Source organism: Desulfobacter hydrogenophilus (assembly GCF_004319545.1).
GTDB lineage: Bacteria > Desulfobacterota > Desulfobacteria > Desulfobacterales > Desulfobacteraceae > Desulfobacter > Desulfobacter hydrogenophilus.
The window spans coordinates 738,187-1,550,000 of sequence record NZ_CP036313.1; the positions used below are offsets into that span (position 1 = coordinate 738,187).

Sequence of the window (811,814 nt, forward strand, 5' to 3'; positions counted from 1 at the left end):
GTTTTGTTGCGTTTTTCATACTCCGACCGGTAGACCCCTATCCGGCCTGTCAGGGTATCTGTGAATCTGTACTTAAGCGCGGTATTGGCATCCAGTCTATTGTTGTCGTCGGCTGAGTCCACGGGCGTATCCAGAACCATGACCGCGGACGGGGTCTGTCCGGGTCTTGCCTTTTTAAATCCGCCGGCGTATGTGCCGTCCCGGTTTTCTTCAAAGTAATTCAGACCCATCTGTGCATTCAGCGCATCGGTCAGATCCGCATCCAGGGAAATTCCTGTGGAAAAAACTTCCGAGGCATCGCGATAGGTGACGTCAATATCACCGGTTTCCGTGTGCTGGGGATCCGAGGTGACAGGCTGGCTGGTCTGAGGGTTCAGGGCTTTTGAAAAATAGGTTTCAGTTTCCGTATAGGGCCTGGTCTTATTGTAGTTGGTATACAGGGTATACCCAAGTTTTCCCATCCGTCCCCGGGCATTGACACCGGCCTTGTAGGATTCCCCGTCCCCCTGGTCGTTCATCCCTGTGGAGACATCCATGTCCATGGCAAATTTCTTCCGGCCGGCCTTTTTGGTGATGATGTTGATCACTCCGCCCAGGGCATCTGATCCGTAGAGAGTGCTCATGGGGCCTTTGACGATTTCTATCCGCTGGATCATGCTGGCCGGAATCCTGTCCATCTCGTAGGTGCTCTGGGTCTCTCCTGCGGTACGCCTGCCGTCAATGATCAGCAGGGTGCCGTTGCCCCCCATGCCGCGGATGGAGATGGTGCTTTTGGACTTAGCGCTTGAATGGGCAAACTGGCCGTACTGCAGGGTCAGGCCCGGGGTTTTTTCCATGATGTTTTTCAGGGTGGATGCGCCCATCATCTTGATCTCCTCTGCGGTAATCACATCCACTGACGCCGTGATCCCGTCAACCTCTTTTTCCGTCTTGGTTGCGGTGATCACCAGGGGATCTTCCTGGACGATATCTTTTTTTTCGGCCAAAGCTGCATCGGCAACCATGGCGCTCAGTACTGCCGCATACAGACAGGCCATCATTTTTATTTTCATCTGAAGTCTCCTTTAGGAATGGGTTTTAAATAACTTACCCATTTTGTTATATCCGGGAGCGCAGGCGTCCCGCCTGCAGTAACAATGCGGGCGAGACGCCCGCGCTCCCAGGTTAAATTATTTGGCTCCCATTCCTTAATGCTTTTCATCTGTAGTTATCTTTTCGGATTGCTGTTTTTGAAGCGCCATGGTCGCACGCTTGAAATGGATCAGCTCCAAAAGGACTCCTTCGGGAAACTGATGAAATGCACTGACGTACATGCCTATCCGCTGGGCGTGCATCTTGTCCCGGATAAGCCAGAAGTATTCCTTTTGATTCAAAACACCTTGTTCTTTGAGCTTATCAGCAGACTTAATGAATTCGGCAGCCAGATGATTGGCCTGGGCAACAATTCCGTCACAGGCGGCCAGATTCTCCCGGACCCGGGACCCGGCATGGCATTGGCTACAAACTTCCACCATGGCATTTCTTTGTTCAGTCCATTGGGCCATATCTGGCCGAAAGCTGTCCGGGGCCAAAATCGGACCGAGCATTTCCACTGCCCCTTTAACGGTGTTCTGGTCAGCAGAAAGCTTGGGATCCGATTCCTCGCCTCGAACCCCCAAAAACCCCCAACTAGCTTTAACCATGTGATCACCGCCGGGCATGTGGCAGGTCGCACATGTGGGAACACCACTGTCCAACCCCCGGGAGCGGTACAAGGCACCGTGCTTTGAATTTTCATAGGCTTCATACTGGGGATGATTGCCCATGTGGCAGGGAAGGCAGGCTTCGGGTTTGAGCGCCTCCCGGGCGGAGAACCTGTGGCTACCGTGGCAGGCGTTGCACTGCCCCCCGTCCTTGCAGATGCCGTTGTGGCAGGTCGCGCAGGTTTTATCAAAAATGCCGGGAGCCTGGGCTTTGACCTTTTTACCCATGGTGGCTATGGATAGCGCGGCTTCGGCTTTGCCGTGCTTGCCCATGGTAAACCGTTCCGCCTGTTCTTTGTGGCATGTCCCACACACTTTGATATTCGGCATGATGGCCTTTTTTGAATCGGTTTCATTGGTGTGCGCGGAACCATGACATTGGGTACAGTCCATACCTGATTTAGCCATGCTGGATAGCTTCCAGTCTTCAACCAGGAAAGGTGTGAGTTTCGTGTGACATTGGATGCATTCGTCCGGTGCATTGCCCCGGGCAACGGCAGGCGATATCAAATCGCTCCACAGAACTGCCACCAGCATACCGATTATAAAAAAAAGTTTTTTATCCATTGGTATCCTGATCCTTTTTGGCCGGTGCGGCAAATTCAATGACCTCAATCACCCGGTCCGATTGCTCGAATAATTGTTTGACCATATTCTGGAACCGTTCCGGAAAGGATCTCTTGCTTTCAGGCGTTGCATCCGGGCCGATGGCACTCATCAGGATGGCTTTGGGATTCACCGCTCTCTCAGAGTGGTAATTGATTCCCACCTGGCGGTTTGTGTCCAACCGGGTAAACCGGATATCCGTATCAATGGGTGCATTATAAAAAAGCAAATTCCGCCGGTTGAACCGTCCCCCGGGAAGCCCTTCGAATCCGAAATCTGTGGTCGCCCCAGTTATATTGGAAATCACGGAACCCACAACGCCGGCATTGTCTTGGGTGACCCCATGTCTGATTTCAACCTTTATTTCCCCCCTCCGGGGCAATTCTTCTCCATATAAAGCCTTGAGCCCTTCCCGGGCTGCAAGATAGGCCCCGCCTACGACGGCACAACTATGGCCCGCCATTTTCACCGTGTCCACATAGGTGATTTCTAAGATACCTCCCTGGCTTGTCCCGATAAATTCGCCTAAAGGATCTTTCAAAACGATGGGATTGATTTTGTCAAAAAAGGCCGGGTACTGCATCTTTGGGTAATTTTCCGCTCCGTTTGCCGTCCCGACAACGGGAATAACCATAGATAACAAGGCAATCGCCAACATTCTCCAGCTTTGTTTTTCCATACTAATTTTCATTTTTTCTCCTTATTTAAATAACGGCCATAGCCGACCTGGTCTTTCACCGAGATCAGACCACAACAAATCATTAAAAAAACTAACCGGTTAGTTCAATTTTTTCATATAAACAGCCATGGGCTGACTTGATCTATCAGCGCCCAGGCTCAGCCCACAACGAAATCAAGAAAGTAATTCGACATTTTATTGAGACTTTCTTATAAAAAATAGGGTTAAGCATATGCTGCATTATACCTGCTGGCTTGGCCCTGTCTTTGCGTTGCAGCAAGGTTTAACTAATTTTTTAAAAAAAATAATAAAACTTAGGGCAGGAAGAAGAAATATTTCCAAAGGAATAATTTGAGGATAGTATTAATTATTGTTTACAAAAGCTTCCAGGGCCTTAGGATCGGTAATCGTGACACTTTGACGAGAGGATTTTAGCCAGCCGCTTTTTTCCCAATCACTTAAAATACGGCTGACTGTAAACATTGAGGCGCCGATATGGTCCGCGATATTCTGCCGGCTCAAAGGAATATCAATGTACACCCCGTTTCCCTTTTTCCGGCCTGTATTGGTCATAAGGCTGATCATGAATTTTGCGATGCGCAAGGGGGCCTGCTCCGAACATAGTTCCATATAGCGTTGTTGCAAGGCTTCCAGACGTTCGAAAAGCAGAGTGATCAAGTCCAGAGACATTTCTGGACATTTCTGGACGATTTCAAAAAAGCCATTTCTGTCCCAGGAAATGACTTCTGTCTCTTTTATTGCCTGGGCTGTCACTGGATAAACGCCACCTTTAAGGACAATGGGGGTGGCCGTCATTTCCCCGGAAGAGATATAACGAAGAATGACTTCCCGGCCTCGAACATTGAGTTTTGACAGCTTCAGACATCCTTCAACCACCAGATAGCATCTTGTGGCAGGCTCCCCTTCGTGAAATAGATACCCCTTAGGTGAAATGCGTTTATTTATACCATATTTAAGAACATCCCTGTAGTTGTGGGAAAGCAGTGTCTTAAAAAAATGTGGATCAGGTTCTTTCTTTAATTGCAATGCTTTTTCCTTTGTACTTGGGAGTATCAGCCTACACATCAGTGTGTGTTTAGCATTGTTCTTATTACATAATAATGTTTGAAATAAAAGAAATTGTTTTATAATTGTCCAATTAACATAGATCAAGGTCTCACAAAAAAAGCGAAAACTTGATTTATATCAATGAAACAACTCGCTATCTTTGATAAGAAAGATTAAGAATAGCAACTCAAAGAAATGGCATTAAATGAAAATAACACCATTATTAACCAAACGCTTTATCCAGATATTCTTTTCAGGTATTGTTGTTTTTATCGGTATCAGATTTTATTTGTTTGTCTCCTGTCTTGAAAACGGGGGAATCCCCGGGTTTGAAAGGCCTGCCGGAGTTGAGGCGTTTTTACCCATTAGTGCCCTTGTGAGCCTGAAACACTGGCTTTATTCCGGTACCATTAATTCAATTCATCCATCAGCACTTGTGCTGTTCCTTATCATCTGTGCCACTGCAGTCTTTGCAAAAAAAGGGTTTTGCAGTTGGGTCTGCCCGATTGGCTTCTTGTCAGAAGGTGCAGCCAAACTGAACAGGAAACTGTTCAAAAAACCGCTGAAGCTGCCGCTCGTTTTTGACCTTTTATTACGCTGTTTAAAGTATCTGGTTGCCGGTTTTTTTATCTACCAGATCTTCTATAAGATGCCGGGCCGCAGTATAGAGCAGTTTATTCATAGTCCCTATAATCAATTTGCCGATATCAAGATGCTCAAATTTTTTACGGATATGTCCACAACGGCTTTCATTGTTATCGTTGTGCTGGCTTGCTTGACAATCATTATTCGAAATTTCTGGTGCCGGTACCTGTGTCCATATGGTGCTTTGCTTGGGATCATCGGATTTTTCAGCCTGGGAAAAGTTCATCGGCACCCTTCCCATTGCGTCGATTGTGGTAAGTGTGAGACCGTCTGTCCCGGCAACATTGCCATTCGGCAGAAAACATGGATCAATTCTCTTGAATGCTCGGCGTGTATGAGCTGTATTGAAGCCTGCCCGGAAAAACAAGCGTTGCATTTTGAGTTGCTTCCCAGCCGCAAGCCCTTGGGGGCTATGGTTATGGCAATATTTTTCGTATTAATTTTTACAGCAGGTATTACCATTGCCAGATTGACCGGACACTGGCAGAACGACATTCCACTTCAGGTATATTTGCAGTATACTGCTCCTAAGGCTCCGCCAGCTAAAACGTTTGATCACATCAGTCCGGAAAAAATGGAGCGGATGATCCTGATGATGAACCAAGTCCAGGCGCAGAAGATGCAAAATTTACAAAAATCAGAGAAGCCTGAAAAATAACGGTTCCGGGGATATGCTGAACACGGCGATGGCAGTGATTTCCCTTCCAAGGCACAAAAAATTTTAACATCTTTTCCTGTAAAATCTGAGCCGATAATTAGGGCGTCAATCCGGTTCAAAAAGCCAACGGCCATTTGCCGCCATAGACTTTGAATGAAGGCATTGTTAAGGTTAAACCAATGAAATGTATTAATATATTATAGCGGAAAGATAGATACTATATGAAGGATAAGATACGCATTAAAGTCATTGACAGGCTGGGCAAAAAAGGTTGCCACAGAGGACATAAATTAGGCGATTGTTTTGATTTTGACTCGGAAAGAGGAAATCTATGCCCTATGGCAATGCACTGCGCCTTCCCATATATTGACATTTTAAGATACGGCGGCAAACTACCGTTAAGCCGAGAGGGAGATATTCGTTTTTGCTGCTCTGATGCAGACACAGCTCTGGTTTTTAAGTTAGAAATTGTAAAACCGGGGAGGTAGGATTCAAACAGCCCCTACCTCTCCATGTATGCTGGATAAACTGGATTTTTCATCCGCCGTTTTTTTATTCATTGATGATCTCCTTTCATTTATTTTGCATAGCCCTGGATCCTGCTTTGATTTCCCTCTCTGCTACCTTGGTGCCGTCAGTCAACGCCGATGAAGGATAGAGAATAACCCGGTCACCCAGCTCTAAACCGCTGGAGACCTGTGCCTCGATACCATTATTTTGTCCGATCTCTACCCGTCGAAAAGTTGCTTTCCCGTCTATGACCTGAAAAACTGCCCAGTCTCGACCAGCCCGAAAAAGTGCACTGGAAGGGACAACCAGGGCGTCCGCCTTCTCCCAGACGACGATTTTTGCTTCAACACGAAAGCCATGGCCGAGTTTTTTCCATGTTTGCTGCGGGTCAGTGAACCGGATAATGGTATTGACCCGTTGTTCTTCCACGCCCAGGGCGGAAACCTTGGTGAAGCCCCAGGGCTCAATACGTTGGACAATACCTTCCAGGTTGCCTGGACCACCCCAGCCTAAAAAAATAACCCGATTACCGGGGGAAACCTGCACGGCATCGGAAGACAACAGTTCAACCACTACCTCAAGATCACTTTCTACGTTGCCAATTTCCACGATAGGGGTGCCTGCGGCCAAGGTCGATGCACTTTCCTGCAAAAGACGAAGCACCTGACCATTTACCGGCGCATAAAGAGAAAAAACTTTTTCTGTCCTATCGCCTGGATGGTCCGCTACGCCATTATCGTTTTGACTAATCAAACGGGCACGAGCATTATCAATTTCTGCCTCCCGCATGGTAATAGTCGCTTGAGCCGCCTGGAGAGCCGCCTCGGCGACATACGCTTGCCGTAAGGCAAGATCGAGTTCTGACTGGCTCATTACATTGGATTTCTGAAGGTGGCGTGTGCGGCGCAGTTCAACTTCCGCCAGTTTTTTATCCGCGACGGCTTTATTGCGATCGGCGTGGGCAGTCCTCAATACAGCTTCGGCTGTGGCTATTGCCGCCCTGATTTCCGCCACGGTTCTGACATCAAGCGGCGGAGCTATTTCCGGCAACATTTCAGCGACCACACTCTTTTTTCCTATGACTTGATCCCCAGGCTCAACATGTACTCGCAAAATGCGGCCGGCAACAGGAGTTGAGACAATATAAGCGTCATGCACGCGGGTCTTCCCCTCTTCGTCAATGGTGATGACCAGATGATTGCGTACCACTTCACCCATATCCACCATCAATGGACGCGGCCAGAAAGCGAAAGTCAGCAAGGCCACGATCAAAATAAGGATGCTGATCGTTAAATAATTTCTGGAATTCTTCTTGGCCATGTCCGCTACTCCCTCGTTTTAAGAGCGGAAACGAGATCCGCCCTGTCCATATCATGTTTAACAAGCCAGCCGGAGATTATCGTTGCGGCAATCACCGCAAATGCCGCAGCCCCATAACTTTCCGGCGAAAAAATGGCGGGTATCTGGTAAAGATCTGAGCTGAACCCGGCGGCAATGGCAAAAGACAGATAATAGCCGATAAGCGATCCGACAGGCAGAGCTACAATGGTGATGACGGCCAGTTCCCCAAGAAGAACAAAGGCCACCTCCCCTTTGGTAAAGCCAATTACCCGCAGGCTTGCCAGATCCCGGGCGCGTTCGGCATAGGCAATCCGTGCGGCATTATAAATGATGCCGAAGGTGATCACCCCGGCTATTGCGGCCATGACAAAGCGCATCATGCCCGCACCCGTATCCATTTGCTTCTGGAAGGCGGCTCGTGCGTTCTTTTTCACGCTTACTCCGGCAACCGTTGGCATGTCTTTCAGGGTCCGGTAAATCTTACCCTCCATCATGCCATCGATGCGCAGGTAGGCTCCGGAAATTCGGTTTGGCTCATGCAGTGCACGGTTCAGCACCTCCATCTCTATAAAGGCGGGTGAACCCAGGAGAGTCTCGGCGACACCGGCAACAGGAATGGAGATTATCGGCCGCCGGCCCTCGCGTACCTCAACCGTCAGTACCTCTCCAGGATAAATAGCCAGAATATCAGCCAGGGCCTGCGCTAAAATGATGCCGCCTTTGCCTAAGTGGATAGTAGCCAGTTCACTGTCCACGGCCCGGTTCAGGCGTGGCAAGGGGACCAAGCCATTGACTGCGCCGCGATGACTCTGCAGACCGTGTCGGAATATTACCGGGACGATACGTATCGGTTCCACTTCAATGACACCCGGAATGCGCTGCAGCTCGAAGACGGCCTTGTTCGACACTGCTTCATTGAAGGTAACAGTCACATCACTGCGATCAATCGCGGTAAAGGTTTGCTCGACCGTTTGGTCAAAGCCCGCCATAATCCCGATCATCGCCACCGATAAGGCCATGCCCGCCGCTATGCCGATCATCGCACCAATCATTCTTCCCGGCTGACGGGTCAAACGGCGCAACACCATCCTGCTGGGTTGGTCGAGAACGAAATTCAGTGCCTGGCCGAAACGACCGGTGCGACTATAGTCCGGGGGAGCAGGCGGGCGCATGGCCGATGCCGGGGTGAGGGCGAAGACCCGGCGCAGTACAAGGAGCCCACCGGCCGACGCGGCCCCCACGCTCACCAGAAAACCGGTCACGAAAGAGGCGGGATCAAGCTGGAATATCAAAAAAGGAAATTTGTAATACTCCAGATACAGATTAATCATCGCCCGACCGGCAGCGATGCCAAAGAGACAGCCGGCAGCAGCACCTCCGGCGGCGATGGCAATTATCAACTTGAAATAGTGCGAACCAACCTCAAAATCAGTATAACCAAAAGCCTTGATGAGGCCTATCTGTTCCCGTTCGGACTCCACCAGGCGGGAAATAACAATGTAGAGCAGGAAGGCTGCGACAGCCAGAAAGATCGGCGGGACACTGGTGCTGCTTGCCCGCAGGCCGTCGATTTCTTCACTGACGAAACGGTTGGAGGTCTGATCCTCCCTGCCGTAGGCTCCCAGCCCGCCGTAGGATTCGAGAATCCGATCGGCGGCATCGAGTACTGCGGGAAGACGGGCGTCAAGTCCGACAGACAGGAGTGCTTCGTTAAAGGCCCCTTCCATATCATAGGCGGCGGCAAGCGCTGTACGGCTCATCCAGATGACGCCAAACCTGGCATTGTCGGTTATCAGCTCGCCAGGTGCGGTGGTGTAGAGAAATTCCGGTGCCTGGGCGAGGCCGACAATACGCAGGCTGCGCCTTTTGCCGTTCATGGTGACGGACAGGCTGTCGCCGGGACGCAGCTCGTTTGCCGCAGCAAAACTCTTCAAGAGCAGAATTTCGTCGGCGTGATCGCTCTCCAGCCTGCGCCCATCGGTCAGGTAGATATCGTTTAAGCGCGGGGTGCCGAAATCCGGCAGTGAAACCGCCTGGGCCTGCAACGGCAGATCGCGGCCGGGCAGGTCAATCAGAGCGCTGCCGACAACCCGTCCTTCGGCGGAAGAGACACCTGGGATTGCGGCAAGATCGGTAATCCGGTGTTCAGGAACGCGATTAACCGGAACGAATACATCGGCAAGGCGATATCGTTCATAATAGGTACGCCGCGTTTCATCCAGTGACGTAACGAGTCCGGTCATCATGACCAGCAGCAGCACGCCAACGGCGATGACGGCACCAATGGCCACCGCCTGGCCCTTAATGCGCCAGAGGTCGCGCACCAGCTTGCGGTTGAGTGAATTCATCGACCGGTCACCATTCGATATCTTCGGGGCCCAGTTTAGTCTTGTTGACGACAATCTCACGAATGGCGCCATCAGCAAAATGGATAACCCGATCCGCCATATCAGCAGTGGCGGCGGCATGTGTGACGATAAGCACCGTTGCGCCGAGGGTTTCGTTTATGTCTTTTAATACCTGCAGCACAGTTCGTCCGGTGGTGCTGTCAAGCGCCCCGGTGGGTTCATCGCAGAACAGCACCGTTGGTTGCTTGGCCACCGCCCGGGCAATGGCGACCCGCTGCTGTTCGCCACCGGAAAGCTGAGAGGGAAAATGGTCGGCCCGATCACGTAGCCCGACCAGTCCAAGTGCTTCTTCCGGATCCATGGGATCGCTTGCTATTTCAGTCACCAGTTCAACATTTTCATGGGCGGTAAGGCTGGGCATCAGGTTATAAAATTGAAAGACGAAGCCGACATGGTCACGCCGGTACCTGGTCAGCTGCTCATCAGTCATATCACTGAGTTCCTGGTCCTGAAAAAAAACAGTCCCCTCTGATGCCCGGTCCAGACCACCGATGATGTTGAGCAGGGTTGATTTTCCGCTGCCGGAGGGGCCGAGCAGCACAACCATTTCACCACTTGGAATCTCCAGGTCGACCCCGCGCAGGGCATGCACGGCCGCCGCCCCCTCACCGTAGATTTTGGTGAGGGCTTTGGTGGTGAATGCCGGTAAAGATTTTTTTAGTGGTTGGTCCTGCACAATAATTTCCTTCGATGTCTTTACATCTGATAGGCCCAGTGGAAGCGAGGCTGTCATGAGAGGCAAAGTAGATTATACCTCATTAATATCCTTGGCAATCAACGACTTGACGATCTCTTCAGTGACAGGCTTTGTGCCTATCTTGTAAGCCTCTTCTCAATATATTCCCTTTTGCTGGCCACAATACCATCCATGGTAAAAATATCAGCACGAGATCCAATTTCCTCTAAAATTGGCCGTTGTAAATCGCATTTCAACTTTGGGTGGCCGGCTATCAGTATCGAGAGACATCCACCATCCATATTGATGGTTTCAAATAATCGTACTTTTCTTGATCATTCCTTTCGGCGGCTTGAGGTATCCATAGGGAGTATCCACGCCATGTATTTCCAAAATCCTGATAATTTCAGCTGTCGAGAGCCTGTGCCCCTTTCTATTGCTTGATTTAATCTTTATCGCCGCGATCACCTCACAGTATTTTTTCAAATCCTTTTTTTCGATGGATCTGGGATTGCCGTAATCAGATCTTCGAAGCGATTTGGGTTTTTTACGTTCCCGCAATCGCCTGTAGACCGTGTTTATAGAAACGCCATAAAGATCAGCAAATTCAATGATGGTTTTTTTTCTCTCTGAACTCCTGAAAGGCAGTGGTTCAATTGGATTGATTAATTCGAACAATCGTTCTTCAGGAATCCTTTTTTGAGGCATTGCTTTATCCAATATCCGGCATAGAAACATACCGGTACAATGTAGCCCTTGAAATATTCAAGGTTTTACAAATATCATTTATTTTCATATTTTTATCGGCATGTAATTTCTTTGCCGATAACACTTTCGGGTTATCCGGACGGATCGGCTTGCGGCCGCCAACAATCCCGCGGGATCTCGCGGCGGATAATCCAGACTTTGTTCTTTCCCGGATCAGTTCCCGTTCAAATTGGGAAAGAGCTGCAAAAATATTGAAAACAAGTTCACCGGATGCAGATGTTGTATCAATAACACCGTCATGCAGCGATTTAAAACCGATACCCCTGGATTTAAGATCATTAATAATGGTAACCAAATGCGGCAGAGATCTGCCCAATCTGTCCAATCGCCAGACAACCAAAGTGTCTCCCTTTTTAAGGGACTGCAAACATTCTTCTAACCCTGGTCTTTTACTTTTGGCACCACTGGCAATATCGAAAAAAACGTGGACGCAATTATAAGAGTTCAGTTCATGAACTTGAGATTGTAGATTTTGGTCACCCGTACTTATTCTGGCATAGCCTATAATTCGTCCCATATGCTGCTCCTTGAACCTAATAGTCTCATCTATTTTTGGCATTGTCAAGATAATGTGATTTTGATTTTTAAGACTTAATTTGAGACATAAAGAGGGTTGTTTTTTCGTTTTAAATAGCCAGAATAAGATCAGTACCATCAAACGAGCGTTTTTTGAGACTTAATAAAAAGCTGAAGTTTCCTGAAAATTAGAATCGGTTTGAGAAAGCCTCAAGATGCAGTTGGCATGGAAATTGAGTTTCATTTTTCATGCCAAATTTAAACGGTTTATTGAAATAACATGCTGAATTTATTTAAAATAATCGATAAATAGATCTTGGAAGGTAGGCGCTCCTATGGTATATTTTAATTGGCTAATTAATTGAAATTAATCGGAGCGGAGTAGCGGAGGGGTCGGACCAAGCAAATTATTGCAACCTATTGTTAATAAAAAGGAAAATTTTTAAATATTCAATAAAACAGCTCTTAGCGGCTTTGTTTTGACACCAAAATAAACCTTTTTAAGGGTGATTTATATCATGAGAACATGATATAAACAATTAACATGGCTCGCGCAAATCGACATTTTCTATCTGGATACGCATGGCATATAACTCATCGCTGCCATAATAAAGAATTTTTGCTTAAGCTGGTTAAAGATCGACAACGCCTATTATACTGGTTCTTCCAGGCAAAAAAGAGATATGGGCTTTGTATTTTAAATTACATTATTACCTCGAATCACATTCATCTGCTTGTTTATGATAAAGGCCGCAGTCCAGATCATATCCCAAGATCAATACAATTAATTGCAGGAAGAACGGGACAAGAATATAACCAACGGAAAAATCGTAAAGGTGCCTTTTGGGAAGATCGATATCATGCCACAGCAGTGCAAGATGATTCTCACTTAATAAAATGCATCAACTACATTGACTTGAATATGGTTCGTGCCGGGGTTGTGGATCATCCAATAAAATGGAAGCAATCTGGTTTTAATGAAATCCAAAATCCCCGCAAAAGATATGGATTAATAAATTATGATTTTCTGATGAAACTGTTAGGTTTTTCCGATTACGATTCGCTAAAAACGGCTCATAATCAATGGATTGAGTTGGCTTTAGATCAAACAAACAAAAAAGATCCTGCGTGGACAAGAAGTATTGCTGTTGGGGATAAACAATTTATAGAAAAGACCAAAGCACTTCTTGGGGACAAGGCCAAAGGACGCGAAGAAATTAAATCAGGAACTGGGTTTGAACTAAAAGAAGAACAAGCACCTTATGGGAATTTTGAATTAGATTTCGATAATAAGTTTTATTGGGATATAGACGATTTTCTTAGAAAGCCCTTTTTGATATCAAAATAGCCCTTCTAAGAGGCTGAAACGGTAGGTAAATCAAATTATTATTTATAATATTAAATAATTAGGTTGTCTTGCTTGGTCCGACCCCAAAATACAAAATACACAAAATACCAAAATAAAAATAAAATGTGACCCAAAATAAAATGTGAGCCCAGGAGCTAACAGAGCAACGTATAATCAGAGCCCAAAATCGGAATTATTCCGAGCCGTTACAGGTAGTATATCCGCAACATTAAGCGAAAAAGGGGATGCTATGAACAAATCAACCGCAGCAAAAAACCGTCCGTTAAAGATCAGCCCGGAGCAAACCGTCCGCGAACTGGTGGTACAGCACCCTCAGCTGCGTTCGGAGTTGGAAAAGCTTGGGATCGACTATTGCTGCGGTGGACTGCACCCTCTGTCCGCCGCGGTGCAGGCGGCCGGGCTGAAATGGCGCACGGTTGAAGACAAACTGAAACAGGCCTGGAGTTCCGCGCAAAAAGAGGAACCTGCGACGGACTGGAATGCGGCCACGCTCACCGTCTTGACCGACCATATTCTCGATAAGCACCACGCCTTCACAAAGGAACAGCTATTGCGTCTCGACGGACTGCTGCAGAAGGTTCAGCGCGCTCACGGCGAAAAACACGGCGAGCTGCTGAATCAGCTGCGGCAACTGTTTGACGGGCTCGCTGAAGAACTCTCGGCGCACCTGCTGAAAGAGGAGCAGATTCTCTTCCCAGCCATCAAGGGCATTGATGCCTTTATGTCGGGAACCGGCCCTCGGCCGGTCGTCCACTGCGGAACAATTGAAAACCCGATTCGGCAGATGATGCTGGAGCATGATCACGCGGGGAATGTCTTGGTAGACATCCGCAAGCTGACCGGAAATTACCGGCTTCCCGCCGATGGGTGCCGGACCTTTGCGGCGCTCTACGACGGACTTCAGGCTTTGGAGGCCGACCTGCACGAGCACATTCATCTGGAGAACAACATCCTGTTCCCGAAAAGCACGGCGCAGGAAGCGATGATCAATTCCTGATCCCGGAGTCGAGCGTTTGGTGGGGCCTTTTCCGGTAAGGATGAGTAACATATAGAATACAGGAGGCATTTAATGAATCGAAACATAGCACAGAATATTAGGGTGTGGCCCAACTTTTACATAAGATGATTGTTTAATTTGACAAAGCAGGCTTAAAATTAAGCCGTTATCAAATTTTATGAAAATACAAATCAATATTCTAGCCTAATTTCTTACAATAGACATTTGAGAAGAGTGATCGAAATAACATTCTGTGCAGTCCGATGAAGGTGAACAACCAGGCTAAAAGTGCTAAATAGATAAAATAGTGGGGGATTAGCATTAGAAATCTGAAATCAAGAGCGTCGGCCAGCTGATAGGTGCAGGTCGTGTACATTCCTAACGGGAAGACCATTCCCCAGTATTGAGGTTCATACTTGATCCGCACACGACGGACAACCAGTTTCCAAATCTCAAGAATAAATAAAAACGGAATCCACGAATAAGTGGCTCCCCGGGGACAACCACGGGGTTCGTGGTTGGGATAACCTTATCCGCAATCCGGATAATCCGTATTCTGAGTTTCCCAAACCAGGATGCCATTTTTAACATAGACATCCCAGGAACAGGACCCGGTGCAGTTGACGCCATGGGTGGAGCGGACTTTTTTACTGCTTGCACTGAGAGTTTTTATTTAAAAGCTTTATGATCTTCATCATTCGTCTATTTTTGCTTTTAAATCAAACACTTTTTTTGGGATAAGAAGACGCTTTTTGTCAAAAAAAATATACTGAATCAATAAAAGTCCTCAAAGACCGGAATTTGAGAATCTGCGGTCCTAACACCAAACCAGTCCTAATTTAAAGGGACTTTAAAACGCATCTGTCATACGTCCTGAGAATTGGCCTGGGCCGACAAGGAGTTACAACTGTTTTTTAAAAAAACGGGTTGACAAATCCCGCACAAGGGCTAAATTGATAGTAATCAATTACTCACTTTTATGGAGATTCAGATGAGCGCATCAAACAAATATCTTCCGGCTGAAGAACGACGGGCGGTGACGGTAGAGGCGGTGGTCGAGTTGGCTGGTGAACAAAACCCGAGCGAGATTACCACGGCTGCCATAGCCAAACGCATGGGATTGACTCAGGGTGCACTTTTTCGTCATTTCAAAAACAAGGATGCCATCTTACAGGCGGTTATGGAATGGACGACCGAACGGTTAATGTCCCGCATCGAAAAAGCAGTACACGCAGAATCCTCTCCCCTTGCCGCACTAAAAGGCATGTTTATGGCGCATGTGGGCTTTATAACAGAGCATCCCGGTATTCCACGCATGTTGTTTGGTGAATTGCAACGCTCGGAAGAAACTGCGCCCAAGAGAATGGTGCAAACGCTCATCCGCCGTTATACGGAGCACCTCAATCGTTTGTTTGAACAGGGAAAAACCTGCGGTGAGCTTGATGGAAAGCTTGATAACGAGGCTGCGGCTTCCCTCTTCATCGGCACCATTCAAGGATTGGTCATGCAATCGTTGATAACCGGAGATGTGGGCCATATGCGCCGCAATGCGCCGAAAGTATTTACCATATATCAAAGGGGCATCAGGAGGGCATCATGAAAAAACTGCCTTTAAAAAAACGGTCATTGGCACTGATAGCGGTACTTGTTCCTCTGCTTGCTCTTTTTATCTATGTGGCCTTGCGTTCCGGGCCGCTTGCGCCGGTATCCGTTGTATTGGCCACGGTCGAGAATAAGAGCCTCTCACCGGCACTATTCGGCATCGGAACCATTGAGGCCCGTTACACCTACAAGATTGGTCCAACGGTTGCGGGGCGAGTCAAACGCCTGGACGTACACGTAGGTGATCGTGTCAAGGCTGGCCAAGTGCTTGGTGAAATGGACCCGGTGGATCTTGATGAACATATCCGGGCTCAGGATGCCACGCTGAAACAAGCAGCCGCTCAATTAAACGAAGCGCAGGTGCGTCGGGATTATGCGCAGACACAGGCTTTGCGTTACGAGCAGTTACTTCAAGCGCGGTCCACCAGTGAGGAAGTGGTAGCCACTAAGCAACACGACCTGTTGGTTGCAAAAGCGGGGCTGACTGCAGCACAAGAGGAGCTATCCCGTTTACGTGCCGAACGGGAGGCGTTAGCGGCGCAGCGCAATAACCTGTCTCTTATTTCGCCAGTTAACGGCCTGGTCGTTTCGCGTGATGCCGAACCGGGAACTACCGTGGTCCCAGGTCAGGCTGTCGTGGAACTGATCGATCCGGACACCCTCTGGGTCAATGTCCGCTTCGATCAGATTCGTGCGCAGGGTCTCGCCCCAGGCCTATCCGCCCAGATCGTATTACGTTCCCAGGCAGGGGAACAAAAGGCCGGACGTGTACTGAGGATCGAACCCCTGGCAGATGCGGTAACAGAAGAAACCCTTGCCAAGGTTGTCTTCGATCAAATTCCTGATCCACTGCCGCCTGTCGGCGAACTGGTCGAAGTCACGGTCACCTTGCCGACCCTTGGGGCAACGCCGATTGCCCCCAATGCCGCCATCCACCACCTTGACGGCAGACTGGGCGTGTGGCAGGTCACCCATGACGATCTTCACTTTACACCCGTTTCACTGGGGATTGCCGATTTGGAGGGCCGTGTGCAAATACAAAAAGGGCTCAAGGCGGGTGACCGGATAGTGGTCTACAGCGAAAACACCTTGAATGCGCACAGCCGGATTCACATCGTTGACCATATTCAGGGGGTGACGCAATGATCAGTTTAGCAGGACGCGACATCATGCACTCCTGGGGAAAGTTCGTCTTTACCGGTATGGGTCTTGGGCTGCTCATCGGCATCACACTGTCCATGGCGGGGATTTATCGTGGTATGGTGGACGATGCCAAAGTGTTGCTCGACAACAGCGGTGCTGATCTCTGGGTGGTACAGAAGGACACCCTTGGGCCCTACGCTGAGTCATCAAGTCTCTACGATGATATCTGGCGTGGGATTCGAGGCATGGCGGGGGTGGAACGGGCGGCAAACATCACTTATCTCACCATGCAGGTGGGCAAACAAGAGGGTGACGTGCGTGCCATGGTTACCGGCGTCACGCCCGGCGGGCCAGGAACACCCGGTTGGCCACCCCATCTCATTGCGGGTCGCCAGATTACCCGAAGCCATTACGAGGCTGTTGCCGATATCGCTTCCGGATTTAAACTGGATGAACGTATCCAGATCCGCCGTAACCAGTACACCGTAGTCGGGCTGACCAGGAGGATGGTCTCTTCCAATGGAGACCCGATGGTGTTCATTCCGCTTAAAGATGCCCAGGAAGCCCAGTTTCTCAAGGATAATGACGCCATCCGAGGGCAGCGTCGACGCACGGCCGAGAACCCTGCCCTCAATCCCCTGCTTGATGCGGTTATTGCCTCGCAAACCACCAACCCTTACGTCAATGCGATTTTAGTGCAGGTTGAAGCAGGCCATGACCCGGAAAAAGTCGCTGGGTCGATCCGTCGCTGGAAGCGCTTAACCGTCTACACCCGCAGCCAGATGGAGGAGATTCTGGTTGGTAAGCTGATCGCTACCTCCGCCAGACAGATCTTCATGTTCCTGGTAATCCTTTCGATTGTCAGCTCTGCCATTGTCGCCTTCATCATCTACACCCTGACGCTCGGGAAAATTCGTGAAATTGCCGTCTTAAAACTACTCGGCACCAGGAACCGCACCATTGTCGGCCTGATCATGCAACAGTCCATCGCCCTGGGTTTGATCGGCTTTGTGGTGGGCAAGATCTCGGCAACTTTATTAATGGCGCCAATCTTTCCCAAATATGTACTGCTGCAACCGCTCGACTCCGTTATGGGTTTTATGGCCGTGGTCATAATCTGCGTACTATCGAGCATTATCGCCATTCGTGCCGCGCTCAGGGTCGATCCGGCCGAGGCCATAGGGGGATGACATGACAGCAAAAGGTATTCGTATTGAGGGGGTAAAAAAACGTTATGGCAGCGGAGATACTGCCGTTGATGCCCTGAAGATGGTCAACATGCACGTTGCGCCGGGTGAAGTTGTTGGACTGATAGGTCCTTCTGGATCTGGCAAAAGTACGCTCCTTAAATGTTTGGGCGCGGTGATCGAGCCGACCGCCGGAAAAATGATACTCGGAGATGACATCATTTATGACGACGGCTGGAAGGTCAAAGATCTTCGTGCCTTGCGGCGGGACCGGATCGGCTTTGTATTCCAGGCACCTTATCTGATTCCCTTCCTCGACGTCACCGACAACGTCGCCCTTCTGCCCATGCTGGCGGGAATGCCAAACACCGAGGCGCGTAAACGGGCAATAGAATTGTTTAAAGCGCTTGATGTGGAACATCGCGCCAAGGCCATGCCCTCTCAACTCTCTGGTGGAGAACAGCAACGCGTGGCTATTGCACGGGGACTGGTCAATCGTCCCCCGGTAATACTGGCGGATGAACCGACCGCTCCGCTGGATAGCGAGCGCGCCCTGGCTGTAATCCGAATATTGAACGACATGGCTCAAAAATTCGAGACCGCCATTATTGTCGTCACCCACGATGAAAAAATCATTCCCACCTTTAAACGCATATATAACATCCGTGAAGGGGTGACCTATGAAGAAGAAGGTGAAGGACGTGTTTTCAAATGAGGTTAATCCAGAAAGGCCATTTAGAAAAACCTTCAAGGAGCATTTTTATGGAAAATAATAATAAGATTGTTCATTATGCCTTAATAGGAGTGTGTCTTCTGACGTTTGCGGGATGTGCTGTTGGGCCTGACTTCCAGCGTCCAGCCCCCCCTGATGTGACTGGTTATACGTCCACCCCGCTGGCTGCAAATTTAAATTCCTCCCCCACCATGCTGGGTGATCCACAAAACATTATTAAAGAAGAACGCTTAAATAAATATTGGTGGCGAGCGATGGGCTCCGAACAACTAGAAACGCTCATCTGTGAAGCCCTGGAACATAACCCAACCCTGATGGCGGCAGAGGCTACCTTACGTCAGGCGCAGGAACTTTATGCGGCGAAGGCTGGTTCGACACTTTATCCCCAGGCTGACGCCAACCTCACCGGCCAGCGCCAGAGATTCAACCCCAATTCATCGGGGCTGACCGACGACGCCAGGGAATTCGGTCTTTACAACGCCGGCGTAGGCGTTACATATACATTTGACCTGGCCGGAGGTAATCGTAGGGCGTTGGAAGCTCTGGCCGCCCGAAGCGATTATCAGCAGTTCCAATTAGAAGGCGCTCGCTTAACACTGGTGGCAAATATCGTAACAACGGCTATTACTCAGGCAAGCCTGAAAAGGCAGACTGAAATTATAGAAAACATCTTAAAGTCGCAGGAAAATCAACTCGAACTTACCCTGGAACGTATCCGTCTTGGTCATAAAGAACCGGACGATGCGTTGGCCTTGCAAACACAGTTGGAGCAAACGCGCGCCAAAATACCGCCGTTACATTATCAACTTCAACAGAACGAACATTTTTCAGCCGTTCTTGTCGGTAAAGCTCCAGGCGAGGGCCTGCTGCCGTCGTTTACCCTGGAGGATTTCACCTTGCCGCCGGAGTTGCCGCTGTTAATCCCCTCTGAACTGGTACATGCAAGGCCGGATATTCTCGGCGCTGAAGCGCTGCTGCATGCCTCTAATGCAGAATACGGGGTTGCAATATCGAAACTATATCCCCAACTCAACCTTAATGCCGATCTTGGATCCCAGGCTCTGACGACCGGTGCGTTGTTCGGCGGTGGTTCTGCTGTTTGGAGTCTGGTGGGGCAGCTGACACAACCCCTGTTCAATCCGGGCTTGCCCGCTGAAAAGCGAGCGGCTCTTGCGGCCTTTGATACGGCTGCGGCAAACTACCAGTCCGTTGTTCTGGAAGCGCTTCGCAACGTGGCTGATGCATTGCGAGCACTGGAGAATGATTCAAAAAGACTGGAGGCTCTTTCTGCCGCTGATTTCGCTTCTGAAAAGTTTTTAGAGTCAACACAGCGTCGGTATAGGCTTGGAGCAGCCAGCTATTACGATCTGCTTATCGCACAACAGCAACGCCTTCAGACCGAACTCGATCTAACAGAAGGCCAAGCCAAACGGCTGGTTAACACTGCCGTTTTTTACCAGGCAATGGGCGGCGGTTTAAACGGCATTACCGAAAGCACTGGCGATGTGTTGGAGGCTCAAAGCGCGGAGCGGAGCGCCTCGCGATAGTTCTGGAGGATCTGGCGGGGATGATGGCTGCGCCGTTCGGATGTTTGATGGGGGCCCCGCACTCCAGAACGGCACCGATGTTCACCATGTATTCCCCGTCCTTGTTGACGACTCCACGAAGAAGGCCGACAACTGCCTTGTTCGCCATGATCTTCTGGATGATGGCGTTGACGAGAAAACCGGTGTCGATGAGCGCCTTGCTCAAACCTTTACGCTCAATGGTACTCTCGGCAAGTTTCACGAGAGACTATCCGCCCGGGGCCTGGGAGCGAATCCCCGCTGAATCTCGCGCACCAGAAAATTGAAGTTAAAACCAGAACTCTGGATACTTTCTTCTGCTTGCCATATTGTTGATGGCCAAAGCGACGATGAGCATAATTCCTACGCCGATTCCTACAGGAACCAGCATGTACCAGAAGCCCAACTCGTGTATTTTTTCGCTGCCGATCACAGCGATCAGGGCTGTGGCCCCCCCGGGGGGATGAAGGGTCTGGGTGACGTGCATCAGGGCAATGGCCGTTGCAACGGAAAAGGCTGCCGCAAACCAGGGAAAGGGATGGAAAAGCTGCCAGCAGGCCACGCCCACAAAGGCGGACAGCAGATGGCCGCCGATGAGATTTCTGGGCTGGGCCAAAGGGCTTCTGACTGCGCCATAGACCAGTACCGCTGATGCACCGAATGAGCCGATGATATAAACAAAATCATTTCCGGATAACAGATTGTAGTTTAAATAGGCCACCGGGGTGATTCCCAGAAAAGCCCCTAACCAGGACCAGAATACTTCGCTGAGGTTTACTTTGGGAGGACGCTGCCCGCCGCCGGCCATTTTTTTAAAATAAGGTATCATTGTCAGTCTCCTTTTTATCAGCACATGGCCTGGACAAGGTCTGACCGGGCAATGATCCCTACCAGAATGTTGTGGTCCTCACACACCGGTACCCGGTTAATCTTCCTCCGGTCCATAAGGTTGGCCACGTCCAGCAGTTTGAAGCTCTTGTGGACAGTAACGGGCGGCGAAGACATAATGTCCCGGACCTTCAGCGTTTTAAGGGACCGGGCCAGGCAACAGCTGTCATCCATACACTGAATCAGCACCTGCATGAACGACGGGTCTTTTTTCTCAGTCATTCTGGACAGAAAATCTTTTTCCGATATGACGCCGGTCACAGCGCCCTGTTCATTGAGCACCGGCATACCAGAAATATCGTGATCCCGCATCTGGACAGCGGTCTCCAAAAGCGGGGCATCTTCAAGGACGGAAACAACCGTTCGAGTCATCACATGCTCTGCCAGGATAGCTGTCTTAATACGGTTAACCGCATGATCAAAAGCGATCCGGTATACCTCTATAAAGTCAGACGGCGTAATATCCAGATATCCGGGGATTTCCCTCATCGCCTCCAGTACATCTTCGTCTGTGATGGTCTGAAAGCATTCATTGATACGACTGAAGTTCATATATCTCCTTTTGCTGTTTGCTTCAAAGCTCTATTATTAATTCAAATCCCGGGTAAATAATTTTTTAATTGCCCAAGCGTATCTTTGCAAACGCTTCTGGTCTTGTTTTAAGAATATGGGTAATTCTGGCCGGCAATGCATTGACATAGATCAAGTTTTCACGAAAAATTTTTAAGCAATAAAAAATGCCGCCGCTCAAATTAATTTGAGCGGCGGCATTTAGCGTTTAGCGTTTTGCGTTAACTATTGTTTAAAAATTTCAGGTGGTTTTGTGGTGCTGCCGGTGGCGTTGGGATAATTTTCTGCTTTATAGGATTTTTTACCGGTTTCAATCAGGTGGTTGGCTTCTTCCATGAACGCATTTAAGCGTTTTTTGCATTCATAGAATCCGTGCCACCATGAATAGTCCGGGGCCATCATCGCAGCGCCCATCCTTGCCCGGCGTCCTTCGTGGTGCCATAGCTCATAGTACTCCACCTCAAGGGGCTCGTCAAAAAAACGGGTCTTGTCAAGCAGGCCTTTTGTATAGAGTTCGTCAAGTTTGGCTTTAGCCGGTTTGAAATAAACTTCATTATATTCTTCGATGGTTTGATCCATCTGACTGTAGTGGGATTCGGTCCACCTTTTTCCGTGACACTGCATACAGACTTCCTGCATTTTAGTTCGTTCTTCCTGCCAATTTGTCTGGGCTGGAAGGGCTTTGAAGTCTTCGGGTCTGACTGTCAATGGGGCCTGCAATTCCCAGGATAATCTTTCGGTGACATCATGGGAGGTCATTACACTGCCGGCACCGGACATATGACATGAGGCACAGGTCGGTCCCCTGAAATCAACACCAGGTGTCCAGGTTCCCGGCGCGGCGGTCCAGTTGTAGTCATCCCCAAACGCATCGTAAATGTCACCATGTTTTGATTCTGTGAAAATTTCGATCTGGGGATGATCCGGGCCAAGATGGCATTGTCCGCAGGCCTGGGGTTTTCTGGCCTCCATAACAGAAAAACGATGTCTTGTATGGCAACTTGTGCAACTGCCTTTACTGCCGTCAAGGTTTATCCGTCCCACACCGACATTGGGCCAAGTTGCCGGATCAAGTTCTTTGTCTTTTAATTTTAAAATGGTGCCGTGGCAATGGTAACAGCCGTTTACCCGCTCAAACTCACTGGTCATGCCATCGTTGAGCCAGGAATCTATTTTCCAGATAATTTCAAGGGTGTTGGCATGTTTACTCTTGCTGTATTGCGTTGCTTCATCCGGATGGCACCGGGAGCAGTCTTTGGGGGTGACCACCGCAGAAACCGGAACCATGTATTTTTTTTGCCCGTATTTAGTATCGTTTGCCTCGTACTCTTTAAAATGAGATTGACTGACATCCGGATCATGAGCCTCGGCAGCGTGGCAGTCGTAACAGGTAATATTGGCGCTGGCATGACGACTGGCCGCCCAGTCAGAAAAGATGCCCGGGTGCTGTTTTTTATGACATTCGATACATGCCATGGCCTCGGGTGACATGGACCGCTCAATCCTGAACTCTTTTGATTTTGGTATATTCATCTGGACATCCGAACATAAAACCGTGGATGCGGATATGCCGGTGATAAATACACCCGCCAGCAGTGCACTCAATTTTCTTTTCATGGTATCCCCTTATTTTATTTGTAACTGTTACAAGGTCGTAAAAACTAAATCCCCAATCCTCTATACGGTGCCTGTTTTTGTTTATACCTATAAATTTCACTGTCCACATGAACCAGATTCCTATGGCAGTCTACACATTTTTTTTCATAACCTTCTTTGGGGTATAGAACTGTCCGGTGGGCCAGCATGGCTCCCCTTTTATCCGGGATATTCAAAATATTTCGGTGACATTTTTGGCATTGTGCATTTTTAAATGTTTCATAGGCGTGCTCACGGCTCTTTTCCCGGTCATAGGTCCCATAGGCAAAATGGACGAATACATCTTTGATGCCGTGGATCGTCTTTGTATAGAAAAAGTTCATTGTATCCTGCGGGGCAGGCAGGTGACAGTCCATACAATCCGCGACAAATCCCTGGGCGTTGTTTACATGGGTAGAGGTTTTCCACGCGTTAAAGGCGGGTTGAATCTCGTGGCAGGATGCGCAGAATCCAGGCGTTGATGTTCTCGCCATTGTATAGTAGGTCAGGCTAAATACAGGAAAAGCGATAATAATGCCGATGAAGACAAAAATTAAAGGTTTGATCATTTTTCTCATTTTAAACCTCACCTGTTAACATATAAAAATTTATTCTCGAAATAAAATTGCCCGAGCTTCCAGGTATAATTTATGTTGATTCTCAAAAATTTTAACATCTTTTCCACATAGATAACCGGGGCCACCTGGAATTCTTATCTCTGAGCATTCTCTAACTCGGACAACCTCTTTTGAGTCTCCCGTTCTTTCTTATATCTCGTGGTAATATCTCTCGCGCTTGACAACGCCCCAATCACATTCTTTGCGGAATCTAAAACAATAGAAAAACCCAGTTCAACGTAAATGACAGACCCGTCTGCATGTAAAGATTTCGTAGGCAAGGACTTCCCAACATACTTTGTGTCCCCCCTTTGCATCGCTTGCTCATATCCTCGCCAATGGGCTTTTCGTAAGTTTTGCGGGACGATGATGTCTAAGTTTGATCCGATTGCTTGCTCTTTGGTAAATCCAAAAATACGCTCAGCCGCCACATTCCATACACGTATCGTCCCTTCTGTATCGGCAAATATCATTGCATCGGGATTTTGTTCTATAAGGCTGTCCATGAATCCGTCGTTCATATTTACATCAACTCCGCAAAGTGTGGGTTGTTGAAATCCTACCACCTGGCACTATAATATTAAGCTCATCGCCCATAGGCTAAGTGTATCGGGAACTTCGGTGGTCCCGGGTAGTGGGTGTAAATTTTTTTTAACTACGGCAGAAGCTTTGCTTCGTAATGCGCCTGTATGTCGGGCAGAGTACCTATTCTTAAAAGTAAATCCAATGTATAAAATTCGGATAGATTTGGCAAGTCTTAGACCGAATTTATCGTTCAGGCAGGATTAATTGCCGGCCATCATGGCTGCAATATCCTCGTCCACCGTATCAATGGGCTTGGTGTCAAATTTTTCCACCAGCACTTTGACTACATCCGGAGACAGAAATGCCGGAAGTGTAGGGCCAAGGCGGATGCCCTTGACCCCGAGGAAAAGCAGGTTTGGATAAAATTAAACAGGTTGCTTTTATGTATAGCCATTTTCTTTGTGTTTTTGGGCTATGGCACCAGCCAGATCATCCAGAGCATCGAATACACTTGCGGTTGGAACGCCTTTGCAGAGAACCGGGTCAATTACCTCCACCTTAAGGTTGGGAATCATCCCGGCAAGGGTATCCACGGTCTTTCCACCCCAGCCATAGGAGCCCACCACAGAGAGGAACTTTGTGTTGGGCCGCAGGGCGTTGGCCAGCAATGCGGCATAGGCGGCATAAGGATGAGGGCCGGCCAGGATGGTGGGGGTTCCCACAACAATGGTGGCGGCATCCACCAGGGCCATGGCCAGTTTTCCGATATCGGTGACAGCCAGATTAAACTGTTCCACCCTGACCCCCTTGTCCACCAGGGCACCCACAAGGTGCTCCACCATGAGTCTTGTACTTTCGTGCATGGATACATAGGGGATAACAACGGTGTTTCTGGGGGCTCCCTTTGTCCACTTTTTATATGCATCAAGAATAAAACCGGCATCGGGAAATATCTGGCCGTGGCCCGGGGCGATCATTTTAATGTCATAGGAGGCCAGCTTTTCCATATTTTTTTTAATGATGCTTCTAAAGGGCATCATGATTTCGGCAAAATACCGTTTGGCCGCCTCATACACCCGGCCCTGATCCGTAACAAACAGGTCACTTGAGGCAATATGGGAACCAAAAAAATCACAGCTGAACAAAATTTTGTCCTCTTCCAGAAAGGTCACCATGGTTTCAGGCCAGTGAACCCAGGGGGTAAAAATAAATTTCAGGGTTTTATCCCCTAAAGAAAGTGTCTCCCCGTCTTCTATGGAAACGAAAAAATTTTCCGGGATATTCAAAAGATCCTTGAGAAGGTCCTTGGCCTTGGGCGTGGAGATGAGTTTAGCATTGGGATATTTTTCAAGGACCTGCATGATCGTTCCTGAATGGTCCTGTTCCGCGTGGCTTGAGACGATGTAATCGATATTTTTGACCCCTTCTAACTGGGCCATGAATTCTTTGGCCATGGGGGGATCAACCGTGTCAATCAATGCTGTTTTCTCACTGCCTTTAATAAGATAGGCGTTGTAACTGGTCCCATCCGGCAGGGGAATAAGGGCGTCAAACAGCCGACTGTCCCAATCCACTGACCCCATCCAGTACACGTCTTCTTTGATCTTTCGTGCTTTCATACGGTTTCTCCTATTTTATGGTTTATGTTCTTGAATTTGTTGATATGGTTGTATTTTGAATGGCCCTGTTAATCTGATCGACCAGATGATTCAGATTAAGTCCATATTCTCCGGCAATATCCGTCACTGTGTGAAAGGTCTCTGCCGGGCAGCCGATACAAAGCAGCCCCATGTTCATAAATAATTTGATAAGCGTCGGATGTTGGTCTATCAATTCTTTGATCGTGATGTTCTGTAACTCAGGACTGTTCAAAATCATTTTCCTTTTAAATAACAGCCATACCCTGAAAGTCAGAAACCCAGAGCACCTGGACATTTACTTCAGCGCTACCCGTAATAACGGTTGAACGTTAGACTCAATTCCTGGCCCTTAATCGTTCATAGTGAAAACAGGAATAAACCTTATTTAAGACGGCTTCTTTGCTCTGGCGCAAACAATGGAAAACTATTTTTACTAATGATAAAAAATTACAACCAGCCGAACAAACAAAATAACATATTTTCATCCGATTTCGGCAAATTTGTTCAGGGAATGGGGATCGGTGATGATAATTTGTTCCCGGCCGGATTTTACCCAGCCTCTTTTTTCCCAGGTACTGAGGGTGCGGCTGACGGTGTATAAAGTGGTCCCTGCATAGTCGGCAATATTCTGACGGCTTAAGGGAATATCAATCTGAATCCCCGACCGGGTTCTTGTCCCGGCCCGCCTCATGATTCGCAGCAGGGTACGTGCAACCCGCTGATTTACATGCTCGGTACACACTTCAAGGTAGCGATTCTGCAAATCATCAATACGTTCCAAAATGGTGTTTAGCAGATTGGCTGTGACAGCAGGATATTTTTGCATGTGTTGCAATATTGTCGGTTTGTCCCACAAGGTGACCTCGGTCTTTTCGATTGCCTCAGCAGTGACCGGGTAATCCCAATTTTTAAGGACCGCCACTGCGGCTGTCAATTCGCCGGTACTGATATAGCGGAAAATGACCTCTTTGCCCTGCTCGTTGAGTTTGGTCAATTTTAACCGGCCCCGGTTCACCAGTACAACATTTACAGCCGGATCGCCTTGATGAAACAGAATATTTTTTTGGGGTATGATTACCCTGCATCCGCTTTTTAATACATCTTCATATTCCTGGTCGGCAAGATCTTTGAAACATTCTGACAGATCAGTTTTAGCAAAAATATTTGGCATTGTATGCATAAGGGGTCCATGTGGATTGAGTCGTTTATTATTAGACTTCATTTGTTTTAACAGGAGCAGATGATATGTCAAGAAGAAGCCAGCTGGGAATTTGGGTTTTAAGGCCTAAAAACCCAAATTGTAAAACAGTAAAGAAATTCTTGCCGTGTGATATAATAGCCGCGCTTATCAAAAAAATTTTGCTTGACCCAGGCCTGAATTCTCTGTTAACCAACACTCACCATGAAGGTTAACCAAGTATTGCCGGATAAAAGGCAAATGATTCTTAAGATTTTATACCAGTCGGACGGTGAACCTGTGTCCGGGGTCAAAATCAGTCAAGCGGCCGGAATTTCCCGGGTGGCGGTCTGGAAACACATTAAAGCGTTAAAACAAGCCGGCGTGAATATTGAGGCCCTGCCAACGGGGTATAAACTTCAGGACGCCGATAACCTGCTGTATCCCTTTTGTTTCCCAACGCACCTTCGGGACAGAATTTTTCATTTCCCGGAACTTGACTCTACCATGGACCAGGCCCGGAAAATGGCCCGGCAAGGTGTACCGCATGTCAGCTGCGTTATTGCCGAAGTCCAGACAGCCTCCAGGGGGCGATTGAACAGGCCGTGGGACTCTGACCGAGGCGGGCTCTGGTTTACCCTGATCCTCAAGCCTGATTTGCCGCCGCCCCTGGCGTGGACCATGAATTTTGCCGCGTCTGCCTGTATGTCCGAAGTGCTGTCCGACCTATTTGACCTGGATGTCCGCGTTAAATGGCCCAATGACCTGCTGCTCAAGGGCCGCAAGCTGTCCGGCATGCTGGCGGAAATAGAAACCCGGGCAGATATGGTTAATTTCCTGTTTCTGGGCATCGGCCTTAATGTGAACAATGCACCGGAATCAGATCAATACCAGGCCATTTCCCTGAAAACAGCCCTGGGAAGATCTGTTTCCAAAAAACAAATCCTGGTCCGGTTCCTGGATCTGCTTGAATCCCGGATTACAGCCGTTGATCCGGCCCGGATCATCCGCCGGTGGAAGGATCGGACCGCCACCATCGGCACCCAAGTCCGGGTCCAGACCCATGACCAGATTTATGAAGGCAAGGCCCTGGATGTGGATGACACCGGAGCCCTCATTGTGAAAGGCCAAGACGGCATCACCCGAAAAATTATTTATGGCGATTGTTTTCATGCCTGAAAAACAGCCATGGGCAAACTTGATCGACCACTCCCCCCAGGCTCAACCCGGAACAAAACGTGCCAAGAAGTTAACAGCACGTTGAAATGTTTGAATAACCGTATTTAAATAGAAGATAAATCCATGGATGTTTCTGTAAAACCAATTGTATATTCGGCCCTCTTCATCGCCCTGATCAGTATTGGCGCAATGATTGCCATACCTGTGGGCCCTGTTCCCATTGTACTCCAAAACATGTTTGTGCTTCTGGCGGGTTTGATCCTGCCGCCGGCCTGGGCTACCGGATGCGTGGCGGTTTATCTGCTCATGGGATTTGTCGGACTGCCGGTATTTGCCGGCGGCACCTCGGGTATTGGAAAAGTGTTCGGCCCCACTGGCGGATATCTTCTGTCTTATCTGCCTGCCGCATTTCTTACCGCGGTCATATCCGGGCGCGCTGAAAAAAGCCTGGTCCTGGATTGTGTGGCCATCATGTTGGGAATGGCGGTGATTTATATGTTCGGGGTACCCTGGTTGAAATGGGTGTTGGCTGTGTCCTGGAGCAAAGCCCTGGCTGTCGGTATGTATCCTTTCCTTGTCGGGGCCGTACTTAAAATGGTGGCAGCGGTTATCATCGCCCGAAAACTTCGGCCTCTGGTCAAATTTTAAGCGTTTTATGGAAACGGTATTACTGAGAACAGACCATCTGACCCATGCCTTTGGTTCGGGGGATACAGGCATATTTGACATTTGTCTGACCGTGGCCCGGGATGATTTTATTGTACTTGCCGGAAAAAACGGATGCGGAAAAACCACCTTGATCCGCCACTTCAACGGTCTGCTGATGCCGGATAACGGCCGGATTCTGCTCAACGGACAGGACATTCAAAAAGACCTGACCCTTGCCCGCAAAAAAATCGGCATGGTGTTCCAGGACCCGGATACTCAGATCATCGCAGATTCCGTGTTTGATGAAATTGCCTTTGGCCCTGAAAATTTAAACATGGACCGGGAAGAAATTAATGACAAGGTGTCTATCGCCCTTAATATGCTCGACTTGAGTCATTTACGAGACAGAAATCCTGCCACCCTTTCCGGCGGCGAAAAACGGCGTCTGGCCATTGCCGGCATCCTGGTCATGGAACCGGACCTTATTATTTTTGACGAACCCTTTGCCAATCTGGATTATCCTTCTATTTTATCCCTGGTCAAACTGTGCCAAAAGCTGCACCAATCCGGTCATGCCATAGTTATGACAACTCATGATGTGGCACCGGTGATCACGCTTGCCACGAAAATGATGGTCATGGACAAAGGACGAATCAAGGCAGAAGGCGACCCTGTTTCACTTGCCCCCTGCCTTGAATCATATGGCGTAAAAAATCCGTTTACCCCCATGGCACAGGCGTGGGCCTTGTGACACTTTTTTCCTATCATTCCGGTAACACCGTATGGCATACCCTGGATGTCCGGTGCAAATGCCTTTTGGTCTGTCTGTTAAGCCTGGCTGTATTAAAAACGGGATTGCCGGGAAATATTCTCTGCCTGTGCGTTTTAATGGTTATACTGAAAACGTTGGGGTTGGGCCCGGCAAGGCTTTTAACGCAGTTGAAAACCTTTCTGTTGTTTTTAATACTGATATTTTTCTGCCGGTGGGCAGGCACGCCCGGCGATTCCATGGTGACCCTGTACGGATTCAGTCTGACCCGCCAAGGGTTTACTTCCGGTAGCCTGGTTTCGTTACGATTTCTGGAGGTCATGCTGCTAGGACTTATGTTGACGGCCACCACACGGTCCATGGAAATCAAAGCGGCTGTTCAGTGGTTTTTCAAACCCGTTCCTTTTATTCCTGAAAAACGAGTGGCGATTATGGCGGGTCTGGCCCTCAAATTCATGCCCTTGATCCTTGATAATGCCAGGGAAGTGACCTATGCCGTCAATGCCCGGTGCGGCAATTTAAGGAAAAATCCTTTGCAACGACTGATTAACCTGTCCTGGCCCCTGCTGAAAAAAACATTTCAATCCGCAGATGACTTAAGCCTTGCCATGCAGGCCCGGTGTTACAGTGAAAACCGTACAGATCCACAGTTTTCCCCTAATGGGAAAGAAGGTTGGATCGTGGGACTGACACTTATTTTTTCCGCCGGGATGCTGCTGATCGGCTGACCATAGCATATTCAATCCTATGTAGTTTGATCAAGCAAATTCCTTATTTTAATAGCAAAATCACTGGTGAGTATTGGTTTATTTGCATAGTCTTTTATTCCAATAGCTTTTGCTGCTTCCATATCGACCTGATCACTAAAACCGGTGCATATAATAATGGGAATGTTTGGACGAAGTTCCAATATTTTTTTCGCCAGTTCAGTTCCAACCATATGGGGCATTGCCATGTCGGTAATGACAATGTCAAACTTGTTTGGGTTTGATTTAAAAACTTCCAATGCTTCTTTGCTACTTGTGGTGCCTGTAACACTATAACCAATTCTTTCAAGGACTCGAACTGCAAATTTTACAATTGGTTTTTCATCATCAACAAATAATATTTTTTCATTTCCTACAACTACATTTCCTGACTGTATTTCCTGATCTGATTTTACTTTACTTTGTATGATGGGGAGAAATATTCTAAATGTAGCACCGTCTCCAACCCGACTTTCAAGTTTTATATCACCATTACAATTATTGACGATGCCATATACCGTTGATAAGCCCCACCCCGTTCCGTTACCTTGTTCTTTTGTTGTAAAGTAGGGATCAAATATCTTTTCTTATAATTCATTTGGAATGCCAACACCCGTATCACTCACAGTAACGCAACAGTATTCACCATCCGGTAAATTTAAATCAGAATCAGGTTCACACTTTTCTAATTTAACGGTCAACATACCACCAGTATCCTCCATTGCATGAAAAGCGTTTGTGCAAAGGTTCATAATAATTTCATAAATTTTGGATGGATTTGCCCATATATAATCTTCACCATCATATAGATCAATCTTGAATTGAATATTCGTTGGCGTTATTGATCTAAAGAGATTGAGAGCTTCTATAATTAAGGGCTCAACTTTCGGTGCTTAAAAACAGCAGCGAATGAGACTATAACTAACTGAATTTGCAATATTAATTGACGAATTTCACTTTATATGATATGCTTCGTTTACCACTAAACAAACATTTCAAACAAAGGAAATTCGTCAAAATGAATACTACCCTTACCGACCTACAAAATCAAATAACAAATTCAGAACAGATTGGCGTACTCAGTGATTTTTTTACAAAATTCAAAATTGGTACGTTATTGAATCAATCAGGAATCGTTAAAACTCGATGATCCAGTTTTTTTGAGGGAAGACCAGGTAATCAGTATTGAAAAATGCAAAGGCTGGTCAAGTCGATGCTATAATACCAATTTTCCAAACTGATATCTCACTCATCGGTTGGCCAGCCTTCAATGAGCAGAGTAAAATAAATGTTATTTGAATACAATAGTTCAATTGCAGTATAACACCTCATTTATGAAAATAAGGAATGAGGCGGATGTGTTAATAAATAAGCTGTTGCCGTTTGTTGAAAAGTATACTGATTCACTGAATACTGAATTAACACAGTCATCCCCAGGAATGACCTTAAGCAAATCACAAAAATTCTGGCTGGGTTTCTGCATCACTGGAATCATCTTGACCAGCAGCATCAATTGGGCTGCTTTTTCACGTATCAGTGTGGGATTGTATAAAACTACAGCTCTTTCCTGGATGTTTCGCCATTCTAAAATTGCTTGGGAGCATCTGTTTCATCTCAGCCTTAAAATTATTTTCAAAGTATATGGCATTACCAAAGGTGTTGTCAGTATTGATGATTCCGATAAAAAGCGTAGTAAATGCACAACAAAAATTTTTGGAGTCCACAAAATAAAAGACAAATCAACGGGTGGTTTTTGCATGGGGCAAGGCTTAGTATTTTTGGTGTTGATAACACCAAAACTCAGCTTTCCAATTGGCTACGCCTTTCATATTCCTGATCCAAAAATCAGCGAATGGACCAAGGAGGATAAAAGATTAAAAAAGGCTGGCGTACCAAAATCAGAACGCCCAAAAAAACCGGTGCGCTCAGAAGAATATCCTACCATTCCAATGATTGCCAAGGCTCTTTTAAAAATATTTGTAGAGAAACACCCGGAAATAAAAATAGAAGCGATTGTTGCAGATGCCTTATATGGGAATGCTGAGTTCATGGATGAAGCGTCTAAAATTGCAGGAAACGCCCAAGTTATCAGCCAAATAAGGTACAATCAAAATATTTTACTCAAGAGCGATAAAAAATCAGTTGAAACATATTTTAAAAATATTCAACCAATTCAAAAGACCATACATGTACGTGGAGGTAAAGAGGTTGTTGTACTCATTAAAAGTGCCAGAATACATGTGTGTGCTCATAAGAAAAAAAGATTTGTCATTGCAATAAAATACATTGGAGAAAAGGACTATCGGTATCTTGCCGCTTCGGATCTGACCTGGCGATATCCTGATATCATAGACGCATTTACACTCAGATGGTTAGTAGAGGTTTTTATTCAAGACCATAAGACGAATGAAGGCTGGGGAAATTTGACCAAACAACCTGATGAAGACGGGTCTTACAGAAGTTTGACCCTGAGTCTGTTGGTTGATCATTGTCTCCTGCTTCATCCTGACCAGGTGGCCTCGATAAATAACAAACTGCACGCAAGAACTGTTGGCAGCCTATGTGACACCGTCAAAGTTGACTGCATCTTATCCTTTGTCGAACAAATCATTCATAGTGATGACCCAGAATCCCATTTCAAGCAGATCTCGGTATTTTTAAAAGAGCATTTTGTAAAGGCAAACGATTCTCAAAAGCACATGAATCTAAATTCTTGGGGGAATTATCAATCCGCCCCATCATTAAAATACAAAGCATTCTGTTAGCATGGGGATAATAACTGCCAGCGAGGTCTCATGTCAATTTTTAAAAACTGGATCATCGAGTACCAGGGCATTGTGAAAAACAAAAAGATTAAAGTCGATAAGGACGCTGTTTACAATTTTCTGAATTCTCCGACATATAACTGGCGGCGGTTTACCCTTCATCTTTGCCGCCGGATTTATTTTGTCATCAGAAAGCTTCTTGATGATTCTTCCGAAGAAGTTCTTATTTTTGACGATTCTACCTATAGCAGAAACCGTTCTAAAAAAGTCGAGCTTTTATCCCGGGTGTTTGATCATACAGATATGAAGTACATCAAAGGATTCCGGATGCTGACTCTTGGCTGGTCTGACGGTAACAGCTTTCTTGGACTTGATTTTGCCCTTTTATCATCTGCAGACAAAAAGAATCGATACAATGAAATCAATCCTGATATTGATAAAAGGACCTGCGGATATCATCGTCGCCAGGAAGCGGTTACAAAATCTACGGCCATCTCGTACCGATGGTAAAAAGAGCCCTTGATATGGGTGTCCGGGCTAAGTATATTTTAATGGACAGTTGGTTTTCGATGCCGTCAGCAATCGCAAATTTGCGGGAATACATACACGTCATATGCATGCTGAAAGATCATCCAAAATGGCTTTATGAATATCAAGGCAAAAAGCTTAGGCTGTCCGAACTCTATGGAAAATTGAAGAAAAAACGAGGAAGAGCAAAGGTCAAAGCCCAAGCTATTGTTACTCTTTCCAACGGCAAGCAGGCAAAAATCATTTTTGTTCCCTGTGATAAAAAACGTGGCTGGCTTGCACTCCTGTCGACAGATCTGGCCCTTCCTAATGAAGAAATCATTCGTCTGTACGGCAAACGTTGGGATATAGAGGTCTTTTTCAAAATGTGCAAACAGCACTTAAAATTGGTGAAGGAAATACAAGTTCGAAATTACGATGGCCTTGTGGGCCATACATCTCTGGTTATTGCCAGGTATAATATTCTCAGCCTTTATCAGCGGCAATGTATGGATCAGAGATCATTCGGGGAGCTCTTCAGGGCCTGTAACGATGAGATGACCAATTTGTCTTTTATGGTTTCTTTGGAGCGGATCATGCGTTTAGCTTTGATAAATATTCGGCAATTATTTAATTTTACCGAGCGTATGGTTCAAGTGATGCTTGATCAGGTAATGGGCCAAGCTCTCAAGTATTTCGGTTTTTCAAGTAGGCCTGAGGAATTATTGGGGGTATAAATTTACTCCTCCGAAAGTTGAGATAATAATATTTAACAACGCCCTGGATAAATGCACAAAACCGGAATACAGTATAAAAAAATTAGAGGGAACGGAACATATTCTGCTCGTTGATGATGAACAAGGTATTCTGGATTCCACCCGGCAAATGCTTTCCAATATGGGATATACCGGTAAGCCTTTGCACGGGATTTCATGAAACGTTTACTGAAAAGAACGCTGCTAAAATGGGTATTCGCCGACATCTCCACAAACCGGTCCCGATACAAACCTTAACATTGGCCATTCGTGAAGGATTAGGCCGGCGAGTGAAGGACCATGAAACAAATTAAAAAAAGTATATTAATCGTTGATGATGAAATCTATATCCGACAGAGTTTTATTGACTATTTTGAAGACCGGGATTGGCTTGTTTTTGACGCGGAAAGTGGTGAAGCCGCGCTTGAACTGCTTAAGACTCAGACCTGTTCCGCTGCCATTGTAGATATTCGTATGACCGGAATGGACGGGGAGACGTTTATCAGGAACGCATCAAAAAAATATCCTGATATGATTTTTGTCATCTGTACAGGCTCACCTGAATATGAAACATCGGAAGAAATTCGTTGCCTCCCCAATGCTATAGATCAGGTTTTTAGCAAGCCGGTGACATGCATTGAAAAACTGGAGAATACAATTAAAAAAATGTTAGGACCGTAAATTTTAGCTGTGAAAAATGTTATCAAGGATCATTCTTCCATTTTTTCCTGACCATAGGTTTTGAACTTCTCAAGCACGGTGTCCATCTCTTCATCCGTCAGGATGATGGGATTTCCAATACTTTTGGTCTGATAATAAATCCGGGCGACAAATTCAATTTCTTCAGCAATGGCAAAGGCCGTGTCTATGCTGCTGCCGACGGCCACAAGTCCGTGATTGGCAAGCAGCAGAGCGTTATAATCTCCAATATGCTCGGCTACTATTTCAGCCAGCTCCGGCGTGCCGAATGTGGCATAGGGCGCCAAGGGCACTTTTTTCCCTGCAAACCCAACAAGATAATGAACGGCCGGAATTTCCCATCCCAGACAGGCCATGGTAACCGCATAGGGGGAATGGGTGTGGACAACAGCCTGTACATCCTTACGCCGGTGATAAAGGGAGAGATGAAACCCAAGCTCACTTGAAGGCTTGGCATCTCCATCTATGACATTTCCCTGCATATCTGTGAAAACAACTTCATGGGGCTGTAATGCCGCGTACTCGACCCCGCTGGGACTGACGGCTACCTTTCCCGAAGACCTGTCAATAATACTTAAATTCCCACCGGTCCCCGTGGTCAGACCAGACGCCACCATTTTAAGACCAAAACGCACAATAGCTTCTCTTTCATTTTCCAGTTCCATAAACGCCTCCATAAAAAGGTTCCATATTCTTACGAGAAAGTCCGTATCCCGTTTTTGATCTGCCTTTGGATGTAGTCTGCCAAATCCTTATAAACAGACTTTCTTTTTTCTGCCATATCATCTGCTACTGTTTTAATATTATGCAGTACATGCTGGCCGGTGAAGAGTCAAGACACGGCTCCCCAAATTATTGGAAAAATGATTTTTTGCCCAATTTATTTAATCTGCGCTCCTAGTCTACCCGGACCCTTAAAAAAGAGGCGAATTTCGGCACCCCGTTTTTACTGAACCCATGATATTTAAACGTCACTGTTGTCCCAACGGCAGGGGGGGTGTTCCGAACCAGATCCGTGAACCCGGTCCCTAATTTGAAAATAACGCCGTTTTCCAGTTTCAACGTAAGTGAGCCCATGGCATTTTCATATTTTCCCTTTCCCTTGTTAATACCAATGACAAGGCCTTCCATGTCCCGGAATTTTTTTACCTTGAAAACATGGGCACTTCGGCCCGTGTGGTAGGATATATTGGGATTTTTTACGATAACGCCTTCACCGCCCCTTGATTCCACTTCAATCAAAAAACGGTCCAAATCAGATCTATCTTGAATCAAAATCTGCGGAATCACCCTGACATGGGGAGCAGAATAGGATTTGAACCATTCTTCTGCCTTGTCAAGCCGAAGCAAAAATGTCCCCTTCTGGTTGGGCACTTCAAAAATATGGTAATTTATTTTTTCCCACCCCGGGCCAGGCTTAGCATCGAGCACCACAGACTGGATAAACTCAAAATCCCCTTGTTTACTCCACAACTCACCATCCAATTCAAAGGCAGGAAAATTTTTGATGAACCATGGCGGCGGATTAAGGGGCAGCCCCTTCCGGGTCAACAGGCGGCTGCCGTCCCAATACCCCCTTATCCCATCCAATTTTTCGCTCATTACCCAGCCCTTAATATCTTCTTTTCCGGTATATGACCGGGCCTTCTGCAAATATAAATCCTTTGCCTGGCAAAGCGTACAAAAAAAGAGGCTTACCATTGTTCCCATTAACCATATCCTGATAATTTTACAATAAGGATAGTTGGCAAAATCCGGCATTAAGCCCCTCACTTTGTTTGATTTGGAAATTAAAAATATCGGCATCACCCTTTTATATTTAGGACCGCAGATTCATTTATGTTTAAACAGGCTCTAAAGGCTTTCGGAGATCTGCACCGTTTGCCGCACAAGGGGTGAAGCGCATCCGGCGAAAAGCAGACCCACACATTTTCGTACAGCTTAAAATCAAAAGGATATTTTGGTACCACTGCCTGAAGCATCATCCCACCAATATCGACCGTGGTTTTTATGCCATGGCCGTTGCCTGTCTCGTTGACGATTCGCCCCTTGATTCGATTCAGTTTGCCATTAACAGGGTCGGTTTCTTTTTTCAACATAATTTTTTCAGGATGAATGCACAGGTTGATATCTTTAAGCTTTTTTTCAAGAATAGGATATTTTTTGACCCTGATCTCAACCGACCGCTCAACACCCTCATTACAAAGGCGTACGACTGCTTCACAGGGATTGATTTCAACGAGCGAGACGTTTAGAATGTTGTTTGCCCCTACAAAATGGGCGACAAACTCGGTTTTGGGATGAGAAAACAATTCATCCGGGGCCTCTCCCTGCTCTATCTTTCCATGATGGAGTACTGAAACACGGTTTCCCAATGAAACAGCCTCTTCCTGATTATGGGTTACATAGATTGTGGTTATTCCCATTTCCCGCTGAATACTTTTCAGCTCCTCCCCTATTCTTTCCTTGGTAAGGGGATCCAGGCTGCTCATCGGTTCATCCATTAAAAGTATTTCCGGTTCGGTAACCAGGGTCCTGGCCAGGGCCACGCGTTGTTTTTGTCCTCCGCTTAACTGGTGGGGGAATTTATCTTTTTCTTTTTCGATGTTTATTCTGCTTAAATAATGCCCCACTCTTTTTTCAATCCTGCTTTTTTCAATCCTTTTAATCCTGAGACCGTAAGCGATATTTTCAAAAACGGTCAGGTGAGGGAACAGGGCATAGTCTTGAAAAACAAAGCCGATTTTTCTTTTATCCGGCGAAAGGCTGCTTACGTTTTGATTTTCGATCAAAACATCGCCCTTATCCTGTTTGGCTAAACCGGCGATTATGGAAAGAACGGTGGTTTTACCGCTGCCGCTGGGTCCCAGCAGAACATGAGATTCTCCCCTATTGACCTGCAAGTTCAAATTCTCCAGCACGGTTTGATTTTTATAGGTTTTCAGAATCTTTTTGAGTTCAATTTTCATAGGACATCCCTTCTTTTGGCCCTTGATTTAAATATCAGCAGCAAAGTAAAAGAAAATACAGTTAAAAGCAGGGCAATGGCAATTGAGGCCTTCAGTTCGCCCGACATGGCATTCTGATAAATGGCGACCGTCATGGTTTCCGTTTTCAAAGGAATGCAACCGGCAACCATAGACGTGGCGCCAAATTCCCCCAGAGCCCTTGCCCAGGTCATGACCATTCCCGCATAAATGCCATTCTTAGCCAGGGGGAGCATGACTTTTCTGAAGGTATAGAACTTTGACGCACCAAGAACCCAGGAGGCATGAGTTACATTTTTATTGATGGACTCAAACGCCTCCCGGGCGGATTTGATCAAAAAGGGGCTTGAGACAAAGAGCTGGGCGATGATGATTCCTTTTTTTGAAAAAATCAGCTCAATACCGTGATGGGAAAGCATGCTGCCCAGTGGACTGTTTCCTCCCAAAAGAACCAACAGGGCCAAGCCGGCAACCAAGGGAGGAACGGCAATGGGAAGATCAACCAGCGTATCGAGTACGACCTTGCCTTTAAAATCTTTCATTGCCAATAAATAGGCAACCGGGATGCCTAAACAGCATGCCAGCAAAACCACGGTCAGCGATGTTTGAAAACTGATAATGACCGCCGACAAAACTTCTGAAGACCTGAACTGATTTGCCAATTCCGCCACTGAGGTCGTGGTGAACAGGGCAACCATGGGAAGCACAACCAAGCATACGAAAATACCTGCAATGAGCGAAATAATCAAATCAAAGGAAAGCGCTTTCATTCACTGTACCTTGAAGCCATGTTTGTTGAAGATTTCTTTGCCTTCAGAACTTAAAAGATAATTGACATATGCCGTTGCCGCCGGGTTATTTTCCGCCATCGGGCAAACCGGAATCATATTGATAATATTATCTTCTTCGGGAATGTAAACAATTCTTACCTTTCCGGACTGGACTGCATCGGCTTTCCAGACGATGGCGGCATCGGCGTTACGTCCTTCGATCCATAGCACCAACTGTTTTACGGTAACTCCCCTGGCCCTGACATGCATCGCAGATTCATCGAGCCCTGTTTTTTTAAATATTTTAGTAGAAATTCCACCGATGGCACAGGCCTTGGTATCTCCCAATACGATTTTGTTGGCTGGATTAGAAAAATCATTAAGACAGGTTACATTGCTGTTTTCCCCAGGGGTGATGATTACCGGCGTGTGAAAGGCAAGTGGGGTATAATTTTTTATGTATCCGTTTTTCTTTAAAATTTTTGCCCATTTATCACTTCCCGGAATAAAGACGTCAGGGGTCTGCCCAACCAGTACCTTATTGCCCAGTCTTCCGCTTCCTTCAAAATCATACAGGACCTTTACCCTATACTGGTTTTCAAATTTTTTCCCAATTTCATTTAACGGCAGTCGCATCCCTGCTCCGGCAAAGACAAGGATCTCTTTGGATTCGGTTTGGGGAAAAACATTGGAAGACATAAGGCAAATCCATATGCATAAAATCAAGATTTTATATTTTCCGAAGTTATTCAATGTCTTCATGTAAACTCCTTTTCAACCCTTCCATCTGAATAAATTTTATTCAAACGCTGTTTCTATCTAACTAACATCTCAGTTATTTCAAGAAACATGCCATATAGGTATATTCAAAAACAAAATTTCATAACGATTCTGAATAATTAGTTTAAGTATCATTAATATTTATAGGTATTTCTTGTATTTATTATACAGATTTGTAAAGCAAGGGTAATGATACTACAAATTTGTAAAAATATGGCTATTTGTTAGGCAAACGGCAGCCATTGCTCTGACCGGACAGTTGCAGGGTGGACACAAAAAAACGTGTTCACTCTACCTGGCTTTACTTTTTAAAAGCTTGATAGTCATCATAATAGTCCGGGATTTTGAATTACGTCATCTCTCTAAAGTTATTGTTTTTCTGTGCCTTTTGGGATAACCTGAAAAAAAATGAATTCCGATGGTATCTGACGATGCCTCCTCGGTGAAATAATCAGATCTCAATGATACCATCTGTATCGTTCATATTACACATTATACCGATTTTTCATAATATACTGATTGTACGGAGACGTCTATTTCCAAAAATATAATAAAAATCAAACGCTTAGCATAAATAGGTATAATGTCTATTTTATAAATCATGCGATTATTATGGAATTACAATAAGGAGATATTTTGACAATTTCAACTTTCATCGGTCTCATCAATAACGCAGCATTACTCGTTTCGTTAGTCTTAATCTATGATTTAGTTGTTTTGAGGCAACCAGGAGAAAAAGTGTCATCAAGCCAAATTCTCATTGGCCTTATTCTTGGTCTCATTGGATTAGCGATAATGAAGAATCCATGGGAATTCCTTCCTGGTATAATATTTGATACGAGATCTATTCTTTTGAGCGTCTGCGGATTGTTTTTTGGGATGGTACCGACTGTGACCGCTACAATTTTAACAGGAGGGTACCGGCTGTACCTTGGTGGTTCCGGAGCATGGACTGGATTTGCCGTTATTGTAATATCTAGTGCGGTAGGCTTAGGTTGGCGCCACTTTAGGACAAAGGATTTGGATTCGATTTCGAATAAAAGTTTGTATTTAATGGGATGTGTGACTCATGCCTTGATGTTACTTTTGATGCTGACTTTGCCAAGAGCGATTGCACTTGGAATTCTTTCAAAAATAACGTTTCCTGTGATGTTGATCTCCCCATTCGCTTATTTTGAAATCAGAAAAGCCAATTTATAATCATGGGGAGTCATTATTTGCCTAAAAAAAGACAATCCTGAATAATTTTAGTTTTTAATTCTTATATGGTTTGTTTTTTGCATATAAAAATTATGATTTTGCATTCCAAATATGACATAATTTTTCTGAGCAAGAGTATTATAACACAATATATTGTGTGTAAAAATTAACAAAACACTAAAAAAAATAAGCGAATGGGGAGGTTGATATTTCCTGTAGGAACAATTCTTTTAGGAAGGCTGCTCATAAACCGCCGAAATCGAATTAAATCAGAACAATTGCAACAAGAGAGCGAACAAAGGTTCCAACGGGCCATGAACGCGAGCCAGGATGGTGTATATGATTGGGATTTAAAAACCAAAGACATCTACTATTCTCCGGGTTGGAAGCGTATGCTTGGTTATGAACCCGATGAACTTCCAAATGATTTTTCTATTTGGGAGGAATTAACACATCCAGATGATGTAAAAGCGTCTTGGACTATTATAAACGAGGTGATTGAGGGTAAACGTGATCGGTTCGAAATTGAGTCCAGAATGAAGCATAAGAACGGTCATTGGGTTGATATTTTATCCAGATCGAACCTGTATAAAGATGATCTGAATGGCAAAGTCCGTGTCGTTGGGACTCATGTAGATATATCAGAGATTAAAAAGGTTGAAAGAAAATTAAAAGAAAGAGAAGAAGAACATGGGGCAATCCTTAAAACTGCCATGGACGGTTTCTGTATCCTTGATACTGCAGGCCGCTTTCTCGAAGTGAATGAAACCTATTGTGAAATGAGCGGCTATGCAGAAGAAGAACTTCTTCGCATGGATATCAGTTCCGTGGAAGATGTTGAGGAGCCCGCCGACACCGCCGCACACATGCAGAAGGTTCTGGCCGAGGGACAGGACCGGTTTGAAAGCCGCCACCGTCGGAAGGACGGGACAGTCTTCGATGTGGAGGTAAGCGTTCAGAATCGACCGTTGGACGAACCGCAATGCGTGGTCTTCATTCGTGACATCACCGCTCACCGCAAGGCCGAACAGGATTACCAGACCCTCTTCCGCGAAATGCTGGACGGCTTTGCCCTGCACGAAATTATCCTCGATGCGGCCGGAACGCCGGTGGATTATCGTTTCCTGGCCGTCAATCCTGCATTCGAACGTATGACCAGTCTGAAGGCTGTGGACATCGTGGGGCGCACCGTCATAGAGGCCCTGCCCAGCACTGAGCGTCACTGGATTAAAACATACGGTAAGGTGGCACTCACCGGCGAACCAGCACACTTCGAGAGCCATAGCGCTGAGGTTGGAAAGTATTTTGAAGTCACCTCCTTTCGTCCTGTCCCGGGACAGTTTGCCTGCATTTTTCAGGACATCACCGAGCGCAAAAAGGCCGAAGCCGAGCGGGAAAAACTTCAGACCCAACTCACACAGGCCCAGAAAATGGAATCCATCGGCAATCTTGCCGGTGGTATTGCTCATGATTTCAACAATATTCTATTCCCGATTGTTGGAATGTCTGAACTACTTCTCGAAGATCTACCACCAGGCAGCGGTGAGAGGGAGAATGTTAAAGAAATTTTTAAGGCAGGTAAAAGAGGCAGCGACCTTGTAAAACAGATTCTCGCCTTCAGTCGTGAATCTGAACATAAAATGATGCCAACCCGAATTCAAAATATTTTGAAGGAAGTAATAAAACTATCCCGATCTACTATTCCAACCTACATTGAAATAGAACAAGACATTCAACAAAACTGTGGCATGGTCATGGCAGACCCATCCCAAATTCATCAAATCGGTATGAATATTATTACCAATGCCTATCATGCAGTAGAAGACACTGGTGGAAAAATTTTTATTAAGTTGAATCAAACCGTATTGGATACCAATAAACTGCTTCAAACCGATCTGAAACAAGGTGATTACGCGGTTTTATCAATTTCAGATACCGGCCATGGAATGTCAAAGGAACTTAGCGGAAAAATTTTTGACCCATATTTTACGACAAAAAAGCAGGACAAAGGAACTGGATTAGGTTTGGCTGTGGTTTATGGCATTGTCAAAGCGCATGGGGGAGACATAAAGGTCCACAGTGAAATTGGCAAAGGATCGACCTTCGACATATATTTCCCGGTGATGGAAAAAACGGATAGAACTGAGTCATTCATAGAAGTTGAAGCGTATCATGGAGGGAATGAACGGATTTTGCTGGTTGACGATGAGGAGTCAATTGCAAAGCTTGAAAAACGGATGCTTGAACGAATGGGTTATAAAGTCACCTCACGCTTGCACAGCGGTGAAGCCCTGGAAAAATTCAAATCCAGTCCATCCTTATTTGATTTAGTTATCACTGATATGAGCATGCCAAACATTCCAGGAGATGAATTAGCACGAAAAATTAAATCTATAAGATCTGACGTTCCAATCATTATTTGCACAGGATTCAGCGAAAGAATCCATGAAAATAATTTTGAGCAAATGGGTATAGATGGTTTGTTGATGAAGCCAGTCGTGAAATCGGAACTTGCTAAAACTGTTCGAAAAGTGCTGGAGAAAGCCCAAGGAAAAATTTAATTTTCAGTATAACGGCCATGGCCGCCCCCGGACTATGCCTATGTTGGCGTTGAAAATTATTGTCTAGTGCACAATGTCCGGTGATAGATGGACTCCAGCAGCTCCGGCGTTACGGGCTTGTTGCCTGCGGCAGCCGCAGCCCGGACCTGGGGCAGTAACCTTTGGGCGGCATCTGCATCAATATTGGCAGACTTCCAGGTACACCATACATAATTCGACGCCAAGGCCCTGAATAAAGCCTTACCTGCAAATTATCAGTGACCTAGTGGGTCAGTTGATAAAAAGGAAACTGCTCCCCTATGATGCCCCGGCTTTCATCGGGGCGGCTGGTTCTATATTCAAGGTTCTATCCATTCATCGTCATGTTCAAATTTTACAGCCACGAGATCGCTGGAAGAATCGCTACTCTCACCCTCTGTGATGCAGATGCTACCAAATCCGTAACCAGCGTATTCTGTAGCTTCTTTTTCTGCTTCACCCAAGGTTTTTGCGTTTGAAATAAAGGATATGCCTGTTTTATAAATGATTTTATAAGTCATTTTTCTCTTCTTTATATTTTTAGGGTGCTTTCTTATCAACCTTTTAAGTGTGTTATATGTACTTAAAAGCTTGGAAATCCGGGGACATCCACCTTACCTACTTTTCTTTCGACCAGGCTTTTTCGGCCTCAGCCGCCTGTCTAAAATAGTCTCCAATTGTTTTACAAAAATCGTTTTTCCCAACGGGCGGCCGGTCCGTTCATACTTTCTAAACAATTCGATTTCAGATGTATGAATATCAGAAGATAAAAAATTTCTCCAGGATGTATTGACAATTTCAAGCAGGGGGCTTGTTTTGACAAGAATATCATCCTTTTCATCCATATGTGCCCCGGCGCTGATCCATTTTCAATCCTCAGGACGTTTTGCAAGACCGGCACGGACCGGCTTGTACTCAATATACTGGGTACACGCCAATAAATACTTTTTTCCCATGATAAATGACGCAAACCGCCCTTGCCATAGATGACCGCGCCAACCTTCCCTGAAATTGATCATTCTCGTATATCGCCTGTGTGCTTCCCCAATGGCCAGATTTAATCCATCCTTGGTTTCCGGAACGGCAATCAGATGGATGTGATTGGGCATCAGGCAATAAGCCCATATTGCGACGTTATATTTCAGGCACCATTCCAACATCAAAGCCAGATAGGCTTCGAAGTCCTGATCGCTGAAAAATGTCTGCTGCCGTCTATTCCCCTTTGTGTAATGTGATAAGGGAAACCCGGAGCCACAGTTCTTGCTATCCGTGCCATGGTAAGAATTTAAACAGATGCTTTAATTTCTGGATTAAAAAAGACAAGGCGCATCTGCAGCCTATTCAGAAAGAGGCTCAGACCATTGTCAGTGCGGCATTTCAAGTGGCAGGTGTTTAAAAAGGAGTTAAGACCAATACAAAAATAGGGGTCTGTCCCCGATTTTTTTTAAAACAGGCTCTATACCTTGAAAATCCTCATGACCCAGATAAAAAAGAAAGGAGCAAAGAACAATACAAAGACTGTGGTTGCCGTAATACCGCCCAGCACACCGATGCCGATGGCATTTTGCGCTCCCGAACCCGGGCCGGCAGCAAAGGCCAGGGGCATGACACCCAGAATAAAGGTCAGGGACGTCATCAGGATCGGCCGCAATCTTTGCTTGGTGGCGGTTATCGCAGCATCATGGGCCGACATGCCCTCTTCAAAATTTGTTTTTGCAAATTCAATGATCAAAATCGCATTTTTGGCCGCCAGGGCAATTGTCATCAGCAGGCCGACCTGGAAATATACATCATTCGCCTGATCGGCGGCCCAGGTGGACAGCGTGGCACCGAATATGCCAAGGGGCACGGTCAGCATAATCGCCACAGGGATGGCCCAGCTTTCATAAAGAGCGGCCAATGCCAGCAATACAGCAATAATTGAGATGACATAAACCAGCCAGGCCTGCCCCCCGGCTTCTTTTTCTTCATAGGATAATCCCGTCCATTCCACCCCCACGCCGCCTGGCAAAGACCGGGCCAGGCGGGAAATTTCGCTCAGCGCTTCTCCGGAGCTAATACCTTCAGCGGCCTCGCCCTGGATTTCCAAAGAGGAGGTTCCGTTAAACCGAGTTAATTTTGGCGCACCGTAGGTCCATTCACCGGAGCCAAACTCGGCCAGCGGTACCATACCCCCCGTGGTATTGCGAACATACCACCGGTTGATGTCTTCAGGCTGCATGCGGTATGGCGCATCCGCCTGCACATAAACGCGCTTGATCCGCCCGTCCAGTAAAAAATCATTCACGTATGTTCCACCCAGTGCCGTAGTCAGAGTCTGATTAATTGTCGTAATCGAAACCCCCATGGCACGGGCTTTGGACGCGTCAATATCAATGTCGTATTGCGGACCGGGGGCCAGTCCGTTGAAACGTACGCTGGTCAAAAGTTCATTCTGGTTGGCCTGACCCAGGAACTGCTTCATGGCGCTGTTTAAGGCATCCTGTCCCTCGCCGCTCCGGTCGACAAGCTGAAATTCGAAACCACTGGCATTGCCCAGCGCGGATACGGGCGGCGGAACAATTGGAATGATCATGGCATCCTGGACGGACGATAATTCCCGCCCTGCCATCTCACTGATTTTAAACACACCCAGGTCCTGGCTGCGCTCATCCCAGGGTTTCATTTTGATAAACGCAATCCCCACATTCTGACTCCTCCCGGAAAAGCTGAAACCGGCGGCAGTAAAAAGCCCGTCCACCTCGCCTCCGACGGTATCCAGGTAAAAATCTTCCACCTGCTTATTCTTTTCTATTGTCTGCCCAAGAGTTGAACTGACCGGACCGTTAACCAGTGCCATCATTCTGCCCTGGTCTTCCTGCGGCAGAAATGACGTCGGAATTTTAAAAAAGAGAGCAATGGTCACCGCGATCAGAACAAAGAACACGAACGGTAAAATGATGCGGCTTGCCAGTAAATTTTTCAGCACCGTTTCATGACCGCCGCGCATTTTGCTGAATCCGCGGTTAAAAAGGCCGAACAATCCTGTCTTTTTCTCCTCTTTTCCCTGTTTTAGAACAATGGCACATAAAGCGGGTGATAAACTTAAAGCGATAAACAAGGATATCCCCATGGCAACGGATATGGTGACTGCAAACTGACGGTAAATGACACCGGTGGCCCCTTTAAAAAAAGTAATCGGTATAAAAACAGCCCAGATCACGACAGTTGTACCGACCAGCGCACCGGAGATTTCCTTCATTGCTTTAAAGGCGGCCTTCTCAGGCGACAGGTCAGGATTCTTTTCCAGCTTGTTTTCAACATTTTCGGTTACAACAATGGCATCATCGACCAGCATACCGATGGCCAGCACCAGCGCAAAAAGTGTCAGGACATTGATAGAATAGCCCAGGACAAACAGGGCCGCAAATGTGCCCAATATAACAACGGGAATCGCCACGGACGGAATGAATGTCGCCCGCAAGGTCTGTAAAAAGACAAAAATAACCAGAACAACCAGAACGATGGCCATAACCAGTGTTTTTACGACTTCATAAATCGAGGCCTTGACAAAGGGTGAGATATCAATCGGATAGACAATCTCCAGCGCGTCAGGGATGATATCCTCAAACTCCTTGACCCTGTCCTTGACGGCCTGAACAGTTGCCAGGGCATTGGCCCCCGGAGCCAGTTCTATCGCAATACCTGAGGCAGGGCGGCGATTGTAGCGGCCAATAATATTATAGCTTTCCGCGCCGATTTCTATACGGGCGACATCACCCAGTGTCAGCTGCGAACCGTCCTGATTTACGGTTAATAAGATCGCCTCAAAGTCTTCCACGGTTTCAAGCAGGGATTGCGCAGTGATCGTTGCATTAAGCTGTTGCCCCTCTACACTTGGCGTGCCCCCGATCTCACCGGTGGCCAATTGAACATTCTGCTCCTGCACCGCCGCGACAACATCCTGTGTCGTGATATTGTAATTGTTCATGGATTGCGGGTTGAGCCATATCCGCATCGCATACTCCGGCCCGAATGTCTGAATCTGCCCGACCCCGTCCACACGGCTGAGCGGTTCCTCAAGATTGGATGCCAGGAAATCTGAAATATCATTCCGCCCGTACGAGTCATCTTTTGAATAAAAAGCAACGATCAGGGCATAACTGCTGCCCGCCTTTCGTACCGAAAGACCGAGCCTCTGAACCGCTTGAGGCAGGGCGGATTGGGCTTGTGAAACTTGATTTTGTGTTTGAACCTGTGCAATATCGGGATCAGTTCCCGTTTCAAAGGTCAATGTTATGCTGGCCTGGCCCGAGGACGAGCTTTCCGATTGAATATAACGCAAATTATCAATCCCGGTCAGGTTCTGCTCAATAACCTGCGTAACCGTATTTTCCAATGTTTGTGCGGAGGCACCGGGATAGGTGGCGCTGATCGAGACTTTAGGCGCCGCAATTGACGGATATTGTTCAACAGGTAAAGACGTGATCGACAGGATCCCCGCCCCTATGATGGCAAGCGCAATCACCCATGCAAATATCGGCCGTTTAATGAAAAAGTTCGCAATCACTCAGCTTAGCTTTCTTCCTGCAAGGATAATTGTTTTTGCGGTTCTGTTCGAGGCGGTTGTTTCAATGGCTGCTCCGGCGGCGACGTCCTTTTATCCATCGAACCGGGAGATAGCGCTTGCCCCCCTTGCAACTGATGGATGTCGAGTTCCCGAGGCTCGAGTTTCATACCGTCCTTTAACATCATGGCGCCCTCGACAATCACTTTATCGCCTGATTCAAGACCATTTAGAATAACCCAGTTATTTTTATATGACGACCCTGTTCTGACCTGGCGCTTTGATGCCGTATTATCGAATCCGACAACCCAAACAACTTTTGTACCGTCCGGCTGGATAGAAACGCTTTTTTGCGGAATAATGATTGATTGTGGTGCGTCGGTCCGCTCAATCGTGGCCCTGACAAACATGCCCGGGAGAAGCAGCCCTTCAGGGTTGGCAAGGACGGAACGCAGCTTGATAGTCCCTGTGTTTTCATCAACGGCCAGATCGGTCGCTTCCAAATTGCCTTTCTGCGGATATATTTCGCCGGTAGTTTCCAGAAACAACGTCACTTCAAATTTTTCGGATATGTCGGCGTTTATACGGCTTGTCATCAAGCATTCCTGCAATTGCTGGGTCTGGGCCGCTGACTGGGATAAATCAACATAGACCGGGTCAAGTTGCCTGACAGTTGCCAGGGCCATTTCCTGCTGTGCCGTCGCCAAAGCCCCACGGGTTACGGCAGACGGACCAATATATCCACTAATCGGCGAATAGACTTTTGTATAATCCAGATTAATTTTTGCCGTTTTGACTTCCGCTTCGGCCAGAGACACGGCTGCTCGTGCCTGCTTAACCCTGGCCGTGGCATTATCGAATTCCTGCTGGCTGACCGCATGTGCCTGAATCAAGTGCTGATAGCGCTTCTGAAGGACCTGCGCATTTTCCAGTTCCGCGAGTGCGTTGTGAAGATTGGCCTTTGCACGCTGATAATCAGCCTCATAACGCGCCGGGTCGATTTGGTAAAGCTGCTGGCCTTTTTCAACAAAGCTTCCCTCCTGAAACAGGCGTTCCTGAATAATGCCACTGACCTGTGGACGAATCTCTGCTGTCATGGATGCTCTTACCCGTCCCGGCAACTCATTTGAAATGGCAATCTGTTGCGGCCGTACCGTTATAATACCAACTTTTTTGGCAGATTGCAGGCGGGGCTTTTGCTGTTCCTCCTGCTGCGCAAGGGCACTACCCTGTTTATTTTGAGACCATTGAGAGCCTTCATCCCCGCATCCACTTAATAAAAACAGACAAAAACCAGCCCCCCAAAAAAAAATTTTCATTTCTATCTTTTTCCATTTCTCTGAACGTCCAGAACATCTTCGATAAGAAACTCTAAAAATAGGGGACAGACCCCTCTTTTCATAACAACTTTATTTCCCGGCGACATCAGTATAGTTCATTGTTACGGAGTTTAACCTTCTGTTAAAAGAATTGTTGAACAAAGCCGCTCTCGCTGCAGAAACATTCAAAGTTGGGGATACTCTCAATTGTGGGATCAAAAGGAAGACCCCCAATATCAATAATTTGTACAAGGAGTACACCATGAACCCATCCAAAGTAAACCGTTTTAACGAACGCTATGCACGTCATTTAAAAACTCTTAAACTCGATGATCAAGTTAAACATTGATCAGCAATCAACATTTAGAAATCCTTGAAATAATCATCCTCGTCAAAAGGGCTGACTTAATCAGGCCTGATTTCCTTGGTTTGATATAAAAATTATATTTTGAATCAAAACCATAAAAAATGTAATTTGGTGAGGGTCTTTTTTTAAGTACACCATTAACATAAAAAATCCCACCATTTTTAAATGATACGATATTACATTGCGAATGGTGTAGTGCCATACAAAAGAAGATAACCATATGATATTATAAGCTTAATGTTTTTCGCTCAAAAAGATGGGTTAATGGTAGTTATCGTTTTTTGCCCAAATTCATCGACCGCAACCTAATGGTATGGAGATAGGGTTTGAACTGCTGTCTGAAAATCAAAATGATTAAGGATACACCTGTGTTGAGGTGAACCTTTATAGCAGACAGCGGACTATATCTGCATGCAGGATCATGCCCGGACAGCTGCCAAAGGCATATTTGGAAAACTTAAGGAAATCGCACCTATTGTCCGGTACACAAAGTCCTGCGATAGATGGACTCCAGCAGCTCCGGGGTTACGGGCTTGTTTCCTGCGGCAGCCGCAGCCCGGACCTGGGGCAGCAACCGTTGGGCGGCATCTGCATCAATGTTGATATTGCGGTGGGCCAGGGCATATTTTATGGCGGCCGAGCCGGAGTGCACCCCTAAAACCATCTGTCTTGGGTTACTCCTGCCCACCTGTTTGGGATCATATAATTCATAGGATCGTGTATCTTTCAACAGGCCGGCACAGTGGATGCCGGACTCATGGGAAAAAATCCTGGACCCCACAATGGGTTTGGCCGCATGGATCTGCTGTCCTGAAAATCTTGCCACTGTATTGCATAGCCGGGTAAGCCCTGACAGGCGCATATTACTTTTTTTGGCACCAATACCGAACAGGGCCATGGCCGCTTCTTCAAGGCGGGCATTGCCTGCCCGCTCCCCAAGTCCGTTCACCGTGACACTGATGGCCTTGGCGCCGGCATCCACGGCAGACACGGCATTGGCCGTGGCCATGCCAAGATCGTTGTGTCCGTGAAATTCAAGGGCCAGCCCGGGCAGCCGGATTAAAAGGGTTTCCACCATATCCATGAGTGCGGACGGGGTGATCATGCCCACGGTATCGGCAAGCCGCACCCGGTGAACACCTAATCCGATGGCTGCCTGGCAGAACCGTAAAAGAAAATCCATGTCTGTGCGGGTGGCATCCTGGGCGCCCACGGATACCTGGTCAAAATAGTGTCTTGCGAACCGAACGGTGTCATCCAGGGTCTCAAGCACCCAATTCTCATTTTTTTCAAAGGTCTTGAGCAGAATGGATGACGTGGGAAAACTGATATGCACCCCGGGGGTGTTGCAGCCCACGGCCAGTTCAATATCTTTTTTGACCGCCCTGCACCAGCAGGTGAGCATGCTGGACAGGTTCAGCTGGGCAATGGCTTTAATTTCCCGGCATGCAAACTCGCCCATGGCAGGGATGCCCACTTCAATCTCGTCAACCCCGCATTCGGCAAGCTGACGTGCAATGGTCAGTTTTTCCAGGGGCCTGAAAAAGACACCCGGGGCCTGTTCCCCGTCCCGAAGGGTGGTGTCTACCATCCAGACCCGCACATCATGGGTTTTCATTACAGTACGTAGTCCTCTGCAATCTCGCCGTCTTCCATGGCATCTAAAATAGCGTCAATGGCCTCTTCGTTCTCCACGTGCCCATACCAGATATTATCCGGATAAATTACCATGACAGGGCCGTCATCACACTGTTTCAGACAGCAGGTGGAAGAGATCAGTACCTCTTCAAGGCCCCTGTCAATCACTTCATTTTCAATATAGGCCATGAAATCCCCGGACCCTTTTCTGTGGCATTTGCCTTTGGGTTCTCCACTGGGACGAAAACTTGAGCATACGAGGATGTGTTTTGCAGGTTTATTCATTTTTTTATCCTTCAAAATTTTATTCTGTTAATTAGTGTCGCTTAAATGGGGTTTGGATCAAACATAAGCTACATACAACCGGTGCCGGTTCCCCGGCACTCCCCGCAGGAAGTCTGTGCCCGGACAACCAAATGCTTTAACGACTCCCCTTTTTTCAAAGCCATGAGGACAAGATCAATCATGCCGTTGACCTCATGGATGGTAAATCCCATGGTGCCCAGAATTTTTTTAGGGGTTTCCCCGACGCCGGACACAAGAATGGTGTGGCAATCTTTAATGGTCCGGGCCAGATTCTGCCATCTGAGATCCCCGCCGCCGGTTTTAGGCAAGTTCCTTGTTTCCACAAGTGTCGGGGTTTCCTGATTTAAGTCATAGACGTGTAACTGTGTGGCCTCACCCAGGTGCTGATTAATCAACGCACCTTCCCGGGTGGCCAGGGCCACATAGGGCCGTGGGACGAAAGAGTTGAACGCATAGACATCTTCCTCAACGGGCGCTTCGTGGCAATACTTGGGTGCACTGGATAAAGGGATGGGTGCCGTGGCGTGGTAGGTCAGTCGATCCATGAGTTTCTGATTCAGGGGATCGTCCAGCAGGCCCACGGCATCGGCCCGGCAGCGTTTGCAATGGGTCATCTGGGGGACAAAGACCTTGGCTGCTTTTCTAATTGTATTGACCAGATCTTTACCCGGTTCTTCCATGTCCTCAAAATTTGCGCCCTTGGTGGGAAAATAAGGCATGCAGTTGAAGATATCCACACCCATTTCACCCATTTTTTCTGCCACGTCTACCATATGGTCTTCATTGATGCCGGGCAAAAGAATGGAGTTGACCTTAACCATAATATTGCGTTCTTTAAGGCCTTTGACGGCGGCAAGCTGGCGTTCTAAAAGCAGTTCTGCGCCCTGGGCCGGGCCCACGGACCGTTTGCCGTCCCTGACCCATGAATAAATCTTGGCGCCGATGTCTGGGTCCACCGCATTAATGGTGATGCTTACATGGGTGGTATTGATGGCTTTGAGTTCATCCAGATAAGGATGGATGTTCATGCCGTTGGTGGCCACGCACAAGAGCATTTCCGGATAAGTGGCACGCACCCGGGTCAAGGTTTCCATGGTTTTGTCGCCGTTGGCAAAGGGATCACCCGGGCCTGCAATGCCCACCACAGAGGTGTTGGGTTTGGCCTCAACCACATCTGCCAGGTAGGCCATGGCCTGGTCCGGGCTCAAAATGGAGGAGGTCACCCCGGGGCGGCTTTCATTGACACAGTCAAACTTTCTGTTGCAGAAATTGCACTGGATATTACAGGCCGGTGCAACCGGGAGGTGGACACGACCGAAATCCTTGCAGGATTTTTTATTAAAACAGGGGTGGTTATCTATGTTCATTTTAATTTTCCTTACACTCAATGATCGAGTTACATATATGAGTATCCGATTCTGGATTCGGTCTGTTTTGCCGTAAGAATTGTATTGACGATATTGTCAAACAATTGCTGGGCCCCTTTGTAGCCAACGTGCAGGATGCGCGGGCCGCCCACCCGGTCGTGGATGGGAAACCCCACCCTTACCAATGGAATTTTCAGCCGTCTTGCCATGGCATATCCCTTGGAGTTGCCGATGATAATTTCAGGCCGCAGGTCTTCGGGCATGGCTGCGGCAGTTTCTTCCATGCAGGTAAAATCCATGTCATTCTGGATGACAACCTGGTCAATGAGGGTTTCGGGCAGGGTATCTTCAAGGGCTTTTTTAAATGTTTTGCTTTTGCCGCCGGATGCGCAGAGCACGGGTATAATACCCACTTCGGCAAGAAAGCCGGCCATGGACACGACAAAATCCTCTTCGCCGTAAATCAGGGCCCGTTTTTTCGCTACATATTTATTGCCGTCCACATAGGCATCCACCAGCCGCCATTTCTCTTTTCTATACTTTTCAGGCACGGGCCTGCCCGAAATCTGGGACAGGGTATCCAGAAAACGATCCGTGGCTTTTACCCCGATAGGGATGGGAAGGCGTGTGCAGGGAACACCAAAGCGTTTGCTTAAAATGTCTCCCGCGGTTTTCTGGCCCATTTCTGCAGTCAGCGCCAGCACGGCACCAAACTCCAGGGTGTGGACGGCCACATTCATCTTTTCAATGGCCGAAATGGACGTGCCACCTTTCTGGATGGCCTGATATTCCTCCCATGACGGTCCTTCCAGCCGTTCGGAATAATCGGGCAGAATGGTGACAGGGGTATGAAAATCCTCAAAAATATCTTTTAAATGCCGCAGATCTTCGTTGGAAAGCATGCCGGGAAACAGATTGATTTTTTTCTTTTTCTTGGGCCGGTAAACGATTCTCTTGCCCACCGGGTTGAAGCGGTCCACAACAGCGGCCACGGCACCGTGAAATCCGTCCACATGGGTGCCGCTGTAAGCCGGTGTGGAAACATGGACCAGGGCCGTACCGTTTATATGATTGTCCATGCTGTTTAAAATTAACTGGACATCATCACCAATGGTTTCGGACAGGCAGGTGGTGGCGATCCCGATCATGGACGGAGCATACTGGCGTGCCACGTTTTCAATGGCCAGTTTCAGGTTGGCCCCGCCGCCGAATACGGCGGTTTCCTCGGTGAAGTTGGATGAGGCAATATCCACCGGCTCCTTGAAATGGGAGATCAGGTAGCGCCGCATATAGGTGGAGCACCCCTGGGAGCCGTGAAGCAGGGGCACACAGCCCTCAATTCCCTGGAACACCAGGGTGGCCCCCAGGGGTGTGCACATTTTGCATGCATTCTGGGTCGCGGTGTATGATGGTGTATCTTTATGTTTTTTCAGGGTCATATCGCACCTTCCTTTCCGGCCGGTTTCTGCCGCCTGGGTACAAGATCCCATACCGGGCTTGTAACGGTTCCATGTACTTCTTTTGCAAAATTGACCATGCCTTCAAATCCCACCAACGGAATTTTGCGTTCATGGTTATGGTCGCAGAACCCGATGCCCATCTTATAGGCAATGGGGCGTTCCTTAACCCCGCCGATGAACAGGTCTGCGTCCTTTTCAACGGAATACTTGGCCAGCTCCAGCGGGTTTGAGTCGTCTAAAATCACGGTGCCTTCGTTACACATCTGCCTGAGCACTTCATAATCTTCCTGGGTACCGGTCTGGGATCCGGCCAGGACCACTTCCATGCCAAGGGTTTTTAATGCCTTGATCATGGAAAATGCCTTGAACGCGCCGCCTACGTAGATGGCGGCTTTTTTACCTTCAAGGTCTTTTTTCATGGTTTCCAGGCGGGGGACAATGGCCTGGACTTCCTTTCTGATCATGTCCTGGGTTTTTTTAAGAATTTCGGGGTTTTTGTCAAAAAACACGGCCACCTGGTACAGGGCATCCGAGGTATCTTCAATGCCGAAATAGGAAACCCGTATATAAGGGATGCCGTAGTCTTTCTCCATCTGCTTTGCCAGGTGGATAACCGACCCTGAACACTGGACCACGTTCAGGGCGGCATTGCGTGCCTGCTGGACCTCTTCCACCCGGCCGTCACCTGTAATGACAGAGACCACCTTGACCCCCATGGATTCATAATATTTTTTTATGATCCATGTCTCTCCGCCAATATTAAATTCACCCAGAATATTGATGGAATCCGGAAGGGTAACCCGGGGGGCCTTATTTCTTTCGATCAGACTGAACAAGGCGTCGCAGGCGGCCTTGTACCCGTCTTTTTTGGTGCCTTTAAATCCTTCGGAGTGGACAGCGATGACAGGGATACCGGTCTGATCTTCCACCTGGCGGCAGATCGCGTCCACGTCATCACCAATAATGCCCACAATGCACGTACAATAGATAAAGGCGGCTTTGGGCGAATATTTTTCAATCAGCTCCAGCAATGCCTTTTTCAGCTTTTTTTCTCCGCCATAGATAATATCGGTCTCTGACAGGTCCGTTGAAAAACTCATCCGGTGAAGCTCCGGGCCCGAAGACTGGGCCCCTCTGATATCCCAGGTATAGGAGGCACACCCGATGGGGCCGTGAATCAGATGCAAGGCATCGGCGATGGGATAAAGCACCACCCTTGAGCCGCAGAATACACAGGCCCGCTGACTGACTGCGCCGGCCAGACTCTTGGTTTCACATTCCATCTTAAAGGGCTGGTTACCCTTCTGGTAGATCTGGTTTTCCCGCTGTTTGAGTACCGATATGGAGGTCATTTTATTTATCCTTTACTTACTGCTGTCATTTACTCTACCAGTTCAAAACGTTCTTCCGGTGCATCCCGGTCCGTGCGGTCCATCAGGGCACCCAAAATCTTTTCCAGGAAATGCAACCCGCCTTTGTATCCCACGGTGGGAAAGTAGGAGTGACCGACCCGGTCCAGAATGGGGAATCCGTGGCGTACAAACGGAATGTCCTCGTCCCGGGCAATGTACTTGCCGTAGGTATTGCAGATGAGCAGGTCCACAGGTTCGTTTTTGATCAACTGATGCAGGTGGAACAGGTCGCTTGGACTCTTGACGTTGATCTCGTCTCCGAACCGGGCCGTAACTTCCTTGATCCGCTTGGTAAAGGCCTTGCCCGGGGTGCCGGTAACGATGTGAACCGGTTTCATGCCGATGGTCACCAGAAATTCGGTCAGGGCGATGACCTGATCCGGGTCTCCGGCAATGGCCACCTTTTTGCCGTACAGGTGGGGCTGCATGTCTGAGATCACATCTAAAAGCTGGCCGCGTTCCTGGTTAATGGTATCGGGTACCGAGACGCCGGCTGCGGTGCGCAGGGCATCAACAAACCGGTCTGTGGCCAAAAGGCCGATGGGCAGATCCTGCACCTGGCAGGGGACCTTGAACTGAGAGTCAATCGCTCTGACCGGATCTGCCGAGGCCCAGGCGCCCAGCCCGATGGAGCCGATACTGTCGCCGATACTCTTCAATTCTTCGATGGAAACGCCGCCCTTGGGGTACATATTGAATTTGCCGGTCATAGGGCCGTTCAAAATACCCGAGGTGTCCGGGAAGAGGATGGATTCAATGCCCAACATCGCAGCGATCCGCTTCATTTCAGCCATATCCGAAGGCTCCACAAATCCGGGCACAATGTTGACTTTCCCGTTGGATTTGCCGGTCTTTTCAGCAAGCTGGAGGGCCATAGACTTAACCATGTTGGAAAAACCTGTGACATGGGATCCCACATAGGATGGGGTGGATGTATGGACAACATACTTGCCTTCGGGGATTGTGCCGTCTTTATAGGCCTTCTTGACAATCTGGTTCACGTCGTCGCCAATGGTTTCCGACAGACAGGTGGTGTGCACCGCAACCACGTCCGGCTTATACGTGGTGAAGATGGTTAGAAGGGCCTGAAGCAGGTTGGCCTGGCCACCGAATACCGATGCCCCTTCAGTAAAGGAGGAGGTGGCCGCCATAATGGGTTCACGGTAATGACGGGTCAGCGCGGACCTGTGATAGGCGCAGCAGCCCTGGGAACCATGACTGTGAGGCAGGCAGCCATGGATCCCTAAGCCTGCGTACATGGCCCCGATGGGCTGGCAGGTCTTCGCCGGGTTAACAGACAGGACTTTTCTTTCTTTAATCTCTTTGGGTGTATGTCGAAGCAGCATAAGTTTACTCCTGTTGCTTTTTATCTATGTTTTCAGGTATTTTTTATACGAAAGTCTGTGTAACCTACCCAGATCTTTCAACTCTCGTTGTGGGCTGAGTCTGGGTGTTGATAGACCAGGTCAGCCCATGGCTGTTTTATATGAAAGTCTGGATAAGTTACTCAGATCTTTCAACCTTTGTTGTGGGCTGTGCCTGGGTATTGATAAACCAGGTCGGCCCATGGCTGTTATATGAAATCCTTGGCCCATGGCCGTTATTCCCCAACGAACGTGGCGGACAATTCGGGGTCCTTCTGCCAGGGGGCTTCCAGGTATTGCCAGATATTGGCATTGAGCATGCGGTCAATTTCTTCAAAAAAGTTTATCGCGCCTTTAAATACCGCGTATGGCCCACCCGTATCATAGGAGTGGAGCTGTTTCATGGGAATACCGTGCTTCTGAACTGCATATTTTTCCTTGATACCGGCACAGAAGATGTCCGGCTTGTACATGGCGATCAGGGTTTCTGTTTCGTGATGGCTGATGTCATCAACGATCAGGGAGCCTTTGGTCATTTCAGGGAGCAGACCCTCATACTCTTTAAACGGATACCCCTTTTCTTCCAGCGCCTGCATCTGTTCCGGGGTCTTTCTGGGGCTGTACAGGTTTTCATCTTTTTCTATGGTCAATTCTTCAATATTTCTGGAATCGGCATCAACCTTGATATCCGGAATGACATGGCGTCCTTCATAATCATCCCTGTGGGCAAATTCGTATCCGGCGGACAGCACCTTCATGCCGATCTCTTTGAACAGTTCCTGGTAGTGGTGGGCCCGGGAACCACCCACAAACATCATGGCGGTTTTGCCCTCACACCGTTTTTTGACATCTTTGATTTTGGCCTCAACGGGAATCATCTCCTCGGCAATCACCTCTTCCACCCGGTCAATGAGTTCCTGGTCTTCAAAATAAGCGGCTATTTTACGCAGGCTGCTGGCGGTTGACGTTGGTCCCGTAAAGCTGATTTTTATCCAGGGAATGCCGTACTTTGTCTCCAGCATGTCTGCGACGTAGTTAATGGATCTGTGGCACATGACCGCATTGAGATCTGCGGTGTGACAGTTGGCAAACTGGTCAACGGTGGAATTGCCTGAAAATGTGGAAACAAGGTCAATGCCACACTTATGCAACAATTCGTCAATGATGAACCCGTCGCCGCCGATGTTGTATTCACCCAGCAAATTAATTTTAAATTTCGCGTCCATGACCGTGTCATTCAAGCCCACAACATGTTTAAAAATGGCGTTGTTGGCAATATGATGGCCAGCGGACTGGCTCACGCCCTTGTAGCCTTCACAGGAAAATCCAAAAATATTGATGCCAAGCTTTTCCTTCATCTCCCTTGCCACGGCATGGACATCATCGCCGATCAGACCCACCGGACAGGTGGAAAAGATGGAGATGGCCTTGGGTTTAAAAATGTCATAGGCCTCCTGAATGGCCGCTTTAAGTTTCTTTTCCCCGCCGAAAACAATGTCTTCGTCCTTCATGTCCGTGGAAAAGCAGTAGGTCATATAATTGTCGGCATCGTCTGATGGGGGACGGGTCTGGTTGCGCCGGGTCAGCCAGGAATAAAATCCGCAGCCGATGGGGCCATGGGTTAAATTGATGATATCCCGGGTCGGACCCATAATAACGCCTTTGCAGCCGGCATAGCAGCATCCGCGCTGGGTGATGATGCCCGGAACGGTCCTGACATTGGCGCCTACCTGGAGGCCCTCTTTATCATCGCTTGAAACCGGGGTGATCTGTTTGCCGCGTTTCCGGGCCACTTTGGGCGGATACTTGGACAGTATTTCTTTTTTTATATCTTCCGGGTTAACGGTATGGGTTCGTTCGCCTGTCATATGTTTATACCCCTATCTTTTCTCTCATGTTATTTTACTTAAAATTCGTCAAGAACGGCATCTCCGCTTTCAGATGTCCTCACGGAGATGGAGTCGTCGGTGGGCATGACCCATATGACCCCGTCTCCTGTTTTTCCGGTTTGGTTGGCGTCTATAATGGTGTCTACGGTTTTTTGAACCAGTTTGTCCGGCACAACCACAAAGATGGCCCGCTTGGGCTGGAGGCCGTCGCTCTGGCCCAGCTGGGCAATGGCCTCTTCATGCCCCTCTTGCGCACCCTTAAGCAGCTCCATGCTCACCAGGGCTTTGCCGCGTCCCAGACACTCCTGGGCGGTCATGGAAGAAACACCCGCGCCAATCAAGGCCTTTTTGGTCGCATTGATCTTGTTCATGCGAACAATAGCCATGATCTCTTTCATGATGCCACCGCCAGGTCTTCATCAAGGTCTATGTCTTTTTTGCCTGAGCTGATGGTATAAGACTCAATGATCGGAGAGATAAAAATCTTGCCGTCGCCAAAGGCGCCTTTCTCACCGGTCTTTGCGGTTTGTAAAATGGTTTTAAGGACAAAATCACGATCTTTTTCATCGATAACCGATAAAAGCATCTCCTTGGGAATTTCGTCATAGGTGATTTCACCGATTTTGATTCCCCGCTGTTTTCCACGTCCGGCCACACTCATCCGGGTGACCGCCGGATATCCTGATTCCATGAGGGCGGCCATGACTGCGTTAACTTTTTCAGGGCGAACGATGGCTTTAATCATTACTTTCATTTAAATATTCCTTATGGTTCTTAGGTTTTTGGTTACGCCGCGATCCCGTATTCAATGAGCAGGGACTCCAGTTCTTCAATCTCAAGGGGCGTGGGGATGACAAACGTTTTATTTTCATCCATTTTTCTGGCCAGGGCCCGGTATTCATCTGCCTGGGGGTGGTCCGGCGCAAAATCAATAACCGTTTTTCTGTTGATCTCAGCCTGCTGAACCATGTTGTGCCTGGGAACAAAGTGGATCATCTGGGTGCCCAGTTTCTTGGCCAGCTGTAAAATCATTTCCTCTTCGTTGTCGACCTGACGGGAGTTACAGATCAAGCCGCCGAGACGAACTCCGCCGGACTGGGCAAATTTTACGATACCCTTGCAGATGTTGTTGGCCGCGTACATAGCCATCATCTCGCCGGAGACGACAATATAAATTTCCTGGGCCTTGCCTTCACGGATGGGCATGGCAAATCCGCCACAGACAACGTCACCCAGAACATCATAAAATACATAATCCAAATTCTGCTCTTCGTCATAAGCGCCCAGCTGTTCCAGCAGGTTGATGGAGGTGATGATCCCTCGGCCGGCGCAGCCAACACCGGGTTCCGGTCCGCCTGATTCCGTGCACATAACCCCGCCGTATCCCGCTTTTCTGACATCTTCAAGTTCAACATCTTCACCCTCTTCTCTCAGGGTATCCAGAACGGTTTTCTGGGCCAGGCCATTGAGCATAAGCCGTGTGGAGTCAGACTTGGGGTCACAGCCCACGATCATGATTTTTTTGCCGGCCTCCACCAGTCCTGCTACCGTATTCTGAGTTGTAGTGGATTTGCCGATGCCGCCTTTTCCGTAGATTGCTACCTTTCTCATTGTCTTTTTAGCTCCTTAATTAAGCGTTCGTTGTTTTTAGTTTTAACAGGCAAAGAACCTGTCCGTTGTCGTAATGCCAGTAACTGCAACGGACGTTCCATCGTGATTTGGGATGAACTGCAAAAAGATCTAACTTGTTTGAATTACAAATTGATTTAAATAAAAAAATTTTTTTATTTATGTGCGCCGAGTTTAGACAGGGGTATATATATTACAAATACGAAACATATATCGATTCAAATATGTAATATTTTATCAATAGATTGATTATTCTTCATAAGACTGATCTTTACCGGGTGTTAAAAGGGGGGTGTTGGAAAATTTTAATGAGAACGAACAGGATGTTAGCTATTAGAGCACTTTTAATCTGGCTATAATTAAAGACTCCAAAAGTGTAAGTTTTTAATTTATTTTTTTTTGCTGACGGATATGTGAAGAATATCTTCTGATTTAAGGTGTTTTTATAAGAGAATTTGTGCAACCCACACAGATCTTTTAACTTTTTCTGTGGGCTGAGCCACGGTGAGAAGCCAGGTCAACCCACACGCTTGTTATAGGCGTTCTTGATCCAGGGATTTGACCAGACAGATCAATGAGGTGCGTTTCCACGCGTCTTTATTATAAAAATCAAGACAGTCCTTGTCGTCTTTGTCTGCAAGCAGAGAGATGGATTTTATCCCCTTATTTACAGCCCAGCCTTCGATGGCAGACAGCAGAAGGGTTGATAGTCCTTTCTTCTTGTATGCACGATCCACAATTAGATCACTTACCACCGCATTGAGATTACCCTGGACCATTGAAATTTGAGCTTGGGCCGAACACAAGCCTACAATTGTGTCATTCATCCACGCCACCTTCACAGCCCTGTGTTTCCCGCAGCCGTCCAGCATCAGTCGCAGACCCCGGGCCTGGACCTGGACACCGGGATTAAATTTAAAATCCTGTTCTGTTGCAAACTGCTGGGTCAGCAGAGGCAACATCTGATCAATATCGATAGGGCGTGCATCTTTAATGATAATTTCCATAACTTTTTTCCTTAGAATATTTTCTTGAATGCCGATGCCTTTATTGCCGCCACCACCATCGCGCCTTCTTCAATCCCCAACTCACGCACAGATTCGGAAACGATCTGGGCAATCAGATGTTCATTACCACAGGCAAGCCCCACACGCACACGATTTCCGCTGCTATAAATATCGGTCACAGTACATTGCAAAAGGTTTCTGGCACTTGTTGCCTCGGGATGCCGCTTGAAAAGAAGAATGTCCCGGGAATCGAGCTCAAAAAGATTTTCTTCACCCTCTGCCGGTTCAGTGAGAATGAAATTGATATGCCCCCACTTATAACGAAACAGATCCTTACAGGGTGTGGCACCACCCAGATTAATCAAGTTGACATAACTTTCAAGACCGCTGCCCCACGATTTTCTCACCAGTTCCTCAGCCGCACTGTGCCGCTGAATACGGCCCTTTTGGATCACAAAAACCTCATCGGTCATCATCCGCATCTCCAGCACCGAATGGCTGATGAAAATCATGGGAATGCCGTAATTGTTGAAGACATTTTTCAAATACGGAATAATCTGAAATTTATGCCCCTCATCCAAAGCCGAAAGCGGTTCATCCATCAAAATAAGCCGAGGATTTGACAGAACCGTCCTTGCCAGGGCAATACGCTGCCGTTCCCCGCCTGACAGGGTGGAAACATCCCTGGACAAAAGCTGCGTAATACCAAGAACCTTAAAAAGGCCTTCGGGATCAATCTGTCTATTTTCGAGTTTGATCCGTTTATATCCATAGAAGAGATTTTTTTTAACGCTCATATGGGGGAATAGATGGGCATGCTGAAACACAACACCGATGTTGCGCTGATTCGGCTTCAAATTAATCTTTCTCTTTGCATCAAAAAGAACGGTATCACCCAATCGAATAAAACCGCTGTCCGGCAGTTCCAGGCCGGACAGCAGATTCATAATCGTTGATTTTCCGCTTCCTGACGGACCGAAAATCCCCGTCCTTGGTGAGGAGAGACTGAAGGCCACATCAAGGGTGAAATCCTTGAAACTTTTTTTTAACTCAACATCTAACTGCACTGCTACCCTCTCCTGAACTTGCGGTTTATTGCCTCACTAATAAGAAGGATGGCAAAAGAAAGGCTGATGGAGACCAGACACAGCGTCAGCGCCATCCTGTCTCCACCCGGAACAGAGGTGTATTCATAAATTGCCAAGGGTATTGTCTGTGTCACCCCCGGGATATTGCCGGCAAGGATAACGGTTGCGCCGAACTCACCCAGGTTTCTGGCAAACATCAACGACATCCCGGCAAAAATCGCACGACCGCTCAAAGGCAGAACAATGGTAAAAAAGCTATCCCACCATCCCGCACCAAGGGTTCGAGATACTGAAATATAGGATTGATCCACCGCCTCCATACCAATACGGATTGAACGGACCATCAGGGGGAATCCGACAACCGCCGAGGCAATAACAGCACCGGTGAGTGAAAAAACCACCTGAATACCCAAAAGGTTCAAAAACTTACCGATCAAACCGTTGGACCCGAAGGACAGCAGCAACAAATATCCGACCACAACCGGCGGCAAGACTAATGGCAGACTGATAAGCCCTTCCACCACGGCCTTGCCTCTAATTTTACCGAAGGCAAGAAAGTAACCACAAGCAATGCCAAAGGGGGTGGAGATCAAGGTCGCCGAGCAGGCAACCTTCAGGGAAAGCCCGACGGCAGAAATATCCTGGGGAGAAAGTGTCAGCATTGTAATTTCATTTACCATGCCCCGTATCAGGGCAGTGTAAAACCAAGACGAATCATTTCCGAATGGGCCGCTTCAGAAACGATATAGTCATAGAAGAGTTTGGCATCGGCGTTCCCGTCGCTGTCCTTTGTCATTGCAACCGGATAGGTTACTCGACTATAAAACTCAAGAGGCACTTCAAACAGAATCTTGGCATTGATGGCGAGCATCGCATCCGTTTTGTAAACAAACGCGCCGTCGGTCTCTCCCCGGTCGGCATAGATCAGTGCCTGGCGGACGTCCTTTGCCATGATCAGTTGCCCATTCTTGAGCATTTCATCATATATGCCCTCTTTATCCATCGCCTGCTTAGCATACTGACCGGCCGGCACGCTGTTGGGACTGCCCAAGGCAACACGCGTCAGCTTCTGTAAATCGCTCATAGATTGAGCATCCGTACTTGACTTACCCACAAAAACCAACGCATTATGTGCAAATATTTTTTTGGTGTCCGACTCAATCTTGCCCTTTTCAATCAAATGCGTCATCCACTTCGGATTGGCAGAAACATAAATATCTGCAGGCGCCCCCTGTTCGATTTGCTTTGCTAAGGCGCCGGATGACCCAAAATTTGGGACAATTTTCACATCCGGATACTGTTCCTGAAACTGTACTATCAAATTATTGCACAGATTACTCATACTCTTTGCCACTGAAACACGAACCTGCCCAGCCTGGGCATAGGTACTGAACACCAGCAGTATAAAAACAACAAAAATGTTTAATACACATACCTTTTTCACGTCAAACCCTCCTTTTTCGTATTTATCCGTTTCATATAAAAATCAAAATACATTATTGTTTTATTTTCATGCTTTGTTGTGGGTCGAACTTGGGCATCGATATCCCAGATCAGCCCGTGGCTGTTTTATATGAAAGAACTGAACTAACCGGTTAGTTTCTTTCATAATCTGTCGTGGCCTAACCGCGGTGGAAGACCAGGTCGGCCATGGCTGTTATTCGGAATACGGTTATCATCGACGGCAAAACAATGTCAAGCCATATTTTCAAGCTACAAATGGGCCTTTTTTTATTATTAATATAATATTTCTTCGGACCTGGAATACTCTTTGCATTAGTTTTATTTTTATTTAACTTATTAATTAATGGAGAAGCACAATGTCAAAAGAAAACGTTCTAGCCTTTTTAGATAAGGGAGCAGATGACCGCAAATTCCGCGTAAAGTACGACAACTGTTTTTCAATGGAAAAATTTTGCGCCATGGCAAAAGAAGATGGTTTTGAGTTTACTGTGGAAGAACTGCAAGCGGTATTGAAGATGAATGGGGACTCTTTCGATTCATATGGCAATCCGCCAAAGAAAGGCATTTGGGTATAACAGCCATGGGCTGACCTGATCTATCAACACCCCAGACGCAATTTACAACAGAACATGAAAGGCCTTTAATTACTTAATTGAAACTTTCATGTAAAAATCGAAGCAAACGGTGCTGTCTATCGACAGCACCGTTTTTCAATTTTCTTCGATTGTTTTTTTTGATGATTGCAATAATTGAGGTCAAATCAAAACTTTGATTTGACCTCAATTATTGTATTGTTACATCAGGGGCGTATTGGGTATCAATTCCCACACACCGCAGGGGCATGCCCCTTTGCAGAATCCGCATCCAATGCATTTGGATCCATCCACCACATACTCAAAGCCGGTTGCCTTTTCCTGCCGGCTGATAGCCCCTTCAGGGCAAACTGCCACGCAGATGCCGCAATCCTTGCAATTTCCGCAGGAGGCACATTCCTCACCGCACGCTTCTAATGTATTGGCATCATGTATAGGGTTATAATAGGTCAAATTTACACGCCGGGTATCGATCATGGGGGCAAGGCCTTCCATATCAGGAGCCTGCCCTTTGAGCAGCTGATCAATGACTATGGCTGTCCGTCTGCCTGCGCCGATGGCATTGGTGATAAGTCCCGGGCCCACCGCATCCCCGATGGCAAAGACCTTTTCATCCGAGGATCGGCCGGCTTCGTTCACCTTGACAAACCCTCTTTCAAGCTCAATCCCCTCATCAAGAAAAGATAGATCAGGCACGTCTCCGATGGAGATCACCACCGTATTAGCCGGCAGTATTTCGCCACTCTCAAGTTTGATCCCTTGGGAATTAATTTCTTCGGTGAATACCGGCCAGCGGAAGTGAGCACCGCATTCTTCGGCATCCTCTCTTTCTTTGCCGAATGCAGCCGGTTTCTGGACATCAATAAGGGTTATATCAACAGCACCCAGCCGGTGGGCTTCGGTGGCCACATCACAGCCCACATTACCGGCACCGATAATCACTATCTTTTTGCCTGGTTTTATCTTGTTTGCTTTGGCCTTCTCAAGAAAATCATTGGCAAAAAGAGCCCGTTCGGCACCTTTGATCGGAAGGGATCTGGGTTTATTGCCCCCGGCTGCCACCACAACATAGTCATGGCTATTTTTTATCTCTTTGAACTTTTTCGCATCAACTTTTTCTCCCAGTCTTATATCTTTTATATAAGACTTTATCCGGTCTATTTCGGCATTCAGGGTGTCGGCAGGGATTCGGGATTCGGGAATCAGAGCGGAAATTTTCCCGGCAATGTTCTGTCCGGCTTCAAATACCGTAGCGGTATGGCCTTTCATGGTGAGTTGCCAGGCCGCAGAAATACCACCCGGGCCCCCGCCGATGACGGCCACTTTCTTTCGGGATTCTTTGGCCGGTTTTGGCGGTTTGATATTTTGGGCAGCCTGACCCAAAAGACGAACATTAATGGGAGCCATATAGGACAGGTTCCGTGTGCAGGACGCCATACACGGACTGGGGCACAGGTGACCGCACACGGTCGCCGGAAACGGAGAATACTCAAGGCCCATGGATATGGCTTCATCAATGTTATCGGTCCGGATCATGGCCCAGCGCTGCTGGACCGGGATTCCGGTGGGGCAGGATGCCTGGCACGGCGAGATATATTTACCGTGCTCCCAGACCGGAATATATCTTCTGTACTCGCCCTTGGTAATGACCGGTACAGTCCCTTTTTCCGTTTCCTGGAGATCTCCGATCAGGCCGCCGCGACCAAGTTCCGCATCCCAGACCTGTTCCCTAAACCAGGATACAGATTTACGTTCCGGCCCTTCGGCCTTTTCATGGGGATTTTTGGCTTCAAACAGCCGCCAGTCTTCTCGCACAGCCAGTTCGCCAAACAGTTTCGGCTGTTCAATTTTTTTAAGAAAAATTTTAAGGCCCTGGGTCAGCCATTGCCATTCCTGATCATCAAGGTCCACTTCCTTGGCATCCTTGTCGGAATAACTTTTGGCATCACCACGAACAAAAACCTTGCCGCTCACCATGCCCACCAGAGGCCTGTAACCCAGCACCTGTTCCGGGTTAACAGCGTTTAAACCGCAGACAACAGCAATTCCGCCGGCCATGAATTCACCAAAGTAATCCCCTGCCGTCCCCAATACCCACAGCTCAGGGGGCTCAAATCTGGGATTACGCTTTGTCATGGTCATACCCCGGGCACCGATGGAGCCGCCCACAAACACCTTGCCCTGGGCTGCACCGTTCATGACCCCGTTGGAGGCAGACTCGTGCACAATGATTTCAGCACCGGCGTTGAGCCAGCCAATATCATCCGAGGCCGGACCCATGACTTCTATTCTTGTATTGGGTGTGCCAAGGGAGCCTGTGCGCTGGCCGGAATGACCAATAATACGGATGTCTATCCTGTCAGGGGCGCAATCCCAGAGTCGTCCGCCAATACCATGCTGGCCAAAGGCCTGGACTTCAAGCTTTCTGTTGCCTCGCTTGATGTGCTGGTGAATAGTCTCTTCAAGTACCCGCGAGGAAATTCGTTTTTCGTCTCTTTTACCTGCTATAAAAATATAGTCGCTTTTCATCATATCCCGTCCTCCTTTACACCACGTACTTAATACTGAGACGGTCAGCAATGTTTTTATCATCAATCCCCAGCGCATCGGACATGCCGATGGGAAGGGAAGTAGAGCGTCCCAAGGGCGCTACAATTTTTTTAAGTTGCGTGTCAAAGGAAACAAAAATGTCCACTATGCGCTGGGCCACATCTTCCGGGTCAAGGCGGCGGTAGAGCCTAGGGTCCTGGGACGTGATGCCTTTAGGGCAGATACCAAGGTTGCATACGTTGCACCGATCTTCTTCCGTACCCACGCAGCCGGCTGCGGCCTGCATCACATATTTTCCAATCTGAACTCCGGATGCCCCCAGCATGATCAGGGCGGCTGCATTGGCGGCAATGTTGCCGTTTTTACCAATACCGCCCCCGGCAAAAATGGGTATTTCATTCTGTTTGCCGAGGGCTGTCAGATTCAGGTAGTTGTCCCGAACACAGCTGGCTATGGGATGGCCCATGTGGTCCATGGAAACAGCGTATGCAGCGCCTGTGCCGCCATCTTCGCCGTCAATGGCAAGTCCTGCCGCATATTCGTTACGGGTCAGGTTGTTCATCACCGCAAGGGAAGTGGATGTAGCGGAAATTTTTGGATATACCGGCACCCTGAATCCCCATGCCATGGACATGGACAGGATCATCTTGGCCACAGACTCTTCAATGGAGTACTGGGTCTGATGGGTCGGGGGGCTGGGCAGACTTACGCCCTGGGGCACACCCCGGATGGCGGCAATAAGTTTATTAACTTTATGCCACATCAAAAGACCGCCGTCACCGGGTTTTGCACCCTGACCATACTTGATCTCAATGGCACAGGGGTCTTCCTTCATATGCGGGATGGCGTGGATGATCTCGTCCCAGCCAAAATAGCCGGAAGCAATCTGCAGGATTACATATTTAAGAAACCGAGAACGCAGTAAGCGTGGCGGGCACCCCCCCTCACCGGTACAGATGCGAACGGGCATGCCCATCTCTTCGTTCAAATAGGCAACCCCCATCTGCAAACCTTCCCACATGGTTGGAGACAGCGCACCAAAGGACATGCCGCCGATGATTAAAGGATAAATTTCCCTGACCGGCGGTATCCAGCCCTTTTCCCGCAGTTGTTTCATATTTTCTCTAGGGGGTAGCACCCGGCCTAGAAGAGTGCGCATCTCAAATTCATGGCGGCCGGCATCCAGAGCCGGGTCCGTGAGCATGGAAATTCTGGTGAACTTGATTCTGTCAAGCACCGACCCCGAATCGTTGCGCCGGCCGCCTCTGCGCCGGGGAATGCCATGCTGGTTGATGTGAAATTTCATCCTGTCCATAGACGGATTTCGTATCGGCCGGATGGCATCATTAGGGCAGACAAGGGTACACATGGCGCAGCCGATGCAGGCGTTCTCAACCCGGGTGTCCTGCCGGATACCGTAAAAGGTATCATAATCATTACTGTGCTCGGTATTTTTACCCACAGATGTTTTTATAATCCGTTTCTGGAACGGATGAAGGGCGATGGCCTTGACCGGACACACAGCCGTACATTGACCGCACAGGGTACACCGATCATTATTATATTCGATCTGCCAGGGCAGATCATTCAAACTTAAAGAGGAAGGTTCAAGGCTTCTGTTTGACGACATATATTTACCTCCTGCCGATCAGGGCTTACAATGGCTGTATCAAGGTGCATGGGTTGAAGATCCATGGTTTTGTCTCTGTCAGGTATAACGGCATCCAGTCCGCAGATCTCGGATGAAAAGGCAAACATACCCGGTTTGCCCCCGACCACACCGGGCCGCAGTTTTTTGCGATCCTGAACCATGAACATGGAGTGGTCCGGCAGGGTGCCGATGACCATATTGGGGCCGTCGATAATTAAGGGGCGGCAGCTCTTTTTCAAATGATCTAGGAATTCAAAATTGGGATGCTTTTCAAGGGAATCACGCTGAAGCGGGGTGATCACATGTTTATAACCGTCAATGCCTAAGCCCAGCTCTTCCATGGAAAAGTGAAGGATGTGGGCAAACACCTCAGAATCGGACTGATAGCCGGTATAGCCGGGGATCTCCCTTGAGGAGAGAAAATCCTTGATGGGGATAAACGCCGTGTTTTCACCATTGGTCATGGTGCAGTATCCCTTGATAAAAAACGGATGGCATGCATACAGGTTTATGGCATAATTGGTGTTCTGCCGCCCCTGGGCCATGATAACCCGCGCTTCAAGTTCTTTCCTGTCAAGGCCCAGATATTCTCCCAGCTTCATGGGATCCCCGAGCTCCTTGATCATGATGGTGTCCGGCCAAAAGGAAAACACGATCATGTCTTTTTTTTCTTCACCCATCTGCCGTATCTTAAGCCGTACATCCAGAAGTCTTGTGGCCAGCTCCTCCTGAGACAACTCATCCCAGCCGTCGGGCAGCTCATAGGCCCTGATCAAATAAATTTGTCGTCTGGGAATACCTTCTACCGGAGTTTTAGGTGGTTTCAAAGAGACTTTATGTTTGGTCAGAAAACCAAGATCCATCATAAAAAGGTCCAGACGGCGGATGCCTTCTTCAGTAAAGATCCCCGACAGAATCGGGGCATCTTTCATCTCTTCAAAGGTGCCACCAAGGTCCTGGAGCAAAAGCCCCATGCCGGAGCCGTCATGCCCTTCCTTCATTACGTCAAGGGCTTTGATGGCCAGCATAGGCGACTGAGGCTCCTTGCTGGTGATTGCAAACAGACGACACATATTTTTTCAACTCCTTATGGTCTTTTCTTTAAGCAGTCAAAAGACTGCAGGTCAAAATTTCAAAACTCAAATATTAAGGGCACTTAATAAGACTGTCAATCTTTATTTTCTCAACACGAATGATTGTGGTCTGGGGTGCCATACAGGAATACCGACGATATCAAATAAATATGTGAAATATTAGATTTTATTCACAGAACGCCATTTATATTCCGGAAAATACAAATATGCAAAAACTTTGCTGCCAAAAAGATACAAATATGTAAAAACTTTGCTGCCGTACTTTTTTTACATAATATTAAAAACAAGAAAGGTTACCTATTTTTAATTTTGGAGGGAATTAAAAACCCGGCACGTTTATAAATTGAATGTATTTTGTAAAGGTCCTGTTCCAGGCTCTCCCCAGGGTGTATTTTGCCCAGCCATCTGGTTTTTTTGCTCCGGTTGTCCAGATACCAGCAGATGATAGGAACATCTGCGCCTTTGGCAATATACCAGAATCCGGTCTTGATTGTGGACACCGACTTACGGGTGCCTTCGGGCACCAGGGCAACCACCAGGTTCTCATTTTCTTCATATTTTTTAATTACGCTGTCCACAAAGCCACAGGACTTGTCTCGTTGTATCGGAAGGCCGCCAAGACTTTTTAAAAAAACAGACATGGGAAAAAAGAACCATTTGGATTTGATCAGCAATTTGGCATTAAGCCCGGCAAGTTTAATATAGGTCAGAGCCCGAATCGTGTCCATGTTGGTTGTGTGGGGAAAACCTATGACCACGCATCTGGTTTCCCAATAGTCCGGCAACGGGTCGTAAGTCCATCCCATCCCTGCATAAATAAATTTACCAAGGACTCTGAACAAAAAGGGGAAAGGATTAATATCCATTGCATCCCTCTTTATTCTCCATCCTTTGAAATTTTTTCCCAGGAAAATCAATTTTCATATTCCTTTCTCTTTTTATTGTTTCATGCGGCATGAATTATTGACTGTTTCCCCCTGTTGTCCTTATATCATTAATATAAGGACAACGTTAAATAATGTTTTTTTTAGAGAATCGCAACACCGAAAAATCGTCCCAAGTTAAAAACTAAAACAGCTAAGATATTTTCATTTACATTAAAATTAACCCATGCTATTTTTTAAAAAAATTCTAATCGCCTCTCAACTCGTCGATGCAAGGCACATCATAGATATTTCGTAAGAACGAATTATTCTTTTTCCATAAAAATTTCTGTGTGGGGGGAACACATCAAGGACTTAGTCGATTCTGCTTACACGATTGCCAAAGCCCGCCTTGATGTGGCAATGGATAAAAATGCTATCCGAAAAACATATGGAGATAACGTCAAAGCGTTAGTAAATCAGGCCATTGCCGTATTCGAAGCCAACAATACACCCGACAATTTTAGGCTTCTGAAAAATCGCCGGGCAGATGCCGTCAAAGTGATTGACAAAATGCGCTGGGGCGTTGACGGCAAAAACTATTTCTGGTTCCAGGACATGACCGGACACATGGTTCATCATCACTTAAGCAAATACTTAAATGGCAAACCCCTTGGAGACATAAAAGATCCGGACTGTTTACACCCTGGAATTGGATCATTGGTGCCGGCATTTACCTTGAATCCACTGAAAACGAGGCCCAGCAGGATGCGTTCAGAACCATCGGCTCCATCCGGTATGGAAAAAACAGTCTTGGCTATTTTTTCATTTATAATTCCAAGCGAATTATTGATGACTCCGGTGACGAGACCCAGGAACTGGCAGACGGATTTAACCGGTTCATTGAAAATGTCCAGACCATGATTGCGAAAATAAAGGGTGATACCGGGAATCTTACGGACTCCTCCTCAAAACTTGCCGACGTTTCCGAGCGATTGAGTTCAGCCGCCGAAGAGATATCGGGCCGGGCAGATGCCGTTACGTCGGCATCGAAAAAAATGAGTCTAAATATGGATTCCATGTCCGCAGCCATGGAGCAGGCCGCCGACAATATCAACATGATTTCGGCCGCATTCGAGAAGATAAATCCAACTATTTCTCAGATCTCCCATAATACCGAAAAAGCCCGGGATATTACAATCAAGGCCGTTGGTCAGACAGAATATGCCAGCAAACAGATGGGAGAACTCGGTACGGCTGCCAAAGAAATTTTTACCGTGGTGGAGACCATTACGGAAATCTCTTCCCAGGTCAATCTGCTGGCCCTGAATGTCTCCATTGAGGTGGCCAGAGCCGGCGAGGCCGACAAGGGGTTTGCTGTTGTTGCCAATGAAATCAAGGAGCTGGCAAACCAGACAGCCGATGCCTCCAGCCAATTCAAAAAACGCGTGGCCGGAATCCAACAGTCCACCGAGGGTACCACGGCAGAAATCATCTCCATCACAAAAGTGGTGGAAGATATCAATGAAATTGTTTCAACCATTGCTGCGGCGTTGCAGAAAAATTTGCATCTGAGTAACTTTTCGTCCAAACTCAGAGTTGCGCTTACGCACTGAATAGAAACATCAGTTTACGTTCCAGGCGGCAAAACGACTCCCTGCAGTCTTTTCTCTTTGAAAAAATTCTCTTTGCTCTACCGTTTGGGGATGGCTATTGAAAATTGACATCAGTGCCTGTTTTGACTTAAAACAGATATTGTCTTAGTACACACAAATGGACAAACACAAATTCTGTCCGGCAGCCCGCCGGGTAACTGGAACCGATAGAAACGAAATAAGGAATTTACGCGTGATTACAGCCAATGAAAATTACAACAAACTGAATGCCTCATATTTATTTGCAGATATAGCCAAACGGGTTCAAGTCTACCAGGACAACAACCCCGACAAGGAGGTGATTCGCCTTGGTATCGGCGACGTTACCCTGCCTCTGCCCCCTGCGGTTGTTCAGGGATTTAAAAAGGGCGTAGATGAAATGGCCGATGATGCCACATTCAGAGGATATGGTCCTGAACAGGGATATCAATTTTTAAGACAGGCTATTGCCGTTGGTGATTTCCAGTCCAGGGGTGCGGACATTGAGGCGGATGAAATTTTTGTGTCCGACGGCGCCAAATGCGATACAGGCAATTTTCAGGAGCTGTTCTCCAATGATATCACCATTGCCATTCCGGATCCGGTTTATCCGGTGTACCTGGATACAAATGTAATGGCCGGAAGAACCGGTGAGTTCAAGGACGGACGGTACCAGGGTATTGTTTACATGGATTGCCTGAAAGAAAAGGGGTTTATGCCGGATCTGCCCGATTCGTCCGTGGATCTGATCTATCTTTGTTTCCCCAACAATCCCACAGGATCCACTGCCACAAAAAAGCAGCTTGCTGCCTGGGTGGATTATGCCCGGGACAATAAAGCCCTGATCCTGTTTGATGCCGCCTATGAAGCCTTTATCCGGGATGAAAATCTTCCCAGAAGTATTTATGAAATCCCCGGGGCCAAAGAGGTGGCTGTGGAATTCAGAAGTTTTTCCAAGACAGCTGGTTTCACAGGCACCCGCTGCGGATTTACGGTGGTGCCCAAGGCATGCATGATCTATACGGCCGACGGCTCCAAGGTCTCCTTACATGACATGTGGAACCGTCGGCAGTCCACCAAATTCAACGGCGTCTCTTATCCGGTGCAAAAGGCTGCAGAGGCGGTTTACAGCCCCGAGGGCCAGGCCCAGATTAAAGCAAATATCGACTATTACCTTGCCAATGCCGGGGTGATTCGCCAAACCATGACAGACCTTGAACTTGACCATGTGGGGGGTGATAATTCTCCATACATCTGGATCGACGGCAATGGCCGGGATTCCTGGGAATTTTTTGACCTGTTGCTGGACAAAGCGGGTGTGGTCTGTACCCCCGGGGGGGGCTTTGGGCGGTGTGGGGCGCAATCCATAAGAATTTCTGCGTTTAACAGTCCTGAAAATGTAGCCAAGGCCATGGCGCGCTTAAAAAATGTTTTAAAATGACCAGTTTTTTCAAGGTAAAATCCCTGGACGAGGTTCTGGGGATGACGCAGCTTTTTTCCCCTGTGGGCATAGAGGAACTGCACACCCGGGATGCCTTTTCAAGGGTCCTTGCAAAGGATCTGATTTCCGGAGAGAATCTGCCCGGATTCAGGCGCTCCTGTATGGATGGATATGCGGTGAGCGCCGCGTCTACCTTTGGGGCATCGGAATCTGGTCCTGCATGGCTGACCCTTAAGGGCGCCATTGCCATGGGGGATATTCCGGACTTTAAACTGGCACCGGGGGAAGCCGCCCGGATCTCCACCGGCGGCATGCTGCCAGCCGGTGCAGACGCGGTTGTCATGGTGGAGCACACCGAGGCTGTGGACGAACAGTCCATTGAAATCTATAAATCCGTGGCCCCGCTGCAGCATGTCATTGATGTCACCGAGGATTTTGCAAAGGGTCAGACCGTCATTGAAAAAGGCCGCCTGATGCGGCCCCAGGAAATCGGTCTGGCTGCAGGGTTAGGGCACACCCGAATCCGGACATATCAGGTACCAAAGGTGGGAATCATCTCCACCGGGGATGAAGTAATCCCTGTGGATAAAACACCTGAACCCGGTATGGTGCGCGATATTAATTCCTATTCTTTGTCTGCCTTGGTGACCCAGGCAGGCGGAGAACCTGTGCGGTACGGCATCGTAAAAGATGATCCCAGGGCTTTAAAATCAATGTGTAAAAAAGCGCTGGCCCACACGGATATGGTGCTGCTTTCAGGCGGTTCTTCCGTGGGCACAAGGGATTATACGGTTGAGGTGCTGTCAGACCTGCCGGATACGGACATTCTGGTCCACGGTATTTCCGTAAGCCCGGGCAAACCCACCATCCTTGCGAAATCCGGCCATATCCCTGTGTGGGGGCTGCCCGGCCAGGTGGTTTCAGCCATGGTGGTGTTCCAGATGGTGGTAACAGCTTTCCTCCACCGTCTAAGGGGCTTGTCCCGGCCGGTTTTCCCGGTAAAAACATCGGCTCGTTTGTCCCGGAATCTGGCATCTTCCCAGGGCAGGCGGGACTTTGTGCGGGTGGTTCTGGAGCAGGAAGGTCATGAGCTTGTGGCCCGCCCCATTCTTGGCAAGTCAGGATTGATCCGGACCATGGTCCAGGCAGACGGGTTGCTTGAAATTGGTGAGCATGTAGAAGGCCTGGAGAAAGGCAGCATGGTAGATATAATTCTTTTAAAATAGTGCCCGACCGAAAACCCTAAATTTTGTCGAGTACTTCGTTGGGCGAAAATTTTAATCCTCGAAATATTCAATATATGACTGCGGTTAAAATTTCCGTCCGCCTTGTACTCGACAAAACTTCCAGGTTTTCGTTCAGACACAAAACAGAAAGAGGCCGTATGGAAACTAAACGCAATGTCTATTTGAATATGGTGGGAATCCAACAAGCCCAGGATTGTTTGTTTAAAAATTTTGGTCATCTGGAAACAGGTGTGCAGACCCTGGATGTGGTGCAGGCCCGGAACAGGGTTTTGGCGGCACCTGCTGTGGCAGCCATATCTTCGCCCAATTTTCATGCTGCCGCCATGGATGGTGTGGCGGTGGATGCCAAATCCACCTTTGGGGCAAGTGATGAGGCCCCAAAGTCTTTGACCATTGAAAAAACCGCTTTCTGGGTGAATACCGGACATGTGCTTCCTGAAGGCACCAATGCCGTCATCATGATTGAAAACCTCAATATCCTGGATGAAAACACCATTGAAATTGAGGCACCGGCTTTTCCCTGGCAATATGTCCGCAAAATGGGTGAAGATATCGTGGCGACCCAGTTGCTGTTTCCCAGGCACCACAAAATCAATGCCTATGCCATGGGTGCACTTCTTTCCGGCGGGGTGTTCAAGGTGTCAGTGAGAAAAAGGCCCAGGGTGCTGATTATTCCAACGGGATCGGAGCTTAAACGCTGGCAGGATGTGACGCCGGAAACCATGGGGTCCGGTGATGTGGTGGAATCCAACGCCACTGTATTGACTGCCCTGTGCGCCGACCACGGAGCAGACGCCACGGTCAATCCCATGCTTGAAGATGATCTTAAAACCATTCAGATGGCCGTGTCCAAAGGCGTGGACCAGGGATATGACATGGTCATGATCCTGGGCGGTTCCTCTGCCGGGTCCAAGGATTATTCAAAACCGGTGATTGAAAAGTTAGGGCAAATTTACGTCCACGGGGTGACAATGATGCCGGGTAAACCCCTGATGTTCGGCCGGATTGGAGAAACCCCGGTTTTCGGGATTCCCGGCTATCCGGTATCCGCCATTGTTGCCTTTGAAATATTTGCAGGGCCTCTGCTGCTGACCATGCAGCATCTCCCCCCGTTAAAACAGGAGGTCGTAGAAGTCTTCCCAGTCAGGAAAGTCACGTCAAAACTGGGGCAGGAAGAATTCTTAAGGGTAAAAATCGGTTCCGTGGACGGTAGACTCATGTCTTCCCAGCTACCCCGGGGAGCAGGCAGTATCACCACCCTGACAGAAGCCGATGGGATCATACGAATCCCGCAGCATGTGGAAGGTATCGAGGCCGGCGAAAAAGTGCAGGCCCATCTGCTTCGGTCCCAGGCATCCATTGAAAATACGGTGGTGATCACAGGCTCCCATGACAATACCCTCGACCTGCTGGCAGATCAGATTCGGCTTGAACATCCGGGCATGGGAATCTCTTCCAGCCATGTGGGAAGTATGGGCGGGCTGATGGCCATTAAAAGGGGGGGCTGCCACATGGCCGGCTGCCATCTGCTGGACCCCGATGACGGCTCTTATAATATCTCATACCTTAAAAAGTACCTGCCTGATGTGCCGGTGCGCCTGGTCAATCTTGTGATGCGCCAACAGGGATTAATTCTGCCCAAAGGCAACCCGGACAAGGTCAAAGGACTTGCAGATATTGTTGAAAAAAAATTAGCCTTTATCAACCGCCAGCCCGGCTCGGGCACCCGGATTTTGTTTGATTTCAGCTTAAAGGAAAATGGCCTGTCAGCGGCAGATATTCCTGGTTATGAAAATGAGGAATATACCCACATGTCTGTTGCTGTGGCGGTATTATCGGGCCGGGCCAGGGCCGGGCTTGGCATCAAGGCTGCGGCCCTGGCCCTGAAACTGGATTTTCTACCTGTTGTCACTGAATCCTACGACATAGTCATCCCTGAAATTTATTATGATCTACCGAAAATCCAGGCCCTTCTTTATACTATTCAATCTGATGAATTCAAACAGCGAGTCTTGGTCTTGGGGGGATACGGGGTGGAAAGAACCGGAAAAGAATTGTTCCGGTCTATTTAAAACAATAATCTAACGAAGTTATAATATTGTTTCAACCCTTACCTGGTAATAATTTTCCTGTATTTTTCCTAAATTCTTTTGTCATGGAGGCAAATACAGAAAATGACACAGGTTTCGCAAGTATCTTCAAACAAGTATTCTCCTTTGGACAACGAGCCTTACATGAGCGACGGACAGCTCGCTTATTTTAAAGGTCAACTGATGCAGCGAAAGGACGAGCTGCGCAACAGAATCTCAAAATCCATAAAAAAGATTAAAACCCTTGAAGCAGCCCAGGCCGATATCCTTGATCGGATCAACTCATATATCGATCTGGAACTTGAGGTAAAAAGTTTCAAGCGCCATTCAGATATGATTGAGCAGGTGGATCGTGCGCTGGCGCGTATTGATGACGGAAGTTTCGGATACTGTGAACTAACCGGCGATAAGATCGGACTGCGGCGTCTGGAAGCGATTCCTTTTGCTACCATGTCCATCAAAGCACTGGAAGCGTTTGAAGCTGACCAGAAAAAGATGTTTTTACCCAGACAGGCCTTATATTCTTAAATGGTGTTTAAGCGTAAAAAGCCCCATCGGCGTTGCAGGAAAATATGCGAATAGACACCCGTTGACGCAAAAAAACCTGCCGAAATAATTTTCGGCAGGTTTTTTTATTTACTTAAATTACTGCGTTTAACCGCGGAACATTAAGATTTAGTAGGGATGAATTTCAACCCTTCTGTTCAGGGAGCGGCCAAAATCGGTGCTGTTTAGGGCAACGGGTTTGTCAAAGCCAAAGCCTGTGGTGGCCAGACGGTTGCGGGCAATACCTTTGTCTACCAGGTAATTGGCAACGGCATTCGCACGTCTCAGGGACAGTTCCATGTTGTATTTCTTAGAACCGATATTATCCGTGTGGCCCTGGAGTTCAACACTCATTGCAGGATTTTTTTCCAAAATTTCATAAACGGCATCAAGCTGTGCAAAGGTTGCAGGTTTGACAATGGCTTTATCAAAATCAAACAATACGTTATCAAGAACCCAGCAACCAACGGCATTTACTTTTGCACCGGCAGGTGTTCCGGGGCACTGGTCATCAGGATCAAGGACACCATCACCATCGCTGTCCATGGGGGCAGGCACAGGAGCAGGAGCATCTGCATTCTCCAGGAATACCTTTTCAACAAACGCGGCCATTGCCTCGGCGGACATAAGTTCCCTGGCGTTTACCAAACCTGCGCAACCACCAATTTCTGCAATCTCAGAGAGGAATGCCGTACCTTCTTCGTCATTGCTGACCTGAATGGGGTAGAAGCAAATATCATCGCCATACTGTTCTTTAACAGCCGCTGCCTGGGCCATATCCGCTTCCATGTCCAAACCGTCGGAAATAATAATAACGGCGGTTTTTCCGGAAAGACTTTCAAGGTCAGTACCCATGGCGGCAATGGCTGAACCAATGGGGCTGTAGCCGCCGGCTTTTGAAATCTCGCCGAGTTTTTCAGCCAGGGCAGCTGAGTTGTACTCTTCCATGCCGTAAAACAGTTCGGTTTCGTTTTTGGAGATGGATTCTGCATGTCCAAAGCTTCTCAACCCGGCAGTCTGTCCGAGTTCAGGAATGGTCATGTTCATATGTTCTGCAATCGCTTTGCCGATCATGAATTTGGGATTGCCCATACAGTAGTCTTCCATGGAGCTGGAGGCATCCAGGATAATAACAAAGTTATTCACTTTGGACTGATACATGGACGCATCAAACTGTTTAGCGGAAAATGAGGGAAGCCCGGCAGGTTCTTTCGCAGCGCAACCAAACAGAAAGAGGAAGGCGGTGATGGTTAAAAGTGTTTGCACTAAACGTTTCTTGTTCATCTGATCTCCTTTTTTACAATTAGTATTAATTTCTTGTTCAAATTGATGATTGCCCGTACAAAGAATTTGGAATATTCTACAAAAGAAAATAGATGAAATCAACTGTTCTTTTTTAATATAGGGTGAATTGGGAGACTTTTGGAACCTTGCAATTTTACGCAAACAATTATATACGTCCAAAGCTTAACGCATAACTTTCTAATATTTACTAGAACACTCAAATCAGGATAAAAATATGGAGATCTATCAGGGTATAATTCTAGGTATCCTCCAGGGGCTTACAGAGTTCCTGCCGGTAAGCAGTTCAGGCCATCTGGTCCTGGGCCAAATCTATTTTGGAATTACTGAATGTGGCCTTGTTTTTGATGCGTCCGTACATATGGGAACCCTGGGCGCTGTATTTATTGTATATTTTAAAGATATCCAGGAAATCTTAAAAAGCCTGGTGCACTATGCCGGAACCCGGGATGTTAGAGGACATGAAACGAATCTGGCCCTGGCTGCCGCAATCATTATCGGTTCAGTACCCACGGCAATAATCGGATTAGTGCTGAAACAGTTTGAGGAGATTCTGTTTACTTCTTCTTTACTGGTAGGTGCCATGCTTATAGTAACAGGGAGCTTTTTATGGGTGTCCAGGCATTATTATAGGGTTGAAGAAGGTGAACCGTTGACCCCTTCAAAGGCTGTTATCATCGGCATTGTCCAGGGGCTTGCCGTTATTCCGGGCATTTCCCGGTCCGGTGCCACCATTGCCACCGGACTGTTCACAGGACTGGACAGAAAAACAGCGGCCCGGTTCTCATTTCTTTTATCCATCCCTGCCATTCTCGGTGCCCAGGTGATCAGTGTAAAAGACATGATAGAATCCCAGGGCCACATTGACCCTGCCACCATTTGTGGCACAATCGCGTCATTCATCGTTGGGCTGGCAGCATTAAAACTATTACTAAAACTGGTGAACACAGGCAAATTTCATCTATTTGCACCCTATTGCTGGCTGGCCGGAATTCTGGCGCTTTCTTCAAATTTTCTATAAGGAGGTAAACTATGCATCCTGGAATATTCAGGGAATATGACATCCGCGGTATTGCAGGGAAAGAGATTTCCGAAAAAGACGCCAATGCCGTAGGAAAGGCATATGGATCAATGCTCATGGTCCAGGGCCGCAAAAAAGTATCTGTTGGTCGGGACTGCCGCATCACTTCGGAAGCCTATTCAAAGGCATTTATTGACGGGGTATTGTCCTCAGGATGCGATGTCGTGGACATCGGTGTCTGCCCTACCCCGGTTCTCTATTTTTCCATTCACCAACTTAGCCTTGAAGGCGGGGCCATGATTACGGCCAGCCATAATCCTCCGGAATACAACGGGTTCAAGCTGATGAGCGGACTGGATTCCATCCACAGCCACGGGCTGCAGGATATACGCAAGATCATCGAAGACCAGGCCTATACCCATGGCCAGGGCACGTTGACAAAGGCGGATGTGATTTCTCCATATATGGCCATGATCCAAGAGAACATCACACTGAAAAATAAACTCCGGGTGGGCATTGATGCGGGCAACGGCACCGGCGGCATAACCGCGTTGCCGGTGCTGCGGGGACTGGGCTGCGAGGTCCATGATATTTACTGCGATCTGGACGGCACCTTCCCCAACCACGAGGCTGATCCCACCCAGAAAAAAAATATGACGGATCTCATTGCCCTGGTGAGAAAGAATAATCTGGACCTTGGCATCGGCTATGACGGAGATGCAGACCGCATCGGCGTGGTGGACAAGTTCGGCAACCTCATTTACGGGGACCAACTCATGGTGATTTATGCCAAGGAAATTCTGTCCCGCCATCCCGGTGCAACCTTTATCTCCGAGGTCAAGTGCTCCATGGTCATGTATGATGAGATCACAAAGATGGGCGGCAACCCAATCATGTGGCGCACAGGCCACTCCCTGATCAAAAAGAAAATGAAGGAAGAGGATGCGGCCCTGGCAGGAGAAATGAGCGGGCACATGTTTTTCAAGGACCGCTACTACGGATATGACGATGCCCTGTATGCATCCTGCCGGCTTCTGGAAATCATGGACAGCACCGGCCTTGGTGTGGACGAATTAATTAAAGACCTGCCCAAAACCTATACCACGCCCGAGATCCGGGTTGACTGCCCGGACGCGGTCAAGTTCAAGGTTGTGGAAAAAATAGTGGCATTGTATAAAGCCCGCCAAGAGGTCATTGACATTGACGGGATGCGGGCCATCTATGAAGACGGGTGGGGTCTTGTGCGGGCCTCCAATACCCAGCCGGCCCTGGTGCTTCGCTTTGAGGCCCTGACCGAACCCCGTCTGGAAGAAATTAAAACCAAAATTGAAACAGATTTGAAAAAAATCATTGAGGACACGTAGTTAATTTTTATGCAACTATCCCAGCCCCAGCAGGACGCTGTTGATCATACCGGCTCCCCGGCCCTCGTGGTTGCGGGAGCCGGTTCCGGTAAAACAAGAACGCTTACTGCCAAATTTTCCCATCTCATTGCCACGGGGCATGCCCCGGAACGTATTCTGGCGATCACCTTTACCAATAAAGCCGCCCAGGAAATGAAAACCCGGCTTATGGAGATGACAGATCTTCCCCAGATGCGCTTTGAATGGGTAAGAACCTATCATTCCGCCTGTCTGATGATCTTGAAACGGCATTGTCAAATTATGGGATACACCCCACCCTTACAGGTGTTTACCGTATACCAGCAGGATAAACTGACCAAGGAGCTGTGCGTAAAAAACAATATTGATAAAAAATACGCACGCAGGATTCTGTCCTCCATTTCCCGGGCCAAGAACGACGGTGATCCCGCCAAATATTTTGATCGCAAACCCGGATTTCTCAACATTCGAATGGCCGATATTTTTGCCCAATTTGAAGAACGCCTGGCGGAAATGAACTGTGTTGATTTTGACAATATTCTGCTCAAGACCCGGGACCTGCTCCGGGATAATGAAGAGGTCCGAAATTTCTACCAAAATCTTTTTTCCTATATCCTGGTGGATGAGTACCAGGACACCAACAACCTGCAGGAGGAACTGACCTCGCTTCTGTTAGGCGAGCACCGCAACCTGTTCTGCGTCGGGGATGACTGGCAGGCCGTATATGGATTCCGCGGTTCCAATGTGAACCACTTTTTACGGTTTGGAGAAAAATACAAAAATGCAAAAATTTTCCGGTTGGAGGAAAATTACAGGTCTGCCGACGAGATTGTCCAGGCAGCCAATGATCTCATTGACTACAACCCCGACAAAATGGAAAAACGCTGTTTTTCACAGAAAAAAGGCGGGGTGCTGGAGATCTATGAATTCATGTCAGATGCCCATGAAGCCGAATGGGCTGCCAGGCGTATCCTGAATCTTCACAAACAGGGACAGGGCATTCCCCTTGACAGGATGGCCGTGGTTTACCGGACCAAATTCTGCTCCCTGCCCTTTGAAAAAACCTTCAGGGCATTCCGCCTTCCTTACCGGCTGATGGGCGCCCAGGGCTTTTTTGAACGTATGGAAGTGCTGGACATCAACTCCTATTTAAGCGCCTCGTTTTTCCCCAATGATGACCTCTCCTTTGAGCGGGTTATCAATACGCCAAAACGGGGAATCGGACCTGCCATGATTAAGAAGCTGGCTGCCTTGCGCGATCAAGGCGGTTCTCTGCAGGGTGCCGCAAGGATCATGGTCCGGGACCGGCTTGTGACTAAAAAGGTCCATGAAAATATGTCCGAAGTCCTGGACATCCTGGATACCATCCATGACATGGCCCCGGCCATGGCCATGGAAACCGTCATTGCCCGCACCGGGTATATAGACTTCCTGAAAAATAAGGCAAAAACCGATGGGGAGTTCGTTTCCAAAAAAGAAAATATCGAACAGCTGATCCACACGGCCCGTGCCAAAGACACCATGCTGGAATACCTGGAAGAGGCAGCCCTGATACGGGAGGACAAAGACGAGGACGACCAGGATGAAAACGGTGTGGGTCTGCTCACTATTCATTCGGCCAAGGGGCTGGAGTTTGATGTGGTGTTCATCGTCGGGTGCGAAGAGGGGCTGTTCCCCCACTGGCGTTCCATTGACGAGGGCGATGCCGCACTGTCCGAGGAACGCAGGCTCATGTATGTGGCCATGACCCGGGCTGAGCGTTTTTTGTACCTAAGCCACGTCAATTACCGCAAAGGCGATTTTGCCACCCCCAGCCGGTTCATCGATCAGGTACGGGAGTGCATAGCCTAGGCATAGGCGCGTACTTTTTGATATGGATTTCTTTTTCGGTTTACGTGAATCGGTATCCCAAGCTGCTGCCCGAATTCTACACCGTGGATCCCGGGCCATCCCTTCGGACCACAAAAAGGTGTTCATCACCCTTTTTTTTATTATTTTTATTACGGTTACCGGGGTGGGCATTGTGGTGCCCCTGCTGCCCATCTACGCCCATGATCTTGGCGCGACAGGCCTTTACGTGGCCATGATTTTCGGGGCCTTCTCCATTTCCCGGGCGTTTCTTCTCCCCTGGTTTGGCAGCCTTTCAGATAAGAAGGGACGCAAACCCTTCATCCTGGCAGGACTTTTGACTTACATGATGGTGGCCATTGCCTTTATCTGGGCGTCCAATGTGGAGGGGCTTATCGCCGTTCGGTTTATCCAGGGGGCAGGCTCTGCCATGATCATGCCCGTGGTCCAGGCCTATGTGGGGGAAATCTGTCATGAAGGCGCCGAAGGATATGCCATGGGGCTGTTCAACCTGTCCATGTTCTTAAGTCTGTCTTTTGGACCGATTATGGGGGGGATGGTACAGCAGGCCTGGTCTTTGGACGCCGCATTTTACTGTATGTCCGTACTGTCTGCCCTGGGTGCCGTCCTTTGTCTTATCTTTCTGCCGCCTTTGTCCAAAGAGCAGATTCGAATCAATAGACGCGCACCGGCCTCCCTGGCCGTGGTGATCCGGGACCGGGAACTGGCCGGTCTTGTGGTTTTCAGGTATGCCTACACGGCCTGCATCGGCATTGTCTGGTGTTTCATGCCCCTGTATGCCGGCAAGACCTTTGGCCTTTCCGGCGGAAAAATCGGATTGCTTGTGACCGCCGGCGTATTTGTCTCTGGTGCCTTGCAGTTACCGATGGGATATGCTGCAGACCGGTGGAACAGGAATATCATGGTGGTTGTCGGCGGTATGATTTCTTCCGCAGGTATTTTATACCCGTTCTGGGCCACTTCATTTATGGATCTGTTTGCAGGCGTCTGTATCTTCGGGTTGGGCGGAGGGATTGCCATGCCGGCCCTGACGGCCCTTGCCGTGGTTAAGGGTGAGCAAAGACAGGCCCAGGGCTCCGTGATGTCCATTTTGACGGCCGCCCACTCCCTTGGCATGTTCACAGGTTCGGTCATGGCCGGCCTGGCCATGGACTTTTTCAGCCTTTCCTATGCATTTCCCTGCGGGAGCCTTGTCATGGCATTAGGCGTTCTTTTATTTCCTGTTCTGTATCGCCGCAATTATAAGCACGGATGAATACGGAATTAAGCGATTAGCGCTCTGACCCTCAATGCTTTTGCGTATCTTCCGTGCTTATAAACAGGAAATTACGACTACGTATCATTATTCCGGCCATTGGATATGCAGGGGCCGGATTGCGGCAATGAGCCAGATCCCGCAGTCCTCAGTCACCGGTTCATCCCGGGCTGGATTAATTTCTATGCTGCCGTCCGGCAACTGAAGCGCAAAGCTTAAAAACCGATATTTTTCCATTAAAAAAAGATGAAGTGCCCACCATGTCATGCCCTGTTTTATCCGGGAGGTTCTTACATAATAGATCTCTTCGCCTTCGTCATTTTTCAGCAGGATCTGAAGGGGCAAATGGACCTTATCCTGCATGGCCTGGACCATCATCTCCACGGTCATCTGCATGACGGTTTCAAACTGCCCGGGCACCGAAGAAAAAGTTTCAAGGCTCTGGGTGGACAAGCACCTTACCGTGATTTCACAGGTTTCGTTTTTCAAATTCAGGGCATTGATCAGGACAAAAAGAGACAGTTCATCACTGCCCGTATGAATAATGATCCGCTCTGCATCGGCTGCTCCTGCACGGTTCATGGCCTGGATGGTATCAGGCCGCCCCTTGACAAAAAAAGTGTGGGACTGATCCGGGAAAGGGTGCCGGGGCTGGTTGGCCAGGACCACGATATCCTTGTCCCGATATGTTTCGTCTGCCCGGATCTGTTCCACAAGATATTCGGTTTCCTGGGTATGGCCCACAAGCAGAATATGGCCTGATCCTTTATACGGTGTTTCCCCGTGCATGTTTTTGTCTCTCCTTTCTATCAAAACCGACGCAATATGGGTGATAAAGGCCGCCCCGAGACCGATCCCCATGAACATGGGAAGAACTGCGGCAATGACCTTCCCCCATGATGAGGTGGGGTACATGTCTCCGTATCCCACCGTGGTTGAAGTGACGATGCTCCACCACAGGGCTTGGCCCGGATGGGTCAGGGCGCTGCCTGATGGTTCGGCAATGCAAATGAGTCCGGTGGAGGCAGCCAAAAGCAGCATATATGCAAAAACAAGAGTCAACCCTCGGCTCTGGAACCCGGCACGGAGAAGGGCGTTAATCCAATGAATCATTAAATATTTTTACCTTTATGCCAAGTTAAGGTTTATTTCTCCTGCCATACCGGTGGACGTTTTTCAAAAAAAGCCGCCACCCCTTCCTTGGCATCACTGGTATCACACAACCGGGCAAAGGCTTCGTTCATGTACGCGAACTGGGCTTCATAGGGCATATCCCGGGACGTATAAAAAGCCGACTTGGCTATTTTTACAGCCATCGGACTCTTTTTTGCCAAATCCCGGGCCCAGGCAAGGGCGGCCTCATCCAAATAGTCCCTTGAGACCACCCGGTTGATAAGCCCTAATTCCAATGCCTGGTCTGCCTTGATCAGTTCCCCGTAAAGCAGAAGTTCCAGTGCCTTTTTTTGCCCCACACAACGGGCCACGGGAATCACCGGCCCCACGCAGTTTAAGCCCACATTGATGGCGGTCAGCCCCATTTTTACGTTATCGGCGGCAATGGCCAGATCCGATGCCGCCACAAGCCCCATGCCGTTGGCTACCGCTGCCCCATGGACCTGGGTCATCACCGGTGTTTGCATTTTAGATATCAGCACCAGAGGGGCTTCCATTTTTTCAATCCATTCACGATATTGATTCGTTGTTTTGCCTTTGAGCTCATTGACATCAATACCTGCACAAAATGCCCTGCCCGCCCCTTTGATAAGAATGACTCTAACATCGGGGGTTGCTTCAAATTCTTTAAGTGCATCATACAGTTCTTCTGCCATCTGACTGGAAAAGGTGTTCATCGCCTCGGTGCGATTCAGGGTCACACTGGCCACATGGCCGTCAAGGGTTTCTGCAATAATGGTTTCGTACACCATAACGTACCTCCTTTAGTATTTTTTAACGAATGCCTGGCTGAATATTATTCACTTAAATACATATATTTCAACACAGCAAATGAATAATAGAAGCGCCCAATAACACAATAAACGTATGTTTTTGATATCTTTCAAACCATGAGATGCGAATCAGGCGGGTGCCGATCTGCCCGCCCACGATAACCCCGCTACAGGTTGCAAATAACAGATAGGTACCATGCGGCCAGGACGCATACCCTTGCCAGACACCGAGACAGGTCAGAACAAGGTAAAACAAAATGGTTACAAACATGATGAGCAGACTGGTGGCCACCGCCCGGGAGATTGGCATTTTAAGTTTAAGCGCCATATGGGGAATAAGCCAGTCAGAGTTGCCGATGCTTAACAGCCCCGTAAAAAATGAAGACAAAATTACCACAGGATAGCTTCCGGCATAAATAACAGGCGGAGGTATAACCTGCGGCGCTTTAATAGCAGGGGTCAGGCTTCTTAGGGACTGGATGGTTCGAATCAGAAGATAGGATGCAATAAAAACAAAAATGTATAGTAAAAATTGTTCGTATCCTCTCATGTAGAAACTGAATAAAAATCCCAGGGTTACACCAACCAATGCCATGGGAATAAAGGCAACGGCTGTTTTTACGTCTACCATGCCATTAAAAAGATAGGTCAGTGAGCCGGTGCCTTTGCCGGCGATCTGGGTAAATATTGAAATGGCAACCGCTTCGGAAGGCCTGATTTCCAGAAAGGTCAAAACCGGTATCCAGAGAATACCCGCGCCTAAACCGGTGAACATCACCATGGCGCCGACACCAATGGCCAGAAAATGGACAAAAACAAATTTGGAAAAGCTTAATGGAATAATTGCATCAATAAAAAAGGACAGAAAAAACACATATGCAATATCCGCCAGCATCCATAAGCCAAGATATTTAGGCGCCTTTAACAGCAGGGGCCATATTTTCATCAGTCAGTCATCCTTAGGACGGTCGCAAGCCGTTTTGGGCCTTTCATGTTTGAATACTTGTTTTGCATTCTATACAAGGAGTTCAGCCGGGACAAATTTCTCTTTAATCTGCGGTCCTAAACCGCCTCCTTTTCAAGGGTTTAAAGTTAAGGTTATGCCCTGGGCTGAAATGATCCGCCAAGGCGTAAAACTTCTTCCAGAACATTTTGTACAAGGTCATCCAGCCGGGCTCCAATTTCAGGGGTCAGGTGTTCGTTTAAGGTTTCAATGTCCTTGGGTTCAATACCGATGATGGTGGTTTGGGGTACATGGTCCAGGGCGTTGCACAGGGTCAATGCTTCAATAAGATCCACCTGGTGCAACGAATTTTTTGCCAGAATCCTGTTGGGGATCTGGTCATGATCAAGCCGGTGCAGATCACCGGGCTGGGCATGATTCAGAACGGTATCCACCACAATAAGCCGGCCGGCATTAGAGATTACACCCAACAAGTTCACACCGAGAACCCCACCGTCTATGATATCGATATTTTCAGAAAATTCGTACTCTTTTTCCAGCTTTTCAACCACCCGGATACCTACACCGTCATCTGTGTAAAGAATATTACCCACACCCAGAACTGTTATATTATTATTATCCATATCCGTCCCGTTTATAAATTAAGGGGTTGCGGCAATATATACTGCCGCAACCTCGATTTTTCAAGTACATGTATGGATCAAATCAAATAACCTTAACCTCGTAAGTCTGATTGGTGTGGGGATCAATCACATGAACCGCGCATGCAAGACACGGGTCAAAGGAATGGACGGTCCGAAGCACTTCTATAGGTTTGGACGGATCAGCCACAGGTGTGCCCACAAGTGATTTTTCCACCGGCCCTTTCTGTTTTTTGCTGTCACGGGGACCAAAATTCCATGTGGAGGGCACCACGTATTGGTAATTTTTAATCTTGCCGCCTTTAATATCAATCCAGTGCCCAAGCGCACCACGGGGAACATCGTTCAGGCCACCGCCCTGGCCCTTGTCCGGCATGGTCCAGGGTTGATAGGTTTTTTTGTTGCCCGATGCGATATTTGATTTCAATGTTTCGATCCAGCCTTCCATGGCGTCTGAAATGACCACGGTTTCAATGGCCCGGGCAGCTGTCCTGCCAAGGGTGGAGAACAGGGCGCCTTTCCCCACATCAAGGGTCTTCAGGGTATGGTCAACCAATTTTTTCACATGGTCATGTCCCTTTGCATAGGCCACCAGCACACGTGCCAGAGGACCAACTTCCGCAGACTTGCCGGCATATCTTGGGGCCTTGATCCAGGAGTATTTATCGTCGGTGTTGTAGAAAACCTCTCCGGCGATGGGCTTGGTTTCTCCGGAAAGAGGATGTTTAGCCTCGCCTTTTTCATACCAGGCCCGGGTAACGTCCTCGGCAATTTTGTCGGTGTTTACGGCCGCGTAGGCCAGACTTGCGTCGACAACACCGCCAGGCAGCAGCAGGTCGTCATCAACTTTCTTCTGGGGGAATTCGCCATAGGCAAGATAGGCATCATTGTTTCCACCGATGGCACCCCATTCTTTATAAAAAGATGCAATGGCCAATAGGTCAGGCAGGTATACTTCGTCGACAAATGCCTTGGTCTCTTTCCAGATCTGTGTGTATTCGTCAATTCTCTCCGGCGTCAGGTCTCTTACGGATGTAATACCACCGACAACCAGGGACTGGGGATGTGGATTTTTGCCGCCGAAAATGGCATGCATGCGCGCAGCCTTGGCCTGAAGCTTTAAGCCTTCAATGTAGTGGGCCGAAGCCATAAGATTGGCTTCGGCTGGCAGGTTGTAGGCTGAATGTCCCCAATATGCATTATTAAAGGGGCCCAACTGCCCGCTGTTTACAAAGGTTTTCAGCCTGGTCTGAATTTCGCTGAAGTATGCTGAGTTCTGGGGCCGTCCGGATACGTTTTCAGACAGTTTTGCCGTCTTAGCCGGGTCCGCGGACAGGGCGCTGACAATATCCACCCAGTCCAGGGCATGCAAGTGATAAAAATGAACAATGTGGTCATGCTGGAACTGACTGCCATGCAGCAGATTCCGGATGATCCGTGCATTTTCCGGAATTTCTATGTTGCAGGCCTGTTCCACCGCGCGTACGGAGGCAAGTGCATGGACATAAGTGCAAACACCGCAGGAGCGCTGAACAAAATGATGTGCATCCCTGGGGTCACGCCCCTGGAGCATCATCTCAATGCCCCGGAACATCTGCCCGGAGCACCAGGCGTCAACCACCTTGCCCTTTTCAACTTCCACCTCGATTCTAAGGTGCCCCTCTATTCTGGTGATGGGGTCAACAATGATTCTTTTACCCATAATAATATCCTTTCGCATCAGATGTGCTGTGTTTTAATTTTAAATGATGGACCGCCAACTAAAAGCTCTACATTTCTTCGTAGAAAGGCGTCATTTCGTCCCAGAAGCCGGGTTCACTGCAGCCAATGCAGGGATGACCGGCCTGAATGGGGAAACTCGTCGCATCGTTAAATTTTGCAGTGGGACAATTATTATAGGTTTCAGGGCCTTTACAACCCATTTTATAAAGACAGTATCCAAGCTCGGCTTCCTTGGAGCCGAATTCCTCGACAAACTCATCGTTTTCATAATGTTCGAGTCGCGGACAATTGTCATGCACAGTTTCCCCATAAGCAAAGAGGGGTCTGCCGTAATCATCAAGTTCTATCTTTTCGTTGTCTAAATACTTGAGGATGGTACCAAGCAAATTTAAGGGATTGAAAGGACAACCGGGCAGGTTAATGGTATCAATGCCGATGGCATCTTTTACGCCTTTATACCCGCCGGGATTGGGAGCAGCAGCAGCTATACCGCCGTATGCGGAGCAACTCCCCACACAGATGGTTGCGGCAGCTTTGGGGATGACTTCCCGGGCAATTTCAAGGAATGTTTTTCCGGAAACCTTGCCGTATGAACCGTTGTAACTGGTTCCAACGGCACCTTCCACAATACAGAGAAATTTGCCTTTGTACTTCTCAACAGCATCGTGCAGGCTTTTTTCTGCCTGCTCACCAGCCGCAGCCATAAGGGTTTCATGGTATTCTACGGAAATGGTTTCCAGGATGATGCCACCCACATCCGGGGTCCTTAAAAATGCTTCCGAACATCCGGTACATTCAGAAAAATGTAGCCACACCACCGGGGGACGTATCGCAGCTGCTTTTTCAATCTTCGCGGCCACCTGTCCCACAAGGGAGTATGACAAGCCCATGGTCGCAGTCAGGGCCGTGCAGTACTTGAGAAAATCTCTTCTTGAGACCCCTTTTGATTCTAATACTTCATAAAATTTCTTGCTGGAATTTGTTTCCATAATACCTCCATTATTGCTGTTATGATTTCGTATCATAAATTTAATTGATATTATAAATGACCGAATCAGACCTGATCAAATTGATTATTCGGATCTATCGTAACTCCCCATTCGCTTATTTTGAAATCAGAAAAGCCAATTTATAATCATGGGGAGTCATTATTTGCCTAAAAAAAGACAATCCTGAATAATTTTAGTTTTTAATTCTTATATGGTTTGTTTTTTGCATATAAAAATTATGATTTTGCATTCCAAATATGACATAATTTTTCTGAGCAAGAGTATTATAACACAATATATTGTGTGTAAAAATTAACAAAACACTAAAAAAAATAAGCGAATGGGGAGATCGTAACGAAACGAATTAACTATTTCCATCATTATAATTTCATAAAAAAATATATAGAACCTATAAAAATTTATAAATTTTTGTAGGATGAGCCCCGAAGAAAAACCGGATTCCAATTTTTACCAATTGGATATACAAACGCGCCCGAACTTGTATGATCATTGCAAGAGAATTGAGAGTGGAACAAAAAGAAGGGAACCGGAAAATTGTTAAATCCAACCGGGCCAAACCCATACCCCGGAGGTCTCTATGATTTTATAGATAATAGGCGCAAAATAAAATTTTAAAATTGATTTTGCGCCTATTACCTGAATTCCCGGCATAAAATTTGCCTAATCAGCCTTTGCCCTCTGATACATAAAAATCTGCTGAGGTTTGGCCTCTGCAAACCCTGACCTAAGATCATATTTGATGGTTTATTGGCTGGCAATCCTAGCTAATCCGTTTTTTTACTGAACTATACTCAATTCCCATGCTCAAATCACGCCAGATAGGAATAGTTCACCATTAGCGCTCTGCGCATAACTTTTCCAGCCCAAGTTTTCACCCAATAATGCGCTTATCCGGGAGAACAACGTAATCGGTGCAATACGTTCTCAGCCAATTGGGCGAATGGGTTAATCTTACCAAATGAAATGCTCCACCGCCTGCCACTATAAATTAAACGGCCGGCCATATACATTAAGTCCTGCATGACTGTTCTTAACCTCCTTCGTGAGACTGTTTTTCTACGGTTGACCGGAAGATTGTTCTCATCCTGTTCCTCAAGACTAATTTGGCCTATGATTCTAAGGGTGTTGTACGCCAAAAGAGCGAGATGGAGAATCAGGCTGTTGCTGCTAAAATGGCAGCTGGGGAACCGTTCTAACCCAATATCACTTTTAATTTCTGAGTGAAATTGTTCACTGGTTCCATGATCATGGTATAAATTAATGACCTCTTGGGGGCTCAGCCCGGTTATGGTAATCCAATAGGTCTCTACTTCGATTTTGGGAAAAAGCAGGGGTTCTCCTTTTTCTTCATATCGTTCAGTCACTTTGAAGACAATCGGACGTGGCAATGCATGCCCTTTGGGGTCAACAGTTGTTTGCCCGACCCACACACTTTTGTGTTTACAGCGAATCAATTTAACGTTTTCAGTATTCTGAGCCAGGATAAACCAGCCATCCAAAGATTCTTTACGTAAATTGCGCTTAACCAAGACATCAACACCTTCGTATTTTTTTATTATTTCAAAATTATCCTGACTGTCATTTCCTGAATCAAGACGCATAAGAAGAGGTTCTTGGGTGATCTGCCTGGTTAATTTCAATATTTCTTGAATGAATGCCGGGGTGTTTTTTTGACAATGCTGACTGCCTTTTCTAAGCTCCACATTGATTAAATATCCTTCAGTTCCCAGATATCCGAACATCGGTGCATATCCATCACAACCTTTGTATGTCCTGGAAACCCCCTCTTTTTTCGTTTTTGAATTGTCAAAGGGGCTGACATCCAGGTCTAAGGGAATATAATTGCCGACACTCGTCTGAACTGGTGAAATGGCGGGTGCTTTGCCTCGAATCATTTCAACTGAAGCTTCCTTGATAAGTTCATTGGCAGATTCCCCGATCAGGTCAATACGTTCACGCAAGGTTGATTGGGAAGGACAATTGCTGATTCCCATAGCTTGGGTAAAAAAAAATGGATCCTGCCTGAAAATTTCAATAGCGATGTAGTCTGGCTTACCAACACAAATAAGTCCTAACATGGACGAAAGGATCTCTCCATGAGAAATATTAGGATCAACACAATGTACATCCGGTAAATTTTTGAAGCGCTCAGCAAAATTAATGGACTTAAGCAATGCACCTACAGGGAGCAATCCGCTTTGACTGACAAGGTTTTCATTTCCATGTTTTACATTGATAGTGGTCGGCATCGGTCTTCACCTCCGAAGTGAATGTTTTTTTAATGCCATTATATTAATTTTATATTAAAATTTCAATGTGTTATATTCAAAAAAGCAATCTTTATGCCGCTAACTCAGGTATTAGTTTAGAAGACTTTAATAGTCAAAAAATCCTTTGCCACTTTTTCGACCAAGCCAACCGGCCCGGACATATTTTCGCAGCAGCGGCGTGGCCCTGTACTTGGAATCCTTAAACTCTTCATAAAGGACATCCATGATGGCCAGACAGACGTCCAATCCGACCAGATCGCCCAAGGCAAGGGGACCTATGGGATGGTTGGCGCCCAGTTTCATAGCCGTATCAATATCTTGAGCGCTGGCAACGCCTTCGGCATAGATGGCGGCAGCTTCGTTGATCATGGGAATCAATATTCGGTTCACCACAAACCCCGGTGCTTCATCCACCTGTACCGGCTGCTTGCCAAGATCCAGGGACAATGCCTTTACAGCGTCAAATGTCTCGTCAGATGTGGCAACCCCTTTGATGATCTCTATTAGGGCCATAACAGGTGCCGGGTTAAAAAAGTGCATGCCGATCACCTTATCCGGACGTTTTGTGGCCGTGGCCACCTCGGCAATGGAAAGGGAAGAGGTGTTGGTGGCCAAAATGGTTGACGGTTTGCAGATATTGTCAAGTTCACTGAAAATCTGCTTTTTGATCTTCATATTTTCCACGGCAGCTTCCACCACAAGATCGCAATCCTGGGCATCTGCTGGATCTGTGGTGCCTATAATCCGGGAAAGAATGGGCTGAATCATGACCTCTTCCAATTTACCCTTGGATGCCATGCGACTCAAATTTTTAGAAATGATCGAAATGCCCTTGTTAACAAACTCTTGTTCAATATCCCGCAACACCACCATATAGCCATTGACGGCAAAAACCTGGGCGATTCCGGCACCCATGGTGCCCGCACCGATTACACATATTTTTTTCATATAAGTATGACCTTTCATCACATCAGTTGTTATTTAATTATATTTTCCACAACCATGGCCATCCCCATACCCCCGCCAATACACATGGACACAAGTCCTGTGCCATAGCCTTTGCGCTTCATCTCATGGATCAGAGTAACCATCTGCCGGGCCCCGGTGCACCCGATGGGGTGGCCCAGGGAGATGCCGCTGCCCAGCTGATTGGCAAATTCAGGATCAATGTCCAGCTCCATCATGCACCCCAAAGCCTGGGACGCAAACGCCTCGTTCAGTTCAATGATATCCATGTCGTTTATGGACATACCCGTGGACTTCAACACCCGACGCACCGCAGGAATCGGCCCCAGCCCCATATACGCCGGATCCACGCCGCCTGTGGCAAACCCTTTAATCTTGACATAGGGCGTCAGCCCAAGTTCTTTGGCCTTATCTGCGCTCATCATGACCACGGCGGCACCACCATCATTAATCCCCGATGCATTGCCCGCCGTAACGGAACCGTCCTTTTTGAACACGGGTTTCATCTTGGCCATCTTTTCCATGGAGGTTTCCATGGGCCGTTCATCCGTATCGACAATCACCTCGGCCTTGCGGTTACGGGTGGTCACCGGCACGATCTCTTCTTTAAACGTACCGTTTTCAATGGCAGCCCGTGCCCTTGCATGGCTCATGCAGGACAGCTTATCCTGATCATGCCGGGAAATATTATAAAGTTCCGCAATGTTCTCAGCCGTCACGCCCATGTGATACCCGTTGAAAATTTCAAAGAGGCCGTCATACACCATCAGGTCATAGATATCCCCTTTTCCGGAGACCTCCATGCGGTATCCCCACCGGGCACGCGTCATGGCCATGGGCGCGTTACTCATACTTTCCTGACCGCCGGCAATCACCACATCGGCCTGCCCGCTCATGATGGATGAAGCCCCAATGGCAATGGACTTAAGCCCTGATCCGCATATTTTATTCACCGTAAAACCATAGGTTTCCTTGGGTACACCCGCCCGGATCATAGCCTGCCTGCCGGGACTTTGGCCCTGGCCTGCCTGCAAGACATTGCCCATAATCACTTCGTCCACAGCAATGGGTGTGGCATCGGTATTCCAGTTTCCGTAAGCTTCTTCCAGATCGGTCTTACCCCGGTCTCTCAGTTTATCCGGTGCAAAGGCCAACATCTCTTCACTGACTTCGGGCCGAAGCCCCGCCCTTTCCATGGCGGTCCGGATCACAATAGCGCCCAGGTCGACGGATGAAACTGTTTTTAACACCCCGCCAAAACTGCCGATGGCAGTTCGGGCACCGCTGACAATCACTACATCTTTCATAACATTTCTCCTTGCTAAAAAATCCTGCTACTTGCTTCCAAAGGCTGCCTCATCCATCTCAACCACTGCATTGTCAAACGCTTTAAGCGCGTCCAATTTTCCTGCGGTCGTCCCAAGGATCTGGTTGATAAAAAACCGGGCGGTTTTGATCTGTCCGTCGTAGAACATGTTGTCTTTTTTCTTTTTGCCCTTGTTGGCTGTGGCAATTGCGGCCCGCCATAAAAGCATCCAGGCCATGACAAGGTCGCCTGTGACCTCCATGAAGGGGTATGAAAAAGCATAGGCCGTCAAAAATTCATCGGACCTGGATTGGGCCTGCAGTTCGGCAGCCACCTCCGAGTAGGTATTGAAAAAACCTTCCAGCCGGGCGGTGAGATCGTCAAGACCGTCCGCTGCTTTGGCAAGGGCAAAGGTTTTCTTGATTTCCTCCAGAAAGGCGTTGAAGGCCGCGCCTTTTTTCATGGAAAGTTTCCGGCCCAAAAGATCAATGGACTGGATGCCGTTGGTTCCCTCGTATAACATGAAGATCCTGGAATCCCTCAGCAGCTGGGACACAGGGAACTCCTCAATAAAACCGTATCCGCCGTAAATCTGAATGCCCTGGTTGCACACCTCAAAGGATTTGTCCGTGCCATACCCTTTAATAATGGGTGTCAGGACTTCCAGTAGATATTCATAATGGGTTTTCTGATCCGCATCTGTGGACACGGCAACCAGGTCGTGACACATACCGCAGAAATAGTTGAGGCTGCGCAACCCTTCCACATAGGCTTTCATGGTAATCAACTGACGTTTTACATCAGGATGCCGGATGATGGACACCGGTTTTGAACCGGCCGGGGCTTTGAGTTCCCGGGACTGAATCCGGTCCCGGGCATAATTAAGGGAATATATATATGAGGCCGACGCGTTGGCAAACCCCTGGAGTCCCACCATCTGGCGGGCTTCGTTCATCATCTCGAACATGGCGGCAACGCCTTTGTTTTCCTGGCCCAAAAGTGTGCCGATACACCCGGTTTTACCCCCCAGAGTCAGAGAACAGGTGGCATTGCCATGCAGGCCCATTTTATGCTCAATGCCGGTACAGACCACATCGTTGAATTCTCCCGGGCTACCATCTGCGGTCACCCTGAATTTAGGTGCCAGAAACAGGGAAATGCCTGCAATACCTTCGGGCGCGCCTTCGATTCTGGCCAGAACCGGATGGACGATATTTTCCACCATGTCGTGTTCACCGCCGGAGATGAAAATTTTGTTGCCGGACAAAGAATAGGTTCCGTCCCCGTTTGGCTTGGCCGTAGCCGCTACTGCGGCAAGGTCAGAGCCTGCATCAGGCTCTGTCAAAAGCATGGTGCCGGACCATTTTCCCGACAGCATATTTTTAAGGTAGATTCGCTTTTGCTCATCCGTGCCAAACTTCTCCACAAGTTTGGCCGCGCCATGGGTGAGCATGTTATAAAGCATAAAGGAATTACAAGCCCCGTAAAAATACTCATTGGCGGCCATGGCAACGGTATGCGGCATCCCCTGCCCGCCCCATTCGGGATCATCGGTCATTCCCAGCCATTCGCCTTCATTATACGCTTCATAGACACGATGAAAGGCCTCGGGTACTTTTACTTCACCGGCATTAAAAGAGCAGCCTTCGTCGCTTATCGTTTGAAGGGGCAGGATCTCTTTAATTGCAAGATTTCTGGCTTCGTTTACGATTAAATCAACGGTCTTTTTCTTAAACTCGGCAAAACGTTCATCCTTGCTTAATTTGTCCACGCCCAGTTGTTCATGTAATACGAAATCCACATCCCTTCGATCTGCAATCAATTGTGCCATAAGACTTTTCCTTTATAAAAGCTTTGGTTACAAGCGGTCACGGGTGTTCTAGATTTTTACACCCATGGGTCCTAAAAAAAACTGAACGACTGTTCTAAAAGCTTCGGATATGGCAATCAACAAATATACCAAGCAGTCCGATTATTTATTAACCAATTGATTTAAAGTTCTATTTTCCTATGTTAGATCTATTTTAGGGACGGGCAGTCCGATGAAAATGAGTGGCGATAACGCCACGCAAAATAAAAAAAATACAATATAAATGTGAATAATTTTATTAAAATTCAAGGCACTACGAAGACGTGGCCATACTGCCACGTTTTGGGGCTATTCAAGTCCAAATTTTTTCATTTTGGTAAACAGGGTCTTTCTGTGAATCCCCAGGGCAATCGCTGTCCTGGCTTTTTGCCACTGGTTCTCCTCCAGGGCGTTCAGGATGATCCCCTTTTCAAATTCCGCCACAATCCCATTCAAAGGCCCGCAAAAATCCGGAGATTTCCGGATAAAACAGACCCGTTCCGGTCCGTCTATCCTGGGATCAGACGAATTGCCCATAAAATCAATTTTCCCCAGGGTCATGTAACGGTGCAAAACGTTCTGAAGTTCCCGGACATTTCCAGGCCAGTCGTGCCGGAGAAAGGCCTCCATCATTTTGCCTCCCATGGAGGGAATCTGCCCCCCATCATCAAAGGCGGATAAAAAGTAGTCTACCAGCAATGGAATATCCTCCTTACGGTCCCGCAGGGCAGGTAGGCGGATGGGGATAATATGCACCCGGTAAAAGAAATCCTCCCGCATCAATCCTTTTTCCACCAGACGTTTAAGATTCTTGTTGGTGGCAGCCACAATTCTCAGATCAGGTTTAATCACCCGGTTACCGCCCACAGGGGTGTATCCCCCGCCTTCAATGGCCCGGAGCAGTTTGACCTGGAGATTAGTGCCGATATCCCCGATTTCATCCAGGAACAGAGTACCGCCGTCAGCCGTGCCAAGAATCCCTTCCTTGTCCTTTTCTGCGCCGGTGAACGCCCCCTTGCGGTAGCCGAAAAACTCACTTTCTATAATATTTTCACTGATAGCCCCACTGTTGACGGGCACAAACTGTTTTTCACAACGGTTGCTCAAATTGTGAATCGCCCGGGCCACCAGTTCTTTTCCGGTTCCTGATTCGCCATAGATAATCACATGGGCGTTGCTTGCGGCGGCCCGACCCACCAGTTCATACACCGTCTGCATGGCCCGGCTTTTGCCCACGATGTTTTCAAACCGGTAGCGCTCTTTCATGGCGGACCGAAGGACGATATTTTCATTTCTAAGCAGATCCGCATCTTCGCTGATCTTCTCCTCCCGGCGTTTTCTGTCGGTGATATCCATATGGATGGTCTGGGCTTTGACAATCCGTCCCCGGTTATCGTAGACCGGAGACTGGATGGACCAGTACCATTGACCGTCCCGGGGGCTTTTCAGTTCCCACCTGCGCGTCTTTCCCGAAAGAACCTCTTCAAGGTGACACCCGGGACAGGGGGCGTCCAAACCATGAACCACCTGATAACATTTTTCACCCACCCCGCTTCGGCCGGCTTTTTCCTGCAACGCGTTATTCATGAACTCAACCCGGTAATCCTTGGATGTCGTATAGATCAATCCCTCAAAGGTGCGAATAATATCACTGAGCCGGGCTTCGCTTTGCCGCAGGCGGTTCTGGGCAAGTTTTCTTTTTGTGATGTCCATAAACGACGCAATACTTTTACCGGTCCCGGGAATCACGCCCACCTTCATATCGATATACCGGATGTCCCCGGACTTGGCAAAAATCCGGCACTCGTACTCGGAGGGGATGCCGGCAAGACCTTTTCGCCGACCGTAATGGTAATTTTGCATCATTTCATTATCGCCGGGCACCACAAACTGGGACCACCGCATCCGGTTCTCGATTTCGTTACGCTCAAGCCCCACCAGGTCCATAAATTTGGCATTCACATAAAGAATCAGCATATCCGGATCAATGATGATGGTGCCGGTACCGGTATTTTCAAAAACGCTGTGGTACATCTCCTTTTCCCGGGTCAGCGCCAGGAACTGTTCTTCCACGCCCCTGGCCCTGTACAGCCGGTGCAGGGTTTTATCAAGATCTGCCGCAAGTTCTTCTAAAACCCCAATTTCCAGTGAATCAGGCACATACCCGTTAGGGGCATAAAAGACCTGGTACTTGACCCCTTTTTCGCAAGGGTCATTTATGGGAAAATAAAACGCCGTGATCGGGGTCCCGCTTTTCAGACCAAGACGTTTTTGCACGGGTTTGGGAAGATCCGTATCCGTGACCCTCCCCGGGGTTTTTGTTTTTGGTTTTACACACGTTCCGGAAAAAAAAGCCAAATCGTTCACATCCAATCCGGATTCAGAATAGAGAGCAGATTTAAAACAAACCGTATAATAAGGTGTTTGACTTTCCACCGCCCCGACAATGTCATCCAGAAGTCCGGAGGCCTCAGCAGCATACAACATGGCCCGGCGGCACAGACGGGAAAATGTGAACAACCACATCATATCCGCCGGGATCCGGTCTGTTTGCGTCAGTATCTCATGTCCGGCCTGATCCGGGTTTGGTTTTGTTTTCATAGCGCACCTGCATGGATCACACGGTTTAAAATTCAGCAATGATCAGTCCATAAAAACAAGAACATAGTGAATATGAGTAGATGAGTCAAATTCAAAAAAACAGACAACAATTATAAAGTAGGCCGGTTCGCAATTGTGTGGTGGTCCACGAAGGATTTATTTGCCGGGCATGGAATTCCTGAATTCCGAACGTTTACAAAACCGTCTATGGATGATATGAGTGATTTAGTCTAAATATAAACATTTTTTATCCGGGACGATCTCAATGCGAACTAAATTCTTAGGATTGTCAGTTCTGTATATTTTTCTTGTTTTTTTATTCCCTTTCTTTGTCTGTGCAGAAATGTCCTGTGAAAAAACCGTGACAGTCATCGTTGTGAAACAAGATAATTTGGTTAATATCTGCAAAACCTGGCTTGAAAATCCCCAGGCATGGAACGCTGTCGCCGAATTTAACCGTCTTGAAAATCCCCATCTGATCTATCCGGGCCAATGCTTGAAGATCCCGGCAAATCTACTCAAGGGTGTTCCCATGGACGGGACAATTACCTTTCTCAAAGGGCAGGTAACCTCAGCGCGTCCCGGGGCCTTGGACCGGGTATCCTTGAAAAAAGGAGATATCATCAACCAGGGATCGGAGATTGAAACCGGAAACGACAGTGTGGTGGAAATTACCTTTGAAGACGGCAGTTCTTTTTTCCTCAGACCCAACACCCGGGTTGGTATTCGCACCGCCCGGCAAAAAAAACCTATTATATGATCCGGAAACTCTTCGTGCCCGCCGGAAGAACCCTGATGAAAATAAAAAAAGGCACGGGCCAGGACTCCCGGTTTGAAATTTATACACCTTCGTCTATTTCTGCTGCCCGGGGAACCCGGTTCAGGGTTTCCGTTGACGGGGAAGACGTTACCCGGACCGAGGTTCTGGATGGGGTGGTTGGGGTAACTGGCCGTGGAAAAGAGGTGGTCCTGGACCCGGGAGAGGGCACATGGGTCAAACGAGGAAGGAGCCCTGTGGCACCTGAAACCTTGCTGTTGCCGCCTGCTTTGAAAGCGTTGGCCCCCCTTTACCAGCGCCTGCCGGTTCAATTCGACCTGGACCCGGTTGAAAAGGCCGTGTCCTGCCGGGTCATTTTGGCAAAGGATCCGGATATGAAAGATGTCGTAAAAGAGGATGTTGTAAAACGGGGGGATCCGGTTCCCCAGGCCATGTTGTTAGACAGCAGGTATTATTGCCAAGTCCTGAGCATTAACGCGGCCGGCCTTGAAGGGATTCCTTCCCGGGCCGTACCTTTTGAAGTCAGGATCAACCCGTTGCCGCCTTTTATTCAACGGCCCCTGGACGGTAGTGAAGTAAAAACGGATTCTGTTGAACTGGAGTGGTTAAAAGTCGGTGACGCGGCGTCATACCAGGTTCAGGTATCCCGGCAGCCCGATTTTAAGGATTTTTACAAACGGGTTGACGGCATAAAATCAAATGGCCAGTCCATTGATCTGGACGGCTACGGAGATTATTATTTCAGGGTCCGGTCCATTGCCGGGGACGGGTTTGAGGGGCTTTGGTCCGATAGGGTACACTTTTCTTTTGTTGCGCCTCCAAAATCACCTTCCGCAGAGGCGCCCACAATGGATGAGGACTCTATTTCACTCCGCTGGCAGGACCTTGGCCCGGGCATGAGCTATCAGTTTCAAATGGCAAAAGACCCCGTTTTCACACAACTTCTTATTGATAAAAACACGAAACAAGCTAACATCACCTTTGACAAACCTGAAGACGGCGGAACCTATTTTGTACGGATCAAAGCCATTGATGCGGAAGGCTATGAAGGTGAATTTTCCCCTGCTCAGACCTTTGAAATTGAAAAGTTTCCATATATAGAAGCAGGGGTCATTGCCACATGGCTGCTGGGGGCATTGTTAATTATTTTATAGCGCTTGAGCCGGGGTAAGTAAATGGTTAGACCAGATTCACTGGCTCCCGGAATCGTTTTAACCGGGAAAAAACATCACCTCCGTTACCTGCTCATGGGATTGGTCTGTCTTTTGGTGGTCGGTCTGGTGGATACCATGGGCTTTTTTAGGGGCATGGATTTTTATGCCTATGATCTTTTTTTCAGACTCAGGGGCACCCAGACCACGACGGAAGATATTCTCATCGTGGCCATTGACGAAAAAACCCTTGGGAAACTGGGGCCGTGGCCCATTCCCCGGCGCCATTATGCCCACTTTCTGGATCAAACGGATCGGGCATCAGGGATTCTTGGGGATATTATTCTGGCGGAACCCGCTGCAGGTGACTCACTTTTGGAAAAGGCCATGGCCCGGTTTCCCAGGCTTGTACTGCCGGCTTATGTGGACAGCGGCTGCCATCTTATTTTACCTGCCCCGTCCATGGGCAACCCGGCTCTGGGCCATGTCCATACCGAGCCTGGCATGGACGGTGTGGTTCGTGATATTTTTCATACCCTTTTTCTTGACGGTAAAAGACTGCCGTCTATCTCGTCAGCCCTGATTGACATCATATCCGGAAACCCCAGGGTCAGGGCCGATCAGTTTCGAACTAACGGTGGTGATTGTCTTGGGAGCATCATCCAGGAGGACGGCAGGGGCATCAATTATTACGGTTCTGCTGGAATCTTTCCACGCCTTTCGTTTTCCGACATATTGGAAAACAAATATCCCCCCGCCTTTTTTGAGGGCAAAATCCTGGTTCTGGGGGTTACTGCTGCTGGAATCGACCAGAACCATTTAACCAGTTTTACCCAAAATCGTGACCGGATGCCCGGGGTGGAGATTCAAGCCACAGTGCTGAATAATCTTCTGGATGGTTCCCATATCCGTACCATATGCATGGGGGGTAAATGGACAGGTATTGTCCTGGTTTTTATACTCAGCGCCCTGGGGTTTAGTCGTCTGGGATCTGTCAGGGCTCTGGCAGGCTGGACGGTGTTTTTAATCGTTTTTACCATCATGGACTTTTTGCTGCTCAACTGGTTTCATTTCTGGATGCCGCCTGTCGCATTTTGGGTGGTGTTAACCATTGCCCTGGTTTCAGCCCATGTTCTCAAGCTGGAAACCATGGGGCAAAAGCTTTTCCAGGCCCAAAAAGATTGGGAAACCTCATTTGATTCCATTACCGATGCCATCATCATTTTGGATAGGGCTGGACACCCTGTTTTGATTAACAGGTCGGCAGAGAACGGGGCTGCTAAGGCCATAGAAAGGTATATGAAAGACAAAGACCGCTCTTTTTTAGGAGATATACCGGTCCAGATTTATGCCAAGGACCTGAACCGGCATTTTGAAGTTCAGGCGTTTCCCCGTCTGGATGAAAACAATCTATCTGCCGGATCGGTCCTTGTGGTCCGGGACATTACGGAAAGCACCCATTTAAAACAAGAACAGGTCATGCTTCAGTCACAGCTTATTCAGTCCCAAAAAATGGAGGCCATCGGAACCCTGGCAGGTGGAATTGCCCATGATTTCAATAATATACTTTCTGCAATCATGGGGTACACCCAGCTTGCAGCGGCATTAATTCCAGAAGAAAAAAAGGTACAGAAAAAACTGCAAGAGGTCCTCAAGGCATGCAGCAGAGCCGCAAATCTGGTCACCCAGATCCTGGGCTTCAGTCGCCGGACTGATCAGAAGCGTCTTTCCTTTATGGTTCGGCCGATTGTCAAAGAGATATTGCAGCTTTTAAAGGCGACGTTGCCGCCTACCATTGAGATGAAAGCTGATGTGACCGGAGCGGAAAGGGTTACAGGAGATCCCGGGCAGATTTACCAGGTGATTTTAAACCTGTGCACCAATGCCTACCAGGCCATGGGCGAAGGACCGGGGCAGATCAAAATCATTGTGGAAAGCATAGATGTCGATTCCAAAAAATTGGGTCCGCACCTTGAACTTGCACCTGGAAAATATGTAAAAATAAGCGTAGCTGATACAGGCTCCGGCATCCCTGAGGATATTAAAAGCAGGGTATTTGAGCCATACTTTACGACTAAGGCGAAACATACCGGCACAGGCCTTGGGCTTGCCACAACCCACGGCATCGTAAAAAGACATGGGGGCAGCATCAGGTTTGAATCCCGGAAAAACGAGGGTACCTGCTTTCATGTCTACCTGCCCCAGGCAAAAAAAAAGGAGGCGGGGCAGCCCCACATGCCGGATGCGAAGGGAAAAAAGGCCCACGGCCGCCTCCTCCTGGTGGACGACCGCCAGGAACTTCTGGACACTGGCCGCAAACTCCTGGAAAACCAGGGGTATGAGGTTGAGGTAAAAAAATGCCCTGAACAGGCCCTGGACAGATTCCGGTCGACGCCCGACATGTTTGACGCGGTGATCACCGACCTTCATATGAAAAAGATGACCGGCATCACCCTGGCGAAAAAACTATTGTCAGTGCGGCAAGACATCCCCATTATCCTCTGTACAGGATATCATGACGGTTTTACCCGGGAACATGCCATGGCCGCAGGGGTAAGCGCCGTTGTGAAGAAACCTTTTTCCATCCAGGAGCTGTCAGGAACCATACAGACGGCGATGGAGAAAAAATAATCAACCATAATATCTATTCCAAAAGCCAGGATTCGTGATTGTAGTAGGAGAGCAGCACAGGAAAAAGAAGGGTGTTGATTTCCGTGTGACGGCTTTGATGCATGTCTTTGCCGAATACAAGTTCGCCTCTGAACACCTCTGGGGTTAGAAACCGGGTGGGAACAGTAAATTCAAGTTCTGCAATTCGTTGTTTCCCAAGGCTTTTATTCCAATCTTCCCGGGTACATAGAAACCAGCCCCAATCCCCAAACGAGGGTACATTTTCATGGTATGGCAGGATAAAAAATCCGGCAGCAGTCAATGTCCGGCCAATGCAAAGATAGCTTTCCCTGGCAAGGTACGGGGAGGTGGACTGGACCGATGCGATGCCGTTTTTTGCCAGCCGGTGCCTGACTTTCAGATAAAATTCCTTTGAGTAGAGCTTGGTCAATTCCGGTGTGGACGGATCCGGCATGTCCACGATAATGACATCCCACACCCCCGTCACTTGTTCCAGAAATTTGTCTGCATCCAGGTTCATGACCCGAACCTCGGCCACGTGCCGTGTCTCGGCCGGTTTTCTTTTCCTGTCAGACGACGCTTGGTATATCTGACGAAAATCTCCCGGTGAAATCCCAGAACCTGTCAGAATGGTCGTCCGGGCGTTATCAAACGCATGATCATTGAGCCGGGACAACAGCGGATGGGTGGCGGCAAGCGTTGTCATGGCCGGGTCCAGGTCCACCAGGGTAATCCGGTCAACATCCGGGTATTTTAACACTTCCCTTAACGCGCAGCCGTCACCGCCCCCAAGAATGAGTACCCGGCGGCGGTCCTGGGCCAGGGCCATGGCCGGATGCACCAGGGACTCATGGTATCGCGCCTCATCCGTACTGCATAACTGCAGGTTTCCGTTTAAAAAGAGCCGGACTTCGTCCAGGGGTTTGAAATGCGTAATAACGATGTGCTGGTACTGGCTGGTTTTAGAATAAACGATGGGGTCATCATACAGGGACTGTTCGTTGGTAATCTGCCACTTACGGTTGTTCATATACCCGAAAATCACGGCGACACAGGTGGCAGCCATGATCACAAGCAATGGGAGATTGCCCCGGATGATTTGCTTGCGGGTGAAATAAATAAAGGTAATCAGGGCAAGAAAAAAATTCATACCGGCGGTTAAAAAAGCCGCTTCCGTAATCGGAAAAAAACGCAGCAGGATGAACACATAGACCAGGGCCCCGGCCAAAGATCCAATATAGTCGGCGGACAGGATATTGCCTAGGTTAGTGGACAACTCCTTTGAAAAATCGTTGTTGATCCGTATGATCACCGGAATTTCAAGGCCGATGAGAATGCCGATCACGGATACAAAAAAATAGAGTACTATGCTGTAGTGGCTGGTATATCCGTAGGACAGATAGGTCAGGGTGGGTGAATACCCCCCGGCAAGGGCCAGGGCAATTTCAATGCCGATAAAGGCATGCACCAGGCGTTCCTTGGAAATTCCGGCCTGAATCAGGCTGCCGAATCCCATCCAGAACATCATCAAGCCGATGACCATGGCCCACTGTTCAAAGGCATTTCCCAAAATCATGGAGGCAAGGCTTGCCTGGATGTACTCAAGGATGATACCGCAGGCCCCGGATGCGAACATGCACAGGCACAGCAGGGTTGAGGCTGTGTTGAGCCGGGAGCGACCGGATTCCCGGGCGCTCCCCGATGAATCAGATGGCATGGGCAATGATCAGGGCCACGGCAATGATGGTCGCCTGGACCAACACCATGGCAGCAACATTTTTGTCCTCTTTGATCTCAGTTGCAATGTTTGTGGTTGGCAGTAGAAACCGATCCACAAGAGCATTGAATCCAATGAGCAGAATCATACCGAATAGCGTATAAACAAAAAAGCCGACAATATCATTTACCCAACCGGTAAACGGACCGGAAAGACTGGCTTTCAGAATAATACCCAGGGCGATGAGAATACCGGCCAGAGCAATGCCTGCGGCCGGATTATTCTGCTTGATTTCATCCCGGAGATTAAAGGGGGTGATCATTTCATACACCAGGCCAAACCCCAGGAGCACAAACTGGCCCAGAACAAAAAAGAGCAGTGCAGATCCCAGGGACTGGACAAAACTGCCCCCGCTGCCGGACATGCTGCCGTTGAGAATAAAGCCGGTGGCAATGTACATGCCGGCCTCCACCGTGCCAAGGGCAGTATTGCCCGTAACGGTTCGCCCGTCTCCAAGGATAAATACTTTGACACACTCCCGGTCGTTGTTCATATTGCCCATCATGACAAAATCGTTGATGAACCGGGAAAAGAAAAGACACCCTGTAATGAGGACACCGTCAACCAAAAGATATAGCATATCGGTCCGGAACCCTGCAGATTCCCCGGACAACGCTCCGATCATACCGATGGCAATGCCAAGGTAAAGCCCTGCCCGCCTTAACCCCACGGCCAGATTGCCGTCGTCAATATGGCGGTCGTCATCAAAATTCTTGGTCCGCCAGTCATCCAGCTTTTTGGCCAGAAAAATGAATAAAATGCTCACCAGGGCATAGCATAAACCCTGCCCCATACTGTTTAAGGTTGCTGTATAATCCATAAATTATTCTCCTTATTTACCTTTTGATTTGGGGCCGCCGCCCCGAAGCCCCGAAGCGCCACCCCTTACCGAGGCAGAAGCGGTTTTAAGTCCGCCGGTTTTTGAAAAGGTGCTGTTCTGATACCGTGGCGACTGTTTCATGCGGGTCCCCTGGGAGCCGAAGGTATTTCCTGTTTTAGTCTGACCGTAATAGGGTTTTTTATATCTGTAGTCCGTGTTCCACCGGTTCCATGATCCATAGGAGTAATAATGGGGCGGAAAAAAGAACAAGCTGGAAAAAAAGGCATACCGGCCGTACCAGGACCAGAAACTGTTACCACTTTCATCCTTTTTCCATTCCCCGTATTTAGAATTGCCGACATAAGCCATGCCGGGCGGGGCTGCCTGGGAATCAGGTTCAAACTCACCATAGGGCTTGGACAGAATCGCCATGCCTAAGTTTTCCAGGTTTTGTTCATAAAAAGAGGCCTTCACCGCTTCCCAGCCGGTTTCTGAAGTTTCTCCGTTCTCTTCCTTAAGGTATTTATGAAAATAATTTAATTGGCTGCTTTCAAGATAGAAGGTGGCAGCATTGTGCCGGGAATCAGGCCAGCCTTTGACCAGATCAAGATTCAGCGATTTAAAGGCGGACTCCAGGCCCGGGGTAACCCGCATATTCATCCCGCTGAAACCCGGTGTCAGATCTGCAATGGATTCGGCTTCGGACTGGGTTAACGCCTGGAAAACCGCAGGGGATACCGGGATGGTATAAACGAAAATTCCAGGGTTGTAAAAATCTGACCTTTCATCCCAGGATTCACGATGAATGTTGACATAATAGTCCACCTTCATGTCTTCAAGGATTTTGGTATAACTCTGGTATAACTGGTCCAGATCCTTTTCAAATTTTGGTCCGTCCTTGGAAAGCGTCTTCTTTGCCTGTTCAATGGCATCGGCTGCCGTGACAAAGGCAGCATAGTCGGCACGCCCTGCGGTATGAGCCTTATACTGGGATTCTACAATATCTGTATTGGCTTTTGTCTCATCCGCCATTTTGGAAAACGGGGCAAACCGGGCCGTAATTTTTGCTTCTGAATCGGGAAATGTTTCCTTTGCCTTGGCCACGGGCCCCTGTTCCAGACGTTGCACCTTTGACAGGATGGTCTCTGCCGAGGCCAGGGCGGATTTTTCCATGGCCAGGGTCCCTGTCATGGCAGCCTTGATCCTGCTGACACGTTTAAAGGGCGCCATTGCCTGATTTTTAGCTTCCCGGATCACCGAATTGACTTGCTTGATCTGGGCCTGGGCCCGGGCTTCGCCTTCGGGTTTGTCCTGTTTGATGGTGACTTTTAACCCCTTATCATACACCTTCTGGGCCCGGGTCAGGGTGGCGCCGGCATTGGCAAATGCCGTGTTCCATTTTTCCCTGGACGCATACTCAGCCATGGCAGAAAAATCCGGGGACGCCGACAGACGGTCATATTTTTTTTTCTGGGCTTCGATGAAATCCTGGGTGACGTTCAGGTTCTGTTTTACTGTTTTGGCCTGGGTTTTGGTTGCATCCGAAAGTCCCTGGCCGCAGCCGGTGAGAAAAACCAGAGCCAACAAAACAAGCACCACACTTGTGAATATTTGTTCTGTTTTAATACAAGGGTTACGCCCTCTCATCGTTTGCCTCCCCCCTGAAAATAAAAATCAATTCTAACGGGTTCACGGGTTTGGAAATATAAATCCGGTATTCATCTTTATCGGGGTCCTGCCACTCCTCAATGGTAAGAAACAGGGATGCGCGATCATTGACAAATTCATACATATAAACCTGTTCTTCCTTGCCGTTGCGCCGATACACAGCAGCCCAGTCGTCGTCATAATCAAAGGAATCCCCGGCATAAACAATACTGTCCTCATCCTCGACAATCTGATCCAAATCATCTCCATCAATGGGCTGGCCTTCATCATCCGTCAACTGTTTGAATTTGGTCTGGTCCAGGGTGATGCTCATCTCTAATTCATCATCAATTTCCCATTCAAAATGGCCCACCGCACCGGTTTCCAGGCACAGACAGGTCAGTTCGGTGACAAAGTAATCTTTCAGCTTTGAATAATCCTCACTGGCCTCCTGGTATTTGTTGATCTCCTGGATGAAATAGGTACTGCCAAAACAGGTAAAACAGTCACCCACCCCTGCATCCATGATGGTCAGGCGGGCCTGTTCCTCCTGGGACAATACCTTGTCCGGGGCCAGGGTTCGGATCAGGGAAAATCGCTGATCAAAAGACTTTTGTTCGGAAACGGATATCATAATTAATCCTCCTGACGCCTTGATGTCAATGCATCTGTCCTTGCTCTGAAACGGTCATTCATAACACCCAACGCATTGGAACTTTGGGAAGCAATGCTGATGGTCTCTTTTGAAATGGCAGTGTAGGCCTCAAAAGCCTGCTCATAGGTATTGCATGCCTCTTCCAGGGCTTCAATATTCACGGTCATACTCTGACTCATCTTTGCGCCTTTAACCGCGGCATCGCCAATGACCTTTGCCGTGTCCGTCATGGTCTCAGCCGCTGCCTGCTGGACCATGTCCAGGTGTTTCAAGGTATCCATCTGCTGTTCTGCGGCCACCCGAACGGCCAGGGCATTTTTCACGGCCGTGGCCAGGATCATGTCCGTGCGCTGGACCAGACGCTGGACCAGGTGTGAATTTCTGACCATCATCTCCCCGCCAAACCGGGTCTGAAGATTGGAGTTGTCAATGGTCTGCAGGTCCACAACCGCCATGGCCAGATCCGAAGTCAGGGTGATCAGCGCCTCTTTGACCCGGGGATCATCCACCGTGTCAAGGTGAGTGGTGAGCTTTTCCCAGATCAGCTGGCCCAGGTAAATGTGTTCCTGCAGGGCCGGCTGGATCTCTTTTAAGGCATCACAGATCTGGGACAGTTCCGCCGCGTCAAAGGCCACCTGGTCGGCCTCGTTGCGCAAGTGGTCCCGGATGCCGTCAATGGTGGAATTCACGGTTTCCTTACGTTCGGCAATGATACGCAGGATCTCGTCTCCCTTGGGCAGACGGTTTACGGTGCGGGTAAAAAGCCCCAGCACCTTCTTAGGTAGAGGCATTTCCGTTTTTGCCACCATGGTGGGGTTGACCTTGTCCAACTCGGTTTTGATGGCCAGGATATTTTTTGCCACAGGCGAGCTGTCCTCGACGGCCACATTTTTTAACACCGAGCCCATTTTCCGGTCGTAAAGGGAGACCTGGGCCTGAGTTTTTTCCATGATTTCCCGGCCCAGGGAAAATACAAAATTGCCAAGCTGCCAATTCGACGGATCTGTTTTGACCTTCTCCACAAAACCCTCAGCCTTCTCTTCAAGTGCTTTAATATCTTCAACAGTAAGGTGCCCGGGCTGGACCGGCACCAGCTGGTTGGGAGCCTGGACAGGTGTCAGCGCCCCCTGCCCTGATGCTTGTGTGACTTCTGCTAGTACAGGTGCTTTGGCCTGACCGGCCACATTGGCAAGTTCCTGAGCCAAACTGGACATAGGTTTTCTCCTTTATGAAAATTTACCCTCAAGAAAATGGGCCATGGTTTTAAATTCTGCGGTTTCATTATTGTCCACAATCTCCCGGGATCTTACGCATACGTCATGAAGGCTTTCAATGGTTTTTTCAAAGACCTGCCTTTGGGTCTGCCTGCTGTCCGGGGAAAGGTCGAGATATTCTTTAACGGTTTTAAACAGATGGGTTGCCCCAATTTTTTTCAATTCATAGGTCAGGGTCTCCCCCGGATAACGGGTGATCATATCCGGGATAAGCGCTTTAAGATCATCAATAATGGACTCTATTTTTGAAATCAAGTCCATGGAAAACCCACGGTCGGTCCGGATCAAAATATTCAACTTGATCAAGGTATCAAGGATTTGCTTGAAATCAGCACCCGGGTCTTTTTCTTCAGGGCTTGACGGGGACTGCTCTCCGGGCTCTGATGACACGTTTGGTGTTTTCAGGCGCCTGATAATCAGGCCGAGTGAAAATAACGCAATAATAAACACGGCAGATACAATTATAACGGTCATGAAATATTTCCTTCTATATTTTTAAGAAAAGCCTTATTTAATGGTAATTTTAACGCCTTTTAGACCGGGACGGTACTATTTATACATTAAATGTCGTGAAGTTCAAGTCATTCCGTCCTCTTCACCAGGGTAACCAGCCTGCAGTTTAATACCTATTTCGAATGGTTCATATGGATTATAAAATATAAGCATCTCTTAACCAAACACAGGGGCAACTACAATTTGATGGTACTGGGGGGGACCAGAAAAAACAGAGAAGGCCGGGGGTTAGCCCCGGCCTTTTAATAGTTAGATTCCGCTTCTAAACGAATTCGATAAAGGGAGCCGCTTCGTTATACTCCTGCTTCGCATCGACCTGGCGATGTACAGGCGGGGAGGTGTCCGATACCCATTGAAAGACGCGGACTTCATCTGTGTTTGAGGCCGGCAGGGCGCAGCTTACGGATTTGGGGAAAGGCCCTTCCGAAGACTGAAACCTAGTGATCACTGGGGCTTCGGGATTCTCCGAAATTTCAACAATGTCCTCCACATACACCGCCCTGATATTTTTAAACAGGGGGCTTAAATCCTCCTCTTTTATGGTATGGATTCGTTGACGGAATTTTTGAAGGGCAAGCTCAGGCGTTGCCGCGGTTGCAATGCAGGTGAAGTATCCGTGGCGCTCCTCATCGGATCCGTTGACTTCATCAAATGAAAAATGTCCTGAATAAAGCATGGTTCTTTCTCCTTGCTATGGCTGACTGACCCACGCCTTGGCCAGGGGCAGGTCCATCATGTCAAAATATTTTACCTCAGCTCCGGTGAAGGGGGCGATGAATCCGGCCATGGTCCCTTCCCACTGCTTCTCCCCTACAATAGCCAGACGGTCAATATCGGTGAAATGACGGACGCCGAATTTGCTTTCTTCCCAGAGGGCGCCGACGGACCAGCCTTTGAAATCCTTAAGCTGGATCAGCATACGAATTTTGTCCCGGGATTCCATGATTTTTTCCACCTGGGGGACAAAATACTCGTAATCCTCTTTTTTCAACTTGTCCTTGAACACCAGGGTGACCACGGTGCCGCCGGGTTCCTCGGTGAGTTGTATTTCGTCGAATGCATAGGGCATGGTGTCCTCCTTTTGGGGTTTGGGTCGGGGCTTTCGATCCCCGACCATGAATCCTTGCCATCGGTCGATACAATAGAACCTTTATTATCCCATGAAAGGCCGGAACAGACCATGGGGGATATCCTCCAATTCCCGATACAGGGGCCTGTATCTCCACTGCAACGGCCGTTTCAAATTCACGTGAATCAGGCTGCCACCATCCAGGCACGTGTACCAGAAAAAAAAGGCACCAGACCTTCCAGAATATCGGCACTATAGCGACGGTTCATTCCCAGAAAATCACCTTTGGCCATATAAAGGCGGTCCGGATAGAGCAATGAAGACGTCTTCTTTCAGGCTGTGTTTGTCAATTTCAAGATCGGCATAATAGCTTAGCTTATATTCGTGCTGATTTTCAGGTTCCTGAAGAAGAAGGAACGAAAGATCCTGCAACACCTCTTTCAAGGCCTCCCATCCCAAATGATGCCAGCTTTTTTGGATATGTTCCTGCCATTCGACAATATTTGACCAGTTCTTGTCCGGTTTGTATATGGTTGCGCCCACATCCCCCACCGCGTAATCGGGTATTGGCAGATCATAGGTATGGATGGCTTCATGGATCAATTTTTTATTTCGTCCGGTAACATAGGCAAGGCTAATGGTCCAATCTAAATTATACCATTTCAGGACAATGATTCTATGGGCAAATCCACCCATTTTAGCCCCCTCCCCGGCAAAAACTATTTTCCCGATTCATGCATTAACCAAAAACTTAAGGCATTAAAGACAAAAATACAGATCTATTGTGAAGAAAGATGGAGCGCAGCCGGCGCTGTCATTGGCCATTTCGCCCTTGAAAATAAATAATTTTTCCGAATCAGGGGATAGGCATCGATCAGACAGGATTTAACCACAACGAATATTTAAAGATCTGTGTGGGTTACACAGATCTTTTTTATAACAGCCATGGGCTGACTTGGTCTATCAATCCCGAGGTTCAACCCACAACAAAGCATGGAAGTAATTCAGTGACTTATTGGAACTTTCATATAAAAAGGGTCTGAGACATTCCCAATCAATACAGAGGGGCCAGACCCTGGTCAAAAGTTTCAAATCGGGAAAATGCCAGGTCCTGTTCCGGTGAAAGCCCGACCGGATCAGCCCCGGAGCCTGAGGGAGTGAGAAATTGCCGGGCAAAAGCCGGAATCTCATCCCCTTTGAGCCGTATTCCCTGATGCCGGTCATCCCTTTCAATGACCACGGCCTTATCTTGATTCAACCGAACCTTGGTAAAGGGGTACCGGAGGGTGGCTGCGGGCCTGAGGGCGGTGGTGTTATATTTGACTTTGAGTTCAAGCCCGGTAAAGTCAATTAGTTGCCATAGTCTTGAATGAAAAAGAATCCGGTCCTGCTTAGTTGAAACCGCCCAGCCTTCGTCCTCCTGGGACCGAAACCGCTCCAGGACCAGGCCGAGCCGTTCATTCGGCCCTGTAATGCTCATGGCGCGGATAAACCCTGTAGGTGTTATCTCTTCCCAGTCTTTCTTTATCAAATTGGCGTTCCTGCGCCGGGCTGCCGCCTTCTGGAACTGGTTGCGAAAGGTAAAGGAACAATAATTGACTGGTAGGGGAATGTCCCGGTCCAAGGTGTAGCGGATCAATTCCAGTGCCGCAAGTTCAGTCTCGAAGACGGACACGCCTGGGCCGTGGATAAAGGTATAGCCGCGCCGGACCAGCTTGGGGCGGTTAAATTGGGTGCACCGGATCTGGTGAAGATTCAGATAGTTTACCCCCATTGAACTTAAGACGGCGGTAAGAGGCTTTGTGATTTCAAGATCTTCGGGTACGGCCGGGATTTCAACCGTGACGACCGGAATAATTCCCACGGCCTTTTCCAGACCGGAAAGATTGTAATTGTCTGCGGACAGATCAAAACGGATCTCATTGAGTCCGCTGTCCCGAAGCGCTTTTAGTTTATCCTCGGTTGCCAGGATGCCGTTGGTGTACATCCAGGTATAAATGGGGCGGCAGGCATGCTCCCCAATGGCACGGAGGTAGTCCAGCACCCTGTCAACGGTCATCAGGGGCTCGCCCCCGCTGAACCCGACGCCCTCTATGCCGAAACGGTTCACATAACGCACATAGTCCAGGTCCTTTTCAAAGGTCACGGTGCTGGTCATGGGCAAGCCTCTGTCATTCTGCCCCGAGGGGCAATAAAAACAGGCGGCATTACAAATATTATTGATAAATAGGCAGGACCATTTTCCCTGGCCGCATAAGACGCATCCAGGCGAAATGCCATGGGTGTAGGGCTTGGTGCCGGCAAATTGCCATGCGGCAGGAGAATCGGGTCTGACAAATATAGCTGAAATCAATTCTTCCCTTGCCTTAGTAGCGGTTTCCATCGCTCCTGGGGAATTCAGCCAGTTCATGGTTTCATAAACGCCGGCATAGTCTTTTTCTATCCGATTTACATAGGATATCTTTTCATTCTGGGTTATCAACGCATCTGTCTCTCAAAGGGTTAAAAAACATTGGAAGGATTGCAAAATAGAGACCATACAATAGAAAACCAGGAATCTTGTGGAAAACAGGCTCCGGCCGGGGCAAAATCGGCAAATAAAGGCCGACGCTACCACCCGGGAAACAGATAAAAAGAATTGATAAGTCCGATTATAAATAACAACGGAACAATAAAATCCGATTATGAAGCTGATGATCCTGCCTTTACGCAATTACCCTATCCTATTGACGTACTCTCATGCAATGATTACTTCCTTTTGCCGGCTGCAAGCGGTATAATGATATTTGAATGTTATTAACTCAGGCGTTAATGGCAAGAAACAAGCGGGCCAAGCGCCTTTGGCACCCAGTTTATATGTTAAGACACAGGAGGTAGAAACATGAATACAGCCGGATCAGGCATAAAGTTTGTTGTTTGCATCATGGCTGCAGCAATGATGATTATGGCAGGATGCGCGTCATCCAGCTCCAATGTATATACCTATGAGCAGACCATGCAGGCCCAGATCGTGGATACAGGGACGGTTGAATCTGTTAAATCTATCATCATCCAGGCCTCGAATCCCCCGGTTGCCGGTGGTACCATCGGCGGCGTGACCGGCGGCGTACTCGGCAGCACCGTCGGCCGTGGCCATGGCCGGGATGTGGCCACCATTGTCGGGGCTCTGGCAGGTGCGGCCATTGGTGCAGCCATTGAACATGATGCCGGAACAAAAAACGGTTTTGAAATTGTTATTAACCTTGACAGTGGACGAACCATTGTGGTGGTCCAGGAGGCGGATGTGCCTATGTTTCCCGGGGACAGGGTGCGGGTATTGACAGCCCCGGACGGCACCACCCGAGTATCTAAATAGTATTTGAAAAAAATCACCCATCTGCGACGTTGCAAAAACATTTCCAATCCCCACATACGTTAGTATGCGCCGGTTGAAAATTGGAAATTTTTCTGCGCCTTGCATCTGGGCATTTTTGCGTCCAAACACAACTTTCCGTTCAGACATTACGTCGTAGGAGAATATGAAAAAAAACAGTGCAGTAAATGATAAATTAAGAAATGTTGCCATCATCGCCCATGTTGACCATGGGAAAACCACGCTGGTGGATGCCATGTTTAAGCAAAGCGGGATGTTCCGGGAAGGCCAGGCTGTGGATGACCGGCTCATGGACTCCATGGACCTGGAACGGGAACGGGGCATTACCATTGCCGCTAAAAACTGCTCGGTGACCTGCAACGGGATAAAAATCAATATTATTGATACCCCGGGCCATGCTGATTTCGGGGGGGAGGTAGAGCGCGCACTTTCCATGGCGGATTCCGCCATTCTGCTGGTGGATGCCTCCGAAGGGCCGTTGCCCCAGACCCGGTTTGTACTCAAAAAAACATTTGAGGCAGGTCTTCCCGTACTTGTGATCATCAACAAGATTGATCGCAAGGATGCCCGGCCCGACGAGGTGCTGGACATGGTCTACGACCTGTTTATCGACCTTGGCGCCACAGACAAACAGTTGGATTTCACCTATCTTTACGCCATTGGTCGGGATGGCATTGTCAAGCGGGAACTTGAAGAGGACGTGGATCACCTGACGGTTCTTTTTGATATCATTATCAATGAAATGCCCGCACCGTCTTATGATCCTGAGGCCCCTTTCCAGATGCTGGTGTCAGATCTTGGCTATTCCGATTATCTGGGGCGCCTTGCCATTGGCAAGGTGTTCAACGGGTCTGCCGCTTCCAATGCATCGTTGGTATGCATGGGTGAGAACGACACCCAGAAACAGCTTAAGGTGTCCAAACTCCAGTCCTATGACGGCATAACGCTGGTGCCGGTGGCCCAGGTAGACACCGGAGATATCGTCGTTTTAGCAGGCATTGAGGATGTTAAAATCGGTGACACCATATGCACCCGGGAAAATCCATTAGCCCTGCCCAGGATCTCAGTGGACGAACCCACGGTATTCATGCGGTTTGCCATTAACACCTCGCCCTTTGCCGGCAGAGAGGGTAAAAATGTTCAGTCCAGAAAAATCCGGGAACGCCTGCTCAAGGAAACCCTGCTCAACGTAGCCATTGAAGTGGAGGAAAGCAGTAATGACGACAGCTTTGTGGTCAAGGGACGCGGGGAACTGCAGCTGGCCATTCTCATTGAAACCATGCGCCGGGAAGATTTTGAAGTATGCGTAGGACGGCCCAGGGTAATTTACCGGGAAGAAAACGGTCAAACCCTGGAGCCCATCGAACATCTTTTCGTGGACTGCGATGAAAATTTCATGGGCGTGGTCACTGAAAAGCTGTCCGTGCGAAAGGGCAAAATGACCAACCTGGTAAACAACGGCAAGGGCCGGGTCCACCTGGAGTTCTCTATCCCGTCGCGTTCGCTGATCGGGTACCGGGACGAATTCATGACCGATACCCGGGGCACGGGGATCCTGAACTCCTACCTGTCCGGATATGAGCCATATCGCGGGGATTTCCCCGTGCGCTACACCGGCTCCATTGTGTGCGACCGCCAGGGTAAGGCCGTGCCCTATGCGCTGTTCAACCTGGAACCCCGGGGGCGTCTGCTCATCTCACCGGGCACCCCGGTATACGAAGGCATGGTGATTGGCGAACACAACCGTCATTCGGATATTGACGTCAATGCCTGCAAGGAAAAAAAGCTGACCAATATGCGGGCCTCAGGAAAAGACGACGCCACCACCTGCTCCCCGGTTAAACCCATGACCCTGGAAGAAGCCATACATTTTATCAGGGACGATGAAATGGTGGAGGTAACCCCCTCATCCATCCGCATCCGCAAGGTGGAACTGAATGCCAGCAAACGCCATCTCCTGGCCGGAAAACTCAAGAAAAAGGATACCGAGGCCTGATATTAACCTTGGGTCTAAATTTTTAAACAGACGTTCAAAATTTAGACCCAAGTCAGGCAGGTCAACGGGCTGGTTCTTATGGACGAATAAGACAAACCCATTTTAGACAATATTACGCAGCAGCCGTAGGTTGGGGTGACGAAGGAACCCCAACATTGCTGGGGTTCGGTGGCGTATTTTGTTGGGGTTCCTTCGTCACCCCAACCTACGAATGCCATTCATTTTATTTTAGAGCACGATGACGTATCGACTCATCTGTAACAAACGTCACCCCTTCATGATTTCTCATTATAACTCTTTGATTAAGTTATCTATGGTTTGAATATATGCTTCCCCTTGGATTTCCTGTCCGGTTTCCATATCTTCCTTGAACCGCTCCAGGGTCTGTCGGGTATGGGTACGGACTTGATTGGCCTGGTTCATGGATTGTGATATGGCATTGAGGTCCTTTTCCAGCTCCGAAAACCAGTCGCCTTTCCTGAATGTGATCGGTTTCTCAGGTACACGTCCCCGGGCCATTTCAGAATGGTGGAGGTGACCCCCTTTGGCAGGGAAACTCAAGAAAAAGGATACATAGACCCAAGGCTGTCTGGTCAACGGGCTGGTTCTTATGGACGAATAAGACAAACCCATTTTAGACAATATTACGCAGCAGCCGTAGGTTGGGGTGACGAAGGAACCCCAACATTGCTGGGGTTCGGTGGCGTATTTTGTTGGGGTTCCTTCGTCACCCCAACCTACGAATGCCATTCATTTTATTTTAGAGCACGATGACGTATCGACTCATCTGTAACAAACGTCACCCCTTCATGATTTCTCATTATAACTCTTTGATTAAGTTATCTATGGTTTGAATATATGCTTCCCCTTGGATTTCCTGTCCGGTTTCCATATCTTCCTTGAACCGCTCCAGGGTCTGTCGGGTATGGGTACGGACTTGATTGGCCTGGTTCATGGATTGTGATATGGCATTGAGGTCCTTTTCCAGCTCCGAAAACCAGTCGCCTTTCCTGAATGTGATCGGTTTCTCAGGTACACGTCCCCGGGCCATTTCAGAATGGTGGAGGTGACCCCCTTTGGCAGGGAAACTCAAGAAAAAGGATACATAGACCCAAGGCTGTCTGGTCAACGGGCTGGTTCTTATGGACGAATAAGACAAACCCATTTTAGACAATATTACGCAGCAGCCGTAGGTTGGGGTGACGAAGGAACCCCAACATTGCTGGGGTTCGGTGGCGTATTTTGTTGGGGTTCCTTCGTCACCCCAACCTACGAATGCCATTCATTTTATTTTAGAGCACGATGACGTATCGACTCATCTGTAACAAACGTCACCCCTTCATGATTTCTCATTATAACTCTTTGATTAAGTTATCTATGGTTTGAATATATGCTTCCCCTTGGATTTCCTGTCCGGTTTCCATATCTTCCTTGAACCGCTCCAGGGTCTGTCGGGTATGGGTACGGACTTGATTGGCCTGGTTCATGGATTGTGATATGGCATTGAGGTCCTTTTCCAGCTCCGAAAACCAGTCGCCTTTCCTGAATGTGATCGGTTTCTCAGGTACACGTCCCCGGGCCATTTCAGACATCAGTGTTTGCAGTTTTTTTAAAGGTCCTGCAATGGTGGTCGTCCGCCTGGCGATGAACACAATAACACCTGTAATTAAAAACAGGCAGAGCACGGTCAGGACAACCAGAACCCTGGTATTGCAGGACACGATCAGGTTGTTGTCCAGATAAATCAGATAAAACCAGGACATGGCAAACCCGGTGATCACAATACCCGGCAGTTGCAGCATTGCCACAAAAAAGGCCCATCCCAGCTGGAGCTTGGGATTAACGATGATTTTCCGTTTTATTTTTTTTTTCATGGTACTCCTTTTTAAGGCCCAGTGCGGGTCATATCGTCTTCGGTGTCCATAAGACCGTCCGGCCCGGGGCTTTGAAGCGTATAGGTTTTGCCGTCCCTGGACAGCAGGTAGACCATGTCATTTCCCCAGTGATCCACCATGACGGCCTTTAGTTCGTTTTCCTTAAAATTTTTTCCCAGCCAACGCCCAAACCGCTCTTTCTTTGGCAGCCGGCCCCGTTTCATAAATTCATAATCAAGCATCAGGCTGATAGAACGCAAATCACCGGCTGTGGCCACCTGGCGGGCCATAGCAACGGTGTCATCGTAATACTGCAGGATACTTTCGGAGTTGCCAACAATAATGCCAAGGGCAACCCCGCCCATAATCAACTGTCTAATGATTTCAACCATGGTCAGTTACCGGCCTCAAGCGGCCGGAGGCGCCACGGTGTTGCCGCCGGGATCGCCACTGCCGATTTTTTTGCGTTTTCTGATTCGAAGAAGGGCCAGGGTTCCCACTCCCAATGCAAACCCGACCACACTGACCGGCATCACATATTTTTTGTAGTAATATCCCCATTTCTCGACATAGGTATACATCTCAACCGGGGCCTTGCCCTGCATATCAATGGCCCAGACACCGGACGGCAACCGAACCATGAACGCCTGGTCCTCAAATGTCCCCTTGCCCTGTTTGATATCCTTATTTCTGAATTTCTTGCTGATGTCCAGGGTCCTGAACCGGACCACCGCGTGATCGCCCTTTTGATCCACGCCTAAAAATTTGTTCACGTAGAACCGTTTATCCGGATTTTCATACTTTCCTTTGTAAAATTCCCTGTAGACATAGGACTCAAAAAAATAGGCAATATCATCAATGGATAGCACCTCCTTGTCCAGGGGCACTTTCAGCCGGCCCTTGGTGCTGTGGGCCATGACCTGGGCCTGGAACCCCAAGACCAGGGCCAGACAAAGCAGCATAATTTTTTTCATGAAACCCTCTCTCCTGTTTAAAAATTAGGGATTGGTTCTAACGTCGAACGCTGTGGGGGCAGGCCACGGAGGAATTGCTCCTACGAGAAATGGCCTACAATGGAATCAAGCCCCAAAATTAAATCCATCAGAGCCTGTAAGCCATCAGGCCGCTTCGCCCGAATCGTCTGTTTTGGCCGTACGTTCCCGGATAAAATTATCCAGCTGGTCCTGGTCCACCTTGACCTCATATTCTTTTTTAAGCTGGTCATAGGTATTCTGCCAGGCCTGCCGGTACTGGTTATACATCAGATCATTTCTAATATAGGCCTGTTTCTCCTCAAAGGTGTGAACCACAGGTTCTGTCTTTGCAACCAGTTCAAACAAAAACCACCCGTCCAGTATCTGATGGGGGCCGGATAAGACATCCGGTTCAAGGCCCCCAATGACTTCCCGCCAGCCGGGCTTAAATTTTTTCAACGCTCTGGTTCCGATGTCCCCGCCCCGGTTCGCGGTTTTTTTGTCAGTGGAGTATCTGGCAGCCGCCTGGATGAAATCCAGGTCGCCCGAATTGATCTGCTCCCTGGCTTCCAGGGCGGTATTCTCATCATCGGTTTTTATCATTTTCACACTGAGCATGGCAGGCGTGGTATAGCTGTCTTTATTGTCTTCGTAAAACGCTTTAAGCTGATCTTCGGTGAAGTCGTCTTTGTTGATTTCCGGAACCAGCTGATCCTGCATGATTTTCAAAAACAGATCCGACATATAGGCATGGATCTGGGCCCGAATTCGGGGATCCTGGTGCAGTTTTTCCTTTAGGCCCTTAGTAATGATCATCTCCATGTTCACGGCATGGTCAAAGACAAATTCCGGTGTAAGCTGCTCTGTACGTCCCCTGAACTGTGACGAATTTTTCAATTTTTCATAATGGGCATCCAGATCCTGGCTTGTCAGGACCCCGCCGTCAAATTCCACCAAAGGATCACTCTTGGGCTGACATCCCCAGACAAATAAAACACTGCCACATACAACACCTGCCAAAAGGCCTAACACCCACGTCTTTTTCATAAAATCCTCCATAAATATATTAAAAATGTATTGTCTCGTTTTTGCCGATCAGCTTGTATAAAGCGCAAACATCCCGGCCACAAGCCCCCAGGCCACATACCCCACAATGGACCCCAGAATCATGATCAGCACCGGCTCGATCATAGCCGTCATCTTGTCGATTTTGCTTTCCAGAATCTGATTGTGCAGATTCTCCACAGACCGCATGGATTGGTCCATCAGGCCCGTTTCCTCGCCGATCTTGATCATGGCCTGGAACATGGGCGTAAAAAACTTTTTACCCTTAAGGGCGGAAGACAGGGCCAACCCCGCCATCACTCGCTGGTTCATCTCATCGATCAACTGCTGTACCTCAAGATTAGGCACGGTACCGGCTACGGAATTAAGACTGTCGATCAGCGTGATCCCGCTTTCCAGAAGCGAGGCAAAGGTTCGGGAAAACTGAACAATCACCCCGTAGCGCATGATAGGGCCGATAACAGGGACATAAATTTTATACCGGTCAATATAAATCCGGGTGGATGGGGTAGCCAGAAGCAGGACAATGAGTCCGGTCACGATAAAACTGCCGGTAAGAATACCCAGGACATTGGACTGCAGAAACTCGGATGAATCCAGCAAAAACTGAGTGTTCGCGGGAAGGCTTCGCCCCTGCAGCAAGGAAGCAAACTTGGGGATAACAAACCCCATAAAAAAGCCGATTACCCCCACAGTCACCACTAAAATCACAGCCGGGTAGATCATGCTTAACACCATCTTGCGCCGCAGGGCCGCTTTACCCTCCAGGTAATCGGATATCCGAACCAGCACCACATCCAGTATCCCGCCAAGCTCACCGGCCCGGATCATATTCACCACAAGCGTGGAAAAAATTTTAGGATATTTGGCAAACGCATCAGAGAGCCGGACACCGGCTTCAATCTCCCCTTTAACATTAATCAATGCATTTCTCATGGTCCGGGATTCGGACTGCATGTGCAAAATGCCCATGGACTCGGAGATACTTAAATTGGAATGAATCAGAGAAGAAAACATCCGGAAAAACAGCACCAGCTCCTTGGTGCCCACACCAAAAGAAAAGGGCGTTGTACCCATACCGGCCGCGGCACCGGTAAGTTCATGAATTTCTTGAATAATAAACCCGTCCGCCGTGAGCAGCCGGCCAGCCGCCCCCTCATCCGGCGCCGTGATGGTGTTCTTAATCTTGTTGCCTTCGGGGTCAACCGCAGAATATTTAAAAATGGGCATTATGGTTTATTTTTACCTCACCACTTTTGTTTTTTGTTTCCTGTCTATCCCAATGTCACCCGGGCAATCTCCTCGGGCGTGGTCCGGCCCTGGCGGACTTTTTCAATCCCGTCAGTGCGTATGGTCCTGTATGTGGTGTGGGACAGGGCATAATCGCGTACCTGCTCAAAGGTCGCCCGCTCCATGATCATGGAACGTATCTGTTCATCCACGGTGAGCAGTTCATAGATCCCCATCCTGCCCCGGTAACCATTGGTGCAGTTGGAACACCCCGTGCCCCGCTGCACGTCAAAGCACTGGTCTTGTTCACATTCCAGCATGGACAGTTCCGAGGTTGTCACAGCATTGGGCACGGCACAAGCCGGACACACCTTCCTGACCAGACGCTGGGCCAGCACTGCCCGCACGGACGCCGCCACCAGAAAAGGCTCGGCCCCCATGTCAATCATTCTGGAAAAGGCAGAAGGCGCATCATTGGTATGCAGTGTGGACAAAACCAGATGTCCTGTAACGGCAGCCCGCAGCGCAATTTCCAGGGTTTCGGCATCCCGGATCTCGCCCACCATAATAATATCCGGATCCTGGCGCAAAATGGCCCGCAGCGCGTCGGCAAAGGAAAGTTTTTCCCCGGAATCCACCTGGGTCTAGTTGATTCCCCGCAACCCCAGTTCCACGGGATCTTCAAGGGTGGTGATGTTGGTGGTGTCACTTCTCAATGCCTGAAGAGATCCGTAAAGGGTGGTGGATTTACCCGATCCGGTGGGCCCTGTGACCAGCACAATACCGTAGGGCGCCTTCAGGGCCTGATTAAATTCCGCCAGCATTGCGGGCGTCATGCCTAAACCGGTCATGTCAATGATCTCGTCATGGGGGGGCAGAAGTCTGAGTACGGCCTTTTCCCCATTGGTCACGGGCAGGATACTCACACGGACATTCACCCCGTCCATGGAGAGGTTGAGCAGTCTTGGCTCAAACAAAAACGAACCGTCCTGGGCCTTTCTGCGCTCGGAAATATCCAAATTCGCCATCACCTTGATCCGGGAGACCAGCCGGGATGCCAGCTCAAAGGGCAAAATTTCCGTGCGGGTCATCTGTCCGTCAATCCTGAGCCGGATCACCAGCTCGTCGCGTTCCGGTTCCACATGGATATCCGAAGCCCCGGCATTCACGGCCCGGATCATCAGCTTTTCAAACAGTTCAATAATAAAGGTGGTATTTTCACCGGCAAGCATGGCCTCGGGCCGGATGCTGGTATCAAAACCGATGCTGTAAAAATGGTTCTGCAGCTTTTTCACCTTGGCCCGGTCGGTGAGCACCAGCTTAATCTGCCGCTTGGACAGCCTGGACATATTCTGGATTACGGCCTTGGGCACAGGCCCCGAGCAGGCCAGCAGAATCTCGTTGTTATCCCCTAACGCCACGGGCAGAACACCCGCCTTAAGGCACATTTTCTGGGGGATGATGTTCACCAGATCCCTGCGCACATCCAGCACCGCCTCGGACATCAGGGGAATGCCTAAAAACTCAGACAACTCCTTGAGCATGCCGCTCTGTTCCAAAAGCCCGTCCTTGACCGCGGCATCCCCCAATTTTTCATTGGAGATCTTCTGCTTGGATACAAGGGTACTTACCTGTTCCGGGGTCAGGGTCCCCCGGTTGACCAAATACTCTCCGAACCGTTCTTTTCTTGCCATACTTAATCTAACCTAATTAGTATCTGAACCCACATCCGTGTTTGGACGCAAATTTTGGCCTTGGTCATAATTTAGGCCATACGATTTTCCGGTAGGTTGGGTTGAGGAACGAAACCCAACGCCGATAAGTTGTTGGGTTTCACTTCGTTCAACCCAACCTACGCTGTGGCCGATGTTATGACAAAGCCCCAAATTTTTCTGCAACGCCGCAGATGGGTGACTTTGCGTTCAAACATTACCTGAACCATTTACGCTTACCTGACGGCTGCTCCTCCGGCTCCGGGGCCTGGTCCACCATAAGCCGCTGTTTCATCAAATTTTTGTTTTTTGCCGCACTGATAGACGTTTCCACCGAAATTTTACCGGCCTTAACCAGCTTAATCAGGTGTTGCTCCATGGTCATCATGCCATCGTTAAACCCGGTTTCAATATTTGAATAGATCATGTCGTCCTTGGCCTGGCGGATGAGATTGGCTATGCCGGGTGTGGCAAACATCACCTCCACACCCGGAATCCGGCCGGTGTTCCCGGCATTGGGCAAAAGCCGCTGGGAAACCACCGCTTTCAAGGTGGATGCCAGCTGCTGGCGGATCTGGGGCTGCTCACCGGCCGGAAATGCCCCCACCAGCCGGTTAATGGTGGAGACACAATCCCGGGAGTGAAGGGTGGAAAAGACAAGATGTCCAGTCTCGGCCGCCATAATCGCCGTGCGCATGGTTTCAAGATCCCGCATCTCGCCCACCAGAATCACATCCGGATCGGCACGCAGTGAATCGCGCAGGGCCGAGGCAAAGGAGGGCACATCCGAATACAGCTCCCGCTGGTTGATAATGCTTTTGCGGTTTTCATGCACATATTCAATGGGGTCCTCAATGGTGATGATGTGGTGGCTCAAGGTGTCATTGATCTGGTGGATCACCGTGGCCAGGGTGGTGGACTTACCGGACCCTGTTACCCCTGTGACCAAAACCAGGCCGTCCCGGATATGGGGCAGCCTGGACAGGCTTTCGGGAAGCCCTAAAGATTCAAATGTAGGAATGCCCGCCGCCAGCAGTCGAAACGCCGCCGACAGGGACCCGCGCTGGTAATAAATGGCCACACGGAATCTGCCCACATCATTGATGCTCACGGCAAAGTCCACGGATTTTTTCTCTTCCAGCACCTGGCGGTAGCGCTCGGTGAGCACCTGATCCATGAGCTGAGATATCTCTTTCGATGAATAGGGCGCATGTCCCGGGTGGGGCACAATCTTGCCCTTGACCCGGTACATGGGCGGCATATTCGCAGCCAGGTGAAGGTCGGACGCCCCCATTTTCATGGTCTGGGTAAACAATACCTTGATATCTTCCTCTTTTTTCTCTGCACCAAAGGGAAGTTCCACGCATACTTTCATAATACCGCCTCAATGCCGTTATCGCCTGTTTATACCATTCTTGAGCTTGATTCTATTGTCGGCCATTTTTCGTAGGGGCAATCCCCCATTCTGCTTGATCTTAATTTTACCATTACTTATCCCCCTCATCGGTCAACAGATTATCCTTGCCTTCAATGATGGTACTGTGCGAGCTTCTGCGTTTAAGAAACTGATCGGTTTCCTCTCCGGCAAGTCCGGGATGATTGATGATATGGGGGGTAAGGATGATCACAGTTTCGGTCTTTTGGGTTTCATCATTTTCCTGGCGGAACAGGTATTTAATCAACGGGATATCCCCTAAAATCGGGGTCTTTATCACCGAATTGTCCACGGTTTCCCGGATAATACCGCCCAGGGCAATGGTCTGCCCGGACTTGGCCGTGACAATGGAGTCAATCTCGCTTTTGGTCTGACCGTCCAGGGGAAACTCTATTATATTTCCATAGTCATCGGACAGGCTGATCGAAGTCATGCTGTACTGGGCCGATGAAATTTCGGCTTCGATATCCATGGTCACGGTATTGTCTTCATTGATGAACGTGGATATCTCAAGATCCGTGCCAAGCTCTTCGCGCAGGATATCCACAATAAAGGTGTTGATGGTTTCCCCGTCTCCAATGGTAACGGTCTCCTTGGACACATCGTCGCGCAGGGGCACCTCCTCTCCCACAAAAAAGTTCACCGTGGCATTATTGGCGCACATCAAAAAAGGTGAGGATATGGTATTGGCACGGCCTTCGGATTCATAAAAGGATATGGTTGCCTGGATATTGTCAAAGGATATGGTCCCGCCCAGTGAGGAGGCCGAGGCCACCCCCGAAGCAAGCGTGCTTAATGACCCCCCTTCATACACAATCTCGCCGGGGTTAATGCGGCTGTCCACGGTGTTACCGGAATAGTCCCCGTAATTGAACTGAAAAAAACTTTCAAATTCATCGTCCAGGGTGATCTGCAGGATTCTCACCTCCAGCAGCACCTGGCTTGTGGGGGTGTCCAGGGTTTCAATAATTTTGGCCATCTCATTGAGCAGACTCTCATCCAAAGACCGGGCAATGATACAGTTATTCCGCTTAAATACCGTAAGAATGGCCAGCAGCGGCTTTTTACTCTTGGATTCTGTCGTTTTGTCACTGCTGTTCGCGGCAGACACGGCAGCCGCTGCAGCGGAAAGGGCATCCTGAACAGCCTGCTGCTGGTCGGCCTGGGCCCTGCTGCTGCGGTCCATCTGATTGCCTAACTGACTCATCAACACAATGCGCTGGGATGAGGAATTGTCCAGGTCCGGGCCGTCATATTCTCCGTCCAGGTCCACCTCTTCTTCGGGATCCAAATGGCCGTACACCTCTTCATCTTCAATGGCGGAAAGATATACCTCCGAGCCCATGAGCGCCTGGATGATCTTGGCCATATCCGCCGCATTGGTATATTTGATGGAAAACGCGCGGGTGTGCTCGGTCTGGCGGATTTCAATATCATCCACATACTCTTTCCGGGTCATGAGTGTAACAATGTTATGCCCCTCCCGGTACCACAGATTGTTCAACCGGCAGATGGTTTCAAGGGCGGATCGCAGGCTGATATCCTGCATGTATATACTGATTTTTATATTTTCAATGGTTTTGGTGGGCACCACGTTGGTGCCGCACAAACGGGTGAGAAGTTCGGTGATCTGGCGCACGGGCACATCATTTAAAATCAGGGAATTAATGGTCTGGGACATGCCCTTAAGGTTCTGATTTACGGGGGGCTTGCCGCTAAGCATTTTTCTGGCCTTTGCCGGGTCAACCTTTTCACCTTTAATGATCTTAACAATGGGCTTTTCTCCGTTGGGATACAGATCTGCCATGGTGGGATGTTGTTTCACCTCCCCGTCTATGGCCATGCGGGTATTATAAGGATTGGTCGATTCCAGGGCATCCGGGCTTTTGGGCCTTGGGTCATAACATCCGGCCACCATCAAACTGACCAGTACAAGGCATGCCCATACCAAGCGGCAACCGCCGTCCTTTTTCTTTTTTGTTTCCAGTTTCTTGCTCACTTGACCTCCACCTCATACGTCTTCCCGTTACCGGCTTTTAAAAGAATGCTCCGGTTTTTGATTTGGGTAATCCGGTATATATGCTCCATCCCGTGAAGGGACACAATGACCCTGGAACCTTTGGAATACACCGCGGACGGCCGTTCGGGATCTGTTCGCACAATGACGTTTCCATGGGCCTTTGTGGTGATCAGGCCGATGATTTCAATTTGCTGTTTGGCTGTTTCATAGTTGTAAAGAGCCGTGGGCGGGACTGCAGGTTCGTCAAACGGGCTTCGCTCTGCTGCCGGTAAAAAATCCGGAAGGCCCGTGGCAAGCACAAAGAGAAACAGGATCAGGCTGATTATTTTGATTTGCATGGCTATCCTCTGGGTCATTGGAAATTTAAATTTTCAGGGTAAAGGCAATGGTCAAGGGCAAGGATTTCACACCTGAACTTGCGATCCGGATGCCGGAGACCTCCACGGCATCGCGGAGCTGTTCAAGTTCCTTTAAAAAGGTGACAAAACCTGTAAAATCACCTTTGATATTCATGTCAAAAGGCGACCAGTCAATGTATTTTCCCGGTTCCCGTTCCTTGGGAACAATGGAGAGCGCTTTAAGATCATTCATGACCATGATGGTGGAAATCTTACTTAAAAGCGCGGCAATCTCATCCGGATGGCCTGTATTTATATTAAGGTGGCCTGTCTCTTGGCGCAGTTCATCCAGGCGCTTTTTGTCCTGTTCAATGCTTTTTTCCAACTGAAACAGCGGCGGGATATCTTTGAGCTTGTTCAATTCGGCCACCACCTTGTTACGTTTTTTTAAGGTGGTGGTGAGCACCTTGGTCTGGGGGTCATACATGTATTTCATATAAAAAAAGGTACAGGCAATGATCAGGGCGGCTGCCAGTCCGAATTTTTCAAGGTTGGTCATGGATTTCATTGGATTGTCTCGCTTTGGGGGTTGATCTGAACCTGCATCACAAAGGCAAGCCGGGTTTCCCCCGCAGCCTCCAGGGATTTAAGCACCGCCGCCGTACACCAGTCATTGTCCTGCATGGCAATGGCAAACCGGCCCACCCGGATCAGGTCCCAGGTCCGACCTGTGATGGTTAATGTATCCGGGGTATCGGGAGCCTGTTCCACCGCGTCCAAGACGAGGCCGTCGGGCACGGCCCGGGCGATCCCCTGGAAGCAGGTCACAAGGATTGCAAGTTTTTTGTCCGCAATTTCGTTTACATAGCTGATGCGTTCCTGGACCGTGCGGATATCGGTTTTCAACTGGGTGGATTTTTTGAGCAGGTCATCATATTTCTGGATGGTGGTTTTATTTTTTGACACTTCTGCCGCGTATTTTTTAATATCTGCCTTGAACTGCCGCTCCTGATATTTCATGAACTGGTTGTGGCCCAAAAGCCCTAGGGCCAGGATCGATGTGGCCACCAGGGGCATGACATAGACATTGCGCTTGATCTGCACGATCAAAGGCTCGGAATCATCAATGCCCACCTTCTGCATTTTTTTCCCGGCCAGTTCCCGGATACCCGCGCCCATGGCCGTGCCGAATACGGCATCGGCAGGATCAGTTTCTTTGTGGGTGATCTGAACGGCTTTTGACAACATTAAAGGCCGCGCCCCGGAAGGGGAGAGCCGGTTCAGGTAATCTACGATTTCCGGGATGGCGGCGCCTGGTCCGGTGAGGACCACAGGCTCATGGTCCGGGGCCTGGGTCAGGGTGAACTTCAGGCTGTTTTCCAGGTCTGATGCGCCGATTGCCGATGCCAGGTGGGATTTAATGGCGTCACAGGTAAAGTTCAAGGTGGAAATCTGGTCCGGATGCCGCCCCTTAAAAATGGCAAAATTGGAGTAGTCCGTACCCATCTCCAGGATGGCCCTGGGGCTGTCCGGACTTTCCAGGAACAAGGGCATATAAAAACTGACTTCCGGCGGATAAACCCGGACAAGCTTGAGGCCGGCTGCCTTGAACCGCTCCCGGACCGCCACATAGACATTTTTTTCAATGGCCGAGATGTTGACCATAATCTCATCGGTCTCATCCTCGTACACAATTTCACCGGGGGATGGCTTGGGCCGGGTCTCTTTTTCCACACCCACCAGGGCATTGTTGCCGGAAATCCCGGTGTAGGATTCGATCTCCCATTTGGCCGCCTCGGACAACTGGTAATGGGACATGGCCGACACTTTTTTCCGGTCCATGAACAATTCTGTGGACCGGGCCAGGGCCGTGACATACACGGCATTTTTGCCCGTGTACTTGAGTGTATCCTTGAGTTCTTTTAAGCTGTCAATGGCCGGCAGGTCTTCATCGGGCTTGGACCGCTTCATCCCGGCATAATCCAGGACGGTTATCTTTTTGCCTCGGCCCTTGAGTACGACCCCCCGGATGAGTTCTGCACTGACTTCCACGGCCAGTATGGTCTGCTGGAGCATAATCTATCCACAACAATTAATAAGTTTGAAAAACAGCCGTATCCATCTCAATGGATTCCACTTCACCGGTGCCCGCCAGGGGCAAAACCTTGAAAATTACCCGTTTAAAACTCTCTCCGGTATCAATCTCATCGTTTGAATCCGTATCGTTCCAGACCACAAGGGTTCTTGCACCCGTGGCCAGAGTGGTGGCCGAGGTGTCGCTGAAATCCAGGCAGGGAGTTCCGGGCCAGGTGCCGGTGCTCCAGTCGTCTAACGTCCCGTCACCGTCCTCGTCCGTCAGGGTGGAACAGGATAAAATGGTGTCCCCGGCAATGGTGCCGTCCACAAAAAGCCTGGCTTTGGTGGTCGTGGCCGTGGCATCAATAACAGTCAGGTTCCCCAGGGTCAGGTACCCCGGGCTGTAGGCGTAAGAGCGAATAAACACCACCTGATTGTCCTGGTTTTCTGTCAGGCTTGGGTCATAGGTGTCAATATCCAGGGTTTCTGTAAAATCATCGGGCTCGGCCTTGCTGCCGTCCACGGTGGTACCGAAGTCAAAGCGCCCGTCGCTGCCCCGGGACAGGATTAAAAGTTCCGGCCCTGAATCATCCATGAAAAACAAAAGTGCATTGCCCCAGGCATCAACGATCACCTGATTTTCATCCCGGCCCCCGGGGACGGGGAAATAGGACCTGGCCCAGCCGATGCCCCATTTTTTTTCATCCAGGTCGTCAGCAGAATCCTCTGCGTTAGGGGTCCGGGTCCATAGCCCCCGGGGCTGGCCCTTGGTATAGGGGGTACTGCTTGAATCCTGGTCATCCCATTGGGGTGTGGCATCGGTCTCCCACTGGAACAGGGCGGGCAGTTCAAGCAGGTCGCCGGTATATCCAGTATTCAGGTCGTTTGGGCTTTGGCCGATCAGGGCAAGGCGGACCGCCGACAAAATTGCAGTTGTGGCTGCCTCTTTCTCCTGTTCCTGCTGCTCAAACACGGTTTCATATTCATGGGAATAAATTTTCATCACGATATTATCCAGATTTTCATCCAGGGTATCGTCATATGCCTCTGACATGGTATCGGCTGCGTCCACGGCCCAGGTGTGGCCGGAGCAGGTGCCTTTGGTGGGATAGATTGCATCATAATCCGGGCCTTCGGACAGAATCCAGAAAATACTGGATCCCTCCCGGTCGGGGTCCTGGGTGATAAAAAAGCGCAAAGACCTGCCCCAGCCGTCCGTAAACCTGCCGTCATTATTCAGCAGCCGAAAGCTTTCCTTTTCATCAAAGAGCTCTCCCAGGGAAGCGTCATAATCCCCGTCCTCCCATGTTTCCCAACCCGAGGCACTGATCCAGACCGGGGACAGGCTTTCATATTCAGTCGAATTTTGTGCATAATGCGCGCCCGGGTCTGATTTTCGTTCCTTGGGTTCAAGGATATAGGGCCCCTTCCAGTTGTCGCCTTCGGTGGCCCCGGGTGCTGTATGGGTGCCGATATCAAATCTTAAATCTTCGGTGTAAAAAGTCCACAACCCCCTGGGCTGGCCCTCGTTTTCCGTTTCAAGGCCGCCGGTATGGTCATAGTTGTTCGTGGTATCGTCCGTCAGCTTCCGGTACGGGGGTAGCCACTGCCACCGGTCCTTAACAAATTCGCCCGAGGGCCGGAAGAATACATAATCCGGGTTCATGGTGTAATCCGGGCCCTGGCCCAGTCCGGCGGACAGATTTTCAGGATCATCATCATCCCAGTCCGTGCTCGCAAAGCTGGGCTTAACCTCGGCCCGGGCTTCCCAGAGATCCGGAAATTTTTTCATGTCCTTCACATACCCGCCGATCACCCGCTGCCCGGTATCGTCATACACCCCGGCAGGGCCCATGATGGCTTCCCGGATCTGCTCCATGGTCTCCATGGTGATCTGCCGTCTTTTGTTATTGTCCAGCATCCCCAGGCCGGACCAGGCCATGGCGGATATCATTCCCAGCAGAAAAATCACGATCAGGACCTCAAGCAGGGTAAAGCCTGACTGGCTGATCATGAAATCGGCTTTTGATTTTTCACCACGAAGAACACGAAGCGCACGAAGACGGCTGTGACATGTAGCCCTCCCCTTCGTGTGCTTCGTGTCCTTCGTGGTAAATAAAAAAATCGGCTTCATGTTAATCAACTCCCGATATCCCCGTCCGAATCAAAGTCAATGCCCCAGAAGCCGGCCCCGGAAGAGGGATGAAACTTTTCCCCGATGCTATTGATCACCGTAAAAAAGGCCGGGTCCTGGGCCTCGTACAGATTGGTCTCACGCGCCTTTGCCAGGGACAGGTCCGCTACTGTCGCACTGGTGGAACTGTCCATGGCAAAACTGGTGAACAGATCTGAACCCAGGGGATTGTCTGTTTCCAGCCGGTTGGATGTGGCCGAAAGCCTTGGCAGAACAAGGGAATACCAGGCATAGTCAAAGTTGCGGGGCGCGCTGATCCCGTGGGGGCAGGTGGAGGCGTTAAAAATATAGCCTTCATTGATCAGATCGCTTTCCGGCCCCAGGCCGAACACAATGCAGAAATTAAGGTCGTTTTCTCCCCAGCCGGGTTCATCCATATCCACTTCGGAAGCGTCAATGCTTCCGTCATCATCACTATCCCCGCCCCCGATCATGAGCACGGCCGTGCCGGCATCTACCTTTTCCATGACAGGAGAGGGGTTGGAGACCGTGGAATCATAAGCAGAGTTCAGATTGTACACATGGACAATGCCCATGGCCCGCAGTTCATCAGCCTCGGCCCCATTGAGATAGTGCACGGAAAGCCGGCACCGTTGGTCAAAGGCATATGCCAAGACTTCCATACCGTTGTCCGGGTCCTGGTCTGAAACCTGGGGTTTTAAATAATCGCCCGTACTTAAATCCGTTGACACCAAATTGATGAGCCCGCCCGGATACTTGCCGCTGTCCTGGGTATAGGCTGTTATAAATTTGATGAGCCTAGCCTCGTTCATGCGTCCTGCCGTATCGAGTCCTAAGGCGGAAAGACCTGCAAACCTGGGAGCGGCCATGGCCATGACAAAACCCAGGATAGAGAGGACCACCAAAACTTCAAGCAGAGTGAAGCCTTGCGCGCTATTGATTGACCGTTTTATTTTCATGGTTATATATCTTAAAAATTATTTTTCTTTCTTGCGTTCCTGTCCGGCTCAGGAGAAATTTCCCTAAAAAAAGAATCGTCTCCTCAAACGGTCAGAAGAAAATGGAGGACGCCGAAGCGCCCCCCACTTTTACCGAATATCAACGAAGTTAATTAGTCGATGCTACCATCTGCGCCAAGGTCAATGGCCCAGAATTCACCATCATCTTCAGGATACATATGGCCCTCGGGGCACATGGTTGTAAACTCCCAGTTTTCCTGTGCGTCCAAGGTAAAGGTGCGGGAAGTATAGTTGTTGCTGTTAACTCCAATATCGTATGAAGCAGTCTCAGGCCATGCTTCGTCATAAGACAGGGCAGCCAGTTGAACACCGTCGTCGGGGTCGGTAGTATCGGAGTCCATACCCGTAACAACTGCATCAAAAGTGTCTACAGTCGTCTCAAGACGCGGCAGAACCAGATTGTAATCGTTGTAGGTGGCATTATCAGCATTTTGGATGCCGCCCGGGCAATGGGCTGCATTGGAAATAACACCAGAGGTGATCAGGCTGCACTCAGCACCCATACCAAGCACGATACGACCGAAGAAATCCGGTTCGCCGTAGTTGCCTGCGTCGGAACCAGTGATCAAGGTCCAAGCGCTAGCTGCATCAGCGCTCATGCCGACCATGGCAACACCGAGGCCTTCGGCCACATCCACGTCGTCCATTGCCGGTGCTTCTGTGGTTACGGCGACCAGAGGCTCATCGTTATCGTAATCGCCTGGATTTGCCACCGCGTCAGCAAGCTGGGTGTAGTCATTAAGGTTGAGGACAGTGGTGATGCCCATGTTTCTCAGGACTGCAGCTTCGTTAGAAGTCAAAATGTGAGCACGCAAAGGGCTACGCTCGTAGAATTCGTTGGCGAAAACTTCGGCACCGTTTTCCGGATCCTGGTCGGAAACAACCGGAATCTGGTAGCTGTTATTAAGCGGATCGGCATCTATACCATCAGTCATAACCAGGTTGGTCAGCTTATTCGGATACCGGTTAGTCTGTTCAAAATAAGAAGACATATAAGTAACCATCCGATTCTGGTTGGTATCGCATACCGTATCAACGGCACCGCCGGAGATGCCGGCAAGGCGGGGTGCGACCATGGCGATCAAGAAGCCCATGATGGTCAGGACGACCAGGATTTCGAGCAGGGTAAAACCTTTTTGATTGTTAATGTTTTTTTGTTGTTGTTGCTGTTTCTTTTCCACTTTGTACTTCTCCTATAAAAATAAATTTAAGGCTAAGTACAAACAACCCTCCCACAGAGTCTGCTGCACTTGAGGCCGCGGCGTGCCACGGCAAATTAATAATAAAAAGTATACTGCGGTTTCAAGGCAACCCGGCTGTCCCCCTTATCAGGTGAGATTGCACTGACCGGACCGGAACCGTCCGGTGAACAGTGAAAAGGGATCCGTGGGCTTTCCGTCCCCGCCTTGCAGCGGGTTTGGCTTTGGCTTTTCCCCCGTTCCGGCGCCCTGCCGCGACACGGGGTGTTCTTTTATGGTTGTCCCAATTTGCGCCGGGACAAGGGGCGCTTTGTGTTCCACCTCCTTTCAGTAAAAAAAGCTACGACGTCATCGCGGTAGGCGCTGTTTTGGCGCGGGGCTCCTGGGGTTTAAGTTCCCGGGTGTCGTAATCCACCACATATCTAAAGTCCTTGCCGCAACGGATAATGACCTCTTTCTGGCCTTTTTTAAGAAAGCGCATTTCCACCTTCAGCTCTCCAAATCCGTTGTGCTTAAATATATCCGCGTACAGTTCCTGGATCTTATCCAGTATCGTGTTGTGTTCCCGGGCCAAATTCATGAATCGCCTGTCCTTTTCTCTCGGCACCAACCCCGGGGTGCCGCCTGTTAGGTGGTTTTTATCCGGGCCGGATTGCGACCCGCAGGTGTAACACCGGCAATGTCCGAATCAACTGGTGGTCCCCGGTACACAAAAGGGGTATGAAAATGCCTAATATCCGACATGGCATGCCATGACGCATGGTATATCCCCGACGCGAAAAAGTTGAAGGTAAATAATGCCGTCACCCAGTGCACCACCATGGATACTCCCGGGCTAAATCTATTTTCTTTTTCTAAAAAATCAGACACTTATTCACCGTTAAACACATCCATTTTTTAAATAAACGGGGCTTGATCATAAGATGGGCCACGGGGTAGCAAAAGAAAATAAATTTATGAGAAAAATAGATAGACAAAAATAGCCCGGTCTGAGAATAGATATTGCGCCAACAAAAACTATTCTAAATAAAGGAACAACAGACCGAGCATGACCATTACATACTCTGAGTCTTCTCAAAAAGCAAATCTGAAAAAGAGGTGGGATAGAGACGACGTCTCCATGAAAATTATTGATTTTCAAACCCACAAAGAAAAACTCAGCCAGCGGGAGTTTGCTAAAGATAACGGTGTTCCCCGTACGACGCTCCAAAATTGGCTGAACCGTATGAACCGAATTGATGCGGATCCGTCCATGGTCTCTTTTTTTGAGAGCCCGGCAGGGGTTAAATTTTTACATATCCTGATTCAGGCTCTCCATTTTGAATTCACCAAGGTAGGTTGTGCCAGCCTTCGGAATATATCTAACTTCCTGGAGTTAACCCAATTATCAAGCTTTGTGGCTTCATCCTACGGCACCCATCAAAAGATTTCGGATGAAATAGACATCATGATAGGCCAGTTCGGTGATATGGAAAAAGCTCGTCTTTCAATACTGATGCCTGAAAAACGGATCACCCTGTGTGAAGACGAAACCTTTCATCCTCAGATCTGCCTTGTGGCTATTGAGCCTGACTCCAACTATATCATCCTTGAAAGATATGAAAAGAATCGCTCGGGAGATACCTGGAACCAGGCGGTGATCGAGGCGATTGCTAATCTCCCCGTCAAGGTTCTCCAGGGTACCAGCGATGAGGGGAAAGGACTGATCTATCATGTTACCAAAGGTCTGAACGGCCATCACTCCCCAGATCTTTTTCATGTAATGTATGAAATCAGCAGGGGAACCGGAGCTCCACTCTCTGCCGCAATCCGAAAGGCCGAAAAAGAACATGAAAAAAGTGAAAAGACAGTCCATGGGGCACTGAAAAGTAAAGAAGATTTTGAAAACCTTGTTAAACGGCCCGTTGGCAGGCATCCCGACTTTGATAAAAGAATCTCCATTTGTCAGAAAAAAGAACAAGAAGCAAGAGCCTCTCTGGATAAGACAAGGGGAAACCGGGAAACTGTTTCAAAAGCAAGAAAGGAAATAAGCACGGCTTATCATCCCTACGACTCTCTCACAGGTGCAAGGCGGGACTCAGCCTCTGTAAGTATTCAACTGAAAGGGTGTTTTAATTAAATCCGGGAAGAGACAGAAGACTTGGCAGATCGATGCAAGGAACGAATTGAGAAGGCCTGGCGCGTCACCGAAAAGATGACAGCAACCATTGCATTTTTTTTTTGGATGGTCGAATCGCTTGTCAACAAGATGGCTTTGACTGATGACCAACGCGAATTAATGCACAACTGGTTGATTCCGGGCTTTTACCTCCACAAAGTTGCCCAAAAGGAGACGGACCCCGAACAAAGAGGGAAAATTCGACAAAAATCACAGGAATTACTTTCAGTCTTGAAGGACAAAACCGGGCCTCTTTCCGGATTTGATGATTGTGAAATCGACTCTATGGTAAGAACTGCCAAGGAGTGTGCTGGACTTTTTCAAAGATCAAGTTCCTGTGTAGAAGGACGAAATGCTCAACTATCTTTGCATCACCATGGAATGCACCGCCTGAGTGATCGAAAAATGAAGGGTTTGACGGTAATTCATAACTTCCATTTAAAAAGGCCTGACGGGACCACTGCGGCAGAACGATTTTTTGAAAACAAACCGATCAACATGTTTGAATGGCTTCTTGAAAATATGCCTTTACCTGCAAGGCCAAGAAGTAGAATAAAAATGGTGAGTTAGTGAGAATGGCCGATCTTATGATCAACCCCAATAAACGTATTCTTATATTCGTTAACTAGTTTTTATCGCTTTTATTTGAAACCAAGTGCTTTATAACGCCTGATATTCTACTTGTCAAGGATAAATGTTAGCACTACTTAAAAAAATAAAATCTAACGTAAATTATGATCTAATAATAAAAATAAGGTCATGCGAACAAACAAAGTGAAGCCTTGGTGATTGTCTTTATAAAAAAAAGCCCTGTCATAACCGGTTATGCCTGTGATGATTGTTTTTTTGACCATTTCCTGTTTGCGCCGCAAATGCCCAAAAGCCCAAACATCATGAGCACTGCGGAGCCGGGTTCCGGTACGGCATTGACTTCAAAATAGGTAGTGCCTGTAAGGTTCTCAACGACCTGGCTGCGTATAACGCTTGAAAAATAAGTTGATTCATCGCCTGTGCCGCCATTTTTTACATATCGCCTGTAATCAAAAAAATCCCAGTCGGCTTGATATCCCGCCGCGTCAACATCGTGTTCAAACGCATAGTTCTGGGCAGATGAGGTGACCTCATAGGTGCCGATCCCCTCAATAGTGAATATAAACCAGGCATCATCCAGGGTCAGGTCGGCGCCGGGCGTGATATCGCCGGCATAGCTGAAATTGTCATTTTCCACCCAGGTCATAAGATCCACATACATCTCTTCCGGGCCATGGGTGTTCCATCCGGTGACAATATCAATCTGGTCAGAAGTTATGGTGGTCAGATTTAGACTGGTTTCCAACGCCTGTAGAGCCCGGAATGCCGTCAGTCGGCACAGGCAGGCTTGCCAGGTGGTGCTGGTTGAATTCCATTCCCACATCAGGCCGGTACCGTCCGGCACCTCCGGACCGTCTGACGAAGGCTTGGCCGATATCAGCTGGTACTCGGCACCGTCAACGGTAAGGATGCTGTCGGAACCCACGGTTATAAACTCTGCATGGGCTGCTGCTGAAAGACCAAAGACAAAAGCCAGAATACATAAACCAATGGTTAACTTTTTCATTTTAAGACTCTCCTAATAAAAATTAATTTAAATAGAAATAAAGGTGCAGCAAATTGTGTTTGTTGCGAAGTACTTCTGTATATCAGTTTAATTTGATATGCAAGATTTTTTTGGGTTGATAAAATATGCACTAATCTCCAAGTCAATGTTGGGGTTCCTTCGTCACCCCAACCTACGAATGGCGGTATATGTCAATTGCCCCAATGGATCATAGGAATAACGAACAATAAGGATTGGCCATATTCAAGGTTTCACCATTACGTCCGGCAAGGTCTGCTGCCGATTGACCGGGCTGAACAATACAGAAATTAGAAGCATGCATAACCGTAGGTTGGGGTGACGAAGGAACCCCAACAAAAGACCTGATAACAGCAACCCAGAATCAACAGAGTCAATTCATATGAGAAGTATCTCCAGATACCGGTTTAAGGTATCTATGTTACAATCTTTACCCCAAGCTACGAATAACGGTTTGTGAATATTGAAACAGCGAACGATTTGGATTAAAATATGTGATATGCGCCCCGCGCTTCTTGAATGCACGGGTGAAATTAAATTTGTTGGGGTTCGTACCTCACCCCAACCTACGAATTGCGGTATATGTAAATTGCCCCAATGGACCATGGGAATGATGAACAATGCGATATAGGCGGGCCCATGTGGAAGGCGGAACTTATTTTTTCACCGTTAATCTGGCGGAACGGAAACAAACCCTGCTTGTGGAGCATGTGGATATGCTGCGCAAGGTCATACAAAAGGTGAAATCGGCTCATCCCTTTCACATTGATGCGATGGTGGTTCTACCGAACCATCTTCACGCGTTATGGACATTGCCCCCTGGGGATAACGACTATCCAATGCGCTGGATGTTGATTAAAACCGGTTTTTCACGCCGGATGCCAAAAGTTGAGCCACGCAGCAACAGCCGCATCGCCAAGGGCGAACGCGGCATATGGCAAAGGCGTTATTGGGAGCACTTAATTCGCGATCATAGGGACTTGCGGCACCATATCGACTATATCCATTACAACCCAGTCAAACATAAGCATGTCAATCAGGTAAAGGATTGGCCGTATTCAAGTTTTCACCATTACGTCCGGCAAGGTTTGCTACCGATTGACTGGGGTGGACAATACAGGGATTAGAAGCATGCATAACCGTAGGTTGGGGTAACGAAGGAACCCCAACAAAATATCCCCAATGCCTTCAAGGTGTGGAGTCATCCACCAGCCCCATCTGATACCAACAACCCAGCATCAACAGAGTCAATCCCAATACTCTGCTTCATCTCCTCATATGAAAAGCATCTCCAGATGCTGGTTGAAGGTATCCATTTTACAATCTTTATTTTTTCGGCCCGGGATCTGTTTCCTGGTCAGAACCGGCCTGTTCCCGATCCTTGCCTACCGGTGTCCAGTAAGCCTGTTGATGGGATTTAGGCGTGGGCTTGCGCCATTGCACCTTGGACCACAAAATGGGGGTACAAAATCTTGTCCATCCCCATTTCAAAATATTAATCAGCCAGAAAGAGACCCAAAGCGCCCAGGCCAGCATGGCAACCCGGTAGGCCCACATGGGAATGGACACCATCCAGGTCCGGGGCAGTACAGGGCCTGACACATCATGGTACCAGCGCAGAATATGGGTGCTGGAACCGTTGCCCCGGATGTTCATATCCGGGTGGCCTAGAAGTCCCTTGGAGATGCTGAACACCAGACACGCGCCCGATGCCAGAGTCAGCACCACGATGCCCAGCTGGACCAGGTTGAACTTCATGCCGGTGAACGAATCGGCTTTGGGCCGTAAATCCAGGGCAATGAGCCAGCCCGCCACAATGATGGCGGCTGCCGGATAATTCATGGAGATACCAATGAACAGCAGAAACCACTGCAACAGATTCAACGGTGTCCATCCAGTTTTTGACAGGACAAAGGCAAGGATCAGGATCACGATCAGTTCGGACCAGAACAGCACGGCCGGTCCCACCGCCGGTTCCCCGCCCAGAAACAGGGGCCAGCGGCTGCTGCCGGGTTTGATATCCACACAGGTGTTGGCGCTGTCCATGCCCAAGTCCACCGCCGGTGTTTTATAAAATGGGGTGATACCTGCGGCCGATACCCATTGGAGCACTATTTCCTGATATCCGGGAACAATGGGCAGGGTCACCTGATTCTGATCCTGCCGGATGGGGCGTATCCTGCCTTGAATTTTCACCTCCTGCAGCTGAACGTCTTTGGGCAGGGTAATGGTGTGACGCCCACCCTGGCTGCTGTTGATGGTAAGATCCAGCTGGGCCGTGGTGGCAACCCTGCCCGATGAAAAAGTCAGCACACTTTTTTCAATGGTCATGGTCTGACCCTCAATGCCCTGGGGCCGGGTCACATTGAGTGTCAAAGTCTCCCCGGGCCAGGGGTGCCAGGTGGGATACCACCGGGTGCCGGTTTTATGAAAAATCACAGGGGTTCCCTGGTATGCCATGTGGAAAACAGGACTGACATCCACTTTCCATATTTCAGTCCAGTCCCGGGTATCGGCATGTTGTAACTCTATTTTATCCGAGGGTGCCAGAAAAGATTCCCAGGTCAGTGTTTTTTGTCCAGACCGGAAATTGACCTTTGCCGTATTCCCCTCTACCCGGATGCCCTGGGTGGTTATGGATTCGCCGGGAAGCAACGGAATATCAAGTTTTATACTTGATTTTTTTTCGCCTTCACGAATTATCCGGGTATTTACTTTCCAGACAAGCCCAAGCAGCAAGGTGCGTTCAACCCTGGCAAAGGCGGGCAGGACACCTGTCTCAAGCACTTGCTGATTTTTACCGTCTGCCCGGGCTTTTTGTTTAAACTGGAGCTGGGCATCAAAGCTGCCGTCGGGGTGACTGCCTTCCACGGTCCAGCCGTCCATGACAATATCCAGGTGCCGGGGTTTTAACGGAAAAAAAAGCTGAAACCCGCCCTGCTGGCGTATGGCACCGTCAAGGTCTATATTGTGGTGGCCTTTGGGGACCATCACCCAGAATTGACCCTCTTTTTTAAAGAGACCCGCAGCGGCCCGGCCGTCCACGGTGACCTGTGACGGGTGCCACTGTCCGACATCTCCGGGGATTGGAATGGCCGTATCAATGGCGGCATGAACCGTCACGCGGACCTTCATCATATCCTTGTTCAGCTCAATAGACGCCAGGGGCAGATTTGCACAGTTATTGAAGCATTTGTCCGTTTCGAGCAAGCGCTTTTCCAGTTCTTCCAACATCGCCTTTGGTGGAAATTCTGTCGCATGGGACAATGCGGGCGTAAGGCACAGAACAAGTACACAAAACGCAGGAAGCATTTGTTTGATACCCGTTGCTCCGGCCTTTTTAATACCGCCTCTGCCGATACCGAGCATACCCGCACCTAAAAGCACCACAAGGGCGACCCGCAAAAAGGCCAGGGCCAAGTTGACGTTTGGCCCGATCAGGAAAAAACCCATGGACTGATCTTTGCTCACAGGGCCGGACCATGAAAACGGAATGGTTTCGTAGGCGGGCCACAGGGGCATGCCCGGGCCTGTCTGGGTCCGGGCTTTGGGGTCATACTGCATCACCTGGGCAGGGCCGCTGCCTGAGGTCGGCGCATTATCCGAGTACATGGACTTGGACAGGCTTCCTATACGCATCAGTTTCTTTGGGGCCGGTGCCTGCTGCTCGGCTTTTGCCCTGGCCGGGTTCTGTCCCCCGTCCGCCATCTCCATCACCTTATCCCGGGATTCTGACCGGATCACGATACTTGAGGTGTCGGTCCATGTCCTTGCCAATTCCGGGTATATGCCGATGCGAAGGGTCTGGATCGCAAAAGGAATCACAATGGCCGCAAAACAGACCAGCGCCAGACCCTGGCAAAACTTAACAAAGCTGTGCATCTTACCTCCGGGCAGATATTTAAGTAAGGTGAACCCCACCAGAAGCGTAAGCCAGATATATTTGGGTGCCTGGTGTTCGTGAAAAATCAGCACCAGTGTAAAAAAGGCCAAGATGGCTAACGGTTTTGAATAGACCCGGGACAGGGCAATGGTAAAAATCAGGACCACAAAAAAATCAAGCAGGGTCCATCTGCCCACCCAGGTGCCCGGGATGCGGTCCACACCCCGGGCATTGATCAGGGTCCAGCCCGCAGGCAGATGAAGCGTGCCTGTTACCTCATTGAAATCATGGTCCCAGCCCGTTGCCGGCACACTGCTAATCCCGTTTTCAAAGGTGGCATCAGCCACAATATTTATCCTGCCGTTTCTCAGCTCAATACCGGCCTTGTCGCTATCTTCCTTTTTGGTAATTAACTGCTCTTGACCATCTACAAGGACCTGGCCGGGATGGATGGCCGGGTTCATTTCCAGCCGCCAGTTGGTATTCTTTGTACCCGTAATTTTATCCTGAATAAAATAGCCGGCACCGTCAAACCGCAGCCACAGGGTCCGATCCATGGAGAGCTGGTCCGGTGCGGGTTCCGGGTCTCCCCGTTTGATCTGCTTAAAGACCAATGTGGTGTCAGGCGCCATCAGGTATGACGGAAAGGATTGCCATCTTGCCGGCATGGCTGTCTGTTTGGGGTCCACGGATTGTGCTCCTGAAATCTGCACCCGTCTCAGGTCGGTTCTGGCACCGAAGGACCAAATCTCCTGATCCGGCCAGAATGCCTGGTCCGGGCGGATGAACCGCACGGTTTCCAAAGGCCCTGCATGGCGAAGATTAAGGGCAAGCTTATAGCGTCCGGGCCGAACCTGGATGGTGATGCGACCGTCGGATTCCAGGCGCGCAGGCAGCGGGCTGTCAAAGGATACCGGAGTGAACGAATCGCTTTGGTATACCGGTCCCAGCACCATTTGCCGTGCCTGGCCCGACACTTCCAGGGTAAGATCGACTGACATCCGGGCCGGGATGTCATCCTCGATCAGCCGGAAACATTCAATTTTCAACCGGTCTTCCACCCGTTTATTACGATCCCTGTGTTTCAGCCACAACCGGCCTTTATCGTCCAGGTCCGGAAACGGTACGAACCGATCATTTACTTTTAAGCTTACCAGGCCGGTTGATGCCGGAATGTTCAGTTTTTCGGGCATGGTTCGCCAGTGAAATGTCCCGCTGACTGCATGACGGCCCGGTGAAAGTATCAGCCCCGGGGTATCCTCCCGGTCCAGAACCACGGCAGGCTTTTCCCCGGCCAGAACCTGCATGGGCCAATTTTGGCCGGAGCCCGGCAAATCGACCCGGGTCTGGGCATACACCTGCCATGACTGTTCAAATGTGCCCCCGCTGTCTGTCAGATTCAGGTTGAGCTGTCCCGGCCAGGCGCAAAGGACTTGTCCGGCATTGTTATACATGGGAATGCATGCCAATTGTTCTTCTTTTCCGTGCAGCACCCATTCTTCCCAGGGGGCAAGGGCATTGGGCACATAGACAGAAGGCCGTGCATGGGCCGGGCCATAGACGGCCAGAAAAATGGCGTAAGCCATAAACAATATACGAATAGCGCCGATATTTCGCTGGAAGGTCATCACATTGTCCTTTTTGAAAAGAAATTTTAGCGTTGAAATATGAATACGGACCGGGGCGTATTCAATATCAATTGATCCACAGTCTAATAAGAATATGAATAAAAATCAATGAGGGGCTTTAGGACAATCGAATGTTACGAAATGAGTCCAAAATCACTTAACCTGGGAGCGCGGGCGTCCCGCCCGCATTTTTTACTGCAGGCAGGACGCCCGCGCTCCCGGATATAGCGAAATGGGTAAGTTGTTTAAAACCCGTTCCTAAGGAATAGAGGAATAATTGACGCTTTTGCCCGGATCAAATCATTTCAAGAAAGGCTTCAATCCGGACCCGGAGTTGTTCCGTATCAGATTCGGAATAATCGGTTTCCAGGTGCAGATAGGGCAGATTAAAGGTCTGTTCAGCAAGTTCCCGGATCTGGAATGCTTCAACATTATAGGTGTGACAGGCCTGCCAGGTAAGGTCCACAATCCCGTCCACCTTGAACGTCTCCACCATACGAATTAAAAGATCTTCACGACCCGGGTTGGGACTCATGACCGAGCATGGAATGGCAAGGTACTGCTTGGCAAGGGCTCTAATGGGATCTTTATCCTCATCCACCTGGAACACCTGCTTATACCCGCTGCAGTTTTCAAAGGCCACCACATCGGCCCCGGAATTTTCAAGGATCTTAACGACCTTGTCCGACCCTAATCCCACAGGTACGCCGGTCAAAAGGATTCTGGGCGTATCCGTTGTAAACGGACTTTCTTGCTTTTCGGCCTTTTGCAGGCAGGCGTCAGTAATTTCATTGATCAGGTCGATGCCTTTTTCCTTGTCCGCAAAAAAACCGGTTTTAAACAAAATTTCAAGCATCTGGGTACCGCTGATGGGGGACGGCTTGACGGCAGCCACATCCATGAACGCTTTTTTAGCCCGGCGTTCCCGGTTCAAAAGACAGATGGCTGCCCTAAGGCGTTCGTCGGTAATGGGTACCCCTGCCTGGTCCCCGATGACCTGCCGCAATTGTTCTAGTTCCGTGACCCAGGGGTCTAAAAAAAGAGCGGTATTCTGCTGCTGGGGAAGCTGGAGTACATGCACAAGCTTCATTTTCCCCATGATTTCAAACATTTTCTTTTTCCCGTCACAGGTGGTATCTGCCACGATCATATCCGAAAATTTAAAGAACGGGCAGGTGCCGGTGGCTGCAAATCCGTAACTGCTTTTAATCAGGGGACACAGGTTCCTGGGCAACGTCTGTTCCGCCGCTTCAATGGGGTCCTGGCGGGTTCCGCACAAAGGCAACGGGATGGCATCCGCGGCAACGGCAAGTTCTGTGGGGCCGTACAGGCAGTAGTATCCCACCACAGACTTACCTTTTTGTTTGTGTGCTTCGATATCCATTATATTCTGCTCAGTAATCTGCTGCAGCTTTGCAGTAAGTTCCGGTGTCATGTTTTGTCCTTTTTTTCTTATTAATTAGCGGCGGACGTATCCATTCTTCCGCCGCCCATGACTTTATAGAGGTTAATCAGATTGCTTAAATAAGCCTGTTTCAGGGCAATGGCGCCCTGCTCAGCGCCGAAAAGCGAGCGCTGGGAATCCAGAACCGAGAGGAAATCATCTATGCCGTTATCATACCTGGCCTTGGACAAATTATAAGCGTTCCGGGAGGCAGATACCAGGGCATTCTGGGCATCCAGCTGCCCCTTGTAGTGTCTGCGTGCCACCAGCTGGTCTGCCACTTCCCTGAATGCGGTCTGAATGGCGCCCTCATACTGGGCCGCCGCAATTTTTTCTCCAACGGTTGCAACCGCCAGGTTGGCCTTGAGGCCTTTTCGATTGAAAATAGGAATGGTGACATTTGGAGAAAAGCCCCATGAAAGGCTTCTGGACGGATCAAACATATAGGAAAGACTCTCTGCGGCAAACCCAAGGGAGCCGGTCAGGCTGATGGTGGGATACATGGCTGCCCGGGCCGCACCAATGTCTGCATTGGCCGCCTTTAGCTGATGCTCGGCTGCCTGGATATCCGGCCTGGCCAGAAGAATCCGGGAGGGAAGCCCTGCCGGCAGCCGGGTCAAAAACCCGATGTCGTCAATGGATTCAAAGGGGGTTTCAGGCGCCTTGATAAGCTCATACACGCCGGGACCTGCAAGGTATACCAGGGCGTTTTCCGCCTGGGCAGCCAGCCGTTTGTACTGGTAGATGGAGGCTTTGGCACTTTCGGTGGATGTGGCGGCCTGGGCCAGGGCAAGCTGGTCTGTGGAGCCTGCATCATACTGGGTCTTGATTACATCATAGGTGGCTTTCTGGGCCTTGTACGTCTCCTGGGCAAGATGCGTCAACTTTCTCTGGGCCAGCAGGCTGACATAGGCGTCTGCCGTCTGGGCCACCAGGGCAATGCGGGTGCTTGAGGCGGCTTCCCGGGTGGCAAGGTAGGTCTCAAGGGCACTTTGGCTCAGGCTTTTGACCCGGCCGAAAAAATCAAGTTCATAGGCCGTGATACCCAACCCCACACTCATGGAGGTATCCGAGGTATATGCCTCCCCATAAATGCTGCTATCTTCGGGAACACCTTCGCGGCTCAGACCGGCACTGCCGGCAATTACGGGCAGCTGATCGGATTTTTTAATTTGGTAGGCCGCCTTTGCTTGTTCAATATTGAGCAGGGCCACCTTCAGATCCCGGTTATTTTCCAGGGCCATGGCAATAATCTGCTGCAGGGTCTGAGAGGTAAAGTAATCCTGGTAGACGATGTCGGCGGCGACCGGTTCGGAGCCGGTATCTGATTCCAGCCCCTTGTCTGTCCAGGCATCGGCCACCGGCATTTCAGGCTGACTGTATTCGGGGATAAAGGAACAGCCGGCAGTAAAAAGCAGTACTGCGCCGACAACGGCTGACGTAATTATTTTAATTGCCATCAATCATTCTCCTTGGCCGCTTTCGGCCTGTTTTTTCTTTTCACTGCCTCGTTCAATGAGGATGAAAAAGAGGGGGACAAAGATAATCGCCAGGGTTGTGGCGGCGACCATACCGCCGATAACACCGATGCCGATGGCGTTCTGGCTGGCAGACCCGGCACCGTCGGAAATGGCCAGCGGCGTCACTCCCAGGATAAAGGCAAAGGAGGTCATTAAAATTGGACGAAGCCTCAGTTCGGCCGCGTACAGGGCGGAGTGAATCAGCCCCATCCCCCCCTCGTAAAGGCTTTTGGCAAATTCCACGATGAGAATGGCGTTTTTGGCAGCAAGCCCCACCGTAGTCAGCAACGCAATTTGAAAGTAGACGTCATTGTTTAAACCTGCCCATTTCGTGGCAATCACGGAACCGATGATCCCCAAAGGAACTATCAGTAAAACGGAGAACGGGATGGACCAACTTTCGTACAGGGCGGCCAGGCACAGGAATACGAACAGCAGGGACACCGAATACAGCAGACCGGTCTGGGAACCGGCCATACGTTCTTCATAGGATAAACCGGTCCACTCCAGCGCAATGCCCTGGGGCAGTTTTTGAGCCAGATCCTCAATAATGGTCATGGCCTCGCCGGAGCTGACACCCGGGGCCGCAGCGCCCAGAATTTCCACAGACGAGGTGCCGTTATACCGCTCTAATTTGGGCGATCCGTAGGACCACTCACCATAAGAGAAGGAGGAGAAGGGGACCATCTTGCCCTGACTGTTTCGTACATGCCACCGATCAATATCTTCGGGCAGCATTCTGGAAGGGGCATCCCCCTGGATGTACACTTTTTTCAAACGGGCCTGGTCCATGAAGTCATTGACATAGGAAGAACCCCAGGCCGTTTGCAGAACACCTGTAATGTTCGCCGTGGTAACCCCCAGGGCTTCGGCCTTTTCATAATCAATATTCAACGTGTACTGGGGCACATCAGACAGACCATTGGGGCGGACACCCACAAGTTTGGGATTCTGGGCGGCCATGCCCAGCATTTGATTTCTGGCATTCATCAGTGCGGTATGGCCTGCCCCGCCTCTATCCACCAGCATGAAGTCAAAGCCTGTGGCATTGCCCATCTCCATGATGGCCGGCGGAATAAACGCATATATGGATGCATCCTTGACACTATAAAGGTTTTGCATGGCCCGGCCGGCAATGGCTGCGGCCTTTTGTTCCGGACGGTGACGTTCGTCCCAATCCCGAAGATTTAAAAAACCCATGGCCATATTCTGGCCTCTGCCGGCAAAACTGAAGCCCACAACGGTAAACAGGCTTTCGACGTTTTCCGCTTCCTTGTTCAAATAATAGTCTTCCGCTTTTTCCACGGATTGCTGGGTCCGCTCCATGGTGGAACCGGGAGGCGCGGAGAGGATGGTCATCATCATGCCCTGGTCCTCGTCGGGCAAAAATCCTGTGGGAATTGCGTTGAAAACATACACCAGGGCCACAAGGATCAATGCGTAAATGACAAAGAATCGAAACATCCGGGTGGTAGCATATTTAACACTTTTTGTGTATGTGACTTTGGTTAGATCAAAGCCTGTGTTAAACCAGCCGAAGAAACCTTTTTTATTTTCGCGATGTCCCTTCTCCACAGGTTTGAGCATGGTAGAACAAAGGGCCGGGGTCAAAACCAGGGCCACCAGAACGGAAAGTCCCATGGCTGATACCAGGGTCATGGAGAACTGCCGGTAGATGGCGCCGGTGGAGCCGGAGAAAAAGGCCATGGGGATAAAAACCGCGGAGAGTACCATGGCAATACCCACAAGGGCGCCGGTGATCTGGTCCATGGACTGCCGGGTGGCTTCCTTAGGCGACAGGCCTGTTTCGGACATGACACGTTCCACGTTTTCCACCACAACAATGGCGTCATCCACCAGAAGGCCGATGGCCAGAACCATGGCAAACATGGACAGGATATTGACACTGGATCCGAAGGCTGACAATATTCCGAAGGTGCCCAGAAGAACAACCGGCACCGCAATGGTGGGAATCAGTGTTGCCCGAAAATTCTGCAAAAACAGATACATAACGAAGAATACCAGGATAATGGCCTCAATCAGGGTTTTGACCACTTCCTGGATGGAAAGACGGACAAACGGGGTGGTGTCGTAGGGATATGCGACTTGAAGACCCGCAGGCATAAACGCGGATAAATCCGTTACCTTGTCCTTGACCCGTTGGGCCGTGTCCAGGGCATTGGCCCCTGTGGCAAGGGTGATGGCCATGGCGCATCCGGGTTTGCCGTTGTACCGGGTCGTAAATCCGTATGTTTCCGATCCCAATTCCACCCGGGCCACATCCTTTACGCGGATCTGGGCACCGTCGGTATTCACCTTGACCAGTATATTTTCAAAATCTTCCACGGTCTTCAGCTTGGACTGGGCCGTAACCACGGCATTGAGCTGCTGCCCGTCAATGGAAGGCGCCCCGCCGAGCTGGCCCGAAGAAATATCTGTGTTGCGTGCCTGGATGGCGGCCGTGACATCCGAGGGCATGAGATTAAAGGCATTGAGCTTTTCAGGGTTTAACCAGATTCGCATGGCATGCTGGGACCCGAACACCGTCAGATCCCCGACACCCTGGACACGGGAAATCGGGTCCGCCATGTTGGACTGGATGTAATCAGCAATATCATCATCGCTCATACTGCCGTCTTCGGAGTACATGCCCGCAAGCAGAAGAAAACTCTTGGTGGTTTTCTGAACAATTAATCCCTGCTGCAGGACCTCTTCGGGCAGAAGGCTTTCCGCCTTGGATATTTTGTTTTGCACCTGGACCTGGGCAATGTCCGGATCAGCTTCCGGTTCAAAGGTGAGCTCGATTTCAAGCTGACCCGACGAATCACTGGTGGATGAAAAATATCTTAAATAGTCAATACCGGTCAGGGCCTGTTCTATAACCTGGGTGACACTGTCTTCCAGTACCTGGGCCGAAGCACCCGGATAATAGGTTTCAATGGATATGCTGGGCGGGGCAATCCTTGGATATTGTTCCACCGGAAGCGTTATAACGGCAAAAACGCCGGCCAGCATAATGACGATGGCGATAACCCATGCAAAGATGGGGCGGTCTATGAAAAAACGAGACATAATTTTATCCTGCTGTCATTTATCCTGATATTAGGAGTTGGTGGATGTGTTGAATTCCACGGTTGTGACCTTGGCCTGGTTGCTGATTTTCTGCAGGCCCGCCACCACCACCCGGTCGCCAGGGGCAAGACCGGAAGAAACCACCCACTGGTCTTTAACCGCCTGAAGAAGTGTGATGTTCTGGGATTTTACGATATCTTCCTTGTCCACAACCCATACAAAAACAGATCCGTCCGTATTGCGGACCACGGACTGCTGGGGCACCACAATGGCTTTTTCCTGCCGGGACTGTTCCACCCGGGCCCGGACAAAAAGTCCCGGCAGAAGGTCGTTATCCGGATTGGGAAACAGCACGCGAAGCTGGACCATGCCGGTGCTCTGGTCCACCGTGGCATCGGAGAACAACAGTTTTCCTTCAAGGTCATAGGGTGTGCCGTCTTTACCCATGAACAGACTGACCATGGAATTTTCTTCGGGGTTTGTCAGCCCTTTTTTCAGGGCCAGCAACTCTTCGCTGGACTGGTTTACATCTACATAAATCTGGTCCAGGTTTTGGACCACGGCAAGGGCGGTGGTTTGGTTAGCCGTCACCAAGGCGCCTTCGGTCACCGATGACTTGCCGATGCGCCCGGAAATGGGTGAAAACACCTTGGTATAGTCCAGATTAATTTTTGCGGCGGTCAGATTTGCCTTGGCAACGGCTACACCGGCCTTGGCCTGGGCCAGGGCTGTCACGGTATCGTCATAAACCTGGCGGCTGACACCGCCCATTTTCACCAGACGGCTGTACCGGGCAAGCTTGGGCTCCACGGCCTTAACGTCGGCCTGGGCACGAACCAGGCTCGCTGCGGCCGATTCATATGCGGCCTTGTAGGTGGCCGGGTCAATCTGATAAAGCTGCTGTCCCTTTTTAACCAAACTGCCCTGGGTGAACATTCGTTTCAGGATGATGCCTGTGACCTGGGGGCGAATTTCAGCCACCTGGTATGCAGAGGTTCTGCCGGCCAGATCTTTGGTGAATACCACTTCCTGGGGCTTGACCGTATACACGGACACTTCAACCGGTGGACGGGCCTGGGCAGACTGGGCTTGCGCCTGCTCGGACTGGGAGGAAGCCTGGCCTTTTTGCTCCCCAGCCCAAGGGGAAGCAAGCTGTCCTGAGTAATACAAATATCCACCGCCAATAATAACGGCCGTGACAAAACCAAGCAAAAAACGCTTCATGATGATCTCTCCTGTTCCTTAAGTATACATTTGTCCAAAAAGCGGACAATTTCCTGTTTGAGTTTTTCCAGATCCTGGAGCGGTTCATCCCGGTATGTCAGGGACTCAAAAGGGCCCACCACCGAACCAAAGATCATGGCTGCCATCACATAGGGATCCGCATCCATAAACTGTCCCTGGCGCATGCCCTCCCGACAGACATTGACCAGAGGGATAATAACGACATCCATGCGCTCTGTGACGGCATCAGCGGCCGAACGCTGACTCTGGATAAATTTAAAATAAAGTGGGTATTCCCTCTGGAAATCAAACACATTACCCACAAATGCGTATATTTTTTCCATGGGCGGGATATTTTTTTTAAATATTTTGCTTGATCCCTTCTTAATAGGGGTTATCACAGCCTCATGGACATAATTGAGCAGGTCTTTTTTGTTTTTAAAATAATTGTACAAGGTTCCTTTAGACACACCGCATCTGGCCGCCACTTGATCCATGGTAATGGATGTGCCTTCCTGGATCATTGCCAGCACGGTTTTGACCACTTGCCCCTTGAGCAGACGGTTCATCATCTCTTTTCTTTTGGTGGGCAAATTCATTTAATGTTTCCTTGGGTTGTCCCCGGCAGCATGTCTGTGGGAAAAATAAAAAACATTTTCTGACTACACCGTCTAAAAAATTGACCAGATAGTCAGAAAATGACTTTCGAGTATAATAAAAATGAGGATCGCTTCTGTCAAGACCGTTTTTTTAGGGGCCTGCCATTCAACCTTTAATGCGCCTTATATATGAACCAATATTCGGCGTGATTTCGGCCCAACTTATTTAATCTGCGGTCCTTAATGGGAACCGTCGTTATAAGGCCCTGATTAAAAACCTTTTTCAGGGCAATTTATCTTGAAAAAGTCATTTAACAATGATATCTGAAATTTATTTATATCTAAAAACTTGTTTGGTAATTAGGGGATTGAAGCGAAATCTCATGAAAATTGGGGGGAATTGGGGCCATTTTCATGAGATTGCCACCGATACATCAATTACCAAGGCTCTAAGGGCCGACTGTTTTTATAATTTTTTTTTAAAACATATTTCAATCAAGGAGAATTCACCATGACCAAAAAATTGATATTCACGATCTTTTTGGTAATTTTTTTCGCCGCCGGCTGCACGTATCATCAAACATTCGAGAATCCGCCCCCCCCAGTTGATCCGCCTGAATCCGTGGAACCGCTTGAATCCGTAGAACCGGCGCCCGCAGTTGAAGTTAAGCCTGAACCACCGGTATCCGGGGGACCGACACACTCAATTAATCCGCCTTCTAATTACGATACGCCAGGAACAGGTGGCGGAGCCGCATTAGAAACATACTAATATTCCGCCCCCCCCCCCCCCAATTTTAAATAGTAATGAAATTTACCAAGATGATATTTTTGAATTCTTTAACTAAAATTTGTTGGCGACGCATCGTATTTATGCCGATCTGCGGCACCTTGCTTTCTATAGTATTTTTATCATCTGCGGCTGCAGGAAATAAAAAAATGATGGAAAAAATGGGAAACAATTTAATTCAGCTCAACAACGAAGTAGTTGAAACGATTATTGATGCCCAGGAAAGGAACGCCAATATTTCTTTTAAAGCTATAATCATTCAAGGGACCGATCAAAATAGGATCGTCATTGAAGAGGCAGAAATCATCCCTGGAAATAAAAAATCTGCCCAGTATTCAACCGAACCGAAAGAAGGGGGCGTCCCATCTCCTGTGACAGAGGGGTCAACGCCTGACTACAAATCGTATATCGACTACCAACATCTGGATATCCCCGAGACCGGTTCCGATTTCCAGGTGGAAACAAACGGCCGGGGAACCATGAGTCAGAATATTGATTTCCTGATGAAACAGCACCCTGAGGCACGGGTCTTTGAACTTCATAAAAAATCTATAGATGCCATTGACTGGAAAAATAATCCCAAGCCTAAGAAAGCCTTTTTATTGTTCTGGTAACGCAACCATAAACGCAGGCAGACTGTTTACTACTTAACAATTTTTTGAAGGAGTACATGCAATGAAAAAAAAAATCGCTGAACTTTTGATCAAGTCGGCACTAATTCTAACTCTTTCCATCGCTGTTGTCGGACTACCGCCCGCAATAGCAGGGAATAAAAAATTAATGACCATACAGGCAGCAAAGGTTCTTGCCGAGCGGGCCATCGTGGAAAGCGTCATAGGGCTCAAAATCAAGACCACGGAACGGGTCGAAAACATGGTCGCAACGCACCAGCGCATCGACGCTAAAACTGCAGCCAGTATCAAGGGAATCCAATATTCCGATATCGTCTATGACAAGGCCAAAGACATCGCCAAAGTGACGGCTCGCATCAACCTTGGACGGGTGACAACAATCATTGGAAAAAGGATCAACTGGGGAGACAGAACAATTGAACGCGTGGCTTTTGCCACATCAACCGAAGCCAATGCAGGACCATTGAAAGCGCTCAGGGCAGCTGAGCTGGATGCATATAGTCAGCTGGCCAAACAGATTGTCGGTTTCAATCTTCAAAGCAAAACCTCGGTTGAAAACTACATCATGAAAAATGATGAAGCTCGAACGCGTCTTTTGGCCGCCATTTATGGCGCAAAACTTGTGGGTTACCGCTGGGATGCGGAAGGGGATGCTTATGTGAAACTGGCGCTCACCATGGGTGAAGTTGATGACATTCTGGGACAGCGGATAAACTATAACGGAACAATTATAGAGGTAGAAGGCAGCGGAGCCCAGACCGATGATTTCAGCGAAGCCAACAGCTATGATGACGGCAATACGGGCTCAAGCATGAAGATTGGAACATCTGTCAAGGAAGGCAATCTGGATATCCCGGTGAACGGGCAATCCACGCCTACTGTCGAACAACGCATAGACTATCCTGCCGGAGGCTCTACGCTGCAATAAACAAGAAAAGCAATTGCCATGAAAAAATTGATATTGATTATCGCAGCTCTTCTAATGACTTTATCGGTACCCGTTTCGGCTTTTGCCTTTTCCTTTTCGGAAGCAGAAGAGGACGAAGCGAGGGAAGAACAGGCCATGCAGGCGAAAACCCAGAAGGAAATCGACCAACTCCTGTCGGTGCACTGCCAAACGCAACTGAAAAAGAAAAAAATTGCTGTTATTCTGGGCCGGGACAATGCGCGTGAGAACTCACAAATTTTGTTCATGGAGGTGAATAAAAAGCTCCAGCGGCTGGGTTTGAGAACCTGTTCTCAAAAAGAGATCTCAGCCCAGATTGCCCAAGCGGAAATGGATGCATTCCTGTCTAACAATATGGATGCCGCCGCCAATGCCGCAAGGCGACTTAGTGCAGATTTCATGCTCCGGGGGATCATCCGTTCAAAAACAAGGGTAAACCCGATCGTCAACGTGAATGAAGTTTCCATTACTATGGTATTCACCCTGATTGATAGTTCTGGACGAATTATTTCAAACGTATCTGCCCATGATGAAAACTACTCCGGACAAAATACGCTTGAAGCTGCCTTGGCCATGGTCAAAGAAAAATCCGGACTCATGGTCGCCCAGTTGTATCATGACTATTGTACACAGGCGCCGATTAGAGGCAATACCTCCATTCAGAAAAAAAGCCAACCCAAACCGACAGTTAAAGTTGCTCCGAAAAGTCAAGATGCACCTAAGGCTAAGGTTCAAAGTATAGAGGACTTTTAAATCCATGGGAGAGAATTTATCCGTCAAATGCAAAGCTGTTGTTTTCATTTTTTTAACCGCTGCCGTTTTTTTGCTGCTGCCATTTCAGACTTCTTCCCTTGCACAGGCCCAAGGCAAAACCATTATCGTATCTGCAGAAGGATTGGCGGATCCCGAAGCCGACACCTATCAAAGAGACCAGGGAAAACTTTTGGATGCCCTAAGGCAGGATGCCAAGCGACAGGTGCTCGAAAAAGCGGTGGGATCCTATGTGGAGTCGTCTACCCTTGTTGAAAATTATGCACTGATCAATGACAAGGTACTGACCCGTTCCAAGGGGCTTATTAAAAGAGTCATCAAAGAGAGTCCGCCCTGGAAGGGTCAAGATGGATTCATGCACATGCTTATGAAGGCCGAAGTTTATCTCTCGCCCATCAAAGACACCCTGAAAGAGATGTCAAAAATGGAGCGGGTCAGTCTTCTCAAAGATTATGGAAATCCTAAAATTTCCGTAGCCATAACCATCAGGGACGCAAAACGGGGATCAGAAATAGCGCCGGAGCGTTCACAGATAGCGGAAAATCTTTTGAAAGAACGATTTTCCCAGTTCGGATACCGGGTATGGTCGGAAGAAGAATCCCAGCGGCTCAAGGTTGAAATCGCCGAGCGGGCTATGCTGTCTAACCAGGCTGATGCCACCGTATCCGTTACCCAATTGAAGACATCGGATTTTTCCATCCGGGGTGAGGTGAAATTCAAACCGCTGACAGCCACATTAAGGGCTTCGGGAATCAGCATCACTAAGTATGCGCTGACCTCATGGACCATTAAATGTATAGATAATAATACCGCTGAGGAGGTATACTTTAACAACAAAGTCCCCAGAAACAAAACCTGGTCCGATGAGGATGCCGCCATGAGTGATATCGGCACGCTTATTGGCAAACAGTTTTCAAAAGATTTTTTTGAGGACCACTTGATGAGGACCTCTCGAATTTTTCAACTCCAGGTGTTTGGTCTGCCCGACTACGATACCGGTACACTGTTTAAAAAGGAAATGATCGGCCTGAGACCGGTGATGAATGTGGACTTTAGAAACTTTGACGCCTCCGGACTTTCCCTCTACGAAATTGACTTTGCCGGCAACCGGGGGAATTTCACTGATCTTGTCAATGATACTGTGATAAGACCTTTGAATCGCAAGTTCGGGGAAAGGGTTTTCAAGCTTGTCTCATCCCAGGGGGATGTGGTCCGGGTCAATTTCAACAATGAGAGCGATATGAACACTCTAATCGCCAAATTCAACAATGCGCCGCCAGCATCCCTGACAGCGGCATCTCCCGCAAGAATAGAGGCGGTTGCTCAGACGGAGAAGGTCATGATTCAAGTTGCCCAAATCAATCCGGAAGCAGTCAAACAATTGTCGCAAAATGGGAATGAAATGGCAACCAAAGCCTTGGATGCAGTGAATAGCTTTTAGGATTCAAGATATAAAATCACTAATTAAACGTTTATTTTCTATGGAGGTTGTAAGTGAAACAATTTAAATTTGTAACTGCACTGTTGCTTTTAGGATTATTTATATTGAGTGGCTGTGTTCAAAGCACGGGGAGCTGCAGTGCCTCAGCACAGGCGAATGCCATGGCTGACAAGCAAATGTATCAATCCTGTGAGTATGCCAACGCCAATGTAAAGGGACCTGTCCTCGTGGTCCTTCCCGGAAAAATCAAAAGCAACAATGCCACCTTTATCCAGAGAATCACCGCTAACAATATTGCGGATTACGGTGAACTGGAACTTGGAAAGGCCAATTTCCGTGTTCTTGAAAGATCCCAGCTTGGACCGTTGTTAAACGAGCTTACATTAGCCGCCAATATGGGAAACGCGGCAGGACTGAGAAAATTCAAAAAAGGAAAATTTAAAACCACAAAATGGTTGGTTGAATTTGATATTTTAAAAGCAGAAAAAGTGGCACACGTCAACCATGGATTTGATGGCAGGGCCCTTGGTTCCATCCTAGGATCCTTAGTTGGAGGTACGGAGGGCAGAGTGAGTAATACCGCAATGGGGTCCATCAAAACCGACGATTCTGCAGGTATTTGGATTATTGGCATGCGGTATAAAGTAATGAATGCCTCCACATCAGAACAGGTCACGACAGGATATTTCGAAGACAAAATGGAGCTGGGTAAACAAGGGACCTCTATCTTGGGTGTTTCAGGATCTCAGGCCGGTGGAGTGACTTTGGATGCCATGGTTCAACGTCTGGTCCAACAGGCTGTTGCCGACTTAGATCGGAAAAAATAAATACCACAGATTGTGCAGGGCATATGGGATAAAAACCGTTTTGTTGAAAAATAGCTTTTATCCCCTGTGCCTCTGCAAATTTTTATTATATGAAAGAACCACCAACAACCTGAATTCTTTCATGGTTTGTTGTGGGCACGCTGACGAACTTTCAAAGAGGCCCATGGCCGTTATTCAAAATTTTTCTAAGGTGTCTTTCTTTTCCGATCCATAAGCCGACATCCCTTGTCATAAAACTTATCCATGAACCCAGATGTCATTTCTAAAGGTTTTTTCAACACCGCGTTTTGTGATCGTACCGCTATATCCCAGTAGATTTTTAAAAATATGTCCGTAGGTAATTCAGAATGGTCTTTTGATTGCATATCCATTACTAATGATACGTGCTTGATAGAAATAAGATATCATGATATATTTATTCGATTTTCAATTAGTTGGATAAAAATAGGACGTGGCAAAAAAGAAAGATAAAATCATATTCCGTTGTAAAACCTGCGGAACACAAACGCCTAAATGGATGGGTCAGTGTCCGGACTGTGGCGACTGGGACAGCCTTATTGAGGAGACCCTGGTGGTTCGAACCCCGGGTGTGACAGGCGCGGCCCGACCGGCCATTGCAGCCAGGCCCGTACCCATTGAATCTGTTAAGGTCTCATCTTCCCTGCGTATGGACACCGGTATCAATGAATTTGACCGGGTCCTGGGCGGCGGCATTGTACGCGGCTCCCTTGTGCTTATTGGCGGGGATCCCGGGATCGGTAAATCCACGCTCATGCTCCAGGTATTGTCCACCTTGGCAAAGGCCGGAAAAAAATGTCTGTATGTATCCGGCGAGGAATCCATCGGCCAACTCTCCATGCGGGGAAAACGCCTGGGATCGATGGGCAATTCTTTGTTTGTGGTCTCTGAAACAGATCTTGAGGCGATTCTTGCCATGGCGGAAAAAGATCAATATGACGCCATGGTTGTGGATTCCATTCAAACTGTATTTCACCCCCAGGTCACGTCAACCCCGGGCAGCATCACCCAGATAAGAGAAGCATCCATGCAGTTCATGCGCCTGTCCAAAACCGTGGGCCTTCCCATTTTTCTTGTGGGACATGTCACCAAGGGCGGTGCCATTGCAGGCCCCAGAATCATGGAGCACATGGTAGACACGGTGCTCTATTTTGAAGGGGATAAAAACCATATCTTTCGAATTCTTCGGGCCGTAAAAAATCGTTTCGGGTCCACCAATGAGATCGGGGTGTTTGAAATGCGGGACCAGGGATTGACCCAGGTGCCTAACCCGTCGGCTGTATTTTTGTCCGAACGGGCTCTGGTGGCCCCGGGTTCTGTGGTGACAGCAAGTATGGAAGGGTCCCGCCCCATTTTGGTGGAAATCCAGGGATTGGTCTCCACGTCAGGACTGGGTACGCCCCGGCGAACGGTTCTCGGACTGGACACCAACCGGGTGGCCCTGATCGTGGCGGTGATGGAAAAGCGATTGGGCATGAACCTGGCCGGTCTGGACATTTTTATGAATGTCACAGGCGGTGTCCGCATCACCGAACCCTCGGCGGATCTTGCCATTGCAGCCGCGCTTGCCTCAAGCTTTCTGGACCGCCCGGTACACAAGGAGACCACGCTAATCGGCGAAGTCGGCCTTACCGGCGAGATTCGGGCGGTCAGCCATGCCCAGGCCAGGATCAAAGAAGCCGCCAAAATGGGATTCACACGGTGCCTTGTGCCCACGGCCACCATGAAGCAATTATCAAAAATCAAAGGCATGACCATTGAAAGCGTCAGTTTTTTAAGGGATGCCGTGGAGGTTTTGTTTGAAGGGTAAAAAAAAACAGACAAAAGGGGGAAAGCCCGCAAAAAAGGGCGGCAGGAGTGGCCAGTGGGCGGATCATCTCACACAAAAAGCCAAATCCATGGGATATCCTGCCCGGTCCGTGTTTAAGCTTGAAGATATTCAGAATAAATTTCAAATTATAAAAAAAGGGGACACCGTGCTTGATCTTGGGTGTTCACCGGGATCCTGGACCCTTTATGCGGCAAAACTTGTGGGTGACCAAGGCCGCGTACTCGGTATTGATTTAAAAGTGGTTGAAACAAAACTGCCACCCAATGCGTTAACCATCCAGGATGATATTCTAAAACCCGAAAACCCGGCTTTTATTGAGCCCCATACCGGTGCGTTTAACGCCGTGATCAGCGACATGGCCCCGGCCACCACAGGCAGAAAAGATGTGGATGCCATCCGCTCTTTTGAACTGTGCCGCATGGCCCTTGACACAGCCTTGAAAAATTTGGCTTTTCACGGTAATTTTGTGTGTAAAATTTTCCAGGGAAACGACTTTAAAACGTTTGAGCAGGAAGTGAAGGCAGCGTTTAAGGAGTGCCGGGTGTTTAAGCCCGAAAGCTGCAGAAAACAAAGCAAAGAAATTTATATCATAGGAAAAGAAAAGATAAAATAAGGAGGCAACATCCATGTCAGGACATAGTAAATGGTCGACCATCAAACACAAAAAAGGGGCGGCCGATAAAAAGCGGGCAAAAATATTTACCAAGCTGATTAAGGAAATTACAGTCGCGGCCCGTATGGGCGGGGGGGATCCTGGCGCCAATCCCCGGCTACGCCATGCCATTGACACGGCCAAAGCCCAAAATATGCCCAAGGACAATGTGGATCGGGCCATTAAAAAGGGTACCGGAGACATGGACGGGGTCAACTACGAGGAAATCATATATGAAGGATATGGGCCCGGCGGTGTAGCAGTGATGGTAGAATGCCTCACGGATAACAAGAACCGGACCATTGCCGATGTCAGATATATCTTTAACAAGGCAGGCGGGAATGTGGGTACGGACGGTTGCGTGGCCTGGATGTTTGATAAAAAGGGGGTGATTACCATTTCCAAGGAAAATGCAGACGAAGACACCCTCATGGAAGTGGCCATTGACGCCGGGGCTGAAGATATCAAGGACGAAGGAGACAGCTTTGATGTGCTCACCGCACCCGAAGATTTTGATGCGGTCAAAGATGCTATTGATGGCGCACAGATATCCTGTGAGGTGGCTGAAATCTCCATGGTTCCCCAAAACACCACAGCCGTATCAGGCAAAGAAGCAGAGCAGATGATCGCATTTATGGAGGCCCTGGACGACAATGATGATATCCAGAATTTTTATACCAACGCTGATATCCCGGATGAGGCTTTTGACGCCATGTAATCTTTGTTAAAAAATTCAATAAAAAGCCGTCATGTGTAGCACGGCGGCTTTTTATATTTTAAATGCCTTTTAAAAAACCAAATCTTTATAAAATTAAAATTGTTATATTTATTCTTGAGATGAATTCAGAAGTGCTAAAAGGAATAATCTCAAACACCGCTGCAGTCCAAGAAAATACTGCAGCCACCCGTGTAGATGAGCCAGTATCACAGACCCAGCAGACAGATCCTTTTTCCCCGCAGGTTTCCGGCACATCGGATTCCACCGTGGAATCCACCCTTTCAAAAATCGCCCTGACTTTAAATACCAACGGCACCATAGATGCAGATATTCAGGTCCGCAACATTTACCGACAAATATTGCGTCGTTGCTCAATACCTTCACATAAATCACTTTTAGACTCAAAGGCCGGCCAGGTCATATTCAATATCTTCAAAAATATCTTCGATTTTATACAAGGCGTTATCTGCCTCGGAAAGCTTCCGGTCCGCGATGAGACTCTCAATTTCAGAATACAACGCTTTTAGTTTCTCTTTTTGTTTGAATAAAATGTCCTTTACTTGCGGATCTCCATCCAGGGCGTAAAGCAGTTTATCCCATTTTGCCACAAGATCGTAAAGGGCCGGATCGTCATAATCCTTGATGGCCTTGGCATGGATGAGGGATCTTGCCAATTTGGGATATGTCGCCTTTAAGCCTTTTTCATAAAACGGACGCACATCCACCGTCAATTGCATGTACTTGCTCATTGTTTCTCTATCTCCTTTTTCTGGAACAGCTACGGACAAAATGGCTTCGATCCTATTCAGAATTTGTAACAATAAAAGTGACCATCCGGCCGTACAGTTTTTATATTTCAAACAAGACTATTTTATCACTACCCACTATTATATGATCAAAGTATTTAGAAAGGGAGGAATATTATGTTTACACTCAATGATTTGTTCGATATTACCATAAAAATGGAAGAAAACGGCCGGGACGTGTATCTAAAAGCGTTAAAGCAAATCGACAACAGAGAACTTGAAAGTCTTGTTCAATGGATGGCCGATGAAGAAAACCGGCACAAATCCTGGTTTGAAGAACAGAAAAACAGCCTTTCTCCAAGCAGTCAGGATCTTGATATCATGCTTCCCGGTGTGATTAAAGAGATGATGGGGAACAACACCCTGTCTCTAAATGAACTGAATTTTTCAGAGATCTCCACGCCGGTGCAGATGCTTGAAACATTCATTCTGTTTGAAAATGATACGATTCTGTTTTACAAATTTCTGGAAGCCTTTGTGGAATCCAAATCTGTCAAAGCAGGCCTGCACCAGATCATCGCTGAAGAAACCGCCCATGTGGACAAAATATCCGCCATGATCCAATCGTTTAAGCCTGGAGGGGATTAATTTCCCCTCCAAGACGTACCAGGCAGTAGGCCGCCTATTTGTCTATTGAATCAAGCCTCCTGATGAACCGTAATCTGGGGAAAGGGAATATCCCAGTTATATTGGGAGGCCGCCTCAACACACCATCTTTGTATGCTTCGCTTCAAACGGTTGTATATGGGTGCCTGGCTGCCTTTAAAATCGGCAATAACCACAAGGTCCAGGGACGAGGCTCCGGCTTCCGCAAATTCCACACGCAGGTTCAGCATGTCTTGGGCATACCCTTCTTTTTCAATGTTGTTTTGGATAAAGGCTGATAAAAGGTCTGGAATGGTTGTGGTGGCATCTTCCTGGTGGCCATAACCAATACCGAAAAGCACCTTGAGTCTAAAATTCACAGAGAGATTCAAAGGCGTCATGCCCAGAAAATCTGCCGTCTGATAGGTTTTTTTCGCGCCACCCCTTAGTACCAGTTCCACTGTTTCATGGCTCAAATGGGTCACGCCGCCCCGGGTGCCGTCGGAAAGGATCACCCAGTCATTTTTCCGGCAGGGGAACCAGGCTTCATGGGTATCACATGTCCTGGATGTTTTGCCAATGAGTTCGGAGATAGGGATCCGCAACGTAATGCCCAAATCAGGATTTTCCAGCAGGGTATGTAAATTGATATGTTTAACCCGCCAGGGGACGCCTTGGTACATCATGCGTTCTCCTTCCCTGACCGCACCGACATTGAGCATCAACTTGCTGGTGTCCAGATACATGGGCAGGGTGTGTTTGGCCGCCCACACCACACCCAGAAGACCAATGATGGTCAGGGAAAGCAGTACCCAGTCCTCCACAAAATAAAAAAGCGCAATGACCGCCAGCACAGTCAATACAACCGTTATGCCCCGGTACACCAATTCAAGTATCCGTATATGGAAGGGGCGGTACTCCAGTTTGTATCCAGGCACAAATCGGATCAAGGTCCGATAAAGAAATTTTATTAACAGCACCACACCGATGCAGGACAGAATAGCTAGAAAAAGGTACAAGCCACGGGTTTTGAAGAATCTCTTAACAGAATCCTGGGTGCTGTTAATGACCGAAGCCTCTTGCCGCTCAATTTCGTCAAGTTTAAGCTGGATCAGGTCCACCTTGTTTTTTATCTGACTTTCAAGGCCTTTATACTCAGGCAGGATATCTTTAAGGGCGTCTGCCAGCGCCGGGTCCTTGGTCTGCCTGATCAAAGATTCAATGCGATTTCTGGCCTTGATTGCCACGGGAAGCAACTCCTGGTAATTGGTCAGTTCATCATTGAGTTTTGATTTATGCCTGGCTTTGACCGTGAGACGCTTAAGTTCCATAATTCCGGGTTCAGCCAGGGAGAGCAATTCGTCTTGCCAGTCAAACCGCTCTTTTTTTTTGGCAACAAACAAACCAATCTCAACCCCTGTGGCAGTCATTTCAAAATCGGTCACAGCACCCGCCATCTGTTTATCCAGTGCGGCAAGCTCTTCGCTGAGATATTGTTTTTCGGTTTCGGAACTGGCCTTGTCCATGGCCTGTTTCTTTTCATCCATGCGCTGTTTTAGCGTTGTTTTGCTTCTGACAATGGATTTAAGAATTTCAAGTGTATTTTGATGCGCTTGAGCTTTCGATGCTAACTGATCATCAGTATTACCCTGGGTCTGGGCCGCAGCCCCAGGTACCGAAGAATCGGTTGGATTCTCCTGGCTGATTGCGATACAGGGCAACAGAATCAATGCTGTAATAATTAATGATAAGTATTTTTTCATGGGCTTGTTCTCCGGTCCAAGGGGGCCTTGTTAAATCAAAAAAGGGGCGAAACGCATAAAATGCCCTTCGCCCCTGAACCATTACGATTTTATTTGTTATTGAACCTTATTCTTCTTTATCGGCATCTGATTCTTTTTTGCCGGCATCTGCCATCATTTTAAGCATGGCATATTTTTCCTCAACTTCTTCTCCAAGGGCTGCCCTTAAACGTTTGGACTCCTCGGGAAAGCTTTTTTCCAGAGCCGCAAACCGCACTTCACCGCTTAAGAACTCCTGCAGGCTACCGTCGGGTTGTTTGGAGTCAAGGGTAAAGGGATTTTTACCTTCATGGGTAAGCTGGGGGTTGAACCGGAAAATGGGCCAGTAACCGGATTCAACAGCCAATTTCATTTCTTCCTGGGTTTTACCCATACCTTTTTTTATACCCTGGTTGATGCATGGGGCATAGGCGATGACCAAGGAGGGTCCGGGATAACTTTCCGCTTCCAGGAGCGCCTTAAGCGTCTGGTTCTTGTTGGCACCCATGGAAATGGTTGCAACATAAATATACCCATAGCTCATCATCATCCGGGCCATATCTTTTTTCCCAATTTTCTTTCCGGATGCGGCATATTTGGCAATGGCACCGGTGGGCGTGGCTTTAGAGGACTGACCGCCCGTGTTGGAGTAGACTTCGGTATCCAGCACCAGGATATTAATGTCATCCCCGGATGCCAGTACATGGTCCACACCGCCGAAACCAATATCATAAGCCCAGCCGTCACCGCCGAAAACCCAATGGGATCTTTTCACGAACAGATCATTTTCACTATAGATCTCTTTCAGAATACCAGAGGAAGCATCTTTAAGCAGCTGCTTAAGCTCACCACCGTATTTTTGGGACTCTTCAAGATTATCCATGCCGGCGATCCAGCCTTCCATGGCAGCTTTAAGCTCATCTGAGACACCCTGTTCAATGGCCTTTTCCATCTTTGCGGCCAGGGCTTTACGCCTGGATTTGGTGGCCAGCAACATGCCGTAACCGTATTCGGCAGCATCCTCAAACAGGGAAGATGCCCAGGCAGGACCCTGGCCGTCGGCATTGGTGCAATAGGGCATAGACGGTGCAGATGCGCCCCAGATGGAGGAACAGCCAGTGGCATTGGCAACGGTCATTCTCTCGCCAAAAAGCTGGGTGATCAATTTTACATACGGGGTTTCTCCGCAGCCTGAGCATGCGCCGGAGAATTCAAGCAACGGTTTCCACAACTGACTTCCCTTGAGGCTATCCCGTTTCATGACATCTGTCTTGAATGGGACGGTCAAAGAAAATTTGTGATTTTCTTTTTCTACATCCACCTGGGATGCCAATGGTTTCATTTCAAGAGCTTTTGTCTTGGCCGGGCAAATGTCTGCACAGTTACCGCAACCCTGGCAGTCAAGGGGGTTGACCTGCATTCTGAATTTGAACTGATCCAAGCCCTTGCCTTTGGCGTCAACCGTGGCAAAGGATGCCGGGGCGTCTTTGAGTTCATCAGCTGTTGCCAAAATGGGGATAATGGCGGCATGGGGACAAACAAAGGCACACTGATTGCACTGGATACAATTTTCGGCAATCCATTCGGGTACATTAATGGCAACGCCGCGTTTTTCATACTGGGATGTGCCTGCTTCAAACACGCCGTCCACTGAAAAGGCGGACACCGGCAGGTCATCACCTTCCTGGGCATTTATTTTGCGCATAACCTTGTCCACAAAGGGTGTGGCAAGTTCCTGAATTTTAACTTCGTCCACGGCGTCTTTCCAGGACTCAGGCACATCCACTTTCACCAGGTTGTCCAGGGTTTTGTCCACGGCCTCAATGTTCATGTTGACAACGGCATCGCCCTTTTTGCCGAATTTCTTTTTGATGTCGGCTTTGAGCAGTTCAATGGCCTGTTCAACGGGAAGCACATTGGCAAGGTTAAAAAAGCAGGTCTGCATAATCATGTTGATACGATTACCAAGGCCCACGTCACCGGCAATTTTTACCGCATCAATGTTGTAAAAATTCAGTTTTTTCTCATATATGGTGCGCCGCACATGGCCCGGGATATGTTTTTCCATATCTGCAATGGTAGACCATTCAGAGTTAAGCAGGAAAGTGCCTCCCTCTTTCAGTCCCTTGAGTACATCGTAAATCTCCACATAGTTGGACTTGTGGCAGGCTACAAAATCCGAGATTTCAATCAGATAAGTACTTTTTATTTTTACATTACCAAATCGCAAATGGGAAACGGTCAGCCCGCCGGATTTTTTGGAGTCATAGGCAAAATACCCCTGGGCATATTTATCCGTATTGTCACCAATAATCATGATGGCAGACTGATTTGCACCTACGGTTCCGTCGGAACCAAGACCCCAGAATTTGGCGGATATGGTGCCTTCCGGAGCTGCGTCAAAACCCTTTTCAACATCCAGTGACGTATGGGTGACGTCGTCAATGATCCCCACTGTGAAATGATTTTTCGGAGACAAGGCCTTCATGTTGTCATATATAGCTTTGACCATGGAAGGATTGAATTCCTTTGAGGAGAGCCCGTAGCGGCCACCGATGATCCGGGGACCTTCCCCATGTTCCATAAAGGCGGTGCAGACATCTTGGTACAGGGGTTCGCCAACGGCACCGGGTTCTTTGGTCCTGTCAATTACGGTAAGAGTTTCCACGGAAGCCGGGACGGTGCGCAGGAATTCCTCGATATCAAAAGGTCTATACAAACGTACTTTTACCAACCCTAGGCGTTCGCCCGTACCATTAAGCTTTTCAATGGTCTCTTCAATGGCTTCGCAACTGGACCCCATGGCAACAACAACGCGATCCGCTTCAGGGTCACCCACATAATCAAAAGGCTGATAATAGCGACCAGTAAGATCTCCTACCTTTTTCATATAGTTTTTAACAATGGCAGGCACTTTGAGGTAAAAGGCGTTGGTTGCTTCCCTGCCCTGGAAATAGATATCCGGATTTTGAGCGGTTCCGCGGGTATCGGGATGTTCAGGGTTCATGGCTCGGGCCTTGAATGCCCAGTAAGCGTCATAGTTGAACAGGGATGCCATGTCCTCGTATTCAATCATTTCAATTTTCTGAATTTCATGGGAGGTTCTGAACCCGTCAAAAAAATGGAGGAACGGCACCCGGGAATCCATGGTTGCAAGATGCGCCACAAGGGCCAAGTCCTGGGCTTCCTGAACAGAGCAGGAGGCCAGTATGGCAAATCCGGTCTGTCTGGCTGCCATAACATCCTGGTGGTCTCCGAAGATGGATAAAGCATGGGCGGAAATGGCGCGGGCTGTTACATGAAAAACACAGGGAAGTAATTCGCCTGCAATCTTATACATATTGGGTATCTTGAGCAATAATCCCTGGGATGCCGTAAAGGTGGAAGTCAAAGCACCTGCTGCAAGAGAGCCGTGGACAGCACCGGCCGCACCAGCCTCGGACTGCATTTGCTTAATGTCCAGAATCTGCCCGAAAATGTTTTTTCTTCCCTTGGATGCCCAGGCGTCGGCAATTTCACCCAGAGGGCTGGAAGGTGTGATCGGGTAAATCGCAGCCACCTCACTCATGGCGTATGCCACGTGGGTTGCCGCAGTATTCCCGTCAATGGTCTGCATTCTTTTTTTCATAATCTTTCACCTCGTTGAATGGTAATGCAAAATAAGATTTAATCCCAATATATAAAATCCATTGAACAATATAACAAAAAAAATAACAAAAAAAACCGGTTTGTAGAAAATACCGCAAACCGATCTTTTAAATCGTCTCCAGTTAATAAATAAGCAATCGATTGCTTATCGAACTGCTTTTATATCTCACAACTGAAAAAACCGGTCAAGACCTATTTTGCAGACGGGCACGCAGGGTTAATTCAGACACGCCTTATACTGCCAAAGCCCAATCCATAGCGGCATTATTAAATAATAGCGATATAAGGACCACAGATTAAATAACTTGAACGAAATAGCTTGCCTTTGGGCCCATCTACTTCGTTGCATTAAAGGCCCAATAGGCCTGCTATGCAGCCTTTAATGCACCTTGTAGATGAACCAAAATTCGGCGTTATTTCTGCCCAACTTCTTTAATCTGCGGTCCTAAGGAATTTTTATAAGCCCAATTTTTTTTCCAGTTCGGCCACGGCCAGGGTGGTCTTGATCACCGTGTCCGGGTTAAGGGACATGGTCTCAATACCGCATTCCACCACAAATTCCGCAAACTCCAGGTAATCGCTGGGGGCCTGGCCACAGATTCCGATGTACTTGCCCTTTTTTACGGCAATCTCGATCACCTGGCGGACCATCTTTTTCACCGCCGGATTGCGCTCGTCATACACATGGGAGACAAGGGACGAATCCCGGTCCACGCCGAGCACCAATTGTGTCAGGTCATTGGTGCCTATGGAAAAGCCGTCAAAAATTTCCAGATATTCTTCGGCCAGGATGACGTTGGACGGTATCTCGCACATGCAGATCACCTTAAATCCGTTTTCTCCCTGGCGCAGGCCGAATTCGGCCATGGTTTCTATCACCTGTCCGGCCTCATCCAGCGTGCGGCAGAAGGGAATCATCACCTGGACGTTATGAAGCCCCATTTCGTTCCTGATCTTGAGCATGGCCTTGCATTCCAAGCCGAAAGCCTCCTTGTATTCCTTGGCATAATAACGCGAGGCCCCGCGCCATCCGATCATCGGATTTTCCTCGTCCGGCTCGAACTGGGTGCCGCCGATGAGGTTGGCGTACTCGTTGGTCTTGAAATCCGAGAGCCGGACAATGACCGGTTTGGGATAAAAGGCTGCGGCCAGCATGCCCACGCCCTCGGCCAGCTTATCCACGAAATAGTCGCTCTTGTCGCTGTAGCCGATGGTCATATCCGCTATGGCCCGTTTCAAAATCTCGTCGCCCAGCTCCTCGTACCTCAAAAGGGCCAGCGGATGAATTTTGATATAAGAGCTGATGATGAATTCCTCACGGGCCAGGCCCACCCCATGATTTGGGATGAAGCTCTTTTCAAAGGCCTGCTCCGGGCTGGCCAGGTTCAGCATGATCTTGGTTTTGGTCTTGGGCAGGGTTTCCAGGTTCGTCTCTTTAATCTCGTAGGGTAAAAGGCCCTCAAACACGTAACCAACGCTGCCTTGGGAGCAGTCCACGGTCACTTCCTGGCCGGTTTGCATCCGGGTGGTGGCGTTGCCGGCGCCCACGATACAGGGAATGCCCAGTTCACGGCTGACAATAGCCGCGTGGCAGGTACGCCCACCCCGGTTGGTGACAATTGCCCCGGCGATTTTCATCACCGGTTCCCAGTCCGGGTCGGTCATGTCCGTAACCAACACTTGTCCTTTCTGGAACTGGGAAATCATCTGGGCGGACTTGATCACGTTGACCCCACCCTGGCCGATGAGTTCGCCCACGGACTGGCCCGTGCACACCACCTCGCCCTTCTCCTTGAGGAGAAATTCCCTGAGAACGGCCTTGTCCTTCAAAGTGTGCACCGTCTCAGGCCTGGCCTGGACAATAAACAGCTTACCGGTCTCGCCGTCCTTGGCCCATTCGATATCCATGGGTTTAAGATATCCGGCCTTTTCCGAATAGTGATCCTCAATGACGCAGGCCATCCGGCTCAGTTCCACCACCTCCTCGTCCCTAAGCACGAGACGGCGGCGGTCCTCGTCCGGCACGGCCACGTTCTTGGTGGGCTGTTTGGCATCCGTGGTGTAAATCATTTTTATGGCCTTACCGCCGGTCTTTTTCATGATGATGGGTTTGAAGCCCTGCTTGAGCGTGGGCTTAAACACGTACCATTCATCCGGATTAACCGCACCCTGGACCACGTTTTCCCCCAATCCGTAGGCACCGGTGATAAAAACCGCGTCCTGAAAGCCGGATTCCGTGTCTATGCTGAACATAACCCCGCTTGAGGCCAGATCGCTTCTAACCATCTTTTGTACGGCAATGGACAGGGCGATGGAAAAATGGTCAAAGTGCTTGTCTTCGCGGTAGGAGATGGCCCGATTGGTGAACAGGGAGGCGAAACAGCGGTGGCAGGCGTCCACCAGGTCTTCCACACCACAGATATTCAGATAACTGTCTTGCTGCCCAGCGAAACTGGCGTCCGGCAAATCTTCGGCCGTTGCCGAGGAACGCACGGCGACATCCACGTTCTTGCCGTATTCCTCTTCCAGTTTGGCGTAGGCCTTGGCTATTTCCTTATACAGCTCACCTGGAAATTCCAGGCTGCGGATCAGATTCCTGACTCTGGCCCCGCGTTCCTGAAGATTGTCCATGTCGTGGGTGTCCAAGTCGGACAATATTTCCCGAACCCTGTCCATGGCCTTGGACTTTTCCAACAAATAGGTATAGGCATGAGCGGTCACTGCGAATCCATTGGGGATGCTCACCCCCTTGGGGCTCAGATTACGGTACATCTCTCCCAGGCTGGCATTCTTGCCGCCCACCAAGGGAACGTCGTCAATGCTCAGATCCTTGAACCAGGCCACGAACGGCTTTTGATCCTTGTGCATATTTTTGCCCATTTTCAGCTCCGATTGTATTCAAATTATGATTTGATCAAAGTCCTCAGCACATCTTCCTTGCCCACGATGCCCAGCAATTTACCGTCCTGAACCACGGGAATGGTGTGAAAATGCTTTTCAACCATCATGGCTGCGATGTCACAGACCGGTGTATCCGGTGTTACCGTGACAGGGTCCGGCACCATGGCCTGGGCCACGGTGCCGGCGGCTATTTTTTTCATTTCCTTTTCTAATTTTTTGGATGAAGATAAGGGAATAATACCGTCCAGAAAGGTGAGTATGGGGGGCAAAGAGATGGTTTTCTGCTGAAAAATAAGATCACTCTGGCACAGAATCCCCTTAAGGGTACCGTCCCCATCCACGACGGGCACACCATTAATGTGGTTGTTTAACAGAAGTTCTACAGCCCGGGTGATGTCGGTCTCCGGGGTTATTGAGATGACTTCTTTTTCCATGATATCTTTAGCTGTTTTCATTTTTTATTTTCCTGGATAATGGGTTACAGAAAAACTTGAAGTATACGCTTCTCCTTATTTTATATACCCTTGATAACAAAATCGCAATGACGTTACGTCTTGAAGACAACTCGTTCTATCGGCTCTAACTATAATGGCAGCGTTTATTTGCCCATCGTCTCCAAAACCGCTCTGACAACATCCTCCGGACCGGGTATAAAGACCTTTTCAAGGCTTGATGCGACAGGTACCGGGATCTGCGGTGCACCAACGCGTTTGACAGGCCCCTTCAAATCATAGAAAGCCTCCTCGGCCACCATCGCGGCCAATTCCGCCCCAAAGCCGCAAAAACGGTTGGCCTCGTGTACAACAACCAAGCGCCCTGTCTTACGGACCGATTCAAGGATACAGGTTTTGTCTAAAGGCACCAGAGACCGCAGATCAATTACCTCACACGAGATGCCTTTCTCAATTAAGGGTTCAATAGCTTTCATAGCAGTGTAGAGTGCCAGACCATAAGCAATCACGGTGCAGTCAGTACCCGGTGCGGCCACCCGGGCCTTGCCCAGGGGGGTGCGGATGTCTGCATCCGGGCACTCTCCTTTCATCCGGTAGAGCATCATATCTTCGACCACGATGACCGGATCCGGGTCAAAGATTGCACTGAGAAGCAACCCCTTGGCATCCTCTACAGTTGACGGCCAGACGATTTTCAGACCCGGGCTGTGGGCTATCCACGCTTCCAGATTGTGAGAGTGCTGGCTGCCGGCGCCAAACCCGACACCGGCTTTGACCCGCACGGTCAGTGGAAAGCTTGATTTGCCGCCGCTCATGTAGCGCAATTTTCCGGCGTGGTTGACCAGCATGTCGCTGGCCAGGGTAATGAACGGGAAAAACATGATCTCCACAACCGGCCGCAGCCCCATGCAGGACGCCCCCACAGCGAGCCCGGCAATGGCCGCCTCACTCACCGGCGTATCTTTCACCCGGCGTCGCCCAAATTTATCCAGAAGGCCGTAGGTTGGCATGTTGGGGTCGTGATGGATGGACACGCCCACCCCTTCTCCGGCAATAAATACGGTGTCATCCATATCCATGGCAGTGGAAAGCGCGTCGTTTATTGCATTTCCAAACGTTTTTTGACTCATGGAATAACTCCTTTCAGCTATTGAACGCCTGGACAAATACATCTGTCATGGCGGTGTCAGATTCAGGATACGGACTGGCGTCTCCAAAGGCAACAGCCGCTGCAACGCGAGCTTCGGCATCCTGTTCGATACGTTGAATTTTATTTTTATCCAGAATGCCGGCATTGAGAAGCGCCCGGCGATACCTTATTATCGGGCACTTGAGGGCCCACGCTTCCAGCTCCTCCGGATTCACATAATGCTGGTGGTCCTGCTCGCCATGGCCGCGCATTCGATAGGTCATGGTTTCCATAAACGCCGGCCCCTTTCCTGAGCGGCAGTGTTCAAGTAATTCAAGGCTCAGATGGTAGACCGCCTCCACGTCATTGCCGTCCACACTCTGGCCGGGCATGTCGTATCCCTGGGCCCGCTTGTGGATTTGGCGTGCGGCAGAATGCTCTTCAAACCGCTGGGCGCCGGCCCAACCGTTGTTTTCACAGACGAACAGAATCGGCAATTTCCAGATGCCGGACAAATTCATTGCTTCGTGCACACTGCCTTCAGCTGCTGCGCCGTCACCGAAGAACACCACGGTCACGCCGTTCAGCGCTTGATATTGCTGGGCAAAGGCAGCCCCAACGGCCAAAGGAGGTCCTGCACCAACCACTGTGGAAGTCATCGGGGCATTGATCTCAGGAACGGATAGATGCAGGGTGCCGGCCTTGCCATGGTTGACACCGTCTGCCTTGGCCATGATTTCGGCCATCAACGAATTTAAGTCGGCACCTCTGGCCAATAGATGGCCATGACTGCGGTGATTGCTCACGATGATGTCGTCCGGTTCAAGGGCTGACACAACACCCGTGGCCACGGCTTCCTGGCCATTGGCCAAAATCTGCATACCCGGCAATTGGTATGATTCCCGGCAGAGGGCCACAATTTTTTCCTCGAACGTTCGAATCAAAACCATGCGGGTAAAAAGCCGAACTTGGAAGTCCGAAGTTAGTTGTTTTTCTTTCATGGGTCTCCCTTCTTTCTCCGAAAAGAACATCTGAAAAAATTGAAGAATATCCAACCATTTTAAGACAGGTTGGACCAAAAATGAAAATGTTTAAAGAATATCCTGACTGCCGCCCGGATGGCAAGAAAGAATTTGATACTAAATTTTGATTTTTATAGGACGTCAGGCCCACAGTCAAAATTAAATCTGCCATAGATGCGCCGAATTTTAAATCACCATCAAGGCACGCCAACAAAAAGATAGATTAAGAGAGCGAACCGATGATAACGGCAAAAAAATGGTTTACTAAAATCAAAGACCTGTGTTACATAATTTTGCATCTGACGATGTTAAGTCATGAGGCATAAAATAAATTTTTCCAGTAATCCTACAATCAATTTGGCTAAAATGTAGGGCAATATACAAATTTAACCAGAAGAAACGTTAGTTCATGTGCTTAATAGCACTGCAGCAAGAAGCGATTCACCTTACAGCCGCTTTTTGTTGATTCCGTGTCAAACCCAAAGAGCAAGGGGTGATTTCGCCATCCTTTGCCGCAACCTGGCCACAGAAGAAAGGAAGGAGAAGGACAGACGGGGGGTTGCAGCCCCGTAAACGCTTTTTTTGTCAATACTCGTATCTTTAACAACAATTTTCTTAAGATTTTAACGAAAAAGGAACAGTTATGAAAAAAGCATTAACGATTTGTTTGGCAATGGTGATCGGACTCTGCTTGTCTACTGGCGCTATGGCGGCGGACGAAGGCGCAATAAAGGGAAACGTGGACGGAATCGTGGCCGGTATTGACGGCGGTAAAATGCCTACCGACTACAAGGCGGGTGATTACGACCCTTACGTGTTCATCATGGAAAAAAACGGAACGATGGTGGTTCATCCCAATAAGCAGGGGCAGAGCCTGAACACCGACGAATTCAAGACGGTATACGACGCGCTTGTCCAGTCCACGCCCGAGGGGTTATGGGTGGAATACGAGTGGGCCGGAGCCAGTAAAAAAACCTATGTCCGGACCACCGCAGGCGGATTGATCGTGGGAAGCGGCTACACGAAATAAAACACGATTAAAACCGGCCAGGTTTAACTGACAAAGAAAGCCAGGCGCGGGGCGAATACGCCCCGCGCCTTTCAAGTTATTTAATCTGCGGTTCCAAGGATTCAGGTCAAAGGCGAGTCCAAAGGCATGGATAAAAGGCAGGAATCAGGGCCTATCGCCATACGGAAGAAGGGTTTTAACATGTCATCAGGCAGGTCAAGGGGGACAAGCAAGGCTGGATCGTTTCCCAAGGATTTACGAGCCAAATCAATACGCCTGCGCAATTTACCGAAATCATTCTGTGACAGAAAATCGGTCAAGGCCTCAATCATCTCTTCTGTTTCCTGCTCCGGCGCTTTCAGGCACTGCCGGATTAGGTGTTCGAGCTTCAGGCGAGCCGCCGTCTGGATGCAGTGGCGGCTCAAATTGAGGTGGATTTCCATAAAACTCAAACTTTTTTCACTATGGTGCCCATGTAGTTGTCCACGGCGGCCTGGATGGTGCGAGCCGCAAGGGTGGTGCAGTGAATGTCGTCGTCCGGCAGCCGGCCAATGAGGGCAAGAATTTGGTCGGCGGTGATATCGGTCAATTCCTCAGGGGTTTTGCCCAGGGTCAGTTCCGCGGCAAAGGACCCGCTGACCATGGAAGAAGCGCACCCATCTGTAAAATAGGACGCGTCTGCCACCTGGTTATCCTTGAATTTAAGATATATTTCCATGGTATCCCCGCACTCTCCGATCACCCGGCCCCATCCATCAGGGTTTTCCATCCGGCCGTTGTGTTTGGGGTTTCTCCAGCGGTCAAAGCCCCTTTCACCCAGGGCCTGTTTTGCCTCATCAAATATTTCCTCCTGGAGCTTGTCCAGAAATGCGTCAAGATTGCTCACGGTTCTATCCTTTCTGCTTAAGTTCCGGTATGCACCGGACATTCTATTTTTACACCGGAACAGTTTGCCATAAACCGTTGCGGTTGTCATCTTTTGTGAACAAAAAAAATCGAAAAAAAAATCCGTATTTGCCAAGATTGAAACCTGCCCCTACGGCATCACCATGATCAAAAAGGCACCCAACCCGGAAGCGGCTAAAGCCTTTCTGGCCTTTCTGCTCTCCCTGAAAAATGGGTTAAAGACCCTCAAAGAGATGGACCCCCCCCCATTTATCCCGGCCCGGGTTCCCGGAGGTATTTAAGGGATTTTCAAATAACACCAGGCCGTGAAGCAACAATTGCCTTCTCACCCCAAAGTGTCCACGTTTTCCAAGATTAATCCTATTATTTCAAAATCGGCCTGAAAAAAGTACCTGGATGAATGGGAAAATCCTTCCTGCCTCTTTGTACGAAAAAACATAACCCATTGTAAATAAGGACCATTTAAAAAGGCATGATTTGTGCATTTGATATAGTCGTCCAAACTGTTTTTACCACTTGACAAGGAGAAGTCCATGCTCCAGAAAATACTTCCGGCCGCAGGTATTATCGTGTTTATACTGCTGTCAGGAACCGTATCCGAACTATCGTCCATTGCTTTGAACATCAAAAGCAACTTAATCATCCTTACCGGGGCATTTGTCTGTTCCCTGGTGTCGTATCCCTTTCGCCTGTTTTCAGATCTTTTCGTCAATGTCCGCAAAGCATTTTCCGGGGAAAAGACCGATCTGAATGCCCTCATAAAACAGATCGAAGTGTTGGCCTCAATCCGGCGGCGGGACGGAAAACTGGTACTGGATCAAAAATCCAAAAACATTGACAATCCATTCCTTAAAATGGGCATGGAAATGATTGCGGACGGATTTGACAGATATACGATTATTAAGACCCTTGAGCGCAGATATGACAATTTTCTGCAGGCCCGGCGATCCCAGGCAGACCTGATAAATACCTTTATCAAGCTGATGCCGGTTTTTGGTTTTGTGGGCACCATCATTGGTCTGATCAATGTATTGAGCCATATGGGGTCTGCAGAACTGATCGGAAAAGGCGTGGCCACAGCCCTTTTGACCACTTTTTACGGACTGCTCTATGCCAATATCATTTTTCTTCCCATTGCAAAAAAATTGGCAGAAAAAACCAAGCATGACGCCATGGAATTGTCATTGATTATTGAAGGGATTCTGGATATTGCAGAAAAAACCAATGCCAAGGCCATCGGGTATCGCTTAAGATATTGCATTGGCGATTATTTCCAGGATGACTGGACCGTGGGCAGAAAATCCCAGGCACGCCCCATGAGACTACCCCGGCTTCACCCCCACCCTAAAAAACAGGAACCCATGGCAGGCTGATATCTATGATACCCCCGAAAAACCTCATATCTGAGCTTGAAATCTCGGAATTAAAGCGGCTTCGGCTAAAACGCCAAAGCCTTCTGGAGGAATGCGAGCCCGAAGATTCGGGGCTGTGGACGATGCTGGATATCATGACCCTGATCCTGGCTTTTTTTATCATGCTCTACAGCAACCAGACCCATATGCCCCAGGCATTAAAAATCGAGCATGTTCCCACAGAGGTACACCGGCCTGTTGAGACACTTCAAACGCCGGTCAAATCCGTGAAAAAAGTTCATGAATCCGAGCTGGATCTTCTCACCATTGAAGACCGGCTACATCAGGTCATGGAAAAATCAAATATTTCAAATTACTCTGTTAAAGTCGCAAAAAACAGACTTGTTCTGACCCTGGGCGAAGACATCAGTTTTCCTTCCGGCCAAGCCAAACTGCTGGACTACATCAAGCCTGCATTAAAGGATATGGCCTCATTTTTCATAACAGAGCCCGAATACAGAATCATTGTTGCCGGCCATACGGATAACACCCCCATCCATACGGCCCAGTTCCCCTCCAACTGGGAGCTGTCCGCTGCAAGGGCCATGAGTGTTGCCAAAGTCTTAATTGACTGCCGGGTGGCCCCGGAACGGATTAATATCGAAGGATTTGGCCAGTACCGGCCCATTGGGGATAACACGCATTTTCTGGGCAGGGAAGCCAACCGGCGTGTGGAAATATCCCTGGTCAGGGAAACCGAGCAATCAAAAAAATTATAAGGAAAGATAAAAGCCACAAAAGGCCTCCCAACGTTGCATAAAAATTTTATAAAACGGTGGGAATTTATATGTTCTTGACTTCCCAAACCTGTTTCTTATATTGACGGATCTAACTGATACATCAATAATAAGGAATTTATGAAAATTACAACCAACACATTATTTGGGTAGGGGAAACATGAACAGCAGCGATAACAAGCCCCAACCCCGAATCTCCACAAGCCACACCATATTTATCGTCTCTGCCGTCCAGTTTCTGGCACCGTTCATGATGTCTGCAGTTGGTGTGGCCCTTCCCACCATTGGCCAATTTTACGGTGCCAGTGCAGTTTCTCTGGCCCTGGTGGAAATGGTCTATATGCTGGCCGTCACCTTGTTTCTTCTTCCCGTCGGCCGGTTGGCCGACATCACGGGACGAAAAAAAATATTTGTATTAGGGGTTGCCTTATTTGCCCTTGCCACGATTCTGCTGCCCTTTTCCCCGTCCATAGACATTTTCATTGCCATTCGGTTTTTCCAGGGCATTGGTGTGTCGTGTACGGTCTCCACTTCCGTGGCGATTCTCTCTTCTGTGGTGCCGAAGGAAAAACGAGGCAAAGCCATGGGCATCATTGTGGCCTTTGTCTACTTGGGGTTGTCCGCCGGTCCCACCCTGGCCGGACTCATGATCGCCTGGCTGGGCTGGCAGTGGATTTTTTTTGCTTCTGTCCCCCTTGCCATGGCTGCCATGATTTTGACCCTAACCCGGCTTAAGGGGGAATGGAAAGGCGCTGAAGGGGAATCCTTTGATTGGGTGGGCAGCCTCATTTATATGGCAGCGCTCTCCTGCCTGATCGTCGGGGTGTCCCACCTTGAAAGCCATACCTGGGCATCGGATCTGATGGTGGCAGGCATGGTCTGCATAGTTGGCTTTTTAATTTTTGAATACAGGCATCCCTCTCCCATCCTGGACATTCGCCTGCTGTTAAGCAACCGGGTTCTGGCCTTCAGCAACATTGCCACATGGATCAACTACGCCGCCTCATTCGGGCTCACATTTTTCTTTTCTTTATACCTGCAGGTGGTTAAAGGCATGTCTGCCCAGGCAACAGGTTTCGTGCTCGTTGCCCAACCGATAATTCAGGCGTTGCTTTCACCTTTATCAGGCACACTTTCAGACAAAATCTCTCCGTCCAAATTATCCACGGCCGGCATGGCCATCTGTGCAGCAGGGCTTGGGTTTTCAGCCTTTATCGGCCAGGATGCCGAAACCTGGCAGGTGCTGGGGGTGTTGGTGATCATGGGGTTTGGATTTGCTGCATTTTCCACACCCAACATGACCACGGTCATGGGATCTGTGAGATCAAGACATTACGGCATTGCCTCCAGCCTTGTGGCCACCATGCGCAGCATCGGCATGCTCACGGCCATGACCATCACCACCCTTTTGCTGAGTATGTTCATGGGTAATGCTGAAGTCAGCACGGCCACAGCCCCGGGATTTCTCAAAGCCATGCACACGGCCTTTATGATTTTTGCCCTGCTCAGTGTAGTGGGGATTATTTTCTCCATGGCCCGGGTAGAGCAGGCACCAGGCCCCAACCGGAAACGCTGATTATGTTTTTACCCACCACCCGAAAAGAACTTGACGACCGGGGCATTGACCGGCTTGACGTGATTCTTGTCACCGGCGATACATACATTGACTCCCCATTCATGGGGGCCAGCCTGATCGGCCGGGTCCTGGAATCAAAGGGATTTACCGTGGGCATCATTGCCCAGCCGGACACGGACAATGACCGAGACATCTCCCGTTTAGGCGAACCCCGGCTCTTCTGGGGCATCACCGGCGGCGCCGTGGATTCCATGGTGGCCAATTACACGGCATCAAAAAAATGGCGCAAACGAGATGACTACACGCCTGGCGGAGAAAACACCCGGCGGCCTGACCGGGCGGTTATTGTATACACCAATCTTGTGCGGCGCTTTTTTAAACCCACCGTACCCATTGTGCTGGGTGGCATTGAAGCAAGCCTTCGGCGCATTGCCCACTATGATTTCTGGTCCAATAAAATTCGACGGTCCATTTTGTTTGATTCCAAGGCAGATTATATTTTGTTCGGCATGGCCCATGCCGGTATCGTCGAACTGGCACGGGTCCTGGATAAGCGCCCGGAAACAATGCCGGCTGATACACAAGACCCTGTCACACAGATTCCGGGCTTGGGATATATCGCTAAAACCCCCAAAGGCATAACGCTGCCCGCATATGAAGCGGTCATCAAGGATAAGGACCTTTATATCCAAAGCTTTAAAACCTTTTACGACAATACAGACCCCATGCATGCCAGGCCCTTAAGTCAGGCCCATGCAGACCGGTTTCTTGTCCTGAATCCGCCAGCACATTTCAGTACCACCAAAGAGATGGACGAAATCCACGATTTGAATTTTCAGCGAAATGTTCACCCCTATTACCGGGCCTTGGGCCATGTCCAGGCCATGGACACCATCCGATTTTCCATTCCCACCCATTACGGCTGTTACGGAGAGTGTAATTTCTGCGCCATCACCGTCCACCAGGGCCGAACGGTCAGATGGCGCAGCAAAAATTCTATCATTGCCGAAGCAAAAAAAATGACCCGAGACAAAGATTTTAAAGGCTATATCTTTGACCTGGGCGGTCCCACCGCCAATATGTACGGATTTGAGTGTGAAAAAAAACTAAAAAAAGGGGCCTGTACCCATCGGCGCTGCCTGTTCCCAACCCCATGCCCGTCACTTTCTCCGGATCACGGGCCCCAGATGGATCTACTCAATGAAATCAGCCGCCTGGCGGGTGTAAAAAAGGTGTTTCTCAACTCAGGCATTCGCCATGACTTGATCCTCATGGACAAACAAAAGGGCCAGGCATACTTAAAACAGGTAACCGCCGAACATGTCTCCGGCCAGATGAAGCTTGCACCGGAACATTGTGCGCCCGGTGTACTGGCGCTTATGGGAAAACCGGGCATGGACAGCCTTGTTGCGTTCAAGCACCAATTTGACAGCATCTGCAAAACACTGAATAAAAAACAATACCTGACCTATTACCTAATCGCGGCTCACCCCGGGTGTACCGTAAGGGAAATGAATGAACTTAAGGCATTTACCCAAAACGAACTTCACATCACACCGGAACAGGTCCAGATTTTCACACCCACACCATCCACCTTTTCCACCCTGATGTATTATACCGGCATTGACCCCTTTGCCATGGTGCCCGTATTTGTGGAAAAAGATCCCCGGGCAAAGGAGAGACAAAAACAAATCGTCACCCGGAAAACAAAACGTCGGGCCCCCACCCCACCCCGACAAAACCGGAATCAGGACAAAGTTTCCCGGCAGGGCAAAAAGCTTCGCCGTCGAAAAAAATAACACCTTTCTTAATTAATGAGCCAAAAAACGGATTCATTGTCCGATAACCGTCCCTGACACCCTGCAGTAACCACCTTCAAAAAAGCCGATCAGTCGGGCGTACCTGGAGCATTAAGCCTTTGCGCCCAAATCCTGCCGGTAGCCAGATAAAACACCACGGACGCCAGGAGAAGATATCCAAACATATGGATATTTTTAGTTTTCAGAATATAGGCTAAAACCACAATGATGGTCGCAGAAATCAGGAAAAAAATGGGTTTGGGGATCTGTTTGAGAATCACCCGGCCCAAATGGGCAAATCGAATGTTGCTGACCATCAGGGCTGTGGAAATCGCGGTGAAAAACCAAAGCAGCATGGGGCCGGATATGAGAGATGCACCCAAAACAATCAGGGCACCGGCAGGACTTGGAAATCCGTTGAAAATACCGGCTGGCAGGTCTGTGCGCCCCTTGTCCTTGGTAACAAACCGCACCAGACGATAGGCCACCCCTACCACATAAATCACGGCAAAAAACAGCGCAAAGTTACCACCTCTGACGATTACCATATATGCCGGGGCAAGGCCGAAGCTGACAAAGTCAGCTATATCGTCCAGCCAGGGGCCGTACTTGGTGCCCCCGTGCTTGAGGGCCATACGCCCGTCAAACAAGTCAAAAAGCTGACCCATGATGATCACGCAGATGGCCCAGGCATAACAGTGATGATAGGTTAAAATCAGGCTGGAGACACCACACATGAAATTGAGCATGGACAGAATATCGGCATACAACCGATTGGGAATAAACTTGAAAATCATGGATGCCGCAGAAAGAACAATACAGGCCCCAAGCACCCCGTTACCAATGTTCAGCATCCCGGGCCGGGCATCCATCAGGGCACACAGAATCACCAGGCCAAAACAAATAATGGCCTTGATTTTCCCAAAGTTATTGGCCGCCCCGGACACCTTGAGCCAGGCCAGCATTCTGCGGGCAAAAAATTGGCCAATCAGTTCAATCGCCACAAGGATCCAGATCAGTTTAGGAGAAAGGATTGTCAGTCCGGTGGCTGAATCAGCCGTATATGCAAATCCGACCAGGGGAGGCAGATAAGTGAATTTGTCGCACATGGGGTCCAGCCATTCTCCCAGGCGGGACACCAGATTGCAGCCCCGGGCGACAACGCCGTCAACCCCGTCAAGGATCGCAGCGAATGTAAAAATAAAAATGGACAAAGATTGATAGGGCGAATAAAAATAGAGAAAGAACCCTAAAAAAGCAAGACCTGTACGCCAGTAGCAGATGGCGTTGGGATGCATCAACCACAAATGGGATTCAACAAACTGCTTGACGGATGCCTTTCTTTTCAGGCTGTGGGAAAACCAGAAAAAAAACAGGGTGCCAAAGGCACCGGATGCCACGATTACCAAAATTCGTTCCATGATTCGGCCTTAATATCAGTTAAAAAATTGCGTGTGAGATATCATTGCGGTGCAATTTATCATCTTCACCCTATCCTGGGAATAAAAAAGACGGTTAATCTCCAATAAAATCCACAGAAGGTAAGGGAAAGCAGGAGTGTCTATTCTTTGCGCCCCCTGATTTTTAACTTTGGCTTTTGCAAAATATTAGTGGTAATGTTAAAGAAACAAAAGCGGTTTATAGCCGGTTGAGACATTGAGAGCTTAAGAATCCGTCATGGGAAAAATCACAGAGACTCATCAGATATTCAAAATTGCAGGACAGGCCTTTTTACTGAACCTGCTTTTAACAATCATAAAGGTGCCTCTTGCCATTTTTACCGGCAGCTTAGCCATTACAGCCAGTGCCATTGATTCCGGAACAGATGCCGTGGCATCTTTGTTCATTTATGGTGGCGTCAGACTGTCAACCCGTAAATCCCGTTCCTTTCCCCTTGGGCTTTACAAACTGGAAAATGTAGCGTCCGTAGCCATTTCCCTTTTTATTTTCATTGCCGGATATGAAATCGTTAAACAGATTCTTTCTTCCAGTGACAGCATACCGCAGATCACCCCGATTTCCATTTTTCTTCTGGCCGGCAGTAGTCTTTCAATATTCGGGTTTGGACAATATGCCCTCCACGTCGGAAAAAAAACCCAATCTCCGGTCCTGATCGCTGAAGGCCGCCATCGCCAGGTGGATTTCCTATCATCCATTGTGGTCCTGGTATCTGTCCTGTTCAGCTATTTTGATCTGCAGACCGACGTTATGGGAATCTCCATTGACCGGCTTGGCGCAGCATTGATTCTTCTTTTCATTGCAAAAGCCGGATGGGAGCTTTTGTCGGATGGCATGCGGGTCCTTCTGGATGCATCCATTGATTTTCCCACCCTGGACAAAATACACAGCCTGATCTATCAAGAACCTGCTGTGGATGAGATCAAATCCCTTATTGGGCGCAACGCCGGGCGGTATCGGTTTATCCAGGCTGCCATCACCTTAAATGTCAGCGATCTTGAAGTGGCACACAAGATCAGTGAGGCAATTGAAAACCGGATTTTAACTCAGATTCCTAATATCGAAAAAATAACAATTCATTATGAACCCAAAGTTCGTACCCATGATATTCTGGCATTGCCCCTGTCGGATAAAAGCGGACAGATCAGCTCCCACTTCGGAGAAGCCCCCTATTTTGCAATACTTTCCCTTCACAGAGATAATCATACCATTGATGCAAAAAAGATCACGGAGAATCCTCATTGCACAGTTTCCACGGCAAAGGGACTGCGTGTGGCAGAGTGGCTGGTTGAGCAAAAAATCACCCATGTGGGAATCAAAGAGGATGTTTTACACAAAGGCCCGGGATATGTGCTGTCCAGTGCAGGGATAAAAATAAGGCGGATTTCATCCAAAAACCTGAGTGATGCGGTGCGGGAGATAATGATGCCGGAAAATAGTGATACCGGGATGGAGGAATTATGAGGCGGATGGTAAAACTTGATGGGATCGTTTGGAGCTATTTCGTTGTGGGCTGAGCCTGGGTGTTGATAGGCCAGGTCAGCCCATGGCTGTTTATAAGAAAGTTCCAATAAGTTACTGAATTACTTTCATGCTTTGTTGTGGGTTGAGCCTCGGTATTGATAGGCCAAGTCAGCCCATGGCTGTTATATGGAACGACCGGCTTCTTCAGCCTCGGCAACACAAAACATTAAATGCCTGGGTGTTTTGGCATCTCCGATCATATGAAATTTTGCCCGGCTTTGTTTCTCCAAGTGCCTGGCATCCCTGACGGGCTGATGTTTTTCCGAAATAACCACCGTATCAAACCCCTCAAGGGTTACGGGTTCTCCCTTGGTTGCAAAGCTTACGCCATCATCGGTAAAGGATTTAACTGCCACCCTCTTATATAAAATGACACCGCAGGCCGTCAAACGTTCCCGCAGATAATACCGGTCATTGGAGGACATCTCTTCGGCAAAACTTTTTTTGCGGTTCAGGACCACCACCTCTTTTCCCATATCTCCCAGTTTATGGGCAGTGATCAGCCCGGTGAATCCGCCGCCGAGCACAATCACCCGGTCACCGGCGGCCTGGGCATCGGTGAAGACATCCACACTGGTGAGAAGCGTCATCTTGCTTTTAAACAGCCCTTTGATCACTGGCATATCCGGCATGGAGCCCGTGGCCAGGATCACATGATCAGGATCAAAGGAGGCCAGAATTTGGGAAGACAACGGGGTGTTGTAATCCACAGCCACACCAAGACGCTCAAGTTCGTTTCTAAAAAAGCGCAAAATATCGCCCAATTCCCCCCTGCCGGGTGCCGTGGCAGCCAGCGCCAGAAGCCCGCCCTGACCTGGACCTTTTTCTAATATTTTGACCTGATGCCCTCTTTGGGCAAACATCCTTGCGGCAGCAAGCCCGGAAGGCCCGGCCCCGGCCACAAGAATTTTCTGACTTTTTGCCGACGCCTTTTCTTCGGCCAGTTTAAATTCCCGGCCCACATCGGGGTTGACCACACAGGAACCTGGCTCCTTGGCCAGCACGGCATGGATACACCCCAGACAGCACCCCACACAGGGCCGGATGAGTGAGGCATTTCCGGATTTGGCCTTATTCGGATATTCCGGATCTGCAATAATGGAACGCCCCAGTGCCACCATATCTGCTTTTCCATCTCTGATGGCGGCATTGGCCATGGCCGGATCCTTGATCCGACCGACGGTGATGACAGGCACATTGACCACCTGCTTGACCGCCTCGGCCATATAAATGAAACACCCTTGGGGTGTATACATGGACGGAATAGTCAACTCTGTGGAGCCATAAACACCACCGGACACATGGATATACGCCACCCCGGCCTGCTCCAAAAGTGGAGAGATACGCAGGGTATCTTTAAGTTCCCATCCGTCTTTAATATAATCGTTGCCATTGATACGGATGCCCACGGGATAGTCCGCACCTGCGATATTCTTTACCGCGTCAATCACCTCAAACAGAAACCGGGTGCGATTCTCAAAACTGCCGCCGTATTCATCGGTGCGGATATTGGAATTGGGTGCCAGGAACTGGTTGATCAGGTATCCATGGGCCCCGTGCAGTTCAATGAAATCAAACCCGGCCTCTCTGCAACGCCGGGCTGCCTGCCCAAAACAGTCTGCAAGCGATTTTATCTCCTCTATTTCCAGGGCACGAACTTCTCCCTTAACCACGGCAGGCGCCGGGATAGCCGAAGGTGCCACTTTTTCGGGCAAATAGGACTGACGGCCTCCGTGCAGCAACTGAACCCCGAAACAGACATCATATTCCTTAATCCGATTAACCATTCTTTTCAGGGCCGGAATACATGAGTCCTCATACATCTGGGGAAGCTCAGGCAGTTCCTGGCCGCTGGGGTGAATCCCGCCACCGCCCACAAGCATCATGCCGACACCGCCTCTGGCCCGGGTCGCAAAGTATTCCGTAAGCTGGTCTGTTACATGACAATTTTCATCCACACCAAAATTAATACTCATGGCCGACATGAGCAACCGATTCTTCACTTCCATGTGTTGGATTTGGATGGGACTGAAAAGATCTGACAGCATAAGCACACTCCTATCATTGAGACGGTTAAGATATGGCCTTTATTTAATGTCAGACATTTAGATTCAAAACAAGAGAATTTATAACAATAACAGCCGGGGGCTGAGCCGGCTTATCATTGGGCTAATTTAATTTTTACAATATCACCTTTTTTGTTTACATAGGCAACCCCTTGACTGAGGGGTTTTCCTGAAGAAATTTCAACGATAACGATTTCCTTTTCATCCAATACGTTCGCTGACAATTCTTGTTTGGACGTAACCTTTTCTGAAGCATCTTTGGACAAAGAATCGGTTTTTTGATTTGATGACCCGGGTTTACCTTTAGTATTTCCTTTTTCGTCGGACAGCTGGTAGCGCATCTTATTTCTATCGGAAATAAGCTTACCGACACCGGAATAACTATCGTCCTCGCTTTCACAGGAGGTTACGACAGCCATGAAAAAAAAAACCAAAAAAATCAGAAAAAAACGCATTTAGCAATCCTACATTTTGGCCTAATTAAGGACCTAATTTAAGCCTATTGGGCTGCTTCCACGGTAAAACGGCGGTTCAGTCTCATAGTTGAAAACAGGCCGTGAATATCCTGTTCAACATTAATAACCTTTAACTGACGATTGACCTGACTCAGGGAATTGTAAACGGCAATAATCACGCCAATCCCAACGGAATCCACCATGCTCACACCCTCAAGATCAATCACCAAGGTACCCTGGGAGGAATTGACAGCAGAAAGCAGTTCCCCCTTAAAGGCTTCAGCCATGGACGCAACGACATCTTCACCGGGCTTAATAATAGTCTGGTCCGCACTATTGACGATTTCACTCATTTTTCTCTCCTTTTATAATGACGGGTTGAATTAAGTTTATATATTAACTTAAAACCTATTTTTGTTCAAATCCAAAAATCATCTTCAAATTTAAAAACGGCAAAATATTCACATCTATTTTCCCCTTGAATTTAAATTAAAAACCACGTATATAGTAAAACTTCCCGGCTGATCAAGTCGGGCGGATAATTCTGATCGGTCGCCTCGTAACAGCAGGCCATGAACCTCGTCAGATCCGGAAGGAAGCAGCGATAAGTGATCCCTTCTGTGTCGTGGATCGATCCCGGTCACGCAATTATCCGCTCGATTTGTTCAGTCGGGTTTTCTTTTTTACCTCCCTTTTATATCTTGACATGTTTTCAAACAGACTTATTTTTCAGCCATAATTTATTTATTTAATTAATTTTTAAACACTTAAATATAAGGGATTTTGGAGCAAAAACATTGGTACTCAAAGAGAATAAAAAAAAAGCTGACGGGAAAGAGGAGAAAACCGATTCCCTGAATACTCCTGAGACAGACGAGCAAAAAAATTCCGATGAAGGAAACAGCCCGGAAGACAAGGATGATCACAAAGGGGTTGAAGATCAATTAAATGAGCAAAAAGACAAAGTGCTCAGATTATCTGCGGAATTTGAGAATTTCAAAAAGCGAAAGCAAAGAGAAATTGATGAGTTCAAGAAATTTGCCAATGAAACGGTTTTCAGACAGCTTCTTTCTGTGGTGGATAATCTTGAAAGGGCCATTGACTCGGCCACAGATGCAGTGGAGGAAACCAGTCTGCTTGAAGGCGTAAAACTGACACACAAAGAGATCCTCAAGCTGTTTGAATCCTTCAACGTAAAGCGGATTGAGGCAGACAATCAGCCCTTTGACCCCAATTTTCATCAAGCGGTCACCCATGCACAGGATAATGATGTGCCGGACAATACTGTCACCAATGTCCTGCAAAAAGGATATCTGCTTCATGACAGACTGCTTAGGCCGGCCATGGTAGTTGTCTCAAAAAAAGTTGAAGAACAGGCCCAAGAAATTACTAAGGAAGATTAAAAATATTTAGAAAGGAATTGTTATGGGTAAAATTATTGGAATCGACCTTGGCACAACCAATTCATGTGTCGCGGTTATGGAACCCGGTGGAGAGGCAAAAATTATTACCAATGCCGAAGGTGGCAGAACAACACCGTCCATTGTGGCGGTCACGGAAAGCGGAGAGCGCATTGTCGGCCAGACAGCCAAGCGCCAAGCCGTAACAAACCCTGAAAATACAATTTTCGGTGTAAAACGTCTCATTGGCAGGAAATTCAACTCAAAGGAAATCCAGACTGATATTCCCATACTGCCATATATAATAGAGGCAGCCGCCAACGGCGATACCCGGATCAACATCAGGGGCAAGCAGTACAGCCCTGCCGAAGTTTCCTCGTTTATTCTTGGCAATATCAAGAAAACTGCCGAGGATTACCTTGGAGAACCCGTTACCGAAGCCGTTATTACGGTTCCGGCCTACTTTAACGACAGCCAGCGCCAAGCCACCAAGGATGCCGGTAAAATTGCAGGCCTGGAAGTCAAACGTATCATTAATGAACCCACAGCCGCTTCCCTGGCCTATGGTCTAGATAAAAAAGGCGAGGAAAAGATCGCTGTTTTCGACCTTGGCGGTGGTACATTTGACGTCTCTGTTCTTGAAATCGGTGACGGCGTTTTTGAAGTCAAATCTACCCACGGTGATACGCACCTGGGCGGCGAAGATTTTGACCTGCGTATCATTGACCATCTGGCAAACGAATTTAAAAAAGACCAGGGCATTGACTTGCGTAGTGATAAAATGGCTTTACAGCGTCTCAAAGAGGCGGCTGAAAAGGCAAAAATGGAGCTGTCAACATCCACGGAAACCACCATCAACCTGCCCTTTATTACAGCGGACGCATCCGGCCCCAAGCACCTGGACATTAAACTGAGCAGAGCGAAACTGGAGTCCCTTGTGGCTGACCTTTTAGACAAACTGGAAATCCCTTGTACAACAGCGCTGAAAGACGCACACATGAAACCCGGCGATGTGGATGAGGTTGTTCTGGTTGGCGGCATGACCCGTATGCCTGCGGTTCAGGAACGTGTTGAAAAAATCTTTGGCAAAAAACCCCATAAGGGTGTAAACCCGGATGAGGTAGTTGCCATGGGTGCAGCAGTCCAGGCAGGCGTACTCCAGGGTGATGTGAACGACGTGCTCCTGCTGGATGTCACCCCCCTTTCCCTGGGTATTGAGACCCTTGGCGGCGTGATGACCCGACTGATCGAAAAGAACACGACCGTTCCCACCAAAAAGAGCCAGGTATTCTCCACGGCCGCCGACAACCAGCCGGCCGTATCCATTCACGTGCTCCAGGGCGAACGCCAGATGTCAGCAGACAACAAGACTTTAGGTCAGTTTGAGCTGTCCGACATTCCCCCTGCACCCAGGGGTGTTCCCCAGATTGAGGTAACCTTTGACATTGATGCCAACGGAATTGTTCACGTATCCGCCAAGGACAAGGCCACAGGCAAGGAACAGTCCATCCAGATCACCGCAGCATCCGGCTTAAGTGAAGATGAAATCCAGCGCATGGTGAAAGACGCTGAGATGCACGCCGAAGATGACAAGAAAAAACGTGAACTGGTGGATACCAAAAACCAGGCAGAGGCCCTGGTGGACCAGACCGAAAAGACCCTGAAAGAACATGGGGACAAAGTAGATGAAGCCACCAAAAAATCCATTGAGGATGCCGCCCAGGCCCTGAAACAGGCTAAAGACTCCGACAACCTTGAGGACATTAAGGCTAAAATCGAAACCCTGTCCCAGGCCTCCCACAAGCTGGCCGAAGTGATGTACCAGCAGGCACAGGCAGACAGCCAGGCCGACGGTGCTGATGCCGGTGCTGGTCCTGCCAAAGACGATGATGACGTCGTTGATGCGGATTTCGAAGAGGTCAAAAAAGATAAATAACAACCGTTGTACGAACCCGCCCTGAATTATAATGTTTTGATTCAGGGCGGGAATTTGATGTTGAATATAATCCTGCCGTGATCTATATTGCCCGGCAGGATTTTTATTAGCATTTTAAAAAAATATTTTGACTTGATTACTGCGTTAAATAAAAAATTAGAATAAAAAAACTTTAACATGATCATCACTGATATCCTCCGGCAGAACAACGCACGTTACCCGGAAAAAGAAGCGTTAATTGAACGAATCCCGGCCACGGGCCAGCGCACACAGATCACCTGGTCCGACTTTTACCGACAAAGCGTTCAAACAGCCAATGCCCTGCACGCAAAAGGCATTAAAAAGGGCGATACAGTGGTTCAGCTTATGACCAATTGCCTGGCATGGCTGCCCATTTATTTCGGGGTACTATATACCGGGGCTTGGATCGTTCCCTTGAATTTCAGGTTTGAATCAGAAAAAATCCGTTTGTGCACCGTAACAGCAGAAGCCAAGGTTTTTATTTTTGGCCCGGAATTTGTGGAGCGCATAGAAGAAAGCAGGCAGGATTTATCCCAATTTGTGAAATTGTGGATATATACAGGACCGGAAAATGATTGTCCGGACTGGGCCTGTTCTTTCAACCAATTTATATGTGATGCAGACGGGCTCACCCCTCCGGATGTAGAACTAACCCCTGAAGACAATGCCGCCCTGTATTTCACCTCCGGCACCACAGGTACCCCCAAAGCGGTTTTGCACACCCACAGGGCGCTGATGCATGCATGTGAGGTAGAAAATGATCACCACAGCCAAACCCATGATGACGTATTCCTGTGCATCCCGCCCCTTTACCACACCGGTGCTAAAATGCACTGGATGGGCTCTTTTCTGGTAGGGGGAAAATGCGTTCTACTCAACGGTGTCAAGTCGGAATGGATCATTGAAGCAATATCCGAAGAAAAATGCACCATTGTGTGGCTGCTGGTACCCTGGGCCCATGATATTCTCATTGCCATTGACGATGGCCGAATCAAGCCCACCGACTACAACCTTTCCCAGTGGCGCCTCATGCACATCGGAGCCCAGCCCGTGCCCCCAAGCCTGATTCAGAACTGGCGCAAACATTTCCCGGGCCAGGATTACGACACCAATTACGGATTGACCGAATCCTCAGGTCCCGGCTGTGTCCATTTAGGGGTGGCAAACGCGGACCGAATCGGCCCCATCGGCCGTCCCGGATACGGTTGGCAAGCCCGGATTGTGGACAAGCAGGGCAGCCAGCTGCCCTTTGGTGAAACCGGTGAACTTATTGTTAAAGGCCCCGGGATGATGAAAGAATATTACAAAAATCCCGAAGCCACAGCCAAAACCATAAAAAACGGATGGCTGTTTACAGGGGACATGGCCAGGTACGACAAGGACGGGTTCATTTGGCTTGTGGACCGCAAAAAGGACGTAATCATCTATGGTGGGGAAAATATTTTTCCTGTGGAAATTGAAAATTTCTTTCTCAAACATGAAAAAATCCGAGATATTGCGGTGATCGGTGTGCCTGACGAGCGTTTAGGGGAAATTCCTGCCGGCATTATCAGCCCTAAGCCCAATACCATGATGTGCGAACAGGATATTCTTGATTTCCAAAGCAAACTTCCCAGGTACAAGCAACTGAAAAAAATATTTTTCGGTGATGTACCCAGAAACCCCACGGGTAAAATAGAAAAACCTAAACTGCGAAGACTTTATGCCGAAGACAAACGCAAAGCCATGGAAATTCTGCTCAAATAGCAGCCATGGGCTGATCTGGTTTATTTGCACCTATATTTACCCCAGACCAAAACATGAAAGTAATTAAACAACTTATTGGAACTTTCATATAAAAAGAGAAATAAAATGACATTGGTCAGACATTTTACCACATGGGCAATGCTCCTTATCTGCATGATGCTGATAGCTTTGCCCTGCAATGCCGCCCAGTCCCTTGATAACGATACCGCCAAAATTGTCTCAGGTATTGAAAAAAAATACGCCAACAAAAGCTTCACTGCCGATTTTGAACAGGCCTCCCGTCTGACCGCTCTGGATGTGACTGAAATTGCCAAAGGCAAGGCGTGGTTCAGCCACCCGGGGAAAATGAAATGGGCATATGAAAATTCAGACAACCATGAGATCATCACCAATGGAAAAGAACTGTGGATCTACCGTCCCCAAGAAAACCAGGTGATGATTGGAGATGCCGCCCCATTCTTCCAATCGGGCTCCGGTGGCGCATTTCTGGCCGATATTCGTAAAATCAGGGAAGAGTTCACCATTGAACCGGGCAGATCGGGCGAAAATTTTGCACAACTTGAGCTGACGCCTAAAAAGGAAACGCCGGAGCTTGCAAAAATACGTATCACAGTGGATCTTCCAGGGTATGAAATTTCTGTCGTGGAAACCGAAAATATTTACGGAGATACCACAAAATTCATATTTACCAATATCCAGTTCAGTACATTTGACGAACAGATATTTGAACTTACCCCCCCGCCGGGGACTGAAATTATAGAAATGGACTGATGACGACTACACATTCGACACCCCACCAGAAAATCCGGGATTTGGCCAAAGCAAAAAAGGCCATTATTCTGGCCCATAATTACCAATCTGCCCAAATCCAGGACGTGGCGGATCTGTGCGGCGATTCCCTTGAAATGAGCATAAAGGCAGCAGCCACGGATGCAGAAATTATTGTTTGCTGCGGGGTGCGCTTTATGGCTGAAACGGCAGCCATCCTGTGCCCGGACAAAATTGTGCTCATGCCCAATCCTGATGCCGGGTGTCCCATGGCAAATATGGTTACCCCCGAAGCCTTGCTCAAACGCAAGGAAGAGCTTGGCGGCATTCCTGTCATTACCTATGTCAACTCATCTGCTGCAGTCAAGGCAGTCTCTGATATCTGCTGCACCTCCGCCAACGTGGTCCAAGTGGTGAACGCCTTAAAGGAAGATGAAGTCCTCATGACACCGGACCGCAACCTGGCCCGGTATGCAGCGGCCCATACCGATAAAAAAGTTCATTTGTGGGATGGATACTGCCCCTTTCACAACGATTTAAGTGTTGAAGCGGTCAAAGCATCGAAAGCCGCCCACCCCAAAGCCTTGTTTGTAGCCCACCCGGAGTGCACCCCAGAGGTGCTTGAACTTGCCGACAGCATCCAGTCCACGTCAGGAATGATCCGGTTTGTCGGTGAAAGTTCTGCCGACCAGTTTATCATAGGCACGGAAATAGGCTTGCTCCACCCTATTTCAAAGGCATATCCGGAAAAGACCTTTTTTCCCGTATCAGATCAACTGGTCTGCGCAGACATGAAGAAAACCCAATTGCAGGACATTTGGGATTGTCTTGAAAACATGTCAGGACGGGTGGTTATTGAAGAAACGATCCGCATCAAAGCCATGGATGCTGTTAAAAAAATGATTAATACCAAATAGCCTATTGGGCCTTTGCTGCAACAAAGTAGGTGGGCCACCAAAAGGCAAGCTATTTCGTTCAAGTTATTTCATCTACGGTCCTTAATACGAAATCATTGACCGTTGTCCTTTTTATATTGGGATATGAATTTCTCCAGATAGCTTGCAAACGCACTGCGATTCTTTGCAGTTAATGGCGGCGGGCCACCTGTATCGATACCACCGGCCCGCAAGGATTCCTTAAATTCTCTCATGTGAAGGCAGCCCTTGATGCTGTCTGAAGAATATAATTCACCACGGGGACTGAGCGCATGACCGCCCTTCTCCAACACCTGAGCGGCCAAAGGAATATCGCTTGTGATGACAAGGTCTCCAACTTCAAGTCTTTTCACAATCTCATTGTCGGCAACGTCAAAACCAGGAGCAACTTGTAATAAATTAATCCATTTCAATCGCGGGATGTGCATGGATTGATTGGCAACCAGCGTTAATGGCAATCGTGTGCGCTGGGATGCTTTAAACAGAATATTTTTAATCACCGCTGGGCATGCATCGGCATCTACCCATATTTTCATCTCATACCCCATTTTGATAATTTGACATCTTATTTTATAAATTCATAATTTTCGTGTACTGATTCTTGCGATTCAATGACGAAGTGGGTGCTACCCTCCGGCCTTTATGGCTGTATATCCAAGCGACCTAAGGTGCTCAGTCAACAAGTCCCGGTGATCGCCTTGAATTTCGACGACCCCGTTTTTTACCGTACCGCCAGTACCACACATTTGTTTTAGTTTTTTAGCGAGCTCTTTTAAAGGTGCGCTTTCAAGCGGAAGGCCGCTAATGAGGGTCACGCCCTTTCCTTTTCTTCCCTTGGTAGATCTTTCCACACGGATCTTCCCATCACCTTTGGGGCTTGGGTGTGCTTTCTTTTTTTTGCAAATACACTTAGCGTTCTGTTGTCCGCAGGACGGGCATATCCTGCCTGATTCAGTGGAATAAACAAGTCTGCTGTCAGCATCTCTATTTTTCAATTTTAAGTATTCCTTTTTGGGTCCCCAGAGTCAGAAAGGAAATTTTTATCCGGTCACCGTTTTTTTTACTTTTCCCACAGGGGCCAGGTATATTGAAAATTCCTCTTCACCATCAAGACCAAGCAATTCATCCAATTCTTCCTGGTCATAAGCTGCGATCGCACAGGTCCCGGCATCAATAGTTTCACAGGCAAGGTAGAGATTCTGGCAAACATGCCCTGCATCCAGCGCAATGACCTTATGAGCTGCCGCCCCATACCGCCATTCCATTCTATACGGTATGGCAGACCAGATGAACGTAACGGCGGATTTACCCGGGTAAGATTGGTTAAGGGAAGCAATGATCATTTTTTCTGACAGCAGATCATCCTCGAATTCAAATACGAGTTGATGGGAAAGGGGTAAATATCTGTAAACGCCGGGTTCAATATCATCCACTTTAAAAATGGCAAGATAGGTTTCAAAAGCATGGCGACAGCCGGCAGAAGGTACATTCCTGTATGCATGGCCCTGGAATCTTTTCCCCCTGACACCCTGGGTACACCACAACAGGTATGCCAGTTCTTCCAATGACAGGCTTTGATTCAGATAGACCCGGCGGCTTTTTCTGTTGCCTATGGCATGTGTGAGATCTGTCTTGGGAATTCCATTCCATTCATCAGGACCGGGAAGATCTATTAAGGTTGCGTTCTCAGGGTATGATTTTTCAATGGGCGGGACTGGAACACCCTGGTTTTGGTCGGTAAATTGGAAAGCAATTGTTTTACGGATACTATCTTTGAGAAAGTATCGATACTTTTTGAGCTTATCATCTTTCATGATTTCCTCCGGAAAAATTGGTTTTAATCTGATGTACCTACCGATTTATCCATAGCTTACAGTATCCGTTCCTAATTTCATATTTAAACATAATGATTTTTGGGCAGACCAATTTATTTATAAAGCACCTCGCCAGAGGAGAAAAACTCAGGATGGTGGATAATTCGGGGAACATATAAAATTTTAAAAAATCAGTAACGTGTCCCCCCGAATTTCAACTGGGATGCACTGATGGAGAAAGTTACTCAGCTAAAGGAGGAAGGTGTTAGCCTTACTGATGAAATCGCTATTGCTGCTGCGAAAAGAGCAAAAAAAAAGGAAGCTTTCAGCAAACTGAAGACAGAAAAAAAGAAACCTGAAGCAAAATTATAAGAAAAGAAAGAATCCCAAGAGGGAGGTATCGGGATTCTTTTTTTGCAGCAAGAAAAATAGTGGACAGTCTATAATAATGGTCTACGCCTAACCCGAAATCAGTATAGTGAAATTACATTGCGAGACTCTTTACAGCTTAGAGCAGACTCTTTTTTGCCTCATCAAGGTTGAAACCATAGGTTTCTGTAACAAAGTCGAGATCCTTATCACCTCGGCCACTGAGATTGACCAGAATGGAACCATGCCCCATTTCTTTGGCAAGCTTCATAGAATAAGCCACTGCATGGGCACTCTCCAGAGCTGGGATAATGCCTTCAACCCGACCGAGGGTGTAGAAACCATCGAGGGCTTCGATATCATTGGCAATTTCATAGCTGATACGACCATCATCTTTCATCAGGCTATGCTCAGGCCCAACCCCTGGGTAATCAAGGCCGCTGGCAATGGAGTAGACTGCAGCTGGCTCGCCTTTCTCGTCCTGGAGCAGGTAACATTTAAAGCCATGAATAATTCCAGGCTTGCCAAAGGCTGCTGTGGCGGCATGGTCACCAAGGTTAAGAGAGCGACCACCGGGTTCAACCCCAACCAGCTTAACCGGATCGTTGATAAAGCCTGAGAAAATACCCATGGCGTTAGAACCACCGCCGACACAGGCACAAACAACATCCGGTAGTTCCCCGGTCATATCAAGGAACTGTTCTCTGGACTCGATTCCCACCACAGCCTGAAAATCTCTGACCATCATGGGGAAGGGGTGAGGGCCTACCACCGAACCAATACAGTAGATCGAGGTGATGGGATCCCTTAAATAGGCCTGAAAAGCTGAATCAACAGCTTCTTTCAGGGTTTTAAGACCAAAGGAGACAGGAACCACAGTGGCACCAAGCAGTTTCATCCGAATTACATTGGGTGCTTCTTTGACTATATCTACTTCACCCATATGGATTTCACACTTTATCCCAAAATAGGCAGCAGCTGTTGCCATGGCAACCCCATGCTGACCTGCACCTGTTTCGGCGATAAGCTTTTTTTTGCCCAGATATTTGGCCAAGAGAGCCTCTCCCATACAATGGTTGAGCTTATGGGCACCGGTATGATTGAGATCTTCACGTTTGAGATAGATTTGAGCGCCACCACAGAGCTGTGAAAGACGGTCTGCATGAAATACCGGAGTTGGGCGCCCCTGGTAGTGTTTACGGATAGAACGAAGTTCTTCTATAAATTTATGGGTTTTACAGATATGCAAATATGCGTCGGTAATTTTATCCATCTCCACCTGCAGTTCCGGTGGGATATAGGAGCCGCCATAGTCGCCAAAGTGTCCAGTTGAATCGGGGTACTGATTGGGATAACGGGAGTAATTTTTTGTCATGGTATGCCCTTTATTGCTGAGGGTTAGGAAGGATAGGAACTTCCTTTTTTTCAAGCACGGTATAACAAAGAATAAAAAGATTATCAAGCGTCTGGGATATGGCACCAACTGAGCACGACCCCCGAAACGCGACATGAGCCTTCTTTTTTTGTTTGTCTCTGACAGGACTACCGGCCATGATTGCTTCCACAGGGGCTATACAATAATTTGAGTGCGGATCTGTTGCATATGACTACCAAACGAATAATTCAAGACACTTAGACCTACAAAGTTAGTAAAAAACACCGAGATTGTCCGAGATAACGACCAGCCGTACTGATATGTGCCATTCCGGTTCAGTTTTTCATCGATTAGACGAAAAAAAGCTGGACAGGTAGCCATATATCCATTATGTAAGAATAGACAGAAAGGAGTATGGCCATGCCGACACTTATAAAACAACACAGATTCTGCGGAAGAAACTTTTCAACGGACGAGCTGCTAATGATTCGGGACGTTGTGGGCATTTGCGGCGGCATCAGTCGTAATGAGCTGGCTCACACAGTATGTGAACTCCTGGACTGGAAGCGGCCCAGAGGCGGATTAAAGGCCCGGGAGTGTAATGATTTTCTGGAACGTTTGGAAAACAAAGGTATCCTTGAACTTCCTGAAAAAAGACAGACCGGCCATTGCGGTCCTCAAAAATGCAAGAAAGAGATAACTGATAACGAACCGTACAGCAGGCTTTCCGGGAGCGTGGAGGAATTCGCTCCCCTGGATTTAGAGCGTGTTCAAAGCCGGAAACAGCGCGACCTTTTTAAAGATTTTCTAAGCCGTTACCATTACCTGGGTTATGCTATGCCCTTTGGGGCAAGGATCCAGTATCTGGTTTATGTGACCAGGCCTAGTCGTGAAGTGGTGGGCTGCATTCAATTTTCCAGCCCGGCCTGGCGAATGAAGGCAAGGGATCAATGGATCGGCTGGGACGATGAAAGGCGTGGTGAGGCCCTGCAGCAGGTGGTTAACAACAGCCGGTTTCTGGTACTGGCCAAAATCCGCAACCTGGCAAGCAGCATGCTATCCGCATCCCTTGAGCATCTTCGATGTGACTGGGAAGAGCAGTACGGGGTTATTCCCCTTCTTCTGGAAACCCTGGTAGACCAAAAGCTGTATCATGGAGGATGTTACCGGGCTGCCAACTGGATCGAATTGGGCAGGACCAGCGGGCGAGGGCGAATGGACAAAGCCAACAAGCGCCATGGAAAAGCGGTGAAAACCATCCTGGTTTATCCGCTTATAAAAAACGCCCGGCGCCGCCTTAAAGAGGGGAGGTAAAGCTATGGATGCAGCCCCGGCACAATTAGTGAACTCGTTCTGGATGTAGACGGTATCAGACGCACTGAACGTCCGGGCCAGGAGCGCGAAATCGAAACAGTATTCGGAAGGGTTAGCTTGAGCCGTATGGGATATGCAGAGAAAGGGCGCAGAAGTCTTCATCCCCTGGATGGAGAACTCAATCTTCCTCCTGATCTTTATTCCCTTGAGCTCCAGCATAGGGTGGCGGAAGAGGCAGCCAAGAACTCCTTTGAAGAGGTTGTGGCAACCATAGACAAAACCACCGGAGGCCATGTCTCTAAGCGCCAGGCCGAAAAAGTTGCCAAACGGTCGGCCCGTGATTTTGATGCGTTTTCTCAGATGCGTCAATGCCATGCATCCGAAGAAAAGACTACGGGTACGGGATCCATCCTGACAATCACCGCTGACGGGAAAGGCGTGGTGCTGCACGAGAAAGATCTCAGGGAACAAACCCGTAAAGCGGCAGAAAAACGTCGACAAAAGAAGGGTAAGCGACTTTCCAAGGGAGAGAAAAAGAACGCCAAACGCATGGCAACCGTTGCTGCCGTTTACACCACGTCTCCCTTTGAGCGTACTCCCGAAGACCTGCTTTCCGAAGGTGGATCCCGCATCGATAAGATGAAGTGCCCTCCCATAGAAAATGAACGAGTCTGGGGCAGCCTTGGAAAAACGCCTGAAGAGGTCATTGTCGAGGCCTTTGCAGAGGCTGAGAACCGAGGTCCCAAACATGACAAGACCTGGGTGGGGTTGGTGGACGGCAACAATACTCAAATCAATATTCTAAAAAAAATCACCAAAGCCAAAGGCATCGAACTGACCATCATTGTTGATGTCATTCATGTCATAGAATACCTTTGGGAGGCGGGCAGAGCCTTTCATCCTAAATCGGGCCCGGAACTTGAAAAATGGGTCCAGCATCGCCTAAAAAAATACTTGAGGGAAAGGCAGGCCACATGGCAGGAGGGATGCACCGCAATGCAACCAGGAAGAAACTCAGTCCCAAAAAACGGGCCCCTGTGGATAAATGCGCTACCTACCTGCTCAACAAATCTCCCTACCTTAGGTACGATCGTTATCTTGCCGATGGGTTGCCTATCGCTACCGGGGTAATCGAGGGCGCTTGCCGGCATCTTGTAAAAGATCGTATGGAAATCACTATTGCCACATGGGGACTTTAAGGCGCTGAAGCCGGATTGCGCCTGCGAGCCTTACGAGCGAGCAATGATTTTGATGAATACTGGCTGTTCCATGAGGAGTGTGAATACAAGCGAAATCATCAGGATCATTATACGGATGGTGTCGTTCCTGTCACTACAAACTCAAGGCCAGCGCAAAGAAAGCCAAAACTGCGGGTTATTAAATAAACTCAGCGGAAAAATGAAACAAAGAAGAACAACCCAACGTGACGGTAACTTAAAAATACAAAAGAGCCACACCCTATTAGATCTGTGAATGTCTACTCCAATTCGGTGAAACTGTTTTTCTTTATTCTGCGACAATTTTCTTGCCGATAGAAGGTCAAGGCATCTGCAAATTTGGCTGTCAGGATATGAGCCAGAAGTCCTGGGGTTGCCATGCTTTTGGGAATCATTTGTTCCGGCATTCTGGCGATGGATACTGTCGGACCATCATCGTCAACACCTTCACAATTTTTACACGCGTATTTATAACGGATGTTCCTGATCTCTCTCATCTGTGCCGGAATAATCTCAAGCTGTTCAGACTCTTCTTTGCCGCAACGGGATTTCATGCAGCCACAACCATATGTTTTTTCTGCCTCGGTCAGGTCGTGGATCACTTCAACCCGTGGGATATGCGCACCTTTTATCTGAAGGATTTGACCTTGATTGGCTACACAGCATGGGACGAACCCATTTTTTCAAATCTTATTTCTTACATTGAGCGCAACAAAATTCGGCCGCTTGTAGCGAAGATATTTCCGCTCGAACGCATCGCGGATGTGCAACGTGAGTTTCTCGAAAAGAAACATGTTGGCAATTTCGTTTTGATTCCACCTGGGCCATCTGCAAGTTAGAAGACAGGAGGATCTGCTGTCTTCTGAATCATTTGGATACGTCAGGGGGTGGTTTTGTCAAAATGGATATCTCGATAGGGATGTGCAATGACAAGACCCGCCTGTCTGAAAAGAGCATCCATCTCATCTTGATGTGGCTCATTTTTGATGACCATAAATGGCTCTATTCCTGGTGCCCGGTGACAATTCGAAAGGGACAGGTTGAAGGGGTTAAAAAAGGCGATGTTAAAAATCAGATCAAATTCATCGAAAATCTGTTTGAGCTTGCCATGTAAAAAGGATCCAATTAAAGCCCTTCTTTAACCCGAAAAATTTTTTGCAGCACAACCCTTTTATGCCACTTTTGCTTAATTCATCAATTATATTGATGGTTTCCAGCATTTTTCTACCTAAACGACTCAACTCCACCATATAAACTGCGACCTTCCGGCCCGTGCCGGAAGGTCGTATGTTTTCACATGGGCCAAAAGCTGTTGTCTTCCCAGATACGGTCCATGAAAGATTCCTGGATTGAGATCAGTTGCTGAAGATGGGTTTTTTCCCATAACGAGAGCCATTTGTAGAGTTTTTTCTCTTCCGGGTCTTCGGCCCCTTCCGACCTGAGTGCGTATAATTTAACGGCATTTTGTTCAAACCCGATAGCTGCAGTAATGGCGGTAGCTTCGAAGCTGGCGGCGTTGATGTTCGCTTTTACAGCGGTGCTGAGAATGTCCTGGGCAGGCTCGGTCCCTCCGTCATTGTCGTACCCGCCTGCTGCAAATTTTCCGCTGCTCATATAGGATTTAAACTGTTTCTCGAGGATGTCCATATGGTCCTGCTCATCATCCGCAAGGGACTGGAAGAAGGTTTTAACGGACTCATCTTCGGCTTTATCCCTGGCGATTTCGTAAAGATTTTTTCCTTGGCGCTCCATGAGAAATGCATTTTTCAGAATATTCAACGTATTTGACTTATTCATGGGAATCTCCTGCTGGGATTATAGGTAAAGAATAATAAATTTTTACACCAAACTCGTGAAATTTGCAAATCCGGGTTAAGTTTATTAGGGGAATCGCATAAAAAAACTATAAACAAGTCCATTTCAAGGCTACCGTTTTGTGTAATGCCTGCAATCAAGCAAGTCAAAGTCTCAATTTAGGAAATAGTTAAATCCGCAGTCCTTAGTCCCCCAAATCCGTTATAATCAGTATTATTAAACTAGGGCCAGAGCCCAAAGATGGAGGAGTGCCAACTTTAAGATGTAGTGATGTAAAGAATCGTTGAAAAGGTTGTTGAACTTTTAAATCTTTCTGAAACTATTGGAAAAAATTTAAAACAAGCTGAAATCACACAAATAATTTTAGCAGATACTATAATTAGCCAAATGATGGTATGAGTAAAATCAACATTTTTTTCACAAATCATAATTGCGCAAATCAAATATTTTAAGAGGACCGGAGGCGGACCGGAAAAGCAAAAAAGGATTTCGGCTGATTTGCTGAAATCCTTTGGTGTCAGTGGTGATCCCACCGGGAATCGAACCCGAGTTTCCGGCGTGAGAGGCCGGATTCATCTATTTACCTATATTTACCACACCATTTAAAATCATACTTATTTCCTTTATTTTCAATATACTCCCCACCAAACCCTTTCCCTTGACTTACTTCAAAATACCTGTATATTTACCGTATATGTGGGGAATAGTGTGGGGAAGAAATTTTTCTAAAAGGCTTATCAATGGCGGCAAAGAAAAGATTCAAAACAAAATATGCTGGAGTTTTTTACCTTGAAGGGACATCAGCTCAGGGAAAACCTGAAAAAATCTATTACATTCGGTATCGAAAAGACGGGAAAGCAGTGGAAGAAAAAGCAGGGCGTCAATATCAAGACGATATGACCCCGGCCAGAGCAGCAGGTATCCGAGCGCAGAGAATTGACGGTGAACAGCAAACCAATCAGGAGAAGCGTGACACCGAACAGGCAAAGAAAACTGCTGAAGCCGGTCGATACACAATAGATAAACTGTGGGGAGAATACAGCCTCAACCGGAGACCTGGCAAAGGGCTGGATATTGACACCAGCAGGTACGAGAAATATATCCAATCAGTCTTTAGTGATAAGGAACCCAAAGAACTTGTCAAACTGGATGTTGACCGGATTAGAATCCAACTTCTCAAAAAGAAATCACCGCAGACGGTAAAGCATATCCTGAACTTGTTGACCTGGATTATCAATTACGGTGTCAAAAACAATCTGTGTGAAGGGGTGTCTTTCCATATCCAAAAGCCCACCGTCAACAATGAGAAAACCGAAGACCTGAGCCCTGAACAATTAACAAACCTTCTTTCAGCAATTGAGGCAGACCCGTGTACACCGGTGGGGAACATGATGAAAATGGCCCTGTATTCCGGCATGAGACGGGGAGAGCTTTTCAATCTAAAATGGGACGATGTTAATTTTGACACCGGTTTTATTTGGATTCGTGATCCCAAAGGAGGGAAAGATCAAAAAATCCCGATGAACGATATGGCCCGGGGGATTTTGGAAAGTATTCCCAGAACTAAAAGCCCTTATGTTTTCTTTGGGAAAGATGGCAAGAAACGAGTCACCTTGGGACGAATCGGAAAAAGAATCCGTGAAGCTGCCGGCTTGCCCAAAGATTTTAGACCGATGCACGGTTTAAGACATACATACGCCTCAATGCTGGCCAGTTCCGGGCAAGTTGACATGTATGTTCTCCAAAAACTTATGACGCATAAATCCCCCAGCATGACACAACGCTATGCCCATCTTCGGGATGATGCCCTAAAGAATGGCGCCGGCCAGATAGATGATATTTTCAAAAAACAGGCTGAGGGCACCCAAGAAAAGAAAATTGTCAACATCCAGAACAAAAAATAAATGGAGATATATCTCTGATGGAAAGCGATTCCAATATATTGATTTATGAAGGTCAGGACGGCAAGGTCAAAATAGATGTCCGGCTCCAGGATGAAACCGTGTGGCTGACCCAGGAGCAAATGGCGCTCCTCTTTGGCAAAGCAAAATCTACCATCAATGAACATATCAAGAATATTTTTAAAGAAGGGGAGCTGGGAGAAGCCCAGGTTATAAAGAAATTCGGAATTTCCGAATTTCAGCAAAAAGCTCCAAACTATTACAATCTTGATGTGATAATTTCCGTGGGATATCGTGTCCGATCTCAGCAGGGCACACAATTTCGAATATGGGCAACTCAACGCCTAAAAGAATACATCATCAAAGGGTTTACCCTAAATGATGAACGATTCAAAACCGGATCGTCCATGAACTATTTTACGGAACTTCAGGAACGTATCCGTGAAATCCGCCTCTCAGAGCGATTCTTTTATCAGAAGATCAAAGATATTTACACCACAAGCATTGATTATGATCCCAGGAATGAAAAGACAGTGCTGTTTTTTAAAACGGTTCAAAACAAACTGCTTTGGGCTATCAGTCAGCAAACAGCCGCCGAGCTGGTTTATAGACGTGTGGATGCCTCTTTACCCCTTATGGGCATGCAATCCTTTGATAAGAAGGGCAATGGTGCCGTCACAAAAAAGGATGTCAGCATTGCCAAGAATTACCTGGACGAAGACGAAATGAAACTCTTGGGCCTGCTGGTGGAACAATACCTTGCCTTTTCTGAAACCATGGCCCAGCAACAAACACCCATGTATATGAAAGACTGGATTCAGCGGTTGGACGCCATAATTCAATTGAACGGGAGGGAGTTGCTTACCCATGCTGGAAAAATTAGTCGTGTTGTGGCCGATGAAAGAGCCGCCATTGAATATGCAAAATATCGCCATGATAGAAAAAAGCTTAAACGTGAAGAAAGCCTAAAAGAATTGGAGAGAGATATCAAACAGCTCTCCCAGAAAAAGAACGAAAAATAGCAATTAGTGTTTTCCCCGGGATAGGGTCCGGCTGATCACCGGTTCCGAACAGGCGGTTTCCTGGCCGCCTTTCCTGGGATCTTTTAATCAGGGATCATTGCAGGAGATGAACGTGGAAAAACAAGCTAATTCTTTTTGCGAATCTGCTCTTAAAAAGGGCTTTATAGATATCATAAAACTATCCTATGTATTGGGTTGCGACAACCGATATACCGTACCGGAGATTGTCAATTTATGGAAAACGCTTAGTATGCATGTCCGATTTGAGGACACTCCGGATTTATCAACACCAGAAAAAAAAATTGGAGCGTGGTTCCGGATGTTGCAGGTGATGATATCAGGAAAAGCAGCAGGCGCACCACTATCAGCGATGTCCATCTCAGAAGCCCCAATAGATTATTTGCCTGCTAAACATGACATTATCCAATTGAAAGATTTGATGAAATTTTTCGAAGTGCAGCTTGAACTACCTTCTTGCTTTGATTTTAAAAAAATTGCAAATAAAGATTGTGAGACCGTTTATCATATGGTGAAGCAAGAACAAATGGGAGGCGATACCCAAGCTAAAAAGAGTACAGGTAGGAATCAAAGCATCGTCACAATATACACCCCGCCGGAAACAACCTGGGAACAAATAAAAATTCGATATGTGAATGATGATCATATAGAGATTTCTCATCCTGGAGTAAAAACGCATGCACCCTATTCAATGGCTGATCTTGGAATGGACAGCAAACCGACGCTTTCAAGTTTGTTGAAGCTGTTCGCGGAATATCATGGGGAACTCAACAATGAAAATATGACTACCAAAGCACTTAAAGCCAATATTTCAAATTTGAGAATGCATCTTAAAAAAATTTTCCCGAATATCGAAGAATCTCCTATCGCAAAGTATCACAAAAAAAAGGGGTATGTCTGCAAATTCATAATCCGTTAAAAATTCAATAAATCTTATCAGCGTCAAAAGCCGGTCAAAACGACCGGCTTTTTTTTATTTTTTTATTCCAGCAAGATTAGTTGGTTAGCTGATTCTCGGTCAAAAATCAAATTGCCACCGGTAAAATTTGACGGAAAGGGACAAAGCGCCGGTAAAAATCGGCAACACCCTAAAGGTTAAAGGATTTTTAAACATGGGCAAGAAAAACACCGAAAATGTACACCCCGGTTATTTGGGCAAAGGTAAGCGCTTGCGCTCAATTAAAGAGACCGCCGAATTTCTCGGAATCAAACCGCAGACCCTTTACAACATGAGAAACCGGAGGCAGGGACCGGATTATGTGATGGTCGGAGGCAAGCCCATGTACGAGGATGAAGCTATCGACAGATATCTTGATGCAAATCGTGTTTGCTTGTCTGCATAAGCCAGAAACACCAATCGCCGAGGGAGAACCCGGCGAAAGAGGAAAAAATAATGTTCAACAAAAATAATACCCCGACGCCAACATGTCAAATCAACGATCCCACCATGGTCAATGATTTGGGATGTCCTTATGAATCGTCCATGCTCACTTTCGAAATTGCAGAGTTAACCGGGAAACGACATGACAATGTTATGAGGGATGCAAGGAAAATACTGATTGAACTCTACGATAATTCCGGGCTCCTCAATTTTGAGGAACGTTATAAAGCAGCCGACGGCAATCTGCATCCCTGCTATCGCCTTCCCAAAAAAGAAGTTCTTGTCCTTGTATCCGGCTATTCCATCAGACTCAGGATGAAAATTATCACTCGCCTGGAAGAATTGGAAAAAAAGACCAGAGATCCCATGGCCGCCCTAAATGACCCGGCAACAATGAGACAGATCCTTCTTGGGTACACGGAACGTGTTTTGGCTTTAGAGTCAGAAAACAAAAAGATGCAGCCCAAAGCTTTATTTGCGGATGCGGTCAGCGCTTCAACATCATCAATTCTTGTTGGAGAACTTGCCAAGATAATGCGCCAAAACGGTATTCATACCGGTCAGAATCGTTTTTTTGCATGGCTTAGGGATAACGGATATCTGATTAAGCGCAAAGGGACTGACTTTAACATGCCAACGCAGAAATCAATGGAACTTGGCCTGTTTGAGATAAAAGAACGAACCATCGTTAATCCCGATGAGTCTACCCGTATCACAAAGACCAGCAAGGTGACCGGGAAAGGCCAGCAGTATTTTATCAACGCGTTCATGGGCCGGGATACCGACGCCTTGTCGGTAGTGTAAAGAGGTGGCTACTATAACCATGAAATTATCCACTATCAAAAAATCCGTAGCCGGTCGCCTGTCCCCTTGGGTGGCGGAGCTGGCCATCCGTTTCTTTCCAAAAAGCAACAGGATTTCACGGCTTCATGATCTGCTCCTTATCCTGAGCGAGGGCGAATAATGGATCTCGCCGGTTTCATTTTCCTCCATCGAAAGCTCTTAGATTCACGAGTATTTCAGAATGAGGGACTTCTTAAAGTCTGGATCTGGTGTTTATTGAAAGCTGGTCACGAAGAACGGTGGGTCCCGGTCAAAACTGGTCGTGGAGAGACTGAAATATTATTGAAAAAGGGTCAATTTATTTTCGGTCGTAAAACTGCCGCCAAAGAACTCAAGATGAGCCCATCCACGATTAGAAACCGAATGGAAAAATTAAAAACTGTTGAAAATCTGGACATCCAAACGGACACCCATTTTTCTATTGTAACCATTGTCAATTGGGAACTTTATCAACACCAGAACAAAAAAGAGGACACCCAAACGGACAGGCAAAGGACAGGCAAGGGACAACCAAAGGACACAAACAATAATGTAGATAATGTAAATAAATATAAAAGGGCGATTTCTGTTTTAGAATTTTTTGCTCCGGTGATAAACGGGTGGGATAAATCAAATCTTGAAAAAACAATAGACGGATTTATTTCCACCAGAAAAACAAAACAGATTTCATCCGGTGTCATCCAAAAAGAATTCGAATACTGGAAACGATTCCCAAATGAAACAATCAACGCCGCACTTGCCGCATATGTAGATGGCCAGCACTGGGAATCCGGCAAAAGTGAAAAATATTTCCAGGGGATCATCCGCGGAAAAGACAAGGCCATTCAAAAAGAATCAAATCAATCTCTCTTCCAAAAGGCGTTTTAAATGAGTTTCGAAAGCTACGGCATACATATCCATGGAAGTGGGGCAGAAATCCGCACAATCTGCCCACAATGCTCTCCAAACAGAAAAAAATCAAAAGACCAGTGCTTGGCTGTTAATACCATCGACGGTGTTTGGCTTTGCCACCATTGCGGATGGTCCGGTTCATTGAAAAAAAGTGATACCAAACCGATTCCATACGAATCAAAACAGACGCTGCCTGAAAAGGTCGTTCAGTATTTTGAATCCAGGGGCATCCCCCAGGGCATTCTTGAACAAGAACGGATCGGTTTTGAAAAAAGTTTTGGTAAAGGCTGGATCAAGTTTCCGTACTTTTACAATTCCATTTGCGTAAACGTGAAGTACCGGACCAGCCAGAAAGATTTCCGGCAGGAAAAAGGTGGCAAGAAATGCCTTTACCGCCGGGACAAGGCCATGGGATCAGCCAAAAAGGAATTGGTTCTCACTGAGGGAGAAATAGATGCGCTTTCCTGCCTTGTTGCCGGATATGAGGCTGTCAGTATCCCCGATGGTGCCCCGTCCGAGAATTCAAAGAATTTCAATACCAAATTTGATTTCTTGAAAGGCACGGAAAAGCTATTCTCACGATTTGATAGAATTATCATTGCCGGAGACAACGACGCGCCCGGTAAAAGGGCTGTTCAGGAATTAGGCCGGCGGATCGGTGTTGAAAAATGTTTTGTAGTTGAATATCCGGCTGGGTGCAAGGACTGCAACGATGTTTTAAAACAGCATGGCAACGATGAATTAAAGGCGGCCCTGGAAAGTGCAAAGCCGTTTCCAGTTGAAGGGATCGTGACCCCCTCAAGCCTTACGGATATTGTTCTGCACGAATACTGCCAGGGAATTCAAGGCGGGGAAAAAACGGGATGGAGAAACTTGGATGAATATTACACAGTCCGCCCCGGGGAACTGACCATTGTTACCGGCATACCAGGCAGCGGGAAATCTAATTTTGTGGATGCCCTTGCCGTCAATCTTATCAAAAACAGCATGTGGCGCTTTGGTTTTTTTAGTCCTGAAAACTGGCCACTGCAACGCCACGCCCAAACTCTTATTGAAAAATTTCTTGGAAAATCTTTCCGGCCATCACGGTTTGGGGACCGCATGTCCATGGACGAGGCCAAGGAAGAAACTGAAATGCTTGACGACTTTGTGAAATTCATTGCCCCCAAAGGCGAAATTTTATCTGTAGATACAATTTTAAAGTATGCCCGGATACTCTGCCTTCAATTTGGAATAAAGGGCCTTGTAATAGATCCTTGGAACGAAGTTGAACATCTTTTCAAAGGATTGTCTGAAACCCAGTATATTTCCCAGGAACTAACAAAGATCCGTCGTTTTGCCAGACTAAATGGAATTCATATCTGGATTGTGGCCCATCCAACCAAATTGCAAAAGAACAGCCAAGGAAAATATGATCCGCCTACCATGTACGATATCAGTGGTGGGGCTCACTGGAGAAACAAGGCAGACAACGGGATCTGCGTTTATCGAGATTTCGAAACCAATCAAACCGAAATCATCGTTCAAAAAATTCGGTTTAAGGAAATCGGCAAACTGGGATCAGCGAAATTAAAATACACCTATTCGGGTAATTACAGGGCATGGGAGTAGTAGTATGGAATCTGCCATCAAATTGAAAACGGTGGATGTAAAATCCCTGTCGCGGGCGGACCTCGAAACTGCATATCTCAGCCTGCTCAAAGTGTCACTGATGAAAACAAAATTGATTGAATCTATGGGAAATCTAATGAATCCCAGACACCAGCCAGTCGGACCAATCCCTTTGAAAGGAATAATTCATATGCAAAAGTTTAAAGTTATCAAGGAAGGTATCCATGAAACATAAAGACCAAATCGAAAAGCCCGCAGATAAAGAAAAAGAAGTTGCCACAGAAACAAAATCCACATGTCTTGATGAATTTATGATGGCCCAGGATGAATTTGACCGAGGTGAAATAAAAAAGTCTCCTGCTATGAAAAAAATAAGCGGTTTTGATAATTATCCGGCAGCGTTTGCGGTCATCGGCCATGTCATTGCAATGACGAATCAAAAAATAGAAAGCGAAGAAGATAGGGATTTGGTCAGACGAGAGGCAAATACGAAACTGGAAATGATGGCCTCTCTTGGTCCCAAAGATGGTTTTGAAGGAATGCTTATCGCTCAGATGATGATGGTTTTTCAAAAGTCCGTGGATCTGCTTTATAAATCCAATGGATCTGAAAGTTTTGAATTCAGCAACTCAATGCTGAATCAATCGATAAAGCTTATGAAGCTCTACAACCAGCAACTTGAATCTCTTGATAAGCACAGACGTGGAGGCAAACAGAAAATGACTGTGGAGCATATTAATGTTTCTGATGGGGGGCAGGCTATTATTGGAAATGTTCACCAGGGAGGGGATGAACGTTGAAAACTGAAGACTTACCTCATGCAAAAGCACCTTTGAACGGAGCCGCCCGGTGTGGCGCCAAGACAAGATCGGGGGAGCCTTGTAAAAATCCTGCTATGCCAAATGGCCGGTGCCGAATGCACGGTGGGAAATCAACAGGACCGCCGAAGGGCAGCCAGAATGCCTTGAAGCATGGGCTCTATACCCAGGCGGCAATAAAGGAACGAAGACAGATCCGCGAATTGATTAAAGATTCGCGGGAATTCATAACATGTCAAAGTACTCCTGGCCCCATGCCATGATAGGGCATTGACGGATTCAGCCGAAGAGGACAGGCCCTTGATTTAGGGTGCTTATCCTCCGCGAGCCTCTCGCCGAGCGGCTCGCAGGGTTTCTATAAATTCGAAAACCTTCTTTTTCTGATCATAATCCAACTCTTTTAACCGCAAGGAAATCATTTCATCAAAGTAAGTGTCATTCGCTTTTGTGGGGCGTTCCCTTAACTGTGAGGGCTCCACATTCTTTCCGTAATCCCACATGGGAGAATACGGGCACAGGTGTTTCAGATCGCTTATCATGCTTAATTTTTCTTCTGTGGTGGTTTCTAAAAAATGAGAAAACTTTTTTAATCAAAAATTGTTTGCGGCCGTGGCTGGATCATCGTTTCTGTTTCGGTCATAAGGACCATCTTCTATAAGTCCCCCTCTGCATATTTTGTATGCAAATTTTCCAGTTTGAGAATCTTCCGGAAGATTCTTCCATTCTGTCTCTATTGTGATCGGGTCTACTGTTTTTCCAGCCTTATCGACTGCAACAAAGCCATAGTATTTAAAAATTTTATCCGCGCAATTAACCTTAACGTGGCGCCAGATGCATCCATAATGAGTATCTGTTCTTTCGGGCAGCAATTCGGCCTGTTCTCTAAACGAAACGTAGTGTTGATCTTTAGATATAGATACCGGGTCATAATATACACAGAAATCCTTTGGAATACATGCGTAACGCACCCAGTTTTTCTTTCTCTCTTCTTGAATAACCGCATCCCATTTAGATAGCAGTTCAGGATCAACCGGTTTTTTGGCAATTTTTACAGAAGATTGATGAGGGCAGTTTTCAATGCACCTAAACCCTTTATCCTCCATGCACGTCTGGACATTATTACGCTGGCCTGCTTTAACCCCCTCGACGACAGCAACGGCCGGCGCGACTAAAATAAGAGGACCAAAAAGAAAATAATTGCTCTGTTTTTTATCCCCTCCACATTCATTTAATGCCGCTCGGTAATCATTTTGGTTTGTTCCCTGGGCAAGTTGGAATTGCATTGGGGCGTGAGCGCAACCTGTGATAAAGAGAACGGATAAAAAGAAAGCTATATATTTCAATGTCTGTCTCCCCTGGCTTAGTTGAAATTTCTGCCTACATACTGAATAAGCATCATATTGTCCATAGGCTTTTTTGGGGAGTGATTTTTAATTTCGTTTCATGTTTAGAGGGCATCAATTTCAAACGAGCATTGACAACCTAAAAAGAATTTGGGACAGTAGAGGTTCCTAAAATGCAATCGGTGAACCGGGCCGTAAATCCGGTATATTTATTTGTATATGCGTTATCCAAATTATAATTGGGGTATGGTGCCGGATTCCCGAAAGGGCCGGAAAGGCTCATTGCAGCCTTAGGACACCTAACCCCCATTTTGTTTTGGAGGTACAAATGAAACCTTGTCAGAAACCCACCGCGTCCTTAAATCAGAACAAAATCATTCCATTCCCAATGCAATCAAAAACATGTGATGCCCTGGATGATTGGTTGAGCAAGTCCTCAAAGGAATCCTCAATGAGGAAAAAACGCTTTAACAAACAAATGAACGATCCAAAAAAACTTAGGAAGCGATTGAAGATAAATAAAAAATCAACAAAAAATATCGAAAAGCTTCTTGAGATATATACGAAAAAAGAACGAAAGGCAGGGGAAAAATCGTCTTTCAAAAAGACGCTATACAGCCTCTTGAATATGGATAAGCGGGAGAAAAAAGAAATATTATCAACACTTGAAAAAGAAGAACATATCTGGAAAGCCACACCGACTTTGCGTGGCGCAATGGAAATAAGCAAGGCTGCCGGTATTAAACCCGGAGACGTGAAGTTGTTTGTTGAAACCAAAGACCTTCCTGCTTTCAAAATTTATAGTCGAAAATTCTGGTTTGCCTTTCCCGAACAAATTGAGTTTTGGAAAAAAGAACAGGCTGGCGCCAACCTATTTCGTGCCACCCAAACCGAAGAAAAGCTGCGTCGGGAAAACATTCAAGGCAAGAGCAAAGCAAACCAAACCCATTATGATGTAGGAGCCAAGGTAAGACAGACAATCAAGGAACTTGGAGGTACCATGCCAGAAGACCTCCCCTCTCCGGGAAAGGGTATCAAGCAATTAGAGCGGGAACAGAAAAGGCTGGACGAAAAATAAGGAGCTTGTTCAATTGGTCTTCTTGCAAGTGAACCGCGCCCCCGCTTCAAAAATATGGTAAGTGTTGCTTGTAAGGATTCCGCAAAAAGTCCACGGGTGTGGGGAATAGTGTGGGGAAGATTATTTTCGGGCATAAAAAAAGGCACCTACAATTCAATGTAAGTGCCTGTTTTTATTATATGGTGATCCCACCGGGAATCGAACCCGAGTTTCCGGCGTGAGAGGCCAGCGTCCTAACCGCTAGACGATGGGACCACATATCACGATGTGGGTGAATATTTATAATGGTTGGGTTTAAATGTCAATAAAAATTAAGTTCAAAGCATCCCAGTCCAATGGGTGTCCATGAGTATAAAACATCTTACCCTCTGAATTTACTTTGAATCAAAATTTTTACGGGTTCCCTTTTTGGCGCCCAAGGCAAAATAGAAAAGCCAACCGATGACCGGAACGATGGCCACAAGGTGCCAGACAAATTTTTCTTTGGGTGTGGAGAAATCTTTTTTCAGCAGGTCGATTAATGCAAGCATGGTCAAGACAAAGGAGAGCCCGACAATGAGAAGGACATATAAAATAAGTTCTTTGGGTGTCATTTAATTTTCCCGATGTTTTTAAAACAACCGATATTGGCCTTACGTTTTTTGTTGCGGGTCAAACATTTACCGTTATTTCAATTTATCTGAAACCTTGAGCAGCGCATCTACATAATAGTTGGAATGGTTGTACCGAAACAGGACTTCGTGCTGGCGCTGACGGCTCAATCCCGATTTCCAACCGTGATGTTTTAAATAATTGGCCACGGAAAAAATGGCATCATCATGGTCAAATAAATCCACCTTACCATCCTTATTGCCGTCCCTTGCCAATGTCAGCGCATTGGAAGGCATGAACTGAGGGATACCCATGGCTCCGGCGTAGGATCCTTTAACGGCAACGGGATCAATGCCTTCACGATTGGCATAGCTGATCAGGGCCTTAAGCTCCTCATAACCCCACCGGCTTTTTTGATCCACTTTCTTATCAAAAACGGCTCGCTTAGGTCTTTTATTATCTGATATAGCACGCCAAACCCTTTCGGCAAGCACGTTTTCCGTAAGCGCTGCCATGGTGGACAAAGTGTTTATCACCGTGCGATTGCCAAGATACGTGCCCAGGCGGGTTTCCACCAGAAGGATGGCTGTAATGATGGTTTTATCCACTGAAAATTCTTCCTGGGCTTTATCCAGGCTATCCTTATGCGTAACCATGTACTTTCGGGCATTGGCTATGGATTTCGGAGAAGAGAACTGGTCATAGTTAAGGCTGGATTCCGAATGGATAAAAAACAGAGAAACACCCCCGGGATCAAAACCAACTGCGTCATTGCCAAACAGGGCTTGGGTCTTTTCCTGATCAAACCCATCCTGGACAAGCCGCTGGGTAAGCAGATCGAAGTCATTGACCGAACCGGGGCTGTCCGGCGCATCACCCTCTTGGGCATAGCAAAAATTAACAGAAAAACAGATGATCAGCGCGACAACAACGTTCAGGATGAATTTGGGGGATAGGTCGAAATTTTTCATATTTGCGGAATCTGCTCCCTTGCTGTGATAGTTTGAGGCAGGATGTTTTTTCCTGTTCCAAGGCCTGTTTTACTACCGCTTTATATAGCGTATTTTGTTTTTGATTGCATTAAAAAAGTGCAGGTATAAAAACGCGTCACAGGCAAAAAGATACAACAAAAAAACGGGCCCGGGAAAGCCAAAGCGTCCCGGACCCGTTTATCAGGTCAATTCCAACAGAAGGCTGGTTTTTTAAATATCAAAGTACAGATAGAACTCATGGGGATGCGGACGGCTGATAACCGGTTTAACTTCGTTTTCCATTTTGTAGTCAATCCAGTAGTCAATAACGTCCTTGGTGAAAACATCACCTTTGAGCAGGAAGTCATTATCCGTTTTAAGTGCGTCCAGGGCTTCTTCAAGGGTGCCCGGTGCGGACGGAATAGCAGCCAGTTCTTCAGCCGGCAGATCATAGATGTTTTTATCCATGGGATCGCCCGGATCAATTTTGTTCTGGATACCGTCAAGCATGGCCATGGCAATGGCGGAGAAGGCCATATAACCGTTGGCGCTAGGATCAGGTGTACGGAATTCAAGACGTTTTGCCTTGGGAGATCCGGAGTACATGGGCAGACGGATGGCAGCAGAACGGTTCCGGCTGGAGTAAGCAAGTTTAATGGGCGCTTCAAAACCGGGCACCAGACGTTTGTAGGAGTTGGTGGTGGGGTTGGTGATGGCGCACAGGGCTTTGCAGTGTTTCATGATGCCGCCGATGGCCCACAGGGCACTGTCGGACATACCGGCATATTTGTTGCCGGCAAATGTGGGATCGCCATCTTTCCAGAAACTCATGTGGGTGTGCATGCCGGTACCATTGTCGCCATAGAGGGGCTTGGGCATAAAGGTAACGCAATGTCCGTATTTTGCAGCCACATTTCTCAATACATATTTGAACCAGGCAAGCTTGTCACCCATTTTCAGCAGGGAATCAAACCGAAGATCAATCTCAGACTGTCCGGCGGTAGCGACTTCGTGATGCTGGCATTCCATGTCAATACCCAGATCCTGCAGGGTCAGCATCATCTCAGTTCTCATGTCCTGATAGTTGTCTGTGGGAGGCAGGGGGAAATAACCGTGTTTGGGTTTAATTTTGTATCCCAGGTTGGGTTCGGAACCGTCACCGGTGTTCCAGTATGCTTCCGGAGAATCAATTTCAAAAAAGGAAGCATGGGGATCTGAAGAGTAACGGATATTGGAGAAAATAAAAAACTCGGGCTCGGGACCTACAAAAATTGTGTCGCCGATGCCGGTGCTTTTGATATAGGCTTCAGTTCTTTTGGCAATACCGCGGGGATCCCTGGAGTAACCTTCGCCGGTGATGGGGTCATGGATGTTACCAATAAGAACCAAAGTCGGTACTTTGAAAAACGGATCAATTTTTGCCGTACCTGCTTCAGGAACTACGTTCATATCGGAGTTATCAATCTTCTGCCATGCTCTCATGGAAGAACCGTCAAATCCGAACCCGTCTTCAAAGGACGCTTCTGTCAGTTCGCATACAGGCACACTAAAGTGCTGCCAGGTACCGATGAAGTCCATGTAGCGGATATCAACGACTTTAACGTCATTCTCTTTAGCCATTGCCAATACTTCTTGTGGTGTCATTTTTTTACCTTTCTATCTATATAAAGTTACTATGGGCTTACCCTGATTTTTTGGGTTTGAAATAATGGGCGGGAAAGCACCTTAGCCATTAAATTGCATCATCTCCGCTTTCACCGGTTCTGACCCGGACAGCCCCTTCAACCGGCAGCACAAAAATCTTACCGTCACCAATTTTACCGCTATTTGTTGCAGACCGGATAGTTTCCACGGTTTCGTCAAGTCGGTCGTCGGTCACAACAATCTCAAGTTTTATTTTCGGAACAAAATCTACAACATATTCCGCACCGCGGTAGATCTCCTTGTGCCCCTTCTGCCGGCCATATCCATTAACTTCTGTAACGGTCATGCCGTAGATGCCGATTTCACTCAAAGCCTCTTTGACATCATCCAGCTTAAAGGGTTTAATAATTGCCTCAATTTTTTTCATTCATGACCTCCTTTGACTGTATCTGTGGAAGACGGTTAATAATAGCGGTTTTTATCTGATTTAATTTTTCTTTTGATTCTATTTTCTGGTCTCCTTCAATCTCCCGAACGTAAAAAACGTCAATCACCTGATCCACCTTGGTGGCGACCATAGCAACATTGACGTTGATGCCGGACCGGTATAAGGTATTGGTAATGGCAAACAAGAGCCCTGGAAAATCATAGGTTAACACTTCAATAATTGTAAAAAAACTGGATGTTTCATTGTCTATGCGGACCTGGTTGTCTTCGGGCCTGCTGCCGCTGGATATGATCACTTCAGTGGGAATTTTCTCAAGTACATTATCCAGGTAGTGATCATCTTCAAGGGCCATGCTTAAATCCTGTCCGGCCTTTTCCCATTTTTCCTTTTCAAAAAGGCGATCCTGGGGAGGACGGACATTAAAGATATCCAGAAAATGACTGTCACCCAAAAAATAGGCCTGGGAGCCGACAATATCAATATTATTCTGGAAAAAAACCCCGGCAAGTTTGGAATAAAACCCGGGCTTATCCTTGCCGCAGATGGAAACGATCCTCATATCTGACTCACTTTCCTTTGTGATTTGCCAGATATACTCTTGGTCTCCCAGGTTTCTGAATAAATTAATATGATCCACGATGTTCTGGGGCGGCACATAAAGCAGGTAGCGCCGGGACATGGCGGACAATTGCCGGGTAACCTCTTCTTCCCGCCAGCTTTCCCGCAACAGAGCCAGGACGTCTTTTTTCTTTTTGTCAATAAGACGCTGGGTTTTCTTGGACGCAAGTTCCCCTGTTTTGATGATACTCATGGTCTTAAAAAACAAGTCTTTAATCAAATTTTCCGTCCAGTCGTTCCAGGCTTTGGGTCCGGTGGCCTTGGAATCTGCCACTGTGATCAAAAAAAGCATGCGCAATAACCGGATTTTCCCTATCTTATGCGCTGTGTAAACGGCTGTTTCTTCATCATAAATATCCCGGCGGGTGGCGGTTTTTGCCAAAAATAAATGATTTTCAATAAGGAAAAGAATATCTTCTTTTTCCACAGGGCTGAATCCGAGACGATCAACAACAGGTCCGGCTATTCTGGCACCTCTGCGGGAATGCTCCTTGGCAGGGTCGGCTTTACCGATGTCATGGAGAAGGCCTGCCACGAGTAAAACATTTTTATTCCTTATCTCCTTGAACACGGAGTTGTAGAGGGTTCTCATCATCGTGTCGCCGGGATCCTTGAAGCCGTTAAGGATCTGTACGCAGCGAATGGAATGCTTGTCCACGGGGAACAGGTGGTACTGATTGTACTGAATTTTATGTACTAACGGCGAAAATTCAGGAATAAACTGCGCCAGAATGCCGGTGGTAAGCATGACATTAAGCACGTTGAATTTCCACATGGACATCCCCAGAATCCGTTTGAAAATCTTGACACATGCGGGATCCGTACGAACCTCATCATCCACAAGGTGACGGAATTCCGATGCGATCCGCCTGGCCTCAATGGACAGGGGGATCCGGGTCTGACCACTTTCAAGAAAAATGCGAAGCAATAAATCCGGGTGCTGGATAATTGTAACGGTATTGGCAAAACAAAGCCGACGTTTTTTTACCACCAGACCATCCGTTTTGGTGGGCCGCGGATTAACACTGTCTTTTTTAACCCGGCAGGTGGATACGATATCTTCAAATGTGATCTGATAAATCTGCTTTAAAAAATCCATCTTTTCATGCAGTTCACCGAGGAAAACCTCCACCTGGGCGGAGCCCGAGGTATCCGCATAATCCATCAAACCGGCCACTTCAGCCTGGTGTTCAAAATGCAGGGTATCGTTCTTACGGTTGCTGATATGATGCAAACGATTGCGCACATCCCAGATATAGGTTAAAGCATCTTCCAGGTTCTCGTATTCAAAATGAGACAAAAACCCATAATACTCCAGATCCCGACGGGTCTTGATATTGGACTTAATTTTAGCATACCACAGCAGGGTATGGTAATCCCGAAGCCCACCAAATCCTGATTTCACATCAGGAGAGACCAGATAGGAAGAGTCCCCGAAATCCTGCAGGCGCTTTTCTCCGTTTTCGTACAAATAATTAAGCGTCGGCTTCAAGTGTTTTGCGGCCAGTTGCTGCCGGAATTTTTCCATGAATGAAGAATAGATCAGGGAGGCACCACAGATAAACCGGGCATCAAGCACCGTGGTCAGAATATCAAAACGCTCAAAGGACATTTTAATACATTCGTTAACGCTCCGGACGGCATACCCGACTTCAAACCTGGCGTCCCATAAGGGATATAAAAGCTCCTGGACAAAGGCTTCCACATCCGGCGGAATGGTTTTATCAAAAAGGATGAGCAAATCAACATCAGAATGAATACACTGCTCTTTCCTTCCGTATCCCCCCAGGGCAATGATGGCAAAAGGACTGCCCGAGATAACCATTTTCCTAGCGGCAATGCTCTTCTCAAACACTCGATAAAAGTATTCATCAAGACGGGTAGTCATCTTTTCCAGGAAATTCGGTTCTTGCCCCTGGAGGTACCGATCTATCAGCTCTTGTTTCTGTTCAATTAATAATTGGGCTTCAGGACTATCCATGTCTGTTTAGTATCTCTTTTGACTTTTTAATATATGTCCTTTTTCCGGCAAAAACATCTCATACACCTGACCAAATACCCTAAAACGCTTCTCATTACAGTCTGCAATGGATGTGCCAGCCTTTTATTTTCAAGAGGTTATCACGTATACATACGGCTGAGCCCTACAAATCAAGCGAAAGAACAAAATTTATTACAGTAATGTTTATCTTAAATGGCGGCATATTACTTTTTTGTAATTACCGCCAAATATGGGCCTAAAATTAAGCAGGCAGGTATATGATATGTCAACTTTTTGAAAAAGCATGAATAATCAACCAGGCACATGGCGTGCTTGGCTGTGGAAATACGGAAAGAAGCGGCGAATAAACACCATTAATCTTTATCTATTTTTTCAGGTTCCTTTTCCTTGTCATCATCAATGGGTTCTTTTGTTGCTTTTTTGAAATTTTTAATGCCCTTTCCTAAACCGGCACCGATTTCAGGCAACTTACCCGCACCGAATATAATAAGGATAATCACCAGAATTATTATTAACTCCGGCATTCCTATACCACCAATCATGATTCAAGCTCCTCGTTTTGTTCATGGCGTTACTACAAAATTCATCAAACCAGGTCATTAGCATTTAACCAGTATGAAGTCAATCATTAAGGATTCATGTGAGTGCATCACCGTACTACAATTTTGTAATAAAATATTCTTATTATTGTTGTTGTATACCGATCATGCGACGGCTTTTTAATTTTTCCCGAAAAGTACAAAATTTTGATGGAAGAATATTAACCATTGACTATAAAAACGGAGCCTGCTACCCCAAACGGATTAAACTTACCCCTTTTCAATAAATTCGACAGAACGGAGACCCAATGACAAAACATCAAGACGCACGGTTCCAAGGGGCCCCAAAATATGTACTTGACCCCGAACTTGCTTCCATTGTCAACATATCCATGACCCTTGAAATGCCCCTGCTCTTAAAAGGGGAGCCCGGTACGGGCAAAACCATGCTGGCCCATGCCATTGCCGACACTCTGGACATGCAGCTGATTATCCTCAACGTTAAATCCAGCATGAAACTTGTGGAGGCTCTCTACCAGTACGATACCCTTACCCGCCTCAATGATTCCCGCTTTGGTGACTCTACCAGGGATGTCAGCAATATTGACGAATATATAAAGATGGGGAAGATCGGGCAGGCATTCTGCGCAGAAAAACGCGCCGTACTCCTCATTGATGAAATTGACAAGGCAGATACGGATTTTCAAGATGATATGCTCGATGTCCTGGACCAAATGCAGTTTGATATTATTGAAACAGACAGAACCATATCCGCCATCCACAGACCTGTGATCATAATAACATCCAATGCAAAAAAAGACTTGTCCGATCCATTTCTCGGGCGGTGCAATTTCCACCACATTGCGTTTCCTGAACCTAAAATGATGCGCAAAATTATCCAGGTCCACTTCCCGGCCATTGATTCAAAACTGGCGGAAAATGCCATCAGTGCATTCTATGGGGCCAGGGGCATTGACGGAATAGAAAAAAAACCTGCCACCCGGGAACTGATCAACTGGATACGGGCCCTTCAGGCAGATCCCGACTTTAAGGCCAAAGACCTTCTCAAAGGCAGCATGCCGTTTTTAGGCGTAATGTTTAAAAAAAGCCCGGACTATGAACGGGTCAAAAAAATAACCGGTCAGTCCAGACGGTTCTAAAGGCGTATCCATGTTTCTCAAGTTCTTCTATACCTTAAAGGATGTAGGCATACCTGTTTCCCCAACATCTTTTTTGACCCTGCAAAAAGCCCTTTACCAGGGCCTGATAACCAGTCTGGACGATTTTTACACCTGTGCCCGGGCTGTACTGGTGAAAAGCGAGCGGTACTTTGATCTTTATGACCAGGTGTTTGCCCATCACTTTGACGGGGTGCCCCTGCCCGAGGACGAGGGATTTGAAATCGACCAGATGGCACGGGCCATGCTGGATGAATGGCTGAAAGATCCCAAAAGAATGGCCGACGCCCTGAACGTGGATGAAAACGCCTTAAAAAAACTTAACCCCGATGAACTCATAGACTATTTCAAAAAACGGCTCCAAGACCAGGACGGGCGCCATGACGGCGGAAGTAAGTGGATCGGCACCGGCGGCATCTCACCTGTGGGCCATTCCGGGTATCACCCCGGCGGCATGCGTGTGGGAGGTGAATCCCGAAACAAATCTGCGGTTAAAGTAGCCAATGAACGCAGATACAAAGATTACTCCACCCGGGGCCCCCTGACCCAGGCAAAAATCGGCGAGGCGTTGAAGCGGCTGCGCAACATGATTCCGGCAGGCCCCAAGGATGTAATCAATGTTGACGAAACCATCCGGGCGAGCCTTCGCAACGGCGGGGAAATAGAATTAATTTTTGACCGGGCCATGAAGGACAGGCTTAAAATCATCCTCGCCATAGATAACGGCGGGTGGTCCATGGATCCCCATATCCAGATTGTCCAGACCCTGTTCAGATATGCCCAGGCCCAGTTCAAAGAAGTAAAAACTTACTTTTTTCACAACACCATCTATGACTATGTATGGGAAGACCCGTCCCGGTATAAAAAGCCCAAAAAAATAATTGATTTTACTCGACTGGACCCGGAAACCAGACTAATTATCGTTGGGGATGCCAGCATGGCGCCCTATGAACTCATGGCACATGACGGGGCCATCCATATTACGGACCGTGGCGGCATCCCCAGCATTGAGCAGCTCAAATTCCTGACAAAAACGTTTAAAAATGCAGTCTGGCTTAATCCGATATCACAAATCATGTGGGGCTATACCCACACCATCATGGCCATTTCACAAATTTTTCCCATGTATGAATTGTCCCTGGATGGGCTGGAGAGGGCGGTCACAAAACTAATGGAAAAAGCATAACTTGTTTGAGCGAGAAGTCACCCACCTGCGGCGTTGCAGAAAAATTTGCCAAAGTTAGGATCGGGTCTCACAACCTTCCAGGTTGCTCCGGTCACAAATTTCTCTACGCCTTGCATCTGGCAACTTCTCGCCCAAACACGGCTTCCCGCTCAAACACTATTTATCCGGCCAGGCCGGGTCTGCCGGTATATTGTAAAGATCCAAGGTATTTTTAAACACGGCAGCGGCCAGCTGATCCGGCTCTTCGCCGCGTACCTGGGCAAGGCAGTCCATGACGGAACGCACAAAAGCAGGTTCATTGCGCCTATGTTTGTTTTTCTGGGGTTTGGGCGTCAGATAGGGGGCGTCGGTCTCGATGAGCAACCGGTCCCGGGGAATTAAATGAGCGATGCTACGCAGGTACTCACCCCGTTGGAGAATGGTACAAATACCTGTAATGCCGATATAATACCCAAGATCAAGGTATTTAAACATCTCCTCTTTGGTGCCGGAAAAACAGTGAATCACTCCTTTTCTGGATTTGGGCCCCTCTGATTTCAATATCTCATAAAATCGCCCCTTGGAATCCCGTTCATGAAAAATCAGTGGCAGGTCCAGTTTCCCGGCCAGGGCAAGTTGGGCCGAAAAGCAGGCTTCCTGGTCTTCCTGGGGTGAGAACATGCGGTTGAAGTCCAGTCCTGTTTCCCCCCAGGCCTTGATGCAGTCATGGGTCAGAACCAGTTGTTGAAGCTCATTGAGCACCTGGGCGGAACACTGAACCGCATCATGGGGATGAATCCCCACAGACGTGTAAACATGATCAAACCGGGATGCGATATCTATGGCCTTCTGGGAGGTGGCCCTGTCAATTCCGACCACCATCACCGCCAGCACCCCTTCCCGGCGTGATCTGTCCATGACCTGGGCCAGATCATTATCGTAACATTTATCGTCAATATGGCAATGGGAGTCAAAAAGAATCATTTATCTTATCCTATGGTTTTTTCCCTTCTCTTTTCCTGGAAAGCAAACTTAAGCTTGCAGCAAAACAACCAGTCGTCAAAATTTTAAGCCTTCACTGATTTGGAAGAAGCCGATTTACGGGTTCAGTGAAGGCTTTGTGTAAGAAAAACTGTTTGCAGCACTCCTTGACACAGGCGGTTTATATCAGTAAATTTAATGGCAGTCAATTATCCCTAAAAGACCACAAGGCAAATTTTATATGAGGGCGAACAGCGGTAAAGCCAATATTATCAGGCTGTTTAATGTAACCAAGCGTTATGGCGGCAAGCTGGCTCTAAATAACATCACCCTGGATATCAAGCCTGGTGAGTTCATTTTTATTTCCGGGCCTTCCGGGGCCGGCAAATCCACCTTACTCAAGGTTTTATATCTGGCCGAACGGGTGTCCGAAGGACAAATTCTCATTGACGGCATGAATCTGGCGCGCATTTCATCCACAAAATTGCCTTTTTTACGGCGTCGTTTCGGCATGGTGTTCCAGGATTTCAAGCTGATCCCCAGTCGCACGGTGTTTGAAAATGTCGCCCTGGTGCTCAAGGTTGCCGGAGAAAAACCGTCCTTCATAAAAAAAAAGGTGATGCACGTGCTCAGGGTCACGGGCATGGAAAAAAAGGCCAATCACCTGCCGCCGACCCTGTCGGGCGGAGAGCAACAGCGAGTTGCCGTGGCAAGGGCAGTGGTGGGAGAACCCTCCATTATCCTTGCAGATGAACCCACGGGCAGCCTGGACAGAAAATCTGCCCAGCGTGTGCTTGATCTGCTTTCAGGGTATCATCAAAATGGGGCCACCATTCTCATGGCCAGCCACAACACAGAGCAGATGGACCGTTTCAGTAAGGGAAGAAATATCTCCATAGAAGACGGGACGCTTAAAGGAATATCAACCATTCTATGCTAAGGAACTTAGAAAAAAATTCGGCGCAAAACACTGTAGCATTTATTTTTTACAAGTCCCTAAAAAAAGATGCGATGGCGATATGATGCGATTTCCAAGTAAAGCCTTGACAGATATCCGGTCTAATCGATTTTTAAATATCATTACCATCATCACCATCGCCCTTTCCATCCTTCTGGTATCAGTTTTCATGCTTTTTTTTGAAAACGCAAGCCGGGTCCTTTCTGCCTGGAATCAGGGCGGACGGGCCATGGTTTACTTAAGTGAATCTTTCACGCCTGCCATGCTGCCTAATGTAAAAGAACAGCTTATGTCCATGGGCGGTATCGAAGAAATGGTATTTATACCCAAAACCCAGGCTCTGGAACGGTTGAAAAAAGAGATGGGTTCCAGAACCCAGTTTCTATCGACCCTCCAGGAGAATCCCCTTCCTGACGCCATTGAAATCACCATGATCGCCCATTCAAACTTTGATCAGATCCAAAAGTCAGCCGACCGGATTGAGGCCTTAGACATTGTAGATACCGTAGAGTATGGACAGGGATGGTTAGGCCGCTTTTTCAAGCTGTTCAATCTTTTCAAAATGACGGGGTATACCATGAGCGGTCTGTTTTTAATGATTGCCCTGTTCATCACGGCCAACACCGTACGTCTGGCCTTTTATGCCAGGCAGACTGAAATAGAAATCATGCGTCTGGTGGGGGCCACAGACGGGTTCATCAAAACACCTTTTTATATTGAAGGGCTCTTCCAGGGATTTCTAGGCGGAATTTTAGGTATCATCATTCTTCTATCAGGCTATCTGACAATAGCTTCCGGCATTTCCCAGAACCTGGGTGCCTATGTTTATCTGGACATTCATTTTCTTTCCTGGCCGGCCATGGCGATCATTTTATTTTCCAGTACCTTTTTAGGTTGGTTCGGATGTTTCATTTCACTCAAGCAGATTTTAAAATAAGGCCTTTTATTTTTGCCTGTATTACGACTGTTGCCGTTATTTGGGGCCTGGCAGACCTGTGTTACGCACAGGTTCTGTATAAGGGCAAAATCAATGCAGCCAAACTCAATGTCCGCGCAGCTCCCGATAACATCTCCTCAGTGGTGGTGGTTCTCAATAAAGGCGAACGGGTTGATGTTCTGGAGATGAAAGATGGTATCGGCGGCTGGCTGATGATAGAATACCAAGGCATACTGGGATATATCAAAAACCGCAGCCGCTATATTCTTTTAAAACCGGTATCTTCGCGCCCGAAACAAAACCCCGCGCCACCTGAGCCGCCACCCCCAACACCGGCCAAAGTCATAAAGAAAAAGCCTGCATCCCAAAAAACTTCCGAGGCAAACAAAACCAGACAAGCGGTCATTGCACGGCAGATCCGGGAAGAGAACCGGAAAGTCAAAGAATTCTCCCAGCAGGAGATGCAGATTCTTGACGGACTTAACGAAATTGATAAGGCCCTGAACAGTGCCCGGCTGACAGCCCGAAAATTAAAGCGCGATGCCACTATCATTTCCCAGGAAATTGAAAAGACACAAGCGCGTATTGCAGACCTTAACAAATCAATGAAAGCCACACGGGGGTATGCCGGAGAACGTTTGAATGCTCTTTTCCGCATGCACATGATGGGCCGTCTGGAAATGGCCGGTCCCCCGTCGTCTTTATTTGACTTTGTCATCACCCAGAATGCGCTTAAAAAAGTCGTAGAATCAGATTTTTACCTGCTGAATAAACAGGCTGGGAATATGAAGGAACTTAAAGGTCTTGAACTGGATCTGAACAATCAGCACAAGCTGAAATCAGGTCTGCAGGAACAATTGACTTATGAGATTAAAATCCGAAAAAAAGAAGCCCGTAAAAAGGAAGAAATCCTTAAAGAGATCAGACGCCGCAAAAGCCTGTCCATGGCCGCAAAGAACTCCCTTGAAGTATCGTCCTGGGCCCTGAACCAGACCATATCCGCCATCGCACCTCCGGCCGGTTCCTTACGTGTGAAAACATCCTTTGCAAAACAGAAAGGCAGACTGCAGCCTCCGATAAATGGTAAAATCATTTCAAGTTTCGGCACCAAACGCAAAGGTGATTACAACGCCTTCACATTTCAAAGCGGAATTGATATAAAGGCGGAACGGGGTACGCCCGTAAAAAACGTTTTCAGCGGAGAGGTCATGTTTGCCCAGTGGCTGAAGGGCTACGGCAACCTGATGATCATCAACCACGGAAACAATTATTATACCCTTTACGCCCATGTGGAAGAGCTGTACAAAAAAAAAGGCGAGCGGGTGAACACTGGAGAAATCATTGGCACGGCAGGAGATACCGGCTCCATCAAGGGACCGTGCCTTCATTTTGAGGTCCGTCACCACGGAAAACCCGTCGATCCCCTCAAATGGCTGAAAAAAGGAGCATGACAGATGAGAAAAACGAATTGGGCCGGATTGATGCGGTTCTGGCTGACTGCGGCTGTGATCCTTATGCTGACTGCAGGTTCAGTGCATGCGGCTGAAGAAAAGACCTATCAATCCTTAAAACTGTTTGCCGACGTCCTGGAAGAGCTTGAAAACAACTATGTGGACGAGGTCAAGCCCGAAGAGCTGGTACACAATGCCATAAAGGGTATGGTGGGTAATCTTGATCCCCATTCCAGCTTCATGCCCCCGGATGCCTTTGGGGATCTTCAAGATGATACCAAAGGGGAGTTTTCCGGTATCGGCATTGTCATTACCATGAAGGACGGCATTCTTACAGTCGTATCCCCCATTGAAGGCACCCCTGCCTACGAGGCCGGTATCACCGCCGAGGACATCATTGTCAAAATTGATGATGTATCCACCAAGGACATGGCCATGTGGGAAGCGGTAAACAAAATGAGGGGACCACGGTACGAAGAAGTTAAAATCACCATCATCCGGGAAGGGGCATCAGCCCCGCTGATCTTTACGCTTAAACGGGATCTGATCCCCATGACCAGCGTACGCTCGGCCATTCTCACACCAGGGTTCGGGTATTTAAGAATCACCAATTTCAGAATGAACACCCTGGATGATGTGATCGAAAACCTGTCAGGCCTGGAAAAACAAGAAGGTGGTCTTAGAGGTTTGATTATTGACCTTCGGGATAATCCGGGAGGGCTTCTGGACCAGGCCATTCAAATCTCCGACCTGTTTATCGACAAGGGGACTATCGTATCCATCAAGGGACGCATTGAAAAAAACAACCAGGCATTCAAGGCCCATCCTAATTTTCCGGAACGTAACTACCCCATTGTCACGCTTATCAACGGCGGTTCTGCGTCCGCTTCCGAAATTGTGGCCGGTGCCCTTAAAGACAATTTCCGGTCTTTGATTATAGGCACAACATCCTTTGGCAAAGGTTCGGTGCAAACGGTACGCCCACTCAAGGACGGATTTGGGCTTAAATATACCATAGCCCGGTACTATACCCCCAGCGGGCATTCCATCCAGGCCAAGGGCATCCAGCCGGACATCCGGGTGGAGCCGGGGACAGTGGAGGAAGACCCAAAAGAAAATTCTGCCTTTGAGCTGATGCTCAAAGAAAAAGATTTGAAAAACAGTCTTAAACCCGAAGCAGAAGAGACTAAAAATAAGAAAAAATCCCAAAAAGATACTGAAATCGAAAAACTCAATAAAGATATCCAGGTAAAACGCGCCCTTGATATTCTCATAAGCTATGGTGTGTTCAGTAAAATAAATGGCACAAACTAAATCCACAGGCGGTACGAAAAAAAGGCCGGGGAAAAAGGCCAAGCCCCCGGCACCCCAAAAAACGACCAAAACCGCCCCCAAAAAAAGTACAAAAACAAAGAAAAAGCCAAGAACAGCAAGCAAAGCCGGAACAAAGAAACCTGCTAAGAAAAAAAATCCCGATTTTTTCCACGAATTGAAAAAAACGGTGCTGGGCATTGCCATCCTTGTCTCGGTCTGCCTGACCGCAGCGATGCTGATTGATATTTTTATACAAGCCGATCGGCCGGTGGCCCCAAAGACCCAGGCGGTGGCACAGCCCCAAGACCCGGTACCGCCTCCCCCCCGGCAAAAGCACCAGCCGCCGGAGACAAAGCGCCTGCCAACCGCCGAGCCGAAAATCATATCCAAAGCCAAAAGCCTTAAGGGAAAAAACAATTCAGCCGGCAAAAGCAGTATAGCCGAATCTTCGCTACCCAGAGAGGGATCGGCGATTGTCTATGAAGTATATGAAGATGTAACACCGGCACCCACTAAAAAGGTTATACCGCCGAAAAAAAACAATTTTGTACCCCGGATTGCCATTATCATTGATGATATCGGATACAACAAAGAACTGGCCATGGGCCTGTTCAACATAGATAAAAATATCACCTTTTCCATTCTGCCTTTTTCTCCTGCCGGAACGCAGCTTGCCCACAGTCTGTCGGCAAAAGGGGCGGAACTGATGCTGCATCTTCCCATGGAACCGACCCAGTACCCCAAGGTCAATCCCGGACCGGGAGCGTTGTTATCTTCCATGTCCCCGGATGAGCTTTTAACCCAGCTTCGAAAGGATATCCATGCGGTTCCCGGCACCGTGGGGGCCAACAACCACATGGGGTCCAGACTTACGGCGGATTCAGACAAAATGAACCAGATTTTCACGGTACTGAAACAAAAAAATTTATTTTTTGTTGATTCCAGAACATCTGCTGAATCCAAGGGCGAGCAGTCCGCACGTATGTTTCAGCTGAAATTTTCCCACAGGGATGTATTCTTGGATAACTTCCAGGATATCGAATACATTTCAGGCCAGATCAAAAAGCTTATCAAGCAGGCCAAAGACCATGGCAGCGCCATTGGTATCGGGCACCCTCACCAGGCGACCCTGGATGCGCTGAAACGCGAACTTCCAAAACTTAAGGAAAAAGCCCGGCTGGTGCCGGCCAGCAGGCTTGTTGAGGTACCAGAAAGTTAAAGGCTTTGATATAATTCCAGGGCCTGATCCACAGGTATACGGTCAGGCAGCACGTCTTCAAAGCAGGCGGTAAAATGGCTGTTTACAACTGTTAAAAGGGTATTCATCCGGTCAAGATCCAGCATATCAGACCGATCCAATTTTTTTACGCCCTTGAAATTTTTAGGGCAGAAATCCACCATGGCCCTGCCCTCTTTTTCCATATACAAAGGATATCCGTGGGTCCTGCAGATAATGGGGCGGGCTTCATAAATCATACAGACATGGTCCACGAGCAGGGGGCATGCGCGATTGGTCTGATGTGCCTGATCAAGAACCCTTTCCCGGCATGGGGCATCCAGGCGACTGAAGGCCCGTGACAAGGCAAAGGCCTCAACCGGAAATAAAGACAGGTGCCTGCAACATTCATCACACCCTTTTTTGCAGGCAAGCCGGTCTTTATGGATCCGGGCAAGCCTTTGGATGTGTTCATCCACCCGGGTGATCAGATCCGTGTAATTTTTCAATAGATTGTCAAGCACATGCTCTGTCATTGCATTTACCCCCCCTCTCCCCATTTATTTTCAGCACCCCTTATATCTTACTTGCCATGAAATGCAAACGATCCGGATAATGAATCAGAGAATTGATCCGGCCCGGAATATTTTATTGATTTTTTTGCAAGAGTAAGGCTAATCTTCATAAATCCTAAACAAAAATATTATTTCATGGGATCCTATGATTCAGATACGATATGACTATCAACGATTACGATGAGTTGAAAAAAAAATATGACGCCCTGCTTGAAGAAAACAAAGCTCTGAAAGCAAAAATCCGGGAATTAGAGCCCAAACCCGAAATTATTATTTCCCATCATAAACCTGACCAATCCAGGGAAACGTTGATATTCGGTAACCTTAAAAACACTGCAACAAGCCAAAAATCCGGTACGGCAGTAACATCAGAAAAATATGCCAGTGTAATTAGCCGGTATTCTCAAAGCAATGAAAAGATTAAGCTTTTTATGTCCCTGTTTAAAGGCAGGGCCGATGTATATGCAAAAAAATGGCAAAGCAAAAAGGGCGCTACAGGATACAGCCCGGTCTGCCTGAATGAATGGGTACCCGGGATCTGCAATAAGCCCAGAATAAAATGTTCGGTATGTGGCAATCAATCATATGGGACGCTGAATAAATCCGTTATCGAAAAGCATCTCAGGGGTGAGTACGTCATCGGGATCTATCCCATGAATCCTGATGAAACCTGCCATTTTCTGGCTATTGATTTTGACAAAGAAGGATGGAAACAAGACATTGCGGTGATTCGAAACACCTGCTCAGAATTTGAAATACCGGTCGCAATAGAGCGGTCACAATCCGGCAATGGCTGTCATGCCTGGTTCTTCTTTGAACAAAAGGTCCCTGCAGCATTTGCCCGAAAATTCGGGACATCATTATTGACCTACTCAATGGGAAAACGGCATGAAATCTCGTTCAAATCCTATGACAGGCTGTTCCCGAATCAAGACACCATGCCGGATGGCGGGTTTGGTAACCTGATTGCCTTGCCGCTCCAGAAAACGGCCCGGGATAACGAGAATGCGGTTTTTATCAATGAAGATTTTAATCCGTACCCTGACCAATGGCAGTTTTTATCCGGCATTCAAAAGCTGAGCGAAAAAGATCTGACATCTTTTATAAACAAGCTGGCCCGGGGAAACGACCTGGGAGTGCTAAAGGAAGAAATGTCAGAATCAACACCGTGGAAAAAACAGCAAGCCATTGACCTGAAGGCTAAGGATTTTCCCAAAACGGTTAAAATGACTAAATCCGGCATGCTGTATATTGAAAAAACAGGGTTAAGCCAGAAAGCATTAAATACCCTTAAAAGATATGCGGCCTTTAAAAACCCTGTATTTTATAAGGCCCAGGCCATGAGAAAATCAACCTTTGGCAAGCCAAGGGTCATTTCCTGCTCAGATGATTATAAAAACCATCTTGCCCTGCCTCGCGGGTGTGAATGCGATATCAAATCTTTGTTCAAAAAAAATAATGTCACTCTGATACAAGAAGATGAATCAAATCCCGGAAAGGCAATTAATGTTGAATTCCGAGGTGAATTGAGGGATGAACAGCAACTTGCGATTGATGCATTGTCGGTACATGCCAATGGCGTGTTAGCAGCTGCGACGGCATTCGGGAAGACCGTTATCGGCGCAAAATTAATCAGTATAAAAAAAGTAAACACCCTGGTATTGGTTCACCGGCAGCAACTTGTTTCCCAGTGGCGGGAACGGCTGGAACAATTTCTCATCATCAATGAATCCCTTCCTGAACCGCCTAAAAAAAGAGGCCGTAAAAAAGAACTCAATATCATCGGCCACATGGCGGCCGGGAAAGACAGCTTAAGTTCCATTGTCGATATAGCGGTGATGCAATCATTGAATACCAAAGGAGATGTCAAAGAAGCCGTACAAAATTATGGAATGGTTCTTGTGGATGAATGCCATCATGTTCCTGCAGTCACTTTTGAACAAATATTGAAGAAGACCACAGCAAAATATATTTACGGCTTGACGGCCACCCCTGCCAGACCTGACGGCCACCACCCGATTATCTTTTTTTACTGCGGACCTGTACGGTTTTCAGTGGATGCAAAAAAACAGGCTGAAAAGCGTCCCTTTGAGCACTATCTCATGCCAAGATTCACATCATTTAAATCGCCACCAGATAAAGACGGAAAACAGCTGTCTCTTCAGGAAATAAAAACATGCCTGGCATCAGATGAAATAAGAAACCAGCTCATCATGGATGATGTATTGGAATGTTATGAAAAAGGGAGAAAGTCCTTAATTCTAACAGGTCGGGTTGGCCATGTAGCAGAACTTGCAGCAAAGCTAAGGGAAAGAATATCAAATGTTATTTGCCTCACAGGTGGTATGGGGGATAAAAAAACGACCCGGGTAATGAGGGAAATCAATGGGATTGAGGAGACAGAGCCCTTTGTACTGGTTGCCACGGGCAGCTATATTGGTGAGGGTTTTGATGAAGCACGGCTGGATACGTTATTTTTGGTCATGCCCATTGCCTGGAAAGGGACACTGCATCAATATGCCGGCAGACTGCACCGTTACTTTAAAGGGAAAAAAGATGTACGGATTTACGATTATGTCGATCTCCATGTAAAAATGCTCGAAAAAATGTACGGGAAACGGCTGAAAGGATATGCCTCAATCGGTTATAAAGCCAAAGCCTCAAAATATCCCGATGCACCGACCAATATTATTTTCAATAAAGACAGTTTTTTTCCGGTTTATCTGCAGGATATTGCCGTTGCCTCAAAGCATCTGCTGATCGTCAGTCCGTTTATCACAAAAAACAGGATGTACCAAATGATGGACCACTTTAAGGACCTCTTGAAAAAGCAGGTAAAAATAACGATCATAACCAGACCGGCTGATGATTATGACAAAAATAGAAAAGCCATGTTGAGCAATCTTTTTTCAGATATTGATACACAAGGTGTCCAAATGGTATACAAACCCAACATCCACCAGAAATTTGCAATCATTGACAACAAGATTACCTGGTACGGCAGCATCAATCTTTTAAGCTTTGGCTATTCTGAAGAAAGCATCATGCGACTTGAAAGTACCAGTATCGCCCGTGAATTAACGGATAGTATCGATATGGAAACCTTTTCCAAGACAACGCCATTGAAATAGTGACTGGCCCCCAAAACCTTATTTGGACGACTCTGGCGAGCCGTTCAAACACGAAATAGATTTTCCGATCAAAATTTCCATGTTAAGGTAAAAAAACCCTCAAAGGGATTAGGATATGGATTCTCTCGTATTTGCCGCAGGATTCTGCATCATTGCCCTGGCTGCCAGGCAGATCGGCGACACATTTAAACAGGCCGGATTTCCCCTGATCAGCGGTTTTTTATTCACCGGCATCATTGCCGGCCCCCATGTTCTGAATCTGATACCCAGCCAGGCCGTTTCAACCCTGACCTTTGTGGATCAGGTGTCGCTGGGGCTGATCGCCTTTGCCGCAGGCGGGGAACTCTACTTGAAAGAACTCAAGTCAAGGCTGGTGGCCATTGGATGGATCACGTCAGGGCTTGTGATCTCAACCTTTACAATGGCGTCCCTGGCGCTTTTTGCCCTTGCCGGCCATATCCCTTTCATGGCGGCCATGCCGGTTTCAGGAAGAGTTGCCGTGGCGCTCATTGGTGGAGCCATTCTTGTGGCAAGGAGCCCATCCTCGGCCATCGCCATTATCAATGAACTCAGGGCCAAGGGCCGGTTTACAAAAACGGTCATGGGGGTGACGGTCATCTTGGACGTGGTGGTCATTGTGCTGTTTGCCGCAGCCATCACCATAGCAGACGCCCTGCTTACCGGGTTGACCTGGAATGTCGGGGTCGTCTTTTTTCTGATCCTGGAGATCGCATTGTCCATGTCCCTTGGCATGCCGGTCGCCGGAATTTTGTTTTTTATCCTCCGGCTTCCCGCCCCCTTTGTTTTAAAATCCACGCTGATCCTTTTAACCGGATACCTTGTTTTTATAGGTTCCTCAGGCCTTCGCGCGTACACCCACCATAAGATGAATATTGAAATTCTGATTGAACCCCTCCTGGTCTGCATGGTGGCCGGTTTTTTGGCAGCCAATTCAAGGCAGTACAGGAAAGAGTTTCTTGATCTACTCCATCGTGTCGGCCCGGGGGTTTACATTGCCTTTTTCACCCTGACCGGGGCCTCCATTCGCCTTGATATCCTGGCCCACACCTGGCCTATTGCCCTTATCCTGTTCGGGGTTCGCGTCTTTGCCATATTTACAGGATCTTTTTTAGGGGGGTGCCTGGCCGGAATCGGCGCCCAAAGCAGCCGGACCTATTGGATGGCATTTATCACCCAGGCCGGTGTCGGGCTTGCGCTTGCCAAGGAAGTAGGAATAGAATTTCCCCAATGGGGCCCTTCTTTTTCCACGCTTATAATATCCGTTATTATCCTTAACGAGATCGTCGGCCCCCCGTTGTTCAAACTGGCCATCAAGCGGATGAAAGAGGATCACCCCCCGGCCAAACCCAATGCCGTCAACGCACCACGGAATGTGGTGATTTTCGGAACCGACACCCAGTCCACGGCACTGGCCCATACCTTGTTTTCCCATGGGTGGCGGGTAAAACTGGCCCAGCCAAGGGGTGACTCTACCTTAGCAAGCCTGGAAAACAGCCCCCAGATACCTGTCCTGGTTGTGGACGGATTTGATTGCAAATCCCTTGAAAAAATCCAGTGCCGAACTGCAACGGCCATTGTGACTCTGCTAAGCGACAGAGAAAATCTGGATATCTGCGAAACCGCGTTTGAGCATTTTGCTACCCAGACTCTGGTTGCCCGGCTCAATGACCGCAGCAACCTTAAGGCATTTGAGGATCTCAACGTATTGGTCGTAGACCCATCCACAGCCATTATCGGGTTGCTGGACCACTTTGTCCGGGCGCCGGGGGCGGCGTCCCTGTTGATGGGATTTCACCGGGGCCGGGATGTGGCAGACGTGACGGTCCGCAACCCGGACCTTGCAGGCCTTTCCCTAAGAGACCTTCGCCTGCCCTTTGACTCGGTGATCATGGCGGTCCGGCGCAGGGGAACGCTCTATGTTCCCCATGGGTTTACCCGGCTGGAATCCGGAGACCGGGTCACGGTCATGGGCACCACGGCGGCCCTAAGAGAAATTGCCCTGCGTTTTGACCGGCATGAGGGCCAAGCCGCTTTAAATCTAATGGAAAGGGCCGTGCCTGAACAATTGAAAGAGGATGGGGAAAAACTTTATCTCATTAAAAACGGACAAAGAGACCGGTTTGATCTCTTGGTGGAAAAGGCTGTGGTGGCTGATCTTAAGCAGGAAATGGACAAAAACGCCTTTTTTGAACAGGCCGCAAAACAGCTTAGCAAACAGGTGGATATATCTGCATCCACCCTGTTTGAAATGCTCCGCCAAAGGGAAAACGAAATGACCACGGTGCTGGCCCCGGGACTTGCCATCCCCCACATTATCATTGAAGGAGAGAACCAATTTGGTATGCTGATTGTCAGGAACAAAAAGGGAATCATTTTTTCGCCCCAGGCCCCGAGCGTTCATGCCGCCTTTGTGCTGGTGGGAACAAGGGATGAGCGCAATTTCCATCTTGAGGCCCTGTCTGCCATCGCCAAGATTGTCATGGACCCGAGGTTTGACGATAAATGGCTCAGGGCCAGGTCTGCCAAGGCGCTCAAAGAATTGCTCCTGAATGCTGACCGGGATCGCCGGCTGCCTGAACCCTGACAGAAGGACTTCTCCACTCACTGGAGAACAGGTAGATTCACGGTCCCCTGTTATTTACAATTACATTTTTTAACCCACTGAACTTTCAGTAATAACCTGGGGTTCTAAATTCCACAATAGGGTGTGAACTAACAGGGAAAGTTTACTGTGCTCAGGTTCCTAAAAAAATGAGCTTGTCTTGGAGATAGTCCTCGCTTATTTATCAGGTTCCAAAAAAATTATTTATAATGCAGCAATTCTTTCTTTTTGGGCCTTAATAGTGTTCCCCTATATACCCAAATGCCTTCTCGAAAAGTTCCTGCTCTTTATGGAGCTTGTATTTAAAAAGCGTTTGCCGGAGCACCTTCTGTATTTCCTTTTGCCCGGCGTGCGTGCTTTGCCAGCCGTCAAATCGGGTGGCTCGAACGATCTTATCGATGTCCTCAACCACATTGGCGATGATCTGCGGAGTCGTGCCGTTCCTCATCTCAAGGAATATTTCAGTGAGCGCCTGCTTGTCGTCCGGAATGACCTCTTCATGGGTCTCGTTTTCGAGGCGGACCATATCGCGGGCGGCATCAAGAAGTTTTTTCAACCATTCAAGACTGCTCAAAACTCCGGCTTCATATTTATCCTTGAGGCGTTCAAGGCGTTGTCCCAGTTCTTCAAAGCGCGGATCATTCTTCGAGCGGACCTTTGCCATAAGGGACAGGTTCAGTTTCTTGGCCTTTTTCTTTTTTTCTTCCTCGGTCAGTTCAAAAACCGATTCCGCATCCATAACCAACTCGTCGATATCATCTCTGATCCGATCAATTTCGGTATTTTCATGGATCAATTTGATGGTTTCCGGCCCAAGGGATTCCCAAAGCAAAGATCCCAATCCGCCGACAGGCTTAATCGACTCATAGACCTGCGCCAACCAGCGATAGTCTTTTCTGAAAGCATTCAGATATGGGTCGGGCGTAATGGACTCCCAAAAACGTTTCAACACATTGAACTGCGCTGCAAAGGCATCTTTCTTTTCATTGCCGACCAGACAATCCTGCGCGGCAATCAAGCCTTCGTAGCCTTCGACAGTTCGATCAACACCCGGGAAATACTCCAGGCATTTTTCAATGGCTTCAGGAAACAGCTTTTTGAATGCTTCAACGCTCTCCACCACGCCTTCGATTTCCTTGGGATCGTAATCCAATGCCTTGGCAACATTTTCAAACACGCCGAGATAATCAATAATCAGGCCGTGCTTTTTGGTGTCACTGTAGAGGCGGTTAGTTCGGCACATGGCCTGAAGAAGGGTGTGATCCTTGAGCGGTTTATCCAGATACATGCAGTAGCAGATCGGCGCATCGAAACCAGTAAGCAGCTTGGCGGTAACAATAATAACCTTGAGCGGGTCGGTCGTATCACGATAGCGGTCGAGCAACTGCTCCTGAACTTCCGGGCTGGCATCAATCCCTTGCCACCGTTTGAAGTCTGCCTTCTCAATCGGGAGGCCTAATTTCTGCCAATTAAGCCAGTCGGTTGCTATTTTCTTTGGTTTGCCGTTTTCATCGGTTTCTTCTTCAATCGTGCCTTGTGAAATGTTCATCACCACTTCAACAGCATCTTTGCCGAGGCGCTCACAAAGGAGATAATACATCCGAACCACAGCCTCGCGGTCATACACGACCACTATTCCTTTAAAATGCTTGGGCGCAACGTGGTTTTGATAATGGTTTGAAATATCCTCCGCGATGGCCGTGATACGCTTTGGTGCTTTCAGCAAGTGGGCCAGCTTTCCAGCTTTTTGAGAGATGAATGTTTTCTCTTCCTCATTGAGGTTGTTCTGTTCTGCCAGCTCCTCAAATCCCTGATCGATGGTTTCCCGGTCGATGCGCAGCTCAACCAGACGAGGTTCGAATTTGACAGGCAGTGTTGCCTCATCACGAATGGACTGCTTATAGGAGTATCGATTGAGGTATCTGCCCGGATCATTGGGAGCGCCGAACAGCTTAAAGGTGTTTCGTTCAAGACCAGAAATCGGTGTGCCGGTCAATCCGAAAAAAAAGGCATTGGGCAAAGCCCAACGCATCTTTTCACCCAGACTGCCTTCCTGGGTGCGGTGGGCCTCATCCACCAGCACAATGATATTATCCCGGGGATTCAGGCCATCGGTATTGTGTTCATCAATTTCCACTTCATCGAATTTAAAGACGGTGGTGATCAGGATCTGTCGGGAGTCCTGCTTCAATTCCTGAGCAAGCGCCTTGCATGACTTTACCGGCGTGACGTTTTTGACAGCGGCATTGTTGAACACCGAGTTGATCTGACTGTCCAGATCCACCCGGTCAACGACCACCACAACCGTTGGATTTTTCAAGTCGGAATCTGCCTTGAGCATCTGCGCCGCAAACAGCATCAAGAGTGATTTACCTGAACCCTGAAAATGCCAGATCAGTCCCTGACGGGCATCCTGCGTCTTAACGCGCTCAACTATGGCTTTGGCCGCTTCATATTGCGGATAACGAGGCAGAATCTTGATTTTGAAACTCGGTTTGCCTGCTCCCTGTTTGATCGTCGAGAACACCACAAAGGATTGCAGGATGTCCAACAGCGTCTTCGGGTGCAGCAGACGTTCCGCACTCTTTAGCACGGTACGCATATCCTGCGGGATTGCTTCTCGGTCTTCGGTACTGTGCCACGGAGCCCAGTTCTTAAAACGGGCGCCGATCGCACCGTAATAGAAGGTCTTTCCTTCCGAGGCAAAGCAGAGCAGGTTCGGCACAAAAAAGGCTTTCTGGTTTTCCCAGTAATGCTTTTGACCGCCCAAAAAATCCGCCGCGCCATCCTGCCAGCTGATGGCATCGCGCACCGGCGTTTTTACCTCACCGACGACCAGAGGCAGCCCGTTGACATACAACACCAAATCAAAGTAACAGTCCCTCGTACCGGTAAACTGAACCTGCTGACTGACCACAAAGTGATTGTTCTGCGGTGTATCGAAATCAAGCAGGTGAATAGTGATGTGTTCGCCATCCTTGCCAAGCGGCATGGAAATACGGCCCAGCAGCCAATCCTGAAAGATCTCATTAGCCCGGATTAACCCGCTGTAGCCTGCTTCCAACAGCACGCCACGCAAACGGTGAATCACCTCATCCGCCAGATCCGGATTGGTAGCCAGTGGTTTATTCAATCGGCACAGCGTGTCCTTAAGCCAGGTATCGACAAAGACATCCTGAGGCTGCTTGCCATAAAGCACCAGATTTTCACCATGGACATATTTCCATTTCAGATCTCTGTTGCTCGTAATGTATTCCGCCGTTTCTTCAGCCACCATGCCGGTCTGAGCGGTAACAGGCTTACCAACAAGGTGGTCGCGTAGAGCATTCTCGATCGTATTCATCTCATTGAAGCTCATTGAATCAACCTTTTCGCCTTGGCAGAATTACTTTCAAATAGTCCTCCGTTGCCTCAAAGATTGGATCACAATCATTATGAGAGCGCATTAGTGGAATAACTTTGGTCCGCAACCCCATACCCCGGAAATCCACATAACCATAATCCCTCATAATTTCCATGATGATGGTGTTGCGAGTATATCTTTGTCCTGCAATCATTTTTTCAACAGTCATTGAGTTTTGAAGGCAACCAGGGCTGATGACTTCAAGTCGATCGGAATAAATACCAATTTCAATATCCACAAATCGAGTCCAATCTCTATGCACTAAAGCATTGATAAGTACTTCCCTTATCGCTTCAATAGGATACAAATATTGCTTTTCACGCTGGAAATTCTCAGCAATTTTATCCAATTCTTCAGAAATAAATGGATCCATTTTTTGAAGAACACTTTCAATCAGCCCTTCATCAATCAATTGCCTTGCCCCTTGCGTAAAATCCCATCTGGCAGCAAGAGGCCCATCCAAAATAGCATCTAATTCTGCTTTATATTCTTTATCCGGGCTATTGAACGCAAATAACCTCAGACCACTTTGTTTTAAATATTGGCGCGGTTGCTTCCCGAATAATACAATTCCGGCGATCGTGCACATTCCTTTGGGTTCGGTTAAGAAACCAATGTTTGCCAACCTGTTTTCCCATTCAGCATCCGTTGAAGGCATATCAGGATCATTTACAATATCTTTGAGATAATTTTCTATGCGAACTTTATCAAGATCATTTGATGAGGTGCGAGATACCGGCAGAACTTCGGTATGGAGCATGCCTCCTATCTCATATAGCCGCATCTGCTGCTCACGGGTTGCAAGGCGTGAAGTTGAACCCACTCTGATAAAAACTTCTTCGGCTTTATTATGCCGTCGAACATAAGGCTTGGAGCTCCCTTGTGGAAAGGTAAGAACAGCCACAATGGTTCTCTCATCTATTTTGATTTCTTCATAAAAAGGCAAAATCGCGGGATGAACCTTCTCTGAAATGACATTCATCACCCATTCTTCTACATCTGAACGCTGAAGACCAGAGATAGATCCATCATCATCAACCCCTAAGAGGATCTTACCTCCTTGAAAATTAACCAATGCCACGACTTCTTTGGCCAGCTGTTCTGGACGAATGTCATCCCGTTTGAACTCAACACCGGAATTTTCACCATTGGCAATAATCTCAAATAATTCTGTTTTCAGCATAGTATCATCCTAATAGCCGTATTTGAGTTTGCGTTGATTAAAGGCAGTACGTCCGCCCTCAAGAATATTCGCCGCCTTTTCACGCACTGCAGGAACATCAATGGCACCTTGTGCTTCGGGGGGCATGACTCCTTGTTCATCCACTGATTCAAAAATGCCAATCCATTCAGCATCACCAAAGACTGGAATATTGGCATTGTGAGTAGCAAAGAGGAACTGGCGATTAATCTTTGCGTTACGTAATTCGGAAACAATGCGATCGGCAATAAACGCATTATCCAGATTGTCCTCGGGTTGATCCATAATGAGCGGATCTTTGTTTTGTAACAATAGCAGATGCAGCACAGCCGTGCATTGCTGACCTGTTGAAAGCTTTTTCAATGAACGATAATTCGCTGCACCTTCATGTGATACATTCAATTCAATTTCAATGATGTCGGGCAATTCCAGCTCTTGAAGTTCGAGCACTTTTGATGCAGGCAGCCTAACCAGTGCATTTGCAATAGTTGGCGTTATACCCCAATTTGATCCTGTTAGTTCACCCATGCCTTTTTGAATCAATTCAGCAAGCTTCACTGGGGAAAAATCATCATGCTCATTAATCCATGAAAGACGTTTTTCCCCAACACCTTCCAAGTTGCAGCTTTGTAAGAAATCGATAACAGGCTGCCTGTTGGCTTCTGGCTTCACCGTTAGCTTCAGTTTGTTTTGCAGCTTTTTATTCAGCTTCTTGAGTGAAGACTCAAATTGAGCCGTTCGACTTGCACGATAACCCGAGAGTTCTACCAACAGAGAGTTTCTTTGTTTTTTCAGTTCATCAATCAAGGCTTGCTGACTCCTGATTGCAACTTCCTTGGGTTTAATCCGTTCTATTGCCTGAAGAAGCTGTTGATATTCAACACCAATTTCACGTCCACTTTTCCCTTCGCTTGCGGGTAGATTCTTAAATGTTTTTTCCAGTGTCTCTTCTTCACACTGGATACCTTGTTGCACGTCCGCAATCAACCGGGTAATGATTGCTTTGCTCGTTGTGAAAAAAGCCTTCCATTGATCAAATGTTCTTTCCGTGTCGACTTTCAACTGATCCAATGTTGTTTTTATTTTCTTTAATGCGTCGCTGTGGGGAAGATTGTCAATCGCCTTATCACTTAAAAAAACGGTATCCGGCAAAGCATCCTTGATTTGAGCAAAAGCCTGCTCCAGATTATATAATTCCTCTTGTTCAATACGCTGTTTAAGTCTCTTTTCTGTTTCTAACAGAGGAATAATCTTGAGCTTATCCTCAATACCAAGTGATTTAAATTGTTGCACGCGTTCCTGCAACTTGGGCAATTTGCTTAATTCATCTTCAACAATCGATTTATCCTCAAGAGCATTATGCAATTTTTTTCGATTCCCATTGAGGGCAATGAGTGCTGTTTTTATTTTATCCTCAAAAGTATCATGTTCAGCATCTAAAAAGCGGCCAAGTAGTTTCTTTTGAGACTGGCCATCCTGGGCGATTTCGTAAATCTCGTTCTGACCGTAGATTTCTATCTCAGGGAGAAGCTCGCGGGGAGTGAAGGATGAAATATTTCCTGCTTCCTCTTTTACAGAGGCGCTTTCACCATAGCGACGGGCAATGGTGTATTTTTTGCCATTCATTTTAGATGAACGCACTACCAACTCAATTCGACCTTTGGATTTGCCAATATTTTCCTTGATGATTTCCAGATGTTGTTTACACGCGCTCTTACCAATAGGATCCAGCTCCAGTGCATAACGAATGCATTCCAGCAGGGTTGATTTTCCTGTTCCGCGACCACCAATTACCGAATTCAAGTGTTCTGAAAAATTAATATGAACACCATCCAAATACCCCCCGGTAATGGATAATGATTCAATGCGAGAATAGTATTTTTCTGAAATATCACTATTTAAACGCACCCGGGACTCTGGATCCTGAAACGCCAACTTAAAGGCCTCAAAACCGGGTTTGGTCATCTTAATCAGGCAAGAGGCTTTTGGATTTTTTAGTGTCTCGGGTTTTTCCACATCTTTGGCATTGATAATGGCAATAGGTGTTTCTCGTGTATAATCCCTGTTTTTATTCATTAAAATCTGACGATAGCCATTATTCTCTTCAGCTTTTAATTCATCAAGTGTTGCAGGGATTTGAGCGGCTTTTAGCAGGTCATTTTTCCAAACATGAACAAGTTTGTGTTTCAGTATCCCACTGTCATCCGTGCAGTGTGCTGCATAACAAAAGCCACCAAGCTCATTTATTTTTAACACTAAGTCATTGCCGCCAAGATTGGATGGCCAGACACCATCACTCGGATTCGTTAAGCCCAATGCCCCTAAATAGCGATTCAGCTGGTCTGTTGTTGTCTTCTCAGGAAAAAGACATACAAAATGCACTTTTTCGGTGGTTGCAATCTCAAACCCTGGAAAAACAAGGATTCCATGTGGTTTCAAGACATTTCGAATCGCATCGATTCCATCCACATTGCCGTGATCAGCGATGCCAAGTACTTTGATATTCTCTTCTTTGCAGACCTGCAAGAGCTGCTGGTTATATTCGTCTTCCGTTAAGCGCTGCTCCTCTCCCCGATAAGCAAGATAAGTGTAAGGATTCACCTGTAAAGCACACTTCCAGAACCGGGCTTTTGTGTATGTTTCGGTCATCATGAATCTCCTATATCAAATTCTATGCTTTCTGCAATATATTCACCAGTTTTTGCAGCCACCATTCCGGTTTTGAGCGGTAACGGGCTGGTGGGCGAGATGGTCCCTTAGCGCATTTTCGGTTTCAGCCTTTAGCCTTCCGCCTTCATCCTTCCAACTCTCATTGAAGATCATTGGACACCTCCTATAAATACCTCGTTAAAAAATGAGGTTCTCAGCATTTTCATGCGAGATATTTTAGATTCAATCGAAATAACTGTTTTTTCAGCATTATGGAGCTGTTCTTCGATGATACTCATCCCCTCACTTGGAGGAATTGGAATCATTATTTCGTCAAAGACTTCATTGGGGATTCTTTGCCTTCCGGTAGTCCCTGCCATACGCTTGATTGCATAGCCATGGACCCTATTAGTTCTACACAAATGGTATAAATACTCGCTACTGGTTTTGCGCGGTGAAATTACTATAAACTCAGTAGATCCAACCCCGACGCTATCTTCCTTCAGGAAATCTACTATTGTAATTTTTCCGTTCTCAGCACATGGCGTTATTCGTGCAAAAAGGATGTCCTTATTTTTGAATCTTGCGCCACCACTTACTTTCTCTCGTGTTTCGATCTCACCCTCAATAGACATTGAATCATTACCTACGGCCGCCATTTCGCAAAACTGGATTGGTTCACTTTTAGCGAGAGTATATCGGGGATTTATCTGAGCCATTTCAGAGAGAGGTTGAATTTTCCATCCTTTTGGAACTTCTCCCCAGTGAGTTTTTTCAGTTTGTTTAATTGTGCATCCTTTAAACAAGAAGTTTGACCTAATTGCTTTCCTCAGTATTTTTGCAGAGTCAAAAGCAACTTCACTTCGAGAAATAGCTTCCTCGACCTTCTCCAGCACTTCGAGGATCTCTTTCTGGCGCTCAATCGGCGGCAGTGGGAATTCCTGAATCGCAAGGGCCTTCCACTTGATGGTTGGTGAAAGAGACCCTTCCGAGATCGCTACTGCCCGATCCATAAACATGTCTGATTGCATGAAGAAAGGCAGCAGCCCGGGAATGATTTTACCGACCACCTCTTCAAGAACCATGGCATGAGCCGAACAGATCCCCTCAAAGTCAGCAACAGCAACTTTTTTCTGATAGGCGCGTCGTTTACCAAAGATGATCTGGCCAGGGCGAACACGGAGTTTCTGTCCCTTTACATCTGCCGGAACGCCTCGTCGAGCAATACGCAGTGACTGAGGGTCTATATGTTCAAGGCCGACATAGACCTCTAAATCTGTTTCTGACGGCTCCACACGTTTCGAGATGTTCTTGGCAATCTCCCCGAACTTAACGATCTGCCACCCGTCCTTTATCTGTTTATCTGAAAGTTCTATTGCCATGGCTACACATCCTCGGATTTTTTCTTAGCTCTTTGCGGTTTTTTCTTGGAGGTGGATTCAATCTGTCCAACCACTTTATCAAAATCGCTGATTTGCTTGCTCGATTCAGTCAGGCGGTTCGTGTGAAATTTATCATACTCACCTTCCGCCAATTGTTTGGCCATTTCATGTGAGATTTTGCCAGCATGTGTAAGAATATTCCGATCGTTGAGAGTCATGAAGCTGTCTAATTTTTTTATCCAATCCAACATATACATAGGAACGCGGCGCATGGCCTGTCCCTGTGCAAAAATCAGGTATTGCTCAACCAGATTGTTCAGTGCCGCCAGTTCATCTTCATCAAGGTAATTCTTGGCAATGGTCACATCCTGTTTGCGGACTTTGGCACCACGGTAATTGGTAAGACCCATGTTCGGCTTGTCGGCATCTGCTCTTGAATGAATGATTTCCGCTGCGGTCTGTCCGGTAATCGCCCAGTGCATTTTGTTCTGGACTGTTTTGAAAAATTCAATGCTCATATCCAGCGTTGGATCATAGTCGATACTGGTGGCGTAAATATCGGTAATTTTCTGATAAAAACGACGCTCAGAAGTGCGAATATCCTGAATACGCCGTTCAAGTTCCTCAAAGTAGTCAAAGGGCAAGTCCGGGTTTTTCAGGCGTTCATCGTCCAGCAGAAATCCTTTCTTGATAAACTCGGTGAGTTGCTGAGTTGCCCAGATGCGAAATCGGGTTGCCACATGGCTTTTCACCCGGTAGCCAACTGAAATAATCATGTCCAGATTGTAAAAGTCGACCATGCGGGCAACGTCTCGTTTCCCCTCTTTTTGAACTATCCGGAATTTCCGGATAGTTGCTTCAGGAGCCAGCTCGCCTTCATCATACACATTTTGTATGTGCTCACTGATGGTTCGAACATCTTTTTGAAACAGCTCCGCCATCAATCTTTGGGAAAGCCATACCGATTCATCTTCAAAACGAACATCCAGTTTCAGTTTACCGTCCTCAGCCTGATAAACCAGAAACTGTCCTTTGGCGGGCTCTAACCCACTTTCATCAGCCTTATGTGGTTTGTTTTTGTGATCTGTCATACTCCCACCTTGTCTTCCTGGTCATTGAGGATAATCCCAATTTCAGCCAATGCTGCAAAAAGTTTCTTAGACTGCTTTTTGAGTTCAACCCGGCCGACCTGCCAAGCCTCGATGGTTGACTCCAAACTCTGACCATCACCATTTGTGCCGTTGTGAACGTACAGAGGGATCGAGAGGTTGTGCATGTTCTCTCTGATCTCTTCAATATCCGTCAATCGTGCGATCTCTTCATGGCCTTCCGGCTCAAAATAAGCCGCCACCAGCCGTTCAAGATTCTTGTCACTCAGGAAGCTGAATGCTCTTTCCCGGGTTACTTCCTTAACACCGTTTATGAACAGCACTTTATTCTTTCTTCCCTCTGGTTTGTTCATGCACAGGATGACCACGCATGATTCCATGGGAGAGTTGTAAAACAGGTTGGGCCCCAGGCCGATGACAGCCTCAATCATGTCGGTCTCAATGACCTTCTTGCGGATGTCTGCTTCCGAATCTCTGAACAGTACGCCGTGGGGCCAAAGCATGGAAGCTCTGCCGGTTTTGGGATTCAGGCTTTTGATGATGTGTTGGAAGAATGCATAGTCGGCACAACCTTGAGAAGGCACACCGAATTCATTACGATTGAAAGGATCTGCACTGAATTTGCTTCTATCCCATTTCTTGATTGAATACGGCGGATTGGCAAAAATAACGTCAAACTGCTTTAAGCGGTCGTATTCAAGAAACTTCGGTTCCGCGAGGGTATCCCCACGCTGAATATCAAATTCCTCAATGTCGTGAAGGAACATGTTCATTCTGGCGATGGCGCTGGTCAGCAGGTTCACTTCCTGCCCGAACAGTTTTGCCGTGCGCCATTCTTTGCCACACTTTCGCAAATCCATCACCGCATTGAGAAGCATCCCGCCGGTGCCGCAGGTCGGGTCATAGGCGCTTTCACCGGGTTTCAGCTCCATGACTCTTGTCATGAGGTGGACAACCGTTCTGTTGGTATAAAATTCAGCGGCTGTATGGCCGGAATCATCAGCGAATTTTTTAATAAGGTATTCGTAAGCCGCCCCCAGATCGTCCTGGGTCACTGCGCTTATACCCAGAGGGATCTTGCTGAAATGTTCCACCAGAGATGCAAGCAGATGATCCGGAAGCCGTTCTTTATTGGTCCATTGTGCATCACCGAATACGCCATATAGACGCTGGTTACTTTTCTCTATGGTCCGCAGCGCTTTTTGTATGAAAGCACCGATGTTGGTCGAGGTTTCACGAAGCGTGTTCCAACGGGCGGATTCGGGAATTATAAAACGATGCTGCTCAGGCAATACCGCGAACTGGTCATCTCCATCCGAAAAGGCAAGGGCTTCCTCATACTCGTCCTTATAAACATCAGATAGCCTTTTATAGAAAAGCAGCGGGAAGATATACTGTTTGTAGTCGGAAGCGTCGATTTGCCCCCTTAAGAATTCTGCTGCTCCCCAGAGCATGCTTTCCAGTTGTTGTTGTGAAAGACTCATAGTTCAAACCCCTCCCGTTCAAGCAGCAGTTCCAGTTCATTTTCCGCAATTTCAAGTTCAGCCAGTTTGGCTTTGAAATCCCGGAGGGCTTCTTCTACGGTTATCTTTTCTTCTTCGAGCGGCTTTTGGACGTACCTTGCAATATTAAGATTAAAATCATTTTCCTTGAGTTCGGCATACTCAACCCAGCGGGTAACGCCTTCTTCCTCAAAAGGTTTCTGCTTTTGTTTCTTGTAAAGCTGATATATCTCGTCGGCCTGTTCCTTGGACATTGTGTTTTGAGCTCGGCCTTTGGTATAGATTTCTTCCGCATTGATAAACAGCACCGGTGATTTTGCTTTGACTGATTTTCTCAAAACAAGAATGGAGGCGGGAATGCCTGTTCCATAGAATAAATTGCCTGCCAGTCCAATCACCGCTTCTATAGCACCCAAATCCAAGAGTTTTTTCCGGATCTTCGCTTCCGTACCGGATCTGAACAGAACCCCATGAGGAAGAACAACTGTCATCCGGCCGCTGCCTTCCTTCATGGAAGTGTACATGTGCATGACCCATGCAAAATCACCATTCGTCTTGGGTGCCAGTCCGAACGTGTGTCTGTTAAAAGGATCAGAAGACCACATCTCATGGCCCCATTCCTTTAGGCTGAAAGGAGGATTTGCGATCACGCAGTCGAACTGTTCCAGGCGGTCATAAGTCAAAAACTTCGGATCTCTCAGAGTGTCTCCACGCCTGATTTCAAAATCTTCCATACCGTGGAGGTATAGGTTCATCCGGGCGATCGCTTCAGTTGTCAGATTTTTTTCCTGCCCTTTGAGCTTCAGCAAACGTGGGTCCCCACCATGTTCACGCACATGATGAACGGTTTCCAAGAGCATGCCGCCAGTTCCGCAGGCTGGGTCATAAACGGTTTCGTCGGGCTGAGGGTCCAGTACATTTACCATCAAACGGACAATTGAGCGTGGCGTATAAAATTCCCCGGCCTTTTTGTTGGCCTTATCCGCAAATCGCTTGATCAAATATTCATAGGCTCTTCCCATGTCGTCATCACGAACATGACCGACACCAAGCCTTATTTTGTTAAAGTGATTCAGGAGCTGGAGGAGTAGATGGTCCGGCAGTCGTTCTTTATTGGTCCAAGGCGCATCTCCGAAAATTCCATAGAGACGGTCATTTTTCTTTTCGATTCCAAGAAAAGCAGCTTTCAGCGCTTTGCCAACATCTTTTGTTGCGGCAATGACATTGTCCCAATGGCACCCCCCCGGTACCTCTATTCGATGCTGCTCAGATGCTTTTGCCATCTCTGCGTCGCCATAAAATTCCATGGCTTCTTCAAATTCTTCATCATAAACGTCACAAACCCGCTTAAAGAAAAGTATGGGAAAGATGTATGTTTTATAGTCGGACGCATCGATAGGTCCTGTAATAATATGTGCCGCTTCCCATAAATGACGCTCAAGGTCATTAAGCGATAGCTTGCTTTTTTTATCATTCATCTTTGGTCTTCAATCTTTCCGAGGTATTAATCTTATTTTTCATCGGTCCTGTCAGATGCCGCGCCGCCAGCCTCAACCCAAGCGTCAACCTGTTCTTTTTTAAATTTCCACAGGCGTCCCATTCGATGAGAGGGCATTCCGTGCTTATCGATCCACTTGTAAACGGTGTCTTTACTGACCCCGAGGTGTTTGCATATTTCGTCCACTGACAACCAGCGATCATCCAAGTCTACCATGTATAAAACTCCTATAGGGCTTGATAAATCTTTGATAGCCTTCAACTGAGTCGATACAGATTGCTTTTCTATACGGACTCGTTCTTTTCTTTCTTGTTAAGCTACTCAAATGGGGAAATAAAGTCAAACGTCCTTTTATGATTTAAAATGATTTAACCTGTTTTTGATCGTTCTCATCGAATCAAAAAATAAAAAAACACTTTGTCTTTTTGGCTTGGTACAAGATTTTCAAGGTAAATCGGGGATCGGTTTCTACCAATCCCCAAAAATTTTATTTGTAAAGATTATCAATCCAGTGGATAGCCTCTGTATCGCTGACTTTTCCAAGATACCGCTGGGTAGTTGATATATTTGCATGGCGGAGAATTATTTTTGAAACGATTTCAATGGGAACCCCTGACCTGCTGGCGTAAGTAGCGGCGTGTCATCTAAGATCATGGGGGTTCAAATTCACATTTATCATTTTCCCTGCATTTTGAACAATTTCACGGGCCCTGGTGTATCCTATTGGGAACACGTTGTGGTCATCTTCAATATTTACTGAGGAGATATAATTCCGTAGTCGATCTGCTACTTTTTTGGGGATAAAAACAATTTCGGTCTGATTTCCGCTTTTCGGTTCTGATAAAACCAGTTTCCGGCCATGTACATTTTTGACTTTTAATTTCAGGACCTCTCCAACTCTCATACCTCCTCTGACCACCTATTCCAGTAGCAACCGGTTTCTGGAATTATCCATTTTGAAAATAATTTCATCGCTTGGCCAAAAACCCCATGATATCTTCGGATGTGATTTTTGATATTTCTGAATTGCCATAATCTTTTTTAAAACCGGTCAAAAAAAGTTGATAATTTTTTATAGTGTTTTTTTTGAATTCATTTTTTGATAACCAAGAAAAGTGTCGATTGCATTTGATGTTTTCATGATACTCTCCTTTGATAAAAAATTGTCTTTTCGCCTGGGAATAGGCCTCAACCGAATATTTTACAAATCATGATCTATTTTTTCAACTGATAGACCATGATCAGACAGGGCAATCGCATGTAGATTTCGGTTATAATAAATTCAATGGGTTAGAAAGCATGATTTCAACATTTATCTTCAATTCTAACCTCACAATCTGTCTATTATGTGACTTGTAACTACTGCCCGTATAGGATCTGCCGGAAACACGAATTCTTGCCCAAGACGTGGATCTTCATGGAATCCGGATCAATGAAAAGATAGACAAAAGGCAATTGTCCTTGTCCAACGCCCCTTTAACGTTGATTTTTCGTACCAGACCCGGTATGGATTAGCCAGTTTAAACGACACCATGGGCTGACCTGGTATATTGACATTCAGGCTCAATCCACAACTAAATATAAAAGTAATTCAACGAGTTATTGTAATGTTCATATACCCCCATTGGAGAAGGCTATGCGGTTTGAATGCAGGGGCCTGACCTTCACCTACCCGGAGGCGGACAAACCGGTTCTGGAAAATCTTAATTTTTCCATGGCCGCACCGGGATTTAATGCTGTTTTCGGGCCATCAGGCGTGGGGAAAACCTCTTTTGCAAGAATTCTTGCCGGTGGCAACAATGGCCCCGGGGGCGATGCGTTGATTTATGAAGGCATTTCCACCATCTTGTATTCTTACAACCAGGAACGCTTGCCCGGCTGGTCCTGTACCGGCAGCCACCTGGAGAAGGTGTGCCCCCCAAAAAATTCAGATCTTAGAAAGGAACTTATCAAAATTTTCAAAGTGGACGCCTTTTTGGGATCACGATTCTCCCAGTTGTCCATGGGCCAGCAGAACCGGATGAACCTTATCCGTTACCTTATCCAGGACTTTGATTTACTGATACTGGATGAAAGCCTTGCCAATGTGGATGAAGCCTTGAGGGAAACCATTGTCCTGGCCATAAAAGAGATATTTCCGACCAAGCTGTTTCTTTATATTTCCCACAATCTCATGGAAGTGGCACGATTCTGCAAAGACATCCTGGTGTTAAGCCATCCCGGAAAAGGCAAAGGTGCCGTCGTGGTGCAAGGCCAGAATTATAAAACAGGATATACGGCCACCCCCCAGGCCATTGACCGGTCCATGCTGGAGATTATGAATGCTGTTTAGACGAATCTACCAGTTTCTGATTGTCTATTGCTTAGGTGTTACCGGGCTTTTAGCCATCAAATACGGTGCTGGCCTGTCCAACTATGTTATCCCCGGTTTAGCGCTGATTTTTGATACGGCACACCGAATGTTGGCCGGCTATTTTCTTGACGTGCTCAATACCCTTTCCGTCACTGTACTGGGCCAGATGATTTCCATTTTCATGGCCTTTTTTGTGGGAATCATCGGCCGTAAATCATCTTGGGCAGGCTCGTTTATCAAGGTCATGGCTTACAACATCCAGGCCTATCCCATTGTTGCCCTGGCACCGATCATTTTTATTCTCATGGGGGACGGATTTTTATCCCGCCTGCTCATTGCCTCCATGATCTGTTATTTTCCTTTGCTCCTGTCGGTGTTGGGAATCATGGCCTCGCCCATAAAGGACATTGAACATTTTTATATTGCCACCGGCCGGATGCGCTGGCAGCTGGAAGTCAAAATCCGGGCCTTTGAAAATTTAAACAAGCTGACCACAGTGATTGCAGGATCATCCACACTGGCCATGGCAGGGACCATTGTGGCCGAATTTATTGCCGCAGACCAAGGCATTGGTTACAGTATACGCATCGCCCTGTACCAGAGCGATCTTGCCTGCATTCTTGTGGCCCTGTTTTCCATTGGTATTATCATCTCGGTTTACCAAGGCATTTTGGAAACTGTCGGTGAACAGATGAAAAACAAATGGTTCACCCCAAAGGGAGGAGATCTGATATGATTCAAAAAATCAAAACCAACACCGTGATCAGGGCAGGACTTATAGTCTTTTGCATGACACTTTTTTTTGCAACTGCCCCCACCTTTGCAGGCGAAACGCTGAATTACCGCCTGAAATGGCTGTTCAACACCTCAGTGGCCGGTGACATCATTGCCGATACCGGCGGCTTTTTTAAAAAAGCAGGACTGGATGTTTCCGTGAATGAAGGCGGGGCCGGGAAAAATGCCATCAAGGAGCTGGAGCTGGGATATGCAGACTTTGGCGTGGCATCTGCCGACCAGGTCATCCGGGCCCTTGAAAAAGGCGCTGACGTGGTGGTGTTAGCCCAGCTGTTTCAGGTCAACCCCATGCAGTGGATCTACCGGTCGGATCAGCCTGAAATCAAGGGCCTTTCCGATTTAAAAGGCCGGCATATCGGGGTCACCTTCGGAGGGAATGATGAAACCATCATGAACACCCTTTTAGCCAAAGCAGAACTTACCTCAAAAGATGTCCGCATCTCAAGCGTCAGGTTTAATTTCACCCCGTTTTTAAAAAAAGAAGTGGATGTGTGGCCGATATACCGCAACTCCCAGGGGGTCATCCTGGAAGAAAGACTATCCGCGGAAAACGAGCAGGTAAAATTTTTCAACCCCGCAGACTACGGTGTATCCTTTGTGGCCAACTCGGTTGTGACCTCAGGTTCCATGATAAAAAAACATCCGGAAACGGTAAAAGCATTTATGACGGCGCTGCTGTCGGCCTGGGAATTTGCAATGGATCCGGCCAATCAACCCCAAGTTTTAGCCCAAATCAAAAAAAAGGATAAAGGCACCAAAGACGACATTCGCCAAAAACAGCTGAAAGCCACCCGGCCTTTGATCAAACCGGACAAAGGTACAAACATCGGCATCATTGATGTTGGGGCATGGCAGCAGACTGAACGCATCATGGTCAAAGAAAAACAGATCGTGGCCCCGGTTGATGTGACAAGCCGTCTCGTTGGACCCAAAAAGTAGAATCATGTTATGAAGAAAAATAAAAATTCCAGTACATCTAAAATTCTTTTTTTGCAAAAGGTGATGATGCGATACGCGCCTGGGCATCTTTGACAATCATGTCCCTGTCAGCCCACAGGGTGTATTGTTTAAATTTATCTTGACGATGGATGCCCATGGAAAGGGCGACCAGATTAACAAAATTATCCACACTGAAATCATATGCCGGTTCTTCAGTTACAAAAGTCTGGCTGCAATAATGGCATATGGTTACTAATCGATCAGCCCCTGTATTCCCGGCTTCGTCCAGGCGTTGTTTTCGGATATGCTTGCAGCTGTCCGGAAACCAGGTCATGGCACCGCTGCCGCAGCACATTGTATTACGGCCATAATGCGCCATCTCGACCAGATTTACTCCTGGCAATCGTTTTAACACATCACGGGGGCCGTTTATATCAACACCGGTGTAAGCTGACTTACAGCCTTCATGGAGGGTGACGGTTCCTGCTGCGGCATCAGTGAGCTGCAACTTATGCATATTTTCGGCCAGATACTGGGGAAATGAAATAACTTTGAAAGGAATTTTCATTGAAAGTGAAAGAGTTGTTTTAAACCGGCAATGACAAGTGGGACACCACAATATAACAGTTTTAGGATTAAACTCCGACAGGGCTGTTATAAGTTCCTCAGCCTTTTTCCCACCTTCTTTGACAGCACCGAAAAACAGATGGGAATCTGAGCAACAATAATCAAGTCCCGGCAAAAATGAGTAATCATCCCCGATGGCATCCATAATATCCAGGGCATTCAATAGTTTTTCCGGCTGGAAATAGACATTGCATCCAGGAAAATGCTTTGGTATAAGCCTGTTTTGAAAAAAGGCCTTTGTCAATAAAATGAAAGACCTGTTCTTGGATTTGCTGATAGGTGTCTTTGCTTGAATCCGTATGGGGCAGGATCGGACATGCTTGGTCACAAAGCCCGCATTGAAGGCAATTTTCTAAAAATCGCTGTTTTTCTTTTACATAATGATCATAGACCGTCATTTTTATGTTGATTATCCTAAGGACCGCAGAAGAAATAAGTTAAACGAAATAACTCGCTCATTTTACTATATCCGGGAGCGCGGGCGTCCCGCCCGCATCTTTACAATACTTGCGGACATGCGGGCGGGACGCCCGCGCTCCCAGGTTAAGTTATTTCTGACTCATCCCTAAGGTTTATCTGTTTTATTTCATAGCCGCTTTAACCTTGGCGGCAACATCAGCAGAAACCCATTGGGTCCACAAGCTTTCGTACTCTTTGAGAAACCATTGGGCTGCCTCATCCGTATCGGCTTTAGAGTCCTGCATATAAGCCAGGAACTTGTTGTTAATATCCAGCGTGGTTTCATACTTTTTTAACATTTCAACGACTTCAGGGGCTTGTTCGGGCAGTTTTTTATGGACAAGGATATCGCATTTTACGGCAGGATAGGCGCAGGCCCTTGTTGTGTCCCAAATCTTTTGATCAAATGCGGGTTCCTCTAATTGATACATGTCCAGCTTACCAAGGACCCATGTAGGCGCCCAGTAGTAGCCCAACCAGGGTTTTTTACGTTTATAGGCGATTTCCATGGAAGCGGCCAGAGCAGGTCCGCTGCCGGGCTGCATGATGTTGTATTTTTCTTTGATACCATATGCTTCAAACTTTTGATCATTGACCTGGGAGCATGACCAGCCGGGAATACAGCTGTAAAAAATGCCCATTGAAGGATCTTCAGGATCTTTGAACAACTTCCAGTATTTAGGCAGATCAAACACGGATTTAAGGTCAGGGGCAAGGGGTTTGATGCCACGTTCTTTGTCGCCTTCCACAATATATCTTGGCACATACCATCCCTGTACGCTGTTGGGGAAATTGGCCCCAAGATTGATGAATCCTTCCTTGGTTCCGGCATCTTTACCTTTGGCAAGGCCCTCGTCATAAAGTTCCTGCCAGTTTTCCGTCCAGGTTTCCATATTGACATTGGGGGCTTCGGGTCCCTTGGCCTGGATCAGGGCTGAATTGAGCATAACGGTTTCACCCTGGGTAAATTTGACGGGATACCCCAACCCTTTTTCGATGATAAAACCGGCAATACGGTTATGTACCTGGGCGCTGTCCCATCCAAAATCAGCAAAAACAATGGTTTTTTGGGCTGTGGCCGGCGTTAATGCGCCCATGAATGCCATGGAGATGATTACTGCCATAAACATCAGCACATTTTTTTTAATTGTCCTCATTTTTTTCTCCTTAAGTTATTGATATCAGTGCTTCTTATTTGTTGCCAGAGCAAATGTAATGCGGTCAATGACAATGGCCATAAAAACGATACACAAACCAGCCTCAAATCCCCGCCCGACTTCGATGCGGTTAATCGCCAGAAGAACTTCAAGTCCCAGGCCTTTAGCGCCTATCATGGAGGAGACGACAACCATGGACAGGGCCATCATTGTTGTCTGGTTGATACCGACCATGATGGTGGGCCTGGCCAGCGGCAGCTGGGCCTTGAACAAAATCTGCCAATAGCTGGAACCAAACGCATGGGCTGCCTCAATAACACTTGGGGAGACTTCCCTGATGCCAACATTGGTCAGGCGAATCACCGGGGGAACAGCATAGATGATCGTTGCAAAAAGTGCCGGCACCTTGCCCAGGCCGAACAGCATCAGGGCCGGGATCAAGTAAACAAAGCTGGGCATGGTCTGCATGCCGTCCAGGATTGGTTTTAGAACGGCTTCAAACCGGTTGCTGCTGGCCATGGCAATGCCAAAGGGTATGCCTATGAGCAGTGAAATCAGCACGGATGCCACCACAAGGGACAGGGTCATCATACCCAATTTCCAAAGCCCAAGGGCACCAATAAAAAACAGCATGGCACCCATCAAAAAGCCGGACCACCAGCGTCCCGTAACTCGCCATGCAAAAAGCCCCACTCCGATGACTAATACAGGCCAGGGGATCCATAGAAAAAACTTTTCAATATATATCATGAAATAAAGAATGATTTGTCCCAGCAAATCAAAAAAACCGCTAAAGGTGGCAAGCACCCAGTCCATGGCTGCATCCACCCACACATCTAAAGGAATATCAATGGCTTCTGGAAACTGCATTATATTTATGTCTCCTTAAAATTCATAAATTTGCAACAGATCTTCAAGCGTTTTTGCTTGCAGACTCGTTGATTTCAGGCTGCATGGTTTCAGCCAATCTGGACAGTAAAAGGCCCACAACAATCACGCCGAGCAAATGATCATTTTCATCTACCACAGCCACTGGATGCGGGGTTTCATCACCGAGCATGGAAAAAAGTGTGTTGGCCGGTACATCAGGCGCTACTTTGTGAATTATTTTTTCCAAAATAGTGTGCAGTGTTTTTTCTCCTCGATCAACTGCCTTTCTACAATTTTTAGCAGTGACAATGCCTACGCATTTGCCCTTTTCGCGTACAAAAATAGATGAAATTCCGGCTTTTTGCATTTTGCGCAGCGCAGCCCTGGGGCCGTCTGTTTTTAAATAAGCCATGATCTCGCTTTTTTTCATGACTGATTCAGCAGTGATTACCTTTGTCATGTCCACATCTTCTACGAAACTTGCCACATATTCATCGGCCGGATTTGTCAGAATATCTTCAGCGGTTCCCTGTTGAACAATGACGCCGTCTTTCATTAGAATAATACGGTCCCCGAGCTTGATGGCTTCGTCCAGGTCATGGCTGATAAAAACTATGGTTTTTTGCATTTTTTCCTGCAGATCGAGCAACTCATCCTGCATGTCCCGTCTGATAAGGGGGTCCAGGGCACTGAACGCCTCGTCCATCAGCATAATATCGGCATCCAGGGCCAATGCCCGGGCCAGGCCCACACGCTGCTGCATGCCTCCGGAAAGCTGATCCGGCATGGAGTCTTCCCTGCCTTTTAAACCAACCTGGTCTATCGCCTGCATGGCTGCTTCACGCCGGGCCTCAGGGGCTACACCCTGTATTTCCAATCCGTATTCTACATTGCGCAGGACTGTTCGATGCGGGAAAAGGGCAAAATTCTGAAATACCATTCCAAAGTGTTTTTGTCGAAAATGCCTGAGTTCTTTCTTGTTCAGGAGGGTAACATCCTGGCCGTCAACCAGGACCCGGCCGGAAGTCGGGTTGATCAGCCGGTTGATGCATCGCACCAGCGTTGATTTGCCGCTTCCGGATAATCCCATAACCACGAGGATTTCACCCTCATTGACCTTAAAGGATGCATTGGCCACGCCAACACCATGGCGGGTCTTTTCCATGATTTCATCCTTTGAGTGCCCTTTTTTGAGCATCTCCAAGGCCACTTCAGGATTTGGACCAAAAATTTTATAAAGATTTTCAATAACAATTTTTTCCATTTTTATTTTCTCCATTTGTCAGCATGGACCGGAAATTTTACGGTTTCAAATTTGGTGTCGCCAAGGGTTGGTCCTTCTTGGGAGTCTCCAATGGTTCGGCTGCAAAAAGTGGTGCAGAATCTATATGTTGGGCATCCATCAAGGAAACCAGTCGCTGCAGGGATGACAGAATCATGGATTTTTCCCAGTCCTGCAGCTTGTCAAAGGCCTCAACAAAGGATTCCTGCATCAAGGGTGGCGCCCCTGCTAAACGCTTTGTGGCTTCTAAGGTGGGTTGCACCAAAATCTTTCTTCGATCATCACGACTCCTTTGCCGGGTAATCAGACCGCCTTTTTCAAGGCGTTCAAAAATGCCGGTAATAGTGGCCTGGCTTAAACTGACGGCATGGGCAACTTCACCCGCTGTGACTTGGCCATGTGCGTTGACTTCCCGTAAAACGATCAGCTGGGGGCTTGTCAGGCCGAATCGTTTAACAAGGGATTTGGAGTGCAGTTCAATGGACCGCATAATTTTTCGCAAGGCAGCAAGTACAAGGTCAGTTACATTGCCACTATTTTGTAAAGTTTCCATTCAATGCTTTCTAATCGTGTTGAAAACAATTAATTCAAAATATTTTTATAAAATTCTTCCTTAAGGACCGCAGATTAAATAAGTTGGGCAGAAATAACGCCGAATTTTGGTTCATCTACAAGGCGCATCAAAGGTTGAATAGCAGGCCTATTGAACCTTTGATGCAACGAAGTTGATGGACCAAAAGGCAAGTTATTTCGTTCAAGTTATTTAATCTGCGGTTCTAAACTAAAGACAGGCTCCGTTGTTTGGTGCAGGCTTGCCTGAAACAAAAATCCATAGAGCCCTGGCTTTATTCAGCATATATTTAGTATTCAAACCACACTAAAATTAAGTAGAAAAGTGTAAAAATATAATATATAGTTGCCCTTAAAACGTTATTACCCGTACATACGGTACTCTAATTATTAGTTTGTGTTCAAAACAATGTCAACCTTAGTTTTGGATAAAATTACTTTGAGCACAAAGTAATATGCTCGCAGGGTCTTTTTAAGGAAAAAAAAATGATTACATGGGATGAACAAACAGATGTTGTTGTAATAGGAAGCGGCGTTGCCGGTTGCAGTGCCGCAATTGAGGCCCGCTCAGCAGGTGCATCGGTCATTGTTTTAGAGAAAATGAAAATCACAGGCGGCAACACTCGAATCAGTGACGGAGGCTTGGCCGCACCTGGGAACAGACTACAAAAAGAACAAGGCATAGAAGATTCGCCGGAACTGTTTTACCAAGATATATTAAAGGCCGGATTAAACCTCAACCACCCTGCCCTGGTAAAGACATTCGCAGAACAGGGAGCTGGGGCCGTTGAGTGGCTCCAAATGAAACTGGGCGTTCAATTCATGGATCGCCTGGATCGTTTCGGGGGGCATTCAGTCGCCCGTTGCCTGACAACCAGCAGCCATTCCGGCAAAGATATAGTCAAAGCGCAAACGTCCCGTTTGAAACAAATGGAAGTGGAAATCAGGACACAATGCCTTTTGACAAATTTGCTGACTGATGACAGCGGCAAAGTATGTGGCGTTCGAATCAAAACCGGATATAATCACAATGACCTGGGCTTTAAAGGACAAAAAAATATTCGAGCCCGTCGGGCAGTGATTCTTGCCACAGGCGGATTTGGCAATGATGTTGCCTTTCGGATGCTGCAAAATCCAAATCTGGACACCACTGTCACCTCCACAAACCACCGTGGTGCAACGGCTGAAGGCTTGAGCTCCGCTTTGAAAATCGGAGCGGTGCCTGTCCATTTGTCCTGGATTCAGACCGGCCCATGGGGCTGTGTTGATGAAGTCGGCTATGGTTCCGGATCACGATTTGCTTCGTATGCGTTATACCCCAATGGAATCCTGGTCGATCCCTCAACCGGCCGCCGTATCGTAAGCGAGTGGGCAGGCCGCCAGCAACGGAGTATGGCTATTTTTAAAGCAGGGCATCCCTGTGTCGGGATTATGGATGCCCAAGGGGTAGAACATGATCCCCAAAGTCTAAAAAAATGTCTCAAGACGGGAAAGGTATATGAATTCAGTAACTTGATAGATCTTGCCAAGGCCTATAAAATACCGTCTGATACGCTTACTTCCACAGTAAAAGAGTACAACAAAATGATCAGGAAAGGCCAAACAGATCAATTTGCCAAACCCTTGGAAACTGCGCAACGAATATCCAGCCCACCTTTTTTTGCCATGCATCTGTGGCCAAAAGTCCATTATACCCCGGGAGGTGTGGGAATCAATACAGACGCCCAGGTGATTGATGTTGGCAACCAGCCGATTCCAAACCTATACGCAGCCGGTGAAGTTTGTGGCGGCATTCATGGCGCTGATCGATTAGGAAGTTGCGCACTTACCGAATGCCTTGTTTTTGGACGAATCGCGGGCCGGAATGCTGCTGCGGAGCGAGGCTGAGGGTAAGTCCGGCCCGGCATTAAAATTCCGGGTAAAATTCCGGGGACATGATATCGTTTCAAATAAAAAACTGTATTGTCCCCAGAATTTTAAAAATTTTTATTTTCTTAAACCACATACTGCGGAGCTTTTTCAGGTCCGGTTGACTGATTCGTTCGGCAAGATCATCTGTTTTGTATGAATTTTTCGGTTGTAAGCCCAATATCCTTAATGATTTGTCTCAGCAATATTGGGATATTGTCAATGAGCTCCTGGAAATCCAGGGATATAACCAACAAATAAGCCTGTTTCATTGCATCTTTCAATAACTGCAGTATATGTTTTCATGATACTCCTTTTTATCTATCGCCGAACGCACAGATAAAGGGCCAGGCGGAGTATAGCCGAAACCTTTGTTAAAGCTTTTTCTTTTGTTAAACCAAAGAGTTCCAAAAACGGCGTAGAGCGCCCGGTCCCTCTCAAGCGTTTTGTGTATGCCGAAAACGGAACATATTCTTAAAAGTGAGTCAACTGTATAGAATTCCAATACATTTGGCAAGTCTTAGGCCTATTCGGATGAAGGTGAAGGGGGTAATCGTATGGCAACGGGATACCGGAACGAGACTACATAACAAGCAGGAGGTAAAACCCCTTTGACCCTGAATGAAATTAAAAAAATGGTTGTTGGAATCGGGCAGATCAAATTCAGACTTTATGATGTTCACTCTCTTAAGGCCAAGCGCTCTGTTGTTAAATCCATTATCTCAAGGCTGCAGAACCGTTTTAACATCAGTGTGGCAGAAACAGGCCTTAATGACAGCCACGACTGGGCCCAGATAGGATTTGCTCTGGTGGGCAACGATGCAAGGATGATCAACTCAAAGGTGGATAAAGTGTTTAATGCAGCTGACCGGTTCGGACTTGCCGTTATTGTCGATACGCATATGGAAATTATTCATATTTAGAATTGCTGCTAAGACTTGCAAAGGCTTTTAAATTTGTATACGTTTAATTTGGGGTGGCTAAAGGTTCCATTTGGACTTGCTCCATTTTGGACCTCTTTCGGATTACTAAAAAGACTGCCAAAAAGCATTCCAGTCAATTTCAGCAGGCCCAAAAACTGAGCAAAAAAATAAAAGTCATTGACCATAGGAACAAATTATCAAAAAGTTTACTTCTATTTTCGGAGGAGCCATGGGAAAAAACTCGTTTGTTTAAAAGCCAGGAGAAAAAAACAGGACGGACGTCAGTTCTTTTTTTCACGAACTTGCCGACAAAGTCTCACAAGGCACCATTATATTAAGTAAAGGTGCCGAAGAACTGACCCTTCGAATACCCGAAGACCTGACCTTGGAAATACAAGTGGAGAACGAAGAGAAAAAAAAGAAGGGCGTTCAACACAGCCTTGAAATTGAAATTAAATGGTTTGACAATGGCAATGGCCCCACAAACCTACAACTAAAGTGACGAATGCGACTTAACAACAACTTTTAATTCGGGGGGGACACAATAATTTAACATTGTGTCCCCCCGAATTATTTGTTGAGTGCCTGTGCCGGTATAGGGGCATAAAGAGTCACCCCATGGAAAACCAATGAAGGATAATAATCATGAAATATTTTCGCCTGCTTTTTTTACCGGTAATATCATTATGCCTGCTTTTTTTCGCATTTCAGGGTCTGGGCATAAGTGCAGAACTTGAAGCCCGGTTTGCCGGTCAGCAGACTGTGGACGGACAAAACGCCCTGGCCGTTACATTTTCTTTACCCCTGAATACGACACAGGACTTAAGCAAGTATTTCAGTCTTATTGAACAAGCCGACGACACTCCCGTGGACGGTGCCTGGATACTGACCAAGGATACAAAGGTGGTCTATTTCACTCAGATTAAACCGGACACCGCCTATACCATCCATGTGAGAAAAGGACTGGCACCGGCCCATGGTGAGGCCCTGGCCGAAGAAATCATATACGAGGTGACCACCCGGTCGGCCAAACCCATGATCGCATTCGGTTCCACGGGATTCATTCTGGCCACGGACCTGATCAAGGGGCTGCCCGTGGACAGCTTAAACATCAAACAGGCAGACATTGATTTTTTCAGGGTACGGCCGGAGCGGCTGACAGATTTCAAGGATGAATTCTGGGATGCCACCTATTTAAGACATTACCAGTCCGATGAGCTATCCGACATCGCAGATATTATTTATACCGGCCGCTGGGATCTGGACATAAAAAAGGACTTACGCAGCCGGTTCAACATCCCCATCACCCATATCCGGGAACTTAAAACGCCCGGTATTTATATTGCCGTACTCCGGGGTGCGGGCCATTATGAATACGGCTACCGCATGACCTGGTTTTCCATTTCCGATTTAGGGGTGCATGCCAGGGTATATGACACCGCCATCCAGTTTTTCATCCAGAGCCTTTCAACGGCAGACCCAATTAAAAAAGCGGTCATCACGGGATTTGACAAGAGTGGCAAGGTCCTGTTTGAGCAGTCAACGGATAAAGACGGCCTGTGCATTATAAAAGGACATTTTGAGAAACTTTCTCTGGTGTCTGTTTCGAAAAAAAATCATATCAGCCTGATGGCCATGGATACCCCGTCCCTTGATCTGTCGGAATTTGCCATGGGCGAGGCTCTGTTCAGGCCCCTGGATTTGTTTGTATACGGTCCCCGGGACATTTACCGTCCCGGGGAAACCGTTGTGATTGACGGCATCTTGCGAAACCAGGATGGCCGGGCGGCGCCCAGGATAAAGGTCGCAGCCAAGGTGGTTCAACCCGACGGAAAAACCATTCGCGAATTTACCTGGAAGCCGGGCAAAGGCAACCATTTCAACACCAGTTTTCAGCTGCCCGCCAATGCGCTGACAGGAAAATGGCGGGTAAAATTTTCCAATGGCGATGACAATTTTGAAGCGTATCCCTTTCTGGTGTCCGAATTTCTGCCCGAACGCATGAAGCTGGTCATTGACCAGGCGGACGACAACATTCTGTCCCCGGATAAAGACCTTGCCATCCACATCCAGGGAGACTTTCTGTACGGGGCTCCTGCAAGTGGCAGCCGTGCCAATGCCGTGATCCACGTGAAACGGGCGCGGGATCTGTTCCCAAAAGCCTTACCCGGTTTTGAATTCGGTGGTATCACCGATCTTGTCGACACCACCAACACCAGTGATGACATCCATCTGGATGAAACAGGAAAAGGCGTTATTAAGGTGAAGAATCAGTGGAAAGAAGTGAGCTCTCCCCACTGGATCACCGCCAATGTAAGCCTGTACGATTCCGGGGAACGCCCGGTGGTCAGAAACGCCTCCTGGCAGGTGTGGCCGGCCCAAATTCTTGTGGGCATAAGAAACATGTCCGGCACGGAAGATGACCCCGATCAGGTCCCCAACAATGACACCGCAAAATTTGAAGTGATCCTGGCCGATACCCAGGGTCGACTTAAGGCTGCAAAGGGCCTGAAGGTCACGGTGATCCGGGAGCATCGGGAATATTACTGGGAATATAAAAACGATGAATGGCACTGGGGCAGCAACAGCCAGTTCTATCCCGTGGACCGGTTTGATCTTGATATTCCGGACCAGGGCAAGGCCCAGGTAAATGTCCCCGTGGAATGGGGCGGCTACCGCCTGGAAATAAAAAATCCCGCCACAGGCCTGACAAGTACCAAAAGCATCTGGGCCGGCTGGCGCCCCAAAGGCCAGGGCCAGAGCAACATGAACCGGCCGGACCGGGTGGATCTGACCCTGGACAAACCCGGCTACCTGGCCGGAGACACGGCCCGGGTGACGGTCAAGGCGCCCCAGGGCGGAAAAGGTTTTTTATTTGTGGATGGCGCAGACAATCTTTTAACCCTGCCCATTGATATTCCTGCCCGGGGAAAAGAGCTTGCCATCACCATTGATCCGGACTGGACGCGCCACGATCTGTATGTATCCGCACTGGTGATCCGGCCCGGAGAACCCAGAAATGCAAAACTGCCCAAGCGGTCCGTGGGACTGATCCACCTTCCCCTTGACCGCACCGACCGCCGTATGAACGTTGATATCCAGGCCCCGGAAAAAACAGAACCCAACCGCCGGGTGGATGTGACGGTCAATATGACGAATGCCGACGGCAAACCGGCCAGGAACGCCATGGTCACCCTGGCTGCCGTGGATTGCGGAATTTTAAACCTGACCCAGTTTAAAACCCCGGACCCCTTTGGCTACTTTTTTCAACCCCGGAAATACAGCCCCGAGCTCCATGACATTTACCAAAAACTCATTGAAGCCGCAGACGGCAGCTATGCAAGAATGCGTTTTGGCGGGGATATGGCAACCCTGACCCGGGGCGGAGACCGACCCTCAACCGATGTACAGATCCTGGCCATCCATCAAAAGATGATTAACGCCGACGCCCAGGGCAACGCCGTATTCCAGCTGGAACTTCCGGATTTTGACGGACAGATACGGATCATGGCCATTGCCCATACGGACAACACCTTTGGCTCCGGGGACAAGGAGATAATCCTGGCCTCACCCATCGTGGTCCAGGCCACCATGCCGCGTTTTCTTTCCTGCGGTGACCAGGGCTTTATCATGCTGGAACTGAACAACTTAACAGATATTGTCCAGAATATAACCCTGGAAACGGACATCTTCGGGCCGGTGTCTATCCCAGACCAGGCCAATCACAGCATTGCCCTGGAACCCCATAAACGTGAACGCCTCAAACTGCCGATTACCGCAGGACGCACAACGGGTCGGGCGCACATCACCTGCCGGATAAAAGGCATCCAGGGGCCGGGTGTATCACCGGAAATGACCAAAACCTGGTTCATAGAAACCCGGTCTCCCTATCCCCAGAAGACCCGGACCTGGCAAAAGATACTGACACCGGGACAACATTTTTCCATGCCGTCTGCAGCCGTGAACACCCTGGTGCCCGAGACGGTAACCGTAATGGCCAGCCTGGATTCAGAGCCGCCGGTGAACCTGGCCCAGCATGTCAGTGAATTGCTGGCCTATCCGTACGGATGTCTGGAGCAGACCGTATCAGGGTTTTTCCCCCATATACTGCTCTCCTTTGATCAATTTGCGCAATTGGGTGTCGAATCAGGCACCAGGAAAGCCACCAGTGAAAAAATCAGGCACGGCATCCAGCGCCTGCTTGAAAAACAGAAAAGCTCCGGTGCCTTTGGCCTGTGGAATACCCACAGCCCGGAAAGCCCCTGGCTGAGCGCCTATGCCACCCATATGATGGTCGAAGCGGTGGACGCAGGATATGAAGTGCCTGTGAGTGCAGTGAAAAAGGCCCTTACCCGCCTTGCCGTATATGTTCGCCGCCCCAAGGCCATCCGGAGTCCGGGATGGACCGACGGTAAAATGTTCAGGGCGGCCACCCGGGCCTATGCCGCCTTTATCCTTGCCCGGGTCAATTCCCTGGGACTTGCGGATGCCAGGAATGTTTATGCCTATGTGAAAGCCAACCATCCCACACCCTTGAGCCTGATCCATGCGGGCACGGCCCTTGGACTTGCCGGTGACCGTACCAGGGCATTTGAGGCCTTTGACCTGGCCCTGAGAACCCGGCGGGATGACAAACAGGTGTATGGCGGTGACTACGGTTCCAATGTCCGGGACCTGGCTGCCGCCTACTATTATGTCACCACCTATTTTACCGACTATACCTTCCGGGGCGTGTTCCTCCACGACCTTGCTGCCGAGCTAAAAGAACGGCAGTGGCTCTCCACCCAGGAACGTAACAGCCTGGTCATGGCAGGCGCGGCCAAACTGGCCCATCCGGCCGGGGCATGGGCGGCCGATGTGACCGTTGGAAACCAAACCGGCGCCCACACAGGGAAAGGTCCGGGTCGGGTGATATTCACAAAGGGTACTGCGGCCGGAGGATTCACAGTAAAAAACACCGGAAAATCAAATATTTACCTGGATCTTGTATTCACCGGATACCCCAACAGCCTGCCGGTCCCCCAAAGCCGGGGTGTGAGCATATCCAGGCAGTTTCTGGACACCAACGCAAAGCCAGTGGATATTTCCAAGTTGACTGCCGGGGACCGGATCATTGTGGCCTTAAAGATTGAATCCCAAAAACAGCAACTGCCCCATGCCCTGGTGGTGGACATGCTGCCGGCCGGATTTGAGCTGGAAGACCCCAATGTGTCTGGATCATTCCTCATTGATGATATAAAGGTGGCCGGCAAAACCATTTCCCAATGGCATGACGATTGTAATACAACCCACACCGAATACAGGGATGACAGATTTATTTCAGCCCTGAATCTTGGATACAGTGAATCCTGCCGGATTTTTTACGCCGTACGGGTGGTCAGTCCCGGTGTTTTCAAGGTCCCACCGTCACTGGTGGAAGACATGTACCGGCCTTATATCCGGGGTGTGGGTAAAACCGTTGACCGAACCCGTGTGAACGCTCCCGGTGCCGCTGGCAACTGACATGACGGACAGCGTAGTTCAGACAAAGATTGACCGGATTCTGGACAGCATCAAAGACCCAGGTTCCGACCTGACGATGGCCCAGTTGGGCCTGGCCAATGGGTAAAACAACACGACGCATTACCCGAAAAGCAGTAACGATTGCCGGAATTTTACTCTTTGTTCTACTGGCAGGCGGTATCGGCTTTATTGGGCTGGACCATTTATTCCCCTTTGACACCACGAGACGGCCCGTCTCCACGGTGATTGTGGACCGCCACCACGCACCCTTGCGGGCCTTTGCCGACAAAACCGGGGTGTGGCGTTACCCGGCAAGGCCCGACCAGGTCTCTTCGCTTTACCTTCAAGCGCTTTTATCCTATGAAGACCGCTGGTTCTATTATCATCCCGGCATCAACCCCCTGGCCATCTGCCGGGCGTTTTTCCAGAACCTGACCCACGGCCGGATCGTATCCGGCGGATCAACGCTCACCATGCAGACCGCCCGGATTCTTGATAGCAGTAAAAAAGGGAACCGCCCCTCATCCCCAGGGTTTTTCCCGCGCATGGGTATCAAACTGCGCCAGATGTTCAGGGCACTTCAGCTGGAATACCACTTTACTAAGGATGAACTTCTTGGGTTATACCTTACCCACGCCCCGTTTGGCGCCAATGTTGAAGGAATCCAAGCTGCCTGCTACACCTGGCTGGGCAAGGATGCAAAGGAGATGACCCGGGCCGAAGCCGCCCTGATGGCCGTACTGCCCCAGGCCCCGTCCAGATACCGGCCCGACCGCCATCCTGTCAGAGCGGCAAAGGCCCGGGGCAAGGTGCTTGACCGGATGGGCCGATTCGATATCTGGCGTGCAGACCAGATCAGGGCAGCCAAGCAGGAGCCTGTGATGTCTTTCAGGTTTCCCACGTCTATGACAGCACCCCTGGCAGCCCGGCGGCTGAAAGTTATTTACCCGGATGCGGAAGTGATCAACACGTTTATTGATGAAAACCTGCAGATGCACATGGCAGAACTTTTGCGGGCATATATGGAAAGACTGCCCCCAAAGCAATCCGGGGCCGTTCTGGTGGTCAATCACAAGACCCTGGAAATTGAAGCCTATGCAGGATCTGCAGACTTTTTCAATTCATCCAGGCTGGGCCATGTGGATATGATCCAGGCCCTAAGGTCTCCGGGTTCCACATTGAAACCCTTTATTTATGGCCTTTCCATGGATCAGGGTCTAATTCATTCCCATTCCATGCTCCTGGATGTGCCAAGATATAAAAAAAACTATAACCCGGGCAATTTCACCCGGGGATTTTCAGGACCTGTCACCGTAACCCGGGCGTTGCAGGATTCGTTGAATCTGCCTGCGGTCCAGGTGCTGGAGGCATTTGGTCCGGGGCGTTTCCACGACAGATTGCGTAACGCAGGGGCCCGGTTTCAATTTAAAGGTAAACCCAATCTCTCCATGGCCCTGGGGGGTGTGGGCACAAGCCTGGACTCACTGGTAACCCTGTATACGGCCATCGGGCGCGGCGGTATTGCCGGTAAACCGCGTTTATGCCCCAAGGAGCCTGTGCAGGAGCGGTATCTGATGAGTCCCGGTGCAGCCTTTATCATCCGGGACATTCTGTCCCGGCCCTTTCCGGGCAGACAGGGCGTCGGAAGGCTGTCTGGTGAATTGTCTATGGCATGGAAAACCGGCACCAGCTACGGATTCAGGGATGCCTGGGCCATGGGCCTCAAGGGGGATTACACGGTGGGGATATGGATCGGGCGGCCCGACGGCTCTCCGTCCCCGGGACAGTATGGCGCCATCACGGCGCTTCCCCTTCTTGGCCAAGTAATGGAAAGCATAGCCGCTGGTGTGGGAACACGGAAACCGCCTGAAAGCGTATTAAAAGAGACCATATGCTGGCCGTCCGGCCTTGCTGCATCCGGAATCCGAGGCCGGGCAAAGGGGGCCTGTGCCAAAAAATTTGATGCCTGGATACTTGACGGACAGATCCCGTCAACCATGACCGGAGAAACCGGCCTGACCGCTCCCCTGGTCCGGACATTCTGGGTGGACAGCAAAGGCATGCGGGCAACACCGGCCTGTGCTGCCATTGGAAAAAAAACGGTGGCCTTGTGGCCATGGCAGGCAGAGCCCTTTATCCCGGCCCCTTGGCGACGGGCGACCGTGCTGCCCAAGGATTCGCCCACCTGCCCCGGCATGGCGCCCCTGATTTTACCTGATATACGAATTGTTTCGGTTTCAGACAACAGTATCCTGACCTGCCAGCCCGGGCAGACCACTTTTCCCACCATCCCCCTAAGGGCCCTGGGCGGCAGAGGCGAACGCCAGTGGTTCCTGAATAAAACCCCCCTGATGAATGCCGACGGTTCAGCCCCGTTTTTTATGCCCATGCCGGTGCCGGGACGGTATCATCTGGCCGTGGTGGATGAATCCGGCAGTTTTGACCAGGTCTGTTTTTCCGTCATTGAACTCAATCCATGACAAAAATAAAGCGCATAACGAAGAAGATTAACCTGTTAAAATAAGGTATCGGCTATTACGCCCCCACTGCTCGGCGAAAACTCAAGATCCTTGATCTTAAACCCGAAATCCTGGGGTTTAAATGCATAATGTCGGGCATTTCCGCGGTCCTTAAAATAGTCATCCAGGGTCTCACGGATGACGTCAAAGGCAATTTCGTTCCATGGGATATCTGATTGGGAAAACAGACGAACATCCGTGCTTTCCGTGGTGGGGCCAAAATCCTGGGATAATAGTTCAGCAATGAACATCAGGTAAACCTGGTCCACAAAAAGTATATTGAACATCCTGTAAGGCGATAGAATTCGGACCTCGACACGGGTCTCCTCCAAGGTCTCTCGAACGGCACCCTGCTGGACGGATTCCTCGTTTTCAAGATATCCGGCAGGAAGGGTCCAGCACCCTTTTCGGGGCTCAATATTGCGTTTGCACATTAAAATCCTGTCCTGGAAAACAGGAATCGTGCCCACAACCATTTTGGGATTTTCATAGTGAATATGGCCACATGAGGCGCACACCTCCCGGACATGGTCATCGTCCTGGGGGATCTGGCGGGTCATGGGATGGCCGCACTGGGTGCAAAATTTGATTGACATCTGTTACCTATATTCCTAAGTTATGCGAAAAATAAAATTTCTGCCTTTTTCATTCATACAAATTTCTTACCATAAAATCTTATGATAAGGAAATCTTTGACGTAAATAAATTGGGAAATTAAAGGACCGGATTACGCTTCTGCTGCCTGCATTTCCTTAACCTGTTCCAGGGCAGAAGTTAAAACCAAGCCCGAATCCTTCGCCGTTTATAAGACCCTAATCTTTATCCCGTGCCGACCATTGTTTAGCCACGCCTGCCATCCCGGATACAAACCCAGTCCAGAAAATCGGATCGCCCCAGGCGGTAACGGGCCACACTGCGCTTTTGCCTACCCGACCTGCCTGAACGAAGTGAGCACCGCCAGATTCTATTTCAATTACTGGCCGAGTTTGGAACTGGCAAGACGATTTAAGCTGATACCTGTTTCAGCTGCTTTGATAGCAAGAGCGCGATGGACTTCAGGGGGAATCCTAACCATAAATTTTCCGCTATAATTTTTCAAAGCGATAGGTTCTGGAATTTGTTCGGCGTTTACTTTCATATCTTCTACAACTTCAGCAACGACCTCTCTAATGCCCTTCAAGGCATCCTCAGGGGAGTCGGCCAACCAGTTTTCATACACCCGGGCCGCTTCCAATGGAATGTTGTACCCGGCATACAAGTCTGCCAAAAGTTTGCTTTTGGATGGGGTCAAGCCCTTTTTCAAGACGGTTTTTATCAAGGTGAATATGGCTAATCCAATCCACCTCGAAAAGATGGGATAGCAAAAAATAAGGCAGCAAGTCAAAAAAAGTTGTGCTTTGGCTCAACAAATAAAATTAGCAAAAAGGCAAACGAGATGTATAAGGCTAATTCTCAGTGAAATTGATTCTTGAATTTTCAAAGTAGGCACAATATATGATGGCAGTATAATTTTAGAAAAAGTAAGAAAAAGATAATTCAAGACCTGACCCTGACTTTTTGGGCAATCGGAAAAGATATGGATTCAATTGGCTTGGCAGGATCGGTTGCGGGCAGCGAGATTTCATTATATTGTAACTGTTAGATGAAAGTTATTATTTGATTATTTGTGGAGTTTGAAATGATATTTCGATATTATGTTAAATGCCCTGGTTGTGAAAAAACTCTATTAATACGCCTAAGTGTTGGAAGTGACAATGAACAACCATTCTATTTCGTGTGTAAAAACTGCGATATCCCTACCCGCGGAAGGCAAACTATTTGGTACAAGTCTACACCTGGTGCAAGAATAGATTTAGACGATGGAGAACAAATACCACCACAAGAAAATGTATATCAAACTATAAATATTCATCCCGACCTCCCGTTTGTGCCCACCTTGAATCTTATGCCAATCGGATCACCTTTCATCCATCAATTATTGGGTAAGAATTTTGAAAATTACAAAAGACGATACGATTATTTCAAAGAGATTACTTTTAATCCATGGAAAGCAATTAGGCGTTTATGGTCATTCTATTTAGATGAAAAGTGGGAACTATTTAATAGTGAAGCTGAAAAAATATGTGATGATTGGCCTAAGAATCCTAATACCATAGCTAAAAAAGATATACCCCATCGGTTGTTCGACCATACATTTATGCCAATCATGTGTAATTCGTTTTTTGTCGAAATGAAAAAGGAGTGGAATTCTGCAAACGGGTAATGCTTAGAAGATCAATTCGAAAACTACCAAAAATATATATCGTCGGTCGATAAGAAAAAAATAATTGAGCAATATGTCTATAAGTTTCCACCCCTAACGGTTATTTTTATGGATCTGTTGTGCAGCCTTGAATTTTAACATCTTCTAGAAAAAGGAGTGTCACATGGTCAGCCAAACCAATGAACAGGTCGATGAAATTGATGAATTGCTCAACTTGGTTGACTTGGTTGACTTGTCTTCCTATGGATTGCAGCGGGTGAAATTGAACCACCCCATCCGTCTGGATGAAGAAGAAACTATCGTTGAACCCATGTCGATTATGGATAAATAAACAACCCGTTCTCGGGACTTTAGGAATGAGTCCAAAACAACTTAGCCTGGGAGCGCGGGCGTCCCGCCTGCATCTTTAGAATACTTGCGGAAATGCAGGCGAGACGCCCGCGCTCCCGGAGATAGCAAACGGGGCAAGTTATTTAAGACCCGTTCCTTAATATAAAAAGGATATTATAATGCATCAATATGGTTACATTGGCCGCAAAATGCGGCTGCCAAAACTTAAAGATCACCCGGCAATCATCATTGCAACATTTGGCTCTTCTACCAAGGGCCAGGCCGCCATGGACGCAGTTGAAGCCCAGATTGCCGAAAATTTTGCCGACCATCAAATATACTGGGCGTACACATCCGCGATCATCCGCCGGAAAAGAGGGCTCCCAAGTCTTCTGGAAACCCTGGCCAAAGTGGAGTCTGACGGGTATCGCAAAGCCGTTGTTCAACCCTTGCATGTTTTTCCCGGCACAGAGTACCAGCAGGCCCAGGAGTCTTCTTTATATTTTCCCGGGCTGCGGGTGGTACTGGGAGAAACCCTGTGCCACCGGTGGAGTTTTATCGAATCGGTCCTGGAGGAGGTGTCTGCGGATTTTCTCACCGGGGAAAACCAGATCAACCTGCTTGCCCTGCACGGCACCCCTTTGGCGGCAGATCCGGTGAACATGATCTATATGGGCATCAGTCAACTTGTCTCGGGTATGTATGACAATGTTTATGCAGCCACGGTTGAAGGGGTTCCGAACATCCAAAGCGTTGCCAACCAAATTAAAAAAGACCACGCCCGGACACCGTTTACCCGGATTCGCCTGATCCCCATGATGTTTCTGGCGGGCATACATGTGGAAGCAGACCTTATGGGTGACAAGGAGAGCTGGCGCACCATATTTGAAGACATGGGAATGGAAGTGGACTGCCCCACCATCACCTGCGGGGCACAAGAATATTTCAAGGGCCTTGCATTCAGAAAAACGTGCATCCAATTTTTTTGCCAAAGACTTAAGCGGGCACTTGATCTTATGAAGCATTATTAAAGAAGGAAGACCCAATGAAGCACCTGTTCATCCCGGCCCTGGCTGCAAGCGTTGCAGTCCTGTTGTTCTGGGGGACCTGCCCGGCGGACACGCCCCGTCAACCGGCACCTGTAGCGTATAAGGATGCGGTCCGTTGTGGACGCATCACATCACCTGAATTAACCGAGGTCTCCGGCCTTGCGGTTTCCCGGAAAACACCCGGGCTGTTGTGGGCACTCAATGACAGTCGCAATCCCCCTGAGATTTACGGCATTTCCACTAAAGGAACTTTGCTTAAAACATATAAAGTTGACGGTGCAACGAACTGGGACTGGGAAGACCTTGCCGATTTTCGTTACAGGGGAGAAGATTTCCTTGTCATTGCGGATGTGGGAGACAACTGGTCCGCGCGCCCTTTTAATACGCTTTATTGTGTAAAAGAACCAACGCCTGATAACCAAAGCAATGGCGTACTTCAACTTGAATGGGAGATGACATTCAGGTACGAGCACGGCCCCCTGGATTGTGAAGCCGTGGCCGTTGATGCGACAAACCAGAAAATTTACCTGTTGAGCAAGCGCAGCACCGAACCTGTTCTATATGAACTGCCCCTGGAAATGCCCTGCAAAAAATCCATGTATACGGCCAGGGCTGTGGCCAAGATCAGAGACATCCCCGGGCCCACCCCGGCAGACCAAAAACAAGCCTATGGAAAGTACAGGTCCCGGCCTACGGCCATGGATATCAGTGCCGACGGGAACACCCTTTACATTCTGACCTACAAGCACGCCTATGTATATTCCCGCACCCCGGACCAGACATGGGATTTGGTCTTTTCAAAATCGCCCCTGCAGATCACCCTGCCGCACCCGTCCAAGACCATGGTCCAGCGTGAGGCATTGGGGCTTGACCAGACAAGTGGGAACATCTTTATTACCTCGGAAAAAGCCCTTGCCCCCATCTATGTGGTTGAGCCGGCACACTGATCTGACGAATAATCAAATACGCTGTATGTGAATTGTAGGTGCTGGTAAAATCGGGGACATAAAATCGGGGACAGACCCCGATTTATGTGCCGCCGAAGACTTCATTTTGTTTTACCTAGTGGTATAGGGTTATGAAGCGTGCCGGGTTGGGTTTTGACCGTCTCCCGATTTGCTGTTCATGACCTTCCCGTGGTGCTAAAACGGCCAAAAAACAGGTATAAAAAAACCGGACATAACAATGACTATGATATTCAAGGGCAAGCCCAGTTTGATGAAATCTGAAAATCTGTACCCGCCGGGGCCATAGACCAGAAGATTTGTCTGGTATCCAATGGGGCTTGCATAACAAGCACTGGCGCCAAAACAGATGCCGATTATAAACGGCCTGGTATCAACGCCAAGTGAGACCGCCGTAGAGATGGCTATGGGAAGCAGGAGCACGGCTGTTGCATTATTACTTAAAACATGGCTGCTGACACTGGTCAAAAAAATAATGGCAAAAAGGATAATATGCGGCCCCTTGCCATGGAACAGATTTAAAAACGCCTCGGCATAGAGCTCGGTTGCACCGGTTTTCTGCATGGCCAACCCCAAAGCCAGGGTCCCGATAATCAGGAGAAGCACTTCGGGCTGGAGAGATCGGTAGGCATCTTTCAAACTCAGGCAATGCGTGAGTGTCATTAAAAAAACGCCGGTAAGGGCACAAATCATGATGTCGCTGAGCCCTATAGTGGCTGCCAGCACGACGGCAGCAAAAATGCCGGAGGCAATGCGAGCCTTTTCTTTGTCAATGATTGTGTGGTGGATATCCTCAATCATCACAAAGTCTGAATTCCTTCTGATTTTATCCAACTTGTTCCTGGGGCACTGTACCAGAATAATATCTCCTATCTTAAGTTTCACTTTTTTTATTTTGCGATAGGAAAAGTAACTCATGCGGCTTCGTATTGCGATAATACGTATATCTGAATCGTACTGCAATTCTGCAGATATCAAAGGTTCCCTTAAAAGGGATGAAAGCGGAGGGATAATGAGTTCGACAATGAGATCGTCTTCGGGTTTCCCGCCAAAGGTAAAATTTTCATCACCATGAACCAATGACAATTTTTTACTCTGCAGACAGGAGATCATGTCCTGTGCGGCCCCCTTTACCAGAAGGATGTCGCCAGGCATTATAGTCATATCCTGTCTGGATGGATCAAAGATGCCGCCGTTCCTGAAAAGTTCAACCACATCCAGGCCTAAATTTTTATCGGCATACTGAGTGATATCCTTTTCCCCGATCAATGGACTTTTTTCAGTTACTATCAGTTCTGCAATATATTTATTTTCCTTGCCTTCATCCAGCTCACATACGGGTCCGATGCGGCCGGGCATCAGCTTGGGTGCTATCAGGAATAAAAAAAGGATGCCCATTACGGCGATGGGTCCCCCAAGGCGGCTAAGTTCAAACATGGAGAGCTGATCATAGCCTTCAAGGTAGGCAAGATCGCTTACAATGATGTTGGTGGACGTTCCGATCAGCGTGGATGTGCCTGCCAGAATCGATACATAGGACAGTGGGATAAGCAGCTTGGACGGAGAAAAATCACATTCACAGCTCAATGCCATGACAATGGGGATAAAAAGAACCACAACCGGTGTGTTATTGATAAACGCAGACAACACGGCAACGGCCGTAAGAATAATAACAAAGGCATATTGCCGTTTGCCTTGGGAAAATTTTAGAACCAGCTCCGTAAGAAAACCGACGGCGCCGGTCCGAATAAGCCCGTGGCTCAACAGAAACATGGCCCCCACAGTGATCACGGCAGGATTGGCAAACCCGGCCACAGCCTGTGCCGGAGTAAGGATGCCGGTCAAGGCAAGAAGAACCATGATGCCGATGGCGGTTTTATCAACCGATATTTTTTCAGAAATTAAAAGAATAAGGGTTAGGAGCAATATCAGTGATACCACAAGAATCGGCATATTCATCATGGGAATAGACTTTCTTTGTTTTCACCCCAACACTGCAGGCAATTTTATACAGTGTCGGGGTGAATTCACATTCGGGTTAATAATAACTGACACTCGTCGTCTATTGAATTCAGATCGGCATGGACAATAGAAATCAACAAGCACTTTATGCCAGGCTCGGCTTTCATTCAGCGGGAGCCCTGGACAAATATCCGCGTTCTCAGATGTTTCCCGGGGAATAAAGATATTCCACCATCTGTTTTCGATATCTAATCTCATCATACACCTCCGTGTATCAAGATTCAATTTTTGATCCAGGCAAATGATGAATATGCCTCAATCCCATACAATAGTTCATAAAACGATTATTTCAATGTCGTAAAAAAACGTCAGTCCAGAGCTTGAGCTCCGGCTGGTATCGATCGGGATATGTGTCCACTCTCAACCCCTAAAGACCAATATGATCATATCCTTCGCCCCGGGCCAGACACCATGCCTTGCAGGCGATAATTTTTACTTAGCCCTTGGTTGGACTTTTTACGAATTCAGAACGGATTCAGCAATTATAATTGCTTTTTTTGGGAGACTCATGCATGAATAAACTATGCCAGGCACTGGAAAAATCAGCCCGGCCCACCGCACTACTAAGGAACGCAGATTAAAAAATATAACGACGATGCTGTTTTCAACAAGGGGGCAAAATGGAAGTCGCATTTATCGGACTGGGGATCATGGGCAGCCGAATGGCTGCAAATCTATTAAAAAAGAATAAAGCATTGACGGTTTTTAACCGGTCTGCCGGACCCATTCAAAAATTGGCAGCACAAGGAGCGATTGCAGCAGATTCATATCGAGATGCGGTGAAGGATGCCGAAGTTGTATTTACCATGCTACCCCTCCCGGAAGTGATTGAAACGGTCGCGTTTTCAAAGGATGGCTTTGTGCCGGAAATGAAGAAGAATGCGATCTGGGTGGATTGCTCAACCGTAAACCCCTCTTTTTCCAGAAAAAATTTTTTACGCGCAAAGAAGAGCGGCATCCGGTTCATGGATGCGCCGGTATCCGGAACAAAACCAAATGCAGAAAATGCAGACCTGACTTTCATTGTCGGTGCTGAAAAAAGTGACCTGGAAGCCGTCAGGCCTTTGCTGGAATATATGGGACAAAAAATTATGCATGTGGGAGAACCCGGTAAGGGTACGGCATTTAAAATGCTTGTAAATTCGCTGTTGGCCCAGTCTATGCTGGCCCTTTCGGAAAACATACTGCTGGGTGAGCAGCTTGGGTTCTCAAGGGATTTTTTACTGGATACCCTGCCGAAAATGTCGGTCTGTGCGCCGTTTACCCAGGCCAAGGCGGAAATGATCCGCAAAGACGATTTTGAAGTCCAGTTCCCTTTGGAATGGATGCACAAGGACCTGCACCTGGCTGCCTTGACTGCATATGAACAGGGCCAACCCCTGCCATTGGCAAACCTGGCAAAAGAACTTTATGCCGCTGCAAAACAAGACGGTTTAGGGCGGAAAGATTTTTCTGCAATTTATCAATTTATGAAAAACTGACCCGATCTTTGGACTTTGTTCAGGGACTCGGAGCAAATAAATGCCACATATTTTTCACCGTGGATACGAAAAAAAGACAAGTACATTTTTTGGAGGTATTCTTTCCGAGTCCCTTAATATTCACCTGAACGCTATTCAAGCAAAAATATTGTCCGGTTTATAGGGATGGGTGCCCTCGATGACTTCAACGCCTGATTTTGCCTTGATTTTTTTAATGATTGTATCTTTATGGGGACAGTGATCAATGATACAGGGGGCAATATGAATCTTGGTTACTTTTTCGCCCATGGGTTTGTTCCACAGGCTAACCTGGGCCAACCGGGTAACAATAGTGGCCCCTGGACAGTCACCGCAGTTGATCAACCCCATGATCTCAGCGTCCTGGTCTTTGTAAGCCGCGAATTCACCCTCTCTGCGGTTAAATCCAACCAGACATCTGCTGCATCCGATACAAACATCATCCATCGCTTTTTTACAACCAACAATTAATACTTTTTCCATTCCCATTCCTCCATTGGTGTTGGGGTTACAATTTTGATAAACCTCACAGGAAAGGACTTAAAGCAATGCCCGTGCCATATAAAAAACAATAACAAGGTAGATAAAATTAATTTATATTTTCAATATCTTATATATGCATTGTGATGAGTCACATTTTCCCGAAACAAAAACTTGATCATCAACCGGGCCCATTAAGTCGCACAGATGCAACTTTTCATTTCAGCAGGCCCAATGAAAACAGGCCCCATGACCTGGTATTGGCTTTCAATTGGGTCCTTCTGCAGTGCTGATCCTCGGCCCGGATGGTTACAAGTATTTCCGATGAGTAACGCCCGGATTAATCTGTTTTTAGCCTTTGAAATTTTATGAATTATTCACGGACTGCTTTGCGTGTTTTGCAGATATTTTAAAGTTAATCAGCCAGGCAATAATCGCTCCGCAAATTACACCTCCAGAATTTGCAAATATATCCATCCATTCTCCATAACGATTTATAAACGGTTGAATAAGTTCAATGGCGCCACTGTATAAAATAAAAAACAAACCCAATATGACCCAATTAGCGGGCTTACGAAGTGCTGTCGGTAACATGAGCATAGCGTAGGCAATGAAATGGTGCGTTTTATCTGTGCCGGGTGCCGGCGGTAAAGCATCTAACGGCAAAAGAGAAAAAACCGTAATTGTTGTTAAAATAACCAATGTTAAGGCTTTCCATCGTTTTTTGATTTCATCTACAAATCTTTTCATTCGACTTTGTTTTTTAACATCAATAAATATTCTCTGATCTTAGGACCATGGCAACAATAAAATTTAATGGTCCTAAATCCGGGCAATTATCTCTTTCAATGCCTGAAACGATTTTAATTTTTTTTTCTGACTGGATATCTCTTTATTTGCATTTCTGATCAGCTGTCTTAAGCGCTGGCGGTCCATGTCAGGGACGGCTGACAGGATTGTTTCCATGGTGTCGTCATCCCCGGTCAGCAGCCTGTCTAAAACCACCTGAATGTCCTTTTCTATTTGTGGATCAATTTCGGATTTGGGCCTGTAAATACCGGTGGGAGCAATTTTCAGCTGTTCAATTGCGGCCAGAAGGGGTTCCGGGTCCACCTGCCTCATCAGGGTGCCAATATACTGTCGGTGGCGTCTGCCCGCCACATTGGCGGTGATGGATTTTGCTTCTACCAGGGCCTTGAACAGTTCGGGATCAAGGTCAAGCCGCTCAAGCTGATCAACGGAAAGTAGGCTTAAATCCTCTCCAAGCTTTTGAAGGTTTTCGGCCATCTTTTTTTTCTGTGTTTTGCTTAAGGGCAGTGGCGCATCGGGCGTGTTGTCTGGGGATAAAGTCATTGGTATAATTTTTTATCTGTAAAATGGGTTGCAGGTTCAATGGGTGGTGTTGTGTTGTGTTTTCATCCGGGTGCGATAAAATGTTTCCTGGATTATGAAGGCATCTGAACAGGCTCTGTGCCGGGTCAGCGCCATGGAGGCGATAATACTGTCCTTGGTGGTGTGCCATATTTCCATCTGGGGTTCGGTCAGTATGCATTCCAGGGGACTGATGGTGAAGGCCTGGCGGATACCGGCCTCGGAAAAAAGCCGGGTCACCCAGAGTTTGTCCGTCACCCATCCATCCGAATAAACGGTCAGGCCTTTCAAAACACGGTTTAATCCCTTGGCCACGTAATTCAGGGGTTTACCGTATTTAATCAGAACTTCCCGGGAAATGTGGTGAGTGTCCTGGGCTGCCGTGTCCCAATGGGTCCAACGGTCCGCCGGGAGAATCAGGCTACAGTATCTGTTCTCTCCTTCAAGGGCCAATCCGATTTCAATGGGATAGGATTCGCAGCCAAGGCCCGATGATTCCACATCCACGATAAAAGGTCTAAACGGCATGATATTTTTCTTTTTTTTCATTGGGGCAATAAATCGCAAAATGGTAAGGAGTATTGTTAATATCTACGCTTTTCCAAGTAAAAAGGCAAATCCTTTTACTCGTCTTGACGATTTAAGCGACCCGGAAAAAATAAAATTCACAGCATCTCGATGGCACAGGCCATGGAGACCCCGCCGCCGCCGCAAAGCGTTGCAAGGCCTAAGCTCTTGCGTTTGTGTTTCATGGCATAGATCAACGTGGTCATGATCCGGGCGCCTGTGGAGCCGATAGGATGCCCTAAACCAATGCCGGACCCGTTGATATTGGTGATCTCCCGGTTAAGATTCAGCTCTTTTTCGCATCCCAGGTACTGGGCGGCAAAGGCTTCATTCACCTCAACCAGGTCAAAATCATTGATTGTAATGCCGGATTTTGCCATCAGGTTCTTGACCGCCGGAACCGGAGAAAGCCCCATGACAGAAGGATGGCAGGCTCCCATGCCTGTGGCTTTGATTTTTGCAATGGGAGTAAGCCCCAATTCTTTGGCTTTGTCTGCGGACATGATCACCATGCCCGTGGAACCGTCATTAATACCCGAAGCATTACCGGCAGTGACCTTTCCGGTTTTGGGAACAAATGCCGGGGGCAAGGCGGCAAGTTTTTCCAGGGTTATGCCGGGCCTGAAATGTTCGTCCTTGTCAAAGATGATGGGGTCTTTCTTACGCTGGGGCACTTCAACGGGAACGATTTCATCGGCAAAACTGCCGTCGTTGGTGGCCCGTTCCGCATTGTTATGGGAACGAAGCGCCACCTCGTCCATCTCCTCCCTGCTGATATCCAGAAGCTGGGCAACGAACTCCGCCGTATGGCCCATAATATATGGTTTGCCCAAAAAATTAGAGGCCGGGGCCTGGGTGGTGTCCACAGGAGAAGTTTCATCAAAGGGCAGAATATTTGAGCCACAATACAGAGAATGGATCAGGGCATCCACAAAATTGGCATCCTGGAGACGACATCCCCAGCGGGCTTTGGGCACGGCATAGGGGACGCCGGACATGTGCTCGGTACCGCCTGCCAGGATCACATTGGCCATGCCGGCCTGGATCATGGCCATACCGGACAGAACCGCTTCCATGCCTGAAATACACACCCGGTTGATGGTAACAGCAGGGACCGTGTCCGGAATACCCGCCATAAGCGCACCCACCCGGGCGGTGTTCAGGGTATCGTGGTGTTCCATACAGGTGCCGTAGCGAACGTCATCAATGATAGCAGAATCAATACCTGCCCGTTTAACAGCCTCTTTCATGGTAATGCCCGCAAGGTAGGCGCCGTTCAGGTCTCTTAATGTGCCGCCGAAAGCGCCGATGGCAGTGCGGCAGGCTGATACAATGACAACGTCTTTCATAAAATATCCTTTTTTCGGTTAAATAATTCTCCCCATTCGCTCATTTTAAATCTGAAAAAATTATTTTTGCATGGAGGGCTTGCAATCGTTAAGACTCATCATACTTTTGTGAAAAATTCAGCTGTCGTTTCCTTTTTTTATTTTAACTTAACGGTGCTAAAATAACGGATTCGACATCAAAAGATCAAGATATTTTCAACAACTGACCTCGTTATTTTCATTGAGTCTTGGTCCTGATTTTTGGACAGTAAAGGTGGTTAATTAGTTTGTAAAACACTTTAAAACGGATATAACGGCCATGGGCCGACCTGGTTTATAAATACCCAGGCACAGCCCACAACAAAGGTTGAAAGATCTGAGTAACTTACCCAGACTTTCATATAAAAAATAATTAACACGTAATCAGAGCCAAGAAAGATCAATACGTAATGGCCTTAGGCGATAAATTCAATTTCGGCCCGGCCTATATCCTGCGGACGGCTGGTTTCGCCAAAACGTTGCTCATTATGGTCTGAAAGGGGTCACTGATGATCCCGCGATCATCGGCGAAGATCTGAAGGACAACGAAGCCTATGGTCTATTTGGCGTGATCGGATTTAAAATGAATGATATGAGCGGTAACGATAAAGGTAGTGAGCTTTACTACGGCATGAAGTTCCAGATCAATTTCTAAAAAATCAGCCTTCGACGTAAAAAAACGTCGAGATAAAACTCAAAGCCCAGATCGGCATTCTTTTGCCGGTCGGGGCTCTTGCTACTTTAATAAATACCAAACTCATCGGCCCAGGCGGAAAACCGTTTTGCATGGCCCAAATTAAGTTTGGCAAGGGATTTTTCAATCTTTTGTCGGGTCATGACGTTATCTCGTTTCTTCGGGCTCTTTGAATAAAATTTATCTGCGCAACAGATGATTTTTTCTTCCAAGGTAACAGGCACCATGTCCCGGTGAGGCAGAGGCAAATCCGCTTCAATAATATTTTCAAGGGTGATGCCGGCTCCGGTATGACGTTCGGACACAAGACCAAATTGCCGGGGCAAACCCAACCCGTCTAAGAGTTCACGTCCAAGGTATCCGTGACACACATAAGGATATTTACCCGCACAGCCGATTTCCTGGGAACGGGTCTTAAAAATACCAATATCATGGAGCATGGCTGCTTTTTCTATGAAATCCATGTCCAGGTGCAGGTGGGCAAGGCCCTTTGCGATCTCCAGGCTTTTTGCGGCGACTTTTGTGCTATGTTCCACCAGAACAGCAAAAAGTTCTGAGTCAGAATCATAAAACTGACTGATGATTTTAAATGGGTCAATCGGCATAAAAATCTCAAAATCCTTCTGTTAGTTAGTGCCTGAACGGAAACCCGTATTTGGACGAAAAATTGTCCAGGTGCAAGGCGCAGAAAAATTTAAAACCGGAACAACCTCATGGTTGTGAGGATTTTACATTTTTTTGCAACGCCGCAGATGGGTGCTGTTTCGTTCAAATACTAGTTATTCAGGGAGCCGGACATCAGCACCCCCTCAATAAACGGATCAAGATCACCGTCCAGCACCCGGTCCACATCCCCGATTTCAAGGTCGATACGATGGTCTTTTACCATTCTGTAGGGATGCAGCACATAGGAGCGGATCTGGCTGCCCCAGGCATTGTCATCTTTGCCGTCATGCAGACTCTGCCTTTTTTGCTCCTGTTTCTGCTTTTCCAGCTGATAGAGCCGGGATTTAAGCACTTTCATGGCAATCTCCCTGTTCCGGTGCTGGGAAGATTCCTGCTGACACTGGACCACTACGCCCGAGGGAGCATGGGTGATACGTACAGCTGAACTGGTTTTGTTGACGTGCTGGCCGCCTGCCCCACTGGCCCGGTACACATCAATGCGCAGATCCCCTTCGTCAATGTCGATATTGATTTCGTCCTTGACCTCCGGATAGACAAAGACGGCAGCAAAAGAGGTTTGGCGTTTGCCGCTGGCATTGAAAGGGGAAATTCTTACCAGGCGGTGCACCCCGGATTCAGCTTTCATGAATCCGTAGCAGTTTGGGCCGGCAACATGGAGCGTTGCGCCCTTGATACCGGCTTCGTCTCCCTCCTGAAAATCAATGACCTGGCACTTGTACCCTTTTTTATCGATCCAGCGGGTATACATCCTGAACAGCATTTCCGCCCAGTCCTGGGAATCCGTTCCCCCGGCACCGGCATTGATGGAAACAATCGCGTCCCTGGCGTCGTCCTCTCCGTCAAGGGTAATCTCCAGGGAAAAACGCTTTACCTTTTTCTTCAACTGGGCCAGCATCTGAGCGGCTTCCTGCTCGGCCGCCTTGTCCGACTCCTCCCTTGCCAGTTCCAGCATCACCTCCACATCTTCAATTTCTGAAAATATGGCATTGCAGGTGTCAATAAGACCAGCGATGGCGGTGCGTTCTTTTAACATCTCGGTGGCTTTGTCCGCATCATTCCAGAAGTCCTCCCTGGCAATGAGCAGCTCAAGTTCCCGAAGCCGTTTTTCCTTTACAGGCAGGTCAAAGATACTCCTTAAGCCGGTTGGCTTTAGCAGTGATGGAAGAGATGATTTGTTTGTATTCTACACTCATTATAAAAGTCTCCTAATTTTTTTTCTCATGGGTTTTATCACACAAATCAGAAAGAATGCAACCAGGCAGGCTTTGGCGGCAAGGTCGCCGTGGCGGGTATAAAAGGATTTACCGGACATGACCGGGACCTGCCGGGTAAGGGCGCAGGTCGTAAAAATATCTGTTTTTTCCAAAATGGCACCGGAAGGATCAACGAATCCGGAAATGCCTGTGTTTGCCGCCCGGACCACACTGCGCCGGTTTTCAACAGCCCTGAACACGGCAATGGAAAAATGCTGAAGCGCAGCCTGGGTCCGACCGAACCAGGCATCATTGGTCATGGTGGTTAAAATATCTGCCCCATTGAGCACAAACTCTCTGGCAATATTGGGAAAAAGGATCTCAAAGCAGATTAATACCCCGGTTGTTCCCGTACCGAATTTTAACGGCACCACCCCGGTTTTCCCCTTTGAGAAATCACCGGCCCCGGCTGTCAGTTTTTGAGCAAACCAAAGCAGTTTTTTGAAAGGCACATACTCCCCAAAGGGCACCAGATGATGTTTGTCATAATAGCCTTTTGGCAGGGCAAGGGGGCTGAGCATGCAGGCTCGGTTGTAGTAGAGAAAACCCTGGTCCGAAGGCTGGGCCGCAGGGATGCCGATGAGAAAAAAGGTGCCTGCCTTTCTCACCAGGGCATCCACCCGGTTCGAGGGCACAGGATCCATGCCGTAGTAAAAGGGCACAGCCGTTTCCGGCCACACCACAAGATCGCAGGGGATCGCCTGGAGAGACAATCGGGAATACCGGTCTATAGTTTCAGTAATAAATGCTTTATCCCATTTCCGATCCTGGGAAATGTTGGCCTGGATAACCGAAATTTTCCGGGAAGGTGCGCCGTTGAGCTGTCCACGAATTTTTGCCAGTTCAAAATGGCCGTAAATAAAAGCGATACAAAGCAGCGCCATTCCAAGGCTTAAACCTGCCATATTTATTTTCCCAGGCCATGCCCTTTGGAAAAGGGCCTTAAAAGCTGTTACTATAATCCCGTTGGCAAGCACCAGTAGAAAGGAGATCCCTAAGACCCCGAAGGTGTCTGCCGTCTGGATCAAAATAAGGTTGGAATACTGGCTGTAACCCAGCACGCCCCAGGGAAAGCCGGAAAATAAATATGTCCTGATATATTCCAGGGCGACCCAGGCCACAGCCCCCCAAAATGGGACAAGGCCTTCAGGGACAGGTATCTTTTTCATCGCCAGGGCAAAAACGCCTGTATAAACGGACAAGTACAAAATCAGAAGCAACAGGCAGGACATGGCCGCTAAAGGGTTTAGGCCGCCGTATTTGCTCATGGTGGGACAAATCCAGTAAATCAGGGGCAGATAAAAACCGATCCCAGTGCCGATGCCTGTATAAAAGGCCTGCTTTGCATCCAGCCGGTCAATGGAAAGCCATAACGGGACCAGGGCAAAAAAGGCTACCGGATAAAAACCTGGCCCCGGGAATGCTGAAAAAAGCATTAGGCCGCTGGCCAATGCAGGAATAAGGGGTAATAAAGCGTTGTATATGGGTTTGAATTGCATTTTTGGTGACCTTAATTAAAAATTCTGGTATATTTATCAAATAATCCAAGCGCTCGTCAATTTTTGGAAGGCGGTGTTTTATGACCCAGGAGTATAATCGTACATCTTCTGATTCGCTTCTAATGCAACAGGACTGGCCTGACCAGGAGCCCCCTTGTTTTACGGGTTCAGATTTTTTTTCCCGGAAAAATATTAAAAACGTTTTAATCTACGCCCCTGTAGGTATCTGTATTCTTTACCACACCGGCATCTACTGGGCAAATCCCGCCTGTTACGCCATGACAGGCCACGAATATCTCAGCCTGGAAGGTAAATCCGCTCAAACCCTTTTCCCCACGAAGAAAGAATTTAAGCGTGTGTATAAAATATTTATCACAGACATTGACCGGACAGGATCAGCCATCGTTGACTCCCGGTTGTCACGGCTGGACGGTACCGCCTTTGACTGCCGCCTTCGGGCCTGCTGGCTGGACCCTGGTGACCATTCCCAGGGCCTGTTAGTCACAGTATCTGATATTACGGAAATCAAGTCCGGACAGATCAGAAAAAATCAGACCCGAAAAATGGAAGCGATTGGTGTGCTGGCCGGGGGCATTTCCCATGATTTTAACAATCTGCTCATGGCTATTCAGGGGCATTTATCCCTGATAGGGGTTAACGCAGACCGGCCGGAAAAAATCAGGGAGCATATCCGGCAGATGAACCGCCTGATTGAGGCGGCAGCTCAAATTACCGGTAATCTTTTAGGTTTTGCCGGCGGGGGCAAGTACCAGGTTGAACCCCTGGATATTAACCAGGTCGTGGATATCGCTCTCACTGTTCTCCAGCCGGGAAAAGAAAATATTGCCATTGAAAAAAAGCCGGCACCGAATCTTTACAAGGTAAGCGGGGACCGTTCCCAGCTTGAACAGGTGCTGCTCAATCTTCTGGTTAATGCTTCCCAGGCCATGGTGGATGGCGGCACACTTACCATAGAGACCCGGAATTTAACAATTAAGGATACCAACTTCTTTCATTTTGACGTGGCACCCGGTACTTACGTGGAAATTAGTATTCAGGATACCGGAATCGGCATGGATGAAGCCATTCAGAGAAAAATTTTTGACCCATTTTTCTCCACCAAAAGCCCCAAAGATATGAAAGGGCGGGGGTTAGGGCTGTCAACGGTGTTCGGCATTGTGAAAAATCACGGTGGATTTATCACCGTGGAGAGCAAAAAAGATGTCGGATCCCTATTCCGGGTAGCACTTCCCGGTTTGGCCCCCGGGGATGCTCAACGTATTGAAGAAGAGAGCGACGCCTTTGATCTGATGCCCAAAGGCGGGGAAACCGTTCTTATTGTGGATGACGAGAATGAAGTGCTCGAGGTGGGAGTAAGTCTTCTTGAAGCGTTAGGGTACCAGGCCCTCCAAGCCCGCAACGGTACGGAATGTCTGGACCTGGTAACAAAGCACCCGGACAAAATTGCGCTGGTCATTCTGGATCTGATCATGCCCATCATGGACGGCAAGGAGACGTTTGATCGGATTCGAAAACTGAATCCCGACATAAAGATACTTATTTCCAGCGGTGTCAGTATGGATGAAGAAATAAAGATGATGCTTCGTGACGGATGCCACGATTTTTTACAAAAGCCCTTTTCCATGGACAAATTTTCAAAGGTTATTCGCCGGATACTTGACAGATCTGCTTGATAACCATTTAATTTTTATAGTGCTTTACAACATTTCTGTCAGATGGTAATCTGATAAAATTGATTAAGGGACAGGTTAACAGCATTCAGGGTGAATCCCTTCCCATTATCAGGAGTATTTTATGGAACAAATAAAAATTCGATTTGGGAATCATATTGAAACACCGGCCACAGAAGAAAAATCTTTTGAAGAGATGTTTCAATCCGTTAATCCCATGTTTTGCTTTTCAAAACGGATCTGGAGACCCCAGATGGATATTTTTGAAACCAGGGATGAAATCATTATCCAGGCTGAAATAGCAGGTGTTTCCCAGGAGAACATGATTGTTGAACTGTCAGATAAGGCCGTAAAAATTTCCGGGGTACGTAAAAGCAGCCAACCTGATCCCACCGCCACCTACAGGCTTGCTGAAATACAATTCGGACGGTTTGAGCGGGTTCTGTATCTGCCCAGTGTCATTGACATGGAAAAAGTGTCTGCGTCATACGCCAACGGGTTTCTGGAATTAAAATTAGGAAAACAGCCCAAGATAAATTATTCTTCGAAACAAAAAATGCCCATTGATTTTTTATAACAACCATGGGATAGACCCAAGTCTATTGACGCCCGGGTATGAACCCCAAAAAAAAATGTAAAAACCCATGGATTAGGCGATTGTATACAAAAAGGAAAGCGAATGGATGAATTAAACCATCCCTCCGTCCCCATCACCACTGACGATATACCTGACGAACTACCCATTCTTCCCATAGTGGATACCAATCTGTTTCCCAAAATGGTGTTGCCCCTGGTTTTGATCCAGAAAGAGGCCATTAATCTGATTGACGATGCCATGTCCGGAAACCGTATGCTTGGCCTCCTGCTGTCCAAGCGTTCGGACATTGATTCCAGGCACACCGCCGACGACCTATGCCGCATTGGTACCGTCGCGGTAATTCTTAAAATGTCCAAGATGGAAGATGAAAAGGCCCAGCTGCTTATTCAGGGCCTGAACCGATTCAAAGTGGTAGAGTTCCTGGAAAACCGGGGTTATATGCATGCCGGCATTGCTGTTCTCAAAAGCCGTAACAACGAAAGGAACAAGGAAAACCGGGCACTGATGACCAACATTGTTGAACAGTACGAAAAGATCGTGGCGCTTTCGCCAGGTCTGCCTGCGGAAATAGGCCAGATGGTCAAGACCCTGCAGGAGCCCAGCGCACTTGCCGACATGGTCGCCTCCACCATCAATGCCCCTGTAAATGAAAAGCAAAAAGTCCTTGAGCTGATTGACGTGAATCGCCGTCTGAAAAAGGTCACCCGTATGGTCAATGATCAGCTTGATATTCTTGAAATGGGTTCTAAAATTCAAAATCAGGTCAGGGAAGACATGGACAAGCGCCAGCGCGAATATTACCTGCGCCAGCAGCTCAAAACGATTAAAGAGGAGCTTGGGGAAACCGATCAGGAATCCGTCGAAATCCGGGAATACAGAACCCTGATCAGGGATAATCCCATGCCCGAAGAGGCCACAAAAGAAGCACAGCGTGAACTGGAACGCCTTGCAAAGATGCACCCCTCATCCTCCGAATATGTCGTATCATCCACCTATCTTGACTGGCTGACCTCCCTGCCCTGGAATGAATATACCGAAAATAGGCTGGATATTGCCAGGGCCAGGAAAATTTTGGACCAGGACCATTACGGCCTTGAAAAGCCCAAAAAACGGATATTGGAATTTCTGGCCGTACGTAAACTCAAAAAAGACTCCAAAGGACCTATACTGTGCTTTGCCGGCCCCCCTGGTACGGGGAAAACGTCCCTGGGACAATCCATTGCCAGGGCCCTGGGCCGGGAATTTGTCCGCATTGCCCTGGGCGGTGTCAGAGATGAAGCTGAAATCCGGGGACATCGGCGAACCTATGTGGGGGCCATGCCGGGCCGGATCATCCAGCATTTAAGAACAGCCGGTAAAAAAAACCCCGTCTTCATGCTGGATGAAATTGATAAGGTCAGCTCCTCCTACCACGGAGATCCCTCATCCGCCCTGCTTGAGGTCCTTGATCCGGAGCAGAACCAAAATTTTGTTGACCACTACCTGGATGTACCCTTTGATTTGTCCGATGTCATGTTTTTGACCACAGCCAATGTGCTGCATACCATTCCACCACCCCTGCGGGACAGAATGGAGGTTCTGGAGCTTACCGGATACACCCAGGAAGAAAAGCTTAAAATTGCCACCCGGTATATTATCCCCAAACAGCGGGAGGCCAACGGCATCAATTCAGGCCAGATCAAAATAACCCCAGGCGCGGTCAAACAGATTATTTCCGGATATACCAGGGAATCAGGTTTACGCAACCTGGAACGTCAGATCGGCGCCATATGCCGGGGAGTTGCCGCTAAAATCGCCGAAGACCAGGTGGAAAATTTGACCATTGGCCGAAAGGAAGTTCCCGAATATTTAGGCCCCATCCAGAACATGCCTGATATGGCCACCCGGATTAAAACCCCAGGCGTGGCCGTGGGTCTTGCCTGGACCCCTGTGGGTGGTGAGGTGCTTTTTGTGGAAGCCGTGGCCATGAAAGGCGGCAAGGGCCTAACGCTCACCGGACAGCTTGGGGATATCATGAAGGAATCTGCGTCTACCGCGTTAAGCTTCATTCGATCCAATGCCGACCGACTGGCTGTGGATGACACCTTTTTTGATACCCATGATATCCACATTCATGTGCCTGAAGGATCCATCCCCAAGGATGGCCCCTCTGCCGGGGTGACCATGCTTACCACCCTTGCCTCCCTGCTCACCAAAAGAAAAGTAAAATCCCGGCTGGCCATGACCGGAGAAATTACCCTCAGGGGTGAGGTGCTGCCTGTGGGAGGCATCAAGGATAAAGTAATTGCGGCTCACAGGGCCGGAATCCGATCCTTGATTCTGCCGCTTTGGAATAAAAAAGATATGGAAGATGTTCCGGAGCATATTAAATCCACCATGACTTTCTATTTTACCGATAAAATGAAAGATGTTATTAAGACCGCCTTGGAATAAAAAAAAGGATATTCTGTATGAATTATACGATCCGGACATTAATGCCGGCCCTTATTTTCTGCCTTGCGGTTGCCGTTGCCGGATGCGGTGCCGGAAGCTATGATTCCGACCATAGCCGCTATGGGGATAAACGATACAGTGGAACCAAACCCACCCAGCGCCCCTATCGCATTGCAGGAAAACACTATTATCCCATGCCTTCGGCCAACGGATATGTGGAAAAAGGACGCGCCTCCTGGTATGGCAGAAAATTCCACGGACGAAAAACATCCAACGGCGAAACCTACAACATGAACGCCATGACCGCAGCTCACAAAACCCTTCCCATGAACACATGGGTCAGGGTTGAAAACCTGGACAACGGCAGAAAGATTACGGTGCGCATCAATGACCGGGGACCCTTTGTGGCCGGCAGAATCATAGATCTGTCATATAAGGCGGCCCGACACATTGGTATCGTCGGGCCCGGCACAGCCCGGGTACAGGTGACGGCCCTTGGAAAGGCCACGGCCTATTCCAAGAAAGACCACACCCCTGTGAACTTTAAACCCGTGGATTACTGGAAAGGCAATTTTACGGTGCAGGTGGGGGCATTCAAGGTGAGGCGTAATGCGGAAAGATATCGAATCAAATTGTCTAAGGACTATCTTAATGCCCATATTGTTCCCTATGTGGATGACCGGGGGCAATTTCACCGGGTGAGGATCGGTAAATTCAACAACCTCGATGATGCCGTGACGTTCAGCCAAAGACTTATGACCAGGGAAGGTTTTACGCACGCCTTTGCCGTAGCCGAGTAGCTAGTGTTTGAACCAAAAGTCACCCACCTGCGGCGTTACAAAAAAATTTGCAATCCTCACAACCATGAGGTTGCTCCGGTTACAAATTTTTCTGCGCCTTGCATATAGGCAACTTTTCATTCAAACACAGCAGCCAAGAGTTAGGAAAAAAGCTAAAAAGCAATGAAGGAATATACAGTTTTTCTGGACCGGGACGGTGTGATCAACCATGATTCCGACGCCTATATCAAAAATCCGGACGAATTCCATTTCATCTCCAAAAGCCCAGACGCCATTGCCCTTTTGAACGCCAAAGGGTTTCAAGTGATTCTGATCACCAATCAATCGGCCGTGGGCCGCGGCATGATATCCAGGCCGACCTTTGATGCCATTTTAAAAAAAATGACCCACGGGGTGGAACAGGCCGGTGGCCGGGTCAAGGATATATTTTTCTGCCCCCATACCCCGGATCAGGGGTGCGACTGTCGAAAACCCAAGCCCGGAATGATTCTTCAGGCCGTGGCATGCCATGGCATTGATGTGAAGAAAGCCTTTATGATAGGAGATTCCGCCAAAGATATTGAGTGCGGGAAAAATGCCGGGTGTGCCAAAACCATCCTGGTTAAGACCGGCAACGGAGAAAAGGCCCTGGCCGCTTTGACGAAAAAAGGCATTGCACCCGATTTTTTTGCCAAGGATCTTTACGAAGCCGCCTGCTGGATAACCGATAATTTTCCTTGCGGTAATATGGCTTCATGATTACCATCAGCGGAACCCTGTCCCGGATTACATTCCAGAACCCGGAAAATCATTACACCGTGTGCCGTGTGGCCGTGCCCAAAGTGGCCGATGCCATCACCGTGGTCGGTCATCTGCCCGGGGTGGCCCAGGGTGAACGACTCAAACTCAAAGGCACATGGAGCAGCCATCCCAAATATGGAGAGCAGTTTAAGGCTGAGGCCTTTGAAGTCACCCTGCCCTCCTCCATGGCAGGTATTCGAAAATACCTAAGCTCGGGTATTATTCCCGGTATTAACCAGGAGCTGGCCGACAGGATCGTGGATACCTTTGGAGAACAGACCCTGGAAATCATTGAAAATGAGCCGAACCGGCTTCTTGATGTATATGGGATCGGCAAAACCAAACAAAAAATGATTGAAACGGCCTGGAATACCCACCACGCCGTGCGACGGGTCATGGAGATGCTGCAGGGCACCCCCATTGATTCGGCCAAAGCCGCAGCCATCCTTAAAACATATGGGAACCACGCCCTGGAGGTGTTGACGCAAGATCCCTTTCGCATTGCCCGGGACATTCCTGGCATTGGGTTTGCCGCTGTGGATGAATTGGCCAGGCAGCTTGGCACGGAATGCCAGGCAGAAGAAAGGCTTAAAGCCTGTCTGTTCTGCCGCTTGGTGGACCTGGAACAGGACGGCCATGTGTTTGAAAAAAAAGAGGATCTGATCCGAACCTGTGCCCAAAGGGCGGGGGTGTCCGGGGAACAGCTTTTAGATGCGCTCGGGCATCTGGATGCGGATAACGAGATCGTACTTGAAAAGGACAGGGTATATCTTGCAGCGTTACATAAGGCTGAAGCCGGGATTTCCCGCCGGATCAAGGCGTTTTTATCGATGCCCAATCCTGATGTCCACGTTGACGAAGAGTCAATCCAGGGGCAGGTGCTTTCTTCCATGGCCGTTCAGTTGTCCCAGGAGCAGTTGGATGTGGTGACCCGGATTATGGGTCAGAAAGTTTCCATCATCACCGGCGGTCCAGGTACAGGGAAGACGACCCTGATAAAGGCATTGTGCGTTGTATTCAAAACGCTTCGTCTGAAGGTGATGCTTTCCGCCCCCACGGGGCGGGCTGCCCGGCGTCTATCCGAAGTGACCGGGCGGGGGGCCAAAACCCTTCACAAGCTTTTGGGCTTTAACCAGGACACGGATTCCTTTGAACATGATTTTACCAATCCTTTGGACCTGGACCTTCTGGTGGTGGATGAAGCGTCCATGGTGGACACCCAGCTCATGTATCGTCTGTGCGAGGCCCTGCCGGCCGGAGCGGGTCTAATTCTGGTGGGAGACACCTTTCAGTTGCCTTCTGTGGGGCCGGGTAATGTATTGTCAGATATTATTGATTCGGCACAGGTGGCGGTGTTTCCCTTGACCCGGATTTTCCGCCAGGCCCAAAAAAGCCCCATTGTCATGCATGCCCACAGTATCCGAAACGGGCAGATGCCGGACATCAAATCGGCAACCCCGGATCAGCCCTCCCAATTTTATTTTATTGAAACCAGCACACCGGCCCGTGTGGCTGACACCATCTGTGAACTGTGCGCCCAAAGAATTCCCAAGGCATTTCCCCACATCCGGGAAACCCAGGTGCTCACCCCCATGCACCGGGGAGAGGCCGGCACCATCAGCCTGAACCAGCGGCTGCAGGCGGTTTTAAATGATGCGCCCGGCGGTATTGAGTCCCATGGCCACACCTTTAAGAACGGTGATAAGGTCATGCACCTGAAAAACAATTATGACAAAGAGGTGTTCAACGGGGATATCGGCCGGGTGATAGAGGCGGACAAATCCACGGGCGAGGTGCTTGTGGATTACGAGGGCAGAATCGTTGCCTATGATCTGCCGGAACTGGATGAACTGACCCTGGCCTATGCGGTCTCGGTTCATAAATCCCAGGGCTCGGAATATGATGCAGTTATCATTGCCCTGACCACAGCCCATTTTCCGCTTCTGCAGAGAAATCTGCTGTATACGGCCATGACCCGTGGAAAGTTTCTTGTCATTATTGTGGGATCCACCCGGGCCTTTACAACGGCCTTTGACAATAACAGGACCGCTCTGCGACGGTCCGGACTGAAAGAGCGTCTCAAGGAAAACTTATGAAAAAATTATGGATCATTTTAATCTGCCTGGCTGTTGTCTGTGCTACCGGCCTGCCCATTGCCAACGGCATCATCATGGAACGTACGATTAAATCAGCGGTTGAGGAGAATAACAATAAAGCGGCCAGAACCGGAACAGATCTTAGAATCAAAATTCTCAAATACGACCGGGGCCTGTTTTCGTCCCGCGTAAAGTGGTCCATTGAAAATCCCGGCGGGTTCCCCGGCAGCGAGATAGCGCAGGTGGTGCTGGTAAACCAGGGGACACACGGTTTTTTCAGTGTGAATTCACACACAAGCCTTCAAGAGAATCCCTGGTACGTGCAATGGGTGAACACCCATCTAAAGGGCAAAGATCCCTTGTCCATCCAGACTCAATATTCCCTTGCAGGCACCATGGGTTCCACAATACATATGAACGCCTTCTCCTTTGAAGATAAGGGAAAAATGATTGATATTCATGCCCTGGATCTTGACGTTTCCACGGGAAAGGGGTTTGAAACCCTGGATGCAAAAGGCCGGTGGGAAGGATTATCCCAGGGCAGTGAATTTGTGATGGGACCGGTGACGTTTACATCTGATCTGTACCAGCTCACAGACATAATCTGGGCCGGAAAAAATACATTTTCAGTGGAACAGCTGAAAATAAATGACGGGAAATCAGATCCTGTAAATCTTTCAGGACTCACCTCTAATTTCAGCACAAGTGCGTCCGAGGATAAAAGAGTACTGACCATGGTCATGGATTTTCATGTGGACCGTATTGAACTAGGGGGCAAGCCTTTATCCAACTGGGCTGCCACCCTTAAGCTGAAACAAATTGATACGGCGTCCTTTGAACAAGGTATAGCCCTGTATTCAGACATTATGACCCAGACAGGCCAACGCCTCGAAAAAGAAGGGGGAGATCCCGGTAATTTCCAGACAAGCGTAAAGGAAGAAATGGCCCGGAACACGCCACAACTCATGTCCACATTAAAAGGGCTGCTTAAAAAGGATCTGGGCATAGAAATCATCGGCCTGGATATCGCGCTGCCCGAGGGAAAGGTAACCGGAGAACTGGACCTTAACTTGAAAAAGGATTTGGACCCCTCGAACATTTTTATTTTTGCCATGCAGCCGGACATGCTATTTTCATTTTTTAACCTGGACGCTCAACTCAGTCTGCCCTATGCCCTTGCAGGCGGTATCCCTAATCTAACGAAACCGCTGTTCCCGGGAATGACCACCGGATTTTTTGTGATTGAAGGGGACCTTTTATCACTTGATATGCACATCAAGGAAGAAAAACTGTTTCTCAACGGACACCAGGTGGTACTGAATCAGTAGGTATCGCGGCTCGGAATAATTCAGGCCGGGCTCACTTTATGCGTTAATAAAATTTGAATCTGACATCATAGGGTATTTTGAGCCGTCCCTCGAAACTGCCTATTTTCATTAAATGTAGCAGCAGATCACCAATAAAAAAATCCACCCCCTTTGCAATAAAGGCTTTGGGCAAAAAGAATAGACAGATTGTGGGCTTTCTAAAATCGTTTTCCAATGCTAAAATCCACTTGGTAGCACCTCTTGAATGTACCATCTGCAGGAAAAACCTGATAACAAAATTCCAAGCCGTTCATGACGAAAGATAAATCAAAAAGGAACTGAAATGGGGACTGAAATTAAGATCAGAGGATACTGGAAACGGTGAACCGGATTCCGGTGTTTGAAGAATAAACCCCATCGTTGGGGTTTTTAGAATGTATTGAAAACTCATGGACAGATAAAGCAGGCAACAATGATTGAAAATATCTTTTTTGATTTGGATGGAACCTTGACAGACCCTAAAGAAGGGATAACTCGTTGTATACAATTCGCTCTTGAGGAATTCGACGTGGAGAGACCTCATGCAGATCAGCTTACCTGGTGTATCGGCCCACCACTCAGAGACTCTTTTTCTAAAATATTGGAAACCACCGATAAAGATAAAATTAAACATGCTTATACCACTTACCGAAAACGGTTTGCAGATAAAGGGCTGTATGAAAACAGAGTCTATCCAGACGTTCATAACTCCCTTAATCTGATTAAAAAATCAGGGTTCAAGATTTTCCTTGCCACTTCAAAACCTGGAATATATGCAAAACAGATACTTGATCATTTTGACCTCTCCAAATATTTCAACAAGGCTTATGGAAGCAACCTGAATGGTTCTCTGACTGATAAAGGTAAGCTGATAGCCCATATTCTCAAAACCGAAAACCTTGATCCAGGAAAGACTGTCATTGTCGGAGATAGGCTTTATGACATCGCTGGTGGTAAAAAGAACGGAATCATGACAGCAGCTGTCACATATGGCTATGGGAGCCAGGAAGAAATCACCTCATCGAAACCAGATATTATATTTGACGCATTTTCTGACCTGTTACCTTTTCTGAAAATAACCACACCGACAAGAGCCGAGTGCCACCAACGGTGAAGGAGAATATTTGATTTTCTAATTTCATTCTGACGTCTACCCGACCTGACTCTCAATCGAGGCTTTGCTCCCATAAAATTTTACAGTGCTGAGCTTTAACAAAAGTATCGAACTCCTGTGAATAAAAGAATCCAGTCCTCAATCACAGACATAAGTGTCGTTCCCCTATTCCTCAAAAATTCTGGTTCTTTGCGATTTTAACTTTTCAAAATCTGCGGCTTGTCCGTCAGTATTTTGCTTGTTGTAATAGATCCAATTGCTTCGTGATGGCAAGTTGCTACTTTTGCAGTTTTATCTTTCGTTAAGAAGTTGCTTTACATATGTTTTGTGCTTTTTCTCTGCTTCAAAGGACGGTTCAACCATAGAAGACTCTACAGCCGAAAGAATCATATCAATTTCATTACCAGATAAAACTGTTTTTGTTTGAGATTTCACAAATTTTATAAATTCATTTGGATAAAAGACGTGATCCGGTTGGCCTTTAGGAAATTTTGCACACTCCATAAAAACAATCACATCAAAATAAACATCAGATTCAATCTTTAATAATTTTTCAATACACATCTTATGCTTATAATTTTGGCGAAAAGGATTTTGAAAAGGATACTTACCGCCTGCTAACCATTGTATCCAATTTTTCTGGTAAGGATTCCCATATATTAAACCTTTCATATTTTTAGTCTCGATTATGAAAATTCCATACTCAGAAACTATCAAATGATCAATTTGAGTAGTTCCTTCGTTTTCTGGCAATATCAAATCATTAAAAAAATGATATTTTTCACGATCTAAAAACCGATATAACATCGCAATAACTGTTTGTTCACCTTCAAAACCTTTGAACTCAGAAGAATTTGTATCAGGGCTATCCCAATCAACACCAGAGTCATACTTTTTATCTTTTGTTTTTAGAGAGTTAATTCTTTTTAACTTTGATCCCTTTAAAAAGAATGAAATAAATAATTTTAGAAAAATAAATAGTAAAAGAAGTATAAAAAATGGATACACTATTGGGAGAACAGAGGATAAAAACAACTCAAAAACATTAATATTTAAATGTCCACTACCGGATTTTAGCTTCGGCTTTGTTTGTTGAAAAATTACCTGATTGACAAACGATTTCTTTGAAGCTTCAGTCTGGATTATTCTTTGGGGGGTAATAACTTGTTTTTTTCCATGGCGATCAATCAAAAAGAGGTCTGTCCCCTTTATTTTTTGTTCAACACTATACGTAGGACTATCTGAAAAATGTCGAACCCCTTCTTCATCTATCCATGAATAAATTTTGTCTGACGCGGAAAAACAATTTGCAGGCAAGAGAAACAAAAATAAAATGATAATAAGAATGATATTTTTCATCTAATATTTTCCAAGAATATATTTATAATGCTCCAGGTCTCTATCCCGCTGTGACGTTGTATTCACAGTTTTGAAAAAGCCATGTGCGACATCTGATTATGACCTATTTTACCATTTTAACTTTGTCTGTTGCTTCAAGGAGACCTTTTAAAAACCTAATGGCTTTTTCGAGTTCGTCTCTTTTAACTAAATGTGGAGTACAACTGGGGTTAGATGAAGGGGGGTTGGGCAGTAATGGAATAGAAAACCGGGTTAAGGGTACCAGCGAGATTGGTGCGTTTATGTACGCTAAGGGAATAAAATTCTGACATTGTCCCTGTCCAGCATCATGCATTCACCACCACCTTACCGCGCACTTTCAATAGCCTTCGGCCTATTGAGTGAGCCTCCTATATGTTCTGAAGTTTCCTGATTTTTATCAGCCTATTGATTGTCTATGATGTGGGATTGTAGCAGGGTCGAGTTTAATTTTGATAGGTTTTGCCATGTAAATAGCAAAACCCCATTTTATTCTCCCTGTTCATACAAATCCCGCTGATAGAAAAATATCATATAATTTCAATACTATATACAATTTAGTTCAAAATAACAGTAAAATAAAAATCAGGAAACTTCAGATATGTTTAATTGCACCCATAATACAAGATTTAAGTAAATATTTTTCAATAAGCAAGATACATACCGCAGCCTATTTATCTATGGATGCAATTTCAGTATCATTTGTTAATGTCAATTTCTGTCACATGATATGCCAAATTTTGTAACATCAACTTACCATTTGCCCCAGTGGAAGCGAGGCTGTCATGAGGGGCAAAGTAGATTATAAGGGTACCACGAACATTCAACTGGCATCACCAATAACAAAAGTAGTCAACGCCCCTTCGATACAGGCTTTGAGTGGTTGATAATAGACAGATTGTGGTGTCGTCAATTCCTAATAACCTTTCTGAGTTTGGGCGGTTTTAACTTTTCAAAATCTGCGGCTCGCCCGTCAGCATTTTGATGGTTGGGACTTTGTTTTTTTCTCGATTGTATCTATATCGGCTTTTTAGGGCCCGAAAACGTCAATATAGGCCTGTTTTAGGGGGTATTTTTTAGGTTATATCCTTCATTGACGGCCTTCTTACTCGGTCCGACCCCAGCGCAACTCACATGCCAGCGCTTGATGAAATGGAAATTCCGGATTTCTGCAAAGCTATGCTTAAACGTATCGCACATGTATTTTTATATGCAGAATCTTTGATCAAGCTGTCCCAGCCGATGTCACGAAATAATTTTTCACGAGACCATAAACGGCGTTGTGGGTAGTGGCTCCAAAGAGTTCTAAAAGCCGGCTTCATGGTTTACACCTCCGAATCTAAAAGATATCAATAAAATGGCATTGGGGTTACCTTTTTTGGAGGTTAGGCCTTGAGTTGTAAGAGAATGATATTTCAAAACCTGACCCTCAAATCTCAGAAGTAGTCAACGCTCCTTAAATAAAGGCCCCGGGGTTAAATAATAGACAAAGTAAACAGTAGTGTTGCAAGAAGTCATTCTTTAAAAACAGCACTTTTTTCAATTGAGGTAACAATTTTTATTAATTCATTTGGAATTTCTTGAGCCGTCATTTCTTTTGCTATTGCTATGGCATTCAGTGAAACTCCGAACTCCTGTTGACTCCAGTCTGCAAATTTTTTAATGACATATTTCCCAGAAGCTATAGAAATTATACTTTCTTCCTGAGCTTTAGAGTCACAAATCAATTTGCGAGCTTCCTTGTTACTTTTTCCTGCAGTCCAACCTCTATTTTGTTTAAGTAATTCGCTTGAAATAGCATCTAAAACGCTTTCTTCCATTTCGGATAAAATTGTCATCAGCCTTTGTTCTATTTCATCAATCGAAGGAGAAGATGTTCTTTTCGCCAGATTATTTTCGATAACTCGTTGTAGTGCTGATGGAATTAGAAGGTAATTCTCTATTTCCTTTTTCGACCAAATATGTAGAAAGATTCCTTTATCATTAGCTTGGTCTAATCGTGTTGAGATTTCTTCAGCAGTATGGTAGTCAGAATCAAATATACAATATGTAAATATGTTTTGATTTAATGAATTCTTCAATAGCATCGATGAACCTATGGCATAATTCCAACCTCCCCAACCTCCCAAAGACATATTTGGAATAGCATCAAAGGGTGCATCACTATTTGGAAAAAGACTGTTTTGGAATATTTTTAGAAGTTTGATATCTTTCCCTTCTACCAGAATCAGACGTTTTGCATTCCACAAACGAGCCATATGAATATTTTGAGCACTTCCAATTTGTTCTATCAAGGTTTGTACAATTGGAAATGTATTTGCATAAGTTGATTCTGGCTTTTCTTTATCAATCACTAAAATATCTTCAGGCCCAACTTCAGCCATGATCTCTGTTGAATGAGTCGTTATTAGGATCTGATTATATTTGTTTCTCAAAAATCGAATAAGCCGTCTTTGCAGGTCTGCATGCATGTAAACATCTGGTTCATCAAGAATTACAGTAGAATTATTAGAAACTCTAGTCAAAAACCAAATTATTTGCAACCAGACCTGCAATCCATGCCCCATTTCAGCAACTTCAGCTACAAAATTTTCGTTTCTTACTTGAAAGGAAAGTTGTTTTTCATCTAACTCTCCGGTAGCGATTAGTTCTTTTACGGTGACACTTGGCCATGTCTCTTCAACGGCTTCTTTAAATTTTTGAAACAGTTCTGGAAATAAATATAATTGGTTACGAAAGTGTAGGGAGGAAAGATGGGAACCAATATTGCTTTTTACATAATCAGAATTAAGAATCATCTCTTTCTTCTGTACCGGGCCTACTTGTGGGAAAATATTAATTGGCGTTAAATTGAGTTTCAATGCCTTGCTACGTGTTTTAACAATGGTACCTCGGGAGTTACGCAGAACAGCAAAAATTTTTCCACCATCTCCTACATAAATAGTGATTCTGTTTTTGTCATTAAATTCTGCGGTTATGATACTTGGAGATGAACCATAATGGAAAAAAATAGTATCAAAATTTATTCCAATATTTTTAATGGATGGTGATACTCCAATTAACCCTGAAGGAGCATCTAACCAAGTTGGGCGCTTTTTATAAACTGAAGTCCTGTATTTATTTGTAATTAAGGAGACTAAACGCAGTGCTTCAACAACTGTTGATTTTCCAGCGTTATTTTTGCCAACAATAATGCAACTCTTTTTAAATCTAAGAGAATGGTTATAAAATCCTCTGAAATTTTGGATTTGAATATTTGAAATCATTTAACTTTTTACCTCAATAAAAATGAGAAATAAGATAATGATTTAATATCAACCAAATAACCGGATGTAAATATGGAACTTCGGGAACCTTGAGAATACTAAAAACGCGTACTTATGGTATGAAAGGTGCCCGGCTATGATTTCAGGAAGGTGAGAAATGACAAAAGCAAGGCTCGGTGCTCTTGTTTTAGAAATACTTAAATCTTGCCGCATCAATTATATATATCCACATCAAAAAGAGGAAATGCTGTTTCCCCGCAGCAGCCCATGGAACAAAAATCATTGCTCATCATCGTTGCCGGTTTCAGGGTAAACCATTTTTCCGGTCATGGACAAATCGTATCCACCCAGTTCATCGGCAGTTCTTTGAATCACCTTACCTTTGAGCATGGCCAGAAACAATTGAACGCCCTGGTCAAAAAAATTGTCTTTATTGACAAAAAGGTCAAAACGCTCCCAGCACAGAGAAATGAAATCCAAGCCGAGAAGATTGGCCACGGCTCTGATGCCCGGCGCGGCTTGGGCGTTTCCATTAAGTATGGCCAGACCTGCATCCATATGCCGGGAGACACAGGTCTCATATCCGTTAATGGATTCAGCATCTATGCCCAACCGTTTTAATTCCCGGTCCAGAAGCTGCCGGGTCCCGGTACCCAGACGCCGATTGACCATGGTCAGACCCTTATGGGAAAGATCTTTTAGAGATGAAATCCCCAGGGGATTATCTTTTTGGATAATCAGGCCCTGCTCTCGATGGCACAGATTGACAACCGCCGGGGCCTGGGCAATTTCTTTATCCTTGAACGGAACACCGGTATCGTTGTTTTCATCTGCCGACGGGCAGCAGGCAATGTGGCACAAATTTTTTCTCAGGGCCTTGAGTCCTGCCAGGCTACCGGACAGGCCGGACAGCACCATGTGTTCACTGTGTTTCAAGTTGAATGTACAGACCAAGGTATCCAGCAGCAGATCGTCGGCGCCGGATATGAGAACCAGCCCGTGATACGGGGGAAGCTTTGCTTGTTCGGGAAAATTCTGGGTACCGTTTTCAACCCATTGGCAGACAAGGTCGATGGGAAACAGCCATTTCCCGGTTACTTTAGATGCCGGCAGGCCCTTGTCAGCGATCAGAGAATAGACCATTTTCTCGTTTACATTAAGATATTTTGCCACCTGCCGCGTGGTAAGCATTTCGTCCATGTTGTAATGCCTTTGGGATAGCTGTTTTATAAAAAAGTCTCCAGCAAGTAACTGGATTCTTTCTATCTTTGTTGTGGGTCGAAGCCTGGGTATCGATAGACCAGGGACGGCCCATGGCCGTTATATTTTATCTGCCAATGCCGCGGCAATATCTGCTGCCACCTGACCCGGCTGGTTTTGACCACACGTTATTTTGATGTCGCAGAACTTATCGTACAAGGGCGTTCTTTCTTTGTAAAGCGAATCAATGCTGTTGCTCGGGTCAATGGCAACCCCCCGGGCTTCAATATCGGAGAGCCGGGTCAGCAGGGTGGGCAAGTCTGCATGCAGATAGATGACGGTGGCAATTTCTTTCAGATGGCACATGGCCTGTTCTCGGTAGATGACTGAGCCGCCGGTGGAAATGACCCGGCGTTTACCGCCAAGGCCGAGCAGGTGGCCGGCCTCAATGTCCAGAAAGCCCTTAAGCCCCTTTTTTTTAATAATCTGGGCAAGGCTCATATTTTCCTTTGTCTGGATCAAAATATCCGTATCCAGAAAATCAAATCCCAGCTGTTTTGCCAAAATCACCCCTACGGTACTTTTTCCAACAGCCGGCATGCCGATTAATGCAAGGTTCAAGTTTTGGGATATCTCTTTTTTTCTTTGTCTAATCATGCAGGCAGAATCCATTGGATATCATGACAATGAAGGCAGACTACTCCTTCTTTTTAAGGCAGTTTCGGCAGATGCCGTCTATACGCAACTCAAACTTATCTATACGGCCCGGGAAGGTATTCTCAAAGGCGTGAAAATCAATGTCCACGGTTTCGGGTGTCAGGCAGTCCATACGCCCGCACTGAGTGCAGTAAAAATGAGGGTGGGCCGGGTGCTGCGCATTAGGAGCCATGCCGTAGTAGGCAGCCCGGCCGCCGGTGGCGATCCGGACCACGATCTGTTTTTCAACCAGCAGATCCAGGATGCGGTATACGGTTACCCGGTTGATGTGGGCTGATCTCTCCAGGGTTTCGTGGATATCTGCGGCAGACAAAGGGAAATTATTACTGCCGATGATTTCCAGTACCCGCAGCCGGTTGGGGGTGGAAGCCACTCCCGCATCTTCGAACAATTTTCTGTAATCACAGTGGATACACATGATGTCACCTTTTTAATTCTCCGGCATGCTGAACGGTTCTGGGTATAAAAGCCCAGAGTTTTTCAAGACCCAGGGCGACCAAAAATACAGTGCCGGCCACCATAATAATCGCAGCCCCCGAGGTCAGGTCAAACCGGTAGGACAGATACAGCCCCGCCATGGTGAAACAGGCACCCAGCAAACTTGAACCGATCATCATGGCGCCCAGGGACCGGGCATATTTCTCCACCATGAACGGCGGGATGGTGAGCAGCGCAATCACCATAATCAGCCCCACCACCTGGATCACCATGACCACGGTAAGTCCGAGCATGGCAATCAGGGAAAAGTAGATCCCGCGCACCGGAAGTCCCCGCAAGCCCGCAAATTCCTCGTCATAGGAAACCGCCATCAATTCCTTATAGAAAAAGGCAACCAAAAAAAGAATCAGGGCACCGAGAACACCCATTATAATCAAGTCTGATCCGGGCACGGTAAGAATGCTGCCGAAAAGATAGCTCATCAAATCCACATTATACCCCGGGGTCAGGTCCACCAGAATAATGCCGAATGCCATGCCCACGGCCCAGATCACACCAATGACCGTATCGGCTCTTTGTCTGTTGTTCAGGGTAACTGCCGCCATGACCAGGGAGGCGCCCAGGGAAAACCCCATGGTGGAAGGGATCACCGGCCAGTTAAAATAAAATGCCATGCCGATCCCGCCATAGGCTGCGTGGGCAATGCCGCCGGATAAAAACACAATGCGGTTCACCACCACCAAGGTGCCCATAATGCCGCAGATGATGCTGGTCAAAAGCCCTGCAGCAAGTGCATGGCGCATGAATTCGTATTTAAGGATTTCCATCTCTACCCCCTGAATTTTTATGTCCTACTACCCCGGGCAGGACCTGGCTCAGCACCTGTACCCGGCAAACATCTTCCACCGAGCATTCATACATGGTTTCAAGCATCTGTCCTTTAATCTCTTCTTGGGAGTGGTAATGCAGCCCATGGTTCACACAGGCCACGGATTTGACATAATTGGACACGGAAAACAAGTCATGGGTGATCACCACAATGGCCACGTCCTTATTCAGGGTTTCAAGCAGGTTTAAAAAATCTTCCTGACCCCTTGAGTCGATGCTGGCCGTGGGTTCGTCAAGAAGTAACAGGCGCGGCCGGGTCATCAGAGACCGGGCAATAAACACCCGCTGACGCTGTCCCCCGGAAAGCTCCCCTATTTTTTTCCGGGCATGTTTGGCCATACCCAGGCGCTCCAGAGTGACTAACCCATCTTTTTCACACTCTTTTCGGGTCCGTCTGGACTGCCCGAAACGCCCTCCCGTACCCAGGCAACCCATGAGCACCACATCCAAAGAGGTAATGGGAAAATGGTCGTTGATATGGACATTCTGGGGCACATATCCCAGGGCCTGACTATGCTTGCCGGGACGTTCCCCCAACACCCGGATTTTACCTTTATCGGGCTTTAGAAGCCCCAGGATCAGCCGGATCAGCGTGGATTTTCCTCCGCCGTTGGGTCCGATAACGGCCATGAAATCATGTTCCCGGATGGTCAGATTGATGTCGGTAAGAACAGCCTGTCCATTATAGGAAAAATCCACACCTTCAACCGTGACCAGCGCTTTTTCTAAAATCGCGACTATTTTAGAACCTCCTTGAACTGCGCAGCTATTTTTTTCATATTCTCCAACCAGTCCAGTGCCAGGGGATCGGCCCGCAGCACCTGGCCATGGATCTCCCTGGCCACAAGTTCTGCACTTTTGGTTGAAAACTGGGGTTGAACAAAAATCACGTTGATACCTTCGTTCCTGGCATGCTCGATCAATGCCTGCAAATCGGCCGGTTTCGGATTCTTGCCTTCTATTTCAATGGGAATCATTTTCAGGTTGTAATCCCGGGCAAAATACCCCCATGACGGATGAAAAACCATAAACTGCATACCAGAGTTGTCTTTTAACATCTGGGCCAGATTCTGGTCGAGGGCATCAAGCTTCTTGATAAAAACATTATAATTGACTGTGTAAAAGTCTTTATTTTCAGGATCTGCCGTGGCAAGAGCGTCAAGAATATGACCCGCCTGAATCTTGACCAGTTTCGGGGAGAGCCAGATATGGGGGTCCAGCCCGGCATGTCCATGATCATTCTCAATGTCATGGTCCTCTTCAGCCGAGGCCTGGTGATCATGGTGACCGGCCTGGTCTTCTCCCTCGTGGTGGTGCACATCCATGGGCTGCTTTTCGATGCCTTTGTCTGTGTGGACAATGGTCATATCCGGATTGGCGGATGCAATTTTGTCCAGCCAGAACGTTTCAAAGGGAACACCAATGGAAAAATAGAGGCGGGCTTTGGATAGTTTGGCCATCTGTAGGGGTTTTGGCTCATATGTGGCCGGACTTGCACCGGGTTGGACCATCACGGAAACAGCCACCTTATCTTTGCCAATCTGTTGCACAAAGTATTGCTGGGGCAGTATGCTGACAAACATGGGAACCGGCGCTTCAGCCCAAGCATGTCCGCAACAGACAGCAATCATTGAAATAACAGTAAAAAACCTAACAAATCTTTTCATGTCAGCCCTCCTTTGAATTGATTTAATATCGTCATATCGAATAAAATCATGAATGAATTATATATGCAAATCTATTGCATTTTGCAGAAAAGGCAAGGGGATTTTTATTTAAAACTGTCTTAACTTTGTGATATTAGGCAGGGAACAGAAAATCGGCGATATTAGGCCCAAGTTCAAAATAAGACCTTCCATATGGTTTGCCTTTTCATCCGTCTTCTTCGTTGTATCAATGGGTACATATATTTAAATATGCTCCCATTGACACGCCTTGAATACGAACGAAAATTCTAAACCATATTTTGGAATGTTTTATTCCGATCATGGGCCTTAATTAAGGTCGTCGTTATCTTTTTTCAAGATTGGAATTTTTACTACCGGCACCCCCTCTTTTTCAAGGGTCTTTTCCTCTTCCTTGGTTGTGGTGCCCCGGATCTGTTTATACTCCTTGGCCCCGTAATGCATTTCCAGCGCTTCTTTGGCAAAGGAGGAGCCTACATTTTCGTAGGTGTTTTCAACGTAGGCCGTCATTTTTTCGGCAAGCTCGGCCATGGCATCCAGGTGGGCCTGGGAAGCCATCTCCCGGCCGGAACCGCCAAGGCTTGGGGACGCAGATTTTCGTATGGCCACCGCAGAAAGCTTGGGACTTACGGAAGAACTGTCGCACACCGGGCATTGCAGAAGACCCTGCTCCTGCTGCCGGTTAAGATCATCCCGGTCATCAAACCAGCCTTCAAAAACATGGCCGTTAATACATTCCAAATCAAATACTATCATTTCAGAGGGGTATACGTTATTTCAGCATTTTTTTCAATTGAGAAATTCGCTCCAGATCCTGTTGAGAGTGCACACAGGGAAACAGGCTGTTGTTGGTCAGTGCCGGATGGGCCGTGATATCAAAGCGGGCATTTTTGACGGCATCCGCCCACATGGCGGTATGGGGAATGGGAGTGTAATAGGCCAGAATCGGGGTTAATCCCAGGCGTTTCACCAGGTTGATGGACCCTTCCACCTCATCAAGATTCTGGTCGGGCAGTCCGCATAAAAGGTAGGCACCCAACTGATCCTTTGCAAATCCTGCGGTGCGCAGGTGGTCCACGGCCGTAAAAAATTCATCTTGTTTAACCTTAATGTCGTGACGATGGCTTGAAAAGTCTGCGGTTTCAAGCCCTAAACGAATCGTTTTAAAGTCTGCCTTGAACATCAGATCCGCTGCTTTTGCCGAGATCTCTCTTATGTGAACGGCATTGGGGGTGTGAAAAAAGATATCCAGCTTCTCATCAATGATGCGTTCAAGTAGGGGGAACGCGTATTTTTCCGGATTGATCAGAAGCGCATCATCGTAAAATGCAAAATTTTTCACCTGGAAATGGTTGTGCCAATGGCGAATTTCCTGAAATACATTTTCCGGGGAACGCCGCCGAAACCGTGGTTCAAGAAAGGAGGAGGCGCAGTATTCGCAGGAAAAGGGACACCCCCGGGAGGTCAAAATCGGGGCATAGGCCATGGTATCCTGGAGATCCAGGGCGGCAAAAGGTGTGGCGTCAAGGTCTGCCGGGTCCGGTATCTGATTCAGGGTAAATCCGGTGTACGTTTCAACCAGGTCTGCAAGAATAGGTTCGGCCGGGCCGGTGATAACATGGTCTGCCCCGGAACATTTTCGGGCATGGGATTCACAAAGGCTTGCGTATATACCGCCCAACACCACGGGCACGTCGGGAAAAACTTTTTTGAGCAGGTCAATGGTTTCAGCCACACCCGTTGCCCAATAGGTCATGACCGAGGTGACCAGAATCAGGTCCGGCCGATCCATTGCCAAAAGGTCCTGTTCAATCCACTCTTTTAAAGCCCCATACCGGATGAAATTGCCGTTGGCGTCTCCCAGGTGAATTTCAAGCTCCTGGGGTAAAGGAATCCGGGTTTTATCAAAGGGGCCTCTGCCGTCCCAATACACCTTGACATGCTTTGTTTTCCTGGGGTGAAACCGATTCATGCAGTCCAAAAATGAAACACGCACGCGGTTCTGTCGCAGGATGGCGGCAATGGTAAAAAGACCTAACGGCCGGGCCCAGAAATCAAAGGCGGCAAAATCATGGACCCAGGGGTTAACGCAAAGGATGTGGGGGGGGTCAGTTTTCAAAATACTGCATGGAAGTTTTTTTCAGCTCCCGGCGGGAAAACAACAGGGAATAATCTTTTTCACCTGTAGCTTCGGAAATTTTTGCAGCAATGGCAAAGCATTCGTCTTCGGATGCCCCGTGAACCATGGTGTACAGATTTTTATCCCACCCAGGCGCAGGATCTCTTCGATAACAATGGGTAACCTCACGGAAGGATGCCATGATATTGCCCACCTCTTCCACCCGATCTTCAGGCACTTTCCAGGCCACCATGGCATTGGCCTTGAATCCTGATTTCTGATGTTTGAGCGTGGCACCGAACCGCCTGATCATATTTTTGTCATGGAGGCCGGACAGCACTTCAAGAAATTTTTCCTCTGAAATCCCGATCTGTTCTGCCATGACAAGATAGGGACGTTTGCAGACCGGGATATCGGTCTGCAGCAGTGAAATTACTTTTTTTTCCAGGTCTGTGAGGGATGTTGTCATAAACTGTTTTCCAAAAAACTCTGTTTGGGCCGCGTTTGTAGGTGCAGCCTATTTTTTCTCCGGGAACAATGCCATAATCGCGTCTTCAGCAGCACCGCATATGCCGCGTTCGGTGATAAATCCGGTCACAAGACGGGCCGGAGTTACGTCAAATGCGTGGTTGGCAGCCGGACTGTTTTCCGGCGGTACCAGGACCGATAAAATCTTTCCATTACAAGCCCCTTGCACGTATTTAATCTCGTCCGGGTCCCGCTCTTCAATGGGAATATCTTTTATACCGTCGGTGATGGTCCAGTCAAAGGTGGATGAGGGAAGTGCCACATAAAAGGGCACATTGTTGTCCCGGGCAGCCAGCGCCTTGAGATAGGTGCCGATTTTGTTGGCCACATCACCGGCCCGGGTGGTGCGGTCCGTGCCGACAATAACCAGATCCACCATGCCGTGCTGCATGAGATGCCCCCCGGCGTTATCCGTGATCACGGTATGCCGGATGCCGTGCTTGCCAAGCTCCCAGGCGGTCAGGCGCGATCCCTGGTTCAAGGGCCGTGTTTCATCCACCCATACATGAATATCAATGCCTGCATTAAAGGCGGTATACATGGGCGCTGTGGCCGTGCCGTACTCAATGCAGGCAAGCCATCCGGCATTGCAGTGGGTCAAAATGTTTACGGGCTGACCCTTTTTCTTTTCAGCAATGTCTTTGATGATGGACAGGCCGAATTCACCGATCTTTCGGCAATTCACCGCCTCTTCTTCCACAATATCCAGGGCTTCTTTCAAGGCGGCTGACACCCGGGCATCATATCCGGACGCGTTGAGGGCTTTTCCCATGACCCGATCCACGCCCCAGGCCAGGTTGGTGGCGGTGGGCCGGGCATCACGAAGGCGGGCGCATTCACGCGTAAACCATGCATCATCCGCCCCCTGGTTGCCCTGTTGCACCAGAATGACATAAACACCCAGCGCCCCTGTGGCACCAATCAACGGTGCGCCTCTGACATACATCTCCTTGATGGCATGGATAACCAGATCATTGGTTGTCAGATCTGCCACAATCAGTTCATGGGGCAGACGTCTCTGGTCTATGACCTTAACGGTTTTTGACTCATTGTCAAACCAGATGGGGCGCATCTGTTTTCCATCCACATTCATGGCGCATTTCCTTCGGGGTTTTAAATTTTTTATTCTTATACCAGATCAAACACTTTATTTGTATCATAAAACCCCAAACCGGGTCAGGAATCAAGACGCAATGGTATTTTAACCAAATGGAAATGTAAAAGCCTTATTCTGTAAGACTGCGAATAAACGGGCCTGTGGCATCCACCCCTTTTTGCTCCACCTCCCGGATGGTCTGGGATCCCACCACGGCAATGTCTGCTTTGCCCACAAGAAAATCAATGTCTGCTTTTTCCTTCACCCCGAACCCCACGGCCGTGGGCAGCCGGGTGGCCGTTCGGCACCGGGCAAGGTAGCGGCCCATATCCGATGAAAATTGTGTCTCTTTTCCGGTAACCCCTTTTCTGGCCAGACAGTAAATAAAACCTGTGGCATGGGTGTCGATCATCTTCATGCGCTGGTCCGAAGTTTCCGGAGAAAAGATGTATACCGCGGACAGATCCTGTTTTTTCATAGCTGACAGATAATCATCCGCCTCTTCCGGGGGAAGATCCGGGACAATGGCGCCTTTTACCCCGATTTCCGACATCCTGGCGGCAAAGGTATCCATGCCGTATTTATAGAGGATGTTCCCATAGGTCATGAACAGAAACGGGATGCCAAAGCTATCCGACACTTTTTTGGCAAATTCAAAACATTTTTCCACGGTAGCACCGCTGTCAAGGGCGGCCTGGTTAGCTTTGAGGATCACCGGCCCGTCTGCCATGGGTTCTGAAAACGGAATCTGAAGCTCCATTAAGTCCACCCCTGCGTCCACCATCTGCCGGACAATTTCAAAGGAGGCCTCAAAGGAAGGGTAGCCCATGACAATATGGGTCATCAACAGGATATCTTTTTTCTTCCGCTGTTCCCGGATATAGGTTTCCAGAAAGGCGGGGGCAGGTGCCTGGTTTTTTGCATCAGTCATTTTGATATTCTCCTGCTTTGGAACAGATAAATTCTTTCCACTTGGGATCGCCAACGGCATCGGCCACGGTGAAGATGTCTTTATCCCCCCGGCCGGACTGATTGATGATGATAATGTCATCCGTTGACATGTTAGGGGCTTCTTTAAAGGCGCCTGCAAAGGCATGGGAAGACTCCAGGGCCGGGATAATGCCTTCCATCTGCATGGTCAGCTTAAGGGCGTCCACCACCTCGGTGTCCGTGGCATATTCAAACCGGGCTTTGCCCTGGTCCCGCATATTGGCAAGAATTGGGGAAACACCGACATAATCCAGGCCTGCGGAGATGGAGTGGGTCTCTTTCATTTGACCGTCACTGTTCTGCAGAAAATAGGTTTTATAGCCCTGGGCAATGCCGGGACTGGCGTCGTCGGAACAAAGCCGGGATGCATGACGGCCCGACGCAATACCTTCGCCGCCAGCCTCCACACCCACAAGTTCAACCGGAGAATCCATGAATCCCTGGAAGATCCCCATGGCATTGGAACCACCGCCCACACAGGCAAATACCTTGGACGGCAGCCGGCCTTCGACTTTCATGATCTGGGCACGGGCTTCCTTGCCAATAATGGACTGGAACCAGGAGACCATTTCAGGGAAGGGATGGGGTCCGCAGGCGGTTCCCAGGACATAGTGGGTGGTGTCCATGTTGGTGACCCAGTCCCTGAATGCCTCGTTGATGGCATCTTTGAGAATCCGGGTGCCGTCGGTGACCGGCACCACGGTGGCGCCAAGCTGTTCCATCCAAAACACATTGGGCCGCTGACGCAGAACATCCACTTCACCCATATAGACGGTGCAATCAAATCCAAACTTGGCGGCCATGGTAGCCGTGGCCACCCCGTGCTGCCCTGCCCCGGTTTCGGCAATCACCCGTTTTTTACCCATTTTTTTGACCAAAAGCCCCTGGCCCATGACGTTGTTGGCCTTGTGGGCGCCGGTGTGGTTAAGGTCTTCGCGTTTAATATAAATTTTTGCCCCGCCAAAATGGCGGGTGAGGTTCTCGGCATAGGTCAACGGCGTGGGACGGCAGGAGTATGTTGCCATCAGATTCTCATATTCTTCCCAGAAACGTTTGTCTTCTTTGGCCTGCCTGAACCGCTCATCCAACTCCTCAAAGGTGGCCACAAGGATTTCAGGTAAAAATGCCCCGCCAAAGGGACCGTAATATCCGCGATGTTTCATGTATCTGCCTCCGTAGGATGGCTTGTGTTAATTATGATATTCATATTTTTTTACTTTTTATTCTGAATTGTCTGGGTAAAGGCAAATTGATTCGTTCGGCAAAACAGCACCGAATAAACCGCGCCGGGCGCGTTGGGAAAATTTAACAGCCGCCTGACCACCAGAATCGGATCTAGATGCGACATGCCCAAAAGGGGGGCCCGCTGTTCATTCAAGGTTTCCACCTGGAACTGCTGGGTGCCGTCGGAAGGTGTGAGGTAAAACCGCTCGGACACCACCCGGGACAAAGATTTATCCCCAAGATCCATATCGCCAATGCCCGCAAACAGATCCGGGTCCAGGAAAATATCCTCCAGCAGCACGGGTTCGTCCCGGGCCATGGTCAAACGAGACATGACAAAGGCGGGTTGGCCGTGAAACGGATTTGCCACATCCCCTGCAACGGTTTTTTTTTCCAAAGGCGCAATCACTTTTTTTTGCGTGGGAACCCCCTTAGTGGAAAAGGCCTGGGAGGTTCCGGCAAGGGAAAATAGATCAATTTGCGGCGACGGTTTCTTTACAAAAGTTCCGGCCCCCCGCTTTCTCTGGATCAGGCCTTTTTGCACCAGAATGTCCATGGCCTGGCGCACGGTGGGACGGCCCACCCCATATGATTTTGCAAGTACCGTTTCAGACGGAATCATGTGCCCGGGCGGATAAACGCCCTCCCGGATACGGGACTGAAGCTGTTCGGAAATCTGGTGATACAAGGGCATGGGAGAGTCAGGATTCAACATAACCGACCTTATTCTATAGCTTGCAGCCAACCGGAAATGGTATCTGACCCGTTATCCGGCGGGCTGCTCAATTAATAATTACCAACATCATAATTGACAAGCTGTCAAGTTGTCAAGACATTTAAACAAATCAATACCATTTAAAAGGCAAGGCAGAACAACCTTGCCCAAACACCTTTAATTTGTTACGAAATAAACACAGCAACGAAGAACAGCTCTTGTAGTGAAAAATGAAAGACGAATGACCCAGGATATCAAACTGCCGGCAAAGAAGTGCCCAAAGTTACGATCTTGGCAATCCTTTTGGAGGGCATTACATGGACAATAAATCTTTCATAACCATTATTCTCATTCTAACTGCGGCCTCAACACTGCTTTGCGGCTGCTACCCGAAACGGGTCGGCCCCATTGGCCCTGAAGGGAAACAGCTGACCTGGGAAAAAATGAATTTGAGCCAGCGCAAGGCTCATATGCGCCAAAAGGTACTACCGGTTGCCGCCGATGTCTTCGGCACCTGGCAGCCGGAACGGTTTGCCCAGGTAAATTGCAGCCTCTGCCATGTCCAGGGCGACACCCAGGGTATATATGATATGCCCACGACTGACCTGCCCCGGCTAAGCGGGGCCCTGCTTTTGGGGCCCGAATTCGAGAGGGCTCCGGAAACCACCCGGCTAAAACTCAACCGCCTGGTTCCCGAAATGTCAGCAGCCCTGGGCCTCAAGCCGTTCAGCATCATTACCCGCACAGGCTTTGGCTGTTATTCCTGCCATTTGGGACCAAAGGGTGCGATGTTTGGGAAGTAATGATAGTTCCGAGGACATTTTACTAAATCTTTAATTTTGTATCGACGTCCCCGGAATCTAAATTTTTTTTTGACATCCGAGCGGTAGTCAGGATATTCTCTAAATGCTTTAATTTTTATTTTTGGTCCGGTCTGTCTTAACGTGGTTGGATTCCATTCAAATCTTCAGGATGTATGTATAGCTATTGGAATAAAGGAGTCACAAATAAAAAACATACCCAATTTCGTTGAAATTGAAAGGTGACTGAAAGAATTAATACAGTAACGGCATTAATCAGCAGTATAGAATTTGTTTTATATGGGAGGAAGGTCATGCCTACAAAATCAAATTTACAGGGTACCACTGATGTTGGGAGGCGGTTGCCTCGAAATCGTCCGCCGACACATCCCGGAGAGATGGTTTTCGAAGAATTTGTCAAACCGCTGGGGTCCACACAAGCAGAACTCGCTCGTTGCCTGGGTGTTTCTTACCCTCGTCTGTTCAAAGATCAACGTTTTTTTGTTTAACCATTTTATGCACTTGGCTGGTGTTCCTCTGTGGTTCCATACACACCTGCAAGTGAGGACTACGTTATAGGGTTTAAGGTTTTGTAAAACTTAACTTAAGTTAAGTTAAGTTAAGTTAACTATTTTTATTAGACATAAAATTTTAAGGATATCAAATGTATAAAACTATTCTTTGCGCAATAGAGATCAGTGACGAGGGTACAAATGTACTTTCCAAAGCATATGAGCTTTCACAATTATATAATGCGAAGTTGTTTGTAACTCATGTCATTCCTTATACGATACTTCCAAAAGATTACCAAAAGGAACTAAAAGAAAATGCTATACCTTCACTCGAATCAAAAGCGTCCTCTTTAGGGATACCTAAGAAAGATGCAACGGTAAAAGTTGGTAAACCCTACGAACAAATTTATTTGTTCGCAGAAAAGAAGAATGCAGATTTAATTATTCTTGGCACCCATTCCAAAAAAGGGATTAATGCCTTAATCGGCTCAACAGCAAATGGTGTGGCTAACTATGCTAAATGTGACGTTTTATTAATTAGAATTTAATATTACTACATAAACCATATCAGAAATAGGGCAGAAATAGGGGACAGACCCCGATTAAAAGCGGTTAAGTTTTTTCTTAACCGCTTTTGTTTTTTGGGGCAGCAGGTGGGAACAGATTAAGATTGCCGCCGCTTTCCTTTAACGCCCGGCCTGGCGGAATAAATGCCATTTTACATAATCTCGCGTTATCGGATAGCGCAACCTCTTTAATTTTATAACAAGCGCTCCGCGCGCAGGCAACGGAAGCCGCCTTTTTTCAATTCCCGGGGACGATATTTAATTAATGTCAATTGGATGGTTTCAGCCGTTCTTTTCTTTGGCCTGCATCAGACCTAACGTTACTTACCTGGGCAGTGCATCCCATGATAAAGCTGCAACCACTGAACGCCGGGACGGCAGCCTGGTCACCCACACCAGGGACACCAGGGATATCGTGGCCGGAGTCCAAGATTATTGCCAAATTCAGGGAACACCTGACTTAATTTTAGAGTTTCGAATATTTTTATCTGGTGCCCCTCGAATTACCTGTTATATGACCAGTGTGTTGATGTAAAAAAAAGAGCTATCCTTGGGCAGGCTTAGCAACACTGACCACCTGAATGGTGGTGTAGGCCTTTAATCCTTCCAAGCCGAACTCGGTACCAATGCCCGAAAGCTTGACCCCACCGAAAGGGGCCATGGGGTGCAATTTGCCATGGGCGTTAATCCAGACGGTGCCTGCCTCCAGGCGCTGGGCCACCGCCTTTGCCTGCTGTACGTCATTGCCCCAGGCAGAGCCGCCCAGCCCCACGTCCACGGCGTTGGCCCGTTCAACGGCTTCGTCAATGGTGGTGTATTTAATGATCGGCAGTGCCGTGCCAAACTGCTCTTCTTTGACCAGATCCATGTCATCGGTTACATCGGCCACCAGGGTCAGGGGATAAAAATAACCATTGCCTGGCATGGGCTCCCCGCCACAAAGGACGCGTGCTCCTTTCTGCCTGGCATCATCAACATATTTCCGAATGATATCAAACTGGGCGGCATTGGCCAGGGGGCCTATCAAATTGGCCTCATCCATGCCGTCACCCACAGGAATTTTACTCACATAGTCGGCAAATTTTTGACAAACTTCTTCATAATCGTCCTCGTGGACGAAAAGGCGCTTGAGACAGGCGCAGGTCTGGCCCGCATTAATGAAACACCCCCAGAACAGTGGTTCAAGCAGCGGCTCAATATCGGTTCCGGGCAAAACGATACCGGCGTCATTGCCGCCCAACTCAAGGGTCAAGGTTTTCAGGTTGCCGGCTGCCCGCTGCATGATGGTCTGCCCTACCTCGACAGATCCGGTAAAAACAATTTTATCAATGCCTTTATGGGCGGACATTACATTGCCGATCTCGGAACTGCCGGCCACAACATTGAGAACGCCGGCAGGCAATATGTCATTAATCAACTCAACCAGGCGTAATGTTGAAAGCGGTGTATAGGATGCCGGTTTAATGACAACCGTGCAGCCCACACGCAGGGCCGGCATGATATGCCAGACGGCAATCAGCAACGGCCAATTCCAGGGGGTGATGGATCCGACGACACCCACGGGTTTCCGGGTCAGTTCAATGGTGTCTTCCGGGTTATCATCGATCAGCTCATCTTCAAGTTTCAGCGAGGCCGTCACCTGGGTCCAGGCCATGCAGCCGCCCACTTCAAAATTTGCCCCGGGTCCAGATTGGGTCTTTCCCTGTTCAAGGGTAATCAGCTGTGAAAGCTCAGCCATATTTTTTTCAATGACCCCTGCAATCTGCTGCAGGTATTCCACCCTTTTTTCATCGGCCAATGCCGACCAGGCGGGCAACGCCTTTCCGGCCGCAGCAACCGCCTGATCCAGCTGGTCGACACTGGCCTTGGGGCAGGCGGCAAACACCTCGCCCGTTGCCGGGTTAATTACGTCAAAGGTTTCCTTGGAAACAACTTTTTCACCATTAATTACCAAAGCATACTCTGCCATCATGGATCCTTTCGTTTGGGTTTATCGTTTATATCTCTAATTATTGAACAGATCTCTCTGTTCCGCTACTCTTTCTTTTTTCTCCTGATATTTCACATATTTTCGGATCATCTCGGAATCCAAACCTACTGTATCCACACAGTCACCTCGTGCCCAAAATTTGTTACCCCAATAGGATTTGACCTTCAAATTTTTGAATTTATTGAACACCCGAATAGCACTTCGGCCCTTTATGGTTCCGACATAATCTGATACCGAAACTTTAGGTGGTATCATCAGCAACACGTGAACGTGGTATAGACGGACATTTAACTCCACTATCTCACATCCTTTCTGGCTGGAGAATACCCTAATGCAGTTGCTGACCTCTGTTCCCACAGGTCCGGTCAATATTCTGTACCTATACTTTGGTACCCAAACAATGTGATATTGGCAATGCCATATCGTTTGTGATAGTTTTCGGAATCGACTCATTTGTTACTCCTTGATCTTCGTTGTGGGGACAACTTGATCATTGAGTAACATTGAGTCGTACAGATGGCAAAGCCACTGCACTCTGACCTGGCCCATAGGGCCAGAATTTCTACGTCAGATTAAAATTTCATCTTATGTAAAAGGTGGGACACACCCATAATTTTTTGCATAAAAGACTGCCTCCTGATATTTTTTTTAAGTTATCCCCACCTGCATTATCAGACCGCTTTTTCACATTAAACAATATTGATTTCAACCATATTTTTTATATTCTCATACAGAACCAATATCCAAAGCATACATACGCCCCTGTGACAGGGCCGCTTTTATCTTGCGCAAAGCCTGTGCCCAGTATTTATTGATTATCCAGGTACTTTCTGAGATATTATTTCTATTTGATTTACCATATTGGTCATCAAATATTCCCGTGGTAGGTGGCCGGACCTATTAGAGGCCTGGCGTTTGCCACAAAATCTATTCTTTCAAAGGAGACCGGACAATGATGAAAAAATTTTTGAAATCTGTTGTGACTGTTAGCTGTTTTTTGGCTCTAACCAGTGGCCCTGTTCTTGCCAGTGGCAGCAAAGCAGCCAAACCAAGTCCAGATGAAGCAATCGCTATGCTGAAAGCAGGTAATGAACGTTTTGTAACTGGTAAAACAATCCAGCCCCATACTGATGCTGCCCGTCTTGCACTTGCCGGCAAAGAAGATCAGGGTGATCACGCCTATGCGACCGTAATCACCTGCTCTGACTCTAGGGTTCCGGTTGAAATTTTATTTGATGCCGGTGTTATGGATATTTTTGTTATTCGTGTTGCCGGTAATGTTCTGGATGTTGATGAGATCGGGTCTGTTGAATATGGCCTTGCCCATGTAAACACACCGGTATTTGTAGTACTTGGACATACTCAATGTGGCGCAGTAACCGCAGTGACAAAAGCCGTCCAAGGCCACGGTCACCAATTGGAAAGAAATATTCCACCACTAGTTGATAACATCATTCCAGCAGTGAAAAAAGCGATGGCAGATAATCCAAACGCACATGGTGCTGATGTAATACCTTATGCAATTGAAGAAAATATCTGGCAGGGTATTGAGGATTTATTCATGGCAAGCCCTGCTTCTCGCCAACTCGTGAACGCAGGGAAAGCCAAAGTTGTTGGCGCTATCTATGACGTCTCAAATGGAAAAATCGACTGGTTGCCTGAAGCAAAAACTACTGAAATCCTAAAAAAAGTTGAGGCGAATCCTAAAAGAGCCATGGAAGCAATGGCAGAATAATTTTACATCAAAATTTAACAAGGAAATGCTCATCACTGCCGAATAATCGCATGCACCGGAAGTAAAAAGCGCCCCTCTTTTCGCTTTTTACTTCCGGTGCGGCGAGACGTTAAAATCGTCCACTTTCAAAAAGTTTATCAGGACTTCGAAGACCCCACAATATGACTATTAGGACCACAGATTAAAAAGCTTGAACGAAATAGCTTGTCTTTTGGCCCATCTACTTCGTTGCATCAAAGGTCCAATAGGCCTGCTATTCAACCTTTAATGCGCCTTGTAGATGAACCAAAATTCGGCGTTATTTCTGCCCAACTTATTTAATCTGCGGTCCTTATTTAAGCCCAAATCAATTATTCGAGCCGCGACAATTATGGGCTTGTCGGCAAAATCTTATCCAGGTCCAGATTATGCCGCTTAAGCTTATTGTTCAACGTTGTTCTTGTAATGTTAAGTATCCTGGCCGCTTCGGTTTTGTTGCCCTTTGTCTGCTTAAGTGTCCCGATCAGGGCAATGCTTTCAATTTCATTCAGGGTTTTTCCGCCCCCGGCAAGCTCATGCCGGGCTATATTTTCGGGTTCATAATCCTTTAACACGTTTGAGGGCAAATCTTTTTCACAAATATACTGACCCAGACACAGAATAATAGCGCGTTCAATAATGTTTTCAAGTTCGCGCACGTTTCCCGGCCAGCCGTATTTGACCAAGGCATCCATGGCCATGGGGGTGAACCCTTTAATCTCTTTTTTATTCTCTTTTGTGTACCTGTTTAAAAATTTCTGGGCAAGCAGGGGGATGTCATCTGTTCTGTCCCGCAAAGGGGGAACCTTCACATTAATGACATTAAGCCGATAAAACAGGTCCTGGCGAAAACTGCCCTTTTCCACCTCTTCTTCCAGATTTTTGTTGGTGGCCACAATGACACGTACGTCAATGCTTGTGACCTGATCGCTGCCCACTTTCTGGATCTCTTTTTCCTGGAGGACTCTGAGCAGTTTTACCTGCATGGATAAGGGGATCTCACCGATTTCATCAAGAAAAATTGTACCCTTATCCGCCGATATGAAAAGGCCGGCCCTTGGTTTATCCGCTCCGGTGAACGCCCCTTTTTCATGGCCGAACAATTCAGATTCCAGCAGGGTTTCACTCAACGCGGCACAATTCACAGAGATCAAAGGGCTCTCTTTTCGTTTGCTGTTTTTGTGAATGGCCTTTGCAAACAGCTCCTTACCAGTACCGCTCTCTCCTGAAATTAAAATGTTAGCATCTGTGGGGGCGGCAATTTTAGCCGTGTCAATAACCTCTCTTATGGCCGAACTTGTACCAATAATCCCGGAAAAGGCTCCCTCGCCCAGCAGCTGTTCTTTAAGCCGGTTATTTTCCAGAGACAATTGCAGATGTTTGGTTACCCGCTCAATGGAGAGTTTTAGCTCCTCAAAATTCAAGGGCTTGGTCAAATAGTCATCCGCCCCCAGCCGCATGGCCTCAACCGCTTTATCCACCGAAGAGTATGCGGTCATAATAATGACCGGTATGGCGGGGTTGAGGTGCTTTATCTCTTTGAGCGCTTCCATGCCACCGAGGTTGGCCATCCTGACATCCATGAGAACAAGATCATAGGGATTTTTTTGTACCTGTCGGATGGCATCGGCACCGTCTTTGACACATTCAATGGCGTAAGAAAGGCTTTTTAAAAGGGTTTCCAGCATTGACAGATGGGCTGTGTCATCATCAACGATCAATAATCGGCCTTTCATATCAGCTCCTCTTTGTTCTGACCCGGTTTATTTTGTTTCATGGGGATTGAAATCACAAATGTGGTGCCCTTGTTTTTCAGGCTTTCAATGGTGATGGTTCCGCCATGGGTTTCAATGATTTTAAAGGCAATGGCAAGGCCAAGGCCTGTACCGCGCTTTTTGGTTGTAAAATAGGGATTAAATATATTGGCCTGGTCTTGGGGCGATATGCCGCCACCCGTATCTGAAATTTCAAATTGCAGCCTGTTTTCCATGGCCTTAACGTTGACGGTTAAGGTGCCCCCGGACGGCATGGCCTGGATGGCATTTATAAAAATATTGAGCAACACCTGGGTCAACCGGTCTTTATCCACCTCTACTTCAGGCAGGTTGGGTTCAACTGAATTGATGATCTTTATGCCTGCCGGATCTGCCTCATATTTTATCAGCCGCAACGCCTTGTCCACCAGCTCAAAAATCCTGGTTTTCTTTAATTCCAGTTGAATGGGCCGGGTAAACTCAAGCAGTTCCGAGATGACCCGGTTCACCCGGTCAACCTCTTCCGCCATGATGTTGGCCGCTTTTTTATTATCGCTTTGTGGATCAAACAGGCTGCTGAAATAGGTGGCATAGCCTTTTATGGAACTTAAGGGATTTCTGACTTCATGGGCCACTCCGGCGGCAAGGATACCCACGGCCGCAAGCTTCTCCTTCTGTTTAATCTCAAGTTCCAGGGCCCTGATTCGGCTTAAATCGTTAAGAATGAAAACATGGCCGATGAAGTTGTTCTGGGTGCCGACAATTTTTGTAATGGTTACGGTGACCGGAATTGATTTGCCCGTGTGGGACGGCAGTTTCAATTCCTGTTCTGAAACGAAACCGCCTTTATCCACCTGGTCAAGTCGTGTCAGCAAAGAAGGCGGCAGCACCTGGGCAGCTTTCTTACCTTTTATTTGGTCAAGCTCTTTTCTCAAAAAGAGGGCGGCGGTCCCATTTACATAGATGACCTTTGCAGCATCATCCACCGCCACAATCCCCATGGGCAGACTTGTGACCAGTTCGGAGGCAAATGCGCGGGTGTCCAGAAGAAGCCTGCGGGAACGGGCATGGTTCTGGGCCCAGAACAGGGAGACAATGCCCCCTAACCCCAGAAATAAAATCAATACGATGCTTATGGTGCTGTTTTGAAGATCTTCCTTCCGGGCGTGTTCAAATGGTGCGATATCCATACCAATGAATATGGCCGGCCGATTTTCAGGATCTAAAAGGCGTTGCCGGGATTGACCTCTTATCCAAACCTGGGCACCCTCATGGGAACCATCCATGTGGTCTCTTCCCACCATATGCCTCCTTAACCCTTTGCTCTGACCATGCTGCCCATGGCCTCTTAATGTCGGCAAAAAAGTTTTATAGACTTCAAAATAGTCTTTTGATTCCTGGCCTTTGACCGTGCGCCATTGGGGGCGATCAGAGGGTTGGACATCCGCTTTGGAAAGGGCAGGTGTAAACGCAGCTCCTATTTTATTCTTTTGATTATGTGCAAGGACGATCCCTGATTGATCCGTGATGACGATATAGGAGATGTCTTTCTGGGCCGCTGTTTCCTCTAATAAAGTCTGCAGATGCGCCTCACTTCCCATCCGCCCCATCATCCCTGTGATGGTTCCCGCCTCAAAGGATCGAATCAGTGCCGCGCCTTTTTCCGAAAGGATCTGTCCCATATATTTTTTTTCACGGTTATAGTTCATGGCGGCCTGGGTGACCACCACCCCCACAAGGACAACACTGATACCAATGATCACCCAGGGTGATATGGAGCGGTTTGGATAGGGTCTTTTGTTATCTGACATCATAATACTCTTCTGCTGACTGATTAAATTTTAACCACCGGCATCCGGCAAGGTGATTAAAATTTAATCACGGCATCTCCTTTTTTACAATGGATAGAAAACACTAAAAACAAAAAAAATATGCGATTACAAGGTGTTATATATTTAAAAATCTTCTGGCATACCGGTTGCAGTATCAGGTCCATGAAGTTCGAATGACGTACGTGTTTTAAAAATTAAAATTTTATAACCATTTAGTTAAAAGGAGTTTATCATGAAAAAAACAATCACAGCAGTCACAACAATTTTTATCGTGGGATTTTTTTCAGTCAGTGCCTATGCCTGGGGATGCGGTTACGGATCCGGCACAGGTATGCGCGGACATGGAAAAGGACTTAATAATCAGTCCGCAGTTAACCCCGCAGTTCATCAGAAAGACTTGAACGCCTGTTTCAAAGACACCCAGGCACATCGGGCATCACTTTTTGCCAACCGGGCTAAGCTGAATGCATTGATGGCAGGAACTAACCCTGATCCGAAAAAAGCCCGGGCCCTGTCTAAAAACATCAGCAAAACCCGGAGTGAGCTGAGGGCCAAGGCAAAAGCAGTACAATGTTTCAGGTCCCATGGGCGGCCGGGGTGGTAGAAATTGTGGCGGCCAGTATCGGCACAAATCTGCCAAATGCTGGTAAACCCTGTCTGTAAAAGAAAAAGGTCAGGCTGATCATTTGACCGGCCTGACCGTTAGGACCGCAGATTAAATAACTTGAACAAAATAGCTTACCTTTTGGCCCATCTACTTCGTTGCATCAAAGGCCCAATAGGCCTGCCTGCTATTCGACCTTTAATACGCCTTGTAGATGAGCCAAAATTCGGCGTGATTTCTACCCAACTTATTTAATCTGCGGTCCTTAGGAATGAATCCGAAATAATTCAACATGGGAGCGCGGGCGTCTCGCCCGCATCTTTACAATACTTGCGGACATGCGGGCGGGACGCCCGTGCTCCCGGAGATAGCAAAATGAGGGTCATAGAATTTCTAAGGCACCAGAACCCTTTCCAGACGTTCAACCATGAAATCCATCTCCTCGTCATTGATGACCAGGGGCGGAGAAATACGAATGGTGTGACCGTGGCTGTCATTGACAACAAGCCTTTGCTTCATCAGTTTGCGGCAAAACTCCATGGCATTGCCGTCTTTCACTTCAATGCCGATGAAAAGCCCTAAGCCGCGAACCGCCTTGACATAGGGAGAGCGTTTGCCAATCTCTTCAATGCGTTGTTTTAAACGTGCGCCCTTTTCTGCGGCCTGTTCATCCAGTTTTTCATCCTGGAATACCTTCAGGGCTGCAGCACCGGCTACACAGGCCAGGGGGTAGCCACCGAATGTGGAACCGTCAGATCCCTTGGAGAAAATCATATCCATCACTTGGGCGTTGGTCATGAACACGGACAAGGGCACCAGACCGCCGGAAAGTGCCTTGCCCAGAATCAGGCCATCGGGCACAATACCTTCATGCTCAAAGCAGAACCGCTTGCCCGTACGGCCCAGACCCACCTGGATTTCGTCACAAACCAGAAACAGATCTTTTTCGTCGGCCAGTTCTCTCAATCCTTTGAGAAACCCCTTGGGCGGGATAATCATGCCGCCTTCTCCCTGCAGCGGTTCCACAAGGATGCCGCAGGTGTTAGGGGTCACCGCTTTTTTAACCGCTGCCAGATCCCCAAAGGGTACGGACACAAAACCGGGTAGTAAAGGACCGAACCCGTCTTTGTATTTTTTGCTGGAAGAAAAAGAGACTACCGAAATGGTACGACCGTGGAAATTATTGTTAAATACAACAATTTCCTGCTTGCCGTCTTCAATGCCCTTTTGATTAAACCCATAGTAACGTATGGCTTTTATTGCCGTTTCAACGGACTCCACACCACCGTTTTTTGCCAGGACCTTATTGCCATGCGCACCAAATCTGGGGGCAAGCTGGGGGGCAAATGCCGCACATTCGGAAAGAAAGATCCCTAGAGAGTCAGTGAATACCACGTTGGAGATCACCGAAGCATAATTGCCGGTGAGTGCGTTGAGCAGCGCATTGGTAATGACAGGATGATGGTGCCCCGGGTTGGCAGCCGAGTAGGCAGCCAGGCAGTCCAGATATTTGTCTCCCTTGTCGTCGGTGAGCCAGCAGCCTTTGGCGCGTCTGACCACCAGGTTGATCTTGCTATAGTGATGGGCGCCAAACTTGCCTTCCAGGTTAAAAATTGAAGTGTCGGATTCCGTGGAGAATCCGTTATAATTATGTATTTTCCGCATACTTGTCATGGGAACTCACCTCCATTAACGGAAACTTATCTAACGGAAACGATAAACGTATGGACACCTTCAATATTTTTTTGGGGCGCAAATTTCAGAACTTCTCGTGTTGTACGATTTTGAAGAAGTTGACGAATTCTTATTTTAGGAACACTCTGCTTGGCTGTCTCTACTTTTGTCATTCTAATGCTGATTTCATTTTTGTTCTTGCAAAGACCGCCGATCAGTACCCCGGACCAACTGGCTGTAACCGGCTTTTGGGGGACACCGTTAACCGTAACCTGGGCCTGATAACCATAACTGAAGACATCAAGCAAAGCCGTTGAATACGGCTTTTGAACCAGGGCCGGGGCCGGTTTTACCCTCCCATCCATGGCACAGGCCGGTCGCAGGTCGGACACATAAAATTGTGTTTTCCGGCCATCATCACGATACATTGGCTTGTCACAATTCATGGTGGCTTCCACTTTCCATCCCGACTCATTTACAAATTTAACGGCACTGAAAGTGACTGTGGGATTTGCGTTGGCGTCTTTTTCTCCTGAATCCCTGACATATATAAGGCCTGCATTATCACCTTTTTCAATCACCTTTACAAATTTCATTTTGGAAATATCAGGGCTGTATTTTGCAAAACTTTTTATGATATCAGGCGTTAACGACCGCTGTGCCGAAATGAGTTTATTTTTCAAAGTGTAAAAGCTGTAGGAAGACATTGTTTTTTGAAGTTCCGACTCATTTCCTGCCCTGCTGGCCTGAAGATAAGCATCCCAGGCCGTTTCAAGATTAGACTGTAACGGCTTGGCAAAAGCGCCGTCAGAGGCCAGAACCAAAAGTCCTGTAAAAATCACCAGAAAAAGCGCGTTTATACGTAACGTCATGTTTTAAATCCTCCATTTCCAAAGGTGTTTTGCATCATTCTTTTTGTGTCGCTGAATCTATCCGATCATTAATTTTTAAGGTAGGCGCACCCGTTTGTCAACCAAAGCATGAAATATTCAGCGCATACGCATTTTTGTACTAAATTTAAAAAGTAGCGGAATAAATATATGACAACATTGAAAATTACTACATCAGTCCCGGCAGAAAGGTAATAATCCAGGGGCACACCATCAGCAATACAATGCAGATCAGATAGGCCGGCAGAAAAAAGGTCACCCCTTTAAACACCTGATTTAAGGTGCTGCCCTTGGCCATGCCCGCCACCACATAGGTCGTGGCACCCACAGGGGGCGTTACCGCGCCAAGGGTTGTCACCACAGTGATGAGCACGGCAAACCAGATGGGGTCGCATCCCATCTGGGAGGCCACGGGAAAAAAAATGGGGATGGTGATGAGCAAAAGGGCCAGGGCATCCATGATGGCGCCGCCCAGGGCATACATGCCAAAAATTATGGCCAAAATTATCGGGTCGGGAACGTTCAAGCCCGCCACCCACGATGCCATGTTAAACGGGATGCGGGTGATGGTTAAAAATTTACCCAGAATCATGGCCCCTGCGATGAGCATAATGACCATGCAGGAGACCCGCAGGGTATCCATGACGGCCTTTTTGAAATTTTCCCAGGAGAGCGTCCGCTGAACCAGGCTGATGACCACGGCGAAAAAGGCCCCTGCCCCGCCGGCTTCGGACGGGGTGAAGTATCCGGCATACAGCCCGGTCATGATTAAAAGAAACAGAATCAGCATCTCAATGGCACCGGAAAGAGATCGGATGCGTTCGCTAAAACCCGACTTTGGACCGGCCGGACCCCATTCGGGATTCAGACGGCAAACCACATACACCGTGAGCAGCATCAGCAGGCATAAAAGAAGACCGGCACCGATACCGCCGTAAAAAAGACGTGCAATGGACTGTTCCGTGGAAAGGCCGATGATGATGAGCACCACGGACGGGGGGATGACAACCCCCAGGGTGGAGCCGCAGGCAATGGCCCCGCAGGAGAGCATGGGCTTATACCTGAAATTGGACATCTGGGGAAATGCCACCGTGGTCATGGTGGCCGCCGTGGCGGTATTGGACCCGCAGATGGCGGCAAAGGCGGCACAGGCCATGATGGTGGCCATGGCAATGCCGCCCCGGATATGGCCGACCCACTTGTACGCCGCCCTGTAAAGGCGTTCGTTGACCCCGGAATAAAAGGCGACCTGTCCCATGAACACAAACAAAGGGATCACGGTGAGCCCGTACTTGGAAAATACCGACCAGAACTCCTGGCTGACCATGCTTACACCGGCATTGAGGTTAAGAATATAGGAAAAACCGCCAAAACCCACCAGGGCCATGGCAAAACCTACGGGCATGCCGAACACGAACAGCAGCAGCATCAGGATGGTAATCCCGAGGATACCCACCAGGGTCAGGCTCATTTGGAATCCTTTTGAAAAAACAGTTTAAGCAGATCAATAAACAGCATGGCAGCCAGCAGAAAGCAGCCGAATGCGACCACAAAGGCAAAGGGATAATAAACCATTCTCAGGGTTTCAGACACTTCGCCTGTTTCAAGAAGGGTCATGCCCCGGCGGCCCACAAACCAGGCGGCCAAAAGAAAAAAAAGGGTGCATAATCCGTTGTTCACGGCAAATACAGCCTTTCTGACACCTCGCGGAAACCGACTGACCAGAATGTCCACATGGATGTGCTCTCTTTTCTGCTGGGTAAAGCCCATGGCAAGGGCCGTGATCACGGCACCTGCAAATCCCATAATTTCATAGGTGCCCCGGATAGGCACCCAGACCCTGCGCAGCACAATATTGCCCATGGTCAAAAGAATCATGAACACCAGGATGGTCCCGGCAACGATCCCGGCGCATCGGTTAAGGATGTCGCTTATTTTCTCAATGGTTTCCATGGGTGTATAACTATTTAGCGGTGCGTTTTACGATAAGTTCTTTAATGTCTTTTACAATCTGGCCTCCAGGCAGGCCTTTTTCTTCGGCGTTTTTGATCCAGTTTTCCGTAATGGGAGCAAGTGGTGCATTCCACTCGGCCTTTTTCTCAGGTGACAGCTTAATCACTTCAACCTGGTGTGCTTTTTTTGACCATGCAATGGAATCACTGACGTGCTGGTCCATGTATTCGCCGGTCCAGGACGCCTGTTCCTCGATCATGCCGTCCATGACCTGTTTTACATCGTCAGGCAGCTTGCCCCAGGCGCTCTTGTTCATAATCACGGCAAAGGGATAGATCACAGTATCGGTGATGGTGATATATTTGCAGATCTCAGCAAATTTGAGATCCTTCATCACTTCCAAAGAGGAAAAAAGGCCCTTGATCACACCTTTTTGCAGGGCTTCGGGGGTGTCTGACATGGGCATACCCACCTGGTTGGCACCCCAGGATTTAAGAATCTGGGCCGCACCGCCGGATGCACGCAGATCCAGGCCCTTGAGGTCGGCAAGCTCGGCCACCGGCGCCTTGGACATAATATTGGCAGGGGCTGTGACAAACATGGTCAACACCTTAACCTTGTCAAAGGCCTTGGGCTGATATTTATTGTACAGGTCCAAAAGCACAAGACTGCCGGTTTTGGCATCGGGAATGTCCAGGGGCAGACTTGTGGCATTGGTCACGGTAAAACGGCCCGGCTGGTAAGCCATGCAGATACAACCGATGTCGGCCTGACCATTGATAACCCCGTCCATCATGTCTTTGGCTCCTAAAAGCGTGCCGCCGGGAAAGGTGTTGATCTGTACGGCACCGTCCGTGCGTTTTTCAATTTCAGTTTTCCATCTTTCCATCTGTACACAAGGGAAAGTAGGCGCAGGGGGAAAATTGGCATAGTTCAAGCTGACTTTTTTGGCCTGTACCGTTACAGGGGTGATTCCGGAAAATAGGGCTACCGCCGCCAGAACACAGAAAAATAATGAGGCTTTTTTCATTTTAACTCCTTTGTCTTTCCCCGCAGGGAGTAGATTTATGATGAGCGGTTGTCAAACACCCGCTTGCTCTTTTTTTCTGTTCGGGGCAGGTTACCGTAATCCACAATTTCAACCCGGGATCTGACCATCAACTTTTTACGGATCTGCCCGGAGACCTGGTCGGCCAGGCCGTTGTCTTCTCCTGCCACGGCTCCATTGGTACGCTCCACCCGGATGTTCATGTAATCCCTGCCGTCTGCATCCTGGTTCAGGTGAATCTGGTACTCGCTGCCCACCCCGCCAATGCCGCCTAGGATATGATCAATCTGGCTGGGATAAATATTTACGGCCCTGAAAATAAACATGTCATCAGTACGCCCGGAAATCCTGGCATGCCGGGGGAATGGGTTGCCGCAGGCGCAGGCCCCGGGGATCAGCCGGGTGACATCATGGGTTCGGTACCGGATTAAAGGCGTCCCCTGCTTTTTCAGGGTGGTGACCACAAGCTCCCCTTCTTCTCCGACGGGCAACGGTTTCAGGGTCACCGGATCAATTACTTCAAATATAAAATAGTCGGCCCAGTAATGTATCCCTGCGTGTTCTGCGCAATCAAGGCCGGTGCCGGGTCCGTAAAGTTCGGTCATACCGTAGATATCATGGATATGTTTAACTCCGGTGATCTCCTGGATACGTTTGCGCATGGGCGCGCTGTGGCGCTCAGCGCCTAGAATAATGGTTTTAAGTTTAATTTTATCCATGAGTTTACGCTTTTCAATCTCTTCGGACATAAGAAGCCCCATGGAAGCCGTCGCGCAGAATACCGTAGATTCAAGATCCAAAAGCATGTCAATGTGCATGTCCACATTTGCAGGCCCTAAAGGGACGGCCATGGCACCGAAACGCTCACACCCGTTCTGAAACCCGACACCTGCAGTCCAAAGCCCATAGCCCACGGCAATCTGAACCCGGTCCATTTTGGTGACGCCGGCCAGTTCATAACACCGGGCAAAAATGTTGGCCCAGTTGTCCACGTCCTCTTTTGTGTAGCATAAAATCTTTCTTTTTCCCGTGGTGCCGGAAGATCCGTGAATTCTTACAATGTCGGACATTGGCGCGGCCCGCAAGGGAAAGGGATAGTCCTCAAGAAAGTCGTGCTTGTCCGTAAAGGGCAGGTTCTCGAGATCATCAAGGCCTTTAATGTCTTCGGGCCGGCAGCCTGCATCTTCGAGCTTTCTTTTATAATAGGGGCTGTTGTTATAGGCGTGGGACACGGTCCATTTCAGACCCTGGGCCTGAATATCTGCGATCTGTTCGCCGGTTATATTTAAAGGGATAAAACTCATGAATTCACCTTTGTTTATATAGTTGCATGCCTGACCCAAGCAGGCTTAATACATTTGTCGCCACGGCAGGTTTTGCCTGGAACGTCTCCTTGATCATGCGGGCAAGACTGTCCGGATTGAATACATGGGAGTCTTCTTTCATGGCGCTCAGGAAGAATCCCAGCATGGCTACATTTTCGCTGCGTACATTGCCGGCCGCTTCAGCCAGGGCCGTGGCATCTCCATAAAAAACCCGGTATCTGTCATCTTCAACAGGATCGGGGCTGTTCACCACGGCCAGACCGCCGGGCTTGAGAAAATAGGAATGGTGGGCAAAGCTTTCGGCTTTCAGGGCAATCAAAGCATCTGCCTTGGCAGGCCGGATGAGCGGCCCTGAAAAATCACCGATTTTAAGATAGGAAATCACATTCCCCCCCCGCTGGGCCATGCCGTGGGTTTCCGAAGTGAGTACGGGAAGATTGTCGGCCATGGCAGCGCCTGCAAGCAATTTTGTAATAAAAAGAACGCCCTGGCCGCCCAGACCTGAAATGATAATCTGCTGATTATTTGACATGATATTTACTCCTGGTTTTCAAGTACAAGTGCACCCTTGGGACAGACAAATGAACAGACAGCGCATCCGGTGCAAAGGCCAGGGTCAATGCAGACCTGTTCAGTCTCATTGTCCATACTTAGCGCCGGGCATTCAAACTGGCTGACGCAATATCCGCAGCCGTCACAGATATCCCTATTTACGATTACTTTTTTAAAGGATGCCTTGAGTTCGGCCCTGTCCATGTCAAGCAGGCATGGATGTTCGGCAATCACCACAGCCGGTCCGTTTTCCTGGCAATACGCTTTTGCCTCTTTAAGAATGTTAATAAATGCCGGCAGATCATATGGGTCTGCGGTTTTTATGAAATTCACCCCGCAGCCTTTGACAATGTCAGGAATATTTACGGCAATGCAGGCATCGCCCGAGGCGTCCCGGCCCGAGGCCGGTGTTGGCTGGTGGCCGGTCATGGCCGTGGTCCGGTTGTCCAGAATCACCAGAACATAAGGAATTTTTTTGGTGACGGTTTCAATCAATCCGGGAATACCGGAATGGAAAAAGGTGGAGTCTCCAATGGTGGAGAAAACGGGCGGTTGCTTCTCATTTTTAGCATAGGCAATGGTGAAACCGGCAGCCTGGCTGATGCCTGCCCCCATACAGGTGACCGTGTCCACAGCCCCGAGGTTGCAGCCCAGGGTATAGCATCCGATATCGCTGGTGAAGATACCCTTGGGGGCAGCTTTTTTAATGGCATAAAAGCTGGCCCGGTGGGAGCAACCTGCGCACAGGGTGGGACGCCGCCCCGGCAGCATGGTGATTTGCGGCGCCTGATAATCAACACCGACAAAAGCGCAAATCCGTTCTTCCACGTTTTCGGGCAATAGCTCCCCCGTCGGAGAGATAAAGCCCGTGTTTTTGCCTTTAACCCGGTTTTTATCTGCCAGCTGCATCTCAATGACGCCCCAGGTTTCTTCCAGCACCAGGATTTCATCGTAGGTATCCATTTCCTTGATGAACTCCTTGTGTAAAGGAAAGGGCTGGACGACCTGGTATACGGGGATATCCAAATTTCTTTCTTTAATAATGTCCCTGGCATTGGCCGCTGCCACACCTGATAGAACAATGGCCTGCCCACCACCTTTGGCCGTGCCGGATACCAGCCGGGGACGGGTGGGCTCATAGTCTGCGATTTTGGCAAGTTTGACCTCCAGTTCCTTGTGGAGCTGGAGCCGGAATTTTGGGGTTGCCGCCCATCTGCCCGGATTTTTTTCAAAGGCTGCCTCACGCTGTGTCATTTCAATTTTTTCCACATCCATGCTCTGGCGGGAGTGACACACCCGGGTGGTGGGCCGCAGCATCACGGGAATCTCAAAGGCTTCGGACAGTTCAAAAGCAATACCGGCAAGTTCGGCAGCCTGGCGCGGTGAATCCGGATCCAGCACTGGCAGCTTGGCCATGACCGCCATCAGGCGTGAATCCTGTTCGGTCTGGGAGGAGTGGGGACCGGGATCATCGGCACTGATCACCACAAACCCACCTTTGACACCTAGGTATACGGAACTCATCAAGGGGTCGGCAGCCACGTTCAGTCCAACCTGTTTCATGGCAACCGCTGTTCTGAGCCCTGCCTGGGCCCCTGCGTAAGCGGTTTCAAATGCCACTTTCTCATTCACGGCCCACTGGGCGTGAATATCCAGATCCATCTCTTTTTTCAGGGCAACAACTGCGGACAATATTTCCGAAGAAGGTGTGCCGGGGTAAGCGTAGGCCATTTGGCAGCCGTTTTTCAGCAAACCATAGGCTAAAGCTTCGTTTCCCAGCATCAGTCGTTTTGTATTCATTATTATATCTAACCTCAAATGGTTTCATATAGTGTTTCTGCGGACAGCAACATGCCAAAAAATCGAATAAAAATCAATTTATTTGTTGAAATTGTTGGAAATTAAACGTGTTGCGCATGGGCCGACAAAGGCGCTGCATAAACCATGAATTACGCGTGGAAGGTATTAATCCTTAGCCAATATTTATATCCAACTCAATATATCGAATCCGATACAATTTATTCTTATACAAATCAGTATTAAAGTAATATATTAAAGTAATTATTCCATTATAATGGTGTGTTAATTTTCAATGTGCCCCATGGCGTTGCCACCATAACCCGCCACAATACATGTAGTAACAGCACTAAATTGTTTCTAACACAAATAAAATATATCGAATTCGATATATTTTTCCTTGACCTTGTATGGAATAGACTGTAAATTATGTGCTGTTAAAATACGATATAGTAAAATGAAAGTTACAATTGCGTTATTTTGCGAAATTTTTTAATTTCGAATTAGACATGACGGCGGATAAAAAAATAAAAACGGTCCGCTAACCTAAAATTAAGGAGAATCTTTTGGAATTACAAGAAGCGACATTAGGTCAAGACAAATGGTTTGCAGAGGGTAGCCAGGCAGAGAATGAAGTTGAAAAGTATTACAACGCGTGGGGCAAAGACTACGAAGACTCAGTAAAAAGCTGGGATTATGACGCACCGGAAAAAGCTGCGGCTCTGTTGAAAAAATACATGCAGGTTGACGGCACCGTATGCGATGCCGGATGCGGCAGCGGCCTGACCGGAGAAGCACTGAATGCCAGCGGGTTTAAAAGCGTTGTCGGTTTTGACTTAAGCCCTGATTTTGCCGCCGTTGCCAAGGAAAAGGGTGTGTATGAAGATGTGCATATTGTTAATATGCATGAAAAACCCTTCTGTTATAGCGACAACCAGTTTGCCAATCTGATCTGCATTGGTACACTCACCTATGTACAAAATGTGCCTGATGTTGTTCGCGAGTTTGCCCGGATTGCCAAACCCGGCGGCATGGTTATATTTTCCCATCGTACAGATATGATTGATGACGAATTTACTGGAGAACTTGAAGCCATCAAGGCCGATAAAGTCCTGGAAGAGGTTTTAGTTTCCGATCCAAAGCCTTACCTGCCCGGAAATAAAGACTTTTCAGATAAAATCAAAATTGTTTACTACGCATACCGTGTATTGTAATCCTCCCGCCTGAACAAGACGTATTTATCCGTCTTCAGCCCTGGGGCCGGCAGCTGCACTTGCCGGCCCCAGGGGCGACCGTGCGGCCGGCACACCCATTGCTGCCGCCGCCGGACAAACAACTTTCGCCAAATTGTTTTATCAGGAGGTTTTCAAATGAAATCCACCCAAGAGAAGAGACATGAACTGCCATATGCCGGTGGACCGCTCAAGCTGCGCATCCCCTTTATTCATTACAGGCTTGAGTACCAGGATTTTATCCAGGGTGCCATATTAAGCTGTATTCCGTTGGGAATCACCGCGGCCATGGTCAAAGTGCTGGGTATCCCCCTTGAAATTGCGGTGCTGATGGTCGTGATCAATAATTTTTTCTATCTATTGCACACCTCTTTTGGAGATCCTTCCATCAGCGGCTGGATTACTGCGGGCATACCGTTATATATCTCTTTTTTAACAGGATTTGACCCCGGACCGGAACGCATCCAGGCACTGATTGCCCTACAGGTGCTTGTTGGGCTGATATTTCTGGTTTTTGGCCTCACCGGCATTACCCGTTGGATTATCAAACATTTTCCAGTATCCATGCGGTCCGGGATTCTTTTGGGCGCAGGGTTTGCCTCCCTGATGCGGGTGTTTGATCCGGGCCAGCCATTTATCGGCAAAATGCCGGTGGCGTTCAGTGTGGCCGCTTTAACCAGCTTTTTTATTCTATTCTCATCCCGGGCTCTGAAATTCAGGGCGAGATCAAATCTGTTCACCTGGGTGGCGGGTTTCGGCATTGCACCAGGATTTATCATTGGATATTGCGTTGGATTACTCACCGGTGAAATTGCCCCGCCTTCGGGAGTGTTTGACAGGATTATCATTGATGCCCCGTTTGGGGAGATGCTTTCATCTTTTTCCGTGATGAATGTGGGCATGCCGTCTGCCGGTCAGTGGATGGCGGCGCTCTCCCTGGCCATTGTCGCCTATGTGCTGGCATTCGGTGATATTCTGGTTCTGGAGACGATGATAGAAGACTGCAACGAGGCCCGCAAAGATGAAAGCATTGTGTTTGAAGTTCGGCGCAATCACATCATCACAGCCATCAGAAATGGTGTTCAAGGCCTTTTCCTGCCCTTTCTACCGTTGTGCGGTCCCCAGTGGACAGGCGGGCAGGCCCTGGTGGTGAATCGGTACAAACATTCAACACCCGACCAGGAACCCTCCTATTGGGGCGGTGCCACCTCCATTTTCTGGGGCATGAGCCTGGCCATGGTATTTCATCCACTGGTTCAGATCATCCTGCCCGGCAAGCTGATCGGGTTCGGCCTGACCCTCCTGATTCAAGGCTATCTGTGTATCTACCTTGCGCTGACCCTTTGCAACACCAATGTCCAGCGCGGCATTGCCGGCATTATGGCGGCAGCACTGGTGTCTGCCAACTATACCAAACTTTGGGGCAGTGCATTCTGGTCCGGACCGACCATGGCCCTGATTGTCGGCGCAGTCCTGTTTTTTGTACTTGAGTATGAAAAAAAAGAGAAAAAGGGTATTTCCCAGGCGGCTCTATCGGACTAATTGATAGGCTGTAAAAAAGATTCTGAATATTTCGGGGGGGACAAATTGTCCCCCCCGAAATATTTTAGGAACAAAAAAATAAATCCCCTATTTATTTTAGTTTTTTAGCTTCTTCCATGGCCCGTTTAAATCCGGCCATGGAATTTGTAATGGCCTGTTCAGGCACAGCATAGGAAAGCCGGATGTGGCCTGGGCCGCCAAATCCGGAGCCGGGCACGGCCAGGATGTTCTCTTTTTTAAGCAAGCCCGCAAATGCCACATCATTCTCAATGGGAGTTTTGGGAAACAGGTAGAATGCACCTTCGGGTACGTTAAACTCATACCCTGCCGCAGCAAGCCCCTCACAGATCATATCCCTGCGCTTACGATAGATATCAATATCCACACACACACCCTGCAGCTTCCCCACCACCTGCTGAAACAGGGCCGGAGCGTTCACAAACATCATTGTGTTGGCCACGCCGGCTGCTGACGCAATCAGCTCCGCATCTTCAGCCCCAGGATGAACCGCAAGATATCCCACACGTTCGCCAGCCAGGGAGAGCTCCTTGGAATAGGAAGTCAAGACAATGGTATGGTCATATACGCCGAACATCCAGGGGACATCCACATCATAGGCAATCTTGCGATAGGGTTCGTCCGAAATCAGATAAATGCGTCGACCAAACTCCCGGCTTTTCTTTTCCAGAAGCTGACCCAGTTTGCCCAGCTCCTGTTTGGTGTAGACTACACCCGTGGGATTGTTGGGGGAATTGATGAGCATGACGCGGGTCTCTTTATTAATGGCGGCTTCAATGGCCCCAATATTCAGATGAAAATCGGGCTTGGTAGAGACGGTTTTAAGATTAGCTCCGGCAATAAAGGCGTACTGATTATACCCCACAAAATAGGGTGTCGGCACCAGGATATCCTCGCCGGGATTGACCAAAGCTTTTAAGGTATCGTTCAAAGCACCGGCCGCCCCCACACTCATGACCACCAGATCTGCAGTCATCCCAACCCCGCACTGGGCATTCAGGTAATCGGCAACAGCCTGGCGAACCCAGGGGTATCCTGCATTGGGCATATATCCGTGGGAGGTTGCGGCATCGTTGATCAGGCCCAGGATCGTTTCCTTGACCACCGGCGGCGGCGGCACATCGGGATTTCCCAAAGAAAAATCAAACACATTCTCAGCCCCGAACTTTTCTCTCATCCGGATGCCTTCTTCAAACATTTTTCGAATCATGGATGCGGATTTTACTATTCCAACCATCTTGTCTGCAATTGGCATGGCAGTACCTCTTTGTCTATTAAGTATTAATTAATATTTGGAAGACACCATAACGTAAAACGCATTAAACCAAAACTTTTAATTTTCTGCTAAGCTGAAACGAACAAAAAATGGATTGTACTAATGAGAAAGCTGAGGATTGCAATACTGTTGATGAAGTCTATGCTTGCCTAGAAGAACTGGAAGAAGATCCATTATACTCAGTAGATTCCCCCTAAAAAGTAAAAAATGGCGGACATCAACGCCATACCCTGGAAGGTCAATTCCTGGATGGAAATGACCGACACAATAGACGAATGCTTGATGGTAGATATAAGGTAGAGAACTTTGTCTCCCTGTTCATGTCCATTTTCATCTTCTTAGTGAATTTCGAGACCGTCAAAACTGTCTTTTGGGAACCATTCTCTCTGATTTTTCCCGTGCCACAGGAATTGTTCCTGTCTGACAAGGAAGTTACTGTCTTACGGACTATCCGTTTACAGGCTCTATAAGGTAGAGAACTTTGTTTCCCTACTCACATCCGTTCTCATCTTCCTGGCGGATTACGAAATCGTCAAGACTGTCTTTTTCGAGCCATTCTCTTTGTAAACCGAATACCTGCCCTATGCCAGGGGCGATATACTCCTGACCATGGGAATTACATTTGCCTTTTTTCGATACAAGATAACTTGCTAAAATTAAGGGATATATAGGTTCCGAATACAATGGTACGATTTATGCTGATTATCCTAATTGAATGTTAAGGTGAAGTTGCTTAATTAACCAGAATTGATGTTTTAAAACAGTTACCTAACTTTAAAAGTATAACCCCAAAGGAGGTACAACCATGAAGAAAGTTGCTATTAACGGATTAGGACGTATTGGAAGACTGGTGTTGCGGCATTATCTATCCAATCCTCCAAAAAATCTTCAAATCGTCGCGGCCAACGATCTCACCCCGACCGATGAGCTTGCTTACCTGTTACGGTATGATTCTGTACAAGGGAGAGCTTCGTTTCCCATAGAATCCAGCCAGGATTATCTCGAGCTGGGATCTCAGAAGGTCGCTGTTTTCAATGAAAAGGACCCTGTGAATCTGCCCTGGAAGGCACTCGGGGTGGATGTCGTACTGGAGTGCACCGGGCTGTTTAGAAAACGGGAGGACGCGGCTAAACACCTTGAGTCCGGGGCATCGAAGGTGATTATAAGTGCACCTTCTGAAAATGCTGATTTGACCATCGTGATGGGTGTCAATGAAAAATTGTATGATTCCCAGAAGCATCATGTTATTTCAAATGCTTCGTGTACGACCAATTCTTTGGCCCCGGTGGTTAAGGTGCTCAATGATACCTTTGGAATTGAAAACCTTATGGTCACCACCATCCATGCGTATACGGCCAGCCAGGCCCTGGTGGATCGTCCTGCCCGTAAAAGAAGAAGGGGACGAGCTGCCGCCGCTTCATTGATTCCAAGCACAACGGGGGCTGCTAAGGCAACAGCCCTGGTCATACCCGAACTGAAAGGGAGAATGGATGCCATAGCGGTGAGAGCACCGATCCCGGATGGGGCCTTAACGGATATTGTCGCTTATCTAAAAAAGGACGTTTCTGTGGAGACAGTGAATTCTGTCTTGAGAAACGCAGCCGGGGGGGCGCTCAAAGGTATCATAGATTATAATGACGATGAAATCGTATCTGCCGATATTATTGGAAATCCACACTCAGGTATTGTTGATGCCCCATCCACAAGGGTGGTCATGAACCGGGTGGCCAAGGTGCTGATCTGGTATGACAATGAATTTGGCTATGCGAGACGGATGCTGGACCTTGCAGCTTATGTATAAATTAATTCTACTACGGCACGGTCAGAGCGAGTGGAACCTGCAGAATCGTTTCACGGGGTGGGCGGATGTTGACTTAAGTGAACAAGGCATCCAGGAAGCCGGGAATGCGGGCAAGCTCTTGAAAGAGGGCGGCTATGAGTTTGACCTGGTTTATACATCTCTCCTGAAGCGTGCGATTCGAACGATGTGGGATGTGCTTGATGAACTGGACCAGATGTGGGTGCCCGTTGTGCGGCATTGGCGTTTGAATGAGCGGCACTACGGCGCGCTGCAGGGCCTCAACAAGGCGGCAACGATGCAAAAGTACGGCGCAGAACAGGTGAAGATATGGCGCCGCTCCTACGCCACCTTGCCCCCCGCGCTTAAGGAAAGTGACGACCGGTATCCCGGCCAGGATCGACGCTATGCGGACCTTTCTGTAGAGGAGATCCCGCTGGCGGAGAGTCTCAAAGACACTGTAGCCCGTTTCATTCCCTATTGGCTGGACACGATTGCACCGCAAATCAAAAGTGGTAAGCGCGTGCTCATCGTCGCGCACGGCAACAGCCTCCGCGCATTAATCAAACATCTCGATAGTCTTTCAGAGGAGGAAATTGTGGGACTGAATATACCCACCGGCATCCCCCTGAGCTATGATCTGGACGACGATCTCAAGCCCCTTCGCAAGACCTATCTGGGTGATCCCGAAGTAGCGAAGAAGGCCGCGGCGGCCGTCGCCAACCAAGCCGCGGTTAGTGAGATAGCCGATGGATAAGCAAGCCCCTTTTGCCCATAGCCACAAGATGATGAAGAAGGAGGAGGATATGTTGGACGTACACGTACCGATTGATGTTTTTCCTAGTACGCGGACTATCTATAGGGAGGGCTGAGAAGATGGATTTACCGGCTAAAAAAACCAAGATTGTTTGCACCATCGGGCCAGCCTCAAAGTCCCGTGAGACGCTCGAATGTATGATCACAAACGGTATGAACGTGGCGCGTCTCAACTTTGCCCACGGTGATTTCGAAAGCCACGCGAAGATTATCGGCAACATCCGTGCCGCAGCCGCATCGGTAGGGAGGTTAGTGACCATCATAGCCGACCTGCCCGGCCCCAAAATACGCATCGGCCACCTGGCCCGGGAGCCTGTCGAGTTGAAACGAGGCCAGCCTTTCATCCTGCAGACCAGGGAAATAGAAGGTGACGCCCATCGCGTATCGGTGAGCTTATCGGGTCTGCCCGGGGCGGTGAGACCAGGAGAGACCATCTTTCTCAACGATGGTTTCATCCAACTTGAAGTGAAAAAGGTGGAGGGACAGGAAATCCATTGCCAGGTTGTGGTGGAGGGGCAGCTGCGTTCCCACAAAGGCGTTAACCTGCCCGGTATTGATCTGGGCATCAGCGCGTTTACCGATCACGACCACAAGTGTTTGAAATTCGCCCTGGAACAAGGCGTAGATGCGGTCAGCCAGTCCTTTGTCCAAGGACCGGAGGACATCAAGGCCGTGCGCGAAGCGGCGGCGGCCGTTGGCCGCAAGCCCTTTATTATTGCTAAGATTGAACGTTCCCGGGCCCTTGATCATATTGATGCCATTCTGGAGGCGGCAGACGGGATCATGGTTGCCCGCGGCGACCTGGGGGTGGAGATTCCAATCGAAAAGATTGCCTTGGTACAGAAAAGACTCATCCACCAGGCGAACCTCTTGGGGAAACCGGTCATCACCGCCACCCAGATGCTCGAGTCCATGGTGGAGAACAAGCGCCCCACACGGGCCGAGGTCACAGACGTAGCCAACGCCATCCTTGACGGCACGGACTGCGTGATGCTTTCCGAGGAGTCGGCCATGGGGATTTGCCCGGAGGAAGCTGTGGCTGTCATGGCCCGCATCGCCGAGGTCACCGAGGCACACAGCAGCGATCAATCCGTGCGGGATGCTCTCATAGCCGCCGAGGCCGGCAAAGGAGCCAGCGTGGCGGCTCTCATCGCCTTGAGCGTCCATAGTGTCGTGGAACGTCTTACGCCTACTGCCGTGGTCACTCCCACCCAAAGCGGCGCCACCGCGCGTAGTATCAGTCGTTTCCGGTCTTCGATGTGGATTGTGGCTCCCAGCCGCAATGAAACAACCTGCCGAAATTTACAATTTTCCTATGGCGTCTATCCCGTTCTGGTGACCGAGCACCCGGCAAGCTGGGAGGCGTACGCCCGGGACTGGCTTGAGCAGCACGGGCTGGCAAAGGGTCTGGTACTCCTCACGCAAGGATTCTCGGCCCCGTATACCGGCGGTACGAACCGTCTGGAGATTATTGACTTTGACCTTCCCTGTCATGGGACGGCCGACGAATAGCAAAAGGAGATATTATTATGGACAACTCAATTATCAAATTGCAGGCCCGCGAGATTCTGGACTCTCGAGGTAACCCCACAGTGGAAGTTGAATGTACCCTCGCCTGCGGTGTCAAAGCCAGGGCGTCCGTGCCGTCAGGGGCATCCACCGGCGTTCATGAGGCGGTCGAGTTGCGCGACGGTGACCCCAAGCGTTTCGGAGGCAAGGGGGTGAAAAAAGCCGTGGCGCACGTAAACGAAACGATCGCGCCGCAGCTCATTGGTCAGGATGCCCGTGCGCAAGCTGGCATTGACGGGATGATGATCGCCCTGGACGGCACGCCCAATAAGGCGAAACTCGGGGCCAACGCCATCCTGGGGGTCTCACTGACCGTGGCCCGGGCAGCGGCAACGGCTGCTGATCTGCCGCTGTACCATTACCTGGGCGGCCCTAATGCCGTCCGCCTCCCCGTGCCAAATATGAATATCTTAAATGGCGGGGTCCACGCCCGCTGGCAGGGAGCTGACTTCCAGGAATTCATGGTCGCTCCTTATGGCGCTTCCAGCTTCCGGGAGGCTCTGGAGTGGGGAAGTGAGATTTACCACGCCCTGCGCACCGTACTGATGGACAAGGGTCACCGGGTCGGGGTCGGTGACGAGGGTGGATTTGCGCCGGAGGTCTCCTCAAACGAGGAACCCTTGGAACTTATCGTGCAGGCTATCGAAAAGACCGGCCTCAAACCAGGCGCCGACGTGGGCATTGCAATGGATCCGGCCTCAAGCGCATTTTTCGAGGATGGCAATTATCACCTGCGCACCGAGAAACGCACGGTCTCTGCCGGGGAGATGGTGGACTACTACGAAAAGCTTATCAAGACCTATCCCGTGGTGCTCCTGGAAGACGGACTGGCCGAGGACGACTGGGAGGGCTGGAAAATACTCAACGCCCGCCTCGGTGGAATCATCGAACTGGTGGGAGACGACCTTTTTGTGACCAACGTGGAGCGCATCAACCGGGGTATCCGTGAGGACGTTGCCAATGCCGCCCTGATTAAGCTCAACCAAATCGGGACTCTCACCGAGACCGTTGCCGCAGTCCGGATGTGTAAGAAGGCTGGTTGGGGGGCTTTTGTATCCCACCGCAGCGGGGAGACCGTGGACAGCTTCATCGCCGATATGACGGTCGCCCTGGATACCGGACATTTGAAAAGCGGCGCGCCGGCCCGGGGTGAACGGGTCGAAAAATATAATCAACTCATGCGCATTGAGGAGGAACTGGGCGATGCCGCCTGCTATGCGGGCAAAGAAGCCTATGTGAGAGCGGTGCGATTCTAAGAAGGACAGATTATCTTACCAAGGGGACTGCACTGGCTCAAGGAGTTCCCATTATCGTGATGCGGGTGACGCGTTATTCTCCCTATTCAGTGCCTGAGTTTGCGGTTGACTTGATGTTGTCTCTAAACCGCAAGATTCACACCTTGACCTACGCACTTGAAAACCAGGCGGCTATAATCGTTTCTTCGCACTTGGGAAGACCAAAGGGAAAGCGCGTGCCGGAACTCTCGCTTTCACCGACGGCCAAGAGGCTGTCTGAACTTTTGCAGCACAAGGTGCAAATGTCCCCTGACTGCATTGGACCGGAAGTAACCTGCCTGGCTGAAGCACTCAAGCCGGGCCAGGTGTTAATGCTTGAAAATCTGCATTTTCATGAGCAAATGGTAAATATCCAGATTGTTCATCTTTTTATTGACAAGGCTTATTTTGTATTATATTGATTTTATAAAGCTAACTCAATCAATTGGTGTCTTCATATAAAGATTTCGGGAACTCACTTTTCGATATTTGCTTAGAACAGAGCTAAATCGAAGATTTATGGGTGCAATTAAACATTTGGATAACAATCCCCACAGAATTTTGGGGAAATTTTTGAATTTATTGTCCCAATCGATAGTCAAAACTATGGACTTTAGTCCAAGACTTTCAATGCATTATTTTTATAGGCATTAAGGAATCAAGCTATGGTTCTTGGGTCTCGTAGCCGTATAAAAATGATTCGTGCAGCGGCATCTTAAATTAGAGACTTTCAGTCGTAACGGGCTTTAAACCGCCATTCTATGGACTTTCAGTCCATAGTGGTTGAACCTAAGAAAATTCGGTGCTAAAAAAATAGGGGGCGAGCAATGTTCACTACTACTTTCTGGAACAATCTTAAACTGTCTTACAAATTCGGAATTGCCATCGGAATTATGGCGCTAATGATGTTGGGAACTATTTTCTTTTTCAACAATACGTTAAACACCAACGTAAAACATTTTAAAGCTGTTGATCAGACAGAATCAGCAATTCTTTTTCACGCTTCGAACATCAATAGTTACATGCTCCAGTGCAGGAGGGACGAAAAAGATTTCCTTTTAAGGATGGATAAAAAATATCTCGATGAGTTCCAAAAAAGTTTAGCCGCCCTCATTACGGAGGCGCAGGCGCTTCAAAAAGTGGCAGATCGGAGCAATCGAACAGAGGATTCCGCGCTGGCAATAGAAATCATTAAAAATGCAAAAATTTATGAAAATATTTTTATAAACATGGTCAATTCCTTTGAGAAAAAAGGCCTTGACCACAATTCAGGCCTTCAGGGGAATTTCAGAGATATTGTTCATCAATTGTCAGATGCTATTGAAAAACACGCGAAAGGAAAACTTTATAGGGCTTTTCTGATGGTCAGAAGATATGAAAAAGAGTATCAGAGAAATGAATCTGACAAATACAAGGAACAATTAGCTCAGGCCATCTCAAAATATGAAAAACTCTTGAACACAGGGAGCCATGAAGAAACATCAAAAAAAATCCAGGTAGAAGGACTCAATGCTTATAAGGAGCTCTTAAGTGACTATCATACTGCAACCGGAGCTGCCAAACCTGATCTATACGATGAAATCAGGGCAGTGGCCCAAAAGATGGAGACTGGCATTAAAAGGGTCCTTGTCCCGGATGCAGAGTCTCTGGTCCTGGAAATCAGAAAACAGGAAAAAGATTACCTGCTCAGGATGGACGAAAAATATGTAAAAAAAACCCATGCGGCATTGGATAATTTACTGAATGCATTTAAAATTTCTGCTGTTGAAAAAGAATATATTGAAAATACAGAAAAATCTATCAATAGCTATAAAACAGCTTTTGATGCCCTGGTAGCAGAGGATAAGCAGATTATTGAACTTAAAACAAAAATGCGTGCTGCTATCCATAACGTCGAACCGATTGTTGAAACACTTACACAAAAGGCAATTAAAGGGAAAGAAGATAAATTCAAATCAATTGAATCCGAATCATCAAAAAATTCGAAAATAGCAATAATTCTCGGACTTCTCGCGCTTGTTGCCGGTATTGTTCTGGTTTTTCTTATTACCAGATCAATCATTCGTTTGTTGATTCGTGCAGTTAAAATGGCTGAAGAAGTGTCAGATGGAGACTTGACACAACAACTGGATATTCATCAAAAAGACGAAATCGGCACTCTTGTAAAGGCGATGAACAATATGTCCAGAAATCTTCAGAAAATGTTCCAGGATATTACAATGGGTGTTCAAACCTTAACATCTTCCTCTACCGAACTGGCCTCCGTATCAGAGCAGATAAGTGTAAATTCCGAACAGGCCGCTGAAAAATCAAATTCTGTGGCAGCTGCTTCAGAAGAAATGGCAACCAATATGAACAGCGTGGCGGCTGCGACAGAACAGACGACTGCCAACATCCAGATGATCGTATCTGCTGCAGAGGAGATGACCGCTACTATCAATGAAATTGCAGATAATACTGCCAAGGGTAGTGAAACAACCACCAAAGCTGTTGAGACAGCCAGGCAAGTTTCCCAAAAAGTGGATGATCTTGGAAAGTCAGCTGATGAAATCAGCAAGGTGACCGAGACCATTTCCGATATTTCTGAGCAGACCAACCTCCTTGCGTTGAATGCCACAATTGAGGCAGCGAGAGCAGGTGAAGCCGGCAAAGGTTTTGCTGTCGTTGCTGGGGAAATAAAGGCGCTTGCACAACAGACTGCTGAGGCGACCCATGTAATTAATGGAAAAATATCAGGAGTACAAACTACAACAACAGAATCCATTAGGGCAATCGAATCCATTGTAAATATTATTAATGAAATAAATGATATCGTAACTACCGTGGCAACGGCTATCGAAGAACAGTCTGCTACTACCCAGGAGATTTCAAACAATGTAAGCCAGGCCGCATCTGGTGTACAGGAAGTAAATGAAAACGTTAATCAAAGTTCAACTGTGGCCGGAGAAGTCAGCCAAGACATTTCTGTAATAAGTCAAACAACTGAGGAAATCAATTCAGGGAGTCAGCAGGTTAAAATAAGTGCAACCGAATTATCAAAATTGGCTGAAAACCTTAATCAGATGGTGAAGCAGTTTAAAATTTGATGATTTATATTTGAAATTCGGGGATGCGACACTGAAGACCATTAGTGAGCAGTAATATTTTAACACTAAACAAATATTCTTTGCATTGAAAAAGACCTATCTTTAAGACAGACCGGCTTTTCACTCTTCATGGGCAACAAATACTTCAGGCATGCCATATTTTTAGGGATATGCCTGCAGGTCATTCAACAGCTGACCGGCATCAATGTTGTCATGTACTATGCACCCAAGATATTCAAGCTTACCGGATTTACCACCAATTTGAAAATCCAACCCGCGCTAAACGGCTTGCTGAATAAAGATACCTTGCAATAGCAACGAAAGGCCAAATTCGTCGGAAAGTTCAGAGATCCTCTAATGAATGCCTTCGTTTTTATGCGATGGTTCCGGTGCCAAGATCTGTGATAAACGTTTCCATGCCGGGGATGAAACTATCAGCAGTAACTGATCGCCGGACTGCAATATTGTATCCGAGGAAGGCAGGCGCATGTGCTCCTGGCGCAAAATGGCGATGATCTCTGCATCTTGCTCTTCTTCAGCGAATTCACCCGCCTTGACCGATCTGCCGATCCAGGGGCTTTGCGGATTCATTGTGACGATGACCAATTGTTTGCACTCGGGCAGATCCACGGGAATTCCGGATGATAGCAGCTTCAACAAGTTCAAATGCCCGTTTACGGAAGGAATGGCAATCCGCTGCTGGTTCATCAGGTTTAGCGCGATTTGTAAAAGTTCCGCGTGATGTGCCGGCGAGTCGGACCGTCGAGGCACCTGGGCCTCGTAAAGGCTATTGTATTTGAACTTCAGACGGCTCGTCAGGGAAACCTGAACGACATAGCTGAGACTGACGGACAACGCTGCTGCGGCAAGCAGGTGATATCCGCCCGTCATCTCCGTTACCATGATCAGGGACGCGATGGGTACTCGGGCAACGCCGCCGAAGACGGCAACCATTCCCACAACCACAAAGCCTGCCGGCGGCAACTGGAATTGCTGCGCCAGCAATCCGCCTACCATCGCTCCGATATAAAGTCCGGGGGCAAAGACTCCGCCCGATCCCCCGGAAGAAATTGTCAGGCAAAAGGCGATCATTTTGCCGAACACCAAAAGCAGCAACAGCGAAGTGGTCAGACTGCCGTCCATGGCTTCCTGGATCCATCCGTAGCCGCCGCCCAAAACCTGCGGCAGGCCCATGGCCAGTAAACCGACGCCCAGTCCTCCGATGGCAGGTTTGAAGTGGTCCAGTATCGGCAGCCTGCGAAAGCCATCCCGCAGGCCATAAAAGAGAACCGGCAGCACAGCGGCAACCAAACCGCTGATTAAGCCCAAAATGATATACCAGCCATAATCGGCTAAACCCGGAAAGCCAAAACCCGCGGGAAACCTGAACAAGGGTTCCCAGCCGACCATAACTCCGTTGAGCACATAAGCCGTCACAGACGCCAGGATGGTGTATAGCAGCGCAGATGCCTCGAACTCCATATCACTGTAAAGCACCTCGATAACAAACAATGCGGCTCCAATGGGAGAACGAAATATAGCCGACAACCCCGCGGCCATTCCCGTCAACACTAAAATGCGCCGCTCCTCATCCGACCGGTGGCCGAAGCCGGCATAGATCGATCCGATCCCGGCGCTGATCAGCGCCGTGGGACCCTCCCGACCAGCGGCGCCGCCCGATCCGATCGTAATGGCGGAGGTGAGCATCTTTAATCCGGGGATGCGCCCACGTATATATCCCCCGGCCCGATGAAATGCTTTGACCGCACTGTCGGTACCGTGCCCTTCAGCTTCAGGCGCCAGGCTGTAGACCAGAACACCGGAGATCAGGCCGCCCAGGGTGGTGGCCAAAGGAATCAGCCACAAACCATGCGGGCCGATCACCTGAAGCAGGACGCCGCCTTCTTCCGGCAACCCCGGGGGATGATATCCGGCCAGCCCGGAAAGAAAAAAAGATTGACAGATGCGCAGCAAAAACATGAAGGCCTGGGCACTGAGCGCCCCCACGATGCCTAAAATAAAAACATCTAAAATCAGTCTTTTTTGTTTCAATGATCTTTTTTCTTTGTTCTTTCAAAGGTTAAACAGCATCTAATCCCCATCTATTATCTGTGCCAGCCGCCGGCGAAGCGCCATAATCTGGTTCAGGTGTTCCCGCTCCTTTTGGCGCATACGCTTCTTCATTTCGTCCAGCCGGCGTTGCATCGTCTGGATTTGGTTCCGATACCGCAGCACGAAATCCACAGCCTCCAAATCCAGCCCCATATCTTCGTGCAGGTAACGAATTCGTTTCAGTTTGCAAACATCCGCAATGCACAACCCCTTCTTACCGTGAAGCATGATACGGGATGTGACCAACGCTTCACGTTCGCATTGGTGGATGAACTCCTCGGAAACCCTTGCCAGACGAGCTGCCGTCCTGTACTCAAAATGAACTTCAGGGTGATCGGAGTAAATTACAGGTGGGTATTTGTTCATATTCTTCCTTTCATTCAGTTGGGTTGAAGATGTTTGACCCAGACCGTATCATCGTTTGGGTCGAGGCGTTGAACCAGTTGATCCGTCCAAATGCCTAACGCATCTTCTTCCACTGCTTAACCAGATCCTTCTCCCCGGCTGTCAGGTGTTGCGGTAGAGCCGCTTCCACGGTAACATACAAATCTCCTCGTTGATCCGGGTGTTTCATCTTCGGCATCCCCAGCCCCCGCAGCCGAAAAATCCGACCGTTGCGGGTCTCCGGTGGAATATCCAGCTTCACCGTGCGGTCGATGCCGGATACCGACAGCTTGCCGCCCAACAGTATTGTAAACAGATCCACCGGAACCGTGGTCTTCAGGTCATCGTTGTCGCGTTGAAAACGCTTATCGGGCAAAACCTCGATAATAAGGTACAGATCCCCCGGTTTACCGCCGCCGATCCCTGGACCGCCCTGTCCCTTGATCCGCACACGGGATCCGGTCTTAACGCCTCGCGGGATTTTGGCATCGATTTTCCTACCGTCTTCCCATTCGAACACCCGCTTGGTTCCGTGAAAGGCTTCATCGAGCGTCACCTGGAGTGCATGTTCGCTGTCCCGTCCCGGCCGTGGTCGCGCCTCATAATAGAATTGCTGATCACCCGCACCATCGCTGGCCTGCTGCCGGGCTGCTCTGCCGAACAGGTTCTCGAAGAAATTCGAATACCCGCCCTCAGCGCCAAACAGCTCTCCAAATTCTTCGGGGCTGACCTTCCGATAGGTGTGGCCCTGGTCGGGCGAGGACTGCCACTCGCCCCAGTTAAAGTCCTCGGGGCCACCTCCGGCTTGCTGATACTGCTGCCACTGGGAGCCAAGCCGGTCGTATTTCTGGCGTTTTTCAGGATCGGACAGCACTTCGTGAGCCTCGTTTATCTCCTGGAACTTTTTTGAGGCCATTTTGTCTCCCCCGTTGACGTCGGGATGATATTTGCGGGCCAGCTTACGGAACGCTTTTTTGATTTCCTCCTGGCTGGCTTTGCGGTCCAGGCCCAAAAGACTGTAGTAATCCTTGTATTCCATGCGATTCCCCGTTCAAATCTTATTAGTGACTCGGCGTCACCAACACCTGTGCCGGACGCAGCAGCTTATCACTGTACAAATACCCCTTTTGTTCCACCCTCACCACGGTGTTGGGCGGAAACTTGGGATGGCGCATCACACCGATGGCTTGGTGCAGTTTAGGGTCAAACTGCTTGCCCCAGGCATCAATCGTTTTGACGTCATATTTGATAAAAAACTTGTTGAGGATATTCCGGATCAGTTCGATTCCCTGCAAGAGGTCCCGGCTATCCTCTTCGCGTGATGTATGCATGACAGCCAGATCCAGACCATCGGCCACCGGCAACACATCTCGCAGAAGCGCTTCCTTTTCCGCCTCCACTTCCTGGGCGGAACTGCGGGCCAACCGCTTTTTGGTGTTCTCCAGATCGGCGAATAGACGGACATACTTTTCCTTCCAGACCGCCGCCTCATCCGGCTGCTGCTCATCGGGTTGCCATACCCGTGAAGTTTCATCTTCGGAGCCGCTATCCGGTAGCGTACCTATATTTCCGGTTGAAGCCCTGGTATTTTTTTGCATCTCATCCGTCATCATCTCACCTTCTTTCAGCGGCGTTTATACCTTCAACGCCTTTATATAATTTTGCGGAACATTCAGGTTTCTTCCAAGTTTATAGAATGCATAATAAATGCCAACCGTTTATTTTTGAGGTTGGAGATACAATGATGTCGCTGGGCTTCGACTGTTTTATGCCAAGAACTGAACTGAAGGCGGTTGCTTCATTTTTTGAAATTATCCTTAAACCTGAGAGCCTGTTTAAAAATAGATGAATCGGCTGCAATCACATGAGATTTCGCTTCGATCCCCTAATTTTTAAACAGGCGCTAAGAAACTTTTACGCACCTTGACCCGCTTGCCCCATTTGATGCAATTAGAGAGACAAAGGGTACGGACACGGCGCGCCGTGCCCCTCCAAGCCCGCCCATTAATGGGACAGAGCAACCCTAAACGTCGCCCTCGCCCCGTGGGGAGAGAGCCGGGGTGAAGGGGGTAAGTTTCAATTCCGATTTCTGCAAGACAACAAATTTCTTGTCAAACAATAACAATTCCTGTGGCGCAGGAGAAATTCCGGCGGGGGTTGCGTTAATGCTGTATCATTTCCGTCGAACGACTTTCAACGTTGAGCGATGAGTTAATCAAACCTTGAACATCTGAACCCGTGAACGGTTACAAGAAGTAATTGGAGATTTTGGCACACACTTTGATATACTCATGAGTAACAACGACCGTTTAGCGGTCGCAACGGACCATGGGAAGGCCACATGAAAGGAGGCAACAACAGCCCCTTCCTGAAAATGCCGGATGGACAAAAATGTAGGAGGTAGAGTAATAAAGGACGTTATGAAATTTAAATTAATCGCGTTAAAATGTTTCAAACCCAGCATCACGCCACTAAAGATCGCTTTGATATATGCGGCGGTCGGTATCCTGTGGATGCTGTTTTCCGATAAACTGCTCGCCATGTGGGTCTTGAAACCCGATTCCTTGCTGCATCTTGAAACCCTCAAAGGCTGGTTTTACGTGCTCGTAACGGCATGGATGCTCTACGCACTCACCCATCGAAGCGTTACGCTGCTGGAACGCTCGGAACAATCGCTGCGCAAGGCCAACCAGACCCTCAGGGCCCTGAGCGCATGCAATCGCGCTATCATCGAAACCGAGGCGGAGTCGGATCTGATGCGAGACGTTTGCCGGGTCATTGTGGAAATCGGCAGCTACCGCATGGCCTGGGTAGGAATGGCGCAGGACACTGCCGAACGACGTGTTCATCCATTGGCATCCTGGGGCGACGAAGGCGGTCATCTTGAATCGCTGGACGTGACCTGGAACGATACGGCAAAGGGGCGCGGTCCGGTTGGCACGGCGATCCGCAGCGGGGCGACTTGCGTGTTTCAGAATATTGTGACGAATCCGCATTTTGCGCCCTGGCGCCGGCAAGCGCTTGACCAGGGTTATGGCGCTGCGATTGCATTGCCCCTAACCTTTGATGAAAAGACCAGCGGGGCCTTGTGCATCTACGCTGCGGAACCGAATGGGTTTGACGCTGAAGAAACCAATCTGCTGGAAGAATTGGCGACAAATCTGTCCTACGGGATTACCATTCTCAGACTGCGCACCGAGCGCAATCGCATGCATAAGGAACGTACCCAGCTTGCGACGATGGTTGAACAGGCTGAGGAAGGCATGCTGCTGGTGAATATAGACGGTACGATTCAATATACCAATCCGGCCTTCGAACGCATCTGCGGGCTTTCCAAACCCGATATCCAGGGTCAAAACATCCTCGCCCTAACCTGCGATGAACCCAATCAGGCCTGCTGGCAAGCCATCGCGGATGCCTTTGACGCGGATAAGTTAAAGATCCGTCGCTTTACCAATTGCAAAAAAGACGGCACGACTTACCAGGTGGACGTAAGCATTTCAGCGGTGCACGACAGCGCCGGTGCCCTGATCAGCCATATGGTCGTGATGCGCGACATCACCCATGAGGCGCAACTGGAAAAGCAACTGCAACAGGCCCAAAAGATGGAGGTCATCGGTGCCTTCTCCGGCGGGATCGCTCATGACTTCAACAATATACTTGGAGCGATTATCAATTGCAGTGAGTTGGCCCTGGAAAATCTGCCGGTGGACCATCCGGTGCGCGAGGACTTGGAACATGTGCTCAAAGCCGGTTTGCGCGGCAAGCACCTCGTTCAACAGATCCGGACCTTCAGCCGCCGGGAAACGCCGCAACGACTACCCGTAGAAATCGATCTGGTCGTGAAAGAATGTCTTAGTCTGCTGCGTGCATCGCTGCCGGCCGGTATCGAACTCCGTCCGAACCTCGCCGTTGAATCGAGCCTGGTGTTGGCCGATGCAACCCAGATGCATCAGGTGCTGATGAATCTTTGTGTCAACGCAGCCCATGCCATGGGGGATTCGGAGGGCGTATTGCACGTGAGTCTGGGCAACGTGATGCTTGGCGTTAATGCGACCACCATTCACCCGGATCTGCAACCGGGGCCTTACCTGACAGTGACGGTTGGCGACAACGGCTGTGGCATGCAGGCGGCGGTAATGGAGCGAATCTTCGATCCGTTTTTTACCACCCGTTCCAAAAAAGGCGGTACGGGGTTGGGGCTGTCGGTGGTCCACGGCATCGTCAAGAGCCACGATGGGGCCATTACCGTAGAAAGCGAACCGGGAAAAGGGTCCACCTTAAATGTTTTTCTGCCCCTTGCGGACAGCCCCGGGCGTATGGCAACAAGGGCCGCGGCCGACCGGGTTACCGGCGGAAGCGAGCGGATACTGCTGGTCGACGATGAAGAAGATCTGACATATGCCGGGCAAAAGATACTGCAACGGCTGGGATATACGGTGATAACCAGCAGCGACGGCCTCGAGGCCCTGGCAACCTTTCGAGCCGCGCCACGGCAATTCGATCTGGTCATTACCGACCAAACCATGCCGCAGATGAAGGGTACCGATTTAGCCCGCGAAATCTTACGGATCCGGCCGGACATTCCCATTATTCTTTGCAGCGGTTACGGTTCCGTTTCGAACCATGTTGTCACCCCAAAAGATGTCAAATCCTTGGGGATCCGGGCCTTCGTCGCCAAACCGGTCACCAGAGCCGAGATGGCCGCCGCAATCCGGCGCGAGCTGGATACGGCGCCATAAATCTCGATATTCGAACCTCAATACATTATGAACGAACTCGAAAAAGCCGAGGTAAAAAGGAAGTTTCTCCTGTGAAATACTCCGATGTGGGCGACTCCAGCTTCGGAGCAATGGTCAGAAGCCTTCCCTTGTACTCACATGGACTTCATAAAACCCGCCTCCATAATCGTCTCTGGCATATTCGCCGTCTCCATGATTCACACTTTCATGGCCATAACCCCATTTATCCAACCGGTTATAAATGGCATGCTTATCGGTGTAGACCACTGTTTTTGGTTGTATAGTGGCCTTTATCAAAGGCTCAATGGTGGCCTGCCGGACATTGGGGCGCATTTGAATCACAACCTGCCCACCGTTGTATCATTCCGAAAATAGGCGGTTTTTCTTTTTCCAGCGGACCACGCCCTATAGCACCCTTTAATCGGTTACGGCGACCATCTCGGCCTTTTTTTGATACAGCCTCGGGGTTACCTTTGTGCCCTGCAGCGATATACACCTCATTGCACTCAACCTCGTCCTGAAGGGTTATCTGCGGCTTTCTTTTACCACGCCTTTGCGTAGATGAGCAGCCATATTGTGACTATCACCACGATTAAGGTCCAACTCTTTGGAAATCTGGTGATTGGAAAAATTCAATCCCATGAAAGAAAGGCACAATATCCACATTTTGAGGGGTTGGTGATGTCCGGCAAAAATGGTTCCGGTGAGATCATCGAAGTATTTTCCGCACTCTTTGCATTCATAGCTTTGTACATCATCTATCAGGGCCTTGATATTTACCTTCATATGAGCCAGATACCATACTTTGTTCTTTTTAAATTTGCGAAAATAGTAATATACGCTGGACCATGGTGGAAAATCATCCGGCAAGTCTCTCCATTGGCACTCGGTATGAACCAGGTAAAGGATCTCGTTTATAATTTTTTGTAGCGCATGCTTTCGAGGTCGCCCTGCATTTGAAGAAGGTATTACCATGATGGGTTCTAATATTTCTCATTGTCTGTCGTTTAAATCAGTTGTATATTTGGCTCGCTTCATGGTAAATACTCTTTAACTTATTGTTATATAAAGTCATTTTATCATGCAACATGCTTTCAAATAAATTTTCAATCCATCATTGGGTGCCAAATTTTTATATCACAAATAATTTTTAAACAGATTTTTAGAGAAAATAAGAAAAGCATTGTGCTCCATGAGATAGCGCATGGCTATGTCGCTTTTCTGTTCTATATCAAACAGCAAAACGACAGGGGTACATCACATTTAAGAATTTGAGTGGAGCGATTCCAAAAATCCATAATCCATAATCCATAATCCATAATTTAAAATCTCAAATTAGGACAGATGGGTCCATAGGAGTAAACCAATGCACAATCCAGTCTCTCGGGTAGCCGCCATCCATGACCTTTCCGGGTTTGGCAGGGCGTCACTTACAGTTATCATTCCGATTTTATATGGGGGTCCAGATCTGCCCCCTTCCCACGGCCGTTCTTTCCAGCCATACCGGTGGTTTTAATGATTATTATTATCACCCCAAACTTTACCGAAGCAGCGTTTCTGTTAGGTGAGCCCTATCCTGATAATCTTGATGAGTGACAGATTAAAAAATGGATTCTAAGGCTTTGCGAGAAAGGACCGGGAAAGGTTATCATAACCAGCGTACCTGTAGCAGGGCGAAAGAATTTATCGAGGGTGGTGGCTTTTGACCGTGAAGACGGTCGGTTCTGGAAGGTAGACGGCACCTATATCCCGCCCCACTACCCGGGCACAGGGGATGCCTTTGCCAGTGTTATTGTTGGTGGCCTTTTACAGGGAGACAGCCTTCCTATTGCCCTGGACCGGGCCGTTCAATTTGTATCCATGGCCATACGCTCGACCTTTGGCTACAATTACCCCAGCCGGGAGGGGGGCCTTCTGGAAAGGGTGCTCACAAATTTAAGGGCACCGGTGACTGCCAGCAGTTACGGGATGATGGAATAATGATCCTGGAAAAAGTTATTGTTTTTCTGCTTGTATTGTCCCATTGCCAGTTACGAATTTCGGGCAGCTCCTCGTCATTTTTTCGAATCTCCTGTTCCGCCTGCCGGGTCAAGTATTCGATAGGCGAGCAGTTTCAGGCAATCATTGATCAGGAACCAAACCAGCGCATAACCCCAGACAAACAGTGCCCAGCCCCAACCCAGGGGCGTCATAAAAAATCCGTAGACCGCGATCAAAGTTGCAATGATCTGGGTGCCGACCACTGCCACCCATAAAATCGGCGCAGGTCGTATGGACCAGAATGGACCGCGAGTACGGGTCAGAAAGATCGTCAGGTGTCCGGCCACGGATAGTTTCAGATACATCAGTGTCTGGATATGTGCCCGGTCCAGGTGATAGACGCGCTCGCCGAGATAGAACAGAACAAAGGCGGAGACCACGCCAATAACGCCGAGAACCGTGGAAACACCGAGTACCATCTTCATGTGCCAGTCCTCAGGCTGATTCTTATAGTGGACATTGTCATAGGCGATAGAGAGGATGGCGCCGTCGTTGAAGAGCGCCAGCATTACGATCATCACCGCCGTCAACGGATAAAAGTTGAAGACCAGGATAGCAAGCGTCATGAACAGCAGCACCCGCAGCGTCTCGGCGATACGGTAGATGGCATAGCTATTCATCCGCTGGAAGATTCGGCGGCTCTCCTTGATGGCGTCAATGATAACCGACAGACCGGGCGTCATCAGTACGATGTCCGCCGCAGTCCGCGCCGCATCTGTAGCGCCCGATACCGCGATGCCGCAGTCCGCTTTTTTCAGCGCCGGGGCATCGTTCACCCCGTCACCTGTCATACCGACAATGTGGCTACGTTTTTGCAAAACATCGACGATGTGAAACTTATGTTCGGGAAAAACCTGAGCAAAGCCGTCGGCCTTTTCAATGGACTCAGCCATCTCTGTGGTCTCATCATGCTTGACATCACCCAAGCCGGAGGCATCGACAATGTCAGTGCCCATTGCCAGCTTCTTGGCGGTTTCACGGGCGATGGCCAGGGCATCGCCTGTGACCATCTTAATATTTACGCCCATGGACAACGCTGTGGCGATGGTGGCCTTGGCATCTTCCCGGGGTGGATCGAACAGGGGCAGCACGCCCATAAAATGCCACCCACCGTCAACGTCTGCCCTTGCCACACCCAGCGAGCGAAAGCCGCGTTCTGCGAAGTCACCTACCGCCTTCTCAACCTCATTTTTTATTTGGGTATTTCCCGAAAGCTCAAGGATTACCTGGGGTGCACCTTTGGTTACCTTGAACTCCTGGCCGTCTTTGCCCTTGACAGTAGCCTCGGTACGCTTATGCACTGGGTCAAAGGGCTGAAAATGGACCACCTCAAAATCCTTCAGCGGTTCCTGATCCTTTAGCCCCCCCAGAACCGCCAGATCAATGGTGTCGTTGTCTTCGGCCAGTGAAGCCAGCGCGCCATTCAGGATCACGTCTTCTGCGGAGACGTTGCCAACACAAAACGGTTCGCCCAGCGTCAACTTGTTCTGGGTCAGGGTGCCGGTCTTGTCGGCGCACAGCACATCGACGCCTGCCAGCTCCTCGATTGCAACCAGTTTACTAACAATCGCCTTTTTCCGTGCCAGTAATCGGGCACCCACTGCCATGGTTACCGACAAGACCGTCGGCATGGCCACCGGAATAGCCGCCACCGTTAAAACTAAAGCAAACTGCAGGGTCGTGAGGATCGGATCACCGCGGTAAATTGCAAAACCGATGATTACCGCAACGAGGGTCACCGCCAGGATGATCAGATAATTGCCGATCTTCAGAACGGCCTTCTGGAAATGGCTGACGGAGTGAGCCTCCTGTACCAGCTGCGCGGTCTTGCCGAAGTAGGTGTTGGTGCCGGTAGCATAAACTAAAGCACCGATTTCCCCACGGCGGAGGATTGAGCCGGAAAATACCGCCTCGCCGGTTTTACGTGTGGCGGGTAGGGACTCACCTGTCAGTGCCGACTGATCCACCTCCACCTCATCACCGTCCAGCAAGCGGGCGTCAGCTGGCACAATATCACCTATCCGCAGACGGATGACATCTCCTGGCACCAGCTCGCGCGCCGGAGGCGTGACCCATTTGCCGTCCCGTTTTACCCGGGCCTTGATCGCCAGCTTTGCCTTCAGGGCCTCGATGGCGTTGCCCGCTTCGTGTTCCTCCCAGAACCCAACTATTGCATTTGCGAATAACAAAAGAAGGATGATAAAGAAATCTGGCCAGTGTCGGACCACACCCGAAAGAATCACCGCAACTTCAATCATCCACGGGATGGGTCCCCAGAAATACGAAAGGAATTTGAGCATCAGACTGGTCTTCTTTTCCTCAATTTCGTTCGGCCCATATTGGTTCAGTCGTTTCTCCGCCTCGGCCTGGCTGAGGCCGTCCGGCGAAGTGCCCAATTTTTTCTCCACTTCCGGCAGGGGTAAGGTTTTCAGGTCGTCCTTGTTGTTTGGTTTCGATTCGGGAGTTTTTGGCAGGTCTATCCCTGATTTCATTATGGATACTTCCTTTTTAGATATTCAGTTTTTTAACTTTTTTTATATGAAAGTTCCAATAAGTTACTGAATTACTTTCATGCTTTGTTGTGGGTTGAGCCTCGGTATTGATAGACCAAGTCAGCCCATGGCTGTTATAAGAAATTTCCACCTAAGCATGGCTGTTGACGGAGTTTCATTGTTCGTTGTGGCCGGATGCCATATCTCACTCCGACCGTGCCGGTTTATATAAAAATCCCCTCAAAGGGCTACTGTTGGCGCAGTTTATTTGTAAATCTCACAAAAAGCCCAATCACCGCTGCCATAAAATATGTGCGTCCTCAAGAGGAACCGAAGCACCTTCGCTGTACGGTATGATTCGTGCCGTATAATCGGTTTGCGGGCGTCTTGCAGACACAGCAGCACCGTAGGTATAGCCACTGACCGCTCCAACCAGCTGACGAACACGCTTCATCTGTTGCCGTACCGGTTTGTCACCGTTGCTTCCATCCGCATAAAGCTCTACCTCTACGGCATCCGGATTGAGATCACCAAGAGAAACCTGAACCTGAAAGAGGTGTTGACCCCCGTGCGTTTCTACCTTCACTTCGCCGAAACGCACCATGGCCCAGCTCTGCTCCAGACTCCGACGCCAATCGACCATTCGTTTGCTGCTTTCGCCTTTATCGGCAGTACGCAAGTGATGAGATGCAGCAGCCGGGAGATAGTAGTACTTGGTGTATTCACGAACCGCGCGGTTGGCCGAGAAACGCGACGTCAAGGTCGCCATGCTCTCCCGCATACGTGCTACCCAGGCGGTGGGAATGCCGTTTTCATCCCGGGTATAAAATTCCGGAATCACCTTTTGTTCAAGCAGGTCGTAGAGTGCGTCCGCCTCAAGTGCATCCCAGGCCGGATTATCCCCATGCTCAAGGCCATCTCCAAGCGCCCACCCTACCTCGGGGGTGTAGGCTTCGGCCCACCAACCGTCAAGTTCGGAGAGGTTGAGACCGCCGTTGACGAGGACTTTCATGCCGCTGGTGCCACATGCCTCCCAGGGTCTCCTTGGCGTGTTGATCCAGACGTCGACCCCTTGCACCAGCTGCTCCGATAACAGCATGTCGTAGTCGCTCAAAAAAACAATATGGGCCCGTACATCTGGTCGGTGGATAAAGCGTATCCATTCCCGGATCATGGCCTGCCCGGCCAGGTCTTCCGGATGGGCCTTGCCGGCAATGATCAGTTGTACCGGCCGCTTTGGATTGGAGAGCAGTCGAAGTAGTCGTTCCGGATCGTGCAGCAGCAGGTTGGGGCGCTTATAGGTTGCAAATCGACGGGCAAAGCCCAGAGTCAAGGTTCCCGGATCAAAGAGATGTCTGGCCTTGGCGACTGTTTTGGCAGACATGCCGGCGAGGGCTAATTGTCGTGACAAACGCTCACGGGCATAGGCAACGAGAGACTTGCCGGCGGCAAGACGAAAATCCCAGAGCTTTGCATCGGAGACCTGGCGAATGTTCTGTTCCAGATCTTCCATTGTGTTCATCCATCGATCTTTCCCACAGGCCTCCGTCCAGAGGTTGTCGGCCGGAGCCGAATCCCAGCTTGGTGCGTGGACTCCGTTGGTTACATGTCCGACAGGCACTTCCTCCACTGGCCAGCGGGGAAAGAGAGGCGCAAAGAGGTGACGGCTGACTTTGCCGTGCAGGCGACTCACGCCGTTAATCGAGCCGCTCCCCCGGATTGCCAGATAGGCCATATTGAAATTTTCCGAGGCGTCGTGCGGATCCCTTCGTCCCAGAGCCAACAGATCTTGGGTGGTGATGCCGAGCTTGTCCTTGGCATACGCGCCGAGATAGTCCTCGATCAGAACCGGAGTGAAACGGTCAAAGCCCGCGGTTACTGCTGTGTGGGTGGTGAACAGGTTGCCTGCCCGGGTGGCTGCCAGGGCGACCTCAAAGGGCTGGCCCGACTCCTTCATGAAACTGCGGGTGCGCTCCAGAACAGCAAAGGCGGCATGCCCTTCATTAAGATGACAGACTTCCGGCCTAAGACCAAGGGCCCCAAGCAATCTCCAGCCACCGATCCCGAGAAGCAGTTCCTGTTTGAGACGCAGTTCCGGCCCGCCGCCATAGAGCTCACTGGTAATCCCGCGATGAGCTGGGTAGTTGGCCGCATCGTTGCTGTCCAGCAGATACAGCTTTACCCTGCCCACCTGAACCTGCCAGGCCCGCAGCCAGACAGAATACCCAGGCAGAACAATCTCGAAACGCAACCACTCGCCGTTGGGCCGGCGCAGAGGAGTGATTGGGAGCTGACCGGGATCATTATATGGGAACAGGGCCTGTTGCGACCCGTCTCTGTCAATCACTTGGCGGAAATAACCCTGCTGATAGAGGAGTCCGACGCCGACCACCGGTACCCCCAGATCGCTTGCCGCCTTGAGTTGATCGCCGGCGACATTGCCGAGCCCGCCGGAGTAGATGGGTAGGGCCTCGCTCAACATGAATTCCATGCTGAAATAGGCGACACAGGTCAGCGGACTCTTTTGATGCTGCTGCTGAAACCAGGCTGGAGCAGCATCCTCCTGCTTTCTTTTCTGCACAAGGGTATCCACATTTTTGCGAAAAACAGGATCGGCCAATACGCCCTCAATCCGGTCACGGGAGACCGTCTGCAGAACAACCCAGGGGTTATGCGTAATTTCCCAGAGTTCGGGATCGAGTTTTCGCCACACCTCGTCGGTTGCGTGGTTCCAAGACCAGCTCATATCGAGAGCCAGTTCGGCCAGGGAATCAAAGCCCTCGATTTCTGTGGGGAGCAGGTTATAGAGGGGGTGGCTGACACGGGTCTGTTCGCTCATGGTTTCTCCTTGATTTTTGATGTGGATGCAATACCAGACTCCGACGGAGACGCGGTGAGGGCATCGCCGACGATCATCGGTGCTTCCTCCAGGCTTCGGTCCAGATGATCCGTTTCTTTGAAGTTTTCCGCGTAGATTTTGCAGATATCCTCGGTCCCTGACGGACGAGTGGCGAACCATCTGTTTTTCGTGCTTACCTTCAATCCACCGATGGGTGCGTCGTTACCCGGTGTCTGGGTAGGGACTAATTTTCATGGTTCCCACTCTCTTTCTTTCGCTTGTGAGCGTATGCATATTTTATATCATAATTTGTTGAATAATCTCTGAATAACCATACCTCTTAAATCAATGCTTATTAGACATTTCCAGACGGAGATGCTTGTTATTTTTGTTCACGTGGCCTTCCAATGGTTCAATGCGGCTGGTAACCGATCATTGTTACCTAAATAAAATAGCATAAAGTGTGCCAGTAGAAAGGTTGATGATATTTGCAAGATGAGATTGGTTACAGAACAGTTCATAAGGGAAGAAGGATAAAATCATGTTGAAATATTTCCTGCATCGCAGGAATACTTATTGTTCGGCAAGAATTTTACTGTCTTATATAACACTGTCGGCCAGGCACTCACCGTCACCGATGCATACCAGGAGAACATCCAGTAGATGTCTTGATATACGATAGGTAAATAGTCGGCATTGATTATGCTTGTGAAGAAATAAAAAATGCATAGAGAAACAGGAAGGTCAATGCAAAAGAGGAATAAGGCCATATGGAAATAATTTACTATCACAGTCAAGATGTTGCTGGCGATTTTGCCGAAGTGCTTTGCGCTTCGTTCCCTCACATTTCGGTCTATACATCCGTATCAGCCTTTTGCACACGACTTCGCCATGCGCCGACCCAGGGTGTGATCATAATTTTAGCTGCTGCAGACGACAAGGAACTAATGATACACATGTCTATCCGATATCTAATGAAAGATGCACGCATCATCTTGATTGTACCGACCAGAGATGCTGCTTTACTGGTGAAAGCCCACACATTTCATCCTCGCTTTATTGGTGATCTGGAAAGCGATCATCAGGAAGTCATCGCCGTTATTCATAAAATGCTGTCCCGAGGAGACAGGTGGTTATAAATGTCTTTTTATATTATGCTTTTTCAGTAGGGTGTACAGACGGGACTGGGACAGGCCGGATATGCGGATGGCTTCTTTGATATTTCCGTCTGTAATATCCATTAAGTCGGCGAGATACTGTTGTTCGGCCTGGGTGTAGATGGCTTCACGGAAATCCTGCAACGGGGGGAAAATTTTAAAGTTGGTGTCGGTCGGCTTCTCTTCTGCCGGCTGATGGGGATGGGCCACTGACTGGCGAACCGCCTGAATACGAATTTGGGGCGGCAGGTGCTTGGGAAATAAGGTTGGTTCGTAACGGGCTGCAGTCAAAGTACGATCCATGGTGTTAATTAATTCCCGGATGTTTCCCGGCCAGCTGTAGGCTGCCAGAACATCAAAAAAATCAGACGAAAACCCCTTGGGGGCAATACCCGTACGTTCACAGAGACGGTCAGAGTGAAATCTTGCCAGCGCTTTGATGTCGGCGGGCCGCTCCTTTAACGCCGGCAGATTGAGGGTAAAGGCGCTGATGCGGTAAAGTAGATCTTTCCGAAACGTTCCCTCGGTCACCATGGATTCAAGATTCCGATTGGTGGCCGCGACCAGACGAAAATCACTTTTAATTTCGGATTTACTACCAATAGGTCGAAAGCGATGTTCCTGGAGAACGCGTAAAAATGCTTTCTGAAGAGATAAGGGCAATTCACCCACTTCATCCAGAAACAGCGTCCCCCCATCAGCCTGTCGGATCAATCCATTGCGATCCTTATCGGCACCGGTAAAGCTTCCTTTGAGATGGCCGAATAACAGGCTTTCCACCAGTGTATCGGGCAAGGCAGCACAATCCACCACGACTAAACTGTTTTTTGAGCGCGCACTGTTATTATGAATAGCCTGGGCGAACAATTCCTTGCCGGTACCGGTCTCACCAGTAATCAGCACGTTGATATCACTCAAGGCTGCCTGGGCCACCATATCCAAACAGGAACGGATTTGAGGGCTATCCCCAATAATGTTCTCATGTTGGAGGGCCATCACGACATCGGCAAGAGGCGCGGCCTTCTTTTCCTTCCGGTATTGCAGGGCCCGGGAGAGAGCAAGACGAATAGCTTTGATCGAGGCGGTTTTTTCGATGTAGTCCCAGGCACCACTTTTTATGGCTAATTCGGCCCCGTCGGCGTCAGCGTATCCAGTACTGATGATCACTTCAGGTGCATCGGGAAGGGCTTGGAGTTGCGGTAATATGTCCAGTCCATTGCCATCAGGCATACGAATATCGAGAAACAATACGTCAATGTCTTCAGATTTTACTTTTTCCAGACCTTCCTGCAGAGTTGTCGCACAATCGGCTTCATGATTCATGTGCCGGACGAGGCGGGATAGTGAGTAGCAGATATCTTCGTCATCGTCAATAATGAGAATTTTGGCCATGGCTTAATGTTCCTGTGCTGGTGTTTTCGTTTCATTTTCCAGGGCGGTGCGGATCACCCCGGCGAGTTCCTCAAGCAGCTGAAGTTCATCTTTACCAAAGGCATTGGGTTCTGCTGCACAGATACTCAGGGCACCAAACGGCTTATCCTTTTTTTTCAACGGCAGTGCGGCAGCCGACGCATAACCCCTTTTAAGCGCCTCTTTCCGCCAAACTTCATAATTCGGATTGGTGAGAATATTCTGAAAAACGCTTGGTGCGCTATTTCGAATGGCGCTGCCGGTTGGCTCTCGTCTCCTTTGGGTGTTGGTCCAGGTCATATTAAATAATTTTAGATAATCTTTTTCATATCCCCTGTGCACCACTGGTCGTACTCTCTGTTCTTGGTTGTCTTCGGCAGAACCAATCCAGGCCAAGCGGTATCCCCCTAATTCCACAACAATCCGACAGATGTCCTGCATGAGTTCAAATTCATCCTTGGCACGGATTAACGTGTGGCTGCACTCATTCAGCGTTCTTAGTATTCGATTCGTTTTACGCAATGATGCCACTGGGAGATCCGTCCAAAAATTGCATTACCATTTCGACAGCGGAATTGGAAATTGCAGCAATATTTTGTTTGTCATGATTGAGATCATCTGACAAATATCCATCCTATCAAAAAATTGTTGTTAACCCATGCGTAGTGGCCGGATATTTATCCCGATTCATAGCATCGATTTGTATAATTACATACAAGAGCCTATTTCACAACCAGCATGCAGAATATGTCTGAGGGTAAGATTAAGATGAGGGGGAGTGATGATAGAGGTATAGCGTGTTCCTGAGTCTATAATTGCGTGCTTATTTGGCTAATATTGGGGCTGATTACCAATCCGCCGGCCCATCACCTCCAGTGTATCGCTGACTACCATAAAGGCCTGCGGGTCTATCTGGCGGATGAGTCGTTTTATCCGTGACAATTCTCGGAAATTGACGACGGTATACAGGACTTTTTCATCTCGACCCGAATAAGCGCCTTGACCATGCAAAATTGTCACACCATGCTTGGTCTCCTCCAAAATTTTGCGGGATATTGCATCTCCGAGGTTGGATACGATCATTACCGCCTTTCTTTGACTTAAACCAGTGACCACCAGATTGAGGATACGGGCAGATACGTAGATATATATCAAGGTATAAAGGACTTTTTCCAGGGGAAAAAACAAGGCGCCTACCAGCAATATCATGCAGTTGAAAGCCAGTGCGGTGGTTCCCAGGCGCACGGAAAACCGCTTGAGCAAGGCTACAGATAGAATATCGGTGCCACCACCTGATCCCAGTGACTTCAAGGTGATACCCCCTCCGACACCTGATAAAATTCCCGCCAGCAAGGCACTGCAAAGCATATCCTGAACCGGAAACAAAACATGGGACCACGCCAGAGAACCTGAAAAAATTGTCATGCCGGCCAGGCTGTAAAAGAAAAAGCGTCGTCCCACAAATTCCCACCCCAAAGCAAAAATAGGAATATTCAAGAGAAAATAGAGAGTCGAAACCGGCAGAAATGGAAACAGGTAATGCAGGATAAGAACCAACCCCGCAAGGCCTGAACTGAGGAAACCATTGGGGATCAAAATCCCATTGATAGAGATGGCACATAAAATACTTCCCAAAGTGAGCAGCAGCAGGTTCAACAGCACCTGCCCTATAGCGTGTGAAACGGCACTGTTATGCAGGGATTTCAGCTCATGTCGTTTAACCTGCTCAAAACTCTGATCCATATTCATACTCATCCCCCTGAGGGTTTGACCTTTTTAGCTCCTTTTCCATGGGAATAACCATCGGCAAACCATCCCCCCCCTTTTAATCTAAAGGAACAGGAGGATAGTATCTTTTTAGCTTTTTGATGACACATTGGACACACAATTTCTTTTGTGTCCATCTTCACAAACTTTTCTGTGATGGTGTTGTTGGGACACTTGAATTCATAGATTGGCATGATATCACCTTTCGGAGCTGTCTATCACTTCAACTCCTTGATATTTTTTTGGACCATCTGTCTCCTATATGGTACAGTGCTTATTTTTTCATAAGCATAATCAATGCCAGCTTTTTGCCTATTTTATAAAGGCCTCTATTACTCGATCATCAAGTTTTTAGGGAATTTGTTCAAATTCAAGGCGGAAACAATTTTTAACCGGAGGAATATACAATATATTTTGAGGATTAAAAATTGTTTCCAACGCCGAAGTTGGGCAAATTAACAAAAACTTGATCATCGAGTATTATATATCCTCCTGGTGTAAATGGATAACGGTGGGAGCCTGACTGGCAGTTTTATGCAAGACAATAAAATTCTTGCCGGACAAGAAGCATTCCTGCGACACAGGAAGTATTTCAGTATGGTTTTATCCTTCTTTCCTGAAGACCTGTTGTGTAACAAATCGGCTACCGATTTAAGCCGGGACACCCTTTAAAAATAGGCTTCTCCTGGCCCCTCGATTCATGGAGGCTTAGGTACTGCAAAACTCTTATCTCCGGGTCAAACTGTCCCGCGTTATGTCGGTAGCCCCTTCTCTCGATACGAGCTTCGTCAGGGAAAAAAGATCGGCTCCCCGAGTCTGATAGCTGATGCCAAACATATTCGGACAGACATGTTGTCATCTTCCGTGATCCTGGCCGGACTTGTGGGAGCGTGGTTTGGTCTGGATTTAGACAGGATGGCGGCAATCCTGGTCGTCTTATTCGTTTTCAAGGCCGGGGCCGGCATTTTTGTTGATGCCTTTCGGGTCCTGCTGGATGCTTCGCTTGATTTTGAGACCATGGATAGAGTAAAAACCATCATCCTAAAGGACCCCAGAGTAGTTTTAATCAACAGTCTCTGGGGAAGAAATTCCGGTCGTTACAAGTTTATTGAGGCCGATATCGTCATCAAGGCCAGAAATCTTGAAAAAGCCTCTGCGGTTAGCCGCGCAATCGAGGGGGAAATCAAAAAGCAGGTTTTCCATGTGGATCATATCCTGATCCATTATGAACCTCAAAAAAAAGAGACCCGCACCCTGGCTGTTCCATTAAATGATGACATGCAGGGACTCTCCGAGCATTTTGGAGATGCGCCTTACTTTTATATTGCCACGGTCAGGGACCGTGACGGCACCCTTCTTTCGGAGGCATACCACCGCAATCCTTTTGCTGGAGAGGAGAAGGGTAAAGGGATCAAAGTCAGCGAGTGGCTCCTCGAAGACGGCATAGATACTGTCTACACACCTAAAGGGTTTAAAGGAAAAGGGCCCGGTTATGTCTTTTCGGATGCTGGCGTGGATGTTATTGTGACCAGGGATAGGAGCCTTAAAGATATCCGGGGAAATTCTCAAAAAGGAGAGGATTCTTCTGATTTGATCATATGATGAAACGCCATACATGTATCCTACATTTCGCTTGTCTCTGTAACTATCCTAATTTATATCTTCTGGCCTTGTTTTTTTGATTTCGAAATTTAGTATCTCTCTCACACCAATCCACCGAGAACCAATAAAAAGAGATATCCTCCTTCCTTTCATGGATCGGTAATCTCTTTAAAAAAAGAGGGTAAAGATTTCATCTGCTGGGTATTCAATTTCATCCTTGGACCTCCTAAGGTTACAAGAATAATCAATGCTGGCTTTTTGCATATTGTATAAAGGCCTTTACAGGATGTTTTCCTGGTGTAAATGGAGCGTTGGGAGCCTGACTGGCAGTTTTATGCAAGACAGTAAAATTCCTGCCGGACAAGAAGCATTCCTGCGACACAGGAAGTATTTCAGCATGGTTTTATCCTTCTTTCCTGAAGACCTGTTGTATAACAAACCTATATCTTAACAAATATTATCACAATCAATATTGGCATACTCTATGCTTTACATACGAATAACAACGGTCGGTTACTGATCGCAACGAACCTGGGGGAAGGTTAAGTAAACAAAAAAAGAACCCCCGTCCGGAAATGCCGGATGAAAAATAATTTAGGAGGTATGGTTATGAGTCTCATTAAATACAAACCACTCAGAGAAATGGAACTCTTTCGTAAAGAGATGAATGATCTGTTCAGTGATTTTTTTAGTGAAGGGGCGCTTGCTCAATCCTTTGGCAAGGACTGGACACCCTCGGCAGACATTTCCGAGACGAAAGGCGCTGTCATTGTCAAAGCCGAACTGCCCGGTGTGGACGCCAAGGACATTCAAGTCACCCTTTCAGGTAACCTTCTGACCATTCGGGGAGAAAGAAAGGAAGAAAAAGAAGAGAAAACGGAACAGCGGCATTACTCTGAAAGGTATTATGGCGAGTTTCAGCGTTCCTTCCAGCTTCCGGCCAAGATTCAGGAGGACAAGGTGACAACAACCTTTGACAAAGGGGTGTTGAAGATCACGCTGCCAAAAACCGAGGAATCTAAGACAAAAGAACTTAAAATTGAAGTGAAGTAAATTAAATCCGTTGCAACCTTCCCCAGGTTTGACTCATTATTTCCGAAGACGGACTGGGTAATTTAACTTTGCCCAGTCCGTATAGGATCGCTGGAGAGAACTCAAAATGGAAACTTCAAATCTGGATAAAATCTTCAAGCCCAATTCCATCGCTGTCATTGGGGCCAGCGAAAAAGCAGGCAGTATCGGCTTTGCCCTGATAAGGAATTTGCAGGCAGGTGCATACCAGGGAAAACTTTTCCCAGTCAATCCTAACCACCGGACAATTGATGGGTTAAAAGCCTTTGTGTCTGTTGAACAGATAGGTGAACCAATAGATCTGGCAGTCATCGCCACACCCATGCAAACGGTTCCTTCTGTCATACGGGACTGTGCAAAAGCAAACGTGGGCGGTGCTATTATTATCTCCGCCGGCGGTAAAGAGATCGGCGAGAAGGGTCGAGAACTCGAGGGGGAAATCAGCAAAGAGGCCCAAAAAGGCGGCATTCGGATTATCGGCCCCAATTGTGCCGGTGTCATTTGCACGGGAACTCAACTTTACGCTACCTTTGCAGATGAAAAGCCGTTGCCGGGGAAAATGGCCTTTATTTCCCAGAGTGGGGCACTGATGAGTGCGATTCTTGACCTTTCGCTTAAGGAACGCATTGGATTCAGTCATTTTGTCAGTATCGGTTCCATGCTGGATGTCGATTTCGGTGATCTGATCGACTACCTGGGTAACGACCCGGATGTAAGCAGCATTGTACTTTATATTGAAAGCATTACCCATGCGCGGCACTTTATGAGCTCCGCCAGGGCGGTCTCCCGCATCAAGCCGATCGTGGTGCTGAAGTCGGGAAGAAGCGCAGCCGGTGCAAAGGCTGCAGCCTCACATACGGGAGCCATGGCCGGTGAAGGCGCTATTTATGATGCAGCTTTTGATCGGGCAGGGATTGTGTGTGTGAAAACCATTCAGGAACTTTTTGACTGCGCCGAACTGGTGGCCAAACAACCGGTGCCTAAAGGGTCCGGGCTTGCGGTGGTAACCAATGCAGGCGGTCCCGGGGTTATGGCCGCAGACGCCATGGCCGAACTGGACTTCGCGCCGGTGCCCTTAAGTTCCATGACGATACAAAAACTGGACAAAAAACTGCCGCTGTTCTGGAGCCGGGAAAACCCCATCGATATTCTGGGAGATGCTATTCCAGAACGATTTCGTCAGGCCGTTGAGATTTGCATTGCAGCGCCGGAAATTGATGGTCTCATGGTCATCTATGCCCCCCAAGCCGTGAGTTCTTCTGTCAACGTGGCCAACGTGCTGATTGACCTGTTAAAGGATTGCCCCATACCTGTTTTTGCAGTCTGGATGGGTGGCGAAGAGGTAGAAAAGGGACGGAAAATATTTAACCGGGCCGGCATTCCTACCTATGAAACACCGGAGCGGGCAATCCAGGCCTTTCACCTGCTGCATGCCTATACCCGCAATATAGAATTGCTCCAGGAAACACCACAAAAACGTGTGCATACCTTTGCCTTTAACAGGAAAAAAGCTGAAGCAATTATTCGGGGAATGCCCAACGAAGAGTCGCGGTTTCTGTCGGAAATCGAATCCAAAAGTCTTTTAACTGCCTACGGCATTCCGGTGAATCGGACCGAGGTAGCAACCTCTCTCAAGGAAGCGGTTCGCCTGGCCAATGAAATCGGTTATCCGGTGGCCATGAAAATTTTTTCCAAAGACATCACCCACAAGACCGACGCCAACGGCGTTCGACTGAACCTGAACAATGAAGCTGCCATCCGGGATGCATTCGCTGGTATCATTGCTGCTGCAAAGCGTTATAATCCGGCGGCGGAAGTGACGGGTGTAACGATCCAGTCAATGTTGAAACCTTCGGATTACGAGTTGATTCTGGGTGCTAAAAAAGATCCGGTATTCGGGCCGGTCATCCTGTTCGGGATGGGCGGTATCATGACTGAAATTCTCAAAGACCAGGCCATCGCCCTGCCACCCCTGAATCGTCTCCTCGTCCGTCGGCTCATTCAGAGTACCCGGGTGTATCAATTGTTAAAGGGCTACCGAAACCGGCCGGCGGCGGATCTTGAGCGACTGGAAGAAATTATCATCAGCCTGTCACAGTTGGTCACGGATTTTCCCGAGATTGTCGAGCTGGACATTAATCCGCTGATTCTGAAGGAAAATTGTTTTATTGCTGTAGATGCGCGAGTGCTTGTCAAATCCTCCGATATTCCATCTCCCCTTCACCTGATCATTAGCGCCTATCCAAATCAGTATGAACGTAAAACAGTGACGCGGGGAGGACTGAACATTTTTGTTCGGCCCATTAAGCCCGAAGACGAACCTCTTCTGCTGGAATTGTTCCATACATTATCCCCAAAAAGTATTTTTCAACGATTTTCCCGAATGATAACAAATCTGCCGCATAAGATTCTGGCCCGATTAACCCAGATTGATTACGACCAGGATGCGGTTCTGGTTGCTCTGAAGGCAGAAAAAGCGGGTGAAAAAATGATCGGGGTGTGCCGCCTGACCCAAGTTCCCGGTAGCCGGAAAGCGGAACTCGGCATTGTGGTTGGAGATCCCTGGCAGGGAAAAGGGGTTGGGGCAACACTTCTGGAGAACTGTATACCCATCGCTCGAGAACGCGGGATCGAATCGGTCTGGGGCCGGGTTTTGGCAGAAAATACGACCATGCTGTCTCTGGCCAGAAAAGAAAGGTTTACCATCAAAAAAATCTCCGAAGATGATCAATACGAAATCACGATCAACTTAAAAAAGGACGTGTGATGAATAAAACAAATTTTAAAACAGAACACAGAACACCGGAGATCGAAATCAACAAGCCGGGTGCAAGCAAATTCTGGCAACAGCCCAACTTCAATCTCTGGGCTTATATTATATTTGTGGTTCTCTCTTTTTATTTGTGGCAGGGTTATCTGGAAGTTAAAAAAGAGGAGATTCCCTACAGCAAATTTATCGCCTACGTGGAAAAGAATGAAGTAGCTGAGGCTAAAGTCACCGACAAATATATCTCCGGTACTCTGAAGTTGAAAGATAAAACAACCAATAGTCCCCGACGTTTTATTACCGTACCTCTCTTGAATAATGAGTTGGCACAGAACCTTGAAAAACACGGAGTTGAATATTCGGTCAGCAGGGGTAGCAACTGGTTCGGTAATTTCTTGGTGAATTGGGTCATTCCTTTTGGGATGCTTTTTCTGGTCTGGACATGGATTACCCGCCGCATGGGCCAGGGAGGCAAGGGCTTTCTCAGTATAGCCGGCAACCGGGTTCATATTCACGCAGAATCGACTCTGAACGTCACCTTTGACGATGTAGCGGGTGCCGAAGAGACTAAGGAGGAATTGCTTGAAAACGTCGCTTTTTTGAAGGATCCGGAACGCGTGCAGCGGCTGGGAGGAAGGATGCCCAAAGGGGTTTTGCTTGCCGGACCTCCCGGAACCGGCAAGACTCTGTTGGCAAGGGCCGTAGCCGGCGAGGCCAAGGTTCCCTTTTTTTCCATCGCCGGTTCCGAGTTTATCGAAATGTTTGTCGGCGTCGGTGCGGCCAGGGTACGGGAACTTTTTGAACAGGCGCGCCAGAAGGCACCTTGCATCATCTTTATTGATGAAATCGACGCCATCGGTGGAGCCCGCGGCATTGGACCGATGATGGGAGGCCATGACGAGCGAGAGCAGACCCTGAATCAATTACTCTCAGAAATGGATGGTTTTGATACTTCCGTCGGAGTTGTGGTGATGGCAGCGACCAACCGGCCTGATATTTTGGATAAGGCATTGCTTCGAGCAGGCCGGTTTGATCGGCAGATCATTGTTGACAAACCTGATCTCAAAGATAGAGAAGCCATTCTGAAACTCCATAGCTCCAAAATCGAAATGGCTGAGGATGTCGACCTGCATGTGGTGGCCCAGCGTACTCCGGGTTTTGTCGGAGCAGACCTGGAAAATATCGCCAACGAAGCTGCTATTGGTGCGGTGCGGGAAAACCATGACCGGGTAACCATGGAAGATTTCGAAGCTGCCATCGACCGGATTGTTGCCGGGCCGGAAAAAAAACATCGGGTTTTAAATAATGAGGAAAAGAAAAGGGTGGCATTCCATGAATCCGGCCATACTTTGGTGGCGGTTACTGTGCCTACCGGTACGCCTGTGCACAAGGTTTCGATCATTCCACGGGGAGTTGCAGCCCTTGGCTATACCATGCAGCTGCCTGTGGATGAAAAATTTCTTTCTACCAAAAATGAACTTAAGGACCAACTCACCATTTTGCTTGGCGGAAGGGTAGCCGAAGAGATCGCTTTTGGGGATATTTCTAGCGGGGCTCAAAACGATCTGGAAAGAGCGAGTGAAATTGCCCGTGCCATGGTCTGCCAGTTCGGCATGAGCGATAATCTCGGGCCGCTCACCTACGGCAAACGGCAACAACTCATGTATCTTGGCGTTCAGGGCCAGGAAGAACGAAATTATAGTGAAGAAACCGCCAAGCTTATCGATAGTGAGGTTCGCACCTTGGTGGAAGAAGCTCATGAACAGGCGACTCAAATTCTCACAAAAAAAAGATCTACTCTTGATGCTCTTGCTGAACTCTTGAAAGAAAAAGAAGTGCTCAGCGGTGATGAGGTCGCCAAGGTGACGAAGAAAGCAGATAATGACATTTTTTAACATATCGGGGTTGATCATAAGATCGGCCATTCTCACTAACTCACCATTTTTATTCTACTTCTTGGCCTTGCAGGTAAAGGCATATTTTCAACAAGCCATTCAAACATGTTGATCGGTTTGTTTTCAAAAAATCGTTCTGCCGCAGTGGTCCCGTCAGGCCTTTTTAAATGGAAGTTATGAATTACCGTCAAACCCTTCATTTTTCGATCACTCAGGCGGTGCATTCCATGGTGATGCAAAGATAGTTGAGCATTTCGTCCTTCTACACAGGAACTTGATCTTTGAAAAAGTCCAGCACACTCCTTGGCAGTTCTTACCATAGAGTCGATTTCACAATCATCAAATCCGGAAAGAGGCCCGGTTTTGTCCTTCAAGACTGAAAGTAATTCCTGTGATTTTTGTCGAATTTTCCCTCTTTGTTCGGGGTCCGTCTCCTTTTGGGCAACTTTGTGGAGGTAAAAGCCCGGAATCAACCAGTTGTGCATTAATTCGCGTTGGTCATCAGTCAAAGCCATCTTGTTGACAAGCGATTCGACCATCCAAAAAAAAAATGCAATGGTTGCTGTCATCTTTTCGGTGACGCGCCAGGCCTTCTCAATTCGTTCCTTGCATCGATCTGCCAAGTCTTCTGTCTCTTCCCGGATTTAATTAAAACACCCTTTCAGTTGAATACTTACAGAGGCTGAGTCCCGCCTTGCACCTGTGAGAGAGTCGTAGGGATGATAAGCCGTGCTTATTTCCTTTCTTGCTTTTGAAACAGTTTCCCGGTTTCCCCTTGTCTTATCCAGAGAGGCTCTTGCTTCTTGTTCTTTTTTCTGACAAATGGAGATTCTTTTATCAAAGTCGGGATGCCTGCCAACGGGCCGTTTAACAAGGTTTTCAAAATCTTCTTTACTTTTCAGTGCCCCATGGACTGTCTTTTCACTTTTTTCATGTTCTTTTTCGGCCTTTCGGATTGCGGCAGAGAGTGGAGCTCCGGTTCCCCTGCTGATTTCATACATTACATGAAAAAGATCTGGGGAGTGATGGCCGTTCAGACCTTTGGTAACATGATAGATCAGTCCTTTCCCCTCATCGCTGGTACCCTGGAGAACCTTGACGGGGAGATTAGCAATCGCCTCGATCACCGCCTGGTTCCAGGTATCTCCCGAGCGATTCTTTTCATATCTTTCAAGGATGATATAGTTGGAGTCAGGCTCAATAGCCACAAGGCAGATCTGAGGATGAAAGGTTTCGTCTTCACACAGGGTGATCCGTTTTTCAGGCATCAGTATTGAAAGACGAGCTTTTTCCATATCACCGAACTGGCCTATCATGATGTCTATTTCATCCGAAATCTTTTGATGGGTGCCGTAGGATGAAGCCACAAAGCTTGATAATTGGGTTAACTCCAGGAAGTTAGATATATTCCGAAGGCTGGCACAACCTACCTTGGTGAATTCAAAATGGAGAGCCTGAATCAGGATATGTAAAAATTTAACCCCTGCCGGGCTCTCAAAAAAAGAGACCATGGACGGATCCGCATCAATTCGGTTCATACGGTTCAGCCAATTTTGGAGCGTCGTACGGGGAACACCGTTATCTTTAGCAAACTCCCGCTGGCTGAGTTTTTCTTTGTGGGTTTGAAAATCAATAATTTTCATGGAGACGTCGTCTCTATCCCACCTCTTTTTCAGATTTGCTTTTTGAGAAGACTCAGAGTATGTAATGGTCATGCTCGGTCTGTTGTTCCTTTATTTAGAATAGTTTTTGTTGGCGCAATATCTATTCTCAGACCGGGCTATTTTTGTCTATCTATTTTTCTCATAAATTTATTTTCTTTTGCTACCCCGTGGCCCATCTTATGATCAAGCCCTACCCGGACAAATGGGTATAAACGGTTCTCTACAGATTTTCTTTACAACAAGCTGTATTTGTATAGAATTCCAACTTACGCAAAGTGGAAAAGGGCGCAAGCCTTACAATGAAGAACACCGGAAAGCCATGTACGGGAGAACCGTATGCACGGTTTGATGAGGGAGCACTGAGGGTGCAAGGTATTTGGAACACGTAGTAGCCGCGTGCGGCAAGGCGTCTCGAATATATAAAGGGCCAAAAAAACCGGCTAAATCAGTGCTCTACTCTACCCCGAATTCAAGGGACTGATTTACAATGTTTCCTACGGGGTGTTGGGGGTGGCGTATGCCCTGGCCTTAAAGGTTCATCGCACGGCTCTTGAATCTGTTTCCATGGGGGCGGTGGATTCCGTTGTCATGGAAAACCAGGTATTCATGGACGTGTTTGCCTGTTTTCCCCTGGTGTTCATGGCAGGGTTGACGGTCATGGTGTTTTTTTCGTTTCTGACCTTTAAAAAGGAATCTTCTTAAAACGATCCTCTTCTCAATCCCTTTCTTTCACGACGATCCCTTGACATAAATCATACCAAGTAGTATGTTTTTTCGAAATTATACGGGCCATGGAATTGTTGGTGGGAATAGAGGTAAACCGCCCATGAAAAAAATAGAGTTAAAGAAAAAGTTAAAGTTAAACAGCATCGTTAAAGCCGCGCAAGCGTTGTTTCAATCCAATGGCTTCATCGGTACCAGTATGGATAAAATTGCCGACAAGGCCGGTGTCACCAAACAAACGGTATACCGGTATTTCGATTCGAAGGAGGCCCTTTTCAAGGCGGCTCTGGACCTGAATCGCCTGGAGGCGACCACCCATGATTTCCAGGAGGCACTGAACCTGGAAGATCCCACAGAGGCCTTGGAAACCTTTGCAACCGGATTCATTGAAAGACATTTGTCCAAAGAGCATCTGGCAAACATCCGTTTGCTGGTATCCGAGGGCCCCATGGTGCCTGAAATAACCCGCGTCTTTTATGCCATGGGTCCCCGACGGATGAGAACCCGCCTTTCACAATTTTTAAAGGACAGATTTAACATAGAAGACGCCGAATACGAGATTGGCGTTTTTCTCGACATTCTTCTTTCCCTGCGCATGCCTGTACTTACCGGCCTGCATGCGCCTCCGTCCCGGGAAAGTCTCCGGCGGCATGCTGCCAAAGCCGTCAAGGTTCTCATGAAATTACTCGATTTATAACGGTTGCAGACTGTCCCTGGTTTCCCACGGCCAGGGTTGGGTCCACATTAAATATGGAAATTTGGTCCTTCAAGTTTATTTAAAAATTTCATACAAAATAAAGGGAGGTAACCATGATAACCCAAAAACGACCACTGAAATGTGAAGAATGTGGCGCAGTCATTCCTGAAAACGATGAAAGGGAATTCAAAGGCAGGTGATCTGCGAGGATTGCTACATGACCGTACTTTCTCCGTTGAAGGTATGCGATCCATGGGCTGCATGCTGCGCCAAGTCCTTTTCGGATAAACCCGGTTCCCAGCCGGATTTAACCCCGGTGCAGACACGGATCCTGCAGGTTTTAAAAGAAACCGGTGGCCTTGAACGCCAGGAACTTGCGGAACGGCTTAAGCTTTCCGAGGAGGAGTTGAAACGAGATTTTGCAACACTCCGTCACATGGAAAAAGTAAGGGCTGAAAAAAAGGACGGATGTATAATACTCAGCCTATCGTAAATACTTTGAACAGGATCGATATGAATTTATTTCCATTGCAAAACCAAACGGTCTGGAAAGATCTGTGGCAGAAAGAGTTAAAGAATGATCCGGAAACAAAGGAAAGCCAGGATCATATTAAAAAATGGGACCAGCGTGCCCCGAGCTTTGACAAAAGAACCGTCAGCCCGGAGGCTGTTTTACGAAAAGAGCGCATCTTTTCCATGCTGGAGAACGCGGGTGCGCTTCAGGCCGGAAACCGCATCCTTGATATCGGGTCAGGACCGGGCAACTGGGCCATTCCCATGGTGGAAATGGGGGCGGAAGTGGTGGCTGTTGAGCCTTCCGGCGGCATGGTGAAAATACTAAGGGAGAAAATGGCTGCCAGGGGCATTCATTCCGATCAACTCCGCATTGATCAGAGAGCATGGCAGGATGTGGATGTGGAAAAAGAGGGACTGTCCGGCCAGTTTGATCTGGTTTTTGCTTCCATGAGTCCGGGGGTTCGGGATCCGGAAACATTGAACAAGGCCATGAAGGCCTCCCGTAAATTCTGCTATTTAAGCACTTTTTCAGGTGGGGGGTGGCGGAGCTGTTACAATAATCTGTGGCAGAACATTACCGGACAGGTGCTTGAATCATCCTCGTGGGATTTTATCTATCCCTTCAGCTATGTTTACGCCCTGGGGTACCGCCCCCAGATCGATTTCAATGTCTGGACCCATGACCGGGATGAAACCATTGATGAAGCAGTCGAAAACATCAGCTTTTTTGTCCAGGGGGCTGTGGATGTCACTCCGGAAATCCGGGAAAAGTTGAAGGCCCATGTCACAAGCCAGGCCGTGGATGGCATTTTCCATCAGAAACAGACCATTTGCCAGGGGGTAATGCTGTGGCAGATCGCCTGACCCGGGGCCATGGCCGGTCCATCTGAAACAATCGTCTGGCATTTTGGCATTCAGGTTGGCTTTCAATGGTAAAGTTAAGGGATGGACCCCAGGGGTGGCTGTCCCCTGGGGTCCTTATCCATTCCCTTTAAGCGCTTTAGCCACAAAGGTTTCATACGCTTTTTTTTCCTCCAGAGTCACTTCTTCCAGAACCAGGGCCCTTCCCGGGCAGGTGGCCACGCATGGCGGATCCGTGCCTGCCAGGGCCTGACCGACACAGAGATCGCATTTTTGCATCACCTGATCCTCTCCGAACTGGGGCACACCAAAAGGACACGCTTCGGCGCAGGCCCTGCATCCGATACAGAGGGTCGTATCCACCCGTACCCGGCCGTCCTCCGCCTGTTTTAAAATGGCCTCCACCGGGCATACCTCTGCACAGGCCGGATCGCTGCAGTGCAGGCAGGAGAGGGAAAGACCATGGCTTTTTACCCCGGGGTAGCTGCCTTCCCATAGATTGATCACCCTGCGGTACTGGACACCATAGGGCAGACCACGCCACATCTTGCAGGCGGTTTCACACCCGTGGCACTGGATGCACCTTTCAGGATAAAATTTGATCATGTATTCCCGTGTCAAATCGTTCATTTCGTCCTCCTGCATTTTTCCACCTCAACCAGCGTCTGACTGGTCATGGCCGTCACCATGGGATCATAGGCTTTTTCAGGGTCCACACTGTACATGATATTGACGTTGGCGCCACCATCGGTCAGCGGATAATCCGCCATTTTAAGCTCCTCGCATCCCTGCCACCAGCCGTGGAGAAGCATCACCGTATCCGGACGGATGCCCGGGTACAGTTGTGCCCTGACCCTGAGCCATCCATGGGGCGAGGTGACTTTGATCCAGTCCCCGTCCTTGATGTCTCTGGTACCGGCAGTGTCCGGGTGGATGTGTAGCATAGGGTCGGGCTCGAGTTCGCGCAGGAAGGGTACGTTCCGCTGCCAGGATGCGCTGAAGTTTTTGGATGTATGATAATCGGAAAAAATCAGCGGATAGGTTCGGGTAAGATCCGGCGTGGCCGTAATGCCTTCCGGCGGTTCCCGCCATTCGGGCATGGGTGGATAGCCGGCCTGTTCAAAGGTGGTGTTGTAGAGAGCCACCTTGCCCTGGGGTAAAAAGGGACCCTTATCCAGCCGGGTGCTGGGACGCTGGAACACCCGGTCGAATTTTTCGTATTCATGCCTGGCAGAAGAAAACGCCAGGCCGACTGGGTGCTGCCGCAGCCCTGCCATATCCACACCCAAAGGTGCCAGTTGCTCATCCATGCAGGCCGTGATGTCCCCCTGCCAGAAGTCGTCACCATAGTCCATGGCCTTACCCAGATCCAGGAAAAATTCGAACATGGATTTGTACGGTCCCAACGGGTTGATGACCCGATTGGTGGACATGAGCCAGTTAGGGCCATATTGAAAGGGATGGTCGGTCTCATATCCGGTGGCCACGGGCATAACAATATCGGCCCAGGGGATTTCCGGGGTACGGGCCACATCCAGCACCACAAAAAAATCGAGTCGTTCAAGTGCTGCCAGAACGTTACGGGTTCCCCGGGTGCTGGCCAGGGGCTGGGTTCCCGGAGCAATGATGCCCCGGACCGGGTAGGGGGTTTGGGTCAGCACGCTTTCCCATATCCGGTAGTAGGCCGAAGTCGGACCTTCCAGAAAGGGCTGGAAATATTTGGGGAACTCCGGGGCGACCAACTTATCCACAAGCTCTCGGGTAAACCTGTGCTTGAGGGTAATGTCCCCGGGGGCCTTGGGGGGCGGCAGTTTCAACAGGTTGGTTCCGGGCCGGTCAAGGTGCCCTGTGACGGCCATGAGCATGGCGATGGCCCGGACGGCATCTCCGGCCGAAGGGGCGTGTTCCAGGCCGTTGCCCACGTCGATGGCGGCCCTGGGACAGGTAGCATAGGCCCTGGCGACTCCTTTGATCTGGGTTGCGGGTACGCCTGTGATGATTTGTGCCCATTCGGGGGAATATTGCCGGACGTGCGCCTTTAGGGACTCAAAGCCGTAGCACCAACGGGCAACAAAATCATGGTCGATCAGGTCCTCTTTGAGCACCACATGCAGCATGGCCAGGGCCAGGGCCGCATCTGTGCCCGGCCTGACAGGTACCCAGGTATCGGCCATGCCTGCATCCGGTTCCACGGATGGCTTGATGGCAATGATGTGCGCCCCCCGTTGGGTGGCCTCCAGAAAAGCCCTTGCCGCAGAGGACACCGGGCCCGAGTAGATGGGCTGCCGCCCCCAGTAGATAATGAGATCGCTGTTGGCGGTGTCCGGCAGGGGCCAGTCCGCCACCGTGTACATGAAGGCAAAAACGCGTTGTAGCACGCAGATGCCGCTGTGCCCATAGTTGGGGGTTCCGTGAACAACGGCAAACCGTTGCAGGTATTCGCTGTAGGAGCGTTTGGCCGGGGAAAGGATGGCCAGGGACTCGGGACCGTATTCTCGCTTCTGGCCCAGCAGAACCTCGGCGATATGGGCGATGGCCTCATCCCAGCTGATTTTTTCGAATTTACCCTCTCCTTTTCTGCCGATACGCCGCAGGGGATGGGTCAGCCGATCCCGGGAATAGACCCACTGGGGTGCCGTATGGGCCTTGGCACAAAGAGCGCCCCTGTTGTTTGGGCATTCGTCCATGCCGGCCACACGGAGGAATTTTCCGTTTTTGCTGAAGGCGTAGATACCGCATCCCCCACCCGGCCCGCCGGGACCGCACATGCCGCACACCGTGGGGACAACTTCTTCTCCTCTGACTTCTGCCACTTTAATGGCCTGTTCATAATTCATGGATCATATTTCCCTTTATTTATGCTGGTGAACCCGGGGGGTTTTTACCATCTGGGCAAACAGCAGTGAAATAAGCGCCAATCCCGCTGAAACAAAAAACGGGATGCGCCAGTTGATGGTCCACAGAAAACCGCCCACTACCGGCAGGATAACAGCGGTCAGGTGGTTGATGGTAAAAGCAACCGACATGGACGGAGCAATATCTTTTGGATCGGCCTGTTTCCTGAAAAAGGAATTGATGGCAATCATGAAACTGAAAAACAAGTTGTCTGCCAAGTACATCCCTGTGGCAAAATACTGGTTTTCCACCAGTGCGTAACCCAGGAACACCAGGAACAGTCCCGTATATTCAACGGTCAGCATGGTGCGCTCACCATAACGATTAATGGCCCTTCCAACGACAGGGCTTAAAAAATAGGTGATGATATTGTTCACCACAAACAGGGTGGAAATGTAGGCGACTGAAAAATGGTATTTTTGTACCAGAAGAAAAACCGAGAACACCATAAAAATCTGCCGCCGCGCACCGCTTAGCAGGTTAAGCACATAAAAGAGCCAGTATTTTTTCCTCAAAATCAATTTCTTGTGCTGCACCGGAAGGGCTTTGTCCACCGGTTTTCTTGTATAAGAATAAAGACCGATCAGGATGACAACCGACCCGATAATAAAGAATATCTTCTGTATGGACAGATAGTCGGAAATGACCCATATAAATATTCCAACGGTAATATTTGACAGTGCTGTATAGCTTTTCAGCCTTGCCAGAACAATGGGAACCCTTTCGCCGGCAAAATATTGCAGGGTAAGGGACTGATTACAGGTTTCAAAATAATGATACCCCGTGGACAGAATCAGGGTCGTTACCAGCAACCCGCCAAAGGAGGGGAACAATCCTGCCATCATGTCGCCAAGGCCCAGCAAAAGAACTGCCAATGCAGCAAAGCGGTGTTCGGCAACGATCAACAGGATAAACACGGCAAAGAAGGTCAGGAAACCTGGGATTTCCTTTACCGACTGGATGGCTCCGACCTGAATGGAATTAAGCCCAATGGTGTCAACGGCAAAATTATTAAATAAGGTTTGCCATCCCTGGAAGCCAAATGCCGATGCCATGACCAGCATTACCAGGTATAAATACATTGGGTTGTCTTTGTAATTTTTAAATTGGTTCATAATTTACACGTATTACCTTTTTTGTCCTTAAATAAAAATCACTACCGCCATTGAGATGGGCAACAAATTGTGGTTCATCGTTTTGATCCATTCCATTAATTATCATACTGTAAAGCATGACAATACTCGGTATTGTCTGTTTGTCAAGAAAATCATACTCAGCGGTATTGTTTTTTGCAAAAAATGAGAAAAACCCAGCCATACCTCGCTGGGTCAACCCAAGGAGAAGGTGTTGCCGGTATTCCTTGCAACGTTCAGATGCAAAACGTATTGAAATGACATTGGGTTGTGTACTTGGACCTTTACCGGCAACTATCTGCTTAAAACCCGGCATAAAACTATATTTTATGGCGTGGTTATTCATCACTTTTTCAACTGTTTCCATCCAGACTGGTTCAAGATCTGCTTCTTCATAGCATTGTTCTGCCTGTTCAAAGTTGGATAGAGCAGCAGTGTGATAGCTGAGCTTAATGGTGCAGTATTGATAACTTCAAGAATACGAGGATGCCATTCTATACGTTGTTGTTTCGGAATATACCTTATCAGCTCTTTGTGGGAAAATTCATCAGGGTGTTTTAAAAAATTTTGCCATGCATCCTCCTGTGCTTCCTCAAATCACCCAAGTTTAGTTAGGATATCACGCTTCATGGTATCCAGGTGATAGCTTGAACCTCGGTACAACCGCCCATCTTTCTGAATTTTTAGCCCTTTTTCTACCCATTCCAAAGCCTTTGCCGGTTTTCGGTACGATAAAAGTAAACCTGCAATAATCTCGCAATCTTTCGGTAATAGTTCGGTTTCCTCACAGATAAAAACATATAAGTTTAAATCACGTCCGGCAGCATAAATGGTTTTTAATGTTTCCCCCAATTGTCGTTGATCACATCATCCTTTATAAATATCCAGTTTTCACACGGGTTGAAAGATAATCCGATTTGACATGTAACATCACCGGAGGTATCAAACTGTTCCATTGGGCTAAACTTTTTCGGAAACCCAATGAGTTGACAGCACTTCTATGTACAGGCCTATATTTTTCCAGGCTTTTTGAAGAAATGATGCATGATCGATAAAAATGATATCAGATAAAGGGGTGATTCCTTTAATGCTTCTTCTGTGCGGCTTGAAATAGAATCGATTTGATTTTCATTCAAAACTTGAATGAACCCCGCATTGGGATTCGACCCTTTTAATCGTTCATGGTTGCCCCCTGTGTCAGGGCAGATGAAATTTGTCGAGCTCCCTGTGAGCTTCTCGGAATAAAGTGTCCCTTTTATCCTATACAATGTATTTTCCACCCTTCGTCTCATGGTGGTCTCCAGGTTCAGCCTGAAGATTCCGGATCAGTTTTCCCAGGACACTCTGACAAAAGTCCTGCAAGTTCTAAAGGTGCTGTAATATTTTTGCCTTCGGACAATATCAAGGCTTACCTGTCTCTGGGGTATACGGACATGCGCAAATCCATTAACGGATTGTTCATTCTGGTCAGTGAGCATATGGAGTTGAACCCTTTCTCCGGTAACCTGTTCGTCTTCTGCAATCGCAGGCAGAATATGATAAAGGTGCTGTATTGGGACAAAAACGGCTTCTGCTTATGGCATAAGAGGCTGGAGAAGCATTTTTTCAAATGGGCAACGTCGCAAAGGGAAATTATAATGATTGGAAAACGGGAACTTTCTTGGTTGATGGACGGACTTTTCATCCACCAGGCCGAGGCTCATAAACCGCTGCAATATTCCGTACTTTATTAAGATTTTAGTATATTTTTTTGTCATCTTGGTTCAGCGGGGAAATTTCTTTTTAAATTGCTTTGTGACCATTAGTTTGGTATTTTTTTGAATACGTAACGCCTCTGTTTTTGTGGTTGTTTTTTTTGATTCAAGCCTTAGAAAATATACACTTAAACAGAGGCTTTTTAAATATGTAACCACCTTATATTTAAATTAATTAGCTCTATTTTGTGCTGTCGATTTCAACCCCCCTTATGTAAAGGTGTTATTTTTAAAAATATCGAAATTGTTAATGATTTCATGGCAAAGACAAAAACATCTACGGGGTTGAAGATTTTTACGTCTATTCTTGATAAAAATTTTGAAACTGGTCGTAAAGTAGCGGACGGTTTTAAAAAAAATATGAGAATTCAGTTTGATGAATATTTGCCGCAATGGAACTATGTTGCTGTTCCTATGACAATTAAAATTAAGAATGCAGATTAAATCTGCGTTCTTAATGTAAAGGAGTATGAAAAAGCACAGATGACAGGATTATATAAAAAAACGGTGATAGGGATACTGGTACTGCTTTTGGGAAACCAAGCCTTTGCCGGAGACTTTAATATCGACGAGGATAGGAACAAAGGCATCATCAGATTCGAAATTGATAACGACACGGTCTGGGATATGGACAGCAATTTTACCAACGGATGGAGCATTCAATACCATACCCCCCTATATAAAGGATGGGGTGATGTTAATGCCCCCGGCCTTGTCAAATGGGTGGGCCAGCACATTCCAGGTCTTGACCTAAAAGAGAGTTTCGTCCGGAACGGCTACGGCCTGGGACAGAATATGATCACTCCCGGAGATCTTCGGGTGGCGGTTCCCCAGGACGGGGACCTGCCCTATGCCGGCACCCTGACGCTGAGCAGCAATTGGCAGAATTTCACCTGTGACAACGCCCGAACCTTCCAGTTTACCGTTGGACTTCTGGGGAAAGAAACCGGGGCAGAAAATCTGCAAAAATTTGTCCATAATGACCTGGATATTGCCGATGACCCCAAAGGATGGGATACCCAGAGAAAAACAGAGCCCATCCTTAATATAGGTTACCTGTACACCCGCCGCCTGGCCTACTTTGGTCAGTATACAGACAACTGGGCTGGCCAGCTGGACATGGATGCAAATGCCTCTTTGGGCAACCTTTACACCAGTACGGAAATGGGTGCAAGCTTTCGATTTGGATGGAATATGCCCCAGGGATTTGCCTCGACACCGGCCCCTCCGGGGGTGGGTGTTTTCCAGGCTGCCTATCTGCCGAAACCGGCCGGGGCATCCCCCCACGGGTTCGAAGTAGTGCTGGGGGGCTCCGTAACGGCCCTCCTCTATTCCGTCCTCTATGACGGGAGTATTCTCACCAGTGACGATAGGGATGTTGAACGGGAAAATTTCATAATTTCGGGTATCCTGGGGGTGAATTACCATTACTATGAACGATTTTCCATCCATCTTTATTTTGCTGCGTCAACGGATCTTATAAAAGAAGAAAAATTACCGGCTCCCCTGCCGGGCCGGGAAAAGACCCACGGAGATTTGTCATACGGGGCCTTTATGATCGATTTTTACTTTTAAAGGCCAGGTTTAAAATTGAATAGATCAGAAAAGATAATGAAATCATTTTAAAGAGCATATACAGATCGGCCCTTTCTGAAGAGGCAATTATGATTGCCTTTGATGCTCCGGCTTTGAGGTTTTTGTATTCTTCCCCTTGAACTGTTAGATTTCTATCTGTTTACCAAGTCTCATTTTAAACAATTGACATTTGTGGTGTATTAAAATTGTATTTGTTTACGGTAAAATCGGTTATTTTCAAAGAAAAAGGGATAAATGAAAACATATCTTATCTGTTTTTGTATTCTATTGCTTGCGTTGTTATTCTGGTACGGATATGTTTTGTTGAAACCCATGCCCGGTGCTTTTGTCCGCTATCTTGCCTGGACCATTACACCTGCCGCCACTGTATTGCGGGGAAGTACCAATACCGGGGATGCAACCATCCATTATGTCAGCTACGGCAGTGGTCCGGCAGTATTGCTCTTGCATGGAGGATTGAGCAACCGTCTAATCTGGTTTTCCCAGATTCCCTGGCTGGTAGCAGCAGGGCGGCAGGTGGTGCTGCCGGACACTCGAGGTCACGGAGATTCCGGACTTGGCTCTCAAGAATTGAACTATCGATTGCTCGCATCAGATGCGATCCATGTTCTGGACAAACTCAACATCCAGCAGGCCGATATCATTGGCTGGAGCGATGGCGGAAATACAGCATTGCAAATGGGACATTACTGGCCGCAACGGGTTAAGAAAATGGTTGTTATTAGCGCGAATTTTAATCCTTTGGGCCTTATTCCCGACGCGCTGGGCGAAACGCACACACAATCCAGCGGATTGGAATACTGGTTCAAAAGCTGGTGGACCGGTGCCGGAAGACGCCTGGCTATTCTGGAAAAACGTATTAAGAGAATGTGGCTTACCCGTCCAATGATAACGCCGGTTGAGTTAAAAGGGATTGTCCTCCCAACCCTGGTGATTATCGGCGAACATGACATCATCTCAATCGGACATGCAAAGCAGATGGCCGAACTTTTGCCGCACGGCGTCCTGGAGGTCATCCCAGGCGGCCATTCTACACCTGTAACCCATTCGGTTCAGCTAAATGAAGCGATTGCCAATTTTTTTGGAATTCATGGGCCGGCCCAATGAATTAATTATTGTCTAACGAACTTAGGACCGCAGATTAAATAAGTTGGGCAGAAATAACGCCGAATTTTGGTTCATCTACAAGGCCGCATTAAAGATTGAATAGCAGGCCTATTTGGGCTTTGATGCAACGAAGTAGATGGGCCAAAAGGCAAGCTATTTCGTTGAAGTTATTTCATCTGCGGTCCTTAGGACCGCAGATTTGATGTCGAATCAGCAAAGGATGGTATTGCATGATTGAAAAAATTCTTCACCGGATAAAACCCTATATCGGCTTTGTGCTGTTCATTGTGGCAATCCTTATCGTCCACCATGAACTCAAGGTGCACAGCATTGAAGAAATTGCAGCCGATCTTGCGCAGGTTCCCATGTCCGTCATTCTGCTGGGCGTCCTGCTGACGGGAATCAATTACCTGTGTTTGACAGGGTATGATTTTATGGCCCTGCGTTACCTGGGCAGGACCGTGCGGCCCAGGAACGTAATCATGGCATCTCTGATCAGTTTTTCCATCAGCAACAATACCGGCCAAGCTCTGATCAGCGGGTCGTCCATGCGATATCGTTTCTACAGTCTCTGGAACCTTTCCGGCATGGACATCATCAAGCTCTCCCTTTTTATCAGCCTGATGTATGTGCTGGGCGCTGCAACGCTTTTTGGCATCACCACGGTGACCTCCCCTGGGCTGATGGCGGCGTCACTGCCCCTGGCCCACACGGTCCAATGGCTTGCCTGGTTCTTCCTGGCAGCCCTGGCAGTCTACTGGTGCATCATCTTGTTTCGTAAAAAACCATTCATCATCAGGGGCATGGAACTTTTTCTGCCGGGACCCGGTCTTACACTGGCCCAGACACTCATTGCCATGATGGATATTGTTTTAAGTTCATTTGTTTTATATCTATTTCTTCACGTTCATGCGGACATTTCGTTTCACTCTTTTCTTGCTGTTTATATTGCCGCCCAGATTCTGGGACTGTTCAGTCAGGTCCCCGGGGGCCTCGGCGTATTTGAAGGGGCGTTTCTCTATCTTCTGGGGAATGACATCCCTGCATCATCTGTTTTTGCGGCTCTGCTCGTGTTTCGGCTTGTCTATTATTTTGTTCCTCTTGTACTCTCCGGAGCAGGGTTGCTCACCTATGAACTTTTGCAGCATCGTACCTTGGTCAAAGAAAATGCCCAGGCAACCCTCGGGTATCTTTCCCGGGGGATTCCCCATATTTTTTCGATCCTGCTGGTTCTGGCTGGCGGATTGTTACTGGTTTCCGGGTCAACCCCAACTGATCGCGGTGCATTGAAATGGCTGTATAAGACATTGCCACTATCGGTGATGGAGGCCTCCCATCTGATCGGCAGCATTGTTGGCCTTCTGCTGTTGTTCATGGCCCGGGCAGTGCGGCTGCGCATTGATGCGGCCTATTTTGGCATCCTTGTGCTGCTGGTCACAGGCGCCGTCTCCTCCCTGCTCAAAGGTTTTGACTGGCAGGAGGCCCTGGTGCTGGGAATATTTTTGATTCTATTTCTGCCGTCCCGGCGATTTTTCTATCGAAAATCCTCATTGTTCACCATGCCCTTTTCCTGGTCATGGCTCGGGTTTGTGGGTGTTGTTATTATGGGCACCACATGGATCGGATTGTTTTCCTACAAGCATGTTGAATATACCAATGACCTTTGGTGGCGGTTTGCCTATAATGGCGATGCACCCAGATTTTTAAGATCTTCACTTATCCTTGCCGTTATGGTGCTGTCGTTTTGTGTTTACCGCCTGATGCGGGTACGGCCCCAAAAGGCTCACCTGCCGACCCAGGAGGAAATTGATGAGCTGGAACCCATTGTTCACAATGCCCGGGATACCCAGAGCCACCTTGCCCTGATCGGGGATAAGACCATTTTGTGGGGTCAGAACCGGGAATCCTTTTTGATGTACGGCACAACGCCAAAGTTCTGGATTGCCATGGGAGACCCTGTGGGGAAACCGGAATCCCACGATTCACTGGTGTGGCAGTTCCGGGAGACAGCAGATAAAAACGGTGCCAGGATTGCCTTTTACCAGATCTCCAAAGGGAACCTGCCCCTGTATCTTGATCTTGGACTGGTGCTGATCAAGCTGGGAGAGGAGGCCCGGGTTTCACTGACGGATTTTGATCTTAAAGGCGGAAAACGCTCAGGGCTGCGCAACACAAATAACAAATTCTCCAAACTGAACCTGGAATTTCGTATTCTGGAACGTGATCAGGTAAAAGCAGATATCCAGGGACTGCATCAGGTTTCAGACGCCTGGCTGAAAACCCGGAAGGCAGATGAGAAAGGCTTCTCCCTTGGATTCTTTTCAGAAACCTACCTTTGCCGGAGCCGATGTGCAGTGGTCATGCAGGGAGAAACCATTCTTGCCTTTGCCAATTTGTGGGAAACCGACAGCAAAGAAGAGATCTCCATTGATCTGATGCGGTATACACCAGAGGCCCCGGGGGGTATCATGGAATACCTGTTCATTCAGCTCATGCTGTGGGGGAAAAGCCAGGGGTATCACTGGTTCAATCTTGGCATGTCCCCCTTGTACGGACTTGAGAAGCACCCACTGGCACCGCTGTGGCACAAGGTGGGGAATGCGGTCTTTAAATATGGCGATAATTTCTATAATTTTGAAGGACTGCATGCATACAAGGAAAAATTTGATCCGGTCTGGCAACCGCGTTACCTTGCCACCCCTGCCCTGGCTGCACCCGCTGTTCTATTGAGTGTTACCGGAATGATAGCGGGCAGTTGGAAAGGTATTTTTACCAAATAAGGACCGCAGATTAAATAAGTTGGGCAGAAATAACGCCGAATTTTGGTTCATCTACAAGGCGCATTAAAGGTTAAATAGCAGGCCTATTGGACCTTTGATGCAACGAAGTAGATGGACCAAAAGGCAAGCTATTTCGTTCAAGTTATTTAATCTGCGGTCCTAACAGCCATGGGCTGACCTGGTCTATCAATACCGAGGCTCAACCCACACCAAAGCATGAAAGTAATTCAGTAACCTATTGGAACTTTCATATAAAAAAAACAATCAGACAATAAAAAAAGATGGTCTAGATAAAGATGGTTTCTACGTTAGACTAAAAAAGGTTACGCTTATGTTTGACTGGTTTGCTGATCGACGCAGAAAAAAACTGATCCAGACACCTTTTCCCGCCTCATGGGAAACTATTGTCCGCAGTAATGTGGCCCATTTCTGTATGCTGGAGAATGCCCAGCAGGATCACCTTCGTGACTTGGTAAAGGTCTTTGTCGCCGAGAAAAATTGGGTTGGCGCAGGCGGACTGGAACTTACAGATGAGATCCGCGTAACGATTGCGGCACAGGCTTGTCTGCTTCTTCTTGGACTGGCCCACAATTATTATAGGAATGTCGAATCCATCATCGTTTATCCTTCTACGGTTGTCCCCCCTCAACGCAGGCCGAGTTTCTTTGATAATACAATTGCACCCGCCGAAATCGCCCATCCCATCATCGGCCAGGCATTCCAGAATGGGCCGGTAATTATCATCTGGGATGCTGCCCTGAGTGGCGGCCGCCATCCCGAATCCGGTCACAACGTGATTTACCATGAATTTGCCCACAAGCTTGATATGCTGGATGGCATGGCCGACGGAACACCACCACTGCAAGACCGGACTGAATACCATGACTGGGTTCTGATCTGTTCGCGTGAATATCTGCGCCTTAAAAAGGATGCGGGCAAGGGCAGGAAATCTTTTCTTGATGCCTACGGTGCAACAAATGAAGCAGAATTTTTTGCAGTTGCCACCGAGCAATTTTTTGACCAGCCTCAACGAATGCGGGAGAACACACCGGATCTTTATCGTGTTTTGCAGGAATACTATAATCAGGATCCTTCCGAACGGGTGTCCCGAAATACCTGCACAGGTTAACCGGGATACGTTATATTATTGGGACAAGAGAAAATGTTTTTCCATATGGGTTTCATTTTCATGACAGCCCGCAAGGCCATCATGGAAATCGTTTCCGAGACGGTGAAAAAATCCGCAGCCAAAACAAATGATCAAAAGGAAATTAAAGAATGACATTACACTCAAAAAATTCTAATTCTATCTCCCCATCACCAGGCAAATCAAATCAGAACTATTTCCGTTTCCATATGCCACACCGTCATCTTGCCTCGATTTATGGAGATAATTGGTTCTCACTCAAGGCCGAAGCCTTTGCCCGCTTTTTTGGAACGCCTGTTTTTCTAGTGGCACAGACGGTGATCGTTGCAATCTGGATCAGCATGAACGCATTTGGTTTCACCAGGTTCGACGTCTACCCCTTCATTCTACTCAACCTAGCCTTCAGTCTCCAGGCGGCTTATGCAGCGCCGCTGATTCTGTTGGCACAGACCCGACAGGCGGACAGGGATAAAGCGAACGCCGATGCCGATGCGCAGCATCGGGAAGCCCTTGCCATCGCGAGTGATAAGCGCCTGGAAATTGCTCAACAAAACACGGAGCAACTGATGGAACTGATGAAGCAAAACACCCAACTCACCGAACTCACGAAACAGTTGAGCCAGCGTATTGAAGTGTTGACCCTCGAGATGCACGGCAAGATATTCGGGGATGACACAAAAAAATAACATCGAAGGGCAATTATGAAACGTTATAAAATCATTCATCGTACCTATTACAATTATACGGATACTGTAACGCTTGGACCGCATCATTTACTTTTGCGTCCGCGGGAAGATCATGACCTCCGTATCGAGTCTTTTGTACTTAAAGTTACTCCCGATGCAAAAATATATTGGCATCGGGATGTTGAAGGAAATTCAGTTGCTATTGCTAATTTTACAAGTCCAACGCAACACCTCACAGTTGAAAGTGAAGTCATCATTCGGCAATATAATGAATTTCCATTGGATTTTATAGTGGCCGATTATGCTATTAACTATCCTTTTTCTTATAACTTAAGTTTCGCTTGTTTGAATTTGGGTTTCAGTAGTTTTGGATGCAATTATCCGATTTTTCACTTTGGCCAATTTTGACCAGGTTATGAAGTATCAAACAAATACTGGTGAGTGTAGCATTCTTCCGGCACATCCAGAATCGATAAAATATCTTTTTGTGTCTCGGTCAGCTTGGAGACAAAATATTGCCGGCTTCCATCATGAAGCAGTATTACGCCACATACGACAAATTCAAACATTGCCAACATGTTTTCTGTTTTAGGGTTACGCACATCCCTTTTATTGGGCATGAAATTATCCAAACCTTTATCCCGTTCGGCAATTTTTATTCTGGCCGTTCTTTCCATAAGGACCAAAATTTGAAGTGCTATTTTGAAAAGGAAAAGATAAGCTTCTATTCTATCAGGCGTTTGCAGATAAATCGGTTCGAGATTGTAACCTGACTTTGACCGTTTATAAAGATGCTCCACCTTGTACTGATTTTTATGAGCCAGCATCGCATCTTCTATTGAAAAATCAGAAGCCGGCTTGTTGGTGACGAGTGGATAATAGCCGATTTGATATTGCGCCTTGGTACAGGCGGACTCATTATAATTGAGTTCTATAGAGAAGTGATCTTGATAGACCGCAATTTTTTCTGCATTTTTGGCTGGTCGACCGGGCCGTGCATTTTTATACGTGACCACTGGATCGTTGTGGACAACAAAATCAAAAAACGCCTGTGTCTTATGTTTTTTTAGTATGGCCTGACAAGCCTGCTCAATGCTGTCCTTCGTCTTTAATTTATATGCATTTATTTTTTGGGCGAGTTCATCAAATGCGACTTGGGTTTTAGTGATTCGTTCCAGAAGAGATTTTTTACGGCGGTAAAACAAGCCCTGATCGAAAAGGATGATCATTCTGAAGGTATAACTTTTGTTCTCGTGCTCAAAAGTCAGAGGCACCTCAAACCCCCGATTCATTTGATCTTTGTAAGGAATCAGGGTCTCGTGATCGTGCTTATCCAGTGCTTTGAAAAGAGCTTCTTGATAGGAGGCGTACATGGGCAGAGGACTTAAAAAATATCCTCCGTGATCATTTATGTGCGCCATATTCCCGTGTGTAGCCACCTTGGAATCGCCGGCAAATAAAAAATTTTTCTTTCCCAGCAGGTCAATCAAATGGTGCCACTGTTCCACATAGGTTTCCACATCGGCGGTGTTGCCACTATATGTTTGTTGGAATAAGGGAAAGCTACTGTCAGAACTGGCTGTCATGGACCATACCAATTGTTTCAGGTCTTTGCGGTATTGTTTGCTGTATCCGTATGAGATCTTGATGCTCTGTTCGGATCTATTTTTATTATTCTCGCCGTAAACTTGCGCACAGGTCGTATCGTTATGACAGATTTCTGTCTGAATCTCAAAGGCTTCAATTATATGTCGGGTAATCAGCAGTTCCAGATTACCAATGCCGAATTTGTGAATAGCGTCTAAGGTATCACCCAGCCTATCGTCAAAATATTCATCCGGACTTATGTCAGGGAAAATAACATCCAGGACATTTGATTCCCTGGCAAACTTGCAAACCTTGTAAAGAGACATAACCTGAAAAAGAATGGCGGTGATCATTGCTATACTTGCCTGCCCATGAGTGAGCATTTTACGTCTTGCATCAAGAGGGACGTTCTGGTCAATAATATCAGCGATGCAACATTTGTGAAAATAATGCTGCAAAATCGGGGCAAAACCAATCGGCTTTGTCTCGACATTATTATTGACGTTATCCGCCATAATATTGATTCCAATAACTCATTGGAATCATATAGTATATTGACAAAGAAAAATCTAGTTTTATTTTGAGCGATTATAGTAATTTATGCCAGATTAGAGGTGATTAATATGCTATTATTCCAATTTTTTAGATATTTTCATTGATTATCTCTTATTTTCTAATTATTGAAATTTTATTTTGAACAAGCGAAATTAGAGTTATAATGAAGAAGACCAGTTTTTATTATCGCCTTACAGGGTATTACCAGATCAAAAGACCAGAGAGATTTTAAATAATTGGATATTTAAAGTATGGAAGTCTGATGAACAGGTTCAAACCTATACGTTATTACAACGGCTTACTAAAGCCATATGCAGAACAATGGTTTACAAGGTGAGAGAAGAGCCCGGAGTTCAACCTGCCGCGGAAACACTGTCGCTCGGTTCTGGGTCTTGTCGTGATTTTGCATTACTCTTTATGGATGCAGTAAAGTGCCTGGGGCTCGCGTCGCGTTTTGTCAGCGGATATTTACATGCACCGCTTATGTCGAGTCAGGTCGGATCTACCCATGCATGGGCTGAGGTTTATCTCCCCGGCGGAGGCTGGAAAGGATTTGACCCGACAACAGGAGATATTGCCGGAACGGATCATATCCCCGTAGCGGTATCGCGATTGGCGGAATCTGTCCCTCCTATATCAGGCTCTTACGCTGGCTCAGCTGCGTCAAAGCTTGATGTAGGGGTTTGGGTAAGCGAATGCTAAATAAAAACAAGGGAACCTTGAATAACCTTATATTTCGTTCATCTCCAAGGCACAGAAGGAAATTTACCGCAGGTATAACTTTGATATCCCGAAGATAAATTTTTGACTGCAACAAAGGAGATGGGCGATTATTTGATGTTCCCTTTCATTATACCCTCCTGAATTTTCTCTGATTAAATACGACTAAGCAGTTCGGTCTTTTTCGTATTGAATTCTTCATCAGTCAATGCACCAGCTTCGTGTAGTTTGGCAATTTTTTCAATTAACGCGATAATACCATCCGTTGAAGACTGATCTATGAAGGAGTTGTTTACGCTATTAGAAATTGATGCAGGCGTGTCTGTATTCTTTACTGCATTATTCACTGCATTATTGTTTACATTTCCCGCGCTGTCATTATCAGGTTGATCGAATTGATTCGACACAGGGGCAGGTTGGGCAAAATTTGTTTGCTTTTGCGCAGGAATACCCGGCCCGGATATAATCGGCAAAGTATTAACAGCGATAGTCCCGTATTGACTGCTAAAGGTGAGTGAAGTATTACCACCCTGCTGCTGGCTTACACCGCTAATATTGTTATCGAGTGTGTCATACACAGTAACTTGTCCATTCAGTTGTATCGCAAGCCTGTTAGGGAATACAGCATAACGAATATCGTTTTGAGCGCCACTGCTAAATGGACGTCCCAATTCGACCGGCCACCACTGGTTGCTGTTTTTTGAGCCTGCGGGCACCACTGGAAACATTTGCGTATTGGCCAGTGCATTTGACAACTCGGTGCAGAGGTTATTTACGGTATTTTTTAAACCGTAGTTGAACATATCGCCGACCATAGTCATGCCGCCCTGCATCCACTGTCCAGAACCGCCCAGCTCCGGGCAATTAAATTGAGCCATGCTTCCTCCGCCGTTATTAACGGCAGAAAGCATGCAAATAACCGCTTCCTGACTCAGGTTATAGCGTTGTGATAAATCGTTGACAATATTTTGTCCTGCAGGTGTAAGTTGTTGCATCTAAAGTCTTCCTTAATTAAGAGAGTAATAGTTACTCACGAGTGGTGCACATTATATCATGGGAACATCGAAGAAAAAATCATTCCATCATCGTTGGAGCTTATCGGTGAACTAAACAGTTAATATTGGCCAAGTCGGGGGACATAAGGCCCATGATCGGAATAAAACATTCCAAAAAAGACGGATGAAAAGGCAAACCATATGAAAGGTTTTATTTTGAACTTGGGCCTAGCACACAATCACCGTTGTTTTCTTGGCCCTTTTGGGCCGGTTTTCTTTTTTGTTAGTACCCGGCCGGTTTTGGCTTCAAGCTGGCTGATCAAAGCATTTTCACCAAGGGGACGTCCGGTTCTCTCATGCTTTTGTAGTGCATCCCTTTCATTCGGTTCAACCTTAAGAGTTATAAAATCATCCCACTTATCTACATACGCGAATAAGGGTTTTGTTTTAACAAGAGGGTCCTTAACAAGGTTTAGATGTGCCCTGCAGGAACTCCACTGATATTCTTCCGCTTTTTTAACCAATCCTGCTCGAACAGGGTTTTGTTCGATATACCTGGCAGCGGCAAGCAGGTGGCGCTCATCCATAATAAAAGAAGCAAACCGTCCCTGCCAAAAGTACCCCCGCCAGCCTTCCCTGAAATTTACCATCCTTGCATATCTTCTATGGGCTTCGCCTATGGCGGAGGCAAGTCCGTCCGACGTTGCGGGAACTGCAATCAGGTGGGTATGATTGGGCATCAGGCAGTAACTCCAAATTTCTACATTGAAATGTCTGCACCATTCAGCCATTAGATCAATGTAGGATTGATAATCTTCATCTGAAAAGAATGTCTGCTGCCTGCGGTTACCCCTTTGCGTAATATGGTGTGGATAACCCGGGACCACGACTCTTGATAATCTTGCCATACCGAAACTTATTACAAATTATACTGATACTGTCAATATTTTTATATCGTGTCCCCGAATTACCCCGAATTACATAGCGAGAAGAACAACCGCCGTCGTCGCCATGACCAAAGACAGACCAACTCCAACCTTGATGAAATCCTTTGTTTTGTATCCTCCGGGCCCCATGGTCATCAAATTACATTGATGAGCAAACGGGAGAACAAAGGCGCAACTGGCGCCATAGGCAACAGCGAGAAATGTTTTACTGACATCGATACCGCTAGATTCTGCTGCTGCATAAGCAACCGGTGCAAGGATAACAGCAGCTGCAGCATTGTTAGATGTCGTGCTAAACAGAGCAGAAACGACAAACAGCACCCCCAAAACATAGAGCGGCCCCAAACTCATCTCCGCCGGGAACAAATTTGCGGCCATTTTACCCGCCACGCCGGTCTGAAATAGTGCGTCACCGAGAGGAATTGTACCTATAATCAGAAATAGAATCCGAAAATCAATTGCTTTTTGAGCTCCTCGAAGCGAGACACAACCAGTCGCCACCATTAAAAGCGCACTGGCCAGTGCACTGACCGCAAGAGGAAACAATCCGAGAATCGGCGGTAAAAGGGCCACGGCCAGAAGCAGAAGCGCGATAGGTGCGTGTCGGACATCCTCTTCAGATTGCTGCCGATCCAGAAACACCAGATCATCACTTTCCTCAAGCTTTCGGATGTATCGGACGGGGCCGTATACGAGCAGGGCATCGCCAAGTTTCAACGGGGTCGCACCAACATCTTTTTCGATAATTTTACCGCTTCTTAAAATGGCGAGGACTGATAGTCCGAACACGCTTCGAAAACGAATGTCGATCAGGGTTCTGTCGAGGAAGGCAGAGTGAGGTGAAATTAAGACCTCGGCCATATTGATCCCCCGCCCTCTCAGACTCTCCAACTCGACCTCAGTTGCAGTCTCAATGGGAATTGAGTGCACTTTGGCAAGTTTTTGAGCGTCTTTGTTCCTTCCATCGACAAAGAGAACATCGCCGGCATTAATCTTGAGATCTGGCTGGATGTCTATGAATTGTTTTCTAAAACCCTTTTTGCGGAGGATTTGGACAACCTCGATTTGGAATCGCTTTCCAATGCTCGCCTTTTCAATTGTGGTATCGGCCAACTCAGACCCCGATGGAATGGTCAACTTGAAAAGTTTTTTTTCGGGATTGTACCGTTTTTTCAACCGCTCTTGAAAACTTCCAGCCTTGGGGGTGTTGTCTAAACCATTCTCACCGATTAGTCTAGTCCCGATCAAAACCATATATGCAATGCCGACGACAGAGATGGGAATGCCTAAAACAGCGAACTCAAACATTCCAAGGGACCTGCCTCCGCCGCTAAGTCGTTCAAGCTCACTTCCAAGGATGAGGTTGGAAGTCGTCGAGATCAAGGTGAGCGTGCCGCCGAGAATCGCCGCATACCCCAAAGGCATCATTAATCGAGAAGGGGAAATGTTTGCCCTGCGCGAGAGCACCAAAACAGCTGGGAGGAAAACCGCAACGGTGGCCGCGTTTGACATGATTGCTGAAAGAACGCAGGTAGTGACCATGATCAGCAAAATCAGACGCCACTCTTTTTTGCCACCGAACCGTTCAAGCATTCTCCCCATCAGCGTAGCGACACCGCTTTCCTTAAGCCCGGCCGAGAGCACGAATATAGCTCCCAGAGAAATCACCGCGCTGTTACCGAACCCGCGGAGGGCTGCCTCAGAAGGATTGACAGTCCCGGTGACCGCAAGCACAACCGGGATCGAAAGAGCAGTGGCCTCAAGAGGGATAAGCTTGCTGATAAAAAGAACCATGGCCGTAACCAACGTAGCGACGGCGATCCAGGCGTGGATATCCATTTTTATAACCCCTCCATGTTATAGTTGCTCTTTCCCTTTTCAAGATTGCCGATCAATCAGTTGAATATGATCATGTCAGATGGCACGGCAACAAAGATAAAAGACTACTCTTGAATACATATTTTATCTAATATTAGTGCATACTAATATTCTAAATAATTCCGTGTCAAACCAATTCTTGCTTCTCCCCAAAAAATCGGTATAAAAAAAATTCACCGCAAAACACATAAAAGTAAAGGCAGTTTTGAACTTCGAGGGGACCAGATCCCTTACACGGTTGCTTTCGGTACTGAAAATGAAAGGCTAAGGCAGAAAAATACCTATAAATGGGAACCTTTTCAAAGTTTAATAGGTAGTTACGTGAGCCAACCCAAAATCTCCGTCATGATGTTTTTTTCGCCGACAATGCCAAGAAGGGGTACTTTTATTGTCGGCAGAGCCTCCATGACATCAAAAGCATCGCATGCTTTCAAAGCATTCTCAAGAATAGTACAATAATCACGGCTATGCCATTTGAAATGGCCACATCAAATAAACCATTCAAGGCAAGTCAAAATCGCACATTCCAAACGCCTCTCACCGTAGCAATTGATCACTTGCCTCCTCAAACAACGGTACCGGATCTACCAACTGGCCCTGTACAGATATGGACAGGTGCAGATGAGGCCCCGTGGCCCGTCCCGTAGAACCAGATCGACCGATAATCTCTCCCTTTTTTACAATATCCCCCTGGGACACGTCGAATCTACTCAGGTGAAAGTAAAGGGAAACAACACCGTTACCATGGTCTATATACATGGAGTTGCCGGCATAATAGTGGGATTCAGCCAAAAGGACCCTGCCGTCTGCCACCGCTTCTACAGCGGTTCCCCTGGGTGCCCTGAAATCCACTCCCCGGTGGGGATTTTTGGGTTTGCCATTCAACACGCGTCGCAGACCATAAACACTGGTGTATTTTCCCTCCACCGGCCGGTGAAAGGGCAGTCGCCACAACCGCTGATCTGACCAGGTATTTTTGGCCTTCTGGGTCCGAGTCCTTTCCGCCTTTATTCGCTCAAGTTCAACAGTGGGCGGCGTCACCATTTTTGACGGCAGACTCAGCGCCTGACGAGGATATGTTCGGCCAACAATAAGCACTGACCGTTGCCAAACGCTCTCTTTTCCTCCTGCCCAAGCCCGGATCAAAAGTTCCTGGCGACCCGGCTTAATGGTAAGGACATCTGTACCCAACATGGCAATCGCCACATGCCGTCCGTTCCACTGGGAAACTGACGGTACAAACTCCCGATCCATCCAACGAACAAGAATCCTGTCAAAGACCTGGACTGATGTCAGCCGAACAAGAAAAGGCTGCCCCATGCCCACCTGTTTTGGATAGGCGAGGACCATGGCCTCTTTGTTTTCAATGTTGGTTTCTGCCAGGCTGACAGCAGTTATCATAAGGCATGTAAATAACACAGCGGTGCATGATCTGATACGCAATGTGAAAGTTCCTATTTCATCAGTTTTAAAAATTTAAATCCGATTCATTTTAGCTGTTAAAATCTCCATCAAGGGTCAATAGCAGATCTCTTTTCCTGGTTTTATACCTTATTTTTATCTTGCTTGCACTCCATATTAGGCGTCTCCTTTCAACCCTATTTCAACGGCTACCTCACGCATTCCCATGATCGTATCCGTAATCAGTTCGCCCAATTCAACCCCCAACATATCGGCGCCTTTCTGGATAATTGATCGATCAACGCCAATACTTAACATAACCTTCATTCGCCAAACAAGCCCCTGCAACGACCGACGTAGCCCAAATAATTGTCTTAGGCCATTTTTTCGGTTAAGTTAAGCAAAAGTCAGGTTTAAAGAATGTTAAGACTAAACCCTGCAAAAGAGACAGACAAGGAGAATCCAATGAAAAAAAGTAATACCAATCCATACGCGGCCCTGGATCAGCCCCAGGTGCTTCAATTTTTGTTTCACCCAAGGCGTGATGATTCAAAAAAGGCAGTTTCCGACAAGGAGCATTTTATTCCGCTTGATCAGGATATTGAAGTCGAGGCGGCCTTTCACCTGGGAGATCCGTTATTTCCCAACATTCTTTTCTTTCACGGCAATGGCGAGATCGTATCCGACTATGATGATCTTGGCCCCATTTTCAACCGTATGGGCATCAACTTCCTGGTGGTCGATTACCGGGGATACGGCAAATCCTCAGGCTCGCCCACAGTCTTTTCAATGCTTCTGGACTGACAAGGGGTTTGATATGTATTTAAACAGCCTGAAAAATTTTCTCATTCCCCAGGACTTTTAGGAAGACATGATCCATAACAAATCGTTACACCTGATACTGAAAATCCAGTATTTTATCTATTTCGGCGTGCTGGGGATTTTTCTGCCTTATTTTAACCTCTATTGCCATCATCTGGGTTTCACCAGTTTTGAAATCGGTTCCCTGTCTGCCCTGAGAACCGCCATTACCATTGTCTTCTCAATAGGGTGGAGTATTGTTGCCGACCGGTATGCATGGAGAAAACCGATTTACGTTCTATGCAATTTCCTCAGTGCCGCAATCTGGATCTTTTTTCTGTATATCAATAATTTTCTGGGCATGGTGATTGTGACCATTTTTCACACTATTTTCTTTGCACCCCTCATTGCATTTATAGAAACCTTTGCAATGGATGAACTGGGTAGTGGAGGCGGTGACAAGAACAGGTATGGCCGAATTCGTGCCTGGGGATCGGTGAGTTTTATCCTTGTTGTGTTTAGTCTGGGTAAGATTTTTGATCTTTTCAGCATCAATATTATTGTTCCTCTCATTCTGGCCGGTTACACGCTTCAGGCGCTCTTCTCAATTCCCATGCCCAAGGCGAAAGCAAGTAAGAAACAATTACATGCCGGGGTCAGAGAACTCCTCAATACCCGGACCCTGACCTTTCTCACCTGTTCGTTTCTGATGCTCTTCAGCCACGGGACCTATTATGGATTTTATTCCATCTATCTGGAAGAGTTGGGCTATAGCCCCTTTTTTATCGGGTCGACCTGGGCTGTGGCCTCCATCGCTGAGATCGTTCTTATGATCAACTCCGGCAGGATTTTAAAATATATCTCCCTTAAAAATGTGATCTTCTTTTCTTGTTTGGTTGCTGCGGTCCGGTGGTGCCTTTTATGGCGTGCGGTCACAGTGACTGAAATCATGATAGCTCAGGTGCTTCATGCATTTACCTACGGGACATTTCATGTGGCCTCCATCCTGTATATGGATTTGCTTTCAACCGAGGAGACACGTACCCTGGGGCAGGCTGCCAACAATGCCGTCTCTTACGGCCTCGGCATGATGGCCGGTTTTCTGCTGAACGGCTATTTGTATGAGGCATATGGCGCCCTTCTCTTTTTGATGAGCGCATGTGTGTCACTTGCCGCTGCGGTTGTATTTAGATTTTTGGGCCGTTAATTTGAACCGTATTGTGCTGGACTTGTTTGCTTCTGTACATCCGGGACGAACTGTCATCGGTATCTTCATGGCAGGACATCTGGAAAACTTTGGGGCTGAATATATGCGAGAATGGGTTTAATGCCTGACAAAAACTGGTCCAGATAAGCCGATGGAAGATACTAAGAACTGAGCTTTAACAAAAGTATCGAACGCTCTTTGAGTAAAGGCTATGGGGTCACAATTATAGACATATTGTGGGGTTGTTGATTCCTAAAATTCCCCTCTAAAATTGTCAGCAATTCAAATGGTATCTTTGACAATTTTCACCTCTATACTGGATCTTTTCAATTTCCGTATGTTATCCTGTTAGATAAAAGGTATAAGGGATATACAAAACCATACATTATATTGTTGAACAAAACCGCTCCGCGGAAAGAAACGCCAACCTGGCATCTTACCCATTGATGGGCCAGTCAGCCGCGACTATACAATATCCCTTTATATTTACCCTGTCTTATTCCATCATTCTCCTGAGTATCCACCCATAATTCAGGAGGAAAAGATGACACAACTTCGCCAACAATTTGATCGACACATGACTCTTCACCGGCTTTCGCCAAAAACAAATGCGGCGTATATGAATGCGGTAAAATTGCTTGCCGCGCACTACAAGCAAGCACCGGATCAACTGACCGATTCCCAGATCCAAGATTATCTCGACTATATTATTGCAGACCGACAACTGGCCTGGAGTAGCTGCAATGTACAGTTCTCAGGGATAAAGAGATTTTACAGGCATGTATTAAAACGGGAGCCCAAGATTTCCATACCGCCCCGGCCTCAGGAAAGGAAAATCTTCATGGCACTGAGCCGGGAAGAAGTGGCGCAAATACTGAATGCCTGCACCAACCCCAAGCATTATGCCCTTCTTCTGGCCACATACAGCGCAGGATTGCGGGTCAGTGAAGTTGTAAAGCTCCAACCGATACACATTGAAAGATCCCGCAAAATGATACGGATAGAGCAAGGTAAAGGCAGAAAAGACCGGTATACAGTCTTGTCAGATACCTTACTAAAGACTCTGGAAGACTACTGGCGGCTTTTTAAACCGAACGAATGGATCTTTTTCGGCAAAACCAGATCAAAACCGATGCCAGTTGAGACAGCTCAGAAAATTTATTACACGGCCAAGTTAGAAGCCGGTGTAAAACGTGGCAAAGGCATACATACCCTTCGTCACTGCTTTGCGACTCACCTTCTCGAACAGGGAACCCGGACACATGTACTTCAGCAGATGCTCGGTCATAAATCCATCAGAACCACGGCAAAGTATCTTCACATCAGCAATGAGGCCATATCCCAAGTTGTCAGCCCGGCTGACGTGGTGCTTTAATGATCGGAGAATGCTGCAATAAAAGCAGCAGACCCGAACATGACATTGCCGATATCTTCAGACACGCTGGGCAACGCTTTTTGGAAACTTTCGGAGCTTCACACGAACAGATAAAGGTCATGAATAAAATCATTACCTGCCGAACAGCTGCTTTAGGAGGCCATATAGACGCTTGCCCTGACTGCGATTTCCAAAAGAACTCCTACAACTCCTGCAGGAACCGGCACTGCCCCAAATGCCAGACCATGACCAAGGAAAAATGGTTAGATAAACGGGTGTCAGAACTATTGCCTGCCACCTATTATCATTTGGTGTTCACACTGCCCCACAACCTGAATCCTATCATCCTCTGTAATATGAAGCCGTTGCTGGACCTGCTGTTCTCCTCGGTAAATCAGACCATTAAACAATTTGCTACCGATCCCCAATGGAGACTCCAGGGGCAGGCTGGCTTTATTGCCGTATTGCATACATGGAACCAGACCATCCTGGACCATTTTCATCTGCACTGCCTTGTTCCCGGCGGTGTGCTGTCAGAAGACAAAACCCAATGGACCCCATCCAAAACGAATTTTCTATTCAAGACAGCCTCCATAGTAAAGGCGTTCAAGGGCATCTACATCAAAGGACTCAAGCAACTATACCAGGACGGGGATCTCAAGTTCCCGGGTAATACGGCCAAGTACGGCACCCGTTCTGGTTTCAACCGCCTGATCAAAATTATCCGGAAAAAGAAATGGTCCGGTTACGCCAAGGCCCCTTGTTCCGGCCCTGAAAAAGTCCTGGAATATTTAGGAAGGTATACCCATAGAGTCGCCATTTCAAATTACCGTATCAAATCCTTTGAAGACGGCAAAGTTGTGTTCACCTGGAAGGACCGGGCTCAAAATGATGCCATAAAAGAGATGACTCTTGATGCTGTGGAGTTCATCAGACGGTTCCTGCTTCATGTGCTACCCAGAGGGTTTAAAAAAATCAGGCACTTTGGTTTTCTATCCCCCCGGTACAAAGCAGTGAACATAAAACTGATCCGAAAATTGACGGGTGATAAGTTCAAAGAGCCAGCACATCCTGAAAATGAGTCAGTAGAAGAAATGATGCACAGACTGACCGGCATTGACATTAAAGCATGCCCCAAATGTGGCAAAGGCCGCCTGACAAGACTTTACGAGTTGCTGCCGGTATATATTGGCTATATTGTCCCAAATAAAAAGGTGGCTGCCTGGGATACTTCTTGACCCTAATCTTTGATCTAAAACAACTTGTGGCAAAGGCAATGGCTTCAGGCCATACCCATGAGGTGCGTCGAAAACCCGGCACAATACAAACAAGTACCGCCTATATCCGTAGAGCAGAATATATGCAGCAGTTCAAAACCGAATCGTTGAGCATTTACCATCAAAATCACACCAAATTATCCTTGCACAGTCTGCCAGCAATCGATATAAACCCCATAGTGAAAACACTCGTTACCGGCCCTGACCACCGGCTCTGTTCAACAACGTTTTATCAATAATCCCGCTCGTTGAAACAACCGGTTCAGCATTACCAAAAGATTTTGGTGGATCTAATTGTCGTGCCTTTTCTGTGGGCGGGACTATATGATAAAACGCTTTTAGTTATATTCAAAAAACAAAATGGACAAAGATATTTCTTCAATCGTAAAAACTCTTCAACTGACTATAATGCTTAGCAATATTCTCGAAAGGTTTTAAAATGGACGAGAACAAAGACATGATCACCGTCTATTATGATGGTGCATGCCCAGCATGTGTTAAAGACAGGGATCGCTATGAAAAACTTGCTGGTAGCGCAGGAAAAAATGTGTTTTGGTTTGATATTACAGGGCAAAAGGAGCGAATGCATGAATTCGGCATTGACCCTCAAAAAGCCTTAATGGAGCTTCACGTTAAAAATACGGATCAACAGATCCTTTCAGAGATCGATGCATACATCCTGCTTATGAATAAAGTGCCGATGTTGAGACCCCTGGCATGGCTGATAGGTCTTCCGTTGATTCGCCCGATGCTCTCAAAAGTATATCACGGGAAGGTTAATTCCAGATTAAAGCGCAGTGGAAGACTGTGAGCATTATCGAATGCAACCCAAGTACGAATAACAGGCGATCGGAGTCGGGCCGACCTAACAGGCTGAAATAAAAGTAAAGGCCCTTTAAAACAAGGCTTATCCAGAATCCAGATTCATGAGGCTTAGGCGCTGCAAAACTCTCATCACCGGGTCAAACTGTCCCGCCTTATGTCGGTAGGGGGGAATCTGATCGCGCTTATGAACTTTATTTAGTTATTTTCATTTCTCGTAACCGCCACCAGCTAAAAGAGACTATAATAATAAAAACGACAAGTCCATACCATGGGAAATAACTGATACCATCGATGAAGGCCAGATCGGCAACTTGTTCTGTCGTCCAATTCGGATGGGTATTGCTATTTTGCAGTTTTAAGGTTGCAATCATTGTGGCAAAAGCAAAGCCGATGAAACCATAGGCCAGATTAAAAGTAAAACCTTTGAAGCTGAGCACTGTTGCTCGTTGGTGAGATGCCGTTATCTGGTTGAGATAATAACTGGTGAGAAAAGAGACTAAAGTAAGACCTACGAAGATGAAGGCAACAGGTATGAGTCCCCAGTATGGATAAAATCCGGTAAGACCGATAAGGCCGTAACCACTAATAGCAAAAACAATGAACATATTCCTTTTTGGACTATAGTTTTCCGCCATATGTTCAGCAACTTTTGGGGTTATTAGGCCAAGGATGGCAATGGCTGAACCGATAATTCCATAACTTGCTTCCGGCAGGTTGATGAGTCTGAAGTACTGGCTTGTCATGGTCACTATCATTCGAAGTATATGATCAAAATACATACCGAATAAAATAATAACCAGAGCAAAAGGGGTGCGCCAAATCCATTTTCCTGCACACATAGTTTTCTTAAATGCTGCTCCTGTTTTGAACTTTGTTGTTGTTTCTTCGGGTTTTGCCTCTTCCATTTTAAAAGCCGTGATAGTGGCAAGTATGGCCAGTACAAGAGTGAAATAAATCGGGAAGCGCATTGTTGTTTGCTGACTAAGGATGAGATCAAATCCAAGCCAGAAAAGTACAGCATTGACCGCTTTAGGGTCGTATGCGAGGGCACCTAAAGTCATGGTGGCAATAGAGGCGATTGAACGAACACGCATCTGCAGGCTGAGAACCTTAGGCCAACCTTTCTCAAGTTTTTTAGACACCAACGTGTCGTAAGCAATCGCTTCATCTGCGCCACTAGCCATTGCTTCGGCGAGACCGCTTAGGACACGGTTAAGTAAAAATGCCCAAAAAATGAGAGTCCCATTGCCAAGAGGTACAAATGCCAGAAGGGACAATTCAAGGACCATAAGAAGAGATGTGGTCACAATGAGATTTTTTCGGCCAAGGATGTCCGCAAGCGCACCTGATGGGACTTCTGCACATACGATGGTAATGGCCCAAACAGTATTTAATAGCGCAAATTGTTCTATGGTAAGACCAAAGTCAAGAAATAAAATAGTGAAGACAGGATAGTAAAACCTGGCGTTGAAAAAGACCCTGAATGCAATAAAAAGTTTAATATTCTGAATTGCAAAAGGTGATGCTTGAGTTGTTTGAATTTCCATAGTTATTTTGCTCGGAGTTATTCTACTTGTATGTTAGAAAAAAATACTAAAAAATGAAACTACGGGCCTGTTTGCTGATATGCCGTCATAACTACTTCTGAACGTGCGAGGTATACTGCGACTTTTCTGACTAAAAGAGAGGGGGCTGAGACACAGTACAAGGTACATAGTTGAAATAGTCAGCCAGATCTCAATGGTAGCCTGGGTAGAGGCCATAACCTGCAGGGCCTCCTGGATAGAGATAATTGATACGATGGAGGACCATTTAATCGTGTTGAATTTATTCTTATTGCCCTGGACAGCTTCAATGTGGCGGCAGCGTTCCCTTTCCCAATCATCCACGGGGTCTGCTTTTGCCCAAGCTTTAAACAGTTTCCGATTTCTTTTAGAAAGAATCCCATGGCCAGTGTACGCATTGTCCATATAAAAGTAGATTCTGGCAATGTCTCCTCTGATTTCTGGCCGGGGCTCTGCTTTTCGTTCTGAAATTTCGATATCACATGGGCCGAACTGTCTTTCTTCACCAGGAATCATGGCATAGCTATAATTTAAGCCTAATGCGTTCACTTGTCCAATTGATAGGACCAGATTATACATGTCTGCCCGCATATACAAATATTCCATATTGACCTTCTGGGCGCAGTTTCTCCCTTTGAATGCCTTTCCTTTCTTATCAACACAATCAGGGTCACCATTTCATCATTCTCGAAACGATTGCCCAAAGGCATGTGACGGCATAACATGATCCCATTCAATTTTGTCTGCCCGTTTCCGGTACTTCACAGCCGGGGAAAACTTGTCGGCTTTGAATATTACCCTTTTTTCCAATGCGAATACTTTACCGGCATTTCGCGCAAATAAACTATACACCGGTATTTGAATGTTTTCCCCAGAGGTTAACGATGGTTTGGTTAAGTCGATGGAAGATATCAAGGACCGAGCTTTAACAAAAGTATCGAACGCCCTTTGAATAAATGCTATGGGCTAACAATCATAGACATATTGTGGGGTTCTCTTTTCCTCAAAAATATATAAAAATTAGCTTTATACGGGGTTTGAAGCCCTATAAAGATGCTCATACCGGGTGTAAGCTTCTCAATGACTTTCTCCGGCTGTGCAATCTTGTCCTTCCATGTCGTATTTGGGTTTCCATATTGTACGGCCTCCGTGTCACCTATGGCATAACTTAAGCAAGAAACTTGGGTCGGATTCAAAAAGAGAAGATTTAATTTCTGTAATATAATCAGGTAAGCTTGCCTCAGCCCAATTTTTAATTGCCGATTTTTTAAAAAAAGATCGACAGGCATTGTAACAACAATTCATGTCAGGGAGGGAATAGGCAACCTTTATATTTACAGTTTGAAAAGGGGGATAAGATTCAGATGATTCTTTTATTTCTTCAAAGTACCAGCTTCCGGTCCCCCTTCTGGCTGTAAAATTTAAATTCAGTCCCGGCAAAGCCTGGCTTGAGTCGTAAAAGTCAATTAACACCAGTTTACGGGGATATGCTGTTATTGCTCTGACAATTTTCTCAAAATGTTCCGGCGTATTCCAAAATGCAGAAATCCGGCATACCATCAGCAAGAAAGTTGCAGGTGTAGACGCGGCATAGGAACAGATATCACTTGTTATTATATCTTTTACAGGGCTGGGTTTGTTTCTGAGCTGTTCGGTTACAACCGGTGATGAGTCAATAAAAGTCAAAGGCCGGTCATATGATAAATCTATTGCGGTATCTGAAAAACCAGCAAATAGAATATCACCTGAACTGCCTTTGAGTTCAGCTTTAATCTTTTGGGATATATAAAATGGATTATGAAATGCTCTGTATATGCAATTCCAGTTTACCGATCCCAAATAATCATCCCCGGCCATTTTTGCTCCAATCTCTCAGGAGGAATTGAAAAGCAATTTACTCCCCATTTTTATTGATATCACTGGCTGAGTAATTCTGGCAAATCAAATTATCAGATTTATAGAACAATCTTTCCTTTGGCAGTGAATGAGGCCACCATTTCATGGGCTTTGACGGCATCTTACAATTTTATGGGTGGGGCATGAACCTTTAAGTTCCCTTTAGCGGCTACCGATTTAAGCCGGGACAGTTTGTAATTTCAAATAGTTATTTGAGGTAGTGTTTTTATACTGCCGTGGCAAAGGCAAATCATCCATTCTATGAACAACCCATTCAAAAAGGTCTGGAAATTCTTTACCAAATAATCGATTGGCCGCAGTTGTACCGTCAAATCTTTTCAATGTAAAATTATGAATAATGGTTAATGCTTTCAGACGTTCGGGCAAAAGCCCTCTTCCGTTATGATGGCGTTGAGAAAGATAACCGTTTCGTCCTTCGACGGCTGAAGAAGTCCTTTGAAAATTTGAAACCATCCACTCCGCCCATAACTGCCAGGTTTTATTTCCAATTTGAATTGGTGTCGATAAATCCTCTTCCAGTTGTATTCGAGCAAGACTCAACGCCGATGTGCACTCTTTTTTCAAATCGGGATTTTTTGTTTTCGATGTTTGCTTTTCCCAGTAAACATAGGGTAAAAAGATCTCAAGAAGCCATGCCTTGCATTTTTCATCTATCTCATATTGGGCAAGGCTTTCATCTGCCAGCAACCACCAATAATCGATTAGCCAAGCAATATCTTCAATCTGGCGACCAAATTTTCCCAAACGATCATTTTTATCATTGATACAGTACTTTGCCCGCAACAGAGATAGGTTTGCCAAGTTTTCCGACAGGTTCTCTTTTAAATCTGTTGAACTTTTTACACTATTTGTCTTCATATCAAATGGGTGAACGGCTTTTGATATGTCGTGAAGGGCGGTATGGTAAGATTTTTTACCTTCTGCTATATGCATCTGCTCATGTTTCAGTTTCTGAATTAATGCTTTTTGCGCACTGATTTTATTAACATTTCCAGCTACCTCCTTCAGGAGAGCTAAAGCCAGCAAGGCCTTATCTGTTTTCTTTTTGAGGACCGATATCTTTTTACCGAAAGCTGATCCAAATGTTTTTACAATTTCATATTCAGCATGAAATAGATCCGGAATACTCGGACAATTAAATCCTGTTTCACTCAGTTTTATCAATGCTTTTGCACGATCACTGACAAAATATTGAATATCAAGATTAAAGTTTTTTACAACAGTATTTGTTTTTTCAAACCATGTTTTATAGGTTCTATTATCGCTGGCTTCTTCAAAGAAAATGTACCCTGAAGATAGATCCATTAACACCAGGATCATTTCTTCAAAAAAGGTTTCATCAACACCCCCAACAATTTTAAGCGGTTTTACTGACATCTCAGATGATTGATGGATTTCCTGAAACTCAATTATAAGCTTTTCAATCTTCTTCCGCATAACTTTAATTGATGGAGCAGAGACACCAACATGTTTTTCAAGACGCAAAAGTTGAAAGAAATCAGAAATCATGTCAGCGCCGACACCGTGCCGGATTCCAAAATGAAAAATGGTTCCAAAAACAAGCAACTTTAGCCATGCCATTCCTTCAGCGCTTTCCCAAAAATGTGATTCAGGGTGAAGATTTCGTTTTTGAACAGCAATAACAATTCGATGTGCACTACTTTTTGATATTTCAACAAATTTAGCAAGTTTTCTTATAGAAACTTTGACCGGACTGCACTCGAAAAAAAAAACAACTTTTTGACTTCGTAATCGTAATGAAATATTAGAGCTCCACAATTAGCTTATTATTTTAATATCTGTGGGAGTTCTATTCAATAGGTTGAATTAAATGTCCAGTTCTTTAATCAAAACAGCGTAATCAGTTGCAAAAAAGTGTCCCGCCTTAAATCGGTAGCCGAATTTTAATATTCTTTTTGCTATCTTGGATAATCAACCCAATTGATTAAGGCAACATTGAAATATTCATGGCACATGGATCTTTATGATCACTTAGCGAAATGGAAAAATGAACAAAAAACTTCAAGATACTATAAATAAATTCATTTTGGCGGCAAAAATGATTGATGGTGCAGAGTATGCGGTCTTTGAGTTATCAGATGAAATAGGAAATTGTGTGATTCTTACCGGAGAAATATTGGATGACAATACTCGTGACAAAATAAACGAACTTGGAAAAAAGTACGGGCTTTTAATTTTGGCCCGGAATCTAAGTATTAAATATGACAACTGAGGCGATTAATGGGAGACCTGAATTGAACGGATATGACCAAACCAAACAGCAATAGACATTTTATCTCAATCCAAAAGCGATTTGGCTCAAGCATTCTTGCATCAATATAATGTTTCAAAATAACCATGCATTCGGATGATTGCGACCAGGGAAATGAGGAAAGCCAAGGTCAACAATCATGTTGTATTAAAAAATTTAAGTCTGAGTTTCAAACCGTCCTCCAATAACAAATCAAGTAAACATGCCCCCCGATGCAGGCGTTTTCTGTTCCTCTGGGATAGTTTCAAAAAATTTCCGAACATGCTCCAACTGAAAACTTGAATTTTAACAGGCTGGATGTGACGCTCCTAAAAAATTGAGAATCTGCTTTTCTAGAATTCTAATCAACTGGTAATCTTTGAGTAAGGTCCCGGTCATTTGCGGCTGATATAAAAAACTTATCCATTGAAGGATGTAAACAATAGCCCTTCAATTTAACATAATTTTTTTCTCTCCCCTTTATAACCGGGCTCTTCACATGGTGAAGACCCGGTTTCTTTTGTTTAGTGCAAGCATGAAAATTGATCCCCCAATACTACTCTATTAGCACATATTCTAAAATGAATTGAGAAAAACAAAGGCGACCGGTATATAAGCTCGCCCAGGCCTATCTGAAAGCAGCATTCAATACCAGAAGCATTGAGGATTATTCGTTATATATAAGGGGCAGATATTTATATTTTCTTCCTCCATCTCGTGGATAAGCCCCATATCGAACACTTCATACTGCTGAAAAAAATATCTGCCTGACGCGTCGGATGATCAATAAGGCATTATGGCCCGCAACCGCTCAGCAATTCCCACCAGCGCGCCTGTTTTAAAATGAATAGCATTCGCCGGGCAGACCTCCTGGCAGCAATAACAACGGATACAGGTCATATGATCAATGACAGCCCGGCGCTCAGCCACAAACTCAAGACTTCCCGGCGGACAGACCGCTGCGCATTTGCCGCAGTCCCGGCACAAGTCAGGGTCCTGAACCGGCCGGGAGGTCAGATGTCTGCGTATCAATCCAGATACAAAGCCCGGCACCATCATGGCTGATTCCAATACCGGCAATTGAAATTCTTTGGGAGTTAATCCATTTGGGTCGTCACCAACCATCTGTGTATCGGAACCATCGGATCGGACAAGGCTCCGGCGTACCGCGGCATTATACAACGGAAAACTTGCCGGATGGACGCCCAGCAAAGGTGCCAGAGCCAAATCCATGACCAGGGGATCACAGGAGGCGGCCAGAAAGCCTAAATGGCAGGGCGTACCGTTATTGGGTCCCCGGCCCTGCATACCCCAGACACCGTCGAGGATTGTCAGGGCCGGTTTGACCGTGCGGCAGATATCCAGCAAAAGATCGGCAAACATGATCCGATCTGCCCCGGCGTGCATATGCCACTGGCTTTTACGCGGGCCCACCACGGTACCGAAAAGATTTTTAACTCCCATGGTTAAAAGCATCATGCAATGGGTCTTGAGTTTGGGCAGGTTGATGACCACATCGGCAGTCAGTGCGGTCTCTTCCAGTTCCAGGGCATGGTATATAGAGCCTTCGGGCGTTTTGGCCAGGATGGGCCGGCAAAATTCAATCAAATCTGCCCCAAGCTCATCAGCCACCTCTTTCATGCCGGTAATCCGGGAAATGCGAGACACCTTGTCAATGGCCGGACTGTCTCCGATGACGACCCGTCCCCCGGCCTTTAACACCAATTTTCCCACGGTACGCACAACAGCCGGATCCGTGGTCACCCGATGCGCCAAAGGCGCGGCACTGAGCAAATTGGGTTTGAGCAGCACACGCTGTCCGGGACGCACAAACTTTTCCATGCCCCCGCACAACCTCACGGCCCGCTCCACGGCAGATACCACATTTGCCGCATCATAATCCGGACATGCACAAAGCGCCACCCTGGTCATAAAGGCTGTTCTTTTTCATTTTGAAAAAAGTCTTTAATATCCTCCAATATCAGGTACAGACAAGGCACAAGCCCCAAGGTAATCACCGTGGCAAACAAAATACCGAACCCGAGAGAGATGGCCATAGGAATAAGAAACTTTGCCTGGCGCGACGTTTCCATGATAATCGGCGCCAGGCCGCCACATGTGGTTAAGGTTGTCAAAAGAATGGGCCGGAACCGCTGTATTCCGGCAGCCCTGACCGCGGCCGCCACAGGCATCCCCCCGCGCACCAGCCGGTTGGAAAAATCAATGAGCACCAAAGAATCATTGATCACCACACCGGACATGGCCACAACGCCGAACAGACTCATAACGGAAAGGGAATACCCCATGATAATATGGCCCGCCACAGCCCCGATAATGCCAAAGGGAATACAGAGCATGATGATCAAGGGCTGGAAATAACTTTTAAAGGGAATGGCCAGCAGCGCAAACACACAAAATAATGATAGGCCCAGGCCTTTGACCAAAGCGCCTACACTCTCCTTGAGATCTGCCTGTTTACCCTTAAATTCGTATGACAGGCCCGGATATCCTTTCATAAGTGAGGGCAAGATCTCCTGCTTCATATCCCCGATAATATTCTCGGACATCGACTGGGGGGTAACATTGGCTGAGACCTGAATCTCACGCCGCCCGTCACTCCGGCTGATCACGGTATAGGCCCGCCCCTTGATGGTTTTAATGGCATCCCGAAGCATGATCTCCCCGTTTGGGGCATTGAGCACATAATTTTCAAATGCGGTTTCGGAAATGCGTTCATCTGCTGCCAGCCGAACCCTTACCGTGACCTCGTTTCTTCCCCGTTGGTTTTTCACCGCCTCGATCCCCTGGTAAGCACTTCGGATTTTGCCGGCAATGGTTTCCGGGGTAAGTCCCATGCGGTGACCGGCAGGGGTCAGGGTGATATCAAACTGCCGTTTTCCCTGGGCAGATCCGTCATCAATGTCCGAAACCATGGGGTACTCACCCAGACGCAGGGCAAGATCCTCACCGGCCCGATTCAGAATATCCGCATCCCGGTGGCTCAGGGCAATGGTCAGCGATTTGCCGGAACCGGGACCACCTCGGTTGGCTTCAAAGGTAATGGTCTCCAAACTGGGAATCGAGCCGGTTTTTTCCCGCCAAATACGGGTGACCTCGGAGGTGGAGATAGGGCGCACATGGGGATCAGTCAGATAAATCCTGGCCTGGATACTATTTTCACTGACTTGGGAAAAAATCCCTGTGGACAGATCTTGCTTGCCATTTTCATCCACGGTCTTTTGAGCCGATGCCACCAGGTGGGTTTCCACTTGCCGCACCTTGCTTTCGGGCGTGCCATAGGGCAGGTAAATTTCACAATAGGCGTAATCGGATTCAACTTTTGGAAACAAAACCATACCCATTTTTCCGGATTTTACATATCCAAAAGTGATCAGCAACAGGGCAAGCCCCAGGGCAAAAACCGTATACCGCCAGGAAAGCAGTACGGACAAAACCCGGCCATACACTGATTTGACCGTGGTTTCAAATTTTGCCGAAAATCGACCCTGCCAGGCTTCAAGAATATTCAAAGGAAAGAACAAAGGGCGGCTGGCATGACTTAAATGGGCTGGCAGGATAAACAGGCTTTCGATTAAGGAGACACCAAAAACGGCCACCACCACCAGGGGCATGGATTTAAAAATCTTGCCCATAATGCCGGGGATAAACATGATGGGCATAAAGGTGACCATATTGGTGATCACTGAAAAAAACACAGGAACGGCAATGCTTCTTGCCCCCTGGATAGAAGCCTCCAGAAACCCCATGCCCTGGCGGCGGCAATAATAGATATTTTCCCCCACCACCACGGCATCATCCACCACAATACCCAAAGTAACGATAAAGGCAAACATGCTTACCATATTGATGGTAAAATCAGTTGCAGCCAAAAAGAGAAAAGAGCCTAGAAATGAAATGGGAATACCCACACTGACCCAGAAAGCCAGGCGAATTTCAAGGAACAGGGCCAGGCATAAAAAAACCAGGCCAAGGCCAAGATAGGCGTTGCCCAGTAAGAGATCCGCCCTTTGGACAAAAATTTTGGACATATCCCTGACAATGCTTAAATGAATCCCTTCAGGCAAGTCCGCATTAATAATTTTCAGCATCTTTTGGGTGGCGTCAGCCACCTGGGTGGGGGTCTGTTTACCCACCCGGTAAACCGCTATGGTAACGGCCCGCTTACCGTTAAATGAGGCCCAGGTATCCGAATCCTCAAAACCTTCGCGGACCGTGGCAATGTCCGATAACACCAGCTGGGACCCGTCCTCCCGGGTGAAAATCGGCAATTTTGCATATTGTCGGGCATAGTCTTTGCGAGATTTAATGCGAAGCAGAATATCACCGCCCCCGGACTTGATAGCCCCACCGCCCAGTTCCACAGACGCCGTGGAAATGGCATCAGCCACATCGGACAGGGTCATACCGTAACGCCGCAGGGTATTGGTGGAAATCTCCACCAGGATCTCCCGCTCCCTGACGCCCTCCAGGGCCACCTGGGTGATTGCAGGATCTGATAAAAACCTGTCCCTGATATCGTCGGCAAGGTCCCGCATGGTGGTTTCCGGCGCATTCCCGTAAAGTGCCAGACGCACCACTTCCCGCTGCCGGGAGGTGATGGTGACCACCGGGTCTTCCGCCTCATCCGGAAAGGTGTCAATCCGGTCCACCTCACTTTTAATCTCCTGCCACAACCGGGTGACATCAGCCCCGTCAAGGGCTTCTATGATGACCGACGCACTGCCTTCTAGTGCCTCGGATGTAATCTCATCAATGCCTTCAAGATCCCGCACCGCCTCTTCCACAGCCAAAATAATACCGGACTCCACCTCTTCGGGACTGGCTCCGGGATAGGCCACTGAAATACTTACCGTATCCAGAGAAAATTCGGGGAATACCTCCTGCTTGATGTTAAAGACCATGAAAAGGCCGCCCACAAGGAAAACCGCCATGAACAGATTGGCGGCCACAGTATTACCGGCCATCCAGGCGATGGCACCCCTTGGCCCGTGTTCTGCTGGACCGGGAGAACCCGGATTATGTTCAGACATTATGGGCTCTCCTGTAAAGCCAGGGTCAAGGCCATGCCCGACACAGGTGCGGAAAGATCAGAAGAGATCACAAAGTCACCCGGAAAAAGTCCGGACTGAATAAACACCCGGTCATTTTCAATCCACACCGGGGCCACCTTGCGGATATCCAGGCGCCCGTCATTATATATCCATAAACTGGAATCCTCCCGGACCAAAGTCCGGGGCAGGGAAAACACATTGTCAAAGGCCTGGCCTTGGATGAATGCTTCCACATGATCGTTCAGCAGCATGGCGGGACGACCTTTGGCAGGCCCAAGTCCTAAAGGATCATCCACCTGGATAATAACGCCTGCCATGCGACTTTGCTCGGTCACAGTTCCGGTGGTCCGCACCACACGACCCTCCCATTCCCGGCCCGCATAAAGGGAGCGGATACGAGCTGGACTGCCGTTGGTTTCATGGACCCGAATCCGGTCCAAACGGTCCAAAGGCACCTGGACTTCCACCTGGTAGCAGGTCACGTCCACCAGGGTAGCAAGGGTTCCCTGAGCTGCGGTCATGGCCCCTTCATCCACCTGTTTGGACAACACCAGGGCGTAGAATGGGGCAATTATTCTGGTCCGTTCCAGGTCCAGGCGTGCAGCGTCAAGATCGCTTTTGGCACTTGCCACGGCAGCCTGGGCCTGCTCAAGCTGGGGTTCTCGGAGCACCAGACTGGTCTCCGGTATCTCATTAGGCGACATTGTGGCCATGAGCTTGAGCTCTTCTTTTGCAATCTGCTGCTGGCCCTTTTCAATTTCAAAATCAGCCTGGGCCTGGGCCAATGCGCTTTGGGCCTTGTTCACGGCAAGCGTATAGTCAGCCGGATCAATCCGGACCATGGCCTGACCCTTACGGATCAATCCCCCCTGGACAAATTCCGGGGCCACCTGGATGACCGTGCCGGCCACCTGGGATTTAATTTCCACTTCCCGGTCCGGCTGGACTGTACCCATGGCCCTGATCTGTGCCGTGACCCGATCGGGATTCACTTTTATGATATCCACCACTGGCGCGGTTTTCTCAGCAGGTTTGCGTTTAAATTTCACTGCTTTTGATTTGTAGTACCAAAATCCGGCAACCCCTAAGGCAATCAGGCACACAGGCAGAATAATTTTCAAAAGGATTACACTCAGGGACGTCTGTGAAGCAGTCTGATTCATAAATCACTTGGCTCCGGTATTATTATGTTGTGCCGGGACGGCGTTAAAAAAAGAACCTTGCCGACCTGTTACTTTATAAAGCGCAATGCGTTCTTTGACATAGGTAGCCTGCTCGCTGACCAGCTGACGTTCCAGGAGTTCCATGGAAGCCCAGGCCGAAAGATAGTTCAGGTAACTGCTCTGGCCGTTCAGATACTGAACCCGGGCATCCTGCAGGGTCACCTTGACTGCTGAAAGCTCCTGCTCTAAAAGACTAATATAGGCTTTCTGACGATCAATGGCCACCAGGGCATCCTCCACCTCGCGGATCGCGTTGGCAACGATTTTAGCATAGGTATTAACTTCTTCACGAACCACGGCCCGGGTACGTTCAATTTCGGCTTTGCGCTCCCCGCCGTCCAGCAGGGGACCTGCCAGGGCAGCGCCCAAGGAGAGCACCCAGTTCTGGAACAGCAGATCCAGGGTGCCGCTGGAAAACACAGCCGAGGCAGACAGGGTCAGTTCCGGCAACAGATCGGCCTTGGCCGCTTCCACGTCCAGGGCGGCCGCTTCAAGGCGCATCCGGGCCGCCCGGATATCGGCCCTGTTTTCGAGCAGATCAGCGGGGATACCGGGCTGGGGTACCAGAAAGGTTTGGGGAAGGTCTATAGTGGACACCGCCACAGGCATCCCGGGTGTCTGTCCCAAAGACAGGCCCATGGCATTGACCAATTGTTTTTCTTCTTTTTCAAGCAAGGGCATGGCAGAAAGCACCTGGGCCAGTGCTTGTCGCTGCTGGGAGACTTCCAAGGCCGTGGCCATGCCGTTGATAAAGCGCAATTCCTGCAGTTTCAGCGTCATCCGGTTGGCTTCTATCTGTCGGGTAAGCACTTGTATACGGGTCCGCACGGACACAATATCCACCCAGGTGTCGGCAATATCCGTGGACAGGGTCAGTGCCCCATCCTCCAAATCCTGGAGTGCAGCCAGGTATTCCAGCTCACTGGCATTGACATCGGCACGATTTTTCCCCCACAGGTCCAGGGTATACCCAGCAATCAGGGAAGCCGAATAGCTGTGATCATGGTCCGAAGAACTTGACTGACCGGGGGCTTTAAATTGGGAATAATTTCGTTCGCCTTCAAGGGAATAATCAAGGGTGGGGCCAACATTCGATTGTTCGCTTTTCACATCAGCCAGGGCCTGGTCAGCCTGGGCTTTAAGCACTTTTAAATCATGATTGGCGCCAAGACCGGTCTGGATCAGTTCGCTCAATTCATCAACGCCAAAAGCAAGCCACCACCCGCCGGCCGGATTTTCTTCACCGGCCCGGGGCGTTGCAGTATCAACCTGATGAACATAGGCATGAGGCATTTCAACGGGCATCACAGCCGCAGGATCAGGAGAAATCAGATTGCAGCCCGCAATAAAAAAAACCGACACCAGTACAATGACGATCAAAGCATAACGCATCATTTCACAACCCATTGTCTATCACTTCAAAATTATTGCCAGACAAAAATATACCATGGCCTTTGCGCTATAGCCAGATCATTTCACCGGGTTGGTCAGGTCCTGCGACATACAGAGCCGTGGACAAGGGGTCAAGATTTTTGGACATCTCTGTGGACGCTTTTTCAGGACAATTATTTTCTTCGCTTAAATGGGCAAGCACCACATGGTCAAGATCTTTGTGAAAAACTTGCGCCACCAAGTCCCTTGCATCCTGGTTGGAAAGATGGCCGGTTCGCGACTGGATTCGCTGCTTCAAATACCAGGGATAGGGACCTGCCATGAGCATTTCCGGGTCATGGTTGGCTTCAATGTAAAGGGCATTGGCATTACTTAAATGGGTTCGCACAAGATTTGTGACTACCCCAAGGTCCGTGGCAATGCCGATCTTTTTTCCCTGGTGTTCCAAGGTAAGGCCTGCAGGATCGCAGGCATCGTGGCTGATGGAAAAGGGGTTGACGACCAGGGATCCGATGTCAAAGGCAGCCCCGCATTCAAAAAGATTGATCCGGTCGATTTTGCCTAACCCCTTGCAGGCATTAAAGGTGTCGGCGGTCACATAGACAGGAATATTGAACCGACGGCTCAACACTCCTGCCCCTTTAACGTGATCGGTGTGTTCGTGGGTGATGATGATGGCTTTCAGTTCATCCGGCGTCCGTCCGACGGCAGCCAGCCGGCGCTGGATCTCTATGCCTGAAAGCCCTGCATCAACAAGTACGGCAGTATCCGGTGTGGATACAAATATGGCATTCCCCTTGCTGCCGCTGGCAAGGGGACATAGGCAGAATGAGCTATTTTCCGGCTTCTTCTGCATCTTTTTTAGCTGCTTTATAGGAAAGCTTGATTTTTCCGTCCCGGGTGATATCCAGCACCTTGACTTTGATCACTTCGCCTTCCTTGACCACATCGGTGACTTTCTTAACCCGGTAGTCTGCCAGTTCCGAAATGTGAACCAGCCCGTCAGTACCGGACTTAATATTCACAAAGGCACCAAAATCTGTAATTTTTACCACAGCCCCTTCGTAGATGGCACCGATCTCGGGATCCATGGCAATATCCTTGACCATGGCCACGGCCTTGGCGGAATCCTCTTCATTTTCAGCGGCAATTTTTACAATGCCGTCATCATTCACCTCGATGGTAGTGTTGGTATCGGCCTGTAGTGCCCGGATCACCTTGCCGCCCGGGCCAATGATATCCCGGATCTTGTCCTTGTTGATCTGGACGGATACAATTTTGGGTGCACGGGGGGATATGTCCGCCCTTGACTGATCCAGGGTATCGAGCATCTTCTGCAGGATGTGCAGACGACCGCCATTGGCCTGATTCAAAGCATCTTCCATAATCTGTTTGGACAATTCTTTGATTTTGATGTCCATCTGCAGCGCGGTAATGCCGTCTTTAGTGCCGGCAACCTTGAAGTCCATATCACCGAAATGGTCCTCGTCCCCAAGGATATCGGAAAGTACAACCGTATTGTTTTCATCAGAGACCAGCCCCATGGCAATGCCGGATACCGGCGCTTTAACAGGCACACCGCCGTCCATCAGTGCCAGGCATCCGGAACATACGGTTCCCATGGAAGAAGACCCGTTGGATTCCGTGACTTCCCCTACCAGACGAATGGTATATTCAAATTCATCATGGGGTGGAATGACCGGGGCCAAGGCCCTGTGGGCCAAGTTTCCATGGCCGACATCGCGGCGGGACGGCCCACCCGGACGTTTTACCTCGCCAACGGAAAAGGGAGGAAAATTATAATGAAGCATAAATGCCCGGGTCAAATTATTGGAGTTCAGTGTCTCCAAACGCTGTTCATCCAGACCCGAACCCAGGGTAAGGACGCCCATAACCTGTGTTTCACCCCGGGTAAACAGGGCAGAACCATGGGGCCGGGGCAGACAGCCAACTTCGCAGGTGATCTGACGAATTTCATCAAAGGCGCGACCGTCAATGCGTTTGCCTTCTTTGAGAACAATATCCCTGGACACTTTTTTCACGGTTTTGCTGAAAACTTCCTTGATCTCTTTAACTTTTTCCGGATATTCAGACTCAAATTGGGAAACAGCCTCATCCTTAAGTGCACCCAGGGCGTCCTGGCGTTCAAGTTTAGTTTTAATCTGAACCTTTTCATGAATCTTATCCCAGGCCCAATCCTGAACCTTGGCGGCAAGAGCCTCATCCTTTTCCGGCGGAATAAATTCACGCTTGGCTTTTCCCACGGTGCTTTTCAACTCTTCTTGCAGGGCAATGGCAGGCTGCATGGCTTCATGGCCAAAGAAAATGGCATCCAGCATATCCTTTTCAGATACAATATCGGCGCCGCCTTCCACCATAACAACACCGGTTTTGGAACCAGCCACGGTCAGGTCAATATCGCTTTGTTCCATCTGCTCAGGCGTAGGGTTGGCAATGAACTGCCCGTCGACCCGTCCCACTTTGATACCGGCAATGGGGCCGTCAAATGGGATGTCTGAAATTTCAAGGGCAGCAGACGCCCCGATCATGGCAAGGATGCCCGGTTCGCACAACTTATCCGTGGACATCACGGTTGCGATGACCTGGGTTTCAAAATTATAGCCATCCTCAAACAAAGGCCGGATAGGCCGATCAATGAGTCGGGCGTTTAGGGTTTCCTGTTCCGAAGGCCGGCCGATTTCCCGCCGGAAATAGTTCCCCGGGATTCTGCCGGCTGCATAAATTTTTTCCTGATATTCAACGGACAAGGGCAAAAAGCTGATGTCCTCTTTGGGATTTTTAGCAGCCACCGCCGTGACAAGCACCATGGTTTCCCCATACTGCACCATCACGGACCCGGAGGCCTGTTTGGCAATTTTTCCTGTACTGATCGTTAATTCTTTGCCGCCGATATCGGCTGAAACAACTTTTTCCATAATTTCTCCTGATAAACTAAAAATTGAGATAATGTATAGCCGGAAATAAGAATTTTATCCAACGCCGGTTCCCAAAAGAGCGAATGCTTACAATTTGGGCAAAAAGGCTATTTCCGGATGGACACTAAAAAAATGGGCGGCATAAGGTAGAAAAAGAGCTTACATATCATAAACCCGCATGTTTACCATCAAACATCTCAATGAGTGCCAAGGTTGGTTTGATAGCAAAAATGCGAACTTATATAAAAGCAATTCCCGTCTTGTACCGCCCTGCTGAAAACAAAAACCGGTTTTTGACCCAAAGCGCATCAAAAACCGGTTTAAGAAGAACATCTTATCTTCTGAGCCCGAGATTCTCGATCAATGCACGATATCTGTTAATATCTTTTTTCTTGAGATAGTCCAGAAGACGTCTGCGCCGACCGACCAGAATTAAAAGCCCCCGTCTTGAATGGTGATCTTTTTTATGGGTCTTCAAATGATCAGTCAGATAGCTGATCCTGTGGGTTAAAATGGCCACCTGAACTTCAGGTGAACCGGTGTCGGACTCATGGAGTTTGAATTTTTCAATCATCTCCTCTTTATTCTCTGCAAGTAGTACCACTGTAACACTCCTTTATTTGGAATAAATTAAAATTCGATGCCATAAATAGACAAGCAGTTCACATCAATTGCCTTTTATCCAATATTCCATTCAGAAAAAAGCCAATAAACAGCCCGGACATCGAAGAGATAGCCTGATATTTTTACCAGTTACGCATTAAAAACGCAACAATATTTGTATGTTTGTCCGGATTTATCCGGGGTTACGATGGCCAGCAGGGTATCATCGGAATCCAGAACCCGGATATCTGAAATAATATTTTGGACTTCGTTTTTATCACCGGCAATCAGCAAGTCATCGGGCATGGGTATTTCTGCCACGGACAGGGGCTGGCCATGCTTAACTTTACCGGCGATTTCATTGTCTGCAACTATAGCCGGAAGAAAATCCAGGCACTGGGACATGGATATGAACCGCGCCTCTCTATCAAAAGAAGACATCTTCTCAAAGCAATCAAGATCCTCAGCATGTTCAATCTTAAACTGCCCGGCCCGGGTACGCTGCAAGGCAGACAAATGGGCACCGCACCCCAATGCCAAGCCGATATCATGGGCCAGGCTGCGAATATAGGTCCCCCCCGAGCATGTCACAGGCATGTCAAAAACCGGATGGTTGTTCGTATCCATGCGAAAGTTTTCCATGGTAATGGACATGATTTCAATAGGCCGGGGCGGTTTCTCAATAATTTGTCCCTGGCGGGCCAGTTTATACAGGGGTTGACCTTTATGCTTCAGGGCCGAATAAGCCGGAGGGATCTGTTCCTGGTGCCCTAAAAAACCCGTCACCACATCTTTGACTTGATCTAAACCCAGAGCGGAAAGATGATCGGAAGGCGCTGTGTGGGTAACCGTACCGGTGCAATCATAGGTGTCGGTTTCGATGCCAAGGGTAACCTGGGCATAATACCCTTTCACACCTTTTAAAAAATATTTTGAAATTCGGGTGGCCTGTCCCACGGCAATGGGCAATACCCCTGTGGCAAAGGGATCCAGGGTTCCTGTATGCCCAATCTTTTTTACCTTGAGCAAACGCTTTAGCCGACTGACCACCCCGGCCGAAGAGATGCCTTTAGGTTTATTAACAACAAGAATGCCATTTTTCATTCAGCAGGATCGCCACAAGTCCCGTCCGGGGCATCGGAATCGGAGTCCGCGTCCCGGTTCTCCCCCTTGGGGGCTGCATCAATCAGTGCATCAAGACGGGCAGCCTCATCAAAGGAGTCGTCATGGATAAAACGCAGGTCCGGCATAATCCGCAAGTCCAGTTTCGGGGCAATTTTTTTCTTAATAAACCCCTTTGATCTCTGGAATCCTTCCAGGGTTTTACGGATTCTTTTTTTATCCCCGAACACCGTGACATAGACATAAGCCAAGCTCAAATCCGGGGACATTCTCACACCGGAAATCGTTGCCATCTCCATTCTGGGGTCCTGCATCTTTTTGGACAAAAGTTCTGTTATGGCCTGCTGAATCTTTATGGAGACTCGTTCGGCACGTGCATAGGGTTTCATAGGCCTGTTCCGCTATCCCTGGTATTTAACTTCTTCAACTTCATAGCATTCAATAGCATCACCCGGCTTGATATCATTATACTTCTCAAGGCCGATACCACATTCATATCCCTGTTCAACTTCCTTGACGTCATCCTTGAACCTGCGCAGGGAAGACAGTTCAGTATCACACTTGATAATACCGTCACGCAGCAGACGCACCTTCTTGCCGCGCACCACTTTGCCTTCCGTAATACCGCACCCGGCAATAGTCCCGATTTTGGGAACCACAAAGGTGTCCCGGACTTCTGCTCGGCCAATGATATTTTCCTGGAAAGTCGAAGGCATCATACCGTCAAGGGCGGCCTTGATATCATTAATTACGTCATAGATGATATCGTAGAAACGCATGTCCACGTTTTCATCCTTGGCAAATTTGCGGATCTGGGGTGCGGGGCGAACATTGAATCCGATGATAATGGCATCGGACACGGCGGCTAAAGAAACATCGGATTCATTGATAGTACCCACAGCGGAATGAACGATCTTAACCTCAACTTCTTCCTTGGCCAGATCGTTAAGGGAGTCATTAAGCGCTTCAATGGAGCCCTGAACGTCTGCCTTAACAATAAGTTTGAGTTCCTGAATTTCTGCACTGCCAAGATTTTCAAACATTTTTTGAAGATTTGCCCGACTCTTCTTAGCCAATTCCTTGGCCCGCTGTTTTTGCATACGATGACCCGCAATCTGCTTGGCATCCTTGTCTGACGCAACAGCCACAAACTCGTCACCGGCATCAGGCACGCCAGCCAGACCCACAATCTCCACAGGTGTGGAAGGTCCTGCCGATTCCACCCTGCTTCCGGAATCATCAATCATGGCCCGGATATGGCCGGAATGAAGACCACAGACAACGGGATCACCATCCCTTAAGGTGCCCTGTTTTACCAGTACGGTGGCCACAGCACCACGGCCGATGTCCAGACGAGATTCCACCACGTAGCCCGTGGCCTTCCGATCCGCGTTGGCCCGCAGTTCCAGAACTTCGGCCTGAAGCAGCACCATTTCAAGGAGTTCATCAATTCCCTTACCGGTTTTTGCGGAGACCTTTACAAAAATGACATTACCGCCCCAGTCCTCGGCCAGCAGATCATGTTCGGACAGCTCACGCATAATACGGTCCGGGTCAGCACCCACCTTGTCCATCTTATTCACAGCCACGACAACAGGTACGCCTGCAGCCTTGGCATGATTGATGGCCTCAACGGTCTGGGGCATTACACCGTCGTCGGCGGCCACCACCAGAATAACAATATCCGTAATCTGGGCACCCCGGGAACGCATGGCGGTAAATGCGGCATGGCCCGGCGTATCAAGAAAGGTGATCCGTCCGCCGTTGGGCGTTTCCACATTGTATGCACCAATGTGCTGGGTAATGCCGCCGGCCTCACCGCTTGTGATTTTAGATTCCCGGATCACGTCCAGCAATGAGGTTTTACCATGGTCAACATGCCCCATGATTGTAACCACAGGGGGGCAGGCTTCCAAAGTTCCGGTATCCTCCTCCTCGGGCACGACATTAAGCAAAGCATCTTCTTCGAAGCTTGCCTTTTCAACTTCAAAATCAAATTCAGCGGCCACAAGGGAAGCGGTGTCATAATCAATGGTCTGGTTCACCGTGGCCATTACACCCAGCCCCATAAGCTTGACAATCATTTCGTTGGCTTTGATGCCCATACGCTTGGCAAGCTCTGCCAGCTCAATCGCCTCATCTATTTTTACGCGACGTTTAATTGCCTTGGGTGTTGTAATCTGGGTTTTCTGAAAGCTGCCTTTTTTACCCTTAGGATCTTTTCTGCCTTTTTTCTTCCGGCCGCCTCTGCCCCGGTATAGGTCATTACCCTCCACAACAGATTTTTTCTTACGCCGTGTCTTCCTGGCTCCGGGGCCGTCAGTGGATTGAGGTTCATCACGGCTCTTTCCCCGCTTACGGTCATTGGGAGCCGCAGACGGCGGTAGCCCAAGGCCTTGGTCCGGAACATCCGAAGGCCCACCAGTGCGCGCCACCGGCTGTTTGCGAGCAGGCCCACCAGCGCCCGCCACTGGCTGTTTGCGGGCAGGCCGATCATGATCGTTTCCAGAGCTTGAATGATTCTCTCCGGCTTTCATTCGTTTTATATTTTCTAAAACCATGGGATCCGCCACTCTGACGATCTTGGCAGGAGTTGTTTTCTTCTTCTTCTTTTTACGTTTACTCTGGCCATTACCCTCTTCAGAAGAGTCCTCTTCACCAGGCTGCTCCGTATTCTGTTTCTGTTCCGGCGACTTTTTTCGGTCATCGCTCACCGGCTCCGACAATGATTTACCCTTCCCGGAATCTGCCGGTTTAGGCGTATCGTCTTTATTTTTAGCTTCGGATTCAACGGCTATCATAGGCTTTTCTGCATTCTCATTTTCTTGCTGTTTTACAGCATTGTCATCTTTGGCGGGGGCCTTTTCAATCTTTTCTTCAACATCCACAGCCACGTCTTCGGGCTCCAGAGGCTCTTCAACCTTAACAGGCTTGATAATTTTGGCGGGTTCGCTATTTTTGGACCCAGCTTTTTTGGCTGGCCGTTTTACATCCTTCTCTTTTTGGGATTTCGACGCATCCTCACCACCCTGGGTAACCGGTTCCTCCGCCTTCGCCGCTGCAACAGCACCATCATCCAAGCCATGTATCTTTTCATGATCACCAGGGTCTTGCACAGTCGATTCGTCGGATTCAAATGAATGATCCATATCCTCATCCCTCTCCAGTTCATCATCCTGGGATGTCGTCTTTGTCCTACGCCTACGGATTACCGACGGACGGACTTTAACCTCATTGGAGCGCTTCTTTTTACCCAATAAATTCTGTTTGACAGCCGTGACCTCACTGCTAGCCAGAGCACTCATATGGCTTTTAGCATCTATTTCCAGCTCTTTAAGCTTTTCAAGAAGCTGCTTGTTTGTCATGTTCAGATCTTTAGCTAACTCGTATACCCTGACCTTGGCCATTCGTTGCCCCCAGTAATCCTCTATAGTTGATTCTTTTGAAATTCGTTCCCCGCGTTACCGATGCAACAATCCTCATTCCTCTGATTTTTCATCCGGTCCATCTTCAACATCAGCAAACGTTTCTCCGTCACCGGCATTGTCATCCACATAAATATCGGTGTTCTGAGAAGATGCAGGCTGCAATAATTCAGCCCGGGCCCGTTCCCGCTCATCTTCCAGCAGATGTCCGGCTTCTTCTATCATTGCTTGGGCATCTTCCTCGGAAATATCTAAAAAGGCCGCAATATCCTCGGGTATGGCATCCAGAACATCCAGAAACGAAGAATAACCGGCCTTAAACAGCAACTCGGCTGCCGACAGACCCACTGAGGACAGTTTCATCAAACTGTCGTATCCCTCCTTGACTTCCCGGCTATATTCCTCTTCACTGGTGACTTCAAGATGCCAACCGGTGATCTCACAAGCAAGGGACACATTCTGACCACCCTTACCAATAGCAATGGAGAGATATTCATCATTTACGATCACCTCCATAGACTGGTTGTCTTCATCAATGATAACCCTTGCGATTTCAGCCGGGGACAAGGCATTGCATACAAATCGTGCAACGTCCGGACTCCACTGAACAATATCTATTTTCTCGCCCCGCAACTCCTGAACAATACTCTGAACCCGGTTACCCTTAACACCCACACAGGCGCCTACGGGGTCCACATCGGAATCAATGGAGGAAACAGCAACTTTTGCCCTTACGCCGGGCACACGCGCTGAACCACGGATGGAAACAATGCCTTCTGCCACCTCCGGCACCTCGGTTTTAAACAATTCAACCAAAAATTCCGGATGGGTCCGGGATAAAACAATCTGGGCACCTTTGGATTCTTCCAGCACATCAAGAACATAAGCACGGATCCGATCCCCCCGTTTATAACTTTCCTTGGGCATCTGCTCCCTTGGCCGCAGTACGGCCTCTGCCTGCCCCAAATTAATAATGATGGCGCCCCGGTCAAACCGTTGGACAATGCCGTTGATTATTTTGCCTTTTTTATGAATAAAATTCTCATATACGGCATTGCGCTCTGCTTCCCGCATTTTCTGGATGATCACCTGCTTGGCGGACTGGGCTGCAATGCGGCCGAATTCCTCGGTATCCATTCGAATTCCCAAAGAGTCACCGATTTCACATTCAGGATCAAATTCAAGCCCTTCTTCCAAGGTCAGCTCACTGTCCGAATATTCAACCTCCTCAACAACCTCTTTAAAATGGAAAACTTCAACATCTCCGCTTTTTTCATCATAATGGACTTCGATGTCCGCCCTTGGGCCAATTTTTTTTCTGGCGGCAGAAACAATGGCCTCTTTCAAGGTATTAATAAGGATGGCAGCATCAATACCTTTTTCTCGGCTTACTTGATCGATCACCCTTTTTATGTCTGTAATAAACATGTTAAACGCTCTCCATTTTACTGACCTGCAAGAATTGCTCTCATGATATTGGTTCCGGAAACATCAAAGGACTGACCGTCAACTGCAATCGTCACAGAATCATCATTTGTCTTCTCAAGAATCCCGGTGAATTTCTTTCTTCCCTCCACGACTTCATGGGTTTCAATTTTAATTCGCTCACCCTGGAATCTGATAAAATCCGCCTTTGTCTTCAACGGGCGGTTTGGACCAGGGGATGAAACTTCCAGGCGGTAAGCACCAATATTCTCAATATGGATATCGATCAGATCCCCAAGTTCCCGGCTGACTGCCACACAGTCATCCAGACCAACCCCTTTGGGCTTGTCTATATAAATTCGTACAAATTTTTGCCGATTACGGACAACACATTCAATGTGCACCAGCTCCAATCCCAAAGAGTCAATCAAGGGTTCGGCCACAGCCAGAATCTGCTGTTCAACGGCGCCGAAATTTTTAGAATTTATAAATGCCATACCCTGCAGCAATCGTCCTTTTTCCACAAATACAAAAACGGGCAGATGCCCGTTCCAGATACGAAAACATTAGAAAATCCTCACCAAAATATCAGGTTCAGATCATACTTTCCCCCAAACAAGTGGAACAAATCTGCCAGCCCATACCAATTTGATTTGGAGCGGGCAACGAGATTCGAACTCGCGACATCAAGCTTGGGAAGCTTGCACTCTACCAACTGAGTTATGCCCGCATTTTAGCGGTTAAATATAACAAGACATATTAAATTTGTCAATACCCTTATTATATAACCGCATTTTCCATTTTATCACCGGTTTTCCCAGATGAATTGCACCACCTTAAAATTATCCGGGCAATCCCGCCTTAAAATCATCAATAAGCTTCTGGGACAGCTGATCATGAATTTTTTTAATATTTTTTTCTGTCAAGGTTTTTGAAGCAGAGCGGTAGATTATCCTAAATGACAGGGACTTTTTATCTTCACCGATGTTCCGGCCCTCAAATACATCAAAAAGGAAATAGTCTTCAATTAACCCCTGTTTTTGAGCAAAGGTTGAAATGGTATCCATCATGGCACCAACCTCAATATGCTTTGACACAATAAAGGTCATGTCCCTGGAAATTGATGGGAATTTTGGCAGCTCAACCGCCTGAATAGCCTGGGGCAGCGCTTTTTCAAGACTTTCCATGTCCAGATCAAAAAGATAAGCATCCTGTTTCAAACCAAAGGCCGCCCCCACATCCGATGCTATTTTGCCAAGCGTACCAAGAATCAAGCCGTCTTTGACAACCCTTGCACCATACCCCGGCTCAAAATAGGGACATATCCCGGCATCGGTTCTTTCATAAATAACATTGAAAATCTGAAGAGAGTCCAGCAATCCCTGTACAACACCCTTTAGATCAAAAAAATCCACAGCTTCTTTTTTGGAATACCAGGTCTGGTCACAACGGTATCCGGTGATCAACCCGCCAAGCACCTCTACTTCCTCGGGCTGCTCACCCGGGGCCTTGTCATAGAAAATTTTGCCGATTTCAAACAACTGAAGCGTGTCCACCTGCTTGGCCGTATTCCGGGCCATAGATTCTAGCAACCCGGGCACAATGGATGTCCTAAGGACTGCCATCTGGTCGGAAATGGGATTTAAAATCTCAACCATCTGGGTTCGTTTATCGGGTCCTTCAATACCCATGCGCTCACAGGCATCCTTGCGGATAAAATTGTAATTGATGGCTTCACAAAATCCAAATCCGGTCATAGCCTGGCGAATTTTGCCGCGCAGCACCAAACGACCGGCAAGGGGCCGACCTTGGGCTTTTACCAAAGGATAACTGGTTTCAATTTTATTATATCCCCACAGCCGGGCCACCTCTTCGGAAAGATCCTCGGGACGGGCTACGTCGACTCTGAAAGAGGGGACATGAACCCGCAGACCACCATCGTCCTTCTTATCCACATCGAACGCCACAGACGCCAAAATCCGTGTCATCTCATCTGGAGAAAATGAGGTCCCTAATCGCACATTCAACGCCTCGGGGCTCAAATCGATGGTAACAGGCTGGGCCTTGACGGGATTCTCATCAATAATTTCTTTGGCGATGGTCGCCGAACAGAACTGCGCCATTAATGAAACGGCTCTTTTCAAGGCAAACATGGTGCCTTCAGGATCGACACCACGCTCAAACCGATGAGAGGCATCCGAAGAAATCCCAGTCCTTTTAGCGGTACGCCGAATGGACACAGGGTTAAAATAGGCACTTTCGACTAACACCCGGGTAGTTGCATCGGTAATTTCAGAATTTTCTCCGCCCATGACACCGGCAATACCCACAGGCTTTTCCCCGTCACAGATCATGAGCATTTCAGGGTCAAGTTTATGGACTTTCGAATCAAGCGTTGTAAACTCAAGCGCCTCATCGCCGGTTTTTCCGGCTGTTCTTACAATAATTTTATTTTTGGCGATATTGTCATAATCAAAGGCATGCAAGGGCTGCCCGGTTTCCATCATAACAAAGTTGGTGATATCCACTACGTTATTGACAGAAGAGAGCCCGACGGCTTCAAGGCGCCGCTTCAACCAAAGCGGAGAAGGACCGACCGTGACATCAAAAAGCATGCCGGCAGTATATCTTGGGCACAATTTAGGATCTTCAATCTCCACAGTGACAAAATCGTGAATATTCCGGGAATCCATGTGCGCTTCCGGAAACGCCACATCCGGCAGGGTCACCTTATTTTGGGGTTCTGTAAACGCCCCAATTTCCCGGGCTACTCCAATAAGGCTCAGACAGTCCGGCCGATTAGGGGTCAAATCAATCTCAAAAACAGCATCATCCAGATTCAAGGCGGATGCAAGGGGGGTCCCTGAAACAAACTGACCTTCAAGATCCATAATACCGGATGCGTCATCCGCAAGCATCAGTTCAGCAGCTGAACATAGCATTCCATGGGACGGTTCGCCCCTCAGTTTGCTTTTCTTAATTTTGAAATCACCGGGCAGTACAGCCCCCGGCAGAGCACAGGCAACATACATACCCTCCCTGACATTGGGTGCGCCACAGACGATGAAAGAAGGTTCCTCTTTTCCAATATCAACAGCACAGCAGGTAAGCTTGTCAGCATTGGGATGCTGCCTTGCCTGTACAACCTGACCCACAACCACATTATCCAGGTAATCATAAAGACTTTCCACCCCATCCACTTCAAGACCGGCCATGGTAAGCCTGTCGGATATCTCCTGGGGATCAAGATCAATGGGAATATATTCACGCAACCAGCTTAAACTGACTTTCATAATTAGAACTGCCCCAGAAAACGCATATCGTTTTCGAAATATTTTCTGATATCATCAATTCCGTACTTGAGCATGGCAACCCGCTCCATACCAAGGCCAAAGGCAAACCCTGTATACTTTTGGGTATCATAACCGACATTTTCAAACACAGCGGGGTGGACCATACCGGCACCAAGAATTTCAATCCAGCCAGTCTTCGAACATACCCGGCAGCCTTTGCCCTTGCACATGACACAGCGGATATCAACCTCAGCACTGGGTTCGGTAAAAGGGAAAAAACTGGGCCTGAACCGCAACGAAGTATCCTTATCAAAAAACTGCTGAACAAACGTGGTCAGCACCCCTTTTAGATCTCCAAAGGAGATATTTTTGTCCACCATCAAGCCTTCCACTTGATGAAACATAGGGGTATGGGTCAGATCCGAGTCACAGCGGAACACCTTGCCAGGAGAAATAATGCGCACAGGCGGCTCATTTTTTTCCATTACCCGGGGTTGGGAACCTGACGTATGGGTTCTCAATACTATATTTTCAGACACATAAAAGGTATCCTGCATATCCCTCGCCGGATGATATGGGGGAATGTTCAGGGCCTCGAAGTTATAATAATCGGTCTCAACTTCCGGGCCTTCAGCAATGTCAAACCCCAGGCGCAAAAAAATACCGCAGATCTCGTCTATCACCTGAGTGACGGGGTGCAGGGCGCCTTTTTTGACCATACGCCCAGGCAGGGTGATATCAACACCTTCAGCAGTACCTCCCGCACCGGCTTCCAGGCCGGTTTGGGCCTGCTTTACTGCCTTTTCAAGCTTTACCTTCAGCAGATTACCATTTCTCCCTGCAGCAGGACGTTCGTCCATCGGCAGGGATGGGATGTTGCGCAAAAAAGCGGTGAGCAATCCCTTACGGCCCAGAAAATGTGTGGAAACTGACTCAAGAGTTTCCTTTGAATCTGCCGTGCTGATTTGTTCCAGGGCCTGTTTTTCAATGTCTTGGAGATTGTTTTGCAAGGTTCCCCCGAAAATACGCTTTTAGTTCAATTTGGCAGACGCCTGGGAAGCCAGCTGGGAGAATCCCGCGGGATCAGATACAGCCAGATCAGCCAGAACTTTTCTGTCCAGTTCACTGCCGACAAGCTTTAATCCGTTCATGAACCGGGAATAGGACAATTCATTCATCCGTGCGCCCGCATTGATACGTATAATCCACAATTTTCTAAAATCTCTTTTCCTTACCCGACGATCCCGATAGGCGTACATTAATGCTTTATCCACTGCATCTGCAGCAGTTCTGTAAAGCTTGCTTCTTCCGCCCGTGAAACCTTTTGCCAGCTTAAGCACCTTGTTGCGGCGCCTTCTTGCCTTGAATCCTCTTTTAACTCTCATTTCTTCTACACTCCTTATATACCATCAGCCAACCGCCACATTGGCCGGCTTTCATATCAATATTAAAAAAACGCTGCCAAGCCCAACTATCCGTAGGGCAGCATCCGGCGGACTGATTTCATATCAGAGTCGGCAACAATCTGGGGCTGACGAAGACTTCTCTTCCGTTTGGTGGTCTTCTTGGTCAGAATATGGCTGGCATGAGATTTGCGGAATTTGTATTTACCCGACCCGGTTTTTTCAAACCGCTTGGCAGCCGCACGGCATGTTTTAATTTTTGGCATTACTAAATCTCCTGAAGGTTCACACTATTATAAAAACTAAAGGTGGCATATACGCGGATACACCACCACACATAAATATCTCTCTGACACAGAAAGGCCTGTACAAAAAAATCAGAACTAATAACCGGTGATTATTTGGGACCGAGCAACATGGTAATGACCCGCCCTTCAAACTTGGGAAGCTGCTCCACCTGGGCGAAGTCCTTGGTCATTTCCACCACTTTTTCCAGGATGATGTTGGCCTGTTCCCTGAGCATAAACTCACGCCCCCTGAAAACCAGGGTTATCTTCACCTTATCACCATTGGAAATAAATTTATCTACGTGACGGACCTTGGTTTCAAGATCATGATCGCCTGTTTTGGGACGAACTTTGATCTCCTTGATCTGAACACTTTTCTGCTTCCTTTTGGCTTCCTGTTTTTTCTTAGTCAGCTCGTACTTATACTTTCCATGATCCATTATTTTGCAGACAGGCGGCCTGGCATCCGGAGACACTTCAACCAAATCCAATGCATCGCTTTGGGCAATACGCAATGCCTCAGCAATGGGCAGAACGCCTACCTGTTCACCATCAGAACCGATAACCCGTACCTCAGTAGCCCTGATCCCCTTATTCACTCTTGTCTGATCCTGCTTAACTCGCTTAGATATTTTTACCTCCCGCCGAAGCACAAAATTATAATCATGTCAATACAACAAGCATAACCTTTGGATTATATATAGAATAAACACACAAATCAAGAACTATTTATTTTACTTCCTGAATAACATCCTACTTAGTGCCAGATTCACGCCATTGATCAAGCGTGTATGACTCCAGAAGGCTGTCTTTCCAGTATAAATTAGCCTCTTTATTAAAAAAATTATGGAAAAGATCAAGGCTTTTTTTACGCAGCACATGGGAAACGATCGTGATTTGCGCGTCCCTATATAAAGGCGTGAGATGCGTTCTGTCCAAGGCGGTGCCTCCTCCCATCACATCTTCATAGGCAAATACCAGGGTCCGGATACCCGCCAGAATAATTGCGGCAAAACACATCAGACAAGGTTCCATGGTGCAGAACAGCACGGCGCGTTCCGGGGCAAACCGGATATTTGAGGATTCAAGGGATTTAAGCGCACGTATTTCTGCATGATCAATTTCACTGAAAAAAGATAGATCCCCTGACGTGCCGCCTCTGGCACCCGAAGCAATCACCTGATCATCTTGAACAATCACACATCCAACAGGAAACTGCCCTTGATAAAAAGCCTTACGGGCCTGTTCAAGGGCCTGTTCCATAAAAAACTCGTAGTCCAAAAACACTCCTTTTCTTGATTTTTTTATTAAATGCTGTATTTAATTTGATTTTTATTTTATTTCAATACATATATTGATGAATACACTAAACTCCAAAATAGAACAAAATCCCAGTATCCGGGAAATCTTCCAGCAACGGGAGCATAATTTCCTGTCAAGATACGGAACCCCTAGCACCAGCGGAAAACGCCGGCACCCTGACGTTGCCCCCGACAAAATCAGAACCCCCTTTCAGCTGGACCGGGACCGAATTGTATACTCCAATGCCTTCAGGCGATTGAAATACAAGACCCAAGTATTTCTATCGCCGCTGGGGGACCATTACCGGACCCGGCTTACCCATACCCTAGAAGTTTCTGAAACGGCAAGGAATATTGCCCGGGCCATGCGCCTGAACGAGGATCTTGCCGAAGCGGTTGCACTGGGCCATGATCTAGGGCATACGCCTTTTGGCCATGGTGGGGAAACTGCTCTGATCCAGGTACACTCTTCCCGTTTTACCCATTCCGACCAGAGCTTAAGGGTGGTGGATGTATTGGAAAACAGAGGGAAGGGCCTGAATCTCACCACCCAGGTCAGGGATGGTATTCTTAAGCATTCCAAGGGATTCGGCAACATCATCCCGGCTACGCCCGGTGAAACCGCATCCACCATTGAAGGGCGGATCGTACGCGTGGCCGACATCATCGCTTACCTGAACCATGACCTCGATGATGCGTTGCGGGGTAAGGTCATCTTCAGGGATGAGGTGCCTGATATCTGCACCCGAAAGCTTGGCAAAACCCATTCCGCCCGGGCATCTACAATGATGGAACAGCTGGTTTACAACAGCGGGCCCCAAAACGGAGAATTCATTTTAAGCATGGGTGAGGAAACCATGGAAGCCATGACAATCCTAAGAAAATTTCTCTTTGAAAAGGTATACCGCTCCCCAGCGGTTCATGGCGAATTTGTAAAGGCAAAAAAAGTAATTATCGGTCTTTACAAATATTTCATGGAAAATCCCGACGAGATGCAAAAAGAACTGGAAAAAATGGAAATGGCCCCATGGGATTCAGCAAAAAATAAACTGAAACGCTCCGTGTGTGATGTCATTGCCTCCATGACAGACCGATACGCACTTAAATTGTACGCGCGTCTGTTTTTCCCCAACCCATTGGTTTAAAAAACAAACACCAAAGACTGCCATGACACATATCCCGGAACAATTTTCATCCCTGGCCCAGCTCTACTATGATATGGATAAAGCATGGAATCAGGTTGCACAACAATATGGGTTTCAGTGCAACGGCTGTGAAGACAACTGCTGCCTGTCTCTATTTTTTCACCACACCCATGCCGAAGCATCTTTTCTGCAATTTGGCTTCCAGACATTGCCCCGTAAAGACCAAAAGCACATATTAGCCCTTAGCCGGGACTACTGCCGTCAAACCTTTTCCAGCACTGCGGAAAGCCAAAACCAGCCGGCATCCAAAAAAATCCCCTGCCCTTTGCTCAAAAATGACAGGTGCAGCCTTTACAAGTTTCGACCCATGATCTGCCGAATGCACGGACTGCCCCACGAGCTTCACAAACCCGGATTTAATGTCATAAAAGGACCTGGCTGTGATGCCGGAAAATTTGACAGCCGTACATATATTCCTTTTGACCGGACCCCGTTTTATAAACAGATGGCTGTCATCGAAATGAATTTCAGACAGCTGACAGGCAAAACCGGAAAAATAAAAAAAGCCATTGCCCAGATTCTATCCGATTCCATGCCGGAACAAAGAAGAGACATAAAGGCTCCTTGACAGTACCCAACCAATCCTATAATTTATTATAAAGTTATTGTTCTGGATTTTCGAAAATAACGTTCCCCTCTATCTGACTGAATAACAAACCAGTATCTTTGGAGAAATTTCAATGTCAAGCGGTTTATATATCACCGCCACCCAGGCGGGCGCCGGCAAATCAGCTATTGCGTTAGGTGTAATGGAAATGCTTTTTCGAAAACTGGAACATGTGGGCTTTTTTAGACCTATCATCACCAAAGACCCCGAAGATGCCTGGGATCTGGATATTGAACTGATGTCCAGTCAGTTCCATCTTGACCGGCCCTATGCCACCATGTACGGCGTCGCCCAGAACGAGGCGGACCACCTGTTAAGCCATGGGAAAAAAGATGAGTTACTTGAAAAAATCATCGAGAAATACAATGATGCCAGGGAAAAATGCGGTTTTATCCTTTGCGAAGGAACAGATTTTGTTTCTTCCACCACCGGTGTGGAATTCGACATCAATGCAACCATTATCCAGAATCTGAACTGCCCCGTGCTCCTGGTGGCTGATGCCCACAATAAATCCATGGAAGAAGCGGCCACACTAACCAGTATGACGTTAGACTCACTGGGAAGCAAAGGGTGTCATATCCTGGGCACCATAATCAACCGGGTAACACCTGCCAACCATTCCGGCATCATTGACCATTTCAAAAAAACCGGGTTATTTCCTGATCAACTGATATATGCCATTCCCGAAGAAGAAATACTGGCCAATCCAACCATTGCAGAAGTTGCAGCGGCGCTGGGCGCAAAAGTACTTATTGGAAGCAACCAGCTCTATCGACATGCTCGGTGCTTTACCGTTGCGGCCATGCAGTTGACCAATCTGCTAAGCAGAATCGACCACGGCACCCTGATCATCACCCCGGGAGACCGGGCCGATGTCATTGTGGGATGCATGGCAGCCCTGTCTTCGGATTCCATCGAAAATGTCTCCGGCATCATTTTGACCGGCGGTCTTGTACCAGAAGGCCCGGTATGGGACCTTATCAAAGGCATCCCTGATGCCGTACCCGTGCTCAGCGTCCCCGAAAACACATTCCCCACCGCCCTGGCCGTGGAAAAAATCAAGGGTTCAATTTCCCCGTACGATGACAGAAAAATCATCCGGACTTTGGCGTTATTTGAACAACACGTAGACATCGAACGAATGATGGATAAAGTCATCACGACCGACGCCACCATCATGACACCGAAAATGTTCGAATACGAACTTATCCGCAAAGCCAGAATGTTCAAAAAAAGGATTGTTCTACCCGAGGGAGATGAAGAGCGCATATTACGGGCCGTGGAAACCATTCTGCGGCGTGGGATTGCTGACATCACCCTGCTTGGCGATGAAAAAAAGATTCAGCACAAGATCAGAACACTTGGCCTGCGCATGGATGGATTTGAAATCATCAACCCCGGAAAATCCGACCTGCTCGAGACCTATGCCCAAGTCTATTGCGAGTTAAGAAAACACAAAGGCATGACCATTGAAAATGCCCGGGACCGGGTGACGGATATCAACTATTTCGGCACGATGATGGTGCACATGGGTGATGTGGACGGCATGGTATCGGGTTCCGTCCACAGCACAGCCGCCACTATTATCCCCTCATTTGAAATCATCAAAGCCAAAAAACCGCAGACCCCGGTATCCGGACTGTTTTTCATGTGCCTGCCACATAAAGTGTTAGCGTATGGCGACTGCGCCATCAATCCGGACCCCAATGCGGAACAGCTTGCAGAAATTGCCATCACCTCAGCCCAAACCGTAAAAATGTTCGACATTGAACCAAGGGTCGCCATGCTTTCATACTCCACAGGCACCTCGGGCAAAGGCAAGGATGTAGACAAAGTCAGAGAAGCCACCAAAATTGTCAAGCAAAAGTGTCCGGATCTGCTGATTGAAGGTCCCATCCAGTATGATGCCGCCATAGAACCGGATGTCGCAAAAACCAAAATGCCCGACTCTCCTGTGGCCGGTAGAGCCACGGTTTTTATTTTTCCGGATCTCAATACAGGAAACAATACCTACAAAGCCGTGCAACGCTCCTCGAATGCCGTGGCCATTGGTCCGACCCTACAGGGTTTAAATAAGCCGGTGAATGACTTAAGCCGTGGGTGTCTTGTAACCGACATTATCAACACAGTAGCCATCACAGCCATCCAGGCCGCCGAACAGGATATAAGAACTCAGGATCAATGAGGATGAGCCTGGTGTTCGTACACCGCCTTATAACGCTCCTTTGTATAATAAATAAATTCCTGAAGAACAGATGAAAAATATTTATCCTTATGCCAGATCGTATAAAAGGAACGGGAAAATTTAAAATCTTTTATCTTGAGACGAAACAACTGCCCGGACAGAAGCTCGTTCATTACGGAAATTCTGGACAAGCAGCTTAGCGCCCCCTTGTTCCCCAGTACCGATTTCACAGCTTCCGTATGCCCCACTTCCAGGAAGGGCTTAAACCGTTTTTTATACTTTTCTATATGATACAGGAAAACCTCCCGGGTGCCGGACCCCTCTTCCCGGAGAATCCAACGCTTTGATAAAAGCTCTTCCATGCGGTAATCTTCACCGCTGACAAGGTCCGGATCTCCAGTCACCACATAAAGCTCATCAAGGCCAAGTACCTCCCGCTCGATCTCGGTGCTGTTGTAGTCTGCCTCAACAAAACCGATATCCACATCACCATCTTCAATAAGCTTGCCGATTTCTATGGTATTACCGGTTATTTTTTCCACACGGACCCCTTCATATAGCTCAGCAAACTCATAAATAATCTGGGGCAGGATATAGTTGGCAATGGATGAACTGGCGCCCACCTTGATATCTCCAACCAGATCTTGATCCCTGAACATGGCCTCACTTTCCCGCAGGCCAAAAACAAGGGGCTCCACCATCCTGAAAAAATAGCGCCCGTTTTCATTGACCACTAACCTTTTGTGGATGCGGTCGAACAATAATTTTCCCAAAGTTTCTTCAAGAGCTTTTATGGCCATGGATACTGCAGACTGGGTCAGGCCGAAATCTTTGGCCACCTGACTTAAATGGGGTGTCTTCACAAGCGCAAGAAATAGCTCAAGTTGCCTTAATGTCAATCGCATACCTCCATAGACCTACTTGGCAAGGGCATAACAATTACGCCCTATACTTTAAAATAAAAAATGCTAAGGATATCTGTCATACAGAGGCGACTATATCACGCCGAGGGGTTCACCCAAAGAATATATTAAAAAAAATTGATTGTTTTGTTCAGTTTTTTAAATGCACCTCCCCCAAAAAAAGATCAAATATCTGCACGAAAACGAATAGACATAAAAACCATATTGCATATATCTCTTTCGAGTCCCTAAATGATGCCCCGGGGCATCGGCGGCACAGGAGCCCCGCCCAGGACGAAGCCACCGTCTATACGGAGGGTGGCACCAGTCATATATGGGGCATCCCTGATAATAAAATTGACAGCCTTGACAGCATCGGAAACTTGGCCGGTCCGACCCACCAGGGTATGGTCTATCAGGGAACGCTTTTCCTCGTCCGTCAATACCTCCCGCCACCCCCGGGTCCCCTGGGCATGACGGGTTTCAAAGATACCCAGCATTAATTCGTTCACACGGACTAAAGGCGCCCCCATCCTGGCCCATGTTTCGGTGAGTACGCCAACCCCCCGGTTGGCGGCTGAATACCCCTCGTTGAAAACCAGGGCAGCAGGGCCGGATCTCCCGGTTATGGCCGCAACAGAAGAAAGATTAATGACAACGGCGTCATCACCGGCCTTCAGCAAGGGAAACATCGCCTCAAAAACCCAGCGTTTGGCTTTAAGCGTTGTTTCAATCTCCAAATCCCACTGATCTTCAACATATGCCCCGTGAACCGTAGGCCACCCGCCGCGTTCAATGTTGTTCACCAAAATATCCAAACGCCCATACCGATCTCTTATAAACTTTGCCAGACCGTCTATTTCATCGGTTATACGCAAATCTGCATTTATTATATGGTGTTGGGCACCTGTCTTCTCAAATTCCGCCTCCATATCACAGAAGGCATCCGGCCAGTCATGGCGAGTGAGGATAAGATTTGCCCCCTGCCGAGCAAGGTCCAGGCCAATGCCTTTGCCGATTCCCTTGACCGCTCCAAGCACCAAAGCCACTTTTCCTTTGATTTCCATAATTTTCAGCCCCGAATTTCCAAATCCTTGCCAAACAACTGGTATTTTACCCAGGCAATACCGAAATTAAGCAGACTTAAATCATCAGCTACAACCTTTTCCACATATTCCCCGGGCAGATCAAGTGAAGCAAGAAGCCCTTTTTCCTTAATCTGAAATTTGAAATTATCCAGATCATATAAAGCCATGTAAAAAACATCTTCTTCGGCGACTTCAAGTCTTCCCGGCCGGATCTGATTTTTAAGGCTGATCAGTTCAAGAATTTTATCATTTTCAGTGTTGTGGTCGACCACATCCTGGCCTTTGAGCCACTGGGCTACGGTCTGGTTACCCTGAACGCCAAAGCCCTTGCAGTGCTCTTCTTCAATCAAAGCAAAATATTCGACATGCTTCCCGGTTCTCCTGTCCTTTGCAACGGCCCGGGCCAAGGGATACATGCGGCATGACGCAGGACGGTCATCATATATGGAACACCCTGAATCCGTGACAAAAGGACAGGCGTGGCCGGTGGCAGGATTGGCCTTGAAGGTAAGCACCGGCAGACCGGAACCGGGCCCGGTATGCCGGGATGTATATTTTTGCAGAAACTGCCCGGACGGCAAATTCACTGCATTTTTCATTCTCAGAACATCATAGGGGGTCAGTGCCTGGTTCAGATCCCTGCAACATTGATTGAAGCAAGGGTTATCCGGACTGCAGTTGAATTGCATAAAATCATCCAAGGCCACAGGTAACATCTCATCGTTCATTTTTTTTCCTTTATCATTTTAAAATTATGATATAAAACGGGTCGTCAATAACCGGCGGATAAACTACCAGGATCCAACTGGTTTTTCCAGATGATTTTAATGTATGCATTCACAAGATATAGTGCCTTACCGGCCCCAAAAACATATATATTGTCGAAACAATAATCGTTCAAAAAAATTGAAGAAATCATTCAATCATTTTTTTTGAATTTTCTTGACACAGACCTTGTCAGGGTGTTATTTCCATATCATTTGTTCGAAGGAAGAAGGCTTATTGACTTAAATTTAAAACGGAGTCGACACGTCACCCTCTGAACTCAAATACTTGAAATTACAGGCCTTTTAAAGCTTTTGATAGGCCTTAATCTAGATAGTAACACATTGTCGCACAACGGTATTTGTGCAATTTTGATTAACCTACATTAATGGAGGTATTTTAAATGCCATCTTTTGTAATCGCAGAAAAATGTGACGGCTGTAAAGGCGGAGACAAAACCGCATGCATGTACATCTGCCCCAATGACCTGATGGTTCTGGATGCTAATGAAATGAAAGCTTACAACCAAGAACCTGATCAGTGCTGGGAATGCTACTCTTGCGTAAAGATTTGCCCCTCCCAGGCCATCGAAGTAAGAGGTTACTCTGACTTCGTGCCCATGGGCGCTGCTGTACAGCCCATGATGGGTACTGAGGACATTATGTGGACCTGTAAGTTCAGAAACGGCGTTGTAAAACGTTTCAAGTTCCCCATCAGAACCACTCCCGAAGGCGAAGCCAACTCTTATGATGATCTGAAGGGCAAAGACCTGTCTTCAGGATTGCTTTCCACTGAGGAAGCCGACGGCATGGAGCTAATAGTTCCCACCGAACTGGCATAGGGTTACTTAAATTTAATTTCGGATACTTATTAAAATTCTTGGAGGTATATAATGGCATTACCTAACAAACCTGCTGGTGAAATTAAAGTCGTTAGAGAGCCAGAGGTAGAAAAAAGAGACGTTGATGTTCTAATCATCGGCGGTGGTATGGCTGCCTGCGGTACTGCATTTGAAATCAAAAAATGGGCTGATGACGACACCAAAATTCTGCTTGTCGACAAAGCCGCTCTCGAACGGTCCGGCGCTGTTGCCCAGGGTCTGTCCGCCATCAACACATACATCGGTGAGAACAAAGTCGAAGATTATGTCCGCATGGTCCGTAACGACCTCATGGGTATTGTCCGTGAAGATTTGATCTTTGACCTTGGCCGTCATGTTGATGATTCCGTAGATCTGTTCGAAGAATGGGGACTTCCCATCTGGAAAAAAACCGACGACGGTAAAAACCTCGACGGTAAAAAAGGCCAGAAAGCCGGTACACTTAAAAGCGGTGCTACTCCCGTTCGGACCGGTAAATGGCAGATCATGATCAACGGTGAATCCTACAAAAGAATCGTTGCTGAAGCCGGTAAAAAAGCTCTTGGCGACGAAAATATCCTGGAAAGGGTTTTCATCGTTGAAATCCTCAACGATAAAAATGATCCCAAAAGAGCTGCTGGCGCAGTTGGTTTCTCCGTACGTGAAAACAAAATTTACATCATCAGCGCAAAAGTTATGATGGTTGCCTGCGGTGGCGCGGTTAACATCTACCAGCCCCGTTCCGTTGCTGAAGGCAAAGGCCGTGCATGGTATCCTGTATGGAATGCCGGTTCCACCTACACCATGGCTCTTAGAGCTGGCGCTGAACTTTCCATGATGGAAAACCGTTTCACCCCGGCCCGTTTTAAAGACGGCTACGGCCCTGTTGGTGCATGGTTCCTGCTGTTTAAAGCAAAAACCGTTAACGGTCTTGGCGAAAACTATGCCGGTTCCGACGATGCCAAAGCTGAACTTGAAAAATATGCGCCTTACGGAACTGCTGCCGTAACCCCGACCTGTCTGCGTAATCATCTGATGATGAAAGAATACAAAGAAGGCCGCGGTCCTATCATTATGGAAACCACCAAAGCACTTGCTGCTCTTGGCGAAACCATGGATAAGAAAGAACTGAAACATCTCGAGTCAGAAGCTTGGGAAGATTTCCTTGACATGTCCGTTGGCCAGGCAGGCCTCTGGTGTGCAACCAACACTGAGCCCGAGAAAAAAGACTCAGAAATTATGCCCACCGAACCATACCTGCTGGGTTCTCATTCCGGTTGCTGCGGCATCTGGTGCTCCGGTCCCGAAGAAGACTGGGTACCTGATTCCTACAAATGGGGCTACAACAGAATGACCACCGTTCGCGGTCTGTTCACTGCCGGTGACGGCGTTGGCTGCTCCGGTCACAAGTTCTCCTCTGGTTCCCATGCAGAAGGACGTATCATTGCCAAGTCCATGATGCAGTACCTGAAAGCCGAAGGCGACAAGGTTTCCGGTTTTGCTGAAACTGATCAGGAACTGATCGATATGGTTTACTATCCGGTATACAATTATCTGGATAACTGTGAATACACCACAGCCACAGATGTAAACCCCAAGTACTGCAAGCCTGCTGGCATGGCCATGCGTCTGATGAAAATGACCAATGAGTATGGTGCTGGTACTGCTACGTTCTACATGACCAACGGCAAATCTCTTGAAGTTCTCATGGACCTGTTCGAAATGTTCCGTGAAGACCTTGAGAAAATCGCTGCCGGTGATCTGCATGAACTGCTCAGAGCATGGGAAATTATCCATCGTCTCTACACTGTTCAGGCTCATACCCGTCACATTCAGTTCCGTGAAGAATCCAGATACCCTGGTTTCTACTACAGAGGCGACTTCATGGGCCAGAATGATGATGAATGGTTCTGCTTCACCAACTCATCTTACGACAAGAAGACCAACGAGTGGACGCTGAAAAAAGAACCCTACGTTAAAATCATCTCCGACTAGTGCGGTAAGACGTTTTAACCTAAGGATGTCTTGATATAAACCTCCAGGTGCCGACTTACCGGTGCCTGGGGGTTTTTCAGATTATGCCTACCCGGCCCTGTCTCCTTTTTTGCAAGCTTGCCAGCAAACGATTTATAGGTTAACTTGCAGTCTTGCAAATAAGGAGAACAGGATGCTGGCCCCTGAGCCAAAGCTGATATAATTGGTTTTATCAGGATCCGGCATACAAAAAATTGGAACTTATACACAACACAACTACACAACTTAAATGCACGGAGGGACAGCATGACTACAGAAAATTCAGCCCCGGTAAGTGGAAGCATTATGGTGGTTGGTGGTGGAATCAGCGGTCTGACGACCGCTTTGGAAGCTGCCGAAGTGGGCTACGAAGTCTTCCTGATTGAAAAGGAAGCTTCCCTTGGCGGAAGAGTTACCCAGCTCAAGCACTACTTCCCCAAACTCTGCCCGCCTACTTGCGGTCTTGAGATCAATTACAGACGCCTCAAAGATAACAAGAACATCAAGGTGTACACGCTTTCCGAAGTACAGAACGTTGACGGCACCCCCGGGGATTACACCGTCACCGTAAAAAGCGCGCCCAGGTATGTAAACAGCAACTGCACTTGCTGCGGTGAATGTGAAAAAGTGTGCGAAACTGAAATCAGCAATGAATTCAACTTTGGCATGAATCGGCGCAAAGCCGCATACCTGCCCCACAACATGGCCTTTCCCCAGCGGTATGTCATGGATTCAGCCATGGGCAAGGAAGACCGGGAAAAGGTCAAGGAAGCCTGCAAATATGACGCCATTGATTTTACCATGGAAGAAAGCACATTTGACCTGAAAGTCGGTGCCGTTGTCTTCGCCACCGGATGGCAGCCCTATGATGCCACCCGCATTGACAATCTTGGTTTTGGCCGGTATCAGAACATCATCACAAACATGATGCTGGAACGGTTGGCCTCTTCCAACGGTCCCACCGAAGGTAAAATCATCCGCCCGTCCGATGACAAGGCTCCGGAAACCATCGCCTTTGCCCAATGCGCAGGTTCCAGGGATGAAAACCATCTGCCCTACTGCTCATATATCTGCTGTATGGCATCCCTAAAACATGCCACATATATCAGAGCCCAATATCCGGATGCAAAAATTTACATCTATTACATTGATCTGCGGACCCCAGGAAGAAAATACGAAAACTTCTATGCCAAACTCAAAGAAGACGAAAACGTATTTTTTGTAAAAGGAAAAGTTGCTGAAGTCAGTGAAGAGAGCGGTACCGGCAATATCAATCTTGTGGCCGAAGATACCATCTCCGGGAATAAAATCAGGCAGACCGTTGATATGCTGGTGCTGGCCACCGGAATGCAACCCACCTGCGCCATTGATAAGCCCGCAGCCGATTTAACCTTTGACGACGAAGGCTTTATTATCAATGACTTTTCCAAAGGCGGCCTGTTTGCAGCAGGGTGTGCCAATAAACCGGCCGATGTTGTGACATCCAACCAGAATGCAACCGGCATGGCCCTTAAAGCCATTCAGACTCTGAGGAGGTAACAAACCATGGATAAAAAATACGGCGTATATATCTGCACAGGCTGTGGTATCGGTGATAAACTTGATATAGAAGCGTTAACAGGTATCCCCGATGAAGAGGGCACCAACTGCACCACCCACCCCTTCCTGTGCTCCAAAGCAGGTGTTGCACTTATTCAAAAGGATATTGACGAGGGCAAGGTAAACGCCATGGTTATTGGCGCTTGCTCCCGCCGGGTGAACTTTGACGTATTTAACTTCCCCGGATGCATTATTGAACGGGCCAATTTAAGGGAAGGTGTTGTATGGCCCCATTCCCGGGAGACCTATCCGGCCCTCACCGAAGACCAGAAAGATGACGGAGAGCACTTTGACCGGATCCAGATGAAGGCCCAGGATTATATCAAAATGGGTATGATCCGCTTGGAAAAAGTCAATTTGCCTGAGCCTTACCAGACACAGTCCTTTTCCAAAAAAGTTCTGGTTATCGGCGGCGGCGTCACCGGCATGTCGGCAGCACTTGATGCTGCCAAAGCCGGTTATGAGGTTACCATCGTAGAAAAAGAGGCAGCCATTGGCGGGTATGCGGCCAAACTTCGCAACCAGATGCCTGTTCAGCCGCCCTTTGAAACCCTTCAGGCTCCGGTGGTTGACGCACTTATCCAGGAAGTTGAGGCCAACACCAATATAGATGTACGAACGAACTGCCTTGTGGCACGTATTGCCGGCCAACCCGGTGAATTCACCGTAACCATGAAAAAACCCGGTGAAAAGATCCCCTTTGACGTACCTTTTCCGCTGCCTCCTGAAGAGCTATTGGATGAAAACGGCAAAGAACTGGATGCCGACGCTGCCCATGAAAAATACCTGAAATACAATGAAGGCAGAGAAGACATCCTTTCTCTTGATCCAAATGGAGAGCTTTACGGCGCGGTTGTTCTGGCTGCCGGCTGGCGGCCCGATGTCCTGGAAGGCGAAGCATACGCTCATCTGTCGGTGGACAGTCCTGATGTGGTCACCAATGATGAATTTGAAATGATTGCAGCCAAGGGCAAAATCCTGCGTCCCTCCGACGGCAAGGAAGCCAAAAACGTTGTATTTATCCAATCTGCCGGTAAAGATGAAGATGACAGTGATTTTGAATATACCGGTTCCGTCACTTCCATGGTGGCTTTGAAACAAGCCCGCTATGTCAGGGAAGACTATGCTGACGGTAAGGCCTATGTCATTTATCAGCATATGAGAACCCCTGGTCTGCAGGAATATTTTTACAAAGCCATGCAGCAGGACGACGGCATTTTCATGACCAAGGGTGCGGTTACCGACGTTACGGCCATGAGTTCAGAATTGATGGTAACAGCCAAAAACACACTGCTGGGTGACAGCCTGGTGCTCAAAGCGGACATGGTTGTTGTGGCAAGCGGTATGGTTCCGGCCACCAAGGACAACCCGGTTATTAACCTGGCCTACCGCCAGGGTCCCGGATTCAGGGATAACGATATTTTCGGCCAGTATGCTGATTCCAACTATATCTGCTTCCCCTATGAAACCCAGAGAACGGGTATTTATGCGGCCGGTACCGTGCGCCGGGCCATGACTATAGAAGAGTCCATGGAAGACGCAACCGGTGCAGCACTGAAAGCTATTCAGTGTATTGAAAGCGCCAACCGCGGCATGGCAGTGCATCCGCGTTCCGGTGACATGACATTCCCGGAATTCTTCTTCCAAAGATGCACCCAATGCAAACGCTGCACGGTTGAATGTCCCTTCGGCGCCTTGGATGATGATGCCAGAGGAACCCCAAAAGCCAATCCCACCCGCTGCCGCCGCTGCGGTACCTGCATGGGTGCTTGTCCGGAACGTATTATCTCCTTTGCCGATTATACCATTGACAGTATCGGTTCCCAGGTCAAAGCCATTAGTGTACCGTCTGAGGATGACTATGATGAACCGCCTCTGCGTTTTCTGGCACTGGTATGTGAAAACGATGCATACCCTGCATTAGATATGGTGGGTATGAACCGCGTGGACTACTCACCTGATGTCCGTATGATTCCGGTTCGCTGCCTGGGTTCAGTAAACACCATCTGGATCAAGGACGCCTTGGCCCAAGGTATTGACGGCGTTATCCTCATCGGCTGCAAACATGGCGATGATTACCAATGCCATTTTGTCAAAGGTTCAGAACTTGCTGAAATCCGTGTAAAAAAGATCGGTGATGCACTGGCCTCACTGGCCCTTGAAGAAGAACGAGTGGCATTTGTGGAAGTCGCCATTGATGAATATGACAAACTGCCTCAGATCATCAACGACTTTGTTGAAGAAGTGGACGCACTTGGCCCGAACCCGTTCAAAGGTTTCTAACTGCGGCATACAAACTTAATGGAGGTATCTACTACTATGAGTGCCAATTATCTTGCCCAACCAGATCTGGAGTTCATTGCCGAGATTAGAGGTCTTGGCGGAGAAACCCTGAAAAAATGTTACCAATGTGCCACATGTTCCGTGGCCTGCCCCATTGCACCTGAAAACAGCCCTTTCCCCAGAAAGGAAATGATTGCTGCTTCATGGGGCCTTAAAGACAAACTGATCAGCAACGGCGACATCTGGCTGTGTCACAATTGCGGTGACTGCACGGATATGTGTCCCCGGGGTGCAGCCCCAGGTGATGTACTGGCAGCTATTCGCTCTGCAGCCATCACTGAATACGCAACGCCCAAATGCCTTGCCAAGGCCATAAATGATCCGTCCAAACTGCCGCTTCTGCTTGGAATCCCGGCAGCCTGGTTTGCGCTGCTTGCAATTATCACCATGGGCTTTGGCGGCGTTATGGAAAAAATTTTCCATACCCTGTTCGGCGATGCCCTTGGCGGACGTCTTCACTGGTCCCATGCCCATGACGGCGCAGAACATATTATTGCCCATTCTAACTTTGTATCCACTTGGTTTGTGGATATGACCTTTGTTCCCACGGCTATTTTTGCCACAGTTGTTTTCTTTCTTGCCTTGAAACGCTTTATTGTCGACGTTCATGACAATGCGGTTCTTGAAGGCAAAACAGACAAAACCAGCCTTGATTACAAAGCCCTTTTGATGTCTGTTAAAAATGTCATACCCATGGTGCTGAAACATGACAAATTCAACCAGTGCGGATCCAATAAAGATCGTGCCACCCCGCATATGATGGTGCTTTTTGCCTTTATCGGCCTTTTCATTGTAACTGCGGTATGCGGCATCATGCTTTACGTGGGCGGTTATGCCGGTCCTTATCCCCAGCTTAACCCCATTAAATGGCTGGCCAATGTCGCAGGTGTTGCCCTGGTCATTGGTTCAGGCATCATGATCAAGAACAGACTTACCAACAAAACCCAGATCACAACTTATAAAGACTGGTTTATTCTTGGTATTGTCTTCACCTTAGGCCTTTCCGGTATGCTCACGGAAATGGCCCGCCTGGCTGAAATCGCATGGCTTGCTTACTTCTTTTACTGGATTCACCTGATTGCTATTTTCAACCTGTTTGCATTCCTGCCGTATTCAAAAATGGCCCACATCGTCTACCGTACGGTTGCCATGGGCTATGCAGATTACGCCCACAGAAAATAAATAGCTTTTAGGCTATATAATTAAAAGAGGGCTGGTTTTTGACCAGCCCTCTTTTAATTTACGGCCCTGAAACACACGGCGTCCTAACTTTTTTTATATGAAAGTTCCAATAAGTTACTGAATTACTTTCATGCTTTGTTGTGGGTTGAACCTCGGTATTGATGGACCAAGTCAGTCCATGGCTGTTATAAAAAAAATCATATTACGGAGGAGATTAAATGAAAGAATTGATTGTCACAGGTATTGTTATTGTTTTATCGGCCACTCTTTTTTCATGCGCAACCATGCATACGAATCAGGAGAGGGGAACAGCTGTAGGCGCAGGAACCGGCGCAGCCGTCGGAGCCATTTTAGGCCAGGTCATTGGCAGAAACACGGAATCAACGCTTATCGGCGCTGGTATCGGAGCAGCCCTCGGCGGGCTTACAGGAAATCAGGTCGGTAAATATATGGATCTGCAGGAGCAGGAGTTGCGACATGCAATGGCAGCGTCCGAATCGGCAAGTATACGACGTGAGCAGGATATTTTAAGGGCAACCTTTAAAGAAGAAGCTTATTTTGATTACGACTCAAGCCGTTTAAAACCAGGGGCATATCCAGAACTGAAAAGGATTTCGGATATTTTAATCAAGTATCCACATTCCCGCATTGAAGTGGCCGGGCACACTGACGCCAAAGGGTCGGAAGCATATAACCAGAGACTATCAGAACGAAGAGCAGAAGTTATTGCAAACCAATTAATTTACAATGGGGTTTCCGCCCAAAGAATCATAGCCGTCGGCTATGGAGAGTCTCGGCCAATCTCTTCCAATGACGCAATGAATCGTCGTGTAGAGATCCTTATTAAGCCGGTAATGGAAAGCTCATTTTAATTTCAACTACATAAAAAAAGGAGGACTTATGCTGGATGCCTGTGCTTCGAAAGGAAGCGTTTGCTTTGAGTTGATCATTAACAACTTTCAAAACTAAATATTTTAAAAATTGATTGCTCACGGCATCCCCTTTTATTATTGTTGAGACGGCTTAAGCCCGTGTAAAGCTTGTGGTCACAACCACCGTCTTCAAGACGGTGGTTGTTTAACTTTTATGAATGAAATAATAATCTGTCTAATACAAAACGATTATAAAAAAGTATAAATAAGGCATTTAACAATGAATCCCATACCATCTTCAGATAGAATGAAAAATGTCCATTCAGACATACGCGGTCCAGTTTTTGAAAAAGCCATGAAAATGGTTTCTGCCGGCATTGATGTGTTAAGACTCAATACAGGAAATCCAGAAACCTTTGGGTTTACAATGCCTGATAGTGTGCGCACGGCCTTAATGAATAATGTCGATAAAGCCGTTGGATATTGTGACTTAAAAGGTATGCCTGAAGCCAGAAAAGCAATATGTGACTATCACGTTGGCAAAGGAATTTTGGACCTTACCATGGATGATATATTCATTGGAAATGGTGTCAGTGAAGTTGTCAATATGGCAATGACCACATTTTTAAATCCAGGTGATGAAATTCTTATTCCATCTCCAAGTTATTCTCTTTGGACGAATATGGCGTATATTGTAGGTGCCACGCCAGTGCTTTATCACTGTGACGAGGCTTCTGAATGGTATCCTGATGTGGTCGACATTCGTAAAAAGATCACACCTCAAACACGTGCCATACTTATTATTAACCCCAATAATCCGACGGGGGCTTTATATTCAAAAGAAGTGTTAGAGCAGATCATTCAAATTGCAAGAGAACACAATTTGCTAATTTGTTCGGATGAAATTTACGACCGATTGGTGATGGATGAGTTAGAACATGTTTCTACAGCAGCACTTGCCCCTGATATGCCGGTCTTCACCTTCAATGGGTTATCCAAGTCGCACATCGTATGTGGGTTTCGTTGTGGTTGGCTGGCAATTAGCGGGCCGCGTCAGCAAATTGGTGGTTTAATCGCGTCTATTACAAAATTAGCGGCCATGCGTTTGTGTGGCAATGCCTTAACACAACTTGTGATTCCGGCGGCATTGGCGGATGATGAAAGCACCAAAGCGTTGATTTCTCCCGGCGGAAGAATTTATGAACAAAGAGAAGCGACGATCAAAGCGTTAGACCAAATTGAGGGAATTACATATGTTAAAAACGCGGCAGCATTTTATCTTTTCCCAAAAATCGATACGCCCAAATTTAATATTACAAACGACAAAAAATTTGTACTGGATTTACTGGAAAATAAGCATATTTTGCTTGTTGCGGGAAGTGGATTTGACTGGCCGGAACCAAATCATTTTAGAATAGTCATGTTGCCTGAATCAAAGGTTCTGTCAAACGCAATGCAGGAGCTAGGTGATTTCCTCAATACATATCGCCAAAAATAGCTTTTTTTGAAAGGATATTTATGAGCAGATCCTCCTATGTTGATTTACATACTCATACAGCATATACGCATAATAACGGGTTGAGTTCTGTCAGTGCCCTTGTAGAAAGGGCAGTGTTATATAACATGGATGCATTGGCGATTACGGACAGTGGAAATGTTTCCGGAGTACCGGAGTTCTATAACGCATGTATTCGTTCGGGTATAAAACCAATCATCGGATTGGGTTTTTACTTTGCTGATGACTCCCGTTTTTTCCAAAGTACCCACAAATATCACCTCGTTCTTCTGGCAGAAAACAGTACTGGTTTTATGCACCTGTTAGCATTGGCAGAACGTTCGTTTACAGAAGGGTTTTATAAGCGTCCGAGGATTGATTTTGAGTTGCTTGAGATGTATTATGACGGTCTTATTTGCCTTACGGGCGGTCTCGGGGGCATCGTTGATAAATATTTATATGCCCAGAAAAAAAGAGAGGCAGTCTGTTTTGTCCAAAAATGTTTATCTCTTTTTGGTGATGAACATTTTTTTCTGGAGCTACAGGATAATGGACTGAAAAAAAATAAGGAAATGATTGCCGAGCTGATAGAATTGTCCAAGGAAACAGGTGCGCAATGTGTGGTCAGCGGCGGAAGTTTTTATGTAGATAAAGAAGATGCCCTTGAATGTAATGAACTTCGTGCAGCACATGGTAATAATCAATTATATGGCGATGGGTACTATTTTAAATCCCTGGAAGAAATGTCGTCCCTGTTTTCAATGGTTCCTCATGCGGTACAGGCAAGTAGAGCAATTGCTGACAGATGCACGGTTTTGTTAGATATGGATAAATGCAGTAAAATATCACGAAATGATGATGACTTGTCGATCATCAGGCAGCTGCAAGGGTGTATTACTCAACAATAAAGTTTATGTAATTCTAATAAAATGTCAAAAAATAGTATGAGATACGAAGGCCCCATATATCGTCCACCCAGTGAAGCGGATTCACTTTTAATTCAGGCCACGGTCGGATGCCCTCACAATAAATGCACTTTTTGCACGATTTATAAAAATGGCCCACGTTTCAAAATCAGACCTGTTCAAGATATTATGGAAGATATAGATTCTGCATCCAAAACATATGGACCTAACGTCAAAACGCTATTTTTCCCGGCAGGAAATACCATTGCGATGAGAACGGATAACTTGGCCGCGATCTGTATCTATGCCCGCAAAATTTTTCCTGATTTAGAACGGATAACGGTCTATGGCTCGTCCCAATATATCCATAAAAAAGGACGAAGTGGTCTAAAACAATTGGCAGAGGCCGGGTTAAATCGTATCCATGTGGGTCTTGAATCCGGAAATGATGAGATTCTGCGCTATGTGAAAAAAGGAGTAGATGCCAAACGTCAAATCGAGGCAGGTCAGTGGGTCGTTGCCGCTGGATTAGAGTTAAGTCTCTATGTTGTATTGGGATTGGGGGGCGCGGGGTTGACAGAGCCGCATGCAGACGCTACGGCAAATGCACTTAATCAGATTAATCCCGACTTCATCAGGCTTAGAACGTTTGTACCGAAGATCAACACACCAATCTTGGATGAAGTTGAGTCCGGCAAATTTAAAATGCTGGGGCCACATGGTATTCTAAAAGAGACCGAACGCTTAGTCCGACAGTTAGAAGTGACGTCCTATTTAGCCAGTGATCATTACACAAATTATATTGATGTTCATGGTAAACTGCCAGAATCGAAAAACCCAATGATCGAGCAGATTAGAGCAGCATGCAAACGACCTGAATCGCAATTTCGGCCTTTTTTTATTGGAGATCAATAAAAAAAAGGCCCTCGCAAAATGTCGAAGGCCTTTATTTTTAAGTGGCGTCCCCAAGGGGATTCGAACCCCTGTCGCAGGCGTGAAAGGCCTGTGTCCTGGACCGGGCTAGACGATGGGGACTTACTTTACGTATATGTAATATAAATGGTGCCCAGGAACAGAATTGAACTGCTGACACGGGGATTTTCAGTCCCCTGCTCTACCGACTGAGCTACCTGGGCCCATGAGCCGATGACATTAATCGAATTTTGAATATCTGTCAATACCTTTTTAAAAGCTGCTGGACAATTAAAGCCCCGGACAAAATTATCCGGGGCTTTAGCATATTAGGCCGAAAATTGGGGACGATGTTACGGCTTACCCGTGAGTCTATTCAATTTCGAAACCGCGTTCGCCGTGGATGGCATTATCAAGACCGGATAATTCCTCCTCCGGGTCCACCCTGATTCCGCCGGTGAGTGCTTTGGTAATATAAATGACGATCAGTGTGGCAATGGCGGCAAATGCGGCGGTGCCGATGACGGACAAAAGCTGGATGCCCAATTGTTTTGCATTGCCGTAAAAAAGGCCAACCGCCCCTTCCGTAACTGTGGGTGTGGCAAAAAGACCGGTGGCCAAGGCTCCCCAGATGCCGCAAAGCCCATGGATGCCGAAGGCATCAAGGGAATCGTCGTACCCAAGCTTCTGTTTGATTACGGCGACACCCATATATCCTAAAACGCCGGCCACTGCGCCAATCGCAAACCCACCGCCAAGGGAGACAAATCCGGCTGCCGGCGTGATACCCACTAAGCCGGCAACTGCGCCGGAGGCAAGCCCGAGAACCGTGGGCTTGCCGGATATCTTCCACTCAGCGAACAACCAGGCAAGCCCTGCAATGGCTGCTGCAGTGTTGGTGACCATGAACGCGGATGCTGCCACGCCGTCGGCGGCCAGTTCGCTGCCTGCATTAAAGCCGAACCAGCCAAACCACAGAAGCCCTGCACCCAGGGCTGTGAATGCAACAGAGGAAGGGATCATGGCTTCCTTTCCGTAGCCGTTGCGTTTGCCTAAAACCAGGGCCAGCATCAGACCTGAGACACCAGCATTGATGTGGACAACGTTACCGCCGGCAAAATCCAGAGCGCCGAGGTGATGCATCCATCCCCCGCCCCATGCCCAGTTGCATACGGGTGCATAAACAAAAGTAACCCACAAAATGGTGAACACTATCCAGGAGGAAAATTTCATTCTGTCCACAACAGAACCCAGAACAATGGCAATGGCAATGCAGGCAAAGGTCTGCTGAAACAGAACAAAAATTATGGTGGGAATGGAGCCGGATACCGAATGAATGTCAATGCCGGATAAAAACAGATGATTCAAATTACCGATGAAAAGCGAGTCGCTCTCTCCAAAAGCCAGGGAATATCCCCAGGCCACCCAGACCACCGATGCCAGACAATAAGCCACAAGCGTCATGGCAATGGTGTTCAGCAAATTTTTATATCGAGACATACCGCCATAGAACAGGGCCAGGCCGGCCGGTGTCATCATCATGACAAGGGCTGTGGACATGGTTACCCATGCGGTGTCTCCGCTATCAATCGTGCCGTCTCCGGCCAAAGCCGGGCATACATTTAACAGGATCAAGCCAACGACAAATGCACAGTGTCTTAACATCATATTTTCCTTTTCATCGGGTTAATGCGGTTAACTTGCAAAAAAAATCATTTTTTGCAAGTACATATTAATAAATAAAATTGTTCTTACATTTTTGCAAATGTTATACCAGCTGCGTCCCCTCGGACAGACCCAGCAGGCGCAATTAATTGAAATTACAAGGGGAAAAACAGCACAAAATACCACACAACAAATCATCTATAAAATCATAATATTTTTTTTAATCCACAAAAATGTAACCTTGGGCACCAAAGAGGCATTCAAAAATGTTATTTTCTATTAGAAAATGCCTTAAGTATCTCTTTATATCTCGGGTTTCAAGCCCAATAGGGGATTATGTTTGGCCCCTTGGAGAAAGGGGCTGTGCCAAAAAGCACATAATTGTAATTTTATATCAAAGACGACCCACCTGGCTGACGGTTAATGTAATTGCCCCCCACTCATTTTCCACCCGGCCGGAAAGTACATATGGATATCCATTATCAAGGACATGGGAAAACCGAATATAGGTCCTGGGAAAAAAGACGGTCTCCACCAAGCCGGTATCATCTTCAAAGGTAAGAAATTTCATGGGGTCACCCTGCCTGGTTTTCACAAGCTTGCCTGTAATCAGCCAGCCTGCAAAACATATGTTTCGGCCAACCATATTGGGCAAATCCACAGCTTTAATCGTGTTGAGATTCTGGAATTTTTCCCTTACCAGCTTCATGGGGTGACAGGCCGCTAAAAAACCCAGCACGACAAATTCCCGGCGAAGCCGTTGAAGGGGAGGATCCGGAGGCAAATTCGGAATGTCATGCATCTCCGACCCAAACAGATCAAGCCGGTCCGCCATAGACCGTCGACCTGCTTGCCAGACGCAATATGCCCAGGCTAAAGCCGCACGGCTTGTGCCCGGCAAAAGGCCGTCAAGGCAGCCGCTGTCCGTAAGGGCCCGGGCTTCATCCTCCCTGGGGGCAACGCGGTTAAAAAAATCAAAGCAGTCTGAAAACATGGCCTTTTCCCGTTCCAGCATAATTCTATCCATGGTTGTCCGACCCAGGGTTTTGATGGCAATCAGCCCGACCCGGATCTCATTTTTAAGTCCGGTCCAGCACACCCGGCTGTGCCGGACATCCGGCCCCAGAATCGTTATCCCCATACGCCGGGCTTCGGACACATAGGCAAAGGTGGAATAAAAGCCGCCCTGGTTGGATATCACTGCTGCCATGAATTGCGCCGGGTAATGGGTTTTTAGATACGCAGCCTGGAATGAGACCCGGGCATAGGCCGCCGAATGAGCTTTGCAAAAGGAGTAGCCTGAAAATGAGAGAATCATATACCAGATTCTCTCCACAGCGTCCGAAGAAACGCCTTTGCTACGCGCACCTTCAAAAAATTCAGCCCTGAAAACCTCAAGTTTTTTGTGTCTGTCTTTTTTGGACATGACCTTGCGCAGTTCATCGGCACGGGCATGGGTAAAGCCGGCCAATCGGACCGCAGTCTTTGATACATCCTCCTGAAACACCATGATGCCGAAGGTCTCGTCCAAAAGCCCTTCCATTAAAGAATGAAGCGGTTCACAGACACCTGAATGGAGGCGTTGAAGATACGCATTTATAAATTCGTTGGCAGCGGGCCGGATAATACTGGAATGAATGACCAGATGGCGAAAATCACCCTGACCGGATTTTTTCTGAAGCAGGCGCATGGCAGGGCTTTCAATATAAAAACAGCCCATGGTACGGCCCTGGGCCACCTGCTGCTGGGTGGCCGGGTCATCTTCCGGGTCAATGTCCTGGAAATCCGTAAATTGCCCTTGGGTATCCCGGATTGAGGCAACACAGTCTCTGATGACACCCAGGCTGCGGTTGCCCAAAAGATCTATCTTGACAAGGCCTGCGGCTTCGGCACCCTCTTTTTCCCATTGGATGACAGGAATGCCCTTGGGGGCATCTTCCACGGGGGCATAGGTGTCAATGGAGCCTGGGGTGATAACAACGCCCCCCGGATGAACCGACAGATGCCTGGGGGTTTCGATAAGTCTGTTTGCAAGGCAAATGATCCTTGACCAGGGATCAGCCAACTGCCCTGATTTCCCGAGATGTTCAGAATCTAATGCATTGCTGCCCCTTAGAAATGAAACCTCCCGGCACAGCCGGGAAATTCCCAGCTTTATTTCAGCTTCGGGCAGGCCAAATACCCGGGCGGTTTCCCGTACTGCCATCCGGGGCTGGAACAGGATGTGGCTTGCCACCATGGCAGACCGGCCTTTAAACCGGTTCAACACATGCTTGAGCACGGCATCCCGTTCATCCCATGCAAAATCCACATCAATGTCCGGGGGATCCCGGCGTTCCGGATTGAGAAACCGTTCAAAATAAAGGTTGTGCTTGATGGGACAGACATTGGTGATGCCCAGACAATATGCCACGATGGACCCAGCGCCGGAGCCCCTGCCGCAGGTGCGAGAGGCTTGCTTTACAATATCAGCAACCACCAGGAAATAGGCGGAAAAACGTGTTTGTTCAATGATGGCCAATTCGTGGTCAATGCGCGTGAGCACCCGCCCCGAAAGGCTTGGCCCATACCGTTTGATGGCGCCCACCATGGTTTTTTCCCGGAGCAGCCCCGTGCAGGTCTGCCCCAAAGGCGGTGTGTACGGGGGCATGACAATACCAAAGCCAGGGCCTGTGAATTCAAGACGTTCTGCCAGAACCCGAGTGGCGGTTACGGCTTCGGGCATGGCGGCAAATTTGCAGACGTAGTGGTCGGGGCTGCCTAAAAATGCGTTAGCGGGTGCCATCTGCCCCAAAGGAGGCCGGGACAGGCTGGTTTTGGTAGCAATGACCCGCAACAGGGTATGGATCCCATGATCCTGTGGGGATAAGAAATAACTGTCCGGGGCAGCCACTAAAGGGCAGTTTGCCACCCGGGCCGCACGGCACAGGGGGTGATGCAGGGAAACCGGTACGCGTCCGATAGAGGCTGCGATATCCAGAGCCATACCCTGGCGGGAAAGTGTGTGCCAATGGGTCAGGCATTGGACAGACGGGGTCAAAAGGACCAGGCCCTGTCCAAGGGGCGGCACGGCCTGTGCCAGGTTAAAGTCCGGGTCCCTGTGGCGTCGGGTAAGCAGCCTGCACAAATTGGCGTACCCCGTGTTGTTTTTCACCAGTGCCACAACTTTGGTGCCCGCCTTCGGGTCAGTGATTTCAGCACCCACCACGGGTCGTAAATCAAATTCGGCACAGGCATCGAGGAACGGCCACAGACCGTAAAGATTATTGGTGTCTGTCAGGGCCAAAGCGTTATAACCCAAAGCCTTTGCCCGGGCGCACAAATCCCGGACCCCTGGAACACCCCGCATCAACGAGTAGTGGGAGTGAACTGCCAGCGGGATCATGGCACAGCAGGTTCACCCGGCATTCTTAAAGCGGCCCCGAGGGTAATGGCCCCGGAGCCGAACCGGTCACTGATACGGAAGGCCGCCCGTTGAACCTTACGCGTTTTATCTTTTTTGGGGTCCTTATCCGGCGCCTGGAACAAGTCGGCCTGAACGGGTAAAACGAATTGATCTGTCCGGACAGGAACCGTACTGCATGCAAGGCTGATATGCCGGATGCGAACTCTGCGTTGCCAGGTACGTACAAACAGTGCCCATGTCTGACTGAACATGAAAAGAGTGTCGTCTCGTATCTGGGTGCATCTGCCATGGTGCTGGATTCCGTCGGCGTAGGACAGGCACAGGTTTAAGTCCCTGGGGCATGCCCGGCTGCCCGATAGATCCCGGCTGAGTCGCCGGCTTAAAAGGGCAATACAGGCTTTCAGTTCATCTTGCTCGTTGGTATCTGTGGCAAATTCATGATCAACAACCAGCTCTGATACCAGGCCGGATGCCGAATTTGGGGCAGAACCCGGTTTTACGGGATTGGTGTCTATACCCTGGAGGATCCGGTGAATGAAATACGCCCTTTCCGCAAAGGGAATAGCCAGCTGGGCCAGGGTCAGTTGCCGTAGATGACACACGGTTTCAAGATTGAAGCGAGCCGCGATCCGGGCCTCATGGCGGCTTATACCGGGCAGTTGTTTAAGGGGAAAGGGGGTAAGAAAATCCGCTTCCTCACCAGGCCCCACAATATATTCGCCCAGGGGTTTGACCAGCCGGGTGGCGGCCTTGGCCACCAATTTATTGGTGGCAAGGGACCAGACAGAATCCAGGCCCATCTGTTTTTTGATTGCTTTTTTCAATCGGAAGGCCACATCCGGGCCCGGGCCGTAAAGCCTTGTCGTGCCGGTGATATCCAGGAAAAGATGGCCGTCACCCATACCGGACTCCACGGCCGGGGTAAATGCCAAACCCTGCTTGGTAATCTCTTTCATGGCCTGTGCATACCGGTTGAAACGGGGTGGCAGAACCTTAATGTGCCTGTGTCGGGACAATACTCGTGACAGGGGCATGCGTTTGCGGATGCCCTCCCGGAAGGCCGGTTCATTCATGTCATACACCACAGCCCGGGGTGCCTCCAGGGGCGCAATGACCACGGGTCTGTCTTTTAAATCCGGAGAGGCCATGGTTTCCAGCCGGGCGGCAAAATCAGCAATGTTCAGATGAATGATGGACCGCGGCCTCATGACTGGGCACTGAGTATGTCGATCAACCGCCGGCAGTTATTGGGCGCCTGTCCCCTGACGTGGTTATTGAAAAATACGGCGCCTGTGTCTGCAGCTGGGCCAAGGGTATTGGAAATGGTTCCGGCAAGGGCCTTTAGTTCGGTTTCACTGTAATTGTAGTCAAACTGTTTCTGCATATTGCCCGAGCGCCAACCCTGGCTGTTTCTGCCGTGCAGACGCAGGTAAAAAAGCCGGCGGTTGGTAACAATGTCTAATCTTGGAAACAGGCTGGGCAGGCCCGGGCCATCCACGGTCACCAGGGTAACTGCCCGACGTTCGAATTCATAAAACACCTTGTCATGGACCCAGGAGGGATGCCGGAATTCAACGGCAACGGGCAGTCCTGAAAGCTCATCCAGCAAGGCTGCCAGATAGAATCTGCGTTCCGGGGTACGCGTAAAATAAGGTGGCAGCTGAACCAGTATGCACAAAAGGCAACCTGTGTTTTCCAAGGGGGAAATGCCCTGGCGGAACATCAGAACTTCCCGGATCCATCCTGTTTTATCCACTTCATGGGTCATGGTGCGGGTGAGCTTGACGCTGAATTTGAACCCTTCGGGCACCTGGGCTGCCATCCGTTCCAGGGAACGGGCCTTGGGCATCTGGTACCAGGTGTAGTTAAGCTCCGTGGCCTTAAACATTCCGGCATAGGCCGGCAGCATATCGGCCGCATGGGTGCCGGCCGGGTAAACTCCTGCGTCCACCCATTCAGCATAGGAGTAACCGCTGGTACCGGCACACAATCTATCCACCGGCTATTCCCCTTCCATAACCTGGGCGGAGCGAATAATGCCGATCACCTTACCCTGGATCATGATATCGTCAAACCCATAGGTCTGGGGACTGAAGGCAGAATTCTCCGGGCGCAGTTCAATGTGGTCGGCATGCAGAAAAAACCGTTTGACCGTGGCTTCCTCCCCGTTGATCAGGGCCACCACAATTTCCCTGTCCACGGCATACTGCCGGGGTCTGCAGATGGCAATGTCCCGGTCAAGGATACCCGCGTCTTTCATGGACTGGCCCTGGATCTTCAGGGCAAACAGGTTGTCGCCGGGATACAGGGTATCATCCACCACAAGACTGCCGTCCCACTCCTGGGTGGCATAGATGGGAAGCCCTGCCGTGATCCGTCCCACAATGGGGACAATCTTTTTGCGATGATCCGCGTCCGTAACGCCGGTTTCTTCCAGGATAACGATGTTTCTGCTGTACCGGCCCAGCCTGCGGATATACCCTTTGGTTTCAAGCAGTTTCAGTGTTTGTGCCACGGCGGCATGGCTAATGGCAAGGCTTTTGCCCATCTCTCTAAGACTTGGCGCCTCTCCGGATTGCCCAAGCGAGGACGTTAAAAAGCCCATGACTTTTTTTTGTTTTTCTGTAAGTTTTGGCCTCATGTTTGCTGTTCCTTCCCGTTGATTCTTAATACCATGTCAAAAGTTGAGCTTAATGTAAATGTTAATGTTAATCTTTTTGTGAATATTTATAAAAATGTGTAGGTAAAGTTAAATATTGACAAACCAAAATTCAATGAGCTACAGAAAACAAACCTATGGAACAATTTGTGCGATGCTATTTGAATCATTTTTAAGATGTTAACCTTAATGGATTTACGATGGCTCAATTAGAACTTAAAAAAATCAGTGTACGGTTTGGCGGGCTCCTTGCTTTGTCCAAATTGAGTTTTACCATCGGCAACGGCATCAAGGGCAAACGTCCCTATGTCATTTTTGAAAAAGGCATTGCCAGAACGTTTCAAAATATTCGTCTGTTTTCAGCCATGACGGCTGTTGAAAATGCCATGGTGGCCAGGCATTGCAGGACGGGAAAAGGAATTATCGGCTCTATCCTGCACACCCCGTCCCAGAAACGGGAAGAAGCCTGGATTCGGGAAAAAGCGTTGGATGCTCTTAAATTTATGGGTGTGGATAAATATGCAGACACCGTGGCCTCCAATCTACCCTATGGCCTGCAGCGGCGCCTGGAAATCGCCCGGGCCATTGCGTCTGAACCCCAGGTGTTGCTTTTGGACGAACCTGCAGCCGGTATGAATCCCAGTGAGTCTGCAGAATTGATGCATGATATTGCGCGCATGTAAGATCTTGGCATTGATGTGCTTTTAGTGGAACACGACATGAAAGTGGCCATGGGTGTGTGTGAACATATTGTTTGTGTTGATCATGGTGTGAAGATTGCTGAAGGATCTCCTTCTGAGATTCAGAAGGATCCCAATGTAATAGAGGCAGATCTTGGTCAGCCGGCCAATTAATAACAGCCATGGGCCGGCCGGGTCAATCAACACCCAGCCCTGCCCCACAACAAAAGTTGCAGAACCTGTGGAGGTTAGACAGACTGTCTTATAAATTTTTTTTAGGAGGAAAAATGAAAAAAGTTATTTCCATTTTAGTTTTAGGCCTGTTCCTGGTTACCTGCCTTGCAGCCAGCGTGTACGCAAAAACCTTGAAAATCGGATCCATGAGTCCGCTGACAGGCCCCTATACCTCTACGGGTACAGACATCAAAAATGGCGCACTCACTGCCATTGGGGTTATGGTGGAACAAGGCGGAATTCCCGGATATGACAAAATAGAGCTGGTCCCCCAGGATACGGCATGCAACCCCCGCCAGGCGGTTGCTGCAGCCAACAAGCTGATCAACGAAGAAGTCACCGGCGTTGTGGGTGCATATTGCTCTTCTTCCACCATCCCGGCATCTGAAACCCTGGATAAAGAAAATATCATCATGATTACCCCGGCCTCCACTAATGAGATGGTTACGGACCGCGGACTTGCCTATATGTTCCGTATGGCTGGCCGTGATGATGACCAGGCCCCGGCTGCTGTACGTTTCATCAAGGAAAAACTGAAAGCCAAAACCCTTTTTATCGTTGACGACAAAACCACATATTCCCAGGGCCTTGCAGACGGTATTGAAAAATCTGCCAAAGGAATGGGCGTCGATGTTGTGGCCCATGAACATGTAAACCAGGGTGACAAAGACTTTTCTGCGATCCTGACACTTGTCAAAAGATCCAATGCAGACGTGTACTATATGTCTTTACAAGGTTTTTCCCCGGCTGCGATGATGACCCTGCAGGCTAAACGCCTGGGGTTGAAATCCCAGATCGTTACCAATGATGCCGTTTTCCAGCCCCGGTACATGGACGTGGCCAAGGACGCCGCCGAAGGCGTTTACCTGACGTATGGATATACCGACCCGACAACACCGGAATATAAAGCATTTGCAGATCGTTATGTTCCCAAATACGGCAAAATTGCTGCCTATGCCACCTATGCATATGACTGTGCCATGGCTTATATGAAAGCGGTCAAGGCTGCCGGTACCACAGATCCTGCCAAAGTGAAAGCAGAATTGATGAAACTGGATTATCAGGGTGTTTCCAAGCACATAAAGTTCAACAAAAAAGGCGATTCAGGGTCTTCCTACATTGCCTTCAAGGTTATAGACGGCAAGTTTGTCCCTTACTGGGATCCTGCAAAAGGCCTGCTCAAATAAGGCCCAAGTGCAAAACAAACCCTGCCATATGGCTTGCCTTTTCATCCGCCTTCTTCGTTGTGTCAATGGGTACATATATTTAATATGCTCCCATTGCCACGGCCCTGCCGACCTGAGTCTGGCTGGCGGTATTGCTGATTTTTGCCCTGGCCTATCCCCAGCTTGCCGGGCGTTACGGCACGGATGTGGCCATCAGTGTGTTGAATCCGCCATGGTGCCGTGCATGGTGGTTCTGGGCGGCATGGGGTCTATTCCGGGCGTTATTCTGGGTGTTATTGCGCTGATCGCTTTACCCGAGGCTTTCCGCCAGTTTGAATCCTACCGTATGCTGATTTTCGGTCTGAAGAAAAGGAGGGATAGGCCCATGAGTGAACAGCCAATACTTGAAATGAAAAACGTCCACGCCGGGTATGGGTCCATCAAGGCCCTTGAAGGGGTGTCCATAAAAGTCATGCCCGGAGAAATCGTGACGATGATCGGGGCTAATGGCGCAGGCAAATCCACAACATTGATGACCATCTGCGGGATTGTTAAAGCCAGTGCCTATATTTCAAGAAGATGTAAAAAGCAACAGCTTTTAAAATAATACGGCCCAAAGTGTTTATCCCTTGGGCCGTTTTTGTTTGTATTTTTATGCGGACAAGTGTTTATTTAAATAAGTTGACATCAAATTTCTGCCCGCCAATGGCGGCTTCATACATCAGGCCGCCTTTGGCGTGAATAAACACAGCCATTCCTTTATAATACCCTGTTTCTGCCTGTATTCCCGTGGCCGGGCCAGCACTGGCTCCGGCTGTTCCGCCATCACTGCCAGCCTTGGCCTGGATCCCTGCAGTAACCACTACGGCTGAAATCGAGGCATCAAATTCATATGACCCGTTGGTAAATTCATCATAGGCCCGTTTGTCCTGGAAAAAGATGATTTCAGAAAACACCTGCCCACCCAGCTGAAACCCAACGGTAATTTTGGTAATGGTGGCGGTACCGGTGATCAGACCGTCCTGATAAACCCGGCCCTGGCCATAGGCGCCTCCGACAACGAAGCCTCCCTTGCCCACGGTGGGAAACACGACATAGCCATAGCAGCTTTCAAAAAAAGGCCGGACCGCCTCGGCCCTTTTAAACACATGAATCGCACTGGTGCATGAATCCGCAAACGCCGGAACAGTACAAAAAAAAGCGAAAAGACCTGTCAGCATAATAATAGAAAATTTTGAGGATTTCATTAGTGACTCTCCTTTAAAGGTTGGGGTAGTATGTCGGGCAATCCTATCAGGAGTGGCAGGCGTTGCAACTGGTAGGTCCGGATTTTTCCCCGGCCTTTCTTTTTGCTCTATGACAGACAAGACAAGTTTTATTCATCACCTGTTTCGCCTTAAGCGCACCGGTCTTCTTTGCGTCATCCAAAGCGCCCGTTTTTTTTTCAAAATCCTTGTGACAAACGGCGCAATCCTCGACAACGGCCTGGTGAAGTTGATGTTTAAAGTAGACAGGGCCTTTGCTGCCGCCGTTCAGGGTCAGTTCAGGGCGGCCGGGATCCTGGGCCATTATGCCGGACACCGGAATCAATGACAGTCCTGCAACTATACTGCAGGCGGCAAGGCAAGTTGTGATCACTTTTTTGTTCATTTTTTTGTCCTTTTTTTAATGTTACCGAATTAAGGGACTAAGACTAAGGGACTCGAAAAGAATCTGACCAAATTATTACCACAGATGTTCGGGAAAAAACAAGAAAAGGTGACTTCGTGATTATTCCCAGCATTTCTGATCCCTTGACTATACGCTATACTTTAAATAAATTAGCGCAAAGTCCACATGACCGTCACAATAAGTTGTTGCATTACTTTCGTGGTTTGTTGTGGGGTGAGCTTGGGTGTTGATATACAATGTATCACTCCGCCTCCGTGGACAATGAAACCAAAATCCTCAGCAGATCCAGATGGGCGTTATAACGGGCGGGCTCTTTGGTCCCATCGTCAGGGTGATCAACTATCCTTTTATATTTAAAATATCATAAGCAGGCAAATGAAATTCTGGACGGCCCTTTGGCCAACAAATTTTAAAAAGCCTTGAAACTTCCGGGTTTAAAGAGATCTGCTTTTTCCGAAAACAAATTGAGGAATCTGACCAACAGTAAAAGGCCCATAAATACCCCCGAAGATATCAATGGGTTGAAAATCTGGGTCATGGACTCTGCCTGATTGTCTCGGCAAGTGTTACCGGACAAAGTATCGGGGCTGTGAGCCGCCGTGTTGTTCCTTTTTTACTGGTGCTCCTTGTGGATCTTCTTCTGATATTTTTTTATCCACCAAACACTAATTTCCCATGCGAATGTGGGAGACAAAAAAATGCCTGAACTCATCCTCCCTGTGGCTGACGTATAAAATGGTGCTTAATTGTTCCGTTGCCACCTGACCTAAAAAATCCAGGACCGCATTGCGGTTGGCCCGATCCAGCCCATGGGTGGGTTCGTCCAGCACCAGAAGATCGGGCAGTTTTATCAGGGCCCTGGCAATGAGTGCCAGTCGCTGATCTGCATAAGAAAGACTACGGAAAGGGGCTTCTGCCTTATCTGCCAGGCTGATTCGTTCCAGCCAGGCCAAGGCTTTTTTTTCATCTTCAGGCCCTGGGTGCTGGTACAGGCCAATGGTATCATAAAGACCGGATATCACACAGTCCAGAACGCTGCCGGCCACCCGGTAGTTGCGGTGAAGATCCGTGCTGACAATGCCCATCCTTTTTTTCAACTCCCAGATGGACTCCCCGGTGCCCCGGCGGGTGCCGAATATCCACAACCGGTTCCGGTAGCAGGCGGGATGATCGCCTGTGATCACCTGCAGCAGGGTTGATTTACCGCATCCATTGGGGCCTGACACCAGGGTATGGTCGCCCGCAGGTATGCACAGGTTAAGATGGGAGAAAACAGGCCTGCCCGAATACCCCGCATGGCCGTCTTCCAGTCTGACCAGTTCCTTTGAATGCGGCATTTTTCCGGGCACAGCGTCTTGGGAAAAAGCAGTTTCTGCTGGTTTTAGATCATTGACGTCCGCTGAAAAGTTCGCCTGCCCCTGCAATTCAAAAACCTTGGGTAATATGTCCTGTCGAGACCCTTGAAAGGTCATGTGCCCATTTTCAATCACCGCAATATGGGTGGCGCTGGGGGGAATATCCCCGGGATCATAAACAAAGGCCAGAATGCCCATCCCGCAAACCCTGCAATGTTCCAGTGCCAGATCAAGCTGCCCGCACCCAGCCTTATCCAGGCCGTCAAAGGGAGATTGTATCAACAGCCATTGACTGCCCGAGGCGATCCTGGAAAGCAGCAGCAATTTTCTTGTCTGGCCCGTGGACAACTGCCGATAGCCCTGGTCCAGGACCTGATCCATACCAAAGGCGCGGATCATATCCGTGTATTGATCCGGATTATGGATAAAGGCCCGGGCAAAGGTACCCGGGTCCAGACGGTCCATAAAATCAGTATCGTCATCTTTGAGTTCCTGTTCAAAGACCTCCTGCTGCCGGGCAAAGGAAAAAATGCCCATATCTTTGGGCAGACAAATTTTAGCCTCCGGAATTTTTGCGTGATCTGGGGACAACAGACTGAAAAAGGAATCAATCCCGGACCGATTTTGGCCCAGGATACACCAAAACTGCCCGGGTGACGCTTCAAACAAAGGAATATGTATATTAGATGTTTTTACATTTTCAATTTTCATGGCTGTATTCAACCAGTTTTACGGCATTTCAGCAAGCCTGAATTTTCTATGGGAGACGGGGCCAATGCCGCTTTTTCCGTATTTGAACAATTGATTTTGCAAAACACCTGATATTCTGGTAAAAGCCTTCAGTGGAACATAATACCGTGTTGAATGTGTAACAGAAAAGGGTAAACAAGTGATCGGTTTTCAACCCAAAACGATATATGTGGATGTGGATGATGTCGTGTCCAGAACCACAGAAACTTATCCGGATGTTGTGGCCCAGGAGTTCGGTAAGACCGTGTCTCTTGAAGACCTAACCGGTTTTGATTTGAAACTTTGTTTTCAATTGACGGATAATGAGTTTCAATATTTTTTCGACCTGGTTCATCAGTCTGATTTTCTTTTGGGATTTGATCCGGTGGAAGGGGCGGTTGAGACCCTGAAGGCCTGGGCTGATAGAGGCCATATCATTGATATTGTAACCGGGCGTCCGACCTCGGCCCAGGATGCGACCTTGGCCTGGCTTAAAAAAAATGGGGTGCCTTTCAGGGGATTTATCATGGTCGATAAATACAATCGTCCCGGAAATGACATGTCCCTGGCCATTTCAAAAGAGGAGTTGTCCATGATGGATTACGATCTGGCCGTGGAAGATTCCCCGGACATGGCTTTGTTCCTGGCCCGGGACATGGGGGTGTCCACGGCATTGATCCACAAGCCCTGGAACCGGAAGTGCACCATACACGACAACTTGATTCGGTGTATCTCCTGGAACGAAATTTACCCCATGGTCAAAGAATTGGCACTTGAAGAATATGAGTAAATTCTTTGGTGCAGAAACGAAAGAAACAATATCTGCACCGCGCATATTTGTTGGGACTTTTAAAACAAATTGACAAGCAAAGAACTAAAAGTATATTTTATATAAATTGCGGAAGCACGCGGCTCACTGGTGGGGCCCTCGGACTTCAAATCCGATGTGGGGCGCTAATACCGTCCCGGGTGGGTTCGATTCCCATGTGCTTCCGCCATTTTTATCATATTGAAATTCTTCCAAATACAATCAATATTACGATTCAGTAACATCCATCCTATAATGCCCAGTTACCTTATGTTTACCCCGGCTTTTATCATCAAAGTTGACTGTGGGACAGAGCTGGAAAGCTATAGGGATATGGCAATCGATCTGTGCTGTCCAGCATGCTATAAGACATACAAACTTCAAGATGCAAGTGTGGCAACAATCTAAGAACAAATAAACTTTTCAACGTTAGAATCACGCTCTCCAATGGCAAATGGAAGTCTAAGCAAGTCAATACTCTGGAAATGGCCAAGAAGGTTGAGGCTAACTTCAAGACTCAGTCCATTATTTTGTGCGCAATGAAAAAGGGCGCATTCCCAGTTATGGAACGTAAAAAATTCATCAACAACTTGGCAACTTGTTAAGCCAATACCAGCTAATTTACTTCATTCAATGTAATATAATGAATTGCGCAAAGAAATTTGACGACATGACGTTATAGCGTTATTATAATTAAAGAAGGATATGATTATGCTTGCAGGTTTCCCAGATATACCATTGAGTATGCCCCATTCAAGAAAACGTCTGAGAAAGCGAGGAGAGAAATGTTAATAACAACAGCGGCTGGAATAAAATTATGAAGATTACCGTATTAGACTATGGGGCCGGCAATGTCCGCAGCCTGATCAATGCTGTGGAAAAGATGGGCGGCAGCATTAAAATGGTTGAAAAACCTGAAGATATCCTGGCAGCTGAAAGGCTGATTTTCCCCGGTGTGGGAAATTACGGGGCCATGCTTGAAATCCTTCATGAACGCGGATTTGTTGAGCCCCTGCGCAAATATCTCAACGCTGACCGGCCGTTTCTGGGTATCTGCGTGGGCATGCAAGCCCTGTTTGAAGGCAGTGAGGAAGAACTGGTCTCCAGCAATGAGAGCATTGGTTTTTTTAAAGGCCGGGTGAAACGCTTTAGAACTGAACTGGCCGTGCCCCACATCGGGTGGAACGGCATCCACATCAAACAGGACTCACCTTTTCTTGACGGGCTAGACCCGGATACAAAATTTTATTTTGTCCATTCTTATCACATCGTGCCCGAGAACCCGGAGGTCATCCTGACCACTACCACCTATGATTACCCCTATGCCTCGGCTGTGCAGCAGGGCAATGTCATCGGTACCCAATTCCATCCGGAAAAAAGCGGGACTGCCGGCATGAAGCTGCTTGATAATTTCATTCATTCAGACAGCCTTAAAGCCCGGGGGGCCGCTGACATACCGTCCAAAGGTTTGTCAAAACGGGTGATTGCCTGTCTGGATGTCCGGTCCAACGACAATGGGGATTTAGTGGTCACCAAAGGGGATCAGTACGATGTCAGGGAAGCGGGCAGCGTCAGAAATCTTGGCAAACCAGTGGCGTTGGCCCGGAAATATTACGAGCAGGGCGCTGACGAGATCACTTTTTTAAATATAACAGGATTCAGGGATTTCCCACTGGAGGATATGCCTATGCTAAAGGTCCTGGAACAAACCTCAAAACAAGTGTTTGTTCCCCTGACCATTGGCGGCGGTATCCGGGAATTTACAGATGACCAGGGTCGGCACTATTCGTCCCTGGATGTTGCGGCCCGGTATTTCAGGGCGGGTGCGGATAAAATTTCCATTGGATCGGATGCGGTTTATATTGCCATGGCATACCTTGAGTCCGGGCAGAAAACAAAGAAATCTGCTATTGAGGAGATTTCAAGGGTTTACGGGGCCCAGGCTGTGGTGATTTCCGTTGATCCCCAAAGGGCATGGGTAACCAGCCCGGAAGATGTCCCCAAACACCATGTGGTCAAGGTAACATCCGGGGAAAAAGGCCCCAACGGTGAAGCATATTGCTGGTATCAGTGTACGGTGAGCGGTGGCCGCAAAGCCATGGATCTTGATGCCGTGGCCCTGGCACGGGCCTGTGAAGAACTGGGGGCCGGTGAAATCCTGCTCAACTGCATAGATAAGGACGGGACAAATTCCGGGTTTGATCTGGACCTGATAAATGCCGTGCGCAGCAATGTCACCATCCCGGTGATTGCCTCTTCCGGTGCCGGGTGTGAAGCGCATTTTGCCCAAGTGTTTAAATGTACAAAGGCCGAAGCTGCACTGGCTGCGGGTATTTTTCACAGGGAAGAAGTACCCATTCAGGCAGTAAAACAGCATCTTGCCGAACAGGGTATTGAGGTACGAAAGTAACCCTATATAAAAAGCCACGGGCTAACCTGGTATCGCACTTAGGACCGCAGATTAAATAAGTTGGGCAGAAATAACGCCGAATGTTGGTTCATCTACAAGGCGCATTAAAGATTGAATAGCAGGCCTATGGGGCCTTTGATGCAACGAAGTAGATGGGCCAAAAGGCAAGCTATTTCGTTCAAGTTATTTAATCTGCGGTCCTTAGGTTCAGCCCATGGCTATTAGATTAAAGATTCAGGCAACCTTTAACAGTGCTTCTACTTCCCCCATCCGGCAGGTGAACTCAGCAATTATTTTTAATGTATCTTCGGCTGAAATGCCAATATGTTCCATGGCCTGCCGGTGGAATCGATAAGCAAGTCCGTCCGCCCCGACTCCCATGCCCATCATCATGCATATGCAATCGGACAAATAGACCACAGCGATATCCTTGTCCCTGACCATGGTCTCGCTGGTAAGATGGTGATTTCGGATGATGCCGACCATTTTAGGAGAAAATTGCCACATTTTGGCAATCATACCACCAAGCTCGGCATGGTTTACGCCAATAATCTGCTTTTCAGCCTCCATAAAACTGAAATTTTCATTGATCACCAGATTGTAAATTTTTTCAAAGGCATCCTGAACAAATTTATTTAGAACGGTTTTACCCATATCCTTGAGAAGCGAGGCTGTGAATATGCTGTTTTTATTGGGCAGGTCTAATTGGCCGGCCACCTGTTTTGCAATGAGGGCCGACGATACGGAATACTTCCATAACGCGCCTTCGTGCAAATCATAACCTTCCTGGCTGCCGTTGGTTACCTGGGCACTTACCTTGAGCATTACCAGGTCCACAAGTTGATCAGTGCCTATCATGGTAGCTGCTTCCTCGATGGTTTCAGCAGGATGTTTCAAACCAAAGTATGCGGAATTGGCCGTTCGAAGGATATCTGCGGTAATGGCAGGATCGTATTGGATAATTTTGGTAATGTCTTTCATGGATGCATTGGGGTCATCCACGATTCCCAAAAGGGAGGTGACTACAGCAGGGATGGGTTTTAGATTTTTTATTTCCTTGATCAGTACTTGCAGGCTGGTCATAACCGCACCTCCCCTAATCCGGATGTTTTCAGATAAATATTTCCGGAGGCGATTTCCATTTTTACTGTCCGGTTTGAATACCCCCCCACAGCCTGTTTCCAGATGGCAACATCGTTTTTGGTCAATATCTGCATTAGTGCTGAATAGTTTTGTCTGCCGAGATTGAAAATACCTTCCTGGTCCATAATTTCAGCTCCGCCTGCAACAAAAACTTTTATTCTGGATTTTTCGGCACCCAGAGCAGATACCTGTCTGAACAACTCTGGAATACCGGTATCTGCGAACATGAACGGATTGCTTTCTGCCTTTACGGTATCAATGGCGGAATTCGGCAGCATATAGTGAAGCATTCCCCCTACTCCGGCTTGGGGATCATATATTGCAAGCCCGATGCATGAACCAAGCGAGTATGTCACAATGGTATCATCGGGCTGGTTGCTGACTTTCATAGCTGCTACACCTACGATATGTTCCATGTTACCTCGATTTTTTAAAATAAGTGCCGGCAGGATGCATTCTCATATGATAAAAATCAAAAAAGATATAATTACCAACCCTCTTACAATTTAAAATTGTATATTGTATTTTCAAGGTATTATAATAAATTTTGTCAAGATCGTAAATAAAATGTAACCATTGGCGTTCGATTCCGTTTACATGTTTACAGTTTAAACCTGGCCAGGTTCCGGTTGATTTCTTCTGGCGGGACGTTTTCTCCAAAAAATAGAACAGATCCTGCAAGGAGACAGCAGCGAGAGAGCGACTGCGTCAGACGTCCTTTTTATTTTTTAAAACCTCTCTCTTTTATATCATTGTTCAAATGTTTGTCAATTAGCGTTTCCTTCCCAGCAAAGCTCTATTGAGGCTTTTTCCTGACAAGGGGAGTTATGAAAAGCGTCCATGCCGTTTTCCATGTCTTTTGAAAAAGATAATCCAGTCAAAATGATTGGTTCCGGCTAAAACGTGTGTCTACAGGCCAAATTTTTCAGCCGCTTTTTTCATAAGGTACTCGCCGATGGGCATGGCAGATGTAGCCGCCGGAGAAGGAGCATTACACACATGAAGCGACCTTTCTGTCTCTGCGAAAAGAAAATCATGAACCAAAGATCCGTTGTTCATCACCGCCTGCGCTCGGATGCCTGCCGGATAATGTGTTAAATCTTTCAGCTCAATCTGCGGGCAGTATTTCTGCACTCGTTTCAGATACCCTCTCCTATATACAGAGTCTATCATCTCATTTATCCCGCTTTTTAAGTTGGCTTTTACAACCTTCCAGAATCCCGAAAATTTCATCATCTCATGAACATCTTTGATACTGAAGTTAATACTGCCGTATCCCTCTCTCTTCCATCCTAAAACAGCATTCGGACCAACGGTGAAAGCGCCGTCCACCATAGGTGTCAGGTGCACACCAAGGAAAGGAAGCTCAGGGTCTGGAATAGGATATATCAGTCTTTTTACTATGCCCTGCTTCTCAACGGGAAGCTGGTAATATTCTCCTCTGAAAGGAATAATCCGGAAGTCCACATCGATATCCATCATTCTGGTGAGCCGGTCTGCCATAAGTCCGCCGCAGGCGATCAGTCTGGAAGCCTCCAGGGTCACTGGCCCGGCATTCACCATAACCCCCCGGCCGGATTCCTTTATATCAGTAACGTTTGCATTGTAATATATCTTGCCGCCAAGCGCTTTAAACATGTTTACCATGTGCCTGGTCACTGCGATATAATCTGTAATGGCGGTATCCTTTACAAACAAAGCCCCTTTTCCTATGATGTTCGGCTCCATTTTTTTGAGCTGTGTCTGCGAAACTTCTCTGATGTTGATTTTGTTTTTAATGCATCTTTTGCGCAGATTTTCCATCCGCTCCATTTCCAGGTCACTGGTTGCCACCAGCATCTTACCGCACTGCTGAAAGGGCAGGTTATTTTGAAGGCAGAGCTCTTTTGTGATCGCTGCGCCTTTTTTACAGAACTCAGCTTTCAGGCTTCCGGGTTCATAATAGACCCCGGCATGAACCACGCCAGAGTTGTGGCCTGTCTGGTGATGTGCGCAGTCACTCTCTTTCTCCAGAATAATAATGTCCTGATTCAAAAATTTTGTTTTTAACTGCAGGGCAGTGGCAACCCCCACTATTCCGCTGCCGATGATCACTAAATCTGTTTTAATACGTTTCATGTCTATTTCTCTATTTCCAGCCCTTATCAAAAACATGACTCAGCCGTGCTCCCATAAGGACTGCAAGTTTTATGAACTTCTGCGATTCATTGAGCTGAATAGTAAAAAAGCCCTTAATAAAAGGGCTTTTAGCAGAAAAGTTTACAGTATTGATATTGGTACTAGCTAAAACGGGATATCATCATCCGGGATGGGTGGGGTGCCCCCGTCCGGTATACCCGGCTGGGCAGGGCCTTGGAAATTATCCGAATTGGGCGCCGGCCGGTTCGGGGCATATCCACCCCCACCGCCGTTGTCCGGCTGATTCTGATATCCGCCGCCTCTCTGGTAACCTGATCCCCCGGGGCCAGGCCCGGGACCAGACTGGCCGCCGCCATCCCGGCTGCCCAGAAACATGAAGTTTGAAACGACAATGTCCGTGGTGTAATGTGTCTGGCCCTCTTTTTCCCATGACTTGGTCTGCAGCCGACCTTCTATATAAATTTGCCTGCCTTTTGATAGGTATTTTTCACAGGTTTCAGCCTGTTTGCCGAATACTACAATCCTGTGCCATTCGGTTTTTTCCTGGCGCTCCCCGGTATTTTTGTCGGTCCAAACTTCGGTGGTGGCAAGTGGGAAATTCACCACTGCCAATCCCTGCTGGGAATATCTGATTTCAGGATCTTTTCCCAAATTACCGATGAGGATGACCTTATTTAAACCTGCCATATTTAAATCTCCTTTTTATCTAAATTAGTGTCTGAGGAAACTTGTGTTTGGATGAAAAGTTGCCCAGATGCAAGACGCAAAAAAATTTGCAACCGGAGCAACCTCATGGTTGTGAGGATTGCAACTTTTTCTGCAACGCCGCAGGTGGGTGACTTTTGGTTCAAACAATTAATAATCCAGGGAAGACACTTCCAACGCATGCTTCTGGATAAAATTGCGCCGGGGCTCCACCTCTTCACCCATGAGCAGGGTAAATATCTCGTCAGCTTTTTCCGCATCTTCAATATCCACCCTCAGCATAATCCGCTTTTCCGGATTCATGGTTGTTTCCCACAGCTGGTCCGCGTTCATTTCACCCAGACCTTTATAACGCTGTATATTGATTCCCTTTTTGGCTTCGGCCATGAGATATTCGTAAAGGCCGTTTAAATCATCAAGGGTCGTTACTGTTTTTGCATCAGCCGCCCTTGAGGACATGGAGAAGGGTGGCTGGTTCAAGTCTTTTATTTTTTCATAGGCCTGGCGCATTTTCTGGTAGTCGCTGGTGCTAAGAATCTCTCTTCCCACACGCAGCAGTTTTGTCTGCCCTGTGTTGTCCAGAATATCCATTTCATAAATGCTGCGTTCCTGATCAAATTCGATTTCCTGGGGGGTGTATTCTTTTTCTTTCAGCATAGCGGATAAGGCTTCCAGGTTGGTTTTTTCTTCCAGGAAGCGTTTTGAACTGACCCCTTCCCTGATCAGGGTAAACAGAAGATCCGTATCATAATCACGTTTGTGAAGCTGGTTCATGCTGTTGTAGTAATCTGTCATGTTTTGCAGAAACGCATAGAATTCATCCTCGGTCAGGGGCGTGTCGTGTCCATTGATCACAATCTGTTTCTGGGATGAAATTCTGCGAATCAGATAATCGGCGTATTCGGTTTCATTTTTCAGGTATATGCCGTTTTTCCTTGATCCCACCCTGAAAAGCGGGGGTTGGGCAATATACAGGTATCCACTTGAGATCAGGTCCGGCATCTGGCGGTAGAAAAAAGTGAGAAGCAGGGTCCGGATGTGCGAGCCGTCCACGTCCGCATCCGTCATGATAACCACCTTATGGTAGCGGATTTTCTCTATGTCGTACTCTTCCCTGCCCGCGCCTGTACCCAGCACCGTAATGATATTTTTAATCTCGTCGCTTCGAAGAATTTTGTCGAACCGGGCCTTTTCCACATTGAGAATTTTGCCTTTCAAGGGAAGGATGGCCTGGAAGCGCCGATCCCGGCCTTGTTTGGCAGACCCGCCGGCAGAATCGCCCTCCACGAGGAACAGTTCACGCTCTGCAGGATCGGCAAACTGGCATTCGGCAAGTTTGCCCGGCAACGTGGAATCGAGCAATGTCCCTTTTTTACGGGCAAGCTCCCTGGCTCGTTTGGCCGCATCCCTGGCCCGGGCCGCATCCACGCCCTTGGCGATAATTTTTTTGGCGACATTGGGATTTTCTTCCAAAAACTGGCCCAATTTCTCATTTAGCAGGGATTCAACAATGCCCTTAACCTCATTGTTGCCCAGTTTTGTCTTGGTCTGACCTTCAAACTGTGGCTCCATGAGTTTGACCGATACGATAACGGATAGGCCTTCTCGCATATCATCACCGCTGATCTTGATGCTCTGCATATTTTTGGGCAGACTGGTGTTGCCTGAAATATAGGCATTCACCGTGCGGGTCAGGGCCCCTTTAAGCCCGGATACATGGGCTCCCCCCTCAATGGTCCTGATATTGTTGGCAAAAGAGTACAATTTCTCCTTGAAGGTATCATTGTACTGGATGGCCACCTCTATCTGGACATCGTTTTTATCCCCTTCAATATGAATGGGATCGTGCAGCGGGGTGCAGGATCGGTTCAGGTATTCCACAAAGGAGACAATTCCTCCTTCATAATGGAAGTCATCCTTTTGGGCAGAACGTTCGTCCTCTATGACGATCCTGATCCCTTTGTTCAAAAAGGCCAGTTCCCGAATACGCCGGGACAGGGTGACATAGCTAAATTCGTTTTTATTCATAATGGTGAAATCAGGGGAGAACGTAATCAGTGTCCCCTGTTTTTCCGTATCACCAAGGACTTCAAGTTCAGTGAGTTTGTGCCCTTTGGAATAGGTCTGGTGATAGATTTTACCGTCTTTAAACACCTCCATGACCAGATGCTCGGATAGGGCATTGACAACGGAAATACCCACACCATGCAGGCCGCCGGAAACTTTATAGGCGTCTTTATCGAATTTGCCGCCGGCATGCAATTTGGTCATGACCACCTCGCAGGCCGGTATATGTTCGGTTTCGTGCATCCCTACCGGGATACCCCGGCCGTTGTCCTCTACGCTCACCGACAGATCCTCGTGGATGGTGACAAAAATCGTGTCACAATATCCTGCCATGGCTTCATCAATACAATTGTCCACCACCTCATATACCAGGTGGTGCAGGCCTTCAAGGTCCACGTTGCCGATGTACATGGACGGTCTTTTCCGGACAGCGTCAAGGCCTTCTAAAACTTTGATGTCGCCTGCGCCGTAATCTTTATTCCCTTGGTTTTTATTCATGATAGATGTATGGACATTATTACGCAAATAAGGTTATTGTTTTTCATGCTTTTAACGATGCAGGGGCTTTTGCTGTCTTTGATGTTCAATGTCACAATTTCGTCTCCGAATAGATTAAGGGCATCCATGAAGTACCTGGGGTTAAAGGCGCTTTTTATCTCTTCGCCTGAAAAACCAACCATGAGCTGCTCTTTTGACTCGCCGATCTCAGGGTTAGTGATGGTAACGGCCAGGCTATTTTCCGTAAAGTTGAATATAACGCTTTTATAATCTTCCGAGGTAAGGATGGAAACTCGTTTCATCAGTGTTAGAAACATTGCCCGCTCAACTTCAATGGGGATCATGCCCTCGAAATTAATGACAAGCTTGTAGTCCGGATAGTCGCCTTCAAGCAGTTTGATCATGATGGATTCATTGGCGCGCTGGGACACGAAATGATTGCCCTTGACGCCCACCTTGATGGTTTCTATATCAGAATCAATGAATTTTCCAAGTTCGGTCAGCCCTTTTTTGGGAATGATTACCCGGGAACTTCCCAGATCAAGATCCCCTGTAAACGGCGCGTCAAAACAGTGAAGTCTTCTTGAATCCGTTGAAACGATCCGCAGCATGTCCTGTCCTTCAACCTCTGCCTTTTCAATCAGGGAGCCCAGGACATAGATCCTTTTTTCGTCGTTCTGATATCCCACCACAGAGGAGACAGTCACCATCTTTTTCAGGTCTTTGGCGGCAATATCTATGAAGTCGACGTTTTCAATCACAGGGGTTTCAGGAAAATTTTCATAATCCGAGGAGACAATGTGGTAAACGCTGTCCCCGGATCCTATTTCAACCCACCGGTTTTCAACCTCATTGATGCAGATATTTTCATTGGGATATTCCCTGATGATTTCAAAGAATTTTTTTGAGTTGATAGACAAAATTCCCGGTTTTTCAACCTGCGCCTCATAGGTCCCGGTGAAAACCGTTTCAAGGTCATTGGCCGTGATGGTTATCTTTGACTCAACCGCCTTGATCAAAAGATCCGAGGTGATTTTTAAATTTGTTTTTCTGCCGGTGATACCCTGAATTTTTGCCAGAACTTCCAGGATATCCTTTTTATTGAAGGAAAATTTCATTTAGAATCCTTTTTTATCTTCTGTTAAACCGAATAAGTCTATAATAAACTGTCTGATTTATCAAGAGAAATGGCAGAGACGCCCGCCTTGATGTGCTGCGTTATAAGCCTGTTCAGGGCGGGTGGGGTCAGATAAAAATTTCAGGGCTCCGTGGCAAAAAAGATTTGGACAGATTTAGGCGTTGAGCAGGTTTCGTTCAGCCACCTGGCCTTATCCTTGATGGAGCCGTCCTTCATCAATCTTGCCTCTTCTGGACATGCCTTGATACAGGCGCAGCAGAGAATACAGTCTTCAGCAATGGTGGCAAACCCGCGCTCCGCATCAATGGCATTTGATGGACAAGCCGTGGCACAAATCCCGCAGTTCGTGCACGAATCGGTTACCTCAATGAAGTCAGGGGCACCCTTGCCCATGCCCTCCTTGTACGGAAAATTTCCCGGTACCTTCAAAGCGGAAATTTTCTTTAAATCATTGGTCTTTTTGAGCATATTTCCGGTCTCGGCGCCAAAGTCTGCGGCCTGTTTTAGATCGTTCTCATCCGGCCGGTTCATGGCAACGGGAATCTCTGTGCTTGCAAATGAATGTTCGCCAATAAAGGCCGCCCCGGAAACAGGGATAAATCCGCATGACGACGCAACATCCTTAAGTTCCAGCAACGCATCATCATATGCCCTGTTACCGTAGACCACTGTGAGTATGGCCGGGGTGTTGACAGCAGTCAGTTTTTTAAAGAAATCAGCGGCATCTGCGGGCAGGCGGCCAGCATAGACAGGTGCCCCCAGCAGTACAATATCATTGCCATCAAAGGGCGCAAGCACGGTGTCCCGGATCTTTGGAGGGGTGAAGTTGATAGCGGTGATTTCAGAGTCACTGATTTCCAGATTTTGGGCAAGACCCTGGGTTATGGCCCTAAGCACTGTTTCGGTTGTTTTGGTGGGGCTGAAATATATAAGGGTAATTTTTTTCATGCCGGAAGTCTCCATATCTTGTGTTCTATCGTATCCTGGTGTTTTCCACAAAGGGTAACACGGCAGCCTTTAATGCCGCCATGTCATCGGCGCTTAAAAAATGATCATCCACGGTGGCAAAATCCGGATCCAGCACATCTACGTCTCGGGAGCACGGCTGAAGTATATAGGATGCCGCCCCCCGGATCATTTTGCCGATATTTTCCATGATAACCGGTGTAACAAACGGTCTTGCACATGTTGTTCTGAATTCATACGCCGGTGATTTTTTCATGATCAAAGAAATACTTTCCATTACCCGATTCAGATGCCCGGGGTTCTTCATTACCATGGGATAGTGGTCCGTATCTGTTTTAATATCCATGGCCAGATAATCCACAAGGCCCTGGTCAAAAAGTGCGTCCAGGACCCTGGGGGCCGTACCGTTGGTGTCCAGCTTGATTTTATAGTCCATCTGCCGGACCGTTTGGATAAAATCAATCAGATCCGCTTGCAGGGTGGGTTCTCCGCCGGTAACGACAATCCCCTCAATCATGCCTTTCCGTTTTTCCAGGAAGGTCAGAATCTCTTTCTGATCCGGGATCTTCAAACCCAAACCACCGGAACTGCCGCCCCCTTCGGGCGTGACAGTTCCGGCAGCAAGATCCGGATTATGGCAGTAGGGGCAGGTGAAGTTACACCCCCGGGTAAACACCACACAAGCAATGGTTCCCGGAAAATCAATCAGGGAATTTTTTTGAAATCCGCCAATATACATGTGATTATACTTTCTAAAAGGTTATGACGCAATCTTTGCCGCCACCGTCTGGGCAGAATAGGTCTTGCGCATCTTAAATTCCGTTTGCTTGCCGTTGTTCCACTGGCTTATCGGCCGCAGATAGCCCACTACCCGGGAGTAGATTTCCGTATCGGCATTGCAGATTTCGCATTTGGCATGTTCCCCTGAAATATAACCGTGGGAGGGACAGACACTGAAGGTGGGCGTCAGGGTGAAATAGGGCAGACGGAAGGTGTTGGATACCTTGGACACCATGTGTTTAACCGCCTCAATGTCAGAGACCTCCTCACCTAGGAACAGATGCTGAACCGTACCGCCGGTGTATTTGGTCTGCAGTTCGTCCTGCAGTTCCAGTGCCTCAAACAAGTCGTCGGTATAATTTACCGGCAGGTGGGTGGAGTTGGTGTAAAAGGGGTCGGAGCCGTTTTTGAACTCTTCTTCATTGGCGCAGACAATGTGTTTAAATTTCTTTTTATCCAGTTTGGCAAACCGGTAGGTGGTGCCTTCGGCAGGGGTTGCTTCCAGGTTGAATATTTCACCGGTACTTTCCTGCAGGCTTTCTATTTTGCTTCGGATATGATCCATGGCCTTGATGGCAAAGGCCTGGCCCCGGGGGGTGGCAATGCCACTGTCCGTGCCCAGGAAATTAAGGCAGGCTTCATTCATGCCGAGAACGCCGATGGTGGAAAAGTGGTTGCGCCAGTAAACGCCGGTGTTTTCCTTAATTTGTCGCAAATAGAATTTTGAATAGGGGTACAGGTCGCCTTCGGTGAACTTTTCAAGAATTTTACGTTTGATGCCCAACGATTCGGCACTGATGTCAATCAGTTTATCCAAGCGGTTGAAAAAATCAGCCTCATCCTGGGCAAGGCGCCCGATCCTGGGCAGATTCAAGGTAACAACTCCGATGGAACCGGTCAATGGATTTGCACCGAAAAGCCCGCCGCCACGTTTACGCAGTTCCCGGTTATCTAATCTAAGCCGGCAACACATGGAGCGTGCATCCTCGGGGTCCATATCGGAATTGACAAAGTTGGAAAAATAGGGAATTCCGTATTTACCCGTCATTTTCCAGATATTTTCCAGTTTGGGATTGGACCAGTTAAAGTCTGCAGTAATGTTGTAGGTGGGAATGGGGAAGGTGAAGACCCTGCCCTTGGCATCGCCTTCCATCATCACTTCTGCAAAGGCTGCATTGACCACGTCCATCTCATCCTGGAATGCGGCATAGGTCTCTTTCTGATGTTTTCCGCCAATGATGACAGGGGTGTCCTTGAGCATGGCGGGCACGTTCAGGTCCATGGTGATATTGGTGAAAGGCGTCTGAAATCCCACCCGGGTGGGAATATTGATGTTGAAAACAAATTCCTGCAACGCCTGTTTGACCTCTTTGTATTCAAGGTTGTCATACCGGACAAAAGGGGCCAGCAAGGTATCAAAGTTAGACATAGCCTGGGCCCCGGCCGCTTCTCCCTGCAAGGTATAAAAAAAGTTTACGACCTGGCCCAGGGCACTTCTGAAATGTTTGGGCGGAGAGGATTCTACTTTGCCGGCCACGCCTTTGAATCCTTCAAGTAGAAGATCCTGCAGATCCCAGCCCACACAGTATACGGACAGAAGGCTTAGGTCATGGACATGGATGTCTCCGCTATAATGGGCATCCCGGATGGTAGGCGGATAGATTTTATTAAGCCAGTATTCGGCTGTGATATCCGAGGAGATGTAGTTGTTCAGTCCCTGGAGGGAGTAGCTCATATTTGAGTTTTCCCTGACCTTCCAGTCCATGCGGCTGATGTAAGATTCCATGAGGCCGACGTTTTCATTGATGGCAATGTTCCGGATCTGGTTGTGCTGCTCCCTGTATATAATGTATGCCTTGGCGGTTTTGTAAAATGGGGAATCCAGAAGTACCCGTTCCACAATATCCTGAATATCCTCTACCTCGGGAATGGCCCCCAGGTGAAGGTCCCGGGCAAGGGTCAGTACCCGCATGGTCAATTTTTGGGCTTCCCTGCCGTTGAATTCTTTTGTTGCTCCACCTGCTTTGATCAAAGCATTTGTTATTTTAGAAGAATCAAACGCAGCTATCCGTCCGTCTCTTTTTTTGATTTGTTCAAACATCTGACTACCTCTTGAAATCTGATTGATATTCACATACTCTGATGAGAATGCAGACGGGGGACTCCCAGACTGCGACTTTGATTTAACGCAACATGTAGTTATATGTCAAGAAAAAAAACTATATATTGTGCTTTTAACGCGAAGCACACAAGGGTGCCATGCAGCTTGATCAGAATCCATTTTTTAGAAAAACCATAACACCATGGTATGATTCCAATTTTGCCTGTTGGGCCCTGATCTGGTCCATGGTGCTGGTCTTCTGTTTTGCCGTTGACGGAGTGATTGTGGCCGCTAACGACCCTAGACTGGCCCATCATATATGGTTTCCATTGCTGTTGGCAGGACTTTCCAGTTTTCTGGCTGTAAAAGTTTATGTGCGGTTGAACATCAGGGTCAACAATGAATAAATTCTTATAGGATCTCTCCGATTACTTCTATCAGATGATGAACAATCTGTGCCGTAACCCCCCATATCACCACATCCTTATATGGATATGTCAGTTCCATGACATTGGGCCTGTGGCCGGCATAGCCGTTTTTCCGGTGGGTCTTCAGGAGCGTCTCAAAGGGAATTTCAAGTACCCTTGAAATTTCTTCGGTCTCAAAAACGATTTCATCTTTTTGGTTCCAGATACCTGTAAACGCTTGGATATCCCGGTTTTTCAAGGTCTGAAAATGACCCAGTGATCCGATATATTCCACATTATCAGAAACAATGCCTGTTTCTTCATAAAGCTCACGAAAGGCCGCCTGCTTGACCGAAGCATCCGTTTGTTCCACATGTCCGCCGGGAAAAGCCATCTGGTTGCGCCAGGCATATCCTTCCCGGTCCGCTTTCTGGATGAACAGCAGGGTCGGTTCCCGCCTAAAAAAGAAAAGCGCCATCACGGCGGTGGACTTAAACTGCGCAGGATCCGGGGCCGGCGGATGGGAGGCCGAGACAATAGCGGAATTCATTATTTCAATATATGATGATGTGTTCATGAACCGTCCTTTTAAACAATGCCCATCAAGCCTACAATCTTAATCATTCCTTGTCAAACCGGTGCTTTTTGAATTTTAACCCGTTGTCTTGACAATTAGTTTTTTGCAACAATTATTATTAAAAAAATTAATTTTAATCGTTAAACTGATAATTCATTAGGAGCTAAAATGGCAGAAAAAGAAACCAGACAATTTAAAACCGAAGTTCAGCAGCTTTTGCATCTGATTATCCACTCTCTTTATTCCAACCAAGAAATTTTTATCCGGGAGTTGATTTCAAACGCCTCGGACGCCATTGACAAGGCCAGGTTCAAAGAACAGACAGAACCGGATCTGTTTGCCGATGACAATGATTACCATATCCGCCTGGCTGCGGACAAGGACGCCAAGACCTTCACCGTCACGGATAACGGCATCGGCATGACCTTTGACGAGGTCAATGACAATATCGGTACCATTGCCCAGTCCGGTACCGCCGCCTTTATGGAAGCCCTGGCAAAATCAAAAAATGAAACAAGCCTCTCCCCGGAACTCATTGGCCAGTTTGGCGTGGGTTTTTATTCGGCGTTTATCGTGGCAGACAAGGTGCGTCTGGACACCAAAGCCCCAGGCCAGGAAAAGGGCGTGCGGTGGGAATCCGACGGCAAGGGCGAATATAGCCTTGAAGAAATTGACAAGAAAGAACGGGGAACACAAATTACCCTGTTCCTTAAAGACCCGGAAGAGGGAGACCGGGATTTCACCGAAGAGTACACCATCCGTAACATCGTTAAAAAGCATTCCGACTTTGTCACCTACCCCATCATCATGAATGTGGAGGCCAGCGAGCCCATTCCTGAAAATGAGATTATTAAAGACAAGGATGGCAAGCCCATCGGGGAAACCTATCGGAAAGTCAGAAAAGACGAAACCCTGAACTCCATGAAGGCCATTTGGGCCAAGCCCAAGGACGATGTGACCGAAGAGGAGCACAAGGAGTTTTATAAACACATCTCCCATAACTGGGATGACCCCTGTGAAATTATTCACAAAAAGTTTGAAGGGGTGACCGAATATGATGTGCTTATGTATCTTCCCTCCAAAGCCCCTTTTGACATGTTCCGGCCGGAACGTAAACACGGCATGCAGCTTTACTGCAAACGGGTTTTCATCATGGATGACTGCAAGGAGCTCTTGCCCGAGTACCTGGGCTTTGTCCAGGGCATTGTAGATGCACCGGACTTGAATCTTAATGTCAGCCGCGAGATTCTGCAGGAAGACCGCCTGGTCAGAAATATCCGCAAAAATCTGGTTAAACAGGTTTTTGGCGTGCTCGAAGACATGGAAGATGAAAAATACATTAAATTCTACGAAGAATTCGGTCAGGCCCTTAAGGCCGGTATCCCCTCGGATTACGATAATAAAGAACGACTGGCATCGTTGCTGCGTTACAAAACCACCAAGTCCGGTGACAAATATGTGACCCTTGACCAGTACATTGAAAACATGCAAGAGGGACAGAAAGCGATTTACTACATCACGGGTGAAAATATGGCCTCCCTTGTCAATTCCCCGCTGCTTGAGGCGCTTAAAGCAAAAGACTACGAAGTCCTTCTCATGGTGGACCCCATTGATGAATGGGTGACCCAGTCCCTGCCCGAGTACAAGGAAAAGAAACTGAAAAGCGCCGAAAAAGGCGACCTTGACCTGGAAAAGGTGGATGATGAAAAGAAAAACGAGTATTCAGCTTTGCTCTCTTTTCTTAAAGGCAAGCTGGAAAGCAAGGTTAAGGATGTGGTGGTCTCCAACCGGCTTAAAGATTCTGTCTCCTGCCTGACAGGCGACGAGTGGGCCATGAGCGCTTATATGGAAAAAATTCTGAAAGCCTCGGGCCAGAAAGCCCCGGAACAGAAACGCGCCCTGGAAGTCAATGTCAACCATCCGGTCATGGAAAAAATCAAGTCCGTGTTTGAATCCGATACCACAAATTCCGTGCTTACGGACTATTGCGACCTGCTTTATGATATTGCCGTGATTTCCGAAGGCGGCAAGCTTGATAATCCAGCACGGTTTTCCACCCTTGTTGGAGATCTCATGGCAAAATCCATATGAAGATCTACCTTGAAAGCCTGGGGTGTTCCAGAAACCAGGTGGACAGCGAGATCATGCTTGGCCGGTTGACTGCAGCCGGCCATCAGATAATAACAGACCCGATTCAGGCTGAAACCATCATCATAAATACCTGCGGGTTTATTTCAACCGCCTCCCAGGAGGCGGTTGATGTTATTTTGGAGATGGCAGAATTTAAGACGGCCGGTGCGTGTCGGCGGCTGGTTGTCACCGGTTGTCTTGTCCAGCGGTATAAGGATGACCCAAAGCTTTTGGACAGCCTGCCGGAGGTGGATGCTTTTTTAGGCACCGCAGCCTGTGACCATATCGTAAAGGCCGTGGAGAATGCCGGTAAGGTGCCGTTTGTTCTGTTTCCTGAACCCGACACCCGACAGGTGGACATCCCTGTGCAGGCCCGGGAACTTCTTTATGAAAAAACCGCCTACATCAAGGTGTCCGAAGGGTGCAGCCGCCACTGCACCTATTGCATTATTCCAAATCTGCGGGGTCGCCAGCGCTCCCGGCCCGTTGAACTGATCTGCAAGGAGGCTTCTGCCCTTCTGGATAAGGGCGTTAAAGAGATCATTCTCACAGCGGAAAACACCACGGATTACGGCCGGGACCTGGACGGATCGGCCTTTCATTCGGTGCTTGAAAAAACCGCGGAAAAAATGGCTCAAAAAGATCCAGCCGCATGGCTTCGATTCCTGTATACCCATCCATGCACCCTTGATGAACGGGTCATTGAAACGGTGCAACGCCATGCCAACATCTGTTCTTACTATGATGTACCCATCCAGCATGCCCATGATGAGGTCCTGAAACGCATGGGCCGGCCCTACACCCGGCAGGATCTTACCCGGCTTTTTTCCGATATTCGCCGCCTGGACCCGGCTGCCGCGTTAAGAACCACCGTAATTGTCGGCTTCCCCGGTGAAACAGACCAGCAGTTCAAGGACCTTTTGGCATTTATACAGGAGGTAGAATTTGATCATCTGGGTGTTTTTACCTATTCCGACTCCCAGGATCTGCCTTCTCACAGGTTAAGCGATCATATCCCTGAAGACCTGGCAGAATTACGGCATGATGCCATTATGGCGGCCCAGGCGAAGATTTCCGAAAAACGCAATGCCCGGCATGTGGATCGTGTCTATCCGGTTCTTGTGGAAGAAAACCCCGAAGACGGGTTATACATCGGCAGAACCCCGTTCCAGGCCCCTGAAGTGGACGGGGTAACATTTATTTATTCGAATGGACTGGACACAGGCAGTCTGGTTCAGGTAAAAATAACCGACGCATTTGAATATGATATTGCCGGGGAGATGGTGTGACAAAAGATATAAAAAAAGAGATTATGGCGCTGGCCGGCCCAGATCTTTCGCTGGTGGAGCAGGCCCTTGAAGTGAATTTGACCCCGAATCTGGATCTGGTCAGGCAGGTGGCAGGGCATCTACTGTTTGCCGGTGGTAAACGGCTCAGGCCGTTACTCATGATCCATGCTGCCCGCATGTGTGGGTTTCAGACCGGGCAGGAAATTGATTTTTCCACTATTTTTGAGTATCTTCATGCCGCCACCCTGCTCCATGATGATGTGGTGGACGGCTCGGATACACGCCGGGGCAAACCATGCGCCCATACCCTATGGGATGCCCCAACGGTGGTGCTCACAGGGGATTTTCTTCTGGCTACAGCGCTTGTGATAGCCGCAAAAACAAAATCTGCCCGGGTCATTGAAGTAATCGCTCAAATTACGGCGGACATGTCCCAGGGCGAAATTCTCCAGATGAAAAAAAAGGGGAACCCGGACCTCACAGAAAATGAGTACAATGACATCATAGAACGAAAGACAGCCGTTCTGATCCAGGGGGCCTGTCGCACCGGTGCCATTGTGGCCAAGGCCGACCAAAACCGGGAAACCGCCCTTAAAAATTACGGTTGGCACCTGGGCATGGCCTTTCAAATGGCGGACGATCTGCTGGACTATACTGCCACAGCCGATCAGCTGGGCAAAAACCCCGGGGCAGATATGCGCGAAGGCAAGTTGACCTTGCCCCTGATTTACAGCCTTGGAAAGGCCGATGCCCAGGAGCGAAAATGGATGCTGGCTGCCATGTCCCGGCCACAGTTTAATCCGGAAGAGTTTAAAGACCTTAAAGAACGGCTGACCCGTCTGGGCGGCACTGAATATACAAATAACCGGGCTCTTGCCCATGTGCAGTCAGCCAGGACCGCTCTGGATATTTTTCCTGAATCTCCCTCAAAGCACCTGTTGGAATTGATTGCGGATTATTCCATCCTCAGAAAGGTATAATCATGATCTCCCAATTACGATTTTTATTGATTGTATTTATATTTGCGATTTTTTATTTCCCCCTGACCGGGGTCATGGCTGCCGGGCAGGATAGTGTCTACATCACTACCGGACAACATAAAATAAGCGGTCAGAATGTGTTAGGTGCCCAAAAGGCTGCCGTGGGAGATGCCTTGGAAAAGGCGGTTCAAAGCGCATTTGCCTCTGTGGTATCCCAGCAGAAATTGGGCGAAAACCTTGATTTTCTTTATGACCAGATTCTTGCCCATACCATGGATTTTGTGTCCACTTACCGGGTCATCAACGGCATGACCCACAATGGGGCATATCTTGTGGGCGTAGAATCAACGATCAGCCTGGACCTTATGAAGAAACGTCTTCGTGATTCCAGCATCTTCAACCAGGCCCGGAACAATCCAAAGATTCTTTTACTCATTGCAGAACAGGGGTCCGAAGAGACACAACCCCGGTGCTGGTGGTGGCAGCCAGAAGGGCAATCCTATATCCCCACGACCTCAATTGCGGAAAAAAGCCTGAAAGGCATATTTGAGCAGGCCCGCATTCCTTTAATTGCTACAGGGGATAATTATCCTGACCCTGCTGCCTATCATGTTGTTTTTTCTGCCATGGATGACCAGGCCGCTGCCATGGCGCTGGGGCAGGCCCTTGGGGCCGACATGGTCGTTCTTGGCATGGCATCAGCCCAGGCGTCCGCTAACCGGATGGGCAATGAAACAACCTTTGAGGCGAGAGTTTCATTTACGGTGCTGGATATGGCTTCCCAGAAAGAAGAGATTCAAACCACTGCCACTGCCACTGCCACTGCCAAAAGCACAGATGTCCGGGGCGCAGACCAAGCGCTTGCCCAAGCCACAGATAGCGCTGCGCAGGCTTTGAAGGAAAAAATTGAAGAATTCTGGGCCCAGGCCATGAAAGAGAAAAAAGCCTTTGATCTTTATGTGGAGGGCGATAATTTTCTGATACGGTTCATTGCCCTGAAACGTCAGCTCAAAGATATCCGGGAGATTGAAGATATTTCACCCCGGGAGCTTGGATCTTCCCATGCCATTATGGCGGTCAGCTACAAAGGTACCCCTGCCCAGTTTGCCAATACCGTAATGCTGAAAACCTTTGAGGATTTTGGCATTGAGGTTTCCATGGTCTCGGATGATTCGGTGAAAATAAAATTTGTGCCCTCCCCGGACAACAACGCTGTTCACCAGGCTCCCCAGGATGGTCCAAAAGTTATTGCCCCACAGCCGGCCAACTCTTCCCAGGGGTCAGACAACGCGACCGGCCAGGAAATTATTCAGAAAACACTGCAAGAATAACTTCAATTTTCTTGACATAATTTCAAGGATCTGATAGAAGCCATCTAAAGTTTAATGGCGCGTAACTCAGTTGGTAGAGTGCTACCTCGACACGGTAGAAGTCAGCGGTTCAAGTCCGCTCGTGCCAACCATAAAAATATAGGGCTTCCGGAAATCTTTCGTAAGCCCTTTTTTGATTTTCTTTTCATGTTATCTCCAAAAAACTCACCCAGGTCCGATACCATTCTTTATGAAGTTAAATGCGGCCATGAGTAAACCCATCAGGGTACCAACAAAAATAATGGCCCGGATCTCCTCTATACCAAGTTTTCGGACTGCGGGATATTTTGCTGCCATGGCGCTTAGAAAAACAATGACAATAAAAGGCAGGGCCGGCAGGTACAGGTCCATGGATCTTGCCGCTACAATGGAAAAAATCAGGCCAATGCCTGCCACGGGGAAAAATATCCGGGATTTGTTTTGTCTCTGTGTTGATTCGGCAAGGCTGAATATATTGTCATTCATGCTGAACCGAAGCGCACCTGCGGACAGCAAGGCCACCACGACCCAGTCAGAGATGCCGAACACGGGCATAAAGTAAGCATTGCCGGGCATGGGCATTTTCACCAGAAAAAAATTCACCAGGGGCGCAGGGCCTGTCATGCCTTCCCGGTAATAGTCGGAAATATCTTCTGCAAAGTTTCGGGTCGGGCCTGAAAAGACACTGAATATGTCCGACAGGGCCACGGCCATGCCAATGGGAATAAACTCAGAAGGTCGCTTCAGTGGGATGACCAGCCAGTGGCCCGCCACACAGGCTAAAAGCACCAGAGTTGCCGTGGACAGAGCGGTGATGGTATTGCTTTTCAGGCCTGCCTGCCCCACCGGCAAGTAAAGAATTATAAAAATCAGCGTCAAAGCACCTATCCAGGACAGACGCCGGACCGTGTTTGTACCGATGGCCGGTTCAATCCGTCTTTGATAAATCCGGGTCATCCAGGCCAGGCAGGCAATAAGCCCCACAATAATAATATAATTAAATCCGGCCCAGATCGTTTCAGGCAATATCCGGCCCAGAGCCTGGAATCCAAATGTTCCCAGGCCCCAGATCAGATATATGCTGATTACAGGCTTAATCGGTATTCGTATCCGCCGCCGCACTGCCTATGCCGAGAAGATCGGCGATATTGGCAGACGGATCAATTTTAGGTTCAATTTTGGGGGTTGCACAGGTCAACAGTGTGGAGACGCCGGGACCATGCCCGGCCAGCAGGCAGTCGGAGTGCACCACAATACCGATGCTGACCGCACCCTGGACATAGGCCCTGCCATAGGAATTGTCATGGTCCATCAGGGCCACAAAATCCCCGAACCTGATTTTATCCAGATTGTATTTTCTCACGGTCTCGGGATCCGAAGTCATGATATCATAATCACCGGCTCCCACATGGGCCCGTCCGACCCCCGATCCCATGCAGGGTGCAGGTACGATGGTGGTCACCGGCACCTGGAGTATCCCTGACCCGGTTTCAACAATATCCATCTTTTCCAACAAATCCGGGTCCAAGTTGAACAGCTTGATTTCGGGATAATCCGTCAAGGCCAGTCCCTGGCCTTTGGCTCGGATCAGAATTTTGTCCTCATAGCTCATCTTTTCTTTGGTTTTCCGGGAAAACTCCACAATCACATGTTCGGAGCCGCCGTGGTGGCCCATGACCACACCGGTTTCTCCCTGGGCGTCCCCGGAAATGATCTTCGCCTGGTTGCCTACACAGGAAAAAAGTTGCAGAGTGTTGTTGGGGAAATCATTGGGGTTTTCCATATTGGCCGTGCAGGATACCCCGGGTTCGATATGGTCTCCGGCAAGGCCAAAAGCCGAGTCCCCGGCCTGAACATTGAGGGTAATACCGCCGATGCCAGGCAGAAGAAAGGGGTTTCCCTTATGGTCCACTTTCCAGCCGGCCCCTGCCCGGGGCATGCCGGGTTTGCAGGCCAGAAACATTTCCACCACTTTATTTTTGTTTGTTTTGAGCATGACATAATCCTTATTTTTTTAATTTAATGAGAAACGGGATTGCCGTAAAACCTGCCAAGGCGGAAATGATAAACATCATTTCCAGGCCGAATGCGTCTGCAGCGGCCCCCGCCGCCACAACGGCCAGGGATCTTAAGGCAAAGGAGATCATCATGAAAAGACCGTTGGCGGCCGCGGGACTTTCCTTGGCATTCTCCTGTATCAGGGCCAGCATTACAGGGGTGGTTGACAATACGGTGAACCCTGTTATCAGAAGTGAAAGTATCTGGATTACACCTGTGGTTGTGGCAAACAATAAGATGGTTACAGGGGCTACGAGCAAGGCCCAGAACAGCACACGTCTCCGCCCTAAGCGGTCGGACAGGGTGCCTGCGGAAAGGATACCGGCAACGCCTGTGGCCTCATACAGGGTCAGTGCTGTGCCCCCCAGCCACAACGAGCCTGTGGCCTGTTCCACATACACCGTTAAAAACATGCCCATGGAGCCGTGCATCATGGCCCGGGCCAAAAGCACCCCTGCCAGGGGATTGAGTACATGACGCACCTCTTTGTAGGCATCGGTTAAAGAGCCCCGCCGCTTTGCTTTGACCGGCTCCTCGGAGGCTTCCAGGGTCATGAACAACAGCACCGAGGTGGCCATCGCCAGGGCCAGAACAAAATGGAAATGGGCCAGCCCCAAAACAGATACAGCAGCCACGGCAAAGATGGGTCCCATTGTCCTTGCAAGCTCGCCGCCGGTCATGAAAAAACTCATGCCCCGGCCTTTGTACTTGCCTGAATATCTTGCCACAGTTACCGGGGCAGGGACATGGAAAAGGGATACCGAGATGCCGGAGACAAAGGCCAGGACCAGCAGCATACCATAGGACGGGGCAATACAGATGAGGCTCATGGGAATGGCGGTCAGGGTCGGGGCCAGAATCACCAACCAGCGGGCAAGTCCTTTGTTGTCGGCAAACAGACCAATGAAGGGGTTGGCCAGGGACGGGATCTGCATGACCGTGGATAAAAGGCCAGCCTGGCTCAGGGTAATGGAAAGCTTTTCAATGATCAGGGGCAGCAGGGGGGCCAAAAAGCTTGTGTAAAGATCATGGATAAAATGAGCAAATGCTATCATGGAAACCCTGGAAGCTTGAAATTCGGAAGACTGTGCCGTGTTTTTATCTGGTGTTGTCATTTAAAAATCAGCCTTTGCAACCACATCGATGGCTGCATGGGCGGTCATGTCGCACTGTAGGGGTGTGATGGAGATATAATTTTTAAGCAGCGCACTGTTATCAGACCCTTCACATGGCACCGCCTGCTCCATGCCGGCGTACCAATAATATGTCAGGTCCCTGGGATTCAGGCGGCGGTCAAACACATTTATCAGGTTGTTATCTGCCTGTGCCGTTACTTTTGTGCCCGCGATCCGGTCAAAGGAAATGGCCGGTGCATTGATGTTCAGGAAAACGCCTGGAGGAAGATTCAAGTCCATGGCTTTATCCAGAATAGACGCTGTATAGGCTGCTATGCCCTGAAAGTCCATGGTCTCGCCGTACTGGATGGATACGGCAATGGCGGGGATTTTGTTAATAGCTGCTTCCCGGGCCGCGCCCACGGTACCGGAGTAGTTGATGTTTAACCCGGTGTTGGACCCGGCATTGATTCCTGAAATCACAAGATCCGGTATCTGGTCGCAGATATCAAACAGGGCCAGTTTGACGCAGTCGGCCGGGTTGCCGGTAACCGCATGACCAAAGTTGTTGTGGCCCAAACGCACCTTCTGGTGTTTCAGCGGCGTATGCAGGGTAATGCCATGGCCCACGGCGCTTTTTTCCCTGTCCGGGGCTGCCAGGGTCACCTCATGGTCTGAATTTAAGGCATTGAACAGCGCCCGGATACCCGGGGCCTGATAGCCGTCGTCATTGGTCACTAATATTTTCATAACTTGTTTCGATCCTGTTGCAGATTTGCGCGTTTAAAAAGTTTTTACGCTTATGTTGATAAAACATAAAAAAGGAGACAACTGCAATAAAAATTGACAAAAAAGGCTACAGCCTTATATATTATAAATTGATTAGCGTATAAACAATAAAAATAGGCAAAATAATTTATGGGAAGAAAAAGCATATCTCATATCAGAAAACCTGAGATACTGAGACATACCTATAAGGTTGTGGAAGAAGAAGGCTTTAAGGGTATGACCATCGGTAAAATCGCAAAACGCATGGGTGTCAATTCAGGTCTGCTTATTCATTACTTTAAGAGCAAGGAAGGCTTGATTATGGAAATGGTAGATTTCCTTTATGAAACTTCCATGAACAATTATCTCAAGGAGTTGGAGACGCTCACCAGTTCCAAGGAGCGAATGGATACCCTGCTGGAAATCCTTTTTGACGCCAGAGGCACTTGGCCCCAGCGGGATGCGGTGTTTTGGTCCTGTTATGCCATGGGATTCAGGGATGAAAATATCAGGGAAAGAATTCGGGACATGATGCTTAAATTCATTGAATTCGGCATTGAAGAAATCGCAGGCTGGGAAAAAACAGGCCTTGCCAGTGTAGAAAATAAAAAAAGAGCCTCCGCCAAAATTTTTGCCCTGTCAGAGGGCTTTGGTATTGTGAAAAATTCACTGGATGATCCGAAGCTTATTCAGGAAGTTGCCGACTTTTTTAAAAACACCACCCTGCAAATTTTAAATTGCAAATCATCATTAAATAAAGATTAGCTCTGAACGCCGTCCTGCTTTGTTGTTCCCGGCAAAGCTGTTTTACATCTTTTCCGACTTTTATAAAATTAGTACCACAGACAGTGAAATCAAGGAGAACAATGTTGACATCATCACTGCTGTGGATGCAAGTTCCACATCTGAGTTCAGCTGGGCTGACAATACGGCAATCGCCGTGGAGGTGGGCAGACTGAAATAAATCATGCCTGTCTTGAATGCTGTATCAGACACGGAAAACAGTATAAGCATAATATATCCTGTCACCGGCATGATGACCAGTTTGATGGCCGCAGCCGCCAGGGCGTTGGGCCAATGCCGTGAAATACCTGCAAACGTGAGGGTGCCGCCCATGGAAATCAGGGCAAGGGGCAGCGTCATGGAAGCCACCAGGGCAAGAAAGTTATCGATAAATGCGGGCAGGCGATATCCTGAACCGGATAGGAGCAGGCCTGCGGCACACCCAATGATCAGTGGGTTGGAGATCAGTGCCCGTAATAAAAGCCACAGGCGTTGACCCACGGAAGGGGTTCGGCCTGAATGCCAGATCAGCACGGAAACCGAAAGCACATTGATGACAGGAATCAGGCATCCGATAAGGATGCTGAAGAGCCTTACGCCCTCTTCTCCGAGAACCGTAAGGACCGTGGCCATACCGATATAGGTGTTGAACCGGATCGAGGCCTGGAAAAAGGATCCAACCGCTTTGTCCTCAATTTTTGTTTTACGTATAAAAAAATAAGAGAACAGGGAAACCAGAAATATCGTCACAAGTACGGCCATAAGAAGCCCGGCTCCGGATGCCTCCGTGCCGGTTGATTTGGCTGTTTTCCAGAAAAGCATCACCGGGAAAAAAATATAGTACACCAGTTTATCAAGGGTGTTTAAAAAGTCATCCGACGTCATGCCCTGGCGCTTGAGTGCATAGCCCAATGCCATCATGGCGAGCAGGGGGAACAGGGTGTTGATTATTATCATGTTCGATCTCTTTGAGTAGTTAATTTTTATTTTTATTCGCGGACTATACACCAATTTGGTGCAAAAAACTAGCATCTTTCAATTTTATCCTTGAACAGGTAAAATTCTATAAAAATTAATTTTCTCATGAAGGGAGAGCTGTACCATGGGCGATCTTTATAAAAAACTGGCCCTGCATTTGGATAAAATGCCGGCGGGTTTTCCGGCAACAGGTTCCGGTGTTGAAGTAAAAATTCTTGAACGGCTTTTTACACAAGAAGAGGCAGCCATTGTGCTTGGGTTGAACATGTGGCCGGAAACTGTACAGGTTATTGCTGAACGTCTGTCAACGGATCCTGATCGTTTGGGTAACACACTCATGGAGATGTCCAAAAAAGGGCTGATTTTCAGGGCCGGCAAAGATGATTCGCCGTCATATATGGCCATCCAGTTTGTGATCGGTATCTGGGAATTCAATCTCAACCGGCTCAATACGGACCTGATCAAGGATGTGAATGAATATCTGCCCCAATATATGAAAAAAAGCTGGCTCAAATATAAAACCAAACAGCTGCGTGTCATCCCGGTGTCCAAAACGGTGACTGTGGACCTGGCCACCATGCCCTATGAGACCGCCGAAGAGATCATTTCCAAACAAAAGAAAATTGTGGTCAGTGACTGCATCTGCCGTAAGGAGCATGAGATGGTGGGGCAACCCTGTGATTACCCCATGGAGGTGTGTCTTACTTTTGGCACCGGGGCCTACTATTATGAAGGAAACGGCTTGGGCCGATCCATTGATGTGGAAGAAGCCTTGGGGATTCTTGAAAAAGGGCGCCGGGCAGGGCTTGTCCTCCAACCGGGCAACGCAAAGGATCCTGGTAATATCTGCATGTGCTGCGGGTGCTGTTGTCAGGTGCTGGGGAATTTGAAAAAACTCGCACAGCCGGCAAAGGCCGTACATTCCAACTATTTTGCCCTGGTTGATGCGGATGAATGTGTGGGGTGTGAAGCCTGTATGGACCGCTGTCATATGGATGCCATTGCCATGGATGACGCGGTGGCAAAGGTAAACTTTGACCGGTGTATCGGTTGTGGGGTGTGCGTTCCTGTCTGTCCGTCCGGGGCCATTGCCCTGGTTAAAAAGCAGGAAACGGATCAATATGATCCGCCTGCAAATACGTTTGAGACATATTTAACCATGGCCCAGGAAAGAGGCAATATTTAGTGCCCGACCGAAAACCGTAAATTTTGCCGATTACATGTAGCGGCTCGGAATAATTAAGGCCGGGCTCTGTTTATACGTTTCTATAAATTATGTCTCACGAATTCAACAGAACCATGAGTAAATAAGACCATGTTTTTTAAGACGGGAATTTAAGATATGGAAAGTATCGATATACCGTTCAGAGTGACAATACCGAAATCAGTTTCATTAAACGATCGTTTTTTGAGACTCAATAAAAAAGGATGTCATATTTTTAAAACAAGAACACCGAGCCTTGCTTCTGCTATTTTTCACTTTTTGGAAATCATTGGGAGCGATTGATCATACCATTAGTGCTTGGTCAACTATGTGGCCAGCTGAAGAAAAAAAATTGCAAGCCTTTCCAGATGATGTTAATGATTTCAGCATTGATTTTTTTTACAATTATACCGGTCTGGTTATTCTTACTTTTCGGATGTTATCCCGTTAGATAAGTGAATATGAAAGATAAACAGAAACTACACATCAACTTGTTCACATTGGACACACGGGGGCGGGCTGGCAAATTACCCGATAATATGGTACGGCTGAAGCTTTGCTTCGCTGCCGCAAAACTTCGTTATGTCGGACAAAGCGAAGCAAAGCTTCAGCCGTAGTCAAAGGCGAATTTTCCACCCCACTACCCCGTGGCCATTGAACAAACCAATACACTGGACAAGCCAGTGATTTAAATATTAGAAGTAATAAAACTAAATACATGGCAAGACAGATCACATGAATAATTATTTAGCTGGCCCTGATAAAAATGAGCAATACACAAACCTAGTTCCTTTTGATAAAGGGGGAATGGGCGAAATATATCTAGCAGATGACACTGTTAATAATGAGAAAGTTGCCATCAAGATCATAGATTTGCCACAAAAAGAATATGCAGAAATGCTAATGAGAGAGTTGGATGTCTCTCTAAGCTTATCAGGAGACAATATAGTATCAACATTATTTGCTGGTAAAAAATCTTTTGCTAGCCATGATCAAATATATATAGTTCAAAAGTTCTATAATTCTGGAAATCTTAGAAATAAAATAATTAAAAATATTCCGCTGAATGAGTGTTTTAGCATGATGCTTGACATTCTTAATGGTGCAATAGTTGTTCACAAAAAAATAGTCCACAGAGATTTAAAACCCGAAAATATTCTTGTTGATAATGATGGAAATTTACATATAGCAGACTTTGGTCTAGCGAAATATATCGAAGAAGAAACGAGAACACGAACATTTAAAGGCAGTGGTACATACCCGTACATGGCACCAGAGTGTTGGACCAATCAAGAAAATACAGTTGCAATGGACATTTATGCTCTAGGGATAATATTTTATGAAATATTAGCTGGTGGCCTACCAGATCGATTTTCAAATCCTGACGATTGGAGAGATTACCATCTATTCTCTCAATTACCAGATATCGTTGGATTCAGAACAGATGTCCCAGTAAAGCTAAAACAAATAATTTCAAAAATGACAGAGAAAAGGATATCCGATAGATTTGAATCCGTATCCGAGGTTAGCGAAAGAATTAGAGAGGCCATGAGTCAGTCTATGACGGAACAAAGCGAATTCTCTAATCTCGCAAATTTAGCCCACTCAACTAACCAATTGTTATCATCAAAAAAATTAGAACAAAAGCGCATAGAAGAAGAAAAAGAGAAACTTGAGAAAACCCTTAACTTTCACGTAGAAGAACTATTTTCAGACATCAAAAGAATTGTCAATGGTATTAACTCGCAACTTGAAGGTGTAGAAATACAATTGACAAATAGCCGTTTCACAGGTGTTATTGAATCTCGAAAGTTGGAACTTAAATTTAATAATAAATCTATATATATACAGTTTTATCCTAGTTCAACATTTCCTTCTTACGAGCGTGATAGAGCTGTAAACATAAGAAATATTCAAGGAAGTCGACGTGACATTTTCTTTCAACCTCCTGGGGCGAGCATTTTTGAACAAAAGAACTTTATTCTTTTAGGCAATGTTCATTGCAATCATCAAAACCCTAACCTTCATGCATGTTATGGTTTCAATCCTATTTTGGTGAAAGCAAAAGAAGAGCAATATGGTAAATGGTATAGAGCGCAATTCAAAGATTCATCCTTGGGACATCAATTAAATAGAAAAGATTTTTCTTTAAGAGATGCTGATTTTTTACAAGAGTTTGAAAATTGTTTTGCAATGCATACTCTAGACGTTGATTATCAAGAACTTAAAGACGCAGATTTAACGAGAGCAATACAGGAAATTCTTACACCATAAATTGATAAAAAACTTCTAATCGGGTAGCCGGGGGTTTTTCTCCCCCCCAGCCCCCACACCACCCCACAAGCGGGTCCGCATAGGGCGGTTCACCAAGTTTACCGGGCCGTAGCCGGGTAATGAATTTTCACCCACTGATCTTTGACAGATATTAATCCTTGTTCAGACAGCCATTTATTGGTCATACCGGCTTGTGTTGCTCTGGTTCTGGACATATGCCATGGCCCTCTTCGGCTAAGTGATGTCGAAATGGCCTCTCTTTTGTAAGTACCCAATTTGAGAAGATTTCGGATTTTGGTACGGGTATACCGCCATTGTTTCCAGTAGCACATCCGCATCCGTCGGCGGAGCCATTCATCTATTCCCGGAATAGGTCGGTAGTATTCCGATATCCCGTAATAATTCATCCAGCCCCGGATATATTCCGCTAACTTCTTGTATCGGTACTCCATGGAGACAAACCAACTTCTTCCGGTAAACAGGCGTAACCGCCGCTTAAATTCCAGAAAGGATTTATCACTCCACCTGATTTTGCCGTTTATAAACACAAAACCAAGAAAGCCGCACTCTTCCACTGGTGCTACTTTGCTTTTCTTCTCATTGACTTTGAGCCGAAGCTTCTGTTCAAGAAACCTTCGGATACTTGCCATCACCCTATTCCCGGCACTCAGACTCTTCACCATAATGATGAAATCATCTGCATACCGGACAAAATGGTGACCGCGCCTTTCCAGTTCCTTGTCAAGATCATCAAGAAGGATATTAGCGAGCAACGGTGAAAGTGGACCGCCCTGGGGAACACCGGTTGGTGTCGCCTGGAGACGGTCTTTGACCATAACGCCAGCCCTGAGATATTTACCGATAAGCTTGAGAACACGCTTATCTTTTATCCGGCGGGATACTCTAACCATAAGGACATCGTGATTCACTTTATCGAAAAATTTCGACAAATCGGTATCAACGGCTACAGTACAGCCCTGTCCTATGTATTGTTTTACCTGCCGGACCCCATTATGGGCTGACCGTCCAGGCCTGAAGCCGCAACTTGACTCCGAAAACAGCGGGTCAAATATTAACCCTAAGACCTGTGCTATCGCTTGCTGGATAATTCGATCCAGCACTATGGGAATACCAAGAGGACGTTTACTGCCGTCCGGTTTCGGTATTTCCACCCTGAGAACAGGAGAAGGAACATATGTCCCTTCAAATAAGTCTAAACGTATCTGCGGCCATAACTCACGGAAGGTTCCCGGGAATTGTTCGACAGTTACACCGTCGATTCCGCAAGCACCTTTGTTAGCACGCACCTGTTTCCAGGCCTGATGGATATTTTCTGTCGAAAGAATACGTTCCAGTAGTTGATCATTTGAAAATGGTTCTTTCATGACGCGCCTGTACACTACTCCTCCATTCGGATTCATTGTACGCACAAAGCTCATGAACACCTCCTTTTCTCTTAATGTTCGGTCCTTCACCCTGTCCGGGACATTACTCCCGGCGTTGGCTACTATGACGTCTGCTGACTTCTGTCCCGTCACTCTACCGGTTACCCGGCAAGGCGCAGTAAAGATTCCTCTTTGCATGTGTTGCCTATTATTCGTATCTCACCTCCGTCGACAACAGCCGGAGGTGCCTGGACCTTGGTATCCCGGTAAGGTCCGTGCCGGGGATTATTGCAAAGGGATCCACCGCATGCAGGACAGATCTCCCCGGATAAGAACGTGAACTGTCACTACACAACCGCAGCATTTACCCTGTCTCCTGAATCCTGGGCTTCGACATGTTGTGCTGGCTTACCCGGAGACCAGGCCTTATATGCTGTTTCTGTTCGTCGGCTCATAGTTTTGCACTCCAACTTCCTTCAGACGGTCCCTCGCGGTTCCGCCCTTGTTTTCGGCTAATACTTCTGTTAATGCTGTATGCATCAACAGGATTCACGTATAGGGGACTTGCACCCCATAAGTTCACGCCCGTGCCGGGCGTACACAAACGGGTCAACACGGACTCGCCAAGGCTCGCCGGTTACCCTACACGTTAGATTTCAAAAATATAAAAGGCACGCTGATATGGTTCACTTTAAAAATTGTCTCACTGTAATAAGATTAGATATCCATTCAAACAAACCAATAATTTTGAATTATGGCGGCACAAATGACATTTCGGTAGAAATCCGTACTCCGAATAAAGAAGAACGAGAGATAGGGCACAAAACTTTTAATGCAATGTGCGACACTTTTGGGTCATTTCCACCAACCCCGAGATCGCTACCTGTATTCGAAGCGATCGCAGCGGGCAAATTACCACCTGAAAATGGTCAGGCGAAAACCGTGGAAGACATGACCCGCACGAGTGGTCACCATGTATCCCTTGACCACTATCCGAACCCTTTTTCGGGTTTCATCGATAAAACAGCAAATGAGTTATCCAAGTACCCTAAAAAAGCCATAAAAATTCTTCGGTGGCGACATGCCCAGCAGGGGCCTCCCTCTCCCATTTCACCGAGAGGGACCTATTTCTCATTCGACAAAAAAAATTGGTTCAAAGTACCTGATCGTACCCATGTGCAAGTTGTCACACCCCCATCCTCAATTTTAAGAACCGAACAAGTAAATGAGAATGAACTTTTCAATCTCACAAAAGAAGAAGCAGACGAACCATTAGCTCATGAACTATACAGGGAAGCAAAAGAGTTAAAATTCAACAACCCAAGAAGCTGTTTAATTCTTGCTATTTCATCACTTGAAATCGGGGTAAAAGAATGCATTCATCGGCTAATTCCGGACAGTGAATGGCTTGTGAAAAACTTGCCAACACCACCAATTATTCGAATATTGAAAGACTATTTCCCACTACTTCCTTGTAAAAATACATTTTTAGGGAAAGTCCATCCCCCTCCAAAAAAACTTTTGGATACGATAAAAAAAGGTATTTCAATTAGGAATGAACTCACCCACAAAGGGACAGGGACTCCAAAGACTGAAACCTTAGACGAAGTCCTTGATGCTGTTTATGAAATTTTGTGGCTATGTGATTTCTATTGTGGCTTTGAATGGGCAAAGAACCATATCAGCAGTAACACACTAAAATTATTGGAAAATAGTCAATAATAGAACGAAAAAAGAAATCTAACGCCGCAATTCAGCGGACGCAAAAAGCCGCGCCGCTGAATTGCGGCGTTGACTATGTCTATTATCAGCCACTCAAAGCCTGTATCGAAGGGGCGTTGACTACTTCTGTTATTGATGATGTCAGATTCAAATCTTATTAACGTATAAAGTGAGCCAGGCTGAATTATTCCGAACCGCTACAATTACAAGGTGTACGCAAATTTTCAGGTTTTCGGTCAAACACGATTTAAATTACGAACACCTTGTTGGGTACTGTGCTCAGAAATCGGCTGCCGGTTTCCGTTATCTGGATTACGCTTTCTATGCCTGCGGCGAACCGGTCTTTAAAAATAAATTTCGGCTCCACGGCAAACACCATTCCCGGTTCAAGCATTGTGCTTCGTCCCTTTGAAATGATGGGGTCCTCCACCAGTTCAACACCAATGCCATGTCCTAAAAATTTGGCTTTTAATTCGGAAAGGCCTAAAAATTGTTCCCTATATCCCAGCTTGTCCGCCATGGTCACGGATAGCTGAAAAATCGTTTTCATGGCAACACCAGGCTTCATGGCATCCTTGACATGGAAAAGAATGTCAATGGCTGCCTGGCTTGCGGCATCTGCCTGGCTGTCCATTTTTCCTGCCACAAACATCCGGGATTCATCCATGTGATAGCCAAAGGCCATGGTGCCCAGATCAATGAGTACGGGATCATTTTTTTCAATCACACGGGTGCCTGCACCAAAGGGATAGGCCGTGTACATACCTGTGCCGCATACCGGAGAATCAAGTGCCCCTGACTGCCCCCCGCTTTCACCGCCCATGATATGGAAGTTAAACCCAACGGATCTGTAATGGCGAGTCTGAAGGCGGCCCGAGTGGCCCTGGGTTCTGGCAAAGGCCTCAATGCGGCCTGCCAGGTCCGTTTCCCGGATGCCGGGTTCAAGATTCTCGGCAATAAAGTCAAACACCCGGCTGGATATTTTTGCCACATCCTGCATAATGCCAATCTCATATGCTGATTTTTTTGCCCGGCAGGACATGATCAACGGGGTGGCATCCTGCCAGGTACAACCAAAAAACAACGATTGATAAAATCTAAAATCCCTCACCGGAACAAGGTCAAAGGCGATGCCCATGGTTTTTGCAAAACACCCGTGACTGTCCTTGATGATCTGGGGAATTTCCGTGACGGAATGAACCGGGATAATATGGGTCAGCGGGCTTTCGGCAACCGCTCTGGGAAGGTATCTTTTTACGAATAAAAGAGGTTCATGTTCCAGGGTCACATATAGCCAGGCATCCTGGGCCGAGCCGCTGAAGTAGTAATAATCCGGCCTGTGGGTCAAAAATACGCCGTCCACGCCGGCCTGGGTCATCTTTTCTTTCAGGGTCTGTATCCGTTGGCTGATTTCTGTTTCAGGGGTCAAATCCAGAGGCAAAAGTGTGTCTATCATTTTTTCTCACAATTTTTTTGTTCATTGACAGTTACGGAACTCATTTACTTTATCAACATATTTGAAATTTTCAAAGGGTTTGGATAAAGGTTCACTTACCGATTGCCGGAACCGCTACTTTGGTGGTTTTTCTTTTTTATATTTGACATCCGGTAATTTTATATTAAGTTCAAATTAATTTTTTTTTTTAACTTTCAGGAGAAAAAACATGGCAGATTTGACAGCAGTGATGGAAACCTCAAAAGGCACCATTAACATTACGCTTTTTGCAGACAAGACCCCGTATACCGTGGGGAATTTTGTAAACCTTGCCAAACGCGAATATTATAACGGTTTAACCTTTCACCGTGTAATTTCGGATTTCATGATCCAGGGCGGATGTCCTTACGGTAATGGTATGGGTGACCCGGGCTATAAATTTGAAGATGAATTCAAAAAAGATCTTAAACATGACAAGCCCGGCATCCTGTCAATGGCCAATGCCGGTCCCGGGACAAACGGCAGCCAGTTTTTTATTACCCATGTGCCCACGCCCCATCTCGACGGTATGCACACGGTATTCGGCGCAGTTGTCAGCCAGGCAGATCTGGACGTAGTCAACAGTATTGCCCAGGGAGATACCATTGAAAGTATCACCATCAAAGGCAATGTGGGTTCTGTGTTCAAAAAGATTAAATCTAAACTGGATGAGTGGAATAAAACCCTGAATAAATCCTTTCCCAAGCTTCCCAAAGCTTAATTAAGGCTTGGAATCAGATTAAAATCGTCCAAATATGACTTAGGATTTTAAGTCGTATTCAAGGCGCGTTACTGGAAGCATATTCGAAATATGTGTCCAGTGACGCAACGCGGAAGACGGCTTAAAAGGCAAGTTATATGGACGGTTTTATTTTGATTGCGAGCCTAACGTTTAAACAAAAAGACCTTTTGTCGTTTGATCATGCGGCAAAAGGTCTTTTTATTTTGGGTTCAGCAGTTTTGTCTGTAGCGTCGGTTATCAGTCCAGGTCAATGTACAAAGGAATAAGATGAAGGGAAGCGGAATTTTCTTCGGTATCTCCTAAACGCCAGCTTTTCGCCGGAATTCCGGCTTCTTTGATTTTTTCAATCATGCCTTTGATATTGATCAGGGGGTGCCGGGTGAATACATTGGGCAGTCCGTATGTCAGGCTGCACACCAGGCATTTGTCCGGCCGCCGCAGCAGATTAAAGGCAAGGACGATACGGCTGCCGGAAATACTGATAGGCTCCAGCCTGATGTCATAGGCGCCTTCTGAGGCATCACCATACAGTGCATCAAAAAACTGATCACTTCTTTCAGGTGGCAACAGCTCATCTAAAAATTCTTGGGTGAGTACGCTGTCAAAATCTTTTTGAACCATGTTTTCTTTATCCTTTTTTATGGCCGGTATATTCTTTCGATCAAATTTCTTTTCTATTCTTTCTATACCGGAAAATCAAGGTATAAAGCAGGGAATCCAGGGGAATTGCATGTAATCTGCCCGCAGTTTGATGCCAATTTCAACGGATCATACGGATTATAAAGTCCCCTGTATTAAATTTAAAATGTTACAGCTTAACCATTTGATCTTGCGCCGGTATCTGGTACAATAAAAATTTAAAAAGAGAAGGGGGCTCCGTAACGGGTGTCCATTCGTAAAGAACATCTATATTCTGTTCACTGCCAGTCATAAAAATGGAATAATTAAATGAAAATATTAAAAATTTCCCGGGGGTTTGACCTGAATGTGGCTGAACAGCCCGATCTGAACTGTGCTCAACTGGCCCTGCCGTCCAGTTTGGGGTGCTGTGCCGGGGACATACCGCATATTCGGCCAAAATTGCTGGTTAAAGAGGGGCAGCGCGTTAAAACCGGCGACGCCCTGTTTACGGATAAGCGGGATACAACCATACAATATGTCTCTCCGGGAACCGGTCAGGTGGAAAAAGTTATTTACGGGCACCGGCGGCGTCTGATGGAGGTTGTGATCGCAACTGAGTCCGAAGATGAGTATGTTGAATATGATCCGGTTGATTTGGACGGCATCATCGATATGCCCCGGGATGCGCTTGTGACGGTCCTCAAAAAAGGCGGCCTGTGGCAGGGCCTTCGTCAGTTTCCGGCCCTGGATTTCGCCGATCCGGATCATTCCCCTGCCTTGATTATTGTGGTCATGGACGGAAATGACATTTTTTCGCCGCGTCCGGGCATCATCCTTAAAGATAACATTACTGCCTTTGAGGCGGGCATGGCGGTTTTGCGCAGATTTTCAAATCGGTTGGCCGTGGTTTGTCGGAAAAGCAGCCTGGAAGGTATCCGGGAGCAGAGCAGTTCAGTGGCGGACCAGATCACCCATGCCGCCCCGGACATCTATCCTGCCTGGCTCCCCGGTGCCGTGCTCTATCAAATCAAGCAACAGGCGGCGGAGAACAGCACCTGGTATATCCGCCTGGATCACCTGGTCATGATGGGGCGTTTTTTACTTTCCGGCCGATATCCGGTTGAAAAAATCGTCACCATTACCCGGCCCGGGGAACAGCACCCCCATATGCGGGTCCGCCAAGGCATGCCGTTGTCTGCCCTGATCGGGGCAATGCCTGGGAATAGTATTGTCACCACAGGACGGTTCAACGGCCGGGTTTTGGAAAAGGATGCCCATATCGGTTTTTTTGAAAACACGGTTAATATCATTGAAACCGGGCCGGAGGAGGAGATGTTTGGTTTTGCCCGGCCCGGCCTTGACAAGCCCACACTCTCGTCCACATTCCTGTCTTCCCTATTCAGGCGTCCGGCAAACATGGACTGCACCCTTCACGGTGAGACGCGGGCTTGTATCAACTGCTCCTATTGCGAACGAATCTGTCCCAATGACCTTATGCCCTCCTTTATCATGAAGGCGCTGCATGCGGGTGAACTTGAAGACGCATTGGCGCTTGGGCTAATGGATTGCTGCAGGTGCGGGCTGTGCTCATTTGCCTGCCCTTCCAAAATTGAACTGACCCGGATCCTTTCGGACGCCATGGACGCCTATTACAAGGACAAACAATGAAGAATCCTTTAAAAAAAATTTTTGATGATACAAAGCCCTTTTTTACCGGGGACGGTAAGTATAAAAAGTATGAACCTATCTGGGATGCAACAAAAACATTTTTCTTTCTGCCTTCACAGAAGAATAGTTTCATGCCCTTTGTCCGGGATCACCTGGATCTGAAACGTTACATGAGCATCGTGGTTCTATCGCTTTTGCCGGTAACCTTTTTCGGGATATACAACACCGGATATCAGGCCGGTATCGGGGCCGGGGAATCCTGGCCAGTGACCCAATGCTTTCTTGTCGGCGCCTGTTATGTGCTACCCATAATCATAGTATCCTATGCGGTGGGGTTTGCCTGGGAGTTCCTTTTTGCCGTAATACGGGGTCATAATATATCCGAAGGGTTCCTTGTTACAGGACTGCTCTTTCCCTTGACCCTGCCCCCCACCATTCCTTTGTGGCAGGTGGCCCTTGGCATCTCCTTCGGGGTAATCATCGGCAAGGAGGTTTTTGGGGGAACGGGCCGCAATATCCTGAATCCGGCACTGACCGGACGGGCCTTTTTGTTTTTCTCTTATCCGGTCTCCATGTCCGGGGATGTCTGGGTGGCGGGAAAACATCTGGTGGACGGCGTAACCGGGGCCACAGCGCTTTCCGTGACCGGTGCCGGGGGACAGTCCATTACCGCAGCCCTTGGTGATGCAGGATATTCCCTGGGGCAGCTTTTCACAGGCTTTGTGCCGGGCAGTGTGGGAGAAACTTCGGCGCTCTGCTGTCTGTTCGGTGCCGCCATTCTCATGGTGACCCGCATTGCCAATTACAGGGTCATTATCGGCGGCATTGCAGGGCTTGTCATCACAAGTGTTATTGTCTACCTGATCCCAGGAGGCCAGGAGTCCTGGTCCAATGCCGGTCCCCTTTACCATTTGTGTGCCGGCGGCTTTTTGTTCGGCATCTCCTTTATGGCCACGGATCCGGTCTCTGCGCCGGGTACCAACCCGGGCCGCTGGATTTTCGGAGCAGCCATTGGGTTTTTAACCGTGATCATCCGGGTGGGCAATCCCGCGTTCATGGAGGGGGTGATGCTGGCCATTCTGTTTATGAACGTGTTTGCGCCTTTGCTGGACCACCTGGTACTCAAGTATAAATCATCAAAAAGGATTCCCAATGTTTGAGAAAAACTCAAAAGCCCATGTCATCCTTTTTGCCCTTGTCTTGTCCGTGGTGTGCAGCCTTTTGATTACAGCTGCGGCAACGGGGCTTAGGGCTCGGCAGCAGGATAACATGGCACTGGACAAAAAAGTGAACCTGTTGCGGGCCGCAGGCCTTGTGGATGAGGGACAAAATCCTGGGAAAGAGACCATTAACACCCTTTATGAGCAACGTATTGAAGAGGCTGTAGTGGACCGCCAAGGCAAAATCATTGAAACAGAAAACGCTGACGGCATGCATCTGTATTTTGTCCATGCAAAGGACGCCCGGGATGGTCATGATTCCAATGACATTTCCGGCTATATCGTGCCCATCAATACCCGGGGGTTGTGGGGAAAAATCCATGGGTACCTGGCCTTTAAAAATGACGGGCAGACCGTATCGGGATTTTCCGTGTTCAGCCACTCTGAAACCCCGGGCCTTGGCGGGGAGATTGAAAGTGCCTGGTTTCAGAAAAATTTTAAGGGCAAAAAGATCTTCAATTCCCAGGATAAGTTTGTCTCCATAGGCATTGCCAAGGGAAAGGCCGGAGATCTGCCCAAAGAGGAACAGGAAAATTATGTGGACGGTATCTCCGGGGCCACCCTGACGGGCAGGTATCTGTCCGAAGGCATTAAAAATACCCTGATGAAATACGAGGGGGTATCGGTGACCTTCCGGCAGAGACAATTAAAAGCAAAAGATGGAAACCCATCCCATGACTAAAATCCGCAAAAGGTGAACCATGAAGCTTAAATCAAAAAGTGAATACCAAGACATTCTGATCAAGGGCATGTGGACCCAGAACCCTGTGGCCTACCAGGTGTTAGGGATCTGCTCGGCCCTGGCCGTGACCGTGAAGATGTCCACGGCTATTGTCATGGCCCTAGCTCTGACCGCGGTAACGGCCTGTTCATCCATGATCATCTCATCCATGAGAAAGATCATTCCTTCCAACATCAGGATTATTGTGGAACTGGCCATTATCTCCACCCTGGTGATTGTTACCGACCAGGTCCTTAAAGCCTATTTTTATGACATCTCAAAGCAGCTCTCCATTTTTGTGGGGCTGATCATCACCAACTGTATTGTTCTAGGCCGTGCCGAAGCCTTTGCCCTGGCCAACGATCCCATTGATTCTCTTGTGGACGGCATTGCCAACGGCCTGGGCTATGGTCTGATCCTTGTGGTGGTGGCCTTTATCCGGGAGCTTCTGGGGTCTGGAACCTTTTTCGGTTTCCAGATAGTGCCCGGGTTTTTATATGATTTTGGGTTCCAGAACATGGGGCTGATGGTATTGGCCCCGGGTGCCTTTTTTGTCATCGGCCTTTTGGTGTGGTTGAAAAATTCTTTGCCCGGCATTTCAAGCCAAAAAAAATAACCCCCAAAATTGGGGTGAGGAGCATTCATGGGTGATTTGTTTAGTCTGTTTATCAATTCCGTCTTTATCGGTAACATCCTTCTGGCCTATTTCCTTGGGATGTGTTCCTTTATTGCCGTTTCCAAAAATGTGGATACTGCAGCAGGCTTAGGGTTTGCCGTTATTTTTGTGCTTTCTGTTACAAGTCCGGTCAACTGGTTGATTTATCACGGGCTTCTTGCCCCGGGCGCTTTGTCTTGGCTTGGACTTCCTGATCTTGACCTAAGCTTTTTAAAATTCATTACCTTTGTTGCCGTAATTGCCGCCATTACCCAGGCTGTGGAGATGGTCATTGACCGGTATTCGCCCGGGCTTTATGCCACGCTGGGCGTATTCTTGCCCCTGATTGCTGTAAACTGCGCCATTCTAGGCACCAGTCTTTTTATGGTGGAGCGTAATTATACGTTCATAGAGTCCATTGTCTTTGGCGCAGGTTCCGGCACCGGCTGGATGCTGGCCATTGTCACCATGGCCGCCATCCGTAAAAAAGCCCGGTATTCGGATGTGCCCACAGGGCTGCAGGGATTTGGGTTTACCATGATCATTGCCGGACTTATGGCCATGACGTTCATGATGTTTTCAGGCATCACTTTATAAATAGTGCTTGAATGAAAAATCACCCACCTGTATCTGGGCAACTTTTCATCCAAGCACCGAGTCCCGTCCAGGCACGATTTAAGGAGGCTTTGAATTGATCTATATTATCAGCATTGTGGTGTTTACCATTGTTATCGGAATTCTGGTTGCGGTGCTTCTGTTTGTGGAAGCAAAAGTTACCACCCGGGGAGAACATGTGGTGACCATCAACGGCAAGGCCGACGAGGCCTTAAAAATTTCGGGCAATCCCACGCTTTTGTCTGCCCTGTCGGGTAAAGATATTTTTCTGCCCTCGGCCTGCGGCGGGTCCGGGTCCTGCGGGATGTGTCGCTGCAAAGTGCTTGAGGGCGGCGGCAGCGTGCTGCCCACGGAACTGGCGCATTTAAGCCGGAAGGAGAAGGCTGAAGGGGTTCGGCTCTCCTGCCAGCTCAAAGTCAAGGAAGATCTTTCCATTGAGTTGCCTGAATCCATTTTTGGCATCAAAAAGGTGGATGCCGAAGTGATATCCAATAAAAATGTGGCCACGTTTATCAAAGAGCTTGTGCTGCGTCCCTCCGAACCCTTTGATTTCGAGGCCGGCGCCTATATTCAAATTGACGTGCCTGAATATGAAATCGATTTTAAAAATTTTCATATCGCAAGCAAGTATGTCAGTGAATGGAAAAAATATAATCTTTTAGACCTGACGTCCAAGGGTATAAAACCGGGATTCAGGGCCTATTCCCTGGCCAATCCGCCCCATGACAAAGAGATTCTCATGCTCAACGTACGTATTGCAACGCCGCCGCCGGGCACCGAAGGCATTCCCCCTGGATTTGGTTCTTCCTATGTGTTCGGGCTTAAACCCGGCGACCGGGTGATGGTGTCAGGCCCTTACGGGGACTTCATGGCAAGAGATACGGATCGGGAAATGTGCTTTATCGGCGGTGGCGCCGGCATGGCGCCTTTACGCTCCCATATTCTGCACCAGCTGAACGGTATCAACTCCGGCCGAAAGATCTCCTTCTGGTACGGAGCCAGATCCAAAAAAGAGATGTTTTACGACGAAAATTTTAAAGAACTGGTGGAAAAATTTCCTAATTTCTCCTACCATGTCGCCTTGTCCGACCCCGAAGCGGAGGACAACTGGACCGGGCGGACCGGGTTTATAAACACTTATCTTGTGGATGAATACCTAAGTACCCACGAAGATCCGGCTGAAATTGAGTATTACCTGTGCGGACCGCCGCCCATGATTGATTCCGTTATTAACAGCCTTTATGAGATGGGTGTGGAAGATGATATGATATTTTATGACAAGTTTTAAAGGATATTGATGCAAATCAATTTTTTAGGAAAAAACCTTCACACGCCTCTGGTGCTTGCATCGGGCGTGCTCGGCAACAATAAAGCTATTCTGGAGCGGGTTTGGGAAAACGGATGCGGGCTTCCCACCATGAAGTCCATTGGGCCGGCCCCCCGGGAGGGCCATAAAAATCCAACGGTCATTGACCTTGGCAACGGTCTGATTAATGCTGTGGGACTGCCCTCCCCGGGCTACCTGAATATGGAAGAGGAGTGGCAGGAACTGTCAGACCGGGTCTTTCCCATAACTGCCAGCATCTACGGCGGGTCTGTGGAAGAGTTTGTCCAAGTGGCGGCGTTTGTTTCGGCCAAGGGACCGGACTTTATTGAATTGAATATCTCCTGTCCCAATTCAGATCAGCACGGCATGGTTTTCGGCGTGAATGCCCAGTCTTCCCATGATGTTGTGGCTGCGGTTAAAAAAGTGATTCATGTACCCTTGATTGCCAAGCTGACACCGGCGGCTCCGGATATTGCAACCATTGCAAAGGCATGTGAGGATGCCGGTGCCGATGCCATCTGCGCCATTAATACCGCAGGGCCGGGCATGGTTATTGACATTGAGTCCCGGTCTCCTGTGCTGGCCTTTAAAAAGGGCGGGCTTTCCGGTCCCATGATCAAACCCATTGCCGTGCGCTGTGTATACGATATTTTTCGGTCCGTCTCCATTCCCATCATTGGTCTGGGCGGCATCAGCACGGGAAAAGACGCCATAGAGATCATCATGGCAGGGGCGACACTGGTGGGAATCGGCACGGCCGTGCGGTACCGGGGTATCACCGTGTTTGATAAAGTAAATAAGGAAATCAGCGATTGGCTGGCAGTCCACGACACAAGCATGGAAGAGATCCGGGGCGCAGCCCACAGGGAGGCCCTATGATTACACAGCTGATGCCCGCCATGGTCAAGGTGGCGGACAAGGACGTTCACAGCCCTGAGTTTGCCACCCTGTATGTCAACCAGCACATCGACTTTAAACCAGGCCAGTTTGTCATGGTGTGGATTCCCGGCGTGGATGAAAAACCTTATACCATTTCCCATCACAGTCCGGAACGCTTTGGTATTACCGTGGAGGCCAAGGGCCTTTTTTCTAGAAAAGCCGTATCCCTTGGGCCTGGTGATAAAATCGGTATCCGCGGGCCCTTTGGCAATGGGTTTAATATGGGAATCGGTCACAAACGGGTTGCCGTTGTGGCCGGCGGCTGCGGTATGGCGCCCCTTGCTCCCCTTGTGGAGACCTTTCAGACCGATAAGGGGCCTGAAGTTTTTCTAATCCAGGGGGCCCGGTCCAAATCTTTTCTGCTTTATCCGGACCGGTTTGCGGCAAAAGCCGAAATCTGTACCGATGACGGATCAAAGGGATATAAAGGGTTTGTGACGGATATCCTAGTACAAAAAATAAAAGATTTATCGGCAATTTCCACCCCTGCTTTTGATATGGTCTATGCCTGCGGCCCGGAGATCATGATGGCAAAGGTGTTTGATATCTGTGAAGTCCATAGCATCCCCTGCCAGGTTTCCCTGGAACGGTACATGAGATGCGGATTCGGGGTGTGCGGAGCCTGTGTCTGTGGTCACGCCGTGGTGTGTAAAGACGGGCCGGTATTTGGATCAAAGATGTTAAGAACCATGGCTGATTTTAATACCCGGGCACTGTTGAAAACCGGACAGCCGGTACCGTTAAATGAGTATGCCACCTGGCGCTGCCAGTGAAAAGAAGGAAAAAAGATGAATTATAAAGAGGAATTTATTGAATTTCTGGTAACGTGCAACGCCTTGAAGTTTGGTGAGTTTGAACTGAAAAGCGGCCGAATTGCCCCCTATTTTATCAACACCGGCATGTTTGACACCGGATCAAAGATTCAAAAACTTGGCACCTATTATGCTAAGGCCATTGACGCCCATTTCAAAGGAAAATTTCACGGGATTTACGGACCTGCCTACAAGGGTATTCCTTTGTGCATCACAGCAGCCTGTGCCCTGGCCGACATGGGCATCGACAAAGGGTATGTGTTCAACCGCAAGGAAGCTAAAACCTATGCCGACAAAAGCGCCGTGGTGGGCATGCCGTTGACCCCAGACACCCGGCTGATCCTGGTGGATGACGTCATTACCTCGGGCAAGGCCATCCGGGAATCCCTGGAAGTTCTAAAAGGATGCGGCAATCCCCAGGTTTGCGGTATTATTATCAGCGTAAACCGCCAGGAAAAGGGAAAAACAGACAAAAATGCTCTGGAAGAGGTGGCAGAGACCCTTGGTATTCCCATTTTCGCCATTGTCACCATAAGGGAGATCATTGATTTTCTGCACAACCGGGACATAGCGGGCAAAATTGTTCTGGATGACCAGATGAAAGCAAAAATAGAGACATATCTGGAAGCCTATGGCGCAGGCAGTTGAAATTATTTTATGCTGGCAGCATCCATCTTTTTGAAGTGGAACAGTCCCCGGTTAAAATCAGCAATGATTTTTTGATTTTCTTTTATTTGTTTTGATAAAAGCAGATAAAAACTTTGCTGGATCAAAGGTTTCGGGTGGTGAGTGAACAAGGCTGCGATTTTTTTGGAAAGCTTTCTCTTATGGTGTCATATCCGTTTTCTAAAATAACAGTGGAATAATCAATCTCACCTGAAACCAGTTTTTTAAAATTGGCATTTTTATTTTTTGCTGTCCGTGACAAAAGTTGGCCTGAAAAAACTGCGGCATCAAAAAAAATCCTCATAAAGGAGCCTTTCAACGAAAGGCTACCCTGTACCGACCCAGATCGTCAAGTTGATTCCAGTCATTTTTTTGATTTCACATGAAAAAAATAATTCTGCAACGTTTGGGACATCCGTCCCTTGGACATTCACCATCAATCCGTCCGGCATTGAACTCCGAAAGGGAGCGTTTCAATGGATACAGGTTGTAGCAAAAATATAAAACCCAGTCTGGAAAAGGCTTCCTTAGTATTAAAACTGCCTTTTTGATTGCCATTGCTTTATCGAGAACCTTTTAGACCCTTCGCTTCACAAATTAAAGGGTCGGGATATCTCACAATGCCCGGCTGATTATTTTAAGACCATCCAGGGTCAAAGCCAAGTCCACAGATTCAATGGCATTGGATACTTCGGCAATGAGCGGGGCAAGCCCGCCCGTTGCAATGATCATGGGCGTGGTTTTCATCTCCTGTTTCATCCGGTCCACCATACCGTCTACCATGGCTGCGTTACCGAAAATGATACCGGACTTGATGCTTTCAATGGTGTCATCACCGATTACTTTTTCCGGTGCCTTGAAAATTTCCACTCGGGGCAGGCGGGAGGTCCTTTGGAACAAGGCTTCGGCTGAGATTCCAACGCCGGGGCAGATGGCACCGCCAAGGTATTCTCCTTTTTCCGAGATGGCGTCAAAGGTGGTCGCTGTGCCGAAATCAATGATGATCAGCGCCTTTTTATATTTTTCATAGGCTGCCACGGCATTGACAATGCGGTCTGCGCCGACCTCGTTGGGATTGGAATAGAGAATGGGCATCAGCTTTTTTACGGATTCCGAATTGATCCATAATGGCGTAATACCCAGATAGCGTTCGCAGAAAGCGTTTAATATCCTCACGGACGACGGCACCACTGAGGATATGACGATTTTTGTGATGTCGGTGAGCTGGATGCATTTGTCGGCAAACAGGGCCCGGGCCAGGATATTGAATTCATCGGCCGTGGTCTCTCTGATGGTTCTGATACGCCAGTCCTGCGCCAAGGTTTCGTTTTCATAAACACCAATCACGGTATTTGTATTACCCACATCAATTACCAGCAGCATATTTTCTCCTTTGGAAACCCCAATGTTGGAGTTTATTCAATTTTAACGGTAAATACCCGGGGTGAGGCATTGGTCATGACCAGTTCCACGGGGATGTCAATACAGACGTGCCGGGCATATACCCCGGGTTTAAGCCCTTCAAGATCCATGAACGCATGAATTTTATCCGTTAAGGTCGTGGTGTTCAATTTTTCCTGGGGACCTTTAAGATCAATAGAAATGGTTGACGGTTCAATGCTGACTTTTTTTCCGGGCCGATTTTGAAGCTCTATTGGAATCTGTTCAATGGTCCGGGTCCCGGTGAGCGGCTGAACCTGAACGGACACCACAAATATGGACTGAGCAACCGTGAAAAGCTCTGGCTGTCCAAGATTTAAGGGGACTTCTTTTTTAAAATTTTCATTGGCATTGGTCAGGTCCACGGGTTTGGTGGCGAGCTGTTTAATCCGGTTGATCAGGGATTTTGCGCCGGTCAGGGCCACGGTGGCAGGTTCGCACACCGGTGAAAGCGCCATGTAGCCCTTGGCCGTTTCTCCGATATACGGAACCGTTACCTTGAAGACCCGGGTCACTTTTTTTTCCAGGCGGATGCTTAAAGAGGAGGGCGTGATCTTAACAATGGAAGTAGAACGTCCCAAAGGAATCCGAGTTTTATCCACAGGCAGCAAATAACGGCCCGGTTCAATGGCATCCGCACTGCCTGCCGGGTCAAAGGCCAGGTCCGTATATATGTCTGCAGGATAGACCAGGCTTTTCTTTGACAGTTTTTCAATGTGTTTGGGCCGACATTTTATCCTGACTGCGATTTTGTCCGTGTGAAAATTGGTCAAAATCATATCATCCGGAACATTGGCATAATCCACAGGCAGAAGTAGGTTTGTTTCCCTGGGTTCCTGGTTGCTGGCGGTGAAAATAATAATTGCTATGACCGTCGCCGCCACAGCCATTGGGGCGGCCAAGCGAAAAAGTGCAGATATCTGTCGGCGCTTAAGCATTCCTGATGGCGTCAATGATGTGTGAGAATGCGCACACCGCTTCAACATCATGGACCCGGAGAATGTGTGCGCCGTTCATCAGGGATGCTGCACAGGCAGCCAGGGTGCCGTATCCGGTACCTGCATCTTTTGGGGCAGCCTTTTTGCCCGTGACATTGCCCAGCACATTCTGGATAAAGGATTTTCTGGACGGACCCATGAGTACTGGATATCCTAAGGCTGTGAGCTGGTGAAGTTCCTTGATAAGCACAAGGTTGTGCGCAACGGTTTTACCAAACCCTATGCCCGGATCCAGGATAATCTTTTTGGGGGACATGCCTTTTTCAAGCACAAAATTAACCCGTTCCTGCAGATAGGTGATGATTTCACCCATGAGATCATCATAGCTTGGGTTCACCTGCATGGTTTCCGGTGTGCCTTTCATGTGCATGAGAACGGCAAGGGCGCCGGTCTCCACGGCCACATTCACCATGTCGGGGTCTTTTTCAAAGGCGGAGATATCATTGATGATGGATCCACCTGCGGCAAGGGCTTCTTTTGCCACCGTTGCTTTTACCGTATCAATGGAGATGGGAATGTCAATCCGGTCGGCAATCGCCTCAATGACGGGAATGGTCCGGTCAAGCTCCTCTTGTTCACTCACCGGTTCGGAAAACGGCCTGGAGGATTCTCCACCGATGTCCAGGATATGGGCGCCTGCCGTCACCATCTCCCGGGCCCGGGTCAGGGCTTTGTCCAGGCTGGTGTATTTTCCCCCGTCTGAAAAAGAATCCGGTGTGGTGTTTAAAATACCCATGATACAGGCCATTGGACCCAAATCCAGTTTGAAACGGCCAAATTCAAGGGTATAGGCTGTGGTGGTCAATACAATTTCCCAGGATCGTGTTTTAACGCAAAGTCACCATCTGCGGCGTTGCAGAAAACTTTGCATATGGACAGCTTTGCGTCCAAACACAGGTTTTAGGCTCGCAATCAAAATAAAACCGTCCATATGACTTTCCTTTTAAGCCGTCTTCCGCGTTGCGTCACTGGACACATATATCGAATATGATCCCAGTAACGCGCCTTGAATACGACTTTAAAGCCTAAGTCTCATATATTTGGACGATTTTAATCTGATCCCAAGCCTTAGTTTCGACGCTAATTATCTTCTTTTTTATCCTTAGACGCCTCAGAATCCATCGTGTCCGGATCAGGATCTTTTGTCTCTGTATCGTCGTCGGAGCCGTTATTCTTCACATCTTTCGGCTCATCATGTACCGGGGTCTCCTCCTCTTTGGGCGGTTCCGGTTCAGTCCGGATATTACGTCGTCCAAAGAACTCAAACTCAGGGCGCAGGCTTGCAATAAGGTCATCAAGTTCAGGCCCCATAACCGTTTCTTTTTCCAGAAGAAGATCGGTCAGAGCATGGAGGAGGTCGATGTTCTCCTCTAAAATGGTTTTGGCCGTGTCGTATGCGCGCTTGATCAGGCCTGCCACCTCGGCGTCTATTTTCTGGGCCGTGGCTTCGGAATAGCCTTTGGCCTGGGTCATTTCCCTGCCGATGAAAATATTGTCATCATGATCTTCATAGGAAACCGGTGCCAGGTTATCACTCATGCCGAAACTTCTGACCATGCGGTTGGCAAGTTTGGTGGCCTGCTTTATGTCATTGGACGCCCCGGTGGAAATTCGTTTGAATATGATCTCTTCTGCCACACGGCCACCAAAGGCAATGGACAGTTCGTTTTCCAGCTGGTCCTTGTATTTGAAATCCCCTTCTTCGGGCAGAAACCAGGTCACCCCGGCAGCCCTTCCCCTGGGGATAATGGTAATTTTATTCACGGTATCCGTATTGGGCAGGAACCGGGCCACCAGGGCATGACCGCCCTCGTGGTAGGCCGTGGTCTTTTTTTCGTCTTCCTTGATTACCTTGGATTTTCTTTCAAGCCCCATGTAAACCTTATCCTTAGCATCTTCAAAGTCGCGCATGAACAATTTTTCACGGTTGCGTTTGGCTGCCAGAAGGGCTGCCTCATTGCACAGATTTTCCAAATCTGCACCGGAAAAACCGGGGGTGCCTTTGGCAAGAATATTCGGATTCACATCCTTGGCCAGGGGGCTTTTTTTCATATGTACCCGCAAAATGCCTTCACGCCCCTTGATATCGGGCATGTCCACTACCACCTGCCGGTCAAACCGGCCGGGACGCAACAGTGCCGGGTCCAGAACATCGGCCCGGTTGGTGGCTGCCATGAGAATAACCCCTTCATTGGACTCAAACCCATCCATCTCCACTAAAAGTTGATTCAAAGTCTGTTCCCGTTCATCGTGCCCGCCGCCAAGGCCTGCACCTCGCTGACGCCCCACAGCATCAATTTCGTCAATGAATATAATACAAGGGGCATTTTTCTTGCCTTGGGCAAACAGATCCCGGACCCTGGATGCGCCGACACCCACAAACATTTCAACAAAATCAGACCCGGAAATGGTGAAAAATGGAACGCCTGCTTCCCCTGCCACGGCCCGGGAAAGCAAGGTTTTACCGGTACCGGGATTGCCTACCAAAAGCACTCCTTTGGGGATACGACCGCCCAGGCGAGTATATTTATTGGGATTTTTCAGAAAGTCAACGACCTCTGTGAGTTCCTCCTTGGCCTCATCAATGCCCTGGACATTGGCAAAGGTTACCTTTTCCCCCTTGTCATCCATGAGTCTGGCCCGGCTTTTCCCAAAAGACATGGCTTTCCCCCCCCCGCCGCCGCCCTGCATTTGACGCATGAAAAAAATCCATACACCGATGAGCACAATCATAGGCAGCCAGGAAACGACAATGGACATGAACCAGGAGGATTCGGCCGGCGGCTTGGCCTTGATGGACACTCCGCTTTTGCGCAGGATATCAATGAGTTGGGAATCGTCCGGGGCATAACTATTGAACCTTGCACCGCTGGTATCTGTAATGATAAGATCCCGACCCTGGATAACCACATTTTGAATACGGCCGTCTTCCACAAGGGACAAAAATTCTGAATAGCCGAGGTCGGCCTGACCACCCTGCTGCTGGTTAAATATATTGTAAAGCATGACCATCATCAGAACAATCACCAGCCAAAGGGAGATATTTTTATAGAATTGATTCAATGTATTTCCTCTCTTAGGTTTAGCTAAAAACATCAATGAATATATATAAACATAAATTTATTTTATACAAGGGTCAGTTACCGGGGTTTTCGTCCGGTTTTCCATTTTGATACCTGCGGGTTTTAAGGTGCCTGCCAAGTGTCCGCAGTGCTGTTTCTTCCTTTTTTATACGCAGAAGATCCCTTTGTCTATATACCCGAATTTGGCCGGGCAGGTCCAGACTCTTTCCTGATTCTCCTTTTTTGCCCGCAAAGTAAAGGATATCCCGGATATGGGTATTGGAAATTCGTTTTAAATCTTGTTTTACCAACAACAGTGCCGCTCGGATGACCCGGGCTCCCAGCGCCCGGTCAAGCTTGTTAATCGCCGGTATGGACAACTCAATCTGTCCTTTTTCCCTTTTGGTTGTTGCTTTGTCCAGGGCGGTTTGGGCGATCCGATCCAAAAAAGCATCTTCCAGTCCGATGATGCCGGACATCCGTGAAAGTCCGGCTTTAATGTCGGGATTGAACTCCTTTTCAAGAAAGGGGATCAAACAATGCCGGATTCGGTTGCGAAGGTAGGATGTGTCCTCATTGGACTCATCAACTCTATAATCTTGTTTTATCTCATCAAGAAACGCCAGGATGTCGGCTCTGGGCATCCGGATCAGAGGGCGTATAAATTTTTCCTGCCTGACCGGTTGAATCCCCCGAAGGCCACGGGGACCGGTTCCGCGGACAAGATTCATCAAAACCTGCTCGATGTTGTCATCCCGGTGATGGCCCAGGGCAATACGGTGAAATCCTTTTTCACCGGCCACCCGGGTAAAAAAATTATACCTGGCATTTCTGCCGGCCTCTTCAACACAAAGCCGTTGGTTTTTCGCAAGGTCTGCTACATTTTTTGTTTCAACGACCAGATCAAGGTTGTGTTCCCTGGCAAATTCACGGACAAAGGCCTCATCGGCCAGGGCGTGGCTGCCCCGAAGCATGTGGTTTAAATGAGCCAGGCCTATATGGATGCCCAGATCTTTTTTTAAACCTGTTAGAACCTGTGCCAGCGCCATGGAGTCAGGGCCGCCGGAAACGCCGATTAACACACTGTGCCCGGGAGCAACCATGTGGTGTTCTCGAATGGTGTCAAGCACCTGGTCTGCAAATTTGGGGGCAAAGGATGATTGGGCCGTCATGTGTTATTGGTGCTACTTATGAAATACAGATTATTTTTTTTGTGTCATGGATACTTAGGACCGCAGATTAAATAAGTTGGGCAGAAATAACGCCGAATTTTGGTTCATCTACAAGGCGCATTAAAGGTTGAATAGCAGGCCTATTGGACCTTTGATGCAACGAAGTAGATGGAGCAAAAGGCAAGCTATTTCGTTCAAGTTATTTAATCTGCGGTCCTTAATAACAGAAAACAGGTACAATATGCAATGCTCAAAGGGTTAAGGCACACGTTATTTAAAAATATATCCTGACATCTCTTCGGATGAAAAATCCTCTGCAAGGGGAATATCGATCTGCTTTTTCTCCTTTGCCGACAGGTATAAAGCCAGAACAGATTCAACAGACATCATGCCTGATCTTGCATCGGCAATGGGCGATTTTTTGTTAAGAACGGCATCTCTTAGGTCAGTGTATATTCCGGCATGGGGATTTGTCAGGGAGAAAAGGCCCAAAAGACCCTTTGATCGGATCTCTTTTATTAAGTACTCAAGGTTTTTCTTTTTACCGTTGATTCTGATATCAAAATAGGGCCTGCCCCGGCGAACACCTATACGAAAACCGCCCTTTTCCCCAAGCAGGTAAAAAGCCGCCTCGTGGTCGTGGGAAGGAGAGTTGGTTGTCCCTTCGATTTGGCACAGCGCACCGTTGTCAAGCTTGAGTGTCCCAAGGGTGATATCTTCTGCCTCCATGTCATGAAAGCGCTTTCCAAGCATTGCATTTGCTGCAGTGGCTTGGCCGTTCATAAGCCAGCAGATAAGATCAATGGCGTGAACACACTGGTTCATCAGTACGCCGCCGTCGTGCTCCCATGTGCCTCGCCAGGCATTCTGGTCGTAATATGACTGATCATGTCCCCAGCGTACAATTACCGAGCCGTGACTGATTTTACCGAACCGTCCGGCAGCAACATCCTTTTGCAGATTCCCGACAATGGGAAAATAACGGAAGATATGCCCCATGGCAATTCGCCTGTTTTTTTGTTCGGAAATATCAAACAACTCTTTGGCCTGGCTTGCTCTCATGCTCATGGGCTTTTCAAGAAGAATATGAGATCCGCTGAACATTGCGGCTTTTGCAATGGCATAGTGCAGCCCCGAAGGCACCGTTATTGAGGTGATATCCGGTTTTTCCTTTTGGAGCATCTGGTTATAATCCGTGTATGTTTTTACGGTATTTTTGATTTGATGCTTTTTTTTGCCCGACAGGTTACAAGAATCGAGCAATTTGTCGAAAGCCCCGGGGGATGTGCCTGCCACAGCACAAAGTAAAAGGCCATTATTTTTTTTTGTTATGGCCATGATGTGTTTGACGGCAATCCGGCCGCATCCGATCAGTGCGACCCGAAGACATTTTTCAGCCATTTTCTCTCCTTCAGGCGTTGGGTTTTGTCAAATCTATGCTGATGGCGTAAACCCCACCGTCAAGCTTGGCCGTCAACGGATATTCGCCTTTTTCAAAAACCTTGAGCATGGCCCGGTTGGAGGCGAGGACATCTGCAGTTATTTTCACGGTCCCCCGCTCCTTTGCCAGACGGGTGAGCATCTTAAGCAGAAAAGAGGCAATGCCAAAGCCCTGGTACGCGTCGTCCACAACAAAGGCAATATCCATGAACGGTTTATCCGGATGCTTGGCAATCCTTGCCTCGGCAATGATGGTCTGGTTGCCGGGTTCTCCCACAAGGGCCACCACGGACAGTACCTCCCTGTAATCCACGTTCACATAGGCCTGCATTCTAGCGTGGGGCATGGTTTTGATGGGTGAAAAGTAACGGTAGTAAATCGCGTTATCGGAAAATCGGTAAAACAGCCTGCGCATCTGCTCTTCATCCGACGGCTTGATGGCCCTGAAGCGAACCTGCAAATTGTCTTTGAAAGTCTGGGTGATTTCGATTTCCTTGGGATAAAAACGGGCGGAGTCGGCAATGAACATTTGGTCCGGGTATAGCAAATTCTCTTTTTTACCGCCCTCTACAAGGCCGGGTCGGTCTTCGGGATGGGCGATCTCAATCAGGGCCTGGGCCCGTTCCCGTAGACTTCTGCCCCTGATGTGGGCCACACCGTATTCCGTGACCACAAGGTCAATGCATTCCGGAAAACTAAGCTGGTCCGGGATATCATCTATAAATAGACGGATATTTGGCACTCCGTTCTTGTTCCGGCTGGGCAGGGCTACGATATTGTACCCGCCCCGGGAGAGTTCGGCACCGTTCAGGACATCGGCAATCTGCCCGGGATCTGCAGAAATATTTGCAGAATTGGCGAAAATGGCCACCCGGCCGGACAGGGCCACCCGCCGCACCGGCAGGACCATGACAAATTTTTTGTTCCGCCCGATCTGCAACGGGTTGTAGATTTTGTCAATACCCTGGAACTCCACCATGGGATTTTTATCGAGCCACGCCATCAGCTTTGGGGAGCCCAGGGCATAGGTGGTCAAAGACCGACCCAGGCACGTACCCTTTTCCCGGTTGGTGACCGCCCCGCTTTCGGCAAGTTCCATGAGCGCGTCCGTGAAAAGCGGGGTATGAATGCCCAAATTTTTTTTCTTTGCCAGATGCCGGGCCAGGACCTCGTATATGGGACCGTAGCTAAAGGCAACGCATGATCCGTCATCAATCACCGAGGCGGCATTTTCGGCGATTTTGTCGAACACCGGGTCCACGGGGTATCTTGGGAAATAAAAGGGCGGAACCTGGGCTTGGACCAGCATGTGAAAATCATTTATATGGACAAAGGTGTCCCCCAGGGTAAAGGGAATCTCTTCATTGATCTCAGCCACCACAAAATCGGCCTGCTTCATCACTTGCCTGGCCACATCCACACCAAGACCAAAGCTGCAATAGCCGCTTTCATTGGGCGGAGTAATCTGGAGAAACGCCACATCAATGGGTATCAGTCCGTCCCTCATGAGCAAGGGAATCCTGGAGAACCGGGCGGGAATCAGGTCCACCCGGCCTGCGGTGATGGCCTGGGCTGACACCCATCCGGAAAAAAAGGTTTTTAGGCGGTAACGATGGGATTCCAGGGCGTTATAGGACACGGCGTCTCCGAAACTGAGCAGCTGGATCAGGGTCAGATCCTCCAGATTATAGCCTTGGGCGCTCATGAGCGTATTCACAAGGGTTCTGGGTTCTGCGGTTCCCGTGCCAATAAAAATGTGCATGCCCGGCGCAATCTTGGACAGCACTTTATCCGTGGACACACAACGTGTTTTCCAGGCAGGTCTTTTTTTCCGGAACATGACGTTCGCTATTTTTTCAATTTTTTAATATTATCCCGGGCAAATTCAATGGTTGGGTCTATTTTTAAAGCCATTTCATAAAATTTTATGGCAAGCACCGGTTCTTCCAGTTCCCGGTAACAGGATCCCATATTGGCATAATTGATGGCCTGGCTTGGGTCCACATCCAGGGCTTTTTCAAAATAGTTGATAGCGGTTTTGAAATCCTTTTTCATAAAACAGCAAGCCCCGGCGGTGTTCAGGATATCAGGGCGCTGAGGATCGGCATCCAGACCGGTTTGACATGTCTCAAGGGCCGGATCCAACAGTCCCGAATCTTTCTGGGCCGCCGCCATATGGGAACAGATATCAGGCAGGTTACGCCGGGCAGGGTCACGGTCAAGGGCGGCCTGGAACTGCATTATTGCATCTTCTCTCTCTTCCAAGGCGCTAAGCATTAATCCTTTGTAAAAACTGGTGTAATATTTTCCCGGGCTGAGTGCTTCCAGTTCATCCAGTTGGTCAATGGCCAGTATGGGATGGGAGTTTTCCGTAATCAGCCGGGCGGCGAACATACCCACACTGGCCTCATCGGCCCGTTCTCTGAAATGGGCGCCCGGCATGATGGTATAAAAGGCCGGAATATCAAGGCCGGGATGCGTGGTGCGAATGGAGAGCAAATGAAATCCTTTATCCGCCAGAATCTGGATCAGACTTTCCACTTCCACCTTCATATTGTCCGCAGACAGGTCCGGCAGGTCAGCGGCGTCCACCATGGTTTCAGAATCGGTGATATAACCGGCCGCGGTTATATCCGTAAATTTCGGCAAACCGGATGCCACGTAATTGGACCCGGTATTAAAGTCTCCGGCAAGCTGGGCCACTTCGGTCAGGGCCCGGCCCATGGCCTTTTCCGGGGACGGGGCCGTGCCGGCGGTCCATACGATCTCGCTTGCATCCGGAAAAGTGGCCGGATCCCAGGCCAGCACGGCTATGGTGGGAATGCCCATGTCAAGGGAGAGGTCACTTGCATAGACCTTGATGCCCTGGGTGTCATACTTGGCAAGAAGTTCCCGGACAAGGGGATCTTTAAAGGAGTCCAGACGGATGCCGGGAACATTTAATTTTTCCCGGGATACCCGGGAGCTGACATGACGCTCCACAAGCTCGCAAATGCCCTGGATCAAGGCCTCTTCCGTGCAGTTGCCTGCACTGGGTCCGTTAAACTCATTGATCATATAAAACCAATTAAAGGGGATATTCACCTCTTTTTTATCGGTCAGATCATATCCCTTGGTCCATTGCAGGGACAAAGAATCAAATATGGGTTTAACTTTTAATGCTTCGGACTGATCGTCATGGACAGACTGGGTGATCAGGGCATAATCCAACGCCGCGTCCCCAAGCTGCTCAGCCGTAGCATGAATAAAATTTTTTTCATCTTCAGAAAAGGAAAAAAAGCTGAACCGTTCCACCAGTTCCATGACGGCACTGGCTTCGGACTGTTCCGGGGTTCCGCCTTTGCCCATTTGTTTATTGGTGCCGGTCACCCGCCTTGCATCGGCACCACATTCACTGAAAAACACCGGGATATCCAGGCGACCGTTGTCGATGCGCCGGGTCCGGCTTAAAATATCAAGGTCCAGGTCCGCAGCCTTTTCCCGGAACCGCTGGACAGTTTGCGTCGGAGACATGATTTTATCCTGGTCAAAGGTATAATTTTTCGGGGCGTCTTTGAGTATTATTTCATAACCCATGGAGTTTAAAACCTTTCATACTATGTAATCGATACTGTAAAAAGGCCCCACCTTACCATGAATTGTTGGGGATTTCATCATGATAGCACCTGTTTTGACTAAATGATCTGCATTACCGAAATTTTTAAAGCGTCAACCGCGGATTAATTCCATGAATTTAAGATTGGCCCGGGGAAAAGGAAACTGATGAAGCTGATCTACGCTGACCCATTTATGGTCAATGGGACCATTGAGAAGAACACGGCCGGAGATATAATCGCAGAAGAACACATCCATTTCAATTTTAAAATGGGTGTACGCGTGAAAAACCCGGGTTAAAAATTGCAGATTACCGGCCTCAATGCCGGTCTCTTCCCGGAGCTCACGAATGCAGGCCTGTTCAGAAGACTCTTTGGGTTCCACTTTGCCGCCGGGAAATTCCCATAATCCACCCAAAAGCCCGTCAAGCTTTCTTCGGGTGATCAGAACTTTTCCTTTTTTTTTGACAATGCCCGCAGCAATATGAACCGTGGGCACCTTTTTTTTCTTTATGCGCCGGGGAAAAATATCTGTTACCTGTTTTTCATAAGCACAGCATTCCCCGGCCAGGGGACATGGGCCGCAGTCCGGACGTTTAGGGGTACAGACCAGGGCGCCAAGCTCCATGACAGCCTGGTTGTATGTGCCTGGGTCCTTTTCATACAAAAGCTTTTCGGCAATGGCCTTATATGCTTTATGGGCAGCGCTGTGATTCACCGGCGCATCAACGCATAAAAGCCTTGCCAGAACTCGCTTGACATTACCGTCCACCACGGCATGGGGTTTTGAACCGGTAATGGAGAGCACGGCCGATGCAATATAATCCCCCACACCCGGAAGATTTTTAAACCCTTTATAATCATCCGGAATAATGCCGCCCATATCACGGACCACAATACCGGCAGCCTTATGGAGATTTCTGGCTCTGGCATAATAACCAAGGCCCTCCCAGGTCTTAAGCACGGTTTCAAGGCCTGTGGCGGCAAGATCCTTAAGATCAGGCCAGGTTTCCATGAACCTAATATAATAGGGGATCACGGTTTTAACCTGGGTCTGCTGGAGCATCACCTCGGAAACCCATACCCGGTACACGGAGATATCGCTGCGCCAGGGAAGTTGGCGGCAATTGTCTCGGTACCAGGCCATTAAGGCGGTTTGGACTATTTTACGTTTCCTGTTTTCCAATTTCGCACCAAATTAATAAATGTTCTGGTAGCCGTTCCCGAAGGCCCCTTGGGTATATACGTTTTTTGGGTAAAATCCCAGGCCGTGCCTGCAATGTCCAGGTGCGCCCAGGGGGTTTTACCCACAAAATTTGACAAATACGCTGCTGCGGTTATAGTGCCGGCCGGTTTTCCGCCTGTGTTTTTAATATCTGCCACATTGGATTCGATCTGTTTTTCATAATTTTTATTCAAGGGCAGGCGCCAGACAGGTTCCCCGGCCAGATTCCCGGCAGATTCAACCGCTTTGACCAAGGCATCATTGTTGGACACAAGACCTGTATAATGATGGCCAAGGCCGATGATAACCGCACCCGTCAGGGTCGCCGTGTCAAGCACACAGGTGGGCTTGACATTCTCAATGCCCCAGGCCAGGGCATCGGCCAGAATAAGGCGGCCTTCGGCATCGGTGTTGATCACTTCACTGGTCACTCCATTGTAATGACGAATAATGTCGCCGGGGTGAACGGCTTTGGACCCGGACATATTATCCGTGGCGGGTACTATGGCCACAACCCCCACATCCGGCTTCTCCAGTGCCACGGCCTGCATGGCGCACATCACCGCCGCACCGCCGCACATATCGTATTTCATGTCCTCCATACCCGCAGACGGCTTGATGCTGATGCCCCCGGAGTCAAAGGTCAGGCCCTTGCCCACAAGGAGGATGGTTTCTGTTCTGTCTTCGGGCAAATATTCCAGGATCACCATACGTGCCGGTACATGAGAGCCCTGGTTGACGGCAAGGATGCCTCCCATGCCCATCTGTTCCATCTCTTTTTTTTCTATACACCGGTAGCCCAGCCCCATGTCTGCGGCGAGTTGTTTGGCATATGCCGCAAAATCGGCAGAGGTCCAATGATTGCCAGGCTCATTGGCCATATCCCGTGCCCTACAGGCGGCAAAGGCTGAATTTTTTGCCCGTTCAACCCCCCGGCGCACGATATTAAGATTATCTTTGCATACAAATTTTATGGCATCAAGTCCGGGATAATCGGTTTTTTTCTTAGTGCTTTCCTTGTATTTTTCAAACCGGTAATCTCCAAGGATGATGCCTTCGGCCAGGGCGCCGGCAGACATTTCCGGATCATCCATGGCCGGAGACAGATGTTTTGGGGCCGGCAGACAGATCACAACATCCTTAGCCTTAACCAATGCACAGACCTTGGCAATCTGTCCGCCAGCTTCCCGAAGCATGTCCAGAGCGGCCCCTTCATCCTTTTCTTTATTCACAGGGCCTGTACCTAAAATCAGAACCCGGGCAGCAGAAATGTCTGACTGGTCCGGCGGATAAAACAATATCTGTTCTGCAGCCTTGCCGAAAAAATCATTCAACTCAAACGCCTTTTTAACCTGATTCTGCACAGCGGCGTCGCATGCAGGCATTTTGCCCTTTACCTCCACGGCGAAATAAACTAGAAGAGCGGTTTTTATTGCTTCGGCAGCTTTGGTGATGGTAGTGATACGGTCTTTTTTCATAGGGACACCTTTTTACCGGTTTTATGTAAAAATTAAGTTACAATAAGTCGTTGCATTACTTTCATGCTTTGTTGTGGGTTACGCCTGGGTTTTGATAGACCAGGTCAGCCCATGGCTATTATTTAAAAATTTAAAAACTATTGGAATTTACCATAAAACCCGGGTCAGGTAAAAGAATTCAGATAATAAGGACCGCAGATTAAATAATTTGAACAAAATATGTAAATAATTTAGCAGCTTAAGCACTATTCAAAAATTGTTGTTCTTGCATCTTGCCTTATTCAAAATATTCCAGTATATCTTAATTAAATTAATTATTTATAAACTTATAGGAGGCAAAAACATTGAACAGTATTGCTGTACTTGCCGGAGATGGTATTGGTCCGGAGGTCATGGAACAGGCAATCAGGGTGCTCGATAAAGCAGCGGGACTTTTTGATTTTGAATTATCATTTGAATATGCAGATGTGGGCGGTGCAGGCATTGATAATCATGGGAAAGCACTGCCGGACTCAACCCTGGCATTGTGCGAACAAAAGGATGCCATTTTGTTCGGTTCCGTTGGCGGTCCGAAATGGGAAAACCTGCCACCGGAAGAACAGCCTGAACGCGCTTCTCTCCTAACGTTGCGTAAACATTTCGGTTTATACTGCAATTTAAGACCCTCCAAAGTATTCCCTTCCCTTGCATCAGCCTCTCCCCTGAAGCCGGAAATCATAAAAAACGGCTTTGACATTTTATGTGTCAGAGAACTGACCGGCGGGCTCTATTTTGGTAAACCCAGGGGTAAAAGGGGTAGCGGCCCTGATGAAACCGCATTTGATACCATGGTCTATTCTAGATTCGAGATTGAGCGAATTGCCAAAATGGCGTTTGAAGCCGCCAGGAAAAGACGCAGTATTGTCTCATCTGTGGACAAGGCCAATGTACTGACCTCCATGGTTCTGTGGCGGGAAGTGGTCATAGAAGTAGCTAAATCATATCCTGATGTCACCTTGAATCATATATATGTTGACAATGCAGCCATGCAGCTCATTCGAAATCCCCAACAGTTTGATGTGCTTTTATGCGGAAATATGTTTGGAGATATTATCTCTGACGAATGCGCCATGATTACCGGCTCAATGGGACTGCTGTCCTCGGCAAGCCTGAATGAAAAAAAATTCGGCCTTTATGAACCGGCCGGCGGCTCTGCACCTGATATTGCGGGGAAAGGCATAGCCAATCCCATTGCCCAGATTCTGTCCGCAGCCATGATGCTGAAATACACGTTTGGACAAACCCACGCAGCTGATGCCATTGAGGCAGCAATTTCCGATGTTCTTGATCGGGGCATTCTCACTGCAGATTTAACAGATAAAAAAGAGACTGCTGTTAATACTGAGGAAATGGGAACTGAAATTATCAATGCGCTGACAAATACCCGCAGAGCTTGACGCCTCATCATTAACCCCCCCTGCACACCCCGGCCATTGAGAGTCTTTTCTCCTTGGCCGTTTTTTTTTGCCTTTTCTTTCTGACCTAAAAATAAAAAGGGCTTTTGAGTATCCTCAAAAGCCCTTTTATATATTATGGCGGGAGTGACGAGACTCGAACTCGCGGCCTCTAGCGTGACAGGCTAGCGTTCTAACCAACTGAACTACACCCCCGTAGTTCCCTTCTTTGTTTGGTGGGCGATGCAGGGATCGAACCTGCGACTTCAAGCTTGTAAGGCTTGCACTCTCCCAGCTGAGTTAATCGCCCGAAACGGCAATATGTATACCAAGTACCTATGTGGGTGTCAAGCAAAATTATTCTTTATTTTATTTTATTCTCCTTGAATATCTGTTTAGGAATTTAATCAAAGCCTTGCAAAATCATGGGGACATTGGTATGCTACTTTATTAATATGTAAACATTATAGAATAATTGAATGCAAAATCTTATCATCTCTTTTCCTGACAAGCATCAAAATAAAACCAGGGACATCTCAATTCTGCGGTCCTTGATTTATAGTGTCAGCAGCAAAAGTATAATTTAGGAGTCGACAATGGAACCTGTTCAGGGACACCTGGAAATCATGGACAAGGGTTTTGGTTTTCTAAGGAGTATTGAAGAAAATTTCAATCCCAAGCCTGAAAATCCCTATGTACCCAACAGCCTGATACGCAAACTCAATCTCAGGGAAGGCAGCTTTATTCAGGGCTATGGAGAAAAAAAGAGCCCACAGAATGTAAACGTTGCCCTGATACGTATTGAGACCATCAACAACCTTCCCTTTGATGAGTTCATAAGAACGCCAATGCTCCAGGAGCAGGTCAGCGTCAACCCCTTTGAAAGGTACCGTCTTGCCCAGGGACCGGATGACCTAACAGGAAAAGCTTTAGATCTGATTGTTCCCATCGGCATGGGGCAGCGGGGGTTGATCATCGCCCCGCCCAAATCCGGAAAAACGACAATTTTAAAGCACATGGCCAATTCTGTGGTCGTCAATCACCCTGACGCCAAGGTATTTGTCCTTCTTGTGGATGAACGGCCTGAGGAAGTTACCGATTTCCAAAGAGGATTGACAGAGGCTCATGTGCTGTATTCTTCTGCTGACCAACAAATCGGTCAACACATGAGAATGACTCGCCTTGCGATGCATACGGCCATCAGATGCACGGAAATTGGCCAGGATGCAGTCGTTTTCATTGACTCTTTAACCCGGATGACTAGGGCGTTTAATATTGACACTGATTCCTATGGCAAAACCATGAGTGGTGGTCTTGGGGCCAATGCCATGGAGTTTCCTAGAAAAATTTTTGGAGGTGCCCGCAAGCTTGAAAACGGCGGTTCCCTTACAATCATTGCTACCATTCTAGTCGAAACCGGCAGCCGCATGGATGATGTTATTTTCCAGGAATTCAAAGGAACCGGCAATATGGACCTTTACCTGTCCCGGGAGTGCGCCGAACAAAGAATCTGGCCGGCCATTAATATCAACAAATCCGGGACCCGGAAAGAAGATCTGCTCATGGGCCCCGAAGAATATGAAAATATGGTGAATATTCGCCGCAGTATTGCGCCGTTAGATGAGGTCACAGCCATGTCACAGTTTTTGGGCATGGTTGAAGACGGCATATAAAGACGACATTTTTCTGTATCTTTAAAAATAAAAAATCGCAGCACTCAATCATTTCAAGTGCAGCGATTTCTTATTTTTAAAAGACCTACGAGTCGTAACAAGCCAGACTATATGACCAGGGCATGCGCAAGCACTTCAGCCATACTTTCCACATAGACAATATCAAGCTGTTTTTGAATCGCTTTTGGAACGTCTATGATGTCTTTTTTGTTTTCCTCACTGAGAATAACCTTTTTAATTCCATTGGCATGGGCTGCCAGAAGCTTTTCCTTTAGGCCACCAATAGGCAGCACCCGTCCTCGAAGGGTAATCTCCCCTGTCATGGCCACTGTCCGACTTACGGGCCGGCCAGTGAGAATGGAAACGACTGCCGTGCACATGGCAATACCGGCTGAAGGTCCATCCTTTGGAATGGCCCCTTCGGGCACATGGATATGGATGTCTGTATCCTTGTAAAAGTCTTCTCTGATGTTGAGTTCGGGGCTTCTTGACCGGACATAGGATACAGCAGCCTGGGAGCTTTCCTTCATCACATCCCCAAGCTTTCCGGTAACCATTACCCTTCCCTTGCCCGGCATGGTCACAGCTTCAATGGTTAAAAGCTCTCCACCTGCCTGGGTCCAGGCTAGCCCGGTAACAATTCCGGTCTTATCTTCCTGTTCCAGAATAGAATTTCTAAATTTGGTCTGTCCCAGATATTTTGAAACCGTATTTGCTGTGACTTGATGTTTTTTACGCGTCTTTGTCCGTACGATTCCCGTGGCAATTTTTCTAAGCACAGAAGAGAGCTCTCGCTCAAGATTCCTCACCCCGGCTTCTTTGGTGTATTGCTTGATAATTATCTCAACCGCAGCTTTGGAAAAAGAAATTTCACAATCATCTAGCCCGTTTTCATGCATCTGTTTAGGAATCAGGTAGCCGGTGGCAATCTGGTATTTTTCATAATCGGTATACCCGGGTATCTGGATCACCTCCATGCGGTCACGCAGGGGGGCCGGGATTTCATGCAGGGTGTTTGCTGTGGTGATAAACAAAATTTCTGACAGATCGTAATCAACCTCAAGATAATGATCGTTAAAATTTCTGTTCTGTTCAGGATCCAATGCTTCCAGAAGGGCAGACGAGGGATCTCCTCTAAAATCACTAGTCATTTTATCAATTTCATCCAGACAGAATACCGGGTTATTATATCCCACTTTTTTCAACGTCTGGATAATCTTTCCGGGCATGGCACCTACATAGGTTCTTCGGTGCCCTCGAATCTCCGCCTCATCGCGGACCCCACCCAGGGAGACCCGGGCAAATGAGCGTCCGGTCGCCGCCGCAACAGACCGGGCAAGGGATGTCTTGCCAACCCCGGGAGGACCCACCAGGCATAAAATTGGACCTTTTATTTTTTTAACCAAAATTTGCACAGCCAGATACTCAAGGATTCTCTCCTTGGGTTTTTTCAAGCCATAGTGGTCCCGGTCCAGAATTTGCTCAGCCTTTAAAAGCTCATTTTTTACACGTTTTTTCCGGTACCAGGGTAGGCAAACCAACCAGTCGATATAATTTCTGACTACTGTTGCTTCCGAGGAGGTTGCAGACATCAGCTTAAGCTTTTCCAACTCTGTACGCACAACACCGGCAGCTTCTTTAGGCATGCGCTTGGCCTTGATCTTTTTTTCAAGATCAGCAAACTCACCGCCCTGGCCGTCCTCGCCCATTTCCTTTTGGATGGCCCGCATCTGTTCGTTAAGGTAGTGGCGCTTTTGAAGTTTATCCATCTGTTCTTTAACCCTGCCCTTGATCTTCTGGGACATGGCAAAAACTTCCGTCTCCTTTTGAATAAACTTTAAAAGCAAAAAGAAACGTTCTTCAATATCACCACACTCTAGCAGCGTCTGTTTATCCTGAACCTTGAAGGGCAACTGGGCGGCAATGGTATCGGCATACCTTGACGGATACTGTTCCAGGGCATCCAGTCCCTTGAAAAAACTTTTGGAAACCACGCCGGACAAGTCGGCATAATGCCGGAACGCTTCCTGAACAGTCCGGATGGCAGCCTCAATGTTGGCATCGGTCAACGGCTTTTCAGAGACGTCCACATAATCAACAACCTGGAAACCGTCCTGGTCAACCATCTTAGTGATACAGCCTCGGGCAACCCCTTCAACTAATGCCTTTACCGTACCATCAGGCAGTCGTAACAACTGAGTGATCTGCGCTTCGGTGCCCACCTGAAAAATATCATCAATAGTCGGTTTCAGGACTTCCGGATTTTTCTGGGTTGTAAGAAAAATTTTCTTATCGCCGCCCATGGCCTGGGAAAGCGCCCTGATGGATTTTTCCCTTCCCACAAAAATAGAGGTTGTAACAAAAGGGAAGAGGACAATATCCCTCAGGGGCACTAACGGAAGGGTTTTGTTCTCCTTTTCAGGCCCATCCTCGGGATTGAAAAAACGGGAAATACTGATCATGGATGCAAACTTTCTATTTTAAGCCTGCTTTTTGGGCTGTTCGTAGAGCAAGATGGGCTCCTCGTTGTTTAGTACCACTTCTTCGCCCACCACACACTCAACCACATCTTTTTTAGAAGGCAGCTCATACATAATGTTCATCATGGTTTCCTCCATAATGGCACGCAACCCTCTGGCTCCAGATTTTCTGGCCACGGCTTCCTTGGCCATGGCTTCAAGGGCTTCATCCGTAAACTGCAGACTCACCCCTTCAATGCGAAAAAGTTCCTGATACTGCCGAACCAGCGCATTCTTAGGTTCGGTCAAAATCTTGATCAAAGAGCTTTCATTCAGTTCCCCTATGGACGTTATTATGGGCAGACGCCCTAAAAATTCGGGAATCAGACCAAATTGAATCAAATCTTCAGGCTTTACCTGCCCCAGCAGATCCCCAATATTTATGTCCTTCTTATCTGCGATTTTAGCACCAAATCCCATAGTCTTCTGGGTTAAACGACGCTCAACGACTTTCTCAAGACCCGTAAAGGTTCCGCCGCAAATAAACAGGATATTGGAAGTATCCACCTTTACATAATCCTGTTGGGGATGTTTTCTTCCTCCCTTGGGAGGTACCGAAGCAATGGTGCCTTCAATAATCTTTAGCAGGGCCTGCTGAACCCCTTCTCCGGAGACATCCCGGGTAATTGAAGGGTTGTCCCCCCGCTGGGAAATTTTATCTATTTCATCAATGTAAATGATACCATTCTGAGCCTTTTCAATGTCGTAATCAGCATTCTGAACCAGGGAAAGAATGATGTTCTCCACATCTTCGCCAACATAGCCGGCCTCGGTCAGGGCCGTGGCATCAGCAATGGCAAAAGGAACATCCAAAAACCGGGCAAGGGTTTGGGCCAGAAGGGTTTTACCACATCCGGTCGGTCCGATAATCAGAATATTGCTTTTCTGAATCTCGACCCCCTCACTATTTTTTTCCAGATGTGAGGCCAGACGTTTATAATGATTATAGACCGCCACGGATAAGACCTTTTTTGCACGATCCTGTTCTATAATATATGAATCAAGCTGCTCCTTAATTTGCTTTGGCACCATGAACTCCTTGGCGCCTTCCGGCTCAACAGCCATCTCTTTTTCTTCATCCTCAATAATTTCTCCGCACAGCTTAATGCACTCATTGCAGATATAAACGCTGGGCCCGGCTATCAGTTTTTTTACTTCCTTTTGGTTTTTCCCGCAGAATGAACAGAAAAACTGATCGTTTGCATCATCTTTTTTGGCCATATTTATGACTCCTTTGACGCCTCCTGTTCAGAGGCCTGTTCAAATTGGCTTCTGTCACTGACCACTCGGTCAACAATGCCGTATTCCAAAGCTTGCTCCCCGGACATAAAAAAATCACGTTCCGTATCAGTTGCGACCTTTTCAAGGTCCTGTCCGGTATGCTTTGATAAAATTTCGTTCAAAACATCTTTCATTCTTAAAATTTCAGTCGCCTGAATCTTGATGTCAGTGGCCTGGCCCTGGGCACCTCCCAGCGGCTGATGAATCATAATCCGGGCATTGGGCAGGGCAAACCGTTTGCCGGATGTTCCGGCAGTAAGAAGCAACGCCCCCATACTGGCTGCCTGGCCGATACACACCGTTGCCACATCCGGCTTGATGTACTGGATGGTGTCATAGATAGCCATACCTGCTGTCACAACGCCGCCGGGAGAATTGATATAAAAATTGATATCTTTCTCAGGATCCTCGGATTCAAGAAACAGCATCTGTGCGACAATAAGGTTGGCAACTTCATTGTCTATGGCAGACCCCAAAAAAATAATCCTGTCTTTTAAAAGACGTGAATAGATATCATAGGCACGTTCTCCCCTGTTGCTCTGTTCAACAACCATTGGAATAAGAGGCACGATTTAACTCCTTGTCTGATCTAAAATATGTTTTTAACCTTGTTGCCGTCCCAGCAGTTAACTGAATTGACCCGCTTCAAGAACAGCCATGGGCTGACCCCGGCCGATCAACGCCCGGCTCAACCCAAAACAAACATGAAAGTTATTCAATAAATTATTTGAACTTTCATATAAAAAAGCTTGCGGATTGTTTTTACGCTTGTGCACCTTCTTCTTCGGTTTGCTCCTCAGCAACTTGCGCATCACCCGGCGTCACTTCAACTATAGTGCTTTTCTCTATTATAAGTTCAATGGCCTTTTTTTCAAGCTGGGTCTGTTTATAATATTCAAGCTGACGTGGGTCCATGTTGAAAAAATTCTTGATGGCATCTTTTGTCGCACTCATGGCCTGGGCCATCTCTTCGAAGCCGACGTCGAGTTCGTCATCACTAAGATCCATCTTTTCCTGGGTAATTATTTTATCCAAAATCAGATGCCGACGAGCCTGTTTTTCGGCCACATCCCTGTATTTTTCCTGCATGATTTCCCGACTCAAACCGACATCATCAAGGGAAGTATTGTTCTGGGCATAGGCTTGTTCTGTTTCTGAAATAATACCGTTAAGCTCACCTTCGATAAGGGCTTGGGGAACTTGAAACTCTGTTTTTTCAAGTATTTGGGCAAAAATCTGTTCACTCATCTCATGTTTTACCCGCTGTTCAATCCCCTTTTCAAGGTTATCCCGGATGGCAGCTTTTACATCTTCAAGGGTTTCGTATTGATCAAGGCCTTTTACGAGTTCATCATTGGCTTCGGGCAGCACCTCTTCCTGAATTTCCTTGAGTGTAACCTTATATTGAATGATTTTTCCGCTTAAATTCTCATCATGAAAATCATCTGCGTAGACCACTTCAATATCCAGGTCCTGAACCGGAATGGCACCGATAAGTTTTTCGGAAAATTCCTTAGGCAACGGCTCTTTGTTAATAGCTGTGACATAATTTTCAACTTTAGGGGTATGCTCAAAGGTTTCACCATTTAGAAACCCTTCATAATCAATCAGAACAAAGTCATCCTCTTTTACCGGACGTTCCTCTTCGACCTTCCGCTTTGTCGCCATGGTCTTTTGCAGCATATATATCTGGCTTTCAATCTCGGTCTCAGTCACTTCATAAAGCCTTTTCCTAATTTCAAGGCCCTGTAAATCAATTTCATCCAGTTCAGGTTTAACTTCCACAGTGATCTCAAACGAATAATCAGCATCCGGGTTGAGCTCCGGAGGATCGAGTTGGGGTCCGCCTACGATATCTAATTTATGAGTTTCAACTGCTTCAACAAAAGCCTCCTGGATCAGGCGCGGGGCAACCTCGGCATGAACGTCTGCGGAAAACCGGTTTTCAAGCACTTTTCTCGGAACTTTTCCTTTTCGAAAACCTTTGATATCTGCCTTCTTTTTCAACTCGGCATAGGCTTTATTCAACTCTTTGGAAATTGTTTCCTTAGGAATTTCAAAAGAAAGCACTTTTTTAATACTGCTCTGATCTTCGATTTTTACCTGCATGATTTTGTCCTGTTATTTCCTGTTAATTGGCGTTATTCTAAACGCACTTTCAAAAATAATAATTATACCCTAACTGATTTATTACACGGTACAAACACTTTACACAAAGTTTATTAAAATACCCCGTCTTCATGGTGGTGTCAAGGAAATTGCCCATCCCAGTAGATAGGGGCAAAGCCTGAGTCATGTAACTTTTTAATCCATTTTAAAATTATGGTATGGGGTTGACCGGCAAGATTAATCTTGATTTCTTTTATTCCAAGTGGTAAATATCTTTTTTATTTTTTTAAGTATCGGGGCGTAGCGCAGCCTGGTAGCGCGCCTGCTTTGGGAGCAGGATGTCGGAGGTTCGAATCCTCTCGCCCCGACCACTAACGACGGACCTTTCAACGTTTTAGTTGAGAGGTCTTTTTATTTGAGCTGATCCGTTCTAACATTTCATGGTTATTTAGCCTGTTTTTGTGGGAAAGCTTTCGGCAGAAATTATTGTGCATCTTGACAAAAACCGAAGGCCTACTCTAATGTACCCTTAGGACCTCACAGCAAGCAGAACAAAACCACATCTGCCTGCCCGTATCTGTTGACTACTACAACTTGGTAAAAAAATGCCTGCTAAATTCAGGATTAATCTTGAGGCAGTGGAATACTATCTTAGGACGGTCCAGAAAAATTTCGAACATATTAACGACCGCCTTGATATGCGCCGGGAAGCCATGCGAGATGAAATTGTCGAAAATATGCTTGCCGGTTACCGTTATATCAACAACCTGCTTGACCAGGATTTAAGTCTGGTGGAACAAACCGGGCTGCACCATTTTCTTGAACTTAATCATATTGTTTTGTGTGGAGAAGACTTAAAAAAAAGGAAAGATTTCCAACAGCATGTCCTGGCCACAGCCGACCGGTTTTACAGCCAGAAAGAATTCTGCATCAAGGACCTGCGTTTCTGGGCAAAGAATCATCAGCATATCTCCTCCTGGAAACGCGCTGCCGGCATGTATATCCTCCATGTCAGCCAACCCCAACTCTTTTTTGAAGGCAACCACCGAACCGGTGCACTTTTAATGAGCAATATTCTTGTCCGTGGCGGCAAGCCTCCTTTTGTTCTGACTGTGGACAACGCCAAAGCATATTTTGACCCTTCAAGTCTTGCCAAATCCACAAAAAAAGACCTGGTGGGGAAATTATATAAGCTCCCTAAAATAAAAAAAAAATTCGCAAAATTCCTTGAAGCCCAGGCCAATCCGGAATTACTGATCCAGGCATCCTGACACCTGCAGGCAAATTTTTGAAAGTCCAGCCCAAAGCAGCTTTGCCCCTCGATGCTTTTCTGACTTACATGCTCCTCATTAAATCGTAACAAAATCATAACATTTCAATAGTAGTAATACTGCTTGTGTCGATTCTTAAGCAAAAATTTAGTTTGAAACGTTAATAACAGGAGAACCAAATGAAACTTAAATCTTTATTTAATGTTGCTTTATCCGCTGCTGTTGCAGCATCCTTCATGGTTGTAGGTTTCGCAACTGCAGGTACAACCAAAATAACCGGTGCCGGCGCCAGCTTTCCTGCACCCATTTACAGCGAATGGTTCAAAGACCTTGCCAAACAAAACAATGGCGAAATCAAAGTGGACTACCAGTCCATCGGTTCAGGTTCGGGCATTAAAAACTTCATTGGTCACACCGTTGATTTCGGCGCCAGTGATGCAGCTATGAAGCAAAGCGAAATTGATCAGGTACCCGAAGGCGTTCAGCTGCTGCCCATGACCGCAGGTGAGATTGTGCTTGCCTACAACCTGCCCGGCATTGAGGGTCTTAAACTGCCCCGGGACGTATATCCCGAAATCTTTTTGGGCAACATCACCAAATGGAATGACGCTAAGATCGTTGCTGCCAACCCCGGCGTAGAACTGCCTGACACACCCATCACCGTTGTCGTTCGTTCTGACAAATCCGGTACAACCTTTGGTTTCACTGGACATTTAAGCGCCATCTCTTCTGATTTCCAATCTGCTGTAGGCCAGGGCAAAATGGTTCAGTGGCCCGCAAAAAACATGGTAAAAGGTAAAAAGAATGATGGTGTATCTTCCGCCGTTCGCCAGACCCCTGGTGCCATTGGTTACACCGAATACGGTTTTGCCAAACTGAGCAGACTGCCCATGGCATGCCTGGAAAACAAAGCCGGCAAATTTGTATGCCCCGGACCTGAAGGTGGCGCTGCTGCACTTGCCAACGCAGTTTTGCCCGAAAACATGATCGTATTCATCAACGATCCTGCAGGCGATGCATCCTATCCCATTGCAACCTTTACCTGGATGCTCTTCTACAAAAAGAACAAAAGCGCAGAATTGGCCACAGCACTTCGCAAAATGGTTGAATACTGCCTGGATGAAGGTCAGAAAATTGCTGACAAAGCCGGTTATATTCCCCTTCCTGAAAGTGTTGTAGAAAAAGTTAGAGCCGCTTCTAATAACATTCAGTAAATCAAACCTCTTTCTTGATCAAGGGCACTCTCGTTTAAAATGGGAGTGCCCTTGTTTCTTATCCGGAGACGTAAGAAATGGCCGACAATAAATTTTTGGGTAATGCCGGTGGCAGAACATTATCCAAACCGCCCACCCCAGGCGACATTTTTTTTGACAAATCATTCAGGTTCCTGACCCGGGCTTTTACCTGGGCCACTGTTTTCCTTCTGACGTTCATCGTCTATAAAATCGGCGGGGAAGCGTTGCCCGCGTTTTCTGACCTGGGCATCAAATTTTTGTTCACCTCTACCTGGAACTCAAGCCAAGATGTCTACGGTATTCTTCCCCAGATTTGGGGAACACTTTACAGCTCATTTCTCGCACTTCTTCTGGGTGGGTTTTTCGGAATCACCATTGCCATATTCATCACCCAGGATTTTCTTCCATATAGAGTTGAGTTTGTATTAAAAAATATTATTGAACTGCTTGCCGCCATCCCAAGCGTTGTGTACGGGCTTTGGGGCATTTATGTTCTGATTCCCCTGATCCGCCCGGTTGCCAACTTTCTGCACGAGTACCTGGGGTGGATTCCTTTTTTTTCCACCCGGCTTTCGGGCTTAGGCCTGCTGCCGGCAGTACTGGTTCTGTCCATTATGATTCTGCCCACGGTTGCAGCCGTCTCCCAGGATGCCTTCAAAGCTATACCTCATAAAACCAAGGAAGCGGCCTTCGGCATGGGAACCACCCGCTGGGAAGCCATTTTGCGCGTTATGTTGCCCACTGCATCCGGTGGTATTTTCGGGGCCCTTGTTCTGGGATTTGGCCGGGCTCTTGGTGAAACCATGGCCCTTGCCATGCTCGTGGGCAGTATGTCCACACTGACCCTGTCCTTTTTTTCTCCGGCAGACACCATTTCAGCTCTTCTGGCCAACACCTTTCCCGAAGCAAATGTCGGGCTTGAGACCGGCGCACTGATGTCTGCGGCCTGTGTGCTCTTGCTGATTACCCTGATCGTTAATGTTGCAGGTGCTGTCATTGTTGCCAAAGCAACACCGGGAGGAGATAAAAGATGAACCGGACCAACCCCCAACGCCTCCAGCTGGAACGCCAGCCCATGGAGCCAAGAGCGCTTAAATCAATCGTTTTAAGCGCCATCACCATTGTCTGTGCGGTCACCGCTTGCATCCCTTTATTTTCCGTGCTTCTCATGCTGGTGTATCGTGGCGGCAAGCGATTGACCTTGGAACTGTTTTACACCCTGCCGCCGGGTGCATTTGACGCCCCGGGTGTCGGCGGTTTCGGCAATGCCATCGCGGGTACCGCTTTTATGGTGGGAATTGCCGGTTTGATCAGCATCCCTTTTGGCATTCTGGCTGCCGTTTATCTGGCAGAACTTGATCCCCACAGTAAAATCTCCGAAATTGCCAGATTCTGTGCAAAAACCATGACCGGTCTGCCGTCTATTATTGCCGGTGTTTTTGCCTACGCGATTGTTGTGCTTACCATGGGCCACTACTCTTCATGGGCCGGGGGCATTGCCCTTTCCCTGTTGATGATCCCCACTGTCATGCTCACGGCTGAAGAAGCCATTAAAATGGTGCCCAACCCCATGCGCGAAGCGGCCTACGGTATGGGATGCACCCCTTCCCAAAGCCTTATCAAGGTCATTTTGCCCGTTGGCATGCCCGGCATCATCACAGGCGTCGTCCTTGCTGTAGCCCGGGCCGCCGGGGAAACGGCACCGCTACTGTTCACCGCACTTTTCAGTGAAAGCTGGCTTTCCCCCAACGACCCCACGGCCTCTTTGGCTGTACTGATCTACAACTGGTCATCCAGCCCCTATCCAAATCTCATTGAATTGGCCTGGGCCGCATCGCTGATTCTTGTTGTACTGGTCTTTATTCTCAATATTGTCAGCCGCAGCATCGGTGGTAAAACCAAATTGTAATTTTACGTGTACGAATAAGGGAGTATAAACGCTCATGGAAGCATTAAAAGAAGTTGATGCAAACGCAGCCTATGAAACCGATCTGCCTGCGGATGTTGCATTGGATTGTAACGCAGAACAGATTTATTATGGAGATTTCCTTGCTGTCCGGGACAGTCACGTCCCCATAAAGAGGAACCAGATCACCGGATTTATCGGGCCTTCCGGCTGCGGTAAAAGTACGGTGCTTAAAAGTATCAATCGCATGAATGACCTGATCCGGGGATTCCGGTTTGTGGGGGATGTCCATTTCCACGGAATCAATATCTATGACAGCAATATCGACCCTGTGTCGGTTCGCCGCAACATCGGCATGGTGTTCCAGCAACCCAATCCGTTTTCAATGTCCATCTTTGACAACGTGGCCTTTGGCCTGCGCTTGAACCGTTATAAAGGGAATATGCACGAAAAGGTTGAAAAGGCCCTCAGAGGCGCGGCACTGTGGAAAGAGGTAAAGGACAAACTTAAAAACAACGGCCTGTCACTTTCCGGCGGCCAGCAGCAGCGTCTGTGCATTGCAAGGGCCATCGCCACGGAACCCCGTGTTCTTCTCATGGATGAACCCTGCTCCGCACTGGACCCCATTGCCACCCGCCAGATCGAAGAGCTAATGGTGGAATTGAAAAACCAGTTCACCGTTGCCATCGTAACCCACAACATGCAGCAGGCAGTCCGTGTGGCTGAGCAGACGGCCTTTTTTTCCGTGGACATCTCCAGGGGCGGCCGTACCGGCTACCTTGTTGAAATGGGTCTTACCAAAGAAGTATTTGAGAATCCCCAGCAAGACTTGACCAAAGAATACCTGCACGGTGAGTTTTCATGATCCCACGCCTTTGGCTATAGTACAATCAAACGTAACAAAACCCCTGGAAAATATTTTCCCAGGGGTTTTGTTATTTTAGCCCTTCCTGGAGTAAATTTTAGTGTGTTTGATTACCCGAGACTATGGTTCGAATCTTCAGGGAAATAAAAAAAACAAATTTGTAAATTATTTTCAACAGTTTGCGGTTGGAAAATCCGTAACAATTTTTTATAAGTATGTAAATCATGAACAGACAATCTTAAAACAGGGATAACGGCCTTCTCTTATGCTGGATAAACAGAACCAATAGAATTAAACTTTTGAAAGAAGCGGAGCATGATAAAAACAATAAGTTTTATAAGCATTGTTGGTGTAATCCTGTTATCTGCAGGTGTGACTTTGGCGGGTCCAGATATGAATCCCGGCAAATGGGAAATCACCACAAAGATAGAAATGCCTGGGATGCCCGGACAATCCATGACCCACACCCAGTGCATTACTAATGATGACCTGGTCCCCGTGAATGGTGATGAAAACAATAACTGTACGGTGAAAAATATGAGAACCAGCGGTGACACGGTGTCATGGGAAATTACGTGCGGCGGCCAGGGTGGACAGATGGACGGCACAGGAGAGATTACCTATAACGGAGATACCATGAAAGGTAAGATGGAAATGACAATGAAGGGTATGAACATGAAGATAAAAAATATTTTTTCCGGAAAACGAATCGGTCCATGTGATGGCCCGTTATAGGGGGCGAGGGCTTACAATTGTTTAAAGATTGATAGGTGTTTATTGAAGCCGGCGCGCGGATTCGAACCGCGGGCTTTCTCATTATGGCGTTCCCTTTAATTGATTTTCAACACTTAAAGGGAATATAGCGGGTTCAACTCCCGCCGCCTAAATTTAATAATGTAATCCTACCTCGATAGAATAGAGAAGGGGCACAAGATGTTGTGCCCGGCATCGCTCCCTGAAAAGCGAGCTTTTATAGACATAAGTGTTGCTTTTCCAGGATTTATTCAGAGGCTGGATTTTGATATAAAAAAACTTTTTAACAAAACATCTGCGGCTTGTCCGCAGAACTCGGGAGGGCTAACGCAGACGCGACGTCTTTCATTCTGTCTATTTAATGGGAATATTCGGTATGCATACAGCAATATTTTTATATTTTTTTTGTTTCTCATCTAAAATGATTTGAGCTCTGCTCGAAAAGGAAATTAAATTACCATCGAACTTTTCATCTTCATCTTTTGATTTCATTTCAAAACGAAGAAGAACGGTATGTAGTGTATTAGGAGAAAGGGTTGTAAAGGAGGACCTTCTATATTTAATACATTTAGCTGGGTCCATATTCCAATCTCTGTTATTCATATGACAGCCTTGAATGCCTGTCACGTTATTCAAATACATTATATTCCCTTTGTTATCCACTATTGAAGGTATAGGTGTGACGAAGATGACAGGGAGAGATGCTTTTGTCTCGTTGGTTACTCCTAAAACAAGATTTACTGACTTTAAATTTTGTGAACGTGAAATATTTTGTATAAAAAATCTGAGTCCCTCAGCACAGAAGGCCCCTTTTTTATTTGTGTTAGCATAGGGGGTATCCATTCTATATTTATTTACTGGGTTAGCTTCAGGATCTGCACCTAGCGCTGTAGTAGTCCCCCCGCACAAGGGGCCGCTTTCCATCTCCTGTTCAAGTAAGTTTTCTATAGCCTGAGTTTTAGGTATCGAGATCGCAGCGGCAGAAATGGTGCGAGCAGTATTGGTTTCTACTAACCGAGCATTGATCCGGATACGATCGCCGATGACCGTTATGGTCCCTATAGTCAGAGCCTGTACCCCGCTGATATCACCCAATTGTTTGGTTGTCTTGGGATTAAGGAGTCCTCCGGCCCCTAACTTGATTTCAGAAATCAGCGCTTCCAACTGCGAACGTTCAATAATTTTAAGCGATGAGTTTGGGACATTAAACAGGTGGAGGATTAGTTCATCGACAATATAGGTACTTAAAACACTGCAATTTCGATCTGAATGAGGGAAAGGTAATACAGCAATCGTAGTTTTGTCAGCAGCTAACGATTTATTAACTATTTCTGTGGCCAAGGCTTCAAGACCAGCTTCTACGCTGCCAGCCACTTCATTTGCTGAAAGCAAACCTATATTCGCTGCTAAGGAAATGCTTAGTAACGTGAATACAGTTACGATTATTTTCATTCAATCCTCCGTCAAGCTTTATTAATATTTTTCTTTTATGTTTTTCGACTAACCTGAACTAATACTCTTTTACTATCATAGTCAATCTTCAATATTTGAATATTAAAGACACCAACTGATGATTTGAATTCTTTTGTGTAGGAGTCTAATACTGCATGAGAAGATGATTTTTTACCTAGTGGAGAAATGATAAGCGTTACAAAGTTCTCTTTGCCAATATTTTTAAAAGCAACAGACAAATTTGTCTGTGCATTTTTTATAAATTGAGGATCATATTCATGTAGCGTATACTCTAAATTTTCATATGTTTTTTTAGGTGTCTCAACGATTTGTTCTTTAGGATTAATTGGTAAGATAATTAAAATAAGAGGGATCACTGTAGCAATAGCAATGATTACTGTAGCAATAGCCTCAATTTTAGTATAAAAACCTGTTTGTTGCATCTTAATCATTTGACATAGATAGAGTTTGTATCAAAACAAGACCCCGAAACGCAACATGGGCCACCCAATTAATGATAAAATCATTAACATCATCTGAAAAAGGCTGCAAACTTTTTTTCAATTTACCACATAGTTGAGCAAGCACTAATAGACGATACAAATACATGGGATTTTTTCCAAAACAATGACTCAGAGCCCAAAATGGAACGGCGAACTTACGCAAAAACAATGGATTTTCAACATCTTTTACAAATCCAGTCATATAGGGCATGGCAAAAGACGCCTTATTGTGTAACTGATACCAGCAATGACTATTCTTCTGATTTTCAATTTTAGTTTTTTTGAGACTCTGATCTCCTTCATTGTATATCCGCAGGCGATTTCAGGCGGAAAAATATTAGGATGCTCCTTGATTACCATGTCTAATATTATCCAAAATTGGATGGCATGTTGAATGATGGTGTAATATTGTGCTTGACAAACGTGCATACAAATAGTTCGATTCAGTCGGGGAGCGGTGTTAGAGGCAGGAGTCATCATTTTCCTTAGTTGTTATAGTTGCTGTTTGCACTTCAACCATAACTCAGGAAATGAATTTTTTCAGTCTATTTCATCGCTCTCCGACCCAGTCCCCCAAATCCGTTATAATCAGTAATTTTTGTTTATGAGGAGTTTCACTATTTGAGGGGCAAAAACCATAAATTCAGAGGGAAAGCGAAACTATTACCTCAAAATGATTGAGTCGTGATTCTGTGTGAGACTGAATGAAATTCTCTCACAAATTCACGCCATCAATCATTTTGTAATGTACCGGTATCAAAGCTCAGATTCCCAATTTGAATTCAGATACCATATCTTGTGGTTCGGCCCAAGTCTCCAGAATAAATTTTATATATTATTTTGTTGAATTAGGTCTCGTGCCCCCGGAATTATGCAGTTGGTTAACGGAATATCCGTGGGGATTTCCCCCTATTTGTTTAATTTCACCCAAAGATATCATTGAACGGGTAAAAATCCCCAATAATGCGGGCCTAATTCCACGGGACTTTGCCTTGTCATTCCCCGAAACTTGAACCTGTAATCCATATCAGGAATTATAAAAAAAGTCGACGGTTTGACTCATAGGTCATTTGGGCACCTGAAATTGGATCACGGAATTTAAGTTTTCTGGCAAGAAGCTGGAGCGGTGCCGAAAATTCTTTTTTTCTCTCTGGCAGGAGTTCCGGATAATACCTGTCATTGAGTATGGGGAACCCCAATCCACTGAGATGCAGGCGTAGCTGATGTTTTTTGCCGGTGATGGGTTGTAATTGAAAAAATGCCTTGTTATCTTTATGTTTTACCAGGGTTATCTTTGAAATGGCATTGGGTTGACCCGGAGTTGACTTCATTCTGAACCACGGCTCTCCCTTGACCAGTCTGTTTTCCACGGTCCATGAATTTTTAGTCGGCTTCCGGGGGAAAGCGGTCACCGCTTGGTAAGTTTTTTCAATTTTCCCTTTCATGAACAGCTCCTGATACCGTCCCCTGGTTTCCGGGTTCATGGAAAACAGAACCAGACCTGCGGTTTCTCTGTCGATTCTGTTGATGGGTGAAAGAGTGGAGTTTCCTGTCGTCTTCTTTAAACGATGCAGTAGACACTCATTTACATAGGTCCCGGTCGGGGTCACCGGAAGAAAATGGGGCTTACAGGCCACAAGGATTTCTTTGTTGTAAAAAAGGATGGTTTCGGTAAAGGGAATGGCAACTTCTTCAACCACCTCTCTGAAATAATGGAGTCTTTTCAAGGGGGCGTAAGGCGTGTCCAGGAATACGATCTCTCCGTCCTCGGTGAGGACCTTTCCGGAATTGATCCTGGCCTTCCAGATGTCCCTGGGAATGTTGGGGAATCTTTTGGCGAAAAAGTCCAGGATCAATGGGTAAGGCTTTTCCTTCTGGGGCATGAGGACGGTGGAGGGATAATCAGATATTATCATTTTTGAACAATTCCTTAATCTTGGCCTGGTTCAAATCAGGGGTATTTTGAGAAGCCCCTCGAAACTGCCTATTTTTATCTAAAGTGACAGCAACTGAAAACACATTAAGACTCTATGTGAAAGCAATGCGAGCGCTGTAACATTCAATGTCCTAATTTATTGAGGGCCATGGATATTATCCGAAGCCGGGCACCATCGGTAAAGTGTGGGTATTGAAACTCCCAGGTTGTTTGCGACCTCCTTTGGTGGCATGCCTTGGGCCAAAATATTTTTGGCTGCTTCAACTTTATTTGGAGTCATAAGGCGTTTCCTTCCACCAACACGCCCGCGCTTCTTAGCGGCAGCCAAACCAGCTTTTGTTCTTTCAATTAATAGCTCAACTTTCGGTGATTAAAAATGATAGTGAATAAAAACACAACAAACTGATTTTATTATTTAAATTGACGAATTTCACTTTATATGATACGCTTTGTTTACCACTAAACAAACATTTCATACAAAGGAAATTCGCCAAAATGAATACTACCCTTACCAACGTAGAAAATCAAATGACAAATTCAGAACAAATCGGCGTACTCAATGATTATTTTACAAAATTCAAAATTGGTAAGTTATTGAATCAATCAGGAATCGTTAAAACCAAAGGAGCCTCACCGCTTGCCATTTTCACAGCCCTATTTAACTTGGCATTTCACAACAAGAATTTATACCAGGGCATTGTGAAAAATAAAAAAGTTGATGTCGATAAGGACGCCGCTTACAATTTTTTGAACTCTCCAACATATAACTGGCGGCGGTTTACCCTTCAGCTCTGCCGCCGAATTTATTTTATCATCAGAAAGCTCCTTGATGATTCTTCTGAAGAAGTTCTTATCTTCGACGATTCTACCTATAGCAGAAACCGTTCTAAAAAAGTCGAGCTTTTATCCCGGGTGTTTGATCATACAGATATGAAGTACATCAAAGGATTCCGGATGCTGACTCTTGGCTGGTCTGACGGTAACAGTTTTCTTGGACTTGATTTTGCCCTTTTATCATCTGTAGACAAAAAGAATCGATACAATGAAATAAATCCTGATATTGATAAAAGGACCTGCGGATATCATCGCCGCCAGGAAGCGGTTACAAAAACCACAGCCCATCTCGTACCGATGGTAAAAAGAGCCCTTGATATGGGTGTCCGGGCTAAGTATATTTTAATGGACAGTTGGTTTTCGATGCCGTCAGCAATCGCAAATTTGCGGGAATACATACACGTCATATGCATGCTGAAAGATCATCCAAAATGGCTTTATGAATATCAAGGCAAAAAGCTTAGGCTGTCCGAACTCTATGGAAAATTGAAGAAAAAACGAGGAAGAGCAAAAGTCAAAGCCCAAGCTATTGTTACTCTTTCCAACGGCAAGCAGGCAAAAATCATTTTTGTTCCCTGTGATAAAAAACGTGGCTGGCTTGCACTCCTGTCGACAGATTTGGCCCTTCCTAATGAAGAAATCATTCGTCTGTACGGCAAACGTTGGGATATAGAGGTCTTTTTCAAAATGTGCAAACAGCACTTAAAATTGGTGAAGGAAATACAAATTCGAAATTACGATGGCCTTGTGGGCCATACATCTCTGGTTATTGCCAGGTATAATATTCTCAGCCTTTATCAGCGGCAATGTATGGATCAGAGATCATTCGGGGAGCTCTTCAGGGCCTGTAACGATGAGATGACCAATTTGTCTTTTATGGTTTCTTTGGAGCGGATCATGCGTTTAGCTTTGGTAAATATTCGGCAATTATTTAATTTTACCGAGCGTATGGTTCAAGTGATGCTTGATCAGGTAATGGGCCAAGCTCTCAAGTATTTCGGTTTTTCAAGTAGGCCTGAGGAATTATTGGGGGTGTAAATTTACTCCTCCGAAAGTTGAGTTAATAGCTCACGCTCCATTTGAGAAAGTGATGCCATTACATGAAGAAAGAACCTGCCGGCGGGTGTCGTGGTGTCAATATCATCCGTGATAGGGGTAACCCCAATGAGAAGACTATGCTAAGAACTGGTAGAAGAAGTCAATGCCTTTGTTAAAAGGCCTCTCGGAGACAAATAATAGACACATGTGTCGCCCTACCATTCCTAAATCTGCGGCTTATTCTCAGTATTTTGTCTTTTTGTTCCAATTGTTTTTGGATACTGAAAAGTCAAAAATAGACCTAAGGTCAGTATGATTTTAGGCGTGATGTGGATTTATTTCAACGACTTGGCGTGGCCCGACCCCATTTGGGTGTTCCATTTTGTTCCATTTGGGTGTTAAGAATAGCATAGCTTTTAAAGTCATGCAATTGGAGCGGATTTTACGCGCCTTTTCTATCAAAAGACAGAGAAATAAAGAAAAAAGCGTTTTCGGAAGATCGTCGAAAACGCTTCATAATCTTGGTTTTTACTGGAGCCGGCGTGCGGAGTCGAACCGCAGACTTTCTCATTACGAGTGAGATACTCTACCAACTGAGTTACGCCGGCACCGTTAAGAGCAATTTATATCAGGGCGCCCCTGGAAATTCAAGCGCTTTAATACCACAATAAATAGAATTTACCCGATATTTTTTCTTCAGGCACCCGAAATTATCAGGGATTGATGCGTCTTTCAAGGATATCTTTCAGCAAAGAGGCCACCAGCTGATCAAAGGATGACGAATGTTTTTGACCGGATGTTGCACTTTTTTTTCGGCAGGCTTTAAAGAACTCCATGCAGACCCGGTGCTGTTTTGTCGTCAAAAGCGTGGATATCCCCGCCTTTTCTCCTTTGGAAGTAAGCTGGGAATCGATTTCAGGGACATCACGCCGGCCATGGGCCCGTCGACTCATATGGGTGTAATAGAGCAACGCCCGGTCCAGAAGAATATACAAAAACTGAATATTTTCATTGGGGCCCACCTGGACCCGATCGCCGCCCAGGCCCGAAGCGGCACTGGCAAGACGCCGGATGCCCATAAAGGCCGAGCCTGCCCCCACGGCAGAGCCGATGGCCGTAAAAATCCCAAAGGTCAGCCCGGCTGCCGCCGTATCCAGCACCGCTCCAAGGGTCCCCCCCAGCACAGCACCGGCGGTGGCAGCCTGGGTCCGGGTTAGACCCAGCATTTCCCAGGTCTGGTCTGAAAACAGATCATGCCTGAGAATGGAACAGGCCGGCAATGGATAATCATAGAGATGATGGCGGAACAATGAACGGATATGCCCAAACATTTTTTGTTCAATATCCCGAATTTTTTTTTGGTATTCCCGGGTAAGGTCTTCCTTGAGTGTCACGGGATCCATGTCGGTTTTCAGCTTGCGGGATAAAAAAAAGGTCAAACTCTGTTCCATGCCGTGGACAATATAGGCACAGGCCATGCGGTTGCGTTTTTCCCACTCCATGTTAAACGCCTGAATCACGCCTTCCATCAACGGTTCAATATCCTGATCAATGGCTTTAAGGCTTTCCAGAAGCCGAATGCGCTCATAAAAATCGGCCTGGTTGGAATTAAACACCCGGACCACGTTAAAAAATTTTCGGAACTCTTCCTTCCATACCGCCGTATTATCCCGGGTATCGGATTTTGAATTGATAATCGCCATCCTGGGTCGACCCGTGAGCCGCAGGATCTCCATTTCAGCCAGGTCATCTTCCCTTATGGGCCGGGATCCGTCCACCACATAAATAATGCCGGCGCCATTGGCCACTGGTGTCAACAGTTCGCACTCGTCGGCAAAAAACGGATCTTTTTCATGTTCGGCAATAAATTGAACCACCATGTCCGGTCCGGGATTCTTTCTGAACCAGGACAGGGTCTGCTGGGGCACCTGGAACCCCGGGGTATCCACAAACCGGATGATCTCCTTGTCATCCATGGTTACGGAATAGGATTTGGAAACCCTTGTTTCACCCGGCACCGGGCTGACCTGGATACGATCATCCTCGGCCAGGGTGGACACCACCGAGGATTTTCCCTCGTTGGGGTGCCCTAAAACGGCAAATTCGGGCAAAATCATCATGGCGACACCCACCTTTCAATGGTCATCAGAGGATCGTTGAGCTGGTTTACGGCACTCTTCCACACCTGAAAATTCACATCAGAAGGCGCCACATCTTTTTCTTCCTGGTCCATTGTCTGGATCATAACAATCCACAGAGGGAAATCAGGAAAACATTCACGGATTTGAACAAAATAATAGAGCAGACCACGGATGGGCGGCTGCCAGACCTCCTGGAGCACGATCAAAGGGCCCTGGCCCAAATTCTTGACCTGGGCTGCGATCTGGTCCTGATCTTCATCAAAATCAAAATGTATGCCAACGGTATCGGTAACATGGATACCAAACTGCTGTTCCAGACCGGTTCGGATCTGCTCCATATCATTTTCCTGAAACCCCCTGGCCGATCCAAGTACAAGTGCACCAGGCGTATTCTTTTTTACACGGGTTTCATCCGATAGAATCGGAGGCCGGAATTCCGGCCCAGGTTTTAATTCTGATTCTAGTCCTGGTGCAGGCTTCGGCTCCGGCTCTGGTTCAGGTTTTAGCTTTGGTTCAGATGTATTTAAAATCGCAGCGGGTTGGGGCATAACAACCGATCTTTCTTCTTTTGCCTTCACAGGTGCGGGTTCCGGCCTGGGTAACGGCGCTCTGAATTCCGCCCGGGAGCCCCCGGTCTCTTTGATGTCCATACCCATGAGGGGGGTCCGCATCCGCATAAGCAGACGCTGGTATCCGGGCCGGGACAGGTCAAACCGGGCAAGGGCCAAGGTCCTGGCCGCCCGGGCCAAACCCACTAAAATAATTCGGGGAATAAGGGCATATACCAGCAGTCCCATACACAAAAACGGCCACCAGGCCGCCAAATGTTCGCTGGCCAGTCCGACAATACCTTCTTTGAGCACAATCCGACTGCCTTCTATCTGCTCAAGAGTCGGCACAAAAATATCAGGCATGACCCATGACCAGGGCAATGCCATCCAGGTTACCAGGCGGTGCACACTCTCCCCTGAAGTTAAAAGCGTGGACTGCCAGCCAAAGGCCATATCCGTAACCATAATCCTGAAAAACGTACCACCAAGGGCCCCGGTTGAAAATCCCAACGCACCCAGGGAGAGTACAATGAACACCGGCCAGAATAAAATACTCCGAAAGGGCCGGGTGTCCAGATGCAGCAGATCACCGGCATCTTTTGATAATTGAGGAAAATGCTTTTGAACAGGTGCGGCCCATTTCTGCAGCCGCCCCATAAATTTATCAATGAACAGACGCATGGATAATCGGTGCAGCGCACCGGCCCAGCCCGACCCGGCAGGGCCTGACCGGAACTGATGGAATCCCACCAATGCCGCAGCCAAACAAAGCAAGGCTGGCAAGAAGATAAACACAGCGATAAACAGGGTCACATTCACAGGCCGGCTGCCATGATAAGCCAGAAACGAATATGCGCCCAAACCTCCGGCAGCCAACCCACAGGCAAACGCCCATTTGGTAATCCAGGCGTAAAAAGACGCAAATAATTCACCAGGAAGCTTTGCACCGGGGCCGCCCTTGCCGGTCTCTTGGGAAAACAATAGGCGCCGATGTTCCAGCCATCCGGCAATCAGCCCGGCATCATCCAGACGATCACCGTCTTTAATCTGGCGGAAGATCTCCCTGTCCCGGGATGCAAATCCCCTCGTATCAACCATTTCCGGCTTCTCATCCAGACCCCGGAAAAAATCGAGATCAATAATATCTTTAAGCGGTAAAATCATAGTCGTTTTTACCAAATTGCCATAGTTTTCACAATATATGAAAAAGATGACAAAGAAGTTAAAAAAAACCGGCACAACAATTCATGATAGTGGTCGATGATCAATACGATTCTTCCCAGATCCTGGACATCCCATCGAAGAACATATAGGCGTCGAATATCATGCGCCTGTGCCAGGCATTTGTAGTCTTCCTGACAACATCTTACATTGAAAAATTTATTTTCCTACCGCTTTTGTGTATAGTGCTTTATTCATCAATGATATGAGAATAGGGCGGAAGGAGGATATGCAATATAGCACACTTAAATTCATCAAAAGAAACAGTAACTTAGACGCTCCAACTATCACCTTAGCATGAAAACCTACACCAAAATTCTGCTTCCGACTCTCCCGCTGATTTGTTTCTTTTTGGCGGCAACCATTGCAATCACTTACCATTTTTCGAGAACAGCCCTTCTTGACCTCGGGGATGCCTGGCTTTCCGCTCGGTTGAATATGGCCATGGAAATTACCCGGGAGCAAAAAAAAATTCTTCATGACCAAGGCCTGGGAAGCATCCCGGCAAGCATTGATAAGGCAAAACAAGACGCAATAGCCCGTATCCGGAACATCACCATCGGAAATAAAGGGTTTGTTTTTATAATAGATCGCAACGGTGCGATCATCTTTCATCCCAATAAATACCTTAATGATACGGACCTGGGTCGAGAAAAATGGTTTTCTTCTTTGACACATCACGGGGGTAAAAAAATTATAGACCTTTCCGGGGAGCGTCTCCTTGTGCGATTTGGGTATTTCGCGCCCTGGGAGTGGTATGTCCTGGCGGCGGACCCCACAGCTGAGGTGTACGGTAGCATCAACCGGATGCAGCCCTATCTGTATGGATTATTTATTTTAATCGCCATTATCATCTCCCTGGTTTTGATGTTTTTTACCGCGCGCCTGGCCCGTCCGCTCAAGGAGCTTCTTTTAGGAACCCAGGCTTTTGGAAAAGGCAATCTCGACACCCGAATTAATATTCAGTCCGACGATGAATTCGGTCTTCTGGCAAAAGAGTTTAACCGGATGGCATTCAGACTCCAGGACAGTCTATACGCATTAAAACAGAATGAAGAGCATTTTAGAGCATTAATTGAAAATGCCAACGATATGATCTGGATTCTTGACCAGGAAGGGGTCTTTCGTTATGTCAGCCCGTCTACATTCCGGATTCTTGGATATCAGCCCAAAGCACTTATCGGCCGTTGTGCTCAGGATTTTATACATCCCCAGGAAAAAGAGGAACTAACCGAAAGATTTACCCTCAGGGTGGCCTCTTTGATCCAGACACATCCGACAGCCATTCGATTTAGACACGAAGCTAATTACTGGTGTATTCTTGAATGCATTTCCAAAAACCTCATGGATCACCCCACCATCAAGGGGATGGTTATTAACCTAAGGGATATCACCAAACGAAAACAGGCGGAACAGGCCCTGAAGCTGTATCACCAGGAGCTGGAAAACCGGGTAGAGGAACGCACCAGAGATCTTCAGACAGCTAACAACGCCTTGAATAACGAAATCCAAATCCGCAGACAAAAAGAAAAAGAACTGGAACGTGCAAGCCGGGTAAAAAGTGAATTTCTGGCCAATGTGAGTCATGAAATCCGAACACCTTTAAACGCAATTCTTGGTTTCAGCGAACTTTTGGAAACAATGATCAGTGAAAAGCAGCAGGCCAGTTACCTTTCAGCCATCAATACCGCCGGAAAAAACCTTTCCGGCCTGATCAACAACATACTTAACCTGTCCAAAATGGAGGCCGGTAAACTGGAAATTAATCGAAAACCTGTCCTTTTAAAGTCTTTGTTCGATGAAATATACCGGCTGTTCAAAATAAAATTGAAAACAAAAAACCTGGAATTTTTCATTAAGTTGCCTGAAAATGACATGGGCGCTCTGGACCTGGATGAAATGCGTTTGCGCCAGGTCATTATTAATTTGGTGGGAAATGCCCTGAAATTCACTGAATGCGGCACTATTTCCCTTAAAGCACAAATTCGTACCAGCCCCCAAAATGAGGGAAGGTCCGCGGATCTTATTATCCAGGTGGCAGACACAGGCATTGGTATTTGCGAAACCCAACAGGATAAAATATTTGAAGCGTTTGAACAGGCATCGGTCGGAACCAGCCGAAAATTCGGCGGCACCGGACTGGGGCTGGCCATCTGCAAACAGCTTATAGAACTTATGGACGGAAAACTTTCCGTATCAAGCAAACCGGATCAAGGCAGTATATTTACCATCTTCCTGCCGGGTGTTAAACGATATCACACGCACAGTCCCGCATCGGCGGAAGCAAAAAAATCAGCCTGGACCAGCATGCAGTTTGCCAAAGATCGGATTCTTATTGTGGATGACGATCGGGATATCCGGTTTATGCTCAGGGAAGTCCTGAAAAAAATCAATTTGGAAGTCATAGAAGCGGCAGACGGCATCCAGGCGATTGAGCATGCCAAAGCACAGAAACCAGCGCTGATATTCATCGATTTAAAAATGCCTGAAATCACCGGTGTGGAGACCGCAGCACGTTTGAAAGCAGACCGAGACGTTGCCCATATTCCCATATGTCTTATGACTGCAGGCATGACGCTATGGTCCAAAGAGGAACTTGAATCCCGGGGTTTTGCCTGCACCATTACCAAGCCTATCGCCATAGACAATCTGATGGCCGTTTTAACACGATTCATCAACCCGGCGCCTGATGCTTCGGAACGATCTGCCGTGTTAAGCCGGCTGGACACATTGGACAAAGACAGCCTGCCCGACGATTTTTTGGACAGATTGCGCAAGGATATTACCCCCCATATCCCACCAACCCGACAGGCTTTAAAAATATCCGAGATCCAACGATTTGCCGTAAGACTCACTGAAACCGGAAAAGTTTTTAAAATTGAAGCGTTTAAAACATTTGGAAATGAGCTTTTTCAGTTGTGTAAAACCTTTGACATTGAAAAGATCCAGGAGCACCTTGAATACTTTACCCAGACCATAAACCGACTCGTTTGAGGCGCAGGCACTCCTCAAACGAGTTGTTCAAACACGGATTTCCGTTCAAGCACTATTCACTACCTGGGGCGATAAGACTGCGAATCCATCCTAAAAATGTATTTCCTTCCAGGCAGTCCTTTTCAGCAGTTTCCAGAACCGCTGTCATCTTTTCCGTATCGCCGTACCGGTCTTTTCGGGTGATTATTTCCCGGGCGGGATCAAGTTTCCGGATGACCCTGGCCGGATTGCCTGCGGCCACAACATTGGCAGGAATGTCACAGGTGACAACGGCACCGGCTCCGATAATGGTATTTTTCCCGATGGTTACGCCTTTGCACACAATGGCGGAATCTCCGATCCACACATTTTCTTCAAGAACCACCTTTGACCGGGTTTCCGGCGGCAATGATCTGTCGTAAATACCGTGCCAGTCTGAATCGGTAATGTAGGCGTGGCTGGCCAGCATGCACGAATCAGCAATGTGAATGGAATTGGCTGCTGAAATTCGCACGCCCGGAGATATAAGTACATGGTCTCCGATACGGATACCGTCAATCTCTTTTTTTTCGGACCACACCGTTAACCGGGTTCTTTTGTCCGGGCACCCCAGCAGGGTTACATGACTGCCGATGGAGATGGGGCTGCCGAACAATTCAATATACCAGGGTTTAATTATGTAAGGGTGGGGACCCAGGGCGCTGAGCTGGTGAACAAGATAACGGCGGACATAAAAATCCTGTAGCCGATACCAGGCCTGTTTAATATAATATGGGCGTTTATCCCGAATCATTGTTTAAAATTTAAACGTACAGCCGTCCCATGCATCATGATCAAACAATCGCGCCCCGGGCGTCAGGCTGTACAGGGCATCGGCGGCCATCAAAACCACGGCATTGGTCCAGGATATTTTCTCCTCGGGCCAGACCACCATATCCGGATACGTATACCCGCACCAGAAGGTTTGATCCTCAAACACCCGGTTGTGAATCCAGGAAAAAACGATCCCGGCCTTTTGCCTGCGCCCCATGGCGTGAAGCGCAAGCACCAGCTCCGAGGTTTCGGCAATGGTAACCCAGGGCTGGTCGGACACACAGCGGCACCCCTGACCCTCAATAACATATTTATGCCAGTATCGGTCCATACGTGCCTTTGCCCGGCGTCCCTGCAATGCCCCGGACAGTATTGGGTAAAACCAGTACATGGAAAACCTGGACTTGGACACGTTATAGGTAACAATATTTTCTCGGATGGATCTGCCAAGGCGTTTAAGCCCATTCTCCCATTCCGGACGGTTCCGGCCCAGGATACCGGCAATGGCCAGGGCACATTTCAGGCTTATGAATATGGAAGAGGAACCGGACAAAAGAGACATGGGATCAATCTTTCCCCCGGGACTTTTTGCCCAGTAAATTTCGCCTGTGGTCGCTTGAAGGCCTAACGCAAAGTTAACGCCCTTTGACATGATTGACCAGAATTTTTCCAGATCAGCCTTATCCCCTTTTATTAAAAACTGATGAAACAGCCCCACGGCCAGATAACAGGCCATGTGGCTTTCGGTGGTCCGGTCCCCGGGAACCGAATCCATATAGGATGAATACCAGGAACCGTTTTCATTCTGGAGAGCGGCCAGCCAGTCCAAGGCAGCCATTGCCTGGTCATGAAATCCGCCGATATTCAGCCCCATGACAGATTCCACAAGATCCCAAGGGTCGGTTTTCCCTCCGGCATGCCAGGGGATGTCTCCATTCTTCCTTTGAAGACCGGCAATCATACGAGCAACTGAGCCGGGGTTCAGAGGCGAGTTTGGGTGCAGCTTTGCATTTATCGGGTGCATGGACTCTCTTAAAAATAATAATATCCTGTGTAAAAACAGGGCTAAATTATCAAACCCCTTTCTATTTTACAAGCTGATTCCTTATTTATTCATGAATGGTAATTCATAAAGAAATTTATTTTAATCCTTGGGGAGATAACTAAAAAATAGCTCATATATCTTTAATTTAACACTCTGAAATAAAGAGTTATTTTAGTAATTAATCCTAAAATATTTAAAAAATGTTTTTTCTTGACAATCCATTTCTATTTGTGCTTTTTTTATGTAAATACAACTGAATGTTCCTTCAGGATAACAGCCATGGGCTGACCTGGTTTATCAACACCCGGACTCACCCCACAACAAAACATAAAAGTAATTTAACAACTTGCTGAAATTTAGATATATTGGTTTTTATTCTTTATACCCCAACTTGAGGAGAAAATCATGGTAAGAAAGATCAGAAAAGCAGCAGTCATCGGATCCGGAATCATGGGAGGCGGAATTGCCGCCCTCCTTGCCGGCGCCGGTGTTGAGGTGCTGCTGCTGGACATTGTACCTTTTGATTTAACTGACGAAGAAAAAAAAGACCCTGGGGCGAGAAACCGCATTGTCCAGGCCGGCATGAAAGCGGCTCTGGCCACAAATCCCTCTTTATTTTACAGCAAAAAAGACGCCTCGCGCATCAGCACAGGCAATCTGGATGATGACATTGAAAAATTGTCGGAATGCGACTGGATTATCGAAGTGGTCGTGGAAAATTTAAAAATCAAAAGAGATCTGTTCGAAAAGGTTGCCAAAGTCAGAAAAGAAGGCACCATTGTTACCAGCAACACGTCCGGAATTCCCCTCAAGGATATGAGCAAGGGCTTTTCCCGGGAGTTCAAAGAACACTTTATGGGCACCCATTTCTTTAACCCGGTCCGCTACATGCATCTGCTGGAACTGATCCCCGGTGCTGAGACCAAACCCGACGTCATGGATTTCATTGCCCGGTTTGGTGAAAGGAATCTGGGCAAGGGTATTGTCTGGGCCAAGGACACCCCGAACTTTGTGGGCAATAGAATCGGTGTTCAGGGTATTGGCGCCTGCATCAAGTTCATGCGCGAAGACAACATGACCATTCCCGAAGTGGATGCGCTGCTTGGACCGGCCCTGGGCCGCCCTAAAACCGCCATCTTCAAAACCACGGATCTGGTTGGTATTGACACCATGCTCCATGTGGCCAAAAATTCCTATGACCTGTGCCCAGATGACGAGCAGCGCGAGACACTTGTTCTGCCGGAATTTATCTCCACAATGGTCGATAAAAAAATGCTGGGCAAAAAAACCCAGGGCGGATTCTACAAAACGGAACTGACCCCGGAGTGGAAAAAAATACGCAAGGTGCTCAATATTGACACCCTGGAATATGAAGACCTTGAAAGACCAACCTTCCCCTGCCTGGAACAGGCCAAGAAAAAAGTCACCCTGGAAGAGAAGTTGACCTGCGTGCTCAAAGGCGATGACAAAGGGGCCCAATTTGCCTGGAAATGCCAGGCCAACGCATTCCAGTATGCTGCCAGCCGGATCCCTGAAATCGCTGATACCATCGTCGAAATCGATAACGCCATGAAATGGGGCTACAACTTTGCAATGGGACCCTTTGAAACCTGGGATGCCTATGGTGTTGAAGAAGCCGTTGAAAGAATGAAAAACGACGGACTTGATGTACCGGCCAATGTGACGGACATGCTGGGCAAGGGCAAAAAATCTTTTTACAAACTTGAAAACGGAATCCGCTACTACTTTGATTTTTCATCAGGCCAATACAAGGCGGTGCCGGTTTCTAAAAACATGGTTTCCATTGCTGCCGCCAAAGGCAATAATAAAATAGTTTTTCAAAATGCGTCGGCATCACTGGTGGACATCGGAGACGACGTTTTCTGCATTGAATTTCACACCAAGATGAATGCCATCAATGGCGAAATTGTTGATTCCATAGGCAAATCCCTTGACTATGTTGAAGAAAACGGAGCCGGCCTTGTGATCGGCAACGAAGCAGGCGGGATGCCCGGCGCTTTTTCTGCCGGTGCAGATCTTTCCTTTGTATCCAAACTGTGCCACGAAAAAAAATACACTGAAATCGATGCATTCCTGGCAAAAGCCCAGGACGGCATCCAAAGCGTCAAATACGCACCTTTCCCTGTTGTTGCCGCACCTTACGGCATGGTCCTGGGGGGCGGCTGCGAAACCTGCCTGGGCGCTGACCGCATCGTTGCCCATACCGAGCTTTTCATGGGTCTGGTGGAAATTGGCGTGGGCCTTCTGCCCGCCGGTGGCGGTTGCATGAATCTGTGGAAAAAATATGTGGATGCCCTGCCGGGCAAAACCGTAAAAGAGGTGGATCTGGCCAAATTATTCGTCCCGGCATTCATGAAAATTGCCATGGCCGCCGTATCCATGTCAGCAGCCCAGGCCCGGGATAACGGATTCCTCGGCCTTGGTGACCGGGTCGTCATGAACCGAGACAACCTTGTGGGTGAAGCCAAAAAAGAAGTGCTCAAGATGGTGGATGACGGATATGTACCCCCGCTGAAAAAGAAACTGAAAGTGATTGGCAGCGCCGGTCAGGGCATGGTTAATGCCGAGTTGTTCAATTTTCTCAACGGCAAATTCATGAGCGAATATGATGCTTTTCTGGCCAAACGCATTGCCTATGTCGTCAGCGGCGGCGATGCCAACGAGGGCAGTGAGATTGCCGAAGAAGCCATCCTCAAGCTTGAACGTGAGGCATTTGTGGACTTCTGCAAAGAGGAAAAAACCATTGCCCGAATTGATCATATGCTTAAAACCGGGAAGCCGCTTAGAAACTAGTGTTTGAACAAAAAGTCACCCATCTGCGGCGTTGCAAAAAAAATTTTAAATCCTCACAACCATGAGGTTGCTCCGGTTTTAAATTTTTCTGCGCCTTGCACCTGGGCAACTTTTCGTCCAAACACGGGATGCTATGCCAAATGCTTTAGAACTTAGGAGGATAAGATCATGAAAGACGCATATATAGTACAATCCATACGGACCCCGGGCTGCAAGCAAAAAAAAGGGTTGTTCAGCCAGACCCGGCCCGAAGAGTTGATTGCTTTTATTATGAAAGAAGCGGTTGAAAGGACCGCCAACCTGAAACCCGAAGACATTGACGATGTCATGCTGGGCTGTGCCTTCCCCGAAGCGGAACAGGGCCTGAACCTGGGCCGGATCGCGGCTAAAATGGCAGGCTTCCCGGACGAGGTCTCCGGCGCCACGGTGAACCGGTTCTGCGCATCCGGCCTTGAAGCTATTGCCCTGGCTTCTGTGCGGGTGTCTGCGGGCTGGTCGGAAATCTGCGTGGGTGCAGGCTGCGAATCCATGACATTTGTACCCATGGGTGGTAACGTCCCCCGGCCCCATCCGGAGTATTCAAAAACCAATCCTGAAATGTACGTATCCATGGGTATTACCGCTGAAAACGTGGCCGAACGGTACAACATCTCCCGGGAAGACCAGGACCTATTTGCCTCCCAGTCCCAGGCAAAGGCCATGGCAGCCAGAGACGGCGGGAAATTTACTGAAATCATCCCCACCCCGGCCTACAAATATATTGAACAGGCGGATGGTACGTACAAAAAAGAGCCCTTTATTGTGGAACATGACGACGGGATCCGGGCCTCCACACCCGAAGGGCTGGCCAAACTGGGCGCGGTGTTTAAAGCGAACGGTTCCGTGACTGCCGGAAACTCGTCCCAGACCACGGACGGGGCAGCGGCCACCATCGTCGCGTCCAGGGAAAAGTGTAAGGCACTTGGCCTGACCCCTATAGCCAGACTGGTTGGGTATAGCACTGTGGGCTGCAAAGCAGATGAAATGGGCGTAGGCCCCAAATATGCCATTCCAAAAGTGCTTAAACAGGTGGGAATGACCATTGACGACATCGACATTTATGAAATCAATGAAGCCTTTGCTGCCCAGGCCATTCACTGCATCCGGGAAATCGGCCTCGAAAAATACATGGATAAAATCAACATTCACGGCGGCGCCATCGCCCTTGGTCATCCCCTGGGATGCACCGGTGCCAAACTGACAGCCACGTGCATTGCCAACCTCAAAGAAGTCGGCGGCAAATATGGTATTGTTTCCATGTGTGTCGGCGGGGGCATGGGTGCTGCCGCAATATTTGAAAAACTTTGATCGCTTAGGAATGAGTCCGAAATAACTTAACCTGGGAGCGCGGGCGGGACGCCCGCGCTCCCGGATATAGCTAAATGGGCAAATTATTTAATACCTGTTCCTTAAAAACCAATTTTTTTATTTCTAAAGCCTATATAATTATCATCCCCCCGCAACCAGCGGAAAAAGTCCGACCTTATCATTTCCCACAAGTGCCTGATCAGGCAGAGCTCTTTTCCCGTTGATAAAAATCAGGCTGACAGATCCATCAGGGATACCCAGCTTATGAATCAGGCCGCCCGCAGTTGTGCCCTTTTCCACTTTAAGGGAACCCGAACCCTTTGGATAGTATCTAGTAAGGGTGGTGAACAAATCTATATTAATTTCAATCATCAGACTTTTTCTCCTGTTCCGGGCGTTGGGATTCCGGCGTTTTGGCAGGAAAAAACCGATCAACCCCCTCAATGGATCGGATATGAATATCCCGCTGGGGAAAACTGATCTCTATGTTGTTTTCCCGGAAATTTTTATCGATCCTGAATCTAACAGCCGTATCCACCTCAAGCATATGGTCCACATCGGTCCAGAGCCGCAGCACAAACATCAATGCACTGTCGCCAAAATCCGTAAAGATTACGTCTGGCATCGGGTAGCGAAGGACATTGGGGACGTCTCCAGCAATCTGCAGTAAAATTGTTCTCACCAGCTCCACATCAGATCCGTATGCCACGCCTACGCTAATTTTGCGGCGGATCCGTTTGTCCTTGAAACTCCAGTTGGTCACCTGATTACTGATGAAATCGGCATTGGGAATAATCAGGGAGGCATTGTCATAGGTCTGCACCACTGTGGACCGGACATTTATTTTTCTTACCCTGGCCCAGGTGCCGTTGACCTCCACGTCATCCCCCACCTGAATGGGCCGCTCAAACAGCAGGATAATGCCGGATATAAAATTGTTGACGATGTTCTGCAGGCCAAATCCAATACCAATACCCAGGGCGCCAAAGGCAACGGCCAGAGATGCCGTGTTCAGCCCAAAGGCATGCAGGGCTATGAGAAGACCTATGGCCCAAATAATATAGCCGGATATGGTTGTAATGGACTCCTGCAGACCCTGGGCCATGCCGGAACGATTTAAAAATTTTTTTTGGAACAGCCATTTCCATATTCGCACCAGAGCATAGGTGAAAATAAGTACAAGTCCGAAACAGCCTGCACCCCAAAAGCTGAACTGCATACTGCCGATGCTCAAAGGAAAGGCCAGGACCTTGTACAGATTACTCAGCACGGTTCCCGGATCACCCCAGATCAGCAACAGAAGAATTGAAAGGGTAACCACCCAGCAGAACTGACCTGCCCGGATGATCAGCCACTGGACAGGATAATCGTCATAAACAAATTTTTCCTTCCTGGTATGGCTTTGCTCCTTGTAATAGAAATCCCATTCCTGGAGTAAGTGAAGAAAAATCGTCCACCAGAAAAGAATGACAAAACTCTGAATCCAGGAACGAACCCAATGGGAGGCAAGCAATTCATAACCGGTCATATCCAGCATGAGTGAAACACCGGAAATCACAAGCATCACATATTTGGTGGTTAAAAGCCGGATCAGCTGATTTCTATCCTGATAATTTTCCCCCGGGGACTGAAGGGTATAAAAATTGACATCCCGCCAGGTTTTCAGTGTCCAGACAAACATGATAAATGCCCCTGCCATGCGCAGCAGGATCAACAGCCCCGAACTTTGCCCCAAAACGGTGTGCAACACCCCATGGGCAATAATAAAAACAGCAACAGCCCGGGTGAAACGGATCAGATGCCGGGCATTGGCTTCCCCACCCACGGCATCAATAAGGATCGTTTTCAAAGACTGGCAGATCCACCTGCATGCAAGCAAAATCATTATCACCTGGGCGACCTCCAAAAAAACTCCGGACACCAGAACCATTTTGTCCAGGCTGCTGTATAGAAAAATTGTCAACGCAGTCCCGGTCGGAAGAATGGACATGGTCAGCAGGTTTGAGGCCATCTGATGCCAAGCGCCTAACTTTTGCACGACAGGCAGAGTCTTTAAACCCGAAGCCTCTTTCCGAAGTCGACTTAGAATGGCGAACAAAGCAGCCAGGACAAAGAAAAAGGATACCGCCAAAAGCTGTGCGTCCTGCCACAGTGTTTCAACTCCCGATATCCAGAACTGGGGATCAGAAATGATAAAGATATGTTCAATCAGGGTGTTGAATTCCTGCTTGAGAGAATTAAGGGCACCAACTCGCGCGTCCTTATTTGTACGCTCAAACAACCCTTTTGCTTTTTTCTGTTCAATGATTTTTTCAAATTGTGCATCCAGGGTTGTATACGTTTTCTCTATTTCCGCCTGCTTGTCCAGACGGCCCTTGTATATCTGATCCAGCCGGGACAACAGATCCTCTTTTTCCTTGAGCACCCGGGCCAGATGGGTTGCCACCTTTTCAATGGCCAGAACCTCGCTACCGGAAGAGGTGTTCTCTCTAACTCCAGCAAGTTCTGCCAGTTGTTTGTCAACAAGCAGCTTCTGATTTTTCAGGTGTTCAAGTTCCTGTTTCAGGGCCTCTTCTTTCGGAATCAGCCCCTGAAACATTTTTTGGGCCTCAATCATGGCGGTTTTCAGTTCAGCCCTGCTTTTCTGGAGCTGAAAAAAGTCAACATCCTCGGACAGCAGAAAATTTCGGAAAGAGGATAACTGGACCCGGTACCCGTTATATGCTGCTGTCAGGTTCATCTGGTCCTGCTCTTCCTTTGCTATACGTTTCTTATATTTTTCAAGGTCACTGAGCTCACTATTCAAAGATTTCTCAAGGATAATGCCCAGTTCACCAATCAACTGGGATGTAGAACCCTGCTCTGGTTCGGCAAAAGCAAAGGTAAATCCACTGAAAACAGTAAATCCGGCAAACAGGATCACAAAAAACTTGAAAATAAATTGAATGCGTAATTTTTTCATATGAACAAAAATTTTTTCTACCATGATTTTTAAAACCACCCTTTCTTTTTAAAAAATACAACCATTGCACTACCAATCACGGCCATGCCCCCCAGTAAAACGAAATACCCCCACTGCCACTCAAGTTCAGGCATGAATTTAAAGTTCATTCCGTAAAGTCCGGCAAGAAAGCTTAAGGGAATAAAAATGGTGGAGATAATGGTCAGGGTCGCCATGACCTCATTCATGCGGTTGCCCTGGGATGACATATAAAAATCAAGCATGCTGGACAAAAGTTCTTGAAGCGAAGTAACTGCATCCAGAATATGATTGACATGATCCAGAATATCCGCATAAAAGCGGATGACAGTATCCGAAACAAACGGGGATTCGGATTTTATCAAACTAAGAATTGCCCCACGCACCGGCCGGAGCTGCTTATTGAAAAAGATCACCTCACGTTTCAACCTGTGTATCTGCTCAAGGTGGCCGGGATTTAAATCTTCGAGCATGTCACGTTCAACCGATTCCACGGCTGAGGCAATCTGTCCAATCACATCAAGAGAGTGGTCAACCACGGCATCAATCAAGGCATAAGCCAGGTAACCAGGACCGGCCGTACGTATGTTTCCCCTTCCGGACTGAAGTCTTTTCTCCACGGCTTTAAGACAGGGGGAGGGTTTGTCCTGGACAAAAATCACCAGATTCTCCATGACGGCAATACTGACCTGAGTCTCTGATATCTCATGGTTCCCGGGATCAAAGGCCAGTTGTTTCAGTGTGACATAATAATAGGTGTCAAAATCTTCAAATTTGGGAGGATGTGCCGGGTTAACCATATCTTCGAGGGTCAGGGTATGGATATTGAACAACTGCCCCATCCTTGAAAAGGCAAAATGATTCTGTATACCGGTTACCTGGATCCATGCGGTTTTGTTTTTCTGAATTAAAGACGGGGCTGCGTCAATGTTCGGAAGGTGGTATGTTTCGAGTGAGTCTTTAGAATAGATTAAAACACAGATCTCAGGCTCTGTGCCCGACGCGGCCTGGACATCAATTTGCAGACCCGGCGAAGATCCGGCTTTTTTTTCTGACTTTCTGAAAAATCTGGGCATGGCAAACCTTCCATTCAATTCACAACAGCGGATATCAATTTAAGACTACCTTATTATCATGGCCATAGGATTACGGATAATGATAATACGTTAAGACAGGGAACACAATTTTTCTATTTTCGGCATCTCGAAGGCTTTTTCCACTGTGTGAGGAGTCCATCCATCATAATGAAATTCTGCATTGGCGATTACAAATTGATAGCCTTGATCTATGTAGGTAACAAAGGTTATGCGCTGCTTGATATTTGGTTGAACAAAAATAAAATTCCATTGCTTAGGCACCAAATCAGTTTCTAATAGTTTGTCTGGAAAGTTCACTCTATGCTCATTTTGTTCCCAATACTTGAGCTCCTGTCCAAATTTTATCCCTCGAACACGAAAAATAATTTTTGGAAAACGATGAACATGCGTACCTTTATTATGCGTCATGAGTGAGAATTCAGCCAAAAAACGGCCTTGAGAGGGTCCCATGAATCGACATCCTACGTTCAGTTCAATATGGGGAGCGAGTTTTCTTTCTTCCTCTGCGAGTTTCTTTTTCTTTTGCTCATCTTCGCGCTCAGATTCTTTAGCCCATTCAATTCTGCGAATGGCAAGAGTGAAAATGAACCCCAAAACGGTTATTATTAACGGCGTCGCTATCGATGTTGCAACGGTTACAATTTCTATGCTGGTCCAAGTAGCAGTCGGCTCCATGATTCAAACCTCCTCGTAGAATTGGTTATTGACAGCCTAACGTAAAAATAACCGGTTTCATCCGGTTTGTTTTTTGGTTGAAATCAAGTACGGAGTAGCAATTAAAGTTAGGCGAATTATTGCAACCTTGTCGTTGTATTAGAAACTAAATGCTTAACAGGATTGCCTTCCTGTAAATATGCTCTGAACTGATCAGATATTTTGCTATCCATTGAAACGTTTTCCCAAAATTCATAAACAGCCTCTATTAGAATTTCGTGCTGATTTTCAGTCAAACTGCTATTATTCAGATCGGGAGGACCAAAAGAAAAAGTGGTACTTCTCCACTGGTTTTAGGGACAAAGCCCATCGAGCACATATCATAAATAGGTAATAACCTGAAAATATCCTTATTTATCGATAAGCTCAAATTACCTAAATACATGTCAGAATTGTTTATAAGTCGGCCAAACCACCATAAAAATTCTGCATGAAGACTATCTTCACTGCTTACTAAGTTTTTTTTCAACAAGTCTGTCATCACCCTTGGTCAATTGCCTCCCAAACCCGTAAATTCTGAGTCAATAGCTTGAAAGTGATATCATGGGCCTGCGTCCACGAACACCGATTCTATCAAAACGTTGAGATTCCAGAAACAGCCGACCGTTTATATCAATCAGGCCTGGGATTGCAGCTGAGAAGATCCGTGCATGAAGCACTACAGCCGCGTGATATTCAGTGATTAAAATATCGCGCCAGCGTGTAGTGTGGCGTGCCAACTTCATCAATAATAAATACTCAATGGAATATTATTTCCACTATTAAATGCGTTACGCATTGCAGCATATTTCACTGTACGTCCCTCAGGAACAGCGATAATTCGATCTTTCATGTTTCTAATTCTTCGAGCAATGGTGGCCTGGCTTAGGCCAGTCGCTGCCTGGATTTCTTTCGAAGTTGAAGGGCCTTGTTCCAAATAGTCTATAATTAATAGTGGCATAACTTAAATGATGATTAATTTTTCAAATTAATACAGATAGATATTATCTTTTTTGATTAATTATATAACTTATAAATGGCAAGTCAATAGAAATGGGGGAATGGGGAGTCCTATCCCGATTTGAATATGAACTTTGTACTGGAGCAGATATTTGGAAATTTTATTTTTTTTGCGGAATTTTTTGTAAATCAGACGTTTTTCTTTTTCCCGATAAATGAATATTTAGTTGGCATCTTTGGCAGGATTAGTTTATTCGGCACTTGTTTTTTGGTGTAACTTTTTTTTATTATTGTAGCGTATAAGGGGATATTCGTGGCGTTAAAACCGACCATTTATAAATTGAAAATCACATTGGCCGACATCGATCAAAATCATTATGACAGTCTTAATCTAACCATTGCTCAACACCCTTCTGAAACCCTTGAACGAATGATGGCTCGTGTTCTGGCGTTTTGCATGAATGCCAGGGAACCGTTATCGTTCACCAAAGGACTTTCTTCGGTTGAAGAACCCGATATCTGGGCGCACACATTGGATGATCGGATATCGTTATGGATTGATATCGGGGAGCCGACCTTTGATAGAATCAAAAAAGCAGTCCGACTTTCACCACGTGTCAAGGTCTATTCGTTTAACTTAAAATCAGATAGTTGGTGGGCCAAAGAACAAGAAAAATTTAATGATTTGAAGGTATCAGTTTTTCAGTTTCACTGGAAAAATATTCAGGCATTGACAGGGCTGGTGAAGCGAACCATGAATTTTTCGGTTACCATTTCAGACGGTATGGTTTATGTCTCTGCTGAAAATGGTGACTGCGAGGTGCCCTGGGTGCCGTTGCAGTCATAGACTACTCATGTCTGTGGACAATAAAGTGCCGCCCCTTGATCTTGTTTTTGGAGAGCGTTTTTTCGGCTTTATCTGCCATGATGCGCTCAATGGCAACGTAGGAATAAAATTCAAAGCAGTTGATCTTGCCCACGCAGCCACCGTCGATTCCTCCATCCTTGGTCAGAGCACCCAGGATATCTCCCGGCCGAAGCTTGGCCTTTCGCCCGCCGTTGATTGAAAAGGTCACCATGGAAGGTCTGGCGTTCTCCTGGGTTTCGGGCTGAAGCACTTCGATATCAGACACCTCAAAAGCTGTGCCCATCAGGGTATTTATCTCTTCCAGCCTGAAGCGCTCTTTGGGCGTCATAAGGGAAAAAGCCATCCCTTCTTTCCCGGCCCGGCCTGTCCGGCCGATGCGGTGAATATACACCTCAGGCTCAAAGGGGAGATCAAAGTTGATTACCGCACTGAGCCCTGAGATATCCAAGCCCCTGGCTGCTACGTCCGTGGCCACCAGAATGGGGGTGCTGCCGTTGGAAAAACGCACCAATACTTCGGTTCGATCCTTCTGCTCAAGGTCACCATGAATCGCCAGAGATGAAACCCCTTTTGCCGCAAGAAATTTTGAAAGAGACTTGCACTGCAGTTTAGTGTTGCAGAAAATCAGTGCCGATGCAGGCTTATATGCATATAAAATCTGAGCCACAGCAGCGGATTTCCAATCCCAGCCGGACTCGTAAAAATATTGGCGAATAACGTTTTCTCTGTGCTCAACATCCACCACCACCCGGTGCGCGTTTTTTTGAAACCGGGTGCTCAGTTCAAGGATCGGCTTTGGAAATGTAGCAGAAAAAAGAAGGGTCTGGCGATGCTTGGGAACATAACCCATGATCACTTCAATACTGTCTGTAAAGCCAATGTCCAGCATTCGATCCGCCTCATCCAGGACAAGGGTGGTTACATGATCAAGGTTCATTGTTCCGCGTTTTAAATGCTGTTCAATGCGCCCGGGAGTTCCCACCACAATATGTCCCTGATGCTCCAGGGAGATTTGCTGGGGCAGGAAGGGCACCCCGCCGCAAATGGTAACAATCTTGATATTGTGTTTGAACCGGGCTATGCGCCGCAGCTCGCCAGCCACCTGCTCTGCCAGTTCGCGGGTGGGACACATCACCAGAGCCTGCACCCTGAAGCGCTTCACATTCAGCATGTGGAGCAAGCCGATGCCAAAGGCTGCGGTTTTTCCGCTCCCCGTCTTGGCCTGGGCCAGCAGGTCTTCTCCTTTTAGCACATGGGGCAAACTCTCCGCCTGAACTGGAGTCATCTCCCGGTATCCAAGGGTCTCCAAATTTTTAATCATTGGTTTAGTTAATGGCAACGCGGTAAAAGTACTCATGAAATCCTTTGTTTATTAAATACAGGCCCTGCAAGGCCGTTTGGGAGAAATAGGACATACCACATTTTTATCTTATCATTTTTTTGTCCTTGGCCTGCCGGCTTTACCCGGAAAAGCACGCCTGCCAACTATTATGCTGATTTCATTCTGAAATCGTTTGGTCCCCAATGCAAAATTTCCATTCGTGGCTTTTCTGATTTGATCTATTTCATCGGGTTCCAATTCATACCGAAACAATCCCCTATAAGTTGTTTGTTGTTGGTTATTTGTCTCACCAAGACTCTGATAAAGGATATGTGGTGTAATGAAACCAGACATCTCTCCCTGCCCGTTATGACGATAGCTCGACCATTTAAATTCACCCGGGTGCTCTACAATACCCGCACGGACCGGGTTCAGTTCTATGTACCGCTGACATGTCAACAAATATTTTTCCTCTTGAACCAGGCAGGATCGATACCTTCCTTCCCATAGGGTACCCGTTCTTCTATAGGTCCGGTTGATATATTGAACATACCGTTGCCCCAGGCGTTTTAACAAATTTCCGGTACTGCTGTTACTTTTAGGGGTCAGCAACAGATGGACATGATTTGTCATCAAAACGTAAGCGTGGATTAGACAACCCGAGGTTAATGCATATTCCTCAAGCCATTGAAGATAAAACAAGTAGTCGTTATCGGCAAAAAAACAGGCCTGCTTGTTATTCCCCCTTTGAATAATGTGAAGAGGGATGTTGGGAACTACTATTCTCGGACGTCTTGGCATAATACCAATTTACACTGGGTTGGAAAAAGATACAATTAGAAAATAGTGGTCTGTCCCCAATTTTCGGCACAATTTTCGCTACCTATTCAAGGGTACCAGTGCCTTATTTTTCAGGTTCTAAAAAAATAAACACAAAGTGGCCGAAGTTATGACCAAGCCCGATTTTTGAGTTTCCATGTTAGGCTGGGAGGCTATTTGATCAGTCGACCCAGGCCCTTCCCCAAAATCGTCTCCGAACTCTAAAACCGCTATTCAGAAGGGCTTTAGACCAGTTTAGCTTATCTGCAAAATCTTTTAACTGCTATGTTTTTATACGCATTTTTATCTAATTTTTATCACGTTGTTTTCTTTTTAATATTCCAATAAACATGTTCATATAAACTAAATGCAAAACATCGCATTTCTATCGTGGTTAAGGAATTTAAATGGGCCGAAACGAATAAAAATGGATAACATTACAAAAAAAACAAAAGCCGGACCTGAAAAGTCACAGCCCTCCGGTTTTCAGGTAAAAAAGATCCTCTTTGTTTCCGCTCCTTACCATTTGCCGGGACTGAAAGTGGATATCCACCCATCTCCTTGGGAGATCACCCACGCTGTTTCCATGAAAGAGGCTGCCAACCTGCTGCGCAAGGCGACTTTTGACCTTCTTTTCATTGAAATTGAGGCCTTGGATGACAGAACAGGAATAACGGTACAGCATCTCAAGTCCATTTACCCCGGCCTGCAGGTAATCTTCCTGGTGCAACCAGGCTGTTGCAAAATCCGGCCTTTGGAACGGGATGCGGGTCACATTTTTATCTGGTCCAGAACAACCGAACTCTTCCATGCCATGGTCCGTTTTATTGAGGACCAACTCTGCAAAGACACCACCCGCCGTGCAGTTCTCATGGTGGAAGACAGTCTTGAATACACCTCGTTTTTGCTTCCTGAAATATACAAAGGAATAGACACGGCCTTCCCTGGTTCCAGGTTTGTCCTGGCCGGGTCCCATGAAACAGCCATGGACCAATTCCGTGAATTAGGCCAACGCCTTGACTGTGTTCTTTCCGATACCCGGCTTCCTTGCCAGGGAATAGAAGCTCCCAGGGCCGGCATTGACATTCTGTCAACTATTCACACGGAAATGCCCGCCCTCCCCATCATGCTCATGAGTGCGGAAAGTGCAAACAAAACAATGGCCCAAGGCATCCCAGCCCCCTTTCTGGATAAAAATTCCAATCAGCTGGATCGGGACCTACATGAATTTTTCAGCAGTCTGGCATGGGGCTGCCCGCCCCAGGAAAGAAAAAACCAACCTAAAAACCAGTATCCTGTTCAAACAAGCCTTACCGGGCTTACCAGAATCGGACGCGGGTCCATCGGTGGTAAAGCCAGGGGCCTGGCCTTTCTGGCCCAGACCCTTAACCGCCGCCCCGACCTTGGAACGACTTATCCGGAAATGACCATCAACATCCCTGATACCCTGATCTTCTGCACAGACATTTTTGACGACTTTGTCCGTGACAACGGCTTGGCCAAACTTACCGGCCGGCCCTTGGCGGAATTGGTCCAGGCATTCATCGAAGCGCCCCTGCCCCGGGAAGTTCTCGGACATTTAAAAACCTATCTGGCTGCTAACTGTGCCCCCCTGGTCGTACGCTCCTCCAGCCTTCTGGAAGATGCCATCAACCATCCCTGCGCCGGGTTGCACAAAACCTATATGATCCCCAACAACCATGCCGACCCTGACATCCGGTTATCCCACCTTGCCACCGCAGTCAAGCTGGTCTATGCCTCTGCATACTATAAAAAAGCCCAGGCCTTTGTGCGCAGTACAACGGTTCAGCCCTTCAAGGACAGCATGGCTGTTATGATTCAGGAAGTCGCCGGCAGCCGGTACAAAGACTTTTTCTATCCAGCCATATCGGGCACGGCCCATTCCTTGAATTTTTACCCTGCGGCTAATGCCAAAGCCGATGAGGGTATCCTGAACCTGGCATTGGGCCTTGGCCAGACCTTGGCCCAGGGGGAGCAAAGTTTCAGGATTTGTCCCAAACATCCCCAGGCCACGCCCCAATTTTCCGGAACAAGGGATTTTCTGGAAAAAACACAAAAGCATTTTTACGCCCTTAGAATGGCAGACTACCCGGAGACCCTGCGCTTCGGCATTTGTTCCAACCTGGAACGTCGGGACCTGGTCCAAGCCTTGGAAGAGGCGCCGGTTAAAGCCCTGACCTCAACCTATGTGCCTGTCGAAGACCGAATCCGGGATACCTGGTACTGCCAGGGCCCCAAAATTCTCACCTTTGCCCAGGTTCTGAAATACGGGACCCCGCATCTTACCGCCCTGGTCAACGATCTCATGACGACGTTGGCCCATGATGCAGGAGGTCCAATAGAACTGGAATTTGCCGCCGACATCCCCGACAAACCCGGCCGACCCTGGAAAATTTCTCTGCTCCAGACCCGGCCTATGTCCAGTCCGCGGGATACCAGCCTGATCACCAGACAAGATCTTGATGAAGCTGTTTGCGTTTCCACCTCGGCGCTAGGAAATTGCACCCTGAACACCATCCGGGACATCGTATATGTCAACCCGGAGACTTTTGAGGGGGGTAAGACCCCGGATATGGCACAGCAGATCAGCCGCATCAATGCGGAGTTGGCCAAAACCAACCGCTCGTTTCTATTAGCCGGTCCCGGCCGATGGGGGTCATCAGATCCCTGGCTGGGCATCCCTGTAGACTGGCAGCAAATTTCCGGTGCCGGTGCCATCGTGGAAATCCGAGATGGCACCATACATGCTGATGCCTCCAGGGGCTCCCACTTTTTCAACACCATCACTGCCCAGGGCGTTCCCTATATCACCGTGAATCCGGAAGTTTGTGACCGTATCGACCTGGAACATCTAACCGGCTGCCACACTGTCCGGGACGAAGGGTTCATCCGTCACATGCGCCTGAACCGCCCCCTGTTGATTAAAGTCGATGGCAAACATTCCCGCAGTGTCATCATGAACGCCGAAAGAAAAGACAATCACATGCAGGAGAAATGAGTTCCCCGGCGCTGACTGTTTTTATCTGATGATGCCTTATAATTTGATCCTATCAAACCTAATTTACAATACTCATACCCCAAAAGAAAGGTAGAACCATGTCAGAAGAACTGAATAAAATCATTGCCAAAGATCCCGATCAAAAAGAGTTCCACCAGGCCGTCCGGGAAGTGCTTGAAACTGTTCAGCCCGTGCTGGACCGCAACCTTGAATACCGCCATGCGAAAATCCTGGAGCGCTTGGCCGAGCCCGAGCGGGTCGTTATGTTCCGGGTGCCTTGGATGGACGACACGGGAACCGTCCAGGTTAACCGCGGTTATCGAATCGGAATGAATTCGGCCATCGGTCCCTACAAGGGCGGGCTGCGTTTCCACCCTTCAGTGAATCTGTCCATACTCAAATTTCTGGCATTTGAGCAGGTCTTTAAAAATGCCCTGACTACCCTGCCCATAGGCGGCGGCAAAGGCGGGTCCGACTTTGATCCCAAAGGAAAATCCGATAATGAAGTCATGCGCTTCTGCCAGTCTTTCATGTCTGAACTTTACCGCCACATCGGCCCCAACACCGACATACCGGCCGGGGATATTGGCGTGGGCGGCAGAGAAATCGGCTATCTTTTCGGACAGTACAAACGACTGACCAATCAATTCGCATCGGTACTCACGGGCAAGGGCCTGGGTTGGGGTGGAAGCCTCATCCGACCGGAAGCCACGGGCTACGGTTGTGTCTATTTTGCCGCTGAAATGCTGACCACGCGCAATGGCAGCATGGAAGGCAAAACCTGCCTGGTTTCCGGTTCCGGCAACGTAGCCCAGTACACCGTGGAAAAAATCCTGGACCTGGGGGGGAAGGTTGTTACCCTGTCGGACTCCACCGGGTTCATCTACGACGAAAGAGGCCTTGACCGGGAAAAATTGGCCTGGGTCATGGAGTTGAAAGAGGTCAGACGGGGCCGCATCAAGGAATATGTGGAAAAATATCCGGAAGCCGTATACACCGAAACAGATGCCACCCTGGATTATAATCCCTTGTGGACCATCCAGGCCGACTGTGCTTTCCCCTCTGCCACCCAGAACGAAATCAACGGCAAAGATGCACAAAACCTCATTGAAAACGGAATCTTTTTAATATCCGAAGGGGCCAATATGCCCTCCACCCCGGATGCAGTTGACCTTTTTGTGGACCACAAAATTCTCTACGCCCCGGGCAAAGCGGCCAATGCCGGCGGGGTGGCCGTGTCCGGTCTGGAGATGTCCCAGAACGCCGTACGCCGGGCCTGGACCCGGGAAAAGGTGGACAGGCGGTTGCAGGGCATCATGAAAGCCATACATACATCCTGTGTGGACGCCTGTGCCGAATACGGAGAGAAAGGCAACTACGTGGCCGGGGCCAACATTGCCGGTTTCACCAAGGTGGTCAACGCCATGCTGGATCAGGGGCTTGTATAGCCCTTAAATTCCTGGTATATCCGGTCCATATCGAAATCAGCCGCCCTGCTTGTATCCGGGCGGCCTGTAAAATCTGGGGAGGGAATGAGTCGCACCGTGGAGCAGCCAGACATCGACGCCTTGGTCCGTCGCAACCGGGAGCTGGAACAATTGGAGCAGGAGCACCGGCGCATGGAGCTTATTTTCAAGCAACAGGCCCACAAGCTCCAGGAACGTATGAAAGAAATAAAGTGCCTGTACGGTATCTCCAAAATTCTGGAACAGACCGGGTTGTCCCTGGAAGAGATCTTCCAGCAGGTGGTGGATATCATCCCACCCTCCTGGCAGTACCCGGAGATTACATGCGCGCAGCTTCTCATCAACGACCAGAGTTTCCGCACGGAAAATTACAAAAACACCTTCTGGAAACAGCAGGCGAAAATCATTGCCTATGGTGAGCCCATTGGTACACTCACGGTCTGCTACCTTGAAAAGCGCCCCGACATGGACGAGGGACCCTTTCTGGCCGAAGAACGATCGCTGATCAATGCGGTGGCTGAACTTCTCGGCCGGACCAGCAAGCGGAAACAGGCCGAAGCCGAACTGCGGGAATCACGGCACAAGCTCAAAGAACAAAACCAACAGCTCAAGGAAAAAAATATTGCCCTGCGGGAAGTGATGAGCCAACTGCGAGAGGAAAAGGTCGATCTGGAAAAACGGGTCTTAGCCAATGTGGAAAATTTGCTGCTGCCCCTGGTCAAAAAAATGGAAGAGCAGGGATCGGATCTGGACAAAGAATATCTGCAACTGCTGGAAGAAAACATCGCACAGCTTACCTCTTCATTTGGCACTAAAATTTCCCGACTCCACCAGCGCCTCACCCCCAGGGAAAACGAAATCTGCAATATGATCCGTACCGGCCTGAGCTCTAAGGAGATCGGAAAAATGCTCAACCTCTCTCACCGCAGCGTGGAAACCTATAGGAACCACATCCGCAAAAAGCTGGGCATCGCCAATAAAAAAATCAACCTGACATCTTACCTGTCCGGCCTGTAACCCGCATGGAGGAACACCCATGTCCAATCTGCTGCCCGACATCAGTCAGCCCCCCCATATCATTGACCGTGCCGATGCACTCAACCTCAATATCAGGATTCTCTACGAAGCCGTCATTGACCTTTCCGCCCAGGGCCTGATCACGGCCCATTGTATCAATATGGCCGCAGGTATCCTGCTCAATGATCTGGGGCTTCCCAGCTATTTTTTCGAAAATATCACCAAAGACTCCCTCAAGCAAATCCTCTCCTCGATCACCTCCAGCATTGCCGTCCAGAATGACCGGGTCGTCCTGGTGGGCCGGGTGGCCCACATCGACTTTGACCTAGGGCAAGGCAGTGAGGTCCAGCGGGTCCGCATCGCCACCCAGGAAACCCGGGATGCCATGGAAAAACTTATGGAAACCATGATATCCGGCCACCGCAGGGAATATTACTACAGCCGGGAAAATGAATACTACACCTATATTTTCCGGCCGGAAACCGTAAACGATTTTACCAAACATGAGTTCAAGCAGTCTCCTTTTCTTTTCAACCTTGCCGGTGATTATACCGCAACCCCCGAACCCACCCGCATGCGGTATGAAAAATTTTTAAGGGATTGCAAGGCATCGGTAACGCCCCTGGTGGAAGCCTTTAATTTGCCGGCTACCGCGGAAACCCGGCTCATGTTCAACTCGGATTTTGCCACCCCCAAAATCCCCATCTTCCGGCAGCTGCTCCAGGACCACGGCTTCACCCTCATGCGGGCCTATTGGGAGCCCTATTGGGACGACACCAATGTGCCCACGTCCATCTGTTCCCTCTATATCCAAGGAGAACTTTCACGGACCCGGGAAATCGAACTAATCCGGGACATTCAGGATTTCATGGCCTTTAATGTGGGCCCTGTCACGGATCTTTACGTGGAAAGCAAGCTAACCTACAAGGAAATGCTCTTTGCCGGCAATGCCATTGACTTTGCCCGAATATTCATCTTTTCGGAAAGCAAGGCCCAAAGCGATGATGCCATCATGTCCCGTCTGGATGACAAGGCCTGTGAAGAGGCCTTTGCCGACCGGATTCACAAGGCCGCACGGGCCGAATTTGACAACCCAACCATCGCAGCCGCTGCTACGGCCCACCCCGGCCTGCTCAAAGCCTTATATGAATTATTCGCCCATCGCTTTGACCCGGCCCTGGCCCCCCTTTGGTCGACAGCTAATCTGACGGAACAACTTGAAATATTTCACCGGATGTGCCGGAAACATCTCACAGAACATCCCACAGCCCTTCAGGTCTTCCGGTTCATGGCAAGACTTGTAACCCACTGCCAAAAGACCAATTTTTACACCCCGGGCAAACGGGCCTACAGCTTCCGCCTATCCAGTGGCATCCTGGACCCCCTGGTATACAACCAGCCTGTCTACGGAATTTTCTTTATCAACGGCCACTATGCCGCAGGCGTCCACATGCGTTCCGCCGACATTGCCAGGGGCGGCCTGCGTCTGGCGACAGAAGATTCCGCTGTCCACGAAAGGCAGATGGAAAATGCGGCTCTGCTCAGCTTTATCCTGGGCCCCCGGGACCGGCGGCTCAAGCATAAGGACATCTGCGAAGACGGCGCGGCAGGCGTAATTGTTCCCCATCCGGTCTACGGAGAATACCCCCGGGATGCAGTACTGGATTTCACCGAAAGCATCCTGGACCTCACGCTCCCCAATGAAAATGTAATGGATTATTACGGTCGGCTTGAAATACTTTTTTTTGAACCGGATCGGGGCACAGCAGGCTTCATGGACACCGTGGCCTTCAGAGCAAAGGAACGGGGCTGTCCACACTGGCGGACTATTGCCACGGAAAAAGGATGCGGCATCCCCCACGATAATTACGGTCTCTTGAAAAGCGGCAAATTATTCGGGCTGCTGCCGGCTGGGAATGGTCGAAGCGATCTGCAAATCAATGGAAAGTCCCAGTTAGTCACCCAGGATATAGAAGAACTTCGGGAAAAAATAAGTGGAAATATTCAAACCCTGGGCATGACCGCCACGGCCATGATGGCAGCCTTCCGAACCCTGATCCACCATTATAACGCCCGGGAAAAAAATCTGAATCTCATGGTCATCGGCGGCCCCGACGGACGGCTGGGGGGTAATGAACTGCTCTGCTGCCAGGGCCGGATTTGCCTGGCCATAGACAATGAGGGCCTCCTCTTTGATCCGGCTGGCCTGGATCCCGCCGAGTTGGAAAAACTGGTCTTCGCCGCCCGTATCGGCACCGCTGCCGGCACACTGGCCTTTCCATCGGACATGCTGTCTACCGAGGGCTTCAAGGTACCGGCCACGGCCACGCGCATCTTCCTGCCCGACGGCACCGTGGTTGAAGACAGCGCCCTCTTTCACAGAGAGTTCCTCTTTAACCCGGAAATGAGAACGCACATCCGCAGGGGCGGGATTCGGGCCTGTATGCCTTGCGGCGGATTCAAGGAGGGCGTCACTGGAAGAACCGTTAGATCCTTTCTGGAAAATTTCAAGGAACTTGAATTTATCGTGGAAGGCGCCGGCCTTTTCTTCGACAACGACGCCCGGCGATATATCGCGACAAACACCTGCATCCGCCACCTCAAGGATACCACTGCCAACAAAGGCGGCGTATTCTCTTCGGTCATGGCCGAAGTCCTTCCGGGATTCCTACTCGGGGACCAATACGAGGCCGCCATACTTGGGGATTCTAAGGTTTGCGGTGACTTGGTTCGGGAGATCCTCGGTCTTGTTGAAACCCATGCGGCAACGGAAACAAAAATATTAATCCGTCGCTGTAAAGCAGATCCGAACATTCCACTCTTTGCCCAATCAGACAAGGCAGGGGAAGAAATTCTGGCCCTTCAGAAAACATTCCGCACCAGGCTTAACACCATATTAAAACAAAAAAGCCAGGTCTGGAGAATCCTGGCAACGTATATCCCCGAAACTTTGGTTAAACTAATGGGCAAAAAGCGGATCATAGACTTTCTGAATACCGATTCCATGCAGGAATATCGGGATGCCATCATCACCAAACAACTAGCGGTTACGGCTTTTTACCGGTTCGGCCTGGAATGGGACAATTTTAAGGCAGAACTGGAAAAAGACTTTACCGGCACAGTGGCTGATCTGGCTGCTCCTCCCCACCCTCCTCGGCAGAAGGCATCACTTTAAACGTCTGCGGTCCTACGTACGGATGTTCCAAGAAGTTATTGATTTAAAGGATAAAATCAAAAGCGGCTGCAAGGGGATTTCCATGCAGCCGCTAAAGGTTAAAACATTTTACTACTAATAATTGTAAATGGACTGCCCAACACGGGTGGGGACGCCTTCATAGGGGGATCATTTGTTGACTTTAAAATTTGACGAATCCCTCATGTTTTTCAATACTTCAATACTGGTTTTATATCCCTTGTACATCCGGCACATATCCATGGCCATACCACAAATCAGCGCAACCGCCTGGATCACGGTGACGTCATCTTGCGAAAATTCCCATGGTTCGGCAGTGTAAACCCGTAATGCACCGATAATTTTATTATGGCTGATAATAGGCACACCCAGCAACGAGGCGATCCCTTCTTTTTTCGCCGCTTCAGGATACTTAATCCGGGGATCATCCATGACATCATAAATGGCAATGGGAACCGCATCCTTGGCCTCTTTGATTGCCTGTTTAAAATGGGTCGGCCCTTTTTCAAGATACTCCTGGCTCAGACCGAAAGAGCCTACCAGGCCCAGTTCTCCAGTCTCCCTGTTGACCATAAAAACACAGCAGCCCTTGGCATTGAAAACGCTTTTCACGCTTTCGGCGGTAACCATGGCAACTTCCTCCGGATCTTTGCAGTGGGAAATTGCAGTGGTCAAACGGGTGAGGGTTTCGTAATGAAGTTCGTGGTTCTCCATAGCGTTCTCCTTTTTCTTTTAAGATTAAAGATTTTACTATACTCAACCGGTTTAAGAGCGTCTTAAGATAGTTTCAGCGGTACCTGGCGATCAAACAAAAGCGGCGTAAGAGAAAAAGAAGTGAGCAATAACCAGTCGTGTAGCAATAAGCAGGATAACGATCTATTGTTTAACTTGATATGCCTCTAATATATCTGATTCATACACGAAGGTCAAAGAAAATCGTGACTATTTGTTCAACCCTCGCAACTCTATTTTTTTGATAATCAGGTTGCCTATCCAAAAAATAGTGAGAGCAAAAAGTAATATTATGCACCTGGATTTGCACTTTTGATAGATTGGAGCGCTGCCGGACCACAGGTAGAGACTTTTTAGATACCGTCAGGACGGCACGGCAGCACCGGAACAGTGCGCCGTGCCAAAAGAAAAGGACGTAAGGAAGGATCAGGTCAACTACCGGGCGCTGAATTGGTGGTGAAGATCCGTGTCCGGATTGACCTTTGGACAGGCTCGTGTCAGCCAATTGGAGTTATGAGGGGTAACCAGCGCATAAGGTTTAATCCAGGTCAGGGCGATAAAAAAGAAAAATCCATAGGCAAATGCCAATATTGAGGAGATCTTGCCGAATTTCCACGCGTAGATTGTCGCGGACAGACTGGAGCCCAACACAATGCCGATAATGGTCTTGCTCCCGAATATGGCCGGATGCCACAGAATCAGTCCCCAGGAAATCAAGAAAAAAATCTGGGCCACGGTCAGTTTGAGCACGTCGGAAACCAGGTTGATCCGCGCCCCAAGCATTGATCCCCGGCGAAATCGAGTAAAAATAAAGGACGCCATGGCGATGGTCTCGCGTACATTGCTTCTGGCCCATCTCAAATACATTTTGCAAAGCTGGGCATAAACCACAGGTACCTCGGTAAAAACCCTGGCATTCTGCTGAAACACCACATCATATCCCTGGCGAAGAATCATATTTGTCATTGCGCGGTCTTCGCCGATATTGGCGGGCCGCCCAAAAAACGTCTGGTTCAGCCATTTATCAAGCACACCCATGACAGCGGATTTACGGTACGCAGACAGGGCACCGGGTGTACAGGTCACTGTGCGGACCATGCTTTGGCTGACACGCATGAAATCAAAACTGAACACAAAAACAATGTCCACCATCCGGGGGATAATACCCTGGGCCTGGTTGAGCACCCGAACATTGCCGGCAACAGCGCCGACACGGGGATTTAATGCGAAAGGTGTCACCAGATTTCTAAGGGTGTCTGGCTCTACCACGGAGTCACTGTCCACGGTTACCAGTACCGTGCCTGTGCTTTTCTTAAACCCGTCATAAAGGGCTTGGCGCTTGCCCTGATTCTGGGGCTGGCGTATGGTCAGGACAGGTAATTCAAGTGTTCTTTTGGCCTTTTTAATCCATTTCCAGGTGTTATCCACACTGCCGTCATCCACGGCAATCAATTGAATTTTTTCCCTGGGATAGTTGCCGGCCGCAAGACTTTTAAGGGTATCAAATACCTGACGGCCCTCATTGTAGGCCGGTACTACGATTGTACAGGTCGGCAGTTGATCATCGGACACACTCGGAATTGGCCTGTATTTAAGTACCAGGATAATTCTCCATACCAGCTCTGCCAAGGCCAGACAGAAAAGAACGGAAAATGAAACAATCAACGCATCTCCCCAGGGCAGCCCTTTAAGAAATTGGGAACCGGATGAACCACCAGTGCCGTACAGGCAGGCCGCTGCCACAACGGTCAAAATACAGGCAAGGGCTGCAAATTTTTTTTTATTTCCGATTATCTTTTTAGACGTTATCATCAATTTCCATCTCCTTATTTCTTTAAAATTCATCAGCAGCAGAGCAAAATGCTCTGCTAAGATGTAGCCCACAACAGAGCAAAGGGTGTGCCACGATGTAACCCTTTGAATTTAAATAAAATTTATAATATTCGGGGGATTTATATACAAATGAGTTACTAAAATGTCATCCCCGGGAACGAATTTTTCATTTTGGGTCTTTCTGAATATAGCCTTGTAAGCATCAGCCCGAACAAAAAAGCTCAAATGCCTTGTGACGTCTTAATTCACAGGGCATTTGAGTTTGAATCATTCTGACAGACAGAATATGTATGCTGCCTGATCACAATTCTTTTCCTTTTTTAAGTCACCATTTAATGGTGAGGCCCTGTGCCGGAATATTTTCCTCCGACACAGGGAGGTGATGGTGGTGAGACAAGGACAGATGGAGTATGCAGTGGTTGAAGGGGTGATTGTTCCCTTTGTCATACGTGTCCTTTGTTTTTATGTATAGCAAAGGGCATACCAAAGACACAACTATTTATATTTAAAGTATTTTCTTTGCGCAAACACCGTCTGATAATAAAATGAGTTACAAAATTTTCACTTGTTACCCATAAAAAGGTGCAAAATACGTAATTTATGAAACCGGATTGTGACCGCCGGGGTTAAGAATGGGGATTAAATACCGACCAGTGTAGCTGCCGGAATCTTTAACCACATCCTCCGGCGGCCCTGCTGCCACAATCCTGCCCCCGCCGCTGCCGCCCTCGGGACCAATGTCCAGAATCCAGTCTGCTGTCTTAATTACATCCAGGTTATGCTCAATGATAACCACGGTATTACCGGCATGGGTGAGTCGCTGGAGTACCTGCAGCAGCATGCGGATGTCCTGGAAGTGCAGCCCGGTGGTGGGCTCGTCCAAAATATAAAGGGTGTCACCGGTGTCCTTTCTGGCAAGCTCCCGGGCCAGTTTAATCCGCTGGGCTTCGCCGCCGGACAAAGTGGTGGCGGCCTGGCCCAGTTTAATATAGGAGAGCCCCACATCCACCAGCGTATCCAGAATTCGGGTAATCTTGGTATGGGCGTCAAACAGTTCCCTGGCCTGTACTACGGACAGATCCAACACATCGGAAATGGAGTGGTCCTTGTACTTGATCTCCAGGGTGGATTTATTGAACCGTTTGCCGTGGCATACGTCACAGGGCACAAATACGTCAGCCAAAAAGTGCATCTCCACCTTGATGTATCCGTCCCCATGGCAGGCCTCGCAGCGGCCGCCCTTGACATTAAAGGAATACCGTCCTTTTTTATACCCCCGGGACTGGGATTCCGGCAGCATGGCAAACAGATCCCGGATGGGGTCAAACAGCTTGGTATATGTGGCAGGATTGCTGCGCGGGGTCCGACCGATGGGTTTCTGGTCTATGTTGATGATCTTGTTGATATGGGACAGTCCGGTGATCTTTTTGTGTTTTCCCACGCTCATCTGGGAGCCGTGCAGTTTTACCGCCAGGGCCGGATAGAGAATCTGGTTGATCAGGGTGGATTTACCTGCCCCGGACACACCGGTGACCGCCGTTAAAAGCCCCACAGGAATTTTGGCGGTGATGTCGGCCAGATTATTTTCACCTGCTCCGTGGATGGTGATCCATTTATTTCCCATGGTTTTGGGCATTCTTCGTTTTTCAGGTACGGCAATGGTTTCACGTCCGCTTAAAAATTGACCGGTGAGGGAAACCGGGTTTCTGCGAATCTGTTCAGGTGTGCCCTGGGCCACAATTTCCCCGCCCAGGTGACCGGCACCCGGGCCGATGTCCACAATCCAGTCCGAGGCCTCCATGGTCTCCTGGTCATGCTCCACAATGAGCAGGGTGTTGCCGATGTCCCGCAGGTGTTTCAGTGTGGACAGCAACTTGATGTTGTCTCTCTGGTGAAGGCCGATGGAGGGCTCATCCAAAATATAAAGCACCCCGGTCAGTTCAGACCCCACCTGGGAGGCCAGGCGGATGCGTTGGGATTCCCCGCCGGACAGTGTGGGACCGGACCTGTCCAGGGAAAGATAATCCAGGCCGACGTTCACCAGAAACCCCAGACGATCCCGAATCTCTTTGAGCAATTCGGCGGCAATGAGCTTTTTGCTGCCGGTCAGCTCAAGGGAAGAGATAAAATTATAAGCCTCTTTCACGGTCATCTCAGTGACATCCATAATGGAGTTGTCATTAATTTTGACATGCAGAATTTCATCCCGCAGCCGCCGGCCTTTGCATGCTGGGCAGATAGCCGACGTCATGAAATTGGTATAGTACTTTTTCTGGTGTTCGGACTGGGTATTTCTGTACCGGCGCATCAGGGTGTGGATCAGGCCTTCGTGGGTTCTGGAAAAACTGCCCTGGATCTTTGACGAGTTCCAGTTTACGGTCATTTGTTTGCTGTCCGAGCCATAGAGTAACAGGTCCCGCTGTTTTTTAGGCAGCTTTTTCCAGGGAATATCAAAATCAATACCCCACTGTTCCTCCATGGCCAGAAGCTGGCCCTTGCCCCAGGAATTTTCATTGTTAAACCGCGGTTTTTTGATGAAATAATTTTTCCAGGGGACCACCGCACCCTCGCGAATGGATAGATTGGTATCCGGCACCACTTTATCCGGATCAATGGCCAAAAGGGTGCCAATTCCGTTGCAGTCCGGACACATGCCCAAAGGCGAGTTAAAGGAAAAAATCTGGGGTGTAAGTTCGGGATAGGCAATGCCGCAACAGGAGCGGGCCTCACTCATTTTCAGATCTTCTCTGCCCACCATGTGAACAATGAGTTGGCCTGCGCCCAGTTTCAAGGCCGCTTCCACCGAATCGGTAAGCCGTTTTTCAAACGCGCCTTCGGACTTTACCACCAACCGGTCAATAACCACCTCAATGTGGTGCTTTTTGTTCCGGGCCAGGGTCTGGACATTTTCAAGGTCCTGGACCACCCCGTCCACCCGGACCCTTGCATACCCCTCGCGTTTGAGGTCTTCAAGGCGCTCCCGGTGTTCACCTTTCCGGTTTTCCACAATGGGCGCTAAAATCAGGATCTTAGACCCGTCAGGCAAATCCATAATCTGGGAGACCATGGCCTGGGCATGACCCCGTCCCACCTTTTTTCCGCATTTATAGCAGTACTGGGTTCCCACCCGGGCAAAAAGCACCCGCAGGTAATCGTAAATTTCGGTGATGGTCCCCACGGTGGAGCGTGGATTTTTGGACGCGGCCTTCTGTTCAATTGCAATGGTGGGGGATAGCCCCCGGATGGTCTCGTACCGCGGTTTTTCCATCTGCCCGATGAACTGGCGGGCATAGGAGGACAGGGATTCCACATACCGGCGCTGGCCTTCGGCAAAAATAGTATCAAAGGCCAGGCTGGACTTGCCCGACCCGGAAACCCCCGTCACCACCACCAGCTTTTTTTTGGGGATCTCCACATCAATATTTTTAAGGTTGTGTTCCTTGGCGCCCCGGACAATGATCCGGTCCAATTCCTTGGACCTGGAATCATCTTCTATGGGGTGCAGGGGGGTCAGGCTATCAGCAGCATAACTATCAGCTGTCTGGGTTACAGCGGCAGCAATATTCTTTTTCATGGGTCACCATGTTTGTTTTTGGTTACCCTAACAACGATAATCACCTGCTTTGAAAAGTAAAGTCCGGGTAGCAGGATCTTAATTAACGCTGGATTTGGATAATGCGAAGACTGCGAAGTCTTGTTTGGAAACAAGTGATGGGGGAGTCCTATCCCGATTATAAAGTGGACCCCAATGTCAAGACAGTTTTCTATTCAATTTAAGCGTCATCTCTTGGATTTTCGAGAGAATCATCAAGAAGCTTTCTGATGACAAAATAAATCCGGCGGCAAAGATGAAGGGTAAACCGCCGCCAGTTATATGTCGAAGAGTTCAGAAAATTGTAAGCAGCGTCCTTATCGACTTTAATCTTTTTGTTTTTCACAATGCCCTGGTATAAATTTTTGTTGTGAAATGCCAGGTTAAACAGGGCTGTAAAAATGGCAAGCGGTGATGCCCCTTTCGTTTTAACGATTCCTGATTGATTCAATAACGTACCAATTTTGAATTTTGTAAAAAAATCACTGAGTACGCCAATCTGTTCTGACTTTGTTATTTGATTTTGTAGGTCGGTAAGGGTAGTATTCATTTTGACGAATTTCCTTTGTCTGAAATGTTTGTTTAGTGGTAAACGAAGCATATCACATAAAGTAAAATTCGTCAATTTATATTGCAAATTCAGTTAGTTATGGTCTCATTCGCTGCTGTTTTTAAGCACCGAAAGTTGAGATTGTAAAATATCAATTAAAACGCAATAATAAAGCGCGCCAAAGTCATAGGAAAAAACAAATTGCAATCGCTCAAAATTTAAATATCAAAGTGTCGTTATAGTGTTATGAAATATAGCTCCCGATTGCGACATTGATGGCAGAAAAAACGAACATTTTCACCAGTCAAAATTTAAATGGATAAAACCCCTATTCTTTTATGCAGAAACCATCTAAAATAATTCGAAAAATAGGTTTAGCATCACTATCACTTATCAAAGGGATTTTGGACGCCATTTACTCAAAAAGCTAGATCGATAAAACCCTATGGCGGATTTTCCCTAAATGTTTAATTACACCCAATATTCGTTATGATAGTAGTGGTGCATTTTGTCAGAAACCAGGAATAGGCCTTTAACGTCGTGAAAAAAACATGCACAACCAAACTCCAATGTAGGTTCACAAAAGGAGGCGCAGGGTGAAAGTTCTGATAAAAGTTACCGTGGCTGCTTTGGCTATCATCGTAACAACATTTGCAGGATTCGGTCATACTGGTGAAATGCTTCACCAGGAAGCAGGGGCAAAATTATTGGCCGGATCGGTGCCTCCCTCATCAACCCTGAGAGCTTCAGGCGAGGACGCTTTTTTCCAACCACTGGGGCCTCGAAGAAATAAACTGCGGACCGGGAATGCCTATGGGATCACCATGGCAGAGGAGGCACTGCCGGTGGAGCAATTGCCCAGGATGGTGAATGGGCACCCGAGACTGCTTGTAAGACCATCTGAATGGAAGCATGGATTGTCGTTTGCACAGCTTCGTGCTCGTGCCAGGCAGGAGCCCTGGGCCAGGCAAGTGGCAATAGATATGAAAAAACCGCCCGACCATCCCTCTTCCTCATCCGTGATAACCCATCGTGCTCTGCTCTATTTGATAACTGGAGATGAAACTCTGGTACCCCGCATCGTTGAACGGATCATGGCGGCCAAGCCGCAGTATAATGTCGGGGGCGGGTTGGTTCAAACGGCGTTGTGGTTCGACTGGATTTATAATAGCCCCAGCGTTACCGAAGACCAGCGCCGTAGTATGGCAGATAAGATCGCCGAGGTGGCGCTGAAATGTGCCCGGATTTATGAGTCAGGGCATGCCTTTGACATCTGGACCCACCGCGGGTCACCTGGCTGGCCATCGGACGTGCTTGCCGCTGGACTTGTGCTGGATGATCACCCGGAGGCCGTTAAGCTCAGGCGCTGGGGGATGGGGTACTTTAAAAGAAATTACTTCCGGGCCTGGCAGCACAATGGCGGGTCCTGGATGCACGGCGGCAGTGCCTACAACATCGGTATGATCATGCCGCAGATAATCGCTTACTGGGCAAGTGCAGTGGAGGGCGAGGATATCTACGAAGTTATTCAAAGGGATTACGGCAACTGGCTGGAGGGCCACCTTCACTACATGATGGCTGAGGTTTTTCCGGACAAGACCCGTAGCGATGCAGTAGCTTGGGACTACAATCCGCCGGGACTCAGGATTAAAGGTAAAAGTTTTTATTGGACCATTGCCCGCGCCTATGGCAATTCTGAATTTTATGCCTTTCAGCGGTGGCTTAAGGAAGACCCCATGGGCGGGCCCTATGGGCGACTGATCCGAATTTTATTTTACAGCAAGGCAATTGATGGTAGAGCGGCAGACGGTGTACTCGACAAACCTTTTATAAAGCTCTGGGGAAGAAATGGATCAGGATATCTTCAAATGCGCAATAAAGGATGGGCTCCCGATGGTACGGTGATTGAGTTTAAATGCGGTGACTGGGTGTGGACCCACAGCCAGGCCAATCACGTCAATTCTTTTTGGATATTCAGCAAAGGTCGCCTGGCAGTGCAGGGGGGCAGTTATGGCCTGGACAAGTGCTGGCATGGGGGGGCTGGAAGTCATTATTTTACCCAAACGATCAGCAGCAATAGCATGTTAATTTTTCAGCCTGGAGAATTCAACCATGCAGGAGGATCAGGAGCCGGAGATCTTCTGGCCCCCGGGATTATCGCCAACCCTGGCGGACAGAGGATGAGATGGGCCTGCGGTCAGACCTGTTTTACCTTTGACGAGTATCTGCGCAGGAAATCAGAAGAAAGCACTGTCCAGGCCGGTTTGTTTGAAACCGGGGAGATCCTTGCCTTTGAAAAGGCCAAAGACAACAGCTATACATATGTATCCGGTGATGCCACCATGGCATACAATAATCCGCGATTCAGCTATTGGTATAAGGGGAAAAAGTCCGGGCGAGTCTGGAAGAATAAACCAAAAATTGATCTTTTTACCCGTTCCATGGTGTATCTGATGGAAACCAACAATCTTGTGATGTTCGACCGGGTGCAATCCCTGGATAAATCCTGGAAAAAATCCTGGCTGTGTCATTTTCAGGGCAAACCCGAGGTGTTGGATGGCAGGCTTATAAAAACCGAGGTGCCGGGCCACATAGACAGTTTCAATGGGGGCACCATTCAGATGACCTGGGGGGATGGTGTGCTTAAGCCGCCAAACCCCGATGATCCCGGAAGATTGTTTATCCGAACCCTGCTTCCTGAAGAGCAAATTATTCGTAGAGTCGGTGGGGATGGTTACGAGGCCTGGTGGAATGGCAAGAACCGCACGGGAGATTCAAAAAAAGCTAAAAGCCTTATAAAAAAGCTGGACGCTGGACGCTGGCGGATTGAAGTCTCACCGGCAATTCCTAAAAAATTTGATAATTTCCTGCATCTCATTCATATCGGCGACACAAAAACCGCAAAGATGCCCACAGTGGGGAAGATCGAGTCCGAAAATCATAGAATGGTCGGAGTTGCCGTGGGAGGGACGCTTGTGATGTTCGGACGCAGCGGTATGGTTGATGATGAGGTCTCCTATAGCGTTCCAAAGGGTATAATTGATCATTTGATTGTTGATTTGAAACCTGGCACCAGGTATTCAGTGGCTGGAACAGCTCAAGGGGAGAATAAAATCACAGCCAGTGAGGAGGGAACATTGCGGTTTGCTGTAAATGGCCCTGCAACCATCAAACTTACCCCGGAGAGGTGATATATGTTGATCAAATCTACATTCATTTTCACAGGTCGCTCAATTGTATTGTTCTCTGTGATCTTACTTTCTTTTTTCTTTATTTCTCCGCACGCCTCAGATGCCAGAGACGTATTGGAAACCGATCCTTTTTATCAAAGACTTAAAGAGATCTGGTCCAAGGTGGATATGGAAAGGGATCTGGAGTATTGGCGGGCGCCGGAACGTACCCCCGGGAAAGTTTTATGTGAGGTGCCGGCTGTCAATGATTTCTGGGTGAGTTGTGACCGTTGGCCGGATGGTTCCGACCCACGGCGTTTCGGCCTGGATGCTTTGCGCCTTTCCAACGCCAAAACCGATCATGAGAAAGCTCTGGCTGTATATCGTTGGGTGCGCCGGTGGATGATTTTCAACAATAAAAAAGGATGTCCCACCGAACGGTTAAATCCTGATGTTACAGGTCGCCCCTGGGTCAACCAGGCTGATAAGCTGCTGAATGGGTATGGCGTTCATTGGTGCGGCGGACAGGCCCGGGTGGTGGAGCAGGTTTGGCGGGCACTGGGCTACAGGGCTGAAAAGGTAGTCAGGGGAGGCCACACCATCGTTGGGATGCACTATCAGGATTATGACGGTATCTCTCGCTGGCACGGCCTGGATGTTTCCCACAGTGCTGTGGGCTGGCACAGCTCCTACAAGCGCCTGCTGAGCCTGGACGAACTGTCCAGCCAATGGTACGCTTTTTATTATCAGTATGGCCTGCCTGGAAACGGGCACCTTTATTTCAACGACCATCCCATGGAATTATCTTTTCGACGTGGCGAAACCCTGGAGCGGTTATGGGGAAATGTGGGTAAACCATACCAGGACAACGTTGCCCAGGGAAAAGGAATGGCTGAAAAAGTTCCTGCCTTTGAGAGGGGGCCTTACTTCCCATTTACTTACGGCAACGGAATTTGGCGCTATAAACCCGATTTTTCTCGGCCTGACTGGGAAAAGGGGCTCGCAGCTCCATTGGTCAACATGGTGTCAGAAAAGCTGCAACCGGCAAAGGTAAGTGCTCCGGCAACCGCTGTTTGGTGTTTTCGCACCCCCTACATTATTTCTGATGCTGAAGTCAGGCTCAAGATCTTTCGTAAAACCACCCGAGAAAAAATTAGTATATCCCTATCACCAGACAATGGTAAAACCTGGAAAAAAGTATGGGCATGCCCGGATCATGTTCTGGGGGAACAAGACATAGTTGTTCCCATATGCGATAAATTCGAGGTTGCTGAAAAGGGAGCGCGCCCCCCTGGCGATTTCAACTCTCCTTTTGGCAGATATGCCTATCAGTTGAAATTAGAGCTTTTTACATCTGGCCAACCAGGCGACTGTCGTGTAGAGGCCATTGATTTTGAAAATACGGTGCAGCTAAACCTTTATTCGCTGCCGCAGCTACATCCCGGAAAGAATAAAATTTTGGTTCGGGGTAGTATTGAACCGGGTGAGGCCGTCCAAATAAGCTATGTCTGGGATGATCCAACGGGAAAAGACCGACGCAATGTCACACATGTTGAAAAGTCTCCCTACACATATGAGATAGTTGCGGGTGGAATCAAATGGGAAGATTGCATCTGCAAGTCTATCACCATCGAAGCGGTGGCTGCCACCGGGCAGGGGAATCATACTATTGTCAAAGAGAAACTGTCCAGGTACATAGTGGATAAAAAACTCCCCCCGGTAGAACAGACCATGGGCCGATGGAACGGACAGCCCCTTAAAAAGAATCTTCCCAAATTGACAGACGTACGGGCCGCAACCCGGGATATAAAACGATTTAAACGCATGATGCGGGCAGCAGTGATGATTGCTGATCCCCAGACCTTTGATGCATTCAAGGAATTATCCTACAAAGAATCTTCCCCGAATAACAAGCTTTTGGCTTTTGTTGGCATGTACCGATCAAATCCGGAAAAAGCGCGGTCAGTTCTGCTCGATATTCTTAGTGATCGAAATGGTAGCCGGGTGGTGTGGAGCAAGGGCAAGGATAAAAAAGATTTAGGATGGGGGCGGGAGCAATCCTGGTGTGTGGGTGGAACCGTTATAGGTTATATCGTTGCCGAAGCCCAGTGGAAGGAGTTTTTACCGGGGTTGCTGAATGTCCTTGCCAGCAAGCAATGTTTGCCAGGCTGGGGGCCGCGCTATGGAACGGTGAGAGTGATCGGAAGGCTTGGTGTCGGCAATAAAGAGGCAGCCGAAGCCATTCGTGGGGTTCTGGAGCATAAGTACCGCAAGGAACACGGTGACACCCTTATTGCTGCCGCTCTGGCAGCCGGGCAAATTGGGGATCCGGCAGCTATACCAGCATTAAAAAAACATCTTGAAAGGGACTATTGGCCCCTTAAGCACAATACAGCCCTTGCATTAAGTCAATTGGGTGATAAGTCCATTCGTCCTAGGATGCAAGAGTGGTTAACCGTTGTTTTTGATGAGAACTTCAGGGGGTATGCGGCCGAGGCCCTTAAAAATATTGGTGATCCAGGCTCGATCAATTCCCTTGAAAAGGCTTTGGCAGTAGAACCTTTCCCCTGGGTTCGTCTTAAGATGGAGGCTGCCGTGAATGCCTTACGCAAATAAAAAGACAGGGATGGAGTTGATAAAATTCGTGTAGGATTAGAAAAACAGGGAGTTGAATCCTCCATATCCATGGATGGCGGATCCAATAATATTGATGGCGTCACCCTATGTGCAATTTTCAGACGCTAACGAGGCCATCAAAATATAATGGATCTCGACCATAGAGACGATTAATGAAACTCGACAGTCGTGAGTTTTGATTCTTAACCCCGGTGTTTTTTTTGATAAATAAAGGGCGCACGAATCCTGGTTAAAATGTAGGGGGAATGGGCTACCGTTTTAAGCCGGGACATTTTTTAATTTCAAATAGTTATCTGAAACAGTATTTTTATACTGCTGTGGCAAGGGCAAATCGTCCATTCTATGAACAACCCATTCAAAAAGGTCTGGAAATTCTTTACCAAATATCGTGTGCGGATCTGCCTGACCTGAATCCATAACTGCATTCAGAAAAAAAGGGTTCCCATACCTGTTCCAGGATCTGGGATATGGCCTGCTGGATAAACCGGTCCAGCACCGTGGGTATTCCAAGTAAACGGACACCGCCGTCCGGTTTGGGGATTTCCCGGGTAATGCTTTGTTGGCGCCTATATTAAAAGTCATACTTCCAATATTTCAGCTTGCAGCAGTTTTTCTGCTCTCTTGAATTCGTTCTCTATCTGTAGAAACAAACTGGGCGTATCCGTCAGTACGTTTCTCCTTGCTTTTTCTTCCAGATCTCTGAGCAAGGCTGATAATTTCATAGCACCCAGGTTCGCACTGCTTGATTTCAGACTATGGGCGATGGAACAGACCGTGCCGGCATCTTTGTCGCAAATGGCCTGCTGCAGGTTCTCCAATTGATTCGGCGTCTCTTCAACAAACAAGTTAATAATCCGGCTCAAGAGGTCTGCAGCCCCTTGGCCTTGCAATGAGCGAATATTGTCCAGTGCCTTCTGGTCTATCACATCAGCGTCTGCTGACGCAGCAACTTCCATGGCTACAGGGGAGAGACTTTGTTCCGGCGACTGTTGAGGGGCTAATTTCAGGTTGTCCGGTAACCAGCGTTTCAGAATTTCTATAATTTGATTTTGCCCAAACGGTTTACTGATATAATCATCCATTCCGGCAGCCAGACATTTTTCCCGGTCGCCACTCAAGGCATTTGCCGTCAGAGCAATAATCGGTGTGTGTGTGCCTTTTTTAGCCTTGTTTTTCTGCTGACGGATTTTACCTGTGGCTTCATAACCGTCCAAACGCGGCATCTGACAATCCATAAAAATCATATCGTACAAACTGTTTTCAGCGCAAGAAACGGCTTCTAATCCATCGTTAGCTAAATCAACTTGACAGCCAAGTTTACGCAAAACAGCTTCAGTCACCTGCTGATTGACAAGGTTGTCTTCAGCTAAAAGAATTTTAGCATCAAACGTTATAGTTTCTTTTTTCAGATTGTATTTGGTGATCAATTCATGGGTTTCCGACGGACTCCCGTTCATCAATGTGACCAGGCTGTTATACAGGTCAATCTGCCGAACCGGTTTCGTCAGATAAACCTTAATCCCGGCCTCTTTGGCCAGTTTACCATCTCCGCGAATCCCGGCTGAGGTAAGCATGATCATCCTGGTACTGCTGATAGATGGATCTTTCTTGATCAATCGCGCGACATCCAGTCCGTCCATCTTTGGCATGTGCATATCCAGAATAACCATATCAAACGGTTCCCCGGCGGCGGCAGCCTGACGCAGCTTGGCCAAGCCTTGAATGCCATTTTCTGCGCTATCCTGTTTGCCCCCCCACGTGGCCAGTTGATGAATCAACAGATTCCGGTTGGTTGCGTTGTCGTCAATGATCAAGCCGCGTACCCCCTGCAACTCAAGAGCTGGTACCGCGGCAACAATAGACGTTGTTGATGCTTTTTTGCAAGTGAGGGTAAACCGGAACTCTGCCCCCTGACCGGGTTGACTGGAACAACTGATTTCACCGCCCATCAATTCCACCAGCTGCTTGGAAATCGCCAAACCAAGGCCGGTTCCTCCATATTTACGGGTGGTCGATTCGTCGGCCTGAGAAAACGGTTGGAACAACCTTAACTGATCTTCCTCACTCAAGCCAATCCCGGTGTCGCGAACCAAAAATTGAACCTTGGTCGTCTCTTGGCTGTCTTTGATATTTCTGACCTGCACCACCACTTCTCCCTGATCCGTAAATTTGATTGCGTTGGAGAGCAGATTGGTTAAAACCTGGCGGATCCGACTCGGGTCAGAGCTGATATCCGAATGCAGGTCTGCGGCAAGATCGACGATGAGCTCAAGTTTTTTTTCGTGGGCTTTTTGAGCAAGCATCTGAGCGACATCATTGACCAGGGCCGGCAGATTGAAATTGATCGTTTCCATCTCCAGTTTTCCGGCTTCAATTTTGGAAAAATCGAGAATATCATTAATGACGGTCAACAACGATTGGCCGGAAAGAATGATCGTTTTCAGGTAATTGCGCTGCTCTGGGCTCAGCTCAGTATCCAGCACCAGCTCGGCCATTCCCAGAACCCCGTTCATCGGGGTGCGGATTTCATGACTCATATTGGCTAAAAACTGTGACTTTGCCTTGCTGCCCTGCTTGGCCTGTTCTGCCAGAATAATGGCTTCATCCATAGACTTTTTCAGCTTGGCGGTACGATCTACAACTTGTTCTTCAAGGGTACGGAAGTTTTGCTCCGCTGCATTGCGATAATCATGTAATCGACTTGCCATCTGGTTAAAATTATCAGCCAGGATCCCGAACTCATCCTTTGAGTGAACCGTTAAAGGTTTGTAATTGGCATTTTTCAGATTGATCGATTTGACTGCGTCGGTCAACGTGACGACAGGTTTGAGGATGAAGTGTCGCAACCCGAGCAGCAACAGGAGACAAACTGTCAAGCCGGTTAAAAGAGTCAGAATGATCACCAGTTTGCCCACCGACCAGCTTTCTGCCATCAATTCCTGTTCCGACAGTGAGCTGATCAGAAAGAGCCCTGGATCAATCCGCGTATATTGCAGAACACAGTTCATATCCATAAATCGAGCAGACGTCGCGGATAGAACCTTGGACGGGTGGGCCGAATCCTGTATTTTGCTTAACAATGGTTGCGGCACAATCGTGCCGATTAATGCCGGGTTCCTCCCGGCGATGACAGTACCTGTGTCATTGATGAAAAATATGTTTCCCTTTGTTTCTTCCTGGAGTTGACGAAGGATTTTATCCAGCCATTCAAGGCCTAGGGTAATGGTTAAAAAACCCCGCAGTTTCGGTGTTGTTGTTTTCTCATTGACGGAAGTATCAATCAAGTCGAGCCTTTGACTGACCAACAAAGCATAATTATCGGTGTCCTGATTTTTAAATACAATTGTTGTTATAGAAGATTTTTCTGTTGAAAGTTTTTTAAAATAGGGCGTGTCACCTTCAAATTCGGTCTTGTTGGGAATGTTTTTCACAGTAATTCGGGTGTCTTCATAACCATCAGGAAGAATGAGCCGAATTTCGTAATATTCAGGATAGACCTGCTGATAATCGCTCAGTAAACGCAACAGAGTTGGTTGCAGCAGTGAATAGCGGTCCTCTTCATCGTCAATTAAAATATATTTTTGAATGAGTTTGTCTTTAGACAACAACAGTGCATTTTTTTCTGCAGACTGTTTGATGGAATGCGCCTGAACATTGAGTTGTTTAAGAAAGTTTGCCCGTTCTGTCATGACGGAATGATGCGCTGTCTGCGTAATCTTAACGACACTTACCCCGCCGATAATAAGCAGGGGGACAACGACCAATGGCAGAAACGTGAGGAGTGTTTTTGTTCTAATTCGCATAAAATGAATATTTTTTTATATTTTATTTCGGGTAACGTTCAGAAATATGCTGTTGCGAATTTTATTAATTCGGGCGGGTAGTTTGGTATCAATTTCGCATTTTTCCAAAACTGTTTTTCCAGGATAAATTGTCGGATCATTGAGAAACTCTTGTGGCAGCAATTTTTCTGCCGCCGCATTTGGTGTCGCATAATACATATATTCAGCGTGTTCTGCGGCATTTTCAGGTTCATTGAGAAAGTTGATGAAATCCATAGATAGCTTTTTCTTTTCACTTTTTGCCATCACGACAAGATAGTCAACCCACAAGATACTGCCCTCGACAGGAACCACATAGGTGATATCCTCATTGATCTCCTGCAGGGTCAGAGCATCCCCACTATAGGTGACAGCAGCCAGGATTTTGCCACTGACAAGGGCTGATTTTTCTGTGACGGAGAGAACATCATATTTCGTGACGTAGGGCTTTTGGGCCAGTAACAGTTTTTCGACCTCTTTATAGGCGTTCAAATCATTCGCATTGTTGATTGAGTAATCAAGCGCTTTCAAACCGATATCGATTAATTCTCTGTTTTGTGGCAGCATGAAGATTTTACCATGCAGGCTTTCCGGCGGTTTGATGATATCGAGCCATGAACTTATTGGCGATTGCACCAGATCAGAACGGTAGGCGATTCCAACAGTCCCCCAGAAATAAGGTACGCTGTACTCTTTAGACCCTTTATATGCATTCCCCCACCGGGGGATGATATGGCGGATGTTGGGGATGTCATCTTCCGAAATTTGAGTCAGCCATCCTCTGCGGATATAGCCAGGGAGACTATTGCCATCGACAAGGGCAACATCAAAGTTCTGGCCATCGGTAGACAGCAGAAGACTGTCGCGACTATCGTCACTGGGAAAAGTCACTGTATGAATTTTAGCGTTAAATTTTTCTTCAAATTTTTTTTGCAAATCCGGACTTAAATCTTGACCCCAGTTGAGAAACGTCAGCTCCTGAACCGGTTCCGCATATGTAACGCTACAAAAAGAAACAGTGACAATAACACTTAAAACAATCATTTTTAATGGTAGGTATCTCACTTAACTCTCCTTTCTTGTTTTCTCATGATTTCTGGAGTCTTTGAATATAACCTTTGTCAAGGCGTCGCCAAGTCATCATTAACCATCAGAATCAAAAGAGTTATAAATCTTTCATCAGAAGTCTCTTAGATGCAAGAGTGGGATTGAATTGATTGTAAATAAAAAAAATATGCATTAAGTTTTATTCGTCATGGCAGGAGATGCATCCCTCCCATTTAGAAGTATTCCTGTTTTTTTAATTTAGTGGATTTGGCCACACTATTGGCTGAAACTGATACTATTATAAAGACAAGATTCATGAAAGACAAAATTCATGTCAACGAAGCTCATTAAACGTCCGTAATTTATTATGGCATATCGTTTTTTCGAATTCTGAATTTCATGATAGCCGCTCCAAGGCCATTCTAAGGGATATGAGACAGTTCCTGTTCGTACCATGTTCATATCAATATAAATCAGACAATTGATGAAATGTGAATCAGCTTGGACAGCAGTTGCATGGTAACGATCTTCCCAATAACGGCCATGGGCCGCCTTGAACGTTCGTCAGCGTGCCCATAACAAACCATGAAAGAATTCAGGTCGTTGGTAGTTCTTTCATATAAATCCCTTTCCGTTTCTTTCTCATGTTATCTTCTTGAGCGGTCTGACCGGCAACAACTTGCATTGATCGAGGAATTGTATCCCGTATGGGCCATTCAAAATTGATATTAAACTACGGACAAATTACATCGTCTATCAATCCATTTCAATGGGTTGACTTCCGGAATCTGATTAGCATCCTATAATAAACGACAATAAAAAAAGGATGTAATGATGAGCCGAGACTATCCGTTTGAAACCGGCGTATACCGCCCGCCCAGTGAAGGGGGCAGCGCGTCCCTGCTGGTTCGCTTTACCCGTAACTGCCCCTGGAACCACTGCACCTTCTGTACCATGTATAAGGGGAAAAAATTTAACTTAAGACCCTTGGCGGAAATTAAAGCCGATATCAATGCCATGGCAAACCTTGTGGTTGATCTCCAGGCCGAATCAAAAGCACTGGGGCACGGCGGCCAGGTCACCCGGAACGCCATTCTGGCATTGCTTGAAAAAGCACCCGATTTAAACCGGCATCCGGGCGCGGACATGCTGATCCAGTGGATGGCGGTGGGCGGAAAGACCGCATTCATACAGGACGGCAACTCCATGATCATGCCGCCCCAGGACTTGATTGCCGCATTGACCCATCTTAGACAAACCTTTCCTTCCATTGAAAGAATCACCACCTATGCAAGGGCACGGACCCTGGCCCAACGCTCCCTTGAGGACCTGAAGGCCATACGCGCAGCCGGTCTTAACCGGCTCCACCTGGGCCTTGAAACCGGGGATGATGCCCTGCTCAAGCAGATCAAAAAAGGGGTAACGGCAGACGGCCATATTGAGGGGGGTAAAAAGGCCATGGAAGCCGGCTTTCAGGTATCAGAATACTGGATGCCCGGCCTTGGCGGCAAGGAGATGACAGACCAGCACGCCGAGAATACCGCCCGGGTGCTCAGCGAAGTCAATCCCCATTATATCCGGTCCCGACCCTTCAGACCCGCGCCCGGTACCCCGATGGCAGACCAGGTCAACCAGGGGCAGATCACCCTGCTTGATCCCCGGGAACAATTACTTGAACTGCGCCGCATGGTCCAGAACCTGGAAGTCTCCTCCAAGGTTTGCTTTGACCACATGGGCAACTATTGGCGCACCGCCTCGGGGGACCTGGTCCTCCACCATGAATATGAAGGCTATCAGTTTCCGGATGAAAAACAGGCGGTCCTGGACCGCATTGAACTCGGGCTTGCCTATAAACAGGAACCTGTCCGATTTCTTAATTTTTAGGGATTGATGTCAAATTTTAATATTACAGGTAATTTATAGGAACCAAGTAGACCCTTTACCCCAGAAAAGGAAACACAAATGTCAGAGGAGAAGACCCGGCAGGAAAAAATTCAATCTTGGCATATGAATCGTCGTAAATGGTATCACATTTATTTTTTTGCAGGCGTGGGAATCAATTTTTTATTGTATTTCACAAAACCTTATGGATTTGATCCCAGCGGTAGTATTCTCTGGGGCTCGTTTTTTGGCATTGCAATTCCTCTTGCCACCATGTTTGTCTGTATTTTTATTCATGAAAAAATCATCGGGGTGTAGCGTGAGTCTTAGAACCTTTATTTTTGGCGTATTATTTTTACTTTGGACGGGAGCTGTGTCCCAGGCAGACGTGCTGTTTACCCATGAAGAAAAAAGCAACGAATTCATGTTGGGTGAAACCAGTGCCAGAACACTGGTGGGTTATACTGGTGATGTCAAGTACGCTGATAAGAAGACCCGGTATGAGTCAGGCCTTTTAAAACGTTTTTTCGGCAAGGTTAAAACCGGCAGAAATACAAGCGAGTTTGACTTGAAGGCAAATACGGTTTCAGAAGTGGACTGGGCAAATCGCTATGTCTATGTTTACCCGATTGCAAATATTTCCGATCCTGAATGGCACCGGAAACGAAGCCCCATGATAAAGGAACGCCGGGAGCTGGTTGAACAAAGATATGAGGTGTCACCCCCCCAAATATCTTTTGAATTCAGCAAAGAACCTGAAACAGTAAATGGATATTCAACCAAAAGAGTGGATATCAAACTAAATCTTGAAACCACTGACAAGAAAAAAAATGCAAAAAGTCTTACAAGGATAACCCAGTCATTATGGCTTTCCACTGAGGTTAAAGGATATGATCTTTACACAAATTTTAACAAAGCGCTTTCCAGGAAAACAGGAGTAAACGGCTACAGGCTGGGACTTTTAGGTGACCTTTTAAGTTATTACCCCCAGGACCTTGCCTCAATTGAGGATGACCTTGCCAGGGTAGACGGTTATACCGTGAAGGCAAAATTTCTTCTTGAAGGATCATATATCCAGACTTTTGAGGACAAACCGCCCAAAAAAACAGATAAGGTTTTCAAGGATGAAACCTCGGTGTTAACCCGTGTTCAGGAAATACCGTCTCTTGATTCAAGCTTGTTTCTGGCACCTGAAAGCTTTGCCAGAAAAAAGATAAAATAAACGAGGTGAGACTTTTGCGGTGACATCAGGTTGGCGCTGAATAAGGACCGCAGACAAAGCCCGGCATTGAAGCCGGGCTTTGTCTGGTTAAATATTTAAGGCCCAAGCTCAAAATAAAACCTTCCATATGGTTTGCCTTTTCATCCGTCTTCTTCGTTGTGTCAATGGGTACATATATTTAATATGCTCCCATCGTCACGCCTTGAATACGAACAAAAATTCTAAACCATATTTTGGAATGTTTTATTCCGATCATGGGCCTAAAGTTGTGCAGCATTTATCTATATCTGTTTAGACTGCGGCTGCCTGGGCCTTAAATCCCTTACATATTTCTGGATGGCCTCTTCGCTGTTCCTGGGCGTGATAAGACTCACACCGATATAAAAAAAAAACCCTATAAATACCCAGTAAAATTGATGGGGGGTCGACAGCTTGTTGGCCGGATCACTTAAGAAAAACCAGTGGTAGCTTCCCAGGTGATATTTTGCATACATCCATGACCCTGTGGAACAGGCGGTCATTACAATGATATTAAGTGCTGCGGCAATGGTCGTGCCCCTTTCCCACCACAGACCAAGGATGAGTGGCGGACCGACGGAACAAAGGATTACGATAAATGCAGCACCTGAAATATCGAGTACAAGCGCCGGTGGTTTAAAGGAAAACAGTGCACAGACCAATATAATAAAAATTGTCATACACCTGGTACACTGAACCGGTTTTTCCTCAGGCCATGTAGATCCGAAAACCTTGCCGATAAGGTCGCGGCCAAGAACAACATTCAAAACCATGGTCCAGCCGGCTGCGGTAGCCATGGCAATCGCAAGTCCTCCGGCAGCAATGACGGCCAGCAGAAACGGGCTGTTTAACGCTTCGTTGGCAGCGATCATGGAGTAATCCGTAACGGATGCACCTGCAACGCCGTATGCGGTTTTCATGTGTTTTAACAGACCCATGGCGCTGTTAATGCCTTCTGTCTGCATAAGCGGATGCAGCTGCTCTATCAAAACCTTGGTTCCGGTTCCGATGATGACAAGCCCACCATACATGGCACCACCGATAAGAACAGCCCAGAAAACACTCCGGCGGGCTGATTTGATATCCTGGGTTGTGAAGAACCTGACAACCGTATAAGGCATGGCGGAAAAACCAAAATGCCATACAAAAAAGAAACCGACCACGCCGGTCCAGGTACTCATCAGAGGATGGGAAGCCGTTTCCGAAACATAAGGCATATTAAAGAATGTGGGGCTGTTTGCCAGAACCGCATCTGTAAGGCCGTTAAGTCCGCCGTAATGGCTTATTACATAAAACATTGCCACAAGTGAGCCCACGGTCATGGCAATCCCCTGGAAGGCAGTGGAAAGGGTGGTTGCAACCATGCCGCCGTAATAAATATATGCAAAGATAATTACCGAGGCCAGGATGACGGAAATAGTAAAGTTAACCTTTAAGATACAAAGCAGGAACAGTGCAGTACCAACAATTGAGAGGATAACATATGCAAAGCCGCCGATAACCGTCGGGATGGCAGCCCAGAGCCTCATCCACCTGGTTTCGTATCGGTCTGCATAGTAATCGGTAAAAGATGTGGGTTCATACTTTCTTAAAGGCGCTGCCGTCAGAAGCGTGGCAATAGGCATGCCGCCGATAATGCCGACCAGAGCCCACCAGAAAGGATAACCAAGAAGAAAGATAAATGCCGGAAGCCCCAGAAAACTTGCCGGGCTGAAATAGGTTGCGGCAAGGGCACTGCCGTTTACAAAAGGACCGACTTTCCGACCTGCAACATAAAAATCAGAGGCATCAAGAGAGGCTTTTCGTGAGGTCCAGCCAATGTAGAAAATGACAAGAAAATAAGCAAGTGCGCCGAGTAAAACAATTGGATTAACGCTCATATTTCACCTTCTTCCTGTTTCAGCTTTTCCTCTCTTTTCTCTTCAGACCAGTAGAATAAAAAAGAGATGATAATGTTGATGATCCAGAGGCCGAAAAGCCAATTGTAAAGATAGCAGGCCGGAAAACCAAAGACTTTCTTCAGTGGAAGTCCCGGAATCGTCATCTCCAGAATAATGAAAAGAAACACCCAAGAATACATCAGACCTGTGCCTGCCCAGAAAATTTTTGGCATGCCTTTGAACATAGAATCCTCCAGTTTTTAGGATGGTTTTATGTAGCCCCGGAAGGCCGATATTTTTTCCGGCTTCCGAGTCCCTTAAATCTTAAAGTTCGGTTAAGCAATATGTGTCTTTTTGCCGCCTTGTGCGCTGCTGTAGTGAAATCTGCCGGCTGCTTTAATGTGCATGGCAAGGCCGTTTTCATCTAAGCTACTCTCTTAAGGTGTCTGCATCTGCTCAAAGGTTTAACCATAAAAGTTGTAATCAGCAGGGTATAAAAATGTATTGGGGATACAAATATGAGAGCTGACGGAATTTAACAATCAGCAAATGCCTGATTTTAAATGTGAGCAAAATCCTGATGGGAGATAGGATTTTTGCCTAGGGAGAAGCCATATATATGATGTATTTCCTGTTTATAACTTTTGAAAATATAAGTAATACGAGGCCGTCACTGATGGTATGATTGAATCTTTTTCCATAATTATCGAGCGGTCATAATTTATCCACTTGATTAATTCAATCGATTGAACTAAATCTGATGGAGCAGATCAAAAACACAAACTGGGAGACCTTGTGGTTAAAAAAAAGAACGCCCCCGACACCAAAGATCGTCTGCTTGACGCCGCCATAGACGTATTTGGCAGACATGGCTTTGATTCGGCCACCACCCGGATGATTGCCAAAGCAGGCAACGTGAACATTGCCGCCATCCCCTATTATTTCGGGGGCAAGGGCGGGCTTTACCAGACCGTCATCGATCATATTGTTGACCAGATCAAAAAGGAAGCCGGAGAGCTGCTGGAACAAATTGACGAGACGACCTTCACCAACGATAGCGGTCGGCAGCAGGCCCGGGAACTGATGCAGGCCATTCTCGAACGATTTATTCATTTTATTGCCGGTTCGGAACAAGGGCAGCGTTTCTCCAGAATCCTCCTGCGGGAGCAGATGTTCCCAAGTTCTGCCTATGACACTATTTTTGAAGGGTTCCTGAAACCTGTGCTTGATGCGTTGTCCACCCTGATCATGGCGACATCCGGAAAATCCGATCCCAGGCAGGCAACATTTAAAGCCATGACGCTCATGGGCCAGGTGCTGATTTTCCGGGTGGCCCGGGAGACCATTGTCCGGGGGCTTGACCTTGAAGGGTATTCCCCGGAAGAACTGGAAGAAATCCGCGCCGTGATTGTGGGCAATGCCCTGGCAATCACGTCAACGCCAAGCCAATAGAGAATAAGGAAATTGTTATGAAAAAAGTATTACCTGTCATCATACTGATCCTTGCGGCAGCCGGTGCGTATATGTATTGGCAGAATCAGAACAAAAAACAGGATGAAAATGCCGGCATCTTCAAAATTTACGGCACCATCGATATTCGCGATGCATCCCTTGCGTTCACAGAACAGGAACGGATTGAAGCAATTCTGGTCGAAGAGGGCATGCGTGTAAAAAAAGGCCAGGTGCTGGCAAAACTTCGCACGGCAAAACTCGATGCCGCCATCAAGGAACTCACGGCCCGGATCGCGGCCCAGCAGGAGACCGTGGCCAAACTGGAAGCGGGCAGCCGGTCCCAGGAAATTGACCAGGCCCGGGCCGAGGTGCAGGCAATCATGGCCCGGGTGGCAAATGTCACCCGCACCGTAAAACGCCTCAAAGCCACCTCCCGATCCGGGGCCACCAGCATTCAAAATTATGATGACGCAAAAGCACAACTAAAGGTTGAACAAGCCCAGCTGGCTGCCGGCCGCAAAGCCCTGGATCTGCTCATTGAAGGCCCACGCAAAGAAGATATCGCCGCAGCCCGACACCAACTTGATGCGCTTGGGGCAAGCCTTGATCAGCTTCAGGTGCGCCTGTCCGACATGATCCTGATCGCACCTGCCGACGGTATCATTCAGTCCAGAATCCTGGAACAAGGGGAACTTGCCGGGCCTTCCAAGCCCGCTTTTGTCCTGGCACTTTGTGATCCCAAATGGGTCCGGGCATACATCCCCGAGCCCATGCTGGGAAAAATCAATCTGGGCATGACCGCCCAAATTTTTACGGATACGTTACCCGGGCAGCCATTGGACGGATGGGTGGGCTTTATTTCACCCGTGGCGGAATTTACCCCCCGGGCTGTGGCCACCGAAGACCTGCGCACCCAGCTGGTATACGAAACCCGGGTATTTGTAAAAGATCCAAAGGATATGTTACGTCTGGGCACACCCGTAACCGTGGCCATTAATAAAAATCAAACCGACGCCCGGCCTGCTGTTCCGGCAGAAACTGCGAACTTATCCCGGGAATCGGTGGAATAGGATATGAACAGCAGCGTGAGCCGCGTAAGCGTGGCATTGCCAACAAAGGATACGGGCGTTGAAAATATGCCCTTGATGCATGCAGACCGCATATGCAAAACCTTTGACACCCCAAGCGGTAAAAAAATCCAGGCCCTGGATGGAATCAGCCTCAAAATTGTCCAGGGCCGGGTAACCGGTCTTGTGGGCGCGGACGGTGCGGGAAAAACCACCCTGATTCGCATTGCCGCAGGTCTTTTAGTGCCCACGACCGGACAGATGAGCCTGCTGGGACTGGACAGCGTGGAACACAGTCTGGAAATCCAGAGCCGTGTGGGGTATATGCCCCAGAAATTCGGTTTGTACCAGGACCTGACCGTGATCGAAAATCTAAGACTTTATGCGGATCTTCAGGGTGTTGCCTTAAAAGAACGGCACGCCCGCTTTGACAAGCTGCTGACCATGACCGATCTTACCCCGTATACAAAAAGACGGGCAGGCGCCCTTTCCGGCGGCATGAAGCAGAAATTGGGCCTGGCCTGTGCCCTGATAAAATCCCCTGAATTACTCCTGCTGGACGAACCCACCGTGGGCGTAGACCCGGTGTCCCGGCGGGAGCTTTGGAAAATCGTTTATGACCTGGTGGAAAATGACAGGATCGGGGTCCTGGTCTCCACAGCCTACCTGGATGAGGCACAACGCTGCGACCAGGTCAAGGTGCTGCACCAGGGGCGCCTTTTGGCCCAGGGCAGTCCGGACAGCTTTACCGCCAAAATGACGGGCCGGGTGTTCCTGGCCGGCCCGGATGAACAGATACGAGCCAGACAGATTTACACCCGGCTGGCCGGACAGGAAGGCATTGCAGACGCCACAATCCGGTCCGGGCGGGTGCGGGTGGTGCTTGACAGCGCGGTATCCCCGGAAAGCGACAACACCCCGGATACCGGAAAGCAGAAAATTGCAAGCCTGCTGAACCGGGCTGCCGACACAATAACAGCGGCAGACCCGGTCTTTGAAGATGCGTTTATGGCCCTGATCCCAAGGGGCGATGCCCAGCTTCATACGCCATCTTCAGATCAGACAACGCCATGGGTTCCGGGGTCGTCATCCGGGGATGATGCGGCCGTCATAACAAACAATTTATGCAAAAAATTTGGAGATTTTACGGCGGTTTCAGACCTCACCCTTGATGTCCGCCAAGGTGAAATCTTTGGATTGCTGGGTCCCAATGGCGCCGGCAAAAGCACTACATTCCGCATGCTGTGCGGGCTGTTACCCGCCACATCCGGGGACATCCGGGTGGCGGGCCGCAATCTGCGGCGATCCCGTGCCAAAGCCAGGGCACGCCTGGGATATATGGCCCAGCAGTTTTCACTTTACGGCCAGCTCAGTGTGGTGGAAAACTTTAAATTTTTTGGCAGGGCATACGGCCTTTCCGGCAAACAGCTCAAAAACAGAATGGCCTGGGCCTTTGATGAATTCGGGCTGAACGCCTGGCAGGACAAACCGGCCGGAGAGCTTCCCGGCGGATACAAACAGCGTCTTTCCATGGCCACGGCCCTGCTCCACGAACCGGACATCCTGTTTTTAGATGAGCCCACCTCCGGGGTGGACCCCTTTGCCCGTCGGGAATTCTGGCTGCGCATCAACGGGTTTGCCGAACAGGGGGTCACCGTCATCGTCACCACCCATTTTATGGAAGAAGCAGAATACTGCGACCGCATGGTGATCATCAGCCGGGGCAAAACCCTGGCCATGGGCACGCCGGGGGAAATCCGCAGCCTGGCCCGGACACCTGAAACCCCGGCCCCCACCATGGATGATGCCTTTATCACCCTTTCACAAGGAGACCGGTCATGACCCGTTTTTTCATGCGCCTTTTCGGGGTGCTTCGCAAGGAGACCCTCCAGATCTTAAGGGACCCCAGCTCCATTATCCTGGCCCTGGTCATGCCCATGGTGCTGCTGATAATTTTTGGATATGGTGTAAGCCTGGATGCCGAACATGTGCCCATGGTCCTTGTCAATCATGACAAAGGTCCCATGTCCCGGGAACTTGCGGCGCGGGTTGCTGGCTCTGCCAATTTCAAAATAAAAACCGCCGAGAGTATGGCCCAGGCGCAATCGCTTATTCTGGCACGAAAAGCCGAGGGCATTATCCTTTTACAGAATAATTTCACGGCAATTCTTGAAGGCGCGGCGGCAGGCACCGGCACAGGGTACAAGGCTCCGGTCCAGCTGATCATCAACGGCACCGACCCCAACCGTGCCCGGCTCATTGAAGGATATGTGAAAAGCATTGCTGCCAAATGGACATCCATACGGGTGGCCCGGGGGCAAACCGCCATGGTGTCCCTGGTTTCCATATCCCCGCGTATCTGGTTCAACGAGGCCGCCATTAGCCGCTACTTTTTGATTCCGGGCCTGATTACCTTGATCATGACGCTCATCGGCATCCTTCTTACAGCTTTGGTCATTGCCCGGGAGTGGGAGCGCGGCACCATGGAGGCCATGCTGGTGACGCCTTTGCGCAAGATCGACATCCTGTTGGGTAAAACCCTGCCCTATTATTTTCTGGGCATGTTCGGCATGGTCATGTCCGTGGTGGTGGGCACCACCCTTTTCGGCGTGCCTTTCCGGGGTTCCGTGGGTGCGCTTGTGGGCTTAAGTTCCCTGTTCATGCTCACTTGCCTTGGATTCGGACTTTTCCTTTCCGCGGCCATCCGTATCCAGTTTGTGGCGGCCCAAATCTCGATTGTGGCAGGTTTTTTACCGGCCTTTTTTATATCCGGCCTGATATTTGATCTTGAATCCACACCGAAATTCATCCAGGTCATCAGCTATATTTTCCCGGCCAGATATTTTGTTACCATCGCCCATACCCTGTTTGCCGCAGGAGATGTTTGGCCCGTACTGCTGCCCAATGCCCTGGTGCTGGCATTCATGGCACTTTTGTTCCTGGGACTGGCATACCGCAAAATATCAAAACGACTGGAGTAACCATGCAGACCCTCAGACGTCTGATCGCCCTGATATTAAAAGAATTTCTCACCATCATGAAGGACCCTAAAAGCCGGTTTGTGGTGATTGTACCGCCTATTCTCCAGTTCCTTATCTTTAGCTATGCCGCCACCTTTGACCTGGAAAATGTCCGGTATGCCGTGTTTGACGAATGCCGGTCTGTCCTGTCCCGGTCATTTCTGGCCGGTATTGAAGGTACAGGACGGTTTAAGCTCACAGGATATCTTGAAAATGTCGGACAGGTTAAAGAGATCATTGACAATGAAAAAGCCCGACTGATGATCCATATCGGACCCCGGTTTGAAGAATGCCTGCGATCCGGCCGACCTGCACCGATCCAAGTCATTGCCGACGGCAGAAGCCCCAATGTGGCTATGATTGCCATTGGATACCTGGGTACAATTGTGGAAAATTTTAATAACAGCCTTTTGGAACAAGGCATAGCCCAGGGCAGCGGGCCTGGCCTGGCCCTGGTGGAACGGGCCTGGTTCAACGAAAATCTAAGCAGCCGATGGTTTATGGTCTCAGCGCTTGGTGGGGTGATCAGCACAGTGGTAGTGATGACCCTCATTAGTCTCTCCGTTGCCAGGGAAAGGGAGTTCGGCACCTTTGACCAGCTTCTGGTGGCCCCGTTCAGTCCGGTGGAGATTCTGGTGGGCAAATCCATGCCGGGCATTGTCTTTGGCATGCTGGACGCCCTGATTTTTTCCGGGGGGGCGGTGCTCTGGTTTCATATTCCCTTCCGGGGAACGATCAGCGCCCTTATGGTTGCTCTATTATGCTTTATCATCACCCTTGTGGGAATAGGACTGCTGGTGTCTTCACTGTCCACCACCATGCAGCAGGGGCTTTTAGGCGCATTTTTATTCCTGATGCCTGCGATCACGTTGTCCGGACTTGCCACGCCCGTGGAAAATATGCCCATGTGGCTTCAGCAGGCAAACATGTTTAATCCGGTGCGCCACATCATCACAGCCCTTCGCAGGATTTTTCTTGAGGGCGCAGATCTTGTCACGGTTTGGCCCCAGATCTGGCCATTATTAATCATGGCGTGCATCACGCTGCCCCTGGCAACCTGGCTGTTTAGACATCGATCCGTGTAATGGATTTAGCTGTTACTTACTGTGAAGGTGAAATCAACGTTTTAAAATCCGCCAGTTGCTCGGCATTGCCCATGACAGCAATTAATTCACCTGCTTTGAACTGATAATCTGCATCCGGGTTGGGTTGCAACACGCCGTCATGCATCACGCCAACCACTGATATCCCGATTTTGGTGCGAAGATCCAACTCTTTAATTGTCCGGCCTATCACGGGACTGTCGGCCACCAGTTTTATCCAGTTAAACTCCAGCAGATCACACGCTTTCTGTAGTTGAGACAAGGTGCGATATCTCGGAGAGACCTTGAAGAACGGGGCATACAGCTCCCTGCGAAAGGCGTCGGTATATGTCTGGATATCTGTGGTTGGGATATTTAAATGCAGCAACGCCTGGCGGGTGAATTGCAGGCCGGCCTCAAATTCCGGCTGAATCACTTCCTGTATGCCCTGTTCATGCAGGGCCTGCATCTGTTCTACCCCTTCGGCCCTTGCCACAATATTGACCTTGGGGTTTAAATGGCGGATCTGGTCGCAGACGGTTCCGGTGACATCAATCCGCGGTGTGGTAATGAGCACAAGGTTGGCCTCTTTTATCTTGCCGGCCTCCAGCACAACATCCCGGGTGACATCCCCGTAAATCACCGGGAACCCCATGCTCTTGGCCTGGGTCACCCGCCGGTAATCAATTTCAATAATGACAAAGGCCAGATCCAGGCGCTGCAGAATCTGGCCGACATGAGACCCAATCCGCCCCCCGCCGGCAATGACCACATGATTGCGCAAACCGGTGTCAGGTAAATTGATGGTCTGTACAGGCTCTTTTTTAAACATACGCTTTCGCAACCCGTACAGTGGTGCGGTCAATCCCGAAACAAGCGGCGTCAATAACATGGTTACAATCGCAGTTGCCAGTGTCAGGGAATAAAGATCATTGGATATGGATTCGGTGCTGATGCCGACCCGCGCCAGCACAAATGAAAACTCTCCCACCTGGAACATGCTTAATCCCAAGGCCAGCGGTATGACGTTGCCATAGCCGAATATGCGGCTTAATATGCTGAAAATAAGTCCCTTGCCTGCGGATACAAATACAACCACAATCAGGATTGTTTGCCAGTGCTTAGCCAAAAAAACCGGATCCAGAAGCATGCCCACCGATACAAAAAAAAGCAAACCAAAGATATCCCGCAGCGGAATAATATCGCTCAGTGCCTGGTGGCCATAATCAGATTCGCTGAGCACCATTCCGGCGACAAACGCACCAAACGCAAAAGACAATCCAAATAAATAGGTGCCATATCCCACGCCCAGACCAACTGCGGTGATTGCCAGCAGAAATAATTCCCTTGAATTGCGTCTGGCAATATAGGCCAACAATTTTGGAATGAGTCGTGTGCCTATAAAAACCATCAGAAACAGGAATGTCACCGCCTTGACCGCTGCCCAGCCAAGCGCATGTATCCCTGCTTCGGGTTGATTTAACTGGGGCAGAATAATCATCAAAGGAACAACTGCCAGATCCTGAACAATCAACATGCCGATCATGACCCTGCTGGAAAGGGTGCCCATTCGCCCCTGGCTCATCAGTGTTTTAAGAATCACCATGGTACTGGATAAGGCAATGAGCCCCCCAAACCAGAGCGAGTCGGTAAAAGGCCAGTTAAATATTTTACCGATACCAAAGCCAAGGAGAATTGAAAGCAGCATCTGTATCGGGGTGCCGATCAAGGCAATCCGGGCCACAGGTTTCAGTTCTTTTAATGAAAACTCCAGTCCCAGGGCAAAAAGCAAAAGCGCAACACCAATCTCAGCTAATAATTCGATATCGTGGATATTGGAAACTGTGACGCCCCCAGTAAAGGGACCAACCATAACACCGACCAGAATGTATCCCAGGATTAAAGGCTGTCTTAACCGCTGGGCGATAAGGCCGCCAATTAAACCGGCCACAACAATAATTGCAATATCAGAAGCTATACCCATCCGTATGTATCCCTGAAATTAGTTGATAATTATTTAATCTGTGGTCCTTATTCCCAATGGGAAATAAAAAATCCCAACCCTGGACCATGAATGATCAATCTGACATAATAATAAAATTTGAATTAGAAAGCCACTGGCTTTCATATAAAATAGCCACGGGCTGACTTGGTCTCTCGACACCCAGGTTCAGCCAACAACGAAAGTTTAACAATCTGTGTCGCTTACACAAACTTTCTTATAACAGCCATGGGCTGACTTGGTCTATCAATACCGAGGTTCAACCCACAACAAAGCATGAAAGTAATTCAGTCACTTATTGGAACTTTCATATAAAAAAAACGAAACAAGCACAACAAACACTTAATGATCAGGATTGGAGGAGAAATTAATGGATCCAGAAAAAATGATCAATGGTTTGACAAAAGAACTGGCGGCTGAATTGAAAACAATGTCCAAGACAAAAGATATTGATGCAAAGGAAACGCATAGCCGGATTATAAAAAATTTATGTCAATCGCTGGGGGTCTTTTTTGATTTAATGAGTGAGATGATGCCTTATGACCCTGATGAAGATGATGATTTAGATAATGAAGATATTCCATTTTAAACGCATCCGTTTCACCGGGCTTACTGAGCCAATTACCGGGAGAAAATTCGAAATAAATCAGTCCTTTAATTTGCCATACATTTGAACATCGTTATTTTCTTCTTGACTTCATTTAATTTATATATAATAAATTAACTTTAATTAAAGTGAATAAATTGATTATGAATTTTATAAGCCTGCTATTAGCTCTCCTTCTTATCGAGGAGGTGGTTCTTGACACCTCCGGGCGAAGGGGCTCTTAGTGGCATAATATTTATAAGTGAAAATAAAAGCCGTTATCAGCCCTGCCGGGCAGATAACGGCTTTTTTTATTTTTATCCGACACAATAAAGGGGAAGAACATGGCGATCAAAAAGAATGGAAGCGGAACGTGGGTACTGGAACAGACTCAGATTCCGGGCGAAACCAGGCAGGAAGTAGAAATATTTGACACCACCCTGCGGGATGGTGAGCAAGGCGGGGTAACTTTTAAAGGGAATTCAAAATTTAAAATTGCCCGGTTTCTTGCGGATACGGGGGTCAGTACCATAGAGGTTGGGTTTCCCAGTTCAACCCCCTTGGAATTCGATACGGTGAAACAGATTGCCGATACCGTGGAGGGCCCTCATATCTGCGGGCTGACCACCATGGACCTTGAAAATATCAAGCGGACATGGCAGGCCCTGGAAAATAATCCCAATCCCACCATCCACGTGTTTACCCTGAACATTGACGAAGCATCCATCCGGGCATATAAGGCAGACCCCAATGAGCAGATTGAAAAAGCCTCCCGGGCAGTTGCCTATGCAAAGGAGTTGACGGGCGGTAAAGGCCGGGTGGAATTCTCGGCCCAGAACACCATCCTGGCCCTGTCCCAGTCCCTGAATCCGGAACATAGTTTTCTGCAGGAATATATCTCTAAAATCTATGGCCATGCGATCAAGGCCGGCGCAGACGTAATCAACATCCCCCATACCGTGGCCAAGGGAATTGAAATTGAAATCCAGGAAGCCATCCAGTATTTTAAGATGCTTGTGGAGGGCACGAATGACGTAATCTTAAGTTTCCACGCCCACAATGATTTCGGGGTCAGTGTCGCCGATACCCTTGCAGCTGTTAAAGAGGGAATCAGGCAGGTGGAAGGCACCTGGTACTCCCTGGGAGAAAGGGCAGGTAATACGCCGTTGGAGCAGGTGATCATGAATCTTTCATTGAAACCTGCCTACAACCGGAAATTCTTTACCTCCTTTAAACTTGAAAAAACCAATGCCGTGGCAAGGTTCATTGAAAGGGAAAGCTGCATTCCCATTCCCTACAATGCGCCGGGAGTCGGCCCCAATGCCCTGCGCCACGGGTCGGGCGTTCATTCTGACGGAGACAAAAAGGGCAAGGCCATTGGAGAGAATATTTACCTGCCCTGCGCACCCGAGGATATCGGCTGGACAGGCAATACCCACCAAATCACCAAGCTGACCGGTGTAAGCGGCGTCACAGCCAGACTGGAGGAGCTGGGATACGAATTTAAAAAGCCCTTTGTCCGGGAACATATCATGCCCGTGATCAAGTCCCGGGACATTACATATGGGGACAAGGAACTGCGTATGATCGGGGATGATTTCAGGTACACAGGAAAAGACCATATCGAGTTTGTGGATTACGCATTCAACAAGTTTGCCAACTCCAGTGTCCGCCAGGCCCAGGTGGTACTGGTCGTTGACGGTGAAAAAAAAATCGGCGAGGCATTCATGGGTAAAAACGGCCCCATCAATGCGGTCTTCAGTGCCATTGACGATGTCCTGGGACTTGGTGAAAAAAAGCCCAAACTTGTGGTTTATGAGCCCAGCAACCGCGGACGGACCCACTCTTCGACGGCAGAAGCATTGGTTGTTCTCAGCGGCAACGGCAATGAACTGAACTATAACTTGGCTGCCCCGGTCTGGCTGGGTAAGGCCGAGGATGATGATACCATCACAGCATCTGCCAAATCCTATGTCCAGGCGTTAAGCCGGTTTATGACGGACATGAAAGGACAAAACGGAACAGATAAAAATTAGCAGATGATTGAAATCGTTATTGTATGCTAAATGAAGAACGTATAATTACAGTTCCAAAGGCAAAGAGGCACGGGGTACAAAAAATCAAGGATAAATCAATGACATTTAAACCATCCATGGCGTTTAGAGCCAAGGCCAAAGCCGGGGAGGCGATGGTAGAGGCCTTTCTTAAAAAAAACGGTAAGCGGTTGGGGGCGAGCCTTCATACCCACCAGGGACCGCCACTGATGGCGTGGTCCAAAATCGGATCGGACAAAAAAGAGACCCTGGTCCTGATTCATGGTTTCGGAGACAGAAAAGAAAGTTTTTATTTTATTGCAGAATTTTTAAAAGAACGGTTGAATCTTGTCATACCGGATTTGCCGGGATTTGGAAATTCCGGTATGGACCCGGACCTTGTCTATGGTTTGGATAATTATATTGATTGGCTGGACCGGTTTATTGAACAAACCGGTCTGGACACTTTTCACCTTGCCGGCTGTTCCATGGGGGGCGCCATTGCCGCAAAGCTTGCTGCCCAATTCCCTTCCAGAGTCAAAACCCTGTCTTTGGTGGGATCAGCCGGTTTTTACCTGCCTGGTAAACCCTCTATTTATGATGAGGTTATTGCCGGGTCCAATATTTTTTACATCAGTTCTCCCGGGGATTTTGAAACGTTACAATCCAGAATTTTTAGAAAAAGTCCGCCGCTTCCGACTTGTGTCAAGGAGTATATGATTTTAAAGGCCATGGGTGACCGGAAGTGGCTTGCCAAAATATTTGATGAACTAGTGGACATGGATTCAATACAGTCCGGCAAAATATCTTTGGAGCAAGCCTCTTTAAATCATCTTTGCAAAGATATTACCATGCCGGTCATGCTGTTCTGGGGGCGCCACGATTCTCTTCTACCTTGCGAAACAGCGCCGTTTGTAGAAGAATTGCTTCCCAGGGCACAGGTTCATATCTATGAGGAATATGGACATGTCCCCCACTTGGAAGGCCCCAGACAATTGGCCGGGGATATGTTAGATTTTATATACGGGTCAGCGTCTTGAGTAAGGCACATGATCGGAATAAAATATTCCAAAATATGGTTTAGAATTTTCGTTTGTATTCAAGGCGTGGGCAACGGGAGCATATTAAATATATGTAGCCATTGACACAACGAAGAAGACGGATGAAAAGGCAAACCATATGGAAGGTTTTATTTGGAACTTGGCCTAAGGCCAGCCATCTGAAAAAAATTTAAGGCATGGCCTGCAAGCCATACTTATCAAGGAGAAAGGAATATGAAATCCTCACCTGACAGCAGCCCCAGAGAATACCCTGCCCGCCCTGCCCTTGCCGTGGGTGCGGTTGTATTCAAAGACAACAGGGTATTGCTGGTCAAACGGGGCAATCCCCCGGCCAGAGGCCTTTGGGCAATCCCGGGGGGCAGTGTGGAATTGGGAGAAACCCTTAAAACGGCGGCGGAAAGGGAGGTTCTCGAGGAAACCGGAATTATCATCAAGGCCGGGGAACCCATATTCTCATTTGAATTCATTCACCGGGATGACAAGGATCAGGTCAGGTTTCATTATTATATTGTGGATCTTGCGGCAAGTTATATCAGTGGAGAGCCCACTCCCGGAGATGATGCCCTGGATGTCGGGTGGATCTCCAAAGGCGAACTTGGTCACCTTAACGTTAATCCCTCAACCCTTAAGCTTCTTCACCAAACCTTCGACTTCGGATAACAGCCATGGGCTGACCTGGCCTATCAAAACCCAGGTCCAACCCACAACAAAGTATAAATCAATTCAGAGAGTTATTATATATTTTATGTAAAATTTATGTTTCCCAAAGAGATAGCAGTTCGGGTAAAAATTTACCCCCGGGCCCGTCAAGGACAATCCCCCGGTCGTGCCGGGCGGCAAACTGTCTAAAGGGATTATCGCTGGGATTGATGTCCACAATGACGGCTTCAGGATTTCTGGCCACCATCGTGCCGATTTGCATGGGAAGGTTGGTGGCCCCGGCCGTGCCCACGACCAAGAGAAGATCCGTGGACGTAGCCCATGCCATGGCGGATTCGGCCTTGTACCAGGTTTCGTTGTAGCATTCGTCAAACCAGAGGACATGGGGGCGAGTAATACTGCCGCACCTGGAGCAGGTCAGCAGCTTTTTTTCTTCTTCGGTGACGGGTTCGTCTTTTTTCTTATCCCTTATGCCCGTTGGGAAGTCAAAAAGCCTTGGGGTACATTCTCCTGAACACCGTGTATAATTGAGGTTCCCGTGAATTTGAAAGGTTCGTTCAAGGCTGTTTCCGGCCCGCAAATGAAGACCGTCCACATTTTGAGTGACCAGACGGAATTTGTCTTTGAAAATTTCTTCCATTTGGACAATGGCGTGGTGGCCTGGATTGGGTTCTGCATTTTTACACACGGTATGCCGGTAAAGGTACCAGGCCCATACTTCCCAAGGATTTTCGGTAAACATGCTGTGGGTAGCCATCTGTTCGGGTCGGTACTCTCTTGACCCCACAGTCCAATACCCTTCAGGCCCCCGAAATGTGGGGATTCCGCTTTCAGCTGAAATTCCGGCCCCGGTTAAAACGGTGATCCGTTTATTGTTATCTTTAAACGGCTCAAGCAGTCTGGTTGTGTCCATTTTTCTGCCTCCTTGTTTGTGTCAATTGATAAACGTGATGCAATTACGTTTCTATTAACAGCCATGGGCTGACCTGGTCTATCGACACCCAGACTCGACCCATAACAAAAGTTGGAAGATCCGTGTAGAGTACATAGACTTTTTTATAACGGCCATGGCGACCTGGTTTTGCATCGAGGTTAGGCCACAACAAATCATGAAAGAAACTAAGCGGTTAGTTCAGTTCTTTCCTATAAAAAAAAATCAATCAAGTGGCGGATTGTAACTCATCCCGGATTTTCATTAATATTTTACCCGTGACATTGGCACCGATACCCCAGAAATCGTCCGCAGCCGAATGATCATACAGTATGCCGTTACTGCGTTTAAGTATGTCCGCCAGATCGGGGTGTTGATCAAATCGGGCTCGGATGGCGTGCTCCATGACAGAAACCTTTATCTGTTCCCAATCCTCTCGAATTTTAAATTCTCGGGTTTGACCAATGGCAGCACATAGAAATGGATTTGAGCACTCTTTGATTTTCGTAATGATCGCTTCGTCAGTGAATTTTGATGCTTGAAAAAATTGTTCAGCAGAGTGCCAGGTAAATGAGTCAATTGTAATAGGAATGGCAGCTAAATTCGAATATATATCTTCCTCAATCATTGTTTAGTTTTATCCTCCATTTGTACAAGTGCTGAAAACGGTTTTTTCCAAAATCTTTTGCCTTCGGAATGAGTCCGAAAGAACTTAACCTGGGAGCGCGGGCGTCTTGGATATGGCCAAAATAGGCAAGTGCTTTAATCTGCGGTCCTTAGTTGCTGTTTTTCACAGTAACGATAGCGTATCATACATGCCGGTTGCAACTTATTTCCATTCGCACCGCCACCGGGCATAGCGCATGTCTGTTGTCACTTCGATGGTGTAAGTACCCGGACCAAGTGTCAGTGAGCCTGACAGCCCCACCCGGGTTTGTGCCGCCAGTTCTCCGTCGGCAAAAAAGGCCCGGACAAAATAGCGCTGCTCCCCTTTTTTGTATGGGTCTTCGAACTTCAAGACAACCCCTTGGCTTGCCAAAAGTTCCCATTTACCGGGTTGCCCGGGTTTCAGCGACCCATGGGCAAGGCCCCACTGACAACCCATGCTGCCGGAAATCTTTTTGGCCCGGTCGGTCCTGGGAATATCCGGTGCCTGGTTCGGAAGATCCATACCATAGCCCGAACAGGCTGTGTAGGTCCGGCCATCCATAATAAAAAAGTCTTTGAGCCGGATAGCCTTGTCAATCCCGCCCCATACATTGGTCCGGGTCAGGCGGTTTCTGTCTTGCCGCTGCCAGGTCTCCACAGCCCCGTCGGCCCAGTGGATGGTGACCTGATCCCCCCGGCACTCCCAGTAAAACCGGTTCCGCTTTTTTCCGTAAAGATGATTGGGCATCAGGTGAACCCGGGTGTCCCGGGATGCAAAATCCCACAATCCATAGTAGCTGCAACATACCCCGCTATGCCCATCGCCGGCAGCTCCGGAGATGTCGGTCTCGTCATGGTCCGACGACGGTTTTGGTGCATGGGACCCTGAGAAACGAAGGCTTGTGACACTGGTATATATGGTTTCCCGGTACCTGGCCGCCTCGTCTTCGGCGTACACACCAAAAATCGCAAAGGCCTGGCCGCTGCTGTGGGTATACAAGGTAACAGCATGCAGCAACGTGCCGTTGTAACGGCCTGAATATTCCCGAATGATGCCGGGATTCCCGTCCACATGGACAGGCTTTGATGATATCCGATTCCGGAGGAACGCCTTTCCCCGGCTGCGCATGGCCTGTTCCATGCTGTCGGCAATAGCCTGGGTTCTGATTTGGCTGCTTCGGACGGCATATACTTCAATAAAGGCGTCGTTATCGGGCGCCATAACCTGCTGTTTAAGATCATTATTCAGACTGTCGGTCCTGTTGTGCCAATGGAGCGGGGAGGTAATTTGAAAACTCGTATTCCGGGCTGCGACCTGTCCGGTGAAAAGAAAGAAGCAACAGAGGATGACCGCAGCAGAAACACGGCCCAGGGCACTCAACATAAGTTCAGGTCTGAATGGATAACAATGCGGTCCCTGCCGGTGCTTTTAGCCTGATACATGGCTTTATCGGCCCGGGTGATCACCTCATTTCCGGTTTCGCCAAGTTTATACTGGGCAATCCCCATGGATGCCTTGATCTGTCCGATGCGCTTGCCGGAATCCTTGAGGGTCCACTCTTTTTTACATAGAAGCGTTCTAATTTTTTCAGACACAGCATACGCACCTTCAACATTTGTTTCTGGCAGGAGAATCAAAAACTCTTCCCCACCATATCGTGCAGCCAGATCATTGCGGCGTACCAGATTGGAAAATATATCGGCAAACCCTTTAAGCAGGCTGTCCCCCACAAGGTGCCCAAAGGTATCATTCACGGCTTTGAAATGGTCAATATCCAACATAATCACGGAAAAAGGCGAGTTATTCTGGCGGGCCCGGATTCGTTCTATTTCCAGTCTTTTTTCAAGTCCTCTGCGGTTGGTCAGTCCGGTCAGGGAATCTGTCCTGGCTTCCTTTTGGGAGACTTCAAGCTCTTTGTGGAGCTGCTTTAGATCCTCGGACGACACCTTCATCCGTGTTTGCAGGCGTGCCCCCGACTGGAGAATGGCTTTGGTTGTATCCAGCATCTGGTTTATGATATTTTTCACATCGTCATAATCGTGGATGTCCGTCATCTGATCTGCCAGGCTGTCAAGGGCCTGGCCATGGGTGGAAAGGTCTCCTTCTGTTTCCACCACATAGGTGGTTATCTCGCGCAGCATCAGGTTCAGTTTGGTTAAAAGACGTGAAATAACCACCCGGTCCCCATCGGATATAAATTTTTGATAAAGGGCTTCAACATGATTGTTGTTTAAAGGTAGTTTCTTTTCAAGGATCCGGTCAATGGCTTGTCTTAGTTTGAGGTTTTTCCCGGAAGCGTACTCGTACCAAACCGTATAATTTACAGGGGTTGCTGATAGGTTGTGTTGTGCTAAAAAGCCAAGGGTTAGTCTTAAAAATTCCCCTGCCTGGGAATTGGATTCGCTGTAGTTCATATCCCTTGTAATTCCTTTTATTGGGGTATGGAAGGCGAACTTATGTCATAAAGTCCAGACCTTGTCGACAAAATAATTATATAGAGTACTGTTTCAGAAAAGCAACAAACTACATATCAAATTTACATGATGATCAGCAAGTTTAATTCATATCACTCGATTATCGAGTATCAAATTTTTCCCAGCTGTCCGCATCCGGCACTGACGGACCTGCCCCTGCTCCATCTTTTGATCACAAACACCCCTTTATCGGTGAGCGTTTGGGCAAAGTCATGCATCTGTTCATCACTAGGGCTTTGATGGTCAAAACCGGTTACAGGGTTATAGGGAATCAGATTTAGACGCACGGATAACGGATGGATGAAGCGGGCCAGTGCCTGGGCATGGTCCATTGAGTCGTTTACCCCTTTGATTAAAATATATTCAAAAAGAAAGACACCCCTTGAAGACAGGGGATACGCTTCAAGACTTTTTTTCAACGCAGCAAGGGGCCAGCGCCGGTTCACCGGCATCAGGGCTGACCGGGTGGCATCGTCCGGCCCGTTTATGGAAACTGCCAGGCGGAGATTGGGCAGATTCATTTGTGACAGGCGCTCAATCCCCGGCACCACGCCGCAGGTGGAGATGGTCATATGGCGCAGGGCAATGTCGCATCCTTTCTGGCTGTTAAGCACTTCGACCGCAGTCATTACCGCATCAAAATTGTCAAAAGGTTCTCCCATGCCCATAAATACAATATTTTTTATATCATAGCCAAGCAGATGCCGGGCATTAAACACCTGGCCCACAATTTCCGACGTTGATAGGCTACGCTTAAATCCCATGCGGGCGGTCTGGCAGAATTTGCACCCCATTTTGCACCCCACCTGGCTTGAGACGCAAAGGGTATTGTGCCGGGTCATGGGGATGACCACGGATTCAATTTTCAGACCGTCGGTAAGCCGGGTGATGAACTTGACCAGTTCATCCTCCTTGAATGTCTCTTCCACTTTTCCGGATACCGGCACAAGCGCTTTTTCAAGTTCAGTCCAAAATTTTAAAGAGTTCTTGAATTCCGGGGCATTGCCAATATTTTTGCCGCCGTTTTTAAACACTTCCCGGTAGAGCGCTTCGGCATGAAACAGCCCCTTGCCGTAGTCATTTCGCAGCGTCCGGGTCAACTGATCCAAAGGCAGCCCAAAGATATCAATAATACGTTCCATGGCGAAGATATATCACAGGCCCGGGAATTTGCCTATGACGGAGAATCCCATACGGGAAAACGGGATAAGTCCCTGGGCAAAGCCGGAAAAAACGGCTGGGCCGTTGTGGATACGAAACAAGTTTGGGAAGTTATATCTCTTTTTGAAAAATAATCAAGCGGTTGGCATCCGGGCATAATCCTGATATTTTACAAGGCACAGTGACGGTGCAGACCCTGGTGAACCCAGAGATGTGCACCACCATTCCAAATAAGGGGGTGTTTTGAAAAAAAGCCTGATGGTCCTGACGATACTGATTGCAGGCGTCCTTGGATACCGGTTTTGGGTCGGGGAGAAAGCGTATGAAATAAAAAATATTCCCATAACCGTGTCGCGCGTTGTCTGTTTCGGCAACAGCCTAACCCGGGGATACGGTGCCACCCAAGGAATGGATTATCCAGCCCGGCTGGAAGAAATGACCGGCATTGAGATTATCAATTCCGGAGTGTCGGGAAATACCACGGCCGCTGGGCTGGCTCGGCTCGAAGATGATGTGCTTACCTTTGAACCGGATGTAGTACTGATCACCTTGGGGGGTAATGATTTGAAAAACCGGGTGAGCGTGGATACGGCCCGTACCAATTTGATCCGTATTATTCAGCGCATTCAAGCTGCCGGGGCCATGGTGGTTCTGGGGGGTATAGATATTCCCCTGTATGGCAAAGGATATGCGAAAATGTATGAATCACTTGCCAGGCAGACCGGTTCGGTGCTGATTCCCAATATCCTTGAAGATATATTCGGCAACCCCGAATTAATGAGTGACTCCATCCATCCCAATGACAAGGGATATGAGATTATGGCCGGATATTTTTATAAGGCCCTGGACGGGCTACCGTTCGTTATGAATTAGGCCTGGGGGAAGATAAATACCATGATTGAATTTAAGTAGTCCTTTATATCTTTTGGTGCATCCCTCACAGATGGATCATAAAAGACTACAGTGTGCATGGTGAAAAGAGCTCTTCGCATGTGTTTTGCTGGTGAGGGGATTCAAAAGGAGACAGAGATGAAATCATTAATAAAAAATTCATCAAATTTACAGCCAAATATTGAAATTTTCGGTCTAAGTGGAAGTCCAAGAATTAATGGTAATTCTGATATTCTGCTGAAAAATATAATATCTGGTGTTAATCAGGAAAACGTGACTTCTGATTATCTGAATTTAACAAAAGTGCAATTTCAGGGATGTATCGGGTGCGAGAAATGCCGAAAAGACCAAATATGTACAGGCTTAGTCGATGGAATGTCTGTTATCTATAACAAAATAATTTCATCTAAAGGTCTTGTTCTGGTATCCCCAACACATAATTATAATGTTACATCTTGGATGAAAGCGTTTATTGATCGCCTTTATTGTTTTTATCATTTTGAAAATGATCGTCCAAGAAGCTGGTCAAGTCAATTTTCAAATCAAGGTCGAAAAGCTGTCATTGCTGCAATATGTGAACAAGAATCCATTGACGATATGGGATTCACTTTAGCGGCTATGAAAAAACCACTTACAGCACTCGGTTATGAAATCATAGGGGAACTATCTGTCTTTAAAATTTTCGATAAAGCGAAGGTTAAGGATGATAAAGAGGCTATGGAAAAGGCATATCAATTGGGCAGAGATTTGGCCTGTGCTATAAAATGAAAATCTCATTGCCGAAGCCTGTTGATCAAACACTTAGGACCGCAGATTAAATAACTTGATTCCACAGGTTCATATTCAATTGGAATGCGGCTTTCAACTTTGGGGGCAATTTGCTGAGCTACCATGCAAATGTTTTAAGCACCTCTTGTCTGATTACCGGGTGGGTGGCAATATCAACAGGCTGTTAGCCTCGATCCAGGGGCGGTATATTTTCCCTTGGTAGTTCATTTTATTATCCTTTTCCTTGGTCGATGCCAGGTACCCTCAGCCGATTCAGAAAATGATATCCGAATATCTATCTTGAAGTTCAAATGCATTTGGGGACAGGCCTTATCCCTGCCTTTGAAAAAGGAGATCTGGATATAGTGGTTGCCATGCCTTAAACGGTTGATACATTGAATTTTTGCATCATACCTGATAAATATAATGGCCTAAATTTTTAAGAGGATACACAATGCATTACGAAGGTACGGTTATCAGGCCTCCCAGCGAGGCAGACAGTATACTGCTCCAGGTCACATTGGGCTGCTCCCATAATAAATGTACCTTTTGCGGGACCTATCGGGGAAAACGGTTTGACATCAAAAAAGATGATGTGATTTTTGAAGACATCGAATTTGCCGGGAAGCACTGCCGTCGACAGAATCGCTTATTTCTGTGTGACGGAGACGCCTTGGTTATTCCCATGCGACGCCTGGTCCCCATCCTTGAAAGGATCCGGGATCGGTTGCCTTGGGTGGAGCGGGTGGGCGTTTATGCCAACGCCAAAAGCATCAAAATGAAAACCGATGAAGAGCTGGCCCGGCTTCGCAAGCTTGGACTCAAGATCGCCTACATGGGCCTTGAATCTGGTGATGATAAGGTGCTTGAAGCCATCCGTAAGGGTGCGGATGCAGATACAATGATCACCATGGGGAAAAAGCTTAAAAAGGCCGGTATCAAAGTCTCGGTGACGGTGCTGCTTGGGCTTGGTGGCCGCAAGGGGTCTTTGGACCATGCCCGGGAGACCGGCAGGGTGCTTACGGCCATGGACCCTGACTTTGTCGGTGCTTTAAGCCTGATGCTCATCCCCGGCACAGAACTGCATGACCAGTATGAAAAAGGCGAATTTCAGTTGCCCGGAGCAGAGGAGATGCTCACCGAACTTGGGGCCATGATTGCCGCCACCAACCTGACGGACGGCCTTTTTCATGCCAACCATGCATCCAATTATTTACCCATACGGGCACATCTGCCCCAGGACAAAGAAAAAACCCTTGCGCTTATATCCCAGGCCCTGGACGGCAAAGTTCCGTTGAAACCCGAATATATGAGAGCTTTATAATTTTTTAGACTATTTACAGGAGAGATATCCATGGCTGATGCCGAAAACAACAACCAAGACCAGCTCACCGTCAACACCATCCGTGCCCTTTGTATGGACATGGTCCAGAAAGCCAACTCCGGACATCCCGGAGCGCCCATGGGCCTGGCACCTGCCGCCTATGTGGTTTTCAAACACTTTTTAAAACAGAATCCGGCTAATCCGTCCTGGGTCGACCGGGACCGTTTTGTTCTGTCCGGCGGGCATGCCTCTTCTTTGTTGTATTCTCTTTTATATTTATTTGGTTACGGGCTGACCCTGGATGACTTAAAGCAGTTCAGACAATGGGGCTCCAAAACCCCGGGACATCCTGAATATGGTGATACCGCAGGTGTGGAAACCACCACCGGCCCCCTTGGACAGGGCGTGGCCAATGCCGTGGGCATGGCCATTGCCGAACGTCATATGGCGGATCGGTTCAACAAGGATGAGCAGAGTCTGATTGATCATTACACCTACGCCATCTGCGGCGACGGGGATCTCATGGAAGGGGTGGCCCAGGAGGCCGTTTCCCTGGCAGGGCATCTGGGGCTTGGCCGTTTGATCCTCATTTATGATGACAATGAAATCACCATTGAAGGTAAAACCAGCATCTCATTCACTGAAAATATCAAGGCCAAATTTGACGCTCTGAACTGGCATGTGGTTGAAGTGGCGGACGGCAACGATCTTAATGCCATTGAAAAAGCGATTCATTCAGCCAAAGATGCCGTTTCCAGGCCCTCGTTGATTAAAATTTCCACCCACATTGCCTATGGCAGTCCCAGTAAACAGGATTCACCGGATGCCCACGGTTCACCCCTGGGTGAAGAAGAGATCAAGGTGGTAAAAAAATTCTACGGCCTGCCCGAAGATAAGGATTTTTATGTGCCTGATGAAGTTCTGGAAGACACACGTAAGGCACTTGCATATGGGGAACAATATGAAAAAAACTGGCAGGAAGTGTTCACAAAATTTAAGGGCCTGTATCCCGAAGAAGCCAATCTGTTTGTGGATGCCATCACAGGATTTTTAACCAATGGATGGGACAAGGATATCCCTGTGTTCAAGCCCGAGGATGGACCTGTGGCCACACGGGCTGCCTCTGGCACGGTGCTCAATGCCATCGCGCCCAAACTGCCGGCTTTGATGGGCGGATCTGCCGACCTTGCACCTTCGAACAAAACGTACATGACCTGTGCCGAGGAATTCCAGAAAGACGCGTGGGCCGGCAGAAACATTCGCTTCGGCGTCCGGGAGCATGCCATGGGCGCCATCATGAATGGCATGTACCTGCATGGCGGGGTCCGGCCTTTTGGCGGTACATTCCTGGTCTTTGCCGACTACATGCGGCCGGCCATCCGGTTGGCCTCCCTGATGCGTCTGCCCATCATCTATGTGTTTACCCATGACTCCGTGGCTGTGGGCGAAGACGGTCCCACCCACCAGCCCGTGGAGCATGTGGCATCGCTGCGGGCGATTCCCGATCTTACCGTGATCCGTCCGGCAGATGCCAATGAAACGGCTTTTGCCTGGAAAAAGGCTCTGGGTACCCTGAACAGCCCCACGGCTCTGATTCTTTCCCGGCAGAAACTGCCCACCCTGGATCTGTCCAACTCAGACGGAGACATGATATGGGGCGGATACACCGTAAAAAGTGCGGGTAAGACCCCTGATATGCTTATCATTGCCACGGGTTCGGAGGTTCACATCAGCGTGGCCGCCGCAGACATTTTGGAAAAAGAGCACAACATCAAGGCGTCCGTGGTCTCTCTGCTCTCCTGGGAACTGTTTGAAAAAGCCTCTCCGGCATATAAAGCAAGAATTTTTCCTGCCACTGTCACCAAACGGCTGACCGTTGAAGCAGGTATTTCCATGGGTTGGGAAAAATATGCTGGCAGCCAGGGCAAAAGCATCAGCATTGAGCGGTTCGGCGCATCAGCACCCGGTGGAACGGTACTCAAAGAGTTTGGTTTTTCCGTGGACAACATCGTACAAACCGCCCTGGAAATGTAACGCGACCGAGGATCAAAAGGGGAACCGAACAGATGCAGTTTTCAATTAAAACCGGGGCCAGGACCCAGATGATCGATATTACCGACCAGGTCCGGGACATCGTCAGGCAGTCCGGCATCAGCAACGGACTTGTGCATGTGTTTTCCATGCACACCACAGGGGCTGTGACCATTAATGAAAATGCGGACCCGGCAGTGCCTGTGGATATTTTATCCTGCATCAATAAAGTGGTCCCCTTTGATGACAACTTTACACATATGGAAGGCAATTCAGCGGCCCACATAAAGGTCAGCTTGTTCGGGCCGTCTGAAAGTGTTGCCCTTGAAAATGGAAATCTGGTTCTGGGAACCTGGCAAAGTCTTTTTTTCTGCGAGTTTGACGGGCCCAGAACCCGAAAAATTAATGTGACAATTCTTGGCACATAAAGCCGTTTCGACGATCTTGGTGAGACTTTTGAAAAAGGATTGCGATTAAGGGGCAAAAATAAATTTGCCCCTTTCTTTAAACACTGCATTTTGCATCTATCTATAACCGAATGGCGACAACAGGAAATTAATAGGTGGTGTTGTAATTTCTAAAGAAACAAATGAAATAGCATGGCTGGCAGTATCACAACGATATCGTAGAAAAAGTTATGGTCGAAAATTGATCAAATTCGCTATTGGCAACTTGAATCTCCGGGAAAACATATTTGTTCAGACCTTTGATAAATCTGTATCTGAAGAAAAATCTGCAAGACATTTATATTGGAACTTTGGTTTTACTGACATCCAAGATGGTGGTCTAAATCCCGCAGGGGTGCCGACCGTAATAATGCAATTAAAAGAGACAAAGCCTATATGAGCATAACCCGGGCATTAAGGGTGACGGCAAAAAGTCGCCGCGCCCTTATACCTGCCGTTTCTTTTTCAGTTTACAGAAAACGAAAGAAGAAAATAATATAATTATAACAGAGGAAAATAAGTGTACTTATCACAGGAAATAAATCTTACCAACACAACACAGGCGGAAGAAGCAACTATATTATGGGCAAATCTTTCTCATACCGTACAAAAATCAAATCTCAAACAAGCCATTGAGAAAACGGAATTGAATCAGATGTATTATGAAAACAAGGGACGGGAAAAGAGTGTTCAGACATGTGAAACGATCATCAGAATATTGAAAACGAAACTTGAAGAAATTGAACCATAAAATGATCAAATTTCTATTAAAAAAAATGGCTGTGTTCCCTTTAAGTGCTGAAAATCAATTAAAGGGAACATAGCCTTTTTAAATGATGAAATTCTTGGAAGAAAATCTTCTGGCCCACCTCCAGCGCCCGGAATTTGCAGAGTTGTATGCTGCTTTAAAAAAACGCAGCTACCCCAAGGGAGCTTTTATTTGCCAGCCCGAAAATGATGAAAATCAGATTTTTATCGTGGCTGAGGGCCGGGCCAGAGTATATCTTGGGTACGAAGATAAAGAATTTAATATCGGCATTCTGTCCAAAGGCGATATCTACTCTGCGCACACACGTGCTTTTGTGCAGTCGCTGGATAAGATTGACATTCTGACCGCAGATGTTGAAACATTCAGACAGAAGATGCTGGATGATCCGGAAGTGGCAAAAGCTATGATTGGCATACTGGGCAGTATGCTGAAAAATTCATTTACTATTATTGAAAACCTGATCTTCAAAGATGTCAACAGTCGCCTGGTTGGACTTTTGGTGAACGAGGCCCAAAAGCACGGTATCCCTTCTGCAGAAGGGGGTATGATCATTAAAATTGACCTTTCAGTTGAACAGATTGCTTTTCTGGTGGGGTCTACACGCCAGACGGTCTCTACTTTTTTAAATCAACTTTCCCGACAGGCAGTGATCAAAAAATTGGGACGGGGTAAGTTTTATATTTCAGATCTTGCCGCCCTGGAAGCCTTAAAATCCACCTAATCTGTGTAATGATAGGGATTCGAAAAAAATGAATTCCACAAATTTTGCGTTTCCCTAATTCTTCCCCGTCTATGAAAGTTCAAATAACAGCCATGGGCTGACGTGGTCTATCAATACCAAGGCTCAACCCACAACAAAGCATGAAACTAATTCAGTAACTTATTGGAACTTTTACATAAACGGCCATGGCTGTTTTATGAAAAGGGTGAAAAAATGCCGCCGCAGCGATCACACCAGTTCAGAGCCAGGCGTTTTTCGTGTATCTTCGCATTAATCAGGTCTGCTGTATTTCCAGGTCCCTTTTCCATCGTAAAAATGTTTCCAATACTTCCTGTCTGTTTTTGATTCCGTCCCGGTGCAATCGTAGCAACAGGTAAATCCAAAAGTTTCACGCCGGCTCGCTGGGCTACCTCATTGTAAAAATAAACCATTTCGGGTTCATCTACCCGGTTGATATGCAGAATCGGTTGTACGCCTATGAAATCGCAGAATTCAGATACACCGTCCCCTGCATATTGAAACAGGTCGGAGGGTATTCTCGCTGCCGGGGTGGTCTCTATTCTTTTGCACCCGGATATTGTTATCAGGATGTCATGCTGGATCAATTCCCGGATTAATTGGATGTACGCAGAATCGTCTCGGTGTCTATGGTGCGGGGTGTCGATGATGTCGACTACGCCGCGGACCCTTCCAAATTTTAGCGATTTAAAAAATAGATCCAAGGATTGATATAGGAAGGCCCAGGACTTTTGAGTTAATGGCGTTGAGATTGGAATTAAAGATTCTCCTATGATATCAGATAGCTGTTCTGATGGGTGTACTTCTTTGTTCATGGTTTCCCTCCGGGTTTTTCTACGCATTGCGTTTATTTGCATTTCTTAAAAAATATAAATGGAAAACCAATCTGTCTGTCAGCTGCCTGACAAAAAAGGAAAAAATGAATGAATTACCGGCGATTGGTCTAAATATAGAGCCAAAAAACAGCCTGGCGGCTCTTCAAAATAAAAAATGGTTGATTAAAATAATCGTAAAATATTTTATTTCCATTAAGATTGTGTTAGTATGCTGAATTATTTCGGTTTATTTTCAACGGATACACAAGGCCTAAGGCATAATAATGAACCCAAAACAGGCGACATTGGATTCTTTCTCTATTGTGGAGACAGAAAAAGAAATCAATATTCATGGCCAGGTTGCATATAAATTTAGTGACCCTTACCGGTCACTTTTTTTGCTGCTTTTTCTTTGTCATGCTCCGGTTGTTCTTATTTGGCTGAAAATTATTCCCTTTGAATACCGATTTTTCGCTGTCTTCTGCTCGCTGGCCGCACTTACCTGTTTTTATTTCTATCGGCAGTACAGCCTTGCTGAGTTGGGTTTTCGAATCGATAATCTGAAAAGTTCCCTGGTCTGGAATTTGTTTTTCTGTGTTGTTGGAGGCATCGGGCTGGTCTTAATGCACAGGGCTGGTTTTTTGAGGCCAAAATCTCAGAATTATTTTCCCCATGTATATCTGTTTTATTTTTTTTTCCTGGGGCCTGTCCAGGAGCTAATCTTCAGGGCCATTTTATTTTCGGAAATCAAGCGGATTCCGGGCTTGGGAAACCGCTTTTTTTTATTCATATCCACCTTTTCTTTCTGCCTTCTTCATATCATTTACAATCATCCGCCCCTGCTCGTTATTGCTCTGATCAGCGGGTTGGCCTGGGGAATCATATTCATCAAAAAACCTAATATCTGGGGGATCGCGCTTTCTCACTCCCTTCTGGGAACCCTGGCCATGGTTCTGCACCTGATCTAACCCATATATTTCATGCCATTTTACGTGGCTACTTGGATGAAAACTAATCTTTGTCGATTTGCTGCCCGATTTTCAAGGCATCCATGGCATCATTGATCCATGCGTTCACACTGCCGACCAGCATGGGGTTTACAGTATGGCCATGGGCGGTAAAGCGGGTGCAGAAGAGGTTGACTCTCGATTGTTTTGCAACCATCTCCGATAGCGGGGTCGTCTCCTGGCGAGTGGCTGGAAAACCGTGTATATAGATCACCGAGAAAGTGTTCTGGGTATGGTTCTTTCCTGCCTTCTTGTTCGTCCCGGTTCCCGGTAATGTATGGCTGTAAAAAATATGACGATTGGATACCAGAATTTTTTTTGTCAACCAAGAATGATGGTCCTGTAAAAAGTCGGTGTTAAAAAAATACCACTTTAGAGTCCGTAATACCAGGTTGATATTTTGGACAATTCAATTCGGAAAAATAAGCTCATTTCATCCGAAATCGCTTTTTGGCATGCCCCAAGCGGGGAGATTCACTCTAAAGTGGCTATCCTCTTCTTGTATTATGCATAACTGATTACCTTTCGGGCAACAGTTGCCCTAAAGATGTTGATTCCGACCGCTTTCATAGTAGCAGCGAAACGAACGGATTTCATTCCTCGGTATCTTAATCTTTTTAAACCGGTACGCCGATCAAGTTCCGACATAGTAGCTTCCACTCCGGCACGCCATCGATATTGAGATTTAAATTCGTCTGTCTGTTCATGCTGCCTTCTTTGGGCGATCCTTGCCGACTTTGCTGAGTATCGATAGTAAGCATATTTTTTACCGGGCTTGACCGGACAATTTTGCAGAGACGGACAATTCATACAGGTATCAAGATGAACCGCTTGAATGAACCGCTCTGCCTTCTGATCACCCTTCCTTGTCTTATGGGTAGGTGCGTGACCCTCGGGGCACTCAATGATGTGACCATCATCAACAAGATTAAAGTCGGAAAGACTGAATTTATCTTTTGATGTAGTTCCCATGGTAGGAGCAACAAGATCAATCCCTTCAGATTGTGCAGCTTGGTGATTTTCATCGCTCCCATAGAGTGAATCTGCCTGGATCTCTTTTGGGCAAAGATTTCGTTCTTGGATGGATTCCATGATTGGAATAAAGGCCTTGGCATCACTCACTGAGGCAGGCTCTACCTCTATAGCGGTGATTAAATTTAAGGTCTTTGCCTTTTCATTTTCATCCTCTGTTTTGGTAAAGGTTTCTGTCTGATCAACGACAATTATTTTTTCCCCTCGTATTGCCTCATGAATAAATCATACCATACCTGATTTGTTGCCTCACGAATAATGTTACCGACAAGAGGGTATTATTTCTGGGTTATTATTCAATTTTTAACATACTGACTTCTGTATTAAAATCAAACTTTTTTATTACGTTGCCTTTTTGTATTTTCAGGTTGATATGAAGTGGACCCAATGTCAAGACCGATTTTGACTTTTTTTAAGTTACATTTTTCTATAATCCTTTGTCAAATTTGATGATAACGACCTTCTTTCTTGCCAGATTACCCTTGCTATTTTGATTTCTATCCCGCTATCTCGTGTTTCAGCAGCTTTTTTCCTTCAAATCCCACGCCCCTAAAAAGGGATAAGCGGAGCGAGTCAATGTTTTTTTCGGAGGGTCCGAAAATCTTTTTTTCCTTCCAGGGCTTTTTTCGGTGAAGTATGATTTTGGTTAAACCATGGCATTTGTAAGCGGCCAAGGGAAAAAGATTTTTGGAAACCGAAAAAAACATTGACTCGTGTAGTGCTCCCTTAAAAAAGGGGCTGGTATTTGAAGGTAAAAAGCATATTAAACCAAGCCTTTCTGTTTTGACCTGGGCCTAATCCGGAGCGCAGCGGAGTCCAGTTGCTTTCAGATTCTAAATCTGAAACCCCCGGTAGGGTCCCCCTGAAGGGGTCGCACCATAGTGCGAAACAAATATTCCGTAGGGCTGCCAAGGGTATCAGTCTTTCTTCATTTTTCTGGTTGATACTTAAAACCGGCTTCAATCAATATACTAAAGTTTCCTGTAAATTTATCGAGTTTTTTGCTATGCAACCATGCGTAGCAGGATTTTGACGAAAGATTTTTGTGGGGTTTGCGCTGGCACAGGGCAAACACTATAAAAATCAGAACTCAATGCCGCCTCCGCAATTATCCGCCGCACATCAGAAAATGCAAATCCGGCTCGTCCCCGAATTTTATATCTTCGATCGGGTGCATTTTCCAACCGGTCAGCATAGATCCATGTCAGCGTTGTGGACATCATGCAGAAGTTAAGGTGATTCAGTACGGCTTCCGAATTCCGAACTTGTGATTTTGAACTGCCAATCTCCTGCTTAATTTCTTTAAATCCTGATTCAATTTTCCAGCGCGCGCCATAATATTCTATAATTTGCTCAACCGAAAGCCTCATATCTGTGGTCATGAGGGCAACGTACCGTGTTTTTCGATAAACCCAGACAACCCGCACCCTACACTTCATCGTCTTCAGCATAACGGTTTGTGAATACGCCAGCACTTCCCTTTTTTTGCCGTAGAGAAAAACCCTATAACTCTGGGAGTTCTCCTTCAACCTCCCTGCACAATCATCCACAGAACCCAAACGTAGGCCATACTTTCGTGGACGGCCAGCCTTAGGTGTTCCTGTAGCGACAGGTGCAAAATCATACAGAATAATATTTGTTCGCATACGAGAAAGCAGGTGGAAAGAGCCTTCATTTCTACGATCCAACCTGGACCAGAGGCCATTGTTGCCAAACCAGCTATCTGTCACAATCAACACCGGTTGCTTATAGTAATTTCGAATATCCGTTATCATTGTGGCCGCCTGTGCCATTTTGTCTTCAAAATGAAGAACCTCTCCTTTCCGTGTGGCAGTCGCAGATTCTGCCTCAATGTCCTTTTTCATCATATAAAATCGAAAATCAAGAGGCAGGCAGGCCCATCTGGATTTTATTTTTTTCAATAATCCTACTGCCAGAATACACTGTGACCATGGATACGAACTTTGGTTAGACTTTGAGGCATGGTTGTGAAAATATGCGCAACCAAAAATTTTTTTTCCACTCTTTGGGTTTATGGAATCATCCAGTACTAGCAGAATTCGTTCTTTTACAGCTGGTGACGGAATCATTCCCCACATCGTATGCCATAGTCCTTTCCATGGTAATGTTGGGCTTGCCATGAAGGCATAAAAGCGCTGACTTTTCAGCTTTAAACCAAATAGAGTTTGCAGGGCACGTAACAGGTTAGAGGTGATTGATGATGTAAATGGAACCAACACAGCCAATAGCGTGTATACAAACCAGACCTTCCGTTTCTGTCCCTGAACAGTATTAGAAAATACAGCTTGCAGAGGTAATAGCAAATCACGTAATATAAACATGGTAGGTCGCTCCTTTTTTGGTATAATTTCAATTAATTAGCCAATTAAAATATACCATAGGAGCGCCTACCTTCCAAGATCTATTTATCGCTTATTTTAAATAAATTCAGTATGTTATTTCAACAAACCGTTTAAGTTTGGCATGAAAAATGAAACTCAATTTCCATGCCAACTGCATCTTGAGGCTTTCTCAAACCGATTCTAATTTTCAGGAAACTTCAGTCAATATAGATTCCAAAACTATCCCAACCTCACCTCTTCTTTTGAGCTCATCAAGCATCTACTGCTGAATTCGAGCGTTCACGCGAACTCGCTTTAGATGTGCCGGCAACTTCGGTTTTAGTTTTCCTCTATATCCGCCACGCATATCCTCTCCTTTTTAATATAAATGCTTCAAGAGTGTCGCCAATTCAGCGCTTTAGATAACTGTAATACGCTTTACAAAAAAAATAGGTGATTTTTGCATAAAAAATGACAGTTTATCATCCCTTTGATATTAAAGGGGATTTTCCACTAAGCCGGCCCTGTCATGTGTTACGATGATGCTTTCTGATGGTACAGGATGAATATCATCATCTTTTTTTTTCATTATTTTAGCACCATAGCACTGACATTGTTTATATAGTTCCAAACGTACCGTTATTATACAGTAAGCTTTCCCTTTTCCATTTTTTGGGTATCCACTGTTATAGCTTTGAGGTCCCCGATTCTGGTATCTTCAGCCAAAGGATTACGTTTTAAAAGATTATCATCATATGTAATAATGGCTTTTTCCCTCCAGGCTTTGACCCGCCGCTGTAAAGTCCTCAGCTGCCCCTTTGTGTATTGTCCTGGATATTTTTCCTGAAGTTTTGAAAGCATTGATTTGGCGGTCTTTTCAGGATCATTCTCCAACCATGAACAGACCTCATCCCAAGCATCTTCAAAAGGATCCTTCCTGGTTCGCCACCAGTGCTTGGCACGCGGTTTTTCCGTTTTCCTATACTGCCTCCTTTTTATAATGCCAGGTTCTAAAATCAAATTGTCATTGTTTTTTTCAGTAGGCTCTTCCGTAGTTAATGGTAATTTAAAACCGTATAGAGGCTGCCTATCTTCATTTTTACCGGAGGAAGGTTGTTTCGCCAAAGTTACATGTTTCCACAGCGCATCCTGTAAAAACTGAATTTGCTTTAACAGAAGAACCGGATCCAAAGAATAGTTTACCAATTCCAGCTTTTCATTTGTTTCCTTTTGGATCTGGACGGCTTGTTTCAACCTTTGAAATGGGGTTTGTGCAGCATCATATGTTTTCTTTATTTTGCTGTTATCTCGCCATTTTTTTTTCAGCTTCATTGAAGGTTGGAAGAAATTCACATAAAGGCGTACTGCCCGATATAACTCAGAGAGTTGCATATAAGCATGGTGACCTTCAAAACGATCGTACCCGACTATCTGCCTTACAACTATTCCGTTTTTCTGCTCAACATAACACTGATCGTTTTTCTTATATGCTCTTCCCCTGGTAAAAGTTATCTTTTCTTTTTCGCAATAACGGATCAATTCAGTATTGATGAACTCAGTTCCGTTATCAGTATCAATCCCTAATATTGGAAAAGGTATCAATTCCTGGGCTTTATCCAAAGCATGAATAACAGCAGAACCACTGCGGTATGGTAGAGCAATACACTCGACCCAACCTGTGGCGATATCTGTCAAAACCAATGTATAAAGAAATTCTCCTTCCATGCTCCAGCCACAATGTGCTACCAGGTCAGCCTCAAAAAAACCAGGCTCATCTTCCTCCCAATCAGTAAATGTTCTTATCGGAATCTGATGTTTAAGAAGTTTTCCGGGTTTGGTTGTACTCATATTCAGGCCATTGTTTCTTATTGGTTTTAAAATTCGGTCAATCGTTGCGGGGCTTATTGAAATAAGTTGAGAACGGGTTTCGTCGTTAAGTTCAAGGTGTCCGTAACGTTCCAAAGTCGGCACCAGATCCTTCAAAAACGGGGCAAGCCTTTTTGAGGCGATATAGTTTGAAGCCGCCCAGGCAATTTTCAATGCTTCTTGAACGTCACTGTTATAAATTCTTGGCCGTGGCTTTTTAATTCTTCTCACAACCGGTAACTCTTTTAAAGACAGTAACCGGATTGCATATTTACGCGAGTATCCAGTTGCTAAAATGAATTCGTTCAAAATAACTGATTTGTGCTTCTTATTTTCTTCCCTATATCGGGGAGCAACATTTGCCAACAATTCTCTTTTTGCTTGAAAACTCATTAGTGACCTCACAATCTACCCTCCACATATTTTTATAATCTGTTTTGGGTAACATTATTCGTGAGGCAATAGATACAGTGCGGTTACATTTTGTGCGATTCAATGCGGGCGGGAATTATAATTGACGTTCATCACTGTCACCTGTGCCTGATATCCCTGTCCCTTGTGTCCACTATAGGTTGCGTCTGGATCTGAAGGGTTTTGAAGTGAATTTGAAGATATTTTCTTTGGGGGTTTAATGTCTACTTTTTGACCGCCCTGGGGATCGTTCACCAAATTACATTGTTCGTTCAGCACCCTTTCAAGCATCTTGTAACTGTACATCGTTTTTATATCAGGGCAGTCCTTAAACTGTTCTATCAGGTCATAAAGGTCTTTGCTGATTTCAATAAGAGCGTCTTTGAAGATTCAGAGGGCTTAACCAGGGAAAAACACGATAATGCTTTTTCTGATATGTACTTTCCAATGACATCGGTATTCACTGTGGCAAAATGCTTTGAATGACTGCGTTTTAAGTTCGCCAGAAATTTGTTGATACTGGTTGAGAAAATGCTGATTCTCCCCAGTCGGCGCATATTCGATTTGATATGCACAGAATCAATTCTCTGATTATCGGTATTCACCTGGAAGACTTTGGCAAGCTTATCCGTAGTTGCATTGAAAAGAGCGACATCAAGCTCGTTTTCAATCATTATCTGACGAAACGTCCACAGGGTTTTCAAACTCAAATATTTTGAAGCATCGGATTCTTCCGTTTAATTCAAGGCATAGTGCCATTGAATATTATATGACAATTGGGCGACAGCCTCTTCATTCGTCAAGTTATGGGTTTGCTGAAGCAACAAAATCCCGAGCATGGTGTATAGTTCTTTTGTCGGTCGTCCCATTGTTTTTGAGAAGAATGGTTTAACCAGGTCAACAGGAAGAGAACGAAGAATTTCTTGCTGAAAAAGGCCTGCCCAAGAATCATCCAACATTTTTCTGTGTTTGGAGCTTAAAAAGTCCCAAGGATCGAAAAGATGCATTTGTTTGTTCGAATCATTGATCAGCCCTAATGAATATTGATTTAATTGGGCTAATTATACAGAAATGCTCACCAAAAATCAACTACATATAATTAAATTTCTCTTTTAAAACAGCATATTACGTAAAAATACTTTTTGCGAGTCCATCAATTATAGCAGAGGAAAATAAGTGTACTTATCACAGAAAATGAACCTTACCAATACAACACAGGCGGAAGAAGCAACTATATTATGGGCAAATCTTTCTCATACCGTACAAAAATCAAATCTCAAACAAGCCATTGAGAAAACGGAATTGAATCAGATGTATTATGAAAATAAGGGACGGAAAAAGAGTGTTCAGACATGTGAAACGATCATCAGAATATTGAAAACGAAACTTAAAGAAGGGGAATTCTCAAGTGGGGATTTACGGTACCTCTACCGGTGCCGTGACCATTACGACGACTGACGTTGTAACCGCTGAGTCGAGCGGTATCTCAGGCATTGAACTCGGGTACGATTACAGCGGAGCAACTGCGACCAACGTTAACATCAGGGCCGGGATTCTGACTTTTGATATTAACTATAATGTCACTGGTGATGGTTCAACTGGAGAGGGCATCACCAATAATATCGCGGCCGTGTACGATTTATTCGGAGGGTTGATTATCGATATCGCAAACGGTGTGACTGTTTCTTCAGGCAATTCCGGCGGAGGAACAAGCGGATATGCAACGGGCGCGATTTACCTTTCTTCCGGTGCCAGCGGTACCGTGGGGGGGCGCCGTTTCTATTACCAATGCAGGCACCATTGTTTCCGGCCAGGGTGGTGACAACGGCAGTGCATATACCCCGGCTGCCATAGAGTTAGGGGCGTCGTCAAATTCCCTGGTGGAGTCCGTGGCCATTGTCAATTCCGGGGACATCACCGGCGGCCTAGGCGGTGTGGATATCGCTTCAGGAGGGAATAACGGGTCCGGCGGCATTTCCGTTAATTATACCACCTCGGCCTCCAGCATATATAATACCGGTGCTGGCGTTATTTCCGGAGGGGACGGACATGACGGGTCTGCATCAACCTCTTCCGGAATCGGTGGGGATGGTGGCTCCGGTGTTATCATCAGCGGTTCCGGATCCTTTACCATTAACAACGAAAATTCCATCACTGGCGGTACCGGGGCCAGCGGCGCTGTTAACAGTTCCACAAACTTGACAGCGGCCGGAGGCGGTGGCGGATATGGAATCAATATTTCTGGAACCACCGGGCTGACAGATGTGATCACCATCAACAATGCTGCCGGGGCTGCTATTTCATCCGGCTCCGCCGGGGTCGGCGCAGCAAACGGATCCGGTTCCATAGACGGAACAGACGGCTCTTCAGGCATCTATATCGGCAGTACGGCCACGGTGAATATTGTCAATGACTCGGGCGCTTCCATTGCCAGAGGCGTCGGCGGGGCCGGGGCCGGGGACACCGGCGCAGACGGCTATGCCCTGGAACTTGCCTCCAGTGCTTTGGTCAACATCGATAACGACGGCACCCTGACCGGCGGGATCTCCCTTTCCGGGGGGGGGGGCCATCCGGGTGCAGGGCAGTTCAACGGTAGGCGACATCATTATGAACGGTGGCAGCGCTTATATCGGCTATGATGAAAACGCGGATGTAGCCTTTGACGGTACGGTAGCTAAGATCACTGGCGGTACGGGAAGCGACAGTGTTTATATTTCCACCAACGGAACCGTGACAGGTGACATTGATTTAAGTTCCGGCAATACCATCCTGGCATTTACAGGAAGCGGGGCGACCATCGACGGCAACGTGACGGCAACAACCGGGGACGATACCATCGAAGCTAGTGCAGATACCACGATCGCGGGCCTTTTTGATCTTGGGGCCGGAGCAAACGGCATTTCCATCACCAATGGCGCCACCCTGACCCTGGATTTTTTGATTGCATCCTCGGGAACGCTTGATTTAAGCGTTGACGGGGAATTAGCGCAGAATACAGCTGATGATCTTGAATTCGTGAATCTTACCATCGCTTCCTGAGAGACAGGGGTGCTTTCCGGCACCGGTGCAGGTGACATTCTAATAACCGGTATTGCGACCATTAATGGAGACTTGCTCGTCGATCGTACCACCGATATTATGACCATTGCGTCCACCGGTTCTCTAAAGGGTTCCGGAAGTATAGACAGCGGGATTATTATCAACGGAACCCATTCTCCAGGGAACTCCATCGGCACCCAAAGTATTACAGGAAATGTAACCTATAACAGTGGCTCCGTCATTGAAATTGAACTGGATAATGACGGAAACCATGACCAGATAAATATAACAGGGGACCTGACCATCAACAATGGGGCGACATTTAAAGGGGTTAGTTTCGGCGGGGCTGTCAGCAACTCCCTTATTTTAGATATCATGACCTATACCGGCGAGCTTACCGTTGGCGGTGGTGTTGTTACAGATGAACGCTTTGCGTTTGATACCTCATACCTTGATACGGCTGTCCTGGATTTTACACTCTCTCATTCGACAACCGACGATACGATTTATATGATCGTCAATCCGTCTGAGTTTAATCCCCTGTCGGTTAGCAGTTTTACAGACGGGCTTACGCTTGCTCTGGACAATATTAATTCAGCCGGGGCCAGCGGGGAGATGGCTTCGCTGATTATCCAGCTTCAGTCTATTCTTGCAGAATCTGAACTGCATCAGGCCTTTACGGAATTGTCGCCCGTACAGTTGAATGCAACCCCTGCCGCCATCGTTGCAGCGACTCAGTCTATAGGAGATGTTATATCCGGACATATCGATAAAGTGACTGCCGGCGTCACCAACCAGCGCCTTGCCTCGGAAAAGGTTGCGTCTAAGAATTCAGGCGTTTTATTGAATGTTGACCAGTCCCTGGTCATTGAACAAAAAAAATGGACTCCTTTTATTGAATTTGTGGTTAGCAAAGGGGATCAGGACGATAAAGACGGAATATCAGGATACAAGCTCGATAATACTGGGTTTATCATAGGAACGGACTACCTGGTCAGCGACAAATTTCTGGTAGGGTTGAGCGGATCTTACATGCAGCCCTCCATGGATTCCAATGACGATCTTGTCAGTATCGATATTGAGACATGGCAGGCCAACGTATACAGCAGCTATTTTCTTCAGAATTTTTATATCGACGCCAATGCCGGTTACGGGTGGTCGAAAATTGATTCAGAACGCCAAATTAATTTCATGGGTACGGCGGCAGAAGCCGATCATGATGCTGAGTATTTTGCACTTGGCGTGGGAGCGGGATATCGGCTGGACGTTTATAAAAAAGTGATTGTTGAACCCTTTTGTGAGTTAAATTATGTGGATATGGATGAAGACGGATATGAAGAGAGTGGGGCTGGCGGCGCAAATTCGAAAATTAGCAGTAACAGTGTCGAAAGTCTCAAGTCGGGTCTGGGCATAAGGCTGGCCAAATTGTTCGATTTGCAGAACGGCATATCCATAAAACCTGAAATCTCATATAGATGGGAGCATGAGTTTAAGGACGACGCCGTTTCAAACTCTGCTTCTTTTGTGTCTGCGGGATCCAGCTTTACCACAGAGGGGATCAAACCCGATGCCAATCACCATATCTTCGGTGCAAGCATAAAAGCGTTCATGGGCCATCAAATGAGTCTTTACCTAAATTATGAATACGATAGGTCTGACTCATATAGGTCCCATAACGGGCTTGCCGGTATTGAGATTAATTTTTAAATGACAGTGACTTAAACCGCAGGTATATGTCCATGGTAACCCGCTTTGGCATTCCTGCGGTTATTCTCTGTTTCCGGCACTCAGGTGAAGATTGAAAGCTTTAAGTAAAATAGCCAAGTGGGCATTTGTTTTAATGGTCTGTGCCCAGGTCTATTCCTGCCGCAGTATCCCTGCCCCCTCCCTGGTCATCCGCCATGGTCCCATTGAGTGCAGATCAGATCTTTCCTTTAATGAGACCGTGTGCTTGCTGAACAAATTGACTATGATTCAAAGCAGTTTGTATGCGATGCTGGATATAACACCGGTGCAGCCATCGCCTTTATTGAAGGTGAATATTCTTCTCGACCGGAAAGAATATATTAAAATTGTACAACGTTTTGGTGTGCCAGGAAAATTGGTCGATGGGTTCTGCGATACGAATACTCTTGAAATGTTTATCCTCCTGAAGCCAACATGGTTGGGTTATGGTAATATGACTACCCTTTTTCATGAATTCACTCATCTTGTGCTCACTGCTCGACTTATTTATCCTGATATCCACCGAGCTGTAAGACCGTTTCCCTTCTGGTTTGCAGAAGGGATGGCCTGTTATGCCGAAGCTGTTTCTTTTGTCGATGGCAAAGTGATCTTCGGTCAAAAAAACGAACCCCGTTTGAAGCTGCTGAAATCCTGTATAGAAGGCCCGCAACGTATCTGGAGCAGCCCTGTATTTTCGTCGGACTATACCAAGGGCTTTGCGCTGAATGATTATGCTTTGGCCTGGGGACTTGTCGCTTATATTATGTCCTCGGCAGATCTGCGTCCTCAGGCGGCACTTTTTGTAAAGTTATATCCCGATGACTTGTCTAATGATCATTGCGAATTGTTCAGGCGCTATTTTGTTGGGAATGACAATACCCGTGGTGAATGGGAAAAAATTTTTTTTGCCTGGCTAACCCTTGCAAAAAAACCATAACCAAACGGTAATTTGTCACAAAAGTATGGGGTGGTATATTGGTATCCGTTAAAAATAAAGGGGATGTATGCATGTACATCTTGCAGGAATATGTCTCGCAACCCCACCAATGATTCAAAGGGCGTTTTATGAAACGGAAATGGTCGCCCAGGCAATGGGTGCAGCACCTGTTTTTGGGTATTGTCTTATTTAGTGGTATTCGGTTTTACCTGTTTGTGGCAAATCTTGAAAAAGGCATCATGCCGGGATTCCATCGGCCCGACAGCGTAGATGCTTTTTTGCCCATCAGCGCACTGCTCGGTTTGAGGCATCTTATTTCTAACCAAACCATCCCGGCAATTCATCCGGCAGGTCTTGTTATTTTTTTGATTGTCTGTGGTTCGGCCCTGCTGGTCCGGCGGGGGTTTTGTGCCTGGGTTTGTCCGGTGGGGCTTCTCAGCGACTACCTTGATACGCTCAACGCAAAGATGTTTCGGCATCCCCCGGTCATGCCTCGCTGGCTGGACCTGACATTGGGGATCATTAAATATGTAGTGGCGGCATTTTTTATATTTCAAATTTTTTTTGTGATGCCCAACGCAGGTGTCGACGGCTTTTTGAACAGTACTGCCAACCGGTTTGCCGACATAAAAATGCTCTGGTTTTTTACACACATCACACCGGTGGCTCTGGGTGTGATATGTGTGCTGGTTGTGCTGTCACTTTTCTTTCGACGGTTCTGGTGCCGGTATCTTTGTCCGTATGGCGCCCTTTTAGCTGTTATTGGGCTTTTCAGTCCGGCGCGGGTGCATCGAAATCCTGACCGTTGTGTTGGGTGCAAAAAGTGTGACCACCACTGCCCCGGTTTAATTGCGGTCAGCCGTAAAACAACGATCCGATCACCAGAGTGCTTGGCCTGCCTGCGCTGCGTTTCGCAGTGTCCTGAAAAAGGGGCGCTTTCTTTTTCATATTTTTCCGGTAAGACAGGCATCAGCCCTGAAGTTATGACAGGCATTTTTCTGGTAATCTTTAGCCTTGGTATTGGTGCTGCCATGCTGACCGGCCACTGGCAGACCCATATTTCAGCCGACCAATACCTCGCCTTTACCGCCCAGCACCGGACCGCGCAGGCGTTTAACCGAAGGGCTGCTTTGTCACAGGCAGATGCGGCCGAAATGCAGCGTATCATGATCAGAATGCGCAAACAAAAAGAAAAGTCGTTATCTGCGGGTCTGCATGAAGAAGCCCGACCAACTCGTGCAGATCCCAGCCACGATGGAAAAAAGCGGCAAGGCTTGGGCTTGCACTGAAACAGGCCTGCCGGCGTTTCAATGTTAAGAACGGTGAGTCTGTCCATGGGCATCGGAATCAAGCTCATGGCCGAAGGTCAAATTGACCTCACAGGGGTTCAGATCGCCATCAAAAAAAAGATCTATCAGCCTGTATTGAAGGGACTTACCGACCTGAATACCATAATGAGGGAAAATATTATTTGATCTCAAACGCGTAAAAATGATCAGATGCTCAAAATATGCCCCACCCGGCCACAGGAACAACATGTCGTTCCTGCAGCCGGACAGGGGTATATGAGGCAAAAGGCAAGGGGTGAGGATGGTTTCCTCTCCCCCTTTCTAAAACTCAACCAACGTCTTTCATGAAGTTTCTTAATACCGTGTGCAGAATTCCGCCATTTTGATAGTACTCAATTTCCACAGGCGTATCCAATCTAAGCCGCACCGGAATTTCTTGGTCATCCACTTTTAGTGTCAATTCCATGCCGGGTTTAATGCCGTCACTAAGTCCCAAAATGGAATAGGATTCTTTCCCGGTCAGCTTCAAAGCGTCCGGCGAGTTACCGTCTTTAAACTGTAAGGGTAAAACACCCATTCCCAGCAAATTGGATCTGTGAATTCTTTCGTAACTGGTTGCAATCACCGCTTTGACGCCTAAAAGATAAGTCCCCTTGGCGGCCCAGTCCCGTGAAGATCCGGTTCCATATTCTTTGCCGGCTAAAACAATCAAAGGTGTTCCGGAATCTTTATATTTTTCGGACGCTTCAAAAATCGACATCTGCTCCCCGCTGGGAAGATAGGTGGTAATGCCGCCTTCTGTCCCAGGTGCAAGCTGGTTCCTCAATCTAATGTTGGCAAAGGTCCCCCTGACCATCACCTGGTCATTTCCCCTTCTGGAGCCATATGAATTGAAATCCGCATGCGAAATTTCATGTTCAAGTAGATACGCTGCAGCAGGCGTATTTTGTGCAATGGCCCCGGCAGGTGAAATATGGTCGGTGGTGACCGAGTCCCCGACCTTAACCAGCACTTTGGCGTCAACGATATCAGTGACAGGTTTCAGTTCTTTGCTCATATTCAGGAAAAAGGGCGGATTTCTGATATAGGTTGAGGATTCATCCCACTCATAAACCTCATCTCCCTTGGTTGGAATTTCGTTCCAAAGCGGAGACAGCGTTTCAAAATTGCTATACCGTTCCAGATACATTTCAGGCGTGATCAGTGAGGTGATTTCTGAAATTTCGCTTTGGTCCGGCCAGATATCTTTCAGGTAGACCGCCTGTCCCTCCTGATCGGTTCCCAAAGGCTCTTCCAGAAGATTGATATTGATGGTTCCTGCGATTGCATAAGCAACAACCAGGGGAGGGCTTGCCAGGTAATTGGCTTTTGTGAGCGCGTGGACCCTGCCTTCGAAATTACGGTTCCCGGAAAGGACAGATGCAACGACCAGATCTTTGTCTATTATCGCTTTGCTAATGGGTTCCGAGAAGGGGCCGGAATTTCCAATACAGCTTGTACAGCCATATCCCACCGTAAAAAATCCAAGTTGTTCTAGAAAGCTGTCAAGTTTTGATTGCTGCAGGTAATCGGTGACAACCCTTGATCCCGGTGCCAGTGATGTTTTGACCCATGGTTTTGTTTTTAGCCCCTTTTCAACCGCTTTCTTGGCGAGTAATCCGGCAGCAATCATGACAAATGGATTGCTGGTATTCGTACAGGAGGTGATGGCAGCAAGTACAACCGATCCGTGTGCCAGGGTAAAAGGCTTTTCTGACTTGGAAAGGCTTATCTGTGTTTGACAAGACAGCTCGTTCTCTTTTAACTCATATCCTCGTTGGCTAACGGATGCCGTTAAGGTTTTTGCCCAAGCATGCTTCATATCCGACAATCCGATTCGATCCTGGGGACGTTTGGGTCCTGCCATAGAAGGCTCGATGGTTGAAAGATCCAACTCAATTTCATCTGAAAACCCAGGGGCGGACATTCCGTCAGTTCTGAAAAGACCTTGGGCTTTGCAGTAATGCTCGACCCTTTCAATTACCTCAGGACTTCTACCGGTGCTTTTTAAATAGTGCAAGGTCTCATTATCTGTGGGGAAAAACCCTATGGTCGCACCATATTCGGGCGCCATGTTAGATATAGTGGCTCTATCGGGAAGACTGAGCCCTGAAAGTCCGTCACCATAGAACTCAACAAATTTTTCCACCACACCCACGTCTCTTAATATTTGAACAACTCTAAAAACCAAATCTGTGGCTGTGGTTCCGGGGTTCATTTTTCCGGTTAATTTGAATCCTACAACTTCAGGGATCTGCATATAAATGGGTTGCCCCAGCATTACTGATTCAGCTTCAATTCCACCAACGCCCCAGCCTAACACGCCTAAACTGTTCACCATTGGCGTGTGGGAATCGGTTCCAACGAGTGTATCCGAAAAACAGATGTTATCTTTCATTTGCACGACATTGGCCAAAAACTCCAGGTTAACCTGATGTACAATGCCCACGCCGGGAGGGAATATCCTCATATTTTTAAAGTTCTTCTGTCCCCATTTCAAAAATTCATATCTTTCCCGGTTACGTTCAAATTCCCTTTCCATATTGATCTGCAGGGAGTTTGGCATGCCAAACGAGTCAACTTGAATGGAGTGATCAATAATTAGATCCACTGGTATTTTAGGGTTAATAACAGCAGGATTTCCCCCTAATTGGCTCATGGATGTTCTTAAGGCAGCTAAATCAACCAAAGCGGGAACGCCTGTTAAATCTTGCAGAACAACCCGGGCCGGCTTAAAAGGGATCTCTTTTTCAGATTTTTGTTTAGGCTGCCAATTTGCCAACGCGACGATATCATCTTCATTGACTTGGAAGTGGTCGAGGTTGCGCAGGGTCTGCTCCAATAATATCTTAATTGAAAACGGCAGGCCGGATATGTGTCCTATTCCTTGTTTTTCCAAATTCTCAAGTTTATAGAACTGCGCCGTCGTTTTAGATAGCTTTAGGTGATCTTTGCTACCAAATTTGTCTTGATCCATAAAATCTCCTTTTACTAATTTAGATGCAAATACTTTTGGAGCTTAAAAGACCCGGAATGCCCTGCGTCGCAACAAAGACTATGGACAAAAAGGCATACAAAATGGAAAATTTATTTTTCCGAGCCCTTAAGGCGTTTGTTTTCCTGAATCCTATACCGGAATGGTACGATATTTTTATATCATAAATTGCTTGCAATACATACTTCTTTCATATTATGCCGGGCAACAGTCTGGTAAGAAGGCTCAGCCTTTTTTGCCATCGATTTTCAGGGAATCCAAACCGTTCTCCGGTCCGAGCAAAATCAGGATATCTTCCTGGTTCAAAATGTCATCAGCATGGGGGGAGAAGCGTGTATGCTCGGCATCCAGGCCTTTTATCGCAACGACCTGAACACCATATTTATTGGTCAGGTTAATTTGTTTAAGACTTTTACCCACAAATTTTCCAGGCACGGCAAGCTCAATGATGCCATACCCTTCCATAAACGGCAGGTAATCTATGAGGTTGGGGTTGTCCAGTTTCCTTGCCATGGACAGAGCCGTGTCTTTTTCCGGAAAAATGATCTCTTTAATGCCCAGCTTTTCTAAAACTTTTTTGTGGGGGTCACTGATGGCTTTAGCCACAATATGCGCGATACCAAGTTCCTGAAGGTTGAGCACCGCAAGGATGGAATCCCCGAGCACTGAGCCAATGCCTACCACGGCTGTGTCCACATTTTTGACGCCGAGTTCTTTAAGGGTGCCCGCATCCGTGGCATCCGCAACCACCGCCTGGGTGACATCGTCTTTAATGGATTGTACAAGAACAGGACTTTTATCTATGGCCATGACATCATGGCCTTTGCGGTATAAATGGGTGGCCAGGTGAAATCCAAAATTTCCCAGGCCAATAATCAGAAACTGTTTCATATCATCTTCCTTTAACCGATCATTATATTTTCCTGGGCATAGGAAAATTTACTTGGTTTGCCTTTTCTGCTTACTGCAATGGCAATGCCCATGGGGCCTAAACGCCCGATAAACATGATACATATAATAATCAGTTTGCCAATCTCTGAAAATCCGGACGTAATACCGGTGGACAGCCCCACGGTGCCAAAGGCACTGACCACTTCATAAAAAATTTCAAGAAAGGAACCCCGGGTCAGATTATGGGAGACATTGCCGATTTCCGTCTGCTGGAGCAGCACCACGCCGATGACAATTACCAGCATACTGATGATAATCAAGCTCACGGCCTTTGATATACTGGCATCAGACACCCTGCGGTAAAAAATATGGGGATGTTCCTGTCCCCGGAATCTGGAATATCCCAGGATGGCGAGACTGGATATCGTGGTTACCTTGACCCCACCGCCGCAGGAGCCGGGGGCTGTGCCCACAAACATCAGAAGAATGCTGATAAAAAGCGTTTCATTGGCCAAACTGCCAATATCAAGCGTGTTGAATCCGGCGGTACGGGTATTCACAGCTTGGAAAAAAGAGGCCAGAAATTTGGTGTGCGGGGGCAGATCCCTAAGGGTGTTGGACCATTCCAGGATAAAAAACAGCAGCGTGCTGCCGGCCAGTAGAATCAAGGTAGCAGTCAGCGTCAACCGTGTATGCAGGCTGAATTTTGACCAGCAGCGTTTTGAAAATGAAAATTTTTGCCGGATTTCCGCCATGACAATAAACCCGATCCCTCCGGTGATAATAAGAAAGCAGATATCAAGGTTGATCAGCCAGTTGCCGCCATACCGGGTGAAACTGTCCGGAAACAGAGAAAATCCTGCGTTGCAGAACGCACTGACCGAATGGAATGCCGCATAGCAGATGGCCTTGCCCACAGGGAACCTGTAAAGAAAATCCGGCAGCATCAATGCCGTACCGATCAGCTCAATGATAAATGTAAATATCAGTATTTCTTTGACCAGTGCATATACATTCTTTCCCTGGCCGTAACTGTAGGTATCCGAGAGCATCTGCCGGCCGGTCATGCCCACCCGCTTGCCAAGGGTGAGCAGGAACATGGTGGACAAAACCATGATGCCGATGCCGCCGGCCTGGATCAGCATCATGAGGACTGCTTTGCCGAAAAAGGTGAACGTTGACGCTGTGTCAACCACGCTCAGTCCTGTGACGCATACGGCGGAAGCTGATGTGAAAAGTGCGTCAATAAAGCCCAAATGTCCTTGTTCTGTGGATGCAGGCAAAAGAAGTAACATCGCGCCAAGCAGTATCAACGCGGCATAGCTGAGCATGGAGATCCGGCCCGGGGACAAAACTTTCCCTTTCCGGGTGGGCGCCTTATGGTGCAGCAACGTCATCTCTCAACCAAATTGTTTTTTTCAGTTCGATCATTGGTTTAAAAATCAACGACGATCTCTTCATAGGTCTTACGCCATTTAGGAGGATCGAGTACAAGTCCAGGTTTCTTGTATCCCACAGCAAGCAAAACTGGAATCCAGTATTTGTCAGGAATATTAAATGCTTTTTTGACGCCTTCATGGTCAAATCCGTCCATGGGATGGGAATCAAGGCCTAAACTTACGGCTGCATACATCAGGCTCATGGCAAAGAATCCCGCGTTTTTAGCGGCAAAAGCCAGGTTGGCATCCGGACTCCAGTTGTATAGGGAGCTTGTGGCGTTCAGGAACCAATCACGTTGGGTGTCGGGCATGCCGGTTTTGACCATCTCCTGCCAGGTCCGTTCAAATCCGGGATGGCCCTTTTTCCATCCGTCCTTATCTGCCAGCACAATCATGGTTACCGGGGCTTCAACGATTTTGGGCTGGTCCCAGGCCAGGGCTTTGAGTTTTTCCTTTTGCTCCCTGTCCTGCAGAACCATCAGGCTCCAGGGCTGCAGATTAAAGCTGGAAGGTGTATCGGCGGCCAGTTCCACCATTTCTTTGATTATTTCTTGGGGGACCACTTTTTCAGGGTCAAAAAAGTTGATGGACCGTCTATTTTTGGTGATTTGCTCAAAGTTCATAATATCTCCTTACCTCCCGTTCTTGACGAGTGTGTTTTAGTTCGTCGAGCTTCATTTATTAGCTTCTGCTAAGTTAATTTTAATTTCAGAAAGGTCAAGGACAGCGCAATGAATTTATTTTTGGAGGCAGGACAATCAGTCCGGTTCCTGCTGTTTTACTTTTTGGGAATTTGTCTTTTTTTGTGATCATCATCAATGGCAACATAAACGAATCGTGCTTCCGTAACTTTAAAACGTTCTGTACCACAGGTGTTCAGCAGTATGGGTTTAACCCACACTTCAAGCTTCACTGTAATTGAGGTGTTTCCTACTTTTTCCACGTAACCATAGCAACAAAAAATATCTCCCACCTGAATGGGCTCGATGAATTTCATACCTTCCACTGCAATGGTCACGACACGTCCACATGTAACCTCCTTGGCTAGAATGCTGCCTGCAATATCCATCTGGGACAGGACCCATCCCCCAAAAATATCTCCGTTGGGATTTGTATCTGCCGGCATTGTCTGGGTTCGAAGAAGCAAGTCTCCGTGTGGTTTTTGTTTTTCTTCCATTAATGGAATATCCGCCATTGATATAATATCCTTTCGATTAATTGTGATTACAATTTATGTTGCATTGTGTGTGAATGTAATATGTTCCTTTATAAAACAGATTTGATCAAGGAACAATAGTAGACTTGTGAGGATTCGCAATGCTCCCAGGGATTTGATCTTGCTTTGACAAGCTGTTATATTCACATATCCCGACGGATAGATTGTAAGGGAGCCTATCATTCCCGGAACCGACACAACAGACCCGCCCTTTTTAAGTAAGGGCCAAAAGGAGGAATTAAGAAATGGCGAATCGTACCGAACATGATACCATGGGCGCAATCCAGGTGCCTGCAGACGCATTGTGGGGCGCCCAGACCGAACGTAGTCGGCAAAATTTCACCATTGGTCGGGAGTTGATGCCACAAGCCCTGATCCATGCCTTTGCACGGCTAAAAAAAGCCTGTGCCGCCGTCAACAGGCGGATGGAACTGCTGGATGATCATCAGGCCGATCTTATTATCCGGGTCTGCGATGAAATCCTGAACGGGGATCACGCCGACCAGTTTCCCCTTCACGTCTGGCAGACCGGCAGCGGCACCCAGACCAATATGAATTTAAATGAGGTCATTGCCAACCGGGCCGCCCTTCTTGACGGCAAGGCGCTTGATGATACCAGACCGATCCACCCCAATGACCATGTGAACAAATCCCAAAGTTCCAACGACACATTCCCGGCGGCCATGCATATTGCGGCGGTCTTTGAGATCCATGACACCCTGCTTCCCGCAGTTGAGCGCATGCGTCTCACCCTTGAAAAAAAATCCCAGGAATTTTCACATATTATTAAAATCGGACGCACCCATCTCCAGGATGCCACCCCACTGACACTTGGCCAGGAAATCAGCGGCTGGGAAGCTATGATCCAAAGCAGCCGGGAGCAGATTTTACAATCTCTGGAAACACTTTACCCGCTTGCCATTGGCGGAACAGCGGTGGGGACGGGCTTAAATGCGCCCCAGGGTTTTGGAAAAGATGTGGCAGAAGAACTTGCCAAGTTAACCGGCCATCCGTTCAGCCAGATGAAAAATACCTTTCATGGTCTCACCGGACATGACCAGATCGTCTTCACCAGTGGTGCAATCAAAGGGTTGGCTGCCAATTTGATGAAAATCGCCAATGACATCCGGTGGCTTGCCAGCGGTCCCAGGTGCGGTATCGGCGAGCTCAATATTCCGGCCAATGAGCCGGGCAGTTCCATCATGCCCGGAAAAATAAACCCCACCCAGGCCGAAGCCGCCACCATGGTTGCCTGCCAGGTCATGGGAAATGATGCGGCCATCGGCTTTGCCGCCAGCCAGGGCAACTTTGAACTCAATGTCTTTAAACCGGTTATCATCCATAACCTGCTTCAATCCGTTACGCTTCTGGGCGATACCATCTCCTCTTTCACATCCCATTGCCTGGCCGGGATTGCCCCCAACATCCCGGTGATTGAACGTCACCTGAAGAATTCTCTGATGCTGGTCACCGCACTGGCACCGCACATCGGATATGACAATGCCGCCCGGATCGCCAAAAAAGCGCTTCAGGAAGACATGACGTTAAAAGAGGCCGCCGCAGAACTGGATTTAGTTCAACCCGGGCAATTTGATGAATGGGTCAACCCAGAAACCATGATTCTGGGACGAAAGTAACTTTTTATGGATTTAGCAACGCTACAGCGTTTCGCGCCGAATTTTTACTCGTATCACGGCGTGACTTAGGCTCGGGATAAAATGGAGGATTTATTTGTTTTTATATTTTTTTTTGACGTTGAAAAAATCCCAAATGCCCCAGGGGATCAATACAGCGCTCAGTACTTGATTGAAAAGCGCATATTCAGCCATGTCAGGGTCTGGATTTAACCATCCGTCCCAAAAGCACCACAATCCGAATCCGAGCAACAGGATAGTGAATACGTAAGGGCTCATTTTAGGAGGGGGAGGGGGCTTTCCCTTCGATTTTTTTTCATTCATGAATTCTTTTGTCCTTATGATAATTATTTATTTAAATAGTTATCATAGATCATTTTACTTGAGAAGAAATAAATATTTTGCGAAAAAAATATTATTTCAAGAGGCTTCGGCGTTTACGTTTATGATATTGCCCGCCCGGGACCATAAAAATTTGAAAAAACAGTTCAGCAAAATATAAAAATCATGTATATTCAACCTTTTTTTAAGAGTTAAAAATTCGGTGGATTATTATTACATTATAAAGAGCCAGCACTGGATACCATCCAGGCGGTTTTGGGACATGGAGTAAAAAATGGCTAAACCAAAAAAAGAAGCAACATTGATGGACAAAGTCGTTGGGCTGTGCAAACGCAGGGGCTTTGTATATCCGGGATCTGAGATTTACGGCGGACTGGCCAATGCCTGGGATTTCGGTCCTTTAGGGGTGGAGCTGCTTAAAAATCTGAAAGATGCCTGGTGGAAAAAATTTGTCACCGAACGTATTGATATGGTGGGTCTGGATGCCGCCATCCTCATGAACCCGACCGCCTGGGAAGCCTCCGGCCATGTGGGCAGTTTTTCCGATCCACTGATGGACTGCAAAAAATGTAAATCCCGGGAGCGGGCCGACAAGCTTGTGGAAACGTGGCAACATGACAACAGGTCTGATGAGCAACCCGCTAACTGGGCAGGGGAAAAAACCCCACCCCAGGATATGCTGGATTTTATTAATGCCAAAAATATCACCTGTCCCAAGTGCGGCAGCCTTGAATGGACCCTGCCAAAGGCCTTTAACCTGATGTTTAAAACCCAGCAGGGCGTGGTTGAAGGCGAAGGAAAGGACATATATCTGCGTCCTGAAACCGCCCAGGGTATCTTTGTCAATTTTAAGAATGTCCAGACCACCTCACGCAAAAAAATTCCCTTTGGCATTGCCCAGATCGGCAAGGCTTTCAGGAACGAAATTACTCCGGGCAATTTTGTGTTCAGGACCCGTGAGTTTGAGCAGATGGAAATTGAATATTTCTGTAAACCCGGAACCGATCCTGAGTACCATGACTTCTGGAAAAAATTCTGCATGGACTGGTACTTAGGGCTAGGCGTTACCCCGGACAATCTTAGATTGCGTGACCATGACGCAGCGGAATTGTCCCATTACTCCAATGGCACGTCCGATATTGAATACCGGTATCCCTTTGGCTGGGGGGAATTATGCGGCATCGCTTCGAGGACCAACTATGACTTAAGCCAGCATATGGAGTACTCCTCCAAGGATCTGCAGTATTTTGACGAGGCTGCCAGGGAAAAGTACATCCCCTTTGTAATTGAACCGTCCCTCGGGGTTCAGCGCTCTGCTCTGGTATTTTTGTGCGACGCCTATGAAGAAGAAGAAATTAAAGAGGGGGATACCCGGGTGGTACTGCATCTGCACAACCAGCTGGCCCCTGTGAAAATCGCAGTGATGCCCCTGGCCAAAAAAATTGCCGACAACGCAAAGCCCGTCTTTGACATCCTGGTACAGCAACTGGGGCTGAACATGGATTTTGACGTCCAGGGCAGCATAGGCAAGCGCTACCGTCGCCAGGATGAGGTCGGCACCCCCTATTGCATCACCTTTGATTATGACTCCCTTGACGACAATGCCGTTACTATCCGGGAGCGGGACTCCATGGATCAGCAGCGTATAAAGATAGATGAATTGGTTCCCTTTTTCCGGGAAAAATTTACATATTAACGAAAAAATTTTATGACACTGTATTCATACAAAGATATTGCACCGGACATCCACGACTCCGTTTTTATAGCACCTGGTGCAAAAATTATAGGAGATGTGCAGATCGGCCGGGATTCGTCGGTCTGGTTTCAATCGGTTCTCAGGGGCGATGTCGCTGAGATCCGCATTGGCGAACGCACAAATATTCAGGATCTTTGCATGGGGCATGTGGCCAGGGACACCCCGTTGATCATCGGAAACGGCGTCACCATAGGCCATAACTGCTGTGTGCACGGCTGCACCATTGGGGACGGCTGTCTGATCGGCATGGGTGCGGTTCTCTTGAATAACAGCGTAATAGGGAACGGTTGCGTCATCGCGGCCGGTGCCGTTGTCCTTGAAAAAACAATCATTGAGCCATATTCACTTGTTACCGGGTCGCCGGGCAAAGTAAAGAAAATTTACGAAAACCAGGAAGAGATTGATCACATGCTGAAAGCAGCCTCTGATAACTATGTGGGGCACGCAAGGGAATTTGGTTCTAACGATCTGTTTTATGAGATTAAAAAATAGAACGGTAATTCCATCCCCTGTCGATCAAAGGCAGGGGATTTATTTTTTCTGCGGTCCTTACCGGTTTCTGGCTGCTTTTTCTACCCCGGTCCAATCCTTTTCAAGCCCCATGGCCCGGCCCAGCAATTGGGTAAGGAGTATGGCGGGTATGGGGTTTGTTGATCCCGATTTCAGGATAAGATCCCGGCCGTATTCATATTGCATGTGGCAATAGTTGCATGCCGTGCAGATTATATCGGCGCCTTCCTGTTCCGCTGTTTTATATTTTTCCAGAATAAAGTCCCGGGCCAGTTTGTTGTTTTTTTCCAACAGGGGATTGCCGCAGCACTCCAGGCGTTTGGACCAGTTTACGGGGTCTGCCCCGGTCAGTGTGATAATCCGTTCAAATATCGTCGGTGCATTGGGGCGGTCATCGAATCCGGTGATGGTTGACGGACGCAGCGCATGACAGCCGTAGCTTGGGGCCACTTTTATCCCGTCAAGGGGGTGGGTGATGCTTTGCCGGATAACGCCTTTATCGACTTCCCGGTCCAGGAAGGTCAGCATGTGATGAATTTTGACGCCCCCGTCATAGTGTAGCCCTTCCTTTTTCAGTATCCCGTTGATCATGACTTGTTTGTCGGGGTCGTTTTGAAAATAATGTTCTGCCTGTTTAAGGGTGCCGAAACCGCACTTGCACAGGGTCAGCACAGGCAGACTATGGGCCTGGGCGATAGCCAGATTCCGTATGGCCAGTAAAAGAAAGGCATCCAAATTTTTTTCCTTAACAGGGTATCCGCAACAGCCAAAATCAAGTTCTTCCACCTCAACATTGAGCCTGGATAAAACGGCTTTAGCCGACTTTGGATGCTGGGGAATGTCAAATCCGGTTCTACATCCTGAGAATAGCGCGTATTTCATATTCCAAATTCCTGGTGGTATGCCATGTTTCTAAGTTGATAAAAAATATCCGTAATCTTGACTCCCTGGGGACAATTTTCCTGGCATTTATAACAAGTCAGGCAATCCCATACAATGGGGGCATCCTTTGCCAAATCGGTTTGCCCCAGAATAAGGGCATGTATGACCTGGTGGGGTGCTGATCCGAACTCTTGGGTTTCGTCTGTAACACCTACCACCGGGCATATGCTTGTACAAGTCAGACAGGTATAACATTGTGAAAATGTAGCCCCCTGGAGGGATTCTTTCAAGGATGCAACCACAGGGTTTTTTCCGGTTTTGATTTTCACAGGGGCTTCAAGCCCGGCTTTTTCAGACTTATGTTTTTTGCGAAGTTCCCTTATTCGAATAACGGGATCCGGAAGAGATTCCTCCTCCAGCTGCCCCCGGGTTGCCTTCCAGATATCCTGCAGGTCCAGTCCGGCAGGGCAGATCTGGGAACATTTGTTGCACATGGTGCAGATAAAACTGCCAATGGAAAAGGCATCCCTTAATTCCGGATCCATTGGCCGGCCCCATGCCGACTCCCGGATGCGGGTTACACGTTCCGAGGGAAACACCCATTGATTGTCAAATATTTCATATAAAGGTCCCACGGCACAATGGCTGGTGCAGGTGCCGCATTGGGTGCAGGCGGAAAGATCAAACACCCGGCGGGTGGCCTTGTTCTCATCGCGTTTTATTTGCTGTCCTGAAAATCCCGAAATTATAAGGCTTACCGGGGTTGTCAAAATATGCAGGAACTTGCTGAAAGGCAGGTAGGCCAAGGCGAAAAAACAGCTTAAAAAATGAATCGTCAGCATCAGTGAATCCAGGCGGTGCCTATTGAAAAAACCGGCAACCGGCTTCATGGCAATGGAGACAGGATAGGAGACAAATGCCCACCTTGGGTTCGCGTGGCAGGCGGCGCAATTGTCTTCATTGATAATCCACCCTTCTTCCATAATTTCCGGGGTGACCGGGATGGTCTCCCCAGGGAACTGGACATTGAATTCTTCCTGCCAGACGGCCTTAAGCGCCGGGAGTTCCTCATCATAATCCATGGCGCCATATTCTTCCACCATGTCGTAAAACACACCGGAAGAGATGATCTTTGCGCCTTCCAGGCCAAAACCGGATGTCATGATGAGTGCAAGCAGGACGATGGCCAGGCAATCTGGGCGCTTGCTGATCTGTTTTAAGCGAAAATGGGTTTTCCTGCGATATATGGCAATGCCCACTCCCACCATCACCATTACACCAGCCACATTCCGAAGGGCCATGAACGGGTTCAGGGTGGATAGGTAATCTGAAAAAATCACTTCGCTGACATAGCTTTCAAGGGCATGGAAAAAAAACAACCAGGCAAACCCCCAGTAAATACAGATGTGCATAAACCACTTCAGAAAATTCTGGCGCATCAGCGGCAATTGAAGCACTACATCCAGAATAATCGTCTTGAAAAGATGAAAAATCCGGGCAGGTGATACCAGGATGCCGAACAGGCTGAACAAAAAAGCTTTTATTCGGCCTGCCGTAGTGACTCCGGACCGGTCCGATCCGATGGTTAACCGGAAAAATCCAATGATTCTGTAAATGATTCCGACGAGGAATATTGCCAACGCAATAAAAAAACTCCAGGTATAAAGCGCTGGACCGGTTAATAAATCATACAACGGCATTAATTATCTCCCAGTAAAATTTAGGATGATATCCAGGAGCCTCGAATCCGGGTACCAAAAATGTCACATAAATGCTACTCAAAAAGAGCACAAAATAATCTATTAGAATATTGCAATAAGTCAGCATTGTCAATTTTATATTTTATACTTAAGATGTGTGGATAATCCGCATTATCGGCTCAGGGAAAAACCAACCCGAAAGATTTCTTCTTTTGAGCTGTATTCCTTCAGGCGTTCCGCATATCCGTTGAAATACTGCAGATGCAGGTAGAGATTGAGCCCGTTGTTGAAAAACGAGGTCAGCGGATAGCTTAAGTCCGCCTGGATACTGGGACCCGCGTCAGCCCACCTTGTGTGGGTATCCAGACACAGGCCCATGGGTCTGCCTGCCTGGAGCTGCAAATCAAAATATCCCCGAAAATCTGCCAGGTCCGGATTATTTTCATCCTCATTCATCACGTATACCCACAGTTTGGGTGCAACGGTCAGATAGGCATTCTCAAAAAGTGAAATCTGCATAATCGGCTTGATATATATATAATTGGTGGACCTGGAATCTTCTCCGCTCTTGCCGTTGGACTCATGCTGGAACCCGCCTTGGACACCGAACGTTTTAACCCATGGCAGATCTAAATCAATTTTGGGCACCAGGTAAAACAACTCCGGCTTATAACTGGAATCGTTAAAAGGTTTGGACGTTGACTCAAGGTCCCAGTAAGAGGTCTGGGTATAGGCCAGATGAAATCCATCCAGCAGGGAATTTAACCCCCGGCTGTCAAAGGGCGCATTGAACAGCTTGTACTTAAAACTGACCTGGAATTTACTTTTTTCCAGTCCTGGGTCCACACCGAACAGGAAATAGACCGGCTCATAGGCAGACAGATTTTTCAAAAAGGGCTGAAATTCGTTTTGCTTTTCTCCAATGACCAGTTGCCCCTGGCTTGCATGTTCCTCTTCTCGGTCCTGGGGTTCAACCGGCGGAACCGCGGCAAACAACACCGGGCTGGACTTGAGATCTTCGAGTGTCAGACTGACCGTTCCGGTCATGTCTTGTGGCAGTTCAAACTCATAGGTCAGTTTGGCGAATCCGCCGGCCGGGACAGTCACCGTGCCGTCTGGGGCGATTTCCATACCAATGGCCTTCACTACGCGCTTTTGATCGTCTATGCCCACCGTTACCATGACAGAATCATAATCCTTTGAAATGATATCCGTGGTACCGGGATTTTGGACAAACAGGGTAAACCGGGTAGGTTGACCTGCCACGGCATTTTCCTGGGGCGGGACAATGAATATATTTGATGTGTCAGCTCTTGCAGAAGTTAGATGCAAAGAAATTGCACCCAGGGCAAAAATCACAAAAAACACAGCTATAAGCCGAATGCTTTTTAAGGGGTAATACATGGAAACGCTCCGCAACGGTTTTTTCATGAGCCACAGCTAATTTAAAATACCCGGTTATGTCAAGAAAAATATATTATTAAGCCCGTTGACATCAAATAATTTATGTTCTAAAGATTCCTCCGTTCGAGTGATTTCTGAAATAGCTGAAATGGAGGAGTATATGTCTGAACTTGAAACTCGAGTGGAATGTAAGAGCCTTTTTAAAAAAGTGATGAAGGCTGAAGAAACAATCCAGTTTTTTAAACCTGGAATGAACCTGGGCTGGTCAGGTTTCACACCTGCAGGTTATCCAAAAGCCGTGCCCATAGCACTGGCTGACTATGTTGAAGCCAACAGCCTTCAGGGCAAATGGCGGTTCAACCTCTTTATTGGGGCATCTGTCGGTGCGGAAACCGAAGACAGATGGGCTAGCCTCGACATGATCGACAGAAGATGGCCGTACCAGACAGGTAAAAACATCGCCAAAGGCATCAATGAAGGCCGCATCAGAATGGGTGACAAACACCTTTCTCTCTTCGGCCAGGATCTTGGCTACGGTTTCTATACAAAAGATACGCAGTCAGGCAAGCTTGACCTTGCGATCCTTGAAGTTTCCGCCGTTAAAGAAGACGGAAGCCTTGTGCCCACAGCCTCTTGTGGTGTAATCCCTGAAATCCTCATGGTTTGTGACAAGATCATCCTTGAGGTTAACACAGGTATGCCGTCATTCGAAGGCATGCATGACCTTTTTATGCAGGGAACACCGCCTAACAGACAGGTCTTCAATATTACAAAAGCAGACAGCCGCATAGGTTCTACCACCATCCCATGTGACCCTGAAAAAGTTATTGCTGTTGTAGAGTCAAAATATCCCGACAAAGGCCGCGCTTTTACAGCAATTGATGCGAAATCCGAAGCCATTGCAGGACACATCATTGATTTCTTCAGTGCTGAAGTTAAAGCCGGACGGCTTCCTGAAAACCTGCTTCCGCTCCAGTCCGGTGTTGGTTCTATCGCCAATGCAGTTGTGGGCGGTCTTGCTAAAAGTCCTTTCGAACACCTTACGGTTTACACGGAAGTTCTTCAGGATACCATGCTTGACCTATTTGATGCCGGTAAACTTGATGCCGCGTCTTCATGTTCACTTTCCCTTTCCGAAAAAGAGGGCTTCCCGCGTTTTCTGGCAAACCGGGATAGATACGCAGACAAAATTGTTCTTCGTCCGCTTTCCGTTTCCAACTCGCCGGAGGCGGTCCGCCGTCTTGGATGTATCTCTATGAATACACCTATTGAGTTCGACCTTTACGCCCACGCGAATTCAACACTCGTAGGTGGTACAAGAATGATCAACGGCATCGGCGGTTCAGGTGACTTCCTCAGAAACGGTTACCTTACAATTATGCACTGTCCGTCCGTCCGTCCTACAAAAAAAGATCCGACAGGTATCACCTGCGTTGTGCCAAAAGCGCCGCATGTTGACCACACAGAGCACGACCTTGACGTTGTCGTCACAGATCAGGGCCTTGCAGACCTTCGTGGTCTCGCGCCTAAAGAGAGGGCTCAGACGATCATCAACAAATGTGTGCACCCTGAATATAAAGATATCATGCAGGAGTATCTTGACATCTCTTCTAAGATCACGCTTGCAAAAGGTATCGGTCACGAGCCCCAACTCTTTGACAGATGTTTTAAAATGCAGCTGAATCTTGCTAAAAACGGCACAATGAAAATCGACAACTGGGACGTACCTGAAATGGTATAGTTAGATTGGCACGATTGAAAGCTTAAACGTTTTCCCGGTTGCACAAGATACATATAGGGGAGCCTTAACGGGTTCCCCTTTTTTATTGGCCCAACGCTTTTATGGATTTGACAACCCCTTTGATCACCTGTTAAATTACCGGCATGAAAAATAAAACAAGAATGGATAAACCCTGTCGGACAACGCTTTCCGTGCCGGGAAATAAAGAAAAAATGCATGCCAAGGCTGCGGCGTCCAACGTTGACGTCATCATGCTGGACTTAGAAGACAGCGTGCCGGCAGATCAAAAAGAAGCAGCCCGTAAAACGGTTATTGACTCGCTTCTGTCTTTGGATTTTAACGCAAAGTGCGTAGACCTTCGCATAAACAGCCTGGACACCCCTTTTGCCTACAAAGATTTGATTCAGGTGGTAGAGGCGGCCGGCGATCACCTTGATAACATTGTGGTGCCAAAGGTAAACGATGAGGGGGACATTCATTTTGTCAGCCGGTTACTGGATGGCCTTGAAATGGCATTGGGGCAAAAAAGGCAGATCCGGATTCAGGCATGTATTGAGACCGCCCAGGGACTTTCTCGGATTAAAGAAATTGCCGAGGCCGATGCCAGGCTTTCGGCGCTGGCATTTGGCATTGCCGATTACCAGGCCAGCATTGGTGCCGGACTGATCTCTTTATCCGGCCACGGAGAAAACGAGGAACAGGTTTATCCCGGCCACCGGTGGCATTTCCCTATTAGCCGTATGGTCATGGCTGCCAAGGCCAATGGGCTTTTGGCCCTGGATGCACCCTATGGAAACTTTAAGGATGACCACGGTCTGAAAAAATCCACTGACCTGGGTAAGGCACTTGGATGTGACGGCAAATGGGTGATCCATCCCGACCAAATCGATACGGTCAACCAGGTGTTTACCCCTTCAAAGGAAGAGATTCAACGGGCCAAGCAGATTCTGGAAGCGGCAGATGACCGGTCACGAGGCGCCGTGGCTGTGGACGGTCGCATGGTGGACCAGGCCACCATCCGTATTGCCCGCAGGGTTTGGGACCAGGCCGTTTTCCTCGGACAGGTTTAAGGGACTCTGAAAAATAGAAAAAAGGACATATTTTTATCAAACAGAATTCATCAAACTCCGGTTCAACAAAATAGAGTTAAAAAAAATGTTCTTTAAATTTTGTTGAATTAGGTATCATGTCCCCGGAATTCCACGCGATTCACGGCGGCGGAGCCGCCGTGAACAAATTAATGTATGATTTCCGTTTATCTTTTATGCCCACTTCTCTAACGGGATAACATGAAAAGTTTGAAGGTTATGCAGATCTGAATAATTTCTTTTTAAATTCAACTTTATTGGAGATTAACCTTTTTTCTTTTTATTTTCAGAATTGTATTCCGGCATGAATTAAAAATCAATGGAACCCGGGGTGCGGGGAAAGGCAATAACATCCCGAATATTGGAAATACCGGTAAGCATCATCAAAAACCGTTCAAAGCCCATGCCAAAGCCGGCGTGGGGCACGGTGCCGAACCTGCGTGAATCCAGGTACCACCAGTAGGGATCTTTATCAAGACCTATCTCATCCATCCGGGCCTCCAGCACGCTTAAGCGCTCCTCCCGCTGACTGCCCCCGATGAGCTCGCCGATGCCCGGAACCAGTAGATCCATGGCAGCTACGGTTTGGCCGTCATCGTTCATGCGCATGTAAAAGGGTTTGATCTGTCTTGGATAATCAGTAAGAAATACCGGCGTCTTAAAATGTTCTTCAGCCAGAAACCGCTCGTGTTCAGACTGCAGGTCAATGCCGTACTCAACCGGATATTCAAATGTTCTGCCGCATTTTTTCAAAATTTCCACGGCGTCAGTGTAAGGCAGCCGGGCAAAGGGTTTGCTTACCAGGGTTTCCAGCTGCGGTCCCAGGTTTTTGTCCACAAAACGCATGAACAGGTCCAGATCTTCTCTGCAATGATCCATGGCATGCCTGACCAGGTATTTAACCAGCTCTTCGGCATGATCCATATCACCGTCAAGGTCACAAAATGCCATTTCCGGTTCCAGCATCCAGAATTCTGCAGCATGGCGCCGGGTATTGGAATTTTCCGCCCTAAAGGTTGGACTGAAGGTATAGACATCGCCCAGGGCAAGGGCAAACATTTCGGCTGAGAGCTGACCGGATACGGTGAGATTGGCTTCCTGACCGAAAAAATCCCTGGAAAAATCCATTCGCCCCTGTTTTTGAACATCCGCCGGATCAAGGCCTGTGACCCGGAACATCTCTCCTGCGCCTTCGCAGTCGGAACCTGTGATCAACGGGGAGTGAAGATAATAAAACCCCTTATCCAGATAAAAGGCATGAATGGCCTGGGCCATCCGGGATCTGATCCTGAAAGCCGCACCGTATTTGTTGGTCCGGGGCCGAAGATGGGCAATACTTCGCAAAAACTCGTCTGTATGCCGTTTTTTCTGTAAAGGATAATTTTCCGAGGCAATGCTGATCACATCCACAGCAGTGGCCTGGATTTCCCACTTCTGGCCCTTGCCGGGCGATGCCACCAACTGTCCGGTTACGCTGGCCGCAGAGCCTGTGGTCAGTTTTTCCACCTTCCTGTATTTAGCCAGGTCGTTTCCGGCAATCACCTGGATATTGGCCAGACAGGAACCGTCATTGAGTTCAATAAAACTAAAATCCTTTGCGTCCCTTTTGGTCCGGACCCATCCCTGTACAAAGACCTCACCCGGTGGGTTGGCCATATCCAGCACTGCCTTTATCTTGGTTCTTTTCATTGCAATTTCCGTTTTAAAAATATATAGTTACTGATTTTCAAACAGGTAAAGTAAAGGTTAGAATATAAGAAAATCAGTATCATGTACAAACAAAATTATCAATACATCCTTAACCGGGTCCAGACCCCGACCCGGTATTCCGGCAATGAAATCAACTCAGTCAAAAAAGACCTGTCCCAGGTTGATCTGACCTTTGCCCTGGCCTTTCCGGACCTGTATGAAATCGGTACATCCCATTTTGGACTTCAAATCCTTTATTCCATTCTGAACAAACGGGAAGATATTGCAGCAGAACGCTTTTTTGCCCCGGCACCGGATATGGAAGCGTTGATGCGGGAAAAACAAATCCCCTGTCTCTCCATGGAGACCCGGACGCCTCTGGACCGCTTTGATATCATCGGCGTCAGCCTCTTGTATGAACTCAATTTCACCAACATTCTGACCCTGTTTGATTTATCCGGCATCCCCTTTTACGCGAATCAGCGGGATGATAGTTTCCCCTTGATCATTGCCGGCGGCCCCTGCGCCTTTAATCCAGAGCCTTTAGCTGATTTTTTCGATGCCTTTGTGATTGGCGACGGAGAACAGGCCATCACCCAGGTGGCAGATACCGTTCTTGCCTTTAAAAAGGAGGGTGACGGCAAAAAAAAGACGTTGCTCAGGATGCTTTCCAAAATTGAGGGCGTATATGTGCCGTCCTTTTTCACCCCATCCCGGGATGGTAACGGCCACCAGATTCTGACCCCTCAGTATGCGGACTACGCCCGCATCAAACGGGCCATCCTGCCGGAACTGACCTTTGCCGGTTTTCCCATTTCACCCATCGTGCCCTTTGGAAAACCGGTTCATGACCGCCTGCGCCTGGAAATCGCCCGGGGATGTTCCAGGGGGTGCCGGTTCTGCCAGGCCGGAATGATTTACAGGCCGGTAAGGGAACGAAGTCTGGAAGATCTTCTTGAAATTACCAAAACCTCTTTGGCAACCACGGGTTACTCGGACATTTCCCTGCTGTCTTTGAGCACCGGAGATTATTCGCAACTGCCTGCATTAATAGAAAAACTACTATTGCTGAGCCAAGGCCAATGCAATGCCATCAGCCTGCCGTCCATCCGGGCAGAAAAACTGACCCCCCAGCTCATGGAGCTGATCAAAAGTGTCCGTAAAACCGGTTTTACCATTGCACCAGAAGCCGGAACCCAGCGCCTGCGCGACATCATCAACAAGAACCTCACCGAAGAGAGCATTGCAAAAACCGTTGAAAACGCCCTGTCCCTGGGCTGGAAAAACATCAAGCTGTACTTTATGACAGGCCTTCCCTTTGAACAGATGGATGACATTGAGGGCATTGCGGATCTTTCCCGACGGCTGGCCTCCAACTATACCAAGGGAAAACAGATGATCAATGTTTCTGCCACCTGCTTTATTCCCAAAGCCCACACCCCGTTCCAGAATCATGCCCAGATGACCCTGGACCAGACCCTTGAAAAACTGCAGTACCTGAAAGACAATCTGCGGCACCCCAAGGTAAAGCTGAAATGGCAGGATCCGAAGATGAGTCTTTTGGAAGGGGTATGGGCCAGGGGAGACCGGGCCCTGTCGCCTCTACTGGTCAAGGCATTTGAACTGGGATGCCGCCTGGACGGATGGAGTGACCATTTGAATTTCAGCCTGTGGGAACAGGCCTTTGAGACCACAGGCATTGATCCTGTCTTTTATACCTCCCGCCAAAGAGCCTCTGGTGAGCCACTGCCCTGGGACCACATTGATTCCGGGATTAAAAAAGAGTTCTTCGAAAGCGAATTTAAAAAAGCGGAAGAGATGGCCTTGACACCGGACTGCCGGGAGAACGCCTGCACCGGGTGCGGCATTTGCAACTTTAAAACCATTGCGCCTGTGGTTCAAAAAAACAATGCCGGCCAGGAACCGCTTTCAGATAAAAACCCGGAGAAAAGAACAGGCCTGCAGCCGGACCGCCTACCGGACGACGCGTTTATCAAATACGAATTGAACTTTTCCAAACTGGAAGACGCCAGATTTTTCGGGCATCTGGAAATGGCCACCATTTTCCAACGCGCAGTCAAGCGTACAGGCTTTGCCGTAAAATACTCCAAGGGGTTCAATCCGTCCATGCGCATGTCCTTTGCCACTGCCCTACCCCTGGGGATGGAGAGTGAGGAGGAAAGTCTTTACATCTATCTTGAAAAAGGATTGAAGCCCCACAGGATCATGTCATCCCTGAACGCCCAACTGCCGCGGGGTATTGAGATTACAGACTGCGCACTTTTCAGTAAATCACCGCAAAGTCAGTCCCCCCGGGACACCTATCAAATTTCATTTGCAACACCCTGTATCGGCCAACCTGAACTGGACCGGTTTCTGGCCCTGTCTGAATTTATGGTTGAAGATATCAGCAAAAAAGGTAAAATTCGAAAAACAGATTTACGAAAAGCGCTTTCATCCGTTCGACTGATTTCCCCTATTTGCCTTAAAATGACGCTGGCACCGTATAATGCACGCATCGTCAGGCCTGTAGAAATTTTGGCCAGGGGATTTGGTGTTGATGATACAGTTGTAAAGGATGCAAGAATAAAAAAATTGAAGAGTTAACTTAAATATTGTCTGAACGAAAACTTGGAAATTTTGTCGAGTACAAGGCGGACCGCAAATTTTAACCACAGGCATATATAAAATATTCCGAGGATTAAAATTTGTTGTCCAACGAAGTAATCGGCAAAATTTATGGTTTTCGATCGGTCACTAAGTAGACCATAAGGATTTGTTATGCTCAAAGAGCTTGTTGTCAATTGTGCTCCCCATGAAACCCGGGTCGCCCTGCTGGAAGACGGGACCATAGTCGAAGTCTTTAATGAACGCAGGGATGACACAAGTATTTCAGGAAATATATATAAAGGCAGGGTCCAGCGAGTACTGCCGGGTATGCAGGCGGCGTTCGTGGATATAGGATTTGACCAGGCTGCATTCCTCTATGTAGATGATGTACTGGATTCCGCCAGTCTTAAGCTGTGCAGACAGCTGGAACAGGATGCAGATGCAGAAGAGCGGGATGATGATGAACTGACGGTTAATGAAATGGCGGTTAATGAAATGGCGGTTGATGAAATGGACGAAGAAACCGAGTCATGGAAAGCCCCAGCACCGGAATGCGCCATCCAAGGACTTCTTGTAGAGGGCCAGGAAATCCTGGTCCAGGTGGCAAAATCATCCATTGGATCCAAAGGCCCTCGAGTCACCACCCATATCTCCCTGGCCGGCAGGTATATGGTACTTATGCCTACGGTGGATCATATCGGCATTTCCAGGCGGATCACGGACGAGACCGAACGAACCCGGCTGAAGGAGATGCTCAAAGAGCTGCGTAAAAATAATTTTGGCTATATTTTCAGAACCCAGGCCAAGGACATTGATGAAGTCACGTTGTCAAAAGAGATCGAATTTTTAAACAACACCTGGCAGGATATCCAGGAAAAAGACCGGACCACATCGGCCACAGCCCTGGTTTACAAAGATCTTAATGCCACCTTCCGGGCGGTCAGGGATCTTTTGGCCAATGAAGCGGACAAACTGATCATTGACTCAAAAAAAGAATATGAAAGCGTCCAGAATTTTCTAAAAAAACTGATGCCCGATGTCAACCTTTCCGTTGAGCTGTACCAGGGCAAAGAGCCCATTTTTGACGCGTACAATATTGAAGGGGACATCACCCGGGCACTGAACAAGAAAGTCTGGCTCAAATCAGGCGGGTATATTATTATTGAACAGACCGAAGCGTTAGTGGCCATTGACGTAAACACGGGACGGTATGTGGGCAAACGCAACTTTGATGAAACCATTCTGAAAACCAACCTGGAAGCGGTCAAGGAGATTGCCTACCAGGTACGGCTGCGTAATATCGGCGGTATCATTATCATTGACTTCATTGACATGCGTAAGACCGCCCACAAGGACAAGGTTATGGCCCAGATGCACGAAGCCATGAAAAAGGATAAAAGCCAAACAAATATTCTTCCCCTCACGGAACTTGGCCTGGTTCAGATGACGCGCAAGCGCACCCGGCGCAATCTGACCCGAACCCTTTGTGAGCCTTGTTTTTACTGTAATGGAACCGGTTACCTGCTATCGGGCAAATCCATTTGCTACAAAATTTACAAGGACCTGGCCGCCGAAGCCAGGGACATGATGGGCAACAGGTTTACGGTAAAAGTACATCCGGAAATTGCCCAGCTTTTCCACGGCAGTGAAAATCATCTGCTGGTTTCCCTGGAATCAAAATTTGCAAAACCCATTTCCATTTACCCGGAACCCCATTACCATATTGAGGAATACCACATATTTGAATCCCTTTCTCCGAAACCTTCAAAAGGGGAAAATCAGCCATAGGAACTGTTTAGGCCCAAGTTCAAAATAAAACCTTCCATATGGTTTGCTTTTTCATGCGTCTTCTTCGTTGTGTCAATGGGTACATATATTTAATATGCTCCCATTGCCACGCCTTGAATACGAACGAAAATTTTAAACCATATTTTGGAATGTTTTATTCCGATCACGGGCCTTAAACGCGCCAGCCCTATTCTTCTATTTTATAAAATTTTATGTAATGTTGGGGTTCAGTTTGATTGACATTAATAAATATATGGATTAGTATTCCATGTTTATTGCAGTTTATGCAACTGATATATTGACAATATAATAACAAGGAACGAGGATTTTATGAAACGCACTTATCAGCCAAGCAACCGGAAAAGAACCAGAAAACACGGATTCCTGAAAAGAATGTCCACCCCAGGCGGTAAACGTATTATTAATGCCAGGCGGGCTAAGGGAAGAAAAAGACTGACCACGATTTAAATCTTTCAGGGGTGTATTGAGTAACTTTTCTTTACCCAAAGATGTACGGCTCCGGAAACGGGCCGAATTTTTAAAGCTTTCACGACATGGTAGAAAGATACGAACCAGTTATTTTATAGCTGCTGTTTCCAAGGGAACAGAAAAAAACAATCGAATTGGAATTACCGTATCTAAAAAAGTGGGGAATGCAGTCGCGCGCAACAGAATAAAAAGGCTTGTAAGAGAGTATTTCAGACACAGGAAAAATTTTGTATCCGGAACAAACGACATCAGTATAATTGCAAGAAAAGGTCTGACAGCACTGTCCAATAAACAAATTTATGAAAAGCTTAATAAACTTTTTGAGAAAATTGCATTGGCATAAATGATCAGGCAACTGTTATCCATATTGATCAGGTTCTATCAGATTTTTATATCGCCGCTCCTTGGCACCCATTGCAGATATGAGCCATCGTGTTCGCACTATGCCCTGGAAGCGATTCAAAAATATGGCAGCATAAAAGGCAGCATTCTTGCAATAAAAAGAATATTACGCTGCCACCCGTTCCGACCTGGCGGTTATGATCCGGTTCCTTAAACCAGCTTTAAAAAACAATCTGTTAAGCGTCACCTGCCTTCCTCTTTCTTTACAGTTTTAAGACAACCCCCTTGTTTTTAGGAGAGAAGATGGATGAGCAAAAACGATTATTTTTAGCTGTGGTGCTGTCAATTGCAGTCCTTTTGGGCTATCAGTTCTTTTTCGCACCCGCACCCCAGCCTGATAATCAAAACCAGAACGCCCCGTCACAGACGATGGATTCGTCTGAATCCGATTCCGCCAAGGTCTCGGACTTCACCCCCAAGACAGTACCCGCAACTGCCCCGGCAGCCCAAACCGACTTACGGGACTTTCGTACTATCACGCTGTCCACCCCCTACTACACCATTGCCGTCAGTGAATATAAAGCTGCGGTAACAAGCCTGACCCTCAATGATTACAGGGAAACCAATGATGAAGGGTCTCCTGCAAAACAGCTGGTGACTGAGGAGCTAGCCGATATTACCGGAGGTATCTTTTCCATTGATACCGCCAAGGGAGGTATCAGGGGACTGGGCGATGCTGTTTTCTCATCCGATGCGAGCAGCACGAATCTTTCCCTGAACCAAGGGGAAAAAAGCATTACATTTTTCTGGACTAACCCGGACGGCATTACCGTAAAAAAAGTACTGACCTTCAGGGCGGACTCCTACCTTATCCATTGCGACATCATTGTTCAAAATGGCTCGGGCATGCCGGTCAATGACGGCATCAGCATTTGCGTTCCCGGTTATTTCAATGAAGATGTAAAGAAACGCTCCCGGTTCGCATATGAAGGGCCGGTGGCCTACCTTGACAACAAATTCACCACCATCAAACCCAAGGACATTGAAGACAAGGACACCTATTCGGGAATTGTGGGTTGGGTCGGGTACACCAGCCGTTATTTCCTGACGGCGGTATTGCCGGATACCCCGGAGGACGCCACCGTGAAGCTCACCTTTGCCAATGACGTTGTCACCAACCGGCTGGTTACCCAGATGCCCAGACTGGATCCGGAAAAACAAAACCAACAGTCCTTTACCCTGTATATGGGCCCCAAAAGCCATAAAATTTTAAGCCAGTACGACAACCTTTTGAAAAAATCCGTTAATTTCGGTTTTTTTGATATCATAGCCAAGCCGCTGCTCATTGCCATGAACTTTATCCATGACATTATCCCCAACTACGGCGTGGCCATCATTCTTCTGACCATTCTCATCAAACTGATATTCTGGCCCCTGGGCACCAAAAGCTACAAGTCCATGAATGAGATGAAAAAAGTACAGCCTTTGATGATGGAGATCCGGGAAAAGTACAAAAATGACAAACAGCGCATGAATCAGGAAACCATGGCATTGTACAAAACATACAAGGTCAACCCGGCTTCGGGGTGCCTGCCGCTGCTGGTGCAGATGCCCATTTTTTTTGCCCTGTACCGCATGCTCTACATGGCCATTGAGCTGCGCCACGCGCCATTTGTGGGATGGATTCAGGATCTGTCCGGACCGGACCGCCTGTTTCACTTTAATTTTGCCATCCCGTTTATGGACGCCCCTTACGGTATCCCTGTGCTGACACTTTTCATGGGTGCATCGTTCCTGCTCCAGCAGAAAATGACACCCACGGCCGGAGACCCCATGCAGGCAAAGATGATGATGCTTATGCCCATATTCATGACCGTTCTGTTTATCAACTTTCCGGCAGGGCTGGTTCTGTACATGTTTGTCAACAACATCATCTCAATGGGCCAGCAGTATTACACACAAAAGATATTAGCCTAAGGAGGACGCATGAACCAACCTCTTGAATTTACCGGAAAGAATGTCAACTCCGCCATTGAGGCGGCCTGTAGACAACTTAATATCCCCCAAAAAGAATTAAAATACAATGTAATCTCATCTGGAACAACCGGCATTTTCGGTATTGTCGGTCGTAAAGATGCCCGGATCCGGGTGACGGTTCCGGGCAATAAAACACAGCAATCCAAGGAAGACAAAGAAGGCATCCTATCCATTGTGGATGAAGCCTTTGGGCAGAACAAACCCACGCCGGAACCCAAAAAGGTCGTGCCAGAACCCAAAAAGCCGGAACCAAAACCAAAGCCGATACAAGAAAAAGAACCCAAAGAGGTGCCGGACAGCCCGGATAAAAAACTTCAGAAGCCGGAAAACGAACCCAAACCTGAAGCGGAAGATACCGGCCGGTGGGATGCCCACCCGGCACCCAGGTCTGAAAGGCCAAACAAAGAAGAATTGCCGCCGGAACCGGTTTCCCAGGCATCCATTGACTTAGGCATTGAAGCGGTACAAAAAATGGCAGACCTGATCACCGAAGACGCCCATGTTGAAGCCATCACCGAAGAGAACAAACTTACCCTGCAAATCAATGGCGGAAATACCGGCATTCTGATCGGCCGCAAGGGTCAGACCCTGGACGCCATGCAGTTTCTTACGGATAAAATCATCAATCGCCAGAGCGAATCCCGGGTCAGGGTCAAAGTTGATATTGAAGGCTATATGGAGACCCGGAAGGCGAATTTAAAGCACCTGGCCCTGAAAATGGCGGAAAAAGCCAAAAAAACCGGACGGCCTGCCACCATTAACCAAATGAGTGCCCAAGACCGCCGTATTGTTCATCTTGCCCTAAAGGACGATGCCCAGGTTCGCACCCAGAGCATGGGAGACGGCTATTACAGACGTCTGGTTATTTTCCCCAAAAAACGCAACTCCTACAAGGGAAAAAAGCGGTTCAAAAAATAAATGACAGATACAATTGCCGCAATAGCCACCCCGTTTGGAAGCGGCGGCATCGGTGTCATCCGGATTTCAGGACAACAATCCTTTGATCTGGCAGCCAAAATTTTTTCAAAGACACCGGCCGAAGGGGAAAAAAGGGCACCGCAATTTATTTCCCACAGGGTAAGCCACGGCTTTATCTGTGACGGAGACACCACGGTTGACGAAGTGCTTGTCATCCCCATGAAAGCGCCACGTTCCTATACAGCCGAGGATGTTGTGGAGATCCAGGCTCACTCGGGTACCATTGTTCTTCGCCGTATTTTAGACTTGCTGTTCAGCCTTGGCGCGCGCCCGGCAGAACCTGGAGAATTTACCCGGCGAGCTTTTTTAAACGGCCGTATCGACCTGACCCAGGCCGAAGCCGTGGCAGATATCATCAATGCGCGGTCGGACTCATCCTTGAAATTTGCGGCCTCCCAGAACCTTGGCATGCTTGGTCAAAGTATCCAGGACATGATCTCTGTCTTAACCCAGTTTCATGCCCGGCTTGAGGCGGCCATTGATTTTCCCGATGATGCAGGAGCATTTTCCTACACCAGCCAGGATAAAACCAAACTTCAATCCGTTGCAGACAAAATTGGGGACCTTATCCAGCAGCACAAAGATGCCTGTTTTTTAAAAACCGGCATACGTCTGGCCATCTGCGGGGAGCCGAATGTTGGAAAGTCCAGCATCATGAATAGTATTCTGGAAAAGGAAAAGTCCATTATCACGGCCATCCCAGGCACTACCCGGGACCCCATTGAAGACAGCCTGACCATTGAGGGAATTCCCTTTGTCATTGTTGATACGGCCGGCATCCACCAGACAGACGACCTTGTGGAAATCATCGGCATTGAAAAAGCCAGGGATCAGATAGACGCGGCTGATATTATCCTGTATGTGATTGAACCGGGAAAACCATTTCCCCAAAAAACGACATCAACCATCCTTCCGGAAAATAAGCCGGTCATTTTTGCCATCAATAAAATGGACCTGGCTGATGAACTTGATCTGCCCCAGCTGCCTGGGAAATATGCCGATCCAAGCCCCGTGAAAATCTCGGCACTCACCGGAAAAGGTATAAACACCCTTAGAACAAGGCTTCTGGAAACCTGTATCGGTAACCTTGAGATTGGGGATGATGCTGTTATCCCCAATCTTCGGCATAAAAACGCTCTTGTCCAGGCCCTTGGGCATATGATAACGATGATGGAAGGGCTTGAAAACGGTCAGGAGGAAGAGACCCTGGCACTGGATGTTAAACATTGTATTAACCATCTTGGGACAATTACCGGAGACACTGCGCCTCCGGATATCCTTGATGCTGTTTTTAATAATTTCTGCATTGGGAAGTAAAGGTATTACCCATGAACTTAGATAAACATTTTGTAAAATATGAAGCGCTTGTCAGCATGGTGGACCAGGTCTTTGACCGAGTTAAAAAGGAGTTCCCCAAAGAGGTCTTCTGCCGGGAGAAATGCTCGGATTGCTGTTATGCTATCTTTGATCTGACCCTGATCGAGGCGCTGTATCTGAACCACAAATTTAACGAAAATTTTTCAGGCAATGAAAAAGCCGATCTCATTAGCATTGCCGATAAAACAGACCGGGTTTTGGCCAGAATGAAACGGGATGCCTACAAAAAAGTAAAAGCCGGGGCTGACCAGCTTGAAATTGTGGGAAGAATGTCCCAGGAACGGGTCCGGTGTCCCCTGCTGGGTGAAAACAATTTATGCTTGATGTACGAGCACCGTCCCATTACCTGCAGGGTATACGGAATACCCACTTCCACGGCAGGGGCCTCCCACATCTGTGGCCGGACCAACTTTGTCCAGGGTAAGGCCTATCCCACCCTGAACATGGACAAAATATACACCCAACTCCAGCTTTTGTCTGCGGAACTGGTAAAAGACATTAACTCGACCAACATCCGGATGCATGAATTGCTTATCCCTGTATCCATGGCGATGGTCACCTTGTTTAACGATGAATTTCTTGGAGTAAAAAAAGATGGGTGAAACACACTTCTCCCCTGAGGAAATAGAAGAAAGAAAAAAGGCCATTTTCGATGCCATGGGAAAACGGGGCCAGAAACAAATTATGAAAACGGGATATGATATATGGGATCCGTTCCAGGAACCCAAAGATCCCATTGACATCCGAAAGGATAAAACCAAACGAACCTCCCAGGAGCTGATCCGGGAATTTCTCACAGCCATTGATGCGGATGAATATTCCAACAGCTACGCCCAGGGCGCCCTTGAAATGTGTCTTGGCATCATAAATGACGAAGAAAAAATCAAAGGCATGTTTGATTTTGCCCAATGGTATACACAACTGCTTAAAAAAGAGGGACATGATTCCCTTTGACCGAAACCGAGCCCTGGATATTCTTCATAATACCGAGGTACACCTGACCGCCAGGGCTTATATTCGTGAAATCAGCCGGGAATTTTCCCTGACACCATTCCAGGCAAAAAAAGTGCTCACATCCCTTGTTCAGAGCCAGGATGTCGCCTATCAGGATCTGTATGGATCCACCTATGTCATGGAAGGCTTTTCAAAACCGGTCCGGATCACGAATCGGTTTTTTATTCTGCCCCCTGATATTGCAAGCATTGCTGGCTCCAATGACATAGATATCCGGATAAGCGTCGGCATCTCCTTTGGTACCGGCCACCACCCCACCACCCGGCTTTGCCTGGCCGCCCTGGACAATCTTTTTTTCTCAACAAGGCAGTCAGAGCATCTTCAAGGCGGCAAGGCCGGGGATATCGGCACGGGTTCCGGGGTGCTTGCCATAGCAGCCTGCCTTGCAGGCATCTCCCGGTGCATGGCCTGGGAAACAGACCCCAATGCGGTTAGCGAGGCCCAGCGGAATGTTGCAGCCAATGGCCTTAAAAACAGAATCAACGTTATCCACGACATCATGACGGTCCAGGATTTAAGACTTTCTCTTGTCATGGCCAACTTACGATTTCCCACTCTTAAGCAGATTGCACCGGACATTTGTTCAATCCTCGTACCCGGTGGAAACCTGATTCTTTCAGGGGTCAGGGCTTGGGAAATGGATAACCTGAAAACCCATTACAGCGCCATGGGATTTTCCATAGACTGGGAACGGGAAGAAAAGCAGTGGGGTGCCGTAACGCTGACAAAAAAGCCATAGGGGAACGTATGCGACCTGCCATTCAAATTCTTGTAACCATACTTCTGGTTTTAAGCGTATCCCATGCCAGGTGTGATGTGTACAGCTGGATCGACGAAAACGGAATCCGGCACTTTTCCAATGTCAATTTACCTTATGGAAAAAAGGCGACACAAATCTCCGAAGCTGTCAGTGCCGCCATAGATCAATCCAATTTTAAGGTCACAAAAGTGTTTGACGGCGATACCGTGCAGGTTCAAGGACAGGATCTTGACTTTCGTATCCGCATGGTGGCCATTGACGCCCCGGAAACCGGTGGATCAAAAAAGAAGGGGCAACCCTATTCCCAAAAGGCAAAAAAGGTTTTACGGCAGCTTATTCAGGGGAAAAAAGTCCGGTTGAAACAATACGGAACCGGCGGGTACAACCGGATTCTGGCGGAGATTTTTTCCCAGGGCCGCAACATTAATCTGACCATGATCAGCCAGGGGCTTGCCGAAGTCTACCGGGGCAGATTACCTAAAAACCTTGATCCCGCCCCTTACACGAAAGCCCAGGCTGATGCCAGACGCAGGCGGGCAGGCATGTGGTCACAAGGCAAGGCTTATAAGAGTCCCAAAACATGGCGGAAAGAAAATCCCAGGTAGTGTTTGAACGGAAATTGTTCCTACTGCTTTTTATTGCCGGACAATGAACTTTATGCCTGGATCAATGATTCCGACGTCTCATCCCTATGCACCCTGATCAGTCCGGGCATCACCGTATTACGACCGTTGAACTTTGCTTTATAAAGCATTGAATCAGCATCTTCAACCAATTTTACGATATCGGCATTGGTCCCCAACTGAGCCACGCCAAAGCTGCCAGTCACCCGTATGGTACGATTATTAAAGGGGATGCGCAATGCACAAATTTTTTGTCTAAGTCTGTCTGCAAGTTCAATGGCATGGGTTTGATCGGTTTCCGGCAGGATGGCGATAAATTCTTCACCACCGTACCTGGCAAAAATATCCTCTGTGCGTATATTCCGGCGAACCAACCGGCTGACTTCCTTTAACACCTCATCGCCGCCTAAGTGGCCGTAAGTGTCGTTTACAGATTTAAAATGATCCAGGTCAAACATAAAAACAGACAACGGTTTTTTGTGCCGGCCGGCACTTGCGGCATGCCCTTTAAGCTGGGCCTCAAAAGCCCCGCGGTTATAGCAACCGGTTAAAGGATCAATGGCGGCGGCATCCTTGAGGTGCTGGATCTTAATCTGCCTTGAAAGGGCTGAGCTACAACCCTGGAGGACAATGCGGACCACATCATCATGAAACGCAGTGATGGGCCTGCTGGGCATCATATAAAGCCGTGAATAACAATTTTCTTCTTTATGGTCGTAATGCACCAGGGAATCCAGACTGAATTTTTCCAGGCACTCCTCCTGGTCTTTATGAATATTAAGATAGGTCAGGTCCTTGCTGTCCTTAATCTGAAAATCTTTTATGATAATATCTTCTATGGATGTTTTATACATTCTGGGATCCAGCCAGACATCCATCCCGGCATTCTTTTTGTTCACAAAGGCAAAAAGCCTGTACCCAAGAATACCCTTCAGGCAGTCCGCCACTTCATTTATAATTTCTGAAGGGGATGTTTTTCCATTCAAAACAACAATATGGCGGGCCAACTTGTTCTGTGCATGGGTCTTATTCAGGGAATATCCGAATACCAGGCCGAAAACAACAGATAACCGATGGCTGAATCTATCAAGGGTTCTATTCATGGCTCTTCCTTTCTTATAAAGATTAAAGCTATAAAAAGCAACAAGTATGCCACCCCTATTCAATACAAAGTTATTAACTTATATTTCAATATGTTATACAAAAATACACTTCTCCCGAATCCAATCGACAGGAAAAATTTGCAGGGTTCTACGTCACTCTCCTGGCACCCCCCGCCAAAGGCCTGACATCGGACGCGGGCCTTGATCCTAAAAGAAGATTTCCTTGTCATCAGTTGCTTTTTCAAGTTATTTATTAGCTTACAATTTCAATAACGGCCATGGCCGACCTGGTCTTTCACCGAGGTCAGGCCACAACAAATAATGAAATTAATTCAGCAACTTACTGGAAATTTAAGATAGACCCTTAACTACATACAAATAAATGAATTAACAGGCCCGGATTAATGCCGTCTTTTGAAAAAAATAACATCATTCTAAATTTCCCCAGATACAGAAAATTATCACGTAAAATCAACGGACTCTTGCAGATATGGGTTGCTCTGTTTATTTTTTTCGCTCTGTTGATCCTTTTATTGCCGGCCCCGACAGGCAAACCCTTTTGCCTGATTTTTTTCATGATCAACGGATCATTTATTATCCTGCTGCGTTCATGGATTAAAAGCATTGAATCATTTATGAAAGAAACCGAATTGATATTGTCTAATTCAAAGGATTTGATGTGGGCCATGGATTCCCGGCTGAACGTTACAGTCATTTGCGGAGATCCCGAACATATATCCGGTAATAAAGCCATGGCACTTATAGATAAACCGTTGGCGTCCATTTTACCCGAAGATGCAAGGGGTCAATTTAATATCTGTATTCGTGAAAACCGGCCCTTTTCCATGGAGTGCCTTATTTCAAACGGTGAAAATTCGACACTGCCTGTACAAATCCTGGCCGAGCCGATCCATGGATCCGTGCAGGATACGTTTCACGGCATCATACGGGATATCTCAGATCAAAAAAAACTGCAGAGCCTTGAAAAAGAACTTAACCGTTCAAAAAAATTAAAGAACCTAGGACGCCTTGCCGGCAGTGTTGCCCATGATTTGAACAACATCCTGACAGGCATTGCCACCTATCCTGAAATTCTTCTTCTCGATGAAAATCTGGAACCTAAAATCCGAAAAAGTCTTACCATTATCAAAGAATCCGGCCGGAACGCCTCTGCCGTGGTCAGTGACCTATTAACCATTTCCAGGAGTATCAGGGAAAATTGCCAGGTCCTGAATATCAATACGATTATTGAACGGTTCATGGCCGGGCCCGAATTTAAAAAAATAAAAGCCGCATACGGGAAAATTGAAATTGAGATGCACCTAGAGCCGGAACTTTTAACCATATCCGGCTCCTATATGCATATTGAAAAAAGCATTATGCATCTTCTGATCAATGCATTTGAAGAGACTGCGGCAACGGTAGACTGCGGCAACGGCACAATTATGCTTTCAACAGCCAACTATTATTATGTGGACAGAAAAAAAAACGAAAACACGGAAAAAGATCTGTCCCCTGGCGAATATGTGATGCTTGAAGTGCTGGACGCTGGCAAAGGCATCCCTGAAGAGAACCTGAATAGAATATTTGATCCCTTTTTCACCAAAAATGAGATGGCCAGATCCGGCACCGGTCTTGGTCTAACCGTAGTAAAAAATACGGTTCTCAACCACCGGGGAAAAATTTTTGTTACCTCTGATGAAAACGGTACAAAATTTACACTGTTGTTTCCGGTCCTTCGCTCGGAGCTGCCCATGGCAAATCAAGCCACCGCCCTCGATGAGATCAAAGGAAACGGGGAAACCCTTCTGGTTGTGGATAACCTGGCAAGCCAGCGCAAAATTGCAGAAACCATCCTTAAAAATTTAGGATACAAAGTTTTTAGCGTTGCCGACGGGATTCATGCCCTTGATTTCATCCTGCAGACCCCAGTGGACCTACTGATTTTAGACATGGTCATGGCCTCGTCCATTTCCGGGCTTGAGACATACAAACGGCTTAAAAAACTCCGACCTGACCAAAAAGCCATTCTTGCAAGTGGACATTCGGAATCAGAAGATGTATTAAAAGCCCAGTCTATAGGTGCAGGTACCTTTGTTAAAAAACCCTATACCATATTGGATATGGGCATTGCCGTAAAAGAGGAACTTGACGGATAATGGATATTTTAAAAACAAAAGCGGATATGCAGGCCTGGTCTGCTGCGAAAAAAAAACAGGGAAAGACAATCAGTTTTGTACCCACCATGGGATACCTTCATAAAGGGCATGTTTCCCTGCTTGAAATAGGCAAACCCTTGAGTGATGAACTGGTTCTAAGCATTTTTGTTAATCCCACCCAGTTTGGCCCCAATGAAGACCTGAACGCGTATCCCAGCAACATCCAAAATGACCTTGACCTGGCTCAACAGGCCGGTGTGACAGGGGTTTTCCTTCCGGATAAAAACGAAATGTACGGGCCTGACTACCAGACCCATGTCTCTTTGGATCATCTTCCCCAATACCTGTGCGGTCGCTCACGCCCTGTCCATTTCGGTGGGGTGGCCACGGTGGTGACCAAGTTATTCAACATTGTCATGCCTGATGTGGCGGTTTTCGGAAAAAAAGATTTCCAGCAACTTGCCATCATCCGACAGATGGTGAAGGACCTGGATTTCAATATCCGAATCATCGGCGGGGAGATCATCAGGGAGGAAGACGGGTTGGCCATGAGTTCCAGAAACGCCTATCTTACGTCGGAACAGCGTGCGTCTGCCGTCTGTCTTTCCCAGGCCATCCGCCTTTTAAAACAAAAGGTTGCCCAAGGCGTCCGGTCTGTTCCGGATCTTGTCAGGGAAGCGCAAGCCTTTATTCTCTCATTTGACCACACCCGGGTTGATTACATTGAATTGTGCCATCCCCAAACCCTTGAACCTGTGGAAACCGTCCAGGCAGAAACGCTTGTTGCCATGGCCGTGCAGGTGGGAAAATCAAGGCTGATTGACAATGCCCTTATCGAGCCGGCCTGACCTTTTTATCACCGCCGGGTTCACCACGACAATGACCCGACACTTCTTTAAAAAGGTGTGACGTTCGGTTGCTCTGTCCAGAGTTTTGGCGTCGGCGATGCTCATCACAATGGCACCGGTTTTGTCCCCGGTTTTTCTTAACGCCTTGACCACCAGGGGATTTGAACCGGCCCTGTCAGACGAAAGGGCCTGGTCCATGTCGTATACATAGGCGCAGACACCGTTCTGGACGGCAAATTCCCTACTTATAAAAACAGAGGAATAGATCTCCCTTCCCTGTTCACTGACAATAGTGGGATAAAGTACGGGTTCAACGTTTACCCTTCTTGCATCCACAATCAACCCGGTATATGCCCGGGCGCCGATAGCCGCTGAAGGTGCGTTTTCAATCGGTTCCGCCGAATCCTGCTTCAGTTCGTTGATCTTGGGGATCTGCCGGATGTGATCCGGGAGCACCAGCTGAAGAAACCCGCCATAAAATGTAGCCGTCACCCAAACGTCTACATCCAGGGCAGATGTATACAGTTGCCGGCGAACCCGGGCATCTTGAGCAACCGTCTCAATCCCGGCAAGAATGGTATCATGGGTTGATGCGTATTCTCCAACCGTGAGATCCCCTGAAATTTTCATCTGTTTGAGAATGGCAATCAGATTCCGGGTGGCAAAGGCCCTGGCAGACCCAGGCATGGCCACAGCCTTGCCTTCGGCATTGATCTCAGAGCCGGCATGGCCTGTGGCCGTAACAGAACCGGTTGTCCAGTCTATGTATCCGTTTTCAAGGGATTGACGGCAATGGGGCAAGGCGTTTTGCGTAAACAGGATCATGCCCAAAACAACGATCCCCAACATCAGCATTTTATGAATTTTCATCCGTTACACTCCCGGCCTGATATAGAACCAAGAAAATGCTGCTCAACCAAATCAGCAAGGGATCCGACATCCTCTAACCCGAAACACGGTTTTTCTCCGGGCCGGATATCCGTATCCGTCACAAACGCAACAAGATTGGGGTCTTCAAGGTACAGGGGTGCTTCATGGGGACTCTCTTTCCTGAAAACTTCAATTTTAGGAAGACAGAATGTCTTGAACCCTTCAACAAGAATAAGGTCCATATCACCCAGATAGTGAAAAAATTTCTCTTCAGGCGGACGTATATCTTCTTTTACCAGGGCTACCTTTGTATCCGTTACAATAAGAGAGGCAACAGCGCCGGCATTTTTATGCCGCCAACTGTCCTTTCCCTGTTTATCAAAATCAAATGTGTCGTGGGCATGTTTCACCGACCCCACACGAAAGCCCCGTGCGCTCAACTCTCTGATCATATTTTCCATCAAAGTGGTTTTCCCGGAATTGGATTTGCCGACAATTAAAACGACCCGGGGGATTTTTTTGCTGTCCATATACACAGCCTTGATTTTTTTTATTCTTGTACCATGGATTAAATGTCGCTAAGGTATAAAATGTACCCTTAAGAAAGTCAAGAAAAGGAGGATATTATGGATTTATCTTATATTTGCGTTAATCATAATTGTTCGTTCCCAGGGGCAAAGTCCTTTGAAATAACATTTAAATCAGAATACATCATGGATGAAAATAATGTTGCCAGCCTGTTCTGCCCGTTTTGCGGAAGTGAACTCATGCAGGTGAAGGTTCCAGATGTATTCCCGGAGAATTTATCAAAGGACAACACAATATAGCTGAGCTGAATCAAACGTAATTTGTTTCGGGTCGGCTTATAAAAATCCATGAACTTTCGGTTGGCAGCATTGGATTCATGCTGTTTGAGAATATGTCACTGGCCAATGCCATATATTTTTTAATTATATTTTATACACGACTTAAAAAATACGAATGAGCCTCACCCCGTCCAGCCGAAGTCTCGCATTCAGAATCAGAGATCTAAAATGTACCTGCGCTTTGATCACGGCCTCAACTTCTTTACTCGAAATACCGGGGTTAATTTTTGAAAGGGTTGCCAGGCGATCCTTTTCCCGGGTCAGCACGTTCTCCATTTTAGCTGCGCCGTCAAGCCGATGCGTCTGTGCAGTTTTTCGGGCCAGGTGCTGACTTTTATCCAGCATGTCCGGTAGGATCTCTTGAACCACTTGGGGCAAGTCCAGAAACCAGCCTGGATCATCTGACATGAGAGAAGATTCCCAGTTGGCAGGCAGATCCCCAAAGCGTAGCGGTTTTCCGGTATGATCAACCACAATACGAATCGGCAACGCGGGAAGAAACCTGTCGGCCAAAAATGTGTCCCCATCAGGAAGGTCCAGAAGGAAAAGCGTTTCAAGCAGCAGACCCTGCCGGCCTGTACCCGAAAGCCTGGCCACGGAAGCCTGCCCCTCTCCCTGGGTAATAAAATACTCCATCACCTGGCGGACAAAGGGGTGATCCCAGGTTAAAAAATCAAGATCGTCACGGGCAATGGCTGTGGCCCTGTCAAAGGTGACATATTTGCCACCCCCGCTCAGTGTGGGAAAATTTTCATCGGTCATGCGATCCGGTATAAAAGAAACCACCGAATTGCCCGCAACCTCAGTGATATGATCGGTTTCAATGCCGTAACCATCCAGCAAATCCGCCATTAAATTGTGAAGGTCTTTGGCTTTTTCCGTTTGTTGAATCATCTGAATTAATGCATGGGCAGATTCCGGTTTAAAGGAATTTAACTCAAGAAGGATATGACGGCCCTGGTTCAAATCCTTAGTGATCTGCTTTACAAAGGCCGCAGTGTCACGGATCAAACCTGTCATCTTCTGTCGAATTTGAGAATCGGCCGCATCAAACGGCCTATGATCTGCCTGTTCCATCAATTGAATCACACGGGATTTAAATTGAGTGTATACGGCATGCAGACCGTTGACGTTCTCTTTAAAGAGACCGATTCCCTGATCATACCACAGCGCTAAGATCTCATGGGAGGTGTTGCGGATATACGGCACATGGATAATAATTTTTTCTTTTTGCCCAATGCGGTCCACCCGGCCAATGCGCTGCTCTAAAAGTTCGGGATTTACGGGAAGATCATAAAGAAAAAGATGATGGACAAACTGAAAATTTCTTCCTTCGCTGCCGATTTCAGAACAGACCATCAGCCTGGCCCCTTCAGGATCGGCAAACCAGGCGGCCTGGCGGTCCCTGGCAAGCAAGTCCATGCTTTCGTCAAACCGGGCTGCATCCACACTGACATGCGCTTCAAGTCCCTGAATTAACGCCTTTGCCGTCTGCCTTGAACGGCAAATCACCAGAATTTTCTCAGGCTTTAAAGAACGGCATAGTTGAGCAAGACAAGCGACTTTGGGATCACCGCTTAGATCCTCTTCCGAGGAACACCTCCCTTCAAGGGGAATCAAACTCACCTGTCTTTCAGGAAAGCCTTTTATGGAACGGCGTCTGTTTCTGAAAATTACCCTGCCGGGTCCAAAGGCATCCAGCAGCGACTGGGGTGACTCATCCCGGTCTAATTTTTCCCTAACTTTTTGTGCCACAGCTTTGTGCCTTTCTAACTCTTTTACAAAAGCTAAAAAGTCATGATAACGGCAGGGATCTAAAAGTTTTAACTGGGCAAAATGGGCTTCAATTCCCATCTGCTCCGGCGTTGCCGTCAGAAGCATCAGCCCCTGGGTTTCAACGTCCAAAGCCGCCAAAAATTGATACATGGATGAATCCTCTGCCATATGATGGGCTTCGTCCATGACCACCATATCCCAACCCGCGCTGATCAATGCTGTTTTCACATGCTCCGAGTCACGGATAAACGATTCGGAGCAAATCCCCTGCTGATCCAAAAGAAAAGGATTCATGTCCGGCTCAGCCGCGGCAGCCCCTTTTAAATAGGCGTCATCAAAAATTCGAAAGATTAAACTGAATTTTCGATACAATTCAATAAACCACTGATGTACCAAGACATCGGGAACAATAATCAGCACCCTTGAAATTTGAGAGGTGACCAGAAGACGATGAAGAATCAGACCGGCCTCAATCGTTTTACCAAGGCCTGTTTCATCGGAGAGCAAAACCCGCGGGAAATATCGGCCGGACACTTCCCCGGCAATATAAAACTGATGGGGAATCAAATCCACCTGACCGCCTAAAAATCCCCTGGCCGGTGAGTTCTGATACGCCCCCTGGGCCGATCTGATACGATATCTTAGATCAAATTTGGCCGATGTTCCGGAAAGTCCGGAAAGGAGCTTGGAAAACGGCATGTCTACGGCTAAAACCGATGATAATTCATATTCGAAAAGCTGTTTGTCCCCTTGAAAATAGGTCAGAATACCGGCGTTTTCCGCCACGGTTTCCACGGTCATCTGTGTCCCGTCTTCTCGGCTGATCCGGTCTCCGGGCTGGAAGCGCATTCGTTTGATGGGTGCGGCCGCCCGGCTGTATGTTCTGAAGCAGTCCGAACCCGGGAAATGCAACGTAACGGTCCTTGCGTCAAAAGAAAAAAGAACACCCAACCCTAACTCAGGTTCGGTTTCGGAAACCCATCGTTGCCCCTTACAAAAAGTATTTGTCATAGACGCTTCGCTCATGCCGCATTCAACTCACCAATGATAATTGCGTAAAAAATAGGGGTCTTATGCCATCCCCGCATGGGGAAGTCAAGCACTGTCCAGGACGTTGATCAGGATATGCCATAATTTAATCTGAGGTCTTAGGGGTTTTGGCGTCATCTAAAACCCTCCTTATTTCTATAGCCATATCTGCCTTGGCAACCGGTTTCATTAAGAAGCCTTTAATCCCAATCCCCAACGCCTGTTCTTTGCTGATATTTTCAGAAAATCCGGTACATATGATTATTGGTATATCTGGGCGAATTTTCAAAATTTCAAGAGCGAGTTGATCACCGGTCAGATGAGGCATACTCATATCACTGATAATCAAATCATAAGCATCAGGGTTTGCTCTGAAGGCATCCAAGGTGTCTGTGCTACTTACACGTTTAGAAACAGAATATCCCAATTTTTCAAGCATCTGCTTTTCAAGATTTGCTATTGCCGGTTCATCATCGACCAGCAGTATTTTCTCACTACCGGTGGGCTGGCGTGAGCATATACCCTCAGTCTTTTCAAGGGGGGATGAGGACAATATCGGCAGATAAACTTGGAAACTGGTTCTTTTTCCGGGTTCACTCATGACTTTGATTTCGCCTTTGTGTTTCTTCACAATTCCGTAGACAACCGACAATCCAAGCCCTGTCCCTTTACCTTTTTTCTTTGTCGTGAAATATGGCTCAAAAATTTTTTCAAGTAGATCCCGCTCTATCCCGACACCATTGTCCGTCACTGTAAGTGTCGCATATTTACCCGGAGGTAAGCCTAAAACGCCGATACCTTTTTTAACTTCAACCTCCCTGACCTCGACATCTATCTTTCCTCCATTTTCTTGAACAGCATGGTATGCATTAGTGATAAGATTCATTCCGATTTGATGTAACTGGGTTGAATCAGCAAGCACAAGGCCACAATTTGGTTGTAAAGATTGATTGATTTCAATATTTGAGGGTATTGACGCTCTAATCAGTTTGAAGACTTCTTTCATGATAAATTGTAGTCGGGTCGGTGATAACTTATCCTCAGTTTGGCGACTGAACGCAAGTATCTGATTTACAAGTTCACTGCCTCTTATACCCGCTTTATGTATTTCTTGAAGATCTTCATATTCCATACTGTCTGAGGGAAAATTTTCAATTAGCATCTCTGACAGTCCAACAATAGGGAAAAGGATATTATTAAAATCGTGTGCAATGCCACCCGCTAAATTCCCAATGGCTTCCATTTTTTGCGCTTGCTGCAACCTGGAATAAAGTTGTTTTATCTCTGTAACATTCCGGTATGATGTAAATTTTGAAATTGAACTATCCGTAGTATGAATGGGAGCACTCAAAACATGATAAATCTCATCTGAATCAGGTACTTGTAGTTCCTTTGAGGTTGATTCGCCTTTCATGATCCTATCATAGGAGCACCATGGGCATCTTGATTGGCTTCCCCAGATAGCTTCATGACATTTGCGGCCGGTTGCATCTTCACCGATCCAGTTAATCATTGCCGGATTCATATATTCAATTCGCATGTCCTGTGAACAAATATATGTTGGGTCTTCCAAGGCTTCCATCATGGATCTATATTTTTTTTCACTGTCCAGTAATGCCTGCTCATTCATTTTTGATTCCGTAATATCAGCCATAGACAGAAGAACACGTTCTTCATTATCAAACGTTAAAAGTGCCGTTGAAATGGAAAAGTAAAATGATGTTTCCATCCCGTCTATGATTAAGTTCATCTGGGTTTCTTTTTCGATGCAAGAGTTGCGTGTTTCAAAAGTTGAAAGAACACTGTTGCGTAATATGCAGTCCGGGCACTCAATATTTTTTCCACAACCGCAGCCGTTAAATGAATGCCGGCAATGAAAAACATCCCCGCAGAATTTTCCTAATAAGTCCTTTTTGGCTTTTTTAACAAGGCTTGTTCCTTTACGATTTATCGTATGGATGCACAAATCTTTGTCACAGATAGCAAGAATAAAAGGTGCACTATCAAATATTGTTTCTAAATTACGAAAATGCGTCTTCAGCTCATATTCCAGCTTCTTACGCTGTGTAATATCCTGGAAAATGCAGTGCGTCCTTTGAAAAATATCATTATCATTCTTACCGATTTTGCCATGGAAAGAGACAAGGATTAAATCTCCATTTTTTTTGACCATCTCAAATTCTACACCAAGGATTTCTCCGATGGCCTTAAAGCATGGAAAATTTTCTTTGAAGTGATCTTTCCAATCAGGATGAAGAAATTCGCTGAAATTATGTCCAATGACCTCATCAATACTATATCCCATAGTTTTCAACCAGGCCTCATTAACTTCGATAAAATTTCCATTTTCATCAAGCGACTGATAGCTTAAAGGCGCGTTTAGGAACAATGAACGGAATTTTTGTTCGTTATTGTTAAACTTTTCTTTAGTTTGAAATTTTCCCGTTTTGTTTGAATTAATAATTGATAACAAACGGTCTCGTTCTTGAGTGACGGCTTCCAATTTTTTTTCTAAATCTTGATAAGAGGGCTTCATAATTAATTTAATTCAATGATCCCATTTTTTAATATTTCATTTTCAAGAGGCCAATTTATCAATACGTTTGGGCTTTTTGTAACTGATCTGACAGCTTAATGATATCTAGTAGCATACCTGCGATTTGAACATTTCGGCCTTGATTATCCTTTGGGGCAATCTTGAAGACTTATCGAAATACCTTTAACGGCAGGGATTCTTGAATTTGAACAATATCCCAAATTTCCAAATGACTGAAACGATAATCAAAGCCGGCATTTCTTAAAGCAATCTCTAAGAACTGGATCAGCAAGTTGAATGTTTTAAGTTAACGACTTGGTAATATTAACAATATATTTGAAGCTTATACAAAAACCGATGTTTTATCAAGCCCCTCAAAACTGATATCTCTTCGCTGTTGCGGCACGGTCAACCCTGGTCATTTGCCTTAGGCCCAAGTTCAAAATAAAACCTTCCATATGGTTTGCCTTTTCATCCGTCTTCTTCGTTGTGTCAATGGGTACATATATTTAATATGCTCCCATTGCCACGCCTTGAATACGAACGAAAATTCTAAACCATATTTTGGAATGTTTTATTCCGATCATGGGCCTAACACGGGAAAAACACACCCAAACTTATTAACTTGCCATGAAAAATATTTTTGAAAAAATAAAAAGAGTCGGTCCCCTGCCCCAGCTTCCCCAAGTCATGGTGCAATTGATCCGGGCCTGCGGCAGAGAAAAAACAGATATTGACGAAGTAACGCAAATCATCTGCCGGGATGCGGGTCTTACTGCAAAACTGCTGGCCATCATTGCCTCTCCCCATGTAAACCTGGCAAAACAGATTACCACCATCAAATCTGCGGTGGTGTATCTGGGACTGGATACGGTGCGCAATATCGCCATCAGTTCTTCGGCCATGCAGTTTTTTAAATTCTCCAAAGTCACACACAATTTCAACATCAACAGGTTCTGGTATCATTCATACAAATGCGCCGTTCTGGCCCAGCGCATCGCCCTTGAAGAAAAACAGGTCAATCCGGACCAGTATTTTTTGGCAGGTCTTCTCCACGATATCGGCACCCTGGTGCTCATGGCAACCTTTCCAAAGGAATACAAGGAGATTAAAGCCAGGGTAAACCAGGGACAAAATGAATTTGAGGCCCAGGCCGACATACTCAAGGTGGATGGCCCAACGGTCAGCGCCTGGCTGTTTAACCAGTGGCATCTGAACCCGATGACATCTGATGCCGTCAGGTTTTTAAGTCACCCCTTGGCACGTATTCAAAAAGAGCTTGCCCATATTAAGGTTCTTTTCATGGCGAACCTCATGGCAGAACCGGAAAGCACGAATGTGGCACAGGATGTACTTTTTTTGACAGACATGCCGGTCGCCGTGTTGAATGAAATCGCGGTCCAGGCTGAAAACGAAGTCCATCAAATGGCCAAAAGCCTGAACCTTTTTCTGGGTGAGCCGGAACAAGGATATAATCTTCTGGCAGATGGCCTTAAAAACGTTTCACTCTGTTTTGGTACCCTTGATAACCTGCTCAGGGCAAAGGATGAGACAACAGTACTTAAGACGGTCCAACGGGGGCTGGAAATCATTTTCCATATTCCCCGGATCTTTTTCTTTCTGAAGAAATGAGCCGGGTTTCATCCCTGCTGGAAGGACTGACCTCGTTTTCAAAACCCAGGGTGGGGGGAGCACTGGAAACCATTGATCTCAATCAGATGTGCCGTCACGTGCTGGCTGTGTTGAAAAAGTCCATTCTTCTGCCCAGACAGATCCGAATTCAAACCGACCTTGACGATACCATGCCAAAGGCCACCCTGGACAGCAACGGATTGAAACAGGTAATATATCATTGAATCAGGAAAGCTTCTCACCGGCCTGATCAAGGCCAATGCCGACAGTGCCGCAGAGGTCGCCCGGCAGTATGATGCGGTTATCACATCTCGAAAGGCCGAGGCAAAACTTCAGGATACCAAGATCGCGGACCTGAGAAAACAGGTCTTCGAACAGCAGGCCGAGGTCAACGAAGCAGTCCAAGTTTACCAATCCCGGGTTAAACAATGGGAGACCATGGAGCTGATCAAGTTCGGCCTGGATGTGGCCACCAATTTATTTGATTTGGGTACCTCGGTGCTGATTCCATCCAGCGCGATTTCGGCTGTCAAGGACTTGGGCCGGGCCGCCCAGATGATCAAGAAGACCTTGAATGTGCTCAACGGAACCATGAAATTGTACCAGACCATGTCCGGCACACTCCAGACCCTATCCAATGCGGAGAAAACCCTGGAAGGCCTGGAGGGCATGGAATTTGGGGATACAGTCAGGATTGGCTGGGACGAAATGTCCATCCAATTGGACGTAGTCATGGCCACAGGGCCCAGCGATGCTTCTGTCACCGAAGCCAAGGCCAAGATGGTGGCAGCCTTTAAGATTCTCGTTGCCAGAGGCAAGGCCATGGTCAGCGCCCAGTCGTCCCTGCACCAGATTCAGCGTGATATTTACATGACCCAGCGCCAAAAAGAGCTGAATATGAATCAGGAAGAACGGCTCAAGGCTCTGACCACCCGGCTGAATCCGAAAAATATCCAAGACCTCGACCGCTCCGCCATTGATTTGGTAGGCCTGACCGGACGGCTTGAATACATGCACCGCCAGATGCTGACCACATTTTCAAAATCGTTCCTCCTTCAGGACCAGGCACTACAGTATGCCTGGCTTCAGCCGCCCACGATAATTTCCAGCTACAGCCTGCTCACCTTTATGAAAGCGCGGATTGCCCAGTCCCAGGCAAGCATGAACGCAAAGTCACATCTCCTCCAGTACCAGGCCGCGACCACGGATGAACTTGTATATGAGGTTGATGGGATACTCACCGACAATATCTCAGGCGGTCGTTCCTGCCAAATTGTCATCAACCCGGAATCCAGAGAATTTGCCCAGTACGTCAACCTCCGGGTGGTGGGTGTGACAGCAACGGTTGATGGCGTAAAGTCCACTGACAGCGGAAAACTGCTGGTACGACTCACGTTTGAAGATTCCCCGTTTGTTGACCGGAATGTCGAACGTCAGCCCCCGGTATAGAGATTCTTCGGACAGCAGCCATGAGTATCCTTACCGCAGGGGCGGTTCGCCCTTCATCTCCTACCCTGATTTCCCAAATGAATATGAATGCCCAGGGAAGCACCACCAATGGCTGGGATATTGTGTTCAACATGGGATTAAGCCAGATCAACGCCTCCTTGCGTAATCAGTACGACACGTTAAAACACGCCACCCTCTATAAAAATACCATTGACGCAGTCACCCGGACCAAAGTGGTGGAAGGGGTATGGGCCATCAAGAAATTCCATATGGAATATGGGTATCCCCTGCTCACATTCTCGGTAAATAACGACAATACGGTCAAATTACAGATGCCTATTGAAAAAGGCGCTTTGACAAGCTGTATTCAGACAGGGTCCGACCCGGAAAAATGCGATCCGCCCATAAGCATAGCCGGTAAGCTCCTTACTGCCATCGTCAAATTAGCCAAGACTCAGGGCACCGCGCAGGTTGACGGGAAAAACCACAACCTCCTGAAGGTTGAATTGGACATGTCCCAGGGGGCCTTTACAGTGGACAACATGGAGATCAGCGACGAAGAAAAAGTCGAGCTGAATAAGGCCATCAAAGCGTATTTCGTGGAAAATCCCGTGACCTACCTGATCAACCAGCTGGACCTGACCAATATCCCGGTCCTGGATGACATGCGGCCCAACGGCTTTCTGTTCAAAGTGCTCAAGACGCCATCGGAAACCGAAATGCTTCAGATGTTTATCCAGACCGGCAACCGGGCCTTGCTGAACCCTACCCTGACATTCCTCAACGGTGTGTCAGACCCCCTGCCCTCAGGCATGGAAACCTCATTGATTATCCGCAGCAACTTATTTTTCGGAAAAATCCTGCCCCAATCCATGACCAAGGGCGCCTGGTCTCTGGAAGGCAGGAGCGATACCGACAGTGCCAAGGCATCCTGGGCCGATTTTACCAACGCCCCTGTGTCTGCCTCCGGCATCAGCCTCAAAGACCTGACTCAGATTTCAACCTATACCAGCCCCAGGGAATGAGCGGTAGCAGCACCACGACCACCTATGCATTCCCCAACAACACGGTCACCTGGAATCTGTCGGGAATGACATTGAAGCCCACAAGCGGGGAAGGAATGACGCTCTCCGGTTCAAAAAAACAAACCATGACCATTAAAACGACAACCAGCTATACACACTGGCCCTGCTTTTCAAAATGCACCAGGGTTTCCCATGGCTCATTTACCAACGATGCCACATCCAACGTCTCTGCCACCGCCCCCATTTCGGTGATCGGCGACGGCCGCGACCAGCAGATCGCCATTGCCATGACCAGCCAGGCGGTGACAGTGACAGGTCACCTGGCCGGCGGCGGCCCCTCGGGCAGCGATAATCTCCAGGCAAAGGTCAACCAGCAGGTCAAAGAGCACGTGCCCAGTCAGGTAGCCGGACAGTTGAATATCAGTTTTAACACCATATCCGTTTTTGCCATCAAAAATCTGCTCTTTCCCTCTAACAACTATATCCAGTTCGCCGAAGCAGCAGTCCCCGGCAATATGCTTGTACTCGGAAATTTCAAGGCCATTAGCTAATCTTTTTCCCTAAGTAAAACTGTCGGCGGTCAAAACATTCCCGACCGCCGACGGCGCCAAAATTAATAAAATCCAGCCGGCAAAACAGGAACAATCAAAGGCCAAGGACTTTTTGACAATATCGCAATTCCCCGGGGTCACCAGTGTGTTTGCCCGGGTCATCCGACAGTTTAACCGTGAACCGGCCTTCCATGCCGGGTTCAGGTTGTACCCAGGATAATTTGATCACAATATTCAAGGGATCAACCCCCACATCATTGGTCAGATTGGTGCCGATGCCATAGGAGTCCTTTACCTGTCCCCGGCAGAACGCATGAATTTTCATTGCTCTTTCCACATCCAGGCCGTCTGAAAACACAATGGCCTTGGTAGCCGGATCAATACCCTTTTCCCGATAATGGGCAAGGAGGTCCCGGGTAAAAATTTCAGGGTCCCCGGAATCGTGGCGGACACCGGAAAACCGTTCGGCCCGGTCCCGGGTAAACGCCTTTAAAAAAAACTTCGTGGTAAAGGTATCGGTCAGCGCAATGCCCAGCACATCGGGATATACCTTAAGCCAGGCATCCATGGCAGCGGCATTGGCCGTGGCATAATCGACTAAGGCCGCATGGAACATAATCCATTCATGGGCCAGGGTCCCCATCGGGGTGAGCCCGTAAACTCTGGCAAAATGCACATTGGAGGTACCGGCCATGCAGTGGTGATCCAGCGCCAGAACATCCTCAAGAAAATGGGCGTGGTTGGCAATGGAAAATCGCCGTCGGGTACCAAATTCCACAAACGTCAGACCGGCATTGGACATCATTTGTGCCTTGGTCTGGTTGCGCTCCCGGATGGCCTGCCTGGACAAAATTTCAGGGGAAATGACCTTGAAACAGGTTTCGGAAATGATGGCCATCAGCGGCACTTCCCATAAAATGGTCCTGTACCATGGTCCTTGCACCCCGACAGAAAGCGTATGCCCCTGCTGGGAAATTTTCACCTGGTCCGGGTCATAGCGGTAAGAAGACAGATAATCCAGGTACGCTTTTGTAAAATAGGGGCAGGCCTTTTCCAGCCACGCGCGTTCATCATGGGTCAAACTTAAACCTGCCATCTGCGCCACCCGGTCTTTGATCAAGCCGGCAAAGCCTGCAGGAAAAGGGGTTTTCCCCCGGTTTGTCAGTTCATACCGGACCCGGGCCTTGGGATACAGCCGATAAACCGCCTGCTGCATGGTGAATTTATACAGATCATTGTCAAGTATCGTCTCAATCATGGGCCTATTTTTTTTCTAAAAAAATTTTGTATATGACTGCCAAAAGAATTATCTTAGGGTATAATTTTCAAAAAGGATAGAGACTTTATGCAGATAAATACAAAACAGGACCATACTGCCGTGGTTGTTGTGGATATCCAGGCAGATTTTACCCAGGCCATGCAAGGCAGCCTGGCCGTTGGGGACGCTGACCGGGAATACCTTAATGCGGCAGAAACCCAAACCCGTCGCCTCAAGGCGCTTGGTTACCCGATCTATGCCACCCAGGACTGGCACCCGGCAAACCACATTTCCTTTTTTTCCAACCACGACAATGCCAAACCCTATGATGTCATTGAAATTGAAGGCCGCCAGCAGGTATTATGGCCTCCCCATTGTGTCCAGGACACTGCCAATGCCCGGATTTTAATGGATGAATCCCTTTTCACGGCCATTGTAAAAAAAGGCATGGACCCGGCCTTTGATTCCTATTCCGGTTTTTTTGATGACGGGAAAAAAGAGACCGGCCTGGCAGATATACTTAAAAACGCAGGCATAAAAAAGCTCATCATTTACGGACTGGCAACGGATTATTGCGTCAAGGCTACGGTCATGGACGCTATAATGCTCGGGTTTGACGTGACACTGATCAAAGACCTGTGCCGGGGGGTTACCCCGGAAAGCACGGCAGCGGCGTTGGAAGAGATGAAAGCAGCCGGTGTCGATATTTGCTGAAAACAAACTAAGCAATGAGTCTGCAATAACTTAACCTGGGAGCGCGGGCGTCTCGCCCGCATCTTTACTGCGGGCGGGACGCCCGCGCTCCCGGATACAACAAAAAGGGCAAGTTATTTAAGACCCGTTCCGAAAGGGCTTAAAAAAGTTGGCTGATGAATAAGAAACAACTCTCCGAACGCGACATTTGTACCAAATTCATTACGCCTACTTTGGCGCAGACCGGCTGGGATATAGCCACCCAGGTTAGAGAAGAATACCCCCTCACAAAAGGGCGTATCATCGTGCGTGGCAAGCTGCATACCCGGGCCAGACACAAACGCGCCGACTATGTCCTTTTCTACAAGCCCAATATTCCCATTGCCGTTATCGAAGCCAAAGACAATAATCACTCCATAGGCGATGGCATGCAACAGGCCCTTGGCTACGCCGACATGTTGCAAGTGCCGTTTGTCTTCAGTTCAAACGGTGACGGCTTTTTGTTCCACAACAAAATTGCCATGGACGGCATTGTCGAGCGTGAGCTTGCACTCCACGAATTTCCCACGGTGGAAACATTGTGGCAATTGTGGATGCAACACCGTGGGTTGAACGACCGGCAGAATGCGTTGATCCAGCAGGATTATTACAGCGACGGAAGCGGCAAAACGCCTCGCTATTACCAGCTTCTTGCCATCAATAAAACCATCGAGGCCATCGTGCAAGGCCAAAATCGTATTTTGCTGGTGATGGCAACCGGCACCGGCAAAACCTACACTGCCTTTCAAATCATCTGGCGTTTATGGAAGTCCAGGGCCAAAAAAAAGAATTCTCTTCCTTGCAGACCGTAACATCCTGGTGGATCAGACAATGACCAACGATTTCAAACCGTTCGGTTCCGCCATGACCAAAATACAGAAGCGGCAGGCCAACAAATCCTACGAAATTTACCTCTCCCTCTACCAGGCCGTTACCGGTAATGAGGAGGAAAAAAACATTTATAAGCAGTTCAGCCCCAACTTTTTCGATCTGATCATCATTGATGAATGTCATCGAGGCAGCGCCGCCGCCGATTCTGCCTGGCATGAAATCCTTGAATACTTCACATCCGCCACCCAGATCGGTCTGACCGCCACCCCCAAGGAGACCAAAGAAGTCTCCAATATCGATTATTTTGGCGACCCTATTTATACCTACAGCCTGCGGCAGGGCATCAACGACGGATTTCTGGCACCCTACAAGGTCGTGCGCATTGACATAGACAAAGACCTGACCGGGTGGCGGCCTGACAAAGGCATGGTTGACAAGTACGGCAATGAGATAGAGGACCGCATCTACAACCAGAAGGATTTTGACAAGACCCTGGTTCTGGAAGCCCGCAGCCAACTGGTTGCCCAAAAGATCACCGAATTCCTCAAACAGACCAACCGTTTCGACAAAGCCATCGTCTTTTGCGAGAACATTGATCATGCCGAGCGTATGCGTGGGGCTCTGGTAAATGAAAACGCAGATTTGGCGGCACAAAATAGTAAGTACGTCATGCGTATTACCGGTGACAACGAGGAGGGCAAGGCCGAGCTTGATAACTTCATTTTTCCGGAGAGCATATACCCGGTAATTGCAACCACTTCCAAGCTGATGACCACGGGTATTGATGCCCAGACCTGTAAACTCATTGTCCTTGACCAGCGCATTCAATCCATGACCGAGTTCAAACAAATTATCGGGCGCGGTACCCGTATTAATGAAGATTACGGCAAGTATTACTTCACCATCATTGATTTTAAAAAAGCCACTGAGCTGTTTGCCGACCCGGATTTCGACGGTGATCCGGTGCTGATTTATGAACCCCAGGGGGATGAATCACCGGTGCCGCCGGATGTCACGGGCGAAGACGAAAGTGGCGATGACACCACCTACCCGGAACCCGGAGAAGACCAGGGGTGGACCGGTGTTGCCGACCCAGGCCCGGGAGAAGAAAGAATTGGCGTTCGCCAATACGTGGTAGCGGATGTAGAGGTTAAGGTGGCTGCCGAACGGGTTCAATACTTTGATGCGAACGGAAAATTGATCACCGAATCCCTCAAAGACTACACCCGAAAGGCATTAAGCAAAGAGTATGCATCCCTTGATGATTTTCTTGGCCGGTGGCGCAGCAGTGATAAAAAGCAGGCTATTATTGACGAACTCCTGGAACAGGGCGTATTCTTCGAAGCCCTTGAAGATGAGATCGGCAGACAATCCGGGAAAGCATTCGACCCCTTCGACCTGGTCTGCCATGTGGCCTGGGATATGCCACCCCTTACCCGAAAGGAACGGGCGGACCAGGTTAAAAAGCGTAACTACTTTACCCGTTATGGGGAACAGGCCCGCCGGGTTCTGGAAGCACTGCTTGACAAATATGCCGACGAAGGTGTGGCCCAGATCGAAGAGACGCAGATTCTCACCATTGCCCCGTTTACCCAATTCGGCACCCCATTGGAAATCATCCGCCTCTTTGGCGGGCTTGATCAATATCAGCAAGCGATTAACGAACTAGAGCAGGCACTATACAGCGCCTGACAAAAAAAACTGGAGAGCCCCTACATATGTCACTGACAACCCTGGTCAAATCCATCCAGGACATCATGCGCAAGGACGTTGGTGTCGATGGAGACGCCCAGCGCATCAGCCAGATGGTCTGGCTGATTTTCTTAAAAATTTTTGATGATAAGGAGCAGGAGTGGCAGCTCACGGTGCCCAACTACACATCGCCGCTGCCCAGCCGTTTCCGCTGGACCAACTGGGCCAAAAACCCGGAAGGAATGACCGGTGAGGAGCTGGTTGATTTTGTGAACAATGATCTTTTTCCGGCACTAAAAAATCTGGCAACCAAAGCCGGGGTCACCGACCGTGGCAAAGTGGTGGGTTCGGTATTTGAGGACGCCTACAACTACATGAAGTCCGGCACCCTCCTGCGTCAGGTGATCAACACCATCGAAGAGAACCTGGATCTGAACAGGTCCGGCGACCGCCATCTGTTCAACGATATCTATGAAAAAATTCTGGCCGACCTGCAATCTGCCGGGAATGCCGGTGAGTACTACACCCCCCGGGCCGTCACCCAGTTCATGGTTGATATCCTTGATCCCCAACTCGGTCAAACCATCCTGGACCCGGCCTGCGGCACCGGCGGGTTTCTCACCTGCGCCATCAAGCATCTGGACAGGCAGGTCAAAACCGCCGACGACCATAATCTATTGCAGGGATCTATCCGGGGCGTTGAAAAAAAACCCCTGCCGTACATGCTGGCCATGACCAACATGATACTGCACGGCATTGATGTGCCCACCAGCATCCGCCACGACAACACCCTGGCAAGGCAACTGCAAAGCTACACACCCAAAGACCGGGTGGACATGGTCATCACCAATCCGCCATTCGGCGGCGTGGAAGAGGACGGCATTGAGTCCAATTTTCTGAAAAAATACCAGACCCGGGAAACAGCCGATCTTTTCATGGCGCTGATCATGCATCTGCTCAAGTACGACACCGGCAGGGCTGCCGTGGTGCTGCCGGACGGCTTTCTTTTTGGCGAAGGGGTAAAGACCACACTCAAACGTGAACTGCTTGAACAGTTCAATCTGCACACCATCGTGCGCCTGCCCAAAGGTGTGTTCAGTCCCTACACCAGTATCGCCACCAACATCCTTTTCTTTGAAAAAGGTGGTCCGACCAAGGCGGTCTGGTTCTTTGAGCACCCCTATCCGAAAGGCTACAAATCCTACTCCCGGTCCAAACCGTTAACCATTGCTGAATTTGATCTTGAAAAAGGCTGGTGGGGCAGTGCCGCCCGCCGTGGCCGTAAAACCACCGAACATGCCTGGAAAATTCCGGCCAAGGCGCTGACAGCGCGCAACTATAACCTTGACTGCAAAAATCCATACCAAGAAGAAGTCAACCATCGCGACCCCCAGGAGCTGATGGTCGAATATCAGGAGATCGTGGAAAGGCTCAACGCGGCACAGGCTGCATTGAAAACTGAATTGATGACCTGCCTTAAGGGGAAAGCATGAGCAAGACCAATTTAACAAAGGCAGAATACCGCGACTGGCTCAAAGAGATCAAACAACGGGTCCGGCAGGCGCAGGTAAAGGCGGCGGTACAGGTGAATACCGCTTTGCTGACCTTTTACTGGGAGCTGGGTGCGGATATTGTGACGCGCCAGAAAAAGGCCCGCTGGGGCAGCGGATTTCTGAAACAGCTGAGCCAGGATTTGATGGCGGAATTCCCCGATATAAAGGGGTTTTCATACAGGAATATAAAATACATAAGAAGCTGGTATCTCTTTTATTCAGAAGGGCTTGCCAATTGGGCAACAGGCTGTTGCCCAATTGAGAAGCAGGCTGTGGCCCCAATCGACAGCACAGAGAAAAGGCAACAAGCTGTTGCCCAATTGGTGCAAATTCCCTGGAGCCATAATCTGATCATCATCTCCAAGTGCAAAGAGATCACGGAAGCGCTCTATTACGTAAACAAGACAATGGCGCATAATTGGAGCCGCAATGTATTGACGCACCAGATTGAGAGCGGGCTGTATCAGCGCGAGGGCAAAGCCGTGACCAATTTTGCAAAGACGCTCCCCGCTCCCCAGTCGGATCTGGCCCAGGAATTAATTAAAGATCCTTACAATTTCGACTTTTTGACGCTGACTGAAGACTATAACGAACGGGAACTAGAAAAGGCGTTGACCGACCATATCACCAAATTCCTGCTGGAGCTTGGTGCCGGGTTTGCATATGTGGGACGCCAGAAAGGCGTGCAGGTGGGCGAGCGGGAGTTCTTTCTGGACCTGCTGTTTTACCACACCAGGCTGCATTGTTATGTGGTGATCGAGCTGAAAACCGGCGAGTTTGAACCGGAGTATGCAGGCAAGCTCAATTTTTATTTGAAAGCGGTGGATGAACAGTTGAGCGGAGAGCGCGACGAGCCAAGCATCGGTATTCTGCTCTGCAAATCCCGGGACAAGGTGGTGGTGGAATATGCCTTGAGTGATATCCATAAACCCATGGGTATTTCACAATATCAGCTCACCCGCGCACTGCCGGACGATTTGAAACCGAGCCTGCCCTCCATTGAGGAACTGGAAGCGGCATTGGGTAACCCGGAGGGCGATGATGAATAAAGAAACAGCCACCCTGCTTGAAGAGCACTTCGATACCGCCTTTGCCGCCCCTGACGGTGTTGCCAAATTGCGGGAGTTGATCCTGACCCTTGCCATGCAGGGCAGGCTGGTGGAACAGGACCCCAATGACCCGCCTGCCAGTGAACTTCTGAAAGAAATAGAAGCCGAAAAGCAGCGATTGATCAAAGAAAAGAAAATTAAAAAGCCCAAGCTCCTACCGCTCATCAAGCTGGAGGAAGTGCCTTACAAAGTACCACAGGGGTGGGAGTGGGTGAGGTTGGGTAATATCGGAATTATCAACCCCCGCAATGATGTAAATGATTCAACAAAGGCTGGTTTTGTACCTATGCCTCTGGTTTCTAATGGCTATTCAGAAAAACACCAATTCGAGGAACGTCTATGGAGGGAAATCAAAAAAGGCTATACCCATTTTGCTGATGGCGATGTGGGCATGGCCAAAATAACGCCATGCTTTGAGAATGCTAAATCTTGCGTTTTTTCAGGCTTACCCAATGGAGTTGGTGCGGGAACGACAGAGCTTCACATTTTTAGGAACACATTTAACTCAGTTGTGCCAAGATTCCTGCTGTATCACCTGAAAAATCCGCATTTTATCTCGAGCGCTGCGTCAAACATGACTGGCTCAGCAGGTCAAAAGCGTATACCAACACCCTATTTCACCGAACAGCTATTTCCACTCCCCCCACTCCCCGAACAACACCGAATTGTCGCCCGCATCGACCAGTTGATGGCCAGCTGTGATGCGTTGGAAAAGCTACACAAGGAACGGGAGGAGAAGCGGCTGGCTGTCCACGCCGCTGCCATCAGAGGGTTGCTCGACGCTTCGGACGGCTCGGCCTGGCACTTTATCGGGCAGCACTTCAGCGAACTCTACACCGTCAAGGAAAACGTCGCTGAACTGCGCAAGGCCATCCTCCAGCTCGCTGTCATGGGCCGCCTCGTCCCCCAGGATCCCAATGACCCGCCCGCCGGCGAACTTCTGAAAGAGATCCAGGCCGAAAAACAGCGATTGATCAAAGAAAAGAAAATCAAAAAGCCCAAGCCACTGCCGCCCATCGCACCGGAGGAAGAGCCTTACGAAGTACCGCAGGGGTGGGCGTGGGTGAGGTTGGGTAATATCGGAATTATCAACCCTCGTAACGATGCCGATGATTTAATAAAGGCTGGCTTTGTACCTATGCCAATGGTCCCTGGTGGCTATTCAGAAAAACACCAATTCAAGGAACGTCCGTGGAGCGAGATCAAGAAAGGCTATACCCATTTTGCTGATGGCGATGTGGGCATGGCCAAGATCACCCCATGCTTTGAGAATGCTAAATCTTGCGTTTTTTCAGGCTTGCCCAATGGAATTGGTGCGGGAACGACAGAGCTTCACATCTTTAGAAACACACTCAACTCGGTTGTGCCAAGATTCCTTCTGTATTACCTGAAAAATCCGCATTATATCTCGAAAGTTGCGCCAAACATGACCGGCTCCGCAGGTCAAAAGCGTGTACCGACGCCTTATTTTACCGAGCAACTATTTCCACTCCCCTCCCTCCCAGAACAAGATCGCATCGTTGCCCGCATCGACCAGTTGATGGCCCTGTGCGACTCTCTGGAACAGCAAATTGACGCCGCCAGCGGCAAGCAAACTGAACTCCTAAACGCTGTGATGGCCCAGGTATAGGTAAAGAATGAAGTTGTGAGGCATAAATATGGAACGTAAAAACAAGAAAACGCCCGGGCCGAATGAAACGTCCATAATCCACTCCTCGGCAGCCGAATATCTGACTTTTGTCGCAGTCAGTGGTGAAAGCTGCGTTGAAGCGGTTTACGCAGATGAAAACATTTGGCTAACCCAAAGAATGAACAAAAATAGTTAATGGACGATACAAGATTCATTCACAAAGGCAGCCGCCGATACTACCTGGCCAATATAGCGCTTTTTCTGGCCGGATTTGTTACCTTTGCCACCTTGTATGACTTTCAGCCGTTGTTTCCCAATCTGGTCCAGGAATACGGTATCACACCGGCCATGGCCAGTCTTTCGCTCTCCGTTGCCACTTTTTCCCTGGCCTTTACCCTGCCGTTTTCAGGCTCCCTGTCCGATGCAGTGGGCCGACGGCCATTGATCATTTTTGCCTCAATATTGGCGCCGGTTCTGGCCTTTGGTTCTGCGGTTCATCACGCTTTTTCCGGCATGCTTTTGTTGCGTCTCGGGCAGGGCATCATCCTGGCCGGTGTACCTGCGGTGGCCATGGCATATCTAAACGAAGAGACCGAGCCCAAGGCCCTGGGTTCGGCCATGGGGCTTTATATTGCGGGTAACGGCATGGGCGGGATGTCGGGCCGGATTCTGACCGCCTGGTTTACGGATCTTATGGGCTGGCGGTGGGCGCTGGTGACCATGGCATTACTCTGTTTTGTCTGCGGTCTACTGGTCTGGGCCTGTCTGCCTGCTTCGCAAAACTTCTCGGGCAAGGCCTTTCAGCCCAGGGCCCTGTTGGCCTCCATGGCGGACCATCTTAAAAATCCGGGCCTGCGTCGATTGTATCTGATCGCCTTTTGCTGCATGGGGGGCTTTGTCACCCTGTACAACTACGTGACCTTTCGGCTGCTGGGTCGTGATTTCGGCCTGAGCCATACCCAGGTGGGTTTGATTTTTTTGGCCTATGCCTTTGGATCGGTCAGCTCCACGGTGATGGGCAACCTGGTAAATACCTACGGGCGGCGGCGCATTCTATCCTCGGCACTGGGTATTATGACACTCGGCCTTCTACTGACGATTGGATCGTCCTTGTGGCTGGTGATCGTGGGGATTGTACTGTTTACCATTGGGTTTTTCGGGGCCCATTCCGTGGCATCGGCCTGGGTAGGACGGCTTGCCGCACATTCCCATGCCCAGGCCTCATCGTTGTATCTGTTTTTTTATTATCTGGGGTCAAGCATCTCCGGCACCATCGGCGGCACTATTTATCACGGGTGGGCCTGGCCGGGGGTGGTGGCGCTAATCCTGATTCTTGTGGGCATCGCTTTTATTCTCTGCCTGGGTCTTCAATCTGTACCGCACCGATCAGAGCCACTGTCACCCCATGTTCCTTAACCTGACCAATCATGTGTCGTAAAGAATCAATCCGGTAAATCAAGGGCAAACATTTTTCAGCTGCACCCTTTCATCACAGGTCAAACACAAGCTATGAGAAGCTGCGTTCAAACAGATCCTTCATGGCTTCCGCAGCATCCTCCGTGAGATTCCGGGTGCCGGTTCCTGAAAAGGTTTTATGGTGAATCACAGGGGTAACCATCTGCCAGTCATTCTCCACCCAGGAAAACCAGGCTTCCCTGTCCTGCTCATAGACAAATATTGGCCGGTTGAACAGTTTACCCAACTCCACACCCCAGCCGGTGCCGCCCTTAACAGTCTTGTCCGGCAGGATCCATCCCACAGTAAAAATCTGATATCCATTATTAACCATATGAAAAATGGACTGGATAACCTTTCTGATTCTATTGCCTTTGGAAAAGGATCTACCCAGACGGGTCGAGACAATATCCATTGAGATATTCCCCTTTTCAAGCTCCTCCTGGTTCAGCAGCCGCATGCCTTTATCCCTGTCAAGCACATTTCCTTCAAAGGAAAAATTCACTTCCTTGACGCCGTATTGTTCTGCAAGTTTTCCAAATTCGGCTTCAGCGCCCCTGTGCCCGCCACTGTAGAGTGTAAATTGAGACGGATCATTATTCATGGTTGTTACTCCTCACATTAAATGTTCACCAAATTAAAAAACCGGATTATATTTTAATCTTCAATTGAATACTGTTTCGATAGATCAATTTTTTATCTTATAAAAATCGGTCAATATAAGCAAGCTGGAACCTATGTCAAGGCAGAGATTAAAAAAATATTAATCTGATGACAGCCAAAAATGGGAATTAACCTAAGGCCAGTTTAAAACTTAGGTTACAAACCCGTGCGGCCATGATAGACTAAGGTGCATTAATTTAAAAAACCTTTTTCCACCATTTATAAATAATAAAGAGGTCTTTCTGTGAAATCAAAAGCCCTTGAAGTCAACCTTTCAGATACCCGGACAGATGTCACCATTGATGAGCGGTATCTTCTGCTTCTTGACTTTTTTAAAGGATATGTAGGTATTGTCAATCGCCTGGAAACTTTTTTAAAAGAATTATCCCATCCGTACCGGAACTGGGCCTTCATTGTCAATGAGTCCCGGCATTTCTCCCTTCACCATTTTCATTTGTACCTCAGCGAGCCCGATGGACGAAAGGTCCTTGATCTGCTCTGTGATATTTTTAACTCGGCATTTGAATCCGTATCTGATCCTGAAATCAAATCCAATGCTGCGGACAATCTCATGCAGATTCTGCATTATATTGCCAAAGCCGGAACACAAGGACTGAATGTATTCAATGGCACAGTGACCCATGAAATTGAACGTATCTTAGCCCTAAAGGACGCTGACTTCTTCTTTTTTGTCTGCTCCTATTACCAGCCCGATGTCCTGGTCAATCTGATGATTAAAACAGAGGTGCTCCCGGACGAGCCCAATTTACGATCTGCATTAAATAAATTTTTAATTCGTTTTTTTGACGTCTCTTTTGAATTCTGGCTCAGTCAGGACGATCCTGTGGTCTGGATGAAAAACAATATAGATGAATGGCGCGGCGGGCCGGATATACTCACGCTTTTAGCCCCGGTATCCCGGGAGCAGATTCAAAAACAGCAACAAGCCCTGGCGCAGATAAAAGCCATGCCGTCCGATGACATGAACGCCTTATCGGCTCTCATGGAACTGACCGGACACAGGGACCATATCAAACGGTTCCGGGACATCCCCCGGCAAATTTTTTCTTTTGCCCCGGAAAAGACCTATGGAAAATATGTTAAGCTGACGTTTCTATTTTATATTATTCATGCACCTGGGCTTTCCATTATACACAGAGAAGCCTTGGGCGATATTCACCGCACCCTGATCACCCTGATCGGAGAACGAGGAGATTATAAAAAGGACATGGTCATTGTTGACCAGACCTTTGCCCTGCTCAAAGAGCACAAAGGGCGGTATCCGGAAACCGTGCTGGAATGCATCCATAAAATCGGTGATGCCGTATACAATACCGACGAAATCGAGCTGATCAATCATTTCATTGACCGGTCCGTGGATCATGGGTTTCAGTTTCCGGATATCTCAGGAACCGGAGAAGACTGGCAGATCAAATGCAATGTGGCCCATGTAAAAAATATCCGGGTATTTCTAACCCTGGTGGCCAGGCACCCCAAAAAATCCAAACGCCTGTTGTCCGCATTGATCAGCGCACTGGCCGTGGGCGGCGTTTTTCTCCGGGACACGGACCTGTTTCCCCGGGACATTACCACATTCCTCAACGCAGATATTGCTCCGGTGTATAATCTCGTCAAACAACTGGCCCGGCTGCTGCCCACCTTTTTCAATGAGATCGGTGCAGAAGGTGAGCTTCGGGATATTTCCACCCGTCTGGATGAATTGGTTTTCCGCAGGGACCGGCTGGTCCATTTCTTACGCAAACAAAGCCATGTGGAAAGCTCATCGAGAATCGTGGACTTTATTCGGGAAGTGATGATGTTCTGGAGAACCCTGAATAAAAAACCGCTTAAACCCTACCTGCCCCCGTCCATCTATGATGAGATCCCAACCAGCGGAAAATACATTGACGGCCCCCATGCCGTTTTCCGCACCCTGGCCCATAACAAGCTGAAAACACCGGCTGATTTTCTTGCCGCGCCAAAAGCCCACATTGAAGCTATCATTGACAAGACGGAAAACGCAACAGATCTGGACAGGGAACGGGTTAAACTGATGATCCGGTTCCACACCCTGCTCAATGAAAAATACGGCATTGAGAACCTGGATCTTGCAAACTATATCAACACCCATATGTCCCAGGGACTGCCCGACCCCAAAAATATCCTCCATGCCCTTGGTGAAACCGATATGGAAAGCCGGATCGGCGCAATTCTATCCTATATGGCGGAGTTGAAAAATATTATTTTATCCAAAGAAAAATTTGCCGTAAACGAATCCATTTACCACAAGCGTCATATTGCCGTTGACATCCCGTCCATGTACGGGTCATACAGTGAGGCCAAATTTGATGCCCTGGGCATGACATTAAGACTTGAAAACGTTATCAATGTACTGTTTGAGGATCTGATCAACAGCATTGACCTGCGGTTGATCACCAAACCCACCTTTGTGAAGATCTTTTCCGTTCTTACGCTTTTCCGGCAGGCCCTGGCCCTGGACGGCATTGTATCCAACAAACTGGATACCCAGCTGGAATTTTTAAAATATGCAATCAATATCACCACCTGCTCCTTTACCCAGTACCTGGACATTTTCAAGGGATTTACCAGGGCGGTTGCCGATGCGGTAAACGACCATTTCAACAATCTGCACTCCCTGAACCTGATCAACCTGGACAACCGCATCGGCCGGGAAAATATACTCGAAAAATACCTGCCGGAAGGCTTTGATTCAGCGGCCAATATGCCCAACACACCGGCCGCAGTCAAAATGGCAAAAAAACTGGACCAGCGGGTGGCTGATATTTTTTTCCGGGACCGGATCGCCACATCCCTTGGACTCCAGCAGCTGGATGTTTTTTTAAACCGGATTTTAAACACCCTGTTCCGCCAGTCTGAACGGCTGACCCAGGATGAACTGTCCGCCCTTCTCAACTACGACCCAAAGGCAGCGATCTGTTCCATTGATGCCGGGGAGCTGTTCAGCAACAATATCATCTACCTGGGCAACAAGGGATTGAATCTCATAGCACTTAAACGTCTGGGGATTAAGGTGCCCAACGGATTCATCATCACAACCGAGGTCTTCAAATGTCTGGATCTCATTGAAAACTACATTCCGGCATCGAACAATTTCCAGCAGTTGGTGACCCATATGCTTGCCCAGCTTGAAAAGGCGGAGGGTAAAAAATTCGGGGACCCGGCAAATCCGTTGCTGCTGTCTGTCCGCTCGGGCTCGTCCATTTCACAGCCGGGGATGCTGGATTCATTTTTAAACGTCGGTATTAATGAACAAATTGCCGAAAGTCTATCGGAAAAATCGGGAAACCCCTGGTTCGCATGGGATTCATACCGCAGATTTATCCAGGCCTATGGCATGGTTTACGGCATCCATAGAGACCGGTTTGATGACATCATCAAGCGCCATAAGGAAAAGGCTGCCATTAAGTTCAAACGCTACTTTACAGGGGACCAGATGCGCGACGTGGCCCTGGCGTACAAACAGCTTTTGCTGGACCAGGGCATAAAAATAGTGGAAGCTCCCATGGACCAGTTATTTTTGTCCATTCAAAAGGTGTTTGCATCCTGGAACTCCAAACGAGCCAAAAGTTACCGCAACATCATGGGGATTTCCAATGACTGGGGGACGGCCGCAACCGTTCAGTCCATGGTATTCGGAAACCGGTCCAGGGAATCCGGGTCCGGGGTGGTGTTCACCCACAGTCCTAAACTGCCCGGAGACGCCATCCGGCTGTGGGGGGATTTTACCATTGGCAACCAGGGGGAAGATGTGGTATCCGGTTTAGTGAAAACCCTGCCCATATCCGAACTTCAGAGGGAGATGGAAGGCAGGGGCGTAAAAATCAGTTTAGAAGAGCGATTCCCTCTCGTTTATAAAAAATTGAAAAACATTGTCCTGCAGTTGATTTACGAGGAAGGGTGGAATCCCCAGGAAATGGAATTTGCCTTTCAGGGACAAAAGGCTGAAGATGTATTTATCCTCCAGGCCAGGGATCTGTCTCTACGGGATAGAAAAAAAGTCAAACGGTTTGATGCTGCGCCGGAAAGGCTTGAAAAAATCCGATTAGGCCAGGGAATCGGCGTGTCCGGAGGCGCCATGAGCGGCAGAATCGTTTTCTCCTTAAAAGAGATTGACGGCTTCAGGCGGCTGGATCCGGATAGCAGCCTGATTTTAATTCGCAATGACACCGTACCCGATGATATCCTGGAAATTGATGCGGCAGACGGCATTTTAACTGCCAGAGGGGGACTGACTTCCCATGCCGCCGTGGTGGCATACAATCTTGACAAAACCTGTGTGGTGGGGTGTAAAAATCTGATCTGTAACGAAGAGACAGGCTTTTGTGAGCTCAATGGTGTGAAGATGAATACAGGGGATTTTATCAGCCTGGACGGCCACAAAGGCATTGTCTACCAGGGACAGATGAAAATCAGCAACCATTTAACCTCAATCTAATAAAGGGCAAAGGAAATATGAACACAAATACATCAAAGATCCTGGGCATTAACGGACTTGGAAGAATTGGAAAGCTGACGTTATGGCACCATGCCGGCAGAAAATTTTTTGATGAAATCGTCATCAATGTGGGCAGAGAAGTCGGTACCGGTATGAATGATCTCATTCATTATATTGAACGGGATTCCACATACGGCCGCCTGGAGGCATTTATACACGGCTTCAGGGGAGAACCTGTCATCACGGATGTTGATCCCGATGCCGGCACCCTTATGGTGAATGGGGTGAAAATAAAAATCCTTTCCACAGACCGCAACCCAAAAGATATCGCATGGGCGGATCATAATGTGGAACTGGTGGTAGATACCACGGGCCAGTTTCTTGATCCCAATCTCGAATCAGATGCACCAAAGGGATCCATCCGGGGACACCTGGAGGCAGGTGCCAGGAAAGTCATTGCCTCGGCACCTTTTAAACTGAAACAAGGCGCCACGGTTCCCGATGATGCCGTCACCACGGTCATGGGGATTAACGACAAGGACTATGATCCTGTCCGTCACTGTTTGATTTCCAATGCATCCTGCACCACCACCTGTCTTTCCCATATGATCAAGCCGTTGCTGGATGCCTTTGGCCTGAAGCGTTTGCTGTCCGCATCCATGGCCACGATTCATGCAGCCACAGGCTCACAAGAGGTGCTGGACCGGCTGCCCAAAACCGGAAAAACCGATTTGAGAAAAAACCGGTCCATCATGAATAACATCATTTTAACGACCACAGGTGCGGCCAAGGCGTTGCAACAGGTTATCCCGGAAATGGCCAATATCGGTTTCATTGCCGAGTCCGTGCGTATCCCCACAGCCACGGGATCTTTGATCGTTCTGGTCATAAACCTGCAGGAAGAACTGAACAAGCCGCCGATCAAAAGGGAACGGATCAACCAGATATATAAAGACACGGCCCAAAAACAGTCCGACGGTTATCTAATCTTCACAGAGGAACAGAATGTCTCCTCGGATATCATTGGAACCCCCAGGGCGGCGGCGGTCATCGAGGGCCATGAAACCCATACCCGCACGGCTTGTATTTCCATTAACCTGGAGCACATGCAGGGCATTGAAAAGGAAGTGCTGGAAAATTTCAAGGATCGTGTCTGCGCCATCCAGGTGACCCAGGCCGTCATTTATGGATGGTACGACAATGAAATGGCGTCTTATGTAAATATGCTGGGAGACAGAACCGTCACCGTTGCCGAATCCATGGAATAACAGCCATGGGCTGACCTGGTCTATCAACACCCAGACTCAACCCACAACAAAACATGAAAGGAACTTAGCAACTTATTGCTACTTTCATATATAAAAAATTAAGGGGACATCGTGGATGCCCTGCTTTCGCAGATTATCTGCGTTTCAGCGGGGCACCTTGAACACCTTTTCCAAAATATTTTCCATGGGGCAAAATCCGGTAAATACGGACTGGACAAGATTTATCCCCACAAAGGCGGTAAAAAGATACCAATAGGGCGAAACCAGCCATCCCAAAAACAGGGTGATAAGAATAACACTGCCGGCAATGGCGCGGATATAATCTTCCATTTTCATGATCATATCTCCTTTATCGATAATCTTTATAGTTGATATTGTACCGGGCAGCCTTATATGAAAATTTTCTTACTGTGATATTGATCAGTTTGGCAGCCCTGTTAATATTGCCCCCGGTATTTTTCAGGGCATCCATGAGGATTTCCTTTTCAAGACTTGCCACGGCATCCTCAAGGGACAAGGGAAGGGTTTTGGACTTGGTGCCGGTCTGAAGGGTTGCCGGCAGGTGGTAGGAGTGAATGGCGCCTTCATTGCACAGAATGACGGCCCGTTCAAGGCAATTTTCAAGCTCCCGGACATTCCCCGGCCAATGGTATTCCATCATCATGTCAATGGCCGGTGTGGTGATGCGTTTAATCTCCTTGCTATGTTCTTTTTTGTATTTTTCCAAAAAATGATCAGCCAGAAGAATAATATCTGTTTTGCGCATGCGAAGGCTGGGGATATAAATGGGAAATACATTAAGCCGGAAATAGAGATCATCCCTGAATTTACCCTGCTGGACCATCTCCTCCAGATTGGAATTGGTGGCGGCCACGATCCTGACATCCGCCTTGATTGGCTTGTACCCACCCACCCGCTCAAATTCTTTTTCCTGAAGCACCCGTAAAAGCTTTACCTGGGCCCCGAGGTCCATGTTACCGATCTCGTCCAAAAAAATGGTGCCCGTATTGGCGATCTCAAATTTACCTTTTTTTGTGGAGGAGGCTCCGGTAAATGCGCCTTTTTCATGGCCGAACAACTCGCTTTCAATGAGATTTTCGGGAATGGCCGCGCAGTTGATCTTGATAAAGGGGTTGTGGTTGCGTTCTGAGTTGTAATGGATGGAATTGGCCACCAGTTCCTTGCCCGTGCCGCTTTCACCGCGAATCAATACAGTGGCAGAAGAGGATGATACCTGGGAGATCATCTGGAGAACTTCACGCATTTTGTTGGAATTACCAATGATATTGGAAAAACTGTACTTGTTCTCCAGCTCTGATTTCAGCCGCAGGTTCTCGGTTTTCAGCTGCTCTTTTTCCACCCGGATGGTTTCAATGTTGATGACGTGATGGGCAACCATGGTTGCCACCACGGTGAGTAGCTTTTCACCATTTTCCAGGGAGCGTTTACCTTCATAGGGGCGGTCTGCACTGATGGCACCCACCACACGGCTCTCTTTTTTTATGGGTACGCAGATAAATGAATACTCTTGCCCCTGGGCCAGATTCCTGGAATGGGTTTTGTCCAGGAACAAAGGTTCTTCACTGATTCTTGGCACCACGGCAGGCTTACCGGTCTGGATCACTTGACCGATGATGCCTTCCCCGGGCAGGTATTTGATCTGTTTGGTTTTATCTTCGGAAATGCCGTGGGCTATTTCAATGCGGATTTCTCCGGTTTCAGTATTTGTTAAAAAAATAATTCCTCTTACAAGATTAAGTGATTCAGACAGAACACTTAAAACCTTGAACAGGGATTTTTTCATGTCCATGTGCTGGTTTAATGATTGACTGATTTCGTATAACAGAGAAGTTTCTTCAATGGACTTCATAAGAGGGGTTTCCGCATCAATATTTTTGCTTTTATTTTCATCTTACCATTTTAATCATTTAGTTGCAGCAAAGCTGTTGGTCCTGCAGTAACTAAAATTGCCTAATGGAAATACCGTTTTATAACGCAAAAATCAAATTAAAAAATACAATTTTGAATTTTTTAATTTGGTTTGAATCATAATCGTTCCTGAAAAATTGAAAATCAGGACCGCAGATTAAATAAGCTGGGCAGAAATAACACCGAATCTTGGTTCATCTATAAGGCGCATTAAAGGTTGAATAGCATTCCTATTGGGCCTTTAATGCAACGAAGTAGACTCGAATATAAACGTCGTCTAATTTTAAGTTGCAGCCGGCGGACAGGATACGTTATCCTTGGGTCCCTTTACAAAAAAAAGAATGGGGTACCTTTAAAAATTATGACCGACATAACGCGCATTCTGGTGCTCGGCGGCTGCAGGAGCGGCAAAAGCCGTTTTGCCAAACAGACCGCAGATAATATGGCCATGGACAAAAAAATATATCTGGCCACCTGTGTGCCCACGGACAGGGAAATGAAAACGCGGGTTAAGCGCCACCAGGATGACCGCGGACCTGACTGGGCAACCATTGAAGAACCGATACGTATTCATGAGACCATTGACCGGGCCTGTACACAGGCAAAGGTGATTCTGGTGGACTGCCTGACCCTTTGGATCTCCAACCTCCTGTTCCAGGGAAAGGATGAGGCCGGTATCATGTCGGCGGTAGACCTGCTTGAGGACGCTTTAAACCGGGCCACCTGCCCTGTTGTTCTGGTTTCCAACGAAGTGGGCTATGGAATTGTTCCTGAAAACAGCCTGGCACGGCAATTCAGGGATATGGCAGGACTTGTGAACCAGCGGGTGGCCCGGGCCGTTGATAAGGTTATTGTGAGTATGGCCGGTATCCCCGTCCAAATCAAACCCGAATCAGGCAACGGCCAGGGTTTGGGAAAGGAAATTTAAATGATTCGATGGACTAATCCCAGTTTTTTTAAAGATTTACGGGCCTGCCTGGCCTTTATTACCATTCTGCCCACGGGAAAAAACCCGGTATATTCTCCTTTGGGCATGATCCGCTTTTTCCCCGTGGTGGGGCTGATCATCGGCGCCCTTCTGGTGATCACCGATGTTCTGGCATCCATGGTCTGGCCGGCACCAGCCGCAGCCCTTGTTGATCTTATTTTCCTGGTGGCCGTGACCGGTGCCTTTCACCTGGACGGGCTTGGCGACACCGCAGACGGCATGTTCAGCCACCGGGGCCGGGAGCAGGCCCTTGAAATCATGAAGGACTCCAGAACCGGAATGATGGGACTGGTTGCCGTTGTGCTGGGCCTGGCAACAAAGCTTGCCGGAATCTGGTCGGTGAAAATTAATTGTTCTCCGGTTCAGGCCATGGCCATCTTTTTCCTGGTGCCTGCTTTTTCCAGGGCCGCCATGATATTTGGCATAAAATACCTCCGCTATGGCAGAAAAGGCGGGGGGACGGGCAAGGATCTGTTTGACCGGCGGCTTAATTCAAAGGATTTTTACCTGTGCCTGATCCCGCTGGGTTTATCTTTATTTCTGGGATCTAAGGGCTTGATTTTAATTTTTGGATTTGCCCTGGGATGTGTTGCTGTTTTAAAATTTTATGAACGGAAAATGAACTGCATTACAGGGGACATGCTTGGTGCCATGACCGAAGTGATGGAAGCCTGGCTGTTCATGGTTGCCGGTATGAATATTTTTTAATAACCGCCCAATTTCTATATCAAAACAAATCCAATAAGGATCAATAATGGCCAGGAAAAAAGCAGCGCCGAAAAATAATAAAAACTTCGAAGAGTCCCTGTGGGATTCTGCCAACCGACTGCGGGGGAGCGTCGAGTCTTCCGAATACAAGCACGTTGTCCTGAGTTTGATTTTCCTCAAGTTCGTTTCTGATAAATTTGAAGCGCGCCGGGCGAATCTGATCGCGGAAGGCCAGGAAAAATACATCGATATGGTGGAATTCTACACCATGAAGAACGTCTTCTATCTGCCGGAAACCTCCCGCTGGCGTTATATCCAGCAGCACGCCAAGCAGGACGACATCGCCATTAAGATTGACTCCGCCCTGGCAGCGGTGGAAAAGAGCAACGCCTCCCTCAAAGGGGCGCTGCCGGACAATTACTTTTCCCGCCTGGGGCTGGATGGTAGCAAGCTTTCCGCCCTCATCGATGCCATCAACAACATCGACACTGTGCAGGACAAACAAGAAGACGTTGTGGGACGGGTCTATGAGTATTTTTTAGGCAAGTTTGCCGCCTCCGAAGGCAAACTCGGCGGTGAGTTCTACACCCCCAAGTGTGTGGTCAATCTCATTGCAGAGATGATCGAGCCATACAAAGGCAAAATTTACGATCCCTGCTGCGGTTCCGGCGGTATGTTTGTTCAGTCCCTCAAATTTGTGAAGAGTCATCACGGCAACACCAAAAATATCTCGGTCTACGGGCAGGAATACACCACCACCTACAAGCTGGCCAAGATGAATCTGGCGGTACGGGGGATCTCAGCCAATTTAGGGGAAGTCCCTGCCGATACCTTTTTCAAGGATCAGCATCCCGATTTAAAGGCGGACTACATCATGGCCAATCCACCATTCAACATGAAGGCGTGGCGGGCAGCCAACGAGCTCACCGACGACTCCAGGTGGGATGGGTACGAAACCCCGCCCACCGGCAATGCCAACTACGCCTGGATTCTCCACATGGTTTCCAAGCTGTCGGATCGTGGTGTGGCAGGCTTTGTCCTGGCCAATGGCTCCATGTCCACCAACACCAAAGGCGAAGGATTGATCCGTCAAAAACTGGTGGAGAATGACCTGGTGGATTGCATGGTGGCCCTTCCGGGCCAGCTCTTCTACACCACCCAGATTCCCGTCTGTCTCTGGTTTCTCACCAAATCCAAAAAAGCCGACAGCGAGCGCGGGTTCCGCAACCGTGAGGGGAAGACGCTATTCATTGATGCCCGGAAGATCGGCGAGATGATCAGCCGAAAGCAAAAAGAGCTCACCCATAAAGACATTGAAGCCATTGCCAGGACCTATCACTCATGGCGGTATGATCCCGGGAGCGCGGGCGTCCCGCCCGCCAATGCAGGCGAGACGCCTGCGCTCCCGGGTTACGAAAACCTAGCCGGATATTGCAAATCCGCCACCCTGGAAGAGATCCGGAAGAACGATTATGTACTCACCCCCGGACGCTATGTCGGCGCACCGCCCCTGGAAGATGACGGCATCCCCTTTGAAACCAAGATGACCGAGATGAGTCAAACCCTTTACGCCCAGATGGAAGAATCGGCAAAGCTGGATGCGGTGATTCGGAAGAATTTGGGGGTGTTGGGTTATGGGAAAAATCATGGCTGAATCCAATCGAATCGAATACAAGCAGCAACTTACCGATTCCATGGAAAAAGAGGTCGTTGCCTTCCTGAACTATCCGGATGGCGGGATTATTTATATCGGAATGAAAGACGATGGAAGCCCCTACGGCATTTCCGACGTGGATAAGGTGCAGCTTACCATCAAAGACCGATTGAAACACAACATTCTCCCTTCGGCACTCGGTCTATTTGATGTCATTCACGAAAACCGGGACGGCAAAGATCTGATCAAAATCATTGTGGCCAGCGGCTCGGAAAAACCCTATCACCTCCGTAAATACGGCATGTCGGAAAAGGGGTGTTTTATCCGCATCGGCAGTGCCAGTGAACCCATGCCGACCCGCATGATTGAGGATCTGTTTTACCAACGCACCCGGAGCTCCCTTTCACGTATTCGATCAATTCGGCAGGATTTAAGCTTTGAACAGCTCAAGATCTATTATCAAGAAATGGGATTGACCCTGAACGATAAATTTGCCGCCAATCTGGAGCTGCTGACTGGAGATGGTGCCTACAATTATACCGCTTATTTGCTGGCCGACCAGAACGGAAATTCCGTGCAGATCGCAAAATATGCCGGAACCGACCGGGTGGATCTTCTGGAGAGCAAAGATTACGGCTTTTGTTGTCTGGTGAAAACGTGCAAAATGATTTTGGAACGGCTGGAGGCGGTTGAGAATCGGGTGATCAACAAAATTACATCCAGAGAGCGGATCAACCGCCCATACTGGGATACTGTCGCACTCCGTGAGGCCGTCATCAATGCGATTATTCACAACGACTATGCCACTGAGCTTGTTCCCAAATTTGAAATTTTCACGGATCGGTTGGAGATCACCTCTGCCGCATCCATACATCCGGGGCAAGAGCAGGAATACTTCTTTTCCGGTTATTCCATGCCGCGGAATAAAACCATCATGCGGGTATTCAAGGACTTAGGAATGGTGGAATTTTTAGGTTCCGGTATGCCGCGTATTTTGAAGGCGTACCCCCGGGAATCCTTTACTTTTTCCAATTATTTTGTCCGTGCCGTGTTTCCCATATCACCTGAAGCCCTATCATTGGAGAGGGAAGTGATTGAAAAAGGTTCAGAAAAGAGGTTCAGGAAAAAAGTTCAGGAAAAAAGTTCAGGAAAGACGCGCCAAAAAATATTAAACTTCATGATAGACGATCCTTCCATTACGGTAAGAGCGCTTGCCGAGAGGCTCAATATTTCTGAACGCGCCGTTAACAAGCAGATATCGGCACTTCGAGAGCAAAACAGAATCAAACGAATCGGTGGGAGAAAATTCGGTCAATGGGAAGTCATCACGGATGATTAAACAATGATTTCATCAACACACAGTCAGATGACGTTTTGCCCGCAGATGGACGACTCGGCAAAGTTGGAGGCGGTGATTCAGGAGAATTTGGAGGTGCTGGGTTATGGGGCGTGAATGGAAAACCGTAAAACTTGGTGAATTATTAGAGCTCTTAACAGACTATCATGCAAATGGTTCTTATAAAAAATTGAAGGAACATGTCACCTTACTGGATGAGCCTGATTATGCGATAATGATTCGTACAACTAATTTTGAAAATAACAATTTCGATACTTCTCTTAAATACATAACAAAAGATGCTTATGAGTTTTTAAAAAAATCAAAAGTTTTCTGTGGCGATATAGTTATGAACAAAATCGCAAATGCAGGTTCTTGTTATTATGTTCATAACTTCAAACAGCCTGTATCATTAGCAATGAATTTATTTTTGTTAAGGATAGATCAATCATTGGCTATTCCTAAATACATATTTTTTTATCTTAAGGCTAATGAGAATTATGTTAAAAGTTTTGCTGAAGGTAGCGTTACTAAAACCATCACGAAAAAAGCTGTCAAAAATTTAGATGTAACACTTCCCTCTCTTTCAAAACAAAAAGCGATCGCCCACATCCTGGGTTCATTAGACGACAAAATCGAACTAAACCGCCAGATGAACGCCACCCTGGAAGGAATGGCCCAAGCCCTCTTCAAAAGCTGGTTTGTAGACTTCGATCCGGTGATCGACAATGCCCTCGCCGCCGGAAACCCAATCCCCGAAGCGTTCGCCGCCCGTGCGGAAACCCGCCGCAAAGCCCTTGCCGATTGGACTGTCAATCGTGACGTTGCCAAGCATTTTCCCGCAGCGTTTCAATTCTCGGGAGAAATGGGATGGATTCCGAAAGGGTGGGAAATGACAAAGATTAGCGAGCTACTCGAAGTGAAATACGGTAAAGCTCATAAAAATTTAAGTGAGGGACATATTCCAGTATACGGTTCGGGTGGGTTAATGCGCCATGCTGACAAGTCTCTTTATGAGGGAGAGTCTGTTCTCATTCCAAGAAAGGGTACTCTTAGCAATATCCTTTATTTAAATGAAAAATTTTGGACTGTAGATACAATGTTTTACACAATCCCAAAAATCAAATTTACTCCAAAGTATATGTTTTACCATTTAAAATCCCTTGATTTTGAATCAATGAATGTAGGGTCGGCAGTTCCCAGCATGACAACAAAAGTATTGAACGAACTCTTGGTTCTCATGCCTGAAAAAATGATGCTTCAAAATTTTGACGCTATTTTAAATTCTTATTTTCTAAAAATAAAAGAGAATAATACACAGTCTAAAACACTTTCCAACCTCCGCGACACCCTACTCCCCAAGCTAATCTCCGGAGAGATCCGCATTCCCGAAGCTGAAAAAATCACAGAGGAAGCCCTGGCATGAAATCCACCGGATCCCAACCCGAAGCCGCTATCAGAGTGAAAGATCACAAGAGATGAAAAAAGGATGGCGCTCTCGGGGGTATTTACCCCATTTTGATATGGGTGGATTGTATCAAGGCATCACCTACCGTTTAGCCGATTCCCTCCCCGGGAGCGCGGGCGTCCCGCCTGCATCTTCCGCACCTTTATCAACACACGAAAAAATCGAGAGACGCAAACAGATCGAACGGGAACTCAACAAAGGGTATGGTTCATGTCTTTTGCGGGAGAAAAAAATTGCAAAGATCGTTGTGGATGCATGGAAACATTTTGACGGTAAACGCTATGATCTTATTGCTTATGTGGTGATGCCGAATCATGTGCACCTGTTGATCAAGACCTATGAGGGGTTTGCATTATCCAATGTGATTCATTCGTGGAAATCCTTTACGGCCCATGAAATCAATAAATATTTAAAGCAATGCGGGCGGGACGCCCGCGCTCCCAAGGTGTGGCAAAAAGAATATTTCGACCGCGCTATTCGTAATGATAAACATTTCATCCAAGCCCTTACCTACATTCATGATAACCCAGTCAAAGCGGGACTATGCCGTCAGGCCAGTGAATGGCCATGGTCCAGTGCAGAAAAATTTGTCAAATGAAATTTAATGAAGCACAATTAGAGAAAGCGATCATCGAATTTATCGGAGAAATGGGTTATCCGCATCTGTTGGGAAAAAACATTTATCGTCAGCCAGACGAGGTGTTGATCAAGGATGATCTACGGACGTTTCTATCCCGCCAATATGCAGCGGACGGCATCACGCTCGGTGAAATCGAGTCGGTGATTCGGCAGCTGGAGGTCTACTCATCAGCGGATCTTTACGAGAGCAACAAGGCGATCATGAAGCTGGTGTCTGATGGCTTCTTACTCAAGCGGGAAGACCGGGACCAAAAAGATCTATATGTGAAGCTGATCGACTATTCCGCCTTGATTGCATTTCGAAAGCCAAAGGCCGGTGAGGTGCCCGAGATCGTGGCGGAGGAACAAGCAGCGTATGGCACGGACACCGGGGCCAACATCTTCAAAATGGTGAATCAGCTGGAGATCACCGGGCATGAAAAGCGGATACCGGACGGGATTCTCTACATCAACGGGCTGCCCCTGGTGGTGTTTGAGTTCAAGAGCGCCATTCGGGAAGAGGCCACCATTCACGATGCCTTCATTCAATTGACAGTGCGCTACCAGCGCGACATTCCGGAGCTTTTCAAATACAATGCCTTCTGCGTCATCAGCGACGGCGTGAACAACAAGGCCGGGTCATTTTTTGCCGCATATGAATTCTTCTATGCATGGCGCAAGACCGATGGTGGCGACCTCATCGAGAAAGACGGTATCGACTCCCTCTACTCAATGATTCACGGTCTGTTCCACCCCGTCCGCCTCTGTGATGTGATCCGCAACTTTATCTTTCTGCCGGACACCTCCCGAAGAGAAGAGAAGATTCTTTGCCGCTATCCCCAATACTACGCCGCCACCAAGCTCTATCAAAACATCCTCAACCACATCAGGCCCGAAGGCGACGGCAAGGGCGGCACCTACTTCGGGGTCACGGAACAAGGGGTAAAGCGCACCTTCGGGTTTGCCAAATACCTCCACGACGCCCTGCCCAACGCCACCTATGTGGGATTCACCGGAACGCCCGTGGATGCCACATTAAATGTCTTTGGCGAGGTGGTGGACGCCTACACCATGACCGAATCGGTGGCAGATGAGATCACGGTGCGCATTGTCTACGAGGGACGGGCAGCCAAAGTGGTGCTGGATAACAGCAAACTGGAAGAGATTGAAGCCTATTACGCCCAGTGTGGGGAAGAGGGAGTCGGCGACTACGCCATTGATGCCAGTAAGCGGGCCAACCTCCACATGGACGCCATCCTGGGAGATCCCGACCGCCTGAAATCATTGGCAGCCGATTTTGTGGCGCACTATGAGGCAAGGATTGAAGAGGGCTCAACCGTTGCCGGAAAGGCCATGTTTGTCTGCAAAAACCGTCTCATTGCCTATGCCTTATACAAGGAAGTGATCGCCCTTCGTCCGGAATGGGCTCAGGTAAAGGTGTGCGCCCATGGAGAAACCCTGACCCAAAGAGAGCAAAAAGAGATCATGCCCATGGCGCGCATCAAACTGGTGATGACCCGTGGAAAAGATGACGACCCCGATCTATACAAGATGCTGGGAACCAAAGCAGACAGAAAAGAGTTGGATCGGCAGTTCAAAAATGCCAAGTCCAATTTCAAGATCGCTATGGTGGTGGATATGTGGCTCACCGGCTTTGATGTCCCCTTCCTGGATACCATGTATATCAACAAACCGGTTCAGCGTCACAGCCTGATTCAGACGATCTCCAGGGTGAACCGCAAATACCTTCATAAGGAAAAGGGATTGATCGTCGACTATATCGGCATCAAGAAACAGATGAACCTGGCCCTGGCCCACTATGCCAAGACAGACACCACCAATTTCGAAGACATCAAGCAGTCCGTTGGTGTGGTAAAGGATCATCTCGATTTGATGCAAGCGATTTTTTATAAGTTTGATACCACGCCCTATTTCTCCGGCGAGCCCACCCAGCAGCTCCACTGCCTCAATATGGCGGCGGAGTTGATCCAGCAGACCGACAAGCTGGAAAAGCGCTTTATGGCCCTATCCAAACGAATGAAAGCCGCCTACGACATCTGCGTGGGAAGTGATCTCTTCACCCAGGACGAGCGGGACCGATTCCACTTCTACATGGCGGTGCGCGCCATCATCTTCAAGCTCACCAAAGGCAATGCCCCGGATCTCTCCCGAATGAACGCCAGGGTGCGGCAGATGCTCTCCGATGCGTTGAAAAGCGATGGTGTGGAAGAGATTTTCAAAATGGGTCAGGGGGACACCACAGAAGTGAATATTTTTGATCCGGATTACCTGGAGAAGATCAACAAGATCAAGCTGCCCAACACCAAAATAAAGATGCTCCAGAAACTGCTTTCCAAGGCCATTGATGAGTTTAAGAAGGTCAATAAGCTTAAGGGGGTGGATTTTGCCAAAAAATTTAAATCCCTGGTGGAACGATACAACGACCGAAGCGAACAGGATGTCCTCAGAAGTGAGGTGTTGGAAGATTTCACCGATGAGATTATTGATCTCTACCACGCCATCAGAAAAGAGCGGGAATCCTTTGCCGATATGGGCATTGATTTTGAGGAAAAAGCCTTCTATGACATCCTGAAGACTCTCACCATCAAGTATGATTTTAAATATCCTGAAGAGAAGCTCATTGCGCTTGCAAGGGAAGTAAAACTCATTGTCGATGACAAAGCCAAATATACCGACTGGAGTCAACGTGATGATATCAAGGCAGAACTGAAGGTGGATCTCATTATCTTGCTGGCGGAGCATGGATATCCGCCGGTGGATCGGGATGAAGTGTATAAAGAGATCTTTGAACAGGCGGAAAACGTTAAGAGGAATAAATGATTCAAGGCCATGGTGGAAATAAACAGCAGCTTGCAGACCGGATCGGATGCAGGCTTGAAGATATCATTGACATGAGTTCCAACCTCAATCCCCTGGGGCCGCCGGAGCGCATCCACACCTTTATCCGGGAAAACATTCATCTGATTCATGCCCTTCCCGAACCGGATGCCGCGGGTATGTCAAAGGGATTTGCAGACTATCGCGGCATTGATCCCGGCTGTGTGATGGCCGGCAACGGCACCACCTTTTTTATCTATACCCTGCCCCTGGCGCTTGGGGCAAAAAAGGCCCTGATCCTGGGTCCTGCCTATGCCGACTATGAAGATGCCTGTGCGGCCCATCATGTAAAGACCAGTCACTGTTTGACCCTTGCCGAAAACAATTTTGTTCCGGATCTGGATCAGTTATCCGCCGGCGCCGAACAGGCCGACCTGGTGTTTATCTGCAACCCGAACAATCCCACAGGGAACCTGATTAACAAACAGGATCTGGAAACATTGATGCGCCGCCACACGAACACCTGTTTTGTGGTGGATGAATCCTATCTGCCCTTTGTACCGGATGCAGAAGAGTTTTCCCTTGTGGAGCAGACCCACCTGCCCAACCTTGTGGTGCTCTCCTCCATGTCCAAAATTTTTAGAATTCCGGGGCTTCGCACAGGTTTCCTAAGCGGGGCGAAAGCCTTGATCCGGAAAGTCATGGTCCATTACCAGCCCTGGAGCGTCAATGCCCTGGCCCAGGCCGTGATCAAGGATATTTACGATCATCCGGAAGAGATTTTGCCCTTTTACCAGCAGACCCGGGAATTTATTGTTAAAGAACGCCGGGCATTTGCCCAGGCCCTGGCTGAAACAGACGGTATCCGGCTTTTTGATACACCGGTTTATTTTATGTTGGCCCGCCTGGACAAAATCTTAGCCTCACAACTGTGCCGCCGGGTGGGAGATGACGGATTCCTGATCCGGGACTGCGCCAATTTTAAAGGGCTGTCCTACCGGTTTGTCCGGTTTTCCCTGAAAACAAATAAAATCAATCTGGCCCTGGCCCAAAGCATCAAAACAGCCCTGGCCCGGAAACAGAATTCACCATGCTCTTTGATCTTACCTGGCAGATTTTAGCGGCCGCCTTTATCCTGGATCTCCTGGCCGGAGATCCGAAATGGTTACCCCATCCCATTATCTGGATGGGCCGGGCCATTTCATTTTTTGAGCCTGAATTTCGAAAACGGTTTGAAAACCCGTTCAAGGCCGGTCTTCTCTTTGCCCTTTGCCTGATTGCCGCGGCCTTTGGCCTGACCCGGGCTATTGTTTTTGTCGCCGGTGAAATTCATCCGGTTGCGGCCACCATTGTTCAGACGGTGCTGATTTTTTACAGTTTTTCCACCCAAAGCCTGTACAAGGCCGCCATGGAGGTTTTCAAGCCCCTGGCCAAAGGTGACCTGGCCAAGGCCAGAATCAAGGTAGGGTTTATTGTGGGACGCCAAACCAAAGACCTGGATGAAGCGGGCATCACCCGGGCGGCCTGCGAAACGGTGGCGGAAAATTTCGTGGACGGATTTTTGTCGCCGTTGTGTTTTGCCCTGGTACTCGGTGCCCCCGGGGCCATGATGTACAAAATGATCAACACCCTGGATTCCATGGTGGGGTATAAAAACGATACCTACATCCTGTTCGGCAGAGCCGCAGCCCGCATGGACGATGTGGCCAATTATATACCGGCCCGGCTCTCCATCGCCATGATTGCACCGGCAGCAGCAATGATCTCCCTTTCCCGGGGCAGGCGGGCGTTTTTCACAGCACTCACCCAGGGTCGCAATCACAAAAGCCCCAACGCCGGATTCCCCGAGGCGGCCTTTGCAGGGGCCCTGGGCGTCCGGTTCGGCGGTCCCAATGTATACCACGGCAAGCTGGTGGACAAACCCTATATCGGCGGTGCATTCAATGACCCTATACCTGCCCACATTGAAAAGGCCTGCGAATTAATGATGCTGTCGGCCCTTGTTTCCCTGGTATTGGCCTGTCTGTTCGCCTGGAGTTTATTTTAATATGCTCAAAAGACCTTTCAAGCTAGCCACCACCTCCTTTATCTATCCGGGTCATATCATTCCCAATGTCAAAAAAATCGGCGCCTTTTTTGACGAAATTGAACTTCTGGTATTTGAAAGTAAACCCGAAGCGGTGATGCCGCGCCGGGACGATGTGAGGGAACTGACAGAACTATCCCGGGACCTGGACCTGACCTATAATGTCCACCTGCCCACGGATATCAATTTAAGTGCACCGGACCACCGGCTGCGCCGGGACGCCGCTGATACCCTGAAACGAGTGATTGAGCGATTTTCCATTGCGCCTGTCACAAGCTTCACCCTTCATCTCGAAATGGATAAGCCCATGCCGTCACAGGATGGTATTAAGGCCTGGCAAAACAATGCACGACAGGGGCTTGAATTGCTGGTGCCGACCCTGGAAGACCCGGCAAAAATCAGCGTGGAAACCCTATGGTACCCCCCGGATCTTTTCAAAGATCTGATCAATGAATTTGGCCTTTCCGTGTGTGCCGACCTTGGTCACCATATCAAATACGGGTATGACATACCCCGTACCTTTGAACTGTTCGGCCCAAAAATAAATCTGATTCACCTCCACGGCGTGGATACGCGCCTTGAACCACCCCGAACCCACATCGGCCTTGACGAAATGGTACCCGGCGAGTTCAGGAAAATCATGGACCATTTGAAACACTACACGGAGACCGTCAGTATAGAGGTCTTTAAACTTGCTCATCTGCAAGGATCTCTGGAAGCCCTCTCCAAAATTTTTAACGGCATACCCTGTATATAACAGCCATGGGCTGACTTGGTCTATCGACACCTAGGCTCAGCCCACAACAAAGCATGAAAGTAATTCAGTAACTTATTGGAACTTTCATATAAAAAAATCAATCCGGTAAAACATAAACATGCGCTTTGATTCAGCTTTACGCAGCGCTTTGATTCTGATATTTTGACCTAAATTAAATCTTCTGTAAAAAAAACAGTCATCACCCAAAAAGGAAATGTCAGGATACGATGGTGCGACTTGTATTCAAAATTATTTGCGTGATTTCACTCCTGCTTTTATCTGATACTCCAGGCCCCTGCCATCCCCATGATGCCGAAATAAATCATTTTTTTGAATCTCTGACCCAAGAAGAGCAGCAATGGCTGAAAGCCCATCCGGTGATCAGGCTCGGGACGGATTCTGCCTACCCTCCCTTTGAATTTATCGATGACCGGGGACAATCCCAGGGAATAGTTGCCGACTATTTTAAATTGATCGAAAGTCGTCTTCAAGTGCGCTTTAAACGCATGGAAAAAGAAGACGGTTCCCAGCTTTCATGGGCGCAAATACTAAAGGCGGCCCAAAACAGGCAGATAGATTGTGTGGCCTGTCTTTTGAAGACGAAAGAAAGAGAAGACTATCTTACTTTTACCCGGCCCTATCTGGATTTCCCTTATGTTCTGGTGGTGAACCGCAATAATGACACATCCAGAGAAATCTCCGATTTTAATGGCCAAAAATTTGCTGTGGTGGAAGCTTACGCCATCAGCAAACAACTGCGCATGCAGCACCCGAAGCTGATCTATGTTCCTGTGGAAAACCCGCTGCAGGGACTGCAGGCTGTCGCCCGTGGCAGGGCTGCCGGATACGCGGTGAATGCGGCCGATGCAAGTTACCACATAAAAAAATACAGCTTAAATCAGCTTAAGATTGCGGCGGTTCTGGAAGACTTCGATAATCAGCTTCGTATGGGTGTGCGCAAGGACTGGCCATTGCTGACAGACATTCTGGATAAAGCCCTTGCCTCTTTGCCCCTCCGGGAAACAACTGCTATCCAAAACCGGTGGATCTCCCTTGAGTATGAAAAAAAAATGGCCTGGTACAACGTTCTGACGGTTACCGTCCCTTCCGTCCTTATTTTCCTGGTCATCATTGCAGTGGTGTTAATGGTCAACAGGAAATTAAAAAAAGAGGTTGTCAAACGGCAACAGACTGAAAATCTGTTATTAAAAAGCGAAGAACGCCTCCATTTTGCCCTGGACGTGGCCAACGCCCACCATTGGCAGATCGACATGCAGTCCCGAGAAATCACTTTTAGTTCATTACGGATCTTTGTTTCCGCAGGCTATTCAGAACAGGATGCACCGCTGACCCTGGATCACTATCTTTCTTTGGTTCACCCGGATGATATTGCAGTGATTGATGACGCATTTCAGCAAATTTTTGCAGGTGAAACGACCTTAAAAAATGATTACCGGCTGCGCCATAAACAATCCGGCTGGATATGGATCCATTCGGCAGGACAGGTCGTGGAATGGGATACCCAGGGACAGGCAGCCAAAATCGCAGGCCTGACCATGGATATGACAGAACGGTACAGCCTGCTTGAAAAAATTACCCAGTCCCAGGAGCAACTTCGAATCATTTCGGAACACACCCACGACTGGCAGTCCTGGCGGGACCTTAACGGGAAACTGGTCTGGGTGAACCAGGCCGTTGAAAAGGTGACGGGCTATACTGTGACCGAATGTATGGATATGGATGACTATCCCTTTCAGATATTTGATAAACGCGACTGGGATGTTTATAAAAATATCACAGACGCGGCGATTAGGGGAGAAAGCCGTCAAGAGGCACAGATTCGTGTCCGCCGGAAAGACGGCAGCCAGGTATGGATTTCTTCAGCCTATGAAGCGGTCCTGGATAAAAACAGTCGGATCATAGGACTTGCCGGTGCAGCCAAGGATATTACAAAACAAATCAAGGCGGAACAGAGTCTTCGCCTATTATCCAAAGTGTTTGAAGACAGTTCCGACCCGATTTTAATCACGGATCTTTCCGGAAACATCATGGCTCTGAATGAAGCCACGATTGAGGCTTACGGATATTCCAGGGAAGAACTTCTCGGTAAATATATCGGAATATTTGCCTCGAAAGAAGCGAATATCACGCACCAGGCCCTTTACCAACGCTGTATCAAGGGCGAAGTATTAAAAAACATCGAAGGCAGCCGCGTCAGAAAGGACGGAACCGTCATTCCCCATCTGTTTACCTATTCCCTGTTAAAGGATGACAAAGGCAAACATTTAGGCATTGCCTCCATTGCCAAGGATATTACCTGGATCAAAAAGGCGGAAAAAAAACTTGAAGACTACCGCAGTCACCTGGAAGACCTGGTAAAAGAACGCACACTTGACCTGGAAGAGGCAAGGCAGGTGGCTGAAGAAGCCACGAGGGCAAAAAGTGATTTTCTGGCAAATATGAGCCATGAAATTCGCACCCCGCTCAACGCCATTATCGGCTTTGCGCATCTGGCACGCCAGACTGAACAAAATTCACATCGGCATGATTACATCCACAAAATTCAAAACGGATCCAAGGCCCTTTTAGGTGTTATCAACGACATCCTTGATTTCAGCAAGATTGAAGCGGGTAAACTGAGTATGGAAGCCATTGAATTCTTTCTGGAAAATCTTCTGGAGACGGTTACCAATCTTGTGGGAATCAAGGCCCAGGAAAAAGGGTTGGAGGTAATTTATAATATTGATCCGAACATTCCCCACAGTCTTATAGGTGACCCCATTCGGCTGGGCCAAATCCTTCTCAACCTGACCAATAATGCGGTGAAATTTACAAAAAGAGGGGAAATTGTTCTGGGCTGTACATTGCTTGAAAATGAAGCAGATGAGGCAAGGCTTGAGTTTTACGTCCAGGACACCGGTATCGGACTGACCAAAGCCCAGCAGGACAATTTATTTCAGGCCTTTTCCCAGGCAGAGACAGACACCTCACGTAAATATGGGGGCACAGGCCTGGGGCTGTTTATCAGCAAATCCCTGGTGGAAATGATGAACGGCCATATCCGCGTGGAAAGTGAATATGGCCGGGGCACCACTTTTATTTTTACGGTCAGGTTAAAACGTATTGGCTCACAGACGATAACGTCACGCTTTGCCGCAGCCGATAACCTAAAGAAAAAAATCCTGGTAGTGGACGATAATGACATCTCCCGCACGGCGCTGGAAAAACTGCTCAAGGGTATGTCTTTCAAGGTCATCCAGGCGGACAGTGCCCAAGCCGGTATCGCGAAGTTGGCGGTGGCCGGCAAACAGGGTGAGCCCTTTGACCTGGTTCTCATGGATTGGCAGATGCCGGGAATGAATGGACTGCAAGCCTCTGAGAAAATACAAACCGATTTGCAAGGAACGATCCCTTTGGTTCTCATGGTGTCGGCCTATGCCCAGGAGGAGTTAGTGCAACAGGCCAATCGACTGGGACTTAACGGCTATCTGACCAAACCGGTTTTTCCGTCTTTATTGTCCGATGCAATCATGGCGGCACTGGGAGAAAAAGTGCTGCCATGCGTCTTTGGGCATCAAAAAGAACAAATTCCCAGCGCAACAAAAATCAAGGGCGCAAAATTTCTGGTGGCCGAGGACAACGAGGTGAACCAGCAGGTGGTCAAAGGGATTCTGGAAAACAACGGCTTTGTAGTAGACCTTGCAGATAACGGTGTTCTGGCATTAAAAGCCGTACAGAAAACAAAATATGACGCCGTGCTCATGGATATAAACATGCCGGAAATGGACGGCTATACCGCCAGCCGGAAAATCAGACAACTGCCGGGATTTAAGAATCTGCCCATGATCGCCATGACGGCCAATGCCATGACCGGTGACAGAGAAAAGGCCCTGGCTGCGGGAATGAATGATCATATAACCAAACCCATTGATGTTAAGGAGTTACTCATTGCCTTAAGAACATGGGTAAAGCCTGCCAAAGAAAACGGCGGCCAGGAAAAAGAAGCCTTACCCAACAAAAAAATAGACACCGGCGCATTATTTGAAAATTTAGGGCCTCTGCCGGGTATTAACATCCAGACGGGGCTAGAGCGTCTAACCGGGGACACACGTTTGTACCGGAATCTTTTAAAAAGATTCGCCGGGAATCAGGCAGATACTGCAAATAAAATCCGGCAGGCCCTGATCACCAAGGATATGGAAACAGCGCAAAGACTTGTCCATACCATTAAAGGCGTTTCAGGCAATATCAGCGCAACCCTTGTTTTTGAATCAGCAACACATCTGGACGATGCACTCAGAAACAAAGACATCCAGACGGCCATGGCCATATTTCCTGATTTTTCAGCCTGTCTTTCAGAAGTTATTCAAGGAATTAATCGCCTTGAAACAGGTAGAGAAGGACAATCACAGAATGACCCGACTCCGGACCCTGAAGCACTCAAACCTCAACTCATAACACTTCAAAAAATGCTCGACGAAAACGCTCCCGAAGCCGTCAGCATTGTTAGGCAAATCAGGAATCATATTCCGGGAGATGCTATGAAAGGACTAATTGATCAACTTACCCGGGAAATTGGTGAATACGATTTTGATGAAGCCCAAAAGACACTTAAAAATCTTTGCCGGGAAATGGGACTTTATTGAAGTGGTTAGGACCGCAGATTAAATAATCTTAAACGAAAGACATGAAGAATGGCTATCTTCATGTCCTTCATGGTAAAAAAAGCAAGATAGGTAGGGTGGGCAAAAGCGCAGCGTTGCCCACCATTGTAGGCCTGAACGATAAATCAGATAGGTTTAAGTTTATGGATAACTGTTTTTACTCGGTAAACTTAATCAATTCCCGGCAAAAGGCATCGATCTTTTGGACCAAGGCCTGCTCATCCTCGCTGGTGGGTGCCCCCTGCCATTCGTAAGAACCGAGCAGATCCCAGCCGGACTTTTCAATTTTGGATTCAAAATCCCGCTGTGCCCCCCCGACCCATCCATAGGAGCCGTACCTGAAAACCTTTTTGTTACTAACCTTTTTGACAAGCAGCTCCTCAATCACATGGGACATGGGCGGAAAAACCTTGTACTCGTAAGTGGGCATGCCAAAAATAAGCCCGGCGGACTTCCAGGCGCTGGCCAGAATATAGCCGATGTCATCGCCCGGGGCCTGGTAAACATGCACCGGAATCTTGTGTTTTCTTATGGTCTCAACCACAAAGTTCAGCATGGATTTTGTACTGCCGTACATGCTGGACCAAACCAGAGTAACCTCTCGTTCTGCCGGCCCCTTGCTGTACTCTGCATAGCGTTTGTAATGGTCAATGATCACGCCGGGGTTCTCCCGCCAGATAATTCCGTGGGAGGGGCAGATGATCTTGATATCCAGTCCGGACAGTTTGGTCAGTCCCTTGAGTACAAAGCCGGAAAATGCGGAGACAATATTGGCGTAATAGCGCAACGCTTCATTTTCCAAAAAAATATGTTTTTCCTCGGAAAGCTGGTCGTCAAAAACGGTGTCATCCGACACTTTGCCGTAGGAGCCAAAAGCATCACAGGCAAACAGAATTTTTCGTTTTTTCTCATAGGTCATCATGGTTTCGGGCCAATGGATGTTGGGCGTTTCAAAAAACTGAAGCTCGTAGTCACCCACTTCCAGGGTCATGCCGTCCGTGATGGCCACGGCCCGGTCCGCCGGGACCCCGGCAAAGGCTTCTAGCAGGGGAACTGCCTTTTTAGTACAGTAAATCACGCCCTTGGTATTTTTTTTACAAAATTCCCGCAGCCAGCCGGCGTGATCCGGCTCCATGTGGTTCACCACGATGATATCAATGTCCTCCACAGCCAGGGAGACCCCTTCCATCTGTCCGGTAATGGCCTTGGGAAAGTCCATGATGTCCTGGGTCAGATCAATGAGTACATTTTTTTCACCCTTGATCAGATACGAATTTATGGAAATGCCGTGGGGAATCGGCCAGATCCCCTCAAAAAGGTAATTCTCGTCTTCGATGTTAACCGCAAGGCGGTAAATATCGCCTACTATTTTTTGAAATTTCATCCCGCAACTCTCCTTGCACCAGTTTGTTTTTTAAAAATATATTTAAAATGCCATGTTCAATTGGTAAAATCAATTTTCAGTTTCTAAAATACAATATTCCTTCTATTTGAACAAAATGCCCAACCCTACTTGTACAGTGCCTCTTTTGTGTCCCTGACAGAACCCCACGCACCAGGAGGGTTCACGACGATCCTTTACCGCCGGCAAGCATCAGGTAATGGGCGCCTTCTTTTTCCCTTCCCCGTTTCATGCACCCGTTGGCAAAAATCCGGCATTTTTCTTTAAATACATTTAAAGCGGCCTGTTCCTGATCCGAAGAGAGGACATTGGACTCAATCAAATCCAGGATGGACTGAATCCGGTATTTATCCTGGGAGTGGGAGGCGGACAGTTGATCCCCATGCCCCCCGGTTTTAACCGTTAAGGGGATATCAATCAAATACACAGGCGTGTCATGGGAAATACGCAACCACAGGTCGTAATCCTCGCATACCGGAAACGCCTCGTTAAACATGCCCTTTTGGTCAAAGAGTTGTTTTCTCATCATCACAGCCGAGGGGCTGACCAGGCAGAGCCTTAGAGAAGGTTCAAAGATCATGCCCGACGATTTTTTATGTTTTTTTTTGGGATTGACCCGTTTGCCCTTTCTGATCCAAATTTCCTCGGTCTGGCAGATCATTGCTCCGGGATTGGATTGAAAAAAGGCCGCCTGGCAGGAAAGTTTATTCTTTTCCCAGGCATCATCGGAGTCCAGCAGGGCAATGAAACTGCCTTGGCTCTCTTGAATCCCAAGGTTCCGTGCTGCACTCACCCCTTTGTTTTCCTGGACCAGGACCCGGATTTGATCTTTATACCCTGCCAGCAGTTCCTGGGTTGGGTCTGTTGACCCGTCATCCACCACAATGATTTCCCTGTGCCGGTAGTCCTGGGCAAGGGCTGAATCAATAGCCCTTTTCAGGGTCCATGCCCGGTTGAATGTGGGAATAATGACACTGACCGTATCTTTTTTTTGCTCTGTCATGGTTAAAAAGGGTAACCATCAAAAGACAAGTGACAAGAATCAAAAAATAACAAACTAAACGTTATTCGAACCTGATTAAAAAAAACGATAAAAAAAGTTGTAAATAGATTTTTTTTTTGATAGAGCATGATAGATTTTAATAAATAAACCATGGTTGACAATGGAGAAGTTTGACAAGCACGACTATATATATTAACTACATGCCCAATTTTAATCCGGTTATAAACCGAGGATGAGGAAATTATGGCAAAAGGAAAATCCGTCACACACGTTATTAACAGAGACTGGTGCAAGGGGTGCGGTATTTGCGTTCACTTCTGCCCCAAACAGGTTCTGGAACTGGACAGCGATGAAAAAGCTGTGGCAGCCCGCCCCGAAGACTGCATTGCATGCAAGCTTTGCGAAATTCGGTGCCCTGATCTGGCAATTGAAATTCAAATTGAAAAAGAAGGGGAATAAATAATGACTAAGAATATCCAATTTATTCCAGGAAGCGATGCTTGCATTGAAGGCGCCCTTTATGCTGGGTGTGACTTTTTTGCAGGTTATCCAATCACTCCGTCCTCGGAAGTTGCAGAAGGTTTGGCTGCTGAGCTTCCCAAAAGAGGCGGCAAGTTTATCCAGATGGAAGACGAAATCGCCTCCATGGCCTGTGTCATCGGCGCAGCCCTTGCCGGAAAAAAGGTTATGACAGCAACCTCCGGCCCGGGTTTCTCCTTGAAGCAGGAAGGTATCGGATACGCCTGTATGACCGAAACCCCCTGTGTAATCGCAAATATCCAGAGAGGCGGGCCATCCACAGGTAACCCCACCCATGTAGCCCAGGGTGACACGATGCAGGCCAGATGGGGATCCCATGGCGACCATAGCATTATTGCCATGACAGCTTCCAACCTCCAGGATATATTTAAAATTACGGTTGAAGCGTTTAATCTCGCTGAACAATACAGAACGCCTGTTATTCTTATGTTTGATGAGGCCACCCAGCACTTGAGAGAAAAAGTGATCATTCCCGAACCCGGCGAGATCGAAGTTATCGATAGAATCAGAACCAAGATTCCCGTAGGTGAACAATACTATCCCTATCGTACCGATGAAAACGGCCAGCGTCCCATGTCCGATTTTGGTGCAGGCCATCGTTTCCACGTGACCGGCCTTCATCATAACCTTTTGGGATTTCCCGACGTCAGTCCTGAAAATGTCAACGCCCTGATCCACCATCTGGTAGAAAAAATAGACAATAAAGCCAACGAGCTTGCCAGGTACAAAGAATACTACATGGATGATGCCGACTATGTCATCGTTGCCTATGGCACGACAACCAGATCCGCCATCCAGGCTGCCGAAGACTATCGGAATCAGTTAGGCGTCAAGGTCGGCGTTTTAGAACTTCAGACCGTATGGCCCTTTGCAGATGACATTGTCAGGGAAAAATGTGCTAATACCAAGGCTGTGATTGTGGCTGAAATGAATATGGGCCAGATTGTAAACGAAGTAAGACGTGTTGTGACTCAACCTGAAAAGGTTTTCTTTTCTAACCGGGTTGACAACCAAATCATCAAGCCGGGTGACATTAAAGCTGCATTGAAAATGATCACAGGAAAGGGGGTATAGCATGAGCGATACACAAATTGATATTAAGAAATATTTGCGGACTCAATTTTTCCCCCAGATGTGGTGTCCGGGATGTGGACACGGCACTGTCATGGGCGCACTGCTCAGGGCGATCGGTGATCTGGGATTAGACAACGACGATGTTTCCGTGATCTCAGGTATCGGGTGTTCTTCGAGAATATCCGGGTATCTGGATTTCAACACGGCGCATACCATGCACGGCAGAGCCCTTCCCACTGCCACAGGCGTTAAGCTTGCCAACCCCAACCTGAAAGTTATTGTCCCCTTTGGCGACGGCGACTCCACAGCCATCGGCGGCAACCACTTGATCCATGCCTGCAGAAGAAATATCGATATTACGGCCATCGTCATGAACAACCGGATCTACGGCATGACCGGCGGACAGTATTCACCCATGTCCGGTCCGGGCGTAAAAGCAAGTACAGCCCCCTATGGTGTTCCCGATCGTGCCTTTGATCTGATGGAACTGGTCAAAGGCGCAGGTGCCACTTTTGTGGCAAGAACTACCGTTTACCATGCCAAAGAAGCCCAGAATACAATCAAAAAAGCCATTGAACACAAAGGTTTTTCAGTGGTTGAAATTCTGTCCCAGTGCCCCACCCAGTTCGGAAGAAAAAACAAAACAGGTGAGGCACCCCAGATGATGGAATGGTATAAGGACAATACCGTACCCATGGGCTCCAAAAAACTGGAAGAGAATCCGGATCTGATTCAACGCGGCATTTTTGTTGATGAACAAGTACCCGAATACTGTGAAGTTTACCAAGCAAACGTCATTGACAAGGTAATGAAGAAAGGATAGGCATAATGGAATCAACAGGAATTGTTTTTACAGCTTCTGGCGGACAAGGGGTCATCACTACGGCCATTATCCTTGCCAGAGCAGCTACAATCTTTGAGGGCAAGAATGCAATTCAGTCCCAGAGCTATGGAGCTGCTGCCCGTGGCGGCGCTACCCGTGCTGACATTTTAATTTCAGAAGGCAATCTTTATTACCCCAAGGTTGAAAAGGCTGACATTTTTGTCGCCCTGATGCAGGAAGGCTATGATAAATATGCCTCCGTGATTAAACCAGGCGGCCTCATGATCGTCGACCCGAAGTATATTACACCTACGAATATGGATGCCAAAATCGTAGAGTTGCCCATGTATGACACAGTTGTTAAAGAAATCGGAAAACCGATTGTTTACAGTGTCTGTGTAGTTGGGGCTCTGATCGGTCTGACAGGCATTTGTAAACCCGAATCAGCTATAAGTGTTATCGAAGTTGCCATGCCCCCAGCTTTCTTTGACTTGAACAAGAAGGCTCTTGAAGTTGGCATAGCTCTGGGAAAAGCTGCTGCTTAAAATTAGGTCGATATATTAAACCGAAGTTAAGCAAACTCTATTAGAGATTAGAGAAAAGGCCGATCCACTTAATAGGTGAGATCGGCCTTTTTTTATGCCACGGTATGTTAGGCGCCCGGAAAAAAATCACCCTCCAATACTTGCTTAATTCTGTCTATGATCTTAATACACTCATCGTTTAATGCCTGAACCTGAACAATGAAATCGGCGCTTGTAGCATTCCCGGCACCGCTCTCTGATTCGAGTTGCTCTGTTAGCGTAACGGCCTTATGCGCTGCCAAATATTTCAGCATACCCTTCAAATGATGTGCATCATTTTCTAATTCATCATACTCATTTTTTTCAATACAAGTAGTTATCTTTGCTATAAGAGGTGAATAGGTGGATTCGAAGGCCTGCAGGCATTTGTATAGAAGAGATTTTTTGCCTGTCATAATCCGTTTTAGTTCCTGAACGTCTATGGCGTCTTCTAAATCCCAGCTGGCTTCAGATTTTGCATCAGCTTTCCCACCGGATATTACATCAGAACATCTCTTTCGGATAACTTTTTGAACTGTTTTGTTTAACGCTTCTGGACTAAGGGGTTTTGTCAAAAATTCATCCATACCGCTATTTAAAAAAAGAGTATTGTCCTCCTGTGTGGTATGGGCCGTTAGGGCAATGATCGGTGTTCGTGACAGATCCTTATCCTTTTCAATGGCTCTGATTGCAAGGGCGGCATCAATGCCGTTCATTTCCGGCATATCCCCATCCATTAAAATAAGGTCAAAACGATGGGAGCAAAACATCTTTACCGCCTCTTTGCCGTTTTCTACAATTTCAACCTGGCCTAAATTTAACATTTTAATCAGCCCTGTGACAACCACCTGATTCATTTTGTCATCTTCAGCCAGTAAAATATAATACCCACCGGGAAACACTTTTTTATCATTCATAGTTCTGCCTGATGATTCAATTTTATAAGAAAGTCTGTCTAATCTACACAGATTTTTCAACTTTTCTTGTGGATTGAGTCTGGGAGTCGATATACCAACTCAGCCCGCCGTAAGGACCGCAAAATAATCTTCAAGATCGCTCTTAAGTCTGGTATACTGCTCACCTATTTCCGGCAAAAGCTGCTCAAGACCCCCTATATCACCGGCTTTGCCCGCCTGTTCCATTTTCAAAGCGATTTTTTGAAAATCACCTGCCGCCACATAACCGGAGGCTCCCTTTATTTTATGGGCCTGGGCACCACCTTTTTGCGCCTGGCCCTGTTTGATCAGTTCTGTAAGAATATCGAGTTGTCCCGGCATGTCATCAAGGAAGATACGGATTGTCGATGCGATGAGCTGTCTGTCTTCCATAAGGTTGGCCATCAACACCTCCGGATCGAAAGAACCCGGCTCATGTTCCTCCTTTTTTTCCTGATCCACGTTGGACCGTTCCTGGTTAAGGGACTGGATTCGATTGAGCCACTTTTCAATCTTTTCAGCCAGGAGAATCGGATCGACCGGTTTGCTGATATAATCATTCATGCCTGCATTCAGGCATTTTTCCCGGTCACCGGCCATGGCATTGGCCGTCATGGCGATCACCGGGATATCCGGGTGAATGACTTTGGATGCCTTATTGCGGATCATCCGGGTGGCCTCAAGTCCGTCCAGTTCGGGCATCTGCAAATCCATCAACACCAGGTCATATGGAATTTTTTCAAGGGAGCGAACCGCCTCAAGACCGTTTGCCACGGCATCCACATAATAACCGAACTTTTTCAGAATGCCCTTTGCGACGATCTGGTTTGTAATGTTGTCTTCTGCCAGAAGAATTCTCACATGGGGCTGCTTAATTTCACCAACTAAATCCCGGATCCGGCCATGTTCTTCTTTGACGCTCGGTTCACCTGAAAGAACGGTTGCCAGGGTATCTCCAAGTTCCGAGTAACGCACCGGTTTAGTGAGATATGCTGAAAAAACACCAGAGTCGAAATGACGCAGATCATCAGCATGCCGGCCTATGGATAACATCATCACCAGTTTAATGACTGCCCCAAACGGCTCATTTTTAATGGCCTTGCCAAGCGCGTTCCCGGTCATGCCGGGCATCTGCATATCCAGTATTGCAAGGTCATAAAACATACGTTCCCGGGCTGTACGCCGTATTTTTTCCAAGGCGGTTTTACCATCTGCCGCTTCAGACACGTCTGCCCCCATACATGCCAATTGTCTCATTAATATTTCCCGGTTACTTCGGTTATCATCAACAATTAAAATACGGACATTTTTCAGTCGATCCGGCATGTTTTTTTTACGATGGCCGATTTCAGATACGGGCTGCTTTTTAAATTGGGCCGTAAACCAGAACAGGCTGCCGGAGTGCGGGCCGCCCAATGAGAGGCTTTCCGATTTGCTGAATTCGGGAACCGGTGAAATAACGCCGATATCTCCGCCCATCAATTGGGCCAATTCTTTGGATATGGCAAGTCCCAGTCCTGTGCCGCCGTATTTACGTGTAATGGAAGCATCCACCTGGATAAACTGTTCAAACAAACGATCCTGCTTGTCCGCAGCTATACCCACACCGGTATCTTTTACGGAAAAGTAAATGAGGGCCTCTTCTTTGGTTTCATGCTTGATGTACGCCTGTATCACCACCTCACCGGCATTGGTAAACTTAATGGCATTATCGGTCAAATTGGTCAAAATTTGACGAAGGCGCCCCGGATCTCCCTGAAGCAGTTCCGGTACATCGGGCGAAACCCCACATATCAACTCCAGACCTTTTTCATCGGCTTTGAGAGCCATCATCTGGGCAAAATCATCCAGAAAGGCAGGCAATTCAAAATCCAGAACTTCCATATCCACTTTGCCTGCCTCAATTTTTGAAAAATCAAGGATATCGTTGATCAAGGTTAAAAGAGCATCCGCACTGGCCTTCACATTGCTGGTGAAAAGATGTTGTTCATCCGACAGATTCGTATCCAGCAGCAGACCTGTCATACCGATGATACCGTTCATAGGCGTCCGGATTTCATGGCTCATATTAGCCAGAAACTCGCTTTTTGCCCGGGTTGCCTTCTCTGCCTTGGTCGCCATCTGTGTTGCCAGTTCTGTCTGGTTTTTCAGATCTTCATTAACGGTCATTAATTTGTTTCTGGCTTTTTTAAGCGCCCTGTTGGCCTGCTCGGTTTCCATTAAAGAGTGCTGCAGCTTCTCCTGAGCCTGTTTGCGCTCTGTGATATCGGCATGGGTACCAAACATCATCAACGGCTTACCATCATGGGTTCTGGAGATCACCCGGCCTTTATCCTGCACCCAGATCCAGTGTCCGTTCTTGTGCTTCATTCTGCATTCAGCATCTAAAAATTCTAGTTCCCCTGAGAAATGCCGATTTAAAAAAATTTCTGTCTTTTTTAAATCATCCGGGTGCACCAGATGAACCCAGGTGTCAATGGAAACAGGCGACAGCTCCCCAAGGCTGTAACCGCAGATCCGGGCCCATCGTTCGTTAAATACTGTTTCTCCGGTCTGAACATTCCATTCCCAGGTTCCGACACCCGTTCCCCGAATAACGTTGGCCAGGCGTTCACGCTCTTTGGAAATCTGCATCTGTGCATTTACATAATCGGTCTGGTCGAACATATAGCCATGGACTTGAACAACAGTTCCGGTATCGTCACGCAGTAGACGGGTAAAATCATAAAACCACCGATAGTCGCCGTTCTGGGTACGTAGCCTGTAGGTCTGCTCAAAATGCAACGTGCCGTCTTTAATATATCCGGCGATTTCAGTACCCGCCTGCTTCAGGTCATCAGGGTGTATCAGTTCCAAGTATCTAAAAGAGCAGTCCATCATCTGCTCCGGCGTGTACCCCAGGATCTGGGCGACATTTTTAGATACAAAAGTCACGGGCCAGTTACTTTCAGGGGACCAGGAAATGGTGATCACCGGTCCTGCCGCAAAAAGATCCCGCTCCTGTCGAAGAGCATCTTCAGCTTTCTGCTGCTCTGTGATATCCACAAAGGTTTCCAAGAAAGCCGGTTGCCCGTTGTAAGTAAAAGGTCGAGCGGTTTTAATAATCGGAATTTCATCGCCGGCTGTATTGAAAAGCATCCGCCGGCTGTTGTCCATCGCCTGGCCAAAGGCTTTAATCGTGCAGGCTCCTTTTTCTGTGGGGCAGATATATTGCGTCCATTCATGGCCGACGATACTATCCCGATCTGTACCGATGAGTTTTGCGGCTGTCGGATTAACGTAACGGATCACATAATCCGCTTGGCTGATGATGACCACGCCGGCATCCAGGTGTTCAAGAATTTCCCGCTGCCGGGATTCTGCTTCCATCAGGGATGCCTGGGTTCGGGTCAGTTCTTTAAAACTGTCATCCGCCATTGCTGCGATGGCTTGAAATTCATGAAAGGTATAATCAGCCGCGTTGACATCATTGTCTGCAATAGCGTCCTGGAGCATAGAAAGCTCTTTATCAACGCTTGCCGTTAAACGGCGAGAGGCCATCCTTAAAAAGAAAATCACGCTTAATGTCAGGCTGAAAATGATTAAAAGTTCCACAATAAATTTGTTGCGCAGCTGTCTTCCAAAGGACTGAATGTTTTTTTCAACATCATCCAGGTACAGCCCGCTGCCAATCACCCAGCCCCAATCATTGATTTTCCGTACAAACGAAATTTTCGGCACCACACGCCCAAGACTGGGCTTGTTCCATTTATATTGAATAAATCCGCCATCGGCTTTACCGGCTGCGTCAATCAAGGTCTGCGTGATTTTTATACCGTTGGGATCAGTGGTGTCCCGGAGGTCGTTACCGACCAGTTCCGGCTGGACCCGGTTAAGCAGTAAAATCCCCTTATCAGTGACAACAAAAAGGTACCCTTCTCCATGGGAATAAACGTAGGATTTCAGACCTTTAATTATTTGTTTTTTAATATCTTCGATTGAGGCACCTTTTTGGCCCAGACGGTGACGCTCATAGTTGATATAATCCATGGCCCGATTGACCATGGTTCGGATCAGATCTTTTCTTTCATTAAAAATGATATCACGTATCTGCGCCACCTCATTTTTAGCAGTAAACCAGGCTTGAACAGCCAGCCCTGTAATCAAAACAACGCTCAGAAGAATAAGCGCCTGGCGCAAATTGCTGCGAAAGACCTCAGGCATAGACCGGGAGACAGAGATATCTGTCTTTGAAAACAGCCTGATCAGGCTGTACCCAGCCAATGCCAAAAGCAGCATACCCAGCCCGCCAGCAATGGCAGCAGGCCATATTTTTGAATCCGGCCGATTGCGAATTTCCGCCTCCTGTGGCAACAGATCCGGATTTAAACCATGGGAACGAAGCTTGTCCCACAAAAAGATCGGGGAATTGGGACTGTCTGTGATCACAGGGGGAATAATTTTTTTCTGCAGTATATGACGGGCAAGTTCTCCGGCTGTTTGTCCCTGGTCCCGGGAACTGGCCAGCATGCCGCCGACAATACCGTGGTCCAGGTAAAAATCCCACATACCGTATACCGGAGCAAGCGTGGCGCGGTCGACCAGCTCTGCCGCTGCCTCATGGCTGTAGTACACACCATCTTTATCCCGGTTGAAAAGTACCAGAAAAACAGCATCGTCAGGAGAAACCGCTGACAGATTTTGCTGCAGTTCAACCGTGGACAGACCGCGAAGCCAAACCAGCCTAAATCCAAAATTTTTAGCCATAAAAGCTGTTTCCACCTCTTTTCCAACGGCTGCGCCGGTGGGGGTCGTACCGATAATAAGGTAAAGCGTTTCCGCTTTTGGTTGAAGCAGGCGAATCAATTGGAGGGTCCGGACAGGATCGGTTTTTTCCACCACCCCGGTGATACGGTTTTCAAATTCGTCAAGGAGCGTTGACTGGAAGTTGTTGATGCCGCAGAAAACGATCGGAACGCCAGGAAACAGACTCTTCTTGTAACGATGAAGAAAAGTGACGGCATTGTTATCGGACAGAATCAGCAAATCAATGGGAAGGATTTTGTATTTCCAGTTCAGATATTCAAGGATGTAAGAGCCTGCCGCTTCCAGCGGCTGTCGCTTGCTGTCCAGATACTCGCTGAAAATTTCAACGGGAGCGCCTTCCAGTGCCGTTCTAATACCTGTTTCGATATTGTCGGTCCAGGAAAAGCCTTTGTGGTAAGAATGCAGTATTAATATCCGTTTTGCGGCGGGGGGCAACCCTGTGCCCATATCAGAGGCTGTGGCAACCCCGATAAAAACGGCTGAAATGGTTGAAAACAAAACACAACCGGCAATCAAAAATCCGTAAAAAAAGTGAGCCAAACGGAGTTGCATGCGATATCTTATGCAAAAAACTGATTTAAATGTCATTACCGGTTTTCCCAAAAGCCTAGGACAATTTGAATTTAGCCATTAATTCATTAAGTCTGGCCGCCAATCCTGACAACTCCTCGGCCGTAAATTTAACATTGATGCTGCGGTTTGAAATTTCACTTGAAGCAAGACTGACGCGAGATATATTCTCAGCCACCTCATCCGCAGCCGTGGCACACTGTCCGACATTTTCAGTCACCTCGGAAATACTAAAGGAGGCCTGGGAGACATTCTGGGCAATCTCTGCCGTGGCCTGGGATTGCTGTTCCACAGCTTCCACAATGGCGGCTACGCTCTCATTAACCGCATTAATTACACGGATAATCTCTTCAATACCTTGTGTGGTCTTCTGGGTGGAGCCCTGCATCCGCTCAATTTTCATCCGAATCTCAGTGGTCGCCTCTGCCGTCTGATTGGCCAGCACTTTAATTTCATTGGCCACCACGGCAAATCCCTTACCCGCTTCCCCGGCCCGGGCCGCTTCAATGGTGGCATTTAAGGCTAAAAGATTGGTTTGCTCGGAGATATCAGTGATGGTTTCAGTAACTTTCCCGATTTCGAGGGCAGCCGATCCCAGTTGCGCCACATTTTCAGACACCTGCCCCGCCTGGGATACGGCGGTCTCGGTCACTTGCCTGGACTGTTCCGTATTTGTTACTATTTCATTGATGGTGGCCGTCATCTCCTCGGCTGCGGCTGAAACAGAATTAACATTGCCGGCGGTTTCCTCGATGGAAGCCCTGACACTGGCCATGCTTGCACTCATTTGTTCGGCGGCTGCGGCCACGGATACAGCCAGTTCGGAGGCGTCCGATGAATCAACAGACATGCTTTGGGATGCATCATTCAACTGTTCCGAGGAACCGGCCAGCGTTTCCACCCCTTGACTGATGTCCGCGATCATTCCCCGCAGGTTCCTGATCATGGTATTCATGGCCCTGGCTAATTTCCCTGTCTCATCCTCGCACTCAATATCGATGTCACGGCTCAAGTCCCCGTTGGCCATGACATTTGCAAAATCCACCCCCTGTTTTAATCGACCGGTGATGGACCGGGACACCAGGAAAAACATCACAGCGGCCAAAAGAGTACCGGCAACGATAAGTGCAGCAGCTTTCAAAACCCTATATCGAAGTTGTGCATCTGCCTCATCCAGAGACTGAATGACTTCAAAGGCGCCATGGATTTCCCCGGCTTTCCAGTTTTCAATGGGGCCGCCTGTGGGATCTTTTCCATCGTTACGCCCCCAAAGGGTTTTAGACTGCTTTGGATCCCCGTGGCATACCAGGCAGGTCTCAGACAGACGGATCGGCAAAAAATACCGGACGGAATTGGTATGTGTATCCACCACATAATATTCATCCAACTGCTCTTTTTTCATCTTTTCAAGGGCCGGCCCTTCGATTTTATACGATTGGCCAAAATCAGGTTCGTTTTGGGGATTTCGGGGACTGAACTTCGGGACCCGGAAGGTATAACCGCCCTGTTCTGCCTTGCGCATGGCCGCTTTCCAGGCGGAAACCACAGGCACAGTTGCCAAAAGTTTATCTGTCTGGCCTGAACGGGCGTAGGAAAGAATATCTTCTAAAGGAAAAAGACCTAAATTCCATTTCTCCTCCATTTCCTGGCGCACGGATTCACTGATCAGACAAATGGCCCTTGCTTTTTCTGCATACGAATTAATGGTCTCAACTTTACCGGAGCGAACATAAAAAAAGAGCAGGACACCGACTAAAAGAATTGTTGTACCAATACCCACAGCCATAAATTTAATAAAAATTGGCAGGTCCAAAATCTTTTTCATTTTTCCCCCGAATTTTAAAGAAATAACGTAAATGATAATTACGTATCGTCCCAGAGTTGGGAAGATATGATTTTCATGTAATTTTTTAAATTTAGCAAATTTATAACGTCAGCTCAATACGAAATTTACGAAACAAAAATTCTCAATTGCCCCCGGGACGAATTTATAAACTGCTATGCAGAAGGGATTCAAAAGAGGCGTAGTAAGCGCCGAGATATAAAAATGGGGGTTACCCTTCGGACGGGCTATGAGTTAGTTATGAGCTGATAGTCGACAGCCCATAGAAAAAGGCCGATCCACCCGCTGGATAAGATCGGCCTTGTTTATGCTATAACAAAAAAACTAACTTACTCGTCTGCCTGCTTAATAACAACCAGCAGATCCTTTGCCTCAACCTGTGTTCCCACGGATGTGGCGATTCGTTCCACAACACCGGGGACATCGGAAACGACATTGGTCTGCATTTTCATTGCTTCGATGGTTACCAGAACATCACCACGTTCGATTTCCTGACCTTCTGAAACGCAAACGGCAGAGATCAGACCCGGCATGGGTGATCCAACGTCACCCAGATTTGCCGGGTTGGCTTTTTCGCGTGGTGCTCTTTCCGGTACTTTGGAGCGATCAGGCACTTTAACAATCCGGGATTGGCCGTTAAGTTCAAAATAGACCTCTCTATTTCCTTCTTCATCAGCCTTTCCCTTGGCCATGAAACGAATAATAAGGGTTTTTCCGGATGCGATATCAACGAATAGCTCCTCTTCCCGTTTCATTCCATAGAAAAAATTTAAGGTTGGCAGAACACTTACATTTCCATAGGTCCTACGATGTTTCATGTAATCAACAAATACGTCCGGGTACATAAAATAGGAAGCAAGTTCGCAGTCGGAAATTTTTCTCTCTACCAGCTTTTCGGCTTGGGCACGCTCCTGGTCCATGTCAACAGGCTCAAGCAGTTGTCCCGGACGAACCGTAATGGGTTCTTCGCCTTTCAATATCTTTTTCTGCAACGCCTTTGGAAATCCTCCGGGAGGCTGCCCCATCATGCCTTTAAAAAAGGTAACAACGGATTCAGGAAAAGAGATTTCTTTTTCCGGATTCAGAACATCTTCTTTGGTGATACCGCTGGTAATCATGGACAAAGCCATGTCTCCAACCACTTTGGAACTTGGCGTCACTTTTACAATATCGCCAAACATGTCATTTACATCTCTATACACCTTTGCCACTTCAGGCCATCTCTCTTCAATGCCCAGAGCTCTGGCCTGCTGGCGCAGATTGGTATATTGCCCACCCGGCATTTCATGCAGATACACCTCAGAAGTTCCGCTGTGAAATTCACTTTCAAAACCAATGTACATCTGCCTTACTTTTTCCCAGTAGTTGGAAACCAAAGCCAGAGACTCCGGATTCAGGCCGGTATCCCGCGGCGTATTTTTAAGCGCGGCGGCAATGGAACCTAAATTGGGATGTGAGGTCAACCCGCTCATGGAATCAACGGCACAATCAACGGCATCAACACCTGCATCTGCTGCTGCAAGCAGTGTCGCCGCAGCAATGCCGCTGGTATCGTGGCTGTGAAGGTGAATGGGCAGACCCACTTCATTCTTCAAGGCTTCGACGAGCACTTTTGCGGCAGCCGGCTTTAACAATCCTGCCATATCCTTAATCGCCAGGATATGGGCACCGGCTTTTTCCAGCTCTTTTGCCATATCAACATAGTATTTCAGGCTATACTTGGTTCTGTTGGGGTCAAGAATATCACCGGTATAACAGATGGACGCTTCACAGATTTTATTGTTTTCCAACACCGCATCCATGGCCAGTCGCATGTTTTCAACCCAGTTAAGGGAATCAAAAACACGAAAAAGATCCATACCGTTTTCAGCCGCCTGTTTAACAAAGTAGGTAATAACATTGTCCGGATAATTGGTATATCCAACCCCGTTGGACGCTCTGAGCAACATCTGCGTCAAAAGATTGGGCATACGTTCACGCAGCCCTTGAAGCCTTTCCCAGGGGCACTCTTTGGAGAACCGCATGGCCACATCAAAGGTTGCCCCACCCCAGCACTCTACTGAAAACAGGTCAGGCAACAGAGCGGCATAGGCTGGTGCAATGTTCAGAAGATCAAAACTTCTCACCCGGGTCGCAAGAAGGGATTGATGGGCATCACGCATGGTCTTATCCGTGATCAGCAGTTTGTCCTGGGCTTTCATCCAATCTGCAACGGCCTGGGGACCTTCTTTGTCCAGCAATTGTTTGAGTCCCGGCTGGGCCTGCTGGGCAGTAAATTTAGGTATGGAAGGTTGGTGCACATGTGCTGCCGGAACGGGTCTGTTTTTAACGTCTTCATTCCCGTTGATAATTACATCACCAAGGAATGAAAGAAGCCGGGTTGCCCGGTCGCGTCTCTTGCTAAAAGTGAAAAGCTCTTTTGTCTCATCGATAAACTTAGTGGTATATTCGGCATTTACAAAGGTTGGATGGCGAATCAGGCTTTCCAGAAACTGCAGGTTTGTGGCAACGCCTAAGATTCTAAATTCCGTTAAGGCACGATGCATTTTCAAACGTGCTTCTTCTTCATTTCCGCCCCACGCGGTTACTTTTGTCAACAGGGAATCAAAATGGCGGGTAACGATGGCCCCGGAATAAGCGGTTCCGGCATCCAGACGAATGCCGAATCCGGCTGCTGCCCGATAGGCTGTAATTCTTCCATAATCGGGGATAAAGTTGTTTTCCGGATCTTCCGTGGTGATACGGCATTGGATGGCATGGCCTTTGAGTCGGACATTCTCCTGGGTGGGGATAAGGCTTCCAGGATCCCCAATCAGCATGCCCTGGGCAATTTTTAATTGTGCCTTGACAATGTCAACCCCGGTGACTTCCTCTGTTACCGTATGCTCTACCTGGATTCTTGGGTTGACTTCCATGAAGTAGAACTTTTCAGTGTCCATATCCATTAAGAACTCAACGGTTCCGGCACTTTCATATGCTACGGTTTTGGCAATGGCCAGACCTGCATTGCACAACTCCTGGCGTTTTTCATCGGAAAGAAAGCTAGCCGGTGCCCTTTCAACAACCTTTTGATTTCTTCTTTGAACAGAACAGTCACGTTCGAACAGATGAATGAGATTGCCATGGGAATCCCCAAGCACCTGAACCTCAAGATGTCTGGCCTTTCTGACAAGTTTTTCAAAATAAACTTCATCACTGCCGAAAGCTGCGCTGGATTCCTTACGAGCGGAATCAACCTGGATTAAAACCTCATCGCTGCTTTCCACGGCCCGCATGCCTCTGCCACCACCGCCCCAGCTGGCTTTCAACATAATCGGATAGCCGATCTCTTCTGCGATCTCAATGATCTTTTCATCATCATAAGGTAGTGGACCGCTGGCCGGAACAACAGGAGCTCCCGCCTCTATAGCCACCTTGCGGGCAGACACCTTGTTTCCAAGTTTGCGCATGACATCCGGGGAGGGCCCGACAAATATAATACCGGCTTCGGCACACGCCTCAGCAAACTCCGGCTTTTCTGCAAGAAATCCGTATCCGGGGTGGATGGCATCTACATTTTTTTCTTTTGCAAGTTGAACAATGCCTTCAATATCCAGATAGGCTTCAATGGGGCCTTTTCCTTCCCCGATTAAATAACTTTCCCCGGTCTTAAACCGATGAAGTGCAAACCTGTCCTCCTGGGCGTAGATGCCAATCGTGTCTATCCCAAGCTCATGTGCAGCACGTGTTACACGGATCGCTATCTCACTACGGTTGGCAATCAAGAGACGCTTGATTTTTTTTCCCATAACATCCATTTTACATATCCTTGTTTTAGATGATAATGCTCCTTCAATCTGTTTGCAGCATCGGCAACAGATTCTTCAATTCCCAAACAAAATCGGTAAGAGTTCCTTCCACTACCTTACTACGTCAGTTATGGCGTATTTTAAATCAATCAATGGTTTGGAGAACCGTCCCTAATTATCTTTTTCTATGAAAAAGGTTAAAATTCCATAAAAAAGATTAAAAAATCTAATAAAATAGGAAACGCTTGTCAATCTATATTTTAGGAAACACTTATCAATTTATTTTTTTTGCGTCGAGGCTTGAGGACCTGTCAATAAAGGCTCGGTGAATCATTCATTTAAGACGATTGGGAAGAACGCGATGGTTATTTTATTCTCATTTCGATTCAACCTCTGTTTTCCAGGTAAGCGTTTTCTATTGACCCAGCCACTTAATCAGAGACCTAATTTATGGTTATTTATTTAAGCGACCTTTACTTGTGGAAAATTTATGATTGACCGGATTTATCTGTCCATATTAAACGAAATTGACCAAAAGAAAACTTTGACAGCGGCAGCCCAAGCCCTTTGCCTGACCCAACCGGCCCTGACCCACAGAAGTATCGGCCCCCGGCTCTGGCAAAAAGACGGCCATGGGCTGATCCGATCTCTCAACAGCTCGGCTTAACCCACAATAACCCATGAAAAGAACTTAACAACTTATTGGGACTTTCATATAAAAATCTGATATAAAATTGCGACATGTTTTTATGGAATAAATAATTTTTCCAAGTTCATTGGGAAAATTGGTATGCCGTAACAGCCTGTCGAATTAAAATTTACCAGGAGGCATAGGAACCCAAGTTGAACATACCCAAAAAAGCTATTCTCCAGAAGGGACAGGGCAGAACTCGAAAACTGGCCAAGCTTAAATATATTTACGAGCGGGAATCCCGCTATTTTGCCCAGGTGGCTGAAAGCGTCAAGACTCTGGCATTAAAAGAGATCCAGGATCTTGGTGGGAAAAATACCCAGCGCGTGTTCCGGGGCATCTGGTTTGAAGCGGATAAATCCACATTTTATAAAATAGTTTATCTTTCCCGCCTGGTGTCACGGGTGCTTGTGCCCCTGGTCGAGTTTGAATGCAAGGACAAGGATGAATTGTACAAGGGTGCCAAAACAATCCGATGGGAAGAATTTTTAACCCCCAAAAAAACCTTTTCCATCGCGTCCAACGTGTCTGAATCACAGATTAACCATTCTAATTTTGCAGGATTGAGGGTCAAGGACGCCATTGCCGATTATTTCAGGGACAGGACCAACCGCCGGCCTTCAGTAAATACCCTGGCACCCTGGATCATGATCAATGTTCACGTACATAAAGACCGGGCCACCATTTCCATTGACGCAGGTTCAGGGCCTTTGCACAAGCGCGGATACAGGGAAGCCAGGGTTTCGGCCCCCATGCAGGAAACCGTGGCCGCAGCCATTATTGCCCTGAGCGGATGGCATGGAGAACAACCGTTGCTGGATCCCATGTGCGGATCCGGGACCCTGCTGTGCGAAGCCCTGATGCATTACAGCCGGATTCCGGCCCAGGTTTTTCGTGAACAGTTTGGATTTGAGCGTCTGCCCGATTTTAATGCCCAGGAATGGAAAGCGGTGAAAACGGCGGCAGACGAAGCCATCCGGCCATTACCCAGGGGGCTTATCCGGGGAAGCGATATAGACGAATCTGCTGTTGAGGCAACACGAACTAACCTGATGGGGCTCCACCATGGCGGAGAAATTGACGTGGATCTATTAGATTTCAGACAGCTTGACCCGGTGGAAAACGCGGTCATTGTCACCAATCCCCCTTACGGCATCCGCATGGGCAAGGACCAGAACATGAAATTATTTTACAACAACCTTGGTCGATTTTTAAAGGAACAGTGCAAAAGCTCTACGGCCTATGTATATTTCGGCGATCCGGGATTTATCAAACATGTGCCCTTGGCTCCCTCATGGAAAAAAAACCTGGAAATCGGTGGGTTGGATGGAAAGCTTGTAAAATACCAGTTATACTGATTTTAAAAATGCAAATTAGGAAAGTGGAAAAACGCATGGGCATGGATTAAACCCGTCTTCCGGGGAAAAATCATGAAAACAGACAAAACAGGCGCTGATGAACCTTTCATAAAAATTTATCATGAGATCATGGCCTATAGGGTGGCGAATATTCTTCTGGTATCCAGCCCCTATGATGCTTTTATTATGGAAGAAGAGGGCCGACTTTCAGACCGTATTATCAATGAATATAAGGGGCTGAATCTGTCCAACCCCCCGAAACTGACCCTTGCGTTCTCAGTCACGGAAGCCTTTGAACAACTTGAACGCAAACATTTCGACCTGATCCTTGCCATGCCCGGACTGACGGGGATGGATGTCTACGCCTTTGGCAGACAGGTGAAAGAGCAATATCCACAGATCCCCTTTTATCCGATGTTCCACGACACCTGCGATATTAATCAGTATGAGAATGAAAACCACGAAGCCATTGTTGACCGGGCCTATATCTGGAGCGGAGATACCTACCTGCTGCTGGCCATTATAAAAAACTTTGAAGATGAAAAAAATGTGGCCTTTGATACGAAAAATGCAAAGACCCGGGTTATTATAATGGTAGAGGATTCCCCGTATCATTACTCTTCTTTGCTGCCGGTCTTGTACAAACACATCGTCATCCAGACCCAGTTGGTCATGGATGATTCCATTAATGAAGAGCAAAGAATTTTAAAAAAGAAGAGCCGACCTAAAATTCTGCTGGCCCACAACTATGACCAGGCCATGGCACTGTTTGAGCATTACAGGCCCTATGTACTCAGCATTTTCACGGATATGCGCTACGCCATTAACGGACAGGAAGATCCCCATGCCGGCTGCAAAATTTTAACCCGAATCAAATCAGAACTCCCGGACCTGCCCGTCCTGATTCTAAGTACTGAGGAAAAAAATAGAGAGATTGCAAAAGCCATAGATGCCCAGTTTATCAATAAAAAGTCAAACAACCTCCATGACCAAATCAAAAGCTTTTTTGTCACACATCTGGGATTCGGGGCTTTTGTGTTCCGCATGCCGGACAGCAGTGAAATCGCCCGGGCCTCCAATTTAAGGGAGGTTGAAAAGCTGCTGCCGGATATCCCCGACGCATCCTTACTCCACCATGCCAGGCGCAATGATTTTTCTCGATGGCTGCTTGTCCGCAACGAAGTCGATTTTGCCCTAAGCCTCAAGCCATATATCATTGATGATTTCTCCGACGCATCAGCAATCAGGCGGTTTCTCATTGAACGCATCCGCTCCCGGCGCAGAGACTCCCGCCAGGGGCTTGTCATTGAATTTGACCCGGAAAAATTTGACTCGGACACGGATTTCATGAAAATCGGAACCGGGTCCCTGGGCGGCAAGGCAAGGGGACTTGCGTTCATGTCCTATCAACTAGGCATAGACCCTGCTTTGGGCCAAAAGTTCCCGGATATTGATATAACCATCCCCCAGACCTTTGTCATTGCCACGGACGAATTCAACATTTTTGTGGAGGAAAACAAGCTGTTCCAGCTTTTAGAACAGGACACTGTGCCGGATGACATCCAGGTGGTAGAGCGTTTTCTTAAAGCGGAATTGCCCCGCCGGCTGAAAATGAATTTAAGGGCGTATATTCAAAATGTACATTACCCCATTGCCGTCAGATCTTCGTCCCTGTTTGAGGACTCCCATTACCAGCCCTTTGCGGGGCTTTATAAAACTTATATGCTGCCCAATACCGACACAAGCATTGAAAAACGCTTGGAGCACCTGAGTACGGCCGTAAAGCTGGTATATGCCTCAACCTATCTGAAAGCCCCGAGATCCTATGCCCGGTCCACCATGCACAGAACCCAGGACGAAGAGATGGCCGTGGTGCTCCAGGAGATCACCGGTACCCGGTACAAAAACTATTTTTACCCTTCTATCTCAGGAGTGGCCAAGTCCTATAATTTTTATCCCATTGCCCATCTTAAAGCGGAAGAGGGCATTTCCTACATTGCACTGGGGCTGGGAAAAATTGTCGTGGACGGCGGGAAAACCCTTCGGTTCTGCCCGAAGTATCCACAATTTTTACCCCAGTTTTCCATGATTGATGATATTATGGAAAACGCACAGAAATATTTTTACGCCCTGAAAATGGACGGATTACCGAACCTTGAAACATTTTTGGGCGTTGATGAAGATCCCTGTGTGACCCGACTGAACATTGCTGATGCCAAGGACCATCCAGCCGTCCAGATGCTTTGCTCCTCCTATAATTTACAGGATGACCGTATCCGGGACCGGTTTATTGACAAGGATTTTCCTGTGCTCACCTTTGCCAACATCCTGAAATACAACGGCTTTCCACTGGCAGATATCCTGGCCGAAGCCACAGCTTTAGGGGCTCGTTGGATGGGCACATCCGTTGAAGTGGAATTTGCCGTGGACCTGCCTGTTGAAGGTATCCGGTCAAGGCCGCGCTTCTCCCTGCTGCAGATCCGGCCCATGGGCCAATATAAACAAAACATCGAGGTAACAATTACACAAAAGGATCTTAAAAACGCATTCTGCTATTCCACCAATTCCCTTGGCAATGGTGAATACAAGGATATCCGGGATATCGTGTATGTGGATCCCAAAACCTTTGAACCGAATGAAATGGCTTTAGTGGCAGGGGAAATTAACAAAATTAATGCAATGTTCAACGATACCGGCACAAAATACATACTCATCGGACCGGGGCGTTGGGGGTCTTCAGACCCGTGGTTGGGCATTCCCGTGGTGTGGAACAATATTTCCAACGTAGGGGGCATGGTGGAGACTACAATTGAAAGCATCAAGGCGGATTTTTCACAGGGATCCCATTTTTTTCAGAACATCACCTCCCTGGGCATTCCTTATATAACCGTACAGGACAACGCTAACGATTTTATTGATTATAATTTTTTCCATAGCCTGGAACCTGCCACGACCACCCGGCACTTAAAACACATCCGGTTTGACGAGCCCGTAAGAATCCTCGTAGACGGAACAACCTCCCAAGCCGTAATAATGCAGAGCCTTGACGAATCCGGAATCGATATCATGGATGATATTCCAGTAATAGACTCACCATAAGGACGAGTACATGAAAATTCTCATCGTGGATGACGAAAATATCTCCAGAAATATTCTGCTTTCAAAAATGACGCATATGGGTACCTGCGTGGCCGTGACCAACGCCAAAGAGGCCCTGGCAGAACTTGACAAAGCAAAAGCGGAAAACCAACCCTTTAATGTCATCACCCTTGATGTATCCATGCCCGGCATGGGCGGTCAGGAACTTCTTGAACTCATCCGGAAAAAAGAGGATCAAAACAAAATCCCCAAAAAAGATCGGGTAAAAATTATAATGATAACCGCCCGAATGAATTTGGGCACAATCAATGCCTGCATCAGACGCGGCTGCAACGGGTACCTTACAAAACCGGTGAGCCAGGTCCAGTTGATCCAAAGTTTGTCCCAAATGGGCTTTGAGCCTGCCACCGCAGAAAAAAACAATGAAGAAAGCATGTCCCACAGTGCCGGTGTAGGAGAGATCATCAAGCGGTTTTATTCGGGAAAAATTATACTGCCGGTGTTCCCGAGTATTGTCAAGGAGATTGAGGAGCTGCTGGCCGGCAAAGACCCCTCTGTTGATGATCTGGCAAAAATTGTGGAAAAGGATCTGGTAATCTCAAGCAAACTTATTACTATTGCCAACTCCTCACTTTACAAAGGCCTGGATGATGTAAACAGCCTTAATGGCGCGCTGGTGAGGCTTGGCCTCAAACACACCCTGACCGTATGTTCGGCCCTTGCAACAAGAAACCTTTTTGATTCAGACGATCAAGCGCTTAAAACAGAAATGGACAAACTCTGGATTCACTCCTTTGCCGTAGCCACCCTGGCAAGACGCCTGGCCGAAGAAAAAGGGATTGATAACCTGGAAACCATTTACCTGATGGGTCTGGTCCATGATATCGGAAAAATGCTTTTGATGAAGGTCTTTGGGGACATGTATCCGGATGTTTGTATCACTAATGAGGATCTGCAACGTGCGATTCACGAAATCCACACCACCTTTGGCGGGGTTCTGCTTAAAAAAATGCACTTTTCCAAACAGATTATAAAAATTGCCGAATTTCACCACTGGGACCAGTTTGAAGAGAATACGGAGAAAGAATTGCTTGTGGTCAGCCTTGCTGATTCCCTGGCCAGGGAACTGGGGTTCCTCTTTTTTTATAATAAGAATGAAAATAATACCCCTGAATTTGAAGAAGGCGATCTTGCCCTGGAAACCAACGATGAATTTGAACTGGACCACGATCAAGTCATAAAGGACTTGTCCGGTCTGTCTGCACTAAAAATTCTGGGGCTGGATCCCGAAAAAGTTTTTTCAATCATTGAGCAAATCCATCCCATGATCAAGGAGACCTCCCGTGCATTCTGATTCCCGAACCGGGGCATCAGACATTGTAGGCCTTATTCCTTAAATAAGTTCTCCATTAAAAAGAGAAGCCCAGCCACCAAAACAATTTCGGTGGCTGGGCTTAATAACGTCAGTTGATTGACTTAAGCGCTATACTTAAGCGTTGTCAACAATCTGGTTCAGTGTTGCACTGGGTCTCATTGCAGCAGTTGTCTTGTCGAAATCGATTACATAGTAACCACCGATATCAACAGGGCTTCCCTGTGCAGCCAAAAGCTCATCATTGATTTTTTTCTCGTTTTCTTTCATGGCGGCAGCTACTTTTGCAAATCTTGCTTTCAAGGCTGCATCTTCATCCTGGGCGGCAAGTGCTTCTGCCCAGTACATTGCCAGATAGAAATGGCTGCCTCTGTTGTCAATTTCATTTACTTTACGAGAGGGAGACTTTCTTTCCACCAGAAACTTGGCATTGGCTTCGCCCAAAGCTTTGGCATATACTTTGGCTGTGGCGTTGCCTTTGTTTCCAATATAGTCCAGAGATTCGGCAAATGCCAGGAATTCACCCAAAGAATCCCATCTTAAATGCCCTTCTTCCAGAAATTGTTGGATGTGTTTTGGGGCAGATCCACCGGCGCCGGTTTCAAAAAGTCCGCCACCTGCCATCAAAGGAACGATGGAAAGCATTTTAGCACTGGTGCCAAGCTCAAGAATGGGGAACAAGTCTGTCAGATAATCTCTTAAAACATTACCAGTAGCACCAATGGTATCTTGTGACTTTCTTACACGACCGCAAGAATAGGCACACGCGTCAGTTGGGTCCATAATCTTAATTTCTAAACCGGATGTATCATGATCCGGCAGATATTTATTAACTTTTTTAATCAGTTCAGTATCGTGAGCTCTTTGTTTATCCAGCCAGAAAACAACCGGAAAACCCGTCAGCCGGCCACGATTAACAGCCAGTTTGATCCAGTCCTGAATGGGAGCATCTTTTACCTGACACATTCTGAAAACATCGCCTTCTTCAACAGGGCGTTCAAGCAGAACATTGCCGGCAGTATCCACAACTTTAACGGTTCCGGCAGTGGAGACTTCAAATGTTTTGTCATGTGATCCGTATTCTTCGGCCTTTTTTGCCATCAAACCAACATTTTGCACGGTTCCCATGGTTTTAGGGTCGAAAGCGCCGTTTTTCCTGCAGTCGTCAATAGCTGCCTGGAAAACACCGGCATAGGCTCTGTCAGGAATTAGGGCGAGGGTATCAGCAGCCTTTCCATCCGGTCCCCACATTTTTCCGGAATTACGGATCATTGCAGGCATGGAAGCGTCGATGATCACGTCACTTGACACGTGCAGGTTGGTGATGCCTTTATCGGAATTTACCATTGCCAGCGGCGGTCTTTTTGCACTACAGGCCTTGATATCTGCTTCAATTTCAGCTTTTTTATCTGCGGGTAAGGTCTCCAGTCTGGCGTAAAGATCGCCAAGACCCATGTTCGGATTCACACCAATTTCTTTGAACGTATCTGCATGTTTTTCAAAAACTTCCTGGAAAAAAACATAAACAATATGACCAAAAAAAATCGGATCGGAAACTTTCATCATTGTCGCTTTAAGATGGGCTGAAAATAGAACACCCCGATCTTTAGCTTCTTGAATCGCTTTAGCAACAAATGCACGCAGCGCCTTTTTGCTCATCACGCAAGCAGAAATAACTTCAGCAGGTTCCAGTGCAAGCTTTTCTTTGAGCACGGTTGTTGATCCGTCTTTACCAACCAGTTCGATATTAACGTCACATGCTTTTTCAACAGTTGTTGCAACCTCAGTTCCGTAATAATCACCTTCGGTCATTGAAGCAACGTCGGTTTTGGAGTCAGTAGACCAGGCACCCATACTGTGGGGATTTCTCTTAGCAAACTCTTTAACCGCAACAGCTGCTCTACGATCTGAGTTTCCTTCCCTTAAGACAGGGTTAGCTGCAGATCCCAGATTCTTTGCATATTGCTCTTTGATGGCAACTTCTTCGTCATTTTTGGGTTCATCGGGATAACTGGGAACATCATATCCCTTTTCCTGTAATTCTTTAATGGCACCTTTCAATTGAGGAACGGAAGCACTGATATTTGGAAGTTTGATAATATTAGCGTCCGGGACCATGGTAAGCTCGCCTAAAAATGCCAGATCATCGGACTGCTTTTGATCATCTTTCAAGCGGTCAGACCAATTAGCTGCGATTCTGCCCGCAAGAGAGATATCTCTTAGTTCGATTTCAATATCGGATCCTTTAAGATACGATTTAATAATGGGAAGCAAAGAATGAGTTGCTAGTAAGGGTGCTTCATCAGTTCTTGTCCATCTAATTGTTTCAGTCATGTTTATTCCTCTGTTGAAGTTTAGGTTTAAGACATCTAACACTATTATGTTAAGATAAAAGCCCGGTCAAATAATCCATTTTGAACTTAAGGCCTACCATCTTGCAAACACAAACGGCGAATTCACTGGCCATGAGCAATGTCCCCTTAACATAACAAACAATATTAAGGTTTCAATGGTCTGAATCAATTTATTTTTAAATAATTGTTCTTTAAAAAAAACAAACAAAAACTTTAATAGCATTCAACAAGGTGCAAATCAAGACTGTTATAGAAATTACTTCAAAATTTTGTATACAACACAAAGTTAGCGTGTTAAGGAAACTGTAGTACCCTATCGGTGTTGATTTAAACCCGGTCTTTAGTTTGTTTCCGGGTAATATATATGACACCCCAATATCGTTAATTTAAATTTTTTATGATGCCCATCTCCTACTTGCTTGGACATAATTAAGAAAGGAAGGTGAAAAAATGAAAATAGTTGTTCTTGATGGATATACGCTAAATCCGGGGGATCTTAGCTGGGAAAAATTTTCGGAATTTGGTGATTTACAAGTTTACGACAGAACAAACCCGGAAGACATCCAAAAACGAACGGCTGATGCTAATATTGTGTTGATAAATAAAACCGTGCTGACGGCCGAAGATATTGCGGCAATGAACAAGGTTGAGTATATCGGGGTTTTAGCAACAGGGGTGAATGTCGTCGACCTTGAATATACAAAAAAAGCGGGGATTACGGTGACCAACGTTCCGGGCTATTCCGGTTCTTCGTCAGCGCAAATGGTTTTTGCACTGATTCTGGAATTGACAAACAGAGTTGGACACCACAGTCAAACGGTGACAGACGGGAAATGGTCGGAATCAAAGGATTTCTGCTATTGGGATTATCCTTTGGTGGAATTGGAAGGCATTACCCTAGGTATTGTCGGTTATGGCGGTATCGGCAAAGCGGTAGCGCGACTCGGATTGGCTTTCGGGATGAATATTCTGATCTACAACCGTTCTGTTCCCCCTGATCTTCCCGAGGGAATCACCTATTCGGATCTGGATAATCTGATCAAATCCAGCGATATCATATCCCTGCATTGTCCGTTGACGCCCCAGACAAAAGGAATGATTAATAAGGATACCCTGGCTCAAATGAAAAAAACAGCCTATTTGGTCAACACCTCCCGGGGACCGCTGATTGTGGAAAACGACTTGGCTTCCTTTTTAAATGAAGGTCGTATTGCCGGGGCTGCAATGGATGTTCTTGAGAAAGAACCCCCGGAGAAGTCCTGCCCGTTGCTAACGGCTAAAAACTGTTACATTACGCCCCATTTTGCCTGGGCAACGCTTGCATCAAGGGAAAGACTGATGTCCATAGCCGTTGAAAATATAAAAAGCTATCTGGCAGGAAAACCTCAAAATTTAGTTCCCAGAAAATAAAAGGTATTCATCGTTTCCTTCACCGTTTTTAAATCTCGATAATATTCGAAGCGCGACCCAGGAAAAACATATTTAAATATGTTTTCTGGACCGCGCTTTGATTACGAATAAAATTCGGCACAAAATTTGTAGCATTTATTTTTATTGAACTTGGTCTCCCTCGAGATTTTAACATATACCCGCATTCCCCCCTTTTTGCCCCCGGCTTTTCGCCTATTGGACCTTTGATGCAACGAAGTAGATGGGCCAAAAGGCAAGCTATTTCGTTCAAGCTAGTTAATCTGCGGTCCTTATCGACCTTCCTCTGGGTTCTTTACGACATCACATGCATTTTTTGCTGAATAATTACATTTCAATTTATTTTTTATCAACACACCCGTCTAAAATGTTCAAAAGGGTGTTTATAAAATACCAATAAACACAGCACTAATGTTAAAAACATATAAATACTGTGTTTAGAACATGTTTAAAACATATCAAAAACCATATCAAATAATGATCTTAGAACTGTTCAAAAAAAGCATCTGTGTGTTGAAAAACAGGTTAAAAAAATGTTGAAAACTCAAAACAGTATCAGTCCGGATTCCTGGCCTCTTAATAAAAAGCGTACAATGACGGATCATTTTCTTTAACAAACAATTTCATATTGACAGAACATAAGCTTATAAGTAAGTTTTACTCACCTTGTTTCCTGCATATAAACCTTTACCCTTGGACATAAAAAAACTGCTGCCGGTATTTCAGACATCATTTTCAACGGAGTTAAACCATGACCCAACTCAAAAAAATCGCAGCAACAATTAACAATGCCATCAAAAACGGAATCCAGAGCCTCAACGAAGACCGGGCAAAAAAAATATTAAAACAACTGGGACTGCCCGTAGTACAGGAAATACGGCTGGAAGCCATTGAAGATATCCATGGGGCCGCCCAAACTGTCGGGTACCCTGTTGTACTCAAAGGTATTGCAAAACAGATGTTGCATAAAACCGAAGCCGGCATGGTGGAAGTGGGCATCACCCATGAGGCACATTTAAAGGAAGCGGCCCAAAAGATGAAATCCCGTGCGGGTGACAGTTTTGACGCATTCCTGATCCAACCCCTGATCCAGGGTAAAAGGGAATTTACCGCAGGCATGTTTAAAGACCCCCAGTTTGGTCCGGTGATTATGTTCGGGGTGGGTGGTGTGCTAACCGAAGCGTTAAAGGACATAGTTTTGCGGCTTGCCCCATTATCCGATGCAGACCTTGACGACATGCTGAATAACCTGAGATCCAAGGCCCTTCTGGGGTCATTCAGGGGGGAGGCGGCTGTAAACCGCACAACACTTAAATCCGTGCTCCGGGGTCTGTCTGACATAGCCATGGCCTGCCCGGGAATCCGCGAAATTGATATCAACCCTTTGATTATCAGTCCGGACGGGTCACCCGTGGCAGTTGACGGGCTGATGATTCTTGAAAACTGTGAAAACTGTGAAAACTGTGACACCCATGTGCATCAAAAAATTGATTCCAAAGGCTTATACACCACCTTTTATCCCAAAACCATTGCCTTTATCGGCGCCTCTGCAGTTCCGGGCAAATGGGGTCACATACTGCCCACAAACGCCTATGCCGGGGGGTTCAAAGGCGAAATTTTTCTGATTAATCCCAAGGGCGGCACGATTATGGGCCGGGATGTTTACAAAACCATTGATGACATAAAAGGCGATGTGGACCTGGCTGTGGTAACCGTGCCTGCAAGCCGGGTAATAGACCTGATACCTGCCCTGGAAAAAAAACATGTCAAAGGCATGGTGCTGATCACCAGCGGATTCAGGGAGGTTGGGTATCAGGGTAGACAGCTTGAAGATCAGATCATGGCAGCAGCCGAAAAAGCCGGTATCCTGGTCATCGGCCCCAACACCATGGGGCTGTGCAATCCCCATGCATCACTTTACGTTTGCGGAGCCAATGCCCATCCTCTTCCCGGCTCCACTGCCCTTGTGTCCCAGTCGGGCAATCTTGGCACCCAGCTTCTGGCCTTTGCCGAGCAACAGGGCATCGGCATCCGGGTATTTGTAGGCTCAGGTAACGAAGCCATGATCACCATTGAAGATTATATGCAGGCCCTTGAACCTGATGACCTGACCCGCACGGTGGTGCTGTATATCGAAAGCGTGAAAGATGGGCGCCGATTTTTTGAATCTGCCTCCCGGCTGTCAAAAACCAAACCCGTGGTGATGCTCAAGGGCGGAAGAACCCAGGTGGGGGAAAAGGCTGCCTCCAGCCATACCGGGGCCATGGCTTCGGATGCAGGGGTGTTTAATGCGGCCTGCACCCAGGCTGGCATCATCCAGGTGGAGCAGCCCATGGAACTTTTAGATATGTCCACCGTATTTTCATCCCTGCCCATGCCTAAGGGAGGACGTGTGGCCATCATGACCCTGGGCGGCGGATGGGGTGTGGTCACCACAGACCTTTGTGCAGAATACGGACTTGGGGTGCCAAAACTGTCCAAAGAAATCATTGAACGGCTTAATAACTGCCTGCCGGACTTCTGGAGTCATGACAACCCTGTGGATATTGTGGGCGAAGGAGACCCGGAAATACCCAAGATATGCCTGGAGGAACTTTTAAAATGGGATGGGTGTGATGCGGTAATTCACTTGGGCATTCACGGCAGACGCATCCTGGTTAATGCCATGGCAAAGGCCGTGCTCAAAACAGATCCCGATATAACAAAGGAAACAACAGACCTCTTTATGGCAGGCCTTCGCAAGAATGAAGATGACTATACCCGATATACCGTTGAAATGACACAGAAATACAAAAAGCCTGTGGTCGGTGTCAGCCTTTTAACCGATGAATTGAGCCGCACCCTTTACCGTTATGACGATCTGGATTATAAGGGGGTATTTTTTCCTTCGCCGGAACGTGCTGTCAAGGCTCTGGCCGGAATGGTCCGGTACAGAAAATGGCTTGATTCGACAGGAATCCATAAATAAATAACAGAAAATCAGGAGAGACTTATGAACAAAAAAGTTACCACTTCCAGCCTGATGAAGATGAAACAAGAGGGCAAAAAAATCACCGCCCTTACCGCCTATGACTATCCTTCCGCCGCCATGGTGGACCGTGCTGGAATCGATATTATCCTCGTGGGCGATTCCGTCGGCATGACAGTCCAGGGCTGGGACACCACCCTGCCCGTGACCATGGATGAAATGATTTATCATACAAAACTTGTGACCCGAGCCTGCACAAGATCCCTGGTGGTAGGTGACATGCCCTTCATGTCCTACCAGAGCGGCCTGGATAAAGCCGTTGAAAATGCCGGACGGTTTTTAAAGGAAGCCGGTGCCACAGCTGTAAAACTTGAAGGCGGTGCTGATGTCTGTCCTGCTATTTCAGCCATGGCAAAAGCGGGGATACCTGTCCAGGCTCACATTGGTCTGACACCCCAGTCCGTACATCAAATGGGGGGGTTCAAGGTGCAGCGGGATGAAGAACGTCTGCTTAAGGACGCCAGGGACGTTGAGGCAGCCGGGGCGTTTTCCGTAGTTCTGGAAGGTATTCCCGCTCCCATTGCCCAAAAAATAACCCAGTCCCTGACCATTCCCACCATCGGCATAGGTGCCGGTCCCTCTTGCGACGGCCAAATTCTGGTGTTCCACGACATGCTGGGTATCAATGACGGATTTATACCCAAATTCGTAAAAAAATATGTGGATATCGCGGCCCTGGCAAACCAGGGGCTTGCTGAATATATTAAAGAGGTTCAAGAGGGCAGTTTTCCCTCCCAGAAGCATTCATACAAATAGAATAATGAATACTCCCAAACATAAATTTTCCGTAATCGGCTGTGGACGGGTGGGGATTTGTCTGGCCACATTCCTCTTTAAAAAAGCGTATGAACCTGTAGGTTTTTTCAGCAAAAGCAGGAGTTCGGCTCAGGCCGCCAGGACAGCAGCCGGATGCGGTACCGTGTTTGATACGGCTGCAGACTGTGCCCGGGCCGGGGATATTGTTTTTATCACCACCCCTGACGGTGTCATAGAGTCTGTCTGCGGTGATCTTGTACAACAAAACGCCCTGGGACCGAAAACCATGGTGTTTCACCTGTCAGGCGCCCATTCTTCAGAAATTCTTGCCCAGGCAAAACAGGCCGGTGCGGTTGTGGGCTCCATCCATCCCCTGCAGTCCTTTGCTCCTTATGAACCGGGACAGGCAAGCCCCTTTGAGGGAATCAATATATCTGTTGAAGGGGACCCGGATGCCGTTTCCCAGGGAAAGGATATTGCTGCAACTCTTGGTGCCAAGGCCTTTGCCATCCCAACGGAATCCAAAACCCTTTACCATGCCTCGGCTGTGGTGGCATCCAACTACCTTGTCACTCTGGTACGGTTTGCTCTGACCCTTTTAATGGAAACAGGGCTTCGGGAAGATGTGGCATTTGAAATTTTATCGCCCCTGATCCAGGGCACCCTTTCCAATATAGGTTCCAGGGGCTGCACCCGTGCCTTGACAGGCCCTGTGGCCCGAGGGGATCATGAAACAGTGTCACGGCATATGGCTGATATTGACGAAAAAATACCGGAATTTTCAGCCCTCTACCGCCTACTGGGCACCCATACCCTGGATATAGCCAAAGCCGGGGAAGGACTGACTGAAGAAGCGGAACAAACACTATCCAAACTTTTTGAAATGTAAAACGATCACCCCATCTTCTGTTTATAACCACGGAAGACACGGAAAGTTTAAGCGCAAAACCCAATCTATATTTTCGGGTGACTGCCAAAGTTTATCAGTAATCAAACTCATTTCCGTGCTTTCCGTGCTTCAAACTAATAAATACCTATATTTTATGAAGAATCAGCGGCTCACGTCCTTCTGCCGCCAATTCCTGGTTGGCCTGTTCCAGAAGTGATTTTGAAGAAATCACGGAAATACCCTTGGCAGAATCATCCCGGAAAAAATACCTACCTGCCGTTTCCACGACCTTTTGCTTGTCCATAGCCAGCAGAGCATCCTTAAACCCTTTGCGAATCTCATCGGATAACTTAGTAATCTGGCGATAAAAAGCTTTCATGGCAGAAGGTGCGGGTGTTTCGGGTTTATCAATGTCCGAGCAGACCTGAAGAATGGCTTCTTTTACGTCTGTCCCGGTGAACCGTCCCTGGGTAATAAAATCACAGGCATCTGCGTAAACATCCAGAGTTCGTTTGATATGGGGGTCACGGTAGGAACCAAATGAAAAAATACCCTCTTCCATGTTGTACAGGGCAAATCCGCCGTATGCCCCGCCTTTTTCCCTGATTTCCCGATGCAGGAACAGGGACCGCAAAAGCTTGGCAATAATGGACAGGGCCGGTGCGTCTTCATGGGATATACGCACTGCGTTAAAGGACTGCCCCACAAAAGAAACGGCTGTATTGGTCATCCAGCCGTCATAGGGCCGCAGGGTATCTGTTTTTATCTGTGGTGTATGAAAGGCCGGACTGCTGCCGTTGGGAAGGTTGTCGTATATTTTTTCAATGTGCTTATCTGCCTGGACCATGGACGAAACAGACCCGATAACAGCAGGTTTAAAATTATCTTTTCTCATGACGGCGACAGCCATGGCAGAAAGGTCTTTTTCCAGTTCAGCCAGGGCTTGGGCGCCTGTTTTTTCATTATTCACCCTGGCGGTAAGCGCCTTGATCCGGGTGTACTGGGCAATGCCGTGCCACAGTTCATTTATGCCAGCAGCCATTGACAGGTGCCGGGCAGACAGGGTTATGGCATACTTGTGCCCGGACCCGACAATAGAGGCTTCAAGACCTGCCTGATATTGTAGAAGAAGGCTTTTGAGCCGGTCGTGATCATTGAATCCACCATCATTTATATATTCATCCACCATATCAAAAAGATGGTCAATATTCCGGTCCAGGGCTTTTCCCTGCAACGCCAGAAAGGAATGCCCGTCTCCCTTCCGGTCAAAATGGGTACCGGAAAAAGGGGACATTGAAATGCCGCCGGTATAAAGATCCATACGTTCGGCCATCTGCACATAGGAAGAACTTTTTGTGCCTGCATTCGTAAAGGCCCGTGCGAAAAAAGGCAGCATGGGGAAAAGATCCGGTGCAATGTTTCCGGCACCTGTCGGGCAGGTAAAGTAGAGGATGCCCGAAGTGGCTTTATTAAAGGCGGTGGCGCAGGTGATGCCCCTGATGGTATCGGGATGAACGATTTCAATCTCAGGGGGCACATCTTCAAGGGCAAGGGTAGGCAGCACATCCAGGTTTTCTTCTGTTTCCTGAAGTTCTTTCAAGGCTGCCGCATCCGTTTTGATCTGCGCCAGTTCAGCCTCCCCCAGGGATTTTTGAATTTTTTCAAGTTCATGGCGTACCTTTTCGGCCTGGCGGGCTTCAAGACCTTCATCCGGGACAAGGGTAAACAGCAGCCTGTGGGGATTATCCAGAAAATACCGGCGAATTCGGCCTTCCAGGAAGGGGCCTTTGGCCAGCTCTTCCTCCAGTTTTTTCAAATCACTGTCAATGTTGATGGCAGTTACGGGATCGCCTTCATGAATTATGATCGAAGCAACACCCACAAGCAGTTTGATCCCATACGGGTATGGTGTATTGGTGATCTCCTTGCGGGAAAATTCGATCTGATGAATGGCAGAATCAATTAAATGTTTTTCAATGCCTTTTGTGGCAAGAGTTTCAAGGGTGCTGAGAACAATGTTCTCCACTTGGGGGACTGCAGATACTTCAATATCTTTCAGCCCGCAAACAAACATGGTGTCCCGGTTATCTGAATCAAACCCTGTACCATCACACAGGGCAGAACCCAGGGCGCTGTCAATGAGTGCTTTTCTTAAAGGAGATGCTGCATTTCCAAGGAGAATCTGTTCAAGCACTGCCATAACCAGCATTTCAAAATGATCTGCGATATCAGGCGTCAGCCAAGCCACACATCCCTGGTATTTGGTGGCGATATTACTGGTGTCTGAGTAGGCATATGCCTGTGTCATGGTTTTAGGAGCCTGCCACCGGGGCTGGGAAGGTACCCGGGTGTCCATGTCAAGAAAATCAAATCGGGAGAGCACTTTTTCTTCAATAAAGCCTAAGCTCTCTTCCAGGGGCAAATTCCCATACGTATAAAAATAACTGTTGGACGGATGATAGTACCTTGCGTGAAATGCCTTAAGACCCTCGTGGGTGAGTTTTGGAATGTCTGCGGGTTCGCCGCCTGAATTATTGGCATAGGTGGTATCCGGGTAAAGCCCTTGAAGCAGCGCCCGGGACATGACCTGCCCAGGTGAAGACATAGCACCTTTCATTTCATTGTAAACCACCCCTTTATATACCAGTTCCGGTTTCCCGTTTTCACCTGGTTCCAATTCAAGCCGATGGCCTTCCTGTTTAAAACTCAAATCATCAATATCCGGAAAAAACGCCGCATCCAGATAAACATCCATCAGGTTATAATAATCTTTTTTATTCTGGGTGGAAAAAGGATACATGGTCCAGTCTGATGCAGTGAATGCATTCATGAAAGTGGACAGGCTTCGTTTAAGCATGGAAAAAAAAGGATCCCGGACCTTGTATTTTTCGGACCCGCACAACACGGTATGCTCAAGAATATGGGCAACCCCTGTGGAATCCGTGGGCACGGTTCTGAAAAATACCCCAAAAGTGTTTTCCTTATCCTCATTGGCAATGTGAATATGGACAGCTTTTGTCTTTTCGTGGACCAATTGGATGAGATGGGCGTTGATTGCAGGCAGGGGCGATACCTGTTGAATTCTGTAGCCGCTGATGGTCTGCCCGGGTGTAAATGCATTCTGATTCATATATTTTCCTGTCAAAAGTTTTCCTTAACCGTCTTAGGGCATGGGCCTTGTTTCGCATATTTTTATGGGGTTACGAATTCGAGTGTAATCCATAGCTTAATAGTAAAAAGCTTTGGGGAAGCTAAATTATTTTGTATATTCCCCGGCTGACCCGTTGGATTTTTTTTATTTTATCCAGCCTGAAAATTATATTTCTTAATTTTTTATCGTCAAAACCTGTGGCTGCCTTAATGGTCTTAAAATTAGTGCCTTCCGGATGATTGCCGATGATACTCAGCACAATGGAAGATGCACTTTTTTTCCTTGGCGTCCGGCCTTTATTTTTCTGTCTGCTCGATGGATGATCCTGATAAATTAATTGTTCTAGCTTGTCAAGCCTTTTATGGATATTAGTAAGATCTTCTTTAGTTGGAATATCCAGACGATGGAGAAGCATTTTAATAAAGTTCTCCCAATTGTTGCTGAATTCTGTGGGTTCCATATCTCAATCCTTCTTAAAACTTAGGTTTTACAGTCTCTTAAAACTTAAAAAAAGACCGGTATATCCTGTTTAACGCTTATCTATTAATTTAGTCATAGTAATTTTATTTAAGGTGTTTATTCGTGCTTCAAGTCACTTTTTTAATATGATATTCTAAAAATTACTTCTTAAATCTATCAAAGTCAAGTAGGCCATATCTAAATAAGTAAAAAAAGTATCTGGCAGAAGGTGTTAAATTTTATGGAAATTAATAAAAAACTGTGATTTACTGGTATTTACTTTAAAAATTTCAAAGGAAAACTGCTACTGTCAATCTTTTATTCTTTTTCCAAGATAAAAATATATGACATATTGCGTTCTAAAAATGAACAGCCAAAAAACGGAGAGCAAATAAGGGAATGACGCATCCTGGTGAGTTATTAAAGAAAAACAGTTTATATGCCGGAAAGGAATTGGGCCAGAATTTTTTGTCCAACCCCGCGACAGCCCAGATGATTGTGGATAGAACCGGCGTTGATAAAGAGATGATCGTGCTTGAAATAGGTCCGGGATTAGGGGCAATCACCCTGCCTTTGGCAAGGGCCTGCAAGCAGGTTGTGGCCGTTGAAAAAGACCGCCGTATCATTCCTCTGCTTGAAGAAGAACTAGCCAATGAGGGAATCAGAAATGTTACCATTATCAATCAGGACATTTTAAAAACAGATATCAGGGAGCTTGCAGGAACGAAAAAACTGGTGGTGATCGGGAATCTACCATACAATATTTCATCCCAGATCCTTTTTCAACTGATTACAATCCGGCAGGTTGTAACACGCGCGTTTCTGATGTTTCAAAAAGAGCTTGCCGAACGCCTTCTTTCACCAGCCGGTAATAGGAACTATTCAAGGCTTGCTGCGGTGGTTCAGTATGCATCAAAAATAGAACGGGTTGCAGATATCCGGCCCAATAATTTTTTTCCAAGGCCGGACGTAAATTCCACGGTCCTGCGCTTTGATTTTTTTGAAACCAAAGGCATGGGAAAAGAGGACGAGATCCTGCTGTTCAGCGTAATCAAGGCCGCATTTTCCAAACGAAGAAAAACGCTTCACAATGCCATGGCTGACGGCGAACTGGGCTTAACAAAAGAAATTGTGGGTATTGCCCTTGAAAATGCGGGTATTGACCCCTCACGGCGGGCTGAAACCCTAAATGTACAGGAGTTTATAGATCTGTCAAAAGCGGTGGGGAAAGTTAGCACCAATGAATCATGATTGAACTAAGGATTTCAATAGATAAGCTGATTGACATTGTTCGCCAGGGTGGCCAGGTTAAAACCGGAGTGGATGTGTATGACAGCAACGGCACCCTGCTTTTAGCCAAAAATGTGATGGTGAATAAGACAAAGCCGCTTAAATTTCTTCGTAACAACGGACTTCGGCATGTTCCGGTGGCAAGCAATGGGGGCGTGTTTGACGCATCTGGTAATAAAATAGAGCTGGGATCTGCCGACATGCCCCATCCGTTGCCTGATTCATTTTTATATCCGGAACCCATCAAAACTCAAAACGTAACCGACCGGCTCAAAGAAATCCTGGAACTGCGCAGGCTTGCCGAATCCATAAGTATCAAAGCCCAGGCCATCATAAAAAATGCCGTGAACCAGATCCGGCAGACACAGGGAGAGTTTGATGTGGATGCCGTATCAAAGCAGGCATCGGAACTTGCATCATTTGCCGAACATAAGAACCACCCCTTTGCATACACGCCAAGGGAGTGGTTTTTCTATGATGACTATTTTTACAACCATGCCACCAATGTCTGCGCCTTGGGTTCCCAGGTGTTGCACCGGTTCAACAGCGCTTTTTCAAAGATAATGGAAAAATCACTCTGGTCATCACCAGCACTTGCGGGCAATGGATCCTCCGGAATGTTTTCCTATTACTACCCCGAGGAGATAGATGAAATGTCCTTTGGCTTGTTCATCTATGATCTGGGAAAATCCATGGTGCCGGAAAATCTTTTAAACAAGACATCTGCCCTGAGCAAAGATGAAACCGAACTGCTGCGCAGGCACGCCAGTGATTTTGGATTTATGGTTATTGAAAAAAATCATCTGAGCAGTACTGTGCTCAGCAACATGATCCGGTATCATCATGGGCCACTATATGAGGAAGAACCTGGGTGTTATCCTCTGGGGCTGGAGTGTGGAATGATGCCGCCCTATGTCAGAATATGCAAACTGATGGACATCTATGACGCCATGATTTCCAAACGGTGCTATCAGGATGCCGTTAACCAGGTTACTGCCGTCACCGGCCTGTTCCGCAGTTATGTGCACAAAGATCCCATCTTGCAGTTTATTCTCCATGCGTTTGTTAAAACCGTTGGACTCTATCCACCGGGCAGCATTGTTTTTCTTAAAAATGGACAGATGGCCTATGTCCTTGAAAACGAGGGCCCCCTTGTCCTTCCTTTTACAGACAAAAACCAAGTTCCATTGACATCCGGACCGGATCCTTTTAACGCCGGAAAACAGACCGGCGTCCTTGCCATTGACAGTGACAGAAGCATCAGGCAACCCAAAAAAATATGGGACTGTTTGCCTGCTTTTATCAGGGAAATTGCCCTGCCCAAGGATCAGGTGGCAGCTGCCGTTGCCGCAATTTCAACTATATAATCCTGCTTGTTACGGCTTAAAAAGTGCTGATACACTTTCTCCTGTATGAATATGCTTGATGGCCCGGGCAAAAAGCGGTGCCACGGACAAGGATTTAAGCTGGGGAAACTGTTTTTCTGCAGGGATATGCACCGTGTTGGTGACCACAATTCCAGATATGACGGTTTGACTTAAATTTTCCACAGCCTGGCCGCAAAGCACCGGATGGGTTGCACCAACATAAATATTATCCGCGCCTGCCCGTCTCAAGGTATCAACCGTGCTCACCAAGGTTCCCCCTGTGGATATTTCATCGTCAAAAACAATGGCATCCAAACCCTTTACATGACCCACAACCAATCCCTGCTCAACATCTGAATCGCTGAGTCGACGTTTGTCAATGATAGCAAGGGAGGTATTCAGACGATTGGCAAACCGGCCGGCTCTTTTAGCCCCGCCGGCATCCGTGGCCACAACCACAACCTTTGACAGATCCAAAAGCGCTGCAAAATAATCACATATTGTGGGCATGGCTGTTAAATGATCTACGGGAATGCTGAAAAATCCATGCACGGCATCAGCGTGCAGATCCATAGTCAACACCCGGTCTGCTCCGGCAGTTTTTAAAAGATCCGCCACCAGACGGGCAGTAATGGAAATTCTTGGGGCATCTTTTTTATCGGACCTGGCATAAGAATAATAGGGAATGACAGCTGTAATCCGTTTGGCAGATGCGCTACGCAAGGCATCCAGGGTAATCATCAGCTCCATGAGATGATCACTGACAGGTGTGGTTAAAGACTGGACCACAAATATATCATCTTCTCTAACACTTTCCTTAATCTGAACAAATAAATTGTCATTTGAAAACCGGGACGTTTTCATAGAACTTAAGGGAATTCCGATATGCCTACAGATTTTTGTTGCCAGATCCGGATTGGATCCACCGGAAAATATTTTTAAATCGTCTGTCATTTTAATTTTCCTGAAGGGAGTTTTAATTCGGGTTTTTTAATACCAGTTTACAGATTAAGAAACAAGAGATTGGGAAATAAGAAACAAGCATATATTTTTTGTTACTGGATGAATATATTAAGTGTTATTTTAAAAAAAGAGAATAGTAATAACAATCAAGACTTAAATGTTTATAATTGAATTAATTGTATGATATTATTTATTATTATTTTGTTTTTTATGTTTAAAATTTGGAATAAAAAATTTTCAAAACTACAAGGTATTGAAAGCCTATTTTTTAAGGGCTCATAAAACAGGCTTTTTGAACATTTTTTTAGAAGGTTTGCATCAACGCCCTGATACCCTTTAAATTCGGGTATTCCAGTCATCTAAACCTTTTTTAAAAAAAAATTATAAAAAAGGGTGTCAATAACTTTAAGAATATTCGTATTTTAAGGCAAAAAGCCCTATACGAACTGACTGCAACAACCCAACAGCAAGGAGGATAAATTATGGACGGACAATTGAATTGGTTTAAAGGCGGCCTTTTATTGGGAGCCGCATTTCTTCTGGCGGTGGCCTTCGTGAACCCCATCGGAGTATCCACCCAGTTTGTCATTGCCGACGGTATTATTTGGAATCTGTTTTCCGACACGGTCATTCAGAAAGATACAGCAAACAAATCAGGATATGCCAGCCCCAATGCATATTTGAATAAAAGTGGCGGGAAATACGCCAAAAATGTTGCAAAGCCTTTGAACTACAGTTTTGTATTTGTCATTGCCATGGTCATTGGTGCCTTTCTCTCGGCACGATTGGGCGGACCACACCCAACGACCCAGGACCGCATTGCCCCTGAGCCCTGGCGAACCCGTTTTGGACAAAACCCTGTGCCGCGGTATGTAACTGTATTTTTAGCCGGTGTGCTGGTTCTTTTCGGGGCACGTCTGGCCGGCGGGTGTACCAGTGGACATATGATGAGCGGCATGATGCAAACATCTTTGAGCGGATATCTGTTCGCCCTTGGCACATTTGCCGCAGCCGTTCCCATTGCTGTACTTGTTTACAAAAGAATATAGGAGGTAACCCATGACTATTTTTCTTGCCATCATACTCGGTATTTTTTTTGGATTTGCGCTGCAACGGGTGGGTGCTACCAATCCGGCAAACATTATCAACATGCTGCGCCTGACCGATCTACACTTGATGAAAGCCATCTTTTTTGCCATTGGCCTCAGTTCAACCCTATTATTTGTACTTATGAGTATCGGTGTCATCGATCCGGGACATCTTTCCGTTAAAAGCAGTTACGTTGGCGTGATTGTCGGCGGGGCTATTATGGGAGTCGGGTTTGCCGTGGCCGGTTACTGCCCGGGCACGGGATTGACAGCCCTTGCCGATGGCCGTAAAGATGCCCTTTTTTTCGTGTGTGGCGGGCTTTTAGGCGCCCTGATTTACACGTTGGTATACGGCAGTATTAAAAATACCTGGTTGTTTAATAACATAGCAGGCGGCAAAGTTATGCTGGCCACAGGTTCGGATACGTTTCAAGCACTTTTACCCGCCATTCCGGGTACCCTGTTGGCAGTCGGCATTGGGATCGCTTTTATGATCATCGCATGGATTCTACCAAAAAAAGTATAATTTTGACTTGAACGCAAAAAATTATTTTTGGGGCCAGCTGAATAGCGGAGCCCATGTTGACAAAATAGCCTATATGCAAAATTTGCCTATGGGCTATTTTTCGTTGAAACAAATATTTTTTAAATTTGGGGAATGTCCAAGAGGATGGATAATATATTAAGTATTATTTTAAAAAGAATAATAGTAATAATAACCAAGTATCAAATGTTTATAACTGTTTTAATTATTTGATATCATTGAGTATTACTTTATTTTTCCTGTTGATAATTTGGAATAAAAGATTTTTAAAAATATAAGGTATTGAAAGCCTATTTTTCAAAGGTCCATAAAGCAGGCTTTTTAAACAATATATTGTCAAGATTGAATCCAATCCCTGATACCCTTTAAATTCGATGCATTCCAGTCATCTGACCTCCTTTTCTCGATGAATTTTAAAAACAGGGTGTCAATAACTTTGATAATTTTCATGATTAAATTTGGTAAGTAGTTGTAGTGACAATGAATAATTCAATTCTGGTTCTGTTTATACGTTTCTATAAATCATATATCATGAATACCACCGACACCTTGAGTTGATCTGCTCAATTTTATGTTTCATCCCCCCAATAACAAAAGAAGTCAACGCCTTTTCAATATTGGCTTAGGAGTCCTTAAATACCGTTATGTTGCGAGTGGGCTTAACTTCTTGAATTTAAAAAATATCCGAACAATGCTCGTGCAAGTTGATATCTCCTTATAATTAAATAGGTTACGACGAATTTGTAAAATCCGGAAAAACGACTGGCTACATAATTTTTTTCAACGTTTTTAGCCTCTATGATCAAAATTATAGTTCATATGACAAGGCTAAAGCCCTTTCGCTATTAGAGCCTATGAACAAGCAGAAAGCGGCTGGGTAGAATTTTTTAAATAGGGCGGGGTCCCGCTGGGTCAGGCGGGGTAAAACTAGCAACATAAAAAACTCGCTACATAAATACCGGTACGTTCACCCCAGGAAAAATCGAATTGGTTGGAATTGTAAATATCGAACTCCACTTTAAGTATGTGGACAAAAATAATTTTTGTTTTATCTTGCTTTGCAATAAATCATTGTTGTTGTTTTAATTTGCATAGCATAGCAAGGATATCAGATGGAACGTACGGGTAGAAAATTTGTTTCTCCAATTGAGCCGTTGGCATTAAAATGGCTGTCACTTATTGAATTTTCGGATGAAGAGTCAAACCGTACTAAACTCAGGGCTCAAGCAATCCGATTGAGTAACTCTGGGTATAGTATCAATCAGATTTCACAAATATGTTTGACTACTCAGGAAACAGTTTCGAAGTGGATCGATGGGTGGGAAAAATATCAATTTGACTCTTTAATTGATAAACCACGTCCTGGAAGAACACCACTGATCCCTGGTGAGAAGCATGATGAAGTTATTGATATTGTAAAGAAAAATCCAAAACAACTTAAAAGTGCCATTACTGAGATAGAGGAAGTATTTGGTGAAAAAATCAGCGTAAAAACCCTGAAGCGGATTATAAAAAAAAACTGCGTTGGTGCCGGGGACGGAAATCTCTCAAAAGCAAGCGCAATGAGGATGAGTTCAGGGAAGCGCAAAAAGGGATCGAAATTTTGAAACACGAAGATGATGCAGATGTCATTGATTTGCATTATTTTGATGAATCCGGCTTTACCGGGGTGCCTGATGTTCCATATGCCTGGCAGGATGGAGATGAGCAGCTTTTGCTTCCGACTGGAAAAACTTCAAGAATCAATGTATTGGGATTCTTGAGTAGACAGAATGACTTCTTTCCTTATGTTTTTGATTGCCCGGTCACTTCAGATATTGTAGTGGCTTGCTTTGATGCTTTTTCACTTTCCATAGCAAAAAGAACCATCGTTGTTCTGGATAACGCTCCAATACATCATAGCGCCATTTTTAAGGATCAAATTGAAAAATGGGAAGAAAGAGGACTTTTTCTTTATTTTATCCCCAAATATTCACCAGAACTGAATTTGATTGAAATTTTATGGAAACATATCAAGTATTTTTGGTTATCGCCCTCAGCTTATAAAGGATTCAAATTTTTGAAGGCAGAATTGGACAATATATTGGCAAATGTCGGCAAGGAATTTAGGATCTCATTTTCTTAATATAGATTTATTTTTGTCTATCTGCTTAAAAGGCTTTCCCTGGCAACATCAAAAATCTCTCAATAATATTTCAACTATCCCTTCCTGTTTCAAAATAATAATAGATCAGCCTTCATATCATCAATGAAGTGGGCTTGACCTTATATGTACCCTGATAATTTTTCAGGGAAAGATAAAAAAGCACTTGACACTTAGTTTACTAATCGTTAGCTTGCTAATTAAAAAAATAAAAGAAAAACAAAATTATGAAATATGAAGATTTAGATAGACCTTTAATGCATCTTTTCATGCACATAGGAAAACTGCTAAATGATAGGTTAAGAAGTGCTCTTGGCGAAGGCGGAATTCATTTTGGGCAGGTCAGAGTTCTTGTTTCATTGATGCGGCACAGTGAATTGACCCAAAGAATGGTCGGGCAAGGGCTGGACATCAAACCCGCGACGGTCACCAATATGGTGAAAAAAATGGATAAGTCCGGGCTGATTGACCGAAAACGAGACATAAATGATGATAGAATCATAAACGTCACTCTAACTTCAAAAGGGAAAGAGGCCGCCAATTTCGCCCTAACCGTGATGGAGCAGATTGAAGATGAGATCCGCTCAGAACTTTCCCAACGAAAAATCGATGGATTGCATCCTCCCCTTGAAAGGGTCCGCAACACCCTTGGCGGCTCTGATCCAAGTATATAAGGGACTCAGATAGAAAACATTTTAAATTTTCAATAACTGCCACGGGCAGACCATATTCTGACCTCGGTCCGCCCACAACGAAGCATGAAATATTGTTAGGCACACCTACTCTTTGATATAAAACATGACCCATAAGATTAGATATCTAAATATTTAACATCTAATAGAATTGGAGGAAAGCAATGACCATAAAAAAAATTACAGGATGTATCGGTTGCGGCACCTGTGTAGAAACATGTCCCACCGATGTCATCCGCCAAGACCCAAAGACGAAAAAAGCGTTCATCGCGTATCCGGCTGACTGCCAGATATGTCACTTGTGCCGGATGTACTGTCCGGTGGATGCAATCACCATTTCACCGGAGAAATCTATTCCGGTTGTGGTTTCATGGGGGTAAAAATGAACACCTATATTACGAGCCGTTTTTTCAGACAGATATTGCTGGCGTTTACCGGAATGCCGCTGCTGATTTGGGCCATGGGTAATTTTCCGGAGCGTTCGGTGTTGAAAGACTCTCTTTCTGTTATAACGGTTCTGGCCTTTTGCCAGATGATTGGACAGTTTTTTTGGACAAGGATGAATGGAACCGCTGTTAAACAGCTTAAGATGATTCGATTGATAAAATACCATAAAATCATGGGGTATACCTTGGTCTTCCTTCTGTTGCTCCATCCGATCTGCCTGGTGGTTCCACGGTTTTTTGAGTCGGGGATTTCCCCGGTTGACGCGTTTATCACCCTCATCACAACCATGAACCAGGGGGTTGTGATGGGTATCATTGCATGGTGTTTGATGCTGGTATTGGGAATTACCTCGTTTGCCCGGGAAAAGTTACCCATGAAGTACAAAACCTGGCGGGTTTTCCATGGCATTCTGGCATTGCTGTTTATTGCTGTTGCCGCATGGCACGCCATTGATCTTGGCCGCCATTTTAACCTTTCCATGTCAATTTTAATTCTATTGGGTAAACCTCCACCTCCGGTGGAGGACTCGAAAAGTTTGACAGTTCCGGGAGTTGAAAATAAACAACCTTCCTTAAGTTAGCCGCTCAAAGCTATTAAAGGAAGGTTGTATGAAAGATTATAAAAGTTTAAAGCATTCAAAGTGGTATTGCAAGTATCATGTGGTTTGGATTCCAAAATATCGGAAGAAAGTTATTTACGGGCAATTACGTCGGGAACTGGGGTCAATACTACATGGTTTGGCAAAACAAAAAGAATGCGAGATCGAAGAAGGACATTTGATGACAGACCATGTTCATATGCTGATCTCCATTCCACCCAAATTTGCCGTGGCTCAGGTAGTTGGGTTCATCAAGGGGAAAAGTGCTATTCAGATAGCACGTCAGTTTTGTGGTAAAAAAAGGAACTATAATGGTGAAAAATTTTGGGCCAGAGGTTATTTTGCATCAACAGTAGGAATCGACGAACAAATTGTTCGAGCATATATCCGGCATCAAGAAAAAGAGGATCAACGTTGCGAACAGATGAACTTGTTTGATTAAACCGCGCCTTTAGGCGCTTTTAAAAGACCGCTTTGAGCGGTTAACAATCAAGCCCCCAGTTTCACTGGGGGTCATGACTTCGATTTTGACAACAGGCGGAATTTTGCTTGTTTTAAAAACCTATATGTTTAAAAAACACAAAAAAATTAGTGAGGAATAAATGACAAGTTCCCAAGCACCAAAAGAGATCTCCCGCCGCAAGTTCATGACAGTGGCAGGTGGCGCCGCAGGTCTGGCGGCAATGGCCGCCATGGGATTATCCCCGGACCGGGGAGAGTACAGTCCCAATATCTCTAAAGTTGATGTCAGCAAAATAACCTATAACGAAAACCAAGCGGATGTACTGATTATCGGCGGCGGAATGGCAGGAGTGTTTGCAGCTGTCAAGGCCCATGATGCCGGTTCCCGGGTTTTGATGGTTTCCAAGGGCAGGCTCGGCTCATCCGGGATGACACCGTTTGCCAAGGGGATTTTCGCCTATGACCCGGCAACGGCCAAAATGAGCCTTGATCAGTTCGTCGAAACGGTTTCCCGCTCTGCCCTGGGTACGAACAATCCCGTGTACACCCGGCAAATGGCGGAGCACTCCCTTGCCCGTGTCAATGAACTCAAAGAATGGGGCTTTTTTAAATCACCTCTTTACAACAAGAGCTTTAATAACCCCATCAAAGAAAGAAATATCCCTGTCAAAGAAAGAATCGTAATTACCCATCTCATCAAAGAAAAAGACCGAATTGCAGGTGCTGCAGGCTTCAGTCTGGATGAAGAAAAGGTTCATTTTTTCAAAGCCAAAAGTGTGATCTTATGCACCGGGGCCGGCGGTTTCAAGCCCAATGGCTTTCCGATTTGTGATCTCACCCACGACGGCAGTGTCATGGCCTATAATATTGGCGCCAAAGTGACCGGCAAGGAGTGGAACGACGGACATCCCGGAAAGGCAAAAAACGCTGCGGCCTGTTTTGACGGATGGGGGGATATGTTTGAACAAAAACCCGGCATAAATGGTGTGGAAGTCCGCCATGATTTGGGTGTGGATCTAAATTACAAAGCCTATATGTCCGGAAATCCAATTAAAATGGGCGGTCCCGGGCAAAAAGAAGGGAAGGCCGTAAAAGGTGGGCCGTATGTTCCCGAAGAATTCAAACAAAATGGCCCTCACCAGGGCGAACAGGGGCCCGGACCGGGTGGCACGCACAAGGAAGGTGGAGCACCTCCTGGAATGGCGGGAACACTCGTGGGCGGTTCTTCTGCAGGGATGGCTATCCACAAATCAGAGGGGTTGGTCCCCATCAACGAGAAGTGTGAATCAAACATCCCAGGCTTATACGCTGCCGGTGATGCATTAGGTTCCCATATGGCTGGGGCAATTTATACCCAGATAGGATCCTCATTGGCCGGTTCTGCGGTACAAGGTGCTGTCGCTGGTAAATCTGCTTCTGAATATTGCCAGGGCGTTGAAATGCCCATAATCTCAAAAGCCAAGATGAATGACGTGCAGGAAGAGATACTTGCACCTTTAAAGAGAGAGGCCGGTTATAGCCCTTCCTGGGTGACGCAGACGTTGCAAGGCATCATGATTCCTAATTTCATAATATACATAAAGAAAGAGAACCTTTTAAAAGCGGCACTGGCCTACGTTGAAGAGTTGAGAGATCATCACATGCCAATGCTTAGGGCTGCAGATTTACATGAATTACGGCTGGCTTTTGAAACCGCCAACATGATTATCAGTGCTGAAATGAAGCTCAAGGCATCACTCATGCGAAAAGAGAGCCGCTGCAGCCACTTTCGCCTGGATTATCCTGAGATGGACACCCAAAACTGGAATGCCTGGATCAATATCTATAAGAACAGTGACGGTTCAATGAAACTCGAAAAACAGTCTTTTGACAGCTGGCCGACGGCAAAGAGCTGAATGGCTTTCACGGAACCCATCCTGCATCCCCTGGAAACTGTTTAGAATGATCCAGAAACAAAAATATCTCAAAGATAAGGGGATGCTCGCCCTGCTGGCATTTATCAGTGCTTTTCCTCCGCTGTCAACGGACCTGTACCTGCCGGCGCTGCCCCAGATGAAAGAGATCCTGAACACAACACAATCCCAGGTGAATCTCACACTGAGTATGTTCTTTGTTTTTTATGCAATCGGCTTGCTGTTCTGGGGGCCCTTAAGTGAAAAGTACGGGCGAAAACCCATATTACTAATAGGTATGGTTATTTACACTATTTCCAGTATCATGTGCGGTTTTTCACAAAGTGTGGGCCAGTTGATAGTAGGACGAATCATTCAGGCCATTGGCGGAAGCGCTGCCACTGCCGTCTCTACAGCCATGGTAAAAGATTTATACAGCGGACGAAAGCGGGAAAAGGTTATGGCTATGGTCATGTCCATGGTGATTATCGCCCCGATTGTAGCACCGGTTATCGGTGCATTCCTGCTTGAGTATGTTTCATGGGAAGTCGTTTTCTTTGTATTGGCCGGAGTGGGGGCAACCGCCTTGATGGCTGGTGCGTTGCTGGAAGAAACCATAGACAATCGCTATACCGATTCCGTATGGCGCTCCTGGGGACGTCTTGCAGTCGTCCTGAAAAATCCGAATTTTTCAATCTTGCTTGCTATTTTCTCCACAATATCCATGTCCATCATGACCTTTCTTGCGGCCTCGTCCTTTATCTACATTAATGGCTTTGGCCTGAACGAACGTGAATTCAGCTATTTCCTTACCTTTAATGCTGTTTTCGCCATGATCGGCCCCATGCTGTATGTGAAATTATCCCGACATTTCAAATCCCAGGCAATCATCTCGGCTGGATTTCCTGTGTTCATTTTGTGTGGCATATCAGTTGCCACGGTCGGACATGTTTCCCCCTGGACGTTTGCATTATCTGCAGCCCTGGCGACCCTGATTGTAGATGGCATGCGAGTACCGGGAATCAACCTCATGCTTGAACAACAACAAAACGATACCGGTTCAGCTTCCGCTTTGATTAATTTCTTTGGGATGCTCCTGGGCAGTCTCGGAATGCATCTTGTTTCACTCAACCCCAATGACCTCATACTGGCTCTGGGCTGCATCCAGATCATGATTGGTCTGACCAGTGGGATTTTATGGTTCGTGATCCGGAACAGACCTTTTGTGCAGTATGCCTTTCAAGAGGGGTAATTGAAAAAAAAATAATGACAATATAACCAATATTTAAAGGGGACAGTATGAGTTCAACGCAGAATACAAATTTTTCTAACTGTAATCGCAGGGATTTTCTTAAGGCTGCAGGTATAGGTGCCGCCGCCATGGCTTTTCCCATGGGCCTGTTGAGGAACGCCAATGCAGCTTCAAACACTGACATGGGTCAGGAAATAGTTGAAACCGATGTCCTGATCATTGGCGGTGGGATTGCAGGTATTTTTGCTGCCTTAAAGGCAAAAGACCAGGGCCTGGATGTGACTATTGCAGACAAGGGAACTGTGGGCAGGTCAGGTCTCAGTCCGTGGTTTGGTGCTTACAATTATTATGATCCCGCCTCAAGCGGAACCAGGGCAAACTGGAGGGCCAAAAAATCCCATGGGGGTGAATACCTCACAAACATGGATTATGTGGATCTATTCATAGAGGAGTCACAGGCAAGGTATAAAGACATGGTGGCCATGGGTGCGGATAAGGCAAACCCCGGGGGCCATGTCGCCGTTCTAAAAGAAAAAGTCATGGAACGGGATATCAAACTTGTCGAAAGGACCATGATCACTGAACTGATCAAGAAGGATAACCGCATTACAGGCGCTGTTGGCTTTCCAATGGATGAGGACAAGGCCGTTGTCATTGGGGCCAAGGCCGTAATCCTTTGTGCCGGATCAGGTGCTTTTAAAACACCCGGTTTTCCCATAGGCTCGCTTACCCATGACGGAGACGCCATGGCATACAGGATCGGTGCCGAGATATCCGGTAAAGAGTTTATCGATTTCCACTGGACACACTGGGAAAACCCTGCCGCCTGCTACGATAACTGGAAGGGGGATCTGGGTCATGATCTGAATGTCAATACGTCGCCGGATGGGGGGCTGCCACCTCTTTCAAACGCTATAAGTGCCCATAACGGTCAGGTCCCACTGTTTATTAAAGGACCTGAGCCCGAAAAGGGGAAAAAACTTCCGCCAGGTTTAGCCGTCGGGCAGGCTCCCCCTGGGGTTCGCTCTGTTGAGCTGCCCATAGTAGGCGGTGCGACTGCTGGTATGGCACCCCATAAATCCGAAGGAATATTTCCTCAAAACGCGAAATTCGAATCAAATATTACAGGCCTTTTTGCCGCAGGCGATGCCCTTTGCACAGAAGGAGCCGCTTATCACGGCTTTGGCTCCTCTTCATCCAACTCGGCTGTTCAGGGGGCAAGGTCAGGTGTATATGCTGCAGAGTATGCCAAAAAATCCGGCAGAGTGAGTGTTACCGCCAGGGATATTAAAACCATCAAAAAACGGATATTTGAACCCCGGACAAGGAAACAGGGGTATTCTCCCGAATGGGTGACACAGGTTCTGCAGGGGATGATGGTTCCCTACTATGTACTTTATGTAAAAAAACAGGATAGACTTGAGGGTGCCCTTGCAAACCTATCTTTTCTGCGAGACCATTTCGCGCCCAACCTGATTGCAAATGATACCCATGAACTCAGGCTTGCCCATGAGGTCAAGAATATGCTGCTCAATGCTGAGATGAAGCTTAAGGCATCTCTTTTCAGGACAGAGAGCAGAGGCGCTCATTACCGGGAGGATTTTCCTGCCAGAGATGACAAAAACTGGCTGGCCTGGGTCATTATATCCAGGGATGGTGACACCATGAAACTTTCAAAGCGGTTGGTTCCTAATGCCTGGAAGCCTAAAGCCAGTCTGTCCTATAAAGCAAGATATGCAAACAGATTTCCCGGAGAAGAGGAATATCTGACAGGAAAATAACTCAGGTTGAAACAGATTATACAAAGGAGAAATTATAAAATGCCAGTAGAAAATATTGATAAAGACAAATGTATCGGCTGCGGCACCTGTATCGAGACTTGCCCCATGGATGTCTTACGTTTGGATGAAACCTCCGGCCAGTCTAAAATCGTCTATCCACAGGATTGTCAGATCTGTCATTTATGCAGGATATTTTGTCCGGAAGACGCAATAACAATATCGCCTGTAAAATATGTACGACCTATGGTCGGGTGGGGTTAACAACATTACCAAAAGGAAAAATAATGAAAACAACTCAAAAGACCTATGGTATGTCACGACGAAATTTTATGACTTTCGCGGGCGGAGCCATGGGATTTGCGACCATTGCTGCAACAGGGGTACCCATTGGCTGTGCATCCAGCAAATCGAAAGTGGAAGACACATCCCAACAGAGTGGCGCAGTTACTCCTGCCAATCAAGAAGGGATGTCGGTGAATCCTTATCCCGTAAATCCTTCCAGAATTTCGCCAAAAAGTTATGAACATAAAGGCGATTTTACTGTAATGACGGTAGGAACGGGATGTCCCGACACTATAGTTGGAAGATCAGGACCAAGTACGTTAGTACAGTATAAAGGTAACTATTTTCTTGTGGACATTGGTGCAGGAACCACCTTTAGATTGGTTGAAGCGGGTATTCATTTAGACCGTATTAAAAACATACTTATCACCCATATGCATACAGATCATACAGACGGTTATTCGAAGTTTATGGTTGAAAGCTGGACTCTGGGGAGAAGAGATACAGACATCTTTGGAGTAAAAGGTGTTAACGCACTACATAATATTTTTGCAACGGTTTTCCCTGAAGATATCAAATATCGTTTAGGAAAGACCGCTACAGTCGATGGTATGTATGAAAAAGTTAATATTACGGAGCTGGAAGGAGCGAACACGTTTACATTGGATGGTGTTGAAATCAGAACGCTTCCTACTATTCACGCAGTATATAATTTAGCCTATAGATTTGATGTAGACGGGAACTCCATTGTTGTATCCGGTGATACCTCTTATAGTGAAAATCTGATAACGCTTTCTAAAAATGCAGATATTTTAGTCGTTGATTCAGGAAGAGTTGTGAATAAGAGATATATGGGACCGGGTGAAATGAAACCGCCGCCGGGAGGTAAACAATCAGGACCGCCAGCAGCTGCTAATCCGGCAACATATGTGCCAAAGGAAGTACAAGGGAAAAGCCATGCATCGCTTGAAGATGTTGCAATCATGGCGGCAAAGGCAAATGTAAAGAAAATTGTTCTTACTCATTATCCTCCCTTTGAAGTGGATATAGAGACCACATTGAAACAATATAAACGGTTTTACAATGGCGAAGTAATATTTGGTCAGGATCTGTTGGAGGTAAAACCATAAAACAATATTTCCGGTCCCGCAGGGGCACTGAAACAACAGAACAAAATTTCTTTCATTGCAAAAAGAGAGAACATTCTACGATTAATTTTCTTAATAAAGAAAGCAAATAAAATGGAAAAAATAAAGCCCTATACGCTAATCCTTTCGGCTGTACTCTTGATCTCATTGAGCCTTCCGTTGAATGCTGATACCAAAGCAGGAGAACAAAGCATGGCGAATAATTCAGTATTTAATGAACCAACATATTCTATTTTGGATCCCCGCAGCAGGGCACCGGAAGTGAAATATCAGGGGTTGAATCCACGACTGAATACCCTGGATGGCAAAAAGGTAATGGTTGTGAATCTGCATGGGGGAAATGAGGAGGTAATGGAGGCGCTTGCCATAGACCTGCAGGCCGCTGTTCCTGCCAGTAATGTCGAGTATTATGCTGTAAAAGGTAAGTGGTCTACCCTTGAACCCGAGGACTGGACGAAAATGCTCTCAGGTGATGCCGTTATCCTGGGGCACAACTACTGAGGCGGCGCTGCTTTGCAGATGGGCCGAGTTGCGGCTCAATTGGAAAAAAAGGGCATGCCTGTTGTGCTGGAATCCTTTGATGATGAAGGCATTGTTACGACTGCCACCCAGGAATTTGTGAAAGAAGGTGTTCCAATGATACGTCAGGTTCTGACGCCTCATGACACGTCTCTAAAGAAGTTCCCTGATGAGTACACCCAGAAATTTATCGATGCACTTACCATGTCCTTGACAGATGAGGAAAAGAAATCAGGAATACATAAACCCTCGAAAAATGAAGGCATACTCACAACCGGAACCTATGATGAGATCAGTGAATTGCTGGAAGGTAAACTTGAAGGACATGCAACCATAGGGCCGATTGCAGAGATGACTGACGGCCTTCCGGTAGTACCTCCAACGGAGAGCAGGGTTGCTAAGATGCTGAAAGGTACGAGCCGTGATCCTGAAGAAATCATGGAGTTTGGTCGTGACGGCTTTATGAGCCATGGGTTATTTTATGCTACAGTCAAGAAGGTTGCGACGAATGCAGTGATGGCAGGTTGTAAACCGAAATATATGCCGGTGGTCCTTGCAATTGCAGAGTCTGGAGCCTGTGTTGGGTATCCCGGTGATTCCTCTTTTGGCCATATGTATATTGTAAGTGGTCCTATAGCTAAAGAGATTGGAATGAACTCAGGGTTCAACTACCTGGCCCCTGGCAATCCTGCCAATATGTCCCTGAAGCGTGCTGGAACGCTTATGGGTATCAACCTTGCCGGTACTGTTTTCGGTATCAACGTGCTTGAAAGAACCGGCCCGCTTCATTGGGGTACGATCTTTGCTGAAAATGAGGACACTCCATTTGAAGGTCTGAATGAACAATTTGGTTATGGTCCAGATGAGAATATCCTTCTATCATTCAGCGGTAAGGTTCAACTCCTGCCGTTTCAGAATATAGAAGTAAAGTCGGGAACCTCTCTTCATGAAGTTATGACAGGTACTCCGGAACATGCTGTGGCAGCCCTTAAAACCCTGACAAGTGTCAATGGCGCCCTGCTGACGCTGACACCTGATACCGCACGGTATTGGAAAGAGCATTACGGCTTTAAGACTATAGCGGATATCCAAGAGTACATGTACACCCATGTGACATGGAAGCAGGCAGACTGGGCAAAGAATTACTGGATTCAGATTCTGGGACGGGGAAAGCAGGAGACCCCTTTTTCTGATCAGGATAATCCGGCTGACTATCAGCTTGATAAAAGATCCTCTTCAGAGAGACTTTCCAAGCTTCCGGCTGATGCTGATGTTCCTAAATTTTCAAGCCCGAAAGCCATTACTGTCATTGTTGCAGGCGGGACAGGAGATGCATGGTCATGGGGCGGTGCCTTTGGAAGACCCATCGCTTATTCAATAGATAAATGGAAATAAGAGAGATGTTGTAATATTTCTTCCTGTGTTAGCCGGGAGGGTCCGGCACGAACAGATATTTACGGCATCCTTCATTTCCCGCTTTACACTTTCCAGATGCCGACTCCAATTTTTCGGGAACCTCCATTCAAAAAGTGTAAAGTACTTTTGGGATCATATGAAGGATGCCGTATTTACAATAACAAAGCCGCATAATATTTACCTTATGCGGCTTTGTTATACTTTTATAAGTGTGATCCTCCCCCAGAAAATTGGACACAGGGTTAAGCTACTTTTGAGCAAAATTATTGAATAGAAGAAGCGAGCCCTATGTCTATCATTGGTTACCCGATCCGATTTAGAATCAGTATTCAATAAAAAGAAGTATTGTGGGGGGGATCAGCTTAAATTTCACACTGCAGACTTTGAAGCGGTCAACCACAGGGAAGCCATTTTTTTTGTTGAGGATCTTGTCAATAAAAATGAGTTTCTGTCTGAATGGCAGATTAAATCGATTCACCAATTGATTTTGAAAAATATTGATGACAAAAATGCGGGTGTTTATAGAAAAACAAATGTCATCATCTCAGGTGCCGATTATGTTCCGCCCGATGCCCTGGATGTAGAAAGCTACATGCAACGTTTTATCAACTGGTATCAAACAGATGGGGCATCTCTCCATCAGGTGGAACGGGCGGCCCGTGTTTATGCTGATTTTGTGAAAATTCATCCTTTTGTGGACGGTAATGACAGAGCATCACGGCTTCTGATGAATTTGGAGCTTATGAAAAGCGGGTTCCCACCGGTTGTTCTGCCTGTGGAAAAGCGGTTGGAATATTACGAGACCCTGGATACAGCCCATACGAAAAATGATTATGAGCCATTCTTGACGCTTATTGCAAATATTGCGGAATCGGGATTCAAACCTTACTGGCATGCATTGGGGGTAACCCCATGACAGCTCCTCGATTTTGTCATTCCGGGCTGGGAGAAGATAAAACACAAACTCGAGGTAGGCATGTCATAAATTTAACGTTTCAATTGCGTCAAACATTCCTGTGCACCCTTATCCTTGCAGGCTGTCTCTCCTAACCAGCAAAGTGATTTTTATATATAGCGGCTCGGAGTAAAGGTCTGATGATAATGGCCATAAAGCAGGCTTTTCAAACAATTTATTGTCAGGATTGAATCCAATCCCTGATACCCTTTAAATCCGATGTATTCCAGTCATCTGAAATCCTTTTCTCGATGAATTTTAAAAACAGGGTGTCAATAACGTTGACAACCTTCATGATTAAAAAGGTTTTTTCAATAATCAGACCCTCTATTTCATCTTCTGATGCGGATGTGTCAATGGTTGGTGTTTTTAAACCGGTGATATTGAAGCTTTCTCCTTTGATGGAAAATTTATACTCTTCTTCGCCTATCCTGCAGATCAGATTTATATCTGTTACACATGCCCCTTTTTTAAGAGCTGTGGTCCCTTCTTCAAGACCGGCTTGATCACCTTTAATGGTAATTTTTTCCTTTGATTTATCGCCTAGGTTGTTTTCAAGACTTATGGAATTTCCAATCTCAAAGGTTACCGGATCTTTTGAATTTGACAGGGCTGTCATATCCTGGTCCGTTTCAACGAGGTACCAGATCCAGGTCAAAAATTCGTTGCCCAAAAATCCATATTTATTATAAGCAGTTGCTATATCTAACATCATGCACCTTTCATATTTAAGGGCGATAGCGCCAATACCCTGTCTTTTTTATCGCTTGAAAAACTGCCTAGTTTTTCCACTATTGTATAGGGAAATATCCTGATGGGTTTATGATCAAAGGATTTAAAAAACAGGGTTTCAAACAGTTCATTGGCTGCCTTCTGGGTGGAAAATAAGATTAAGCTTTTTTCTTCATAATCCCATAACACATCATAGATATTTGGAATAAAGGGTGTTTTATGCATTAGAATATCAATGATCATCTCCTTTATTTCAGCTTTTTCATTTTTTGAAATAAAGGGTCTGCCGCTTTCTTTCTTTTTTTTCTCTGTTTCAATGGCCATATGTTTCTGGATCAGTTTGGCCGGGATTGATTTTTTATCAATGCGCAGAGAAAAAGCAAAATAGGTGCCGAATAGAAATGAAGCGGATTGAAAGTCTGGTTTATAAGGGGTTTCAAGGGGGGTCCATCCGGCTGAAATTTCATCGTATTCATTTTCAATTTCAGGAATGGCGTTTTCAATCAGTCCCTGTCGGACACCTTCTGCAGTACCGTCAGGAAATTCACCGTCAATATGATAACGGCTGATGGAATGGGTGGACGAGATCAATCCCATATATACTCCTTTTTTTATAAAAATTTTTAGTGATAACCTTTATCATTCTTCCTGTTTTTCCTAACCAGCCATTATCTGAGTGGTAAGACAGAGTAATCAAATGAAATGTTATTACGAATAATGCCTAAGACAACCTGACCTCTTTCAATAGCAGGGGTTTTAACGCTCGGCAAGAGATGTTCTCTCTCTGTTTTCCAAATATCGTTTTCTGAGATAATCACTGCCGAAGATGAGGATAATCCCGAACCAGGCCAGAAAATAGATGGACAACGGAACCGGCCCGGTATTAAGGATTTTTTGTAGAGGCGGAAAATAGAGGGTGGCCCAGGAAAAGACCACCTGGATGATAATACCCAAAAGCATCAGCCTGTTTTTAAAAATTCCCCCATCAAGTCCGGAGCGCCTGGCAAAACGACGCCCCAAGAGATTGCCGATCTGCATCAGGAGAATGGTGGACAGGGCGATGCCCATGGCCGAGTGGTAGAGGGGATCAGTTGTAGCCAGATCCTCTCCGAACCGCCATCCTCCACTCGTCAGGACATAGAAAAAAAGTCCCAGAGACCAGAGACCTTCCAAGAGGCCAAGAAAAAGATAACTGTGCATAATCAGAGAGAGGGTAAGTAAGCCCTGCTCTCGAAGCCGGGGCGGTTGGTTCATGGTCTCGGAATCCGGCGGCTCCTGGCCCAGGGCCATGGAGGGGATAATGTCGGTGCCGAGATCAATAGAGAGAATCTGAATCACATTCAGAGCCAGGGGTACCGGTAGAAGAATATAGAGAAGATAAGGAAGGATTTCCGGGCCGTTACTTACCAGGACATAGTTGGTGAACTTCTTGATGTTCCCGAACACGGTCCGCCCTTCTTCAATGCCCGCAACAATAGAAGCAAAATTATCATCAAGAAGAATGATCTGAGCCGACTCCCTAGCCACATCTGTTCCCTGCCTCCCCATGGCAATGCCCACATCAGCGGCCTTGAGGGCCGGGGCATCGTTGACCCCATCCCCGGTCATGGCCACCACTTTTTCCATAGTTTTGAGGGCTGCGACAATTTTCATTTTCTGTTCCGGAGTCGTCCTGGCAAAGACTCTGGTTCCCTGACCGAGGCGCTCCATGAGCCCCGCTTCGGTCAGATGCTCCAAATCGGCACCGGTCATCAACATGACCGGGTCATCCTCCTGGGGAAGTATCCCTGCCTTGCGGGCGATGGCCTGAGCCGTATCCGGATGATCACCGGTGATAAGCAGGACATCGATCCCGGCGGTATGACATTTACGAACAGCCGCCGGAACCTCTTTGCGAAGAGGATCCTCGATGCCGATAAAACCAACAAGAACCAGCTCTTTTTCCAGAGCATCCTGAAGAGACGAAAAATCCTGCGCCCCTCCCTCCAGTTCCCGGCAGGCCAAAGCAATAACCCGCAAGCCCTGACCGGCCATTCCCCGCAGCACCTCTTCCGCCTGACCCAAAGCCCTTGCATCCACGGCCTCCTGGCCCTTTGCGCTGCGAACAGAGACAACTATCGGAGACAAGGCCTCAAAGGCCCCTTTAACTACAAAAAACCTTTTCCCGGCAACAGTCATGATACCAGCTGATCGTCTCTTCTCCACGTCAAAGGTGAAATAATGCTCAATCCGTTCCCGGAGCGCCTCCAGATCAGCACCCAGGATAGTTAACCGTTCGGCCACCGCCACATCCAATGGATCACCACTCAGGTGATCAATACCCCTGACCTCAGATGCAGCCAGGGCTAAGGTCAAAAGATCCAGCTGCTCCTGGTCGGCTAAAGGCCTGCCATGCAGGGGACTCAGCAGTTCGGTGATGGTGAGTTTGTTCTCAGTAAGAGTGCCTGTCTTGTCCGAACAGATAACATGTACCGCACCAAGCGCTTCCACCGCATTGAGACTTTTAACCAGGACGTTTTTTCTGGCCATGCGCAGACTACCCATGGCCAGAGAGAGGGTAAAGGTGGGCAAAAGTCCTTCCGGAACATTGGCCACGATGATCCCCATCATAAAAACCAGATTCACCCACAGCGGCCTACCTGTCACCATCCCATACATAAAAAAAGCAAACCCCATACTCACGGCTATGACGGTAAGGACCCGCACCATATGGGCAGTCTCCTGCTCCAGAGGCGAAGACGCCCGCTTAATCTCCTGCGAGAGATGAGCCAGTTTACCGAACTCGGTACGAAGACCGGTAGCAAAGACCACGGCCTTACCGCTGCCCCGGATAACCGTACAGCCGGCAAAGGCAATGTTGTTACTTTCAACCAGGCGACTCGAACTGGCCCCATGAACAAGTACACAGGGATTGGCCTCACCGGTGAGAGGTGCGTTATCGACCAGCAACCCTTCAGCCTCAACAACCCTGGCATCTGCCGTGATTTTGTCACCCTCGGCCAGGATGAGGAGATCACCGGGTACGATCTCTTCAGCAGGAACCTTGATGACCTGACCCTGACGCTGGACCTCAACCATCTGAGGCAGGAATTTCTTCAAGGCCTCCATGGCCCGTTCAGCCCGATATTCCTGGATAAAACTGAAAAAAGCGTTGAGCAGAGCCACAACAAATAGAGCCCAGCCCAGGAAATTCATACTCTCCCCTGGATTGAGACGATGGGCGACAACACAGATAATTGCCGAAACTATGAGGAGTATGGTAAAAAAATTGGTGAACTGCTTACCAAAATTGCGCAGCATTTTCCAGCGGTCAGGGATATCGAATGAATTTCTGCCCACATTGAGCAACCGCTCCTCCACCTCTTCGCCATGCAAGCCCTCGGGATTCGTTTCCAGAAGAGTATAGACCCGATCCGGCGCCAAATGTTGGATTTGTTTGCCCTGACTACTCATATCTTACGATAAATCCCCACATCACAAGGAGAACGCCTGAGGATCTGTTCAATTTTGTTGCCGTAGAAATAACGAGACGGCAGATTTCGGTCAGATGCACCCATTAAGATCATCTGAGCACGAGTGTTGCTGGCGTGAATAAGAATCTCCTTGGCCCAGTCATCAGAGAGAACCACCTTGGCATCCAAATAAATATTGTTCTCTCCCAACTGCTGACGAATCTCCTTCAGTACCCCGTTCACATAGGAATACCCCTTTGTCTTTAGGCTCTGGACAATGGTTACCGGCATATACTGAAACCACAGGGAGCTAACCAGCATGATCCGTAAAAGATGGAGTCGTTCCACTTCCGGTGCCAGGAGCATAAAAAAAGACATAGCGGCTTGAAACCCCCTGGGATGTCCGGAAAGGGGGAAAAGCAATTCACTGGGAGTTCCAAGGATGCCGGGCTTGACTACCCGGATAGCCATGACATTGAACTGTTTACGGCGCAGTAGCTTTTCAGAGATAGTGCCGGCCAGGAATCCCTTGTTCCGTGAGAAAATCCTGGCCCCGCACACACACAGACTCTCCCCCCCGGCCGGAATCGCCTGGAGCAGGGAATAAAAGACGTTTTTCTGCAGGGGCAAAATACGGCTGGTCATCCTTATCCCCCGGACCACAGATTCGGCTTCAATTGCCTCGATTTTCTTAGCAATTTTATCGGGAGAATAGATGTAATCCAGAATATGGATCAAGATGATCTGGAAATCCTGGCCGTTAGCCGCCATATTTAAGGCATAGCGAGCAACCCAATCGGCATTTATGGAACCGTCATAAGCCAGATAAATAGTCAATTTCATGGAGTTTACACCTGAATGAATTCGTCATTTCGGCAGATACCCCAGCCATGATACATCTCCCTTCGTTGAAAAATCAACAAAATAAAAGGCACTGCTCAGTACATCAGCAGAAGTATTGTGGAGGGGGGTGGGCCCTTACAGTTTAAAAAGAAGAATTATATTTTCTTTCACCTTCCTTAAACGAATAAGTCCTTAGTGAACCACCGCTTGACGTTTTAGGGCCATGTGGTAACTTTTAAAAGTTCCATGGCCTTTATTTTAAGGCTGCAGTTCTTCCTTGAGCATACAACAGGCTATTTTATAGCGGGGGAATCCGTTATCATCGTAGGATAGATTTCCCGGCTGTATTAATTTGTTCATTACACACCCTTCGGGAATCTGCAAAGAGAAAAAATTGGTTTCATTTATTTTTGGACGGGGTATAAGCGCATTGTTTATTATTTCATAGGAATGAAATGGAAAATCCTCGCATAAAGGACATTGATACACCCGTCCATTGGGGAAAATAAAATAGTTGTTCGCCACATTGGCCGCACATTCAAACGTTTCTTCATGGGTGAGGAACACCTTGGGATAGGTAACAATAATTCCCTGTTCTGCAATCTGTTCTGCAGTTTTGGGAATGGTATCCTGCCAGATTGATTTTGACACCTGGTGCTTTGCATCGGTGTTTTTCGATTCGCCCCGCAGACCCACCACCTGGATAAAAAATCGTGAAATACCAAGATTCTTTATTAATTCAGGAAGCTTTGTAACCTCATGAATATTTTTTTCAGAGACCGTATAGATCATTGAGCAGGAGAATCCTTTTTCTACAGCACTACTGATACCGGACATGACTGCATCAAAACATCCCTCTCCTCTGATCGCATCATTGGTTTCCCGGGTGACACCGTCCAGGGAAAATGAAAAAAAGTCAATTTGATTCGGTGTGATATTGTCCAGGATATCGTGAAACAAAAAACCGTTGGTATCGATGGTGATGGATTTGAAGCCCATGTCTCCAGCAATAGATACGACTGAAGCAAGATCCGGATGAAGGGTGGGTTCACCCCCTAAAAGAATAAGGTTGGTATCCTTTGCCTTTGAAGAAAAGATGCCAAGCCACTCCCTGATCGTGTCCAGGGAAAGGGTGTTACTTCCGTGTTGTTCCCGGTTGATATAGCAGTGGGCACAGTGTAAATTACACCCTGTCAGTATGTGAAAAAAAAGATTGGTGCTCTGCCTTGAAAATGCAACTGTTTGTTTTTTCATTTTATCCCATACACTGTTTGGTAAAATTAGGATCAAAGGGCACAGGATAGGTACCGTCAAAACAGGCCTTGCAGAAATTGGCTTCGGGCTCATCAACCCCGGAGGCTTCAAGCATACCTTCAATGGACAGGTAATGCAAAGAATCCAGCCCAAGGTATTCAGTTAATTCATCTAAAGGCATCTGGGCCGCAATTAATTCTCCCTTGGATGAAAAATCAATGCCGTAGTAACAGGGGAACTTATGGGGCGGACAGGAGACCCGCATGTGTATTTTTCCGGCGCCCAACTCTTTCAGGGCTTTAACACGGGTTTTGGCCGTGGTGCCCCGGATAATTGAATCTTCAATGATGATAATATCTTTGCCTTTTATAACTTCCCGCACCGGATTCAGTTTCACCCGCACGGCAAAATCCCGCATGGACTGGGTGGGTTGAATAAAACTTCTACCCACATAGTGGTTGCGTATCATTCCCATTTCAAACGGGATGCCGGATTCGGCGGCATAACCGATGGCCGCATAGTTGCCGGAGTCAGGAAACGGCATGACTATATCTGCATCCACGTGGGATTCCTGGGCCAGGCGCTTTCCATGTGCTTTTCTCATTTCATAGACGTTTTTGCCGTCAATGGTGGAGTCCGGCCGGGCAAAGTAGATATATTCAAATATGCACAAAGATTTTTTGATAGCCGCTTTAGGATGTTTGATACTCCTGATACCGTCTTCATCAATAATAACGATTTCACCGGGATCCAGTTCCCGGATGAATTCGGCCTGTACCAGGTCAAAGGCACAGGTTTCAGACGCCAATACATAGTGCCCGTTCAATTTTCCAAGGGCCAGGGGGCGGAATCCGTTGGGGTCTTTCATACCAATTATTTCGCCCTTACAGGTGAGCAGAATCATGGAATAGGCGCCTTCGACCCTTGACGTTGCCTTTAATATAGCTGATTCATAATCTCCCTTTATCAGATTTTTAATGAACAGATGCAAAAATACTTCCGAATCCATGGTGGTCTGGAAGATGGAGCCTTGTTCCTCAAGCTCTTCTCTGATGATATGAGCGTTGACTAGATTGCCGTTGTGGGCCAGGGCATAGGAGCGATGCCGGTGGTTGACCACAAAGGGCTGGGCATTGGCCAGAACAGAATCACCCGTGGTGGAGTAACGGACATGACCGATGGCTGACCCGCCTTCAATACGGTCAAGGTCTTCAATGTTGAAAATTTCCGGTACAAGCCCCATGCCTTTATGGGAGAAAATCTTGTCGTTGATCCCCCGGTTCACGGAGATGCCCGCGCTTTCCTGGCCCCTGTGCTGAAGTGCATAAAGCCCGAAATAGGTAATTTTGGCCGCTTCCGGGTGTTTATAAAGGCCAAAAACCCCACATTCATCTTTGGGGCGTTCGCTTGGCGTGAAAGCGTCGCAGGTAGTACAACTTGGGTGGATGGTATTCATTTCTGGTTATTCCAATATTTATTGTATGAACAAAAATCCGTTAAACATTGTTCAGTTTTCCTGGTGATAATGCTGGAGCGGCTTAACCGTCAGATTCTCTTTTTTCATGGCCTGGATGGCCAGGCTGATGGCCCGGGCCCCGTCCGTGGTGGTGGCATAGGGTATTTTATATTTAATGGCGGCCCGGCGAATTTCATATCCGTCTCTTTGGGTCTGGCTGGACGCGCCTGTATTTAAAATAAGCTGGATTTCACTGTTTTTCACGGCATCCACCACATGGGGTCGGCCTGCAGAGACTTTTTTCACAAATGTGGATGGAATTTTGTTTTCTTCCAGGAATGTGACGGTTCCCCGGGTGGCCATGATGGTGAATCCCATGTCATGGAAAAGTTGGGCCACAGGCAGTGCCGCCTTTTTATCCTTGTCCTGGACAGAAATAAATACCGTGCCTTCCTTGGGCAGTTTCTGTCCGGCAGCAAACTGGGCTTTGGCCACAGCTGCGCCAAGATCCTTGTCAATCCCCATAACTTCGCCTGTGGATTTCATCTCCGGCCCAAGAACAGGATCCACGTTTTCAAAGCGGTCAAAGGGCATCACCGCTTCTTTGACACAATAATAGGGCGGGATGATTTCTTTTGTCACCCCAAGTTCCTTTAGGGTTTTTCCCAGCATAACCTTGGTGGCAAGCTTTGCCAAAGGCACGCCGATTGCCTTGGAGACAAAGGGGATGGTTCGGGATGCCCTGGGATTGACTTCGATGATGTACACGGTGTCATTCATAATCCCGAACTGGATGTTCATCAATCCCTTGACATTCAGTTCTTTGGCAATGGCTTTTGCCGCATCCGACATCTCTTTAATATGGTGTGCTTCAATGGAATAGGGAGGCAGTACACAGGCGGAATCGCCGGAATGAATGCCGGCCTCTTCAATATGTTCCATCATGCCGCCGATGACGGTATCCTCTCCGTCGGAAATGGCGTCCACATCCAGCTCAAAGGCTTCTTCCAGGAACTTGTCAATGAGTACGGGCTTGTCCGGTGAGGCCTGGACCGCCAGGTTGAAATATTCTTCCAGGTCTTTTTCATCATAGACGATTTTCATGGCCCGGCCGCCCAGAACAAAGGAGGGACGAACCATGACCGGGTATCCGATATCCCTTGCAACGGCCACGGCTTCTGCATAGGAATATGCAATGCCGTTATCCGGCTGGCGCAGGTTCAGTTTTTTAAGCATGGCCGCAAACAGATCCCGGTCCTCGGCCCGGTCAATACTTTCCGGACTTGTACCGATGATGGGAACCCCTGCTTTTTGAAGATCCGTGGCAAGGTTTAAAGGCGTCTGGCCGCCGAACTGGACAATCACACCAAAGGGTTTCTCCTTTTCAACGATGTGAAGTACGTCTTCTCTGGTGAGCGGTTCAAAATAGAGCTTGTCGGATGTATCATAGTCAGTGGAGACCGTTTCCGGGTTGGAGTTGACCATGATGGATTCAACGCCCTCTTCCCTTAAAGCAAAGGAGGCGTGAACACAGCAGTAATCAAATTCAATGCCCTGGCCGATGCGGTTGGGACCGCCGCCCAGGATGATCACCTTTTTTCTGTCCGACACCCGGGCTTCGCATTCGCTTTCATAGGTGGAATAATAGTAAGGGGTAACCGCCCTGAATTCCGCGGCACAGGTATCCACCAGTTTATATACCGGAATAATCCCTAAGTCTTTTCGTTTCCGTTCGATCTGCTTGTCTGTCAGTCCCCCGGACAAATAGGCCAACTGCATGTCGGAAAATCCGTATTTTTTTGCCTTTTCAAAAAGATCCTTTGGCAGGTTCATACCGGCCAGTTTTAACTGCTTTTCAAGGTCCACAATCTGTTTCATCTGATACAGAAACCAGGGATCAATGTCAGTCAGCTCATGGATCATGGTGATGGGCATGCCGTGTTCAATGGCATATTTAATGTAAAAAATACGCTGGGAATTGGGGGTGGATAATTTGTATTCCAGATCCGTACCGGCCACAGATCCGGGTGCAGGATCTTTTCCGTCGGCACCGAAACCGGCCCGGCCGATTTCAAGGGAGCGCAATCCTTTTTGAAGTGCTTCCTTAAATGTTCTGCCGATGGCCATGGTTTCACCCACGGATTTCATGGCCGTGGTGAGTACATCCTCGGTTTCGGGAAATTTTTCAAAGGTCCAGCGCGGAATTTTTACCACGCAATAATCAATGGATGGCTCAAAGCAGGCCATGGTTTCGCCGGTGATATCATTGGGAATCTCATCCAGGGTATATCCCACCGCAAGTTTGGCTGCAATTTTAGCAATGGGAAAGCCCGTGGCCTTGGAGGCAAGGGCGGACGACCTGGACACCCGGGGGTTCATCTCAACCACGATAATATCCCCGTTGTCCGGGTTTACGGCGAATTGAACATTGGAACCGCCTGTGTCTACGCCAATCTCTCTGATAATGGCAATGGAGGCGTCCCGCAGTGCCTGGTATTCTTTGTCCGACAGGGTCTGGGCCGGGGCCACGGTAATGGAATCACCCGTATGAACCCCCATGGCGTCAATGTTCTCAATGGAGCAGATGATCACCACGTTGTCCGCATGATCCCGCATCACCTCAAGCTCATATTCCTTCCATCCCAGAACAGATTCCTCAAGCATCACCTGGGTGATCAGGGAGGCGTCAAGACCGGCCTTGGAAAGATTTGCAAGCTCTTCCATATTATACGCCACACCACCACCGGTTCCCCCTAAAGTAAAGCTTGGCCGGACAATAATGGGAAATCCGATGCGCTGGGCCGTTTCTTCCACCTCCTGCATATTGGTGGCAAACCCGGATTTGGGAATTCTTAACCCGATTTTATTCATGGCATCCCGGAACAGTTCCCGGTCTTCGGCCTTATTTATGGCGTCAATGGATGCACCGATCAGTTCAATATTATAGCGTTCAAATATCCCTGTTTTGGCTGCATCAATGGTGGTGTTCAGGGCTGTCTGGCCGCCAAGGGTGGGCAGCACGGCATCGGGCCGCTCCTTTTCAATGATTTTGCACAGGGTTTCAGCCGTCACCGGTTCAATATAGACCCGGTCGGCGGTTTCAGGATCGGTCATGATGGTGGCCGGATTGGAGTTGATCAGAACAACTTCAAACCCTTCTTCCTTCAGGGCCTTGCAGGCCTGGGTGCCGGAATAGTCAAACTCGCAGGCCTGGCTGATGATGATCGGGCCGGCCCCAATGATCAGAATCTTATGGATGTCGTTACGCTTTGGCATTTTCCATCACTTTTGCAAACTGGTTAAAAAGATAGGCCGCATCATGGGGACCCGGGGAGGCTTCGGGGTGGTACTGGACTGCAAACGCCCGGATGCTATCGTTCTTAAGCCCTTCCAGGGAGTCTTCGTTCAGATTGATGTGGGTCAGGTGGCACTTGTTTTTGTCAAGGGTATTCAGATCCACGGCAAACCCATGGTTCTGGGAGGTGATCTCCACCTTTCCGGTATCCATATTCTTCACCGGCTGATTGCCCCCCCTGTGGCCGAATTTAATCTTCATGGTTTTACCGCCCATGGCAAGTCCTAAAAGCTGCATGCCAAGACATATACCAAACATTGGGAAGTGTTCGAGAAGTTCACGTATGGTTTCCACTATATACGTCAAGGGCTCGGGGTCACCGGGGCCGTTGGACAGGAAAATACCGTCCGGGTTCAGGCGTTTTATGGCTTGGGCATTGGTTTTTGCCGGAACGACCAGCACCTCGCACCCTGCGTCTTCAAGGCAGCGGATAATATTGTATTTTATGCCGAAATCCAGGGCTACCACAGAATGTTTTTTACCTTTGTGACGCCATATAAAGGGGGCTTCAAGACTTTTGGCATCCACATAATCCGGTTGGTTGTATTTCCAGAAATAGGGTTTTTTGGTTGTGACATGGCCCACCAGGTCTGATCCTTCCATGGAAGGAATCTGACTGGCCCGGGCCACAAGGGATTCTGGATCCAGGTCCGTGGTGGATATCATGGCCCTCATGGCACCGGATTTTCGGATATGCCGGGTCAGGGCCCTTGTATCAAGATCCTCAATGCCCAGGACATGGGATTTTATCAGATAGTCGGCAAGGGTTCCCTTTGATCTGAAATTGCTTGGAAACTCCTGGTATTCTTTGACAATGAAGGCTGCCACATGAATACGGTCTGATTCAACATCTTCCGGACACACGCCGTAGTTGCCTATGAGCGGATAGGTCATAGTGACCATCTGCCCGTAATAGGACGGGTCGGTTAGGATTTCCTGGTAACCGGTCATGCTGGTATTGAACACCACCTCTCCCTGGGCCTCCCCCGGCCCTGTAAAACTTCTGCAGGAAAATGTTCTTCCATCTTCCAGGGCTAACAATGCTTTCATATGGATTAATACCTGTCCCTTAAATATTATGGTAAAAAGCGTTCCACAGTTTATTTAGAACCTGTTTAAATATCATGAAAAAGCTTTAATTATCAAGACCCGGGCCGATTTAATCTTTCGAAATTTCTTTACTTCCATCTTTAGTCTTGATACGGAATTTTATATTTTAGAGTCAATTTCAACAATTTTTAAATATCATTAATTCAGTGAATGATATGCGGTTATATATGAAGATATACGGACAACCGGTAATCAACTTGTTAATATTTTCTTGACAAACTTCAACTCAGCGCATAAAAATACATCCAGTAAGTCCAATTAATTAGACATATTGGGTTAGATATTATGAAGGGTTTAATTCAGCTTCCAGCAGAATTTGATTACAATTTGTTACTTCATGCCTTAAAGTATTACAAAAAACCAAGAGATAAAATCAGAGGCCTGATCAAGAATAAAGATATCTTAAGGGTCAAAAAAGGTCTCTATGTGTTGGGCAAAGAGTATAATAAGCCGTACAATAAGTATATCCTGGCCAATCAGATCTATGGGCCGTCCTATATCACTGGTCAAAGCGCTTTGGCATTCTGGAACATGATACCGGAACGTGTTGAACTCATTATCAGCATGACAACTAAAAGAAAGAAGCTGTTTGAAACACCGGTTGGCAGATTTTCGTATTTATATTGCCATAAAAAGGTTTTCAACATTGGGATTAAGCTTGAACATACTGGTGATCAAAAAAGAATTCTAATAGCCTCGCCTGAGAAGGCACTGAGTGATATTATTGCAACCCAGACCCAGATTTCATCAGAAAAGGAAATGAAGGAATTTCTCCAATTAATGAGATTGGAGTATGGTGATATCAAGAAACTTGATTCATCATTATTAGAAGAAATCAAGGCTGGATATAAAAGGCAAAGTATGAACCTGCTGCTCAATTGCTTAAAGGAAGATTATGTTTGATGAAAAAATCGAACAAATGTTAGACAGGTATGAATTACTTACAGTTCATGACCATGAGAATGCTCTCAAAGAGATCATACAAGAAATCGTTTTGCTTGGTTTATGGCGGTCAAAATTTTATGAAAAGGCTGTTTTTTACGGTGGAAGCGCATTACGAATTCTGCATAAGCTGGAGCGTTTTTCTGAAAATCTGGATTTTTCACTAATTCAGCCTGAAAATACTTTGGATATTAAAAAACACTTCGGTGCAGTAAAATCAGAATTGGAATTATGGGGTTTTGAGGTTTCCACCGAAGAAAAGAGCAAGAAAAATGAAAGCAATATTGATTCAGCTTTCATAAAAGCAAATACATTGATCCATTTATTAAAAATTAATTCAAATTTAAAAACCCACAAAAATGCTGTAATGAAAATAAAATTAGAAATTGATCAAGAACCAGCCATCGGATTTACAAGTGACATCAAATATCATCTCCGCCCAATTCCATTCACCATTAAAACCATGACATTGCCGAGTTTGTTTGCAGGCAAAATGCATGCTTTATTATGCCGTACTGTAAGGACCAACATCAAAGGCCGAGACTGGTATGATTTAATCTGGTTTGTGAAGAATAATATCCCATGTGAGTTATATTATCTTAAAAATAAAATGGTACAAACCGGCCATTTTGATTTGTCAGAGGTCTTGGATAAAAAAAAAGTTGTTGAATTGTTATCTGAAAAGATTAAGCAGATTGATTTTACCTTGGCAAAAAGAGATGTTGAACCATTTTTAAAAAACTCAAGGCAAAAGGATGAGTTGAATCTTTGGTCTGATGCATTTTTTAATGATTATTTAATTCAGGAAATTGATGTCCTGACAAGTCAATAATTAAAAGCCTACTTGATGAACGTCAATTATAATTCCCGCCCGTATTGCCTCATGAATAAATCATACCATACCTGATTTGTTGCCTCACGAATAATGTTACCGACAAGAGGGTATTATTTCTGGGTTATTATTCAATTTTTAACATACTGACTTCTGTATTAAAATCAAACTTTTTTATTACGTTGCCTTTTTGTATTTTCAGGTTGATATGAAGTGGACCCAATGTCAAGACCGATTTTGACTTTTTTTAAGTTACATTTTTCTATAATCCTTTGTCAAATTTGATGATAACGACCTTCTTTCTTGCCAGATTACCCTTGCTATTTTGATTTCTATCCCGCTATCTCGTGTTTCAGCAGCTTTTTTCCTTCAAATCCCACGCCCCTAAAAAGGGATAAGCGGAGCGAGTCAATGTTTTTTTCGGAGGGTCCGAAAATCTTTTTTTCCTTCCAGGGCTTTTTTCGGTGAAGTATGATTTTGGTTAAACCATGGCATTTGTAAGCGGCCAAGGGAAAAAGATTTTTGGAAACCGAAAAAAACATTGACTCGTGTAGTGCTCCCTTAAAAAAGGGGCTGGTATTTGAAGGTAAAAAGCATATTAAACCAAGCCTTTCTGTTTTGACCTGGGCCTAATCCGGAGCGCAGCGGAGTCCAGTTGCTTTCAGATTCTAAATCTGAAACCCCCGGTAGGGTCCCCCTGAAGGGGTCGCACCATAGTGCGAAACAAATATTCCGTAGGGCTGCCAAGGGTATCAGTCTTTCTTCATTTTTCTGGTTGATACTTAAAACCGGCTTCAATCAATATAGATTCCAAAACTATCCCAACCTCACCTCTTCTTTTGAGCTCATCAAGCATCTACTGCTGAATTCGAGCGTTCACGCGAACTCGCTTTAGATGTGCCGGCAACTTCGGTTTTAGTTTTCCTCTATATCCGCCACGCATATCCTCTCCTTTTTAATATAAATGCTTCAAGAGTGTCGCCAATTCAGCGCTTTAGATAACTGTAATACGCTTTACAAAAAAAATAGGTGATTTTTGCATAAAAAATGACAGTTTATCATCCCTTTGATATTAAAGGGGATTTTCCACTAAGCCGGCCCTGTCATGTGTTACGATGATGCTTTCTGATGGTACAGGATGAATATCATCATCTTTTTTTTTCATTATTTTAGCACCATAGCACTGACATTGTTTATATAGTTCCAAACGTACCGTTATTATACAGTAAGCTTTCCCTTTTCCATTTTTTGGGTATCCACTGTTATAGCTTTGAGGTCCCCGATTCTGGTATCTTCAGCCAAAGGATTACGTTTTAAAAGATTATCATCATATGTAATAATGGCTTTTTCCCTCCAGGCTTTGACCCGCCGCTGTAAAGTCCTCAGCTGCCCCTTTGTGTATTGTCCTGGATATTTTTCCTGAAGTTTTGAAAGCATTGATTTGGCGGTCTTTTCAGGATCATTCTCCAACCATGAACAGACCTCATCCCAAGCATCTTCAAAAGGATCCTTCCTGGTTCGCCACCAGTGCTTGGCACGCGGTTTTTCCGTTTTCCTATACTGCCTCCTTTTTATAATGCCAGGTTCTAAAATCAAATTGTCATTGTTTTTTTCAGTAGGCTCTTCCGTAGTTAATGGTAATTTAAAACCGTATAGAGGCTGCCTATCTTCATTTTTACCGGAGGAAGGTTGTTTCGCCAAAGTTACATGTTTCCACAGCGCATCCTGTAAAAACTGAATTTGCTTTAACAGAAGAACCGGATCCAAAGAATAGTTTACCAATTCCAGCTTTTCATTTGTTTCCTTTTGGATCTGGACGGCTTGTTTCAACCTTTGAAATGGGGTTTGTGCAGCATCATATGTTTTCTTTATTTTGCTGTTATCTCGCCATTTTTTTTTCAGCTTCATTGAAGGTTGGAAGAAATTCACATAAAGGCGTACTGCCCGATATAACTCAGAGAGTTGCATATAAGCATGGTGACCTTCAAAACGATCGTACCCGACTATCTGCCTTACAACTATTCCGTTTTTCTGCTCAACATAACACTGATCGTTTTTCTTATATGCTCTTCCCCTGGTAAAAGTTATCTTTTCTTTTTCGCAATAACGGATCAATTCAGTATTGATGAACTCAGTTCCGTTATCAGTATCAATCCCTAATATTGGAAAAGGTATCAATTCCTGGGCTTTATCCAAAGCATGAATAACAGCAGAACCACTGCGGTATGGTAGAGCAATACACTCGACCCAACCTGTGGCGATATCTGTCAAAACCAATGTATAAAGAAATTCTCCTTCCATGCTCCAGCCACAATGTGCTACCAGGTCAGCCTCAAAAAAACCAGGCTCATCTTCCTCCCAATCAGTAAATGTTCTTATCGGAATCTGATGTTTAAGAAGTTTTCCGGGTTTGGTTGTACTCATATTCAGGCCATTGTTTCTTATTGGTTTTAAAATTCGGTCAATCGTTGCGGGGCTTATTGAAATAAGTTGAGAACGGGTTTCGTCGTTAAGTTCAAGGTGTCCGTAACGTTCCAAAGTCGGCACCAGATCCTTCAAAAACGGGGCAAGCCTTTTTGAGGCGATATAGTTTGAAGCCGCCCAGGCAATTTTCAATGCTTCTTGAACGTCACTGTTATAAATTCTTGGCCGTGGCTTTTTAATTCTTCTCACAACCGGTAACTCTTTTAAAGACAGTAACCGGATTGCATATTTACGCGAGTATCCAGTTGCTAAAATGAATTCGTTCAAAATAACTGATTTGTGCTTCTTATTTTCTTCCCTATATCGGGGAGCAACATTTGCCAACAATTCTCTTTTTGCTTGAAAACTCATTAGTGACCTCACAATCTACCCTCCACATATTTTTATAATCTGTTTTGGGTAACATTATTCGTGAGGCAATAGATACAGTGCGGTTACATTTTGTGCGATTCAATGCGCGCCGAACGACAATTAAAATTCCCGAAATTTAAAGAATCAAAAAAAATGGTAAAAGCCACCAAATTTTACTGAAGGAGTGATTTGGATGGTAACAAACCAACAAGTGAGGAGGTTGTTCAAGTTGATTCAATCTGCAGTTCCAATGTCCAATGGGGTCGGACCAAGCAAATTTTTGCAACCCATTGTAAATAGTAAAGAATTTATTTTAAACTCTTCAAAAATAGCTCTTAGCAGCCTTATTTTGACCCCGAAATGGGGCTTTTAAGAAAACATAACCATAAGAATCGGGACGCACCCGTTTTTAGGGATCGGGGGACACCATACTCAATTCAAACAAGAAACATGCTGCGGACAAGCCGCAGATGTTAATGTTCACGGCGGCTCCGCCGCCGTGAATCGTGGTGCTGACTTCGTCCAGCACCTTGTCCAGTGCCGGTCAGCACCGCGATTATAGTGCGACAAAAAAAGGCGTTGAAAATTGAGCCACGATAAACTATCATTTAGATTACTTCCTAATGGGAAGAACGGTCTTACCTTCTGCCGATCATAAGTGATTGGCCGAGTCATCATGCGAAGTGATGACGGAGTTGGAGTCTCAAAACTCCTTCAACCAGAAAACTTACTTTTCCCTGGGTGACACCGTGGAAGAGCCTGAGTGAGAACTCGGGCTTTTTTGTTTGTGGAGGATATATGAGTTTAGAAAACAGACTTGCTATTGCAATAAAGAAGGAAGCAGAAAAATTAATTTGCAGATACCATGAATATCACAATAATACACATGCAGAGTTTTTGCGAAATAAAAAAAGGTTGGGAGACTCTGCCCCTCCTAAATCTATTAAAAAACCAAATTATTGGAACATAGACAAAAAATTCAATCCCTTTTACGTTAGGCGCAAACATAAAAATATCGCTAAATCAATAGCAAAAAATATAAAATTACGAACATACAATCCGAATAAGCCGTTTATAAAGGAAGTGCCAAAGCATGACGGTGGAAAACGGAACGTAACCATTTATCAGATTCCAGACGCCGCTGTTTCTAAGTTGTTTTTTAATCGATTATTATCAAAAAACAAACATCGCTTCAGTTCTTTTTCATATGCATATAGAAATGATCGGAATGTTCATTTTGCGATCCAAGACATCTCTGTAGATCTTAAAAATAGTGAACGTATCTTCATCGCAGAATTCGATTTTTCAGATTTTTTTGGCTCGATTTCACATAACTATTTATTTGACCAATTTGGGAAAAATGGATTTTTCATTAGCCCAGAAGAAAGATTTATTATTCGAGCCTTTCTTAAAGATAGAAAAGTTGGCATACCACAGGGCACTTCTATCAGTTTATTTTTAGCCAATTTAACCTGTTGGAGTTTTGATCAGAAATTAGAAAAAGAAGGGGTGAAATTTTCAAGATATGCTGATGATACTATAGCCTGGTCTCCAGAATATTCAAAAATATGCAATTCATTTCTATTAATAAATGAATTTTCCAAAGAGGCTGGCATTAGAATTAACATAACAAAATCAGATGGAATTAATTTACTGTCAAAACCCAATTTGCATTCTGAGATCTCATCAAAAAAATCTTTAAACTTCCTTGGCTACACATTATCTGTTGATAGGGTCTCTATTAAAAATAAATCTGTTGATAAGATTAAAAAACAAATTTCCTATATATTGTATCGAAACTTGATTCAACCACTTAAAAAACCCTCTCTTGCGGGACAAAAAATACCCGCCAATGATAAAGATGAGAATTTTTTGACCGCTATGATGCAGATTAGACGTTACCTGTATGGTGGCTTAAGCAAAAAACATATCAATGATTATCTATCGGGAAGAATAAATAGAATTTTCTTCAAAGGAATAATGAGTTTTTATCCATTGGTTGATGATACTGACCAATTAAAGGAACTCGATGGTTGGCTTCTTTCAGTAATTTACCGGTCTTTACAACTAAGAGCCAAATTGTTAGCGACATGGAGTTTTAATCGATACCACATATTTCCTTTCAATCAAAGCCGTGGAGAATTGTTGAAAAGGTGTGGAGAAGAAAAGATTTATGGAAAATATCTTTTAGAAATCCCAAGCTTTTTACTGATACACCAAGCCCTTAAAAAAGGCTTAATCGAAAAAGGTATAGAAAAAATAATGAATCCTCGTTCTCTCGGTTATGATTATTAATATTTATAGATAGCGGCGCGTGTCAAGCAAGTTGTCGCCTTTGCTGTAATTTGTTCTAACTTTGCAGCACAACCCCCTCATGACCTCCGACGGTGGGGGCCCATTATCAGCCATGAGGGAGTTATGCTCATAAAATAGGGGACAGACCACGTTTCTAAAAAACGTGGTCTGTCCGTATGCCGTAACAACTGTAGTTCTCGCAGGTTTAAGTCCTGCAGGGGGGAATTATCGGTACGCCTCCTTAGCACCGGGAAGCAGCGTCTGGATAACCAGGGGTTGTAAGTTTCCCATGGGCAAAGATACAGGCCGTAACGCAAGTGAACCTATATGTAGCCTCATTAACGAAATGAAGATGCCGACCTTTTGGACAGTAAAAGAAGGCCGTTGTACCTGGGATTTGAAAACGGAAGCGTCCCAAGTAACCTTCCGGGGTAGCAGGGATGGCATGTATCGGAAGAATTGCAGTGCAGTGCGGGAGACCCAATATGGTTAAGGCGCAGTGCCGGCAACTGATGGAATAAGGATATCCGAAATTCCATCGGGCCATATTGGGAGTCGGAGGGGTTCATAGTACCGTTTGAGGCCAAGGGACAACATAACCCCGGCTGAGGAAAGGGACCCTGCTTTGTTCAAGCAACCAACGAGCTGAAGATCAGGAGATTGCATTATGCTATTAACTCCAATTAAAAAAAATCAGGACGCTACTGAGGAAGCTCTATTGTAAGGCCAAGCAGGGAAAAAAGAGCGCAAGTCTTACGATGAAGAACATCGGAAAGCCGTGTACTGGAAAACCGTATGCACGGTTTGATGAGGAGCACTGGGGATGCAAGACCTTTGGAACACGTAGTCGCCGCGTGCGGCAAGGCGTCTCGAATATAAAAAGGGCTGAAAAAATCGGCCGAATGAGCAAATTGTCCAACAGGCTGTTGGACAATTGCCGTGGGGACATAATCTGGTGCTGATTTCCAAACTGAAAACAGCAGAGAAACATCTGGCCTATGCACAAAAGGCGCTTGAAATGGCTGGTTCCGCAATGTGCTGATGATGCAGATCGAAACTCGCCTGTTTGGGGGCAAGGCTTGTCTGGTGTGGCGATAGAGGCTTTGCGGGTATTAAGGAGGACTCATGATACTGGAAAACAAACTAAAAATAACCGATCAGATCGAACTGTCTAAAGCCGAAGAAAAAATCAGTAAAACAAAAGCTAAGCAGTTGTTTGACTCAGGCGATATTCGCAAAGTGGAAGTCGGAACCTTTGCCGGGCTTTCATCCATTCATGGGTATCTATTTGAAGATATTTACCACTTTGCAGGCAAAATCCGCAAAGTGAATATTTCCAAAGGAAATTTTCGTTTTGCACCCCTAATGTACCTTGAGACATCACTAACTCAACTTTCGGTGATTAAAAATGATAGTGAATAAAAACACAACAAACTGATTTTATTATTTAAATTGACGAATTTCACTTTATATGATACGCTTTGTTTACCACTAAACAAACATTTCATACAAAGGAAATTCGCCAAAATGAATACTACCCTTACCAACGTAGAAAATCAAATGACAAATTCAGAACAAATCGGCGTACTCAATGATTATTTTACAAAATTCAAAATTGGTAAGTTATTGAATCAATCAGGAATCGTTAAAACCAAAGGAGCCTCACCGCTTGCCATTTTCACAGCCCTATTTAACTTGGCATTTCACAACAAGAATTTATACCAGGGCATTGTGAAAAATAAAAAAGTTGATGTCGATAAGGACGCCGCTTACAATTTTTTGAACTCTCCAACATATAACTGGCGGCGGTTTACCCTTCAGCTCTGCCGCCGAATTTATTTTATCATCAGAAAGCTCCTTGATGATTCTTCTGAAGAAGTTCTTATCTTCGACGATTCTACCTATAGCAGAAACCGTTCTAAAAAAGTCGAGCTTTTATCCCGGGTGTTTGATCATACAGATATGAAGTACATCAAAGGATTCCGGATGCTGACTCTTGGCTGGTCTGACGGTAACAGTTTTCTTGGACTTGATTTTGCCCTTTTATCATCTGTAGACAAAAAGAATCGATACAATGAAATAAATCCTGATATTGATAAAAGGACCTGCGGATATCATCGCCGCCAGGAAGCGGTTACAAAAACCACAGCCCATCTCGTACCGATGGTAAAAAGAGCCCTTGATATGGGTGTCCGGGCTAAGTATATTTTAATGGACAGTTGGTTTTCGATGCCGTCAGCAATCGCAAATTTGCGGGAATACATACACGTCATATGCATGCTGAAAGATCATCCAAAATGGCTTTATGAATATCAAGGCAAAAAGCTTAGGCTGTCCGAACTCTATGGAAAATTGAAGAAAAAACGAGGAAGAGCAAAAGTCAAAGCCCAAGCTATTGTTACTCTTTCCAACGGCAAGCAGGCAAAAATCATTTTTGTTCCCTGTGATAAAAAACGTGGCTGGCTTGCACTCCTGTCGACAGATTTGGCCCTTCCTAATGAAGAAATCATTCGTCTGTACGGCAAACGTTGGGATATAGAGGTCTTTTTCAAAATGTGCAAACAGCACTTAAAATTGGTGAAGGAAATACAAATTCGAAATTACGATGGCCTTGTGGGCCATACATCTCTGGTTATTGCCAGGTATAATATTCTCAGCCTTTATCAGCGGCAATGTATGGATCAGAGATCATTCGGGGAGCTCTTCAGGGCCTGTAACGATGAGATGACCAATTTGTCTTTTATGGTTTCTTTGGAGCGGATCATGCGTTTAGCTTTGGTAAATATTCGGCAATTATTTAATTTTACCGAGCGTATGGTTCAAGTGATGCTTGATCAGGTAATGGGCCAAGCTCTCAAGTATTTCGGTTTTTCAAGTAGGCCTGAGGAATTATTGGGGGTGTAAATTTACTCCTCCGAAAGTTGAGTCACTAAAATATATCGATAAAATGCCACAAGGTAACTTTGATGAAATTATTGAAAAATATGTCGAGATGAATATTGCCCATCCTTTTCGTGAAGGCAACGGACGCGCCACCCGTATCTGGCTTGACCTCATTTTCAAAAAAGAAATCAAGCAGGTCGTGGATTGGAATTTGGTGGATAAGGAGGAATATCGCTCGGCCATGGAGCGCAGCGTGGTGAAAGATGTTGAAATTAAAGTGTTATTAAAACAAGCCTTAACCGATCTGATTAATGACCGTGCGTTGTTTATGAAGGGTATTGACATTAGCTATTTTTATGAAGGCTATAGCGAGTTTAAGACCGAGGAGTTGTAGTAATGAGTGATGTCATTTTTATGGAAAAGCGACTTGAAGGTGTTGAGGTGGAATGGAAGCCATTAGGAAAAGTGGTAGAAAGTCTTGATTCTCTACGAAAAATTAAAAATGTATATAGAACGTCAATACCTTCGCCAAATTAAAATTTAGGTGGGGGTGAAAAATAAAAAGTTGTTGTATTATGATATGCGATTATTCAATACGTTAACCCTGCTGCCCAGGAGGCGCCATGACCTTATATAATACCCGTTTGGATAAAGACAGTTGCGGATTCGGGCTGATTGCCCATCTGGAAGGCCGGGCCAGCCATAAGCTGGTGCGCGAATCCATATTTTCCCTGGCCAGGATGAGCCACAGGGGAGCCGTGGGTGCTGACGGCAAAACCGGAGACGGCTGTGGTCTTTTACTCCAGAAGCCTGATGGTTTTTTCAGGGACCTGGCCCGGGAGGCGGGCTGGCAGCTGGCCACAAGATACGGGGTGGGCATGATCTTCTTAAGCCAGGATCCGGATCTGCGCCAGGCAGCCATGGAGAGGGTTGAGTCTGAATTGACAAAAGAAACCCTTACCATTGCCGGATGGCGGCAGGTTCCGGTGAATCCGGATGTGCTGGGAGATATTGCAAAGCAGAGCCTGCCTGCCATTTTCCAGGTATTGATCAACGCCCCCTTTGGGTGGGGGGCAAAGGATCTGGAGCGCAGACTTTTTATGGCCCGCCGCAGAATTGAAAAGGGTATGGTCCATGACCCGGAGTTCTATGTGGCCAGCTTTTCCAACCTGGTGGTGGTGTATAAAGGACTTTGTCGCCCCAAGGACCTACCCCTGTTTTTCAAGGATCTGGGGGACCTGAGGATGGCTTCTGCGGTATGTCTGTTTCACCAGCGATTTTCCACCAACACACTGCCCCAATGGTCCATGGCCCAGCCCTTTCGTTACCTGGCCCATAACGGGGAGCTGAACACCATTACAAGTAACCGGCAGTGGGCCAGGGCCAGGGGTTACAAACTGACCTCCCCCCTGCTGCCGGATATGGTGGATGCTGCGCCTTTTGTGAATGAGACAGGGTCTGACTCCTCTTCTCTGGACAATATGCTGGAGCTGCTTCTGGCCGGGGGGATGGACCTTTTTCGGGCCTTCAGACTCCTGATTCCACCAGCCTGGCAGAATCATCCGGACATGGATGAAAATTTAAGAGCATTTTACGATTTCAATTCCATGCACATGGAACCCTGGGACGGTCCTGCAGGTATTGTCATGAGTGACGGCCGTTTTGCCGCCTGCGGCCTGGACAGAAACGGTCTGCGGCCGGCGCGGTACGTGGTGACCCGGAACAAGTGGATTACCCTGGCGTCTGAAGTGGGCATCTGGGACTATGCCCCGGACGAGGTGGTGGAAAAAGGCCGGGTCAGCCCGGGTGAACTCCTGGTAATTGACACCCTCACCGGCAAACGCTGGACCTCCTGGCAGATCGACCAGGAGCTCATGTCCCGCCATCCCTACAAGCAGTGGATGGCAGATTGCTGTACGTCTTTAAAACCTGCCCCGGACCATGGACCGGGATCCCAGCCTGCATCCGGTTTTGACCATGAGACCCTGATCCGGTATCAGAAAATTTTCAACTGCACCAATGAAGAGGTCCAGGAGGTGATCCGGGTGCTGGGAAACATGGGCAAGGAACCCGTAATTTCCATGGGGGATGACGCGCCCATGGCAGTGATGTCAAGACTTCCCAGGAATTTGTCTGACTATTTCAGACAGATGTTTGCCCAGGTTACCAACCCGCCCATTGATCCTTTGCGAGAACGCCATGTCATGTCCCTTGCCACCTGTCTCGGCCGGGAGAGAAACGTATTCAACGAGACCCTGGGCCATGCCTGGCGGGTGCTGTTTGCTTCCCCTGTTCTGGTTCGTTCAGACCTGGATCAGCTCCTTGCCCTGGATCCCCTGTATTACAAGCATGAGTTCATTGATCTGAACTATGATCCTGATGTCGGTCTTGAAGCCGGGGTTCGGGCCATTGTGAATACAGCTCTTGAAAAAGTCCGGGAACAAACTGTTCTGCTCATCCTTTCAGACCGGAATATCTCCCGAAAGACCCTGCCGGTTCCGGCAGCCATGGCAGTGGGCGCAGTGCAGCAGGCCCTGGTGGAGCACAACCTCCGGTCTGATACCAATATCATTGTGGAGACAGCCACAGCAAGGGACCCCCACCACTTTGCCCTGCTTTTAGGCGTCGGCGCCACAGCGATTTTTCCCTTTCTGGCCTATGACATATTAACGGCCCTGGATGAGAATAATGAATTATCCCTCCCCCTGGAAAAGGCCATTTTCAACTATCGAAAGGGTATTGATAACGGCTTATTGAAAATTTTGTCCAAAATGGGGATTTCCACTATTACCTCCTATCGCTGTTCCAAATTATTTGAGGCCGTCGGACTTTCCAGCAAGATCATGGATCTCTGTTTTAAGGGTATGGAAAGCCGAATCCAGGGAGCTGACTTTGAAGATTTCCAGAAAGACCAGGAGATCCTGTCCTGCCCGGCCTGGGAAAAGGCGTTTCTGCCCCTGCCCCGGGGGGGCCTGTTCAGGTATATCCACGGCCAGGAATTTCATGCCTATAATCCGGATGTAGTTCAATCCCTGCAAAAGGCGGTAAAGACCGGTGCTGATGCGGATTATGAGATCTATGCCCATACCGTGAACAACCGGCAGCCCGCCCATTTAAGGGATCTGCTGGCATTGAAAAAAGGGCAGACCCCTATCCCCATGGAGGAAGTGGCACCTGACACAGAGTTTTTCAAACGCTTTGATACAGCAGCCATGTCCATCGGTGCCCTGAGCCAGGAGGCCCACGAAGCCCTGGCCCTGGCCATGAATCAACTTGGCGGATATTCCAACTCAGGTGAAGGCGGGGAAGATCCGGCCCGGTACGGCACCCCTGCCGTTTCCAGGATCAAACAGGTGGCCTCGGGCCGATTCGGCGTGACCCCTGGATATCTCATGAGTGCGGATGTCATCCAGATCAAGATGGCCCAGGGCGCCAAACCCGGTGAAGGGGGGCAGCTGCCCGGCCATAAGGTCACCCCCCAGATCGCGCTGTTGCGCTATGCCATCCCGGGTGTCACCCTGATCTCTCCGCCCCCGCACCATGATATCTATTCCATCGAGGACCTGGCCCAGCTCATCTTTGACCTGAAACAGATCAACCCTAAAGCGCAGATCTCTGTCAAACTGGTGGCGGAACCCGGGGTGGGGACCATTGCCTGCGGCGTGGTCAAGGCCTATGCGGATATGATTACCATCTCAGGCTATGACGGGGGGACGGGGGCCTCTCCCCTGACAAGTGTGAAGTATGCGGGCAGCCCCTGGGAGCTGGGCCTGGCCGAAGCCCAGCAGGCTTTGGTGGAAAATGGGCTGCGCCACAAAATTCGTCTCCAGGTGGATGGGGGGCTGAAAACCGGCCAGGACATTGTCAAAGCAGCCATTCTGGGGGCAGAAAGCTTTGGATTCGGAACAGGACCGCTCATTGCACTGGGATGCAAATTTTTGCGGATCTGCCACCTGAACAACTGTGCCACAGGGGTGGCCACCCAGGATGAGACCCTCAGAAAAAAACATTTTTCCGGCCTGCCTGAAAAGGTGATTCAATACTTTTCCTTCCTGGTCCAGGAGACCCGGTCTATTATGGCCAGCCTGGGGATCAGGGATTTAAGAGATCTTATCGGCCGTACCGATCTGTTGGTCCCCCAGGAGGGGGTAACCAAGAAACAGAACAAGCTGGACCTGTCCAGCCTTCTGGTATCTCCCATACCGCCCCAGGGGGGGCAGCGGTATCACACAGATCCTAATCCCCCTGCAGATGACGGACAACTGAACTTGACGATTACAGACCAGTTTAAAGCGGCCGTGACCTCCGGTTCCGGCGGAGAGGGCGCGTTTGATATCCAGAATACGGATCGGTCTGTGGGAGCTATGCTCTCAGGCATCATTGCCGAGGTCCATGGCAATACGGCCATGGAAAAGACGCCTGTGACCCTCAGATTCTCCGGCAGTGCGGGCCAGAGTTTCGGGGCCTGGAATGCCGGCGGACTTCACATGGTTCTGGCAGGCGATGCCAACGATTACGTGGGCAAGGGGATGGCTGGCGGAAAATTGATTCTCAGGCCGCCTGCCGGGGTCTCTTACAAATCCAACAAAGCTGTGATTATGGGCAATACCTGTCTTTACGGGGCAACAGGCGGCACCCTTTTTGCCGCCGGCCTTGCGGGCGAACGCTTTGCCGTGAGAAACTCAGGTGCCAGGGCGGTGGTGGAGGGTATCGGCGATAATGGATGTGAATATATGACCGGGGGCATGGTCACCATCCTGGGACCCACCGGGGTCAATTTCGGGGCCGGTATGACCGGCGGCTTTGCCTATGTTCTGGATAAGGAGGATCGGCTGGCCCAGCGGACCAATTCCGAGCTTGTAGAAGTGGTTTCCATAATCGGGTATCCTGTTTTTCAGGAACATCTGCGGGGAATCATCAATGCCCACTATGAGGCCACCGGCAGCCGGCATGCAGAGCGGATCATGGCAGGATTTGAACAGATATGGGCGGATCGGTTCAAACTGGTCAAACCCAAAACAAGCGATATCAAAACCCTGCTGGGGCACCGGGGGAACCGACCCGAAGAGATCCTGTCAGAGGCCTATTAAGGAAATTCTCATGACCACAAATATATATCAATTCATTGAAGTCGACCGGGTTGCACCCAAGAAAAAATCCATTGAGGAGCGCAGGCATACTTTCAGGGAAATCTACGAACCCTTTCAAGAATCCCAGGTAGCCATGCAGGCGGACCGGTGTCTCAACTGCGGCAACCCATACTGCGAGTGGAAATGCCCGGTGCACAACTATATTCCAGACTGGCTCAGGCTGGCCAACGAAGGCAAAATTCTGGCGGCAGCCGAGCTCTGCCACCAGACCAACAGCCTGCCGGAAATCTGCGGCAGAGTCTGCCCCCAGGACCGCCTCTGCGAAGGGGCCTGCACCCTGAACACCGGATTCGGCGCTGTCACCATCGGCAGCATTGAAAAGTACATTGTAGACACCGCCTTTGATATGGGATGGCAGCCGGATCTCTCCGCCGTGGTTTCCACAGGAAAGCGGGTGGCTGTTATCGGGGCCGGTCCGGCGGGCCTTGCCTGCGCTGATGTTCTGGTGAGAAACGGGGTCTCGCCGGTGGTTTTTGACCGGCACCCTGAGATCGGGGGACTGCTGTGTTTCGGCATCCCCAACTTTAAGCTGGATAAAAAAGTGCTGGTACGGCGGCGCAGAATTTTTGAAGCCATGGGCATTGAATTCCGGTTGGGAATTGAGGTGGGAGAAGATATGGACCCCGGGGATCTGGTCGCTGAATTTGACGCCCTGTTTGTGGGTACCGGCACCTATTCCCCCATTTCCGGGGGGCTTGAAAATGAAGATGCCCCGGGTGTACTCCAGGCCCTGCCGTTCTTGATCGGCAACACGGATTATTTGATGAAAATCCAGCGGGACACCTATCCATATATCAATCTTGAGAAAAAAAATGTGGTGGTGCTGGGGGGCGGGGATACGGCCATGGACTGCCTGAGAACTGCGCTTCGTCAGGAGGCATCCACGGCAACCTGCGCCTACCGCAGGGACAGGGAAAATATGCCGGGCTCTGCCCAGGAGGTGGGCAATGCTATGGATGAGGGGGCCCGGTTTTTATTCAATGTCCAGCCACAGGCAATTGTATTGGACGACGCCGGCCGTACTGCAGGTGTCCGTGTAGTGAAAACTCAGATGGGAGAACCAGATGAAAGAGGTCGACGTAAGCCTGTTCCAGTGCCGGGCTCCCAGGAGATCATCCCTGCCCATGCTGTGATTCTCGCATTTGGCTTCAGACCCGGTCCCCTGAACTGGCTGACCCCCCTGGAGGTGAAGACCGATACAGAAACCGGCCGTATTCTGGCGTCTGAAACCAGCGCCTTTCCCCTTCAGACCGGCAATAAAAAGATTTTTGCCGGCGGTGACGCGGTCTTGGGTTCGGACCTTGTGGTCACGGCAATTGCCCAGGGCCGGAAAGCAGCCATGTCAATGCTGTCTTTTCTGGGTGTTTAGGCATGGGTTTTAAATAACTTACCCATTTTGTTATATCCGGGAGCGCAGGCGTCGCGCCTGCAGTAACAATGCGGGCGAGACGCCCGCGCTCCCAGGTTAAATTATTTCGCTCCCATTCCTTAAAGTGTTGTGTTCAATGCCTGAAAACTCAATGGATAAAGCTGGCCTTACTGCCTGATGCCCAATCATACCCACCTGATTGCAGTTCCCGGAACATCGGATGGATTTGCCTCCGCCATTGAAGTTTTATTCAGGAAATACTATTAAAAATGATTTAAGGGAGATTCCTGTTTGGCAAAATATGGCTTTATCCGCAGGTGCATCACGGAAACCTTAGAGGGATTGAAAGAGGGTCTGACTCTTTTTTCCGGGCCCAGCAGGGCGGCAGTCATTTATGCCATCACACCCGACGATCCCATCTATATCTTTGATCCCCAGAACCTTTTGGCCGGGCACGAGCCGAAATTTAAAGAATTGTATATTGAGTCAAATGATTGGCGAAACAAGTGTTCCATCAAATATGACAAAAAGAAATTCAGCAATCTGATTCCCGAACAAAACCTTGGGCTGGCCGGACTGATATCCTATGGCGGCAGATCAAGCTCCATCGTCTATCAGATGTGGTTTACCGAACACCACCCGGACATGTGTACCATAGGCCCAACTGAGCGGTGGTTGGAGCATGCGGTTTACAGATTCTCCCACGACATGGCCAATGAAGAAGAATTGTACACAGGCATTTCCGGCTGTTTTCTCAAGGAATATGCCACCCATGCGGTCAGAGATTTTATTGTGGATGAAATGAATGTCCGGATCGGCTGGGATACCAAAATGAGGGTTTACCCGATTTTAGAAACCGTGCTTAAAATTTCAAGAACGCCGGAAGAAGGAGAATGGCCTAGAGGCAAACTGATTTTTGTGGAAAAAGACTCAATCCCCAAAATGAATTTTATTTTAGAGCTTCCCGAGGCAGAGCAACCGGTCCTGGACAATGTCAAGCATATCAGGAAGCTGCTTCAGTCGGTTGAAAATTCAGATTTGAAATTGGTTGCCACTGAAAATACGATTGTTGGCATCACCAGGGAAAATCATCCGGATTTTTCCATCTCAGTGGATTTTAGAGGCGGATACGGTTTTCTGGCGCTCAATGATGAGTTGGTGTGCTCGTTCTCCGACGGCAGCTTCAAATCGACCACGCATAAAGAAAAGCTGGTTCAGGTGGAAGAGGCATTAATGGACGCTGATATGGATGCTGAAAAGGTCACAGCTTTATTTAAAGTCGTTACCGGGATTGTTCACAATGCTGCCGGCCACCGGCATGGATGCAGCATTGTGATTGACCTCAATGAGTCCCCGGTTTTTATCATGGGCCATTCATTACTGCATCCCATGGACCTGAAAAATCAGGATAATTATGATCTGGCCAAATCCCTGTCCAAGGTGGATGGGGCGCTGCACATAGGGGCTGATATAAAGCTGCATGGGTTTGCCTGCCTTTTGCAAGGCAGGAATGTGCCCGGAGAAAACAGGGCCAGGGGTGCCAGGTTCAATTCAGCTTTGAGGTTCACGGCAGAACATGAAAATGTTATTGTGATAGTCGTCTCATCCGACACTCTGGTCTCGGTCATGATGGGGGGGGCGGTTCTAAAAACTAGATGGAAACTGGAAACTTCTCTTATATGCAAGATCCCCGTTCCCTTGAAAAAATGGGTTGCTGCGAGTAAATAATGCTTTTTTAACAATAGGACATATCTGGTTAATTGATTTTATTTGCCTGTTTGGGTTAGGATGCACTACCCAACGTTTTTTGTCCATGAATTATAAAATGAAGGCTGTGCCATGACCCAAGATGCCATAGAACAGTTAATATCCCGTGTTTTTCCTGCACTTGCCAAACCCCTTTACCAGGCTTTGCAGCGGCGGATTCAAGACTATTTTTCCGCTGGGAATATACAGGATATCAGCCAATTGCCTGTCAATGCCCAAGATTTTACCCGGGTGATGTTGTTCAGCCCTTTTACGGCTGAGCATATTACAGCAAAGCCCTTGATACTCGACCGCCTTGGTAAGAGCGGTGATCTTGACACATCCTATGCCCCGGGTGACATCAAAAAGAAGCTTGCTGCATTTATCGGGGATAACCAGGATAGTGCAGGGCTTAAAGCCCGGATGCTTGAATTTAAAGTGTACGAAATCATTCGCATTGCCTGGCGGGATCTTACGGGTGCGGCACCGTTGTCCGAAATTATGATGGATCTGTCCGATCTTGCCTGTGCCTGTATTTCTTCGGGCTTTGAACAATTGTACCCGGTTTTGACCCAAAAATGGGGAACCCCCAAGGACAGCAACGGCAAAGCCCAGAATATTGTGGTGCTGGGCATGGGCAAACTTGGGGCCGGTGAGTTGAATTTTTCTTCGGATATTGATCTTATTTTCGTATATCCCGATTCGGGTCAGACCGATGGAGACAGATCCATATCCAATGATGAATTTTTCACAAAATTGTGCCGGGAATTCATCAAGCTGTTTTCAATGGGTAACGGCACCCATTTTTACCGGGTGGATACCCGTCTGCGTCCGTTCGGGGACAGCGGGCCCCTGGTCATGGATGCGTCTGCGTTTGAACATTATTACCAGTCCCAGGGCCGGGAATGGGAACGCTATGCCATGATCAAAGCAAGTCCGGTGGCAGGGGATATTGCAGCAGGCAACACAATTATTCAAGCGTTAAAACCCTTTATTTTCCGTAGATATCTGGATTACGGCGCCTTTGATTCCTTCAGGGATATGAAACAGCGCATAACACTGCAGGTGAAAAACGCCAAGCTGAAACACAATATCAAAATCGGGGCCGGCGGTATCAGAGAAATTGAATTTTTCGGTCAACTTTTTCAGCTCATTCGAGGCGGGGTGGAACCGGCTCTTCAGGCCAGGCCGATCTTGTTGATTTTGGATACGTTGGTGGAAAAACAGTTGATAGAAGAAAAAGAGTGCGATGAACTCAAAGACGCCTATCATTTTCTTCGGCTTGTGGAAAACAGGCTTCAGGCGTACCAGGATCGTCAGACCCACGACATTCCCGAAGATCCGCTTCAGCGACAGATCCTTGCGCTATCCATGGGATATGAGGATGAAGACGCATTTTATGCGGAATTGTCCAGAATCCAGGGCATTGTTCACAAACATTTTTCTATACTTCTGGTACAAGCCGATGACGAAGACGAAGACAGCAGCAGCCAGGAATTGGAACAGATTTGGGACAGCATCACTGATCCCCAGTTTCAGGGTGAAGATCTCTCTATTTCCGGTTACCAGGATACAGGATCTGTGGTGCGGCTTCTCAAGGCCCTGGCAGCACATCCCAACACCCGCCAACTTTCCCAGGCCGGACGAAACAAATTATCTCAGCTTTTGCCCCATCTGATTAAAAAGGTGGGTGAACACCCGGATGCAGACGAGGTGATGGCCAAACTTATTGATCTGGTAGCGACCATTGAGCGGCGTACCTGCTATCTGTCTTTGCTCATTGAAAATAAAGGCGCCCTGGATAATCTGATCGTTCTTGCCCGCAAAAGCCCATGGATTATTTCATTTTTAAGCCAGCACCCGGTACTTCTAGATGAACTGATGGATCCGGTTACCCTGTACTCGCCGCCTAAACGGGATATGCTTGAACGGGAAATGGAACGTAGTATGTCCCGGGTCCCGGAAGGGGATCTGGAGCTTCTGCTGGAAGAACTCAATATTTTTCGCCAGATTAATACGCTCAGGGTGGCTGCGGCAGATGTCTCAGGCAATTTTCCGCTGATGAAGGTCAGTGATCATCTGACTTGGATTGCTGAAACCATTCTTAACCAGGTGGTGGTGTCATCCTGGCAAATCGTAACCGAAAAATACGGGTATCCCAAGGGTATGGAAGGCAAGGGTATTGAAGGATGCGGGTTTATCGCCGTTGCCTACGGCAAAGTAGGCGGCCTTGAAATGGGATATAAATCTGACATAGATATGGTTTTTATTTTTGATGCTGAACCCGGATATACCAGTGGAACGGAACGATCCGTAGATATCACCCGGTTTTATTCCAATTTGGGTCAGCGCATTGTCCATGCTCTGAGCATGCATACCCCGGCCGGTACCCTCTACGGCGCGGATATGCGGCTTCGTCCCGGCGGGGATTCAGGCACCATTATCACCCATCTCCAAACCTATGAAGATTACCTGAAAGACCAGGCCTGGACATTTGAACACCAGGCCTTGATCCGGGCCCGCCCCGTGGCCGGTGATCCGGCATTGTTTAAACGTTTTGATATCATTCGTAAAAAAATCCTGACCCGTAAACGCGATGATGCAATACTGAAAAAAGAAGTGGGTCAGATGCGTGAAAAAATGCGGGCCCAGCGGTTAAAGTACGAACCCGGACAATTTAATCTCAAGCAGGGCCGGGGGGGGATTGTGGATATTGAATTCCTTGTTCAATACCTTGTGCTGCGCCATGCCTGTGACCATCCCGATGTTGTGGAGTGGACGGATAATATCCGCCTGCTCGAGGCCCTGAGTGTGGATGCATTAATATCCGGTGAGGACAGTGGCATTCTCCAGAACGCCTATGTAAACATGCGAAAGACCATACATCGGCTCACCCTCCAGGAGCGTTCTGCCACAGTGGATGAGGATCTGTTCAGTGATCAGGCCGCCAAAGTGGCACAAATTTATGATGCTGTCTTTATGTCTTAAAGGGGTCGGTTCTTTCATTTTTAGCCTTCTGTAAACCTATCGATACAATCCATTTTATTGAACTTGACATCACCCCGGACTTCCTTTCCAGGATTCCGGGATGATGCTGTTTAAAAATTTTCAACATTTTTTCAACCTGTTTTTCGACAATCAGGCATTTTTTTGAACATTGCCAAGATCCTTCTTTAACAAGGTTTTTATATATTTTGAACATGTTTTAAACACAGTAATCAATAACTTTTGAACGTACTGTTATGTTTATTGACGTTTTATTAATATAGTTTTGAACATTTTAGATGAGTCTGTTGATAAATGCAGGAATATGGTAAAATATAGAAATTTTTATATGAAAGTTTTAATAACTTACTGAATTACTTCATGGTTTGTTGTGGCCTGACCTCGGTGAAAGACCAGATCGGCCATAGCTGTTAGTAATGAAAATCTATACCCCGTTGATTACGGACAAACACTGGAAATAAGACAATGACAACATCTGACAACACCATGGACAGCAAGGCAAATCGTAAATTACTTGGCAGCCGAACCTTTAATTTTGCCTGTCACGACGGTGTGCCCTGCTTTACCCGTTGCTGCCACAATGCCGACATGTATCTTTATCCCTATGACATTGTACGCATGAAGCAGAATCTTAACATGACTTCGGAAGAATTTCTGGTTGCCCACACCACAACAGCCATCCGCGACATGCCCACCTTTCCCAACGTGATGTTGAAAATGAGTGACCGGCAGAACAATCCCTGCACCTTTCTGACAGAAAAAGGATGTACGGTTTATTCAGACAGACCTTATTCCTGCCGGGCCTATCCCCTGGAACCGGCTGTCTATGGCGACGCTGACGGTAGCATGCGCACGCAGTATTATGTCATGCACCATGATTACTGCAAGGGACATGGTGAAGATAAAGAATGGACTGCCAAAGCGTGGATAGTGGACCAGGAAATGCAGGCATATCATGAACCCAACAATTGCTGGGCTCGCATTGCAGGCCGTTTACAGGCCGATTCGTTCAGGGCCCAGGGCCTTGATATGAACAGCCCGCCTATGAAGATGGCGTTCATGGCCAGTTACAATATGGATACCTTCCGCCATTTTGTTTTTGAAAGCAGTTTTTTATCACGCTATGTTGTCCCAGAGCAGCAGCTGGATGTGGTGAAACAAGATGACCGGGAGCTGCTCATGCTTGGGCTTTCCTGGATCGAAAGATTTTTGTTCAGTGACGGAGCATTAGAAGAACGCGCCTGAGCCGGGAATACTATTCATAGATGCCCTAAGCGATTATATGCTGCCCTGGAAACCGGTCTTTATTTTATCGGTATCCAGGGAGAGGTTCATTTTTATGATACCGTGAAGCCCCTGTCTGATTGTCAGGGGCTTGAACGCGCTATGAATAAAATTTGTCCGGCATTTTGACCCGAAATGTATAGACTGTCGTTTCATCTTTTAAATTTTCATCTGGTCCATGGCTTTTTTCATCTGCCGAACAGCCTGGCGCAGGCGTTCTTCATTTTCAACCAGGGCCAGGCGAAGATACCCTTCTCCCTCTTCGGAAAAACCGGTTCCTGGTGCCACTGCCACATTTCCATTGTTCATCAGCTGGATGGCAAACTCCATGGACCCCATTTTATTAAACGGTTCAGGGATTTTTGCCCACACAAACATGCCGGCCTTTGGTCTTTCTATATCCCATCCGATTCGTTCAAGACCTGAACAAAGTACGTCCCGACGGTGTTCATATATTTTTGCAAGTTCAGGAATGGTATCATCACAGTCCCGAAGTGCAATAATACCTGCCACCTGGATGGCAGAGAATATACCATAATCAAAATAGCCTTTAATTTTTCCAAGTGCCTCGACAATTTTTTCATTACCAACGCAATATCCAATGCGCCAACCGGCCATGTTGTATGACTTGGAAAAGGACCCAAACTCAACCCCGACATCTTTGGCGCCTTCAATCTCAAGGAAACTTGGGGCAACATACCCGTCATAGGTTATTTTTCCGTAGGCAAAGTCATTGATAACCATGAATTTAAACCGTTTGGCAAGCTTTACGATCTCTTTGAAAAAAGCCTTATCCGTTACAACGCCGGTGGGGTTATGGGGGTAATTGAGCATGAGAACTTTTGGGCTGGGATAACAGGCTTCACATACTTTAATAATCCTGTCCAGAAAACCCTTTTCAGGTTCCAGGGGGATTCTCATGACATTTGCACCGGCGATCACTGCTGCATAGATATGGATGGGAAAGGCCGGTGCCGGAACCAGAACGCAGTCCCCAGGGCCCATGATGGCCAGGCACAAATGCGAAATTCCTTCTTTAGAACCAATGGTAAAGTAAGTTTCTTTGTCCGCATCCAGATTAATGTTGTAATGCCGGTTGTAATATTTGGCAATTTCTTTTTTTAAATTGGGAAGTCCTGAACTTTCCGGGTACCTGTGGGATTTTGGATCCTTGGCAACGCTCACCAGCTTCTCAATAACTGCATCAGGTGTGGGGTCCATTGGATTTCCCATGCCAAGGTCAATGACATCATCTCCATTCCGCCGTTTATCCATTTTCATTTTATTGATCATACCGAAAAGGTAAGGGGGCAGGTAATCCATCCGGGATGCAAATCGAATAATATTGTCTTGTTCCACGTCAAAAACTCCTAATTATAAATGGTTGAAGCATGAAATCAAAATAAAAATAAAAAGAATATCAGATTTTATTAAACTGATAAAATCAAATTTTTAGTAAACATTAAATTGTGTCCATGTTAACAATGTTTCACGGGAAACATTTTTTGTTTTAAAGAGGAATATTGACACTGAACACATCCGGATCTTCTTGGAATATTTTAAGGCCTTCCATGATGCCGGTCGCATTTTTGACTTCACGATTACCAGGGCCTAAAACCAAGGGGCCTTTAAAACTGCCCGGAATTATCAATTCAGACGCCGGTTCATCATCCGGATTTTCCATTGAAATAATAAAAACACCTGTAATTTTTTTTCCCACAAGATAAGGAAAAACAATGCCGGAAGGAATAAAAAAAGAATCTTTGCAGGAAAGCCCCCACCCTTCACATGGCCGGTTGTGACCGAATTTATTCCAGCCAATATACATCTTACTGATAAAATTAAGATTTAAGCCCTTAATATACAGAAAAGATAAAGGGTCTTCATTGTTTTTGCCCCAAAGATGATCGTGTGACCTGATGGCAAAGGCCTTTGCTTTTTTTTCCCAGGCTTTGACATCCACACAAAAACTATTTTCAGAATAAAGATCAGATTTCATAAGGTATAAACATGGCCAGGTCCGATGGGGACAACGCCTTTGCCTTTTCAATTACAGTTTTGGAGTACCGCCCTATTCCAATAACAAAGGCGGTTTTATTAAGATAGTCATTTTTGTTCAATATGCCGGCAAACCACAAAATTTTTGGGACCAGCAGGGCATTGATAAACGGCACCTTGTGCCTCAGACAGAATCGGGCCCCTTTTGCATCGTCTATCGTAATGAAGGAGGGCTGATCCGGGTCGACATTCTGGAAATAAAGCACCAGGGTCTGCCGTTCACCAAGATCCATATTTTCGGGTAAATTTATATTGTCCTGTCGGTCGGTATCAGCCCGGCATACCTTTACACTGTTTTTTTGAACCATGGATAAAAAAAAATTGGCACCAGGATGATCCGGCACTCCCACCTCTTTGTAGACATGGGTTTCCATGATTATAGAAAAATATTGGGTACACGGAACAAAAAGCCCGGCTTTATATAAAAGAATAGCAGAAGAGGCGTCAATATAAACTGTGTGCATTACAATGTCCCCAAGGTTAAGTTCGAAAAAGCATATAATAAATATTGTAAACTGTGTCCATTGATAAACAGGAATTGGAAAAAATTTTGTCTAAAAAAGTTTTTTTTACATGCGCGTCTCCCATAAAATCGGTCGATGTTTGCAGATGTCTGTGATTGTATCGGTTTTTACAAGAAATATAATTTTGGTTAATTACCTGAAATTATATGAAAAATTATTTTCCATGCAAAGTTTTAAAAAAAAATAAAAAAAAGTGTTTGACAGCCGTGTCAGATTCAGGCATATTTCGCCGGTCTTCTCGAGGGGACAAAGCAAAACGGTTTTCTTCGGGAAGTTTTTTTTTGCAAGGTTTGATCTTTGAAAATTGGTCAGTGAAGAAGAAAAGAGCGGGTCAATGACAATACGCTTTAGCTTAACAGCTTTGAGTGTAGACCTTAAAAAGTTTTAGTAAAGGATTATAACTGGAGAGTTTGATCCTGGCTCAGAATGAACGCTGGCGGCGTGCTTAACACATGCAAGTCGAACGAGAAAAGGATTGCTTGCAATCCTGAGTAGAGTGGCGCACGGGTGAGTAACACGTAGATAATCTGCCTTCAAACCTGGAATAACTATTCGAAAGGGTAGCTAATACCGGATAAAGTCGATTTACATAAGTGGATTGATGAAAGATTGCCTCTTCTTGAAAGCAATTGTTTGGGGATGAGTCTGCGGACCATTAGCTTGTTGGTGGGGTAAAGGCCTACCAAGGCAGCGATGGTTAGCTGGTCTGAGAGGATGATCAGCCACACTGGAACTGGAACACGGTCCAGACTCCTACGGGAGGCAGCAGTGAGGAATTTTGCGCAATGGGGGCAACCCTGACGCAGCAACGCCGCGTGAGTGAAGAAGGCCTTTGGGTCGTAAAGCTCTGTCAACTGGGAAGAAATTAGCTTCTATTAATAGTAGTTGCTATTGACGGTACCAGTGGAGGAAGCGCCGGCTAACTCCGTGCCAGCAGCCGCGGTAACACGGGGGGCGCAAGCGTTATTCGGAATTATTGGGCGTAAAGGGCGCGCAGGCGGTCTTGTCCGTCAGGTGTGAAAGCTCGGGGCTCAACCCCGGAAGTGCACTTGAAACAGCAAGACTTGAATACGGGAGAGGAGAGAGGAATTCCTGGTGTAGAGGTGAAATTCGTAGATATCAGGAGGAACACCGATGGCGAAGGCATCTCTCTGGACCGATATTGACGCTGAGGCGCGAAGGCGTGGGTAGCGAACGGGATTAGATACCCCGGTAGTCCACGCAGTAAACGTTGTACACTCGGTGTGGCGGATATTAAAATCTGCTGTGCCTAAGCTAACGCATTAAGTGTACCGCCTGGGAAGTACGGTCGCAAGACTAAAACTCAAAGGAATTGACGGGGGCCCGCACAAGCGGTGGAGCATGTGGTTTAATTCGACGCAACGCGAAGAACCTTACCTGGGTTTGACATCCTGTGAATATTGTGTAATTGCAATAGTGCCTTCGGGAGCACAGAGACAGGTGCTGCATGGCTGTCGTCAGCTCGTGTCGTGAGATGTTTGGTTAAGTCCAGCAACGAGCGCAACCCTTATCGTCAGTTGCCAGCACATAATGGTGGGAACTCTGGCGAGACTGCCCCGGTCAACGGGGAGGAAGGTGGGGATGACGTCAAGTCCTCATGGCCCTTATACCCAGGGCTACACACGTGCTACAATGGTAGGTACAAAGGGCAGCGACTCTGCAAAGGGAAGCGAATCCCAAAAGCCTATCTCAGTCCGGATTGGGGTCTGCAACTCGACCCCATGAAGTTGGAATCGCTAGTAATCGCGGATCAGCATGCCGCGGTGAATATGTTCCCGGGCCTTGTACACACCGCCCGTCACACCATGGAAGTTGATTATACCCGACGTCGCTGGGCTAACTATTTATAGGGGCAGGCGCCTAAGGTATGGTCGATAACTGGGGTGAAGTCGTAACAAGGTAGCCGTTGAGGAATCAGCGGCTGGATCACCTCCTTTCAAAGGAAAGAAATACATAAAGCTTTTTTTGGATTCACTGACCAATTTTGAGAGATCAACCCGGTGAAATTAAGTAACCGCACTCTCTTTGTTCTTTGACAATTTGTTGTAGTAAATATCAATAGCGTTGTTGATCAGGTATCATAGGATACCCAATCAACTAAATATAAAATGGTGTGAAAGATGAAAATCAATCACTCCATGCTATGTTGAAGAAAATTTTGCTGAAATTCAAGGCGCGATCGGCAATTTTAAATAAAGCGTAGTAGACTACGCTGTTTTAAAATTGACGTGAAGCAACGAAGAAGTTCACAAAATTTTCAAAAACATCAAAGCGTTTAAACTTATTTGTGGAATAGTGGCTAAGCTACTAAGAGCAAACGGCGGATGCCTTGGTGTCAAGTGAAGAAGAAAGACGTGGTAAGCTGCGATAAGCCTCGGTTAGGAGCCTAACTTCCTTTGATCCGGGGATTTCTGAATGGGGCAACCCGACACGGTTAATACCGTGTCATCCTTAACTGAATACATAGGTTAAGGAGGCTAACGGGGAGAACTGAAACATCTTAGTACCCCCAGGAGTAGAAAGTAATAACGATTCCCTAAGTAGCGGCGAGCGAACGGGGACCAGCCCAAACCGTTAACGTGTCAAGCCCGAAAGCGTTGCGTTAACGGGGTCGCGGGATACAGATCGGATCTGTTTCGGCAGGATCCAATAAGTTACAAAAGAAATTATTAGCTGAATAAGCTGGAAAGCTTAACCATAGCAGGTGATAGTCCTGTAAGCGAAAATAATCTCTCTTATTTTTGTATTCCCAAGTACTGCGGAACACGAGAAATTCTGTGGGAATTTGTGTGGACCATCACATAAGGCTAAATACGACTTGACAACCGATAGCGTACCAGTACCGTGAGGGAAAGGTGAAAAGTACCCCTGTTAGGGGAGTGAAATAGTACCTGAAACCGTTTGCTTACAAGCTGTGGGAGCACTTTCGAGTGTGACCGCGTGCCTTTTGCATAATGAGTCAGCGAGTTACTTAATGTGGCAAGGTTAAGCCGATAGGTGTAGCCGTAGCGAAAGCGAGTCTGAACAGGGCGCAAGTTGCATTGAGTAGACCCGAAACCAGGTGATCTATCCATGTCCAGGGTGAAGCGGGAGTAAAATCTCGTGGAGGCCCGAACCGTCACAGGTTAAAAACTGTTCGGATGAGGTGTGGATAGGGGTGAAAGGCCAAACAAACCTGGAGATAGCTGGTTCTCTCCGAAATATATTTAGGTATAGCCTCGTATGTTTCTTTTTGGAGGTAGAGCACTGAATGGGCTAGGGGTCTCACCAGATTACCAAACCTAATCAAACTTCGAATACCAAAAAGTCAGAATACGGGAGTCAGCCCGCGGGAGCTAAGTTCCGCGGACGAGAGGGAAACAACCCAGACCGCCAGCTAAGGTCCCCAAATCTATGCTAAGTGGAGAAGGATGTGGGAATGCCCAGACAACCAGGAGGTTGGCTTAGAAGCAGCCATCCTTTAAAGAAAGCGTAATAGCTCACTGGTCGAGTGGATCTGCGCCGAAAATGTATCGGGGCTAAAGCATAGTACCGAAGCTGCGGAATGAA

Annotated in this window: 663 protein-coding genes, 11 tRNA genes, 2 rRNA genes, 1 other RNA gene, 9 pseudogenes and 1 riboswitch (2 of these 687 only partly in view); of the genes and pseudogenes, 326 read left to right on the forward strand and 360 right to left on the reverse strand. The window is 47.6% G+C overall.

The features are described 5' to 3' along the window. The 4 genes from EYB58_RS03200 to EYB58_RS03215 form a co-directional block, all read right to left on the reverse strand. Nucleotides 1-1,052, reverse strand: the beginning of a protein-coding gene (locus EYB58_RS03200; RefSeq protein ID WP_111955184.1) for a TonB-dependent receptor plug domain-containing protein. Its footprint begins 1,054 nt before the window's first position; the window shows 1,052 of its 2,106 coding nt (coding positions 1-1,052); it begins with the start codon at nt 1,050-1,052; the stop codon falls past the left edge of the window. A gap of 135 nt (nt 1,053-1,187) precedes the next feature. Then, on the reverse strand, nt 1,188-2,309 hold the full coding sequence (locus tag EYB58_RS03205; protein ID WP_111955182.1) for a multiheme c-type cytochrome: 1,122 nt from the start codon (nt 2,307-2,309) through the stop codon (nt 1,188-1,190). Then, nucleotides 2,302-3,039, reverse strand: a complete 738-nt coding sequence (locus EYB58_RS03210; protein ID WP_111955180.1) for a hypothetical protein — start codon at nt 3,037-3,039, stop codon at nt 2,302-2,304. The genes EYB58_RS03205 and EYB58_RS03210 overlap by 8 nt, the downstream gene beginning before the upstream one ends. A gap of 351 nt (nt 3,040-3,390) precedes the next feature. Then, nucleotides 3,391-4,074 carry a Crp/Fnr family transcriptional regulator gene (locus EYB58_RS03215; RefSeq protein ID WP_163354373.1) on the reverse strand — a complete coding sequence of 228 codons (684 nt, stop codon included), beginning with the start codon at nt 4,072-4,074 and terminating at the stop codon, nt 3,391-3,393. A 226-nt stretch (nt 4,075-4,300) separates the two neighbouring features. On the opposite strand from EYB58_RS03215, the gene EYB58_RS03220 reads away from it, so the two are divergent. Both EYB58_RS03220 and EYB58_RS03225 read left to right on the forward strand, forming a co-directional pair. After that, entirely contained in the window at nt 4,301-5,398 is a 1,098-nt protein-coding gene (locus EYB58_RS03220) for a 4Fe-4S binding protein (RefSeq protein WP_111955176.1), read from the forward strand. A gap of 221 nt (nt 5,399-5,619) precedes the next feature. Beyond that, the gene (locus EYB58_RS03225; protein ID WP_111955174.1) at nt 5,620-5,886 is read left to right on the forward strand and encodes a TIGR04076 family protein; all 267 of its coding nucleotides are present in this window, start codon (nt 5,620-5,622) and stop codon (nt 5,884-5,886) included. Between the two features lie 85 nt (nt 5,887-5,971). Here EYB58_RS03225 and EYB58_RS03230 read toward each other — a convergent pair whose 3' ends face one another. From EYB58_RS03230 to EYB58_RS03250, 5 genes are all read right to left on the reverse strand, one after another. Then, nucleotides 5,972-7,228: an efflux RND transporter periplasmic adaptor subunit gene (locus EYB58_RS03230; RefSeq protein ID WP_111955172.1), complete on the reverse strand. Its 1,257-nt coding sequence runs from the start codon at nt 7,226-7,228 to the stop codon at nt 5,972-5,974. A 5-nt stretch (nt 7,229-7,233) separates the two neighbouring features. Continuing rightward, nucleotides 7,234-9,597 carry an ABC transporter permease gene (locus tag EYB58_RS03235; RefSeq protein ID WP_111955170.1) on the reverse strand — a complete coding sequence of 788 codons (2,364 nt, stop codon included), beginning with the start codon at nt 9,595-9,597 and terminating at the stop codon, nt 7,234-7,236. 7 nt (nt 9,598-9,604) lie between these two features. After that, a complete protein-coding gene (locus tag EYB58_RS03240; RefSeq protein WP_242637535.1) occupies nt 9,605-10,333 on the reverse strand; it encodes an ABC transporter ATP-binding protein in 729 nt (242 codons plus the stop codon). A gap of 312 nt (nt 10,334-10,645) precedes the next feature. Beyond that, entirely contained in the window at nt 10,646-11,041 is a 396-nt protein-coding gene (locus EYB58_RS03245) for a hypothetical protein (protein WP_111955166.1), read from the reverse strand. A gap of 4 nt (nt 11,042-11,045) precedes the next feature. Next, on the reverse strand, nt 11,046-11,756 hold the full coding sequence (locus EYB58_RS03250; protein WP_242637635.1) for a recombinase family protein: 711 nt from the start codon (nt 11,754-11,756) through the stop codon (nt 11,046-11,048). A 405-nt stretch (nt 11,757-12,161) separates the two neighbouring features. Here EYB58_RS03250 and EYB58_RS03255 point away from each other — a divergent pair, with 405 nt between their 5' ends. Both EYB58_RS03255 and ric read left to right on the forward strand, forming a co-directional pair. Beyond that, the gene (locus EYB58_RS03255) at nt 12,162-12,965 is read left to right on the forward strand and encodes a transposase (RefSeq protein WP_111955162.1); all 804 of its coding nucleotides are present in this window, start codon (nt 12,162-12,164) and stop codon (nt 12,963-12,965) included. A gap of 250 nt (nt 12,966-13,215) precedes the next feature. After that, nucleotides 13,216-13,983 (forward strand): iron-sulfur cluster repair di-iron protein, encoded by a 768-nt coding sequence (gene ric / locus EYB58_RS03260; RefSeq protein ID WP_111955160.1) that lies wholly within the window; start codon nt 13,216-13,218, stop codon nt 13,981-13,983. A 199-nt stretch (nt 13,984-14,182) separates the two neighbouring features. Here ric and EYB58_RS03265 read toward each other — a convergent pair whose 3' ends face one another. Then, nucleotides 14,183-14,458, reverse strand: coding sequence for an SLAC1 family transporter (locus tag EYB58_RS03265; protein ID WP_341273390.1), 276 nt, complete (start codon nt 14,456-14,458; stop codon nt 14,183-14,185). A 516-nt stretch (nt 14,459-14,974) separates the two neighbouring features. On the opposite strand from EYB58_RS03265, the gene EYB58_RS03270 reads away from it, so the two are divergent. Genes EYB58_RS03270 through EYB58_RS03290 form a run of 5 tightly spaced genes read left to right on the forward strand, consistent with a single transcriptional unit; the run spans nt 14,975 to nt 20,195 of the window. Continuing rightward, on the forward strand, nt 14,975-15,583 hold the full coding sequence (locus EYB58_RS03270; protein WP_111955158.1) for a TetR/AcrR family transcriptional regulator: 609 nt from the start codon (nt 14,975-14,977) through the stop codon (nt 15,581-15,583). Next, the gene (locus tag EYB58_RS03275; protein WP_111955156.1) at nt 15,580-16,731 is read left to right on the forward strand and encodes an efflux RND transporter periplasmic adaptor subunit; all 1,152 of its coding nucleotides are present in this window, start codon (nt 15,580-15,582) and stop codon (nt 16,729-16,731) included. The genes EYB58_RS03270 and EYB58_RS03275 overlap by 4 nt, the downstream gene beginning before the upstream one ends. After that, on the forward strand, nt 16,728-17,918 hold the full coding sequence (locus EYB58_RS03280) for an ABC transporter permease (RefSeq protein ID WP_111955154.1): 1,191 nt from the start codon (nt 16,728-16,730) through the stop codon (nt 17,916-17,918). The genes EYB58_RS03275 and EYB58_RS03280 overlap by 4 nt, the downstream gene beginning before the upstream one ends. Before the next feature lies 1 nt (nt 17,919). Then, entirely contained in the window at nt 17,920-18,630 is a 711-nt protein-coding gene (locus EYB58_RS03285) for an ABC transporter ATP-binding protein (RefSeq protein WP_111955152.1), read from the forward strand. A gap of 47 nt (nt 18,631-18,677) precedes the next feature. Then, a complete protein-coding gene (locus EYB58_RS03290; RefSeq protein WP_111955318.1) occupies nt 18,678-20,195 on the forward strand; it encodes an efflux transporter outer membrane subunit in 1,518 nt (505 codons plus the stop codon). On the opposite strand, the gene EYB58_RS03295 is transcribed toward EYB58_RS03290, so the two are convergent. The 10 genes and pseudogenes from EYB58_RS03295 to EYB58_RS03340 form a co-directional block, all read right to left on the reverse strand. Continuing rightward, nucleotides 20,134-20,436, reverse strand: a complete 303-nt coding sequence (locus tag EYB58_RS03295) for a hypothetical protein (RefSeq protein WP_242637537.1) — start codon at nt 20,434-20,436, stop codon at nt 20,134-20,136. The genes EYB58_RS03290 and EYB58_RS03295 overlap by 62 nt on opposite strands. A gap of 66 nt (nt 20,437-20,502) precedes the next feature. Continuing rightward, nucleotides 20,503-21,042 (reverse strand): HPP family protein, encoded by a 540-nt coding sequence (locus tag EYB58_RS03300; protein ID WP_111955150.1) that lies wholly within the window; start codon nt 21,040-21,042, stop codon nt 20,503-20,505. Nucleotides 21,043-21,059: 17 nt separating this feature from the next. Further along, complete coding sequence (locus EYB58_RS03305; protein WP_111955148.1) at nt 21,060-21,653, reverse strand: CBS domain-containing protein; 594 nt, start codon at nt 21,651-21,653, stop codon at nt 21,060-21,062. A 243-nt stretch (nt 21,654-21,896) separates the two neighbouring features. Continuing rightward, a complete protein-coding gene (locus EYB58_RS03310; RefSeq protein WP_111955146.1) occupies nt 21,897-23,288 on the reverse strand; it encodes a multiheme c-type cytochrome in 1,392 nt (463 codons plus the stop codon). A 44-nt stretch (nt 23,289-23,332) separates the two neighbouring features. Continuing rightward, on the reverse strand, nt 23,333-23,884 hold the full coding sequence (locus EYB58_RS03315) for a NapC/NirT family cytochrome c (RefSeq protein ID WP_111955144.1): 552 nt from the start codon (nt 23,882-23,884) through the stop codon (nt 23,333-23,335). A 134-nt stretch (nt 23,885-24,018) separates the two neighbouring features. Then, nucleotides 24,019-24,444: a PAS domain S-box protein gene (locus tag EYB58_RS03320; protein WP_111955142.1), complete on the reverse strand. Its 426-nt coding sequence runs from the start codon at nt 24,442-24,444 to the stop codon at nt 24,019-24,021. 264 nt (nt 24,445-24,708) lie between these two features. Next, nucleotides 24,709-24,861, reverse strand: a pseudogene (locus EYB58_RS24390) (hypothetical protein); the annotation flags it as partial. Between the two features lie 27 nt (nt 24,862-24,888). Next, nucleotides 24,889-26,067 carry an FprA family A-type flavoprotein gene (locus tag EYB58_RS03330; protein ID WP_111955140.1) on the reverse strand — a complete coding sequence of 393 codons (1,179 nt, stop codon included), beginning with the start codon at nt 26,065-26,067 and terminating at the stop codon, nt 24,889-24,891. A 22-nt stretch (nt 26,068-26,089) separates the two neighbouring features. Further along, nucleotides 26,090-26,320, reverse strand: a complete 231-nt coding sequence (locus EYB58_RS03335) for a DUF1858 domain-containing protein (RefSeq protein ID WP_163354606.1) — start codon at nt 26,318-26,320, stop codon at nt 26,090-26,092. A gap of 249 nt (nt 26,321-26,569) precedes the next feature. After that, nucleotides 26,570-27,268: a Crp/Fnr family transcriptional regulator gene (locus EYB58_RS03340; RefSeq protein ID WP_111955136.1), complete on the reverse strand. Its 699-nt coding sequence runs from the start codon at nt 27,266-27,268 to the stop codon at nt 26,570-26,572. A gap of 258 nt (nt 27,269-27,526) precedes the next feature. Here EYB58_RS03340 and EYB58_RS03345 point away from each other — a divergent pair, with 258 nt between their 5' ends. The 4 genes from EYB58_RS03345 (at nt 27,527) to EYB58_RS03360 (ending at nt 30,589) form a co-directional block, all read left to right on the forward strand. Then, nucleotides 27,527-28,444, forward strand: a complete 918-nt coding sequence (locus EYB58_RS03345) for a biotin--[acetyl-CoA-carboxylase] ligase (RefSeq protein ID WP_242637538.1) — start codon at nt 27,527-27,529, stop codon at nt 28,442-28,444. Between the two features lie 123 nt (nt 28,445-28,567). Then, nucleotides 28,568-29,092, forward strand: coding sequence for a biotin transporter BioY (locus EYB58_RS03350; RefSeq protein WP_111955132.1), 525 nt, complete (start codon nt 28,568-28,570; stop codon nt 29,090-29,092). A 7-nt stretch (nt 29,093-29,099) separates the two neighbouring features. Beyond that, nucleotides 29,100-29,843, forward strand: coding sequence for an energy-coupling factor ABC transporter ATP-binding protein (locus tag EYB58_RS03355; protein WP_111955130.1), 744 nt, complete (start codon nt 29,100-29,102; stop codon nt 29,841-29,843). Then, a complete protein-coding gene (locus EYB58_RS03360) occupies nt 29,840-30,589 on the forward strand; it encodes an energy-coupling factor transporter transmembrane component T family protein (protein ID WP_163354604.1) in 750 nt (249 codons plus the stop codon). The genes EYB58_RS03355 and EYB58_RS03360 overlap by 4 nt, the downstream gene beginning before the upstream one ends. 17 nt (nt 30,590-30,606) lie before the next feature. On the opposite strand, the gene EYB58_RS24560 is transcribed toward EYB58_RS03360, so the two are convergent. Continuing rightward, nucleotides 30,607-31,050 carry a response regulator gene (locus EYB58_RS24560; protein ID WP_423201853.1) on the reverse strand — a complete coding sequence of 148 codons (444 nt, stop codon included), beginning with the start codon at nt 31,048-31,050 and terminating at the stop codon, nt 30,607-30,609. Next, nucleotides 31,048-31,479: pseudogene (locus EYB58_RS24660) on the reverse strand (sensor histidine kinase); the annotation flags it as partial. The pseudogene EYB58_RS24660 and the gene EYB58_RS24560, both read right to left, overlap by 3 nt. Before the next feature lie 462 nt (nt 31,480-31,941). Here EYB58_RS24660 and EYB58_RS03375 point away from each other — a divergent pair. The 3 genes and pseudogenes from EYB58_RS03375 to EYB58_RS03390 all read left to right on the forward strand — a co-directional run bounded on the left by EYB58_RS03375 (nt 31,942) and on the right by EYB58_RS03390 (nt 35,315). Continuing rightward, nucleotides 31,942-33,372, forward strand: coding sequence for a transposase (locus EYB58_RS03375; RefSeq protein ID WP_170299865.1), 1,431 nt, complete (start codon nt 31,942-31,944; stop codon nt 33,370-33,372). Nucleotides 33,373-33,432: 60 nt separating this feature from the next. Beyond that, nucleotides 33,433-34,616: pseudogene (locus tag EYB58_RS24665) on the forward strand (IS4 family transposase); the annotation flags it as partial. Between the two features lie 318 nt (nt 34,617-34,934). Then, nucleotides 34,935-35,315, forward strand: a complete 381-nt coding sequence (locus EYB58_RS03390) for a response regulator (protein WP_111960272.1) — start codon at nt 34,935-34,937, stop codon at nt 35,313-35,315. A 29-nt stretch (nt 35,316-35,344) separates the two neighbouring features. Here EYB58_RS03390 and EYB58_RS03395 read toward each other — a convergent pair whose 3' ends face one another. From EYB58_RS03395 to modA (EYB58_RS03415), 5 genes are all read right to left on the reverse strand, one after another. Continuing rightward, nucleotides 35,345-35,998 (reverse strand): L-fuculose-phosphate aldolase, encoded by a 654-nt coding sequence (locus tag EYB58_RS03395; RefSeq protein WP_111960292.1) that lies wholly within the window; start codon nt 35,996-35,998, stop codon nt 35,345-35,347. A gap of 232 nt (nt 35,999-36,230) precedes the next feature. Further along, nucleotides 36,231-37,043, reverse strand: coding sequence for a DNA ligase (locus EYB58_RS03400; RefSeq protein WP_242637541.1), 813 nt, complete (start codon nt 37,041-37,043; stop codon nt 36,231-36,233). Between the two features lie 95 nt (nt 37,044-37,138). Beyond that, a complete protein-coding gene (locus tag EYB58_RS03405; protein ID WP_111960274.1) occupies nt 37,139-38,302 on the reverse strand; it encodes an ABC transporter ATP-binding protein in 1,164 nt (387 codons plus the stop codon). Next, nucleotides 38,299-39,090, reverse strand: a complete 792-nt coding sequence (locus tag EYB58_RS03410) for an ABC transporter permease (RefSeq protein WP_111960276.1) — start codon at nt 39,088-39,090, stop codon at nt 38,299-38,301. The genes EYB58_RS03405 and EYB58_RS03410 overlap by 4 nt, the downstream gene beginning before the upstream one ends. Continuing rightward, nucleotides 39,091-39,789, reverse strand: coding sequence for a molybdate ABC transporter substrate-binding protein (gene modA / locus EYB58_RS03415; RefSeq protein ID WP_207309121.1), 699 nt, complete (start codon nt 39,787-39,789; stop codon nt 39,091-39,093). Nucleotides 39,790-40,506: 717 nt separating this feature from the next. Between modA (EYB58_RS03415) and EYB58_RS03420 the strand changes: the two genes are divergently transcribed. Both EYB58_RS03420 and EYB58_RS03425 read left to right on the forward strand, forming a co-directional pair. Continuing rightward, the gene (locus EYB58_RS03420) at nt 40,507-41,070 is read left to right on the forward strand and encodes a LytS/YhcK type 5TM receptor domain-containing protein (RefSeq protein ID WP_163354633.1); all 564 of its coding nucleotides are present in this window, start codon (nt 40,507-40,509) and stop codon (nt 41,068-41,070) included. Nucleotides 41,071-41,273: 203 nt separating this feature from the next. Further along, nucleotides 41,274-43,631: a PAS domain-containing hybrid sensor histidine kinase/response regulator gene (locus EYB58_RS03425; RefSeq protein ID WP_163354635.1), complete on the forward strand. Its 2,358-nt coding sequence runs from the start codon at nt 41,274-41,276 to the stop codon at nt 43,629-43,631. Nucleotides 43,632-43,687: 56 nt separating this feature from the next. Here the strand turns inward: EYB58_RS03425 and EYB58_RS23060 are convergent, their stop codons facing one another. The 19 genes from EYB58_RS23060 to modA (EYB58_RS03515) form a co-directional block, all read right to left on the reverse strand. Beyond that, nucleotides 43,688-43,855, reverse strand: a complete 168-nt coding sequence (locus EYB58_RS23060; RefSeq protein WP_163354631.1) for a hypothetical protein — start codon at nt 43,853-43,855, stop codon at nt 43,688-43,690. 114 nt (nt 43,856-43,969) lie between these two features. Next, nucleotides 43,970-44,170 carry a hypothetical protein gene (locus EYB58_RS03430; RefSeq protein WP_111960284.1) on the reverse strand — a complete coding sequence of 67 codons (201 nt, stop codon included), beginning with the start codon at nt 44,168-44,170 and terminating at the stop codon, nt 43,970-43,972. A gap of 348 nt (nt 44,171-44,518) precedes the next feature. After that, nucleotides 44,519-44,809 (reverse strand): transposase, encoded by a 291-nt coding sequence (locus EYB58_RS23810; RefSeq protein ID WP_242637638.1) that lies wholly within the window; start codon nt 44,807-44,809, stop codon nt 44,519-44,521. A gap of 296 nt (nt 44,810-45,105) precedes the next feature. After that, complete coding sequence (locus EYB58_RS03440; RefSeq protein WP_111960286.1) at nt 45,106-48,198, reverse strand: efflux RND transporter permease subunit; 3,093 nt, start codon at nt 48,196-48,198, stop codon at nt 45,106-45,108. 5 nt (nt 48,199-48,203) lie between these two features. Further along, nucleotides 48,204-49,514 carry an efflux RND transporter periplasmic adaptor subunit gene (locus tag EYB58_RS03445; RefSeq protein WP_111960288.1) on the reverse strand — a complete coding sequence of 437 codons (1,311 nt, stop codon included), beginning with the start codon at nt 49,512-49,514 and terminating at the stop codon, nt 48,204-48,206. A gap of 839 nt (nt 49,515-50,353) precedes the next feature. After that, nucleotides 50,354-51,499: a LeuA family protein gene (locus EYB58_RS03450; RefSeq protein ID WP_131071997.1), complete on the reverse strand. Its 1,146-nt coding sequence runs from the start codon at nt 51,497-51,499 to the stop codon at nt 50,354-50,356. Beyond that, complete coding sequence (locus tag EYB58_RS03455; RefSeq protein ID WP_111960576.1) at nt 51,499-51,804, reverse strand: (2Fe-2S) ferredoxin domain-containing protein; 306 nt, start codon at nt 51,802-51,804, stop codon at nt 51,499-51,501. Before EYB58_RS03455 ends, EYB58_RS03450 begins: the two co-directional genes overlap by 1 nt. A 68-nt stretch (nt 51,805-51,872) precedes the next feature. Then, nucleotides 51,873-53,192, reverse strand: a complete 1,320-nt coding sequence (nifB, locus tag EYB58_RS03460; RefSeq protein WP_111960574.1) for a nitrogenase cofactor biosynthesis protein NifB — start codon at nt 53,190-53,192, stop codon at nt 51,873-51,875. 29 nt (nt 53,193-53,221) lie between these two features. After that, on the reverse strand, nt 53,222-54,631 hold the full coding sequence (locus tag EYB58_RS03465; RefSeq protein ID WP_111960572.1) for a nitrogenase component 1: 1,410 nt from the start codon (nt 54,629-54,631) through the stop codon (nt 53,222-53,224). Next, nucleotides 54,628-56,004 carry a nitrogenase iron-molybdenum cofactor biosynthesis protein NifE gene (gene nifE / locus EYB58_RS03470; RefSeq protein ID WP_111960570.1) on the reverse strand — a complete coding sequence of 459 codons (1,377 nt, stop codon included), beginning with the start codon at nt 56,002-56,004 and terminating at the stop codon, nt 54,628-54,630. Before nifE ends, EYB58_RS03465 begins: the two co-directional genes overlap by 4 nt. Before the next feature lie 29 nt (nt 56,005-56,033). Continuing rightward, the gene (gene nifK, locus EYB58_RS03475) at nt 56,034-57,410 is read right to left on the reverse strand and encodes a nitrogenase molybdenum-iron protein subunit beta (RefSeq protein ID WP_111960568.1); all 1,377 of its coding nucleotides are present in this window, start codon (nt 57,408-57,410) and stop codon (nt 56,034-56,036) included. Between the two features lie 254 nt (nt 57,411-57,664). After that, complete coding sequence (gene nifD / locus EYB58_RS03480; RefSeq protein ID WP_111960566.1) at nt 57,665-59,296, reverse strand: nitrogenase molybdenum-iron protein alpha chain; 1,632 nt, start codon at nt 59,294-59,296, stop codon at nt 57,665-57,667. 38 nt (nt 59,297-59,334) lie between these two features. Continuing rightward, on the reverse strand, nt 59,335-59,715 hold the full coding sequence (locus EYB58_RS03485) for a P-II family nitrogen regulator (protein ID WP_111960564.1): 381 nt from the start codon (nt 59,713-59,715) through the stop codon (nt 59,335-59,337). Then, nucleotides 59,712-60,071: a P-II family nitrogen regulator gene (locus EYB58_RS03490; protein WP_111960562.1), complete on the reverse strand. Its 360-nt coding sequence runs from the start codon at nt 60,069-60,071 to the stop codon at nt 59,712-59,714. Before EYB58_RS03490 ends, EYB58_RS03485 begins: the two co-directional genes overlap by 4 nt. Nucleotides 60,072-60,103: 32 nt before the next feature. Then, the gene (gene nifH, locus EYB58_RS03495; RefSeq protein WP_111960560.1) at nt 60,104-60,928 is read right to left on the reverse strand and encodes a nitrogenase iron protein; all 825 of its coding nucleotides are present in this window, start codon (nt 60,926-60,928) and stop codon (nt 60,104-60,106) included. A 551-nt stretch (nt 60,929-61,479) separates the two neighbouring features. Continuing rightward, the gene (locus EYB58_RS03500; RefSeq protein WP_111959752.1) at nt 61,480-61,953 is read right to left on the reverse strand and encodes a GNAT family N-acetyltransferase; all 474 of its coding nucleotides are present in this window, start codon (nt 61,951-61,953) and stop codon (nt 61,480-61,482) included. Between the two features lie 11 nt (nt 61,954-61,964). Further along, nucleotides 61,965-63,020 carry a molybdenum ABC transporter ATP-binding protein gene (gene modC, locus EYB58_RS03505; protein ID WP_111959754.1) on the reverse strand — a complete coding sequence of 352 codons (1,056 nt, stop codon included), beginning with the start codon at nt 63,018-63,020 and terminating at the stop codon, nt 61,965-61,967. A 2-nt stretch (nt 63,021-63,022) separates the two neighbouring features. Continuing rightward, nucleotides 63,023-63,703, reverse strand: a complete 681-nt coding sequence (modB, locus tag EYB58_RS03510) for a molybdate ABC transporter permease subunit (protein ID WP_242637542.1) — start codon at nt 63,701-63,703, stop codon at nt 63,023-63,025. A gap of 26 nt (nt 63,704-63,729) precedes the next feature. After that, nucleotides 63,730-64,485 carry a molybdate ABC transporter substrate-binding protein gene (gene modA / locus EYB58_RS03515; RefSeq protein WP_111959758.1) on the reverse strand — a complete coding sequence of 252 codons (756 nt, stop codon included), beginning with the start codon at nt 64,483-64,485 and terminating at the stop codon, nt 63,730-63,732. Between the two features lie 376 nt (nt 64,486-64,861). Here modA (EYB58_RS03515) and EYB58_RS03520 point away from each other — a divergent pair, with 376 nt between their 5' ends. After that, entirely contained in the window at nt 64,862-65,080 is a 219-nt protein-coding gene (locus EYB58_RS03520; protein WP_111959760.1) for a Nif11-like leader peptide family natural product precursor, read from the forward strand. A 219-nt stretch (nt 65,081-65,299) separates the two neighbouring features. On the opposite strand, the gene EYB58_RS03525 is transcribed toward EYB58_RS03520, so the two are convergent. From EYB58_RS03525 to EYB58_RS03540, 4 genes are all read right to left on the reverse strand, one after another. After that, nucleotides 65,300-67,630, reverse strand: a complete 2,331-nt coding sequence (locus EYB58_RS03525) for an FAD-dependent oxidoreductase (protein ID WP_111959761.1) — start codon at nt 67,628-67,630, stop codon at nt 65,300-65,302. 13 nt (nt 67,631-67,643) lie between these two features. Further along, nucleotides 67,644-69,278 (reverse strand): glutamate synthase-related protein, encoded by a 1,635-nt coding sequence (locus EYB58_RS03530; RefSeq protein WP_111959763.1) that lies wholly within the window; start codon nt 69,276-69,278, stop codon nt 67,644-67,646. Then, complete coding sequence (locus tag EYB58_RS03535; protein ID WP_111959765.1) at nt 69,242-70,372, reverse strand: class II glutamine amidotransferase domain-containing protein; 1,131 nt, start codon at nt 70,370-70,372, stop codon at nt 69,242-69,244. Before EYB58_RS03535 ends, EYB58_RS03530 begins: the two co-directional genes overlap by 37 nt. A 314-nt stretch (nt 70,373-70,686) precedes the next feature. Next, nucleotides 70,687-71,259: a 1-acyl-sn-glycerol-3-phosphate acyltransferase gene (locus EYB58_RS03540; RefSeq protein ID WP_111959801.1), complete on the reverse strand. Its 573-nt coding sequence runs from the start codon at nt 71,257-71,259 to the stop codon at nt 70,687-70,689. 414 nt (nt 71,260-71,673) lie between these two features. Between EYB58_RS03540 and EYB58_RS24670 the strand changes: the two are divergent. The 7 genes and pseudogenes from EYB58_RS24670 to EYB58_RS03570 all read left to right on the forward strand — a co-directional run. Then, nucleotides 71,674-71,940: pseudogene (locus EYB58_RS24670) on the forward strand (cache domain-containing protein); the annotation flags it as partial. A gap of 47 nt (nt 71,941-71,987) precedes the next feature. Then, nucleotides 71,988-72,041: pseudogene (locus EYB58_RS24675) on the forward strand (hypothetical protein); the annotation flags it as partial. 135 nt (nt 72,042-72,176) lie between these two features. Next, complete coding sequence (locus tag EYB58_RS03550; RefSeq protein ID WP_111959769.1) at nt 72,177-72,872, forward strand: methyl-accepting chemotaxis protein; 696 nt, start codon at nt 72,177-72,179, stop codon at nt 72,870-72,872. Between the two features lie 232 nt (nt 72,873-73,104). Continuing rightward, nucleotides 73,105-74,331 carry an LL-diaminopimelate aminotransferase gene (locus EYB58_RS03555; RefSeq protein ID WP_111959771.1) on the forward strand — a complete coding sequence of 409 codons (1,227 nt, stop codon included), beginning with the start codon at nt 73,105-73,107 and terminating at the stop codon, nt 74,329-74,331. Beyond that, on the forward strand, nt 74,328-75,557 hold the full coding sequence (locus tag EYB58_RS03560) for a molybdopterin molybdotransferase MoeA (protein ID WP_111959773.1): 1,230 nt from the start codon (nt 74,328-74,330) through the stop codon (nt 75,555-75,557). The genes EYB58_RS03555 and EYB58_RS03560 overlap by 4 nt, the downstream gene beginning before the upstream one ends. Before the next feature lie 158 nt (nt 75,558-75,715). Then, complete coding sequence (locus EYB58_RS03565; RefSeq protein WP_111959775.1) at nt 75,716-77,650, forward strand: molybdopterin biosynthesis protein; 1,935 nt, start codon at nt 75,716-75,718, stop codon at nt 77,648-77,650. A 102-nt stretch (nt 77,651-77,752) separates the two neighbouring features. After that, nucleotides 77,753-78,196, forward strand: a complete 444-nt coding sequence (locus EYB58_RS03570) for a TraR/DksA family transcriptional regulator (RefSeq protein ID WP_111959777.1) — start codon at nt 77,753-77,755, stop codon at nt 78,194-78,196. Nucleotides 78,197-78,343: 147 nt separating this feature from the next. On the opposite strand, the gene EYB58_RS03575 is transcribed toward EYB58_RS03570, so the two are convergent. Continuing rightward, nucleotides 78,344-79,498 (reverse strand): OmpA family protein, encoded by a 1,155-nt coding sequence (locus tag EYB58_RS03575; RefSeq protein ID WP_111959779.1) that lies wholly within the window; start codon nt 79,496-79,498, stop codon nt 78,344-78,346. Nucleotides 79,499-79,733: 235 nt separating this feature from the next. Between EYB58_RS03575 and EYB58_RS03580 the strand changes: the two genes are divergently transcribed. The 4 genes from EYB58_RS03580 to EYB58_RS03595 are packed head-to-tail and all read left to right on the forward strand — an operon-like array spanning nt 79,734 to nt 85,043. After that, a complete protein-coding gene (locus EYB58_RS03580) occupies nt 79,734-80,537 on the forward strand; it encodes an undecaprenyl-diphosphate phosphatase (RefSeq protein WP_111959781.1) in 804 nt (267 codons plus the stop codon). An 11-nt stretch (nt 80,538-80,548) separates the two neighbouring features. After that, nucleotides 80,549-81,901: a phosphomannomutase/phosphoglucomutase gene (locus EYB58_RS03585; RefSeq protein ID WP_111959783.1), complete on the forward strand. Its 1,353-nt coding sequence runs from the start codon at nt 80,549-80,551 to the stop codon at nt 81,899-81,901. A 9-nt stretch (nt 81,902-81,910) separates the two neighbouring features. Continuing rightward, the gene (locus tag EYB58_RS03590) at nt 81,911-83,770 is read left to right on the forward strand and encodes an ATP-dependent helicase (RefSeq protein WP_111959785.1); all 1,860 of its coding nucleotides are present in this window, start codon (nt 81,911-81,913) and stop codon (nt 83,768-83,770) included. Between the two features lie 22 nt (nt 83,771-83,792). Beyond that, nucleotides 83,793-85,043 carry an MFS transporter gene (locus EYB58_RS03595; protein ID WP_111959787.1) on the forward strand — a complete coding sequence of 417 codons (1,251 nt, stop codon included), beginning with the start codon at nt 83,793-83,795 and terminating at the stop codon, nt 85,041-85,043. A gap of 87 nt (nt 85,044-85,130) precedes the next feature. Here EYB58_RS03595 and EYB58_RS03600 read toward each other — a convergent pair whose 3' ends face one another. The 11 genes from EYB58_RS03600 to EYB58_RS03650 all read right to left on the reverse strand — a co-directional run bounded on the left by EYB58_RS03600 (nt 85,131) and on the right by EYB58_RS03650 (nt 100,318). Continuing rightward, on the reverse strand, nt 85,131-86,156 hold the full coding sequence (locus tag EYB58_RS03600) for a potassium channel family protein (RefSeq protein WP_111959789.1): 1,026 nt from the start codon (nt 86,154-86,156) through the stop codon (nt 85,131-85,133). A gap of 32 nt (nt 86,157-86,188) precedes the next feature. Further along, complete coding sequence (locus EYB58_RS03605; RefSeq protein WP_111959791.1) at nt 86,189-86,968, reverse strand: enoyl-CoA hydratase/isomerase family protein; 780 nt, start codon at nt 86,966-86,968, stop codon at nt 86,189-86,191. Between the two features lie 67 nt (nt 86,969-87,035). Beyond that, nucleotides 87,036-87,935: a sulfite exporter TauE/SafE family protein gene (locus EYB58_RS03610; RefSeq protein WP_111959793.1), complete on the reverse strand. Its 900-nt coding sequence runs from the start codon at nt 87,933-87,935 to the stop codon at nt 87,036-87,038. A gap of 152 nt (nt 87,936-88,087) precedes the next feature. Next, nucleotides 88,088-88,576 (reverse strand): HyaD/HybD family hydrogenase maturation endopeptidase, encoded by a 489-nt coding sequence (locus EYB58_RS03615; RefSeq protein WP_111959795.1) that lies wholly within the window; start codon nt 88,574-88,576, stop codon nt 88,088-88,090. Between the two features lie 82 nt (nt 88,577-88,658). After that, on the reverse strand, nt 88,659-90,296 hold the full coding sequence (locus tag EYB58_RS03620; RefSeq protein WP_111959797.1) for a nickel-dependent hydrogenase large subunit: 1,638 nt from the start codon (nt 90,294-90,296) through the stop codon (nt 88,659-88,661). 67 nt (nt 90,297-90,363) lie between these two features. Then, entirely contained in the window at nt 90,364-91,305 is a 942-nt protein-coding gene (locus EYB58_RS03625) for a hydrogenase small subunit (protein ID WP_111959799.1), read from the reverse strand. Between the two features lie 908 nt (nt 91,306-92,213). After that, the gene (locus tag EYB58_RS03630; protein WP_111960849.1) at nt 92,214-93,575 is read right to left on the reverse strand and encodes an IS1380 family transposase; all 1,362 of its coding nucleotides are present in this window, start codon (nt 93,573-93,575) and stop codon (nt 92,214-92,216) included. A gap of 126 nt (nt 93,576-93,701) precedes the next feature. Beyond that, entirely contained in the window at nt 93,702-94,544 is an 843-nt protein-coding gene (locus tag EYB58_RS03635) for a 3-hydroxybutyryl-CoA dehydrogenase (protein ID WP_111959165.1), read from the reverse strand. A gap of 29 nt (nt 94,545-94,573) precedes the next feature. Then, the gene (locus EYB58_RS03640; RefSeq protein ID WP_111959167.1) at nt 94,574-95,869 is read right to left on the reverse strand and encodes a thiolase family protein; all 1,296 of its coding nucleotides are present in this window, start codon (nt 95,867-95,869) and stop codon (nt 94,574-94,576) included. A gap of 27 nt (nt 95,870-95,896) precedes the next feature. After that, nucleotides 95,897-97,699, reverse strand: coding sequence for an acyl-CoA dehydrogenase (locus EYB58_RS03645; RefSeq protein ID WP_111959169.1), 1,803 nt, complete (start codon nt 97,697-97,699; stop codon nt 95,897-95,899). Between the two features lie 327 nt (nt 97,700-98,026). Beyond that, a complete protein-coding gene (locus tag EYB58_RS03650; RefSeq protein WP_111959171.1) occupies nt 98,027-100,318 on the reverse strand; it encodes a sigma-54-dependent Fis family transcriptional regulator in 2,292 nt (763 codons plus the stop codon). 265 nt (nt 100,319-100,583) lie between these two features. Here EYB58_RS03650 and EYB58_RS23815 point away from each other — a divergent pair, with 265 nt between their 5' ends. From EYB58_RS23815 to EYB58_RS03660, 3 genes are read left to right on the forward strand one after another with little or no spacing between them, the layout of a single operon-like run. Beyond that, nucleotides 100,584-101,078 carry a FecR family protein gene (locus EYB58_RS23815; protein ID WP_242637543.1) on the forward strand — a complete coding sequence of 165 codons (495 nt, stop codon included), beginning with the start codon at nt 100,584-100,586 and terminating at the stop codon, nt 101,076-101,078. A gap of 35 nt (nt 101,079-101,113) precedes the next feature. Next, nucleotides 101,114-102,250, forward strand: coding sequence for a fibronectin type III domain-containing protein (locus EYB58_RS03655; RefSeq protein WP_242637544.1), 1,137 nt, complete (start codon nt 101,114-101,116; stop codon nt 102,248-102,250). Between the two features lie 21 nt (nt 102,251-102,271). Further along, nucleotides 102,272-104,878, forward strand: a complete 2,607-nt coding sequence (locus tag EYB58_RS03660) for a CHASE2 domain-containing protein (protein ID WP_111959173.1) — start codon at nt 102,272-102,274, stop codon at nt 104,876-104,878. A 13-nt stretch (nt 104,879-104,891) separates the two neighbouring features. Here the strand turns inward: EYB58_RS03660 and EYB58_RS03665 are convergent, their stop codons facing one another. The 10 genes from EYB58_RS03665 to EYB58_RS03710 form a co-directional block, all read right to left on the reverse strand. Then, a complete protein-coding gene (locus EYB58_RS03665; protein WP_111959175.1) occupies nt 104,892-106,595 on the reverse strand; it encodes a polyamine aminopropyltransferase in 1,704 nt (567 codons plus the stop codon). After that, complete coding sequence (locus tag EYB58_RS03670) at nt 106,585-107,475, reverse strand: DUF350 domain-containing protein (RefSeq protein WP_111959177.1); 891 nt, start codon at nt 107,473-107,475, stop codon at nt 106,585-106,587. Before EYB58_RS03670 ends, EYB58_RS03665 begins: the two co-directional genes overlap by 11 nt. 12 nt (nt 107,476-107,487) lie before the next feature. After that, nucleotides 107,488-109,122, reverse strand: coding sequence for a hypothetical protein (locus EYB58_RS03675; protein ID WP_111959179.1), 1,635 nt, complete (start codon nt 109,120-109,122; stop codon nt 107,488-107,490). Next, nucleotides 109,109-109,756, reverse strand: coding sequence for a DUF4178 domain-containing protein (locus EYB58_RS03680; RefSeq protein ID WP_111959181.1), 648 nt, complete (start codon nt 109,754-109,756; stop codon nt 109,109-109,111). Before EYB58_RS03680 ends, EYB58_RS03675 begins: the two co-directional genes overlap by 14 nt. Before the next feature lie 2 nt (nt 109,757-109,758). Further along, a complete protein-coding gene (locus EYB58_RS03685; protein WP_111959183.1) occupies nt 109,759-110,991 on the reverse strand; it encodes a toxic anion resistance protein in 1,233 nt (410 codons plus the stop codon). Between the two features lie 12 nt (nt 110,992-111,003). Beyond that, a complete protein-coding gene (locus tag EYB58_RS03690; RefSeq protein WP_111959185.1) occupies nt 111,004-111,525 on the reverse strand; it encodes a hypothetical protein in 522 nt (173 codons plus the stop codon). A gap of 301 nt (nt 111,526-111,826) precedes the next feature. Then, complete coding sequence (locus tag EYB58_RS03695) at nt 111,827-112,240, reverse strand: hypothetical protein (protein ID WP_111959187.1); 414 nt, start codon at nt 112,238-112,240, stop codon at nt 111,827-111,829. Between the two features lie 15 nt (nt 112,241-112,255). Further along, nucleotides 112,256-112,633: a SpoIIAA family protein gene (locus EYB58_RS03700; protein ID WP_111959230.1), complete on the reverse strand. Its 378-nt coding sequence runs from the start codon at nt 112,631-112,633 to the stop codon at nt 112,256-112,258. A 279-nt stretch (nt 112,634-112,912) separates the two neighbouring features. Continuing rightward, complete coding sequence (locus EYB58_RS03705; RefSeq protein ID WP_111959189.1) at nt 112,913-113,329, reverse strand: HAD family hydrolase; 417 nt, start codon at nt 113,327-113,329, stop codon at nt 112,913-112,915. Nucleotides 113,330-113,687: 358 nt separating this feature from the next. After that, complete coding sequence (locus EYB58_RS03710) at nt 113,688-115,115, reverse strand: radical SAM protein (RefSeq protein WP_242637545.1); 1,428 nt, start codon at nt 115,113-115,115, stop codon at nt 113,688-113,690. Between the two features lie 399 nt (nt 115,116-115,514). Between EYB58_RS03710 and EYB58_RS03715 the strand changes: the two genes are divergently transcribed. After that, the gene (locus EYB58_RS03715) at nt 115,515-115,988 is read left to right on the forward strand and encodes an outer membrane lipoprotein (RefSeq protein WP_111959191.1); all 474 of its coding nucleotides are present in this window, start codon (nt 115,515-115,517) and stop codon (nt 115,986-115,988) included. A 163-nt stretch (nt 115,989-116,151) separates the two neighbouring features. Beyond that, nucleotides 116,152-118,002 carry a translational GTPase TypA gene (gene typA / locus EYB58_RS03720; protein ID WP_111959193.1) on the forward strand — a complete coding sequence of 617 codons (1,851 nt, stop codon included), beginning with the start codon at nt 116,152-116,154 and terminating at the stop codon, nt 118,000-118,002. A 288-nt stretch (nt 118,003-118,290) separates the two neighbouring features. On the opposite strand, the gene EYB58_RS03725 is transcribed toward typA, so the two are convergent. The 18 genes and pseudogenes from EYB58_RS03725 to EYB58_RS03815 all read right to left on the reverse strand — a co-directional run bounded on the left by EYB58_RS03725 (nt 118,291) and on the right by EYB58_RS03815 (nt 135,969). Then, on the reverse strand, nt 118,291-118,599 hold the full coding sequence (locus tag EYB58_RS03725) for a hypothetical protein (RefSeq protein ID WP_131071999.1): 309 nt from the start codon (nt 118,597-118,599) through the stop codon (nt 118,291-118,293). Nucleotides 118,600-118,822: 223 nt separating this feature from the next. Then, nucleotides 118,823-119,131 (reverse strand): hypothetical protein, encoded by a 309-nt coding sequence (locus EYB58_RS03730; protein ID WP_131071999.1) that lies wholly within the window; start codon nt 119,129-119,131, stop codon nt 118,823-118,825. A 223-nt stretch (nt 119,132-119,354) separates the two neighbouring features. After that, nucleotides 119,355-119,876, reverse strand: coding sequence for a hypothetical protein (locus EYB58_RS03735; RefSeq protein WP_111959195.1), 522 nt, complete (start codon nt 119,874-119,876; stop codon nt 119,355-119,357). A gap of 11 nt (nt 119,877-119,887) precedes the next feature. Next, the gene (locus tag EYB58_RS03740; protein WP_111959197.1) at nt 119,888-120,268 is read right to left on the reverse strand and encodes a general secretion pathway protein GspG; all 381 of its coding nucleotides are present in this window, start codon (nt 120,266-120,268) and stop codon (nt 119,888-119,890) included. Between the two features lie 15 nt (nt 120,269-120,283). Beyond that, nucleotides 120,284-120,850: a hypothetical protein gene (locus EYB58_RS03745; RefSeq protein WP_111959199.1), complete on the reverse strand. Its 567-nt coding sequence runs from the start codon at nt 120,848-120,850 to the stop codon at nt 120,284-120,286. Nucleotides 120,851-120,994: 144 nt separating this feature from the next. Then, nucleotides 120,995-121,897 (reverse strand): peptidylprolyl isomerase, encoded by a 903-nt coding sequence (locus tag EYB58_RS03750; protein ID WP_163354530.1) that lies wholly within the window; start codon nt 121,895-121,897, stop codon nt 120,995-120,997. A gap of 48 nt (nt 121,898-121,945) precedes the next feature. Further along, entirely contained in the window at nt 121,946-123,145 is a 1,200-nt protein-coding gene (locus tag EYB58_RS03755) for a type II secretion system F family protein (protein WP_111959203.1), read from the reverse strand. 44 nt (nt 123,146-123,189) lie between these two features. Continuing rightward, a pseudogene (locus tag EYB58_RS23820) lies at nt 123,190-124,839 on the reverse strand (GspE/PulE family protein). A 235-nt stretch (nt 124,840-125,074) separates the two neighbouring features. Next, nucleotides 125,075-126,232 (reverse strand): type IV pilus twitching motility protein PilT, encoded by a 1,158-nt coding sequence (locus tag EYB58_RS03770; protein WP_111959209.1) that lies wholly within the window; start codon nt 126,230-126,232, stop codon nt 125,075-125,077. Nucleotides 126,233-126,344: 112 nt separating this feature from the next. Further along, nucleotides 126,345-128,291, reverse strand: coding sequence for a type II secretion system protein GspD (locus EYB58_RS03775; RefSeq protein WP_111959211.1), 1,947 nt, complete (start codon nt 128,289-128,291; stop codon nt 126,345-126,347). Beyond that, nucleotides 128,288-128,650 (reverse strand): hypothetical protein, encoded by a 363-nt coding sequence (locus tag EYB58_RS03780; RefSeq protein WP_111959213.1) that lies wholly within the window; start codon nt 128,648-128,650, stop codon nt 128,288-128,290. The genes EYB58_RS03775 and EYB58_RS03780 overlap by 4 nt, the downstream gene beginning before the upstream one ends. A 25-nt stretch (nt 128,651-128,675) precedes the next feature. Further along, complete coding sequence (gene pilO / locus EYB58_RS03785; protein ID WP_111959215.1) at nt 128,676-129,218, reverse strand: type 4a pilus biogenesis protein PilO; 543 nt, start codon at nt 129,216-129,218, stop codon at nt 128,676-128,678. Continuing rightward, nucleotides 129,215-130,726, reverse strand: a complete 1,512-nt coding sequence (locus EYB58_RS03790; RefSeq protein ID WP_111959217.1) for a PilN domain-containing protein — start codon at nt 130,724-130,726, stop codon at nt 129,215-129,217. The genes pilO and EYB58_RS03790 overlap by 4 nt, the downstream gene beginning before the upstream one ends. 16 nt (nt 130,727-130,742) lie before the next feature. Beyond that, the gene (locus EYB58_RS03795; RefSeq protein WP_111959220.1) at nt 130,743-132,860 is read right to left on the reverse strand and encodes a type II secretion system protein; all 2,118 of its coding nucleotides are present in this window, start codon (nt 132,858-132,860) and stop codon (nt 130,743-130,745) included. Between the two features lie 5 nt (nt 132,861-132,865). Then, nucleotides 132,866-133,840: a type II secretion system protein gene (locus EYB58_RS03800; protein ID WP_111959222.1), complete on the reverse strand. Its 975-nt coding sequence runs from the start codon at nt 133,838-133,840 to the stop codon at nt 132,866-132,868. A gap of 152 nt (nt 133,841-133,992) precedes the next feature. Continuing rightward, entirely contained in the window at nt 133,993-135,081 is a 1,089-nt protein-coding gene (locus tag EYB58_RS03805; RefSeq protein ID WP_111959224.1) for a type II secretion system protein, read from the reverse strand. Between the two features lie 122 nt (nt 135,082-135,203). After that, nucleotides 135,204-135,332: riboswitch (cyclic di-GMP riboswitch) on the reverse strand. A gap of 107 nt (nt 135,333-135,439) precedes the next feature. Then, nucleotides 135,440-135,679, reverse strand: a complete 240-nt coding sequence (locus tag EYB58_RS03810; RefSeq protein WP_111959226.1) for a hypothetical protein — start codon at nt 135,677-135,679, stop codon at nt 135,440-135,442. Between the two features lie 47 nt (nt 135,680-135,726). Further along, complete coding sequence (locus EYB58_RS03815; RefSeq protein WP_111959228.1) at nt 135,727-135,969, reverse strand: hypothetical protein; 243 nt, start codon at nt 135,967-135,969, stop codon at nt 135,727-135,729. 178 nt (nt 135,970-136,147) lie between these two features. On the opposite strand from EYB58_RS03815, the gene EYB58_RS03820 reads away from it, so the two are divergent. Further along, a complete protein-coding gene (locus tag EYB58_RS03820; protein ID WP_131072000.1) occupies nt 136,148-137,218 on the forward strand; it encodes a hypothetical protein in 1,071 nt (356 codons plus the stop codon). Nucleotides 137,219-137,239: 21 nt separating this feature from the next. Continuing rightward, nucleotides 137,240-137,827: a DUF6399 domain-containing protein gene (locus EYB58_RS03825; RefSeq protein ID WP_131072001.1), complete on the forward strand. Its 588-nt coding sequence runs from the start codon at nt 137,240-137,242 to the stop codon at nt 137,825-137,827. A 253-nt stretch (nt 137,828-138,080) separates the two neighbouring features. Here the strand turns inward: EYB58_RS03825 and EYB58_RS03830 are convergent, their stop codons facing one another. After that, entirely contained in the window at nt 138,081-138,854 is a 774-nt protein-coding gene (locus EYB58_RS03830; protein ID WP_111960384.1) for a PEP-CTERM sorting domain-containing protein, read from the reverse strand. Between the two features lie 638 nt (nt 138,855-139,492). On the opposite strand from EYB58_RS03830, the gene EYB58_RS03835 reads away from it, so the two are divergent. After that, nucleotides 139,493-139,999 (forward strand): REP-associated tyrosine transposase, encoded by a 507-nt coding sequence (locus tag EYB58_RS03835; protein ID WP_111960382.1) that lies wholly within the window; start codon nt 139,493-139,495, stop codon nt 139,997-139,999. A 199-nt stretch (nt 140,000-140,198) separates the two neighbouring features. Here EYB58_RS03835 and EYB58_RS03840 read toward each other — a convergent pair whose 3' ends face one another. From EYB58_RS03840 to EYB58_RS03865, 6 genes are all read right to left on the reverse strand, one after another. Next, on the reverse strand, nt 140,199-144,383 hold the full coding sequence (locus tag EYB58_RS03840) for a hypothetical protein (RefSeq protein WP_111960380.1): 4,185 nt from the start codon (nt 144,381-144,383) through the stop codon (nt 140,199-140,201). A 295-nt stretch (nt 144,384-144,678) separates the two neighbouring features. Next, the gene (locus EYB58_RS03845) at nt 144,679-145,818 is read right to left on the reverse strand and encodes a double-cubane-cluster-containing anaerobic reductase (RefSeq protein ID WP_111960378.1); all 1,140 of its coding nucleotides are present in this window, start codon (nt 145,816-145,818) and stop codon (nt 144,679-144,681) included. Nucleotides 145,819-145,838: 20 nt separating this feature from the next. Beyond that, nucleotides 145,839-147,287 (reverse strand): efflux transporter outer membrane subunit, encoded by a 1,449-nt coding sequence (locus EYB58_RS03850; RefSeq protein ID WP_111960376.1) that lies wholly within the window; start codon nt 147,285-147,287, stop codon nt 145,839-145,841. A gap of 3 nt (nt 147,288-147,290) precedes the next feature. Next, entirely contained in the window at nt 147,291-150,419 is a 3,129-nt protein-coding gene (locus EYB58_RS03855; RefSeq protein WP_111960374.1) for an efflux RND transporter permease subunit, read from the reverse strand. Nucleotides 150,420-150,449: 30 nt separating this feature from the next. After that, nucleotides 150,450-151,643, reverse strand: coding sequence for an efflux RND transporter periplasmic adaptor subunit (locus tag EYB58_RS03860; protein ID WP_111960372.1), 1,194 nt, complete (start codon nt 151,641-151,643; stop codon nt 150,450-150,452). Beyond that, entirely contained in the window at nt 151,640-152,242 is a 603-nt protein-coding gene (locus tag EYB58_RS03865; protein WP_111960370.1) for a TetR/AcrR family transcriptional regulator, read from the reverse strand. Before EYB58_RS03865 ends, EYB58_RS03860 begins: the two co-directional genes overlap by 4 nt. 511 nt (nt 152,243-152,753) lie before the next feature. Between EYB58_RS03865 and EYB58_RS03870 the strand changes: the two genes are divergently transcribed. The 9 genes from EYB58_RS03870 (at nt 152,754) to EYB58_RS03910 (ending at nt 160,868) form a co-directional block, all read left to right on the forward strand. Further along, complete coding sequence (locus EYB58_RS03870) at nt 152,754-153,014, forward strand: hypothetical protein (protein WP_111960368.1); 261 nt, start codon at nt 152,754-152,756, stop codon at nt 153,012-153,014. Nucleotides 153,015-153,181: 167 nt separating this feature from the next. Then, nucleotides 153,182-153,646, forward strand: a complete 465-nt coding sequence (locus EYB58_RS03875) for a hypothetical protein (RefSeq protein ID WP_131072002.1) — start codon at nt 153,182-153,184, stop codon at nt 153,644-153,646. A 61-nt stretch (nt 153,647-153,707) separates the two neighbouring features. Then, nucleotides 153,708-154,592 (forward strand): hypothetical protein, encoded by an 885-nt coding sequence (locus EYB58_RS03880; protein ID WP_111953652.1) that lies wholly within the window; start codon nt 153,708-153,710, stop codon nt 154,590-154,592. Between the two features lie 18 nt (nt 154,593-154,610). Next, nucleotides 154,611-155,363 (forward strand): hypothetical protein, encoded by a 753-nt coding sequence (locus EYB58_RS03885; RefSeq protein ID WP_111953650.1) that lies wholly within the window; start codon nt 154,611-154,613, stop codon nt 155,361-155,363. A gap of 4 nt (nt 155,364-155,367) precedes the next feature. Beyond that, the gene (locus tag EYB58_RS03890; protein ID WP_207309122.1) at nt 155,368-156,822 is read left to right on the forward strand and encodes a hypothetical protein; all 1,455 of its coding nucleotides are present in this window, start codon (nt 155,368-155,370) and stop codon (nt 156,820-156,822) included. A 161-nt stretch (nt 156,823-156,983) separates the two neighbouring features. After that, nucleotides 156,984-157,649, forward strand: coding sequence for a hypothetical protein (locus tag EYB58_RS03895; RefSeq protein ID WP_242637546.1), 666 nt, complete (start codon nt 156,984-156,986; stop codon nt 157,647-157,649). Between the two features lie 451 nt (nt 157,650-158,100). Then, on the forward strand, nt 158,101-159,477 hold the full coding sequence (radA, locus tag EYB58_RS03900; RefSeq protein ID WP_111953646.1) for a DNA repair protein RadA: 1,377 nt from the start codon (nt 158,101-158,103) through the stop codon (nt 159,475-159,477). Then, nucleotides 159,467-160,111 (forward strand): SAM-dependent methyltransferase, encoded by a 645-nt coding sequence (locus tag EYB58_RS03905; RefSeq protein ID WP_111953644.1) that lies wholly within the window; start codon nt 159,467-159,469, stop codon nt 160,109-160,111. The genes radA and EYB58_RS03905 overlap by 11 nt, the downstream gene beginning before the upstream one ends. Nucleotides 160,112-160,124: 13 nt before the next feature. Further along, nucleotides 160,125-160,868: a YebC/PmpR family DNA-binding transcriptional regulator gene (locus tag EYB58_RS03910; RefSeq protein ID WP_111953642.1), complete on the forward strand. Its 744-nt coding sequence runs from the start codon at nt 160,125-160,127 to the stop codon at nt 160,866-160,868. Between the two features lie 401 nt (nt 160,869-161,269). Here the strand turns inward: EYB58_RS03910 and EYB58_RS03915 are convergent, their stop codons facing one another. Beyond that, complete coding sequence (locus EYB58_RS03915) at nt 161,270-161,617, reverse strand: hypothetical protein (protein WP_242637547.1); 348 nt, start codon at nt 161,615-161,617, stop codon at nt 161,270-161,272. 174 nt (nt 161,618-161,791) lie between these two features. Here EYB58_RS03915 and EYB58_RS03920 point away from each other — a divergent pair, with 174 nt between their 5' ends. Continuing rightward, entirely contained in the window at nt 161,792-162,262 is a 471-nt protein-coding gene (locus EYB58_RS03920; RefSeq protein WP_111953638.1) for a ferritin family protein, read from the forward strand. A 50-nt stretch (nt 162,263-162,312) separates the two neighbouring features. On the opposite strand, the gene EYB58_RS03925 is transcribed toward EYB58_RS03920, so the two are convergent. From EYB58_RS03925 to EYB58_RS03950, 6 genes are all read right to left on the reverse strand, one after another. Then, nucleotides 162,313-164,022, reverse strand: coding sequence for a hypothetical protein (locus tag EYB58_RS03925; RefSeq protein ID WP_111953636.1), 1,710 nt, complete (start codon nt 164,020-164,022; stop codon nt 162,313-162,315). Nucleotides 164,023-164,128: 106 nt separating this feature from the next. Further along, nucleotides 164,129-167,668, reverse strand: a complete 3,540-nt coding sequence (gene nifJ / locus EYB58_RS03930) for a pyruvate:ferredoxin (flavodoxin) oxidoreductase (protein ID WP_111953634.1) — start codon at nt 167,666-167,668, stop codon at nt 164,129-164,131. A 476-nt stretch (nt 167,669-168,144) separates the two neighbouring features. After that, nucleotides 168,145-170,568 carry a phosphoenolpyruvate synthase gene (gene ppsA, locus EYB58_RS03935; protein ID WP_111953632.1) on the reverse strand — a complete coding sequence of 808 codons (2,424 nt, stop codon included), beginning with the start codon at nt 170,566-170,568 and terminating at the stop codon, nt 168,145-168,147. A 23-nt stretch (nt 170,569-170,591) separates the two neighbouring features. Further along, the gene (locus tag EYB58_RS03940) at nt 170,592-171,044 is read right to left on the reverse strand and encodes a CBS domain-containing protein (RefSeq protein WP_111953630.1); all 453 of its coding nucleotides are present in this window, start codon (nt 171,042-171,044) and stop codon (nt 170,592-170,594) included. A gap of 143 nt (nt 171,045-171,187) precedes the next feature. Further along, entirely contained in the window at nt 171,188-172,171 is a 984-nt protein-coding gene (locus EYB58_RS03945) for an alpha-ketoacid dehydrogenase subunit beta (RefSeq protein WP_111953628.1), read from the reverse strand. 13 nt (nt 172,172-172,184) lie between these two features. Next, nucleotides 172,185-173,171, reverse strand: coding sequence for a thiamine pyrophosphate-dependent dehydrogenase E1 component subunit alpha (locus EYB58_RS03950; RefSeq protein ID WP_111953626.1), 987 nt, complete (start codon nt 173,169-173,171; stop codon nt 172,185-172,187). A 712-nt stretch (nt 173,172-173,883) separates the two neighbouring features. On the opposite strand from EYB58_RS03950, the gene EYB58_RS03955 reads away from it, so the two are divergent. Continuing rightward, nucleotides 173,884-174,222, forward strand: a complete 339-nt coding sequence (locus EYB58_RS03955; protein WP_242637548.1) for a hypothetical protein — start codon at nt 173,884-173,886, stop codon at nt 174,220-174,222. Between the two features lie 101 nt (nt 174,223-174,323). Here the strand turns inward: EYB58_RS03955 and EYB58_RS03960 are convergent, their stop codons facing one another. Beyond that, nucleotides 174,324-174,644: a hypothetical protein gene (locus EYB58_RS03960; protein ID WP_111953622.1), complete on the reverse strand. Its 321-nt coding sequence runs from the start codon at nt 174,642-174,644 to the stop codon at nt 174,324-174,326. A gap of 5 nt (nt 174,645-174,649) precedes the next feature. Beyond that, complete coding sequence (locus EYB58_RS03965; RefSeq protein ID WP_242637549.1) at nt 174,650-175,087, reverse strand: iron-sulfur cluster assembly scaffold protein; 438 nt, start codon at nt 175,085-175,087, stop codon at nt 174,650-174,652. 163 nt (nt 175,088-175,250) lie between these two features. On the opposite strand from EYB58_RS03965, the gene EYB58_RS03970 reads away from it, so the two are divergent. The 5 genes from EYB58_RS03970 (at nt 175,251) to EYB58_RS03990 (ending at nt 180,631) form a co-directional block, all read left to right on the forward strand. Next, nucleotides 175,251-175,388: a hypothetical protein gene (locus tag EYB58_RS03970; RefSeq protein WP_111953620.1), complete on the forward strand. Its 138-nt coding sequence runs from the start codon at nt 175,251-175,253 to the stop codon at nt 175,386-175,388. 252 nt (nt 175,389-175,640) lie between these two features. Then, nucleotides 175,641-176,480, forward strand: coding sequence for a motility protein A (locus tag EYB58_RS03975; RefSeq protein ID WP_111953616.1), 840 nt, complete (start codon nt 175,641-175,643; stop codon nt 176,478-176,480). Between the two features lie 5 nt (nt 176,481-176,485). Further along, a complete protein-coding gene (locus EYB58_RS03980) occupies nt 176,486-177,238 on the forward strand; it encodes an OmpA/MotB family protein (protein WP_111953614.1) in 753 nt (250 codons plus the stop codon). A 178-nt stretch (nt 177,239-177,416) separates the two neighbouring features. Further along, nucleotides 177,417-178,832, forward strand: coding sequence for an MFS transporter (locus EYB58_RS03985; protein WP_111953610.1), 1,416 nt, complete (start codon nt 177,417-177,419; stop codon nt 178,830-178,832). Between the two features lie 2 nt (nt 178,833-178,834). After that, nucleotides 178,835-180,631, forward strand: a complete 1,797-nt coding sequence (locus EYB58_RS03990; RefSeq protein ID WP_111953608.1) for a YgiQ family radical SAM protein — start codon at nt 178,835-178,837, stop codon at nt 180,629-180,631. Nucleotides 180,632-180,720: 89 nt separating this feature from the next. On the opposite strand, the gene EYB58_RS03995 is transcribed toward EYB58_RS03990, so the two are convergent. Then, a complete protein-coding gene (locus tag EYB58_RS03995; protein WP_111953606.1) occupies nt 180,721-182,052 on the reverse strand; it encodes a CDP-alcohol phosphatidyltransferase family protein in 1,332 nt (443 codons plus the stop codon). 256 nt (nt 182,053-182,308) lie between these two features. Between EYB58_RS03995 and EYB58_RS04000 the strand changes: the two genes are divergently transcribed. Continuing rightward, complete coding sequence (locus EYB58_RS04000; RefSeq protein ID WP_111953604.1) at nt 182,309-183,553, forward strand: cation diffusion facilitator family transporter; 1,245 nt, start codon at nt 182,309-182,311, stop codon at nt 183,551-183,553. 182 nt (nt 183,554-183,735) lie between these two features. Here EYB58_RS04000 and EYB58_RS04005 read toward each other — a convergent pair whose 3' ends face one another. The 3 genes from EYB58_RS04005 to EYB58_RS04015 form a co-directional block, all read right to left on the reverse strand. Continuing rightward, complete coding sequence (locus EYB58_RS04005) at nt 183,736-185,661, reverse strand: oxidoreductase (RefSeq protein ID WP_111953602.1); 1,926 nt, start codon at nt 185,659-185,661, stop codon at nt 183,736-183,738. Between the two features lie 113 nt (nt 185,662-185,774). Further along, a complete protein-coding gene (locus EYB58_RS04010; RefSeq protein ID WP_111953600.1) occupies nt 185,775-186,134 on the reverse strand; it encodes a hypothetical protein in 360 nt (119 codons plus the stop codon). Nucleotides 186,135-186,178: 44 nt separating this feature from the next. Beyond that, nucleotides 186,179-186,487 carry an STAS domain-containing protein gene (locus EYB58_RS04015; RefSeq protein ID WP_111953598.1) on the reverse strand — a complete coding sequence of 103 codons (309 nt, stop codon included), beginning with the start codon at nt 186,485-186,487 and terminating at the stop codon, nt 186,179-186,181. Between the two features lie 193 nt (nt 186,488-186,680). Between EYB58_RS04015 and ffs the strand changes: the two genes are divergently transcribed. The 6 genes from ffs (at nt 186,681) to nadA (ending at nt 192,922) form a co-directional block, all read left to right on the forward strand. Further along, nucleotides 186,681-186,777, forward strand: an RNA gene (ffs, locus tag EYB58_RS04020) — signal recognition particle sRNA small type. 154 nt (nt 186,778-186,931) lie between these two features. Beyond that, nucleotides 186,932-187,537 (forward strand): nucleotide exchange factor GrpE, encoded by a 606-nt coding sequence (gene grpE / locus EYB58_RS04025; protein ID WP_111953596.1) that lies wholly within the window; start codon nt 186,932-186,934, stop codon nt 187,535-187,537. A 22-nt stretch (nt 187,538-187,559) separates the two neighbouring features. Next, the gene (gene dnaK, locus EYB58_RS04030; protein ID WP_111953594.1) at nt 187,560-189,470 is read left to right on the forward strand and encodes a molecular chaperone DnaK; all 1,911 of its coding nucleotides are present in this window, start codon (nt 187,560-187,562) and stop codon (nt 189,468-189,470) included. Nucleotides 189,471-189,647: 177 nt separating this feature from the next. Then, nucleotides 189,648-191,237, forward strand: coding sequence for a class I adenylate-forming enzyme family protein (locus EYB58_RS04035; RefSeq protein WP_111953592.1), 1,590 nt, complete (start codon nt 189,648-189,650; stop codon nt 191,235-191,237). 105 nt (nt 191,238-191,342) lie between these two features. Further along, on the forward strand, nt 191,343-192,008 hold the full coding sequence (locus tag EYB58_RS04040; RefSeq protein WP_111953590.1) for a LolA family protein: 666 nt from the start codon (nt 191,343-191,345) through the stop codon (nt 192,006-192,008). After that, on the forward strand, nt 192,008-192,922 hold the full coding sequence (nadA, locus tag EYB58_RS04045) for a quinolinate synthase NadA (RefSeq protein WP_111953588.1): 915 nt from the start codon (nt 192,008-192,010) through the stop codon (nt 192,920-192,922). Before EYB58_RS04040 ends, nadA begins: the two co-directional genes overlap by 1 nt. Before the next feature lie 92 nt (nt 192,923-193,014). Here nadA and EYB58_RS04050 read toward each other — a convergent pair whose 3' ends face one another. From EYB58_RS04050 to EYB58_RS04060, 3 genes are all read right to left on the reverse strand, one after another. Then, nucleotides 193,015-193,476 (reverse strand): YaiI/YqxD family protein, encoded by a 462-nt coding sequence (locus tag EYB58_RS04050; RefSeq protein ID WP_111953586.1) that lies wholly within the window; start codon nt 193,474-193,476, stop codon nt 193,015-193,017. A gap of 90 nt (nt 193,477-193,566) precedes the next feature. After that, the gene (locus EYB58_RS04055; protein WP_111953584.1) at nt 193,567-193,935 is read right to left on the reverse strand and encodes a translation initiation factor Sui1; all 369 of its coding nucleotides are present in this window, start codon (nt 193,933-193,935) and stop codon (nt 193,567-193,569) included. A 45-nt stretch (nt 193,936-193,980) separates the two neighbouring features. Continuing rightward, nucleotides 193,981-194,754 (reverse strand): SagB/ThcOx family dehydrogenase, encoded by a 774-nt coding sequence (locus tag EYB58_RS04060; protein ID WP_111953582.1) that lies wholly within the window; start codon nt 194,752-194,754, stop codon nt 193,981-193,983. A gap of 231 nt (nt 194,755-194,985) precedes the next feature. Between EYB58_RS04060 and EYB58_RS23065 the strand changes: the two genes are divergently transcribed. Continuing rightward, nucleotides 194,986-195,126 (forward strand): hypothetical protein, encoded by a 141-nt coding sequence (locus EYB58_RS23065; protein ID WP_163354353.1) that lies wholly within the window; start codon nt 194,986-194,988, stop codon nt 195,124-195,126. 136 nt (nt 195,127-195,262) lie between these two features. On the opposite strand, the gene trpB (EYB58_RS04065) is transcribed toward EYB58_RS23065, so the two are convergent. Further along, nucleotides 195,263-196,498: a tryptophan synthase subunit beta gene (gene trpB, locus EYB58_RS04065; RefSeq protein ID WP_111953580.1), complete on the reverse strand. Its 1,236-nt coding sequence runs from the start codon at nt 196,496-196,498 to the stop codon at nt 195,263-195,265. Between the two features lie 420 nt (nt 196,499-196,918). On the opposite strand from trpB (EYB58_RS04065), the gene EYB58_RS04070 reads away from it, so the two are divergent. Further along, nucleotides 196,919-197,812 carry a DUF4338 domain-containing protein gene (locus EYB58_RS04070; protein WP_111953578.1) on the forward strand — a complete coding sequence of 298 codons (894 nt, stop codon included), beginning with the start codon at nt 196,919-196,921 and terminating at the stop codon, nt 197,810-197,812. Nucleotides 197,813-197,938: 126 nt separating this feature from the next. Next, nucleotides 197,939-198,943 (forward strand): hypothetical protein, encoded by a 1,005-nt coding sequence (locus EYB58_RS04075; RefSeq protein ID WP_111953576.1) that lies wholly within the window; start codon nt 197,939-197,941, stop codon nt 198,941-198,943. A gap of 391 nt (nt 198,944-199,334) precedes the next feature. On the opposite strand, the pseudogene EYB58_RS04080 reads toward EYB58_RS04075, so the two are convergent. Then, nucleotides 199,335-199,646 (reverse strand): annotated as a pseudogene (locus EYB58_RS04080) (transposase); the annotation flags it as partial. On the opposite strand from EYB58_RS04080, the gene EYB58_RS04085 reads away from it, so the two are divergent. Both EYB58_RS04085 and EYB58_RS04090 read left to right on the forward strand, forming a co-directional pair. Beyond that, nucleotides 199,623-199,868 carry a hypothetical protein gene (locus tag EYB58_RS04085; protein WP_207309189.1) on the forward strand — a complete coding sequence of 82 codons (246 nt, stop codon included), beginning with the start codon at nt 199,623-199,625 and terminating at the stop codon, nt 199,866-199,868. The pseudogene EYB58_RS04080 and the gene EYB58_RS04085 sit on opposite strands and share 24 nt — an antisense overlap. A 62-nt stretch (nt 199,869-199,930) precedes the next feature. Beyond that, entirely contained in the window at nt 199,931-200,143 is a 213-nt protein-coding gene (locus EYB58_RS04090) for a hypothetical protein (protein WP_131072004.1), read from the forward strand. A 179-nt stretch (nt 200,144-200,322) separates the two neighbouring features. On the opposite strand, the gene EYB58_RS04095 is transcribed toward EYB58_RS04090, so the two are convergent. Together EYB58_RS04095 and EYB58_RS23070 are read right to left on the reverse strand one after the other, a co-directional pair. Beyond that, nucleotides 200,323-200,826 carry a ferritin-like domain-containing protein gene (locus tag EYB58_RS04095; RefSeq protein ID WP_111953572.1) on the reverse strand — a complete coding sequence of 168 codons (504 nt, stop codon included), beginning with the start codon at nt 200,824-200,826 and terminating at the stop codon, nt 200,323-200,325. Nucleotides 200,827-201,365: 539 nt separating this feature from the next. Continuing rightward, nucleotides 201,366-201,444 (reverse strand) — tRNA-Glu (locus EYB58_RS23070). Between the two features lie 140 nt (nt 201,445-201,584). Here EYB58_RS23070 and EYB58_RS04100 point away from each other — a divergent pair. The 11 genes from EYB58_RS04100 (at nt 201,585) to EYB58_RS24395 (ending at nt 209,592) form a co-directional block, all read left to right on the forward strand. Beyond that, nucleotides 201,585-202,748, forward strand: coding sequence for a tyrosine-type recombinase/integrase (locus tag EYB58_RS04100; protein ID WP_111953570.1), 1,164 nt, complete (start codon nt 201,585-201,587; stop codon nt 202,746-202,748). A gap of 17 nt (nt 202,749-202,765) precedes the next feature. Then, entirely contained in the window at nt 202,766-203,767 is a 1,002-nt protein-coding gene (rhuM, locus tag EYB58_RS04105) for a RhuM family protein (protein WP_111953568.1), read from the forward strand. Between the two features lie 112 nt (nt 203,768-203,879). Further along, complete coding sequence (locus tag EYB58_RS04110; protein WP_131072005.1) at nt 203,880-204,704, forward strand: hypothetical protein; 825 nt, start codon at nt 203,880-203,882, stop codon at nt 204,702-204,704. A gap of 127 nt (nt 204,705-204,831) precedes the next feature. Further along, nucleotides 204,832-205,128, forward strand: coding sequence for a helix-turn-helix domain-containing protein (locus EYB58_RS04115; protein WP_131072006.1), 297 nt, complete (start codon nt 204,832-204,834; stop codon nt 205,126-205,128). Between the two features lie 50 nt (nt 205,129-205,178). Then, complete coding sequence (locus tag EYB58_RS04120; RefSeq protein ID WP_207309123.1) at nt 205,179-205,970, forward strand: phage antirepressor KilAC domain-containing protein; 792 nt, start codon at nt 205,179-205,181, stop codon at nt 205,968-205,970. Nucleotides 205,971-205,989: 19 nt separating this feature from the next. Further along, a complete protein-coding gene (locus tag EYB58_RS23075; RefSeq protein WP_163354355.1) occupies nt 205,990-206,130 on the forward strand; it encodes a hypothetical protein in 141 nt (46 codons plus the stop codon). A gap of 161 nt (nt 206,131-206,291) precedes the next feature. Then, nucleotides 206,292-206,876: a hypothetical protein gene (locus tag EYB58_RS04125; RefSeq protein ID WP_131072007.1), complete on the forward strand. Its 585-nt coding sequence runs from the start codon at nt 206,292-206,294 to the stop codon at nt 206,874-206,876. Then, nucleotides 206,877-208,511, forward strand: coding sequence for a bifunctional DNA primase/helicase (locus tag EYB58_RS04130; protein ID WP_111953560.1), 1,635 nt, complete (start codon nt 206,877-206,879; stop codon nt 208,509-208,511). Nucleotides 208,512-208,515: 4 nt separating this feature from the next. Next, the gene (locus EYB58_RS04135; protein WP_111953558.1) at nt 208,516-208,746 is read left to right on the forward strand and encodes a hypothetical protein; all 231 of its coding nucleotides are present in this window, start codon (nt 208,516-208,518) and stop codon (nt 208,744-208,746) included. Beyond that, complete coding sequence (locus EYB58_RS04140; RefSeq protein WP_111953556.1) at nt 208,736-209,311, forward strand: hypothetical protein; 576 nt, start codon at nt 208,736-208,738, stop codon at nt 209,309-209,311. Before EYB58_RS04135 ends, EYB58_RS04140 begins: the two co-directional genes overlap by 11 nt. Nucleotides 209,312-209,343: 32 nt before the next feature. Next, nucleotides 209,344-209,592 carry an HGGxSTG domain-containing protein gene (locus EYB58_RS24395; protein ID WP_111953670.1) on the forward strand — a complete coding sequence of 83 codons (249 nt, stop codon included), beginning with the start codon at nt 209,344-209,346 and terminating at the stop codon, nt 209,590-209,592. A 327-nt stretch (nt 209,593-209,919) separates the two neighbouring features. On the opposite strand, the gene EYB58_RS04150 is transcribed toward EYB58_RS24395, so the two are convergent. After that, entirely contained in the window at nt 209,920-210,672 is a 753-nt protein-coding gene (locus EYB58_RS04150) for a hypothetical protein (protein WP_111953552.1), read from the reverse strand. A 451-nt stretch (nt 210,673-211,123) separates the two neighbouring features. Between EYB58_RS04150 and EYB58_RS23825 the strand changes: the two genes are divergently transcribed. Then, nucleotides 211,124-211,750 carry a hypothetical protein gene (locus EYB58_RS23825; RefSeq protein WP_242637550.1) on the forward strand — a complete coding sequence of 209 codons (627 nt, stop codon included), beginning with the start codon at nt 211,124-211,126 and terminating at the stop codon, nt 211,748-211,750. A 180-nt stretch (nt 211,751-211,930) separates the two neighbouring features. On the opposite strand, the gene EYB58_RS04160 is transcribed toward EYB58_RS23825, so the two are convergent. The 7 genes from EYB58_RS04160 to tatA form a co-directional block, all read right to left on the reverse strand. After that, nucleotides 211,931-212,005: transfer RNA gene (locus EYB58_RS04160), tRNA-Glu, on the reverse strand. A gap of 119 nt (nt 212,006-212,124) precedes the next feature. Continuing rightward, the gene (locus tag EYB58_RS04165; protein ID WP_111953550.1) at nt 212,125-212,343 is read right to left on the reverse strand and encodes a PLDc N-terminal domain-containing protein; all 219 of its coding nucleotides are present in this window, start codon (nt 212,341-212,343) and stop codon (nt 212,125-212,127) included. A gap of 72 nt (nt 212,344-212,415) precedes the next feature. Continuing rightward, nucleotides 212,416-213,312 (reverse strand): lytic murein transglycosylase, encoded by an 897-nt coding sequence (locus EYB58_RS04170; protein ID WP_111953548.1) that lies wholly within the window; start codon nt 213,310-213,312, stop codon nt 212,416-212,418. Between the two features lie 231 nt (nt 213,313-213,543). Next, entirely contained in the window at nt 213,544-214,956 is a 1,413-nt protein-coding gene (gene glnA, locus EYB58_RS04175) for a type I glutamate--ammonia ligase (RefSeq protein WP_111953546.1), read from the reverse strand. Nucleotides 214,957-215,044: 88 nt separating this feature from the next. After that, nucleotides 215,045-215,383 carry a P-II family nitrogen regulator gene (locus EYB58_RS04180; RefSeq protein ID WP_111953544.1) on the reverse strand — a complete coding sequence of 113 codons (339 nt, stop codon included), beginning with the start codon at nt 215,381-215,383 and terminating at the stop codon, nt 215,045-215,047. Further along, nucleotides 215,370-218,003 carry a [protein-PII] uridylyltransferase gene (gene glnD / locus EYB58_RS04185; RefSeq protein ID WP_111953542.1) on the reverse strand — a complete coding sequence of 878 codons (2,634 nt, stop codon included), beginning with the start codon at nt 218,001-218,003 and terminating at the stop codon, nt 215,370-215,372. Before glnD ends, EYB58_RS04180 begins: the two co-directional genes overlap by 14 nt. 374 nt (nt 218,004-218,377) lie before the next feature. Then, nucleotides 218,378-218,566 (reverse strand): twin-arginine translocase TatA/TatE family subunit, encoded by a 189-nt coding sequence (tatA, locus tag EYB58_RS04190; RefSeq protein WP_111953540.1) that lies wholly within the window; start codon nt 218,564-218,566, stop codon nt 218,378-218,380. Between the two features lie 305 nt (nt 218,567-218,871). On the opposite strand from tatA, the gene EYB58_RS04195 reads away from it, so the two are divergent. Both EYB58_RS04195 and EYB58_RS04200 read left to right on the forward strand, forming a co-directional pair. Continuing rightward, nucleotides 218,872-219,723: an AAA family ATPase gene (locus tag EYB58_RS04195; protein WP_111953538.1), complete on the forward strand. Its 852-nt coding sequence runs from the start codon at nt 218,872-218,874 to the stop codon at nt 219,721-219,723. 10 nt (nt 219,724-219,733) lie between these two features. Further along, a complete protein-coding gene (locus EYB58_RS04200; protein WP_111953536.1) occupies nt 219,734-220,927 on the forward strand; it encodes a vWA domain-containing protein in 1,194 nt (397 codons plus the stop codon). A gap of 156 nt (nt 220,928-221,083) precedes the next feature. On the opposite strand, the gene EYB58_RS04205 is transcribed toward EYB58_RS04200, so the two are convergent. Then, nucleotides 221,084-221,890, reverse strand: a complete 807-nt coding sequence (locus EYB58_RS04205) for a TatD family hydrolase (RefSeq protein WP_111953534.1) — start codon at nt 221,888-221,890, stop codon at nt 221,084-221,086. 238 nt (nt 221,891-222,128) lie between these two features. Between EYB58_RS04205 and ftsE the strand changes: the two genes are divergently transcribed. The 5 genes from ftsE (at nt 222,129) to EYB58_RS04230 (ending at nt 227,766) form a co-directional block, all read left to right on the forward strand. Continuing rightward, nucleotides 222,129-222,827 carry a cell division ATP-binding protein FtsE gene (gene ftsE, locus EYB58_RS04210; RefSeq protein ID WP_111953532.1) on the forward strand — a complete coding sequence of 233 codons (699 nt, stop codon included), beginning with the start codon at nt 222,129-222,131 and terminating at the stop codon, nt 222,825-222,827. Nucleotides 222,828-222,906: 79 nt separating this feature from the next. Continuing rightward, nucleotides 222,907-223,782 carry a permease-like cell division protein FtsX gene (gene ftsX / locus EYB58_RS04215; protein ID WP_111953530.1) on the forward strand — a complete coding sequence of 292 codons (876 nt, stop codon included), beginning with the start codon at nt 222,907-222,909 and terminating at the stop codon, nt 223,780-223,782. Further along, nucleotides 223,749-225,233: a peptidoglycan DD-metalloendopeptidase family protein gene (locus EYB58_RS04220; RefSeq protein WP_111953528.1), complete on the forward strand. Its 1,485-nt coding sequence runs from the start codon at nt 223,749-223,751 to the stop codon at nt 225,231-225,233. The genes ftsX and EYB58_RS04220 overlap by 34 nt, the downstream gene beginning before the upstream one ends. Before the next feature lie 3 nt (nt 225,234-225,236). Beyond that, a complete protein-coding gene (locus EYB58_RS04225; RefSeq protein WP_111953526.1) occupies nt 225,237-226,547 on the forward strand; it encodes a S41 family peptidase in 1,311 nt (436 codons plus the stop codon). Further along, nucleotides 226,534-227,766, forward strand: a complete 1,233-nt coding sequence (locus EYB58_RS04230; protein WP_111953524.1) for a divergent polysaccharide deacetylase family protein — start codon at nt 226,534-226,536, stop codon at nt 227,764-227,766. Before EYB58_RS04225 ends, EYB58_RS04230 begins: the two co-directional genes overlap by 14 nt. Here EYB58_RS04230 and EYB58_RS04235 read toward each other — a convergent pair. Next, nucleotides 227,763-228,299: a YkgJ family cysteine cluster protein gene (locus EYB58_RS04235; protein ID WP_111953668.1), complete on the reverse strand. Its 537-nt coding sequence runs from the start codon at nt 228,297-228,299 to the stop codon at nt 227,763-227,765. The two genes, EYB58_RS04230 and EYB58_RS04235, sit on opposite strands and share 4 nt — an antisense overlap. Before the next feature lie 200 nt (nt 228,300-228,499). Between EYB58_RS04235 and EYB58_RS04240 the strand changes: the two genes are divergently transcribed. Both EYB58_RS04240 and EYB58_RS04245 read left to right on the forward strand, forming a co-directional pair. Beyond that, nucleotides 228,500-231,469 (forward strand): TOTE conflict system archaeo-eukaryotic primase domain-containing protein, encoded by a 2,970-nt coding sequence (locus EYB58_RS04240; RefSeq protein ID WP_111953522.1) that lies wholly within the window; start codon nt 228,500-228,502, stop codon nt 231,467-231,469. Nucleotides 231,470-231,584: 115 nt separating this feature from the next. Beyond that, nucleotides 231,585-234,074 carry a PTS sugar transporter subunit IIA gene (locus EYB58_RS04245; RefSeq protein WP_111953520.1) on the forward strand — a complete coding sequence of 830 codons (2,490 nt, stop codon included), beginning with the start codon at nt 231,585-231,587 and terminating at the stop codon, nt 234,072-234,074. A gap of 253 nt (nt 234,075-234,327) precedes the next feature. Here the strand turns inward: EYB58_RS04245 and EYB58_RS04250 are convergent, their stop codons facing one another. The 10 genes from EYB58_RS04250 to EYB58_RS24680 form a co-directional block, all read right to left on the reverse strand. Beyond that, nucleotides 234,328-237,450 carry a type I restriction endonuclease subunit R gene (locus EYB58_RS04250; protein WP_207309124.1) on the reverse strand — a complete coding sequence of 1,041 codons (3,123 nt, stop codon included), beginning with the start codon at nt 237,448-237,450 and terminating at the stop codon, nt 234,328-234,330. 4 nt (nt 237,451-237,454) lie between these two features. Next, nucleotides 237,455-238,678 carry an RNA-binding domain-containing protein gene (locus tag EYB58_RS04255; RefSeq protein ID WP_111953518.1) on the reverse strand — a complete coding sequence of 408 codons (1,224 nt, stop codon included), beginning with the start codon at nt 238,676-238,678 and terminating at the stop codon, nt 237,455-237,457. A gap of 9 nt (nt 238,679-238,687) precedes the next feature. Next, the gene (locus EYB58_RS04260; protein ID WP_242637551.1) at nt 238,688-241,348 is read right to left on the reverse strand and encodes a TrlF family AAA-like ATPase; all 2,661 of its coding nucleotides are present in this window, start codon (nt 241,346-241,348) and stop codon (nt 238,688-238,690) included. A 39-nt stretch (nt 241,349-241,387) separates the two neighbouring features. Continuing rightward, complete coding sequence (locus EYB58_RS24400; protein WP_278186357.1) at nt 241,388-241,519, reverse strand: hypothetical protein; 132 nt, start codon at nt 241,517-241,519, stop codon at nt 241,388-241,390. Continuing rightward, a complete protein-coding gene (locus EYB58_RS04265; RefSeq protein ID WP_111953514.1) occupies nt 241,516-242,727 on the reverse strand; it encodes a restriction endonuclease subunit S in 1,212 nt (403 codons plus the stop codon). Before EYB58_RS04265 ends, EYB58_RS24400 begins: the two co-directional genes overlap by 4 nt. 2 nt (nt 242,728-242,729) lie before the next feature. After that, complete coding sequence (locus EYB58_RS04270; RefSeq protein ID WP_111953512.1) at nt 242,730-243,818, reverse strand: virulence RhuM family protein; 1,089 nt, start codon at nt 243,816-243,818, stop codon at nt 242,730-242,732. Further along, nucleotides 243,815-245,320, reverse strand: a complete 1,506-nt coding sequence (locus tag EYB58_RS04275) for a type I restriction-modification system subunit M (protein ID WP_111953509.1) — start codon at nt 245,318-245,320, stop codon at nt 243,815-243,817. The genes EYB58_RS04270 and EYB58_RS04275 overlap by 4 nt, the downstream gene beginning before the upstream one ends. After that, on the reverse strand, nt 245,317-246,816 hold the full coding sequence (locus EYB58_RS04280; protein WP_111953507.1) for a type I restriction-modification system subunit M: 1,500 nt from the start codon (nt 246,814-246,816) through the stop codon (nt 245,317-245,319). The genes EYB58_RS04275 and EYB58_RS04280 overlap by 4 nt, the downstream gene beginning before the upstream one ends. Before the next feature lie 32 nt (nt 246,817-246,848). Continuing rightward, nucleotides 246,849-247,052 carry a helix-turn-helix domain-containing protein gene (locus tag EYB58_RS04285; protein ID WP_111953505.1) on the reverse strand — a complete coding sequence of 68 codons (204 nt, stop codon included), beginning with the start codon at nt 247,050-247,052 and terminating at the stop codon, nt 246,849-246,851. Between the two features lie 424 nt (nt 247,053-247,476). Next, on the reverse strand, nt 247,477-247,740 hold the full coding sequence (locus EYB58_RS24680; protein WP_423201850.1) for a hypothetical protein: 264 nt from the start codon (nt 247,738-247,740) through the stop codon (nt 247,477-247,479). Between the two features lie 732 nt (nt 247,741-248,472). On the opposite strand from EYB58_RS24680, the gene EYB58_RS04300 reads away from it, so the two are divergent. The 3 genes from EYB58_RS04300 to EYB58_RS04310 are packed head-to-tail and all read left to right on the forward strand — an operon-like array spanning nt 248,473 to nt 250,923. Continuing rightward, nucleotides 248,473-249,168, forward strand: coding sequence for an ATP-binding cassette domain-containing protein (locus EYB58_RS04300; RefSeq protein ID WP_111953501.1), 696 nt, complete (start codon nt 248,473-248,475; stop codon nt 249,166-249,168). Then, nucleotides 249,158-249,925: an ABC transporter permease gene (locus tag EYB58_RS04305; protein ID WP_111953499.1), complete on the forward strand. Its 768-nt coding sequence runs from the start codon at nt 249,158-249,160 to the stop codon at nt 249,923-249,925. Before EYB58_RS04300 ends, EYB58_RS04305 begins: the two co-directional genes overlap by 11 nt. Then, nucleotides 249,922-250,923: an ABC transporter substrate-binding protein gene (locus EYB58_RS04310; protein WP_111953497.1), complete on the forward strand. Its 1,002-nt coding sequence runs from the start codon at nt 249,922-249,924 to the stop codon at nt 250,921-250,923. Before EYB58_RS04305 ends, EYB58_RS04310 begins: the two co-directional genes overlap by 4 nt. Before the next feature lie 37 nt (nt 250,924-250,960). Here the strand turns inward: EYB58_RS04310 and EYB58_RS04315 are convergent, their stop codons facing one another. The 5 genes from EYB58_RS04315 to EYB58_RS04335 all read right to left on the reverse strand — a co-directional run bounded on the left by EYB58_RS04315 (nt 250,961) and on the right by EYB58_RS04335 (nt 255,871). Then, complete coding sequence (locus tag EYB58_RS04315) at nt 250,961-251,878, reverse strand: (Fe-S)-binding protein (protein WP_111953495.1); 918 nt, start codon at nt 251,876-251,878, stop codon at nt 250,961-250,963. Nucleotides 251,879-252,131: 253 nt separating this feature from the next. Beyond that, nucleotides 252,132-253,166: an ABC transporter substrate-binding protein gene (locus EYB58_RS04320; protein ID WP_111953493.1), complete on the reverse strand. Its 1,035-nt coding sequence runs from the start codon at nt 253,164-253,166 to the stop codon at nt 252,132-252,134. A 24-nt stretch (nt 253,167-253,190) separates the two neighbouring features. Next, nucleotides 253,191-254,036 (reverse strand): ABC transporter permease, encoded by an 846-nt coding sequence (locus EYB58_RS04325; protein WP_170299763.1) that lies wholly within the window; start codon nt 254,034-254,036, stop codon nt 253,191-253,193. A gap of 43 nt (nt 254,037-254,079) precedes the next feature. Then, the gene (locus EYB58_RS04330; protein ID WP_111953491.1) at nt 254,080-255,300 is read right to left on the reverse strand and encodes a quaternary amine ABC transporter ATP-binding protein; all 1,221 of its coding nucleotides are present in this window, start codon (nt 255,298-255,300) and stop codon (nt 254,080-254,082) included. A 37-nt stretch (nt 255,301-255,337) separates the two neighbouring features. After that, nucleotides 255,338-255,871 carry a MarR family winged helix-turn-helix transcriptional regulator gene (locus EYB58_RS04335; RefSeq protein ID WP_111953489.1) on the reverse strand — a complete coding sequence of 178 codons (534 nt, stop codon included), beginning with the start codon at nt 255,869-255,871 and terminating at the stop codon, nt 255,338-255,340. Between the two features lie 503 nt (nt 255,872-256,374). Between EYB58_RS04335 and EYB58_RS04340 the strand changes: the two genes are divergently transcribed. From EYB58_RS04340 to pbpC, 5 genes and pseudogenes are all read left to right on the forward strand, one after another. Further along, nucleotides 256,375-257,775, forward strand: coding sequence for a flavocytochrome c (locus tag EYB58_RS04340; RefSeq protein WP_111953487.1), 1,401 nt, complete (start codon nt 256,375-256,377; stop codon nt 257,773-257,775). A 632-nt stretch (nt 257,776-258,407) separates the two neighbouring features. After that, a complete protein-coding gene (locus EYB58_RS04350) occupies nt 258,408-258,719 on the forward strand; it encodes a DUF503 domain-containing protein (RefSeq protein ID WP_306464087.1) in 312 nt (103 codons plus the stop codon). 274 nt (nt 258,720-258,993) lie between these two features. Continuing rightward, nucleotides 258,994-259,221, forward strand: a pseudogene (locus EYB58_RS24685) (amphi-Trp domain-containing protein); the annotation flags it as partial. Between the two features lie 143 nt (nt 259,222-259,364). Continuing rightward, on the forward strand, nt 259,365-264,221 hold the full coding sequence (locus EYB58_RS04360; protein ID WP_111953483.1) for an alpha-2-macroglobulin family protein: 4,857 nt from the start codon (nt 259,365-259,367) through the stop codon (nt 264,219-264,221). A gap of 98 nt (nt 264,222-264,319) precedes the next feature. Further along, the gene (gene pbpC / locus EYB58_RS04365; protein WP_111953481.1) at nt 264,320-266,701 is read left to right on the forward strand and encodes a penicillin-binding protein 1C; all 2,382 of its coding nucleotides are present in this window, start codon (nt 264,320-264,322) and stop codon (nt 266,699-266,701) included. Between the two features lie 35 nt (nt 266,702-266,736). Here pbpC and EYB58_RS04370 read toward each other — a convergent pair whose 3' ends face one another. Both EYB58_RS04370 and EYB58_RS23830 read right to left on the reverse strand, forming a co-directional pair. Then, the gene (locus EYB58_RS04370; protein ID WP_111953479.1) at nt 266,737-267,336 is read right to left on the reverse strand and encodes an NUDIX hydrolase; all 600 of its coding nucleotides are present in this window, start codon (nt 267,334-267,336) and stop codon (nt 266,737-266,739) included. A gap of 377 nt (nt 267,337-267,713) precedes the next feature. Then, nucleotides 267,714-268,058: a type II toxin-antitoxin system HicB family antitoxin gene (locus EYB58_RS23830; protein WP_242637552.1), complete on the reverse strand. Its 345-nt coding sequence runs from the start codon at nt 268,056-268,058 to the stop codon at nt 267,714-267,716. A gap of 360 nt (nt 268,059-268,418) precedes the next feature. Between EYB58_RS23830 and EYB58_RS04380 the strand changes: the two genes are divergently transcribed. From EYB58_RS04380 to EYB58_RS04390, 4 genes are all read left to right on the forward strand, one after another. Next, nucleotides 268,419-269,003: a hypothetical protein gene (locus EYB58_RS04380; protein WP_111953477.1), complete on the forward strand. Its 585-nt coding sequence runs from the start codon at nt 268,419-268,421 to the stop codon at nt 269,001-269,003. A 163-nt stretch (nt 269,004-269,166) separates the two neighbouring features. Beyond that, on the forward strand, nt 269,167-269,334 hold the full coding sequence (locus EYB58_RS23080) for a hypothetical protein (RefSeq protein ID WP_163354351.1): 168 nt from the start codon (nt 269,167-269,169) through the stop codon (nt 269,332-269,334). Nucleotides 269,335-269,512: 178 nt separating this feature from the next. Then, the gene (locus EYB58_RS04385) at nt 269,513-270,364 is read left to right on the forward strand and encodes a sirohydrochlorin cobaltochelatase (RefSeq protein ID WP_111953475.1); all 852 of its coding nucleotides are present in this window, start codon (nt 269,513-269,515) and stop codon (nt 270,362-270,364) included. Nucleotides 270,365-270,378: 14 nt separating this feature from the next. Next, nucleotides 270,379-271,329: a hypothetical protein gene (locus EYB58_RS04390; protein WP_111953473.1), complete on the forward strand. Its 951-nt coding sequence runs from the start codon at nt 270,379-270,381 to the stop codon at nt 271,327-271,329. Between the two features lie 195 nt (nt 271,330-271,524). On the opposite strand, the gene EYB58_RS04395 is transcribed toward EYB58_RS04390, so the two are convergent. After that, complete coding sequence (locus EYB58_RS04395; protein ID WP_111953471.1) at nt 271,525-273,309, reverse strand: SLC13 family permease; 1,785 nt, start codon at nt 273,307-273,309, stop codon at nt 271,525-271,527. A 680-nt stretch (nt 273,310-273,989) separates the two neighbouring features. On the opposite strand from EYB58_RS04395, the gene EYB58_RS04400 reads away from it, so the two are divergent. Continuing rightward, a complete protein-coding gene (locus EYB58_RS04400) occupies nt 273,990-274,850 on the forward strand; it encodes an NAD(P)-dependent oxidoreductase (RefSeq protein WP_111953469.1) in 861 nt (286 codons plus the stop codon). A 135-nt stretch (nt 274,851-274,985) separates the two neighbouring features. Here the strand turns inward: EYB58_RS04400 and EYB58_RS04405 are convergent, their stop codons facing one another. The 8 genes from EYB58_RS04405 to lnt all read right to left on the reverse strand — a co-directional run bounded on the left by EYB58_RS04405 (nt 274,986) and on the right by lnt (nt 282,786). Continuing rightward, entirely contained in the window at nt 274,986-275,351 is a 366-nt protein-coding gene (locus tag EYB58_RS04405) for a CGGC domain-containing protein (protein ID WP_111953467.1), read from the reverse strand. Nucleotides 275,352-275,714: 363 nt separating this feature from the next. Then, a complete protein-coding gene (locus EYB58_RS04410) occupies nt 275,715-276,098 on the reverse strand; it encodes a VanZ family protein (protein WP_111953465.1) in 384 nt (127 codons plus the stop codon). 72 nt (nt 276,099-276,170) lie between these two features. Then, a complete protein-coding gene (yjgA, locus tag EYB58_RS04415) occupies nt 276,171-276,701 on the reverse strand; it encodes a ribosome biogenesis factor YjgA (RefSeq protein WP_111953463.1) in 531 nt (176 codons plus the stop codon). Nucleotides 276,702-276,737: 36 nt separating this feature from the next. Continuing rightward, on the reverse strand, nt 276,738-277,247 hold the full coding sequence (locus EYB58_RS04420; RefSeq protein ID WP_165477748.1) for a hypothetical protein: 510 nt from the start codon (nt 277,245-277,247) through the stop codon (nt 276,738-276,740). Nucleotides 277,248-277,384: 137 nt separating this feature from the next. Next, nucleotides 277,385-278,635, reverse strand: a complete 1,251-nt coding sequence (locus EYB58_RS04425) for a thiolase family protein (protein ID WP_111953461.1) — start codon at nt 278,633-278,635, stop codon at nt 277,385-277,387. Between the two features lie 759 nt (nt 278,636-279,394). Continuing rightward, nucleotides 279,395-279,952 (reverse strand): HD domain-containing protein, encoded by a 558-nt coding sequence (locus EYB58_RS04430; RefSeq protein WP_111953459.1) that lies wholly within the window; start codon nt 279,950-279,952, stop codon nt 279,395-279,397. A gap of 170 nt (nt 279,953-280,122) precedes the next feature. Next, nucleotides 280,123-281,227, reverse strand: a protein-coding gene (prfB, locus tag EYB58_RS04435; RefSeq protein ID WP_207309125.1) for a peptide chain release factor 2 whose coding sequence is annotated in 2 segments (ribosomal slippage) — nt 280,123-281,157 and nt 281,159-281,227 — 1,104 coding nt in all. Because the reading frame shifts where the segments join, the coding sequence is not laid out codon by codon here. Beyond that, a complete protein-coding gene (gene lnt, locus EYB58_RS04440; protein ID WP_111953457.1) occupies nt 281,227-282,786 on the reverse strand; it encodes an apolipoprotein N-acyltransferase in 1,560 nt (519 codons plus the stop codon). Before lnt ends, prfB begins: the two co-directional genes overlap by 1 nt. Before the next feature lie 80 nt (nt 282,787-282,866). Between lnt and EYB58_RS04445 the strand changes: the two genes are divergently transcribed. The 8 genes from EYB58_RS04445 to EYB58_RS04480 all read left to right on the forward strand — a co-directional run bounded on the left by EYB58_RS04445 (nt 282,867) and on the right by EYB58_RS04480 (nt 293,644). Next, a complete protein-coding gene (locus EYB58_RS04445) occupies nt 282,867-284,480 on the forward strand; it encodes a hybrid sensor histidine kinase/response regulator (RefSeq protein ID WP_111953455.1) in 1,614 nt (537 codons plus the stop codon). 121 nt (nt 284,481-284,601) lie between these two features. Next, nucleotides 284,602-285,054, forward strand: coding sequence for an Hsp20/alpha crystallin family protein (locus EYB58_RS04450; RefSeq protein WP_111953453.1), 453 nt, complete (start codon nt 284,602-284,604; stop codon nt 285,052-285,054). A 102-nt stretch (nt 285,055-285,156) separates the two neighbouring features. Further along, nucleotides 285,157-287,508, forward strand: a complete 2,352-nt coding sequence (gene lon, locus EYB58_RS04455; RefSeq protein WP_111953451.1) for an endopeptidase La — start codon at nt 285,157-285,159, stop codon at nt 287,506-287,508. A 17-nt stretch (nt 287,509-287,525) separates the two neighbouring features. Then, a complete protein-coding gene (locus EYB58_RS04460; RefSeq protein ID WP_242637553.1) occupies nt 287,526-288,308 on the forward strand; it encodes a septal ring lytic transglycosylase RlpA family protein in 783 nt (260 codons plus the stop codon). 162 nt (nt 288,309-288,470) lie between these two features. Beyond that, nucleotides 288,471-289,046 carry a D-glycero-beta-D-manno-heptose 1,7-bisphosphate 7-phosphatase gene (gmhB, locus tag EYB58_RS04465; RefSeq protein ID WP_111953449.1) on the forward strand — a complete coding sequence of 192 codons (576 nt, stop codon included), beginning with the start codon at nt 288,471-288,473 and terminating at the stop codon, nt 289,044-289,046. Continuing rightward, nucleotides 289,043-291,184 carry an SF1B family DNA helicase RecD2 gene (gene recD2 / locus EYB58_RS04470; RefSeq protein ID WP_111953447.1) on the forward strand — a complete coding sequence of 714 codons (2,142 nt, stop codon included), beginning with the start codon at nt 289,043-289,045 and terminating at the stop codon, nt 291,182-291,184. Before gmhB ends, recD2 begins: the two co-directional genes overlap by 4 nt. Next, nucleotides 291,181-292,512 carry a YdgA family protein gene (locus EYB58_RS04475; protein WP_111953445.1) on the forward strand — a complete coding sequence of 444 codons (1,332 nt, stop codon included), beginning with the start codon at nt 291,181-291,183 and terminating at the stop codon, nt 292,510-292,512. Before recD2 ends, EYB58_RS04475 begins: the two co-directional genes overlap by 4 nt. Before the next feature lie 451 nt (nt 292,513-292,963). Then, nucleotides 292,964-293,644, forward strand: coding sequence for an HAD hydrolase-like protein (locus tag EYB58_RS04480; protein ID WP_111953443.1), 681 nt, complete (start codon nt 292,964-292,966; stop codon nt 293,642-293,644). Between the two features lie 291 nt (nt 293,645-293,935). Here EYB58_RS04480 and EYB58_RS04485 read toward each other — a convergent pair whose 3' ends face one another. The 15 genes from EYB58_RS04485 to EYB58_RS04560 all read right to left on the reverse strand — a co-directional run bounded on the left by EYB58_RS04485 (nt 293,936) and on the right by EYB58_RS04560 (nt 309,887). After that, entirely contained in the window at nt 293,936-295,003 is a 1,068-nt protein-coding gene (locus tag EYB58_RS04485) for an NERD domain-containing protein (RefSeq protein ID WP_111953441.1), read from the reverse strand. Between the two features lie 1,532 nt (nt 295,004-296,535). After that, nucleotides 296,536-298,287: an ATP-dependent nuclease gene (locus EYB58_RS04495; protein WP_111958120.1), complete on the reverse strand. Its 1,752-nt coding sequence runs from the start codon at nt 298,285-298,287 to the stop codon at nt 296,536-296,538. Between the two features lie 279 nt (nt 298,288-298,566). Then, nucleotides 298,567-299,487 carry a helix-turn-helix transcriptional regulator gene (locus EYB58_RS04500; protein WP_111958118.1) on the reverse strand — a complete coding sequence of 307 codons (921 nt, stop codon included), beginning with the start codon at nt 299,485-299,487 and terminating at the stop codon, nt 298,567-298,569. 120 nt (nt 299,488-299,607) lie between these two features. Continuing rightward, complete coding sequence (locus EYB58_RS04505; protein ID WP_111958126.1) at nt 299,608-300,144, reverse strand: shikimate kinase; 537 nt, start codon at nt 300,142-300,144, stop codon at nt 299,608-299,610. A 40-nt stretch (nt 300,145-300,184) separates the two neighbouring features. Next, nucleotides 300,185-300,622, reverse strand: coding sequence for a Fur family transcriptional regulator (locus EYB58_RS04510; RefSeq protein WP_111958117.1), 438 nt, complete (start codon nt 300,620-300,622; stop codon nt 300,185-300,187). A gap of 4 nt (nt 300,623-300,626) precedes the next feature. Next, nucleotides 300,627-301,469: a metal ABC transporter permease gene (locus EYB58_RS04515; RefSeq protein ID WP_111958115.1), complete on the reverse strand. Its 843-nt coding sequence runs from the start codon at nt 301,467-301,469 to the stop codon at nt 300,627-300,629. After that, entirely contained in the window at nt 301,456-302,229 is a 774-nt protein-coding gene (locus EYB58_RS04520) for a metal ABC transporter ATP-binding protein (RefSeq protein ID WP_111958114.1), read from the reverse strand. Before EYB58_RS04520 ends, EYB58_RS04515 begins: the two co-directional genes overlap by 14 nt. Before the next feature lie 38 nt (nt 302,230-302,267). Further along, nucleotides 302,268-303,197: a metal ABC transporter solute-binding protein, Zn/Mn family gene (locus EYB58_RS04525; RefSeq protein WP_111958112.1), complete on the reverse strand. Its 930-nt coding sequence runs from the start codon at nt 303,195-303,197 to the stop codon at nt 302,268-302,270. A 327-nt stretch (nt 303,198-303,524) separates the two neighbouring features. Beyond that, the gene (locus EYB58_RS04530) at nt 303,525-303,971 is read right to left on the reverse strand and encodes a DUF1178 family protein (RefSeq protein WP_111958110.1); all 447 of its coding nucleotides are present in this window, start codon (nt 303,969-303,971) and stop codon (nt 303,525-303,527) included. A 16-nt stretch (nt 303,972-303,987) separates the two neighbouring features. After that, the gene (locus tag EYB58_RS04535) at nt 303,988-305,334 is read right to left on the reverse strand and encodes a B12-binding domain-containing radical SAM protein (RefSeq protein WP_111958108.1); all 1,347 of its coding nucleotides are present in this window, start codon (nt 305,332-305,334) and stop codon (nt 303,988-303,990) included. Continuing rightward, complete coding sequence (gene ahbB, locus EYB58_RS04540) at nt 305,324-305,803, reverse strand: siroheme decarboxylase subunit beta (protein WP_111958106.1); 480 nt, start codon at nt 305,801-305,803, stop codon at nt 305,324-305,326. The genes EYB58_RS04535 and ahbB overlap by 11 nt, the downstream gene beginning before the upstream one ends. Nucleotides 305,804-305,851: 48 nt before the next feature. After that, nucleotides 305,852-306,955 carry an S-methyl-5-thioribose-1-phosphate isomerase gene (mtnA, locus tag EYB58_RS04545; RefSeq protein ID WP_111958104.1) on the reverse strand — a complete coding sequence of 368 codons (1,104 nt, stop codon included), beginning with the start codon at nt 306,953-306,955 and terminating at the stop codon, nt 305,852-305,854. 133 nt (nt 306,956-307,088) lie between these two features. Then, entirely contained in the window at nt 307,089-307,889 is an 801-nt protein-coding gene (trpA, locus tag EYB58_RS04550) for a tryptophan synthase subunit alpha (protein ID WP_111958102.1), read from the reverse strand. Continuing rightward, complete coding sequence (gene trpB, locus EYB58_RS04555) at nt 307,882-309,111, reverse strand: tryptophan synthase subunit beta (RefSeq protein ID WP_111958100.1); 1,230 nt, start codon at nt 309,109-309,111, stop codon at nt 307,882-307,884. The genes trpA and trpB (EYB58_RS04555) overlap by 8 nt, the downstream gene beginning before the upstream one ends. A gap of 50 nt (nt 309,112-309,161) precedes the next feature. Beyond that, nucleotides 309,162-309,887 carry a GntR family transcriptional regulator gene (locus EYB58_RS04560; RefSeq protein ID WP_111958098.1) on the reverse strand — a complete coding sequence of 242 codons (726 nt, stop codon included), beginning with the start codon at nt 309,885-309,887 and terminating at the stop codon, nt 309,162-309,164. Nucleotides 309,888-310,204: 317 nt separating this feature from the next. Between EYB58_RS04560 and EYB58_RS04565 the strand changes: the two genes are divergently transcribed. The 3 genes from EYB58_RS04565 to EYB58_RS04580 all read left to right on the forward strand — a co-directional run bounded on the left by EYB58_RS04565 (nt 310,205) and on the right by EYB58_RS04580 (nt 312,300). Continuing rightward, nucleotides 310,205-310,690 carry a hypothetical protein gene (locus EYB58_RS04565; RefSeq protein ID WP_111958096.1) on the forward strand — a complete coding sequence of 162 codons (486 nt, stop codon included), beginning with the start codon at nt 310,205-310,207 and terminating at the stop codon, nt 310,688-310,690. Between the two features lie 661 nt (nt 310,691-311,351). Then, nucleotides 311,352-311,747, forward strand: coding sequence for a universal stress protein (locus EYB58_RS04575; RefSeq protein WP_111958094.1), 396 nt, complete (start codon nt 311,352-311,354; stop codon nt 311,745-311,747). 283 nt (nt 311,748-312,030) lie between these two features. After that, entirely contained in the window at nt 312,031-312,300 is a 270-nt protein-coding gene (locus tag EYB58_RS04580; protein WP_111958092.1) for a hypothetical protein, read from the forward strand. Nucleotides 312,301-312,309: 9 nt separating this feature from the next. Here the strand turns inward: EYB58_RS04580 and EYB58_RS04585 are convergent, their stop codons facing one another. Then, on the reverse strand, nt 312,310-313,737 hold the full coding sequence (locus EYB58_RS04585) for an aldehyde dehydrogenase family protein (RefSeq protein ID WP_207309126.1): 1,428 nt from the start codon (nt 313,735-313,737) through the stop codon (nt 312,310-312,312). Between the two features lie 33 nt (nt 313,738-313,770). Then, entirely contained in the window at nt 313,771-314,208 is a 438-nt protein-coding gene (tnpA, locus tag EYB58_RS04590) for an IS200/IS605 family transposase (protein WP_111958088.1), read from the reverse strand. A 499-nt stretch (nt 314,209-314,707) separates the two neighbouring features. Between tnpA (EYB58_RS04590) and EYB58_RS04595 the strand changes: the two genes are divergently transcribed. Beyond that, nucleotides 314,708-315,490: a carbonic anhydrase gene (locus EYB58_RS04595; protein WP_111958084.1), complete on the forward strand. Its 783-nt coding sequence runs from the start codon at nt 314,708-314,710 to the stop codon at nt 315,488-315,490. A 368-nt stretch (nt 315,491-315,858) separates the two neighbouring features. Here EYB58_RS04595 and EYB58_RS04600 read toward each other — a convergent pair whose 3' ends face one another. Next, nucleotides 315,859-317,244: a sigma-54-dependent transcriptional regulator gene (locus tag EYB58_RS04600; RefSeq protein WP_111958082.1), complete on the reverse strand. Its 1,386-nt coding sequence runs from the start codon at nt 317,242-317,244 to the stop codon at nt 315,859-315,861. Beyond that, the gene (locus EYB58_RS04605; RefSeq protein ID WP_111958080.1) at nt 317,241-319,076 is read right to left on the reverse strand and encodes an ATP-binding protein; all 1,836 of its coding nucleotides are present in this window, start codon (nt 319,074-319,076) and stop codon (nt 317,241-317,243) included. The genes EYB58_RS04600 and EYB58_RS04605 overlap by 4 nt, the downstream gene beginning before the upstream one ends. Before the next feature lie 250 nt (nt 319,077-319,326). Between EYB58_RS04605 and EYB58_RS04610 the strand changes: the two genes are divergently transcribed. Beyond that, a complete protein-coding gene (locus EYB58_RS04610; protein WP_111958078.1) occupies nt 319,327-319,698 on the forward strand; it encodes a Spy/CpxP family protein refolding chaperone in 372 nt (123 codons plus the stop codon). A 393-nt stretch (nt 319,699-320,091) separates the two neighbouring features. Here EYB58_RS04610 and EYB58_RS04615 read toward each other — a convergent pair whose 3' ends face one another. The 8 genes from EYB58_RS04615 to EYB58_RS04650 all read right to left on the reverse strand — a co-directional run bounded on the left by EYB58_RS04615 (nt 320,092) and on the right by EYB58_RS04650 (nt 328,940). Then, on the reverse strand, nt 320,092-321,372 hold the full coding sequence (locus tag EYB58_RS04615) for an aspartate aminotransferase family protein (RefSeq protein ID WP_111958076.1): 1,281 nt from the start codon (nt 321,370-321,372) through the stop codon (nt 320,092-320,094). Between the two features lie 26 nt (nt 321,373-321,398). Next, a complete protein-coding gene (locus tag EYB58_RS04620) occupies nt 321,399-322,244 on the reverse strand; it encodes a hypothetical protein (protein ID WP_111958074.1) in 846 nt (281 codons plus the stop codon). Between the two features lie 187 nt (nt 322,245-322,431). Beyond that, nucleotides 322,432-323,733, reverse strand: coding sequence for a TRAP transporter large permease (locus EYB58_RS04625; protein WP_111958072.1), 1,302 nt, complete (start codon nt 323,731-323,733; stop codon nt 322,432-322,434). Further along, nucleotides 323,730-324,215, reverse strand: coding sequence for a TRAP transporter small permease (locus EYB58_RS04630; protein WP_111958070.1), 486 nt, complete (start codon nt 324,213-324,215; stop codon nt 323,730-323,732). The genes EYB58_RS04625 and EYB58_RS04630 overlap by 4 nt, the downstream gene beginning before the upstream one ends. 10 nt (nt 324,216-324,225) lie before the next feature. Next, nucleotides 324,226-325,245: a TRAP transporter substrate-binding protein gene (locus EYB58_RS04635; RefSeq protein WP_111958068.1), complete on the reverse strand. Its 1,020-nt coding sequence runs from the start codon at nt 325,243-325,245 to the stop codon at nt 324,226-324,228. A gap of 35 nt (nt 325,246-325,280) precedes the next feature. Then, complete coding sequence (locus EYB58_RS04640; RefSeq protein ID WP_111958066.1) at nt 325,281-326,567, reverse strand: phenylacetate--CoA ligase; 1,287 nt, start codon at nt 326,565-326,567, stop codon at nt 325,281-325,283. A 4-nt stretch (nt 326,568-326,571) separates the two neighbouring features. Next, a complete protein-coding gene (locus EYB58_RS04645) occupies nt 326,572-327,120 on the reverse strand; it encodes a 2-oxoacid:acceptor oxidoreductase family protein (protein WP_111958064.1) in 549 nt (182 codons plus the stop codon). 5 nt (nt 327,121-327,125) lie between these two features. Continuing rightward, a complete protein-coding gene (locus EYB58_RS04650) occupies nt 327,126-328,940 on the reverse strand; it encodes a thiamine pyrophosphate-dependent enzyme (protein ID WP_111958062.1) in 1,815 nt (604 codons plus the stop codon). Nucleotides 328,941-329,503: 563 nt separating this feature from the next. Here EYB58_RS04650 and EYB58_RS04655 point away from each other — a divergent pair. Together EYB58_RS04655 and EYB58_RS04660 are read left to right on the forward strand one after the other, a co-directional pair. Further along, on the forward strand, nt 329,504-330,151 hold the full coding sequence (locus EYB58_RS04655) for a class I SAM-dependent DNA methyltransferase (RefSeq protein ID WP_163354349.1): 648 nt from the start codon (nt 329,504-329,506) through the stop codon (nt 330,149-330,151). A 156-nt stretch (nt 330,152-330,307) separates the two neighbouring features. Continuing rightward, nucleotides 330,308-331,711: a hypothetical protein gene (locus EYB58_RS04660; protein WP_111958058.1), complete on the forward strand. Its 1,404-nt coding sequence runs from the start codon at nt 330,308-330,310 to the stop codon at nt 331,709-331,711. Between the two features lie 91 nt (nt 331,712-331,802). Here EYB58_RS04660 and EYB58_RS04665 read toward each other — a convergent pair whose 3' ends face one another. Next, nucleotides 331,803-332,984 (reverse strand): pyridoxal phosphate-dependent aminotransferase, encoded by a 1,182-nt coding sequence (locus tag EYB58_RS04665; protein WP_111958056.1) that lies wholly within the window; start codon nt 332,982-332,984, stop codon nt 331,803-331,805. A gap of 826 nt (nt 332,985-333,810) precedes the next feature. Here EYB58_RS04665 and gap point away from each other — a divergent pair. From gap to EYB58_RS04705, 7 genes are all read left to right on the forward strand, one after another. Further along, entirely contained in the window at nt 333,811-334,806 is a 996-nt protein-coding gene (gap, locus tag EYB58_RS04675) for a type I glyceraldehyde-3-phosphate dehydrogenase (protein WP_111958052.1), read from the forward strand. Further along, complete coding sequence (gene gpmA, locus EYB58_RS04680) at nt 334,799-335,560, forward strand: 2,3-diphosphoglycerate-dependent phosphoglycerate mutase (protein ID WP_111958050.1); 762 nt, start codon at nt 334,799-334,801, stop codon at nt 335,558-335,560. Before gap ends, gpmA begins: the two co-directional genes overlap by 8 nt. A 119-nt stretch (nt 335,561-335,679) precedes the next feature. Beyond that, nucleotides 335,680-337,131, forward strand: coding sequence for a pyruvate kinase (gene pyk, locus EYB58_RS04685; RefSeq protein ID WP_111958048.1), 1,452 nt, complete (start codon nt 335,680-335,682; stop codon nt 337,129-337,131). 17 nt (nt 337,132-337,148) lie between these two features. After that, nucleotides 337,149-338,444, forward strand: a complete 1,296-nt coding sequence (eno, locus tag EYB58_RS04690) for a phosphopyruvate hydratase (RefSeq protein ID WP_111958046.1) — start codon at nt 337,149-337,151, stop codon at nt 338,442-338,444. 59 nt (nt 338,445-338,503) lie between these two features. Continuing rightward, nucleotides 338,504-338,884: a phosphoglycerate kinase gene (gene pgk / locus EYB58_RS04695; RefSeq protein ID WP_111958044.1), complete on the forward strand. Its 381-nt coding sequence runs from the start codon at nt 338,504-338,506 to the stop codon at nt 338,882-338,884. Between the two features lie 405 nt (nt 338,885-339,289). Then, nucleotides 339,290-341,548, forward strand: a complete 2,259-nt coding sequence (locus tag EYB58_RS04700) for a methyl-accepting chemotaxis protein (protein WP_242637555.1) — start codon at nt 339,290-339,292, stop codon at nt 341,546-341,548. Between the two features lie 129 nt (nt 341,549-341,677). Continuing rightward, entirely contained in the window at nt 341,678-341,863 is a 186-nt protein-coding gene (locus EYB58_RS04705; protein ID WP_111958042.1) for an MFS transporter, read from the forward strand. Nucleotides 341,864-341,902: 39 nt separating this feature from the next. On the opposite strand, the gene EYB58_RS04710 is transcribed toward EYB58_RS04705, so the two are convergent. From EYB58_RS04710 to EYB58_RS04725, 4 genes are all read right to left on the reverse strand, one after another. After that, nucleotides 341,903-343,600 (reverse strand): chloride channel protein, encoded by a 1,698-nt coding sequence (locus tag EYB58_RS04710; RefSeq protein WP_111958040.1) that lies wholly within the window; start codon nt 343,598-343,600, stop codon nt 341,903-341,905. A 39-nt stretch (nt 343,601-343,639) separates the two neighbouring features. After that, nucleotides 343,640-344,026, reverse strand: a complete 387-nt coding sequence (locus tag EYB58_RS04715) for a MerR family transcriptional regulator (protein ID WP_111958038.1) — start codon at nt 344,024-344,026, stop codon at nt 343,640-343,642. Nucleotides 344,027-344,120: 94 nt separating this feature from the next. After that, nucleotides 344,121-345,083 (reverse strand): DnaJ C-terminal domain-containing protein, encoded by a 963-nt coding sequence (locus EYB58_RS04720; protein ID WP_111958036.1) that lies wholly within the window; start codon nt 345,081-345,083, stop codon nt 344,121-344,123. A gap of 22 nt (nt 345,084-345,105) precedes the next feature. Next, a complete protein-coding gene (locus EYB58_RS04725; RefSeq protein WP_242637556.1) occupies nt 345,106-345,657 on the reverse strand; it encodes a nucleotide exchange factor GrpE in 552 nt (183 codons plus the stop codon). Nucleotides 345,658-346,464: 807 nt separating this feature from the next. Between EYB58_RS04725 and EYB58_RS04730 the strand changes: the two genes are divergently transcribed. Next, nucleotides 346,465-348,786: a hybrid sensor histidine kinase/response regulator gene (locus tag EYB58_RS04730; protein WP_163354347.1), complete on the forward strand. Its 2,322-nt coding sequence runs from the start codon at nt 346,465-346,467 to the stop codon at nt 348,784-348,786. 114 nt (nt 348,787-348,900) lie between these two features. Here the strand turns inward: EYB58_RS04730 and EYB58_RS23435 are convergent, their stop codons facing one another. Both EYB58_RS23435 and EYB58_RS23440 read right to left on the reverse strand, forming a co-directional pair. Next, nucleotides 348,901-349,128: a transposase gene (locus EYB58_RS23435; RefSeq protein WP_207309128.1), complete on the reverse strand. Its 228-nt coding sequence runs from the start codon at nt 349,126-349,128 to the stop codon at nt 348,901-348,903. 183 nt (nt 349,129-349,311) lie between these two features. Continuing rightward, entirely contained in the window at nt 349,312-349,776 is a 465-nt protein-coding gene (locus EYB58_RS23440; protein WP_341273392.1) for a transposase, read from the reverse strand. Between the two features lie 660 nt (nt 349,777-350,436). Here EYB58_RS23440 and EYB58_RS23445 point away from each other — a divergent pair. Next, nucleotides 350,437-350,766 carry a bifunctional hydroxymethylpyrimidine kinase/phosphomethylpyrimidine kinase gene (locus tag EYB58_RS23445; protein ID WP_242637641.1) on the forward strand — a complete coding sequence of 110 codons (330 nt, stop codon included), beginning with the start codon at nt 350,437-350,439 and terminating at the stop codon, nt 350,764-350,766. 74 nt (nt 350,767-350,840) lie between these two features. Here the strand turns inward: EYB58_RS23445 and EYB58_RS04750 are convergent, their stop codons facing one another. The 3 genes from EYB58_RS04750 to EYB58_RS04760 all read right to left on the reverse strand — a co-directional run bounded on the left by EYB58_RS04750 (nt 350,841) and on the right by EYB58_RS04760 (nt 356,369). Next, nucleotides 350,841-353,318, reverse strand: coding sequence for a plasma-membrane proton-efflux P-type ATPase (locus EYB58_RS04750; protein WP_111958030.1), 2,478 nt, complete (start codon nt 353,316-353,318; stop codon nt 350,841-350,843). A gap of 292 nt (nt 353,319-353,610) precedes the next feature. Then, a complete protein-coding gene (glgP, locus tag EYB58_RS04755) occupies nt 353,611-356,157 on the reverse strand; it encodes an alpha-glucan family phosphorylase (RefSeq protein WP_111958028.1) in 2,547 nt (848 codons plus the stop codon). Then, nucleotides 356,154-356,369, reverse strand: coding sequence for a hypothetical protein (locus EYB58_RS04760; RefSeq protein ID WP_111958026.1), 216 nt, complete (start codon nt 356,367-356,369; stop codon nt 356,154-356,156). Before EYB58_RS04760 ends, glgP begins: the two co-directional genes overlap by 4 nt. A gap of 558 nt (nt 356,370-356,927) precedes the next feature. Between EYB58_RS04760 and EYB58_RS04765 the strand changes: the two genes are divergently transcribed. Continuing rightward, a complete protein-coding gene (locus tag EYB58_RS04765; protein WP_111958024.1) occupies nt 356,928-357,296 on the forward strand; it encodes a hypothetical protein in 369 nt (122 codons plus the stop codon). Here the strand turns inward: EYB58_RS04765 and EYB58_RS04770 are convergent. From EYB58_RS04770 to EYB58_RS04785, 4 genes are all read right to left on the reverse strand, one after another. Next, complete coding sequence (locus EYB58_RS04770; protein WP_111958022.1) at nt 357,291-358,706, reverse strand: sigma-54-dependent transcriptional regulator; 1,416 nt, start codon at nt 358,704-358,706, stop codon at nt 357,291-357,293. The genes EYB58_RS04765 and EYB58_RS04770 overlap by 6 nt on opposite strands. Nucleotides 358,707-358,709: 3 nt before the next feature. After that, nucleotides 358,710-359,255, reverse strand: a complete 546-nt coding sequence (locus EYB58_RS04775) for a GAF domain-containing protein (RefSeq protein ID WP_131072009.1) — start codon at nt 359,253-359,255, stop codon at nt 358,710-358,712. A gap of 300 nt (nt 359,256-359,555) precedes the next feature. Beyond that, the gene (locus tag EYB58_RS04780; RefSeq protein ID WP_242637557.1) at nt 359,556-360,473 is read right to left on the reverse strand and encodes a YitT family protein; all 918 of its coding nucleotides are present in this window, start codon (nt 360,471-360,473) and stop codon (nt 359,556-359,558) included. 2 nt (nt 360,474-360,475) lie between these two features. Further along, a complete protein-coding gene (locus EYB58_RS04785) occupies nt 360,476-360,685 on the reverse strand; it encodes an FmdB family zinc ribbon protein (protein WP_111958018.1) in 210 nt (69 codons plus the stop codon). 502 nt (nt 360,686-361,187) lie between these two features. Here EYB58_RS04785 and EYB58_RS04790 point away from each other — a divergent pair. The 4 genes from EYB58_RS04790 to ftsH (EYB58_RS04805) all read left to right on the forward strand — a co-directional run bounded on the left by EYB58_RS04790 (nt 361,188) and on the right by ftsH (EYB58_RS04805) (nt 367,826). Beyond that, the gene (locus tag EYB58_RS04790; RefSeq protein ID WP_278186434.1) at nt 361,188-362,093 is read left to right on the forward strand and encodes a cation diffusion facilitator family transporter; all 906 of its coding nucleotides are present in this window, start codon (nt 361,188-361,190) and stop codon (nt 362,091-362,093) included. Nucleotides 362,094-362,702: 609 nt separating this feature from the next. Beyond that, nucleotides 362,703-363,146, forward strand: coding sequence for an Hsp20/alpha crystallin family protein (locus EYB58_RS04795; protein WP_111958014.1), 444 nt, complete (start codon nt 362,703-362,705; stop codon nt 363,144-363,146). A gap of 106 nt (nt 363,147-363,252) precedes the next feature. Next, nucleotides 363,253-365,931, forward strand: a complete 2,679-nt coding sequence (locus EYB58_RS04800; RefSeq protein WP_111958012.1) for a bifunctional acetate--CoA ligase family protein/GNAT family N-acetyltransferase — start codon at nt 363,253-363,255, stop codon at nt 365,929-365,931. After that, nucleotides 365,931-367,826: an ATP-dependent zinc metalloprotease FtsH gene (ftsH, locus tag EYB58_RS04805; RefSeq protein WP_111958010.1), complete on the forward strand. Its 1,896-nt coding sequence runs from the start codon at nt 365,931-365,933 to the stop codon at nt 367,824-367,826. Before EYB58_RS04800 ends, ftsH (EYB58_RS04805) begins: the two co-directional genes overlap by 1 nt. Nucleotides 367,827-367,861: 35 nt before the next feature. On the opposite strand, the gene EYB58_RS04810 is transcribed toward ftsH (EYB58_RS04805), so the two are convergent. Both EYB58_RS04810 and EYB58_RS04815 read right to left on the reverse strand, forming a co-directional pair. Further along, nucleotides 367,862-368,449 (reverse strand): DUF6399 domain-containing protein, encoded by a 588-nt coding sequence (locus EYB58_RS04810; protein WP_131072010.1) that lies wholly within the window; start codon nt 368,447-368,449, stop codon nt 367,862-367,864. A 21-nt stretch (nt 368,450-368,470) separates the two neighbouring features. Further along, nucleotides 368,471-369,541 (reverse strand): hypothetical protein, encoded by a 1,071-nt coding sequence (locus EYB58_RS04815; protein ID WP_131072000.1) that lies wholly within the window; start codon nt 369,539-369,541, stop codon nt 368,471-368,473. A gap of 459 nt (nt 369,542-370,000) precedes the next feature. Between EYB58_RS04815 and EYB58_RS04825 the strand changes: the two genes are divergently transcribed. The 4 genes from EYB58_RS04825 to EYB58_RS04840 all read left to right on the forward strand — a co-directional run bounded on the left by EYB58_RS04825 (nt 370,001) and on the right by EYB58_RS04840 (nt 372,290). Beyond that, complete coding sequence (locus EYB58_RS04825) at nt 370,001-370,192, forward strand: hypothetical protein (protein ID WP_207309130.1); 192 nt, start codon at nt 370,001-370,003, stop codon at nt 370,190-370,192. A 124-nt stretch (nt 370,193-370,316) separates the two neighbouring features. Continuing rightward, nucleotides 370,317-370,910 (forward strand): TetR/AcrR family transcriptional regulator, encoded by a 594-nt coding sequence (locus EYB58_RS04830; RefSeq protein ID WP_111960214.1) that lies wholly within the window; start codon nt 370,317-370,319, stop codon nt 370,908-370,910. Between the two features lie 217 nt (nt 370,911-371,127). Then, a complete protein-coding gene (locus EYB58_RS04835; protein WP_111960212.1) occupies nt 371,128-371,403 on the forward strand; it encodes a helix-turn-helix domain-containing protein in 276 nt (91 codons plus the stop codon). A gap of 20 nt (nt 371,404-371,423) precedes the next feature. Beyond that, nucleotides 371,424-372,290 carry a class I SAM-dependent methyltransferase gene (locus tag EYB58_RS04840; RefSeq protein WP_111960210.1) on the forward strand — a complete coding sequence of 289 codons (867 nt, stop codon included), beginning with the start codon at nt 371,424-371,426 and terminating at the stop codon, nt 372,288-372,290. 114 nt (nt 372,291-372,404) lie between these two features. On the opposite strand, the gene EYB58_RS04845 is transcribed toward EYB58_RS04840, so the two are convergent. The 5 genes from EYB58_RS04845 to EYB58_RS04865 form a co-directional block, all read right to left on the reverse strand. Next, nucleotides 372,405-372,917: a 4Fe-4S dicluster domain-containing protein gene (locus EYB58_RS04845; protein WP_242637558.1), complete on the reverse strand. Its 513-nt coding sequence runs from the start codon at nt 372,915-372,917 to the stop codon at nt 372,405-372,407. Then, on the reverse strand, nt 372,914-375,124 hold the full coding sequence (locus tag EYB58_RS04850) for a molybdopterin-containing oxidoreductase family protein (protein ID WP_111960206.1): 2,211 nt from the start codon (nt 375,122-375,124) through the stop codon (nt 372,914-372,916). The genes EYB58_RS04845 and EYB58_RS04850 overlap by 4 nt, the downstream gene beginning before the upstream one ends. Before the next feature lie 15 nt (nt 375,125-375,139). Next, nucleotides 375,140-376,297, reverse strand: a complete 1,158-nt coding sequence (locus EYB58_RS04855; RefSeq protein ID WP_111960204.1) for an MFS transporter — start codon at nt 376,295-376,297, stop codon at nt 375,140-375,142. Continuing rightward, on the reverse strand, nt 376,284-376,682 hold the full coding sequence (locus EYB58_RS04860; protein WP_111960202.1) for a hypothetical protein: 399 nt from the start codon (nt 376,680-376,682) through the stop codon (nt 376,284-376,286). Before EYB58_RS04860 ends, EYB58_RS04855 begins: the two co-directional genes overlap by 14 nt. 230 nt (nt 376,683-376,912) lie before the next feature. Then, nucleotides 376,913-377,167 (reverse strand): hypothetical protein, encoded by a 255-nt coding sequence (locus tag EYB58_RS04865; RefSeq protein WP_111960200.1) that lies wholly within the window; start codon nt 377,165-377,167, stop codon nt 376,913-376,915. 533 nt (nt 377,168-377,700) lie between these two features. On the opposite strand from EYB58_RS04865, the gene tnpB reads away from it, so the two are divergent. From tnpB to EYB58_RS04905, 8 genes are all read left to right on the forward strand, one after another. Beyond that, entirely contained in the window at nt 377,701-378,048 is a 348-nt protein-coding gene (tnpB, locus tag EYB58_RS23085; RefSeq protein WP_163354627.1) for an IS66 family insertion sequence element accessory protein TnpB, read from the forward strand. A gap of 207 nt (nt 378,049-378,255) precedes the next feature. Further along, nucleotides 378,256-378,513, forward strand: coding sequence for an ISAzo13-like element transposase-related protein (locus EYB58_RS04875; RefSeq protein WP_278186359.1), 258 nt, complete (start codon nt 378,256-378,258; stop codon nt 378,511-378,513). Nucleotides 378,514-378,552: 39 nt separating this feature from the next. After that, nucleotides 378,553-379,644 carry a lipid A deacylase LpxR family protein gene (locus EYB58_RS04880; RefSeq protein WP_111960196.1) on the forward strand — a complete coding sequence of 364 codons (1,092 nt, stop codon included), beginning with the start codon at nt 378,553-378,555 and terminating at the stop codon, nt 379,642-379,644. Nucleotides 379,645-379,899: 255 nt separating this feature from the next. After that, nucleotides 379,900-380,772, forward strand: a complete 873-nt coding sequence (locus EYB58_RS04885; protein ID WP_111960194.1) for an alpha/beta fold hydrolase — start codon at nt 379,900-379,902, stop codon at nt 380,770-380,772. A 230-nt stretch (nt 380,773-381,002) separates the two neighbouring features. Beyond that, nucleotides 381,003-383,552 (forward strand): bifunctional lysylphosphatidylglycerol flippase/synthetase MprF, encoded by a 2,550-nt coding sequence (mprF, locus tag EYB58_RS04890; RefSeq protein ID WP_111960192.1) that lies wholly within the window; start codon nt 381,003-381,005, stop codon nt 383,550-383,552. A gap of 331 nt (nt 383,553-383,883) precedes the next feature. Then, nucleotides 383,884-384,681 (forward strand): M90 family metallopeptidase, encoded by a 798-nt coding sequence (locus EYB58_RS04895; RefSeq protein WP_111960190.1) that lies wholly within the window; start codon nt 383,884-383,886, stop codon nt 384,679-384,681. A gap of 149 nt (nt 384,682-384,830) precedes the next feature. Then, nucleotides 384,831-385,385 (forward strand): DUF1003 domain-containing protein, encoded by a 555-nt coding sequence (locus EYB58_RS04900; RefSeq protein WP_111960188.1) that lies wholly within the window; start codon nt 384,831-384,833, stop codon nt 385,383-385,385. 15 nt (nt 385,386-385,400) lie between these two features. Then, nucleotides 385,401-385,793 (forward strand): transglutaminase N-terminal domain-containing protein, encoded by a 393-nt coding sequence (locus EYB58_RS04905; protein WP_207309131.1) that lies wholly within the window; start codon nt 385,401-385,403, stop codon nt 385,791-385,793. A 5-nt stretch (nt 385,794-385,798) separates the two neighbouring features. Here EYB58_RS04905 and EYB58_RS04910 read toward each other — a convergent pair whose 3' ends face one another. Then, nucleotides 385,799-387,487 (reverse strand): IS1634 family transposase, encoded by a 1,689-nt coding sequence (locus EYB58_RS04910; RefSeq protein ID WP_131072011.1) that lies wholly within the window; start codon nt 387,485-387,487, stop codon nt 385,799-385,801. 280 nt (nt 387,488-387,767) lie between these two features. On the opposite strand from EYB58_RS04910, the gene EYB58_RS04915 reads away from it, so the two are divergent. Further along, nucleotides 387,768-388,229: a transglutaminase-like domain-containing protein gene (locus tag EYB58_RS04915; RefSeq protein ID WP_278186435.1), complete on the forward strand. Its 462-nt coding sequence runs from the start codon at nt 387,768-387,770 to the stop codon at nt 388,227-388,229. Nucleotides 388,230-388,402: 173 nt separating this feature from the next. Here the strand turns inward: EYB58_RS04915 and EYB58_RS04920 are convergent, their stop codons facing one another. The 5 genes from EYB58_RS04920 to EYB58_RS04940 all read right to left on the reverse strand — a co-directional run bounded on the left by EYB58_RS04920 (nt 388,403) and on the right by EYB58_RS04940 (nt 393,795). Then, on the reverse strand, nt 388,403-389,242 hold the full coding sequence (locus tag EYB58_RS04920; protein WP_111960685.1) for an SHOCT domain-containing protein: 840 nt from the start codon (nt 389,240-389,242) through the stop codon (nt 388,403-388,405). A gap of 239 nt (nt 389,243-389,481) precedes the next feature. Continuing rightward, the gene (locus tag EYB58_RS04925; RefSeq protein WP_111960687.1) at nt 389,482-390,150 is read right to left on the reverse strand and encodes a transposase; all 669 of its coding nucleotides are present in this window, start codon (nt 390,148-390,150) and stop codon (nt 389,482-389,484) included. Nucleotides 390,151-390,219: 69 nt separating this feature from the next. Next, on the reverse strand, nt 390,220-392,028 hold the full coding sequence (locus EYB58_RS04930) for an SLC13 family permease (protein WP_111960689.1): 1,809 nt from the start codon (nt 392,026-392,028) through the stop codon (nt 390,220-390,222). 576 nt (nt 392,029-392,604) lie between these two features. Further along, complete coding sequence (locus tag EYB58_RS04935; RefSeq protein WP_111960691.1) at nt 392,605-393,510, reverse strand: M23 family metallopeptidase; 906 nt, start codon at nt 393,508-393,510, stop codon at nt 392,605-392,607. A 135-nt stretch (nt 393,511-393,645) separates the two neighbouring features. Then, nucleotides 393,646-393,795 carry a hypothetical protein gene (locus EYB58_RS04940; protein ID WP_242637561.1) on the reverse strand — a complete coding sequence of 50 codons (150 nt, stop codon included), beginning with the start codon at nt 393,793-393,795 and terminating at the stop codon, nt 393,646-393,648. Nucleotides 393,796-393,933: 138 nt separating this feature from the next. Between EYB58_RS04940 and EYB58_RS04945 the strand changes: the two genes are divergently transcribed. From EYB58_RS04945 to EYB58_RS04965, 5 genes are all read left to right on the forward strand, one after another. Beyond that, complete coding sequence (locus EYB58_RS04945; protein ID WP_242637562.1) at nt 393,934-394,272, forward strand: serine aminopeptidase domain-containing protein; 339 nt, start codon at nt 393,934-393,936, stop codon at nt 394,270-394,272. A 67-nt stretch (nt 394,273-394,339) separates the two neighbouring features. Further along, nucleotides 394,340-395,476 carry an MFS transporter gene (locus tag EYB58_RS04950; protein ID WP_111960693.1) on the forward strand — a complete coding sequence of 379 codons (1,137 nt, stop codon included), beginning with the start codon at nt 394,340-394,342 and terminating at the stop codon, nt 395,474-395,476. Nucleotides 395,477-396,020: 544 nt separating this feature from the next. After that, nucleotides 396,021-396,851 (forward strand): tyrosine-type recombinase/integrase, encoded by an 831-nt coding sequence (locus EYB58_RS04955; RefSeq protein ID WP_111960837.1) that lies wholly within the window; start codon nt 396,021-396,023, stop codon nt 396,849-396,851. Beyond that, a complete protein-coding gene (locus EYB58_RS04960; RefSeq protein ID WP_131072012.1) occupies nt 396,851-398,089 on the forward strand; it encodes an IS91 family transposase in 1,239 nt (412 codons plus the stop codon). Before EYB58_RS04955 ends, EYB58_RS04960 begins: the two co-directional genes overlap by 1 nt. Nucleotides 398,090-398,567: 478 nt before the next feature. Continuing rightward, nucleotides 398,568-398,939 carry a thiol-disulfide oxidoreductase DCC family protein gene (locus tag EYB58_RS04965; RefSeq protein ID WP_111956495.1) on the forward strand — a complete coding sequence of 124 codons (372 nt, stop codon included), beginning with the start codon at nt 398,568-398,570 and terminating at the stop codon, nt 398,937-398,939. Between the two features lie 205 nt (nt 398,940-399,144). Here EYB58_RS04965 and EYB58_RS04970 read toward each other — a convergent pair whose 3' ends face one another. The 4 genes from EYB58_RS04970 to EYB58_RS23450 form a co-directional block, all read right to left on the reverse strand. Continuing rightward, entirely contained in the window at nt 399,145-400,500 is a 1,356-nt protein-coding gene (locus tag EYB58_RS04970) for an MFS transporter (RefSeq protein ID WP_111956493.1), read from the reverse strand. A 33-nt stretch (nt 400,501-400,533) separates the two neighbouring features. After that, nucleotides 400,534-401,124, reverse strand: a complete 591-nt coding sequence (locus EYB58_RS04975) for an endonuclease (protein WP_242637563.1) — start codon at nt 401,122-401,124, stop codon at nt 400,534-400,536. A 546-nt stretch (nt 401,125-401,670) separates the two neighbouring features. Then, nucleotides 401,671-402,375, reverse strand: coding sequence for a hypothetical protein (locus EYB58_RS04980; protein ID WP_111956491.1), 705 nt, complete (start codon nt 402,373-402,375; stop codon nt 401,671-401,673). 216 nt (nt 402,376-402,591) lie between these two features. Next, entirely contained in the window at nt 402,592-404,016 is a 1,425-nt protein-coding gene (locus EYB58_RS23450; RefSeq protein WP_207309132.1) for a DUF6399 domain-containing protein, read from the reverse strand. 427 nt (nt 404,017-404,443) lie between these two features. On the opposite strand from EYB58_RS23450, the gene EYB58_RS04990 reads away from it, so the two are divergent. After that, a complete protein-coding gene (locus EYB58_RS04990; RefSeq protein ID WP_111956489.1) occupies nt 404,444-404,668 on the forward strand; it encodes a hypothetical protein in 225 nt (74 codons plus the stop codon). Between the two features lie 801 nt (nt 404,669-405,469). Here the strand turns inward: EYB58_RS04990 and EYB58_RS04995 are convergent. From EYB58_RS04995 to EYB58_RS05085, 19 genes are all read right to left on the reverse strand, one after another. Further along, complete coding sequence (locus EYB58_RS04995; RefSeq protein ID WP_111956487.1) at nt 405,470-406,618, reverse strand: DUF362 domain-containing protein; 1,149 nt, start codon at nt 406,616-406,618, stop codon at nt 405,470-405,472. Then, nucleotides 406,615-409,737, reverse strand: coding sequence for an efflux RND transporter permease subunit (locus tag EYB58_RS05000; protein ID WP_111956485.1), 3,123 nt, complete (start codon nt 409,735-409,737; stop codon nt 406,615-406,617). Before EYB58_RS05000 ends, EYB58_RS04995 begins: the two co-directional genes overlap by 4 nt. After that, entirely contained in the window at nt 409,737-410,921 is a 1,185-nt protein-coding gene (locus EYB58_RS05005; protein WP_111956483.1) for an efflux RND transporter periplasmic adaptor subunit, read from the reverse strand. Before EYB58_RS05005 ends, EYB58_RS05000 begins: the two co-directional genes overlap by 1 nt. A 3-nt stretch (nt 410,922-410,924) precedes the next feature. After that, the gene (locus tag EYB58_RS05010; protein ID WP_111956481.1) at nt 410,925-412,376 is read right to left on the reverse strand and encodes an efflux transporter outer membrane subunit; all 1,452 of its coding nucleotides are present in this window, start codon (nt 412,374-412,376) and stop codon (nt 410,925-410,927) included. A 64-nt stretch (nt 412,377-412,440) separates the two neighbouring features. After that, nucleotides 412,441-413,229, reverse strand: coding sequence for an MBL fold metallo-hydrolase (locus EYB58_RS05015; RefSeq protein ID WP_111956479.1), 789 nt, complete (start codon nt 413,227-413,229; stop codon nt 412,441-412,443). After that, nucleotides 413,207-415,309, reverse strand: a complete 2,103-nt coding sequence (gene pnp / locus EYB58_RS05020; protein ID WP_111956477.1) for a polyribonucleotide nucleotidyltransferase — start codon at nt 415,307-415,309, stop codon at nt 413,207-413,209. Before pnp ends, EYB58_RS05015 begins: the two co-directional genes overlap by 23 nt. Nucleotides 415,310-415,643: 334 nt before the next feature. After that, nucleotides 415,644-415,913, reverse strand: coding sequence for a 30S ribosomal protein S15 (gene rpsO, locus EYB58_RS05025; protein ID WP_111956475.1), 270 nt, complete (start codon nt 415,911-415,913; stop codon nt 415,644-415,646). Between the two features lie 149 nt (nt 415,914-416,062). Beyond that, on the reverse strand, nt 416,063-417,016 hold the full coding sequence (truB, locus tag EYB58_RS05030; RefSeq protein WP_111956473.1) for a tRNA pseudouridine(55) synthase TruB: 954 nt from the start codon (nt 417,014-417,016) through the stop codon (nt 416,063-416,065). Next, the gene (gene rbfA / locus EYB58_RS05035) at nt 417,013-417,423 is read right to left on the reverse strand and encodes a 30S ribosome-binding factor RbfA (protein WP_111956471.1); all 411 of its coding nucleotides are present in this window, start codon (nt 417,421-417,423) and stop codon (nt 417,013-417,015) included. Before rbfA ends, truB begins: the two co-directional genes overlap by 4 nt. A gap of 12 nt (nt 417,424-417,435) precedes the next feature. Beyond that, the gene (gene infB / locus EYB58_RS05040; protein WP_111956469.1) at nt 417,436-420,441 is read right to left on the reverse strand and encodes a translation initiation factor IF-2; all 3,006 of its coding nucleotides are present in this window, start codon (nt 420,439-420,441) and stop codon (nt 417,436-417,438) included. 72 nt (nt 420,442-420,513) lie between these two features. Further along, nucleotides 420,514-421,887 carry a transcription termination factor NusA gene (nusA, locus tag EYB58_RS05045; protein ID WP_111956467.1) on the reverse strand — a complete coding sequence of 458 codons (1,374 nt, stop codon included), beginning with the start codon at nt 421,885-421,887 and terminating at the stop codon, nt 420,514-420,516. Between the two features lie 17 nt (nt 421,888-421,904). Continuing rightward, the gene (locus EYB58_RS05050; protein ID WP_242637564.1) at nt 421,905-422,381 is read right to left on the reverse strand and encodes a ribosome maturation factor RimP; all 477 of its coding nucleotides are present in this window, start codon (nt 422,379-422,381) and stop codon (nt 421,905-421,907) included. Between the two features lie 157 nt (nt 422,382-422,538). Continuing rightward, nucleotides 422,539-422,614, reverse strand: a tRNA-Gly gene (locus EYB58_RS05055). A 112-nt stretch (nt 422,615-422,726) separates the two neighbouring features. Continuing rightward, the gene (gene pheT / locus EYB58_RS05060) at nt 422,727-425,177 is read right to left on the reverse strand and encodes a phenylalanine--tRNA ligase subunit beta (RefSeq protein ID WP_111956465.1); all 2,451 of its coding nucleotides are present in this window, start codon (nt 425,175-425,177) and stop codon (nt 422,727-422,729) included. Nucleotides 425,178-425,179: 2 nt separating this feature from the next. After that, a complete protein-coding gene (gene pheS / locus EYB58_RS05065) occupies nt 425,180-426,187 on the reverse strand; it encodes a phenylalanine--tRNA ligase subunit alpha (protein ID WP_111956463.1) in 1,008 nt (335 codons plus the stop codon). A 21-nt stretch (nt 426,188-426,208) separates the two neighbouring features. After that, nucleotides 426,209-426,562 (reverse strand): 50S ribosomal protein L20, encoded by a 354-nt coding sequence (gene rplT, locus EYB58_RS05070; RefSeq protein WP_111956461.1) that lies wholly within the window; start codon nt 426,560-426,562, stop codon nt 426,209-426,211. Nucleotides 426,563-426,648: 86 nt separating this feature from the next. Further along, entirely contained in the window at nt 426,649-426,846 is a 198-nt protein-coding gene (gene rpmI, locus EYB58_RS05075; RefSeq protein ID WP_111956459.1) for a 50S ribosomal protein L35, read from the reverse strand. Between the two features lie 131 nt (nt 426,847-426,977). Further along, nucleotides 426,978-427,520 (reverse strand): translation initiation factor IF-3, encoded by a 543-nt coding sequence (infC, locus tag EYB58_RS05080; RefSeq protein WP_111956457.1) that lies wholly within the window; start codon nt 427,518-427,520, stop codon nt 426,978-426,980. A 100-nt stretch (nt 427,521-427,620) separates the two neighbouring features. Further along, nucleotides 427,621-428,148, reverse strand: coding sequence for a nucleoside deaminase (locus EYB58_RS05085; RefSeq protein WP_111956455.1), 528 nt, complete (start codon nt 428,146-428,148; stop codon nt 427,621-427,623). Nucleotides 428,149-428,224: 76 nt separating this feature from the next. On the opposite strand from EYB58_RS05085, the gene EYB58_RS05090 reads away from it, so the two are divergent. From EYB58_RS05090 to pta, 3 genes are all read left to right on the forward strand, one after another. Further along, entirely contained in the window at nt 428,225-429,313 is a 1,089-nt protein-coding gene (locus tag EYB58_RS05090; protein WP_111956453.1) for a deoxyguanosinetriphosphate triphosphohydrolase, read from the forward strand. 22 nt (nt 429,314-429,335) lie between these two features. After that, nucleotides 429,336-429,941 (forward strand): YkgJ family cysteine cluster protein, encoded by a 606-nt coding sequence (locus tag EYB58_RS05095; protein WP_111956451.1) that lies wholly within the window; start codon nt 429,336-429,338, stop codon nt 429,939-429,941. A gap of 112 nt (nt 429,942-430,053) precedes the next feature. After that, a complete protein-coding gene (gene pta, locus EYB58_RS05100) occupies nt 430,054-432,165 on the forward strand; it encodes a phosphate acetyltransferase (protein ID WP_111956449.1) in 2,112 nt (703 codons plus the stop codon). Here the strand turns inward: pta and EYB58_RS05105 are convergent. The 3 genes from EYB58_RS05105 to EYB58_RS05115 form a co-directional block, all read right to left on the reverse strand. Then, nucleotides 432,159-433,064: a LysR substrate-binding domain-containing protein gene (locus tag EYB58_RS05105; protein WP_111956447.1), complete on the reverse strand. Its 906-nt coding sequence runs from the start codon at nt 433,062-433,064 to the stop codon at nt 432,159-432,161. The genes pta and EYB58_RS05105 overlap by 7 nt on opposite strands. A 251-nt stretch (nt 433,065-433,315) precedes the next feature. Continuing rightward, nucleotides 433,316-434,134 (reverse strand): SDR family NAD(P)-dependent oxidoreductase, encoded by an 819-nt coding sequence (locus EYB58_RS05110; protein WP_111956445.1) that lies wholly within the window; start codon nt 434,132-434,134, stop codon nt 433,316-433,318. A gap of 5 nt (nt 434,135-434,139) precedes the next feature. After that, nucleotides 434,140-434,883 (reverse strand): YkgJ family cysteine cluster protein, encoded by a 744-nt coding sequence (locus tag EYB58_RS05115; RefSeq protein WP_111956443.1) that lies wholly within the window; start codon nt 434,881-434,883, stop codon nt 434,140-434,142. A 440-nt stretch (nt 434,884-435,323) separates the two neighbouring features. Between EYB58_RS05115 and aprB the strand changes: the two genes are divergently transcribed. From aprB to EYB58_RS05160, 9 genes are all read left to right on the forward strand, one after another. Continuing rightward, on the forward strand, nt 435,324-435,761 hold the full coding sequence (gene aprB / locus EYB58_RS05120; protein WP_111956441.1) for an adenylyl-sulfate reductase subunit beta: 438 nt from the start codon (nt 435,324-435,326) through the stop codon (nt 435,759-435,761). Between the two features lie 51 nt (nt 435,762-435,812). Then, complete coding sequence (aprA, locus tag EYB58_RS05125; RefSeq protein ID WP_111956439.1) at nt 435,813-437,774, forward strand: adenylyl-sulfate reductase subunit alpha; 1,962 nt, start codon at nt 435,813-435,815, stop codon at nt 437,772-437,774. Between the two features lie 285 nt (nt 437,775-438,059). Next, nucleotides 438,060-439,331, forward strand: a complete 1,272-nt coding sequence (locus EYB58_RS05130; protein ID WP_111956437.1) for a CoB--CoM heterodisulfide reductase iron-sulfur subunit A family protein — start codon at nt 438,060-438,062, stop codon at nt 439,329-439,331. Between the two features lie 6 nt (nt 439,332-439,337). After that, on the forward strand, nt 439,338-441,674 hold the full coding sequence (locus EYB58_RS05135) for an FAD-dependent oxidoreductase (protein ID WP_111956435.1): 2,337 nt from the start codon (nt 439,338-439,340) through the stop codon (nt 441,672-441,674). Nucleotides 441,675-441,710: 36 nt separating this feature from the next. Next, on the forward strand, nt 441,711-442,916 hold the full coding sequence (qmoC, locus tag EYB58_RS05140; RefSeq protein ID WP_111956433.1) for a quinone-interacting membrane-bound oxidoreductase complex subunit QmoC: 1,206 nt from the start codon (nt 441,711-441,713) through the stop codon (nt 442,914-442,916). A 218-nt stretch (nt 442,917-443,134) separates the two neighbouring features. Next, nucleotides 443,135-443,788: a YiaD family glycine zipper/OmpA-like lipoprotein gene (locus EYB58_RS05145; RefSeq protein WP_111956431.1), complete on the forward strand. Its 654-nt coding sequence runs from the start codon at nt 443,135-443,137 to the stop codon at nt 443,786-443,788. Nucleotides 443,789-444,068: 280 nt separating this feature from the next. After that, nucleotides 444,069-445,286: an aminotransferase class I/II-fold pyridoxal phosphate-dependent enzyme gene (locus EYB58_RS05150; protein WP_111956429.1), complete on the forward strand. Its 1,218-nt coding sequence runs from the start codon at nt 444,069-444,071 to the stop codon at nt 445,284-445,286. 20 nt (nt 445,287-445,306) lie between these two features. Next, nucleotides 445,307-446,191: a PHP domain-containing protein gene (locus tag EYB58_RS05155; RefSeq protein ID WP_111956427.1), complete on the forward strand. Its 885-nt coding sequence runs from the start codon at nt 445,307-445,309 to the stop codon at nt 446,189-446,191. Between the two features lie 36 nt (nt 446,192-446,227). Further along, a complete protein-coding gene (locus tag EYB58_RS05160) occupies nt 446,228-447,103 on the forward strand; it encodes a radical SAM protein (protein ID WP_242637566.1) in 876 nt (291 codons plus the stop codon). A 42-nt stretch (nt 447,104-447,145) separates the two neighbouring features. Here EYB58_RS05160 and EYB58_RS05165 read toward each other — a convergent pair. The 7 genes from EYB58_RS05165 to lexA all read right to left on the reverse strand — a co-directional run bounded on the left by EYB58_RS05165 (nt 447,146) and on the right by lexA (nt 454,812). Further along, a tRNA-Glu gene (locus EYB58_RS05165) sits at nt 447,146-447,223 on the reverse strand. 25 nt (nt 447,224-447,248) lie between these two features. Then, nucleotides 447,249-447,324: transfer RNA gene (locus tag EYB58_RS05170), tRNA-Phe, on the reverse strand. A 148-nt stretch (nt 447,325-447,472) separates the two neighbouring features. Further along, the gene (locus tag EYB58_RS05175; RefSeq protein ID WP_278186436.1) at nt 447,473-448,765 is read right to left on the reverse strand and encodes an ammonium transporter; all 1,293 of its coding nucleotides are present in this window, start codon (nt 448,763-448,765) and stop codon (nt 447,473-447,475) included. Between the two features lie 394 nt (nt 448,766-449,159). Continuing rightward, complete coding sequence (locus tag EYB58_RS05180; RefSeq protein ID WP_111956419.1) at nt 449,160-452,150, reverse strand: DNA polymerase III subunit alpha; 2,991 nt, start codon at nt 452,148-452,150, stop codon at nt 449,160-449,162. After that, complete coding sequence (locus tag EYB58_RS05185; RefSeq protein ID WP_111956417.1) at nt 452,147-453,379, reverse strand: DNA polymerase Y family protein; 1,233 nt, start codon at nt 453,377-453,379, stop codon at nt 452,147-452,149. The genes EYB58_RS05180 and EYB58_RS05185 overlap by 4 nt, the downstream gene beginning before the upstream one ends. Next, nucleotides 453,376-454,170, reverse strand: a complete 795-nt coding sequence (locus EYB58_RS05190; RefSeq protein ID WP_111956415.1) for a DUF72 domain-containing protein — start codon at nt 454,168-454,170, stop codon at nt 453,376-453,378. Before EYB58_RS05190 ends, EYB58_RS05185 begins: the two co-directional genes overlap by 4 nt. 3 nt (nt 454,171-454,173) lie before the next feature. Further along, nucleotides 454,174-454,812, reverse strand: coding sequence for a transcriptional repressor LexA (lexA, locus tag EYB58_RS05195; RefSeq protein ID WP_111956413.1), 639 nt, complete (start codon nt 454,810-454,812; stop codon nt 454,174-454,176). Nucleotides 454,813-455,030: 218 nt separating this feature from the next. On the opposite strand from lexA, the gene EYB58_RS05200 reads away from it, so the two are divergent. From EYB58_RS05200 to EYB58_RS24405, 4 genes are all read left to right on the forward strand, one after another. Beyond that, the gene (locus EYB58_RS05200) at nt 455,031-455,513 is read left to right on the forward strand and encodes an ABC transporter ATP-binding protein (protein WP_242637567.1); all 483 of its coding nucleotides are present in this window, start codon (nt 455,031-455,033) and stop codon (nt 455,511-455,513) included. A 24-nt stretch (nt 455,514-455,537) separates the two neighbouring features. Beyond that, a complete protein-coding gene (locus EYB58_RS23835; protein WP_242637568.1) occupies nt 455,538-455,684 on the forward strand; it encodes an ABC transporter ATP-binding protein C-terminal domain-containing protein in 147 nt (48 codons plus the stop codon). Nucleotides 455,685-455,797: 113 nt separating this feature from the next. After that, on the forward strand, nt 455,798-456,931 hold the full coding sequence (locus EYB58_RS05205) for a branched-chain amino acid ABC transporter substrate-binding protein (protein WP_111956411.1): 1,134 nt from the start codon (nt 455,798-455,800) through the stop codon (nt 456,929-456,931). A 28-nt stretch (nt 456,932-456,959) separates the two neighbouring features. Further along, nucleotides 456,960-457,517, forward strand: coding sequence for an ATP-binding cassette domain-containing protein (locus EYB58_RS24405; protein ID WP_249060448.1), 558 nt, complete (start codon nt 456,960-456,962; stop codon nt 457,515-457,517). A 61-nt stretch (nt 457,518-457,578) separates the two neighbouring features. On the opposite strand, the gene EYB58_RS05220 is transcribed toward EYB58_RS24405, so the two are convergent. Together EYB58_RS05220 and EYB58_RS05225 are read right to left on the reverse strand one after the other, a co-directional pair. After that, nucleotides 457,579-458,157 carry a lipid-binding SYLF domain-containing protein gene (locus EYB58_RS05220; protein ID WP_111956409.1) on the reverse strand — a complete coding sequence of 193 codons (579 nt, stop codon included), beginning with the start codon at nt 458,155-458,157 and terminating at the stop codon, nt 457,579-457,581. Between the two features lie 46 nt (nt 458,158-458,203). After that, entirely contained in the window at nt 458,204-458,560 is a 357-nt protein-coding gene (locus EYB58_RS05225; RefSeq protein WP_111956407.1) for a cytochrome c3 family protein, read from the reverse strand. 485 nt (nt 458,561-459,045) lie between these two features. On the opposite strand from EYB58_RS05225, the gene EYB58_RS23840 reads away from it, so the two are divergent. Then, entirely contained in the window at nt 459,046-459,132 is an 87-nt protein-coding gene (locus tag EYB58_RS23840; RefSeq protein WP_242637644.1) for a hypothetical protein, read from the forward strand. 114 nt (nt 459,133-459,246) lie between these two features. On the opposite strand, the gene EYB58_RS05235 is transcribed toward EYB58_RS23840, so the two are convergent. Next, complete coding sequence (locus tag EYB58_RS05235) at nt 459,247-460,647, reverse strand: ATP-binding cassette domain-containing protein (RefSeq protein ID WP_111956405.1); 1,401 nt, start codon at nt 460,645-460,647, stop codon at nt 459,247-459,249. 178 nt (nt 460,648-460,825) lie between these two features. On the opposite strand from EYB58_RS05235, the gene EYB58_RS05240 reads away from it, so the two are divergent. The 3 genes from EYB58_RS05240 to hisF all read left to right on the forward strand — a co-directional run bounded on the left by EYB58_RS05240 (nt 460,826) and on the right by hisF (nt 463,883). After that, complete coding sequence (locus tag EYB58_RS05240; RefSeq protein ID WP_111956403.1) at nt 460,826-461,455, forward strand: 5' nucleotidase, NT5C type; 630 nt, start codon at nt 460,826-460,828, stop codon at nt 461,453-461,455. Nucleotides 461,456-461,565: 110 nt separating this feature from the next. Further along, nucleotides 461,566-461,663 (forward strand) — tRNA-Sec (locus tag EYB58_RS05245). A 627-nt stretch (nt 461,664-462,290) separates the two neighbouring features. After that, nucleotides 462,291-463,883: an imidazole glycerol phosphate synthase subunit HisF gene (gene hisF / locus EYB58_RS05250; RefSeq protein WP_111956401.1), complete on the forward strand. Its 1,593-nt coding sequence runs from the start codon at nt 462,291-462,293 to the stop codon at nt 463,881-463,883. 234 nt (nt 463,884-464,117) lie between these two features. Here the strand turns inward: hisF and EYB58_RS05255 are convergent, their stop codons facing one another. The 9 genes from EYB58_RS05255 to EYB58_RS05295 all read right to left on the reverse strand — a co-directional run bounded on the left by EYB58_RS05255 (nt 464,118) and on the right by EYB58_RS05295 (nt 475,420). Further along, nucleotides 464,118-464,966 (reverse strand): HDOD domain-containing protein, encoded by an 849-nt coding sequence (locus EYB58_RS05255; protein ID WP_111956399.1) that lies wholly within the window; start codon nt 464,964-464,966, stop codon nt 464,118-464,120. Then, nucleotides 464,963-465,442, reverse strand: a complete 480-nt coding sequence (locus EYB58_RS05260; RefSeq protein ID WP_111956397.1) for a chemotaxis protein CheD — start codon at nt 465,440-465,442, stop codon at nt 464,963-464,965. Before EYB58_RS05260 ends, EYB58_RS05255 begins: the two co-directional genes overlap by 4 nt. A 493-nt stretch (nt 465,443-465,935) precedes the next feature. Then, complete coding sequence (gene lhgO / locus EYB58_RS05265) at nt 465,936-467,144, reverse strand: L-2-hydroxyglutarate oxidase (protein ID WP_111956393.1); 1,209 nt, start codon at nt 467,142-467,144, stop codon at nt 465,936-465,938. Between the two features lie 165 nt (nt 467,145-467,309). After that, complete coding sequence (locus EYB58_RS05270) at nt 467,310-467,852, reverse strand: single-stranded DNA-binding protein (protein WP_111956391.1); 543 nt, start codon at nt 467,850-467,852, stop codon at nt 467,310-467,312. A gap of 168 nt (nt 467,853-468,020) precedes the next feature. Beyond that, on the reverse strand, nt 468,021-470,435 hold the full coding sequence (gyrB, locus tag EYB58_RS05275; protein WP_111956389.1) for a DNA topoisomerase (ATP-hydrolyzing) subunit B: 2,415 nt from the start codon (nt 470,433-470,435) through the stop codon (nt 468,021-468,023). Beyond that, nucleotides 470,432-471,553: a DNA polymerase III subunit beta gene (gene dnaN, locus EYB58_RS05280; RefSeq protein WP_111956387.1), complete on the reverse strand. Its 1,122-nt coding sequence runs from the start codon at nt 471,551-471,553 to the stop codon at nt 470,432-470,434. The genes gyrB and dnaN overlap by 4 nt, the downstream gene beginning before the upstream one ends. Before the next feature lie 140 nt (nt 471,554-471,693). Beyond that, complete coding sequence (locus EYB58_RS05285) at nt 471,694-472,521, reverse strand: EFR1 family ferrodoxin (protein ID WP_111956385.1); 828 nt, start codon at nt 472,519-472,521, stop codon at nt 471,694-471,696. A gap of 25 nt (nt 472,522-472,546) precedes the next feature. Continuing rightward, nucleotides 472,547-473,278, reverse strand: a complete 732-nt coding sequence (locus EYB58_RS05290; protein ID WP_111956383.1) for an anaerobic ribonucleoside-triphosphate reductase activating protein — start codon at nt 473,276-473,278, stop codon at nt 472,547-472,549. A 21-nt stretch (nt 473,279-473,299) separates the two neighbouring features. Then, entirely contained in the window at nt 473,300-475,420 is a 2,121-nt protein-coding gene (locus EYB58_RS05295) for a ribonucleoside triphosphate reductase (protein ID WP_111956381.1), read from the reverse strand. A gap of 158 nt (nt 475,421-475,578) precedes the next feature. Between EYB58_RS05295 and EYB58_RS05300 the strand changes: the two genes are divergently transcribed. Then, entirely contained in the window at nt 475,579-475,827 is a 249-nt protein-coding gene (locus EYB58_RS05300) for a hypothetical protein (RefSeq protein WP_111956379.1), read from the forward strand. A gap of 4 nt (nt 475,828-475,831) precedes the next feature. Here EYB58_RS05300 and EYB58_RS05305 read toward each other — a convergent pair whose 3' ends face one another. Continuing rightward, the gene (locus EYB58_RS05305; RefSeq protein WP_111956377.1) at nt 475,832-476,404 is read right to left on the reverse strand and encodes an NUDIX hydrolase; all 573 of its coding nucleotides are present in this window, start codon (nt 476,402-476,404) and stop codon (nt 475,832-475,834) included. 168 nt (nt 476,405-476,572) lie between these two features. Between EYB58_RS05305 and htpG the strand changes: the two genes are divergently transcribed. From htpG to EYB58_RS05330, 5 genes are all read left to right on the forward strand, one after another. Further along, nucleotides 476,573-478,495 carry a molecular chaperone HtpG gene (htpG, locus tag EYB58_RS05310; RefSeq protein WP_111956375.1) on the forward strand — a complete coding sequence of 641 codons (1,923 nt, stop codon included), beginning with the start codon at nt 476,573-476,575 and terminating at the stop codon, nt 478,493-478,495. Then, on the forward strand, nt 478,492-479,823 hold the full coding sequence (gene rimO / locus EYB58_RS05315; RefSeq protein ID WP_111956373.1) for a 30S ribosomal protein S12 methylthiotransferase RimO: 1,332 nt from the start codon (nt 478,492-478,494) through the stop codon (nt 479,821-479,823). Before htpG ends, rimO begins: the two co-directional genes overlap by 4 nt. Beyond that, on the forward strand, nt 479,820-480,803 hold the full coding sequence (locus tag EYB58_RS05320) for a polyprenyl synthetase family protein (protein WP_111956371.1): 984 nt from the start codon (nt 479,820-479,822) through the stop codon (nt 480,801-480,803). Before rimO ends, EYB58_RS05320 begins: the two co-directional genes overlap by 4 nt. A 2-nt stretch (nt 480,804-480,805) precedes the next feature. Next, nucleotides 480,806-482,134, forward strand: a complete 1,329-nt coding sequence (locus EYB58_RS05325) for a hypothetical protein (protein WP_111956369.1) — start codon at nt 480,806-480,808, stop codon at nt 482,132-482,134. 55 nt (nt 482,135-482,189) lie between these two features. Next, nucleotides 482,190-482,265: transfer RNA gene (locus EYB58_RS05330), tRNA-Val, on the forward strand. A gap of 73 nt (nt 482,266-482,338) precedes the next feature. Here EYB58_RS05330 and EYB58_RS05335 read toward each other — a convergent pair. The 4 genes from EYB58_RS05335 to surE are packed head-to-tail and all read right to left on the reverse strand — an operon-like array spanning nt 482,339 to nt 486,075. Beyond that, nucleotides 482,339-483,274 carry a hypothetical protein gene (locus EYB58_RS05335; protein WP_242637569.1) on the reverse strand — a complete coding sequence of 312 codons (936 nt, stop codon included), beginning with the start codon at nt 483,272-483,274 and terminating at the stop codon, nt 482,339-482,341. Then, complete coding sequence (locus EYB58_RS05340) at nt 483,246-484,148, reverse strand: DUF4438 domain-containing protein (protein WP_111956367.1); 903 nt, start codon at nt 484,146-484,148, stop codon at nt 483,246-483,248. Before EYB58_RS05340 ends, EYB58_RS05335 begins: the two co-directional genes overlap by 29 nt. Nucleotides 484,149-484,158: 10 nt before the next feature. Beyond that, on the reverse strand, nt 484,159-485,325 hold the full coding sequence (locus EYB58_RS05345; protein ID WP_111956365.1) for an MFS transporter: 1,167 nt from the start codon (nt 485,323-485,325) through the stop codon (nt 484,159-484,161). After that, entirely contained in the window at nt 485,326-486,075 is a 750-nt protein-coding gene (surE, locus tag EYB58_RS05350) for a 5'/3'-nucleotidase SurE (RefSeq protein WP_111956363.1), read from the reverse strand. It lies immediately after the preceding gene. 168 nt (nt 486,076-486,243) lie between these two features. Between surE and EYB58_RS05355 the strand changes: the two genes are divergently transcribed. Next, entirely contained in the window at nt 486,244-486,858 is a 615-nt protein-coding gene (locus tag EYB58_RS05355) for a TetR/AcrR family transcriptional regulator (RefSeq protein WP_111956361.1), read from the forward strand. A gap of 60 nt (nt 486,859-486,918) precedes the next feature. On the opposite strand, the gene EYB58_RS05360 is transcribed toward EYB58_RS05355, so the two are convergent. Next, nucleotides 486,919-487,833: an AEC family transporter gene (locus tag EYB58_RS05360; RefSeq protein ID WP_111956359.1), complete on the reverse strand. Its 915-nt coding sequence runs from the start codon at nt 487,831-487,833 to the stop codon at nt 486,919-486,921. Nucleotides 487,834-487,978: 145 nt separating this feature from the next. Here EYB58_RS05360 and EYB58_RS05365 point away from each other — a divergent pair, with 145 nt between their 5' ends. Together EYB58_RS05365 and EYB58_RS05370 are read left to right on the forward strand one after the other, a co-directional pair. Next, nucleotides 487,979-489,040 carry a DUF362 domain-containing protein gene (locus EYB58_RS05365; protein ID WP_111956357.1) on the forward strand — a complete coding sequence of 354 codons (1,062 nt, stop codon included), beginning with the start codon at nt 487,979-487,981 and terminating at the stop codon, nt 489,038-489,040. 753 nt (nt 489,041-489,793) lie between these two features. After that, a complete protein-coding gene (locus tag EYB58_RS05370; protein WP_111956355.1) occupies nt 489,794-491,332 on the forward strand; it encodes a serine/threonine-protein kinase in 1,539 nt (512 codons plus the stop codon). A gap of 98 nt (nt 491,333-491,430) precedes the next feature. Here the strand turns inward: EYB58_RS05370 and ltrA are convergent, their stop codons facing one another. Continuing rightward, nucleotides 491,431-492,717: a group II intron reverse transcriptase/maturase gene (gene ltrA / locus EYB58_RS05375; protein ID WP_242637401.1), complete on the reverse strand. Its 1,287-nt coding sequence runs from the start codon at nt 492,715-492,717 to the stop codon at nt 491,431-491,433. A 681-nt stretch (nt 492,718-493,398) separates the two neighbouring features. On the opposite strand from ltrA, the gene EYB58_RS05380 reads away from it, so the two are divergent. Next, complete coding sequence (locus EYB58_RS05380; protein ID WP_111959038.1) at nt 493,399-494,439, forward strand: hypothetical protein; 1,041 nt, start codon at nt 493,399-493,401, stop codon at nt 494,437-494,439. 247 nt (nt 494,440-494,686) lie between these two features. On the opposite strand, the gene EYB58_RS05385 is transcribed toward EYB58_RS05380, so the two are convergent. After that, nucleotides 494,687-495,895: a M24 family metallopeptidase gene (locus EYB58_RS05385; protein ID WP_111959036.1), complete on the reverse strand. Its 1,209-nt coding sequence runs from the start codon at nt 495,893-495,895 to the stop codon at nt 494,687-494,689. A gap of 208 nt (nt 495,896-496,103) precedes the next feature. Here EYB58_RS05385 and EYB58_RS05390 point away from each other — a divergent pair, with 208 nt between their 5' ends. After that, entirely contained in the window at nt 496,104-496,634 is a 531-nt protein-coding gene (locus EYB58_RS05390) for a peptidylprolyl isomerase (RefSeq protein ID WP_111959034.1), read from the forward strand. A gap of 258 nt (nt 496,635-496,892) precedes the next feature. On the opposite strand, the gene EYB58_RS05395 is transcribed toward EYB58_RS05390, so the two are convergent. Beyond that, nucleotides 496,893-497,276 carry a pancreas/duodenum homeobox protein 1 gene (locus EYB58_RS05395; RefSeq protein ID WP_111959032.1) on the reverse strand — a complete coding sequence of 128 codons (384 nt, stop codon included), beginning with the start codon at nt 497,274-497,276 and terminating at the stop codon, nt 496,893-496,895. Nucleotides 497,277-497,603: 327 nt separating this feature from the next. On the opposite strand from EYB58_RS05395, the gene EYB58_RS05400 reads away from it, so the two are divergent. From EYB58_RS05400 to pyrE, 9 genes are all read left to right on the forward strand, one after another. Beyond that, a complete protein-coding gene (locus tag EYB58_RS05400) occupies nt 497,604-498,944 on the forward strand; it encodes a 4Fe-4S dicluster domain-containing protein (protein ID WP_111959030.1) in 1,341 nt (446 codons plus the stop codon). Then, nucleotides 498,941-500,104: an NADH:ubiquinone reductase (Na(+)-transporting) subunit B gene (locus EYB58_RS05405; protein WP_111959028.1), complete on the forward strand. Its 1,164-nt coding sequence runs from the start codon at nt 498,941-498,943 to the stop codon at nt 500,102-500,104. Before EYB58_RS05400 ends, EYB58_RS05405 begins: the two co-directional genes overlap by 4 nt. Next, entirely contained in the window at nt 500,097-500,846 is a 750-nt protein-coding gene (locus tag EYB58_RS05410) for an FMN-binding protein (RefSeq protein ID WP_111959026.1), read from the forward strand. The genes EYB58_RS05405 and EYB58_RS05410 overlap by 8 nt, the downstream gene beginning before the upstream one ends. Before the next feature lie 19 nt (nt 500,847-500,865). Next, nucleotides 500,866-501,501, forward strand: coding sequence for an NADH:ubiquinone reductase (Na(+)-transporting) subunit D (locus EYB58_RS05415; RefSeq protein WP_111959024.1), 636 nt, complete (start codon nt 500,866-500,868; stop codon nt 501,499-501,501). A gap of 27 nt (nt 501,502-501,528) precedes the next feature. Continuing rightward, nucleotides 501,529-502,137: an NADH:ubiquinone reductase (Na(+)-transporting) subunit E gene (gene nqrE / locus EYB58_RS05420; protein ID WP_111959022.1), complete on the forward strand. Its 609-nt coding sequence runs from the start codon at nt 501,529-501,531 to the stop codon at nt 502,135-502,137. 94 nt (nt 502,138-502,231) lie between these two features. After that, nucleotides 502,232-503,443: an NADH:ubiquinone reductase (Na(+)-transporting) subunit F gene (gene nqrF / locus EYB58_RS05425; protein WP_111959020.1), complete on the forward strand. Its 1,212-nt coding sequence runs from the start codon at nt 502,232-502,234 to the stop codon at nt 503,441-503,443. A 9-nt stretch (nt 503,444-503,452) separates the two neighbouring features. Further along, entirely contained in the window at nt 503,453-504,361 is a 909-nt protein-coding gene (locus tag EYB58_RS05430; RefSeq protein WP_111959018.1) for a dihydroorotate dehydrogenase, read from the forward strand. Continuing rightward, nucleotides 504,358-505,194: a dihydroorotate dehydrogenase electron transfer subunit gene (locus EYB58_RS05435; protein WP_111959016.1), complete on the forward strand. Its 837-nt coding sequence runs from the start codon at nt 504,358-504,360 to the stop codon at nt 505,192-505,194. The genes EYB58_RS05430 and EYB58_RS05435 overlap by 4 nt, the downstream gene beginning before the upstream one ends. A 15-nt stretch (nt 505,195-505,209) precedes the next feature. Beyond that, a complete protein-coding gene (pyrE, locus tag EYB58_RS05440) occupies nt 505,210-505,881 on the forward strand; it encodes an orotate phosphoribosyltransferase (protein WP_111959015.1) in 672 nt (223 codons plus the stop codon). Between the two features lie 633 nt (nt 505,882-506,514). Here the strand turns inward: pyrE and EYB58_RS05450 are convergent. The 10 genes from EYB58_RS05450 to EYB58_RS05495 all read right to left on the reverse strand — a co-directional run bounded on the left by EYB58_RS05450 (nt 506,515) and on the right by EYB58_RS05495 (nt 520,307). Then, entirely contained in the window at nt 506,515-507,282 is a 768-nt protein-coding gene (locus EYB58_RS05450) for a type III pantothenate kinase (RefSeq protein WP_111959014.1), read from the reverse strand. Between the two features lie 32 nt (nt 507,283-507,314). Beyond that, entirely contained in the window at nt 507,315-508,229 is a 915-nt protein-coding gene (locus EYB58_RS05455) for a CdaR family protein (protein WP_242637570.1), read from the reverse strand. A 40-nt stretch (nt 508,230-508,269) separates the two neighbouring features. Further along, nucleotides 508,270-509,142 carry a dihydropteroate synthase gene (gene folP / locus EYB58_RS05460; RefSeq protein ID WP_111959012.1) on the reverse strand — a complete coding sequence of 291 codons (873 nt, stop codon included), beginning with the start codon at nt 509,140-509,142 and terminating at the stop codon, nt 508,270-508,272. A 275-nt stretch (nt 509,143-509,417) separates the two neighbouring features. After that, entirely contained in the window at nt 509,418-511,400 is a 1,983-nt protein-coding gene (gene ftsH, locus EYB58_RS05465; protein WP_111959011.1) for an ATP-dependent zinc metalloprotease FtsH, read from the reverse strand. 73 nt (nt 511,401-511,473) lie between these two features. Beyond that, on the reverse strand, nt 511,474-512,571 hold the full coding sequence (gene tilS, locus EYB58_RS05470; RefSeq protein WP_111959009.1) for a tRNA lysidine(34) synthetase TilS: 1,098 nt from the start codon (nt 512,569-512,571) through the stop codon (nt 511,474-511,476). Between the two features lie 270 nt (nt 512,572-512,841). After that, the gene (locus tag EYB58_RS05475) at nt 512,842-513,972 is read right to left on the reverse strand and encodes a Gfo/Idh/MocA family protein (RefSeq protein ID WP_111959007.1); all 1,131 of its coding nucleotides are present in this window, start codon (nt 513,970-513,972) and stop codon (nt 512,842-512,844) included. Nucleotides 513,973-513,982: 10 nt separating this feature from the next. Further along, nucleotides 513,983-515,851: a bifunctional acetyl-CoA hydrolase/transferase family protein/GNAT family N-acetyltransferase gene (locus tag EYB58_RS05480; protein ID WP_111959005.1), complete on the reverse strand. Its 1,869-nt coding sequence runs from the start codon at nt 515,849-515,851 to the stop codon at nt 513,983-513,985. Nucleotides 515,852-515,859: 8 nt separating this feature from the next. Beyond that, the gene (locus EYB58_RS05485) at nt 515,860-517,587 is read right to left on the reverse strand and encodes a YcaO-like family protein (protein ID WP_111959003.1); all 1,728 of its coding nucleotides are present in this window, start codon (nt 517,585-517,587) and stop codon (nt 515,860-515,862) included. A 132-nt stretch (nt 517,588-517,719) separates the two neighbouring features. After that, a complete protein-coding gene (gene mutY / locus EYB58_RS05490; protein ID WP_242637571.1) occupies nt 517,720-518,790 on the reverse strand; it encodes an A/G-specific adenine glycosylase in 1,071 nt (356 codons plus the stop codon). Further along, complete coding sequence (locus tag EYB58_RS05495) at nt 518,766-520,307, reverse strand: leucyl aminopeptidase (protein ID WP_111958999.1); 1,542 nt, start codon at nt 520,305-520,307, stop codon at nt 518,766-518,768. Before EYB58_RS05495 ends, mutY begins: the two co-directional genes overlap by 25 nt. Before the next feature lie 344 nt (nt 520,308-520,651). Here EYB58_RS05495 and leuB point away from each other — a divergent pair, with 344 nt between their 5' ends. After that, the gene (gene leuB, locus EYB58_RS05500; protein WP_111958997.1) at nt 520,652-521,743 is read left to right on the forward strand and encodes a 3-isopropylmalate dehydrogenase; all 1,092 of its coding nucleotides are present in this window, start codon (nt 520,652-520,654) and stop codon (nt 521,741-521,743) included. Between the two features lie 136 nt (nt 521,744-521,879). Here leuB and EYB58_RS05505 read toward each other — a convergent pair. Together EYB58_RS05505 and EYB58_RS05510 are read right to left on the reverse strand one after the other, a co-directional pair. Beyond that, nucleotides 521,880-521,956 (reverse strand) — tRNA-Asp (locus tag EYB58_RS05505). A gap of 18 nt (nt 521,957-521,974) precedes the next feature. Beyond that, nucleotides 521,975-522,050 (reverse strand) — tRNA-Val (locus EYB58_RS05510). Between the two features lie 286 nt (nt 522,051-522,336). Here EYB58_RS05510 and rho point away from each other — a divergent pair. Further along, the gene (gene rho / locus EYB58_RS05515; protein ID WP_111958995.1) at nt 522,337-523,413 is read left to right on the forward strand and encodes a transcription termination factor Rho; all 1,077 of its coding nucleotides are present in this window, start codon (nt 522,337-522,339) and stop codon (nt 523,411-523,413) included. A gap of 107 nt (nt 523,414-523,520) precedes the next feature. Here the strand turns inward: rho and lon (EYB58_RS05520) are convergent, their stop codons facing one another. The 4 genes from lon (EYB58_RS05520) to tig form a co-directional block, all read right to left on the reverse strand. Continuing rightward, nucleotides 523,521-525,875 carry an endopeptidase La gene (gene lon / locus EYB58_RS05520; protein ID WP_111958993.1) on the reverse strand — a complete coding sequence of 785 codons (2,355 nt, stop codon included), beginning with the start codon at nt 525,873-525,875 and terminating at the stop codon, nt 523,521-523,523. An 18-nt stretch (nt 525,876-525,893) separates the two neighbouring features. Beyond that, nucleotides 525,894-527,153 carry an ATP-dependent Clp protease ATP-binding subunit ClpX gene (clpX, locus tag EYB58_RS05525; RefSeq protein ID WP_111958991.1) on the reverse strand — a complete coding sequence of 420 codons (1,260 nt, stop codon included), beginning with the start codon at nt 527,151-527,153 and terminating at the stop codon, nt 525,894-525,896. 2 nt (nt 527,154-527,155) lie between these two features. Continuing rightward, the gene (gene clpP, locus EYB58_RS05530; protein WP_111958989.1) at nt 527,156-527,782 is read right to left on the reverse strand and encodes an ATP-dependent Clp endopeptidase proteolytic subunit ClpP; all 627 of its coding nucleotides are present in this window, start codon (nt 527,780-527,782) and stop codon (nt 527,156-527,158) included. A 193-nt stretch (nt 527,783-527,975) separates the two neighbouring features. After that, entirely contained in the window at nt 527,976-529,322 is a 1,347-nt protein-coding gene (gene tig, locus EYB58_RS05535) for a trigger factor (RefSeq protein WP_111958987.1), read from the reverse strand. 294 nt (nt 529,323-529,616) lie between these two features. Here tig and EYB58_RS05540 point away from each other — a divergent pair. From EYB58_RS05540 to EYB58_RS05570, 7 genes are all read left to right on the forward strand, one after another. Further along, nucleotides 529,617-529,693 (forward strand) — tRNA-Pro (locus EYB58_RS05540). Between the two features lie 234 nt (nt 529,694-529,927). Next, complete coding sequence (locus EYB58_RS05545; protein ID WP_111958985.1) at nt 529,928-530,593, forward strand: hypothetical protein; 666 nt, start codon at nt 529,928-529,930, stop codon at nt 530,591-530,593. 179 nt (nt 530,594-530,772) lie between these two features. Then, nucleotides 530,773-531,807: a phosphate ABC transporter substrate-binding protein PstS gene (pstS, locus tag EYB58_RS05550; protein ID WP_111958983.1), complete on the forward strand. Its 1,035-nt coding sequence runs from the start codon at nt 530,773-530,775 to the stop codon at nt 531,805-531,807. 77 nt (nt 531,808-531,884) lie between these two features. Beyond that, complete coding sequence (gene pstC / locus EYB58_RS05555) at nt 531,885-532,862, forward strand: phosphate ABC transporter permease subunit PstC (RefSeq protein WP_111958981.1); 978 nt, start codon at nt 531,885-531,887, stop codon at nt 532,860-532,862. Continuing rightward, entirely contained in the window at nt 532,859-533,737 is an 879-nt protein-coding gene (gene pstA / locus EYB58_RS05560) for a phosphate ABC transporter permease PstA (RefSeq protein ID WP_111958979.1), read from the forward strand. Before pstC ends, pstA begins: the two co-directional genes overlap by 4 nt. A gap of 34 nt (nt 533,738-533,771) precedes the next feature. Further along, a complete protein-coding gene (gene pstB, locus EYB58_RS05565; protein ID WP_111958977.1) occupies nt 533,772-534,599 on the forward strand; it encodes a phosphate ABC transporter ATP-binding protein PstB in 828 nt (275 codons plus the stop codon). A gap of 315 nt (nt 534,600-534,914) precedes the next feature. Further along, entirely contained in the window at nt 534,915-535,334 is a 420-nt protein-coding gene (locus EYB58_RS05570) for a DUF3617 domain-containing protein (protein WP_111958975.1), read from the forward strand. 372 nt (nt 535,335-535,706) lie between these two features. Here EYB58_RS05570 and EYB58_RS05575 read toward each other — a convergent pair whose 3' ends face one another. The 5 genes from EYB58_RS05575 to EYB58_RS05595 form a co-directional block, all read right to left on the reverse strand. Next, nucleotides 535,707-536,804, reverse strand: a complete 1,098-nt coding sequence (locus EYB58_RS05575) for a FlgO family outer membrane protein (RefSeq protein ID WP_111958973.1) — start codon at nt 536,802-536,804, stop codon at nt 535,707-535,709. 35 nt (nt 536,805-536,839) lie between these two features. Next, nucleotides 536,840-537,247 (reverse strand): hypothetical protein, encoded by a 408-nt coding sequence (locus EYB58_RS05580; protein WP_131072013.1) that lies wholly within the window; start codon nt 537,245-537,247, stop codon nt 536,840-536,842. Nucleotide 537,248: 1 nt separating this feature from the next. Then, a complete protein-coding gene (locus tag EYB58_RS05585) occupies nt 537,249-537,518 on the reverse strand; it encodes a hypothetical protein (protein WP_111958969.1) in 270 nt (89 codons plus the stop codon). 823 nt (nt 537,519-538,341) lie between these two features. Beyond that, nucleotides 538,342-539,223, reverse strand: a complete 882-nt coding sequence (locus EYB58_RS05590) for a pseudouridine synthase (protein WP_111958965.1) — start codon at nt 539,221-539,223, stop codon at nt 538,342-538,344. A 156-nt stretch (nt 539,224-539,379) separates the two neighbouring features. After that, on the reverse strand, nt 539,380-539,571 hold the full coding sequence (locus EYB58_RS05595) for a helix-turn-helix domain-containing protein (RefSeq protein WP_170299826.1): 192 nt from the start codon (nt 539,569-539,571) through the stop codon (nt 539,380-539,382). Nucleotides 539,572-539,738: 167 nt separating this feature from the next. Here EYB58_RS05595 and EYB58_RS05600 point away from each other — a divergent pair, with 167 nt between their 5' ends. Continuing rightward, a complete protein-coding gene (locus tag EYB58_RS05600) occupies nt 539,739-541,115 on the forward strand; it encodes an IS4 family transposase (protein WP_131072014.1) in 1,377 nt (458 codons plus the stop codon). A 2-nt stretch (nt 541,116-541,117) separates the two neighbouring features. Here the strand turns inward: EYB58_RS05600 and EYB58_RS05605 are convergent, their stop codons facing one another. The 4 genes from EYB58_RS05605 to EYB58_RS05620 form a co-directional block, all read right to left on the reverse strand. Beyond that, entirely contained in the window at nt 541,118-541,243 is a 126-nt protein-coding gene (locus EYB58_RS05605) for a recombinase family protein (protein WP_111957569.1), read from the reverse strand. A 404-nt stretch (nt 541,244-541,647) separates the two neighbouring features. Next, a tRNA-Thr gene (locus EYB58_RS05610) sits at nt 541,648-541,723 on the reverse strand. 105 nt (nt 541,724-541,828) lie between these two features. Next, nucleotides 541,829-543,235, reverse strand: coding sequence for a DUF3482 domain-containing protein (locus tag EYB58_RS05615; protein ID WP_111957460.1), 1,407 nt, complete (start codon nt 543,233-543,235; stop codon nt 541,829-541,831). After that, nucleotides 543,232-544,971, reverse strand: coding sequence for a DUF2868 domain-containing protein (locus EYB58_RS05620; protein WP_111957571.1), 1,740 nt, complete (start codon nt 544,969-544,971; stop codon nt 543,232-543,234). The genes EYB58_RS05615 and EYB58_RS05620 overlap by 4 nt, the downstream gene beginning before the upstream one ends. A gap of 354 nt (nt 544,972-545,325) precedes the next feature. Here EYB58_RS05620 and EYB58_RS05625 point away from each other — a divergent pair, with 354 nt between their 5' ends. Further along, complete coding sequence (locus tag EYB58_RS05625; RefSeq protein ID WP_111957462.1) at nt 545,326-548,022, forward strand: ATP-binding protein; 2,697 nt, start codon at nt 545,326-545,328, stop codon at nt 548,020-548,022. A gap of 52 nt (nt 548,023-548,074) precedes the next feature. Here EYB58_RS05625 and EYB58_RS05630 read toward each other — a convergent pair whose 3' ends face one another. Continuing rightward, a complete protein-coding gene (locus EYB58_RS05630; protein WP_111957464.1) occupies nt 548,075-548,794 on the reverse strand; it encodes an acyltransferase in 720 nt (239 codons plus the stop codon). Between the two features lie 3 nt (nt 548,795-548,797). After that, complete coding sequence (locus tag EYB58_RS05635) at nt 548,798-549,838, reverse strand: phenyltransferase domain-containing protein (protein ID WP_111957466.1); 1,041 nt, start codon at nt 549,836-549,838, stop codon at nt 548,798-548,800. Nucleotides 549,839-550,264: 426 nt separating this feature from the next. Between EYB58_RS05635 and EYB58_RS05640 the strand changes: the two genes are divergently transcribed. Together EYB58_RS05640 and EYB58_RS05645 are read left to right on the forward strand one after the other, a co-directional pair. Beyond that, nucleotides 550,265-552,673: a 3-hydroxyacyl-CoA dehydrogenase/enoyl-CoA hydratase family protein gene (locus tag EYB58_RS05640; RefSeq protein WP_111957468.1), complete on the forward strand. Its 2,409-nt coding sequence runs from the start codon at nt 550,265-550,267 to the stop codon at nt 552,671-552,673. 168 nt (nt 552,674-552,841) lie between these two features. Beyond that, nucleotides 552,842-554,020 (forward strand): thiolase family protein, encoded by a 1,179-nt coding sequence (locus tag EYB58_RS05645; RefSeq protein WP_111957470.1) that lies wholly within the window; start codon nt 552,842-552,844, stop codon nt 554,018-554,020. A 141-nt stretch (nt 554,021-554,161) separates the two neighbouring features. Here the strand turns inward: EYB58_RS05645 and EYB58_RS05650 are convergent, their stop codons facing one another. From EYB58_RS05650 to EYB58_RS24995, 5 genes are all read right to left on the reverse strand, one after another. Next, nucleotides 554,162-554,392: a MoaD/ThiS family protein gene (locus tag EYB58_RS05650; RefSeq protein ID WP_111957472.1), complete on the reverse strand. Its 231-nt coding sequence runs from the start codon at nt 554,390-554,392 to the stop codon at nt 554,162-554,164. Next, nucleotides 554,385-557,006, reverse strand: a complete 2,622-nt coding sequence (locus tag EYB58_RS05655) for a mechanosensitive ion channel family protein (RefSeq protein WP_111957573.1) — start codon at nt 557,004-557,006, stop codon at nt 554,385-554,387. Before EYB58_RS05655 ends, EYB58_RS05650 begins: the two co-directional genes overlap by 8 nt. 5 nt (nt 557,007-557,011) lie before the next feature. Continuing rightward, the gene (gene corA / locus EYB58_RS05660) at nt 557,012-558,076 is read right to left on the reverse strand and encodes a magnesium/cobalt transporter CorA (RefSeq protein WP_111957474.1); all 1,065 of its coding nucleotides are present in this window, start codon (nt 558,074-558,076) and stop codon (nt 557,012-557,014) included. Nucleotides 558,077-558,166: 90 nt separating this feature from the next. Beyond that, complete coding sequence (locus EYB58_RS05665) at nt 558,167-558,772, reverse strand: hypothetical protein (RefSeq protein WP_111957476.1); 606 nt, start codon at nt 558,770-558,772, stop codon at nt 558,167-558,169. 763 nt (nt 558,773-559,535) lie between these two features. Further along, nucleotides 559,536-559,751, reverse strand: a complete 216-nt coding sequence (locus tag EYB58_RS24995; RefSeq protein WP_242637573.1) for a winged helix-turn-helix transcriptional regulator — start codon at nt 559,749-559,751, stop codon at nt 559,536-559,538. A 312-nt stretch (nt 559,752-560,063) separates the two neighbouring features. Here EYB58_RS24995 and EYB58_RS05675 point away from each other — a divergent pair, with 312 nt between their 5' ends. Then, nucleotides 560,064-560,597 carry a YaeQ family protein gene (locus EYB58_RS05675; protein ID WP_111957478.1) on the forward strand — a complete coding sequence of 178 codons (534 nt, stop codon included), beginning with the start codon at nt 560,064-560,066 and terminating at the stop codon, nt 560,595-560,597. A 1-nt stretch (nt 560,598) separates the two neighbouring features. Here EYB58_RS05675 and dbpA read toward each other — a convergent pair whose 3' ends face one another. Together dbpA and EYB58_RS05685 are read right to left on the reverse strand one after the other, a co-directional pair. Then, complete coding sequence (gene dbpA, locus EYB58_RS05680; protein WP_111957480.1) at nt 560,599-561,975, reverse strand: ATP-dependent RNA helicase DbpA; 1,377 nt, start codon at nt 561,973-561,975, stop codon at nt 560,599-560,601. 75 nt (nt 561,976-562,050) lie between these two features. After that, the gene (locus EYB58_RS05685; protein WP_111957482.1) at nt 562,051-562,740 is read right to left on the reverse strand and encodes a transposase; all 690 of its coding nucleotides are present in this window, start codon (nt 562,738-562,740) and stop codon (nt 562,051-562,053) included. A gap of 445 nt (nt 562,741-563,185) precedes the next feature. Here EYB58_RS05685 and EYB58_RS05690 point away from each other — a divergent pair, with 445 nt between their 5' ends. The 4 genes from EYB58_RS05690 to EYB58_RS05705 all read left to right on the forward strand — a co-directional run bounded on the left by EYB58_RS05690 (nt 563,186) and on the right by EYB58_RS05705 (nt 571,435). Next, on the forward strand, nt 563,186-565,777 hold the full coding sequence (locus EYB58_RS05690) for a PEP/pyruvate-binding domain-containing protein (protein WP_111957484.1): 2,592 nt from the start codon (nt 563,186-563,188) through the stop codon (nt 565,775-565,777). Nucleotides 565,778-565,875: 98 nt separating this feature from the next. Further along, complete coding sequence (gene gdhA, locus EYB58_RS05695) at nt 565,876-567,225, forward strand: NADP-specific glutamate dehydrogenase (protein WP_111957486.1); 1,350 nt, start codon at nt 565,876-565,878, stop codon at nt 567,223-567,225. 84 nt (nt 567,226-567,309) lie between these two features. Beyond that, on the forward strand, nt 567,310-568,260 hold the full coding sequence (locus EYB58_RS05700; RefSeq protein WP_111957488.1) for a helix-turn-helix transcriptional regulator: 951 nt from the start codon (nt 567,310-567,312) through the stop codon (nt 568,258-568,260). Between the two features lie 19 nt (nt 568,261-568,279). Continuing rightward, nucleotides 568,280-571,435: an NAD-glutamate dehydrogenase domain-containing protein gene (locus EYB58_RS05705; protein WP_111957490.1), complete on the forward strand. Its 3,156-nt coding sequence runs from the start codon at nt 568,280-568,282 to the stop codon at nt 571,433-571,435. A gap of 168 nt (nt 571,436-571,603) precedes the next feature. Here the strand turns inward: EYB58_RS05705 and EYB58_RS05710 are convergent, their stop codons facing one another. The 4 genes from EYB58_RS05710 to EYB58_RS05725 all read right to left on the reverse strand — a co-directional run bounded on the left by EYB58_RS05710 (nt 571,604) and on the right by EYB58_RS05725 (nt 578,160). After that, nucleotides 571,604-572,167 (reverse strand): GAF domain-containing protein, encoded by a 564-nt coding sequence (locus EYB58_RS05710; protein ID WP_111957491.1) that lies wholly within the window; start codon nt 572,165-572,167, stop codon nt 571,604-571,606. 453 nt (nt 572,168-572,620) lie between these two features. Beyond that, nucleotides 572,621-573,997, reverse strand: coding sequence for a glycosyltransferase family 2 protein (locus EYB58_RS05715; RefSeq protein ID WP_111957493.1), 1,377 nt, complete (start codon nt 573,995-573,997; stop codon nt 572,621-572,623). A 619-nt stretch (nt 573,998-574,616) separates the two neighbouring features. Continuing rightward, nucleotides 574,617-577,592 (reverse strand): excinuclease ABC subunit UvrA, encoded by a 2,976-nt coding sequence (gene uvrA / locus EYB58_RS05720; protein WP_111957495.1) that lies wholly within the window; start codon nt 577,590-577,592, stop codon nt 574,617-574,619. A 199-nt stretch (nt 577,593-577,791) separates the two neighbouring features. Further along, on the reverse strand, nt 577,792-578,160 hold the full coding sequence (locus tag EYB58_RS05725) for a hypothetical protein (protein ID WP_111957497.1): 369 nt from the start codon (nt 578,158-578,160) through the stop codon (nt 577,792-577,794). Between the two features lie 596 nt (nt 578,161-578,756). On the opposite strand from EYB58_RS05725, the gene EYB58_RS05730 reads away from it, so the two are divergent. Together EYB58_RS05730 and EYB58_RS05735 are read left to right on the forward strand one after the other, a co-directional pair. Then, complete coding sequence (locus EYB58_RS05730) at nt 578,757-581,351, forward strand: hypothetical protein (RefSeq protein ID WP_111957499.1); 2,595 nt, start codon at nt 578,757-578,759, stop codon at nt 581,349-581,351. 114 nt (nt 581,352-581,465) lie between these two features. Further along, complete coding sequence (locus tag EYB58_RS05735) at nt 581,466-583,946, forward strand: HEAT repeat domain-containing protein (protein WP_165477749.1); 2,481 nt, start codon at nt 581,466-581,468, stop codon at nt 583,944-583,946. Between the two features lie 397 nt (nt 583,947-584,343). Here EYB58_RS05735 and EYB58_RS05740 read toward each other — a convergent pair whose 3' ends face one another. The 3 genes from EYB58_RS05740 to EYB58_RS05750 are packed head-to-tail and all read right to left on the reverse strand — an operon-like array spanning nt 584,344 to nt 588,832. Next, the gene (locus tag EYB58_RS05740; protein ID WP_341273393.1) at nt 584,344-584,520 is read right to left on the reverse strand and encodes a reverse transcriptase domain-containing protein; all 177 of its coding nucleotides are present in this window, start codon (nt 584,518-584,520) and stop codon (nt 584,344-584,346) included. Nucleotides 584,521-584,545: 25 nt separating this feature from the next. Beyond that, entirely contained in the window at nt 584,546-587,770 is a 3,225-nt protein-coding gene (locus EYB58_RS05745; RefSeq protein WP_111957503.1) for a hybrid sensor histidine kinase/response regulator, read from the reverse strand. Nucleotides 587,771-587,785: 15 nt separating this feature from the next. After that, nucleotides 587,786-588,832: a polyamine ABC transporter substrate-binding protein gene (locus EYB58_RS05750; protein ID WP_111957505.1), complete on the reverse strand. Its 1,047-nt coding sequence runs from the start codon at nt 588,830-588,832 to the stop codon at nt 587,786-587,788. 834 nt (nt 588,833-589,666) lie between these two features. On the opposite strand from EYB58_RS05750, the gene EYB58_RS05755 reads away from it, so the two are divergent. From EYB58_RS05755 to EYB58_RS05765, 3 genes are all read left to right on the forward strand, one after another. Further along, a complete protein-coding gene (locus EYB58_RS05755) occupies nt 589,667-590,719 on the forward strand; it encodes a radical SAM protein (protein ID WP_242637575.1) in 1,053 nt (350 codons plus the stop codon). A 78-nt stretch (nt 590,720-590,797) separates the two neighbouring features. Next, complete coding sequence (locus tag EYB58_RS05760; protein WP_111957509.1) at nt 590,798-591,034, forward strand: hypothetical protein; 237 nt, start codon at nt 590,798-590,800, stop codon at nt 591,032-591,034. A gap of 55 nt (nt 591,035-591,089) precedes the next feature. Next, nucleotides 591,090-591,938: a hypothetical protein gene (locus EYB58_RS05765; RefSeq protein WP_131072015.1), complete on the forward strand. Its 849-nt coding sequence runs from the start codon at nt 591,090-591,092 to the stop codon at nt 591,936-591,938. 281 nt (nt 591,939-592,219) lie between these two features. Here the strand turns inward: EYB58_RS05765 and EYB58_RS05770 are convergent, their stop codons facing one another. Next, complete coding sequence (locus tag EYB58_RS05770) at nt 592,220-593,836, reverse strand: sodium:solute symporter family protein (RefSeq protein WP_111957513.1); 1,617 nt, start codon at nt 593,834-593,836, stop codon at nt 592,220-592,222. Next, entirely contained in the window at nt 593,833-594,081 is a 249-nt protein-coding gene (locus tag EYB58_RS05775; protein ID WP_111957515.1) for a hypothetical protein, read from the reverse strand. Before EYB58_RS05775 ends, EYB58_RS05770 begins: the two co-directional genes overlap by 4 nt. Nucleotides 594,082-594,631: 550 nt before the next feature. Between EYB58_RS05775 and EYB58_RS05780 the strand changes: the two genes are divergently transcribed. From EYB58_RS05780 to EYB58_RS05800, 5 genes are read left to right on the forward strand one after another with little or no spacing between them, the layout of a single operon-like run. Next, nucleotides 594,632-595,288, forward strand: coding sequence for a CerR family C-terminal domain-containing protein (locus tag EYB58_RS05780; RefSeq protein WP_111957517.1), 657 nt, complete (start codon nt 594,632-594,634; stop codon nt 595,286-595,288). Between the two features lie 17 nt (nt 595,289-595,305). Then, nucleotides 595,306-596,358 (forward strand): HlyD family secretion protein, encoded by a 1,053-nt coding sequence (locus EYB58_RS05785; protein ID WP_111957519.1) that lies wholly within the window; start codon nt 595,306-595,308, stop codon nt 596,356-596,358. A 3-nt stretch (nt 596,359-596,361) separates the two neighbouring features. After that, nucleotides 596,362-598,197: an ATP-binding cassette domain-containing protein gene (locus EYB58_RS05790; RefSeq protein WP_111957521.1), complete on the forward strand. Its 1,836-nt coding sequence runs from the start codon at nt 596,362-596,364 to the stop codon at nt 598,195-598,197. Further along, nucleotides 598,194-599,336, forward strand: coding sequence for an ABC transporter permease (locus EYB58_RS05795; protein WP_111957523.1), 1,143 nt, complete (start codon nt 598,194-598,196; stop codon nt 599,334-599,336). Before EYB58_RS05790 ends, EYB58_RS05795 begins: the two co-directional genes overlap by 4 nt. Nucleotides 599,337-599,338: 2 nt before the next feature. Beyond that, entirely contained in the window at nt 599,339-600,460 is a 1,122-nt protein-coding gene (locus EYB58_RS05800; RefSeq protein WP_111957525.1) for an ABC transporter permease, read from the forward strand. A 16-nt stretch (nt 600,461-600,476) separates the two neighbouring features. Here EYB58_RS05800 and EYB58_RS05805 read toward each other — a convergent pair whose 3' ends face one another. After that, entirely contained in the window at nt 600,477-602,441 is a 1,965-nt protein-coding gene (locus EYB58_RS05805; RefSeq protein WP_111957527.1) for a monovalent cation:proton antiporter family protein, read from the reverse strand. Nucleotides 602,442-602,829: 388 nt separating this feature from the next. Here EYB58_RS05805 and EYB58_RS05810 point away from each other — a divergent pair, with 388 nt between their 5' ends. The 4 genes from EYB58_RS05810 to EYB58_RS05825 all read left to right on the forward strand — a co-directional run bounded on the left by EYB58_RS05810 (nt 602,830) and on the right by EYB58_RS05825 (nt 606,799). Beyond that, entirely contained in the window at nt 602,830-603,048 is a 219-nt protein-coding gene (locus tag EYB58_RS05810; RefSeq protein ID WP_111957529.1) for a hypothetical protein, read from the forward strand. A gap of 341 nt (nt 603,049-603,389) precedes the next feature. Continuing rightward, nucleotides 603,390-605,081 (forward strand): alpha-isopropylmalate synthase regulatory domain-containing protein, encoded by a 1,692-nt coding sequence (locus tag EYB58_RS05815; protein WP_111957531.1) that lies wholly within the window; start codon nt 603,390-603,392, stop codon nt 605,079-605,081. A 98-nt stretch (nt 605,082-605,179) separates the two neighbouring features. Continuing rightward, on the forward strand, nt 605,180-606,118 hold the full coding sequence (locus EYB58_RS05820) for an alpha/beta fold hydrolase (RefSeq protein ID WP_111957533.1): 939 nt from the start codon (nt 605,180-605,182) through the stop codon (nt 606,116-606,118). Nucleotides 606,119-606,352: 234 nt separating this feature from the next. Beyond that, nucleotides 606,353-606,799, forward strand: a complete 447-nt coding sequence (locus tag EYB58_RS05825) for an NUDIX hydrolase (protein ID WP_111957535.1) — start codon at nt 606,353-606,355, stop codon at nt 606,797-606,799. Nucleotides 606,800-606,893: 94 nt separating this feature from the next. Here EYB58_RS05825 and EYB58_RS05830 read toward each other — a convergent pair whose 3' ends face one another. The 5 genes from EYB58_RS05830 to rlmN all read right to left on the reverse strand — a co-directional run bounded on the left by EYB58_RS05830 (nt 606,894) and on the right by rlmN (nt 611,995). After that, nucleotides 606,894-607,712 (reverse strand): SIR2 family NAD-dependent protein deacylase, encoded by an 819-nt coding sequence (locus tag EYB58_RS05830; protein WP_111957537.1) that lies wholly within the window; start codon nt 607,710-607,712, stop codon nt 606,894-606,896. 247 nt (nt 607,713-607,959) lie between these two features. Beyond that, the gene (locus EYB58_RS05835) at nt 607,960-608,358 is read right to left on the reverse strand and encodes an NADAR family protein (RefSeq protein WP_111957539.1); all 399 of its coding nucleotides are present in this window, start codon (nt 608,356-608,358) and stop codon (nt 607,960-607,962) included. 201 nt (nt 608,359-608,559) lie between these two features. After that, a complete protein-coding gene (locus EYB58_RS05840) occupies nt 608,560-609,762 on the reverse strand; it encodes a hypothetical protein (RefSeq protein WP_111957541.1) in 1,203 nt (400 codons plus the stop codon). Further along, nucleotides 609,756-610,793 carry a GGDEF domain-containing protein gene (locus tag EYB58_RS05845; RefSeq protein ID WP_111957543.1) on the reverse strand — a complete coding sequence of 346 codons (1,038 nt, stop codon included), beginning with the start codon at nt 610,791-610,793 and terminating at the stop codon, nt 609,756-609,758. Before EYB58_RS05845 ends, EYB58_RS05840 begins: the two co-directional genes overlap by 7 nt. Nucleotides 610,794-610,963: 170 nt before the next feature. After that, entirely contained in the window at nt 610,964-611,995 is a 1,032-nt protein-coding gene (gene rlmN, locus EYB58_RS05850; RefSeq protein ID WP_165477750.1) for a dual-specificity RNA methyltransferase RlmN, read from the reverse strand. Nucleotides 611,996-612,257: 262 nt separating this feature from the next. Between rlmN and EYB58_RS05855 the strand changes: the two genes are divergently transcribed. The 8 genes from EYB58_RS05855 to EYB58_RS05890 all read left to right on the forward strand — a co-directional run bounded on the left by EYB58_RS05855 (nt 612,258) and on the right by EYB58_RS05890 (nt 618,964). Next, nucleotides 612,258-612,887: an arylesterase gene (locus tag EYB58_RS05855; RefSeq protein WP_111957547.1), complete on the forward strand. Its 630-nt coding sequence runs from the start codon at nt 612,258-612,260 to the stop codon at nt 612,885-612,887. A 156-nt stretch (nt 612,888-613,043) separates the two neighbouring features. After that, nucleotides 613,044-613,673: a flavodoxin family protein gene (locus tag EYB58_RS05860; RefSeq protein WP_111957577.1), complete on the forward strand. Its 630-nt coding sequence runs from the start codon at nt 613,044-613,046 to the stop codon at nt 613,671-613,673. 454 nt (nt 613,674-614,127) lie between these two features. Next, nucleotides 614,128-614,997 (forward strand): radical SAM protein, encoded by an 870-nt coding sequence (locus tag EYB58_RS05865; RefSeq protein WP_111957549.1) that lies wholly within the window; start codon nt 614,128-614,130, stop codon nt 614,995-614,997. 30 nt (nt 614,998-615,027) lie between these two features. Next, nucleotides 615,028-617,031, forward strand: a complete 2,004-nt coding sequence (tkt, locus tag EYB58_RS05870) for a transketolase (protein WP_111957551.1) — start codon at nt 615,028-615,030, stop codon at nt 617,029-617,031. Nucleotides 617,032-617,063: 32 nt separating this feature from the next. Next, nucleotides 617,064-617,456: a secondary thiamine-phosphate synthase enzyme YjbQ gene (locus EYB58_RS05875; RefSeq protein ID WP_111957553.1), complete on the forward strand. Its 393-nt coding sequence runs from the start codon at nt 617,064-617,066 to the stop codon at nt 617,454-617,456. A gap of 130 nt (nt 617,457-617,586) precedes the next feature. Further along, a complete protein-coding gene (locus EYB58_RS24690) occupies nt 617,587-617,874 on the forward strand; it encodes a GNAT family N-acetyltransferase (RefSeq protein WP_111957555.1) in 288 nt (95 codons plus the stop codon). Between the two features lie 120 nt (nt 617,875-617,994). After that, nucleotides 617,995-618,225, forward strand: coding sequence for a hypothetical protein (locus EYB58_RS05885; protein ID WP_111957557.1), 231 nt, complete (start codon nt 617,995-617,997; stop codon nt 618,223-618,225). An 82-nt stretch (nt 618,226-618,307) separates the two neighbouring features. Then, a complete protein-coding gene (locus EYB58_RS05890; RefSeq protein ID WP_111957559.1) occupies nt 618,308-618,964 on the forward strand; it encodes a Crp/Fnr family transcriptional regulator in 657 nt (218 codons plus the stop codon). Between the two features lie 194 nt (nt 618,965-619,158). Here the strand turns inward: EYB58_RS05890 and EYB58_RS05895 are convergent, their stop codons facing one another. Further along, the gene (locus tag EYB58_RS05895; protein ID WP_163354637.1) at nt 619,159-619,797 is read right to left on the reverse strand and encodes an anaerobic carbon-monoxide dehydrogenase catalytic subunit; all 639 of its coding nucleotides are present in this window, start codon (nt 619,795-619,797) and stop codon (nt 619,159-619,161) included. Between the two features lie 104 nt (nt 619,798-619,901). Between EYB58_RS05895 and EYB58_RS24410 the strand changes: the two genes are divergently transcribed. Both EYB58_RS24410 and EYB58_RS05900 read left to right on the forward strand, forming a co-directional pair. Further along, entirely contained in the window at nt 619,902-620,033 is a 132-nt protein-coding gene (locus EYB58_RS24410) for a hypothetical protein (RefSeq protein WP_278186367.1), read from the forward strand. A gap of 48 nt (nt 620,034-620,081) precedes the next feature. Further along, nucleotides 620,082-620,765 carry a CPBP family intramembrane glutamic endopeptidase gene (locus EYB58_RS05900; protein WP_111957563.1) on the forward strand — a complete coding sequence of 228 codons (684 nt, stop codon included), beginning with the start codon at nt 620,082-620,084 and terminating at the stop codon, nt 620,763-620,765. Nucleotides 620,766-620,808: 43 nt separating this feature from the next. Here EYB58_RS05900 and EYB58_RS05905 read toward each other — a convergent pair whose 3' ends face one another. The 6 genes from EYB58_RS05905 to EYB58_RS05930 all read right to left on the reverse strand — a co-directional run bounded on the left by EYB58_RS05905 (nt 620,809) and on the right by EYB58_RS05930 (nt 627,462). Next, nucleotides 620,809-621,129 (reverse strand): hypothetical protein, encoded by a 321-nt coding sequence (locus EYB58_RS05905; protein ID WP_111957565.1) that lies wholly within the window; start codon nt 621,127-621,129, stop codon nt 620,809-620,811. 179 nt (nt 621,130-621,308) lie between these two features. Further along, entirely contained in the window at nt 621,309-622,058 is a 750-nt protein-coding gene (locus EYB58_RS05910; protein ID WP_111957567.1) for a transposase, read from the reverse strand. Between the two features lie 782 nt (nt 622,059-622,840). Then, nucleotides 622,841-624,178 carry an IS701 family transposase gene (locus EYB58_RS05915; RefSeq protein ID WP_111960851.1) on the reverse strand — a complete coding sequence of 446 codons (1,338 nt, stop codon included), beginning with the start codon at nt 624,176-624,178 and terminating at the stop codon, nt 622,841-622,843. A 642-nt stretch (nt 624,179-624,820) separates the two neighbouring features. Then, a complete protein-coding gene (locus EYB58_RS05920; protein ID WP_111960835.1) occupies nt 624,821-626,437 on the reverse strand; it encodes an integrase catalytic domain-containing protein in 1,617 nt (538 codons plus the stop codon). Between the two features lie 359 nt (nt 626,438-626,796). Continuing rightward, nucleotides 626,797-627,129, reverse strand: coding sequence for a hypothetical protein (locus EYB58_RS05925; protein ID WP_131072016.1), 333 nt, complete (start codon nt 627,127-627,129; stop codon nt 626,797-626,799). Between the two features lie 63 nt (nt 627,130-627,192). Next, complete coding sequence (locus tag EYB58_RS05930) at nt 627,193-627,462, reverse strand: transposase (RefSeq protein ID WP_111953898.1); 270 nt, start codon at nt 627,460-627,462, stop codon at nt 627,193-627,195. 401 nt (nt 627,463-627,863) lie between these two features. Between EYB58_RS05930 and EYB58_RS05935 the strand changes: the two genes are divergently transcribed. The 7 genes from EYB58_RS05935 (at nt 627,864) to EYB58_RS23090 (ending at nt 633,631) form a co-directional block, all read left to right on the forward strand. Next, the gene (locus tag EYB58_RS05935; RefSeq protein ID WP_131072017.1) at nt 627,864-628,277 is read left to right on the forward strand and encodes a hypothetical protein; all 414 of its coding nucleotides are present in this window, start codon (nt 627,864-627,866) and stop codon (nt 628,275-628,277) included. After that, a complete protein-coding gene (locus tag EYB58_RS05940; protein WP_111953902.1) occupies nt 628,174-629,094 on the forward strand; it encodes a hypothetical protein in 921 nt (306 codons plus the stop codon). Before EYB58_RS05935 ends, EYB58_RS05940 begins: the two co-directional genes overlap by 104 nt. Then, nucleotides 629,063-629,494 carry a hypothetical protein gene (locus EYB58_RS05945; RefSeq protein ID WP_111953904.1) on the forward strand — a complete coding sequence of 144 codons (432 nt, stop codon included), beginning with the start codon at nt 629,063-629,065 and terminating at the stop codon, nt 629,492-629,494. The genes EYB58_RS05940 and EYB58_RS05945 overlap by 32 nt, the downstream gene beginning before the upstream one ends. A gap of 9 nt (nt 629,495-629,503) precedes the next feature. Then, nucleotides 629,504-631,201 carry an autotransporter family protein gene (locus tag EYB58_RS05950; protein WP_111953906.1) on the forward strand — a complete coding sequence of 566 codons (1,698 nt, stop codon included), beginning with the start codon at nt 629,504-629,506 and terminating at the stop codon, nt 631,199-631,201. A 91-nt stretch (nt 631,202-631,292) separates the two neighbouring features. Further along, nucleotides 631,293-632,156: a DUF1570 domain-containing protein gene (locus EYB58_RS05955; RefSeq protein WP_111953908.1), complete on the forward strand. Its 864-nt coding sequence runs from the start codon at nt 631,293-631,295 to the stop codon at nt 632,154-632,156. A gap of 128 nt (nt 632,157-632,284) precedes the next feature. Next, nucleotides 632,285-633,445 (forward strand): 4Fe-4S binding protein, encoded by a 1,161-nt coding sequence (locus tag EYB58_RS05960; protein WP_111953910.1) that lies wholly within the window; start codon nt 632,285-632,287, stop codon nt 633,443-633,445. A 21-nt stretch (nt 633,446-633,466) separates the two neighbouring features. Beyond that, a complete protein-coding gene (locus EYB58_RS23090) occupies nt 633,467-633,631 on the forward strand; it encodes a hypothetical protein (RefSeq protein ID WP_163354507.1) in 165 nt (54 codons plus the stop codon). Nucleotides 633,632-633,773: 142 nt separating this feature from the next. On the opposite strand, the gene acnA is transcribed toward EYB58_RS23090, so the two are convergent. From acnA to yciA, 5 genes are all read right to left on the reverse strand, one after another. After that, entirely contained in the window at nt 633,774-636,461 is a 2,688-nt protein-coding gene (gene acnA / locus EYB58_RS05965) for an aconitate hydratase AcnA (protein ID WP_111953912.1), read from the reverse strand. Nucleotides 636,462-636,704: 243 nt separating this feature from the next. Next, nucleotides 636,705-637,370, reverse strand: a complete 666-nt coding sequence (locus tag EYB58_RS05970; RefSeq protein ID WP_111953914.1) for a potassium channel family protein — start codon at nt 637,368-637,370, stop codon at nt 636,705-636,707. Nucleotides 637,371-637,381: 11 nt separating this feature from the next. Further along, entirely contained in the window at nt 637,382-638,767 is a 1,386-nt protein-coding gene (locus tag EYB58_RS05975; protein ID WP_111953916.1) for a TrkH family potassium uptake protein, read from the reverse strand. A gap of 38 nt (nt 638,768-638,805) precedes the next feature. Further along, a complete protein-coding gene (locus EYB58_RS05980; protein WP_111953918.1) occupies nt 638,806-639,432 on the reverse strand; it encodes a nitroreductase family protein in 627 nt (208 codons plus the stop codon). Between the two features lie 155 nt (nt 639,433-639,587). After that, nucleotides 639,588-640,004: an acyl-CoA thioester hydrolase YciA gene (yciA, locus tag EYB58_RS05985; RefSeq protein ID WP_242637576.1), complete on the reverse strand. Its 417-nt coding sequence runs from the start codon at nt 640,002-640,004 to the stop codon at nt 639,588-639,590. Nucleotides 640,005-640,270: 266 nt separating this feature from the next. Between yciA and fumC the strand changes: the two genes are divergently transcribed. Next, a complete protein-coding gene (gene fumC / locus EYB58_RS05990) occupies nt 640,271-641,662 on the forward strand; it encodes a class II fumarate hydratase (protein ID WP_111953920.1) in 1,392 nt (463 codons plus the stop codon). A 90-nt stretch (nt 641,663-641,752) separates the two neighbouring features. Here the strand turns inward: fumC and EYB58_RS05995 are convergent, their stop codons facing one another. Continuing rightward, the gene (locus tag EYB58_RS05995; RefSeq protein ID WP_111953922.1) at nt 641,753-641,983 is read right to left on the reverse strand and encodes a hypothetical protein; all 231 of its coding nucleotides are present in this window, start codon (nt 641,981-641,983) and stop codon (nt 641,753-641,755) included. Between the two features lie 292 nt (nt 641,984-642,275). Here EYB58_RS05995 and EYB58_RS06000 point away from each other — a divergent pair, with 292 nt between their 5' ends. Beyond that, nucleotides 642,276-643,697, forward strand: a complete 1,422-nt coding sequence (locus EYB58_RS06000) for a glycine--tRNA ligase (RefSeq protein ID WP_111953926.1) — start codon at nt 642,276-642,278, stop codon at nt 643,695-643,697. Nucleotides 643,698-643,709: 12 nt separating this feature from the next. After that, nucleotides 643,710-644,249 carry a gamma carbonic anhydrase family protein gene (locus tag EYB58_RS06005; RefSeq protein WP_111953928.1) on the forward strand — a complete coding sequence of 180 codons (540 nt, stop codon included), beginning with the start codon at nt 643,710-643,712 and terminating at the stop codon, nt 644,247-644,249. Nucleotides 644,250-644,306: 57 nt separating this feature from the next. Here the strand turns inward: EYB58_RS06005 and EYB58_RS06010 are convergent, their stop codons facing one another. From EYB58_RS06010 to EYB58_RS06020, 3 genes are all read right to left on the reverse strand, one after another. Continuing rightward, nucleotides 644,307-645,149, reverse strand: a complete 843-nt coding sequence (locus EYB58_RS06010; RefSeq protein WP_111953930.1) for a CoB--CoM heterodisulfide reductase iron-sulfur subunit B family protein — start codon at nt 645,147-645,149, stop codon at nt 644,307-644,309. Next, the gene (locus EYB58_RS06015; protein ID WP_111953932.1) at nt 645,146-646,849 is read right to left on the reverse strand and encodes a 4Fe-4S dicluster domain-containing protein; all 1,704 of its coding nucleotides are present in this window, start codon (nt 646,847-646,849) and stop codon (nt 645,146-645,148) included. Before EYB58_RS06015 ends, EYB58_RS06010 begins: the two co-directional genes overlap by 4 nt. A gap of 171 nt (nt 646,850-647,020) precedes the next feature. Beyond that, entirely contained in the window at nt 647,021-648,280 is a 1,260-nt protein-coding gene (locus tag EYB58_RS06020) for a phospholipase A (RefSeq protein ID WP_111953934.1), read from the reverse strand. Nucleotides 648,281-648,413: 133 nt separating this feature from the next. On the opposite strand from EYB58_RS06020, the gene EYB58_RS06025 reads away from it, so the two are divergent. Next, on the forward strand, nt 648,414-649,994 hold the full coding sequence (locus tag EYB58_RS06025; RefSeq protein ID WP_111953936.1) for an acetyl-CoA hydrolase/transferase C-terminal domain-containing protein: 1,581 nt from the start codon (nt 648,414-648,416) through the stop codon (nt 649,992-649,994). 161 nt (nt 649,995-650,155) lie between these two features. Next, nucleotides 650,156-651,064, forward strand: a complete 909-nt coding sequence (locus EYB58_RS06030) for an HpcH/HpaI aldolase/citrate lyase family protein (RefSeq protein WP_242637577.1) — start codon at nt 650,156-650,158, stop codon at nt 651,062-651,064. A 327-nt stretch (nt 651,065-651,391) separates the two neighbouring features. On the opposite strand, the gene asnS is transcribed toward EYB58_RS06030, so the two are convergent. Then, a complete protein-coding gene (asnS, locus tag EYB58_RS06035; protein WP_111953940.1) occupies nt 651,392-652,771 on the reverse strand; it encodes an asparagine--tRNA ligase in 1,380 nt (459 codons plus the stop codon). Between the two features lie 81 nt (nt 652,772-652,852). Here asnS and EYB58_RS06040 point away from each other — a divergent pair, with 81 nt between their 5' ends. From EYB58_RS06040 to EYB58_RS06095, 12 genes are all read left to right on the forward strand, one after another. Next, nucleotides 652,853-655,378 (forward strand): TIGR03960 family B12-binding radical SAM protein, encoded by a 2,526-nt coding sequence (locus tag EYB58_RS06040; protein ID WP_111953942.1) that lies wholly within the window; start codon nt 652,853-652,855, stop codon nt 655,376-655,378. A gap of 174 nt (nt 655,379-655,552) precedes the next feature. Then, a complete protein-coding gene (locus tag EYB58_RS06045; protein WP_111953944.1) occupies nt 655,553-657,169 on the forward strand; it encodes an Rne/Rng family ribonuclease in 1,617 nt (538 codons plus the stop codon). Between the two features lie 330 nt (nt 657,170-657,499). Continuing rightward, complete coding sequence (rpmH, locus tag EYB58_RS06050) at nt 657,500-657,637, forward strand: 50S ribosomal protein L34 (RefSeq protein WP_111953946.1); 138 nt, start codon at nt 657,500-657,502, stop codon at nt 657,635-657,637. Between the two features lie 16 nt (nt 657,638-657,653). After that, on the forward strand, nt 657,654-658,001 hold the full coding sequence (gene rnpA / locus EYB58_RS06055; RefSeq protein WP_111953948.1) for a ribonuclease P protein component: 348 nt from the start codon (nt 657,654-657,656) through the stop codon (nt 657,999-658,001). After that, entirely contained in the window at nt 658,002-658,214 is a 213-nt protein-coding gene (yidD, locus tag EYB58_RS06060) for a membrane protein insertion efficiency factor YidD (RefSeq protein ID WP_111953950.1), read from the forward strand. It begins immediately after the preceding gene. An 89-nt stretch (nt 658,215-658,303) separates the two neighbouring features. After that, nucleotides 658,304-659,977: a membrane protein insertase YidC gene (gene yidC, locus EYB58_RS06065; RefSeq protein WP_111953952.1), complete on the forward strand. Its 1,674-nt coding sequence runs from the start codon at nt 658,304-658,306 to the stop codon at nt 659,975-659,977. A gap of 9 nt (nt 659,978-659,986) precedes the next feature. Continuing rightward, nucleotides 659,987-660,955, forward strand: coding sequence for an RNA-binding cell elongation regulator Jag/EloR (jag, locus tag EYB58_RS06070; protein WP_111953954.1), 969 nt, complete (start codon nt 659,987-659,989; stop codon nt 660,953-660,955). Continuing rightward, on the forward strand, nt 660,956-662,332 hold the full coding sequence (gene mnmE, locus EYB58_RS06075; RefSeq protein WP_111953956.1) for a tRNA uridine-5-carboxymethylaminomethyl(34) synthesis GTPase MnmE: 1,377 nt from the start codon (nt 660,956-660,958) through the stop codon (nt 662,330-662,332). Between the two features lie 11 nt (nt 662,333-662,343). Continuing rightward, a complete protein-coding gene (locus EYB58_RS06080; protein WP_111953958.1) occupies nt 662,344-662,994 on the forward strand; it encodes a YkgJ family cysteine cluster protein in 651 nt (216 codons plus the stop codon). Continuing rightward, nucleotides 662,987-663,346, forward strand: a complete 360-nt coding sequence (locus EYB58_RS06085; RefSeq protein WP_111953960.1) for a hypothetical protein — start codon at nt 662,987-662,989, stop codon at nt 663,344-663,346. The genes EYB58_RS06080 and EYB58_RS06085 overlap by 8 nt, the downstream gene beginning before the upstream one ends. After that, nucleotides 663,333-664,145: a 50S ribosomal protein L11 methyltransferase gene (locus tag EYB58_RS06090; protein ID WP_111953962.1), complete on the forward strand. Its 813-nt coding sequence runs from the start codon at nt 663,333-663,335 to the stop codon at nt 664,143-664,145. Before EYB58_RS06085 ends, EYB58_RS06090 begins: the two co-directional genes overlap by 14 nt. An 8-nt stretch (nt 664,146-664,153) precedes the next feature. Next, nucleotides 664,154-664,771 carry a thermonuclease family protein gene (locus tag EYB58_RS06095; protein WP_111953964.1) on the forward strand — a complete coding sequence of 206 codons (618 nt, stop codon included), beginning with the start codon at nt 664,154-664,156 and terminating at the stop codon, nt 664,769-664,771. Between the two features lie 50 nt (nt 664,772-664,821). Here EYB58_RS06095 and EYB58_RS06100 read toward each other — a convergent pair whose 3' ends face one another. After that, nucleotides 664,822-665,892, reverse strand: a complete 1,071-nt coding sequence (locus tag EYB58_RS06100; RefSeq protein WP_111953966.1) for a GGDEF domain-containing protein — start codon at nt 665,890-665,892, stop codon at nt 664,822-664,824. 575 nt (nt 665,893-666,467) lie between these two features. Between EYB58_RS06100 and EYB58_RS06105 the strand changes: the two genes are divergently transcribed. Both EYB58_RS06105 and panC read left to right on the forward strand, forming a co-directional pair. Next, nucleotides 666,468-668,051 (forward strand): hybrid sensor histidine kinase/response regulator, encoded by a 1,584-nt coding sequence (locus EYB58_RS06105; RefSeq protein WP_163354509.1) that lies wholly within the window; start codon nt 666,468-666,470, stop codon nt 668,049-668,051. Next, on the forward strand, nt 668,051-668,899 hold the full coding sequence (gene panC / locus EYB58_RS06110; protein WP_111953970.1) for a pantoate--beta-alanine ligase: 849 nt from the start codon (nt 668,051-668,053) through the stop codon (nt 668,897-668,899). The genes EYB58_RS06105 and panC overlap by 1 nt, the downstream gene beginning before the upstream one ends. On the opposite strand, the gene EYB58_RS06115 is transcribed toward panC, so the two are convergent. Together EYB58_RS06115 and mobB are read right to left on the reverse strand one after the other, a co-directional pair. Further along, nucleotides 668,861-669,769, reverse strand: coding sequence for a hypothetical protein (locus tag EYB58_RS06115; RefSeq protein ID WP_111953972.1), 909 nt, complete (start codon nt 669,767-669,769; stop codon nt 668,861-668,863). The two genes, panC and EYB58_RS06115, sit on opposite strands and share 39 nt — an antisense overlap. Further along, a complete protein-coding gene (gene mobB / locus EYB58_RS06120; protein WP_111953974.1) occupies nt 669,766-670,299 on the reverse strand; it encodes a molybdopterin-guanine dinucleotide biosynthesis protein B in 534 nt (177 codons plus the stop codon). The genes EYB58_RS06115 and mobB overlap by 4 nt, the downstream gene beginning before the upstream one ends. Nucleotides 670,300-670,395: 96 nt before the next feature. Between mobB and EYB58_RS06125 the strand changes: the two genes are divergently transcribed. Next, nucleotides 670,396-670,596, forward strand: a complete 201-nt coding sequence (locus EYB58_RS06125) for a hypothetical protein (RefSeq protein ID WP_111953976.1) — start codon at nt 670,396-670,398, stop codon at nt 670,594-670,596. 141 nt (nt 670,597-670,737) lie between these two features. Here EYB58_RS06125 and EYB58_RS06130 read toward each other — a convergent pair whose 3' ends face one another. Both EYB58_RS06130 and EYB58_RS06135 read right to left on the reverse strand, forming a co-directional pair. After that, a complete protein-coding gene (locus EYB58_RS06130) occupies nt 670,738-673,422 on the reverse strand; it encodes an SNF2-related protein (RefSeq protein ID WP_163354511.1) in 2,685 nt (894 codons plus the stop codon). Nucleotides 673,423-673,546: 124 nt separating this feature from the next. Beyond that, nucleotides 673,547-675,976, reverse strand: a complete 2,430-nt coding sequence (locus tag EYB58_RS06135) for a PAS domain S-box protein (RefSeq protein ID WP_111953980.1) — start codon at nt 675,974-675,976, stop codon at nt 673,547-673,549. Between the two features lie 630 nt (nt 675,977-676,606). On the opposite strand from EYB58_RS06135, the gene EYB58_RS06140 reads away from it, so the two are divergent. Next, nucleotides 676,607-677,608 carry an HDOD domain-containing protein gene (locus EYB58_RS06140; protein WP_111953982.1) on the forward strand — a complete coding sequence of 334 codons (1,002 nt, stop codon included), beginning with the start codon at nt 676,607-676,609 and terminating at the stop codon, nt 677,606-677,608. Continuing rightward, a complete protein-coding gene (locus EYB58_RS06145; protein WP_111953984.1) occupies nt 677,605-677,832 on the forward strand; it encodes a hypothetical protein in 228 nt (75 codons plus the stop codon). Before EYB58_RS06140 ends, EYB58_RS06145 begins: the two co-directional genes overlap by 4 nt. A gap of 1 nt (nt 677,833) precedes the next feature. On the opposite strand, the gene EYB58_RS06150 is transcribed toward EYB58_RS06145, so the two are convergent. Further along, a complete protein-coding gene (locus tag EYB58_RS06150) occupies nt 677,834-678,013 on the reverse strand; it encodes a hypothetical protein (protein ID WP_131072018.1) in 180 nt (59 codons plus the stop codon). Nucleotides 678,014-678,046: 33 nt separating this feature from the next. On the opposite strand from EYB58_RS06150, the gene EYB58_RS06155 reads away from it, so the two are divergent. The 3 genes from EYB58_RS06155 to EYB58_RS06165 are packed head-to-tail and all read left to right on the forward strand — an operon-like array spanning nt 678,047 to nt 680,633. Continuing rightward, entirely contained in the window at nt 678,047-679,057 is a 1,011-nt protein-coding gene (locus tag EYB58_RS06155; RefSeq protein WP_111953988.1) for a hypothetical protein, read from the forward strand. Nucleotides 679,058-679,077: 20 nt separating this feature from the next. Next, nucleotides 679,078-680,082 carry a hypothetical protein gene (locus EYB58_RS06160; protein WP_111953990.1) on the forward strand — a complete coding sequence of 335 codons (1,005 nt, stop codon included), beginning with the start codon at nt 679,078-679,080 and terminating at the stop codon, nt 680,080-680,082. Continuing rightward, complete coding sequence (locus EYB58_RS06165; protein ID WP_111953992.1) at nt 680,079-680,633, forward strand: hypothetical protein; 555 nt, start codon at nt 680,079-680,081, stop codon at nt 680,631-680,633. The genes EYB58_RS06160 and EYB58_RS06165 overlap by 4 nt, the downstream gene beginning before the upstream one ends. A 94-nt stretch (nt 680,634-680,727) precedes the next feature. Here EYB58_RS06165 and pncB read toward each other — a convergent pair whose 3' ends face one another. Further along, nucleotides 680,728-681,891 (reverse strand): nicotinate phosphoribosyltransferase, encoded by a 1,164-nt coding sequence (gene pncB / locus EYB58_RS06170; RefSeq protein ID WP_111953994.1) that lies wholly within the window; start codon nt 681,889-681,891, stop codon nt 680,728-680,730. An 87-nt stretch (nt 681,892-681,978) separates the two neighbouring features. Between pncB and pncA the strand changes: the two genes are divergently transcribed. The 7 genes and pseudogenes from pncA to EYB58_RS06205 all read left to right on the forward strand — a co-directional run bounded on the left by pncA (nt 681,979) and on the right by EYB58_RS06205 (nt 690,854). Continuing rightward, a complete protein-coding gene (gene pncA / locus EYB58_RS06175) occupies nt 681,979-682,605 on the forward strand; it encodes a bifunctional nicotinamidase/pyrazinamidase (RefSeq protein WP_111953996.1) in 627 nt (208 codons plus the stop codon). A 155-nt stretch (nt 682,606-682,760) separates the two neighbouring features. Next, nucleotides 682,761-685,146: pseudogene (gene hsdR / locus EYB58_RS23855) on the forward strand (EcoAI/FtnUII family type I restriction enzme subunit R). A gap of 26 nt (nt 685,147-685,172) precedes the next feature. Beyond that, nucleotides 685,173-686,639 carry a type I restriction-modification system subunit M gene (locus EYB58_RS06185; protein WP_111953998.1) on the forward strand — a complete coding sequence of 489 codons (1,467 nt, stop codon included), beginning with the start codon at nt 685,173-685,175 and terminating at the stop codon, nt 686,637-686,639. Then, entirely contained in the window at nt 686,636-687,748 is a 1,113-nt protein-coding gene (locus tag EYB58_RS06190) for a PDDEXK nuclease domain-containing protein (protein WP_111954000.1), read from the forward strand. The genes EYB58_RS06185 and EYB58_RS06190 overlap by 4 nt, the downstream gene beginning before the upstream one ends. After that, nucleotides 687,738-689,438, forward strand: a complete 1,701-nt coding sequence (locus EYB58_RS06195; RefSeq protein ID WP_207309134.1) for a restriction endonuclease subunit S — start codon at nt 687,738-687,740, stop codon at nt 689,436-689,438. Before EYB58_RS06190 ends, EYB58_RS06195 begins: the two co-directional genes overlap by 11 nt. A 28-nt stretch (nt 689,439-689,466) precedes the next feature. Further along, the gene (locus EYB58_RS06200) at nt 689,467-689,634 is read left to right on the forward strand and encodes a virulence RhuM family protein (RefSeq protein WP_207309135.1); all 168 of its coding nucleotides are present in this window, start codon (nt 689,467-689,469) and stop codon (nt 689,632-689,634) included. Next, nucleotides 689,634-690,854 (forward strand): MFS transporter, encoded by a 1,221-nt coding sequence (locus EYB58_RS06205; protein WP_111954004.1) that lies wholly within the window; start codon nt 689,634-689,636, stop codon nt 690,852-690,854. The genes EYB58_RS06200 and EYB58_RS06205 overlap by 1 nt, the downstream gene beginning before the upstream one ends. A gap of 91 nt (nt 690,855-690,945) precedes the next feature. On the opposite strand, the gene EYB58_RS06210 is transcribed toward EYB58_RS06205, so the two are convergent. After that, nucleotides 690,946-691,497, reverse strand: a complete 552-nt coding sequence (locus tag EYB58_RS06210) for a hypothetical protein (RefSeq protein ID WP_111954006.1) — start codon at nt 691,495-691,497, stop codon at nt 690,946-690,948. 303 nt (nt 691,498-691,800) lie between these two features. Here EYB58_RS06210 and EYB58_RS06215 point away from each other — a divergent pair, with 303 nt between their 5' ends. Both EYB58_RS06215 and EYB58_RS06220 read left to right on the forward strand, forming a co-directional pair. Next, complete coding sequence (locus tag EYB58_RS06215; RefSeq protein ID WP_111954008.1) at nt 691,801-696,033, forward strand: PEP/pyruvate-binding domain-containing protein; 4,233 nt, start codon at nt 691,801-691,803, stop codon at nt 696,031-696,033. Between the two features lie 17 nt (nt 696,034-696,050). After that, a complete protein-coding gene (locus EYB58_RS06220; protein WP_111954010.1) occupies nt 696,051-697,301 on the forward strand; it encodes a type I glyceraldehyde-3-phosphate dehydrogenase in 1,251 nt (416 codons plus the stop codon). A gap of 144 nt (nt 697,302-697,445) precedes the next feature. On the opposite strand, the gene EYB58_RS06225 is transcribed toward EYB58_RS06220, so the two are convergent. After that, the gene (locus tag EYB58_RS06225; protein ID WP_111954012.1) at nt 697,446-697,637 is read right to left on the reverse strand and encodes a YgaP family membrane protein; all 192 of its coding nucleotides are present in this window, start codon (nt 697,635-697,637) and stop codon (nt 697,446-697,448) included. A 13-nt stretch (nt 697,638-697,650) separates the two neighbouring features. Continuing rightward, nucleotides 697,651-699,171 (reverse strand): sigma-54 interaction domain-containing protein, encoded by a 1,521-nt coding sequence (locus tag EYB58_RS06230; protein WP_111954014.1) that lies wholly within the window; start codon nt 699,169-699,171, stop codon nt 697,651-697,653. 420 nt (nt 699,172-699,591) lie between these two features. Between EYB58_RS06230 and cobU the strand changes: the two genes are divergently transcribed. From cobU to EYB58_RS06285, 11 genes are all read left to right on the forward strand, one after another. Further along, nucleotides 699,592-700,158 carry a bifunctional adenosylcobinamide kinase/adenosylcobinamide-phosphate guanylyltransferase gene (gene cobU, locus EYB58_RS06235; protein WP_111954016.1) on the forward strand — a complete coding sequence of 189 codons (567 nt, stop codon included), beginning with the start codon at nt 699,592-699,594 and terminating at the stop codon, nt 700,156-700,158. After that, on the forward strand, nt 700,159-700,926 hold the full coding sequence (locus EYB58_RS06240) for an adenosylcobinamide-GDP ribazoletransferase (protein WP_111954018.1): 768 nt from the start codon (nt 700,159-700,161) through the stop codon (nt 700,924-700,926). Nucleotides 700,927-700,972: 46 nt separating this feature from the next. Continuing rightward, on the forward strand, nt 700,973-702,580 hold the full coding sequence (locus EYB58_RS06245; protein WP_111954020.1) for a type I restriction-modification system subunit M: 1,608 nt from the start codon (nt 700,973-700,975) through the stop codon (nt 702,578-702,580). Then, entirely contained in the window at nt 702,573-703,919 is a 1,347-nt protein-coding gene (locus tag EYB58_RS06250; protein WP_111954092.1) for an RNA-binding domain-containing protein, read from the forward strand. The genes EYB58_RS06245 and EYB58_RS06250 overlap by 8 nt, the downstream gene beginning before the upstream one ends. 103 nt (nt 703,920-704,022) lie before the next feature. Continuing rightward, nucleotides 704,023-705,342 (forward strand): restriction endonuclease subunit S, encoded by a 1,320-nt coding sequence (locus tag EYB58_RS06255; protein ID WP_111954022.1) that lies wholly within the window; start codon nt 704,023-704,025, stop codon nt 705,340-705,342. Between the two features lie 52 nt (nt 705,343-705,394). Further along, entirely contained in the window at nt 705,395-705,982 is a 588-nt protein-coding gene (locus EYB58_RS06260) for an REP-associated tyrosine transposase (protein WP_111954024.1), read from the forward strand. Next, entirely contained in the window at nt 705,979-708,843 is a 2,865-nt protein-coding gene (locus tag EYB58_RS06265) for a type I restriction endonuclease subunit R (protein ID WP_111954094.1), read from the forward strand. Before EYB58_RS06260 ends, EYB58_RS06265 begins: the two co-directional genes overlap by 4 nt. Beyond that, nucleotides 708,840-709,961: a threonine-phosphate decarboxylase gene (locus tag EYB58_RS06270; protein WP_111954026.1), complete on the forward strand. Its 1,122-nt coding sequence runs from the start codon at nt 708,840-708,842 to the stop codon at nt 709,959-709,961. The genes EYB58_RS06265 and EYB58_RS06270 overlap by 4 nt, the downstream gene beginning before the upstream one ends. After that, nucleotides 709,931-710,887, forward strand: coding sequence for an adenosylcobinamide-phosphate synthase CbiB (gene cbiB / locus EYB58_RS06275; RefSeq protein WP_111954028.1), 957 nt, complete (start codon nt 709,931-709,933; stop codon nt 710,885-710,887). Before EYB58_RS06270 ends, cbiB begins: the two co-directional genes overlap by 31 nt. Before the next feature lies 1 nt (nt 710,888). Then, entirely contained in the window at nt 710,889-711,683 is a 795-nt protein-coding gene (cbiR, locus tag EYB58_RS06280; RefSeq protein WP_111954030.1) for a cobamide remodeling phosphodiesterase CbiR, read from the forward strand. 227 nt (nt 711,684-711,910) lie between these two features. Next, entirely contained in the window at nt 711,911-716,329 is a 4,419-nt protein-coding gene (locus EYB58_RS06285; RefSeq protein WP_111954032.1) for a response regulator, read from the forward strand. A 175-nt stretch (nt 716,330-716,504) separates the two neighbouring features. Here the strand turns inward: EYB58_RS06285 and EYB58_RS06290 are convergent, their stop codons facing one another. Both EYB58_RS06290 and EYB58_RS06295 read right to left on the reverse strand, forming a co-directional pair. Further along, entirely contained in the window at nt 716,505-717,731 is a 1,227-nt protein-coding gene (locus tag EYB58_RS06290; protein ID WP_111954034.1) for an FprA family A-type flavoprotein, read from the reverse strand. 181 nt (nt 717,732-717,912) lie between these two features. Continuing rightward, complete coding sequence (locus EYB58_RS06295) at nt 717,913-718,752, reverse strand: glycosyltransferase family 2 protein (protein ID WP_111954036.1); 840 nt, start codon at nt 718,750-718,752, stop codon at nt 717,913-717,915. 243 nt (nt 718,753-718,995) lie between these two features. Between EYB58_RS06295 and EYB58_RS06300 the strand changes: the two genes are divergently transcribed. Genes EYB58_RS06300 through EYB58_RS06315 form a run of 4 tightly spaced genes read left to right on the forward strand, consistent with a single transcriptional unit; the run spans nt 718,996 to nt 721,734 of the window. Continuing rightward, on the forward strand, nt 718,996-719,211 hold the full coding sequence (locus EYB58_RS06300; RefSeq protein WP_111954038.1) for a 4Fe-4S dicluster domain-containing protein: 216 nt from the start codon (nt 718,996-718,998) through the stop codon (nt 719,209-719,211). A gap of 3 nt (nt 719,212-719,214) precedes the next feature. Next, complete coding sequence (locus EYB58_RS06305) at nt 719,215-720,366, forward strand: 2-oxoacid:acceptor oxidoreductase subunit alpha (RefSeq protein ID WP_111954040.1); 1,152 nt, start codon at nt 719,215-719,217, stop codon at nt 720,364-720,366. A 1-nt stretch (nt 720,367) separates the two neighbouring features. Continuing rightward, a complete protein-coding gene (locus EYB58_RS06310) occupies nt 720,368-721,189 on the forward strand; it encodes a 2-oxoacid:ferredoxin oxidoreductase subunit beta (protein ID WP_111954042.1) in 822 nt (273 codons plus the stop codon). A gap of 5 nt (nt 721,190-721,194) precedes the next feature. Next, nucleotides 721,195-721,734 carry a 2-oxoacid:acceptor oxidoreductase family protein gene (locus EYB58_RS06315; protein ID WP_111954044.1) on the forward strand — a complete coding sequence of 180 codons (540 nt, stop codon included), beginning with the start codon at nt 721,195-721,197 and terminating at the stop codon, nt 721,732-721,734. Between the two features lie 107 nt (nt 721,735-721,841). Here the strand turns inward: EYB58_RS06315 and EYB58_RS06320 are convergent, their stop codons facing one another. The 4 genes from EYB58_RS06320 to EYB58_RS06335 form a co-directional block, all read right to left on the reverse strand. Further along, nucleotides 721,842-722,669: a response regulator gene (locus tag EYB58_RS06320; RefSeq protein WP_111954046.1), complete on the reverse strand. Its 828-nt coding sequence runs from the start codon at nt 722,667-722,669 to the stop codon at nt 721,842-721,844. 99 nt (nt 722,670-722,768) lie between these two features. Then, a complete protein-coding gene (locus EYB58_RS06325; RefSeq protein ID WP_111954048.1) occupies nt 722,769-728,045 on the reverse strand; it encodes a PAS domain-containing protein in 5,277 nt (1,758 codons plus the stop codon). 55 nt (nt 728,046-728,100) lie between these two features. Continuing rightward, entirely contained in the window at nt 728,101-729,888 is a 1,788-nt protein-coding gene (locus tag EYB58_RS06330) for a methyl-accepting chemotaxis protein (protein ID WP_111954050.1), read from the reverse strand. A gap of 347 nt (nt 729,889-730,235) precedes the next feature. After that, a complete protein-coding gene (locus tag EYB58_RS06335) occupies nt 730,236-733,703 on the reverse strand; it encodes a pyruvate carboxylase (RefSeq protein WP_111954052.1) in 3,468 nt (1,155 codons plus the stop codon). Between the two features lie 481 nt (nt 733,704-734,184). Between EYB58_RS06335 and EYB58_RS06340 the strand changes: the two genes are divergently transcribed. From EYB58_RS06340 to EYB58_RS06355, 4 genes are all read left to right on the forward strand, one after another. Then, complete coding sequence (locus EYB58_RS06340) at nt 734,185-734,361, forward strand: helix-turn-helix domain-containing protein (protein ID WP_207309136.1); 177 nt, start codon at nt 734,185-734,187, stop codon at nt 734,359-734,361. A gap of 176 nt (nt 734,362-734,537) precedes the next feature. Then, nucleotides 734,538-735,743 carry a THUMP domain-containing class I SAM-dependent RNA methyltransferase gene (locus EYB58_RS06345; RefSeq protein ID WP_111954054.1) on the forward strand — a complete coding sequence of 402 codons (1,206 nt, stop codon included), beginning with the start codon at nt 734,538-734,540 and terminating at the stop codon, nt 735,741-735,743. Between the two features lie 72 nt (nt 735,744-735,815). Then, on the forward strand, nt 735,816-738,842 hold the full coding sequence (locus tag EYB58_RS06350; RefSeq protein WP_111954056.1) for a PEP/pyruvate-binding domain-containing protein: 3,027 nt from the start codon (nt 735,816-735,818) through the stop codon (nt 738,840-738,842). A gap of 10 nt (nt 738,843-738,852) precedes the next feature. Next, a complete protein-coding gene (locus EYB58_RS06355) occupies nt 738,853-740,196 on the forward strand; it encodes an HDOD domain-containing protein (protein ID WP_111954058.1) in 1,344 nt (447 codons plus the stop codon). Between the two features lie 135 nt (nt 740,197-740,331). Here the strand turns inward: EYB58_RS06355 and EYB58_RS06360 are convergent, their stop codons facing one another. Then, nucleotides 740,332-742,548 carry an NADP-dependent isocitrate dehydrogenase gene (locus EYB58_RS06360; RefSeq protein WP_111954060.1) on the reverse strand — a complete coding sequence of 739 codons (2,217 nt, stop codon included), beginning with the start codon at nt 742,546-742,548 and terminating at the stop codon, nt 740,332-740,334. Nucleotides 742,549-743,018: 470 nt separating this feature from the next. Here EYB58_RS06360 and EYB58_RS06365 point away from each other — a divergent pair, with 470 nt between their 5' ends. From EYB58_RS06365 to EYB58_RS06380, 4 genes are all read left to right on the forward strand, one after another. After that, entirely contained in the window at nt 743,019-743,978 is a 960-nt protein-coding gene (locus EYB58_RS06365; protein WP_111954062.1) for a D-2-hydroxyacid dehydrogenase, read from the forward strand. A 769-nt stretch (nt 743,979-744,747) separates the two neighbouring features. Continuing rightward, nucleotides 744,748-746,964, forward strand: coding sequence for an acetate--CoA ligase family protein (locus EYB58_RS06370; protein WP_111954064.1), 2,217 nt, complete (start codon nt 744,748-744,750; stop codon nt 746,962-746,964). A 24-nt stretch (nt 746,965-746,988) separates the two neighbouring features. Then, entirely contained in the window at nt 746,989-747,780 is a 792-nt protein-coding gene (panB, locus tag EYB58_RS06375) for a 3-methyl-2-oxobutanoate hydroxymethyltransferase (protein ID WP_111954066.1), read from the forward strand. A 4-nt stretch (nt 747,781-747,784) separates the two neighbouring features. Next, nucleotides 747,785-748,669, forward strand: a complete 885-nt coding sequence (locus EYB58_RS06380; protein ID WP_111954068.1) for a Rossmann-like and DUF2520 domain-containing protein — start codon at nt 747,785-747,787, stop codon at nt 748,667-748,669. 145 nt (nt 748,670-748,814) lie between these two features. Here EYB58_RS06380 and EYB58_RS06385 read toward each other — a convergent pair whose 3' ends face one another. Together EYB58_RS06385 and EYB58_RS06390 are read right to left on the reverse strand one after the other, a co-directional pair. Continuing rightward, nucleotides 748,815-751,799 carry an insulinase family protein gene (locus tag EYB58_RS06385; RefSeq protein ID WP_111954070.1) on the reverse strand — a complete coding sequence of 995 codons (2,985 nt, stop codon included), beginning with the start codon at nt 751,797-751,799 and terminating at the stop codon, nt 748,815-748,817. 121 nt (nt 751,800-751,920) lie between these two features. Further along, entirely contained in the window at nt 751,921-752,280 is a 360-nt protein-coding gene (locus EYB58_RS06390) for a hypothetical protein (RefSeq protein WP_111954072.1), read from the reverse strand. Between the two features lie 398 nt (nt 752,281-752,678). Between EYB58_RS06390 and rsmA the strand changes: the two genes are divergently transcribed. Then, nucleotides 752,679-753,530: a 16S rRNA (adenine(1518)-N(6)/adenine(1519)-N(6))-dimethyltransferase RsmA gene (rsmA, locus tag EYB58_RS06395; RefSeq protein WP_111954074.1), complete on the forward strand. Its 852-nt coding sequence runs from the start codon at nt 752,679-752,681 to the stop codon at nt 753,528-753,530. Beyond that, nucleotides 753,527-754,936: an HD-GYP domain-containing protein gene (locus EYB58_RS06400; protein WP_111954076.1), complete on the forward strand. Its 1,410-nt coding sequence runs from the start codon at nt 753,527-753,529 to the stop codon at nt 754,934-754,936. The genes rsmA and EYB58_RS06400 overlap by 4 nt, the downstream gene beginning before the upstream one ends. Nucleotides 754,937-754,945: 9 nt before the next feature. Here the strand turns inward: EYB58_RS06400 and EYB58_RS06405 are convergent, their stop codons facing one another. Next, entirely contained in the window at nt 754,946-755,890 is a 945-nt protein-coding gene (locus EYB58_RS06405) for a ribose-phosphate diphosphokinase (protein ID WP_111954078.1), read from the reverse strand. 491 nt (nt 755,891-756,381) lie between these two features. Between EYB58_RS06405 and EYB58_RS06410 the strand changes: the two genes are divergently transcribed. The 16 genes from EYB58_RS06410 to EYB58_RS06480 all read left to right on the forward strand — a co-directional run bounded on the left by EYB58_RS06410 (nt 756,382) and on the right by EYB58_RS06480 (nt 771,079). After that, complete coding sequence (locus EYB58_RS06410; RefSeq protein WP_111954080.1) at nt 756,382-756,948, forward strand: YeeE/YedE thiosulfate transporter family protein; 567 nt, start codon at nt 756,382-756,384, stop codon at nt 756,946-756,948. 10 nt (nt 756,949-756,958) lie between these two features. After that, nucleotides 756,959-757,513 carry a DUF6691 family protein gene (locus EYB58_RS06415; protein ID WP_111954082.1) on the forward strand — a complete coding sequence of 185 codons (555 nt, stop codon included), beginning with the start codon at nt 756,959-756,961 and terminating at the stop codon, nt 757,511-757,513. A 1,130-nt stretch (nt 757,514-758,643) separates the two neighbouring features. Then, nucleotides 758,644-759,138, forward strand: coding sequence for a helix-turn-helix domain-containing protein (locus EYB58_RS23860; protein WP_242637578.1), 495 nt, complete (start codon nt 758,644-758,646; stop codon nt 759,136-759,138). Continuing rightward, a complete protein-coding gene (locus EYB58_RS23865) occupies nt 759,051-759,656 on the forward strand; it encodes an IS630 family transposase (protein ID WP_242637646.1) in 606 nt (201 codons plus the stop codon). Before EYB58_RS23860 ends, EYB58_RS23865 begins: the two co-directional genes overlap by 88 nt. A gap of 245 nt (nt 759,657-759,901) precedes the next feature. Next, the gene (locus EYB58_RS06425) at nt 759,902-760,348 is read left to right on the forward strand and encodes a MarR family winged helix-turn-helix transcriptional regulator (protein ID WP_111954084.1); all 447 of its coding nucleotides are present in this window, start codon (nt 759,902-759,904) and stop codon (nt 760,346-760,348) included. A gap of 182 nt (nt 760,349-760,530) precedes the next feature. Beyond that, on the forward strand, nt 760,531-760,746 hold the full coding sequence (locus EYB58_RS06430) for a 4Fe-4S dicluster domain-containing protein (protein WP_111954086.1): 216 nt from the start codon (nt 760,531-760,533) through the stop codon (nt 760,744-760,746). 2 nt (nt 760,747-760,748) lie between these two features. Next, a complete protein-coding gene (locus tag EYB58_RS06435; protein WP_111954088.1) occupies nt 760,749-761,393 on the forward strand; it encodes a ferric reductase-like transmembrane domain-containing protein in 645 nt (214 codons plus the stop codon). A 28-nt stretch (nt 761,394-761,421) separates the two neighbouring features. Further along, nucleotides 761,422-761,853 (forward strand): IS200/IS605 family transposase, encoded by a 432-nt coding sequence (gene tnpA / locus EYB58_RS06440; protein ID WP_131071982.1) that lies wholly within the window; start codon nt 761,422-761,424, stop codon nt 761,851-761,853. Nucleotides 761,854-762,013: 160 nt separating this feature from the next. Then, a complete protein-coding gene (locus EYB58_RS06445; RefSeq protein ID WP_111960002.1) occupies nt 762,014-763,768 on the forward strand; it encodes an FAD-dependent oxidoreductase in 1,755 nt (584 codons plus the stop codon). 46 nt (nt 763,769-763,814) lie between these two features. After that, a complete protein-coding gene (locus tag EYB58_RS06450) occupies nt 763,815-765,017 on the forward strand; it encodes a multidrug effflux MFS transporter (RefSeq protein ID WP_111960003.1) in 1,203 nt (400 codons plus the stop codon). 47 nt (nt 765,018-765,064) lie between these two features. Beyond that, nucleotides 765,065-766,798: an FAD-dependent oxidoreductase gene (locus EYB58_RS06455; RefSeq protein WP_111960005.1), complete on the forward strand. Its 1,734-nt coding sequence runs from the start codon at nt 765,065-765,067 to the stop codon at nt 766,796-766,798. A gap of 39 nt (nt 766,799-766,837) precedes the next feature. Further along, a complete protein-coding gene (locus EYB58_RS06460) occupies nt 766,838-767,059 on the forward strand; it encodes a 4Fe-4S dicluster domain-containing protein (RefSeq protein ID WP_111960030.1) in 222 nt (73 codons plus the stop codon). Between the two features lie 23 nt (nt 767,060-767,082). Next, nucleotides 767,083-768,210, forward strand: coding sequence for an MBL fold metallo-hydrolase (locus EYB58_RS06465; RefSeq protein WP_163354602.1), 1,128 nt, complete (start codon nt 767,083-767,085; stop codon nt 768,208-768,210). A 111-nt stretch (nt 768,211-768,321) separates the two neighbouring features. After that, nucleotides 768,322-768,729 carry a hypothetical protein gene (locus EYB58_RS06470; RefSeq protein ID WP_111960009.1) on the forward strand — a complete coding sequence of 136 codons (408 nt, stop codon included), beginning with the start codon at nt 768,322-768,324 and terminating at the stop codon, nt 768,727-768,729. An 18-nt stretch (nt 768,730-768,747) separates the two neighbouring features. Continuing rightward, nucleotides 768,748-770,142 carry a hypothetical protein gene (locus tag EYB58_RS06475; protein WP_111960011.1) on the forward strand — a complete coding sequence of 465 codons (1,395 nt, stop codon included), beginning with the start codon at nt 768,748-768,750 and terminating at the stop codon, nt 770,140-770,142. A 319-nt stretch (nt 770,143-770,461) separates the two neighbouring features. Beyond that, on the forward strand, nt 770,462-771,079 hold the full coding sequence (locus EYB58_RS06480) for a Fic family protein (RefSeq protein ID WP_207309137.1): 618 nt from the start codon (nt 770,462-770,464) through the stop codon (nt 771,077-771,079). Between the two features lie 220 nt (nt 771,080-771,299). Here EYB58_RS06480 and EYB58_RS06485 read toward each other — a convergent pair whose 3' ends face one another. From EYB58_RS06485 to carA, 8 genes are all read right to left on the reverse strand, one after another. Then, on the reverse strand, nt 771,300-771,833 hold the full coding sequence (locus tag EYB58_RS06485) for a hypothetical protein (RefSeq protein WP_306464122.1): 534 nt from the start codon (nt 771,831-771,833) through the stop codon (nt 771,300-771,302). Continuing rightward, on the reverse strand, nt 771,830-772,447 hold the full coding sequence (rdgC, locus tag EYB58_RS06490; RefSeq protein WP_111960015.1) for a recombination-associated protein RdgC: 618 nt from the start codon (nt 772,445-772,447) through the stop codon (nt 771,830-771,832). The genes EYB58_RS06485 and rdgC overlap by 4 nt, the downstream gene beginning before the upstream one ends. 159 nt (nt 772,448-772,606) lie before the next feature. Further along, nucleotides 772,607-775,303: a cation-translocating P-type ATPase gene (locus tag EYB58_RS06495; RefSeq protein ID WP_111960017.1), complete on the reverse strand. Its 2,697-nt coding sequence runs from the start codon at nt 775,301-775,303 to the stop codon at nt 772,607-772,609. Continuing rightward, on the reverse strand, nt 775,300-776,145 hold the full coding sequence (locus EYB58_RS06500) for a universal stress protein (protein ID WP_111960018.1): 846 nt from the start codon (nt 776,143-776,145) through the stop codon (nt 775,300-775,302). The genes EYB58_RS06495 and EYB58_RS06500 overlap by 4 nt, the downstream gene beginning before the upstream one ends. Before the next feature lie 258 nt (nt 776,146-776,403). Further along, a complete protein-coding gene (locus EYB58_RS06505) occupies nt 776,404-777,399 on the reverse strand; it encodes a radical SAM protein (protein ID WP_111960020.1) in 996 nt (331 codons plus the stop codon). A gap of 1 nt (nt 777,400) precedes the next feature. Beyond that, nucleotides 777,401-778,855, reverse strand: a complete 1,455-nt coding sequence (purF, locus tag EYB58_RS06510; protein ID WP_111960022.1) for an amidophosphoribosyltransferase — start codon at nt 778,853-778,855, stop codon at nt 777,401-777,403. Nucleotides 778,856-778,906: 51 nt separating this feature from the next. Further along, the gene (gene carB, locus EYB58_RS06515) at nt 778,907-782,131 is read right to left on the reverse strand and encodes a carbamoyl-phosphate synthase large subunit (protein WP_111960024.1); all 3,225 of its coding nucleotides are present in this window, start codon (nt 782,129-782,131) and stop codon (nt 778,907-778,909) included. Beyond that, the gene (carA, locus tag EYB58_RS06520; RefSeq protein WP_111960025.1) at nt 782,118-783,260 is read right to left on the reverse strand and encodes a glutamine-hydrolyzing carbamoyl-phosphate synthase small subunit; all 1,143 of its coding nucleotides are present in this window, start codon (nt 783,258-783,260) and stop codon (nt 782,118-782,120) included. The genes carB and carA overlap by 14 nt, the downstream gene beginning before the upstream one ends. A gap of 345 nt (nt 783,261-783,605) precedes the next feature. On the opposite strand from carA, the gene EYB58_RS06525 reads away from it, so the two are divergent. Next, on the forward strand, nt 783,606-784,223 hold the full coding sequence (locus EYB58_RS06525) for a type IV toxin-antitoxin system AbiEi family antitoxin domain-containing protein (protein WP_111960027.1): 618 nt from the start codon (nt 783,606-783,608) through the stop codon (nt 784,221-784,223). Beyond that, entirely contained in the window at nt 784,216-785,094 is an 879-nt protein-coding gene (locus tag EYB58_RS06530; RefSeq protein WP_111960028.1) for a nucleotidyl transferase AbiEii/AbiGii toxin family protein, read from the forward strand. The genes EYB58_RS06525 and EYB58_RS06530 overlap by 8 nt, the downstream gene beginning before the upstream one ends. A gap of 1,218 nt (nt 785,095-786,312) precedes the next feature. Here the strand turns inward: EYB58_RS06530 and EYB58_RS06540 are convergent. Beyond that, nucleotides 786,313-787,929 (reverse strand): integrase catalytic domain-containing protein, encoded by a 1,617-nt coding sequence (locus EYB58_RS06540; RefSeq protein WP_111960835.1) that lies wholly within the window; start codon nt 787,927-787,929, stop codon nt 786,313-786,315. A gap of 798 nt (nt 787,930-788,727) precedes the next feature. Between EYB58_RS06540 and EYB58_RS06545 the strand changes: the two genes are divergently transcribed. The 10 genes from EYB58_RS06545 (at nt 788,728) to EYB58_RS06595 (ending at nt 805,623) form a co-directional block, all read left to right on the forward strand. Then, nucleotides 788,728-790,224 (forward strand): reverse transcriptase domain-containing protein, encoded by a 1,497-nt coding sequence (locus EYB58_RS06545; protein WP_111960777.1) that lies wholly within the window; start codon nt 788,728-788,730, stop codon nt 790,222-790,224. A 1,125-nt stretch (nt 790,225-791,349) separates the two neighbouring features. Then, nucleotides 791,350-791,646, forward strand: a complete 297-nt coding sequence (locus tag EYB58_RS06560) for a hypothetical protein (protein ID WP_428840413.1) — start codon at nt 791,350-791,352, stop codon at nt 791,644-791,646. Nucleotides 791,647-791,751: 105 nt separating this feature from the next. After that, nucleotides 791,752-793,128, forward strand: coding sequence for an IS4 family transposase (locus EYB58_RS06565; protein ID WP_131072014.1), 1,377 nt, complete (start codon nt 791,752-791,754; stop codon nt 793,126-793,128). A 34-nt stretch (nt 793,129-793,162) separates the two neighbouring features. Next, nucleotides 793,163-793,501, forward strand: coding sequence for a hypothetical protein (locus EYB58_RS06570; RefSeq protein WP_428840410.1), 339 nt, complete (start codon nt 793,163-793,165; stop codon nt 793,499-793,501). Nucleotides 793,502-793,503: 2 nt separating this feature from the next. After that, on the forward strand, nt 793,504-793,644 hold the full coding sequence (locus tag EYB58_RS23095) for a hypothetical protein (protein ID WP_163354643.1): 141 nt from the start codon (nt 793,504-793,506) through the stop codon (nt 793,642-793,644). A gap of 86 nt (nt 793,645-793,730) precedes the next feature. Beyond that, entirely contained in the window at nt 793,731-798,197 is a 4,467-nt protein-coding gene (gltB, locus tag EYB58_RS06575) for a glutamate synthase large subunit (RefSeq protein ID WP_111960296.1), read from the forward strand. Nucleotides 798,198-798,207: 10 nt separating this feature from the next. Next, entirely contained in the window at nt 798,208-799,626 is a 1,419-nt protein-coding gene (locus tag EYB58_RS06580; RefSeq protein WP_111960298.1) for an FAD-dependent oxidoreductase, read from the forward strand. A gap of 291 nt (nt 799,627-799,917) precedes the next feature. After that, nucleotides 799,918-801,354, forward strand: a complete 1,437-nt coding sequence (locus EYB58_RS06585; RefSeq protein WP_111960300.1) for a DNA integrity scanning protein DisA nucleotide-binding domain protein — start codon at nt 799,918-799,920, stop codon at nt 801,352-801,354. Between the two features lie 111 nt (nt 801,355-801,465). After that, nucleotides 801,466-804,360, forward strand: coding sequence for a bifunctional [glutamate--ammonia ligase]-adenylyl-L-tyrosine phosphorylase/[glutamate--ammonia-ligase] adenylyltransferase (glnE, locus tag EYB58_RS06590; protein ID WP_111960302.1), 2,895 nt, complete (start codon nt 801,466-801,468; stop codon nt 804,358-804,360). 483 nt (nt 804,361-804,843) lie between these two features. After that, on the forward strand, nt 804,844-805,623 hold the full coding sequence (locus EYB58_RS06595; RefSeq protein WP_111960306.1) for a YkgJ family cysteine cluster protein: 780 nt from the start codon (nt 804,844-804,846) through the stop codon (nt 805,621-805,623). Nucleotides 805,624-805,656: 33 nt separating this feature from the next. Here EYB58_RS06595 and EYB58_RS23100 read toward each other — a convergent pair whose 3' ends face one another. The 4 genes from EYB58_RS23100 to EYB58_RS06610 form a co-directional block, all read right to left on the reverse strand. Further along, on the reverse strand, nt 805,657-805,818 hold the full coding sequence (locus tag EYB58_RS23100; protein ID WP_165477751.1) for a hypothetical protein: 162 nt from the start codon (nt 805,816-805,818) through the stop codon (nt 805,657-805,659). 3 nt (nt 805,819-805,821) lie between these two features. Beyond that, entirely contained in the window at nt 805,822-807,021 is a 1,200-nt protein-coding gene (locus EYB58_RS06600) for an aminotransferase class I/II-fold pyridoxal phosphate-dependent enzyme (protein WP_111960308.1), read from the reverse strand. Between the two features lie 151 nt (nt 807,022-807,172). Further along, entirely contained in the window at nt 807,173-807,661 is a 489-nt protein-coding gene (locus EYB58_RS06605; RefSeq protein WP_111960310.1) for a hypothetical protein, read from the reverse strand. After that, entirely contained in the window at nt 807,651-808,184 is a 534-nt protein-coding gene (locus tag EYB58_RS06610) for a hypothetical protein (protein WP_111960312.1), read from the reverse strand. Before EYB58_RS06610 ends, EYB58_RS06605 begins: the two co-directional genes overlap by 11 nt. Nucleotides 808,185-808,642: 458 nt before the next feature. On the opposite strand from EYB58_RS06610, the gene EYB58_RS06615 reads away from it, so the two are divergent. Then, nucleotides 808,643-810,202 (forward strand): 16S ribosomal RNA (locus EYB58_RS06615). Between the two features lie 360 nt (nt 810,203-810,562). Further along, nucleotides 810,563-811,814, forward strand: a 23S ribosomal RNA gene (locus tag EYB58_RS06620); it runs 1,728 nt beyond the window's last position. Together the 16S and 23S rRNA genes form the textbook arrangement of a ribosomal RNA operon.

Coding starts and splice junctions, on each gene's coding strand:
- EYB58_RS06410 (WP_111954080.1), top strand. CDS start 756,382: ATGGACGGACAATTGAATTGGTTTAAAGGCGGCCTTTTATTGGGAGCC.
- EYB58_RS05760 (WP_111957509.1), top strand. CDS start 590,798: ATGTCAGAGGAGAAGACCCGGCAGGAAAAAATTCAATCTTGGCATATG.
- lon (WP_111958993.1), bottom strand. CDS start 525,875: ATGATCAGTATTTCCCGTTTTTTCAATCCCGAGGATGGGCCTGAAAAG.
- EYB58_RS04450 (WP_111953453.1), top strand. CDS start 284,602: ATGGAACAAATAAAAATTCGATTTGGGAATCATATTGAAACACCGGCC.
- EYB58_RS06265 (WP_111954094.1), top strand. CDS start 705,979: ATGAAATTTAATGAAGCACAATTAGAGAAAGCGATCATCGAATTTATC.
- EYB58_RS05270 (WP_111956391.1), bottom strand. CDS start 467,852: ATGGCAGGTTTAAATAAGGTCATCCTCATCGGTAATTTGGGAAAAGAT.
- EYB58_RS06300 (WP_111954038.1), top strand. CDS start 718,996: ATGGCAAAAGGAAAATCCGTCACACACGTTATTAACAGAGACTGGTGC.
- EYB58_RS03925 (WP_111953636.1), bottom strand. CDS start 164,022: ATGAAAAAATACTTATCATTAATTATTACAGCATTGATTCTGTTGCCC.
- EYB58_RS04980 (WP_111956491.1), bottom strand. CDS start 402,375: ATGGCCGGGGATGATTATTTGGGATCGGTAAACTGGAATTGCATATAC.
- EYB58_RS04955 (WP_111960837.1), top strand. CDS start 396,021: ATGACACAACTTCGCCAACAATTTGATCGACACATGACTCTTCACCGG.
- EYB58_RS05705 (WP_111957490.1), top strand. CDS start 568,280: ATGTCCAATCTGCTGCCCGACATCAGTCAGCCCCCCCATATCATTGAC.
- EYB58_RS05450 (WP_111959014.1), bottom strand. CDS start 507,282: ATGCTGCTGGTAATTGATGTGGGTAATACAAATACCGTGATTGGTGTT.
- EYB58_RS04725 (WP_242637556.1), bottom strand. CDS start 345,657: ATGATGACGGATGAGATGCAAAAAAATACCAGGGCTTCAACCGGAAAT.
- EYB58_RS04565 (WP_111958096.1), top strand. CDS start 310,205: ATGGACAATAAATCTTTCATAACCATTATTCTCATTCTAACTGCGGCC.
- EYB58_RS05360 (WP_111956359.1), bottom strand. CDS start 487,833: ATGATAATAATCAACACCCTGTTCCCCCTGCTCGCCATGATGGCATTG.
- EYB58_RS06610 (WP_111960312.1), bottom strand. CDS start 808,184: ATGCACACAGTTTATATTGACGCCTCTTCTGCTATTCTTTTATATAAA.
- ppsA (WP_111953632.1), bottom strand. CDS start 170,568: ATGGGCAAAAATATGCACAAGGATCAAAAGCCGTTCGTGGCCTGGTTC.
- glnD (WP_111953542.1), bottom strand. CDS start 218,003: ATGGATAGTCCTGAAGCCCAATTATTAATTGAACAGAAACAAGAGCTG.
- EYB58_RS03915 (WP_242637547.1), bottom strand. CDS start 161,617: ATGAGCAAGTACATGCAATTGACGGTGGATGTGCGTCCGTTTTATGAA.
- tnpA (WP_111958088.1), bottom strand. CDS start 314,208: ATGAGTCGATTCCGAAAACTATCACAAACGATATGGCATTGCCAATAT.
- ftsH (WP_111958010.1), top strand. CDS start 365,931: ATGAATAAAACAAATTTTAAAACAGAACACAGAACACCGGAGATCGAA.
- EYB58_RS06305 (WP_111954040.1), top strand. CDS start 719,215: ATGACTAAGAATATCCAATTTATTCCAGGAAGCGATGCTTGCATTGAA.
- typA (WP_111959193.1), top strand. CDS start 116,152: ATGAAAAAAAACAGTGCAGTAAATGATAAATTAAGAAATGTTGCCATC.
- EYB58_RS05180 (WP_111956419.1), bottom strand. CDS start 452,150: ATGATCCCGCTGGCAGTTCACTCCCACTACTCGTTGATGCGGGGTGTT.
- EYB58_RS04235 (WP_111953668.1), bottom strand. CDS start 228,299: ATGACAGAGCATGTGCTTGACAATCTATTGAAAAATTACACGGATCTG.
- EYB58_RS03305 (WP_111955148.1), bottom strand. CDS start 21,653: ATGAACTTCAGTCGTATCAATGAATGCTTTCAGACCATCACAGACGAA.
- EYB58_RS06365 (WP_111954062.1), top strand. CDS start 743,019: ATGAAAATAGTTGTTCTTGATGGATATACGCTAAATCCGGGGGATCTT.
- EYB58_RS03800 (WP_111959222.1), bottom strand. CDS start 133,840: ATGAAAATAAAACGGTCAATCAATAGCGCGCAAGGCTTCACTCTGCTT.
- EYB58_RS04800 (WP_111958012.1), top strand. CDS start 363,253: ATGGAAACTTCAAATCTGGATAAAATCTTCAAGCCCAATTCCATCGCT.
- EYB58_RS05630 (WP_111957464.1), bottom strand. CDS start 548,794: ATGATTCGGGATAAACGCCCATATTATATTAAACAGGCCTGGTATCGG.
- EYB58_RS05785 (WP_111957519.1), top strand. CDS start 595,306: ATGAAAAAAGTATTACCTGTCATCATACTGATCCTTGCGGCAGCCGGT.
- glnA (WP_111953546.1), bottom strand. CDS start 214,956: ATGACACCACAAGAAGTATTGGCAATGGCTAAAGAGAATGACGTTAAA.
- EYB58_RS05340 (WP_111956367.1), bottom strand. CDS start 484,148: ATGCTCAAAACAAACAAAAATAAAGTGGTGGAAATGTTTCTGGCCTGC.
- EYB58_RS03220 (WP_111955176.1), top strand. CDS start 4,301: ATGAAAATAACACCATTATTAACCAAACGCTTTATCCAGATATTCTTT.
- EYB58_RS05225 (WP_111956407.1), bottom strand. CDS start 458,560: ATGAACAAAAAAGTGATCACAACTTGCCTTGCCGCCTGCAGTATAGTT.
- asnS (WP_111953940.1), bottom strand. CDS start 652,771: ATGAAAAGAACCAAGATAAAGGCAGTGCTGGATATGGCCAACCCACCG.
- EYB58_RS04340 (WP_111953487.1), top strand. CDS start 256,375: ATGATTACATGGGATGAACAAACAGATGTTGTTGTAATAGGAAGCGGC.
- EYB58_RS04815 (WP_131072000.1), bottom strand. CDS start 369,541: ATGACCATTACATACTCTGAGTCTTCTCAAAAAGCAAATCTGAAAAAG.
- EYB58_RS05110 (WP_111956445.1), bottom strand. CDS start 434,134: ATGGAAATCAAAGGAAAAGTGGCTTTGGTGCTTGGAGCGGTCAAGGGA.
- EYB58_RS04335 (WP_111953489.1), bottom strand. CDS start 255,871: ATGGAAACTTTACAAAATAGTGGCAATGTAACTGACCTTGTACTTGCT.
- EYB58_RS03375 (WP_170299865.1), top strand. CDS start 31,942: ATGAAAATAAGGAATGAGGCGGATGTGTTAATAAATAAGCTGTTGCCG.
- ftsX (WP_111953530.1), top strand. CDS start 222,907: ATGATGCGATTTCCAAGTAAAGCCTTGACAGATATCCGGTCTAATCGA.
- EYB58_RS04930 (WP_111960689.1), bottom strand. CDS start 392,028: ATGGATATCCACGCCTGGATCGCCGTCGCTACGTTGGTTACGGCCATG.
- EYB58_RS05875 (WP_111957553.1), top strand. CDS start 617,064: ATGCAGTTTTCAATTAAAACCGGGGCCAGGACCCAGATGATCGATATT.
- EYB58_RS03580 (WP_111959781.1), top strand. CDS start 79,734: ATGGAGATCTATCAGGGTATAATTCTAGGTATCCTCCAGGGGCTTACA.
- EYB58_RS04965 (WP_111956495.1), top strand. CDS start 398,568: ATGGACGAGAACAAAGACATGATCACCGTCTATTATGATGGTGCATGC.
- infB (WP_111956469.1), bottom strand. CDS start 420,441: ATGGCCAAGGTCAGGGTATACGAGTTAGCTAAAGATCTGAACATGACA.
- EYB58_RS04780 (WP_242637557.1), bottom strand. CDS start 360,473: ATGAATATGGATCAGAGTTTTGAGCAGGTTAAACGACATGAGCTGAAA.
- EYB58_RS04035 (WP_111953592.1), top strand. CDS start 189,648: ATGATCATCACTGATATCCTCCGGCAGAACAACGCACGTTACCCGGAA.
- gap (WP_111958052.1), top strand. CDS start 333,811: ATGAAGAAAGTTGCTATTAACGGATTAGGACGTATTGGAAGACTGGTG.
- EYB58_RS03625 (WP_111959799.1), bottom strand. CDS start 91,305: ATGGAAACAAATTCCAGCAAGAAATTTTATGAAGTATTAGAATCAAAA.
- EYB58_RS03895 (WP_242637546.1), top strand. CDS start 156,984: ATGGCTGACAAGCAAATGTATCAATCCTGTGAGTATGCCAACGCCAAT.
- EYB58_RS03715 (WP_111959191.1), top strand. CDS start 115,515: ATGAATACAGCCGGATCAGGCATAAAGTTTGTTGTTTGCATCATGGCT.
- EYB58_RS05090 (WP_111956453.1), top strand. CDS start 428,225: ATGAATACACTAAACTCCAAAATAGAACAAAATCCCAGTATCCGGGAA.
- pbpC (WP_111953481.1), top strand. CDS start 264,320: ATGGGTAAAACAACACGACGCATTACCCGAAAAGCAGTAACGATTGCC.
- EYB58_RS03920 (WP_111953638.1), top strand. CDS start 161,792: ATGTTTACACTCAATGATTTGTTCGATATTACCATAAAAATGGAAGAA.
- lhgO (WP_111956393.1), bottom strand. CDS start 467,144: ATGAAACGTATTAAAACAGATTTAGTGATCATCGGCAGCGGAATAGTG.
- EYB58_RS05130 (WP_111956437.1), top strand. CDS start 438,060: ATGACTACAGAAAATTCAGCCCCGGTAAGTGGAAGCATTATGGTGGTT.
- EYB58_RS03330 (WP_111955140.1), bottom strand. CDS start 26,067: ATGAAAGCACGAAAGATCAAAGAAGACGTGTACTGGATGGGGTCAGTG.
- nifJ (WP_111953634.1), bottom strand. CDS start 167,668: ATGAAAAAAAGAATGCAGACCATTGACGGGAATACTGCGGCAACCCAC.
- EYB58_RS03590 (WP_111959785.1), top strand. CDS start 81,911: ATGCAACTATCCCAGCCCCAGCAGGACGCTGTTGATCATACCGGCTCC.
- EYB58_RS03255 (WP_111955162.1), top strand. CDS start 12,162: ATGGCTCGCGCAAATCGACATTTTCTATCTGGATACGCATGGCATATA.
- pheT (WP_111956465.1), bottom strand. CDS start 425,177: ATGAAAGTCAGTTTAAGCTGGTTGCGTGAATATATTCCCATTGATCTT.
- EYB58_RS04425 (WP_111953461.1), bottom strand. CDS start 278,635: ATGAAAGACGTTGTCATTGTATCAGCCTGCCGCACTGCCATCGGCGCT.
- EYB58_RS04650 (WP_111958062.1), bottom strand. CDS start 328,940: ATGAATACAAAACGACTGATGCTGGGAAACGAAGCTTTAGCCTATGGT.
- nifE (WP_111960570.1), bottom strand. CDS start 56,004: ATGACCTCCATATCGGTACTCAAACAGCGGGAAAACCAGATCTACCAG.
- EYB58_RS05495 (WP_111958999.1), bottom strand. CDS start 520,307: ATGAAAAAAGACCGTATCACTACCATCACCAAAGCTGCCGAAGCAATA.
- EYB58_RS04050 (WP_111953586.1), bottom strand. CDS start 193,476: ATGAAAATATGGGTAGATGCCGATGCATGCCCAGCGGTGATTAAAAAT.
- EYB58_RS03850 (WP_111960376.1), bottom strand. CDS start 147,287: ATGGCAATTAAAATAATTACGTCAGCCGTTGTCGGCGCAGTACTGCTT.
- EYB58_RS05635 (WP_111957466.1), bottom strand. CDS start 549,838: ATGCACCCGATAAATGCAAAGCTGCACCCAAACTCGCCTCTGAACCCC.
- EYB58_RS03870 (WP_111960368.1), top strand. CDS start 152,754: ATGACCAAAAAATTGATATTCACGATCTTTTTGGTAATTTTTTTCGCC.
- EYB58_RS23810 (WP_242637638.1), bottom strand. CDS start 44,809: ATGTTGGAATGGTGCCTGAAATATAACGTCGCAATATGGGCTTATTGC.
- trpB (WP_111958100.1), bottom strand. CDS start 309,111: ATGAAACATCGCGGATATTACGGTCCCTTTGGCGGGGCATTTTTACCT.
- EYB58_RS05655 (WP_111957573.1), bottom strand. CDS start 557,006: ATGGTAGAAAAAATTTTTGTTCATATGAAAAAATTACGCATTCAATTT.
- lexA (WP_111956413.1), bottom strand. CDS start 454,812: ATGAGGCCAAAACTTACAGAAAAACAAAAAAAAGTCATGGGCTTTTTA.
- EYB58_RS03880 (WP_111953652.1), top strand. CDS start 153,708: ATGAAAAAAAAAATCGCTGAACTTTTGATCAAGTCGGCACTAATTCTA.
- EYB58_RS03270 (WP_111955158.1), top strand. CDS start 14,975: ATGAGCGCATCAAACAAATATCTTCCGGCTGAAGAACGACGGGCGGTG.
- EYB58_RS05000 (WP_111956485.1), bottom strand. CDS start 409,737: ATGTCTGAACATAATCCGGGTTCTCCCGGTCCAGCAGAACACGGGCCA.
- gdhA (WP_111957486.1), top strand. CDS start 565,876: ATGTCAGAAGAACTGAATAAAATCATTGCCAAAGATCCCGATCAAAAA.
- EYB58_RS06090 (WP_111953962.1), top strand. CDS start 663,333: ATGATTCCCTTTGACCGAAACCGAGCCCTGGATATTCTTCATAATACC.
- EYB58_RS04430 (WP_111953459.1), bottom strand. CDS start 279,952: ATGCCGATTGACCCATTTAAAATCATCAGTCAGTTTTATGATTCTGAC.
- yidC (WP_111953952.1), top strand. CDS start 658,304: ATGGATGAGCAAAAACGATTATTTTTAGCTGTGGTGCTGTCAATTGCA.
- EYB58_RS04265 (WP_111953514.1), bottom strand. CDS start 242,727: ATGGCAATAGAACTTTCAGATAAACAGATAAAGGACGGGTGGCAGATC.
- purF (WP_111960022.1), bottom strand. CDS start 778,855: ATGAATACCATCCACCCAAGTTGTACTACCTGCGACGCTTTCACGCCA.
- EYB58_RS04370 (WP_111953479.1), bottom strand. CDS start 267,336: ATGTCAATCAAATTTTGCACCCAGTGCGGCCATCCCATGACCCGCCAG.
- EYB58_RS05385 (WP_111959036.1), bottom strand. CDS start 495,895: ATGATAGACACACTTTTGCCTCTGGATTTGACCCCTGAAACAGAAATC.
- pyrE (WP_111959015.1), top strand. CDS start 505,210: ATGAATTATAAAGAGGAATTTATTGAATTTCTGGTAACGTGCAACGCC.
- EYB58_RS05205 (WP_111956411.1), top strand. CDS start 455,798: ATGAAAAAAGTTATTTCCATTTTAGTTTTAGGCCTGTTCCTGGTTACC.
- EYB58_RS05615 (WP_111957460.1), bottom strand. CDS start 543,235: ATGATGATTTTGCCCGAATTTGCCGTTTTAGGGCACCCCAACGAGGGA.
- EYB58_RS04040 (WP_111953590.1), top strand. CDS start 191,343: ATGACATTGGTCAGACATTTTACCACATGGGCAATGCTCCTTATCTGC.
- EYB58_RS04280 (WP_111953507.1), bottom strand. CDS start 246,816: ATGAATGATAAAAAAAGCAAGCTATCGCTTAATGACCTTGAGCGTCAT.
- EYB58_RS04770 (WP_111958022.1), bottom strand. CDS start 358,706: ATGGCCAAAATTCTCATTATTGACGATGACGAAGATATCTGCTACTCA.
- EYB58_RS06350 (WP_111954056.1), top strand. CDS start 735,816: ATGAAAACAGACAAAACAGGCGCTGATGAACCTTTCATAAAAATTTAT.
- EYB58_RS23100 (WP_165477751.1), bottom strand. CDS start 805,818: ATGAAACGACAGTCTATACATTTCGGGTCAAAATGCCGGACAAATTTT.
- EYB58_RS05175 (WP_278186436.1), bottom strand. CDS start 448,765: ATGTTAAGACACTGTGCATTTGTCGTTGGCTTGATCCTGTTAAATGTA.
- tkt (WP_111957551.1), top strand. CDS start 615,028: ATGGCTGATGCCGAAAACAACAACCAAGACCAGCTCACCGTCAACACC.
- jag (WP_111953954.1), top strand. CDS start 659,987: ATGAACCAACCTCTTGAATTTACCGGAAAGAATGTCAACTCCGCCATT.
- EYB58_RS05255 (WP_111956399.1), bottom strand. CDS start 464,966: ATGACCAGCCTGCAAGTACTGATCAAGGAAATAAAAAATCTAAAACCC.
- EYB58_RS06335 (WP_111954052.1), bottom strand. CDS start 733,703: ATGGATGTTATGGGAAAAAAAATCAAGCGTCTCTTGATTGCCAACCGT.
- EYB58_RS04615 (WP_111958076.1), bottom strand. CDS start 321,372: ATGACAAGTATGCGGAAAATACATAATTATAACGGATTCTCCACGGAA.
- EYB58_RS06040 (WP_111953942.1), top strand. CDS start 652,853: ATGTACAAACAAAATTATCAATACATCCTTAACCGGGTCCAGACCCCG.
- EYB58_RS05625 (WP_111957462.1), top strand. CDS start 545,326: ATGAAAACCTACACCAAAATTCTGCTTCCGACTCTCCCGCTGATTTGT.
- EYB58_RS05620 (WP_111957571.1), bottom strand. CDS start 544,971: ATGATTTTACCGCTTAAAGATATTATTGATCTCGATTTTTTCCGGGGT.
- EYB58_RS06015 (WP_111953932.1), bottom strand. CDS start 646,849: ATGCCGTTGTATGATTTATTAACCGGTCCAGCGCTTTATACCTGGAGT.
- rho (WP_111958995.1), top strand. CDS start 522,337: ATGGAACCTGTTCAGGGACACCTGGAAATCATGGACAAGGGTTTTGGT.
- EYB58_RS04600 (WP_111958082.1), bottom strand. CDS start 317,244: ATGAAAGGCCGATTATTGATCGTTGATGATGACACAGCCCATCTGTCA.
- EYB58_RS05285 (WP_111956385.1), bottom strand. CDS start 472,521: ATGAAAAAAATTACCCTTATATATTTCAGCCCCACCAAAACAACCGAA.
- EYB58_RS04320 (WP_111953493.1), bottom strand. CDS start 253,166: ATGAGGACAATTAAAAAAAATGTGCTGATGTTTATGGCAGTAATCATC.
- EYB58_RS04230 (WP_111953524.1), top strand. CDS start 226,534: ATGGCACAAACTAAATCCACAGGCGGTACGAAAAAAAGGCCGGGGAAA.
- EYB58_RS06560 (WP_428840413.1), top strand. CDS start 791,350: ATGATACTGGAAAACAAACTAAAAATAACCGATCAGATCGAACTGTCT.
- EYB58_RS03540 (WP_111959801.1), bottom strand. CDS start 71,259: ATGGATATTAATCCTTTCCCCTTTTTGTTCAGAGTCCTTGGTAAATTT.
- EYB58_RS05650 (WP_111957472.1), bottom strand. CDS start 554,392: ATGATTGAAATTAATATAGATTTGTTCACCACCCTTACTAGATACTAT.
- EYB58_RS05715 (WP_111957493.1), bottom strand. CDS start 573,997: ATGATAACGTCTAAAAAGATAATCGGAAATAAAAAAAAATTTGCAGCC.
- EYB58_RS06260 (WP_111954024.1), top strand. CDS start 705,395: ATGAAAAAAGGATGGCGCTCTCGGGGGTATTTACCCCATTTTGATATG.
- EYB58_RS04000 (WP_111953604.1), top strand. CDS start 182,309: ATGGGAAAAATCACAGAGACTCATCAGATATTCAAAATTGCAGGACAG.
- cobU (WP_111954016.1), top strand. CDS start 699,592: ATGACCGACATAACGCGCATTCTGGTGCTCGGCGGCTGCAGGAGCGGC.
- dnaK (WP_111953594.1), top strand. CDS start 187,560: ATGGGTAAAATTATTGGAATCGACCTTGGCACAACCAATTCATGTGTC.
- EYB58_RS03890 (WP_207309122.1), top strand. CDS start 155,368: ATGGGAGAGAATTTATCCGTCAAATGCAAAGCTGTTGTTTTCATTTTT.
- ltrA (WP_242637401.1), bottom strand. CDS start 492,717: ATGAAAGAACCATTTTCAAATGATCAACTACTGGAACGTATTCTTTCG.
- EYB58_RS04170 (WP_111953548.1), bottom strand. CDS start 213,312: ATGAAAAATTTCGACCTATCCCCCAAATTCATCCTGAACGTTGTTGTC.
- EYB58_RS05395 (WP_111959032.1), bottom strand. CDS start 497,276: ATGGTTCAAAAAGATTTTGACAGCGTACTCACCCAAGAATTTTTAGAT.
- EYB58_RS03970 (WP_111953620.1), top strand. CDS start 175,251: ATGATCAAAAAGGCACCCAACCCGGAAGCGGCTAAAGCCTTTCTGGCC.
- EYB58_RS06135 (WP_111953980.1), bottom strand. CDS start 675,976: ATGAAGCCCTCTTATCAAGATTTAGAAAAAAAATTGGAAGCCGTCACT.
- EYB58_RS04510 (WP_111958117.1), bottom strand. CDS start 300,622: ATGTGTATCCACTGTGATTACAGAAAATTGTTCGAAGATGCGGGAGTG.
- EYB58_RS06100 (WP_111953966.1), bottom strand. CDS start 665,892: ATGAATAGAACCCTTGATAGATTCAGCCATCGGTTATCTGTTGTTTTC.
- nifB (WP_111960574.1), bottom strand. CDS start 53,192: ATGAACATAGATAACCACCCCTGTTTTAATAAAAAATCCTGCAAGGAT.
- EYB58_RS03770 (WP_111959209.1), bottom strand. CDS start 126,232: ATGAAAGTATGCGTGGAACTTCCCTTTGGTGCAGAGAAAAAAGAGGAA.
- EYB58_RS03860 (WP_111960372.1), bottom strand. CDS start 151,643: ATGAAGCGTTTTTTGCTTGGTTTTGTCACGGCCGTTATTATTGGCGGT.
- EYB58_RS03565 (WP_111959775.1), top strand. CDS start 75,716: ATGGAAACTAAACGCAATGTCTATTTGAATATGGTGGGAATCCAACAA.
- EYB58_RS03450 (WP_131071997.1), bottom strand. CDS start 51,499: ATGAAAACCCATGATGTGCGGGTCTGGATGGTAGACACCACCCTTCGG.
- EYB58_RS04405 (WP_111953467.1), bottom strand. CDS start 275,351: ATGGAAAAAGTATTAATTGTTGGTTGTAAAAAAGCGATGGATGATGTT.
- pstB (WP_111958977.1), top strand. CDS start 533,772: ATGGAAGCATTAAAAGAAGTTGATGCAAACGCAGCCTATGAAACCGAT.
- cbiR (WP_111954030.1), top strand. CDS start 710,889: ATGCTCAAAAGACCTTTCAAGCTAGCCACCACCTCCTTTATCTATCCG.
- mobB (WP_111953974.1), bottom strand. CDS start 670,299: ATGGACAGCAAAAAAATCCCCCGGGTCGTTTTAATTGTCGGCAAATCC.
- EYB58_RS05940 (WP_111953902.1), top strand. CDS start 628,174: ATGCAACGGGCGCGATTTACCTTTCTTCCGGTGCCAGCGGTACCGTGG.
- EYB58_RS04325 (WP_170299763.1), bottom strand. CDS start 254,036: ATGCAGTTTCCAGAAGCCATTGATATTCCTTTAGATGTGTGGGTGGAT.
- EYB58_RS06400 (WP_111954076.1), top strand. CDS start 753,527: ATGATTGAACTAAGGATTTCAATAGATAAGCTGATTGACATTGTTCGC.
- EYB58_RS04070 (WP_111953578.1), top strand. CDS start 196,919: ATGCCGACACTTATAAAACAACACAGATTCTGCGGAAGAAACTTTTCA.
- EYB58_RS04630 (WP_111958070.1), bottom strand. CDS start 324,215: ATGGAAACCATTGAGAAAATAAGCGACATCCTTAACCGATGCGCCGGG.
- EYB58_RS06025 (WP_111953936.1), top strand. CDS start 648,414: ATGTCTGAACTTGAAACTCGAGTGGAATGTAAGAGCCTTTTTAAAAAA.
- EYB58_RS05925 (WP_131072016.1), bottom strand. CDS start 627,129: ATGATTGAAAACGAGCTTGATGTCGCTCTTTTCAATGCAACTACGGAT.
- EYB58_RS04205 (WP_111953534.1), bottom strand. CDS start 221,890: ATGATTCTTTTTGACTCCCATTGCCATATTGACGATAAATGTTACGAT.
- EYB58_RS05370 (WP_111956355.1), top strand. CDS start 489,794: ATGAATAATTATTTAGCTGGCCCTGATAAAAATGAGCAATACACAAAC.
- tig (WP_111958987.1), bottom strand. CDS start 529,322: ATGCAGGTAAAAATCGAAGATCAGAGCAGTATTAAAAAAGTGCTTTCT.
- pstA (WP_111958979.1), top strand. CDS start 532,859: ATGAACCGGACCAACCCCCAACGCCTCCAGCTGGAACGCCAGCCCATG.
- EYB58_RS04705 (WP_111958042.1), top strand. CDS start 341,678: ATGGGCAACAAATACTTCAGGCATGCCATATTTTTAGGGATATGCCTG.
- EYB58_RS03615 (WP_111959795.1), bottom strand. CDS start 88,576: ATGGATAATAATAATATAACAGTTCTGGGTGTGGGTAATATTCTTTAC.
- EYB58_RS04945 (WP_242637562.1), top strand. CDS start 393,934: ATGAAAAAAAGTAATACCAATCCATACGCGGCCCTGGATCAGCCCCAG.
- hisF (WP_111956401.1), top strand. CDS start 462,291: ATGAAGATTACCGTATTAGACTATGGGGCCGGCAATGTCCGCAGCCTG.
- EYB58_RS06080 (WP_111953958.1), top strand. CDS start 662,344: ATGAACTTAGATAAACATTTTGTAAAATATGAAGCGCTTGTCAGCATG.
- EYB58_RS05355 (WP_111956361.1), top strand. CDS start 486,244: ATGGGAAGAAAAAGCATATCTCATATCAGAAAACCTGAGATACTGAGA.
- EYB58_RS05800 (WP_111957525.1), top strand. CDS start 599,339: ATGCAGACCCTCAGACGTCTGATCGCCCTGATATTAAAAGAATTTCTC.
- EYB58_RS03740 (WP_111959197.1), bottom strand. CDS start 120,268: ATGGTTGAAATCATTAGACAGTTGATTATGGGCGGGGTTGCCCTTGGC.
- EYB58_RS05945 (WP_111953904.1), top strand. CDS start 629,063: ATGAACGGTGGCAGCGCTTATATCGGCTATGATGAAAACGCGGATGTA.
- EYB58_RS03605 (WP_111959791.1), bottom strand. CDS start 86,968: ATGGTGTACGAAACCATTATTGCAGAAACCCTTGACGGCCATGTGGCC.
- EYB58_RS03975 (WP_111953616.1), top strand. CDS start 175,641: ATGCTCCAGAAAATACTTCCGGCCGCAGGTATTATCGTGTTTATACTG.
- EYB58_RS04580 (WP_111958092.1), top strand. CDS start 312,031: ATGTCAATTGGATGGTTTCAGCCGTTCTTTTCTTTGGCCTGCATCAGA.
- yjgA (WP_111953463.1), bottom strand. CDS start 276,701: ATGACTTTATCCCCAGACAACACGCCCGATGCGCCACTGCCCTTAAGC.
- EYB58_RS04395 (WP_111953471.1), bottom strand. CDS start 273,309: ATGATGAATATGCCGATTCTTGTGGTATCACTGATATTGCTCCTAACC.
- EYB58_RS05010 (WP_111956481.1), bottom strand. CDS start 412,376: ATGATGCGTTATGCTTTGATCGTCATTGTACTGGTGTCGGTTTTTTTT.
- EYB58_RS23065 (WP_163354353.1), top strand. CDS start 194,986: ATGGAGAAAGTTACTCAGCTAAAGGAGGAAGGTGTTAGCCTTACTGAT.
- EYB58_RS03575 (WP_111959779.1), bottom strand. CDS start 79,498: ATGAACAAGAAACGTTTAGTGCAAACACTTTTAACCATCACCGCCTTC.
- EYB58_RS06565 (WP_131072014.1), top strand. CDS start 791,752: ATGAATACTACCCTTACCAACGTAGAAAATCAAATGACAAATTCAGAA.
- EYB58_RS06125 (WP_111953976.1), top strand. CDS start 670,396: ATGGATTTATCTTATATTTGCGTTAATCATAATTGTTCGTTCCCAGGG.
- EYB58_RS03790 (WP_111959217.1), bottom strand. CDS start 130,726: ATGCTCCAGCAGACCATACTGGCCGTGGAAGTCAGTGCAGAACTCATC.
- EYB58_RS06270 (WP_111954026.1), top strand. CDS start 708,840: ATGATTCAAGGCCATGGTGGAAATAAACAGCAGCTTGCAGACCGGATC.
- pstC (WP_111958981.1), top strand. CDS start 531,885: ATGGCCGACAATAAATTTTTGGGTAATGCCGGTGGCAGAACATTATCC.
- EYB58_RS05810 (WP_111957529.1), top strand. CDS start 602,830: ATGGATCCAGAAAAAATGATCAATGGTTTGACAAAAGAACTGGCGGCT.
- clpX (WP_111958991.1), bottom strand. CDS start 527,153: ATGGCCAAAAAAGATGATGCAAACGATCAGTTTTTCTGTTCATTCTGC.
- EYB58_RS03405 (WP_111960274.1), bottom strand. CDS start 38,302: ATGAAAATTGAACTCAAAAAGATTCTGAAAACCTATAAAAATCAAACC.
- EYB58_RS06380 (WP_111954068.1), top strand. CDS start 747,785: ATGAATACTCCCAAACATAAATTTTCCGTAATCGGCTGTGGACGGGTG.
- glgP (WP_111958028.1), bottom strand. CDS start 356,157: ATGAGCGAACAGACCCGTGTCAGCCACCCCCTCTATAACCTGCTCCCC.
- EYB58_RS06430 (WP_111954086.1), top strand. CDS start 760,531: ATGACCATAAAAAAAATTACAGGATGTATCGGTTGCGGCACCTGTGTA.
- EYB58_RS03400 (WP_242637541.1), bottom strand. CDS start 37,043: ATGGGAACAATGGTAAGCCTCTTTTTTTGTACGCTTTGCCAGGCAAAG.
- lnt (WP_111953457.1), bottom strand. CDS start 282,786: ATGCAATTCAAACCCATATACAACGCTTTATTACCCCTTATTCCTGCA.
- EYB58_RS06255 (WP_111954022.1), top strand. CDS start 704,023: ATGGGGCGTGAATGGAAAACCGTAAAACTTGGTGAATTATTAGAGCTC.
- EYB58_RS04920 (WP_111960685.1), bottom strand. CDS start 389,242: ATGCAACAACTTACACCTGCAGGACAAAATATTGTCAACGATTTATCA.
- rhuM (WP_111953568.1), top strand. CDS start 202,766: ATGGAAAGCGATTCCAATATATTGATTTATGAAGGTCAGGACGGCAAG.
- EYB58_RS05305 (WP_111956377.1), bottom strand. CDS start 476,404: ATGAACACATCATCATATATTGAAATAATGAATTCCGCTATTGTCTCG.
- pncB (WP_111953994.1), bottom strand. CDS start 681,891: ATGATTGAGACGATACTTGACAATGATCTGTATAAATTCACCATGCAG.
- EYB58_RS04090 (WP_131072004.1), top strand. CDS start 199,931: ATGGATATCTCGATAGGGATGTGCAATGACAAGACCCGCCTGTCTGAA.
- EYB58_RS03830 (WP_111960384.1), bottom strand. CDS start 138,854: ATGAAAAAGTTAACCATTGGTTTATGTATTCTGGCTTTTGTCTTTGGT.
- EYB58_RS04885 (WP_111960194.1), top strand. CDS start 379,900: ATGAAAACATATCTTATCTGTTTTTGTATTCTATTGCTTGCGTTGTTA.
- EYB58_RS03640 (WP_111959167.1), bottom strand. CDS start 95,869: ATGAAAGATGTAGTGATTGTCAGCGGTGCCCGAACTGCCATCGGCAGT.
- EYB58_RS05235 (WP_111956405.1), bottom strand. CDS start 460,647: ATGAAAATTGAAAATGTAAAAACATCTAATATACATATTCCTTTGTTT.
- EYB58_RS23075 (WP_163354355.1), top strand. CDS start 205,990: ATGAAATTATCCACTATCAAAAAATCCGTAGCCGGTCGCCTGTCCCCT.
- EYB58_RS04275 (WP_111953509.1), bottom strand. CDS start 245,320: ATGAGTCTTTCACAACAACAACTGGAAAGCATGCTCTGGGGAGCAGCA.
- EYB58_RS04400 (WP_111953469.1), top strand. CDS start 273,990: ATGGAAGTCGCATTTATCGGACTGGGGATCATGGGCAGCCGAATGGCT.
- EYB58_RS03620 (WP_111959797.1), bottom strand. CDS start 90,296: ATGGGTAAAAGAATCATTGTTGACCCCATCACCAGAATAGAGGGGCAC.
- pgk (WP_111958044.1), top strand. CDS start 338,504: ATGCGGGTGACGCGTTATTCTCCCTATTCAGTGCCTGAGTTTGCGGTT.
- EYB58_RS03680 (WP_111959181.1), bottom strand. CDS start 109,756: ATGATATCCGTTTCCGAACAAAAGTCTTTTGATCAGCGATTTTCCCTG.
- EYB58_RS06390 (WP_111954072.1), bottom strand. CDS start 752,280: ATGGAACCCACAGAATTCAGCAACAATTGGGAGAACTTTATTAAAATG.
- EYB58_RS03945 (WP_111953628.1), bottom strand. CDS start 172,171: ATGAGTCAAAAAACGTTTGGAAATGCAATAAACGACGCGCTTTCCACT.
- EYB58_RS03950 (WP_111953626.1), bottom strand. CDS start 173,171: ATGAAAGAAAAACAACTAACTTCGGACTTCCAAGTTCGGCTTTTTACC.
- EYB58_RS05435 (WP_111959016.1), top strand. CDS start 504,358: ATGATTACACAGCTGATGCCCGCCATGGTCAAGGTGGCGGACAAGGAC.
- EYB58_RS03410 (WP_111960276.1), bottom strand. CDS start 39,090: ATGAAAGCGCTTTCCTTTGATTTGATTATTTCGCTCATTGCAGGTATT.
- EYB58_RS04015 (WP_111953598.1), bottom strand. CDS start 186,487: ATGAGTGAAATCGTCAATAGTGCGGACCAGACTATTATTAAGCCCGGT.
- yciA (WP_242637576.1), bottom strand. CDS start 640,004: ATGGCGGATATTCCATTAATGGAAGAAAAACAAAAACCACACGGAGAC.
- panC (WP_111953970.1), top strand. CDS start 668,051: ATGGATATTTTAAAAACAAAAGCGGATATGCAGGCCTGGTCTGCTGCG.
- EYB58_RS06205 (WP_111954004.1), top strand. CDS start 689,634: ATGGACGATACAAGATTCATTCACAAAGGCAGCCGCCGATACTACCTG.
- EYB58_RS06385 (WP_111954070.1), bottom strand. CDS start 751,799: ATGAATCAGAATGCATTTACACCCGGGCAGACCATCAGCGGCTACAGA.
- EYB58_RS05290 (WP_111956383.1), bottom strand. CDS start 473,278: ATGTATATTGGCGGATTTCAAAAAAATTCCCTGATTGATTTTCCGGGA.
- EYB58_RS04730 (WP_163354347.1), top strand. CDS start 346,465: ATGAAATTTAAATTAATCGCGTTAAAATGTTTCAAACCCAGCATCACG.
- EYB58_RS04960 (WP_131072012.1), top strand. CDS start 396,851: ATGATCGGAGAATGCTGCAATAAAAGCAGCAGACCCGAACATGACATT.
- EYB58_RS04380 (WP_111953477.1), top strand. CDS start 268,419: ATGATATTTCGATATTATGTTAAATGCCCTGGTTGTGAAAAAACTCTA.
- EYB58_RS05570 (WP_111958975.1), top strand. CDS start 534,915: ATGATAAAAACAATAAGTTTTATAAGCATTGTTGGTGTAATCCTGTTA.
- EYB58_RS05155 (WP_111956427.1), top strand. CDS start 445,307: ATGAGCAGATCCTCCTATGTTGATTTACATACTCATACAGCATATACG.
- EYB58_RS04830 (WP_111960214.1), top strand. CDS start 370,317: ATGAAAAAAATAGAGTTAAAGAAAAAGTTAAAGTTAAACAGCATCGTT.
- EYB58_RS05900 (WP_111957563.1), top strand. CDS start 620,082: ATGAACCCAAAACAGGCGACATTGGATTCTTTCTCTATTGTGGAGACA.
- cbiB (WP_111954028.1), top strand. CDS start 709,931: ATGCTCTTTGATCTTACCTGGCAGATTTTAGCGGCCGCCTTTATCCTG.
- EYB58_RS05645 (WP_111957470.1), top strand. CDS start 552,842: ATGAAAGACGCATATATAGTACAATCCATACGGACCCCGGGCTGCAAG.
- EYB58_RS03865 (WP_111960370.1), bottom strand. CDS start 152,242: ATGAATTTGCCCACCAAAAGAAAAGAGATGATGAACCGTCTGCTCAAG.
- tilS (WP_111959009.1), bottom strand. CDS start 512,571: ATGACGGCCCAATCATCCTTTGCCCCCAAATTTGCAGACCAGGTGCTT.
- EYB58_RS06030 (WP_242637577.1), top strand. CDS start 650,156: ATGGATAAACCCTGTCGGACAACGCTTTCCGTGCCGGGAAATAAAGAA.
- EYB58_RS05575 (WP_111958973.1), bottom strand. CDS start 536,804: ATGAAAATAATCGTAACTGTATTCACGTTACTAAGCATTTCCTTAGCA.
- EYB58_RS05580 (WP_131072013.1), bottom strand. CDS start 537,247: ATGCAACAAACAGGTTTTTATACTAAAATTGAGGCTATTGCTACAGTA.
- panB (WP_111954066.1), top strand. CDS start 746,989: ATGAACAAAAAAGTTACCACTTCCAGCCTGATGAAGATGAAACAAGAG.
- EYB58_RS04195 (WP_111953538.1), top strand. CDS start 218,872: ATGACAAAACATCAAGACGCACGGTTCCAAGGGGCCCCAAAATATGTA.
- EYB58_RS05775 (WP_111957515.1), bottom strand. CDS start 594,081: ATGTTCAAAGGCATGCCAAAAATTTTCTGGGCAGGCACAGGTCTGATG.
- EYB58_RS03345 (WP_242637538.1), top strand. CDS start 27,527: ATGATTCTTAAGATTTTATACCAGTCGGACGGTGAACCTGTGTCCGGG.
- EYB58_RS04285 (WP_111953505.1), bottom strand. CDS start 247,052: ATGGTAGACTTGGATGATCGCTGGTTGTCAGTGGACGAAATATGCAAA.
- EYB58_RS05480 (WP_111959005.1), bottom strand. CDS start 515,851: ATGTTCCGGAAAAAAAGACCTGCCTGGAAAACACGTTGTGTGTCCACG.
- EYB58_RS04645 (WP_111958064.1), bottom strand. CDS start 327,120: ATGTCAAATAATCAGCAGATTATCATTTCAGGTCTGGGCGGCCAGGGC.
- pta (WP_111956449.1), top strand. CDS start 430,054: ATGTCAAGCGGTTTATATATCACCGCCACCCAGGCGGGCGCCGGCAAA.
- EYB58_RS04595 (WP_111958084.1), top strand. CDS start 314,708: ATGATGAAAAAATTTTTGAAATCTGTTGTGACTGTTAGCTGTTTTTTG.
- EYB58_RS03670 (WP_111959177.1), bottom strand. CDS start 107,475: ATGGATTATACAGCAACCTTAAACAGTATGGGGCAGGGTTTATGCTAT.
- EYB58_RS05150 (WP_111956429.1), top strand. CDS start 444,069: ATGAATCCCATACCATCTTCAGATAGAATGAAAAATGTCCATTCAGAC.
- EYB58_RS04075 (WP_111953576.1), top strand. CDS start 197,939: ATGGGATATGCAGAGAAAGGGCGCAGAAGTCTTCATCCCCTGGATGGA.
- rimO (WP_111956373.1), top strand. CDS start 478,492: ATGAAGATCTACCTTGAAAGCCTGGGGTGTTCCAGAAACCAGGTGGAC.
- corA (WP_111957474.1), bottom strand. CDS start 558,076: ATGCCCAGATTTTTCAGAAAGTCAGAAAAAAAAGCCGGATCTTCGCCG.
- acnA (WP_111953912.1), bottom strand. CDS start 636,461: ATGGATCAAGACAAATTTGGTAGCAAAGATCACCTAAAGCTATCTAAA.
- EYB58_RS03250 (WP_242637635.1), bottom strand. CDS start 11,756: ATGGTACTGATCTTATTCTGGCTATTTAAAACGAAAAAACAACCCTCT.
- EYB58_RS03520 (WP_111959760.1), top strand. CDS start 64,862: ATGTCAAAAGAAAACGTTCTAGCCTTTTTAGATAAGGGAGCAGATGAC.
- EYB58_RS05185 (WP_111956417.1), bottom strand. CDS start 453,379: ATGAGGCCGCGGTCCATCATTCATCTGAACATTGCTGATTTTGCCGCC.
- EYB58_RS04895 (WP_111960190.1), top strand. CDS start 383,884: ATGTTTGACTGGTTTGCTGATCGACGCAGAAAAAAACTGATCCAGACA.
- EYB58_RS04880 (WP_111960196.1), top strand. CDS start 378,553: ATGACAGGATTATATAAAAAAACGGTGATAGGGATACTGGTACTGCTT.
- EYB58_RS06210 (WP_111954006.1), bottom strand. CDS start 691,497: ATGAATAATGATCCGTCTCAATTTACACTCTACAGTGGCGGGCACAGG.
- EYB58_RS06325 (WP_111954048.1), bottom strand. CDS start 728,045: ATGCAACTCCGTTTGGCTCACTTTTTTTACGGATTTTTGATTGCCGGT.
- EYB58_RS04300 (WP_111953501.1), top strand. CDS start 248,473: ATGCGGTTTGAATGCAGGGGCCTGACCTTCACCTACCCGGAGGCGGAC.
- EYB58_RS04005 (WP_111953602.1), bottom strand. CDS start 185,661: ATGCTGTCAGATCTTTTCAGTCCCATCCAAATCCAACACATGGAAGTG.
- EYB58_RS06340 (WP_207309136.1), top strand. CDS start 734,185: ATGATTGACCGGATTTATCTGTCCATATTAAACGAAATTGACCAAAAG.
- EYB58_RS04240 (WP_111953522.1), top strand. CDS start 228,500: ATGACTATCAACGATTACGATGAGTTGAAAAAAAAATATGACGCCCTG.
- EYB58_RS04305 (WP_111953499.1), top strand. CDS start 249,158: ATGCTGTTTAGACGAATCTACCAGTTTCTGATTGTCTATTGCTTAGGT.
- EYB58_RS06540 (WP_111960835.1), bottom strand. CDS start 787,929: ATGAGTTTTCAAGCAAAAAGAGAATTGTTGGCAAATGTTGCTCCCCGA.
- EYB58_RS05665 (WP_111957476.1), bottom strand. CDS start 558,772: ATGGAGCCGACTGCTACTTGGACCAGCATAGAAATTGTAACCGTTGCA.
- EYB58_RS03650 (WP_111959171.1), bottom strand. CDS start 100,318: ATGAAAACAAAACCAAACCCGGATCAGGCCGGACATGAGATACTGACG.
- EYB58_RS04795 (WP_111958014.1), top strand. CDS start 362,703: ATGAGTCTCATTAAATACAAACCACTCAGAGAAATGGAACTCTTTCGT.
- EYB58_RS04910 (WP_131072011.1), bottom strand. CDS start 387,487: ATGGCGGATAACGTCAATAATAATGTCGAGACAAAGCCGATTGGTTTT.
- EYB58_RS05820 (WP_111957533.1), top strand. CDS start 605,180: ATGACATTTAAACCATCCATGGCGTTTAGAGCCAAGGCCAAAGCCGGG.
- EYB58_RS06415 (WP_111954082.1), top strand. CDS start 756,959: ATGACTATTTTTCTTGCCATCATACTCGGTATTTTTTTTGGATTTGCG.
- rdgC (WP_111960015.1), bottom strand. CDS start 772,447: ATGGGATTGATCTCGTCCACCCATTCCATCAGCCGTTATCATATTGAC.
- EYB58_RS06185 (WP_111953998.1), top strand. CDS start 685,173: ATGTCACTGACAACCCTGGTCAAATCCATCCAGGACATCATGCGCAAG.
- recD2 (WP_111953447.1), top strand. CDS start 289,043: ATGATTACCATCAGCGGAACCCTGTCCCGGATTACATTCCAGAACCCG.
- EYB58_RS06495 (WP_111960017.1), bottom strand. CDS start 775,303: ATGAGTAGTCAGGGCAAACAAATCCAACATTTGGCGCCGGATCGGGTC.
- fumC (WP_111953920.1), top strand. CDS start 640,271: ATGGCGAATCGTACCGAACATGATACCATGGGCGCAATCCAGGTGCCT.
- EYB58_RS03390 (WP_111960272.1), top strand. CDS start 34,935: ATGAAACAAATTAAAAAAAGTATATTAATCGTTGATGATGAAATCTAT.
- yidD (WP_111953950.1), top strand. CDS start 658,002: ATGATCAGGCAACTGTTATCCATATTGATCAGGTTCTATCAGATTTTT.
- EYB58_RS04445 (WP_111953455.1), top strand. CDS start 282,867: ATGACCCAGGAGTATAATCGTACATCTTCTGATTCGCTTCTAATGCAA.
- tnpA (WP_131071982.1), top strand. CDS start 761,422: ATGAAAGATTATAAAAGTTTAAAGCATTCAAAGTGGTATTGCAAGTAT.
- EYB58_RS03500 (WP_111959752.1), bottom strand. CDS start 61,953: ATGGAAATTATCATTAAAGATGCACGCCCTATCGATATTGATCAGATG.
- EYB58_RS05930 (WP_111953898.1), bottom strand. CDS start 627,462: ATGCATCTTTTCGATCCTTGGGACTTTTTAAGCTCCAAACACAGAAAA.
- EYB58_RS05980 (WP_111953918.1), bottom strand. CDS start 639,432: ATGAACTTTGAGCAAATCACCAAAAATAGACGGTCCATCAACTTTTTT.
- trpA (WP_111958102.1), bottom strand. CDS start 307,889: ATGACTGATGCAAAAAACCAGGCACCTGCCCCCGCCTTTCTGGAAACC.
- EYB58_RS05015 (WP_111956479.1), bottom strand. CDS start 413,229: ATGCAGAAGAAGCCGGAAAATAGCTCATTCTGCCTATGTCCCCTTGCC.
- EYB58_RS23815 (WP_242637543.1), top strand. CDS start 100,584: ATGCGAACTAAATTCTTAGGATTGTCAGTTCTGTATATTTTTCTTGTT.
- EYB58_RS04785 (WP_111958018.1), bottom strand. CDS start 360,685: ATGCCAATCTATGAATTCAAGTGTCCCAACAACACCATCACAGAAAAG.
- EYB58_RS06005 (WP_111953928.1), top strand. CDS start 643,710: ATGACACTGTATTCATACAAAGATATTGCACCGGACATCCACGACTCC.
- EYB58_RS06530 (WP_111960028.1), top strand. CDS start 784,216: ATGTTTGATGAAAAAATCGAACAAATGTTAGACAGGTATGAATTACTT.
- EYB58_RS23450 (WP_207309132.1), bottom strand. CDS start 404,016: ATGGCATGGCTAAAGTTGCTTGTTTTTGGAACCATTTTTCATTTTGGA.
- EYB58_RS03595 (WP_111959787.1), top strand. CDS start 83,793: ATGGATTTCTTTTTCGGTTTACGTGAATCGGTATCCCAAGCTGCTGCC.
- tatA (WP_111953540.1), bottom strand. CDS start 218,566: ATGATTGGTGGTATAGGAATGCCGGAGTTAATAATAATTCTGGTGATT.
- uvrA (WP_111957495.1), bottom strand. CDS start 577,592: ATGAAAAAGAATATTGCTGCCGCTGTAACCCAGACAGCTGATAGTTAT.
- EYB58_RS03320 (WP_111955142.1), bottom strand. CDS start 24,444: ATGAACGACGGATTCATGGACAGCCTTATAGAACAAAATCCCGATGCA.
- EYB58_RS05805 (WP_111957527.1), bottom strand. CDS start 602,441: ATGGGTATAGCTTCTGATATTGCAATTATTGTTGTGGCCGGTTTAATT.
- EYB58_RS06105 (WP_163354509.1), top strand. CDS start 666,468: ATGATCAACGGATCATTTATTATCCTGCTGCGTTCATGGATTAAAAGC.
- EYB58_RS05960 (WP_111953910.1), top strand. CDS start 632,285: ATGAAACGGAAATGGTCGCCCAGGCAATGGGTGCAGCACCTGTTTTTG.
- dbpA (WP_111957480.1), bottom strand. CDS start 561,975: ATGAGTACTTTTACCGCGTTGCCATTAACTAAACCAATGATTAAAAAT.
- EYB58_RS04990 (WP_111956489.1), top strand. CDS start 404,444: ATGAACAAAAAACTTCAAGATACTATAAATAAATTCATTTTGGCGGCA.
- EYB58_RS04410 (WP_111953465.1), bottom strand. CDS start 276,098: ATGAAAAGATTTGTAGATGAAATCAAAAAACGATGGAAAGCCTTAACA.
- EYB58_RS06195 (WP_207309134.1), top strand. CDS start 687,738: ATGATGAATAAAGAAACAGCCACCCTGCTTGAAGAGCACTTCGATACC.
- EYB58_RS04665 (WP_111958056.1), bottom strand. CDS start 332,984: ATGCCAATTGCAGACAAGATGGTTGGAATAGTAAAATCCGCATCCATG.
- EYB58_RS05390 (WP_111959034.1), top strand. CDS start 496,104: ATGGCAGATTTGACAGCAGTGATGGAAACCTCAAAAGGCACCATTAAC.
- EYB58_RS23825 (WP_242637550.1), top strand. CDS start 211,124: ATGAGGAAAAAACGCTTTAACAAACAAATGAACGATCCAAAAAAACTT.
- rpmH (WP_111953946.1), top strand. CDS start 657,500: ATGAAACGCACTTATCAGCCAAGCAACCGGAAAAGAACCAGAAAACAC.
- EYB58_RS05005 (WP_111956483.1), bottom strand. CDS start 410,921: ATGAATCAGACTGCTTCACAGACGTCCCTGAGTGTAATCCTTTTGAAA.
- EYB58_RS06160 (WP_111953990.1), top strand. CDS start 679,078: ATGAGTATCCTTACCGCAGGGGCGGTTCGCCCTTCATCTCCTACCCTG.
- EYB58_RS03550 (WP_111959769.1), top strand. CDS start 72,177: ATGATTGCGAAAATAAAGGGTGATACCGGGAATCTTACGGACTCCTCC.
- EYB58_RS03995 (WP_111953606.1), bottom strand. CDS start 182,052: ATGGAACGAATTTTGGTAATCGTGGCATCCGGTGCCTTTGGCACCCTG.
- EYB58_RS03230 (WP_111955172.1), bottom strand. CDS start 7,228: ATGGCCAAGAAGAATTCCAGAAATTATTTAACGATCAGCATCCTTATT.
- gyrB (WP_111956389.1), bottom strand. CDS start 470,435: ATGAATAAAAACCAAGGGAATAAAGATTACGGCGCAGGCGACATCAAA.
- EYB58_RS05380 (WP_111959038.1), top strand. CDS start 493,399: ATGGTTCACTTTAAAAATTGTCTCACTGTAATAAGATTAGATATCCAT.
- EYB58_RS05920 (WP_111960835.1), bottom strand. CDS start 626,437: ATGAGTTTTCAAGCAAAAAGAGAATTGTTGGCAAATGTTGCTCCCCGA.
- EYB58_RS04950 (WP_111960693.1), top strand. CDS start 394,340: ATGATCCATAACAAATCGTTACACCTGATACTGAAAATCCAGTATTTT.
- EYB58_RS06020 (WP_111953934.1), bottom strand. CDS start 648,280: ATGAAAAAACCGTTGCGGAGCGTTTCCATGTATTACCCCTTAAAAAGC.
- rsmA (WP_111954074.1), top strand. CDS start 752,679: ATGACGCATCCTGGTGAGTTATTAAAGAAAAACAGTTTATATGCCGGA.
- EYB58_RS06605 (WP_111960310.1), bottom strand. CDS start 807,661: ATGAAATCTGATCTTTATTCTGAAAATAGTTTTTGTGTGGATGTCAAA.
- EYB58_RS05455 (WP_242637570.1), bottom strand. CDS start 508,229: ATGGCTGTGGCGGCGACGGTCATAGCAATTATTATTTTCACCGCCAGC.
- EYB58_RS06505 (WP_111960020.1), bottom strand. CDS start 777,399: ATGAAAAAACAAACAGTTGCATTTTCAAGGCAGAGCACCAATCTTTTT.
- EYB58_RS05830 (WP_111957537.1), bottom strand. CDS start 607,712: ATGGACACAACCAGACTGCTTGAGCCGTTTAAAGATAACAATAAACGG.
- EYB58_RS06425 (WP_111954084.1), top strand. CDS start 759,902: ATGAAATATGAAGATTTAGATAGACCTTTAATGCATCTTTTCATGCAC.
- EYB58_RS04765 (WP_111958024.1), top strand. CDS start 356,928: ATGGAAATAATTTACTATCACAGTCAAGATGTTGCTGGCGATTTTGCC.
- EYB58_RS05325 (WP_111956369.1), top strand. CDS start 480,806: ATGATCTCCCAATTACGATTTTTATTGATTGTATTTATATTTGCGATT.
- EYB58_RS03290 (WP_111955318.1), top strand. CDS start 18,678: ATGGAAAATAATAATAAGATTGTTCATTATGCCTTAATAGGAGTGTGT.
- EYB58_RS03755 (WP_111959203.1), bottom strand. CDS start 123,145: ATGCCCATTTTTAAATATTCTGCGGTTGACCCCGAAGGCAACAAGATT.
- EYB58_RS05410 (WP_111959026.1), top strand. CDS start 500,097: ATGTTTGAGAAAAACTCAAAAGCCCATGTCATCCTTTTTGCCCTTGTC.
- EYB58_RS03695 (WP_111959187.1), bottom strand. CDS start 112,240: ATGCTTTATTCAGGACATTTTTCATTTGATGAAGTCAACGGATCCGAT.
- EYB58_RS05295 (WP_111956381.1), bottom strand. CDS start 475,420: ATGTTTGAACAAATCAAAAAAAGAGACGGACGGATAGCTGCGTTTGAT.
- EYB58_RS24410 (WP_278186367.1), top strand. CDS start 619,902: ATGAATGAATTACCGGCGATTGGTCTAAATATAGAGCCAAAAAACAGC.
- EYB58_RS04525 (WP_111958112.1), bottom strand. CDS start 303,197: ATGAAAAGATTTGTTAGGTTTTTTACTGTTATTTCAATGATTGCTGTC.
- EYB58_RS04245 (WP_111953520.1), top strand. CDS start 231,585: ATGGATTCTCTCGTATTTGCCGCAGGATTCTGCATCATTGCCCTGGCT.
- EYB58_RS03630 (WP_111960849.1), bottom strand. CDS start 93,575: ATGCCGACCACTATCAATGTAAAACATGGAAATGAAAACCTTGTCAGT.
- EYB58_RS05865 (WP_111957549.1), top strand. CDS start 614,128: ATGCATTACGAAGGTACGGTTATCAGGCCTCCCAGCGAGGCAGACAGT.
- EYB58_RS03885 (WP_111953650.1), top strand. CDS start 154,611: ATGAAAAAATTGATATTGATTATCGCAGCTCTTCTAATGACTTTATCG.
- EYB58_RS03700 (WP_111959230.1), bottom strand. CDS start 112,633: ATGCCCTATGCATTCGACGAAATACAACTCACCGAGGAACCCGGCGGC.
- EYB58_RS04845 (WP_242637558.1), bottom strand. CDS start 372,917: ATGAACGATTTGACACGGGAATACATGATCAAATTTTATCCTGAAAGG.
- EYB58_RS06200 (WP_207309135.1), top strand. CDS start 689,467: ATGGAACGTAAAAACAAGAAAACGCCCGGGCCGAATGAAACGTCCATA.
- EYB58_RS06145 (WP_111953984.1), top strand. CDS start 677,605: ATGAGCCGGGTTTCATCCCTGCTGGAAGGACTGACCTCGTTTTCAAAA.
- EYB58_RS06525 (WP_111960027.1), top strand. CDS start 783,606: ATGAAGGGTTTAATTCAGCTTCCAGCAGAATTTGATTACAATTTGTTA.
- EYB58_RS03795 (WP_111959220.1), bottom strand. CDS start 132,860: ATGAAGCCGATTTTTTTATTTACCACGAAGGACACGAAGCACACGAAG.
- EYB58_RS05220 (WP_111956409.1), bottom strand. CDS start 458,157: ATGAAATCCTCAAAATTTTCTATTATTATGCTGACAGGTCTTTTCGCT.
- EYB58_RS06220 (WP_111954010.1), top strand. CDS start 696,051: ATGAACACAAATACATCAAAGATCCTGGGCATTAACGGACTTGGAAGA.
- EYB58_RS23860 (WP_242637578.1), top strand. CDS start 758,644: ATGGAACGTACGGGTAGAAAATTTGTTTCTCCAATTGAGCCGTTGGCA.
- EYB58_RS03985 (WP_111953610.1), top strand. CDS start 177,417: ATGAACAGCAGCGATAACAAGCCCCAACCCCGAATCTCCACAAGCCAC.
- EYB58_RS04835 (WP_111960212.1), top strand. CDS start 371,128: ATGACCGTACTTTCTCCGTTGAAGGTATGCGATCCATGGGCTGCATGC.
- EYB58_RS04850 (WP_111960206.1), bottom strand. CDS start 375,124: ATGAATTATGAACAGGCCATTAAAGTGGCAGAAGTCAGAGGAGAAGAA.
- ahbB (WP_111958106.1), bottom strand. CDS start 305,803: ATGACAACATCCCTCACAGACCTGGAAAAAAAAGTAATTTCACTGCTG.
- EYB58_RS04505 (WP_111958126.1), bottom strand. CDS start 300,144: ATGATTAGACAAAGAAAAAAAGAGATATCCCAAAACTTGAACCTTGCA.
- EYB58_RS05700 (WP_111957488.1), top strand. CDS start 567,310: ATGAGTCGCACCGTGGAGCAGCCAGACATCGACGCCTTGGTCCGTCGC.
- EYB58_RS06500 (WP_111960018.1), bottom strand. CDS start 776,145: ATGAAATTGACTATTTATCTGGCTTATGACGGTTCCATAAATGCCGAT.
- nifH (WP_111960560.1), bottom strand. CDS start 60,928: ATGAGAAAGGTAGCAATCTACGGAAAAGGCGGCATCGGCAAATCCACT.
- EYB58_RS05260 (WP_111956397.1), bottom strand. CDS start 465,442: ATGGAACATATCGTAGGTGTAGCAGCTATGAAAGTCAGCAACCAGCCC.
- EYB58_RS24405 (WP_249060448.1), top strand. CDS start 456,960: ATGGCTTGCCTTTTCATCCGCCTTCTTCGTTGTGTCAATGGGTACATA.
- EYB58_RS05975 (WP_111953916.1), bottom strand. CDS start 638,767: ATGACGTTGCTGCACCATAAGGCGCCCACCCGGAAAGGGAAAGTTTTG.
- EYB58_RS03490 (WP_111960562.1), bottom strand. CDS start 60,071: ATGAAAGTAATGATTAAAGCCATCGTTCGCCCTGAAAAAGTTAACGCA.
- EYB58_RS06485 (WP_306464122.1), bottom strand. CDS start 771,833: ATGATGTTAGATATAGCAACTGCTTATAATAAATATGGATTTTTGGGC.
- ric (WP_111955160.1), top strand. CDS start 13,216: ATGAACAAATCAACCGCAGCAAAAAACCGTCCGTTAAAGATCAGCCCG.
- EYB58_RS05860 (WP_111957577.1), top strand. CDS start 613,044: ATGAAATCATTAATAAAAAATTCATCAAATTTACAGCCAAATATTGAA.
- EYB58_RS04530 (WP_111958110.1), bottom strand. CDS start 303,971: ATGATAGTATTTGATTTGGAATGTATTAACGGCCATGTTTTTGAAGGC.
- EYB58_RS03280 (WP_111955154.1), top strand. CDS start 16,728: ATGATCAGTTTAGCAGGACGCGACATCATGCACTCCTGGGGAAAGTTC.
- EYB58_RS04750 (WP_111958030.1), bottom strand. CDS start 353,318: ATGAAATCAGGGATAGACCTGCCAAAAACTCCCGAATCGAAACCAAAC.
- EYB58_RS03660 (WP_111959173.1), top strand. CDS start 102,272: ATGGTTAGACCAGATTCACTGGCTCCCGGAATCGTTTTAACCGGGAAA.
- EYB58_RS24680 (WP_423201850.1), bottom strand. CDS start 247,740: ATGAGAGTTGGAGAGGTCCTGAAATTAAAAGTCAAAAATGTACATGGC.
- EYB58_RS03485 (WP_111960564.1), bottom strand. CDS start 59,715: ATGAAAGAGATCATGGCTATTGTTCGCATGAACAAGATCAATGCGACC.
- EYB58_RS06190 (WP_111954000.1), top strand. CDS start 686,636: ATGAGCAAGACCAATTTAACAAAGGCAGAATACCGCGACTGGCTCAAA.
- EYB58_RS05795 (WP_111957523.1), top strand. CDS start 598,194: ATGACCCGTTTTTTCATGCGCCTTTTCGGGGTGCTTCGCAAGGAGACC.
- EYB58_RS03570 (WP_111959777.1), top strand. CDS start 77,753: ATGACACAGGTTTCGCAAGTATCTTCAAACAAGTATTCTCCTTTGGAC.
- EYB58_RS03210 (WP_111955180.1), bottom strand. CDS start 3,039: ATGAAAATTAGTATGGAAAAACAAAGCTGGAGAATGTTGGCGATTGCC.
- EYB58_RS03560 (WP_111959773.1), top strand. CDS start 74,328: ATGACCAGTTTTTTCAAGGTAAAATCCCTGGACGAGGTTCTGGGGATG.
- EYB58_RS03685 (WP_111959183.1), bottom strand. CDS start 110,991: ATGTCCAGTTTGGCTCAGGAACTTGCCAATGTGGCCGGTCAGGCCAAA.
- EYB58_RS06230 (WP_111954014.1), bottom strand. CDS start 699,171: ATGAAGTCCATTGAAGAAACTTCTCTGTTATACGAAATCAGTCAATCA.
- nusA (WP_111956467.1), bottom strand. CDS start 421,887: ATGTTTATTACAGACATAAAAAGGGTGATCGATCAAGTAAGCCGAGAA.
- EYB58_RS23080 (WP_163354351.1), top strand. CDS start 269,167: ATGGTCAGCCAAACCAATGAACAGGTCGATGAAATTGATGAATTGCTC.
- EYB58_RS03300 (WP_111955150.1), bottom strand. CDS start 21,042: ATGATACCTTATTTTAAAAAAATGGCCGGCGGCGGGCAGCGTCCTCCC.
- EYB58_RS04135 (WP_111953558.1), top strand. CDS start 208,516: ATGGAATCTGCCATCAAATTGAAAACGGTGGATGTAAAATCCCTGTCG.
- EYB58_RS04585 (WP_207309126.1), bottom strand. CDS start 313,737: ATGATGGCAGAGTATGCTTTGGTAATTAATGGTGAAAAAGTTGTTTCC.
- EYB58_RS03285 (WP_111955152.1), top strand. CDS start 17,920: ATGACAGCAAAAGGTATTCGTATTGAGGGGGTAAAAAAACGTTATGGC.
- EYB58_RS03395 (WP_111960292.1), bottom strand. CDS start 35,998: ATGGAACTGGAAAATGAAAGAGAAGCTATTGTGCGTTTTGGTCTTAAA.
- EYB58_RS06010 (WP_111953930.1), bottom strand. CDS start 645,149: ATGAAATACGCGCTATTCTCAGGATGTAGAACCGGATTTGACATTCCC.
- EYB58_RS04260 (WP_242637551.1), bottom strand. CDS start 241,348: ATGATGACCGAAACATACACAAAAGCCCGGTTCTGGAAGTGTGCTTTA.
- EYB58_RS03275 (WP_111955156.1), top strand. CDS start 15,580: ATGAAAAAACTGCCTTTAAAAAAACGGTCATTGGCACTGATAGCGGTA.
- rbfA (WP_111956471.1), bottom strand. CDS start 417,423: ATGAAACCCTATGCACGTGCCGAACGAGTCTCCATAAAGATTCAGCAG.
- EYB58_RS04620 (WP_111958074.1), bottom strand. CDS start 322,244: ATGACGTTACGTATAAACGCGCTTTTTCTGGTGATTTTTACAGGACTT.
- EYB58_RS06450 (WP_111960003.1), top strand. CDS start 763,815: ATGATCCAGAAACAAAAATATCTCAAAGATAAGGGGATGCTCGCCCTG.
- mnmE (WP_111953956.1), top strand. CDS start 660,956: ATGACAGATACAATTGCCGCAATAGCCACCCCGTTTGGAAGCGGCGGC.
- EYB58_RS06445 (WP_111960002.1), top strand. CDS start 762,014: ATGACAAGTTCCCAAGCACCAAAAGAGATCTCCCGCCGCAAGTTCATG.
- EYB58_RS04975 (WP_242637563.1), bottom strand. CDS start 401,124: ATGGAATATTTGTATATGCGGGCAGACATGTATAATCTGGTCCTATCA.
- EYB58_RS04625 (WP_111958072.1), bottom strand. CDS start 323,733: ATGAGCCTGACCCTGGTGGGTATCCTCGGGATTACCATCCTGATGCTG.
- EYB58_RS05095 (WP_111956451.1), top strand. CDS start 429,336: ATGACACATATCCCGGAACAATTTTCATCCCTGGCCCAGCTCTACTAT.
- EYB58_RS04360 (WP_111953483.1), top strand. CDS start 259,365: ATGAAATATTTTCGCCTGCTTTTTTTACCGGTAATATCATTATGCCTG.
- mprF (WP_111960192.1), top strand. CDS start 381,003: ATGATTGAAAAAATTCTTCACCGGATAAAACCCTATATCGGCTTTGTG.
- EYB58_RS06475 (WP_111960011.1), top strand. CDS start 768,748: ATGGGCCGAGTTGCGGCTCAATTGGAAAAAAAGGGCATGCCTGTTGTG.
- EYB58_RS04310 (WP_111953497.1), top strand. CDS start 249,922: ATGATTCAAAAAATCAAAACCAACACCGTGATCAGGGCAGGACTTATA.
- EYB58_RS04925 (WP_111960687.1), bottom strand. CDS start 390,150: ATGGCAAGATTATCAAGAGTCGTGGTCCCGGGTTATCCACACCATATT.
- EYB58_RS03845 (WP_111960378.1), bottom strand. CDS start 145,818: ATGACACCGGAACTTACTGCAAAGCTGCAGCAGATTACTGAGCAGAAT.
- EYB58_RS05745 (WP_111957503.1), bottom strand. CDS start 587,770: ATGCGAATTAGAACAAAAACACTCCTCACGTTTCTGCCATTGGTCGTT.
- EYB58_RS06240 (WP_111954018.1), top strand. CDS start 700,159: ATGATTCGATGGACTAATCCCAGTTTTTTTAAAGATTTACGGGCCTGC.
- EYB58_RS05145 (WP_111956431.1), top strand. CDS start 443,135: ATGAAAGAATTGATTGTCACAGGTATTGTTATTGTTTTATCGGCCACT.
- EYB58_RS04840 (WP_111960210.1), top strand. CDS start 371,424: ATGAATTTATTTCCATTGCAAAACCAAACGGTCTGGAAAGATCTGTGG.
- EYB58_RS03750 (WP_163354530.1), bottom strand. CDS start 121,897: ATGAAAAAGACGTGGGTGTTAGGCCTTTTGGCAGGTGTTGTATGTGGC.
- EYB58_RS04100 (WP_111953570.1), top strand. CDS start 201,585: ATGGCGGCAAAGAAAAGATTCAAAACAAAATATGCTGGAGTTTTTTAC.
- EYB58_RS05200 (WP_242637567.1), top strand. CDS start 455,031: ATGGCTCAATTAGAACTTAAAAAAATCAGTGTACGGTTTGGCGGGCTC.
- EYB58_RS03735 (WP_111959195.1), bottom strand. CDS start 119,876: ATGAAAAAAAAAATAAAACGGAAAATCATCGTTAATCCCAAGCTCCAG.
- ftsE (WP_111953532.1), top strand. CDS start 222,129: ATGAGGGCGAACAGCGGTAAAGCCAATATTATCAGGCTGTTTAATGTA.
- eno (WP_111958046.1), top strand. CDS start 337,149: ATGGACAACTCAATTATCAAATTGCAGGCCCGCGAGATTCTGGACTCT.
- EYB58_RS04560 (WP_111958098.1), bottom strand. CDS start 309,887: ATGTTGAATCCTGACTCTCCCATGCCCTTGTATCACCAGATTTCCGAA.
- EYB58_RS04640 (WP_111958066.1), bottom strand. CDS start 326,567: ATGAGTTTTATCCCTTTAAATATAACCGGCGAACAGATCGCAGATATT.
- EYB58_RS03875 (WP_131072002.1), top strand. CDS start 153,182: ATGATGGAAAAAATGGGAAACAATTTAATTCAGCTCAACAACGAAGTA.
- EYB58_RS03530 (WP_111959763.1), bottom strand. CDS start 69,278: ATGTCGTCAAACAGAAGCCTTGAACCTTCCTCTTTAAGTTTGAATGAT.
- EYB58_RS06460 (WP_111960030.1), top strand. CDS start 766,838: ATGCCAGTAGAAAATATTGATAAAGACAAATGTATCGGCTGCGGCACC.
- EYB58_RS03445 (WP_111960288.1), bottom strand. CDS start 49,514: ATGAAAATTTTTTTTTGGGGGGCTGGTTTTTGTCTGTTTTTATTAAGT.
- EYB58_RS03655 (WP_242637544.1), top strand. CDS start 101,114: ATGAAAATAAAAAAAGGCACGGGCCAGGACTCCCGGTTTGAAATTTAT.
- EYB58_RS05825 (WP_111957535.1), top strand. CDS start 606,353: ATGAAATCCTCACCTGACAGCAGCCCCAGAGAATACCCTGCCCGCCCT.
- EYB58_RS04200 (WP_111953536.1), top strand. CDS start 219,734: ATGTTTCTCAAGTTCTTCTATACCTTAAAGGATGTAGGCATACCTGTT.
- EYB58_RS24400 (WP_278186357.1), bottom strand. CDS start 241,519: ATGATCTTCAATGAGAGTTGGAAGGATGAAGGCGGAAGGCTAAAGGCT.
- EYB58_RS05135 (WP_111956435.1), top strand. CDS start 439,338: ATGGATAAAAAATACGGCGTATATATCTGCACAGGCTGTGGTATCGGT.
- EYB58_RS06595 (WP_111960306.1), top strand. CDS start 804,844: ATGACAACATCTGACAACACCATGGACAGCAAGGCAAATCGTAAATTA.
- EYB58_RS06285 (WP_111954032.1), top strand. CDS start 711,911: ATGGTGCGACTTGTATTCAAAATTATTTGCGTGATTTCACTCCTGCTT.
- EYB58_RS03840 (WP_111960380.1), bottom strand. CDS start 144,383: ATGACCTTCCAGCGAAATATCGGCGCTATTCGTATATTGTTTATGGCT.
- EYB58_RS06370 (WP_111954064.1), top strand. CDS start 744,748: ATGACCCAACTCAAAAAAATCGCAGCAACAATTAACAATGCCATCAAA.
- EYB58_RS03525 (WP_111959761.1), bottom strand. CDS start 67,630: ATGATGAAAAGCGACTATATTTTTATAGCAGGTAAAAGAGACGAAAAA.
- EYB58_RS06355 (WP_111954058.1), top strand. CDS start 738,853: ATGAAAATTCTCATCGTGGATGACGAAAATATCTCCAGAAATATTCTG.
- EYB58_RS05345 (WP_111956365.1), bottom strand. CDS start 485,325: ATGACAACACCAGATAAAAACACGGCACAGTCTTCCGAATTTCAAGCT.
- EYB58_RS05790 (WP_111957521.1), top strand. CDS start 596,362: ATGAACAGCAGCGTGAGCCGCGTAAGCGTGGCATTGCCAACAAAGGAT.
- EYB58_RS06250 (WP_111954092.1), top strand. CDS start 702,573: ATGGCTGAATCCAATCGAATCGAATACAAGCAGCAACTTACCGATTCC.
- EYB58_RS05590 (WP_111958965.1), bottom strand. CDS start 539,223: ATGATAATATCTGATTATCCCTCCACCGTCCTCATGCCCCAGAAGGAA.
- EYB58_RS03340 (WP_111955136.1), bottom strand. CDS start 27,268: ATGCATACAATGCCAAATATTTTTGCTAAAACTGATCTGTCAGAATGT.
- EYB58_RS03350 (WP_111955132.1), top strand. CDS start 28,568: ATGGATGTTTCTGTAAAACCAATTGTATATTCGGCCCTCTTCATCGCC.
- EYB58_RS06470 (WP_111960009.1), top strand. CDS start 768,322: ATGGAAAAAATAAAGCCCTATACGCTAATCCTTTCGGCTGTACTCTTG.
- aprB (WP_111956441.1), top strand. CDS start 435,324: ATGCCATCTTTTGTAATCGCAGAAAAATGTGACGGCTGTAAAGGCGGA.
- EYB58_RS04700 (WP_242637555.1), top strand. CDS start 339,290: ATGTTCACTACTACTTTCTGGAACAATCTTAAACTGTCTTACAAATTC.
- EYB58_RS04860 (WP_111960202.1), bottom strand. CDS start 376,682: ATGGAAACAGTTGAAAAAGTGATGAATAACCACGCCATAAAATATAGT.
- EYB58_RS06315 (WP_111954044.1), top strand. CDS start 721,195: ATGGAATCAACAGGAATTGTTTTTACAGCTTCTGGCGGACAAGGGGTC.
- EYB58_RS06290 (WP_111954034.1), bottom strand. CDS start 717,731: ATGAAATTTCAAAAAATAGTAGGCGATATTTACCGCCTTGCGGTTAAC.
- EYB58_RS05690 (WP_111957484.1), top strand. CDS start 563,186: ATGGATAACATTACAAAAAAAACAAAAGCCGGACCTGAAAAGTCACAG.
- EYB58_RS04970 (WP_111956493.1), bottom strand. CDS start 400,500: ATGGAAATTCAAACAACTCAAGCATCACCTTTTGCAATTCAGAATATT.
- EYB58_RS03980 (WP_111953614.1), top strand. CDS start 176,486: ATGATACCCCCGAAAAACCTCATATCTGAGCTTGAAATCTCGGAATTA.
- EYB58_RS05995 (WP_111953922.1), bottom strand. CDS start 641,983: ATGAATGAAAAAAAATCGAAGGGAAAGCCCCCTCCCCCTCCTAAAATG.
- EYB58_RS03610 (WP_111959793.1), bottom strand. CDS start 87,935: ATGAAAATATGGCCCCTGCTGTTAAAGGCGCCTAAATATCTTGGCTTA.
- EYB58_RS04420 (WP_165477748.1), bottom strand. CDS start 277,247: ATGCCGTTTAGACCTTTTATCGTGGATGTGGAATCATCGGGCCTTGGC.
- EYB58_RS24995 (WP_242637573.1), bottom strand. CDS start 559,751: ATGCCACTATTAATTATAGACTATTTGGAACAAGGCCCTTCAACTTCG.
- EYB58_RS03455 (WP_111960576.1), bottom strand. CDS start 51,804: ATGAATAAACCTGCAAAACACATCCTCGTATGCTCAAGTTTTCGTCCC.
- EYB58_RS04635 (WP_111958068.1), bottom strand. CDS start 325,245: ATGAAAAAAGCCTCATTATTTTTCTGTGTTCTGGCGGCGGTAGCCCTA.
- EYB58_RS04940 (WP_242637561.1), bottom strand. CDS start 393,795: ATGAAGGTTATGTTAAGTATTGGCGTTGATCGATCAATTATCCAGAAA.
- EYB58_RS04130 (WP_111953560.1), top strand. CDS start 206,877: ATGAGTTTCGAAAGCTACGGCATACATATCCATGGAAGTGGGGCAGAA.
- pilO (WP_111959215.1), bottom strand. CDS start 129,218: ATGAAATCCATGACCAACCTTGAAAAATTCGGACTGGCAGCCGCCCTG.
- pnp (WP_111956477.1), bottom strand. CDS start 415,309: ATGGAAAAAGTTGTTTCAGCCGATATCGGCGGCAAAGAATTAACGATC.
- EYB58_RS06545 (WP_111960777.1), top strand. CDS start 788,728: ATGAGTTTAGAAAACAGACTTGCTATTGCAATAAAGAAGGAAGCAGAA.
- EYB58_RS04165 (WP_111953550.1), bottom strand. CDS start 212,343: ATGACACCCAAAGAACTTATTTTATATGTCCTTCTCATTGTCGGGCTC.
- EYB58_RS05585 (WP_111958969.1), bottom strand. CDS start 537,518: ATGCCCTATATGACTGGATTTGTAAAAGATGTTGAAAATCCATTGTTT.
- EYB58_RS03820 (WP_131072000.1), top strand. CDS start 136,148: ATGACCATTACATACTCTGAGTCTTCTCAAAAAGCAAATCTGAAAAAG.
- EYB58_RS05475 (WP_111959007.1), bottom strand. CDS start 513,972: ATGGCTGAAAAATGTCTTCGGGTCGCACTGATCGGATGCGGCCGGATT.
- EYB58_RS04180 (WP_111953544.1), bottom strand. CDS start 215,383: ATGAAAAAAATTGAGGCAATTATTAAACCCTTTAAGCTGGATGATGTC.
- EYB58_RS03585 (WP_111959783.1), top strand. CDS start 80,549: ATGCATCCTGGAATATTCAGGGAATATGACATCCGCGGTATTGCAGGG.
- EYB58_RS04905 (WP_207309131.1), top strand. CDS start 385,401: ATGAAACGTTATAAAATCATTCATCGTACCTATTACAATTATACGGAT.
- EYB58_RS04715 (WP_111958038.1), bottom strand. CDS start 344,026: ATGAACAAATACCCACCTGTAATTTACTCCGATCACCCTGAAGTTCAT.
- EYB58_RS04900 (WP_111960188.1), top strand. CDS start 384,831: ATGACATTACACTCAAAAAATTCTAATTCTATCTCCCCATCACCAGGC.
- EYB58_RS05725 (WP_111957497.1), bottom strand. CDS start 578,160: ATGAATACTACCCTTACCGACCTACAAAATCAAATAACAAAGTCAGAA.
- EYB58_RS04500 (WP_111958118.1), bottom strand. CDS start 299,487: ATGGACGAAATGCTTACCACGCGGCAGGTGGCAAAATATCTTAATGTA.
- EYB58_RS03315 (WP_111955144.1), bottom strand. CDS start 23,884: ATGAGAAAAATGATCAAACCTTTAATTTTTGTCTTCATCGGCATTATT.
- gmhB (WP_111953449.1), top strand. CDS start 288,471: ATGAAGGAATATACAGTTTTTCTGGACCGGGACGGTGTGATCAACCAT.
- EYB58_RS03810 (WP_111959226.1), bottom strand. CDS start 135,679: ATGAATTTGGCCCGGGAACACAACACGATACTGGATAAGATCCAGGAA.
- nadA (WP_111953588.1), top strand. CDS start 192,008: ATGACGACTACACATTCGACACCCCACCAGAAAATCCGGGATTTGGCC.
- EYB58_RS03535 (WP_111959765.1), bottom strand. CDS start 70,372: ATGTGTCGTCTGTTTGCAATCACCAGCAAGGAGCCTCAGTCGCCTATG.
- EYB58_RS03940 (WP_111953630.1), bottom strand. CDS start 171,044: ATGAAAACAGCTAAAGATATCATGGAAAAAGAAGTCATCTCAATAACC.
- EYB58_RS04855 (WP_111960204.1), bottom strand. CDS start 376,297: ATGAACCAATTTAAAAATTACAAAGACAACCCAATGTATTTATACCTG.
- EYB58_RS06465 (WP_163354602.1), top strand. CDS start 767,083: ATGAAAACAACTCAAAAGACCTATGGTATGTCACGACGAAATTTTATG.
- EYB58_RS04660 (WP_111958058.1), top strand. CDS start 330,308: ATGAAATCCACCCAAGAGAAGAGACATGAACTGCCATATGCCGGTGGA.
- EYB58_RS06435 (WP_111954088.1), top strand. CDS start 760,749: ATGAACACCTATATTACGAGCCGTTTTTTCAGACAGATATTGCTGGCG.
- nifK (WP_111960568.1), bottom strand. CDS start 57,410: ATGCTGCTTCGACATACACCCAAAGAGATTAAAGAAAGAAAAGTCCTG.
- EYB58_RS04495 (WP_111958120.1), bottom strand. CDS start 298,287: ATGATTTCAAATATTCAAATCCAAAATTTCAGAGGATTTTATAACCAT.
- EYB58_RS04330 (WP_111953491.1), bottom strand. CDS start 255,300: ATGGAAAAAATTGTTATTGAAAATCTTTATAAAATTTTTGGTCCAAAT.
- EYB58_RS04225 (WP_111953526.1), top strand. CDS start 225,237: ATGAGAAAAACGAATTGGGCCGGATTGATGCGGTTCTGGCTGACTGCG.
- EYB58_RS04095 (WP_111953572.1), bottom strand. CDS start 200,826: ATGAATAAGTCAAATACGTTGAATATTCTGAAAAATGCATTTCTCATG.
- EYB58_RS06130 (WP_163354511.1), bottom strand. CDS start 673,422: ATGACAAATACTTTTTGTAAGGGGCAACGATGGGTTTCCGAAACCGAA.
- EYB58_RS04485 (WP_111953441.1), bottom strand. CDS start 295,003: ATGAAAAATATCATTCTTATTATCATTTTATTTTTGTTTCTCTTGCCT.
- EYB58_RS04220 (WP_111953528.1), top strand. CDS start 223,749: ATGTTTCATTTCACTCAAGCAGATTTTAAAATAAGGCCTTTTATTTTT.
- EYB58_RS23090 (WP_163354507.1), top strand. CDS start 633,467: ATGTTAAGAACGGTGAGTCTGTCCATGGGCATCGGAATCAAGCTCATG.
- EYB58_RS06330 (WP_111954050.1), bottom strand. CDS start 729,888: ATGAAAAAGATTTTGGACCTGCCAATTTTTATTAAATTTATGGCTGTG.
- EYB58_RS04010 (WP_111953600.1), bottom strand. CDS start 186,134: ATGCGTTTTTTTCTGATTTTTTTGGTTTTTTTTTTCATGGCTGTCGTA.
- EYB58_RS06000 (WP_111953926.1), top strand. CDS start 642,276: ATGGCTAAACCAAAAAAAGAAGCAACATTGATGGACAAAGTCGTTGGG.
- EYB58_RS03910 (WP_111953642.1), top strand. CDS start 160,125: ATGTCAGGACATAGTAAATGGTCGACCATCAAACACAAAAAAGGGGCG.
- EYB58_RS03225 (WP_111955174.1), top strand. CDS start 5,620: ATGAAGGATAAGATACGCATTAAAGTCATTGACAGGCTGGGCAAAAAA.
- EYB58_RS05640 (WP_111957468.1), top strand. CDS start 550,265: ATGGTAAGAAAGATCAGAAAAGCAGCAGTCATCGGATCCGGAATCATG.
- dnaN (WP_111956387.1), bottom strand. CDS start 471,553: ATGAAATTTTCCTTCAATAAAAAGGATATCCTGGAAGTTCTGGCAAAA.
- EYB58_RS05545 (WP_111958985.1), top strand. CDS start 529,928: ATGCCTGCTAAATTCAGGATTAATCTTGAGGCAGTGGAATACTATCTT.
- EYB58_RS04995 (WP_111956487.1), bottom strand. CDS start 406,618: ATGACCAGGGTGGCGCTTTGTGCATGTCCGGATTATGATGCGGCAAAT.
- EYB58_RS03745 (WP_111959199.1), bottom strand. CDS start 120,850: ATGAAAAAAATTATGCTGCTTTGTCTGGCCCTGGTCTTGGGGTTCCAG.
- EYB58_RS06155 (WP_111953988.1), top strand. CDS start 678,047: ATGGAGCTGATCAAGTTCGGCCTGGATGTGGCCACCAATTTATTTGAT.
- EYB58_RS05405 (WP_111959028.1), top strand. CDS start 498,941: ATGAAGAATCCTTTAAAAAAAATTTTTGATGATACAAAGCCCTTTTTT.
- EYB58_RS06320 (WP_111954046.1), bottom strand. CDS start 722,669: ATGAATGATAAAAAAGTGTTTCCCGGTGGGTATTATATTTTACTGGCT.
- trpB (WP_111953580.1), bottom strand. CDS start 196,498: ATGACAAAAAATTACTCCCGTTATCCCAATCAGTACCCCGATTCAACT.
- EYB58_RS23095 (WP_163354643.1), top strand. CDS start 793,504: ATGAGTGATGTCATTTTTATGGAAAAGCGACTTGAAGGTGTTGAGGTG.
- EYB58_RS04575 (WP_111958094.1), top strand. CDS start 311,352: ATGTATAAAACTATTCTTTGCGCAATAGAGATCAGTGACGAGGGTACA.
- EYB58_RS03205 (WP_111955182.1), bottom strand. CDS start 2,309: ATGGATAAAAAACTTTTTTTTATAATCGGTATGCTGGTGGCAGTTCTG.
- EYB58_RS03690 (WP_111959185.1), bottom strand. CDS start 111,525: ATGACCGTTATAATTGTATCTGCCGTGTTTATTATTGCGTTATTTTCA.
- EYB58_RS06245 (WP_111954020.1), top strand. CDS start 700,973: ATGGCCAGGAAAAAAGCAGCGCCGAAAAATAATAAAAACTTCGAAGAG.
- EYB58_RS04270 (WP_111953512.1), bottom strand. CDS start 243,818: ATGACAGATCACAAAAACAAACCACATAAGGCTGATGAAAGTGGGTTA.
- truB (WP_111956473.1), bottom strand. CDS start 417,016: ATGAAAAATGGCATTCTTGTTGTTAATAAACCTAAAGGCATCTCTTCG.
- EYB58_RS05710 (WP_111957491.1), bottom strand. CDS start 572,167: ATGGAGAACCACGAACTTCATTACGAAACCCTCACCCGTTTGACCACT.
- EYB58_RS05815 (WP_111957531.1), top strand. CDS start 603,390: ATGGCGATCAAAAAGAATGGAAGCGGAACGTGGGTACTGGAACAGACT.
- EYB58_RS05115 (WP_111956443.1), bottom strand. CDS start 434,883: ATGAACGATGAGATGTTACCTGTGGCCTTGGATGATTTTATGCAATTC.
- EYB58_RS05750 (WP_111957505.1), bottom strand. CDS start 588,832: ATGATTGTTTTAAGTGTTATTGTCACTGTTTCTTTTTGTAGCGTTACA.
- EYB58_RS04720 (WP_111958036.1), bottom strand. CDS start 345,083: ATGGAATACAAGGATTACTACAGTCTTTTGGGCCTGGACCGCAAAGCC.
- EYB58_RS04605 (WP_111958080.1), bottom strand. CDS start 319,076: ATGATGTCAGATAACAAAAGACCCTATCCAAACCGCTCCATATCACCC.
- EYB58_RS06225 (WP_111954012.1), bottom strand. CDS start 697,637: ATGAAAATGGAAGATTATATCCGCGCCATTGCCGGCAGTGTTATTCTT.
- EYB58_RS03635 (WP_111959165.1), bottom strand. CDS start 94,544: ATGAAAAAAATATGTGTAATCGGTGCGGGCACCATGGGTGCCGGAATC.
- EYB58_RS03835 (WP_111960382.1), top strand. CDS start 139,493: ATGCGATATAGGCGGGCCCATGTGGAAGGCGGAACTTATTTTTTCACC.
- EYB58_RS05365 (WP_111956357.1), top strand. CDS start 487,979: ATGGGCGATCTTTATAAAAAACTGGCCCTGCATTTGGATAAAATGCCG.
- EYB58_RS04250 (WP_207309124.1), bottom strand. CDS start 237,450: ATGAGCTTCAATGAGATGAATACGATCGAGAATGCTCTACGCGACCAC.
- qmoC (WP_111956433.1), top strand. CDS start 441,711: ATGAGTGCCAATTATCTTGCCCAACCAGATCTGGAGTTCATTGCCGAG.
- EYB58_RS05755 (WP_242637575.1), top strand. CDS start 589,667: ATGATGAGCCGAGACTATCCGTTTGAAACCGGCGTATACCGCCCGCCC.
- EYB58_RS05050 (WP_242637564.1), bottom strand. CDS start 422,381: ATGGCATTTATAAATTCTAAAAATTTCGGCGCCGTTGAACAGCAGATT.
- EYB58_RS05915 (WP_111960851.1), bottom strand. CDS start 624,178: ATGTTTATATTACGTGATTTGCTATTACCTCTGCAAGCTGTATTTTCT.
- EYB58_RS05160 (WP_242637566.1), top strand. CDS start 446,228: ATGAGATACGAAGGCCCCATATATCGTCCACCCAGTGAAGCGGATTCA.
- EYB58_RS03465 (WP_111960572.1), bottom strand. CDS start 54,631: ATGACCCTGAAAAAACATAAAGATACACCATCATACACCGCGACCCAG.
- EYB58_RS06310 (WP_111954042.1), top strand. CDS start 720,368: ATGAGCGATACACAAATTGATATTAAGAAATATTTGCGGACTCAATTT.
- pncA (WP_111953996.1), top strand. CDS start 681,979: ATGCAGATAAATACAAAACAGGACCATACTGCCGTGGTTGTTGTGGAT.
- EYB58_RS04475 (WP_111953445.1), top strand. CDS start 291,181: ATGAAAAAATTATGGATCATTTTAATCTGCCTGGCTGTTGTCTGTGCT.
- EYB58_RS03990 (WP_111953608.1), top strand. CDS start 178,835: ATGTTTTTACCCACCACCCGAAAAGAACTTGACGACCGGGGCATTGAC.
- EYB58_RS03665 (WP_111959175.1), bottom strand. CDS start 106,595: ATGCCATCTGATTCATCGGGGAGCGCCCGGGAATCCGGTCGCTCCCGG.
- EYB58_RS06085 (WP_111953960.1), top strand. CDS start 662,987: ATGGGTGAAACACACTTCTCCCCTGAGGAAATAGAAGAAAGAAAAAAG.
- EYB58_RS05970 (WP_111953914.1), bottom strand. CDS start 637,370: ATGAAACAGTTTCTGATTATTGGCCTGGGAAATTTTGGATTTCACCTG.
- glnE (WP_111960302.1), top strand. CDS start 801,466: ATGACCCAAGATGCCATAGAACAGTTAATATCCCGTGTTTTTCCTGCA.
- EYB58_RS05485 (WP_111959003.1), bottom strand. CDS start 517,587: ATGGGTTATGAAATAATACTCAAAGACGCCCCGAAAAATTATACCTTT.
- gpmA (WP_111958050.1), top strand. CDS start 334,799: ATGTATAAATTAATTCTACTACGGCACGGTCAGAGCGAGTGGAACCTG.
- EYB58_RS03645 (WP_111959169.1), bottom strand. CDS start 97,699: ATGGCACAATTGATTGCAGATCGAAGGGATGTGGATTTCGTATTACAT.
- EYB58_RS04255 (WP_111953518.1), bottom strand. CDS start 238,678: ATGCTGAAAACAGAATTATTTGAGATTATTGCCAATGGTGAAAATTCC.
- EYB58_RS06165 (WP_111953992.1), top strand. CDS start 680,079: ATGAGCGGTAGCAGCACCACGACCACCTATGCATTCCCCAACAACACG.
- EYB58_RS06045 (WP_111953944.1), top strand. CDS start 655,553: ATGCTCAAAGAGCTTGTTGTCAATTGTGCTCCCCATGAAACCCGGGTC.
- EYB58_RS03245 (WP_111955166.1), bottom strand. CDS start 11,041: ATGCCTCAAAAAAGGATTCCTGAAGAACGATTGTTCGAATTAATCAAT.
- rplT (WP_111956461.1), bottom strand. CDS start 426,562: ATGAGAGTTAAAAGAGGATTCAAGGCAAGAAGGCGCCGCAACAAGGTG.
- EYB58_RS05895 (WP_163354637.1), bottom strand. CDS start 619,797: ATGAACAAAGAAGTACACCCATCAGAACAGCTATCTGATATCATAGGA.
- EYB58_RS05685 (WP_111957482.1), bottom strand. CDS start 562,740: ATGCCAAGACGTCCGAGAATAGTAGTTCCCAACATCCCTCTTCACATT.
- EYB58_RS05890 (WP_111957559.1), top strand. CDS start 618,308: ATGATGAAATTCTTGGAAGAAAATCTTCTGGCCCACCTCCAGCGCCCG.
- EYB58_RS06140 (WP_111953982.1), top strand. CDS start 676,607: ATGAAAAATATTTTTGAAAAAATAAAAAGAGTCGGTCCCCTGCCCCAG.
- EYB58_RS05840 (WP_111957541.1), bottom strand. CDS start 609,762: ATGTTGAGTGCCCTGGGCCGTGTTTCTGCTGCGGTCATCCTCTGTTGC.
- surE (WP_111956363.1), bottom strand. CDS start 486,075: ATGAAAATATTAGTGACCAATGACGACGGCTATCAGGCCCCGGGTATC.
- EYB58_RS03310 (WP_111955146.1), bottom strand. CDS start 23,288: ATGAAAAGAAAATTGAGTGCACTGCTGGCGGGTGTATTTATCACCGGC.
- nifD (WP_111960566.1), bottom strand. CDS start 59,296: ATGACAGGCGAACGAACCCATACCGTTAACCCGGAAGATATAAAAAAA.
- EYB58_RS04610 (WP_111958078.1), top strand. CDS start 319,327: ATGAAAAAAACAATCACAGCAGTCACAACAATTTTTATCGTGGGATTT.
- EYB58_RS05835 (WP_111957539.1), bottom strand. CDS start 608,358: ATGATTGAGGAAGATATATATTCGAATTTAGCTGCCATTCCTATTACA.
- EYB58_RS03855 (WP_111960374.1), bottom strand. CDS start 150,419: ATGTCTCGTTTTTTCATAGACCGCCCCATCTTTGCATGGGTTATCGCC.
- EYB58_RS06405 (WP_111954078.1), bottom strand. CDS start 755,890: ATGACAGACGATTTAAAAATATTTTCCGGTGGATCCAATCCGGATCTG.
- EYB58_RS05415 (WP_111959024.1), top strand. CDS start 500,866: ATGAAGCTTAAATCAAAAAGTGAATACCAAGACATTCTGATCAAGGGC.
- EYB58_RS04460 (WP_242637553.1), top strand. CDS start 287,526: ATGAATTATACGATCCGGACATTAATGCCGGCCCTTATTTTCTGCCTT.
- EYB58_RS04390 (WP_111953473.1), top strand. CDS start 270,379: ATGAAGCACCTGTTCATCCCGGCCCTGGCTGCAAGCGTTGCAGTCCTG.
- carB (WP_111960024.1), bottom strand. CDS start 782,131: ATGCCAAAGCGTAACGACATCCATAAGATTCTGATCATTGGGGCCGGC.
- EYB58_RS04480 (WP_111953443.1), top strand. CDS start 292,964: ATGATTGAAAATATCTTTTTTGATTTGGATGGAACCTTGACAGACCCT.
- EYB58_RS03430 (WP_111960284.1), bottom strand. CDS start 44,170: ATGACTTATAAAATCATTTATAAAACAGGCATATCCTTTATTTCAAAC.
- EYB58_RS05300 (WP_111956379.1), top strand. CDS start 475,579: ATGCAGCTTGATCAGAATCCATTTTTTAGAAAAACCATAACACCATGG.
- EYB58_RS04515 (WP_111958115.1), bottom strand. CDS start 301,469: ATGGAAATCCTTAAATACGAATTCATGCGCCATGCACTTGCTGCAGGG.
- EYB58_RS05400 (WP_111959030.1), top strand. CDS start 497,604: ATGAAAATATTAAAAATTTCCCGGGGGTTTGACCTGAATGTGGCTGAA.
- EYB58_RS04385 (WP_111953475.1), top strand. CDS start 269,513: ATGCATCAATATGGTTACATTGGCCGCAAAATGCGGCTGCCAAAACTT.
- EYB58_RS05845 (WP_111957543.1), bottom strand. CDS start 610,793: ATGAACTACAGCGAATCCAATTCCCAGGCAGGGGAATTTTTAAGACTA.
- pyk (WP_111958048.1), top strand. CDS start 335,680: ATGGATTTACCGGCTAAAAAAACCAAGATTGTTTGCACCATCGGGCCA.
- EYB58_RS05770 (WP_111957513.1), bottom strand. CDS start 593,836: ATGAGCGTTAATCCAATTGTTTTACTCGGCGCACTTGCTTATTTTCTT.
- EYB58_RS03235 (WP_111955170.1), bottom strand. CDS start 9,597: ATGAATTCACTCAACCGCAAGCTGGTGCGCGACCTCTGGCGCATTAAG.
- htpG (WP_111956375.1), top strand. CDS start 476,573: ATGGCAGAAAAAGAAACCAGACAATTTAAAACCGAAGTTCAGCAGCTT.
- EYB58_RS03675 (WP_111959179.1), bottom strand. CDS start 109,122: ATGAGAGGGCGTAACCCTTGTATTAAAACAGAACAAATATTCACAAGT.
- EYB58_RS06455 (WP_111960005.1), top strand. CDS start 765,065: ATGAGTTCAACGCAGAATACAAATTTTTCTAACTGTAATCGCAGGGAT.
- EYB58_RS04140 (WP_111953556.1), top strand. CDS start 208,736: ATGAAACATAAAGACCAAATCGAAAAGCCCGCAGATAAAGAAAAAGAA.
- rlmN (WP_165477750.1), bottom strand. CDS start 611,995: ATGGAACGTATTATTGATATCTTTGGGCTGCCTTTGGATCAGTTGACC.
- EYB58_RS06360 (WP_111954060.1), bottom strand. CDS start 742,548: ATGACTGAAACAATTAGATGGACAAGAACTGATGAAGCACCCTTACTA.
- nqrE (WP_111959022.1), top strand. CDS start 501,529: ATGGGTGATTTGTTTAGTCTGTTTATCAATTCCGTCTTTATCGGTAAC.
- EYB58_RS04120 (WP_207309123.1), top strand. CDS start 205,179: ATGTTCAACAAAAATAATACCCCGACGCCAACATGTCAAATCAACGAT.
- rpmI (WP_111956459.1), bottom strand. CDS start 426,846: ATGCCAAAAATTAAAACATGCCGTGCGGCTGCCAAGCGGTTTGAAAAA.
- EYB58_RS03355 (WP_111955130.1), top strand. CDS start 29,100: ATGGAAACGGTATTACTGAGAACAGACCATCTGACCCATGCCTTTGGT.
- EYB58_RS05600 (WP_131072014.1), top strand. CDS start 539,739: ATGAATACTACCCTTACCAACGTAGAAAATCAAATGACAAATTCAGAA.
- EYB58_RS03780 (WP_111959213.1), bottom strand. CDS start 128,650: ATGCAAATCAAAATAATCAGCCTGATCCTGTTTCTCTTTGTGCTTGCC.
- mtnA (WP_111958104.1), bottom strand. CDS start 306,955: ATGAATGTGGATGGAAAACAGATGCGCCCCATCTGGTTTGACAATGAG.
- pstS (WP_111958983.1), top strand. CDS start 530,773: ATGAAACTTAAATCTTTATTTAATGTTGCTTTATCCGCTGCTGTTGCA.
- EYB58_RS06295 (WP_111954036.1), bottom strand. CDS start 718,752: ATGACAGAGCAAAAAAAAGATACGGTCAGTGTCATTATTCCCACATTC.
- modA (WP_207309121.1), bottom strand. CDS start 39,789: ATGTCTTCCAATGTTTTTCCCCAAACCGAATCCAAAGAGATCCTTGTC.
- EYB58_RS03960 (WP_111953622.1), bottom strand. CDS start 174,644: ATGGAAATCCACCTCAATTTGAGCCGCCACTGCATCCAGACGGCGGCT.
- lon (WP_111953451.1), top strand. CDS start 285,157: ATGGATGAATTAAACCATCCCTCCGTCCCCATCACCACTGACGATATA.
- EYB58_RS06095 (WP_111953964.1), top strand. CDS start 664,154: ATGCGACCTGCCATTCAAATTCTTGTAACCATACTTCTGGTTTTAAGC.
- aprA (WP_111956439.1), top strand. CDS start 435,813: ATGGCATTACCTAACAAACCTGCTGGTGAAATTAAAGTCGTTAGAGAG.
- EYB58_RS05430 (WP_111959018.1), top strand. CDS start 503,453: ATGCAAATCAATTTTTTAGGAAAAAACCTTCACACGCCTCTGGTGCTT.
- modB (WP_242637542.1), bottom strand. CDS start 63,703: ATGCTGACACTTTCTCCCCAGGATATTTCTGCCGTCGGGCTTTCCCTG.
- gltB (WP_111960296.1), top strand. CDS start 793,731: ATGACCTTATATAATACCCGTTTGGATAAAGACAGTTGCGGATTCGGG.
- EYB58_RS03600 (WP_111959789.1), bottom strand. CDS start 86,156: ATGATTCATTGGATTAACGCCCTTCTCCGTGCCGGGTTCCAGAGCCGA.
- EYB58_RS03705 (WP_111959189.1), bottom strand. CDS start 113,329: ATGGGTGGATTTGCCCATAGAATCATTGTCCTGAAATGGTATAATTTA.
- EYB58_RS04060 (WP_111953582.1), bottom strand. CDS start 194,754: ATGAAAGATGATAAGCTCAAAAAGTATCGATACTTTCTCAAAGATAGT.
- carA (WP_111960025.1), bottom strand. CDS start 783,260: ATGAAAGCATTGTTAGCCCTGGAAGATGGAAGAACATTTTCCTGCAGA.
- EYB58_RS06580 (WP_111960298.1), top strand. CDS start 798,208: ATGACCACAAATATATATCAATTCATTGAAGTCGACCGGGTTGCACCC.
- EYB58_RS06115 (WP_111953972.1), bottom strand. CDS start 669,769: ATGAAAATTCATAAAATGCTGATGTTGGGGATCGTTGTTTTGGGCATG.